This window comes from Rhodopirellula sp. UH5, assembly GCF_056839225.1.
This window is the reverse complement of sequence record NZ_CM166390.1, coordinates 1-922746: the sequence shown is the minus strand read 5'-3', so window position 1 is coordinate 922746 and position 922746 is coordinate 1. Positions and strand designations below refer to the sequence as shown.

Annotated in this window: 650 protein-coding genes, 7 tRNA genes and 3 pseudogenes (1 of these 660 only partly in view); 358 read left to right on the top strand and 302 right to left on the bottom strand. The window is 57.2% G+C overall.

All coding sequences use genetic code 11. The features are described 5' to 3' along the window. Both UH5x_RS03300 and UH5x_RS03295 read right to left on the bottom strand, forming a co-directional pair. Nucleotides 1-1359, bottom strand: the beginning of a protein-coding gene (locus UH5x_RS03300) for an efflux RND transporter permease subunit (protein ID WP_482634698.1). 1944 nt of this gene lie to the left of the window's left edge; 1359 of the gene's 3303 nt are visible here — the first part of the coding sequence; it begins with the start codon at nt 1357-1359; its stop codon lies off the left edge, out of view. A 67-nt stretch (nt 1360-1426) separates the two neighbouring features. Further along, nucleotides 1427-2764, bottom strand: coding sequence for an efflux RND transporter periplasmic adaptor subunit (locus tag UH5x_RS03295; RefSeq protein WP_482634697.1), 1338 nt, complete (start codon nt 2762-2764; stop codon nt 1427-1429). A gap of 823 nt (nt 2765-3587) precedes the next feature. Here UH5x_RS03295 and UH5x_RS03290 point away from each other — a divergent pair. After that, nucleotides 3588-5732 (top strand): carbohydrate-binding domain-containing protein, encoded by a 2145-nt coding sequence (locus tag UH5x_RS03290; protein WP_482634696.1) that lies wholly within the window; start codon nt 3588-3590, stop codon nt 5730-5732. Nucleotides 5733-5742: 10 nt separating this feature from the next. Here the strand turns inward: UH5x_RS03290 and UH5x_RS03285 are convergent, their stop codons facing one another. The 5 genes from UH5x_RS03285 to UH5x_RS03265 form a co-directional block, all read right to left on the bottom strand. After that, nucleotides 5743-7284 carry a DUF7133 domain-containing protein gene (locus tag UH5x_RS03285; RefSeq protein WP_482636115.1) on the bottom strand — a complete coding sequence of 514 codons (1542 nt, stop codon included), beginning with the start codon at nt 7282-7284 and terminating at the stop codon, nt 5743-5745. A gap of 53 nt (nt 7285-7337) precedes the next feature. Continuing rightward, complete coding sequence (locus UH5x_RS03280) at nt 7338-9788, bottom strand: cytochrome oxidase (RefSeq protein WP_482634695.1); 2451 nt, start codon at nt 9786-9788, stop codon at nt 7338-7340. 49 nt (nt 9789-9837) lie between these two features. Further along, nucleotides 9838-11286: a sulfatase family protein gene (locus UH5x_RS03275; protein WP_482634694.1), complete on the bottom strand. Its 1449-nt coding sequence runs from the start codon at nt 11284-11286 to the stop codon at nt 9838-9840. 397 nt (nt 11287-11683) lie between these two features. Then, nucleotides 11684-12094: a PaaI family thioesterase gene (locus UH5x_RS03270; protein ID WP_047815392.1), complete on the bottom strand. Its 411-nt coding sequence runs from the start codon at nt 12092-12094 to the stop codon at nt 11684-11686. An 82-nt stretch (nt 12095-12176) separates the two neighbouring features. Then, nucleotides 12177-14027 carry an SLC13 family permease gene (locus tag UH5x_RS03265; protein ID WP_482634693.1) on the bottom strand — a complete coding sequence of 617 codons (1851 nt, stop codon included), beginning with the start codon at nt 14025-14027 and terminating at the stop codon, nt 12177-12179. Nucleotides 14028-14285: 258 nt separating this feature from the next. Between UH5x_RS03265 and UH5x_RS03260 the strand changes: the two genes are divergently transcribed. The 3 genes from UH5x_RS03260 to UH5x_RS03250 all read left to right on the top strand — a co-directional run bounded on the left by UH5x_RS03260 (nt 14286) and on the right by UH5x_RS03250 (nt 17936). Further along, a complete protein-coding gene (locus tag UH5x_RS03260) occupies nt 14286-14543 on the top strand; it encodes a DUF3311 domain-containing protein (protein WP_047815390.1) in 258 nt (85 codons plus the stop codon). Next, on the top strand, nt 14540-16174 hold the full coding sequence (locus UH5x_RS03255; protein WP_482634692.1) for a sodium:solute symporter family protein: 1635 nt from the start codon (nt 14540-14542) through the stop codon (nt 16172-16174). Before UH5x_RS03260 ends, UH5x_RS03255 begins: the two co-directional genes overlap by 4 nt. A gap of 763 nt (nt 16175-16937) precedes the next feature. Further along, nucleotides 16938-17936, top strand: coding sequence for a DUF4886 domain-containing protein (locus tag UH5x_RS03250; protein WP_482634691.1), 999 nt, complete (start codon nt 16938-16940; stop codon nt 17934-17936). A gap of 1756 nt (nt 17937-19692) precedes the next feature. Here the strand turns inward: UH5x_RS03250 and UH5x_RS03245 are convergent. After that, a complete protein-coding gene (locus UH5x_RS03245; protein ID WP_482634690.1) occupies nt 19693-21027 on the bottom strand; it encodes an integron integrase in 1335 nt (444 codons plus the stop codon). Nucleotides 21028-21646: 619 nt separating this feature from the next. Here UH5x_RS03245 and UH5x_RS03240 point away from each other — a divergent pair. From UH5x_RS03240 to ltrA, 17 genes are all read left to right on the top strand, one after another. Then, complete coding sequence (locus UH5x_RS03240) at nt 21647-22312, top strand: hypothetical protein (protein WP_482634684.1); 666 nt, start codon at nt 21647-21649, stop codon at nt 22310-22312. Nucleotides 22313-22955: 643 nt separating this feature from the next. Further along, entirely contained in the window at nt 22956-23378 is a 423-nt protein-coding gene (locus tag UH5x_RS03235) for a DUF4275 family protein (RefSeq protein ID WP_482634689.1), read from the top strand. Nucleotides 23379-24625: 1247 nt separating this feature from the next. Beyond that, complete coding sequence (locus tag UH5x_RS03230) at nt 24626-25021, top strand: hypothetical protein (RefSeq protein WP_482634688.1); 396 nt, start codon at nt 24626-24628, stop codon at nt 25019-25021. A gap of 386 nt (nt 25022-25407) precedes the next feature. Beyond that, on the top strand, nt 25408-25830 hold the full coding sequence (locus tag UH5x_RS03225; RefSeq protein WP_482634687.1) for a DUF4275 family protein: 423 nt from the start codon (nt 25408-25410) through the stop codon (nt 25828-25830). A 98-nt stretch (nt 25831-25928) separates the two neighbouring features. After that, complete coding sequence (locus UH5x_RS03220; RefSeq protein ID WP_482634686.1) at nt 25929-26330, top strand: hypothetical protein; 402 nt, start codon at nt 25929-25931, stop codon at nt 26328-26330. Nucleotides 26331-26485: 155 nt separating this feature from the next. Beyond that, the gene (locus UH5x_RS03215) at nt 26486-26890 is read left to right on the top strand and encodes a hypothetical protein (RefSeq protein WP_482634685.1); all 405 of its coding nucleotides are present in this window, start codon (nt 26486-26488) and stop codon (nt 26888-26890) included. 102 nt (nt 26891-26992) lie between these two features. Beyond that, nucleotides 26993-27658, top strand: a complete 666-nt coding sequence (locus UH5x_RS03210; protein ID WP_482634684.1) for a hypothetical protein — start codon at nt 26993-26995, stop codon at nt 27656-27658. Nucleotides 27659-28337: 679 nt separating this feature from the next. Further along, nucleotides 28338-28622 (top strand): hypothetical protein, encoded by a 285-nt coding sequence (locus UH5x_RS03205; protein ID WP_482634683.1) that lies wholly within the window; start codon nt 28338-28340, stop codon nt 28620-28622. A 148-nt stretch (nt 28623-28770) separates the two neighbouring features. Next, nucleotides 28771-29262 carry a hypothetical protein gene (locus UH5x_RS03200; RefSeq protein ID WP_145168824.1) on the top strand — a complete coding sequence of 164 codons (492 nt, stop codon included), beginning with the start codon at nt 28771-28773 and terminating at the stop codon, nt 29260-29262. Between the two features lie 138 nt (nt 29263-29400). Beyond that, nucleotides 29401-29796 carry a hypothetical protein gene (locus UH5x_RS03195; RefSeq protein WP_047815382.1) on the top strand — a complete coding sequence of 132 codons (396 nt, stop codon included), beginning with the start codon at nt 29401-29403 and terminating at the stop codon, nt 29794-29796. Between the two features lie 179 nt (nt 29797-29975). Beyond that, nucleotides 29976-30902, top strand: coding sequence for a tetratricopeptide repeat protein (locus tag UH5x_RS03190; protein WP_482636114.1), 927 nt, complete (start codon nt 29976-29978; stop codon nt 30900-30902). Nucleotides 30903-31122: 220 nt separating this feature from the next. Then, complete coding sequence (locus tag UH5x_RS03185) at nt 31123-31479, top strand: hypothetical protein (protein ID WP_482634682.1); 357 nt, start codon at nt 31123-31125, stop codon at nt 31477-31479. Between the two features lie 180 nt (nt 31480-31659). Continuing rightward, nucleotides 31660-32847: an IS91 family transposase gene (locus UH5x_RS03180; protein ID WP_482636113.1), complete on the top strand. Its 1188-nt coding sequence runs from the start codon at nt 31660-31662 to the stop codon at nt 32845-32847. 1204 nt (nt 32848-34051) lie between these two features. After that, entirely contained in the window at nt 34052-35239 is a 1188-nt protein-coding gene (locus tag UH5x_RS03175) for an IS91 family transposase (RefSeq protein WP_482636112.1), read from the top strand. A 947-nt stretch (nt 35240-36186) separates the two neighbouring features. Continuing rightward, complete coding sequence (locus tag UH5x_RS03170; protein WP_482636111.1) at nt 36187-37374, top strand: IS91 family transposase; 1188 nt, start codon at nt 36187-36189, stop codon at nt 37372-37374. A 281-nt stretch (nt 37375-37655) separates the two neighbouring features. After that, entirely contained in the window at nt 37656-38390 is a 735-nt protein-coding gene (locus tag UH5x_RS03165; RefSeq protein WP_482634681.1) for a hypothetical protein, read from the top strand. A 504-nt stretch (nt 38391-38894) separates the two neighbouring features. Then, entirely contained in the window at nt 38895-40310 is a 1416-nt protein-coding gene (gene ltrA, locus UH5x_RS03160; RefSeq protein ID WP_482634680.1) for a group II intron reverse transcriptase/maturase, read from the top strand. 316 nt (nt 40311-40626) lie between these two features. Here the strand turns inward: ltrA and UH5x_RS03155 are convergent, their stop codons facing one another. Further along, nucleotides 40627-40983 (bottom strand): hypothetical protein, encoded by a 357-nt coding sequence (locus UH5x_RS03155; protein WP_482634679.1) that lies wholly within the window; start codon nt 40981-40983, stop codon nt 40627-40629. Between the two features lie 99 nt (nt 40984-41082). Between UH5x_RS03155 and UH5x_RS03150 the strand changes: the two genes are divergently transcribed. From UH5x_RS03150 to UH5x_RS03105, 10 genes are all read left to right on the top strand, one after another. Continuing rightward, a complete protein-coding gene (locus UH5x_RS03150; RefSeq protein ID WP_482634678.1) occupies nt 41083-42177 on the top strand; it encodes a leucine-rich repeat domain-containing protein in 1095 nt (364 codons plus the stop codon). Between the two features lie 1469 nt (nt 42178-43646). Then, on the top strand, nt 43647-44252 hold the full coding sequence (locus tag UH5x_RS03145) for a hypothetical protein (protein WP_482634677.1): 606 nt from the start codon (nt 43647-43649) through the stop codon (nt 44250-44252). A 628-nt stretch (nt 44253-44880) separates the two neighbouring features. Beyond that, nucleotides 44881-45411 (top strand): Clp protease N-terminal domain-containing protein, encoded by a 531-nt coding sequence (locus UH5x_RS03140; RefSeq protein ID WP_482634676.1) that lies wholly within the window; start codon nt 44881-44883, stop codon nt 45409-45411. Nucleotides 45412-46349: 938 nt separating this feature from the next. Continuing rightward, nucleotides 46350-46598, top strand: coding sequence for a site-specific integrase (locus UH5x_RS03135; RefSeq protein WP_236696509.1), 249 nt, complete (start codon nt 46350-46352; stop codon nt 46596-46598). A gap of 55 nt (nt 46599-46653) precedes the next feature. Then, nucleotides 46654-47292: a tyrosine-type recombinase/integrase gene (locus UH5x_RS03130; protein WP_236696510.1), complete on the top strand. Its 639-nt coding sequence runs from the start codon at nt 46654-46656 to the stop codon at nt 47290-47292. Between the two features lie 458 nt (nt 47293-47750). Beyond that, nucleotides 47751-47960: an addiction module protein gene (locus UH5x_RS03125; protein ID WP_047816162.1), complete on the top strand. Its 210-nt coding sequence runs from the start codon at nt 47751-47753 to the stop codon at nt 47958-47960. Between the two features lie 1294 nt (nt 47961-49254). Continuing rightward, nucleotides 49255-49782 (top strand): hypothetical protein, encoded by a 528-nt coding sequence (locus tag UH5x_RS03120; RefSeq protein ID WP_150122650.1) that lies wholly within the window; start codon nt 49255-49257, stop codon nt 49780-49782. Continuing rightward, entirely contained in the window at nt 49760-50173 is a 414-nt protein-coding gene (locus UH5x_RS03115; RefSeq protein WP_482636136.1) for a hypothetical protein, read from the top strand. Before UH5x_RS03120 ends, UH5x_RS03115 begins: the two co-directional genes overlap by 23 nt. A gap of 533 nt (nt 50174-50706) precedes the next feature. After that, a complete protein-coding gene (locus UH5x_RS03110) occupies nt 50707-51360 on the top strand; it encodes a hypothetical protein (protein WP_482634675.1) in 654 nt (217 codons plus the stop codon). Nucleotides 51361-51773: 413 nt separating this feature from the next. After that, the gene (locus tag UH5x_RS03105; protein ID WP_482634674.1) at nt 51774-52121 is read left to right on the top strand and encodes a four helix bundle protein; all 348 of its coding nucleotides are present in this window, start codon (nt 51774-51776) and stop codon (nt 52119-52121) included. Between the two features lie 1153 nt (nt 52122-53274). On the opposite strand, the gene UH5x_RS03100 is transcribed toward UH5x_RS03105, so the two are convergent. From UH5x_RS03100 to UH5x_RS03080, 5 genes are all read right to left on the bottom strand, one after another. Further along, entirely contained in the window at nt 53275-56616 is a 3342-nt protein-coding gene (locus UH5x_RS03100) for a DUF6797 domain-containing protein (RefSeq protein WP_482634673.1), read from the bottom strand. 94 nt (nt 56617-56710) lie between these two features. Beyond that, entirely contained in the window at nt 56711-57523 is an 813-nt protein-coding gene (locus UH5x_RS03095; RefSeq protein ID WP_482634672.1) for a TlpA family protein disulfide reductase, read from the bottom strand. A gap of 71 nt (nt 57524-57594) precedes the next feature. Beyond that, a complete protein-coding gene (gene hrpB, locus UH5x_RS03090; RefSeq protein WP_482634671.1) occupies nt 57595-60087 on the bottom strand; it encodes an ATP-dependent helicase HrpB in 2493 nt (830 codons plus the stop codon). Next, complete coding sequence (locus UH5x_RS03085) at nt 60084-61454, bottom strand: glucuronyl esterase domain-containing protein (protein ID WP_482634670.1); 1371 nt, start codon at nt 61452-61454, stop codon at nt 60084-60086. Before UH5x_RS03085 ends, hrpB begins: the two co-directional genes overlap by 4 nt. A gap of 54 nt (nt 61455-61508) precedes the next feature. Then, nucleotides 61509-62174, bottom strand: coding sequence for a 3-keto-alpha-glucoside-1,2-lyase-like domain-containing protein (locus UH5x_RS03080; RefSeq protein ID WP_482636110.1), 666 nt, complete (start codon nt 62172-62174; stop codon nt 61509-61511). 425 nt (nt 62175-62599) lie between these two features. Here UH5x_RS03080 and UH5x_RS03075 point away from each other — a divergent pair, with 425 nt between their 5' ends. The 6 genes from UH5x_RS03075 (at nt 62600) to UH5x_RS03050 (ending at nt 66604) form a co-directional block, all read left to right on the top strand. Next, entirely contained in the window at nt 62600-64039 is a 1440-nt protein-coding gene (locus UH5x_RS03075; RefSeq protein WP_482636109.1) for a sulfatase family protein, read from the top strand. Nucleotides 64040-64067: 28 nt separating this feature from the next. Then, a complete protein-coding gene (locus UH5x_RS03070; protein WP_482634669.1) occupies nt 64068-64820 on the top strand; it encodes a hypothetical protein in 753 nt (250 codons plus the stop codon). Then, on the top strand, nt 64814-65596 hold the full coding sequence (locus UH5x_RS03065) for an ADP-ribosylglycohydrolase family protein (protein ID WP_482634668.1): 783 nt from the start codon (nt 64814-64816) through the stop codon (nt 65594-65596). The genes UH5x_RS03070 and UH5x_RS03065 overlap by 7 nt, the downstream gene beginning before the upstream one ends. Nucleotides 65597-65988: 392 nt before the next feature. Beyond that, nucleotides 65989-66183, top strand: a complete 195-nt coding sequence (locus tag UH5x_RS03060; RefSeq protein WP_236696331.1) for a hypothetical protein — start codon at nt 65989-65991, stop codon at nt 66181-66183. Beyond that, nucleotides 66173-66469 carry a type II toxin-antitoxin system RelE/ParE family toxin gene (locus UH5x_RS03055; RefSeq protein WP_047815098.1) on the top strand — a complete coding sequence of 99 codons (297 nt, stop codon included), beginning with the start codon at nt 66173-66175 and terminating at the stop codon, nt 66467-66469. The genes UH5x_RS03060 and UH5x_RS03055 overlap by 11 nt, the downstream gene beginning before the upstream one ends. A 12-nt stretch (nt 66470-66481) precedes the next feature. Then, complete coding sequence (locus UH5x_RS03050; protein WP_482634667.1) at nt 66482-66604, top strand: hypothetical protein; 123 nt, start codon at nt 66482-66484, stop codon at nt 66602-66604. A gap of 42 nt (nt 66605-66646) precedes the next feature. Here the strand turns inward: UH5x_RS03050 and UH5x_RS03045 are convergent, their stop codons facing one another. The 3 genes from UH5x_RS03045 to UH5x_RS03035 form a co-directional block, all read right to left on the bottom strand. Then, complete coding sequence (locus UH5x_RS03045; RefSeq protein WP_482634666.1) at nt 66647-68314, bottom strand: serine/threonine-protein kinase; 1668 nt, start codon at nt 68312-68314, stop codon at nt 66647-66649. 145 nt (nt 68315-68459) lie between these two features. Further along, nucleotides 68460-69896, bottom strand: coding sequence for a DUF1501 domain-containing protein (locus tag UH5x_RS03040; RefSeq protein ID WP_047815099.1), 1437 nt, complete (start codon nt 69894-69896; stop codon nt 68460-68462). 133 nt (nt 69897-70029) lie between these two features. Continuing rightward, a complete protein-coding gene (locus UH5x_RS03035; protein ID WP_482636108.1) occupies nt 70030-73074 on the bottom strand; it encodes a hypothetical protein in 3045 nt (1014 codons plus the stop codon). Nucleotides 73075-73316: 242 nt separating this feature from the next. Here UH5x_RS03035 and UH5x_RS03030 point away from each other — a divergent pair, with 242 nt between their 5' ends. Next, nucleotides 73317-74303, top strand: coding sequence for a sugar phosphate isomerase/epimerase family protein (locus UH5x_RS03030; protein WP_482634665.1), 987 nt, complete (start codon nt 73317-73319; stop codon nt 74301-74303). A 272-nt stretch (nt 74304-74575) separates the two neighbouring features. Here the strand turns inward: UH5x_RS03030 and UH5x_RS03025 are convergent, their stop codons facing one another. Next, a complete protein-coding gene (locus tag UH5x_RS03025; protein WP_047815101.1) occupies nt 74576-75865 on the bottom strand; it encodes a GlmU family protein in 1290 nt (429 codons plus the stop codon). Between the two features lie 327 nt (nt 75866-76192). On the opposite strand from UH5x_RS03025, the gene UH5x_RS03020 reads away from it, so the two are divergent. Next, complete coding sequence (locus UH5x_RS03020; RefSeq protein WP_482634664.1) at nt 76193-77347, top strand: hypothetical protein; 1155 nt, start codon at nt 76193-76195, stop codon at nt 77345-77347. A 102-nt stretch (nt 77348-77449) separates the two neighbouring features. Here UH5x_RS03020 and UH5x_RS03015 read toward each other — a convergent pair whose 3' ends face one another. From UH5x_RS03015 to UH5x_RS03000, 4 genes are all read right to left on the bottom strand, one after another. Then, nucleotides 77450-77992, bottom strand: a complete 543-nt coding sequence (locus UH5x_RS03015; protein WP_482634663.1) for a hypothetical protein — start codon at nt 77990-77992, stop codon at nt 77450-77452. 74 nt (nt 77993-78066) lie between these two features. Next, nucleotides 78067-79374 carry a vWA domain-containing protein gene (locus UH5x_RS03010; protein WP_236696334.1) on the bottom strand — a complete coding sequence of 436 codons (1308 nt, stop codon included), beginning with the start codon at nt 79372-79374 and terminating at the stop codon, nt 78067-78069. Nucleotides 79375-79446: 72 nt separating this feature from the next. Continuing rightward, nucleotides 79447-79959, bottom strand: a complete 513-nt coding sequence (locus tag UH5x_RS03005) for a TadE/TadG family type IV pilus assembly protein (protein ID WP_173442677.1) — start codon at nt 79957-79959, stop codon at nt 79447-79449. 11 nt (nt 79960-79970) lie between these two features. Then, a complete protein-coding gene (locus UH5x_RS03000) occupies nt 79971-80456 on the bottom strand; it encodes a TadE/TadG family type IV pilus assembly protein (protein WP_482634662.1) in 486 nt (161 codons plus the stop codon). A 283-nt stretch (nt 80457-80739) separates the two neighbouring features. Here UH5x_RS03000 and UH5x_RS02995 point away from each other — a divergent pair, with 283 nt between their 5' ends. After that, the gene (locus UH5x_RS02995; RefSeq protein ID WP_236696335.1) at nt 80740-82173 is read left to right on the top strand and encodes a prepilin peptidase; all 1434 of its coding nucleotides are present in this window, start codon (nt 80740-80742) and stop codon (nt 82171-82173) included. Between the two features lie 243 nt (nt 82174-82416). Here the strand turns inward: UH5x_RS02995 and UH5x_RS02990 are convergent, their stop codons facing one another. Continuing rightward, a complete protein-coding gene (locus UH5x_RS02990) occupies nt 82417-82662 on the bottom strand; it encodes a hypothetical protein (protein ID WP_047815107.1) in 246 nt (81 codons plus the stop codon). Between the two features lie 113 nt (nt 82663-82775). Between UH5x_RS02990 and moaA the strand changes: the two genes are divergently transcribed. The 9 genes from moaA to UH5x_RS02945 all read left to right on the top strand — a co-directional run bounded on the left by moaA (nt 82776) and on the right by UH5x_RS02945 (nt 92354). Beyond that, entirely contained in the window at nt 82776-83786 is a 1011-nt protein-coding gene (gene moaA, locus UH5x_RS02985) for a GTP 3',8-cyclase MoaA (RefSeq protein WP_482634661.1), read from the top strand. A gap of 287 nt (nt 83787-84073) precedes the next feature. Next, nucleotides 84074-85177: a stage II sporulation protein M gene (locus UH5x_RS02980; protein ID WP_047815109.1), complete on the top strand. Its 1104-nt coding sequence runs from the start codon at nt 84074-84076 to the stop codon at nt 85175-85177. Continuing rightward, nucleotides 85167-86243 (top strand): hypothetical protein, encoded by a 1077-nt coding sequence (locus UH5x_RS02975; protein ID WP_047815249.1) that lies wholly within the window; start codon nt 85167-85169, stop codon nt 86241-86243. The genes UH5x_RS02980 and UH5x_RS02975 overlap by 11 nt, the downstream gene beginning before the upstream one ends. Next, a complete protein-coding gene (locus UH5x_RS02970; RefSeq protein ID WP_083434987.1) occupies nt 86240-87124 on the top strand; it encodes a DUF4129 domain-containing protein in 885 nt (294 codons plus the stop codon). Before UH5x_RS02975 ends, UH5x_RS02970 begins: the two co-directional genes overlap by 4 nt. Further along, nucleotides 87121-88803 (top strand): hypothetical protein, encoded by a 1683-nt coding sequence (locus UH5x_RS02965; protein WP_482634660.1) that lies wholly within the window; start codon nt 87121-87123, stop codon nt 88801-88803. Before UH5x_RS02970 ends, UH5x_RS02965 begins: the two co-directional genes overlap by 4 nt. Further along, nucleotides 88800-89888, top strand: coding sequence for an AAA family ATPase (locus UH5x_RS02960; protein ID WP_083434988.1), 1089 nt, complete (start codon nt 88800-88802; stop codon nt 89886-89888). The genes UH5x_RS02965 and UH5x_RS02960 overlap by 4 nt, the downstream gene beginning before the upstream one ends. Before the next feature lie 97 nt (nt 89889-89985). Next, a tRNA-Arg gene (locus UH5x_RS02955) sits at nt 89986-90059 on the top strand. Nucleotides 90060-91760: 1701 nt separating this feature from the next. Further along, a complete protein-coding gene (locus UH5x_RS02950) occupies nt 91761-92018 on the top strand; it encodes a type II toxin-antitoxin system ParD family antitoxin (RefSeq protein WP_047815251.1) in 258 nt (85 codons plus the stop codon). Between the two features lie 9 nt (nt 92019-92027). Further along, nucleotides 92028-92354, top strand: a complete 327-nt coding sequence (locus tag UH5x_RS02945; RefSeq protein ID WP_482634659.1) for a type II toxin-antitoxin system RelE/ParE family toxin — start codon at nt 92028-92030, stop codon at nt 92352-92354. A gap of 197 nt (nt 92355-92551) precedes the next feature. On the opposite strand, the gene UH5x_RS02940 is transcribed toward UH5x_RS02945, so the two are convergent. Then, nucleotides 92552-92926, bottom strand: coding sequence for a hypothetical protein (locus UH5x_RS02940; protein WP_482634658.1), 375 nt, complete (start codon nt 92924-92926; stop codon nt 92552-92554). Here UH5x_RS02940 and UH5x_RS02935 point away from each other — a divergent pair. Further along, nucleotides 92856-93008: pseudogene (locus tag UH5x_RS02935) on the top strand (hypothetical protein); the annotation flags it as partial. The gene UH5x_RS02940 and the pseudogene UH5x_RS02935 overlap by 71 nt on opposite strands. Before the next feature lie 141 nt (nt 93009-93149). On the opposite strand, the gene pdeM reads toward UH5x_RS02935, so the two are convergent. Together pdeM and UH5x_RS02925 are read right to left on the bottom strand one after the other, a co-directional pair. Further along, nucleotides 93150-93812, bottom strand: a complete 663-nt coding sequence (gene pdeM, locus UH5x_RS02930; protein ID WP_482634657.1) for a ligase-associated DNA damage response endonuclease PdeM — start codon at nt 93810-93812, stop codon at nt 93150-93152. Beyond that, nucleotides 93809-96412 (bottom strand): ligase-associated DNA damage response DEXH box helicase, encoded by a 2604-nt coding sequence (locus tag UH5x_RS02925; RefSeq protein ID WP_482634656.1) that lies wholly within the window; start codon nt 96410-96412, stop codon nt 93809-93811. The genes pdeM and UH5x_RS02925 overlap by 4 nt, the downstream gene beginning before the upstream one ends. A 357-nt stretch (nt 96413-96769) precedes the next feature. Here UH5x_RS02925 and UH5x_RS02920 point away from each other — a divergent pair, with 357 nt between their 5' ends. Then, complete coding sequence (locus tag UH5x_RS02920) at nt 96770-97264, top strand: transposase (protein WP_482634655.1); 495 nt, start codon at nt 96770-96772, stop codon at nt 97262-97264. A gap of 397 nt (nt 97265-97661) precedes the next feature. Here the strand turns inward: UH5x_RS02920 and UH5x_RS02915 are convergent, their stop codons facing one another. From UH5x_RS02915 to UH5x_RS02900, 4 genes are read right to left on the bottom strand one after another with little or no spacing between them, the layout of a single operon-like run. Further along, nucleotides 97662-99383 (bottom strand): ATP-dependent DNA ligase, encoded by a 1722-nt coding sequence (locus UH5x_RS02915; protein ID WP_482634654.1) that lies wholly within the window; start codon nt 99381-99383, stop codon nt 97662-97664. Next, complete coding sequence (locus tag UH5x_RS02910) at nt 99380-100414, bottom strand: ligase-associated DNA damage response exonuclease (RefSeq protein WP_482634653.1); 1035 nt, start codon at nt 100412-100414, stop codon at nt 99380-99382. The genes UH5x_RS02915 and UH5x_RS02910 overlap by 4 nt, the downstream gene beginning before the upstream one ends. Further along, a complete protein-coding gene (locus tag UH5x_RS02905; protein ID WP_482634652.1) occupies nt 100411-101841 on the bottom strand; it encodes a UdgX family uracil-DNA binding protein in 1431 nt (476 codons plus the stop codon). The genes UH5x_RS02910 and UH5x_RS02905 overlap by 4 nt, the downstream gene beginning before the upstream one ends. Before the next feature lie 6 nt (nt 101842-101847). Next, complete coding sequence (locus UH5x_RS02900) at nt 101848-103101, bottom strand: putative DNA modification/repair radical SAM protein (protein WP_482634651.1); 1254 nt, start codon at nt 103099-103101, stop codon at nt 101848-101850. A gap of 592 nt (nt 103102-103693) precedes the next feature. Between UH5x_RS02900 and UH5x_RS02895 the strand changes: the two genes are divergently transcribed. Beyond that, nucleotides 103694-104377, top strand: a complete 684-nt coding sequence (locus UH5x_RS02895; protein ID WP_482634650.1) for an endonuclease III domain-containing protein — start codon at nt 103694-103696, stop codon at nt 104375-104377. Nucleotides 104378-104447: 70 nt separating this feature from the next. Here UH5x_RS02895 and UH5x_RS02890 read toward each other — a convergent pair whose 3' ends face one another. Then, on the bottom strand, nt 104448-105494 hold the full coding sequence (locus UH5x_RS02890) for a molybdopterin-dependent oxidoreductase (protein ID WP_482634649.1): 1047 nt from the start codon (nt 105492-105494) through the stop codon (nt 104448-104450). A gap of 114 nt (nt 105495-105608) precedes the next feature. On the opposite strand from UH5x_RS02890, the gene UH5x_RS02885 reads away from it, so the two are divergent. From UH5x_RS02885 to UH5x_RS02840, 10 genes are all read left to right on the top strand, one after another. Continuing rightward, nucleotides 105609-108116 carry a carboxypeptidase-like regulatory domain-containing protein gene (locus UH5x_RS02885; protein WP_482634648.1) on the top strand — a complete coding sequence of 836 codons (2508 nt, stop codon included), beginning with the start codon at nt 105609-105611 and terminating at the stop codon, nt 108114-108116. A 75-nt stretch (nt 108117-108191) separates the two neighbouring features. Beyond that, a complete protein-coding gene (locus UH5x_RS02880; protein ID WP_482634647.1) occupies nt 108192-108530 on the top strand; it encodes a cupin domain-containing protein in 339 nt (112 codons plus the stop codon). Nucleotides 108531-108795: 265 nt separating this feature from the next. Next, complete coding sequence (locus UH5x_RS02875; protein ID WP_482634646.1) at nt 108796-109605, top strand: endonuclease/exonuclease/phosphatase family protein; 810 nt, start codon at nt 108796-108798, stop codon at nt 109603-109605. Between the two features lie 206 nt (nt 109606-109811). After that, nucleotides 109812-111092, top strand: a complete 1281-nt coding sequence (locus tag UH5x_RS02870; RefSeq protein ID WP_482634645.1) for a tagaturonate epimerase family protein — start codon at nt 109812-109814, stop codon at nt 111090-111092. Between the two features lie 2 nt (nt 111093-111094). Beyond that, nucleotides 111095-112123, top strand: a complete 1029-nt coding sequence (locus UH5x_RS02865) for a zinc-binding alcohol dehydrogenase family protein (RefSeq protein WP_482634644.1) — start codon at nt 111095-111097, stop codon at nt 112121-112123. 558 nt (nt 112124-112681) lie between these two features. Next, on the top strand, nt 112682-113269 hold the full coding sequence (locus UH5x_RS02860) for a response regulator (protein WP_047815132.1): 588 nt from the start codon (nt 112682-112684) through the stop codon (nt 113267-113269). Beyond that, complete coding sequence (locus UH5x_RS02855) at nt 113256-114590, top strand: sensor histidine kinase (RefSeq protein WP_482634643.1); 1335 nt, start codon at nt 113256-113258, stop codon at nt 114588-114590. The genes UH5x_RS02860 and UH5x_RS02855 overlap by 14 nt, the downstream gene beginning before the upstream one ends. 196 nt (nt 114591-114786) lie before the next feature. Beyond that, the gene (gatA, locus tag UH5x_RS02850; RefSeq protein WP_482634642.1) at nt 114787-116286 is read left to right on the top strand and encodes an Asp-tRNA(Asn)/Glu-tRNA(Gln) amidotransferase subunit GatA; all 1500 of its coding nucleotides are present in this window, start codon (nt 114787-114789) and stop codon (nt 116284-116286) included. Between the two features lie 39 nt (nt 116287-116325). Continuing rightward, nucleotides 116326-116586 (top strand): hemin uptake protein HemP, encoded by a 261-nt coding sequence (gene hemP / locus UH5x_RS02845; protein WP_047815136.1) that lies wholly within the window; start codon nt 116326-116328, stop codon nt 116584-116586. A gap of 15 nt (nt 116587-116601) precedes the next feature. Next, complete coding sequence (locus tag UH5x_RS02840) at nt 116602-117012, top strand: hypothetical protein (protein ID WP_482634641.1); 411 nt, start codon at nt 116602-116604, stop codon at nt 117010-117012. Nucleotides 117013-117449: 437 nt separating this feature from the next. Here the strand turns inward: UH5x_RS02840 and UH5x_RS02835 are convergent, their stop codons facing one another. Further along, nucleotides 117450-118283: a hypothetical protein gene (locus tag UH5x_RS02835; RefSeq protein ID WP_047815138.1), complete on the bottom strand. Its 834-nt coding sequence runs from the start codon at nt 118281-118283 to the stop codon at nt 117450-117452. Then, nucleotides 118271-119383 (bottom strand): ATPase, T2SS/T4P/T4SS family, encoded by a 1113-nt coding sequence (locus tag UH5x_RS02830; protein ID WP_482634640.1) that lies wholly within the window; start codon nt 119381-119383, stop codon nt 118271-118273. The genes UH5x_RS02835 and UH5x_RS02830 overlap by 13 nt, the downstream gene beginning before the upstream one ends. Nucleotides 119384-119575: 192 nt before the next feature. On the opposite strand from UH5x_RS02830, the gene UH5x_RS02825 reads away from it, so the two are divergent. The 5 genes from UH5x_RS02825 to UH5x_RS02805 all read left to right on the top strand — a co-directional run bounded on the left by UH5x_RS02825 (nt 119576) and on the right by UH5x_RS02805 (nt 126816). Further along, the gene (locus UH5x_RS02825; protein WP_482634639.1) at nt 119576-120229 is read left to right on the top strand and encodes a class I SAM-dependent methyltransferase; all 654 of its coding nucleotides are present in this window, start codon (nt 119576-119578) and stop codon (nt 120227-120229) included. Nucleotides 120230-120417: 188 nt separating this feature from the next. Then, on the top strand, nt 120418-121206 hold the full coding sequence (locus UH5x_RS02820) for a menaquinone biosynthetic enzyme MqnA/MqnD family protein (protein ID WP_173442678.1): 789 nt from the start codon (nt 120418-120420) through the stop codon (nt 121204-121206). A gap of 216 nt (nt 121207-121422) precedes the next feature. Then, complete coding sequence (gene mqnC / locus UH5x_RS02815; protein ID WP_482634638.1) at nt 121423-122580, top strand: cyclic dehypoxanthinyl futalosine synthase; 1158 nt, start codon at nt 121423-121425, stop codon at nt 122578-122580. Nucleotides 122581-122679: 99 nt separating this feature from the next. Continuing rightward, entirely contained in the window at nt 122680-124191 is a 1512-nt protein-coding gene (gene malQ, locus UH5x_RS02810; RefSeq protein WP_047815143.1) for a 4-alpha-glucanotransferase, read from the top strand. Nucleotides 124192-124629: 438 nt separating this feature from the next. Further along, nucleotides 124630-126816, top strand: coding sequence for an RNA polymerase sigma factor (locus UH5x_RS02805; protein WP_482634637.1), 2187 nt, complete (start codon nt 124630-124632; stop codon nt 126814-126816). Between the two features lie 302 nt (nt 126817-127118). Here the strand turns inward: UH5x_RS02805 and UH5x_RS02800 are convergent, their stop codons facing one another. Next, on the bottom strand, nt 127119-130082 hold the full coding sequence (locus UH5x_RS02800; RefSeq protein WP_482634636.1) for a PQQ-dependent sugar dehydrogenase: 2964 nt from the start codon (nt 130080-130082) through the stop codon (nt 127119-127121). A 196-nt stretch (nt 130083-130278) separates the two neighbouring features. Here UH5x_RS02800 and ftsY point away from each other — a divergent pair, with 196 nt between their 5' ends. The 3 genes from ftsY to UH5x_RS02785 all read left to right on the top strand — a co-directional run bounded on the left by ftsY (nt 130279) and on the right by UH5x_RS02785 (nt 133207). Further along, complete coding sequence (gene ftsY / locus UH5x_RS02795; RefSeq protein ID WP_482634635.1) at nt 130279-131277, top strand: signal recognition particle-docking protein FtsY; 999 nt, start codon at nt 130279-130281, stop codon at nt 131275-131277. A gap of 5 nt (nt 131278-131282) precedes the next feature. Further along, complete coding sequence (locus UH5x_RS02790) at nt 131283-131864, top strand: MiaE family protein (RefSeq protein ID WP_047815147.1); 582 nt, start codon at nt 131283-131285, stop codon at nt 131862-131864. Between the two features lie 266 nt (nt 131865-132130). Next, entirely contained in the window at nt 132131-133207 is a 1077-nt protein-coding gene (locus tag UH5x_RS02785) for a hypothetical protein (RefSeq protein ID WP_482634634.1), read from the top strand. 37 nt (nt 133208-133244) lie between these two features. Here UH5x_RS02785 and UH5x_RS02780 read toward each other — a convergent pair whose 3' ends face one another. Further along, nucleotides 133245-135479, bottom strand: coding sequence for a sigma 54-interacting transcriptional regulator (locus UH5x_RS02780; RefSeq protein ID WP_482634633.1), 2235 nt, complete (start codon nt 135477-135479; stop codon nt 133245-133247). Nucleotides 135480-135669: 190 nt separating this feature from the next. Here UH5x_RS02780 and UH5x_RS02775 point away from each other — a divergent pair, with 190 nt between their 5' ends. After that, on the top strand, nt 135670-137019 hold the full coding sequence (locus UH5x_RS02775) for a DUF1598 domain-containing protein (RefSeq protein WP_047815255.1): 1350 nt from the start codon (nt 135670-135672) through the stop codon (nt 137017-137019). 893 nt (nt 137020-137912) lie between these two features. On the opposite strand, the gene UH5x_RS02770 is transcribed toward UH5x_RS02775, so the two are convergent. Beyond that, on the bottom strand, nt 137913-141821 hold the full coding sequence (locus tag UH5x_RS02770) for a protein kinase domain-containing protein (RefSeq protein WP_482634632.1): 3909 nt from the start codon (nt 141819-141821) through the stop codon (nt 137913-137915). 309 nt (nt 141822-142130) lie between these two features. Here UH5x_RS02770 and UH5x_RS02765 point away from each other — a divergent pair. The 5 genes from UH5x_RS02765 to UH5x_RS02745 all read left to right on the top strand — a co-directional run bounded on the left by UH5x_RS02765 (nt 142131) and on the right by UH5x_RS02745 (nt 146273). Beyond that, nucleotides 142131-142204, top strand: a tRNA-His gene (locus UH5x_RS02765). Nucleotides 142205-142494: 290 nt separating this feature from the next. Then, nucleotides 142495-143277, top strand: coding sequence for an SOS response-associated peptidase (locus tag UH5x_RS02760; protein WP_482634631.1), 783 nt, complete (start codon nt 142495-142497; stop codon nt 143275-143277). Further along, complete coding sequence (gene dinB, locus UH5x_RS02755; RefSeq protein ID WP_482634630.1) at nt 143274-144464, top strand: DNA polymerase IV; 1191 nt, start codon at nt 143274-143276, stop codon at nt 144462-144464. The genes UH5x_RS02760 and dinB overlap by 4 nt, the downstream gene beginning before the upstream one ends. A 601-nt stretch (nt 144465-145065) precedes the next feature. Further along, nucleotides 145066-145428 (top strand): hypothetical protein, encoded by a 363-nt coding sequence (locus UH5x_RS02750; protein WP_482634629.1) that lies wholly within the window; start codon nt 145066-145068, stop codon nt 145426-145428. Beyond that, complete coding sequence (locus UH5x_RS02745) at nt 145347-146273, top strand: ISAzo13 family transposase (RefSeq protein ID WP_482635993.1); 927 nt, start codon at nt 145347-145349, stop codon at nt 146271-146273. The genes UH5x_RS02750 and UH5x_RS02745 overlap by 82 nt, the downstream gene beginning before the upstream one ends. Before the next feature lie 463 nt (nt 146274-146736). Here the strand turns inward: UH5x_RS02745 and egtB are convergent, their stop codons facing one another. From egtB to UH5x_RS02720, 5 genes are all read right to left on the bottom strand, one after another. Beyond that, entirely contained in the window at nt 146737-147933 is a 1197-nt protein-coding gene (gene egtB, locus UH5x_RS02740; protein ID WP_482634628.1) for an ergothioneine biosynthesis protein EgtB, read from the bottom strand. Continuing rightward, nucleotides 147930-148925, bottom strand: coding sequence for an L-histidine N(alpha)-methyltransferase (gene egtD, locus UH5x_RS02735; protein ID WP_482634627.1), 996 nt, complete (start codon nt 148923-148925; stop codon nt 147930-147932). Before egtD ends, egtB begins: the two co-directional genes overlap by 4 nt. A gap of 185 nt (nt 148926-149110) precedes the next feature. Next, the gene (locus tag UH5x_RS02730) at nt 149111-151948 is read right to left on the bottom strand and encodes a PSD1 and planctomycete cytochrome C domain-containing protein (RefSeq protein WP_482634626.1); all 2838 of its coding nucleotides are present in this window, start codon (nt 151946-151948) and stop codon (nt 149111-149113) included. Next, nucleotides 151935-153608: a LamG-like jellyroll fold domain-containing protein gene (locus UH5x_RS02725; protein WP_482634625.1), complete on the bottom strand. Its 1674-nt coding sequence runs from the start codon at nt 153606-153608 to the stop codon at nt 151935-151937. Before UH5x_RS02725 ends, UH5x_RS02730 begins: the two co-directional genes overlap by 14 nt. Then, nucleotides 153605-154165 carry a sigma-70 family RNA polymerase sigma factor gene (locus UH5x_RS02720; protein ID WP_047815158.1) on the bottom strand — a complete coding sequence of 187 codons (561 nt, stop codon included), beginning with the start codon at nt 154163-154165 and terminating at the stop codon, nt 153605-153607. Before UH5x_RS02720 ends, UH5x_RS02725 begins: the two co-directional genes overlap by 4 nt. A gap of 217 nt (nt 154166-154382) precedes the next feature. On the opposite strand from UH5x_RS02720, the gene UH5x_RS02715 reads away from it, so the two are divergent. The 3 genes from UH5x_RS02715 to UH5x_RS02705 are packed head-to-tail and all read left to right on the top strand — an operon-like array spanning nt 154383 to nt 159526. Continuing rightward, nucleotides 154383-154829: a PH domain-containing protein gene (locus tag UH5x_RS02715; RefSeq protein WP_482634624.1), complete on the top strand. Its 447-nt coding sequence runs from the start codon at nt 154383-154385 to the stop codon at nt 154827-154829. Further along, complete coding sequence (hrpA, locus tag UH5x_RS02710) at nt 154813-158934, top strand: ATP-dependent RNA helicase HrpA (RefSeq protein ID WP_482634623.1); 4122 nt, start codon at nt 154813-154815, stop codon at nt 158932-158934. The genes UH5x_RS02715 and hrpA overlap by 17 nt, the downstream gene beginning before the upstream one ends. 4 nt (nt 158935-158938) lie before the next feature. Continuing rightward, nucleotides 158939-159526 carry a TVP38/TMEM64 family protein gene (locus UH5x_RS02705; RefSeq protein ID WP_482634622.1) on the top strand — a complete coding sequence of 196 codons (588 nt, stop codon included), beginning with the start codon at nt 158939-158941 and terminating at the stop codon, nt 159524-159526. A gap of 299 nt (nt 159527-159825) precedes the next feature. On the opposite strand, the gene UH5x_RS02700 is transcribed toward UH5x_RS02705, so the two are convergent. Then, nucleotides 159826-160092 (bottom strand): hypothetical protein, encoded by a 267-nt coding sequence (locus UH5x_RS02700; protein WP_482634621.1) that lies wholly within the window; start codon nt 160090-160092, stop codon nt 159826-159828. A 36-nt stretch (nt 160093-160128) separates the two neighbouring features. Between UH5x_RS02700 and UH5x_RS02695 the strand changes: the two genes are divergently transcribed. Next, entirely contained in the window at nt 160129-160755 is a 627-nt protein-coding gene (locus UH5x_RS02695; protein ID WP_482634620.1) for a hypothetical protein, read from the top strand. A 320-nt stretch (nt 160756-161075) separates the two neighbouring features. Further along, on the top strand, nt 161076-161855 hold the full coding sequence (locus UH5x_RS02690) for an RDD family protein (protein WP_482634619.1): 780 nt from the start codon (nt 161076-161078) through the stop codon (nt 161853-161855). A gap of 311 nt (nt 161856-162166) precedes the next feature. Here the strand turns inward: UH5x_RS02690 and UH5x_RS02685 are convergent, their stop codons facing one another. Both UH5x_RS02685 and argJ read right to left on the bottom strand, forming a co-directional pair. Next, nucleotides 162167-163327, bottom strand: coding sequence for a transposase (locus UH5x_RS02685; protein WP_482634618.1), 1161 nt, complete (start codon nt 163325-163327; stop codon nt 162167-162169). 162 nt (nt 163328-163489) lie between these two features. Beyond that, on the bottom strand, nt 163490-164722 hold the full coding sequence (gene argJ / locus UH5x_RS02680; RefSeq protein WP_482634617.1) for a bifunctional glutamate N-acetyltransferase/amino-acid acetyltransferase ArgJ: 1233 nt from the start codon (nt 164720-164722) through the stop codon (nt 163490-163492). A gap of 154 nt (nt 164723-164876) precedes the next feature. Between argJ and UH5x_RS02675 the strand changes: the two genes are divergently transcribed. Beyond that, on the top strand, nt 164877-165881 hold the full coding sequence (locus UH5x_RS02675; RefSeq protein ID WP_482634616.1) for an ABC transporter ATP-binding protein: 1005 nt from the start codon (nt 164877-164879) through the stop codon (nt 165879-165881). Continuing rightward, nucleotides 165881-166864 (top strand): ABC transporter permease subunit, encoded by a 984-nt coding sequence (locus UH5x_RS02670; protein WP_047816062.1) that lies wholly within the window; start codon nt 165881-165883, stop codon nt 166862-166864. Before UH5x_RS02675 ends, UH5x_RS02670 begins: the two co-directional genes overlap by 1 nt. A 54-nt stretch (nt 166865-166918) precedes the next feature. Here the strand turns inward: UH5x_RS02670 and UH5x_RS02665 are convergent, their stop codons facing one another. The 3 genes from UH5x_RS02665 to UH5x_RS02655 form a co-directional block, all read right to left on the bottom strand. After that, a complete protein-coding gene (locus UH5x_RS02665) occupies nt 166919-169138 on the bottom strand; it encodes a GGDEF/EAL domain-containing response regulator (RefSeq protein ID WP_482634615.1) in 2220 nt (739 codons plus the stop codon). Continuing rightward, a complete protein-coding gene (locus UH5x_RS02660) occupies nt 169135-171138 on the bottom strand; it encodes an Hpt domain-containing protein (RefSeq protein ID WP_482634614.1) in 2004 nt (667 codons plus the stop codon). The genes UH5x_RS02665 and UH5x_RS02660 overlap by 4 nt, the downstream gene beginning before the upstream one ends. Nucleotides 171139-171396: 258 nt before the next feature. Next, nucleotides 171397-172392 (bottom strand): PP2C family protein-serine/threonine phosphatase, encoded by a 996-nt coding sequence (locus tag UH5x_RS02655; protein ID WP_482634613.1) that lies wholly within the window; start codon nt 172390-172392, stop codon nt 171397-171399. 197 nt (nt 172393-172589) lie between these two features. On the opposite strand from UH5x_RS02655, the gene UH5x_RS02650 reads away from it, so the two are divergent. After that, nucleotides 172590-173813: an endonuclease/exonuclease/phosphatase family protein gene (locus UH5x_RS02650; RefSeq protein WP_482634612.1), complete on the top strand. Its 1224-nt coding sequence runs from the start codon at nt 172590-172592 to the stop codon at nt 173811-173813. Nucleotides 173814-174011: 198 nt separating this feature from the next. On the opposite strand, the gene UH5x_RS02645 is transcribed toward UH5x_RS02650, so the two are convergent. After that, nucleotides 174012-174476: an FKBP-type peptidyl-prolyl cis-trans isomerase gene (locus tag UH5x_RS02645; protein ID WP_236696481.1), complete on the bottom strand. Its 465-nt coding sequence runs from the start codon at nt 174474-174476 to the stop codon at nt 174012-174014. Between the two features lie 182 nt (nt 174477-174658). On the opposite strand from UH5x_RS02645, the gene UH5x_RS02640 reads away from it, so the two are divergent. From UH5x_RS02640 to UH5x_RS02625, 4 genes are all read left to right on the top strand, one after another. Next, nucleotides 174659-175477 carry a sugar phosphate isomerase/epimerase family protein gene (locus UH5x_RS02640; RefSeq protein ID WP_047816021.1) on the top strand — a complete coding sequence of 273 codons (819 nt, stop codon included), beginning with the start codon at nt 174659-174661 and terminating at the stop codon, nt 175475-175477. A 91-nt stretch (nt 175478-175568) separates the two neighbouring features. Continuing rightward, a complete protein-coding gene (locus tag UH5x_RS02635; protein ID WP_047816022.1) occupies nt 175569-176018 on the top strand; it encodes an RbsD/FucU family protein in 450 nt (149 codons plus the stop codon). After that, nucleotides 176015-177547 (top strand): SLC13 family permease, encoded by a 1533-nt coding sequence (locus UH5x_RS02630; protein ID WP_236696482.1) that lies wholly within the window; start codon nt 176015-176017, stop codon nt 177545-177547. Before UH5x_RS02635 ends, UH5x_RS02630 begins: the two co-directional genes overlap by 4 nt. Beyond that, the gene (locus UH5x_RS02625) at nt 177465-178409 is read left to right on the top strand and encodes an SMP-30/gluconolactonase/LRE family protein (RefSeq protein ID WP_482634611.1); all 945 of its coding nucleotides are present in this window, start codon (nt 177465-177467) and stop codon (nt 178407-178409) included. The genes UH5x_RS02630 and UH5x_RS02625 overlap by 83 nt, the downstream gene beginning before the upstream one ends. A gap of 353 nt (nt 178410-178762) precedes the next feature. On the opposite strand, the gene UH5x_RS02620 is transcribed toward UH5x_RS02625, so the two are convergent. Next, a complete protein-coding gene (locus tag UH5x_RS02620; RefSeq protein ID WP_047816023.1) occupies nt 178763-180166 on the bottom strand; it encodes a DUF1552 domain-containing protein in 1404 nt (467 codons plus the stop codon). 51 nt (nt 180167-180217) lie between these two features. Further along, nucleotides 180218-182893 carry a DUF1592 domain-containing protein gene (locus UH5x_RS02615; RefSeq protein ID WP_482634610.1) on the bottom strand — a complete coding sequence of 892 codons (2676 nt, stop codon included), beginning with the start codon at nt 182891-182893 and terminating at the stop codon, nt 180218-180220. Between the two features lie 669 nt (nt 182894-183562). Here UH5x_RS02615 and UH5x_RS02610 point away from each other — a divergent pair. From UH5x_RS02610 to UH5x_RS02555, 12 genes are all read left to right on the top strand, one after another. Further along, nucleotides 183563-184687, top strand: coding sequence for an SPFH domain-containing protein (locus tag UH5x_RS02610; protein WP_047816025.1), 1125 nt, complete (start codon nt 183563-183565; stop codon nt 184685-184687). A 59-nt stretch (nt 184688-184746) separates the two neighbouring features. Further along, nucleotides 184747-185187, top strand: a complete 441-nt coding sequence (locus UH5x_RS02605; RefSeq protein WP_482634609.1) for an S-adenosylmethionine decarboxylase family protein — start codon at nt 184747-184749, stop codon at nt 185185-185187. Nucleotides 185188-185249: 62 nt separating this feature from the next. Next, on the top strand, nt 185250-186767 hold the full coding sequence (locus UH5x_RS02600; protein WP_482634608.1) for a DUF4178 domain-containing protein: 1518 nt from the start codon (nt 185250-185252) through the stop codon (nt 186765-186767). Further along, a complete protein-coding gene (locus UH5x_RS02595; protein WP_053061238.1) occupies nt 186767-186934 on the top strand; it encodes a hypothetical protein in 168 nt (55 codons plus the stop codon). Before UH5x_RS02600 ends, UH5x_RS02595 begins: the two co-directional genes overlap by 1 nt. 107 nt (nt 186935-187041) lie before the next feature. After that, the gene (locus UH5x_RS02590; protein WP_047816027.1) at nt 187042-187314 is read left to right on the top strand and encodes a DUF350 domain-containing protein; all 273 of its coding nucleotides are present in this window, start codon (nt 187042-187044) and stop codon (nt 187312-187314) included. Between the two features lie 2686 nt (nt 187315-190000). Further along, on the top strand, nt 190001-190219 hold the full coding sequence (locus UH5x_RS02585) for a hypothetical protein (RefSeq protein ID WP_482634607.1): 219 nt from the start codon (nt 190001-190003) through the stop codon (nt 190217-190219). A gap of 726 nt (nt 190220-190945) precedes the next feature. Beyond that, nucleotides 190946-191539: a hypothetical protein gene (locus UH5x_RS02580; RefSeq protein WP_482634606.1), complete on the top strand. Its 594-nt coding sequence runs from the start codon at nt 190946-190948 to the stop codon at nt 191537-191539. A 549-nt stretch (nt 191540-192088) separates the two neighbouring features. Then, the gene (locus UH5x_RS02575) at nt 192089-192673 is read left to right on the top strand and encodes a hypothetical protein (protein ID WP_482634605.1); all 585 of its coding nucleotides are present in this window, start codon (nt 192089-192091) and stop codon (nt 192671-192673) included. 1626 nt (nt 192674-194299) lie between these two features. Further along, entirely contained in the window at nt 194300-195142 is an 843-nt protein-coding gene (locus UH5x_RS02570; RefSeq protein WP_482634604.1) for a S1 family peptidase, read from the top strand. 99 nt (nt 195143-195241) lie between these two features. Next, on the top strand, nt 195242-195733 hold the full coding sequence (locus UH5x_RS02565; protein WP_482634603.1) for a hypothetical protein: 492 nt from the start codon (nt 195242-195244) through the stop codon (nt 195731-195733). Between the two features lie 732 nt (nt 195734-196465). Continuing rightward, the gene (locus tag UH5x_RS02560) at nt 196466-198706 is read left to right on the top strand and encodes a protein kinase domain-containing protein (RefSeq protein ID WP_482634602.1); all 2241 of its coding nucleotides are present in this window, start codon (nt 196466-196468) and stop codon (nt 198704-198706) included. Between the two features lie 1227 nt (nt 198707-199933). Beyond that, nucleotides 199934-201706, top strand: a complete 1773-nt coding sequence (locus tag UH5x_RS02555) for a S41 family peptidase (protein WP_047816073.1) — start codon at nt 199934-199936, stop codon at nt 201704-201706. 194 nt (nt 201707-201900) lie between these two features. Here the strand turns inward: UH5x_RS02555 and UH5x_RS02550 are convergent, their stop codons facing one another. Continuing rightward, nucleotides 201901-202974 carry a transaldolase family protein gene (locus UH5x_RS02550; RefSeq protein ID WP_047816074.1) on the bottom strand — a complete coding sequence of 358 codons (1074 nt, stop codon included), beginning with the start codon at nt 202972-202974 and terminating at the stop codon, nt 201901-201903. Nucleotides 202975-203581: 607 nt separating this feature from the next. Here UH5x_RS02550 and UH5x_RS02545 point away from each other — a divergent pair. From UH5x_RS02545 to UH5x_RS02520, 6 genes are all read left to right on the top strand, one after another. Further along, nucleotides 203582-207490, top strand: coding sequence for an efflux RND transporter permease subunit (locus tag UH5x_RS02545; RefSeq protein ID WP_482634601.1), 3909 nt, complete (start codon nt 203582-203584; stop codon nt 207488-207490). Nucleotides 207491-207732: 242 nt separating this feature from the next. Continuing rightward, nucleotides 207733-210105, top strand: a complete 2373-nt coding sequence (locus UH5x_RS02540; RefSeq protein WP_047816075.1) for an efflux RND transporter permease subunit — start codon at nt 207733-207735, stop codon at nt 210103-210105. Nucleotides 210106-210178: 73 nt separating this feature from the next. Continuing rightward, entirely contained in the window at nt 210179-212101 is a 1923-nt protein-coding gene (locus UH5x_RS02535; RefSeq protein WP_482634600.1) for a sulfatase family protein, read from the top strand. A 27-nt stretch (nt 212102-212128) separates the two neighbouring features. Then, nucleotides 212129-213322: an aminotransferase class I/II-fold pyridoxal phosphate-dependent enzyme gene (locus UH5x_RS02530; protein WP_482634599.1), complete on the top strand. Its 1194-nt coding sequence runs from the start codon at nt 212129-212131 to the stop codon at nt 213320-213322. A 154-nt stretch (nt 213323-213476) separates the two neighbouring features. Next, nucleotides 213477-213550, top strand: a tRNA-Ile gene (locus UH5x_RS02525). A gap of 23 nt (nt 213551-213573) precedes the next feature. Continuing rightward, nucleotides 213574-214764 (top strand): pseudouridine synthase, encoded by a 1191-nt coding sequence (locus tag UH5x_RS02520; RefSeq protein ID WP_482634598.1) that lies wholly within the window; start codon nt 213574-213576, stop codon nt 214762-214764. A 437-nt stretch (nt 214765-215201) separates the two neighbouring features. Here UH5x_RS02520 and UH5x_RS02515 read toward each other — a convergent pair whose 3' ends face one another. Continuing rightward, entirely contained in the window at nt 215202-215534 is a 333-nt protein-coding gene (locus UH5x_RS02515; protein ID WP_482634597.1) for a hypothetical protein, read from the bottom strand. A gap of 211 nt (nt 215535-215745) precedes the next feature. On the opposite strand from UH5x_RS02515, the gene UH5x_RS02510 reads away from it, so the two are divergent. Together UH5x_RS02510 and UH5x_RS02505 are read left to right on the top strand one after the other, a co-directional pair. Then, nucleotides 215746-218823, top strand: a complete 3078-nt coding sequence (locus tag UH5x_RS02510) for a COG1361 family protein (protein WP_482634596.1) — start codon at nt 215746-215748, stop codon at nt 218821-218823. Between the two features lie 254 nt (nt 218824-219077). Then, complete coding sequence (locus UH5x_RS02505) at nt 219078-220073, top strand: DUF1559 family PulG-like putative transporter (protein ID WP_482634595.1); 996 nt, start codon at nt 219078-219080, stop codon at nt 220071-220073. A 179-nt stretch (nt 220074-220252) separates the two neighbouring features. On the opposite strand, the gene UH5x_RS02500 is transcribed toward UH5x_RS02505, so the two are convergent. Both UH5x_RS02500 and UH5x_RS02495 read right to left on the bottom strand, forming a co-directional pair. Continuing rightward, nucleotides 220253-221182 (bottom strand): hypothetical protein, encoded by a 930-nt coding sequence (locus UH5x_RS02500; protein WP_482634594.1) that lies wholly within the window; start codon nt 221180-221182, stop codon nt 220253-220255. 447 nt (nt 221183-221629) lie between these two features. Beyond that, nucleotides 221630-222811, bottom strand: a complete 1182-nt coding sequence (locus UH5x_RS02495; RefSeq protein WP_482634593.1) for a cytochrome-c peroxidase — start codon at nt 222809-222811, stop codon at nt 221630-221632. 418 nt (nt 222812-223229) lie between these two features. Between UH5x_RS02495 and dnaE the strand changes: the two genes are divergently transcribed. After that, complete coding sequence (gene dnaE / locus UH5x_RS02490; RefSeq protein WP_047816096.1) at nt 223230-226829, top strand: DNA polymerase III subunit alpha; 3600 nt, start codon at nt 223230-223232, stop codon at nt 226827-226829. Nucleotides 226830-226916: 87 nt separating this feature from the next. On the opposite strand, the gene UH5x_RS02485 is transcribed toward dnaE, so the two are convergent. Then, entirely contained in the window at nt 226917-227450 is a 534-nt protein-coding gene (locus UH5x_RS02485; protein WP_482634592.1) for a Spy/CpxP family protein refolding chaperone, read from the bottom strand. Between the two features lie 456 nt (nt 227451-227906). Here UH5x_RS02485 and UH5x_RS02480 point away from each other — a divergent pair, with 456 nt between their 5' ends. Further along, nucleotides 227907-245645, top strand: coding sequence for a GEVED domain-containing protein (locus tag UH5x_RS02480; protein WP_482634591.1), 17739 nt, complete (start codon nt 227907-227909; stop codon nt 245643-245645). Here UH5x_RS02480 and UH5x_RS02475 read toward each other — a convergent pair. Next, nucleotides 245642-245941, bottom strand: a complete 300-nt coding sequence (locus UH5x_RS02475) for a hypothetical protein (RefSeq protein ID WP_173442710.1) — start codon at nt 245939-245941, stop codon at nt 245642-245644. The two genes, UH5x_RS02480 and UH5x_RS02475, sit on opposite strands and share 4 nt — an antisense overlap. On the opposite strand from UH5x_RS02475, the gene UH5x_RS02470 reads away from it, so the two are divergent. Beyond that, complete coding sequence (locus UH5x_RS02470; protein ID WP_482634590.1) at nt 245940-248459, top strand: dockerin type I domain-containing protein; 2520 nt, start codon at nt 245940-245942, stop codon at nt 248457-248459. The genes UH5x_RS02475 and UH5x_RS02470 overlap by 2 nt on opposite strands. 434 nt (nt 248460-248893) lie before the next feature. Here UH5x_RS02470 and UH5x_RS02465 read toward each other — a convergent pair whose 3' ends face one another. Further along, nucleotides 248894-249637, bottom strand: a complete 744-nt coding sequence (locus UH5x_RS02465) for a response regulator transcription factor (protein ID WP_482634589.1) — start codon at nt 249635-249637, stop codon at nt 248894-248896. A gap of 250 nt (nt 249638-249887) precedes the next feature. Here UH5x_RS02465 and UH5x_RS02460 point away from each other — a divergent pair, with 250 nt between their 5' ends. Then, nucleotides 249888-250988 (top strand): glycoside hydrolase family 5 protein, encoded by a 1101-nt coding sequence (locus UH5x_RS02460; RefSeq protein WP_482634588.1) that lies wholly within the window; start codon nt 249888-249890, stop codon nt 250986-250988. A gap of 66 nt (nt 250989-251054) precedes the next feature. Then, nucleotides 251055-254576: a glycosyltransferase gene (locus UH5x_RS02455; RefSeq protein ID WP_482634587.1), complete on the top strand. Its 3522-nt coding sequence runs from the start codon at nt 251055-251057 to the stop codon at nt 254574-254576. 177 nt (nt 254577-254753) lie between these two features. Here the strand turns inward: UH5x_RS02455 and UH5x_RS02450 are convergent, their stop codons facing one another. Then, nucleotides 254754-258110 (bottom strand): tetratricopeptide repeat protein, encoded by a 3357-nt coding sequence (locus UH5x_RS02450; protein ID WP_482634586.1) that lies wholly within the window; start codon nt 258108-258110, stop codon nt 254754-254756. Nucleotides 258111-258544: 434 nt separating this feature from the next. On the opposite strand from UH5x_RS02450, the gene UH5x_RS02445 reads away from it, so the two are divergent. From UH5x_RS02445 to UH5x_RS02400, 10 genes are all read left to right on the top strand, one after another. Further along, nucleotides 258545-260011, top strand: coding sequence for a Gfo/Idh/MocA family protein (locus UH5x_RS02445; protein WP_482634585.1), 1467 nt, complete (start codon nt 258545-258547; stop codon nt 260009-260011). A gap of 1056 nt (nt 260012-261067) precedes the next feature. Continuing rightward, the gene (locus tag UH5x_RS02440) at nt 261068-261697 is read left to right on the top strand and encodes a hypothetical protein (protein WP_482634584.1); all 630 of its coding nucleotides are present in this window, start codon (nt 261068-261070) and stop codon (nt 261695-261697) included. Between the two features lie 38 nt (nt 261698-261735). Then, on the top strand, nt 261736-262533 hold the full coding sequence (locus UH5x_RS02435; protein ID WP_482634583.1) for a class I SAM-dependent methyltransferase: 798 nt from the start codon (nt 261736-261738) through the stop codon (nt 262531-262533). Between the two features lie 364 nt (nt 262534-262897). Further along, the gene (locus UH5x_RS02430; RefSeq protein ID WP_482634582.1) at nt 262898-263113 is read left to right on the top strand and encodes a hypothetical protein; all 216 of its coding nucleotides are present in this window, start codon (nt 262898-262900) and stop codon (nt 263111-263113) included. A gap of 98 nt (nt 263114-263211) precedes the next feature. After that, nucleotides 263212-263685 (top strand): hypothetical protein, encoded by a 474-nt coding sequence (locus UH5x_RS02425; RefSeq protein WP_482634581.1) that lies wholly within the window; start codon nt 263212-263214, stop codon nt 263683-263685. A 78-nt stretch (nt 263686-263763) separates the two neighbouring features. After that, nucleotides 263764-264165, top strand: coding sequence for a hypothetical protein (locus UH5x_RS02420; protein ID WP_482634580.1), 402 nt, complete (start codon nt 263764-263766; stop codon nt 264163-264165). A gap of 129 nt (nt 264166-264294) precedes the next feature. Beyond that, complete coding sequence (locus tag UH5x_RS02415) at nt 264295-264900, top strand: hypothetical protein (RefSeq protein ID WP_482634579.1); 606 nt, start codon at nt 264295-264297, stop codon at nt 264898-264900. Nucleotides 264901-264952: 52 nt separating this feature from the next. Further along, nucleotides 264953-265558 carry a hypothetical protein gene (locus tag UH5x_RS02410; protein WP_482634578.1) on the top strand — a complete coding sequence of 202 codons (606 nt, stop codon included), beginning with the start codon at nt 264953-264955 and terminating at the stop codon, nt 265556-265558. Nucleotides 265559-265696: 138 nt separating this feature from the next. After that, on the top strand, nt 265697-266251 hold the full coding sequence (locus tag UH5x_RS02405; protein WP_482634577.1) for a hypothetical protein: 555 nt from the start codon (nt 265697-265699) through the stop codon (nt 266249-266251). A gap of 212 nt (nt 266252-266463) precedes the next feature. Continuing rightward, nucleotides 266464-266934, top strand: a complete 471-nt coding sequence (locus UH5x_RS02400; protein ID WP_482634576.1) for a hypothetical protein — start codon at nt 266464-266466, stop codon at nt 266932-266934. 474 nt (nt 266935-267408) lie between these two features. Here UH5x_RS02400 and UH5x_RS02395 read toward each other — a convergent pair whose 3' ends face one another. Next, entirely contained in the window at nt 267409-267729 is a 321-nt protein-coding gene (locus tag UH5x_RS02395) for a hypothetical protein (protein ID WP_482634575.1), read from the bottom strand. Between the two features lie 61 nt (nt 267730-267790). Here UH5x_RS02395 and UH5x_RS02390 point away from each other — a divergent pair, with 61 nt between their 5' ends. Next, nucleotides 267791-268414, top strand: a complete 624-nt coding sequence (locus UH5x_RS02390) for a GNAT family N-acetyltransferase (protein WP_482634574.1) — start codon at nt 267791-267793, stop codon at nt 268412-268414. Nucleotides 268415-268513: 99 nt separating this feature from the next. Continuing rightward, nucleotides 268514-268864, top strand: coding sequence for a hypothetical protein (locus UH5x_RS02385; RefSeq protein ID WP_482634573.1), 351 nt, complete (start codon nt 268514-268516; stop codon nt 268862-268864). 287 nt (nt 268865-269151) lie between these two features. Here the strand turns inward: UH5x_RS02385 and UH5x_RS02380 are convergent, their stop codons facing one another. Then, nucleotides 269152-270831, bottom strand: coding sequence for a di-heme oxidoredictase family protein (locus tag UH5x_RS02380; RefSeq protein ID WP_482634572.1), 1680 nt, complete (start codon nt 270829-270831; stop codon nt 269152-269154). A gap of 223 nt (nt 270832-271054) precedes the next feature. Here UH5x_RS02380 and UH5x_RS02375 point away from each other — a divergent pair, with 223 nt between their 5' ends. The 3 genes from UH5x_RS02375 (at nt 271055) to UH5x_RS02365 (ending at nt 276213) form a co-directional block, all read left to right on the top strand. Then, a complete protein-coding gene (locus UH5x_RS02375; RefSeq protein ID WP_482634571.1) occupies nt 271055-271930 on the top strand; it encodes a hypothetical protein in 876 nt (291 codons plus the stop codon). Between the two features lie 432 nt (nt 271931-272362). Next, nucleotides 272363-273682 (top strand): DUF1552 domain-containing protein, encoded by a 1320-nt coding sequence (locus UH5x_RS02370; protein ID WP_047816136.1) that lies wholly within the window; start codon nt 272363-272365, stop codon nt 273680-273682. A gap of 2 nt (nt 273683-273684) precedes the next feature. Then, entirely contained in the window at nt 273685-276213 is a 2529-nt protein-coding gene (locus UH5x_RS02365) for a DUF1588 domain-containing protein (RefSeq protein WP_482634570.1), read from the top strand. A 398-nt stretch (nt 276214-276611) separates the two neighbouring features. Here the strand turns inward: UH5x_RS02365 and UH5x_RS02360 are convergent, their stop codons facing one another. Further along, the gene (locus UH5x_RS02360; protein WP_482634569.1) at nt 276612-277955 is read right to left on the bottom strand and encodes an MFS transporter; all 1344 of its coding nucleotides are present in this window, start codon (nt 277953-277955) and stop codon (nt 276612-276614) included. Nucleotides 277956-278430: 475 nt separating this feature from the next. Here UH5x_RS02360 and UH5x_RS02355 point away from each other — a divergent pair, with 475 nt between their 5' ends. The 3 genes from UH5x_RS02355 to UH5x_RS02345 all read left to right on the top strand — a co-directional run bounded on the left by UH5x_RS02355 (nt 278431) and on the right by UH5x_RS02345 (nt 279948). Next, a complete protein-coding gene (locus UH5x_RS02355; RefSeq protein WP_482634568.1) occupies nt 278431-278676 on the top strand; it encodes a hypothetical protein in 246 nt (81 codons plus the stop codon). 132 nt (nt 278677-278808) lie between these two features. Further along, a complete protein-coding gene (locus UH5x_RS02350) occupies nt 278809-279057 on the top strand; it encodes a hypothetical protein (protein WP_047816140.1) in 249 nt (82 codons plus the stop codon). Between the two features lie 138 nt (nt 279058-279195). Further along, the gene (locus tag UH5x_RS02345) at nt 279196-279948 is read left to right on the top strand and encodes a hypothetical protein (RefSeq protein ID WP_482634567.1); all 753 of its coding nucleotides are present in this window, start codon (nt 279196-279198) and stop codon (nt 279946-279948) included. Nucleotides 279949-280166: 218 nt separating this feature from the next. On the opposite strand, the gene katG is transcribed toward UH5x_RS02345, so the two are convergent. After that, nucleotides 280167-282605, bottom strand: coding sequence for a catalase/peroxidase HPI (gene katG, locus UH5x_RS02340; protein WP_482634566.1), 2439 nt, complete (start codon nt 282603-282605; stop codon nt 280167-280169). Nucleotides 282606-282987: 382 nt separating this feature from the next. Here katG and UH5x_RS02335 point away from each other — a divergent pair, with 382 nt between their 5' ends. After that, entirely contained in the window at nt 282988-286473 is a 3486-nt protein-coding gene (locus UH5x_RS02335; protein ID WP_482634565.1) for an exo-alpha-sialidase, read from the top strand. Between the two features lie 200 nt (nt 286474-286673). On the opposite strand, the gene UH5x_RS02330 is transcribed toward UH5x_RS02335, so the two are convergent. Further along, nucleotides 286674-286805 (bottom strand): hypothetical protein, encoded by a 132-nt coding sequence (locus UH5x_RS02330; RefSeq protein ID WP_482634564.1) that lies wholly within the window; start codon nt 286803-286805, stop codon nt 286674-286676. Here UH5x_RS02330 and UH5x_RS02325 point away from each other — a divergent pair. The 3 genes from UH5x_RS02325 (at nt 286804) to UH5x_RS02315 (ending at nt 290405) form a co-directional block, all read left to right on the top strand. Next, complete coding sequence (locus tag UH5x_RS02325; RefSeq protein ID WP_482634563.1) at nt 286804-287826, top strand: CE1 family esterase; 1023 nt, start codon at nt 286804-286806, stop codon at nt 287824-287826. The genes UH5x_RS02330 and UH5x_RS02325 overlap by 2 nt on opposite strands. Before the next feature lie 252 nt (nt 287827-288078). After that, nucleotides 288079-288582 (top strand): TFIIB-type zinc ribbon-containing protein, encoded by a 504-nt coding sequence (locus UH5x_RS02320; RefSeq protein WP_482634562.1) that lies wholly within the window; start codon nt 288079-288081, stop codon nt 288580-288582. A gap of 752 nt (nt 288583-289334) precedes the next feature. Then, complete coding sequence (locus UH5x_RS02315) at nt 289335-290405, top strand: aldo/keto reductase (protein ID WP_482634561.1); 1071 nt, start codon at nt 289335-289337, stop codon at nt 290403-290405. A gap of 9 nt (nt 290406-290414) precedes the next feature. Here the strand turns inward: UH5x_RS02315 and UH5x_RS02310 are convergent, their stop codons facing one another. Next, nucleotides 290415-291707, bottom strand: coding sequence for a PQQ-like beta-propeller repeat protein (locus tag UH5x_RS02310; RefSeq protein WP_482634560.1), 1293 nt, complete (start codon nt 291705-291707; stop codon nt 290415-290417). A gap of 132 nt (nt 291708-291839) precedes the next feature. On the opposite strand from UH5x_RS02310, the gene UH5x_RS02305 reads away from it, so the two are divergent. Both UH5x_RS02305 and UH5x_RS02300 read left to right on the top strand, forming a co-directional pair. After that, nucleotides 291840-293135 carry a beta propeller repeat protein gene (locus tag UH5x_RS02305; RefSeq protein WP_482634559.1) on the top strand — a complete coding sequence of 432 codons (1296 nt, stop codon included), beginning with the start codon at nt 291840-291842 and terminating at the stop codon, nt 293133-293135. Nucleotides 293136-293216: 81 nt separating this feature from the next. Further along, nucleotides 293217-294317, top strand: coding sequence for a prenyltransferase/squalene oxidase repeat-containing protein (locus UH5x_RS02300; protein ID WP_482634558.1), 1101 nt, complete (start codon nt 293217-293219; stop codon nt 294315-294317). A gap of 63 nt (nt 294318-294380) precedes the next feature. Here the strand turns inward: UH5x_RS02300 and UH5x_RS02295 are convergent, their stop codons facing one another. Continuing rightward, the gene (locus tag UH5x_RS02295; protein WP_482634557.1) at nt 294381-297047 is read right to left on the bottom strand and encodes a M56 family metallopeptidase; all 2667 of its coding nucleotides are present in this window, start codon (nt 297045-297047) and stop codon (nt 294381-294383) included. A gap of 20 nt (nt 297048-297067) precedes the next feature. Further along, nucleotides 297068-297487 (bottom strand): BlaI/MecI/CopY family transcriptional regulator, encoded by a 420-nt coding sequence (locus UH5x_RS02290; protein WP_150122644.1) that lies wholly within the window; start codon nt 297485-297487, stop codon nt 297068-297070. A gap of 262 nt (nt 297488-297749) precedes the next feature. Between UH5x_RS02290 and UH5x_RS02285 the strand changes: the two genes are divergently transcribed. Continuing rightward, entirely contained in the window at nt 297750-298631 is an 882-nt protein-coding gene (locus UH5x_RS02285; protein WP_047816117.1) for a LysR family transcriptional regulator, read from the top strand. Between the two features lie 97 nt (nt 298632-298728). On the opposite strand, the gene UH5x_RS02280 is transcribed toward UH5x_RS02285, so the two are convergent. From UH5x_RS02280 to UH5x_RS02270, 3 genes are all read right to left on the bottom strand, one after another. After that, the gene (locus UH5x_RS02280) at nt 298729-300573 is read right to left on the bottom strand and encodes a chloride channel protein (RefSeq protein ID WP_482634556.1); all 1845 of its coding nucleotides are present in this window, start codon (nt 300571-300573) and stop codon (nt 298729-298731) included. 260 nt (nt 300574-300833) lie between these two features. Beyond that, nucleotides 300834-301790 carry a cytochrome c gene (locus tag UH5x_RS02275; protein ID WP_047816118.1) on the bottom strand — a complete coding sequence of 319 codons (957 nt, stop codon included), beginning with the start codon at nt 301788-301790 and terminating at the stop codon, nt 300834-300836. A gap of 67 nt (nt 301791-301857) precedes the next feature. Beyond that, a complete protein-coding gene (locus UH5x_RS02270) occupies nt 301858-302316 on the bottom strand; it encodes a bis(5'-nucleosyl)-tetraphosphatase (protein WP_047816119.1) in 459 nt (152 codons plus the stop codon). Between the two features lie 125 nt (nt 302317-302441). Between UH5x_RS02270 and UH5x_RS02265 the strand changes: the two genes are divergently transcribed. The 3 genes from UH5x_RS02265 to glnD all read left to right on the top strand — a co-directional run bounded on the left by UH5x_RS02265 (nt 302442) and on the right by glnD (nt 306128). Next, nucleotides 302442-303032, top strand: a complete 591-nt coding sequence (locus UH5x_RS02265) for a cob(I)yrinic acid a,c-diamide adenosyltransferase (protein ID WP_482634555.1) — start codon at nt 302442-302444, stop codon at nt 303030-303032. A gap of 75 nt (nt 303033-303107) precedes the next feature. Further along, nucleotides 303108-303467, top strand: a complete 360-nt coding sequence (locus UH5x_RS02260; protein WP_007325418.1) for a P-II family nitrogen regulator — start codon at nt 303108-303110, stop codon at nt 303465-303467. A 9-nt stretch (nt 303468-303476) separates the two neighbouring features. Then, nucleotides 303477-306128, top strand: a complete 2652-nt coding sequence (gene glnD, locus UH5x_RS02255) for a [protein-PII] uridylyltransferase (RefSeq protein WP_047816121.1) — start codon at nt 303477-303479, stop codon at nt 306126-306128. Nucleotides 306129-306182: 54 nt separating this feature from the next. On the opposite strand, the gene UH5x_RS02250 is transcribed toward glnD, so the two are convergent. The 5 genes from UH5x_RS02250 to UH5x_RS02230 form a co-directional block, all read right to left on the bottom strand. Continuing rightward, nucleotides 306183-307130, bottom strand: coding sequence for a sugar phosphate isomerase/epimerase family protein (locus UH5x_RS02250; protein ID WP_482636107.1), 948 nt, complete (start codon nt 307128-307130; stop codon nt 306183-306185). A gap of 149 nt (nt 307131-307279) precedes the next feature. Further along, nucleotides 307280-308065 (bottom strand): class I SAM-dependent methyltransferase, encoded by a 786-nt coding sequence (locus UH5x_RS02245; RefSeq protein WP_047816147.1) that lies wholly within the window; start codon nt 308063-308065, stop codon nt 307280-307282. 166 nt (nt 308066-308231) lie between these two features. Beyond that, a complete protein-coding gene (gene rsgA / locus UH5x_RS02240; protein WP_047816148.1) occupies nt 308232-309392 on the bottom strand; it encodes a ribosome small subunit-dependent GTPase A in 1161 nt (386 codons plus the stop codon). A 4-nt stretch (nt 309393-309396) separates the two neighbouring features. Beyond that, nucleotides 309397-311415 (bottom strand): ATP-dependent zinc metalloprotease FtsH, encoded by a 2019-nt coding sequence (ftsH, locus tag UH5x_RS02235; RefSeq protein WP_047816123.1) that lies wholly within the window; start codon nt 311413-311415, stop codon nt 309397-309399. Between the two features lie 584 nt (nt 311416-311999). Further along, a complete protein-coding gene (locus UH5x_RS02230) occupies nt 312000-313373 on the bottom strand; it encodes an outer membrane protein assembly factor BamB family protein (protein ID WP_482634554.1) in 1374 nt (457 codons plus the stop codon). A gap of 256 nt (nt 313374-313629) precedes the next feature. Here UH5x_RS02230 and UH5x_RS02225 point away from each other — a divergent pair, with 256 nt between their 5' ends. The 3 genes from UH5x_RS02225 to UH5x_RS02215 all read left to right on the top strand — a co-directional run bounded on the left by UH5x_RS02225 (nt 313630) and on the right by UH5x_RS02215 (nt 316619). Further along, nucleotides 313630-314790, top strand: a complete 1161-nt coding sequence (locus UH5x_RS02225; protein ID WP_482634553.1) for a transposase — start codon at nt 313630-313632, stop codon at nt 314788-314790. Nucleotides 314791-315127: 337 nt separating this feature from the next. Next, a complete protein-coding gene (locus UH5x_RS02220) occupies nt 315128-315280 on the top strand; it encodes a hypothetical protein (protein WP_160311436.1) in 153 nt (50 codons plus the stop codon). Nucleotides 315281-315422: 142 nt separating this feature from the next. After that, complete coding sequence (locus UH5x_RS02215; RefSeq protein ID WP_150122566.1) at nt 315423-316619, top strand: transposase; 1197 nt, start codon at nt 315423-315425, stop codon at nt 316617-316619. Nucleotides 316620-316784: 165 nt separating this feature from the next. Here UH5x_RS02215 and UH5x_RS02210 read toward each other — a convergent pair whose 3' ends face one another. Then, nucleotides 316785-318074 carry a DUF6666 family protein gene (locus tag UH5x_RS02210; RefSeq protein WP_047813141.1) on the bottom strand — a complete coding sequence of 430 codons (1290 nt, stop codon included), beginning with the start codon at nt 318072-318074 and terminating at the stop codon, nt 316785-316787. 168 nt (nt 318075-318242) lie between these two features. On the opposite strand from UH5x_RS02210, the gene UH5x_RS02205 reads away from it, so the two are divergent. Next, nucleotides 318243-319184 (top strand): NHL repeat-containing protein, encoded by a 942-nt coding sequence (locus UH5x_RS02205; RefSeq protein WP_047813140.1) that lies wholly within the window; start codon nt 318243-318245, stop codon nt 319182-319184. A gap of 150 nt (nt 319185-319334) precedes the next feature. On the opposite strand, the gene UH5x_RS02200 is transcribed toward UH5x_RS02205, so the two are convergent. The 5 genes from UH5x_RS02200 to UH5x_RS02180 all read right to left on the bottom strand — a co-directional run bounded on the left by UH5x_RS02200 (nt 319335) and on the right by UH5x_RS02180 (nt 324070). After that, nucleotides 319335-320216: a class I SAM-dependent methyltransferase gene (locus UH5x_RS02200; RefSeq protein WP_482634552.1), complete on the bottom strand. Its 882-nt coding sequence runs from the start codon at nt 320214-320216 to the stop codon at nt 319335-319337. Nucleotides 320217-320267: 51 nt separating this feature from the next. After that, nucleotides 320268-320693, bottom strand: coding sequence for a Minf_1886 family protein (locus tag UH5x_RS02195; RefSeq protein ID WP_047813137.1), 426 nt, complete (start codon nt 320691-320693; stop codon nt 320268-320270). Nucleotides 320694-320735: 42 nt separating this feature from the next. Beyond that, nucleotides 320736-321557, bottom strand: coding sequence for a PSP1 domain-containing protein (locus UH5x_RS02190; RefSeq protein ID WP_482634551.1), 822 nt, complete (start codon nt 321555-321557; stop codon nt 320736-320738). 431 nt (nt 321558-321988) lie between these two features. Then, entirely contained in the window at nt 321989-323167 is a 1179-nt protein-coding gene (locus tag UH5x_RS02185; RefSeq protein WP_482634550.1) for a prenyltransferase/squalene oxidase repeat-containing protein, read from the bottom strand. A gap of 261 nt (nt 323168-323428) precedes the next feature. Next, nucleotides 323429-324070, bottom strand: a complete 642-nt coding sequence (locus UH5x_RS02180) for a class I SAM-dependent methyltransferase (RefSeq protein WP_047813135.1) — start codon at nt 324068-324070, stop codon at nt 323429-323431. An 89-nt stretch (nt 324071-324159) separates the two neighbouring features. Here UH5x_RS02180 and UH5x_RS02175 point away from each other — a divergent pair, with 89 nt between their 5' ends. The 4 genes from UH5x_RS02175 to UH5x_RS02160 are packed head-to-tail and all read left to right on the top strand — an operon-like array spanning nt 324160 to nt 329270. Further along, on the top strand, nt 324160-324600 hold the full coding sequence (locus UH5x_RS02175) for an ExbD/TolR family protein (protein WP_047813134.1): 441 nt from the start codon (nt 324160-324162) through the stop codon (nt 324598-324600). Then, nucleotides 324597-325139, top strand: coding sequence for a biopolymer transporter ExbD (locus tag UH5x_RS02170; protein WP_482634549.1), 543 nt, complete (start codon nt 324597-324599; stop codon nt 325137-325139). Before UH5x_RS02175 ends, UH5x_RS02170 begins: the two co-directional genes overlap by 4 nt. Then, nucleotides 325136-327268, top strand: coding sequence for a tetratricopeptide repeat protein (locus tag UH5x_RS02165; RefSeq protein ID WP_482634548.1), 2133 nt, complete (start codon nt 325136-325138; stop codon nt 327266-327268). Before UH5x_RS02170 ends, UH5x_RS02165 begins: the two co-directional genes overlap by 4 nt. Nucleotides 327269-327296: 28 nt before the next feature. Further along, nucleotides 327297-329270 carry a PAS domain-containing sensor histidine kinase gene (locus UH5x_RS02160; protein WP_482634547.1) on the top strand — a complete coding sequence of 658 codons (1974 nt, stop codon included), beginning with the start codon at nt 327297-327299 and terminating at the stop codon, nt 329268-329270. A gap of 25 nt (nt 329271-329295) precedes the next feature. Here UH5x_RS02160 and holA read toward each other — a convergent pair whose 3' ends face one another. From holA to pilM, 4 genes are all read right to left on the bottom strand, one after another. Continuing rightward, the gene (holA, locus tag UH5x_RS02155) at nt 329296-330345 is read right to left on the bottom strand and encodes a DNA polymerase III subunit delta (protein WP_047813132.1); all 1050 of its coding nucleotides are present in this window, start codon (nt 330343-330345) and stop codon (nt 329296-329298) included. 6 nt (nt 330346-330351) lie between these two features. Beyond that, nucleotides 330352-332397, bottom strand: coding sequence for a hypothetical protein (locus UH5x_RS02150; RefSeq protein WP_047813131.1), 2046 nt, complete (start codon nt 332395-332397; stop codon nt 330352-330354). A 113-nt stretch (nt 332398-332510) separates the two neighbouring features. Further along, nucleotides 332511-334304 (bottom strand): hypothetical protein, encoded by a 1794-nt coding sequence (locus tag UH5x_RS02145; protein ID WP_482634546.1) that lies wholly within the window; start codon nt 334302-334304, stop codon nt 332511-332513. 66 nt (nt 334305-334370) lie between these two features. Further along, nucleotides 334371-336524, bottom strand: coding sequence for a type IV pilus assembly protein PilM (gene pilM, locus UH5x_RS02140; RefSeq protein WP_047813129.1), 2154 nt, complete (start codon nt 336522-336524; stop codon nt 334371-334373). A gap of 218 nt (nt 336525-336742) precedes the next feature. Here pilM and UH5x_RS02135 point away from each other — a divergent pair, with 218 nt between their 5' ends. The 6 genes from UH5x_RS02135 to UH5x_RS02110 all read left to right on the top strand — a co-directional run bounded on the left by UH5x_RS02135 (nt 336743) and on the right by UH5x_RS02110 (nt 345417). Beyond that, on the top strand, nt 336743-339919 hold the full coding sequence (locus UH5x_RS02135) for a hypothetical protein (protein WP_482634545.1): 3177 nt from the start codon (nt 336743-336745) through the stop codon (nt 339917-339919). A gap of 4 nt (nt 339920-339923) precedes the next feature. Next, nucleotides 339924-341309, top strand: a complete 1386-nt coding sequence (locus tag UH5x_RS02130) for a serine/threonine protein kinase (protein WP_047813128.1) — start codon at nt 339924-339926, stop codon at nt 341307-341309. Nucleotides 341310-341407: 98 nt separating this feature from the next. Further along, nucleotides 341408-342130, top strand: coding sequence for a CPBP family intramembrane glutamic endopeptidase (locus tag UH5x_RS02125; RefSeq protein ID WP_482634544.1), 723 nt, complete (start codon nt 341408-341410; stop codon nt 342128-342130). A 512-nt stretch (nt 342131-342642) separates the two neighbouring features. Beyond that, nucleotides 342643-343329, top strand: coding sequence for a PEP-CTERM sorting domain-containing protein (locus tag UH5x_RS02120; RefSeq protein ID WP_482634543.1), 687 nt, complete (start codon nt 342643-342645; stop codon nt 343327-343329). 413 nt (nt 343330-343742) lie between these two features. Next, the gene (locus UH5x_RS02115) at nt 343743-344219 is read left to right on the top strand and encodes a thioredoxin family protein (protein WP_482634542.1); all 477 of its coding nucleotides are present in this window, start codon (nt 343743-343745) and stop codon (nt 344217-344219) included. A gap of 532 nt (nt 344220-344751) precedes the next feature. Next, a complete protein-coding gene (locus tag UH5x_RS02110) occupies nt 344752-345417 on the top strand; it encodes a PEP-CTERM sorting domain-containing protein (protein WP_047813125.1) in 666 nt (221 codons plus the stop codon). A 23-nt stretch (nt 345418-345440) separates the two neighbouring features. Here UH5x_RS02110 and UH5x_RS02105 read toward each other — a convergent pair whose 3' ends face one another. The 11 genes from UH5x_RS02105 to UH5x_RS02055 form a co-directional block, all read right to left on the bottom strand. Next, nucleotides 345441-346850, bottom strand: coding sequence for a DUF1501 domain-containing protein (locus tag UH5x_RS02105; protein ID WP_482634541.1), 1410 nt, complete (start codon nt 346848-346850; stop codon nt 345441-345443). Nucleotides 346851-346912: 62 nt separating this feature from the next. Next, nucleotides 346913-349351, bottom strand: a complete 2439-nt coding sequence (locus UH5x_RS02100; RefSeq protein WP_482636106.1) for a PSD1 and planctomycete cytochrome C domain-containing protein — start codon at nt 349349-349351, stop codon at nt 346913-346915. Between the two features lie 136 nt (nt 349352-349487). Next, nucleotides 349488-351212: a LamG-like jellyroll fold domain-containing protein gene (locus UH5x_RS02095; protein WP_482634540.1), complete on the bottom strand. Its 1725-nt coding sequence runs from the start codon at nt 351210-351212 to the stop codon at nt 349488-349490. Continuing rightward, entirely contained in the window at nt 351209-351727 is a 519-nt protein-coding gene (locus UH5x_RS02090; RefSeq protein ID WP_482634539.1) for a sigma-70 family RNA polymerase sigma factor, read from the bottom strand. The genes UH5x_RS02095 and UH5x_RS02090 overlap by 4 nt, the downstream gene beginning before the upstream one ends. A gap of 280 nt (nt 351728-352007) precedes the next feature. Further along, on the bottom strand, nt 352008-352838 hold the full coding sequence (locus UH5x_RS02085) for a CvfB family protein (RefSeq protein ID WP_083434779.1): 831 nt from the start codon (nt 352836-352838) through the stop codon (nt 352008-352010). 83 nt (nt 352839-352921) lie between these two features. Then, nucleotides 352922-353227, bottom strand: a complete 306-nt coding sequence (locus tag UH5x_RS02080) for a hypothetical protein (RefSeq protein WP_236696027.1) — start codon at nt 353225-353227, stop codon at nt 352922-352924. Nucleotides 353228-353509: 282 nt separating this feature from the next. Then, nucleotides 353510-355318, bottom strand: coding sequence for a PQQ-binding-like beta-propeller repeat protein (locus UH5x_RS02075; protein WP_482634538.1), 1809 nt, complete (start codon nt 355316-355318; stop codon nt 353510-353512). A 257-nt stretch (nt 355319-355575) separates the two neighbouring features. After that, nucleotides 355576-356136, bottom strand: a complete 561-nt coding sequence (locus UH5x_RS02070) for a hypothetical protein (RefSeq protein WP_047813119.1) — start codon at nt 356134-356136, stop codon at nt 355576-355578. Between the two features lie 473 nt (nt 356137-356609). Beyond that, entirely contained in the window at nt 356610-357374 is a 765-nt protein-coding gene (locus UH5x_RS02065) for a siderophore-interacting protein (protein WP_482634537.1), read from the bottom strand. Between the two features lie 354 nt (nt 357375-357728). After that, nucleotides 357729-358181, bottom strand: a complete 453-nt coding sequence (locus UH5x_RS02060) for a MarR family winged helix-turn-helix transcriptional regulator (RefSeq protein ID WP_482634536.1) — start codon at nt 358179-358181, stop codon at nt 357729-357731. Beyond that, entirely contained in the window at nt 358171-358632 is a 462-nt protein-coding gene (locus UH5x_RS02055; protein ID WP_482634535.1) for a hypothetical protein, read from the bottom strand. The genes UH5x_RS02060 and UH5x_RS02055 overlap by 11 nt, the downstream gene beginning before the upstream one ends. Nucleotides 358633-359439: 807 nt before the next feature. Between UH5x_RS02055 and UH5x_RS02050 the strand changes: the two genes are divergently transcribed. Then, nucleotides 359440-359868 (top strand): SufE family protein, encoded by a 429-nt coding sequence (locus UH5x_RS02050; RefSeq protein ID WP_047813116.1) that lies wholly within the window; start codon nt 359440-359442, stop codon nt 359866-359868. Further along, entirely contained in the window at nt 359865-361100 is a 1236-nt protein-coding gene (locus UH5x_RS02045; RefSeq protein WP_482634534.1) for an aminotransferase class V-fold PLP-dependent enzyme, read from the top strand. Before UH5x_RS02050 ends, UH5x_RS02045 begins: the two co-directional genes overlap by 4 nt. A gap of 276 nt (nt 361101-361376) precedes the next feature. Here the strand turns inward: UH5x_RS02045 and UH5x_RS02040 are convergent, their stop codons facing one another. The 3 genes from UH5x_RS02040 to UH5x_RS02030 all read right to left on the bottom strand — a co-directional run bounded on the left by UH5x_RS02040 (nt 361377) and on the right by UH5x_RS02030 (nt 365199). Then, the gene (locus UH5x_RS02040) at nt 361377-362117 is read right to left on the bottom strand and encodes an SDR family oxidoreductase (RefSeq protein WP_047816167.1); all 741 of its coding nucleotides are present in this window, start codon (nt 362115-362117) and stop codon (nt 361377-361379) included. Between the two features lie 171 nt (nt 362118-362288). Further along, nucleotides 362289-363632 (bottom strand): Gfo/Idh/MocA family protein, encoded by a 1344-nt coding sequence (locus UH5x_RS02035; protein ID WP_482634533.1) that lies wholly within the window; start codon nt 363630-363632, stop codon nt 362289-362291. A gap of 340 nt (nt 363633-363972) precedes the next feature. After that, a complete protein-coding gene (locus tag UH5x_RS02030) occupies nt 363973-365199 on the bottom strand; it encodes a hypothetical protein (protein ID WP_482634532.1) in 1227 nt (408 codons plus the stop codon). Nucleotides 365200-365512: 313 nt separating this feature from the next. Here UH5x_RS02030 and UH5x_RS02025 point away from each other — a divergent pair, with 313 nt between their 5' ends. Then, entirely contained in the window at nt 365513-366922 is a 1410-nt protein-coding gene (locus UH5x_RS02025) for a hypothetical protein (protein ID WP_482634531.1), read from the top strand. Nucleotides 366923-367028: 106 nt separating this feature from the next. Here UH5x_RS02025 and UH5x_RS02020 read toward each other — a convergent pair whose 3' ends face one another. Together UH5x_RS02020 and UH5x_RS02015 are read right to left on the bottom strand one after the other, a co-directional pair. Beyond that, complete coding sequence (locus tag UH5x_RS02020; protein WP_482634530.1) at nt 367029-367919, bottom strand: glycerophosphodiester phosphodiesterase; 891 nt, start codon at nt 367917-367919, stop codon at nt 367029-367031. A gap of 6 nt (nt 367920-367925) precedes the next feature. Continuing rightward, on the bottom strand, nt 367926-369344 hold the full coding sequence (locus UH5x_RS02015; protein WP_047816172.1) for a DUF1598 domain-containing protein: 1419 nt from the start codon (nt 369342-369344) through the stop codon (nt 367926-367928). Nucleotides 369345-369866: 522 nt separating this feature from the next. Between UH5x_RS02015 and gnd the strand changes: the two genes are divergently transcribed. Then, complete coding sequence (gene gnd, locus UH5x_RS02010; RefSeq protein ID WP_047816173.1) at nt 369867-371345, top strand: decarboxylating NADP(+)-dependent phosphogluconate dehydrogenase; 1479 nt, start codon at nt 369867-369869, stop codon at nt 371343-371345. Nucleotides 371346-371555: 210 nt separating this feature from the next. Here the strand turns inward: gnd and UH5x_RS02005 are convergent, their stop codons facing one another. Continuing rightward, complete coding sequence (locus UH5x_RS02005) at nt 371556-372668, bottom strand: hypothetical protein (RefSeq protein ID WP_482634529.1); 1113 nt, start codon at nt 372666-372668, stop codon at nt 371556-371558. Between the two features lie 422 nt (nt 372669-373090). Here UH5x_RS02005 and UH5x_RS02000 point away from each other — a divergent pair, with 422 nt between their 5' ends. The 3 genes from UH5x_RS02000 (at nt 373091) to UH5x_RS01990 (ending at nt 374832) form a co-directional block, all read left to right on the top strand. After that, nucleotides 373091-373759, top strand: coding sequence for a HEAT repeat domain-containing protein (locus UH5x_RS02000; protein WP_236696513.1), 669 nt, complete (start codon nt 373091-373093; stop codon nt 373757-373759). Nucleotides 373760-373808: 49 nt separating this feature from the next. Then, nucleotides 373809-374066, top strand: a complete 258-nt coding sequence (locus UH5x_RS01995; RefSeq protein WP_047816175.1) for a hypothetical protein — start codon at nt 373809-373811, stop codon at nt 374064-374066. A 232-nt stretch (nt 374067-374298) separates the two neighbouring features. Next, nucleotides 374299-374832, top strand: coding sequence for a hypothetical protein (locus tag UH5x_RS01990; RefSeq protein WP_047816176.1), 534 nt, complete (start codon nt 374299-374301; stop codon nt 374830-374832). 72 nt (nt 374833-374904) lie between these two features. Here the strand turns inward: UH5x_RS01990 and UH5x_RS01985 are convergent, their stop codons facing one another. Continuing rightward, nucleotides 374905-375420, bottom strand: a complete 516-nt coding sequence (locus tag UH5x_RS01985; RefSeq protein WP_047816177.1) for a hypothetical protein — start codon at nt 375418-375420, stop codon at nt 374905-374907. Nucleotides 375421-375535: 115 nt separating this feature from the next. On the opposite strand from UH5x_RS01985, the gene UH5x_RS01980 reads away from it, so the two are divergent. After that, nucleotides 375536-376465 carry an aldo/keto reductase gene (locus UH5x_RS01980; protein ID WP_047816178.1) on the top strand — a complete coding sequence of 310 codons (930 nt, stop codon included), beginning with the start codon at nt 375536-375538 and terminating at the stop codon, nt 376463-376465. On the opposite strand, the gene UH5x_RS01975 is transcribed toward UH5x_RS01980, so the two are convergent. Next, entirely contained in the window at nt 376437-377579 is a 1143-nt protein-coding gene (locus tag UH5x_RS01975) for a multiheme c-type cytochrome (RefSeq protein WP_047816179.1), read from the bottom strand. The two genes, UH5x_RS01980 and UH5x_RS01975, sit on opposite strands and share 29 nt — an antisense overlap. A 350-nt stretch (nt 377580-377929) precedes the next feature. Between UH5x_RS01975 and UH5x_RS01970 the strand changes: the two genes are divergently transcribed. Further along, on the top strand, nt 377930-379084 hold the full coding sequence (locus tag UH5x_RS01970) for an endonuclease/exonuclease/phosphatase family protein (RefSeq protein WP_482634528.1): 1155 nt from the start codon (nt 377930-377932) through the stop codon (nt 379082-379084). Between the two features lie 73 nt (nt 379085-379157). Here the strand turns inward: UH5x_RS01970 and UH5x_RS01965 are convergent, their stop codons facing one another. Further along, nucleotides 379158-380912, bottom strand: a complete 1755-nt coding sequence (locus tag UH5x_RS01965; protein ID WP_482634527.1) for an MFS transporter — start codon at nt 380910-380912, stop codon at nt 379158-379160. 194 nt (nt 380913-381106) lie between these two features. Between UH5x_RS01965 and UH5x_RS01960 the strand changes: the two genes are divergently transcribed. The 3 genes from UH5x_RS01960 to UH5x_RS01950 all read left to right on the top strand — a co-directional run bounded on the left by UH5x_RS01960 (nt 381107) and on the right by UH5x_RS01950 (nt 385443). After that, on the top strand, nt 381107-382378 hold the full coding sequence (locus tag UH5x_RS01960; RefSeq protein ID WP_047816182.1) for a dicarboxylate/amino acid:cation symporter: 1272 nt from the start codon (nt 381107-381109) through the stop codon (nt 382376-382378). Between the two features lie 123 nt (nt 382379-382501). Further along, the gene (locus UH5x_RS01955) at nt 382502-384835 is read left to right on the top strand and encodes an NfeD family protein (RefSeq protein ID WP_482634526.1); all 2334 of its coding nucleotides are present in this window, start codon (nt 382502-382504) and stop codon (nt 384833-384835) included. Beyond that, on the top strand, nt 384835-385443 hold the full coding sequence (locus tag UH5x_RS01950) for an NfeD family protein (RefSeq protein WP_482634525.1): 609 nt from the start codon (nt 384835-384837) through the stop codon (nt 385441-385443). Before UH5x_RS01955 ends, UH5x_RS01950 begins: the two co-directional genes overlap by 1 nt. 113 nt (nt 385444-385556) lie before the next feature. On the opposite strand, the gene UH5x_RS01945 is transcribed toward UH5x_RS01950, so the two are convergent. From UH5x_RS01945 to UH5x_RS01930, 4 genes are all read right to left on the bottom strand, one after another. Beyond that, a complete protein-coding gene (locus UH5x_RS01945; RefSeq protein WP_482634524.1) occupies nt 385557-386786 on the bottom strand; it encodes a DUF1559 family PulG-like putative transporter in 1230 nt (409 codons plus the stop codon). Between the two features lie 527 nt (nt 386787-387313). Beyond that, on the bottom strand, nt 387314-388051 hold the full coding sequence (locus UH5x_RS01940; RefSeq protein ID WP_482634523.1) for a hypothetical protein: 738 nt from the start codon (nt 388049-388051) through the stop codon (nt 387314-387316). Next, nucleotides 388048-388527 (bottom strand): transcription elongation factor GreA, encoded by a 480-nt coding sequence (gene greA / locus UH5x_RS01935; protein WP_047816187.1) that lies wholly within the window; start codon nt 388525-388527, stop codon nt 388048-388050. The genes UH5x_RS01940 and greA overlap by 4 nt, the downstream gene beginning before the upstream one ends. 172 nt (nt 388528-388699) lie before the next feature. Further along, complete coding sequence (locus tag UH5x_RS01930; protein WP_482634522.1) at nt 388700-388948, bottom strand: DNA gyrase inhibitor YacG; 249 nt, start codon at nt 388946-388948, stop codon at nt 388700-388702. Nucleotides 388949-389321: 373 nt separating this feature from the next. Here UH5x_RS01930 and UH5x_RS01925 point away from each other — a divergent pair, with 373 nt between their 5' ends. The 3 genes from UH5x_RS01925 to UH5x_RS01915 all read left to right on the top strand — a co-directional run bounded on the left by UH5x_RS01925 (nt 389322) and on the right by UH5x_RS01915 (nt 394574). After that, a complete protein-coding gene (locus UH5x_RS01925; RefSeq protein ID WP_482634521.1) occupies nt 389322-390437 on the top strand; it encodes a retropepsin-like aspartic protease family protein in 1116 nt (371 codons plus the stop codon). Nucleotides 390438-390629: 192 nt separating this feature from the next. Further along, the gene (locus tag UH5x_RS01920; RefSeq protein ID WP_482634520.1) at nt 390630-393134 is read left to right on the top strand and encodes a DUF1592 domain-containing protein; all 2505 of its coding nucleotides are present in this window, start codon (nt 390630-390632) and stop codon (nt 393132-393134) included. Nucleotides 393135-393137: 3 nt separating this feature from the next. Further along, nucleotides 393138-394574 (top strand): DUF1552 domain-containing protein, encoded by a 1437-nt coding sequence (locus tag UH5x_RS01915; protein ID WP_047816190.1) that lies wholly within the window; start codon nt 393138-393140, stop codon nt 394572-394574. A gap of 158 nt (nt 394575-394732) precedes the next feature. On the opposite strand, the gene UH5x_RS01910 is transcribed toward UH5x_RS01915, so the two are convergent. Then, nucleotides 394733-395581 carry an OmpA/MotB family protein gene (locus UH5x_RS01910; RefSeq protein WP_482634519.1) on the bottom strand — a complete coding sequence of 283 codons (849 nt, stop codon included), beginning with the start codon at nt 395579-395581 and terminating at the stop codon, nt 394733-394735. A 138-nt stretch (nt 395582-395719) separates the two neighbouring features. Beyond that, nucleotides 395720-396418 (bottom strand): HAD family hydrolase, encoded by a 699-nt coding sequence (locus UH5x_RS01905; protein WP_047816192.1) that lies wholly within the window; start codon nt 396416-396418, stop codon nt 395720-395722. Between the two features lie 44 nt (nt 396419-396462). Between UH5x_RS01905 and ubiE the strand changes: the two genes are divergently transcribed. From ubiE to mqnE, 4 genes are all read left to right on the top strand, one after another. Continuing rightward, the gene (gene ubiE / locus UH5x_RS01900) at nt 396463-397338 is read left to right on the top strand and encodes a bifunctional demethylmenaquinone methyltransferase/2-methoxy-6-polyprenyl-1,4-benzoquinol methylase UbiE (protein ID WP_047816193.1); all 876 of its coding nucleotides are present in this window, start codon (nt 396463-396465) and stop codon (nt 397336-397338) included. Continuing rightward, complete coding sequence (locus tag UH5x_RS01895) at nt 397335-398003, top strand: UbiX family flavin prenyltransferase (protein WP_482634518.1); 669 nt, start codon at nt 397335-397337, stop codon at nt 398001-398003. Before ubiE ends, UH5x_RS01895 begins: the two co-directional genes overlap by 4 nt. A gap of 14 nt (nt 398004-398017) precedes the next feature. Beyond that, nucleotides 398018-398992: a UbiA-like polyprenyltransferase gene (locus tag UH5x_RS01890; protein WP_482634517.1), complete on the top strand. Its 975-nt coding sequence runs from the start codon at nt 398018-398020 to the stop codon at nt 398990-398992. A gap of 63 nt (nt 398993-399055) precedes the next feature. Next, on the top strand, nt 399056-400219 hold the full coding sequence (mqnE, locus tag UH5x_RS01885; protein WP_047816196.1) for an aminofutalosine synthase MqnE: 1164 nt from the start codon (nt 399056-399058) through the stop codon (nt 400217-400219). Between the two features lie 676 nt (nt 400220-400895). Here mqnE and dapA read toward each other — a convergent pair. Then, the gene (gene dapA, locus UH5x_RS01880; RefSeq protein WP_482634516.1) at nt 400896-401822 is read right to left on the bottom strand and encodes a 4-hydroxy-tetrahydrodipicolinate synthase; all 927 of its coding nucleotides are present in this window, start codon (nt 401820-401822) and stop codon (nt 400896-400898) included. 359 nt (nt 401823-402181) lie between these two features. Then, nucleotides 402182-402814, bottom strand: a complete 633-nt coding sequence (locus UH5x_RS01875; protein ID WP_047816200.1) for a response regulator — start codon at nt 402812-402814, stop codon at nt 402182-402184. Nucleotides 402815-404026: 1212 nt separating this feature from the next. Between UH5x_RS01875 and UH5x_RS01870 the strand changes: the two genes are divergently transcribed. Next, nucleotides 404027-405133 (top strand): DUF4261 domain-containing protein, encoded by a 1107-nt coding sequence (locus UH5x_RS01870; RefSeq protein WP_047816202.1) that lies wholly within the window; start codon nt 404027-404029, stop codon nt 405131-405133. 128 nt (nt 405134-405261) lie between these two features. Further along, complete coding sequence (zwf, locus tag UH5x_RS01865) at nt 405262-406716, top strand: glucose-6-phosphate dehydrogenase (RefSeq protein ID WP_047816203.1); 1455 nt, start codon at nt 405262-405264, stop codon at nt 406714-406716. 267 nt (nt 406717-406983) lie between these two features. Here zwf and UH5x_RS01860 read toward each other — a convergent pair whose 3' ends face one another. The 4 genes from UH5x_RS01860 to UH5x_RS01845 all read right to left on the bottom strand — a co-directional run bounded on the left by UH5x_RS01860 (nt 406984) and on the right by UH5x_RS01845 (nt 412465). Further along, nucleotides 406984-407430, bottom strand: a complete 447-nt coding sequence (locus tag UH5x_RS01860; RefSeq protein WP_482634515.1) for an EamA family transporter — start codon at nt 407428-407430, stop codon at nt 406984-406986. Nucleotides 407431-407613: 183 nt separating this feature from the next. After that, the gene (locus UH5x_RS01855) at nt 407614-409053 is read right to left on the bottom strand and encodes a sulfatase-like hydrolase/transferase (RefSeq protein ID WP_482634514.1); all 1440 of its coding nucleotides are present in this window, start codon (nt 409051-409053) and stop codon (nt 407614-407616) included. A 144-nt stretch (nt 409054-409197) separates the two neighbouring features. Beyond that, nucleotides 409198-410547, bottom strand: a complete 1350-nt coding sequence (locus UH5x_RS01850; RefSeq protein ID WP_482636105.1) for a sigma-54-dependent transcriptional regulator — start codon at nt 410545-410547, stop codon at nt 409198-409200. Between the two features lie 10 nt (nt 410548-410557). Next, entirely contained in the window at nt 410558-412465 is a 1908-nt protein-coding gene (locus tag UH5x_RS01845; RefSeq protein ID WP_047816304.1) for a sensor histidine kinase, read from the bottom strand. A 280-nt stretch (nt 412466-412745) separates the two neighbouring features. Between UH5x_RS01845 and lpxB the strand changes: the two genes are divergently transcribed. From lpxB to UH5x_RS01815, 6 genes are all read left to right on the top strand, one after another. Next, complete coding sequence (lpxB, locus tag UH5x_RS01840; protein ID WP_482634513.1) at nt 412746-413999, top strand: lipid-A-disaccharide synthase; 1254 nt, start codon at nt 412746-412748, stop codon at nt 413997-413999. Nucleotides 414000-414049: 50 nt separating this feature from the next. Then, on the top strand, nt 414050-414850 hold the full coding sequence (locus UH5x_RS01835; RefSeq protein ID WP_047816207.1) for a protein-tyrosine phosphatase family protein: 801 nt from the start codon (nt 414050-414052) through the stop codon (nt 414848-414850). Between the two features lie 417 nt (nt 414851-415267). Next, entirely contained in the window at nt 415268-415999 is a 732-nt protein-coding gene (locus UH5x_RS01830; RefSeq protein WP_047816208.1) for a hypothetical protein, read from the top strand. A gap of 170 nt (nt 416000-416169) precedes the next feature. After that, the gene (lpdA, locus tag UH5x_RS01825; protein ID WP_047816209.1) at nt 416170-417594 is read left to right on the top strand and encodes a dihydrolipoyl dehydrogenase; all 1425 of its coding nucleotides are present in this window, start codon (nt 416170-416172) and stop codon (nt 417592-417594) included. Next, complete coding sequence (locus UH5x_RS01820) at nt 417591-418148, top strand: phosphatidylglycerophosphatase and protein-tyrosine phosphatase 1 family protein (RefSeq protein ID WP_236696516.1); 558 nt, start codon at nt 417591-417593, stop codon at nt 418146-418148. Before lpdA ends, UH5x_RS01820 begins: the two co-directional genes overlap by 4 nt. Before the next feature lie 368 nt (nt 418149-418516). Further along, nucleotides 418517-419386, top strand: a complete 870-nt coding sequence (locus UH5x_RS01815; protein ID WP_482634512.1) for an SIMPL domain-containing protein — start codon at nt 418517-418519, stop codon at nt 419384-419386. Between the two features lie 139 nt (nt 419387-419525). On the opposite strand, the gene UH5x_RS01810 is transcribed toward UH5x_RS01815, so the two are convergent. Beyond that, nucleotides 419526-422807, bottom strand: a complete 3282-nt coding sequence (locus UH5x_RS01810; protein WP_482634511.1) for a PVC-type heme-binding CxxCH protein — start codon at nt 422805-422807, stop codon at nt 419526-419528. Between the two features lie 26 nt (nt 422808-422833). On the opposite strand from UH5x_RS01810, the gene UH5x_RS01805 reads away from it, so the two are divergent. Together UH5x_RS01805 and UH5x_RS01800 are read left to right on the top strand one after the other, a co-directional pair. Further along, nucleotides 422834-423823 (top strand): rhomboid family intramembrane serine protease, encoded by a 990-nt coding sequence (locus tag UH5x_RS01805; protein ID WP_482634510.1) that lies wholly within the window; start codon nt 422834-422836, stop codon nt 423821-423823. A 166-nt stretch (nt 423824-423989) separates the two neighbouring features. Continuing rightward, nucleotides 423990-425510: a sulfatase gene (locus UH5x_RS01800; RefSeq protein ID WP_482634509.1), complete on the top strand. Its 1521-nt coding sequence runs from the start codon at nt 423990-423992 to the stop codon at nt 425508-425510. Here UH5x_RS01800 and UH5x_RS01795 read toward each other — a convergent pair. From UH5x_RS01795 to UH5x_RS01770, 6 genes are all read right to left on the bottom strand, one after another. Continuing rightward, nucleotides 425474-425929 carry a hypothetical protein gene (locus tag UH5x_RS01795; RefSeq protein ID WP_482634508.1) on the bottom strand — a complete coding sequence of 152 codons (456 nt, stop codon included), beginning with the start codon at nt 425927-425929 and terminating at the stop codon, nt 425474-425476. The two genes, UH5x_RS01800 and UH5x_RS01795, sit on opposite strands and share 37 nt — an antisense overlap. A gap of 41 nt (nt 425930-425970) precedes the next feature. Then, a complete protein-coding gene (locus UH5x_RS01790) occupies nt 425971-426786 on the bottom strand; it encodes a family 16 glycosylhydrolase (protein WP_482634507.1) in 816 nt (271 codons plus the stop codon). A gap of 351 nt (nt 426787-427137) precedes the next feature. Continuing rightward, nucleotides 427138-428367, bottom strand: a complete 1230-nt coding sequence (locus UH5x_RS01785) for an alpha/beta hydrolase family protein (RefSeq protein WP_482634506.1) — start codon at nt 428365-428367, stop codon at nt 427138-427140. Between the two features lie 65 nt (nt 428368-428432). After that, a complete protein-coding gene (locus UH5x_RS01780) occupies nt 428433-428867 on the bottom strand; it encodes a hypothetical protein (RefSeq protein WP_482634505.1) in 435 nt (144 codons plus the stop codon). Between the two features lie 1394 nt (nt 428868-430261). Beyond that, nucleotides 430262-431683, bottom strand: coding sequence for a PstS family phosphate ABC transporter substrate-binding protein (locus UH5x_RS01775; protein ID WP_482634504.1), 1422 nt, complete (start codon nt 431681-431683; stop codon nt 430262-430264). A 12-nt stretch (nt 431684-431695) separates the two neighbouring features. After that, on the bottom strand, nt 431696-432211 hold the full coding sequence (locus UH5x_RS01770; protein WP_482634503.1) for a hypothetical protein: 516 nt from the start codon (nt 432209-432211) through the stop codon (nt 431696-431698). Between the two features lie 391 nt (nt 432212-432602). Here UH5x_RS01770 and UH5x_RS01765 point away from each other — a divergent pair, with 391 nt between their 5' ends. Further along, nucleotides 432603-434150, top strand: a complete 1548-nt coding sequence (locus UH5x_RS01765) for a sulfatase family protein (RefSeq protein ID WP_482634502.1) — start codon at nt 432603-432605, stop codon at nt 434148-434150. 508 nt (nt 434151-434658) lie between these two features. Here the strand turns inward: UH5x_RS01765 and UH5x_RS01760 are convergent. The 5 genes from UH5x_RS01760 to UH5x_RS01740 form a co-directional block, all read right to left on the bottom strand. After that, nucleotides 434659-435603 (bottom strand): anti-sigma factor domain-containing protein, encoded by a 945-nt coding sequence (locus tag UH5x_RS01760; RefSeq protein WP_482634501.1) that lies wholly within the window; start codon nt 435601-435603, stop codon nt 434659-434661. Then, nucleotides 435600-436196, bottom strand: a complete 597-nt coding sequence (locus UH5x_RS01755) for an RNA polymerase sigma factor (RefSeq protein WP_047816215.1) — start codon at nt 436194-436196, stop codon at nt 435600-435602. Before UH5x_RS01755 ends, UH5x_RS01760 begins: the two co-directional genes overlap by 4 nt. 228 nt (nt 436197-436424) lie before the next feature. Next, entirely contained in the window at nt 436425-437573 is a 1149-nt protein-coding gene (locus tag UH5x_RS01750) for a fasciclin domain-containing protein (RefSeq protein WP_482634500.1), read from the bottom strand. 497 nt (nt 437574-438070) lie between these two features. Further along, nucleotides 438071-439504, bottom strand: a complete 1434-nt coding sequence (locus tag UH5x_RS01745) for a DUF1501 domain-containing protein (protein ID WP_482634499.1) — start codon at nt 439502-439504, stop codon at nt 438071-438073. A gap of 63 nt (nt 439505-439567) precedes the next feature. Then, the gene (locus UH5x_RS01740) at nt 439568-442657 is read right to left on the bottom strand and encodes a PSD1 and planctomycete cytochrome C domain-containing protein (protein WP_482634498.1); all 3090 of its coding nucleotides are present in this window, start codon (nt 442655-442657) and stop codon (nt 439568-439570) included. Between the two features lie 337 nt (nt 442658-442994). Between UH5x_RS01740 and UH5x_RS01735 the strand changes: the two genes are divergently transcribed. Both UH5x_RS01735 and UH5x_RS01730 read left to right on the top strand, forming a co-directional pair. Then, a complete protein-coding gene (locus UH5x_RS01735) occupies nt 442995-443759 on the top strand; it encodes a PAS domain-containing protein (RefSeq protein WP_482634497.1) in 765 nt (254 codons plus the stop codon). 512 nt (nt 443760-444271) lie between these two features. Beyond that, entirely contained in the window at nt 444272-445627 is a 1356-nt protein-coding gene (locus UH5x_RS01730; RefSeq protein WP_482636104.1) for a vitamin K epoxide reductase family protein, read from the top strand. An 88-nt stretch (nt 445628-445715) separates the two neighbouring features. On the opposite strand, the gene UH5x_RS01725 is transcribed toward UH5x_RS01730, so the two are convergent. After that, complete coding sequence (locus UH5x_RS01725; RefSeq protein ID WP_482634496.1) at nt 445716-446183, bottom strand: hypothetical protein; 468 nt, start codon at nt 446181-446183, stop codon at nt 445716-445718. A 28-nt stretch (nt 446184-446211) separates the two neighbouring features. Between UH5x_RS01725 and truA the strand changes: the two genes are divergently transcribed. The 3 genes from truA (at nt 446212) to UH5x_RS01710 (ending at nt 449787) form a co-directional block, all read left to right on the top strand. Further along, nucleotides 446212-447057: a tRNA pseudouridine(38-40) synthase TruA gene (gene truA, locus UH5x_RS01720; RefSeq protein ID WP_482634495.1), complete on the top strand. Its 846-nt coding sequence runs from the start codon at nt 446212-446214 to the stop codon at nt 447055-447057. A gap of 284 nt (nt 447058-447341) precedes the next feature. Beyond that, a complete protein-coding gene (locus tag UH5x_RS01715) occupies nt 447342-448247 on the top strand; it encodes an FHA domain-containing protein (RefSeq protein ID WP_482634494.1) in 906 nt (301 codons plus the stop codon). 61 nt (nt 448248-448308) lie between these two features. Then, the gene (locus UH5x_RS01710; protein WP_482634493.1) at nt 448309-449787 is read left to right on the top strand and encodes a lipopolysaccharide biosynthesis protein; all 1479 of its coding nucleotides are present in this window, start codon (nt 448309-448311) and stop codon (nt 449785-449787) included. A 24-nt stretch (nt 449788-449811) separates the two neighbouring features. Here UH5x_RS01710 and UH5x_RS01705 read toward each other — a convergent pair whose 3' ends face one another. The 3 genes from UH5x_RS01705 to UH5x_RS01695 all read right to left on the bottom strand — a co-directional run bounded on the left by UH5x_RS01705 (nt 449812) and on the right by UH5x_RS01695 (nt 453430). Further along, the gene (locus UH5x_RS01705; protein WP_482634492.1) at nt 449812-451425 is read right to left on the bottom strand and encodes a sulfatase family protein; all 1614 of its coding nucleotides are present in this window, start codon (nt 451423-451425) and stop codon (nt 449812-449814) included. Nucleotides 451426-451620: 195 nt separating this feature from the next. Continuing rightward, entirely contained in the window at nt 451621-452502 is an 882-nt protein-coding gene (locus UH5x_RS01700) for a cell division protein FtsQ/DivIB (RefSeq protein WP_047816225.1), read from the bottom strand. Between the two features lie 10 nt (nt 452503-452512). Beyond that, nucleotides 452513-453430 (bottom strand): UDP-N-acetylmuramate dehydrogenase, encoded by a 918-nt coding sequence (locus tag UH5x_RS01695; RefSeq protein WP_236696524.1) that lies wholly within the window; start codon nt 453428-453430, stop codon nt 452513-452515. Between the two features lie 334 nt (nt 453431-453764). On the opposite strand from UH5x_RS01695, the gene xylA reads away from it, so the two are divergent. The 5 genes from xylA (at nt 453765) to UH5x_RS01670 (ending at nt 462056) form a co-directional block, all read left to right on the top strand. After that, nucleotides 453765-455084 carry a xylose isomerase gene (gene xylA / locus UH5x_RS01690; protein ID WP_482634491.1) on the top strand — a complete coding sequence of 440 codons (1320 nt, stop codon included), beginning with the start codon at nt 453765-453767 and terminating at the stop codon, nt 455082-455084. A gap of 438 nt (nt 455085-455522) precedes the next feature. Next, nucleotides 455523-456557 carry a YCF48-related protein gene (locus tag UH5x_RS01685; RefSeq protein WP_482636103.1) on the top strand — a complete coding sequence of 345 codons (1035 nt, stop codon included), beginning with the start codon at nt 455523-455525 and terminating at the stop codon, nt 456555-456557. An 82-nt stretch (nt 456558-456639) separates the two neighbouring features. After that, the gene (locus tag UH5x_RS01680; protein WP_482634490.1) at nt 456640-458808 is read left to right on the top strand and encodes an efflux RND transporter periplasmic adaptor subunit; all 2169 of its coding nucleotides are present in this window, start codon (nt 456640-456642) and stop codon (nt 458806-458808) included. Continuing rightward, nucleotides 458805-461120, top strand: coding sequence for an HlyD family secretion protein (locus UH5x_RS01675; RefSeq protein ID WP_482634489.1), 2316 nt, complete (start codon nt 458805-458807; stop codon nt 461118-461120). Before UH5x_RS01680 ends, UH5x_RS01675 begins: the two co-directional genes overlap by 4 nt. Before the next feature lie 159 nt (nt 461121-461279). Then, on the top strand, nt 461280-462056 hold the full coding sequence (locus tag UH5x_RS01670; RefSeq protein ID WP_482634488.1) for a methylamine utilization protein: 777 nt from the start codon (nt 461280-461282) through the stop codon (nt 462054-462056). Between the two features lie 336 nt (nt 462057-462392). Here UH5x_RS01670 and UH5x_RS01665 read toward each other — a convergent pair whose 3' ends face one another. Beyond that, nucleotides 462393-463211, bottom strand: a complete 819-nt coding sequence (locus tag UH5x_RS01665; protein WP_482634487.1) for a 7-carboxy-7-deazaguanine synthase QueE — start codon at nt 463209-463211, stop codon at nt 462393-462395. Between UH5x_RS01665 and queF the strand changes: the two genes are divergently transcribed. Together queF and UH5x_RS01655 are read left to right on the top strand one after the other, a co-directional pair. Continuing rightward, complete coding sequence (gene queF, locus UH5x_RS01660) at nt 463201-463566, top strand: preQ(1) synthase (RefSeq protein WP_047816234.1); 366 nt, start codon at nt 463201-463203, stop codon at nt 463564-463566. The two genes, UH5x_RS01665 and queF, sit on opposite strands and share 11 nt — an antisense overlap. A gap of 90 nt (nt 463567-463656) precedes the next feature. After that, nucleotides 463657-464664: a sugar phosphate isomerase/epimerase family protein gene (locus UH5x_RS01655; protein WP_047816235.1), complete on the top strand. Its 1008-nt coding sequence runs from the start codon at nt 463657-463659 to the stop codon at nt 464662-464664. A 164-nt stretch (nt 464665-464828) separates the two neighbouring features. Here the strand turns inward: UH5x_RS01655 and glgB are convergent, their stop codons facing one another. Next, nucleotides 464829-467039, bottom strand: coding sequence for a 1,4-alpha-glucan branching protein GlgB (glgB, locus tag UH5x_RS01650; protein WP_482634486.1), 2211 nt, complete (start codon nt 467037-467039; stop codon nt 464829-464831). A gap of 61 nt (nt 467040-467100) precedes the next feature. Further along, nucleotides 467101-467823, bottom strand: a complete 723-nt coding sequence (locus UH5x_RS01645; protein WP_482634485.1) for a ribonuclease H family protein — start codon at nt 467821-467823, stop codon at nt 467101-467103. Between the two features lie 585 nt (nt 467824-468408). On the opposite strand from UH5x_RS01645, the gene UH5x_RS01640 reads away from it, so the two are divergent. After that, the gene (locus tag UH5x_RS01640; protein ID WP_482634484.1) at nt 468409-468621 is read left to right on the top strand and encodes a hypothetical protein; all 213 of its coding nucleotides are present in this window, start codon (nt 468409-468411) and stop codon (nt 468619-468621) included. 122 nt (nt 468622-468743) lie between these two features. On the opposite strand, the gene UH5x_RS01635 is transcribed toward UH5x_RS01640, so the two are convergent. From UH5x_RS01635 to gap, 3 genes are all read right to left on the bottom strand, one after another. After that, on the bottom strand, nt 468744-469634 hold the full coding sequence (locus UH5x_RS01635; protein WP_047816239.1) for a type III pantothenate kinase: 891 nt from the start codon (nt 469632-469634) through the stop codon (nt 468744-468746). A 16-nt stretch (nt 469635-469650) separates the two neighbouring features. After that, entirely contained in the window at nt 469651-470874 is a 1224-nt protein-coding gene (gene obgE / locus UH5x_RS01630) for a GTPase ObgE (protein ID WP_047816240.1), read from the bottom strand. A 150-nt stretch (nt 470875-471024) separates the two neighbouring features. Next, nucleotides 471025-472053, bottom strand: a complete 1029-nt coding sequence (gene gap, locus UH5x_RS01625; protein WP_482634483.1) for a type I glyceraldehyde-3-phosphate dehydrogenase — start codon at nt 472051-472053, stop codon at nt 471025-471027. A gap of 149 nt (nt 472054-472202) precedes the next feature. Between gap and UH5x_RS01620 the strand changes: the two genes are divergently transcribed. Beyond that, nucleotides 472203-473195 carry a class I SAM-dependent methyltransferase gene (locus UH5x_RS01620; RefSeq protein ID WP_482634482.1) on the top strand — a complete coding sequence of 331 codons (993 nt, stop codon included), beginning with the start codon at nt 472203-472205 and terminating at the stop codon, nt 473193-473195. On the opposite strand, the gene UH5x_RS01615 is transcribed toward UH5x_RS01620, so the two are convergent. The 3 genes from UH5x_RS01615 to UH5x_RS01605 form a co-directional block, all read right to left on the bottom strand. Beyond that, nucleotides 473192-473854 (bottom strand): PEP-CTERM sorting domain-containing protein, encoded by a 663-nt coding sequence (locus UH5x_RS01615; RefSeq protein WP_047816243.1) that lies wholly within the window; start codon nt 473852-473854, stop codon nt 473192-473194. The two genes, UH5x_RS01620 and UH5x_RS01615, sit on opposite strands and share 4 nt — an antisense overlap. Nucleotides 473855-474088: 234 nt before the next feature. Continuing rightward, nucleotides 474089-474778 (bottom strand): response regulator transcription factor, encoded by a 690-nt coding sequence (locus UH5x_RS01610; RefSeq protein WP_047816244.1) that lies wholly within the window; start codon nt 474776-474778, stop codon nt 474089-474091. A gap of 213 nt (nt 474779-474991) precedes the next feature. Then, nucleotides 474992-475768, bottom strand: a complete 777-nt coding sequence (locus UH5x_RS01605; protein WP_482634481.1) for a TatD family hydrolase — start codon at nt 475766-475768, stop codon at nt 474992-474994. Between the two features lie 432 nt (nt 475769-476200). Here UH5x_RS01605 and UH5x_RS01600 point away from each other — a divergent pair, with 432 nt between their 5' ends. Beyond that, nucleotides 476201-478120: a sulfatase family protein gene (locus UH5x_RS01600; protein WP_482636102.1), complete on the top strand. Its 1920-nt coding sequence runs from the start codon at nt 476201-476203 to the stop codon at nt 478118-478120. A 266-nt stretch (nt 478121-478386) separates the two neighbouring features. Beyond that, on the top strand, nt 478387-483132 hold the full coding sequence (locus UH5x_RS01595) for a PVC-type heme-binding CxxCH protein (RefSeq protein WP_482634480.1): 4746 nt from the start codon (nt 478387-478389) through the stop codon (nt 483130-483132). Between the two features lie 443 nt (nt 483133-483575). Here UH5x_RS01595 and UH5x_RS01590 read toward each other — a convergent pair whose 3' ends face one another. Next, nucleotides 483576-486305 carry a GTPase-activating protein gene (locus UH5x_RS01590; protein ID WP_482634479.1) on the bottom strand — a complete coding sequence of 910 codons (2730 nt, stop codon included), beginning with the start codon at nt 486303-486305 and terminating at the stop codon, nt 483576-483578. A gap of 109 nt (nt 486306-486414) precedes the next feature. Continuing rightward, on the bottom strand, nt 486415-487503 hold the full coding sequence (locus tag UH5x_RS01585; protein ID WP_482634478.1) for a DMT family transporter: 1089 nt from the start codon (nt 487501-487503) through the stop codon (nt 486415-486417). 78 nt (nt 487504-487581) lie between these two features. On the opposite strand from UH5x_RS01585, the gene UH5x_RS01580 reads away from it, so the two are divergent. The 13 genes from UH5x_RS01580 to UH5x_RS01520 all read left to right on the top strand — a co-directional run bounded on the left by UH5x_RS01580 (nt 487582) and on the right by UH5x_RS01520 (nt 497208). Further along, entirely contained in the window at nt 487582-488163 is a 582-nt protein-coding gene (locus tag UH5x_RS01580) for a hypothetical protein (protein ID WP_482634477.1), read from the top strand. Between the two features lie 172 nt (nt 488164-488335). Further along, nucleotides 488336-489196 (top strand): DeoR/GlpR family DNA-binding transcription regulator, encoded by an 861-nt coding sequence (locus UH5x_RS01575; protein WP_482636101.1) that lies wholly within the window; start codon nt 488336-488338, stop codon nt 489194-489196. Then, nucleotides 489193-489918: a phosphate propanoyltransferase gene (pduL, locus tag UH5x_RS01570; RefSeq protein ID WP_047816253.1), complete on the top strand. Its 726-nt coding sequence runs from the start codon at nt 489193-489195 to the stop codon at nt 489916-489918. The genes UH5x_RS01575 and pduL overlap by 4 nt, the downstream gene beginning before the upstream one ends. Nucleotides 489919-490039: 121 nt before the next feature. Then, complete coding sequence (locus UH5x_RS01565; protein ID WP_047816254.1) at nt 490040-490336, top strand: BMC domain-containing protein; 297 nt, start codon at nt 490040-490042, stop codon at nt 490334-490336. 70 nt (nt 490337-490406) lie between these two features. Next, nucleotides 490407-490676: a BMC domain-containing protein gene (locus tag UH5x_RS01560; RefSeq protein ID WP_007324357.1), complete on the top strand. Its 270-nt coding sequence runs from the start codon at nt 490407-490409 to the stop codon at nt 490674-490676. A gap of 84 nt (nt 490677-490760) precedes the next feature. Continuing rightward, nucleotides 490761-491996, top strand: coding sequence for an acetate/propionate family kinase (locus UH5x_RS01555; RefSeq protein WP_482634476.1), 1236 nt, complete (start codon nt 490761-490763; stop codon nt 491994-491996). A gap of 57 nt (nt 491997-492053) precedes the next feature. Then, on the top strand, nt 492054-492362 hold the full coding sequence (locus UH5x_RS01550; RefSeq protein WP_047816256.1) for a EutN/CcmL family microcompartment protein: 309 nt from the start codon (nt 492054-492056) through the stop codon (nt 492360-492362). A gap of 53 nt (nt 492363-492415) precedes the next feature. Continuing rightward, a complete protein-coding gene (locus tag UH5x_RS01545) occupies nt 492416-493840 on the top strand; it encodes an aldehyde dehydrogenase family protein (RefSeq protein WP_047816257.1) in 1425 nt (474 codons plus the stop codon). Nucleotides 493841-493842: 2 nt separating this feature from the next. Continuing rightward, nucleotides 493843-494130 (top strand): EutN/CcmL family microcompartment protein, encoded by a 288-nt coding sequence (locus tag UH5x_RS01540; protein ID WP_482634475.1) that lies wholly within the window; start codon nt 493843-493845, stop codon nt 494128-494130. 22 nt (nt 494131-494152) lie between these two features. Further along, nucleotides 494153-494887, top strand: a complete 735-nt coding sequence (locus tag UH5x_RS01535; protein ID WP_482634474.1) for a hypothetical protein — start codon at nt 494153-494155, stop codon at nt 494885-494887. Next, the gene (locus UH5x_RS01530; RefSeq protein ID WP_047816259.1) at nt 494884-495186 is read left to right on the top strand and encodes a EutN/CcmL family microcompartment protein; all 303 of its coding nucleotides are present in this window, start codon (nt 494884-494886) and stop codon (nt 495184-495186) included. The genes UH5x_RS01535 and UH5x_RS01530 overlap by 4 nt, the downstream gene beginning before the upstream one ends. Nucleotides 495187-495272: 86 nt before the next feature. Next, nucleotides 495273-496136 (top strand): class II aldolase/adducin family protein, encoded by an 864-nt coding sequence (locus UH5x_RS01525; RefSeq protein WP_482634473.1) that lies wholly within the window; start codon nt 495273-495275, stop codon nt 496134-496136. A 136-nt stretch (nt 496137-496272) separates the two neighbouring features. Continuing rightward, complete coding sequence (locus UH5x_RS01520; RefSeq protein WP_047816261.1) at nt 496273-497208, top strand: lactate/malate dehydrogenase family protein; 936 nt, start codon at nt 496273-496275, stop codon at nt 497206-497208. Nucleotides 497209-497830: 622 nt separating this feature from the next. On the opposite strand, the gene UH5x_RS01515 is transcribed toward UH5x_RS01520, so the two are convergent. The 6 genes and pseudogenes from UH5x_RS01515 to UH5x_RS01490 all read right to left on the bottom strand — a co-directional run bounded on the left by UH5x_RS01515 (nt 497831) and on the right by UH5x_RS01490 (nt 506318). Then, nucleotides 497831-499180, bottom strand: a complete 1350-nt coding sequence (locus UH5x_RS01515) for a DUF1015 domain-containing protein (protein ID WP_482634472.1) — start codon at nt 499178-499180, stop codon at nt 497831-497833. Nucleotides 499181-499393: 213 nt separating this feature from the next. After that, nucleotides 499394-500434, bottom strand: a complete 1041-nt coding sequence (gene argC, locus UH5x_RS01510; protein WP_482634471.1) for an N-acetyl-gamma-glutamyl-phosphate reductase — start codon at nt 500432-500434, stop codon at nt 499394-499396. 109 nt (nt 500435-500543) lie between these two features. Beyond that, nucleotides 500544-501008 (bottom strand): response regulator, encoded by a 465-nt coding sequence (locus UH5x_RS01505; RefSeq protein ID WP_047816262.1) that lies wholly within the window; start codon nt 501006-501008, stop codon nt 500544-500546. After that, nucleotides 501005-502930 carry a sensor histidine kinase gene (locus UH5x_RS01500; protein WP_482634470.1) on the bottom strand — a complete coding sequence of 642 codons (1926 nt, stop codon included), beginning with the start codon at nt 502928-502930 and terminating at the stop codon, nt 501005-501007. The genes UH5x_RS01505 and UH5x_RS01500 overlap by 4 nt, the downstream gene beginning before the upstream one ends. A 2-nt stretch (nt 502931-502932) precedes the next feature. Further along, nucleotides 502933-504215 (bottom strand): annotated as a pseudogene (locus tag UH5x_RS01495) (ABC transporter substrate-binding protein). 306 nt (nt 504216-504521) lie between these two features. Continuing rightward, nucleotides 504522-506318 carry a 30S ribosomal protein S1 gene (locus tag UH5x_RS01490; RefSeq protein WP_047816320.1) on the bottom strand — a complete coding sequence of 599 codons (1797 nt, stop codon included), beginning with the start codon at nt 506316-506318 and terminating at the stop codon, nt 504522-504524. Nucleotides 506319-506655: 337 nt separating this feature from the next. Between UH5x_RS01490 and UH5x_RS01485 the strand changes: the two genes are divergently transcribed. Next, entirely contained in the window at nt 506656-506916 is a 261-nt protein-coding gene (locus UH5x_RS01485) for a hypothetical protein (protein ID WP_047816265.1), read from the top strand. Between the two features lie 273 nt (nt 506917-507189). Beyond that, nucleotides 507190-508209 (top strand): LacI family DNA-binding transcriptional regulator, encoded by a 1020-nt coding sequence (locus UH5x_RS01480; RefSeq protein WP_482634469.1) that lies wholly within the window; start codon nt 507190-507192, stop codon nt 508207-508209. A gap of 236 nt (nt 508210-508445) precedes the next feature. On the opposite strand, the gene UH5x_RS01475 is transcribed toward UH5x_RS01480, so the two are convergent. From UH5x_RS01475 to UH5x_RS01460, 4 genes are all read right to left on the bottom strand, one after another. Further along, complete coding sequence (locus tag UH5x_RS01475) at nt 508446-509954, bottom strand: DUF389 domain-containing protein (protein WP_482634468.1); 1509 nt, start codon at nt 509952-509954, stop codon at nt 508446-508448. Further along, nucleotides 509951-510691: a glucosamine-6-phosphate deaminase gene (nagB, locus tag UH5x_RS01470; protein ID WP_482634467.1), complete on the bottom strand. Its 741-nt coding sequence runs from the start codon at nt 510689-510691 to the stop codon at nt 509951-509953. Before nagB ends, UH5x_RS01475 begins: the two co-directional genes overlap by 4 nt. Nucleotides 510692-511241: 550 nt before the next feature. Continuing rightward, nucleotides 511242-512624 (bottom strand): HD domain-containing protein, encoded by a 1383-nt coding sequence (locus UH5x_RS01465; RefSeq protein ID WP_482636100.1) that lies wholly within the window; start codon nt 512622-512624, stop codon nt 511242-511244. A gap of 124 nt (nt 512625-512748) precedes the next feature. Further along, nucleotides 512749-513612: a hypothetical protein gene (locus tag UH5x_RS01460; RefSeq protein ID WP_482634466.1), complete on the bottom strand. Its 864-nt coding sequence runs from the start codon at nt 513610-513612 to the stop codon at nt 512749-512751. A 795-nt stretch (nt 513613-514407) separates the two neighbouring features. Here UH5x_RS01460 and UH5x_RS01455 point away from each other — a divergent pair. The 20 genes and pseudogenes from UH5x_RS01455 (at nt 514408) to UH5x_RS01360 (ending at nt 539042) form a co-directional block, all read left to right on the top strand. Beyond that, complete coding sequence (locus tag UH5x_RS01455; RefSeq protein ID WP_482634465.1) at nt 514408-515352, top strand: GDP-L-fucose synthase family protein; 945 nt, start codon at nt 514408-514410, stop codon at nt 515350-515352. Between the two features lie 157 nt (nt 515353-515509). Continuing rightward, on the top strand, nt 515510-516835 hold the full coding sequence (locus tag UH5x_RS01450) for a nucleotide sugar dehydrogenase (RefSeq protein ID WP_482634464.1): 1326 nt from the start codon (nt 515510-515512) through the stop codon (nt 516833-516835). Between the two features lie 375 nt (nt 516836-517210). Further along, entirely contained in the window at nt 517211-518206 is a 996-nt protein-coding gene (locus UH5x_RS01445; protein ID WP_482634463.1) for a GDP-mannose 4,6-dehydratase, read from the top strand. Between the two features lie 201 nt (nt 518207-518407). Further along, on the top strand, nt 518408-519535 hold the full coding sequence (rfbB, locus tag UH5x_RS01440) for a dTDP-glucose 4,6-dehydratase (RefSeq protein ID WP_482634462.1): 1128 nt from the start codon (nt 518408-518410) through the stop codon (nt 519533-519535). A 105-nt stretch (nt 519536-519640) separates the two neighbouring features. Beyond that, nucleotides 519641-520519 carry a sugar nucleotide-binding protein gene (locus UH5x_RS01435; RefSeq protein WP_482634461.1) on the top strand — a complete coding sequence of 293 codons (879 nt, stop codon included), beginning with the start codon at nt 519641-519643 and terminating at the stop codon, nt 520517-520519. Between the two features lie 118 nt (nt 520520-520637). After that, nucleotides 520638-520934, top strand: coding sequence for a four helix bundle protein (locus UH5x_RS01430; protein WP_482634460.1), 297 nt, complete (start codon nt 520638-520640; stop codon nt 520932-520934). Between the two features lie 109 nt (nt 520935-521043). Next, on the top strand, nt 521044-521958 hold the full coding sequence (gene rfbA / locus UH5x_RS01425) for a glucose-1-phosphate thymidylyltransferase RfbA (RefSeq protein WP_482634459.1): 915 nt from the start codon (nt 521044-521046) through the stop codon (nt 521956-521958). 118 nt (nt 521959-522076) lie between these two features. Beyond that, nucleotides 522077-523045, top strand: a complete 969-nt coding sequence (locus tag UH5x_RS01420) for a GDP-mannose 4,6-dehydratase (RefSeq protein ID WP_482634458.1) — start codon at nt 522077-522079, stop codon at nt 523043-523045. A gap of 70 nt (nt 523046-523115) precedes the next feature. Further along, a complete protein-coding gene (locus tag UH5x_RS01415; RefSeq protein ID WP_482634457.1) occupies nt 523116-524579 on the top strand; it encodes a flippase in 1464 nt (487 codons plus the stop codon). 830 nt (nt 524580-525409) lie between these two features. After that, nucleotides 525410-526111, top strand: a complete 702-nt coding sequence (locus UH5x_RS01410; RefSeq protein ID WP_482634456.1) for a class I SAM-dependent methyltransferase — start codon at nt 525410-525412, stop codon at nt 526109-526111. Next, complete coding sequence (locus UH5x_RS01405; protein WP_482634455.1) at nt 526104-527150, top strand: glycosyltransferase; 1047 nt, start codon at nt 526104-526106, stop codon at nt 527148-527150. The genes UH5x_RS01410 and UH5x_RS01405 overlap by 8 nt, the downstream gene beginning before the upstream one ends. 52 nt (nt 527151-527202) lie before the next feature. Next, nucleotides 527203-528168 carry a glycosyltransferase family 2 protein gene (locus tag UH5x_RS01400; protein WP_482634454.1) on the top strand — a complete coding sequence of 322 codons (966 nt, stop codon included), beginning with the start codon at nt 527203-527205 and terminating at the stop codon, nt 528166-528168. Continuing rightward, nucleotides 528155-528805 carry a sulfotransferase family 2 domain-containing protein gene (locus tag UH5x_RS01395; RefSeq protein WP_482634453.1) on the top strand — a complete coding sequence of 217 codons (651 nt, stop codon included), beginning with the start codon at nt 528155-528157 and terminating at the stop codon, nt 528803-528805. Before UH5x_RS01400 ends, UH5x_RS01395 begins: the two co-directional genes overlap by 14 nt. Next, nucleotides 528802-529887, top strand: a complete 1086-nt coding sequence (locus UH5x_RS01390; RefSeq protein ID WP_482634452.1) for a glycosyltransferase family 4 protein — start codon at nt 528802-528804, stop codon at nt 529885-529887. The genes UH5x_RS01395 and UH5x_RS01390 overlap by 4 nt, the downstream gene beginning before the upstream one ends. A 207-nt stretch (nt 529888-530094) precedes the next feature. After that, nucleotides 530095-531141: an EpsG family protein gene (locus UH5x_RS01385; protein WP_482634451.1), complete on the top strand. Its 1047-nt coding sequence runs from the start codon at nt 530095-530097 to the stop codon at nt 531139-531141. 9 nt (nt 531142-531150) lie between these two features. Then, nucleotides 531151-531693, top strand: a pseudogene (locus tag UH5x_RS01380) (glycosyltransferase); the annotation flags it as partial. Nucleotides 531694-531861: 168 nt separating this feature from the next. Continuing rightward, the gene (locus tag UH5x_RS01375; RefSeq protein ID WP_482636099.1) at nt 531862-532359 is read left to right on the top strand and encodes a glycosyltransferase; all 498 of its coding nucleotides are present in this window, start codon (nt 531862-531864) and stop codon (nt 532357-532359) included. A gap of 577 nt (nt 532360-532936) precedes the next feature. After that, nucleotides 532937-535516 (top strand): polysaccharide biosynthesis tyrosine autokinase, encoded by a 2580-nt coding sequence (locus UH5x_RS01370; protein WP_482634450.1) that lies wholly within the window; start codon nt 532937-532939, stop codon nt 535514-535516. Between the two features lie 221 nt (nt 535517-535737). Continuing rightward, the gene (gene xrtU / locus UH5x_RS01365) at nt 535738-537567 is read left to right on the top strand and encodes an exosortase U (protein ID WP_482634449.1); all 1830 of its coding nucleotides are present in this window, start codon (nt 535738-535740) and stop codon (nt 537565-537567) included. Then, nucleotides 537564-539042: a tetratricopeptide repeat protein gene (locus tag UH5x_RS01360; protein ID WP_482634448.1), complete on the top strand. Its 1479-nt coding sequence runs from the start codon at nt 537564-537566 to the stop codon at nt 539040-539042. The genes xrtU and UH5x_RS01360 overlap by 4 nt, the downstream gene beginning before the upstream one ends. Before the next feature lie 411 nt (nt 539043-539453). Here UH5x_RS01360 and UH5x_RS01355 read toward each other — a convergent pair whose 3' ends face one another. Together UH5x_RS01355 and UH5x_RS01350 are read right to left on the bottom strand one after the other, a co-directional pair. Then, nucleotides 539454-540038, bottom strand: coding sequence for a hypothetical protein (locus tag UH5x_RS01355; protein WP_482634447.1), 585 nt, complete (start codon nt 540036-540038; stop codon nt 539454-539456). A gap of 291 nt (nt 540039-540329) precedes the next feature. Further along, nucleotides 540330-542114, bottom strand: a complete 1785-nt coding sequence (locus UH5x_RS01350) for a hypothetical protein (protein WP_482636098.1) — start codon at nt 542112-542114, stop codon at nt 540330-540332. 406 nt (nt 542115-542520) lie between these two features. Here UH5x_RS01350 and UH5x_RS01345 point away from each other — a divergent pair, with 406 nt between their 5' ends. From UH5x_RS01345 to UH5x_RS01325, 5 genes are all read left to right on the top strand, one after another. After that, complete coding sequence (locus UH5x_RS01345; RefSeq protein WP_482634446.1) at nt 542521-545592, top strand: dockerin type I domain-containing protein; 3072 nt, start codon at nt 542521-542523, stop codon at nt 545590-545592. Nucleotides 545593-546119: 527 nt separating this feature from the next. Then, nucleotides 546120-549887 (top strand): DUF4347 domain-containing protein, encoded by a 3768-nt coding sequence (locus tag UH5x_RS01340; RefSeq protein WP_482634445.1) that lies wholly within the window; start codon nt 546120-546122, stop codon nt 549885-549887. Between the two features lie 705 nt (nt 549888-550592). Continuing rightward, entirely contained in the window at nt 550593-551798 is a 1206-nt protein-coding gene (locus UH5x_RS01335) for a hypothetical protein (RefSeq protein WP_482634444.1), read from the top strand. Between the two features lie 53 nt (nt 551799-551851). After that, complete coding sequence (locus UH5x_RS01330) at nt 551852-552898, top strand: endonuclease/exonuclease/phosphatase family protein (RefSeq protein ID WP_047816291.1); 1047 nt, start codon at nt 551852-551854, stop codon at nt 552896-552898. Continuing rightward, nucleotides 552895-553158: an RNA-binding S4 domain-containing protein gene (locus tag UH5x_RS01325; protein WP_482634443.1), complete on the top strand. Its 264-nt coding sequence runs from the start codon at nt 552895-552897 to the stop codon at nt 553156-553158. The genes UH5x_RS01330 and UH5x_RS01325 overlap by 4 nt, the downstream gene beginning before the upstream one ends. 73 nt (nt 553159-553231) lie before the next feature. Here UH5x_RS01325 and UH5x_RS01320 read toward each other — a convergent pair whose 3' ends face one another. Then, on the bottom strand, nt 553232-553990 hold the full coding sequence (locus UH5x_RS01320) for a DUF726 domain-containing protein (protein ID WP_482634442.1): 759 nt from the start codon (nt 553988-553990) through the stop codon (nt 553232-553234). Between the two features lie 616 nt (nt 553991-554606). Here UH5x_RS01320 and UH5x_RS01315 point away from each other — a divergent pair. The 3 genes from UH5x_RS01315 (at nt 554607) to UH5x_RS01305 (ending at nt 558906) form a co-directional block, all read left to right on the top strand. Continuing rightward, nucleotides 554607-556370, top strand: a complete 1764-nt coding sequence (locus UH5x_RS01315; protein ID WP_482634441.1) for an Hsp70 family protein — start codon at nt 554607-554609, stop codon at nt 556368-556370. Nucleotides 556371-556437: 67 nt separating this feature from the next. Continuing rightward, nucleotides 556438-557118 (top strand): hypothetical protein, encoded by a 681-nt coding sequence (locus UH5x_RS01310; RefSeq protein ID WP_482634440.1) that lies wholly within the window; start codon nt 556438-556440, stop codon nt 557116-557118. A gap of 108 nt (nt 557119-557226) precedes the next feature. Then, nucleotides 557227-558906: a J domain-containing protein gene (locus UH5x_RS01305; RefSeq protein WP_482634439.1), complete on the top strand. Its 1680-nt coding sequence runs from the start codon at nt 557227-557229 to the stop codon at nt 558904-558906. A 1164-nt stretch (nt 558907-560070) separates the two neighbouring features. Here the strand turns inward: UH5x_RS01305 and UH5x_RS01300 are convergent. The 3 genes from UH5x_RS01300 to UH5x_RS01290 all read right to left on the bottom strand — a co-directional run bounded on the left by UH5x_RS01300 (nt 560071) and on the right by UH5x_RS01290 (nt 561992). Further along, on the bottom strand, nt 560071-560352 hold the full coding sequence (locus tag UH5x_RS01300; protein WP_482634438.1) for a hypothetical protein: 282 nt from the start codon (nt 560350-560352) through the stop codon (nt 560071-560073). Then, nucleotides 560349-561545, bottom strand: coding sequence for a Gfo/Idh/MocA family protein (locus UH5x_RS01295; protein WP_236696178.1), 1197 nt, complete (start codon nt 561543-561545; stop codon nt 560349-560351). The genes UH5x_RS01300 and UH5x_RS01295 overlap by 4 nt, the downstream gene beginning before the upstream one ends. Before the next feature lie 135 nt (nt 561546-561680). Further along, nucleotides 561681-561992: a hypothetical protein gene (locus UH5x_RS01290; protein WP_482634437.1), complete on the bottom strand. Its 312-nt coding sequence runs from the start codon at nt 561990-561992 to the stop codon at nt 561681-561683. Between UH5x_RS01290 and UH5x_RS01285 the strand changes: the two genes are divergently transcribed. Further along, complete coding sequence (locus tag UH5x_RS01285) at nt 561986-563161, top strand: transglutaminase-like domain-containing protein (RefSeq protein ID WP_482634436.1); 1176 nt, start codon at nt 561986-561988, stop codon at nt 563159-563161. The two genes, UH5x_RS01290 and UH5x_RS01285, sit on opposite strands and share 7 nt — an antisense overlap. Nucleotides 563162-563385: 224 nt before the next feature. Here UH5x_RS01285 and UH5x_RS01280 read toward each other — a convergent pair whose 3' ends face one another. Both UH5x_RS01280 and UH5x_RS01275 read right to left on the bottom strand, forming a co-directional pair. Continuing rightward, nucleotides 563386-564447: a hypothetical protein gene (locus tag UH5x_RS01280; protein WP_236696177.1), complete on the bottom strand. Its 1062-nt coding sequence runs from the start codon at nt 564445-564447 to the stop codon at nt 563386-563388. Between the two features lie 382 nt (nt 564448-564829). Beyond that, nucleotides 564830-565546 carry a transposase gene (locus UH5x_RS01275; protein ID WP_482634435.1) on the bottom strand — a complete coding sequence of 239 codons (717 nt, stop codon included), beginning with the start codon at nt 565544-565546 and terminating at the stop codon, nt 564830-564832. Nucleotides 565547-565736: 190 nt separating this feature from the next. Between UH5x_RS01275 and UH5x_RS01270 the strand changes: the two genes are divergently transcribed. Continuing rightward, on the top strand, nt 565737-567464 hold the full coding sequence (locus UH5x_RS01270) for a purine-cytosine permease family protein (protein WP_047814049.1): 1728 nt from the start codon (nt 565737-565739) through the stop codon (nt 567462-567464). Nucleotides 567465-567483: 19 nt separating this feature from the next. Further along, nucleotides 567484-569019: a mannitol dehydrogenase family protein gene (locus UH5x_RS01265; protein WP_482634434.1), complete on the top strand. Its 1536-nt coding sequence runs from the start codon at nt 567484-567486 to the stop codon at nt 569017-569019. Nucleotides 569020-569177: 158 nt separating this feature from the next. On the opposite strand, the gene UH5x_RS01260 is transcribed toward UH5x_RS01265, so the two are convergent. Further along, nucleotides 569178-571205: a dockerin type I domain-containing protein gene (locus tag UH5x_RS01260; RefSeq protein ID WP_482634433.1), complete on the bottom strand. Its 2028-nt coding sequence runs from the start codon at nt 571203-571205 to the stop codon at nt 569178-569180. Nucleotides 571206-571564: 359 nt separating this feature from the next. Between UH5x_RS01260 and UH5x_RS01255 the strand changes: the two genes are divergently transcribed. After that, nucleotides 571565-572425 (top strand): SHOCT domain-containing protein, encoded by an 861-nt coding sequence (locus UH5x_RS01255; protein WP_047814045.1) that lies wholly within the window; start codon nt 571565-571567, stop codon nt 572423-572425. 181 nt (nt 572426-572606) lie between these two features. Here UH5x_RS01255 and UH5x_RS01250 read toward each other — a convergent pair whose 3' ends face one another. After that, nucleotides 572607-573965 (bottom strand): sigma-54-dependent transcriptional regulator, encoded by a 1359-nt coding sequence (locus tag UH5x_RS01250; RefSeq protein ID WP_482634432.1) that lies wholly within the window; start codon nt 573963-573965, stop codon nt 572607-572609. 523 nt (nt 573966-574488) lie between these two features. Here UH5x_RS01250 and UH5x_RS01245 point away from each other — a divergent pair. From UH5x_RS01245 to UH5x_RS01230, 4 genes are all read left to right on the top strand, one after another. Then, nucleotides 574489-575211, top strand: a complete 723-nt coding sequence (locus UH5x_RS01245) for a cytidylate kinase-like family protein (protein WP_482634431.1) — start codon at nt 574489-574491, stop codon at nt 575209-575211. A gap of 1 nt (nt 575212) precedes the next feature. Beyond that, on the top strand, nt 575213-575461 hold the full coding sequence (locus UH5x_RS01240; protein ID WP_482634430.1) for a hypothetical protein: 249 nt from the start codon (nt 575213-575215) through the stop codon (nt 575459-575461). 529 nt (nt 575462-575990) lie between these two features. After that, a complete protein-coding gene (locus tag UH5x_RS01235) occupies nt 575991-577199 on the top strand; it encodes an efflux RND transporter periplasmic adaptor subunit (RefSeq protein ID WP_482634429.1) in 1209 nt (402 codons plus the stop codon). A 183-nt stretch (nt 577200-577382) separates the two neighbouring features. Beyond that, nucleotides 577383-580817: an efflux RND transporter permease subunit gene (locus UH5x_RS01230; RefSeq protein ID WP_047814041.1), complete on the top strand. Its 3435-nt coding sequence runs from the start codon at nt 577383-577385 to the stop codon at nt 580815-580817. A 164-nt stretch (nt 580818-580981) separates the two neighbouring features. On the opposite strand, the gene UH5x_RS01225 is transcribed toward UH5x_RS01230, so the two are convergent. Beyond that, on the bottom strand, nt 580982-581107 hold the full coding sequence (locus UH5x_RS01225; RefSeq protein ID WP_261340215.1) for a hypothetical protein: 126 nt from the start codon (nt 581105-581107) through the stop codon (nt 580982-580984). Here UH5x_RS01225 and UH5x_RS01220 point away from each other — a divergent pair. Together UH5x_RS01220 and UH5x_RS01215 are read left to right on the top strand one after the other, a co-directional pair. Then, on the top strand, nt 581106-582965 hold the full coding sequence (locus UH5x_RS01220; RefSeq protein WP_482634428.1) for a TolC family protein: 1860 nt from the start codon (nt 581106-581108) through the stop codon (nt 582963-582965). The genes UH5x_RS01225 and UH5x_RS01220 overlap by 2 nt on opposite strands. A 279-nt stretch (nt 582966-583244) precedes the next feature. After that, nucleotides 583245-584114, top strand: coding sequence for a hypothetical protein (locus UH5x_RS01215; RefSeq protein WP_482634427.1), 870 nt, complete (start codon nt 583245-583247; stop codon nt 584112-584114). A 265-nt stretch (nt 584115-584379) separates the two neighbouring features. Here UH5x_RS01215 and UH5x_RS01210 read toward each other — a convergent pair whose 3' ends face one another. Further along, nucleotides 584380-585738, bottom strand: a complete 1359-nt coding sequence (locus tag UH5x_RS01210) for an aminotransferase-like domain-containing protein (RefSeq protein WP_482634426.1) — start codon at nt 585736-585738, stop codon at nt 584380-584382. A gap of 266 nt (nt 585739-586004) precedes the next feature. Here UH5x_RS01210 and UH5x_RS01205 point away from each other — a divergent pair, with 266 nt between their 5' ends. The 3 genes from UH5x_RS01205 to fdhA all read left to right on the top strand — a co-directional run bounded on the left by UH5x_RS01205 (nt 586005) and on the right by fdhA (nt 589605). Further along, nucleotides 586005-587804: an NADPH-dependent assimilatory sulfite reductase hemoprotein subunit gene (locus UH5x_RS01205; RefSeq protein WP_482634425.1), complete on the top strand. Its 1800-nt coding sequence runs from the start codon at nt 586005-586007 to the stop codon at nt 587802-587804. Next, on the top strand, nt 587804-587992 hold the full coding sequence (locus tag UH5x_RS01200; protein ID WP_482634424.1) for a hypothetical protein: 189 nt from the start codon (nt 587804-587806) through the stop codon (nt 587990-587992). The genes UH5x_RS01205 and UH5x_RS01200 overlap by 1 nt, the downstream gene beginning before the upstream one ends. A 404-nt stretch (nt 587993-588396) precedes the next feature. Further along, nucleotides 588397-589605 (top strand): formaldehyde dehydrogenase, glutathione-independent, encoded by a 1209-nt coding sequence (gene fdhA, locus UH5x_RS01195; protein WP_482634423.1) that lies wholly within the window; start codon nt 588397-588399, stop codon nt 589603-589605. 417 nt (nt 589606-590022) lie between these two features. On the opposite strand, the gene UH5x_RS01190 is transcribed toward fdhA, so the two are convergent. The 11 genes from UH5x_RS01190 to UH5x_RS01140 form a co-directional block, all read right to left on the bottom strand. After that, nucleotides 590023-590691, bottom strand: a complete 669-nt coding sequence (locus UH5x_RS01190; RefSeq protein ID WP_482634422.1) for a hypothetical protein — start codon at nt 590689-590691, stop codon at nt 590023-590025. Next, nucleotides 590688-591641: a hypothetical protein gene (locus UH5x_RS01185; protein ID WP_482634421.1), complete on the bottom strand. Its 954-nt coding sequence runs from the start codon at nt 591639-591641 to the stop codon at nt 590688-590690. Before UH5x_RS01185 ends, UH5x_RS01190 begins: the two co-directional genes overlap by 4 nt. Continuing rightward, nucleotides 591638-593446 (bottom strand): hypothetical protein, encoded by a 1809-nt coding sequence (locus tag UH5x_RS01180; protein WP_482634420.1) that lies wholly within the window; start codon nt 593444-593446, stop codon nt 591638-591640. Before UH5x_RS01180 ends, UH5x_RS01185 begins: the two co-directional genes overlap by 4 nt. Then, on the bottom strand, nt 593394-595028 hold the full coding sequence (locus UH5x_RS01175; protein ID WP_482634419.1) for a hypothetical protein: 1635 nt from the start codon (nt 595026-595028) through the stop codon (nt 593394-593396). The genes UH5x_RS01180 and UH5x_RS01175 overlap by 53 nt, the downstream gene beginning before the upstream one ends. Next, a complete protein-coding gene (locus UH5x_RS01170; RefSeq protein WP_482634418.1) occupies nt 595021-596043 on the bottom strand; it encodes a hypothetical protein in 1023 nt (340 codons plus the stop codon). The genes UH5x_RS01175 and UH5x_RS01170 overlap by 8 nt, the downstream gene beginning before the upstream one ends. Then, nucleotides 596040-596579, bottom strand: a complete 540-nt coding sequence (locus UH5x_RS01165; RefSeq protein ID WP_482634417.1) for a hypothetical protein — start codon at nt 596577-596579, stop codon at nt 596040-596042. The genes UH5x_RS01170 and UH5x_RS01165 overlap by 4 nt, the downstream gene beginning before the upstream one ends. Next, nucleotides 596576-597175: a pilus assembly FimT family protein gene (locus UH5x_RS01160; RefSeq protein ID WP_482634416.1), complete on the bottom strand. Its 600-nt coding sequence runs from the start codon at nt 597173-597175 to the stop codon at nt 596576-596578. The genes UH5x_RS01165 and UH5x_RS01160 overlap by 4 nt, the downstream gene beginning before the upstream one ends. Nucleotides 597176-597230: 55 nt before the next feature. Beyond that, entirely contained in the window at nt 597231-597728 is a 498-nt protein-coding gene (gene gspG / locus UH5x_RS01155) for a type II secretion system major pseudopilin GspG (RefSeq protein ID WP_482634415.1), read from the bottom strand. A gap of 14 nt (nt 597729-597742) precedes the next feature. Next, a complete protein-coding gene (locus tag UH5x_RS01150; protein ID WP_482634414.1) occupies nt 597743-598963 on the bottom strand; it encodes a type II secretion system F family protein in 1221 nt (406 codons plus the stop codon). A gap of 4 nt (nt 598964-598967) precedes the next feature. Then, nucleotides 598968-600746 (bottom strand): GspE/PulE family protein, encoded by a 1779-nt coding sequence (locus UH5x_RS01145; protein WP_053061122.1) that lies wholly within the window; start codon nt 600744-600746, stop codon nt 598968-598970. 238 nt (nt 600747-600984) lie between these two features. Next, nucleotides 600985-607947 (bottom strand): secretin N-terminal domain-containing protein, encoded by a 6963-nt coding sequence (locus tag UH5x_RS01140; RefSeq protein WP_482634413.1) that lies wholly within the window; start codon nt 607945-607947, stop codon nt 600985-600987. 229 nt (nt 607948-608176) lie between these two features. Here UH5x_RS01140 and UH5x_RS01135 point away from each other — a divergent pair, with 229 nt between their 5' ends. Together UH5x_RS01135 and UH5x_RS01130 are read left to right on the top strand one after the other, a co-directional pair. Further along, the gene (locus UH5x_RS01135; RefSeq protein WP_482634412.1) at nt 608177-611743 is read left to right on the top strand and encodes a secretin N-terminal domain-containing protein; all 3567 of its coding nucleotides are present in this window, start codon (nt 608177-608179) and stop codon (nt 611741-611743) included. Continuing rightward, nucleotides 611740-612786 carry a hypothetical protein gene (locus UH5x_RS01130; RefSeq protein WP_482634411.1) on the top strand — a complete coding sequence of 349 codons (1047 nt, stop codon included), beginning with the start codon at nt 611740-611742 and terminating at the stop codon, nt 612784-612786. The genes UH5x_RS01135 and UH5x_RS01130 overlap by 4 nt, the downstream gene beginning before the upstream one ends. A gap of 875 nt (nt 612787-613661) precedes the next feature. Here UH5x_RS01130 and UH5x_RS01125 read toward each other — a convergent pair. The 3 genes from UH5x_RS01125 to UH5x_RS01115 form a co-directional block, all read right to left on the bottom strand. Next, the gene (locus tag UH5x_RS01125; protein WP_482634410.1) at nt 613662-614993 is read right to left on the bottom strand and encodes a hypothetical protein; all 1332 of its coding nucleotides are present in this window, start codon (nt 614991-614993) and stop codon (nt 613662-613664) included. Between the two features lie 439 nt (nt 614994-615432). Continuing rightward, nucleotides 615433-616326 (bottom strand): rhomboid family intramembrane serine protease, encoded by an 894-nt coding sequence (locus UH5x_RS01120; RefSeq protein WP_482634409.1) that lies wholly within the window; start codon nt 616324-616326, stop codon nt 615433-615435. A gap of 143 nt (nt 616327-616469) precedes the next feature. Next, on the bottom strand, nt 616470-617897 hold the full coding sequence (locus tag UH5x_RS01115; RefSeq protein WP_482634408.1) for a neutral/alkaline non-lysosomal ceramidase N-terminal domain-containing protein: 1428 nt from the start codon (nt 617895-617897) through the stop codon (nt 616470-616472). A 482-nt stretch (nt 617898-618379) separates the two neighbouring features. On the opposite strand from UH5x_RS01115, the gene UH5x_RS01110 reads away from it, so the two are divergent. The 4 genes from UH5x_RS01110 (at nt 618380) to UH5x_RS01095 (ending at nt 621486) form a co-directional block, all read left to right on the top strand. After that, on the top strand, nt 618380-618736 hold the full coding sequence (locus UH5x_RS01110) for a hypothetical protein (protein WP_482634407.1): 357 nt from the start codon (nt 618380-618382) through the stop codon (nt 618734-618736). Nucleotides 618737-618940: 204 nt separating this feature from the next. Then, nucleotides 618941-619369, top strand: a complete 429-nt coding sequence (locus UH5x_RS01105; RefSeq protein WP_482634406.1) for a type I restriction-modification system subunit M N-terminal domain-containing protein — start codon at nt 618941-618943, stop codon at nt 619367-619369. A 107-nt stretch (nt 619370-619476) separates the two neighbouring features. Then, nucleotides 619477-620211, top strand: a complete 735-nt coding sequence (locus UH5x_RS01100) for a DUF3800 domain-containing protein (protein WP_482634405.1) — start codon at nt 619477-619479, stop codon at nt 620209-620211. A 252-nt stretch (nt 620212-620463) separates the two neighbouring features. Further along, on the top strand, nt 620464-621486 hold the full coding sequence (locus UH5x_RS01095; RefSeq protein WP_482634404.1) for a hypothetical protein: 1023 nt from the start codon (nt 620464-620466) through the stop codon (nt 621484-621486). Nucleotides 621487-621707: 221 nt separating this feature from the next. On the opposite strand, the gene UH5x_RS01090 is transcribed toward UH5x_RS01095, so the two are convergent. The 10 genes from UH5x_RS01090 to aroA form a co-directional block, all read right to left on the bottom strand. Beyond that, nucleotides 621708-621779: transfer RNA gene (locus UH5x_RS01090), tRNA-Gln, on the bottom strand. Nucleotides 621780-621935: 156 nt separating this feature from the next. Beyond that, nucleotides 621936-623906 carry a BBP7 family outer membrane beta-barrel protein gene (locus tag UH5x_RS01085; RefSeq protein WP_482634403.1) on the bottom strand — a complete coding sequence of 657 codons (1971 nt, stop codon included), beginning with the start codon at nt 623904-623906 and terminating at the stop codon, nt 621936-621938. A gap of 239 nt (nt 623907-624145) precedes the next feature. Then, the gene (locus tag UH5x_RS01080; RefSeq protein ID WP_482634402.1) at nt 624146-625759 is read right to left on the bottom strand and encodes an anti-sigma factor family protein; all 1614 of its coding nucleotides are present in this window, start codon (nt 625757-625759) and stop codon (nt 624146-624148) included. Next, nucleotides 625756-626466: an RNA polymerase sigma factor gene (locus UH5x_RS01075; protein ID WP_047814000.1), complete on the bottom strand. Its 711-nt coding sequence runs from the start codon at nt 626464-626466 to the stop codon at nt 625756-625758. The genes UH5x_RS01080 and UH5x_RS01075 overlap by 4 nt, the downstream gene beginning before the upstream one ends. 194 nt (nt 626467-626660) lie before the next feature. Beyond that, nucleotides 626661-629051 (bottom strand): protein kinase domain-containing protein, encoded by a 2391-nt coding sequence (locus UH5x_RS01070; RefSeq protein WP_482634401.1) that lies wholly within the window; start codon nt 629049-629051, stop codon nt 626661-626663. Nucleotides 629052-629576: 525 nt separating this feature from the next. Next, nucleotides 629577-630566 (bottom strand): ParB/RepB/Spo0J family partition protein, encoded by a 990-nt coding sequence (locus UH5x_RS01065; protein ID WP_047813998.1) that lies wholly within the window; start codon nt 630564-630566, stop codon nt 629577-629579. Then, entirely contained in the window at nt 630559-631284 is a 726-nt protein-coding gene (locus UH5x_RS01060) for a ParA family protein (protein WP_047814191.1), read from the bottom strand. The genes UH5x_RS01065 and UH5x_RS01060 overlap by 8 nt, the downstream gene beginning before the upstream one ends. Before the next feature lie 452 nt (nt 631285-631736). Next, a complete protein-coding gene (locus UH5x_RS01055; RefSeq protein WP_482634400.1) occupies nt 631737-632582 on the bottom strand; it encodes a hypothetical protein in 846 nt (281 codons plus the stop codon). Nucleotides 632583-633020: 438 nt separating this feature from the next. Beyond that, nucleotides 633021-633785 (bottom strand): N-formylglutamate amidohydrolase, encoded by a 765-nt coding sequence (locus UH5x_RS01050; protein ID WP_482634399.1) that lies wholly within the window; start codon nt 633783-633785, stop codon nt 633021-633023. A 16-nt stretch (nt 633786-633801) separates the two neighbouring features. After that, nucleotides 633802-635193, bottom strand: a complete 1392-nt coding sequence (gene aroA / locus UH5x_RS01045) for a 3-phosphoshikimate 1-carboxyvinyltransferase (protein WP_482634398.1) — start codon at nt 635191-635193, stop codon at nt 633802-633804. A gap of 81 nt (nt 635194-635274) precedes the next feature. Here aroA and UH5x_RS01040 point away from each other — a divergent pair, with 81 nt between their 5' ends. The 4 genes from UH5x_RS01040 to UH5x_RS01025 all read left to right on the top strand — a co-directional run bounded on the left by UH5x_RS01040 (nt 635275) and on the right by UH5x_RS01025 (nt 638233). Next, nucleotides 635275-635490: a hypothetical protein gene (locus UH5x_RS01040; RefSeq protein ID WP_482634397.1), complete on the top strand. Its 216-nt coding sequence runs from the start codon at nt 635275-635277 to the stop codon at nt 635488-635490. A 372-nt stretch (nt 635491-635862) separates the two neighbouring features. After that, entirely contained in the window at nt 635863-636333 is a 471-nt protein-coding gene (locus UH5x_RS01035; RefSeq protein ID WP_047813995.1) for a hypothetical protein, read from the top strand. Nucleotides 636334-636369: 36 nt separating this feature from the next. Then, nucleotides 636370-637332 (top strand): putative bifunctional lysylphosphatidylglycerol flippase/synthetase, encoded by a 963-nt coding sequence (locus tag UH5x_RS01030; protein WP_047813994.1) that lies wholly within the window; start codon nt 636370-636372, stop codon nt 637330-637332. 181 nt (nt 637333-637513) lie between these two features. Next, complete coding sequence (locus UH5x_RS01025; protein ID WP_047813993.1) at nt 637514-638233, top strand: methionine-R-sulfoxide reductase; 720 nt, start codon at nt 637514-637516, stop codon at nt 638231-638233. 905 nt (nt 638234-639138) lie between these two features. Here the strand turns inward: UH5x_RS01025 and UH5x_RS01020 are convergent. From UH5x_RS01020 to hmpA, 3 genes are all read right to left on the bottom strand, one after another. Continuing rightward, nucleotides 639139-640041, bottom strand: coding sequence for an alpha/beta hydrolase (locus UH5x_RS01020; RefSeq protein ID WP_482634396.1), 903 nt, complete (start codon nt 640039-640041; stop codon nt 639139-639141). Between the two features lie 7 nt (nt 640042-640048). Continuing rightward, a complete protein-coding gene (gene mscL / locus UH5x_RS01015; RefSeq protein ID WP_047815990.1) occupies nt 640049-640513 on the bottom strand; it encodes a large conductance mechanosensitive channel protein MscL in 465 nt (154 codons plus the stop codon). 447 nt (nt 640514-640960) lie between these two features. Next, nucleotides 640961-642190 carry an NO-inducible flavohemoprotein gene (hmpA, locus tag UH5x_RS01010; RefSeq protein ID WP_482636097.1) on the bottom strand — a complete coding sequence of 410 codons (1230 nt, stop codon included), beginning with the start codon at nt 642188-642190 and terminating at the stop codon, nt 640961-640963. A gap of 359 nt (nt 642191-642549) precedes the next feature. Between hmpA and UH5x_RS01005 the strand changes: the two genes are divergently transcribed. Then, nucleotides 642550-644055, top strand: a complete 1506-nt coding sequence (locus UH5x_RS01005; protein ID WP_482634395.1) for a S10 family peptidase — start codon at nt 642550-642552, stop codon at nt 644053-644055. Nucleotides 644056-644107: 52 nt separating this feature from the next. On the opposite strand, the gene UH5x_RS01000 is transcribed toward UH5x_RS01005, so the two are convergent. Beyond that, nucleotides 644108-644653: a DOMON domain-containing protein gene (locus UH5x_RS01000; RefSeq protein ID WP_047815991.1), complete on the bottom strand. Its 546-nt coding sequence runs from the start codon at nt 644651-644653 to the stop codon at nt 644108-644110. 618 nt (nt 644654-645271) lie between these two features. On the opposite strand from UH5x_RS01000, the gene UH5x_RS00995 reads away from it, so the two are divergent. Next, nucleotides 645272-646990 (top strand): hypothetical protein, encoded by a 1719-nt coding sequence (locus UH5x_RS00995; RefSeq protein WP_482634394.1) that lies wholly within the window; start codon nt 645272-645274, stop codon nt 646988-646990. A gap of 146 nt (nt 646991-647136) precedes the next feature. Then, a complete protein-coding gene (locus UH5x_RS00990; RefSeq protein WP_482634393.1) occupies nt 647137-648669 on the top strand; it encodes a sulfatase in 1533 nt (510 codons plus the stop codon). A gap of 409 nt (nt 648670-649078) precedes the next feature. Here the strand turns inward: UH5x_RS00990 and UH5x_RS00985 are convergent, their stop codons facing one another. Further along, complete coding sequence (locus UH5x_RS00985) at nt 649079-649759, bottom strand: redox-sensing transcriptional repressor Rex (protein ID WP_047815992.1); 681 nt, start codon at nt 649757-649759, stop codon at nt 649079-649081. 452 nt (nt 649760-650211) lie between these two features. Here UH5x_RS00985 and UH5x_RS00980 point away from each other — a divergent pair, with 452 nt between their 5' ends. Further along, nucleotides 650212-651951: a YTV domain protein gene (locus UH5x_RS00980; protein ID WP_047815981.1), complete on the top strand. Its 1740-nt coding sequence runs from the start codon at nt 650212-650214 to the stop codon at nt 651949-651951. Nucleotides 651952-652390: 439 nt separating this feature from the next. Here UH5x_RS00980 and UH5x_RS00975 read toward each other — a convergent pair whose 3' ends face one another. After that, the gene (locus UH5x_RS00975; protein ID WP_047813570.1) at nt 652391-652969 is read right to left on the bottom strand and encodes a glutathione peroxidase; all 579 of its coding nucleotides are present in this window, start codon (nt 652967-652969) and stop codon (nt 652391-652393) included. 150 nt (nt 652970-653119) lie between these two features. On the opposite strand from UH5x_RS00975, the gene UH5x_RS00970 reads away from it, so the two are divergent. Together UH5x_RS00970 and UH5x_RS00965 are read left to right on the top strand one after the other, a co-directional pair. Beyond that, on the top strand, nt 653120-653851 hold the full coding sequence (locus UH5x_RS00970) for an SDR family oxidoreductase (protein ID WP_047813448.1): 732 nt from the start codon (nt 653120-653122) through the stop codon (nt 653849-653851). Continuing rightward, entirely contained in the window at nt 653842-654672 is an 831-nt protein-coding gene (locus tag UH5x_RS00965) for an SDR family NAD(P)-dependent oxidoreductase (protein ID WP_482634392.1), read from the top strand. The genes UH5x_RS00970 and UH5x_RS00965 overlap by 10 nt, the downstream gene beginning before the upstream one ends. Nucleotides 654673-655094: 422 nt before the next feature. Here the strand turns inward: UH5x_RS00965 and UH5x_RS00960 are convergent, their stop codons facing one another. The 5 genes from UH5x_RS00960 to UH5x_RS00940 all read right to left on the bottom strand — a co-directional run bounded on the left by UH5x_RS00960 (nt 655095) and on the right by UH5x_RS00940 (nt 661169). Further along, on the bottom strand, nt 655095-656411 hold the full coding sequence (locus UH5x_RS00960; protein ID WP_482634391.1) for an FAD-binding oxidoreductase: 1317 nt from the start codon (nt 656409-656411) through the stop codon (nt 655095-655097). Between the two features lie 1294 nt (nt 656412-657705). After that, on the bottom strand, nt 657706-658047 hold the full coding sequence (locus UH5x_RS00955; RefSeq protein ID WP_047813443.1) for a tetratricopeptide repeat protein: 342 nt from the start codon (nt 658045-658047) through the stop codon (nt 657706-657708). Between the two features lie 196 nt (nt 658048-658243). Further along, nucleotides 658244-659392, bottom strand: a complete 1149-nt coding sequence (gene ispG / locus UH5x_RS00950; RefSeq protein WP_482634390.1) for a (E)-4-hydroxy-3-methylbut-2-enyl-diphosphate synthase — start codon at nt 659390-659392, stop codon at nt 658244-658246. 99 nt (nt 659393-659491) lie between these two features. Then, on the bottom strand, nt 659492-660388 hold the full coding sequence (locus UH5x_RS00945) for a polyphosphate kinase 2 family protein (protein WP_482634389.1): 897 nt from the start codon (nt 660386-660388) through the stop codon (nt 659492-659494). A gap of 166 nt (nt 660389-660554) precedes the next feature. Beyond that, nucleotides 660555-661169 carry a hypothetical protein gene (locus tag UH5x_RS00940; protein WP_047813569.1) on the bottom strand — a complete coding sequence of 205 codons (615 nt, stop codon included), beginning with the start codon at nt 661167-661169 and terminating at the stop codon, nt 660555-660557. A 464-nt stretch (nt 661170-661633) separates the two neighbouring features. Here UH5x_RS00940 and UH5x_RS00935 point away from each other — a divergent pair. Together UH5x_RS00935 and UH5x_RS00930 are read left to right on the top strand one after the other, a co-directional pair. Continuing rightward, nucleotides 661634-661722 (top strand) — tRNA-Ser (locus tag UH5x_RS00935). Nucleotides 661723-661848: 126 nt separating this feature from the next. Continuing rightward, nucleotides 661849-661921, top strand: a tRNA-Lys gene (locus UH5x_RS00930). Between the two features lie 434 nt (nt 661922-662355). Here the strand turns inward: UH5x_RS00930 and UH5x_RS00925 are convergent. Both UH5x_RS00925 and UH5x_RS00920 read right to left on the bottom strand, forming a co-directional pair. Then, a complete protein-coding gene (locus UH5x_RS00925) occupies nt 662356-663294 on the bottom strand; it encodes a DUF1559 family PulG-like putative transporter (protein ID WP_482634388.1) in 939 nt (312 codons plus the stop codon). 468 nt (nt 663295-663762) lie between these two features. Continuing rightward, a complete protein-coding gene (locus UH5x_RS00920; RefSeq protein WP_083434816.1) occupies nt 663763-665310 on the bottom strand; it encodes a sulfatase family protein in 1548 nt (515 codons plus the stop codon). A gap of 49 nt (nt 665311-665359) precedes the next feature. Between UH5x_RS00920 and UH5x_RS00915 the strand changes: the two genes are divergently transcribed. Then, nucleotides 665360-667219: a hypothetical protein gene (locus UH5x_RS00915; RefSeq protein WP_482634387.1), complete on the top strand. Its 1860-nt coding sequence runs from the start codon at nt 665360-665362 to the stop codon at nt 667217-667219. A 557-nt stretch (nt 667220-667776) separates the two neighbouring features. Here UH5x_RS00915 and UH5x_RS00910 read toward each other — a convergent pair. From UH5x_RS00910 to xseB, 5 genes are read right to left on the bottom strand one after another with little or no spacing between them, the layout of a single operon-like run. Next, nucleotides 667777-668421 carry an RluA family pseudouridine synthase gene (locus UH5x_RS00910; protein ID WP_482634386.1) on the bottom strand — a complete coding sequence of 215 codons (645 nt, stop codon included), beginning with the start codon at nt 668419-668421 and terminating at the stop codon, nt 667777-667779. Nucleotides 668422-668441: 20 nt separating this feature from the next. Next, nucleotides 668442-669332, bottom strand: coding sequence for an NAD(+)/NADH kinase (locus tag UH5x_RS00905; protein WP_047813438.1), 891 nt, complete (start codon nt 669330-669332; stop codon nt 668442-668444). Further along, nucleotides 669332-671239 (bottom strand): 1-deoxy-D-xylulose-5-phosphate synthase, encoded by a 1908-nt coding sequence (gene dxs / locus UH5x_RS00900; protein WP_047813437.1) that lies wholly within the window; start codon nt 671237-671239, stop codon nt 669332-669334. Before dxs ends, UH5x_RS00905 begins: the two co-directional genes overlap by 1 nt. Further along, nucleotides 671236-672183 (bottom strand): polyprenyl synthetase family protein, encoded by a 948-nt coding sequence (locus UH5x_RS00895; protein WP_482636096.1) that lies wholly within the window; start codon nt 672181-672183, stop codon nt 671236-671238. Before UH5x_RS00895 ends, dxs begins: the two co-directional genes overlap by 4 nt. 2 nt (nt 672184-672185) lie before the next feature. After that, nucleotides 672186-672560: an exodeoxyribonuclease VII small subunit gene (gene xseB / locus UH5x_RS00890; RefSeq protein WP_047813435.1), complete on the bottom strand. Its 375-nt coding sequence runs from the start codon at nt 672558-672560 to the stop codon at nt 672186-672188. A gap of 172 nt (nt 672561-672732) precedes the next feature. Between xseB and UH5x_RS00885 the strand changes: the two genes are divergently transcribed. Further along, entirely contained in the window at nt 672733-674175 is a 1443-nt protein-coding gene (locus UH5x_RS00885; protein WP_482634385.1) for a hypothetical protein, read from the top strand. A gap of 496 nt (nt 674176-674671) precedes the next feature. Here UH5x_RS00885 and UH5x_RS00880 read toward each other — a convergent pair whose 3' ends face one another. The 3 genes from UH5x_RS00880 to UH5x_RS00870 form a co-directional block, all read right to left on the bottom strand. Next, a complete protein-coding gene (locus UH5x_RS00880; protein WP_047813433.1) occupies nt 674672-675139 on the bottom strand; it encodes an NUDIX hydrolase in 468 nt (155 codons plus the stop codon). Between the two features lie 75 nt (nt 675140-675214). Further along, nucleotides 675215-676360, bottom strand: a complete 1146-nt coding sequence (locus UH5x_RS00875; RefSeq protein ID WP_482634384.1) for a DUF4013 domain-containing protein — start codon at nt 676358-676360, stop codon at nt 675215-675217. Between the two features lie 1209 nt (nt 676361-677569). Next, nucleotides 677570-677752, bottom strand: a complete 183-nt coding sequence (locus UH5x_RS00870) for a hypothetical protein (RefSeq protein WP_482634383.1) — start codon at nt 677750-677752, stop codon at nt 677570-677572. 32 nt (nt 677753-677784) lie between these two features. Between UH5x_RS00870 and UH5x_RS00865 the strand changes: the two genes are divergently transcribed. Together UH5x_RS00865 and UH5x_RS00860 are read left to right on the top strand one after the other, a co-directional pair. Further along, nucleotides 677785-679944, top strand: a complete 2160-nt coding sequence (locus UH5x_RS00865; protein WP_482634382.1) for an alpha-amylase/4-alpha-glucanotransferase domain-containing protein — start codon at nt 677785-677787, stop codon at nt 679942-679944. Nucleotides 679945-680196: 252 nt separating this feature from the next. Further along, nucleotides 680197-681084, top strand: coding sequence for a serine/threonine-protein kinase (locus tag UH5x_RS00860; RefSeq protein WP_047813428.1), 888 nt, complete (start codon nt 680197-680199; stop codon nt 681082-681084). A 619-nt stretch (nt 681085-681703) separates the two neighbouring features. Here UH5x_RS00860 and UH5x_RS00855 read toward each other — a convergent pair. Beyond that, nucleotides 681704-683116 (bottom strand): enolase C-terminal domain-like protein, encoded by a 1413-nt coding sequence (locus UH5x_RS00855; protein WP_482634381.1) that lies wholly within the window; start codon nt 683114-683116, stop codon nt 681704-681706. 226 nt (nt 683117-683342) lie between these two features. Here UH5x_RS00855 and UH5x_RS00850 point away from each other — a divergent pair, with 226 nt between their 5' ends. Continuing rightward, nucleotides 683343-684824: a DUF1501 domain-containing protein gene (locus UH5x_RS00850; protein ID WP_482634380.1), complete on the top strand. Its 1482-nt coding sequence runs from the start codon at nt 683343-683345 to the stop codon at nt 684822-684824. 479 nt (nt 684825-685303) lie between these two features. After that, entirely contained in the window at nt 685304-685495 is a 192-nt protein-coding gene (locus UH5x_RS00845) for a hypothetical protein (RefSeq protein WP_482634379.1), read from the top strand. Between the two features lie 81 nt (nt 685496-685576). Here UH5x_RS00845 and UH5x_RS00840 read toward each other — a convergent pair whose 3' ends face one another. Continuing rightward, nucleotides 685577-686011 carry a hypothetical protein gene (locus UH5x_RS00840; protein WP_482634378.1) on the bottom strand — a complete coding sequence of 145 codons (435 nt, stop codon included), beginning with the start codon at nt 686009-686011 and terminating at the stop codon, nt 685577-685579. 452 nt (nt 686012-686463) lie between these two features. Here UH5x_RS00840 and UH5x_RS00835 point away from each other — a divergent pair, with 452 nt between their 5' ends. From UH5x_RS00835 to UH5x_RS00795, 9 genes are all read left to right on the top strand, one after another. Continuing rightward, on the top strand, nt 686464-687024 hold the full coding sequence (locus tag UH5x_RS00835) for a hypothetical protein (RefSeq protein ID WP_047813072.1): 561 nt from the start codon (nt 686464-686466) through the stop codon (nt 687022-687024). 160 nt (nt 687025-687184) lie between these two features. Further along, nucleotides 687185-687535, top strand: coding sequence for a hypothetical protein (locus tag UH5x_RS00830; RefSeq protein WP_482634377.1), 351 nt, complete (start codon nt 687185-687187; stop codon nt 687533-687535). 101 nt (nt 687536-687636) lie between these two features. Further along, the gene (locus UH5x_RS00825; RefSeq protein WP_482634376.1) at nt 687637-688242 is read left to right on the top strand and encodes a hypothetical protein; all 606 of its coding nucleotides are present in this window, start codon (nt 687637-687639) and stop codon (nt 688240-688242) included. 122 nt (nt 688243-688364) lie between these two features. Then, nucleotides 688365-688943, top strand: a complete 579-nt coding sequence (locus tag UH5x_RS00820; protein WP_482634375.1) for a hypothetical protein — start codon at nt 688365-688367, stop codon at nt 688941-688943. Nucleotides 688944-689070: 127 nt separating this feature from the next. Beyond that, complete coding sequence (locus UH5x_RS00815) at nt 689071-689391, top strand: hypothetical protein (RefSeq protein ID WP_007336647.1); 321 nt, start codon at nt 689071-689073, stop codon at nt 689389-689391. A gap of 156 nt (nt 689392-689547) precedes the next feature. Beyond that, nucleotides 689548-689991: a hypothetical protein gene (locus UH5x_RS00810; protein ID WP_482634374.1), complete on the top strand. Its 444-nt coding sequence runs from the start codon at nt 689548-689550 to the stop codon at nt 689989-689991. A gap of 128 nt (nt 689992-690119) precedes the next feature. Beyond that, entirely contained in the window at nt 690120-690875 is a 756-nt protein-coding gene (locus UH5x_RS00805; protein ID WP_482634373.1) for a hypothetical protein, read from the top strand. A 132-nt stretch (nt 690876-691007) separates the two neighbouring features. Next, nucleotides 691008-691460, top strand: a complete 453-nt coding sequence (locus tag UH5x_RS00800; protein WP_053061249.1) for a protein-tyrosine phosphatase family protein — start codon at nt 691008-691010, stop codon at nt 691458-691460. A gap of 94 nt (nt 691461-691554) precedes the next feature. Next, complete coding sequence (locus UH5x_RS00795) at nt 691555-692112, top strand: hypothetical protein (protein WP_482634372.1); 558 nt, start codon at nt 691555-691557, stop codon at nt 692110-692112. A 352-nt stretch (nt 692113-692464) separates the two neighbouring features. Here UH5x_RS00795 and UH5x_RS00790 read toward each other — a convergent pair whose 3' ends face one another. Then, entirely contained in the window at nt 692465-692635 is a 171-nt protein-coding gene (locus UH5x_RS00790) for a hypothetical protein (RefSeq protein WP_482634371.1), read from the bottom strand. On the opposite strand from UH5x_RS00790, the gene UH5x_RS00785 reads away from it, so the two are divergent. The 5 genes from UH5x_RS00785 (at nt 692634) to UH5x_RS00765 (ending at nt 698227) form a co-directional block, all read left to right on the top strand. Then, nucleotides 692634-693794, top strand: coding sequence for a transposase (locus UH5x_RS00785; protein WP_482634370.1), 1161 nt, complete (start codon nt 692634-692636; stop codon nt 693792-693794). The two genes, UH5x_RS00790 and UH5x_RS00785, sit on opposite strands and share 2 nt — an antisense overlap. A gap of 368 nt (nt 693795-694162) precedes the next feature. After that, entirely contained in the window at nt 694163-694384 is a 222-nt protein-coding gene (locus UH5x_RS00780; RefSeq protein ID WP_047814599.1) for an addiction module protein, read from the top strand. Beyond that, nucleotides 694384-694680, top strand: coding sequence for a type II toxin-antitoxin system RelE/ParE family toxin (locus tag UH5x_RS00775; protein WP_482634369.1), 297 nt, complete (start codon nt 694384-694386; stop codon nt 694678-694680). The genes UH5x_RS00780 and UH5x_RS00775 overlap by 1 nt, the downstream gene beginning before the upstream one ends. A gap of 1195 nt (nt 694681-695875) precedes the next feature. Beyond that, nucleotides 695876-696112: a hypothetical protein gene (locus tag UH5x_RS00770; RefSeq protein ID WP_482634368.1), complete on the top strand. Its 237-nt coding sequence runs from the start codon at nt 695876-695878 to the stop codon at nt 696110-696112. A gap of 1053 nt (nt 696113-697165) precedes the next feature. After that, nucleotides 697166-698227: a linear amide C-N hydrolase gene (locus UH5x_RS00765; protein ID WP_482634367.1), complete on the top strand. Its 1062-nt coding sequence runs from the start codon at nt 697166-697168 to the stop codon at nt 698225-698227. Between the two features lie 276 nt (nt 698228-698503). Here UH5x_RS00765 and UH5x_RS00760 read toward each other — a convergent pair whose 3' ends face one another. From UH5x_RS00760 to UH5x_RS00745, 4 genes are all read right to left on the bottom strand, one after another. Beyond that, a complete protein-coding gene (locus UH5x_RS00760; RefSeq protein ID WP_047814739.1) occupies nt 698504-699403 on the bottom strand; it encodes a ParA family protein in 900 nt (299 codons plus the stop codon). Between the two features lie 213 nt (nt 699404-699616). Next, on the bottom strand, nt 699617-700333 hold the full coding sequence (locus tag UH5x_RS00755) for a TIGR04283 family arsenosugar biosynthesis glycosyltransferase (protein WP_047814602.1): 717 nt from the start codon (nt 700331-700333) through the stop codon (nt 699617-699619). Then, nucleotides 700333-701640: an LptF/LptG family permease gene (locus UH5x_RS00750; RefSeq protein ID WP_083434941.1), complete on the bottom strand. Its 1308-nt coding sequence runs from the start codon at nt 701638-701640 to the stop codon at nt 700333-700335. Before UH5x_RS00750 ends, UH5x_RS00755 begins: the two co-directional genes overlap by 1 nt. Before the next feature lie 365 nt (nt 701641-702005). Next, a complete protein-coding gene (locus UH5x_RS00745) occupies nt 702006-702536 on the bottom strand; it encodes a hypothetical protein (RefSeq protein ID WP_047814741.1) in 531 nt (176 codons plus the stop codon). Between the two features lie 271 nt (nt 702537-702807). Here UH5x_RS00745 and UH5x_RS00740 point away from each other — a divergent pair, with 271 nt between their 5' ends. The 6 genes from UH5x_RS00740 (at nt 702808) to UH5x_RS00715 (ending at nt 713447) form a co-directional block, all read left to right on the top strand. Continuing rightward, a complete protein-coding gene (locus tag UH5x_RS00740) occupies nt 702808-704181 on the top strand; it encodes a hypothetical protein (protein ID WP_482634366.1) in 1374 nt (457 codons plus the stop codon). A gap of 268 nt (nt 704182-704449) precedes the next feature. After that, nucleotides 704450-705103: a hypothetical protein gene (locus UH5x_RS00735; RefSeq protein WP_482634365.1), complete on the top strand. Its 654-nt coding sequence runs from the start codon at nt 704450-704452 to the stop codon at nt 705101-705103. Between the two features lie 556 nt (nt 705104-705659). Continuing rightward, nucleotides 705660-710954 (top strand): DUF1549 domain-containing protein, encoded by a 5295-nt coding sequence (locus UH5x_RS00730; RefSeq protein WP_482634364.1) that lies wholly within the window; start codon nt 705660-705662, stop codon nt 710952-710954. Nucleotides 710955-711114: 160 nt separating this feature from the next. Further along, entirely contained in the window at nt 711115-712611 is a 1497-nt protein-coding gene (locus tag UH5x_RS00725; RefSeq protein WP_482634363.1) for a DUF1501 domain-containing protein, read from the top strand. Further along, on the top strand, nt 712612-713025 hold the full coding sequence (locus tag UH5x_RS00720; protein WP_482634362.1) for a DUF1582 domain-containing protein: 414 nt from the start codon (nt 712612-712614) through the stop codon (nt 713023-713025). It abuts the gene before it with no gap. Between the two features lie 233 nt (nt 713026-713258). Further along, nucleotides 713259-713447: a hypothetical protein gene (locus UH5x_RS00715; protein WP_482634361.1), complete on the top strand. Its 189-nt coding sequence runs from the start codon at nt 713259-713261 to the stop codon at nt 713445-713447. Between the two features lie 564 nt (nt 713448-714011). On the opposite strand, the gene UH5x_RS00710 is transcribed toward UH5x_RS00715, so the two are convergent. From UH5x_RS00710 to UH5x_RS00700, 3 genes are all read right to left on the bottom strand, one after another. Further along, nucleotides 714012-715556: a polyamine aminopropyltransferase gene (locus UH5x_RS00710; protein ID WP_482634360.1), complete on the bottom strand. Its 1545-nt coding sequence runs from the start codon at nt 715554-715556 to the stop codon at nt 714012-714014. Nucleotides 715557-715567: 11 nt separating this feature from the next. Beyond that, the gene (gene acnA / locus UH5x_RS00705) at nt 715568-718273 is read right to left on the bottom strand and encodes an aconitate hydratase AcnA (RefSeq protein ID WP_047814610.1); all 2706 of its coding nucleotides are present in this window, start codon (nt 718271-718273) and stop codon (nt 715568-715570) included. A gap of 86 nt (nt 718274-718359) precedes the next feature. Then, nucleotides 718360-719763, bottom strand: a complete 1404-nt coding sequence (locus UH5x_RS00700; protein ID WP_047814611.1) for an MATE family efflux transporter — start codon at nt 719761-719763, stop codon at nt 718360-718362. 237 nt (nt 719764-720000) lie between these two features. Here UH5x_RS00700 and UH5x_RS00695 point away from each other — a divergent pair, with 237 nt between their 5' ends. Next, nucleotides 720001-721431 carry a hypothetical protein gene (locus UH5x_RS00695; RefSeq protein WP_482634359.1) on the top strand — a complete coding sequence of 477 codons (1431 nt, stop codon included), beginning with the start codon at nt 720001-720003 and terminating at the stop codon, nt 721429-721431. 1031 nt (nt 721432-722462) lie between these two features. On the opposite strand, the gene UH5x_RS00690 is transcribed toward UH5x_RS00695, so the two are convergent. Next, nucleotides 722463-724784, bottom strand: coding sequence for an AMP-binding protein (locus tag UH5x_RS00690; protein WP_482634358.1), 2322 nt, complete (start codon nt 724782-724784; stop codon nt 722463-722465). A gap of 688 nt (nt 724785-725472) precedes the next feature. Between UH5x_RS00690 and UH5x_RS00685 the strand changes: the two genes are divergently transcribed. From UH5x_RS00685 to UH5x_RS00670, 4 genes are all read left to right on the top strand, one after another. Beyond that, the gene (locus UH5x_RS00685; RefSeq protein WP_482636095.1) at nt 725473-728304 is read left to right on the top strand and encodes a serine hydrolase; all 2832 of its coding nucleotides are present in this window, start codon (nt 725473-725475) and stop codon (nt 728302-728304) included. Between the two features lie 126 nt (nt 728305-728430). Continuing rightward, entirely contained in the window at nt 728431-729414 is a 984-nt protein-coding gene (locus tag UH5x_RS00680; protein WP_482634357.1) for a DUF3500 domain-containing protein, read from the top strand. A gap of 381 nt (nt 729415-729795) precedes the next feature. Continuing rightward, nucleotides 729796-731643 carry a carbohydrate-binding family 9-like protein gene (locus UH5x_RS00675; RefSeq protein WP_482634356.1) on the top strand — a complete coding sequence of 616 codons (1848 nt, stop codon included), beginning with the start codon at nt 729796-729798 and terminating at the stop codon, nt 731641-731643. An 11-nt stretch (nt 731644-731654) separates the two neighbouring features. After that, on the top strand, nt 731655-732458 hold the full coding sequence (locus UH5x_RS00670; RefSeq protein ID WP_482634355.1) for a polysaccharide deacetylase family protein: 804 nt from the start codon (nt 731655-731657) through the stop codon (nt 732456-732458). A 313-nt stretch (nt 732459-732771) separates the two neighbouring features. On the opposite strand, the gene UH5x_RS00665 is transcribed toward UH5x_RS00670, so the two are convergent. The 5 genes from UH5x_RS00665 to UH5x_RS00645 all read right to left on the bottom strand — a co-directional run bounded on the left by UH5x_RS00665 (nt 732772) and on the right by UH5x_RS00645 (nt 739110). After that, nucleotides 732772-733038, bottom strand: a complete 267-nt coding sequence (locus tag UH5x_RS00665; RefSeq protein ID WP_482634354.1) for a hypothetical protein — start codon at nt 733036-733038, stop codon at nt 732772-732774. Between the two features lie 120 nt (nt 733039-733158). Continuing rightward, nucleotides 733159-734424, bottom strand: a complete 1266-nt coding sequence (locus UH5x_RS00660; RefSeq protein ID WP_482634353.1) for a hypothetical protein — start codon at nt 734422-734424, stop codon at nt 733159-733161. 91 nt (nt 734425-734515) lie between these two features. Beyond that, nucleotides 734516-735538 carry a metallophosphoesterase family protein gene (locus UH5x_RS00655; RefSeq protein ID WP_482634352.1) on the bottom strand — a complete coding sequence of 341 codons (1023 nt, stop codon included), beginning with the start codon at nt 735536-735538 and terminating at the stop codon, nt 734516-734518. A 156-nt stretch (nt 735539-735694) separates the two neighbouring features. Then, entirely contained in the window at nt 735695-737608 is a 1914-nt protein-coding gene (locus UH5x_RS00650; RefSeq protein ID WP_482634351.1) for an SGNH/GDSL hydrolase family protein, read from the bottom strand. A 92-nt stretch (nt 737609-737700) separates the two neighbouring features. Continuing rightward, entirely contained in the window at nt 737701-739110 is a 1410-nt protein-coding gene (locus UH5x_RS00645; protein ID WP_482634350.1) for a sulfatase, read from the bottom strand. A 350-nt stretch (nt 739111-739460) separates the two neighbouring features. Here UH5x_RS00645 and UH5x_RS00640 point away from each other — a divergent pair, with 350 nt between their 5' ends. Continuing rightward, nucleotides 739461-740198: a thioesterase II family protein gene (locus tag UH5x_RS00640; protein ID WP_482634349.1), complete on the top strand. Its 738-nt coding sequence runs from the start codon at nt 739461-739463 to the stop codon at nt 740196-740198. 123 nt (nt 740199-740321) lie between these two features. Here the strand turns inward: UH5x_RS00640 and UH5x_RS00635 are convergent, their stop codons facing one another. Continuing rightward, nucleotides 740322-744818, bottom strand: coding sequence for a DUF885 family protein (locus UH5x_RS00635; protein WP_482634348.1), 4497 nt, complete (start codon nt 744816-744818; stop codon nt 740322-740324). A gap of 211 nt (nt 744819-745029) precedes the next feature. Here UH5x_RS00635 and UH5x_RS00630 point away from each other — a divergent pair, with 211 nt between their 5' ends. Both UH5x_RS00630 and UH5x_RS00625 read left to right on the top strand, forming a co-directional pair. Beyond that, entirely contained in the window at nt 745030-745965 is a 936-nt protein-coding gene (locus tag UH5x_RS00630) for a proline racemase family protein (protein WP_083434944.1), read from the top strand. Beyond that, nucleotides 745952-747577 (top strand): IS4 family transposase, encoded by a 1626-nt coding sequence (locus tag UH5x_RS00625; RefSeq protein ID WP_482634347.1) that lies wholly within the window; start codon nt 745952-745954, stop codon nt 747575-747577. The genes UH5x_RS00630 and UH5x_RS00625 overlap by 14 nt, the downstream gene beginning before the upstream one ends. Nucleotides 747578-747655: 78 nt before the next feature. On the opposite strand, the gene UH5x_RS00620 is transcribed toward UH5x_RS00625, so the two are convergent. After that, entirely contained in the window at nt 747656-748399 is a 744-nt protein-coding gene (locus UH5x_RS00620; RefSeq protein WP_236696248.1) for a DUF3467 domain-containing protein, read from the bottom strand. A gap of 231 nt (nt 748400-748630) precedes the next feature. On the opposite strand from UH5x_RS00620, the gene UH5x_RS00615 reads away from it, so the two are divergent. Continuing rightward, nucleotides 748631-748813, top strand: coding sequence for a hypothetical protein (locus UH5x_RS00615; RefSeq protein ID WP_047814625.1), 183 nt, complete (start codon nt 748631-748633; stop codon nt 748811-748813). Nucleotides 748814-749097: 284 nt separating this feature from the next. Here the strand turns inward: UH5x_RS00615 and UH5x_RS00610 are convergent, their stop codons facing one another. From UH5x_RS00610 to UH5x_RS00600, 3 genes are all read right to left on the bottom strand, one after another. Beyond that, nucleotides 749098-749322, bottom strand: coding sequence for a hypothetical protein (locus UH5x_RS00610; RefSeq protein WP_482634346.1), 225 nt, complete (start codon nt 749320-749322; stop codon nt 749098-749100). A 123-nt stretch (nt 749323-749445) separates the two neighbouring features. Continuing rightward, on the bottom strand, nt 749446-750918 hold the full coding sequence (locus UH5x_RS00605; protein WP_482634345.1) for a sensor histidine kinase: 1473 nt from the start codon (nt 750916-750918) through the stop codon (nt 749446-749448). A gap of 4 nt (nt 750919-750922) precedes the next feature. Beyond that, a complete protein-coding gene (locus UH5x_RS00600) occupies nt 750923-751600 on the bottom strand; it encodes a response regulator transcription factor (protein ID WP_053061174.1) in 678 nt (225 codons plus the stop codon). 984 nt (nt 751601-752584) lie between these two features. On the opposite strand from UH5x_RS00600, the gene UH5x_RS00595 reads away from it, so the two are divergent. Continuing rightward, nucleotides 752585-752881: a carboxymuconolactone decarboxylase family protein gene (locus tag UH5x_RS00595; RefSeq protein ID WP_201778949.1), complete on the top strand. Its 297-nt coding sequence runs from the start codon at nt 752585-752587 to the stop codon at nt 752879-752881. Nucleotides 752882-753082: 201 nt separating this feature from the next. Here UH5x_RS00595 and UH5x_RS00590 read toward each other — a convergent pair whose 3' ends face one another. Genes UH5x_RS00590 through UH5x_RS00580 form a run of 3 tightly spaced genes read right to left on the bottom strand, consistent with a single transcriptional unit; the run spans nt 753083 to nt 757649 of the window. Beyond that, nucleotides 753083-755308: a hypothetical protein gene (locus UH5x_RS00590; protein WP_482634344.1), complete on the bottom strand. Its 2226-nt coding sequence runs from the start codon at nt 755306-755308 to the stop codon at nt 753083-753085. A 3-nt stretch (nt 755309-755311) separates the two neighbouring features. Continuing rightward, nucleotides 755312-756421 (bottom strand): PDZ domain-containing protein, encoded by a 1110-nt coding sequence (locus tag UH5x_RS00585; RefSeq protein WP_482634343.1) that lies wholly within the window; start codon nt 756419-756421, stop codon nt 755312-755314. Nucleotide 756422: 1 nt separating this feature from the next. Then, nucleotides 756423-757649, bottom strand: a complete 1227-nt coding sequence (locus tag UH5x_RS00580) for a S1C family serine protease (protein WP_047814748.1) — start codon at nt 757647-757649, stop codon at nt 756423-756425. Between the two features lie 821 nt (nt 757650-758470). Here UH5x_RS00580 and UH5x_RS00575 point away from each other — a divergent pair. Further along, on the top strand, nt 758471-759373 hold the full coding sequence (locus tag UH5x_RS00575; RefSeq protein ID WP_482634342.1) for an SDR family oxidoreductase: 903 nt from the start codon (nt 758471-758473) through the stop codon (nt 759371-759373). A 91-nt stretch (nt 759374-759464) separates the two neighbouring features. Here the strand turns inward: UH5x_RS00575 and UH5x_RS00570 are convergent, their stop codons facing one another. The 5 genes from UH5x_RS00570 to UH5x_RS00550 all read right to left on the bottom strand — a co-directional run bounded on the left by UH5x_RS00570 (nt 759465) and on the right by UH5x_RS00550 (nt 764888). Continuing rightward, nucleotides 759465-760025: a TadE/TadG family type IV pilus assembly protein gene (locus UH5x_RS00570; RefSeq protein WP_482636094.1), complete on the bottom strand. Its 561-nt coding sequence runs from the start codon at nt 760023-760025 to the stop codon at nt 759465-759467. Between the two features lie 116 nt (nt 760026-760141). Beyond that, entirely contained in the window at nt 760142-761275 is a 1134-nt protein-coding gene (locus tag UH5x_RS00565; RefSeq protein WP_482634341.1) for a VWA domain-containing protein, read from the bottom strand. A gap of 16 nt (nt 761276-761291) precedes the next feature. Beyond that, nucleotides 761292-761723, bottom strand: coding sequence for a TadE/TadG family type IV pilus assembly protein (locus UH5x_RS00560; protein WP_482634340.1), 432 nt, complete (start codon nt 761721-761723; stop codon nt 761292-761294). A gap of 333 nt (nt 761724-762056) precedes the next feature. Further along, nucleotides 762057-763166 carry a DUF481 domain-containing protein gene (locus UH5x_RS00555; RefSeq protein WP_047814827.1) on the bottom strand — a complete coding sequence of 370 codons (1110 nt, stop codon included), beginning with the start codon at nt 763164-763166 and terminating at the stop codon, nt 762057-762059. Nucleotides 763167-763343: 177 nt separating this feature from the next. Further along, nucleotides 763344-764888 (bottom strand): DUF6655 family protein, encoded by a 1545-nt coding sequence (locus UH5x_RS00550; protein WP_482634339.1) that lies wholly within the window; start codon nt 764886-764888, stop codon nt 763344-763346. A gap of 477 nt (nt 764889-765365) precedes the next feature. Here UH5x_RS00550 and UH5x_RS00545 point away from each other — a divergent pair, with 477 nt between their 5' ends. The 3 genes from UH5x_RS00545 to UH5x_RS00535 all read left to right on the top strand — a co-directional run bounded on the left by UH5x_RS00545 (nt 765366) and on the right by UH5x_RS00535 (nt 772570). Next, nucleotides 765366-770018, top strand: coding sequence for a DUF4332 domain-containing protein (locus UH5x_RS00545; protein WP_482634338.1), 4653 nt, complete (start codon nt 765366-765368; stop codon nt 770016-770018). A gap of 184 nt (nt 770019-770202) precedes the next feature. Next, nucleotides 770203-770421 (top strand): small basic protein, encoded by a 219-nt coding sequence (locus UH5x_RS00540; protein WP_085978436.1) that lies wholly within the window; start codon nt 770203-770205, stop codon nt 770419-770421. A gap of 1093 nt (nt 770422-771514) precedes the next feature. Further along, nucleotides 771515-772570, top strand: coding sequence for an acyl-CoA desaturase (locus tag UH5x_RS00535; protein WP_482634337.1), 1056 nt, complete (start codon nt 771515-771517; stop codon nt 772568-772570). A gap of 300 nt (nt 772571-772870) precedes the next feature. On the opposite strand, the gene UH5x_RS00530 is transcribed toward UH5x_RS00535, so the two are convergent. Next, the gene (locus UH5x_RS00530; RefSeq protein WP_482634336.1) at nt 772871-773335 is read right to left on the bottom strand and encodes a hypothetical protein; all 465 of its coding nucleotides are present in this window, start codon (nt 773333-773335) and stop codon (nt 772871-772873) included. A gap of 200 nt (nt 773336-773535) precedes the next feature. Here UH5x_RS00530 and UH5x_RS00525 point away from each other — a divergent pair, with 200 nt between their 5' ends. Further along, entirely contained in the window at nt 773536-775233 is a 1698-nt protein-coding gene (locus UH5x_RS00525; RefSeq protein ID WP_482634335.1) for a 30S ribosomal protein S1, read from the top strand. 79 nt (nt 775234-775312) lie between these two features. Beyond that, nucleotides 775313-776095 (top strand): TIGR00282 family metallophosphoesterase, encoded by a 783-nt coding sequence (locus UH5x_RS00520; RefSeq protein WP_482634334.1) that lies wholly within the window; start codon nt 775313-775315, stop codon nt 776093-776095. 216 nt (nt 776096-776311) lie between these two features. Here the strand turns inward: UH5x_RS00520 and UH5x_RS00515 are convergent, their stop codons facing one another. Beyond that, on the bottom strand, nt 776312-779386 hold the full coding sequence (locus UH5x_RS00515; RefSeq protein ID WP_482634333.1) for a dockerin type I domain-containing protein: 3075 nt from the start codon (nt 779384-779386) through the stop codon (nt 776312-776314). Nucleotides 779387-779980: 594 nt separating this feature from the next. Beyond that, complete coding sequence (locus UH5x_RS00510; protein WP_083434964.1) at nt 779981-782089, bottom strand: preprotein translocase subunit SecA; 2109 nt, start codon at nt 782087-782089, stop codon at nt 779981-779983. 264 nt (nt 782090-782353) lie between these two features. Here UH5x_RS00510 and UH5x_RS00505 point away from each other — a divergent pair, with 264 nt between their 5' ends. Continuing rightward, entirely contained in the window at nt 782354-783868 is a 1515-nt protein-coding gene (locus UH5x_RS00505; protein ID WP_482634332.1) for a BBP7 family outer membrane beta-barrel protein, read from the top strand. 191 nt (nt 783869-784059) lie between these two features. Here UH5x_RS00505 and UH5x_RS00500 read toward each other — a convergent pair whose 3' ends face one another. Beyond that, on the bottom strand, nt 784060-784803 hold the full coding sequence (locus UH5x_RS00500) for a ribonuclease E inhibitor RraB (protein ID WP_482634331.1): 744 nt from the start codon (nt 784801-784803) through the stop codon (nt 784060-784062). Between the two features lie 95 nt (nt 784804-784898). On the opposite strand from UH5x_RS00500, the gene UH5x_RS00495 reads away from it, so the two are divergent. Continuing rightward, a complete protein-coding gene (locus UH5x_RS00495; protein WP_047814820.1) occupies nt 784899-786143 on the top strand; it encodes a sensor histidine kinase in 1245 nt (414 codons plus the stop codon). Between the two features lie 443 nt (nt 786144-786586). On the opposite strand, the gene UH5x_RS00490 is transcribed toward UH5x_RS00495, so the two are convergent. From UH5x_RS00490 to UH5x_RS00470, 5 genes are all read right to left on the bottom strand, one after another. Beyond that, nucleotides 786587-786793: a hypothetical protein gene (locus UH5x_RS00490; RefSeq protein ID WP_482634330.1), complete on the bottom strand. Its 207-nt coding sequence runs from the start codon at nt 786791-786793 to the stop codon at nt 786587-786589. Beyond that, nucleotides 786771-787550: a hypothetical protein gene (locus UH5x_RS00485; protein ID WP_173442666.1), complete on the bottom strand. Its 780-nt coding sequence runs from the start codon at nt 787548-787550 to the stop codon at nt 786771-786773. Before UH5x_RS00485 ends, UH5x_RS00490 begins: the two co-directional genes overlap by 23 nt. Nucleotides 787551-787903: 353 nt before the next feature. Then, a complete protein-coding gene (locus UH5x_RS00480; protein WP_482634329.1) occupies nt 787904-789106 on the bottom strand; it encodes a glycosyltransferase in 1203 nt (400 codons plus the stop codon). A 434-nt stretch (nt 789107-789540) separates the two neighbouring features. Then, a complete protein-coding gene (ppdK, locus tag UH5x_RS00475; protein WP_047814814.1) occupies nt 789541-792201 on the bottom strand; it encodes a pyruvate, phosphate dikinase in 2661 nt (886 codons plus the stop codon). 197 nt (nt 792202-792398) lie between these two features. Next, nucleotides 792399-792836, bottom strand: a complete 438-nt coding sequence (locus UH5x_RS00470) for a hypothetical protein (protein ID WP_236696273.1) — start codon at nt 792834-792836, stop codon at nt 792399-792401. A 148-nt stretch (nt 792837-792984) separates the two neighbouring features. On the opposite strand from UH5x_RS00470, the gene UH5x_RS00465 reads away from it, so the two are divergent. Then, complete coding sequence (locus UH5x_RS00465) at nt 792985-794268, top strand: CCA tRNA nucleotidyltransferase (RefSeq protein WP_482634328.1); 1284 nt, start codon at nt 792985-792987, stop codon at nt 794266-794268. Between the two features lie 444 nt (nt 794269-794712). Here the strand turns inward: UH5x_RS00465 and UH5x_RS00460 are convergent, their stop codons facing one another. Then, nucleotides 794713-796263, bottom strand: a complete 1551-nt coding sequence (locus UH5x_RS00460; protein ID WP_482634327.1) for a 3-keto-alpha-glucoside-1,2-lyase-like domain-containing protein — start codon at nt 796261-796263, stop codon at nt 794713-794715. 196 nt (nt 796264-796459) lie between these two features. Between UH5x_RS00460 and hemB the strand changes: the two genes are divergently transcribed. The 6 genes from hemB (at nt 796460) to UH5x_RS00430 (ending at nt 804279) form a co-directional block, all read left to right on the top strand. Then, nucleotides 796460-797491: a porphobilinogen synthase gene (gene hemB / locus UH5x_RS00455; protein WP_482634326.1), complete on the top strand. Its 1032-nt coding sequence runs from the start codon at nt 796460-796462 to the stop codon at nt 797489-797491. Nucleotides 797492-797634: 143 nt separating this feature from the next. Then, nucleotides 797635-798288: a class I SAM-dependent methyltransferase gene (locus tag UH5x_RS00450; protein WP_236696272.1), complete on the top strand. Its 654-nt coding sequence runs from the start codon at nt 797635-797637 to the stop codon at nt 798286-798288. Between the two features lie 567 nt (nt 798289-798855). Then, nucleotides 798856-799263, top strand: coding sequence for a GntR family transcriptional regulator (locus UH5x_RS00445; protein ID WP_047814811.1), 408 nt, complete (start codon nt 798856-798858; stop codon nt 799261-799263). An 86-nt stretch (nt 799264-799349) separates the two neighbouring features. Further along, nucleotides 799350-800357 (top strand): ABC transporter ATP-binding protein, encoded by a 1008-nt coding sequence (locus UH5x_RS00440; protein WP_482634325.1) that lies wholly within the window; start codon nt 799350-799352, stop codon nt 800355-800357. Then, on the top strand, nt 800354-802861 hold the full coding sequence (locus UH5x_RS00435) for an ABC-2 transporter permease (protein ID WP_482634324.1): 2508 nt from the start codon (nt 800354-800356) through the stop codon (nt 802859-802861). The genes UH5x_RS00440 and UH5x_RS00435 overlap by 4 nt, the downstream gene beginning before the upstream one ends. Further along, a complete protein-coding gene (locus UH5x_RS00430) occupies nt 802858-804279 on the top strand; it encodes a hypothetical protein (RefSeq protein ID WP_482634323.1) in 1422 nt (473 codons plus the stop codon). The genes UH5x_RS00435 and UH5x_RS00430 overlap by 4 nt, the downstream gene beginning before the upstream one ends. A 31-nt stretch (nt 804280-804310) precedes the next feature. On the opposite strand, the gene UH5x_RS00425 is transcribed toward UH5x_RS00430, so the two are convergent. From UH5x_RS00425 to UH5x_RS00410, 4 genes are all read right to left on the bottom strand, one after another. Then, nucleotides 804311-805918: a DUF1589 domain-containing protein gene (locus UH5x_RS00425; protein ID WP_482636093.1), complete on the bottom strand. Its 1608-nt coding sequence runs from the start codon at nt 805916-805918 to the stop codon at nt 804311-804313. A gap of 63 nt (nt 805919-805981) precedes the next feature. Next, nucleotides 805982-807106, bottom strand: a complete 1125-nt coding sequence (tgt, locus tag UH5x_RS00420; RefSeq protein ID WP_482634322.1) for a tRNA guanosine(34) transglycosylase Tgt — start codon at nt 807104-807106, stop codon at nt 805982-805984. A gap of 5 nt (nt 807107-807111) precedes the next feature. Continuing rightward, nucleotides 807112-808443, bottom strand: coding sequence for a tetratricopeptide repeat protein (locus UH5x_RS00415; protein WP_047814806.1), 1332 nt, complete (start codon nt 808441-808443; stop codon nt 807112-807114). 218 nt (nt 808444-808661) lie between these two features. Beyond that, a tRNA-Thr gene (locus UH5x_RS00410) sits at nt 808662-808735 on the bottom strand. A gap of 997 nt (nt 808736-809732) precedes the next feature. Here UH5x_RS00410 and UH5x_RS00405 point away from each other — a divergent pair. The 6 genes from UH5x_RS00405 (at nt 809733) to UH5x_RS00380 (ending at nt 818122) form a co-directional block, all read left to right on the top strand. Continuing rightward, a complete protein-coding gene (locus UH5x_RS00405) occupies nt 809733-809972 on the top strand; it encodes a ubiquitin-like protein Ubact (protein WP_482634321.1) in 240 nt (79 codons plus the stop codon). A 50-nt stretch (nt 809973-810022) separates the two neighbouring features. Next, nucleotides 810023-811861 carry a proteasome accessory factor PafA2 family protein gene (locus UH5x_RS00400; protein ID WP_482636092.1) on the top strand — a complete coding sequence of 613 codons (1839 nt, stop codon included), beginning with the start codon at nt 810023-810025 and terminating at the stop codon, nt 811859-811861. 183 nt (nt 811862-812044) lie between these two features. After that, nucleotides 812045-814570, top strand: a complete 2526-nt coding sequence (locus tag UH5x_RS00395; RefSeq protein WP_482634320.1) for a polyketide synthase — start codon at nt 812045-812047, stop codon at nt 814568-814570. A gap of 86 nt (nt 814571-814656) precedes the next feature. Next, nucleotides 814657-816606, top strand: coding sequence for an ICP22 family protein (locus UH5x_RS00390; RefSeq protein WP_482634319.1), 1950 nt, complete (start codon nt 814657-814659; stop codon nt 816604-816606). A gap of 19 nt (nt 816607-816625) precedes the next feature. Further along, nucleotides 816626-817867, top strand: coding sequence for a hypothetical protein (locus tag UH5x_RS00385; RefSeq protein ID WP_482634318.1), 1242 nt, complete (start codon nt 816626-816628; stop codon nt 817865-817867). Between the two features lie 30 nt (nt 817868-817897). Beyond that, a complete protein-coding gene (locus tag UH5x_RS00380; RefSeq protein WP_482634317.1) occupies nt 817898-818122 on the top strand; it encodes a hypothetical protein in 225 nt (74 codons plus the stop codon). Here UH5x_RS00380 and UH5x_RS00375 read toward each other — a convergent pair. After that, complete coding sequence (locus UH5x_RS00375) at nt 818112-819161, bottom strand: hypothetical protein (protein WP_482634316.1); 1050 nt, start codon at nt 819159-819161, stop codon at nt 818112-818114. The two genes, UH5x_RS00380 and UH5x_RS00375, sit on opposite strands and share 11 nt — an antisense overlap. A gap of 266 nt (nt 819162-819427) precedes the next feature. Between UH5x_RS00375 and UH5x_RS00370 the strand changes: the two genes are divergently transcribed. Further along, entirely contained in the window at nt 819428-820780 is a 1353-nt protein-coding gene (locus UH5x_RS00370) for a Gfo/Idh/MocA family protein (RefSeq protein ID WP_047814800.1), read from the top strand. A 126-nt stretch (nt 820781-820906) separates the two neighbouring features. Here the strand turns inward: UH5x_RS00370 and nusG are convergent, their stop codons facing one another. Both nusG and aroB read right to left on the bottom strand, forming a co-directional pair. Next, nucleotides 820907-821461 carry a transcription termination/antitermination protein NusG gene (gene nusG / locus UH5x_RS00365; RefSeq protein ID WP_047814799.1) on the bottom strand — a complete coding sequence of 185 codons (555 nt, stop codon included), beginning with the start codon at nt 821459-821461 and terminating at the stop codon, nt 820907-820909. 21 nt (nt 821462-821482) lie between these two features. Next, complete coding sequence (aroB, locus tag UH5x_RS00360) at nt 821483-822601, bottom strand: 3-dehydroquinate synthase (protein WP_482634315.1); 1119 nt, start codon at nt 822599-822601, stop codon at nt 821483-821485. Nucleotides 822602-822742: 141 nt separating this feature from the next. Between aroB and UH5x_RS00355 the strand changes: the two genes are divergently transcribed. Beyond that, entirely contained in the window at nt 822743-823426 is a 684-nt protein-coding gene (locus UH5x_RS00355) for a hypothetical protein (RefSeq protein ID WP_482634314.1), read from the top strand. A gap of 222 nt (nt 823427-823648) precedes the next feature. On the opposite strand, the gene UH5x_RS00350 is transcribed toward UH5x_RS00355, so the two are convergent. Continuing rightward, complete coding sequence (locus UH5x_RS00350; RefSeq protein ID WP_482636091.1) at nt 823649-823969, bottom strand: DUF1294 domain-containing protein; 321 nt, start codon at nt 823967-823969, stop codon at nt 823649-823651. A gap of 35 nt (nt 823970-824004) precedes the next feature. Between UH5x_RS00350 and UH5x_RS00345 the strand changes: the two genes are divergently transcribed. Next, entirely contained in the window at nt 824005-826212 is a 2208-nt protein-coding gene (locus tag UH5x_RS00345; RefSeq protein WP_047814795.1) for an AAA domain-containing protein, read from the top strand. 27 nt (nt 826213-826239) lie between these two features. Here the strand turns inward: UH5x_RS00345 and UH5x_RS00340 are convergent, their stop codons facing one another. From UH5x_RS00340 to UH5x_RS00325, 4 genes are all read right to left on the bottom strand, one after another. After that, the gene (locus UH5x_RS00340) at nt 826240-829461 is read right to left on the bottom strand and encodes a protein kinase domain-containing protein (RefSeq protein ID WP_482634313.1); all 3222 of its coding nucleotides are present in this window, start codon (nt 829459-829461) and stop codon (nt 826240-826242) included. A gap of 158 nt (nt 829462-829619) precedes the next feature. Beyond that, nucleotides 829620-832838 carry a protein kinase domain-containing protein gene (locus tag UH5x_RS00335; protein ID WP_482634312.1) on the bottom strand — a complete coding sequence of 1073 codons (3219 nt, stop codon included), beginning with the start codon at nt 832836-832838 and terminating at the stop codon, nt 829620-829622. Between the two features lie 154 nt (nt 832839-832992). Further along, nucleotides 832993-834480 (bottom strand): aldehyde dehydrogenase (NADP(+)), encoded by a 1488-nt coding sequence (locus UH5x_RS00330; protein ID WP_482634311.1) that lies wholly within the window; start codon nt 834478-834480, stop codon nt 832993-832995. A gap of 18 nt (nt 834481-834498) precedes the next feature. Then, the gene (locus UH5x_RS00325) at nt 834499-835320 is read right to left on the bottom strand and encodes a class I SAM-dependent methyltransferase (RefSeq protein WP_236696267.1); all 822 of its coding nucleotides are present in this window, start codon (nt 835318-835320) and stop codon (nt 834499-834501) included. A gap of 140 nt (nt 835321-835460) precedes the next feature. On the opposite strand from UH5x_RS00325, the gene UH5x_RS00320 reads away from it, so the two are divergent. The 4 genes from UH5x_RS00320 to folK all read left to right on the top strand — a co-directional run bounded on the left by UH5x_RS00320 (nt 835461) and on the right by folK (nt 841631). Beyond that, entirely contained in the window at nt 835461-837410 is a 1950-nt protein-coding gene (locus tag UH5x_RS00320) for an ExeA family protein (protein ID WP_482634310.1), read from the top strand. Nucleotides 837411-837567: 157 nt separating this feature from the next. Next, nucleotides 837568-838011, top strand: a complete 444-nt coding sequence (locus UH5x_RS00315; protein WP_482634309.1) for a hypothetical protein — start codon at nt 837568-837570, stop codon at nt 838009-838011. A gap of 537 nt (nt 838012-838548) precedes the next feature. Continuing rightward, nucleotides 838549-839682 (top strand): IS110 family RNA-guided transposase, encoded by a 1134-nt coding sequence (locus UH5x_RS00310; protein WP_482634308.1) that lies wholly within the window; start codon nt 838549-838551, stop codon nt 839680-839682. Between the two features lie 938 nt (nt 839683-840620). After that, nucleotides 840621-841631 (top strand): 2-amino-4-hydroxy-6-hydroxymethyldihydropteridine diphosphokinase, encoded by a 1011-nt coding sequence (gene folK / locus UH5x_RS00305; RefSeq protein ID WP_482634307.1) that lies wholly within the window; start codon nt 840621-840623, stop codon nt 841629-841631. A 56-nt stretch (nt 841632-841687) separates the two neighbouring features. Here folK and UH5x_RS00300 read toward each other — a convergent pair whose 3' ends face one another. Both UH5x_RS00300 and UH5x_RS00295 read right to left on the bottom strand, forming a co-directional pair. Next, nucleotides 841688-842962: an HTTM domain-containing protein gene (locus UH5x_RS00300; protein ID WP_482634306.1), complete on the bottom strand. Its 1275-nt coding sequence runs from the start codon at nt 842960-842962 to the stop codon at nt 841688-841690. Then, nucleotides 842959-843798, bottom strand: a complete 840-nt coding sequence (locus tag UH5x_RS00295; protein ID WP_482634305.1) for a hypothetical protein — start codon at nt 843796-843798, stop codon at nt 842959-842961. The genes UH5x_RS00300 and UH5x_RS00295 overlap by 4 nt, the downstream gene beginning before the upstream one ends. A gap of 426 nt (nt 843799-844224) precedes the next feature. Between UH5x_RS00295 and UH5x_RS00290 the strand changes: the two genes are divergently transcribed. Next, nucleotides 844225-847245 carry a hypothetical protein gene (locus UH5x_RS00290; protein ID WP_482634304.1) on the top strand — a complete coding sequence of 1007 codons (3021 nt, stop codon included), beginning with the start codon at nt 844225-844227 and terminating at the stop codon, nt 847243-847245. Between the two features lie 819 nt (nt 847246-848064). On the opposite strand, the gene UH5x_RS00285 is transcribed toward UH5x_RS00290, so the two are convergent. Beyond that, complete coding sequence (locus UH5x_RS00285) at nt 848065-849198, bottom strand: IS110 family RNA-guided transposase (protein WP_482633045.1); 1134 nt, start codon at nt 849196-849198, stop codon at nt 848065-848067. 452 nt (nt 849199-849650) lie between these two features. Then, nucleotides 849651-850049, bottom strand: coding sequence for a hypothetical protein (locus UH5x_RS00280; protein WP_047814785.1), 399 nt, complete (start codon nt 850047-850049; stop codon nt 849651-849653). 133 nt (nt 850050-850182) lie between these two features. On the opposite strand from UH5x_RS00280, the gene UH5x_RS00275 reads away from it, so the two are divergent. Next, complete coding sequence (locus UH5x_RS00275; RefSeq protein ID WP_482634303.1) at nt 850183-853719, top strand: DUF7133 domain-containing protein; 3537 nt, start codon at nt 850183-850185, stop codon at nt 853717-853719. Between the two features lie 5 nt (nt 853720-853724). Continuing rightward, nucleotides 853725-854147 (top strand): VOC family protein, encoded by a 423-nt coding sequence (locus UH5x_RS00270; protein ID WP_482634302.1) that lies wholly within the window; start codon nt 853725-853727, stop codon nt 854145-854147. Between the two features lie 418 nt (nt 854148-854565). Here the strand turns inward: UH5x_RS00270 and UH5x_RS00265 are convergent, their stop codons facing one another. The 3 genes from UH5x_RS00265 to UH5x_RS00255 all read right to left on the bottom strand — a co-directional run bounded on the left by UH5x_RS00265 (nt 854566) and on the right by UH5x_RS00255 (nt 855755). After that, nucleotides 854566-854691, bottom strand: a complete 126-nt coding sequence (locus tag UH5x_RS00265; RefSeq protein ID WP_482634301.1) for a hypothetical protein — start codon at nt 854689-854691, stop codon at nt 854566-854568. Nucleotides 854692-854872: 181 nt separating this feature from the next. Further along, nucleotides 854873-855256, bottom strand: a complete 384-nt coding sequence (locus UH5x_RS00260) for a hypothetical protein (RefSeq protein ID WP_482634300.1) — start codon at nt 855254-855256, stop codon at nt 854873-854875. Nucleotides 855257-855359: 103 nt separating this feature from the next. Further along, a complete protein-coding gene (locus UH5x_RS00255) occupies nt 855360-855755 on the bottom strand; it encodes a hypothetical protein (protein WP_047814858.1) in 396 nt (131 codons plus the stop codon). Nucleotides 855756-855856: 101 nt separating this feature from the next. Between UH5x_RS00255 and UH5x_RS00250 the strand changes: the two genes are divergently transcribed. Continuing rightward, nucleotides 855857-856669 (top strand): 4'-phosphopantetheinyl transferase family protein, encoded by an 813-nt coding sequence (locus UH5x_RS00250; RefSeq protein WP_236696263.1) that lies wholly within the window; start codon nt 855857-855859, stop codon nt 856667-856669. 375 nt (nt 856670-857044) lie between these two features. On the opposite strand, the gene UH5x_RS00245 is transcribed toward UH5x_RS00250, so the two are convergent. The 21 genes from UH5x_RS00245 to UH5x_RS00145 all read right to left on the bottom strand — a co-directional run bounded on the left by UH5x_RS00245 (nt 857045) and on the right by UH5x_RS00145 (nt 891812). After that, complete coding sequence (locus tag UH5x_RS00245; protein ID WP_482634299.1) at nt 857045-858364, bottom strand: FAD:protein FMN transferase; 1320 nt, start codon at nt 858362-858364, stop codon at nt 857045-857047. Nucleotides 858365-858777: 413 nt separating this feature from the next. Beyond that, on the bottom strand, nt 858778-860037 hold the full coding sequence (gene nqrF / locus UH5x_RS00240) for an NADH:ubiquinone reductase (Na(+)-transporting) subunit F (RefSeq protein WP_047814836.1): 1260 nt from the start codon (nt 860035-860037) through the stop codon (nt 858778-858780). A gap of 135 nt (nt 860038-860172) precedes the next feature. Then, nucleotides 860173-860814 (bottom strand): NADH:ubiquinone reductase (Na(+)-transporting) subunit E, encoded by a 642-nt coding sequence (nqrE, locus tag UH5x_RS00235; RefSeq protein ID WP_047814837.1) that lies wholly within the window; start codon nt 860812-860814, stop codon nt 860173-860175. A gap of 3 nt (nt 860815-860817) precedes the next feature. Continuing rightward, nucleotides 860818-861444 carry an NADH:ubiquinone reductase (Na(+)-transporting) subunit D gene (locus tag UH5x_RS00230; protein ID WP_007328967.1) on the bottom strand — a complete coding sequence of 209 codons (627 nt, stop codon included), beginning with the start codon at nt 861442-861444 and terminating at the stop codon, nt 860818-860820. A 3-nt stretch (nt 861445-861447) separates the two neighbouring features. Then, entirely contained in the window at nt 861448-862359 is a 912-nt protein-coding gene (locus tag UH5x_RS00225) for a Na(+)-translocating NADH-quinone reductase subunit C (RefSeq protein WP_047814838.1), read from the bottom strand. Then, nucleotides 862346-863605 (bottom strand): NADH:ubiquinone reductase (Na(+)-transporting) subunit B, encoded by a 1260-nt coding sequence (locus tag UH5x_RS00220; protein ID WP_047814839.1) that lies wholly within the window; start codon nt 863603-863605, stop codon nt 862346-862348. Before UH5x_RS00220 ends, UH5x_RS00225 begins: the two co-directional genes overlap by 14 nt. Before the next feature lie 5 nt (nt 863606-863610). Next, entirely contained in the window at nt 863611-864981 is a 1371-nt protein-coding gene (locus UH5x_RS00215; protein ID WP_047814840.1) for a Na(+)-translocating NADH-quinone reductase subunit A, read from the bottom strand. 1973 nt (nt 864982-866954) lie between these two features. Then, nucleotides 866955-868796 carry a hypothetical protein gene (locus UH5x_RS00210; protein WP_482634298.1) on the bottom strand — a complete coding sequence of 614 codons (1842 nt, stop codon included), beginning with the start codon at nt 868794-868796 and terminating at the stop codon, nt 866955-866957. Between the two features lie 31 nt (nt 868797-868827). Continuing rightward, the gene (locus UH5x_RS00205; protein ID WP_482634297.1) at nt 868828-869835 is read right to left on the bottom strand and encodes a hypothetical protein; all 1008 of its coding nucleotides are present in this window, start codon (nt 869833-869835) and stop codon (nt 868828-868830) included. Nucleotides 869836-870603: 768 nt separating this feature from the next. Further along, entirely contained in the window at nt 870604-872946 is a 2343-nt protein-coding gene (locus tag UH5x_RS00200) for a serine/threonine-protein kinase (RefSeq protein ID WP_083434968.1), read from the bottom strand. An 89-nt stretch (nt 872947-873035) separates the two neighbouring features. Then, nucleotides 873036-874040, bottom strand: a complete 1005-nt coding sequence (locus tag UH5x_RS00195) for an NAD-dependent epimerase/dehydratase family protein (RefSeq protein ID WP_482634296.1) — start codon at nt 874038-874040, stop codon at nt 873036-873038. A 1043-nt stretch (nt 874041-875083) separates the two neighbouring features. Continuing rightward, on the bottom strand, nt 875084-877942 hold the full coding sequence (locus UH5x_RS00190; RefSeq protein WP_482634295.1) for a VWA domain-containing protein: 2859 nt from the start codon (nt 877940-877942) through the stop codon (nt 875084-875086). After that, nucleotides 877939-880545: a BatA domain-containing protein gene (locus UH5x_RS00185; protein ID WP_482634294.1), complete on the bottom strand. Its 2607-nt coding sequence runs from the start codon at nt 880543-880545 to the stop codon at nt 877939-877941. Before UH5x_RS00185 ends, UH5x_RS00190 begins: the two co-directional genes overlap by 4 nt. Nucleotides 880546-880797: 252 nt before the next feature. After that, on the bottom strand, nt 880798-881679 hold the full coding sequence (locus tag UH5x_RS00180; protein WP_047814849.1) for a DUF58 domain-containing protein: 882 nt from the start codon (nt 881677-881679) through the stop codon (nt 880798-880800). Continuing rightward, on the bottom strand, nt 881669-882730 hold the full coding sequence (locus UH5x_RS00175; protein ID WP_390173933.1) for an AAA family ATPase: 1062 nt from the start codon (nt 882728-882730) through the stop codon (nt 881669-881671). Before UH5x_RS00175 ends, UH5x_RS00180 begins: the two co-directional genes overlap by 11 nt. 215 nt (nt 882731-882945) lie before the next feature. Continuing rightward, entirely contained in the window at nt 882946-885411 is a 2466-nt protein-coding gene (locus UH5x_RS00170; RefSeq protein ID WP_482634293.1) for an alpha/beta hydrolase, read from the bottom strand. 133 nt (nt 885412-885544) lie between these two features. Then, entirely contained in the window at nt 885545-886246 is a 702-nt protein-coding gene (locus UH5x_RS00165) for a hypothetical protein (protein ID WP_482634292.1), read from the bottom strand. Continuing rightward, nucleotides 886243-886815, bottom strand: a complete 573-nt coding sequence (locus tag UH5x_RS00160; RefSeq protein WP_482634291.1) for an RNA polymerase sigma factor — start codon at nt 886813-886815, stop codon at nt 886243-886245. Before UH5x_RS00160 ends, UH5x_RS00165 begins: the two co-directional genes overlap by 4 nt. 3 nt (nt 886816-886818) lie before the next feature. Next, nucleotides 886819-887550 carry an FHA domain-containing protein gene (locus tag UH5x_RS00155; protein ID WP_047814853.1) on the bottom strand — a complete coding sequence of 244 codons (732 nt, stop codon included), beginning with the start codon at nt 887548-887550 and terminating at the stop codon, nt 886819-886821. Nucleotides 887551-887919: 369 nt separating this feature from the next. Further along, the gene (locus UH5x_RS00150) at nt 887920-889353 is read right to left on the bottom strand and encodes a UDP-glucose 6-dehydrogenase (protein WP_482634290.1); all 1434 of its coding nucleotides are present in this window, start codon (nt 889351-889353) and stop codon (nt 887920-887922) included. 344 nt (nt 889354-889697) lie between these two features. Continuing rightward, nucleotides 889698-891812 carry an esterase/lipase family protein gene (locus UH5x_RS00145; protein ID WP_482636090.1) on the bottom strand — a complete coding sequence of 705 codons (2115 nt, stop codon included), beginning with the start codon at nt 891810-891812 and terminating at the stop codon, nt 889698-889700. Here UH5x_RS00145 and UH5x_RS00140 point away from each other — a divergent pair. The 7 genes from UH5x_RS00140 (at nt 891781) to UH5x_RS00110 (ending at nt 901123) form a co-directional block, all read left to right on the top strand. Beyond that, nucleotides 891781-891924 (top strand): hypothetical protein, encoded by a 144-nt coding sequence (locus tag UH5x_RS00140; RefSeq protein ID WP_160311448.1) that lies wholly within the window; start codon nt 891781-891783, stop codon nt 891922-891924. The two genes, UH5x_RS00145 and UH5x_RS00140, sit on opposite strands and share 32 nt — an antisense overlap. Nucleotides 891925-892718: 794 nt before the next feature. Then, entirely contained in the window at nt 892719-895397 is a 2679-nt protein-coding gene (locus UH5x_RS00135) for a COG1361 S-layer family protein (protein WP_482634289.1), read from the top strand. 129 nt (nt 895398-895526) lie between these two features. After that, nucleotides 895527-896483 (top strand): ATP-binding response regulator, encoded by a 957-nt coding sequence (locus UH5x_RS00130; protein ID WP_047817222.1) that lies wholly within the window; start codon nt 895527-895529, stop codon nt 896481-896483. Between the two features lie 40 nt (nt 896484-896523). Continuing rightward, nucleotides 896524-897711 (top strand): AAA family ATPase, encoded by a 1188-nt coding sequence (locus UH5x_RS00125; protein ID WP_482634288.1) that lies wholly within the window; start codon nt 896524-896526, stop codon nt 897709-897711. A 99-nt stretch (nt 897712-897810) separates the two neighbouring features. Then, a complete protein-coding gene (locus tag UH5x_RS00120; protein ID WP_047817224.1) occupies nt 897811-899106 on the top strand; it encodes an HD-GYP domain-containing protein in 1296 nt (431 codons plus the stop codon). After that, nucleotides 899097-900122 (top strand): hypothetical protein, encoded by a 1026-nt coding sequence (locus UH5x_RS00115; RefSeq protein ID WP_482634287.1) that lies wholly within the window; start codon nt 899097-899099, stop codon nt 900120-900122. Before UH5x_RS00120 ends, UH5x_RS00115 begins: the two co-directional genes overlap by 10 nt. Beyond that, complete coding sequence (locus UH5x_RS00110) at nt 900113-901123, top strand: heme-binding protein (RefSeq protein ID WP_482634286.1); 1011 nt, start codon at nt 900113-900115, stop codon at nt 901121-901123. Before UH5x_RS00115 ends, UH5x_RS00110 begins: the two co-directional genes overlap by 10 nt. A 126-nt stretch (nt 901124-901249) precedes the next feature. Here the strand turns inward: UH5x_RS00110 and UH5x_RS00105 are convergent, their stop codons facing one another. Then, nucleotides 901250-901711: a ferritin-like domain-containing protein gene (locus tag UH5x_RS00105; RefSeq protein WP_047817259.1), complete on the bottom strand. Its 462-nt coding sequence runs from the start codon at nt 901709-901711 to the stop codon at nt 901250-901252. A gap of 416 nt (nt 901712-902127) precedes the next feature. Between UH5x_RS00105 and UH5x_RS00100 the strand changes: the two genes are divergently transcribed. Together UH5x_RS00100 and UH5x_RS00095 are read left to right on the top strand one after the other, a co-directional pair. Continuing rightward, on the top strand, nt 902128-902901 hold the full coding sequence (locus tag UH5x_RS00100; RefSeq protein WP_482634285.1) for a hypothetical protein: 774 nt from the start codon (nt 902128-902130) through the stop codon (nt 902899-902901). A gap of 154 nt (nt 902902-903055) precedes the next feature. Next, a complete protein-coding gene (locus UH5x_RS00095) occupies nt 903056-904081 on the top strand; it encodes a helix-turn-helix transcriptional regulator (RefSeq protein ID WP_047817227.1) in 1026 nt (341 codons plus the stop codon). Nucleotides 904082-904182: 101 nt separating this feature from the next. Here the strand turns inward: UH5x_RS00095 and UH5x_RS00090 are convergent, their stop codons facing one another. From UH5x_RS00090 to UH5x_RS00080, 3 genes are all read right to left on the bottom strand, one after another. Then, nucleotides 904183-905040, bottom strand: a complete 858-nt coding sequence (locus tag UH5x_RS00090) for a dihydroorotate dehydrogenase electron transfer subunit (protein ID WP_047817228.1) — start codon at nt 905038-905040, stop codon at nt 904183-904185. 84 nt (nt 905041-905124) lie between these two features. After that, entirely contained in the window at nt 905125-906177 is a 1053-nt protein-coding gene (locus tag UH5x_RS00085; protein ID WP_047817229.1) for a transglutaminase-like domain-containing protein, read from the bottom strand. A 316-nt stretch (nt 906178-906493) separates the two neighbouring features. Beyond that, complete coding sequence (locus UH5x_RS00080; RefSeq protein ID WP_482634284.1) at nt 906494-906706, bottom strand: hypothetical protein; 213 nt, start codon at nt 906704-906706, stop codon at nt 906494-906496. A gap of 259 nt (nt 906707-906965) precedes the next feature. Between UH5x_RS00080 and UH5x_RS00075 the strand changes: the two genes are divergently transcribed. Continuing rightward, on the top strand, nt 906966-908717 hold the full coding sequence (locus tag UH5x_RS00075) for an arylsulfatase (protein ID WP_482634283.1): 1752 nt from the start codon (nt 906966-906968) through the stop codon (nt 908715-908717). A 2-nt stretch (nt 908718-908719) separates the two neighbouring features. Here the strand turns inward: UH5x_RS00075 and UH5x_RS00070 are convergent, their stop codons facing one another. The 6 genes from UH5x_RS00070 to UH5x_RS00045 form a co-directional block, all read right to left on the bottom strand. Then, a complete protein-coding gene (locus tag UH5x_RS00070; RefSeq protein ID WP_482634282.1) occupies nt 908720-909049 on the bottom strand; it encodes a hypothetical protein in 330 nt (109 codons plus the stop codon). Between the two features lie 190 nt (nt 909050-909239). Beyond that, nucleotides 909240-910073 (bottom strand): carbon-nitrogen hydrolase family protein, encoded by an 834-nt coding sequence (locus tag UH5x_RS00065; RefSeq protein WP_482634281.1) that lies wholly within the window; start codon nt 910071-910073, stop codon nt 909240-909242. A gap of 130 nt (nt 910074-910203) precedes the next feature. Beyond that, a complete protein-coding gene (locus UH5x_RS00060) occupies nt 910204-911016 on the bottom strand; it encodes a DUF2314 domain-containing protein (RefSeq protein ID WP_047817263.1) in 813 nt (270 codons plus the stop codon). Nucleotides 911017-911406: 390 nt separating this feature from the next. Then, nucleotides 911407-912264 carry a DUF1206 domain-containing protein gene (locus UH5x_RS00055; protein ID WP_482634280.1) on the bottom strand — a complete coding sequence of 286 codons (858 nt, stop codon included), beginning with the start codon at nt 912262-912264 and terminating at the stop codon, nt 911407-911409. Nucleotides 912265-912428: 164 nt separating this feature from the next. Beyond that, nucleotides 912429-913634, bottom strand: a complete 1206-nt coding sequence (locus UH5x_RS00050; RefSeq protein WP_482634279.1) for an AI-2E family transporter — start codon at nt 913632-913634, stop codon at nt 912429-912431. 223 nt (nt 913635-913857) lie between these two features. Further along, nucleotides 913858-915537, bottom strand: coding sequence for a COG1361 family protein (locus UH5x_RS00045; RefSeq protein ID WP_482634278.1), 1680 nt, complete (start codon nt 915535-915537; stop codon nt 913858-913860). 469 nt (nt 915538-916006) lie between these two features. Between UH5x_RS00045 and UH5x_RS00040 the strand changes: the two genes are divergently transcribed. The 3 genes from UH5x_RS00040 to UH5x_RS00030 all read left to right on the top strand — a co-directional run bounded on the left by UH5x_RS00040 (nt 916007) and on the right by UH5x_RS00030 (nt 918181). Next, nucleotides 916007-917599: a DUF4153 domain-containing protein gene (locus UH5x_RS00040; RefSeq protein WP_482634277.1), complete on the top strand. Its 1593-nt coding sequence runs from the start codon at nt 916007-916009 to the stop codon at nt 917597-917599. A 347-nt stretch (nt 917600-917946) separates the two neighbouring features. Then, nucleotides 917947-918039, top strand: a complete 93-nt coding sequence (locus UH5x_RS00035) for a hypothetical protein (RefSeq protein ID WP_482634276.1) — start codon at nt 917947-917949, stop codon at nt 918037-918039. Next, nucleotides 917999-918181: a DUF1589 domain-containing protein gene (locus UH5x_RS00030; protein WP_482636089.1), complete on the top strand. Its 183-nt coding sequence runs from the start codon at nt 917999-918001 to the stop codon at nt 918179-918181. Before UH5x_RS00035 ends, UH5x_RS00030 begins: the two co-directional genes overlap by 41 nt. 144 nt (nt 918182-918325) lie before the next feature. Here UH5x_RS00030 and UH5x_RS00025 read toward each other — a convergent pair whose 3' ends face one another. Continuing rightward, nucleotides 918326-918886: an REP-associated tyrosine transposase gene (locus UH5x_RS00025; protein ID WP_482634275.1), complete on the bottom strand. Its 561-nt coding sequence runs from the start codon at nt 918884-918886 to the stop codon at nt 918326-918328. Nucleotides 918887-919082: 196 nt separating this feature from the next. On the opposite strand from UH5x_RS00025, the gene UH5x_RS00020 reads away from it, so the two are divergent. Both UH5x_RS00020 and UH5x_RS00015 read left to right on the top strand, forming a co-directional pair. Then, on the top strand, nt 919083-919175 hold the full coding sequence (locus UH5x_RS00020; protein WP_482634274.1) for a hypothetical protein: 93 nt from the start codon (nt 919083-919085) through the stop codon (nt 919173-919175). Beyond that, complete coding sequence (locus tag UH5x_RS00015; protein WP_482636088.1) at nt 919135-919317, top strand: DUF1589 domain-containing protein; 183 nt, start codon at nt 919135-919137, stop codon at nt 919315-919317. Before UH5x_RS00020 ends, UH5x_RS00015 begins: the two co-directional genes overlap by 41 nt. 139 nt (nt 919318-919456) lie before the next feature. Here the strand turns inward: UH5x_RS00015 and dnaB are convergent, their stop codons facing one another. Beyond that, nucleotides 919457-920905 carry a replicative DNA helicase gene (gene dnaB / locus UH5x_RS00010; RefSeq protein ID WP_047817239.1) on the bottom strand — a complete coding sequence of 483 codons (1449 nt, stop codon included), beginning with the start codon at nt 920903-920905 and terminating at the stop codon, nt 919457-919459. A gap of 101 nt (nt 920906-921006) precedes the next feature. Then, complete coding sequence (locus UH5x_RS00005; protein ID WP_047817266.1) at nt 921007-922746, bottom strand: DnaA/Hda family protein; 1740 nt, start codon at nt 922744-922746, stop codon at nt 921007-921009.

The window sequence follows — 922746 nt, the reverse complement described above, 5'->3', positions numbered from 1 at the left end:
CGTTGTCAGCGTCGATGCCAGAATGGCTCCCCAGACTTCCTTGGTGCCTTCGTACGCGGCTTGCCGCGGGCTGGATCCTCGCTTGAGATGTCGATCGATGTTCTCCAAAACCACAATCGCGTTGTCGACCACCATCCCGACGGCGAAACTGAGCCCGGCCAAGGAGATCACGTTCAGGTTTCGATCGGCGAACCACATGATCACAAAGGTGCCGATGACGGAAATTGGAATCGAGACCGCGACAATCAACGTCGACCGAATGCTGCGAAGGAACAGCAGCAACACCAGCACCGCCAGTCCACCACCGATCAACAAATTCTCTTTGACAAGATTGATGGCACTGTAGATGTAGTGCGAATCATCAAACGCCATCCGCAGCCTTAGCCCGTAACGGTCGTTTTTGAAACTCCGCAGAACACCGTCCGGGGCATTCATTTGATCGACCACGACTTTGACTTGCTCGATGATGTCGAGCACGTTGCTGCCAGTCTTTCGTTTGACAAAAATCGTCATCGATGTTTGACCTTTGCATTGGTCAAAGTGAGTCGTCTTTTCCAAGGCGAGTTCCACATCGGCGATGTCCGCGACGCGCACGGGACTGCCCATGTCGTCGTACTTGATGATCGTGTTGCGGAGCGGTTCCAGTGAGTCGTATTGGCCGAGGACTCGAAACCGGACGTCTTGCCGGTTGTTCGCCATATCGCCTGCGGAGGCGTTGACGTTGTCCAGACGCAGGGCCGCATTCAGCTCCGTAATTGTGATCCCTCGCCTCGCCAAGGTGGTTGGGTCAAAACGAATTTGGACTTGGTGTTGGCGGCCACCTTTCAGATCAATTTCGGCAACCCCTTCGATTCGTTCCAGACTGGGTTTGAGAAACCGATCGGCATAGTCGTAGAACGTCGCGACTTCAAATTCGGGATCCTCAGCTTGCAACAACAGGTACGCGATCGCGTCGTCACCGGCTGTATCGGCGACATCAATGATCGGTCGGTCCACGTCTTCGGGGTACTCGGGGACCTCATCGATCTTGTTGGATACCTCTTGCAGGATTCGCTCGGGCGACGATCCCACATTGAACTCAAGCGTCGTCATGGCGGAGCCAAGACTGGCCACCGAAGTCATCTTCCAAAGGCCTTGGACCGACTTCAACTTCTCCTCTTGTTCGATGATGATCGACTTCTCAATCTCCTCGGGGCTGCGTCCCGACCACTGCGTCCGAATCGTGATGACGGGCCGATCGACGTCCGGAGTCAACTGAACCGGAATCTGCGCAAAGGCAATGATGCCAAACAGCAGAACCAAGATCACGCCAACGGCGGCTTTGACAGGGTTCTCGATGGCGAATTTGATGGGATCCATGATGGCAGTGCGTCTTGATGTCGTTCAGAAATGGTTTTGTCCGCGGCGTGTGTCGGTCATCTTTCTGCTATCGATCACGGTCACTCAGTTGTTGGCCCGTGCGGTAGGTCCCAGGGACAGCGGCGAGTTCGGAGGTGTCTGGATCCACTTTGACGCGAGCACCTGGAACAAGTCGTTCCAATCCTTCCGTCACGACTTGCACCCCGGGCTCCAATCGCGGTCGATCGACTTTTCGGACCGGGGAGATGGCGTACGAATCTCGCGTATGCGAGAGCACACGAACTGGGACGGGATGAGCGGTCCAATTGGCTGGCCCGCTCGATTCCGGCGCATCTGGCTTCCCACTGGTTGCCGCAGTGGAATCGCCAGCGATCGAGTCGCCCCGCTCAAGAATCCAAATCGTCGATTCATCTGGCTTTCTAAGAACCGCGTCACGGGGAACCAGCAGTTCGGTTGACTCTCGTTTGATCGGGACAAAAGCACTGACTCCCATGCCAGGCAACAGGATGCCGTCCTGATCGTCCATCGCAATTCGAACGGGAAACGTTCGGCTGCCAACGGAACCTTGTGCATTGATCGATGCCACTTCGCCTTGCAGTTCGATGCCCAGGCTATCGATCAGCAGGTCGAGTGTGTCGCCCACGCGGATCAACGCCAGCGATTCCTCGGGAACCATGATACGAGCGTCGATCCGACCACTGGAGACGATTTCAACAATCGGGCTGCCGATGGGCAGGTACTCGCCGACCTCGGCCAGCTTTGCGACGACGCTTCCGTCAAAGGGAGCAAAGATCTCCAGACGCGAATCCCGCTCATTGGCTTCCCGAAGCATCACTTTGTGCTGGGCAAGCCCCGCTTCCAAACCTTCGATTAGCGATCGCTTTTGCTCGGTTTCGCTGAGAGAGACCGCGTTGTGTTTGAGCATGTCTTCGTAGCGACTCAAATCGGCAAGCTCGAATTCCAACGTCGCCTGTTGCTCGGCGATTTGCGTCGCAATCTTGTCCTCTTCCAATTTGGTCCAAGTGTCGTCGACACGCGCCAAGCGGGTTTTGCCAGCGATCACGGCACTGCCTTCATCCACCGGCAATTCGATGATCTTGCCCGCGACCTCGGTGGCGATGGTGGCGCGACGGACAGCGATCAAATCACCGACCAGCGTGCGGACAGGGGTGAACTCCTCCCGCTCGATCGAGTCGACGCGAACGAGTTGAGCCTGCGGGCCGCCCCGGTTTGCCGCCGGGTTCGCCGGCGCGGATTCGGGTGCGGAATCAACGGCAGGTGAGAGTTGCCCCCCAACCCAGTAGCTGGCCAGTCCACCAAGAAGAAAGGTTGTGGTGGAGACAGACAGGACTGTGATCAGAAACTTTTGCGACATCGATTCATTCGTCTTGGATTTTTGTAGCATGCGGTTCGTTCACCAACGCGGAGCGAAAACCAGTCGGTACGAGATCCCCATTGATTGCCGGTCAGCGGATCAACCGCGGTGGCAATCGGATTTCTCACGTCAATCGGGATGCCCAATCGTCTCAGCATGGCTGGACGTCTAAGCAGGTACGCAGGTGTCATCGGGTATGTGAGCCGTTTGGCGTTCGCCACGGTTCCCACGCAAAACCGGGGCTAACGCCCAAACGGCTCACAAGGTGATACCCAATCATTCTTGCTTACCAATGCTACGATCACGAAGCATTGAAATCAGGCAGGTGGCGGGGCCAAACGGGTTGGCGGAAAGGGGTGGGTTGGCAACAAGGCAATGCGAGAACGCACCAAGGCTCGGGCCAAAAATCTTTTCACTGTGTGAGGAAGGGCGGGCTGGTTCGTCAACTCAGCCCCTCAACGCACAGTCTACTCGATCTCGTCGACGATGAATTGAAATGGCTCTCTTCCAAAACAAGTCGCCTCGAATCTTCCATTTTGTTCCTCGACGGACTGAATGACAAGGCACAGCCGATCGTGCAACGGGGGCTATCGAATCGCATGCGTCCACTCTCGAGATTTAGTATTGGCGGCCTGTCATGCCGCAACGTCGCGGTCGTTTCACCCAACTCCGTTTCCCTCAACCCACTCTGGCGAATCTCTCTCCTTCCGCCACCCGGTGGCGGGTTCATTCACTCGACCGCTGAGTTCACTCTCCCCCCAGATATCCCGGGGGATTCTCCCTCCTCACTTCCAAATGCCTATACTGTTGACCATTGCTGCAAATTGCCTTGTCTCCATGATCCACCAATCTCATGAATCTTCGCACTTGGGTGAACCGTCTCTCGCACCGCCGCTCCTCTGGATTCACGTCGAAACGTTCGCGAAGATCGCTCCCGAATTGGTCGGTTGATGAGTTGGAGCCGCGGTTGCTGTTGGCCGGTGACACGGGACAGGAAGTCAGTTTTGCTTTGGACGCACCGGGAATCCAGGTGCAGGCGATTGGAGACACAGGACAAGAGATCCTGGAAGTGCTCTACAACGACGAAACGATCTCGAGCTTCCGCGTCAGCGACCAATGGGAGACCTATCAGATCAATGCGGACTACACCTCGATTGATCCGAGCCTGTTGCGAATTCATTTTGTGAACGACTTGTATGCCCCAGACCAGGGAATCGATCGAAATGTCCAACTTGGATCGGTGACGGTTGGCGATCAAGTTCTCGACAGCAACGCGGCGGACGTTTTCTCAACGGGAACTTGGCTTCCCGAAGACGGCGTTGCCTCCGGCCTAGGACGCGGCAGCGTCTTGAACGCAAACGGCTACCTCCAGTACGGCACGCCCACCGGATCCGAACTCATCGTCTACGCTCGGGGTGATCAAGGCGGCGAAAAGATGAACGTTTTGGCGGGTTCGTTCCGTGCTGACCAAATCAGTCTGACCACCGAAATGACGGCCTACACGTTCTATCTCGACACCGATTTGCAACCGAGTTCGGTACGGGTGGAATTCATCAACGACTTGTACCGCCCCGATCAAGGCATCGATTACAACCTGGTCGTCGATCGGATCGAGATCGATGGGGTGGTTCATCAAACCGAAGCCCCAACGACCTTCGCCCAAGGCGTTTATCGAGACGGTGCACTCACCTCGGGCAATTGGCAAACCGAGCGTCTCGAAGGACGTGGGCATTTTCAGTTCGATGCAAGCGTTTTTGCGAGCGAACGATACACGTTGGACGACTCGATCGCCGAGGCAGGCGTTTCCATCGTTACCCCCAATCTTCCTTTTGATGTTGAACACGAGATCACCTCTTCGGATCTATCCGCGGTTGGATGGAGCGAATCGTTTTGGACAGAATCAGGCGAGTATCAAAAGATCATCCAAGTTCAACTGTTCGACGAAAACGGATCGGTGCTGACTTCGTTCCATCGCGGCGAACCTGTCGAACTGACTCAAGCCACAATCGAATTCCTCGATGATGACTCGCTGGAATCTTCACAATTGTCTTTGATGGACCTCGAGGTCGACTCACAGGATCGGCTGCTCGTCCGTCTTCAGGCATTCCACTACAACGGATACTTCCGCAGCTATTCCAATGTATTGGTTCGGTTGACATCGGATGGACAGTTGGATTCCTCGTTCGGCGACGGTGGATTCGTGCCAGTGTCATTGGGAGGCATCACGACCGCTTCCTCAATGACAATCGACTCCCAAGACCGCATCCTGGTTAGCAATGCCGTGACGATCTCACGCTACAACGCGGACGGGACAGCCGACAACAGTTTCGGAACCAACGGTGCATCCGACATCCCGTTGCCGCAGGAACCTGACTTTTACGCGGGGCAATCGCAGATCCTAACGCGTCCTGACGATTCGATGCTGGTCTTGTGGGGAATCCCATCCAGTGCGAACGCGAGTGCCGGGTGGCTGATTCAATTGAACGAAGACGGCAGCACGGGAACCTGGTTTGGCGACGAAGGCTTCGCAAGCATTCCCTACCAACAGTTTTCTGAATTTTCGTCCTACAGCGAGCGGTTTGAACGCTTGGTGCTGGACGATGAAGGAAGGCTCACCGTCCTGGGGACTCAGGCACTGCTTCGGTTCACGATCGATGGTCAAATCGACCCCAGTTTTGGTGACGGCGGTCGGATCATTCTGCCAAGTTCCATCGTGACCGATGGATCGCTGTTGTTCGATAACACTGGCGGGACCTTCAGCGTCGATGGCTTGGGCCGTTATCTGGTTCATTACTTCAACGGAGTTGCTCGGCTGACGCCGGACGGTCAACTGGACTCGTCATTCAGTGCCGATGGGATCTCGGCCTACAACCCGGATGAAATCGGAAGCCTGCAGCCCTATTCACTGAAAGAGGGAATATTCGATTCCGACGGCGAACTCCGAACCTTGGCACAGAACGACAATGGTTTCGGCATCGCCTACTGGCAACTCGTTTGAGTCCACCCCCTCATTCCTGCGGGATGTTGTTCAGCGTGTAGAACGCTTTGCGATGCAGCAGTGGTTGGCCGTTTACATCCAGCACTCCGCCCGCGTCCAACTCGTGTACAAACAGTTCCCGCAAGCCGTCCACCTTCAGACGAACTCGCAGACGGTCTTCTGAAACAATCGCTTCTCGAATTTTCAGATCTTGCTTCAAGACTTCGTCGCTGCCGTAGCTGGACTGATACAGGTACGTGTGACTGGCCAGTTGGTATGAACCGACGTCCGATGCGGACTCGACATCCACCTGGCGTGTGAAGACCAACTCGAATCCATCCGGCTTGGCTCGCATCTCTTGGATTTCAAAGGGAGTCTTGCCGGTCCACTCCAAACGCTGCAATCCATAGGACGACGTCCCCAGGCTGCTCCATCCGCGATTGGTCAGTCCCACGTAGACGCTTCCATCTTCCGCCTGTGCCATCCGCAACACCGCGGAAGCAAACCCGCGACGAAAGGGAAAACACGCGCCTTGATATTCGCCGTTGACCTTTTCCAAGAACACGCGATGCATCGACGCTTGCGTGAATTCACCGACGAAGAACTGGTTCTCAAATGGGCCAAACTTGCCTCCGCTTTGATCCAACAGAATGTCTGTCGCAGACTGCCCGGCCTTCTTGTACGGGAACCAAACCGCTGGCGGTTGCATCTGCGGGAATCGTTTCAACGCTTCGGGGTACGCCAATCCATTGGGCACTTCCTCAACGTCGTGAATGGTTGATCCCCTCAATTCCATGGACGCCAGTGACTCAGGGTGATGCGAGAACGCGCCCGGACGCATGTGATGCAGCGAGTTCGTGGCAACCCAATTGCCTTGTTGATCGGTGTAGAACATGTCCCCGTCGGCGTTGGCTCCCAAACCAGACGGCGAACGCATTCCAGCACAAACCGGGTTCAACTTTCCGCTGGAATCCAACTTCATTCCCCAGCCACGCCAGGCAGCCTGCCGGTACCCCAACGGCGCATCCGGAACGATCTTCTGAAGCTGTTCGCCCTTCAACCCCATGCCGATGTTCAAGGTCATCCAGAGGTTGCCGTCGCCATCCAACTTGGGCCCGTAAGCGTACTCGTGGTAGTGGCCCGAAACGCCCCATCCCGACGCGAGTGTGTCGTATTCGTCGGCGACATCGTCTCCGTCAGTGTCACGCAGTCGAGTCATCTCCGTCCGCTGAACGGTGATCAATGAGTCATCCTGTTGCAGCAACCCCAGCGGTTCATGCAACGCGCTGGCGAAACGCTGATAGGTAACCACGCCGGACTCCTTCCCCTCGCCGGTGACCTGATCGACTCCATCGAGCAACCAAACCTCGCCCTTCCGAATCGCAACGGCCACGCGTGAGGGACTGAGAACCGCAATTCCGCTGACCTCCAAAGCGATCCCCTCGTCAGATGGCTTCCAGTTCGGGTCGCGAGAATCGGTTTGCGAGTCAGGCGTTGCAATCGAAATGATGCGGTAATAATCCTGCTCTTCATCCGCCCACGCCGAGCCGACTGCCAAAGCCAACGCCACCATTCCAATTAGACAGCGGACGAATGGCATCCGAAGTGTTCGCCACATGCTTTGATTCACCATTGGTAGACAACCTCCAACGTCTGATTCGGATTCAAATCAAGCCAAACCTCATCGTTTGACTCGACACGTGTCACACGCTGCGACTCAGACCGGTACATCGACCAACTCACTTTCAGTCCGGAAGAGCTTTGGATGGTTTGCGAATCAACGGCTTGAATCGACGTGTCTTTCAAAGCACGGAACTGCAGTCGCCCCATGTTCTCTGATCCGTTCTCTTCCAATTCAATTGTTCGCCGCAACGCTCCTTCCCTGGTCGCTTCGCAACGATCCAGAATGACAGCATCGCCCAAGCGGTATCGAAACGTTGGAACGCGTTTCGCATCAAATCGAAAACCAAGGAACTGCAGGGGCGGCGTTTCGGAATCCATTGGTTCGCCTTCATGTGACAATCGAAACTCGATTTCGGAAGCGATGGCGATCGAATCCTTGCCGAGCGGATCGATGGGGGGCGAGAAGCGTTCGAACCAGGTGCTTCGAGCATCCACAAAGTCCTCCTTCCACGCCAGCGCCAGCCGCGGTGTTTCTGCGTCGAAAGCGAAGTGGACGCCCTCCGGGAAACCAACGGCGATCGCGTGAGTTCCCACACCCTGCATGAAGGTCCTCAACAGCAACGGCTTTTCGTTTGGTTTCAACTCGTAGTTCGCCGCCAACGCTTCTGCAATTTTGGGTGGAACGCCAACTCGATCCGAATGCTTGAGGTAAGACCACAACGCAGCAATCTGCTTTTCAGCGTCTCCATCCAGAACATCCGGTGACTGGCTCTTTCCATCCGGAAAAAACGATGGCATGCGAGTCCCCCGTTTCCGCCCACCAGGATCCAACAAAAACTCTCGAAACCAACTCGGGCGGATTCGATTTGTCACGCTACCCAAATCGATGCCAACCACCCCCGCAAGGGCTTGACCATCAAACACATGGCACTGGATGCAGCCGACTTGTGTCAGACGCATTCCCGTCTCTGCCAATGGCAGATGATCGGGGAACACGTCGGCATCTGACAGCGGTGATCCCTGGTCGGCGGTTTCCAACGCCTTGACCAGCGGATCCACCCTTGATTTGGGGAACCTCGGCATGCGAATGGTCATGTGCGGACGCAGGCGAGTTGATGGATGCCCCTCCAAGACCTTCCGCATCCACGCGGAGTGGAGCTTGGCTCCCACCCCCGTCAATGCCGGCGGCAGGCGACCTTCATCGCCCAGGTCCGCCAGTCCAGTCGATTCAAAGTGGGCCTTTCGATAGCGGCCCACACCACCGAGTTCGTCCCGCTCATGGCAAGCGTAACAGTTCAGTTCCAGGAAACTCTGCTGAATCAATTGCTGCGGGTCACTCGCTGTTTCATCATTCGCGAACGAGGCGTTCAGGATTCCCTTGGCAAGCGTTGCCTTCTGAAAATCATCCAAATGGAAGCGGACAGATGACTGACGTTCGGACTTCCAACAGGCCTCGGCCGAATCAAAAGAAAGCTGATCCCAGTCGGTCGCAAATTTGGATTCCTCGGCCGATCCCGTGTCATGGCAATTCGCACATTCGAGCTGCACGAACCACTGTTTCCCACGAGCCACCAATGGTTCGTGGGACGGCCCCGGGGAAACGATCTCTGGCTGCGCTGAGTCCCCATCGGCACCTTCCTTCTCAAACAAATATTCCGCGATGTCGGCGGCTTCATTCGGCGTCAACTTCAAACTTGGCATTCGACCCGAAGGACGAACGTGTTCGGGATCGTGCAAAAAGTGGGTCAGTGATTGACGGCTGTACTTCTTCGCCAGTTCCGCGTGCGGGACCGAAGGCACCTTCCGTGCAGCCGCTGCCAATCCCATGTCCTCCAGTTCTTCCGGATCCAGTTCGTCCAACAAACGGTCGACTGCGGACATCGGTGCGGAGTTCACCTGATGCACAGGATCCGTCTCGTGGCATGCGACGCACCCCACTTCGTGATACAGCTTCCCGCCTCGAACAGCATCGCCTTTGTTCCAAAACTCATCCTCCAACGGATTGGCGCCACCCGCTTTCAACAGAGGAAATGGTTCTTGCAGCGATCCGATGAACGCAACCAGAGCCTTGATCGCCTCTTCTCGTTCAGGTTCATTCAAAGCCGCCAACACATCAGGCATCGTGGTGCCGGGTTTGGTTTGATGAGGCGACTGCAAAAACTCTTTGACCCAAGACATGCTCAACCGGGAACCCGCGGCACTCAATTTCGGACCCCCTTTCGGCGACAAATCAGTGCGATCCGAGCGGTGACAGGCAGTGCAGCTCAACTCCGTGACAAGCAACCGTGAATTTGAAACTGGATCGATCTCACCAAACCGACCAAGACGCTCCACACCGATCACAAACGGATGCATGTCGGCTGGAACGATCTCCTCGGCGTTGGAAATCGAGGCGCAGCACAACGCCAACACCATGAAGACGCAACGCCATCTTCGTCCAGCCAAATGGTTCATTCGTCTCATGCTGCAAAACTCGTCTCGTACTTTCAAAACCGATAACAACTCATTCAACTCCCAATTCAGTCGCCCACCAAATCAGATACTCCTGATCAGAAATGGCGGGGTCGAGGCCTCGTCGTTTCATGGTGCGTTCGTACCACTCCCGCTTTTCAGCCATCAGCGCATCCATGTCGACGCGCAAGCTCTCGTCGACGCCGCCCTGGTCGCCAGTCCGCTCGATCCAAGAATCCAATTCGCCACGTAGTTGCATCAACGTTTCGCTATGGTCTTGTGAAACGGCCAAATTGTTCATTTCAAATGGATCGGCCTTCAGGTCGTAAAGTTCTTCCTCCGGTCGAGTCTCCGCCATCATCAGCGAATCCCAACGTCCCTCGGCGTGCAGAACCTTCATCAACGTCTCAACCGGATAGGACAGCTTCTTGTAGCTGCTCAGTTGCAGGTATGGTTTGTCAGGATGGAAGTTGCGAATGTATTTGTATCGTTCCGTCCGAACGCTGCGGATTCGATCGGGAGCGTCCCCGCAACGATCGCGAGCGGCAAAGAGTTGTTCATGCCCCTTCCAGTCCTCTTGCAGCAAACTCTTCCCGGGCAACTCAGGCACGCTGATTCCCGCGGCCTGCAACGTCGTTGGTGCGAGATCCAACAAACTCGCCATGCCGGTTTCAACGGAAGCCCCCGCAAGTTTGGCGGGCCAACGAACGATCAAGGGCGTGTGCAGCCCGCCGTCGTACAACCACTGTTTGCCACGAACATGCGGCCGACCATGATCGCCAAAGAAGATCACCAGTGTGTTCTCGCTCAAACCTTCGGCGTCCAATCGATCGAGCACCTGCCCCACCTTTTGGTCCATCACCTCGATCGTGGCCAAGTAGTTGGACCAATCGGCTCGCGTGATCGGATGATCGGGGTAGTACGGCGGAATCGGAGCGATTGGCCGCTTGCGGTCACTCTCCACAAACGGGCGGTGTGGTTCATGAAGATGAACCTGGGCAAAGAATGGCTGCCCCGGGCTTCGCTCTGACCAATCGTAAGCGTCGAAGTGGGTCTTCTTGTCGTACAAATAGTTGACGCCGTACTTGTTGGCTTTGCGATTCCCGACTTCCCCATTGCCATGCGAAATGAAGTACCCCGCGTCTCTCATCCAATCGATTACCGTTGGAACTTGCAGTTCCTTCTTGTCCCGCGTCAGATGGTGATAGCACCCGATTGATGTCTGGTACCGGCCCGTTTGAAACGCTGATCGCGACGAAGAACACACCGGGGCGGTGCTGAATGCGTTGGCAAACCGTCGACCTTGCCCTGCCAAACGGTCCAGATGGGGCGTCGCCACATCGGGATAGCCGTAACAGGCCAGTTCAGGCCCCAAATCATCGGCAATGATCCACACAACGTTGGGATGGTCATCGTTGGACTGATCGGCCCCGAAGCCGTGCGAGTTGGCTTGAAAAACAGCGCACAAGAGGGCCGCGATCAAAATCGAATGCGTTCGCATAGAGGTTTGCGAGGTGGGATGGAGAGGCAGGCACGACCACGAACAAAACATCGCTTGTTCAGCTGGACACAAGAATCAGGCTAGTGGTCTGTCAGGACTTGCTTTTAGGGTAGTGGACGAGGCCACGAGTCCTGAACTGGCGTCAAATCCAAGGACTCGTGGCCTCGTCCACTACGATCAACCCTCACTTTTAACTTTGACGGACCACTAGGAGCGACAGTCTAACACAGGTCGACGAAGACGGTGCCCCTGGCTCCCTTCTTGCTCGGTTTTAAGCAGGTACGCCGGAATGATTGGATCAAAATGAGTGAGCCGTTTGGGCGTTGACCCCGGTTGTGCGTAGGAACCGTGGCTAACGCCAAGCGGCTCACATACCCGATGACACCTGCCTACCTGCTTATCCTCCCGCCAGCACCGTGCAGGTCGAGGACGCGGTCGCGACCAACTTTCCCTTTTCGTTGGTGATCTGACATTCCACGAACCCGATTCGCAGGCCTCGCTGGATCACCGTCGCCTTGGCCGATAGAAGACCTTCACGAACCGGACGAATGAAGCTGACTTTCATCTCAATCGTCGAAAAGTCCTCGCTGGATAGCAGTGTCCGACCGAACGCGATCCCCATCGCGGCGTCTGCGAGAGCAGACACCAAACCGCCGTGCACTCGTCCCATTGGATTGTGATGCTGGGGACCACACTGAATGTCCACGGTCGCTGTGCCCGCGTCCGGATCTCCGTCCACGCACTCACTGGGATGAACTTGAAATCCAACCAATCGTGAAATGGGAGCATCTGAAAAACGTTCGCTCATCAACCCAAGCCCCCGAAAACAGAATCAGCCCAAAAATGGTAACGTGGAAACAAAACGCGGTCCCAATGGTGGAATGTCATGATCACTGATACCACCACGTCAACATTCCAATCGACACCACACCAACGAGCAGACTCAGCGGCAACCCAAATTGAATGTAGTCACGCAGTCGGTAACCACCGACACCGTACACCATTGTGTTTGTCTGATAACCAAACGGAGTCAGGAAGCTCGCCGAAGCCGCGATCATCACCGCCACCACCAACGGCATTGGATCCGTTCCAAGTTGAGCACCGGCCGTCCAGGCAATCGGGAACATCAACATGGCCGCCGCGTTGTTTGTGATCAATTCGGTGCAGATCACGGTGGCAACATAAATCGCGATCAAGGTGCCCAACGGATTTCCCTGGGCAATGCTCAACAGCCCACCAGCGATTTGCCCTGCCGCTCCGCTCTGTTCCATCGCTCGGCCAATTCCGATCGCCGAACCGATCACAATCAACACTGACCAATCGATACTGCGTCGCGCTTCCGAGGTCGTGCAACAGCGTGTCAGCACCATTGCACAGGCCGCCATCATAGCGGCACTCAAAATTGACAACCAATTCAATGCCGCCACGATCACCATCACCAACATGATCCCAAGCGCCAACGGTGCCCGTTCGTGCCGGCGAATCTCACCTCGATCGACGCTGCTCACAAGATAGAAGTCACTGCCGCCACGTTGACGATGCATGAAAGACTTCGATGCTTCCAACAACAACACATCGCCGGGCTCAATCCTGACGTCGCCCAGTTTGCCTTCCAAACGCCGGCCACCGCGAGCAACCGCGACCACGGCCGCGTTGAAATTGGAACGAAACCGTCCCTCGCGAATCGTCTTGCCAATCAAGCTGCAACGTGGACTGACGACGGCTTCCACCAACGTTCGTCGCCAAGCGGGAATCTCTAACTTGCGAGCCTGGTCACCGGGAGTGATCAAACCACGGATCTTCCGCAGGTCGACCACACTGTCCACGTCGCCGACCAAAATCAAAATGTCTTCGCCATACAGACGTTGCTCCGGTTTGGCAGGCTCGATGCGACCGTCGGCGCGCTGGACTTCGGCAACATACAAACCTGGCAGAGCACGCAACCCGGCTTCTTGCAGCGTTTTGCCCACCAACGGCCCCATCAACTCCACCTGCATCTCAACGGTGTACTTCTGGGGATCGTCACCGACACTCACCGCTGGCTTGCGTTCGGGCAACAACCACTTGGACGCCCCGATGATGTAGATCAATCCCAGGATGGTGGCCGGAATCCCAGCGATCGCCGGCGTGAAGAAACTGAGTTCCGACAGTTTCATCTCCTCGCCGGCTGCATGCGCATCGGCGACGTATTGGTTGTACTCATCACGAACCAACAGGTTCGTGCTGGTTCCCATCAACGTGCACATCCCGCCCAAAATCGCGGCGTAGGAAAGCGGCAACAGCAATCGACTGGGACTGATCGACAATCGTTTTCCCAGATCACCCACGACAGGCAACATCGCCGCGACGACAGGGGTGTTGTTCAAAAAACCGCTCAAGAGCGCGACCGGCAGTAACATCCGAATCTGTGTGTCGCGAAGATTCTGGGCCTTCGAAAGCAGCCAACCCGTGGCCAGCTCGGTTCCACCAGTGAGTTCCAGACCAGCGACCACTGCAAACAACAACGCGATCGTGATCAAGCCTTTGTTGCCGAATCCTGCGACCGCCTGCGTCGGATCAGGCAGCAGCGTCGTTCCAGTCAGATCCTGAACGACAACCAACACCGACAAGGCCGTCAGCGCCAAAAGATCCGTCGCCGCGGCTCGTGTCGCCAAACCAAGCAACAGCGCAATCGCGACTCCAATGGTCAGCCACATGGGCCAAACCGTCGGCCAAACCAAGGGGTCAAACAAAGATTCCATGCGGCAGAAAACGTGTTGAATGTGCCGGCGAGTTCCGCGGCAGCAGGGAGGAGGCCCGTTTCGGTCCGGACAACGCGAAACAACTGGCTCCTACAGTAATTCAAACCATGGATATCGTCGCCCCCGTGATCCCATTAGACTACTTCCCTGACAGTGGTTTGCATGCCCAGAATGACGGCATTTCTATGCCGAACGCCATTCCGCTTCAGATTCTGCCGGTCCCACCTTCCTCCCCCGTCTCGCCTGAAACTCTCCATCATGCCCAACTCGACTGATTCGTCCGCTCCGCCTGACCGAAAAGGTCTGACAGGTGGCGCCCTCCTCATCGCCGGTTTGGTCATCGTGCTCTTGATTCTTCACCAAGACAATTGGTTGTGGACCAACGACACGTTGCTGTTCGGATTCATGCCCATCGGACTGGCATGGCACGCCGGGATCTCGATTGCCGCCTCCTTCACGTGGTTCTTGGCGACACGAATCGCTTGGCCTCTCGATGAAGAGGAGCCACAACGATGATGCTCTTCGCAATGCACAATGGTGTCCCTCAGTTCATCATCATTCTGGTGTACTTGAGTTTGTTACTCGCGCTGGGCCTCTTCAGCAGCCGCCTGTTTCGCGGAACGAAGGAAGATTACCAAGTCGCCAGCCATTCGATCGGTCCATTCCTGCTGTTGATGAGCATGTTTGGAACGACCATGACCGCCTTCGCCCTGGTCGGCAGCAGCGGCGAAGCCTTCCGCGAAGGCATCGGCGTCTACGGCATGCTGGCCAGCAGCAGTGGGATCATCCACTCGCTGTGCTTCTTTTTGATCGGTGTCAAAGTCTGGCGGTTCGCCCGCGCCCACAACTACACCACCCAAATCGAATTCTTTCGCGACCGTTTGAACAACAACTTGGTCGGATGGCTGCTGTTCCCAATCCTGGTCGGCATGATCATCCCGTACCTGTTGGTCGGTGTGATCAGCGCCGGTGGCGTTGTCCAAGCTCTCACCGCTGGACTGGCCCCCGACATGTTCCCCGTCCCACTGGAAGGTGGCCCCGGCGGAATCGACCCGGCCGTTCACGGTGGCATTCCCGCTTGGCTCGGTTCGCTGACCATCTGCACCGTCGTTTTGGTCTACGTTTTCTTTGGCGGGATGCGAGGCACGACCTGGGCCAACACCTTCCAGACTTTGGTCTTCATGGTCTTAGGTGTCGTGACGTTCTTCGTCATTGCGAACAAACTGGGCAAACAAGACAGCTTCTTCGAGAACCTTCGCGTGCTCGGTGATTCGATTCCCGAAGAAGGCAAAACACGGGTGGCGATGAGCAAGACAAAGTTCTTCACCTACCTGATGATTCCGTTGTCGGTCGGCATGTTCCCGCACCTGTTCCAACACTGGATGACAGCCAAGAAGGCCAGCACGTTCAAGCTGTCGGTCGTCTGTCACCCACTGTTCATCATGATCGTTTGGGTGCCGTGTGTTCTGGTGGGCGTTTGGGCGACCGGTGAATTGATGCCGACCAAGCCACCACTGCCACGATTGCCCGGTGGCGACATTGTGGATGCGAACAAAGTGTTGCCATTCTTGGTCAAGACTCAGACCGCACCTATCCTGGGTGGCTTTTTGGCCGCGGGAATCTTGGCCGCGATCATGTCCAGCCTGGACAGTCAATTCCTGTGCATCGGAACAATGTTCAACAACGACGTGGTCAACCACACCTTCGGTGAAGACCGTTTCTCGGACAAACAACAAGTCCTCTTCACACGATTGTTCATCGTCGGAATCGTGGCCATCACGTACCTTCTCAGCCTCGGCAACGTTCGCAGTGTGTTTGCCCTGGGAGTCTGGTGTTTCAGCGGATTCAGTGCGTTGTTCCCGTTGGTTGTCGCGGCGCTCTACTGGCGAGGCCTCACCGCATCGGGTGCAATCGCCGGTATTTTAGCGGCCATCACCAGTTGGTCGTATCTCTTCTACCAAGGCACCTTGGACCCAGAGGGTTTGAGCAAGTACGTCTTGCGTCTGCCGTTTGGTGGCGAGACTTACGAAGTGATGCCCGTTGTCGCGATGGTGCTCAGCACCCTGATTGCGATGGTCGTGGTTTCCATGGTGACGCCCAAGCCACCGAAAGAAACCCTGGCAAAGTTCTTCCCAGACCAGGCTTGATTCCAGGCCTGACAGTCAATTTGCAAAAAGGTCGTGCGGTTTTAAAGTGCTGCATTGCCGTGCGATTCTCATCACCCTCCCTCTGGGAGGGCCGAGCGAAGCGAGGGGAGGGTCGAGTATCGGATCCAGCGCGCAACCCTCCCCAGCCCGAAGCGGGCCGCCCCTACCAAAGGGCGAGTGAATGAAAACCGCACGACCTTCAAGTTGTTTTTGTTCTGGCCTACGAGTGCAATCCAGGAACAAAATTGGCATCCGCAATCAAAACGCCAATGGTGACGGCTTTTCGACTCAATCGTCAACGACGTTTCAACACAGGGAGGATGTGCACTCTTGCACGCCAGAGTCTGCCAAGCCCCCATCACAACCCGACGCGTGAGCGAGGGACTCCCCCAACTCCCACAACGGACCCATCCGGGACGAAACCCAGACGCCAGCCACCCTTTGTTTTTGAATCCAAAGCGGCGTCACCCCCAAACATTGCACAACCGAGCGTTCACCTGGGCTGATGAAAATGTTGGCAGGGCGGTAAGTGTGCGAACTGAATGCAACTCATTGAAAAGGTTAAGTTGACAATTGAAAAATGCAAAATGATGCGACTTCATCCGCGCATTCCGGCATTTTACAACTGTCAATTTACACTTTCGCTTTTTCAATAGCGACAAGCGCCGTATCAATACCATTCGTCGGAAACCGCCCTCCGACTTCAAGTACCATAGGCGGCCCCGCCCCACCTTCCCACCAACTCCAGAGGAATGCCCCCACCATGTTCCGACCGATTTTCTTCGTTTGTCTTTTCACGTTGATTTCATTGAACGCTGGGCCGTCATCCTTCGCTGACTCACCTGAGCAACCTGCCCACGACAGTCCAAAACACGTTCGCATTCTGACGATCGGCAACAGCTTCACTCACAACGCGACTCGGTTCTTGGACGAGGTGGTCGAAGCAGGCGGGCACAAGCTGACTCACACAATGCTCTCCATCGGTGGGTCACCTTTGGAGTTGCACGCGAAGAAAGCATTGGCGTTCGAGAATGATCCCACTGCGGCGTCCGCGAAATACAGCAACGGCAACACCCTGCAGGAAGCGTTGCGGAGCGAACCGTGGGACTTCGTCACGATTCAGCAAGTCAGCTTCAAAAGCCATGACGTCCAGACCTACCGCCCGTACGCCCAACAACTCGCGGAGATCATTCGTCGCGAGGCGCCGCAAGCCAAGTTGCTGGTGCATCAAACCTGGGCGTATCGCAGCGACGACCCGCGATTCAATCGATCGAAACCCGCTGCGGGTGAACCGGGCACTCAACAAGCCATGTACGAAGGGCTCAGCGAAGCCTACCAAACGATCACAGCTGAATTAGCCGCCAATCGAATCCCCGTCGGCGACGCGTTTTGGATCGCCGACAACGATCCGAAATTCGGATACCAACCACCCGAAGACTTCGACGCCCAGTCACTCGAGTACCCAAGTCTTCCGGATCAAACTCACTCTTTGCACGCTGGGTACAGTTGGAACAAATCCAAGGACAAACCTCAACTGAGAATGGACGGCCACCACGCCAACCTTGCCGGCGAGTACTTGGGTGCGTGCGTGTGGTTCGAATGCTTGTACGGCGAGAGCCCGATCGGCAACGAATTCGTGCCCAACCAACTGGGCGCCGAGTACGCCGCGCACTTGCAAACCATCGCCCACCAAGCCGCCCAACAAGGCGGCGATGTCGTCCACGGCGTCGTCCAATCACGGAGTGCCGCCGAAAAGGATTGAGAGCGTCCCCAGCAAGACTTCCGCGGCAGGACGTCCAGCCAAAGAACCAATCCACCCTCCTGGCAGGAGGGGCGAGCGAGGGGAGGTCGAACCCAAACACCTCAGTCAATTGAAAAAGTCAAATTGACAATTGCAAAAGGACCTGCCACTCCCCTGTTCAACAGCGCCGCGCCAGCAAGTCGGTCGCTCGTAGGCCAGGTCCCACCTGGCACTGGTTCTTTGGGGACGTTCGAAAAACAAATGGTGGCTGGCATCTCGGTTTCGCCCCGGATGGGGCCGTCGTCCTTAGCTCGGGGCGGAAGCCCCGAGAGACCGATGCCGAAAAACAAACGGTCGCCCCGGATGGGGCCGTCGTGGGAGTTGCGGGGCGTCCCTCACTCACGCGTCGCGTTGCGACGGACGCATTGCCGCTCGTAGGCCAGGTCCCACCTGGCACTGGTTCTTTGGCGACGCTCGAAAAACAAATGGTGGCTGGCATCTCGGTTTCGCCCCGGATGGGGCCGTCGTCCTTAGCTCGGGGCGGAAGCCCCGAGAGACCGATGCCGAAAAACAAACGGTCGCCCCGGATGGGGCCGTCGTGGGAGTTGCGGGGCGTCCCTCACTCACGCGTCGCGTTGCGACGGACGCATTGCCGCTCGTAGGCCAGGTCCCACCTGGCACTGGTTCTGTGTCAAACAACACCACCCTCGCGATGAAAGGTGCTCTGGACGCTCCTCGTGGTAGCTGGATTCGCCAGAATTCAGATATGACGATTGGTGCGTCTTCCACTTTTCAATGCCCCGTCGCATCAACCACCTCCAACAACCTTGTGACGGACGCGTTGCCGCTCGTAGGCCAGGTCCCACCTGGCACTGGTTCTGTGTCAAACAACACCACCCTCGCGATGAAAGGTGCCCTGGACGCTCCTCGTGGTAGCTGGATTCGCCAGAATTCAGATGTGACGATTGGTGCGTCTTCCACTTCTCAATGCCCCGTCGCATCAACCACCTTCAACAACCTTGTGACGGACGCGTTGTCGCTCGTAGGCCAGGTCCCACCTGGCACTGGTTCTGTGTCAAACAACACCAGCCTCGCGATGAAAGGTGCCCTGGACGCTCCTCGCGGTAGCTGGATTCGCCAGAATTCAGATGTGACGATTGGTGCGTCTCCCACTTCTCAATGCCCCCCGTCGCATCAACGACCTCCAACAACCTTGCGACGGACGCATTGCCGCTCGTAGGCCAGGTCCCACCTGGCACTGGTTCTGTGTCAAACAACACCACCCTCGCGATGAAAGGTGCCCTGGACGCTCCTCGCGGTAGCTGGATTCGCCAGAATTCAGATGTGACGATTAGTGCGTCTCCCACTTCTCAATGCCCCCATCGCATCAACCACCTCCAACAACCTTGTGACGGACGCGTTGTCGCTCGTAGGCCAGGTCCCACCTGGCACTGGTTCTGGGGACGTTCGAAAAACAAATGGTGGCTGGCATCTCGGTTTCGCCCCGGATGGGGCCGTCGTAGAAGTTGGGTGGCATCCCTCGCTCACGCGTCGCGTTGTGATGGGCACTCTTGCCCGTCGGAGTTTTGAATGTCGGCCAAAAGCGGCCACCCCACAACAAAATCGACGACTCCAAACAGAACGGGTCGGAAAGCGAGCGTCCAGCCGAAGAACCAATTCACCCTCCTGGCAGGAGGGTCGAGCGAAGCGAGGGGAGGTCGAACGCAAACACCCCCGTCCATTGAAAACGACACCGTGGTCATTGCAACCAGCCGTCTCACCCCGCCTCAGCCGAGTCCCCCTCTTGCACCAACCGATCCAACGGACTGACCACCTTCGACTCGTTCGGATTCCGCACGTGCGTGTAAATCTCCGTCGTCTTCACATCGTTGTGCCCCAGCAACTGCTGGATCTGACGGATGTCGGTTCCCTGCCACAACAGATGCGTCGCAAAACAATGGCGAAACGTGTGGCTCGTCACATGCTTCAAAATCCCCGCCTGCTCCACCGCGCGTCGCAAATGAGTTGGGAAGGTGCTCGCGTGCAAGTGATGACGGTGAATCCGGCCGGTTCTCGGATCCCGAGACAATCGGTGCGACGCAAACAGATACTGCCACTTCAGTTCACGATGCGCCGACGGATACTTCCGGTCCAACGCATACGGCAGATACACCGACGCCGTGCCGTTGGCCAAATCATGTTCGTGCAAAGCCTCGCGAGTCTTAACAAAACGCCGCAGCGGTTCAATCAAATCATCTGGCATCGGAACCAATCGACTCTTGTTGCCCTTGGACTGACGAATCTCGATTTGCTTGTTCGCAAAATCAATGTCCTTGACCCGCAACCGATGCGCCTCACTGATCCTCATCCCGCCACCATACAGCAACTTCGCGATCACCAGATACACGCCCTCGAGTCCCTCGAACACTTGGCCGACCTCACCAGGTGACATCACCGTGGGGGCCATCGAATCCTTGTTCGCACGGATCGCTTCGATCTTCCCCATCTCCCGCTTCAGCACCAATTCGAAAAACTTCAGCAAAGAATGAAAAGCCTGATTCTGCGTCGACGGAGAAACGTTGCCATCAACCGCCAAATCCGTCAGGTGAGCCTCCACGTCAGAAGCGTGAATCCGGTCGAAATCCGCCAGACAATTCAGCCCACGATCCGCCATGAACGCCTTCAGTTTGGTCACATAGCTGCGTTCGGTCGCGATCGCCATGCCGGCTCGACGCATCGAGCGACGGAACTCCTGAATCGCATCCATCTCATTGGGATTGATTTTGCCGACCACATCATCGATCGAATCCAACCCGCCCGTCTTGGCTTGCTCGATCAGGATGATCTCCCCCATCTTTTTCTTCAGCGGCAGCAGGTCGTCCACCTCTCGACGCTGGATCGTTTCACGGTACTGAATCAAGCCCTCGATGATCTTCATCCGCTTCCAAGCCGGCACCTCCGCATCGCGACGTGATTGAAGGAACGCAATCACATCATCGGCCGAGAACGCCCAATCCGGTTCCGTCTTCCGCCGGTGGAATTGGCAAAGCTTTTGAAACCAAATCTTCGCCCAACGTTGCTTCTGCTCAGCACTCGCCGGCTTCGAATACATCCCCATCCAAACTCAGCTCCCGCACGTCAACCGTGCCATCCAATTTGTGTCCTCCAACCTGCCACCTCAGCAAGTCGCTCACCCGTCGTTCTGCAACCCAAGTGGCTTAGGCTTCCAGCCTGAGAATCCTCCCTCCCAACCCGCTGCACAAGCGACGCGTGAACAACAAGTCACAATGTTAGCGGTGTGGCGCAAGCCGCCCGGTGAGAAACCGGAGGGCTCGCGCCCTTCCGCCTTGCGTGAACAAACTAGGCGGGAAACTCGCTGAAACCACCGCTCAAAGCGTGCATTTTTGTTCACCGGGTGCCAAAAAGCTTGCAAGCCGGGTGCGGATCCCCAACAATATGACGGGAATTCCACTGGACACTTTCGCGAGCATCAAAGGATGTAGCCCTTGGACTCGCGTTCGCCGTCATCTTGTCAGTTGAGATCAATGAGAGGGCGCAACGTCTTGGAAGCGTCTCGGTGAGAACAAGTCACCCACGTGGACGAAGTCCGCGCCAACTGATGAGAATAAGTGCTCGGAAGGCGACTTATTCCCACCGGCAAACAGTGTAGAATAAACCTCACCACTTATTCCCACCTGTCCAACAGGTGATAAACAAGTTCGCCCACTGAAATGTTAACACGACCAAACGACGGTGGCGGCACAACATTGGTCCTCGCGGAAGGCGATGATCTTGATGCCATTCCCGAATCTCATCGCGATATCTTGACGGCTTCGATCCGAGACGCGTTTCGTGATCCTCCTTCGTACTTCGCTGGCCTTGCGAACCGAACAACGATTCCGAACCTTCGACGCTATCTTTCCAACTTTGTCACTGATGGTCGCTGGTCATTGTTGCTCGCGGAGACCTACATGATGGATCGAGATACCGTCGCAGCGTTCCAGTGGTTTCACCCGAGTCAATACGCTTGCATGCTTGGCACGCCGACTGCGGACTGTGATGACAACCGTTTCACATCGTTCTTCGACCTGCTGTCCGTCGCGCATTGGGATTCGATCGGTTTCGCTGGCGGCATCGTTCCCTATCGCAACCAAATCTCCGTTGACGACTATGGGACGTCTTCCGCAAATCCAACGTTTCCCGCTGATGAATCAACGGTGTTTGGCAATTCATCCTGCGGCGACATGATGGTTTGCAATTCGTCCGGCGATGCCGGGTACTTGTCACACGAGAATGGAGCGTCTTACGTTGTAGGTTCGTTCACAGAGATGTTAGACTGGGTGTTCGGCGAGCTGATGCAAAATCGAACGCCGGAGTTTGATTATTCCCGCTGCTGAGAAGCGGGGCGAACCATGCGATGATACTGAGCCGGGCTTGCATGATTTGTGAGATGGGAAATCGTTCGTCCCGGCCCGCATATCGCTACCGTTCGCCATGCTTGGAGACATGCAAAGCAACCCCAACCCGTATGAGGCATCGCAAACGAATCCCGCGGACAAAGCTGCCTCCCGATCCCTCGCGAGCCGGCTCCTCGCCCATGTCGTACTTGCCTTCGCTGGACTCTGCCTCGGCTCGTTCATTTCAGTTCACGTTGGAGACGCATGGTATCCTGAGGAAGCCGACGGAGACTACATTGAGGGCACTATTGCTGCGGTCCTGTCGAGCCCTATTGCCATGACGTTCGGTTTGTTTCCAAGCCTTGGTTTTTACGGACCTGTCCACGGGTTGCTTATGCTGATTGGCATGCTACTGACGATGGCGGGGACTTGGATGCACTTCCGCTCACGCAGATTCGTGTTTGCTTGGGTAGTTTTCTTTGGCATGATACTATGGTCACACAACAATCACCTGGCTTTTGCTGCCATCATGTCCGTGTAATTGGCGAACCATGGGTTGCAACGGAGGCCGCGAGTTGACGTTTTTGAAGTGGCGAGTCGTTCGCGCGGCCCCGCTGAACCCTACCGTTACCCGACTGATTTGATGCATCAAACGCGAGACTACCCGCCTGATGAGTTCCGCATTAAGGGCCGCGTATTTCGCGAGACGCTCAAGAACTTGACCCGTACTTTTTTCGCCGACGTCCATCGGCAAACCGGTTCGTACGCCTATCGCGGATTGCTGTGGCATGCGTTCACCTACGGGTTCCAATCAGCACTTGAACGCACAGACGCCGTTTCTGCTTTTGACGCATGCGATGATTCCGAACTCTATGTTCATGACGAACAGCTGGACATGCTATGGCTATGTCCACGATCGGTCGTCATTTCTGACACGCATCCCTGCAATGATACCTACATATTTCCGCCCTCATTTAGCTGGCTCTACATCACAACCCACGAACACGCTCAAGGCATCGGCCCATTTTTCGTTCGTGCCCCATCCAATGTTGTAGAATGCGGGTAACCAAGCGATGATGACGGAGCGGCGGTGGTCGCCGTTCTCGTAGTGGTTGAGTCGTTCGCCGCCGCCCGCATATCGCCACCGTTCGTCGACTGAAGGCACTCGACACATAATGACGGAGTACCTAGACCTCGCAGGTGTCACTGGCGCTACACTTGGATGGCTCGATCGCGTGCCCTCCGATACAACTGGAGAATTGCACACGGTTCCGTATGGTCGATTTCGGCTCAAATGCCATGTCCCTGTTTCCGAATGCGATCTTCGCGCCTGGTGGAGCAGACTTCGGAGCTGTTGGGCGTCGCAAGAACAATTCGCCGCTGGATACACGGCGCCGAATCCTGAACGGTATCGCGAACGGGTCGATCCAAGCGTTGGCTTCGTCTTTACGGGCGAATCGGCGATGCCACAAGACGGATTTTCAATCTGCTGGTACGCCGGTCTTGTGAAAATTGGTTTTGACGCGCACTTTTCGATGTTTAGGTTTGACACAACATTCGACGATGCCCTTAAACTGCAGACGGAAATCGAGAATCGACTACCCCAAGTTGATACCTGATACACAAAGGCGACGAACCATGAAATGCACGGGAGGACGGGTGGTCCGTTTTCTCGTCTGCTTGCAAGTTGTCCCCCCGTCCCCCGTGATTTCTACCGTTCGCCGACTGAATTTGCCATACTCAGCAATGATGGACACCGCAAATCCCTACGCTACGCCTCGCGTCGCCATGAAATCTCCGCCAAGGCGTCGCCGCATATCCGCCACGAGCGTGTTCATTGTTTCGGCGGAGATAGCGTTCTTGGCATTGTTGTTCGCACCTTCTCAATCACACCCTGCGCCCTACACCGCGACCGAGCAATTTCTCGCGACGCTCACATCTAGCTGGGGCATGATTGTCACGTTCGTGCTCACTGTCGCTGCCTTCGCTACTATCGTTTTCGTTTCATCGCAACGACTCAGGTCATGGTTCGCTGGTTCGCAAACGCACCCGAATGATGTGTAGCACTTTGCGTGACGATTTGTACGAGAGTGATACGCCCGGTATGCTCAGGTCTGCGTCGGTCGCGGGGCCAGACGTTCATCCGCTGCAAATGCGGCGAACCATGACATGCACGGGAGGACGGCTTGCAGCGTTTGCTGAAATGGATGCTCAGCTCTCCGTCCCCCGTGATGTCTACCGTTATTCGATTGGCCGCCACATGATCTGATGTCGCAAAATTCACTCGCTGGTCTGGTCCCAGGACGCTCAACCATGGGCGATGCTATTGCCGCTTTTGGCCTTCCGTCGTCAAACTATGAGGTGACAGGAGATCATGCTGCATGGCTCAACTTCTTCGATGACGCTGGCGTTGAAGTTGACGTTGATTGGAATGCGTCTCCCAATTTACCGAGCCTAGTGATTCGCAGTGTTTCGGTTGGTGATGGCTTCTCCAACACCGTGTGGGGAGGATTAAGGATAGGCATGTCGGCACGACCCGCACGCAGGTTCATCCGCTCTCGCTACACCGTTCTCAACCAATATGAAAGATCAATTTACTTTCACCTTGACGACGATCTTCGATTCGTCGCGAATGCGAGGTATGAGATGGCCAGAAAGATCATTGCGATCTCGTTGCTTTTCTACCCTGATGGGTGGCCCAACGGATAACTTATAGTCTTTCGATTAAGTGCCCGCCCCATAACTGACCATGCCCGCTGACCCGACCTGCTATTGGAACTCGTAACGGGCGTTCCGGGTCGAAACAATGCCACGCGTGTTTGATCACCCTAGAAAAACCTAGACCGTCGCACTACCCACCCCCGACCCGCAGTCTGATACAATTCCCGAACCGTTTCGAAGGTGCATCAGTCGACGGGCACCCAGCGGGCGGAACGCCACGCGGACCACGGTGGTCCCGGCAACCCATGCCCGTCGAATAACAATGCGGTGAACGGGAGTAATGTGCTCTCCGCTACGGCGGTTGGCTTCGCCATTCTACCGCCTTCGCTACGACCCCATTACCCCGTTACCGCTGACGTTACCCGACTGATTTGATGCATCAAACGCGAGACTACCCGCCCGATGAGTTCCGCATTAAGGGCCGCGTATTTCGCGAGACGCTCAAGAACTTGACCCGTACTTTTTTCGCCGACGTCCATCAGCAGACCGGTTCGTACGCCTATCGAGGATTCCTGTGGCATGCGTTCACCTACGGGTTCCAATCAGCACTTGAGCGCACAGACGCCGTTTCTGCTTTTGACGCATGCGATGATGCCGAACTCTACGTTCATGAAGAACAGCTGGACATGCTATGGCTATGTCCACGATCGGTCGTCATTTCTGACACGCATCCCTGCAATGACACCTACATATTTCCGCCCTCATTTAGCTGGCTGTACATCACAACCCACGAACACGCTCAAGGCATCGGCCCATTTTTCGTTCGTGCCCCATCCAATGTTGTAGAATGCGGGTAACCAAGCGATGGTGACGGAGCGGCGGCGGTCGCCGTTTTGGCAGTGGTTGAGTCGTTCGCCGCCGCCCGCACATCGCTACCGTTCCCCGACTGAAGATCATGACGCAACCTGTTCACAGCTGCATGACGAAGGCTATCATCGCCGACGGCAACCAGTTGGAAACGGGGCCGCAATGGATCACCTCGCGACGTGCTAGACTTCGTCTCTTCGATGACCACTTGGTTTGCGGCGACTGGACCGTTCACTACGAGGACATACGCGAAGCCGTACTCGCGTCGTTTCGCTCGCCAATTCTTCGCATACCTGGCTACGTTCTTTCCGCTCGCACCGACGACCACACTTATCACTTCGGGTTGAATGGATGGCGATACTGGAAGGGTGATCTGCCCTTTCCTGTGACACGAGCAAACACGCGACTGCGGATGTCTTGGCTTTCGATGGTGGCAAGGGCTATACTCATCGGGTACGTCGCGTATGCGGTTTGGCGATGGGCAACCTAACATCGATCCCGAAAAGAGCGGGGAACCATCGGATGCACCCGAGTCGGCGAGTCGGGCGTTTTGACAATGGGAAATTGCTCGCGCCGACCGGGTGATCCGCAACGTTATCCGACTGAAGATTTACGCTCATCCCAAACTTGAATGGACACACGAAAATGATTCGATTGCTCACGATTGCATGCATCTTCGCTGTTTCGCCGTACTGCTATGGCGACGATCTACCCACGCAGTCCGATACGGACAAATACGATACGCTCCTAAAGCGAATCGACGAATTAGAGCGACGCATCGCCGTGCTGGAAGGCCGACCGGGTTCACAACTCTCCGTCGTACCACGAACGACCCTCACGCCTAATGGCGGCGTTTTCCACGCTCCAATTCCGCCCAACCCTGGTCCGCATGCGACCATTCCGCCAATGAATGGTCCGACTCGTCAGCCTGCACAGCCGCCACGTGAAAGCGTTCCTCAAGGCTGGCAACAGTTCAATTTCAACGGCCAATGGTTCTACATCATTCCGATTGAAAACGCCCAGAACGCTGACGCGTTTCGCAATCGGTGACGGCGGATAACCATCGGATGCACCGGAGCGGCGGTGGTTAGCGTTTTGGCAATGGAGAATCTTTCGCCGCCGCCCGGTGATCCGTAACGTTCGCCCACTGAAATGTTAACACGACCAAACGACGGTGGCGGCACAACATTGGTCCTCGCGGAAGGCGATGATCTTGATGCCATTCCCGAATCTCATCGCGATATCTTGACGGCTTCGATCCGAGACGCGTTTCGTGATCCTCCTTCGTACTTCGCTGGCCTTGCGAACCGAACAACGATTCCGAACCTTCGACGCTATCTTTCCAACTTTGTCACTGATGGTCGCTGGTCATTGTTGCTCGCGGAGACCTACATGATGGATCGAGATACCGTCGCAGCGTTCCAGTGGTTTCACCCGAGTCAATACGCTTGCATGCTTGGCACGCCGACTGCGGACTGTGATGACAACCGTTTCACATCGTTCTTCGACCTGCTGTCCGTCGCGCATTGGGATTCGATCGGTTTCGCTGGCGGCATCGTTCCCTATCGCAACCAAATCTCCGTTGACGACTATGGGACGTCTTCCGCAAATCCAACGTTTCCCGCTGATGAATCAACGGTGTTTGGCAATTCATCCTGCGGCGACATGATGGTTTGCAATTCGTCCGGCGATGCCGGGTACTTGTCACACGAGAATGGAGCGTCTTACGTTGTAGGTTCGTTCACAGAGATGTTAGACTGGGTGTTCGGCGAGCTGATGCAAAATCGAACGCCGGAGTTTGATTATTCCCGCTGCTGAGAAGCGGGGCGAACCATGCGATGATACTGAGCCGGGCTTGCATGATTTGTGAGATGGGAAATCGTTCGTCCCGGCCCGCATATCGCTACCGTTCGCCATGCTTGGAGACATGCAAAGCAACCCCAACCCGTATGAGGCATCGCAAACGAATCCCGCGGACAAAGCTGCCTCCCGATCCCTCGCGAGCCGGCTCCTCGCCCATGTCGTACTTGCCTTCGCTGGACTCTGCCTCGGCTCGTTCATTTCAGTTCACGTTGGAGACGCATGGTATCCTGAGGAAGCCGACGGAGACTACATTGAGGGCACTATTGCTGCGGTCCTGTCGAGCCCTATTGCCATGACGTTCGGTTTGTTTCCAAGCCTTGGTTTTTACGGACCTGTCCACGGGTTGCTTATGCTGATTGGCATGCTACTGACGATGGCGGGGACTTGGATGCACTTCCGCTCACGCAGATTCGTGTTTGCTTGGGTAGTTTTCTTTGGCATGATACTATGGTCACACAACAATCACCTGGCTTTTGCTGCCATCATGTCCGTGTAATTGGCGAACCATGGGTTGCAACGGAGGCCGCGAGTTGACGTTTTTGAAGTGGCGAGTCGTTCGCGCGGCCCCGCTGAACCCTACCGTTCGCCGACTGACATAGTCTTGCTCTTCTTTAAACATTTCGAGGTGTTCACGATGAAATCAACTGTTAGCGTTATTGCGATCGTCCTCGCGGTTTGCGTCCTCGTCGTTTCTGTTGGTGGTGCGTCTGCCGATAGCGCGACGGTAAACACCGAACAAGTGACTGATCAAACGGCGAATGCTCACAATCCAACTGGTCGTTTTCAAATCTCCTCGTTTGCCACGGAGAAGAGTGGTTCCGGCGTCGGGTACTACGTCATCGACTCAACCACCGGTGAGATCTGGATGAACTACGGCGACAACAAACCAAGCAAGGTTTCTGAATCGCTGTTAAAATAGCTCGGGGGCCACGCGTGTGGTCTCGAAATGCGGCGAACCATGGGTTGCAACGGCGGCCGCGAATTGACGTTTTTGAAGTGGTGAGTCGTTCGCGCGGCCCCGCTGAACCCTGCCGTTCGCCGACTGATGTGCCAAGCCATTGCCGTCTATGAAACGCTTTTCGTTACGAACACTTTTGATCACAACGGCCGTAATTGCGGTGCTCCTGGCACTGCCGACCCGCCGTGCCATTTTCCAGAAACGCGGACGCGCATGGGTGGCCTCTCAAAACGGCCATGTGAGTTTTTCGTACAAATACAATGCTCTGACAGATCAATGGGATCACAACGCTGCGCTTCCTGCACCTGAATGGCTCATCAATACCCTCGGCATCGACTTCTTTGATACAGTGGATACGGTGGTGCTTGACAATATGACGGTAAAGGACCTGTCTCCGATTACGAATCTGCAAAACCTTCGGCAACTTGCTGTCTATATCGACATCGACGACAGCCTTGACTTCTCGCCGCTAGCTGAACTACCGAAATTAGAGCTTGTATACCTCGACTACACCGGAATACGCGCCGCTCGACTCGCTAAACTACGCGAACTTCTTCCGGACGTCCGTGTCGACGCAACGAACCATCCACCGCCAGACTAAAGCGGCGAACCATCCGATGCACCCGAGTCGCCGAGCCGGGCGTTTTAACAATGGAAGATCTCTCGCGGCGACCGGGTGATCGGTAACGTTATTCGATTGACGTGACTCACATCCAAAGCAGTTCCAACGTTGTCCTTAATGGAAAGCAAATCATCACTCACGTTGCTCGCGATCGTCATCGCGTTCACGCTGGCCCTGGTTGGTCTCTGCGCAAACTGGGACCGTATTGGCCTCGTCGCGCCATTCGGCGACGCGGACCTTGCGCCGTTCATCTTTATTCCACTGCTGTTGGCGTCGCTCTACGCGGCGGTTCGCTGGTTCGGATTTAAGCCGTCTATGCCAACCGTCGCGATTCGGTTTGCCTCACTATTTGCGCTCTCCACCTGCATTCTTGTTGTCACACTACTCCCCGCGGAACCGCCGACCAAACTGATTGTTTCTTCGATGCTTGTTGCAATCACCATCGTTTTGCAAATCACGATCTCACGCGATTGGTTTCCCAGTGCACCTAGAAAACGGGAGAGCGGCGAATAACAATGCGATGCACGACGAGTCGCCGAGCCATGGTTTTCGAAGTGGTCGATCGATCGCGGCGACCGCGTGATCGCCAACGTTCGCCGGCAATCGTCTTCTGGGGACCTTAAATTGCCTTCCAACACTTCCGCTCACGACGTCGCGAGTTGGGTGCATCGATCGTCCGAGGTTGCCGCGTGATGACGCAAGATGAACAAGAACAAGAATACGATCGGATCATCGCGGATTGCACCGAAACGCTCGATGCTTTGCCGAATGACGCCGACCGTGCAGCCGCTCTCAATAAGCGCGGACTGGCGTTCACCAACAACGGTGAGTACGACCGAGGATTTAATGATTTCACCGAAGCGATCGCGCTCGGTCCGACGGAAAAGGCCCTGCGAACGCTACTCTATAACCGCGGTCGATGCCAAGTTTTCGACGGTGCAAACCAAAACGCGATCAAGGACTTGACTGAAGCGATTCGCCTGAATCCTAATGATCCTGATGCTTTTGGGATGCGCGGCCTCGCGTTGCAGAATCTCGGCGAATTTCAGAATGCGATCGCCGACTACAATCTCGCGATCCGCTACGATCCCGTTTCAGCGGATGCTTATCACAACCGAGGCAACACATGGGTGTATCTCGGCAGACTTCGCAAAGCGATCACCGATTTTACTAGGGCGATCAAGCTCGATCCTCGAAGCGCTAAATCGTTCAACAGCCGCGGAAGCGCATGGCGTCGCAAGGGAAGGTACGCCAAAGCACTCGCCGACTTCGAGAGGGCACTTGAACTCGAACCTCACTCGGCGGACCGACGTCACGTTCTTGCCGCCTATCTGGCAGTCTCTCCTCAGCGTCGCTACCGCGACGGAACTCGTGCGGTGAAACTCATGACTGAAGCGTGTGACATCACGGACTACAAGAAGGCAAAGCATCTCATCTATCTTGCTGCAGCGTATGCTGAACAGGGCAACTTCTCATCTGCGATTGCGGTTCTGCAAAAGGCCCTCCCACTGGCCACAAATGACGATGAGAGAGAGGATATTCGGTTTTGCGATGAACTGTACAAAGCAGGCAAACCCTGGCGGATGGAATCGCCTAGCTGGCGACATCGCTGGGCTTGAGCCGATTTCAGCATTTGGCGAGAGCTATCCCTTGGTAGAATTCTTGCTGGGTCTCGCAGTGATGAGCTTGGACATCCCAGGAAGAGCGGCGAACCATGACATTCACACGGAGCGGGGCTTGCGGCCGAATTTGAAATGGACAACTTTTCTTTCCCCGCCCGGTGATGCCGGTCGTTACCCGACTGAAGGCACGGGGACGCACAAGCGGATCGAAAGCTCAATGAAAGACATCACTGCAACCTGGGGACTTTGCTGCGACCAAGCCGTGTCCATTGCAGATGCGATGTTTGATCGCTTGCCCTCGAGCTATTCTGAATTAGCTGAAACTCAGGTCCGTGCCTACTGCGATCGTGGGCAACCCGAATCTGCGGACGAATTGGAGCTGCGAATAGCTCAACTGATGCGGCTGCTCGAGATATTGACTACCATTTCAACGTGCCATTCTACGTCTTCCGTTTTTTCGCAACATTCGGATCACTGCCTCAAGATCGCTAAGCGGTTTTCAACTGGCGTAACTGCTGAAAGTGATGACGCGATTGACGTTGCGGCTGTCCACCAGTCTTTGGCTTCACTGTAGCTCTGGACCCAGCAAGAGCGGGTAACCATCGCATGCAACGGAGGACGGGTGGCACGCGTTTTGGTAAGCTTGCAAGTCTTTCGCCCGTCCCCGCTGATGCGGGACGTTGTACTGGCCTCTGGTATATGTTTTCGAAGCGTCATGTTTTCGAAGCGTCATGTTTTCTAATAGGCAGTGACCTTGTCGCTCGACTTGCAACAATTGATGCGCAAGCATTACCCAAAGCTTGCGAAGTCGAACGGGCTCAGCGGTGACATGCACCGGGCCGCGTGGGCCATCACGCATTGTCGCACGCGAGAGATGGGAGGCCATGTCAACAGTTGCCCAGAAGGCCACTTTCACCAAGTTGCTTACAACTCGTGCTCGCATCGATGCTGCCCGAAGTGCGGGTGGCTGCCTCGCGAGAAGTGGCTTGATGGATGGAAAGCACGGTTGTTGCCGGTCCCGCATCATCACCTCATCTTCACGCTCCCGCACTCGCTCAATCCGCTGTGGCGATACAACAAGCGAGCCTTTGCAGACGCCCTTTTCCAAGCGGCATCGCAGACGCTGATGCAACTGCTTGGATCCCAAGCCTATCTGGGCGCACGGCCTGGGATCCTCGCCGCCTTGCACACGTGGAACCAGAAACTGGATGTGCACGTGCATCTGCATGTCTTGGTTTCCGCCGGCGGACTGACTGAAGACGGAACGTGGGTCGCTGCCAAGAAGAAGTGCCTGTTGCCCCGCAAGGTTGTGATGACCAAGTTCCGTGGCAAGTTCAAGGCGTTGCTGCGAGAGATGGTGGTCGCTGGCAAGATCCAATTGCCACCGGGTAGGAAACGCAACCAGTTCTATGCGTTGCTTTACAAATTGAGTGACCCTTGGAATGTCAAAGTCTTTGACGCCTATGAAGGTGGCGCCAGTGTGGTGACTTATCTGGCTCGCTATCTGCGTGGCGGTCCGATCGGGAACTCCAGGTTGCTGGAGGAACGCGATGGCCAGGTTGTGTTCCGGTACCGACTCAGCGAACTCGAAGGGGGCGACGGAAAACGACAAGGCGTGACTCGCCTGCCAACCGAAACTTTCTTGATGCGTTGGCTGGAACATGTTCCGCCGCGTCGCTACCAATGCGTGCGAGGCTTCGGGCTGTACAGCGGGAATCAGCATTCGGGGCTTGCCGAGGCGCATCAGACATTGGGCAGTTGCTACGACCCTGGTATCGAGGAACCGAAGACATGGCAGGAAGTCTGTGACGCCGCTGGGATGGATCAAGCTTGTCGTTGTCCTGAATGTGGGGCGTTGCTGGTCAGTCACCATTCCTTCCAGCCTGGACGTTCTCCACCGAGCTCCGCGTTTGTCACACGAACCCTTGGACAGATCGCATGATGCGTTCTTCGATACGACCGAAACAACTGCCACCAACGATACCGAAGGTGCACTCTGAGTTGGGTTCGAGTGCACCAGAACGTCCGGCTGTTGCCTTGCTGAGAGACCACGCCACCGATAAAACGCTAAGGCGACAGCGTTTCGACGTAGCACAGGCCCCGGCGGCACAGTACAACCAATCGTTGCACCCGTTTAGCGTCACGCCGGTTGGCAAGGGGAATTTTTTTCGTTGCTAAACGGGTGAACTCAATCGTTATCCGACTGAAATACAATGATTCGATTCTCAATAATTGCATGCATAGCGTTTCTGCCTGTCCACGGACAGTTCGTCCTTGCGAACAACAATCTCTTCCTTCCTGGTGACGCGTTTTTTCCAACGGTTCTAACTGAGTCTGACACAAAACGTTTGCATAGCGCTTCCGACGACGAGCGATCATTTACCTACTCGGCATTTGGGTCTTACCCTGGCGCTTTCTGCGGCTACGCTGGTTACAGCCGAGTTCGATTCCAAGGGTTCGATACTGCGTTCGCAAAGAATCTTGTCTCCGCCTACGAAACTGTGCGTAGTTGGCAGCCTCGCGAACTGCGAGAAGAACGTGTTGACGACGAAATCACTCTCGTCGAGACGAATGGAATTCGTGTCTTGTTCTATCGGTCTGACTTTCCCTTCCCAGGGGGGGCGATTGGACTTCGCTACAACGAAAACTGGGTTGATGACTGCCTCGCCTTTGGTCACCGAAGGGCTCATCTACGCCTTTGTTCTCTCGTTCCCAGTGCGGATGCAATCGCCACATCTTGGCGAGACGCTACGCAGTTTCCCCCGTTCGACTTGACGCTCCCGGATATTGCGACAAAACCAGTTCCCAAGACTCAAGAGGCGGTTGTCGTCAACGGGGACATAAAGGCCATCATTGTTCCTGGGTACAAACTGGTTGATCTCTACGCTCCTGGCGATCGCTTCTTTCGGATATATGTCGTAGATCGCGAAGGTGTTGACGAACTTCACTTCCGAGATGGAAGATGGTTGCCGCCATCGGACGACCTGTTCTGATCGTGGATCGCGGATAACCATGACATGCACCGGAGTCGGGCTTGCGGCCGTTTTCAAATGGAACATCAACACTCCCGACCCGGTGATGTCGGACGTTGTACTGGCCTCTGGTATATGTTTTCGAAGCGTCATGTTTTCTAATAGGCAGTGACCTTGTCGCTCGACTTGCAACAGTTGATGCGCAAGCACTACCCAAGGCTTGCGAAGTCGAACGGGCTCAGCGGTGACATGCACCGGGCCGCATGGGCCATCACGCATTGTCGCACGCGAGAGATGGGAGGCCATGTCAACAGTTGCCCAGAAGGCCACTTTCACCAAGTTGCTTACAACTCGTGCTCGCATCGATGCTGCCCGAAGTGCGGGTGGCTGCCTCGCGAGAAGTGGCTTGATGGATGGCGGTCTCGCCTGCTGCCGGTCCCGCATCATCACCTCATCTTCACGGTCCCGCACTCGCTCAATCCGCTGTGGCGATACAACAAGCGAGCCTTTGCAGACGCCCTTTTCCAAGCGGCATCGCAGACGCTGATGCAACTGCTTGGATCCCAAGCCTATCTGGGCGCACGGCCTGGGATCCTCGCCGCCTTGCACACGTGGAACCAGAAACTGGATGTGCACGTGCATCTGCATGTCTTGGTTTCCGCCGGCGGACTGACTGAAGACGGAACGTGGGTCGCTGCCAAGAAGAAGTGCCTGTTGCCCCGCAAGGTTGTGATGACCAAGTTCCGTGGCAAGTTCAAGGCGTTGCTGCGAGAGATGGTGGTCGCTGGCAAGATCCAATTGCCACCGGGTAGGAAACGCAACCAGTTCTATGCGTTGCTTTACAAATTGAGTGACCCTTGGAATGTCAAAGTCTTTGACGCCTATGAAGGTGGCGCCAGTGTGGTGACCTATCTGGCTCGCTATCTGCGTGGCGGTCCGATTGGGAACTCCAGGTTGCTCGAGGAACGCGATGGCCAGGTTGTGTTTCGGTACCGACTCAGCGAACTCGAAGGGGGCGACGGCAAACGACAAGGCGTGACCCGTTTGCCAACGGACACTTTCTTGATGCGTTGGTTGGAACATGTTCCGCCGCGTCGCTACCAATGCGTGCGAGGCTTCGGGCTGTACAGCGGGAACCAGCACTCGGGGCTTGCGGAAGCACATCAGACATTGGGCAGTTGCTACGCCCCTGGTACCGAGGAACCGAAGACATGGCAGGAAGTCTGTGACGCCGCCGGGATGGATCAAGCTTGTCGTTGTCCTGAATGTGGGGCGTTGCTGGTCAGTCACCATTCATTCCAGCCTGGACGTTCTCCACCGAGCTCCGCGTTTGTCACACGAACCCTTGGACAGATCGCATGATGCGTTCTTCGATACGACCGAAACAACTGCCACCAACGATACCGAAGGTGCACTCTGAGTTGGGTTCGAGTGCACCAGAACGTCCGGCTGTTGCCTTGCTGAGAGACCACGCCACCGATAAAACGCTAAGGCGACAGCGTTTCGACGTAGCACAGGCCCCGGCGGCACAGTACAACCAATCGTTGCACCCGTTTAGCGTCACGCCGGTTGGCAAGGCGAATTTTTTTCGTTGCTAAACGGGTGAACTCAATCGTTCGCCGACGGAAGTTGATTGCATCGAACCTGTTTTCCACACCATGAGCGAGTCAAAAAACGTCATGATCAACAGTACGGGTTACGCTCTTGGTAGCGTGATCTTCGCGGTGTTCGTCTGTGCGGCGATTGGCGTCTTAGGCCAAACTGGTCAATCGATTGCGTTTTTCTTGACGTTCTTTCTCGCTCTGGCTTGTGTCAGCCTATTCATACGATCCAGTGTTTGGCTGCTTAATCGAATCTGTCGGCACTGTCGCGAAGGTTTGTCGGCGGCAAGCGAGCACGATGCAGAGCCTCTCGGCGTTGATCCCACAACAGAACGATTGAAATCCACCCTCGATACCATGCGACGAGAAGAGGCAATCTACGTTGTACGCTACACGCACCGACGTTGCTCGTCGGATGATGTAGTTCGCGTGAAATCGCTCCGAATTCAGGCTGAGATCGAGTTGTTGCGACAAGAGAAAATGCCAAAACCTTGGGCAGAAGCTTGCGGAAAGGTCCTTTCGCGAACATGATTAACGAATTTGCGTTGGATACCGCTAAAGAATGCGACGAACCATCCGATGCAACCGAGCGGCTAAGTCGGGCGTTTTGAAGTGGTTAATCTTCCGTCGCCGCCGGCTGATCGGTAACGTTGTACTGGCCTCTGGTATATGTTTGCGAAGCGTCATGTTTTCTAATAGGCAGTGACCTTGTCGCTCGACTTGCAACAATTGATGCGCAAGCATTACCCAAAGCTTGCGAAGTCATATGGGCTCAGCGGTGACATGCACCGGGCCGCGTGGGCCATCACGCATTGTCGCACGCGAGAGATGGGAGGCCATGTCAACAGTTGCCCAAAAGGCCACTTTCACCAAGTTGCTTACAACTCGTGCTCGCATCGATGCTGCCCGAAGTGCGGGTGGCTGCCGCGCGAGAAGTGGCTTGATGGATGGCGGTCTCGCCTGCTGCCGGTCCCGCATCATCACCTCATCTTCACGCTCCCGCACTCGCTCAATCCGCTGTGGCGATACAACAAGCGAGCCTTTGCAGACGCCCTTTTCCAAGCGGCATCGCAGACGCTGATGCAACTGCTTGGATCCCAAGCCTATCTGGGCGCACGGCCTGGGATCCTCGCCGCCTTGCACACGTGGAACCAGAAACTGGATGTGCACGTGCATCTGCATGTCTTGGTTTCCGCCGGCGGACTGACTGAAGACGGAACGTGGGTCGCTGCCAAGAAGAAGTGCCTGTTGCCCCGCAAGGTTGTGATGACCAAGTTCCGTGGCAAGTTCAAGGCGTTGCTGCGAGAGATGGTGGTCGCTGGCAAGATCCAATTGCCACCGGGTAGGAAACGCAACCAGTTCTATGCGTTGCTTTACAAATTGAGTGACCCTTGGAATGTCAAAGTCTTTGACGCCTATGAAGGTGGCGCCAGTGTGGTGACTTATCTGGCTCGCTATCTGCGTGGCGGTCCGATCGGGAACTTCAGGTTGCTGGAGGAACGCGATGGCCAGGTTGTGTTCCGGTACCGACTCAGCGAACTCGAAGGGGGCGACGGCAAACGACAAGGCGTGACTCGCCTGCCAACCGAAACTTTCTTGATGCGTTGGCTGGAACATGTTCCGCCGCGTCGCTACCAATGCGTGCGAGGCTTCGGGCTGTACAGCGGGAATCAGCATTCGGGGCTTGCCGAAGCACATCAGACATTGGGCAGTTGCTACGCCCCTGGTACCGAGGAACCGAAGACATGGCAGGAAGTCTGTGACGCCGCCGGGATGGATCAAGCTTGTCGTTGTCCTGAATGTGGGGCGTTGCTGGTCAGTCACCATTCATTCCAGCCTGGACGTTCTCCACCGAGCTCCGCGTTTGTCACACGAACCCTTGGACAGATCGCATGATGCGTTCTTCGATACGACCGAAACAACTGCCACCAACGATACCGAAGGTGCACTCTGAGTTGGGTTCGAGTGCACCAGAACGTCCGGCTGTTGCCTTGCTGAGAGACCACGCCACCGATAAAACGCTAAGGCGACAGCGTTTCGACGTAGCACAGGCCCCGGCGGCACAGTACAACCAATCGTTGCACCCGTTTAGCGTCACGCCGGTTGGCAAGGGGAATTTTTTTAGTTGCTAAACGGGTGAACTCAATCGTTATCCGCAGTAGCCATCGACAATCGCAATGACGCTCTCACCGACATGGCCAACGCTGCACTATTTTCGCCGATTCCCGAAGAACTACGATTACGCCTCCGTCAACCCACTATTCAGCGACAACAATACGAACTCGGGGTACTTTCCTGAACTTTCTGCCGAACGATTCGAATGGAAGACACGTTGCGAGTTCGCTTCGGTTGCGTACGGCGAGCCACTTTCAGCGGTCCATGCTCGCCGATCTGCCTTCGGTGGAACCGACATTTACATCGACGAAGACATGGTTACTCCCGACCGCTGTTTGCTAACCCCCGAACCGAATCTGGACACGTCCAGCGTCGGCAATGCGTCTATTCGCTGGCTCGCCAACGATCTCATGGAGGTGCCACGCTTTGCGATTCATTCGGCAACATACGACTATTTCCGCCGGAGCTTTCCCGATTTTTCGAAACCACGTGATGTCGAAATGCTAAACGCGGCGAAAGGACTATCTCTTCGCAAGTACGACCTGTTCGGATTTGTTGTTGCCGGAAAGGGCATTGAAGGTGCAGCCGAAATCGTAGATGGCTCTGATCCTTTGAACCTCATTTGCCATCTATTCGTTGTCGGTGATGTTCGCAAACTCGAGACTGGTGACGAGCTTTGGGGATGGTACCGGGGTACCGTCGGTGACTGTACAATCACTGCTTCGCGTATCGTAGCGACTATCGTAGATGCTCGCCCACAACCCATTCCACGATTGGAGCGTCCAGATGGCGGATAACCATGCCGTGCACGTGCGGACTGGCAAGGTCTGATTGACTAGCGGGTGGGAATCCCGCCTGGGTAAGCGTTAGCCGCGCGCCCAGTATCGAGTGTTACAGGCTTCGTATAGGCACCATGAGCTGAAGTCGAAGTTTGAAGCGTACACAGAGAGGTAGTGAGGATGAAGCGCTCGTAGGTGGCCCTGCGACGTTGAATGGATTTTAGCCCCGAAATTTGGTAACTGTTGGATCCTGCCCAAGGTTTGTGCATCCCTGAAGGCAACATCGCTTGCAGCGTCACTTGGCGAGCAGCAAGCGGAGACCCGGGGTCGGCGGCCCATTCGCATTACACATCAAGCCAATCAGGCAACCAGTGAGACCCTGAAGTTCTTGACCGAACCCAAGCCTTCCAACTTGGCCGATCGAGTATGTCCTAGAAGTGGAATAAGCGACGAAGACAAATGACATTCAGGGAGTCGGATGACCGAATAGTACCGCAGAAGCTTGAAGTCCAATCAGGCGGAATGAAGCCGGGTAATGCTGGCGAAGGGAAGGCGGTCAGGCCAACACGCGTCCAAGACGCCGAGTCGCCCACACTCAGTGGTGGGAGTACGGTTCTGGATCGTCTTGAACGCATCACCGAAAGAGCGAAGACGCATCCCGAAGAGGTTTTCAATAACCTCTTTTCGCTGCTCAATTACGAGTTGCTGTGGTATGCGTTTCGCCGACTGAAGCGAGGGAAAGTGCCGGGGGTCGATGGCGTGGCGGTGGAAGATTACGAGGAGGATCTGGAGGGCAACCTTCTTGGCCTGCTCGATCGACTTCATCGTGGCAGCTATCGCCCGAACCCAAGCTTGCGAAAGAACATCCCGAAAGGGAATGGGAAAACGCGACCTCTGGGGATCGCTTGCGTGGAAGACAAGCTCGTTCAGCGAGCCATGGTGATGGTCCTCGAGCGGATCTACGAAGTCGACTTCTACGACTTCTCGTATGGATTCCGTCCGCAGCGATCATGCCACCAAGCGTTGTCGGCACTCGGTCAAAGCATCGCGACCGAGAAAGTGAACTGGATCAGTGACGCAGACATCGAAGGCTTCTTCGACAACGTGTGTCACGAGAGCCTCTTGGAACTGTTGCAAGTTCGCATCAGCGACCCCAAGCTGCTCGCTCTGATCACGCGGTTTCTCAAAGCAGGTGTGATGATCGAAGGCAAACTGGAAGCAACCGACGAGGGCGTTCCACAAGGTTCGAGCCTCTCTCCGCTGCTTGCGAATGTGTACCTGCATCACGTGTTGGACGTTTGGTTCGAACGGGAAGTGAAGCCACGACTGCAAGGACAAGCGACTCTGATTCGGTATGCGGATGACTTCATCTGCTGTTTTGAATTGGAATCGGATGCGCGGAGATACCAAGCGGTCCTGCCGAAACGACTTGCCCGGTATTGGCTGTCAGTCGCCCAGGAGAAGACGAAGTTGCTCCGATTCGGTCGTTTTGCCCAGCGTGATTCCAAACGCTGGGGCGAAGGGCCTCCGGGAACTTTTGACTTCCTGGGATTCACTCATTACTGCGGGCGCAGCCGCGCTGGAAAGTTCAAGCTGAAACGGAAGACGTCGGGGAAGAAGTATCGGCAGAAGGTCGTGGAACTGCGTCGCTGGTTCAAGAGTCAGTTGGACGTTCCGATCGGCGAGATGTGGCAGACCCTTAACGCGAAGCTTCGCGGTCACTACCAGTACTGCGGTATCAATGACAATTGGCCGATGCTGATGGCGTACCGCAACAAGGCCCGCGTGCTGGTCAAGCGTCACCTCAGTCGTCGGAGCCAAAGCAGCTACGTGAACTGGACGCACCTGGCCCGTCTGTGCGAGCGACATCCCTTGTCGAATCCGCGGCAGCTCACGGACCTGATCGCGATGTCGCGTGCGTCGATGAGTGCTGTGTGAGAGGTGTTGGTTGGGAGCCGGATGCTAGAAAGTGGCACGTCCGGATCTGAGAGGGGCCGAGGGTCAATGCGGCATGGTTAGAATATTGTGACACCACCACAGGAAACCGGTGGCAAACAGGGAACACAAACCCTAACCTAAACCAAAGAGACCTCGGTCTACTCGCCCGAAGGACCGGTGGATCGTTTTCACGAATGGATGCCAAACTCCCGGTCCTCGGTGATCGGTAACGTTCCCCGACTCAATTGCATCGCTCCCGACTTCCAACCATGACTACAACACAAGGCAAATCGGCAATGACGGGGCCTCGTCGTTTTCAATGGCAAATCGGTGGATGGTTTGGGGGTCTTTTAGGCGGATCTGCTTGGCTGATTCCCACCGCTGCGATTCTTGCGTTCAACGGCCAACCCACTATTGCATTGGTGCCGTTCGGATGCTGCTTGCTGATGAACATTGTTGGTTGTGTCCTTTGGTATCGGCGTGATCGGGTTTTGCCGTTTTCCGCATTGATCGGAATCCTGACTCTGTTTTCGATCACAACACCGCTCGCGTGGTTCGCGGTTTCGCTAAACGCAACGCCAGAATCTCTTGTGTCGCTCAACTGGCCCCACTCAGGCATCATTAATACAATGGTCGCGTTGATATGCCCCGCAATCATGGCCTGGTTTTGCATGCTCGAATACTCGCATGACGGCACCTCGAATCAGGCTGGCCAAGAATGCGGGGAACCATCCGATGCAACCGAGCGGCGAAGTCGGGCGGTTTGAAGTGGTTGATCAACCGTCGCCGCCGGCTGATCGGTAACGTTATCCGACTGAAACTTTTCATGCGATTTCGCGTATCCCTTCGGACGCTCCTGGCATTGACGACGTTACTCTGTGTTGTCGGGGGTCTTGCATTTCTACGGCTTAAAGCTGAACGCAATGCTGAAGAACAGCTAGTGGCCGACGGGTTGGCAATATCGTTCGATCCCTGGGGAAATCGCGGTAGATATTGGTACAACGACCCGGAGATTGAACACGAGAACGCGAGTGAGACATTACTAGGCAGGCTAAATTGGGAACTGCTCAGGCATGTGCGATGTGTCGACGGGCAACGCAGTGCAACCGAGGCTGACACGGCTTCCACCGTTGACGACAACTCGCTTCGCTCGCTTGAAAGTCTACGGCATGTGGAGATTTTATATCTCGGATTTCAGCCAATTACAGATTTGGGCTTAGAGTCACTGCGGTACCTTCATTCCCTGAAACACCTCAATCTCTGCGGAACGAAAGTCTCCGACGATGGGCTGGCAAATATCACCAACCTCGACGCACTAGAGTATCTAGCCCTTGAATTTACCATCATTACTGACAGTGGCTTAAAGTACCTTGATGGCTTTGAGGACCTAGAAGAGCTTTCCCTAATGGGGACCAAGATAAAAGGTCCAGGCTTGTCGCATCTTGTGCGACTGGCGTCACTTCGGCGACTCGGGCTTTCCGGCACTGCTGTGCGATCAGACGACCTGCTGCACCTTTCCAGCCTTGCTTCCTTGGAAAACCTTAGTCTTTCAAATACAAAGATCGACGATTCAGCTTCCATTCATCTATCGAAGCTATCAACGCTGAAAAAACTCAACGTTGCAGAGAATAGGCTGTCCGATGAATTCCTCGTGGAGCTTTCAGCGTTGTCGAGTATTGAGAGCTTAAACATCAGTGGCACTGACGTAACCGATCGTTCCGAGAGCGTCATTCTAGGTTTTCCTAATCTTTCAAATTTCTACGCATCTGACACTTCGATGAGCGCGGAATGCCGGGCACGAATCGGTGACTTTGTGAGACGCAACAGATACAAAGGATATTCTGCAATAGGTCGTAACGGCGGATAACCATGGCGATCGGGATAGGGGCCCGGTTGCCCGGGCCCCCTCCCACACCACCTAGCATGCGGGACCGCACTAGGCGGTTGAGCACGAGTTTCAAATCAGCGCGTCGCCGCGATGACCCAGGCCATTGGACCGACAGCTTCGCCGCTAAGAGATTGCCATACGGCAACGGCTCCTTCGCGAGATGAAGTCGATACGTGCTTGCTCGTTCCCTTCAGGCCTTCGCGTCGCCGTTGGTTTCGGCGGATCGCTACTATGCCCTCTGCTGACTTCTCTTTGCACGGGCATACGATACCGCATTCCGCCCCGCCTTTTGGGCAAGCCCTACTCACGGGTACGCATCGAGATCTCCCCGAAGAAGGGACGTCCTTGATCGCTCAAGGACACGTGATCTGTCCCCGCCCAAGTGCTTGATCTACCTCCGCTCAGAACTCCAGCAAGGCATCCGCCGGGCTTCCGGTTCGGCTTCTCGGTCAGCAAGCCACTGTGATCCAGGGAATCGCTCCGCGACGGGCCTGGAGTCGTCGGCCTCGTATCAAGTTTCTGTACGTCACCTGGCGGGTCTTGGCGAGAAGATGTCCAGCGACGATTCTTTGCTCGCTTACCGATCATCTTCGCAGGCTTCCTCCCCACGTTATTCACCTCCCCGCAGTTGCTCCGGGTGGCTTGGGGAATGGCCTCGTACTGTCTTTCTTCAGAGTTACATTTGGTAGACTGCCTCGTCGGGAAAGAAACCGGAACTAAGTACAGGGGACTTGCACCCCACAAGATCACACCCATGTTGGGCGTACTGCACCGAAGTCGGCGATGGTTCGGTTTTCTAGTTTCTTGCAAATTTCTATCGCTGTCCCGGTGATTTGAACCGTTCCCCTACTCGACCAACGCCTATCGAAGCGACCCTGGTATGAGCACTGTTGACGACAACAAGGAAACCTCTGACCCGGCATCGAAGCCACGCCCGGTTTCGATCACAGTCCTTGCATGGTTCCTCATTATCGGCGGTGTGCTATTCCTGCTGATGAAACCACTTACATGGTCCGAATTTGCCTTTGAACGAAACTTATGGAACACATTCTCGAAGGGTGCGTCACTAGTTTGTGGCATTGGACTTCTCGGAATGCGCCGATGGGCTGTGGTGCTGTATTTCGGACTATTCACGCTAAACTGCGTTTTAATTTACACTTGGCACCGAATAAATTGGTGCTGGAACAATACTCCCGCCCCGGTCCTGTCGTGCTTATGATGATCATACCGGCGATCGTCGCCGCAATTACTTTGCCGCGATGGAACGAAATGCGATGGTGACCACATGACCAAATGCAGGGGAACCATGAAATGCACGTGAGGACGGGTGGTCGGTTTTCTCGTCTGCTTGCAAGTCTTTCGCCCGTCCCACGTGATTTCCAACGTTCTGGCACTCGGAACTACGCAAAGTTGATCCTCTCCATTACAGCATGGACATCCGAATGAACATGAGTTCTCTCCCCCTGCTCTTACCGATAGCGACGCTAGTTGTCGTGGCGATCGGGCAGCTAGACGCGGGTGATTATCACGCTAGTGGATACTCGAAAGGACCGCATATCGAAAGTGGATACTTTGGCGGTGACTTTGACTTCTCCGTTGAGGCGCAACCCACATCAGAGACTGAACGACGATTTCTTTCGCTCCTAATCTCAACTCGTGATCTTAACCAGCCAACCCTCGCGTTCAGCATTATTCGCGATGACACCATTGCCAAGGCTGAAGTGACAGATGCCTACTACAGCAAAACGCACGGAGTCGCCGCCTGGACATTTCGAGTCACGATAGACGGGCACCCTACAACTCTCATCTACCAAGTTAAAGACAACGGTGACGGTAAATTCACAGATGTACTTGCGATTGCCAACCGCGCGATCAATTTAGATGAGGGACGGTTGATTGTGATCGGAACACTCGATGACGAGGGTGCCCTCGACCGAGTCTCACAAACAGGTTGTCGGGATGACATGAAGTTCATCGTGAAAATGAAACAGCGCTTCCGTCGGGATCTCAACGCATTCAATGCGGATATGGACGACTGGGAGCCAGAACCATGAAATGCACGGGAGAACGGGTGGTCCGTTTTTTCGTCTGCTTGCAAGTCAATCGCCGCCACCCGCAAAACCCGACCGTTACCCTACTGAAATGCGACACCTCACTCTCCTCGCCGTCGTGGCCATGATGGCCGGATGTATTGGCGACTCAGCCCTGCCGGTTGTGTCATCGACACCGTTACCGGGGACTAATGCTACGGTGGACCTTGGAGGTCCGGATCCCAAAGGGCGTTACCACTACTACATTCAATCTCCAAGCGGTAAATTTACGCACCGGTTCCTCGGACCACTGCCAACCAAAACCTCAACGCCTGCTTCTGTCCAAACGCTCACCGATGGTCAGATTCGCATACAATGGGGACCGGATGAACGTGTCTACTGCATTGTTAATGTCGACAACGCAACTATCGTTCGTGACACGAACCGAGCAAACCCGGAGAATGTCCGGACCGACACAATAGCTTCCCCTGCTTCCCAAGAATCGACCTTTCACACTAACAACGATGGGTAACCACTGCGTGAACCGGAGCACGCGAGCTGAGCGATTTGGCCGTTAGAAACTTTCCCGCGCGTTCCCGGTTCCGCGTACCGTTCGTCGAGCAAAAGACCATCATCATACGCAACGATTCGGTTGAATTTCACTTTGGACCAACGCATACATGACATACTCGCTGTTGGGCGACCTGGGCGTGAGACCGACCGTGCAATTGAGACAGTTGCCCTCGGTGTACGTTGTGCTGACGAACTTGGCGATCGACATTTTGACTCCTGCCATCTTTTGTCCGGGCTTTACCGTGAACCGGATGGCATCGCTCATCATGTGAACGATGGCCTTGGTATTACGCTTCAACAAATCGACGACGCGGTATCCGCGCGCGACCACATTTCTACCGACGCCGATTTCACGATTGACGACGATATTCGTCTCGTGTTCTCGAACGCATTTGCCGCCGCCGACGAAATGTGGCACAGCTATATCGGCACCGAACACTTAATGATTGGCGTTGTCGCGGACGGAACCAAATCTGCTAGGATGTTGGCTGAATTTGGGTACACCGGATCCCAGGTGACGAAGGAGGTCCACGACATCCTTGGATGCTTCGGCGTCTTCAAATGGATACCGGTCGTGCTACGCAGATTGCGGCCACGACGAACCATGTGATGCAACGAAGGACGGGTGGTGCGTTTTCTCGTCTGCTTGCAAGTCGTTCGCCCGTCCTCGCTGATCACCAACGTTCGCCGACCGAAGCATTTGAGGCATTGCTAGATACGCGCAAATGAATGATCCTGAGAATCCATACACGCCTCCATCAACAGCAGACATTCGGTCAGTGCATCGGTTGCATTTGCTGTTTGTTTTTGCTTCTGTGCTTACCGGATTCCTTGCCGCGTTCGCTGGTTTGGCTACAATTGCAACAGCTTACACCAACTTTAGATACGGCTCGGCAGTTGGCGTCCCATTGTGGATTTCCTTGTTGGTCATTGGAGTTTTCGGCTTGAGCACATGCGGGCTGGCATACGCGACGCGGTCCTGGCTTAGAGATCGGCCGGGCCCCGCATTGCTACTCCTGATCGCAAGTGTTCTCCTCTTCTTCACTGGCCAACCGATCGGCGAGTGGCTGTTGTCGCGGTAACGTCACGGCGGGAAAACCAAGATGGCGGATAACCATCGCGTGAACCGGAGAACGCGAGCTAAGCGATTTGTCCGTTAGAAACTTTCCCGCGTGTTCCCGGTTACGCGTAACGTTGAACCTAATCGCTTCTCTCCGGTGCATTTCTGGGTATGCAACCTGGTCTTGAGTGACACGCATCCTGCGTGAGAAAGTGTTGGCGTCCCTGCCAACTCCGTTCCTTCAATCGCTTGACCGATTACTCTGTCCTGTCGGACATGCAGTCTGCCGCGCGATCGCGCGTGCGTCCCATCTCAGCTTGGATGGCAATGCGTGGGCCCGGGGACAACTCAACGGAGCCCTCGCCGAGCGGGCGACGGTTAAAATGGTTGTAGGACTTGCGCTTTTCTGTTTCGCAAGCACTGTGGAATGCTTCCGCACACTGAACTCTCGGAGTGCGATGTTTCCATCCTGCTTAGAGACAAATGCAATGACTTCCTCCGACAAGCATCCCTGCCAGCTGATTCGCCGAATGGCCGAGGACATGCTCATCCGAAACATGGCCCCCGCGACCATCAAGGCCTACACCTACCACGCCAGAAGGTTTGCCGGCTTCATCGGTAAACCGCTCGACGAGGCAACCGTCGAAGACGTTAGAACCTTCCAGCTTTACCTGATCCAAGAGAAGAAGGTCGCCTATAGCTCATTCAACCAAGCCGCCAGAGCTTGCTGGGAATAGCGGCGCGCTACGGTTTCTGTACAAGCACACCATCCGGGTCCCTTGGCCCGTCGCGATGGTTCCCTTCGGGAAACGGCCCAAGACCTTGCCGATCGTGCTCAGCCGTCACGAAATCGACAAGCTGCTTCAATGCACGCCCAACCTGAAACACCGAACCTTCCTGATGACGCTCTACTCGGCCGCACTCCGGTTCTCCGAAGCAGCCCACCTAAGGATCGCCGACCTCGATTCGGATCGGATGATGATTCATGTCCGACACGCCAAGGGAGCCAAGGATCGGCTCGTGCCGCTCTCGCCAAGACTCTTGACCGAGTTGAGGGTTTACTGGAAGAAGTACAGGCCGGCCGACCTGCTGTTCCCCGGCAACTCAGCGACCAAGACCTACGCCGACACGTCGATTCAAAAAGCCATGAAACGGTCTGCCGAGAAAGCGGGAATCAAGAAACGGGTGTATACGCATGTGCTCAGGCACTCTTACGCGACCGGACTGCTAGAAGCCGGCGTGGACTTGCTGACGATCAGCAAGTTGCTCGGGCACGCAAGTTTCGTCACGACGATGATCTACCTGCACTGCCGACGCGAGCACCTGCACAGTGTCCCCAGCCCACTGGATTGGTTGCCGGTGAAACAACTGCCAACGTATCAACCGCCCCAAGAGAACAACGGAAACCCGGAGACCAACAGCCCAAGCTAAGTCTCACCGAGATCCTGCGGCTGCCCGTGGTGGTATGCCGAACTTCGACACGAGTCGCATCGGAAGTTCTGGGCGGAGTCCTATGGAGAGGACTTTCACGATTGGTACCTGCAAACTCAGGTAGAAAGTGCAAAGGAACGCGAGCAAGATCGCCCACCGGCGATTCAGCTGTCGCTACCCGGCCTTGCCGCTTCCCGGGCATACCAAGAATCGTATCTGGTAGACTCTTACTAGCGAATCAGGCGTCCTGATTCGCTTCCCCGACCACCCCAGTGCGGCGACAAAGTTCAACGCACGATCTATGCATGCACCTCCATAGATCGCAATTCGTTCGCCGACTGGGCACTCACCAGCCTATGACGCTGCGGATTTCCAGGCGTTTTGCCCCAGAGTTCCAACGCTTTCGCCAGGCCGTTTCCGTGGTACAATGGATCAAACCTTAAACAGAGGGCAACCCCATGACACTGCAAGAATCTCTCCGCGCTTTACCGCCAGACCAGAAACTCGCGATTGTAACGGAACTTTGGAACGACTTAGCTGTTTCCGCACCGCTGACGCTGCCGTCCGATGAACTTGCAGAAATGCAACGACGACGTGACGAAATGCTAGCAGACCCGTCGATTGCGATTGATTCCGACGAGGTTTGGCGACGTGTCGATGGCGACTGAACGCTACCATCCGCTTTTCGCCGTTGATCTCGCAGATGCCTGTCTGCACTACGATACGATTGGCCCCGACCTTGGCAATCGTTTTCGCGCGAACGTCCGCTCAATCATTCGATCCGTTGCTGAACGTCCAGAATCGTTTGGCAAAGTGGGTGGTGACTTCCGTGGTGCTTTAGTTGATCGCTTTCCCTACGTCGTTGTCTTTGCCGTTGATGGCAACATCCCTTCGATTTTTGGTCTTCGACATGCCGCATCTGACCGTTGCGACTGGTTCACCCGATCTATGCCCGGCGCAAACGGATAACCAGCCGAATCGGGATTGGGGCCCGGTTGTCCGGGGCCCCTCCCACACCACCTTGCATGCGGGACCGCACGAGGTAGGTCGGCAAGAGTCTTTCGGCTTTTGGACTGTTTCGGTAAGCGTCGTTGCTCCCACGTACAACCGGGGCGAACGCCCAAACGGCTCACATGATGATGCCCGATCATTCCTGCCGACCTGCCGAGGAGGTCGAGTATGAGTTTCAAATCAGCGCGTCGCCGCGATGCCCCAAGCCATTGGACCGACCGCTTCGCCGCTAAGAGATTGCCCTCCGGCAACGGCTCCTTCGCGAGATGAAGTCGAACCGTGCTTGCTCGTTCCCTTCAGGCCTTCGTCGACCACCGGGGCCGACGACGATGCCCTCTGCTGACTTCTCTTTGCACGGGCATACGTTACCGCATTCCGCCCCGCCTTTTGGGCAAGCCCTACTCACGGGTAAGCATCGAAATCTCCCCGAAGAAGGGACGTTCTTGATCGCTCAAGGACACGTGATCTGTCCCCGTTCAAGTGCTTGATCTACCTCCGCTCAGAACTCCATCGAGGCATCCGCCGGGCTTCCGGTTCGGCTTCTCGATCAGTAGCCCACTGTGATCCAAGGGATCGCTCCGCGACGGGCCTGGAGTCGTCGGCCTCGTATCAAGTTTCTGTACGTCACCTGGCGGGTCTTGGCGAGAAGATGTCCAGCGACGATTCTTTGCTGGCTTACCGATCATCTTCGCAGGCTTCCTTCCCACGGTTTGTCACCTCCCCGCAGTTGCTCCGGGTGGCTTGGGGAATGGCCTCGGACTGTCTTTCTTCAGAGTTACATTTGGTAGACTGACTCCTCGAAAGAAGCCGGAACGAAGCACAGGGGACTTGCACCCCACAAGATCACGCCCATGTTGGGCGTACTGCACACGGAGTCGGTCTTGCGAGCGATTTGGCAATGGACACCTTCCCCCCCGGGCCCCGTGACGGGCACGATCATTTGATATGGATATGAATATCGCCAATCGCTTTCTCGTCTCCGCATGCTGTTTGCTCTGCGGCTGCGCTCCTGGGAGCGAATCAGCGCCGCTGGCGACCGTCTCAGTTGTGACGATGCTCGAATCAGTCAATGAGGCGAGGGTCATGTCTGTGTCGGACGTTGAAACCGTCGTCAACAATGCCGCGAGCTCAAAACGTGCAATCGTTTTTGTTTACGTGGGGTGGGCACCTATGCGTCCGCAACTCGACCGTTTCGCCGAACTTGCTATCCGGTGGGGCGAAATCCATCCGACTGATCCAATTGGATTCCATTTCGTTGACTTTACAAACGTGAGCAACGACTACCAGCCGCTTACGTCCCTTCCTGGGTGGCCCACACGCGAAGGGCGTCCGTATCCTGAACGATTAGGCGGATGGGGAGAACTTGTCTGGATTCGCAACGGTCGTATCGATCATATTCAGACGGCACTGGACTTTCCAACAGTTGACCCGCTCGTCCATCTGACCTCGAGCCTATTTGCGCACCAAACTTACAAATAACATTGCCGTGGACCAGAGTCGCAAGTTTTGGCAACGACAAAATCTTTCGACGCGTCCCGGTTACCGCCAGCGTTCGCCCGACGAAGTTGAAGACTTGAATCCGTACGATCCGCCCGAAGCAGACGACACTGGGCAACCTGTAGAGAAGTCCTCAGAGCAGCGGATAAGCATGCCGTTCCGTATCGGCCTTGGAACTTTCGCGGTGTTGATGTTCGCATGCACAATTGACGCAATCGTGGACTTGGCGATGCATTTCCAGTTATTGGCCGCATTGCAAATATTCATGGTGTGCGAATTGACCCAATTGATGGCGTCGCTTGCAATCACCGGCAGAGGCGGGTGGACTTTAAGCATTTACCTTTGGTCGCGTTTGCCTGCTTTGGTCAAGTAGACATCACCACTGCTTCACACTACCAAGAACCGCGGCGAACCATCCATGCAACCGAGCGGCGAAATCGGGCGTTTTGAAATGGAAGATAGACCGTCGCCGCCGTGTGATCGGAACCGTTCGTCGACCGGAGATTCGTTGAACCCTTACGCATCGTCCACGTCTATAGGTAAAACAAGCGAACGCAAGGCGTCCGCTCCGCAAAACGCCTGCCCGATTTGTGAGCAACGTTTTCCTCGGACACGACGTTACGCAGCTTCATTTCGTTGCTCGAGGTGCGAAACAAGAATTGGATTCAAGCCCCGACTCAAATACACCTTGCCGACACTGATTGGCTGTTCCGTTCCCTGGATTGCTTTGTGGATCTGCGTGAAAAATGATCCCTCGCAGCTTTCGGTTCTAGGACTTTGGCTCATGGTGCCACCAATTCCGACGTTCTTCGGAGCAATGTTCGTGTCTCAAGCATTCGGGAAGCCCACAGCATACAATGGTTTGTGGTGGGCCTCTGCTGATGTAGCGGACGCTTGGCGTTCAGAGTGGAAAAGTCACGACGAACCAAGCGATGGACGCCGAACCGCCGACAACGCGTTTTCAAATGGATGATCGATCGCGGCGGCCCGGTCATCGCAAACGTTCTGGCACTGAAAGCTTTCATGAGTGACACTTCCAAGCGAAAACAGGAGTCTCGCGTGACCTACGGTTCGGAAGTGGACTGGACCGAAGTTCAGCGAGTAGAACGCGATATTTGCCTGCTGTACCATCAGTTGGCCGATTACTCGTACATCATGGGGGACCTCTGTTACGGCGATGTATTCTCGCTTCCCTACTGGGAGTATCTGCAGATAGAAGAATTGGAATCCAATCAGCGGCGTTTCATTTGCGACGGATGCTTGGTCATGCTCTACGCCATGGCACTCGATGTTCTAGACGACAGCGGAAACTACTTGACGATGGATCGCGATCGTTACAACGCTATTAAAAGTGCCGTGGATTGCCTACAACCCAATGGCCACGATACGGATCGGCTTGCATCCGCTTTGAAGAAATTGTTTCAAGAGATCGATCGCAACCCCCCGAAAATGGAGGGGTCGGTATATTTAATGGACGAAGTTACCGATATGACATGGGTCCACGAACACTTCGTTCAACGCTATTTCACTGAACGAGCAAGTAGGTTCCCGCAGAGATGACAAAACGTCCCGCAGATCCAGTAAAGCCATCGCAAAGCAGAACAATCCGATGCACGGGAGCGGCGAAGTCACGTTGTTTGACAATGGAAACTCCCTCGCCGCCGCCCCGTGATCAGTGACGTTCCGGCATCCAAAAAACTCGTGCTCAGCGAAGCGGTGCTCGTACTCGTGATCGGAACCAGCCCTTGTGTCCGCGCAAACATTTGGCCACGAACGCCTCGACGCTTACCGACTCTCGATCGACTAGTGGTCTGTCAGCACTTGTTTGTAGGGTAGTGGACGAGGCCACGAGTCCTGAACCTGCGTCAAATCCAAGGACTCGTGGCCTCGTCCACTACGATCAACCCTAACTTTTAACTTTGACGGACCACTAGGTTGCTCGGTCTTTTGAGACATCACAATCGCTTCGCGGTTTGCACCGTCATGCTCGCGACCAATGGCTGCGTGCCGCCCAATCGATTCCGCTAAACATCGCTGAGGGCAACGGCAAACGAAGCCTGAAGGATCGTGCCCGGTTTCTCGACATCGCACGCGGGTCCGCCTTGGAGTGTGCCGCCATCCAAGACGTGCTGATGAGGACCAACGGAATCAAAGTTCAAGACGATGTCGCGATGAAAGGGATGTTCTATGGGATCGTCGCGATCCTGACCCGAACGGCGATGAAATTCGATGGTGTCGCGGAGTCCGGCGTGGAGTACCATGCTGATATCGATTACGAGCACCGCTTCGCTGAGCACGAGTACGACGGGACCTCGGGTTGAAACCCGAGGCTGACAATTGTCACCGCTCCGCAGTTGTTGGCTCCCACCCCAAAACACACACCCAGTCGCGAAGCGACGACAGTTGTTTGCCGCTCCGTCGCCGGGCAATCCCCCGTTTCAGATCCCCGTGCGATGGTTTTCAAAGCCGATCAACCACACCCGTTTTATCATGACGGCACTCCCATCGGTCCACCCCCAAGCCCCGGCGGGTCGACAGAGCGAGATCGTCTCTGTCACCCCTTCGGGTTTTTTTATTTGTGTGGGCATTCTGGTCCGGGGCCTGACGGCCCCGGCAACGGCTGTGTCGACCCTTCGGGCCTTGTTGAGTGGAACCCAAGGTGAGTGCCGCCATGCAGAGTCAGTGGCTCCGTTGCGATCCGGCCTACGAAGCATCGGACGTACGGTGCCGGACGTACGGTGCCATCCACTCAAGGTCCGCGTCGAACTCATTTGGGCCCGGGCGGGCCTTGGATTGGGACGGGCACTGAAAAAGATGGCTGACACCAACAGCGAAGATTGTGTTGCTCCTTCGGGACTGGAGCCGCCAGCCAGTCGTGGGTGCAATGACCGACTGGAAGCCTATCCCACAGACAGCTCACGCGTCTTGCTTCAAATCAATGAGGTATAGCAAGGAATGACAAATCCCTTGAAGAGAGTGATACAAGGTAGCCCCCCGATGCGTCGAGCTGTGCTTGTGTCCATGCTGCTTTCAATGTCTGCCGTCGGAATCCTATTCAGCGAGGACATTTACGCTGCCTATGCCTTCATTCGGTTCTTCCTGGTTCCACCGGTTCCCGTTGCTCCGTAGCGGACTGGTCGAAACATTTCCCAAACCCGGTAAGCGGGTCGGCAGGAATGATCGGGTAGAACCTCACGTAGGCGAGTCTCTCTAAGACTCGCAAATGACAGCGTCTCGGAGAGACTCTGCTACGTGATCAAGCCCAATGACTCCCGCTCACGTGCTTATCGCCCAAACGGCTCACGTGGTGATGCTCGATCATTGCTGCCAACCTGTTTAGCGAGTTGCGAGGTTGGTCCCACATCGGACCCACGAATTGCCGAGTTTCCGAAACCAGGATGAGCAGTGGGATCAGCTTTTAGCTTGTCGTGGATCCAATGACAGGCTGGAAGCCTATCCCACAGAGACAAGGGGTCATAGCGAATCGCCGGAGGGCACGACGTGGATGGTCCAATACACTTCTTCTTCAAACGCTTCGCCATCTTCGGCCTGGATCCGCAATTGCAGTTGCAATTGATCGACCGGTGTCAGCGTTGCCAGATTCAATCGCAGGCGTGAGGAGCCTGATTCTCCAGGAACGCCGTTCACCTGCACCGATTCGGGTATCAACGTTTCCGTGCCTATCTGCGGGGCTTCCGTTTCCGCCGTGCCGGGGATGTATTGATCCGATCCGTAAGCCTTACTCCACAAATAGTCCCACTGGACGATTGAAACGCAGTCTTCTTCCAAAACGGATTCCGCGTCCACCGGGAAGTTCAAATCAAGCTCCAACCCGCCGGCCACCACACGAGCGTCGGTGATCATCTTCGGTGGCGTGCCGGTGTAGCGAAGTCGCTGGACCCCACCGTCCTCCAACCCGAACCGACCGCCCCCGTTCCAGCCTTGCAAACCAGTCGCGTAGACCTGGCCGTCGTGCGGGTTGACGCGACCACGCATGATTCCCGTCGAGAAATCAAACGGCAGCTTCACGATCGCGGCTTGCGAAATTTCACCCACTTCCTGAATCATCATCATCGACATCCAACCTTTGCCGAAACTGGTATGAAGCAGATGGTTCGACAGCGGGCCAAAACGCTCATCGTCCACCCAAATCTCGCCTCCGGAGGAATTGTCAAACGCTTGTGGCATCCACACCAAAGGCTGCTCGAACGTTTCCGGAGCGACCACCTTTTGGATGTCGATCTTGCCCCCATCGGGTTCCCATTTGTTCGGTATTGAATAAGTCGGAACCCACCCATGAAAGGTGCCTGGTTTGGCGATGGAAACCTTCGACGCGGGAGTCCACTGGCCTTGGTTGTCGCTGACGGTGATCCGTCCGTCTGGCAACGTGCCCAAACCATTGGGGGTTCGAAAACCGGTGCAAACGACTTCACGCTCTTTGCCATCCTTGGAAATTCGCCACACCGCACCGGGCAAAGCAAAGTCGGCGCCGTGCCCACTTTTCGCGTAGTAGAAGTTCCCCTCAGGATCCGTTTGCAGATCAAAGTTGAAGGCGTGAAAGTTGGTGGAGACATCCGAGTCGGCACTGAAACTCTCGTAGAAATCCGCTTCGCCATTCCCGTCGGAATCGTGCAGACGCACCAAGCGATCTTTGCAGGTCACGAACACGTCGCCATCGACAACCTTCACACCAAACGGTTCATACAGCCCAGCGGCGTAGCGTTTCCAACTCAGCTTGGACAGCGTTTCATCCATTCCGGATACGATCCAAATGTCGCCACCGTGCATCGCGATCGCCATCCGGCCATCCTCGAAGAAGTCGAGGGCCGTGGTGCGGAACCAAGTGTTCCAGGGAGTCGAATCGGGGCGAGTCAGCGTGTCGAGCGCGTACCCCTCTTGTTCCAAACCCAAAGTGCCGACGGTCGTGATTTCCCCCGGCCATTGCTGGGGAGCTGGTCCCGACGACGGACGCTGAATCAGCGACGACAAATCGGCAACAGGTTGATTCCGAGCCTCCTCAGACAAAGTTTGAAATGCCACGAGTTCGCCATCCGTTTCCCCGACTCCAACGGTGACACGCACGCTCCGCGCGGACTGATCCGCCGGGATGGTTAGCTTCAGGCGTTGCTCAGTGGCACGCTCCCACGACACATCACTGTTCTTCCCGGAAACACTGGTCTGCCCGGAAACACTGGCTGCGATGAACGCTTGGTTCGTTGATTCGGAGTTCTGGAGCGAGGCGATGCCAGTCGCCTGGTCCACTTTCCAATCGTTCGCGTCGGCCGGTCCCTTCCCGACCGACAACACAAGTGAGTCCCCCGGCCCGATCCATAGTTCACGCGCAAGCGTTCGCGAATCGATCACCACCGCTCGCTCCAAGATATCTCGCCCATCAATTTGATAGCTCAGCACCACCTCATCGCCGAGCAGGTGATACCCCCGATAGTCCATCCACGTTTGCGGCAACGGACCACGAGGCAAGCAATTTTCGCGAGAATAGTCCAGTTCCCCGTCATGCCCCCACTTCCATCCCGCCAACCCGGCAACCGGATCCCCATCTGGATTCGCAGTTCCTTCGCCGCGCGGACGTTGGTGCTGCGTTTCACTGAGATCCAAAAAGCCGCCCGTCCAAACGTCTGCCAGATCCATGGTGTGCAGGTTGTAAGACACGGTCAGGTCGCCCAGCGGCAAAGTCAGAACGCTGGGGTAATCTCGACGCAGTTGTGAACCAAGTGCCAACCCAAAGTCTCGTTGCTGGATCTCAAAACGCTTGCCATCCTCGGTCCCTTTCGGCAGCGTTTGCAAGTAAGTGTCGCTGATCGGCTCGTAACCCGGGTTTTGATCCTTCATCAACGTTTCGCGGATGTAGTGAACGACCTGATAGCGTTGGTGTGGGGTCAAGTAGGGCATCGGTCCCATCAGACCGTTGCCCTTGGTCAACGTCATGAACATTTTGTAGGGGTCAGCACCAAACTTCAGCTCTTGCGCACTGAAGGCTCGTGCGGTTGGCAGCGCCGCTTGCTGGCCATTGGTTCCATGGCAATTTGCACAATCGCCTTCATACAACAGGCGTCCTTCGTCGATGTCTCGCGACCGCAGCGAACGAAGGATGCCAGCGTGGTCCAGGTTCACGGAGTCATCCTTGACGAGCAACTGCTCAGGCGATGGCCGCAACATCTTTTCCGCCACCTCACCACCGCTCGCGACGGTCATCACGTACTGAAGCAAATCCAAGAAGTCACGCTGTGATTTGATCGACTTCATCAACCCAGCCGGCATCATGGATTGTTCGTCCTTCTTCATCACTTCGATCTCGTCGCGAGCCAAAGTGAAATCCTTCTCCGGTGTTTGCCCCAACCGCATCGTGATCGAATCGTCATCCTGGCCCACCAACATTCCTTTGAACACTTCCCCGTCCATGGTCAGCACCGTGTAGGTCTCGTACCCTTTTCGAATGCGTTTGGAAGGTCGCAGCAACGCATCCACCAGATCGACGCTGGTGAGCTCGATTCCAATACTCGCCAGAGGCGGACCGAGAAGCGAATCGCTGGTTCCGTCGCCATGACAGCTCACACAATTGGCGGCGGACTTGAAATACACCAATGCACCCCGCTTGGCGTCGCCACGACGGCGTGCTTGCAGCGCCAAATCAAGCGGATCAGCCTCCTGGAGTTGCGTTTCCAGTGGAACCGCTTGACGCAGCGTCGTTGTCGGTGGTGCAGAGAGTCCCGTCGAAATGCTCAACAAGACACAGAGGATGCCAACGCATCCACGAAACGGGAAACGTTGGCAAGCGACGACGACGGACAGATCCATGAGGTTACCCAACGGTGATTCACCGTTTCAACACGAGTGATTGCAAGTCAACTGGGACGAGAACGATTGCACCGAAGGATAGTCGGAGACGAAATCAGTTCAGCAGTTTTTCAACCAGCGGCACAATGTCGGCTTCATAGGTGAAGCCGGCTGTTTCGCCAACATCGGAGAACTGCTTGGCCAACTTTCCCTCGGCATCGAACACCAACACAGCGGGAATCGATCCGATGCCGATGGCCTCAAACACTTCGTCGCTGGGTGTTTGGACGATGAAGTTGTCGAATTTCGCCTCGACACTCGTTAGGAACTCCGTGACCTTTGGCTCATAGGATTCTGGCGGCCGACTCTTGCGTCCGTCGAAGTCCACATTGGCACCGATGGCAACCACCTTGTCGCCAAACCGTTTTTGCATGGCCACCAAGTTGGGAAACTCTTTCAAGCAAGGCCCACAGGCCAGCGACCAGACATCCAACACAGTCACCTTGCCGCTTTTTGTTGCCGTTTCGCGAACCTTGTCCCAAGCCGCGTAGTCAATCGCGACCTTTTTCGAAGAAGCCACCAAGTTGGTGGAGGTATCGCCGGTTGGCTCGCTGACGCTGGATGATTCAGCGGACGAACCGAGATCCAAATCATCCGGCAAACTCATGCCACCTTCGCCAGGATTGTTTCGCTTGATGGGCGCTTCCGGCAAATCCCCCTCGGGCAACGCAAAACCACCCGGTGTTTTCAAATTGGGTCGAGCCGATTCCCGGGGGGACGCTTCCTCCACCACTTCGACCTCCGTTGTTTCCGTTGAAACCTCTGGGGCTTCAGGAGTCGGCGAAGAAGAAGAACCACAACCACCCACCATCAGCACGGCAGGCAACAAGGCATAGCGGATAGAACGCGAAAACGACAATCGATCCATCGTTGAACTCGGCAAAGGGAAACGAACGAACAACCAACCTCTACGGTAACAAATTGTCGAAAGCTTGGCACTCAGCGACGTTTCATTCCGTTGAAACTGGCCGTTGCTGACAAGGGGTCCTCTGGCCAATCGTGCTTGGGGTAGCGACGTCGAAGCTCTTTGCGAATTTCGCCATAAGTCGTGGCCCAAAAACTAGCTAGGTCGTTGGTGATCTGTTGCGGACGCCCGTTTGGCCCCAGCAAGTGCAACTGCAACGGCACACGGCCACGCAAAATCCGTGGTGTCTCCGGCCACCCAAAACACAACTGAATTTTGACTTCGATCCACGGCGGTTTGCCTTCCACGTAGTGAACGGGAACCTTCCGTCCGCCCGGCAACTGGACTTCCTCCGGCGTTTCCGCTTGCACCATTTGCCAAGCCGGGTAGCCAATCTTCCCAAGGACGTGATCAGCCCAAGGAGCGGTCTTCAACTCCTTCAAACTTGATCGACTGACGCACAGCTCACGCAACAATTCCAACTGCATCTCCTCGCTGACCGCCGGAACTTGCTCATCGACTTCCGCGACCATCCCAATCCGGTGCAGCAACTTCTGAAATTTCTCGCCAGCAATGGGCAGCCGCGTCTTCAGATTCTCAAACAGAATCGACGCGGTTTCCGCATCGCAAGGAACCTTGGCAGGAGTCTCCCGAAGCACCAAGTCCCCGTACCGAACCTGCCGGCGACACTGAACGGCCGATCGGCCTTCGTCCCAGGATTGAACCTCCACCGTTTCCACCTGCTCAGCATCCAACCAGTCTTCTCGAATCGCCACGGCGGCGCGCACGCGAGATTCAGTGCCTCCTCCATCCACGTCGTAACAAAGCACCAATTCTTCGCTGGATATTTCTCCCAGCATTCGCTTCAGACCGACCACGCCGCGACCACCCACCATCCTGCCACGATCCGGTGCGTCCGTACGGCGCAAAACGACTCGATCGGGATAGGCCGCCAGCAACGCACAAGCGACCGCCGTCTCGCGATCACATTCCATCGCGTCGGCACGCGTTTCCGGCGCACCACTTGGCAAGTTCTTCTTGATCGTCTCCGCAATCAAACGAATGGATTTGATCGTGGATGACGGAATCGATCGCGGCACTCGGTTGTTTTCAATCGCATCAACCTTTTCGGCCAACGTCATTGCTGCGATGCCTTCCATCGGATCCCGTTCGCTCATCAACGCGGCCAACACGGCCACGGAAGCCTTCGGCAACACGCCCACTGCCTCCGTTGCCAGCCGAGCGATCCGAGGATGCAGCGGCAAACCCGCCATGACTTTCCCACGCTCAGTGATCCGTCCGCCGCGTCCGATCGCGCCCAGCATCCGCAACAACGCTTGAGCGGAGTCCACCGCGTGCTCTGGAGGCGGGGTCAGCCAACGCATTGCAAACAAATCCGTTTCCCCGTGGCTGGCCAACATCAAGACCATGTCACTGAGATCGGCTCTCAAAATTTCAGGCACGTCGTATTCGTCTCGTGATCGTTGGGCAGCTTGGCTCCACAACCGATAGGCATCCCCAGGGGCAGTCCGACCGGCACGTCCCGAACGTTGATCGGCGGATGCCAGCGAGATCGACGTGGTCTCCAACCGAGTCAATCCTCGGCGAGAATCGAAACGGGGGACCTTGGCCAACCCAGAATCCACCACCGCCGTCACGCCATCCACCGTGACAGACGTCTCAGCAATGTTGGTCGACAACACGATCTTTCGAAACTTCGATGGCCGAATCGCTTCGTCTTGTTGTTTAGGCGAAAGCGATCCGTGCAGCACGACAACGCGAGCATCACCGGCTAGGTTCGCTCGTTCCAATTCCGTCTGAACCCGCCGAATTTCACCCACCCCCGGCAAAAATACCAGCACGTGGCCGTCGCTGCTTTGAACCGCGTCCCGTATGGGCTCAACGATCCGTCGTTCGATTCGTTCCCCCGGTTGATCTTTGCCGTGATGAATTGCAACTGGGTAGGCGCGTCCCTCGCAGCGAAGCGACACCGCGTTTTCTGAGTTCTCTTGATTCAGAAAGGCAACGATTGGTTCCGTTTCCATGGTCGCTGACATGACCACCAAACCCAAGTCATCTCGCAACTCAGACCGCAATCGATGCGACATCGCGAGCGCCAGATCCAATTCCAACGTCCGCTCGTGGAATTCATCCAGCACGACGCAGGCAACGTTCTCAAGCAGCGGATCGGATTGCATCCGCCTCAAAAACATCCCCGTGGTCATGAACACGACTCGCGTCGCTGCTGATTCGCGGTGGTCCAAGCGAACGTGATAACCAATCGTTTCCCCTACCGACTCGTTGCGCGAGCGCGCAACCCAGTCCGCAACGGAACGCGCCGCCAATCGTCTGGGCTGGATCACCCAAATTTGACCGGAGATTCCATTGTCTTCCAGGCTCTGCAAAACGGCGGGAGGTACCCCGGTTGTTTTGCCTGCCCCCGGTGGCGCCTTCAGCACCACCGCTTTGCCGCCGCCGACCGCCTGTCGCAGCGACGTGAGTACCTCTTCGATCGGAAGTCGCGTCATGGAGACTTGGATTGCAACGCCCGATCCCCCAAATCCAAGTAACATTCCCAATCGTAATCGGCCAAGTCGTGCTTGCCCTCACGAAGGTGATACTGCATTGGCCCGGCGTTCAGGACGGCTTGCTCAGTCAGCATCGACGCGTCCCGAACCACTTTGGCGTCTTCCGCCCGCATCCCTAACAACTCGTACACTGGCGCGGCGGCTTGCCACGCCAGGAACTCGCCTTTGGGGTCCGCCCACTCGTCTTCCGTCGCACTGCCCACTGCGATTGCACGTGGTGCTGACAAGGCGATCAATTGATGTTGGTCCACTGGCGATGCAGATTCGTTCTCGTTGTACTGAAGGTACGCGTCGCAGAACCAATGGGGAAAAGATGTGTTGATGCGTCCCACGGTTTCCCCGATGGCACGTCGGGAAATCGCCGCCCCGCCACAGCCCGAATCATTGCTGATCACCATCCCAAAACGGGGATCCGTCGCCCCCGCCCACAAGGAAGTCTTGCCGAGCCGGGAATGCCCGAGCACTCCCACTTGAGCGGCGTCGACATTCAGCGATTCAGTCTGTTCAATCGCATCCAAAACGCACGACAGCCCGTACGCCCAACCCGCGATGCTGCCGGGGCGATGCTCTTCCGGCAGCGAAGCGATGAATGCCGGCATCAAGCCGTGCACGCCATTTTTGAAACCATCGTCGAAATCAGGATCAATGTCCCCGTAATAGACCGTGATCATCGCGTAGCCTCGATCCGTGATCATGCTCGATGGCCAACGACTCGACGCCACACCGCGTCCCTTTTCAATCGCCTTGTTCCCATCGGTTGAGCCATCGCGTCGATCGCGAACCCAACTCGTCGGGATGCGGAGCTTCGGATCCTCATCGACGGTGTGGTTGCCTTGGAAATTCAAACCCAAAATCGCCGGCACGGGAGTGGCTGACTGGGGCACATCGGCCAGCACCTGAACCACCAACGGTGCGATTTCGCTGGAGGCTTCCAAGGGAAGAATCGAAACATCCAACTCGTGCCGCGTCACCCCTGGTCGGAAGTCCTTGTCGCTTCGAACCAGCTTCACTTGAATTCGGCGATGGTCCGGCATGATGCCAAACACGTGTTCCTCAAACAAACGCAACGTTTCAGCGCGTCGCTTCCCCCACTCCTCCGCCGTCGTCACGGAATCGCCGTTTTGAAATGCCAGCGCTGGCGGCAACTCGTAGGATGGAATCTTGGACTCATCGTAGTTCGGAACAAACTTCTTGGTTTGAGCCTGTGAGTCACCGGCCGCAGCAATCGTCATCAGGAACAACGTCCCCGCCAAAAAGAAAACGCGTTGAATTCGAGCGTGCATCTTCGCCTCGTCTAAAAAGGTCATGAAAGTGATTCACACTGCTTGTCAGGCCAGCAGCGTTTGCGGCAAAACTCGGATTCAATCCAAGGAATAGATCTGCAGATCATCCACCACCACATTGCGTTTGATCGCCAACCGCAACAAACGCTTGGTAGGATGAGCGATCCCTTCACTGGCGAACGAAGCCACTTCTTCACCGTCAATGGAAACCGTCATCGTGTCGCCCTTCACTTCAGCCGCGATCTGATACCACTTGCCGGTTTCCAGTTGATGAGGAACACGGTTCGTTTTCGTTTTCAGTTTGGCTTGTAGATCACGAGAGGCCTTGCCCGCCTTCCGAATCTCCCTGGTTTCCAAATCCATCACGCCGGTTTTCAGATCGGTGATTTCAACGGACTTGACGCCAACGGTCACACGAAACAAGTGCCCTGCCCAGACCTCTTTGTACTGCAGATCGGCAAAGTTGAGGCCCAAGGAGTCCTTCTCGTTTTCGAGCATGAATTTCATCTCGACTCGGCCATCGCGAAAGTCCATGGGCTGGGTCACGGAGACACCGTGGTCGGCGGTCTCGTGAATGAAGATGCGCATTGCGCCTTCCTTCAAATCCACTTGCTTGTGACCGTTTGCTCTGGATTTGCTGTTCGTCTTCCATCCGTTTCCAACTTCGTCGGTTTGTTCCTGCGACTCGCTGCGTTCAAAGCGGTCCTCGAAAATCAGCTTGCCCGTTTTGGCGTCTTCCGCCAATGCAGAATTGCCGGTGACAACCAACGCCAAGGACGCCCAGCAAATACTCTTCACCGAAAATTCGCGAAGGCGACGGGCCCTGCAACGCGGGATCGATGGCGTCGCAAACGGGGAGTGGAACATAAAACGCTCGTTCAAACGGGTGGGGATAGTGGTGGGCTGGCGTTTGGCACGCGGTGGCGAGTGGGGCATCGGAAACCGTTTCCTCGTTCCTACGCGTTCACCAAAATGCTTCGACGGAGTATAGCTGAGTGATTCGCCGGCTGTGCAATCCACCGTCATGGTTCCAAACCAGCTATCTTTGGCAGGAACCGTCTTTCAAAAGACTTTTGCGGCCTGCCTCCCCACCTGAATCCCCACCACCCCATTTCATGCAACGCATCCCCAAAATTCACTCCGTTTGCCTCACGCTGATCGCCATTTGCATGCTCGGTCGTCCAGCCATCGCCGACGATCGACCGAACGTTGTCTGGATCATTCCCGATGACATGTCGGCCCACTTTTCTTGCTACGGCGAGACCGCCATCGAGACGCCCCACGTCGATTCGTTGGCTCGGACTGGCGTGCAGTTCAACCATGCGTACGTGACCGCACCGGTCTGCTCAACGTGTCGTTCCGCCTTCATCACCGGAATGTACCAAACCTCCATCGGTGCTCATCACCATCGCAGCGGACGCGGTACCGAGAAGATCCATCTTCCGGACGACGTGACGATGGTGCCCAAGCTGTTTCAAGACGCGGGGTACCACACCTCGATCACCGGTTGGCCGCTCAACGGACGCCTCGGCAAGACGGACTACAACTTTGAATGGGACAAATCCATCTACGACTCCGCAGACTGGACGGACCGCAAACCCGACCAACCATTCTTCGCTCAAATCCAAACGCAAGGCGGAAAACTTCGTGGGAAAGACACCAAGGGGTGGAACAAAGTGGCGGCCTCTGCTCGCCAATTGTTCGGTGAGTCGACGCCCATCGAATCAGTGGTGCTGCCGCCGTATTACCCCGATCATCCCGACATCGTTCGTGACTGGGCGGCCTACCTCGATTCCGTTCGCATGACCGATGCGATGGTCGGCGAAGTGGTTGCGAGACTGGAAGAACAGGGCGTTCGCGAAAACACCTTGATCCTGTTCATGACCGACCATGGAATCAGCCACGGCCGAGGCAAGCAGTTTTTGTACGACGAGGGATTGCACGTGCCGCTGATCCTGAACGGCCCCGGCATCGAATCAGGAACCATTCGAGACGATTTGGTCGAACACATTGACATCGCAGCACTGTCGCTGGCCGCAGCGGGGATCGAGATTCCCGAATCCATGCAAGCTCGCAACATTCTCGGGGCGGCCTACCAACCGCGGGATGCTGTCTTCGCCGCTCGTGATCGATGCGACGAAACAGTCGATCACATCCGGTCGGTTCGAACCGATCGATTCAAGTACATCCGCAACTTCTTGCCCAATCGCCCGTATCTGCAACCGTGTGCGTACAAGGACGCCAAGGCGATTTTAATCGCGCTTCGTGAATGCCATGCCGCCGACACGTTGGACGAAAACCAATCTCTGATCTTTCGCGACATCCGACCGGAAGAGGAACTGTACGACCTGTCCAGCGACCCGCACGAACTGCACAACTTGGCCGCCGATCCGAAACACCAAACAACGTTGGTTGCCTTGCGAGAAAAGCTGAACGACTGGATGGCGGAGACAAACGATCAAGGCCGAACGCCGGAGTCAAAGACGCAATACGAAAGCGATATGAAGGTCTACCTCGACACGCTTCGCATTCGCTCAACCCCCGAGCATCTGAACACCGTCCAGCGAAACATCCAGTGGATGAAGACCATGGCCGCCGAAGGCAAATGATTCCACCAGCAACAACGAATTCAATGAAATGAACGACGCTTCGACCAACGCAGATATTGCCTCACGCGCTGATTTGATCCGCGTGCTCAAGGAGTTCCCGCTCACCTATGAGCAACACCAGGTCTTGCACAAGCCAGGAATCGGAATCCTGGTTCATCGAGTCATTCGAAAGCGTCGTTGGTTCACCGCCAGCCTGGCTGTTTCGGCAGCGACATGCTTTGTATTGGCTATTCGCGGGATTGCTTTCGCATCGGTCGTTTCACCGTGGATCGTAGCAAGTGTGTTCCTGGGATATTGGTCCTATCGCCGCGTAAAACGGTCCACGTGTCTTCGCGACGCGTGCCGGCGCTATGAAGAAAGCCGATTGGAATCTTCTGAAGAATCAATTTCGCTGGGCGACGCACTGCGTCTTTCGTTCTCGCTTGACTACGACGAACATCAAGCGATCCACCAGGGAGACGACCAGTTGGCGGCCGATCGGATGATCGATCGCTTCAACAAGCACTCGGCTGCACTCGCACTTGGTGGTGCAGGGATTTCGATGATCAGTTGGAACCGTGTTGGAGTTCACTCCGTTCCATTCATCGCCGTGTTGGCAGTTGCAGTCGGTGCTTGCTGTCTACGAAATTGGATGCAAGTTCGACGAGTCAAAGAGATTGTCGGAAAGCATTCCGAAACGATCGTCTCGCGCCAACGAGACCCGTTGCAAGCACTCCGGGAAGACTCATTCCCCGAACAAGAAATGGAAACAGGATCCGATCCAAGGCAAACATCATGCTAGGCGCGATCGTGGGAGACATTGTTGGGTCGTACTTCGAACATTACCCGACCAAGTACACTGACTTTGAGCTGTTCACAGACAACTCCTTCTTCACCGACGACACCGTTCTCACCGTCGCGATTGCAGACTGGATCATGAACGGAGGTGAACTGCAGACCTACTTTCACGACTACGTCGAACGCTACCCGGGCGCTGGATTTGGTGGAACCTTCATCCGCTGGGCGCAAAACCGAGACACGGAACCATATGGGAGCTGGGGCAATGGTTCCGCAATGCGAGTTTCTCCAGTCGCCTACGCTCGCGATTCTTTGGCCGACGTGATCGAGCTGGCCGAGCAAACCGCGTCGGTCACCCACAATCACCCCAACGGAATCTTGGGTGCGGTCGCGGTGGCGGGATGCGTGTTCTTGGCACGAACCGGAGGCACCAAAGACGACATCCGTGATTTTGTTCGCGAGGAGGTTGGCTACGATTTATCGCGCACGATCGATTCGATACGTCCGTTCTATTCGTTTGATGTGTCCTGCAATGGATCGGTGCCCGAATCCATCACCGCGTTCTTGGAATCCTCCTCCGTGGAAGAATCCATTCGGCTGGCGGTTTCACTCGGTGGCGACTCCGACACGATGGCCTGCATCGCCGGTGCGATCGCCGAACCATTCTTTGGCGGCGTCCCGGTTGATCTTTGGAGCACCGCATCGGAATGCCTTGACGACCACCTTCGATCCACCGTGCAGCAATTCCAAGCTCGTTACCCTGTCCTGCCAGTCCGCTGACTCAAGCCACATGCCTCCGCACGGGCAACCAAATGGAAACCCGAAGCGTCAGCGAGGCACCGCACAGCATCCCCACGACGGCCCCATCCGGGGCGACTTTGTTTGTTCCCGCCACCGGTCTCGGGGCTTCCGCCCCGAGCTAACGACGGCGGCCCCTCCGGGGCGATGCCAGGAAACCCGACGCGTCAGCGAGGCTGGCACTGACTCCGACGTGTCGGCGACGACCGCGGGGCATCATCACCGGCACCTCCCAAACCAAACGAACCGGGGGTGCGCATCTTTCCCCATGTGAAATTTGCGCACTTTTTAGGGGAAACCCCCATTTTGAGACTGCACAATGTGACGACAACCGCTAACCTGGGGGGACAAAGGAGACTCCAATGAACGAAACAATGAACACCTCCGCAAAGTTTGCGGCTCGCGACACCATTGACAGTCTGCCCGATGGCGCAAGCTGGGACGAAGTGCTGTATCGCTTGTACATCCGACAAAAGATCGAGTCTGGTCTCGCCACGGCTGAATCCGCCCGATTGGTAGGCACCGAAACTGTCCGCGAACAATGGAATCAAACTCGCAATGCAAGTTAGTTGGACCGAGTACGCGGTTTCGGACTTGATGGCGATTCGCGACTACATCGGTCGAGACTGCGACAAGTTCGCGGACTTGATCTTCGAACGCATCGTCGAGCAAACCGAGCGTCTGTTGGAATCCCCTGATGCAGGGTCCATCGTGCCTGAGTTCGGTCGCGCGGACGTCTCCGAGATCCAAGTCAACTCCTATCGAGTCGTTCACCAAGTGTTCGACGATGAGGTTCGGGTTCTGACGGTGTCGCATGCGACCGCCCCCTGTGCCATGCACGTTGGCGATCTCTAGCCAGTGAACGCCATGCTTCAGCGACTCATCCGCCGAGGCGTGTTGGAATTGGATTCCTGCAATTTGATTGATGGACCAGCGAACGCGAGCAAGGCAACGACGCTGCTTTCCCTGAACGCGACGCTGCGCAGCTAAAACTGGCGGATTCAATACCGTTCAAAACCATCCGCGGCTGTTCTATTCCAAGCGTCGATAGCGCTTGGAAAACACCAGCATCGTGACCATCCACCAGCCTCCCAGAAACAAGGGGGCTGCCTCAGGGAGCGCGATGGATGCGAACGCCATCCCGATGAAGCCCATCCCCAGAAGCGCGCTGCCGCCCCACATGTGTCCCGCAATGGCGATGAAGGCGAACCCGCTCATGATGCACGCCATCACCATCACGCCAGAGTGATCCAGGTAGCCGCTGATCCACAGCAGATTGATGCTGGACAACGCGACGAGGTAGCCCAGCCACACCGACCAAACCGGGCGTTCCGCCGACACTCGCGGCAACCACAGCCCGTCGCGTGCGCGGCCAATCACCCATGCAATCCCGACCAACATTGCCACCCGCGGGACAAAGTAGCCCCAAAACGCAGGCGCACTCCATGCCGCCAAGTCGTGCGGTGTGTCGAGATAAATCCACTTCATGACCACAAACATCGCGACGTGAGTGGCCAACACCACGTAGCCAATCCGGCGGAGAGCCAATCCCCAATTCTGGAAAGCATGCAGGTGCTGATCCCGTGCCAGCTCTCGCGACATTCGATGCACCAAACCATCTGGCGCAGCAAGCGGTGTGTCACCTTCCAAGATCCGATCCAGATCATCGGCCAAATCGTCAGCGGATCGATAACGTTCGCTCGGGACAAACGCCATCGCTCGTTCGATCACGTGATCCAAGTCCACCAATTCGGACAAGCGTGGCATGCCGCCCGGCCAAGCCAGTCGCAGCGAAGGGGGTTCGTCGGACAACACGCGGGAAAGCACTTCCGCCGTCGAATCACCACGATGGGGAGGTGACCCTGTCAACATCGCGAAAAGAATTCCCCCCAAGGCGTACACATCCACGGCGTCGGTGAGGTCCCCCGACCCGCGAGCCTGTTCGGGACTCATGAAGTGGGGCGTTCCGAGGACCTGCCCGTTGCGAGTCAACTCCGGCGCATCGCGATGAAACTTGGCCAATCCAAAGTCGACAATCTTCGGAACACCCTCGTCCAACAACACATTCTCGGGCTTCAGATCGCGGTGGATGATCCCGCGGGAGTGTGCGTAAGCCACTCCGCGACAGATGTCACGCACCAAAGTGACGGTCTGCATCACGCACGCCTTCAGCTCCGCCTTGGCCAGCCCCTCTGCATTCCAGCAGGCCCGCCTTTCATCGACTTGCATCTGCAACGAATCGCCGTTGACCATTGGCATCACGAAGTAGTCGATCCCTCGCCAACATCCGATGCTGTGAATGGCCAAAATGTTCGGATGGGAAAGCGACGCCGCCGCTTCGCTTTCCACGCGAAAACGCACCCGCATTTCGTCGTTGGCCAGGACACCGTCCCCAATCAGCTTGATCGCGACCACACGCCGGAGTGAATCCTGCTTGGCTTCGTAGACCACCCCCATTCCGCCGCGAGCGACCTCTCGCACGAGTCGAAACTCACCGATCATCTGACCAACCAACGACACGGGTTCAGGCTCTTCACTGCCCAACCAGCGGTGGTTTCGGAAAAAGTCTTTCAGATCGTCAGCGTGTTCTGGATGTCGCTGCAGGTACTCGTGAGGATCCGGTCGTTCGCCTTCCTCTTCGCGCAACAGAATCTCTGCCAGCACGGAATCCAGGCTCGATGGTGAATCGGAATCGTTCACAAGATCTTCAATGCAAGAAAAATGGCCGAAAAACGCCATGCGTTTCCCGGCCATTGTAGCTTGAGTCCACGGCAGTCGCCCAATGCATCCTCACATCGCAGGCAACTTCCAACCGCTGTGTCCTGACGCGTTTCTCGTGGCCCGGTCAGGCAATCAACTCGTGAATCACTTCTCCACCGAACTGCGACAGTTGTTTGTAGCGTCCGCCGTGGAAATACGTGAGTTTGTTGTCATCCAACCCCAACAAGTTCAGCATGGTCACGTGCACGTCACGAATCGGGTGAACACACTCAACTGCTTTGGCACCGATTTCATCGGTCGCCCCCACGACGGCTCCTCGACGGGTGCCCCCGCCCGCGAACCACATCGTCATCGCATCGATGTTGTGATCCCGTCCCAACGCGGTCACGCCACCCCGATAATTGTTGTCGGGGGTACGTCCAAACTCACCCGTCCAAACGACCAATGTGTCATCCAGCATCCCGCGCTGTTTCAAATCTTTGATCAACGCCGCGATCGGCTTGTCGACACTTTTAATTCGAGCCGCGTGCCCTCGTTCCAAGTAGTCATGGCTGTCCCATCCACCCGAGAAAATCTGCACGAAGCGAACGCCTTCTTCGACCATTCGGCGAGCCATCAAGCATTGCTTGCCAAACGCGGCGGTTTCCGGATCATCCAGGCCATAGGAATCCAAAACATGTTGTGGTTCAGTTTGCAAATCGATCAAGTTGGGAACCGAGGTTTGCATGCGGAACGCCAGTTCATAACTTTCCATCCGTGCGGCGAGTTCTCCCGCGTTGGGATGCTGCTTCAGCGAACTGGATTGCAAGTGATCTTGGTTGAGTCCAGCCAATTCATCGAGCATTCGTCGCTGGTGCTGGCGGGTGCGGTAGTCACCTGGCTTCAGATCCAGGATCGGCGAGCCTTGGGCACGTAGGGTGGTGCCTTGGTAATAGGCAGGCAAAAAACCATTGGACCAGTTCGCGCTACCAGCCTGTGGCATCGCGAGTTCCGTCATCACGACAAAACCAGGCAAGTTCTGATTCTCACTGCCCAAACCATAGGTCGCCCACGCTCCGACGGCAGGGTCACCGCCCAGCCGACTGCCAGTGTTCATGTGCAGCAACGCCTCGGGGTGATTCAACGACTCCGCTTGGCAACCGCGATAGACACACAGTTCGTCCGCGACTTCTGGGTCCGCCAAATGGACAAACTGATCACACATGTCCAATCCAGATTGGCCGACTTTGCGTGATTTGAATGGGCTGCCGACGTAGAAACGTTTTCCGGTCGCCAAACCCTCCGTGCGTTTTGATTCGGTCACATGCAACCGATCCAATTCTGGCTTGGGATCAAACGTGTCCATCTGCCCGGGGCCACCCTCCATGAAGAGCATGATGACCGCCTTGGCCTTCGGTGGAATCATCGGCTTCTTCGGAGCCAACGGCGAAGCACCTGCACTGGAGCTGGAAGCGTCCACGTTGTCGGCAGCCAATTGTGACGTCAAGGCAAGCGAACCAAGCGACGCACCAAGGCCACAAAAGAAATTGCGACGCTGCAACATTTGCCACGAAGACTGCATGGGAATTCATCTCGAATGAGGAAGGCGGGGGATTCTGAGGAACACCCTATTCTAGCCGACCCCCTTTCGATTCGTCGAATCTATAGGGGACCTTTCGACCAATCCGGCTCAATTGACCCGCGTCTTCTATAGATCAGGGTTGCGCGTCAAAGGAATGGTTGATCACTCGATTCCCGTCTTGCTCAATGGCACGCAACCACATTCGTGTGCCCACCAATTGACCGCCCATCGGCCAGTCAATGTTGCGTTCGACGGTCTCACGAGGTGGCAGCACCAACACCCGTCGCTCGTACTGACGCTCTCGGCCGGCAAACAACAGGCAATCGAAATTGGTCAGCCGATTGGTGTGATTCACCATCTCGATTTTGACTCGCAACCGACCTCCCTGATCGTCATCGATCAAGCGAGTGCTGACCCGGATGTCAAATCCGTCCGGGCCGATGCTCATGGTCCGATGAACTCGAATCAAGGTCGGAGGCAACGTTTCAAAACGAAAGTCCAGTGGCAGTTGGTACGCACCGATCGTGGCATTGTTCTCCAGTGTCACGCCAAAATCGACCTGATTGGATTCCTTGGGAAGCAAGTTCCAGGGTTTCAGACCCGCGTCCAAACGCCAAGAATCCGGAGCCACCATGGCCAGCTCGCCAGACAACGACTGCTTGATCGGGTTCCGGAACCTGACACCCAGAGGTTGCTGAAGTCCCAGCAATGAATCAATCCGAGTTCGATCGAGACGGACGGACATTCGAAAGTCGGCAAGTGATTGATCGATCCCGACGTAGAACTTGGGCACGCGATCGACGACCAAACGGTGCACGCGGCGTCCCTCATGTTGAATCACTTCAACTGGTTTGCGACGTCCCCAGACATCCACTTCATAAACGTTTTCCCCCAAGTACAGATGCTCGAGGTTTGGCGAGTCCGACCACACCATCAGCACCGATTCTGTCTCACCTCGAAACACAATGTTGTCGCTATGGTTTTGCAATCGCAGTGATCCTGCATTGGTGCGATGCCCCAGCAGCAGACTGGTCGTTCGAAACGGGAGGAGCAATTCATCCGGTCGCCCGTCGCGGGTCAGGACCGCGGCGTCCTCCTCCATGGGTGCGCTCAAGAATGCCGCCCCCACCCTGTGGCCTCGTGTCGCGGCCATCCGAAGCACCAAGTCGCTGATCCGAGAATCGAGGTCGTATTTCCTTCGTGAGATGGGATTGATCGTCAACCAAGTGGCTGGAAGACGTGCCGCCGTCGCCCCACCCGCCATCACCGCCTCCTCGCGTGCTTTCACCTCGCGATCCAACATCGCGTCCATCTCCGCCGCCGTCAGTGGCGACGGTGAGTGAAGATGCAACCCTCGCCAACTGTCGCCCACGGATTCAGGTCGGGTATCAACCCAGGACCACGCGATCATGGTCTGAATTGGCTGCCCGAACCCTTGCAAGCCCGTGGAGATTCGTTCCAACGTTTCAAGTATGTTGGATTGCCCCATGAAGCTCTGATCTTCATCGGCGCCCAATTGCCACAACCGAATTCGCGTCGTCATTCGATTCATGAGCGGTTCCAACTCGGGCCGCCACGCGGATTCATCTCGCAGCAGATTGGCCACCCGAGTGTCCGATTGCTCCCGCAGTTGGTAAGCCGGCAGACGCTCCTCCGGCGGTTGATCCAGCAATCCGATGGGTTGAATTCCAAGGTCACGCAAACGAAACGCAAGCATCGCTGCCGCATCGGCATGATCACTTTCGTCGGGACCAAACCAGACCGGCAGCTTCGCCCATCCGATGCCCACCAGTTGCATCCACTTCGCCAATTCCCGTTCACGCAACTTGCCTTTTCGGTGCCGTTCCATGATCTCTTGGGGAACCGTCCATCCAAACGGTGTCGGGTCGATGACGTCCGATTCCGATTGAAACGTCGCCAGAGACGGCAATCCAAGAATCGACTCTTGCGAGCGAGATGGATCGCCAAATTCGGCGGGATCATTCGTGATTCGCCCCAACACCACAAAGGAGGTTTCGTTTGCCAGGGACGCACCGCGTTCATTTTCCATCGAAGCCGCGATGCGATAGAAGCCAGGCTTGAGGTCACTCAGATCCCATCGGTACCGCAGGGAACTCGACCCATCCAGTTCCACGCCTGCTTGGCTGGGCGAAGCACCGTCCGCCACCGATGAATCCTCATCGTCCTCCCCTTCACCAGGCCGTTCGGATTGCAGGCTCTCCTCCGCCTCGGCTTCTTCTGCAAGCAACCGCGCCGCTTCTTCGACCGGATCGATCGCTCGCGAGAACGTTCCGAGCGTTTTGCGTTCGTGATTGTACAACCTCAGTCGCAATCGAGTGTGCTCATTGGACAATCCCAACATCTCACTCATCACGACCACCGTCTGACCCGGCAAGTACACACCCAGGTCATGATCCGTCGCGATTTTCAACTGAGGGAATTGTCGAAACATCACGTTGTCAAAACCGACTTTTCCGGTGATGTCTTCCAGCCCATCCTCCCCGCCACCCACCATCAATCGAACGTACATGCGATCCGATTTTCGCGGCGGCAACAGGTCCTTCAGCACCAACGTGGTCCAGTCCGTTGTTTTCGTGACGTGTTCCGTTTCACGAACTCCCAGTTCATTGCCTTCCGCATCTTGAAACACGACTTGTGCGAAGACGTGATCGTGAACCAGTCCCTCCGTCCGAACATCCACGCTGAACTGATACTGAAAGGTTGGGTTGGCTGGCAACGAAGGCGACTCGACTCGGGCCAGTCCACCATCCAGCCGAATCGTCAAGCAGCGGTCCACCAGCAGATCGGCCATCGACGGTGGCAACGGTGACAACTCGGGATAGAGTCGCCGCAGTTTTTGCCAAGGCCGAAGGGCCGCCGTGTCCAGAGGCAAGACAGCCTTCTCAAGTTCCCGATCACGGGCCTCGATCTGAATGCTGACGTAGTTGGGATACCCAGACCCGTCGTAACGCAGCCAGTTGTCCGGCCAGCCGCCGAAATCCTTGTCGGAAGCTCGCGAAAAATCCCATCGGAATCGCCTCAGTCCGGCTGGTCCGCGAGTCGATTCCACGCTGCTCCGCTCGATCAACGCTTCCCGCGGAATGCGTTCCCGTCTCTGCCGCTCATAGCGGGACAGGTTCTGGGCATCCGCCTGGGGAAGTGCATTCCACACCAACATCCAAACCAGAATCACACTCGCCAAGATCGTACGTGGCCAAGCGTCCCGGCAAACGGCCCCATTCGGCCCCCCAAGAAGCCATCCACTTGCGTCCTGCCCCCGTGCTATCCGCAAACCCACAACAAATTTGTGAAACACGCGACCCCGGCTCGATGTTTGCGACCGGAAGGCGTATTGTGAAGGGTCGAGTTGGATCAAGCGGTCCACCATGACCTGGTTGCCTGCATCGGAGAACGAATCGATTGGCTGAATTGAAACTTGCCGTCCGGATGGACGCCATCCCGGGTACCGGCGCCTCTGCCACCGCACTGCGTAAGTCATTGACCATCGCAGCCTCGATGGGCGTTCGAAGTGTCGAACTGTGTGGTCGCACCCACGTGCCCGTATCTGATTTGTCGGACACTGGCGTACGGACCTTGCGGAAAATCCTGGACGATTTGAATTTGCGGATTGCATCCATCCGGTTTCCAACCCGGTTTGGGTACGATGTGACGGACCATTTGGATGAGCGAGTCGACGCCACCAAATCGGCGATGAAGACGGCTTACCGCTTGGGAGCACCGTTGATCGTCAATCAAATCGGAACCGTTCCGCCGCGACCTCAAAACATTGACCAAGCTGTCAAAAAAGCAGGCAGCGCGCTGCTCCTCGATCCATCCGCGAAAGCAGGCGAATCCGATTGGAGCAGCGATTTGCCAGCCGACTTGGCGGCAGAACTCGCCAATTCAATCGCGGCCTCCCGAATCGGCAAAGCGATCGCCGGCCAAGGTGTGGCGGGCAGCGACGCATCCCGGTGGGAAACATTGCGCGAAGTCATGGATGATCTGGGCCGCTATGGCGCCAAAGTGGGATGTTTCTTGGCCGCTGAAACCGGAACCGAATCTGGCACCGACTTGGCTGCCCTGCTGGATGCGATCCCGGACAGCTTCATTCCAGTGGCCTTGAACCCGGGCCAGTTGATCATCAACCAATTCCGAGTGGACGAGGCCATCAACGCACTCGGTTCACGGATTTCAATCGTGCATGCCGTGGACGGTGTCTTGGACCTGGCCGCCGGTCGCGGGATGGCGGTCCCGGTCGGCGAAGGCACCGCGGACTTCCCTGCCTTGTTGGGGCAACTGGAAGACATTCCATTCCGCGGACCGATCGTGGTCGGCCGACCAGAAATGCGTCCAGAGACCGCCATCATGGAATTGCAGCAGAGCCTGGAATACTTGCGGAACCTCTAAGCAGGTCGGAAGGAATGATCGGGCATGATCATGTGAGCCGTTTGGGCGTTCGCCCCGGTTGTACGTGGAAGCAACGACGCTTGCCGAAACAGTCCCAATGCCGAAAGACTCCTGCCGACCTGCTTAGAGCGGTTTCCCACAACGCGAAATTGAACATCGGCCGGCCGATTGGCCGATCAAGCACCGCCTCGTGCTCCCGCGGCGGCTTGCCTGAGCCACTGCCGCGTCGCCAAGTCGTCTCATTCGGATGGAGCCCCCCTCCCATGGCGGGCTTAGAACCCGAGTTGCTCGGAAGATTCGCGTTCGATTTCGGTGCGGTCGTACATCGCTTGAATCAGATCCATGTCGCACTGCCGCTGTTCCACCTTCCGACGGGCGAACATCCGAGCTTGTGTGTTGATCATCACCTCCGGCGGCAACAGCGATGTCTGACCAAACAGCCGCGCGTAGTTGACGTAACTGGGCACGTTGCTGGTCACAAACCCGTACAACATGCTGCAGACACCGATCACCTTGCCGGTGAAAATCCCGGTGTTGATGGCTGATTTGGAATAGTCGCCCATGATGCAGCCCAGAAATTGCATTCCAGAGGCCATCTTTCGATCGCCATACTCGATGTTGATTTTGCCGTAGGTGTTTTTCAGGTCACTGTTGCAGGTCCCCGCACCGAGGTTGATCCAACTGCCCAAGTAACTGTGCCCGAGGAATCCGTGGTGCTGCTTGTTCGTGTAGGCTTCGATCACGGACGCTTCGACTTCGCCGCCGATCTTGACCGTGTGTCCAAGTGCGACGCCGTCTTTGATCGCCGAGTGTTCCAGCACCCGTGTGCTGTGTCCTGCGTGCAGCGGGCCTTCCAAAAAACAGAACGGACCGACCTGAACGTTTTCATCGAGAACAATCGGACCACCCGACGTATGAATCGATGCGAATTCTCCGATCTTCACTCCGGGGCGAACAAACACACCGTCCTCACGCTGCGTGTAGTCACCATGTTCGATGCGGTAGTTGACCGAATCGTTCATCGCTGCCATGTGACCGGCAACCACTTCATGAGGCCACTGAAACGCTTTCAATGACGATCGCGAACTCACGTTTTGATGGGCGATCTGTTGCAGCCTCTCCAACGGACTGAGTCCGACTTCCGACTTGGACGACTTCGCAATGTCACCCGCCGTGATGAATGCAGCCAGCAATTCAAACTCGTTTCCATTGTCGGTGCCAATCACGGCTGCGGTCTGGCCGGCTTGGATCAACTGCTTCAGCGTTTCATAGGTCTGCACCGAGGGAATCAATCGAGCGTTGACGAGCAACACCTCTTCGTCCGCAGCAATTTCCTTGGCGGGTGATTGAAGCCCGTGATCCGCCTCTTGAATGGGCAACAAGTACTCACGAATCAACCCTTGAATCTCACAAGCCTTGCCGCCGCTTGAATTTTCTTTCGCAAGTGTCTTCAGCCAATCGATCAATCGAAAACTTGCACAGGTGATCGCGTAGGCGGGGCGAGCGTGAACAATCGGGCAGAGCTGTTCCACGCGAGTATCTTCGAAGCAGAGAATTTGCATGAGCGGGACAAGGCGTGCGGAAAGCGGAAGGTCAGACGAGCGTTTGGTTCCGAGTCCGAAACCGGTTGCAACGATTAGGAAGTTTACCGGGCTTCAGGATCGAGGTCGCGGGGACAACTCGTGGCAAATCCATTGGTCGCGTGGGGTGGACGAAACTAAAGTGAAGTGAAGCACATCGCGATGCCCACCGTCGGACCCAAACAGGAAAATTCCCAAGTTTGTTCTCCAACGCACGCATCCCTCACACGCCAAGGCCATCGTTTGCCCCATTCGCCAAAGCTCTCTCGACGACGCAAACTGCGACGAACGATCTTGGCGTCCGTTTGGATGGCATTGAACACCTCCTCTTCCACCACAGCGGCCGCTGAACCCGCCGATGTTGACCACAGTGCGAACGTCGACTGGATGCAGACAGTTTGGGCTGCCGACGCAGAACTGAGTTCACGCCCCTCGGCGGAAGAGATTGCAAAGATTGATCGGCGTCTGGCACAGCTCGAATCCGATTCAGCGGTGATCCGCCGAATGACTTCGGACCGGCTGTTCTCGCAAGCGATCCACGGCGGCGATGAAGTTCGCCGCGCGGTGCTCTCGCGTCTGCGTAGCCTGCGTGTCTCGCTGTCATTGGACGTTCGCCAAGCCGCTGATCAATTGAACCAACGCATCCGTTTGGCGGCTCATCAGCGAGCCATTGAATCATTGGCTCGTTCGCCCTGGGAAGACCTGGCAACCAACCCTGCACATGAACTGAATCGCGAACTCGACCAGTGGTGGCAGCATTTTTCCGAGCGTGCCGGTGACGACACCGATTCGATCCGGCAATTTCAACAGGTCGCCAAATCGGCGGGGCCGGATTGGCAATGGCATCCGGCACTGCACCGTTCGACACCGCTCATTCAGTCCGCCTGCGATCAATGGGCCTGTCTGTTGGGGATCTGCGTTCCCGATTGTGGAATCCGGTACGTTCCCGCATCCAACACACTGAAACGCCACCTGCTGAAAGATTGTTCTCGCATCTGCCGCGGGCAAACGGCAGGCGATCGCGTTGTCGGGCGACTGATTGAATCCACTTTGCAACGCAATCCCTATGGCTGGTCGCTGGAAACTCGATTGTCCATCGGTTTGACTCATCAACGCACTGAATTGGTCCAAGGATTGTGCGAGCAAATTTGGAACTCGCCCAATGCAAGACCTCGTGACATTGCTTTGTCACTGCTGGCCGCCGATCGCGTGCACCACCCATCACGACAGGATCACCTGAATTCGCTCTTGGACGATCGTCGCGTGATCACCGTCCTTCCGGGACAAGCTCACTTTGGCGTTGGAGAAACCAACTGGCCTCGGTCGATCGTTGTGCCCCGAGTTTGTGACGTGGCTCAATACTTGCTTTGGAAGGACCAAGGCATCGACGCACGCCAGCAGGGCATGACCGCGATCCAAGCCGACCCCCTTTGGGGAACTCGGTTGGAATCCATCGGTCGCTGATCCGAAACTCGCGACCCGACCAAACAACGTCGTGAGAGCCAGCGATCCAACAGCCCGTGAACGCCTAACGGCTCACGTCCCCGAAGACTCCTGCATGCCTGCTCAATAGCTCGGCGGCGCGTCAGCGCGAAGCTCTTCAAGCCGCTGTTGTTGATGCCAAAGAATACTGTCAACAAGCACGCTACCGTCTTCGTTGTAAGAATCTTCTTGCTTGCTCATTTCAGCGACCTTGGCCTCCAACCGTTCGACTTGCGTTTTCCATTGAGCAAACGCGTCGCGGTGGTCCGGTTTCAAGCGAGTTTGCTCGATCCAAAGACGGCGTTGCCGGTCCGCAATGAAGGCTGCATCCTCTTGCTTGGCGGCCGCCAGATACGCTTCGTTGCGTTGCTTTCGCATTCGAAAGTCCTCGTCGGTCGGAGCCGAATGCGAGGTGCTGGTCACAGGGACCACGGCGTTGCGGGCCGGCGAAGCGCTGACCCAAGAGACGGTGCTCCGAACCAGCACAATGCAGCCTGCGATCGATCCGATCGACAGGACTGCGAAGATAGCCAACTTGCCAATCCAACTCGACTTGGCAGTTTTCTTGAGTGCTTTCCGAAGAGGTTCTTCGGGAAGCGGACGTTGATCGGGAGATGAGGAGTTCATGTCATACTCTAGGTCACAAGTTGTGACGATGATCTCAATTTCCCTCGCGAAGGAACTTTTCCTTGCGACGAGTCTCAATCGGTCAAAATTGTCGGCAGGTTATTGGCGATTTCTTCAAACGCCTCCACCAGTTCGTCACCGGAATCGGCATGGTAGTGCTTCCCCAGTCCCGTCACGGCAACCTCTTGCATCGTCGCTTGGTTCGCTCCACTTCCGAACGTGACCGTTTGAATGTTGAGATTCTCTGAACTCATCAAGTTGCGGGCGATCGTGTTGGGAGCCGTCCCGTAGTTGTGAATGCCATCGGTCATCACCACCATTGTCTTCGAAGCGTAGGGACGAGCGTTCTGGTGCGTGAAAGATGTTGCACCTGAGGTCATGCCGTTGCCGATCCCGGTAGAACCACTGGGCCCGAGCCGAGCAACGGTCGCACGAACCGCATCAAAGTCATCCAACAACCAACAATCCAAACTTCCGTGACTGTTGTAGCTGGCAATCGAAACCTGTTCGTTCTGAGGTGTTTGATCGAGGACTTGCAAGAAGGCGTCAACGGCCATCACCAAATCTTCCCAAGGCGTGTTGGGGGCAGGTCCCAGACCGAAGAATTCTTCCCATGCATAATCGTACAGGTCTTCTTCGTCATACCCGCGGTTGTAACTCACCCGGCGAATGTAGTCCGGTTGTCCGTTGCGATAACGCCACTCCAAATCAACGATGCCTTCGTCTTCGGCCGCAATCAAGCTGTCTTCTGCCCACGGATCTGATCCGTCAGGCCAGTCATAGGTCTTCCAATCCATCGAACCACTGCGGTCGAGCACCAAGCTGATGTCCCGGTCAACTTGCATTGCGACGGCGGAAGTCACCGGGCGAAAGTCACTGATTGAAAAGGTGTTTGGGAAAATGAACGGCACAGGTCCCATCAACGATTCCCCAGTCCGCTTGCCGGTCACGCGGACGGAGCTGACGGCCACCATGTTGGCGGACACATCACCGGTCGGAACCTTTGTGAACTGGAACCGACCCGTGCGGCCATCGGCTTGTGCCGACACGCCAAATTCAAATTCATTGGCTCCGTCGTTTGTGTTCAGCTGATAGGGTTCGCCGGCCACTTCATTCATTGCAGCGGTCAAACGAGCAGCCTCTTTTGCCGCCTCAACCGTTTGCTCTTCACTGAAGGCACGTCCGCCTGCCCGAGCGGCGGCGTCGGTCGCAATCGCCAATTCCGTCTTCACCAACTGCATCTGTGCCAAGTTGATACAGAAGGCAGCCAGCAGAGCCAGCATCGGCAACACGAAGGCCATCAAAACAGTGATGCCGCCGCGACGTGTTGCGTCGCCTCGCGTCATCGTGAATCGCATGGGAACGGGGGAAACGGACATCATTGAAACTCCAAAACGAAACGTTGGATTGGTTAATCGAAAAAGGATCCCCCCGGACCGTTCTTCATTCTTGAATCAGTTGACTTGAAAAAAGCCGTTGTATCGTTCGGTCTGCATCGTGGCCGAAGATGTCAATCGAAGATTGCCCAAGAACATGGGAGTGAACAATGCCACGTCATCCAAGTCGATGCTGACTGTCACTGTGACCTCTTCGGTGTCGTCATCGATTTCGGTGCAATCGACCTCATACCCGCCGCTGAACAAAGACTGCATGATCAACTCGGCTTCATTGACGGCTTCGTCCGCGGTTGCTCCGGGCACAATCGCCGTGCGAGCCGCGTAGTAGGCCGCGTCTTGGGCGAGGTTCCGTGCCATGTTCATGCGAGCCAGTTCCATGCACATGAAGATGGTCAGCAACAGCAAATTGCTGACGATGGCAAACTCCACCAACGTGGCGCCGACTCGCTTGACCGACCGAGCAGCCGGACGACGACAAGGCCGAACGGATGGACGCGGAACGATTCCGTTGCGACGACGTCTGCGAACGCTCTGGGCTTGGTTTGAAATGGACTTCGATGGATAGATCATGGTGGCGATGCCTAGTCTTGATTCCTGAATTCTTTTCGCATCGTGATTCGATGCGTGATATCCAGGTCGTTGTACAAACCAGCCGGAGCATACAAGTTGCCGGCAGCGGGAACGGTGACCACAATCGTGACGTGTTCCAACGTGTCAGCCGTGCTGAACGTGCTGTTTTCCAGAGTGACTGCGTTGCCTTCGTAGCTGACCCCTCGTTCGTCCAAGATTTCATGCACACGGGCAATCGCAGCTTGATCCGTTCCGCCCCGGTTGATTCCACGCCGAGCGCCTTCATAAGCAGCAATGGCAACGGTTTCCTTCAAAAAGAAGATGGAGCACAAGTCCACCGTCGCGAACGTGAACGTCAACAAGACCGGCAGGCAAAAAGCGATCTCAGCCGTCGCGGTTCCGCGACGTGGTTGATTCAGGTTGCCTCCGGAACGCGCCCGGCCGGCTGTGAGAAAGCCGGGTCGCGTTCGCTTGGAGGCGTGATTGACAGGATTCATGATGCGGGGACCAAAGGCGTTGGCGGCCAGTGAAAAGTCGGGTGACGAATCTTGTTGCTCTGGAAAGTTGAGCTTTGGGAAGACAGTCGGGCCGAAAAGGTTGATCAGGTCAGGGAAGACAGTCAGGTTGGTAGCTTCGTCGGGAATGGTTCTCGAGAAGAACCTCTAACGAAAACCTAGCTCTGAAAATTCACCTGGGCGTGAAAAATCTTTCAAAACCTTCTAACCTCTGCGCCAGGCCGCGTTTTGTGTGCCGCTTCCTGCAACCGACAGCAAAGTCCGCATGATTGATCTGACCTTTCCCGCACCTGTCATTGATTCGATGGCAACCACGCTGATTGAAACGCAGGCCCTGGTTCAAATTGCGCCATCGATCGGCATGCTGGCAGAGATCACGCCGATTTGGTTGGCGGGTTGGCTCACGGCGTGGTTGGCACTTTCTCCCACGACCCAGACGGCGATTCTGGCGTTGCTTGGGATCCTCGGCGGTGCCTTGGCCAACCACATCATTCCAACTTGGTGCTGGTACCCCCGTCCGATTTCGCCATGGGTTGATCGAGGCCGCTGGCCGTTGCTGCCCGAATTCGAATCCATTTCGCGAACCCTTCCCGCTCGAACTTGGGCGGATCGCATCCCCGTCTTGGGTTGGTTCCGCTTGCGGCGAGAAGCCGAGATGTTTGGGCGCTGGTTCTGGGTCCGGCCGATTCTGATCGAACTTTCACTCGCGGCCACCCTGCCGTTCATGCATCGCGCCTACTTGGCGGGGCAACTGCTGCCGACCGGGGTCACACCCGCCACGGTGGCTGCCTGCACGGACTGGATGGCATTGCTATTTTTCTTGCACGCAGCGTTCTTGGTTTGGTTGGTCGCAGCGACATTCATCGACTTCGACGAACGCACCATTCCCGATCTGCTGACGATCCCGGGCACGATCGTGGCCATCGGCTTGGGAACCCTCACACCGTTCGCTTTTTTGCCCGGCTTGGTGGTCAACAATTCCGTGGAAGGCATCGCGCCCGTCTTGGCCAACCATCCGTTTGGGCTCTCGCCGTTCTGGACCAGCCCTCGTGGATTGATGACCGGTTTGGCGATTTGGGCAGTCTGGTGCTTCGCTTTGGCTGACCGACGCTTTTATCTACGCCGCGGATGGTCCAAGGCGTGGGGTTACTTTTGGTTTGGACTGACCCGCCACAACTCGTGGAAATTTTTGGTTGCCATGTGGCTGGTGGGTTCTGCCCTGATCGTTGTGACTTACTCCACCAGCCCGATCGGTTGGATGGGCATGATGACCTCGCTGACCGGATTGGCGGTGGGCGGCGGGATCGTCTGGATCGTGCGATTGGTCTGCGGTTGGGCCATTCAAATGGAAGCGATGGGTTTCGGCGACGTCACGTTGATGGCGATGATCGGTGCGTTGATCGGTTGGCAAGGCAGCATCCTCGCATTCTTTCTGTCCCCCATCGCCGCCCTGGTGATCGTGTTGGTGGTGTTTGTTCTGACTCGTGATCCGCGAACGCCGTTTGGCCCCTACTTGTGTCTGGGAACCCTGTTGGTCGTTTGGTACTGGGACGACGTCTACAACGCTCGGTTCCGGACCACGTTGCTGCTGATGGGCGACGTCCTGCTTTGGATGGCGGTCGCCATGCCGCCGATCCTCGCATCCATGATGTGGATCACCCGCAAGATACGCTTGCAAGTGTTACCGGATGCGGACTGAGACAAGGCGTTTGGACTCATTCACCTCCTTCGCGGGCGTGGTCGGTTGATTGAATGCGTTTCGCAGATTTCGCGATCAGCCGATGGGTGATCGCCCACGGTCACCGGAGACGAACCGGACGCGATCGCGTTCCGGATGATCAACTCAACAGCCTTCTACGGGGGGCTTCCACTCACTGCTGAATCGGCACTTCCAACCCGCACGACCTCTTGATTGAGTGGAAATGAGTTCGGGCCAGTCCAGTCAAAACAGCAGCATCAAGAAACCACCGACGAAGGCCGCCAACACCACCCACACGGTGATGTGCCAAAGTGGTCTTCCCCCAGCCCAAACGTTTCGGCTGGTTGAATCGGGGAACTCGCGAGCCAGAAAGTCTTCGTAGTCGTCCTCGTCCCACTCGTCGGAGTGCTCTTCCCCTTCGCTAGCGTCATCGTCGAATTCATCGTCGTCGCTCGATTGCCAGGAATCATTGTCCCAATGGTTCGTCATGGAAGGTCGGTGTTGGGGGGGCGAATTCACGTTCATCAGCGTTGGCGGCACCGGTCGCCGCTTCGCTCGTCTGTCGCATCGCATCATGGAGGCGGGGCGGTTACCCTACCAACATGACTGATCCCATTGCATTGGTCGATCGCTTTGGTCGACGCCACGATAGCCTTCGCATCAGTATCACGGATCGTTGCAACATCCGCTGTTTTTACTGCATGCCCGAACACGACGCGGCGTTTCTGCCTCGCAGCGGCGTGTTGACGTTCGAAGAAATCGAGCGATTGGCTGGGCTGATGGTTCATCGCTGCGGCGTGCGGGACATCCGGATCACGGGCGGAGAACCTCTGGTTCGACGCGACTGTGTCGAATTGACTGCGATGCTGGCCCAAATCGAAGGCTTGGAAGACCTGTCGATGACCACCAACGGCATGTTGCTTCGCGAGCATGCGGCTGATTTGCGTGCGGCAGGATTGCAGCGACTGAATATTTCGCTGGACACACTCGACGAAGCCACCTTTGCCAAAATCACTCGTCGCCCTGGCGTCGACCGAGTCATCGAAGGAATCGATGCCGCCATCGAGGCCGGGTTTGAATCGATCAAACTCAACGCGTTGGCCATCCGTGGAATCAGCGAATCGGAACTGGTTGGCTTGGTCCGTTTTGCGATCGGAAGAGGGGTCACCTTGCGTTTCATCGAGTTCATGCCGCTCGACAGCGACCGGGCTTGGCAATCCGCCGACGTGCTGTCCGGAGACGCCTGCCTGCAATTGCTGAGCGAAGCGTTTGGCGAAGTCACTCCCACGGGCCGTCAAAATCAGTCGGCCCCCGCAGAAACGTTCCGCCTTGCTTGTGATGGCCGCGAAGGCACGATCGGAATCATCCGCTCCGTGACCCAGCCGTTTTGTGGCGATTGCAACCGTTTGCGATTGACCGCCGACGGTGGGCTGAGAAATTGTTTGTTCGCTCAAAACGAGACACCGCTGCGAGATGCCATGCGAAGCGGGTGCGACGATGACGCGCTGATACAAAAGCTCCAACAGTGTGTGGGCGAGAAACGCGCCGCTCACGGCATCGACTCGGACAATTTCCGCCCTCCCGATCGTCCCATGCATGCGATTGGTGGCTAGTGGTCTATTACTGCTAAAAGTTAGGGTTGACCGCAGTGGACGAGGCCACGAGTCCTTGGATTTGACGCCAGTTCAGGACTCGTGGCCTCGTCCACTACCCTAAAAACAAGTCCTGACAAACCACTAGCCGCACGCGGCGGATGTCATGAAAACGAACGAGCCCGTGACACGTTGAACACGGGTGTTGGGCGAGCGCTGAAACAATCCGCCCGACAATCATCGCTCAACGTACAAACAGGACGCCGTTGGCCCCCCGCGTTCCGAATTCGTTCGCTATAATCGCTCGCATGAACATCGCCAATCTGCTCGACAAACGACGATCGAACTGGGGCGAATTGGAACGTCTTTGCGAGGCCATGGAAGTTCGAGGACGAACAGACAAGGCTGGGCCTCAATACAAAGGTGCCGCTGGCATCGTTCGTTTTGCAACGCTGTATCGCGGCGCATGTGCGGACTTGGCTTTGGCCGATGCGTACCAATTGCCTCCCGCCACGGTGACCTACCTGCACCGGCTCGTCGCGCGCTCACACAACCAGCTTTATCGAGCCGGCAAATTTGAACCGACCGGTTGGTTCGACATGATTTTTCGCGTCGCGCCACGCGAGATCTATGGCGATGCCTGCGTCCGCGTCGCCACCATCGTGTTCTTCGGTTTGTTCGCGCTGTCGATGTACTTGGGCTACCAACAAACCCTGTTCCCCGATTTTGCCAACGTCGTTGTTGGCGAAGCAGGCCTGGAACAGATGGAAGAGATGTACGAAATGGAACTGGTCGGCAGCCTCGACCACTACATCAGCATGTCCAGCTTCTACATCATGCACAACACTGGGATTGGGCTGAAATGTTTCGCCTATGGAATCCTGATCGTGCCGTGCCTTTACATCTTGTCGAGCAACGCCGTGACGCTGGGCACCGTGTTTGGCTACATGGCTCGTGAGGACGTCGCCAGTCGCGACAATTTCTTTGAGTTCGTCACTGCACACGGTCCATTTGAGTTGACTGCGATCGCCTTGTCCGCCGCCGCGGGACTGCGTCTGGGGATGGGACTGTTCGCCACCGGAGGCTTGAGCCGAATCGACTCGGTTCGTCGATCAGCAGTGCGAGCCGTTCCAGTCATTTCCGCCGCAGCCGTCTTGTTCGTGCTCGCCGCCTTCACCGAAGGTTTTATCTCCCCCAGCCCACTGGCATACACCTTCAAGGCGGGATGGTCGGTGATGTCTTCCAGCATGATCAGCTTCTACTTCGTCGTCCTCGGCTTCCCTGGAAATCGCCAACATCGAACCGGCGGACGCCCCATCGATACTATCTGGAATGACGAGTCCACTGAAACTTCCGAGTCCAACACGCTAGCCAACCTCAGTGGCGGGAGCTCGAGCGTCCGTGCAGCTTGATCGCACCCACATCGCTATCCGAGTCCGGTCGCTGTCGGAAATCGGTGACCTGGCCCTGTTGATGCTTCGCCGCTATCCGGTTGCGGTCACGCGAGCCTTTTTTGCAGGCGCGGCGCCGTGGATCGTGATCAACGCGATCCTGCTGTCTTTCTTGCCGATGCGCATCGCGGCGGACGAATTTTTCACCGATGACTCGCTGTCGGATTTGATTCGCTACGCCAGTTGGATGAGCGTTCTGGTTGTCCTTCAAACTCCCTTGGCCGGCGCCTTTTCGACGTTCTATCTGGGCCAGGCCGTCTTTGAACAAAAACCGACTTTGCGACACACGTTCGCGGAAGTCTGGAAACTTCGCTGGCCCCTGCTTTGGATTCTTGGTGTCAAACGGCTCGCGATCCCCACCACGTTGCTGCTGGCGTTCCGAATTGGCACCGACTCAGACATCTTCCTCGACTTTGTCTTGCCTTGGCTGATCGTCATCTTGGCGGCCATCATCCGCTCCAATCGCCCCTTTGTTCCCGAAATGATCGTCCTGGAACGCTGCCCGCTTCGTTCGCGATCGTCCAACGTCATCACGCTGGCGCGACGATCCAAGGGATTGCACGGACCGATGTCCAGCGAACTGGGAGGCCGATTCCTCACCGTTGCCGGCACCTCGCTCGTTTTGACTTGCTCGGTTTACTATTCCATGATCTGGGTGCGCGGCATCGCCACCTCCAACTGGTCGACGGATTTCATTGCGATGGTCGTCTTCCTTCCGTTGGCATTGTGGATCATCGCGGCCTTCACCGTCGTCGTTCGCTTGCTCGGCTACCTGGACGCTCGCATCCGATTGGAAGGCTGGGAAGTGGAACTGGCGATCCGAGCCGAAGCCATTCGTCAATTCGGTGAAGATGCCATGACCGGACAATCTGGCTCGTCGCGACCGCGCCTTGCCCGGGCGGGATCGCGACTCAGGCGTCCCACTGTCACGCCCCCACCCAACCAGGCAACCGAAGAAGCCATCCTGGTCGAAGAGTCTGATTCGGACGTGCAAACGACTCCGGTTGAGATCGAGGTCCGCCCATGAACGACCTCTGCCCTGCCGCGGCAACTCCCAGACCGCTTGGCCAACACAGCCGTTCGCGTCTGGGGCCGTTTGGTTCCGTGCGAGCCCTTTGGTTCAGCTGCGTGTTGCCCTGCATTTGCTTCAGCGTTTGCACGCCAGCCTTGTCAGCAGAATCGACCACCGAATCCGCGCGGGTCTCGCCCGTCAGTGACTCGGTTTGGTACGACGACGACACTGGCGAACTGGTTCCCGTCGAAGTTCAAGACCAACAAACCGACACGGAGAATCGCGGCAGTCGTTGGACCGCCGTGACGTCCAACAAGTCCACTGCGGCGACTCCCGCTCCTGCGACCACCACCAGTTTTCCGTTTGCTCAACTGTTTGGTTGGTTGATGTTGGGTGGTCTGCTGGTCGGATTGGTTTCGATGTTGGCGTGGGTGTTCGCCAACAGTGACTTTGACTTCCACCACGGAAGCGTCGAGCAATCGCTTTTGGAAGGAGACCGCGTTGATCGCCAAACCCGCCAACGCATGGAACATTTGCCCGAGGCGTTGCGAGACACGACGGTCAACCCACGTTCTGAAGCCGAACGGTTGATGCGCGAGGGCCAGTTCAACGAAGCCATCATCTACCTTTACGGGCATCAACTGTTGTTGCTCGATCGAGTCCACTGGTTGCGATTGGCTCGAGGGAAAACGAACAGCCGCTACGTGCGCGAAGCCAAACGCTCTCAACCCGACACGGGAAGTCGATTGCAGCATACCGTTGCCGCTTTTGAACGTGCCTACTTTGGCCGGCATGAATTGTCGCAATCCGAATTCGAACGCCTCTGGCAAACCAACGCGGCGCTGGAACAAGCGATCCAATCCGCCGACTCCGCTCGACAACCGGGGGCAGCGTGAACATCGCCCTCCTGACCGCACGTCAGAACCATCTTGAGTTCCCGTTCAACGGTGGCCCCAGGTCGACTCGTCGGCTTGCTGTCTCATGGCTGGTCCTGTGCACCCTGCTGTTGTCCGGGTGCAGCCGCCTGGACACGACCTACGGAAAATCCGACGGGGCGAAGGGCAAACAAAGTCTCAACGGCTTCGGTGCCCTGCGAGAATCACTCACACGGGAGCTGGACCCAACCGAACGCTCAAAATTGGGGGACGCCTGGCAAGACGCGGAACTGCGGGCTCGCAACCTGACTCGACTGTCTTCTCGCGCCAATCAACACGACGCCATCGTTTGGATCCCGACCGCTTGGCCACCCGCCAACCCTGCCGAAGTGACGGACTGGATGACGAAGTGGCTTCGAAACGGCAACCGCACGATTGTCTATGTCGTCCCCGACGAAGGCAGCACGGAAGCCTACTGGCGAGAAGCCTCGCAGGTTGCCCCTCCCGCACAACGCCTGGAATACCGTCGCCGCTTGGCACAACAGATCAATTTGCGTTTGCTCCAGGATGCGCGACGCGAGGACGTGACGGTCGGAAAACTGTTCACCGCTCGTGGCCTCCCGGCACGGCAAACCATTGATGATCGCCGGATCGCCTCCTACGACCTGCATCCCTTTGATCCCGCACGCAAACCGGTCGTGACCACCTTGACTCCAATCGGCCAACCGACCGCGACAGTCGCGGACGACGATGCCAACGAAGAGGAATCGGCTGGCGTCCCAGCAGAACTCATCGAAACGGAACCAAGCGAATCAGAACTCGACCAACTCTTCTCGGACGAAGACTCCGCCGACGGGGACGAAGCGACCGACGCGCCGCAGGCCCCCGATAAGCAGGCCGCTGATCAGCAGTTCACAGTGCAGCAGTCGGAGGAGGATGATCCGACGGATTCAACCGAGAACGACCGTCCGTCGCTCTTGTTCGAACCGCTCGACAAGGCCGAGGACGTCACGATCTTGGCCCGAATCACACACCCGAAATGGAAAGATTCGCGAATCCTGGTTGTCGCAGGCGGAGGCTTGCTCACGAATTTCGCGATGACGGATCAGCCCGCTTTGGAAATGGCCGATCGTCTTCGCAACGAAATCCTGGCGACCGCCAAGGTCGGGCCGGACGAACGAGTCAGCTTGGGTTTCTTGTCCACCGATGACATGTGGGTCCCCATTTCAGATGCGGAACCAGGCGCCCCTTCTCAAACCGGGATGGAATTGCTGACGACTTGGCCGATCAGTCTGATCACGATTCACGCGTTGTTCCTGGGTGTGGTGATGTGCCTGATGCTGTTGCCCACCTTCGGCCGAGCCCGGCAAGTTGTCTATCACCGTTCCACCCACTTCGGAAACCACCTCACGGCCATGGCCGTTTTGATGCGTCGCGCCGGTGGGATGGACTTTGCCAAGGAAAAGATTAACCATTACATGCGAGTCGTTCGCGGTGAACCGGATTTGTTTGTGGTTGCGAGCCCGCCGCCCGCCGCCGTTCCCGAGACACCCTCGCCTGATACCCTGAAATCGACCGATCAGTCCCCACCGGACACGTCCCCGGAATCAGATTTGACCGAGGCTGAAGCCCTCGCAAACCCTGTTGCACCGTCACCTGACCCGCCAAGTCCTCACGAGCCCGTTGAGAAGTCGCCTTGAACGATCCTTCCTTGCCGCCCATCTTGCCCGAAGACAACTCCGGTCCCGACAACCCCGGCGGCGCCCACTCCGCGTCGCCCCAACCCGGTTCTGCTGCATTGGCTTCGGAAGCTCCGCCGGTCTCCCCCGAATTCGCCAAGATCAAGGAGCTCTTTGAGTTGATCCAGGCCGAAGTCGGCAAGCTGTACGTTGGACAAGACGAGCTGGTGCTGGGCACGTTGACCGCGCTGTTCTCCGGGGGGCACGTGTTGATTGAATCGGTTCCCGGCCTCGGCAAAACGCTGTTTGTCCGGACGCTGGGCCGCATCCTCGGATGCGAATTTGGACGCATCCAATTCACCGCCGACTTGATGCCCTCGGACATCACCGGTGCTCCCATCTTCGACATGCAGAAGAGCGAGTTTCGTTTTCGCGCCGGCCCTGTGTTCACCCAGTTGCTGTTGGCCGATGAAATCAACCGGTCGCCAGCCAAGACTCACGCGGCGCTGCTCGAGATCATGCAGGAGTACCGGGTCACGATTGATGGGACCAGCCACCCGGTGCCGAAACCGTTTCTCGTTTTGGCGACCCAAAACCCACTGGAAAGCGAAGGCACGTACAACCTGCCCGAGGCCCAACTCGACCGCTTCATGTTCAAACTGATGGTCGACTACCCATCCGCCGCCGAAGAAGCCGAAATTTTGAAAATGCATTCGCTGCAAGTCGACTTTGGGCAGCGATTGGAAGCGGAAATCCAACCGATCACAAACCCGGAGATCGTCCAAAAGGTGATCGCGACGTGCAGTCAAGTTCGGGTCGAAGATCGCTTGGTCGAGTACATCAACTCGCTGATTCGATCGACGCGGACCTGGCCCGCATTCCACATCGGTGCGTCCCCACGAGCCGGAATTGCACTGATGCAATCTGCACGGACGATCGCCGCCTTCGCCGGCCGCGATTTCGCGGTGCCAGACGACGTGATTGAGATCATTCTGCCCGTTTTGCGGCACCGAGTCTCGTTGACCGCGGAGGCCGAAATTGAGGGTCGCAGCGTTGATGAGGAATTGCGGGCCATGATTCGGGGAATCGAAGTCCCACGGAACTGAAAGTTGGCCATTCCCCCTTGCGAGAAATCCAACCAGCCGATATTTTCACGCCCACGCGAGCGACGCGAAAGCGATTCGCCGCTCAACAATTCAAGACGCACCCCTAGCTCAATTGGATAGAGCATCGGTCTACGAAACCGAAGGTTACTGGTTCGAACCCAGTGGGGTGTACTCAAGAAGCCGTGTTCAGCCATCCGCTGACACGGCTTTTTTTGTGCGCCTGCAAAACAACTTTGCAGCCTCCAAGTTTCCCCACCGGGATCCCATGGAAGGTTCTTCCCAAACACGTCCCTTCAATGCATCCTGCGCCACCCGGCGGTCAAGAACCGCGGAGCGGTGACATCTCTCAGCCTTGGGTTTCAACCCAAGGTTGGCCAGATCAACAACGCAAACAAGCCGCGGAGCGGCGGCAGAGAAGCCTCGAAAAGATGTTGTTGCTCAATGACTTCCACCCCGGCTGTCGTCGCTCCGCGACTGGGTGATTTGTTTCGACTCCTGGGGACCTTGGGTTAAAACCCAAGGCTCATCGGCTGCCGTCACTCCGTGACTGTTGAACGTGCACCTTGCCCGGTCGAACGCCGGGGTAATGAATGCGGTCACCATGGTGGCTCGGTCATGAAGGTGGCTGGCATCATCCCGCGCCACCCGGCGAGCAAGAACCGCGGAGCGGTGGCATCTGCCAGCCTTGGGTTTCAACCCAAGGTTGGCCAGATCAACAACGCAAACAAGCCGCGGAGCGGCGGCAGAGAAGCCTCGAAAAGATGTTGTTGCTCAATAGCTTCCACCCCGGCTGTCGTCGCTCCGCGACTGGGTGGTTTGTTTCGACTCCTGGGGACCTTGGGTTAAAACCCAAGGCTCATCGGCTGCCGTCACTCCGTGACTGTTGAACGTGCACCTTGCTCGGTCGAACGCCGGGGTAATGAATGCGGTCACCATGGTGGCTGGCACCATCCCGCGCCGCGATCAATAACACAATCAAGCCGCGGAGCGGCGACAGAGAAGCATGAAGAATCTGCGGCAGATCCCCAACCGCGACTAGGCAAACGAAATAGCCACGTTCACTGTTTAGCCACGTCTCTACATGGTGGCCTGTAGGACACCTACGCTTGAGTTGCTCGACTATAATTTGCGAACAAACGCATCTCAGTCATTCACACCGGAGCGAACGGCACGGAACTCTTCGACACTTTGACCAGACTTGCTTCCCGACTCGAATCACAAAGAGAACTGTTGGGGAACGAAGAGGCAACGAAGAATGCAGTCATCATGCCCATCATCAATGCGTTGGGCTACGACGTATTCGAACCACAGCGTTTTTCGCTTCATAACGACCGGCGAGTGGAGACACTCACCTGCAGTTGGTTCCGTATCACGTTTGTCGGGAATTGTCGAAGGCTCGCACTTTTTTTAGTCACAAATGATGCAACATGATCAGAACAGTGAAAACAAACTTGTGAGGATCAACATGACTGAAACGAAAAAGTAGCAGATTCTGAAACCAGAACACGTCGTCCGAAACGGAGCCGTTGCCGCTTCGATTTGGAAACGACAAGCCCCGAGCGGATTCGAGTACTTTGACTATTCGATTAGCCGAAGCTGGAAGTCGAAGGGCACCGGACGAGAAGCCTATTCGACGAACTTTTTTGCTCGTTGCAAAGACGATTTGCTGAACACGATTGAAGCGGCAACGCAGTGGATTGATGAGCAATCGGATGAGCCGAGCAAGGTAGACGCGAAGAGCGCTGAGGCAAATCACCAGCTTTACTAGGTTTTCGGTACGGCCAGCGACTCGAAGAATTGCTGGCGGCTTGCCTCTCACCTGTGTTACAATGTAACACAGCCCGCAAAAAGGAAGAAATGATGCGAGAAACCATGTCCCTATCACTGACGCCCGAACAATCATCGTTTGTCGAGTCGTGTGTTGGTACTGGCCGATTTCAGTCGGCGAGTGAAGTCGTTCGTGCTGGTCTAAGGCTACTCGCGGATCAAGAAGCGATCAGGCTTGCCGAGCTTGAAGCGGTTAAAAATCTGGTTCAAGCCGGAGCCGATTCCATTGATCGTGGTGAACTGCTTGACTCGACTGAATTCTTCTCGTCTCTTCGCGAAAAGTACTCGGCTTCGGGCGGCTAAGCCATCGGCATGAAAATTCAACTTTCAAAGGCTGCCGCAAACGACATTCGTGAAATTGAAACGTACACGCTGTCGAATTTTGGCACGTCGCAAACGCTCGACTTTCTAGGAAAGCTCGAAGACGCTCTGACGCTAATCTCGACGCAGTCGGCAATGGGAACGCTTCGTCCAGAATTTGATCCGCCAAATCACCAGTTTCGATACCAAGCGATTTTGAGAAGCTTTATCGTGGTTTACGAGGAGCATGAAGAGAGTCTTCTTGTCGCTCGAATCATCCACGGATCTCGAAATCTACTTTCGGAGCTTCTGCGCGAAAGCGGTGATGAGACTGAATGAGTTTTGGCACTTACTTTTACAGTGAGGGCAACGCGACGTTGCTTCCAAACCACCGCTTATGCTCGTCATCTGTTAGTCGAGTGAAGTGGTCGATCAGAACAATCATCCGGTACTTTTCAAAAAGCCTCGATCCTTCATTCTTTGCCAGTCGGTATTGGCGGACGGTCAATGGGGGTGAGCTTCCAATCGCCTCGTTCTCAAACGCTTCTTGACCTCTGAAATCGAGACGCTCCCAGGCCGCGAGAGATGCTGACACATGATAATTGCACTTGTAAATTCCAAAGGTGGCGTCGGAAAATCGACGCTGGCCGGAAATCTCGCCGGATGGCTCCACAGCCACGGTCACCGAGTTGTTCTCGCCGACTGCGAACGTCCCGATCGATCAGCACCAGCCAGTCCACCGATGGTCGATAGCTCAGCAGACGACACACCAACGATCGACTGCGTCGGATGATCTGAACCGGGACCATCAGCACCCGATCACGGAACGTGGTGAAGTCCATGCCGATCAGTTTGCTTTTGATCGCCGCTTGCTCCTCCTTCTGTTTCGCTGTTCCGCTCGGCTTGATCATCAGGCCCGACCAGACCTTCAGCAACCTATCGCGACTCGTCGGCCTTTCATCACTTACGTCACTTGACTTGGACCGCAACAAAGTGACCGAGGAAGGATTGGAGCTCGTCGCAAAGCTGAGAAACCTGGAGTCACTCTCGCTAGACGCATGCCCCATTACAGACTCGGGCCTTGTCGCGTTGACGGGAATAATGCCTATGCCACTTGAATCAGGGCTTTCCCGTTCACACTTCGATGATTTCGTTGTCGGCAACCAACCAAGTCCGATCGTCTTTCTGGGGCTGGACGACGTGGGTTCCGGTGAACTCGCCGATGGCTGGAAAGACGAGACAACCGGACGAGTACCAGAAACACGGCAACTTCCCAAACGAATCCCGTCCCGAGCCAATTCGGATCGCGGGATGCAAATGACCGCACAACCACAGGTCGGCTCCATCTGGCACCGGACCAGGATGGTGCCCCAACGCAAGTTGCCCCATCCGCTCTCCTTCCTCGACGGTTCGAATCGGCCAAACACTGGGCAGATTCCCCACGTGTGCATCGTGATTGCCTCGGACCAGCAGGAACTCCACGGATGCGTGCCCGGCAAAAAACGATTCGACGGCGGCGACAGTCTCGGTCGTAAGCGATGATCTCGCGTGGAACAGGTCCCCAAGAATCACGAGGCGAGAGGCACTCGTGTCCGCCAGCAAACGCGAGATGGTTTGCAAGGTTTCAGCACTGCTTCCCAGTGGCACCGGAAGTCCGTGACGACGAAACGTTGCGTCCTTTCCCAGATGCGGATCGGAGACAAACAGCGTGTCATGCTTCGGGCAAAACGCGGCCCGCGACGCGAAAAGTTGGATTCGGGTGCCAGCCAAGGTCGCGAAGATCGATTCTGGCTTCATGGCTTGCCCGCCGCCAGTTCCAAGTCAGCTTGCATTCTTCGAATTCGATCCGCCAAAGTTTCACTGCTGACTCGTTCCCGCAATTTATCGACCAACAGCCCGAACGCCAACGGAGTCACACGTTTCGGTTCGTTGAGAAGGATGCGGCTCGCCTGAATGCGTTGCAACGCCAACCGCATCCGCGAAGATTCCAGTTGCTGTTCCAGCACTTCCCGGCGACTCTGTTCCAAAAGCATGTTGTTCGGATCGTACTGACAGAAAACATCAAAGAACAAATTGCTGCTGGCTTGCAAATGCCCGGCACTTTTTCGCCGACCGGGCAGACCAGGGTGAATCAAACCGGCAACGCGTGCGATCTGACGAAACTGACGCTTTGCCATCTCGGTCGAGTTCATGCTTTTCAAAATCTCTTCGACCAGGTCACCGGTGGCGAACACCCCAGCGGTCACCGCCTGTTCGACCTCGATTGGCGTGGGTGACTGCAACACGATGCCGTGGTCATTGCAGCCAATGGAAAACGTCTGCGTCCGTCGTTGCGACATGCGATACGCAAACAACGCCGCCAAGCCTTCATGAACGAGGCGGCCCTCAAACGTAAACAAAAACACGTGATGCCCGCCGCGAGTCTTGACCTTTTCCATCAACAGTTCATCACTACGGGGCAGCGTGCTCCACTCAGCCTGCAATTCTAGCAACGGTTTGAGCGACTTCATTTCTCGACCGACGAAGGTCCCCTCGGAAGCCTGCTCGATTCGTCGCCGGAGTCCGTCGCTCAGTTCACTCGAGAGCGGCATGCGTGCCCCCATCCAACGCGGCACCGTGTCTGGTTTTCCCTTGGCCCGACGCACGTACGCTGCGTTGTCTTTGACACGCACCAATTCCACCAACCGGCCCGCGAACAGAAACTTGTTGCCGGGTTTCAGTTTTGAAAGGAAACTCTCCTCCGCGCTTCCAAGCGTCTTTCCTTTCAGATACTTCACCTGCATCGATGCATCGGCGACGATCGTGCCGATGTTCATGCGGTGGTTGGTGATCGTCCGTCGCTGAGTCACTTGGAATCGCTCGTCGACGACTTCGACGCGGTGGTAGTCCGGGTAGGCTTCCAGTGACTCGCCCCCGCGAACGACGAAGTCCAAAACCCATTGCCACTCGAGATCAGTCAGTGAGTGATACGCGTGCGCCGTGCGAACCTCTTCTAGCAGTGCGTCCTGGGTGAAGCCTCCGCCGATCGCGATCGTCACGACATGTTGAGCGAGCACATCGAGCGGTTTGTCCAACATTGGCCGAGCCTCCAAGCGACCACTGCGAATGGCGTCTTGTGCAGCCGCCAACTCGATCAGTTCAATCGCATTGGTGGGAACAAACACCAGCCTGCTCGTCGCGTCAGGCTGATGCCCACTTCGGCCCGCCCGTTGCAACAATCTCGCGGCCCCTTTGGGACTGCCGATTTGAATCACCAAATCCACGGCGGTGAAATCCACCCCAAGGTCCAAACTGCTGGTGCAAACCACTGCACGCAGCTTCCCTGCACGCAAGCCGTCCTCGACCCATCGGCGGACGGACATGTCGAGCGATCCATGATGGATCGCGATCTGCCCCGCCCACTCGGGTTTCTGCTTCAGCAGATGCTGATACCAGATCTCGGTTTGCGAACGAGTGTTGGTGAAGACCAACGCACTTTGGACGGACTCCAACAACTGCACGACCTGTGGAACCATTTTGGTGCCGAGATGCCCTGACCAGGGAAATCGATCCATTTTTTCCGGAATGATGGACTCCACTTTGATCTTCTTGTTTTTGTGTCCTTCCACCACTTTGACTCGGTCGGCCGGAGTGTCCCCCATCAAGGCCTGACAGGCCTGAGCCAAATTGCCGAGGGTCGCCGACACACCCCAGATCCGCAGATCGGGATTGAGTGAACGAAGCCGTGACAACGCCAGCTCGGTTTGAATGCCACGCTTCGTGCCCAGCAACTCGTGCCATTCGTCGACGATCACACATTCCAATTGCGACAACTGAGCCAAAAGTTTCTCATGCGTCAGCATCAACGAGAGACTTTCCGGCGTCGTGACGAGTGCCGTCGGAAGCTTCTTCAGTTGCCGCTGCTTCGCACTCTGTTTGCTGTCGCCCGTTCTGGACTCAAGGGTCCACGGCATCCCGAGCGCATCAAGCGGTGCGCGGAGTGACTTCTCAGTGTCACCGGCCAGCGCACGCAGCGGCGTGATCCACAGGACACGAACCGGCGGACTTCGCTTCGGATTCCATTTCGACCTGTCAGGGTTCTCCTGCAGCCATTTCAGGATCGGCCCCATCCAAACGCCCAGTGTCTTTCCCGTCCCCGTCGCGGAGTGCAACAACCCGCTGTAGCCATCGCGATAACTCCGCCAAACTGTTCGTTGAAACGCGAATGGTTTCCAACCAATTGACGCGAAGTAGCGGTCAATTGTCTGAGTGGGTGTCTCGGGAACGAGCTTAAGAGAGTTGTTCAAAGGATCCGATTGGCGGCTTGGGTTGTTCGTCAGCGATTTGCGGCCCCAGCAAAATGAACCGCAGCGGTCGTCCGTCGACAACGCAATCTGTGTGCCACAGAGCGAAGTCATCCTCCCAACCCGACGCGTCAGCGAGGGACTCACCACCGAGCAGCACGGTCCCTCGCTCACGCGTCGGGTTGGGAATGCCAGCGAGCTCCCCTCATCCGCCGTGAAATGCAACCGTCGAAATGAGTGGCCGATTGCCTTGGTACAATTGCATGCGTCTCATCATCACAACCCGACGCGTCAGCGAGGGACTCACCACCGAGCAGCATGGTCCCTCGCTCACCCGTCGGGTTGGGATTGCCAGCGAGCTCCCCTCATCCGCCGTGAAATGCAGCCGTCCAAATGAGTGACCGACCACCTTGATACAATTGCCTGCACCTCATCATCCCAACCCGACGCACTAGCGAGGGACTCCTCGAGATGGTTCACAATGTGTCCATGCAAGATCCGTTTGCATTCTTCATCACTTGGCCAACCTATGGCACCTGGCTTCCGGGCAACGATCGCGGATGGGTCGAGTATCACCATGGGTGGCAATTGCCCAATCGAAATCTCGAGTCAATGTGCACGACACAGATGAAGGAGAAGCAGTGCCTGCTCAATCCAGGTGATCGAGAAATTGTTCTCACTCAAGTGACAGAAACTTGCCAAATGCGAGACTGGACGATGCACGCGGTTGATTGCCGATCCAATCATGCACACATCGTGGTCAGCGCAACCAAGACAGCCCCCAAAAAGATTCGCAAGGATATCAAAGCATGGTGTACACGAAGGCTGAAAGAAAGGTCGAATCCACATCGCACCAACTGGTGGGCCGAGAGAGGAAGTATCCGATACATCTGGAACGAAGACTCACTCGCGAGAGTCGTGATGTACGTCACTGAAGCACAGGATCGAAAGGGACTGGAACGATAGCTACTCGACGCGTGAGGGACTCACCACCAAGTCGCCGCATGGTCCCTCGCTCACACGTCGGGTTGGGAATGCCAGCGAGCTCCCCTCATCCGCCGTGAAATGCAGCCGTCGAAATGAGTGCCGATTGCCCTGGTACAATTGCATGCGTCTCATCATCCCAACCCGACGCGTCAGCGAGGGACTCACCACCGAGCAGCACGGTCCCTCGCTCACACGTCGGGTTGGGAATGCCAGCGAGCTCCCCTCATTCGCCGTGAAACGCAGCCGTCGAAATGAGTGGCCGATTGCCTTGGTACAATTGCATGCGTCTCATCATCACAACCCGACGCGTCAGCGAGGGACTCACCACCGAGCAGCACGGTCCCTCGCTCACGCGTCGGGTTGTGATATACATTCGTCAGCGGAGCAATTCGAGTAGCTCGCTCAAATGGTTCGCATCAGCCGCCTGTTTGTCCTGACGCCAACGTTGGATCCGTGGAAACCGAGTCGCGATGCCGCTCTTGTGTCGTGAACTGCGTTGCAGACCCTCGAACGCGAGCTCCATCACCAGTTCCGGCGACACACTTCGAACCGGACCAAAGGATTCTTTGGTGTGAGTGCGAACGAAGCGATCGACCTTCCGGATCTCGGCATCTGTCAATCCGCTGTAAGCCTTTGCGAACGGCACCAACTTCTCATCGTCCCACAACGCAAACGTGTAGTCCGTGTACAGACTCGCACGCCTGCCGTGTCCCTTTTGTGCATAAATCAAAACGGCATCGATCGTGTACGGTTGGACCTTCCACTTCCACCAGGTTCCACGAACACGTCCGGTGTCGTAGACCGATTGCTTGTGCTTCAGCATCAACCCTTCCGCGTTCTGCTGGCGACTGGATTCGCGGATTGTTCGCCAGGTGTCCCACGATGATCCATCGATCAACTTCGTCGCACAGAGGTGCGGGTGCTCGATCGATCGCAACAGGGACTCGAGTCGCTCGCGACGATCGCTGAACGGGAGTGAGCGTAGATCGCGACCGCTTTCTTCCAGCAGATCAAAGGCATGAAAGACAACCGGAACTTCCGTTAAGAGTTTCTTGCCAACGGTTTTCCGCCCGATCCGTCGTTGCAGTGCAGCAAACGGAAGCACTTCCCCGTCGCCTTTCGCCGCGAGAATCTCTCCGTCCAACACCGTCCCGTTTGGCAAACATGCGGCAGCAGCTTCAATCTCCGGCCAACGATTCTCCATCAAGTCTTCTCCGCGTGACCAAACGAAGGTTTCGCCCTCTCGTCGGATCACCTGACCGCGAATACCGTCCCACTTCCATTCGGCGACGTAGTCCGAGGCGTCGCCCAGCGGTTCCGGCCCCTGCTCATTGTCGAGTGCATGAGCCAAACAAAACGGGTACGGCTGGCTGAGCCGTGTGTCGTTCGTGTCAGGGTCGATCAGTTGTTGAAAGAACTCAACCGTCGGTTTCCAATTCCCCATCAACCGGTGAGCGATCACGTCAGCGGGAATGTCAAAGCGATCCGCGATCGCGCGCGTCACCAAACGTTTGCTGACTCCCACGCGAAATGCCCCGGTGATCAACTTCATGACCACAAAGCGAACTTGAACGGGCGTCTGTCGCCAAATGGCCAGAATCTCTGTCCTCTGTTCGTCCTCTTCCATGTTGCGAAGCGGCAACAACCGCTGCGTGACCCAGGTCGCGAGACTTTGCTCGAGAGGAGCCTCACCGCCGCCGCTTTCGAGGACAATGGACGCAGATGAAACCGTCATGGACAGAGCGGATTCATTTTGCTCGCTTTCTCTCGAATCGCCGAACGGATGATCGTCGCTGGATCCCGCACGTTCGCGTTCCGTATTCACCGGAACCACCAATGCAAGGGTCTCTGCCAAGTCCCCGACCGCGTGATACGATTCCTCGAACAACCAGCTCGGAATGCCAGCTTGTTCCGCAGCCCAAACTCGCAACAGCTTCGTTGGCACGAGTTGCCGAAGCTTGTTCCCGGAAAGAAAATGGATCGCCCAGGCGGCATCCAACCCATCCACGTCACCCAAGTAGGCAGACATGGCCGCGATCTTTTCGTTGGTCTTCGTCGTTGAATCCAACGTGTTGTAGAGCTGTGCGAAACGGATCATGCTTCCGTCTCCGATTCAGCTGGACGCTCGGGAGTCTCTGCGTCTTCCTCGTTGTCGGAACGAGTGGACGACTCCAGAACCTCCGCCTGACGGCCTTGCTCGTTGAGGTATCGAGCCACCACGGCGCTGTACCCGTGCGTGACCCAGACGTTTTCTGGATCGCAAGCCTCGATCGCTTGCATCAACGACGGCCAATCGACGTGGTCGCTGACGATGAACCCACGGTCCACGCTGCGCCGTCGCCGGGCTCCGCGAACCGCCATCCAGCCGCTGGCCATCGCCGTGCTGACGCGTCCAAACTTTCGCATCCACGGTGTCCCATGCGCACTTGGAACCGCGACCACCATCCCGCCCGACCAATCATGCTTTCCATCGATCGAGCCCACGTGAGTGGTTTCCGGCATCGCGACGCCTGAATCCCGGTATGCCTGTGTCCCTTTTTCAACGGCCCCGTGCGTGTAGATCGGCCCGATGGACGTGTCCAATCCGGCCAACAACCTTTGACTCTTGCCAACCGCGTAGCCATACAGCACACAACACTTGCCAGCGTCCCGACTCTCTCGCCACCACTGGTTGATCGCAGCCGTTGTCACCTCATCCGGCTGCCAGCGGTAGACCGGCAAACCGAATGTCGACTCGGTGACCATCAGGTGACATCGGATCGGTTGCCAGCTTTCGCAGGTTGGATCGTCACCGAGTTTGTAATCGCCAGTGACCACTTCGACACGCCCTCGATATTCCAAGCGAACTTGGGCCGAACCCAGGATGTGTCCGGCAGGATGAAAACTGATGTTGACTCCGGCAATCGAAATGGACTCGCCGTAGTTCAAAAATTCGAACTCGGCATCGTCGTTCATCCGCATTCGCAACAGATGCTCGCTCGGCTTGGCCGCCAAATACCGACGGCAGCCCCATCGAGCGTGGTCCGTGTGGGCGTGACTGACGACGGCACGGTCGACTGGTCGGTTGGGGTCAATGTAAAAGCCGCCGCGTGCGCAATACAAACCGGTGGGAGTCGATTCCAGAATCATGAATGGCTCACCGCAACTCGCAGATCAGCGACCAGTTGTTCTTGCATCTGGAATCGCCGTGATTCATCGGGCATGCGCAGAACGGCTGCCGGATGCCACGTCGCAAACGTGTGGTCGCACCACTCCGTTTGCAGCCTCACTCCGCGTGATTTGGTGATTCTAAAATCGCGGCCGAACAACGCTTGAGATGGCGTCGCTCCCAAGCACACAATCACCTTGGGCGAGACCACCGACAGTTCCGCTTCCAGCCAAGGCCGGCAAGCGTAGATTTCACGCGAGTTTGGCTTCTGATGCAGTCTCCGCTTGCCGCGCTGGGTGAACTTGAAGTGCTTGACCGTGTTGGTCACGTACACTTCGTCGCGATCGATGCCTGCCTGCGACAAGCACTCGTTGAGAAGTTGCCCAGCGGGACCGATGAATGGTTTGCCTTGAACGTCCTCCTGGTCACCGGGCTGCTCACCGATCAGAACAATCCGGGCTTCGGGATTGCCCTCACCAAAGACGGCTTGCGTTGCATCCTGACACAGATCGCAAGCGGAACACTGACTCACAGCGGCAGCAAGACTCGGCAGATTGATCTCGGCTGGCATGAAGTGCGTTGCCGTCTGCCCAAATCCTTCATGAGTTTCGATCATCTTTTCGACACGCGTCGGTGCTTGCTCAAGCAATTCCGGAATCAGCTCCGCTTCGGGCAGCGTCGCCCAATGTCGCACTGGCATCTCACGCTTCATCATCGCGACCTTGACGCGAGCCGGATTGAAGATCGATGCGTAGTAGGTCTTCCACAATTCTTCCAGCGAATCGTCGCTGTCCACTTCGCTGGCGGGCACACCACGACCATATTGCAGAGAGGTTTGATCCCAAGACGCGGACTCATCCGGCGTGAAGATCGACCAACGCATGCCTTTGAAACGTCGTGCAAAAAACGGAGCCGCCAAACGCATGATCCGATGATCAGGTCGATGCCAAGCCACAAAGGTCTCCGGATCATTCACGACTTTGCGAAACCGCACGAACGCTTTCATTTTGTGAACATCACGCGTGACTGCCTTCTGCATTTGAGTCAGTTCGTAAACGTCGTCGTCAGTCGTGATCTTCAGCAGTTCCCGTTGCTCATGGAGGATTCGCCACAGCGTTCGGTAGAGCAACGCCCATCGTCCGGCGTCGCGGTGACAGGCGACGTTCTCGGCGAGTCCTAGAAAGGAACGAGGTACGGTCATCGCGGAACTGGCAGAATCCGTTTGCTGGCCCGTCGTCTTGCCAGTTGGCATGCCGGAGTCTGAACGTCTGGGGACCTCCTCAAACAAACTCAATTGGTCCGGATCCGTTTGCCAGTGGACATCGACGGGGCGGGCGCCCATTGCGATCAGCCGCTTGGCTTCGTTCCGCCACTGTTCAAAAGTCTCAACGCAATTTGTTGGCAGCATTCGAAGTCAAACCTCACCTGAGATCGCCGACGCCGAGGCATCGAACAACAGCAACTGCGTCGTCTGTGGTTTGGCGCGTTCGCCGAGATCAAGCTTGTCCAAGCTGGCCAAGCCCGGGTTGTGATCTGCCGTTTCGACGAACCATTTGGTCCGCTTCCATGCGACTCGCAACTTTCGCAGGTCAGCGATTCGCAAGCTTTGGAACTTTCGAATCTTCAAGATGCGATCCACACTGCGGATACCAATGCCGGGAATGCGGAGCAGCTCCTCGCGACTGGCCCGATTCACGTCCACGGGAAAGAAGTGGCGATTTGCGATTGCCCACGCCAGTTTGGGGTCCATCTCCAGCGACAAGTTCGAGTCACTTTCCGCAACGATTTCGCTGGCGTCGAAACCGTAAAAGCGCATCAGCCAATCGGCTTGGTACAAACGGTGTTCGCGAACCAGCGGCGGCGATTGACCAGGAAGTCGAGCATCGGCGTGCGGGATGGGGCTGTAGGCCGAATAGTACACGCGGCGAAGTCGCTGGCCGGCGTAGAGCTCGGAAGCCGTTTTGAGGATTTCCAAATCGGGAGTCGGCGTCGCCCCGACGATCATTTGGGTGCTTTGACCGGCCGGCGCAAACCGTGGCGGTTTGAAACCCGACTTCTTTTCCTCTTTGTTCTCGTCGATCTTTTCGCGAATGCCACTCATCGTGTCGACAATCTGCGGCTTCTTCTTTTCCGGTGCCAATTGCACCAAATCGCTTTCCGTTGGCAACTCGATGTTGACGCTCAAACGATCGGCCCACGCGCCTGCCTGATCGATCAATCCCTGCGAAGCGTTGGGGATGGTCTTCAGATGGATGTAGCCGCCGAAATGTTGGTCGGTCCGAAGTCGACGAGCGACCTCGATCAATTGCTCCATTGTGTAGTCCGAGTTCTGGATGATGCCCGAACTCAGGAACAAACCCTCGATGTAGTTGCGTTTGTAAAATTCCATCGTCAACGAGACGACTTCGTCGACAGTGAACCGAGCACGAGGCGTATCGCTGGAAATTCGGTTCACACAGTACTGACAATCGTAGATGCAGTAATTCGTGAGCAGAATTTTCAGCAGCGAAACGCACCGACCGTCCGGCGTGTAGCTGTGGCAAATCCCCATCCCTTCCGTGCTGCCGATCTGACTGCCAGCGCGAGTCCCCTTGGATCCGCTGCTGGCGCACGACGCATCGTATTTCGCCGCGTCAGCAAGGATTTCTAATTTGTCACGAACTTCCATCAACGACCGTTTGCTTGCGGGAGAGACCAGAATTTGGATTGGTGGACCGCGCTTCAAAGACGAGTGGGAGCACAGGCGACTCCCACGAACGCGATACCTCAGTGTCCGCGGTTGCAAAGCCCATGCCGTTTCGAACATCGACCGCGGAAGGCAACTCCCGGCAACGGACAGAGGTCAACCAAGCGAACTGCTCGGAGCTGACGAGTGAACCCTCATTGATCATCAATGCGAAGAACCATGCACCGTTGGAAACTGACGATTTCCTCCAAAGCCGTGCCGCATGACATCATCCTGCCGAGCGAAAGCGATGATCGACTCCACGCAACCTGACACCTGGAAACAATTGAACCGAATTACACGAGGAAGAATTAACAGCAATTCTCGAAATAGGATGAGCAACAAAGAAGGAGTGAAAATTGAGCAACCGAGACGGACACACGCCGTCCCATCCAGGTTCACAACCAACCACGGCAACGATCGATCGATGAGAACTGCAGATGCTCGACAGATCGCCCGCCGGACGCAGTCGCGGTTGACGACGCGCACAATGTCCTGATGCCCGAAAGCGAACTCGAGTGCGATCAATCCATCCGTGACACAGACGCCCAAACAACCACTGCCGCCGGAACAGATCGAGCAGGTGTTTCAGATCCTCGCTCGCGAGATGCCGGGTCGTGCTCCAGGGGCCATGGGACCGAAGGGCCAACCCAATCCGTTTCGCACCTGCATCTCTTGCATGCTGTCGGCTCAATCGCGAGATGCCAACACGGCCGCCGCAACGAAGGCCTTGTTCCAATTGGCGCGAACGCCCAAGACAATGTTGAGACTCGACGACGAGCAGATCTCTGCCGCCATCAAGCCGTGCGGGCTGTACAACGTCAAAACCACAAACGTTCGCAAGTTCTGCACGGCATTGCTGGATGAATTCGGCGGAGTGGTTCCCAGCACCCGTCCGGAGCTGATGCAACTCCCCGGCATCGGTCGAAAGTGCGCCGACATTGTGCTGCAGTTCGCTTTCGGGATCGACACGATCGCGGTCGACACACACGTTCATCGCGTTTGCAATCGGACTGGTATCGCGATTGGCACCAATGCCGAAAAGACTGCCGAAGCACTGAACGACGTGGCTCCCCCATGGGCTTTCGCGGAAGGGCACTTTTGGCTGATTCAGTTTGGCAAGCGAGTTTGCCTTTCACGGGCTCCCAAATGTGACACCTGCCCAATCAATGAATTCTGCCTGAAGCGGGCTGAAGATCGGCGAAGCGAACCCGAGTGAGCCAAGCACCTCCGACAGTTTCCAATTGCTTGGCCGCAGTCGCTGAACATCGAGCAGACGTCCACGCCTATCAATCCGACCCCGACGACTCGATCGCTTTCAGAACAAACGCCTTCTGATCCTCGACCAATGCGTCCAAGGAGGCCACATCGAGTTGAGTCTTCGAATCAAACTTGGCAGTCAGCCTGGGCGTCGCACCGGAATCGAATTGGCAGAAGGTGGCACCGAAGAGTGAAGCCCCACGCAGATCGCACCCACGCAGATCTGCCGCGGACAAGTCCGCGCCTTCGAGATCCGCGTCTGCCAGACAAGCCTCCCGAAGGTCGGCCCCCTGAAGCTTCGCGTTGGAGAGGTTGGCATCTCGCAACTCAGCATGCTGAAGATTGCAGGACTGGAAATCCGCGTCCCGAAGCAACGCGTCAGTTGCTTTCAAACCCGACAAATCCCGGTGAGCCGCATGAATGCCGCGAAGGTCTTTCTCGCGGAAATCTCGCGACTCGATCACTCGCAACGCTTCTTGCTTGGTCAACGTCGATGCCATGTAGCGTTCCTCACGCAACGGGTCCGCACCGTTGTGGTATCCGGCCTCGGATTCCCAGTACCCCAGACGCTCTTCTTTCAAGAACTCGATCCGGCGGATCCACTTCACGCTCTTGTAGAAGTACTTTCCCGGAACCACCATTCGCATCGGACCGCCGTTCCCCGTCGCCAGCGGTTTGCCTTCGGCTTGCAACGCGATGATCGGATCGAGTTCCAGCATTTCGCTGAGCGGTAGCGAGGTCGAATGATTGCGCTCACTCCGTGCGACAAACGAAACGAAGTTCGCCTCGTCGGTCCAGATCGGGGTCTCCGAATCGTGCAGCAAATCTCGCAGACGAACGCCGGTGAACGACATCGCCGGTTTCGACCAACGCGTCACGCAGTGAACATCGATTTGCCGAGTCACCTGCGGCATCGCTCGAATCTCGTCGAGCGAAAACGTCGGCGAACTCGCGACGCAGCCACAAAACTCGAGCGACCAAGGCGAATCGATATCGCCCGGATGTCGTTCCCCCACAATGGGCCAACGATCACCACGAACAAGCTGTTGATTGGGAGGAAGTGCGCTGTCAGTCATGCCCGCATCGTACACGCACTCAAAAAACAAGGCGATATCACAGCGTGCTATCTTGGGGGAATCAACTCGTCACGGGATTGTCGACGGACGTTCAGACTCAACGAGGAATTTGAAATGACCTCATGGACACTCGCTGCGAAACGCTGGTCGTTCGCCGCTTTTCTGATGCTGGCCGTGGTCAGTTTGGATTCCGTCGGAGCAGACGAAAACGCGAACGAGCCCGGAACCGAAGTGCAGGTGTTCGAACTGCGAGTCGTCGACTTGGATGGCAATGTCGTCCCCAACGCCAGCATTGAAATCCGGTGCCGCCCCAGAATGGCAGCCACCGACATCGTCGTGGGTGCGTTTGAAAAGAAGGGCACTTACGGCGTCATGGTCAACGCGGATTCCGCTGGAGTTCTGCGTCTGCAGAGGAAGCAGTTCCCAAAGAACATTTCCTTTTCGATCGTGACGGAGGGTTTCACTCCATATTGGCTCGAGTTGGATCAAAACAAAAATGCCATGCCCGATTCGGCGACCGCCAAAATTGAGCCTGCTTGGGCGGTGGGTGGAGTGGTGCTCGACCCAGGAGGTCGCCCCATCGAGGGTGCGGAAGTTCATCCGAGTCTGCCGTTTCGCATGCCACCAACAGCGACGCGATCGTTGCATGTTGGTACCTCGATCAAAACAGACGCGAACGGGCGTTGGCGATATGGACATGTCCCCATCTCCAAACGTGACGTGACGGTTGCGATCAATCATCCCCAATTCGGCCCATTGAGAACCAATCTTTCTCGCAGTGAGTTTGAATCGACTGCGGAACAACCATCTGCGGGCAGTGTCACCTTGACCCAAGGGTTGACATTGGCCGGCTTTGTTCGCGATCCGGAAGGCAACCCGATTGAAGATGCGACGGTCCGAACCAAGTTCCTCAATGAGCTCCGCGAGGTGAAGACGGACGAGTTCGGTCGCTATCAACTGACGGGATGTGAAGAGAGGCACTGCCGAGTCGTCGTGTTTGCCAAGGAACGTGCCTTGGAAATGAAAGAGGTGCATGTCCGTCCCGGAATGAAACCGGTCGACTTTGTCTTGCCTCCGGGTGGGCGTGTCAAAGTCCGCGTCGTGGATGCCGATGGAAACGGGTTGCCGAAGACCAGGATCTTCCTGCAACGTTGGCGCGGCCGAGTCGACTACTTTGAATTTGACCACGTCGATTGCTACACCGACGAAAACGGCATCTGGGAGTGGAACGAAGCTCCACTCGATGTTTTCGAAGCGGACATCTGCCCACCAGGAGGCATGCAGTTGGTTCAGCAACCAATCGTTGCCGGTGATGCGGAACACCTGTTTCAACCTCCACCGCGGTTGGTGATCACCGGCCGGGTGCTCGACGCAGAATCGGACGAACCGATCACCGGATTTCGAGTGACTCCGGGGCATCGCAATGACAACCCCAGCATTGGTTTCGACTGGTACAAGCGTGAGGCTTACACATCCAACTCGGCTGACTACCGAGTGGAATTCAATCGATCGGGCAGTGGCTACGTTGTTCGCATAGAAGCGGATGGGTACCGCGTGGCTCAATCACGCGATTTCCAGTTTGACGAAGGCGACGTGACGTTTGACTTTGAAATGGAACCGGCTGAGAGCATCACCGGACAGATTGTTGACGCGAACGGTCAGCCCGCGGCTCATGCCGGCCTGGCAATTTCCAACCATGGAGCACAAATCTCGATCCAAGATGGCATGTTTCGAGATTCTTCCACTTACGCCACCCGATTGGCAGCCGATATCGATGGCCGATTCAGCCTGCCTGTCCGAGATGATCCCTTTCACGTGGTCGTGATTCATGATCAAGGCCACGCGTTCCTGTATTCGGAATCAATCCAAGCAGACGAACCAATTGAATTACGGCCTTGGTCATCCGTGCAAGGCACTTATCGAATCGGTGCAACGCCAGCAGTCAACACGCGACTGACCCTTTCCGGCGGCGAGTTTCGTTCGGATCACCGGAACACGGGTCGAGTCTACGCGACCGCGACCACGGTGACGGATGGACAGGGCCGGTATCGCCACGACCGCCTGTTTGACGGGCGTGGGTCTATCGGTCGCGAAATCATCATGATGGTCGACGACGGAGCCGAGGAAATCACCTCGACTCCACGCGTGCCATTCACCATCGAGGCCGGAGAGAACTTGGAACTGGATTTGGGTGGTTCCGGCCGTTCCGCGATCGGGCAATTGCGGGCTCCGCCAAACCATTCTGAACCGATCATTTGGAGCCTCGCCACGGTCCATGTCAACGTGCGTCTGACGCCACCGACTCCGCTTGTCGACCGCGCGAAGTTGCAGCAAAACCCAGCACAATGGGAAGCTTGGTTGCAGACGCAACCGGGGTTGGACTATCTCGCCGCAGCGGAAGCGTATAACCGAGAAAGATCGAACGCGACTCGGTTTTTCGCAACGGTCGGCGCAGACGGTCTGTTCCGGATCGACGACATTCCTGCCGGCGAGTATGAACTGAGAGCGGATCTCGGGCAGAACCCAAACGGTTCCATCCGCGGCCATGCATTGTCGATTCCTTTGTCGGGTGAATCAGAATCCAGTGAACTGGTTGATTTAGGAATCATTCAACTCGAGTGAGGGAAGCGATCGCAACTCAGCGCACGCTCGACCAAAGTCTCATCACCTCCCGTCACGCTTCACCGTTCCGCGACCATGAACTTGTTCGACAACGTTCCAACCAATCTGCCATCGGAACTCGTCGAGGTGTTGGCCGAGGGGCAATCGGTTCGCATTGAACGGATCGTCTCCACCGGACACACCACGGAACCGGGCACTTGGTACGACCAAGAACAAGACGAGTGGGTGGTGGTGCTCAAGGGCGAAGCCAAACTCAGCTTCGACGACGGCGAACCCGTCACGATGAAGCCCGGCGATCACCTCCTCATCCCCGCCCACCGACGCCACCGAGTCGAGTGGACCACCAAGAAAGAACCCACCCTCTGGCTCGCCGTCTTCTTCGAAAAGGTGTCAGGTACCTTTTTGGAAGAATAGGTAAGATGCTGATCACCTTGATCGATTTGACAGTCGCCCACTCACGACCGGTCTGCCAGTGACATCGCCGCAAGATCATCAGGAGCTCCGTCGCCTGGACCGGTTCACGAAGTGCGAAGGCCAAAGTTGCGATCGTTTGAACCTGCTCGATGAATTCGTCCAAGATCGCCACGAAACTACCTAAACTACCAAAAAGGTACCTGACACCTTTTTCGGTTAGATTGGCGTGGTACGTGCTGAAACCCTTTGGATGGCAGGATCAGAGATGCAGACGATTCGAATGATGAGAAGTTGTGGGCAGGCTTGGTTGGCCGTGTTGGCCGTGTTGATTGGTGCGGGCACCTTGGAGGCTGCGGAACCGGTTCAGGTGCGCGTGCTCTGCTACAACATCCATCACGGTGAAGGGGTGGACGGGAAATTGGATTTGGAACGCATCGCGAAGGTGATTCAATCAGTCCATCCAGATGTGGTGACGCTCCAGGAAGTCGATCAAAAGGCCTCGCGAAGCGGCAGCGTCGATCAACCGGCCGAACTAGCGCGGCTGACGGGAATGCAGGTCGCGTTTGGCGCCAACATCCCGCTTCAAGGTGGCCATTACGGGAACGCGGTGCTGTCGAAGTATCCGATCGTCGATCATCGCAACCAGCACCTGCCAAATTTTGACAACGGTGAACAGCGCGGCGTGCTTTCGGCGGAACTGGAGATTCCTGGACTCGACGAACCTCTGTTGCTGCTGGCCACTCACTTGGATTCCCGCCGGAAAGACGGCGAACGAATTGCATCGGCCAAGGCCATCAATCAAATCGTCAGCCAAACGCCGTCGCGTCCCGCACTGCTGGCTGGCGACATGAACGATGTCCTCAACAGCCCAACGCTGAACGAGCTCGATGCCAGCTGGACGCGAGCGAACGAGCAGGCTTTGCCAACCATCCCGGTGGCGAATCCCCAGCGTCAGATCGATTTCATCCTGTTTCGCCCCAGCAATCACTGGAAGGTGATCCAAGTCAAAGTCTTGGACGAAGCGGTTGCCTCGGACCACCGGCCAATCTTCGCCGTGCTGGAGCTGATCCAGTAGCGTCGACTCCTTCTCGAACCAAGTGAGCGGAAAACCAAACGACCGGGAGGAGAACCGAACAAAACCGCGGCCAAGCACCGAAGTCTATATACCATTGAGACTTACGGTCCGCTGCCGTGCAAACAACCCCGTGGCCGAGACGGGCTGAATGAGTCATATTGCTGGCCCAACATCTCCTTCACCCCACCTGTTTCGAGAGCCTTCCCTTGCTAACGATTGAGAAATACTCCTTCGGCGTCGGTGACCGCTTCGCCCACCAAGCGGCCGCTCAACTGCGTTCCTTCACTCGTTTGGCCGAAAAGGGCATTCACGTCGCTCCGGTTTGGAACAAATCCAACCGCGAACACACGTTTGTCGGCTCAGAACCGCAAAGTGTTCACGACGCTGCCGCGGCCGCCGTCGAAAAGCTCGGCTTCGATCGTCCTTGGCACGTCGACGCGGACCACATCGGTTTGAAAACGGTGGAACCGTTCCTGCCTTGTTCCGACTTCTTCACGCTCGACGTTGCCGATTCGATCGGCAAACCCGCTGATCCAGCCGACATCGATGCTTTCGTTGCCAAGCACAGCGAACTGATCGGCACGTTGGAACTGGACGGTCTCTCCGCTCCTCTGACGATCACGGAAGAAGACGTTCGCCGCGTTGCTGGACAGTACATGTTGGCAACCAAAGAAGCCGGCGAGATCGATCGGCACATTGCGTCCGTCAAAGGCGAAGGCAACTACATCGCCGAAGTCTCCATGGACGAGACCGATGAACCGCAAACGCCACCGGAATTGCTGATCATCCTGGCCATGCTGGCGGATGAAAACATTCGCGTGCAAACGATCGCACCGAAGTTCACTGGTCGCTTCAACAAAGGCGTCGACTACGTCGGCGATTTGGCTCAGTTCGAACGTGAGTTCAATGACGATGTTGCGGTTCTGGCTCACGCCGTCAAAGCGTACGGGCTGCCCGAAGTTTTGAAGCTCAGCGTTCACAGCGGCAGCGACAAGTTCAGCCTGTACCCGATCATTCGCGATTGTTTGAAGCGAACCGGCGCGGGCGTTCACTTGAAAACCGCCGGCACGACTTGGTTGGAAGAAATCATCGGGCTGGCCGAAGCTGGTGGCGATGGATTGGCACTGGCCAAAGAGATCTACGTCTACGCGTTGGAACACGTCGACGAACTGTGTGCTCCTTACGCCAGCGTCATCGACATCGATCGTTCGCAATTGCCCGATTCGGCTGCCGTGGAAAAGCTTGATGGCCCGGCCTTCGCGGAACTGATTCGCCACATCCCTTCGAACCCCAACTTCAACGCCAACGTGCGTCAGTTGTTGCACGTCTCGTTCAAGGTCGCGGCGAAAGCGGGCGCTCGATACACCGACCTGCTGGAATCCAACGAAGAAATCGTCGGTCAACAAGTCACCCAAAACATCTACGATCGTCACTTGCTGGCATTGTTCATCGACGAAGATGGCCAAGCCATTGGAACGGGAGCCTGAGCATGAAAGCCTTGCAACTGAGTGCTCCTAAACAGTGGGAGCAGATCGAAATCGACGAACCATCGCCACCGGGTCCGGGCGAAGCCTTGGTTCGGATTCACCGTGTCGGTGTTTGTGGCACGGACTTGGGCGGCTACCTCGGCAAGTTCCCTTTCTTTTCGTACCCCCGAATTCCGGGGCACGAACTGGGCGTGGAAGTCCTCGCGGTAGGCGAAGACGTTGAAAACGTAAAGGTCGGTGATCGCTGCAGCGTGGAACCGTACATCAATTGCCAAACGTGTTACTCGTGCCAGCGTGGTTTGACGAACTGCTGCGAGTCACACCAAACACTCGGCGTGATGTGCGACGGGGGCCTGACCGAAAAGATGATCTTGCCCGCCCGCAAACTGCATCCCGCCAACAACCTCTCGTACGAGCAATCGGCCCTGGTGGAAACGCTGGCGATCGGCTGTCACGCGATTGATCGAGCTCAAGTCACCGACAAAGACACCGTGTTGGTGATTGGCTCGGGACCGATTGGATTGTCCGCAATCGAGTTCGCTCGCGTCGCCGGTGCCAAGGTCATCGTCGCGGACCTCAGCCAAACGCGGCTGGATTTCGTCACAGAGAAGATGGGTGTCACGAACACCATCCGGTTTGATGGTTCCGAAGCTGACATCGAGAAACTGGAAGCGATGACCCAAGGCCGCCGCGCCGATGTGGTCGTCGACGCCACCGGCAATCATCACTCAATGCGACGTGCGATGGAAATGGCCGCGTTTGGCGGACGAGTCGTCTACGTTGGGATCACCCAGCAAGACCTGCAGTTCCCGCACGCACCGTTCTTGCATCGCCGTGAGTTGACGATTCTGGCCAGCCGCAACGCGTTGACACGCGACTTTTCTCGCATCATTGATCTGATCGAAACCGGTGTCATCGACACCGATCCTTGGATCACCCACCATGCGAAATTTGAAGATGTCATTGAGTCTTTCCCCTCGTGGACCGATCCCGAGACAGGTGTCGTCAAAGCGGTGATCCACGTGTCTTGAGCACGTGGAGATGCATCCGCACGGCGGTCTTCCGAGACCGTCGGGAAAAAACGTCGCGCTCGTACGATGGTCTTCCGAGACCGTCGAAGGAAACAAGACGGCCTTGGAGCGCCATCGTACGGAAAAGAAACACGGGCAATTCTTCTCCCCTGCGTGAAATGTGTCGCTGGTCTCCGAGCCTGGATTGCCAGTGCCGCCATCGTTTGACCTTGAAAAACGGGCAAAACATCGCATTTTTGCCATTCACCCAAGATCACCAACGGTTGCACCGGTGAGACGTCCAATCAACCTTGACCCATCTTGCCTGAACTGTATGATTTGCCTCAGTGGCAAGCCAGGGAAGTGCGGTCGCTTGTGACCCTTGCGAGTTCGGCGGATTTTAAGTGCGTTTGTGACTCTAGTGGGTTGAAGTGCTAGTGCATCACCCCCGCGGTTTTGCTAATTGGAGTGACGGAGTGAAGCTGGGTGCTTCGGTGAGAGTTTTCTCTGCCCCCCAACCGGCTTCGCGCTTTCCTCATTTCGGTATTGGGCTACCCCACAGGGAGGACGGTTCCCGCCATGACCACAAAAACGGTATTCACGACTGGCGAAGCAGCCAAGATCTGCAAAGTCAGTCAACAGACGATTATCCGTTGTTTCGACAACGGTTCGCTGAAGGGTTTCCGAGTCCCAGGAAGCAAATTCCGCCGGATCCCTCGCGAGCAATTGTTCTTGTTCATGAAGGACAATGGGATTCCGACCGATGCGTTGGAAAGCGGCAAGAAGAAGCTGTTGATTGTTGACGACGATCAAGATCTGGTCGATTTGATGCAGGACGGCTTCCAACGAGACAATCGCTTCGAAATCCGGACCGCCAACAACGGCTTTGACGCCGGGATGGGCGTGAAAGAATTTCGCCCCGACCTCGTGATCCTCGACGTGATGCTTCCCGATATCAACGGGAAAGAGGTCTGCCAACGAGTCCGCAGTGATCCTTCCATGGACACCGTGAAGATTCTTTGCATCTCGGGGATGGTCGAGCACAGCAAGGTCGACGGTTTGAAAGCCGCCGGCGCCAACGACTTCATGCAGAAGCCGTTCTCGATCGACGATTTGGTTGGCCGCGCCTGCACTTTGCTCGAAATGGATCGCGGTGTCATCGGCTGATTTGTTTGCCGGTTGGCTGCCTCCCATCGTCATCCAGGATGACGATGGAACCGCGAATCCAACGCACGAAGAACGCATTTGGTTACCAATGCGTTCGAGTTCGTCGGCGACGTTGCTGCACGCGTTGGTCTCTCGCGACACCAGCGCGACGTTTCGTCGAAAGCTCCGCAACACGCTTCACCATGACCCCGCGTTGTGCATGTTCACCGCTGCCAAGTTGGTGCAAGAACATGAGCGTGGGTGGCGTCCGATCGCGGGCCGATGGACCACCAAACAACTGGCCGATTGGTGGATTCGGCATGGCACCGAGGTCTGGGAAGGGGCGGCGTTCCTCTCTTGCCCGGACACGGAAACTGGTGAGCAGCAACTCCAGCGATTCATGCGACTGGACCAGCACTTCCAAACGCTGCCGTTTTCGCGTTGGCTGATGGAATCGGACCTGTGGTGGAAAGCCGCCGGCCTTCATCGCAGGGCCAGCATTTGCCAATCGATGCATTCGATTCGCCTGATCGATTCAGATCGAGCGGACTCGACTTCGGTTCCCAACAAACACCCGTCCAACCAAGATGCTCACGAAGCGTTCGGCAAAGTCACTGGGATGGTGATGGAACGCCAGCGTTTGCAGAGCGAGTTTTCAGATTCGCTCGAAATAGTCCGTCGCGATTTGGCGAAGCAATTGGCCTACGGTTTGTCTCATGAGATCAACAACCCGCTGGCCAACATTGCGACTCGCGCGCAAGGGCTGATCGCCTCGGCGTCGGGCCCTCAGCAAGCGGAATCCTTGCAGCGAATCGTCGATCAGTCCTACCGGGCCCATGCGATGATCGCTGACCTGATGTTCTACGCTCATCCGCCGGAACCACAGATGGTTTCGAGCTTCCCTGCAAAACAGGTGGTGAACGATGTGCTCGACCCCATGCGTTCGACGCTGCAACGCGATGAGATCGTCGTGGACGTCCACATTCCGTCGTCGTTGAAATGCGACGGCGACCCGGACATGTTGAGCGAAGCGATCCGGGCGTTGATTCACAATGCGGTGGAATCGATTGGCGTCGATGGCAAAATCGTTCTCTCGATAGAAGCTGACACGGACGCCAAGCAATGCTTGCTCCGAATCTCGGACAGTGGGCAAGGACTGACGCCGGAAGACGCCGCCCGTGCGTTTGATCCCTACTTCAGTGGCCGGGAAGCTGGACGCGGACTTGGGTTGTCGCTCTGCCGAGTGCACCGGATCGCGGAACTGCACGGGGGCTCAATCCAGTTGCATCCTGCCCTGATTGGCTGCGTCGCCGAATTGACTTGGCCGCTGCACCTCGGCTGAAACAATTGTCTCGCGTGACAATCCAACGGCGATTCTCAGGCGACGCAAAAAGCGGGCTTTTCCACGCCAATCAAATCGTCCAATCGCCTGCGGCGACGCCGGAATCCAGTCGCATTCCCATCTGGCGGCGGATCGCCGATACTGCCGCTTCGCAAACCATTCAAGCTCCTTTCCACGCGACCAAGACGGTTCGTTCATGTTGCATTCGGCCTCGCAAATTTTGAAACAACTCGAGTCGGGCGAAGTCACCGCCGTCGAGGTCATTGAACAATCACTCGCGGCCATTCGAGCCACTCAGCCAACGATCAACGCGTTCACCCACGTTGCGGAAGAAACCGCAATGCAAGCCGCTGAGACCGTCGACGCGGATCGCAAGGCTGGCAAAACACTCGGTCCATTGGCAGGGCTTCCCGTTGCGATCAAGGACGTTCTGTGCACGTCCGACATGCCGACGACATGCTCGTCCAAGATGCTCAAGGACTTCACCCCGCCCTACGACGCAACCGTGGTCGCTCGGTTGAAACACGCGGGCGCGATCGTTGTTGGCAAAACCAACATGGACGAATTCGCCATGGGTGCCAGCACTGAAACCAGTGCGATGGGTGTGACCGGCAACCCCTGGGACACCACCAAAACCCCCGGTGGCAGCAGCGGTGGAGCGGCGGCCGCGATCGCGGCTGGCGTCGTGCCCCTGAGCATTGGAACTGACACCGGCGGATCGATCCGGCAACCATCGGCGTTTTGCGGCATCACCGGATTGAAACCCACCTACGGCCGAGTCAGCCGGTACGGTTTGGTCGCCTTCGCCAGCAGCCTGGACCAAGCCGGTCCGATGGGATGGTCGGTTGACGACGTGGCGATTGGACTGCAAGCGATGGCGGGTTACGACCCACGCGACAGCACTTCCGTCGACGCCGAGGTCCCTGACTACACGCCAGCCATGGCGGCGGAAGATGTTCGCGGCATGCGAATTGGCGTGCTGCGAGAAGGGCTGGATCAAGAAGGCATTTCTCCCGCCGTCCGTGACGCGCTCGCAACCGCCGAATCAGTGTTTCGCGAACAGGGTGCCGAGATCGTCGAAATTGAACTGCCACACAGCAAGTACTGGGTGCCGACGTATTACGTGATCGCACCCTGCGAAGCCAGCAGCAATCTTTCGCGGTTCGACGGGGCTCATTACGGGTTCCGCGTCAGCGACGCCGAAATCGCCGCGGCCGACTCCGGACCGCTGGAGGCCATGTATTCGCTCAGCCGTGCTGGAGGATTCGGCAGCGAAGTCAAACGTCGGATCATGGTCGGAACCTACGCGCTCAGCGAGGGTTACTACGACGCTTACTACAACCAAGCCCTCAAGGTTCGGCGCCTGATCCGGAATGATTACGACGCCGCGTTCCAGCAAGTTGACTTGATGCTCGGCCCAGTGACGCCTTCACCCGCGTTCGCATTGAACGAGAAAACCGACGACCCGATCGCGATGTACCTGTGTGACTTGTTCACCGTCGGCGCCAACCTGGCGGGAGTGCCCGCAATTTCGTTGCCTGGTGGTTTCGACGCCTCTGGATTGCCGGTTGGCGTGCAGCTTCAGGCCCCGGTGATGGAAGAGACTCGCCTGCTGCGGGCGGGCAATGTGTTCCAAATGGCCAGTGATTTTCACACTCAGCGGCCACCTGCTTATAATGCAAATCATTCGCAATAAGGCCTTGTCTCGACAATCCCGTCGACTTAGATTGGTCACATGACCGATTCAAAACCTTCCCAGGCGACCGATTCCAACTTGGCAGAAATGCCATCGGGTTCGGTGGTGGAGGGAGCTCCGGTCGCGAAACCGGCGGTTGAATCGGTTCCATCGGAAACGACGATGTCGACCGGTGGGATGCCCAAAATCATCCGATTCGAGGCCTTGGCACGTTGCGGTGGTGAAATCTGGATCGAAAACGAAGGCCAGATTTACCGACTTCGCAAGACCCGCCAGGGCAAACTGATTCTGACGAAATGACCTTGGAATTCACCTGTGCACACCAGTGAAACGATTCTCGCAGTGATCCCCGGCGCGACCGAGCATGAACGCTTGGTGGTCGCGACGCGCTTCATTGAAATCGCCGAACGCCTGAAATTGCATTCGGAGGAAAGCGTCGAGCCATCTGAACGAGCCGACGACAGTCGGCCGTTCTGCGAGCAATTGACCAGCGTTCAGTCGCAGCCGCTTGTGTTGCGACAAGAATCGTTCAGCGAAGCCGTGGGCTGGTTCACGCAAAGCTGCGTGGAAATGAGCCGCGAGCAGTGGGACATGATGCGTCGCACTCTGGTCCCCGAAACGATGCCGACCGTTCGTCGCCAACGCCATGTTCGGAAACTGAATGTGATGGACGTCGACACACCCTCGGTCATCCCCTTCAAACCCTCGCGAGCCGTCTCGGCTTAGTTCGCCAACGGGCGCCGGATCAAGGGCCGCGAGGCTCAGGGGGGGGATGCCTCGCTGACGCGTTTTGATGTTGCGTTTTATCCGTTAATGGCCAACGGCCTTTTTCAACATAGCCAGGGGCATCGCCCCTGGAGCAGTAAAACACGGCTCCATTTTGGCCAACGGCCAAATTCAATTCAAAACGTGTGGGTTGATGTTGGCCGTTGGCCAACCAATTGCCCTCCATCTCGATCCCTGGGGGCGATGCCCCAGGCTACGATGACGAAGGCCGTTGGCCAACCAAACCGAATGCAAAAGCGCAACTTCAAAACTGACGCGTCGGGTTACCAGTTGTTGTAAATCGACGGGCTTGGAAACCCATCGTACGGGAAGGTGGCTGACACCTTCCCCCGGCTCGACCGAATGACGTGGCGGTACGCGCCCCGCCGATGCCACGTTCAATCTTCCAGCAACAACGCTTGCAGACGCGTGACCGCTTTTTGAATTTGATGGTTGGTTCGAAGCGGTGGGATTCGCTGCAGAAACTTGGGGCTGACGCCCTTGGATTGCAGGAATCGCTTCAATAGCTTTGGATCGCCATCTCGATACGCTTCCGCGGTGTGATGAACGCGAGGCCCGTAGGTTGCGTCCAGCAAACGTTCGATCACCGTCGACCAATAGGTCAGCCAATCGCTTTTGCGTTTCCCAACCGAGCCTTGAATCGAGTTGGGATCTTGGATCGAATTGGAATTCAGATCGCCTTCCGATGCGGTCGTCTGCTCGAGCTGGCGAATCTGTTGTTCGATCTCACGGGGCAAACACGGATCCAAGGTGGTCGCTTCGAAATGAGTTGCCTCCAGAAAACTATCGCGGGGGCAGCGTTGAACGTAGGCATCCAGCAAGGACTGACGCCAGGAACCGGGTTCGATCGGTCGTCCCTCGGTGATCTCCAGCACGATCAGGTTGCCCGTTTCGACATAGACCGCTTCCACGGTGGCTTCGAACATCGCAGCCATCGCAGGTGCCGGACGGGAAGTCAGCAGCGACGTGGCAACCCGTTCGAGCAACCAAATCTTTTGCTCGGGTTCCCACATCTCGTACCAGTGGGGCGGGTCGAATCCGACCATCGGCCCGGAAATTGTGAACTGCGGGTCGCTCTCGACCTTGTGCTCCACTTCGGCCGCCGGGTTCAACTCGTCAACCAACTGATCCACCATCATCGCCACCGTGCCGCGGAACAACTCCGCTTCCGGGCCGACGAGGCATCGATTTCCGTTGGTCAGGGGCCACATAGAAAGTTGCCGGTGGAAGGAAAAAGTTTCTGCAATCGGCCCATGTCATTTTCGGACGCCAACGCGGATCGACGCACGTCATCGATTTCGATGCTGCGACACTCCGATCGGGAGAGGCCGTTCTGATGAATCAACAGGTTAATCTGTTCGGCGAGCAAGTGGCCAATTTGTCCCCAAGCCCGCAGCCGCAAAATGGCAGAAACCGGATCGCGGGCGTGAACCACAGCGAAAACCCGCTGTCCCTGCAGCACGGCGTGCAAACAAACTTCCGCAGAAGTACGATTGTTGAGGTCCGGAATGATGACCACCGATGGATCCAATTCCTCCGATTCACGCTGCAACGGGTTCCAGCGACACGCCGGTTGACCGTGTGTTTGCGCGGACCACACGCCCCACAATCGTGCCAGGGGACTCTTGTCGAGCGATTTTCGGCCGCAATAGATCGTCAATCCACTTTCCGCGACCAGCTGTCTCTGCCATGCGGATCGCTCGGCATCTTTGAGGTCATAGGCGGTCAGATTCATCGGCGAGGCAACGACCACGTTGGGCTGCGACTTCTTTGAGACCGGAGGCGGCTGAGGAGATCGCTCACGAGGAACATTCTCCGCCGCGGAACCGCTGGCCCCCTCGCTTTCGACCACCGGCGGTTGTGGAACGCCATACAATTTTTGGCGTGCACTTCGGACCACGGTGGTGCGAGCGAACAAGGGACGCATTTGCAGTCCACTGAGTCGCCGGACGTCGTCGGCCAGCAACAACGCGGCGGGGGATGCAATCGCGACTTCCAGGCTGTGGTCCTGGACTGCCAACGGCACCATCTCGTGCTGCTCACAAAACTCAGCTGGCAGGCAGCGTTTCAGCCGATGATCCACCGGGATTGTCAAACCGGCGGGCGGTTCAAACAAAGGAAGTAAATAGTGGGAAGCGTACACCGAGGCCAACTTTGACTCGTCAGTCAGACCGCATTGGTCCGCCAACTGTTCCTCGGTTGATTGCTCCTCCCTGGATTGTTCCTCGTGGCTGGAGACTTCCAGTTGCCCCCACATTTCGTCCAACCAACCGACTGTCGGCTGGCTGACATCGACGGAAGTTAAATTCATGGTGCTGTTTCGTGTTGCTGAATGAGTGCCTTATCGAAACAGATAGGTCGATTCGCTCCTCCGGGCTTGACGAATCGCGGGGTTCGCCGGAGAACCTCGCCGTCCCGCTTGGCTGTGAAACCGATTGTTCGGATTCTGCATGCTGTACTGACGTCATCCCCCGTCTGACTCGTTTCTGCTTGACCGCCCGACATGCTGACACCGATCGAATTGCCATCCGGTTTGGACACAACGGAAATTCCGACGGAAATTCACGCGATGGTCCACGGTGTCAAACAACGCATCGAAGCCTTCCAGGATCGCTGGGACCGGCCCCAAATCGAACTGTTCGTGGCCGCCGACTACTTGCACGTTTATCAGACCATGCGGTGGGTCGCTGAATCACAGATGCTGAACCATTCGCGGTTCGTGGAATGGGGCTGTGGCTTTGCGGCCATCACTTGGTTGGCCGCCGCCGTCGGTTGGGATTCCATCGGGATCGAGTCCGAACCGGAATTGATCCGCCAAGGCGAGACGACACTGAGTGATTGGCAAGAAACGTTGGCAGCCATCCCTGGAGCCGGCCCGACCCCCGAATTGGTCCGGGGAAATTTCTTGCCCGAAGGATCCGAAACGCTCGCGGAAGATCCGACACTCCCCAGTCTGGGGCATTCCATCGAATCGGCTTACGCTTCGATCGGGTTGGACGTGGACGACTTTGGCATCATCTACAGTTACCCCTGGCCGGGCGAAGACGATTTCCACGAGTACGTTTTCCATCGCTACGCTGCCTACGGAGCCGTGATGGTGCTCTTCAAAGGCCCCAACGAAATGCGAGTTTGGCGAAAAACCCGCGGCCGAAGCTGAACCGGGTTGCCGGCCTCCGTTCGCCGCGGTTATCACCACAAGGCCAAGTCCTTCCAGCAAACCACGCCAATCGTACGATGGTCTTCCCAGACCGTCGCAGTTAGAGACGACGCCCCTGGAATACCATCGAAGTTACATCGACGGCCTTGGAAGGCCATCGTACGAGCTCCTCCAACCCTGCCACAACCATGCTCCGCCTCGGCGCCGTTTCTTACCTGAACACGAAGCCATTGATCGAAACGTTGCCCGAGCATTTGGGACAGCTCGGTGAATTGCGGTTGGACCTGCCCTCTCGGCTGGCTCGCGATTTGGCGGCCGGTGAATTGGACATCGCCTTGATCCCCAGCGTCGAGTACTTTCGCGGCGGAGACGACTACGAAATCATTTCCGATGCCGCGATTGCTTGCCGTGGCCCGGTATGGAGCGTGCGGGTGCTCAGTCGCGTTCCAATGCAGGACATTCGAACGTTGGCGCTGGACGAAGGCAGCCGGACCAGCGCTGCGATGTCCCAAGTCTTGCTGGCGGAAATGCACGGGCTGCGCCCTCAAACCGTGCCCTTCCCCATCGGATCCTCGCCCGACGACATCGACGCCGACGCGTTGTTGATGATCGGCGACCGAGCCATGCATCCGGCTCCGGCGACGTACCAAGAGATCTGGGACCTCGGCGACCGCTGGTGCCGCTGGACGGAACTGCCATTCGTGTTCGCGATGTGGGTGGCTCGCCGATCCGCGGTTGCCGATCCCAAGATTCGCGAGCAGATCGAAACCGCACTGAACGTGTCGCGAGACGAAGGATTGCAGCGATTCGAGTCCATTGCCAAACGAGAAGCTGGCGGTCACGGGCTGACGATCGAAGACCTGCATCGCTACTTTGCCGAGAACCTGCACTTCCAACTCGGCAAGGGCGAACGACTGGGGCTGGCAGCCTTTCGCGAAAAAGCCGAACATTTGGGGCTGGTCCCCGCATCGATCTAGTGGTCTGTCAGGACTTGTTTTTAGGGGAGTGGACGAGGCCACGAGTCCTGAACTGGCGTAAAATCCAAGGCCTCGTGGCCTCGTCCACTACGATCAACCGTAACTTTTAGCTGTGACAGACCACTCGCTCGGTCGCTCGCTGGATCACACACGCATCGGGTTGGGATTGGTTCCGACTCGAAATTTCAAGACTCTCCTTTCACCTCTGCAAGATTGATGAACGCACCCGCCAACTCATCTGCCGTCCACGACATTCTCGCCAAAGCCGTCGCTGGCGATCGGCTGACAACCGCCGAAGGTCTGACGTTGTTGCAGAGTCACGATTTGGCCGCCCTCGGTGCCGCCGCCGAAAAGGTTTCGCGAGCCAAGCATCCCGAGCCCTATCGCACGTACAACATCGATCGGAACATCAACTACACCAACGTTTGCACCGCGGTGTGTGATTTCTGTGCGTTCTACCGAGGGCCCAAAAGCGATGAAGGGTACGTGCTGTCGCGGGAAGTCTTGCTGAACAAAATCCAAGAGACCGTTGACCTGGGCGGCAACCAAATCTTGCTGCAAGGCGGCCTGCATCCGAAGTACAAACTCGATTGGTACGAGGAGATGTTGCGGGACATCAAAACTCGCTTTCCCGAAGTCAACGTCCACGGGTTCTCACCGCCCGAACTGCATCACTTCACCAAACTCAACAACCTGCCACTTCGCGATGTCCTGTCACGTCTGAAGGACGCGGGACTGGGTAGTGTGCCTGGTGGCGGGGCCGAGATTCTGACCGATCGCGTTCGCAACGAGATCACGCGGGGCAAAGTCATGACGGACGATTGGTTGAATGTCATGCGTGTCTGGCATGAACTCGGCGGCATCAGTTCCAGCACCATGATGTTCGGGCATGTCGAAACCCTCGCTGAGCGAATCGAACACCTTGATCGCTTGCGAAGCCTCCAAGATGAAACGGGTGGCTTCACCGCGTTCATTTGTTGGACTTTCCAACCTGACAACACCGAGATGTCCGATGTTCGACCGACTGGTTCGTTCGAATATTTAAAAATGTTGGCCGTCTCGCGATTGTTCCTCGACAACATCCCCAACATTCAAAGCAGTTGGGTCACGCAAGGTTTGAAGATTGGGCAAATGGCGTTGATGTTTGGTGCCAATGACATGGGCAGCCTGATGATCGAAGAAAACGTCGTTGCCGAGGCTGGAACGGTGCACTATCTGTCGTTGCAGCAAATTCGCGAAGCGATTGAGGAACTCGGCTTCATCCCTCGCCAGCGTGACGTGCACTACCACTTGGTCGACGAGCAATTGGAAGCCAAAGCCATTGCGGTAAATGGGGCACAATCGGCAAGAGAGTTGGTCCAATTGGCGGTTTGACCGAAGTCCGGTAGTCTTTTCCAAAGTGGTGCGGAAGTTGCCCTGCAACGGTGCAACGTCTGACTGAAACGACCGACTATCGCCAACCAGATCTCACGCATGCGTTTCCCGCGATCCTCCGGCATCCTTTGTCACATCACCAGTTTGCCATCGGAACTGGGCATCGGTGACTTAGGTGCCGCGGCGTACGAGATGGTTGATTTCTTGCATGCGGCTGGCCAATCGATCTGGCAGATTCTGCCGCTCAGTCCGCCTGCTTATGGCAACTCGCCCTACAGTGCGTACTCCGCCTTTGGGGGCAACGCGTTGTTGATCAGCTTGGAAGCGTTGGTCGACGAAGGTTTGTTGGAAGCATCTGACTTGGAAGGTTTCGCTGCCGGCGACCCAACCTTTGTGGACTACGACGCGGCAGGCAAGTTCAAACACCCGCGACTCAAACTGGCGTACGAACGTTTCCTCGCCAATCCGCCCCGCGAGTTAAAAATCGCGTTTGAACTTTTCTTGGACACCAACAATTGGTGGCTCGACGAGTTCTCCCTGTTCGAAGTCCTGTTGAACAAATACCAAGAGTCGCATTGGTCGAAGTGGCCTGATCCGATCAGCCACCGCGAGCCCGATGCGCTTGGACAAGTCCGTCAGGAAATGGCTCGCGAGATCGACTACTCGCGGTTCCAACAATTCTTGTTCGATCGGCAATGGAACCGCTTGAAGGCGTACGCGAACGAGCGACAAGTTCAACTGTGTGGCGACATGCCTATCTTCGTCGCTTACGAGAGCGCCGACGTCTGGGGCAACCAAGACATGTTCGCACTCAACGATGACGGCACCCCCAAATTCGTCGCGGGTGTGCCACCGGATTACTTCAGCGAAACCGGACAACTGTGGGGCAACCCACAATACGACTGGGATGCACTCGAGAAGACCAACTACGCGTGGTGGACCGCTCGCTTCCGTCGCGCGTTGGAGCAATTCGATCTCTTACGCGTCGACCACTTCCGCGGCTTTGAAGCGTACTGGGAAATTCCCCACGGTGCGGCAACCGCGATCGAAGGTCAGTGGCGAACGGGTCCCGGTGCCAAACCGTTTCACGCCGCCGCCAAAGAACTGGGTGAACTCCCCTTCATCGCGGAAGACTTGGGGATGATCACCGAGGCGGTTCATGAACTGCGGAAGGAACTCGGTTTTCCCGGCATGCGAGTTTTGCAGTTCGGATTCGCCAGCATGGAAGATGACTTCCATCGACCATCGACCTACCCCGAATCATGCGTGGCCTACACAGGCACCCATGACAACGACACCGTGATGGGCTGGTATCACTTGCGGAAACCACCAGAAAACGGCCCCGACCCGCTCGACGAAGTCGTGACCAGCGACGTCGACGTGAACTGGCAATTGATCGACGCCGTGATCTCGTCCGACGCTGAAATCGCGATCGTTCCGATCCAAGACGTCTTGGGCTTGGGCAACGAAGCCCGCATGAACATGCCGGGTGTGGCCAGCGGCAATTGGGCGTGGCGATTGTCCCCGCAAGCCTTGACGCAAGCGCACGCCGATCGTCTCGCATCGCTGTGTCACGAACGAGGCCGGCTGACCCACGACATCGTTGGGTAGCCAAGCAAGCTTGCGAAAACAGTCGCGAAGCGACGGCATTCAAAAGCCTTTGGATTCAACCCCAGGTTGGGATGGTAGACATGCAGCGCCAAGTCGCGAGGGACGTCGAATTGATTGCCGACGTTTTTGGACGCGTCCTTCGTCGAGCGTGTGAACCGTAGTGGACGAGGCAACGAGTCCTTCCCCACGCAAGGGACTCGTTGCCTCGTCCACTACCAAATGCGGCACTGATTCAAGCGCCGCCCCGAGCGACAACAGTTGTTTTCTAGCGAAATTCACATTTTTCGCGCGCCGTGTGGGCTTCAGCCCCCACTGTCTTCCTGAACACGCGATGATCAGGAGTGGCGAAATCCGCTTCCCAGCGTGTTCGCCGCGGCACCTCGGCTCACCCTGAGACGCCGCTAATTTGCTTCTCAGTCGGAAAGGAACGGGATCACGATGCCCAGCGGGAACTCCACCATTGAAGCAGCGGAACCACTGCCTCCGCCAATCGAACCCGATGTCCGACCGGTTCATTCATGCGATCGTCCCGCGGACAATGCCACCGCAGCCCGTTGGGATGACCTCCATCCAACCGACGCGGATCTGCTCGACGCCTGGGTCACGGACGATTGCCTGGTAGCGCTCGACACCTTGGTCCGGCGTTACGCCCAGATGGTTCTCAGCGTTTGCATGCGACGCTGCCACGATCGAGCCGACGCCGACGACGCCATGCAAACCACATTCTTGTACCTCGCCCAATCCGCGAAAAAGATCCGACACCCCGAGCGGTTGGCCGGTTGGCTGCACCGAGTCGCCCAACGTGCCAGCATCGCGACCATGATGTCACCCGAACGCGCTCATCAGGATTTGTCAGACGTTCCCTCGACGCCCATCGATCCGCTGGAACGACTGACACTTCGTCACCAAGCCATCGTGTTGGACGAAGAACTCTCGGAACTGCCTGAAAAGTACCGCTCCGCGATTGTGCTGCACCTTCAGCAAGGTGTCTCGGTCACTGAAACCGCCAAGCGAATGGGCACGACGGAAGGTTCCGTGCGTGGCTGGCTCGCGCGCGGCAAGCAACGCCTCGCCCGACAGCTTCGACTTCGAGGCGTCGTCCCGATGGCCGCATGGGCCGCGGCGCAAGCCTGGAGCGTTTCCGAGACGATGGCCGCGCAGTCCGCGTTCGAACTGACTCGTCCGCCCACCACGGGATCCTCCTGCAATTCTGACTCGCCCCCCGGCGCAGACGTTGGCAATTCCAATTGGACCGGATCCACCTCGACTTCCAACTTCTCGGCTCTTGAATCTCATCTGACACAAGGAATCGCCACCATGCCTGTCGTCACCATTCTTGGATCCACCGCCGCCGTCGGATTGGCTTTGCTGGTCGCGTTCGCGGTCCCCGCAGGCGATGACGAAACGGGACGCACCGCCAGCGTCCTGACCTTCGCTACCACGGACGAAGACTCGCCGCCGGTGCTCGCACAATTCGCGCAGGGCACCGTCGCCGGCAAACCAAATCCCCCTGTTCCAAACGCACCTCCTCAAGGATCGGCACCATCCGGCATTCCCGCGCAACTTCCAGTTGTTTCCCCTGCACCCGCCACTCCATATCCCCCCGCCACTCCACCAACGCCGCCTGAACCGCCAAAGGCAGCCAGCCAAGTTGCGAAGCGAGTGGCAGAAACGTTGGATCAGCCAACGACACTGTCATTGGAATCAAACATCCGCTCGCTTCCTGAAATCTTGCAAAGGTCGATTCACATTCCCGTCCTGCTCGACAGTCAGGGAATGACACTCGGGGAAGTCGACATGGACAGCGTGCACGTCCAATTTGATTCCCAAGGCGATCAACCGCTTCGCACCTTGCTGCGGAAAGCGTTGGAACCTGCGGGATTGAAAGCGGTTGTTGATGACGATGGCCTGTTGATCACCACCGACATGACCATGTTGGCTCGGAGAGGAATTTCGACGGACCGCTGGTTGGATGTGACGCCCGAACAAGCCAAGACAATCGATGAAGTCATGGGCAAAGAAGTTTCCTACAACTTTCTGGAGACACCGCTGGAGGATGCTGTTCGAGTGATTTCCGAAGACCTCAATTTCCCCATCCTGATTGACAAGCTCACCCTGGAAGAAATCGGTCTCACAAACGACACCCCGGTAAATCTTTCGGTCCAGTCCATTTCTTGCCGTTCTTTTCTACGCTTGATGCTTCACCCCATGGGGCTCACCTATCAATACAAGGATGAGGTCTTGCAGATCACCACCCAGGAAGCGGGCGGCGAGAGACTTCGACAGCGGTTGTACTTCCTCGAAGGCACCGGTCTGCCACGCGGAGGCGACCTTGGAACGATTGAGATGATCACCTCGACCATCCAGCCCGATGCTTGGGAAGCACTCGGAGGCTACTCCACCATCAGCTCCGTCAACCATTCGCGAGAAGGCCGTCCCGCTTTGCTTGTCAGTACAACCGACGATCTTCACAAAGAGATCGAAGACCTGATGCTTGCCCTTCGCGAAACGCACACCGGTGAGGACCCCCGTCTATCCGACGAAGAATTTGAGCAGCAACAGAAGAATAGAATCCAAGCAATCGGCGGTGGAATGGGCGGAGGAGGAGGCGGCGGAATGTTCTGAGCAACGCAAACGCTGGGAACGAACCAACAGATTTCCTGCGTCAGAGTCGAACGATTGTCCTCCATTGTTCCGTCTGCGATTTCAAAACCGCGACGCAGGTTACTCTCTCGGTCAACCTACCCACCATTCGCATCACGATCCCAAACAACTCGCCCCAAACAAGCAGACAGTTGAGACAACTGTTCGACTCTCTTGCGTCGCTCCGTGGGGAACAATCGAGCGAACGGTTGCCTCCCGTCGGCCGGACCGACCAACGGGAGTTCCGGCATCCCCTGAACCAACGCAACCAACCACAAACCCTTTCAATTCGCCCCAGGCAACTCGCCGGCTTCGTTGGTTTGCATCAGGAACTCGAGCAAATCCGCGACCTCCTGCGGCGTCATCGCGGACAGCAATCCCGCCGGCATCAAGGATTGCTGGTTGGGCTTTTTGACTTCGATGTCCTCTGCCTGAAGTGACGTTTGAGTCCCGTCCGCTTGCTGGACAACCACCACGTCGTTGCCCGCGCGAAGGATTCGGCCGGCGACCAACTCACCGTCCACCGTCAGCAATGTGTGACTCTGCCATTCGGGTTCAATTTTTTCGCTTGGGTCAAGGATCCCTCGCAAAACTTCGACTCGCGTTCGACGCTTGCTGATTCCCGCCAGCGACGGCCCGAGCTCTTTGCCAAGACCGCCGATGCGGTGGCATTGCCGACACTGGGACGCAGCGGATTCGTAGAACCACTGCAAACCTCGTTGAGCGTTTCCCTCCAATGCCAACAACGCGTCCGCGTCAGGTGAATCGCCCACCAACAACGTTCGTTGGCTGGGATCGATCCAAGGTTGCAGCAGTCCTAGCACCACCGGCGAATGAGAAAAGGCTGCCTGGTTCAACACGTCTGCGACAACGTCCTTCGCCTTCTCGGGTGACTCCCGCGAAAGCTTCTGCCACAACAACATTGCCTGCAACGTCTGGTTGGTCTCTTCATCTGAAACGGCAACTGCTTTCACCTCCTGATGGGGCGACATCGATTCCACCCAATCCCACAGCAACTTTGCACCTTCCAAGTCCACCGCGGAGCATCCCACGCGAGGCATCTTGCCCGGACCACCGGTTGCAACCCGGTAAACCAAGGCCGATCGTTCCGGGTGCCCAGGATCAACCACAAGCGTGTCGGCTCCCAAACCAAAATCACCCTGGACCGCAGGCACATTGATCAAGGCAGTTTGCTTCAACGGTTTGATGTGTCTCAGATCCATTTTCGATGTCGCGCCGCCGGCGGGTCGATGGCAATGTGCGCAGTTGGAATGCAGATACGAGCGAGCCCGTTGTTCAAGTGACTGGTCTTCGTCAGCCGGATCCACCATCTCGTGGCCCGCTTTCACTTTGGCAGCAACCAAGTGACCTGCTTCGGCGAGCTCCGACCAAGATCCTGGACCGGTCGCGTCCCGCAAATTCTCCGGCACCAGCGACGCGGCCCCCGGGTTGGCGACGTTGTGACAGGTGATGCAAACGTCGCGAGGATAGAAGCGGTGTTCCCAATCGCGTGGTCCCCAGATCGGATCGTCCACGCGAAACGTCTTCGTGGCTCCCATCGCAGGAACCAACCTCGCGTCGGTTTGTGCTTCGTTCCAGGCAAACGTGGTTGGGTTCCAGTTCAAACCATCAAACGACAGGACCTGGGTTTCCAAGCGAATCGTCTTCGGATTGCCCTCCGAATCCAAAACATCGCGGACCAACGTGTTCGCAAACACGGTCCCGGGCAGGTAGCGGTTTCGGACCGGATTGATCGGCTCTTGGCTGGGGACACCGAAAACTCGAAGCGTCCGAATGCCATCGCGAAACATGGTTGCGACCGGTTGGTAGGCAACCACACCTGGGTTTGGAACCAAGCTGGCTGTGTCAGCAAACAACCCGGTTTCGCTGAGATGTTGTGGGAAGGCCAAGGAATCATCCACTGATTCATTGACAACCAACCGATACAACCCACCGGCGTAGTCCACCAGCAGCACTTCCGGGATCGGCCCCTGCTCGCTGACAAAGAAATCAATGATTTTCAAACCGGTGCTGGCAATCTTTCGCGGCACCGGTGGCTGGCCGGTCTTGGATTTCGACTGCGTGTCGATCGACCACACGTTGCCGTTCATGAAGCAACCGCAGAGGTACTTTTCCGACAGCGCCAAATTATCGCTTGAATCAAAGGCGGCCGGCGGAACAAACACGCCTCCCGTGATCGACTGCGATTCACTGCGAGGGAACACGACCTCGGGCGGGATCACTGGTCCTGGACCGGGCGTCTGTTCCAAATCAACCGGATGGGGACCTTCGTAGAGACTCCATCCATGATTTCCACCCGGGACAATCCGGTGCACCATCTCGCATTTTTCCCAGCCCACATCGGCCACCCACAGATCATCGGTCGCAGGATCAAACGCGGCGCGGAAACCATTGCGCAATCCGATCGCATAGATCTCACTGCGTGCTCCCTCGACATCGACGAACGGGTTGTCATCGGGGATGCGATAGGGCAACGTCGTTCCGTCCGCCGCTTGGCTGGTTTGGTTCACATCAATCCGCAGCACACTGCCGCGAAGGTCGCCGATGTTCTGTGCTGTTTTGTTGACATCCGGGGGAAACGGCAGAGAACCGTCGCCGGTGGTGATGTAGAGAAACCCGTCGGGACCAAAGTTCAACGACGCCCCAATGTGATCTCCCGAGGGATAGGACAACAAATCCAATCGCGAATCCGGATCGATCCGCGGCAGAGCAAGATCTGGTGAGTCGCCGCTCCCTGCATTTGCGATCTCTCGGTTGCTTGGCAACTCCATTTGGAATCGCGAGACGCGGGTGCCGCCTTCCACGTCATGCGGGCGGATTGACCACACGACATACAGGTAGCCGTTGCTTTCAAAATTAGGATGCAGCGTCAGGTCTCGGGCAGCGGCGAACAGTTCGTCGGGGTTCTTCGTCTGGTTGACTTCGTTGATGTCCAATGCCAAGTCCATGGCCTCGACATCGTCTCGATTGTCGAATGTGGACACATGCCCGTTCACTTGCAGCACCAACCGCCGCTCGGTGCCCGGCAAATCCATTGCGGTGATTGGCGATTGAAGGCTCAGTTTTGGGTGAACGCGTTCGACCTTCATCGGCAGCGGCGGCTCGGGGGTGCCCTGCAGTCGGGAATCCGTCCATTCAGGGCGATCCGCCCTGGCGTTTGCTGCGAAGGCCAACAGAAGCAGAAGAACGACCGGGAACGGCCGCAGGTGAGCGTTCGGCAGAGACATGGGGATGACGAACCGTGAGATAAGAAGAGGGGGATGCGGCCCATCTTAACCGAAGCGGTGCACGAACCATGGCCTCGATGGACTTCCCCGGGTGGTGGATTTCATCGCATTGCGACACAATTCCAGGTGCCGCCTTGTTTCCGACGCGGTCCCGTTTTGTTCCCCACACGCTCCATTCCCAAACGTGCATTGATCGATGGCTTTCTGGCGATCCAAAAAGAACGACTCGAGCGACGACTCCTCCACCTCTTCTTCGCCATCGGCCGGTGAAGAAGCCTCAGGCGGCCTGTTTGGCAAGATGAAAAACGGCCTGCAGAAAACTCGCCGGGTCCTGGGAACCGACATCCGTGACCTCTTCAAAGCGGAGGGCCGTCTGGTCGACGAAGAATTCCTGGGTGAGCTGTTCGCACGGTTGGTACGCACGGACATGGGGGCGGGTCCCGCCGGCCGAATTCGCGATCGCGTCGCGAAAGATTTCCGAGGCCGTGTGGTGCACTTGGAAGAAGTCGTCGAGACCATCACCGAAGACATTCGCGAACAACTCAAGCAAGATCACGGTGACCTTGCCAAAGCCGACTCGCCCCCGACCGTGATCTTGGTCGTCGGCGTGAACGGAAGTGGCAAAACGACATCGATCGGCAAACTCTCGCATCACCTTGTCTCGCAAGGCCACAAGATTGTCCTGGGTGCAGGCGACACCTTCCGTGCAGCCGCGGTCGAACAGCTCACCATTTGGGCGGAGCGAATCGGTTGCGAAATTGTGACCGGCCCCAGCGGTGTCGACCCCGCCAGCGTCGCGTATCAAACGACCGAAAAAGCAATCGAGATCGGTGCGGACTACGCAATCATCGACACGGCTGGCCGCTTGCAAACGCAAGGCAAGTTGATGCTGGAACTGGAAAAGATCCGTCGCGTCATCGACAAAAAACTGCCGGGTGCACCTCACGAAGTCCTGTTGGTTCTGGACGCGACCGCCGGTCAAAACGCGATCAGTCAGGCCAAGGGATTCAGCAACGCGGCTGGTTGCACGGGGATCATCCTGTCCAAACTGGACGGGTCCGCCAAAGGTGGCGTTGTCCTGCCGATTCGCGAACAGTTCGAATTGCCAGTCAAGTTCGTGGGGCTGGGCGAAGGCATCGAGGACATGACCAAGTTCGACCCGGACACGTTTGCCGCGGCGTTGTTGGAGGCATAATCGCAATGCTTCATTTGCAATCTGAATCAACGAAGCGTTGGCTCGAACAAGTCGACAATCATCTCGACGAGTTGTTGCTCGATCATGCGCACTGCGAACGCAAAGCCGCGTCGACCGCGATGAACCTGATGAACGCCTACACCGAGAACCTCGACATCTGCCGCGAGATGGCAACGATCGTGGAAGAGGAACTCGAACACTTCTTCATGGTCGTTGACATTCTGAAACAACGTGACATCCCGTTCCGGCGAATCGGTCCCGGTCCCTATGGTCGAAAATTGAACGGGTTGATCCGCCAGAACGATCCCAACCGGGCGGTCGATCGACTGCTGGTCGCCTCGTTGATCGAAGCTCGCAGTTGTGAGCGGTTCCGCTTGCTGGCCGAACATGTCGCCGAGCGAGACCCCGAATTGTCCGCGTTTTACGCAGGGTTGTTTGAAAGCGAAGCCCGCCACCACACGACTTACGTGAAGCTCGCCGAACACTTCGCGGACCGCGAATCGGTTCGCGATCGTCTCACGGAACTGTCCAAGTTGGAAAGTGAGATCATCGCCGAGGGCAGTGACCTGCCCCGCATGCATTCCTGACCGGATTGTTTCACGGCTTCCCGTTCGCAAACCTGCCGTGCTGCATGTGCAACGAAAACCGGCTGGCAAGTTTCACACTCAAGGCCTGCGTTCGCCTGAAAAATGGCGATCATTCTGGCATCGAGTTTGCGTTGCTTGCCCATCGCGGGAACGATGAAACACTCTCCTTGCTGCCGAGAGTCAGCCCGCATCCATGATGGAACGGAATTGAGTCGGATGACCCGACTGACACCGTCAATCAATTGTCTGGTCGCGGAGACACAGTGATGAACTTCTTACAAACTCGAGTCACGTCTTACACGGTTGCGTTCGCTCTGGCTTGGTTGGCCACCGACATCGCCGCAGAGGAAAACGCTCAAGCCCTCTCGTTCGATTTGCCACCGACCGCGGTCGCCCGCCCAGTCGACCTTTCGGATCGCATGACCCCAACCGCTCAAGCCGGCGAGTCCATGCAAATCGAATTGCATTTGTCGTCCATGGTTTCAGGCACCAAGCTGCCAACGATTGACCGCTGGATGGTTCAAGTCGTTCCTCGTGCCGCGTCCTGGCGAGTGCTGGACTATTCACCACGCACCGAAACGGGAACCGACTACGCCACGCCCATCCAAGTCAAACGTTCTGATGAATCCACTCGTTCCATCGGGATCGCCGCGGATGGTGGCTACGGTCACTTGGCCTCCGCTCACTTGGGTGCCGACAACGGCGACAAGCAATCCGAAGCGATCCAGTTTGACAAACACGCTCCGTTGCATGCCGTCTCCGCCGCCGGAACCATCGAACGTGGCCGAGGTGTTTACTACAAACTCCGCTGGACGTCGCAACAGATCTTGGAAGGTGAAAAGTCCTTCCAAGTCGCCTTTGATGTGCCGCCTGGGTTCCGTGCTGGAATGCTCGATGTCGTCGTGATGGCCTACGGCAAACCCGCGAAAACCAATCCGATCAGTGGCGTGTGGGCTGAGATGCCCCTGTTGGAAACCAGTTCCTCCTCCACGATGCTTGGCAAAGCCCACTTCACCGTTGCCGTTCACCGCGAAGGCGACGACGCGGCCTGGAGCTTGGCTCGCCAGTTGGCTTCCGCTGAAGTTCGGCTGCGACAGGCGGCTTCCGGGTATCGCGCCGACACGCCGATTCGTTCGCTTCCAACCTTGATTCGGCACATGGCCGCGAAAATCGATGTGGACTCGGTCGACATCCATGGCGACTGGGCTGATCGATTGATCGCCGGCCAAGCGGACCCCTACATCGATCCCGTGATCCGAAAATTGCCCACCGACTTGCGAGTCGTCGCCCTGGACTACAACGACAGTCGCCGAGCGTTGCTGGCACTCAGTGAAAAACGTTAGCAGGTAGGCCGCTTCGGCGCCGCTCCGGCAGACTCAGCTAGTCTTTCTGGGCCTTCTTCAACTTGCGATCCAGTGTGCTGCGTTCGATTCCTAAGATCATCGAAGCGCGACTTTTGTTCCCGCCGGTCGAATCCAACACCCGGCGGATGTGACGCATTTCCAGCTCCGCCAAGGAAAGCTCCAGGTCATCGGAGTCATCCGACTCCGACGCCTTCCCTGAACTTGCCTTCGAGGCGTTCCCTTTCGATGGCCCGGCGACCAAAGTGATCAACAGATCGTCGGCGTCCAGTTCGATCACGTTGCCGTCGCCGCCAGCATCCATCGGCGACATCACAACGGCTCGCTCGATCACGTTTCGGAGTTCACGCACATTGCCGGGCCAGCGATGGCGTTGCAACTTTTTCTCAGCCAGCGACGTGAACTTCAATCGCCCGCGAGCCATCGACTCAGCGAACGAATGCAAAAAGTGATTCGCCAGCAAAATCACATCGCGGCCACGTTCTCGGAGTGGCGGCACCAAGATTTCGACCACGTTGAGCCGGTAAAACAGATCCTCTCGAAAGGTCTTCTGCTCGACCATCGCGCGCAGATCACGATGCGTCGCTGCCACCACGCGCACATCGGTTTGAATCGGTGACTGCCCACCGACACGTTCAAAGGGATGACCTTCGAGGACGCGAAGCAGTTTGGCTTGCAAGTCCAAGCTCATCTCGCCGATTTCGTCCAGCATCAAGGTGCCGCCAGAGGCGACTTCGAACTTGCCTCGCTTTTGTTGGGTCGCGCCCGTGAAGGCACCTTCTTCGTGGCCGAACAATTCCGACTCCAACAGATCCTTGGACAACGCCGCGCAGTTCAAACACACCAGCGGCCCATCGCGACGTGGACCGGCGTGATGAATCGCCGACGCCACCAACTCCTTGCCCACCCCGGATTCGCCTCGCACCAAAACAACTGATGGCGTCGGGGCGACCTGGGCAATCTGTTGTTGAACGAGCCGAATCGGCTCACTGTTTCCCAAGATCTGAATTCGCCCGGCCAACTGCCGACGCAAGCGACTGATCACCGCCTCGGACTTCTTCAGCGAACGCGTCAATGAAGCCTCTCGGTGAATCGAGCGGATCGCCTGGCAGAAGATTTCTCCCGCCGCGACCACGTTTCGCAACTGGTTCGCGGTCAAGGCGGGCTTCCCCGCTGGAGTGGTCACATGAACCAAACCGACCGGCAGCGATTTCTCACGAAGCAAAGCGTTTCGTTCCGCCGGGGCCTCGTCACCTCTTTCAGAAACCACAGGCCGAAGTGGCGCTAAAATGATCGATTCGACATCGATCTCGCCTGCTGTGTTTTCGGTTGCCAACCGGCGGTCGCCCAGAACGTTGCGAGCCAAAATCGCAGCGGACTGAGGTTGCAAGATGGGTTGAATCAGCGGCGTTGGCGGACGGCGGTAACGTGTGCCAGCCGGTTGACGAACCAAACGTGGAGGAGCAAGCCCAGCCCCCTCGAGCAAAGCCGCTTTTTGTTCGGCGTCGAACAGGTACAACCCAATCGTCGAACCCGGCATCAAATCTTCGAGCGTTTGCATCAATGTTTCGCCACACTCCTCGATCGATTCCGCTCGCCCCAGCGCGAACGCCATCGCCAGCAACGGATCCACCGCGTCTGAATCGGACGAATTTTCGACTCGCGTCGGATTCGGTTCACGATTGATTCGGCCGGCCAAACCGCTGGACATGATCTGGGAGACAACATCGACCTCACTCTCGCCGTTGTCACCGTCATCATCGGAACAATCGCTCTGCCAATCGCCGCCCAGGTTGTCCTGCGTTGCCCCGTCGTCGACCGCCCCGGAGCCGTTGGGGGACGCCGCACCGGGGACGGAGGGCAGCCGAACGGGGGGACGCGTCAGCGTGGCAGGGTTGCGAGTGAAGGTCAGTTCGAAGCCTGCAATCTGGAGCTGGTCAGCTTCCTTCAGCACCGTTGGGGCCTTGATTCGCCGGGAATTGACCTGCACCCCGTTTCGCGAATTCAGGTCCACAATCGCCCAAACAGGGCCATCCGGAGTGATTGCCGGTCGAATCTCTGCGTGCTGCCGGCTGGATTGCGCACTGCGAAGCACGATGGGATTGGACGAAGAGCGGCCGATTGTCCAACGCATATCGCCCGACAACCGAATCACATCCGTCCAGCGCATGCCGCGGTGAACCACCAAATAGGCGTCTGGGGGCGATTTCGCTGGAGCAGCGTCGGGTTCAGTTGTGTTAGATTTGCTTGTCACTGGTAGAGCCTGCAATTATTCTAATCATAGACTGCGGGTTCCCCCCACCGCCGGTCGACTTTCACCATCCCTTCTCTCCGCCAGCCGGATACACGTCTCGATGTGCTCTTCTCTTCTTGGTCGCCCTGTTTCCGGTCGACCCATCCAACGCGGCTTTGGGTCTTGGGTTCGTGCCATGCAATTGCCAGCGTTGGTGTTGCCCGCAGCCATGTTGACAGCTCTCTGTGTGGCCATGACGGCTTCCACGGCAGACGCCGGCATTGGGCTGGGGAATCAACAGACGGTCGGTGGAGTGATGATCGCTCCGGATGGCAGCGTCCGCGCCGCCACCATCGAAGAACAGAAGGAAATGGCCCAAGTCGTCCGCAACGCCATGCAGGTCCCCGCGGGCGAGTTGGCGGAAGCCACCGATCGCCGGGTCATTTCGCTAAACGGTTTGCAAGCTGCCCTCCAAGAAGCTCACGAATCCGGCAAACACCTCGACACCGAAACCATGTTCCTCGCCGGCATGCAGCGGATTGAATATGTGATCGTTGACGAAGAGAACAACGACATTCTGCTGGCCGGTCCCGCCGAGCCTTGGATGGTTCGTCCCGATGGACACGTTGTGGGAACGAAGACCGGCGGATCCGTGCTCCGGTTGGATGACCTGGTCACCGCTTTCAGCAGCGTTGAAACCGCTCGCAACGACGGCGGCATCCGTTGCTCGATCGAGCCCACCGCCGAAGGTCGCGTGCGTCTGCAAAACTTCTTGAAGAATGTCAAACTTCGTCCCGGACAAAACCCCGCCTACCTTGAAGCCGGTATGCGACAAGCCTTCGGCCCACAGCAGATCTTCTTGGCCGGAGTGCCCACCGACAGCCGTTTCGCTCGAACCTTGGTCGCCGCTGACTTCGAAATGAAACGCATCGCGATGGGACTGACTCAGTCACCTGTTGCTGGCTTGCCCAGCTACCTTGAGATCGCCAAGAACCAAGCCCAGTCCAGTGTCAGCAGCCCTCGTTGGTGGATGGCATGCGACTACGATCCGATCGCTCATGACGCCGATGGACGCGTCTGGAAGATCAGTGGTCAAGGCGTGAAAACGCTGACAGAAGACGACACGTTCGACAAAGAAGGCAAGGTCCGCTCGACCGGTCGCCAGAATCCACTGGCAACCAAATGGGCCGACATGATGACCGAGCAATTCGAAGACCTTTCTCGCGAACGCCCTGTTTTTCGTGACCTTCGCAACGCCATGGACCTGGCCGTCGTCGCGACCCTTGTCACCCAGCAACAACTCGACCAAAAATCGGGCATCGACCTGAGCGTCCTCCGTGGCAAAGATTCGCAAGTCGAATTGGCCAGCTATGACATGCCCAAGACCCTTGAGCCTCAGTGCAGCTTCATCAAAGGCCGTGCTGGCTGGACCGTGACCGCCTCCGGTGGCGTCAACGTCAACGCGTTCGCCGTCTCTGAAAACGCCGTGATCGACGAAACACTGGGCAGTGTTGCTGTTGCCAGCGACTCGGCCTCACGTTGGTGGTGGAACAGCAAGTAACGAGTTGTATTGCTGACGAGTGTTTCGGGTTCCAGATTCCTTGTTCCCAGGCTCTGCCTGGGAACACACTGTCTTGGAGGCTCCGCCCCCCAATGATGTCTCAGCAGGCCGAGCCTGCAGTGCATTGCGTTCCCAGGCAGATCCAGGGAACGAGAAAAAGCCTCCTTCCTTCAAGTCGACATCCCTCGCAGCGCCCCCTGGCAACTCTCTGAAATCCTTTCAGATTCGCATTCCAATTTGCGGAAGCAAACCAGGCAGCCGAAGAGTCTCGCCAAAGCCAACACTGCGTTCGATTCAGTCGCGTGCCACAACCGTCGGGCAAGTCTGGACCACGCAATGTTTGATGTTGACGGCCCGATAGCGGATGCAGCTTTTCTTCCAGCTTGCTGTCTTCCTTCAGCCCGGTAGGGATGTCAGATGGTAGCCGGGGGTTCCTGCGTAGCAGCTTACGTCCGGAAAACGAGCGTCCCCCAAAATACCCTCCATCCCGCCGTGGCCATGGGATGTCGATTGATGAAGGGCAGCATTGGGTAGTGGACGAGGCAACGAGTCCCTTGCGCGGGGAAGGACTTGTCGCCTCGTCCACGACGGTTCAGGTCCTGGGCGACGCTCGCCTCGAAGAACGTCAGTCATAAAATCGATGTCCCTCGGCCACGCCGGGATGGAGAGTGGCGGCGCGGGCTACAGGTCCGTCGGTGGCGCGATCGCTTACCGGCGGCTACCATCTGAAATCCCTACCGGGATAAAAACTGGCGCAACCACAGTGCGTCACAACGCCAAACATTCAGCAGTCCAGGGCACGCTTGAACGGCTCATGGGGCTTGTTCCCCAATCATTTCAGCCAACCTGCTTAGAACGCCCTTCGAGCCAATGACGTCCGAGAACGCACACACTCAGCGTCCCGGACGATCGACACCCCGGTACAGCCTTGCGAATCGCGAGGGCGCGACGACGCCTTCGTCCGCCAAGTAAGCTTCCAAGTCCGACTCTTGATCAACGGAATCAAGCCACTTCAGTTCGTCGTTCGCGGCCAGCACGTACGGTGTCAGTTGAAGTTCCTTCGCTTTCGCAGCAGCGGAAGTCAACAGTTGCCGAGCATGGTTGTCCATCCCGGAGACGGAGCTGCGAGCCATGTGAATGCCTTGGTAGAAATTGGCTTTCATGTTGGCAAATTCCGATTTCTCACGCCGCAGCTTTTGCAGAGCATTTCGCAACGCATTCTCGGCCGTTTTCACTTGGCAACTCAAAGCCTGGAGTGAAAGCAGGCAAACGAACTCCGTGAAGTTGATCCGAATCATTTGCACGCGATTCAAATCGTAAGAACGCATCTGGCGTGGCAACAAATCCAACTTGGAAGCCCCGTTGGTCACGTCCGCTGAATAGAGGTCGCGAAGCACGTCTTTGAACTGCTGGACGAACAAAAAGGACGTTGCTCCGACGTGCTTCATGCATTCTCGCACACGATCCGAGGCCAAGTCCATTCGCGCCATGTCATTGTCGGAAAAGAACGCCACGGACGCATACCCCAGCGTCCCCATGATGGTGACGAACTGATCGTTCGTTGTCCGGCCCTCTGCCTGCATATCGGCCACGGTCCGTCGCATTTCCAAGATTTTGCCACACTGAAAAAACGAGGCCAATTCGACATACGACGTGTGCGCTATCTCAAAGCTTTTGGCGTGTTCACTCAAACCATAAAATTGCTTCGCCTTCGTACATGGCTCCAACGCGTCGGCATAGCGACCGTCCATGGCGGCGTTCCACGCCAACCCCGCATTGACATCGCCGTGCCAAGAAGGGTCGTCTTCCGGGCGCAACGCGCCCAGCATTCGCTGCAGACTCTGACTGGCCCGTTGGCGAGATCTCCCTGGGTTGTAAGAGGAAAAGACTGTTTCGCCGACTCCCAATTGCAAGCGTTCTCCGGCCGTCCCCAGCAACCGAACTTGTCGGGCAGCAAAGAGTGCCCATTCCATCGCAATGTTGTTGTTGATGATACTGAGCGGGCGAATCAAGCGAACACAGGCCTCGATTTGGCAGCCTTGTTTCCACGTGCGTGCTGGGGTGGGTTGGTCAAGAACCACCGAGAGATCACGTTGCATGGGCAACAGACGAATGATCCGCCAGATGACCGACAGATTGAACGCCCATTTGGACTTCAACCGCGGCAATCCCAGTTGATCGATCAATGGTTCCACCAACCGGCTCGCGTCGCTGAATTCGCCCGAGCGAATCAAACACTCCACACGGTGCATCTGATGTTCGACCGAGGCATGCCCCGGCAACAACTTCGCCAGTGCCTCGTGTGCTTCCGCGGCTCGGTTCAGCCGGCCACTGCGATGCCAGGCGAACGACGCTTCCTTCAAGTACTGAATCTGTTGCTCGCCGCTGGAATTGTCAGCGGCGACCTGATACCACGAAGCGACTTCCCCATGAGCGTACATTTGCTGGGCTTGTTCGGCCGCCAGTTTCGCCCAGATCCCAAGCGATTCATGGAGCCCGGCACGTTGGTAGTGAGAGGCAATCACGCTGGCAACGTCCGGCCGGACATGCGACAACGTCTCAGCCCAATCCGCGTGCAGTTGACGGATCTCTGCTTCCGACATTTGAGCGAGAATTTTCTCACCCAATCGGGAATGCCAAATTTGCACGGTGGGACCCGAGGATTCACCGGGAACAATCAATCGATGGCGCTGCAACTCGTCCAGTTGATCGTTGAGGTCATCGGTGTCCTCCTTCCAACCGCGGAGTTCCTCGATTGGCACCTGGCGTCCCGCCGCTGCGATTCGTCGCAGCCACTGCATCGCACCGGGACGGAGCCGTTCGGAGCGGTTCTGCCAGAGGGATTCCATCGATGGCACGGCAACACCTTCACCACCCGATTCTGCTTTTTGAATCGCATCGGACAACCAACCTCCCGGTCGAAGTTCTTCGAGACAGGCATCCAGACGGTAAGGCATCCCGTCAATTTGCTGAGCCAATGTCGTCAGGTGCTCTTCCGGAATTTGCAATTCAAACTTCGACGCTTCCGCCACCAACATTTCGATGGCGGTCTCATCGGGCAACGGACCAAGCTCGAGGGTCTCATCCGGCGGTGTGACCTGCCGATCGCCACTCGTTCGCGAAACGGTGATCAACCCGAAACCCTGCAATTCAGGGGCTTTGGGCCGGTTCAGGCTGGCAGATTGCAAGTAATCCAGCACGGAAATCGTATCGCGATCGGCCCACTGAACATCGTCGATCACGAAGAAGACCGGCCCATATTCACGCAGCCGCTCGCAGACCTTGAGCGCCGCTTCCAAACCACCGGGACGAGTGGGCGACGTTTGCAATAGCGGCTGCGAGCGGTCCACTTCCAAGACCTCTGCCAGCCCTGGCAGGATGCTGGTCAGCAAGCTGACGGTGACCGAATCCACCTGCAACGGCTCCCGATCCATGCCCCGAAATCGCATCGTGATTTCGTCTGAAATCTGGCTGAATGCCTGCAGCGGTTTCTGATCCCGTTGCTGGCAACGTGCCACAAACACTTGGGCCCAAGACAAGGAACGCAACTGCGACAGGGCGACATCCAACAGCGTTGACTTGCCGATCCCTGAATCACCACTGAGATGCAACCGTTGAGTCTGCCCTCCCAGAACCAGGTGACTCCACCGATGAATCCGGGCCAGTTCATCGTGGCGAATGTGCTGAGTCGCCTCGCGAAGACGACTGGAACTGACATCGGTGATCCGAGTCATTTGCATCGCTTCGAGGGGGCGTCCGATCCGCGCCAACGTCATCGCCATCGGCCGATCGGCCTCATTGGGCGCCAGCATCTCGTCCAGCGTATCGATCAGATCCGCCGGGATATCAGGGTGCAATCCACGAACCGCCTTGGTGATCAACATCCGATCTTGTTCTTCATTCGACTTGTCGCGCTGGATCCCCAACGATTCATCGCTGCCATCAGTTGGAAGAGAAGCATTGTCCGGGTACTCATCCCGGTGAATTTCGTCCTGATGAGTCTCTTCTCGGCGGTGTTCTTCCCGGCGATACTGAGCGGCCGTGAAAACTCGCAACGCCTCCAGAACCACCATCCCCAAACTGAAAACGTCGCTGGATGGACTGTGCCGCTGCCGGACCAAGACCTCTGGCGCCACATACATCGGGGTCCAGATCAGATAAGCACGCATGGATTCCGCGTCGTGCTCTTGAAACTTGCCTGCAGAGTCATAATCGATCACGACGAAACGTTGGCAATCGTTCGTCACCATGATGTTGCTGGGTTTCAGATCGCGGTGCACCAACTCGCGGGCGTGCATCCAACCGATCGCGGAACCAACCTGGCGAACCATCTCGATCACATTCTCGCAAGCCTGCTGCAACGGCAAGTCCCGCCAACAACGAATGGCGGCGGTGAGATTGCTGCCATCGATTCGCTCCATGCTGAACGCGACGCACTTCTCGTGCTGGTGAATCCCATGAAGTTGCATGAGATTGCGATGGTTCAACTTCGCCATCCGACGAAAACCGGTTTTGGCAAGCGTCGTGCCCGGCTCATCCTCGAGGGCTAGAATCTTCAGCGCGACCGGTTTGTTAGTGGCCTGTTCTCGCGCGGCGAAAACCCACCCATGCGTTCCAGACCCAAGCCATTCTTCCAGGATGAAATCACCCCAGGTATCGCCCGTCTGAAACGGCGGTGGTTGCAACCTCGGACGCGGTTTGATGCCCTGAGTCTCACGGTCAAGAAGGTGCTTGGTCCGCGTGTCCTGGCTCGCCAGAGGACGCATCCATTCATCACCTGTGTAGTCTTCCCACTTTGACATTTCACATGAGCCATCGTTCAAGGGACATTGTCAGACTGACCTTCACGCCATCGTACCATTACCGCCACGGCGCTTCAAAAGATTCCTTCCCGGCTCCACGCACACTGGTCCTGCCAGGGGGTTCGTCGCCACACCAGTGAATCCATGTTTAGTTTAGAAGCCAACACTTCGAAACGAAGAGGCAAAATGGTTGGGCAGTTCTAATTTTGCCGACAAAGCATCCTGATTCTCTGCCAGAACTGGGAATCAGAGTGTCGCTACGGGATTGACCCCACGAGATCACATCGATAAATTCCCTGCTCCAACACGGTGGTTGTAGTTCAGTTGGTTAGAACGTCGGATTGTGATTCCGAAGGTCGCGGGTTCGAGTCCCGTCATCCACCCTCCGTGATGCAACGGGTTTGACAGGCAAATGCCTGGTCTGCCGCCGAAAAATCGATGCGAGCCCGTTTGGCCCCAAAGCGGTTGCCGCCAGCGGCAAATTGTATTCTCCAGCAAGCATTGGTTTGCTTTTGCATGCGTCGTTCGCGTCCCGAGCATCCTTTGCGTGCGATCGGCATCTCACCGTTCGAGCACGCGAGATTTCTCTTCCGACGCTCACGCCTCTGCCCCAAAAGACGGCGCGCGAGCCTTTTGTCTGGTTTCCTTTGGACACGGGTTGTTGAGGTGAAAGATGTGCAATCGTTTCAACATCAAAACCAATCTTGCCCATCTGGCTCGATCGCTCGACGCCGCCCCACCCCGGCAAATGGAATTCACCGAGGAAATCTTCCCAGGCAAACCAGCGCCCACGGTGGCGGTCAATCGTTCGGGTGCCAACGAAATCCTTCCGATGGCATTCGGGTTGGTTCCGTTTGGCAAGACGCCTGAATCTCAGCGTCGGCCGCTGACAAACGCTCGTGTCGAAAACCTCGAAAAGTGGCCGTGGAAATCCGCCATCAAGTCTCACCGCTGCGTGGTTCCCATGACCGGTTTTCGTGAGCCTTGTTACTGGGGCGAGACCGCGGGCACGGAAGTCGACTTCACCTCAGACCAGGACTCCCCTCTGTTCGCCGCGGCCATTTTCACTTGGTTCCGCTCGGAACCGAATGAACAGTCGCAAGAAGAATCACCGGCTCACTTCACCATGTCATTGATCATGCGTCCGGCATTGCCAACCGTCATGGAACACGGTCATCATCGGTCGCCGTTCTTCTTGAAGGTTGATGGCATTCAAAAGTGGATCGCCCGAGATCCGCGACCGCTCGAGGATTCCTTGGCCGTGTTGAAACAGCACGCTTTCGAACCCGATCTGTCAGTCACCGTCGCCAGACAGATGGCCCCGACATGGACCAAGCGTCAATCCAGCAACCTCGCCAAACGTGACGAACAATTGGCTGAGATCGAAAAGACCGGACCACTTGGAATTCCCGACTTGCCTGCTTCCCCGTCCGCCAAAGACGATTGCAAGGCATGATCTTGCACGTCGACATGGATGCCTTTTACGCATCCATCGAACAACGCGATCGCCCGGAACTTCGTGGTCGCCCGGTGGTGGTCGGCGGCGTCGAAGGTCGCGGCGTGGTGACCGCAGCGTCCTACGAGGCTCGCGAGTACGGCATTCATTCTGCGATGCCGGGCAGACGCGCGATCAAGCTTTGCCCGCACGCCGATTTCATTCGAGGACGATTGGATCATTACGCGTCCGTTGGGCGTGCGGTCCGAGAGATCTTCCATCGCTTCACACCAGTCGTTCAGCCCTTGTCCCTCGACGAAGCCTTCTTGGACGTTTCGGGAACGATTCGATTGCACGGATCGCCCCGCGAAATCGGCATCCACATTCGAGAGACGATCCGGCAGGAATTGGACTTGCCCGCCAGCGTCGGGATCGCGCCGCTGAAGTTCGTCGCGAAGATTGCCAGTGACATCGGAAAACCCAACGGGTTCGTCGAGGTTCCCGCGGATGGCGTTCGCGAATTCCTCGATCCGCTGCCGGTCTCACGATTGTGGGGCGTGGGCAAAGTCGGTCAAACCAAATTGCAACGTCTGGGATATCGCACCATCGCGGACCTCCGCGTCAAAGATCCCGACGCACTGAAGTCACAATTGGGGCGTTGGGGCGAACACCTTTGGAATCTTGCCAATGGCATCGACGGCCGACAAGTTGTGGTGGATCACTTGGCAAAGGGAATCGGTCACGAACGCACTTTCGCGGAAGACCTGTCCGACATGGAATCGCTCAACGCGGTCGTCAGCTACCTGTCCGAGCAAACCGCACGTCGACTACGCCGAGCCCGCCGGTTGGCATCGACGATCACGTTGAAATACCGCCGCGAAGATTTCCAAACCTTCAGCCGTGCTCGCAAGCTTTCCACGCCCACCGATAGCACGCTCGAGATCCTGCAAGTTTCCGAAGCGTTGCTGTTGGAAATGCGGTCGCGCGAACCACGCAGTGTCCGTCTGCTGGGAATTTCGCTCGGTGGTTTGACAGACGCCGACGCGCCCAAGCAATTGAATCTCTTCGGCGAAGAAACCGGCGAAATCGCTTCGTCCAAAGTGGATGCGTTGAGCGACCAAATCGCATCGAAACTTGGCAAGCACAGCCTGTATCGCGCGTTGAGTCATCAATGGGTTGACCGAAAGAACGCCAAACCCAAAGGGTAGAACAGTCTTGGAATTGAGGTTTGAGGGAGGGGGAAATTGCGAGAGGCAATGCCGTGAGCGTCCACCCCAAAATGGAAACCCGACGCTTCAGCGAGGATCCCCCACAATCTCACGACGGCCCCGTCCGTGGCGATGGGCGGTAAACGGAGCGATGTTCTCGGAGAGTTAAGCAGCTACGCAGGTGTCATCGGGTATGTGAGCCGCTGGCGTTAGCCACGGTTTTCACGCACAACCGGGGCTAACGCTGGGCTGATAAAAATGAAATCAACCAGGCGGTTTGGGCGGTTTCCAATGAAGGGTATTGATACGGCGTTTATCGTTATTAAAAAAGTGAAAGTGTAAATTGACAATTGTAAAATGCCGGAATGCGTGGATGAAATCGCATCAATTTGCATTTTTCAATTGTCAATTTAACTTTTTCAATGAGTTGCATTCGGTTCGCACACTTGCCACCCTGCCAACATTTTTATCAGCCCAGGCTAACGCCCAAACGGCTCACATGGTTGTGATTGATCACTCCTGCCGACCTGCTTAGGACCCGTTCGGAAACAACTTCGGGAAACGTGTAAACTGATCTCGTCACTTTTCACGGAGGCCAGCGATGAAGAATGTTTACGGATTCGATGTAGAAACGCAAATGCGGAACTTGTACGAATCGCTCAGCGAGAAGGACCGACGACGGTATGCGGCCATTGAAGCGAGCAAGTTAGGGCATGGTGGGATCGCTTACATCGCCGAGTTGTTCGATTGTCATCCCGATACGATCACGCAGGGCAAGCGTGACTTGCAACACTTGCCCCATGATGAGGCCCAAGGACGAGTCCATAAAAAAGGGGAGGCCGTTCATTTGCTAGCAAAAGCCAGCCGGGGGTCGTTGAGGCGATTGAAGCTGAAGTCAAGACGCAAACAGCTGGATCGCCGGTCCGCGACGGTCAAGTCTGGACCAACATCGGGCTGCGAGTGATTGCCTCGGCCATCGATCGACTTGGGTTTTCGCTCTCACCGGGCGTGATCGCTAATATCCTTCGTAGAAACCTGAAGCTGGGCCGTCGCAAGATTTCCAAAGACATTCCTTTGGGTGCCAGCGAGTTTCGCCAGTCACAGTTCGACCGGTTGCAGCACCTTCGCCAGGAATACGAACGACTCGGTTGGCCAATCCTGAGCGTGGACACGAAAAAGAAGGAGTTAATCGGTCAGTTTTCCCGCAGCGGACGCGCTTGGACGGATGGATCGCTTCATGCTTTTGACCATGACTTCGGGACCTACAGCAGCGATCCAAAAGCAATTCCCTACGGCGTCTACGATACAGTTGCCAACGAAGCGTTTGTATATTTGGCGACGGGCGCTGACACCGGTGAGTTAGCTGCTGATGCGGTTCGCCGGTGGTGGCATCGAATGGGACGAACCCGTTACGCCGATGCCGGGGGAATGCTGCTCTTGGCCGACTGTGGTGGCAGCAACGGCTACCGCGTTCCGCTTTATCGCGAACGTCTGCACCGCGTGGCGGTCACCCTTGGAATCCCAATTCGCGTCGCTCACCTGCCTCCGTATTGCAGCAAATACAACCCGATCGACCATCGCCTGTTCTGTCATCTCACACGAGCGATCAGCGGACGGCTCATCGAATCACTCCCATGGATGCAGACGCTGATTTCGAAAGTCTGCACTCGCACCGGCTTGAGGGTTGTCTGCGAGTTGGCTCGCAAAGTCTATCAATCTGGAATCAAGGTAGAGAAAGCATTCAAAAACAACGAACCGACTCAGCGGGACTCAAGCCTCAGCAAATTCAACTATGTTGTGCCGTGTTGAAATCCCGAAGTTGTTTCCGAACGGGTCCTTAGAACGTTGCCTCCGTGCTCGTGTGCACTTTCACTCGATCGCACAATGCTGCTCGACCAACTCACCCCAGCACGCAAACATTTGGGGACAAATGTTCTACTCTTTCGCACGTCCCGTGCGATGAGCTTCCACCCAAATTGGAAACCCGACGTGTCAGCGAGGAACGCCCCGAGCTATGCACGGCGGCCCCATCCGGGGCGACGGTCGGTAAACGGAGCGATGATCTCGGAGTGTTAGAACGTTGCTCTCCGTGCTCGTGTGCACTTTCATGCGTTCGCACAATGCTGCTCGACCAACTCACCCCAGCACGCAAACATTTGGGGACAAATGTTCTACTCTTTCGCACGTCCCGTGCGATGAGCTTCCACCCAAATTGGAAACCCGACGCGTTAGCGAGGATCCCCCACAACCCCACGCCGCCGCCGGCCCTGCTTCACTCCAGATCCATTGCCAGTCGGATCCCGCAGAACTGCCAGCGCATCGAGGGAGGGAAGAAGTTGCGGTAACTCAATCGCTCGTGTCCGGATGGTGTGGCGACGGAACTGCCACGAAGCACTTTCTGGCCGCACATGAACTTGCCGTTGTATTCGCCGATCGCTCCCTCGGGAGCCGTGTACTTCGGGTACGGAGCGTAGTCCGATGCCGTCCATTGCCAACGCGAACCAAACGCATCAACGATCGATTCACCCGAATCGCGAACCGCAACCTCCCATTCGAACTCCGTCGGCAAGCGACACCCCGACCACCTCGCGAACGCATCGGCTTCAAAATAGCTCAGGTGGCATACCGGTGCGTTCTCTTCCACCGGTCTCAAACCCGCAAGAGTGAACTGGTACCAGCCCTCTTCGCCAAGATGCCAGTACATCGGCGCTCGCCAAGCCTCCGATTGCACCGTCGCCCATCCGGCCGACAACCAATACGAAGGATCGTCGTAGCCACCGTCTTCGACGAAATCAAGGTACTCGCCATTGGTCACCAATCGATTCGCGATCGCATGCGGTGACAACAACACTCGGTGGCGAGGCAACTCATTGTCGAAGCAAAACTTGCCGTCCGCTGTTTCTTCAAATCCAATCGTTTCAATCCGTTCGGCCGGAGATTCGATCCACCGAACCTCGTCGACCGGATCACAATCCCTCACCGCGCTGGCACTGTAAACCGGATGAAGCGGGTTGCAGGAGAACACGTGCAACAGATCCGTCAGCATCAACTCCTGATGCTGTTGTTCATGGTTCAATCCCGTCCGCAGCACCTCATCAGAGACAATGGACTCGCGATCCGAGCGAGCCAAGAGATCGATCATCGCTTCATCGACCTGATCCCGATATCGCCAAACCTCGGCCACCGTTGGACGAGAGAGCAATCCGCGGCGTTCGCGAGGGAACTGCTCACCGACTGCGTTGTAATAAGAATTGAACAACACCTCAAACGCAGGCTGCTCGGGTTGGTAGTCCGGCAAATTCTTCAAGCAAAATGTTTCGAAGAACCAAGTCGTGTGGGCCAGATGCCAGCGAGTCGGCGAAACATCCGGCATCGACTGAATCACGTAGTCCTCCGTTTCCAACGGAGCACAAATGGATCTCGAATGTCCGCGAACTTGGCGGTAGGCATCCAGCATCGAATCACTCACGAGCGGAACATTCCTACTGCGAAGTACTCGTTCGCATCCGTCCAAATTTGCTCTCGCTGCCAACCGCTCGCCGCCGCCATCTCGGTGAAACCGTCGATCGTGTATTTGTGCGAAAGCTCGGTCAAAATGCGGTGAGATTTTGAAAGCGTCCGCGTGTGTCCGGCCAGCGTGACGGTTTGCTCGCGACAACTTTCGAGATACATCTCAATCCGATGGTCGCGATCGTTGTAGAGTGCGACGTGCCGGTAAGAGTCCAGATCGAAATCTCCGCCGGCGACCCGGTTGAGATGCCTTAGCAAGTTCAGGTTGAACAGCGCCGTGATCCCGCGACGATCATCGTAGGCAGCTTCCAATACAGCAGAGTCCTTTTGCAGATCAAACCCGATCAACAACCCGCCGCCCGTTCCAACCTGGTTCCGCATTTGCGAAAGCAAGGTCGCCGCGAACGACGGCCGAAAATTCCCAATCGTCGACCCTGGAAAATAGACCACGTCGCGAGCCCGACCCGCCCCCGAACTTGGAAGTTGAAACGGACGGGTGAAGTCCGCCGCGATCGGAGCGATTCGACGACGAGGGAACTCAAGCCGAAGCCCTTCCGCGACTTCGGTCAGATAGTCGCTTGAGATGTCGACGGGCACGTAAGTCACGTCGGCGTGCATGTGTTCGAGCAGCAACCGTGTTTTCAGACTGCTGCCGCTTCCATATTCGATCAATCGGCCGGCTGGTCCAATCGCATCCACCATGGCATCGACCGAAGCTCCCATGATCGATGCTTCGGTCCGGGTCGGGTAGTACTCGTCCAACTCGCAAATCTCGTCGAACAGGACCGAACCGGCTTGGTCGTAGAAGTATTTCGAGGGAAGCGACGGTGGATCGCTGAAGAATCCACGTCGAAGCTCAATGACGGAGTCGCGATCGATTGAATGAAGTTCAAGTACTTCCGCACGCTCAGCGTTTTCGGCGGAGGCCAGTTCAGTGGAATAGGTCACCATGCGAATCCATCAATGAGTATCTGTTGCCAAGGTCCGAGGTAGGTTACCAGCACGTCCAGTGCCAATTGCCAATCGGCGGCCTCATCCGACGGTCCGTCATGCCAACAAAACTGAAAAAGCCCACTTCAACACCGCTTCCAGCGTTGAGTGGGCTTTCGATTCTCAAAAAGGCAATCTGCTGCCGATCAGTCGATGAACACAAACTCATTGGCGTTGAACAACACCAAACACATGTCCGCGATCGCTCGCGTCTTTGCATCGACTTCCCAAGGCTTCAAATCGCTCTGGTAGTCCTCAAAAGATGGCAGCCATTCGGTGTATTCAAACGGACGCCCCGAGAACTCTTCGACCAGCGAACGCGTGATCTCGGTTGGGTATGTCCGCGGCTTCGGCTTGATCTGCGAGTGATACTCAGTCATGTCTTTGATATAGCGTGTCATCCGCTGCAACTGCCCCTGAGTCGGCAGGCGCCCCAGCGTCAATTCAAACGCCCGATTGATCTGATCGGTCAATGGATCGGCTTCGCGTTGAAGTCGTACCGACATGGCGATTGATCGATCGGTCATCACGTCGCTATTGAGCAACGTGAACGCTTGCGGCGAAACGGACGCTGCATCGCGAAGGTCCGCTGAATCATTCGGGTTGGGCTTGTTCAAGACCTCCAGGAATGGGTCCGCTTGTCCACGTACCCGGTACGAATAGATCGATCGGCGATTTCGTTCTTCCGGCGTTCGTGAAGGTTGGTACGCCGGTGCGATTGAAAATTGAATCATTCGCGGCTCCAGTGCAACTTCCATGTTGATCTCCGGTCGTGCAGGCAAACCACCGACGACGGGATTCAACTCACCTGTCACTGCCAGCAAGCTGTCGCGAACTTCTTCCGCGGTCATTCGTCGTGGTGAATAACGAGCGAACCAGGTGTTGTCTGGATCTTCCTCCATCGACGGATGTTCGGTGCTCCGACGGTATGCATCCGATCGCAGAATCAAGCGATGCATGGCCTTGATCGACCAACCATTCTTCACAAACGTGTCTGCCATCCAGTCAAGCAATTCGGGATGCGTGGGCGCGGCACCTTTGACGCCGAAGTTGTTGGGGGTCGCCACGATGCCTCGGCCAAAGTGATGCTGCCAAATCCGGTTGACGATCGATCGAGTGCTCATCGGATTTTCCGGATGAGCAATCCATTTCGCGAGTGCCAGACGGCGTCCATTCAGTGTATCCGGCAAAGCATAGGGATCGGTTTCGGGAGCACCTTCGACGGGAAGATTGCATCCGCTCAGCACACCCGGTGTCACGCGATCACCTGCCGCCGCCAACGAACCACCGTTGAAAATGAACGAATCCGGACGCCAATCCTCGTTGATCTTTTCCGGTGCCCGCAGTTTGCGAGCGTTCATCCAGGTGTCTTGAGCGTTGACAACCGTTTGGACCATCGGCTGATAACGTTCCAAGCGACGGTTCCAAATCCAAACGTCTTGCTCGCGGACTTTCAATCGTCCCTGTTCCATCTCGCTCAGTCCAACGGCACGAGGTGGCTTCTCGTCATCGGAATCGTCCTTGCGAGCGTTCAGGCTTTTGTATTCTTTGTCATGTTCTGCGTACCACTCACGGGCCGCCTCTTCACGCTGGCGAGTCAAACGATCCGCACGGGTTTTCGCATATTCGTACAAGGCTTGCGTTTGTTGCTTGCCTTCCTCGAATCCGGCCAAGTTCTCTTCGGCCAAGAAGGGTGCTTCCGCCTCCACGGGCTGAGCCGTCGAAACAGCCGAGTACATTCGGTAGTAATCCTGCGTCGGCACGGGATCAAACTTGTGATCGTGACACTTGCAACAACGCATCGGCATCGACAGGAACGACTGTCCAATGCTGTGCACCATGTCGTCTCGCATGATCTGGCGGGCTTCCTCGAGAGGCACCATGGCGGTGTCCCACGGTCCCATTCGCAAGAAACCGGTGGCGATCAAAGCTTCCACGCGATCCGGATCATCAACCGGTTGATCGGCGTGCAATTCATCGCCCGCAATCTGTTCAATGATGAATTCGTTGTAGGGCTTGTCTTCGTTCAAACTGCGAATGACATAATCGCGATATCGCCACGCGTTGGAGCGTTCATAGTCGTTTGAGAAACCGCCCGTGTCCGCGTATCGAACGACGTCCAACCAATGCTGGCCCCAGCGTTCACCATAGTGAGGGCTGGCAAGCAGGTCTTCGATCAAACTGGTCCAAGCCGCTTCCGAGTCTTTTTCCCACGCTGACAAAAACTCCCGCTTTTGTGTGGGAGTGGGCGGCAGGCCCAACATGTCGAAGTAGACGCGTCGAATCAACGTGCTCGGATCAGCTTCCGGAGCGGGGACCAATCCATTCTCTTCCAGCTTCGCATCGACGAACGCATCGACACTATCGTGTTCAAACTCAGTTTGGCGGGGCAAAAACGCCCACACTTCGTCTTTGTTGTAACGGCGATAGGTCCACTCGTCTCCTTGACCGCCACTGGTCGCCATCAGCACGCCGTCTTCGTTCTCGGCGACCATGGATTCTTCCTGGCGAATCTCCTTTTGCCGTTCTTCGGTTGGCCATGGTGCACCCGCATTGATCCACATCCGAACGATTTCGATCTGGGCGTCATTCAGCCGGTCGTTCTCCTTGGGTGGCATTTCCAAGCCGTCCCAATTGACCGCCCAAAAGAAGGGGCTGTCTTCGGCGTTGCCAGGAAGGATGGCCGGTTCTTCCGATTCCCCACCACGCAGCAACGCATCCCGGGTGCGAACGTCATAGTCGCCCTTGATGTCGTCGGAATCGGTGCCGTGGCATCCCAAGCACTTTTCGGTCAGCAATGGCATGACCTTCAGCGTGAACAAACGTTCGATGTCTTCCGCCGAATGGTTCGCATCGCCAGCCACTGGGGCTGCATCCTCGGCATGCACGATCGCGGCGCTGTGCGACAGAATCAGACTGCCCCCGATCAAGAGTGCAGTCATTGATGCAGTGAAAACTTGCATCCGTGAATCACGGTTTTCCATGTTCAACCATTTCCTTGATTTCAGTGGGGGAAAGAGCAGCGGCGAAAATTGCCAACTCGTCCAAGCTGCCGTTCAAATTTCGAATGGCGTAGTGTTCGTCGGGTTCCAAAGGCGTGGACCAGTTCCCGATCGACGCCATTCCAATTCGAGTGGTGCGAACGAGTTGATGGTCGGGAATGTTGTCCACGCTGAGAACATCCCCGTTCAGATAATGAGTCGTTGTGCTGGCATCCACGTCGTAGACCACTGCCAAATGCAACCATTGGCCACTGAGCGACGGATTCCAGAATGACGGCGACAGCGCGACATGGTGCGGTGGCCCGACGCTGGGTTCATTTTCATCGCCAGCCGTGGAAGCCCGAACCGAAAAGTGCAACTGCCCCGTGTCAAGAATCTGCCAATGCGGCTCGCCAAGCTGATAGCTGTCCGTCAAGAACAGCGAGTTGTACCAACGGTCCAAGCTGTCGATTCGAACCCAAGTCGCCATCGTCAACGATCCAAACTCACCAGGAACGTTCACTCGCACTCGGTCACCAGGACGTTTGAATTGCAGTCCCGGTTTGGCGTCCCAACGGCCTCTCGTCACGGTGGCACCCACGATCGCGCCGTCCAAATCTGGGTTTCGAGGAACACTGTCGTTCGACAAGAAACGCTGACCCTTCAAAGGGGAATCCATGGCGTAATAGGCAATCAATCGTGGGTCGTTGCGTTGGCGTTCGCTGGCCTCACGCCACAGCTGGTACCGTTCATTCTGTTGAGTCTCTGCGAGACGTTGCAGTCCCGCGGCATCGACAAATCGATCGGGCGTCAGGGGAGAGTCGATCAAACCGACGTTTGCCCCGGTCTGTCGTTGCAAGGACTTCCCTGCTCCGACCAATTGCGGCCGGTCTTCCTCCACCTGCAATTCGACTTCACCGTCGAAGACTTGAACATTCGAACCTTCGGGGGAAACCTCCAATCCGAATTCCGTTCCGAGATCGACCACCTTCATGTCATGGGTCCGCACCACAAACCCTCGTGCCGCGGGTGGCACCTCCGCTCGGATGCGGCCGCGATGCATGATCGCTTCGGCAGCAGACACCAATTCCATTTCCGCAGGGCCGTGCAAGACAACTGTCGCACCGTTCAAAAATTCGATCTGCGCCCACCCCGATTCCAACCGAACCGAGCCAGGATTTAGCGCCGAATTGATGCTGAGCGATTTCGAAGAGGCCCCGGAGGCATCCTGAATCATCGCGCCAGTCGCATTGACCAACTGAGTGACCACGGCGATGCCCGACGAAGTGGGTTCGTCCGTCGAGATCCGAACTCTCGCGACTGAGGTATTAACGACGGGAGCGGAACGCCTGGTTTCAAGCTGCACCCAACGGAACGTCACCGCAATCAACAGCGCCGCGGCCGACGCGATCACCCAGCGGTAAATTTGCCGCTCGGACCAAACCGCTCGATTCGTCTCCGCTGGAACAACATTGGATTCGATTTTCAAGGGCGTCGGTGTTCCGTCCTGCAACGCAATGGTCGTGATCTGCCAGCGCGCAAATTTGGCTCGCGACTCCGGGTCATGGCGCAGCAACTCGTTCAGTTGCTCGCGATCAACGGAACCAAGCGTTCCCGCTTCGCTGGCCAGCAGCAACTCTTCGATTGATTTGGATGAACTCAAGAGGCACCTCCGGTTGCCAAGCGACGTTCAATGCATTCGGCCAACTGACGGCGGACTCGCATCAACGTCACGCGAACGTTCGAGCTTCCCTGACTCATTGAATTTGCGATTTGATCGATCGTTTGGGATTCGAAGTATCGGTCTTGGATCAATTGCCGCCGTTTCTCGGGCAACGAACTCAGGCACTCCGATAGAGCGGACTGGATCTCGTGCAAACGCTCGGCCTCCGTTTCCACTTCCGCCGAAACCAATTCGGCGACGTCGGCGTCGAGCAAAGACGGGGCACGACGTTTGTCTCGTAAGTTGGAGAGCACCTGCAAACGAGCGATCCCGAACGCCCACGGCAGAAACGGTTTTCCAACTTGGTAGTCCGCTTTGCGTCGCCAGAGCACCAAATTGGTTTCCTGCAGCACGTCCGCCGCCCGATTCGCATCGCCCAACAATGACTGGATGTACGCGCCAATCCGAGGCTGATGCTCGGTCACCAACTGCACAAAGTGCTCCTCCGCTGATTCAGCGGTCAGGCGTTTCGCGGCGGGACGGGGACGATCGGTCATGGACAGATTTTAATGGCGTGCATTTCGGTCTCACTCGCAATTGTGGCGAGATTCCGGTTCGTTACAAAATTCCGGCTATTTTTGTGCAGTTATCACCAAAATGACGCATTTCCTGGAAATTCGGCCGAACTTTCCTGTCAAATCCATTCTCTCAGCCAACAATCCGAGCAAGCTTGCCTCCGGTCAACAAAACGCCCGCGGCTGGTAAACTGCTCGAATGAGAAACACTGCCCCGCTCGTCTACCCATCCGCCGTCGATCGATGGCTGCTCGTTCTGCTGCTCGCCCCGATCTTCCTCGCCATCGCCTTCGCCGCCTACTTGTTGAACGAAGGCCGCGCGGATGAAGCCAGCACGATGATCCTGATGGCCGCAGCGATCGCAGGCGTGACAGGGGTGTTCACGATCCCGTGCCGCTACACATTGCTCGACGATGCACTGTCGATTCGGTGCGGGCTGATCTGTTACCAAGTCGCCTACACCGACATCACCGAGGCCGTTCCTTCTTCGACTTGGACCAGCGGCCCCGCGATGTCACTGAAAAGAGTGATTGTTCGCACCGCCAAACGCGAGCACATTCTTTCTCCCGAAGAACGAGAACGCTTCATCGAAGAATTGATGGACCGAGTCGCCCGATCGATCGAACAACGTGAATCAGAAACCTAGTAGCCCGCTGAAGCCGCACAGTCCCTCGCTGCCCAGCGACGCCGAACTCCCGCCTGTTGATCTCGCATCGACGGCAATGGGTTCGAGCGTATCTGATCAGGCGAGTTCGGATCCGCGCCCGGCCGATCCGCCAATCAAAATCGACTACCCGCCCGAGTTGCCGATCACGGCACATCGCGACGAGATCGTGGAACTGCTTGCCGAGCATCAAGTCCTGGTCGTTTGCGGCGAAACGGGCAGCGGCAAAAGCACGCAACTTCCCAAGATGCTGCTCGATGCGGGCTTGGGCGAACACGGCATGATCGGTCACACCCAACCCAGACGTTTGGCCGCTCGCAGCATCGCGACTCGTTTGGCGGAGGAGACTGAAACCAAGCTCGGCGGCGCGATCGGTTACCAAGTTCGCTTTGGAGATCAAACCAGCGATCGCACCAAGATCAAACTGATGACCGACGGGATTCTGCTGGCGGAAACCCGGAGCGACCGAGAGCTTCGCAACTACAGCGCGATCATCATCGATGAAGCCCACGAGCGTTCGCTCAACATTGATTTCTTGATGGGTTACCTGCGACAGCTCATCGATCGCCGCCCCGAATTGAAAGTCATCATCACGTCGGCCACCATCGATGCCGAACGTTTTGCGGAACACTTTGGCACATTCACCGAGGAAGCCGCCAGCGATCCTGACAACGAATCGAACGTCATCCCGGCTCCGATTCTGCAAGTCGAAGGCCGCGGTTACCCAGTCGAACTGCGTTACCTTCCATGGGAAGACATCGCCGGTGAAGACGCTGAAGTCGACGGCCGGCACTACGATCTTTCGCGGCACGTGATTGGCGGGCTCGATTCACTTTCGCGAGACGGCAGCGGCGACACGCTGGTGTTCTTGCCCACCGAACGCGATATCCGCGAAGTCAGCCACCGCGTCGCTGGTCATTACAAACGCATGGGCCTGACCAACCGAGTCGAGCTGTTGCCACTGTACGCGCGACTGCCTCAATCGCAACAGCAAGCGATCTTTCACCCCAGCGGCAACAAACGCCGGATCATTTTTGCCACGAACGTGGCGGAGTCCTCTCTGACGGTCCCCGGTATCCGCTACGTCATCGATTCGGGAACCGCTCGGATCAGTCGCTACAGCGCTCGAACCAAAGTCCAACGACTACCCGTCGAGGCGATCAGTCGTGCCAGTGCCAACCAGCGTTCCGGTCGTTGCGGACGCGTCGGACCGGGCATCTGCGTGCGTCTCTATAGTATCGAAGACTTCGAAACCCGGGACGCTTTCACGACGCCGGAAATTCGCCGAACGAACTTGGCCAGCGTCGTCCTGCAGAGCAAAACGCTGCGACTTGGGCGTCTGGAAGATTTCCCGCTGATCGATCCGCCTCGCGCCGAAGCCATCCGCGAAGGGATGCGAACACTGCACGAACTCGGTGCCATCGACGAGGACAAAGAGCTGACCGAAATCGGATGGCAACTCGGACACTTGCCCGTCGACCCTCGCGTTGGACGCATTCTGATCGCAGCGAAGGAGATGGGCGTGCTGCCCGAAGTCTTGCCCATCGCCGCGGCCATGGAAAACCCCGACCCTCGTGATCGTCCGCCTGAGAAACGGGCCGCTGCCGACGAGGCTCATTCGGCGTTCAAGGATCCCGAGAGTGACTTCCTCTCGCTTCTGAGATTGTGGCGGTTCTACGACACGATGCGGAGCGAACACAGCCGTGGAAAGCTCACGCGCATCCTACGCAAAAACTTTTTGTCGCCCACTCGAATGCGAGAATGGTCGGACGTCTATCGCCAACTCAAAGAAATGTCAGCCTCAATCGGCGAAGGCAAACGTCGCCGCTCGAAAAGCAAATCATCCACGCCGCGAGGATCCGTTGGCAAAATCCGTTACGCCGACTTGGATCCCGCCAAAGCCGATCACGAACAACCGGTCGTCGACACGGACAAGTATGCCCTGGTCCACCAAGCCTTGATGACCGGTTTGCTATCAGGCATTGCGATGGCGGGCGACAAAAACGAGTACACCGGTGCGGGCGGTTTGAAGTTGTTCCTGTGGCCCGGCAGCGGAATCTTCGAAGCGAAACCCAAGTGGATCGTCGCCGCTGAATTGGTCGAAACCGCCAAGCAGTACGCTCGAACCTGTGCGAGAATCCAGCCCGGATGGATCGAGGCCGTTGCCCCGCATCTTTTGAAAGCGTCCTACAGCGATCCGCACTGGAGCCGCAAAAGCGGGGGAGCGTTCTGTTACCAACGACAGTCTTTGTTCGGATTGCCCGTCGTCGTTCGCCGTCGAGTCCCGCTGGCACCGATCGATCCAGCAACCTCGCGCGATTTGTTGATTCGTCATGGGTTGGTTGAGAACGAACTGCCGACGACCGCGAAATTTGTTCGGCACAACCGACGCTTGATCGAATCGATCGAGAAGCTGGCTGCGAAAACTCGTCGCCGCGATTTGGTGGTCGACGACTATTCGTTGCTGTCGTTCTACGCTTCACGTTTGCCCGAAGACGTTTGCGATCGGCCACGGCTGGAAAAGTTTGACCGTCAAAGTCCGGCGCCGGCTTGGGCATCCAAACTGAACGATGACGTGGCACTGGCCGCCTGGCTAGCCGATCCACCTCCGACGGATCACGACGACGAGGATTCCGAAACGACACCCTATCTGCGTCCGCAAGACATCGTGTCGGTCGACTCAGTCGCGATCGCGGCGGACTCGTACCCCGATGAATTGGCCGCGGGTTCGTCTCGTCTGCCGTTGCAATATCATTTCCGTCCAGGAGCTGACGACGACGGGGTTCACTTGACCATCCACGAAGCCGCGCTCCCGCAAGTCAGCGACGATGCCCTCGGCTGGCTCGTCCCAGGTCTGCTAGAACCCAAGGTCATCGCGATGATCAAATCGTTGCCCAAACGACTGCGTCGCAACTTGGTTCCCGCCGCCGATGTCGCTGCCCGAGTGGTCACGGAAATATCCGACAAACGCGGCACGGTACCCTTCATGCCAACGTTGTGCGAAGCATTGACCCGCCACGCGGAAGTCCGGGTCGTTGCGTCCGATTTCCAAGACGAAAAGCTTGAACCTCACTTGCAGTTCCTCGTCAATGTGGTCGACGACACCGGCAACGTCATCGAGAAAACGCGGGGCGTGGACGCGGTCAAAGCCAAACTTGGCTCGCGGGTGATCGACGATGCAGACGTTGCCGCCGCGGCCAGTGGCCCGGAAGCGGATTGGTCGCGCGACAAGATGACCACGTTCGAACTCGATGCGTTGCCCCGCGAAGTGGTTCGCAAACGCGGCGGAGTTCAGGTCGCTCAGTATCCCGGTCTGGTCGATCAAGGCGACTCGGTCTCGACCAAGTTGTTCTCCGACGAATCAACCGCGGAAGATGCAACTCGTCTGGGCATGATGCGACTTTTCTCGATTGCCTGCCGGAAAGACCTGCGAGCCCAAGTCCGACATCTGCCGGCGCTATCCGAAGCCAAGATCAAATTGGCGCCAATCATCTCTTCCACGGTCATCGAAACTGCACTGGCCGACCTGACCGTTCGCGTCGCGTTGGTCGAAAGCCAACCGGGGCGGAAGCTGCCGGTGGTACGAAAACGATCGGAATTCGACGAACGCATCCAAATGGCGCCCCAACGAATTGGAGAAGCCACGCAAGACATCGCGGTGTGGCTGGGCAAACTGACAGATGCGTATCATTCGATGCGTTGCCAATGGGAGGAATCCAGCTCCTCCAAAATGAACGACGTTCGCGCCGACGTGATGCAACAAATTGAGTGGCTGGTGGCGGACCAATTTGTCCAGTGGACACCGTGGCAACACCTTCAGCACCTGCCACGCTATCTGAACGCCGTCGCCTATCGCCTGGACAAAGCCAGTCACGCAGCTTCCCGGGACGCCGACAGCCGAGAATTGATTGATCGTTTGTGGCAGCGGTGGATGAATGGTTTGCCGGAAGACCGCCGCGACCCCAAGTCACAATGCACCAGCGAATTTCGATGGTTGATCGAAGAACTCCGCGTCAGCCAATTTGCTCAACCGCTCGGCACCGCCGTGAAGGTGTCCGAGAAACGCTGCGAAAAGCTGTTGGGCTGATCGCATGAATGATCGCGACCGCCTTGATGAGCCAGCGACAGGAAAATCAAAGCCGCTTTGGAAACGCGTCTTCCGGGTGGCGTTGCCGATTGTGTTGCTGGTCGGATGCTGGTTCGCATTTCAAACCAGTGGCGATGATCTGAGAGCGACGCATCAGCGTCTGGGCTGGATTGCACCGATCGTCACGGTTCCCCTGCACGCGGTGATCGCAGCCGCCCCGGTTCCCTCGGATGTGATCGTGATCGCCAACGGCGGGCTGTACTCCTATCCCTTCGCCGTTTTCCTCGGCTGGCTTGGTTGGTTTCTCGGTTCGACGCTCGAGTTTCTCACCATCCGTCTGTTGATCGGAGTGGAATCTGCAGCAGACGCTCGGCAGAAGATGCCAACATGGTTATCACGCTTTCCAGCCGGCAGCCCTTGGTTTTTGGTCCTGGGCCGGCAGATCCCGGGCGTGGGCGCTCATTTGACCGCCGGTGTCGCCGCAGCAGGCGGGGTCTCCTTCCAACGCTATCTGTTCTGGACCGCCATTGCGATCGTGCCGGGCGCAGTTCTGCTCTCCGCCATCGGGGCTCACCTGCTCGGTAGCGTTTAGGCGCCGGAATTGGCCGGTTTCCTTCCATCGAGCCAGCCGATGTCGCGAATCGTCTCGACATTGGATCCCCAGATCGCACGAGGCCCGAAGCTCTTGGTGCGTAGATCCACTCATCTTCGCCACCTCACTCAAGTTTGTTTTCAGTTTCAAATTTTGGGTACACCGGTTGCATCCGTCATTGTCCCAAGGAAGACACAAACGGGGCATCCCCCCAGGGCATGTCGACTGCATCAAGCACGTCACTGCCCATGCCCCATCACCCCACACGAAAGAGAAACAACATGAGAAAACTATTCAACTCAGCAGCGTTCCTGGGCTTCGTCGCAACCGGAACCATGGCAAGTGCCCAAGGTGTCTTGAATGACACGGCAAACCAAGTTGGGAATGCGGTTGGACGGGCCGCCGGTCAAGTGCAGAACGCCACCCGAGGAACCGTCAACGAGTTCCGCAATCGGGTCGATGATGCAGCAGCGAGTTCCAGCCCGCAATCGCATGGTGCCGCCGCCAACCGAATGGACCACCATGGAAACCTGGATGTCGGCACCGTCGCACCACGTCATGTTCATCACGACTCAAGCGTTGGGTCCGTTCCTCACGGGCAGATGACATACACACCACACGGAATGCTGCAACCTCACCACTCCTCCACAACACCCCACGGCACTGTCGGCCACCATCACAGACACGGTGTCGCTCATCAAGGACATCCTGCTCAGACCGTGTACACGCTGCGTCATGACAGCAACGGGCGTGAATTCATCTGCGTCAGCGGTCAGCGTGTGTACTTCGACAACGCCATGACCGGCGACTCGGCCAGCCAAGAAGAACGCTATGAAGTTGGCTACGGGAACTTGGATCAAGACGATGCGACTCGTTCATCGGAACCCTCCTCGACGTCGCGAGATGATGCAAATATTTCGGACGACTCCAGTGCATCAGATGATTCGGATCCGGTCGATGGTGCTCCGAGGGAAGCGTCCGGTGACACGAATGCGAACCGGTCATCTGAAACGGACGTGAACGCGGGGCTGAACTCCGACGAGAACCAGGCAGCCAATGTGAACGACCGTGACGAAAGCCAATCGGAGGCCAACGTTGGAAGCGACGTCAGTGCTGACTCGGAAACCAATTTGGAAGCCGGTCTAACGCCCAATCAGGATGGCGCAGCCTCCACCGAAGTGAACTCAAACTTGAATGGCGCTGCCAATTTGGATGAAACAATCCAGTAGACTCCCCTTTGTCGCGTTGCCGAAACACGGCTTTGAAAACGGACACGCCCGGTCGCTCCTTTTGAGTCCCGGGCGTTTTTTCATAAAATTTTCTCAATCCGGGGGGAGCGTCGGAAAGACTCCCAAACAAACGGGACAGCATCTCAAAGGCGTTTGCCGATCGGTTCAGGCACCGACCAACCACCGAAGTTCGAGCAACCAGTCTGAGACTCAATCAATCAATTGGGTTATCATTTCCATCGTCGCGATACGATTCGTGAAGAAATTGGCTGTTCCCGGAGCGAGAGTCTCTGGAACCAAACGGATGGGAATGATCTCCGATGAAATTGAAATGCCCCGGTTGCTCAAAGCTGCTTCAAGTCCCCGACACAGCCGCCGGAAAGACAGTGAAGTGTCCATGTGGCAAGCAATTGCGAGTGCCCGCCCCGAAAGGGACTTCGCCAGTCGGTGCCGCGTCCCCTGCAGCGAGACCAACCGCTCCCGCCCGTCGCCCACAACCTGCCGCCAGCCCACTGGGCGCGGACGCTGGGTTGTTCGACGAACTCACAGAGACCGATTTGGGTCCTGTGGCAGTCGCCCCTCAACCTGGTCTCAAACCGGTCGCATCCAGTGGAGGAGGGCACAACCCCTACGCATCTTCGCTGCACGAAGCGTCCGACACTTCCCCCGCGTCAACAGACAACTTCGCTTCGCAAAACAAGCGATTCCTCAACTACTTTTTGGATCAAGTCTTTATCCAGATCTTCGCCTTCGGCATCGGGCTGGTCGTTGGGGTCGTGATGATCGCTGTCAATGGACCTGAAAGCACGCCGGAGCAGCAAGCCACTGTTGGACTGCTCTCATCGTTCATCGCACTTGCCTTCATCGCATTTTATTATGTCGGCATGGAAGCGATATTTGGAGTCACGCTCGCGAAACTCATCACTGGCACCCGCGTCGTTTCGGTCGATGGAGGCAAGGCTGGATTTGGGAAGGTATTCGGTCGAACGCTGGCTCGAATGATCCCGTTTGAACCCTTTTCTTACCTCTTTGGTGACAACCGAGTGGGCTGGCACGACACGCTCTCCGGCACCCGCGTCATCGACATCCGCAAGTCCTAACCCAAGACGCGGCTCAGCCGCTTCGCCGGCAACGGCATCGCGACCACTCCCAGAAGGTGCCATCCACCTTCCAGAGTATCCGTACGGTGCCAGGAGTATCCGTACGGTGCCAGCCACCTTCTGAAGAGTGCGGGCGCCGCGAATCGAGAGCGTCTCCCATGGGTTCATCGAGATTTTGGGGAAGGTTCGTGCTCTCCGAGGCTCCAACCTCGCAATTGAGGTCGATTGAGCGCACCAAAGTAGAACGGTTGCCACAACTTTTCCGTCGCCCCATTCATCAGCGTGAAGGACGGCGATTGCTTCGGGCCTGCTCAAGCAAAGCAGGCTGCGGCTTGTGCCTGGCCTCGGTGGTGGTGGCGGCCGGTTCGTTCCGCATCCGCTTTCATCGATTCAGGACGACCGACACAGCTGGTTTTCCCAAAGTACTTCGGCCAGTCCCACACCAAGTCTCGCCACATCGAGGCGTCAATTCCGACCTCCGAGAGCGTTTGAGCGAGACGCTTGGGCAGCTCGGCGACTCGAACGGCGACGGACTGCGCCGCAGTCCAGTCCAACAACCGTTTGTAGTCGCTCCAGCGGATGTTCAAGAATCCGCGATCGCTGCTGCGGAGCCCCTTCGTGTGGACTTGCGGTTCGGTGGACAGTTTGGTTTCGTTCAGCGTCAGTGGACTCAACCATTCGTCGCGGCGAATCCGTTTGCCCGATGGATTGCGTCGCTCCGCCCTGCGTTTCTGCTGGAGCACCTCAACCGGTGTTTCTCGGATTTCGCGTCCCGCCTCTTCCGTTGGAATCGGTTTGAGATCAAACGCAGCCGAAGGAATTCGTTCCCCCTTGCGAGCTTCAATCCGGTCGTAGGCACTGGTGTGCGGACTGGTCTCGGCCGTGGTCGATATTGCCGCCCGCACCGGGTTCAGATCCACGTACATGCTGCAGGCGAGCAAGCCGGCTTCATCGACAATTTTCTGTGCCTTGAAGCGTCCCTCCCAGAACCTGCCGGTGCACTCGTCTTGCTTGTTCGCCATTCGGGCAATTGGCTCGGCCAAAGCCCTCATGAACCAGGAGATGTCCGACAGTCGGCAACGGACTTCAGCCAGTCGCTCCTTGTTTCGAACCAGCATCTGAACGTCGTTTTCAGTGGGCTCGGCCAAGTGTTCCTCGAGACGCCGACCAGGGAAGACACGCAGCCAGCGAATCGCCACTTCCTCGTCGCTCCACTGAGCACAGACATCTGGCCGGTTGCGGAGAATTTGATGCATGTGGTTGCTCAGCACCGCGTAGGAAAGCACATCCACAGCAAACACCGAGGCCAGAGCTTCCATCCGCCGGCGAATCCACTCTTTGCGGAACGAGTAATCCTTGCCAGTCACCTGGTCGGCACCTGCGAGGTAGGCCCGTCGCACACATCGCTGGACCACGTGCACGATCCCAACTTCGCTCGCATCAAACTGTTCGCTTCGCTGGGGACGCGGCATGGCTCTGTTCTCCAGGGGAATTGGAAGACAAAGGCATCGTACGCATCGCCCCTGCAAAGTCAAATCAAGGTGGATGGCACCCTATGGACAGGGTGTCGGGTTGGTGGGTGGCACCAAACGGAGAGAGGGTGGGTGGCAACCTGCGTTCTTTCCAAACCCCGTTCAGGTCGTGTAGAGCGAGTTGAAACGCACGTAGGCCTCGGTCAGATCACTGGCCCAGAAAGACGCCTTGCCCGTCCCGTCGCCGACCTTCAAATCAGCCAGCACCTCAGAATTCGCCTTCATCGCTTGGCTCAATTTCGCGGCGTCGATCGAAAGTGGCGTTCCATTTTCAAACACCATTACACCGTCCATCACGAGACAGGTCCGCTCCGGTTGAATCTTGGGACCCGCGTAACCAGCCGCCGAGACAATCCGGCCCCAGTTCGGATCGCCACCCGTGATGGCTGTCTTCACCAAGGGGCTGGCCGCGACCGTTTTCGCAATCACCAGGGCGTCCTCGTCGTTGGCTGCGCCCGAAACACGGACCTCGAAAAAGCGAGCCGCGCCTTCCCCGTCGGCCACCAGCATCTTCGCCAGTTGCAGAGCGACTTGCGTGGCAACTTCTTGCCACACCGCCAGCTCATCTGGACCAAATTCTTCAATGCCGTCGGATTCCGACATTCCCGTGCACACCAGCATCACGGTGTCATTAGTGCTGGTGTGACCGTCCACGCTGACTCGGTTGAAGGTTTCATTCGCGATCAGTTTCAGCGACGCCTGCGCAGCATCGGGACCAATCGGTGCGTCGGTCATCACGACACCCAACATGGTCGCCATGTTGGGAGCGATCATCCCCGCACCTTTGCACATCGCGGCGATCCGGTATTCGTGACCTCGCAGCACCACGGTTTGACTGACCGTCTTTCGAAACTGATCGGTGGTGCAGATCGCATCGGCCGAAGCCAAAAAGTCGGCTTCCGAATCCCCCAGTTTGCCCGCTGCGTCTTCGAGTCCCGCTCGGACCTTTTCCATCGGCAACGGTTGCCCGATCACGCCGGTGCTCATCACCATCACATCACTGGCGTCGCACCCTGTCAATTTCGCCGCCAAGTCACACATCACTTTGGCGTCTTGCATGCCTGGTTCGCCTGTGCAGGCGTTTGCATTGCCACTGTTGGTCAGCACCACGCGTCCAGTCGACGTCGGTGTTTTCGACCGCGTCAGCACGACGGGCGCGGCAACGATCTGGTTCGTGGTATAGACTCCAGCCATCACGGCGGGTCGATCCGTGACAATCAGCGAAACATCCGGTTTCCCACTGGCCTTGATTCCACCGGCTGCTCCAGCAAAACGAATTCCCCTGGGAAGGGCAAGTGGCGTTGGCGGGTCGTTCTGAGCTGCGTTTTCCGTCATGCTATTCCGTCGAGTTGGTTGGTGAACGGGATGTGCCCCAGGTGTTGATTGACAACAATCGACAATGCGGTGCCGAATCCCATTTGAATTCGATCCCTCGCCGATCTATCAGCGTCCAAGTTTCGTCCTCTCAATCAAATTCCACAAGTCGCCAGTGACCGCCGTTTTGAAACCGTCCGACGCACTTCTCTCTGACCCCCACACGGGCGATTTGGTTCGCTGCGAAAATCTGACCAAACGCTACGGTGATTTCACGGCCTTGTCCAACTGCAGCCTGAAGGTGCGTCGCGGAGAAGTGTTTGGGTTGCTAGGACCAAATGGAGCGGGAAAAACCACGCTGATTCGAACACTGCTCGGGTACTTGCACCCGACCTCAGGAAGTTGCACGATCGACGGGTTGGACCCGGCAGACGATTCCGTGGCCGTTCGACGACAGGTCGCCTATCTGCCCGGTGACGCTCGATTACCACGGCACATGCGAGGCAAGGGGCTGCTGGAATTTTTCGCGGAAATGCATCCTTCAGGTGATCGCAAACGCTCCTTCGACGTCGCCGATCAACTCGAACTTGATCTCTCCCGCCGCGTTGCCTTCATGTCGACGGGCATGCGTCAGAAACTCGCCTTGGCCGTCGTCTTAGGTCCCCGCACGCCCTTGTTGATCCTGGACGAACCCACCGCGAATTTGGATCCGACGGTGAGAGCCACGGTGCTGGACTTGGTCTCATCCGAACAAACGCTCGGGCGAACCGTGATGTTCTCATCGCACGTGCTCAGTGAAATCGAACAAACCTGCGATCGAGTCGCGTTCCTTCGCAAAGGCCAGATGGCCCATGAGTTGGCGCTGGAAGATTTGTTCCAGCGACATCGCGTGACTGCGCGACGCACGGATGCATTCCCTGACGAGATTTCAATCCCTCCCCAACTCGCCGAGTGGATTGGCGGGATCACCCAAACCGACGACCGCGTGCAAATCAGCACGGCAGGTGATTTAGCTCCGGTGCTACCTTGGCTCGCGACGCTCCCCATCGAACAAGTTCGCATCGAACCTTTGGGCCTGCATGCCATTTACCAATCGGTGCACCTGGGCGAAACACTCCCGCAACTTCAACCGCTTGCTATCACCGATACCGTTTCGCCGACATCAGAGGGAGACAAATGATGCATGGGCGTGACATCGGAATCGACCGGATGCTGATCCGAAAATTCGTTGGCCAATCCAGCTTGCTGTTTTCAGCTTTAGCGGTGGCCTTGTTCGCGTTTGGATGGGTGCGAGTCTGGGTGGTGAAGTTGCTGGACATGGGCCAGTTCCAAACCATCTTGGAACAGTTCCGCGACTACGAGAAGTTTGCTCCCATCGAGTTCGATGCGCTGTTCACGTATTCAGGCCGCGTGGGGATGACGTTCGATGAACCGATCGTGATTCTGTGCACCGTGATCTGGTGCATCGCCCGTGGCAGTGACGTTGTCAGCGGCGAACTCGGACGCGGCACCTTGGAAATGTTGCTCAGCCAACCAATCAGCCGGGCTCGTTTCATGCTCTCGCACGCCGTGGTCAGCATTGGCGGGTTGATTGCATTGTGCCTGGCCCTGTGGGCAGGGATGGGCGTGGGCGTGCACCTGACAACACTGTCCGAAACGATTCCGCCGCCTTCGGTTCGCGTCCCGTTCCTGGGATTCGAATTGCCACTGACGAATGATCCGCCGGTGGAACATTCCTTCCCGATGAGCGACCGAGTGGACTTGAGGATCTACACCGCCTCGGTGTTTCACTTGTTCGCGTTCGGTTTCTTCTTGCTTGGTTTGAGCGCGTGCTTCAGCAGTCTGGACCGATATCGCTGGCGCACAATCGGCGCCGTGATGACCGTCTATGTGATCCAGCTGATCATGTATGGACTCGGAAAAGCCGCGGAGCCGCTCGCGTTCTTGCAGGGAATGTCCTTCTTCAACTGCTACAAACCGCAACAAATGACGTCGCTGGTTCGAGACGGAAGTCTTTGGTCCCCCTGGAATCTCTCAGTGCCCATGGATGGTGGTTGGTTGCCACCGTTGGGTTACCCCATGCTGCTGTTGGGGCTGGGAATGGCGTGTTACGGGATCGCGTTGGTTGTCTTCACCCGCCGCGATTTGCCAGCCCCGCTTTAGCCGATGCTGCGATCGCCTGATCCGAGGATCAACGATTCGTCACAATCGAAGCATTCACAACCAGTGGTGATTGATCATCTCGCTGGCGGCATCCGGTTTCAACGGGTGCGAGAAATAGAAACCTTGGACAAAGTGGCAACCAAGGTCCTGCAAGCGTTGTAGTTGGGCGCGCGTCTCCACGCCTTCAGCGACCACGTTCAATTCCAAGCTTTTGGCCAGCGCCAAAATGGAACGGATCAACGCTGCGTTCTTGTCCGAATCGAACATCGAATCGACGAACGACCGATCGACTTTCAAGATGTCCAAGGGCATTCGGTGCAAATAGGACAACGACGAATACCCGGTCCCAAAGTCGTCGATGCCGATCGTCAGCCCGATCCTTCGCAACTCATGCAACAACTCGATCGTGCTCTCGGGGTCCTGCATCAACAGGCTCTCGGTCACTTCCAGCTTCAAACACTCGGGCTGAAGTTGTGTTTCTTCCAGTGTTTCGTTCACGGCTTCCACGAAACCCGACGCGGAAAGTTGGCGGACCGAGACATTGACACTGATCATGATCGGGCGGCCGAATTCCACCTGCCATAGCTTGGCTTGCTGACAGGCTTTGCGAAGCACCCACTTTCCGATTTCGACAATCAGTCCGTTGGACTCTGCAATCGGAATGAACATGTTCGGAGACACGGTTCCATGCTCGGGGTGTTCCCACCGTAGCAAGGCCTCAAAACCTGCCGTCGTTCCGTCGCATAGCTGAACCATCGGCTGGTACAACAACGTCAGCTCATCGCGGTCGAGGGCATGCCGCAGTTGCGACCCGAGTTCCAATCGCAGCATGTTCTCCGCCAACATGTCCTCGTTGAAGATCGCATATGGCAACTCCGACTGGTTCTTGGCGAAGTACATGGCTGTGTCGGCGCGGACCAGCAATTCTTCCGCCGTCGCCTGAGGCCTTCCTGATTCCGGATCAAATTCCGAAACCGCAATCCCCATGCTGGCCTGAGTCAAAATTTCGCGATCGCCCACCGGAAAGGGGGACCGCATTTTCTCGTGCAAACGCATCGCCACCGCAACGGCTTCATCGACGTGCCGGATGTTTTCCAACAACACCGCGAATTCGTCCCCGCCCATGCGAGCGATGATGGCATCGGACTTTCGCAGGGAGGTGTCCAACCGAGATGCGATGCTGACCAAGAAGTCATCGCCGGCGTCATGTCCGAAGTGATCGTTGACCAGTTTGAAATCATCCACGTCCATGAAGATGACCGCAAATCGGTTTTGCGGGTTGCGGGATTGATGGTCAACCGAGCGCTGCACGCGGTCATTGAACAGCATTCGATTGGGAAGTCCCGTCAGTGCGTCGGCGACTTTGCCTTCCGTGATGTCGGTCAACGACCCAGCGATCCGGTACGCGGTTCCGTGAGAATCTTTGACCGCCAACCCGCGGCACAGCATCCAGCGGTAGGTTTGTTTTCCATCCTGCATCCGCAGTTCGGTTTCGAAGTGGTCCGTTTCCCCGCAGAGATGAGCCTCCAGATCCAACTGCACTCGGCGTCGGTCTTCATGGTGAATCAAATCCATCCATTCCGAACCGTGCGGGGTCCAGCTCGCGCCATCCAGGCCGACCATGCAACGCCAACGAGGCGACAAATACAGTTCTCCTGTGACGAGGTTCCAGTCCCACATCCCGTCGTTGGTGCCGCGTGCGGTCAACGCATACCGTTCCTCACTTTGCTGCAAACGCTGCAATGCCGATTTCAATTGCAACTGCGTGGCAATCCGCGCGAGCGTAGCGGCGGGATCCAGCGGCTTGCAAACATGGTCATTGGCACCACTGTCAAACGCACGGAGGACTTCGTCGGGATCACTTGCCGAGGTCACCATCACGATGGGCAACTGCGACAAATCCATCATTTGGCGAAGCAAACGCGTCGTCCGAAACCCATCGAGGTCCGGCAAATCGACATCCATCAAAACCAAGTCAACATGCTGTTGCTGGACCGTCAAAATCGCTTCGCGCCCGCACGCTGATGACAAAACCTTGTAATGTCGGTACTGCAACATCTGGATCAACGTTTCCCGAGTCGCCTCGTCACCTTCCACCACCAAAATGGTTTGAGTGTCCGAGCAATTTGCGACCGGGACGGTGCAATCATTTCCAATCGCGGCATCGGGCGTCATCAGAGATGCATCCCGCGGCGAGACAGCGGTGAACGCCAGACTCTCGGCAGCATCCAACTGATGCAACACATTCATTGGATCCGAATGGAACGTGCTCACGACGATTCCTCCAACAGCGACTGCATCAAATCAATCGTCTGAGTGACGCGGCCTGCCAACGCGTCCACGCACGCGTTCACACGTTGGGTGTCTCTCGAAATTGCGTGAGCCTTCAGTTCCGTCGTCAAGTCCGCCACCGCCGTCAAGGAATGATCTTTGGCGGCTCCTGACATTTGATGAGCCAAACGTTGGACGGATTCCATGTCCCCCCGTTGAACGGCCGAATGGATCTCGTCGACGCGTTTGGGCATCGAGGCACACATCACCTCCATCACCACCGCGGACAACGCAGCATCGCCGCCACATTCGGCCTGCAATGCTTCCAGACTGAGAAGCATCGACGTCTCCAGCAGTTCCGCATTGGATTCGGGTGTGCTCTTGCCATCTTCCAATGCATTCGCTGTGGACAGCCCTCCGATTTTCGAGATCGACGTTTCTTTCACCACGATGTCATGCAAGTGCAACGAGTGGCACTGTTCACAACTGTTGCTGGAACTGGGGTCATCCGAATGGATCGCTCCAATCATTGCACTGCGAAGACAACTTTGCCGAATGGGTTCAGAAACCGTCCAAACCCAATCCGGCGTCCGCAGTCGTTGTTGGAAACTGGATTGGCATTTTGTTCCACGCGATTGAATCCGGATGTTGGCAGAGGTGGCCAGCAGTTCCATCGTCTCCTTCGAAAGCGATTGCCGTGTCGCAAAGATGGCCTCATCGATCAAAATCGCGTCGAACTTCTGCCCCATTTTCTCATTGATACGGATCCGCTGCAGCGCAACATCCAGTTCATCACAGTTGGAGGATGCGATCTTCCAACCTGCCAAAATCTCAGTCAGTGCATCTCGAGTCGCGGTGTGAGCCGTCACGATCAACACGCGAGTGTGTTCGCCAAGCACGGTCTCGGGGTGTTGGTCAGACTGAAGATCGGTGTCTTCCACCAGAGTGGTCTCGAAGGAAACCTCCAGACAGCCGGACGGCAAGAATCGCGGCGTCAATCCGCTGCGCAAACGTTGTGCATAGCGGGACGCGATTTTCCACTCGGAGGGAAAGTGTTCCGGGTCGAAACGTTCTGCCAGCGTCTCTTCTGGTGTCCAAGGATGCCCTGCCATCCGGATCGCAAAGACTGTTCGACAGTTATTCTTTGCCACCACAATTTTGACGTCACCCCAATCGGTTTGGGAGGCAGCGTGATGCAACAGGTTTGCCAAAACACAATGGATCGTTTGCAAATTGCCTCGCACAACCGGCGGCAAACCGTGATCGATTTGGACCGTGATCCGGCGACCTGCACGGTGAATTTCGGAGGCGACCGATTCCGCCAAGTCTTCCACCAGTTCACAGAGTCGAAACCCTTGCCGCCGTTCTCTGGCGTCCTGCTTGCCAGGTTCGCCCACCTCGCCAGCATCCAACGTCGAATCCGTTTCCGACTCCAAGTCCACCAGGTGCTCGATCGTGTCGCACAGAGCGCTGGTCATGCAGGCGGAGTCACTCGACCGGATCGATTCACGCACGCGTCCCAGTGACCAACGGACTTGATCGCACAGTTCAATCAACTGGACCTCTCGCGCCGCTGCGGTGGCCTTGGCAGACGCCAGCATCGCTTCGCTTTGAGACTGGCTCGCCGTCACATCGTGCACGGTGCCCAACCACTGTTCTAAATGCCCGGTGCCATTGCGAATGGGTATCAGCGTTTCCACGAACCAACGCGTTTGCCCCGCCACTCGGACCTTGGATTGGCACTGGGTGATCGGGAGATTGCGATCAAAGTACTCGCGAAACATGCGGCCGCTGCGACTCGAGGGCGAATGCCACGGGGCAACCTGACGCGGCGACTTTGTCGAATCGTTGCCCTTCGCCAGCAGGTCATTGATCGAATCGATTGCCAGGATCCGAAGCAGTGTCTCACTGGCTTCGATCATTCGTCCCATTTCGTTGAGACGATAGTACCCAAGAGCACTCGGGGGTGCCGTGGGAACGTCAATTCGATCGGACGAGGGCATGAGAAGAATCGAGCGGGGCGGCAAGGAGCGCAATCCGGATTCGAACGATCAGGGGCGGATCGCCGAAATCAAACTGCTGTGGGGGCACGCTACAAACATGCCAGCCAATTGCGGGGGGCACGTCGACCGCATCTGTCAAAATGAAGACAGAATGTTTCTCCAGCCGAAACAACCGCACCAACCAGGACAACCGGAAGGGTTTGCCGACACGGAAGCCTTGAGCTTGATTCGAAGCATCTTGCCACCGGTGCCCGGTGCTCAGCGCTCGTCCGGCAACGTGTCTTCATTCGCGAAGGTTTGAAGTTCTTCGAGGCTCATCGATTCGTCCGAATCCGGCTGCAAATCACTCTCGTCATCCAAACTCACCAAGGGAACCGAACGAGGCGGGTCGTCTTGGCTGCTGGGTGCTTCCGCTGCCCGAGGACGACTGACCACCACGGTGATGTTGTCGACTCCACCAGCCCCGTTCGCCAAGGTGATCAGATGATCGGTCATGGCCTCGATGTCGTCACCGTATTGGTTGACAACCGACAACAACGCGGCTTCGTCGATGTAGCGGGTCAACCCGTCACTGCACAGAACCACGGTGTCATTCTCTTCCAACTCGACGCGGTGGACCTCGGCAATCAGGTCGTTGCGTCCGTGCCCCCCGAGAACGTTCCAGAGCACATTGGACCAACGACTTCCGGCTTCATCTTCCGGTTTCATCCCCCCGGCATCGACCAATTGCTTGGCCAGCGTGTGATCGGTTGTCAGCTGTTTGCACTTGCCCTTGCGAATCAAGTAGCAACGACTGTCCCCCGCATGCACGACATACATTCGCGGCCAAACGATGTAAGACAACGTCAACGTCGTCCCCATCCCGCGATGCTCGGCAGTGCCTTTGGATTCAGACAGCAGTTTGGTATGAGTCTGTTGCAGCAATGCCTTCAATGATTCGATGAACGCTTCATCGTGGTCTTCATCCAAATGAAGAAACCAGTGGACATTGTTGAGCAGCTGAGCGATCAGATGATCAATGGCCAAATTGCTGGCTCGGCGTCCCGCCGCGTGGCCACCCATTCCATCCGCGACCACCAACAATTGCCCGCTGCGTCCCCCAAACAGCGTCGACTCTTTGTCCAGAGGCAAACTGGTGGAATGGATCTGCATCGACTTCCGCAGCTCAGCGATCAGGAACTGATCTTGATTGTCCCCCCGACGCTGCCCAACGTCGGTCCGACCGGCTGCGTGAATCTGTGCTTCTTTGTTCACTGGATCTCTGGGACTCGAATTAGAATCGACGTTCTCAACAGCACAATCGTGCACCATCCCGCACCAACCCATGACCATTCCGATCAACGTGTTCGCTGATCCGAGCCTTCCAGTCATTGTCAGGTGGGCGATGGCCTGCGAAAACGAACAACGTCTCGCGTTCCTCGCATTGTAACGTTCCCCCGTCCTGGTGGTTTATGAATTTGCGTCTGGCTTTGGCGGTTTCGTTCCTGTGGATTCCAGTTGACGTTTCGAAAGCGTCAGGGCAACAGGTTTCTCCTTCACCCAACATTCTGACGACACAACTGCCGGTGAACCAGTCAACGGATACCGTGCGAGTCGCCTCCTTCAACGTTTCGTTGTACGGAAAGAAACCGGGGGACGTCGCAGATCGCTTGCTTGACGGGAACGATTCCCAAGCAACTGATTTGGCGCGTGTGATTCAAGCCATCCGGCCCCACGTCCTGCTGCTCTGTGAAATCGATCATGAACCGGACGGGCGGACGCTGAATGCCTTCGCGGACGAGTACCTGTCTCAGGGCGATTCTCCGCTGGAGTACCCGTATCGCTGGTCAATTCCAACCAACACCGGGATGCTCGGTCAACTTGATCTGGACAACGACGGCGACGTCGAACTCCCCACCGATGCTCATGGTTTTGGTCAGTATCCCGGGCAATATGCCATGGCGATCCTCAGCCAATACCCGATTGACCGGGACGCGGTTCGTACGTTCCAAACGTTCCTCTGGTCGACGATGCCAGGTGCCCTGCGGCCGATTGATCCAGCCACCCAACAGCCTTACCACAGCGACGAGGTTTGGAACTCGCTGCGATTGTCGAGCAAGAACCATGTCGACATCCCGGTGTTGATCCCCCAATCGGAATCCTCCCTGCAACAAGACGGTCGAAAGATTCAAACGATTCCGCTGCACGTGCTGGCCAGCCACCCGACCCCGCCGGTGTTCGACGGCGTAGAAGATCGCAACGGCAAACGCAATCACGATGAAATCCGTTTCTGGAACGAGTACGTCACCAATACGAATGCCGATTGGATGGTGGACGACCACGGCACCGCAGGAGGATTGAAGAACGATTCTCTGGAAACACCGCCGGCGTTTGTGATCGCGGGTGATTTGAATTCCGATCCCAAGCAAGGCGACAGCTTGCGCAGCGGCATCGCCAACCTGCTCAAGAACCCTCGCGTCCAAGACCCGCAACCGACCAGCCCCCAACACGGCATCTCCACCGCGAAATTCGGCCGCAACGAGATTCGAGTCGACTATGTGTTGCCATCGAGCAACCTTGATCTCGTCGGTTCCGCCGTCGTTTGGCCGGACGCTCAAACGGAATTGGGAAAACAAATTCGCGCCACCGACCACCGAATGGTTTGGGTCGACATCCAATGGCCGATCTCGAACTAGAGCTCATCTGCCGGAGCAGCGCCGAAGCGGCTTGATCCGGCCTACCTGAGAAACCGATCACTCATGGAATCGAGTTTCCCCGGGATCGCGTTCCTTCCCCTTTTCGCGGACCAACGCAAGCCGCCCGGTGCGGCGATCCCAGAGGGCTCCCGTCTTTCCACTGCAAAAGAAAGCGGAAAGTTGTTGCGGGACGTTATCTCAGCGGACGTCGTGCAGCTCGACTTTGAAGTGCAACGTTGCGTTGGGCGGGATCGTGGGCGGGCTGCCCATTGCCCCGTAGCCGAGTTCAGGCGGGACTTCCAGTTCGATCATCCCGCCTTCCCCGATCAATTGCACGCCTTCGGTCCAGGCTGGAATCACGCTGGAGAGATTGAAGTCCGTCGAATCGCGCCGGTTGTAGGAACTGTCGAACTCCCGACCGCCTTCCAGCCAGCCGACATAGTCCACCGTCACAAAACTTTCGCGTCCGGGTTTGTCACCCGAACCGACACGCAAAATGCGGTACTTCAACCCCGAATCCGTGGTCGTGAATTCCGTGGGAGCATCCGGATCGGCAGGCCCAGGCGAACTGGTGCGGGTCGTCGGTGCGCATCCCAGTGACAGCATTGCGATCGCCAACACGAACGCGAGAGAAGCATGAGTGAGCTTGCTTGAATGGATCATCGTTTCAGTCGGTCGGTAGCAGCGGAATCGGAATGAACAGCACGGCAAAGCGAAAGAAGCATACTCCCGCCATCGATTTTCGTTGCACGTCTGCCATCTTGGGGCGTGACAGCCTACATTGTCAGACCGAGACAGGACCAGATCCCGACCCAAAACCCAAAAATTGAAGATCGCTCTGAATCATGCCTTTCCGTTACGCAATCTGCAACGAAACATTTGGTGACATGCCCGTCGAAGATGCTCTCCGCATCGCTCGGGAAGCAGGCTACACCGGATGGGAAGTGGCCCCGTTCATGTTGGCCGACGACATTTCCACCTTTTCCAAATCGGATCGTCGCGCCTACCGCGATCAAATCATCGACGCAGACATGCAGTGCGTCGGCCTGCATTGGTTGCTGGCCAAAACGGAGGGCTACCACCTGACGACGCGGGATGCGATCACACGAGCCAGCACGACGGCTTACCTCAGCGACCTGGCGGAACTTTGTTCGGACCTGGGCGGAAAAGTCATGGTTCTTGGATCGCCGCAACAACGCAATCGAACCGAAGGCCAAACGATTGAAGAAGCCATGGAATACGCGGCCGAGGTCCTGCAGGGCGTCATCCCAGCGTTGCACTCCCACGGCGTTCGAATCGCCTTGGAACCTCTCGGCCCGACCGAGGGTGATTTCCTGAACACCGCTGACCAAGGGGTCGAACTGGCTCGCATGCTTGATGATGACCACATCGGTTTGCACTTGGATGTCAAAGCCATGAGCAGCGAGTCGAAGCCGATCGAAACCGTCATCCGCGAACACGCCGATGCGATGATCCATTTCCACGCCAACGACCCCAACCTGCTGGGCCCCGGCATGGGCGACGTGCCGTTTGAGCCCATCATGAAAGCACTGGCGGATGTCGAGTACGACGGCTGGGTCAGCGTCGAAGTGTTCGACTATTCACCCGGCGCTGAAACCCTGGCTCGCCAAAGCATTGCCAATTTGAAAAACAGCGTTGCCTGATCGGCACCTCCCCCCACGCGACGGTTGCCCCTGCGAAACCGTCGTTGCCTTCCCCGCTCTGTTCCCATCGCATCTTGATCGAGGCGTCCCCATGCTTTTGTCCAACTTGATCCACCCCGAGATTTCTGCCATTTGTGCGGCCGCTGGCCACCACAGCACCATTTTGATTGCGGACGGAAATTACCCCGCTTTGAATAAACGCGGGCCCAATGCGAAGCTGGTCAGCCTGAACCTCAGCCCCGGTTTGGTTTCCTGTGACCAAGTTTTGAAAGCCTTGCTTTCCGCGGTTCCCGTGGAAGCCGCGATGACCATGCAAACCGAAACCGACGGCCCTTACGCCCTCGATGGCGATCCACCGGTCTGGGAAGAATACCGTCAGTCATTCCAAGACGCCGGCAGCAGCGTCGAACTGCAACCACTCGAAAAGTGGTCGTTCTACGACCACGTGATCACCGACGACCATGTGCTGACCATCCAAACCGGAGACCAACAGCGCTATGCCAACCTTCTGCTCACCCTCGGTGTGCGGATGGATGGATGAGCTTCGAAAAACTGTCTCGCTGGATGCTGCCGATCGCTCCGTTGGTCGCACTCGGCATCTGCTGGTACGCCCATCAGGCTGGACTGTCAGCGCCCGCGACCGCGTGTGCTGGCGTGGCCATCGTGTGCGCGATGTGGTGGATTTTCGAATGCCTGCACATCGCTGTGGTGGGACTGCTGCCGTTTGTGGCGCTGCCGACACTGGGCGTGGTCAGTCACCGCGACATTGCCGTGGCCTACGGGCACACAATGATCCTGCTGTTGTTGGGCGGATTTCTGCTATCCGCCGCGATGGAACGTAGCGGGGCTCACCGCCGGATCGCGATCAACATGGTGCGATTGGTCGGCGGACGCGGTGGAAAACGCTTGGTGCTGGGATTCATGCTGGCCACCGCTTCGCTGTCGATGTGGATCAGCAACTCCGCCACCGCCCTGATGATGCTGCCAATCGCATTGGCGGTGCTGTCACAAGCCGACGATCCGAAATTGCGCGTCCCACTGCTGCTGGGGATTGCGTATTCGGCCAGCGTCGGTGGCATGGCGACTCCCATCGGGACACCACCTAACGTGGTCTTCATGGGCGAAATGCAAACCAAATTCGGTGTCGACGTCCCCTTTGGCACTTGGATGATGTTTGGCTTGCCCGTCACCCTCATCATGCTACCGATCATCTGGTGGTGGCTGACTCGAGCGATTGATGACGTTCGCCCCGTCTCGATGCCAAGCATGGCGCCGATCGCACGAAACGAAATTTTGATTCTAATTGTGTTTGCGGTGACCGCCTTTCTGTGGGTCTTTCGTTCCAGTCCACTGGGTGGATGGACGGGATGGCTGCCCTGGGATGGCAGCATGATTGGTGACGCCACCATCGCGCTGGCTGCGTCTTTGTTTCTGTTCATTTGTCCCAACGGCTTGGCCGACGGCGAACGCCTGATGGACTGGGAAACCGCCGCGAAGATTCCTTGGGGAATCTTGATCATGTTTGGTGGCGGCATGGCCCTGGCCACCGGCTTTGACCAATCGGGGTTGAGCGTCGCAATCGGACACCAGCTGGCCTTTTTGAAGAACGCCCCGCCATGGTTGATTGTTTTGTCGGTCTGTTTGCTCGTCACGTTTCTGACCGAAATCACCAGCAGCACCGCCACCGCGATGTTGCTGCTTCCCATCTTGGCGGCGCTGTCGCTGGAAGTTGGCCTGCCGCCCGAATTGCTGATGCTGCCGGGAACGATCAGTTGTTCCTGTGCGTTCATGCTGCCCGTCGCGACGGCTCCCAATGTGATCGTGTTTGGTGCCGGCGGCATTCGAACCGATGAGATGGCACGCAACGGTTTGTTCCTGAACCTGATTGCCGCCGTTGTGATTACGATGGTCTCCTTGACCGTCGCGGGAATGGACTGGATGCCGCGACTGGATCTTGCCCCACCAGTCCATGAAAGTGAATCCTCGAATGAATCCAGTACGTCGGCGGCTGTTGGCTTGGGTCGCAATCACATCTTCCTCGCTTCTGGCATCCCCCCTTTTCGCGGATGAACCTGGCTCCAACGACGCCGCAACCCACTCGCGTTCGGTCGTCCAATCCGGCGCCACGTTGAAACTGGTCGGCGACTCCTACCAGTTCACCGAAGGCCCGATCGCGGACGATGATGGCAACGTGTACTTCACCGACCAACCCAACGACCGGATCGTTCGCTACGACGCCGCCACCGGGCAGTTGGCCGATTGGATGTCCCCCTGCGGTCGCAGCAACGGCCTCGACTTCATCGCGCCGAATCAGTTGATCGCCTGTGCCGACGCCAACAACGAACTGTGGTCCATCGATCTTCGCGATCAGTCGCACAAGGTTCTAATCGACTCGGTCGACGGGCGTCGCTTTGGTGGCCCGAATGATTGCTGGGTCGACACGAACGGAGCGATCTACTTCACCGATCCGCTCTACAAACGCCCCTATTGGAAGCACGAAATCCCCGCCGACAACCCTCGCGGCGTCTATCGTTTGTCCAAGGAAGGAACACTGACCCAAGTCGCGGATGACTTGGTCCAGCCCAACGGGATCATCGGCGACCCCGAAAACCGCCAGCTTTGGATCGCCGACATCGGTGACAAGAAAACCTATCGTTACGACATCGCCGAGGACGGATCGCTCGCCAATCGCAAGCTCTTCTGTGAGATGGGCAGTGACGGCATGACACTCGATCAGGAACGCAACCTCTACCTGACCGGCGGTGCCGGAGTGACCGTCTTCGATGCCGGCGGCAACCAGCTGGAAACGATTGCTGTCCCCAAGGGCTGGACCGCAAACGTGACCTTCGGCGGCAAAGGGCACCAAGAACTGTTCATCACCGCTCAGGATTCGGTCTACACGATTCCAATGCGAGTCAGCGGGTTGCGCTGATTCGTTTTTGACGTCTTTGTAGGCGAGATCCGACCAGGCGTACAAACAACAACGCTTTCGTCGCAGTCCAATGCGATCGCCAGACCGTCGCCGGATTCGCCGGACCGTAGCCGGATTCGCCAAGAATTCGGACCTGTTCCAACTCGAGCCCTGAATCCAGGCGAGTCCAGCTACCGCCAACTTCACGACCCGAACGCGTCAGCGAGGGACCACACTGAATTCTGGCGAATCCAGCTACGTAGGTGGCTTGGTCGATGCGCTGATGTCAGCCACACCGGGCGATTGGATCGAAACGGCTTCGCACGAGTTCGCAATGATTGCTCGGTGCAGAAGCCCTGAGATCACGATCCCCCTTACGACAGGTCCACTCGGCCAGTGCTGTCGCCGATTTGTTCGGCTGGCGTGCCGACGACGTCGAGCATGCTGAGGAACAAGTTCGCCATGGGGGTCTCTTCCGCGACTTGCAGGTACCGGCCCGTTTTGATCTGACCTCCGCCACCACCCGCCAAAATGATTGGCAGGTCATGGTGGGTGTGCCGGTTCCCATCGCCCAATCCGCTGCCGTAAAGCACCATCGAATTGTCTAACAAAGTCCCGTCCCCTTCTTGGACCGATTCCATTTTCTCTAGGAAATATGCGAATTGCTCCACGAGATACTGATCGATCTTTTGGATCTTCTCCACGGTCTCCGTCTTGTTGCGGTGGTGGCTCAATCCGTGGTGAGCTTCCTTCACACCAATTTCAGGGTAGGTGCGATTGCCGCCGGCTGTGTCCAGCATGAATGTGGCGACGCGCGTGGTGTCGGTTTGGAAACCAACGACCATCAGATCATACATCAACCGAGCGTGTTCACGGAACGCCGTGACGCGTCCCATCGGGACCTCCAAATCGGGCAGCGATTTGCGATCTTCCGCTTCGGTTTGCTCAATCCGAGTCTCAATCTCGCGAACGCTGGTGAAGTACTCATCCAGCTTGCGTTTGTCGGTCTTGCCAACTTGCTTCATCAAACGTTCGGCATCATCACGGACCACATCCAGAATGCTCGTCCGAGCCATCCGTTGCTTGCGTTCCAAGGCTGCGTCGCCGGAACCGAACATACGCTCGAACGCCAGCCGTGGAATGGTTTCCTGGGGCATTGGCTGCGATTCGTTTTTCCAGGAGATGTTCGAAGAGTACGCACAGCTGTACCCCGAGTCACAACTGCCTGCGTTGCGGCTGCCCTTCAATCCGAGTTCGATCGAAGGCAAACGAGTTTGTCCAGCAAGCGCTGTCGCGGCGACTTGGTCGAGCGAGATGCCGAGCCGAATGTTGCTGCTGGTTTTGACTGGCCGAGCCGCCGTCAAGAAGGTCGATCCACCACGAGCGTGGTCACCGGCACCATCTTTGCCAGCTCGTCCGTTCTCGTGGGCCAAATTCGAGATCACGTTGAGTTTGTCTTTGTAGGCTGCCAACGGTTTGAGCGTCTCGCCCATTTCCCAGTTGTCGCCATCCACTGTGGGACGCCATGAAGGCTGAATGACTCCGTTGGGAAAGAACACACAGGCCATGCGGACCGGACGCGATGCATCGGTGATTTGCAGCGTTTCCTTCGCCGCGTAAGCGCTTCGGCCAGCGGGCGTCATCGCCTCGAGCAACGGCAAACCGAGCGCCAGCCCGGATGCTCGTAGCATCGTGCGTCGACTCAATCGGGACGAGCCGATTTGAACGATGGCATTGGGTTGATTCGGAGCAGGGGGGACGTTCATCGAGTCTTTCATTTGACTTTCCTTAGTTCTGGCGAGGAGCCGTTGGCAGGCAGGAACGAACGATCAAGAGGCAGGGACACTGGTGGACAAAAACGGAGGGCTGTTGATGACACCTTCCACAAGGTCTCCCAATCGGAAACCATCGCTCTGGGTGTCGTTCAGAATGGCTTCGACAAAGCAACGATCGGCAGGTCGCAATTCACGACCGATGGCGAACGAGAGCAATCGTCGAACGGTTGTATCGGCAAAACGTCGGCCTTCTGTGTTTGCCAACATTTCACTCAGTTCCATCGCGCCGCGGAAGGACCGGCCTCCCGGCAGCTCACCTGTGGCATCCGCCACCGAGGGGTCACTGGGCGGACGAAGTCGACCAAGGTGATCCATCGTCTCCAAACCAAATCCCAACGCATCCATCACACGGTGACAGGAGGCGCAACCGGGATCAGCGCGGTGCAATTCTAACTGTTCACGCAACGTCGCATCGGCCGAAGCCGCGCGGGTGGCTTCCAGCTCTGGAACGTTCGGTGGGGCTTCCGGTGGTGGCGTCCCCAACACGTTCTCAAGAATCCATTTGCCTCGCAAAACCGGTGAATTCCGAGTTGGATAGCTGGTCAGTGTCAGCACACCGGCGTGGCCCAAAATCCCACGTCGACCGGCATCCGCCAGAGAAACCTTTTGCAGCTTGTTCGCTTCCTGCGGATTCGGAAGCTCAACGCCATACCAATCCGCCAACGAATCGTTGACGAACGTGTAGTCCGCGGTCAGCAATTCCGTGACGGGCAAATTGTTCTTCAACACATGGTCGAACAACGCGTGCGTTTCGGCGGCCAAATGGTCGACCGTGATCGAAGGACCTTCTTCGTTGCCACCAAACGCTGCCATGTCGCGCGCGTTCAGGTTGCCCAAACCAAACCACTGAGTCGCAAATTGTTCACCCAGTGAATTCGACTTGGGGTCGTCCAGCATCCGGCGGATTTGATAGCGACGTTTGGACTCGTCAATCAACTCGTTTTGCTTTGCAGCGTTCAACAACGCATCGTCCGGGAGACTGCTCCACAAAAAGAACGAGAGCCGACTGGCCAACTGGGCCGAGGACAGCGGAACGGCCTCCCCCGATGCAGCCAACTCGCGGGCTTCCTCCGATTTAGGAAGTTCGATGCGGAACAGGAAACTCGGCGAACATAGAATCGCTGTGATGGCTTGTTGCATCCCCACATAAAAGGACTCTTGTCGGTCAGTCGCCCCTTCCACCAACTTCGCATATCGCGTGACCTCTTCGTCGCTGACTTCCCGACGAAATGCCCGTCGCATCAACGGCTCCAAGTTGACCTTGGCTGCCTTGGAGACATCTTCCCAACGATCGCCACGCTGGCGAGCCATGCGTGGGATCAGCTGTTTCTGCGTCGGTGGCAGATCCTGGCGAGTGTGCGCCGAGGGACCGTCGATCGAGACGGTTTTGAACTTGAAGTTGAACTCTTCGCTCGAAATCCGACGATCGATCTCGACCTTTTCGCCGGCGGGCAACACCGTCTTAGCGAGTTCTTCGTCCGTGAATGCTTGCACACGCTTGGAAATTGATTCGCCAAGTCGCCACGGATCTTTCCGATCTTCGGGCTTGGGCAACTCGTCGGCCCACGTGTCCGTCGGTGAAAAGAAAAACCGATGCTTGCCGGGCGTCAATGTTTTCCGAAATGACTCACCATCGGTCGGGCCGCTCTTTTCTTGGTAATTGAAATCCAGCACTTCAATCAAGCGTCCCTGCTCGTCGTGCACCATCACACAACGATTGACTTTGTCGTTGACGTCTTCCTTGTCGTCGTTGTCCTTGTCTTCGTCATCGTTGTCGTCGTTGTCCTTCTCAGCAGATTCCTTGCCCAACTTCCGCAAAGCCGATCGGGTCAGGTTCGTGCCCCCGCGAATGTCGAAGGAGTATTCGCCTTCAATCGGAACCTCGACTTCCACCCAAACCATCCCGTCGCCACGTATGAACCATTCGCCAAAGGAGGCCAGTTTGGCTTCACCGATTGTGTTCAGGGTCTGATCTGCAAACGTCTTTTTGAGCGAAGGAAGTGTGCTTGGATCAACGATCAGCGATGACGCAACGGACTCGCCCGCCTTCAGGTACTTTTCCATCAGCATCGTCGACAACGACAACACATCGGCGTTGTTGTCGAATCCACCGCCGACTTCATCGGACGGGAACTGATCCGCGGGACGCAAATCGACGCCAAACAAATCGCGAATCGCGTTGTTGTATTCGGCGCGGTTCAGACGACGTGCCGTCACGCGTCCAGGCTTGGGACGCAAATCACACGTCGCGTGATAAACCAAATCGTCCAACTGGTCGGCCAGTTCACGACGCTCTTCAACGGTTGGAAGCGCCGAGTCTTCCGGCGGCATCGCGCCAAACCGAATCATGCTGATCGAGTGCATCGCCAACTCGCTGTTGTCGCGAACTTTTTCCGCGGTGCTGAGCAACGACAGATCGACCTCGGCTTCCTGATAATCGGCGTTGTGACAATCGAGGCAGAACTCTTCCAATTTCAGAAACCCAGTGGTTTCCCAATTGGAAGGATCAACCGTCAACGGTTCACTTGATTTCGATTCAGCGGGCTTGGACTCAGCGGGGGCGTCCTCGTCGGCTTTGGCTGGTGAAAAAGCCAACAAAACCAGTGCACTCGCGAGCGATAACAACACGCGAGGCCATCGAGTTCCCGGCAGGATGCAATTGGATCTCATGGGCGGGGCGAGCGTTCCACAACCGAGCTGGATTGTCTCCAATCTCTCTCCGTTGGGCGGCTCAGTCGTAAAGGTAGGTGGGAGGGGTGAGGCAGGACCGCAAGCATTGTACGCAATCGCCCACTGCGGGCGATCAAAACAAGTCGCAGCACCTTTGATTGTAGCAGGTTGAGCAGGCTGACCGAAGAGCTTTCGCAAAATCGATGGAGAATTCAAATGCGTCGTTCCCAGCGTTTCAACCGGCAATTCACTGAAAGTCAGGCCCCGAAAGGCCTCGCTGGAGAACATTTTCAACCGAACTGCCTCCGGACGCTGCTTTCATACTGAATCTGGTGGAGATCGGTTCGTCGCCGTGGCCTCCCGCTGGCCCCGATTTTCCACGCCAGTAAGACAGAAATCCAGCGTTTCCATGGGCCCACCGCGCCCTGAATTTGCCCCGGTGGAGCCCTTCAGATACTGGGACGGGTGTTCCGATTGTTGGGCCCCGCTCGTTGCTGATTGACTTTTCGCCAGCTCAGTCGCGGGCCCACGCCCCCAACGATGGACTTCGAACGCTAGAATTCCGCTACCAGGATTCCGTTCGGAGTTTGGGTTGGTCACCGTTTGACCCTGCCCCCCAACCGCCCTAGGCTTTGCAACGATTTCGAGACCGCACACAGGAGACGCGACGTGGGATTGTTTGATCTGATTCGTTCCGAGTTGATCGATATCATCGAATGGATCGATGACACACAACACACTTTGATGTGGCGGTTCCCTCGGCACGACAACGAAATCAAAAATGGGGCACAATTGATTGTCCGCCCCGGCCAAACCGCCGTCTTTGTTTACAAAGGCGAAATCGCGGACATCTATCCTCCCGGCCACTACCAACTGACGACGGACAACATGCCCGTCATGACGACGTTGCAAGGTTGGAAATACGGATTCAACAGCCCATTCAAAGCCGAAGTCTACTTCGTCAGCACTCGCCAACTCACCGATCTGAAATGGGGAACTCCCAACCCGATCATGCTGCGAGACCCCGAATTCGGACCGATCCGAATTCGTGCCTTCGGAACCTACGCGCTGCGTGCGGTGGATCCCAAAGCGTTGCTGCTGGAAGTGGTTGGCACCAACGGTGAATTCGGTGCCGACGACGTCAACGTGTTGTTGCGATCGATCATTCAATCGTCGTTTGCGGATCTGATCGGTTCGTCACAGATCGCAGCCTTGGATCTGGCCAGCAACTACGAACAACTCGCCGCCCAACTTCGCGAGCGCGTCGTTGAAAAGATCGACGACGAATATGGGCTGGATTGCCCGCAATTGTTCATTGTCAACATTTCTTTGCCCGAGTCGGTCGAGAAAGCTCTGGACACGCGAACCAGCATGGGCGTGATCGGAGACATGAACCGGTTCCAGCAGTTCCAGATGGGCCAAGCGATGACGTCCGCCGCCGAAAATGGTGGCGGCGGTGGAGCAGCCGAAGGCTTGGGGCTCGGACTTGGCGTCGCTATGGCCGGACGCATGATGCCGGGTGCCATGACGCCCGGTGCTGCAGCGCCCGCCGCGGGCCCCGCCGGCCCTCCACCACCTCCCGCCGCGACCGCTTGGTATGTGGCCAAAGACGGTGTCACACACGGCCCGTTCACTCCCGACCAAGTTCGTTCCGGAATCGGCAGCGGAGAAATGGGAGCCGAATCCATGGTCTGGGCAACTGGGATGAGTGGTTGGTTGATGGCCAAGGATGTTCCCGCCCTGGCACCCATGTTGGCCGCAGGCAGCCCGCCGCCTCCACCACCAGCCAACTGATCCAGGCACCTGAATTTTCACGGCCGCCGTGATGGAACAATGACAACGGAGTGAACTGCGTGCCCGCAACGCCCCTCAATGCACCAGAAAACGCGACAAAACAACGATCTGCGGCTGCGCCCTCGATCAGCGTCGGCGGCCAGTGGATCGTGGATGCATCCGGATGCGATTCGAAAGCACTGCAGTCTTTGAGCACCATCCAGTCGGTTTGCCAGGACGTGATCGCAGCGCTGGGACTGAAAGTCATCGGGGATCCGCCAGCCCATGTCTTTGGTCCGCCACACGGCGTCACCGCGTTGTACCTGCTTTCCGAATCTCATCTGGCCGTGCACACCTACCCAGAACATGGCGTCGCCACATTCAACCTGGTCTGCTGTCGCGAGACGGCGGTCTGGGATTGGCAGTCGCAATTGCAGTCCCGTTTGAGTGCGGCCCACGTGCGAATCCGGCATCTCCGCCGAGGAGCCTGGGCAGAAGCAGGTGACGAGGTCAACGAATGAAGGTTCGCCGCGCATCATGCCCCGGTTGCGGGGCGCCCGTTGAATTCCGCTTTGGAAACTCAATGGTCAGCGTCTGCGAATTTTGCCACACCGCCGTCGCACGCGGCGACAAAAACATCGAGGACTACGGCAAAGTCAGCGACCTCGTCGAAACCGACTCGGTCGTCCAGCTTGGCTCCACTGGATCGTTTCGTGGCAAGCCGTTCGAAGTCATCGGCCGCGTTCAGTACGACCACGCCGCCGGCGGAGTCTGGGACGAATGGTACCTGCGATTCCCCGGTGACAAGATGGCTTGGTTGGCCGAGGCTCAAGGCCAATTGCACCTGACGTTTGAACGACCCGTCCGCGTCAAATCACCGTTGCCCGACTTTGATTCGTTGTCGCTCGGACAAATGGTTCACTACGGCGGTCAAGACCTCACGGTCGCGGAGACCGGCGTTGCCAAAGCCCGCTCGGCTCAAGGTGAAATCCCCTGGCAATTCCGTCCCGGCGATGATCATCGCTACGTCGATCTGCAAGGTGCTGCTGAACCCGATGGAGGGGCCTGGTTTGCCACGTTCGATTATTCGCGTGGCGAACAACACACCTACGTCGGCCGCACCGTCACCCAAGAGAAGCTGAACCTGTCGACTCCTGATTGGCAGCCCGATCCGGGGTCGGGAACCATCGCGGTCGCCTCGCTGCACCTGAATTGCCCCAAGTGCGGAGGTTCACTCGACCTGCATGCTCCCCGAGAAACCTTGCGAGTCGGTTGCCAGCACTGTGGCGCCTTGCTGTCCAATGACGACGGACGCCTCAAACTGCTGACCATGCTGGAGAAGCGTGAACTGCACTCCTCCTTGCCGCTCGGCGTTCGGGGCACGATCCAGGGCACGGAATACATCGTCATTGGAATCATGGCTCGCTTTGTCCGCTACGCAGGCACCACCTACCCCTGGACCGAATACCTGCTGTATGCACCTGGGGTTGGCTTCCGTTGGCTGGTGGAAAACGATCGCCATTGGTCGTTTGTCCAACCCGTCACCGGTCACGCCATGGACCCACACTCGAACCGGATCCATCACGATGGCGATTCCTTCCGGATCTATGACCGCGCCACCGCGATCGTCCGCCACGTGATTGGAGAGTTTTACTGGAAAGTCCAGCAAGGCGATTGTGTCGAAACCGCTGACTTCATCGCCCCGCCGCGCATGCTCTCAATCGAAGACAGTTTCGCGGGCCAAACTCACGAGCGGATTGTGTCACTGGGCACCTACATGAAGCCAGATGAAATCGAAGCCGCTTTCGAGGTTGAGGATTTGACGCGTCCCTGGGGCGTGGGAGTCATTCAACCTCCACCGACGATTTCATTTGGAGTCTGGGTTGCTTGGGTGGCCTTTTGTTTTTACATGTTCATCATTTACCTGGGCAACCATCGACCATCGACATCGGCAACGCCCGCCGCCGATGGATGGATGCTGTTTTACGCGTTGTCATTTGTCTCCGCGATTCCGATCGGTTGCCTGGTGTTCAAATACAACTTCGAAGTCTCCCGTTGGAAAGACAGTGACTTCAGTCCCTATGCCAGCAGTGATGACTGATGAAATTACTCCGTCTCTATCTGATCCTTGGCACGCTCGTCTGCGCCTGGTATTCCGTGGCGGCCTTCAAAGGTTGGCAAGCCATCAACTTTGGCATTGTCGACAACATGGGCAGCAGCGGTGGCGGAGGCCGCGCGTACGGCGGGTCGTGGGGCGGCGGAAAATGATGCCATCCAGTTGATCCCTCGGCACGCAACAGTCGTCCCGCATCGGATGCCCCTTCAACGAACACTCGACCACTCATCGAACCAAACAAATCCAAAAGGCAGAAACCATGATTGATCACCTCCGCGGATTGGCACAGGCGACGGAAACGCTTCCCACCAGCACCGGTCTGGAACTGTTGCTGCAACACCTGGTCGCCGCTTGTGTGTTTTCCGTTGTTGGGATCGTGGTCTTCCTAGGCTGCCTGGTGTTGATGGAAAAACTCACACCATTCTCGATCCTTCACGAGATTGGCGAAGAACACAACTTGGCCGTCTCGATCGTCGTCGCCGCCATTGTGCTCGGCATATCAATCATCATCGCGGCGTCCGTCATCGGTTGAGCCATCTCGACACGCTTCTTCGCATCCCAATTCCGCGTCCAACCGCCACGCTAGCCATCCAGACATTGTCCCCTGTCCCCCCCGAAACGCGTTTCGGGGGACAGGGCAAGCGTTGGGCTGCTTGAACTGGAGGGGCGATACGGAAAATGCGGCGTTGGTTTCTGTTCTGCCCTGCACCCCAACGGGCAGCTCCTCAGCAGGTCGGCAGGAATGATCGGGCATAATCATGTGAGTTAGCCTGGACTGCTTCACCCTCGTAGCAAGTGCGGCGAGCAAAGCGAGCGTCCAGCCGAAGAACCAATTCACCCTCTTGGCAGGAGGGTCGAGCAAAGCGAGAGGAGGTCGAACGCAAACACCCCCGTCCATTGAAAAAGTGAAATTGACAATTGCAAATTGCAAAACGACTTGCCACTCCCCTGTTCAACGCCGCCGCGCCAGCAAGTCGGCCACTCGTAGGCCAGGTCCCACCTGGCACTGGTTCTTTGGGGACGTTCGAAAAATAAATGATGGTTGGCGTCTCGGTTTCGCCCCGGATGGGGCCGTCGTGCTTAGCTCGGGGCGGAAGCCCCGAGAGACCGATGCCGAAAAACAAACGGTCGCCCCGGATGGGGCCGTCGTGGAAGTTAGGTGGCGTCCCTCGCTCAAGCGTCGCGTTGTGATGGGCACTCTTGCGCGTCGGAGTTTTGGATGTCGGCCAAGAACGGCCACCCCACAACAAAATCGACGCGTCCAAACCGAACGGGTCGGAAAGCGAGCGTCCAGCAAAAAAACCAATTCACCCTCCGGGCAGGAGGGTCAAGCGAGGGGAGGTCGAACGCAAACACCCCGGTCCATTGAAAACGACACCGTGGTCATTGCAACCAGCCGTCTCACCCGGCCTCAGCCAAGTCCCCATCCTGCATCAACCGATCCAACGGACTGACCACCTTCGACTCATGCGGATTTCGCACGTGCGTGTAAATCTCCGTCGTCTTCACATCGCTGTGTCCCAGCAACTGATTCGATCTTCGCCCAACGTTGCTTCTGTTCGGCACTCGCCGGTTTCGAATACATCCCCATCCAAACTCAGCTCCCGCACGTCAACCGCGCCATCCAATTCGCGTCCTCCAACCTGCCACCTCAGCAAGTCGCTCACCCCGTCGTTTTGCAGCCCAAGAGGCTTAGGCTTCCAGCCTGAGAATCCTCCCTCCCAACCCACAGCGTAAGCGACGCGTGAACAACAAGTGACGATGTTAGCGGTGTGGCGCAAGCCGCCCGGTGAGGAACCGGAGGGCTTGCGCCCTTCCGCTACGTCACTTGTTGTTCACGTGGTTCTAAGCAAGGCCTCACAGCATCTCCTCCTCCTGCCGATCGGGCATAAGCAAATCGGCAGGAAGGATCGGGCAAAACCACGTGAGCCGTTTGGGCGTTAGCCCCGGTTGCACCTGGGAACAGTGGCGTTTGCCATCACAGTCCAAATGCCAAAAGACTCCCGCCGACCTGCATGGAACTCTTCCAAATCGCTCAACCGCAACCTAAATCAGGACCAGCCACCAAAGCTGCCTCACGTGCGTGAACAGGCTAGTGGTCTGTCAAAGTGAAAAGTCAGGGTTGTTCGTAGTGGACGAGGCGACGAGTCCTTGGTTTTGACGCCAGTTCAGGACTCGTCGCCTCGTCCACTACCCTAAAAGCAAGTCGTGACAGACTACTAGACAGGAAAGTCGCTGAAACCACCGCTCAAAGCGTTCGGTTTTGTTCACCGGGTGCAGAAATGCTTGCAAGCCGGATCCGGATCCCCAACAATAAGACGGGAATTCCACTGGACACTTTCGCGAGAAAGAGAAGGCGATCCTTCGCAGCGTAAAAGTTGTCAAAAAAATCTAACGCACCGGTGGAGAACATGCCGCACCGTCCGGTGCGGCATCACGGTGAGAACAAGTCACCCACGTGGAAAAAGTCCGCGCCAACTGATGAGAACAAGTGCCCGGAAGACGACTAATTCCCACCGGCAAACCGTGTAGAATCGACCTCACCACTTATTCCCACCTGTCCAACAGGTGAGAAACAAGTTACCCGACTGAATTCCCTGCCTTCCGAAAACATGCTACTTCTCCCTCGTCTAGCCGCTATCGCAACACTGCTTGCAGCGATGCATTCGTCGATTGCACATTCCGATGATACAGTTGTGTGCGATCACTCGTTCTTTGGACAACCGAACGGTTGGGTCACAACAGAATGGAACATTCCGAAGGAAGCGTTGCAGTCATTGCTCCAACAGTCCCGGCTCGCCCCTGCGGACAAAAAGCAATACTTTGCGTGTCCCAATACGTTCGCCGCGCTTACCTTCTCGCCGAAAGACGGTTTTCGGTTCGTCGTAATTCCGTGTAACTGGGCGGATTTCAAGCCGAAACGCATTTCGCACACAGAGATGAATAAGAGGGTGATGAACCTTGCCGAGATTGAGGCCCTACTAGACACGCCTTCCGTTGGCATGGGTTCTGTGTCGGTTCGCATTTCAGCGTATTGCGGTCATGGTGTCTCGGGGGCGCCACTCTCCCCGGACACCAAAACGCCATCCGATGACGGCGGGTAACCATCGCGTGAACCGGAGAACGCGAGCTGAGCGATTTGGCCGTTAGAGACTTTTCCGCGCGTTCCCGGTTACGCGTAACGTTACCCGACTGAAATTTCTTCGATACTGGCTTGAATGACTGACGATCAATCCAACGGAATGGCCACTCGCCCGAAAGGGCAGTTTTCGATACGCAGCCTGTTCAAGCTGACGACTTGGGCGGCAGTACTGATCTACATCGTCTGGAGTTCATGGGATCACCTTGGCTTGACGCTTGTAGTGTTCGTTGTGCTCTCACCATTTATCTTTTTCGCTGAAATCGTTGACTGGCTTCTTGGCGTAAAACGCTCCTGACGACGTGTGAACAGACTTGATCCGGGTTTGATTCAATGCTCGAACTTGCTTGTGCCACATTCACCACGCTACACTGACCAGTGGTTCAACAGCTTCACGAACGATCACTTGTTCTTTCGCGTTCTCCCTAAACGGCGGGTAACCCTCGCGTGAACCGGAGAACGCGAGCTGAGCGATTTGGCCGTTTGAAACTTTCCCGCGCGTTCCCGGTTACGCGTAACGTTACCCGACTGAACTGACCGACTCTATGTCGAAATTTGATCTGTGAACTACGAAACGAATCCCTACGCTCCAAGTGCAGAGCCGCTTCACGATGGCACCATCGGTGGGAAGTACTACGCACGACTCATCCAATACCGTCGCGAAGGCGGACCCAGCTTTTGGAGCTACTACGGTAAACACTGGCTACTGATGAAGATCGTGCTGGGTATTCTTGCCGCGTTATGCTTTTACCGAACTGGCACACCCGACTACATTGGCTGGGTCATCGTAGGGTACTTGGCCGGGGTGTTCGCGTCCTCTTTCAAAACCCTTCGCGCGCATAAGATATACTGGCCATACTTGGACCGAGTGGTTGACTGGACCTCGGTTGCGGAGCACCGGGGATCTGTAACAAAAGACGGCGGGTAACCATCGCGTGCACCGGAGAACGCGAGCCAGCCGATTTGGCCGTTATAAACATTTCCGCGCGTTCCCGGTGACGCGTGCCGTTCCCCGACTGATTGAATGTTTGCACCGCTCGTCCTGCCCTTCCAAATTACCGTAGCTACCTTCGCGATTCTTTGGTGCTTGGGTGCGATGTCACTTCGGTCCCCAAAGCGAATTGCTTGGCTGACTCTTGCCGGTATGCTCCTCTTCATCCCATCCTGCGTCGGAGTGATGGCAGTTGTCGACTTGCAACGTTACGGTCGATTCGATTACGCAAACGCGTCTCAGGTTCCCAGGGATGGGTACATTGAGATTCCAACAGATGCTACGGACATTACTCTTTATCGAAATGGCGCGGGTCACTGGTCGAAGTTCACCATCGACACTCCGTCGTTACGATCTTGGGTCGACGAGCGTCGTTCATTGCGTCCAGACTTGAATCAACACCATGACGATGATGAATGGCTGCCAAAATTAGGCGGTCCTCTATGGCAGCAGCACATGATCGAATTGAGCCAGCAAGTTTTCAGCGACCGTTTTCCAGATACCGGCTGGACCTACGACCCATCAATGCTGGAATTGTACGTCAGGCGTTCTGACCGAGGTGGCGGCTACACCCTCTGGCATGTACCATCCAGTGGTGACACGTATATCAGCGCCCGATACTGGTAATGCGGCGAACCATTCCGATGCACGGGAGCGGCGAAGTCGCGTTTTGTGACAATTGAACATTCCTCGTCGCCGCCCCGTGATCGGCGACGTTCGTCCGACTGAATCTCACCCGACTTTCGGTAGGCATTTGCGTTTGCACAAGGATAGTACTGTCCATCAGAAAAACGATTTCAGAGTGCGGCGTCGCATAGTTCGCGCCTTATTAGGTCTGGGCGTGATTTGCATCGTCGTTTTCCTGACGGCTAGTTCGACACTAGAGGCCTCTCGCCTCCACTCTGTGGCGGAACGGCTGGCATTTGGTTCTTTACTGACTGGCATTCTTTGCTTCATTGGTGCGTCTGCCATGTATCGTCCCTTCATTCGGAAGTAGGCCGATGATTATATCCATGGCTGTTGGTTAGTGGTATACTTGGCTACAAAGTGAGGGACGCCGCTAGCTACCGAGCGGATAACCATGCGATGGTGACGGAGCGACGGTGGTCGCCGCTTTCGTAAGCTTGCAAGTCAATCGCCGCCGCCCGCACATCGCCAACGTTCGTCGACAGCCTAATGCAACCTAACAGCGATGCAAAGCAATTGAAGTTTGAGCGGTTTGTCACCAAATGGACGGTGGGCGATACCTTCGCATATTGGCTCTGTCTTCTGAGACGCGACTCTAAGCTACCCGCGATACAAGAACTTGCCTCGGCGATGTCCTCCCAGTGCGATATCGAAGAGCAGATGTGTGACCCCGTGGGCTTTTCTGTCATTCATCCATACAGCCCTGATCCATTGATGCCTGTTGCGCCCGTATCCGTGGCCAAGCGATGGTCACCATTTCCCACCGCAGAAAAGAGCCTTGGTCAATGCTCCAAGCTCGAAATGGAAGAGAATGACCACTTGGTATTTGCGTACGCAGTTTGGGCTCCAACGTGGATTGCTGACACTCCTGGGAAGAGCTTTTCCAAAGACCGTCGGCATTTTCACTTTCTTTTGACGTCAGCTAGCGTCGCTGCTGCTGCGAAAGGCATGGATATCTTCTTGGCTGGTAGAATTGGCTGGGACTATGAGACGGAACAGACCGGAATGAATCCCGAAGCGGCCGTAGCTATGTTGACATTCGGGTACCTATTCCCTGATCGCATTCCTCGTTAGCGACGAACCATTCAATGCACGCGAGGCCCGGTTGTGCCGTTAAATGAGTGATCAATCCTTCGCCCGTCCCGCGTGATTCCTACCGTTGTTCGACTGAATCATGCCTAGCGAATCGGAGAATCCATATCGACCGCCCGAGCACGACCAACCGGAACACTATGTCGACGTGCTTCCGACGCCACAGGGCATTCGACGCTTTATCCCAGTCATTGTAGGACTGTCTTTTGTAGGCTACTGGATCGGAGGTTTGTACTTCTTCAAAGAGTGGCAACTCGATCTGATCGAGCTTCCCGAGTTTAAGAAACAGGCTCTCGTAAACGTGTCTGGCTCAATCGCTGTAACCGTCTGTTTATTTATCGCGTTATTGATGCGGCGTCCCATTTCGTTCTTGGTTCTTGACCTGCTTCTGATTTCGCTCCAATGCCGATTGTCCGTTCTTGCTGTGCGATCCGGGATGGTGACGAAGCTTGACGCATCAGTCCCGACGATTCCAATTTGTCTTGCACTGGTGGCCATTGCCTGGCTTGCGTTTGTATACTCACGCCCTCGGCAACGCCGGTGACACGGCGGAATAACCAATAAGGATTTGACTTCGCGTGGATGCGACGGTTGAGTCACTTTCTCTTTCAGCTTTCTTCGTTCGTCGCGGTTCAAAACGCGAGCGCCTAGCCGAAGCTCAAGTCCTCTGTTCAAGAAGCCCGGGGATGAACGCCGAACGGCCAGCCTGTTCTCCCTTGAACTTTGCTTCTGATTCCTGCCCTCCGGTAGAAGGCTCTGGTTCGTTCCAAGAGCAACTCTTCGGTGGTTGGCCACGTGCTCGGATTTTGGTTGGACTGAATCGGACGTGAATGGCACCGATTGAGATTCACTGCCCAGTGGTTTGGAGGCGTGAAATTGTCGTCGCGACGAACCTTCCCCCTTTCGCCCTCCTGAAGACGTTCGGATTCGCTCGGTCGTTTCACTTCCATGGTTCATGCGTTAAGCAGTTCGGCAGGAGTCTTTCAGCATTTTGAATATTTTGGGTAGCGTCGTTGCTCCCACGTACAACCGGGGCTAACGCCCAAAACGCTCACATGGTTATGCCCGACCATTCCTGCCGACCTGCTTACCTCGTCGGTTCTTGATCGGCTTGTACCAGCCTTTTGTCTTTGGGAAGCGGTGAGAATCAGTTCCACGCCGCGCCCGATGACGTCCGAAACCACTCGCACCGTCTCGAACACCCGAACCCAATCCGCTTCGGTGCCCCTTCCTGACGGAACTGAAATCAACGTTCCGCCAGACGACTACGAGCTGTTTCGGCAACTGTTCCGTGAATTGGGACCGGTCAAATCGACACATGAAGCCCCGGGGCTTCCCGGGTTGCCCCAATGCGAAAGGATGCCTTTTGCGGCGGGAAATCTCGCAAATGTCGGGGTGATGGTGCGCGATGACGGTACTTTGACCTATTCGCTTGACGATTCCCACTACAATGGCGGTGATGCGAAACGATTCATCGTGGCCGCTGAATCGATTCGATCGCGATTGGGTCCGCCGTGAAAAAGGGAGATCTATTCCGATGCATGGGAGCGGCAAAGTAGCGTTTTCTAACAATTGAGAATCTCTCGTCGCCGCGCCATCAACGGTCACGTGATTCGCATTGCATACGAGGCATGTCAAACAATGAAACTTAAAACGAGACTAGTTGCCGTCGTGGTTGCGATCACGCTTGCCGGTTGCGACCAGGCTAAGAACTCGGACTTGGTGATTGACAATCGGGAGCCGGTATCGTGGATAAATAGTCCGCATTCAGAATGGCCACAGGTTCTACTGACAAATTACGCGGAATTTGATGGGCACACGTCACTCGAAGGCGCGAGTTCGTTTTTGGTCAAGAACAGCAAGGGAGCTGTTGTGGCGATTACCGCGAGACATTTGCTCAGTGAGCAGGGCGGTGTTGAACCAGCGATAGCGGTTGATCGTGTCAATGACGTATTGAAAGGATGGATTTTGTTTCCTCGTGACAACCCCGATGAGTTTGTCAGATTACGTGGCATAACGTTGTCTGACATGAGTCATTCGGACGAGGCATGGAACGAAATTGACTTTGTTGTCCTCGACCTTGCGGAAAACCCACCGAGTCAGTTCGAGCCACTTCCGATTCGGAAATCGCCAATTCAAGTTGGCGAGAAGGTCTACCTTTTTGGCATCCCCTATAATGAATCAGGTGGCCAGAATATTTATTCAGGAACAGTTACCGAACGAAGTGGTACGCGATTTCGATTCGACATTACACCATCAGCAAACATACGTGGATTCAGTGGTGCGCCAATTGTCGACTCCAAAGGATACGTCGTTGGATTGATGACAGTCTGGTTCCACGCTTCTATGGATGGTGACAATTACCTGGAGGCCGGCGGACAAGATATCGGATTGGTTGTTCCAGATATTTCGAGCCGGGCTTCAACTTTGACAACCGGCGAATCACCATGACATTGACAGGAATCGGGCTTGCGGCCGTTTTCAAGTGGAGTGTCAACCGTCGCGACCGGGTGATGTCCGCTGATACCCGACTGAAGTGCTTGAACTGAAATGGGCCTGGGCGAAGCTTCACTTGCAGTGTTTTTTTACATCGCAAAGATTGCGTTGCTGGCTGCGATCGTTCTGACGGTGCTCTTACGCACCTTCCGCCGGTTGCATTTCGGCAAACTGCTACTACTTGGATTTGTCCTATGGATCGCGTTCACGTTGACGGGAACCAAGCTTTTCCACCACGACCGATTTGTCGAACTGCATCGATCTCACAACGACTATGTCCCGACGACCGGATGTTTAACCTACGAACCAAGCTTTGGGCATTTGTTCGCGTCGTATTCGATGTCACGCACCGAATTCGATGTTTGGATCGCTCAATTCCCTGTTCCTATGTCCGAATACGATTCTCAGCTTCAACGATTTGACGAAGACCGACTCGGTTTTGCCGATCCTGATGCTGCCTTCGCAACCGAGTCCGCTTCGAACGGCGGACAAACGCGTGCTTATTTCAAGGACGGTACAATGTATCTTTCCCGAAACGTGATGTAGACGATCGATCCCGTTCCGCCTCCCGCCGTGGCCATCGGCCACGGCGGGAGGCGGAGTGTTTGGGGGTGCGCTCGTTTTCCGGTGGTGCGCTGCGTTGCAGCGACCACCGGCTACCGTCTGAAATCCCTCCCGGGATGAAGACAGATCGAAGCCGGAAGCAATGGGCGTACGGTGCGATGATTGCCCACGGTTCGTGCACCCACCCTCTCCGAGCCCGCCCTCACCTTGAGATTTGCAATCCTCCCCAGCTCATCGCTCGCCTCCTGTCGCCGCTCCGCGGCTTGTCGATCAAGAGGGGCACGCCCGAGACCTCGGGTTGAAACCCGAGGCTGACAACTTTCACCGCTCCGCGGTTGTTCGATCGCCTGCACACAACCAGTCGCGGAGCGACGGCAGCCGACAGCCTTGGGTTTCAACCCAAGGTCATCCACCGGCGATACCCAAGACTCAAAGTCGCGGAGCGACGACAGTTGCTTGCTTGCTCGTCGCCGAACGATCCCCCGGTTCAAATTCCGTACGATGGGCTTCCAAGCTCGTCGAAATGAAATCACGCCGGGCATCAAACCACTGCTCGACCGTCGTCCTTTGAGTGGGGCCACGTGACGGATTCCCTGCTCCTCACCAGCGGGCGAACGAGGGATTTCCTGGGTGAAACCAGAATTCTACGATTCGTTGCGATTTCAACTAGGCTACGGTTCGCGAATTGCGAAGTTCCCTCCCTAGCTTTCCAGCATGAATCCACTGAAACGGTTGAACCGGTCCCGAAATTCCCGGGTGCATCCCGATGCCCACATGACGTGGGCCTCACGGAGCATTTCCACGACGGTCACCCGAACCGGCCTGTACCTCCAAAAGCAGCTTTGGATCTGGCCGATCGTGGCTGTCGTGGTGTTGTCGACGATCGGCTATTTCATGGGCGGTGCGATTGAAACGACGATCAAAGGCAACGTCAGCTCAGGGATGCAAACGCTGGTCGATCTGGAAGCCGAAATGCTGACCAAGTGGTTCAGCGTTCAAGAGTCCGCAGCCGAGGCGTTGGCCAACGACGCCACCGTGCGACGAACGGTGTACCAATTGTTTCAGCCGGATCCGCCTGCTTCGCCCCCCGCATCGCCCGGCGACCCACACAAAGAACTGGCGGCCGAGTTGGGCCCCGCGATGTCGGCACACGACTTCGACAGCTATCTCTTGGTGGACAAATCCAAACGAATCGTCTCGGCAACCCACGCCGCTTTGGTGGGAGAGCAAGGGATTTCCGAGTACGAATCCTTCCTTGACCAGGCACTGGCGGGGGAAGCTTTCGTCTCCCCACCGTTCCCCAGCGTGGTGATGATGAAGGACACCGATGGGCAATCTCGAATGGGCGTCCCGACCATGTATGTCTGCGCTCCCGTTCGCGACCCTTCCTTTCAAGTCGTGGGAGTGCTTGCGCTCCAGATTCGGCCTGAGCGTGAGTTCATTCCGATCCTTCAGCTTGGTCGGACAGGTGCATCGGGCGAAACGTATGCCTTCAACGAAGACGGCATCATGATCAGCAACAGTCGCTTCGACGAAGAGCTCATCCTGCTGGGGCTGTTGCCGGACCAACCTCATTCGCGTTCCATCCTGCAGATGTCTTTGCGAGACCCCGGCGCTGATATGACGGAAGGTTTTCGCCCCAACCGCCGCCGGTCTCAGTTGCCACTGACAACCATGGCAGCCGATGCGATCGCGGGCAATTCGGGGCTGAACGTGGACGGCTATCGGGACTACCGCGGGGTGAACGTGATCGGCGCTTGGCGGTGGTTGCCAAAGTACAAAGTTGGCGTTGCGATTGAAGTCGATGCTGATCAAGCGTTTCGCCCGATTGTGATTTTGCAGCGCACGTTCTTGACGATCTTCGTTCTGTTGCTGTTGTGCGCGATCGTGATTTTTGTGTTCACCCTGATCGTCGCTCGGCTGCAGCGTCAATCGCGCGAAGCGGTGATCGAAGCCCAGCAACTCGGCCAATACACACTGGATCACAAGTTGGGCGAGGGCGCGATGGGGATTGTGTACAAAGGCCACCATTCGATGCTGCGGCGTCCCACTGCGATCAAGCTGTTGCATGCCGACAAAGTGAATGACACTTCGATCGCTCGTTTTGAACGGGAGGTGCAGATCACCTGCCAATTGAACCACGCCAATACGATCGCGATCTACGACTACGGCCGCACGCCCGAGGGAGTGTTCTACTATGCCATGGAATACCTCGACGGCATTGATCTTCAGGACCTCGTGGACAAGTACGGAACTCAGTCCGAGGCCCGAGTGATTCACATTCTGTTGCAAATCTGTGGGTCCCTGTTCGAAGCACATTCGCAGGGCTTGGTGCATCGCGACATCAAACCCGCCAATGTGATGTTGAATCGGCGGGGTTGTGAACCCGATGTGGTGAAGGTCTTGGACTTTGGTTTGGTCAAGGCGGTCGACCGCACCGAAGGATCGCCTGTGACCGACGGAAGTTCGATGTCAGGAACGCCGTTGTACATGTCGCCTGAATCCATCCAGGCACCAATGACCGTTGACGCTTGCAGCGACATCTACGCTGTCGGCGCCGTCGGCTACTTCCTGCTGACGGGCAAACCTGTTTTCGAAGCGGCCAATTTGGTCGACCTGTGTCAAAAGCACATTGAAGAATCCCCGGTCCCGCCGACCAAACGCAGCAACGTCAAAGTATCCAGCCAACTCGAAGACGCAATCATGGGATGCTTGGAAAAGTCACGTGCGAAGCGTCCGCAAACCGCGCGTGATCTCGGAATCCTGATCTCGAAATGTGCTGCAGCGAGCCAATGGACGATCGAGGAGGCCGATCGATGGTGGGGGCGGCACGAGCGCGGATCAGAGAGCAATGTCACCGCCTCTCCGACACCTGAATCATCCCCCACGGAGTCGTCCGCGATGGATGCCACGATGGACCAATCGTTCCAAGAGCCGCCGAACGACGCCGTTTAGCAACCAGGATCGCACGGGCGCAACGTTGCACGGCCCCCGAATCATCCTCCAATGCCCGAGCAGATCCACCTTCATGCCTGAACCTGATCGCATCCGTTGGGAACCATGGGCTGACGCCCAATGGCGACAACCTGTCGCCACTTCGTGGCTGAGCCGGGTGCCCTGTCGTCCCCTTGGGACTGACTGATCGCATCCGTTGGGGACCATGGGCTGACGCCCAATGGCTACAACCTGTCGCCACTTCGTGGCTGAACCGGGTGCCCTGTCGTCCCCTTGGGACTGACCGATCGCATCCGTTGGGGACCATGGGCTGACGCCCAATGGCTACAACCTGTCGCCACTTCGTGGCTGAACCGGGTGCCTTGTCGTCCCCTTGGGACTGACCGATCGCATCCGTTGGGAACCATGGGCTGACGCCCAATGGCCACAACCTGTCGCCACTTCGTGGCTGAACCGGGTGCCTTGTCGTCCCCTTGGGACTGACCGATCGCATCCGTTGGGGACCATGGGCTGACGCCCAATGGCGACAACTTGTCGCCACTTCGTGGCTGAACCGGGTGCCCTGTCGTCCCCTTGGGACTGACCGATCGCATCCGTTGGGGACCATGGGCTGACGCCCGATGGCCACAACTTGTCGCCACTTTGTGGCTGAGCCGGGTGCCCTGTCGTCCCCTTGGGATTGACCGATCGCATCCGTTGGGGACCATGGGCTGACGCCCAATGGCCACAACCTGTCGCCACTTCGTGGCTGAGCCAACGGCGGAGCCCTTTGCTTGCCTGCGTGTGGGACACTGCGTATTCTTACCGCGACGCCAAGAGACAGCGAGCGACGGAAACGTCGCGCACGTTTCACACGTTTGCTTTTCACGAGCGTGCTTGTGAATCCATGAGATCACCCACCTGTGATCACATTGAGTGAAGTTGTCTTTTTCTGCGCACTGGAGGCGCACTGAGCGATGAAAGTCGTGCCTGATCGGCACGATTCACCTCAGCGACAAAGTTGCCTTGACCGGCAAACCTTTTGTCGCCGCGACAACCGACGGCTTGTTCAACGGGTCGTACGGTTTGGAGCAAACAGGGTGATATTTCATCGGCATGGTTTTTTGACCGGGCACGTTTTGTGACCTAAGTTTGCTCAGCCCCACGGTTCGGAGTGTCTTCCGCGGGGCTTGGACTCACCCCGGTCCAGCATTCCCCCTCCAACGACACTCGCGATGGAATCGGCGCATGGACCTGTTAACGACGATCAACCGATGCTTTGCTTTCAACCAGCAAACGCTCCAACTGAACGACGGCAAAGCGATTGCCAAGCATGCTCGCCAGCGGCGAGTTGCTGGACGCTTGCGGACGTTCGCGTTGGTCTTCGGTGCCTTCGCCGTCGGTGGTTCCTCGATGCCGGCCTTCGCCCAAGGCTATGTGCCTTCACGCGGCCCGGCTGTTTCCGCTCCAACCAATGACGCGGAACGCAAGCTCGAAGAACAGGAACGTGCCCGTGCGTTGGCCGATGGGATTGAACTGGAAGATGCGGGCCAGTGGAGCGATGCGATCGACCACTACGAAGCCGCCACTCGCCGCTTCCCACAAGACCGCATCTTGTATCAGCGGTTGCTGATCAGCCGCTTGCGGTTTGACGTCAATCGTCGCTACCAAGATCAAACCTATCAACGGTCGCTGAGGGACATGACGACCTCTCAGTCGCTGGATCTGTACAGCGAGATCTTGGCCAACCTGCAAACGCACTACGTGGACACGATCGAGTGGTCCCGAGTGTTGCTGCACGGGACCGCCGCCTTGGAAACGGCACTCGACGACGAAACCTTCGTCCAAACGATGTTGCCCAACACATCGCCGGAGCAGATTGAAAAGTTCCGGATGGAGATCCATCATCGAATCAGTCAGCGATCAACACAAAGTCGCTTTGACTTGCGGGCCACCGTTTCGCAGGTCGCCTCCATGGCGCAACAAGAACTCGGATTGAGTGGCACCGCGACGGTGTTGGAATTCGTTTCCGGTGCCGTGTCGACGCTGGACACCTACACACGATTGCTGTCACCCGGACAACTGGACGACATGTTCAGCACCATCGATGGCAACTTTGTGGGCTTGGGCGTGGAACTGAAGCCTGGCGAAGATTGTTTGAAGATCCTGTCAGTGATCCCAGGTGGTCCCGCGGATGAAGCGGGCATTGTGGCGGGCGATCGAATCATGGGCGTCGACGCGACTTCCGCGGCTGATCGCGATCCAGACTACGTGGCGGATTTGCTGCGTGGTCCCGAGGGATCCACGGTTGCGTTGCAGATCGTTTCTGTCGACCAATCACCACGTTCCATTCATGTGGCTCGTCGCCGAGTCGATGTGCCCTGTGTCGAAAACGTGCACATGGTCGACGCCGAGGCGAAAACAGGCTACTTCCGCCTGACCAACTTTCAGAAGTCGACCCCCGCAGAAGTGGAACAAGCCCTGTGGACACTCAGTCGGCAAGGGATGCGTTCGCTGATCATTGACCTGCGAGACAACCCAGGGGGATTGCTGCCCGCTTCGGTGGAGGTTGCGGACCGATTCATCGAGTCAGGTCGAATCTTGACGACCCGCGGACGCAACGCTCGCGAAAACTTCGACTACTCGGCTCACCGTGCCAACACTTGGAATGTGCCGTTGGCGGTATTGATTGACCGGAACAGTGCCAGTGCCAGCGAAATCTTTTCAGGAGCGATCCGCGATTCCAATCGCGGCACGATCGTCGGCGAAAAAAGCTATGGCAAAGGCAGCGTGCAAGGAATCTTTCGGATGCAAGCGGCTCAGTTTGGATTGTGCCTGACGACCGCCAAGTTTTACTCGCCCAGCGGTCGAGCGATCAGCGAGAACGGTGTCGAACCACACTTGTCGGTGCCACCGACCTACATCGCCGCTCGTCCCGATGAGAATGGCCGCTTGGTCACGGAACTCGAAGACGACGTGCTTCAACACGCGATCGAACACTTGGCACAATCAGCCAACTGATCGGAAAGGCAGTCAAGACGTCCCCGTCCCAGCCGCGCAGCGGCGACAGGTGGGTTCACGCTCGCTGCCAACTGTCGTCGCTCCGCGACTTGGACGCGTGCTTGGTCGCGGATCAACCTTGGGTTGAAACCCAAGGCTGGTCAAATGCCGTCGCGCAGCGACTTGCTGGCATGGGATGCGAACACGGCCAGACGCTAGGCTTGCTTGGTCAACTCGTCGCGTTTGGCAGAGATGATCGCTAGCAGTTCGCGTTGTGGCTTGACAAATTTGTCGACGCCTTCGTCCATCAAGAACTTGTGCATCGCCTTGATGTCCAGAGCAGCGTCGATTTCGTCTTGGACCGCTTGCGGTGGCATGTCATCGACTTCTCGAGTGAACAATTTGCCGCTGGCGTCGACTGCTTCATTGGTCGATGGCGGGTTGGTTTGGATGTCACTGCCCGCCAAAGCTGCGACGTACTTCCATGGAGGATCGTCTTTGCTCTTGGTTCCCGTGCTGGCGAAGATCAGCTCTTGTTCCAGCTTCAGGTTTTTGTCCGCCCAGAACAGTTGGTTTTCTTTCCAAATGCGTTTTGCGTTCAGGATGCCAACATTGCCTTGCGCTTCTGGCGACAGGTTCGGCAATTCCTTTTGGGTGTACACATCAATTCGCGAGATGAAGATGCTGTAGACCGATTTGAATTGGTCGAGTGAACGGGTGCCGGATTCAGCCGCCCGTTGAGCACCTTTCCAAACCGCTTCGCGTGCGGCGTGGTACTGATCGCCAGTGAACATCAACGTCACGTTCAGGGTGATCCCGGCAGCAGCCAATTCTTCCAGAGCCAACAGCCCTGCTTCGGTGGCGGGAACCTTGATCATGCGGTTGGTGTGGCCCGCCGCCCATTGCTTGCCCAGCTCGATGTAGCGGGTGGCGATGTCGGAAGGCGAGAGATTTTGGTCGGGATCTTCCAAGATCGGATCGAGCTCGAAGCTGACCCAGCCGGCATTTCCAGCGGTCGATTGATGGATCGCTGCGAATTTCTTTTCTGCGTCGGTGACCAACTCGTCGGTCAGCGCCCAGGCGATGGCTTCGTCGTCGAGACCTTCACTGAGCAGCGCGTCGATTCGATCATCGAATCCGCCGGCCTTCACGATGCCAGAGATGATGGCAGGGTTGCTGGTCGCACCAACCGCCCCCCACTTGAGGTTCTGGTCAATTTCGGAGGGCTCGACCGAATCCAAATACAGCTTGGTTCCGGAATCAATCAGGGACTGGAGGGATGCAGACATCAGTTCACTTCGTGGGTTTCGGTTAGACAAGTGTGAATCGCGAAGACGCAAACAAACGGCTTTCACAAGCGAAACAGGAGCCAAACGCGATCGAATCGCTGGTGTCGCTGGCAAGCTCCGCCAGGTTGCGTTCCCCGCAGCTCCCCATTCGACGACAACTTCGCGGGTGGGGAGAGAATGAAAACGCAATTCCGACGGTCTGGTTCGCTGTGTTCCGCCGATTAGGCTGTTTCAACAATTAGAATGCATCCGGCCCGTTTTGTGGGGGTGGGGCAAAGCGTCGCTGACGCATTTCGAGTGGATCTGCAGGAGACCGCCAAGCGTTTTGGGTTAGAAACTCCCCAGTTTTTCTAACCCTCTCAATTGTCTTGCAACAATTGAAACGTTTGCGTGGGACAATCGCATTGACGTGGACCTTCTGCCGATCGCTCGATAGCTTATTCAGATGACCGACCTTGGCGGCAGATGCGTCGTTGACAGCGACGGATGCTGGCGGCAAAACGAGATTGAGACGAGTTTCAATCTCACGAAAAACTCGCTCCTTCAACTTGTCCAATCGAAGCTGTCCCGACGGGACCACTCTTCTTTCTCACTTTCGGAATCCTCGATGACCGCAGACTCAACCAAGCCGTCGTTCCTGGAGCGGCCTGGCCCGTGGGGACTGAGTGTGGCTTTGTTGATCCTCATGGGTTTCTTCTTTTTCATGCCATCGGCGTTCCGCGCTGCTCGCATGGGGCTGAAGAACAAAGAGAACGATGTCAAAGACTGGTTGCCCAGTGACTTTCCCGAGACCGCCGAACTGGATTGGTTCGCGGATCACTTTGCTGGCGAAAGTTTTGTTCTCTTGACCTGGGAAGGATGCAACGTCGGCGACCAACGGTTGCGACTGTTCGAAGACAAACTGCTGCACGAGTCAGCGAACTATCGCGAGCAACTGGCGGCGGAAGAGGCCTGGGGCGAAAACGCGTTGTCACTCGCTGAAGTCCAAGCCCGTGTCCGGGCCCGGGAACTGGGCGAGGAATTGGAATTGTTGCCGCCTGGCCAAGACCTGACCGACTGGGGCGGTGAAGGCGAGAAGTGGTTGGCTTCCGCCGATGGCACGTGGTACTACATCACGCCGGAAGGCAAGCTGTTCCGCTGGGAAGAGTCACTGAACGGCCCAGCGGCGTTGATCCGGAAAGTCAAAAAGTCACTCGGCAGTTACGAACTGCAGGGACAATTCGTGACCGCGTTTGGCGAACCGTCCACCGCCGAACGAATCAATCCGTTTTACAACGACCCGATGTTGTTGTGCGCTCCGTTGTTTCAAACGGTTCAAACGGGAGCCACCATCGCGGAAGAGCTCGCTGCCGAAGGCGGCCCCCTTTGGCCGATCGATCTGACAGATGTGACCAAGAAGCCCATCGTGGCCAAACGCCTTGCGATGGAACGTTTGACCGGAACGTTGTTCGCTCCCGCAGTCCCGCATGAGTTTGGTTGGACGGCGGAATCGTTCGTCGAAGCCTTGCCCGAAGCACAACGTGGCAAATTGCCGGCGAACGCCCTCGAGGTCGCTGAACAAACACTGCAAACCTTTGTGGCCGAACGCTTGGATGGTGAGCGAGAGAAGCTTCCCACTTCACTCACTCAGACCCAAACCGACGCTTGGTACGCCGTGTACGATTCGTTGGGCGTCGAACCTCCACCACGCTTGACGTGTTTGCTGGTCACGTTGACGGACTTGGCCAAGGACAATCTCGCGTTTGCGGTTGGTCGCGGCACGCTAGGAATGCCTCAGGGTCGATTGCTGCAACTGGCGCATCAATCCGGAATCCAGCCACCGCTTCCGCCCAGCAGTGCACCGCCACCGTTCAATCGCGAGCCACCTGAGTCCATTGGCGGAATGCCTCCGTTGCGAATGGGCGGTCCTCCGATCGACAACATTGCGATTGACGAAGAGGGCACGATCACGCTGGTTCGCTTGGTCGGTTACTGCATCCTGGTGGGCGTGTTGCTTTCGTACTTCTGCTTCCGCAGTGTCAAAGTCACGATCATGCTGTTTGTCGTCGGCGGTTCTGCCGCGATGCTCAGCATGTCGATGGTGGGTTGGACTGGCGGTCGCGTTGACGCGATTCTGATGTCGATGCCATCTCTGGTCTACGTGCTGGGGTTGTCGGGGTCGATTCACGTCATCAACTACTACCGCGACGAAGTCCGTTTCCGCGGGCGACGTGGAGCGGCCACACGCGCCTTGATGCATGCGGCATTGCCGTGCTCGTTGGCGGCACTGACCACTGCGATCGGTTTGGCCTCGCTCTTCACCAGCAACCTGAAACCAATCAGCAACTTCGGGTTGTATTCCGCGATCGGTGTGATTTCGACGCTGGGCATTCTGTTCAGTTACCTTCCCGCGGCACTGGAAACGTTTTCGCCGCAATTTGGCCAAGACAAATCCGAAGAACGCAAACGCTTGGCCGCTGCAAAACGCAAGGATGGGTCAACCGGCAATGCCTCGGCAGGCGATTCCCAACCATCTCAAGGTGCGGTTTCCGGTGAGTTGGAATTGGCGGCATGGTGGGCAGGCGTTGGCCGCTGGATCACCAGCCATCATGCGGTCGTCAGTGTCGGTTGCATCGCAGGTCTGGCGATTGCATCGTTGGGATTGTTCAAGATCACAACCTCGGTGCAGTTGCTGAAGCTGTTCGATCCTCAGGCTCGTATCCTTCGCGATTACGCTTGGTTGGAGGATCACTTTGGCAACTTGGTGCCGATGGAAATCGTGGTTCGCATGCCTCCCGAAATCCAACGCCCGGAGCGTTTGGCGGCGACGAGCGAAGAGGAAATCGAGGATCAGGATCGGTTGTCCGACCCGATTTCGCTGAGTTTGTTGGAACGCATTGAGGCGGTCGCACGAATCCGCAAAGTGGTCACCCGCTCGCTCGGCGAAGAAGGCATCGCCAAGGTTGGCCAAGCGTCCAGCATGGACACCTTCATCGCGCCGCTTCCGGATGTCAGCAATGGATGGAGCAACACGCGATCACAATTCAACAGTCGCCTGAACGATTCTCGTGACGAGCTTCTTCGTAGCGATTACGTCAAAGTGGAAAAGAACGGTCCGCTCAAGGACAGCGAACTGTGGCGTCTGAGTTTACGCGTCAGTGCCCTGTCGGATGTTGATTACGGGTTATTCATCAACGAACTGAAAGACGCGGTTGATCCGGTGGTGCAAGCCTACCGTGTGCGAGCAAAATTGTTGCGTGAGTTGCAACAACCCGACGGCACGCAGATTCCAAAGGCGAAGGTTCTGGTGCTCGGTGCCCAAAACATCTTGGATTTGGACAGTGCGACCCTGGTGACCACCGATGAAGCCAGTGGCGAACGCGTGGTGGATCAGCAAGCTGTGTTCCTGGCCACATTGCGTGAACTGTTGGGCAACGAACGCATCCGACAAAGCTGGATTGATCCTGAAGCCGCTGACGCGATTGCAAAACCCTCGGACGAGAACTGGGATCGGAGAATCGCGGCCGCAGACGTGGTCATCGATCTGGCGGGACTGAGGTTCCAATCCTCGACGGCCACCCCAGCCGCGGCCGAGAAACCCACACCGTCGATCGCCGCCGGAGCGCCCCGATTGATCTCCGCCATGGAAGTGATTTCGCGGCCGATCCCGAAGCACATTTTGACACTTGAGAAAGTCGCGGACGGGCTACCAGATCGCTTGCCGGTTTTTGAGCTCGACGAACCTGCCACGCCTCAGGTGATCTACACGGGGGTCGTTCCGGTGGTCTACAAAGCCCAGCGGACTCTGTTGGGCAGCTTGGTTGAATCGATCTTGCTCGCGTTTGTGCTGATCGGCTTCGTGATGATCGTGTTGCTGAACCCAGGTTCTTTCCCCGCCAATTGGCTGGCTCCTGCCAATCTACGTGCGGGCTTCGCGGCGGGTGCCGTGTCGATGATTCCCAACGTGTTCCCTGTGCTACTGGTCTTTGGCATCATGGGACACTTGCGAACGGCAGTCGACATCGGAACGATGATGACCGCCAGCGTCGCGATGGGTGTCGCGGTGGACGACACGATCCACTTCCTGACTTGGTTCCGACAGTTCCTCGAAGAAGGCAAGTCGCGAAAAGAGGCGGTCATTGAAACCTACCGCCGGGTTGGCCCTGCCATGACTCAAACGACCATCGTGGGTGGACTGGGATTGTTCATCTTTGCGATGTCGACCTTCACCCCCACGCAGCGTTTTGGAACGTTGATGTTGGTGATGTTGGCAGCCGCGTTGATCGGTGACTTGATCTTGTTGCCCGCTTTGTTGGCTGGGCCACTTGGAAAGGTCTTCAAACCAAGGCACGACCACCTGGGAAAGCCCGCGTTTGACCCTGGTCAATCCGCGCCAGGTGAACCGGTGATGGGAGACGACCAGGTCACAACGCAGAGCCCACCCGAGGGGATTGTGGTGACCGAGGACACTCCCGTGTTGAAGGTCCACAAACCGCCGACACGGGCGGAGTCCAAGCATCCCTCCCCCAAGGGCTGATGCTTCGGTCAGGTTCGTCAGCTCACTGTGTCGGTTGACCTCTCGATTGGCAACGTTCCCCCATGGTGGATGTTGCCAATGGGTGAGGTGGCGAAAGTTTGACGAACGATCCGATTGAAATGCTCTTTCGCCTTCGTTCTGTCTCGGGATGCGGCGCTCGCGACCGATTACGAGTCGCCAGCGGAGGTCGATTTCGATAGGCTCGGTTCTCATTCTGTTTCGAACTGATCGACCATCTCAACATGCCTTTGAAATCCCTGGGTGACCAAGCGACAACCTATCGCGTGCGATTCTGCATCGGCCTTTTGGCGGTTTGCATTCTCGGACCGCTAGCGGCGCGCGATTCGACGCGAGCGTTGTCGACGATGTACAACGCACCGGCGCTGTGGTTGCCCGAGGACATGCCGGTCCGCAAACAGTACGACGACTTCTCGAAGCTGTTTCAGGGCCAAGACGTCCTGATGATTGGTTGGGACGACGCAAAGATTGGCTCCGAAGAAGTCGACGCCGCCGCAGAAGCGTTGCTGCCACTGACCCAAGCGACCCCGGATCGCCCCGCCCATCTGGCTGGCGTCAGTTCTGGGCAACGAGTCTACGATGTCCTGACCAGTCCGCCGACCAGCTTTTCGGATCGCGCCACGCGAGCGAGACTGAAAGGGTCGCTGATTGGCGAAGACGGTGAACAAACCATCGTTTTGGCCACCTTCACCGAACACGGGAATCTCAATCGCCAAGACGTCTTGGCCGAAGTTCGGCAAATTGTTTCGGACAGCATCGGTGTCCCCGAAGACGAGATCTACACCGCGGGTCCACCGACCGATGGTGCGTTGGTGGATGCGGAAGCCCAGGGCTCGATCGATCGTTTCACGTTGCCCTCGGTCATCGTGGGGGCTCTGATTTGTGTGTTCTGCCTAAGGTCGATCGTGTTGACGGCGATCATCATCGTCGTCGCGGTGATCGGGCAAGGCATGTCGCTGGCGATGGTGCTGTATTCCGGCATCGAAATGAATGCGATTCTGATCGTGTTGCCGCCACTGGTGTTTGTATTGACCGCCAGTGCAGGGATTCACCTGTGCAATTACTACCGCGACGCGATGTGCAGCGATCCAAACATCGATCCGACCGCGGCGACCCGCCAAGCCATGCAGGCGGGAATCTTGCCGTGTTGGTTGGCCGCGACCACCACCATCATTGGCCTGGGTTCATTGGGGTTGGTTCGTTTGGTTCCCGTCAGCGCTTTCGGATTCATCGCAGCGGGATCAGTGTTTGGAACCTTGTTGCTGTTGTTGCTGCTGCTGCCCGGTGCCATGCAGTGGCACGGCAAGCGACACCGCGCCAAACACCGCGCGGCCTTGGCCAAAGCCAGGAAATCGGAAACCAGCGAAACCGAAGACGATCCGTTGCCGGTCGAGAAGTGGCGTTCTCAAATTGGGCACGCATGGGAAGCCTTCGCGGCTCAGTTCATGCGATACCCGATCATCGTTGTCACTTTCTTCACCATCATCACTGCCATTGCTGCGTCAGGTTTGCCTCAGCTGACCACGTCAGTCAACATCCCGCGAATGTTCCCCGAGAACAGTCGCATCCGGACCGACTACGCTTGGTTTGAAGAGCACATCGGGCCAACCATCAATGCGGAAGTGGTCGTTCAGTTCCCTCCCGATTCGATGCCGGACTCCATTGACCGGTTTCGTTTGGTCCGAGACGTCGATGACCATCTTCGATCCACCGATTTGGTCGGTGGTGTGTTCTCGGCGCGATCGTTTTTGCCCAGCCCACCGTCCAAGAAGAGCCGCTCGATTCGTTCCACGGTTTTGGAAGCGAACATCCGCAAGCAGTTGGAAGATCCCGATTCCCCGTTGCAGGACGCCGGTTACATCGCGATTGACAACCAGGGCAATCAGCTTTGGCGAATCAGTTTTCGGTTCCCGTTTGACGAAGCGATTGATTACCGCACCGAGTTCCAACGTGTGCAGGCAGAAGTGATTCCGATTTTGGAGGAAGCTGGCGAAGGCATCTCGCCACAGTTCACCGGTGGTGTGCCGATGACCACCGAATCGCAAGACGTGTTGTTGCAGGATTTGTTCCGCAGTTTCCTGGCGGCGTTTGGAATCGTTGCGATCATCATGATGCTGTTGCTACGAAGCTTCTTGGGTGGATTGGTCGCCATGTTCCCCAACCTGTTCCCAACGATCACTTTGTTCGGAACGATGGGGTTGCTCGAAACACCACTCGACATCGGATCGGTGATGACCGCCAGCGTTGCGTTGGGGATCGCGGTGGATGGGACCATCCACTTTTTGACCAAGTTCCAAAATCAATCTCGCAAGGGAAAGGGACGAACCGAAGCGTCCCTCGCGGCCCTTCACAAGTGCGGGCCGGCGATGTGGCAAACGACGGCGGTGTGCGCCATTTCGCCTCTCGTTTATGGGTTGTCGGATTTCCAGCCGACCCAGCGTTTCGCCTTCATGATGTTCGGCTTGCTGCTGGCCGCTTTGATCGGCGATGTGTTGCTGTTGCCCGCCCTGTTGGCATCACCCCTGGGACGTTTTTTGACTCCGAAAACGGCCCAGTCAAAAGCCAATGCGGACAACATTTCAAGCGTAACACGCTGATTCGCGTTCGGTTAGGATGTGAGGCCACGGGTTGTTCCCCCACAATCTCCCGCCTCCTTCAAAGATCCCCCTCATGCTGAAATCTTGGATTGCCGCCGCTTGGGTTGGCTGTTGGTTCCTCTCTCCTGCGTTGCTCGCAGGCGTTTCCGCCGCCGATTCGGACTCCTTGCCACCGCCGAACATTCTGTGGCTGACCAGTGAAGACAATGGGCCGCAACTGGGGTGCTACGGCGACGAATATGCCGACACACCGAACCTGGACAAACTCGCAACTCACTCACTTCGCTACACCAAATGTTGGTCCAACGCCCCTGTGTGTGCTCCAGCACGCACCACGTTGATCTCTGGCATGTACGCGACCAGCCTGGGCGGCGAACACATGCGCAGCGGCGTCCAAATGCCCAGCGACTTCCAGTACTACCCCACCGCTCTGCGGAAAGCCGGGTACTACTGCACCAACAACTCCAAGACCGATTACAACTTCGCCGGTCAGGCGGCAGTCAAAAGCTGGAATGAATCCAGTGGCAAAGCCCACTTCCGCAACCGCGAGAAAAAGGACCAACCCTTTTTCGCGGTCTTCAATTTCACAATCAGCCACGAAAGCAAGATCCGCAACGCGCACAAATTGGTTCATGATCCCGACCAAGCCCCTGTGCCCACGTATCAACCGAACGTTCCCAAAGTCCGTCGCGACTGGGCTCAGTACTACGATCGTTTGACCGAGATGGACGCACAGTGCGGCAAAATCCTCACGCAACTCGAGGAAGATGGATTGTCCGATTCGACGATCGTCTTCTATTACGGCGACCACGGCAGCGGCATGCCACGCAGCAAGCGCTGGCCATACAACTCCGGTTTGCATGTGCCGTTCCTGTTGCATGTCCCCGAGAAATACAAACAGCTCGCGCCCGCCGACTACCAGTCCGGTGGAATCACCGACCGGTTGGTGAGTTTCGTTGACATGGGCCCCACCGCAATCAGTTTGGCCGGTGCGGATCTGCCGACCACGATGCAAGGCGTTCCCTTCGCTGGTCCGCTCAATGGTGATTCAAAGGAATACCTGTTTGGCTATCGCGGACGCATGGACGAACGAGTCGACATGGTGCGAAGTTGCACCGATGGCCGGTACGTCTACATCCGTCACTTTCATCCGGAACGAATTTACTTTGCCTACATCGATTACATGTTCCAAACGCCGACCACGATGGTTTGGAAAAAGATGTTTGACGCCGGGGAACTGAACGCAATCCAATCCAAGGTTTGGCAGGTCAAACCACTGGAAGAGCTGTTCGATCTGCAAGCGGATCCCGACGAGGTCAACAACTTGGTCTCCGATCCAGCACACGCTGACAAACTCAACACGATGCGATCTGAACTTCGCAACTGGATGGAGTCGACAACCGATCTGGGTGTCATTCCGGAAGCAGAAATGCATCGACTGGCTGGGAAGCAACCTCCTTCTCAATGGGCTCAATCCAGCGGTTTGGATTGGAACCACCTGGTCGACATAGCCTGGGACGCCACCACATCCTGGAACGAACTGGACCGTGACAAGCTGCAGGAACTGCAAACGCTTTGCGCCAGCGAATCCAGCTTGGATCGCTACTGGGGTGCCCGCGGATTGACGCTTGCGATCCTCTCGCCGAACCAGAAACTCGACGCAGACAAGCTGGCCGTCGCGTTGAAGCTGCTCGAGCCGCTCGCATTGAAAGACGAATCCCCCATCGTTCGAGCAGCGGCCAGCGAAGGGTTGTTGGTTGCCGGGAGCAATTCGCAACGAACGCAGGCGAAGCAGATCTTGGTGGAGCTTGCCAACGTCAACCAGGAAGGGCACTTTGTGGCGATGACGGCACTCAACCTGATCGACAACCACCGCCAAGTCCTCGACTGGAACGTTCAGCCGCTGCTAAAAAATCTGCCAACAAATGGCAACGATCCGCCAGTGCGAGCTGAAAAGTACGTCAGCAATCTGCTCCAATATCTGTTGGCGCAATAGGACGTATCTTCCGACAGGAATCCACCGATGTCACTCCAACCGCTTCACGATCGTTTGAAATCGTTCGCCCAAGAGGGTCGCACGCGAAAGCTGCACAGCCGAAAGGTCGAAGGCGTTCATGTGGTCGAAGCGGATGGGCGTCGGCTGATGAACTTCGGCGGCAACGATTACCTCGGTGTGATTGCCGACGAAACACGCGGCTGCGATTTGCAAGCCGCTTATGCAACCCATGGTGCTTCCGCCAGTGCGCTCGTTTGTGGCTGGACGCCGCGGCACGAAGCGCTCGCTCGCAGCCTCGCTGAACTGGAACAAACCGAAGCCGCGGTGGTCTTCCCCTCGGGCTACGCGGCCTGCTCGGGAACGTTGGCAACCTTGCCAAGTGAAGGCGACTTGATTCTCAGCGATGAACTCAATCACGCCTCCTTGATCGATGGCTGTCGCCTGTCCAAGGCCGAACGGGTGATCTATCCCCACCGTGATCTCGACTTCGTCGAACACGTGTTGAGCGACCGCGCCGGCAAAGGCGGTTTGATTTGGATCGTCACCGACGGTGTCTTCAGCATGGATGGCGACGTGGCGCCGTTGCCTCAATTGGTGGATTTGGCTGAGCGTTTTGGTGCTCACATGATCGTGGACGAGGCCCATGGCACCGGCGTGCTGGGATCACGTGGCGGCGGTCTCTGCGATGCGTTTGGTGTTTCCGACCGTGTGACCGTTCGAATTGGAACGCTCAGCAAAGCGGTCGGCCACCAAGGTGGCTTCGTCGCGGGCCCTCAAGTCGTGATTGACACGTTGGTCAACGCCTGTCGATCGTTGATCTTCAGCACCGCGCTGTCGCCGGTCGTTGCTGAGGGCGCTCATCGCGTGATTCAGCGGTTGTCGCTGTGGCAAGATCGTCGTGACCGGCTCGCCCACATGTCGCGACTGTTTCGCCGCCGCATGAATCGAGAAACCAGTGGCGTGGAAGCAGGGATCCCAATTGTCCCCTTGGTCATCGGCGACGAAGCCGAAACCATCCGGTGCAGCGAAGCGATGCGTGAGAACGGGTTCTTTGTCCCCGCGATCCGGCCCCCCACGGTCCCGGCGGGAAAATCACGGTTGCGAGTTTCGATCACTTCCGCCCACCGAGACCACGACATCGAATTGCTCGCCGACGTGCTGCATCGGGTCTGTCCCCAACTGCAATCTGCCGAACTGGCTTCGGTGAGTGAGCAAGCCTGAACGGACGGTTTCGGATCTGAAAGCCCAATCGGGGCAGGAAATGGGGCTCGCTGGCCGCGGGAAACACCGCGACTTCGTGCCCCGACTCGGAACTTCATCACTGTCACAAACCCGGGTGGGCAGCTATCATTTGCCCCTGCGAATCTCGCATTTCGGGGCTGTAGCTCAGTTGGTTAGAGCTGGGAACTCATAATTCCTAGGTCGCGGGTTCAAGTCCTGCCAGCCCTACCTTTTCTTTTGCTCGCCCTTTCATGCCACGCCAACCCTCGTCCTCCAAATCAAAACGTCCCTCGTCTTCGTCCAAAGACCAGTCGACGTCCTCGGCAAAACGAATCAACCAATTGCTCGCATCCGCTGGCTTTGGCAGCCGGAGGCAATGCGAAGAATTGATTCGTGAAGGACGCGTGGATGTGGACGACGAAACGATCACGGAATTGGGAACCACCGTCGACCCGAACGTCCAAAAAGTTCGCGTCGATGGAAATTACCTGCGTCCCCAAAAGCTGGTTTATTACGTCGTCAACAAACCCGTTGGCATCGTGACGACCAACCGAGACCCCCGCGGTCGCCCTCGCGTGATCGACTTGGTTCCTCCGACCGAACGCGTCTTTCCCGTCGGCCGCTTGGATTTGTCCAGCGAAGGCCTGATCTTGCTGACCAACGACGGTGACCTGGCTCAAAAATTGGCTCACCCCAAATTCGGCATTCAGAAGATCTACCGGGTCATCGTTGCGGGCGAAGTCCGCGGTGAAACGATGAAGAAGATGCGGGAAGGCATGTACATCGCTGAAGGCTTTGTCCAAGTCGACGGTGCGAAGATCATCAAGGCACGCTCCAAAGCCACCGAGATGGAAATTCGGCTGAAGGAAGGCAAGAACCGCGAAATTCGTCGGATCCTAGCTCGGCTTGGCCACAAAGTTCAACAACTCCGACGTGTCGCGATCGGACCATTGAAATTGGGCGACGTGCCGCGGGGCGCCTATCGCAAACTCACGCGAGACGAAGTCGATAAGTTGCGCCGCAGCATTGACGCGGCTGAGAAAGCGGAACAAGCGGCCGCACCAGCCCGCCCGAATTCGAAACAGTCCATCAAACGACGCCCCGGTGGCGCCAACCGCAATGTTGCGTCCAAAGGAACCGGCGCTCGCCCGGCAACCAAGGGCGTTCGGAAGGCCGTCAAGAAGAGTCGTTCAACCGACACGCGTGTCAAAGCGACCTCGCCAAAGACATCCAAGGCTGTCAAAAAGCGAACGGTCTCGAGTGCCGGTTCGACCGGAACCATTATCGGTGCCGATCCCCCAAAAGCGTCCCGCAGCAAAGCCGAACGCGGGTCCAACCCGGACATCATCCGCAAACGTACCGCTGGCAAGAAACCAAGCACCAGGCCTGGCGGTGTGAAGAAAGGCCGCGGCAAAGCATCTCGCCGCGGCGGTCGTTCGTGACCACGGTGAATGCTTGGGTTGGGTGACCGCAGGGCGGACTTCCCAGTCCGTTCTCCCCACGAGGCCATGCTGCGACTGGATGCCGTTGGTTCGCGGGTTTCCACCTGGTGCAGCTCTCCCAAGACGAAGTTTGAGGGGACGTCCAGCAACGCCATTCAGGTGAGGGCTGGGCATGGGGAAGCGGCGTGGATTGCCCTCCCCCGGTAATCTCGCTCAACGCTCGCTTTCCGACCCCACCCGCTGCACGGGCGGGATTCAAAGGGCATTGGGAGCACGGCACTTGTTCCCAGGCTCTGCCTGGGAACACACTGTCTTGGAGGCTCCGCCTCCCGATTTTGTCTCAGCAGGCGGAGCCTGCCGTGCATTGCGTCCCCACGCAGAGCATGGGAACGAGCAAAAGCCTCACGACCTCTTCCCGTCGGAGGAAACACACGATCTCAAAGGTCGTCGTCTTCGCCCAGCATTCCAATCGAGGAGAGCAGCTCGCTCATTTCGGCGGCGGCGTGAGAATCATTCTGCGACCGCGCCTGTTCGATCCCGTCGCGCAGAATCGCGCGAGCCTCGTCCACCCGCCCCAAGTCCACCAACTGCTGCGCGGCCATGAAGAAGGCGGGAACGTATGGCGGGGTGTCGGTGAACAGACCCCGAAGTTTCACCAAACTGGTTTCATGATCACCTTCCGATCGAAATTCCATCGCCAAGGAGTATCGCAGGAATGTGTCGCTGGGATCGTCCGCCAACATGGCTTCAATTTTTTCGCGTCGAGACATGAAACTCCATCGCTCGAAAGGGTGGCAAAGCTGAAAACACCGCTCGTGACCGGTGCTTCTTTGGGGGGACCAAACCGCCCGTCGTCATAAATGACACAGGCCGAATTTTTGTCCAAACCGTCATCGTCGTTCAAATTCATTCAGCACGGAATACCCAAACAGCCGATACCACGATCGAATCACCCTTTCGTGTCACGAGACGAGTACAAAAATGTCGCGCGGTCTTTGTCAACTCATCACGCAATTGGCGTCACCACGCCGTCGCCTGCCGGTCATCATGGCCGCAGCGATGTTCGCGACGTCCTTCAACGTCGGCCCCACGCCATGGACCTCCTCGGAGGCAAATCGCGTTGCTGCCCAAGAAACCACCGAGAACTCTGAAATCCAACAGGTTGTCGGGAAACAGCTCAGCGGCCGCGGGACGTCCCGCGGCGGTCTGTTCAGTGCCTTTGGCTCTGGGTCCCAGACGACCACCCGTTCGTCCAGCAACGGATTGCTTGGCAATTTGTTCGGCGGCAGCGACTCGTCCTCTTCCAGTGCCAGCAACAGCGGTCGCACCGCCACCGCCGTCAACAGTGACCGCACCGTGGATTGGAGCGGCGTTCCGACCCACCGCAGTCAGGCCAGCAGCACCGCTCAAAACAACAGCAGCGGACCGGCTCCTTTGCGTGATCCCAACGCGAGTTCACGTGTGGCCCAGCGACCGACTTCCCAGTCAACCTCGCGAGTGCCGCAACCACCCAAAATGGAAACGTCGATTGCGCGAACCGCTCCCTCGACACCGATCCGCGTTGAAAGCAAATCGACTCCCGTTCCAGTCGTCCGCAGCACGCCCATCGCGATTTCACCTGTCAGGACCGAACCGGTTGAAATCATTCCGAAGGTTTCACGCCGAATTTTGAAAGTCGAAACCGAGCCAACGATTGAAGAATTGTCTTCGACCGAATCCTCACGACGTCAAAAGCCGACGGTTGTTGCAAAGACCGAACCCAAACCCGTTCCGGCCAAAACCCCTTCGGTCGATGTCGCCAAGGCGGAACCCAAGCCACAGCCAAAAGCAGCCGTGAAACCACCGGCACCGGTTGAGAAAGCAGCACCCAAGGTGGCCTCGAAACCGGCCCCTGCTCCTGCCCCAACTGCCGTCGCCCAAACAGCACCGGTTGCCAAGCCAACCGCTGCCGCACCGGCAGTGCCCGTGCAAGCGCCGGCACCGGCCAAAGCACCTGCAACCGTCGCTCAAAGCCAACCTGTGGCCAAGCCCGCACCGGCTCCACAACGGATCAGCCAACTGGTACCACCCAAGAGTGTTGCCATGGCACCGATCCAGGCTCCCGCGCCGGCCGTGCCGGCACCGCTGGCGACACCTGCCAAGACAGCGTCGTCCTCGATCACGCTGGGCGAAGCTCGCCAGGCACCTTCGACAACGCAACCCAACGATTCCTTCGTGGCTGCGAACTCTCGTCCAGCGACTCCACGCCAGCCCGTGGCAGTGCCCAACGAAGCACCTACTAAGATGCAAACGTTTGGTGGAGGCCGCGCTGACAGTCGCCCATCAGGCTCGCTTTCGGCCAGCGGAGCAACCGACATTGCCTTGCGTCCCATCAGCGATCGATTGCCAGTTGGTGCCGCAGATCAAACTGCTGAATCCGCCTTGGGTCAACCACAGTCGGCATGGCACAACTCCAACGGTGTTTCCCACGATCAGTTCCAAACGCGTGATCCTTTCCAGGCTCAATCGTCGGTGCCAGCTCGATCGATTTCCGGCCCAGCCGCCAACGCTGGCCCGAACCAATCGGATTATCCCAACACAATGCGGGGAACAACGCCAGCTCCTGCTGTCGAAACGGTCAAGGCCATGCCTTCCTCGTCGACATCCAGTGAACTGCCCGGGATCCGAGTCATCACGGCTGGCCCGAAGAAGGTCATGATCCGCCAAACGCACCCCTACGAAATTCGAGTCGAGAATCGTGGGAACGTCGACGCGGAAGGCTTGGTCATTCGCGCCTACATCCCTGATTGGGCCGATGTGGTTGGCCAACAAGCCAGTCGCGGCGACGTGGCAGGTTCGACCGAAAACAGTGTCCGTCAACTCAACTGGCGAATCGAACACCTGAAGGCCGGCCAAACCGAACGCATGCTTGTTCGCCTGAAAGCCGCTCGCAGCGGAACCCACGACTTGAACGTCGACTGGACCATCGCTCCCCAACAGGAACGGATGCAAGTCGAAGTTCAAGAACCAGAACTCGCTCTCACGATCGATGGTCCCGACGAAGTCATCTATGGCCAATCGAAGACGTATACCATCCGCGTGTTGAATCCGGGCGACGGAGTGGCACCCAACGTGGTGTTCACGTTGTCACCCGAATCCAGCACGCCACAAAGCCAACGCATCGGTGACATCCCATCGGGCAAGGAAGCTCAATTCGAAGTTGAGTTGACCGCGCAAGATCTGGGTGACTTGAAGATTCACGGCTTGGCCAGCGGAGACTTGGAGTTGAAGGCTGAAGCGGACAAAAACGTTCGCGTTTTGGCTGCGGATCTGGAAGCCGTTTTGACAGGCCCGGAACTCAAGTATCAAAACACGGATGCGATGTACCAATTGGAACTGACCAACCATGGCACCACCGCCAGTGACGATGTCTTGGCAACCTTGACCTTGCCGATGGGCGTCACCTACATCGGTGGCATGGAAGGCGCTTCGTTGATCGACAATCAACTGCGTTGGAAAATCGCTTCGTTGACCCCAGGTGCCCGTCGCAACTATCAATTCCAGTGCCGTCTCGACTCCACCGGGCAACATGAATTCACGTTCAAGTGCAAAGGCAGTGCTGCTGGGCAAACCGGCGTCGCCTTGACCACCAACGTGGAAGCGATCGCTGACTTGGTTCTTTCGATTGAAGACCCCTCGGCACCTGCTCCGGTTGGGCAAGACGTGACCTATCAAATTGTCATCCGCAACCGCGGCAGCAAACCCGCCACGGACGTTCGAGCGATCGCTCAGTTCAGCAACGGCATCGAACCTCAGCAATTGCTGGGCAACGATGGCAAGGTCATCACCGGTCAGGTTCTGATCAATCCCATTGCTCGGATCGACGCCGGAGAAGAAGTCCGCATGAAAATCGTTGCCAAGGCAGCCGAGGGTGGGCATCATCGCTTCCGCACCGAAGTTCGCAGCGGCGACACGATTTTGGTGGCCGAAGAAGCAACGCACTACATGAACGCACGCAACGAACGGATCAGCCGTCGCAGCGGGCCGGGTGGCAACGAGTTCTCCTTGCCACTGCGTTGATGGGAACCTGACTGCACGATTTGCGACTTGCCCTTCGGTCACTCCAGGGTGATTCCGAGACTGAAGGAGCGGGACGTAGGAAGCAGTCCAATCGGCGGGAACGTCTGATAATCAATCCAAAGGCGGCGTGATGGGAAACCAACACGCCGCCTTTTTTTTGATAATTCATCCTTTTCCCAGCGAGGGGTTTCAGTGAAAATGGCGGCATGCCCTGCCCTGCCCCAATCCCCGCCCGTCGCCTCCACGCGAGAAAATTGCGTCTGCGAACAGAGCGTGAACGCAGTGTGAGCGGCGATCGGCCCGTTCGGGAGGCATTCACCTTGGTGGAATTGCTGGTCGTGATCGCGATCATTGCGATTCTGGTCGGGCTGCTTTTACCCGCTGTGCAGGCCGCCCGTGAAGCGGCACGCAAGGTTCAGTGCAGCAACAACCTCAAAAACATTGGGCTGGCGCTTCACAATTACGAATCGGTTTATCGGACATTGCCATGGGGTGCCAAAGGCGGTTGGGGCCCAAGTTGGACCACTGACATCCTCGCCTTTCTCGAACAAACTCAGCTGGCCGAGATTGTTCCCTACGGCGAACCCGGGGGTCCCACAGGTGGATTGCCCGAAAGTGTCCGGTTCAGGCAACTCGCCACGGCGCCCGTGATGGTGTTTCGTTGCCCGTCTCAACTCGGACCGACAGCCCTGAGTCAACCGACGGACAAGATCGATGGTCGAGTTCGCAACACTTACCTTGGCAACGGGGGCAGCGATGTGAACTGGAACGATCATTCGATCTTCGGAACCACCGGTTTTGATCGTGGCAACGGTGTGTTCCGAGCCACTGACTTCTGCCACATCACGTCGGCAGGAGATGTATGCGACAACCGCCCGGATCAGAAACCGATCAATTTTGCCGGCATCCTGGATGGACTCAGCAACACCCTGATGGTTGGCGAAACGAGATACATCGACGATCACGAATGCGGTGTCTGTGACCACTTCATGCTCTACCACGAAGACTTCGACACACAGAACGGTCAGGATTTCTCAGAGGCGCTGTGCTCACTCCGCCAAGGGTTTAACTTGCGAGATGTCTCCAAAGATGACTTGCAGATGTCACTTGGAAGTTACCATCCAGGCGGGTTGCATTTGTTGATGTGCGACGGATCGGTTCGATTCACATCCGATTCGCTGAACGAAGAAGTCCGACACGCCATCGGCAGCCGCAACAACAAAGAAGTCTTCGACGCCGGCGACTTTTGAGTTCGCAGTCTCAGCTGGATTGACTAGCCCCGTTGTAAGCAGGTACGCAGACGTCGTCGGATATGTGAGCCGTTTGGCGTAAGCCACGGTTCCCGTGCATAACCGTGGCCAACGCCCAAACGGCTCACGGGATTCAACCCAATCATTCCTGCTTAGCTGTCCAACGTCGCGCCTTCGAACTAACGAAACCAGTGCGCCATCGCGGTCGCGTGCATTTGCTCGTACGCGTTGACCGTGGTGGATTCGTTGACATCGGGACGCAAGAATTCCGCGATCATCTGATCGGTCTGCTCCACTTTGCTTTCGATTCGGTGCATCCACAACGACTTCAAAACGCCGACGCTGTCGAATAGATCGGCGCGCATCATCATCATCACGCTGTCCGCGACTGCCTGATTCGCCGCCGGGAGCGACGGTTGCTCAGCCACATGCTTTTGAAAACCTTCCTTCATCGCCGCTCGGGTCAACCAAGCGACCGTTTCATGGGTCGGTGCCGTGCTGCATTCGCGAGCCGCGTTGGCGTGTGACTGGGTCCGTGTGAGATCCATTCCGTAGCGGGTCAATTCCGAATCATGGGCCGCGATGCTGCCCACCAAGACATCGATCCAACGTTCCGTGACTCGCCTCAGACGATTCAGCCGCACCGCATCGGTGACACTGCAGCCACGACGATCCAGGATCGCCCACTGAACTCGGTTGCGAGCTTCCAAGTGCGACAGATGAATGGCTTGGGTGATCGGCGAACACTCATCGGTGCCGTTTCGACGATCGATCCCGTCCCCGATCGCTGCCACCACGCGTGTCAATGCTTCGCTCGCCAAGATCTCTTCCAACACGCCCATGTGCTCGGTCCACCAACATCGCATGCGGTAGAAGTCGCCGGTCGCTTTCACACGATTGAATCTCGCCATGACTTGATGCCACAGATCCAAACGGTTTCGCGAAGCAGTCCAGTATCCCGCGATTGCCTCTGGGGAAATGGGACTGCGTTGCAGCAGCATCGCTGGCCCATGGTAGGACAGGACGGAAGCAAGTTCGGTGAGCTGAACAACGTGCATGCAGAAACACTGGGAAACAAGTCGAAAGACATCCGTGGTCGAACCGGACACGGAATGCAGGGTTCGGGCCACGAATGGCACGCCCATCCGATATTGCACCGCAAGTCACCTTCTGCAAGGCACTTACAAAAACGAAGAGACCGGAGCGTGAACGTCGCCAAGGTGAAGATGTTGTAAAAACTCCACCTCCAGTGGAAAGCTTGCAACATCCTTTGTTGTCGATCCGAGGACGCCGGGGGGTGCAGAACCTGCTGTCGCCATCCGCGACCGCCCTGCCCCGGACAGCTCGCTGAACGCTCGTTTTCCGACCGCTCCCGCTGCGGCGAGTCGATTGAGTTGTCAACGAGGTTTGAACGCGTGTGGAATGGGCACTCTTGCCCGTCCAAGTTGTGGATGTCGGCCAAGAGTGGCCAACCGACAGCGAAATCGACAATCCCATCGCCAACGGGCGGGGTTCGCAAGACGTTACGAGCACGCCACTTCAAAACCGCACGACCTCTACTCGGCAGCAGCCTGCCCAAAGGGATCGCTCCATTTCTCCTCCGTCAAAATCGTGCGGTCAGTCAGCGTTTTCAAGAACGCGACCAGCGCGACCTTGGGAACTTCCGGCAACGCCATCCCGTTGGCGGCGAAGTCATCCAGACGCCCGTCAAGGTTGGGGTGCGGCTTGATGCTCCAGTTGTAGTGCTCGACGACCTCATCCAAAGTTCGGAATCGCCCGTCATGCATGAACGGCCCGGTCAGCTCAACGTTCCTTAGCGACGGCGACTTGAAACGTCCTCGATCAATTTCCGCCTTGCTGATCGTCCCCACGCCCAAGTCCACGTCGTCCGTGTCCGCGTCCACTCCATTGACGGCGGGGGTGGTCATCGTGAAGAACGCCATTTGTCGAGCCGGTCGTTGGGAAGAGTCGTACGGTTCGTCTGGACGGTGCGGATTGAACGGCAACGCGTTGCTCATGTGACACGACGCGCAGTTCCCTCGGAACAAGAACACCTGCTTGCCCAAGTTCTCCTGCTCGGTGAAGTTTGGAAACGGCCGGCGGTAGGATCCGGCTTGCGAAACCCCGAGGTCATAGCGAGATTGAAACGAGACGATTGAACGCACGAACTGGGCCAATGCCTTGGCGACCCGATCCACGGTGACCTCTGTTGATCCAAACGCTTTGGCGAACAGCGGTGGGTAGATCGGATCCGCTGCCAATTGCGGGATCAAGACGTCGAGGTCATGCCCCATCTCGATTGGGTTTTCGATCGGCATCAAGACCTGTTGTTCCAATGTGCGAGCTCGTTCGTCCCAGAAAAATCGCCCGCGTTGGTAGAAGCGAGCATTGACCAGGCTCATTGAATTGCGAGTCACCTTCTCGCCGTCGAACCCAACGCTCAGCGGTTCATCATCGGTAAAAGACAACTCTTGTTTGTGGCACGAGGCGCACGAGACCGTGCCATTGGCCGACAGCGTCTTGTCGTAGAACAGGACTCGCCCCAGCGTCGCCCCGTCGTCCGTCATCGGATTGTCGGGCGGGGTGTTGTCGAACCGTTCCACCGCAGACCGAAAATGTTCCGGCCAATCGATGTCGCTGTAGTTGAAAGGGGTCTCCGGCAGATTCAACGCTCGCATCTCTGCCGCGCTGCCCTGCCCTGCCAACTTTGTCTTGCTCGTGACGGGCTCCGCTGCCACGCCGATCTTGCAGCCGGAACCTAACGAACCCAGCCAACAAACGGCGACAATAAAGCACACCGCCCTGCCCCGATCCATTCGCGAAACAGTCCCTACGAATTGCGGATTCGTCATGGTTGGCATCGTGGCGTTTTCATTGGGAAGGAAAAATTCGATCCCGCGAGTCTAGCATTTTCACCGAACACTTTCTCGGGTCTTCCCAACTGGAGTGACCACCGCACCGCCCTGCCCCGCCGCGGATTCCGATGGCAGGCCAGCGAGCGGCAGGGACCAACTCCTGCGCAAAAGCGTGAAAATCGGTGGCCAAAACGTCGGCAAAACGGGGAGAAACTTGCAATCGAAAAACGCGAGTTTCTCTCTCGTGGCTGAACGGGTACAAACATGAGCTGACGCGCCCCCTCGAAAAGGATTTTGCTGAATGTCGGATACGATCATCGCCCCGGAAATGAAAATTGAAGCGGCGACGGAAATGCCGGACGCCAAACCGTTTGTTCACCTGCATTGCCACAGCCACTACAGCTTGCTCGATGGGGCTGGTGACATCGGCAAATTGGTCAACCGCGCCGTTGAACACGGGATGAATGCGATGGCGTTGACCGACCACGGCAACTTGCACGGGGCGCTTGAGTTCTATCGCAAGGCGAAGGACGCGGGCATCAATCCGATCATCGGTTACGAAGCCTACATCGCACCGGGGAGTCGGTTTGACAAAGGCGGTGCCCGCAGCAGCAAAGCGGCCAGCTATCACTTGACTCTGTTGGCACAAAACCGAACCGGTTTCAAAAACCTGATCAAGCTCGCCTCGGCCGCCTCGCTGGAAGGCTTCTACTTCAAGCCTCGAATCGACAAAGAAATCCTCGAGAAGCACAGCGAAGGCATCGTTTGCTTGTCCGGTTGCGTCAGCAGCGAATTCAGCCGCGCGATTCTGAAGGGAATCGAAACCAAAGAACACGAAGAAGAAGCCAAGAAAATCGCGGGGTGGTTTCACAAAGTCTTCGGCGATCGTTACTTCATCGAGATCATGAACAATGATGTCGACATCCAGCGCACCCAACTCGAAGGTGCGGTGGACATCGCCAACAAGATGGGTCTGCCTTTGGTCGCGACCAGTGATTGCCACTACGTCAATCAAGAAGACGCGGAAGCCCAGGACATCATGTTGTGCATCAACACCGGGCGATTCCGCACGGACAACACGCGAATGAAGATGGAGAACGACCAGTTCTTTCTTCGCAGTCCACAACAGATGTACGAGAAGTTTCCGGGATTGGAAGACGCGGTCGGTCGCAGCCAGCAAATCGCTGACACGGTTGACATTGAACTCGAATTCAACAAGTACTTTTTCCCCAGCTTCCCCTGCCCTGATGAACTGACGCCGCTGGATTACCTGCGAAGGTTGTGCGAACAGGGATTGATGGAACGCTACGAGGGCGATGACGAGCGCATCGTCGACGGCAAACTTTCCGACGAGGTCATGGCCCGCCTCGATCGCGAATTGGGCGTGATCGAAAAGCTCAACTACCCAACGTACTTCTTGATCGTGTGGGACTTCGTCAACCACGCTCGCGACGTCGGCATCAGCGCGACCGCTCGGGGTTCCGGGGTGGGTGCGATCGTGTGCTACGCGCTGTACATGTCTCACGTTTGTCCGCTGCGTTATGACTTGTTGTTCGAAAGATTCCTCGATGAATCTCGAACCGAGCCACCCGATATCGACATCGACTTCGAAAAGGAACGTCGACTCGAAGTCATTGACTATGTGAAAGAGCGTTACGGCAGCGAAATGGTCTGCCAGATTGGAACGTTCGGTACGCTGGCGGCCAAAGCAGCCATCAAGGACACAGGTCGTGCGCTTGGAATCCCGCTGTCTCGCGTCAACCAAATCACCGAGTTGGTCCCAGACGAGCTGAAGATCACCATCGCGAAGTCGCTCGACAAGAGCGCTGACCTGAAGATGATCTACGACGGCGACCCGGAGATCCGCGAGTTGCTCGACCTGGCGATGAAGATCGAGGGACTGGCTCGCAACGTCGGCACGCACGCCGCGGCGGTGGTCATCGCCGACCAACCGCTGACGGAGTATGTCCCACTGGGGCGGGTGCCTGGAAAGCAGGATGTGATCACCCAATGGGCGATGGTGGATGTTGAAGCATCCGGGTTGCTCAAGATGGATTTCCTCGGACTTCGCAACCTGACCATCATGTCGCGAACGGTGAAGTTGGTCGAGCAAACGACCGGCAAAACCATCGACCCTTTGAAATTCCCCTTGGACGACAAACCGTCTTATGCGCTGCTGCAACGCGGGGAAACCAAGGGTGTCTTCCAACTCGAATCAGGCGGCATTCGCGATCTGCTTCAGCGAATGAAGCCCGACACGTTCAACGACATCATCGCGACCGCCGCGCTGTACCGTCCTGGTCCGCTGGAAGGCGGGATGGTCGACGACTACGTCAACATCAAACACGGTCGGCAACAACCGGAGTACAAACACCCGGTCTTGAAAGAGATCTTGGAAGAGACCAACTCGATCATGGTCTACCAAGAACAGGTGATGCGGATTCTCAACCGCCTCGGGGACGTGCCGCTGGCCAAAGCGTACACGTGCATCAAGGCGATCAGTAAAAAGAAGCAGTCTTTGATCGATGCCAACCACGATGTCTTCATCGCTGGTTCGATCCGCAATGGGCTGGCTGAAAAAGACGCGGAAGACATTTGGAATCTGATCGTCAAGTTCGCCGGCTACGGGTTCAATAAGTCGCACTCCACTGCGTACGCGTTGATTGCCTACCAAACCGCGTATTTGAAAGCCCACTACCCCGTCGAGTTCATGGCGGCGTTGTTGTCCAGCGACATCTCGGGCCGAAACTTCAAACGCAAAGACGCTCTGATCGAGCACATGGAGGACTGCGATCGGATGGGCATCGAGGTGTTGCCACCCAATGTCAATCTGTCGGACGCGGACTTTGGAGTGTTTGAGGGCAAGATCCCGTTCGCTCTGTCTGCGATCAAGGCCTGTGGTGGCTCCACCGCAATCAGTATCGAAGCCGAACGCAAAAAGAATGGTCCCTTCAAAGACATCTTTGATTTTTGTGAACGAGTCGACCCGCACGACTGCAATCGCAGCGCGATCGAAACGTTGATCAAAGCCGGTGCCTTTGATTGCTTCGGTGCGAAACGCAGTCAATTGGCCTCCGTCCTCGAGCGGGCCATGCAGGCCGGCGCGAAAGTTCAAGCTGACAAGAAAACCGGGCAAGCCAGCTTCTTCGACGCCTTCGATGAAGAAGAAGAGGAGGGCTCCGACGGCGACTCGAGTGCGGCAACACCGTTGCCGGACATCGAAGAATGGCCTGATCGCGAAAAACTGTTGGCTGAAAAAGAAGTTCTGGGATACTACTTGGACAGCCACCCGTTGGCCGAGTTTGAAAACAAGCTGGCCACGTTCCGCACCCACACCACCGAATCCATGGCGGATTGCAAGGATCGCGACGAAGTCATTGTCGGTGGGATGATCAGCAGCATCAAAATTGCTCACACGAAGAACCCCAAACCGGGGGCGCCCAGCAAGTACGCGAACTTTGATTTGGAAGACATGGCCGGCAGTGTGCGCTGCATTTGCTGGCCCAAGGGTTTCGCCGTTTGCGGCGAACGAATCCAACCCGACGCCGTCGTGTTGGCCAAAGCCAAGGTCGACCGCCGCGGCGGTGGCGATGAAATCAACCTGATCATCGACGAGTTGACACCACTGGACGAACTGGATTCCCGCTACACGCACGGCATCCGCATTCGCCTGGACGAGGCCGAACACGATGAAAAAACGGTTTCCAACGTTCGCGAAATCGTCCGCGGCTACCCAGGCAACAAGGATCTGTTGTTGGCCATGCATTTGTGCGAAGGCGAGACGGTGCACTTCAAGGCCGACAAGTTTCGCGTCGACATCACCCCGCAACTCCGTGAACGACTGGATGACTTGCTCGGGACCGGCCACTACAAGTTGCTGATGAGCAAACCGCAACGCTGAGTACAAAGGTCCTGAGGCTAAAAAAACGCGGGAACCGATGGTTCGGTTCCCGCGTTCGGAAATCATGGCTGGGCGAATCACCCCTGCTCAAGCGTCGTCTTTCTGTTTCCCTTTTCCCTTCCCCTTTCCTTTGCCCTTGCGGCCTTCTTTGGCAGAGGTCATTTGCTTGCGGGCTTGTTCGGGCAAAGCGGCCAACTGCTCGGGGGTTAGCATCCCCGCCACTGCAACTCGCAGTGCTTTCGCCGCTTTCTGCTGCTTGGCGATCAGAGCCTGTTCTTCTTCGCTGAAGCCTTCCTTCAACTTGGCGGCCATTTCTTTCCCCTTCAGGCCAGCCTCACGCGCCGCTTTTTGGGCCTCGGTGCGTTTCTTCATCAACTCGGGGGTCAGTCCCTCGTCCTTCAGTTCCTTCATTTGGGCGACGAAGCTCGTTTTGGCTTCGTTCCACTTCGCTTTTTGCTCGTCAGTCAACTCGACTGTTTCGAGCGTCTTGCTGAGGTTCTGGGCCATCCAAGCGCCAGCCGCTCGGTTTCCAGCTCGCTTTTTCTTTGCTTCGGGTTTGTCATCCGCCGTCGCCGAAGCAGCCAAACAAGCAATCAAGGCCAACGCAATCAGGTGTTTCATCCGAGTGTCTCCGAGTGGGGAAGGGTTGTTGGGGAGGATTTTACCCTCACCGGGCCTCAGAGGGGCCCACTATTCCTCAAAACCGTTTTAAGCGGATGCGAATTTCTGCTTGGAGTGCGCTCGGAGACGCCTGAAAAGCATTCGGGAACTTTTTTGTCTCATTTTGCATCCAACGCCAGGTGAAAGTCACTGAAACCGGATGACCGTCACGACCGTCACGCAGCGACATAAACCCTGCCATAACAGCGTTTTTCGTTGCTTTGCGAGGCACCCCAAGTAAACTCGACCCCCGCGGCAAAGCCCTCCTTACGCAGCCGCTGCACCTTATCCAAACTGCCAAAAACCAGAAATTCCTCTGACTTTGGCATCCATTTTTGCAACTTCCCCCGCATCCTGCTCCGCCGCCGACCAGCCCCAAATTGGTCTGCCACGAGCGGCACGACGAGGCCAACACTGATGACGATCGGTACCCCGGGCAACTCTTCCAACATGCACAACGCCAACGAATCGGCCGCTAAGCGGCGTGATGATCGTCGCCGCCGCAGCGGATCCTCCTTGTTTGGAGGGCAAACGCGACGCGGCAAGACCCAACGAGCCAAGTTGGAGCGACGCCTGCAGTCACAATCGCTCGAGGCCCGTCAATTGCTGGCTGGCCCAGAATTGGTCGCGATTCAGCCCAACGCGTCTGAGCTGATTGACAACAGCAGCACGATTCGCAACGTCAATGGTGTGGAGCTGCTCAACGTTTCGCCCAACGAGTTGACCTTCCGATTCGATGACGACTCATCGATCGATCCCTCCACACTCGGAACGGCCAACAATCCGCTGGCGATCAGCGTGACCCGTGCCGGCGACGATGGTGGGTTCGAAGCGGCGACGGCCGTGACGGACTTCAGCACCAGCGGCAGTGTTCTGCTGGAATTCCGCTCCGCAGCGGCAGGTGTCAGCGGCAACGGAACAACGATCAATGTGACGGGATCCGTCCGTTCGTTGGTCACCGCTCCCGTGATCATCACACAAGATCCCGAGAACAAAACCCTCAACATCGACCTGAATGCGAACCCCAGCCGTCAAGCAACGGTTCGCGATCTGACGTTGGCTCTGGAAAACTACAACGCCACCCAACGCAACCTGAACCGTGACACGGTCGCCGATGCGTTCCAAATCAGCGGACCTTCGTCGACTCCGATCGGGCAATCGGTCGCCAACAACCCAGTCTCGCTCACGCTGTCGGGCGCCAACGCCGCACAAACGGTCACCGACCTGGGTCTTGGAAATGCTTTCAGCACCAAGCTCGTCGCCAATCAATCTGGCGTCGGTGGCCAAGGCATCTCGGTCGTGATTCAGTCGCGTGACTTTGGAGGCCCCACTGATCCGTTGGTTTCCGTCAGTGGCAAAACCATCACGGTTCAAATCAACCGCAATGCGAGCAGCCCCACGACTGTGGGCGAGTTCATTGACGCGATCAATGAGACTCCCACCGCTTCGGAATTGATCACTGCAACGCAGGAACGTGGCAGCACGACCCAATCGATCGGCAACTTCGCTGCTACCTTGCCACTCGCTGGTGCCACCGACACTCCCGTCAACGCGGGCTACATCGGCATTGGCAGCAACCCCAATGAAGTTGTCTTCCGCTTCGCTGAACCGCTTCCCGATGACGCCTATCAAATCGAAATCTTCGGTGCTGGCGATCGGGCTTTGCGAAACCTCGCAGGCGAAGCGTTCAACGACGGAGTCGACTTCGCTGTTCCATTCACGTTGAACAAACCACCGCAAGTTTTGGCCGTGGTCCCCGAACCAATCGACATCGACAACCAAGGCCAACGCACGCCACGGTTGAACATGATCGATGTTTACTTCACCGATGATGTCAGCGTCGCGAATTTGGCGTCCCAGACTGAATTGTTCCAGTTGATTTTTACCCGTGACACTGCCACGGGCGAAGACGACGTGGTCTTCATGCCCAACGACATCTCGGCCATCGCAGGCAAACCCAACGCGGTTCGTTTGACGTTCGATGACTTCTTGAATGACGGCAACAGTAACTTCAGCTTCTCAGAAGTCCCGGATCTGTCGCAGCAAACCAACCCACCGATGCCGGTTGACCAATTGCCCAAAATCTCGGGTGCGATTCGCCTGAAGGTCGGCAACGACAGTGCTTTGCCAATGACGCCCGGCAACGTTTCGGTCGCGTCCGATGCAGGCGACAGTTTCGACACCGCGTCGATCATCAACAACTTGACGGGAATCGGCCAAGGCCAAACCGCGAGTGTTCGTTTGACCGGCGGTGAAGTCGACAATCCCAATCCAAACGATCCGCTTTACACGCTCGACTTCCCCGGTGGCACGGATTACCAAGGCGTTCGCGACATTCGAGAGGATGACCCGAGCCGTCTGGAACGCACTGTCCCGTTGGATGTCTGGCGTCAAGGCGCGGACACTTATGACGGCATCACGACCGCTTACTACAACTTCCCATCCAGTTGGTTGGGTGACGATCCCAGCAACAGTGGATTGGATCTCGACAAAACTTACGTCAACCTGATCACCGAAGAACAAAAGCAACGTGTTCGCGAAGTGATGTCGCTGTTCAGCGAATACCTTGGCGTTCAATTCGTTGAAATCGGTGACACCGCGTCCGGCGCCGTCACCAGCATCCCTTCCGGCAGCCCGCTGCTGAGCATCACGTTGGGCGAACTGTACGGCAGCGTGGATGACGACTTGATCGTCAACAGTGCCGTCGGTGGTGTGACCTTGGACACCCGCCCGCTCGATATCAACGGGCAAACATACTTGGGCGTTGACCCCAACGCGGATTCCATCGGCGACCGCCAGTTGTTGGTGATGGACGCGCAAGACTTTGACGCCAGCGTGGACGATCAAACCGGAGGTGAATTCTTCCGGGGTGCGTTCTTGGGTGTCGGTCAATTGCTCGGCTACGGGTATTCCGATTACCTGCCGCAACCGGTGACCCAGTCCACGGGATCGGTTCTGGACAGCGATACCCCCGACGTCATCACGACTTCCTCGCAATTGAACGACGACAACGAATCGTTGTTCCCGAGTCCCTCGGACATTGTCAACGGACAGTACTTGTTCCGTCCGGAAGCCAACGACATCGATCTGTACCGATTCGAATTGACCGAACCGGGAACGTTGTCCATCTCGACCGTGGCGGAACGACTGAGCCTGTCCAGCACGTTGGACACGGCCCTGCGTTTGTACAAGCAAATCGGCCCTGACGAATACATCGAGATCGCTGCCAACGATGACTACTTCAGCAACGACTCTCTGATTGAAATCGACATTCTCGAAGCGGGTGACTACGTCGTCGGCGTCAGTGCGTCTGGAAACACCTCTTACAACCCGGTCATCACCGGCACCGGCATCGGTGGTGTGACCGAGGGCACGTACGAATTGGTGATGTCGTTTGAAACGGCCGCTGCTAGCAGTTTGCTGGACACTCCCGTCGGCAACACCGCTGCTCAGCCGCTCGATGGCGATGCGGATGGTCAGCCTGGTGGAGAATTCAATTTCTGGTTCAACCCAACCGATCCCGATGCCGTCATTTACGTTGACAGCGTCACGGGCACCAACCTGCCCGACCGCAACTTCACCACCAACGACGTCAATCAATTTGACTTGTTCGTCACGATGGGCACACCGACCAAACCGGTTGCTGAAATCGACGACGCCATTCGATTGGCTGAATTCCGCCTGAACAACGGCGGCACCCCGGTTACCAAAATTCGCGTGATCGGTGGCGGCAGCTACGAAATTGGTCGTTCGGACCTTGGAAACGCATTGAAAGACGGCACCAGCCTGGATGTCCCACAAGACATCGCGTTGGTGATCGATGGCGGTTCCGAATTCAAAATGTCTCGCAGTCGCATCGGTGTTGGCAGCACGACCGAATCGGTCGATCGCAGCAACTCATCGATCCAGATCTTGGGCACCCCATATGACGCGGTCTCGTTCGCAGGGCTGAACGGACAAGTCGGTTCCTGGGGCGGTATCGATCTGCGTGGGGACATCGACTACGCCGACGACAGCAAGATCAACATGGAAGACAACGCCGTCTTCCTCAACCACATCCAATACGCCGACATTCAACACGGTGGTGGTCAAGTTTCGGTCGATGGACAGACCGTGACGATCTCGCCCATTGAGCTGGCCGATGTTCGTGCAACGATCCTGAACAACCAGATCAGAAATTCGGCTCAAGCTGCCATCGCAGCGACGCCAAACACATTCGAAGAGACTCGTTTCGACGAATCGCAGTACCAAAATCAAGTGGCCCCTGGTGCCTCGACTCCTTCGTACTTCACCAGCGATGTCACCCGCGTCGGGCCTCACATCCGCGGCAACGTGCTGACGAACAACTCCATCAACGGGTTGCAAATTCGTTTGCTGACGCCAACCGGTGGCGACTTGCAATCGTTGGATGTCAACGCACGCTTTGACGACACGGACATCGTTCACGTCCTGACCGAAAACCTGCTCATCGAAGGCAACCCGGGCGGTGTCAACGCGGCCAACGAAGCCCCCAGCATCCTGCTGGTTCGGACCGCCACGACCACCACTCCCGCGACCGCCGATGGTTTGGCCGCAGGCGACTATGTCTATCGCATGACATTCGTGGACCAAAACGGATTCGAATCCACCCCGAGCGAAGCGACATCGTCCCTCACCGTCGGTGCCAACGGTTCGGTCCAATTGTCGGGTCTGCCAACTGTGACCGCCGACAGCGAATTCGCTGGCCGTCGTTTGTACCGGGCCACCGTTGACGCCAACGGCAACCCAGGTGAATTCCGTTTGGTCGCTCGCCTGAACACCGACGACACGTCCTACCGCGATTCCGTCGCGGAAGGCAGCGACATCATGAACCCCAGCATCATCGCTGGAACCTTGCTGTCGGGTGCCAGTGCCTCCATCCAAACCAATTCCGTTCCGAACCCCGTTGGCGGTGGAACGGGAATGGTTGAACCTGGCCAATACGTTTACCGCTTCACCTATGCAACGGCCGATGGAACAGAAGTCGGACCAAGCAGTGAATCGCAGGTCATTGAAACCATCGACGAAGGTTCGATCAGTGTCTCCGGGATCCCAGCCGCACCAGAAGGCAGCGGTTTTGCTTCCCGAATCGTTTATCGAGCGACCGTTGCCAGCGATGGAACGGTTGGCGAATACCGCCAAGTCGCGGTTCTGAATGCGTCTCAAACATCCTTCACCGATGCTGCTTCCGTCGGCACCGACCGTTTGGATTTGTTGACCATCACGGCACCTTTGCAAGCCCGAGCTGGTCGACTCGATCCAAGCTTGGTGATTGATCCGGGCATGATCGTCAAAATGGATGGTGCCCGCATCGACGTGACCTTCGGTGCTCATCTGTACGCGGAAGGCACTGCGAAAGAGCCGATCATCCTGACCAGTCTGAATGACAACCGGTACGGAACCGGCGGTGCATTCAACACCAACAACATTGCCGAAGGCACCAACGACGGTCAAAACGATCTGACAGCCGGCGATTGGTCGGGCATCTACTTGGCGTTCGGTGCGGACGCATCGTTCGACCACGCGGTCCTGGCCGGTGGCGGTGGGACGTCACGGATTGAAGGTGGTTTTGCCAGCTTCAACGTGCTGGAAGTTCACCAAAGTGACTTGCGTGTCGCCAACACCCGTTTCGAAACCAACGCGGATGGCCGCGGTTTCTTGAACGACAGCGACAGCAGCCAGAGTGACCCACGCGAAGAACGTGTGGGACGCGTCAACAACGCCAGCGGAACGATCTTCGTCCGCGGGGCGCAACCTGTTTTGGTCGACAACGAATTCATCGACGGCAGTGGCCCGGCGATGACCTTCGACGTCAACAGTTTCTCATGGCAAGAAGTCACTGACCCAGGTCGTTCGACGGCCAGTCGTGACTTTGGCAACGGCACCGTGGTCGAAGACAGCCTCGATCAATACGAAATCTCGGGCAACAGCGGTCCTTTGATCGCTGGCAACTTGATCGACGCAGCCACGGTGTCCGACGAAGACGTCGCCGCCGGCATCGTCACCGCTGGGCTGAACGGTTTGGAAGTTCGCGGCGGAACCGTCGCCACGGAAGTGGTTTGGGACGACACGGACATCGTCCACATCGTCCGCGACATGATCGAGATCCCCAACCAGCACATCTATGGCGGATTGCGACTGGAAAGCGACGCTCGCGGATCGCTGGTCGTTAAATTCCAAAACCAAGACCTCGACGTCGAGGACGTCTTGCTGCGTCGCCAAGCCGGCATCGTTGCTGGTGGCACGCTGCTGACCGCAGAAGACGAGATGCTGGACATCGCTGACCGCATCGGCGGCAGCCTGCAGATCGTTGGTCAACCTGACTTCCCAGTTGTCTTGACCAGCCTGCTGGACGACACCATCGGCGCCGGATTCACCCCCGACGGCATGGCCAACGTCGACACGGACAACAATGGCGTTCGCGTGGATGCCGACGGCAATCCAATCACGACCCTGACCAGCGATTCCAGCGGTGGCGAGTCCACCCCAGCCTTGTTGCCACTGGGACAAGAGTACGATCGGGCGGACAACGCGGAAGTCGACAATGGCACCACCATTGACAACGACATCGATCCAAACTCGGCCGGTTACCTCAGCACCACGGTCTTGGGCGGCGGTGAACTGCAAAACGTCGTCGTGACTGGCATCGACCAGAACAACGGCGGCGCACTGCTGGCACAGCAGAACTACGCGTTCCTGTACACGACCTACATCGAAGTCACCAACGACGTCGGAACACGCACGCGAATTCCGTTGATCAACGCGTTCAGCCCAACGGACAATCCCAACCCGATCTTGGTCGGTCCCGACCGGGTTCGCAGCAGCGGCGTGTTCACCGCGTTCGGACGTGAAATTCGCTTCACCGCGGAAACGTTCATCGTCGACAACCGCGCGGTTGCCTACACCACGCTTGATTTCGAAACCGTTGACGGAGCGGACTTCTCCGCCGGCAACATCGGCGACATCCGCGTGATCAGCTACTTGGATCAAGGCGTCACCGCCGACGACGCGGACGTGTTGTATCAGATCGGCACCCCCGGCCAGAGCGATTTCCGCTTGATGACCTTGAACGAAACCGCTCGTGTCGGCTTCACTCACGGCGGTGTTTACGAAAACGACTCGATCAACCAGTTCAACGCCTCGTACAGCGGTTGGGTCACCGACGACGCTGGCGATCTGCTCAACCGATTGAACACCGTTCAGAACGGACTCACGTTCGACATCGCCGCCAGCATCAATGGCGACATCCCTGCCGCCTTCGGTCCTGTCGCTGGCTCAGCGAACTTCGACGGTGTGACGAGCGGAACCACGGCGATCAGCCAAAACAGCCTCCCCGCTGACATCGAAACCGCTCACGTTTGGGAACTCACTGGCGGAAGTGACGCTGCTCGCGTGACCACGTTCGTCGAATGGATCCCGTTTGATCCTGCCAACCCTGCCAGCATCTCGCTGCCACAAAGCGTTGACGGTGCGGGATCCTGGGACGGCATCACGATTCGCGAAGCCGCTTCGGATTCGAACGTTTCCATCACCGGTGAAAACGAACCGGGCAATGTCGGCAACAGCGACACCAACGCCACGCCAGCCACGTCGCAGTACTTGGGCGAATTGGCTCCTTCGATCGAAGCCGGTGACGAATCCCGTCGCATTGGTTTGATCGTCGAAGGCGAAATCAGCAGCCGTGGCGATGAAGACGTGTACGCCTTCGTCGCGGAAGCTGGCACTCAAATCTGGCTCGACATCGACCGCACAAATTCCAATCTGGACACGGTCATTGAATTGATCGATGCCAACGGAAACACGCTGATCCTGTCGGACGACTCCATCGAAGAAGCCCGCCAGATCGAAGAATTGTTGTCCGTTGACCCGACCGATCCAAACGCCGCGGCACGTCGTGCTGCTCTGACGGAAGAAATCGCACGTCGCAGTGGTGGCGGACTGAATGGTTACAACATCGATCAGGTGCTCGGCCTAGGAACCACGTTGGTGGATGCCACCGCCGACGACTCGATGTTCCAAGACAACTACTCGACCAACGCTCGCGATGCCGGCATGCGGATCACGCTGCCGGGAACCGTGGGACAAACGTTGCTGTACCACGTTCGTGTTCGCAGCGGTCTGAGCGATGTCGCTGAGGACGTGACCCTCGCCAACGGTGGCGGTTTCTTGACCAGTGCCGAGTCGCTGGGCAAAGGCCGCACGACCGGCAGTTACCAGTTGCAAATTCGTCTCGGCGAAGACGACGTGTTCGCGGGAACCCAGGTTCGCTACAGCGACGTGCGTTACGCCACCAACGGCGTTCAAGTCATCGGCGGCCCGATGCACAGCCCACTGACCGGCACGGACTATGAAACCGAATCGGCCAATGAAACACTCGCGGACGCTCAACGCCTCGGTCTGTACGACAACCAGTACACCTCCGATGGAACGATCACGACGTTGGCTGACGGCAGCATCGTCATCAACCGTGACTCCGGCGGCATCGACCGTGTCGACATCGATTTGGACAACCCTGCCGGTCCGTTGTCCAGCGACAATCTGGCCACCAACATCTCGGGCATGCTGACCGACGTCGATGACGTCGATTGGTTCGAGTTTGACATTGAATATCAACAACTCACTCGCGACGACGCGGCCCTGTATCTGGCAACCGTGTTCGACCTCGATTACTCCGACGGTTTGGCACGTGCGGACACCGCTCTGTACGTCTTCAACTCGCTGGGTGAATTGGTTCTCATCGGCGGTGACAGCAACATCGCGGACGACCAAACTTCGCCTGGCACCGGTTACGATCCATCCGATCTTTCGCGTGGTTCGTTTGGCAACGCCGACCCCTACATCGGTTCCGCTGAACTTCCCGAAGGCACGTACTACGTCGCGATTTCGAACCAATCGCGTCAGCCAGCCGTGCTGGACCAATTCACCAACCGCGACACCGCCAACCCATTGTTGCGTTTGGAACCTGTCGATTCGATTCAACGCATCGCGGAAGAGAACTTCGAAGTCTTTGACTTCTATCCTGGAACCGCGTCCGCGCCCGTCCAACCGGTGTTGTTTGACGACAACTCGATCCTGGACTACTCGCTCGACGACGTCGTCCTGTACGTCAACACGGGCTCGACGCTGTTTGTCGTCAACCCATTCACGGGTGAAACCTACGGCACGATCGGAAGCTTCGGCGATGAAGTTCGCGACATTGCCTTCACGGCCAATGGTGAGTTGTTCGCCTACACCGGCTACGACGATCGCCCTGCGGGTGACACGACGTGGACTTACAACCGCATCGACACAGCAACGGGGCAACTGAGTGCGCCGCTCAGCGTTGGTGCTGGAATCGAAACGTTCCACAACTTGGACGCGGAAACCCCACCTGCCCAGCAGATTCTCGATGAAGCCAGCGACGATGGCCTCGAGGTCGAAGCCATCACGATTCGAGCACGATTTGGTTCGGAAACAGGCTTCTTCATCGGCAACCGTCCCACCGCCCAAGACGGTTTGGACTACATCGACAACATCTTGTATTCCTTCAACGAGGAAACGGGTGAAGCGACCGGTCCCGTCTTCGACCTCGCTCTGTTCAATGCGGGTGCCGGTACTGACCGCCGCGAAGTGGGTGCGATCGACACTGCCATCCCAACTGGCAACCAAGACACTCAACTGGGTATCTCCGATGCCACCACGAACGACGCCAACGGGTTGCCTGTGGCGAGGTTGTTCGACGGTGACACGTTCAGCCTGACCAACGGCACCGAGACCGAAACGTTCGAACTGAACCAAGGTTTCACGATCCTGGCTGCATCGCCTGCGGATTCGTTGACCGGAGCGACGCTTGCCAACGCCGCGATTCCAATCGCGACAGACACCACACTCGATCCTGCCAGCATTCTCAATGGCACATTGTTGACAGTTGAAACGCCTGGCAACGCTCCCGTGACTTTCCAAATCACGGACTCCACCGCGGCGATTCCTCCGGGCAACATCCGTGTGCCTTTGGATCGCAGTTCCGACGCTGTGGTCTTGATTGACACTCTGGCATCGGTCATTCGCGACCAAGGCATTCCAGTTTCCGCCAAGGGAACCCAATTGGCTCTGCCGACCGCGACCAACGTGCAGTTGACCGGTCCCGGTGCAGTGGCTGCTGACGGCATTGCCTTGGTGGGCGACAACAACGTCACCGCGGGCAACATCGCTGTGACCCTGCTGCCAACCGACACTGCCGAAACAATTGCGTTCCGCATTTCGCAAGCCGTCCAAGCTGCGAACACCGGCGGTTCCTTGCCAACTGTCACCGCGACGCCTCAGGGCAACTCGCTGTCCATCACCGGTGCAATCGCCAACGTCAGCAGCGTGACCGGAGCCGTCCGGGCTGGTGGTTCACCCAACGGCGGAACGATCACGGGCATCGAGATGGTCGGCAACGATCTGTACGGTGTCAGCGACAACGGTGGTCTGTACTTCGTGCCGAGTACACAGCTCAACGGAACGGGTGCCCGCTTCGTTGGCAACTACGTCTCCACCGCCACCGACTTGATCGGGTTGAACTTCACCGGTCTGCGTGCCGGCCCGAACAGTGTCGAAGACGGTGCCTACAGTGACATCCTGTTCGGAACGACCAGCAACGGTCGCATCTATGCCTTCAACACCCTCGGCGAACTGCAGCCCATCTTTGCTGGTGGTCGCAGCTTCATCGACACGGGCATCTTCGGTGCATTGGGGCTGGACTTCAGCACGCTGGATTACAACCTCTGGCACGTTGCCGGGGCTCGAGCAGACGATGCTGGACACGGTTACACCGAGACCTTCAGCGATACCCGCCCCGAAGTTTCGGGTGGCAACTCGCTGCAGTTCAACTACACCGCCGGAGCGTTCAACAGCAACTACGGCTTTGGCGAAGCTCCTGTCCAGAACTTTGGCACGGCCAACGAAAACGTCCGTCAAGATGGACAAGACGTCCAAAGCACTTACAACCTTCCCGGTGGTGCCAAAGGGATCGTCCAGTCCAATTCGTTCAGCCTGGAAGGCTACTCGTCGGCTGACCTGCCAACGATGTACTTCAACTACTTCCTGGAAACGGATGGTGTTGACGACGACTCAGCAACCGACAACGACGATGACTTGTTCGCCGAAGATCGCGACACGCTGCGGATCTATGTGATCGATGCTTTCGGCGTGGAACACTTGGTCGCCACCAACAACGAAACGCGTGGCACCGGCGACTTCGACGACGAGTTCGACGACCCAGCAGAAGTCGGAATTTACGACGACGACATCGACGTGGACGTCCAACAATTGTTCGACAACACCGGAACATGGCGTCAAGCTCGTGTGCCGCTCAACGAATTCGCTGGTCAAGACGGCCTGTCCCTGAGAATTGAATTCTCGACCGCCGGCACGACCGCCACCAACACCGCTGAAATCCGCACCGTCGCGGCCAGCGGCCTGACCGATGGTGAAACCTTCACCATCGGCGGACAACTGTTCTCGGTGGATCTCTCACCAACGATTGCCTTCCCATCGGGAGCACAACTGGCTGACTTGTTCAGCAGTGGTGCGACCGCGGAAGCCACTTTCACCGTGGACGGCCAAGAGTACATCTTGACCGATGGAACACGCACCGTCACGGCCGATCAAATCGAGATCGATGTGACCAACGGTCTACCGACCGCCTTGGCCACGTTGACCGCCGCCGATATCGCCTCCGCGGTTACCAGCACGTTTGACACCAGCGTCAGCGTCGAACGTTTGGTTCCTTCGGGAGCTGAACTGGCGGTCTTCTATCAGAACAACCCTGACGAATTCCGCACGGTGTTCCTCAACGGAAACGAATACTTGTTGGACGACGGCTTCCGTGATACCGCCGATGCAACGGCTCAGATCACAGGCACTGCCCTGATCCCAGTGGACGTCCTCGCGGTTTACCAAAGCCTGGAAGACGCCGATCCTGATGTCGAACAAGTGGTCGACCTGACCCAAGAAGACATTGCACTGGTTCTGTCCACCGTGATTGGCGAAGCCGATGGTGCGGTTGACTACGACCAATTGGTTCCGACCGGCAACCAACTGTCGACCTTGTACTCGGACGTCTCCGAATCGTTCGTCATTGAAATCGACGGCGTCGAATATGTCCTCAACGATGGAACCCGTTCGATTCAAACCGGCCAAGTCACGGTCGCGATCGCGGACTTCGCACGATCGGACATCGGAGCGGAACTGCAAGCCGTTGTGGAACAGAACACGGGTGTTCAATCAGCCCAATTCACCACCGTCGACAATTTCGACTTCAGTGACGCGTCCGACCCCGTCGATCCATTCGGCAACCCCAACCCGGTGGGTGCAGTTGGTCGCAATGACCTGTTGTTCCAGGCAACGCCGCTTCCTTACACCGATGGCAATGCCCAAGTTACCGGTCGCGGAACACTCGGCACGGTCACCGGCGGTGGCGTCACGAACCTTGGCGACGTGGACCTGTCCAGCGTCGAAGTGGCTGCTGGCACCACGATCACCGTCAGCACGCTAGCGGACAACCCTGGGATTGAACTGAACGTTCGCTTCTTTGATTCCACCGGAGTCGAACTTCGCAGCCCCACGGGAGGTTTGCTGGCGATCGAAAACACCGCCAACGGAACCGTTTCTGTCACGGCTACATCTGACGGTGTGATCTACATCGGAATCAGCGGCCCTGAAAACGGCGACTACGATCCTCGCGTCTCGGGAACCACCAACGCGGCTCAAGTCGGCGGATACGAAGCGACTGTGTCCATCAACCCAGAATTGGACGTGCAAGCCAACTCGTCCGTGGTTGAATTCAACGGTGTCGGATCCGTCTCCGTCTCAACCGGCAGTGGATTGCGAGTCGGTTCACAAAATGCCTTGCCTGGCATCCCGGTCCAAATCAGCCACTCCGACACGGCTCAAGAAGTCGCTGAAGCAGTTCGCCAAGCTCTGGCCAACCGATTCACGGACGGCAACGAGACCTTGATTCCTCAAGTTGGCTCCGCAGTCCGTCTGCCTAACTTGACGATCAATGATTCCGGTCCATTCGCATCGACGGCACAACGTTACGGTGACCAGTTTGGTGCCAACGGCCAACCCGCTGCCTCCGACAACGAGAACAACGGTGCGTTCATCGATGACATCATCATCGGATTCGCGGAACGTGGTGAAATGGTCTCCTCGGCCAATCCAATTGGCACCGACGAAGCCTTCATCGTCAACGATTCGGTCAACTTGACCACCCCAGCCCAACCGACTCAGCCGACCGTCTCGGGTTCCTATCAATTGGAAATCCGCGATGCATCGGAATACGTCAGCAGTGGCCTGGATGGCGATTCTCGCTTCCGCACGTTCGACACCAACGAACGACTCACCAGCGGCATCACCTTGACCGCGCTGCCGGCTTCGGAAATCGAAGACGGTGCGACGTTCACCTTGGCCGATGCGAACACGCGTCTGACATTCGAATTCGACATCCTGAACGACTTCGGTGCCAGCGACGGATTTGTCAGCGATGACAACCGAGTGGTGATTCGTCTGCCACGAACGGCGACGGCCGAGGAAGTCGCCAATGAGATCATCCGCTTGATCAACTCCAATCAAGTTCAAGCGGTGATTGATGGCAGTGCGGCTCGTTCCAACGGAACCGTGCCACCAGCCAGTGCCAGTTCGCCAAATGCCTTGGTCAACGCGGACACTCGGATCAACCTGTACGGGGACCTCAGCCTTCGTCCTGACACAGCCGGACGCCCCTCGTTCGAGAACATCGAGATCTCTGAACTGCGTGGTGACTCCAACCGTGCCACCGCCGAGCAAGGCGTGATCATGATCGAGAACAACCGGTTCTTGTTCAGTTCCAACGCTGGTGTCGATATCAATCGTGACGCGTCCGCTGGGGTAGTTTCGGACGACCTGCGTGATGCCACGCCATCGATCCTGACCTATGCTCGCAACTTGATCGAACTGAACACCGAGAACTTGATTCCTGGTGTGGTGGTTCAGAACAACGTCATCGCGTTCAACTCGGACGCCGGCATTCGCATCACCGGCTTGGATGGTGACGGCGGAGCATCGGAAGACCCAGTCGGCTTCGACCGAATTGTCAACAACACTCTGGTCGGTGGCCCCATCGCCAGCGGTGCTGAACTCGGACCTCAGGTGTTCGAATCCATCCTGTTCGACCAAGGCGGCATCTCGTTCGCCGACGCGGTTGTGCAAGACACCTTGGATCTCGGCCCCGACGTCAGCTCGGAATTCACTGACACAGAAGCCGCGTTGGGATCGCCTGATTGCCACGGCATCGGGCCTGAACCAACCACCGGTCAGTTCACCTTCTCGCTGGGGTCTGGCGGACAAGCCACCTTCCTGTTCCAAGACAACCTGTTGGTCGGTGACGGAACCTCCGCCGCTGACTTGGTGATCTTCGAATCGGGGACTCCGGAACGCGTCGCGGTCGAAATCAGCCGCGATGGTGTGACGTTCTTCTCCGTCGGTCAAATCTTTGGCACGGACAACACGATCGATCTGGACTCCTTCGGCTTCGGACCGAATGATCAATTCGGATTTGTCCGGCTGACCGATTTGTCCACCTCTGGCACGTTCGACTTCGGTGCTGCGGGTGCGGACATCGACGGCATCGGTGCGATCTCCACGATTGCTCGTGAGATCTACACACCGGGCAGTCAAGGCATCGTGGTTCAACAGAACTCGGCCCCAACGATCCTGAACAACATCGTCGCGAACTTCCAGAATGGAATCGTGGTCGCATCGCCGCAAAGCAATGTGGCCGGTGACGTGGACGTCTCGGGTGACTTGACTGTCATCGGCGGCAACACGTTCTATCGCAACGCAAACGACGCGACCTCGGGTGACACGGGACTGTTCTCTCAGTTCATCAGCCCGTTCCAACAGATCTTCGTCAATCCAGTCAACTTGGTGTTCACACCGCAAGCTGGCACATCCACGATCGACAGCGGCATCAGCTCGCTGGAAGATCGCTCGTCGCTTGAAACCGTTCGCGGTGCGATCGGATTGCCACCGAGCCCGATCATCGCTCCGATTTACGATCTCAACGGACAACTTCGCAGCGACGATCCAAACGTTGCCTCGCCAAACGGCCTTGGTTTCAACGTCTTCGTTGACCGCGGAGCCGAGGAACGCGGCGACAGCGACGGACCACGATTTGTTGTCACCTCCCCTCGCGGAGACGACCTGTTCAACTTGGCTGGTCAAGCCTTCAGTTCGGGAACGATCCACGATGCGTTTGAAATTCAACTCATCGATGGAATCGCTCCCGCCGACGCGGCTCCTGGAGTTGGCATCGATGACTCGACCGTTCTGTCCGAGCTGGTGCGGATCACACGATTCTTCTACGACAGCAACGAAGTCGAACTGCTGTCCGAAGGTGTCGACTATCGATTCAGCTATGAGCCTGGCGACAACACGATCCGCCTGACTCCAATCGGAGGCGTGTGGCCCGACAACGCGACTTACACCGTCGAATTGCTCGGCAGCACTCTGTCCGGCGACAACGTCGGTGTCTTGAAAGCCGAAGAAGGACGCGTCTACGCCGATGGTGCGACCACCCAAGTCGGCGACAAGATCTTCGAAGCCGACACCGGCATCGGGCTGTCGATCCTGCCGAGCGAGTTGACCACCGTCAATCCACTCACCAACCTCGTCGAATCCAACATCGACGGGCAACTGGTGACGATTTACGACGGAGTCAACGAAGTCACGTTCGAATTCGACACCGAGTCCATCGCCAACGTCGCCGATGGAAACATCGCCGTTCGTTTGCCTGAAGCGGCCACTGCCGAACAAATCAGTGACATCTTCGCTCGTGCGATCAATGGTTCGGAGTTGCAACTCGTTGCCATTCACATGCAGGTCGACGACGACGCCACGATTGAAACCGGCCGCTTGCAACTGCTCGGAGCCACCGAAGCGAGCGAGAACAGTTACGTCTCGTTCGAATCGGATAGTTTCCTGCGTCAGACCAACCACGTCCTCGATGTCACGATGTTGATCACCACCACGGACGGCATCAACGACTTCGACGGCCAGCAAGTCACGATCTTCGACGGGCAACAAGAACTCACCTTCGAATTCGATTCCAACGGTGCGGCCGCGGCCAACGCCGATGTGGTCGTCGCGATCCGAACCGATTCAACGGCCCGTCAAATCACGGCAGAATTGCTTTCCGCAATCAGCACCGCGGGACTGAATGTCGAAACCTCCGGAGCAACGGGCAACTTCCGTATTTCCGGAACCAACGGACCGATCTCCGTCACCTCGTTGACCGATTCGGTCATCGTGGAAGGCAACAGCGAAATCGGCGTGTCCTTCGGCTTCGGACTGATTGTCCCAACCGAAGAAGGCAGCGTTTCGCCAAACCTGAGCGACGGTCAAACCTTCACGATCTCTCGTGGCACCACAGAATCGGTCACATTCGAACTGGACTTCGACGGATTCCTCAACGATTCGTCCGCGGTTGCGGTATCGATCGCCGGTGGTGGATTCGGTGGTTCGACACCGGACCAAGTCGCCGACGCTTTGGTCGCTGCGATCTCGGCCAATGTCACTGGTTTGACCCCGGTCAACATCGGCGGCGGACGTGTGACCTTGGGCGGTGACGACCAATACAGTCTGAACTTGGCCAACACAGCACTCTCACAATCCGGATTCGCCGGCCAACCCGCTTCGATCCCAGTCATCGTGCCACTGGACGATGTCCGCAGTGCAGTTGTCACCGGACTGGAACAATCCAGTGCAACCAAGCTGAACGCGATTCAGCCGATCATCGACATCCTGTCGCTGTCGCAAACTGGCATCAAACGCATCGCTCACCTGTACGGCGAAGCCATCTCGGATGCCTTTGCAACTGAGATTGCGGCCGGTGACCTCATCGTCCAACAACCTGATTCACGAATCTTGATCGAAGGAGCCTCCTTGGTTCGCGGTCAGTCCGTGATCAGCGATCGGATCACCGATGATGTCGGCAACCAATTGCTGACGGGCGAAGCGGTCATCTTCGTTGGCGAATTGCTCGACTTTGGTGACGCGGCTGACCCACGCATCCCCGTGGATGTCAGTGACAACGGTCCTCGCCACGTCATCAACGAAGGCTTCCAGCTCGGCGATCAAATCACCGCCGACTCAGGTGGCGTCGACAACGGTTCCGGAACCGCCGACTCCAACGCAGACGGTGACGATGGCGTCGCAATCTTGGGTGCCATGCGTCCTGGGTTCTCGACTCAGTTCGTCATCGATGTTCAATCGCCAACGGTTGGCGGCGTCACACCAGCGTTCTACTTGGACGCCTGGTTTGATTGGAACGGTGACGGAACCTTCGACGAAACCGAAGTGGAACGCTTCGGCAGCATCGGCTCGGGCGTGGCCCGCGTCATCGGAACGGGCGGCACAACCGTCAACATCAATGTTCCGTCCAACGCAGTCGTGGGTGAAATCCAAACTCGCTTCCGCCTCTCCAACGAAGCCGGTTTGGGTTCGGACGGATTGGCTCAATCGGGCGAGGTCGAGGACTACACGTTCACGATCAACAACAATCCCTACCAAAACCCCTCGTTGATCCAAGACGTCAACGCCAGTGGAGCGGTCACGCCACTCGACGCTCTGTTGATCATCAATGCGATCAACGCTGCCGACGGCGACATCAACCTGGCAAACATTCCTGCGGGAATCACCTTGCCTCAGTACCCCGATGTCAACGGCAACGGTGTTGTCTCGGCGTTGGACGCTCTGATGGTCATCAACCGACTGAACGAGTTGACCAGTCCTGGCCAAGACCCCACTGGTGCCGGAGAACCTCTCCTCGCATCGACGTCTTCGACCACGGTCGCTTACTCCCGTGTTTCGGACGGTGTCCTGGCGTCCACCGCCACGATCGCCTTCGACCCAACGTCCCGCAGCGATGACGATTCCCGATCGTCCGAAGCCGCGGGCGAACCCATCGTCGAAGCAGCCTCCAAATTGGTGGCGGATTCCGCCAGTGTGTTCGATTCCGCAGCCGTGATCAGCTTGGACGACGTGGTGGAAACCCTGGCAAATGATCGCGATCAGGCCGACCAATCCGAGGAATCGGAAATTTCGGCATTGGACTCAATCTTCGCGTCGATGAACTAATCGTCGCGAAGAAAACCTTCGGTCAGAAATCCATTTTCGTGAGCGTGACGTAGAGTTCGAATGGACGGTTCCCCCGTTTCATTCGAACCATACGTCACGCTCGCTTTTTTGGGTGCTGGGGTGTGATCCAGCTCACCGGAACCGGTAATTCCAGCCCCTCGAATCGGCCCCAAACCGGTGAATTCGTTGAGTTTTAGAATGAAGTTGGGAACCAAACGGACGTTCGCCAACTCCAAGGACTGAGGAAACGGCGGCCAAACACCCTTTTCAACGCTTTCCCTGCGATCGGCCGACATGCGAAAACGGGCTTCCAGCAACAAATCCAATCAACGAATTGCCGCCTTCCGTCGCCTCGCGACCAGGCGACCGCTGACGCTCCAGACATTGGAAACACGGCGAGTGATGACAGCGGGCATTCCCGTCGGCGCCACCACCAGCGACACCGCCGAGTTCTTTCTCGGTCGCGTTGCGGTCACGCCCATCTTTCTGGACTCCACCGGCCAAACCGACACCAAAACCCAAAATTGGACCGCTGGCGAGATTGACGAGGTCATGTCCAAGATCACCACCGGACTGAACTGGTGGACCGAAGCCCTGGATCGACTCGACACCGTCCATTCGCTGGAATTCGTGATCGACGACACCTACGCTGAAAATCCATTGCAAATCCCGATCGAACCGATCGATCGCACCAGCAACAGCTACAGCACCTACGTCGGACAATTCCTGGATGACACCGGGATCGATGCGTCCCTGTCTTTGGACGAAGGCATGTTTGCATTCAACGCATCGCAACGCGAAGCGCTTGATACCGACTGGGCGTTCTCACTGTTCATCAGTGACGCCTCCGACGACGCCGATGGCTACTACGCCTCAGGCGGATCGTTCTCGGGCGCCTTCGCATTCCCGGGTGGATTGTACGTCGTTGCCCCCTCCACCCGGCCCGCTCAAACCTTCGCCCATGAGATCTCCCACATCTTCTGGGGGTTGGACGAATACAGCGGCGGTGGGTCGTACGACCAAAGCCGTGGCTACTACAACACTCCCAACGACAACGCCGAAGACAACCCGGCCCCCGGATTCACTCAGCAACCCAGCATCATGGCGGGCGGCAACAACCTGGTGAACGGGTACCAAAACTTCGTCTCGCCTGAGACCACCTTCGCGATGATCGGATGGCAAGACTCCGACGGAGACGGCATCTTCGATGTGCTCGACGTCCCGCTGAACTTCGACGGCAGCGGTCACTACGATTCCCAAACCAACGAATTCCATTTCCGCGGGGAAGCGTCCTCCGCGACACTGATCAACCAAAACTCATCGGGACCACAAAGCGACATCACGCTCAATGTCGTGTCGGAATTGCAAGTCTCGATTGATGGTGGTGAATGGACGACGCTGCAGTCCCCCGACAGTCCCACTGCGACATTCGACTTTTCGATCGATGTCCCACCGACCATGACCTCGGTCTCCCTGCGAGTCATCGACGCCGCAACAGGAGTCACCAGCCAAACGTTGACGGGTTCAAGAACCACCCCCTTGGTTTCTGAGTCCCCCGTCGCGGGCTTCGTCTACTTTGATGAAAACGGTGACTCCAACCGCAGCGAATTCGAATCCCTGCTGGCGGGGATCCAGTTGGATGTGCTCGCCGCCAACGGGACCGAACTGTCTAGCGGCAGTTTTGACGTCGCCGATGTCAGCCTGGACACCGACCTGTTGCCCACCGGCGGAATGACTTTCGCTGCCATCGGTGACAATGTTCGCACGGAACTCCAAGTCCAACAGGACACCCGGTTCGTCGACGAACCATTGATCCACGTGATGGACCAAAACTTCAGCCGCTGGTGGCCCGGCCTGGATTCCCGTCTGGGAATGGAAGTCACCTTTGATCAACCGGTTGGCCACGTCGAAGTCGATCTTGTCGGACTGCAAGACGACAGTTACGGACGAGTCGAGGCCTATGACGCGGCTGGTAATTTGATCATGCGAGTCACCACGGACATCCGCAACACGGCCAACGGGAGTCTCAGCGAAGGTCAAAACCAAACGTTGACGCTGGTCGATCCCGAATCCCGGATCGCACGCATTGAAATCGCCGGACATGCCTCCACCCAAATCGGAGTCACCGGGGTCCGGCATGGCGTCGAACCTCAAATTGTGACGGACGCGTCCGGTGCCTTCACCCAAACCAACTTGGCCGACGGACAATATCAACTGCATTGGCAGCCCACGCAGGTCATTCACGCGATTGCCGATGCGACGATCACCGTCGTGGGCGGACAAATCACTTCGGGCGTCACCACAGCGGGAGACCTGGTCTCCGTTGCTGCGACCCGAGTCGACAGCCCTCGCTACAACACCGACCTCGGCGAAGACGTCAACGGCGACGGGGTCGTCACCGCCTTGGATGCACTGCAAGTCATCAACGACTTGAATGCCAACGGCGACCGCACCCTGACCTTCGCTGAAACCACCGGCTCCAAGATCGACGTCACCAACGACGGCAACGTCTCTGCCTTGGATGCGTTGCGAGTCATCAACAAACTCAACGAACTCGACGGTGGATCAGAACCTTCCGGCGAATACATCGCGGATGCTCAATCAAGCGGCACCGGCGGAGACAACTCATCGGACTCGAATTCTTCCGATTCAAATGGTTTCGCGGCCTTCTCCCATGCGACGAACGATTCCCTCGCGTCGCATGACGTGCCCCAGCCAACATTCGATCAACAGGGTTCCAACGACGCCATCTTCCGCGATGACGAAACCCTGGGCGAAATCCTCGGTCTGGAAGCCAAATTCATCGCTTCCTAGGCAGGTCGGCAGGAATGCCCCGGCTTAACCATGTGAACCGTTTGGGCGTTCGCCCCGGTGCACGTGGGAAGAAGAACGCTTGCCAAAACAGCTCCCATGCCGAAAGACAACAGCCGGTCGGCTAAGGCCTGATCTCTCGCGTTTCCCAACAGATCCCCGGAAGCTTTTCGAGAATCCTCTGGAAGCACTGACAATTTGGGCATTGCTCTGCGCCTGTTGTCGGTTGCCTTGAAAATGCCGAAGGTCGGTTCGTTCCCTGAGGCTCGGGCTCTTCAAGAAAGCGTTCCCTGAGTCCCCACCTTGGAACCACACAAACCATCAAAGTGGCTGTGTCGCTCCAGCGGGACCCCGGACCGTTGCGATCCAAAACGGTGTTTGAATCGCAACGTTTCAGATTGGCTGCGCGTGGGACACGCGTCTGACACCGTGGCTCATCACCTGACAGGCGAGAGCTGGCTCTTCGCCAGGCTCTTGGGATGGAGCACTCGCTCGGAACGATCGCTGCGGAAGGTGAATTCCAATGCCGAATCCGCGGAGGCCAACGATGGATCCAACTCCACCAGCAAGCCGGCCTTTTGAAATCGCTTGAGCAGTTGCAGCGGATTGCAACAACTGAACTTCTCTAGAACGCTGCTTTGGCATCGGGCCGCTTCCGTGAACGTCAGCTCGCGTTGCGCGGCAATGGCTTTGATGGACAAACCGTCGCAAACCGAGGGAAGAACCAGGCGTTCTTTTTCGGTCAACGTCGCCAACTCCTCTTTCAATTGCAGAGCCAAGTTCATCCGCATTTCACGATCTTCACCAATGGAAAGAGCCGTTTTCACCAGCGAAACAAATCTCTCTGGATCCACTGGTTTTTCAAGCAGATCCAAGGCGCCCAGACGCATCGCTGCCGTGGCAATCGGAACCGTCGCGACTCCCGAAACCAAGATGATTGGAATGTCCAAGCAACGTTCCAGCAGTTCTCGCTGAAGCGAAGGGCCATCCAGACCCGGCATCCGAACATCCACGACCAGACACGCGATCTGGCTCTGGCCGAGTTCCGCCAAGAAGGCATCTGAATCGGCGTACTCTCTCACAGCGATCCCGACTGACGCCAGAATTCGCCCAATTGCAATGCGATCAACCTCGTTATCGTCGACCAGGTGTATCGTCGGCGATTTGGTTTCATCACTCATGTCTAAATCCTTTTCGAATAACCAACGAACTTTGCATGCCCGCAAAGTCAAACATCGCCCCGTTCAAAGGTACGACATGGAAGACTGTGGGGAGACGCAATGTCCACGTAATGAACACAGGAACACCCCCCCTCGGTTGGTTATAACGATCGAATGGCGCATCCGCGCTTCAAACGTAACCTATTGTTCTGAAAGGGCAGACGCGAAGACAAAAACAAAACAGACCAAGACTTCTTTGGGGCAAAAGACAATGAGACCGATCTACTGGGGGCCGTGCCTGTTCGTCGTTGTGATCAGTTTGGTGCGTGTGCACGAATCATCGCAAGCGGACCACGTTCTCAAGCAAGACTTTCCAACTTCGATCGGAGTCTCGATCGCTGGACCTGAATTCGGAACTCACCATTCCGATTTTTCAAACGTCAATCCAGGCGTCTTTGAAGTCGACTACACCTATCCGGGCGCTTCGACGATCGAGCCATTGGCACAGCGTGGGATTCGGTTGATGCGATTGCCGGTCCGATGGGAGCGTTTGCAGCCGGCACTGGGCGAAGAACTGGATCCACAAGAACTTGACCGCTTGGTCCGAACCATCGCCCAGGTGCGAGCCTCCGAAGCTCGAGTGATCATCGATCTGCACAACTACGGGCGGTACCGAACCCTCACTGCCCGGGGACCTCGGGATTGCATCATCGATCAAAGGATCGACGGGCAAACCCCGGTTTCAAGCGAGCACTTGGCTGATCTTTGGACCCGGTTGGCAATCCATTTCCACGATAATTCAACTGTGATTGCTTACGGGTTGATGAATGAACCCCATGACATGGGGCGTTCCAAATGGGACGAAATTTCTCAGCGTTCAGTCGATGCGATTCGAGCTGTTGACCAACAAACATGGCTCCTGGTTGCCGGTGATGCCTGGTCCTCCACCGAGAAATTTTCCCGCGTCAACGGCCCAGACGCTTGGATCAACGATGCGACAGGACGCGTGCTCTACGAAGGGCACTGCTACTTGGACCACGATTCCAGCGGTCAATACAAACTGTCCTTCGCTGAAGAAGCATTCAATGACCCCAACATCAGGCAGCGCCCCGCCAAGCGACTGCAGCCCTTCGTGGAATGGTGCCAACAGAATCGCGTGCGAGGATTTGTGGGTGAATTTGGCGTGCCCGTTGACGACGCCAATTGGAACGACCTCTTTTCGGAAATGCTGGTGCAAATGGACCAAGCCGATCTTGGCGGGTGCGTCTGGGCAGCTGGGCCCTGGTGGGCGGACTACCCGCTTTCAGTGGAGGTGGGCCATTCCAAAGAACTGGATCCATTGTCGTTGCGGAAAATTGTGGAACGGAATTGACGCCGTGTCACAAAGTCAGAGCTAGGCTTTCAGACTTGCCCCCCACTCTCGTCTGACAAGTCATCCATGTTCGGAAGCTCCAATCGTTTCATCCGTCGCACTTCCATCATTGCCGCCATGCTGGTGTCCGTGGTCTACCTCGGATTTCGCGGCGCGTTCACGCTGAACTTCGACAGTGTGTACGCAACGTGTGCATCGCTCTCGCTGTATGTCGCCGAGCTCTACGGTTGCTTGCTGATGCACCTGTACTTTTTCCAAATTTGGGAGATTGTGGAGCCCGAACCGGTTGCTCCGCTCAAAAACCGAACCGTCGACGTCTACATTCCAACCTACAACGAAGACCCCAGTCTTCTGCGCGGCACCATTTCCGCTGCGCTCGCGTTGCACTACGAACACGAAACCTACGTGTTGGATGATGGCAACCGTCCCGCCGTGGCAGAGTTGTGCGATGAACTGGGCGCGACCTACATCAACCGCGACACCAATTTGCATGCCAAGGCAGGCAATTTGAACCATGCGATGGGAATCACGGCGGGTGAATTCGTGGTCATCTTCGATGCCGATCACATCTCCCGCCAAGACTTCATCACCCGACTGTTGGGCTACTTCGAAGACGACCGATTGGGATTCGTCCAGACGCCCCACTCGTTTTACAACTTCGACAATTTCCACGGGACTCTGGACTACGGTCGGCAAACCTACTGGGAAGAAGGCGAGATCTTCTACAATGTGATCCAGCCCGGCAAGAACTACTGGAACGGTGTCTCGTTCTGCGGCAGTGCCGCGATGTTCCGCCGGACCGCCCTGGAAGACGTCGGTTGCGTGGCCACTGAAACCATCACCGAAGACATGCACACCGGTCTTCGACTGCATGCCAAAGGCTGGAACTCGCTCTTCGTGAATGAGCGCTTGGTCAGCGGCCAAGCGGCCACCGATGTCACGACCTTCAACACACAACGTCTGCGTTGGGGAGAAGGCAATCTGGGAATCTTCGCCCATGACAATCCCTTCACAATGCCAGGCCTGACGTTTGCTCAGCGTCTTTGCTACTTGGGATCGATGCTCAGTTGGACGACTGGAATTCAGAAGCTGCAGTTGTACCTGGCTCCGATGTTGATGCTGTTGACCGGCGTCGCACCGGTTGCGGAACTGTCTTGGACGTTGGGGATCATCACGTTGATCTACATGCTCACGATCTGGACCGCCGTGACCGTGACGAGCAATGGACACGGCAATTTGATTGGCACCGAATTGACACACATGGCATCGTTCTGGACTCAAATCCAATCCTGCTACCGAGCCGTGTTCAAACGCAAAAAGACCACCTTCGTTGTGACGTCCAAACGAGGCCGGCAAACCAACAGCATTCGCCGCTTCATCATGCCTCAATGCTTGTACATCGTCGGCAGTGCCTTGGCCATTGCCTGGGCATCGACCAAGTATTCGATCGGGTTGACGCATGACTTGACGGGGGTCCTGGTAGGTTCGTTTTTGCTGCTGAGCCAGTGTTGGTTTGCTTGGCAGGTGATCCAGCGATCGCTTCGGGCCTCAGACGAAACAGAAGAAATCTGGCGTCACCCCTGTGCTCTGCACATGACCTATCAAATCGGCGAGGAAGATGATCGTCGCGTTGGAACAGCTGTCACCTGCGACCTGAACGAAGTGGGGGTGGGCTTCCACGCCTTCGAGGATCTGCCAATCGATCAAGACATCGACTTGACCATCTCAGCGATGGGATTGACCGCGACCTGTCGAGCACGACTGTGCCAAAAATCGCAGGGTTTGCAGTCGCAATCCTCCCGTGACGGCAACGCAACCAGCTATCGCTACGGGTGTGAGTTTGTGGAGCCGTCGACCGAAGCCCTTGGCGTGATCTGGCGCCTGTGCGCGGACTACGCCACAACGCGGATGTACGACCAGTTCGAATCGCGAAAGAAGCATCGTGACGACTCAATCGAAGTCCAGTTAGCAACCAGTGAGATGGATGATGAACGCATCAATTTGCCCATCTCCCTGTCGGACGGGTCAACCAAGTATGAACCCACCGTCACGGAAGGGATCACGGCCCACGGGTGCATGGTCCTCGCCACCAATTGCCCCGACATCGGAACGGAAACTCGTTTCGTTCTGACCACACCGCTAGGACGAATCGCGGGCACAACGGTGGTCACCGAAATCCATCAGGTGAAACTCGGATGCGTGCCGCTGCAACTCGCCAAATTGGACTTCGTGGGCTTCACGGGCGAGGGCCGAAGCCTGCTGCTCTCGCTGTGCAATGCCAGTGACCAGAATCGCGTCAGCGCCGTGGTGAAACTTCAACCACCCGAACGCCAGTTGCCTCGCGTACGCCCAGCCATCTTGACCGGCACACTGTCCATTGCGGCGTCTCTGATCGCAATCTTCGGAACCTTGGTTTGGAACCAGGATGATATCCTGTTGAACTTCAACCAGCAGGCAACTGTCGTCCCACAAGAAACCCGCGTCAAACTGGCATCCCTGTTGGCCAAAACCGTCGCAGATCCAGATGCAGACGAACAACGAATCGTTCGCTTGCGCGAAATCTTCCAGAACTTGGGGGATCGCCAGAGCATCGGCAAGCTGGATCAACTGATCATGGATCGAGATGTCACCACGTTCACCGCGAAATTCTGTCGAGCACAGACCTTCGATGGCGCCGAAATGTACGACCGCGCCCTGCCCATCTACGCTGACTTGCTGGAGCATGTCGAGGAAGCCAGTGATGATCAAGAACGCAACGAACTGTTCATCTCAGCCGGACGCAACCACGCCAACCGAGGTGACGTGGCGAGAGCTGTGGCCTTGTTCTCTCGAGTTGACCCGCTGGTTGTCAAAGACGATCCCAAGTTACGCCGTGAACACGCAGGCTTGTTAGCCAAGGTCGGCCGAATCGAAGAAGCCATCTCATTCTTGACCGAAGACGATGATTCAGAACCCAGCTATGAAGATCGCCTTCACCGGGCACACCTCTACGCGTCCGCTCGGCATTTTGATCAGGTGATTGAACATTGTCATGCGTTGCTAACGATTGATTCCGAGGATCCCGCTGTCCTGAAATTGCTTGCCAACGCAGCCTTGGGGCGAGACGATTTCGAATTGGCAATGTCGACCATGGATCGTTTGGTGCAACTCCGTCCCAATGACTCAGAGGCCCGCCGACTGCATGCTTTGACTTGTTTGTGGAATCACGATGGCGAGCGGGCGATGAGATTGATCGAACCCATTTTGGTGGCCAATCCCAACGACGCGGAGTTGCAACGCTCCTTTGTCGAAGCGAGTCTGTTGGTGGACCAGTTGTCGCCCTCCCAGTCAGCCCAACTGCAACGGGTTGCTTTGGCCATCTCAGAGGGCCCCAATGCAGGCGTCGCCGGACAGACGATGGTGGCGGCAATGGCGCGGCACAATCAAACCGAGTCATTGATCCCTTTCTTGACTCAAATGGTTGAAGAACGTCCCCACGAGATCAAACTGCGATTGCAATTGGTGGACCTCTTGGAATCGGCAGGCGATTTCCGCTCCGCTGAAAAGCATCTGAATTGGCTGCTCACGGCGACCACTGCGTCGTTGTAAACGAGCCAGTGGTTGTGAACCTTGGCCGAACCATCGCGTGAACATCATGCAATCGTACGGCAGGCCCTGAACCCTCCGATTCCTCCCCGGGCGGCTTCTGAAACACCGCAACGCCAATTGACTGTTTGCCGAAATGCGACGTGGCGGGCAGCACTTGCGGGCAACACCGTCATCCAATCACGGGAACCGGATCGTGAACAAACCGCCCACGCCAACGCTGTTGTAGACTTCCGAGAGGATGACCGAGGTTTTCACCTCCGCACTCAACCATCCCTGGTGATCTCGATGCGCGGCTGCTTCGAACAGTCCGTAGCCAACGCTGTCAGAGTCGATCCGCACTCCACCGTAGGCCGACACCCAATGGGCATCCGCACCATGAAAGTTGTGAGGACTCAGCCACTTGCGGACTTCCATGCCACTGGACGCAAACGTGAATGCAGACGGACTGAAATATGGATGAAGAATCCCAGTCAAATCATCAGGGTCGGCGTTGAATCGAGTTGATTCGTTGAACGCGATCAAATTCCAATCCGTCTTCCATCGCAATTGTGTGCGTCCAGGAATCAGCAAGTAGTTGTTCTGAACCAACACTTCTTGTGAAAGATTGTCATCGGAATAGCCCGCCAAACGGTACATCGCGGCCGCATCCCAACGCCAGGAAAAGTTCGTTGCTGCGGTCAGTTCCAAACCACCACGAAAGGTGTCTTGACGGATTGATTCACCGTTTGCAGCGATGTTCTCCAAGAATCCCGCCAGCCCGAGATGAACGTCCGCCGGCGTTCGCCAGTTCAATCCCGCGCGAAACGGGACTCGTGTTGAGAAACCTTGATCGTATTGTTCCAACTCCGCCAACGCGAATAAACGCAGGTGGTCCCATGGTTTGGTTTGGAAACCAAGAATCGCCACGTTCCCATCCGCATCCGCGCCTTGTTTGGGCCGCAAAAACCGATGGGCATAGCCAGCAATGAGGTATTCGTCCTGATCTCCAATTGGTTTGACCACCCGCGTGTCCAAACGCAACGAGGTGAGATCGGTCAACCCTTGCCGGCCGGACCGGAATTCAAACTGAAAGGAGTTTAGAATCTGGGGTCGTGTTTCCAATTGCATCCGCCGCTTGGCAATCAAGGCCTCCGTATGGCACGGATCGAGACGGAGCAAGCAGTCGTACCGGGCGATGGCCTTCCGAGTTTGGTTCAAAGCAGAATGGACCTGGCCCAGATCAAACTGAGCTTCCTGGTTGGTTGGGTCCAACTGAAGCAAGGATTGATAGTTTGCCTGCGCGGTTCGCGGCTTCCAGTCCTTGTAGTACTTGGCCTTCCGTTCCGCTTCGATGAGTTGCAAGCGGTTGCTTGCCTGTTCGTATTCGACCTGCAACGCGTTCAGGTCACTGTGCATCAAGCTCGCACCAGGCAAAAACTCCTGTGGACGGTGGCGTGCTTTCGCTTCCGCATACGCACGGTTCGCCGCATCCACGCCCTTCCACGCGTATTGCATGCGAGCGTATTCGATCCGTGCCGTTTCGTGTTGGGGGAACGCCGTCAGAATCATGTCGAACGACTTGTTCGCCAAGCTGAAATCATTCGTGCGGGTGTAGGAACGCGCCAGCCCCAAGCGGGCACGGGTGTTCATCGGCGATGCCGCCAGTGCCGAAACGAAACTCGATCGATCGTCACAATCGCCAGAGCATCGATTGCACATCGATCGGGATTCCCCCAGCAAGATCATCAGGTACACATTGCTCGGGTCGAACATCAAGGCTTGCTGCAACAATCGCTCTGCCAACTTGCACTCGCAGTCGGCCATGGCCAATTGAGCGATCGTGACTCGATCTTTCGTCATGGGGGCGAACGAATTTCGCTCGTCCGACAACACTTGCTCGGCCTCCGCTTCACGGTCCAGTGCGATCAAACAGCGATACAGGCCGTATCGAAGCTTGGCCGAATCGCCCCCCTGCATTCGCCGTGTTTCTTGGAGCGTGTCCTCGGCTTCCGCAAAGCGTCCCTGCTTGAGCTGTGACAGTCCGAGGGTCGTGCGAATCTGGATTTTCGTGGCGACATCCAGTGCAATCCCTTGGGCACCCGCCAAGGCTGCCACGCAGACTGATTCCGCGGCGGCATAATCTCGTCCACGCAGCAAGATGTCAGCGACCGCTGCTTCCTGTGCCAACGTCGCCGGATGCGATGAATGACGCAGCGTTTGAATCGCCTCACTGACTCGGTTTTGTTTCAACAACGACTCAGCCAGCATTTGGACCGAGTGTGATTGCTTCGTCCCCAAATTGCGGAAAACGGTTTCAGCAGCGCGATCATCTCCAATCGCATGGTAGAGCGTTCCTAAACCAACCTGCGCCAACTCATCGCCTTCGTTGTTGACCAACAGCGATCGATAGATTGCAAACGCTTTGGCATGTTCGCCAACCGCGGTTTGATAGTTGGCGGTTTCCAGTCTCACCAAACGATGGTCGGGGGATCCGGCGCTCGTCTCTTCAATCGAATCCAAAACCGCTTTTGCACCGTTCATGTCGAACAGACGCACCAGAACACGAACAATCTTGGTCTGTGTGCTGACATGATTGGGTCGCAGCACGGAAGCGGACTGGTACACCATCAATGCCAACCGATCGGCACCGTCTCGATACAACGTGTCGGCCAATTCAATCCGACTGTCAAACGTGAACTCCGGATTCGACTGCAGCTCCTCGAGATAGCGATGGATGACCACGTTCTCGCCCATTCGCGAATTCGCGAGCACCAGCATCACGAGGACTTGCGGGTTGCCGGGATCGGATTCGTACAAGCGGAGCAGCACGGCAACGGCATCTCCGGGGTGCTGAATCTCAATCAGAAGTTCGGCGATCGCCAATTCGTTCTGCAACGGCAAACCAGGCAAATCTCGCAGGTGTCGCTCGTAGACCTCCACTGCCTCGGCAAGGTTGCCTTGCCAGGCAAGCACGCGGGCAAAGGAGATCAGAACATCCACATTCGCTTCACCGCTTTCGACGATCTTGCGAAGCGAACGTTCTGCATTGAGATGTTTTCCCTGCTGAATCAACAACTCGGCATGCAAGATGTGAAACGGAATGGAATCGGGAAACTGCTCCACCAGCACCTTCAACGATTGCTCCGCCTTCGTGAGGTTGCCGGATTGAATGAGCAACCCGATGTACTCAATTTTCAGATCCGTTTGGCCGGGAAACTCTTGAAAGAGATCTTCAAATCGCTCGATAGCGAGTGGGATGTCCCCCAAGCTCACGGCATTGCGGACCGCGCGAAGCAAAATCCCGCGACGGATTTCTTGATCCGAATCCGGGGCTGGCAATTCCTCCGGTGACCGGGATGGGGCGGGGAGTGTCTCCAGTTCGACCGTGTTGTTTTTCGCAGTCTTGACTCTTTCTTTGTGCTGAACCCATCGAGCAGAGACCCTTTCGCGATCGCGATCGGATTGCGATTGGGAGGCCGAAGGCAAACGAAACGGGCTGGAAAATCCATCCTCGCCGACCGTGGGGGCTCCCCACGACGCAGCCAACAAAAACATAGCTGTGCAGACCCGCAACCATCGCACGCAATGGCGCGATCGCAAATGGAGTTCGGCAGCGGTGTTCCGACGACGGTGCAAATCAAGTTTCACGACAGAGAGAGCGGCCGCGCATCCAACATGGGTGCGGAGCAGACACCTTCGTATCGGTTGTTTCGAAAGTGCCGATTAGGCAAAACGAACCCGCCACCTTCGCCTGTTCACAAATACACGCTGTGAGTCCAGGTTGGGAATGAAAAAATCGCCCAAAATTGCCCCCGCGTTCTCGGCCGGTTAGTCTATCAGACTGTTGATTCAATACGTTTCGTAGATGGAACGATCAGCCGACGGGCGCTCGCCCACGGTTACCGGACGCGATCGCGTTCCGGCTGACGAAATCAACAGGCTGCTATCCCCTTTCATTCATCCCCGCTTCCACCCCTGAAGAGCCCGCCATGAGCGACCGACGCGAATTCCTCAAAACCTCCGCTGCTGCCGCGACGATCTCGGCCGCGACCTTCACCGCCACCACCACCCAACCTGCCTCGGCGGCCCCCGCTGGCAGCAACGAACGCATGCGAATCGGGTTCATCGGCCCCGGTGGCCGTGGCTTTGGCGCTCACGTCAAATCGCTCTGCAAACACCACCAAGCTGGCCGCAAGATCGAACTCGTCGCCGTCGCTGAAGTCTTCGAATCTCAGCGTGACACAGTCGCCGACTACATCGAAAAGGCGACCAAGACCAAACCGGCCAAGTACGTCGACTACCGCGACATGATCGAGAAGGAAAATCTCGATGCCGTCTGCATCGGAACCCCCGACCACTGGCACCATCGCCAAACCATCGACGCGCTGGAGGCCGGACTGAACGTCTACTGCGAAAAGCCGATGACCAAAACGGTCCAAGAAGCCTTCGACGTGGAAGACAAATGGCGGGCCAGCGGCAAAGTCATGCAGGTCGGTGTGCAATCGACGAGCCTCCCGGTTTGGAACGAAGTCAACGCGTTGCTTCGCGAAGGCAAGCTCGGCAAGGTCCTGGGTTTCCAAACCGAGTACTTCCGAAACTCGGACGTCGGCCAGTGGCGCTACTACAAACTCACCCCTGACATGACTCCCAAAACCATCGATTGGAAACGTTGGCTGGGCACCGAGCACGATCTCGCCGAAGACATCCCCTTCGACCGCGAAGTCTACAAGCAATGGCGTCGCTTCTGGCCCTTTGGCAGCGGCATGTTCACGGATTTGTTCGTGCACCGCACCACTTCGATGTTGAAAGCCACCGGCCTTCGCGTGCCCGGCCGAGTTGTCGGTGCCGGTGGCATCTACCTCGAATACGATGGCCGCGATGTGCCTGATGTTGCCACCGTGGTTGCTGACTTCAACGAAGGTGTCCAAGGCTTGGTCACCGCGACCATGTGCAACGAAGAATCACGCGTCAATCAATTGATCCGTGGCCACTACGGCACCTTTGCCTTCGGCAATGGCGAATCGTTCGATGGGTTTGACTTCATTCCCGAACGCGGACCCGTGACCCACGTGCGACAAGAAGCCGAACGGATCACCACCAACCCCATCGACAACACCACCATGGCGCACTTCGCCAACTGGTTGGACGCTTGCGAAGCTGGTGATCCATCGCTCTGCAACAACCAACCTGACCTTGGTGCCGCCGCCATGTCGGTCGTCAACCTCGGTGCCCAAAGTTACCGCCAAGGCAAAGTCTTCTTCGTCGACGAAGACCACCAGATCTCGGACCAGGACCCCGGTTGGGCGGCCAAGTGGGAACAACGATCTGCCAACGGCGGCCCTGTCGCCCACATCCCAGGCTGGAACGCCGGCGAATACGGCAGCGAACAACGTGACCCTGATTACATGCAATACGGCGGCCCTTGGATCGACGGCAAAGACCCGTCCCAAGGCTAAGCAGGTCGGCAGGAGTGATCAAGCACAACCATGTGAGCCGTTTGGGCGTTAGCCCCGGTTGTGCGTGAAAACCGTGGCTAACGCCAGCGGCTCACATACCCGATGACACCTGCGTACCTGCTTAAACGGCTCGCCTGCGACGGCAGTCAATGAGCTTCCCCAACACGTGAGCGAGAAACACGATCCGTTCTCTCGCTCACGTGTTGGACAACGCAATCACGCTTGCCTGGCAACCTGAAGCGTAAACGCTTGTGGATTTCGTCGTAGGTTGGCCACTCTTGGCCGACATCCGCCACCCCGACGGGCAAGAGTGCCTTTTTATACCCCACAACTTCTGGGAGCCGTTTGCGTTGTAAATACAGGCGTTTCGAAGCCAAACATCCCTTGCCCAAGAACCATTAAGCAGGTACGCAGGTGTCATCGGGTATGTGAGCCGTTGGCGTTAGCCACGGTTTTCACGCACAACCGGGGCTAACGCCCAAACGGCTCACATGATTGTGCTTGATCATTCCTGCCGACCTGCTTCGTGTTCGATCAGCGGAGATGAGTGTTCCCTTGGCCGCTCTGGCGGAACACTAATCCACTCTGATCGGACACTAATCTTTGGTGTTTCGAGTTGTGGGGTATAAAAAGGCAAGAGTGCCCATCCTACATGCGTTGAAACGTCGTTGACGACGAACTCGACAAGCTGTGACGCGTCAAGATTCCTAAGATCGCCCCGGAGGGGCCGTCGCGCGTAGCTCGGGGCGGAAGTCCCGAGATTGGTGACGGGAAAAAACCAGACACTGCTTTGGAAACCCGAAACGTAAACGAGGAACGATTCAGTCCGATCCCCCCGAAGCCCCTGCAGGGTGTATCCTGGTAACCCGATGCATGATTGTTGAAGTTGCGATCTTTCGTTGATTGACCCACGAAAACGCAACACAACTCCCAAATGCGTGAGCGAGAACTGAACCCAAAACACTCGCTTGCCTGAGACCTTCGCTACGCCTCCCGCGGACATTCGCACCGATCGGATCCTTTCCTGGGTCCTTCCTTTTTTTCGAAAGAGCCAAGATGAACTTCCGTTTGTTCGCTGTCGCTGCCGCGTTTGCTTTGCCATTGTCGCTGGCAACGGGCGAAGAAGACATCTCGAAATTGAAATCCTCGGAAGCTCGTACGGCGGCCGAATTGGATCAACATGGAACCGATGTCCGATCGCTGGATCGAAGGTTCCAAGAGGATCTGGCTCGCTTGGAAGAAGCCTACCTTTCTGAACGAGAACGGATGCAACAAACGCTTGTCGAATCGCTGGCCAAGGAGCAAAAATCCCTGACCAAGAAAGGGAAGCTCGATCAAGCGATTCAGGTCCGGGAGCAAATCGAAGAGATCGCAGCAACGGAGATCGTTCCACCTCATCCGGCGACGTCGCAATCAACCGCCCTCAACGCAAGCGGTTCTACGCTGGCCAAAGGAATCCAAGGGACTTGGCGTTGGAGCAATGGTGTCGACATCCGCAATCTCGAGAACGGTCGAACGAATGGAAACGGAAGCTGGCGATTGCTCAACCCGCGTGAACAAGTCTACGAATTCCAATGGAAGCGATTGTCACCGGATCACGTCAAGCTCTCTCCCAATGGCCGCGTCTTGGAAGGCACCAAAGCCAACAACCCGACCGTCCGCGTGTGGGCCGTTCGCGTCGACTGAAAAATCGTCCGTCGTATTCGCTTCTCCCTGCCTTGCCAATGAATCCAAACATTGATCCTGCCGACGACATCGTCGCCTACAACCGGGCGGCGTGGGACAGTCAGGTTCGAAAGGGCAATCGCTGGACGATTCCGGTTTCGCCCGAGGAAATCCAGCGTGCTCGCCAGGGTGACTGGAGCATCGTTCTGACACCTGAAAAGCCCGTTCCGCACGAGTGGTTCCCCGATTTCAAAGGCAACCCAGTTGAAGTGCTTTGCCTGGCGGGCAGTGGAGGGCAACAAGCTCCCATTCTCGCCGCGGCAGGTGCCAAGGTGACTGTGTTTGACAACTCACCCGCCCAACTGTCCCAGGATCAATTGGTCGCCGAACGAGAAGGATTGGAAATCAACCTCGTCCAAGGCGACATGGCAGACCTTTCCGAATTGGCCGACGAGTCCTTTAATCTCATCGTTCATCCCTGTTCCAACTGCTTTGTCCCCAACGTCCTCCCGGTTTGGAAAGAAGCCTCGCGGGTCATGAAGCCTGGCGGCAATCTGCTTTCGGGATTCGTCAATCCACTCCTCTATGTCTTCGACGATCAATTGATGGAGCAGGGCGAATTCAAGGTTTGTCACAAAATCCCCTACTCCGATCTCACAAGTCTTTCTGCTGAGCAACGGCAAGCCTACCTCGACAACGATGAGACCTTCTGCTTTGGTCACACTCTGGCGGACCAACTGGGCGGCCAAATCGAAGCGGGACTGGTCCTCACGGGACTCTTCGAAGACCGCTGGTCCGACTGGCCCATCTCGGATCACATCCCCACCTTCCTCGCCACCAAAGCGACCAAGCTGTAAGATGTCGTCCCGGACGGGACCGTCGCAATGGAACGGTCTCGCTCTCAGCGATCGCATTTTCTTGCCCCCGAATGTCGAGGAGCACATGAGGCGTAAAAGGGCAACATTCTCGTGGCTTTTTGGTCTTTTCCTCGTTTTTTGCATCGGTTTTTCGGGACCGCTCTCCAACATTGGGAGGGCACTGAATCGTTCACGCATTGCTGCATCAGCCCCGGTCGCGACCGATCAATCACGCTCCATCCGTTGGTCCGAAGATCAGATTGTTGGCTGGCACTATTCACTTGTATCAGAGTCACGCATTGCGAACTTTGGCTTTTACGAGGAGGCTGGAACCGCAAGTATTGGCGGTCCGCCCGAAATGGACTTGCCTCATCTTGGAATCAAGGCTGGCGACACGGAGATCATGGAAGTGGAGATGTGCAGTGTCTACTGGCGTGTCACTCCTGCGGGTTCGCTTTCGCTTACAGTCCCTGACACCGACTACTCTGCTGAACTGCGACTGGTCTACCTTGACGATCAAATCGCCTCCGTTTGGAACGTCACACGAAGCGAAGCCGAGGTTTACATTCGATCCCGATAGAACGTCAACAAAAGTGGATTGCAAACAAATCAAACTGCCTGAAACTTTTTAGCCGATCCAATGAACCTGGGAAACGCTCTTCGAATCTGTGAAATGTCATGAGAACGCTGTTACTGATAATCGCCGCGACACTGGCATTCTTTGGTTGTGGTCCGACTCAACGCTCGTTTCCAACCACCTCGGAGGTTCCAGACGAATCACATTTACTTCTTCCGCCAGAGGCTTCCGACATTGTCCTTACCGAACACGGAGGTTTTCATACCGCCGTTTTCACCTGTCCCCAGTCCGCCGTCGAGCGATTCATCACCAAATTGCGTTCCGAACGTCCGTTCCTAAATGGGTCAGATCCTGTTTCGGGAACACCGATTGTCAATCCGGACAACGATCCGTTCATCCAGCAACAGACGTTCGATTTACGCCAGCAGGAATTTGCCATTCGCTTTGGGAACGCTCAGGAATTTCATACGAACCTACTTTCCTACGGAGCGGCCTTGTCGCGGAGAGGCGGCAACCTGGGAATATTGTTCGATCCGGACAACTCGCGATGCTACCTCTACACCGCATACAGATAACCAGGTCGGCAAGACTCTTTCAGCATTTGGACTGTTCCGGCAAGCATTGTTGCTGCCGCGTCTCAGAAAGGATTCAAGATGATCAACATTTACCATTATCTGTACATGCTTCGTCCATGGCTTCCCGTGGCGGCTCTGCTTGCCATCACCATCGCGGCAGGGTTGAGTGCATACCGCACACGGTCGAGCCACCTTTTTATCTATCTCGGCGCGGGACTCTTCCTTTTCCTTTCCTTCCTCAGCGAGCAATGGATGCTCGGCATCTATGAAGACCGCACTGATTTCCCAGACGGTTCGATTCGATTCACCATCAACCAAACCAATGCTGCAATTTCCTTGATGCTACAAACATTGGGATGGCTGCTCGCGATTGCAGGAGCGTTCATGCAGATCCGGCACACAGCGAAGACAACCACGAAACCGGCACTGGATCCACCAAGCACTGAGCCAACGCCCAGTTCTTCCGATTCAGTTCACTGAGTGCTGAGCAATCGTGTCGCCCCGGACCAATCCGAACTGATGTCCGCACGGTGTTCACAGAGACAATCGCCATGCAGCCGAACTGTTCTGCGAGTTTTCCGTTTTCCCGAACAAGACAATGACGACACGATGACCAACGACCGCGACCGTCTAAAACTCCGCGACTTCACGCCGCTGGATGATGAAACCGAAATGTTGCAGCCGCTCGGAGAACTTAAATGTCGGTTCGCCATCAACGATGAGGGGAGTGTTGCCAAACTCTACGCTTCGCACAATCTGACCGACGAGCACACACAGCTCATTCTCGCCTTGCCGAATCTCAAGTCATTTTCCTCTACGAACCTCCGGCCTTCCTCAACTGGCCTGTCAGATGCTGGCTTAGCTGCTTTGCTTTCCAACCCAAGACTGGAAGAAATCCTCTGTCACGGGAATCAGAAAGTGACCGGGACCTTTCTCCGTGAAGTGGACCAGAATTCATCCCTCACACGTATCGGCCTTCCTCACTGCTTCATCGATGATGCTGGCCTCGCTTTGGCTCGTGATAGCTCCTTGACCCACATCTCCGTTCGAGGTTCGTTAGTATCAGATGCATCGATTGACGCCCTTTGTTCGATGCGGCGTCTCCAGCAGGTCCACGTCAAGGAAACTCGTGTCACATCACCTGGCCTCGATCGGCTCCGAAAAGCACTGCCAAATTGCTGGATCGACCGGTTGGACCGACCAAACGACGGTTGATGCGTCCGCCTGCCGAATGAGATGCCTCCTCCCTTCCAACTCGGAACCGCAAATGAAATCCTTTCCACTTTGGTCAGCTTCGCTTTTCGCTATCGTCGGAATCATGCTCAGCGACGGGGTTGCGACCGCAGACGATGCAACCGAGCAACCTCAGCCGGACGCAACGCAGTGTTGCGTCGAGCTTTCCGAGTTTGAACTCGAAGAGCCCATTGCGATTGAGCTCAATGAGTCCGAGGTGATCCAAGCGATCCTTCAGTCCGGTGCAAAACCGATCGAAACCATCCGGTTGACCGCGATGCCAAACACCCCGTGTCACATTCAAAAAGGAAGGCAGATCGCGGTGGTGACATCCACGATGAAGCGTGGCGACGTCACAACTCGCCAAACCAAGGAGGTCGAGATTGGGACCACCCTCCGTTTTCAGTTTGCTGACCATCCCCAAGGTTTCTTGTCCAGCATCGACTATGCAACGGCCCGTGTCGAAAGCGACGAGAACAGCGACTCGGCACCCGACATTCTGAGCTGTAGCATCCAAACGACTCAGGTCTTGGTTCCCGGCAAAATGCGGCTCATTTCAACCATTGGATCGGAACAACTCACTGCCGTTGTTGTCACGATTCACGAAATCCATCGCCCGGCAGCAGATCAATCCAAATGACGTTGAGCTGACACAGCAAGCTGAATTGGCCAAGAGCGAGCCAACGCAGAGTCACACAGATGAATAGCGAATGCCTACGAATGTTCTCAATCAACCATTCCTGATCGGTGTTCGATTCACATTCCAAGAGACTTCCCGATGACCACCAAGCCAACAGTCCTCGTTTTGATGTTCCTCTTGACCGGTTGCGGCGGTGAAACCAAGAAGCCTTCCGTCTCGACGCCAATCGACCCGCTCTACGAACTCATCGTCTCTGACCTGGCGAAAGGCGAACCTCCAGTCCTCGACTTCGTAGGCACACAAGTTTGGATCAATCCTGAATTCTGCAACGGTGACAGCCTCTTCTACCGTTGCGGCAAGGAAATTGAAATGGACGACGAGCTCGTTGAAGCACTGCAACGGGCAAGCGAACAAACGAGCCCATTTCCGGTTCATGGAGATTTCGGGCCTGATGGACGCGTGACTGAAATCGCATCCTTCCACGAGGATTTCTACTACCAGGACGACACCCCACAAGTGGATGCGAAGTGCATGATCCAGTTCTGGCGTCCTGGCTACACACCCGACGGCCGACGCGCGGTTGTCCGATTTTACTACGGTCCGTCACCCCATGGCGCGGTGGGCACCTATGTCCTCCAGCACACGGAAGGCGGCTGGGAGATCGTCGCATCAAAGATCGACTACTACGCCTAGCTGATCCACTGGCTCCATTTGGCGATGAGAACGTACGTAGCTCGGCAAGATCATTTCCAAATCACATTTGGTTCGGCCATTGCGAGCAGCGGAGATTGATCAAGGTTCCTGCACATGAAGTGGTGAAAGATGCGTTATCCCGAAGCTACAGTTTCTCAACAGCATTTGCTTGCCGTCGTCCGATCTCAAACTCCCAACTGAACCGCAAACCAGTGACCCAACCATCCAACGAAAAGCGAAAGCTCACCGTCGAGAGACTTGCCTCTCCGGCGATCGCTCATTCCCTGGAGCGTTCCCAGATAGCGAAGTACCACACCAAAGGCGGACACGGGTTCACGGCTGAAGACGCCAATCATCTCGCAGACGTCTTCCGCGGAAAACGTGCTGAAATCATCGGGATGAACAACGAAGCGAATGGTGCCGATCGAATCGTGAACGGATTGAGGATTCAATCGAAGTACTACCAGACTGCTGCTAAGACAGTTGCTTCGGCGTTTGCATCCGATTCCGGCCTGTACAGATACGCCCAGCAGGTGCTCGAAGTCCCGAAAGATCAGTATGACGCTTGCGTTGAACTCATGCGAAAACGGATCGCCACCGATTCAGAAATGTCCCTGTTTCTCTCCGACATTGCGCACGCGGCAAACGCCACGCACCCCGAATCCTCCAGCAATGATGGTTGATCTCCACCTGACCTGAGGTTGCATTCCCCCCCGGAGTTTTGATATCGCGAACGAGGGACCGTCCGAATTCGTGCTGCCACTTCGCTGTCACTTTGAATCACCAGCCAAAAACGAACGTTTTTCTGATTGGCGTGCTTTTGCTTGCCGGCTGCAGATCCGCACCCAAAGACACCTCGGAGATGGATGCCATCCTGAAAACGGTTGTCTACGACACCTCGGTTCCGGTCATCCCCGCTTCTTTCCGCGCCCCCAATACGCTTCCCACACCGTCCCCCACGGAAGCGCCGTCGCCCGAAGAGAAACCGAGCGTCACCACCACGCTCACTGATCGAGCCCGCTCCGCCGGCAGTTTTGTTGGGCATGGGCTGAGGGCGACCGTTGGGCTCGTCGTGCTAGGCGTGTTCAAAATCGTTGAATCGTCCCTCGGTTTGGACGACAATGACTCAACGTCAACCGGAACCAAAGACAGAGCTTTCAATCAGTGGCTTGATGACCGAGATCAATGGCGAGCGGCGGACCGAAAGGCAAACTGAGTTGTGCGAGAGCCTCTGCCGACCAAGTCTTTGGAATAACGCAATCCTTCGAACGCGCATCGACATCTCGAATGATTGAGAGATCGCCAAAGACGTGGCATGCGTCACGGCTGGAAAATGAATGGCTTTCGGACGCTTGCTTGCCAATTGTCGGCCCGTGCCGCGTCACAGCCAATGTGTCTGGTTGGCCTTTTGGGGCCTGAGCAAAGTTGCACACAATCGCCGGGCGATCACCGAAACGGCTAAAATCATCAATCTTCACTCCAAGATGAGATCCAGCGCGACGACGATCTTCCGTGCTGACTGCGAGTCATTCGCCCTTCTTGTCTGATTCAAATCCATTCGGCTCCCTTGGACGCTTCATTCTTGTGATCATCCCCGAAACGCCCGAGCACTTGGACGCGGTCCGACAACTGACGATCGAGGCGTTCGCTGCCTCACCCTTCGGACACAATGGCGAGGCTGATCTCATCGACGCCATTCGCGAACAATGTGCACACACACTTTCGTTGGTGGCGATCGAGGAGGATCGCATCGTCGGGCACATTCTGTTTTCACCCGCTGAGATCCACACCCTGGATGCCAATGGTGTTGGCCCCACCGTTTCGGGTCCCGATGTCCTGGGCCCCAATATGCTGGGCATGGGACTGGCTCCGATGTCGGTGCATCCATCGCACCAACGCCGCGGCATTGGTGCGATGCTGGTCAAGGAAGGACTCCGGCGCCTCGATGAACTTGGCAACCGATTCACGATCGTTGCCGGGCATCCGGAATACTACCCTCGATTCGGTTTTCGCCCGGCCCAAGAGTTCTCCGTTTCGCACGGTTTTCCGGGGATGCCACAGGATGTGTTCTTCCTCCGCCCAGGGCCGTCCCAAGACGATGAGTTCTCCGGCGGTCGAGCCCACTACCATTCCGTCTTCGGACCACAACACGAAGGATCATGAGGCCGCTTGTTCGGTTACAGTGTGTTCAAGAGCCAATTCGCGGGGCGATCTGCCGCATGAATGAACACAATCGCACGGCCTCTGATTTCGGAGCTTTGCATGCCCGATCAGCAAAAAATTCACCGCCGCACATCCTCTTCGCGAGAAGTCGGCTTTGCTATCGCGATGCTTGGATTCGGCCTGGTTTTGATCATCGCCCTGTTTTATTTCGGGAGACGCGCACCTGGACAATCCTTTGACCTTGAAGGCCCCGAACTGTTCGCAGAGGAAATTGGTCACGGATTCCTAAGCATCGGATTGATCTTCATGGGGCTCGCCATCGCAATCGTCTTGGGAGGCATTGCCACACGACTGGGCAGCAACGCCGGCAGGGCGTTGATGACTCTTGGCAGTCTTTCCGCACTCTCGCTGATCGGCTTGTTTGTGGCCCACGTTGTTTTCACGCGGTGATGCAACTCCTGTGTGTTTGTCAGCGCCGCCATTCCCCAACGCTCGTCGCCGTCCGGCCCGTTTCTGCAGATCTCTTTCGGAAGCAGATCCGGATGCCCCCAACCGCGGAGCGGTGACATTTGATAGCCTCGGATTTCAATCCGAGGTCCAGGTTGTATGCCGCCACTGACCTTGGGTTGAAACCCAAGGCTGACAACTTTCGTCGCTCCGCGACTGGTGGTGTGCCCCCGCAGGACGACTGTCTGGTTGACACATCATCCGCTTGAATCCCTTCAATCGAATGGAGTTCACTCGACGGGTGCCTTCAAGCTTTCCAAGAACGTTTGCAGCAACTGCTTTTGGCCTTCGCTCAGCCTCACGTAATTGCGTTTGGATTGATTCGCTTCTCCGCCATGCCACAGGATCGCCTCTGCCAAGGTTTCGGCTCGGCCGTCGTGAAGATAGGGTGCTGAATCAGCGACTCCCCACAGTGGCGGCGTCTTCCACTCTCGTTGCAATGCGTCCCAGGAAAGTGGGTACCGCACCTTCACGTCCACTTCATTGACTTTCCCGCGGGGAAACTGCGGTTGCTCGGGATAGTCCATCGGGATCGCAATGGGCGTCCCGGTTGCAACCACCGCCTCGTTGGACCGCGAATTGGAACGGCCGCGATCGCCTCGCGGGCCCCTGCGATCCCGTTCGGTCCCAGGTCCCGAAACCGTTCCCCCACCACGGCCATAGCGATTGGAGTACGCCCCCGCAGGATTCGCTGAAGAGGAGCTGGTCAAATGATACGCCGGAGCCGGAAAAGGATCTTGCAATTCGGGCCCCATGTCGTGCAACAACAGGTCGCCATAAATGCCGTTCGCCGGAACCATATTTTCAATGTGACAGGTTGCACATCCAATCGAATGAAACACCCTTTTTCCACGACGAACCTGCTTGCGTTCATCTCCCGACAACATTTGCATGTTGGGAGCGGGAAGACCGGCGACGTAACTCGTCAGATACGCGACCTGGTTCGTGGTGATATCGGGTGCGAGACTGACATAGCGAGGATCCGCTGGATCAGCAGATTGTCGGATCGTATCGCCGACATTCAGCCCCAACTCCGTCGCGCAGGCGCCCGCAACAAATCCGGACAACGTATCGACTTGGCCCCGCCAGCCATATTTGCCTGCCACTCGCCCGGAGATGATTCCTCCCGAGGAACGGGTCTGGGACAAAGCGATCGCATTCAATCGATCCAGCGAGATCATCTCGACCAACCCCATGCCATGCAGCGGCGTTGTATTCCGTTGACTGAGGTAGTAGTCGAGTGACTCGTACCGTCCTGCGATCACCGGTTGTTCCGCTATCGCCTCCACGGTTCTCTGCTGCGGATCGAACCACTCGGAAGAGAGCCCGTTGGGAACGCCGACAGTCAAACGTTGACGGATAACGTCGTATCCGGGACGAGTGGAGGCGTCATGGACAATGGTGTTGAAAGACAACGTGCTCCCCGACACCAGACCGGGAAAGAATTCCATGGCTGAGTGGCGGAGTGCACCACGTCCCTGGCGGTCATCGGCATCATCAAAGAACGGGGACCGCGGATCCACTGTGATATGAGTCACGTTGTGGATCACTCCCGATGCCCCACCGCCGGGATGACACGCGGCACATGAAACAGCGTTGTGCATCGGGCCCAACCCATCTGCAGGGAAACTCTGCGCATCGACTTGGCGTGCGGACGTCCAATGCCGCCCCTCTTCATGGTGCGGCGGACGACGCCCGTGTCTCATCCGATGTTCGCCTCCACTCCTTCTCGGCAAAGACATCGGTCCGACAGTGTCAAATTCAGCGAACGTTGGTTCTCGTTCGACAAACACCCATTCCTGCTCAAACAACTCTCGTCCGGCGACCGGATCCTCCGCCATTCCCAGAGGGGTGATGAGCAGAACCAAGACCAGCCCCCCAGCCCATTCAGTCCGATGGTTGACGGCCATATCACGCTCCCTCGGCGGCGTTCGAAAAGCAAGTTTAAAAAGGCGGCGAAACAATCCCCACTTACAAGAAGGACAAATGCCAACCCGAATTGTCACACAGCCAATCGCTTCGTCGTCCGTCGGTTGCATTCTCGTGATAACACGGAAACAGACGGTCCCCTTCATGATGGCGAACATTTTGGTTCGCACCATTTTCCATTTGACTCCACCGAGGAACACAGTCATGAAACGTCGCGTCCCCAACCGTCGTCGCTTGTTCGTCCAAAACCTTGAAAATCGTCGTGTCCTCGCTGGATGCATGGGCGTGGATGCTGCGACCGACGACCTGGCAACCGAAGAGGTCGCCGAAATCGCCTCCGCCGTCGCCGGCAGCACGATCGAAGACATCGATTCGGCCGCGATCGAATCCGCAACCGAGGCGAACGACGAACTTGAAGACAGCGTCGACAGCACCGTAGAAGAACAAGACACTGCCAGCGATGAAACAAGTGAGGACGCCAGCCTCGAACAAGAACTCGATCAAGACAACGCCTCAACCGAAACGGAGGGCGATCCTGGCCATCGGCCTCACCCACGACGGGGACCTCATCATCCCGGCATGACGTCGGACGCTCTGAACGCCGACACGATGGGTGAAGAGGGCGTCTGTGTCGATGAAGACACCGAAGCGGACACAACCGAAACCATCGACGAGACCGATTCACTCACGGACGAATCGACCGACGACCTGGCCACCGACGAAACAGACGAAACCGATGTGGACTCTGAACTAGTCGATGACACGGAAGCGGATGAGATCGTCGAAGAGGAGGACACCACCCTCGTAACCGATTTGGATTCAGAAGCAAGTGACGAGTCAGAAGTGACCGACGAGTCAGATTCTACCGACGAAATTGATTTCACCGACGAAATCGATGACCTCGATGAATCAACCGAGACGGCTAGCGAGACCACGGTCATCGATCTCGATTCGGTGGTCACAGAAGAAACCGAGGACGAAGATTCCTCACTTTGCCTGATCCACGAAGAACTCGACAGCATCTTCGCTGAACTGGGAAGCCGCGATTTGGCCGACGCTCAGATCTACATTCTGATCTGATGGTCGCTTCCGCTGGGTTTCCGTCTGAATACGTTTTGCCGGGCCGAAAGGCCTTGAAAGGCTTCCAAATGCCGCCGTAGCACAAAACCTGTCAAACCTCGCTCAATATTGGTAAAATGGTCTCCGGTAGCTTGGCGATACCCCGTCATCAAGGCCCCAATGTTTTCGCACACGAAAACTCTGTTGTGGCAACCGGCGAGACAGCTAGGCTATAGACATTGACTCCAGCAGCGCTCCGTCGCTCTCACCATCGTCCTGCCTTGCCCCCTCCACCGTTTGCCAACCCACGCTTGCGTGTCGTTGTCGCCTTCATGCCCGAGACGCTTGCGCTCGGAGCAATGAAACTTGGATGCACCGTCGGACGATCGTTTGAATTCGGTCAGACCTGTTGATTCAAAACAATCGACCGTGAACCAAGTTGAAAGTTCGATCATGCTCAGTCGTAGAAACTTGTTGCAAGGATTCGCAGCAGGCGCCGGTGTCGCCATGGGTGCCCCGCTTCTTTCCGAGCGTCTTCTGGCATCCCCCATCGGAAACACGACTCCCAAGCGGGTCATCTTCTTCATGCAGAACCAGGGCTTCGATCCCAAGACCTGCATCCCGGCTGGGATGAAGCACAGTGGGTCCCTGGCGAAAGCCAAATTGCCTGAACCCATCAGCGCTTTGGAGCCCTACAAAGAACGACTGCACATCATCAACGGTCTGCACGGACTTCACACCAGCCCCTCGCACAGTGCGTTCTTTGGCGCACTGGGTGGGTACCGTGGCAGTGACGGGGTGCCGCCGAGTGGCTCGACGATCGATTATGAACTGAGCAAAGTTCTGCCGGAAACACTGCTGCCACATTTGTGCATCGGCATGGACTCGATCGAGAACATGAAGACCAAACCGACGATCGCGACTCTGTCCGCCAGCGGTGCGGGCCAACCGATTTTCATGCATTCGAATCCGAATCATCTCTATCAGATGCTTTACGGCGGCATCTCATCCGGCGAGATTCGGCTGCAGCACGAAGCCCGTTCGAGCGTGCTGAGCCAAATCGAATTGTTGGCCGCGGCCAAGGGCCAATCGCTGCCAGCCTCCGATCAACAACGCTACGGGCAATACGTCCAAGGCTTCCAAGAAGTCAACGGTTTGCGCGATCGTCTCGACACCGTTTCGGATCACTTGCGCGAATTCGCTCCGAAGGTGGATGATCGATACACCAACCCGGAATTTGAAACCGACTGGCACGATTGCTTGCTCGACCTGGGCATCTCGGCTCTCACATCGGGAATCACCAACACGCTGACCATCGGGTCGGGCCGTGGCGAAATCTTCGGTGCCTGGAAGGGCCTCGGGATCGATCAACAAGGGCACAACTTGGGCCACATGGACCAACCTGACAATCCGATCTGGATCAAGATTCGCCAATACAACAGTCGCATGCTGGTCCGGATCATGGAAAAACTGGACAGCGTGCCAGAGGGAAGCGGCACGATGATGGACAACACCGTGATCGTGTACACCAGCAACAACGCCGACAAACAGCACACCAACGGAGCCAATTGGCCCGTCATGTTGCTGGGCAACTTCGACGGCGCCTTCAAGAGCGGATGCTTCACACAGGTCGAAGGCAAACGTCCGATCAACGCGCTCTACACCTCGCTGTTGCGAGCCGCCGGCCAAAACGTGGACCGCTTCAACATGGACGACAAAATGGCGAAGAAGTTTGACGACAGCACCGGACCACTCAAGGAAGTGTTGGCGTAAGCATGTGGAAGTCCTCCCGAAGTGATTGCGGACGCCTGCTGGCGATCGCGTGCCTGCTGTTTGGCATCCGCCCCCTGGCCAATGCCGAAACATACACACCTGGTGAATCAGTTGACCAAGATTACGCTGCGTTTGCTGAACCGTTTCTCGTCAATCACTGCATCGACTGTCATGGCGAGTCCGATCCGGAAGGCGATCTTTCGCTAGAGAACTTGGGGCCGGTCGACGAGATCAACGCCAGTGTTTGGACCAGCGTCTGGGCACAGGTCAGCTTGAAGGAGATGCCGCCGCCGGACATGACGCAGCCCGAAGTGATCGAGCGATTGAAGTTCTCCGATTGGATCGTCGACGAACTCTCACGAGCGATGCAGGACAAGGGTGGTTTCCACGCTCACCGTGATCCCAACAAAGGCAACTTCCTCGATCACGAATTGCTCTTTGGTTCTTTGCCCGATGGCATTCAGCTGAAGCCCACCTCTTCACCGGCTCGAATCTGGCGTGTCACCCCTCAAGAGCACATCACGCGGCTGAACGAGTTGATCAACTCAGAACCGCAATACGATCCATCCAAACCGGGACTTCGCACGCACGGGGACGTCGTCCCCACCAACCACGGCGGCGAACTGAAGCTGTACTTCGGTGTCGATCGCATCATCAAGTGGCAGGGAGGCACAGTCGCCTACGCCACGTCTGTCAAGAGCGTGCCCGCGGTCCTCTCATCGGCTCGTGATCATGGATTGGAAAACTATCCCGACTTCACGACCGTCAACAGCGCCGAAGCGACCCAGATCATGGGAATCGCCAGCGAGATCATTCGATACATGGCCGACGGGCCACTCAGCATCGCGGAACCGTATCAAATCACCGACGATCCCCAGTCGATCGCCGACAAAATGAAGGGCGACCTTCGCGGCCTGCCCACCAGTTTGGTCTACAGCACCGAAGTCCTGCGTCCACTCACGCCGGTCTATGATCTCATGCAAGCGGACGAGATCACCGAGGAACGGATGCGTGCCGCGGTGGACTTCCTGTTCGAAGCCTTGACCTTCCGTCCGCCCACCCCGATCGAATCGGACGCCTACTTGGCGATCCTCGAGCAAGCGATTGACAAGCTGGGCACAAACGACGGCGCGGTCCTTGGATTGTCATCGATCTTTCTCGATCGTGACGCTCTGTTCCGGCCCGAGTTGGTAAAGAACGGCCAAGCCGACCGCCACGGACGCGTCATGCTGCAAGACTGGGAATTGGGTTTGGCGATGAACCATGCCCTGCGTTACCTGCAACCCGACGACGTGCTACGGCAAGCCATCGTGGACGGACGCATGCGAGCGCGTGAGGACGTGAAGCGGGAAGTCGTGCGGATGCTCGAAGATGAAAGCATTCGCAAACCTCGCATCCTCCGATTCTTCCGCGAGTACTTTGACTACGACCTTGGCGGCTACATCTGCAAAGACACCAGGGCGTTGGGCGAGACCGGTGTGAACAACAAGGGCGTCGTCCACTACAACGCAATGTTCGACGCGACCGCGAGCACCGATCGTTTGATCGAATTGATCCTGGAAGAGGACACCGATGTACTGAAACAACTGCTGACCACGGACAAAGTGGTGGCAGGCAAATATGACAACGTCTACTTCGGCAAGCAACGTTCGCGAGAAGAGATCGCTGCCTCGGTCGCGGCCCAGAAAGCGGCCGCGAAGGAAGCAGCCAAAGCAGCAGCGATCCAGTTGGCGGAGTGGAAAAAGGCTAACCCCGGCAAAGAACCACCGGAGGAGAAACCAGCCGCCAAGAAACCCAACATCAACCACGCCGTCACGGAAGCCAAGCTCACGGGCCCCGCCATTTTCGCTCGCGTGAGTCGTCGCAGCTTTGGACGCGGATCCATGAAGCCCGAACGCACTTTGGCGACGGTCCCCGAAGGTCAACGTCTCGGTATCCTGACGCATCCGAGTTGGTTGGTGTCGCACTCCGACGCGATGGACAATCACGCGATTCGTCGCGGTCGTTGGATTCAAGAACGACTGATTGGAGGCTGCATTCCCGATGTTCCGATCACGGTCGATGCGATGTTGCCGGACGAACCACGCACATCGCTTCGCGAACGCATGCGAGTGACACGCGAAGACTACTGCTGGACCTGCCACCGCAAAATGGACCCGCTCGGGTTTCCGTTTGAAATGTACAACCACGCGGGACTGTATCGAGAACTGGAACATCGCCAGCCCGTCGACACGACGGGCGAGATCATCGATTCGGGAGATCCGGAACTGGACGGCAAAGTCGCGAACGCCTTCGAGCTGATTCAAAGGCTGGCCGAAAGCGAACGTGCCGAACAAGTGTTCGTCCGCCACGCGTTTCGGTTCTGGATGGGTCGCAACGAGACGCTCAACGACGCTCCCGTTTTGCAAGCCGCCCATCAAGCGTACCGGGACAACAACGGCAGCATGAAAGCCCTGCTGGTATCATTGCTGACCTCCGACGCGTTTCTGTATCGCACACGAAGCGAAGCAAAGTTAGTCGCCGCGCACTGATCCAATTAGGTCAACAAGAACGCGAGCATTGCCTTGTGGCTTGGAGTTCCGCGTGCCGGAAGCGGGCCGTTGCGAGCGTCAATCAGGACACAACGATTCCACTCGACGGCCCCTCCGGGGCGATGTACTGGCTCATGCCCCAAGGCCAACGGCCTTGTTCAATTTAGCCTGGGACAACGTCCCAGGACTGATGCGTACACGCTCGCCCCTTTGGCCAACGGCCAAACTCATGGCTGCCCGCCCTCCCCGCTTGTGATGCCTCTGCATCTCTGCATCTCTGCATCTCTGCGTCTCTGCGTCTCTGCGTCTCTGCGTCTCTGCGTCAAAATCATTGCGACACTCTGCGTTGCCCAACGGGCTAGCACCAAGGCCAACTGCCAAACCGATGCGTTTCAATTTCACACCGGGCGATCGGCTCGCCAGGACGCCGCGATCAGAAACACGGCCGCGACGGCACACAGCAACGTTGCCGGTCGATACACGCCGACTTGATCGTGTGCAACACTGAACAGGTAAGGACCAATCGCGGTCCCCGCGACGACGATCGACGTCGAGAACCCCGAGATCGCACCCAGGTGCATGCGACCGAAAAAACGAGGCCAGGTGACACCCGAAATGATGCCGAACATGCCTTGCATCAACCCCATCCCCAACACGACGAACACAACGGAGATGTTCGCGTCCAAGAACGAGAGGCTCAACGCGAGGATCAAACTGCCAAGCGATTGCACCATCGCGAGGTATTTCAATTTGACAAAGTCGCTGAGCCAACTGCCGACGAATTCGACCACCACGCTGACGAATGCCGCGGGAACAAAGATCGAAACCGCCCGGGCACGTGACATCCCCGCGTCCGCAAAAATCGACACGACGTGGAACGAGAACGCTGTCAGCAACAATCCCGACAACACCACACTGAAAGTGAACACCCAAAAGCTGTACGTTCGTCGGGCTTCCGACAGTGTAAAATCCCGTCCACTCAACGTTTCCGCGTGTGCTTTGCGATTCTCCTTCGCAAACGGTCCGTCGGGCAGCATGCCGTGTTCCTCGGGACGCGATCGGGCAAAGACCACGGCGAGCAGCGAAAACACAGCCACGATGATCGCGATCGTCTGCCATGCCCAGGCCCATCCGCCCCGCTGAATCAACCACTCGAAAAACGCGGGCGTGATTGAAAAGCCAAAGGCAATCGAAATACCGATGAACGCCAGCGCCATCCCACGCCGCTGTTCAAACCACTCCAACACCATGTTGCGAGACGACAACGTCAGCATGCCTTGCCCGAAAAATCGCATCGCAAAGAAGCCGACCGTCAGGACAGCAAACGCGACCCCATCTCGATAGCTCGCTGGCAACGCGGACGCGACCACTCCCGCGATCTCATTCGAGAAACTCATACCCACCAAAACGATCGACAACATGGCCGCGGATCCAGCCGACACCCATCGGCCACCCAGCCGATCGTAGTATCGACCCGCGCGGCTGATCAGCAATGCGCTGCCAATCGTCCCGGACAAATAGGCGAAACTGATCCAACTTCGCGACAACTCATGTGCCTCGATCAGAAAATCCGTGAAAACCGAAACACCAACGGTTTGTCCCGGCGCACTCGCCAAAACGCCCAGCGTTCCACACACCAACACCACCGTTCCGTAAAAGAATGGCACCGCAGATGGATCGAAGGGAAAATTCGCGAACCTTGAACGCGTGGGGCGTTCGACATCGTGTTGGTCAGATTTCATACACTTGATCAATGCATCGAATTCGAAGCGATGCATTGGATCGTCCCCCAGCAACGATGTCAGCGGGGATTGACAGACAGGCCACCCCAACCGACCGAAGCAACCCAAACCATCGCCCCAATGATCCCCCGCATGACGCGTCCTCCCGTAGGCCATGTTCCACATCGCAACCCAGCCAATGCTTTGGAACAAAGCGAGGTGTGATCACAAACCGACCATCCATCATGATGGCGAACCCACCGGCCAGCCACCATCGCCAGGTACAACCTGGCCTACGTCTTCAATGAAAGAAAACGATGACGGAACCAACACGCGATTTGCGATTTTCATGAACGACAAAAGCAAACCACATTCGAAACCGGATCCGTTCCAACCACCACATACGATTCCAGATGAAGGTGAGCGAAAGTCAGAAAGCCGTTCCCTCGCACATGCCTTTTTCATCGGTTGTCGCAACGGATTTTTCTGGTCGCTCATGGTCGCACCGCCTGTCGCTTGGTTCGTCGCTCCGGTGGTCCCGCGTCATCGAACTCCTGATTCCGAAGGCAACCTCCCAAGTTTGCTTGAAGAGTTCGGCTGGCTCGGAATGATCGAAAGAATCGCTCCTGGTTTGGTCGGCATTTCAATCATTTGGACCATCTCGGCGGGCCTTTCCTCGCTGATCGATCATGCACGCCAACAGCAATCCCAAGCGAGCAATCAGAACCCAACGAAGGAGTGACAATCACAACGACTCCTGCGTCGCACTTTCCTGGGCAACCAGCCCCCTCCGCCGGGGAAGACACATTACAATGCCTGTTTGTCGTCTTTCGACTTGGCGTCCTCCTCATTGTCTTGGCACCTGGAATCGTTCATGGAAATTCTTCTCAACATCTTGGCCATGACCGCGATGGCCGCCAGCGTGATCGGCTGGCTCTGGATCACGGTGATGGCTTTCAGCGAAGGCGAAATTCTCTGGGGCCTTGGGTGCTTGATCATTTCGCCGCTCTGTTTGATCTACGGGTTCCTGAACTACCAAGAACTGAAGATCCCGGTCCTGATGCTCACAATCGGTTTCATCGCCAGACTTGGGGTGGGAGCAATTGCGTTCGCAACGACCTAAGAAGACGTCCCGTACAAGCCTGACGCAGCCAAGCTTCGAGAGCCGCCAGGCACCTCACCGGACGGTTCACGCGATTCGGCTTTCAACGTGAACGAGGGGGCGAGTTCCACTGCATTCATGCGTCGAAGGATGGAATCCATGAACCAGCTGCATCACTGCTTTCGTTGTTGGCTGCGTGGCACCACCTCTCGGAAGGTTGCCTGGACGTTGACCCTGGCGTTGATTGCATTGATTTTCACGGCCGGGATTTCGGTGATCGCGCTGATGGATGCCAACGTCTTGCCACGTTCCATTCCCCTGCTGTTTGCAGTCCCGCTCGTTTTCACTGTCTTCGCCTTGGCCGCGATCGTTTACTCGCGAAAGTTTCCGTTTGCACTGCTCCTCAACATTCTTTGCTTCGCTGCATTGAAGTGCTTGCTGATAGCACTGTGCTTTTTAATATTGGCGTTTTCATCGGCCGATGGCTCCTCTCGGCACATCGATCGAGTGGTTGCCCCCAGTGAGCTGCATGGCACTTGGACGCCCACCGAACAGACGCTGAACTTCTTGTTCCTCTCGGAGCAGTACTACTTGGGTGGCGAACCCCACTTCATCGAGCTGAATGCAGATGGCAGTGCCCGATTCCAGTCGTTCATGGATGGGGCCAGAAATCGCGAAAGTCGATTTGGTTTTCTTCGCAGCGAAGGAACCTGGGAGTTGGTTCCTCAAGAAGCCGGAAACAGACATTCCCACCAGCGAGTCGAGCTGACACTGAATGATTCACTTTGGCCGACAACACAAAGTTACTACCTAGCAGAACGCGGCGGCCGGATGTTTCTTTGGACGTCCATCGGCGATCCATTTGCACCTGACTACCTGGAACACGAGCGGGTTCCAACCAACGCGCCCTGATTGACGATCGTCCGCTGTTAAGCAGGTCGCACGCGTCATTGCTCCCACATACAACCCAGGCGAACGCCCACACGGCTCACAAGGTTGTGTCCGATGACTCCTCCCCACCTGCTTATTGACCACCTTGCCTAGCTCAGCGACGCGAGATGCATGCGAGCCAACGGAAGGTGACGAGTCCCCAAGCAGGACTCGCCACCTCAGCCACGAAGGTCGGCGTGCTATTTCGCGGCGACTTGCGTGTCATCCGACGCTGTGTCTTTGACATCGAACCGATCAAGGTTCATGACCTTTGTCCACGCAGCCACGAAGTCCTGAACGAACTTTTCCTTCGCATCTTCGCTGGCGTAGACTTCCGCGATCCCTCGCAACTGCGAATTGGATCCGAAGACGAGATCCACTCGGCTGGCCGTCCACTTCACGTTGCCCGTTTCGCGATCACGTCCCTCGAAGAAGTGCTCGCACATCGGTGACTGTTTCCAGACCGTGTTCATGTCCAGCAAGTGGACGAAGAAGTCGTTCGTCAACGCACCGGGACGTTTGGTCAATTTGCCCAAGTCAGCGAGCGGACCGGCACCGGCGTTGGTATCCAGAGCACGCATGCCACCAACCAAGACGGTCATTTCAGGTGCGGTCAACGAGAGCAAGTTGGCTTTGTCGACCAGCATCTCTTCAGCGGGACGGTCTGCGTTGTGACCTTGATAGTTGCGGAATCCATCCGCGATTGGCTTCAGCGGTTCAAAGCTCTCCACGTCGGTCATCGCCTGCGTCGCATCGGTTCGCCCAGGGGTGAACGGGACTTGGATCGCATGTCCCGCCTTCATCGCCGCGGCTTCAATTCCGGCGGAGCCGCCCAAGACGATCAAGTCCGCCATGGAAACCTGTTTCCCGTCTTTCCGCGACCCGTTGAACTCCTTCTGCACGGCTTCCAAAGTTGAAAGCACCTTTGCCAATTCAGCGGGTTCGTTCGCGTCCCAATCCTTCTGCGGAGCCAAGCGAATGCGAGCCCCGTTGGCTCCGCCACGCATGTCGCTGTTGCGGAAAGTCGAGGCCGATGCCCAGGCGGTGGAAACCAATTGCGAGGACGACAATCCGGTCGCCAGAACTTTCTGCTTGAGCTGCTCAATCTCTTTCGTTCCGATCACATCGAAGGTGGCTTCGGGAACCGGGTCCTGCCACAGTTGTGGTTCAGGAACACTGTCCCCGAGCAATCGCGAGACCGGGCCCATGTCACGGTGAGTGAGCTTGTACCACGCTTTCGAAAACGCTTCTTCAAACTGCTCTGGATTGTCATGGAAACGACGGGAGATCTTCCCGTACGCCGGGTCCATGCGGAGAGCCAAGTCAGTCGTGAACATCATCGGTGCGTGTGATTTCGATGCGTCGTGGGCATCCGGCACGGTGCCCTTGGCGTTCTCATCGGTGGGCGTCCACTGCCAAGCACCGGCGGGACTCTTGACGAGTTTCCACTCGTAGCCAAACAGGTTTTCGAAGTAGCCATGCGACCACTCGGCCGGCGTCGATGTCCACGCACCTTCCAAACCGCTGGTGATCGTGTCGCCTGCGTTCCCGGTTCCGTGCGTGTTGATCCACCCCAAACCTTGCGCGGCCAAGCCTTCGCCTTCCGGTTCGGGCCCGACGTTGCCTTCGGGAGTCGCCGCCCCGTGAGATTTGCCGAACGTATGACCGCCAGCGATCAAGGCAACGGTTTCCTCATCGTTCATTGCCATGCGAGCGAACGTTTCGCGAATGTCCTTGGCCGCCGCGATTGGATCGGGTTTCCCGTTGGGACCTTCCGGGTTGACGTAGATCAATCCCATCTGCACAGCCGCCAAGGGGTTTTGCAGGGCTCGATCATCGCTGTAGCGTTTGTCACCCAGCCAGGTTGTTTCCGGTCCCCAATAGACATCCTTCTGTGGTTCCCAAACGTCTTCTCGACCGCCAGCAAAACCAAACGTTTCGAAGCCCATGTCTTCGAGAGCGCAGTTGCCAGTCAACACCATCAAATCCGCCCAAGAAATCTTGCTGCCGTATTTCTGCTTGATTGGCCAGAGCAATCGGCGGGCTTTGTCCAGGTTCGCATTGTCAGGCCAACTGTTCAGCGGTGCGAAGCGTTGCGTGCCATCGGATGCTCCGCCCCGGCCATCCGAAACACGGTAGGTCCCGGCGCTGTGCCAGGCCATGCGGATGAACAAGGGCCCGTAGTGACCGTAGTCAGATGGCCACCAATCTTGCGAGGTGTTCATCAATTCCTTGATGTCCGTTTTGACCGCTTCCAAATCCAATGAACTGAACGCGGCGGCGTAGTCAAAGTCCGCCCCCATCGGATTGCTCTTCATCGAGTTCTGATGCAGCATGTCGAGGTTCAATTGGTTCGGCCACCAATCACCGTTGCCCATCGCTCCGTTGACCGTGTGCCGATTCGGACCAGCCGGGTTGCCCATCACGGGGCACTGACTGATCGCGTCGGCTTGCGAAGTGGAAGGTGCAGCTCCGGTCCCCTGCGCCATCAACCCTGCGGTGCTTGAAGCGGCCAAACATCCAATCGTCAGCGCGAGCGGTCGAATCGACACGGGGCTGCGATACAGTCGTCTCGCGAATTGCCGGCAGACTTCGGCCGTCGTTGGTTGTTGGGTTGTCTTGTTGTCGGTGGAGTTCATGGTCCGCGTCCTCAAAAAAAGTTGCAAACTGGTCCCGAGCTGAATCACTTCGGGAAGGTGGGGCACATCTCTAGTATCGGGCGGCGAGACGAAACGTCCAATGCATTTACTGCATCTGGTCCATGCACGGAACGCATGACACGCCCATGCCTGTAGGGAGCAGAATGCCGCAACACCGCGTCGGTACGGGAAAACGCCATGCAAAACTGCTCCGGACGCTCAAAATGCACTATCATGCGACCTCCATCGCGAAAGCGATCCCGCCTGTTTGCCACCCGCCCCAACCTCGTTGCGTTTTGACCGATTCAGTGGATCTTTTCCGCTGAACTGGACATCCGCCGGAATGAACGCCGCGACGAATCTCTCACCGAATAGAAGCTGCATGCCACGGCCAACGATGATCTCCCATGCCCGGTCCCTCCTCGCATTCCCAGCCTTCCTGGTGGGCACGCTGATCTGCATCACTGGCGTGGCCCAGCGACCGCCGACCGGTGTGCCCGCAGGAGTGGAAAAGATCCTGCGAATCGAGCCTCGCACTGGAAATGCTCGCAACAGCGAAGGTGACTTTGTCCGGTTGAAAGACGGACGCTTGCTGCTGGTCTACACCAAGTTTGTCGGTGCAGGAGACCATGCTCCAGCGGAATTGGTATCGCGCGTGTCAAACGACAACGGCGTGACCTGGACCAAGGAAGATGTGCCGGTGATCGAACGTGGTGCAGATGACTCGAACCTGATGTCGGTCTCACTGTTGCGATTGCAAGATGGTCGAATCGGGTTGTTCTACATCCGCAAGTACGATCCGACGCCCGAAGCCAATCATTTGTTCTTGAATGACATCTTGATGCGGACCAGCTCCGATGAAGGTGAAACTTGGTCCGATCCAACTCGGATTGTTCCGAAGGAAATCCCCTCCTACCAAATTCTGAACAATGACCGTGTGATCCAACTTCGCAGCGGGCGATTGGTCGCTCCACTCGCGGTTCACTATCAAGTCGGTTGGCCCGGTTATCGAAAGTCGGCCGAGATGGTTTGCTACCTATCTGACGACGGAGGCGCAACGTGGCAACGCAGCAAGAGTGCGTTGTCGTCGGAATCCTTGGCACAGGAACCCGGCGTCGTCGAACTCAGCGATGGTCGACTGATGATGTTCTGTCGCAGCGGTGATTGCCAATTGCTCTCCTATTCAAACGATCAAGGAGAGACTTGGTCGGAGCTGACACGATCCTCCTTCACTCAGCCCACGGTTTCCCCCGCCTCAATCGAACGGATTCCATCGACGGGTGACTTGTTGATGCTGTGGAACAACGGCGACGACGACTTGGCCAAGAAGCAACCCGTCGGACGCCGCCCTTTCACCGCCGCGATCTCAAAGGACGATGGCAAAACGTGGCAAAACATTCGCAACGTGGGAACGGATCCGGAAGGTTGGTACTGCTACACCGCAATCGAGTTTGTTGACGATCATGTGCTGCTGGCGCACTGCGAGTACCCAAGATTGAATTCGTTGCAAATCACGCGAATTCCGGTCTCGTGGTTCTACGAAGGCGACGAGGTCTCGACCACTGACGGACAGAATGCCGAAAACTTGAACACGGACGACCTGGACTATTCGGTGTCACTGGAAGTCGCCGAGGAAGGGTTTGAAGGCAAGGAGTGCTGGGTGCACGCCCGTGTCGGTGTGATTCCCACACAGAACAGCGACCCTACCGCGGTGATGACCACCCAGAAGTTGTTGCTCTCGGGGTCGGATGTCTTCTATCGCTTGCATGAATCTCGCCAGTCCGCGGGTTCTGACACCTGGTCGAAACTCAGCCCCATCGATTCGTTTTCTCGCCAAATGGTTCAGCGTGACATCATCCCTCGCGGTGGTGAAGGCTCCCAAGACTTGCTGCAAGAAGGCGATGAAACAACCGTTTGCGATTTCGTCCCCCAGTGGCATGCGGCAAGCCAGCGTTTGCTTGGGATCGGGCAAACGGTTTGGTACCGAAACAATCGTGTCATGCATGTACGGCCTCGCGGGATCGCCTACGGCGTAGTCAACCCAGAGAATCAAACATGGAACGATTGGAAAGTCGTCGAACTACCCGACGAGCCACGCTTCCGCAACGCTGGTTCCGGCAGTGCCCAGCGAGTTGACTTGCCCGGCGGAGACGTCCTGGTTCCCGTTTACTGCAAAGAGCCCCACCAAAAGCAGTTCTCGTCGATCATTGTTCGCTGTCGTTTCGATGGTGAAACGTTGCACTACATCGACCATGGAAACGCATTGACCATCCCGGTGGACCGAGGTTTGTACGAGCCCTCGTTGACCCACTTTGACGGGCGATTCTACTTGACGCTCCGGAATGACCAACATGGTTATGTCGCCGTCAGCGATGACGGTCTGAATTTCGAAACTGCCCGACGCTGGACGTTCGACGACGGTCAAGAACTGGGCAACTACAACACCCAGCAACACTGGGTGACTCACAGCGACGGGCTGTTTCTCGTCTACACGCGTCGTGGGGCCAACAACGACCATGTGTTTCGCCACCGGGCGCCGCTCTTCATCGCCCGAGTCGACCCAGACAAGCTGCAGGTCATTCGATCGACCGAGCGAGTGTTGGTTCCGGAACACGGAGCCCGACTGGGCAACTTTGGCGTCACTCGCTACTCAGAGAATGAGACCTGGGTGACGGTTGCGGAATGGATGCAACCAGCGGGAGTTGAAAAGCACGGAAGCAACAACCGAATCTACATCGCCAAACTGAAATGGAACCAGCCGAATCAGCTTGCATCGCAGAAAAGCCCACCGGGAATCAAAGCAGATCCTACCGCGTACAGCCAGCCACCGAAGAGCCTGGCGGACGAGTTCGGTGCCTACCGATCCCCGCTGATCTTTGACGACGGGACGCAGGTCACGAAAGCCAACCAGTGGCCTCCAAGGCGAGAAGAGATTCGCTCGCGGTGGGAATCCATGCTGGGCAGATGGCCTGCGTTGATCAGCGATCCCCAAGCCAGAATCATCGACACGACACAAGACGATTCACTGACGAAGCACACCGTTGAATTCCATTGGACGCCAAACGAGAAGACAACCGGGTACCTTTTGATCCCCAACACAGAACGGTCCGAAGCGAATGGTTTGCCCGCCGTCCTGACGGTCTACTACGAACCCGAAACAGCGATCGGACGAGGCAACCCACATCGCGATTTCGCCCTGCAGTTGGCTCGCCGAGGTTTCGTGACTCTTTCGATTGGCACGACGGAGGCAACGCAAGCCAAAACGTATTCGCTGTACCATCCGTCCATTGACGATGCCTCGGTGCAGCCGTTGTCGATGCTAGCCTGCGCTGCTGCGAATGCTTGGCAGGTATTGGCAGATCGCCCCGAAGTTGACTCAAATCGGATTGGCGTCGTGGGCCATTCCTTCGGCGGAAAGTGGGCGATGTTCGCGGCCTGTCTTTCCGAACGATTTGCCTGTGGTGCCTGGTCGGATCCCGGCATTGTGTTTGATGAATCGATGTCCGGCGTGAACTACTGGGAACCTTGGTACCTGGGGTATCATTCGCGACCGTGGCGCAAACGGGGGCTCATCACCGCCGAAAATCCGGCCCGCGGTCTGTACCCAAAATTGGTGGCCAAGGGTCACGACTTGCACGAACTGCACGCGTTGATGGCACCGCGACCGTTTCTGGTTTCCGGCGGGTCGGCCGATCCCATTCGTCGTTGGGAAGCCCTGAACCATTGCGTTGCCATCAACCAGTTACTAGGTCACGATGACCGCGTGGCCATGACGAATCGCCCGGATCACTCGCCCAACGCGGATTCCAACTCGGTGATCTTCGCCTTCTTCGAAAGACACCTGGCGACGAACAAGCAGCCGCTCTGACGAGTCCGATCACTGAACTCACACAAGGGACTCGTTACCTCGTCCACTACGGTTGCGATCGCACTCCGTAGCCGGATTCGCCAAGAATTCGGACAGCGACACGTCCGCATGACGCCGACACGTTTTGATTCAATTTGAAACAGTCCCATCGGGCCTGCGAAGGTATTGTGTCATGGACCGAAAGTCAGCCCAACGCTGATTCACGACCGAACTCCGTAGCCGGATTCGTCGAGAATTCGGACAGCAACACCGAACTCTGTAGCCGGATTCGCCAAGAATTCGGACAGCAACACAAATCCCGTGGTGCCCTCGATGTCTCGCAAGAAAACCATGTTCCTTCGATTAACTGTCTCAGCAGTCGTGATGACCGTTGTGTCATTGGGATCGATCATCGGTTTCGCCCAATTCCGTTTGCGATCGGGAGCGACCGGCGAAAGCGTCTCGGTGAAGCACAACGGTTTGGATCGCGAATACCGAATCCATGTGCCTGAGAATCTGCCCGCCGACGCCAAAGTCCCGCTGGTCGTTTGCTTGCACGGCGGAGGCGGCAATTCGCGAACGGCTTCTGTCATGGGGCTGACTCCTGTCGCTGACCGCGAAGGATTCATTGTCCCTTATCCGAACGGGATCGACAAACACTGGAACGATGGCCGCGAATCCCCCATGTTCGCGGAACACGACCAAACCATCGACGATGTCGGCTTCGTGATGGATTTGATCGAACGGGTGTGCAAAGAACATCCCATCGACCGCAACCGAATCTTTGCCACCGGCGTGTCCAACGGTGGCTTCATGACTCAGCGTTTGGCGATCGAACATTCCGAAACTTTCGCTGCCGTCGCGGTGGTCATCGCGACGATGGGAGAACCGCTCAGCAAACAGTTTGAACCGAAATCACCGGTTTCGATCCTCTACATGAACGGCACCGAGGATCGACTGGTCCCCTACGATGGCGGGCCGGTCGCCAAGCCTCTGACGAATCGTTTCAACCAAGTCAAAGGACACGAGGACGCACCGCGAGGAATTGCGATTTCAACGGATGAAGCCGTCTCGTTGTGGGTGAAGCACAACCAAACCAAACCCGATCCGAAGATTGAATTGATACCGGACACCAACAAAGAAGACCACTCTCACATCGAAAGCAAACTTTGGGAGGGCGGCGAACGTGGCACTGCCGTGATGCTGTACAAAGTCATCGGCGGTGGACATGGTCTGCCTGGCGGTTCGCAGTACTTTCCCGCTCGACTGATTGGGTATTCCAACCAAGACGTCAAAGGCTTCGACCTCATTTGGGACTTCTTTCAAGAGCACGCTCGGCAACCCCAAGCCCGCGCGGACAAAGCGGAGCGTTGAATCCGCCCCGACGTCAAAGCATAACAGCCCCGGCGACTTGGATTCGCTGCATTGCCGTGTCACCTGAACACGTTGAGGCTCATGACATGCGATTCATCCGTCACAACCAACCGGATCGTTACGTCTTGGCGTCAATGCACCAATCCGCACGTGAATACTCGTTCTCATCCAATCATTCCGTGACCCACGTTTCCAACAGCAAAGCTGTTTGCTGGAACGTAACGCGTCAGTTGAATGATGGAAGAAACCCCGATGAATTGCGAATCTTGCGGTGCCCCTGTCTCACGAATGGGACGATCCGGGCGCTATTTCTGTGACTACTGCTCCCGCCTCGCCGTCACCACTCCCCTCGCGAATTCCAGCGACGGACTCGTTTTGACTGGGACGTTGTCGGACACACCCTGCCTGACCTGCGACGACACACAGTTGGAAATCGGCTCGATCGACACCCATTCCATCGAAGGCTGCCGAAAATGCCAAGGCGTCCTTTTGAATCAAGCCACGTTTGCGACGCTGGTTCGAGAGCGGCGAAAGTCCTACCTGGGTCCCGATCAAACCGGAGAGTTCGACCCCGCTCTGGATGGTCCCAGAGATCACCACTCGCGATTGGCGTGCCCGAAGTGTTGCCTGTCCATGGACTCCTTTTTCTATGCCGGCCCCGGACGTGTTGCGATTGACTCCTGCAGCCGATGCGAAACCGTCTGGCTGGACTGCGGCGAAGTGACCTCCCTCGCCGAAGCCCCCGGACTGCGCTGAGAACGCCCGCCCATTGGCGTCCTCTCTCGTGCACGCGTGCTGGACGTCGACCTCGACCCGAAAAAAGGTCGCGCAGTTTTGAAGTGCTTTGCTCGCTACAAATTGAGAACCTCGCCCATTGGCAACGGGCTCGTCGATTTTGCTGTCGGTTGGCCACTCTTGGCCGACATCCGCAACTTGGACGAGCAAGAGTGCCCATCCTACCGGCGTTCAAACCTCGTGGACGACCCAATCGACAAGCCGCAGCGGGAGGGGTCGGACAACGAGCGTTCAGTGAGATTTCCCTGGGGAGGGTAACACGCGCCACTTCCCATGTCCGGCCCTCACCCTCGCGTACGCCTGATCGGCGTCGCTCGATGAAGAATGCGTGATTTCTACCATTCGACGGCGTCTTCCATCCGACTGAAATCGCCGTTAGCGAGACATAACGGCAGCGAGGCACCCTCCATTGACGAGGCTACCAATCTCGAGGCTCGCCAAACGCTCTCTGCTGTGATTGGTGATGCACTTTGCATGGCGGTCCCCATTGGATCCTCGCCATTGACTCACTGCGCAAACGACCGACAGTCGCTGTCCAAGCACGTCGGATCCACCTCGAACCCAACGCAATCCAGTTTGCGAACTCGCTTCCACACACAATCCTTTCCGGAAACCTTATGTTCTCCCGAAGAAACCTGTTGCACGCCAGCGCGGCACTTGGAGTTGGATCGTTGATCAGCCCGCCCGCATCTGCCCAAGCGTTGAAAATTCAAATGTCCACAGGCGAAGTCATGAAGACCAAGGGACAGGTTGATACCAACGAAGCGCTGCCCACCAATCCCCCAGACGACGACCGACGTTATCGCCCGACATCCCGAATGGGACTAGGCGGACTCGCAGCCGGAAATGGATTCAACACCATTTCGAATGATGAAGAAATCCTCGCCATGCTGAACGCAGCCTGGGATTCTGGGATCCGGTACTTTGACACCGCACCGTTTTACGGTCTGAGTTTGAGTGAACGGCGGTTTGGAGATTTGCTCCGCAACAAGAAACGGGAAGACTATGTTCTGTCGTCGAAGGTGGGGCGTCTCCTGACACCCTCGGCAGAACCATTGCCCAAACGATGGCACTGGGCCAACCACTCTCCCTTTCACTACCGATACGACTACACGGCGGCGGGAACGCGTCGATCGGTCGAAGACAGCCTGCAACGCATTGGTGTCTCCTCACTCGACATCGTCTTCATTCACGACCTCTCACCTCAGAACAGTGACTTTGGTGCAGACTGGCTCAAGTACTTTGACGAAGCCGCCAAAGGCGCCATGCCAGAGCTCACCAAAATGCGTGAGGAAGGCATCATCAAGGCCTGGGGATTTGGCATCAACTCTCCCCACGCGATCCACAAGGCGGTGGACATTGCCGATCCAGACATCTGTTTGTTGGCACTTCAGTATTCGATTCTGGAACATCAAGAAGCCCTGGAGAAAACGTTTCCGCTCCTGGACGAGCATGGCATTTCTGCTGTGGTCGGAGCACCACTCAATGGCGGCTACTTGGCAGGACGAAACCGCTTCAACTATTCCAGCCTGATCCCAGATGCAATGAAGCAAAAGTTCGCGGCAATCAACGAGGTCGCGAACAGGCACGGGATCGACATCAAGACCGCAGCTCTGCAATTTGCCGAGGCTCCCTCGACGGTGTCCGCCATCATCCCTGGTGCTCGAACGGCTCAACAGGTCAACGAGAATGTGGCTGCGATGAAAGTCGATATTCCCGGAGCCTTCTGGGACGAACTGAAATCGAAGAAGCTCATCGCCCAGAACGCGCCCACGAAGGCATGAGACCTTGGACTACTCTTCGATCCGGTAGATCGCGTCGGCGGTTCGCATGATCAGCGCGTTGCCATCGACGGCTGCTGAGGCAAGCGTGCGTTCGCCGAGATCGTTTTCCGCCAGGACCTTGTAATCGGGGCCTGTCGCCACGACGGTCGTCACGCCAGATTCGTTGGTGTAATAGATCTTGTTGTCCACCAAAATCGGTGACGAGGAAAACCCACCGCCCACGCGTTTCTTGTAGACGATGTCGCCGGTTGCCGCTTCCACACACATCGCGATTCCATCGTCACTGACCGAGTAGATGAACTCGTCGTCGGCGAGCATCGATGGGGTGTGGGGCACATTCTTGTTGAGCGACCATTTCAGATGCGTGTCGGTGACATCACCTGATCCAGTCGGATCGATCGCCAGCATGCTGGGCGTGTCGTAACTGGTCGACAAATAGACCAATCCGTTGTGGTAGATCGGTTTGGGGATCACGGAGTATCCCGAGTAACGCACTTGCCAAATCACATTGCCGTTGGCGGGATCAAGTGCCAACACACAATCACTGCCGGGCGCGATGACTTGTTTCTGCCCATCGACCACAATCGTCAACGGGGTGCAAAACGAAAACTTCCTCTTGGCGTCGATGGGACGTTTGACTTCCCACGCGATCTTGCCCGTTGCGGCATCCAGTGCAACGACCTTGGGATCGCTCGCTCCGTCGCACGTGAAAATCAACTTGTCGTCGACCAACACCGGAGTGCCACCGTTTCCATGGACCGGTTTGAAGAACAGGTCGCGGTTCCTCCAAATCAGTTTTCCATCGAGATCGACACACGCCGTTCCTTGATATCCAAAGTGCACGAACACGCGGTTGCCTTCCACGATCGGCGTGGGGCTGGCATGGGAGTTCTTCTTGTGAATCCTGGCACTCTTCTCGGCGGTTTGCTGCATGAGTGGAACGGACTTCAACAGCTTGCCACTGTTCGCATCGAGAACGATCAACGTCAGATCAAATTCTGTCTTGCTCGAATCGGAATCTGAATCCGCAGGTATCGCCGCCGAAACGAAGATCCGCCCATTCGCAATCACGGGAGACGACCAACCCTCCCCGGGCAACTCCGTTCGGAAAGCAACGTTCTTCTCGGGTGACCATTCCGTTGGGACGCTGGCGTCCGCGTCTGCAATTCCGTTGCCCGATGGTCCTCGGAAAATGCTCCATTCCTCTGCATGGGCGCGGTTGTGTGACGAATCAAACGCAACAACGCTGGCAGACAACAGAACGATGCAAACGGCAAGGTTGCCGAACCGGGAATGGATCATGGGAAGTGGATGCAAAAGATGGCGGAGGTGTCAAGCAAAACGAATCGCAAGCCATGATAGCCGATGTTGGGTCCGCTAAAATTGAAGACCGTGTTCCATGTGATCCATCTTCCCCCAACGAATGAGTTCGCCATGACGAGACGCCCCGAACGTGAATCCTCCATCTCATTGACTCGGCGGCAATGGCTGATCTCAGCGGCGGCCAGCAGTGGCATGCTGTTGCATGCCAACGAGCGAGTTTCGGCGAATGAGCCGGAAGCTTCCGAAACGCCTCACTTCTGGTACCGCTTGGCTCCCGAAGGTCCCTACATCGATTCCCAACGCGGCAACAAAGCCTTTGGTTTCGGACAGGGGAAAGTGTTTCTGTCCGAAGACAACGGTCAAACCTGGCCTCACAACGCCATTTTTCGCGATGCGGACAACATCACCTTCAGTTGCATTTTGGGAAACGGGAATGTCCTGTTCGCCACACGAACGCGTTTGTTTCTCAGCACCGACAATTTGACGACCTACCAAGAAGTGGTTGTTCAAGACACCGACGGCAGCGACTACGTTCCTCATCAACCGCTCGATCCAGAGAACCCAGGCTGGTACTTTCATCCGCTCGATGGCGTTCACACCTGGGAAGTGAACGGATCGGAAATGTTGGTGTGGGGCAACTACTGCAACGTGCTGGGCGGAGCCGTGCCGGTCAACATCTACTATTCGACCGATCAAGGCGCGACCGTCAAAATCGCGTACGCCTTCGGCCAGAGCCCCACGTTCCAACAACCCGGCGCGGGGCCCAGCGATCTACTCGGCGACCCTGACAACCCGGTCGTCTGTCGGCACATCCACTGCGTGACTTACAATCCTGTCGAGAACGCTTTCTACGCCTGCACTGGCGACCACGATCGCACCGATGCCGACGGCAACAACCACCAAGAATGCCACTGGCTTCGCGGAATCTACGACGCTGCAAACGACACATGGGATTGGACGGTGTTGGTTTCGGTCAATTCGAACTCCCGATACAAATCGGGGGGAATCAACTTCGTCGACGGGCAACTTCACTGGGCCGCCGATGCCAACGGCAAGAACGGCACGATGCCGCACGACCGCGGCATCTTCCGTTGTGACCCTGCTGATCTGGCGGATCCAACGAAGCACGAATTGTTGTTCAACCCGCACTACGAATCCGCCAACATGATCATCGAAGACAGCGTGATCCTGTCGGCCCACTACGCTCCTGCATCACCCTATGCAACCGGTATCATCTATTCGCCTGACCTGGGCGAGACTTGGGCGCAGTACGACCTGAAGGAGTTTGGTCAACGAAGTGCGATCCGATTTCACCAGAAGAACAGCGACGGCTGGTTTCGCGTCGATTTGCGAAAGGGCTGGATCGAACGCGGCGAAGTCCTGTTCATCAAACCCAAACCCATTTGACGCCGTTCCGGAAAGTCGTCCCTGCATCCGAACCACACAAGCGAAACCGATCACATGGGATTCCAACCTTCCCACCGAACCATGGCAAGAACTGCCTTTGCGTTGCTCCTTTCGTTCGCGTTCGCCTGTCAGAAGGACGCCAACGCGCAAACCGACATCGTCACGTTTGATTCCGTTCCCGCCAAACGTGATTCGATCGATGCCGATGAACCAACCGCGGAATCGTTTTCTGCCAAACAAGCCGCGATCTATCTCGATCGTGCGTCGCTGACTTGGCAGAAAGAAAAGAAGTGTGTCACCTGCCACACCAACATGCCCTACATGTTCGCTCGCCCCGCACTAACATCGGTGCAAAAGGATTCCGGCGAAGTCCGTGAGTTCTTTGAACGGTACCGAACGGAGCGTTGGCAGCAAAAGGCGCCGACGGAGGGCCAAGGCTTCTGGGTGATCGTGGTGGGAGCCGGGTTGACGTTCCACGACATGCAAACGACCGGGCGTCTCAGCCCGATCACGCGCGATGTGTTGGACTTTTTGTGGACCACGCAACGAGCTGATGGCGGTTGGGACTGGCCCGATTGCGACTACGCTCCCATGGAGATCGATGACCACTTTGGAGTCACGCTGGCTGCGTTGGCCGTTGGCATCGCACCGGGCGGCTACGCGGAAACGGAATCCGCTCAAGCTGGCATTGCGAAGTTGCGAACCTACTTCAACAACAACCCGCCGAAGTCTCTGCACCATCGTGCCATGATCGCATGGTGTTCCCAGCGAATCCACGGCCTCATGACCGCGGACGAGCGCCGAGGAACCGTGGAGGAACTGCTCGCGAAACAGTTGCCTGACGGAGGCTGGTCCACGGCCGGCTTCTTAACCGATTGGAAAGGATTGGAACGCAACGATGGCGAACCGCTCGACACACAAACCAGCGACGGATACGGGACCGGATTGGTGATCGTGATCAGTCGTGAATTGGGAATTCCCGCCAGCGATCCGCGATTGCAGAAGGGGATTCAATGGTTGCTCGCCAACCAGCGTGAAAGTGGAAAGTGGTTCACACGCTCGCCCGTCAACGACGCCGGCAACTTGATTTCCAACACCGGAACTGCCTACGCGATCCTCGCACTCCAAAGCTGCGGTGAGCTCCCCGACTGGCCGTTTGAATCACCCTCAACTTCGCAGTAGCCCGGTCCCAATTTTGTTTCGTCTTCTTCCAAACGCAAGGATCAAAGCACCTCCCGAAGTTCATCACTTGACAGTGACGATTGCTACCTCCGAATCATCGAAGTCCCTGGACAAATTGACTGCGATCCTTCCTTGCATCCCGTCTTCGGTGGTTGCGGTGATTTCAATGTCGAACATGACCGGCCGGACAGGAATGTTGGCTTGTCCTTGGTCGTCTGTTTGAAAAGTCGGCAGTCCAAACGGTTCCCCCCAGCCCCGGCGAGCGACCTGCAGTTCGGCTGCCGTTGGTGTCCCATCTTTCGTTTGCACAACGACCTTCAATGGTGCAACTGGCTGGACCTCGAACGTGAGTTCGAGATCTTGATCGCCAGCAGAAACGGGTCTCACCCATGCAGAGCGTTCCAGTGTCGGCTTGTACTCTCTGGTGTCCGAGGTCATTCGGGCATACTGCGTTCGAAAACCAAATCGTCGTCCACCGACAAAGATCTCAACGGATCGCTGAGGAACAATCAGTGTTGCAATGCCGTCGTCGTCGGTTGCCTGCATGCCTGGACTGATTGGAATCCGGTCAACGTTGGACGCCCAACCGACGCCCACACCCGGCACCCCGCCGTCTCCATCCGCATTGAGCACACGAACCGTGACAGTGCGAGTTGAACGAGTGTTGGACGACCTTTCAGTTGCCGGAACGTTCCCTTTTGCAAGATCGTTGGGGGGACTTGCGATGGAAGCTTCAAACGTCGGTTCGAAGTACGGATAGACCAGGCCCGCTCTCGGCGAGTCCCGCTCAATCATCCTGTCGACCTCAAGGTCGGACGTTGTTGCCACACGAATCACCGACCCTGCTGAGCCCGTCGCGCCGATCGGAAGCAGGCTGACGATTCGCTCTGGTGGCAACCCACCGATCTGGAATCTCCCGCGTTCGTCGGTGCGGACAGTGGAATGAATCTCACTTTGAAGGAAAGAGAGATCCAGTTTTGCCTGGTCGTATGGATTGACGACTTCTAGATGCGACAACTCCAATTGCACCATTGGTGTTCCATTTGAATCTTGGATCGTTCCATGGATCTGCAATTCAGAAGTCACTTGAATCGTCACGCGTGGCATCTGCGTGTCCATCCCCAAAAAACTTCTCGTCTCAAAAGCATGACCCGGTGCAAAGACGCAAATTTCCCAAGTGAGTGGATTCCCTGACTCGAACCATGGCGTTGGCTGGTCGTCAAACGCAAATTGTCCAAGTTCATTGGTCCAACCCACCGCGAAAACGTCTTGCACGCGCCCATCCAGCCCTTGCCGCATGTTGGAATTGGTGCTCGGCAGACGGAGGACAACGAAGGCACCTCCAACAGGTTGTTTCTGTTCGTCGATCACACTTCCCCGGACGGTCATGTGAGCCCCATGCAGCTCTGCCTGCCTCGCTTCGATGCTTTCAATTAAGTCTGTATCAACAAAACGCCAATTCGGCGTTTCATGAATTCGGCGAATCTTGTCTTCAAGCGTCAGCGAAGTAGCGTCCTTCTTCGGTGATGCAATCGCTGGATTCGCGTCGCCAACCCGATCCGACTCGGATGTGGCCTGTGTTTGGCCGTTGAAATTCACCTCTTGGGTGGATGCAGAGTCAGTGAGGCCGCAGATCATCAGAACCACTGCGGCAAGCAGCGCTAGTGAGGATCGAACACGACTCGCCTTGGCGGGAATTGCAATTTCATCGATGCGGGAACGCAGGTTGGAACGCTTCGCAGCCATATGAGCGATCCCGTGAGTTTGCGATGGGCGTTGGGCAAGCTGAATCAGCAATTCTCCATACGAGCGACGCATGTTCTCGCCAACAGCAGCAATGGTGGATGCATCCACCGCGAGTTCGATTTGGTGACGAAGATTGCGACGAATGACATACGCCAACGGATTGAACCAATGAATGACGGTCAGCAACCGACCGAGCAAAGAATAGATCCCATCCCAACGTCGAATGTGTTCAATCTCATGGACCATGACGGAGCGTAGTTCTGCACTGCTGAGCTCACGGATCAAACTCGACGGCAGCAAGATCCGCGGACGAAACAGACCGCAGACAGCGGGCCCTATGTCGTCGCCCACGACAACGCACTGAATCTTCCGGCGTAGTCGCAATGCCCGGCGCCGCGATTCACAGATCTCAACGAGCTTTGGATCGGTTGATGCACGGCCATTGGCAATGACACGCGATATCAGAACGTGAGAGCGAGCCCAGAGAACCGTTGCGGCGACGCATCCGATGATCCAGACACCGATAAGCACCGATGTGAAAGACCACTCCAGATCGCGTATTTCAAGGTCCATTGCTGAAGCGGTCGGAGGAACCGACGACGTATCCGCGGTGAGTTCATTCAACGCATCGATCGTCGTTGCGGTGGAGACATCCGGCAGAGGTTGTTCCCGTGCAAAGCTCGAATCAGGTTGCTCGGTTGCCGCGACATCCATTTTCAAAGTCGCGTAAGCGTGATCGACTGGAGCGGGTGCAACGTTCGAAAGCTCGAACAAATTGAACAAACTGAATGTGCTGACTGGAACAAGCAGTATCAGCAACCGGCACGCAGGCACGAGCCAAAGGACAGAACGCCACTTGGGCGTGATCCATCGACGCAAGCCTGTCGTGACCGCGAGCACGATCACGGTGAGCACACACGCTTGCCAGGTCGCTCGCCACAACAGCTCTGCCAAGAATTCGGACTCAGCGGTAAGTGACACCATGGTCGTCTCCTGAAACGAGTTCACTTGGACTTTTTGACTGGACGAGACCGCTTGGAAACCTTCTTAGCTTCCCGTGCTGCCAATCGCTCACGCAGATCCTTCGCATCTTCTTCTGACAGCGATTCATGTTCGACGAAATGCATCAGCAAAGATTGCAAGTTGCCATCGAAGAAGCGAGCTGCGAACGATTGAGCGGCCGACCTGACGCACGACTCTCGAGAGACGGCTGCGCTGTAAAGATGCCGCGAACCTTCGACTCGCACGGAGACCGCGCCTTTCTCGACGAGTCTCGCAAGAAGCGTCCGCAACGTCCGGTGGCTGCGATGCCCGGCAACAACACGCGAAAGGACGTCGCCGGCGGTTTGATCGTCCGCTTGCCAGACGCTCTCCATCAGCTCCCACTCCGCATCCGTGATATGAATCTCGCACGGTTCACGCACGACCGACTCCCGTATGACTAATCTTGTAGTAACGACGGGGCTATTATTACCACGCAAGTAGTAACGGTACAAGCAAAATCTTTCACCAATTTTCGTTCGTCAAGAGGTGCCTCTCGTTTCGATGGCAGAATCGACTTGTCAGACTCTGCTAGCCGGGTGGCGGCGGTTGACTTTAGACTGAACCCGCTTTTGATGCCGCGGCATCTCTCAATCGGAGGCAGACTGTGCTGCCACCTATTCCGTTTTTGCTTGCGATGATGCGATGGACATTGACCAACTGAAGTACTTTCAAAGCGTGGCGGAAACCCAAAGCTTCACCGAAGCCGCGGCGCGGATGAACCTATCGCAACCGGCATTGAGCCGTTCGATTCAAAGACTGGAGGAAGAGTTTGGTCAACCGTTTTTCGAACGGAAACCTCGGACGGTCGAACTGACTGACGCGGGACTGCGGTTCCAACGCAGCGCCACGCAGATCCTTCGAATCATTGAAGACACTCGAGCGGAGATCACCGACGACGGTGAAACTGGCAAGCTTCGCATCGGGGCAATCCCAACGATCGCACCGTACTTCCTGCCGAACTTGCTGAAGCAGTTTTCCAATGCGTTCCCACGCTCGCGGCTGATCGTGCACGAAAACACCACGGACGAATTGCTGAAGGGGATCAAGCAGGGCGAAATTGACCTGGCGATCTTGGCCGAACCGATCACGGAGAAGTATGTGGAAGTGAAACCGCTGATGGAAGAGGAACTGTGCTTGGTGCTTCCACCAGATCATCCGCTGTGTGAGAAGGACGCGATCACCCTGGAAGATGTGGAAGAAGAACCCTTTGTGATGCTGGGTGAAGCTCACTGCCTGTCCGAGAACATCCACTCGTTTTGCCGTCAGCGTTCGATTTTGCCGGTTGCCGTGGAACGTGCCAATCAATTGGCGACGGTCCAAGAACTGGTCTCTCTGTCACACGGGATCTCGATGATTCCCGAAATGGCCCGGCGTTTGGACCGCAGCAAACGCCGCGTGTACCGGTCGTTTGCCAGCCCCGTGCCCACGCGAACCATCGTTTGCGTGACCAACCCGTATCGTTTTCAAAGCCGGTTGTTCGCCGAGTTTCGCGAGCGACTGTGCGAGTACTCGAAGCAGTTCTGACGGCCTGAGGGGGATGCAATGAACCGGCCGAAGGTTGCTGCGCCGATCGATCGCCGCGACAGCGGTTGTCAACTCGCATGAGTCGACTCGATGGAACCTACGCCTCTTCGGCGGTTTGTTTGTGTTCCACCAATCGGCGGTTGTAGGCTGCGATGGTTTCTTTCCGCCGCAACATCCCCAGCAGTTTGCCGGGCTCGTCAACATCCACCACTGGCAACTCTTCCAAATTCAAAGACGTGAAACGTTTGAGCGCTGTGTTCAAGTCGTCGTTCGGCGTGACACTGACCAATTCAGTGGTCATCACATCGTTGGCCACCGCCAGTCGCCAGATGGAATCGTTGTAGAGGTAGGTTCGCACGTCGTCGTCGCTGAAGATTCCCACAATGCGTTTGCGGTCATCCACGACTGGGAAATAGTGCTGTTGGTTGTCAGCGAGACAGTGGACGATCTCGTCGAGGGTGGTGGCTTCTGGGATCAACAAGACTTTTCGGTTGGGGTCGAAGACGTCGCCCACCTTCAGGCCTTCCAGCACATCCACGATGAAATCACCCCGGTGGGCTTTCGAGTCCATCCGCGTGGGAACTTGCCATTGATACAAACGCCAGCGACTGCACATTACAAAACTGAGCGTCGTGACCAGCATCGTGGGAACCAGCAATCCAAAGTCGCCCGTCAGCGCACGCACCATGATGATGGTTGAAATCGGCGCCCGCCCAACCCCTGCGAAAAAGCCCGCTGTGCCGACGACCGCGTAGGCTTCGGGTTGAGTGACGACACTTGGAAACAGGGCTTGAAAACCGAGGCCAATCGCCGCGCCGAGACAGCCACCAATGACCATCGATGGACCGAACACACCACCGGATCCTCCTGAACCGATGGTGAGCGCCGTGGTCACGATCTTTGCGAACACGATGATCAACAACATCGGGATGCCGAGTTCCGCAGCATGTGTCAGGGCCATCTGCAGGGTTCCATAGCCGGTGCCAAGAACACCCAACGCATGCATGTTGTTGCCCGCCATTCGGAACAGACCGACTCCCACCAATCCGGCCAGCACCGCGCCGACGGCGGGTTTGATGTGCGGCCACATCGGCAAATCCAGAAAACGCTGGCGGGTTCCGGCGAACAATTTGACGTAGATCACGCCAACGATCGTGACCGCGATTGCCAAGAATGCGTACGGCAACAATTCCAATGGCGAGGTCAGCGTGTGGTGCAGGTCGTCACCAAACAAGGGCAGGTACCGGTACTCAATCGGCAAGGCCTGCGTGAACAGGCTGTAGGCGACAATCGAAGCGGTTGCCGAGGGAACGATCACATCCGCTTCCATGTCGGAATCGCTGTAAAGGATCTCAGCAGCAAAAACAGCGCCCGCCAAGGGAGCCCGGAAGATCGCGCCCACGCCCGCGCCCATCCCGGCAGCCATCAAGATCCTGCGATCTCGCGGCGACAGTTTCATTCGGTCAGCCAAGACCGACCCCAGGCCGGCACCAATCTGGGAAATCGGACCCTCCCGACCGCACGAACCACCGGTGCCCAGTGTGATTGCCGAGGCAATCGTTTTCACCAAAGGGACCCGAGCTCGCATTTTTCCGCGGCGGTTGTGGAACGCGTCGATGACTGCGTCGGCCCCGGAACCTTCTGCCTCGGGAGCGAACCAGTGAACGATCGAACCGGAAACCAAACCGCCCAGAGTCATGACCAGGACCAGCATCCAGGGCGAGAACACCGAGTCAGGTGGCATCATCACGGCCTCTTCGCCAGCGGCCTCCATTGGCGCGTAGCCAGTGAACTCGGCCATCGCGAATCGAACAACGACTCGGCCCAAGCGATCGAACACGATCGCGCCAACGCCCACCAACACACCCACCATGGACGCCAGAACGATCCACTTTCCAGACGATTGCCCGAAGACTTCTAGAAACTCGCGGATCTTTTTCACAAGGCAGTCGGGGCGTTCGTCTCGCGGGGGGGAAGGACACAAAGTGCGGGCTCGGTGCGTTCCCATCCATGACAAATCAAGGCTCGCCCCAAGCGGCCGTCATTAAACGGTCCCCCGTCGTTTTTTTCCAGGGACTCCTTGGGAATCTTGTGAAATCATTTGCCAGGACCGGATCGACCGACGCAGAGACCCGACGACGGGCACAGTAACCCGACGACGGGCTCAATGACCGCCGAGCGGCCCAGCAACGCGGCAAAGTCTCAGCGATACTGTTCGTGGCAAGCCGCACAGCTTTGCGTCACATCACCCACCGAGGCACGGACGCCGTCCCAGTCTTGTCGTTCGATCGCACTGACCACGCTGCTCGAATTGGTCGTCATCGCGCGGCTCAGTTCGGCGTAGTCGGGGTCATCGAAGTCATCCATGCCCTCTTGGATCAGAACCTCGCCGAGCATCGCCAGCAGCTCCGATTCCCGTTTCACCGCGTCGAGGTTCTCTTGCGTGGTGGCGGCATCGCGAGTGTGATCGCCCAGTGTATCCAACAGTTGTTCGGCGTATTCCATCAACGGTGATCGATCCGCGATCATGTGCCACTCGTTGACCTTTTCGGACGTTTGCGTCGCCGTGATGCTGGCACCGCTGACCAGATCTTGCAGGTCAGCCTTGCGAAGTTTGGCCTCGTTGTAGACCTGGGTCGATCCTGCCGCACTGTTGCGAGCCGTTCGCGCCATCACATCGCGAGCGGTGTGTGCATCGGACTTCCAACGCACATCTTCTTTGTGATCGGCAACGACCGCGAACAAAGTTGCCAACACAGAGAGGTTCAATCGAGCGTCTTGATACCCACCGCCGTTGAAGGCTCCCGGAGTCGTGATGACCGAGTCGTAGCGAAGCTTGATGCGTTTGATCTCATCCTCCAACGAGAGTGGCGAGACCAAACTCGCCCACTTGGATCCACCGGCCGAACTTTCTTCCGCAGCGGCTTCCGCTTGAGCCATTGCCTTTTCAGCTCCCGCGTCGCGGAGGTTTGCAAGCGATGGTCGCTCGCCACGAAACGCGGTCGCAGGATCCGCGAAGAACACGCGAGAAACCTCGTCCGCGTCAAATTTGGGCGGGCGAGCTCGTTGTTCCTGCGCGTCAACATTCGATGCCGTGCACGTCAACATCCCGACAGCGATCAGGAAGAATGACAGGCGAGGAAGGGCGAGCAATCGCATGGAGTCACAGTTCGAAGAGAATGGAAAGAGCAGAAGCGATGCAATGAAACCGTTAACGCAACTCGATTCAGTCCGACCGTTTCGCTGCCAAATGTTCGGCAACCGCAGTCAGCAGCGGATCGATCGTTTGCGACTGAATTTGATGCGGCGGCGACCAAGGCCACCAACGTGACATCTCGTGTTCCGTCAGTTCAATTTTAACGACTTGCGGCAAGAACACCAAAAAATATCGCACGTGCTTTTGAAACGTTTGTCCCGGTCGATCGCGGTAGGTGACCGGGTATTGCAGGTCAAACTGAAAATCCGGATCAAATTCGCAGTCCTCTGCGGCAATGCCGGTCTCCTCTTCCAGTTCCCGCTTGGCAGCCATCAAGAAATCTTCGCCCTCATCGCAGTGCCCCTTGGGCAAATCCCAGCGATCGGGATGTCGCATCAAAAGGAAATGCGGGGACGGTTCCCGAGTCATCACCAACACACCGGCAGCACACACCGACGGGAATGCCGGTTCTTTCTTCTCACTTGTCATCTTGCTCCAATGCCACACCGGTTGAGACCGCGAATCGAGCTCCGCAACAACGCAGCCTGGTTTTCAATCACCGAGTTTCAGCCGTCGCATGCTTCCGCTTTCGAAACACTTCCATTGAACGAATCATGAAAATCTACACTCGCACGGGCGATTCCGGGACCACAGGTTTGTTTGGCGGGCCACGGGTGGCGAAGGACGACACGCGAATCGAAGCGTATGGGACAGTCGATGAATTGAACGCGACCCTGGGACAAGTTCGCTTTGCGTTGGGACAATCCACCAGCCACTCGTCCGAAGCCGAAGGAGCTTTGAGCCAGCTGGATGGCCGCCTGGTCAAAGTGCAGCACGAACTGTTTTCAATCGGCGCGGAATTGGCGTCACCACACCCCGACCAATTCGATTTGCGGGTGATCGGAAAACCCCACATCGAACGCCTGGAAGAATGGATCGATGACGCCGAGCAACACCTTCCTCCCCTGAAGCAGTTCATTCTCCCGGGAGGATCGGTTTTGGCGTCGCATGTCCACCTGTCGCGAGCGGTGTGCCGGCGGGCGGAGCGACGCGTCATTTCGCTGGCCGACGCTGTTCAAACCGAAACCCCAATCAGTGACTCCGTGATCATCTACCTGAATCGGTTGAGCGACTGGTTATTCGTCGTGTCCCGATTGGTGAACCAAATTCTGAATGTTCCGGATCAAATCTGGGAAAAACCGTGAGAATGCTCGCCTTCGGCTTGCCCGTCTGGTTCAATGACGTGGCGAGTGTACAATGATCTCAAATTCTCTGTTCGCATGTTTGTCGGAGCCGCACCTGTGAAAAAAGTTGAAGCCATTGTTCGTCACTTCAAACTCGAAGACGTCAAAAACGCGTTGACCGAGCAGGGGATTCACGGCATGACCGTCAGCGAAGTTCGCGGATTCGGTCGACAAAAAGGTCACACGGAGATCTATCGTGGGACGGAGTACGCCATTGACTTCGTTCCCAAAGTCAAAATTGAGGTCGTCTGCACCAGCGACAACCTGCAGACGGTGATCGACACGATTCTCCAAACGGCTCAAACCGGCCAGATCGGTGACGGCAAAATCTTTGTCACGAACCTCGAAGAATCGGTCCGCATCCGCACCGGTGAGCGTGGCGAAGAAGCGTTGTAAGCTTGCTAGATGGCGTCCAATGGTTCACTCCCCTCGTTGGCGCGGCAATGCCGTGACCGACTGAACGATGGACGCGGTCGTATCGAGTCTCGATTCCGAGCCGGTCTGCCCAGTGTCCAAACGGCGACCGCGCTGACAGATCTCTATGACGAAGTCATCGAGAAGATCTGGCAGGCATCGCTGGAGCGTGCCTCTTTAACGATCAAAGCCTCTCAGCTTTCACAGCTGAGCTTGGTGGCGCACGGCGGCTACGGCCGTCGTGATCTTTCGCCGTACAGCGATGCAGATTTGATGCTGCTGACGACTCGGCGAAGCGCTGCCGCGGCCGCCCAGGTGGCCAGCACCTTCGTGCGCGATGTCACCGACGCTGGGATCGACTGTGGTTTTTCAGTGCGGACGCCTCGCGAGTGCAGTTCCTTGGCTTGGGCCGACGCGAAAATCTACACGTCGCTCACTGAGTCGCGACTGTGCTTTGGCAGCGAACACACGTTCGATCGTTACTTCGATCGCTTTCGCTCCGGTGCACGCCGCCGACGCAACTACATGAACCACCAGTCCTTGATGGCTCGCCGCGAAGAACGGCAGAAATGGGGCGAAACGAACTACTTGCTGCGTCCCAATGTCAAGCGATCTCGCGGTGGACTGCGTGACATTCAATTGGTTCGCTGGCTCGGATTTGCGACCTACGGAGCGACCAGTCTCGAACAACTCAACAAGCTCAACGCTCTGTCAGACGAGGACTACGGCACGCTGCGACGCGCCCATGCGTTCATGTTGCGATTGCGGCATGAACTGCATTTCCGCAGCGGACGCGCGCAAGACGTTCTGGATCGTCCGACCCAAATGGATATCGCCGAAGATTGGGGATACCAAGGCCGATCCGGCGTGTTGCCAGTCGAAGACTTCATGCAGGACTACTTCGACCACACTCGTGGTGTTCGATACGTGGCCGCCTACTTCCACGATGACACTCGCATCCGCTCCCGAGCCGCAGGAGCCCTGGAATCCGTGATTTCCAGGCGGGTGGATGAGAACATTCGAATGGGCCCCACGCACATTTGGGTCAAAGCAAATGTCTTGGAAGCGTTCTCACAAAGTCTGTCGGATGTGCTGCGACTGATCCAACTCGCCAACCGCCATTCACGCCGAATCGCTCACCCCACGTGGCAAGCGATCCGCAAATCGATGCAAGATCGGGAACCATCCCCCCCCGACCAGCCTGCCGTCGATGCGTTCTTGGAACTGCTTCGTGAACCTGGACGCTTGGCTTCGCTACTGCGTCGTTTGCACGAACTTCGAATCTTGGATCAACTGATCCCCGCCATGGGACGTTGTCGAGGATTGCTTCAGTTCAACGCGTATCACAAGTACACCGTCGACGCGCACTGCATTCGAGCGGTGGAAGCAGCAACCGATCTGATCGATGCTGAAACCTCCATGGGGCGGCGGTATCGGCGTCTGAAAGACAAGACGCTATTGCACTTGGCGTTGCTGATTCACGACTTGGGCAAAGGGTACGAAGAAGACCACAGCGAAGTGGGACGCCGGATCGCGGGAGATGTCGCAGACCTTTTCCATCTGAGCGCTGACGATAAAGACACGTTGCAGTGGCTGATTCACAAACACTTGCTGATCAACGAAGTCGCCTTTCGGCATGATCTGAATGACCCCCAAGTGGTCCAGCAATTTGCCGCTGAAGTTGGATCGATCGCTCGCTTGGAATTGTTGTTGATCCACACCGTCGCCGATCTGCAAGCCGTTGGCCCAGACGTGCTCAACGATTGGAAAATGGGATTGATCGAGGACCTCTACCTTCGAGCCCGTCGCTATTTCGAAACGGGCAATTTGCCAGGCGAGAACGAATCGGAATTGGATTCCAAGATGGAACAAGTGATGGGAGCGCTCGGCGACATGGAGCTCGATCCTTCCTTGCTGGAATTCGCCAAAGACATGCCGTTGTCATTGCTGCGTCAACATTCCACCGACGATTTGATTCATGAGATGCATCAGGTCGGTGCATGGTTGAGCGAACATCCCGGGTGTTTCTGTGCCGGCGCGGTGGATCCCGCCGCGTCCGCCGTTCGGTACACCATCGTGCTGCGTCAGGGCGAACGTCGGATCGGGGTCTTCGCTCGGATCACGGCTGCATTCAGTGCCTGTGGTCTATCGATCATGCGTGCGAATGTGGAAACCGTCGGCGAAGATTTGCTGTGGGATCAATTCTGGGTCACGGACCCAGAACTGAAACAACGTCAATCTGAGTCGCGAATCGAGGAGGTTTGCCGAGTGGTGACCAAAGCGATCGACGATCCGGATTCAATCATGCCGACACCGCGACGAGTGTGGCAGACTCAGGGTGCCAAGGAACCTTCCAGCGTGTTGCTGTTGCCGACCAAAGTGGTGTTTGACAACGACACGTTTGATCATCAAACGATCCTGTCGATGTTCACTTACGATCGACCTGGCTTGCTGTCTGATATCTCAGGAACGTTGTCTCAGTTGGGCGTCGTGATTCAATTCGCAAAGATCGACACGCACTTGGATCAGATCGCGGACGTCTTTTACGTGACCAATTCGGACGGCACCCCCATCACGGATGCTCCCCGACAGGAAACCATCCGAAACGCATTGGTGGAAGCGGTCGCCCAGCCACTCGGCTAGCGTCGCTCCGAAACGGTTGGCTGCCTCTTTCCTGACTGTTCCATCAACAGGCTGTTAAGCCAAGGCCGTTTGCAGTTGGGCCAAGTGCTTTGGAAGAGCTTCCAAAACGTCGGCGTCTTCGTACTCAAAAACCACGTATCCCTGATAACCAGAGTCGCGAAGAATCTTTGCGATCCGGTCGTAGTCGGCTGGTGTCTTCTCACCAGTCCGTGATTTCATGACTGGTTTGACTTGCACATTGACCGCGTAGGGAGCACACGCTTCCAGGTCACCATAGGGATCGTCTGACACAAAGTTGCCGGTGTCGAGATTGATTCCAACCCATGGTGAATCGACTCGATCCATGATCTCTAACATCTGAGCCGCGCTCAATTGGCCGTGATTTTCGACGCCCAAGAACACACCCTTCTTCGCAGCTTGTTCCGCACATCGATTGACGGCCGCAACGGCTTCGTCCATTCGACTGGGTGATTTCGCCAATTGAGCCGCTGTTCCCGCAAAGAAACGAATGTGGGGGGCGCCCAAAGTGGCGGCTAAATCGATCCAGCGCATCGCATCGCTGACTTCTTGTTCGTAACGCTTCCCAGGCCCCACCGTGAAATTGTTCCCGATCGCGGTCCCGCTGATGACCACCCCGCGGGTGAACGCCTGGCGTCGCAGTTCCAGCAAGGATGCTTCGGTTGGAAATCCATCTGGACCGGGCGTCATGAAATATCCGGTCAGCTCCGCGGCCTCGACGCCCATCGAGACGCAATAGTCCAGAAAATCGACCTGCGTCAATCCGTTGGATACATCACGGTTTGTGAACGAAACGCCCTTTGGAATTGGCTGAAACTTCTGTTGCTTGCCCTTCATGTAGCGGAAGTAAGGGCGGAGCGAATACCCAGCGATACCGATTCGAAATCGCGGTGGGCCGGAGCGTTCAATTGGCTCACGAGCGGGCAACGGTGAGGTGGCAGGCCCAGTGAACGCGATCCCGGATGCAGCAGCGGTGGCTTGCAAAAAAGATCTGCGTTTCAACAGGGACGTCCCGCGGCTTTTGTCACTCGTCCTCCCCTCTCCCTTCTCAGATGGAAGCCCAATGGTGGAAGAGGCACCCGCGGCAATGCGGGTGTCTGCGAGACGGACCGGCTTCGCGTCCTGTTGGTGACCTACGCGATGCGCTCGGCAATCAGGACTCGAAACAGTGACAGCGGGTTGGACTTCTCGCATTGCGTGACCTGGATGGGGAGTTCGTTGAGCAATTCTTCCACGTTCAGATCCGTTCGCCATCCCAGGTGCCGGGTTAAACTGCCGGCGGAGTCAACGACTCGAGCGATCAATGGGTTGGGGCTGCGGAAATGATTGATGACCAGAATTTTACCACCTGGACGACACACTCGCACGAGTTCACGCATCATTCGGTCCGGTCGCGAAACGACGCTGATCGTGTGAAACGAAGTCACCAGATCGAAACTCGCGTCTTCAAACGTCAGCTCTTCCGCGTTCATCGGCTGGACGGATATATGATCCCATTCGCGTTGCTCAATCAGTTCTTCCGCTTCCGCCAACATCGATTCTGAGAGATCGACGCCGGTGACCTTGGCGTGCGCTGGGTAGGCGTCCAACGACAACCCGGTGCCGACACCAACTTCCAAGATCTTCGTGCCGGCAGAAATGTTGAGCGAGTCAACGGTCTTCAGAATGCGACGACGTGCCACCGCCGGCCACAGGGCCTGATAAGCCGGCACGAGGTTGTCGTAGAGCTTGCTCTCGTGCGGTTTTGGTTTTGCCCCACGCTTCTTCTTGGTGGTTCCGCCGTTCATCATCTCGCTTGGTTCGCGATTGCCTTCGCGAGCTGGAGTCGGTTCACCAACGGTTTTCGCGACTGCGGCGCCCGTCGGGGAGCTTGTTTCTGGTGCTTGATTCAATGATGACTCAGAATCCAACTCGAACATTTCAACCTCGTCCTCAGCGAATTGACGGCCTACACAGACTTCCTGGCGAAATCGCGTCGCAATCAACAATGAATTTGAATCACCACAGCAGTTTCGCAGATTTTGGCCTGCTGTCATGCCCGAACCACTCCCCAGAGACCAAAAGCTAGCGAATTTTGCGCCACAATTACATGAGCTCTTCTTCCAGCAAATGGCAGTAGGCGTCGTAACGCCTCGCATCGATTCGAGCGTCCGCGACTGCGTTCTTCACTGCGCAGTCATCTTCAGCCAGATGCAGGCAGTCTGGATAACGACAACCGCTCACATACGGACGCAAATCGGGCATCAATCCGGCCACTTCACTGGCACTGATGTCCCACAGCTGGAACTGCCGAATCCCCGGCGTGTCAAAAACAGCCCCCCCATCGGCGAGCGGAATCAGCTGAGAGGCTGTTGTCGTGTGTTTTCCCTTGTCATTGTCCGTGCTGACCGCGCCGATTGCCAATCCCAGGCCCGGCTGGACCACGTTGAGCAAACTGCTTTTTCCAACACCGCTCTGACCGGCCAAGGCGGTTTGCCGGTCCTTCAGCAACGCACGCAGGTAGTCAACATTCTGTCCGGTTTCCGCAGACGTGGGCAAAACCCGATAGCCAAGCGCTGAATAGACGCCAATCAAGGGTTGCAAATCAACCAAATCGATCAAGTCGACTTTGTTGATGATCACGATCGGTTCAATTTCGCATTGATGCGCGGTCAAAATCATCCGGTCGATCAACGCCGGTTTGATCCCCGGTTGCTCCGCGCTGGCGATGATCAGCATCGCATCGATGTTCGAGACCAAAACATGTTGCTTGCCGCGACTGGTCCGACTGATCATCCCCGTTCGCGGTTCGACTCGCTCGATCATTCCGTCCGCTTCGGACTTCAGTGACACGCCATCACGCGACTCAGCCCGAAACCACACTCGGTCGCCCGCCACGATGACGTTTCGTTGAGTTGTGCTGAGAGACTTCAGGACTTGGCGGACCGCGCAGGCGTACAAGACACCGTTGTCACCCAGCACCTTGCTCTGCAGACCGTGAACGCTGAGCACTCGGCCTTGAAGCAATTTGTCTTCATCGACCGATAGCTGCACATGCATTCCGGCAGCTGATTCGGGCGTCGCATCCGCACCTTGGATGGTGCGTTTGCGAGTCAGTTCCCCTTTGCCTGTCAGCCGTTCGGATTGAACAGCGTCATCTTGCGAATCACCTTCGTGGAAATCACGAGTCAGATCACCACGCCGTACACGGCCTTGGTGCTTCTTTCGAAAATTCGCTCGGAGGTTTCCGCTTTGCTTCTTCGCCAAAGGTTCAATCTTCGCGTCGAGCGGAGGCATTGGACGTTCGTTCAGCGGCCCCTTCGGGTGCCATGATCTGCTCGACCTTGCCGTCTTCGTCGCCGGAACGCTTGTGAATCGAAGGGCCAATCAGCTCTGTCAATTCGACTTCGTTCAGCTCTTCGCGATCCAACAGCGCCCGGGTGATCGTTTCCAGTTGGCCACGATGTTCCCGCAGCAGCTGTTCCGCTTTCTGATCCGCTTCCATCAGGATCCGAGCCACCTCTTCGTCGATCAGTTCTTGCGTGTGTTCGCTGAACTGACGCTGCTGGTGAATCTCGCGACCCAAGAACGGATCTTCGTCACTGGTTTTGTAACTGACCGGTCCGATCTTCGCGCTCATGCCCCAGTGGGTGACCATCCGTCGAGCGATGCTGGTGGCGCGTTCCAAATCATTTTCGGCGCCCACGCAGGTTTCGGTGTAGATGATTTTCTCGGCCGCACGGCCCCCAAGCAACACGATCAATTGATGCTCAAGTTCCTTTTTGCTCATGCTCAAACGGTCTTCGTTTGGCACGTACTGAGTCACTCCCAAGGCACGACCACGCGGGATGATCGTGACTTTGTGAACGATGTGCGAACCTTCCAAATGCCAAGCCGTCAGGGTGTGCCCGGCTTCGTGGTAGGCAGTCTTTTCTTTCTCGCTGTCGAGCAAGACCTCTTCCCGCTTCGCGCCCATCAAAATCTTGTCGCGAGCGTAGTCAAAGTCGTTCATTTCAACGAGTTTTTTGTCGTTCCGAGCGGCCCAAAGAGCAGCCTCGTTGACCATGTTGCGAATGTCGGCTCCGGTCAATCCGACCGTCCCCGCAGCCAAACGGTGCAGGTCAACATCGTCACCCAGCGGCACGTCGCGAACATGGACCTTGAAGATCTCTTCGCGGCCCTTCATCGTCGGACGTCCCACCGTGACGTGACGGTCAAAACGACCGGGACGCAGCAACGCGGGGTCCAAGACATCCGGACGATTCGTCGCAGCGATCACGATCACGGCGTGAGCCCCGCTGAAACCGTCCATTTCACCCAGAATCTGGTTCAGAGTTTGTTCCCGTTCATCGTGGCCTCCGCCCAAACCAGCGCCACGCTGCCGACCGACCGCATCGATCTCGTCGATGAAGATGATCGAAGGCGATTGCTCTTTCGCGGTCTTGAACAAGTCGCGAACCCGACTGGCCCCCACCCCGACAAACATTTGAATGAATTCACTGCCGTTGACGCTAAAGAATGGCACATCGGCTTCGCCAGCAACAGCGCGAGCCAACAGGGTCTTCCCGGTTCCTGGAGGCCCGTTCAGCAGAACCCCCTTGGGCACTTGGCCGCCAAGTTTCTGAAACTTCTCTGGCGTTTTCAGGAAGTCAACGATCTCCTGCAAATCCGCCTTCACGCCTTCGAGTCCAGCGACATCATTGAATGTGATGACCTTGTCGGTGGCTTCAAATCTTTTTGCGGGACTCTTGCTGAATCCTGACAAGAAACCGCCGCCCATCATGTCGTTGCGAGTGCGACGAATCATCATGAAGATGAAGAAGAAGATCGCGAGCGGCAAACCGACCAGAATCAACAGATTCAAAATCGCGGCCGTGTTGTCTGGTGGTGCGAACTCCCAGTCCTTGATCTTTCGCTTTTCAAGATCTTCCGCCAATTGAACGGCATAATCCGCGCCGGCAGGCCGGGTGAATTTGAATCGCTTCAGCAATTCCTTCGGTTTTGCGTCCCCGTCGGACGATTCGCTGGCAGGAATTTCTGGGCGAGTTTTGAACTCCCCGGAAACCTCGATGTCGCCAATGCGAACCGATTCAATGTTGTTTTTCTCGAGTTCACTTCGGAAGAAGCTCGCCGAGATCGTCGATGACGGTTCGGGTTGATTGAAAAACAGCATCGCGGCCAAGACCGTGATCACCAAGGCGATGATCATCGGATTTCCCCCACGGCGTCCCGTCGAGAGCTCTTCCTTGTTGGATTTGTCCGAAGAGTTCGATTCGGAATCCTTTTTCATACCGTTTTTTCCTCAAAATTCACTGTTCGTTGGCACTGGCGATGGCGCGTTGCCTCTCGCCAGTGCAAGGAGTGTACCGCGATGGTGGATCGTTGCCTAACCGGATGTCTCGATCTGAATCGAGGTGGCCAGCAGTTGCTCCCGAGACACGGGTTGGAGCGTCCTGGAGGTCGATTCGCGAAACTGAAGTCTAGCTTCCAAACTGTCTCATCTTCCCAAACAACCGAAATTCGCAATCCTGATCAAACTGGCTGCGACAGTTGTTCCGGGAGTTTTTTCTCGCCTGTTCCGATGGCCAAGCCACTTTGGCAGTCTTCGCGATCTTGTTTGACACAATCGACTGCCGCCGCCCGCCCCGAACCGCGGCGTGATCCAGGGTTTTCGCACGAAGCTGGCGTTTGCACTTTCACTGCCAATCACTGCTCAACCATTCCCAAACCAGAGGTTCGCAGCCATTGCCACGCCCGAAACCGGGTCGTGAGAATACGCCCCGCCCGATCAATTCGTTCGATCGTTGCAAGTCCGATCCGCTCGCGTCGAGAGATTCCCGGCTGAACTGAACCTCAAACGGACCGAACGATCACTCATCGCATCACTTTGTAGAGATGGCTTTTCGTCCGCAGCAACAACCCATTGCCGAATGGGACGGGGCTAGCAACCGTGAACTGCTCGTCGTCGTCCACTTCATTGGTGTGCAACAAGGTTGGTTCTGAATCGCCTCCGATGTGCTCCAGCACAGAAGTCGCTCCGGCTTCGTCGGTGATGTAGAGACGATCACCGACGATCAATGGCGAACTGCTGTAGCTGGCCCGCGTTCGCGCCAGCGAGGTCTCCCACAGCGTTTCTCCTGTTTCAGCCGACAGTGCGTACAGCGTTCCACGATCACGTTTGCCATCTGACATCACATACACGACACCATCACGAGCAGCCGGTGTGGGGACATCCGACCCAACGTCATCGCGCATCCACAGAATGGCATCCTTCGCTGCGTTGGCATCTTCACCAGCTGCGATCAACTTTTCCATGTCGACTCCAGTCAAGGTGGCACCACGTGAGTAAGGACAAACGATGACGTTGCCGGTGATCACGGGCGATGCGATCGACCGAAAGTACTTTTCCTGGTCCGGATTGAATCCGCCGAGGGTGCCCAGTCGCTTGCCGGTTTTTGCATCCGTCAGCGTCAGGTGGTCGGCGCCCAACACAGCCACCACCGGTTTGCCATTCACCTCGGTTGCCAACGGGGTCGAGTAGCTTTGGGCGGCTTCTTCGGGAGCTGGCACCATTCGATCATCTTTCCACACCATTTCGCCGGACTCGATGTCGAATGCAACGATGTAGCTGGGCCCGGTTTGCATGACCGCGACGACCACCAAGTTGTCAATGATCATGGGCGAGGAACCAAGGTCCCACCAAAGCGTGTCCTCACCGAAACGTTCTTGCACATTGATGTGCCAAATGGATTTGCCGTCCAAGTCACAACAGGCCAAATCACCACTGCGGAAGTAGGCAACCACATGCTTGCCATCCGTGACGGGCGAAGGGTTGCTCCCGCTGCCTTTGCGGTGCTTGTTCCCGCGGTCTTCGCCCAGGGGAGTTTGGAACGCGATGTCCAACGAATCGATGTCGATGCCCAACAGATGATTCTTGCCATCAATGCCGCTGGTCAAAAACGCTCGGTCACCAACCACCACCGGCGTGCTGGCACCGCTTCCCGGCACCTTGCGATGGATCGAATCTGACTCCGACCACTGAATGGGATAATCGCCTTCAGGTGCAATGCCTTGTTGCGATCCGCCGCGCCACTGCGACCAAACGACATTCCCGGTGCCCTTCGAATCGGCTGAAACGGGTTCCGCGGCGTCCATGGAAAGCGAGGACCAGGACACGGCTCCGAAACAAACCGCCAGGGCAGTCAAGCGAGTCAACGAGAGCGATGCCGGAGAAAGGAACTGGGACATCAAGCGGTCTCCACAAAGAGGGGCGGAAGGAGGCGGGGTGGGAAACCGCCATTGTGAAGCACCCGCGGCGCAATTGAAAGCACGTAGAACCGTCGTCGAATGCACCCAAGCCGCAATTTCCTGGAGGTATGCCAGTCCCCGCCGAACCAACCCGAAAAACTTACTCCTCCGTATGGTGCCAGCCACCTTGATTTGACTTTGCTGCGGCGATGCATAGGATGCTTTTGTCTTGCCAATCCCTATGGAGAGCAGAGCGATGCCGCGGCCTCAGCGATGTGAACAGTTTGATCCAAACGAAGTGGGAATCGTGCACGTGGTCCAGCGATGTGTGCGGCGGGCCTTCCTCGCAGGGGTCGACCAAGCGACTGGCAAGGACTACTCGTTCCGCAAAGAATGGATCCGCAGGCGGATGGAAGCCCTGGCTTCGGTGTTCGCGGTCGACGTTCTTTCGTACGCGGTGCTGAGCAATCACATGCATCAGATTCTTCGCAATCGCCCCGATGTCTGTGCTCAGTGGAGCGACGAGGAAGTCGCGATTCGCTGGCTGCGGGTCTTCCCCGGCAGACGCCTCGAAGAACACCTGGCCGAGCCGACTGAAAACGATGTTCAGATGCTGGTTCGCAACAAGGAACGTCTGGCCGACGTCCGCCACCGCCTGTCCGATATATCTTGGTTCATGCGAGCCCTGGCTGAACCGATTGCTCGAATGGCAAACAAACAAGACGAATGCACCGGTAGGTTTTGGGAGGGACGCTTCAAAGCACAAAAAATCGTCGATGAGGCAGGGTTGCTCGCGTGCAGCATGTACGTCGATCTGAACCCGGTCCGGGCAGCGATGACGGCGACTCCCGAGACCAGCCCGCACACCAGTGCCTACGACCGAATCGAAGCTCGCAAGGGCGAACGAATTGCTTCGGCGGCCTTTGATCTGAAACCGATCCCGACAGAAGAAGCCGGACGAGAAATTCGAGAGACGCCGGTCGAAGTTCTTCAGCAAAAACGAAAAGCCAAACGACGCAATCCAACCGGGAAGCGCATCCGACGAGACGAATGGTTGAGTCCACTGACGCTGAACGAAACCAAACTGTCCACCGAACCGCAAGTCCACACGAAGGGTCTCCGCAGCAGCGATCGCGGATTCTTGAACATCCGTTGGAGCGACTACAGACGATTGCTGGACTGGACTGCGGCGCAGTCCGTCGCCGTTCGAGTCGCTGAGCTGCCAGCGCGTCTCGCTCAAACGCTGTCCGAGGTTGGAATCGACGCTTCGATGTGGCGAGACTTGGTGTGGGACTGGCAGAAGTACTTTGGCAGAACCAGCTGCATCGGTCGTCCTGAATCGATGAAAGCGGATGCCGAACGAACCGGCCGCCACCACCACCGAGGCCAGGTCCAAGCCGCAGCCTGCTTCGGTTGAGCCGGCCCGAAGCGATCGCCGGCCTTCACCGTGGTGAATGAGACGACGGAACAGTTGGGGACAACGGTTCGACTCTGATGCGCTCATTCCACCAGAATCACGAGGTCGACACCTCTCGGCAGACGATCGTTCCCGCGAATGCTCGTTGAAACCATGGGAGTCGTTCCCAATCAGCCATTGAAAACGCCGGAAGTCTCGCGACGCGGGGTGCAGTCGACTCAGTAGCGCGTGCTTGTGATGTTGGGGCGACAAAATCCGAGATTGCTATTGGAGAAAAAGCGACGCCCGTCCCCTAATGTGAGTTTTGGCAAACAAGCACTCTCAGGAAACGGACGTCATGAACAAGTCTAACGGATTCGTTGCGTTGGCTGGATCACTTGTGGATCAACTCGACATGCAATGCCTCAAGCAACTCACCGCCATCGCGGTATCGTTGATTGTCGCGGTACGCTCTTTTTTGGCGGGGCGATGTCACACCTGCCTCGTTTGACCGGTTCGAGAGACGGATCGAAACACTCGTCCGTTCTCTGGGCCGGTTGATCATCCAGCACGCGCTCTCGAAACTCGAAAGCGACGAGCGCCCCGGCGGCTTCCGTTTCGACAATGCGTCGTTTCGCGTCAATCGCAAGACCTTGCAAACCCTTCATACCCGTTTGGGAACGATCCGCTTTGAGCGATGGTATTTTCAAACTTCCGATGCCTGGTATCACGGACTCGCTCCGCTGGACGTTCGCTTGGGCGTAGTCGATGTTCGTCGCGGTTTCACCTCGGGACGACTCTCTCCAGCACTGGCTGATGCGGTGGGGCGGTTGGCCGCTGAAATGCCTCAGCAAGCAGCCATCGAACAGATCGCTGAGCGGTTCGACGTCAAAATGTCCGTCGATGCCTATCGTCGCAACGTCGATAACATTCATCGGCTCACCAGTGAGCACAGCGACGAACAGGCCATCGAGCAGCTGATCCTGTGGACTGCCGCAGCCAACCAAAGCCAAGGGGAACGGTGTGTTTTGCTGCAATTGGGGCGTGACGGGGTTCACGTGCCGCTTAGACCGGGATGGAAAGAGTCGGGCTGCGCGACGCTCAGTCTCTTTGATCGCAAAGGGCGGCGACTGGGAACGATCTACCTTGGCGAGGCACCACGCAAAGACCAGTTGTTCCTCACGCGTCGGCTCGATCGGATTCTCAAAGCGTACTTCACGCGATTGCCGTGCGAGGTCCCGGTGCTGCGTTACGTGACGGACGCTGGAGCGCTTCCGCAGAGCTACTTCAAGAACACGCTTGCTCAGATGAAGCATCCGGTCAGTGGCGAGCCGCTGTCGTGGAGCTGGGGTGTCGACTTCTTTCATGCTTGCGAGTATCTGACGAAACTCGGCGATGGTCTGTTTGGCAGCGACACCAACGAAGCTCATCGCTGGGCCGAGGAGAGTAGGCGGATTCTTCGTCATCAAGACGATGGCGTCAGCGCGGTGATTCGGCGAGCAGCTCAGCAGGAGCGGCGTCATGGTTTAAAGGGCAAACGTGCGGACTTCGACAGCGGCCTTGGTTACCTGAAGAAGTATCGCCCGCACATGGACTACCAACAGAGGCGTGCTGCCGGCGAGCCGATCGGTAGCGGCATTACCGAGGCGGGATGCAAGGTCATTTTCAATCAACGGTTTAAGCAATCCGGGATGCGTTGGAAGCGTGACTCAATGCAAGCAATCATCGATCTTCGAGCCACCCATCGAAGTGGGTTATGGAAAGGCGTTTGGCGGAAAATTCTATTCCCCGAGCACCAGCTGCCACCGATAAACAGATTGCTTGGCTCAAAGAAGTCGCTGGCAGCTTAGGGTCGCATGCTACTGAGCCGACTGCACCCGCGACGCGCGACGCCAAAACCAACAAGGTGGCTGGCACCTTATAGAAAGAGGCGTTCAAGAAGGCTGAGAAGCGGCCATTGCCTTGGAAAGTAGACAACGTCCGCAGACAATCCGGACAGGTCGCAACGTTTTGGATCAACGGCGGAAGAGGAAGAACGATCCGTTGTCCGCGACGTTGAACAGTGGGTTTCGATAGCGTTGTTTCGGTCCGGTCACACCTGGACGGAAGGCGAACCCGAGTGAGAGATTCCAACCTTCCGCTTCGTTGGCGTCCAACGCCGTGTCGTCGCCGGGGCTGAAGTATGCCGAACCAACCAACAACGACCAATTGGTTTGCAACGGAATTTCCATCTCGCTGCCCCAGATGAAGTGCTCTTCGCTGGTGCCGCCCAAGAACGCGGTCATGTGCCCGGTCGTTCCCATCGCTCGGCGATAGAAGGCGCGGTACTGGTCGACCGGTTCGATCGTTTCCGAACTGGTGAAGCCGCCTGCTTCGGTGGTCACGGTCTGATCCGTCACCCCCGCCATGAATTGGAATCCAAACTCATGACACGCGGACACCTTCCAGCTCAACTCGCCACGAAGCTGAACAAGATCGCTTTGGTAGTACCAATCTTGATTCATGTAGTCGACGACCAAACCATATTGCAGCCCGTAGTCGACGCGGCGGAAGAAACCGCCCGTCACAAAGACTTGATGCATTCGTCCGCTAGTGAACTCTTCGCCTTCCAAGTTGGTTTGAGTCGCTCGCACACCGAGTTGGGCAGAGAGATCCAGTCCCAACCAATTGCGTAGGTCACGTCCCTCGTTGAACCCTTGGTAGTATCCGAAACTGCCGCTCCCGCCGCGAGGTTGCCCGGCGACGTCCAAAGCGGGGTAGTTCATGGGTGACTTGAACGATTGCGATCCGGCGAAGAAGGAAAAGCGACTCCAATCGACTCGTAAAATCGGCAGGAACAACGGGAAGCAATCGATTTCGGCTCCGCCGCACATCCCATCGCATCCGCCGTCGCAAAAGCCGCTGTCACAGCCCGACACCAGATTGCCGGTGCAGGCATCACAACTGCAAACGCCGTACTCCTCCAACCCACAACCCACCTCGAGTCCGCAGCTGGCTTCCATCCCGCAACCAGGACCGCCCATGACGCTTGCCGACGAGCAGGCATCGCAGTCGCAACCGCCGTCCAAGTAGCCGACCTGATTGACCGAAGAAGACGCCGATTGGCGACGTTGCACGGCCGGGTCACTGCTTTGTGGCGACCACCCCGAACGACTGGACGCTCGAGCGGACGACGTGTTTCCCTGTGAAACGGACCGGCTGCGGATCAACTGTTCGGCCGCGGTCGCGGTGGACAATGTCCAGGACGAGACCACACAAAGGAAACACGCAAGCAGGCACAACAATCGACGGGGAATGGTTATCATGAGACGTCATTGCCGGAATAGGGACATGGAACTTTCTTCTTATCGGACGTCATAACCCACCTCATGAATAAATCTTGCCTAACCGGAACATTCGGTTCCTTCTTCCCAAACACACCTGAACTCTCACCGGAAAGTTTCACACGGATCGCGTTCCAGCACTGCAAAAGCATGCGTTTGGTTGTGATTGCGGCAGCACTGTCCGGCACCTGCCTGCACTCCCACTCGGCCACTGCTCAAGATGCAGCCGACTCCCAAGCCACTCCTGCCACGGCCGAGTCCAAGGCAGTGACTTACCCAGATGATTTTTGGACCGAAGCAGAAAGCCCCGTTTACCCTCGCGGTGCGGTGATCTCCGAGAACGCGCTGTTCGTCGTTGATTCCGACGCACCAGGAGTCTGGACGGTGCCTTGGCCCGCAGACAAAGCGGCGAATCCAGAACGCTATGTCACCGGTTCTCGATACCTTCGCAAAACAATGAACCGGCCCTTCTGTGCCACACCTCATCCAGAGGGCGGCGTGCTGGTCGGCGATGCGGCAACCCGTGAGATCTACCACATCACGCCCAATGCGGACGCTCCAGGGGGCCAAGATGCAAAACCACTCAACGGCGGATTCCTGGGAATCCCCATGGCACTGGCCGTTTCACCTGACGGCAAAACCATTTACGTCGGCGACGCAGAACGGCGAGCCACGTTCGCATTGCCGATCGAGGGTGGCGAACCCGAATTGGTCGTTCGCGTGAACGCTCGCGGGCTGATCTTTGACGACGAGGGTGCCCTCTACGCCGTCACACCTGACGCCGATGCGGTCGTGAAAATCAATGTCGGCGAGAAAACCAGCGAGCCCGTGGTGACGGATCGACCGTACGGTTTTCCCGGCGGGATCGCGTGGCACGACGGCACCGGTTTCGTTTCGGATGTCTACGGGAAATGCATTTGGCAATTCACCGCCGACGGCAAAACCGAGAAATGGTTCGATGAGGAACTGCTGCGAGGCCCCGTTGGCCTGAGCGCCACCGCCGACGCCGTGATCGTCTCCGATCCGAAAGCCAAGCAGGTCTACCGAATCGACCGCGAAAGCAAAGAAGTCACCAAGCTATTCGCAGAATGATTCGCAAGCGTCACGGCTTGTCGATGGAGTCGTCCACGACGTTTCAACACCTGTAGGATGGGAACTCTTGTCCGTCACAGTGGCAAGAGCAAGTTGGAAACCCGACGCGTCGGCGAGGCTCCTCCTTCACCCCCACCCAAACCGCGCGATTCACTCTTGCGTGAATGGCTCGGGTTCAATCTCGGGCAATGGGCTGTCGTCACGGGCAAAGAACATCAGGTGCTGCCACGGCAACGCGTTGTATTCGCGAACAAGTTTCAAATCAGACGCTTTGTACTCCTGCATGATTTGGGCCTTGGACATCTTGTGCAGCGGTTTGATTGGCACCGCGGGATCTTCCGCACGGTATTCCAACAGCGCGATCACGCCCTCGGGTTTCAGCGATTGCCGAATGCTCCATAGCATCGATTCGGGATGCGAAAACTCATGGTAGACATCGACCAGTAGCACCAAGTCCACTTGGCCAGTGGGCAGCTTGGGATCGTCAATCGCTCCCAGAACCGGTTGAATGTTATCCAGTTTCGCACGGGCGGCATTTCGCTGAAGCATTTGCAGCATCTCTCGCTGAATATCAACGGCCAACACCTGGCCTTCCAGCGATTCCGTCTCTGAAGCCGCACCGTCGGACTCGTCCTTGGGATCCACCGCTGCAACACCGTCGGAGGAATCCGTCTTGGGTTTGACCGCCACGGCGCGAGCCATCGGGATCGTCCAGTAACCATTGCCGCAGCCCAGGTCGACAACGGTCATGCCGGCTTCCAATCCCAAGCGGTCGAAGGATTCGCCGGCCTTTTCTTCGTCGTCTCGTTCCGGGCGCACCAACCAGGCAGCACCGCGATGCGACATCGGTTGAGCCACAATCCGGCCCATGTACGTCCGACGGGCCTCTTCGTTCGGGCGTGGTTTCTCGGACTGACGAGCAACCTTTCCGGTTTCATCAGCCGCAATCAAGTCATCGGCGTCCACGTTCCCAGTCGTGATCGCTGCCAAACCGACCAACACCCCGAGGGCGTGCAAAAGAGTGAAACGCATGCTGCTTTATCAGGGGGTGTTAGGAGAGGTCGTCGCGATGGATCGTTTCAATCAGTCCTCGTCGCTGAGCGCCAGCTCAAACTTGGGTTGAAACGCGTTTTCAAAATCGTAGACGTTGTCAAAGTCTTCACGCCGATCCGACTCGCTTTTTCGCATTTGCTCGATCCGAATCAGATTGTAAACCAATTCGCCGAAATCGCCGGTTTGCCGCAGGCCCCAGTTTTCGAGCACCATTTGGGCCAGGTATCCGAACTGGTCGACGGCATACAAACGGCACGCCTCGCAAAGTTGTTGCCCGGTCAGATGACGCGGCGCATCACTGCTGGGGTCATCACTGGGGCCAAACCCTAGCGGGCCGATCTGGTCCAAATTCTCGTGGGCGTATTGCAACGCTTCGCGAATGAATTGATAGGCTTCGAGTTTGTATCGAGTGTCGTCTCGCAGGAGATCCTGCATCGCTTTGACAGGGGATGGCATGGCGAAGAATCGAGGAAAAGAAAGGAAGAGGCTCGGGAAGGATCAGCGTTTACGTTGTTTGGGAGGATCCCCGGAACCCCGTTTTGTCACGCTGACGACATCCCCCGCAGGAATCATAACGCGTCGATGGTCATCGGTCTTGACCACCAATTGTCCGGCCAAGATGTCTTGGGCGAGAACCTTTGCCGCCCCATCGCGGGTCAGGATCTCGCTGCCGATGGGGGGCAGTTCCTCGGCCATTTCCTCGTAAGTTTCAAATTCGTATCGCAAACAACACTTCAGCCTCCCGCAACGCCCCGAGATTTTCGCAGGATCCAACGACGCTCGCTGGACCTTTGCCATCTTCATGGAAACCGGCGGCATCTTGCTCAGAAACCGGCTGCAGCAGACCTTTTGACCACAATCACCGTAATCCGCCAACAGCTTGGCTTCGTCACGAATCCCGATTTGTCGCATCTCGATCCGCGTCTGAAATTCGCGACCGACCAATTTCACCAACTCGCGAAAATCGACTCTTCCGTCGGCAATGAAGTACACGATCACACGCTCGCCGCCCAGCAATCGTTCGACGTCGATCAACTGCATAGACAATTTCAGTCGGTCAACGCACCTTTTTGCGACATCCAAATCCTTCCGGGTCATCTCCGACATTTGCGACCAATCGCCGCGGTCGGTGACATCAAGACGGCGAATGATCTTTCCATGGACCGGTTCCGCGTTGCCTTTCGTCGGGACTTTTTCAACCGCTTCGTCCGTCGCTTCGCACAACACCGTCGCGATCTCGGTGCCGCGATCAGTGCGAACGACCACCTCATCGCCATAGCGGAAGGGTTCTGCCGCGCTCATCACCCCCAATAGTCTCATCGAACCATATCGGCACACGTACCCGTCCGGCGGTCCGGCGGGTGGACGCGAATCGGCGTCGTTCGAAGCAGGGGGCGAAGGTTTGATGGGTCGGTCCGTCGATGGATGATACGTGTTGGATCACCCAATTGTACGCGATCGCACGGGCTCGCCTAGATTTGTTGCCCGACGAGAAATTTTCAACGGGAACACAGTGGATAAACGTGGCCGTTTCCATCGCCCGGATTCCGCCGCAGCTTGAACTCGGGTAGTGGAGCTGTTCAAGAATTTCGAATTGCACCGTGCTTCGCCGGACGTCTTCACCACGTTCGCAAAGAACGGCCCCCGAATCCCCGGTCACGGCGAAACACGAGGATCCGTTCAGCGAAAAGTTCCGCTTTTGCCGTGACACAAACGGGTGATCGATCCATGACCAACGTCACCGGAATGCCTCACTGGCGAGCGTGCTTGAGCGCCAGCAAGCAGTAGGCGGTCACCAGTTGGCGATCGCCCTCCATCCAACGCTCCGCTTCGCGATTGACCCACGAGCCATCTTCTTGCTGTTCCGCTTCAAGCTTGTTGATCAGATCCATCCGCCAATCACGCGAACCGGCGTCGGTTGATTCAATCACTTCCAATCCAGCCACGTCGAGCGCCTTGGCAAACGTGTGGTAGTAGTAGTACTGGCCTTGGGCTCCCATGCCAGGGTTGTTTTCCAACGTGTAGTGTTTGCGGATGAAATCGAGCGCGGCGTTGACGCGAGGATCCTCAGGAGTCAGCCCGGCATAAATCATGCTTTTCAGTCCGGCGTAGGTCATCGATCCGTAGCTTCGCAAACCGCCGTCAGCAGATTCACCAGCTTGGCTCTGTCCACCAGCCGCCGGCGTGTAGTAGAACCCGCCATCACCGACTTTGTCGGCGTAGTCTGTGTCGTTACCATGTTGAGCCAAATTCTGGGTGCGACTGACAAACAGGAGTGCCTTTTGAATGGACTCGTCGTTGGCATCGGTGCCCAGATCACGCAGTGCTTCGATCAAGAACGAAGTGTTTGAAAGATCAGGACGCGAGTGACTGCCATAGCCGGCTCCACCATAGGCCGTGTCGCTTGGTTGCGCGCCTTCGTCTTCGTCCCACTGAATGTCTTTCAGAAAGTTCTTGGCTCGTTCCAGTTGGCTGTCGAAACGACCGTCTTGGTTGGCCTTGTTGAGCGCCATCGCGGCGGTCGAGGTTTCGTAGTTCCGGTGCTTGGATCCGACCGCGTAAATCCCGCCATCCGGCTGGACCTTGGATTCCAAGTACTGGACGGCTTTCACCACCACCGGGTCGGATGAAACCGCCTCGGGACGATGCTCCAAAATCGCTCGCACGCACAATCCGGTCACGGCCGCTCCGGTTTCGCCGCTGAATGCACCTTCGTCGCTCTGCCCACGCGTGCGTAGGAACTCGATCCCGCGGTTGACCATTTGATCGATTCGTTGATCCGCAGTTCGCGAATCTTTGACCGCAGTCTCTTGCGCCATCACGGGCGAAGTCAAACCAGTCGCCACCCCGATCGCGGATGCAACCATCCACCCCAAGGCGGTTGTGGCAAACGTGCGGGTGGACGTTCGAGTGATCCATTCCAATTGCATGATGGTTTTCCTGCGCAGGGTTGCGTGACGTGGAAGAACGCGAGCAAGGTCGCGAATTTGATTTGAGATCGGCGCCGGAACGAACCGACGGAACCCTCTTCATTGTCGCTGCTCACCACAGAATGTTCAATTGACTTCCCGGCCAACCGGCTGACGGAAATAGCATCACCGCTGGTGGATTCCCCGCCATCACGCGACCATGTCGCTCGACACCACCGGGCGGTGCAAACAGGCAACTGAGCAGAACGCCTGCGACGCGACCTAGCGTTTGACGCAGCGGTAAATGAACGCCGGCGGCATGTTCCGCCAAACCGTGGGGCTGCGATGGACCTCGGTGAACGCACCTCGAAGCTTCTTCGAGAACCGTTGCCCGGCCGGCAAAACGACGCCCTGCCAATAAGCGAACGTGGCGAACTGACCACCGGGAGCCAGCACGTCCAAGGTGGCTTCCAGAATGCTGGTTTGCAAACTGTCAGGGAACGACGCCCAGGGCAATCCGCAGATGATCGCGTGGACCTGATCGATTTGATGATCGCGGCAAAGATTCGCCACCGATTCAGCTGACTCTTCCACCACATTGACTTGCGGGCAACGGGCCCGGGTGATCGCAGCCAATTCGGGTGATCGTTCGATCGCGAAAAATTTGGCGTCCTCGTGCAAATGGCTTTGGATGGCCTCGGTGAAGACCCCCGTTCCCGGCCCAAATTCAACGACTCCACGAGCCGTGTCCCAATCGAACCAATCCACCATTTGCCGCACCAATCCAGGGCTGCTGGGCCAAACGGCACCAACCTGAGTGGGGTTACGAGCAAAGTTTTTCACAAACGTCCACGCCCCACCGCGAGGGACCTCGGGAGGATTCGAAGCGTCTTGGGAAAGCGACGGGGAAGATTCCGAAGGCATGCAAATTTTCGCGTGGCAAACAAAAGTAGAATTTGCACTACGATAGTGGTCTCGCACCGCCGTGACTATCTCGCTCTTGTCTTTCTCTCATGCGTTCACCCAGCCAATCCATCCAAAACGGTCGTCGGGTGGACGAGATCAACATGACACCGATGATCGATGTCGTGTTCCTGCTGATCATTTTCTTTCTCGTCTCCAGTCACCTGGCTCGGCAAGAAAACCGACACGCGGTCAATTTGCCCTCGGCGTCGTCTTCAATCGATAGCGATCCCAACGCCGCTCCGATCAACCTGACCATGGACTCATCGCATCAACTGTGGCTGGGCGCGACACCGGTTGGGCTGGAAGAAATGATCACCCGGTTGACGCAAACGAAATCGATCGCAGAAACGCCTGTCCGACTGCGAGTCGACCAATCGGTCGCCTATCAATTTGTGGAACCGGTTCTGCACCAAATCAACCAAGCCGGCATTCGCGACCTTTCGATCGCAACGCTGCCATCCAAGCAGCGGTCAGGAGCATCGCCATGAAGCGACCTGGCATTCGAAGTGGTTCGCAGCAAAGCATCGGAATGACTTCCATGATCGATGTCGTTTTCCTGCTGCTAGTGTTCTTTGTTTGGACCAGCAGTTTTGACGCTCCCGAGCAAGACATGCCGGGCGGGTTGGCAGTCGCTGCAGATTCCTCGGCAGCGTCGTCGGAGTTGCCCCCCCAAGAAGTCACCTCCGAAGCATCTGTCGAAGAGCTGATCCTGAAAATCGAACGCTCGGGTGAGTCCTCCGTGCGTTATCTGTTGGGCACCACCAGGCTGTCGTCGCCCGAATCATTGCGATCTCGATTGGAAGCGATCGCGGAACTTGGCCTTTCACCTCCCATCATCGTGGATCCCGAAGGAGAAATCTCAATGGCCGTCACGGTCGCCACCGTTGATCTGGTTCGCTTGTCAGGATTTGCCCAAGTTCACTTGGCGGTTTCCGCCAATTCATCGGGGCCTGGGCAAGCCACCTCCCTCGGCGATGGAGCTGAGTCGTCAGAGTTCCAATCGTCGCCGGAGCCAGCCTCGCCATGATTGCGAATCGAAGAAAGACGGCCTGCTTCGTGGGGTGCTTGGTTCTCTTGCCATTGGCATCAGCCAACCGGGGATGGTCTCAAGCATCACCCAACGGTACCGCTGACAACGCATCCATGCGGTCGGGTCGACTGGTGGATTCGGGATCCTCGGACAGCCTGGTGCAGTCCACTCGCAATGATTTGATCGAAGTCATCGCGCGCCCCATCCCCGATGACAAGCTGTCGGTGCTGTTGACCAACGTGGGCGAGGCCGATGCCAAGCTGAAGGCACGTTTGACTGAACTGGAATCGCCGGAGTCCGCCCGTGAGAAAAGTTTGACTTGGCTCTCACGTGTCGAACTGGCCGTGTTGAAATCCGAACTTTTTTCGCAGGGAAGCGGTGACGGCGTGGCGTCGGCTGCCGAGGCGGTGCAGATCGCAGAAGCCGCGTTGCTGGCGCTGCCCGCCGACGGGGTCGCTCGATCGGAAGTGTTGCGTCTGTTGGCAGAAGCCCATCTGCGGCAAGGCGACGCGAGATCCGCCGCCGCTGTGCTTCGAGAATCCCTCAAGGCAATCCCTGCCACATCCGATTCGAATCCGCCCTCCGAATCATTCCGAGCTTTGCGCATTCGAGTTGCACTGACGGCAGGTGATTTGAAGGCCGCTGAGAGGATGCTGCAGCAAGTTTACGCCGACGATCCCAATGCAGCCCGTGTGGGTGTGCAAATGGACTTGGCCTTCCTGCGTTACTTGCTGGCGAGACAAGACGAAACGGCAGTCGCGGATTGGTTGGAATCGATTCACGAACGGCACGGGGCGAACGCCAAGGATCGCGCCGACACGATTGTGGCCCAGTTTCGGTTGCAATCAACCGAGGGCGTCCCCCGACCAACTACGGATGATTCAGACCCACGGCTGTGGATCGCCGACGCCATGTACTTCCTGCGTCGTGGCGAACCGATGCAATCCGCTCTGCACTTTGCCAAGGCAGCCGCTTCGGATCGCGTCGCCTCGCGAAGTGTGAACTCGGCACTCAAAGCCGCCGCACTCCTGGCACGGCAATCCAATTCCAAAGCCGCGGTGGAGTTGTTGCGACGGATCAGCCAGCGACACCCAAAGGCTCCCGAGTCGGCCCAAGCATTGCTGCAAGCGGCAACGATCGCCCAGGCAGCCGGGCCGACCGTCGCCACGGATTCCGACGTCGACGAGATGCTGATCCAAATCGCGAAACAGTGGCCGGACTCCCAATCGGCCTTTGCTGCCATCCGGTGGCGAATGGAATGGGCTCGGCGAGATGAACGCTGGCTCGACGCCGCCAAAATCTCACTGCAGTTTGCTGAGACACACTGGGAAACAGATTTGTCTGAATTGGATTCCGTGCGTGACAATGCGCTGAGGGCGTGGGCAACGGCTTGGCTTCGATTGTCGCATCCCGCAGCGATCAAGGCGATGCATGACGAACTGGACGCTCGCGACGATCTCGGATTCATCCGGACGATTCATGCCGACCTGATCAGTCTGCTCGCGGAAACAACCGACCCACGTTGGCCTGAGTTTCAATCCGATACCAGTGAAGGGTTCTTCCGTCAGTTGCAATCATTTCGCCAGGGGCAATCTCGTTCCATCGAAGCGGTTCCTCCCACCGGGCTGAATGAAGCGTTGGCCAGACGCTTGGAAATCGACGTGGCTGCCACCCCAACCCGACGAGTCGACATCGGTGACTATTTGCTATCCCTGAAAAGTGAGCAGACGGAAGCCGATGCGAAACCACGTCGCTTCCCCAGCGATCTGCAACGAGTTGGCTGGATGATCTGGGGAGGGCAAAGCGAGAAGGCCGAAACTCGGATCGCGAAAGAGCTTCATCAATCACCTGGGCAGGCGGCTCAGTGGTGCCGGAGAGCGGCCAATGCCTACGCCGTGTCACCACTGAAATCGGATCAGAAACGTGCGGCCACTTGGTGGAAACGACTGGCCGACGGTCTGCCGCAGGGCACCGCGGCTTGGCACACAGCAACGATCGGATGGTTGCGTGCGATCGCAGACTCAGGGTCCCCCGACAAGGCAAAAGCCACCGCTCAGTTGATCATGTTGACGACACCTCCAAGCACGGCGTCTGATCGCGCTGCATATGAGAGCCTTGCAAATTGAACAGGCGAAACGCCGAGCCCGGCAGTCGATGCTACTGTTACTCATCGACGCCAACTCCGCCCCCCCTCTGTTCAACACCTTTGATATGAAAGCCTTCCGCGACTACCTCCAGTCTCACGGCGAGCTTTTTCTCGATGTGCTGGAACTTGCAACTTGTGGGTTCTATCTGCGGCCGATCCATTCGAGCCCATCGCCCGACACGCAACCTCCGCTGTTTAGCCAACTTTGTTTTTCCTCCTTGGACCAAGTTGCCCCGCCTTCCGCCGACGCGGTTTCGACATGGCTCGATCTCGTGCATCCGGACGACCGAGAGGTTTTTGAACGCCGTGTTTGGGCCCCCAAAAAACATCCTGAGATCACCGAAGCGCCTCTCCAGTATCGACTGCGTCGCGGTGACGGCAGCTATCGATATTCCGAAGAACGCGGACGAACAATCACTCTCAAGGAAAGTGGGGAAACGATTTGGCTGAGTGTCCTGCTGGATGTGGACCAGCAGTTTCGCGCCAAGCGAGAACTCGAAGACAGCCACCAAGAAATCCAAACGATTCTGGACACGATTCCGACTTTCGTTTGGATCAAAGATGAATCGCACCGGATCCTACGGGTCAACCGGGCCGCCGCTGACGCCACCGGTTTGAGCCCGAAAGAAATCGAAGGCCAACTCACTCGTGATATCTACCCGCAACAGGGAGAGCGTTTTCAAGCCTCCGATCGACAACTGTTGCAAGACAAGCAACCGCTTCGACGAGCTCGGGAAACATTGGAGAATCAAAACGGCAAAGACTACAAAATGCTGATCGACAAGTACGAGATGCCTTCGCTTCACGATCACGCTCCACGCATCCTGGTCGTCGGCACCAACATCACCGAGATCGACGAGGCACAGCAGGCTCTGGCAAACAAAGAGGCTCAGTTTCGAAACCTCTTCGAACGCAGCCCAATGGGCAGTGTGCTGATCGATTCCAATCACCAATTGCAATTGGTCAATTCGAAGATTGAATCGATGTATCAACTCGCCCCCACCGCTGATCACCCGATTCAATTGAGCGATCTGATGCCGGTGTATTTGCACGAACACCTCACACCCCCAGCGGACAAGCGGGCATCGCAAGCGTCAACACTTCGTCAACTCGAGTTTCAAACCACTCGCACCGATGGCAGCGAGATGCGGATCAGTGTGGTCACCGCCCCAATCGAAGTTGAAAACCAAATCATGACCCTGGCGACCTTCACCGATATCACGGAACCTCATTTGGTCGCGATCGATCTCAAAGCAAAACAAGAAGAACTCGAACGCAGTAATGAAGACCTGGATCGCTTCGCCTACATTGCGTCGCACGATCTCAAAGCACCGCTCCGGGGCATCATGCACTTGGCTGAGTGGATTAACGAAGACATGCCCAAGCAGGTTGGACAAGAGGTTCGCGAACACCTCACGATGCTGAACGCTCAAGTCAGCCGGATGGACGGGTTGCTCAATGATTTGCTGGCCTACGCTCGCGTGAACCAACAAACCGATACAGTCGAGCCGATTGACCTGAACATGGCGTTGCCACAACTGTTCGCGTTCATGTCCCCGCCCGACACGATGCGATTGTCACTGCCAGAACAATTGCCGTGCCTCACCACTGCTCGTGGACCACTCGAACAGGTCTTCCGAAACTTGATTGGCAACGCCATCAAACACGCACCGCAAGGCCGTGTCATCACCGTCACGTCTCAAGTCATCGACGAGTCCTATCAATTCACGGTGAGCGATGATGGACCCGGCATTCCGTCCATTGCTCAAGAACGTATTTTTGGAATGTTCCAAACGCTCGAAAGCGGACAAGACCGTCGCGGAACTGGCATGGGGCTGCATTTGGTGAAACGATTGGTCCAAGTCCAAGGCTGCGAAGCTTGGGTTGATCCCGGCAAGGGCAAAGGAGCCACGTTCCGCTTCACTTGGCCGACGGATGAGAACATCATCACAGCGGCCGAACCTCAGCTGAGCATCAGCTGAGGCACCACCAAATGCGTGCCGCCAATCAGGTTTGTCGAGCGAGCTTCAGAATCAATTGTTCGAGCAAGAAACGGTCACGGCCTTCCGCGCTGTGCGTTCCCTTCAACCGAAGATCCGCATCCAACAACCACGGCAAGAGCTGCTTCGCTCGCTCGCGACCAATCGACTGCAACTGTTTCTTCGCCGATTGAATTTCAAATCCACGCCGGATGCCGCCGGCCGCCAACGCGTCCTCAAATTGCCAGGGACGCCCACTTCGTTCGCGATATTCGATTGCAGCGGTGGTCATGCCCAAACGTCTCAGCGACCACGCGATTTGAGGCAGCAACGCGATCGCCCGTTGCCCGCCACTGAAGAGTTTATCGAGCTGCCTCAAAGCTTCTGCGGCATCCCCCGCCGCAATCGCGTCGGTGATTTGCCAGACCGTCTTGCCTTGCCATCCCGCGACGACATCGCGCACCAGCGGCTCTTCGATCTTTCCTCCCACGTCCACGTACAACGCCAGCTTTGCGATCTCGGTGTCAAGCATCCCAATCTCTTCCCCCAACATCTCGATCAACGCATCGGCAGCGGCGGCGGCAAGTTGGGTTTTGTGACGCTCGGCAACAAAGTTGGTTAGAAACTTTCGACGCGACGCCGCAGTGACCCCGAGTTTCGCATCGGTGGCACTGGTGCAAGCGACCAGCAAGTGCTCTTTGTCGACCGCCTTGTACACTCGCGTGTTGCTCGCGAGCGATTCCAGTTCCAACACCAACCGCGTCGCATCGCCAGGCGCGGCGACGTACTTTTCGATCTCGTTGCGATGGTTGGAAAGAAACTTGTCAGCGGATCGGACGACCAAAGTTCGCTTGTCCCCGCCGTCAAAGTCAAACAACGACGCTGTGGCTAAGTCGTCACGCAGGTCCGACCATTTGCAAACCTCGCCGTCGACCTGCGTCCATTCACTGTCGCCAACAATCGCATCGATCGCCCATTTGCGTAGTGTGCTGTCCACACCGTAGACAACGCCGATGCACGCTCCCGCCTGAGTGGATTCTGGCGCGGAAAGATATTCAAAGGCGTTGAATCGGGGCATTCGCTATTACAGACCGCGTTCTTCGGCAAAGGAGTAGATGCGATACATCTCTTGATCGTCCACTTCGCCGGTCACCTTCAACGAGCCATTCTCGTCGTACAGCAACATCATCCCCGGCTCTTCCAATTCAGAATCGCCCGTCATGGGCAACACGCGGCCACCCTCGAGATCGATGACCGTGGTTTGCGAAGTCACCTTCGCATCTTCTACCTTTTTGACCACGAGATCAATCGGATCAATCAACTCCGCCGGGCCCTCGTAGGAAAGAACAGAACCTGGGCTGATGCTTTCCATCCAAATCGGCATCACCGTTTTATACGTCGTGTTGTAACTGAAGTTGACTGCTTTCGCGGTCGGCGGATCCGGGGAGTACTCCACTTTCTTGCCTTGAACCGTCAACACCTTCGTGCGTGGTGACTCGACAGGTCCAGCGAAGTAGTCATTGAAAGTTGGCAGCGAAATCGGCGGGCTCGGTGCACTCCATTCCGACCAACGTTGGAAGTGTCCCTTGCGGGCTTTGTCCGCTTCGGCGGCTTCCATCAACTTGGAGACTCGTTGATAGACCTCGCCCGACAAGGTGGAGACCTTGGGTTGTTGCAGAGCGTTGGCGGGGAAGTTCGGGTCCACGACCGCCAACCGAATTCGGTAGACGTATTTGCGACCAGGACGAGGCGTATTCTTGTCGGCGGTGCTCGCAAAATCGTAAAACCGCATCAGCTTGTATTCAACGGGATCTTCTTCCACCATCGCCATCCCGCCATAGGCTCCCATGCCGCCCATGCCCATGCCCATGTCCATTTGCATCCCCATGTCCATGCCCATGTCCATGCCCATATCCATCCCCATTCCCATGCCGGACATTCCCGAAGCATTGGGACCAGCCAATTCGAGGTCATCGATCCCGAACTCTTGTTCCTTCATCATTTCCTCGCGAGCCTTCATCTGCTCTTCGCGACGGGAGATCATCGGAATCAACGGGTGAGTGACGAAGTCTTTGTAGTCAACCAACAAAATCGGCGGGATGTACGCGGTCACGTTCAAGTCGCGATATTCTTCCGGCACAACTTCTTTGGCATACCCGGCCCAAAGCTTGGCTGCTTCCAAAACGTTCTTTTCACGCGTGTAGCGAACCACCCAGTCCTTGTCGGTCAGTTCGTCCACGCTCTTGTTCGTCACGTCAGCACGTTGCACCTCGTAATTGTGGTACAGCGGTTGGTCGCGAATCGGCAGGTAGCCTTCCGCTTCTTGAAGCGCCTCGCGGAATGATTCGGCGAGCACTTTGTGAGGGATGACGGCGGTCCCGGAAATGAACCAGGCGTATTCCGGCACTGGCTGCATGCTGTCCTTCGGAGTCGCAACGAACCCAAAGTTGTTTTTCGCATTGAAACGGCGACCGGCTGATGAGGCGGACATGGTTCCCATGCCGCCGGCCATCATTCCCATGTCCATGCCCATCCCCATGTCTTCGCCGTACATCCCAGCGTCCATGCCCATGCCCATATCCATCCCCATTTCCATGCCCATGCCCATCATTTCATCCATGCCACCGCCACGGCGATTTCTCCCACGACGCGGGCGAGGCTTCTCTTGTTCCACCACTTCCAAGGCTTCGGCACCTTCCAGATCCTTGAGCGCGTAGTCTCCACTTCGCGAGAGCATTGCGATCGAAGCGATGTGGCTGTCGACACGCAGTTCCATCGGCGGATGCATCACCGGGTCCTTGCGTCGAACCGAGGTGTCGATTGTCTTGCGTTCCAACAGGTGAGGCATCTTGTACGCCGTGGAATCGACCGGCGTCCGTTTGCGAGCGGTTTCCGCCAGGATGTCGAACTGCGGTTTTCGTTCGGGCAAGATTTGCTCGTTGTGATCCTCATCGATGCTGCTCCGCACCGTATTGGCATCGGTGGCCAATCGCTCGGGCTGCACCTCGTCCAGCATGTTGGGCATCTGCAGGCCAGCGTAGACCATCCACGCAGCCGCCAGAACAACGATTCCGACCACAAATTTTTCACCGTGAAGGATGAAGAATTGCTTGATCTTGTCGGCATCCATGAGTTGTCTCGCACAAACGAAAAAGAAAAGGAAAGGTTGGCGACGAGGTCAATCAAACCCGGTTCATCGATTGGAGGGTCGCCTCCTCCAATCAGAACCACAATTTCAAACGGCTATCCCGTCGTCGCGGCGGAACCACCTGTCACCGACGCTTCGCCCGCCGGGGGTGCCGGTGGATTGGCGTCATCCACAGGATTCACCGCATCCGGTTCCGATCCGGCTGGTGGTGGCAAAGCTGAATCGGGCGTGTCAACAGGAGCGGTCGCATCGGCTCCGGATCCCGCCGCACCATTGCCGCCATTGGACTCCTTCAGATCTTCCTCTGCACTCTCGGCCATGGTCTCGCCATCCAAGACGGTGTCTTCGGTGACCAGTTCCACGCCCAATTGATCTTTCTTGGGTGGGTTGTAAATGTGAATCAGACCATAGACCTCGACGGTGACATCGAGAGGAAATTTCTCCTTGGGACCTTGGCTGGCTCCTCCACCCATGCCCCCCATACCTCCCATGCCCATGCCGCCATCCATGCCCATGCCGCCCCCCATGCCCATGCCTTCATCCATTCCCATGCCGCCCATCATTGAATCCATGCCACCCATGCCGCCACCCCCGCCACCGCCCATCGAGCCAACCGCACTCGCGCCAGCCGATTTTGGAAGGATTCGGACCTGTTTGACCTCGACCATCAACGGTGCACTGCCGCACGCTGCCAGCAAGTCTGGGATGTAGCGTTGGTCAACTTGGAGAGACATCATGACTGGCACACGCTTCGCAACTTTCAACGGTGCGTCTTCGGGAGATTCGCTTTCCAGAGCGGATCGCAAGGTCGCCCCATCAATGGGTTCATAAGCGGTATCGACGTAACGATTGTCAACTGGATCGGGAGCTTCCATGCCACTCATTCCACCCATGCCTCCCATACCGCCCATGTCTCCGTACATATCGTCCATTCCCCCCATGCCCATGTCCATTCCCATATCCATGCCCATGTCCATTCCGCCCATGCCCCCCATGCCACCGGCCATCGCAACACCTGGTTTTTGAATGGAACCGGCGGTGAACTTCACCTTCTTACCGAGAGAGAGGTGGTTGATGACGTGAATCTTGGCTTCGAACGGTTGCTTCGCATCGCCATTGACGTCCGCCACGATTCCCAGCAGTTGCCGCAGAATCCAAAGGTTTTCTTGGCTGTAATAGACTTCCAACGTTGTGGGACGACGACCTTGCCACGGGAACAATTCCGAGATGATGGCTGACTGCGAACCCACAGGCCAATCCACCAATGGAACATCTTCCACGCCAGCGATGTTGACTGGACCGCGGCCCATTCCCATGCCCATCCCCATCATCGAATCCATGCCACCCATCATGGCATCCATTCCACCACCGGCCGCACTGTTGGAACGGAATTCGGCTTCCCATTCGGCTTTCGCGATCTCTGCGATGCTGGGCAACACGTTCTTGATATAGAACGCGTAGGTGTTCAAGAACGATGTGGGCTTTTCCTGCCCTGGTTCTGGCGGGTAGGCAATGTGGGCCTCGATCGGGACGAGGTCTCGAAATTCGTCGACGAACTCCTTGGTGAGTTCCTCTTCGGGCCACACGAGGATGTCGCGTTGGGCATCGTAGACTTCTTGCCAAGCCTGCAAGACTTCGTCCTGGCGAGCTTCAATCAGTAAATCCATCGCCTCCTTGGAAGTCGGGTTGGGATGCTCGTTGAGTTCCGAGCGCAACGACGACACGGCACTCACGTCGCCCTTGATCTTTCCGGCGCGACTTGTGTTCTCCTTCACCAGATTGCCGGTGACGATGAACCAGATCGCCAGCGCACCAAGCGTGATGGTGCCGGTACCGATCCAAAAGCCATACTTGGCTGCGGAAGCGAATGCTTGCTTGAGTTGATCCATCGATCAGACCGAGTCGAGAGTGAAAAGGTTGTTTGTGGGTGGCGAGGTGATCGCCGAAAAGTTGGACTAGTTGGCCATCGCGACGGAATCCGGATCGGCATCGAGATCGTCCTCGGTGCTGCCGCCCTCGCCTTCCATTTCGGCCTCCAAAGCAGCTTCTTCATCCGCCAATCGCTTGGCTTCGATTCGTTCACTGAGAACGCTTTCTTTCCAAACCACCTGGAACACGAAGTCGAGCCGTAGGACCTCCAAGGTGGGCGATTCAACTTTGACGTCCTCGTCCCCTTCGGCCCGCAATTGCATCGCAGTCATGGCGGAGACGGGGTCGTAATCCGGGTTCGGAACCTGAACCAGTTGGGGTTGGTTCTCATTCAGCAACAATGGGTAGCTGAAACCAAACTCTTCCGGTGTGAAGGTGATCGGATTGCCCTGCGGGTCGATCAAGTTGATTGGTTTTTCACGGAAGTTGGTCGTCAGGTACTTGCGAACGTGCTGACTGCCTTCTTCGCCCTTGTGTTTCGGGCTGTTGTAGTAGTGGTATCCCTTGAGTTGGATGACCCAACCTTCTTCTTCGGGCCCCGTGTCGTCGGCGAGTTCTTCCGGCGGCGCTGAATCTCGCATCAAGTCGTACCAGTTCTTCATCTCCTCTTTGTAACGAACATCCAACCGCTCGGAGTACCAACCTTCCGCGAGATCTTCGTAGAACTTGGTGTCGATCTCGGAGATGTGGAAATCGATACGGTCTTCCAGCGGCAGTTCTTTGACGCTGGGGATCTTCCCCTCAGGGTATTCCGCACGTGGGATCGCAGCGTTGACTGCGTTGATGAGTTCCAACCAGACGAGGCGGCGTTCCGCGTTGCCCGAAATTTCTTCGCCCAGACGATTCAGGAACGTCAAGCGACTGACCAGCAACGAGTCTTCGGATTTTTGATCCGAACTGTAAGATGACATGCTCGTCACGGCTGCTTCGGCACTGGACCAAAGGTCCTCGTGAGTCGTTTGCCAAGACCGCTGTGTCAACGCGTACTGGGTGGTCGCGCCCAACAACAGAGCCGCCATGCCCGCCAAAGCCCAAGGCTTCTTCGCACGGATCATCCGTTCGGTTTTGATCTCGGCCGGGATCAGCGACGTGTGAATCTGGCTCAGTCCCAGCCCTTGCAGACACAACCCGTAACAGACCGCGAAAGTCGGTGCGTTGTCGCGGAAGGTTGGGATGCTCAAGACGTCATCGCCGGACAATCGATTGAATCGATCCAGTGTGTGGACTTCGTAACCGAGGTTTTTGCCCAAGTAAGCCGCCAGGCCGGGCATCTTGACTGTGTTCCCCGTCACCAACAATTCAGTGATCTCGGCCTTCTTGTCGATGCTGCGGAAGAATCCGATCGAACGCTGGACCTCGGTGACCAAATCATTGAAGACCGGCCGCATGGTTTGGAAGACAAGCTTCGGGTCGACCGCTTCGCGAGCATTGCGTTTGAGGTGCTCAGCTTTCGCAAACGTGAGCTTGAGGTCTTTCGTGAGTTGCCGGGTGAAGTGGTTCCCGCCGATCGGCATGCTGCGTTGCCAAATCCGAAAACCGTTCGTCACGATCAAGTCGCTGCTGTCGGTGCCGATCGAAAGCAGCACGCTGGACGTCGGTGGTTCATCCGGATCAAACGTCTCGTTTTCAATTCGCTCATGGAACCGGTCGTAAGCGACCATGTTGTAAAGAGCGATTGGAGTCAGCTGCACCATGTCGACTTCGATGTCGGACTCCTGGAACGGTGCGAGTTGACGGTAGGCCTGCTCACGTTTCATTGCGAACAAACCGACTTCGCTTTCCAGGGCGTAGCCTTCTTGGATCGTTGCTCCCGGCATCGTTTGGTAATCCCAAACCACGTCGGACAATTCAAACGGGATCTGAGTCTTGGCTTCGTACTTGACGATGTCGTGGATTTTCTTCAGTTCCACCGGTGGTGGTTTGAAGAACTTCGCCAGACCGCTTTGACCGGGAACGCTGATGCAGACTCGATCGCGAATGGCATCATTTCGTTGCATCAACTGATCGAGCGCATCGGCGATCAGCTGGTCAGGATCCGCATCGGCCTGTCCCAGAATTTTGGGATACTCGATCAGATCAAACGCATCGGCAACGATCTCATCGCCCTGTTTGACGCAGTGCAACGCTTTGAGCGCGCTCTGACCAATTTCGATTCCCCAAACGCCGCCGGATCCGGCCATGGTTTACTTTCAACACGAAGAGACAAGATTTTTCAAATCGATGAGTGGCATCAGCTAAAGTTGATACCAGGGGCGAGTCCGGGAGGTGCCGGCGATCTCGCCAAACCGCTAGTATCCCCTTTTCGCTCCTTCACGTCAAATTTTAGTCGCTCATGCCGTCCTTTGCCGAATGTTGCGTCCTAATTCCTTGCAGCACGATCGAAGATTTCCCTTCCCGGTTGGATCATAACGCCGCCCAGAGCCTGCTGGGCACGTTGACCGCTGCTTGGCACCCTCGCCTTCTCTCTCAGGTGGGACGCGTCCCCACCTGGCATCGAGCCGACGATTTGCCATCGCCGCCGACTCCTCTCGGCAGCCATTCGAAATCGACCGAATCCTCCCCAACAGCAGACAACAGCCCCTCCCACGAGGGACCCACTCGTCTGTTACTGGTGCCGGAAGCCAGCATTTCCAAACTGACCGCCTCCGTTCGCGATTCTTTGCCGCAGTCCGATGCAGAGCACCGGTGCGTCACGATTGAACAGGAAACGCACCGCGAAATCCGAATCCGTTGCCGCAGTCGCCAAGACGCATTGGCTCTGATTGATTCGTCAATCGAATCCAATTGGTTCGGTGACTCGAGCACGTTGAAGAAGGAGCCCAACGCGGATTGGCCCAATCTTTCAGCCTCGCTGCTGGATGACATCCGCCTGGTGACGGAAAACGGCCGCGAGATCGGCCCCGCCGACTTTTTCGCACTCGGCTACACGTGGTGGCAAATTCAGGTGCTGACCCGCCGGCTTCGCTACACCAGCAATCTCGATCAGGTTTACTTCGAAACACGAGTTCTCGATGCCGCCGAAGCGTGGACGCGGAACGACGCTGAAGCCACCGCGGCGGCACTGCACGATTGCTTCGACGCTCTCGCGGAAGAACGCGACCACTACTTTGCGTCCGACCCGTCGTTGATCGACCTCACGCTTTTGACCCCGTCGACGCTGGACCGTTTTTTAGATCAGCCCGATCCGACGACCAGCACAACCGAAGCGATCTTGGCGACACCCCGCAACGCGTTGGTCGATCAAGCCGTTGCGGAGGCGGTGCTGAATGCCGATGCAACGGTGCAGCAAAAATTCCAAACGCGTTTTGCGGCGGAGGCGATGTCGTGGGCCGGCGGCGGCCCCGCTCCCTCAATCTGTTTCGATGAGCTGACGCTCGACGAAATGGAACGCACCCTGCGTGAATCCATTGATCAGGCAGAGCGAGCGATTGGCCAACCGATGGTCGTGCATGCTCGATTGGGCGGCAGCACCACACCGGAAGTCGTCGCAGCCTTGGCCAGCCACAAGCACGATGGGCAATCCCAAACTCAGTGCCGCGGATTGCTGCCCATCGACTTTCTGAACGGAACCGGCTTTGGTGACGAAGCAAAGGTGATCCTTGGCGAGAACGGTCACGAAATTGAGGCGCTCACGGCCAAGCCTCTGGATGCCAACAACGAGTCGTCCTTCCTAACGCTCGGAACGCGTTTGGGCGAAGCGATCGACGCGGGCGAAATCGCGACGGCCTTGCTAGTCCACTGGCCGGGGGAAGGCTGCGACAGCTTCAATGATTTGAATCGAGCCGCGACCTGGACCCTTGCCCTCGGTCGCTTCTGGAAAATCGACGAATACTTCATCGACGGCGAAAATCCCTATCACCATGGCTCCTCGGCCTCTTGGAAAGCCTCACCTGCGGATCGCATGCAAGCGGGAGCCAAAGCGGCTCGACAATCCGCGACCGGGTACGCTTCCTTGGTTCGACAACAATCGAGTCGCGATGCCAGCGGTCTGTCGATGCTGGCCAACCCGCGCCGAACGGACCCAACTCATGGGCTGGCCGAATCCCTCGGCCTGACCGGCTGCACCGAAGCACCTGCGGATTTGACATCAAATCCCCAACCAACCGACAATGTGCTGGTCATCAATCACAGCGGTGTGCCGACGCGGCAACGAGTACTCGTCAAAGGCAAATTGCCAACGAACAATCGTTCCGTCTTTCATGCCCACGCCGTTCGCAACCACACCGACGCGGTGCTCGATATTCCTGCTTGGGGATATCGCTGGACCAGTTCCAACCCTGCGGCCAAACCCTTGCTGGCTGAACCCGCCGTGCAAACCGGCGTCCCCGCCGCCGGCGGCGATCACCCTCGCCTGATTCGATGGGCGAAACAACTTGGGCGTTCGATGAGCCGCGGTCCCGGCGCGATTGTGGACGGTGAACGGATGAGCAACGAGTTCTTGGAACTCAACCTCAATCCCGAACACGGTGGAATCCAAGGCGTTTATAGCGGCAAAGTCCGCGGCAATCGCCTGTCGACTCGAATTGAATTTGTGCCCGCCAAAAAGAAGTCGGCCGACAAGAACGCAAGCGGCTTGGTCGCCAAATGCGACTCGGTGCAAACGAAAGAAAACTCGGTCTCGCGAGGCGTTGTCGCGATGGCCGGTACGATCGCACTGCCCACCGCGAGCTCCGGAGATGCCTCCGATTCGGCCACCGGGCAACAGCTCCAGTGGCAATCCGAAATTGAATTGGTTCGAGGCAGCCGATTGGTGCGGTACCGCATCCGATTCGAAGCGTTACCACGAACATCCAACGCTGAGAAAAATGCGAACGCTCCCTTGGATTGGATCCATCACCCGGTCCTGCGGATGGCGTTCCCCGGTGCCAGCCCCGTGGTGAGGGCCATCGTGCGTGAAAAGCTGCACCGGACCAGTGCTCGACGATTCCTCGCTCCACTTGGATTCGTTCATGAGGAAGACGAGTGCCAAACGCTGGTCGCCACCCACGGCAACAGCTTTCATCGCCGCAGCGAAGATCGCTTCCTGGAAACCTTGCTGCCTCTCGCCGAGGCAGCCCCTCCGACAAACGAAGCCACCGATGGCTTTTCGCCGTGGCACGAATTCGCGTTTGGATTTGACGTGCCGCACCCAATCGACGCTTCCATGCAACCTTGGCGCACTCCGACGGTGTTGCAGGTTCCCGACGGTCAACTGATTCGAAATGGTGTGCCCGCTGGATCTTGGTTGATGCACGCATCGCCATCCACCATGCGCGTCCAAATTGTCGCCACTGGGAAGCTGGACGATGGCCGCATGGTGTTGCACTTGCGTGCCATCCAAACGACCAGCAAATCGGTTCGGGGCGTGGTTCGTTTCTGCCAGCCGGTTGCTTTGGCCCATCCGATCTCGCCCTTGTCTCGCCCACTTGGGAATCACAACGAAGACGTGTCGGCACCGCCGAAAACCGTTGCGATGCAAGCCATTGACAAGGCATCGATTGACGGCGAAGTCAAATGCGAAGACGACCGGATTGAATGGGCCTCGTCGGGACACGGCGTGACTCACTTGTGCGTCGTCTTCGACACCAACAAGTGACCCGATGAGCGAACCGCTTTCCCCCGTCGCCGTTTTTAGAGAAGCCGCCCTGCGATCTGACTTGCTGCAGGCGGAGCAATGGGAACGCGCCGCCAAAGAGGTCAAACAAAACCTTGCCAGCGAAGATCGCTTGGACCCCGAATTGGTCTGCGAAGAGATGTCCAAGGTTCTCGTTCGCGATCGAATCTTGACACCTTACCAGTCACAACAAATTCGGGCTGGACGAACCAAGTTGACATTGGGCAACTACGTCATCACGGAGTTTCTCGGCCAAGGCGGAATGGGGCAAGTCTTCGGTGGCGTGCACAAGATCATGGGCCGGCAGTGCGCGATCAAAGTGCTTCCACTGCAGAAGTCGGACCCGTTGAGCCTGGAAAGCTTCGCTCGCGAAATTCGGCTCCAATCAAATCTGGACAGTCCTTACTTGGTGCGTGCTTTCGACGCGGGCAAGGACGGCAAGGTGCATTACTTGGTCACCGAGTATGTCCCCGGCACCGATTTGCGACGCTTGGTTCGCGAGCACGGTCGACTGTCGATGCAACAAGCCGCGTCGATCATCGCCCAAGCCGCCGCCGGACTCGCCTACGCTCATGAATCCGGTTTGGTGCATCGCGACGTGAAGCCCGCCAACATCATGGTCACGCCCGACGGTCACGCCAAAGTTTCTGACGTTGGCTTGGCCGCGTTGTCCTTTGGGCCGGATGACGATCCGCGGGCCGGGATGGTGGTCGGAACGGCTGATTATTTGTCCCCTGAACAGATTCGAACGCCAGACCAAGTCGGACCGCCCAGCGATATCTATTCGCTCGGTTGCACGCTGTACTACGCCTGCACAGGTTCGGTTCCATTTCCCGGCGGCGACTCGAAATCGAAATGCCGCCGGCACTTGAACGAGATGCCGCTCAAGCCGACTCAACAGGCACCCGAACTCAGTGATGCGTTTGTCGACACAATCGCGGACATGATGGAAAAGGATGTGTCCCGGCGGATCACCACTGCGGCCGAAGTCGTGATGCGACTGAGTCCCTGGGCCACAATGGATGCCGACACCAACGATTCGGGAACCATTCAAATCGGTGAAGGCATGCAACCCGTCGCAATTCCAGCGGCCGGTATCCCACGCCCGGAAGATTCACTCGGCGAATCCATGCTGGACGAAATGAGCTGGGACAACGTCGGCTCCTCAGCTGGCGACCCGCTGGCCTCCGCTGCGCTCAGCAATTCAACCGTCACGCCGCCCCCGCCGCCCGAATCGGATCCCGATGCCCTCACGCCATCGCCTTCCTCAACAGGCATCTCCACCGGCCAGTGGTTGGCCAGCGTTCTCGTTTTCACCGCGATTGGCTTTGTGGTTGGATACCTGACCGCTCGCGGTGTGTTGTTCCATTGAAGAGACCCCCGCACCTCTTTTCAGTCGTTCGAATCGAGCATCGACCAGCCAACCTCAGGATTGGTTTGGATGCGTGAAGCCGACTTCGAGGTTGCCCAATGAGTAGCAGGCAAATTTCACTGACGATCTCGCAGGCAGCGGCCATCTTTTTGGCAGCGCTCGTGTACCTGGTGTTGCTTTTGTGGTGGGTGCTTCCGGTGTTGCGAGCTCAGGTCGGACTTCACCCGGCGACGCATTGGTACTTGATCGGCTTCGCATTGTTCCCGCCCATGATCGCCTACGCGGTCTGGCAAGCACGACGCGAGGGAGCCGACACATTCGCGAAGCTGCTTGGGTCACTCCGCGTTCATCCGATGACCCAGCGGGATTGGCACTACGCCGCTGCAGGAATTTTCACGGTACTGGGTGGAACGGGGCTCCTGCTCGCAGCCTGGAGCAACTTGGCCAGGCTTGATCTGTTACCACCAGTCGAGACCGAACCATGGTGCATCGACATGTCGCCGTTGGAAGGTCGCGACCGTTGGTTGCTCTTGCTTTGGGTGCCCATGTTCGTGCTGAACATCGTCGGCGAAGAACTGCTGTGGCGGGGTTATGTGCAATCACGCCTCACGATGCGGCACAGTTGGCTGGCCATTGGATTGCTATGGCTCGCCTTCCACATCCCGTTTGGCGTTTCGACGATGGTCCTGTCCTTGCCGCTGATGCTGGTTTTACCATTCGTGTTCGATCGGACCCAAAACACAACGGTCGCGATCTTAATCCACGCCATGTTCAACGGCCCCGCCTTCCTGGCCGCCGCCTTCGGCCTGCTGCCGGGTTAGCAACGCGTGAACAACAAGTGACGATGTTAGCGGTGTGGCGCAAGCCGCCCGGTGCGGAACCGGAGGGCTCGCGCCCTTCCGCTACGTCACTCGTTGTTCACGTGGTCCTTAGTTGTGCGCACGCTGGTTCGCGATGACCGTCCCATTCCGTAGCGGAGGGGCATGAATGGCTCCGGAGGAGTCCTCGTAGTTAGCTCGGGGTGGAAGCCCCGAGACAACGTTCGCAAATTCACCATGCCGCCCCGGATGGGGCCGTCGAAAAGGAGCAGCACCGTTTGACGGAACGGCAGTAGCGACAAGGGCGACGCGTCTGACTCCGATGAATTTGGAATTTGGCCAACCACGAATTCAAATCGAACACAGCCCGAACGGGCTACTCGCCAACCTCAAAAGAGTCTCCCAATTAGGCGATGTGAGCACGTGTATACAGTTGTTTCCCAACTAAGTTGGACACACACCTGCAGACAAACGTTGTGTGCCACACCCGTTAGTTCAACTCGAGAAAAAGCATCATGTTTCGCCTCCTTTTTTGCTTGCTGATAAGCACGGTTTTCTCCTTCCCGTCCTCTGAAGCGGCATTGATTTACGACCTCAATTTTGAAGGGGCAAACACGACGGACTTTGATGCGACGGGCGGCGACGCACCATCTACGATTAGTAAATCAAATACGGATGGTGTCGGAGGTAGTAATGGCTACGTACTTGCCTTCGATACAGGGGCAAGCCCATTCTCTACTGCTGTGAATGGGAACCTTGTGGAGTCAACGATGGCAAACACGCCGACATCAACGTCAGCCTCGGACTACACCATTAGCTTCGACGCACGAATCGAGGGCCTGCTTACCGGGCAAAGCGTGAATGTAGAAACGAGATACATTACGGACTTATTTCAGCCTGGCCAGGAGATCTACGTAAACAACTTTACTCCAACATCGACGTTCCAAAACTTCTCCTTCACTCTTGGGGCAGGCTCTCTTGACCCTGTCGACTTTACCCTTAGCCAGCGTTTCCAAGCTACTATCTTGGGAACGACCACAACTCGCTTTGGCGCAGACAACGACAATCGGCTAATTTTCGACAACATTCAGATAAACGAAGTCACCGCCGTTCCCGAGCCTTCTTCCATGGCGTTGCTTGCTTTTGGTGGAGCGGGACTTGCTTGGCGCCGACGCAAATCAAAGAAGAATTCGGCCCGATAGACTGCCGACCGACGAACCGGATTCATCGATCCAACTCCGAGGCATCCTCACCAAAGTGAGGGTGCCTTTTTTCTTGCCTGCCTCGCGATCCGGAACGCACCATCCACGAATCGCACCATTCCGCGTTGGGCACACTCCAACTCCGGGATCTTTCAGAATAGTGGTGAACACCATCCGACGCCGCAACGACTCAGCGACAGAGTAGAACGTTTGTCCTCAAATGTTCGCGTGGCTGCTTGATGTCGTCGATCGGCGTGACGCGAATGGCTGGAAGTGGACGTGGCTTCGGATCGTAGCCAAAAATTTGACATGACATGATCTGCGACCAAGAGTTCCAGGAAGGACCATGGTCGCCCCCTCCCGCAACCATGCGGTGAACGCACGATTCTCAGCCCGCACGAAAGCTCCCACCCATGAACCACCTGTTTTCAACTCGAATCGGTTTGCTTTTCTGCATTGCAATCATCGGGCTGGGTAGCGGTTGCAGCATGTCGGAAATCACGGGATCGCACAGCGAAGAATCGTTCGACCAGTTGATCGGCCAAGACAAGCTGATCTTGGTGAAGTTTGGTTCCTCCTCGTGCGGCCCCTGCAACCGTTTAGACGAGGAACTTGCGGCGATCGAAGCTGATCCGCCGGCAGGTTTCGAGATTCATGCTCTCAGCATCAACGCCAATCGAGACCTCGCACGCAAGTTCGACATCACCGGCATCCCACGGATGATGTTGTTCCGCAGCGGACAAAAACTGGGCGATCAAGTCGGCTATCAAACCGAAGAACAAATTCGCAGTTGGATCAGTTCGCAGAACGTCATCGTCGGCGATGTCCACTCCAATCCCTTTGCGGCAAAGTCCGCTTCTGAAATCGATTCGACGCCGCACAATTCCTAGGTTGGAACACTGTTCGGTGCCACCCAACATTTCAGCGTGTTCCATCCTGCCAGAGTAGAACAGTCGAGGAAAACTGTTCTGTAAAGAACCTTGCAACACGTCGTCTAACGTCCATTCCCTCGGCATTTCTGTTGGCTGATCTCGGAAGTCGTGGATGGCTTTGCGTGTTGAGGTGGGCTCCCGGAACAATTGGGGACAATTGTTCTACTCTTAGGAGTCTTGAGGTTCGATCCAGACCAATGCGAGAAAGCGGACGCCATGGACTTGCGGTGCTCCAGTGCGAGCGAGCACGCACCACAGGCCCCTTCGCTTCCGAAAACGAAGATATGCGGCAATTGTCACGTGTGCTGGTCGACTATGTTCGCGTCGACTAAAAGCAACGGCTATGCAAGGCCCCGAGACGCAACACCACGTGGGGAAACACAGCCCCCTGCCCCAAGGAACCCAATGCGGATAAGATCAAAACTGTCGGTAAGAATCCAATTATGACGAGACGCTCGTCCCGTCCAATTTTGATATCGGAACATCCAGAGTGACTCGATTTCTACTCGCCGTTGTTGTCAGCCTGGCGATTGCCGATGCGTCGGCGCACGCTGCAATCATCTTGGGTAACACTTTCGATGGAAACACAGGAACAGAAGCCGAGTATTTGAATGGGCAAGTGACTGCTCCCAATGTCTACAGAGCAGGCGTCTCTCGGGTCGGATACAGCCTGCTGGTCGGGGAGAATGAATTGGTCGTGGGTGACTTGCGCACACAAGATGGTTCGATAGCGGGCAGCACTCGCTACTTCGAGTTCATCATCGAGCCTACCAATGACTCGGTAATCGACCTCGAAAGCTTCACCTACGTGGGGAATCAGAACGTCGATGGCGAGGGAGTATCTGGTGCAACCAAGTTCGCATTGAGATCAAGCCTGGATTTATTTCGAGAGGATATCGGCGTTGCCAATCTCACCGGCACCACGATCAGTCTTGCCGACCCAAAGTTCCAGAACATCACAACGTACATTGACTTTCGCCTGTACATCCAAAGCGATACGTCCGGCGAAAGTCAACTCACGACGTATAGCCTTCAGGAATTTGCGTTCAATGGTTCGGTCACCGCCATTCCAGAACCCTCTTCGATGGCACTGTTAGCGATCGGTGGTGCGGGGCTTGCCTGGCGTCGTCGCAAATCGAACAAGACTTTGGTCTGATTGACGACCAACAAATTGCGTGCCTACGCAAATAGGTCGTGGACGACTTTGCCGGCGACGTCGGTCAGCCGGAAATCTCGGCCAGCGTGGCGATAGGTCAGTTGTTCGTGATCGAGCCCCACCAGATGCAACATCGTGGCGTGCAAATCGTGCAGGTGGACTTTGTTTTCGATCGCGTAGTACCCGTACTCGTCCGTCGCACCGTACTGGATCCCGGTCTTCAATCCAGCGCCCGCCATCCACATCGTGAACCCTTCCGGATTGTGGTCGCGTCCGTCATTCCCGGATCCTTGGCACGTTGGCGTGCGGCCAAACTCGCCTCCCCACAACACCAGCGTGTCGTCCAACAGCCCGCGTGCCTTCAGATCTTTTAACAGGCCCGCGATCGGCAAATCCACCTCCGCGGCGTTCTGGGTGTGACCTTTGCGAAGGTTGCCGTGTTGGTCCCATTGCACTTCGGTGTTGCTATGCGTGACCTGGACAAACCGCACGCCTCGTTCGGCAAATCGGCGTGCCATCAAGCATTGGCGACCGAAGTCGGCGGTGGTTTCGTTGTCGATGCCGTACAGCTTGTGTGTCGCTGCCGTTTCGGAATCCAAGTCCAATGCCTCCGGCATCTCGGTCTGCATGCGAAACGCCAACTCAAAGGACTTGATCCGAGCTTCGAGTGCCGAGTCCGGACCGGTCGTCTCCAGAAACCCTCGGTTCATCGACTGGGCCAAGTCCAGCTGCATCCGCTGTGCTTCGAGCGACAACCGTGCGTTCTTCACGAACTTCACGCGAGCTTGATCCGATGGTTGGCTGGCATTGCCGATCGGCGTCCCCGAGACGCTGGCAGGCAAGAACGCCGAGCCCCAATTTTTCGTGCCACCATGGGCCAGCGTCGGACAGATGGTGATGAACCCCGGCAGGTTCTGGTTCTCGGTGCCCAATCCATACGTGACCCACGATCCCATGCTGGGCCGCACGAAGACGTCGCTGCCCGTGTGCAACTTCATGCTCGCCCCGCCATGCGCCGGGTTGGTTCCATGCAGCGAATTGACGATGCACAAATCATCAACACACTCCGCGACATGTGGAAACAATTCGCTGACGGCAATGCCGCTCTCGCCGTATTGCTTGAACTTCCAAGGCGAAGCCAACAGGTTGCTGGTCGGCGCGAACTGAACGCGAGGCTTTTCAAATGGCAATGGTTTGCCGTCGTCCTTCTGAAGTTGAGGTTTGAAATCAAACGTGTCCATGTGCGACGGCCCGCCCTTCATGAACAAAAAGATCACACGTTTCGCTTTCGGTGAGAAATGCGGGGTCCCCAAACCGGGAGCCCCTGAGATGCCGCCGGACGCTTGGACATCGTCCGCCAGCAACGATGCCAACGCGAGCGATCCAAAACCAGCTGCGGTGGTCTGCAAGAGGTGTCGTCGTGAGAGTTGCATCAGCTCAGGAGGGATGGGAGTAGGCGGGACGGCATTGGTTGACGCGGTATTCGCGATAGTTCCTAACGGATATAAACAAACTCACTGGACGAGACCACGGCTTGGCAAAACGCTTGCCAGGCCGATCGTTCCGGATCGGACTCTCTGTCCCCGGACGCAACCTGGTTTCGCTGCAGGAGAGTTTCAAACTGCGAGAGGAAGCGAACGCCCTCGGAAATCTCCAAGTCGCTGGGAGGTCGCCCGTACGCTTCCCGATACAAGCGGCGGATTCGCTGGGAAGTGTCGGCGTCGTCTTCCAGCAGACGATCCGCCAAGGCAAATGTCAGGCCAGAGACCATTTCCGAGTTCATCAGGAACAATGCTTGCGGGGCAATCGTGCTGGTGTTGCGGTCACCAGTCAGAACACTTGCGTCGGTGTAGTCAAACAATTGAAACATGTCGTAAAGGTGATTGCGAATCACGGGCACGTAGATCGAACGCCGGGTCGAATCGTACTTGGATTTGTCCTGCGACGTGTGGTTGAACACGTACTCACGGTTCTTGTACTGCATGAGATTCCCGCCCGTGGTCCGGTCAAGTTGACCGCTGACGGCCAACAACCCGTCACGGATCGCTTCGGCTTCCAGGCGGCGAAGACTGAATCGCCAGTACCACTGGTTGCCGGGATCCAGTTCCGCATTTTCCGCATCGAAGTCGCTGCTTCGTTGATAGGTTTGCGACAACAGGATCATCCGGTGCATCGCCTTGATCGACCAACCTTCCTCGACGAATCGAACCGCCAACCAATCCAGCAACTCCGGGTGGCTTGGCGGGCTGCCTTTGAGTCCAAAGTTGTCGACGGTGCTGACCAACCCTTTGCCAAAGTGCCCCCGCCACAATCGGTTGACCATCACGCGGGCGGTCAGTGGATGACGCCCATTCGTCAGCCACTGAGCAAACTGAAGGCGGCCGCTTTGTTCATCTGGAATTGCGGGCTGGTCGTCCAATGCCAACACCTCAGGGACGCGGCGAGACACAACGTCGCCGAGCGTCAGGTGACTGCCACGAAGATGGACTGCGGTGTCCACAATCTCGCCATCCGTCACGCCCATTGCGGTCGGCAATTCTGGAGTTGCCTCCTTCCACGCGGCCAATTCCTCACGAAGCGTCTTGAGCTCCGCCTGAGTCTCCGCCGGGAATCGCTTCTCGACTTCGCCGGGTTTCTCCTCGGAATCCACTGGCGGGTCCAGATTCGACTTGGCGGCTGCGACGTTGTCTGCAATCAGCTTTTCTCGAGCAGCAATCTTTTCTTTGTGTGCAGTCAGTTCCGCAGCTTGCTCGGGTGTTTCAATCGTGTTCTCATGCCACTTGGCAACCGTCTTGTAACTGTCCATCGTCAGGGTGCTCTGAAAGATCCCAGCTAACCCGTAGTAGTCATGGTGGCTGATCGGATCAAACTTGTGCGTGTGACAGCGGGCACACCCGAGCGTCAGTCCCAGCAGGCTGCGACCGACGGTGTCGATCTGCTCATCGATGATGTCCATTGCCATCTTGGCTTCGTCCTGCTCCGCCAAAACCTTTGGCCCCAGGACGAGAAACCCGGTCGCGATCAAACGCTCATGGCGAAGTTCGACGTCGTCATCGGAATCCAGCAGATCGCCCGCCAATTGTTCGACCACGAATTCGTCGTATGGCTTGTCGTCGTTGAGTGAACGCACAACGTAATCGCGGTAGCGCCAGGCGTTTCCATGAACCACGTTTTCATCGAGGCCGTTCGAATCGGCGTAGCGAGCAACATCCAACCAGTGGCGTCCCCAGCGTTCACCGTAATGCGGCGAAGCGAGCAATCGATCAACGACACTGGCGAACGCATCGCGAGAGCCATCTGCCAGGAAGGCGTCAATTTCCTCGGGGGTCGGCGGCAAACCGATCAAGTCAAATGTGACTCGGCGGAGCAACGTTCGCTTGTCCGCCGGTGGATTCGGACGCAAACCTTGGGCTCGCAATTTAGCCAGCACAAACGCATCGATCGGGTTCGGAGCGTCTGAGGAAGCATCGCCAACAGGCGGCGTGGCTTTGTCGGGAGTTTGGAATGCCCAGTGCTTGCGGCCTTCCTGCACATCGACCTCGCCCCGCTGGACAATCGGTCCGACGGTCCCCGAATCGGGATGCGGTGCGCCCATTTCAACCCAACGAATCAAGTCGGCGATCTGAATGTCGGACAATTTTTCGTCGGGTGGCATCTTCAGATCATTGTCTTGATACCGAACCGCGGTCACCAACAAACTGCTGGTGGGTTTTCCCGGAACCAAAGACGCTCCCGCCAATCCGCCCGTCAGCATTCCCCCTAGCGTGTCGACTCGGAGTTCCGATTCCTGCGAATCCCTCCCGTGACATTCGTAACAGTGGTCAATCAGCAACGGACGAATCTTGGATTCAAAAAAGTCAAGCTGTTCCGGCGTTGCCTGCACCGTATCGCTCCGCTTGACATCCTTTTCGGCCCAAGCGGCGATCGGACTCATCGCCAACAGGCCCATCACAGCACCAACCACGATGTGGTGGATCATCCTGATTTCCGAGCCGACCGAATGCAAACAACCGTCGGCACCATGGTCGACGAGCGGTCTTCCCGACTTGCTTGGATTCATCGAACGTCTCCTAGAACTTGGGATTTCCGGCATGGTAGATCTCCAAAATCTGCCCTTCGTCCAGGGCATCATCGAGCATCAGAAACTCGTCCATTCGCCCATTGAAATTACGGATTGCGTGAGAACTCTGGTCGACAGGGCGTCCCCAATTGCACAGTTCCGCATCCCCAATTCGGATTGGTCCATCGTACTGAAGTTCGCCTTCGCAAGGCACACGCTGGCCGTTGAAGTAGTGACGCACCGTTTGGCTGGTTCCATCGAACACCGAAGCAACATGAATCCATTGCCCCAGACGCGTCAGATCCACCAGCGGCGGTGTGTACCGCCACGCCACGCCTGACACTTGCCCAACGGATAAACCAAGTTGCCCGCGCTGATCAAATTGCCAATGAACTTCGCCTTGGTCCCAACCATCGGTCAGCAGCAACGAACTCAGCAACCGATCCAGCCCATCGACACGCACCCATGCCGCCAACGTGATCGATTCGTATTCTCCCGCCAGATGAAAGCGAACTCGGTCGCTGGGACGTTTGAAATCCAACGCGGTTTTGCCTAGCCAACGTCCCTCCGACCACGCACAGCCGATGATGGAACCATCCGAATCCTCTTGGGCAGCAGCAAGGTTTGGCAATGTCGTTGGCGACGTTTCCGAACCAAACAGATCCGGCGACGCGAAATCGTAGTAAATCAGCACGCGAGGGTCCTTGCGAATCGCAGCACTCCATCGCTGCCAACGTTCAATCCGTTGCTGTCGACGTTCGGTTTGGTTCTGTTGAAGCAGCGATTCGGACGGCATCTTGGCGATGCGAGTGCTTTCTGGACGCGAATTGCCTTTCCCGTCCACACTCATCGATTGGCCGGTGACCAATTCATGAAGTGATTCGGCATCGCCGGCTGCCAATGGATCGTGCAGTTCCACCAATCCGTCAAAGACATGAACCTCGGTTCGCTGGCCGGGATTTGCCGACACACCGAATTCGGTCCCCAGATCAACGATTTTGGTTTCCGGCGTCAGCACCGTGAACCCTCGTGCCGGAACGGGAACGCTCGCCCAGGCATTTCCCGCGTGCAGCATGACTCGGTTCGGATCGCGAATCTCGAGCTTGGCAGGGCCTTCCAACGTCAACACGGCACCCCGAAAGAATTGCAACTGCACCCATCCAGATCTCAGGTGCAGCGTCTGGTTTGACGAAACAGAATCGCCCATTCGCAACGCCGAGTCGTCCATCCACTCGACATTGACCACTCGTTTCAACAACGCCACGGAAGCATCCGCTGGTTCCGATTGGATCGTCACCATCGCCTGGGTTCGCTCCCCCGGGAGGGAACCGGATTGTGCCAACCCGGCATGTCGGCCCGTCCACATTCCAATCCAAAACGCGACCACCAAACAGGCGGCAATCGCGAGAGCGGCCAGCGGAGCCCAGCGGCGGAGTTGGTCTCGCGCGGCCGTCAGACTGGAACGATCCAGCACGCTGTGCAGAAAGTCAAACTTCTGCGATTCAGCATCGAGTCGTTGATCCAACAACTGCACGAACCGCTCACCCGCTCGTTCATCGCAGACCAGCATCGCCAACCCCTCGTCCATTTCGACTTGGTCGCGGTAGCGCCGCTGCAACGAATCGTCATTCGCCAACGAATCAGCCAGCTGATCCATTTCCGCATCACTGAGTTCGCCTTCCAGCAAACGTCCGAGTTGCCGATCGAAATCGGGTTCCCGAGCTTGTTCGCTCATGTTGTTCCCTCCGTCAAACGGGTCTCGACGCAAGTCCGCAGCAGCCCGCGAAGACGGGACAAAGCCTGCCTCACCGCGGCTGGTGTCATCTCCGATTCGTTCGCCAACTGCGTCGCATTTTGTCCTCGCGTGTAGCGGCCGTTGACCAGGGCTCGACCGTGACCGGGCAATCGATCCACGCAAGCACGAAGCGCTACGAACCAGTCCTCGGACCACGGGCCAGTGGTGGGCTCGTCGGACATCGCCAGCATGGCTTCGCTGAGGGAGGCGTTGACGACGCGTCGCCGACGAAACGTTTTCCGCAACTCGTTTCGCACCAAGTTGCGAGCGATCGAACGCAACCAAGGCCCCGCGTCGTCGATGTCGTCCAGCGTTTCAATTCGCTCGTACGCAACCACAAACGCATCCTGAGCCAAATCATCCACCGCATCGGGCATCGCACCAAGCATCCGGATGAACATCCTTAGCCGGGCTTGATGTTCAAGCACAAGTTTCGCGAATTCGTTTCGTTGCATCGGTCAGTGTTCCTTTCGCCACTACCATGTCTCCACCATCGAGAGTGTGACACAGAGAGAACGAAAAAACATCGAAACCGTTCGAAAACCGGCTCAGCGAGCCCGACACACGATCTCGCAACCGCCTTCCGACTTAGAAAACAAGCTAAGCAGGTCGGCTGGAATGATCGGGCACAACCATGTGAGCCGTTTGGGCGTTAGCCCCGGTTGTGCGTGAAAACCGTGGCTAACGCCAACGGCTCACATACCCGATGACACCTGCGTACCTGATTAGCACCACTCAAAGCAAACGAATCCCATCCTTTTCGATCGCGATGACTTTTTGCTTGTAGAGGGCACCGATCGCCTTTTTGAACTGCCCTTTGCTCATCCCAAAGAGATCAAAAATCTCATTCGGCGGCGACTTGTCATGAACCGCCGCAAACCCACCCTTCTCTTCCAAATGGGTCTGAATGACTTGGCTGAAGTCGTCGCGAATTTGCTGACCACTCTTCAGGCTGAGATCAATTTTCCCGTCGAGACGAACGTGTTTGACGAAACCTTGGATGGTCTGGCCAAAGCTGATCCGTTGATCCACCTCATCCTTGTACAGCAGCCCCCAATGACTCTGGTCCACAATCGCCTTGTGGCCCATTTCGGTGCTGTTGGCGATGATCAACTCAACCGCCTGTTGCGGGTAGAAACCATGCTCGGGATCATTGCTCACGTACTTGTCGATCTTGGACGTTGCCGTGATTCGATCTTGGTTGTCGAGGTACAGGAACACCAGGTAGGAGTCGCCCACCCTCATCGGTCGATGCTGTTCCGCGAATGGGACCAGGACGTCTTTGTCCAATCCCCAATCCAAGAACGCACCGATCGGAGTGTTCTCTTTGACTTCCAAGTAAGCGAATTCGCCCACCTCCGCCTTGGGCACCTGAGTGGTCGCGATCGGGCGATCTTCCGAATCCAGGTACAGGAAGACTTCGACAATGTCACCGACGCTCAGGTCGTCGGGGGTGTGCTTGGTAGGCAGCAGAATCTCGCCCAGATCCCCGGCGTCCAAAAACATTCCAAAGTCGGTTCGCTTGAGCACTTCCAGGTCAAACGTTCCGCCGATTTCGATCATCATGATGGTTCTTCCATCCAATCAAGCCACCGTTGATCGGGGCATCCCAAAGGACATCCGATTCGCCGGAGGTCGAGAGGACAACTTTACGATTTGAATTTGCGTTTCTTCAGAGGCGGATTGCTGTGAAGGATCTCGCCGGAATCGGAAACCTTCAGGTAGTAAGACGCCCCGATGTGAATCCGCTTTGACAGAGAGAATTCCCCGATGGGTTCCAGTTCTTCCCAGATGTTGACCCGGTAGTTGCCGTTGTGGTGCCGACAAACCTCGACACGGTGCAACCGTGGGGGCCTGCCGATCTGTTCGAGAATCTGCGACTTGATGGTTGCCGTGTGGTCGGCAAGCGACTCCGGTTCATCTTTCTTTGGGGCTGGTTGATCGACTTTTGCCATGGTTTCCTCGGCCACTAGGAGGTGATTGAACACTGAACTGTATCCGAATGGAGTCCGGTTCGATACGAGGTCGAAAAGCAGAAATCCGTCCTGCACGTCACCGCTCAGCGAGAGCCCCATCAAGCCCATTGCTGGCAGGCGTTTACGTCACCAAGCCGCCTGGACCAAGCGTCTCTAGAAAAACCAAAACTCGAACGCCCGTGACAACTCCGGAAACAACCAACCGTCCCGGAACCAGATCGAAAACGATCAAAACCAAGTGCCTTTCGGCGCTCGGCTTGGTTAAATCGGCAGTCGGTAGCATGCCGCCTCTTGCGAATTGCGGAGGTACAGGCGGTCACCAATGACAACGGGGTGGTTCCATGTCTTGCCCTCGAGAGCTTCGAACTTGGCCAGCTCTTCATGCTTCGATGGATTCGCCGCCAGCAAAACGACCTCCCCGCGTTCGCTGATCACCAGCAACACGCCGGAGTCAACCATCATCAGAACCTGGCCCTTCCCATAACGTCCACGCTTCCATTCGCGTTGGCCAGATTCCAAGTCGATGCAGGCAAAGATTTCAGCGTCAAACCCGTACGCATACCCATCGTGGATCACGAAATCATTGAAGTCAGGCTTCAGCTTTCGCGACGCCCAACGTTCCTCCACCGTGAACCCGTCGTCGGCCTGAGTCAGTTGCAGACACCGCGTTTCTTGCTGGGTTGCCAAGACGATCGAGTTGCCTGCGATGACCTGAGGTTGCACGGCACTGTAGCCTTCCAATTTCCACTCAAAGTCGCATCGTGATTCGCCCGATTCGGGATCCAGGATGTTCATGCCAGCGTTAGTGAACATCACCACGTAGTCATCGCCGAAAAGATTCAGCGACTGCGGCGAACTGTAGGAATGATCGCCAGCCGCGGCGGACCATTTCGATTCACCCGACTCGATTTCAAACGCGAGCGTGCCCTTGTCGCCTGCACCTCCTGCGTGAACGATCACGACCCCACCGACGACCAACGGAGACGACGAGAATCCCCACATCGGTGGCTCCCGGTCAGCGACCTCTCGCACGTCGACTTCCCAAATCGATTCACCCGTTTTGGCGTCCAGTCGCTGCAGTTGCCCGCTCGCTCCTTGAACAAAAACGCTGCCACCAGCAAGCGTCGGTGTGGCTCGTGGCCCAGGCCCACCGAGCGGATCAAAGAATCGCGACTCAATTTCCTGCGACCAGACTTCTTTTCCTTCATCAGCGGTGTAGCAAACCACCGTTTCTTGTTCGCCACGTTGTTCCTGCGTGAACAGCAGGTTCCCAGCCACGGCAAACGACGACCATCCAGGACCAACAGGAATCTTCCACACGAGTTCGGGCTGGTTCGTCGACCAGTCCGTTTGAATCGCAGGCCCGTGCTGTTGGCTCACGCGGTTTGGGCCACGGAACTGAGTCCATTGTGGATCGGCAAGCCACTCGTCCATTTCAACCTCCGACCTGATCGCTTCGACGCTTGCCGGAGCGTCCGCTCGATCGGCCAACATCAACTCTTCGGCCGTTGGTTCCCAACGCCAGTGCAAATCCAGAGCGAAGTGCCCCCACATGCCTTCGCTACGCAACAAGGTTGAATAGCCAAACCCGCACAACGTCATCAGCAAGATGACGATCGTCCGTTTAAAAGTTTGCCAACGACACAATAGCACGGCACTGATGCCAAACGCCGCCGTGCCCAGTGGAGCAGCGACCATGATGATGCCAGGCCCCATCATCGTTTTGTCCAACGACAAGACGCACGCAACCGCAATCAACAACGCGCCGAAGAAGCCCACCAAGCGTTCTTTCATGGAGGCACGACTGAACGTCAGCCACCACAGCAGAATCAATCCCCCTAAAACCACCGGCCCGATCACCGCCACCATCATCAAGAACAACGGTGCGTCTTCGATCATCGCAGGCACGAATCGGGCGATCGCCATCAGCAACAACAGCACAACCGCAGGCCAGACTCGCAGCGGTTTCGATTCGCTGGTGGCGACGTCGCTCATCGAAGACTCGGCTGACGAGTTCTCCGTTTTTGATTCCGCCGCTGGCTCGATGGACTCAGGCTCAGTGTCACTCATAGCGGCTCTTTCGGTTGGTCATGGAACGATGTTTGGCTGGTTGCTTTGGTAGCACAAACGGGTGTAAACAACCAGCCAAGGAGCAGCTTCTCAGCGGAGTGGAAGGCAATGGGATTGGAAGCTGGCTTGGTAGGTCACGGTTCGACCTCCCCTCGCTTCGCTCGACCCTCCCAGGGGGAGGTTGAAGATATTTGGGCGGGGAAAGTGGCATCGCGAACTCAGGAAGGACTCGTTGCCTCGTCCACTACGTTTTCAGGCTATGTGCGCATCATGCCTTCTTTCCGAAGAAAGGAGGTGATCTTATCAAATTGATTCCAATACCCCGACTCGAAAGGACGCAATTCAGGGTATCCAGGGACGAGACAACCGGTGAAAACGTACGATGCGTACCCGTCCGCTTCCACCAGTCCGGCACGCTCCGGATTCCGAGCAATGTATTCACAAACGTTTCGAAACTCCGGCTCGCTGCGTTCTCCTTCGCTGAAAACGTGATCGTAAGCCTGATCCTGCAGCGTGAAACCAATCCGATTCAAGGTTTCATCACAACGCGGGCGAAAATGTTTCATTGCATTGAGCTGATCACTTCCCTTGCACAGTCCCATCCAAACCATGTGAATGTGATCCGGCATGAGGCAAAACAGAGGACAAGCCAGGCCATAGCGAAACAGCGAGTGCGTCAGCAGTTCACGAAAACGGTACAGGAACACGCCTGTCAGCCAGCCTCGCTCGCGTTCAAATGTCGAGATTGTCCAGTGCACGATTGCATCCGCTTGATAGTACTCACGCGGCAATCGCCGAAGATGATCTCGTTGGCTCATTGGGCTGCTCGCTATTCATTGGAAGAAACGGGGACCATGAGGCGGGCCATTGCGTAGTGGATGAGGCAACGAATCCTGATGCCGCGAACCGGGGAAGGACTCGTTGCCTTGTCCACTACGGTCTCAGTCTGCCGTCGCATCCTGCTTCCGTCCGAAGGGACAACACAACATCGTAGTGGATGAGGCCACGAATCCTGGCTCCGCGAACTCAGGAAGGACTCGTTGCCTCGTTCACTACGGTCTCAATCTGCAGTCGCATCCTGCTTCCGTCCGAAACGACACCACAACATCGTAGTGGATGAGGCCACGAATCCCGGTGCCGCATACCAGAGAAGGACTCGTTGCCTCGTCCACTACGGTCTCAATCTGCAGTCGCGTCCTGCTTCCGTCCGAAGGGACGACCCAACATCGTAGTGGATGAGGCAACGAATCCTGATATCGCGAACTCAGGGAAGGACTCGTTGCCTCGTCCACTACGGGAGCGGGCTCTGTTCGCTGTCGAGTCGCTTTGCTTGTTTATGCCCTTCGTCGGATTGACCGAGCTTCCAATAGCTCGACAGGTACAGATGGGTGTTGGGAAGGTTGTCTTGCTCTCGCAGAAAACTTCGAAGCACCCGCATGCTATTGAACTCACAGGCGGCCCAAACAGCAGGCTGGCCTTCCAACCAGGGCAACGCTCGGACTTTCGAGGCCAAAAACAATCCGTCGACATTCGGTTCCGGATTGACTTCCCAGTGCAGCTCAACCTTTTCCGGGTGCTCCAAATCCTGAATATCAGCTTGACTGGGGACCTCGATCACGGCGTAACCGACAGCGTCGTCGGGCAGTTGCCGTAGGTTCACACTGATCGCCGGAAGCGCGGTCAAGTCTCCTGCCAACAGGAACCAGTCGGCGTCCTGGTTGAGCAGCTTCTTCGGCCCTGGTCCCGCGACGGTGATCCGATCTCCTGGTTGAGCATCGATCGCCCAACTGGACGCTGGCCCCGGCGACTCATGCAAGACAAAGTCGATATCGATCTCGGTCGGTCGCTGGTACCGAATCGTATAGGATCTCTTCAGCGGCGGTTCACCATCACCCTGAGGGATCAACAACTTCACGTAAGCACTCTCCTGATCAACAGGCAAACTCGCGAGCCCCTCACCACCCAAGGTGATGCGAAGCACATGCTCCGTGATCGGCGTCGACCGGATCACTTCCAGTTCCATCGTGGTGCGTTGTGCCATGGAATCAATCTTCACTCAGTGAGGTTTCGGACGAGATACGGATCGCAATCAGCGGACCGCACTAAAATTTTGCAGGCTTCCTTGCATTCAACTTGGGATCTGGCAACGCTTGCTCAGACCACGCCACCGTCACCACGGCGGTTCTGTTCGTCGAGTCGTTCATGTCGTTCTCCTTTTCACTGGAAAAAGCGAAGGCATTGGTTGTTCCGTTTCGCTCTGCGAGAAGTCAGATCCAATTGAATTGTGAATCGTCCCACCTTCAGCAGCCAGGGCCGCACGGTTCTCGGCCAGTCGCCTTTTGCATTCGCGATTCGCGTCAGCAGGCTTCAGGTTGCCTCAGCAAGACAGAAGAGAAATCGCTTCGTCGGGTTAACCCTTTGAAAGACGTTTTGCTAAGTTCTTTTGCATCTTTCGAAGAGCCCGCTGTGTCGCATCGAGTTCTGTCTTGGAGACGCCGTCAAGCGTCGCTTTCCGCAATTCGTCCAGCACCGGCAAGACGGTCGCGAGTTGCTTCTCCCCAAGCCGAGTCAAACCGACCATCACGATGCGAGCGTCTTCACTCGACACGCTCCGCTCGACAAATTGCTGCTCAACCAGACGATCCAATTGTCGCTTGACGGTCGTCGGATCTCGGATCATGTGCGCTGCCAAATCGCTCATGCAAAGTGGTTCGCCAGCGTCGGACAAGGTGATCAAGGTCTGCGTTTCCTCTGGGGAAAACGGCCAACCAACACCTTTGAGAACGGACGCCATTTCAGATCGAATCAGATAGGCAACCCGACCAATCGCGAATCCTGGTGAGGATTCCGAATCAAACTGCATTTGCATCCTCCAATGAACCAGGAGCCGCACCCGTTGTCGGTGCCGCAAAGATTGGTCGATACCAATCAGAATAGCAGTAAAGCAGAAACGCACACGCCCCGAAATCCGGCAGCCCAATCGCCAAGTATTGATGAGCAAAGAAGGTCACATACAGCAGGATGTTGAATGCGTATGGCAGCGACATCAGGATCGCCAGCGGGGCAGTGCGTGGAAAGAACATCAACCCACCAGCGATGGCCTTGAACAAGCCCACCCAAAAGATCAGGTAGCCCGTTGCCTGAAGTGCAATCATGAATTGCCCCACCTCGTCAGGCGTTTGATCGACCGGGTACCCGTTCAATCCAAAGCCCATCGTCATGATTCCCGTCCCGAACAGGAACAGTGCGAACAAAATCCGCACCACGAATGCGAGACGGGGAAGTCGAACGCTTCGATTTTCCATGGAGGACATCTTTCGGCACCATTTTGAATTGCGATTTCACGTTGACGGACCGGCCTTTCGTGTAGACCACACACATCCCCAAGAGCCCGTTACCTGCACTCTACAGTTATCCATGGTGTTGTCAACTCAGGCGGGGAAGAATCTTCCCACCTGGAGCAAGCCTTGGCTGCGAAATGTTTGATGTTGTGAAACGCATTGGCTTGCGCAAGTTTTCATCCAGGTAGGGACGTCAGAGAGTAGCCGTCGGTAAGCGATCGCGCCACCGACGGATCTATCGCCCGCGTCGCCACTCTCCATCCCGCGGTGGCCAATGGCCACGGTGGGATGGAGAGTATTTTGGGGGACGCTCGTTTTCCGGGGGTACGCTGCTAACAGCGACCCCCGGCTACCATCTGAAATCCCTACCGGGATGAAGAAAGGCAGAAGCCGGAAGAAAAATTGCATCCGCTGTTGGAGTGCCAATCGCAAAGATTTCGCAGTCTAAAGCAAGCCCAACAGTCGAATTGGAGGTTGCCTGACGCGACTTCTGTGCGGGCACTCCACTGGACACCTGGCTCGTCGCCACGATTTGCCCGACGCATGTGCAGACAAATCACGCCGAACGGGCAATGCCGCGGAGCTTTCCGGCATCGCCTGACCTATTGGAAACAGCGGTTCTGCGTCAAACTAGAGCGAGAGTGCAGCGAAGAAGGCGAAAAACGTCTTTGCGTGGCTCCTGGCGATGGACCTTCATGGTTCCAACCACTGAGACCGCGAAAGCATCGAACGGACGATGCGGTCAGCGGAAGGCAACCACACAAACAGAGGTAGATTGGATTGCAAGATTTAACGATCGACGAATTGTACGAGGAATTCGAGGACTTGCCCGATTGGGACGAGCGTTGTGATTACTTGATTGACCTCGGCTTCAACTTGCCTGAGTTGCCCGCGGAAGCCAAAATCGAGGAAAATCGTGTCCACGGCTGCCAAAGCAACGTCTGGTTGGTTGCTGACATCAAGAACTCCACCCCACCGACCGTGGAATTCCTCGCGAACAGCGATGCCGTCATCGTCAACGGTTTGATCGCGGTGATCGCGGCGTTGTATTCCGGCAAGACACCACAGGAGATCATCGCGATCGATGCCCAAGACGTTTTCAAAAAACTGGGTCTCGAGCGGCACCTCAGCCCGCAACGGCGGAACGGGCTGTACAGCATGGTCCAGCGAGTCCGAGAATTAGCCGTCCAGGCAGAGGCCCAATCATGAATCCACTTGACATCGACGCCGTTCGCGGCGACTTCCCGATTCTGCACAAACCACTTCCCAAGGGTTTGCCGCTCGTCTATCTCGACAGCGGATCGTCCGCGCAAAAACCCCAGTGCGTGATCGATAAAGAACGAGAGGTCTACGAGAACTATTACGCCAACGCCTATCGCGGCGTGTATCGATTTGGATCGATCGTCGATGAAGAATTGGAAGGTGCACGTGAGAAGATCCGGCAGTTCATCAACGCGGAGCATTCCGAAGAGATCGTCTTCACTGCTGGTTGCACGATGTCGCTGAACTTGGTCGCCAGTGGCTGGGGCAAGCGAAACCTCAAGGCCGGCGACGAGATCATCCTCAACGAGATGGAACACCATGCGAACTTGGTTCCATGGCAACAACTCGCCTTGCAGACGGGAGCGACCTGCCGCTTCCTTCCGCTCACCGAAGATGGCCGTTTGGACATGGACCGGATCGGCGAAGTGCTGAGCGACAAAACGAAAGTGCTGGCCGTCACCGGCATGTCGAACGTGCTGGGCACCATCAATCCAATCGCGGAGCTCGCGAAAAAGGCCCACGACGCGGGAGCGATCATCGTTGTCGACGGAGCACAGAGTGTCCCGCACGAGCAAACCGATGTCGTCGCCAGTGAGATCGACTTCCTGACCTTCTCGGGACACAAGTTGTATGGGCCGAGCGGGATTGGTGTGCTGTATGGCAAACGCGAATTGCTCGAGCAGACCGATCCGATGCTCTTCGGCGGCCACATGATCGATCGAGTCTACAAAGATCACTCGACTTGGGCACCGTCACCTGCCAAGTTCGAAGCGGGAACGATCCAGATTGCTCAAGCGATTGCGCTGGGCTCAGCGATCGATTACATGACGACGCTAGGGATGGAAAAGGTCCACGCACACGAGCGAGACGTGCTCGAATACGCCTACACCCGTTTGCAAGAGATCCCCGGAATGCGGATTTACGGCCCCGGAATCGAGCACCGCGGGGCGATCACCAGCTTCACGATCGACGGAGCCCATCCGGAAGATTTGGCCCAACTGCTCGATCGAAAAGGCGTCTTCGTCCGGCATGGTCACCACTGCACGATGCCGCTCCACGATCAGCTGGGCGTCAGCGCGACGGTGCGAGCAAGCTTCGGCGTTTACAACTCGCGTGGAGACGTCGACGCACTGATGGATGCGATCCAATTCGCCTGCCAACGCTTGCGTTTGACCTGATCGGACGCTGGGAATCACGGTTTCATCGAAGAAGGCCAGGTTGTGAAGCAGGTGAGCAGAGATGATCTGGCACAACCATGTGAGCCGTTTGGGCGTTAGCCCCGGTTGTGCGTGAAAACCGTGGCTAACGCCAACGGCTCACATACCCGATGACACCTGCGTACCTGCTTAATGGTTCTTGGGCAAGGGATGTTTGGCTTCAAAACGCCCGTATTTACAACGCAAAGGGCTCCCAGAAGATGTGGGGTACAAAAAGGCACTCCTGCCCGTCCCTGCCTAGAATTCTTGGACGGTTGGCCGAACGACGATTTCGTTGACGTCCACGTCAGCCGGTTGCGAAATGGCGTAGGCAATCGCGTCGGTGATCGCGGTTGGTGAAATTGCCATCTTGTACATCTCATCGACGGTTTGTGAACTGGCGCCGTGGGAGGTTCCCTGCTTCAGTTCCGTGTCGATCAATCCCGGCAGGATGGTCGTGGTGCGGATCGCTCCGCCGACCTCTGTTCGCAGCCCTTCGCTAATCGCACGAACCGCGAATTTTGTTCCGCTGTAAACGGCACCGCCACCCACCACTTTCAGTCCCGCGACGGAACTGATGTTGATGAAATGCCCGGTGCCTTGACTTTGAAAAATCGGCAAACCAGCGGCAATGCCATACAGCACACCCTTGATGTTGATGTCGATCATGCGTTCCCATTCGTCAACCTTCAGCTCGCTGAGCGGGGCGATCGACATGAGGCCTGCGTTGTTGATGACAACATCGACGCGGCCGAACGCATCAACGGCTTTGTTGACCAGTGCCTGCACTTGCTCGACATCGGTCACGTCCGTTGCGAGTGCTTCCGCTTTGCCGCCATTTTGACGGATCTCGGACACGATGGCGTCCAGCCTTTCGATGCGGCGAGCTCCCAAAACGACCGCTGCGCCTTGGGAAGCCAAATGGCGGGCGGCGTCTTCACCAAGTCCACTGCTGGCTCCGGTGATAACAACCACTTTGCCTTCGATGTTCGTACTCATGCTATTTCCTCGATTGGATTGTCTGGGATCGGATGCTTCTGCCGCTCGTGATTGTCGGCAAACGCTCGATTGAAATATGCAGAGGAGGCAACCGACCGCCAAAGCGGCCCCAACAGACAACCCTGCGTCCAACCGCAAACACGCAGCAGGACGCGACCTCCAGCTCGTCGACTAGATCCAGTCGGGTTCCCAACCTTTGCGATACGGCTTGGTAACCCACTGCTGAGCGTCGGCGTGATTGGTGATCTTCATCGCCTCCGCGTCCCACTGCAGTTCTTGACCAGGGAACCGGATCCCGATGGTTCCCAGCAAGACCGTTTCTGTCAGCGGCCCCGCATAGTCGAAGTGCGAAGTCGTTTCTCCCATTCCTCGGCAAGCGTCCGCCCACTGGGTGTAGTGGTCGACCGAAGGGATCACCGGCAGATCCTCCGCAACGGATTGATCCGCACGATAAAGCACAGGCATCGCAACATGTGGAATCACCAACGATCCCTTTTCACCAACCAGCACCGATCCCGCGCCGGGAAGTTTCGCGTCATCGGGAAGGTGCGTCAGACGCTCACGTGGTGGCGACGCACCGACACCGTCGTACCAAGTGACCGACAGCGTTGAATCCGCCGTGTACTGAGTTCCCGGAAATTCGTATTGCACCGTCGCTCGATCGGTCCAGGTCTCTGGCATCAATTCGGGTGCGTCGACGATCAGCTTCGTTGGCGACTGGATTTCTAAAGCTTTGAAGACCGGATCCAGGATGTGACAACCAAAGTCGCCCAACTGCCCGGTGCCGTAGGCTTGCCATCCTCGCCAATTGAACGGGTGATACATACCAATCTTGTAGGGACGTTCCGCAGCCACGCCTTGCCACAAATCCCAGCGAACATTTGCGGGAACGGGATCGCTACCGCTTGGACGCGGAATGTTTCGCGGCCAGGATGGGCTTCCACCTTGCCACGAGTGCACCTCGCGAACCTTGCCAATCATTCCTTCATGAACAAGGTGGACCGCGGTGCGATAGGCCGAATGGGATTGAATTTGATTGCACATCTGAGTCACCACCTCAAACTTCTTGGCTGCCTTTTTCATCTGGCGAGCTTCCGTCACCGTGTGAGTCAGGGGCTTTTGACAGAAGACATGTTTCCCCAGCTGAATCGCCGGCAGGGAAATCGGTGCGTGCATGAAATCTGGCGTGGAGACCAGGACGCCTTGCAAATCATTGCCTTCATCCAGCAGTTTTCGCCAATCGGTGTAGCGCCGCGCCGATGCGAATCGTTCTGCGGCTTGGCCAAGGTGCTTGGGCGAACTATCAATGTCGCACAAACCGATCACGTCCACCTGCGGGCTGGCGGCGACACCTAGCAAATCGCTCCAGCCTTTCCCGCCGGTTCCAACACTCGCGATCTGAAGCCGTTCATTGGCTCCGTGAACACGCGAATACTGCGTTGCAGAGAGAGTGATTGCGGTTCCGGCAATCGCAGTGGACTTCAAAAACGAACGTCGATTCTTGACATCGCGCATGGCAAGTTTCCATTCAAGGCGGGGGAGGGAAGGTAGGCAGGCAATCGCCGCGGCGACTGGGATCTGCATGATACCTCATCTTCCGGCCTCAGGAGTGCAACCAGATCCACCGCTGAAAACTTGGATCGCGTTGGTCGACGGCTTCCCTCAGAAACACGGTCGCCCGCGGGAAACGCGAATCCAATGGGCGTCTGTCCGAACGCTTGGCAAGCCGAACGGCTGAGCAGGCAAGCCACATGGATGAAGAAGTGTCCCATGCGAACGAAAAAAAAGCCGGCGAGGTGAATTCACCTCGCCGGCTTCGATCATGTGATCAGCTAGCAGTGGGACGGGAACTGAATCAGCGGTTCAGTTCGATCCCGAACGTTCCACCTACCGCCAAGAAGCTTTGGTCGGATGATCCGATCTCGGTCAGTGCATCGTCTCGGTGGGAGGCTCGTCCAAGCCCCTTGGCCAAGTCGAAGATTTGGAATCCACCTCGAACATGAATCATGTTGGTCAGCTGATATCCCAGATCGGCTCGCACGTCGTATCCGATGAAGAAGGTGTCATCGCGGTAGTGCTCGACCTTGCTCTCGGTGCGGTAGAACGACGTGACGTCTGAGTCAGAACCGAAACCATCGTAGAACGTGTTGTCGGCCACTGCGTATTTCGACGCATGCTGAAGGTTGACACCGCTGAAGGCCCGGAACTCCGCCGAATAGCGGAAGCGGTTGACAAACTTGAAGTATCGAAAACCGAGTTGCATCGTGTACATCTCGTTGTCAACTTTTGTAATGTCCTGGTCCAATCGTTCATACGCATCGTCGCTGACACCAAGGTCGACGAAGTATGGGTTCTCGGTCAGTTCCGTTGTTCCCGGGAGAATCGCCGCACCGTCTTCACGAGTCCGTGAGTACCTGCGTGTCACCGCTTGGTCGTCCAATGTGACGAACCGGACACCGACCATCGGCTCGAGGATTCCACCGTAGTGATACGGTTCCATTCGCCAAGTCTTGTTGATTTCGTAGCTGTCGTATTCGACGAAGTTGGTCGAGCGACCGATTTCGTAGAACCGCGTGTCGTAACCAAAGTTATTGTTGTCGTCGGTGAGCACGTTGGTGCCAAACTGGCCGCCGGGGAATTCCGGATCCCCCTCCAACTGACTCACATTGAGGCGGTTGATACGCTCAGCTTGAGTGTATTCAGCCGCATGAATGTCCAGATCCGACCAGCCGAACAACCAACCGTTGTCCTCTCGCGGCTTCATGTAGCCAAACTCGTAGCGATTTCCCTCGCCAATATCGAGTTGGTACTCGCCACTGTCGCCTCCGACAGTTGTCGCTTCACCCTCAGGGCGTTTGCCCCACAAGTGCAGCTTGTCATAAGTTCCGAACCAGCCCGTGTGAGCCCGTTTTTTCGGTTTTGCATCCACGATGTCAGCATCGTAGATTGGTTCAAACCACTGAAAGTCAGGGTCAAACGCGAAAGGGTCCGCCAATGCATGTTCCTGGGCGGACACCGAAGCGCCACCAGCAAAAACCGCCAGGGCTGCCAATAGTTTTGCAGTCAGCTTCCGTACCGACATCGTTGTTCCACCGTCATGCTAGGAGTTGCCGTCACGTTCAATTGAGAACTGGCTCAACCAACGTCACTGCTGATCACTGTTAAGTCCCGCCGCCGCCCCACTTTCTGAGCAAACCGCATTGGGTTGTGCCGGTAGTATCGGTTCGTCTGATCGAAAAGGCTTAGCCAGATTGCTGGTCAAAACGGTAAAACCTTCAAAAACTGATCCACCGAACCTTTCGTTTCGAACGTCATTGCTCCCCCAGCCGGCATATTCCCCCCGTTTCTGTGGGCATTTCGCCAACCAGTGAAGGCTGGCCGTTTTCGAATTGATCTTGTTGTCGGAACGCATGGCCCGGCACAATCCCGCCATGCTGACGTCCCCTTCCGAATCGCTTTCCACGGCCGATACGCCGAACCCCTTCTCAATTGCCTTGCCTCCCGCCGGTGGAGCCAAGCAAAGGTTCGTCCATGCCTTGCAATTCCTGGCGATTGCTGCCGGAGTGACTGCCATCTGGTTGTTGGCCACGGTCTACGGCAAACAGTATCTGTTGAACCAACTCGTTCAAGAGTTGCCAACGCTCGACGCCACCGAGAAAAGCGATCGGTTGATGCAGATCGCGGGGTTTGGAATCGAAGCCATCCATCCCCTGTCCAGCAGCTTGATGGACGACGAGGACGCCGTCTCGGAAGTTGCCTTTGGTTTGCTGAACCAATTGCAAAACGACTGGACGACTCTCTCCCCGGAATTGGCCGCCCGATCACACCAAAAACTAATCGAAGGCATTCGCGCGAACTTGCAAACGAGAACACGCGCCGACTGGACCTCCCGGCAAACCGCTCGGTCGCGTTCTCTGCTTCGGCAAACCATGTTGGAGTTTGCCGGCACGGAAACACTCGGCGAGTCGGAAGTGGACGAAGAAGTCCGACAACTGATCGCATCCGTGTCACAATCGTCACGCGAGACGTTGGCACAACTTGATCAACCGACGATGACACTTGCCAAAACGCCGGTCACAACAGCCGACGTCAACGAAATGCCCAGTGCCGACACGGAATCCATGTGGACCGACTGGCCACCATCACGTCCCGTCGAAATCATTCGCTCGGGGACGTCGAACACTCAAGCAGTCCAGGTCCGCGAAACGGCCACTCGATTGCAGACGCAACCGTCCAACGCTTCGCAACAAGGATCCAACGTCCAGCTGGAAAGCGTCCCCGAGGGGGTCACGGTTCCTTTGACACAGGTCCCCGGTTCACCGGACGCGTCACTCGCACAGCACCCCACCGAAGGGCCGCGTCTGGCAAAGTCCACCGACGGACGAGTCCTACGGGTCAACGCGGAACTGACCGGGTCACCGTTCACCGCCATGGATGATCAAACCATCTTGCAACACTTGGGAAACCCCAACGCGTCGCTGGCCGAACAAGCTCGTGCAGAATTGATCGAACGCGGTTTTTCGAAGGTTCAATTGGAATTCGGGACAGCGATCGCCGTCGCGGAACCCAACGATCGGATCACGTTGATCGATTCGATGCTGCAATCCGGAGGTCTCAACGCTTGGCCTTGGCTGTCGATGCTGCTGGACGATTCCGATCGCCACGTTCGATTGCATGTGATCACAATCCTGGCACCATCGAAGAACCGAACGGTCCAGCAACGCCTGCACGAACGCTTGAAAGTCGAATCCGACCTTCACGTTGCGACCAAGATTCGCAAGGTCCTCGACCTCCGCGGAAACTGATCAACAGCCCGCCAACAGCCCGCCAACAGCCCGCCAACAGCCCGCCAACAGGGCATGCCTCACAAGGCGGCCCCGTCGACGATTCAATGGCTTTGGAAACCTGTGTTCAATCCTCCAAAGCGGAGCGAATTTCAGCAGGGCGGTTGGTGGTGATGCTCTCAAAACCGAGGCCGACCAATTGTTTGGCAACCGCAGGTTCATCGATGGTCCAACCATGCATGCCACACCCCGCCGACCGAACGGCATCGCAGAAGTCCTGGCTTAGAACCGGACCAAGCAAGTCGGCTCTGACTTGCGTTCCAAACCCAGTGGCATCGGTTGCCTTCAGGCTCTTCTGAACGCCATCGCCCCCTGGGGTCCAACTGCCGTTGGCTTGCTTCTTGTACGAGGTCAACCAATTGCAGTCGTAAGGCATCATCTCACGAGCCTGACGAACAACTTCCTGATTGAAGCAAATGATCGTGATCTGCTCGGGTTTGAGTGAGCAATCTTCCAATTGTTTCTTCAATGTTGGCAGGATCTCAGGCCCACATTTAATTTCGATGAAGATTCCCTTCCCATCGGGCACGGTGGCCATCACTTCTCCCAAAGTTGGGATTCGTTCGCCGGAGTAGCGTTCATGTTTCCAAGCACCGAAGTCGAGCTTGCGAAGCTGCTCCAGCGTCGCCTCGGCGACCGTCAACGATGAGCCAGGCGAGGTCCGCGTGGTCGTCTTGTCGTGCAAGCAAACGATCTCGCCGTCAGACGACAGATAGAAATCGCCCTCGATCGCGTCCGCGTTTTCTTCCCACGCTAAATGGAACGCAGACAGCGTGTTTTCCGGTGCCATATGAGACGCGCCCCGGTGGGCCACAATCATTGGCGTCGATTTTGGCGGCCTCACATTTTCGTTGGCGTCCACCATTTGCGGCGAAACCCCACTGAGACACGCGAACAAAGAAAAAGCCGCCGCGAAACGAGTCGCGACGGCGAAGAGAGTTGTGTCAATCAAAGTCATCTTGAATCAGTCCCACCACCATTGGCCGGGCGCCAATTGTTCTGGCCCCGAGGAATGTTTGACCTGCACGTGCTGGCCTTCAGTGTCGATTGTGACGTGGTCTTTCTTCAGTGCAATCCGGGGCTGAACGTTCACGCCGCCTCCCAATGGAGTCATCAAAGTGTTGCCTCGCCAGATCGCATTCACAGCGGTTTCGACCTTTTCAGGTGCGGTGTAAGTCTGCACGCTGACCTTGCTTTCGTCACCCAAAACTGGCATCGCCCAGTTGGCTTGACCGTAGAAGTCTTGCTCGTGGATGTAAGCGGCTGCGATCGAAAGATCGATCAACTGACGCAGTTCTGCGTACACGCGAACTCGGTCAGCAATCTGGTTGTACTTTTCGCTGAACTCTTTCGTGAACGCTTGGCTGGCTCGGTTCACGCGGCCTGTGCCAACGCGAGCACCGTCACCTTGGACACGTTCGTTGGCGCCAACCAACTGAACACCACGCTCATTGATTCGCATGGCCAGGTTGTCTTCGCTGACCGAGACACCGTCATAATTGGGTTGGAAGTACCAACGTTCCATCGAGTTCGCGGAGACGGTCACGGGATTGGTGCGTGAGACATAACTGCGGACGGGAACCGGCAATTGTTCCAAACCAATGCCGATCAACTTCATTCGGTAATCGGCTTCCACCAACACACGAGCGAAGTGACTGGCCGCTGGGATGCCTTCGATCGTAACGGTTTGAAGCCCCAAGTTTTCCTTCAGGCCGCGAACGAGCTGCAAGGTGTCACCGCGACCGGCACGCCCACCAACTCGCATCAGAAACTGCTGCATCCGCTGCAAGCCTTCCGGGGTTGGGTCAATCGAAACCGAAATCACTCGAGCCGGTTTGCCTTGAGGTGGGAACGCTCGCAATGCAACCACGACGTCTTCCAACAAAACACTGGGACGTCCCGACTGCATGCCGACAAAGCGATCAGTCGCATCCGCCACGTAACCTTCGGCTGGCCCCGCCAGAACGATGTCGTTTGTTTCGGGATAGAAGAACACGTACTGAACCGAGGTCAGCCCAGCCATCGCCAGCATTTCAGCTGGCAGCGGCCGATCAGCTTCGACGTACTCGGAAATCGCTGCTTCGAGGCGATTCAGCGAAACCTTTCTCAGCTCGCTGGTTTCCATCGACTCGCCAGGAGTCGCATTGGCTCGCGATTGCATCCATTGCTGCCGAGCCAATCGTGGGTCGATCGTCCGGACTTTCAACACGCCGGTCGCATCGACGTCGACACCAGCAGGCTGGCTGCCGAAGTTATTGGTGGTGTCTCCGCCATCGCCGCCGTCTTGGCCGAAGCTGGAGGGAGCCAACGCAATCGCCAACAACGCTGCGAACGCGAAACTGGCCAAGGTGCGAATTCGAGAGTGGCGATCGATCAGTCGCATCGGTGGATTCTTTTGCAGAGAAGAACGTCGAGAGTGAGAATGAGGGCCGTCGTCGATCGGATCTCGACCGGCAGCCGAACCCCAGTCTAATAACGCGATTGGAAAACCTCAATGAAATTCCGGAGCGCCATTTCCTTCCCCGGGACTGGACTCTCCCCGGCGGACTCCGTCGGCCCAACGAAAATCTCTTTTGGGAGTCTCCCTGGAGGCAACGGCTCTCCATCGCAACGACAGCGTCCACGGCCCCAAGGCACCGGATTCCCCGTGCATTTCGGTGCATTCCCGCCCAATCAGGCCGCTTTCGGGAGGGATGGATGGCGAGAATGAGACGGATGCAGCGGTTGCGCCAACGGAGAGGGAAAGTGTATGGAGCCAATTGGTGGCAGCAATCGTCCCTTGGGCCTTTTCGCCCCGCCCCAGTCATTTACACTGCTGGCCCCCGCGTGAGCCGCTGCGGCACGCTTGGATCGCCGCAAACCGGGCCATCACGCCCCCATCTAACACACGAACAAAAGTACAGCTATGAGTGGTGATTGTGATTTCGGCCTGATTGGTCTGGCCGTCATGGGCGAAAATCTGGCCTTGAACGTTGAGAGCCGCGGCTACAAAGTCGCGGTCTACAACCGCACCACGTCCAAAGTTGACGCTTTGATGGAAGGTCGTGCGAAGGGCAAGAACTTCGTCGGCTGTCACTCGATCGAAGAATTCGTCAAATCCGTCAAACGGCCTCGCAAGTTGATGATGCTGGTCAAAGCCGGCCCAGCCGTGGACGCCTTGATCGAGCAACTTCTGCCGCATTGCGAACCCGGCGACATCATCATCGATGGTGGCAACGAGTACTACGTCAACACGGAACGTCGCACCAAACAGGTCGAAGAAGCTGGCATGCTGTACGTTGGCTGCGGCGTCAGCGGTGGTGAAGAAGGTGCTCTCAAAGGTCCTTCGCTGATGCCCGGCGGAAGTGCTGCAGCATGGCCTCACATCAAAGAGATGTTCCAATCGATCGCAGCCAAGGTCGGTCCCAACAACGACATCCCTTGTTGTGAATGGCTGGGTGCCGGCGGTGCGGGCAACTACGTCAAAATGGTTCACAACGGCATTGAATACGGCGACATGCAGTTGATCTGCGAAGCCTATCAATTGCTGAAAGAACTCGGCGGCTTGTCCAACGACGAACTGTACGACGTGTTCGATGATTGGAACCGTGGTGAGCTGCAAAGCTATTTGATCGAGATCACCCGCGACATCTTCAGCGTCAAAGACGACCAAGGCGGCGACGGCTTCCTTGTCGACCAAATCATGGACGTCGCCGGCGCCAAGGGCACAGGCAAATGGATGAGCCAATTGGCTCTCGACCTGGGTGTCCCCAGCACGCTGGTCACGACCGCCGTGTTCGCTCGCGGATTGTCAGCCCAAAAGGAAGCCCGGACACGCGCCAGCAAAACCCTCAACGGTCCAGCTGAAACAGCCAACCCAGAAATGCGTGCGATTGCCGAATCTTTGGTCGGTGACCGTGCGGAATTCGTCGAAGCGGTTCGCCAAGCCCTCTACGCTTCGAAGATCGTTTCCTACGCCCAAGGCTTTGTTCAATTGCAAGCCGCGTCGGCCGAGCACAACTGGGGCCTCGACTACGGAGCCGCCGCCCTGCTGTGGCGAGGTGGTTGCATCATCCGTGCTCAATTCCTGGATCGCATCAAAGAAGCCTTCGACGCCGATCCCAACTTGGAAAACCTGTTGTTGGCCAAGTACTTCGAAGACGCTGTCGAAAACGCGCAAGCGAAATGGCGAAAAGTCATTGCCGTGGCTTCGGTCATGGGAATTCCCGTTCCCGCGTTCAGCACCGCGCTCTGCTACTACGATGGCTACCGCCTGGAACGCTTGCCAGCCAACCTGCTACAAGCCCAACGCGATTACTTTGGTGCTCACACCTACCAACGCTTGGACAAAGAAGGTGCCTTCCACAGCGAGTGGATTCAGCTTCGCAAAGAGCCCAAGGCTTAGTTTGCAAGGGGCAAACGATTGCTGCCCCAGCGATTGATCCAACGCAGAAAAGGTCGGCTCCACGCCGGCCTTTTTTCGTGTGTGCAAAGAAGTAGGCAGCGACGTAGAAGTAGCCCGGACCAAGCGAAGCGTCGTTCCGGCAACTGATATTCCTTTGCCGAATCGGCAACCGATGCCCAACCATTCCCGCCTGCTACCGGGCGATCCACGCTACTCCACTGGCAAGCTGACGCGAACCACCGTCTCGCCCCACTCGACCTTCAAGCTGGCCTGCGTGGCAATCGACTGAGCCAATTGCTCGAGCGTCTGCTTCGTCGCATCAAGACTCACCAATGTTTGGCTGCGGAGGCTGGCTTCGTCATCGACGACCAACTTTTTGGCAGCCGCACCGGCGAATTGCAGCAGCACTTCGCGGGCTGGTTTATTCAACAGTTTCAAGTCATAGGTGGCGTCGCGGCCGGCCGCGGCCACTTGAGCGGGAGCAGGTGCCGCCGCCCACTGAGTCGCCAACGCGGCACGGTGCCCAGCTGGATGCGTGTGGATCCGCAACATCTTTTTGCGCGTCTTCGGATCCCGCCCGGATCGAAACGATGCCATCGCATCGACCGCCCGAACGGCTCGCCGCAACTCCGCCTCGCTGCTTTCATCGGCGCCATTGCTTTCCAGCGGGTAGACCATCAGGAAGCGAGTGTCTCGCCAATTTGATTGGTCGTCGCCGATGACCCGCACCGCTTCTGGCAGCACCCCATCCTTGGATCGCAATCGCTGCAGCGGCGTTCCTGGGCGGGCAGCCATTCGAAACTCCGCCAATGCCAATGAGGCCACGTGCCATGGATCGACTTGTTGAAATTTGCCCGCAGGCCAGACGTCATGCGGCAACCATCCGAGCCCGCGATCCTGTTTTTCACCCCCTGTTTCCGCGCCGCCGTTTGCCTGCCGGCCGGCCGCCACGTGAAGGACCGAACCGAGAGCGGTTTCGGATGCAGTGCCACGAGGCCACTCCAGATCGATGACCTGCGGCTTGGCCGAACTCACCAGGTTGCCAAGCGTCCGATCAATCCATTCGGGCCGCCCGACCAGCAAAATTCCCGGGATCGGAAAAGCTTCCCATCCCAGTGGACGCGTCAGTTGGGTCACCGCCTGCGCAGCGGAGCCTCCCGCCAAATTCAGAGACACTATTTTCCCGGGATCAACCTCGCCATCACGCCACCAGGTCCAGGGGCGACCAGGGCTGCCCAAACTCACCTGAGCGACAATCTGGTCGATGGCCTCGTCCGCCGATTGGCCGTCGAGCGTCACCGTGATCACAGTTCGCGTGAACACGGCGGCCTGAAGAGGCGTGTCCGATGGTGGCTGACTGAACGCCGATAAAGGCGACGCGACGAAAAAAACCACGCCCCAAAACCAAAGTGCAGAACGGCCTTGGTAAAAATTCCCCAGGAACTTTCCCGACGGTTTTCGCGGGTGACCCGAAACGTCGAGGACCGCAAGATCCAGCTCCTTTTCGCAATGACATCTGCTGTCAGCGAGGGGAAGACAAAGCGGGAGAAGCGGTTGGGATAGCATCCGACGATCCGTGGAGTTGGAAAGTTCTTTTGGTGTGCCGTCTTGCCCGACAGCTTGATCGGTCTAACATCGAGAAGTCAAACCACAGCAGCCAAAATACCAGTGAATCGCCGGCATCGCCCCGTTTGACCCGCCCAATCCTCCCAGACCCTCCCGACCAGCCCAAGGTGGAATCGAACGTGACAGCTCCCATCGTCCACACGACTCGCCTGGTCGCTGCATATCGGCGATACCTTGGCTCAGCGGACGCTCCCCGATTCGCGCACGATGTCGATGAGCACTACACATCGGCAACTTTGACCGCCCTGCTTTCGCGAGGCGAAGTCGAGCACCGCCGGGCTGCCGCGTTGGCTCTGGGCATGTTGGGCGACCGCCACTGCGTCGATTTTTTGGGCCGAGCCCTCTCGGACGTGGATCGCGGGGTGCGTTTGGTTGCCGATGATTCCTTTCACTCTGTGATCGTTCGTGACGCCGCGCCGCTGCATCACCAAAAACTGCTCCGCGTCATTCATCTGAATGATGGTGGCGAATACGCTGCGGCGCTTTCACCTGTCATGGTGCTGATCGACCAAGCCCCTTTGTACGCCGAGGCGCATCACCAGCTGGCGATTTGCTGGCACGGTTTGGAAGACTTCGAAAAAGCCGAGTCGGCGTACCAATCCTGCTTGTGGCACTGCCGGTTCCACTACACCGCTTGGCAAAGCCTGGCCAAGGTGCGTGCTCTCTTGGGGAAACCCACCAAGGCACTTGATGCGTTGAACCGTTGCTTGGACATCAATCCCGACGTCGAAACCGCTCGCATGCAACGCCGAGTCATTCGTCGTCGGATGCGTCAAAGCGACGTTTAGACAAGCGTCCTCTTCAATCATCGCCCCGGCTGGATAGTAGGAAGAAGTTTTGATCCAAGATGACACCTTGGTTGGCGGTTTGGCGCTGTTGATCGCAGCCCTGACAACCTCGATCGCCATCGGCCCCTGGATGGCTCCGTATCAAATTCGCTCGATCGCCGCGATTCAAAAACGTTACGGCTCGATCGCCGCGAGAGGCGTCTGGCTTCTGATCGCGTTTTTGTCAGCGGTTTCTGGCGCCGCCATTTTAAGCGGGATTCGGCCGAGCTATGCGTCGCCGCCTGCGACGCTCAACCAGAACCAATGAAGCGGTCGGCTCCCATCGGTTGAAACAACGGAAACCTGCGTTCCATCGTGCTTCGCCGCCCCAAGACAGGCCCTCTCAACCGCAGCCGATTTCAGGCCAGTCGGGTCACCCCCCTCCCCAAAAGATCTCTTGACATTGGGGTGAAGTGCTATTAGTTCTGGATTTCAGGTCATTCATTTGGCCCCTTTCGAAGCTGAATCACTTTCGAAGTCTGAACAAGGGGAATGATGCCGTGGCGACTGAACACACACCTGAAAAACGATCCGCACTCGATCGCTTTCTAAGCGGTTTGAGTGAATCCATTTTCCAAACCAAGTTGGGCGTCGCGGACGTTCAGTTGATCGGATACGTCAGCGACCTGATGCTGCGATTCGTTCGCATCGACGCGGTTCACAAAATGCGACGTGGCGACGGCCGGCCGGCAACGGAAGTCTTCCAGTTGCTGTGCGAAGCGGAACGCCGAATGGGAATTGCCAAACGAGAGGTCCATCGCCACATCGGTGACGTGACCCTGTTCTGGGCGGGGATGTTCCCTGAATCGGTGCGTGGCGATGGCAAGGATTCGCCTGACCAACTGCTGAACTATTTCCAGCACGGCAAGCGATCTTACAAAATCGCTTCGACGATCCAAGCGGATGAATCACGACCGCCGTGTGACCTGCTCGATCGACTGAGCGACCAATTTGAATTGTGCGCTTACGGCTTGCGTGAGATTCGCCGAGAAATGGACGAGGCTGAACCGGGCGAGCAATTGTTGCTGTCTTGATGCAGCCCCGTTCATGGGCGAACCAGGTCACCGGAAACCCGGCGAACCGCAATTGAACACCGACGCCGCAAACTACTTGCGGCGTGCTTTGGTCTTGCGACTCTTCCGTTTCAATTGTCGCTCACGAACCGCGATCACCTCTTCACGATCCGTGGTTTCGCGATCACGAGCAATGCAGGCGAGTTCCCAGGATTCGTCCTCGCCATATCGATTGAAGGCGAAACTGATTTTTCTGCGTCGGCCGTCTTCCGTTTTCCAAGACGCACAATAGGCTTGGTACTCGCAACCGGGATACCGATTGTCAACCGAGTGGGCCAGATGAACCCCCACCTTCCCGGTGGTGTTCCGACTGGTCAGCTTGTCTTTGGTGGAATTGTTCGCGGGACCGAGAACCTCCAGCAACGCCGCATGGCTTTGCTTGGCCAACTGCAATGCCTTGCGTTTTCCACCACACATTGTGTCGGAGTAGTACTCGGAATTTCTCACGCCATCGCGGCAAACTCGAACCACATAGCCTTTGGAATTGTTTTTTTCGACACGGGTGATACCAGGAGCAACCGTGATCGCGGTGGTGGGAGTCGTTGCCATCTTGCTGTTGAATTGTTCTTTTAGAGGTCAGCGGATCGAACGAAGATCAATTCTCACTCCGAATTAACCACGTCCTGCGCCCAACTTAGTTCCCTTTTTGAATCTCGCAACTGTTTTGAACCAACACATCATTTTGGGGCTGTGGCCCATCGCTGGCGTCACCACCGTTGGCGTGACTCGTGAACACGCAATTGCCACAATTCGAACTGCGATCGAAGCCGGCATCCGGCAATTCGACACAGCCTACAGCTATGGCCTGCAGGGGGAGGCGGACGAACGTCTGGGGGCGGCCCTCCAAGACCTCGATGCGTCCACCCGCAAGGAAATCCAGATCATCGGAAAAGTGGGTCAACGCTACAACGAAGACGGAGTCCGTGTGAATGATGGGCGTCCAGAAACGCTGGTCGTTGACGCAGAAAACTCGCTTCGACGCATCGGCATTCGTTGCTTTGACACCCTGATGTTGCACTGTGTCGACGAGGAAGTTCCGATCCAGGCCAGTGCCTGGGCGCTGCAACGCTTGATGCAGCGTGGCATGGCGAAACGCGTGGGGGTGTGCAACGCCACCCCGGAACAGCGAGCTGAATTTGCAAGCGTGATTCCATGCTCGGCGATTCAGTGCCCACTCAACGGGCTGCAGCAAGAAACGCTTTCCACCGTGATTCCTGATGCCAAAGAGAACGACTGCGACGTGTGGGTCTACTGGACGCTGATGAAAGGATTGCTAGCCGGAAAGATTGAACGGGACCATGTCTTTGCCGAAGGCGACAGTCGTCCAAACTATCCCATTTTTCAAGGGGAAGCTCGCCAGCGAGCCCACGACATTGTCGATCAACTGAAGCTGATCGCGGCGGACACCGGTCGCTCGGTTGCCAATCTTTCAATCTCTTGGGCGGTCTCACAGCCTGGTGTCACGGCCGCTTTGGTCGGCGCTCACCGCCCGGAACAGATCGCGGACTTTGCAACGGCTGGCCCCCTGCCCAAAGCCGTTCGACGTCAGGTCAAGGAACTGTTTGCTACTTCCAGCGATTCGACGGCGGAATGAACGCATCAAGTGGTTTCAACACGTGCCCGTTCGTTTCCGCAGCAAATCGAAAACCGAGTTCGGCGATGGCGTCGGCGGCCTGAACCAACGGCTCACGATTGTTCAGTTTCAAGGTGACACCGCTGTAGATCAGCAGGATCTCTTCCAAGTGTTTGGAGGTGACCTTTTGCGAGACCGACAACAATCGTTTCGCGGCCCGGTCGGCTCGTTGTGCGGATGAGACACCGTACTTCGCTTTCTGAGTCGCTTGGGCGGTCGCCCGCAGGCTTGCTTCCAAGTCCGCGATCATGCCGCTGACAAACATGACTCGCAATCGGTCACGAGTGCTTGGATCGTTCGTTTGGCCGTCGGAATCGATGAAGTTGTGACGAAGAGAGCCTTGGCTCCAGGACACAAATTCGAAGTCCAGACTGCCGGTTGGGTGACCGCCGACGTTGACCAATTCTTCGTCCGCGGTGGTGTGACAACGCAAGCAACTTTGTGCAACCAAGTAGACATTGACCGGGTTTCGCATTCCCGCAGCGACACTTTGAGCCAATCGCTGTTGCCTGTGTTCGGGGGTTTCCATCGCACGCGTGACCTGTTCGCCACCATAGTCATGGTGCAGGTCCAACCATTGCTTGGCCGAACCATGACACGACTCACAGCTAACACCTTCGATCGCATGCACGTTGCCTGACGCGACGTCGACCTGTTGCGTGTAGTGACAATCGACACATCTCCCATCGTATTTGATCGAACTCACACCGAGCTTCGATGCGATTTCCTTTGCTTTCGGTCGACGATGAAGCTCCTCAAAGGTGCGGTTGTGTGGCGTCGCCTTCCAGACCTTGACCTCATTGGCGTGACACTTGACACAAGTTTCACTGCCCATGGTCAAGTGTGGGTCCACCGGTTTTGCCGCGGCCCCCTCAACACTCGATGCATCGACCACCGACGAAATCAGAACGCCACTCTGCGCAGGAGCCTTTTCGACCGGCATGGTGACGGATGCATCGAGTTCGACGGAAGACTTCTTCTCGGGCGACAGTTGCACCAAACCAAAGGTGGTCATGGCGACAACCAACCCCGTGATCACGGATGCAATGGGCAAGCGAGGGATGCAATGAGACATGCCGACACAATCGAAACAGCGGATGAAAATTGATTCAGTTGCTCAAATTTACAACATGAATTCACGCGGTTCGGTCGCCATCGTTCCCTCCTTGACGAACGTTCACCGGGGGGATTCGTTTGCCACAGTTGAATGGTGTGAGACAGATATTGCGGTTGACGCGAATGAACCGTTTTGGATATCGCCCAGGCAGGTTCTGCTCACACAAGACAGACGATGCATTCTCTGAGAGGGTGTTTGTTGTGTTGACGTTGTGAAACAGGAATTTGACTAGCGAGAGCCATCGAAACGCATTGAGAAGGATTCTCGGCGAACATCGATGAGCTTGTGATACACGCGGCAAGGAGGCCGTGGTGATCCAACTTCTGTGGAAAATGATCTGGGGCAATCAGTCCAAATCGCGTCGGCGATCGAGCCGATCCAGCGGTTCGATCCTGCGCTGGTTCACACCTGGCATCTCGGTCACCGGCGTGATTGCGATGGTCATCGCAGCGCTGACTGGACAGGTCAACTTACCGACCCTGGACTCGTTGCGAGGCAGTGAAGCACCCGTCTACGACGATCCGCTCGCTGCATCGTTGACGCCCGAGCAAATGGGCTCTCGAGGATACTCCGGAAATGCACCGATCGGTGACATTGCGCCGGTCAGCTTGATCACGCCTGCCAGCGACCGCAGCCAAAAGCCGGATGCCTCCATTCGCGTGGCGACCTTCAACATTCAAGTCTTCGGCAAAAGCAAATCGGAAAAACCCGAAGTGATGCGACGCCTGGCGCAAGTCTGCTTGCTGTTTGATGTCGTCGCCATCCAAGAAATCAAAGGCGACCCGGCACTTCCTATCAACGGGCTGCTTGACGAGGTCGCCAGCCTCGGTGGTCGCTACAACGCCACTGTCAGCGAGCCGCAGGGACGGACCACGCAGACGGAGCGATATGGATTCCTCTGGGACACTGATCGCATCGACCTGGTTTCGGGCTCCGACTACCTGGTCAACGATGAAATGGACCGAATGCATCGCGCACCGATGGTGGCCAGCTTTCAAACTCGTGTGACACCGACTCCGAATCGGATGCCATTTCGGTTCACGTTGATCAACGTTCACACTGACCCCGATGAAGTGGGGTCTCGCATGGGCGACTCACCCAAGAACGAAATGAACGTCTTGGACGATGTCTTTCACAGCGTCCGGATGTACGAGTACCAAAGCACTGGGGAAGAGGACTTTGTCTTGATGGGTGACCTCAACGTGGACACGCAGTGGTTGCTGGAAACCGGGCAGATCCCAAACGTGAAGTCCCTGGTCGGCGACCAACCAACCAACACACTGCAAACCAAGACTTACGACCATCTTCTGATCGACACCGCTACCACGCGAGAGTTCACCGGCCGCGCGGGCGTCTTGGATCTGAAATCCACGTTGCAGATTTCGGAAGAGGACGCACTCCGAGTCAGTGACCACATGCCGGTGTGGGCAGAGTTCAGCGTGTACGAGATTCCGCCTCGCTAGTCAGCCGACGCCTGCTGCGATGCAGCAGGCATGACGTCGAATCCAATCGACCTTCAAAAGTCGGAGGAACGACTCAGGCTTCTTGGTAAATCCGAACCGGTTGAGCTGGATACGTGAAGCGTCCATAGGTCATGTCGCAGATGTCCCACTTCTGATGCCCTTCGTCGTGCAAGATGGACTTGAGCACACGTTCGGACAGCAGCACGACATCTCGCCACTCGTTGCTATCAAGCGTCACCAAACGAGCGTGGCGTTGCTCAGCGACATTGGCGGATTGCTCCAAGTGATTCGCCAACAACTTCTGTGCAGTGACGGACTCAAAGACCGACAGCGTGGCTTGATCGTTCGATCCGGAAGTTTGAAGATCCGGATAGGAATCATCCACACTGACCAGGCAGTGGCCATCATCCAGCACACTGACCATTCGCAGGCGAACCTCGCCGTCCACTTCGTCGGTCATGCCGAGCACCAAGCTTTGGCAACCAACTTGGATGGTCACGGAACATGCCGCATCGCCGCGTCCGATTTCAACCAACAGAGGCTCTTCGAAATCGGATTTTTGCCAATGCAGGTTGTGTTCCGTTGCCTCCGGAGATGCCACGGCGTTGGCGGGAACGCTCAGTCGTGGATCCAAGTACTTCCTTGAGTAACTGGCGTTTTTTTCGAGTGTCTCTTTCAGCTTGTCTTGTCGAACGCCCGTCGTTGCGAATTGTTCCGCGTCATCTTGGTTGGCTTTGGAAGCGCGTTTGCGTTTTGTCTTGCCTCTCGAGCGTCCCTTTTCCGGTGCAATCAATTCATCCAAGGATCTGGGCGAGAGCGCCAAACTGCGTTTGGTTTTCACACTTCCGCGGACGCCCAACCACAACGCGAGGCCAGCACATGCGGCGATGAACCCGGCGGCTTGCCACGCCCACGTGGATTGCGACTGCCCCAAACCACCGAGAACAAACGCCAGGCCGTACGCGGCGACCAAGCAGAATGCACCGGCCAAAAAGGCGAGCATCCAAGTGACTCGGTTGCCACGACCTGATCGCATCGGCAGTCCAAACACCCCCACGATCGCAGCGATGGGACAAAACAGAATCCAAAGCCCCCAACCCGCTGAACTGCAGAACAACCATCCCATTGTCATGGCCAACACGGATGCACCCACCCAAATGCCGGCGTTGGCTTTGGATTCCGTCAGCGAAATGGGATGCAGGGAATACTGATCCATCTCAGCCGACTTCAGAAATGGCGTTGGCAACGTGAGATCCAAGACTTCAGCCGCCTGAACGATCCAGTGGGAGGTGGGGTCTTCGGTGACGAAAGCCGTCAGAGTTCCGGTTGTCTGCACTTCATCGAGAGCATGGGCCGCAATCTCGCGTCCTGGTGTGAGCTTCAACGGTTGTGGAACCGAATCGCCAATGAATCCGCGAGGAACCACCTCGCCGCGAACCAGTTGGTCCATCATTTTTTTTGATCGTGGATGCTTGAGTGCATCGGCGATCGTTGACTTTGCCATCGCAACTTTGTCGCCGGACATCCAAGCTCGCATGCCCGTTCCAACCGGCAGCGTTTGCGTTGCGTCCTGGTCGGGTTCCAACATCGCGAATTCCAACTCATCGGTCGGTTCCATGATCGTTGCGTCGGTCAATCGAACAACCGATGACTCGCCGATCCCACGTTGCATCAATTCAGCGCAGGTCAGGTCGACCGGAACTTGCTCCGACAACAACGCGCGATGAAGCTTTGGGATCGCGACCAGAGTCCCACAAAAGAGTCCGGCCATAAACAAAACACTGCCAACTGCGGCACGTCGCGTGTTACGTCGTTTCGAGAAAGGCATCCGAGGCTACTCGTTGAATGGGCTGAAGCGTGGCCAATGGCCAATGGAAAAACGTGAGGGTGGGGAACGAACCATTCCATCCAAAACTTAGGTCGCACTCACGCTCGATGCCGTGCGGGGAGTCAAAGAAACCGCTATTTTGTGTCGCTGCAGGCGGATTTACCTACGTGATGGACGGCAAAAGGGAACCAAGCATGACGGAATCACCGAAACACAGTCAGGCGCTGACGTACTGGATTGCGGGCGCGATTGTGGCGGCGATCGCAGTTGCGCTCATTGTTCCGAATTTCGCGACTCATTTCGAAATCGGCGGGGAACTGTTTCTACGAGCCTTGAAAATGATCGTGGTGCCACTGGTATTCACGTCCGTTATGTGCGGCGTCTTGGGAATGGGCGATGTCCGGCAACTGGGACGCCCGGGCGCAGCCGCGATTGGGTACTACCTGTGCACCACGGTGCTGGCGGTCGTGATTGGGTTGATCACGGTCAACATCATTCGGCCAGGAGTCGGAACGGTCGATCCCGCCGTCATCGAGAGACTCGCGAGCGAAACGAGACTCCCCGAAGGACAAACCGAAGCACCTGGCATGGGAGTCGTGCTTGAGAACTTGGCGTTGATGCTGATCAGCGACAACCTCTTTGCCGCCGCCGCAGACACTCAATTGCTGCCCATCATCGTGTTCGCGATTGCGATCGCCGCCTTGATGACGACCATGATCGACCGCGTCGGTGCCATCACGACTCTGGTCACCGAAGCCAACGACCTGCTGCTGCGGTTTGTCATGGCGCTGATGAAGGTCGCACCGCTCGGCATCTTCTGCCTCGTGACGGCTCGGTTCGGCAAGGCTCAAGCGGACGGGCGGTTCATTGAAGAAATCAGCCAAATCGGTTGGTACTTTGCGGCCGTGGTCATTGGCTTGGCCGTCCACGCGTTTGTGGTTTTGCCACTGATCTACTACTTGGTCACCAAGAAGAACCCGTACTCGTACATGGCTGCCATGAGCCAAGCGTTGCTGACGGCATTCTCCACCGCCAGCTCGTCCGCAACGTTGCCGGTGACGCTGGAGTGCGCCGAGTCAGCAGGCGTCTCCAAACGCTCCACCGAATTCGTGATCCCCCTGGGAGCCACGATCAACATGGACGGAACGGCCCTTTATGAAGCCGCCGCTGCGATCTTCATCGCTCAAGCGATTGGTTTCGACCTGACACTTTCGGACCAATTGATCATTGCCGTCACCGCGACCCTGGCGGCAATCGGTGCCGCCGGAATTCCAGAAGCCGGATTGGTCACCATGCTGATTGTCCTGGGAGCTGTGGGGTTGCCGCTGGAGTACCTGGGATTGATTCTGGCAGTGGACTGGTTGCTCGACCGTTTCCGCACTGCGGTCAACGTTCTGGGCGACAGCATTGGTGCGGCGGTCGTTGGCACCACAATCCCCGATCCCGAACCGTCGCCGGTGAACTGACCCAGCAGTCGCGGTCGGCATGCGGCCCGTGGAAGAAATGCTGATCTTCACTCAGGCCTTCGAATCGCGTGCGATCTGGACCAGTCATGGTCTTTTGCCTTCCATCCGCCGTATAATCTTGGCATGAAAGATCATCGGTTCATCTTGCGTGGTTTCCGGCTCAGGGGAGGCTCCGTCTGGGAGCGACCGCTGTGGTGCTTGCTGCTTGGACTGCTGGGTTTGATGCCGCTTCACTTCGGTTGGGGCCAAGCGGCCAATTCGCCACAAATCGGCGTGTTGATCAACGTTCCGTCGCCGCTGTCCAGCCGTGACGTGGATCAAATCCTGGCCCGTCTATCTCTACTGGCCGTCGCCTCCCAACGCGGTGATGCCCTGGACAGCGGCCGAACCACGGCGGTCTTGCGGCTCAGCTCGACGGGCGATGGCCTCACCCCTCGCGTTTCTCGACAGTCGGCTGGCAACCAAGAGCGATCGACTGATGTTCCGCCCTCCGCGGCCGGATCCACCGAGTTCGAGGACGCCCTGAAACTGGCACGGGCAATTTCCAGTTCGGAGCTCAATCGCGTCCGGGTGGTTGCCTGGATCGATGGAGACGTGAGCGGGCATGACGTGCTGCTCCCGCTCGCTTCAGAGACGCTGCTGGTTTCCGCCTCGAGTTCACTCGGCGATGCCGGGCGATTTGAGGCGCAGCCCGACGAGACCATCGCGGTACTGTACCAGTCCATCGCTCGCCGTCGAGCGTTGATTCCTCCCGAACTGGTGGAGGGTTTGGTGGATTCCGGCCAAGAAGTCGCGAAGGTCAACCAGATTGACGGTGAATCGAGCTTCCTGGCGGGAGAAGCCCTGCAAACCGCTCGAGCAGACGGTCGCATTGTGTCCGAAACCACGCTGGCGAGCGCGGGCGAACCCCTCGTGCTGGACGCAGACCAGCTTCGACAAATTCGGGCGGCAGCGGCAATCGTTGACACCGAAGAATCTGTCGCTGATTGGCTGGAACTGGCCCGCCTGCAAAGCGAGGACTCCCGCTCCATGAACCAAGCCGTCGGACGCCTGATTCGAGTGACGGGCAACATCACCGGATCCCGCGTCCGCCGATGGCAAAGCAATCTGGCCGCCACGATCGACTCACCGGATGTGAACACCTGGCTGGTTGCCATTGATTCGCCTGGCGGAAACCTGACTCGCAGCGCCTCCCTCGCAGCGACACTTGCCGACCCCGGTCCCGTCATCCAGGCTGTCGGTGGCCTCGTCACCGGCGAAGCACGCGGTGATGCCGCACTGATCGCACTTGCGTGCCAACCGTTGCTGATGTCGCCCGAAGCGACGATCGGTGGAAGCGGCGCAGATGCGATGTCATCCGCTGATGTGCAGCGACAATCAGAATTGATCAACTTGGTCGCGGAATCCACCGGCCGCAGCGTTGCTCTCCTTCGCGGGTTGCTGGACCCTTCTATTTCGGTGCATCGATACGTTCACCGCCGAACAGGACGAGTCCGATACGCAACCTCAGAACAAATTCGCCAAGAAACGAGTCCCGACCGAGACTCAGACGCCCCGCCCCCAGACAATCCGAACGCCAACGCTGAAGAACCCGCCATTGAAACCAATGCGAGTGACTGGCAACGGATGGAAAAGATCGAATTGGCCGCCGGCCTGAACGCTTCCCAAGCAATGGAACTGGGGCTGGCCGAAGGCACCGCCCCGTCATTGCAAGAAGCTTCCGCAGCAATCGGTTTGCCGGCCGTTCCACCTGAACTTTCCGACCGCGGGCTGGTCCGCTGGGTCGAGCGTTTGGGAAGCCAAACGGGACTCGCAGTGACCCTGCTGGTCGTTGGATTCATGATGCTGTCGATCGAAGCCAGCGCCCCCGGCCTGGGGTTGCCTGGGTTCATTTCGATGGTTTGTTTCGCGTTCTTCTTTTGGATCAAGTACCTGGCGGGGACCGCGGAGTGGGCTGAGTTGCTCGCCTTCGGATTGGGGCTGGCGTGCATCGGGATCGAGATATTTGTGCTGCCCGGCTTTGGTATTTTTGGCGTGGGTGGCCTGATATTGACGTCAATTGGCGTGATGCTGATGAGCCAAACGTTCGTTGTCCCCCAGAACGCTTACCAACTCGGGGAACTGACTCGAGGTCTCTGGGTGGCGTTGGGAGGCCTGGGCGGATGCGTCCTGGGAATGATCCTGGTCCGGATGTACTTGCCCCAAGCGGCTCTCGCGACGGGGTTGTCCATGGGAGTTCCTGAACCTCACCTCGACGAATCCGAACGATTGACACACTACGACGACCTGCTCGGGCAAACCGGAGAAGCCACCACCCCACTGCGTCCCAGCGGCAAGGCAAAATTCGGCGAGACAATCGTCCCGGTCGTCAGCGATGCCACCGCGATTGACGCGGGCCAGTCCATTCGGGTCATCCAGGTTCTCGGGAACCGAATCACCGTCGAGGCGGTGGATTGATGCCCGTTCTCTACACACTTGGATTGCTGGTTCTGTTTCTGACGCTGGTGATTGCTGAAATCATCGTGCCCAGCGGCGGCCTGCTGAGCCTGTTCGCGGTTGCGGCCGCGATCACCGCGGTGCTGATCGCGTTCACTGTCAGCCTGAACTTTGGGCTGGCGGTCGTTCTTGGACTGCTGGTGCTCACCCCGATCCTACTCAGCATCATCTTGCGACTCTGGCCGCAAACCGGCGTCGGCAAAGAAATCCTGAACCGCCGTGGGCCGAACTCAGAAAGCTCGGTACCCATCGCAACCGCACCCGACGGAACGCCGCTGAACGAACTGGTGGGGCGCTACGGCGTCGCAGCCTCGGACTTACTACCGGCAGGGCGAATCATCGTGGACGACCACAAAGTCGACGCCGTCAGCACCGGAATGCCCATCGACCGCGGGCAGCCCGTCAAGGTCGTCCGGGTCCAAGCAGGAAAATTGCAAGTGCGATCAGCGAGCGTCGAAGAGAGCCAAGCCATCGAACACTCAGCAACGGCCAACGCGTCGACCTCACCCAGCGAATCCAATTCCGCCAAAACGCTCGATGAAGTCAATCTAGACGACCTGGAAATCTAGCCCCTTGCCGTTGCCACTCGGCCCCAGTCAAACGGAAGCCCTGCGACACCAACGCAAAAAAAACGGCACCCCGAAGGATGCCGTTTCGTTTGAACTAGCGAACAAACCGTCTCTTAGTTTTCTTCGTCGCTGTAGACGTACTCGGGGAACGGAACATTGCTGCTCTTGCCACGAGGTGTCAGCAACGCTTGGTAAGCACGATAGTCGATGTTGTCTGGAATGAACCGAGTCCCACCGTCTGCCATGGCAACGTTGACACCGTCGACGTGAGCCGACGAAGGACGAGCAAGCTGGGCTGCGTTGCCGGTCGACATCTGCAGATTGAAAATCTCGTCGGAGACCGATGTTCCGCCGCCATTGATTTTGTAGAAGCTCAAGACAGCATTTGGAACCTGAGGACCGGCATTTCCGTTTTTGTTCCAGAAAGAAGCCAAGGCGGCATCCGAGTTCTTCGGGTCAGCGTAGTGCCAAACCATCCCGTGAACATAACGAGCGTTTTCGACCGAAAACACAACGTCGTTGTGAGCTGGATCAGCCAGAGTCACGTTGCTGGCGTTGATGAATCCAGCACGACTCCAAGGAAGGGCTTGAACGCTTTCGGCGAACAGCATGGTGTTACCAGCACCGTCTTTGAAGTCGTCCAAACGAACCTTGGGACCTTCGTACTCATGAACGCCATCGCCACGCGAGTTGATGCTCGTCACGTTGTACTTGCAATTGAATACGCCGTTGGCTCGGTCCTGAGACTCTCCGAAAACGCTGGTTCCAGAGGGAGCGGCCAAGAAACCCGATGGGCCAGTCGTATGGCACAGGCCGTTGTTAGCGATGTAGCTGTTTTTCGCATAATCGCCAACGGCAACCGGATTGCTAGGGCACTGCATCAGCGCCAGGTTAGGAGCGGCCAAGGAGTGAAAACCATCGCCAGAAGCACCGCTGGTGGCTTCATGCTCAGCACCAGACACATTGGTGTGAAGGATCGGGTAACGATCCTCACTCCAATGCTCGTAAGTGGGTTGTGCGTCGAGCCATGGCAACAATGCAACTGCCCAAGTCCCGATCTTCATGTGAGGAGCGAGTGCGGCACCCGAGTTACTTGGATCCGATGGATCGATGTAGCTGTCGTGACGGCCGAAGCTTTGAACATAACCGGGCAGTTCGCCCTTGGAGTTCGCGTATTGGATTGCCGCCAGGGAAAGGTTCTTGATTTGGGTGCTGCATTGATTGCGGCGGGCGGTTTCCCGTGCTGCGTTGACAGCAGGAATCAGCAGTCCCATCAAGATGCCGATGATGGCAATCACCACCAACAATTCGACGAGAGTGAAACCGGACGGTTTGGTTTTCATGGCGGTGTCCAAAGGCGAGGAGAAAAGAGACGACGCGATCCGGCAGTCGCCGGTCTGTTCGATCGCTAGCGTATGCATTATTCCAGGCGCGAGAGGGAATTGCAACTCAGAACCCCTTCCTGGCACTGGTGTGGGGCACGAAAGCACCAACTGGTGCGGGTCAACTCAACTTTTCCGGCTCCCAACGCCTTCGTGAGTGCCTTTCTGACAGTTTGGCCGCCAATCGATCAACGAATTCGCCCGAAACCAATCCCCCCCAAATGCGAGACGTTCTCAAAACGACGTCGATTCGCACGAATGAACGCTGGCTGTTTCACAGCAAATTCAGAAGAACGGTCGAAGATTTTCTGCCTGAAGCCGCCACGACAGAATCCCATTTGCAAGCATTGCCGAGCTGGACATTTTGGCGGATTGGATCGAGGGATCACGAATGTTGGGTTCGCGAAGCCCCTGCGAAGGCGCCTGAACGCTGCTCCCGGCACACCAACCGCCGAACAAACGTCGACGCTTTCCCGGTGCGGATTCCTTCAGAAGCCGCCTTGGTCGACCGCGGCAGTCAACTCACGTTTCAGGATCTCATCGATTGGTTTGCGCTCAAAGAATTGATCGGCCAGATCATCGCGGTCACCAACCAACTTGGCTCGCTCGACCACATCCCGAATGTCATCGGCAGCGAGCGGTTGCTTCAGGACTCGTCCCAGCGGATGCGTGGTGTCGACTTGCGTGGTCGGCAGCAAGACATCGTTGACATCAATGACCGTTGCTTTGCCTCGTTCAATGGCACGACGCAAGCGAGAGATCTGCTTCAGACCGTCGTCGCGTTCCGCGTCATCAAAGTTGTCTTGGATGAACGCGTCGATCACGTCGAGTTCCCCGTACTGAGGAATGGGCAAACGCACCAAACGTTGCATCACGGCAGACGCTCTCTCTTGCGGATAATCCTCCGCTCGCATCTCTTTGATCGTCGTTTCCAACTGCTCGATGACGGACTTCTTTTCATCGGGTGGCAACAGACTCTGCTCGATGACGTCGACGTACCCGACCAATGTTCGGACAGCGACCTCCGTTCGTTTCTGAAACAGCACCCAAGTGGTGACGCCACAAAACACAAACGACACAATCCCCATCAGCAATGTGCATGCAATCGCGATCGGCATGCACCCCGGCTCTTGCTGTTCGGGCGTGCTCGTCGAACGCGAACTGGATTCGGCACCGGCACCGGACGGGGCCGATGCCGGTGAGTTTTCATCGTTGGTGGAACTCACAGGTTGAATTCAATCTTCAGGATTTTGAATTTCAACTTTCCGGCCGGCACATCGACCTCAGCCACTTCGCCAACCTTCTTGCCGACCAAGCCTTGGCCGAACGGACTGGTCACCAGAATCTTGCCGCTGTCGTAATCTTCATCGCCAGCGCCCACCAAGGTGAACTGTTCTTCGTCACCATAGGCGACGTCTTCCACCGTCACGGTGCAGCCAAACACAACTTCGTCTTTGGGCAACGACGAGACATCAATGATCGACGCACGCGCGATCTTGTCGCGGAGTTCGTTGATCTTCGCCATCAACATGCCCTGGTTCTCGCGCTGAGCGTGATACTCCGCGTTCTCTTTCAAGTCACCTTCTTCGCGAGCCTCTGCGATTTTCTGCACGATCATCGGCATTTCTTCGTTTTCCATGCGATTGATCTCGGCCTTGATCTTGTTGTAGCCCTCTCGGGTCATTGGCACCAATTCGACCATTTCGCGATCCTACGTGTGTTTGGCTGGAGACATAAAAAAAGAAACCTTCCCCGAGGGAAAGGTTCGTTCGCAATCCCGAATTGTCGGCCAGTCTGATTGAAAAGTCCAGTCCCAGTCGCCACGCGATCTGCAATCACGCACTTTGAGAGAACGCCCAAACAAAGAAGTCGTCTCAATCCTCAAATCGATACGACTGCCCCATGTGCCGTTCCGGGCTGGGCTGAGACGAATCAAGGTCGTCCAAGTATTCCACCGGCGCATCGCCAGGCTCACCTTCATGCGGCAATCCAATCTCCTCGTTCATCCAGCGGCCCAAATCAATCAGCTGGCACCGCTCGGAACAAAATGGCATCGCAGGCGTCTCATCTGAAAGAAAACGGCGATGGCACGTGGGGCAATTGACTTTGACAGGCGGCTGCATGGGAGGATCCTCGTTGAATCTGGTTGGTCGTTCAGCATCAGTGTTTTCAAGTCACAAGCCTCCTTCTGGGTCGGAAAGGGACTCCTTCCGCAGGAGGGCTTGTTACAATCGCCTCAAGCGATGCTCAGCGGAATTCCCTGCTCATTTTGGCAAGGTTCGATTGACCGAACTCGAATCACAATCCCGGCAAACGTTCGACTGCATCGCCGTCGTCAACCAAACTGGCTTTCCCACGTCCTTTCGTCAAGCTCGTCCGATGCAAACCAACTGCCATCGCCTCCGCAGCCACCTGCTGGACTGCCGACCGAACCAGGCGTCGCGTTCTGCGAACGCGCATAATTCAACGAGTTTCAACTGCATTCGAACGGGTTGCTTGATCGTGGCCTTCGGTTGGTTGGCGACATTCCCCCTTTCAAAACTCCCCGCCCAAACGTTGCTCGCCGAAGACGATCCTTCCGAACAAACGTCAGCCGACACGCCGCAGGTGACTCGCTATTCCGCCAGTGTCGAAGCGAAGGCGGAAAAGATTCTTCAAGAAACGGGCCTCCGGCGCAGCGGTAAATCGCTCATCGCCAATGAGTCCGCTGACATCGCCCGAGCCATGACCGCTCTCTCCAAGCAACGACGTGAATTGACGTTGGAACAAAAGGAACTGAACGGCTTGCTCGCTCAAGTCCAGCAAATCAACGATCAAATTCGCAACTTGGAAACCCAAGACGGTGAACTGAATCTGCAATTGGCTCGCGTCGCTGGAAACGACGTCGCATCCAACAACCGAATCGTCGCTTTGATCAACGCCAACCGAACTCGTTTCGGCCAGTTCCGATCACAGCGAACCAAAACACAAGAACTGGCCAATCAACAGCGTTCGGAGTTGAACTCGAAAGAGGCCGCCTACGCCGAGTCCGTCTTTCAAATTCGCAAGGAGTTGAACACCATGCGTGTTTCAATCTCCGAAAAGCTGGAAGACCCCAAGGTCAAAATCGCGATTCAGGTCATGAATGCGAACCAAGGGATCCCGGCATCGATCTCGGCAGAGGACATCTTGCAAACGATCGAACTTCGACTGGCAAAGGTCGAACAAGAGGTTTTCTCGGAATCGATTCCGCTGGAAATTGAACGCAACGGATCCCTGTACGTGACCGTCAGCGTCAACAACCAACCCGTCCGCATGGTCGTCGACAGCGGCGCCACGCTGGTGACATTGCCGGCAGAAATCGCGAAAGAGCTTCAAATCGAAATCCCGACAGATGCTCCGCTGTTGCGTTTGGTGATGGCAAATGGCGATGAGATCTCAGCCAAACGCGTCAAACTGGCCTCCGTCCGCGTCGGGCAATTCGAAGCCAAAGAGGTGTCGTGTGCGATCTTGGAACCGATCGCGTCCCGCGCCGACCCGATGCTGGGAATGAGCTACCTGGGCGAATTCAAATTTGAAATCGATGCCACTCAGAAGAGCCTGAGCATGCTGCGCGTCGAAACATCGCCCTGAGAAACTTGCATTGGCTCTCGCCAGCGGTGACAATGCTGCCCCACCCCGACACCCACCCCGACACCCACCCCGACACCCACCCCGAGTTCGTCCCGCCGATCTCGTCCCTCCCTCCCAAAGCTCTCGCGATCGATTTGCGAACGCTTTTCCTGCCCCTTGCTTATGTGTACCAGGCTTCAAATTCCGCTCGGCATGATCGCGCCGGGACTGATCCTTTTGCTTGGCTCGCTCACTGTCTCTCCGTATTGCTACAGCGATGACAATTCCGAAGCAACAGATTCAATCGTCCCAACCCCCGTCGCCCTGACCTCGTTCGAAGACAGCGTTCGCCCGCTGTTGGTCACCTACTGCGGTGATTGCCATTCACCCGATGACGAAGAAGACCCGGTGGGCTTTTTGAAATCGATGACGACGGACGAGATTCAACTTCGCCGCGAGATCTGGTCGAGCGCCGCCGAGCAACTGCACAACCGAACGATGCCGCCTGCCGACGTGGCTCAACCCACCGAAGCAGAACGCCTGCAACTGTCTCAGTGGATCAGCCATCACCTGACCGCCACCGCGTGCGATGGAGACGAGTTCGCCGGGCGTCCGGTCCCACGCCGATTGAACCGAGACCAATACACACACGCGATCAACGAACTGACTGGTCTGGACTTTGATTTCGTCGAAACCTTCCCAGCCGACGGTGGCGGTGGCGAAGGCTTCAACAACAATGGCGAAACACTCTTCATGCCGCCCCTGTTGATGGAACGGTACCTGGAGGTTGCGTCCGCTGTCATCGACCAAGCCATCGTGCTGAAGCCACGCGTCAGTGAATTCAAAAAGCTTGCCGGCGCGGCCGACGCAAGGCATTCGTTGCTGAGCAGCACCGCCGAAACATTCGGGCTGTGGATCCGCCTGCCTCCGGATGCCCCCGAACAGACGCACGTCCAGGTTCGAGTCGACGGCATCGTCGCCGGAACACTGACACCAAACGATCGACGCGATGGCCAGCACTGGATGACCGTCTCATTGCCAAAGGGACAACACGTCATTGCAGTCCGCACTTCACTCGCGGATGCAGATGCCACCGATGCAAATGCAACTGGCTCGAATGCACCACCGATCGAACAAGTCCGCCTGCTGCAGTTGCCTCGCGTGGAGTATCGCAAAGGACAACAAGTCGAACGCGATCGACAAAAGATCTCCGAGATCGTTCGCGAATTCGCGAGCCAAAACGCGAAGACTCCCATCAATCAACTCCAGCAAAATTTCTCTCGTGAGTTCACCCAGCACGGCGGCGACTCGCTGCAGAAGCGATTGTCCGCCACCGCAAAAATCTTGGGGCTCTCGCCCGACCAAGATGCGCTCACACACGCCTTGTCGCGTGAAGATGCCAAGACGGCATTGTCACGGTTTGCCCGGAAGGCCTGGCGTCGCCCGATTGAGTCGTCCACGATCGATCGATGGATGCTCTTGTTCGATCATGTGGTCAAGCGTGGTGAGACACCACGGGCGGCCTTGCAGTTGGCCCTGCAAGCCGTTTTGACATCGCCTCATTTTCTTTACATCAGCGAAGCGGACGACGACGCGTCAGGCATCCAGCCGATTTCGGACCTAGAACTCGCAACTCGGCTCTCGTTCTTCCTGTGGTACTCGCTGCCAGACGAGCGTCTGTTGAAACTGGCCGAACAAAATGAATTGAGTGTCCCCCAAACGCTTCACGAAGAAGTGGACCGAATGCTCGCGGACCCGCGATCGAAACGTTTCGCTGATGCCTTCGCAAGCCAATGGCTCGGAACGACGGCCGTCGGCAACACAGTCATCCCTGACACCAGCTTCTTCAAACCGGCCTACAACGATGAACTGGTCCGCGATCTTCGCGAACAGGTCGGACAAACCATGGCTTGGATGATTCGCGAAAATCGGCCGGTCACCGATTGGATTGATTCCAACACGGTCGTCGTCAACCATCGACTGGCGAAACACTATGGCATGGATCAAACCGCCAAGAAGTGGAACGGCGACAAGAACGACTTCTTGCCCATCGAAACCGACAACGATCCCGAGTCATCGCGACGCGCCGGCGCATTGGGCCTGGGAGCCGTTCACATGCTGACCAGTTATTCGCGAAGGACCAGCCCTGTTCTTCGTGGAGCTTGGGTCTTGGAAACCATCTTCGGAACTCGAGTTCCCGCCCCTCCCCCGGACGTGCCATCGCTGCCCGGCGGCGAAAAGGAATCTGGCAAAACCACCGTCCGCGAGAGACTGGAACAACACCGTGAGAACCCCACCTGCGCAGCTTGTCACGATTTGATTGACCCAATTGGATTCGCTCTCGAAAACTTCGATGTGATCGGCCGTTGGCGTGATCGGGAACGTGGTCCCGAGAGCGAAGCAGCCTGGCAAGAGAAGGCGAAGAAGCATCCAGAAAAGCTGAAGAGCCTTCCCAAAATTGACAGTTCCGGCCGAATGCCAAGCGGTGAAACGTTTGACGGTGTCGATGAACTGAGGGCGGTGTTGATGGCTCGCCAAGAGGCTTTCCTGGACGAGTACATTCGCCGCATGCTTGGGTTCGCACTGGCACGCAGCCTGGAAGAAGCCGACGCCTGCACCATCGACTCCATTCGCAATCGATTGCTCGAGAACGATCTGCAAACTCGCGAATTGATTCACGCCATCATCCAAAGCGTTCCCTTTCAAAACCGAGGCTAGACAATGCTGATTCGAACCAAGCGAGCCCGCCTGTCACGACGTCGCCTGTTGCGTGGACTGTCGCAAGGCTCCGCGATCGGGATCAGCCTGCCCTGGCTGCATGCGATGGCCGGCGAGCCCGCAGATGATTCCACGCCAGCAGTGGACGAGAACGGCAAAGTCAAACCACTTGATCGGCCTCCCGTTCGCGCCGCGTTCCTGTTCATGCCCAACGGCGTGAACCCCGCGAACTGGACCCCCGAAGTGAAGGAGAACAGCGACCAGTTCGATCTCACCCCAATGCTCAAACCATTGGCAGACGTCCGTGACGAAGTCCTCTTGCTGGAGAATTTGCACCATCCCAACGTGAACATGCGGAATGGTCACTGGCCAAAAGTGCCCGCGTTCTTGTCGGGCGGTTTTGTGCTGCGAACGTCCGGTCGCGACATGGACACCGGAAGCATGTCGGCGGACCAATTCATCGCTTCCAAGCTCGGTTCCCACACGCCGCTTCCTAGTTTGGAACTGGGAGTCGATTCCGCGTACACCGGAGTCGACAATGTCGGCGGCGGTTTCACTCGGATCTACGGATCCCACATCGCCTGGCGAGACCGACACACACCGTTGCCCAACGAGATCGTTCCGCAACTCGCATTCGACCGATTGTTCCGTGGCGGGGCGGCGTCACCGCCCGTCTCCGGACTGAACTTGCATGACCCGCAGATCGCAAAATCACTCCAGCGAGACACAACCAGTGTGCTGGACATCGTCCTCGAAGACGCCCGTGGGTTGTCACGCCAACTCGGCAGTGAAGACCGTGCCAAACTGGACGAATACCTGCAAAGCGTACGCAGTGTCGAGCAACGCATTGAAGCCTCGATGAAGCCCCAACGGCGTTGGATCAACGAAGGCAAGATTGACGTCCCGCGACCTGGACCAGGCTTGCCCGAACAACACATCGAGCACGTTCGCTTGATGATGGACATCATGGTGCTGGCGTTTTGGACCGACTCCACTCGCGTGGCAACGTTCATGATGGGCAACGCTCAAACCGGCAGAAATTTTTCGTTCCTGGACGGCGTGAACAGTTCCTTCCATGGAATCTCACATCACCGCAACGAAGCCGACCGCATCGCTGAATACGAGCGAATCGGAACCTGGCACATCGAGCAATACGCTTACCTGATCGACCGCATGCGATCGCTCAAAGAAGGCGACACAACGCTGCTGGACAACTCGATGGTGATGTTTGGATCGACGATTCGAGACGGCAACAAACACGACATCGAAAACCTGCCGTTGCTGATGGCTGGCCGGGGCGGCGGTGCGATTCGCACCGGTCGTCGCCTGATCACCCCTGAAAAATCACGCTTGTGCAATCTGTATGTTTCGATGTTCAACGCGATGGGAATCGAGGCGGAACAATTCGGAACCAGCGACGGCAAGGTCGACCTGAGCTAAGCAGGTACGCATGTGTCATCGGGTATGTGAGCCGTTGGCATTAGGCACGGTTTTCACGCACAACCGGCTCACATGGTTGTGCTTGATCATTCCTGCCGACCTGCTTAACACCCGCCTTCGCTCTCCACCGCCAAACTCGGCGACCACCACCCGGGAGATCAGAACGACTCGGGGTAGATCACCAGTTCGACGCGGCGATTCGCGGCACGTCCAGCGGGAGTCGCGTTGTCTTGACGTGGGTTGTTGGAACCCTGAGCGACGGTGAACAACTGCTGAGCAGGCATGCCGCTCCGACGAGTCAGCCAATCCAGCACCGCACTCGCTTGAGCGGAGGTGAGCTGATGAGCACTGCCTGCGGCTCCTCCATACACCGGTGCATTGTCGGTGTAACCTTCGATGCCGATTCGCTGGCGAGGGAACACCGCCCGAATCTGAGCCGCGGTGGGGTCCAAGACCGATCCGGCGGAAGGTTGAAGTTGCCCGGTTCCTTGAGCAAACAATTGGTCGCTTGGCAAAATGACTCGGAGGACTTCGCCGTCTTGCTCCACCTTCAAACCACCGAGGTTCAAACGCCCCGCCATCTGGTTGAGGTTCGTGTTGGCGCGAATCGTCGCCCCGCCACGCATCTGAGCGGACGCCTGGAAACTCCGTGCTTGCGTTTGTGCGTCTTGAGCAACAATGCGAGCGGACTCGTACTGCTGCGTTGTGTCGGACAATTGCTTGCGAACCAAATTCAGTTCGTCACGGTAAACCTGGGCTTGCTGTTCGCTTTGTGCCAACTGAGTGGTGAGCTGGCGATTGTTGTCGTCGAGGAGCTGAACACGTCGGTTCAGCTCGGAGACCTGGGCTTGGATGCCATTGACCGCGGTGGTGCTCGGTGGTGGTTGCCACACGGAGGTGCCCCCGCCCGCCAAGTACGGGTTTTGCGAGCAGCCCGTCGCAACGCAGGCCCACAAAAGTGTGACCGCGAGGAAAGCTGTTTCGGAGCGTTGACGCAGAACGTTCATGGCAGGGACGTTACGAAACGAAACCCATTGTTCACAACACTGATTCGAATTGAGTTGCGAAAAATTTCGCGGATTCGCTCAAGAATGCCCGCCCACGGAATCGCCTGAATTTCAGCAAGCTCGCCGGCAAGGTCAGCTTCAACGCTCCAGCACGGGCGAAAGCTCATCGTCGACCAGGAACCGGACGACTCGCTCGGTGTCCGACAAATCGTCCAACAACATCGTGGGTTCCGTCGGTGCCAGTTCTTCCCGCGAAAATTCGCCGGTGCTGACGGCCAGCGTTCTGGCCCCGATCGCTCGCCCGCACAACACGTCCGCCGGCGTATCACCGATCACGATGGTTTGCTGGTGAGCGTCCCCGTGCCGCCGAGCCACCCACGTCGCCGCTCGCCGTGCCATGTCGTCACGGTGCACGTCCAGGTCGCCTCCGATGATCCAGCGAACCCAGCGACGAATCTCGAAATACTCCAGTTTCTGTGTTGCCGTCTCAGGGAAATTCCCGGTCATGACAGCAATGTCCAGGTTCGGGACCAAATGCAGAGCTTGAAACAAAGGCAAGACACCCGGCAGCAGTGTGCCTCCCGAGCGACGCAGTTCACCCCCAAACAGGGATCCATAGCGACGTCGCAACCGACCGCAATTGGCGTCTGTCGGCGAAACCCTGTTCCGCTGCAACAATTCCACCATCAGACTGCGGTCCGTGCGGCCCGAAAATGAGATCTCGGTGTCTGGATTTTCAACTGAAAATTCTTGTTCAATCGCTTGCCGGAGCGCTCGATTCCCGCCACCCGCGGTCGTCAAAAGCGTCCCGTCGATGTCAAATAGCAGCACTCGCACGAAACCACTTCCCCTTCCTTCTCGTTGCCTTTCTAAGTCGTCGCATGAGTGTCCCAAACGTAGACCGGTCCCACCAGTCCAATGGTTCGGCGAATGAGTCAGCGAATCCTCCGGCAACGGTTGACGGCTTGGACAAAAGCGGTGAGCGAGTGCGAGAAATGTTTCGCCAGATCGCTCCCAGATACGATGCGATGAACCACCTGCTGTCGTTGAACATCGACAAGTGGTGGCGTCGCAAAGCGGTTCAGACGCTGAAGATCGAAGGCGATGCCCCCATCTTGGATCTGTGCTGCGGCACGGGAGACCTGGCAATCGCGATTGCCGATGCGGCCGGCCCGGACATCCAAGTCGTCGGCAGCGATTTCTGTCACGCGATGCTGGAAATTGCTCGCGACAAGGAAGCCGCTCGGGTGCGCGACACGGCGGGCGGTTCCGGGCGGCAAACGATTCCGTTCTTGGAAGCCGATTCGATGGCTCTGCCCTTCGATGACAACGCGTTCCAGTGCGTGACCGTCGCCTTCGGATTGCGAAACATCGCCGACACCGATCAAGGCTTGTCCGAAATGGCTCGCGTTTGCCAACCCGGTGGGCAAGTCCTGGTGCTGGAGTTCTCGCAGCCAACCCTGCCAGTTCTGAAGCAGACCTACAGCTTTTACTTCCGCCATGTCTTGCCTCGCATCGGCCAGTGGATGGCTCGCAACGACAAGTCCGCTTACGAGTACCTGCCCGAATCGGTGGGCAAATTTCCCTGCGGCGAAGCTCTTGCCGGACGGATGCGTGACATCGGTTTGCTCCATGTCACTTTCCGGCCGCTGACCCTGGGTGTCGCGACGATTTACGTTGGTGAAAAACCAGGCAGGACAACCACGCATGCCGAGCAGGCGGCTCAACGTGAAGACGAAGCCTTGGTGAGCACATGAGCGACGGACCGAAACGTCGACGACGGATCGTTCTGGCGATCACGGGAGCCTCCGGCGCCCCGATCGCGGTTCGACTGCTGCAAATCATGCGGCGGGACCCCAACGTCGAGGTGCATCTGACAATCAGCCCCAGTGGCGCGGCGGTGCTGCAACAAGAGATGGGACTGCAATTGAACCTGCGTGCGATCAACCTGAATGAATTGCTCGGCTGCGTTCCTGCGTGGGCCAGCGAACCAGCCCCGCAGTTCGACCCGATCGATTCCGGCGGCGATGACCGCCTGCACTATCACCAACACGATGACTACATGACGCCCATCGCCAGTGGGTCGTTCCTGACCGATGCCATGGTGCTCTGCCCATGCAGCGGCAGCACCTTGTCAGGCGTGGCCAGATCCGCCGCGTCAAACCTGATCCAACGCGCCGCCGAAGTGCACCTGAAAGAACACCGCAAACTGGTCGTCGTGCCGCGAGAAACCCCGATGAGCGTCCTGCAAATTGAGAACATGCATCGGCTGGCGGCCGCCGGCGCTGTGATCTTGCCCGCCATGCCGGGCTGGTATCACGACGTCCGACGACTCGAGGACTTGGTTGATTTCGTCGTCGCCCGCATCATGGACCAAATCGGGCTGGACAACGGGTTGATCCAACGCTGGAAGGACGCCTGAGGGAACCGATCACCATGGCAAAACTCAATGACTGGCTGGGTCTGATCCGGTTTTCGCACACGATCTTTGCGTTGCCGTTTGCCATTCTGGCCGCGTTTCTGGCCTGGGCAACGCCGCTTCCCACAGCGACCACGATCCCAGCGTCGCCGACACTCGACTCTTCCGGTGAATTGCCCGGCGCCGCTGACGCACTGCTTTACCCCCACGTCCGGCTGCGAGACATCCTGGGGATTCTGCTGTGCATGGTCTTGGCTCGCAGTGCCGCGATGGCATTCAACCGCTGGGTCGATCGCCGGATCGATGCCGCCAATCCGCGGACCGCGACTCGGCACATTCCCGCGGGGGTGCTGTCCGCTCCAGCGGTGCTCGCGTTCACGATTCTGTGCGGGCTGGGCTTCGTCGCCGCGACGCTGTTGTTCCTGCCCAACCGTTTGCCGCTGTTTGCCTCGCTACCAGTGCTGCTGTTTTTGTGTGGTTACTCGCTCGCGAAACGCTTCACCTCGTCAGCCCACCTCTGGTTGGGCGTCGCACTCAGCCTGTCCCCCCTCTGCGTTTGGGCTGCTATCCGAGGCGAAATCGTGCTCCAGTTCCCCACCGATTTTTGGGTCCCTGGCTGGTTGGCGGTCGCCGTTGCATTCTGGGTCGCGGGCTTTGACATCATCTATTCCTGCCAAGACGCCGCATTCGATTCCGCCGAAGGACTGCATAGCGTTCCGTCGCGCCGCGGCGTTTCCGGGGCACTGCGGGTTGCGGCGGCTTCGCATGTCGCGATGATTCTGGCTCTGGGACTGCTGGCCTGGACCGGCGGCTCGTCAGGGCTGGGCGGCATTTTCATCGTGGCGGTGGTGCTGACCGCGGCCTTGGTCGTCTACCAGCACCGATTGGTTTCCCCGAACGACCTGTCTCGTGTCAACCAAGCCTTTTTCCATACCAATGCCATCGTTAGTTTGATATTGATGGCCGCCGGAGTGATTGACTGCTTCGTTTAGCGGTTGATCATTGAGTGCTTTCAACGACTCATTCTCGATTTGCCTTCCTCTCGAATTTTCACCATGCAAGCCAACGAACGAGACGCCCGTTTTCGCGAAATTCGTGACAAGGTCGAATCTGAACAACGCCTGTCAATGGAAGACGGTTTGTTCCTCTACGATCCCGAGGTGTCGATTCAACAGGTCGGCGAATTGGCCAACTTCGTTCGCGAACGAAAGAACGGCAACGTTGGCTACTACAACATCAACACGCACCTCAACCCAACCAACGTGTGCGTGTACCGATGCCGCTTTTGTGCGTTCCGCAAAGACCTTCGCGACGAGAATGGCTATGCGATGACCGACGAGCAGATCCTGCATCGAGGTGCCGAAGCGACGGCCAACGGTTGCACCGAAATGCACATTGTCGGTGGACTGCACCACCAACGAAAATACGAGTGGTATCGCGACATCATCTCGATGCTGAAAGAGAACTACCCCAAGATTCACTTGAAAGCCTGGACCGCCGTTGAAATCGATTGGTTCCGATTCCAAACCAAGAAGTCATTCGAGTGGGTCTTGGACGACATGCGTTCCGCGGGTCTGGGCAGCATGCCTGGCGGCGGAGCTGAGATCTTCCACCCCGAGGTTCGCGACCAACTTTGCGAACACAAAGCCAACACACCGGCATGGTTGGAAATTCACCGGACTGCCCATCGGATTGGCCTGAAGACCAACTGCACGATGCTTTATGGCCACGTGGAAAAAGCCTTCCACCGCATCGATCACTTGATGCGTTTGCGAGAACTGCAGGACAAAACCAACGGGTTCCAAGTCTTCATCCCGTTGGCATTCCACCCCGACAACACGAAGCTCTCGGACCTGAAGAAGCCATCGGGCCTGATGGACCTTCGAACCATGGCGATCAGCCGCCTGATGCTGGACAACGTCCAGCACATCAAGGCCTACTGGATCATGCTCGGAATTGAAACGGCGCAGACCGCGTTGGCTTACGGTGCGGACGACATCGACGGAACCGTCCGGCATGAGTTGATTTATCACGACGCTGGTGCCAAGACTCCCGAGTTCATGTCCGTCGACCAAATCAAAGACCTGATTCGCGAAGCCGGCCGGGATCCGATTGAACGCGACACGACCTACAACCGCGTGATCCGAGACGAAAACGATTTCACCGTCTGGCAATCCGGCGAAAGCGTCGACGCCCAATCGGAACTGGCCGGCGCCTGACGGCAACCGCGACGCGCACGCTTTCCGCCCCCCCGCTGTGGCGGGCGTTTGGCCCCGTGAATGCGTGCTGCGTTGGCAAATTCTACCGCGGAGCGGTGACAGCTGGTAGCCTCGGGTCTCAACCCGAGGTCTCGTGAGCCAGCATCAAAACGGACCAGCCGCGAAGCGGCGGCAGGTGTTCGGTACGCGTACCCAGATGTCGTCGCTCCGCGACTTGGGGGACGTGTTGTGGTGTTGGTGACCTTGGGTTGAAACCCAAGGCTTTCGGCTGTCGTCGCTCCGCGACTGGTGAGCACGCGTGCCTGTGAATGCGTGCTGCGTTCACAAATTCAACCGCGGAGCGGTGACAGCTGGCAGCCTCGGGTTTCAACCCGAGGTCTCGTGAGCCAGCATCAAAACGGACCAGCCGCGAAGCGGCGGCAGGTGTTCGGAACGCGTACCCGGATGTCGTCGCTCCGCGACTTGGGGAACGTGTCGCGTTGCTGGTGACCTTGGGTTGAAACCCAAGGCTTTCGGCTGTCGTCGCTCCGCGACTGGCGAGCGCGCGTGCTGATTGCCGATTGGTGCCATCCACCATCCATGAATTCGGTTGCCCATCCCTGCGAGCGCACAAAAAATGCGGCATCCGTTCGGACGCCGCACACTTTCCACTCAGTGGCCTCGAGTCACCAGGTGCTCACGCACCGCTGGTTTGCAATTGCCCGACGATTTCTGACTCCATGCCAAACTTCATCAACGTCTCTTGCAGGGTCGCTCGGTCTGCATCGTCCAATGGCACCATCGGCAAACGCATCTCGCCGGTGTCGCGACCGACCATTTGCATCGCAGCTTTGACAGGGATTGGGTTGGTCGCAAGCCCCAACATTTTGCTGCACAACGAATACAAACGATGATGCAGTTCCGCCGCTTTGGTGTAATCACCCGCTGCTGCGGTTTGAACCATTTCCAACATCACGGAGGGAACCAAGTTGGCAGCAACTGAAATCACGCCTTCGGCACCCACGCTCATCATTGGCAAGGTCAACGAATCGTCACCCGACAACACGGTCAGGTTCGTCGCGCCCAAAATCGCCGTGCATTGATCCAAAGAACCGGTCGCTTCTTTGACCATCGTGATCCCTGGCAACTCTGCCAATCGCACAATCGTGTCGACTTCGATGTTCTTTGCCGAGCGGCCAGGAATGTTGTAAACGCAAACTGGAATGTCGACGGATTCTGCAACAGCACGGAAGTGCTGGAACATGCCTTCTTGCGTTGGCTTGTTGTAATAAGGTGCCACCTGCAACGTTGCATCAGCGCCTTCGGCGGCGGCACGACGAGTCAAACGCAGTGCTTCAGCAGTGCTGTTGCTGCCCGTGCCAGCCATGACCTTCACACGCCCCGCCACACGCTGGATCGTCAATGAGATCACGCGTTCGTGTTCTTCGTGGGTCAACGTGGGTGACTCACCCGTCGTTCCGCACGGCACGATGCAAGTCACGCCAGCATCGATTTGAAAATCGATTTGTTCAGCCAAACGTTTCTCGTCGACTTGTCCATCGCGAAAGGGGGTCACAATGGCGGTAGACAGACCAGCGAAATCGCTGCCTTTTCTAGGAGACATCAAGCACGTCCGGAACAGAAGTCAAGAAAGAAGTAGATGGAACAAGCGAGCAGTTTAGCGTTTTTCCAGAACATTTCACGGCCCAAAATGGCGTCGAAATGAACAGTCTGCGGCACCCGCCATGCATGCGCACGGATCATCACCTAGCAGTGACGGTTCCAGGCAGGGCTCACTCACGAAGGCAGGCCACATGAGCCCACCAGAACGAGGAATCGATCGACTCGCCCCATGTCAGACACGTCCGCGAAACAGAAGTTCGGCCGAAGCAAGGTGGCTTTGCCGAATTGCGAGACGTCTGTTGAATTCACTGGTCGCCCCAATCGCAGGGACCAAGGACGACCTCTCTTCCAAGATCGAATTCAGACCAAGTTCTTACGAACGGCCCATACGGCGGCTTGGGTTCGGTCCGAAACGCCGAGCTTACGCAAGATGTGCTGCACGTGCTCTTTGACGGTTTCGTAGCTGATGCCCAACATCTTGGCGATCTCTTTGTTCGTCAGCCCCAACGCCATTTGACGCAGCACTTCGCTCTCGCGCTGAGTCAACGGCACGTCGATGTCTTGGTTCATGCGAGGAGTCGCCAAGGCACCTGTGACGCGGCGAAGTTCTTCGCGTGTCCAAGATTGCTGACCGTCGAAAGCCAAGTTCAAGGCTTCGATCAATCGTTCGACGGGGGCCGTTTTCAGGATGTAACCACAAGCGCCGAGAGCAACTGCACGCGCGACGTAGGTTGGGTTGTCATAGCCCGAGAACAACAGGATCGGCAGGTCAGGGTGATCGAGCTTGATACGGCCAAGCGTGTTCAAACCGTCACCGCCCTCCATCCGGATGTCAAGCAACACGGCATCGAGGGGGGTGCTGGAGACGATCTCAAGAGCGTCGGCAGCCTTGTCGGCTTGCGCAACCACTTCGATCCCAGTCCCTTCGAGGGCGGAGAGAGTCCCCAGCCGGGAGACTTCGTGGTCGTCGACAATCAGTAAGCGTTTTGACATCAGTAAATTCCATTCAGAGAAGAGGTATGAGCGGGAGCCGTGGTGGGCTGCTGGGCAATCGAAGTGGGTAAAATGGTTTGTAACTCAAACAACTAACGGCGAAAACCGGCATAGTTGACATGTGACTCATCTGTCCATCGACTTCGCACCGCACGATCCTTTGCACGTCTAAACCTTAGCTTATTAACACCAATAGGCCAGTGACGCTCCGGTCAATCGAGCGATGTCATTTACGCACTCCCTATGCCGGAAATGCCGAAAAACTCGCAATGCAAGCAAAAACGGGGGTTTCAACCCATCCCCTCCAGCGAAAGAGATATTTAGCAAATTGAGCAACGCTCAATTTTACCCCCCCCCTTCGAAAGAGACGAACACTTCCCTAATAGGGTGCATCTAATCGTTTCATGTCACAAGACTGGCAGACTTAGAGTTTGAATCGGTGACCACAAAAATCGATTTCTCGATAATGGCTGAGTCAAATTCTCGTCCGCCGCCGAAGGGCAAACCGCCCCGCCACGTTAGCCAGCCCGTGAACAGGTTCTGTTACGCGGCGACCCCCTCCAAGGATCGCGTTCACTTCGTTTTTTACGGGATTACAGCATTTAAAAACGTTGTATCGACTTGATGACTCCGATCCATTCGGCCGTTTTGCAGCAAAAATAGAATACGAAAAAAATGCGCAAATTGGCCTTCGGAAAAATGTACTCAGCTCGTTTTTTTTTCTTTGTCTGCGCCAGTCCGCAAGAAAGGATCTTAGTTGTTACCACGAGAGTAAAAATTTTACTCAAACTTCGCCGTTCGATTGGCCAGTGGACAACGATCTAACATTGATAGCAAACGAAGGTTGCAATGCCCCCACAATGGCATTCGCTTGCCGGACCACGAGCCGCCAACCTCGATTTTTTGAGAATTGAACGAGAAATTCGGATCCCCAAGCATCGCCGCCACCAAAATGGCCACACTGGTCTCAGAATGCGACCACATTCGCGACATGAGACCCCAATCAGGCGGCCCCTAATCTCACCAGGCGTGCACACCTCGACGGAGCTAGTCGTGCGGATTGCTTCACCCGACGCCTGGGCTGATCCGAAACTTGCCCCCACTGTCGCCGAGAGGATCTGCACGCGGGCACTGGATGCAGGGGTCGTGAGACCGATGCAATGCGGGTAAACTCCGCGGTTTGGAACCCACCGGATTCGGAGATTTGGATTGATGGCGAAAGGATTGTTCACCCAGGGCATGTGCGTGCTATTGCGCCGTCCGCTCGAGTTGGACGAAATCCAATCACGCCTGAAGCAGTTCCAGTTGGCCGGCCGCCAGGAATCGCTGGAGGATGAGGATTCCCCTGAAACGCTGATCTACGAATTCCGGCCGGAAGTGGGCGGCCACTTGCTGGTCACGCCGGCATCGATCCCCTGGCCCGATGACATGGGTGATCCAGATGAATCACCGGAGCGATTCGTCGCTTGGTCACTCGGCCAATTCGGACCACTCGCATTCCCCGGATGCCTTTCGCGAGCTTGCGACCAAACGCGGCACTGGGACGACATGCCGGACATCCAATCCGAGCACACCTGCCATATCCGGTTGTTGATCAGCTACGTGCTGGGCACCGAAGAAGACGAAGAGGAGGACGATGATGATCTGCCTCTCGTTCCCGATGACTACGAAGCCATCGACGAATTGCATTTCTTGACCAAAGCCGTTGCCGCGCTGCTCGAGTCGCCCGACGCGATTTGCTACTTCAATCCCGGCGGCGAAGTCCTGTGTGACGAAAACGTTCTTCGCCAAGGACTCAACCACGCTTGGAACCTGGAACTGCCACCGCTGGATATGTGGACGAATGTCCGGGTGTACGTTGATGACAATCGATTTGCGATCATGGACACCGTGGGCAACGGCCAGTTCGATCTGCCGGACATGGAAGCCGTGTTCCCGCTGTCGGAATACGTTGCCGAAGATGTCGAGCGATTTCTCCGCCACGCCTCGCTGTATTTGTTAGCGGGCGACGAAGAAGTGACAACGGGTGACACGGCCGACGGCCCTGGGGGCCAGACTTGGTTGGCGATGGAATGTGACCAATCGCTCTCCGATCCGCCTCGCCCCACGATTCGCTGGATCCCAGAAGACGGTCGCGAGATCCCCGAACACCTGCTGGACCCCGGGACGATCGACGAAGACTTTTCGGCGTTCGATGATGACGTCGACGAAGCCTTCTTGGACGATCATGATTTTGGTTCCGGCGGGTTCGATCCCAGTGGCACGGAGTACCTGGATTCCGAGCCGTTCGACCCTGACAAACCAGACGACGACGATTGACCCCTTGGAATGCGTTGGACACCTCCTCAGCAAAACTCCCTGCGGCAAACGTCGGTTCCGGCAAACCAACGCTCATCTCGATTCTATTTCCGTTTGACCGCGATCCTTTTTGACCCGCAGCGCAGACCATGTCCAATACAATTGTCATCTTCGGTGCCAGTGGCGACCTGACCAGCCGCAAACTGATCCCCGCGCTCTTCCGGCTCTTCTCTCGCGGACGGTTACCGGAATCGACTCGCATCGTGGGCGTCTCGCGAAGCCCCTACGAACATTCCCAGTGGCGTGAGTCGCTTCGCGAAACGACGGAGAAGTACGTCGGCAAATCATTCCGCGCTGAAGCATGGGACTCCTTCGCGCCCAACATCTACTATCAGCCTGGCGACATCAAAGACGCGGACTCGTTCCAATCCCTCGCGAAGTTCTTGGATGAAATCGAAGAAGGCAAACCGACCGGTCGTGTCTATTACCTGTCGACGATGCCGCAGTTGTACGAAGAAGCCATCCAACAACTCGGTGACGCAGGATTGGCACGCGACGAGAACGGCGCTCGACGCGTGATCATCGAAAAACCATTCGGCACCGATCTGAAAACGGCTCAAAACCTCAACGAATCGATCCACCACGTTTTTCGCGAAGACCAGATCTATCGGATCGATCACTACCTGGGCAAGGAAACCGTTCAGAACATCTTTGCCCTGCGGTTCGCCAACAGCATCTTTGAACCACTCTGGAATCGGAATTACATCGATCACGTTCAGATCACCGTGGCCGAAGAAGTCGTCATTGGCCGCCGGGCAGGGTACTACGACAACAGCGGCATTCTCCGCGACATGTTCCAAAACCATATCCTGCAACTGATGATGATCACGGCGATGGAACCGCCGGCAAAATTCGACGCGACCTTGGTTCGAGACGAAAAGGTCAAGGTGCTTCATAGCGTCCGCAAAATGACCGGCGGCGATTTCGCGGCCCAAACCGTTCGCGGCCAATACGATGGCTACTTGCAAGAAGAAGGCGTGCCACCGGACAGCCAGACTGAGACGTTCGCCGCTTTGAAACTCTATTGCGACAACTGGCGGTGGCAGGGTGTGCCGTTCTTCTTGCGCAGCGGCAAAGGCATGTCGTGCCGCACCACCCAGATCGTCATCCAGTTCAAAAACGTTCCTCACCAATTGTTCGGCGGATCCAAACGCCACAACAAGCTGGGCAACCGCTTGGTCATCCAAGTCCAACCGGCCGAAGGCATTCAATTGCACTTTGAAACCAAGGTCGCTGATGCAGGAATGAAAACTCGCACCAATCACTTGGAGTTCAATTTCCAAGATTCGATCGGTGGTGACGAGATGCCCGATGCGTACCAGCGACTGCTACTCGACGCGGTCCAGGGTGACGCCAGCCTGTTTGCCCGTGGTGACGAAGTGGAACTCGCCTGGAGCATCATCGACCCGATTATCGAAGCCTGGCGAAGCCCGGCCTCTCCGCCGCTGCACAGCTACCCAACCGGACTGTGGGGCCCCGAGGAATGCTCGCAGTGGATGTTCGACCAGAAACGCGAATGGTTCGACGTCTGCCCCGTCATCTGATCTGGCACCCGGGATTGAATTGCATCGGAACTCGGATCGGAATGCGGCAACTCGAAACCATTCCCTCCGCTTGAGCGATGGACCTCCAACGAGTCGAGCCACCAACTGCATCGTGGGCTCAAGAACAGCTTGCGAAGATCTGACTCGTTGAATTGGCAAACCCAACTGCCCAGAGAAAGCAACGGCCCAACAACCAACCACTTCGTAGAAAAGTGACAGTCAGCTCACAAGAAAGTGGTCCATCAGATGAACAAGTCGACCTGCCTCTCAATCAGCGACCGCGACCAAAATGGCGCCAGCCGAAATGAGTAGCACACCGAGCGTTGCCAACATCGACAACCGCTCATTCAAAAACAGAAACGCGATGATCGCCACCAACACCACGCTCATCTTGTCGATGCTCGCCACCTGCCCGGCCTTGCCAAGATCTAGTGCCCGAAAGTAGCAAATCCAGCTCGCTCCCGTTGCCAGTCCCGACAGGACCAAAAAACAAACCGACCGCCGTGACAACGAGCGAAGGATTGAAAATTGTCCGCTCACAAACAACAGACTGGAGACAAAGACCAAAATCACAATGGTCCGCACAAACGTGGCCACGTCCGGCGGCACGCCTTTCACACCCAATTTGGCAAACACCGCCGTGAGCGCCGCAGCCAATGCCGACAACACCGCCCAGAACGGCCAACTGGACACCAAACTTTGAAACACATTCATGCGGGGTCGCCGAAAGAAACTTTGATCATTTCGGCTTAGCAGAACGGCCCAGGCCCAAACTGTCAAAAGCTCGCCCCCGCACCCGGCGGGCAAAAGCAAATCGACAGTCACTCGGGCTCCCACAAACGCCCGACTTCCAACAAGACGCCCCATTCATCGCGGGCCGCATCAAACCAACTTCGTCTAAATACCAAATCGATGTTCGCCATTCTTGGCCGCTCGATGAGTTTCGACCGTGTCTTGCTCGCTCCCTGGATCCCCTTGCGATTTCATCCATCGGTCCAGCTCTTCGCTGAGTTCTTGACGGACGCCTGTCAAACTGGAATCCTCGATCAAGTTGTTCATCTCGTACGGGTCGCTGGCTAGGTCGTAGAGTTCTTGTTCGGGGCGCAACTGGTATCGCTGAATCAGCCGCAACACCTCAGGCTGTTCGAAGCTTTGGTACACCCACGTCTGCCAGTACTTGTTGTTCAGTTCGCCCTTGCCCTTGATACCCATCAAGTGCTTCTCGATGTACAGATTCTCGTTCTGCAAATTGCGGATGTAGTGGTACCGACCATCGGTGATCGATCGAATGGGATAGGGAGGCCCCTCCGGCACATTGTTGTGAGTCCCATAAGCATATTCGCGATGGGCATCGCTCTCACCGCGAAGCACACCGGCGAAGCTGGATCCATCAAACGCCTCCGGACGAGGCTCCGCCCCTGCGATGTCCATCAACGTCGGCAACACATCTGCGTACTGAACCAGGGCATCCGTCCTCGTTCCTGCCGCGACGACGCCGGGCCACTTCACGATCAACCCAGTGTGCACGCCCGTGTTGTAGTTCGTCCATTTGTTGCCGGGGAACTGCGATCCTTGTTCAGAGGTGAACAACACCATTGTCTCATCCGTTTTTCCAACCGCATCCAGCTCACTCATGATTTGCCCGAACTGGCCATCCATGTAAGTGATCTCCGCCAAGTAGCGACCGAACGCGGACCGGGTCTCCGGCGTGTCGCCAATGTTGGGCGGCAACTTCAGCTTTCCAGGCGGATACGCACTGGCGTCACCCATCACCCAAGGCACATGCGGTTCAACCAAGGCAACGACCAAGCAAAACGGCCGAGCGTCATCGCGATCCATGAACTCACGAATGGAGTCAAGCTGCATCGGTCGCGTTGGATTGCGAACGCAGTTCTTGTCGCAACCATCCACCGCCTCAAACGGAAACGCCGATTGAGGTGAGACATGAACCTTGCCAGCCAACCCCACGCGATACCCGTGCCGCGAAAGATGTTGCGGCATGCTCTCGATGTCACCGCGACTGGCGGAGTGGTTCCAATTGCAACCGTTCCGCATCGGATACAACCCCGAGTACAGCTCCGCCCGACAGGGCTGGCAAATCGCCTCAGCCAGGAACGCTCGATCAAACGTCAGGCCCTGTTTGGCGAGCTCTTCCAAGTGAGGCGTTTTCGCATTCTCGCCCCCGTACATTGGCAAGTCGTTGTACGTGCAATCGTCCGCCATGACGATCAGAACATTCGGACGTGGTGTATCGGCGGATGCCTTCATTCCAATCGGGAACAGCTGAAACGCGAACAGCAAACAGGCGATGGCAATGGTTCTAAGAGCGAAATGCATGGAAACCAGGCGTCGAGGGGATGATTGCGGTGAGGATGCCAGCAAAACCATTTTTGCAGCAGCGCAAATATCTTAACCTCAACAGCCGGTGTCAACCAAATTCACTTGCAATCGCCAGGCCCGTGAGAACGCCCCGGCTTCAGGTCACGCCGCTTCGGCGGCTTCGGAAGCAGCGTTCAATTTGTTGTAGAGCGTCTTCAGTGAGACGCCCAACTCTTCCGCGACTGCCTTTTTGTTGCCGCTGTGACGAGTCATCGAACGCTCAATCGCCAGCTGCTCAATCTCGCGCATCGTCATCGGAGCAGAATCAGCCAGGTCGGCACGAAGCTGACGTCGGGCAAAGTGTTGCGGCAAATGCTCCACGTCGATTGGCAAGGCGTCGCACAGCACCGAAGCGTGCTCAATCACGTTGGCCAGCTCTCGAACATTGCCCGGCCATTGATGAGCCTGCAATTCAGCCATCGCAGCCTCGGTGAACAGCTGACCGTCGCCGCCATCGGCACGGTGCCGTCGCAGCAAGTGCTCAGCCAACGCCGGCAAATCGTCAATGCGATCACGGAGCGCCGGCAACTGCAACTCAAACGTGTTGATGCGGAACATCAAATCCTCGCGGAACGAGCCCTCACCGACCATCTTTTCGAGATCACGGTGCGTCGCGCAGACCACTCGGACATCCACCTTGATGCTCTGATTGTCACCGAGCCGGCGGATGTCTCCCGTTTCCAACACGCGAAGCAACTTGGCTTGGACCGCCAAAGGCAACTCGCCAACTTCATCCAAGAACAGGGTGCCGCCACTGGCGACTTCGAACAACCCCATCCGTCCTGAGTCCGCTCCCGTGAAGGCACCTTTGACGTGCCCAAACAGTTCGCTTTCAATCAAAGTTTCTGGCAGCGCACCGCAGTTGATCGCAACGAATGGTTGTTCACTTCGAAGGCTTTCGTCTGCGATCGCGCGAGCGACCAATTCTTTTCCGCATCCGGTTTCGCCACGAATCAAAACGGTCGATTCAGTGGGGGCGACCTTCGCAATCAGCTTGCGGACGGCATTCATCGACTGATTCTCACCAATCAAATTGGAATCACCTTCGGCACGCTGCAGCCGATGACGCAGCGCGGCCACCAATCGATTCCACTCACGGCGCTCGCTGACGCGGCCCATCAAAGCAGAGATATCCGCCAATCGACAGGGCTTCATCAAATAGTCAAACGTGCCGTGGCGAAGTGCTTCGATCGCGGTCTCCTGGCTGGGCTTGCCCGTCATCACAACCGCTTCGATTTCAGGTCGAATTTCGCGAGCGCGAGCAATCACATCGATCCCGCTCATCCCCGGCATATCGAGGTCGACCAGCAAGCAATCGATCGGTTCTTTGGACAACACTTCAACGGCGGTTTCGCCGTCCGGGCACACCGTCACGCGATATCCCATCCGCGGCAATTCCGTGCCCATCAACTTTTGCAATTGAGGCTCGTCGTCCGCGAAAAGAATGTGCATGCCGTCGGGCTTAGGCTGCTTGGGTTTGCTGGGCATCTTGGAATTTCCAACTTTCGTACGCGGGGGAGGTGACTTCTTCGGTGATCGCGGCAACAGGCAATCGCAATTCAAATTCGCTGCCATGGTTCTCGCCTTCGCTGCGAGCGACCAATTGACCGCCGTGCTGACAAACGATGCGGTGCGAAATGCTGAGACCCAATCCGGTGCCGGTGCCATCACGACGGCGGGTGAAGAACGGCTCAAACAGGTGAGCCTGGACTTCGGCGGACATCCCGCACCCGGTGTCCTTGACTCGAACGTTCGACATTTTCAGACCTTGGCTGATGAAGATGTCGACGCTGCCGTCGCAATCAACACTTTCCAAGGCGTTCGTCACCAAGTTCAAAATGACTTGGCGAATCTCCTGATCGTTGGCATACACCGTGGCCGAGTCGTCGCCGAACAATCGGACGGATTGGCATTTGTACTTGCCCAACGTCCCGACCATTTCGATCACGTCGTTGACCAAGGGAACGATGTCAAATTCGGTTTTCTCGACTTGTCCCATCCGACTGAACAACAGCATCTTTTCGATGATCGACTTGCACCGGAACGCTTCGCCTTCGATGCGTTGCAAGTTCTCACGCCAGTTTTCGGTCATCTCGCCATCAAGCAAACGCTCATCGTCGGGCAACATCATCAAGTCATTCATGCGTGACTCAATCGCCTCGGCACTCCAAGCGATCGCCGCCATCGGGTTGTTGATTTCATGCGCAAAACCGGCGGCCAAGAAACCGACCCCAGCAAGTTGCTCGTTGCGAATCACTTCTTGTGAGCGAACCTTGACCTCTTGGTCCAGTTCATCGCACATCTTTTCGATGTGGGCCAAGCTATTTTGAAAGCGATCTGTCATCTCATTTAATATCACGGCAAGTTCCCCCAGCTCGTCCCCGGTGCCCAGGTCGATTCGATGCTCGAACTGGCCGCGAGCGACCAGGCGTGCCCCGATGACCAAGTTATTGAACGGTGCCAGCACACTGGTCTGAAAGATCCAAACCATCACCCCGGCAATCACCATCGCGGCAGCGAAGGCAATCCAAGCGACGCCAATGCCGAGTCGATAGCGGCTCTTCACGTGGTCGCTGAACGCCGCCATTTGGCTGTGAATCAAAACCAAGTGAGCGCGAGTTTCGCCAACCAAGCTTTCCAGTCGTTCATCGAGCTTGTTGCGGCTGGTTTGCCGGTCAATGACCAGGTAATCCAAATTGTGCTGGTTGTCTCGAATCTCATTGAGAATTTCGCGAACGGTGCCCAACGACGCGTGCTGCGTTTCCGGATTGATCAACGTGGCACCGGCTTCCACATCCTGCGGTTGCTCGACCTTCACCTTCACCATCGTCGCGTAGGTTTCGAGGGCGCGATCGAGTTCGCTGATCGTTTCCCGGAATGTCTCGTTCTCCAACTGCAGATCGGAGTGCGGCATTCCAAATGCGTTGATCATCGTCGCTTGGGCTCGCATCTGGCACAGCCGCGTGTTGCTGTCCCGAGCCTTCGCCGCGGCTTGGGCCATTTGTGTTGCCATCGGCAACTCTTTCGCTCGCGAACTGATCGCGTCGGCCAAGTTTCGATATTGATACAGCCCCAGAATCCCCACACCGCCCAGCGTGATCACCAAAGCGACCAAAACCAGTGTTCCAGTGAGCAGCTTGCCCTGAATCGATGTCAGCTTGGGGAACTTCCCTCGCGGTGCCAAACGCCAAACTCCGGAGTCAGTGCGGAAGCGACGCTTTCGGCTGGACCACTTTGCCGCAGCTTTTTCGGCGGAGTATTCCTGCCCGTCGCTGCGATTCTGCTGGGAGGGAGCCTCCCCGGCCGTGAACAGGGATTCGCCAGACGGGGAATTGTTGGAATCACTCGACGCCGACTCGTGGAGCGGCATCGGAATGGTCGCCCCGTCAGCAGAGCGTTCATCCGTTTCGGAGCCAAAGAGAGGCGCCGGCGGTTGCGTTGCAGCAAGGCTGCCCGCCTCATGAGGTCTGTTTTTTCGCATCCGAATCGGCATCCTTGACCACTACGGTGTGAAACATCCTGTTCAACATTTCGAAGCGTATCGCCGGCGTCGCGGAGTGGCAAGAGCGGATCGAACTTGCGTTACAGAAGGGCGATTTTCTATACCCCCATCCTGAACTTTGCTCCACGATCGCCGGGGACCGTCACACGTGACCAAGACCATCTTTTTTTCCGTCGGAGAACCGAGCGGCGACCAACACGCCGCTCGACTGATTCGCCAATTGACGAATCCAGGTGGGCTCACGATCCAAAACGACGAACGAATCATCTGCCGCGGTTTTGGCGGCCCATCCATGCTGGCCGCCGGTTGTCGCGTTGACCTGGACCTGACCCGGCACGCTGTCGTCGGAATTGTGGAAGTGCTGCCCAAAATCCGCGAATTCTTCCGGTTTGCTGACCAAGCCGAGGCCATCTTTCGGTCCGGTTCCGTGGACTCGGTCGTCCTGGTCGACTTCCCCGGCTTCAATTGGCACATCGCTAAACGAGCCAAGAAGTACGGCATTCCCGTCCACTACTATTGCCCGCCGCAACTGTGGGCCTGGGGTGCATGGCGAGTCCGCAAAATGAAACGCACGGTCGATCATGTCGTCGCAGTGCTGCCGGTCGAAGAGTCGTTCTTCAACCAGCACGCCATTCCCGTCAGCCTGGTTGGGCATCCGTTCTTCGACGCCGTCGAGGAACAGCAACTCGACACCGCGGTGATGCGACGCTTCCACCAGCAAACTCAATCAGGCGAGCGAATTGTTGCTGTCCTGCCAGGATCTCGCGATCACGAAGTCCGCTCGAATTTCCCGATCCAGCTCGAGACCATCCGTCGCCTGCACCGTGAATTGAGCGAAACGGGTGAGAACGTGCGATTCGCTGTCGCTGCCTACCGAGACAAACAATGTCTCTGGTGCCGTGAACAACTCACCGAAAATGACACCGACCTGCCGATTGACTTTTACGTGGACTGCACCTCGGAAATCATCGAAGCAGCTCACTGCGCGATGATGGTCAGCGGCAGCGTCAGCCTCGAACTGCTGGCTCGCGAAACACCCGCGGCGGTGATCTACCGAGTCGGGCGAGTGCTGCATGCGGTCGGCAAACGCGTCTTGAAGATCGACAGCGTCACACTCCCCAACCTGATGGCCGGGCGAAAGCTGTATCCCGAATTCATCTCGGTGGGCGACCCAGCTCCCGCGGTCGATTTCTTGACCGAAACCATGCGAGCGATGCTGCAGGACAGCTTCTACTACGCAAAAACCCGACGCGACCTGCAGCAATTGCGGGAAAAACACGCGAGCCCGGGAGCGTCCGCCCGAGCGGCTGAACTCCTGCGATCCAAGCTGTTCCAAGCCGCCGACGAAGCACCGGAAAAGAATTCTCACGCAGTGCAAACCCAAACGCGACGAGCTGCGTAACAGCCCGGGTCCATCTCTTCCCGCGGTCCTCTTTTCGTATCCACGCCGAAATGAACCAGCCTGAATCGTCCAAGTCGTTGTTTTTGGGCGGTGCCGCCAAAGCGACTGCCGCCAATCGCGAAAAAGATGTTCCCAGAATGGGAGCGGAAGCAGGCTACGAAGCGGTTGTCGTTGAAGATGTCGCTCCCGTTCGCATCAGTGCGTTCATCGGCTTCTTCATCGCAATCGCCAGTTTCACCGCAGCCGTTGGCAAACCAATGCTGGTGCTGCCCGTCCTGGCGATCGCATTCTGCTTGTTCGCATTGCGAAAGCACTCCGGGGCCGCCAAACCCGTCGGAACCACGGTTGCCAGAATCGGTCTCGTCCTGGCCTGCCTGTTTGGGGCGACCGGCTTCTTTGTCCACTATCTGAAATACCGCACCCTTGGCGACCAAGCCGTCTACTTCGCCCAGGAATACCTGGAATTGGCCGCGAACGGCGAAGAAGCCTTGGCACTGGAACTGCAAAAGTCAGCCCCCAACCGCCAAGTCTCCACGATGAAGCTGGACGCAGCCTACGAGCTCGACCAATCCGCCCAAGAGCAACTCGACAACTTCCGTGGTGGCGCCTACGCCGACGTTCAAAAGGTCGGCCCGGACATCCAATGGGAACTTGATCGCCGCCCTCGCGTGTTCCAAAAGTACGGCCGCGAAAAGGTTGACACGTACTGGCGCGACCCCACTGGATCGTTCTCTGGCGTGATCCAAATCGAAATGGAATGGCACCCAACCAAGGATGACGAATCCGCTGACTGGCAGGTCACGCTGTTCCAAATCGAACGCGAATTGCTCGTCGCCCCGGCCATCCTTTAGCGACCACGTCCTGGCAACCTTCCAGGCCCTCACGCCCCCGTCCGATGGGCTCCCAGCCGTCGATCATTGAAAAAGAAACCCCGACGCGTCAGCGAAGAACGACTTCGCTATCCCCACGACAGCCCCATCTGGGGCGATGTTGGTGAGTTTCGCCCGCAACGAGGTCGTGTGGTTTCTAAACGCCGAGCTCGTCACATCTCGAGACCCCCGCCCGCGAAGAGGTCGTGCAGTTTTCTGGTGCTGGGTTTCTGCAGCTGAGAACCTCCCCCGAAACGAACTTTGGGACAGATGTCGAGCGACGCCGTTCAGGCGTACGCAAGGGAGGGGGCCGAGCATGGGAAGCGGTCGGAAAGCGAGCACTCCAATCGGAATTCCGGACGCATTTGACGAACCAGATCAGATTGGGGTGGCGTCGAAATGGCGGCAGTGCCTACGACCAAGCATCAGGTCGTCTTCCTAGCCGCTTGCCCTTTGACGTTCACTATGCCAGCTCGATCCACCGCTCTCATTTGCACCGTTTCATCGTTGCTGATTTCCGGATTGCTCCTGACCACCCAAACCGGTTGCTTGGGGCTGATGGCCAATCTGATGCACGCCGTCGGGGCGGACCAAGTGCCCGCGGAATGTGAGCTGCTCAAGGATTCCAAGGTTGCTGTGGTGACCTTCACCGATCGCAGCCAATACAGCGAAGACATCGCCGCCCGAACCCTGTCACGTAAAGTCAGCGACATCCTGCTGAACAAAATCAAAGACATCCGCTTGGTTCGCGAAGACGAAATCCAAGAGTTTCGCGACACACACGGCTGGGAAAACTCGGACTTCCTCGACATCGGCAAGGGGGTCGAAGCGGACAAGGTCCTGGCCATTGAACTGACCGGCATGAAGCTCCGCGAAGGAGCAACGCTGTATCGCGGGTCCGCAGCGGTAACGTTGACGGTTCTGGACGTTGAAACCGAAGCCGTCGTCTTCCGCAAAGAAATCGATGAATTCATGTTCCCTGCGACCGCGGGACAGTACACCAGCGAAACCACGGAATCCAAGTTCCGCAAGCTGTACTTGCAGATGCTCGCCGAACGCATCGGCCGTGTCTTCCACCCGTACGATTTCGCGGACACCATTGCGATGGACGGCAAAATCGCCAGTCAGTGAGCCTCACGGGCAAGATCCTGATGCTTGGCCCAACTGGTTCCTGACCGACCGACGCGGACAGCCCTTTGTCTCTGCAAAGCAACGGCGCTCCGGTCGACAAACTGCTTGGCGTATCTGACAATTCATCTTGATTTGTCACGATTCTCGACCCGCACTCCAACTCAATTGCTATGAAAACGGCTCGTCACGAACTCGTCATTTTGGGCGGTGGCCCAGCCGGTTACGTCGCTGCCATTCGCGCTGCTCAACTGGGCATCGACGTTGCCTGCATCGACGACAACCCTCGCTTCGGCGGGACTTGTGTCCGAGTCGGCTGCATCCCCAGCAAAGCACTGCTGGAATCCAGCCACTTGTACGAAGAAGCCCAACACAAATTTGCTGACCATGGTCTGAACGTCGGCAAGCTGGAGTTGGACCTCAGCGTGATGATGAAACGCAAAGAGAAAATCGTCGAGTCGCTGACCGGTGGCATCGACATGCTCTTCAACCGCCGTGGCGTGACCGCTTACCACGGCCGAGGCATCCTTCGCGACGCAGAAACCGTCGAGATCACGCCCAGCGAAGGGGCCGCCGACGATCAACCGACCTTGGTCTCGGCCGATCAAATCATGCTCTGCCCCGGCAGCGTGCCTGCCCAACTGCCGTTCGTGGAAGAAGACGGCGATCTCGTTGGCAACAGCACCGCTGCACTCTCCTACCCCGAAGTCCCAGAAGAATTGGTCGTCATCGGCGGCGGTTACATCGGCCTGGAACTCGGCAGCGTTTGGAATCGCCTGGGCAGCCACGTCGTTGTCTTGGAAGCCTTTGACCGAATCATGCCAGGGCTCGATAAAGAGATGGCCACCTTGGCTCATCGCAGCTTCAAAAAACAAGGCATGGACATTCGCACCGGAACCTTTGTCGCCTCCGCCAAAGTGGATCCCAACCCGGGCGACAAGAAACCCTGTGTCGTTGAAATCAAAGACGGCGATCCGATTCGCTGCGACCGAGTCCTGCTCGCGACCGGGCGTGCTCCCGCGACCAAGAATCTGGGACTCGAAAACGCGGGCGTGAAATTAGATGAGCGTGGCTTCATCCAAGTCAACCATCAGTTCGAAACCTCCGTTCCTGGCATCTACGCCATCGGCGATTGCATCGGAGGCGCCATGCTGGCTCACAAAGCGATGGAAGAAGGCGTCGTCTGCGTCGAACAGATGGCCGGGATCGCTTCGGAAATGAACTACGAAGTCATCCCCGCGATCGTCTTCACCCATCCCGAAATCGCGATGGTCGGCAAAACCGAAGAAGAACTCAAGGAAGCCGGCATCGACTACAAAAAGGGTGTTTGCCCTCTGGGTGCCAACGGACGCGCCCGGACGCTGGGTGACATTGACGGCCGCGTCAAAGTCCTGGCGGACGCCACGACAGACCGAGTCCTCGGCGTGCACATCATCGGCCCGCGTGCCGGTGACATGATCGCCGAAGCCGCTGCGGCCATGGAATTTGGTGCCAGCAGCGAAGACATCGTGCACACTTGCCACGCTCACCCGACGTTGTCCGAAGCGGTGCACGAAGCCGCGATGGCCATCGACGACCGAGCGATCCACACGGCGTGAGTGGGCCCACTCAATCCGGATGGCTGAGACGCCTGTACGCCCGCGTCGTGTTCCTCCCGACGCTGTGGTGGAACATGCTGCTCGGACGGGTCCTCAAGGTTCGCAATTGGTTCGACTGGATCGATCCCTTGGTGATTGTCGGCGCTCGCCCATTCGCTCGCGATGTCGCGGAACTGGCAAAGCTCAACGTTGGCGGAGTCGTCAACACTTGCGAGGAATACTGCGGCCCGGTCGAGGAGTATGCCAAGCACGGCATCGAACAACTGCACCTGCCGATCACGGACTTCACTCACCCCAGCCTGCAAGACGTCACGACCGGAGTCGCCTTCATTCAGCGTCATGTTGAAAACGGCAAAGCGGTCTACATCCACTGCAAAGCCGGACGGGCTCGCAGCGCCACGATCGCGATCTGCTGGCTGATCGCTCACAAAGGCATGACACCCGACCAAGCCCAAGCGTGGCTCTTGGAAAAACGACCGCACATCAACCCGCGTCTGACCCAACGACCGGTCGTGCAACAGTTCGCGCGCGAGCTTCAAACCGCCGCCAAATGAGCAACCAGGGCGTCAATGGTGACGGCTTGACGACTCGGTTCTCAACGACGTTTCAACGCATGTAGGATGGGTACTCTTGCCTGTCCGAGTCGGCCAAGCCCCCCATCACAACCCGACGCGTGAGCGAGGGACTCCCCAAGATTCCACGCCGGCCCCATCCGGGGCGACCCCCAGACGACAGCCACCATTCGCGTCACGCTGCTCAACGACATCGAACCAAACACGCAAACATTTGGGGACAAATGTTCTACTCTGCAGCGACCTGCCGAACACCGCGTCGGACGATACCGTGCCGTTTTGCCCCTCTTCCTTCTGTCACGCCATAGAATGACGGGCTCCTTCTGTTTCCCGAATCAATGGAGCCCAACGTGTTGAAACGCATCGCCTGCCAATCAAGCCTGCTTGCTGCTGCCATCAGTGCCTCCGTGCTGTCGTACCCTGGATCTGCTTGCGCCGCCGATGGTGTCGACACTCGGTCCAAGCTGACTGTGCAAGCAACGGCTGACTCCAAGGTCGCCCCCGACAGTGTCACCCTTCGTTTCGCGATTGAATCACGTGAAGAAAAGGTCACCGACGCGGCCCAAAAGACCTCAGAGCAGATCGCTCAAGTCGTGCAGTTTCTGAAGGACCAAGGGATCGAAGCCAAGGACATTCGGACAGAATCGATTGTCCTTTCACCGATCTACCCACAAAGTCAAAAGGGTCAGTATTCGAAACAAAGTTCATCGATGCAGGCATCCCAAGGACTCGGCGATCTTTTTGGTGACTCGACACCACAACGAGCGACCCAAACCGAAGCTCCCCAGCCGAGTGTTCGCGATGAGTTGCAGCAGAACCAACCCATCGGATTTTCCGCCAGCCGCCAACTGACGATCATGGTCCGAAACATCAAGCAGTTTGAAACGGTCTACACCGGCATCCTGGAACGCGGAGTCAACTCCATCGCTGGGATCCAGTGGCTGAACTCCGATCAAGTCCAACATCGCCGCGCCGCTCGAATCAAAGCGATTGCTGCCGCTCGCGAAAAGGCCAACGACATGGCCGGGGCCCTCGATGCCAAGGTCGCTCGCGTGCTAAGCGTTCAGGAAACCTCCCGAGGCTCCGATCCATTCAGCAACAGCATGCAGTTGTTTGGAACCGAATCATCGGGCAGCTCCATCGAAGCTGGCCTGATGACACTTTCCGCGTCGGTACAAGTCGTTTTCGAACTCAGCGACACCGAGTTTGAAAACGAGTGATCTGTTCAACTCAATCCGAGGTAGCGAAACTCGTCAAGAGTTTCGTTGATTGCTCAATCCAAGGGTAGCGAAACTCGTCGAGAGTTTCGTTGATTGCGGGAAAACCGAAAGTCTTGACGACTTTCGCTACGACGGGAACCTACCTCTCGTCCGGCAACGCCACCTGGGTTGGACTCTGCAGGTACCCGATCAAGTCAACCACTTGCTGCTCCGTCATCGGTTGCAGCAAACCGCTAGGCATCGGTGATTGCTCGGTCACGGCCTCCAAATCAATGTCGTCGTTTGCCAACACCCAGGTCTGATCCGCGGCGACAATCGTGGTGGTCTGCCGGGTCCGCTGTGTGACCAAGCCCACCAACAATCGCCCATCGGCCGTCACGATTTTTGTCGCTCGGTAGTCCGCCCCCACGACGGAGTCCGGGTCGATGATGTTATGCAACAAGTAACCAAGATCGCTCCGCTGAGCCCCTGTCAAATCCGGCCCCACCTTGCCGCCCGTTCCAAACAGTTGATGGCAATTCGCACACGCGGACTGAAACAAGGCCCGCCCGGCCGAAGCATCCGCCTTGGCCAACCGCTCGCGTGTCAAGGATTGCGTCCAATGCTCGATCTCCTGCTTCCGATCGTCAGGCGTGTCCTTGATTCGCCCCCACACGCTTTCAACACGCTCGGTCAAATCATTGTCCTCCAGCGACAAAATGGTTCGCACATGCGAGGCGGTCAGCACCTCTTTGGGACGCTTCTTCTGCTCAATCGCCGTCAACAACACGTCCGCGAAAACGGCTCGGGAACACAGCAACCCCACCACGCCAGAACGGCGCGGGGCTCGAAACCGATTCAGGTTGTCAAGCAACAAACTTCCCACCGCTGGCATCTCAATCGTTGACAACGCGGGAGCCAATTTCGCGTTGACGCGTGGATCCTTGATCAAAGGCATTGCCAACCGAACGATGTAGGAATCGGGAATGGCATCGTCCGCCCCCCTCGATTCAATCAGCCCCCGAACCGCGGCCAATCGCTCCAGAATATCCGCGTCACCATCGCCAGCGACCGCCGCCATCTCACCAACGCTTTGGCCTTCGCCGAACAACGTGTTCAACTTGCGAAGGGTTTCCGCGTGTTTGGTCTGCAAGTCCTCATGAGCCGCCAACACCGCTTGGAAATCGCCCCAGTCTTCCGGACGCTCCGCCTTTCGCACTCCCACAATTCCAGCTGACACACCTTCCAAGAACGCATCCGCGCACGCCACGTTGGCTTTGCCATCCAAATCATGATCGCCGCGCAGGCGTCGTGTCACCGACGTCACTAAACTCGCAAACACCTTCGGGTGCTGGTCGCCTCGTTCGGCCAACGCTCGCGAAATCAGTCGTGTGGTGGTTGGAATCTGGCATTGCTCCCCGCCAACAAGCAACTCATCGGGGTGCTCGTCCGCGCACGCCATCAACCCGTACCAGATCATCATTCCCTGGTTGTGATCGTCCGCGTCCTCGATGCCAGAATCCAACTCCGTCAAGAAATCCGCCAACTCACCTCGCAAACCCAACGGCAATCGCTGCAGAATCGACGAGAGCGTCAATCGCACCGAAGCAACATCGGCCTCCGCATGCTTCAGAAAATCGCTCGAATAAGCACGGTACTCGTCGTACACCTTCTCCTCCGCTGCCACACTCGCCGAAGTTGGCCCGAACACATCGTCGATCGGCCAATGTTGCGTCATCAAGCGAAAGCACCATGAGCGAACGTGCGGCGACGGATCAGCGACACCTTCGAACAAAACCTTGCGAGACAAACCGCCAGAAACGTTCAGCGTCCATAACATCCGCAAGCGTTGTTGCGGATTGGTTCCCTCGACATCTTTGAATTGTTTCAACAACGCCGCGTTCAGTTCGCTGGCGTCGGCACCTCCGGCAGCGGCTTCCGCGATTTGCAATCGAGACTGATGCGAAAACCAACGATCGCCCGCCAATTGAAATGCGATCGTTTGCTCAACGTTGATTCCGGGTTCGTTCAGCTTTGCAAGCCGATCAGCCACGTCGTCCGGAGTTCCCGCTTCATAGCGAATTTGGAAAACGCGGCCACTCGACCGGTGAACTCCCGAGTGCTCATGGCACTCGCCCAAGTCCGCCCAATCCAAAACAATCACGTTGCCATCCGGACCCGCGGACAGCTCCATCCCGCGGAACCAAACGTCGTCGCTCAGGAAAATGTCCTTCTCGTGCTTGCCGACATAGCCGGTTCCTTGAGGTTCCAATCGTTCGCGATTCACACGACGCCCATGAAAATTCAACGTGTACAGGTCTTCTTGGTATTCCTTCGGCCAAGTCGACTCTTGATAGATCATCATGCCCACGTGAGCGTGCCCGCCCCCGTAGTCATTCGCGGCCCCGTCACGTGAGTCTTGCCATTTTCCGGAGGTGTCGAAGTGATAGTGGTCAGCGTGCTGATCAATCAACTCATAAGCGTTCGGGTTCGGGTCCAAAGTGAACGGTCGGTGAAGATGAGCCCCGTGAATGCCATGCCACAGATGACCGTTGACGGTGTTGATGAAAAACAACTCGCCGTTGCGATCAAAATCGTGTCCCCAGGGGTTCGTCGTCCCGTGACACAGGACCTCGAAGTGATGCGTGTCCACGTTGTACCGCCAGATGCCGCCCTCGAGCGCAGTCCGCTCGCCATCAGGAGTCCCCGGCACTCCAATCCGCCCTGGGCACGATCCACCACAACGCCCGTACAGCCAGCCATCCGGTCCAAAACGCAACCCGTTGGCCAAGTTGTGATAGTTCTGCTCTGCAATCGTGAACCCGTCCAAGATGACCCGAGGAGCCGAATCTGGAACCGAGTTCGCATCCGCATCCGGCACGAACAACAGTTGTGGCGGGCACATCAACCACACACCGCCTCGCCCCACCTCGACGCTGGTCAAATGCTGCACCGAGTCTAAAAACACGGATCGTGAATCCGCGACCCCGTCTAGATTTTCATCCTTGAAGACCAGAACTCGATCGCGTTGATCGTCCCGCCACGACACGCCACGCTGTCCATACGTGTAGTTCTCCGCGACCCACAGCTGCCCTTTCCGGTCCCACGCCAAATCGATCGGATTCTGGACGTCTGGTTCGCTCGCGAAGATGGTCGCCGAAAATCCCTCTGGCATCTCGATCGCGTCAGCGGCCTCCTGAGGCGACAGCAGGGGTGGACCTGCGAGCTTGCCATCGGCGTCCAATTCTGCGAGAGGTTCTGTGTTGATCGGCGCAGGAAACTCATCGGCCAAGGCAGGTGAACTGACGACCAGGCTCGCCAGCAAGCCAATCCCCCACGCCAGCCCGCGTGTTTGGCGACAGGACGACGCAAGATGCAGCCCGCTGCGTCGCGCCCCCACCCGTGCAAATTCCGCGAGATCAACGTAGAACATGGAAGTCATTTTCGTTTCGAACAAGAAAGATTGATATGCGGCGAATCGGCAATTTTTCCGATCCCAAATTGGCGGACCAATTCAACGACTTCCTGCAGACTCAGAGAATTCCTGCGAAAGTCGACCACGACGAAAACTCCCATGATATCTGGATCCGCGACGAGAAAGATGTCGCGGCGGCCCGAGAAGCCATGGAAGAGTTCAAACAGTCGCCCGGTGCAGCCAAATTCAACGTTTCCGCCGAAGCCGCTCGCTTGCGCAAAGAAGACGAGGCGGAAAAGCAGCGCAAGCTCGCATTGCAAAAGAAGTCGCAGCAAAAGCTGCGGAGTTCATCGGGGGCGTTCGGAGGGCGAACCGCCATGTCCGGCAACATCCCCGTCGTCATCGGCATGATCGTGATTTGTGGCGTGATCAGTTACGCCACCAACTTTGCCCAGCCCAAACCGCTTCGCAACCTTCCCGACCAAATGACAATGGAAGGTTGGGAACAGGGCGACTATTTTTCATTCGAACAGAAACTGTTCTTCGGCCTGACCCTGGCCGGGGAGGTCGACTACAAAAAAACAGATGACCCGTGGGTATCAATCAAGAAGGGGGAGGTCTGGCGACTGATCACCCCCGCATTCTTGCACGGTTCGCCCATGCACCTGGTCTTCAACATGATGGCCCTGTTCACGCTGGGCAGTGTCGTCGAACGTTTGCACGGCTCGCTGTTCATCGCGGGACTGCTGCTGATTTCTCATCTCGTCGGAACGATCGTTCAAGTCGTCCTGCCCGATTGGCTGGAAGGCCCCATGGCAATCGGAGCATCCGGTGCCGTGTTCGGGGTCTTCGGATTCATCTGGATTCGGCCCAAGTTCCAACCGTCCTATCCTGTTGGCATCCCTCCGTTCAATGTCTACCTGATGCTCGGCTTCATGTTCGCCTGCATGACGCCGCTGATTCAGGGCATCGCCAACGGTGCCCACGTCGGTGGTTTGCTGACCGGGATGGCCATCGCCGCACTGGCCCCCAAAAGCATCTGACGAATTCATTCGTCCATCTTCGCTGGTAGGCCGGATCAAGCCGCTTCGGCGCTGCTCCGGCAGTCGAACTGCCATCGCCCACTGACCGGTGACAACGTCTCCCAAACGGTTCAGCTACACTTGTGGACAAACTCCCATGCCCCACATTTGACTCCCGATTGCCCAGGTGACCAGGTTGCTTTCGTTCCGCCAAAAACTCGCTTCCAATCGCATCGCTGAAACAGCCAAACGGGTCGGCGCACTCGCCCTCGCACTGTTCTTCATCCGCCCAGCTCTCGGCGAAGAACGCCCCAACGTCTTGCTGATCATCGCCGATGACCTGAATTGTGCGATCGGCCCCTATGGCGACCCCAATGCGATCACGCCCCACCTGGATGCACTCGCGGAACGCGGGCTGGTGTTCGATCGAACCTACTGCCAACAAGCCGTCTGCAATCCCTCGCGTTCCTCGTTCTTGACCGGACTGCGTCCTGACACAGTGGGCGTCGATGACCTACGCAAAAGTTTTCGCGAGACCGCTCCCAACGGCGCCTCGCTGGTCACGCTGCCGCAACACTTCAAGAACCATGGCTACTTCTGCCAAGACATTGGCAAGATCTTTCACAACATGGGCGACACCCAAGACCGCCAATCATGGTCGATGGACGAAGCCTTCCACGCAGGAACGCATGCCGCCGACACCGTGCACTCCAACACACCCGTCGCCTTGCGTGTTCGCAAGATCAAGAAGGCACCGGTGACGGAAGCGCTCGACGTGCCCGACACCGCCTATCGCGACGGGCAGATCGCTCGTTTGGCCGCCTCCGTGATTCGCGACTACCCCCGCGACTCTGCCCCGTTCTTCTTGGGCGTCGGATTCTGGCGTCCTCATTTGCCCTTCGTTGCACCAAAGAAGTACTGGGACCTCTACGATCCGGAGCAAATCACCGCTCCCGAACTCGAATCCAAACCGCTCGATGTCCCCGACATCGCGATGCACATTTCGCGGGAACTTCACGGGTACGATGGGGTCCCCAAGCAAGCCGAATTGTCACCGGAACTGAAACGACATCTTCGCCATGGGTACTACGCTTCGATCAGCTTCCTCGATGCCCAAGTTGGGCTGATCTTGGATGCACTCAAAGTAAGCGGCCAGCAAGACAACACACTTGTCGCTTTCGTTTCGGACCACGGATTCCACATCGGCGAAAAAACGTTGTGGGGCAAGACCAGCAACTTCGAGCTCGACGCCAGAGTTCCTCTGATCATCGCGGATCCACGCACCGACCAGACGGGCCAGCGAACCAATTGCCTGACCGAATTGGTTGATCTCTACCCCACCCTTGCATCTCTCGCGGGCATCGCTGACGACCTCCCCGAGAACTTGGAAGGATCCGACCTCTCGTCGCTGCTCACGACCCCAAACCAAATGCTGAAGACCGCCGCCTTCACCCAGCACCAGCATCCGTTTTACGCACCTCGCGAAAAGTGGATCGCGTGGGGCTACTCCGTCCGCACGGCCGATTGGCGATACACCCAGTGGCGATCGATCCAGGACAATCAAATCATCGCGGAAGAACTTTACGATCATCGCACCAACCCGACCGAAAGCCCAAACGTCATTGAGCAACACCCCGAAGTCGCTCGCAAGCATGCCAAACAGCTCGCCAATCATCCCGCGTCTTCTTCTGGCCGTTTGTCGGATTGAGCCCCCGCATTGCTCAAATTCGCGATCAAGTCTTTGAATGCCTTTTGAGCGGCGTCGATCAAACGCCCCATTTCTACCTGGGCAGCTTTCATTTGCTTGAGACGTTCCAGGTTCTTCACGTCCTGACCTGACCGGATGCCTTGCAACAATCCGCCTACCGAGGATTGCCATCGACTAGCGGTCACGCTGAACTCGTTTCTCAGTTGATTCACCTGATCCAACGATTGGTGTGTCCGCCCCTGCTGATCCTCCTTCTCGGCTTCTGCAAGCTGGCAAGCGAACAGATGAAACCCCGTCAAACCGCTGACCACACGCCCATTCGGCAGACCGCGAATTTGACCTCCGGGAAGTGACTGCGTCCTTCGCACGGTCGCCAGAACCAAAGCAAACTGTCCTCGCCTCGACAGATCGAGATCCATTCCCTCACCCTCAATCGAAAGCCCCGCTCGCCCATCACCACTCACTCTTCGATTTCCCAAACCCGCACGTAATCGACTTCCATCGTGGTGGGAAGTTCAGTGGCTTGATGAGCAACATTGGCCCGCAAACGATTGTCCGCAAACACCGCAAACGGTGCACGCAGCCCAAGCGAAATTGCCACGTTCATTTCTCGATCCCAGTGGACGTTCTTCTTGCGTCCCACTTCGACTCCATCCACATACCAAACAATCTCCTCGCGTCCCACACGGCATCCGTACGTGTGGAATTCTTCTCCCGGATCGAATGGTGCTTTGTATTCGTTTGCCTGGGTGTCTTGAAAGCGCTCATCATTCGGTCGTTGCCACCCTCGCCCAGCGATTCCCGGCTTGCCATTCGACACGATCGCGTGGAGGTTGTGATCCATGATCCGTCGATTCCCCTCGACTCGGTCTCCCCGCTGAGACAATTCCACGATGTCAATTTCGCTGTAGCGAACCTCGCCGGCTGATACGATCGAATCATCAATCTTGCTGTACAGCCAGAACGATGGGCACACTCCGGGAAACACCGACGATCCCTTGATCCTTGCTTCGTAATACCCATAGGTTCCAACCGCATACGACTTCAGCATGCCGGATGTGAACGGGGTGGGATTCCCACTTTGGTCCCGCAACACATCAGTGGCCCCCTCTTTCGAATCAACACGCCGAACCGTCAGCGTGAGCACTCCGTTGGCCACGGTGGCGTTGGAATCGTTGTCCCACGTCCAGGCACCAAAGTTCTCGGGACGCTTGTTCCACTTTCGCCAATCGACCTCTTCGCCTTTGAAGTCATCCGAACGGTTCCACTTGATCACCCATTTTTCGCTCGCCTTCGCAGTCAGCGGCCTCGCATTCCGCTCAGATTGCGATAGGGCAGGAACGACCGGCAGAAGCAGCCAAAAAACCAAGGTGAAGATTCGCATCATGACAGGGCAACGACCTAAAAAGGAAAGATAAAAACACGCTTGATCAGCACAGGCTGATAACGCGGGAACCGTTCGTCAATCACTCCGTCTTAGCAGAGTGACGCAAGCGGACTGTTCATTGAGTCACGCTCCAATCTGTCATGTCGGCCGTTTGGACGTTCGCCCCGGTTCCTCTCATGTGAGCCGTTTGGGCGTTAGCCCCGGTTCCGTGAATGATCGAAGCCGTTTCCGACCGTTCCCCTAACGACTCAAATGCTGATCCGCGAACCTGAGATACTGTTCCCAATCGTTCGCAGTGATATCGTGATCACCTTCTCGCAAGTGATAGCCGATGGTCGTGTGAATCGGTTGCCCAGGTGCAGGGAAATCCTCCTGTGTCAAAGCAGGTTGTCCCAACAGTTCATAAACCGGGCTGGCATGTTTCGCCGCCAAGAATTCTCCCTTGGGATCCGCCCAACGATCGTTCGTGGCACTGGCAACATACAACGGCCGAGGAGCGACGAGGGCCAGCAGCATGTGCTGGTCCACCGGCAACGCGTCTTCCCGATGCTGGTACTGATGGTGATTGGTGCAGAACCAATATTCCACCGGCTTGATCATGTGATGAATCCGTTCCCCAAAGCAACGCCGGTACAACGCCGCTCCACCACAGCCGGAATCATTGCTGATCACCATCGCGAATCGAGTGTCTTGAGCCCCCGCCCAAAGGGCAGCTTTGCCCAACCGCGAATGCCCCACGACCGCCATTCGCGTCGCATCCACGCGTGGCTCCATTTCCAGGCGATCCAAAACTCGCGACAACGCCCAACCCCATGCACCAATGGAGCCCCATTCCGTCGGCTCCGGTTTGGTCTGTCCCTCCCGGTAGAACAACGGGTGAATGCCGTCCGTGAAGTCGTTGCGATAATTGTCAGGATCAACCTGGTCACGATGAATCGTGGCAAGCGCGTACCCTCGATCAATGATTTCTTCCACTTGCCAACGACTGGCGGAAGAACCACGTTCCTTCCCCGTTCCTTGATCCAAAATTCCCGGGTCAGAATGAATCGTTTGATTCCCATTGAAATTCAAGCCGACAAACCCAGCGACTGGAGCCTCCGGAGCGTTCGGCAGATAAATCAAGATATCAATCCGGTACGCATCCTCCCCAAAGAATGCAGCCACCTGTTTTCGCGTGGCACGCCCACCCAAAGCGTTCGGATCCGTCTCCATCACCTCATACCGCACCGACAATTCCTGACTCGGCGTCTTCCCATACACCGATTCTTCAAACATCCGCAGCACTTCCCCACGCCGATGCATCATCCATTCCTCTCGCCCCACCGACTGCCCGGCGTGGTCAATCAACGGATCCGGCAAATCGTAGGCAGGCACCTTCGCTTCATCATAGTTGGTATCCGCGGGCTCTTTCCCGAGCGCCACCGTTGAACCGACCGCCACCAGAATCAACATCGTCAACGCACGAAACATCTTTGCCTTTCCCTCAATATTTCCCAAAACCTCTGGGCAACCCATCGCCCCAGTGCCTGCGCAAATCATACCCCATCTTCGGTGTCTGGTTTCGTCCCCCAACACCAGATCAGAACACGTGTCACCAAGTGCAGAGGCCGCCAATAGCCTCGCGGTTCTCCTGGCAACGCAATGGCACAGTAAGCCGCAGCCGAAAGGGTGCCGGCGACATAGGCCCCCGCCAAAGCAAACAGTGAGATCACACCAAACGCGTCGTCATCCCAGTGTCGGTGATTCAAGAGTAAGAAAGCAAAATCAAAAACAAAAGCAGCGACAAAGAACCGCCGTCGCTCGCCATGCACTTCAAAAGCGACCACTGGAAGAATGCACATCGCACAGAAATGAAGCAGCCAGGCCAGCACGGTCAAAACCGCAGGCAAAACACCCTCCAGCCAAAACACACAAGCCAACGCCGCAAACAGCGTCCAGAAAAGGAGCGAGCGAATCGAGAATTGAAACATTCGTCTTTCAGTGAACTGGCCAAGGATGATGAACAGAAGCAGATCGAGTCCCCCCAGATCATACAGGACGAACGTCCTCCAACGCACAAGGATGGGAAGTGGACTTGAGTGCGACGCGGCTTGGCAGTTGAAAGCTGCTCGACGGAACAGTTGGGGACAACGGTTCTACTCTGGCGCGTGTCGTCTCTTCCCATCGCCCCGGAAGGGGCCGCCGTCCTTAGCTCGGGGCGGAAGCCCCGAGAATGATAACGAACAACCGAATCTCGCCCCGGACGGGGCCGTCGTGGGAGACACTGTGTTGTTGCGCCGCGTGACTCAAACGATTCCAAGTGGACTCGGGTGCGACATAGCTTGGCAGTTGAAAGCTGCCCGACGGAACAGTTGGGGACAACGGTTCTACTCTGGCGTTTGTCGTCTCTTCCCATCGCCCCGGAAGGGGCCGCCGTTCTTAGCTCGGGGCGGAAGCCCCGAGAACGATGACGAACAACCGAATCTCGCCCCGGACGGGGCCGTCGTGGGAGACGCTGTGTTGTTGCGCCGCGTGACTCAAACGATTCCAAGTGGACTTAGGTTCGGCGTGGCTTGGCGGTTGAGAACTGCTCGACGGAACAGTTGGAGACAACGGTTCTACTCTGGCGATTGTCGTCTCTTCCCATCGCCCCGGACGGGGCCGCCGTCCTTAGCTCGGGGCGGAAGCCCCGAGACCGATGACGAACAACGGAAGCTCGCCCCGGACGGGGCCGTCGTGGGAGACACTGTGTTGTTGCGCCGCGTGACTCAAACGATTCCAAGTGGACTCGGGTGCGACGTGGCTTGGCGGTTGAGAACTGCTTGACGGAACAGTTGGGGACAACGGTTCTACTCTGGCGTTTGTCGTCTCTTCCCATCGCCCGGACGGGGCCGCTGTTCTTAGCTCGGGGCGGAAGCCCCGAGAATGATAACGAACAACCGAATCTCGCCCCGGACGGGGCCGTCGTGGGAGACACTGTGTTGTATCGCGGCGTGACTCAAACGATTCCAAGTGGACTTGGGTTCGGCTTGGCTTGGCAGTTGAAAGCTGCTCGACGGAACAGTTGGAGACAACGGTTCTACTCTGGCATTTGTCGTCTCTTCCCATCGCCCCGGACGGGGCCGCCGTCCTTAGCTCGGGGCGGAAGCCCCGAGAACGATGACGAACAACCGAATCTCGCCCCGGACGGGGCCGTCGTGGGAGACACTGTGTTGTATCGCGGCGTGACTCAAACGATTCCAAGTGGACTTGGGTTCGGCTTGGCTTGGCAGTTGAAAGCTGCTCGACGGAACAGTTGGGGACAACGGTTCTACTCTGGCGTTTGTCGTCTCTTCGCGACGGCCCAGAAGAGATGCGATTGCAGAGTGCAAATGGCCCCGCGCGGTCAGAAACTCGGTCGGTAGCCTTCTGTCAACTTCAAGGATTGTTGCTCGTGCATCGATTGATCCAGCGGAATCAGCCCGGTGTTGATGACCACGATCTGCCCCTGCTTCGAGATCGCATATCGCAGGAAGGTGGCGGTCGCTTCGTCCATCGGTTTGCCTTCTGGTTTGAAGGCGACAGCGTACAAATGTCTCGCCAACGGATACTGCCCCGAATAAACCGGTTTGAAACGGCGTTGCAAAGACGGGTCGTTCGCGTTTCGCTCGTTGAAGAATTGGCGATACGGTTCGTTGTCGTTCTGTGCGATTGCGATGGGGCGAACCGAATCCACCGAAAAGTCCAATCCGGCGTAGCCAATCGCGGCCAACGAACCACCTACCTCATCCACGACTGCGACCGAGTCCTCTTGGGGTTGGTAGTCACGACGAAACTCGCCGCCGTCGAGGACAACATCGACGAAAAAGTCTCGCGTTCCCGACAGCTCATTTCGTCCGTAAACCGAAATCGGCTCATCGGGGAACGGAGGCAAAACAAACTTGCCCCACGTCAATTCGCGTCCTGCTTTTTGCGGGCCAAAGATGCTGGCGACTTCCGCAAGCGTCAGCCCACGCAACGGGTTGTCCTGGTGCACGTAAACCGCCAAAGCATCCAGTCCCACCTGAACGACGACCGGCGGTGTTTGAAACTGTTTCCGAAACGCTGCCAATTCATCACGGGTTGGCGCCCGACTCATCAAACCAATTTCAGCTTCACCGGCGATCAATGCAGGAATTGCCGAAACGGTTCCCTTCGATTCCAGTTCCATGGACACCGTTGGTGTGAATCGACTGAATTCTTCAATCCATCCCAACGCCACCGGACGGAGCGTGTCGGATCCGGCGATCCGAAGTGTTCCCGCAGGAACCTCCACCGGTTCAAACGAAGCGAGACCAGCCACCCCTTCGCCGCTGGGCGCCGAAACAGTCGCCTTGGGCTCGGACGATGCGGTTGCCGTTCCGTTGATGCTGCTCGCCAAAATCGGCAACCCAAGCGCCAACATCGCACTGACCGCCAAACCGATCGTTGCCTTGCCAGCGTCCCGAAAAATGATGCCTGTTGTCTCCTTCAATGGCGGAGCCTTCAACAACAATGAGATTGCCGTTTCGCGGCCGGCCAACAATCCCAAGAACACCCACGTCGTGCTCATCGGCATGTTGCTGTATTCCTTGAAGATCACCAGGATGAAACCATAGATGAAATCAACCACGGTGGCGGATCGAATGTCCCCGGTGTTGGTTTTGCTGGTCACGATCTGCTGGATTTCACCGCCGCGACGCGAAAAAATGAACGCGTGCAAGCCGAGCATCACGATGGCGGCAAAGAAGAAATATGGTGCGTCCAATTTTCGCGGCAAATACACAAAGATGTTTGCCAAGTCATGCATCAACCACTGGCTCTACAGGAACGCCGTCGACACCCACTGAAGCATATACCAAGGCTTCGCGGCGGGTTTGTCTTTGGAGTCAGCGATTTTCTTTTCAAACGTCTTCGCGATCAGCACATAAACACCGATGGCGACGAAGAACGACACCAAGTATCCCAGCATCGACTTGGTCAACATGGATGTCATGTTGCCAGGTGCGAAAACAGCCAAGACCAAAAACGTGGTGCTGACGGGGACTCCGAATCGCGTCAAAAACAATATGATGATCGGCGGAATGATATGCAACCAAGTGATCCCGCCGGCCGGTTGTGGGAACTTCGAAAGACGACCGAACGACACGTCGCCGTCATTGGAGATCCAGCCATAAACGAACACGATCATCAGCACGGTGCAGGCGAACGCCCACAGCAACCACCACGGTCGCTTGGCATTGGAACTCAGAAACGTGCCCAACGTCTGAATCGCATCGTTCGCCACGATGGAATAGGCCGCCAACAGAAAGCCAACGATCGCAAAGGTTTCGGTCATGTGGAATCGAAAGAGAGCGGGGAGTGATCAACAGTTCAACTTCTGGCGGGGTAGCATATTGAGCCCCCATTTGCTCGGAAACTCAAAAACCCCCAGGCCCCACCAACCTTCGCCCAAACTTCATTTTTCGATTGAGGAAACGGACCAAGCGTGACCTCATTTCGAACACGCTTAGCGAAAGAATGAGATTGAGCCACCGTGCTCGCTCATCCAAACGCTTTTTTCGCACGACGAATTTGGAAGGCAATTCTTCGGAACTTTGAAGTGTGGCGTCGAATCGTTTTGTGCGGAAACAAGACAGGCGGATTGACCTGTTCAAACCCTGGAATCGCACTGTCGGGGACCAACTCCCTAACGCGCCGCTTGCCTCCACAAGAAATGGAGAGCGGATATGATGGTGCCGAAAACTCGATTCACCGACACTTCTTTGATTGCTGCTTTGACCATGATGCTTGGATTGATTCGCTGGAAATCGTTGGCTCTCACGTGGGCGACTTTGTTTGCTCTTCACGGCGCACTTGAGACACGGGCGTCCTCGGCCGCAAAGCCGAACGTGGTGATGATCTTGACGGACGACCAAGCCCCGTGGGCGTTCGCCGAAGCGGTTCGTTCCGGGCAGTTTGATGACGTCCCGATTCCTTCGACACCGAACATGGATCGCTTGGCGGCAGAAGGAGCCGTCTTTCGGAATTTCTTCTGCACGACGCCAGTGTGCAGTCCCGCTCGCGCGACCTTGATGACAGGCCGCTACGCCAGTGAATTCGGGATCACCGACTTCATCCCGCAGCCGGGCCACAAACTCTACGATCCCGACGCTCCGATTTATCTGGATCCCAACACGACCGTCACCTTCGCAGAAGTGCTCCAACGTCAGGGCTATCGCACCGGTTTGGTCGGCAAGTGGCATCTCGGCGACTGGATGGCACCGGAGGATCGCGACAAACACCCGACCCAGCATGGGTTCGATTCGTTCATGGGGCTGACGGGAGGCGGGACGTCACCGGACAACCCGGAACTGGAACTCGACGACAAAGTCCAGACTTTCGAGGGACTGACAACGGACATCCTGACGGATCATGCCATCGAGTTTGTGGAACACAACGTGGACCGTCCGTTCTTCCTGTGCCTATCGACTCGTGCTCCTCATGGCCGCTGGCTGCCGGTCGCGCCGGAGGACTGGGAACCCTACGACACGATGGATCCAACTATCCCGGAGTACCCCGGCCTGGATTCGCAGAGAATTCGCAAAATGATGAAGGAGTACTTGGCCAGCACGACTGGCGTGGACCGCAACTTGGGACGCCTTCTGAAAACACTGGATGACAAGAACCTATCCGCCAACACGATTGTGATCTTCACGTCGGATCACGGGTTCAACATGGGTCACAATGGCATCTGGCACAAAGGCAATGGGATCTGGGCGACGAAACAAAAGCCACCAGGCGAAATGCACCAAGGCACTCGCGTGATCTCAGACAAGTATCGCCCCAATCTTTACGACCATTCACTGCGTGTGCCGGCGATCGTGAGATGGCCCGGCGTGGTGAAGCCTTCCGCCGTGATTGAGCACACCGCATCTCACTTGGATTGGTTCCCGACGCTGTGCGCCGTGGCGGGTGACCAAGCGGCCGCCAAAGGTTTGATGGGCCGAGACCTGACACCGCTGTTGAAAGGTGAATCGCCCCCGAACTGGGAACAGGAACTGTACACCGAGTACGACATGATCCGCTACGCGACCGCATCCCTGAAAGGCTACCGCACCCCGCGATACAAACTCATTCGCGATCGACACAATGAAGGACGCGACGAGTTCTATGATTTGCAGTCCGATCCTGGGGAACACCACAACCTGATCCGCGAACCAGAAGCGCAGCCCGTGATCCAAGACCTCGACGCAAAGCTGCGAAAGATGGAAGCAAAAGTGCAAGACCGCAGGTGAGCCGGCAATTGCCACCGCCCCGCGGTTGAACCAGTCGCGGAGCGACGAAATCCGTCAGCCTTGGGTTTCAACCCAAGGCCCCCATCGCGCCAACACACCCGCCAAGTCGCGGAGCGACGACAGCCGGGAACACGTTCTGAACAACTGTCGCCGCTCCGCGGCTTGGCCGTTGCGGGTGACGCCTCTCTAACCTCGGGTTGAAACCCGAGGCTACCAACTGTCACCGCTCCGCGGTTGAACCAGTCGCGGAGCGACGAAATCCGTCAGCCTTGGGTTTCAACCCAAGGTCCCCGACCCCCCAACACACCCGCCAAGTCGCGGAGCGACGACAGCCGGGAACACGTTCCGAACAACTGTCGCCGCTCCGCGGCTTGGCCGTTGCGGGTGACGCCTCTCTAACCTCGGGTTGAAACCCGAGGCTACCTACTGTCACCGCTCCGCGGTTGAATGCACCGGTTTTGGATGCCCCAACACGATCACCTCGGCCGGATGGATGCGTTGTCTGGCACTACTGAACCGAAGCCAACAGTGGCAGATTCTCTTGCGATGACACGACCACCCCGCCCGGCTTTTCAACCGTGATCGCGAAAGCGACCGGATCCAGGACTTTCAATTTCGCTGCGATCGGAACCACCACTTCTCCGGTCGAATCAATGTCGAAGACGCCACCGTCGATCGGTTCGTCATCCCGCGCTGGGTCAATGATCCACAACTGGTACTGCTCCACCGTCACATCGTTCACAGGCATCCCAACAAAACGCATGTAACCGTTTTGGGATTCGTTGCTCCACACAACGTCCCCCTTCACTTCCGTTTGGAACGGATGCTTGCCATCGCCCCACGCAACTTGGACCACATCTTCCGCTTCGTTCAACAGCAACAAACGCTCCGCCGCGGCGGTCGTCTCGGAATTCCCAAGACCATCCCACTCACTCCCGCGCCACAGCCCCAACGCCAACAAGGCGGAGGCAGCGAACGCCAGCCAAGCGGCAGCTTCGCGGGGCCTCATACCGGTTCGCTTTGGCGGCTGGCCCATTTCCAACGGAGCAGGCGTGACCGCGTTGTCCACCGAATCGTCCGTCCGTTGCTCGCTTCCGATTCCGGTTCCAGAAACCTCCGCGAGCACGCGTCCTGCGTCTGCCTGGATCTTCTCGCGTAAGCCGGCGGGCAGTTCCGCATCCGGGCTGGTGTCGGAATCTTGAGACCGCCGAAAGGACAAAGCCATATCCACCGCGGCCGCCGTTTTCTCCAGCTCGAAGAACGTCGCCAAATCGGCCTCGGTCTCCTGCCAGTTCGAAACTTCGTCGTGCTCTTGCTCAGACAGATCACCAAGGACTTTCCCCGCCAAGAGCTCCTGCGCACGAAGTGGCAAACGCAAGTCGTTGTTGGAAGCGTCGCTGCCGGGATCCCCAGGATTGTTGGTCGGCTGGAAGTCGTCTGGTCGCTCACTCATAGCCCACCCCCGCTTTGATCAGCAGCCGCAACAATCGGGCTGCGACCTTGTCGATTCATGCATTCTTTCAAACTGAGCAACGCTCGCCTCGCGTTTGACTTGACCGTCCCCAGCGGCATGCCGATGACTTCGGAGATTCTTCCGTGCGACAGCCCTCGATGAATCGACAAATCAATCACCTTCTGCTGTTCAACGGATAACTTCCTCAAACAACTGTCCGCCTTACGGGCTTCGTCTGCCAGCTCCGCTGCACGGCTGCCTGCCGTTGCGGATTCATCCGCCTGTTCATTGACGAGTAAATCACCGCCACCAACCTCGCACTCAGTCGGACGAATGCCACGACGCATTCGGTCAATGATTCTGCGTCGAGCGATCATGGCAATGAATGTGACCTCGGTGGACTTTTCGGAATCAAACCGAGCCGCGTTTTGCCAGATGGAAACAAACGCTTCCTGGACCGCATCCTCCGCGTCTTCGGCCGTGGGTGCCAATCGCCGGGCAAGTGACCAGACGAGACGCCCATATTGGTCCAGGCAATCTCCGACTGCAGAATGCTCTCCCGCAGCGATTCGCTCTAAAATTGAGTTACTCAAGTCCGCCTTCGCTCAGTTGAATTCAGGTCTTGTTATCAAGTGTTCCACCAGCATGAACGCTGGATCTCACAACACCATGGGGCCAAACATTTGAATCCCCTCGTTCGTCACGGCCCGTGCAGTATACCGTGGCTGCTCTGCCGCGCAACGGACAAGCGAGCTTCAATGTGAATGAAACTCGCTCGCTCGATTTGGGTCGACGACGAAGCAGAAATCGATGCTCGCAGCTTAGCGGTTGGCCACAATCTGACCGTACATCTGGTCGATGCCGGTTCGCAATGTCCAAGCACGCTGGGTTGGGCAGGTGGTGTGGTTGGCACTCGTCAAGACAGTCGACATGTGACTGTTCAGCGAGTCACCAAGATTCGCAGACATCAGCTCGGTCATCGTGTTGTGGTACAAGTCTGCACATGCAGCGTGGTGGCCGGCGTTGAACAAATGAGCACCTTGAGCGACCGTGTTCTCAATCACTCGACGAGCGTCGACAGCATTCTCTGGTGGAAGCAGTACCGCATCAATGATGTGGATGACGCCGTTCGAAGCGTCCACATCAGTCGCAACCAACTTTGAGTCGTTGATCATGGCACCACCGTCAGTCACTTTGATAGCAACTGGCGATCCTTGAAGTGTTTTGGCAGACTTCGCTGCGACAGCGTCTTCCGAGTACACGCGGCCCGCGACAACGTGGTACTTCAAGATGGCGACCAACTTCTCCTTGTTCTCTGGCTTCAACAAAGACGCAACCGTCCCTTCGGGCAACTTCGCGAATGCTTCGTCCGTCGGTGCGAAGACAGTGAAGGGGCCTTCGCTGCCGAGCACTTCGGCCAGTCCAGCAGCCTTCGCTGCAGCAAGCAACGTCTTGAAACTACCAGCCGCATCCGCAGTCTCTGGAATGGTCTTGTTGGCTGGCAAAATCACGCTGTCGATGATGTGGATCACGCCGTTGTCGCAAACGATGTCCGTGGTCACAACGTTGGCACCATCGACCATGACGCTGGAACCATCCACTTTGATGTCGACTCGTTGGCCGTTGACGGTCTGGGCACCCTTCAAGCCGACCACTTGTTCCGACATCACTTTGCCCGCGACGACGTGGTAAGTCAGGACGCCAGCCAATTTGCCTTTATTTTCAGGCTTGAGCAATGTCTCCACCGTGCCGGCTGGCAGCTTCTCGAAAGCCGCGTCCGTCGGTGCAAAGACGGTGAATGGACCGTCACCCTTTAGAGTGTCGACCAGGTCAGCAGCACCGAGTGCAGCCGCAAGTGTCTTGAACTTGCCCGCACCAACTGCGGTATCAACAATGTCGGCGGCAGTTGCTGATGCGGCACTCATGCCAATGAGAGCCACGGCGAACAAACTGGTCAGTGTCTTTTTCATCTTTCTGTCTCTCAAACGAATGTTTTGAATTTCCAAAACCACGTCTCTTCTGCGTGGTTGTTTGAGAGTTCGCAGCCAGGCAGGCTTTGGATGCAGAAAGATTTCAAACAAATGAAATTTCTCCGATCGCCACGTTCAAACAAGGGAAACCGCACCAATCTCGCACGAGACTTGGTTGATGCCGGCCTGCGAAGCGAGCAGTCGCCCCGCTCCGAGGATCGACAAATTGCAAACGGCGTGCTCGGAAGTTTGAATTCCCCCACCTGATCGCAGAGACCATGCCGTTTTCAGGTGCTGTGCCAGCAGCGTCATGAGCCCTCCGCCCGACGAAGGAGGTTGTGCAGTTTATCGAGGCCGCGTTTTAGCGGGTTTCAGCATTTGAGAACCTCTCCCGAAACGAAGTTTGGGGGGAGGTCGAGCGACGCCGTTCAGGCGTACGCGAGGGAGGGGGCCGAGCATGGGAAGCGGCGCGGATTGCCCACGCCCGGACGACCGAATCAAGCCAAGAGGTCGTGCACCACCTGGGACGGTTCCACGCCCGTCAATTTAAAATCGAGGCCTTGGTAGCGGTGGGTGAAACGCTCATGGTCGATGCCCAACACATGCAGTGCAGTGGCGTGCAAGTCGCGTACATGAACCGGATTTTCGACGACGTTGTAGCTGAAGTCATCGGTTTGCCCGTGAGACGTCCCAGGTTTGATGCCGGCACCCGCCATCCAAATCGTGAAGCAGCGAGGATGGTGATCGCGACCGGCTTCGGGTGAATCCCATTTGCCTTGCCCCGCGACTCCGCGTCCAAATTCACCACCCCAAATGATCAACGTTTCGTCGAGCAAACCGCGCTGCTTCAAATCTTTGACCAACGCGGCACTCGGTTGATCCGTGTCAACGCAGCGCGAAACGCACCAAGAACTGAGCCGCGAGTGATGATCCCAATCGGGGTGAAACAATTGAATGAACCGCACATCACGCTCCGCCAAACGACGCGCCAGAATGCAGTTCGCCGCGTAACTGCCTGGCCGCCGTGAATCGGGTCCGTACAGTTCAAATGTTTCGTCAGATTCGTCTCTCAAGTCGGTCAATTCAGGGATGCTGGTTTGCATCCGAAACGCCATCTCGTACTGGGAGATCCGGGTTTCGATTTCCGGGTCCATGGTTTCGGCGTGATGCGATCGATTGAGCGACGCCAACCCGTCCAACATCTCTCGACGCAGTTCGCGAGGAAAACCATCGGGATCATTCAAGTACAGGACGGGATCCTTCGCACTCCGCAGTTTGACGCCCTGGTGCTTGGACGGCAGAAACCCGCTGCCCCAATAATGGTCGTACAGCGGTTGGTCGCTGGGACGCTTCATTTTCGAAATCAGCACCACGTAATCGGGCAGATTTTTGTTCATGCTGCCCAGCCCGTAACTGGCCCAGGCACCAAAACTGGGACGTCCTGGCAGCTGGTGGCCGGTTAGAAACTTGGTCATCGCGGGCGCGTGATTGATCTCGTCGGTGACCATGGATTTGACAAAGCAAAGTTCATCAGAAATGGATCCGATGTGCGGCAACCACTCGCCGATCAATCGCCCGCATTCACCGTGGCGATGAAATTTGGTGATCGCCGGCAGAATCAATTGCTTTTGGTTCTTGGTCATCCCGGTCAGGCGTTGTCCCTGACGAACACTGTCGGGCAGTTCCGTACCGGCCAGCTTGGGCAGATTGGGTTTGTGATCGAACAGTTCGATCTGTGAGGGGCCGCCGGATTGGGTCAGAAAGATGACTCGCTTGGCTTTCGGTGCAAAGTGCGGCAGGCTGGATTTCAGTTCCGCAGCGGCCAACTCATCGCCCAGCATGGCCCCTGCCGCCAACGCACCAAAATTGAACCCGGCCTGGTGGAGGAAACTGCGTCGTCCGAGCTGTCGTTGAATTTCGTGAGGGTTCATAGGAATCGGAGAGTTGTGGGGACGAGGCTGGTGGTTTGTGTGGAGGCGGGCCGGCGAAGCGACTCATTCACGTGTCATGGCTTCATCCAAATTCAAAATCAGGCTGGCGGTGGTCTGCCAGGCCGCGGTTTCGGCAGCCACGCCTTCGCCAGGCGGCTCGGTTTGCCCAACCGTACAAAACTCCATCGCGTCTTCCAGATGGTCTGCGTAGTGCTGGTTCACGCGGGTCCAGACAGATTGCAACGCGGCCAATTCCTGCGTGCTGAGCTTTCGCGATAGAACACGACTCGCCAGCTCATTCGCGTTGGATTCCCAGGTTGTTTTCTGGGACGACTCCGCCTGGCCAACGATCGCATCGGCAATGGACCGAGATGATTCCAACATGGTTGTGTCGTTCATCAGCGTCAGTGCATGCAGCGGCGTGTTGGTGCGGCGAACGCCGACTTCGCAAACACGGCGTTGGGCACTGTCAAACAGAAACGTGGGGGCACTGCTGCGACGCCAAAATGCATACAAAGTGCGTCGGTACTGCCGATCCCCGAGACTGGGTTGATAGTCGAACCGGCCCATGGTGATCTCCGCCCACACGCCCGGCGGTTGGTAGGGATAAACGGGCGGTCCACCGACGGTGGGATCCAGCAATCCGGACACCCGAAGGGCGTTGTCACGGATCATCCAGGCAGGCAAACGGAACCGAGGGGCTCTGGCCAGCAATCGGTTTTCGGGATCCCGTTCTAACAACTCGGCCGTTGCCACACTGCTCTGCCGATACGTCTGGCTGGTCGCGATCAGCCGCAGGATGTGCCTCAGGTCCCAATCGTTTTCCATCAGCTCGACCGCCAACCAATCCAGCAATTTGGGGTGCGTTGGCAGTTCACCTTGCAAGCCGAAGTCGTCGGGGGTTCGAACCAACCCAGCACCGAACATCAGTTGCCACATGTGGTTGGCGGCAACACGAGCCGTGAGCGGGTTTTCGGGATCGACGATCCAGTGCGCCAGGTCCAACCGCGTGCGAGCCTTTTCGGCTGGCCAATCCAACACACTGGGGAGGACAGCGGGCTGGACCACATCGCCCTTGGCATCCCAGACGCCACGCAACAGCACGTGAGTGTCTCGCGGTTTTTCGCGTTCCTTCAACACCATGACTTTTCGCGGTTCGGACTGTTTCTTTAGATCTGCAAGTTGTTTCCGTGCTCGTTTCAAACGATTGGATGCGAACTGGTATTCGTCATCGCCCAACAGAAACTGGTCAAGCAGACGCTGGCGGAGTTTCTCGTCGACCGGGGCGTCAGTTGTTTGCTCGTTGGAGTTCAGACGCTCAACAAGTTCTGAGATCGGAGACCCGCCGTCGACCCGCCGAACCGTTTCGCCTTGTTCCGATGACAGGGAAATTCGGAACCGGCCGATATTGGCGTGCCCATGGGTGGATCGATGACGCAGCAACACAACGAATTGGTCCCCGGGTTCGACTTGCCAAGGTTGATCCAGTTCGTAGACACCGACGTGTGGTGAAATGGTTTCGGCACCGTCGGTTGTCCAACCGTCGCGAGCGTCATCGTTGAGTGTTTCGCGAATGCCGCCGTACTTGCTGTCCCAGTCGGTTTCGCGTTTTTTGTCGGCTTCGTAGTCGGCGATCGCCTGAGACAAATCCAGTTGGCTCTCGGAGGGACTGCCTTCGCGGCGGCCCATGGCGAGGACGCTGGTCAGTGTGAACTCACCGTTGCCGTCTCGCGCAAAACGTCCGTTCACATGCGACGAATGAGGAAACACTTCGATTCGGATCCCGGTGACACGAGGCATGCCACTGGGGATTTGCATGACCACTCGGTAGTCGTCTTGAACCGGCGTTGGCCCCTGCGTTTGCACGATTGCATCGGCTTCGAGTTCGAACTCGGTTCCCTCGCTGCTGTTCAGTTTCGGCGGCGGCGTGTGCCAAACCGAATGTTCGGAGCGTGGATTGCTACGGTACTCTGACAACCATTTTTCAAAGCGTTCCACCGCACACTGTTTCTCAGCGACTTCGGCTTCTTCGCACTGCGTGACAAACGTCGCGAATTCGTGGACTTGAGAATCGACGTTGGGGGATTCGAAATCGAGATAGGGCGTTGCTTTCATCCCTGCTCGACCATCCTCGTCGATGCTATTGAAGTAGGCCGCCAATGAGTAGTAATCGTGATGCGTGATGGGATCAAATTTGTGCGTGTGGCACTGCACGCAGCCGAGCGTCAGCCCCAACCAAACCGTGCCGGTCGTGTTGACTCGGTCGATGACGTAGTCGATGCGAGATTCTTCGGGGTCGCGGCCGCCTTCGCCGTTCGTCATGTGATTGCGATGAAAACACGTCGCCAATTTTTGTTCGGCGGTTGCATCCGGCAACAGGTCGCCAGCGAATTGTTCGATCGTGAATTCGTCAAACGGTCGGTTCTTGTCGAATTGTTCGATCACCCAATCCCGCCAAGGCCAATTTTCGCGAGTCCCATCTTGTTGAAAGCCGTCGGAATCGGAATAGCGAGCGGCGTCGAGCCACCACATCGCCATGCGTTCGGCATGATGCGGCGATTCGAGAAACTGATCCACGAACCGGGGCCATTGAGCATCCATCCACGCCGCATCGATGTCCTCGGGCAATTCCGCGATTTGCGCCGGCGTCGGTGACATGCCCGTCAAGTCAAACGCGAAACGCCGCAACTGTGTGACTGGCGGCGCGAGTGGACTGAGCGTCAGACCGTTCTCTGCGAGTTTCTCGACCACAAACGCATCGATCGGATGCGGTGCCGTGTCAGGAACGCTGGGCCGGGTCAGCTTTTCGAACGACCAGTGCTTTCCCCATTTGGCACCATCCAGAATCCATTGCCGGATCGCCTCGCGTTCCTTGTCGCTGAGCGGTTTCCGATGCGAATCCGTCGGCGGCATGATTGCGTCTTCGTCATCCGAAACGATCCGATTCCAAAGCTCACTGTTGTCGAGATCGCCGGCCTGCACCGCCGCGTAGCCACCGCGGTCTTCCTTGGCGGCCGATTCAAGGTCCAATCTTAAGTCCGCTTCGCGATTGCCTTCATCAGGTCCATGGCAATGAAAGCAGCGATCCGACAGAACCGGCAGAACGTCACGCGAAAACGAAACCTCGTCGGCCGGAGCGACGGATGCGTCCATCGATCCAAGTGACAGCAGAACAACGAGCGCCCCACAAAGAGTTTTGAATCGACAAGTCAATGGACTTTTGTTTTTTGCCCGCATGCCCTTCACTGCACCGGACATTTGAATCTCGCGTGACGATGGTTGCCGGGACACAGGCGACTGGTTCGGGCATCTGCGATCAGGGACGATGAGTTCACTCATGCAATGGGTGTGACAGGGCAGGGAACGATCGAACAACGCAAAACGGAGACAACTGTGGAGTCAGCGATACGGCGTCGTTCAGGCTTTGATTATTGTCCATTCACGAGTGGATGTCTTGCTGATTCATTGCATCGATTTGTAAAATCCTCGCATGGCCAAACCCACACCTGACGTCACAGACTGGCGAAACGAAGTCTTCGGAAGCATTGTCAATCCCTTGGCATGCTTGGAGCTATTCGATTATTTGCCACAGGTTTACATGTACGTCAAAGCTGCCGATGGACGTTACTTGCGAGCCAATCGCGTGGTCTGCCGGGTTGTGGGGGTGAACGATGAATCGGCGATCATTGGGAAGACCGACTTCGATTTCTTCCCACCCGCCATCGCGACGCAGTACGTCGAAGAGGACCGGCGAGTGGTCGCATCGGGGGCAACGCTGACCGATCAGGTATGGTTGGTTCCCGACAGTCGCGGCGTGCCGCAGATCTATTCGTGCAACAAGATCCCTCTGCTCGACCAAGCAGGCGACGTCGCGGCATTGGCGGGAGTGAAACGGCCGTACCATAATTCCGAGACACCGGAGAGCGGGCACTTGCGACTGTTGAAAGTGGTCCAGTTCGTGACGCAACATTACGGCGATGAAATCTCGGTGTCGGATTTGGCTCGCGAAGCCAACCTGTCACAGAGCCAATTGCACCGTGAATTCACTCGTTTGTTTGGAATCACACCCAACCACTACATTCGCGAAGTCCGGGTGGGTGTGGCCAGGCACCTGTTGGAGACCACCCAAGAAGCCGTCGGAGTGATCGCTGCCAGCACTGGTTTCTACGATCAGAGCCATCTGACCCGGCAGTTCAAATCCTCGACCGGGATCACTCCGACGGAATATCGTCGCATGTACAGTCCGCTGGAGTGAGACGGCGGCTGGATTGAGACAGGCTGGACCGTTGCCGTTGCCCGGTGAACGCCGGGACCTACCGATGGTTTGAATCGCAAAGGCCGCACCGAAAGTTCCCAAATTGAGACGGATGGCAGCCGAAAATGCGACACTTTCGACGACACTCGGGACGGGCGTGATGGACCGAAAGACTCCAGTTCGAGTGCCGAACTGGAACTGTTTGGTTCATTTGCTTTCAAATCGGTTGCGGAGGGGCCGAGCAAGTCCCCTTGGTAGCGTCAAACCTGGCGTTTTCAGCAATCTGGGCAATTTCCCTCAAGTCGTTCAGACATTGGCACACAAGCTGCAATCCAAGCGATCCAACGCAACCAGATTTTCTCACCAGACATTCACTTGGATCCACCATGGCCACCGTCGACCTGCATTCCTCCGGCAATCATTCGCAGTCCCGCGAGCACCAACGCCCGTGGAGTGAGAGATTCGATGGGAGTGCGTCGTTGCCGAGGATTCGAGTCAGTGCGTGGTGGACGATGCTGGCGTGCAGCATGGTTGCGTTGGGCACGAGCAGCTACCTCGCGTTCACAGCGTTCACGTCGTCCCCTGTGGCAGGATGCGGCGGCGGGAGTCTGTTTGATTGCAGCCACGTGCTACATAGTCGCTGGTCCAAGGTGGGAGCCCTGCCGGTCAGTGTGCCAGCCATCCTGACTCATCTCAGCGTGATCTCGCTGCTGCTGTTCCGTCCGATCAGCGTTTTTTGGAAACGCATTCGCTGGGGCGCTCTCGGCGTGGTTGCTCTGACGGCCGGGGGAGCCGCGATTTGGTTCATTGGACTGCAAGTCTTTGCTCTGGGCCACCTTTGCCCGTATTGCATGGTCGCTCACGTCGCGGGAATCGTCTTGGCGGGTACGTTCCTCTACAGCCGCCCCGCGCAGGCACCGCCGCTGCGTCTGCTGGGTTCAGTCGCCGCAGTCGGGTTGGCCGCGATGATCACACTGCAAGTGGCAACGGAACCGGCACCGACGTTTGAGGTGATCGATCACAGCGTCCAACCGGCCATGTTTGAGGCGTCGGGAACGGTTGAATCGCCAGGAACATTCGAAGCACCGGGCGTGTTCGAAGACCCTGCCAGCGGCGAATCCGCTCAAGGTGGAGAGATCGAAGGCTTGTTTGCTGCCCCCGAATCGGTCAGCACAAACCGGAAAGCAACCGAATGGCTCGATCAAGTTGCTAGCTTCGATCCCTCTCGCTTGGCCATGGCATTGATCCATCCCGCGTCGTTGCTGACCTCGGAGGTTGCCGCGGAACCAGACCAGACCCCGAAGACGGCTGAGATTCTTGGCGGAGTTCGGTTGGCAACCAAGGATTGGCCGCTCATCGGAAAGCCGGATGCGGAGATGGTGCTGGTGGAGATGTTCGATTACACCTGCCCGCATTGCCAGCGCACTCACGAGTCGCTGGAAGCCGCCCAAGAACACTTTGGTGATCGATTGGCAGTGATCGTGTTGCCGGTTCCTTTGGACGGTCGCTGCAACCCTGCGATTCAAAGCACCAACGCGATGCACCGCGAAGCTTGTGATTTGGCAAAGCTGGCGGTTGCTGTCTGGATCGTCGACCGGGAGAAGTTCGCTGAATTCCATTCGTACATGTTCGAATCCAAGCCGACGCTTGCTCAAGCCAAGTCACACGCCTCGCAATTGGTCGACGATGCGAAATTGAAATCAACCATGAGCAGTCCCACCCCGACCGAGTACATCCAAAAGCACGTGCAGCTGTATCAACGAGCGGGCTCGGGAACGATCCCCAAGTTACTGTTCCCCAAGACAACGACCGTGGGTGCGGTGGAATCTTCCCAGGCGATGATTCGATTGATCGAGCAACACCTGTAGGAACGAATTTGGCATACGCTTCCGCCTGTGATCGAGCAGCACACCTTCCGGTTCCGTCACAGGCTGGAAGCGTATGCCACTTTCTTCCTCAGCTTGCAGCGTCGATTCGCAAGGCGACTTCTGCGACGCAGCGTGGAAGGTCCGATTGCGTTTGAGCTCGCAGCTCGATCTCAATCTGGTTTTGCCCCTTCAGCGGATGTGGCACCGGCAACAGGTTTGATTCCTGCTGTCCAGCTCCTGCCGGGCCACCTGAGCCGATGACGACTTCGTTCAATCGAACCACGAAATGGTCCTTCAAGGCGGGAATGATTTCGATCGAGAGCTGATCGGATTCTTCCAGTCCCGTGGGGCAATTGAAATGCCGGCGATAGATGGCATGATATTCAGCCGACGATTGATCGCCCTTGCCGCTCTCGGCGCGAGGGACTTCGGCCATCGAGACCTCGTCGTTCGCCGAAGCGTCCGGCACATGGACACGCTCGGCTCGATGAAGCGATTGTCCATCGCGAAAAATTTCGCGGGTCCAGGGGCGGCGCAATCGAATGCGGTGAGTCATCGAGATCCGGTCTCCACAGAGAATTGAATTGCAAGCCAACGATCGAACTCGCACGCCTCGTCCTCGCACGTTTCATCTGACGGTGGCATACGACGGCACCGAATATTGTGGCTGGCAAGTCCAGCCTGACCAGCGGTCGATCCAATCGGAACTGGAACGCGTGATTCAGCCGCTGGCAGGACGCCCGGTTCGAATATTGGGCAGCGGTCGAACCGACGCGGGCGTCCACGCGATCGGGCAAGTCGCACGGTGCGTGCTGCCAAAGTGGAACGCCGGTCCGGTCGCCTTGCTGCGAGCGATCAACAGCAAGTTGCCCGACGACATTCGCGTCAAAGCCGTCCGCGAAACGCGAGAACGGTTTCACCCCATCGCCGATGCCACCGGCAAGCGATACCAATACATGGTGCAAATTGGTGGTGGACGTGATCCTTTCGCCAATCGATTCGTGCACCGCGTCGGCGGCCCGATTGATCATGCCGCGATGCAAGCAGCGGCAGGCAAGTTCGTCGGACGCCATGACTTCGTCGCGTTTCAAGGAACGGGTGCCCAACGGCCCTCCACCGTGCGAACGATCCATTCAGCCAGATGGTTCCGCCGAACCGCGAATGATCCCACCGGGGCAGAACTCGAAGGCGAACACTGGTGCTTTGAAATTGAAGGCGAGGGATTTCTTTACAACATGGTTCGCAACTTGATCGGCACGATGCTGGAAGTCGGACGCGGCCGCAAACCGCTGGAGTGGATCGACGAGGTCTTCGCCAGTCGCGATCGCAAGCAGGCCGGTCCAACCGCTCCGCCTCAGGGGTTGTTTCTGTGCCGAGTGGATTACACGGATGAAGTCTTTGAACTGGATGAGCTTGATTCGGGCGGCTGAGCTGATCCAAGTGGAGCGACGGTCAAACGCAAGGCAACCAGACGCGAAAAACCGGCAAATCAGTTTCGCTTTTGCTATGATCCCTCTCTCTGGGATCGTCTCGTCATCGGGGAGTGGCGGGACCCGTCCGGCGTGTCATCCGAAGGAACACACCCCGCCGTTGAGACGGAAGACGCCAAAATCGATTCCCCAGAAATCCTCCCCAGAGGTTTTGCATAATTCGCGGACGACCACAGAGCGGTCGGACCAGATCTTCTCCTCCAAAACGCGAACAATTGTTACTGGTGTCCGAAAGCTCCGCACAACTGATCCTTGCCTCCGGAAGTCGAGCTGGCTTGGTCGCCGCCATTCGCACCGGCTACTACGTGATCGGTCGGGACCGCGGATGCCAGATTCGTCCCAAGAGTCGTTCCGTCAGCCGGAAACATTGCCTGTTGCACTGGGAAACGCCCGCGGATTCGGAACCTCGGTTTCGCATCTTTGATTTGGACAGCACCAGTGGCACGCGGGTCAACGGAACTCGCATCCCCGCCCGAACCTGGGTGGAGTTGATTGACGGTGCCGAACTTCGTTGCGGAAAGATCACGTTCGCCCTCGCGATCGCTGCGGCTGGAAACGCGGACTCCCGGTGTTCACTGGATGATCGGGAGGACCCGACTGGAGAAACAGCCGACGCAGCCACCGCGGCAAACGCTTCGATGTTGGAAGGAGACGCGTGGCAAGAAATCGACATCGCATCGTTTCTACAGGTTGCCCCGCCGGTCACGCAAAAAGCTGGTCACGACAATATCCGCGCCAATGCCTCCAACCCCGCCCCACAAGGAACTGAATCGGGAATCTTCGAGAGCGACGAAGACTTTTCCGATGACGAAACGGCGGAAGACTCCGATCAATCGTCATCGAGTATCAACGCCGCGCCCCAGATGACAGACTCCAAGAATCCAAATCCTGAAGCCAACCAGGACTTTGGGAACAGACATGCCACCGAGAAAAATCCGGATCATGAGAAGAACCAGGGCACTCAAAAGTCCCCTTCTCTAAATGCAACCGATTCCAGGTTGGTCGATCGAAACCAAATCAAGATTTTCGCCGCGCTCGTGATGACCATCGCCTTGTTCGGCTTTGGTGGCTACCAAGTCATGCAGTTTTGGCAGGGTCCCGACGTTCGAATTGTCGACGGAATTGACTGATGGATTCGAACGATTGGGGGTCAAGGCGGATGCACTGATCGCAACTATACTGCTCCGCAATATGACCTCAGATCCCCTCTCTACCGACCCGAACTCGCCGGATCCGTCCGGACACCCGGGCGATCGGTCTGACGTCTTCGATCAGAAATCGGCGTCGTGCAACGGATCCAGCTCAGGCACCAGCACCTGCTCCCCCTCGATTTCGAGTTCTGATTCTGGCCTGGCGATCGCTGGCGAGGCAACGCCAGGGCCGGCGGATGGCATCTGCTCGGAAGCACCAAACAACAGCGATCCAGCCCGCAGCAAACTCGCGAAAGCGATTTCGTTTAGCCAGACGGTTGGGTTCGCGTTTGCAATTGTCGCTCTGCAAATGGGCCAAGGCATCTTGTTGGCCCGATTGCTGGGCCCGATCGGGCGAGGCGAGTACGCAACGACAGTGTTGTACGTGCAGATGGCGCTCTACGTCGGGTTGTTCGGCGGGGTCGAAGTCATCTGTCGCTACGCAGCGGATCGCACCGTTGAGACAATCAAACTTCGACGAGCGGCGATGTGGTTGGGGCTGACCACCGGAGTCATCACGACCGGATTGGTTGTGGCCTGCAACGTGATCGCCTTGCCCGACGAAAAAGCGTACCTGATGTCGTTGGGTTGCCTGTGTGCGTTCAGTGTCATCGGCCAACACGTGATGCTGATTATGACCGCCGTCGATCGTGGAGCGGGCGACTTCACCCGGTACAACGTCCGCCGTTTCATCGCCGCCGCAGCGTTCCCGGCCCTGTTGTTGGTCGCAGCATTGGTAACCGAAGTGACGCTGACCCTCGCGTGCGTGCTGTTCGTCATCGCATCCGCGCTTTCGATGGCCGCCTGCGTGGTTGGACTGCCTCAAATCGCCACCGGGGAGAGCGAACCGCCGGTCAATCAGTTGCTCAAGGAAAGCCGCCCCTACGGGGTTTCCATGTTGGCGACTGATCTGTTCGAGCGGTTGGATTTGTTGCTGGTGATGTGGTTGGTGCCGTTGCTGACGCAGGGTTTCTACGCGGCGATGGTTCCGGTCGTTTACCCGTTGACGGTGATCCCCAACACACTGGGAATTTACCTGTTCAACACCGCTGCCGATCGCAGCAAGCGTTTGCAGACATCGGATGTGCACCGGATCCTCGGTGGTTCGATCGCAATTCAAACGGTGTCCACGATCGCGTTCATGATCGTGATCGGTCCGTTGGTGCGTCTGGTTTACGGCGAGGAATTTGCACCCGCGATTGTGTTCGCTTGGTGGCTGGCACCGGTCTCGGCGATCAAAGGCATCCTGCAAGGGCTAGACAGTTACGTCAAAGGCCGAGGCAAACCGCTGGCCCCGATTCGTTGCCGAATCGTCGCAGCGATCGTGATGCTGGGTTTGACCGCCGCCTTCGTGGGCACCTATGGTGCAATCGCAATCGCGGCGGCAGCGCTCGTGGGCCAGGTCATCTGCTTGGTTTGGCTGTCCGCGATTGTCTACGCCGACGTTCGCGAACAGAACGCTGAGATGGAACCGAGCTGAATTCGATGGCTGCCGAACGAGCGGCTACTTTGGGCGACGCTCGTCCAACCAATCCAGCTCTGGAACCCGGTCGGGCGATTGCTTCGCCCACTCCGGTTTCGGGAACCAACGCAGACCGCTGTATCGCGGGTAAGTCTCCCAAATGTCGCCGCCGTTGGGCCCGGAAACTCGTGGGTCGTTGGTTTCAGCGAGGTAATTGTTTAGACGTCGACTCAAAGTCTGCTTGATCTCTGCAAATTCGGGCTTGTTGGCCAAATCATTCAAGCAGGCTGGGTCGGACTGGATGTCATAAAGCTCTCCCGCCGGGCGTTTCGCAACGGCCCACTGCAAGTACTTGGCAAGCTCCGTGTCATCGTGGTTTTCGACCAGGAAGGTGAGCGACGGACAACCATCGATGTCATGATAGCCTTCGTGCATCGGCCCCAACTCTTCGGCGAGGATCGCTTTGTTCTTTGGGTAGGCTCCCGAGCCAAATTTCTGCGGCGCGCCGGCGGGCCAACGCTCCGGACGGAAGTTACGAATGAACAGATATTGATCCGTCCGAATGCAGCGTTGTGGGTAGCCGAGCGATTCATATCGAACCGATGAATGCCGTTCGCGCCCCGAGAAAATCGCCTCGCGATTCGACTCCACGGTTCCCTGTTTGCCCGACTGGAGCAACCCAACCAGACTGCGACCGCTCAAAGGTGTTTTCGCCGGAGGCTCCACGCTTGTCGCTTCGTAGATCGTCGCGGTCACGTCGATCAAGTTGACCAGGTCATCAACAGTTCGATCGCCCTTCACCTGGGCTGGCCAACTGATTGCCAGCGGCATGTGGATCCCGTACTCGTAGACATTCGCCTTGGCACGAGGGAACGCCATGCCGTTGTCGCTGGTCACGATCACGATTGTGTTGTCCAATTCACCGGCTTTCTCAAGCGTGTCGAGCATGCGACCGAGGTGTTGGTCGAACCACTGGATTTCGTAGCAATAGTCCAGAATGTCGCTTCGAATTTCCGGTGTGTCGGGCAGGAACTCCGGCACGACGACCTTCGCCGGATCCATGCCGTTTTTCAGTCCGATGCCTTTCTCAAACACGCGGTGAGGTTCTTGGCATCCGAACCAAAAACTGAACGGTGCGTCCTCTGGTTTTTGCTGCAGGAACGATTCGAAATTGGAGGCGTAATCAACGCTGCTGATTCCGCCGGGTGACTTCATTTTCTTGGACGAGAAAACCGGCCCAGCAGGGTTCCGAGAACGCTCGCTGATTTTCCAGTTCCCCGGCCCCCACCCTTTGCCTGTGTACCCAACAAAGTAGCCGGCCTTTTCCAGCCGGTCCGGGTAGACCTCGTACTTCGTTGCAAAAGAACTGGCGTGGGTTCCGGCGTGTTCGATTTGCCAGATATTGCGTCCGGTCAAAAACGCCGCCCGCATGGGACTGCAACCCGGTGACGGGGTGAACGCGTTGTTGAACAGGACGCCAGCGCGTGCGACGCGATCAAACGCGGGTGTCTGGATCGCTTGGTACCCGTAGGCGGACGTGTGCGGGAACGATTGATCATCCGAAATCGCGACCAAGACGTTGGGGCGGTCGGCGACAACAAGATTCGCCGACGAGAGCGTGACGGCAAACCACAAGGCGAGCTGGATTCGGTACAAACGAACATTCCTTCCGCGAGAGAAACTGACTGCGAAGGAAGATTCTAGCCGGGCCGATGCCAGCGTGCTTGCTAAGCAGGTCGGCTGGAATGATCGGGCACAACCATGCGAGCCGTTTGGGCGCTAGCCCCGGTTGCGCGTGAAAACCGTGGCTAACGCCAACGGCTCACATACCCGATGACACCTGCGTACCTGCTAGGGTTGCAATTGAACTTGGCGAAGATCCGTGCCCGTGGGAACTCCCGCCAGCATCGCTTGTAGTTTCATCATTGCGGGGATTTCGCCGGCGACTTCTTCGCCAGGTGGACTGCCCCAGAACCAACGTTCACCGTCCTGATTCGCAATTTCAAGCTGCACAATCGGGTTTTGACGCAAATCACCGTGCACCCCGATGCTCTGCAACTTCAGATCTTCGCGATGCGGTGCCAACAATCGAGCCAACAGGGCCGCGGCATGCACTCGGGTGTCGCCGAATGGAGATCCCAAGCGGCCCGTGTGATACGCGCCGGGAACGATGATGTGCAGGTAGTGATCGGTTTCCGAAGGGGCAAAGTCGCTGGGCAGCAGCGTGCCTTCGCCGTCGACGACCAAGAAACCTGGACCGGTCTTCGGGTCAACGACGTACACCATTGCGACTGGCAATCGGTAGTCCAACCGCACGTCGAGCCTGCCCTGAGCTTTTTTGCGAACCCCCACGACTCGGTGCACCCAGGGGTGACTGGCGAATGCCGACGCCACTTTCGCAGACACCTGAGGGTCGAGCAGCGACATGTCTTTCATCGCCGTTTCGGTGTAAACCGCGTCGATGATGTCGGTGCGAACGTAATCCGGCGGTGGTGTCACCGAGATTTGTTGAGCGTTGATGCCGTGGAACGTGACGGCAAAGTAGTCCGCCCACCAGGTTTGCCAAGCGGCATACCCAGCGACCAGTAAAATCGCAGGCCACAGAATCGACAAGACCGCTGGTGCGCCAATCAAACTGCGCACCCATCCCACCGTGGTCGGCTCATCCGCGTTCAAGTCGCGTTTGCGACGAATCAATCGCGGTCGTTTTTCGGCGGTGGACGTCTCGCTCATCCGAGTACGCTTACCAAATTTGCAGATTCAACTGCAAGTCGATCCCGGTTTGCATCAAGACCTGTTCACGAACTCGGCCGATCAGTTTCACACACTGGTCACTGGTCGCGTTTTCATGAGCGATCAAGTAGTGCGGTTCAGCGGAATCCAGCGAGACATCGCCTTCACGAATGCCTGCCAATCCGGTGCTGTTGATCAACTCGCAAGCGGAAATGGAATCGGGATCGATGAACGGCATCGCGATTCGATTGGATTCCGACGGCCGGCGTTGGCCACGATGAATCCACAATTTCTGCATCCGCTTGGTCAGCGCCGAGACATCCTTGGGTTCCAAGTTGAATGTCACGGACAAAACCACGGTGCCCATCAGGGTTGATTGGCGGTGAGCGAATCCGGCTTCCTCGCCCGTGATCGTTTTGCGCTTGCCATCTTCGTCGATCAGTTCGACCGACTCCACGACCGATCCGATGTCACGTCCTTCGGCGGAGACGTTTCCAACGACGGCGGCACCGATGCTGCCGGGGATGCCGACAAGGTGCTCCAACCCGCCCAGGCCTTCGCCAACGGTTTTGATCACCGCGTGAGTCAACTTGGCTCCGGCGCCCGCTATCAGTTTTTGGCCCTGGATTTCCAACCCGCTGGTCGCCGGGGCAGCCAAGGTGATCACCAAACCATCGAATCCGGCTTCGCGAACCAGCACGTTGCTGCCTTGACCGAGCACACGCAGCACCAGCTGTTTTTCGCGAGCAACGGCGTACAGTTTTTCGATCTGATCGATCTCAACCGGTTCGGCTAAAAATCGAGCCGGGCCACCAATGCCCAACCACAACGTTTCACGCAGCGGTTGGTTTTCGCGAACCACGTGCAGCAGATCTTCGGGGAAAAATTCGGTGAGCGATTCAGAGGGAGCAGAAGACACGTCGTTCATTTGCCGGTGCGAGTTTCGAAAGCCACCACCTCCAGGCGGCGGGACGCTGGACGCCAGTTTCGCAGTCCGAAGCAAAATTGGCAATCTGGATTCGACGAAGCCGCTGGTGATCGGCCCCCAATTGGCGAACCAGCGTCGATTGCCGCATCAACCGGTGCGACCCGGCCATCTCAAAAGCGTCCTAATCACCCTAAAACACGCTCGAATATCGCCGCAGGCCCCATTAAGCGACTGAAACCGGTTTCACCCCCTTGTCGCGTTTCGGCCAACTTCTGATATTGGGTCCCTCCATTGATTTGCATTTTTCCCCCGTCGCACCCACGGAATCCGTTCGATGACCGCTTTCCCCGATGTTCCTGTCGTTCAGTACGAAGGTCCCCAGTCCGACAACCCGTTGGCCTTCCGCTGGTACAACCCCGACGAAGTCATCGAAGGCAAAACGATGAAGGACCACATGCGGTTCAGCATCGTGTATTGGCACACGTTCCGCGGAACGGGAGCCGACCCGTTTGGCCCCGGAACAGCGGTTCGCCCTTGGGATGACGGATCCGAGAGCGTCGAAAATGCACAGAAGCGTGCCGTCGTCGCCTTTGAATTGTTCACCAAACTGCAAGCGCCGTACTACGCGTGGCATGACCGCGATGTGGCTCCCGAAGGATCCAACTTGCGAGAGACGCACGCGAACCTGGATGCGGTCGCCGACGTGCTGGAAGAACAGCAGAAAGCAACCGGCGTGAAGTTGCTGTGGGGCACCGCCAACATGTTCAGCAATCCCCGCTTCATGCATGGGGCCGCGACGAGCTGCAACGCGGACGTGTTTGCTTACGCAGGGGCTCAAGTCAAAAAGGCATTGGAAGTCACCAAACGTCTGGGTGGTGAAAACTATGTCTTCTGGGGCGGCCGCGAAGGCTATCAGAACCTCTACAACACCGACATGAAACGAGAACTGGACCACTTGGCCAAGTTCTTCCACATGGCAGTCGACTACGCCAAATCGATTGGATTCGACGGTCAGTTCTTGATCGAGCCCAAACCGAAAGAGCCCACCAAGCACCAGTACGACAGCGACGCGGCCGCGTGCATGAACTTCCTGCGTGCCTACGATTTGGATTCGCACTTCAAGCTGAACATCGAAACCAACCACGCGACGCTGGCTGGTCACACGATGATGCACGAGCTGGATTACGCAGGCATGCAAGATGGTTTGGGCAGCATCGATGCCAACACGGGTGATTTGCTGTTGGGCTGGGACACCGATCAATTCCCAACCGATTATTACCTGACCACGCAAACCATGCTGATGATTCTGAAGCACGGAGGCATCGGCACCGGAGGCGTGAACTTCGACGCCAAGGTGCGTCGGGAATCGTTCGAGCCCATCGATTTGTTCCACGCTCACATCGGCGGCATGGACGCGTTCGCGAAAGGTCTGAAGATCGCCGCGGCGATTCGTGCCAGCGGCGAATTGGCTGATTTCGTGAAGAACCGCTACTCGACCTGGGATTCCGGCATCGGTGCCAAGATCGAGGCCGGTGAAGTCGGCTTCGCTGAACTGGAAGCCTACATGCTCGAAAAGGGCGACGTCGACGCAAACCAAAGCGGCCGCCAAGAGTACCTCGAGCACATGATCAACAAGTACATCGATCGCGTTTGATCGATGTTCAGCAAGGAAGCAACCATCCCAAACCTTGGGTTGAGACCCAAGGCTCTCCCATGCAGTGGCTCGGGATGTCGATTTTATTGCGGACGTTCTTCGAGGCGTCCTTCGCCCCGGACCTGAACCGTAGTGGACGAGGTGACGAGTCCTTCCCCACGCAAGGGACTCGTTGCCTCGTCCACTACCCAATGCTGCCCTTCATCAATCGACATCCCCCGCCTGCTGAGACAGAATCGGGAGACGGAGCCTCCAAGACAGTGTGTTCCCAGGCAGAGCCTGGGAACAAGGAATACAGGGGATCCAGAAGAGTAGAATCCGAGTCGCGGAGTGGATTCGTTTTCATATTTCCGCGTTTTCAAACTGCCGGGAATGAAATTGATGCCGCACCATACATCCATCGCTGCGGCAGCCCTCTTGGTTGTCCTGACTGCGACCATGACAACAACCTCGCGTGCCCAAGTTTCGTCCGGCGAGGATTCTCTCGCGACCGGTTGGCGGCTGAGCGAGACGGGCACGAACGTCAGCCTGCGTGGATTGTCCGCGGTCGATGATGATGTCATCTGGGCCAGTGGAGCGGAGGCAACCGTGATCCGCTCGCTCGATGGTGGCGAGACTTGGCATTCGTGTGGCCCGGATGGATATGACGACCTGGAGTTCCGCTGCGTTTGTGCGTTCAGTGCCAACGATGCGTGCATCGCCAGTGCAGGAACGCCCGCCGTGCTGTTGCGAACCGAAGACGGAGGCACCAATTGGAAGGAAACCTATCACGCCGAATCCGATGCGGCTTTCTTCGACGCGATGCAGTTTTGGGATGCCAAACGCGGACTGGCTGTCAGCGACCCCGTCGATGGCCGATTGCTGGTCGTCGAAACGAACGATGGCGGACTGTCCTGGAAAAAGCTGAGCACCGAACTTCCGCTCTCCCGTCTCGGTGAAGCCGCGTTCGCAGCCAGCAACTCATCGTTGTTGCTCGGTGAGGATGGTCGATTGTGGTTTGGAACCGGCGGTGCCACGTCCGACACCAGTCGGTTGTACACTCGCTCGGGTTGGAATCAGCCTTGGGTTCCTGTCTCGGTTCCCATGCCAAGCTCACAAGCCTCCGGCATCTTCGCCGTTTGCCAAGGTCCAGCCATTGTCGGTGTGGATGCCGCCGGTCCGCTGTTCTGCGTGGGCGGTGACTACCGAGCTTCGGAAACATCGAAGGTCACGGCCTGCATCAGTCTGGACGACGGAAAGACTTGGCAGCATGTCACCGTTCAACCGGAGTCATTCCGAAGCGATGTCATGGCGATCCCCGAAGGCAGCCCGCTGGCCCGCTCCTTGATCACGGTCGGACCGGCTGGAACCGACCTGTCTCGCGATGGCACAAACTGGACGTCCTTCTCCGACGTTGGCTTCCACGCCTTGTCAGTCGGCAAACGAAAAGTTTTCGCGTGCGGGTCCGAGGGCCGCTTCGCTCGCCTGGACTGAGCCCGGAACAAGGCCGATCAGTTCTGGATCCAGCCAAGGCAACTATCCCCACAATTTCGGGGGGCTGGATTATGCTGGAGGCATGAATCGTCCCGATGCCCCTGCCGCTGCTTCCGCCCCGACGGGTCAATCCGCTGCGGGGACGGTCTCGCCACAACAAATGGTCAAGCAGATCGCGAAAGAATCTCGCGATCAAGCGGATTTCCTGCACCGGTTCACGCTCCACCTGGCCGAGACTTTTTCGGCGGCAGTCGTGGCCGTTCAGGACGCGTCGTTCCCACAACCTCGGATGTTGGTTCGCAATGAGTCCGTGGCCGCGGGACTGGACCGAGCCCAGTTGCGAACGCAGATCGAGGCGGTTTCGCCATCGGTGGCTTCGTTCCCAATCGCACTGAATCACTCCACCGGCGATCGGTCCCAAAACAACGCTGGCCCAACCCCTGAAGGACCAAGAACCACAACCGCGTTGGGCGTGGAGATTTTCCCGGCTCCGTCCTTCGCGAAAATGGTGATCATCCAAGCATCGGAGCTGCCCGCCGGCGATGTATTGTTGGCAATGAAGTCACTCGGAGATTTTGCCACCGCGGCTCGGAAGACGATGGGAACCGCGGATGAGGACATCGCGGATGCTGACACCAAGAAACCACGTCCAAACGCCCAAGCCTTGTCCGTCGCTGCTGCCGAACCGCCGTCGCTCGTGAACGCTTTCGATTGCTCCCGCGGCATTCGCTCTGCGCTACGAGCCTTTCATGCCGACTTGGATCCGACCGCGACCGCCTACCGAATCGCGTCGGAGTTGCCTCGATTGCTGCCGTGCGAACGCGCGGTCGTCTTGCTATCGAAAAACCCAACCGCTCGCAGGCCTCGATTTCGAGTCGCGGCGATCAGTGGTTCGTCAGTGATCGACCGGCGATCGCCGCTGGTTCGCTCGATGAACCAATTGGCGGACGCCGTTTCGGTTCTAAAGCGACCCTTGATTCTGCCTCCTTCGGCAAACTCGGATGCGACGGATCCAGCTGCGTTGTCACCTCAGTTGGTTCCGCCGCTGGAAACGTACTTGGACGAGTCCGGTGTGTTGTCGGTGGCGTTGATCCCATTGTTCGAATCCCTCGACGACACCTTGGCCGCTGCCGGTGTTGCTTCGCCCAAGGAGTCGGACGAGGACGCTCGTGAAAAACAACGCCGCGGATCGATGCCGGTCGCCATGTTGATGCTGGAAACTTTCTCAGGTGAACCGCCGGCGTCGATCACTCCAGCAATGTTGGAAGTGGCCGAGGAATCCTCCACCGCGATCACCAACGCGATGCGCTACGACAGCGTGTTCGCACTGCCTGTCCGACGTCCGGCCGCGGCGGCGACTCGCCGGGCAACCCGGCACTGGATCTTGGCAATCGGGATATTGGTCGCCGGCGGATTGCTGGCAGGGTGGTTCATTCACGTCGATCATCATGTCGTCGCGACGGGAGTGGCTCGCCCGGCGGTTCGCCAAGCCATCTTCGCGGGAATCGACGGCGTCGTCGATGAATTGCAGGTGCAAGATGGCGACGTGGTGCAGCAAGGCGACGTGCTGTTGACACTCGACAATGCGGAATTGACTCGCGAAGCCGAGGCATTGTCAGGACAACTCGCGACCGCCACCCAAAAATTGAGTTCGATCCGGGCGATGTTGTTGGCCGCGACCGCCGACGCTCATGATTCCGCCCAAAGCATGCTGGAACAACAAACGCTCGAAAACCAAATTGATTCGCTGAACAAGCGGCTGGCGATCAACCGCCAGATGAAGGCGATGCTGTCCATCGTCGCTCCGTTTGACGGGCAGGTCGTCGGCTGGCGATTGAACGAACGATTGAGCGACCGGCCGGTGTCTCGAGGCGATCGTTTGTTCGCCTTGGTTCAACACGATGGTCCGTGGGAGTTAGAACTGAAGCTCGAAGAAACACGTGCTGGCGAAGTGATCGACCGACATGCCGCCGGAGAGGCGTTGCCAGTTCGATTTGCGATTGAAACTCGCCCAACCGAAACGTTTCGAGCGAACGTGTCGGAGATCGGCGGGGTCGCTCGCAAACGCGCCGATGGACGCAACGTCGTGGACATCATCGCTGGGATCGACCAGGTTCCCGAGGACGGTTTTCGCGGTGATGCGGAGGTCACCGCAAAGATTATTGGTGGACGCCGCCGGTATCTGGCCAGTGCGTTCGACGACGTGGTCGCTTGGTTCCATCGCAACGTGCTGTTTCGGTTTCGAACATGAACGCGGGCGTCACCTCATCGACTCAGCGTCCGTTGGGCGTGCACCACAAAGTCGGTTTGAAAGCGGTGCGGGTCTCGCATCGACATACCGGTTGGGTCGTCGTTCACGATGCAATCGCAGGCAAGTATCACCGGCTTCGCGAAGACGAATACTTCTTGCTGACGTTGCTGGACGGGCAATGCAGCCTGGATGAGTTGCGAGATCACTACCAGGATCGGTATCCCAACCGCCGAGTCCGATCGAACCAGATCAACGCGTTGCTGTTTCGATTCCATGAGAGCGGGCTGACGACCAGCCTCGCGGCGATGCAAGGCGATCCGTTGCTCGCGCGGGCCGACAATGATCGCCGCCAAAAACGATGGGCAGCGGCTTCACAGTGGTTGTTCATGCGGTTTCCCGGAATCGATCCCGCACCCGTCATGCGTGTGTTGATGCCGATCGTGCGTCCGCTGCTGACTCCGTTTGGTTTGGTCACCCTGTTCGCACTGGTGGTCTCCGCGGCGATGATGATGTTGGTTCATCGAGCACGTTATCTCGCGGAACTTCCCGCGTCGCACGAATGGTTGACGATGCAGAATGCGTTGATCCTGGCGGGCGTGATCGCAGCGACCAAGATCGCTCATGAGCTCGGTCACGCCGTGGTGTCAGAGCGATTCGGTGCGAAGTGTCGATCGATCGGGCCAATGCTTCTGGTCTTCACTCCGGCGCTCTACTGCGACACCAGCGGATCATGGATGATCCCCAGTCGTCTGCGTCGCGCAGCGGTCGCCATGGCTGGCATTGCCACCGAAGTTGTGATCGCATCCATCGCGGCCTGGGTTTGGCTGCGTACACCGGCGGGTTTGACGCACACGATTGCCTCGCACGTGATGGTGGTTTGCGGGATCAGCACGATCGTCTTCAACGCCAATCCATTGCTGCGGTACGATGGTTATTATTTGCTGTCCGACATGACCGACATGCCCAATTTGGCTCAACGAGCCCAGCGGCGATGGGGGAGGTTCTTAGCAAATTTCTTTCTCGGGGTGCCATCTGAGGAACACAACGAAGCCGCGGACCAGTCACCTTGGTTGTTGGTCTATGCCGTCGCATCGCTCGCTTACCGCTGGATCTTGATGGCCACGATCATTGGGTTCATCTGGATTTCGTTGCGTCCCTACGGATTGGAAATCATTGGTCAATTGCTCGCTCTGTTTGCAGCGACCTCCATGCTGTGGGCAGGGTGGATGCCGCTGCGTCGTTTTTGGAGAAATCCCGTGAACCGCCGAAAGATGCGTCCTCGCCGAGCGTTTGGATGGTGCGTGCTGTTTGCCGTGCTCGGATACGCCGGCACGATTCCGTTGCCACGTCACGTCCACTCTGCCGTTCGTTTCTTGCCCCAGCACGAAGCCCGCGTGCACCTCACGTCACCAGGTGTCCTGAGCCAAATCCTTGTTGAACCCGGACAAAGAGTGTCTCGCGGCGATTTGTTGGCCGAACTCACCAACCCGGAAATTGAACTGGAAGTTTTGGATGCCGAAAGCGATGTCGCCGAACAAACGATGAGACTAGAAGGGCTCCGTGCTTCGCAAACATTGGTGCCGGAGGCCAGCACGCAATTGCCCGCCGCAAAAGCATTGCTGGATGAAATGCAGGACCGCTTGGCCGCAGCAAAACGCCGGCATCAGTCACTGACGATCACCGCTCCCTGCGACGGAATCGTGATGGTGGCTCAAAGCAATCCCCAATCTACGTCGGAATCATCACTCGACGCGGACGCCAATCCGCTGGACCTCGGTCCGGGGTTCAACCCCGCGGTGGATCGGGCGGCGGTGCGTTTGGCGTCCTGGTCGGAATATCCCACTGCGAAGGAAAACAGAGGCTGCTTGTTGGAAGCAGGCACCGAATTGCTCAGCATTGCGGCCTGTGACGAATCTGCCGAATCGCTCGAACCATCTGTTGGCACACCGGTTCCTTGGCGAGCCGAAGCGGTCGTGCAATCCATCCAGCGACAACGACTCAAACTCGGCGACCAAGCCTGGTTGATTCACGACGCTTCACCAACCCAAATCCTTCGCGGACGTGTCGTTCAAATTTCGGACGAGACGTACGACGCGCGAACGGACGCTCCTCGACGAGACCACCAGCGGGCGGACCAAGCGACTCGGGCCCCAGAAACAAGCTACGTCGTGGCGGTTTCAATCGAGGATCGCGACACAGCCCCCTCCAAATGCGTCGTCGGAGCCTCCGGCAGGGTCAAATTCGCGGTTTCTCCCGCCTCATTTTGGCAAAGAATTCGCGAACTTTTTTCCAGTTCATTTCGTTTCCGATAATCGATGTATCTTCCTCTCATTGCTGGACTTTGGTTGTCGAAATGATACAATGGGTGGTCCCGCCTTTCTGATGATGGCATCCAGCGATAGGCTTGGCAAAATGCGTGGCCATGTCATCACCCACCCGCACTGAACGATCGTTCTTCTAGGAGAAACCTCTTGAATATTCGTCCCTTGATTGCCAGCACCGCGGCTGCGTGTGCGTTGACCGCATCGATGGCCATGGCTGACACCGGAACGTTGAAAATGCGTTTCGTGTTGGATACGGACAACGCTCCCAAATTGGATCTGATCGATCCGAACAAGGACGTTGATTTTTGTGGCAAACACGACATCCCCAACGAAAAACTGATCGTTGATCCCGCCTCCAAGGGAATCAAGAACGTCTTGGTCTACGTTTACACCGGTCGTGGTGGAACGAAGCTGGATGACGTTCCTGCGAAGAACGAAACTCACGAACTGGCCAACGACGAATGCCGTTTCCAGCCTCACTATGTGATCGCCCAAACCGGTGACACGCTGAAAATCACCAACCCCGATCCCGTTGGCCACAACGCGAACCTGAACTTCTTTGCCAACAAGGCAGAGAACTTGATGATTCCCGCAGGGGCAGAAAAAGAGGTTGCTCTCGAAAAGCCCGAACCGGCAGCGATTCCAGTCGAGTGCAACATTCACCCGTGGATGAAGGCTTACGTCGTCGTCCTGGAACACCCTTACGCTGCTGTCAGCGGTGAAGATGGCACACTGACCATCGAAGGCATCCCAACCGGCGAAGTCATGTTCCGTGTCTCACATGAAGCCGGAAAAATCGACGAAGTCAAAATCGGTGGTTCAAAGGAATCATGGCGTCGCAGCCGCTTCGAGCTGGAAATCCAACCCGGCATGAACGACCTGGGTGACGTCCTGGTCCCCGGCGATGCGTTGTCAGCTGACTGATCGAACGCCCACTCGTTCGCTCCAACCCAACGCTCGGCGTCGTCTTCAAAAACGACGCCGAGTTTTTTTGTGCGCGGATCACCAGTCGCGGAGCGACGAAAGCCGTCAGCCTTGGGTTTCAACCCAAGGTCACCAACGCCCCAACACGATCACCGAGTCGCGGAGCGACGACATCTGGGATCAACTGTCGCCACTCCGCAGCTTGCCCTTTTTTCGAGGACTGTCCCCAGACCTCGGGTTGAAACCCGAGGCTGGCAACTGCCACCGCTCCGCGGTTGGATTCACCGACGCATCCGGCAAACCATTCCCGTTGAAAATCCACCAGTCGCGGGTCACTCAGGTTCCGCGACGGTTTCCGTACCAACGGATTTGCATGCGGTCGCAGTACCGATAGCCACGTGATTCCGCCATCGGTTCCAACCAAGGCCGGGCGGCGTCGAGTTGCTCGACGGAGATTCCCTGCGGCATCAACCACACCAGGTCTGCGTCCACACCGAGCTGGCCGACCACTTCGTCAATCTCCGCCAGTTCTTCCGCGGAGTCCACGACGAACTTCACTTGGGTCGCGTCCGCCGACCGAATCAGCTGCTTCATCGTGTCAATCGGCAACCGTCGTTCGCTGTGCAACTTTGCCCAGCGAGGGTGTTCTTTCTCATCCGGGGTGCTGGCCCGCAGCTTGGGGCTCAGCGACAACAAATCGCATCGCACGCCGGGGGCGACTGTGCCGGCGGTCTCGATGGTGACGTGATTTCCAGCCGCTCGAAGTCGATCCGTCAGACCCACGATTCCTTTCGCGATCAGCGGCTCGCCGCCCGTCAGCACAACGTGATTCGCCTCCGAATCGGCGACCAGATTCAGCAATGACTCGATTGTCTGAGGGGTGCCTTCGGGTTTCCAGGACGCGTAGGGCGTGTCGCAGAACCAGCACCGCAGATTGCAACCGCTGGTCCGAATGAAAACGCTGTTCGTGCCGGTCAATTGGCCTTCGCCTTGCCGACTGACAAAGGTTTCTGAAATCAACAGCGTGGACGGACGAGCGCGCGGATCCCCGGGGGTTTCCGCCGAGTCCTCAGCGGGTAAAACATCGACTGATTGATCGACCGATTTCAAACGACACCGCGTTTCTAGAAGTGAACCAAACCACGTGAGCGACACAGCCTCTTTCCGAGAAACTCTCGAAGTTTTTGACAACCCCGCCCCGACGAGAAATTTCACGATCGAGCATCACTGCCCGGAATTCACGTCGGTCTGCCCCAAAACGGGACAACCCGATTACGGAACAATCGTGTTCACGTACGTTCCTGACCAAGTCTGCGTGGAGCTCAAGAGCCTGAAAATGTACTTGCAGAAATTCCGTAACGAAGGAATTTTCTACGAGCAAGTCACCAACCGAATTCTGGACGACTTTGTCGCCGTCGTCCAGCCTCGCAAAGTCACGGTGGAAAGCAAGTGGACGCCTCGCGGTGGCCTGAACAGCAATATCATCGTGAACTACCCCGACGAAGCCTGATCCTGAAACTCAGGCCTGAACCGAATCTCAAGCCTGATTTGGTTCATGGCTCGGTCCTTCCCCCGTCTTCCCCCCAACCCCTCCTGCGATATGTCCTCTGTCATTCTGTCTGGTTTCGCTGACGAATCCGCCTTCTCAAAAAAGGCCAACGAACAGTTCGCCGCGCTCGCTGCAATCGGACTGCAGCACTACTCAATCCGCTTCGTCGATGTCGGCAACGGCATCAAGAACGTGATGATGCTGGAACCAGCCGAAATTGAAACGCTCCGTGAGTTGCACAAAGAGTACGGGATGTCGGTCAGCAGCATCGGCTCGCCCATCGGCAAAGTGAAGTTGCTGGACGTCGAAGACGGCACGTCGAACAAGTTCATCCCGTTTGAAAAGTACCTCGCCGAAGACGTGCAAATCGCTTGCGATCGCGCCGAAGCCTTCGACTGCAAACTGCTTCGCGGTTTCGCGTTTTACCACCCCAAGGGAACCGCACCGGAAGATCACATCGATCAAGTCTCCGATCAACTTGGTCAAATCGCGGAAGCCTGCGACAAACGCGGCCTGACGTTTGGTTTGGAAGTCGAAGCCAACCTGGTCGGACAAACGGGCGACTTGCTGGCTGCAATCGCCGCCAAGGTCAACAACCCGGCGCTCGTCACGATCTTCGACGGTGCCAACATGGTGATGCAAGGACTGAGCTCCGATCAGGTCTACGCCCAATACGAAGCGATGAAGCCATCGTTGGGTTGGTTGCACATCAAGGACTACAAAGACCCATCGCTGAACGGCCGCGTTGAGCATGTGGATGAAGAATCGGCCAGCCACTTTGTGCCGGCGGACCAAGGCGACAGCGCTCACGAGCGAATCTTCGAAGATCTGAAGACGTTCCTGCCAACGCTTGCCGACCGGATGTCACGTCGGGGCGTCAAAGGCATCTACCTGGACCTCGAACCGCACGTTCGTGGCGGAGGCCAATTCGGCGGCTTCAGCGGTCCCGATGGATTCGGCATCGCCGCTCGCGGGTTGTGCCGCGTGCTCGACAAAGTCGGCATCGACTATCACCTGCGAACGTTCGAAGACCTGGAAGCTGCCAAGGCCCAGGGCTGAGCCATGACCGACGACAAAGTCTTCGTCGTCCCAAAAGTCGCCACCCAACCCACGTAGAACGGGCACTCTTGCCCGTCTTCTCTTGGCGTGATCATCCCGAACGTCGGCCAAGAGTGGCCGACCGACGTCTATGGTCTCAGCCTGCCGATTGGCCGATCGCCGGCTTACGATTCCAATCGTAGAATCGTCGTGCCCAGTGGTGGCAGCGTGACTTCGATGCTGTCCGGTCGAGCTTGGTACTCCACCCCGGTGGATTGACACCCGGGGTAATTGCCCAGATTCGATCCGCCGTACGCTTCACCATCGCTGTTGAAAATCTCTTTCCAGAATCCCTTGAATGGCACACCCACGCGATAATTCGGACGTGGGACGGGGGTGAAGTTGTTGCAAACCAAGATCGGTGCGTCGCCTTCGTTGCCCTTTCTCAGGTAGACCAACACGCTGTCTTCCGCGTTTTGAGCATCAACCCATTCGAAGCCTTCGTCGGTGAAGTCGTGGTAGTGCAGAGCCGGATTCTCGATCACGATCTTGTTCAAGTCCGACACCAACTGCTGGACCCCGCGGTGCGTGTCGAAGTCCAACAATTCCCACTGAGGTCCGTCGTCCTCGTTCCACTCGGTCCATTGAGCGATTTCGCCGCCCATGAACAACAACTTCTTGCCAGGGTGCGTCCACATGTAACTGTACAACAGTCGCAAGTTCGCGAACTTCTGCCACATGTCACCCGGCATCTGGCTGATCAACGAACCTTTGCCGTGAACCACTTCATCGTGCGATAGTGGCAACGTGAAGTTTTCGGTGAAGGCGTAGATCAAGCTGAACGTGAGCTCGTTCTGGTGGAACTTACGGTGGATGGGTTCGTTCCGCATGTAGCTCAACGTGTCATTCATCCAACCCATGTTCCACTTGTAGGTGAAACCGAGTCCGCCATCGTAGGTCGGACGTGAGACACCGGGCCACGCCGTCGACTCTTCCGCCGCGGTGACAACGCCGGGATAGTTCTCATGCACAGCGACATTGAAGTCACGCAAGAAGTCAATCGCTTCCAAGTTTTCGCGACCACCATAACGGTTGGGAATCCACTCACCGGCTTCGCGGCTGTAATCCAAGTACAACATGGATGCGACCGCGTCGACTCGCAGTCCATCAATGTGATACTTGTCCAACCAGAACAACGCATTGGCGATCAAGAAGTTCTTCACTTCGTTGCGACCGAAGTTGAAGATCATCGTGCCCCAATCGGGATGTTCCCCCTGCCGCGGATCCGAATGCTCATACAAAGCCGAGCCATCGAACTGGCGGAGCCCGTGATCGTCTTTCGGGAAGTGAGCTGGGACCCAATCGATCAACACGCCGATCCCGTTTTGGTGCATATGATCGACGAAGAACATGAAGTCCTCGGGCGATCCGTGACGACTGGTCGGCGCGAAATACCCAACGCTTTGATATCCCCATGATCCGGTGAAGGGGTGCTCGCTGATCGGCATCAATTCCACGTGGGTGAAATTCATGCGGCGGCAGTAGTCCACCAAGCGTTTTGCCAGATCACGATAGTCCAACCAACCGTGCGTTCGGCCAGGACCTTTTTGCCAACTGCCCAAGTGGACTTCGTAGACATTCATCGGAGCGTGCATGGGGTCGACTTCTGACCGCTGTTGCAACCAATCCGTGTCATTCCAGCTGTAGGTGCTGATATCCGTGATGATGTTGGCAGTCAGCGGTGGCAACTCAGCGGCAAATGCCCAGGGGTCGCATTTGTCCATCCAGTGACCTTGCTCGGTCTGGACGCGGAATTTGTACTTCTGACCGACCGTCGCGCCGGGCAAGAACAATTCCCACATGCCAGTCGACTCGACCGGCTGCGCCACGTGGCTGCGGCCGTCCCAGCCATTGAAATCGCCGACCACTTGTACCGAGCGAGCGTTGGGCGCCCAGACGGCGAAGTTCACGCCTTTGACGCCTTCGACTTCGCGAAGTTGCGCGCCCAGGCACTCGTACAGTTGATGGTGGCGGCCTTCACCGATCAGGTAGCGATCCAAATCACTGAAGATGCTGGGAACGGTGTAGGGAGAAGTCGTCTTCATTTCTTTGCCGGTCTTGTCGATCATTTGCAGTCTGGACGTGGAGGGCTTGGAGATGGGCTCATCGCAGATCGCTTCGAAGAATCCGCCGGGATGCAGCCGTCGCATGGGACGCCGCAAACCGCTTGCCGAATCGATCAGCCACACGGACTCGGCATTGGGTTCCAACACGCGAACGGACGTGGCTTCTCTTCCCAGATAGTTGACAGGGTGACGGCCCAACAAACTACCCGGGTTCGCCACACTGCCATCAACGAGTGACTGAATGGTCGATAGTGAAAGCTGCGAATTCATGGCTGAACTACGAATGAATTGATTGAAAATGTGGTCAAAAAAGTAAGAAATACGCCGGAAATCAGGACGTTTTGATCGGATTGGAACGCTGAATCCCGCGAGCCGAAACTGCGGTGCTCAGCAACCAGTCCCGCAGCCGATCGTTGGCTGTCGGAACCACTTGATTGGATTTCGGAGCCGGTGGCCCCGCGTGAGGCTGGTCGATTCGCGACCAGGGGTCATTCAGTTTGGTGGATGCACGAGCAGTCAACTCATCGACATCCGCTGCGGGGATCGCGCCATCCGGCGTGACCTGATCTGGCTTTCGACTGACCAACCGGGACGTCACCAAACAGGCTTGGACCTCGTGGATTCCCAACGCGTGGTCGACGCGTCGCCACAGGTCGGCGTGCTGGACTTCGACCCGGCGGCCAAAGTGATCCCACACGAAATCGCTGCGTCGCCATCTCGGCAACGAATCGGTGAGCGAACGAATCAAATATCGGTTGTGACTGAGCAAGGTGATGCCAGAGGGACCGTCCATCGCTTCCAGGCCCCGAACCGCCGCCAACAATGACAAACGATTCAGATCACCAAACTCTCGATCTTCGGCTTCCATCACGGGTCGTCCGTCGGAAGTCTCGATCACAAATTGCCAACGGCCATCGGACAGCGACGTGCTGTCGGCCGAGACAACCAGCAAAAACGATCCGCGAGGTTTCGCGGGTGCGGGGTTGAAATCGGGATCGCCAAATTCGGACGTCATCGACGCGAATTCTTCGAGTGATTGCAAAGGATCCATCATGGTTGGGTTCGCCAGTGAGTTCGACGTGCTTTCAATGCGTGGGTTGCGATCGGTCTGGCGGCGGCCCCTTGGGTCTCGCCCGGATCCTTGGACGAGAGGGCCGCCGCATCGCTACACGCATCGATTGCTAGGGAGGGGAAAGCAAAGAGACGCGATCCATCGGTGCCAATCTCCAGGGGGTGCTCGTGTCGGCTATCAAATGTTGCTGCGATTTCAGCTTGCCGAAACTTCGAGGCAACCGCCTGGCGACAGAGAGTGCTTTCGTCGCCGCAGGCCTCCCCAGAAAAGCTTTCCTGCTCAAAAAGGTTTGCGCGATTTAACAAGGGATCGTGCAACCGTTGAAGTCAGCGCAACCGGCACGCATCGCCAGTCACAAAGCGATGGATGCAACCAAGTCATGGCGTGACGACAGCTGGAAACGCGTTCCGAGCAACTGTCGCCGCTCCGCGGCTTGTCCGTTTCACGTTTGCCGATCAAGACCTCGGGTTGAAAACCCGAGGCTGACAATTGTCACCGCTCCGCGGTTGGATTCGCCGACGCTGCACGCCCAGACAGTCAGGTCAAAACCCACGGCTTGAAACCACCGTGCATTTCTCCTCGGCGGAAGGTTTGAAGGCCTTCCACAACCAGTCGCGGAGCGACGAAATCCGACAGCCTTGGGTTTCAACCCAAGGCCATCCAACGCCCCAGCGTGTTCACCAAGTCGCGGAGCGACGACAGCTGGAAACGCGTTCCGAACAACTGTCGCCGCTTCGCGGCTTGTCCGTTTCAGGTTTGCCGATCAAGACCTCGGGTTGAAACCCGAGGCTGACAACTGTCACCGCTCCGCGGTTGGATTCGCCGACGCGGCGCACCCGACCATTCGCGGCGCGATTCAGCCAGCACGGGCAACACGAGGCGGGCGTCGTTGGGACGCCCGTCTACTCGTTTGGCCGCAGCAGATCCAGCAGAGCCTGGGCGACCAAATGCGGTTCTTCCACCGCTTGGTAATTCGCAGGCAAAGCGTCCACCAAGCATCCCGCGTCGCCACCGGTCACCACCAAGGTCGCTGCACCGCCGTAGATTCGAAGCAATCGCTCCACGGCACCCGCAACGGACGAGAGCACGCCCAGTCGCATTGCCGCGACCGTGTCTCGGCCTGGTCCCTCAGGCATCTCGCGACAACGATGGGAGGCCCAATCAAGTTTGGGCAGTGCGTCCGTTCCGGCCGCCAAAGCTGCGGTCTGCATTTCCAAACCAGGCAAGATCGCTCCGCCACAGAACACGCCTTCTGCCGACACGAAATCCACTGTCACGGTGGTGCCTGCATCGACGATGATGACGGGAGCCGCATGACGTCGGAAAGCAGCCTCCGCTCCCAACAATCGGTCGATTCCAACTCGATCGGGATAGTTCACGTCGATGGTCATGGAGACATCTTGGTGGGTCACAAAACGCACCCGAATGCACTCGTAAAACGCGTCATCCAAAGCGGTTACCAAAGGCTCGGCGGACCCTCGGTTCACGCTTGCAACACGCACGTCGTAGCAAACCGACTCACAGTCGCTTGATTTGCATTCCGCCAGTTGTTTCCCAAGCGTTCGCAAGTGCTCGACACATTGCGTGATCCACTCAGGATCTCGCAACGAGATCGATCGCAACTGCGGTCCGCGATCCCTGTTCACGCCAGCGTTTTCGCCGGTGGATGCTCCCTCGGTGACCACCTTGATCGCGGTGTTTCCGATATCAATTCCAACTCGCACCATCACGACATCGCACTGCGATTCGCTTGGAAGCGTGGGTTCATTCGAAGAGGACGGTTCGTCTGTCATGTTCCTGCCGACGAGCTCAAGAAGGGCGGTCGCGACGTTCACCGGGGACAACCTTCCCGGTGTCGGACAACGTGGACGCACCCTGAATGTCCTGGGCTCGAATTTCGTCGGACAAGCACTCCGTGGCAGCGGCCTTGTGAGGCGGAACGCGACGTTCCTTTTTCGGTGTCGCCGGTGCATCGTCTTGGCGGATCAGCGTGGGGGTGATCCCAGCTTCCCTCATTTCTTCCCGACGCTTGCTGACCCGGACCATGATTTCGCCGACCAATTCCTTCAGTCCGACATCGGTCGCAGCACTGATCGAACGCAGTTCACGAGAATGATTGGCTGGATTCTCGTTGAAGTATGCCTGAAGCTGCTCGCGGACTTCACCGTCAGGATCGAGTTCGCACTTGGTCATCACCACCAATTCATCACGGTCGGCGAGCGACTCATCGTAATGATGCAGTTCCTCTCGAATTGCGACGTAGTTTTGAATGGGATCGCTTCCATCAACCGGCGCCGGTTCGATCAGGTGAACCAGCAACCCGGCGCGTTCGACGTGTCGCAGGAACTCGTGCCCCAAGCCGATGCCCTCACTGGCTCCTTCGATCAACCCGGGAATGTCCGCCAGCACAAACGATCGTTCTGTGTCGACATCGACGATGCCGAGGTTGGGATACTTGGTCGTAAACGGGTAATCCGCGATTTCTGGACGAGCACTGCTGATGCGTGAAAGCAGCGTGCTTTTGCCAGCGTTGGGTTTTCCGATCAGCCCCACGTCGGCGATCGATTTCAGCTCCATGATCACGTGCCGCACTTCGCCGGGCTCGCCCAGCTCGCGAATTCGCGGCGCCTGGTTCTGCGCCGTTTTGAAGCGAGCGTTCCCGAAGCCACCTTTGCCGCCGCGACAGATCACGAACTCCTCCCCGATTTGGGTCAGATCCTTGATCACAAAACCGTCTTTGGCGTCGATGATGCTGGTTCCACAGGGCACGTACAACCGCATTTCACGGCCTTTTCGTCCGTGTCGCAGGGCGCCCATCCCAAAGCCCCCCTTTTCGGCCCGAAAGAACTTGCGATTGGCAAACTGGGCCAACGAGTTCACTCCCAGACGAGCTTCCAGGATGATGCTGGCCCCTCGTCCGCCGTTGCCGCCATCCGGGCCGCCTTTGGGGACGTACTTTTCCTTGCGAAAGCTCATGCAGCCATCGCCACCCTTGCCGGCCAGGAACTCAACTTCAACGCGATCAAAAAACATTTGGAAAGCTTCTAGCTATTGGCTCCTAGCGTTTCGCTAGCAGCCGTAAAATGAAAACGGACGCGGTGATTGTATCACCACGTCCGAGGAATTCGCTCAAAAAGCTTCGCGCGATTCGCTAGAAGCTAGTGGCAATCGCCAAAGGCGATCTTAGAGCATTTTGCCGAGTTTGCTGCACAGGTCAGCGGTACGGCTGGAGTAGCCCCATTCGTTGTCGTACCAAGACACGACTTTGACCATCTTGCCCTTGTCGCCGAGGACTTGGGTGAAGTCCGAGGCGAAGATGCTGCTGTGTGGGTCGTGCACAATGTCGCTGCTGACGATCGGGTCGACAGCGTAGAACAGAATGCCCTTCATCGGGCCTTCTGCAGCGGTTTGAATCGCCAGGTTGATGTCTTCCTTGGTGACTTCCTTGCTCAGGTTGACGGTCAAGTCGACCACGCTGCCCGTTGGCACTGGAACTCGCATCGCGATGCCAGTCAGCTTGCCTTGCAGTTCAGGAATCACCAATCCAACGGCTTTGGCAGCACCGGTGCTGGTTGGGATGATGTTCACAGCGGCAGCGCGAGCACGATACAGGTCAGCGTGTGGCTGGTCCTGGACGTTTTGATCGTTCGTGTACGCGTGAACGGTCGTCATCAGGCCCGATTCGATTCCGAACGAATCATTCAGGACCTTGGCAACGGGAGCCAAGCAGTTGGTCGTGCAGGAAGCGTTGCTGACGCAGTTCAACTCGGCGGTGAGCTTGTCGTCGTTGACGCCCAACACGCAGGTCAGGTCAGCACCGTCTTTGGCAGGTGCGGACAACACAACCTTCTTTGCACCAGCAGCCAAGTGGCTGTCGTAGCCAGGCTTGTCGGCGGTCGAACGTGCGGTGAAGAAGCCGGTCGACTCGATGGCGATGTCGACGTTGTGGTCTTTCCAAGGCAAGTTGCGTGGGTCACGCTCGGCCAAAGCCACAATTTTCTTGCCGTTGACGGTCAACGAGGTGTCGTCGTACTCGACGGTGCCGTCGAAACGACCGTGGATGCTGTCGTACTTCAACAACATTGCCAAGGTGCGATTGTCGGTCAAATCGTTGATCGCGACCACTTCGAACTCGTCGCTTCGCTCCATCAGGTTGCGAAAAGTCAAACGTCCGATTCGGCCAAAGCCGTTGATTGCTACTTTAATAGCCACTGATTTCGTATTCCTGTCTCGTGGAACAAAGATGGAGAGAAGCGGCGGGCGAAACAGTCACCCAGTCCGCTGCGGGGCGCGGATTATAAGTTTGTGAGCCCAATTTGAAACAGCCCCCGAATCGCTCCCTTGACCTCGAACCAACCACGATGACCGATCTTCGGCCCGAAAATCCCGCCTCACCTGCCGAGTCCCCGCGACGGGATCGAGGCGAAACATCGGCAAGAATTGAACAATCCCAATGGCGACGCCCGGCCGGCGTCGCGGCTGGAACCTGGCGATACGTGCAACAAGGGTCCATCGCGAGCCACTACGATGCCTTTGTGGCAGACACTCCGCTCTGCACGTTGGACCAGACAATCCTGCACCAAGTGTTCCAATCGATTGATTTGGCCCGGGTGCCAGCGGGACCAGCCAAGGGGGTGCCCCATCCGTCGCAGCGAAAACTTTTTTCTGCATCCGAGGATTGGGTGCTCGATTTGGGCTGCGGAACCGGGCGAGCGGCCACCGAACTGTCACGTCTCGGCAGGAACGTGCTCGCGATTGACCTCTCTCAGCCCATGCTCGACCATGTCCGGGAGCGAGCGAAACGAGCCCAGGCGGAATCAACCGACCAACCGACTGGAACAATCGTTCCCCTGCGAGCCAACTTGGTCCAGCTCGATTGCCTGGCCGACAATTCAGCCGCGGGAGCAGTCTGCCTGTTCAGCACCCTGGGCATGATCCAAGGCCGAGCGAATCGACGAGCGGTCCTGTGTCATGCATCGAGGATTGTCCGCCCCGGCGGCAAGTTCTTGCTGCACGTCCACAACCGCTACGCGTCGCTCGCTCAATCGGGCGGCAAACGTCTGCTCGCCAAGAGCTGGCTGCAATCAATCACCAGCCGCGAACATGAATTTGGCGACGCCACGTATGCCTACCGAGGCCTGCCCGACATGTTCCTGCACCGCTATTCGCGACGAGAACTGGTCGCGGATCTCAAAAGCAGCGGCTGGCAGATCAGCCACCTCCACCGACTGTCGCTCGACGGATCCGCAATGATCGAAGACGGCCCCACAAGCCAATTGCAAATCGCAGGGGGCTACTTGGTGGAGGCAACAACAAATTTTAACAGCGGAATGCTTGCGAAAGTGAACTGCTAAGCAACGGCGTTCTCAAAACGCTTGCGTCGGACACGACGAACTCCTGCAACGCCCAATCCAACTCCGAGAAAAGCCAGAGTCGTTGGCTCCGGAACTGCACTGACTTCGAGCGTCACGTTATCAAACTGGTAGAATGGAGTGTCGAATCCCCAAGTAATCGAGTTAATGCCAACAAAATCGGTTCCAAAGTTGATCGTCTGGAACTCGTCGTCATCCACGCTCACTGAATAGTTATCGCTAAAACTACCACCTCCCGCAAAAGAGCCATGAAAGTTCACAGTCAGAGTGGCCGGGTTTAAAACGCTATCTTTGAATTTACCAATATCAATGGATGCCAAACGAAACTCGCCTCCATCCAGCTTGGTCAACGTGAAATCGGACCCAGGATTGTCTGAGTGCAACGCTGCCCCTGACCCAAGGATGTAATCAGGATGGTTGGAACCATAAATTTGCATCGCCTGGAACGTCGGCAAGTTATCAGGATTCGATATCAAGAAGCCTGAGTTCGAGTATGTGTTGCCAACCACTTCCGCTTCGCTGCTACTCGATGCCAAGTCATTGAAATCAAGCACGACGGTGACTGCCGCGACCGCTCTTTGCTCAAAAGCAAATCCGAGCAACAAAACTGCCACGTAAAAAGTGCGATAAAAACGAATCATCGTGCCAAACTGCCTTGCTAATCGTAAGCGATGCCTCCAATCGACTGGCTAATCAACTTCCTCTAATGCCAGTTAACGGAGGTATGCTACACAACAAGCAGGGGGTAAGGAACCGGCTCTTCGGTTTTTTGAAGAAATTCTGGGGCAATAGGTAATTTACGCCAGATCCCTCAATTGCCACCTGGACGGCTCTCTCGGTGCCGTCTCAAGTCGGAATTCGTACGGAGAATCGTCCTATTCCTCCCGAAATCGATACCCGATCCCGCGAACCGTTTCCACCAGATCGGCGTGTTCGTTCATTTTTTTGCGGAGGGCTCGGACGTGGACATCGATGGTTCGCTCCAGCACCATCGTGTCTTCGCCCAGGGCCGCGTCGACCAGTTCGCTGCGGTCGAATGCTCGGCCAGGCTGACGGATCAGCGTGTCCAGCAACCGGAATTCGCTCTTGGTCAGCTTGACCGCTTCTCCCTCGATCGTGGCGACAAAACGCCGGCGATCAACCGTCACACCGCAACGCGAAACCGCGTCGGCGTCTTCCAGACTGGGTTCGCGACGCCGCAAAAGTGCCTTGATTCGCTGCAGCAGGACTTTGTAGCTCTCGACTGGTTTGACAACGTAATCATCCGCTCCGACCGCGAATCCGACGACTTGGTCGGATTCTTCCCCCAAGGCACTGAGCATCAAAATCAGCGTGTCCTTGGTCGTTGCATCGGATCGCAACTGCTTGCAGACTTCCACGCCGCTCAGGATGGGCAGGTCAACGTCCAACACAACGACATCGGGCAGATACAGCTTCGCTTGATTGAGAGCCTCTCGACCGTCCGCCGCTCGATAGACTTCGTAACCGGCCCGCTTGAGCTGGTACTCGAGCGTTTCCACCAGCGGCCGATAATCTTCAACGATGAGAACTTTGGTTTTTGACATTCGTCCGCAGGCTGCGTTTTGAGAGGAGATTCATATCTTCCGATCCGCGAGTAGTTTCGTTGAAGATGTGAAGTTTGGCACCACCCACAAACCGCCGTTTCGCGGAAGGTTTGATGAAGATCTCGTTCGGAAAGACAGATTCAATGGGTTCGGCACACAAAATCAATCCGTAGCGGCTCGTTCCCCACACTTTACCGAACGACGACAATCGATTCACGCGAGCTGAAAAAATCGCTTGGCGTTCTCCGTCGTCGCGGCCGCCAGTTTCGCAGTCGGGACGTTTCTGGCATCCGCCAAGCAACGCAGCACGTGTTCGACTCGAGCGGGCTCGTTTGGCCGTTTGCCCCGCAGCGGTTCGGGCGACAAATACGGTGAATCGGTCTCGATCAGCAGTCGATCCTCAGGCACTCGTTTGGCGACTTCGCGAAGATCGTCGCTCTTTTTGAAAGTCACCATGCCAGCGAAACTGATCATCAATCCCATGTCCAGGCAACGCTCGGCCAGTTCCCAATCACCAGTGAACGAATGCATCACGGCGGCAGGAAGTTTTGTCTGCCGAGCCAATTGTTCCGCGATCAGTTCGCCGCTTTCACGCATGTGGATGACCATCGGCAGGTTGGTTCGACAAGCCAGATCGATGTGTTGGTCAAAGGCCGCCTGTTGCTGCTCAATCGGTGTGTCGTCCCAGTAACAATCCAGCCCGGTTTCGCCGATCCCGCGAACTCCTGGAGCCGTCGCGAGCTTTTCAATTTCAGCGAAATCGCCCGCGGACGACTCTGCGACCGAGTTGGGTTGGATTCCGACAACAGCATGAATCATCTCGGGGAACTCGGCTGCCAACTCAACCGCTCGGTGGCTGGTCGCCAGATCGATTCCGATCACGCCAATGCCAACCACGCCGGCCTGACGAGCACGCTCGACCACTTCGGCGACGTTGTCGTTGAAATCCTTGGAATTCAAATGAGCGTGAGTGTCGAACAGGGGATTCATTCAGGTCTCGGATGGATCGATGGCAGAGGACGGGTTGGCAAACAGACGTGCCAGTCATTCTGTTTCATTTCGCGAAGCTGGGTAGCACCCTCGAGCTCAGATCCCGGACTTCCAGATCCCCAAAATGCTGCCGTTTGAAGATCGGCACCCCATGGAGATGGTCGATCAATCGCTCCGTCGCTGAGAACCTGGACTGGCTGGAGAAATTCTGATTGTGATTCAGATCATTCCGGTGCAACGCTTTGTTCAGCCTGGGGCACAGCATTTCGGACCATGAGCGGGTACGAATCCGCCGAACGGCGATTCGAAACTGATACATTGGGGGGCATCCGGTCGCAATCGATGCTCGAACGTCTCCCTCGTTCACGCCGTCCCCAACAACGCCGTCCATCCAGATCGGTCCCGCCCATGTTCCCAAAGGTCTTCCCCAAGATGTTTCCATCGACGTTCCGTGCCATCACTTGCTCGATGGCGATCCTCTGCGTCGCTCCGGTGGTCGCGCAAGACCAACCTGCGGCAACGAATCCCAACGTTTCCGCTCGACCGAACATCGTTTGGATCATGTCGGAGGACAATTCCAAACACTACCTGAAACACTTTGACGAAACCGGCGTGGAGACACCCGCAATCGAGGCCATGGCCGCACATGGCGTGACGTTCGATCGAGCCTTCAGCAACGCTCCGGTTTGTTCCACCGCACGAACGACCTTGATCACCGGTTGCTATGGGCCTCGGATTGGGACTCAGTTCCATCGACGCACCGAACCAGCCACACTGCCGCAAGGCGTGGAAATGTTCCCGGCTTGGTTGCGGCAATCGGGCTACTACACCACCAATAGTTCCAAAGAGGACTACAACGCGAAAAAGCGTTTGCAGCCGTGGGATGATTCCTCGCGAAAGGCGTCTTGGAAAAACCGTCCCTCCGACGACACACCGTTCTTCCACGTCGTCACGTTTGCTGATTCACACGAAGGCAGGCTGCACTTCGACGTCGACGCATTGCAAAAGCCAACCAAGTTCGACCAAGAAACCGTTTCGCTGCAGCCGTACTTTCCCGACACGCAAGTCTTCCGGCACACCGCCGCGTTCTATCGCGATCGGATGAGCATCATCGATGAGAAAGTCGCGAGCGTGGTCGCTCAATTGGAACAAGCTGGCGAGCTGGAAAACACGTTCGTGTTTTACTTCGGTGACCACGGCGGCGTGCTGCCTCGTGGGAAAGGCTACATCTATGAATCAGGCCTGCACGTGCCATTGGTCGTTCGCATTCCCGACAACTACCGCCGCCTGGTCGATCGCGAGATCGGATCTCGCACCAAGGGGTTCGTGTCGTTCATTGACTTTGCTCCCACTGTGCTGAGTCTCGCGGGCGTGCCGCTGGACAAGGCTGGTCCAATCGATGGCAAAGCTTTCCTCGGGCAAAAAATCGACGCGGCTGAAGTTGACTCGCGAGACACCACGTTTGGCTACGCCGACCGGATGGACGAAAAGTATGATCTGGTACGCTCGATCCGCGTGGGCGACTGGAAACTGATCCGCTCCTTTGAATCCTTCCAACCCGACGCGATGTGGGCGGACTACCGCTACAAGATGCTGGCGTATCAACAGTGGCGAGACCGATATCACACGGGCAAACTCAACAACGTTCAAAGCCAGTTTTTCAAACCGCGTCCACCCGAGTTGCTGTTCAACTTGGCGGACGATCCGCATGAAGTGAATAACTTGGCCGGAGATCCCCTGCACGGCGATCGGCTGACCGAATTGCGAATGAAGCTGAACGCGCACCTGAAGCAAACCAACGACCTGGGCTTCTTGACTGAAGCCGGCATGCTGAAAATCCTGGACGCACCGGTTGCCAACGGAAAGCGATTGTCGCAAGAGATTGCCAGCTACATCGACACCGCCAACATCGCGGTCATGCCCTGGGATCAAGCCAGCAAAGCGTTGCTGTCCGCTATCAACAGCGGCGACATGCTCCAGCGATACTGGGCCCTGGTCGCGGCCAGTTCCATCGCGGCATCGAACCGCTCTGCCAATCTGGACATGGCCGCGGACGACACGTTCCTCAAATTGTTGCGCCGCCGAACCTTGGATCCAGAACCGTTGGTTGCCTCCCGAGCCGCACAACTCGCCGCGATTCTTCAAACGGAAGACCCGCGTCCCGTCTTTCAACGCACGCTGCAGCTCAGCCAATCGCCTACGGAAGCGCTGCAAATTTTCAACATGGTGCGGCACGTCCACGCCTTGCCGGGCACGCCCTATCCGATGGGTTCGAAAATGTTCCGATTGCCTTTTCAACCCGATCCCAAAGGTTTGATTCAACAGCACCTCGATCACTTGGACCAGCCTTAGCGATCACAGCTGATCCACCAAGCTCTCGTTCGATGACGCCAATCATTCCACACAAGCAATGAATGACGTCATTTCGACGTTTTTCCGGCCACCCTCGGCATCCGCAATGCCGAATCGCGGTAATCTCTGGTGGATGGTTCACGGCCTGCAACACTGGCTCGTTGCAGTCGTGTAACACTCCCTCTCTGGCAACGACCTGCTGGTTCCCCATCGACACGGGTTCGTCCCGCCGTCATCCCACCTCCTGTCTCGTGAATCCCCAACCCATGACAGTTCCCCACACTTTCCTCGCCACCGTGGCGGTGTTGTTTGTATGTTCGTCCCCAAGTTTCAGTGAGGCGAAAACGCCTGCCTTGGAACTCAAACCGGGTGACCACATTTGCCTGATCGGCAATGCACTCGGCGAACGAATGCAGCACGAGAACCACTTCGAAACCCAACTGCACGCGGTTCGCCCCGAACTCGATCTCACCGTTCGCAACCTATGCGTCCCCGGTGACGAGCCCAAAATTCGATTGCGAAGTTTGGATTTCGGGTCGCCCGATGAACACCTGACGCACAGTTCCGCGGACGTCGTTCTGATGTTCTTTGGCTACAACGAATCTCATCGTTTGGCGGAAGGACTCGACGAGAAAAAAGTGCTGCGGGATTTCGCGAATGAACTGGATGAATTGATCAGCCACACTCAGACGCAGGTCTACAACGGCAAAACCAGCCCTCGGATCGCGGTCATATCCCCCATCGCGTTTGAAGAAACGGGTGACCCGAATTTGCCGAAAGCTGGCCCTCGAAACTCGGCCCTCAGCAAGATCACCCGGACGATGCGATCCGTGGCGGAGCAACGAGGAGTCTCGTTCGTCAATTTGTTCACCCCTACCAAGGAACGGTTCGATAATGACGACCGCCGATTGACGCTGGATGGCGCTCAACTGAATTCGAACGGCTACGCCGCGTTGGCTCCGATTTTGGTTCGTGGATTGCTTGGTGAAGTGGATGTGCCCGAACAAGCCAACCCAGCCTTGCTGGCCGCTGTCGCCGACAAGAACTTTCACTGGTTCAATCGCTATCGTGCTGTCAACGGTTACTCGATCTATGGCAAACGCGGGACCGCGGGCAGTGACGGGACCTACAACAACCGTTCGGTCATGAACCGGGAACTGGAGATTCTCGACCAGATGACCGCCAACCGCGACGCGCGGCTGTGGGAAATCGCAGACGGCAAGACCGTCAACGCCCCCGTCGACGATTCCAACACGCTGCCGTTCATCATTCCCAAAACCAATGTGGGTGGACCCAATGATCCCAACGCGAAACGTGGCAAGCTTGGGTCACTGGAATACCTGACGACCGACGAGCAACTCAAGACGTTCACTTTGCTCGATGGCTACGAGATTCAATTGGTCGCCTCCGAGCAACAGTTCCCTGAACTGGCCAACCCGGTCGCGCTGGACTTTGACGCCCAGGGACGCTTGTGGGTTTCAACCATGCCCAGTTACCCCCACTGGAAACCCAAATCAGCAATGGATGACAAGCTGCTGATTTTGGAAGACACCGATGGCGATGGCGACGCCGACGTGTGCAAAACCTTCGCCGGCGGATTGCACCAACCCACCGGTTTTGAGATTGGACGTGGCGGCGTTTATGTCGGCGGCCAACATGACATCTACTTCCTGGAAGACACCGACGGCGACGATGTGGCCGACAAACGCACACGAGCAATCATCGGGTTTGACACCGCCGACTCACACCACGGGTTGGCTGCGTTTGAGTTTGGTCCAGGCGGACAACTGTACGCTCAAGAAGGCACGTTCAAGTTCACCCAAATCGAAAGCCCGTATGGGTTGACTCGGAACCTGGAAGGTGGCGTTTTCCGATACGACCCGACGACGCAAAAATTCGGGGTCCACGTCAACTTCGCATTCGCGAACCCTTGGGGATTTGGATTCAACGAATGGGGCCAAGATTTCATCGGTGACGCGTCGCCGGGCAAGAGCTATTGGGCAACCGGCATCAGCACCCGACTGGACTACCCACTCAAGCACCCAGGTGGTGCCCAGCACCGCCGTGTTGCGAGTGAGCAAGGTTACGACGACGGATTGGTCGATTACCAAACATTCTATCGCAAACGCATCCGTCCTCTGGCGGGCTGCCGATTCCTCAGCAGTGAGCATTTCCCCGACGACATGCAAGGCAATTTCTTGGTGACCAATGTCATCGGTGACCGCGCCGTGCTTCGTCACAAAGTGGTTGAAAAGGACTCCGGCTACGAGGGCACCGAGGAACCAATGCTGGTAGGTGGTGGCGATGGCAACTTCCGTCCTGTCGACATCGAAATCGGTCCAGATGGCTCGCTCTACATCATCGATTGGCACAACGCTCTGATCGGTCACCTCCAGCACAACTTGCGTGACCCCAGTCGCGATCACAGCCACGGACGCATCTGGCGTTTGACTCACAAAGAACGTCCGTTGGTCAATTTGCCTGCGATCGCCGAAACCAGCACTGAAGATCTGATCGATCAACTGTGCTCCGAAGTCGGCCGTAAAAACCAACGTCACGCTTACCGTGTGCGGCGTGAACTGCATGCTCGACCAACCGATGAGGTCCTCGGGGCAGCGAATGCCAAACGGGAAGCATGCGTTGCAACCGAAGACGACGACCATGATTTGTTAGAACTGCTGTGGTTGCATCAAGCTCACAACCGAGTTAACGAAGAACTGCTGACCGCAGTGCTCAGCAGCGACGACCATGACGCTCGCAGTGCCGCCACACGCGTGCTCTCGTTTTGGGCCGACCGAATCGGCGACACCTCCCAACGTTACGAAGCGTTGGTGGCCGACGAACATCCTCGCGTTCGAATGGAAGCTCTCCGGGGCATTTCCCACGCGGTCGGTGAACCGTGGGCACTGGACGACCAAGATCGTTTGATCCGGGCCGCCCTGCGTGTCATGGAAATGCCGATGGATCACTACCTCGACTACGCTCTCGAGGAATCGATGCAGCGTTTTGAACAGGTCATCGCGAGCCGAGCTCCGTATTTGCCAGAAGAAGCAAACGCGACACCTCCTTCCGCTCACGCTCACGCCGGTCACATTCAACCGCAAGTCGGATACGCGGTCGATCAAGTTCACTTGCTCACCGACCCCGGCGCGACGTTCGATGGCCACGGGCACAAGGTCGCTCCCTACGTCGCCGCCTTGCCAGTCTTCTTTGACCTGTCGCCTGAGATCGTTCGCTATCAAATCGAGCGATTGGCGACGCCCGCCTTGCTGGCCGTCCCGCGCGATTCCAATGATCCCAAGTACTTGCCTTTGCATGCCGCGATTCTTGCCCGTGGGGAAGTTCGCGACCAAGACCGACGAGCGGCCCTGGATGCCTTGGTCGCTCTGCAAGATTCCGACCCTGGCGATGTCTTGCTGGGAGTCATCGAAAACCTGGACTGGAAGAACAAGGACCAACGCGACGTCACTCGCAAGGCGGCTCGCGGGCTGTCGAACATGTTGCTGAAGCTTCCCGCCGGGAATTTGGAATCCTTGCGAGACCGATTCGTCACGGCGGCAAAGAAGGGTGACGCCGCGATTGCTCCCGTCGCATTGGCTGGATTGATCGTGTCCGGTGAGGACGTCGCTGCATTCGAAATCGCCAAGCGGTCCGACGCTGCTCGCGTGAACTGGTTGACTGGCGTCGCGATGCTCCCCGATCGTCTGGGTCGCGAATCGCAGCGTGAGCGTGTGGTCGAATTGTTATCGGACAGCGACAAAAAGGAGGTCGTTGCTGCTGCAATCCGCACCCTCGCGGTCGTCCCCGGTGATTGGAACGACACCTTTGAGCGAGTCGGAAACCTTGCCTGCAACGGTTTTCGCGAGGATGGCATTGCCACGCTGCTCGCGATCCCCAAGAACGCTTACCAACCGGAAACGTCTCTAAAACTCGCACGCCATCTCGTCAACTTTGCTGAGCGGACACCAGCGAAGAACCGAACCAGCGATGCGTTCATCGATGCGATGCAGGTTGCCGATCGTGCGATTGCCAAATTGCCTCGGCAAGCAGCCAAGCAGTTCCGTGAACGCCTGCGTGAGATCACGGTGCGTTTGGTTCGCATCAAAACGGTGGACGAAGAAATGCGTTACGACCTCCCTCACTTCGCCGTGGAAGCGGGACGCCCAGTGCAGGTCGTCTTGGAAAACCACGACGGGATGCCTCACAACTTGGTGTTCACTGTCCCGGGAGCACTGAAAGAGGTCGCGAATTTGGGACTGCAAGCGGGTCCACGAGGCGGTTTCCAAGGGAAACAGTACGTGCCTGAGTCCGATCTCGTTTTGCACAGCACTGACCTGGTCGCCTCCAACGAAAAGGAAGCCTTGACCTTCACGGCTCCCACTGAACCCGGTGAGTACCCGTACGTTTGCACGTTCCCTCAACACTGGTACCGCATGTACGGCGTGATGGTGGTCGTCGAAGACCTTGACGCTTACAACGCGAATCCTTTTGAACCCGCCGACCCAATTGGGAACAACCGATCGTTTGTCCAAGCGTGGACGATCAACGACTTCGCTGGCGACAAGCTGACGGAAGGTTTGCGTGGTCGAACCGCCGAAATTGGCCAGAAGATCTTTGAGCAAGCCACCTGTGCGAGTTGCCACCAGGTCGCTGGCAAAGGCGGGCAAATCGGCCCTGCTCTCGATGAGGTCGTCGACAAGTGGAAAGGCGATTCACGAGAGGTGCTCCAAGAGATCCTGCATCCGTCGGATCGCATCGACGACAAGTACGCGATGCACTTGGTGCTCACCGTGGATGGACAAACCTTCTCGGGACTGTTGGTTGAAGAAACCGACGACGTCGTGAAGCTGTTGGCTAACGCGGAGGCCAAGGAGCCGACCGTGATTGAACAGGATGAGATCGAGCAAATGGTCAAAACATCGACTTCGATGATGCCCAAGGCTTTGTTGGATCAGTACACCGAAGACGAGATTTTCGAGCTGCTGAATTACATCCTCAGCCATCAAAGGTGATGTCGGTTGGTGCCCTGCTGAGCGGCATTGCCAACGCTAGTCTTGTTCCCAGGCTCCGCCTGGGAACACGCTGCTGAGGAGGCTCCTGCCTCACGGTCCCCCATTCGGCAGGCAGAGCCTGCAAGGCATCCCGTTCCCAGGCAGAGCCGCGGAACGAGCGGACGAGGAGTTTGTCCCCAGGCTCCGCCTGTAAACACTGCTGAAGAGGCTCCTGCCTCACGGTTCCCCATTCAGCAGGCAGAGCCTGCAAGACATCCCGTTCCCAGGCAGAGCCGGGGAACGAGTGAACGAAGGGCTTGTCCCCAGGCTCCGCCTGGGAACACACTGCTGAAGAGGCTCCTGCCTCACGGTCCCCCATTCGGCAGGCAGAGCCTGCAAGGCATCCCGTTCCCAGGCAGGAGCCTGGGAACGAGTGAACGCCCGTCGCGTCACCGACAAGAGGCTCAACGGGAACGTCGGTTTGGTTGTCGTTGCCGAGCGACGCTGCGTGGGTTCGCCAGCGGTGCTGGTTCGCCATAGACACGCTGATGGAACAGTGCCAACGATCGCAAGGCGTGCCCCTTGGGTCCAATCGACCAATCGTTGTTGCGTCCCTTCAACATGGAATTGAGCAAGAACGTGACCGATCGCAACACCTCCGGTTCCAGCAACTTTTCGTCGGGCAAGTGCGTCAGCAAGAACTCGACCATGTGCCCAGTCGTTTGGACCTTGCGATCCAGATCGCCATTGTCTTGACGCGACTCGAACCAATCTGTGCTCATCGAACCATCGCGGTTTTGCAATCGCAGGGTGTAGTCGACGAAGTCATCCAGGAACTGCTCAGCACGAGCCCATTGGCCATCGATGGGCTGGCCTTCCAAACGTCGCTTCCGCAACGCGTGAGCAAACCCCATCAGGCGGTGAGTCCCGCCACACGCTGATCCAACCACCGGTTGATCCAGTTCCGCAGCGATCAAACGAGAGAAGTCCCAACGCTCGCCATCAGCACCGACCCAAGTCGTTTCGGTGTCCAAGTAGTGCGACAATCCAATCAAGCTGAACGTCAGTTCCTGGCCTTCTTTGCAGGCGGCCGCTTCGACTTTGACCAAGTCCGCGACGCTGAATTTCTGGCCGTCCACGTACAGAGGGTAATCACTTGGCACGCCAACCATGGCCAAGACGGCCAACCACTGGGCTTGGTGACCTTGCAATCCCACGCCCTCGCGAGCCTTGATCTTCCCGCCTTCGATTTCCATCAATCGTTGACCGCGGCAGACGTTGTTGCCGGCCATCCAAGCGATCGTGCTGTAGTCCCGTCCGCGAGCAATCAACCGGGTGTCCGGTCCGAACACCATCACGGCATGCATCATGCCCCAATTGCTGCGTCCATCGGCCTGTTCACGACGCCCGTAGTAGTGCTGCAGGCACTGAACGATCGGTTGCTGCATTCGCATCACACCGGTGCTCAAGTTCGCCCCGGCACCCTTGCCACTGTGAGTCTTGGGGCGTCCCGTGGCATCCAGCTGAGCCAAACTCAAACGCGGTTGTTCCGAGGAGTCGAGTTGTTCACCGTCCTGATCCAACTCACCCGCATACAGGTCTTCCAGATCCGCTTCGCCCAGATCGTTGCCACGAATGTCTCGCAGGCTCACCGATCCCGATGGAGCGTCCTCGAGTGGCGTCAATCGATCGCGGTCCACCGCTTGCAGCGGAACACGCGACAACTCATCGGAATCCTTTTCATCGAAGATCCCCTCCGTGCGTTCTTTCGCTCGTCGCGGCGAAGCGGATTCCAACGACATTCGGTCTTCACGTTCTTTGATCTGAGAACGATCCCGAGCCTCTTCACGGCGAAGTTGTTCCGCGATGCTTTCGTTCAGGCGGCGTTCCGTGTCTTCCTTCTCCTTTTCAACCGACTCCAGCTCTGTTTCCAGCGACTTCGGTTTCGCCGCTGACTTCGGCGCCATCAACGACTGCGGCGTTTCCAACGACAGCTCCCGGTTTTGCAACCCGCTCCCGATGGTTTCGCGAGCCGTCGATGATTTCGCGTCCTTGAGCGATGGCAATTCACTGGGTGATTGCGACGGCTTCATTTCCGGCAAGGAATCGATTGCCGATCGCGTTTTCGGAATGCTAGGTGGAATCACATTGCCGGGAGCTTCCTGGGCCGGTTTCGCAGGCACCGTTGTCGGTTCAACCAACTCCGGTTTGCTGGACTTCAAGGCGTTGAGCTGTTGGGTCAGCTCTTCGATCTTGCTGGTCAGTTCATCGACCTTTTGCGGCAGATCGCTGACTTCCTCGTCCATCTCTGATCCGAGGAACGACGGTGCGTTCAAAGCTGGCAGGCTCGGAAGAGCCTCCGCCTTCGCAGGTGGAAGGGCTGGTGGTTGAATTGCAGGACCGGTTCGTTGCGGCAAGGCTCCGCTGCCAATCGGCGCCATCGTGGTCGAAGGCATTGGGTCTCGAAGCGGCGAAACCTCGCTGATGTTTCGCCGAGCGTTCCACTGCGTCGCATTGGGATTGGGCTGCCCGTCCCACGTCGAATCGGCATTTCGGTCTGAGACCGAGCGCGTTGGACGCGAATCAAATTCAGACGGCATCTTGGTCGGATCAAATGAATCCGGCACGTTGTCGGCCAACTGCTCCCGAGTGGGCTGGTCCAATTCAGCTTCGGCCGATTCGGGACCACGCAAGATCATCGACGGTTCGGTCTGGGTGAACAGAGGACCTTTCGGTTCCCAGGTCTTGCGGACACCGTTCAGCCGAGCATCTTCCCGAGTGACCATCCGCGGCGTCCGCACGATCTGCTCGGTGCCGTTGGCATCCGCGTTGCCCAAGAACACAGGTTCCTCCACCGGAGAAGGCGGAGCAAGTTGCGGCGGCAACAACTGGATCGCGGATCCGATTGGTCCGGATTGCGAGCTCCACGAACCGTTTTGTTCGCGAAACTGCAAATGGGATCGCGAAGAGTCGCTGTTTTCGCGAATCACCACGGCGGGACCCGCGACGCGAGGCTCGATCGCGTCGCGATCGCTCGCATCATCGATCACCCCGAACGAGTCCGCTGGCACAGCCAGCGTGGGCGCACCGAACTGAAGTTCGTCCGCCTGAACGGCCACGGTGGCGAGACACGAAGACGTCGACAAGCTTGTTGCGAGCAACCAAGCGGCCAAACGTTGGCGTTTTTCTGACACAGTCAATTTTCTTCCGCGGTCGGTGACATCACGTTGGGTTCCTCCCAAAGTGCAGCCGCAGAAATCAAGCCTTCTGCGACGACACGACGGGTCTTAACGTGTGTATCGGTTATTCCGAACGAAAGGTTGACTGGAATGTAGGCGGTGAAACCGGAGTCGGCCTCCGCCGGGTGGCAAGAATCGTCAGCCCGGCCAGGGTCAACGATATGCCAATCACGAGCAGCTTTGTCACCGGCTCCTCGAACACAATCACGCCCGCGAGGCTGGCCATCGCAACCTGGGAAGCATTGATCAAGTGAACTGCCACGACGGGCAACACCTTCAGTGCCGTTGAAATCGCCACGAACGCAGTGAAATTGAAAATCCCCGCCAAGATCATCGATTGCCACATCGCAGCAGGGATGTCAGCAATCGGCGACCATCCCGTTCTGACTGCGACAATGCCCGCCAAAGCCACCGTGCCCGAGACACCGCTGATCCACATCGCCATCGATGCCAACATCCCGCGTTTCATGGTGAAACGCATCGATGTGCTGAACACGGCATAGGCCAATCCTGACGAAACCGCACACAAAGCACCGATGACCGGGGAATGCAACCAATCCACCGGCTCGTCAGAAAGATCCGCGGACGAGGCCGTCCAATCGACGGGATTCACCCCGCGAGACTGAGACAACACGATCACGGCGATGATCAGAGTGCCTATGGAAACCAATGTCCGTGGCCGAACCGGTTCCCTCAGCATGATCCGCCCCAAAATTGCACTGCCGATCAACAACGATCCCAGTGTGATCGGCACGGAGGCGGCCAAACCGACGCTGCCGAGCGCCACCTGAAACGCACCATTGCCAATCACTTGTCCGACCAGGGCGATCGGGATGAAAATCGGAATCCACTGGCGACTGGTCGCGATCGGACGTCCGCTGGCTTTGACGGCGGCCAAGTAGGGCGTCAGAACCAACACTGTCGGTGCCGCTTTGAACGTCGAAACGATGAACGGATCGACCGAAATCGCGTTCCGAAGCGAGATGTTCGCCAACGTGTACAACACCGCCGAGGCGATTCCCGCCACGATGCCGAAGCCTATTCCTGGCGATATCATCCCCTCCCCCAAACGCCGCCACCAAGCAGCCTGAATCTTTGCACTCACCTCACTGCCTGCGAACTCGCTCTGATCGAACGATGAATCAGAACTCATAAGGCATCCGAGCAACGAAAGTGGAGGCGGCGGGACGGGTCAGAACACAATTTCAATCCCACGACCAAGCGGAACACGATGGCACGCGAAACACACGACCGAGAAGACTTGCTGGTGGAGGGAGTCAATTTGCCCGAGCGAGCTCGGCTACGGCACAGTGCCAGCGGTCGAGAATGGGTGATCGGCTGGCGGAAGGGTGGAGGGCCAGCGATCTACGACGGCCCCGATCGGGTTTACCAATTCAACAGGGACAATCAACTGCGACGAGTCTACCTCGAAGGCTCAAAATTGGCTGCCCAGGGTGGAAAGCTGTGCGAGTTGAAACGCCCCGAGCCCTCCCCAACAGACGATCGAATTCAGAAGGTCCAACTGATCTGGCAGCCGATCGACTCAGCGAGCCAGCAAAACATCCTGCAGCAATGGGCCGAAACTCGACAGCAACTGCTGGACGCATTGCAATCCGCCCGTGCAAGAGATCTTCCAACCGGCGTCACCACCGACCCGGGCGCGATCGTCACAAGCTCACCCCAAAACTCCCAAACCTCCGAATATTCATGGGAATCGGTGGGGATCGTCCCGGAGAAGATGCTCGATCGCACCCACGGGTGGTTGATTTCTATCACTGACAATCCCGAAATGGCCGCCCAGTCGAATGTTTAGGGACATTCATTCTTCCCATCTTTTCTAAATCCACACACTCCGACGCTTGCAATGGTGTATGCTTGGAAGAATAATACCACTTGATGAGAGATTCCTTTCGGCCTGCAAGAAACCTTGCAACTGCTGATTGAAATCCGTCCTCGGCACATTCTTCCCCACAGCGTTCCCCCCCGTGACCACCGACGAACGTCGAGATCGATTGCGTGATTTGGTCAAAGACCGCGGATTCGCGGCTTTGGGCGAACTGGCGTCGCAATTGTCGGTCAGCGAGTCAACGATCCGTCGCGATCTGGAAATGCTCGAAGAAGCCGGATTGGCCCGTCGGACCCATGGCGGCGTTTACTGGACTGGCGATTCCGACACGATCAGCGTGTTCGAATCCCGCAACGATGACTCCTGGGCAGCCAAGCAAGCCATCGGCCGGGCGGCGTCCGAACTGATTGCCGATCACGACACCATTTTGCTGGACGGCGGCAGCACGGTTTACGAACTGGCTCGGCTGATTGTCCACCGACCGCTGCAAGTGGTCACGAATTCACTGCCGGTCGCTCACCTGTTGTCGACCAGCGACTCGATTGACCTGGTCATGATCGGCGGCTGCGTTCGCGGCCGAACTTCGGTCACGATCGGCCCACTCGCCGATTCCCAACTGGCAACCATCCACGTCACGACCGCTTTCTTGTCGGTCGCCGGCGTCTCGCCACGCGGCCTTTTCAACAGCGACATGATGCTGGTGGAAAGCGAAAAGGCGATGCTCGCTTCGGCTGAACGAGGCATCGTGTTGGCCGACCACAGCAAGTTCGGAAAAACCAGTTTGAGCCGAATATGCGAATTGCATCAGATCGACACGGTTGTCACGGACGACGGGCTGGATTCTGACGCGAAAGCGTGGCTGGAATCTGCCGGTGTCCAACTACGCTTGGCCCAATCACCGCTGGCCCAGTCCCCACAAAAGACCCCGGCACCGACTCCGGCCGCGCCCTCATCGAACACCTCCCCCACCCATTCCTTGAACAACGCGAATCTCACATGAGCTTGGCTGTCGATCGTTCACGCATTGAATCCCTCGTTCGCAACGCGATCCGTCAATCGGGCGTGGCATCTCCTGCCCCTGCGATCGCATCCGCCGGCCAACAGCCTCTCGGTTGGGTCGATGGCAAACCGAATTTGCGAGTCAGCATTTCTGCCCGCCACTGTCACCTGACCGACGAGCACGTCGAGATTTTGTTCGGACGTGGCAGTGTCTTGGAACCCGACAAAGACCTTTACCAAGATGGTTTTTACGCGGCCAAGCAAACGGTCATGGTCGTCGGACCTCGCAAACGGATGCTCCCCAGCGTTCGCGTGCTCGGGCCCACACGTGGCGCTAGCCAAGTGGAACTGGCACTGACCGATTCGATCTCACTGGGCATCAATGCACCGGTTCGCCACAGCGGCAAAATCGAAGGCACGCCGGGTTGCGTGTTGGTTGGCCCCGCCGGCAGCGTTCAGCTCGAACAAGGCGTCATCCGCGCCGCTCGCCACGTTCACATGAACTTTGCCGACGCCGAGTACTACGGCGTTTCCAACGGCGACATGATGCAACTTTCGATTCGCAGTCCCGACTGCAGCGTTTCATTCGAAGACGTTTTGGTTCGGGCTGACAAAGCCGCCAAGTTGGAAGTTCACATCGACACGGACGAAGGCAACGCCTGCAACCTAGACGCAGCGACGGAAGTCGAACTGAAGAAGTCCGGATGTGCTTGCCAGCACTGATGGATGGACTTCGCTCAACGTAGGTCCAGTTCTCACTGGACACCCACCATCGTCCGGTCGCCCCGGCACGAACCAATCACTCTCTCTCGTTTTCCCCCTTTCCTTTTAGGTATCTCAAAAGATGGCCAAAATCAGTGAAGCCCTCGGCATGATCGAAACCAAAGGTTTCGTTTCAGCAGTGGAGGCAACCGACGCAATGATGAAAGCCGCCAACGTTCAGTTCCTTGGTTGGGACAAGATCGGTGCTGGCTTGGCAACCGTGTTCGTCACCGGCGATGTCGCTGCTGTCAAAGCAGCCACCGATGCCGGTGCTGCAGCAGCCGGGCGCGTTGGCGAAGTCGTCAGCGTTCAAGTGATCCCACGCCCTCACGGCGATTTGGAAAAGATCCTGAAGTTGCCTTCGACCAGCAAAAAGTGATCGAGCGACAGCAGCGTCTGTCACCCCGATTGTCTCCCACCTCACCAGAACAACTTTACGAGAATCTCAAATGAACGATGCCATTGGTTTGATTGAAACGAAGGGCCTCTTGCCGTTGGTCGAAGCCACCGACGCGATGGCCAAAGCCGCCAACGTCGCTGTTGTCAAACGCGTCGACCTCGGTGGTGGCATGGTCACAACCGTCGTCAGCGGTGACGTCGGCAGCGTCCGCGCCGCCGTTGAAGCCGGTGCCGCCGCAGCCGCTCAAGTTGGCGAATTGGTCAGCAGCCACGTGATCGCTCGTCCAGCCGAAGGCTTGATGAACGCTTACTTCAATTGATCGCCGCCGTGTGATCGGGTTGCGACGTTCACAACCTGGTTCACACACGCTGCGTGAAACCTCTTTCACAAGGACCGTGATTCGATGTTGATCCTCGTTGCCAATCTGGGCTCGACCAGTTTCAAGTACAAGCTGCTGGACATGTCCGGTGACTTTGAATCTGCGAATGCCTCCCCCGATTCTCGCGTGCTCGCTCGCGGGGCCGTCGATCGCATTGGCGAACCCCTCAGTCAATGCGAAGTGATTGTGACGCGATCGCATCAAGGCGAAACGTTTCGCGAAGAAACGCAGATGCCCGTGCCGGATCATGGGGTTGCTGTTCAAGCCTGCTTGGACCAGCTGACCCATCCTGAGAATGGATGTTTGAAAGAGGCCAATGAAGTTGCCGCGATCGGTTTCAAAGCCGTTCACGGTGGACGCAAAAGTGGCACCTTCGTCGTCGATGACGAAGTGCTTGAAGCGATGGACGAGATGAGTGCCGCCGCGCCGGCGCACAACCCTCCCTACATCGCCGCGATGAAACTGTTACGTCAACGTTTTCCGGAGCTACCGTTGGTCGCCGCGTTTGAAACCGAATTTCACGACACGATTTCGCCGGAGCGTCGCACCTACGCGATCCCTGCGGAATGGACGCGTGAGATGCAAATTCAAAAGTGGGGATTCCACGGTTCCAGCCACCGCTTCATTGCCGAACGTGCCGCAGAAGTCTTGGGTCGTGACGACGCCAAGATCATCTCGTGTCACCTGGGCGGAAGCAGTTCGCTGACCGCGATCGATTCTGGCAAGAGCATCATGACCTCGATGGGCATGACACCTCAAACCGGCGTCCCGCAGAACAACCGCGTGGGCGACTTCGACGCCTTCGCGATCCCGTTGATCATGCAGCGAACCGGCCAATCACTGGAAGAAGTCCTGCAAACACTGGCCAGCCAAGGTGGACTGAAAGGTCTCTCCGGCGGCATGGCAGATTTGCGTGACATTGAGTCCGCCGCCGACGAAGGCAACGCTGACGCCAAACTGGCGTTGGGTGTTTACACCGAAGAGATTCGCCGACACCTCGGCGGAATGATGGTCGCACTGGGTCGCTTGGATGCGATCGTGTTCACCGGAGGAATCGGTGAAAACAGCGACGTGGTCCGGGCCGCCGTCTGTGCGGGCCTGGAAGGTTTTGGCATCGAACTGGATGCCTCCAAGAATGACGGGATGCGTGGAGAAGGAAGCCTGCACACCGAGTCCAGCAAAACTCAGGTTTTGGTTTTGCCCACCGACGAAGAATGGATCGTGGCCAAGCGAAGCCTCCGTGCTCTCGCCGCCCAGTAGGCCAGGTTCCACCTGGCGTCGATCTCCCCAAACCCATCACCTCAACCCACCACTCCCATGTTCCTAGCCCGCGTCACCGGATCGGTCGTTTGCACCCAAAAGGTTGCATCCATGACCGGTCACAAGTTGTTGATTGTCGAGCCGTACCGGCTCGATGAGAAAACGCGTGCAAAGCTTACTTCAACGGGACGCACTTTCATCGCGGTCGACACGTTGGGCGCTGGCGAAGGTGAGTTGGTGCTGGTGTGCCAAGGCAGCAGCGCTCGACTGACCCCCGAAACCAAAACACTTCCCATCGACGCAGTCGTCATCGGCTTGGTCGATTCCGTTCACGTGGATGCCAAAGAGGTGAAAGCGAGCACCTGACACGTGCCATCGCTTTCCTGTTCCACTCCATCACCCCTCACTCATCTCTCATCATGCAACTCGACGAAAACACCATTCGCAGCGTGGTCGCACAAGTCCTCGCGGAAGTCGGCCCGATGCCCAGCATGCCCGATTCGGCGAACGCCTTCGAAGGCAGCCATGGCATCTTCGGCAACGCTTCCGATGCGGTCGCCGCGGCTCGTCGTGCGTTCGAACAACTTCGCCAGCGTCCGATGGAAGATCGCAAGCGCGTGATCGACATCATTCGCAAGATCAGCATTGAGAACTGCGAAGAACTCGGTCTGATGGAAATGCGGGAAACCGGCATCGGTCGGCCCGAACACAAAATCGAAAAACTGCGAGCCCTCGGCGAATTGTCGCCCGGCACCGAGTTCCTCCAAACCAAAGCGTTCTCCGGCGACCACGGTCTCGCGATCATCGAACGCGCCCCGTTTGGTGTCATCGCGGCGATCACGCCCGTCACGCACAGCCTGCCGACCATCACCGGGAACGCGGTCAGCATGATCGCTGGCGGGAACGCGGTCGTCGTCAACCCTCACCCATCCGGCCGCTTGGTTGCCGTCGAAGGTGTCCGTCGCTTCAACGAAGAAATCGCTCGCGAAGTCGGCATCGACAACTTGATCTGCGTGATCGCTGAACCAACGCTCGAAAGTGCCGCGGAACTGTTCGGTCACCGCGACGTCGCACTGATCTGCGTCACCGGTGGTCCCGCCGTCGGGCGTGCCGCACTGAACAGTGGCAAACGAGCCATCGTGGCTGGCCCAGGCAACCCGCCCGTCGTCGTCGACGAAACCGCCGACCTCGACAACGCGGCTCGCTGCATCATCCAAGGCGGTGCGTACGACAACAACCTGTTGTGCATCGCTGAAAAGGAAGTCTTCGTCGTGGATTCGGTCTTCGACGACATGATGGCCGCCATGCGACGTGCCGGAGCCGTTCAGCTCGACCAAGCTCAAATCGCAAAGCTGACTTCCGTGGCAATCACTCAAGTCGGTGACGACAACCACGACGCCGCCGCGAAAGACTACATCGGCAAAGACGCTTCCGTTCTGGCCGCGGCCGCCGGTGTCAAGGTTCCTGAATCCTGCGAGTTGGTCTTCGGCGAAACCGATGAACATCACCCGTTTGTCAGCGTCGAACAAATGATGCCGTTCATTCCATTCGTCCGAGCACGTGACGTGGATCACGCGATCGCAATGGCCAAGCACTACGAACACGGCTTCCGACACACCGCGATCATTCACTCTCGCAACGTTCACAACATGACCAAGATGGGCAAGGAACTGGACACGACCCTGTACGTCAAGAATGGTCCTTGCATGGCTGCCCTGGGACTGGGCGGCGAAGGTTACCTGTCGTTCTCCATCGCGGGACCAACCGGCGAAGGCGTCACGACGCCTGACACGTTCACCCGCGAACGACGCTGCAGCATGATCGACGAACTGCGAGTGGTCTGAGCATGCAACCCGCACGCGTCATCGGTCACACCCGCGCGACCGTCAAACACGAATCATTGCAAGGCCAACGTCTCGTTCTCGTTCAGCCCACCGGCGTGGACGAGAAACCGGATGGAGCACCGTTGCTCGTGTTGGACGAACTGGGCTGTCGAGTCGGTGACCGTGTGATGCTGACCAGTGAAACCGGCCCCATCCGCGAGATGACTGGATCGGACACCTGCCCCGCTCGCTGGAGCGTCCAAGGACTGATCGACGAACCGACAAAGAAGAAGAAAACTAAGAAGAAATAGAAGTGGCGTAGGCTTCCAGCCTGTGAGTCAAACACCAACCCAACAACCGAATCCCAGCGAATCCGGCTACCAATCCAAACCCATGACCCAGCCCGCAACCCAAACCGCAACGTCCAACAGCGTCGACATCGCGTCGATCGTTGAACAGGTGTTGCGCCGGTTGCGAGATCAATCCGGGACCAGCGTTTCGACCTCGAAAGCGATCAAGAGCGGAGAGTCCGCACATGTCCTGAGCGACAAAGTCATCAGCGTCGACGTCATTCAGAGGATCCCGTCGGGAGTCACCCAGGTTCAGTTATCCGGAGGCGTCGTGACCCCCGCCGCACGCGACGAAATGCGGGCACGCGGGATCACTGTGGCTGGATCCAAGTCCACGGGTGCCGCTGCAAACCAACCGGCGAGCAAGACCGGAAAACGATTCATCCAACTGCACACCGACGCCTCGTCGAAATCCATTCGCGACTCGCTCACACGACAGCTGGCGCTTCGCGGCCTTGACCATTGCCCGAAAGCCCATCGTTCCGTCGTCGTGACCGAGCGTCCCGCGGCAGCGTTGATCGCTCGAATCCAGTCTGGCTCAAGAGCAGTCTTGATCACTCGCCTCGAAGACATCTCACGATTTGCATCCGAAGTTGACGCCGACACATTTGTGCTCGACATGCAGCATTTCAACCTCGTCGCGCTCGTCAACGCTGCAAACACCATCGCTCAATTGCCAAAGCCGTCCACTTCCACCTCACAGGGGACATCTCGATGAAGATCGCTCGTGTGATTGGAACCGTGACGCTTTCGCGAATGCATCCGTCCATGAAGGGCTACAAACTTCGCTGCGTCGAAGTCGTGGAGTCCGCGGATCAAATCCAAGTCAACCAAGACGACGCGAAACCGATTGGTGGAGACACCCTTGTCGCGTGGGATTTGGTTGGCAGTGGACACGGTGACTGGGTGGCGTTGGCCGAAGGGCCTGAATCCGCCGCTCCGTTCCGCCCCGATGTCAAACCAACCGACGCTTCCATCGTCGCCATCCTGGATCACTGCGAGGTGCAAACCTCGTGACGAACAAAACCTAATTTGGAACGCTCCCCCCGTTCCGATTCATCTCCCATCTCTCGACCTCCCTTTCCTGACTTGGACCACTTGTCATGCAAAACATCCATAAGATCAAACAAGACATGTGCGACATCGGTCGCCGCATCTACAACCGTCAATTCGCGGCGGCCAACGACGGCAACATCACCGTCCGCGTCAGCGACAACGAAGTCCTCTGCACACCGACCATGCACTGCAAAGGCTATTTGACGCCAGACGACATCTCGATGATCGACATGACCGGCAAGCAAATCGCTGGTCGCAAGAAACGCAGCAGCGAAGCGTTGTTGCACTTGGAAATCTACAAGCAACGTGCCGACATCAAATCCGTCGTTCACTGCCACCCACCGCACGCGACTGCGTTTGCGATCGCTCGCGAGCCCATTCCACAGTGCATCTTGCCCGAGGTCGAAGTCTTCCTCGGCGACGTGCCAATCACCAAGTACGAAACACCTGGCGGACAAGCCTTCGCTGACACAATCATTCCTTTCGTTGAAAAAACGAACGTCATGATCCTGGCCAACCACGGCACCGTTTCGTACGGCGAATCGGTGGAACGAGCTTACTGGTGGACTGAGATCCTGGACTCGTACTGCCGCATGCTGTTGCTCGCCAAACAACTGGGCAATGTGTCGTACTTGGACGAAACTAAGTCACGAGAGTTGCTGGAACTGAAGGACAAATGGGGATTCAAAGACCCACGCAACACGTCCGAGTTCGAAGACTGCGACATCTGTGCCAACGACATCTTCCGTGACTCATGGAAAGACTCGGGCGTCGAGCGTCGTGCCTTCGCACCACCACCACCGATCAAGACTTCCGGTTCGGCATCGGCTGCACCTGCTGGTGTGGACGAAGAGCAGCTCGTGAAGCTGATCACCAACGAAGTCATGCGTCAGATGAAAGCGTCAAGCTAGCTCATCAGGTAGCCGGATTCGCCAGAATTCGGATTCCTAGCGGTAGGGCGCGAGCCCTCCGGTACCGCACCGGGCGGCTCGCGCCGCTCCGCTAACACCACACAAACCATCCCCCACATCCAACTCAACTGATCCCATGAAAGTTTCCATCATTGGTGCCGGCGGCCTCGTCGGATCTTGTGCCGCTTACGCGTTGCAGTGCGGCGGCTTGGCTCGCGAAATCGCGTTGCTCGACGTCAACGTTGAAACCGCCGTGGGTCACGCATTGGATTTGCAACACGGTTCGCCAAGCGTCGCGGATCAAACGATCGTGGGCGGTGGTTACGAGCACATCCCGGACAGCGACATCATCTGCATCACCGCAGGCCTGCGTCGTAAACCCGATGAGTCACGTTTGGACTTGATCAACCGCAACACCGACCTGTTTGTCCAAATCCTTCGCGACGTGAAGGCCGCCGGGCCGAAGCAATCCGCGATCGTGTTGGTCGTCAGCAACCCCGTCGACATCCTGACGTACGTTGCCGCAGGCATGCTGGGATTGCCAACCAAGCAAGTCATCGGTTTGGGAACGCAGCTCGACACCATCCGATTCTGCTCGCTGATCGCGGAAGAACTCAAGGCACCACCAACGCAAACGAAAGCGTTGATCTTGGGCGAGCACGGCGACTCGATGGTTCCCATCTGGAGCAGTGCCGCGATCGGAAGTTTGCCACTCGATAAATTCCCAGGCTGGAACCCGGCTCTCGCCAACCAGCTGTTCACTCGGACACGCGGCAGCGGTGCCGAAGTCATCAAACGCAAAGGCGGAGCGGGCTTTGCCGTCGGCATTGCCATCCGCGATGTGATCGACGCCGTGATCCTCGACCGCAAGTGCTTGCTGCCCGTCAGCAGCGTGCAATCGGGCTGCTACGGCATCCACGATGTGGCACTCAGCGTCCCCACCGTGGTCGGCCGCACCGGTGTCGTCGATCAACTCGAGATCGACCTCTGGCCCAAAGAAGTCCAGGGACTCCGAGCCAGCGGCGCCGCCCTCCGCAAAACCCTCGACACCGTCCTGCCACGGATCAAGTAGCCGGATCGCCAGAATTCGGAGGTCCACTCACTCGAGCGTCTGAATACTTGCGAAGACGACGACGGCCCCATCCGGGGCGACGTTTTGATTTTCACCACCGGTCTCGGGGCTTCCGCCCCGAGCTACCAACGGCGGCCCCGTCCGGGGCGGTTGTGCATGCATGACTCCGGAGGAGTCGGCGTTCTTAGCTCGGGGTGTCAGCCCCGAGAAAACAAACCCACCCCCATCCGATCGCCCCGGACCGGGCCGTCGAAACCGAGCGTCCTTCTCGGCAATGACGGGGGCATTGTGCGTCTCCGTGGTCCGGTTGATTTTGGCCGTTGGCCAAACTCAACCGTTCATCACTCCCAAACGTATCGTTCGTCAAACGCCGACGACGGCCCCATCCGGGGCGACGTTTTGATTTTCACCACCGGTCTCGGGGCTTCCGCCCCGAGCTACCGACGGCGGCCCCGTCCGGGGCGGTTGTGCATGCATGACTCCGGAGGAGTCCGCGTTCTTAGCTCGGGGTGTCAGCCCCGAGAAAACAAAACCAACCCCATCCGATCGCCCCGGACGGGGCCGTCGAAACGGAACACCGGGGCTCTTGGCGTATCGCCCTATTCTCCAACGGACGCACCACTCACGGCATCAGCCGATGAAATGCCAATCCGCTGAGCAACTTGGGATAGAAGTAGGTGCTCTTCGCCGGCATGCGTTCGTGATTCAGGCTGATCTGCTCGACGTCAGAGACCGTGGCGGGCATGACCAGCGCCGCGAAAGAGTAATCCCCATCGCCTTCTGACTCCGCAGCTTGTGACTCACCTTTCAAACCAGCGACGACGTCCGCGACGTCGTGAACATAGGTTGGCTTGTGATGTTCAGACTCTCCCAGGCAGTCCTCCAACACCAACTTGTGCAACAAGCTGACGCCCAGCGATCGCCAGGTCTCACTCTGGTCGCCGGCAATCTCCGCCATCCGAGCCATCGCGTTCTCATTCGCGTTGACCATGACCCAGGTCTCATCGCCAACGGCATACAACGCCATCAAGCTTTGACGATCCGCCAACCGAATTCGTGTCCAGGCGTCGTCTGCCGCGGACAAACCACCGCTGAGCGTTTCACAGTTGAACCCATTCCCGAGTCGTTCGATCAACTCATCGGAACGCAGCGGACGAATGCCGCGAATCAATCGGTGCGTTGGCAGCACCACCAGCCCCGGATCGTTCATCCCAACCAACATCGTCATCACAAAGTTCACCGGATGATCCGGGGCGATCCCACCGGCCTGCTCCGCCACGAAGTCTCGGTAGTCACACGCGGTTTCATAGCGATGGTGCCCGTCCGCCACAAACATCGGCTTGTCCGCTAGCAGCCTGCTTGCCGTTGCGACGGCATCGAGATCGGTGATGGGCCAAACGGTGTGAACCACGCCCGCGTCGTCAGTGGCTTCGATCGGCGTGACATCGGCCTTGGCAGCTTCCAAGCATTCAATGACCGCGTTGTCATTGTCGGGGTACAAACCAAAGATCGGGCTGTTGTTCTGCTCCGTTGCCTTCATCAGCTTCAGACGATCCACCTTCGCCTTGGGGTGAGTCTCCTCGTGCGGATGGATGTTGCCTTTGCCAAACGGCTCCAAGCGAACTCGCCCCATGAATCCGCGCCGCGTCACCGATTCTTGGTCACCACTCTCGCCAGAAATCGCAAACGTTTGATGATAGAGATAGAACCCCGGTTCGTCGTCCTGCTTCAGCACACCTTCGCTGATCCACTGCTGGACGAAACCCGCGGCACGTGAGTAAGTCTCGTCAATCTCATCACCAGGTTCCTCGCGATTCAAGATCACGCGGATCACATTGGACGGGTGCCGCTTGTAGAGCACGTCCTGGTACTCAGCATCGATGACGTCATAAGGCGGTGCGACAACCTCGGAAAGCGACCGAATGTGATCGAGGTTGTAACGCAACGCGGCAAAGGGTGCGACTTCCGGCATGTCAGGCTCCAACGCAGAACAACGTTTCTAAGCAGGTCAGCAGGCGTCACTTGGCATTGGAACTGTTTTGGCGAACGCCACGGTTCTCACGTACATTCGGGGCGAACGCCCAAACGGCTCACATGGATTCTCCAGATCGTCCCTGCCAACCTGCTTCGTTCAAGTCGATTTGCAAACAATCGCGGCGTGGACATCACGCCACCAAGTCTCCGATCACATCAACAACCCAGCCGTTTCTGGTAATCCAAACATCACATTCATGTTTTGAACCGCGGCACCACTGGCGCCCTTGGTCAGGTTGTCGATGGCACAGACAATGACAGCTCGCTTGCCCGAAGGACGCACCGTAATCTGAACCTGGTTGGTCCCGGCGACATACTTCGTCGCGGGCAAGTGATCGACCACATGGACACAAGGTTGGCCTGCGTAAGTGTCTCGCAACAAGCTCATCATGGCACGAACCGCGTCCTCCACCGAGCCAGCCTTGACCGCTGGCTTCACATAGATGGTCGACAAAATGCCGCGATCCATCGGAGTCAGGTGCGGTGTGAACATCACTTCGATCGGAGCACCCGCGATCCGTTCGACGAGGTCCGCGATCTCGGGTGCGTGGCGGTGAGTTCCCACCGCGTAAGCGGAGATCGATTCGTTGGTCTCACAATAGAGGGTTCCGAGTTTCGGCGAACGACCGGCTCCTGACACGCCGGATTTGCTGTCGACGATGATGTCCTCGGTTTCAATCAATCCCGCCTTCACAAGCGGGGCCAGCGGCATGATTGCGGAGGTGGGATAGCACCCCGGGTTGGCGACGATGTCAGCGCTGCGAATTTCGTCGGCGAAGAACTCCGGCATGCCGTAAACGACGTTGCCGATTCGTTCCGGCCATGGGTGTTTGACACCGTACCAGTGCTCGTAAGTTTCCAAACTGGACAGCCGAAAATCGGCGCTGAAGTCAATGACTCGCATCCCAGCACCGGCCAATTGCTTCACGCTTTCCGCAGAAGCCCCATGAGGCAAGCAGCACATCGCCACATCGGCCGACTTCGCGATCACGTCGGCATCGAGCGGTTGCAGGGTCACGTCGCAACGTCCCGCCAGCATCGGATGAATTTCCGAAAGTGGCTTGCCCTCGTCTTGGCGACTGGTCGCGATCACCAGCTCTGCACTGGGATGCGTGAGCAGCAACCGGGCGACTTCCAACGCGGTGTAACCGGTCGATCCAATGAGAGCGACGCGAAGATCAGATGATGACATGATGCAACTAAGAAGGCTTCCAATTGAAAAGGGTTCACCCAGTGGCGAACAATCTCCCACCGGTGTTGTCGCTTTTTCCGCCGTGATCGGCAACCACGCCCAATTCAACTCACGCGTTCTTGGAACCCAACGAGGGAAACACCAAGCGCCCTGCGAACTGCCGAGCCATCTCAAGCACCGAGTTCAAATCATCTTTTTCAAAGTAGCCCGCCACGTTCTTGTCGTAAGCCAACGCGATGTCACGTTGATGACGCGAAGTCGTCACAACGAACACTGCCAACCGTTTCAGAGAATCGTCGCGACGAACCTCCGTTAAAAATTCATGCCCGTTCAAACCAGGCATGTTCAGATCGAGGAACGCCAAGACCCCCACATCGTCGCTTTCGCTCACGATACTGCGGAGTTTCTTCAGTGCTTCACCGCCATCGGAGGCATGCACCAACTCGCAATCCACCTGATTGCGTTTGACCGCGCGGCGGAATGCCTCGACGTCCACCGCGTCATCTTCAATCAGAAGAAACGTCGGACGTTTGGCTTCGCAGGAGCTTGAATTGTCGACAAGAGACGATGTCATGTACGCACGTTTACAATGGAGTCTTCAGTGGGACGATCTTTCACTGACTGGTTCACTGATTCAATTTGCTTGGGCCAAGTGAACCAAAAGGTGGTTCCACTTCCCGGGGAGGAATGGAGCCCAATTTCCCCACCATAATGCTCCACATGCTTCTTTGCGATAGCAAGTCCCATGCCACTTCCATCCGAAACATCGGTTGCGACACGCTGGTACATCTGAAACACCTTTTCGTGAAAACGGGCTTCGATCCCAATCCCGTTGTCGGCGACTTCCCAATTGTACCAATCAACATCTTCCCCGCACCGCACTTCAATCCGTCCATCCGCACCTTTGTCGTTGTATTTGACGGCGTTGCTGATCAAATTCAACAGCACTTGCTGCAGTGGAGTCCGCACGGTGTCAAAGACAGGCAAGGTATCCCATGAAATGTCGCAACCATCCAAGTTGTCCGCCATTGCGACGATCGACGTGACCAATTCGTTGGTGTCGACGTGCTCGGGACGAGAATCGACACGCCCGACGCGTGAATAGTTCAGCAAATCGTCGAGCAAACATTCCATGCTGCGGACACGCGTTTGCATGTGTTTCAAATGCTCCTGCGAACTTTCCGGCAAAATGCCTTCACAATCCTCCTGGACCCAACTGGCTAAGTGCTGGATGCCACGCAGGGGCGACTTCAGATCATGAGAAGCAATGTAGGCAAAATTATCCAGTTCGCGATTGGACTCGATCAGCGCCTCCGCTTTCTTCACCAATTCTTGACTGAGTCTCTCGGATCGATCCAACAGCAGCTTGGTTTCTTGGTTTTTGTCGCTGAAAACACGGGCTGCTTTGACCATCTCTGCGATTTCGTCGGTTCGCTCGGTCTCAGTCGAAATCACCATGGTTTCACCGGCGGCCAATCGCCGGAACATTTCCGTCAAACGACTGATCGGACCGATGACGGCCATCGACAAGCTGGTTGCGAGCAGCATGGCCAACAACACCGCCCCCACGGCCGCTCCCACCGCGATGTAGCGAGAACGGCGGAAGGACGCCTCACGGTTGCGTTGGTTCAGGGTCTTTTGCTCCCGAACAAACTCCTTCAGCTTGGACGATTGGTAGCTGAACTCGGCGATTTCCCCCGCCATCACCACGTTGGAGTAAACCATGTAGCCGCGGGTGGCCTGAAACGCGCGCGTGCCGACACGCTGAAATTCAGACAGGCTGGCCAACACCTCCGCGAGGATCCTCTGGACTTCTTCCTGCTGATTGTCGGGAGCTTCCTGCAATTCCAGGCACGCCAAACGAGCCATTTCGAGATCCTGCGTGGCTCGGTCAAAACTCTCCGACTTGGGATGATTGAAGTACTCCAGCAGCGAGCGATGAGCCGACACGTACGCTCCTCGAGCGCCGCCATGCTTGCGAATCTGTTGCTCGTACTTGACCGGATCCTTCATCCACCAAGCACGCAGCTGGTTGAACGCGTCGCGAACCAGCTCCGCCTTCTCTGGCAACTCCTGCTGCACCAATAGAGAACGCAGCTCACGCTCCTCCGCCGCCAATTTCAACTGATCGCTCAAGACGTTCAGGTGGCCTTCCATCTGGACCAAGGTCTCTTCGATCGAGGCATCCGCTCCCTTGGCACGTTCGATCTCCTCTGCCAGTTCCTCCTGCAACGTCAGAGCGGCCCGGTACTGCGCCGAGGCTCCTGTTAGCAAATAGCTCTCGCTACGAGACTTCAGCTCCTGGACTTTCCGGTCAATCGATTCGATGACCACCGAAGTGCTCTCCGCTCGCTGGTACTCGGCAAAACTCTTCAACAGTGACGACTGACCACTCACGCCAATCCACGTGCTGAGCACGCACAACGCCACCAAGCAAGCACTTGCCAAGTAGATGCGTTGCCGCAGAGTCTGTCGTCCCAGTTGGGTCAGCATCATGATCATCCGGACACGAACTCATTCCAGTGCCGAAGGCTGGCCTCGTAGGACTTCATCACAGTGTTCCAGACCGCAATGTTGCAAAATCGTTTTTCGTAGGAGCCGCCGTCTCGAGCCTGACCTTCCTTGACCACCACTCGTCCGGTCGTGCCCTGAAGATCCGTGGTGGCAGGTTTCCCCTCGTACCAGTAGTCCCACTCGGCTTCACTGAGTTCTTCGCGAGACCGTTGCGGGTTGGAGATGTAGTAACCTTGACGAGCGATGAAGCGCCTGGCCACCCCGACAACCACCAGTTCATGTATTCATAGGCGGCGTCTTTGACCGAGCCTGAGGTTCTGGACGACAGACACATCACGCCATGCCAAGCACGATAACCTTCCTTGGGGGATGCGTTGACGCATTCAATTCCACGCCCCCTCAACTCAAACACAGCCGGTGAGAACATGCTTTCAATCACCACTTCCCCACGGCTCATCAACCCCACCGAGGACGGAACGCTGCTCCACACGCCACGAAAGTGCCCACTGCGTCGGTAGTCTTCCAAAATCTGAAACAGGGTTTCCAATTCGGCTTCGCTGAGATTGCCAATGTCACCAAACTCAGCCAACCCTTTGGCTTGAACGGCCATCGCCAAGTCAAACAAACCGATGGTGGGTTCATTGACGATCGCAACCTTTCCCGCCCAGCGGTCATCAAGCAACCACGCCCACGATTCTGTCTCGTAGGGAATCCCCCGCGGGACGAACGAAGCGTCATAACCAAACGAATCGACGTTGTGCACATACGGCAGAAAACTGATTTGCTCGGTTGGCTGGCCGCCCAGAGTTCCATCGGGCTGGATGAACAGCAGTTCATTGGGTGCGTCGCCCGCACCAATCTTGGCCTCAGGGGTCAACCGTCCGACACGCGTCAGCGGGTTGATCTCATCCCAGTACCGAATACGGGTGCGATCGATGGGCTGGATCGCACCAGCCTGCCACAGCACCCGAATGCTATTGGACCATTGCTCATACAGATCAAACGATTCAGGCCGCGTCGAAGCCCGGTGAAGCACTTCCGCACTGCCTCCTGGCGTGAACTCCAACTGGATGCCCAGGTCGGCTTCCGCACGCACACGAAGATCTTCCTGCAGGGTCACATGGGTCCCAAGAACCCGAACCACCGGTTTACCGGACACATGAATCGCCGGTGCAGAAAAGACATCAGATGCCTTCACAGGCTTCGCCCCGGCGACAGCCACCGTTGCCAACGTCGCGCCGAGCAATTCGCGTCGATTGAGATTCATGACAGCTGACGGTGGATGGAAGAGCGTTGGCAGGAGCGGCGGGAGGCATCTTCAAATTTGAACCGCGTGAATGCATTCAAACATACGGCGCAAAAAGAAAACGGGCGTTTGAAGCAGATCAAACGCCCGTCCCATGTGTCAACTGTTCAATGCTCTCACGCTCAACATGAGCGTGCCTTCGCTCCTTCAATCAGGCCAAGCCGACGCCGCACTGGCGTCGAAGGGGCCCCCGAAGGAGTTGACCACTTCCAAACGAGCAATCGGATGCGTGAACAGCCGATTGAACTCGCTCAAAATTTCCCTGAACTATTCCGAGTCGGAAGTCGGGATCAACGGACCAGCCGCTCCCAAACCGCCCTTCAGGTCGCCTTCGTCCATCGGAGTCGGCATGCCCGATTCGGCGGCTTCGGCAGCAGCAGCGGTCTTCTCTTGCTCCTCGCTCCAGTCGACTCGTTTGAGCGACAGACCGATTTTGCGTTCGTCGGTGTCGACACGAAGCACTTTGACTTCGATCGGATCGCCAACCTTGACCACTTCTTCGGGGTCCTCGACTTTGTGCTCGGCCAATTCGCTGATGTGCAGCAAACCTTCCAAGCCGTCTTCGAGTCCGATGAAGACACCGAAGTTGGTGATCTTCGTGACCTCACCCTTGACCAATTGGCCGGGCTGGTACTTGTCTGGAATGTCGCCATCCCAAGGGTCGTTGTCGAGTTGCTTCAGACCCAATGCGATCCGGCGGCGTTGTTCGTCGACGCTGAGGATACGGCATTCGATCTCTTGCCCCTTCTCCAGCACTTCGCTCGGGTGAGCGATCTTGCGGGTCCAGGACATGTCGCTGACGTGCAACAGACCGTCGATACCTTCTTCCAGCTCGATGAACGCACCGTAGTTGGTGAGGTTGCGAACCTTGCCCTTGACGTCTTTGCCTTCGGGATAACGCTCGAGGACTTCGTCCCAAGGGTTTTTCAGCGTTTGCTTCATACCCAGTGACAATTGCTGGCCTTCCGGATCGACACCCAAGATCATGACATCGATCTTGTCGCCGATGTTGACCAATTCGCTGGGGTGATTGACCCGTTTGGTCCAGCTCATTTCGCTGATGTGAACCAAGCCTTCGATGCCTGGCTCCAGCTTCACGAACGCACCGTAGCTCATCACGTTGACGACTTCGCCAGGATGAACCGATTCGACCGGGTACTTGGTCTCGATGTTTTCCCAAGGGTTGCGGTCTTTTTGCTTCAGACCCAAAGCAATTTTTTGCTTTTCGCGGTCGATGTGCAGGACCTTGACTTCGATCTCTTGGTCGATCGACAGCATTTCGGTTGGGTGACCGATTCGTTCCCACGCCATGTCGGTGATGTGAAGCAAACCGTCGATGCCGCCGAGGTCGACGAACGCACCGAAGTCGGCGATGTTCTTGACAATCCCCTTGCGGATCTGGCCGACTTCCAGCTCTTGCATCAAGTAAGCGCGATCTTCTTCACGCTGACGCTCGATCAAGCTGCGGCGGCTGATGACGATGTTGCGACGTGTGTCGTCGATCTTGAGCACTTCGGCTTGGACCACACGACCGATGAAGTCGCCGATGTCTCCAGGACGACGAATGTCGACTTGCGAACCAGGCAGGAAGACGTTGACGCCGATGTCGACGAGCAAGCCACCTTTGATTTTGCGAATCACGGTACCGGTGACCACTTGGCCCTCGGCAACCGTTTCCATCATCGCTTCCCATTCGATGATCTTCTCGGCTTTTCGCTTGGACAGCGAAATCATGCCGTAAGGATCGTCGGCAGCACCGAGCTCATCCTCCATCTCTTCAATCAGGACTTTGACCGTGTCGCCGATCTTTGGCGGGTCCTCTTCAGGCCCCCACTCATCCAGTCCGACCGTGCCTTCACTTTTGAAGCCGACGTCGACGAGAGCCCACTCGTCGTTCAGTTCAACAATTCGTCCGTCAACAATTTTGCCAGAGTTGTAATCTTGCTGCTCAGCAGCAATCGCGTCGAGAAGCCATTCTTCGGCCTCGTCCTCCGGGGCAAGCAGCGCCAAATCGTTGAGGATGTCGTCGTCTTCGAGGGAGCGGATGAGGTTGCGGTTAACCATAAAAACGTTACCGATGGTGAAATCGTATCGATCGGGCTCCGGCAAATCACCCGTCGATCCGTCACCTGGGTTGGTGGAGTGGATTGTCAAACTACAGCCGGAAAAGGGCGTCCAGCGGACTTGCCGCGGCGCCTAGCCGAGAAGCCTACCAAAGTCGGAAATTGGTCACAATGCGTTTGTTGGTCTGGACACCCCGCCCGCGAATGTTTTACAGGCGACGAACGTGAGGCATGACACGTGAACTGAGACCCGTGAACGGATCGCTGCCACCCACCACCGGAATTCCCGGCTCCTCCGGCGACGTGAATTCACAGACTCCAACCCACCCAATTGAGATATGAACCTGAATTTTTTCGACTGGCTCCGTGACGGAGTTCGCCAATCGGTCATCCTGGGCGTCAGCGACGCGGTCGAGCAAATCGGCACGCCGGACGAAACGTCTGAGATCAACCCGCAAGTCGCTGCGTTGCTGCAAGAACCCACGGCGGACAAACAAGCCCTGCCCGCCAAAAAGGGCGCCCGCCCGACCGGCCGCAAAGCCGCCCCAAGAAAGCGTCTGGGCAAGTCCCTGCAGGAATTGAACCCGCCGTCCAAGTGATCTGGCCCGCGAGAGGCACAGCTGCTGCCGAATCCTCGCCGCTGCCGCATCGCTGCTGAAAAATCGTTGCACGCTGGCCTTCCCGGGCCGGCGAAGCCATCTGAGTGAGCTGCAAAACCAAACTGGCACCCGCAAACCGGCGACAATCCGAACGCTTCCGGCCGACTCACGCGGTGGCGCCTTTTCGGGCAAAACGGGGTAGAATCAGAGCTGAATGTTCGTTCTTCACGGAGAACCATCCTTCTTGCCTTCCCCTTTGCGAGACCACGCCCGATGTCAACAGGACGGATCACGATCCAAGACATCGCCAACCGTGCCGATGTCTCCAAGAGCACGGTTTCGCGAGTCCTCAACAGCCCCCTAATCGTCCAGGCCGACAAACGCGAACGCGTGCTGGCAACGATGGCAGAACTGGGGTACCAACCCAACCAAGTCGCCCGATCGCTGGCCGGCGGCAGGTCGATGACAATCGGAATCGTGACCCAAAACATCGGCACACCGTTCTACGATTCCGTCGTGCAAGGCGTGATTCGAGGCCTCAATGGCACCGGTTTTTCACCGCTCGTGGGTGACGCGATGCTGAAACAAGAATCGTTCCTCGGCGCCGCCCACACACTGCTCGGGCGCAATGTCGATGGCCTGATCCTGATCGCAGGCGATATCCCATCGGAAAAGATCGAGGAACTGTGCGAGGAAAAGCCCACTTTGGTCGTGGCTCGCGAAATGCCCGCGTGGACCGGCGCGATCATCGCCACCAACAACTTTCAAATCGGTGCCAATGCGACGCAAACGTTGATCGACCACGGGCACCGCGAGATCGTTCATATCGCTGGACCGGTGGATCACATCGACGCGATCGGCCGACTCGCCGGATTCCGATCGGCGATGAAAAACGCGGGATTGACCGTGACCGACGACCACATCGTTCACGGCGACTTCCATGCTGAATCCGCCGCGACCGCCATTCAGACGCTGGCAGATCGCCACGTTTCCTACAGCGCGATCTTTGCGGCGAACGACCTGATGGCATTCGGGGCTCGCCTGGCCCTGCACCGTCGCCAAATCTCCGTGCCAGAACAAGTCTCCCTGATCGGCGTCGATGACCAGCCCGAATCGCAATGGACGGTGCCGCCATTGACCACCGTTCGCCAACCCGGCAAAGAAATGGGACAAGCCGCCGCCACCGCCATCATCGCCATGATCAACGGCAACAAACCAGAACTGCCCACGCTCGGCGGCGAAGTCGTGCTTCGCGAATCGGTCCAACCGTTCGCGCTGACAATCGAAACGTAGTGCTGAGTCACCGCAACCAAGCCAACTCCCCACCGTTCGCGTCACGCACCCCCAAAGCAACCACCAGTGGTCTGTCACAGCTAAAAGTTCGGGTTGATCGTAGTGGACGAGGCGACGAGTCCTTGGATTTGACGCCAGTTCAGGACTCGTCGCCTCGTCGACTCCCCTAAAAATAAGTCGTGACAACCACCAGCCACGCAAACACTTGGGGACAAGTGTTCTACTCTGAAGCACCGTCAAAACAGCCACTTCTCCAGGTGCATCATCCACACCAGCACCAGCATCAACAACGTGACCAGCGACACGGTCATGCGAGTCGCCCACTTGTGCCCCGATTCAACTCGCAACCCGCGAGCGTAGAGCACAAACGACGTTCCGATCATGATCGTCAGCACATTGACGCACACCAATATCAGCGGACCAAACACCGGCCAACCACGCTCGCTCGACTCCCAGACATTGAACGAAGCCTGCAAGCCCGCGGTCGAAATCGGCGGCACCAGCGCCGCCGCAATCGCAGCCCCCGCCAAGGCCGATGACAGGTGGCTGCGAGTGCGTGCGTAGGAAGCCGCCATCCCGCCCACCAAGCCCACACAAAAATCCAGCGGCGACGGATTGCATCGGCCCCACATCTCATCGGTCACAACCGGGTGATGCACCAAACGGACCAACAACCCGAACAGGAAGCTCGATCCAAACGCCCCGGCGAATCCGATCCCAATCGAAAGCATCGAACGCCGGAACAACGGGCGGTTGCCGTGAGCCAGCGACAACCCCGCGCCCATGATCGGGGTCATCAAAGGCGCGATCAACATCGCCCCGATGATCACCGCCGCTGAATTCTGCAGCAATCCAAACGCGGCCAACATCGCTGCCGCTGAGATCAACCCGAGAAACTCCAAACTGGGCTCGGAGCCTTCCTCCAGCGTGCGAGCCAATTCCAACCGCGCTTCGCGATCCATCGGCTCGGCAACGTGACTGGCCCAGTACCGAACCCCCGCCGACAACGACTGATTCCAGCTTTCCTTCTGGCTCACCAAAGCAACGGACGACCGACCGGCCTGGCCCAGCAACGCACGGGCAACCTTGTAATGCGACTCCGCCGATGGCTTCGAACCAAACGGAACCCAGATCAAATCGCCTGGGTCGCAACGCTGACGTTCCAAATCCAACGCTTTCGTGATCGCCCGAGCTTCCCGGTCCGCCAAGTCCGACTTGCTGCCATCGGATGACTCATGCGATTCGCCTTCAGCTCCCAACCAGTCGTGTTCCAACTGCAAGGCGGGATCCACGCCCAGCAAACGTCGCGAAATCCAGCGGGTCACCTTGATCGACGCATCGTCGATCGAAAACACATGCTTGGCCGAGTCAGGTGGCGGCCCCTTCACGCTCAACCAAACCGACTTGATCGGACACCGATCGAACAAGGTCGCCTGAAACCGATCGTCATCGACATCGTCCACCATCAGCAACAATCGCGAATCCCACTTGGACAACCGAGCCGAAATTGCCTCGACGTCGGACTCCACTCGCTCGACGCGACCAACCACACAGTGCCCCGGGGAATCACTCGCGTCCGACAGGATGCTTCCCAGCTCTTTTTGACTGCGCAGTTCCAATGTGCGGTGGTCCATCCCCAACACCAACACGTCGGCTTGCATCTTCATCGATTCCGCAAACCGGCGCAGCCATGGCAATCCATCCGCCAACTGTTTCTGCGAACCGACCAGCAGCGTGACGCTCATGCCCGCTGCTTCAACAAACTGGCGGCAGCTTCGTCCACGACAAACGTGACGTGCGGGTGACGCTGCAAAAACGACGCTGGCATGTCTGGCGTGACCGGCCCACGAACCGCCCGTTCAACCGCCTCGGCCTTCGATTCACCGGTCGCAATCAACACAATCGCGCGAGCTTCCAAAATCGTCGCGATGCCCATCGTGAGCGCCAACCGAGGAACCTCCTCTGCCGAGGCAAAGAACCTCGCGTTGGCATCAATGGTTTCGCCGGCCAAATCGACCACTCGCGTCCGACTCGCTTCCGTAGCGCCCGGTTCGTTGAACCCGATGTGCCCGTTCGCCCCCAGCCCCAGCAACTGCAAATCGATGCCGCCAGACGCTGCAATCAAGGCTTCGTATTGCTGGCCTGCTTCCTCCAGGTCCGCCGCCATGCCGTCGGGCAAATGCGTTTGCTCGAGATTGAACCCCGCCGGATCAAACAACCGCGAACGCATGTACGCGTGGTAGCTCTGAGGATGCTCGGGGCTCAAGCCGACGTACTCATCCAAGTTGAACGTGGTCACATCCGAGAACGACAGGTGCCCGGCCTGAACCTTCTCGACCAGCAATTCATACGCTCGCTCGGGAGTCCCACCGGTGGCCAACCCCAACACGCTCGCCGATTTCCGACGCACCTGCTCAACGATCCAGCCTGCGACTCGAGTGGAAGCCGATTCGTGATCCGGAACAATTTCTAACTCAATCAATTTTCTTCACCTGGTTCTTCGATTGGTATTCTTCAACTGGGACGCTAAGCAGGTCGGCAGGAGTCTTTCGGCATTTGGACTGTTTCGGTAAGCGTCGTTGCCCCCAGGTACAACCGGGGCTAACGCCCAAACGGCTCACATGATTGTGCCCGATCAATCCTGCCGACCTGCTTAGGAGATCACTTCGGCACGCCCCTTTATAACGAAAAGACGCCCGCCCTCCGATGACACACCGGATGACTGAATGAGCAAACCGACGCAGAACCCAAGAATTCGATGTGGTCCCTCGCTCACCGGCTTGTTGATTCTGTTGTAGGTTGGCCACTCTTGGCCGACTTCTTCGTTGTAGGTTGGCCACTCCTGGCCGACATCCACCACTCGGACGGGGCAAGAGTGCCCATCCTACAGGCGTTCAAGCGTCGTTGACGACGAGATCAACCGGCTGTCTCGCATCGGGTTGTGATTCCCATTCCATTCGCATGGAAAAGACTCAAACAATGCCCCTGCGACGCTTGGCCCAGGCGAACTGACGGACGAACCTTCCCTGCCTTCACACCCACTGCTTCTCTGTTTCTGCCACGGCGGCGATCAACCATCGCCGCATCGAGTCATCCGGCAGACCACGCAAACGGTCACGAACCCACGCGGGCACAAACACACGAACTCGTTTGACATGATTGTCAAACTGCCGGTTGGCCAACACAGAGGCCACGGGTGAAACGTCGCCCAACGTGGCAACCTCTCCCGACCGGAGCATGATGTCGATGTTGATGTCGACCTCCAATTTGACGGGCGGCGCGTCGATCAAAACCAACTCGGGTTCGACCACGCCATCAATCGCTTCGCCAATGGACGCTGCCAAGGGCCGCGAACACGATGCGAGCCACCAATGCGGGCGGCGGGCCAGCATCTGATGCATGTCCTCACCGGACTCGACGTTGAATTCCGCCGCACGCTTGAGCAACGTTCGATTGGCCCCGAACAGCCCCTCGACCAACGTCTGAACCGCACCACCTCGTTGATTCGCGGCCTCGACCAATCGGCTGACCCAAGCTGCCTCGCCTAAATCCATCCATTCGGCGAAGTCGACCGACTCGCCCGCGGTGGGTTGCTGCAATTCATGAACTGCTCGCTGCAGCATCGCGGTGGCGGAACGAACGGTGTGATGCCAGTAGACTTCGCTGAACATCACATAACGCCCGAACACCATCATCTCTGCCGCCGTGCGTCCCTTCTCATGAATGGCGAGCTTGGGCCGATCCGGGTGCCGGACCATCGAGGCAATGATTCGCATCGGATCGAAGTTGCGTCCGTAGGGCACGCCAGCATGCAAACTGTCTCGCTGCAAATAATCCAATTTGTCGACGTCGATCGGGCCACTCAAACAGCTCGCGTAAAAAGCGATCTGGTCAGACGGGGCCACCTCCGTGAATTGCTCGCTCTTCTTGGGACACAGAATCGCCATCACGTCATCGGCGGTGCAGTCCCAATCCGCCGCCAACGTTTTCGCGATGGGCCCTGACCGCAACATCGCATCGACGCGTTCCTCATGACGCGGCATCCCGGCCTGGCCCATGTCTTCGATCGGGTGGCAAAACGGCCAGTGCCCCGCGTCATGCACCAACGAAGCCACGATAAATGCCTCCGCCGCTCGCAAGTCATCGTTCGTTGGTTCGGCGGCAGTGGACTCGTTGACCTGATTCAGGACTCGCAACGTCCACGCGTAAACGCCCAATGAATGCTCGAGTCGAGTGTGCATGGCGCCGGGATACACCATCGAGACCAGTCCCAACTGGCTGATCGAGGCCAACCTTCTCAGGGGGGCCGTGTCAATCAAACGCTGCACGCGAGGCGTGACCGGGACATCCATCGCGGGCGGGATCCGTAATCGAGACGGGCCGCGATCCATCAGACGAACTTCAGGCAACGGAATCACGCGGAAACCCTCCGCAGGAACACGAACGCAGCGATTTTCGCGAACATGGCCTCCCCTGACGACCCGAGTGCAGCGAGGTTCGCAAGCCTTCCGGTCGACGCACCGATTGCTATCCCAAACATCAAACGATGGTCAATTCGGCACAACCGGCAGGTTTCGCCCAGGCCGCATAAGAAGACTCCGGCCAAGCGGCGGACTCGATCGAGCAAGTCAGAATCGGCACGGCGGAGTGCATCTGGCCGAAGGCCTCCTCCAATTCTTCGTCTTCGAAATCCGGAAGCAGTTCGCGCCGGCTTCCGGGTTCGCCAGCCAACTTCACCCCGGCAACCAAAGCCAGCAAAATGACCAGCACAAAATACATCCCGGAATGAGCCAACCCGTTGATGAATTCCAATTCAAACGCCGCGACCGAGACAAATGCTCCCAGCACCAACATCACCGAAAACACGATCCCGGCGGTCGTCCAAGACATCTCATTCGCGTGATCAAGCTCCAACACGTAAGCGGGCAGGAACGCGTAAACCAGCCAAATCGCGGCAAAAACGGCGGAACAAATCAGGACTCGGTTGCGAAGTTCGACGCCCGTGTATGGCTCCAACTCGGCGTCGTAGACAAAGCTGTATCCCGTTCGCACAATGGGCGGCGCCAGCAACAAAATGCCTAGAATCTGAGCCCAAAATGGCGCCCCGCCCATCGCAAAGCGGAACCCAAGAGCCAGAAATAGCATCCCACACATCACCCCCGCCGCGATGTAGAGGTGCCGCCGCGTGAAATCGGTGTCCTTGCGAGTGATCGGCTTGAGAACACTCTGCCCTTTGGAATCCTTGGGCCCGTCATTCTCGGGCGAGTGGATCGTGACCGCTTCGGATGCGTCAGGGACCCGGATCGTCTTTTTGCACGCCGGACACGGCCCCTGCTTGCCAGCAAATTTGTCGCTGACCTGGAACCGTTTCAGACAATTGGGACAAGTGACTTGAATCGGCATGGGGGGCTGCAAACCAGTCGAATCGGAGCGGGATGATCAGTCGGCAACGCACATTGTGATGGCCGAACTCGAGGAGGGTTTGGGTTGTAGCGAGAGCTTAACAGAAAATGAATCCGTTTACGCCAGCGCTCACGGGATCGCGGATCCACAATTCAAGGACGAGACTATTCTGCATCGCATCCGCGGGAAATTGCTCCTCCACCCGCTCCGCATGCTATGGATTGAGTAGCTTCCCACGCCACCGCTTCGAAGCCCCCTCGGGGGCCACCAAAAGTTGCAGCGGGGGACGCGAATTTGATCCAGCAAGCTAAAATGGACTTGAGCCAGTTGCCATCGAAGTCGCGCAATGCGTGCAGTCCGAACAGGGCACACCAACTGTGGCAACTTTGAACACTTGACGACGATCCAGTTGTGAATGAATCCGGTTAGGGGACGAATTCACATTGGCTGAACTTTCCGGCCCGCCGGCGGTGACACTGAAACAAGTGTCACCCACGTGGACGAAGTCCGCGCCGACTCAACCAAATGCCCCTCAACCCGCTCATCGCAACCCACCGCGTCACAAACTGGCGACTTTGTCCACTTTCGATCCGTCACGTAAGCCGTTTGGGCGTTAGCCCCGGTTTCCGTATGTGAGCCGTTTGGGCGTTAGCCCCGGTTTCTGCGGTGTTGGAACCGAAGCGAACGCCTCAACAGCTCAACCAATCAACCCGCCGCGTCAGCCAGGCGGACCGTCCGGCCGTCGACACCCCGTTTCCCTTCGTTCGCCTCTGCGGCCCTTTTCACTTTTCAACCATGTCCCAAAAAATCTTCGTCGCTGGTCACCGAGGCATGGTCGGATCGGCCATCCTCCGCCGATTCGCCGAGCGAGAAGACCTGCAAGTGATCACGCGGACTCGTTCCGAACTGGACCTCTGCAACCAAGCCGCGGTCAACGAGTTCTTCCAATCCGAACGCCCCGACACCGTGATTTTCGCGGCCGCCAAGGTCGGCGGGATCCACGCCAACGCCACTTATCCGGCGGATTTTGCCTACGACAACACCATGATGGCGGCCAACGCCATCCACGCCGCCTTCCAAACCAAGGTGTCTCGGTTCCTGTTTCTCGGCAGCACCTGCATCTACCCCCGGATGGCTCCCCAGCCAATCCAAGAAGACTCCTTGCTGACCAGTCCCCTGGAAACGACCAACGAGGCCTACGCCCTGGCCAAGATCCTGGGTTTGAAGCTCTGCCAGTACTACCGCCAACAGCATGGGGCACTGTTCCACAGTGCGATGCCAACCAACCTGTACGGTCCCGGCGACAACTACCACCCCGACAATTCGCACGTGATCCCCGGCTTGATTCGTCGATTCGATGCCGCCGCGCAAGAAAAGGCCGACTCGGTCACCGTCTGGGGCAGCGGGAAACCACGACGAGAGTTCTTGCACGTGGATGACCTGGCCGCCGCCATCGAACACCTGATCGGGCTGTCGGATCCGCCCGACTGGGTCAACGTCGGCACCGGGGTCGACCTGACGATCGCCGACCTGGCTCAAAAGATCGCCCAGGCCACGGGATTTGAAGGCCAGATTCTTCAAGACGCCAGCAAACCCGACGGAACCCCCGTCAAATGCACCGACATCAGCCGTATCCGCACGACCGGCTGGGCACCCACCATCAACCTCGACGAAGGCCTCGTGCAGACCGTCGCCGACTACCGACAACGCACTCAAACCGGCGCCGTCCGCTCGGTCTAGTCTGCCCCCGTAGCCGGATTCGCCAGAATTCGGATCAGCTACCTGTGGGATAGGCTTGCAGCCTGCCATACCGCAACAACTGAGTCCCCGTGGCCTGTGGCTCGAAAGGCCAGAAGCCTATCCCATTTTTCCTCCAGAGCCCAAACCTCTTCTCTTCATGTCATCTGATTTCACTTCACGGATTCAAGAGCGTAGCGCCACGGTGGGTGTGGTTGGACTCGGCTATGTCGGCCTGCCCCTGGCACTCGCCTACGCCGCCGGCGGCTTCAAAACAGTAGGCTTCGACATCGATGACAAGAAGACCTCGTCCATCAACGGCAGCCAAAGCTACATCAAACACATTTCGGCGGACTCCATCGCCGAAGCGATCCAGTCCGGCAATCTCGCCGCCACGACTGACTTCAGCCAGATCCGTGAAGTCGACGCGATCATCCTGTGTGTCCCCACGCCGCTGGACGAACACTTCGAACCCGACCTTTCCTATGTCGTGAGCACGATCGAATCGATCACACCGCACCTGCGTGCCGGTCAAACGATCAGCCTCGAAAGCACGACTTACCCTGGCACCACCGCCGAAGAACTGGTCACCCGTGTTGAAGCCGCTGGGCTGACGGTTGGCACCGACGTTCATGTCGTCTACTCGCCCGAACGGGAAGACCCCGGCAACCCCGATTTCGCCGCCACCAACATTCCCAAAGTCGTCGGTGGCCACACGCCTGCGTGCCTGGAGGCGGGCGTGGCACTATACGGCAGCGTGTTTGATCAAGTCGTCCCGGTCAGCAGCACGCAAGTTGCCGAACTGACCAAACTGCTCGAAAACATTTACCGCAGCGTCAACATCGGGTTGGTCAACGAACTGAAACTCGTCGCCGACGAAATGGGCATCGACATTTGGGAAGTCATCCAAGCCGCCAGCACCAAACCCTTTGGCTTCAAAGCGTTCTATCCCGGCCCTGGACTGGGCGGTCACTGCATCCCGATCGACCCGTTCTACTTGACTTGGAAAGCCCGCGAATTTGGTGTGCACACCCGGTTCATTGAACTGGCCGGTGAGATCAACCGAGCGATGCCCACCCACATCGTCCGCCGCTGTGCGGACGCCTTGAACCAACACAAAAAAGCCCTCAATGGCAGCAAGGTGCTGCTGGTTGGACTGGCATACAAACCCAACGTCGACGACGACCGAGAATCCCCCTCCTACGAACTCCTGGATCGCCTGACCACGCAGGGCGCCGACGTCGACTACCACGATCCCTACGTGCCAGTCATCCGTCCCTCGCGAGAGCACTCGCACTGGGCCGGCAAACCCAGCGTGAGTTGGGATCAAGCAACGATTCAGGAATACGACCTGGTCTTGATTTCGACCTGGCACGATTGCCTCGACATCCACGAACTCGCCCAGTGGTCGAAATTCATCGTCGACACCCGCAACGCCACTGCCAAACTGCCACCCGAACTGCAAACCAAAGTCCTCAAGGCCTAGCCCCGTGGGACAGGCCAATCCCGTAGCCGGATTCGCCAGTATTCGGACCCCACCCGGCCACATTCGCCAGAATTCCGCCCCCACCCGTAGCTGGATTTGTCAAGAATCCGGTCCCCTCTCCCGCGCCGGGAGAGGGCTAGGGTGAGGGCCTTTCCCAGCCCGTAGCCGGATTCGCCAAGAATTCGGACCTGAGTCCTGAGTCCTGAGTCCTGAGTCCTGAGTCCTGAGTCCTGAGTCCTGAGTCCTGAGTCCTGAGTCCTGAGTCCTGAGTCCTGAGTCCTGAGTCCTGAGTCCTGAGTCCTGAGTCCTGAGTCCTGAGTCCTGAGTCCTGAGTCCCTGTGGCCCTGTGGCCCTGACGCCCCTTTCCCCCTCCCCATGCCCACCGCACTCATCACTGGCATCACCGGCCAAGACGGCTCGTACCTGACCGAGCAACTGCTCGATCAAGGCTACACCGTGCACGGCTTGGTCAGGCGGACCAGCAACACGGTTCGATCACGGCTCGATCCGTTGTTCCATAACAAGGACGTCTACAACAAGAACCTTTTCCTGCACTACGCAGACCTCGACGACACCACGACGATCCGACGAATTCTCGTCAAAACCCAACCCGACGAGCTGTACCATCTGGCCGGACAAAGTCACGTGGGTGCCAGTTTTGACATTCCCGAGTCGACGTGCCAGTTCACCGCCATGGGCACGCTCAAGATTCTGGAGATCCTTCGCGACCTCGAGAAGCAACCGCGGTTCCTGCACATCAGCAGCAGCGAAATCTTCGGCCGCCCCGACGAATCCCCTCAGAACGAACACACGCCGATGCGGCCGGTCACCCCGTACGGCGTCGCCAAGACCTTCGCGACCCAGATGGTCCAGCTCTACCGAGAATCATTTGGCTTATTTGCCTGCAACGCGATTTGCTACAACCACGAATCACCGCGACGGGGCGAATCCTTCGTCACCCGCAAGATCACCAAGGCGGCCGCGGAAATCTCTCTGGGACTGAGCGATGAGATCGTGCTCGGTTCCCTGGACGGACGCCGTGACTGGGGCAGTGCCCCCGAATACACCACCGCGATGCACCTGATGCTGCAACAAGACACCCCGGATGACTACATCCTGGCGACCGGGCAAACACACAGCGTCGAAGAGTTCCTCGACGCCGCCTTCCGAAGCGTCGGCCTCGACTACAAAGACCACCTCCAACAAAACCCCAAGTACATGCGACCGGCAGAAGTCACCCGCCTGGTCGGCGACCCAACCCACGCCCAAAAACAGCTTGGCTGGACCCCCGCGACAACCGCGATCGACCTCGCCCAACAAATGACCGCGGCTGACGTTGAATCCCTGAAGCGATTGGCCGCTAGCAGTTAGCCCGGAATGATCGGGACGAACGATGTGAGCCGTTTGGGCGTTAGCCCCGGTTGCATCACCCCCGTAGCCGGATTCGCCAAGAATCCGGACTGCCCTCGTAGCCGGATTCGCCAAGAATTCGGACCTGAATCCACCGCCCCAACCTGCGACCAAACCTCACTTTGGCCCTGAACCACTGAGCCCCTTTTCTCAGCATCTCCCATGAAAATCCTCATCACCGGCGGCGCAGGCTTCATCGGCAGCAACCTCGTCCGCATGGCTCTTGCCAACGGCCACCAAGTTCTCAACGTGGACGCGCTCACCTACGCCGGCAACCTCGCGTCGCTGTCGGATATCGAATCCAACACCAATTACCAGTTCGCACACGTCGACATCACCGACGCCGCCGCGATCGATGCCACCGTCGCCGACTACCAACCGGATGCCATCATGCACTTGGCCGCCGAGAGCCACGTCGATCGCAGCATCGATGGCCCCGGCCAATTCATCCAAACCAACGTCATCGGCACCTTCAACCTGTTGCAATCCAGCCTCAAACACTACCGATCGCTCGAAGGCGATGCCAAAGACCGTTTCCGATTCCTGCACGTCTCCACCGACGAAGTTTACGGCAGCCTCGGCGACGACGGGTTGTTCACCGAAACCACACCTTACGATCCCCACTCGCCGTACTCCGCCAGCAAAGCGTCCTCCGACCACCTCGCCCGAGCCTGGCAGGACACGTATGGGTTGCCCGTCCTGGTCACCAACTGCAGCAACAACTACGGCCCGTATCAATTCCCCGAGAAATTGATCCCCGTCGTGATCCTCAAATGCCTGCGAGGCGAACCGATCCCCGTCTACGGCAAAGGCGAAAACATCCGCGACTGGCTGTACGTCGAAGACCATTGTCGAGCCCTGCTCACAGTCATTGAAAAGGGCACACCCGGCGAGACCTACAACATCGGCGGCAACAACGAGCAACGCAACATCGACCTCGTCCACCTTATCTGCAACCTAATGGACGAGCTTTGCCCAAGGGCAAAGAGCAGCGAGTCACGAGCAACGAGCAACGAGAAAGAGCAGCACACCGACTCGCCTCTCGCTACTAGCAACTCGCAACTTCCGTTCAGGCACTCGCAACTCATCACCTTCGTGACCGACCGCCCCGGCCACGACCTCCGCTACGCGATCGACGCCAGCAAGATCAAACGGGAACTCGGCTGGGAACCGCAAGAAGATTTCGAAAGCGGCTTCCGCAAGACGGTGCAGTGGTACCTCGACAACGAAACCTGGTCGCAAAACATCCTCTCCGGTGACTATCAACTGGGCCGCCTAGGAACCGTCTAGCAACGAAGTTTTCCAGTAGCGAAACTCGTCAAGAGTTTTGATATTCACCTTCAATCGCCGAAAGTCTTGACGACTTTCGCTACTCAGCACTCAACAACTCGCTCAATGATCATTCTGCTTGGTGGCACCGGCTACGTCGGAACCGCATTTCGCCAACGACTCATTCAGGATGGAGTTGAGTTTCGATCCGTGTCGCGTACTGAGTGCGACTACACCGACTACAACCAACTCACCCGTCTCATCGCCGACACACAACCGACCTTCCTAATCAACTCCGCGGGCTACACCGGCAAACCCAATGTCGACGCCTGCGAACGGCACAAACCGGAATGCCTGGACGGCAACGCCGTTCTCCCTGGAACCATTCGCTCCGCGTGCGAGCACACCAGCACCCCGTGGGGGCAAGTCTCGTCGGGATGCATCTACACGGGCCGGCGACCCGATGGAGCAGGTTTCACTGAACAAGACCCACCCAACTTTTCGTTCCGAACCAACAACTGCAGTTGGTACTCCGGCACCAAAGCCCTGGGCGAAGAAGTCCTAGCGGACGCCGAAAACACCTACGTCTGGCGACTGCGAATCCCATTCAATCACCAAGACTCATCCCGAAACTACCTCTCCAAACTCGTTCGCTACGAACGGCTTCTCCAGGCTGAAAATTCGATTTCACACTTGGATGAATTTGTGTCCGCATGCCTCGAATGCTGGTCGCGACGCGTCCCCTTCGGAACCTACAACGTCACCAACACAGGCAGTGTGACCACCAAACAAGTCACGGAACTGATTCAAAAACACTTGCTCCCCGAAAAGAAGTACGAATTTTTCAATAGCGAGGCGGAGTTCATGCAAATCGCGGCCAAAACCCCGCGTTCCAATTGCGTGATGGACAACAGCAAACTGCTCGCCACCGGCATACAAATGCGTGATGTCCAAGACGCGATCAAGCAGTCGCTTGATCAGTGGCGAGTCTCGAGCGACGAGTAGCGAGTAAAAACCACTCAGTAAATATCGCCCAACTCGTCGCTCGAAACTCGTCACTCGCAACTCTTTGGCAATGCCTTACGAAGACCTCGGTGCTTGAAAACGCTCGGCAAGGTTGTCAGTGACGCTACATCAACAGACCAGTCAACTGACAGACTTTGGCTTTCGCGACCAACTCACGCGGAGCAGTCTGTCCGTTCCATTCAACATTACCGAAGGCTACGAACGAGATAGCGACGAGGAAATTGCACGCTTCCTGACCATCGCCAAAGGATCGGCCGGAGAAATGCGCACACAGATCGTGATTGGCATCCAAGCTGGTTTCCTCGACCCTGCAGAAGGCCACCGGTGGCCCGACGAAGCCAAGCAACTGGGCAGGATGCTCGGAGCCCTCATCCAAAGGCATCGGAATAAATAGCGAACCACTCGCAACTCGCAACTCGCAACTCGCAACTCGCAACTCGCAACTCGCAACTCGCAACTCGCAACTCGCAACTCGCAACTCGCAACTCGCAACTCGCTCCCCAATGTCCTCAGCAACTCGCAACTCGCAACTCGCAACTCAAGCGGCCCCGGCGCGAAAAGGCATCATCCTGGCTGGGGGATCCGGCACGCGACTTCATCCGATCACGCGTGCAGTCAGCAAGCAACTGATCCCCGTGTATGACAAACCGATGATCTACTATCCGCTCAGCACATTGATGCTGGCCGGAATCAAGGACATCCTGATTATCTCCACACCCCACGACCTGCCCGCGTTCAAGCGACTGTTCGGTGATGGCCACGAACTTGGTTTGAACTTCACTTACGCGGAACAACCCAAACCCGAAGGACTCGCTCAGGCCTTCCTCATTGGGGCTGACTTCATTGGCGACGACAAAGTCGCCTTGGTCTTGGGCGACAACATTTTCTACGGGCAAGGCTTTCGAAAGATTCTCGCAAACGCCACTCAGTGTGAATCCGGTGCGACCGTCTTTGGATACCGCGTCACCGACCCCACTGCCTACGGCGTCGTCGAGTTCGACCAAAGCGGCAAAGCTGTCAGCATCGAAGAAAAGCCGAAACAGCCGAAATCGAACTACGCGGTTCCGGGCCTGTATTTCTATGACAACGACGTCGTCGAAATCGCGGCCAAGCTAAAACCGTCTGCACGCGGGGAACTCGAGATCACTGCCGTCAACGACGCCTACCTCCAGCGGGGCGACCTCAACGTGGAACTCTTCAGCCGAGGGTTCGCATGGCTCGACACTGGAACGAAAGACAGCCTTTTGGACGCCTGCAACTTTGTCGCTGCGGTTGAAAAACGCCAAGGCCTCAAAATAGCCTGCCTCGAAGAAATTGCGTACGAACAGGGTTTCATTGACCGCAGCCAACTCGAATCACTCGCCCAGTCCTACCGCAATGACTATGGCAAATATCTAGCACGAGTCGCTAGCAACTAGCAACTAGCAACTAGCAACTAGCAACTAGCAACTAGCAACTAGCAACTAGCAACTAGCAACCAGCAACCAGCAACCAGCAACCAGCAACCAGCAACCAGCAACCAGACACTCCCCCCCTATGAAATACCTTGTTACCGGCGTCGCCGGATTCATTGCCAACCGCGTCGCCGCTCAACTATTGGACGCAGGTCACTCCGTTGTCGGCATCGACAATGTCAATGACTACTACGACGTGCGTCTGAAAGAACACCGCCTCGAGAAACTGACGCACGAAAACTTTCAGTTCGTACGAGGTAATATCGAAGACCGGCCATTGCTTGACACGGTATTCGACAAGCATGATTTCGATGCGGTCATCAACCTCGCCGCACGTGCAGGGGTTCGGTACAGCATGGAAAACCCGCACGTCTACATGACGACCAACGCAATGGGCTCGCTCAATCTGCTGGACCAAATGCAGAAGAAGGGCATAAAAAAATACGTTTTGGCATCGACCTCGTCGCTGTACGCCGGCCAACCAATGCCATTCAGGGAATCCCTGCCTGTCAACACTCCGATTTCACCCTACGCCGCCTCAAAAAAGTCGGCCGAGATGATGGCTCATGCTTACCATCATCTTTACGGCATGGACATTTCAATCTGCCGCTACTTCACGGTTTACGGCCCCGCAGGCCGGCCTGACATGTGCATTTTCCGGTTCATTAAATGGATCGATGAAGGCACACCGATTGAGTTGTTCGGGGACGGTGAGCAAGCCCGCGACTTCACCTACGTCGACGACATCGCCCGAGGCACCATTGCCGCGACGAAGCCCGTTGGATTTGAGGTCATCAACCTCGGCGGTGGAGGCCAGCCGGTTTCCCTCAACACGGTCATTGCGGGCTTGGAAGAGCGTCTCGGCAAGAAGGCCAAAATCGAAAACAAGACTTTTCACAAAGCCGACATCAAACTCACCCAAGCTGATATCAGCAAAGCCAACCAATTGCTTGATTGGCACCCCAAAACCGACCTTGAAACAGGCTTGACCGCCTGCGTCGACTGGCACAACCAAAACAAGCCGTGGGCAGGGAACCTTACTCTCCCGTAAAGACAAGGCATAAGATTGTCGCCACACCGACTACTTGACTCCGAGAACCCGCAAACTCACACCAACTCCATTGAGCATCAAACGCAACAGCATCTACAATCTAGTTGGAATTGTCATTCCGCTGTTGGTGTTGCTAGTCACCGTCCCGATTTACGTCGATTCCATTGGGAAAGAAAGATTTGGTGTACTCACACTAATCTGGATGCTCCTTGGCTACTTCGGCTTTTTCGACTTGGGCATGGGACGGGCAGTCACAAACCGAATTGCAGCAACTAGCAAGGAAGGGAGCAGCAACTCCAACCCAGAAAAGATCTACTGGACAGCAATCACCTCCACGCTATTAGTCGGCCTAACTGCAGGCTGTATCTTCTTTGCAACTTCTCATCTCATTGCACCTCTCGCAATAGATCAACAAAACAACTTGGCAGAAGAACTCAACGAAACCTTCCCACTACTTGCACTTGCCTTCCCACTTGTGCTTGCTTCTAGCATCCCTAAAGGAGCATTGGCAGGAAAAGAACGCTTCCTATTACTAAACGCAATCCAAGTCTCCGAAAGCGTCCTGCTACAAATCGTCCCATTGGGACTAGCCTATTTGATCGAGCCAAGACTATCAACACTAACCACTGGAGTCCTAGCTGTTAAGGCTGCAACAACACTCACAGCACATATGCTGTGCACCAAAAAACTCCAGATCGGCCTGTTTCCGCAGTGGTGCACAAGCGAGTTCTCGAAGCTGATTCGATTTGGCGGGTGGCTCACAGTCTCAAGTGTACTGGCTCCTCTATTAGTTTCGTTCGACCGCCTCATACTTGCATCCTTTGCTGGGCTGACAGCCGTGACCTATTACGCGATACCTTACGGCCTCGCCTTTCGAATCATGGTACTACCGACAAGCATCTGCAACGCGATCTTCCCGAGCTTATCACGCGAGAACGACAAACGACAGCTGGAAATCGCCTCCAAGACTCTCGCGTTCTTGACCACGCTAGTAACCCTACTTACGATTGCAGGCATATTTTTGATGCGACCATTCCTTTCGGTTTGGATTGACAAAGACTTTGCGAACAACGCAGCTTTTGTTGGCGAAACAATTGCATTGGGTGTGTGGACCACATGCATCGCTGTTGTTCCTTACACATATCTGCAATCACGCGGGCGCACAGACATCCCCGCTAAACTGTACATGCTTGAACTCGCTCCATACATAACCGGCCTAGTATTGCTTACGAAGCATTTCGGCGTCAAAGGCGCTTCCGTTGCTTGGGCTTTACGTTGCACAGCAGACAGCTTCTGTTTCTTTAAAATATCAAAGCTGTCACCTGGTAAAAAAACACAAAAACATATTGCGTTAATCACTTCTTCGTTTGCAATCGTACAAGTTTCACAATCCGTAACAGTCAGAGGGATCCTTTTCCGACTAGTTTCTTGCGGGCTTCTGCTCTTCTTTATGCAACGCGAAATACTCAAAGCAATTCAGACAATAACAGGACGCGAGAAAAGCACCGGAACTGCGAGAGCGAAGCAGGCCTAAGCAGGTCGCCATGACTGATCGGGCATAACCATGTGAGCCGTTTGGGCGTTAGCGCCGGTTGCCCGTGGAAGCAACCACGCTTGCCAAGACATTTCAAACGCCGAAAGACTCCTGCCGACCTGCTTGATTGCGTTTGCGACCGCGAATTCGCACTTTGTTAGCGAACGCTGCTACCTTATTTTTTCCAATCTCCATGCACCTGCATTCGAAATTGAAGTCGCCATAGTCCTTTTGCTCATTTAGCTTACCACTCTTTTTCGTTTAGATTGCAAACTGCAAAGCACCTGCACGCCTTGCTCCTTGCTGAACCAACTCACTCTAATATTTGCCCGCTATACTTGTTCGGACCGCATTCTAGCCTACACCCAAAAGCGATAGACCCTAACTACGAAACCGAAAATCTTATCGCAACAACACAAACAAGCGAAACTCACCATCTTTCTTCAGATTCGGCGAAAAAAAGACAAGTGCATAACCCCAGCGATTCTACATCGAAAAGTAGTCATACATGGCCAACCGAAGACCTCGTCGAAGTTCACAAATGTCCAGTCTGCGATGACAACAGAAGAACGACAATACACCGTGAACTCACAGACATCGTATTCCGATGCGCGCCAGGAACATGGCAACTCGAAAAGTGCATTAACTGCGGGTCTGCGTACCTCGGAACTCGCCCAACAAAGGAAACGCTCCACCTCGCCTACAGCAACTACTACACGCACGCCCCCAAACCATCCCCGACGAAGCGACTCACTCGACTGAGAGAACTGAAGACTTCAATTTCCAACGGATATCAGAATTTTCGCTACAGTGCGAACTTCCAGCCCTCCATGCGAATCGGAAAGCTTCTACAGCACCTACCTGTATCCAAAGCTATCGATACGAAATGGAGATTTTTACCGAAGCGTCCCGGACGAGTGCTCGACTACGGTTGCGGCGACGGAACGTTCCTTTTGCGCGCCGCAAGCGCTGGCTGGGACGCCTACGGAACTGAATTTGATCCGGTCTGTATCGAGCGATGCAGGAGCCTAGGACTGAAGGTCGCCCAAGGAGGAACAGAAACCCTGAACTGCTTTGAGCAGCAATTTGACGCCATCGCCTGCTCACACGTTATCGAACACGTACCGGACCCTGTGGAACTAGTCCAAAGCTTCTTCCGGATCCTACGCCCTGGCGGAACACTCTACCTGGACACGCCAAACATTGACTCTTATGGGCACCGTCTCTGCGGCCGGCACTGGAGGGGACTTGAGGCACCCCGGCACCTAGTCATCTTTAATTGGAATTCCCTCGCTGGACTGCTAAAGGGAGCTGGATTCACCCAACTCCGCGAGCACGTACGCCCTGCCGTATTCAAAGGAATGATGGCCAAAAGCTTAGTCAGCAAAGCGGGCGGCGATTGCGAAGACCCGGACCAACTTACCAAAGCAACCAAGCCCAACTTAAAGCATCGCATGATCTCCAGGCTAAATCCCCACGCCAGTGAATTCGTAACCATGACAGCCCTTCGGCCAGAGACTCAACGTGACTAAAATCTCCATCGCGATGTCGACTTACAATGGCAGCAAATACCTAGAAGACCAGCTTACGTCGCTAGCGACCCAAAGAAGACTTCCGGATGAGCTAGTAGTTGGCGACGACCAATCGACCGACAACACGATCGAGATAATTGAGAAATTCTCGAAAAACTCACCATTCCCAGTCCACCTGACCGTCAACTCTAAGAACCTTGGCTTCGAGGAAAACTTTCTCACAACGGCAGCACGCTGCCACGGAGACTGGGTGATGTTCTGCGACCAGGACGATGTCTGGCTCCCCAATCGAATTGCAGACGTCGAACAGGAAATCCAACTCGCGGATACTTCTCTGATGATGATCATCCAGGCGGCCGAACTGGTTAACCATGACCTTACATCAACCGGACGCTACCTGCCCGACATCCCAACACGCATTGAGATGCCTCGAGCCTCGCACCACGGCTTTTGGGTCGAACCCGGATTCTCCCAAACATTTCGCCGTGAACTAATCACCGATTTCGACTGGAAAAGCCGCCCCCCAAGTCGCTTCCCAAAGTACAAATCCCAATCGCACGACCGCTGGACCTGCATGCTGGTAAACGCACTGGGATCAGTCCTCTACCTCCCCAACACCGCTGTGCTCTACCGACGACACGAGAGCACCGTCACCGGCACTTTCCGAAAGCGGTCGATCAAAACAGTAATCAAGGATTCGCTAAAAATCGAAGATGAAGATTATTCAAGAATGCAGATAGCTGCGGACGCATCTTCGAAACTCCTACTTGAACTCTCCAAAGCGAAACAGGGAATGACCAAAACACTCCTGGCTGATTCAGCAGAACAATTCGCCGCACTCGCCGAAAACCTACGACGCCGAGCCGACCTTCACAGAGAACAAGGTACATATTCACGGCTAAAGAACTTCACAGATCTAATTTCCAATGGTGCGTATACCGGACCAACATTCTCGTCGTTTTCCATCCGAAGCATTGCGAAAGACTTCGCCTCTTGCATCGGACTAAACCGCTTCCTTACAAAAACACTACTCAAATAGCAACTCTCGAAGACCCCATAAAGCACAAGCAATCTCCAAAGACATCAGATCATTGACTCACCCCGACCGACCTACCAACAGAAGCGTTCGAAGCGGCGACGTAACGGTTATCATAACTGTATACAACGACTGGGAACACCTAGAACAAAGCATCAGAAGCGTCCTATTGCAGACGCACCCAGCCAAGCAGATCGTCGTCGTCGACGATGGGTCCAAACTCGACAACGCTGAACAAATACTCCGAAAACACTTTCCCTTAGAAAGTCAAATCGAGTGCTACCGCAAGCCAAACGGCGGACCCTCAAGCGCACGAAATCACGGGCTATCCAAAGCAAAATGCGAGTACGTGGCCTTCCTAGATTGCGACGACAAATGGCTCCCCAAGAATCTCGCCATTAAAGTTCCGCTTCTAGAACGATGCCCAAGCGATTGCTTCGGCGTCTATGGATCTTTCCTAACTTCGCAAAGCAAAAAACCTTTCCCCTTTGCAACAACAGGCACATCGCTCGATCCTAGAAAAATTGGACGGCCTGGAGGATTTCCTGGAGGTGCCCCCTCCTACCTGTTCCGGACCAATGCAATCAGAAGCATCAAGGGGTTTGACGAATCGCTAGTGATTCACGAGGACTTTGCACTGATCCTAGAGTTGCTGCAGCAAGGCTACCACTTCCGAGGCAACTCCCTCCCTGGATTTGTTCGCAATCTAAGAAACGAGTCCCTGACGCGTGGCACGAATCCCTATCGAAAACTCGATATGATTGAGAGATTTCTCGAAACAGCAAACGAAAGAAACTACCTGCCCTTTACCGAGGTACAAACTAGACGAAAGGCCAATTACCTCGGGCTGGCAAAATCACTTCACTCAAACAACGCACCCAAACCTGACATTGCCCAAGCACTACGAAATGCATTTAAAATCGCCGCCCCCTCAAACCCTAAAGAACTCTTAGCATTGGCATTTCTAAAATGGACCGAGCTTTTCCACCCAAAATGCCGAACAGAACATGATCGTCCCTGAATCCTTGCGACTGAGGCATCGACACTGGCACTGGAAGCGAGCAGGATGTGTGTTCATCCACGTCCCGAAGGCCGCAGGCACTAGTATCAACCATGCGATATACGGCCGGACTCTCGGCCACTACACAATTGCTGAAATACGCCACCACTTCCCTCGATTAGTGCAAGACACTTTTACGTTTTCCGTCGTGCGAAACCCCTTTGAACGTGTTATCTCAGCGTACAAATTCGCAAAGGCGGGAAGGACAGCAGACATGGGTATCTCGAACCCAGAACAATACCAAATCCCGGAGTTTGAAACACCTGAAACTTTTGTGCAATCATGGCTATCCAAACAGGACATCACAAAAACTGACTTCGTATTCCGCCGCCAGTCCGATTTTGTTTGCATCCATGAAAAACTTGCGGTGGACTTTTTGGGTCACATCGAAACACTTGAAAACGACTTCGAATATCTGAGCACGCGTCTACGTCGCAACATAACTGTTCCTCAAAAAAACCAAACATCCGCTTGCGAATCCAGTACTCCCCCCCCCTCGCTTTCAGAGTCATCGCAAAAGATCATTAAACATATTTACGAGAGCGATTTTCGACTACTTGGCTATTCCCACCTCTTGGACGAGGCACCCCAACATTGAATATACTGCATTTTCTGTCAACGCCGGCAGCCGGCGGAGCAGAGATATATGTAAGAGACTTAGCTAAGGCAATGCAACACAGGGGACACAAAGTCACCATTGGATTCATTGGACACAACAAGGACGTCGGACGCAGCGGGTCCTACGAAGAAGAGTTCTTGAACGAACTCACAAACAATTCAATTGACTACTTCTTTATTGACCATGCCTGCAGAAGAAAACCTTGGCTAGGAATATCCCGCCTTAGAAGGCAGTCAATTGATCGCTCAATTGACATCTTCCACAGCCACCTGATGTACGGCATTGTTTTTGGATGCCTAGTACCAACTCCGAAAATATACACACACCACAACATCATACCTAGAACAGGGAAAATCGGATACTTCCTCTATAACCGAATCGTCGACCGATACGTTGGCATATCCAAAACCTGCTCTCAACGACTCTCAGCTTTCACTGGCCAGAAGGTCACAACCATCATCAACGGAGTTGACACAACGAAGTTCCCTTCGCCATCAAAGTACTCTCCTAAAATGGGCAAACCTCTCGAATGCATTGCTGTTGGTGCAATCACAACCCAGAAGAACTACCCAATGATGTTACAGGCTTTGGCACTGATCGATCCCGAGCTAAGAAGAAGACTCCGTGTCCGAATTTGCGGCGAAGGATCATCTGAAATGACCGCGGAACTCGGACGACAAATCGCTGACCTGCATCTAGAATCGACTGTATCATTACTCGGAAACCGAAGTGATATCCCTTCGTTGCTTTGTGGATCAGATGCCTTCCTAATGAGCTCAGCGTGGGAAGGACTACCTATTGCGCTTATCGAGGCCACGGTCGCCGGACTCCCGGCAATTGTCACAGATGTAGGTGGATGCAGAGAAGTGATTGAGACTTGCAATAGCGGAATCACAACCCCCCCAAACGACCCGGGTCAATTTGCAAATGCCATCAGCAGTTTGATCAAGAACGAACACACCCGGAGAAACTTCGCGAGAAATGCTGTCTTAAACGCCACAACATTCTCCATTGACAAGTCCGCAGACGCACACCTCGACCTTTATGCCGGTATCGTTTGATACTAAAGTCTCTCTTTTGATAAATCTTCAATCGACCGACACACCTACGAAAACGAATCGGCCGGGAAATCCCTATGATAGTCCTTGGCCAATTGACAGCTGCCTTGCTCGCGTCTCTTTCGACATATGCAATTTAGAAAACCACCAAATCTACGCCCCAAATTTGTTTGACAAAATGATTCTTTCCTGCAAAACCTCCACTAGCAATTGATTCCCTACTGGTTACTTTTGGCGCTGGCGTATCTCAATCGCTTCTTCTCAAGAGAGCGGTCCCGCGAACACATAGGCGAACAAAAACCATTCTTCATTGGAACTCTTGTTGTCATTGCGATTGCAATCGGAATAAGACATGAGGTTGGTGGCGACTGGGTTTCCTACGAGCAAATGTACGAGCGAGCTCGCTGGTATTCAATGGGAGACGCCTTGTACCAAGCCACCAGAGACCCTGCGTTCTCACTGATCAACTGGATCTCCTATCGCCTCAATGGAGATGTCTATCTTGTCAATTTCGTTACGGGCAGTATTCTTTGCTACGGCATCTATCGATTTGCGACTGAACAACGCATTCCCTGGCTGGTTCTGTATGTCTCCGTCCCCTATCTGATTATTGTGATCGGAATGGGGTATGTCCGTCAGTCTGCTGCGATAGGCATGGAACTTGTCGCACTCACACACTTGACAAAAGGACGAACCAATCGATTCATTGGATGGGTCATAGCCGGCGCGTTATTTCACAAATCGATTGTCCTGATACTTCCTTTAGCGGCTCTATTCAGCCGCCGTGGGCGGGTGGCACGAATCATCTGGGTTGGTGTCACCGTGGCAATCGCGGCAAAGTTCCTAGTTGGGGAAGATGCTGCAGAACACATGTGGCATCATTATGTAGAACGCGGCCGCCACAGCAGTGGTGGGCTGATCCGCATTGCCATGAACGCACTTGCTGCCGGCATACTGATGCGGTACACGACTCTCCTTTCGAAAAACGAATCAGAAGAGTTGGTTTACAAATACATGGCAATTGCATCGATCCTGTGCATACCCTTGGTCTTCTTAGCTTCTACCGCTACGGACCGCATGGCTCTTTACCTCATTCCACTTCAACTTTTTGTCGCTGGTAACATCCCGCTACAACTTAGAATGAAGTTTGTACCGGCGATCGTCGGATACTACTTTGTTGTGCAGCTAGTCTGGCTAAACTTTGCGTCCCACGCACATTCCTGGGTACCGTTTTCAACCTTTCTCTGGAACACATAGGCCCCATAATTGTCAGTTTTCAACAGGGGATCCTCCCACTACTCCACTGAAAACCAGCCTGAAAGCTGTTCTCTGATACCGTCGACAGAAAACAACAAGTCACAACACGTTGTTCTTTTTGCGAACACAGATTGGTATCTCCACAATTTCAGATCAGGATTAGCACGAAACCTAACTCAAGGTGGGCATCGCGTTACGATGGTTTCGCCTGCTGGCCGTTACTCGGAACAACTCAATCGTGAATTTGGCTGGCGCGAACTCTATCTTGGAGGCGGCAGCAAAGGCCCGCTGAGCAATATGGCGGCCATCACCCAAGTTCGAAAGATGTACAGTGAGCTGAACCCCGACCTCGCCCACCACTTCACAATCAAATGCGTGCTGTACGGTGGCCTCGTCGCGAGAATGATGAAAATACCAACGGTCCAGGCTGTCACGGGACTTGGGCATATTTTCACCGACAATGGCCTTGCCAATCGAGGACTCCGACGTCTGATCCGGCCTCTGTATCAGCGTGCTCTTGGTGGTCAACGGACACGTGTGATCTTCCAGAACACCGGCGATCGTGATTTCTTTGTCCAATCGGGACTGGTAGATAAGTCTCGAACTAACTTGATCCGTGGATCGGGAGCAGATTGCGAACGATTTCAACCACCAATTGTTCCGCGGCGCCCCGGTCCGTGCCGGTTCCTTTTCGCATCGAGACTGATCCGTGAGAAAGGGGTGTATGAATTGTTGGAAGCGGCCAAGCAACTCCGTGAGGAGAAGCAACCATTCGAACTGATTGTCGCGGGAGACCTCTACCCCGGAAACCCAAGTTCGCTCAGTTCCGCCGACCTGGACGAAATGACGGCTGATATCACTTATCTTGGGCATGTCGATGACATGAAACCCCATTTTCATGACGCCGACGTGATCGTACTGCCAAGCTATGCCGAAGGAACACCTCGTGTCCTGCTGGAAGCAGGCGCGTGCGGGAAACCGTTGATTGGAACGGATATCCCAGGGTGTCGCGGTGTCGTGGTGAATGGTGAGAACGGCTTTCTAGTGCCCCCACGTGAATCCTCCCCATTGCGGGTCGCGATGGAAACGTTGATCAACGACGAAGCGATGCGACATCGCTTCGGATTGGCAAGCCGACAAATCATCGTCGATGGTTTCAGCGAAACTGAAGTGATCGCCCGCACATTGCAGGTCTACCAAGATGTCCTTGCTTTGTAGCCTGGTTCACAAGAATTCGAAATTGCTTACCAAGCTTCAATAGCAGGCGAGGCCAACATTTGGCGGCAAGAATCAGGCAGCTTCCACGCAACTTTGCGAGAAACGTAGGCGGGTGGACCTTGTGCAACTGCATTTTGCCTTATCTAGCCTTCTGCATGAGCACCGAACTGCAATGGTCCGCTCGCTGTCACTTCGAACAGGCGCGCCCACACTGGCATCCCTTCACAGAACCAACAGCCTGGATCGCAGCGCAGCCTGGTTGAAGTCCACTTCTTAGCGGGCAACCTGATTTTCCAGAATTCGAGTTTAGATCTGATCTTTCTGAACGATCCAATTCTTGACGACTCCGGCCAAGCGAGTGTCGCCCCCAATATGGGGATTGTCAAACGGCGTGAATCGTTGACCGCTCGATCTTTCCGGTTGCTCAGATTGTGACGACGGTTCGATGGCAAATTGCGGCTTGCCACTTTCTTTTCCTAGCCTAGCCAAGGCCGGATACGTACACTTGAAAGCCCTTCGGTAGGGACATTCTGTTCCAACCGCTGTCTCCCCTTTGTTTTTTACTGACGGATCTCGGATGGAACTGCCCTCCAACGCGTCTTCTGATTCTCGCTCGCCTGGTGCCTCCATGCGAGGCAAGGACTCATTTGCCTCCTACCCGACGCCTAACCCCGGCGTAATGGGGCTGGCGTCGACGGGATCCTACCCAGCCATGAACCAAACATGGCAACCAGAACAATCAGGAAGCAATGAAACTGCTGATGTTGCCGCATCCATCTGGCGTTATCGCTGGGCGGTGTTGATACCAGCAATCCTAGGACTCGTCATTGGTTTTCTTGTATTCCTCAAAACGCCTGAAACTTTTCAGTCAACGACCAGCCTAATGTTCGAGTCTGACCGCGCGCCGGTGATGGACGCGATGGGTGACGTCCATGGTGGTGTCCCAACCATTGAAATACTCCGATCACAACTGTTTAGCGACCAGGTAGTCGAAGCAACGTTTACAAGCCCTCAAATGCAGCCATTCGTCGACGAGTACGAGAACGACCTAGCAAAATTCACTCTGCTAGTTCATGAATGCCTTGAGTTTGAGACTGAACTCCAAGACATGAAGAACGCAGCCTCAATGGTTGCAAGCATGCGTTTCACGCATTCGAATCCACGATTTGCAGAAGCAGCAATTAAAGCCTTCAGCACCTCATACAAAAACTACTTCGCGGAACGGCACAACAGTTCACGCTCGGAACTCATGCGACTAATTACGGTTGCAACCCAACAAATGCAACCCAAACTCAGCGAACTCGAAAAACGCTATCGAGAGTTTCGCACCGAGGCCCCACTTGCGTGGGACGAAAATGGCGTGGCGATCAATCCGCACCGAGAACGGCAGCTCTATTTAACAGCGAGACGCAGTGAACTGTTTGAAGATCTTAGGAAGAAGTCGATTGAACTGTCGGCAATCAGAAGCATTGCAAATGAAACTCAAGATCCGGTGGTTGGCGTGTCAATCATTGGCCAGCTCACCGGAAAAGAGTTCGAAGTCCCCGGACAAAACGCCGCCGTCAATAACGTTCGAGATGGCGACGAAGAACTTGCGCTGATTGAACTTGACCAGCAACTCGTACCTTTGATGATCGAACGAAATAAATTTGCAGCGGAGTACGGTGAGCAGCATCCTACGGTCAAGGCTCTCGATTCCGAACTCACGATGATGAAAAGCGAGCTGAAGCGGTTGGTCACCGAGCAAACAAATCGAATCGTCGAACTGATGGAACAGAACAGGATTGAGGAAATTGATCCCATCAAACGAGCAGAAGAAGCGATCAATGTCATTTTGACGGCATCTAATGCTGAGGTGGAATTGCTGAAACAACAGATCGGTGAGATCGACTCTCAGATTGCGGACGAAAAACGCGAAGCTATTAAACTAGCTAAGTTCGAACAAGACAACGCAGCTCTGCTCAGGGAAATGGAACGAACACACGAACTTTCTGATCAGCTTAAAGAACAAATGGCACGTGTTGAGCTCTCCGAAAAGGACGGTGGATTGAGACTTTCGGAACTTCGTTCACCGACTAACGCTTACCGTGTTGGCCCAATCCTGCTTTTGATGCTTGGCATTGGCCTATTCAGCGGCGGACTCGTTGGTTGTGGGCTGGCATTGCTGCTGGAGAAGAACGCGAACACGTTCCGCGATCCCGAGGAAATCGTAGCCGCGGTGGGTGCACCGATTTTGACTCACGTTCCGTTTTTCAAAGGACGTGTTCGTCGCAGCAAAGGGGAAGCAGGCAATCCGTTTGAGCACTTGGACGCCCACTTGGCGGTGGTCCATGCTCCATCCTCTGTGGCGTCGGAGTCCATTCGGTCCTGCCGGACCTCGGTGCTGTTCGAAATGGCGGGCATCCAAGGCGGCAAAATCATTCAGGTCACCAGCCCCCTTCCTGGTGACGGGAAGTCGACCATCGCCGGCAATTTGGCGTGCAGCATCGCTCAATCTGGCAAACGCACCCTAATCATCGACTGCGACCTTCGCCGGCCCCAGGTTACGGACAACTTCGCCATGGCCGACCAACTTGGTCTGGTTGATGTGTTGAGTGGAAAATGCGAACACGTGGATGCGGCTCATGACACGCCCCTCAGCACTTTGAAGATGATGCCCTCGGGACCGATTCCAGCAAACCCAGCAGAAGCGCTGACGTTGCCTGAGATGAGCGAGTTGCTGGACGTCCTTCGAGAAGAGTACGACTACATCGTTCTGGACACGCCGCCGTTGTTGGTGGTGACAGACCCCAGCATCACGGCCAGCATGACCGACGGCGTCGTGATGGCACTCAAGGTTCGGCGGAAGAGCAAACCCAACGCGAAAGAGGCCGCCTCCATCCTGGCCAACGTGGGTGCGAAGTTGCTGGGCGTGGTGATCAACGCATCGGACGAAGCCGGCAACAGTGACGGCTACAAGGGCTACGGTTATTACCGCTACGGCCGGCACACCAGCCGGTACTACCGCAAGTCGCCCGACAACGGATCCAAGGCTGGTACCCGTCGGACGCCTGTGGTGGTCTCGGGGCGAGGGCCCGCACCGCGAAGTGCGCGGCCGATTGCCATGCCACCGACGGCCATGCCTCCCGTCGAGCAAGAACGCTCCTCGGATGTGTAGCCGGATTTGCGGAGAATTCGGACGCAGAGCAGGTGGACATCTGAATCCTGGCGAATCCAGCTACGACGAGGGGTTCACCGACCTTTCGTCAGACCGACCACGCCGGTGAATCCCACATCGAACTGTGGAATTGCGATCACTTTTGACCAGCAGTTTCTGGCGTTGTGCTCGGACGCACCTTATCATGGGTGCCCTCCCCCCCGCCCACCTAAACGATTGACATGACCGAAGACTCTCCCTCCATCGCTCCGATGCGGACGAAGGCGACACCTTCGCCGACTCCCGTTCGCACCCCCGTGCTGCAATCCGTCTGGACCTGGTTCTGGGTGGCCTTGCTGGCCGCTGGCCTTCCCATGCTGGCGGTCTATTTCTCGAGAATGTGGCGTCTGGATCACTACCAGTACTTTCCGTTTGCCATTGGCGCTGTGGCCTGGCTCGCTTGGACACGTGGCGACCGCTACTTCTATGCTCCTGCCCGACTGACATCGCTCGCACTGGTAGCGATTGGCGCGGTGGCAATGCTGGGCAGCTGGAGCCTTCGATCTCCCTGGGTAATGTCGATCGCGTTCGTCTGTTTTTCGGCCGCTTGCCTGGCTGTCATGCGCGGCCCGAAAGACAAAAGCCTGCTCGTCTTGGCTTTGCCATTGTTGTTGTTGATTCGATTGCCACTTGGTTACGACCAATTGCTGGTGATCGAACTGCAACACCTTACGACGATGATGTCGAGTTTACTGCTGGATGTCCTGTCGATTCCTCACGCTGTCACTCACAATGTGATTGAGCTTCCCAATCGAGAACTCTTTGTGGCCGAGGCCTGCAGCGGAATCCAATCCGTGTTTACCATGGCATTTCTGAGCACGTTGATCGTCGCGATCAATCGCCGAAAACTTTGGTTGGCGCCTCTGTACCTTATTATTGCTTTGATCCTTGCCGCGGGTGGAAACGTGTTGCGTGTGACCATGGTCGCTGTGGCGGACCAGTGGATTTCGTTGGATCTGGCCTCGGGATGGGCACACGACATTCTTGGCTACGCAACCCTGGCAATTTCCGCATTTTTCCTATGGTCATTTGACGGAATGATCATGACGCTCATGCATGTGACAGGAACGACGTCCGACGAACAACCTGACAACCCAATTCTGCACCTCTGGAATTGGTTTGTCGACGATGGTCAGAATGTTGACGCGGTGGGAGAGTACTACCGAAACAGTCAACCGATCGCTGATCCGAAGCAACTTGGATTGCAATTGCAACTGGCGAGATGGATGGGGCGAATGCAGGCCAAACCCATTGCGATTGCGATGGCCGTACTGGGGGTCGTCTTGATCACAGTGAGCTCGTCATCTGCAATGAAGGTCAGCGCGATCGGAGTTGAAGAAGGAGCGCAGGGCATGTTCGTCGAAGGGCTCATCTTTGATCCGCCATCCGAATTGATAGCGTCGGGTAACAGCGGCTTCGAGCTGAAACAACATCAACAAGCTCGGGACGGTGACAATCCGATCCTTGGTCAAAATGCCGACGTTTGGATCTTTGAATCACTCGTCAATCGCGTTCCCGTTCGGGGTCAGTTTGTCGTGAGTCAAACCTACTCGGAGTGGCACGAGCTTTGCCTTTGCTATGAAAATCAGGACTGGCGACTGCTCAATCGTGTGCTGGAGTCAGCCAATGCGACAGATTCTTCGGACGATGATTCGAGGTCCCAACCTTTCGCCTACGCACTCTTCGGTGGTGACACAGAGGCTCGTGGACATCTTTGGTACACCGCAGTGACTCATTCAGGAAAGTTCGTCCCCCCGTCTGAAAGCCCTGGTCGCATGGGAAATCGTCTCGCCGAGGCCGCGGAAGGGCTGAATGAGGTAATCGAACCAATGATGATGCTCCAGCTTTGGGTCGTTGCAGCTGAAAAGCTAGATGCATCAACGATTGATCGCATTGACGAGATGTTCGATAACCTACGCCACAAAATCGCATTGGCGGTTCAGGCAGAAACTGGCAACTTGCAATTGGAAACGGTAAGGCAAACAGAAACTGACTTCGAGGTGTCACCATGATTCGTTTCCTCAATCCGTCGCAGTGGTTCAAGTGGTTTGGGCAATGGTTGGTTGCTTGGTTCCGCACAATCCCGTGGAAGCGTGCATCAACCGCGGTTCCGGCGTTGATGCTGACGGTTGCATTGGCAATTCTGCTGTTTGTTTCAACGGGAGAGAGTGTCTCCTGGCGAAACCAATTGATTCGGGAACAACTCGCGTCTGCCTTTGAGAGAGACGACTACAAAACTGCCGATCTGTTGATTCGGCGACAGATTGAAGAGGGTGATGAGTCCGCGGAGACTTTGTATCGCTTGGCCGTTGCTCGGCATCAGCAGGATGAGACAGAGGAAGCCTTCGCGTTGATGCGCGGATTGGTGGGGCAACAGCGTGATCCGCGGGCGGCGCGGTGGTTGTTGCAGGAACTCTATGACCAGAAAAAGTGGACGGATCTGGAGGATGCTGAACAACGCGAGTTCGGACAATTGCTGCAGTTCCTCAGCGAAGAAACCCCCGATGACTTGGGCATCAAACAAGCCTACGCGGACTATCTGGTTCGCACCAATCGACAGAACCAAGCGATCCCCTATTTGGTCCAGCTGGCGTCGGTGCAACCCATGCGTGGGCTGCAAGCGGCGATGATTTCTCGCCAGGCCGGCGAAGACGACGCCGCGACCCGCTACGCCGAAGCAACCCTGGAGAAGATTCAGCAACTGTTCGCCGAGGAACCCGCCAGCCCACAATTGGCGATGGCGAACGTCCAGGCGTTGCTGTTCCTGGAAAAGCACGCGGACGCCGTGCGGCTGCTCAACGAATCCATCGGACGGATGAAGACCAAAGAGCACCAGGCGGGGCTGCAACAAGCCATGGGTGAGACCATTGTGGTCTGGATCAACAAGATCGAAGCCGAACCCAACGAAACGGTCGCCGAACGACTGCGAGTCCTCAAGATGCTGCAGGTGGCGTTGCAATACGCTCCCAACAACCCACGCGTGTTGAGTTTGGTGGCCGACCAAGTGCTCAAGACGCTGGAGTCCGACGACAAGGAACTTTCCAAAATCCGTTCCGCCCTGGTCAAGGGATCCTCCCCTGGGATCGCAAACTTCATTCGAGGCACGGCAGCACTTCTCAAGGGCGATCCGGATCGTGCCACGCTGCACCTGAAACTGGCAGCGGAACACCTGCCTCATAGTTCAGCAATTCTGAATAACTTGGCCGTTGCCATGGCCGAGAAAGAAGATGGTGATTTGGAACAGGCACTGCAGATCAGCGAGAAGGCGATCGAAAGTGTCTCCCAACCGAATCCGTTTTTCTACGAGACTCGCGGGCAGATCCTGACGAAACTTGGCAAACACTTGGAAGCCATCCCGGACCTGGAACGGGCGCTCGCGGAAGAGTCCCTGGCCAACGCGGCTCACGAGTCTCTTGCGGTTTGCTTTGAGGCCTTGGGCGAAGAGGAATTGGCCGAAGAACACCGAGCCGCCGTCACGGACGAGTGAACGTAGCCGGATTCGCCAGAATTCTGACGCCTGGGTCCACCATCACAACCCGAACGCGTTAGCGAGGGACCACGCAGATCAACGCGTCGGTCTCCGCCAAGTAGCCGGATTCGCCAAGAATTCGGACATCCACCAACTCGAACATCTGAATTCTGGCGAATCCAGCTACAGCAGGATCCCTCGCTGACGCGTTCGGGTTGTGATTGGACGACCGGCAATCGTGCGCGTCTGAATTCTGGCGAATCCAGCGACAGCATGGTCCCTCGCTCACGCGTTCGGGTTGCGATTCGAAGACCAGATCGCACGGCGTTGAGCCCAGACGTTTGACACCCCAACGAAAAAAAGGCGACCGAGAGAATGACTCTCGGTCGCCTTTTTTCGTTTTCAGTTTGGAACTGGCGATCGCTCAGATCATTGGGTGTTGCCAGTCGTTCCGGCTGCACTGGTGGTCGGCAACTTTGGAGCGGCCATTTGCTCGAGTCGTTCTCGGTTGATCTTGGTGGCCACAACACCCGGCGAGGTGGCTGGTTCGATCGTGGTCACGAAGACTTGAGGTTGGGACTGCCCGTCCAAGACGTAGCTCGTGACGGCTTCCCGAACCGCTTTCAGGCGGGATTCGGTTTCAGCTTGGGTGCCACCACGCAGGACGTGGATCTCGCGGCGTCCTTCGGGAGCCTGCGTCGCGATCCAGCGAACTCGATTTTGGCCGGCCGCCAACAAGGCTCCGTCACCACCCCGGAACAGCTCGTGCCCGATGGTGTTGTGCATCCGCCAGCCATTGCGTTTCATGGCTTCGAAGGGCATCACGACCTGCACCGCGTCAACTTCGTTGAACGGGTCGGGCCAAGCCACGTTGCGGTGATAGCCGACGTGCATTTGATGAACCAACGAACCCCAGTCCGCCGAAGCCGTTGGTGTGCGAATGCCGCCCAATGCCATCGCGGCGAGGATTGCGGCGAAGAGCAACGTGCGTTGTGTTGGGAACGTGGTCGCCATGGTCGGGCAAATCCTTTTGCAGGGCCGAATGTAAGTGAGTCGCAGTGCGTTGGATCCCAAACGCGAAATGCGAAACGGGAGCCTTGATACTTTGTCTCATTCGGCGTTTTCCCGCTCCTGCTTTGGACCGACGGGAGGCAGGGCCCCCGGTTTGCGTGGTCGACAAAGTCGTTGCAAGCGTTAGCGTTGCGCAGAGCCTTGTTCGCTGTAGCTGGATTCGCCAGAATTCAGATCATTGAGCTGGCTGCCATCCGAATTCTGGCGAATCCGGTTACGTCACGCAGCGTTTGCTCAGGATTCGTCCGCGGTTGTCTGGACGACCAGCTTGTGGATGGCCTCGATGGCCTGCGTGTCACTTCCATGCAACACCTTCATGGCGTCCACGCCGCCCGTGATCTCAAAGGCTTGTTCAACCTCTTCGGTCGTCAACCATCCCCGATAGCCGTAGTAACGAATCTCGGCGAGTTTTCGCAGCGGCGTCATGGAACTGTCCCCCAAGACTTGGGCAACACGTTTGCGAGCCACTTCGGGGCTGAGCGTGGGCAGGTCCGACAACGTCAAACGCTCGTCGACCACGGCCCATAGCGATTTCAGTTGCTCGTCGACGTAAGCGGACGGCGAGCCTCGCCCAACACGAGTCATGCGTTCGACTTCGGTGTTGTCCATGGGGCCAGAGCTGACCAGGGTCTTTCCCGTCCGAGCGTCCAGGACCTTCACGCGACTGATGTTGCTGACCGCACCGACTCGGTTTTCTTTCAAACCAACGTCGAAATGGACCAGCAGATCGAGGCCATGTTCGTGAGCGGTCTTGACCGTTTCGCGGGAATTGCCTTCACCAACGAACAAAACACTGGGAATCCACATGGACTTGGCCGCTTGGTCGACCGAGTCCCCGTTGACCGTGTGCCCTTGGGTGGTGGACTCTGGTTCCACATCGGTCAGGGCGTGCCCAAACTTGCCTTCGGTGATTCGCTTGGACAGCCCCGACTTCACCGTTTCAGCGACCAGCCCCAAGAAAGTTTCCATGCGGGCGTCGACTTCCTTGTCCGTCATCTCGGCTTTAGGAACCGCCATCCCGGCGGCAGGGTTTCGTCCGCCTCTTCCTGGCATGCCCATGCCCGGCATCCCCATTCCTGGGCCACCCATTCCCATGTCGCCCTCGTACATTCCCATGTCGTCCATGGGCATTTCACCCCCCATGCCCATCCCGTTGGGGCCTCCCGGGCCGGGGCCGCCCATCCCGGGGCCCATCATGCCTGGGTCCATGCCGCTGCCCATTGCCATTTCCATCATTCCGGAATCCATTCCCATGCCATCGGGACTCATCCCACCGCGGCCCATGCCGCCCGAGGATCCCGATTCTGTGATGGGCGAAGGGTCGGCGGTAGTAGAGTCGCCGTGAACAGCCAGGCTGGTCCCAATCCGGAGGTGCCAAAGCGGTTTCCGGAAGTGCTTGCTGAACTTGATTTGATCCATTTGTCGCTCGGCCGCGTCACTGCCCCGGGCGATGAAGCCGTGGAACAACTGCAGTGCCAATGGCAGGTTGCCGTAGCGATAGGCCACGTGAGCCTCATTGCGGAGCACCGGGCCCAAGGCGACAGGGGTTTTCGGAGCCGCAGCGGAAGCGAAGATCTGCTGCACCCGTTCGGTCAGGGGCGACCAATCAGGGTTGAACAACTCCAGCATCACCATCGGCGAAGGCTGCATGTTCGCTCCCCGCCCGGAATTGGATTGCCCGCCGTATCCGGAACCTCCATAGGGGTCATCCATGCCGTATCCCGACCCCATTTCCATTTCCATCTCGTAACTGTCCATGCCCTCGTAGCCTGGTTCCATTCCTCCGTAGCCAGGAGGTCCGCCGGAACCGGGAGGCCCACCATAACCAGGAGAAACATCGTCTCCTCTCGCCTGGGCTTCCATCGCCGCCCGCTCAGCCGCCTCCATCGCAGCCTGTTGACCTTGCGCGAGCGCGACCGACGAAAAGCCAGCGGTCAAACAAAACGCCGTCAAACAGAGCTTCCATCCGGCCAAGGGGGAAGATAAACGCGGCGACAAATCAGCAGACTTCGTCAGCATTGGAAGAATCGAGCGGAAGAGGGGCAAGGCAGACATGCGATCAGGCTCCAAACCGAAACAGCTTGTTGGGAACGTCGTCGGGATCGCGGCAGAATCCGTCAAAAATACTGGAAAATGGCTACTCGGAGCCAAACGACAGTCGTCTATAATAAGCGACGACGACGGAGGTCGGGGAACGGATTTTTGAAAAGCCTTCAAACAGTCGCGTCAAAATCCGAATGAATTTGATGCGAACCGGGCTCGACCAGGGAACTTTCTCCCCACCCGCACCGTCCATGTTGAAACGTCGGTCCATCCTTTCCGTCCCGCCTTGTGAGAAATCGTCACGATGCCGCGTGTTTCCCTGACGAGCCTTCGAAGCCGCTCCAAGAGAGATCGAACGCGCGGAACCCGCCGTCGTTTGGCGATGCAAACACTGGATGATCGCCGCGTGCTGGCCGCGATCGTTGGTTCCGTCTTTCACGACGCCAACGATTCCATGCAAAAGGAAGCCGAAGAATCAACTTTGGCCAACCGCTTGGTGTTCGTCGATCAAAATGACAACGGCTCGTTGGACCAAGGCGAACGATACGGTTTGACGGACGAGTCCGGCCAATTCTCGCTGGATGGACTCGGCGACGGCACGCATGTCGTCCGCGTCTTCAACGGCACCCAGTCTCAAATTCAGACGACCCCGACGACGATCACCGCGAATCCGTTCCTTTTGGAATCCGAGATCACGGCCGTCACCCCCGCCTTCGTTCTCGATGCGGGCACCGAAGACGAAGCCATCTTGCCGGCCGTTTTCGCCAAGGGCACGTCGCTGCACACGTTGTCCAGCAGCGGCACTGTCGCCTCGACGTTGGATTTGGGCATCGGCATTCAAGCCCTCTGGCGTTCACCTGCAGGCGAATTGGTCGTGCTGGGCGACAACACCGTGGGGCACAAAGCCTTCATTGTGGACGCTACACTTTCGAGCGCCACACCTTTCACCGACAGCGACTTGGCACCGCAATTCGTCGGTCATGCGATCGATGATGTGGGCCGCGGTTTGTTGCTGCAAGCGGCCGACAACGGCTCATCCCAGCTCTGGACAGTCGACACAGCCAGCATGAGCGCCGATGCGACGGGCGCCTTGGTTCCTGAAGGCACCGAACTGATTGGCGACTCGAGCCCGCGTTCGACTGACGGCCCGACACGATCCATCCTGGCTCGCGCGACACAAATCGACGATGGACAAGGCGGCACCAGCGACGGCCTTGAGATTCACGTTTGGAGCAACGCCGACCACTCGTTGCTGACCAACGATCCAATCATCGTCGATGGCGGCGTCGAAGTGGTGGGCTTCAGCGATGAAGCTGGCCTGTTGGTCGTTCGTCAGTCAGACGGTTTGACGGTCCACGATCTTGAAACAAACGACTTGGCAACTCTGTACAGCCTGCCAACGGATGCTCCTGTCGCGATCGATGCGGCTCGCGGGTTGATCGTCACCCTGACTCCGGACTCGGTCGCCCCCCTCGAGGCTGGACTGCGATTGATTGACGCGGACTCCGGCGATTTGGTTGTCGACCTGGCGATCGACCTCTCCACTCTGAATCTGCCAGCGACCTCCGGTGCACAAGGCATTTCGCTGGATCCTGAATTGCGTCGTGTCGTCTTGGTGGGCGCCGCGGGGATGGCAGAGATGAGCCTTCGCACACCTGCCCCTCATCGTGTGCAAATCACCAACAACGAAGATCCCTCACCCATTGAATTTGGGATGCGGTTGATCGGCGCCAACACCGCTCCCAACTATGACACCCCGCCGAACTGGGTGATGGACGAGGACACCGTGCTGACCAACGCGGCTCCTGCGGTGTATGGCGATTCATCAGATGCGGACGAAGACGATTTTGTACTGCTGCCGATCCAAGGCACCAGCGCCGGCGTGTCCACCGTGACCCTCGCTGGGTCGCTGTCCTACGTTCCCATTGAAGATTTCGCTGGTGTCGACCAATTCACCGTGTGGCTGCATGACGGCCGTGACTTCACCGAACATGTGCTGAACATCACGGTCGAAAACGTCCCGGACGCACCGACCGAAGTCATCCCGCACATCGATTCGGTGCCTGAAAACATTCCGCTGAACGCAGCAATCGGCCAAATCGAAGTCATCGATGGCGACGGGCAAGGCAACCTCGTCATCGACATTGATGACGATCGATTCATCGTCGACCAAAACGGCAATCTGATCTTCGTCGGTCCAGACAACCTTAACTGGGAAGACGAATGGGCGATCCCGCTGATCATCACGGTCCACGACCCTGACTTTGAAGAACCACTGGTTCACACCGCGACGCTGCAGATCTTGGATGAAGACGATCCAATCGAGGACGTGTTGCCGGGGAACGCCACCGTTCGTGAAAATTTTGAAGGCGACGTGGTCACCGAGATCACAGTCGTCGACGAAGACGATGACCAGTTCTATGACTTCCTCGTTGACGACGACCGCTTCCTGATTGTCAACGGAAGTCTGCGACTGAAACCGGGCATCGCGGTCGATTTCGAAGAGTCTGAAACCATCGTGGTCAATGTCACGGTGTCGCACCTGGATGATTCGTTCGAAAAAGCGATCACGCTGCAAGTGATCGACCAGCCGGAATCGCCAAGCAATTTTGTTTTGACGCCGGCGACCGTCGAAGAGCAAACGCCCGGTGCGATCGTGGGCGAACTTCGTATCGCTGGCAATCCTGCCGCGAACAATCACTCGCTCACCGTCAACGATTCTCGTTTTGTATTCGACGGGTCGACACTGAAGCTGGCGGAAGGCGTGTCCGTTTCGCTGATCGACCAACAAGAAATTGAAATCGACATCACCGCCACGTCGCAATCCGTCGGTGTCGCACCGGTCACCGAAACCTTTTTGGTCCAAGTGATCGAGAACGACACGCCCTACCACAATGACATCGAACCACATGATGTGAACAGTGATGAAGAAGTCACCGCACTCGATGCGTTGACGATCATCAACTACCTGAACATCTACGGTCCGGGTCCAGTCGGTTTCGGCGACCCCGGATTTGGATACGACGTCAACGCCGATGGCTTTGTCACCGCGCTCGACGCCTTGCTGGTGATCAACCATCTCAATCAAATCACTCGGCCAACGGGCACGGTCAACAACGGCGAAGAAGAATCGGAAGGTTCCGGCGAAGGCGAGCCAATCGCCGACGACCAACTGGCCCAGAACGGCGAAGCTGGTTCCAACGGATCCTTGGTGCCCGGCAACCAAAACGTCAGTGGCCCATTGGAACCTCGCGGGTTTGCTCAATCGACGCTGAGACGCCAGGCTCGTGATGCGGTGCTGACCGACCTCAGCAAGCTGATCGACAGCAGCACTGACGATCCGTTCGCGGTCTCGACCGAGCAATTGGTCGATGTGCTCTCGCGTGTCAGCGATCTGGACGACAACCACCATGACTCGGCACTCAAACTGCTGTCCGACGAAGCCGACGAGTAGTCGGCTCACCGTTGCATGTTGGCCAACCGCCAAACGCAACGTAGCCGGATTCGCCAGAATTCGGACATCCACCAACTCCAACATCTGAATCCAGGCGAATCCAGCGACTGCGTGGTCCCTCGCTGACGCGTTCGGGTTGTGATCGGACGACCACGTTGCACGCGTCTGAATTCTTCGCGAATTCAGCGACACGCGACCAAGTAGCCGGATTCGCCAGAATTCGGACATCCACCAACTCGAAGATCTGAATCCAGGCGAATTCAGCGACTGCGTGGTCCCTCGCTGACGCGTTCGGGTTGTGATCGGACGACCACGTTGCGCGCGTCTGAATTCTTCGCGAATTCAACGACACGCGACCAAGTAGCCGGATTCGCCAAGAATTCGGGCATCCGCCAAATTTCACACTGCGCGGATTGTATCGGTTGAGCCAGTAGCTATGCTTGGGAGAGCACCCCTCTGCAGGGCCGCCCTGGCGATCGTTCATGCACGAGAGTTGCTGGTCAACCAATGTGCCTGGGCTCAATTCAATGACTCGCTTTCAATCCAAACACAAACCCACCTTCGCGCAAACTCAATGGTCGCTCGAACCACTTGAGCCCCGCCTGATGCTGGCCGGCGATGCGGGGGCCGAAGTTGCCGCCGCAGCCGCTTCCAACTCCACCGATCCCGGCGAAGCCACCACGGACCGCGATTCAACCGACACGGGCTCGCGTTCCGAGCAAGCAGCCGATTCGTTCACAGAAATCGCGTTCATCGACTCCGCGGTGGAAGAAACAGAACAACTCACACACTGGATGCGCAGCGGCGTTGAGATCGTGTTGCTGGACCAGGCCTCGCCCGCGATCGATCAAATGACGTCGGTCTTGGCAAGTCGCACGAGCGTCCGGACCATTCACGTCGTTTCGCACGCCGAGGCTGGCGTTCTGCAATTGAGTGGTCAACGCATCGACGCCGAGACGCTACAGCAGCATTCCGCTCAGCTCGATCAATGGCGTCATGCACTCACCGACAACGCCGACATTCTGTTGTACGGATGCGACGCCGCATCCAAGACCGTGGGTCAAAACTTGATCACGACGCTGGCGCGTTTGACCTCTGCGGATGTGGCCGCGTCGAATGATGCCACCGGGCACGCTGCTCTGGGTGGTGACTGGGACCTGGAGGTCCGAACCGGAGACATTGAGAGTGCTCTGTTGGCCAGCGTTGACCGGTTGCAACATGTCGAGATGGTGTTGCCGATTTCCGTTCGCGCGGCAGGCACAACGGGCGATGAACAGATGCAGTTGCAGATCAACGGCGATGTCGTTCAGACATGGAACAACATTGGCGGCAACGCTGACACGCGACAATTCCAAACCTTCACCTACAACGGTGCAGTTGATTTGGCAATCGATGAAGTGCGAGTCGCCTTCACCAACGACTTGTATCAACCCGAGCAAGGCATCGACCGAAACTTGGTCGTCGACTCCATCACGGCCAACGGGATGACGATCGAGTCCGAAAATGCGAACACGTTTGGAACGGGAACGTGGCAAGAAGAGGACGGCGTTGCCCCAGGGTTCCGCCGCAGCGAGTGGATCCACAGCAACGGCTACTTCCAATACACCGCCCCCTCAACGACCAGTTCCATTTCAATCTTCGCGGCAGGAGCTGAGAACACCGAAACGATCGAACTTTGGATCGCTGGCGAACGAGCCCAGACGTGGCAAAACATCGGCGGCGACGTCGACACGGGCGAATTTGTGCAACTGGACTTTGACGCGGACACCACCGTTGACATCTCTCAAATCCAGATCCGCTTCACCAACGATTTGTATGAAGCCGATGGCGCCATCGACCGCAATGTGCGAATCGACCGGGTCGAACTGGACGGCACCTCGTATCAGACCGAAGCCGAAGATGTTTACTCCACCGGCACCTGGCAAGCGGATGGATTGACACCCGGGTTCAAGCAATCCGAGTGGCTGCACACCAACGGTCACTTCCAATACGGAACCACGACCACGAACCCCGGTACAATCTCGCTGGAAACCAGCAATGTCACGATCGACGAAGACGCGGGGACCGCATTGGTTCGTGTGCTTCGAACCGGCGGCAGCGACGGCATCGCGACCGTCGACTACGACACCTTCGCGGGAACCGCTACCGAAGGCATCGACTACACGCGGCAAACCGGAACATTGACATTCGCCGATGGAGTCACCGAGCAAACGATCGTCGTCCCCATCCTCGACGACGCCTTGCTGGAAACCAACGAGACCTTCAACATCACGATCGACAACGTTCAAGGCGGTGCCAATCTGCTCGTTCCGCGAACGGCGACCGTTTCGATCGTGGACAACGAAGTCAGCCTGCCTGACTACGCCAATTTCGCAGATGTCTCTGGGCTGACGCTCAATGGTTCCGCACAACAAACCGGCAACACGTTGGAGCTCACCCAAGCCGAAAAGAATCAGGCTGGCAGTGCGTTCTATTCCACTGCCGTCAACTTGGCTGATGATGGTTCCTTCCGAACGGCGTTCGCGTTCGAAGCCATCAACGGTGCGGGCACAGACGGAGCCGATGGACTGACATTCACGGTCCAAAATGACCCTCGTGGCTCAGCCGCGATCGGTGGGACGGGAGAACAACTCGGTTACCAAGACATCACCCATTCCGTCGCAGTTGAGTTTGACACGTATCGAAACAGCTTGGACCTCAACGACAACCATGTTTCGATCCTCACCGGTTCGGTGTACTCGAACCTTCGCACCGCGGTCCCAGAAATCGATCTGAACAACGGAAGCGAACGCTATGCCTGGGTGGAATACAACGGCACCAGCAAGGTTCTCGCCGTGTACCTTTCTGCCGACCCGACCAAACCCACGCAAGCGTTGATGAAAGCCACCGTCGATCTGCAAACGCAAGTCGGTGACGCAGGATTCGTGGGCTTCACCGCCGGCACAGGCGGGTTGGACAATTCACATCGAATTCTGAACTGGTCGGTCGATCAAACTGCTCCGCCACTGGACCCGCCGGTTGTCGGTGGCGACGAAGTTCTCAGCACGACGATCGCATCGCAGCTCCACCTGCCGACCGCAATCGACTGGTTGCCCGATGGAACGATGCTGGTTTCGGAACAAGGCGGCATGGTGAAGACGGTGCGAGATGGAGCGGTCTCCGGTGATCCGTTCGTCGACATCTCGGGAATTGTCAACGGAACTCGCGATCGCGGGTTGCTGGACATCGCGGTCCATCCCGATTTTGCAAACAACCCGTACGTCTACCTGTTGTTCACCTATGACCCGCCAGAGGTCAATGATCAAGCCGCTGGCACGCTGGCAGGTCCCGACGGGAAAGGCAACCGCGCCGGTCGTCTGATTCGAGTCACCGCCGATGCCGCCAACAACTATCAAACGGCCGTCGCGGACAGCGAAGTCGTGTTGCTGGGCAAGAACAGCACCTGGGAAAACTTCAACGGGTTTGCCAACAGCACCTTCAACTTCACCGAAGCCCCCGCCGGCGAAAATCCCGACGGGACTTACATCAACGACTTCATCAACAGCGACAGTGAATCGCATACGATCGGCTCGCTCGCGTTCGGCCTGGACGGCGAACTGTTCGTTTCGATTGGCGACGGTGCCAGCTACAACCGAGTCGATGTGCGAGGTGACCGTGTGCAGGACATCGACAGTTTGTCAGGCAAGGTCTTGCGAATCGATCCGATCACCGGCGAAGGCCTGACTGACAACCCGTTCTACAATGGCGATCCCGAGGCAAACCGTTCGAAGGTTTACCAACTGGGACTTCGCAACCCATTCCGAATGACGGTCGATCCCGTTACCGGGCGACTGTTCGTGGGGGACGTTGGTTGGACGCAGTGGGAAGAGATCAACTCCGCCGGAGCCGGTGCGAACTTTGGATGGCCGTTCTATGAAGGCGGCAGCGGAACCAGCCTCGTGAATTCCCGTTACGCGAGCACTCCCGAAGGAATCGCCTTCTTTGCGCAAGACATCACCGTGACCGCGTCGCAATACGCGCTCAATCATCAAGCCGATGGAATCAACGCGATCGTGATGGGCGACGTCTATCGAGGCAGCCTGTACGGGGACGCCTACACGGGCGACGTGTTCTTCAACGATCTGGGCCAGGGCATCGTTCGCCACGGGGACGTCGACGCCAGCGGAGCGATCACCAACGTGCAAACCTTCACCACCGGTGCGGGTGCCGTGGTCGCGATCAGCCAAGGCCCCGATGGAGCCCTGTACTACGTCGACCTCGACGATGGCCTGGTCGGACGCTGGGAAATCGTCTGAACAACAATCCTGCCAGAGTAGAACATTTGTCCCAAATGTTTGCGTGGTTGGTGGATGTCGTTGAGCAGCGTGACGCGAATGTTTGGGAGCGGACTTGGTTGCGAGGAAGCTTGGCGGTTGAGGGCAGCCCGACGGAACAGTTGAGACAACTGTTCTACACCGGTGCTCGCAGCGTTGGGCTGGAAACAGTTGGGATGGTGGGGATTGCGACTGCGCGACTTCTTTCCCGGAGGAATGCAGAGGGTAGCCGGCGGTCGAGCGACGCGAATACCGCCGGGAAGCCCCCCGATCACACGGTTGACCCCGAAGGGGTCGCAGACTTTTACGGCCGAGTTTTCTACGACACCCTTCGGGGCCGACGCCGCGATCTTTTGTCGCTGTCCGGTGGTTTTCGCTTTGCTCGACCACCGGCTACCGTCTGTGACCACTTCGTGGCCTCACTCGCGAACGCGAGCCCCTGGGAAACCCGAGCAAAATGCGACCACCTTGATTGGACCGCTTACCACCGATTCGTCAGGCCAGGTGGGACCTGGCCTACAAGGTTGTGGCGGCAGATCGATTGCAACGTACCAATTGATTCGCTCGGTCCTTCACCAATCGTCCAACACGCCGTTCAAAAATCCTTGCCGTTGACATTTGAGGCCTGCTGCGTCACGTTCGGGGACACGAAACACTCGCAAATCCCCGCCTCAAAGCCCATTTCCAGTGTCTCTCGATCCTCAACTGCTCGCTCGTCTCAGCACCGACCCTGCCACACGCATTGACGAAGTCATCGCCCACTACCGGCGTGAACGCCAACCAGTCGAATTGTTCGAAGCACTCAAGATGAAAAGCCGTCTGGCACACGGGCTGCCCATGATCGCGGATCCAGACGAACCGTTGTTGCAAGGCACGACGGACGCTGAAAAACAACGGGAGCGTGGCCTTGAGGAAGATCTGCTGGACGCCTGTCGCCAAGCGGGTGCGATGCTGATCCAAGACGGCCGCATCGCGGAAGGCTGGATGTACCTGCGTCCCACCGGTGACACGGAACTCGCCCGGCGATTGCTCGAAGACGTCGAAATCAATGACGACAACTACGATGAGATGACTCAAGTGCTGTTGCACGAGAGCGTTGACCTTCGCCGCGGCTACAACGCGGTGCTGCAGCACCAAGGCACCTGCAACAGCATCACTCTTTACGACCAAGCCATTGCGACACGTTCACGAACCGATCGGCAAATCGCGGCGGAATGTTTGCTGACCTCGTTCTACAACGAATTGCTGTCGCTCGTCCGCGATGACTTTCGCAATCGCGGCCCCGACAACGGAGTCACACCCGAAGCGATTGAAGAAGATTCCGTGAAGCTGAACCTCGGCGAACTGATCGCCAAGTACAAATGGATTCTCGGTGGTGGTGGCTATCACCTCGACACAACTCACCTGTCATCCACAGTCCGTTTCGCGACCGTGATCGATGATCGTGAAATGATCGATCGTGCGTTGCAGCTTTGCCAGTACGGCCGACGCTTGCCCGCCGACTTCCAGTACCCCGGCGATGAACCGTTTGTTGATTTTTACCCCGCTCACGCCGCGTTCTTCTCGGCACTGCTCGGCCAAGGTGTCGACACAGCGCTTCGAATGTTCGAACAGAAAGCTCGCACAGTGGACGTCAACGTCGCTGGCGCAGGAGCCATCGAAACTTACATTGACTTGCTCGATCGAGTTGGCCGTCCCGCCGAAGCACTCCGCGCCGCGATCGAGTTGTTCCCGGATGACGTGCCCGTCCAGCGTGTCCTTCCAGAATTGCTGGCGATGGCACGACGCGCCAAACAAGCCGGCGACACCTCCGGGCTGGATGCCCTGGAACAGTTCTCCTTCGGGCGAAATGACTTGCTCGCCGTCGCGGCGATTGCGGCTGAAAAATCCTGAGCCTTGCACATGATGCTTTCCCAAGCCATCCATTCATTTCTGGCGGAGTCCGCATGCGTTTGATCTTCCTGTGCCCCTTGGCCGTGCTCTGTTTGGCTGTGATCGCTTCGCCCGCGAACTCAGCCGAACCGACAGAATTCAGCGTCATGACGTGGAACCTGGAATGGTTCTTCGACAATCAGACCGCGGACAACCCGAGTGAACTGGGCCGCGAAAAAAGTGCTCCCAGCCGCGAGCAGTGGGATTGGCGTCGCGACCGGGTGGCCGCTGCAATCGCGAAAGTGCAACCGACGATCGTTGCGTTGCAAGAAGTCGAAAGTCAAAACGTGATGTACTTCCTGACTCGCGCGATCGATCGCAATCACAACCGGAAGTACGACGACTACGTGATCAAAGGCGATGACTTTTACACCGAACAAGACGTCGCCTTGCTGGCGACCAAAACAACCGGTGTGCGATCCATCTCCCGAGGCGTCGTGACTCCCTCGATGAAGTCTCGCGGTTACGCATCGGTATCCAAACACCTTTTTGCCGTCGTTGAAGTTCCCGTTCATGGAAAAATCGAACTGCTGGTGATCGCAAACTGTCACCTGCGTGCCATGGCCGAGAAGGGAGAACTGCGAGCACGCCAAGCACGGACATTGAGTTTGTGGCTGGAACGGTTGGTCACTGGCGTGAAGGCATCGCAAGAAGATCCCGATCAACCGGTTCATGTCTTGGTCACTGGGGATTTCAACACCGAAGAACTGGCGGGCCAAATCGCAGCGGACTCGGACCTTGGCATTCTGATGTCACGAGGCACCGACGATCCATCAGACGACTTGATCGATCTGCACGATCACATCCCATCCGGAAAACGAACGACGCACCTGTTGCCCGGTCGCCAGTTCGATCGCATCTTGGTTTCGCGAGACCTGGCGATCGACAATCCCGGTGCGGTTGACCTCTCCCTTCGCGATGTGACCGTTCGAAACGATTTGAACTTCGGCGGCGACCAAGACACCCAAGAAGAACACTGGGATAACTACTGGAACATTCCTGATGACCAGCGTGACATCAGTGACCACAATCCCGTCCTCGCAAGGTTTCAAATTCAATGAGCGATTCATCTCGCCAGCCCGACGCACCGGTCCCTTCCAGCACACCCATTCCCATGGTCCGACTGGATGACTTTCTCAAACGAGAAGGATTGGTCGGAACCGGAGGCGAAGCCAAGGTGCTGATCCAAGCCGGCGAAGTCATCGTCAACGGCGAAGTCGACACGCGTCGTCGCAAACAACTGCACAACGGCGATGTGGTCACCTTCAACGGCGAAGACTTCCCGGTCGATGTCGAATCGCTCGGCGATCCGCCGATGTGATTTGCGCGGGCAACCTTCGTGATAAGCGGACAAGATGTGCCGGGTGCCTTTTTGTGTGAAGTTCCCAGGTTGCTTACCCGATTGCGTATTGTCCGAACCGGTTCCAATACCCGCTGTGGTGGCCCAAGAAATTGAACTGATTGGGCAATTCGCGGCACAAATCGTGATTCATCAAGCGATCGCTCAGCTTTTCACACACGATTGCTCCCGTTCCAACGACGCGGTCGATCACCGGTGCCACGTTCAGGATTCGATCTCGTGGGGAATACAAGTTGATCAATCGCCCGCGAAACGCGTCCGCTTGCAGATTCCAGTTCAACCGCGACGTCATCCCGCCCATCAACAGCAGATCGTCGACGCGGCAATCTCGTTCGGCCAGTTTTTCAAGAGCCGATCGAAGCACCACGGTTCCCAACGAATGCCCAATCAAGTGCAACGGGCGTTTGCCGACGCCCGGCAGATTCAGAATTTGATCGGCCAACCGAATGCCGTCCCGTCGAGCACAGTAGTATCGATGCCGAAAACTCGCTGCACCGATCACCGCAGCGGTCCCAAAGCCCCCCGCCAAGCTTCCAACGCCCACCAAAGCCCGACCGCCATGCAAAGCCGGCAAGGCGACTCGCGCACCGCGAGCCATCACGCCCACCGACGCACCAGCTTCGGCCCAAGATCCCGCTGCCCAGCGGACACGATACGTGGATCCTCTCAAATCAGCCGCACGAATCAGATCAGCGTTGGGACGAGCACGGTAGCCTGCGACCACCACATGGATCGGCCCCCGACTCGACTCGTCGATCGCATCGATGCGTACAGTGACGCGGGATTTTGGCACGCGGAATTCTGGCATGCAGGACTCTTGAAACGAGATAATGAAATCGCGGAATCGCATTCGCCGCGAACTCAGCTCCTCTAAAATACCCGATCAGCGGCCCTAAACGCAAAGCGATTCTCCCCCCTCCGTCGAGGTCGTGCAGTTCCACTTCACCCTCCCTTTGGGAGGGTCGGAACGCTTCGGGCCGGGGAGAGTCACGCGCTGGATCCAATGCGGAGCCCTCCCCTCGCTTCGCTCGTCCCTCCCAAGGGGAGGGTGATGACAATCGCCTGGCAATCCAAGACTTAAAAACTGCACGACCTCAGTCGGCGGGCGCATCCTCTTGCCATTCAAACCTGTCAATCAGCTCCGTGATCGATGAGCGGGAAGGGTCTGTGTCCGGGACCTTTTCTGCGATTCCCTCCACGGCCAGTTCCGGCAAAAGGGACCTGCCCCAATCCCCAACCGTTCCTAACTTCATTGATCCCAATCGGTTGCTCTTTCGCGGGCCGCCTTCTCCCGCTAAATCCGAAGCTTCCAACGGATGCACGTCGAGCGGCAAACTCACTAGACTATCACCGCTTCGAAACGCCTCTGACTGCCGTGCTCACACTCTCTCGAACACCCACTTCGATTCATGCCTGAATTTGGATCCGAATCGTCCTTCCCAACCGAAGAACCGGTGTGCATCGGAATCGATTTGGGAACCACCCACTCGTTGGTCAGCGTGTTCCGGAATGGCAAACCCGAACTGATTGCCAACGCCCACGGTGAAACGCTCACGCCGTCCATCATCGGCGTCTTGGAAGACGGCCAGATCGTGGTCGGTTCCGCCGCCCGAGAACTTCGGGTCACCGCGCCAGAACGCTGTGCTTGGGTTTTCAAACGCTACATGGGGCAAGAACGCAAACTCAATCTGGGCGACAAAGAGTTCACGCCGCACGAGCTGAGCAGTTTGGTGCTGCAATCGCTGCGTGACGACGCTGCCGCTCACCTGAACATCGAGATCACCGACGCCGTGATCACCGTCCCCGCGTACTTCAACGATCATCAACGCCAAGCCACCCGGTTGGCTGGCGAGATGGCGGGCCTGAAAGTCCGCCGGATGATCAATGAGCCCACCGCGGCCGCTCTGGTCTACGGCTTTCACGCTCGCGAAGATGAAAAGAATCTGTGCGTCATCGATCTTGGCGGAGGCACGTTCGACGTGACCGTCATGGAGGTCTTCGAAGGCACGCTCGAAATCCGATCCACTGCCGGCGAAAGCATGCTGGGCGGAGAAGACTTCACGGACCGAATGGTGTCCGCGGTGCTGGCCAGTGAAGACACCCAGCTCGAATTGGCCGAACTGCAGCAACCCTTGCGAGTGTCGCGGCTCCGCGGCGAATGTGAAAAGGCAAAGCGTCTGCTCTCCCAAGAAGACACCTGCAAAATCCGACTGCCCGATCGCGATGGCAACTTCCCCGAATCGCCCAAGACCTTCCGACTCACCCGAGCCGATTTCTCACGGTTGTGCGATCCCCTGATGCAACGCATCGCGGGACCGATTGCCCGATCCCTCCGAGACGCGGAACTGACGCCCGAAGACATCGACGATGTGATCCTGGTCGGCGGGTCAACGCGGATGCCGGTGCTGAGAGACTTTGTGATCGACTACTTCGGCAAACCACCGATCACGGATCACGATCCTGATGAAGTCGTGGCCCTTGGCGCGGCAGTCCAAGCCGCATTGATTGGGCAAGACGCGGCCGTGGACGACATGGTGATGACTGATGTCTGCCCGTTCACGCTGGGCGTGGAGGTCGTCAAAGAATTCGGTGGTCACATGCAAGACGGGTACTTCAAGCCCGTGCTGCATCGGAACTGCACCATCCCGATTTCTCGCGAAGAGATATTCAGCACCGTCGCGGCCAACCAATCCAACGTGACCCTGAAAGTCTTCCAGGGCGACGCCCGCAAAGTGGCGGACAACACCGCTCTGGGTCAATTGGAAGTCAAGGGTCTGCCTCCCGGTCCCGCCGGCTGTCCCATCTACGTTCGCTTCACCTACGATTTGTCCGGTGTGTTGGAAGTCGAAGCCTATGCACCGGGCGGGGAGCGGTTCCGGACCGTCCTCACCAATCACGTGCACCAACTGTCGCCGGCGCAAATCGAGGAAGCCAAACGACGCATCGATGCCCTGAAGTTCTATCCCCGCGATGATCTCGAGAATCAAAAGCTGGCCCGTTTTGCCGAACGCATGCTGGGCGAACTGCATCCTTCTCAACGCCAGCAACTCGACGACGCCCTGGACATCTACGAAGACGCGATGGCCCGCGCCGATCGCGAACACTTCGCTGCGGCGAAGGACACGTTGTTGATCGTTCTTTCTTCCCTCGGCCTTGATCACGAAGACCAATAGATCCACGGCGTGGAATGCGCCCAAGGCTTCCGCTCGATTTCCTTCCTCACCAACCCCACCGCGGAACGTGTCCGAATCAGCCGCCCAAACGTATTTGCGATCGATGCTGGAAATCAATCCGGTTTGGCAATCCGGGTCCGCGTTGCAACTGCGTCGCAAGACATTGCGATTGCCGAATCATGACCCTCGGCAAACCGACGTCGACGCCGACTCCGTGGATGACATGGTTGCCAAGCACCAGCGTCGCACTCAGGCACGCGAGACAGTTGCCCATCTTCAAAAGCAGTTCTTTCACTTGTCCGATGAGGAATTGGAATCGGGCATCACCAGTTTGAATGCAACAGAAGTCCCTGAACTGGCACCCACGATTCGTCGCTTGCAAACCGCAGCGAGAGAACGCAACTCCTTCGTTGCGATGTTGGACGATCAACGCTTTGATCGCGAACTTGTGATCGCACTCGGCAAATCAGTCGTGCTGCCGCAGTCCGACGCTGGCTACGTGCGAGAAAAATTCATCCAGAACCTGACGACGAAGAACAGTCGCAAACGAGCCCGTGACACATCGCTGAAGATCCAAAAATCATATCCCAATCTGTTCGCGTTGGAACGCGACTGGTTGACCACGCTGCAGAACACCAAGGCCTCCGGACCGATGATCGCCGGTGAATCCTCGTTGTTCAATTTTCGAGTGCTGTTCTTTGGCACCTTGATCACGTATCAAATCGTCAAGATCTTTCTGATGGACTGATCTCGCCCGCCCGACCTCGTGAACGATGGCGGTCGCACAGCGTGGCTCGGTGCCCGCAAGACTCCATTCCCGATCGCAATCCGCCGCCCCCCTCGCCGACCATCGTTCATGTCTGACCCCGCGTGGCATCATCTTCCGCAAGACCCGCGATCGTTCTTCGAATTGCCCGAGGCATTCGATCGTCGTGATCTGAAGCGTGCTTACGGCAAACTGATCCGGCAGTTCAAACCGGAAACGCACCCGCAAGAATTCCAGCGGATCCGGGCGGCCTACGAACAACTCGAAAACGCAGAACGATACGGACGCAACCAAGCGGCAAGTCAATCCGCAGCGGAGGCTTGGAAACCCACCGACTCTCCCGGCCCAAGCTCCACCGTCGATCCGAAGCCAACCAAGGAACGTCCGCCCGCGGCGCTCTCGCCCGTGGACGAAGCGATCGCCAACCCGCGTGAGTCCTACCTCCGACTCTCGCAAAAACAGTCGCGTTCGCCCCTGGAGTACTACATTCTCGCGGTGCTCAGCGACCTGCTCGAAAAACCCGACAAAACCGCCCCGCAGCGACGCACTCAGTTTCTGAAGTGGCTGCTCGATGGGTTGCAGGAACATCCACTCGAACCGGGCCTGGTGTCCTTGGTCGCCGGCACCCTTCGCAGTGACGTCCCTGACCAGCAAGTCGAAACGCTGCTTCCAGAAATCGCCGCGAAAATCCGTTCGCCCTTGTTCTATCGGTTGACGGAACCACTCTGGGAACGCCTGCTGAATGACCATCCGTTTGAAACGTTCGAAAGCCTGATCCAGGAATGCGAGAGCCACCTTCCCAAAGGTGACCCTCGCGCTCGTCTCGCGTTCTTCCTTCGCATTCTCAGAACCGCGATCTGGAAGGCTCCTCTGGACTGGACACAGGCCCACATCGAAACGATCTCTCGCCAAGCCGCGGACTTGGACGAGAGCATGCACAACGACCTGGAATTCATTGAGCTGTTGCACAGCTATTTGTCCTCTGGCAAATCGTCTGTTGCGACGTTGCCAGCTCGTGCGACGATGGAGTCTTTCATCCGCACGTACTGCACCGGCGATGGCCCTGCCGCGACCGCAGAAATGGCTCGCTGCTTGGACGAAATCGCGCGTGACGCCCACGGTGTCCGCGACGCGTTTCCTACCCAACAAGATCGCGACGATCACTCGCTGTTTCTGTTGATGATGATGGCCACATCGGACCTGGCCGAAACCACCGGCATGATCGCGCCCGCCCCCGACGATGCCAAGAACAACCGGCAGGCGGTTTCGTGTTTGCGAGACCTCAAGAGCACGCTGCAAGACATCGTCAATCGTGTGTCATGGATCGAATCCAAATACAAGTGGATCCCGTTTGCGGGGATGTACCTGGTCTTTGGAATCGTTTTCTCGTTGCTGTGGGTGCTCCTGTTGATGGCGTTCGACCAAGCCGGTGCTTCGCCAGGCGCGAGCGCCGTCGCCGTGATCTTGCTGATCGGTGGCCTGCTGGTTTTTCCCGTGTTTTACTTCTGGTGGTTCTTCCCTCGGTACCTTGCCAATCGCACCGAGAACGCCCGCCAGAAATACTTTGCCACCTGCTACGAAAAGCGATGGCGAAGCCGCCTGTTTCGCTACGTCCAATCCTGCGGTGAATCACCGAGCGGATCCCTGACACGGCTGAATGAAGCGGCCGCGTTCCACGGTGACTCTGAGTGGATGAACTTGGTGCTCAGCTTTTGCCACGGTGACCTGGGACTGCTGATCTTCGCCCGCGCTCAGTTGTTTGTGGGGTAGGAAGTGTGAAAGGGACTCAGGGCCACAGAACCACAGGAGAAGCCGCCCGTCGACACGAAAACCCGACGCTTGGCGGTCCGTCGATTTAGTCGTCAACGAGTCTAGAACGAATGTAGGATGGGCACTCCTGCCTTTTTGTACCCCACATCTTCTGGGAGCCGTTTGCGTTGTAAATACAGGCGTTTTGAAGCCAAACATCCCTTGCCCAAGAACCATTAAGCAGGTACGCAGGTGTCATCGGGTAGGTGAGCCGCTGGCGTTAGCCACGGTTTTCACGCACAACCGGGGCGAACGCCCAAACGGCTCACATGGTTGTGCTTGATCACTCCTGCCGACCTGCTTAGAACGTCCGACACCGATCACCAGTCGCGGAGCGACGGCAGCCGATAGCCTTGGGTTTTCAACCCAAGGACATCCGCCCATCACACAGAAGTCCCCAAGTCGCGGAGCGACGACAGTTGTCCGCCGCCTGGCGCCCAATGCTCCCTAGTTTGGTCGTCATCCTCGCCGCAAACTCCCGCATTTTTCAATTTACAATTGTCAATTTCACTTTTTCAATCAATCCCCCATCTCATCACTCGCCACCTGTCGCCGCTCCGCGGCTTGTCGAGCAAGGGGGGTGACGCCCAAGACCTCGGGTTGAAAACCCGAGGCTGACAACTGTCACCGCTCCGCGGTTATTAGAACGTCCGGCACCGATCCCCAGTCGCGAAGCGACGGCAGCCGAAAGCCTTGGGTTTTCAACCCAAGGTCAACCGCCCATCACCCAGAAGTCCCCAAGTCGCGGAGCGACGATAGTTGTCCGCCGCCTTGCGCCCAATGCTCCCTAGTTTGGTCGCCATCCTCGCCGCAAACTCCCGCATTTTTCAATTTGCAATTGTCAATTTCACTTTTTCAATCAATCCCCCAACTCATCACTCGCCACCTGTCGCCGCTCCGCGGCTCGTCGAGCAAGAGGGGTGACGCCCAAGACCCCGGGTTAAAAACCCGAGGCTGACAATTGTCACCGCTCCGCGGTTATTAGAACGTCCGGCACCGATCCCCAGTCGCGGAGCGACGGCAGTTGTTCGCCGCCCGGTCACCGAAGGATCCTCCGGTTCGCGTCTCGTACGATGGGCTTCCAAGCCAGCTGAAATGGAAACGCTTTTCCATTCGCGGCCTCCTCTACAGGTGCAGCGGCAAGAACCGCTTGACCTCATCGGGCAACTTCTCCGCCGGCGGATCCAACCACGGCACGTCCTCTTCACGTCCCATGTGCTCGCTGATCCGAGCTCGCACATCGCGAACGATCGTCGCCAGCACATCGCGATCGCTGCCGCCTTCCGTTTCGATCCCCTCCAAGTTCGCAACGCGACCCCGCGTGCGACCACTGGCCGTTCGCTGGACATACACCACGCAACCAAAGGCGGGTTGATCCTTCTTGCTGGTCGTTGGCAAATCAGTCATGCCAAATCCCTCAAATCCACGCGTCTTCCTTCTCGTAAACTCGTTCGAGCCCCTTTCAGGATCGCCGCCGCGTTGAAGGCGTCTTCCAGCCCGCTCAAGTTGCGAACCAAACTGGTCACGGCACGATGAAACTGGCCCAGCATCTTTTCGCCCACGGGGGACTCCCCTTCTAAGAACTCTTGATGCCGACCCGCGTCGTCAAACCAAACCAACGTGCCTGGCAAATCGATAAAAGCCACGCCGTTTTCACAGCACACCTGCATCGCGGCGGGCGGCCGGAAACCAATCGCTTCTCGCCACTGAGCCGGGATGTAACTCCCGCAACTGACTTGAGCGGTGACGCCACCACTTCCACTGGATCGTCGGGGACTCTCCGACACCGCGGAAGAATCCATGGAACTTCCGTTGGTGGATGTCGCCCCATTCTCGCTCGAGACGTGCGTTCCGGTTGAAAATCGATCGCGAGAAGTGCGAGCCGAACTGGAATCTTCAAACAGCATGCTCAAAGCTTGGTAGTCCGCCGCTTCGTCCTCGGAATGGTTGGCCGACATCACGCTGACCGGCCGCTCCCCCACCACGTAGCAACACCAATCGATCAACTGCATCATTTCGGTCCGAGTCATCCGGGCACGGATCTCTTCGGGATCGACTCGCGAATCGTCGCCGAGATTGCCCTCCATCCCTCGCCGGGTGATTTGGTCACGACGTTTCAAAGGGGCGTCTTCCAAACTCAACCGCTTGTGACAAAAGATCAACCGCGGCGATCCCAAATTCGTCGCGATCAATTCTTTCAAACGCAGGGTTGCGGGAGAAAAGCGACGGGGCAATCCCGCCATGAACGCCACGCCAGAATCCTGCACGCAGGACTTGAAATCTTGGTCGCGAACCGGATCGAAGTCCAAATCGCTGGCCCAATAGACCGCCTTCCCCGCGCGACATGCCGCCGTGGCAGGAAGAAAACGCAGCCAGGAATTCTCAAGCACCAAGACAGCGTCGATGTCATCCCGCGTCACCAGTGCTTGGTACCCGTCGACAGGGTCCGCCTGAAACTCCGAGACCGCCGATTCGGCTAACTTTGACACGTTGCAATAGATCGCACGAACATCGAATCGATCCCCCAGCATCCGCAGCGCCGGCCGGTGCATGGATTGCCATTGATCGCCCAATCCGATCAATCCGATTCGCAATTTCACTCGAGTTCCCTTCGCAGTTCGCCTTGGTTGTTGATCGAGGGACAATCTAGCAGATTCGAAAGCCACGCGCAGGCAACCTCCCGTTGCTCCCATCGAGGAATGAACGAAAGCGAAGCTCCAACCCAAACGATCGATTCAAACCTGAGTTGGCGGCAGACAACGCCAGCGTTCCCAATCAACGGTCGCAGTGGCAGATTCCCAACCACCTGCTTGCTGCACAGCGAGTCGCCAGTCTTCCTCAGACAGCAGAATTCGCGTGATCTCATTCCTTCGAACGCCCCCCTGTTCGGTTTTACCACATTCGTCTTGATGCCCTGTGTCCACGAAAAGCAGCAGCCTGCGTCTGTCGAGTAAACTGCTCTTGGCATCCACCGCTCCGCTCATTCGGCATTCGACCAGTTCGTCCCGCGTGACAATCTCCCTTCCATCCATCCACCGCAATGCCATCCTCCCCGCCCATGCATTTGCCCACGTTTTCGCGACACTTGGCTTCGGTCGTCGTTCTCTGGACGTTTCCAGTGGCATGTTTGCTGCATCCGATTGACTTGCTCGCCCAGGCTCCAGTCACCGAAGGGCGGTCGACGACTCAGCAAGAAGCCATCGATGCCTTGCCGGAGATTCCCAGTGGGCTCAACCAAGGTTTCTCGATCGTTCGAACGCCCGGCAAACGAGTCACGGCGACGATCACGTTCGAAGTCGACACGCCGTCCCTGCAAGCCAAAGCATGGGTCTTCGCGATGCCGGAGCCACCGGATTTACCCGGCCAAAAACGAATTCACTCCACCACTGCACCGGCCAGTGAGATGATTGCAGACAAATCGGTTTTTCAACGCCCCATCCGTCGATGCCGGATTGAGGTCACGGATGAGTCCCAACATCGCAACGCGAAATTCCGCTGCGATGATGAACTGCAACTGTTCGCCCGTTCGTTGACTTTCAACAAACGAGCCACCTCGGTGAAGCCCCCAGTCGAACCGCTGTCCGAAAACGACCGCCAAAACTTCTTGCGTCCGACACCGGAATACGACTACCGATCCGCAGCCTTCCAGGAATGGAAAGTCAAGAATCGGTTCCGACGACTCCGGACCGAAGGCGAAGTCCGGTTCGCTCAACGAGTGTTTCAAAAATTGGCCAACTCGTACCAATATTCGTACGTCCCGAGCGAGGACAGAACCGCATCCCTGTTGTGCCAGTCCAATGCAACGGACTGTGGCGGTCTCTCGACGCTTTTTGCCACGGTGATGCGAAGCGAAGGTGTGCCGGCACGAATTTTGTCAGGTCGCTGGGCGATTTCGGCGACCCAAGGGGAAACCATCAATGATCAACCGTATTACCAGTACCACGTGATCGCGGAGTTCTACGCACAAGGCGTCGGCTGGATCCCTCTGGACACGTCATCCGCCATCATTCACGACCGCACCAAAACCAAACTGCAATACTTCGGACAATCCGATGGGAACTTCATCAGCTACCACGTCGATCCCGGCGTCGAGTTCGACACCGATTTGCACGGCGACTACCGTGCGGCTTACTTTCAGATCCCCTTGATGTGGGTGACTGGCCAGGGCACGCTCGACGGGTTTCAACACCAGGAATCCTGGACCGTCACTCCCTAGCCTGGCCGCGAGAAGTTCACGGACACGTTGTCCCTTTCGATGGCCAACAGCCAGGTTCTTCTTCACCGACAAACGGTTCACCTACCCGAAGTCTCCTGCCCGTCTGCTTTTTTCAACGAAAAGAGGGCGATGGTGAATCAATCACCATCGCCCTCTTTGCAATCACAGTTAAAACGCGTTGCGACTCAATCAAGCCATGTCACTGGATCGAACCACGACGTGGATCAATAACGGAAGATCATGTCGACGGTCACTCGGTCTTCCAAAACGTCTTTGAAAGCAGTCAGGGGGAACTCGTACGCGACCCCCGCTTCGATGTTTCCGCTGGGTTTGAACTTCATGCCGACATTGTGCGTGACCAAGTCATTGCCTTCGACATCGGTCGCACCCAAGTTGAGCAGGTCTTGTCCTGAGACGCCCAGTGCCAAACCGTTCTCGGCTTCGTCCACCCAGTGCCACCACGAGTTTTCGGTGAACAGGTAAACCCGGTCAGTCACCTTCACGTCAAAGTGATTGTTCCAGTGAACCGTGGTGCTTTGAACCGATTGATCAACCGGCAATTGCCAGCCAAATGAGCTCAGAATGTGAGCGTTGCCACCCAGCAATCGCTGACCACCGGTGGCGAAGAAGTGGAATTCACCATCGCCGACAGCCTGAGACGATTGTTTGCTGCCGAGTGGGATTTCGTAGGTGAAACCGCCGGACAGCAACGTTCCCGATTGCGTGTCGCGAATGAAGTTGTACTTCAAACCCGCCGTGACATCCGCCCATCCGGAATCCAACAACAGCGTGTCCAACGTCCCTTCGCTATTGTCCAAGATGTATCCATCTTTGACCGCAATCAAGCTGAGTCGTTCGGTCAAAGCCACGCGGAACTGCAACGCAAACAGTTGTACCGAACCGCCCGCAGGAATGTTCCCAGGACCGAGCGTCGCGGGGAATTGATGCGTCACAAAGATTGGACGCAGTTCCGTCAAGTTGCGAGGGTCTTCAAAGTGAACAAAGTCGATCATCGGGCTGATGAAATCATCAAAGCAATGATCGCTTGGACGCAGGTGTTGCTTCAATGAAGCCAGACACCCAGCCGCTTTGCAACCGCGGCATGCCACGGAATCACAAAACGAGTCACATCCATCGCCGTCGCAACCAAACTCGTCGCAACTCACTGCATCGCACCCGACCAGCCCCAATGGATCACAACCACTGGATTGCCCGGCTGAAGCAAACGACGTCAAACAACACCCCATGACGACGGCCAGAGCCGAGGCCTTCCAAACGCAATTCACGATCCATCTCCTGTGACGATGACACAACGGCTGACCGGTTCACGATGCCGGCCAACTCAAACATGTCCTTGTTTCCTTAATGATGCGAATCGGCCAGCCCCGCGTCACGCCTGCGATTCCGCGTCCACGATCGACACAAATTGCCAAGCCCCACTCAAACGCAAATCTGGCATCACCCGACGCCAAACCCATGTTGCCTCCAGCACAAATCGTGCGTTCCTGTCACACACTGAACTCTCAACACACTCGCCACCGTGCGAATGCGACGCGACACGCTCAAAATCCCCCGGCAGAAGCTCCCTCGCCCCCATTCAACAAATCCCAAAACAGATCACCACTTCCCAAACAACCCCTCCAACCGCCCCATCCTCCCACAAAGGTGTCAGGTACCTTTTTGGAGGACTGGGTAACTTCCCTCTTCACTCGTCCTGAATTTGCGAGGACGGCCTCGGGGTCGCATGGTCATCTCCAAATCAAACCGGCGGGCCGTCGTTTCCACCCAGTTCTCTTCTCCAAAGGGAGTCCCCCGCTTCACAGAAAAGTCCAATTTTCTTTGTTCTTTGACGGACAGTTTGGTCGCAACATGGTCGCACCAACGCGTGCAGCGAGCGATCGGCCAAGATGCCAGCAACGACTTCTCCTTGACAGACCCGTGTTTCCAACGTGCCAGACTTCCCCAGCGCCAGTCTTCAGGACGCTCGCAATATCCGGCGGTCATGGCGTTGCGTTCGACGTAGCGGCACACCGTCAAAAAGTGCTCGTCGTCCTGAATCGGGAAACTCTTGTACCGGCCCTGGTACAGATGCCCTTCCCCCACCGTTTCGTAGTGCGCGTTGTATCGCTGAGTGTGGGTGAGCGTGAGCCAATGCACAAACCAGCTCATTCCACCATCTTGTTTGGGCCGCAAAACCAGGTGCCAATGGTTCGGCATCAAGCAGTAGGAGAACAATTCCACGTCGTCTTTTGACAATGCGTCCGCCAGAATGGACTCAAACGCCGCGTAATCCTGCTGCTTCTTGAAGATCGTCGCTCGGCGATTGGCGCGGTTCAGGACGTGATAGAGATGCCCGGCGGCATCGGCTCGTGGAGCACGTGGCATGGGAATGACTCAATTCGTGAGGGGCGAACGGTCGCTGTCATTCCTCACGCTATCGCTCAACCTTCCCCAGTCAACCAAAAAGGTACCTGACACCTTTTTCGTGACACGATGGCAGGGAAGCCTCCTCTCATACTGTGTGAATGGATAGAATGCAGGCACACGGCCAAATCCGATTTGATGAGCACCACGAATGAGTACTGAAACGAACCGACAAATGATTGCTCAAATGAAGCAGGAGCAATTGCCGGTTCCGGTGCACCGTCTTCATCGCTGGCCACACTTTGTGGGCTTGTATGCGGGAGAGCATGTTGCCGCGACTGAATTTGTGATCGGGGCCACGTTTGTTGCGATGGGAGCCTCCACGCGTGACATTTTGATCGGGCTGTTGATTGGCAACATTTTGGCGATCCTCAGTTGGACCCTGATCACGACGCCGATCGCCGTGCAGACTCGACTGAGTCTTTACACGTACCTGGAAAAGATCGCCGGCGAGTCAATGACTCGGCTCTACAACTGGGCCAACGTCCTGATTTTCACCGTGATCTCCGCGGCAATGATCACGGTGTCTTGCACCGCCGTCCGGTTGCTGTTCAACATTCCACCGCAATTGCAGTGGTACCCGACCGATTCACTTTTCGTTGCCGTGGTGGTCGCGGTCGGCATGATCGTGGTGCTGGTCGCGATGTACGGCTTCAACGCCGTCGCCGAATTCTCAGGTTTGTGTGGTCCCTGGCTGGTCGTGATGTTTGTCAGCGGCGCGTTGGTGTTGTTTCCCGCGTTGGCAGAATCGGTTTTGGGCCGAACCACACTCAATGGTTTCAGCGACTTCTTGTTGATTGGGGACGATTCGATCTGGACGGGAACCAATGCCGCTGGCAAACCTGGCATCGGTTTGTGGGAAGTCGCTGGTTTCGCTTGGGCCGCCAACACGATCACGCACTTTGGTCTGATTGACATGGCGTTGTTGCGTTACGCCAAAAAATCAATTTATGGATTGTGCACCAGCGCCGGCATGCTGTTCGGACACTACATCGCTTGGATCGCCTCGGGCATCATGGGCGCCGGTGCCGCCGTGCTGTTGAAATCCACCATTGTTGAACTGGATCCCGGCGACGTTGCTTTTCGTGCGTTGGGCATGTCGGGATACGTCATCGTGATTGTCGCTGGCTGGACCACCGCCAACGCGAATCTCTACCGGGCGGGTTTGGCGGCGCAGGCGATCTTCCACAAACGATCGCGCAAGATGGTCACGTTCACGGTGGGCTGTGTGACGGTCGCGGTTGCTTGCTTCCCGTTCGTTTTCCGGCAAATTCTGCCGCTGCTAACTTACGCTGGGCTGTTGGTCGTTCCCGTGGGCGGCATCGTTTTCGCAGAACATGTCGTGTTCCCTCGCATCGGCTTCACTCGGTACTGGGCCCAGTATCGCAACCTGCCCCACAGCGTCCCGGCCATCGCCTCCTGGACCGCCGGGCTGATCTTCGGCTTTGGTTTGAACGCCTTCGAAGTGATGTCGTTTTACTACCTGTTTCTGCCCACCTGGCTGTTCACCATCCTGCTCTATACTTTCCTAGCCAAGCTTTACGGGGCGGCGGAGAAGTATCCCGAAGAGGAAGAAAAAGAGCGAATCCTGAACGAAGACATTCGCGAATTCCAACGTGAGCAAGCTTTGGTGGAAGGGGACCCTGTCGAAGATCCATCCCGGCAATCCCTTGTCCTGCGCTGGATCTCCCGTGTTTGCTTGGCTCTCATTTTGCTGCTTGCGTTGAAGGTGATGTTTCAAAGTCCCGACATGCGGACCTACACCTCCAACCGCGACCTATTTTACACTTGGGCATTTGTGTTGACGATTTCGTATTTCGCGACCGCCTACTGGGTTTTGCATCGCTTCAAAGCCCTCAATCCACAGCACGACAACTAGTCAACTCGGTTGAAACAACATGACCCGTCAAACGTCACCCATTGGCGCGAACGCCTCGCTGACACCACTGAACGAAGCCAACCTAGCGCAGCTGAATTCACAGGTTTCGGCGCCACAATACGACCGCAGTCGACTGAAACCGAGAATTGTGCACGTCGGCGTCGGAGGATTCCATCGTTCGCACGAGGCGTTTTACACAGATGAACTGTTGCGCAACGACAGGTCATCCGATTGGGGCATCTGCGGGGTCGGCCTGCGTGAAGCGGACGAAAAAATTGCCTCCGTGCTGAAGCGACAAGACTACCTCTACACGTTGATCATTCGACATCCCAACGGAACCGTCGAAAGCCGCGTGATCGGTTCGATCATGGACTTCTTGCTGGGATGCCATGATCCCGAGTCGGTGATCGAGCAAATGGCCAGTCCCGACACGCAAATCGTTTCTCTCACGATCACCGAAGGTGGCTACAACATCGACGCTGCAACGGGCGAGTTCAACTGGAACCATCCCGATGCCCAGCATGACCTCCAAAACCCGACCACGCCCAAATTGGTGTTTGGCTTTCTGACCGAAGCGCTCAAGCGTCGTCGCGCTCGCAACCTACCCGCATTCACGATCCAGTCCTGCGACAACATCCAACACAACGGAGACTTGACTCGCAAAACGGTGCTTGGGTTCGCACGCAAGCAGGATCCCGAATTGGCAACTTGGATTGAATCGAACGTTTGCTTTCCCAACGCGATGGTCGACCGCATCACTCCAGTCACCACTCAAGACGACATGGACTACTTGGTCCAGGAACATCAACTTTGCGACGAGTGGCCGGTGACATGCGAACCATTTTGCCAGTGGGTCGTGGAAGATCACTTTTCAGCCGGGCGTCCCGCCTGGGAATCCGTCGGTGCCCAGTTTGTTCCCGACGTCGGCCCCTACGAGAAGATGAAGCTTCGGTTGCTCAACGCGGGCCACTCGGTGCTCGGGATCCTCGGATCAATTCATGGCCACCGCACGATCGACGGATGCGTCGGCGACCCTCTGTTTGCAACTTACCTTCGGCAGTTCATGGACGCCGAAGTGACACCGGTGCTGGATGAAGTCGAGGGGATTGATCTCGAAACCTACAAAGACACACTGCTGGAACGCTTTGGCAATCCAAATATCAAAGATGCGCTCTCGCGAATTTGCTTGGAAAGCTCGAGCAAGCTACCGGTCTTTTTGATTCCCACGATCCAGGACAACCTGGCTCGCGGAGGCCGCATTGAACTCGCGACGTTGGTCATCGCCGCCTGGTGTTTCTACAGTGACAAACAGGTCGATCAACACGGCAACCCGCTCGAGATCATCGACGAGTTGAAACAGCCACTTCATCAGGCAGCCGCGGCGACGCGTAAGGATCCCCTTTCGTTCCTCGAAGTCACCGAGGTGTTTGGGGATTTGATTCAAAACGAACGCTTCACCAAGCAGTATGTCTCAATGGTCGAAACGCTTTATGAGACGACCGACATCGCCTCAATCATGGAAGACCTTCTTCAGTCTGGAAACGACCCGAACTGATTGGATAGCGTCGAAGCAGGCAGCCGCCTCCCGAAACAAGAGCTGTTTCGGCGTTCAACAAAAGTCCGACACGCAACCGGTGCAAACGGCTGATCAGGAGATGTCCGGTTGCGCCTGCGTACCTCGCTCGTTTCACACATTGCGTTTCAACGCATCCGTTAGATCAAACGGTTCTCTGCGAAGATCTGATCGACCGCAGCGAGTCGCTGGTCCTCCTCGGACCGACGATTCAGTTCATCTCGCGAGGATCCATCTTCGAGAGGCAACTGGGTCGTTTTTGCAATCGTCGATTCAGGATTCACCAAAGCAGTGCGGCCAGAGTCATCACGATTTGACTGATTCTCTCGGTCCATCGTGACAAGCTGATCATCCCCAACGCCCTTGCCTGTGGAATCATCATCCGGTGTCGCCACGGTGAATTCCGATGCAACCGAGGCGGCAATCATCTGACCAACTTCCTGCCCGACCAAATCGTCGAAATCAAAGTGGATTCCCAAGTAGACGCGGCTGCGTCCATTTTCTGCCATGGCCTCACTGAATGAATCGAATGTTCGCTCAGCATCGTCGAGATCCAATCCGTAGGCCGCCTGCAACTCGGGATCATCCAACAGAATCTCAAGTTCTTCCGACGCGACCGTGAAGGAAATGTCATCCGTTCCATAGAATTCTTGCAGTGTCCCGAACAAGGCTCCGCCAAAAGTCGCGTGACCGGAGATATAGGTTGGGAACTGAGGTGTGAAGCCAACGATGTCATCGCCCCCGTCGGGAGCCCCCAATGCGGTCCATTCGGGATCGCCCTCTGTCAAAGCGTTTCCATCGGCATCGCCGTCTTGGATAGCCGTGACAGGACGCCAAAACTCCTCTTCGAATTTGGTAGTCCACGCAACGACCGCCGCATCGGCCATCGCGACAGAAGCCTGAGCGAAGAGGGCGGCGTTCTCTTCCAACGAGTTGCCTTCTTGCACCGCGACCGTTTCGAGGATGTCGTTGAACAATGACAAGGGAGTGCCCAAACCTTCTCGGTCATAGGCCCAAAAAATCCCCGCTTCAGTTTGGTCGGCTGTTCGAGTGACACTGTCGACCGCTCCCAGTTCCTTCACTTCGTTGTAGGAATCCGCGTATTCTTCGCTGGTCAAAACCGGAGGTGATTCCGGTGTGTAGGCGTCCGCATCCGAGATCGCGAATGGATCGACCTCGCCCCATCCCGGTCCCCAAACCGGCACGTCTGGATTCAGTGGGTCCGATTGAAATGCTCCCGCTTCGTCGGCGTAGGTGTACTCCACGATCGCGTCGGCTCCATCATCCACACGATTCTCGATCACGGTGCTTCCAACTTCCGCACCAAGCACCAGCCCAGCTTCTGTTTCCGAATCTTGGCTGTAGGTCGCCAGCACATCCGCGTAAAACGAATCAATCGATTCTTGTTGCTCCGGATACAGCGAACTCAGAACGGAGTGTGCGGCACTGGATGCGGCCGCTTGCGACGAAACATCGCTGGATGACTTCGTCAACGAAGAATCATATTCATAAAAAGCGAGATCGGAATCTCCGGATGCAATCGCAACGGAGTCGTAGATAGCCACATTCAACATCGCCATTGCTCGAGAAGCGTACCCCGGGTTTTGATTGTCCGCGCTGTTGGCGGTCAGCTCGTTGAACAAGTTGTTCCAATCAAGAACCGCGTCACCCGTCAACTCAATCTCTGAATCCGCTTGATCGTCCGTCGTCGATTCATCCGTAGCCGATTCATCCGTCGCCGAATCACCGCCGGTGGTGTCCTCGACATCCGTTTGGTCTTTGGTTTCCGCCCCAGTGTCCCGCGATCCTGAATCGCGATCCTCAAGCTGCTCGCGATTCAAACGGTTGACCACCATCAAAGCATCTAGGGCACTGTTGCGACCGTCGTTGTTGACATCCGTCATTTGCCCGCGGCCGACATCGCCTGCGACTTCACCGGATTGCTCGCGGTTCATCCGATTGATGATCGTCAGTGCATCGATCGCCGTGACCTGATCGTCTTCGTTGACGTCTTCCGGCATCGCTTCGTTGTGAAAAAGATTGGCGGCCAGAAGATTCCGAGTTTCCAGATTCTCCGACCGCAATCTGCGACAAGTCGATTGACGCCGCCGTTTCCGAATACGAGCTGATTTCGATGTTCCGATCCAACGATTCCAACGGAATGGCATGATATTCCTCGCGCGGCACTTGAGAAGAAGAGAAGTGGCGGGCGCGCTGGAGCTTCGCAAATCGTAACGAAACAGGACTCGCCTACGATTATCAGGACGAACCCCGCGACCAAACGTCACACTCCGATCCGATTTGGGTTGAAGATCAAGCCACCCATCCCGTCACGATTGGGGATGCCTGGTCACGAAATCCTGGGGGCGAGGACACCCAGCAAGGTTTCAAGCCGGCATAATCGGCGTCACAAAAGGGCTGGACTAGGAAGTTGAGGCGAATTGGTTGACAATCACGACGTAGAATTTGTTCTCTGTCTTTTTCCACCTGTGTTTCCTGCGAGTCTCCCGTGTTGCCACTTTCGTCCATGGGCCAGCAAATCGCCCAAACACTTTCCAATCGCCACGGATTCTCCGTGGATGCCGTCAGCCACATGTTGACCGCTGTTTACAACGGCAACGGAAGCATGGCCCAGTTCTCCCATCCCGAGTTTGGCGGATCGGGCCAATGGATGGCGGGGGGAATGATGATGATTGGTGACATGTTCAATCAGAATCTGAAGTACCGCGTTTCGGCCCTCTGTGAAGATTGCGCTCGTTCGATCGCCGAGAATCAAACTGGAACGAGCAGTGGCGTGTTCCAATCGCAAAGCCAAAGCGGTGGCTCGAACTACCAAGATCAGCAGGCCGGTGGAGGGTCGGCTTCGAACAGCCTCTTCGCACCGGACCCACGACGCAATTGGTGGCCCCAAGAGTTGGGATCGCCTTCCGCCAGCGGATCACAGAACCAAATGCGATACGCGTACTTTGCCGATGCTCATCGATTGGCCGTGGCAACGGGCGACGACGTGTGGCTGTACGACACGCTGCAACACAACATCGGTGGCTTCAGCCAACAACAATCGGGCGACGGGTCGATCACCTTCACGAGCCAATTTGGAGTCGTTCCGCTTTCGTCGCTTCCGATTGTCAGTCGAAACGGAATCGTTGAAGCGCCGCAAGCTCCCCCCAGCCCAGCGCCGGCCCCACCCGCTGCCAATGTCCAGCCCGAGCCGACCCCTGCACCAAACGAAGCGTCGGCCAATCCAAATGGCACCTCCGCATCCTCGTCCCCGGATTCTGGCAACGTGTTCGACACACTCGATCGCTTGGGCGGATTGCTCGACAAAGGCTACATCACCCAAGAAGAATTCAATCGCAAGAAGTCCGACTTGCTCGACCGGATTTAATCCGGCGAACGTCAAGCGAGATCGACCGACGTCGCCCCGGACGGGGCCAACGTGGAACGTGTGGATGTCGTCGAGCAGCATGACGCGAACCGTGGGGAGTGGACACGGTCGCAATGAAGCTTGGGCATTGAGCGTTGCCCGACGGAACAGTTGGGGACAACTGTTCTACTCTGTTGCTCGTTCAGTGAAGCCCGTAGCGGTTCATTTTGTAGTGCAACGTTCGCACACTGATCCCCAGCGCTTTCGCGGTTCGCTCGCGGTGAAAATCTTTCGCTGTTAGAGCGGACTCGATCCCGGTTCGTTCCGCCATTTCAGTGATCTCGTTCAGCGTGCGAATCGCGTTGCACGGCGAAACACTCTGACGTTGATGCTCTTCAGGGAGATCGTTTCGTCCGATGGTTTCGCCCCCCACCGTGACCACGATTCGCTCGATATGGTTGCGGAGTTGGCGAACGTTGCCCGGCCAATCCGAAGCCATCAACGCTTCCATCGCCTCAGGCGTCAGTAACTTCATCGAACGTCGATGCCGAGTGCAAAACCGAGTTAGGAAGTGTTCGACCAACAACGGAATGTCTTCGCGACGGCTCCTTAGCGGCGGCACCTCGATGGGAACGATGTTCAATCGGTAGAACAGATCATCGCGAAACGATCCGTCTTGGACCAACGTCATCGCATCGCGATTGGTTGCGGAAATAATTCTCGCGTTCGATTGCAGCATCTGCTCGCCGCCGACGCGAGCGAATTGTCCCGTTTCCAACACCCGCAGCAGGTCCACTTGGCTCTTGGCAGGGATTTCTGTGATCTCGTCTAGAAACAACGTCCCATTGCCGGCTTGTTCAAAGCAGCCGGGCTTCTGTCGGGACGCTCCCGTGAACGCGCCCTTCTCGTGCCCGAACATTTCACTTTCCAACAGACTTTCGGGAAGAGCCCCCAAGTTGACCGCAACAAAGGGGTCTTTCGAGCGTGCACTCAGATCATGGATCGCCCGCGCGATCAATTCCTTGCCCGTCCCGCTTTCACCTTGAATCAGAACGGTCGCATCCGTTGACGCCACCTGCCGCACTTGTTTGAGTAGATTCTGGAACTCGTCGCAATTGCCAACGATGCCTGACAACTCACCGGCTTCGGCTAACTTCTCCTTCAACTGGTGATTTTCGTGTTGCAGCCGGTGGTGTTCCGCTGCTTTCGTAACCTGCTGGCGGATAAGGTTGAGATCCACCGGTTTGGTGATGAAATCAAACGCTCCCCATTTCATTGCATCGACTGCCGTTTCCACTGTTCCATTGGCAGTGATGATGATGGACATGACGCTCGGATCGCGATGCTTGATCCATCGGAGAAGGTCGAGTCCATCACGATCGCCTGGCATTTTCACATCGGCGATGACCAATTGAAAACTTCCCGCGACAAACTTATCCAAAGCTTCGTTGACGGAAGCGGCCGTTTCGATGTGATCGCAGATCTTTTCAAGCCCACGAGCCAAGCCAGAGCGGATGTTCGGCTCGTCGTCGACGATCAAAAGATGAAGTTCGTTTTCCATTTCCAAGTTGGCTTCGACTTTTCAGGAGGTTCAGGTGTTTGCAGATGGAAGGCGGCGTGTTCCCCACACGCTCGATCGTTCGGCTGAGTTCAAACCAGGCTCGAAGTGACCGCGTTCTCTCCTAGGCAAACGTCAGACCAAAGAGATGAAATCTTCTTCATCTATCTCATCCACGAACAAAGACAAACAACAAATCTCAACGTGAAACGCATCGCCGCACGGCAAAGCGTGAGTTTCTTTTTTCTTTGAGTTGGCGACCTGTTCAGCCCGTCACACAGATGAATGCCCCATTCCAAAGGGCTATCCCTCGTTCCGATGCAATCCACTGCATCTTTCATGCAAAACCTTGCATGTTTGTTGACCTGATCTCGCCTACCAAACGAGCCATGGGAAATCACTTCGCACCGGGAATGGCTGGATGAGGCCACCGATCGCGACCAAGAATTTTTGCCGTCGGTCCGTCAATTGCATTTTGGTCGAGCCCTCACAATTTCGATCCTCCAATCGATCAGGCCCACCTCCGATGAGTGTCCGAGTCCCAGCCATTGAACGCCGTGCCGACGAAAGAGTTTTGAAGTGGATCCATGCGGAACACAACCAAGACGAAGCGTCCCAAGCAGACACCAGCAAACGGTTAGGCCCCTTCATCACGATCTCGCGAGAAGCCGGTGCAGGCGGCAGTGAACTGGCTGCTTTGGTCGCTGAGAAATTGCACTGGGACCTGCTGGACAACGAGATTGTCGACTTCATGGAACAACACTACGGGACTCCGCGGTGCTTGATTCAACGCGTCGATGAGAAGCACGAAAACTGGCTCAGCGAAATCTTGACCTCTCGCATTGGTGGGTTGGGATTTTCAGAGTCCACCTACACGCACCGCGTTTCCAAACTGGTTTTGCTGGCGGCATCCCACGGGAACGTCGTCATTGTTGGTCGAGGCGCGAAGTACCTCCTCCCGCCCGAACAAGGGTTGTCCGTCCGCGTCGTCGCCCCGCTAAATTCCCGGATTCAACGGGTGATGTCGCAACACGATCTTTCCGAGAAAGAAGCACGCCACTGGGTCGCGAACAAAGACCGGCAAAGGCAGAACTACATTCGCGGACATTTCCATCAAGACGAATCGGACCCGCATCTTTACGATTTGGTTTTGAATGTTGGAATCGTTTCCCTGGAAGAAGCAGCTGAGATCGTCGTCGATTCTGCTCGCCGCTTGATAGAAAAGTTCGCCAAGCAGGGTGGTTGCTGAGATGAAGTACAGACTCATTTCAATCGACGATTCCATCGTCGACGCCGAACAATCCGTCGTGACGGTTTGGTGTGAACCGTCTTGGTTGGACTCTCTGATGGGTGTTCGGCCCGAGTACCTAGCCTTCACTGGCAGGGCTGGGCAGTGGCAGAACTTGGAGCGAGAGTCAGCAACGCCGCACGAATGTCGTTTTCTGCACCAAATGTGGAGCCAACATCGGACTTCCTCTCTCACCACCAACGCCGGATAGTCGCCGGCGTCCTGGTGGCATCTTCCTCAACGCTGAGCGAATGTTTTCGCGTCTCTTACCCTCGTCGTTGGGCGGGATGGAAACTTGAGCTGCCACTTCTGAGGAAGGATTCAGACCGTGGCGTTCAACCTCCCGGTCCTGGCACCCTTCGGCTGACCTCGACAGTTCATTCGGGGCACACATCGTCACCACCCCATGGCACTCTCAATGCCTGCAGTTTCCTGCAGACGTCATGAACCTGATTGCAGACAAATTCCAGCATGCTGAAAATCGGCATTCCACCAAGAATTGTTTTCGCCCGTGAATCACGGGGTTTTCTCAATCTCAACTCCGCCGGCGGAAGGTCCCTTCGCGCTTCGGCACACCCCGTGCTTTGTCCGACCTCGCAGGCAGATCATCGATCTCACCTGCAGCACCTCACCTTCGACGCTCAACCGAAACCAGTGTTTCGCAAGCCTGTCTCAACGCCCCCATCCACGACGGTGCATCACGCGAACGCCTTCCAGACATGAACAAATCCAACCGATCCATGCACACCAAATTGTTCCACTTGCTCCTCTTCGCCTCCTTCTCATGCTTCCTAGCGGGTTGCGGAGAATGGGCCCAAACGTCTTCCGTCCCACTCGCCAATGTGGTGACGGCCCCGTCCTCCGATGAGGGCCATGCCCACGCAGAACATTCCGATGGACACCATGAGGAGCAGCCTCACGCATCCGGCGAGCATCACGCTCAACACAAAATTGTCGTGACCAGCCCCGTGGCCCGCGATGTCACGCTGACTCGGCAATACGTTTGCCAGATTCATTCGCGTCGACACATCGAAGTGTGTGCCCTGGAAGGTGGCTATCTGAAGGACATCCACGTCAACGAAGGCCAAGCGGTGACCAAGGGGCAGTCACTCTTCCATATCCTGCCCACGATCTACGAAGCCAAACTGGACGCTGACAGGGCCGAAGCACAGCTTGCTCAAGTCGAGTTCGACAACACTCAAAAGTTGGTCCAACAAAACATCGTCTCCACCCAAGAACTCAAGTTGGCAGAAGCCAAACTGGCGAAAGCCGTCGCGAATGTCAAACTGGCTCAGGCAGAGGTGAACTTTGCCAACATCAAAGCCCCATTCGATGGCATCGTCGATCGACTGCACGAACAAGAAGGCAGTTTGGTCGAGGAAGGTGCGATGCTGACCACGATGTCCGACAACAGCCTGATGTGGGTCTATTTCAATGTTCCTGAATCTCGCTACTTGGAATATCAAGAGGCGATGAACGCCGGCCAAAATCCAGACGCATTGAACGTGCAACTCCGATTGGCCAATCACAAACTCTTCGACCAGCCCGGCAGGATTGGAGCGATCGAAGCGGACTTTGACAACGAAACAGGCAACATCGCATTTCGTGCCGATTTCCCCAATCCAACTGGACTGCTTCGCCACGGTCAAACCGGCACGGTGCTGATCAATCAGATTGCGAAGAACGCCGTCGTGATTCCTCAACGAGCGACGTTTGAAATTCTGGCCAAGAAGTACGCCTTCGTGCTCGACGCGGACAACGTTGTGCATCAACGCGAAATCGTGATTCAAAACGAAAAGGATGACATCTTCTTGATCGCCGAAGGATTGCAACCCGGCGAAAAGATCGTGCTCGAAGGCATCTTGCAAGTTCGCGATGGCGAAACGGTGGAATACGAATTCCAAGATCCAGACACCGTGCTCGGCAACCTCAAGTATCACGCCGAATAGCGGGCATCGCCTGCCACTGAGTCGGCCCCGTCGATCCGGGCCACATCTCGGCCAACAAGAATCGCCCGCAGTCATTGCCGAGCCATTGGGTCTCAACCGTTGACGGCGTCGGCAACCGCTCCCACCAATCACACCCCGCGAGCACCATGACGGTGCTCGTCATGCCAGCACCTTGTTCGCAACATGTTTGAAAAATTTCTTCACCGGCCCGCCCTCGCCATCGTCATCTCGCTGCTGATCCTGTTCATGGGTGGACTGGCGATCAACGTCCTGCCGATTTCGCAGTTCCCCTCCGTCGCGCCGCCGAGCGTCCGGGTCTCGGTGTCGTACCCCGGTGCGAGTGCCAAGATCCTGATCGACTCGACGATGGTGATTTTGGAACAAGCCATCAACGGCGTTCCCAACATGCGGTACATGCTCAGCGACGCGACCAGTGCGGGGGAGGGCACAATTCAGGTGATCTTCGAACCCGGCACCGATCCCGACGTCGCCGTGATGAACGTGAACAATCGCGTTCAGATGGTCAAGAACAACCTGCCACCTATCGTGGAACGCGAAGGCATCATCGTGATGCAAAACATGAGCAGCATGCTGATGTACGTGAACGTGTTCAGCACCGACGAAAGCGTGGACCAGAACTACCTCTACAACTACTCCACCGTCAACATCTTGAACGAAATCAAACGCATTCCTGGGGTGGGTTTCGCATCCATTCTGGGCAACCGTTCGTATGCAATGCGTGTCGAACTGGATCTCGACCGCATGCGTGCTTACCACGTTGATGCCGAAGACGTGATGGAGGCTTTGGCCGATCAAAGCATGATCGGCACGCCTGGACGACTTGGCCAAGCAACCGGCACGACATCTCAAACGCTGGAATACGTGCTGACTTGGGTCGGCCGCTACACGACACCCGAGGAATACGAGCAGATCATCCTCCGAGCAAGTCCCGAGGGCGAAATCCTGCGTTTAACAGACGTTGCCACGATCTCACTCGGCTCCTCGTTTTATGACTTGTACTCCGACATTGATGGACTGCCCGCCGCGGCCATCGTGTTGAAACAAACACCGGGATCCAACGCAGCGGACGTGATCGAACAGGTCAAGGCGAAGGTCGAAGACATCAAAGCAAAACAATTCCCCCCTGGGATGGACTACGCCGTCACCTACGATGTCTCGAACTTCCTGGACGCCTCGATCGAAAAGGTGCTGCACACGCTGTTCGAGGCGTTCATTCTGGTGTCGTTGGTCGTGTATCTGTTCCTCGGTGACTTCCGCAGCACGTTGATCCCCACACTGGCGGTTCCCGTGTCCTTGATTGGCACGTTCTTCTTCATGCTGATGTTTGGCATGTCGATCAACCTGATCACGCTGTTTGCACTCGTGCTCGCCATTGGGGTCGTGGTGGATGACGCCATCGTCGTGGTCGAAGCGGTCCACGAAAAGATGCACGCAAAGCACCTTGGTCCCTATCAAGCGACCCAAGAGGTGGTCCAGGAAATCAGCGGGGCAATCATCGCGATCACCTTGGTCATGACCGCTGTCTTCATTCCCGTCACGTTCATGACTGGTCCGGTCGGCGTGTTCTATCGTCAGTTCGCATTGACGATGGCGATGGCAATCGTGATCTCGGGGGTCGTCGCATTGTCGTTGACGCCGGTGTTGTGTGCGATGATTTTGAAACCGCTGGATGACAACGTCCAACGCGGCATCCTCGGTCTCTTGAATCGCGGGATTCAAAAAGTCGCCGGTCGATACGCGTTTGTTCTGCGGGCGTTGGTCAGCCTCTTGCTGGGCATCGCCGTCGGAACGGGAGTCCACTTCCTATTGCACATTGAATTGGTACACGAGGTCCTCTCAGAACAGATGGAGTTGACGGACACGCGGATCGACATCATCGCGGGCGTCGTTGCTTTGCTAGCTGTGTTTTCGTTCCGTGCCGCATTCTCGGGGTTCGATGGGGGTGCGAAGAAGCGCAGCCCGATCGGTCTGTTTCTGCATGGTTTTGATCGTGGCGTCGAATCCGTCACGGGTGGCTACGCTCGTGTGCTCCGTCACATCATCAGTCGCCGAGTGGTGACGATCGCGGTGATCGCGGTGTTCGGATATGGCATTTTGGTCGTCAACCAAGTCTTGCCAACGGGGTTCATTCCGCTGGAAGACCAAGGAATGATCTACGGCATTGTGCAAACACCACCTGGTTCGACACTTGAATACACCAACTCAAAGTGCCATGAACTGCAATCGATTTGCAAACAAATGGATGAAGTCACCTCGGTTTCCTCGATCGCCGGTTACGAGGTCCTGACCGAGGGCCGCGGTTCGAACGCTGGTACCTGCATCATCAACCTGAAACCGTGGGCGGACCGGGAACTGACATCGCGAGAGATCATTGAAGAATTGGAGGAACGCGGGACGGACATTGCCAACGTCAAACTCGAGTTTTTCGAACCGCCTGCCGTTCCTGGCTTTGGTGCCGCCGGTGGGTTCTCGGTCAACTTGCTCGACAAAACCAACAGCGGCGACTACGCCGCGTTGGGCCAAGTCACCGACGAGTTCATGGCAGCCCTGAGCAAGCGGCCTGAGCTCAAAGGATTGTTCACGTTCTTCGCCGCCAACTACCCGCAATATGAAGTCATCATCGACAACGATGTCGCGATGCAGAAGGGCGTGTCCATCAAAGACGCGATGGCCAATCTGTCCATTGTGATCGGCAGCACCTGGGAACAAGGCTTCGTGCGTTTCGGGCAGTTCTACAAGGTCTACGTCCAAGCCCAACCCAAATTCCGTCGCTACCCGGAAGACCTCGACAACATGTTCGTGAAAAACGAGGATGGCGAGATGGTGCCTTACTCCGCGTTCATGCGAATTGAGAAGAAGCAGGGCCTGAACGAAATCAGCCGCTACAACCTCTACCCAACCGCTCCCATCCAAGGCGCACCAGCATCCGGATACAGCAGTGGCGAAGCGATCGCGGCGATCAAACAAGTCGCCGAAGAAACCCTCCCCAACGGGTTCGACATTGACTGGCAAGGCTTGTCATACGACGAAGCCAAATCGGGCAACACAGCGGTCTACATTTTCCTGATTGTGGTGATCTTCGTGTACATGGTGTTGGTGGGCCAATACGAAAGCTTCCTCATTCCGTTGGCCGTGTTGACGTCACTGCCCGTGGGCATTTTCGGTTCATTTGCCTTCCTTCAATCCATGGGACTGGCCAACGACGTGTACTGTCAAATCGGATTGGTGATGTTGGTCGGTCTGCTCGGAAAGAACGCCATCCTGATCATCGAATTCGCGGTCCAGCGACGGCAGGAAGGCTTGAGCATCATGGAAGCGGGCATCGAAGGCGGCAAACTGCGCTTTCGCCCCATTCTGATGACTTCGTTCGCCTTCATCGCAGGTCTGATCCCACTGGTGCGAGCCACCGGGCCTGGAGCCATCGGAAACCGCACGATCGGAACGACGGCAGTCGGTGGCATGTTGCTGGGCACGCTGGTTGGCGTCTTGGTGATCCCAGGACTCTACTACCTCTTCGCAAAAATGGCCGACGGTCGAACTCTGATTCGCGACGAACACGACCAACCTCTCAGCGAAATCTTCGAACGGGAACACTGATCAATCCGCCAAAACGCTGCATTGGGAATGTCTGCCACATGCCTCTCAACCGGACTCGCCGGCAAAGCCGCCGGAGTCCGAAGGACTGATCTGCAAATGTTGGCACAATTCGCTCAGAGGGACGAAAGCGTCGATCGCTCTCCCGATCAACGACGAAACTCCACCTACCGATCAAATTGACCCTGCTGCGTCATCGCTTCCCAGTGATGTGACAACGCGTCAGTCAACGCGGACTCTAGAACACGTTTCGGCAGGATGCCGATCCCCGCCAGTTCATCAAGGACGAACATGAACCATCCAACGACGCACGCTTCACGCAACCACTCTTCCAAACGTGCCTCCATCGCTGCCTTGATCTGCGGCTCATTGCTGGCGTTTCCCGGATGCGGCATCCCTGGCCTACGAGGTTCCAAACCAGGACCTTCCATGCCCCAGCATTACAACTGGAACAACGGCATGGACTCCACCAGCAATCCAACCATGGCGAACGATTCTGGTGTCCCCAGCGAAATCGCACCGCTGGTTGAGACGGCCTCCTTCGTGGAGACGGCTGAGCCTGACGAATCCCAAGAGGCTCGCAAGCTTTCGCCTACCAACACCCAATTGGTGTCCGCGAAAACCGACGAAGAGCCGAAAACGTTCGCGAGCTACATCCAATCCACGAATTTCGCCCCCGAACCGTCTTCGCTTGTCCAGGAAGCGGTCGAAGCTGCAGAACGGCAATCGAATCAGCCAGCCAAGATCGAACTGGCAAATGCTCCCACGCAAACCGTTTCTTCCTCGGTGATCGACGAGTCTGGCGACCACTTGATTTACGATGAAGCGGACTTGAACTTCGGCATTTCAACGCTCCAGAACTCAGCTCAATTGCCGCAAAGCGTGTTCTACACTGACCCGTATTTGCTGGACCTGATCACTCAGGCAATGGTTGGAAACCAAGAACTGAGAATCCTCTCCGAGGAAATTCAAATTGCCTGCAATGAAACCTATGCCCGCAGCGGCGAGTATCGACCTTTCGTGACCGCGGGGGTCGGTGCTGGGGTCGAAAAGTCGGGCCGGCACACGCGAGACGGCGCTGTAGAAGAACAACTCGAGGTCGCCCCCGGACGAGGCTTTCCTGATCCGCTCCCGGACTTCTTGGTCGCCGCCAATGTGTCGTGGGAAGTGGACATCTGGAAACGATTGCGGAATGCCCAAAACGCGGCTGCCATGCGGTACTTGGCGACCCAAGAGGGACGAAACTACATCATCACCCGCTTGGTCGCCGAAGTCGCCGACAACTACTACGAGCTGCTGGCACTCGACAACCGGATGTTGACACTCGAAAAGACGATCGAGATTCAACAACGGAGCCTGGATATTTCCAATGCGATGAAGGAAGCCGGTCGCGGCAATCAACTGGCCGTTCAACGTTTCCAAGCCGAGGTGCATAAGAACGAGAGCGAACGAGCCGTCATCGCTCAAGAGATCGTTGAAGCTGAGAACCGAATCAACTTCTTGGTCGGTCGCTATCCACAACACGTGGACCGAACCGAAGTGAACTTCATTGATCTGAACATGCAAACGCTGAGTTCAGGCGTCCCATCGGAACTGTTGCAAAACCGAGCCGACATTCGCGAGGCAGAACGCCAGGTCGTCGCCGCAGGGTTGGACATCAAAGTTGCTCGCGCTCGCTTCTATCCCTCACTCACGCTGACCGGTGGCCTTGGCTGGAACGCGTTCGCGACAGGGTATTTGTTCCGAACACCGGAATCGCTCATCTACAGCGTCGCGGGAGACATTGTGGGCCCACTGATCAACAAACGCGCGATCCAGGCTGACTACCGGACGGCAAACGCGGTTCAGTTGCAGAGCATCTACAACTACCAACAAACGGTGCTGGAAGCGCACGTGGAAGTGGTCAACCTGGTCTCCAAAGTCGACAACTATCGCAGCAGCATCGAGATCAAGAAGCAACAACTTCAGTCGTTGGAAGAATCCGTCGACAGTGCCGGCAAATTGTTCCAAAATGCTCGCGTGGAGTACGTCGAAGTCCTGCTTGCCCAGCGAGAGTTGATGGAAGCCAAGATGTTGCTGATCGATACCAAGCAAGAAGAACTCAGCGCCATCATCAACGCCTACCAAGCACTCGGTGGTGGCGGTTTCTGAAACGCAGTTCAAGGCTGACCGAGCTTCCTCACGGTTCGGTCGACAAGCCACGGCGTGGAAAGCGGCTGGATTGGCACAAGTGCCAACGGAACGCCATGCCTGGAGGGCCGAGACCACCCCTGGTTGGGGTCCTCGAACCGACTATCCTTGGGAGCCTTGATGGTGATTGTCCCGCGAATTCCGGGTTTGCAAGCTGGAAGGCGAGAGAATCACGCGCTCGACTTCTAACATTCCAAGCGTCCAAAGCCAACGGACGCAAGTTTCAGTGGGGAACAGACCATGTTGAAATGGATCATTGTCGCCATCCTGGGCGCCGGGTTTTTGTTGTTGGTTCTCTGTGGCGTTGGCCTCTATTTCGCAAACAGTTCCAGCCAGGCCTATCAACGCCCGGTTTTTGAATCGATTGTGGCAGAAGACGCCGACGCGTTCCTCGATCTTTGTGAACCGTCGCTTCGGGAGAAAGTCGATGCACCGGTGATGCTGGCCTGGATGAAAGAGATCAACGCCGTGATGGGCGAGTGCAAATTCGAAACCGGGTCCAATTTCAACATCAACTTTGAAAGCAACTCCGATCAAACCCTGGTGACCACGTCGGGTGACATGGTGTTTGCAAACGGCGTCGCAAATTCTGAATTCGTTTTCCAAAACGACCAATTGATCGAGTTTAAAATCGAACCCGACAAACTCAGCGACGACTGGTTCACGGGACCGGCGAACGACGAATTGTATCGCGAACGAACCGAGATCTTCTTCCAACAGTTGCTCGCCAAAAACTTCGAGGCGATGAAGCCGGTCATGCACGACTCGTTCATCGAGATCGCAACGGATGACATACTGAACCAGGCACTCGGCCGAACCGACATTTGGGTCGGCGACAATCCGACCGTAACGATTACCAATGTCGACAACCGAATCAGCACCGATGAAGGGTTGGTCGTCAACGTGTTGCTCGAAGGTGACGCTGGCAAGGCCGATGCCTCCACGACGATCAAGTTTGACGGGATGAAGGGAACCATCCTCAGTTTCTCAATCAACCGCATGAAGCAACCGGGCGAGGAAGCAGCGGAAGCCCCAGGCGAAAATCCAGCGAACGAAGCGTCCGCCGACGCGGCAAACCAGCCTCCAACCGAAACCACCAGCGAGAAGTAGCCAGGCGCGTCCAAAGCATTCGAAGTTTCTCTTCCACTGGCCTTGCCAGTGAAATTCCCCGTCCACACCTTGCAACGCGTTCAGCGGAGTGAGCGTGAGCAAGACTGCCGGATCCGAGTCACGACGTTTGACTTCAACCGCACGGGATGATCGACATACCTGATGTCGTATTCATCGGACCTCGATCGAGACTGTTCCGGCCAAGTGAAATGAACCGGTTGTGAGTTTGGTCGTGTCGTGAACAAAACAGGGCCTATTGATCCAGTTAGACACCGAGCAAGTCAGACAGAGACTCGATTGCCTGCGTGGATTCTTCACGTGTGGCTGCTCCGCCGAGGCACAATCGCAAGGCCTCTGGTGGGGCGACGTCAAAACAGAACTCATCCGATGCCACCGCGCCGAGTGCATACCCTCGCATCCAGTCAATCACGCGGGCTCGGGATTGCGATTCAGGGAGTCGGATCCAGGCATGAAAACAACCCTCCGCCGCGACCAGCATTTCTTTGGGAAGGCAGTGAGACAGCAGTTTGCGGCGGGCACGGGTTTCCGATCGAACCGCTGCCAAGATTGAATCAGCCAAACCGCTTTCGATCCAGCGAGTGACCAGCGCCGTCGTCAGAGGAGATGCCATCACAGAAACGGCTCTTAAGCTCGCTGTGAAATCCCTGGGTTCCATTGCACGCGGGGTTAGCAGATAAGCGATCCGCAGTCCCGGCCCCAAACATTTCGCCAGACTGGCGACATAAAACGTCAATTCAGGAGCGAGCATTGCGATCGCGGGCGGTGCGTTGACTGGCAAGAAGCCATACGCATCGTCTTCCAGGATCGCGATTCCATGCCGACGTGCAACTTCCACCATTTCCACCCTGCGGCTCAGGGGAACAGTTTCGGTCGTTGGATTGCGAAGCGTGGGGTTTTGGTACAGCACACGAACGTTCTTTTGCGAGGCTGCTTTGTCCAGTGCCGCAGGATCGATTCCATATTGATCGGTTGGCAATCCGTGCACCGGAGCTCCAATTGTCTTGGCGATCCCACGCAGCCCTGGGTAAGTGACCGACTCGCAGGCGATCGAGCCTCCGTGCGACAACAAAGTTGAAAGAACAGCGCTGATTGCCGTGTGGGCTCCCGCGGTGATGTGCAGGGAATGGTGATCCAACATCACACCTCGCCGCGAAAGCCATGCGGTCGCAGCGGCCTTGTCCTGGGACACGCCTCCGCTGGGTTGGTACCGCAGCAGTTGAGGAAGCATTTCGCCGACCGAGGTCATCGACGCCCGCATCTGCCCAAGCAACGCCGCATCGGTGATATCGGGCGGTTGGTTCATGCTGCGGTCCGCCAAGTCGGCTCGGCGAGCAGCCAACGAGTCGGGCTGGCGAGGCCCGCGAACAAAGGTCCCCGACCCGACTCTCGCTTCAATCAATCCAACGCGAGCCGCTTCTGCATAACCGCGAGCCACCGTCGTGACGTCCAGGTTGATCTGTTTCGCGAGTGCCCGCTGGGTCGGCAAGTGATCCCCCGCCACTAACTTGCCATCCGCGACGTCGTCGGCGATCGCGCGTGCGATCCCTTCGAACAATGGCACCTTGCAGTGGGTTAAATCGGGTGTCCAGTCGCTACGTCGCATCAGACATTGGCTTCGTTTCAAGGGGTGACAATCTCAGTCGGTTTCGAGTCATCGTACCCCGCAATCCCATCTGGCTACACCTCGTCAAATCACAACGGTGGATTCGGCGCGTCTAACCGGATGGCATTGAGTTGCTGATTGAATGGATCATTGAGTGGATTGGTGGCACACAGAGGCATGATTGCGCACGAAATGAAGCACGCGGCTTGTTCGAATCCGCCCGCCTCTTCTACCGTGTACTGATCGCTCATTCCCGGAGAAAGAACATGACGAAGAACGTCAGTGACAACACACATCCCAACGCCGTCGAGAAGCCCAGTCACGTCGGAAAACTCAGTGACGTCAAAAAACTCAGCGCCGTCGAGAAGATCAAAGCAGAAAGCCGATGGTTGGCCGGCCGGATCGCGGAAGATTTGCAAAAGGACACCGACCAGTTCGAGAAAGACAACCTGCAACTGCTGAAGTTCCACGGGACTTACCAGCAAGACAACCGCGACATGCGGTCGGAGTTGCGAAAGATGGGGCGTGGCAAGGCGTTTTCGATGATGATTCGCTGCCGTATTCCGGGCGGAAGGATGACGGCCAACCAGTTCCTTGCTCATCTCGACATCTGTGAACTGCTTGGCAACTCGACCATGAAGATCACGACACGCCAAACCATCCAACTGCATGGTGTTGTCAAGCAAGATCTTCGGGAAACGATTCAGCGAATCAACACGCTGGGGCTTTCCACCCTGGCCGCCTGCGGCGATGTCAATCGAAACGTGATGTGCTGTCCAGCCAAACGCACCGACTCGATTCGCGAGGAACTTCAGCGATTGACCGATGAGCTCGCCGAGTCGTTGGCACCCCGAACAGGCGTGTACCGCGAATTGTGGGTGAAGGACGAACAGACGGGCGAAGAGATGATGGTCGGCGATGTTCGATCCGCCGAAGAAGAGGTCGAACCGCTCTACGGCCCGACTTACTTGCCGAGAAAATTCAAGTGTGGCGTTGTGCTCCCCGAGGACAATTGCATCGACGTCTACACGCAAGACCTCGGCTTCATTGCCGTCGTGCGGGACGCAGAAATCGTAGGCTACAACGTGATTGTGGGCGGCGGAATGGGCACACCCCCCAGCCAGAAGAAAACGTTCCCCGCCGTCGCAAAACGATTGGGGTTCTGTACGCCCGAGCAAGCCATTGACGTTGCCAAGGCCGTTTTGATTGTGCAGCGGGACAACGGCAATCGTGCCGACCGAAAAGTCGCCCGCATGAAGTACTTGATTGCGAACTGGGGGATCACCAAGTTCCGCGACGAAGTCGAAAAGGTGCTTGGATATGCCCTGGAGGAATGCACCGACGATGACGTGCACGGCGTCGACGATCACATGGGCTGGCAGTCACAAAAGGATGGACGCTGGTCCTACGGTCTTTGTGTTGAAAACGGTCGGGTCCGTGACACAGACTCGAACGAGATGAAATCGGCGCTGCGAGAACTGGCCGAAACACTCGGAACCGAAATCCGTTTGGCCGGAAACCAGAGTTTGATTTTTTGTGATTTAGACGAATCGCACCGCGAGCAGGTCTCCCAGATTCTGCGAAAGCACAAGATTCACAGCAGTGAGTCGACCAGTTTGGTGCGTAGATTCTCCATGGCGTGCGTGGCGCTGCCTTCTTGCGGGCTGGCGATCACGGAGGCCGAACGCCGGTTGCCCAGTTTGATCGACGAACTCGAAACCGTGCTGGCAAAGCTGGGCCTCAATTCCGAACGATTCACGATCCGGATGACGGGATGCCCCAATGGCTGTGCCCGCCCGTACGTTGCGGATATCGCATTGGTTGGCAAGGCCGTTGATCGGTACACGCTGTTCGTTGGCGGCGCATTGCTGGGAAACCGACTTGCGGAGATCTACCAAGACATGGTGCCGGCGGAAGAAATCATATCGGAGTTGACCCGTGTGTTCACTGTTTACAAGCATCATCGGCACGTAGGCGAAGGCATGGGCGACTTCTGCCATCGGATTGGAATCGAACACCTACAAGCACGTTGTGCGGAACTGAAAAAAGAGGAGGTGTCAATCTAATGGACCAACTCAAAGGACTTTGGCGTGACACCAAGTGGGTATGGGCGTTCTTCATTGGCTTCATCGTAATGATGGCGATCAGTGTCTCGTGGTTCTTCCTGCTAACACTCCCCGGTTTGCCAGTCAGCTTTTGCTACTTCGCATTCATCCGCTACGACAATCAAGGCAACGAGAAAGCGGATTTTTAAGCAGGCACGCAGGAGTGATTGGGTTGACGGTTGGGCGTCAGCCCCGGTTGTGGGTGGGAACCGTGGCGAACGCCAATCGGCTCACCTACCCGATGACAGCTGCGTACCTGTTTGAAACCGCCAGAGCATCGAAGCGATCAGGATTTGGGAGAAGGGTAGGGCCAGTTTGAGAAAGAGAGCGGCAAGACTCTCTTTCGTTTTTCGCTTCGTGCTCTGACATGAGGTGGATCCACAGGCTGGAAGCCGATGCCAATTTCGCAACTTGCAGGCGATCGACTTCCGCCCATCGCGGCAATCGCATCTGATACACTGCCCTTCATCCAGGGTCACGAAGCATCCGTTCCAGCTCGCTACGGTTGCCACACACACCCTTCGCACCGTCTTTTTCTACGAGGCACGATTCGATGTCAGATAACAAAGGTGTTGTTTATCTCGGCGACGGGAAGGTTGATGTTCAATCCATCGACGATCCCAAATTGGAACTCAGCTATCGAGGGAAGACTCGGCAGTGCCACCACGGGGTGATCTTGAAAGTGATCTCCACGAACATCTGCGGCTCCGACCAACACATGGTCCGCGGGCGCACGACGGCTCCCGCGGGCATGGTGCTCGGACACGAGATCACCGGCGAAGTCGTCGAGGCTGGACGTGACGTTGAGTTCATCAAAAAGGGTGACATCTGTAGCGTGCCGTTCAACATCGCTTGTGGTCGCTGCCGTTGCTGCAAGGAAGGTGACACGGGCGTTTGCGAAAACGTGAACCCTGACCGCCCCGGCGCAGCGTATGGCTATGTCGACATGGGCGGATGGATTGGCGGCCAATCCCGCTACGTGATGGTTCCCTACGCTGACTGGAACTTGCTCGCGTTTCCCGATCGCGATCAGGCACTCGCCAAGATCCGCGACCTGACAATGCTGTCTGACATTTTTCCGACCGGGTATCACGGCGCCTACACCGCGGGGGTGACGACAGGCAGTACCGTGTATGTTGCCGGAGCCGGCCCAGTCGGACTTGCATGTGCTCACGCGGCCCAGTTGCTCGGCGCAGCGGTGGTGATTGTCGGCGACATGATCGAGGAAAGACTCGCTCAAGCCCGATCGTTCGGCTGCGAAACGGTTGACCTGAAAACCGACGCCTCCCTGCCCGACATGATCGAGCCGATCTTGGGTGAGCGAGAAGTGGATTGCGCCGTCGATTGCGTCGGCTTCGAAGCCCGCGGACATGGCGGCGATTCGGGCGTCGAGAAACCCGCCACGGTTCTCAACCAAGTGATGGAGGTCACCCGTGTGGCAGGCGGCGTCGGAATCCCTGGCTTGTACGTGACCGATGATCCAGGCGGGGTCGACGAAGCGGCCCGAACCGGCAATCTTTCCCTCCGCATCGGATTGGGCTGGGCCAAGTCCTTGCACTTCACCACCGGCCAGTGCCCGGTCATGAAGTACAACCGAGGGCTGATGATGGCGATCTTGCACGATCGTTGTCAAATCGCGAACGCCGTCAACGCGACGGTGATCCCACTGGAAGAAGCCGTGCAAGGCTACGCTGCTTTTGACCAAGGCGCCGCCAAAAAATTCGTGCTCGACCCACACGGCGTGCTGGCAGCTTCCAACTAGGCATCGCGAGGTTCCGAGGGAAACGGAAGCTCGTTCAACCTTGTCCCCGGGCTCCGCCTGGGGACACACTGTCTTCGAGGCTCCTGCCTCATATCCGCGAATCGGCAGGCGGAGCCTGCGAGGCATTGCGTTCCCAGGCGGGAGCCTGGGAACGAGCTCGTTCAACCTTGTCCCCGGGCTCCGCCTGGGGACACACTGCATTGGAGGCTCCTGCCTCACATCCGCGAATCGGCAGGCGGAGCCTGCGAGCCATCGCGTTCCCAGGCGGGAGCCTGGGAACGAGCTCGTTCAACCTTGTCCCCGGGCTCCGCCTGGGGACACACTGCCTTGGAGGCTCCTGCCTCACATCCACGAGTCAGCAGGCGGGAGCCTGCGAGCCATTGCGTTCCCAGGCGGGAGCCTGGGAACGAGTTGGGATCAGTGGCGAATGAGGGCTTGTCGGGTCCAAAACTGGCATTCAATCTCGTCAATGTGCGGTTCAAAGGACGCCAAAACCCGGAGTTTTTCAGCAACCGCCTCCGACTCAACGACGCCACTCAAGATCGCCCGGTTGCCTTGATACGAGATTTGAATCGCAGAGCCAGCGACGTGACTCAATCTGGCCGCCAGCTTTTCGTCACGTTTAAGAATGACCGCTGTGACGTACGCTTCATCGGCCATCTCAGAAACGGAGATCGACAATTGCGGGTAGTACATGGCTCCGGCGGCAAGCGGCGGAACAGGCTGATTGATCTGGGCCGAGCGATCGGGTGGTTCGCGAAGCGATTCGACCGATGTACGGACGCGGCCGACACCGATGGCTTGGTCACTGCCAATGAATCCCTGTTGAGTACCACGACTGGGCCCCACAAATTCGTCCCGCGAACGATTGCCACGCAGGAAGCGTTCACTGCCTTCAACCGACCCCGCCGATTCCATCGCTGGCGGCGCACCCTGGCTGACCGAGGGCCGTCTCGTGAGCGGTTGCCCGAGTGTCCTGGCGCCGAACAATTGGGCTTGAGCGGTTTCTGTGATCGACAGGCTGGTCAACACGATGATCGCAGAAATGGCGACAAGACGTGACATGGAGGGGGCGGGGGTGATCATGGTTGTTCCACTTCCTGGAGTGTTTCGACGGATGCGGGTGCCGGATGCCCCAAGACATCGCCCAGCGATTGTCCTAGCGAAAGCCAGCAATCAAATTCGTTGACGCTCAAAGCAACGCGGTCTTCCTCAAATGACTTGACCTGCACGGTGTGCAGCGGCAGGTCCAGCGATTCGTCTTGTCCGATGATTTGTGTTCGAGGTGGTGAGCCAACCGAGAACCACCCTTCCGATTGACCGCCGCGGTTTTGCGTGATTGCGTTCAGACGGACTTGCCCCAGTGACTTGGAGAATCCCTTCGCAAACAAGTTGCGGCTGACAAATTGGTTGTAGTCTTCACGCGGTGGGTAGGTTTGCTCGCTACGAACCAAGGTTGAAAGATCCCCTTCTCGCTCGGTCGACTCCAGCGACAACGTCTCGATCGCCAGATTCAGTTCCAATTGGTTGCCATTGACCAGGGGAGTCACAGAGAAGCTACGAATCTTGTGGAGCTGCGCCGAACGGTGAAAGCCATGCAAGAAATCGGTCAGGTGATCCAGTGTGGTCCGAGCGCGAAGTGAGAATCCAATCCGATGGCCGATGAGGTTGGACTTTCGCTTGGCGGTGCGTGACCGGACTTCGATCGGACGCGGTGTGTCGGCGTCAACGGAGGCCGATTCCATTTGATGTTGTTCGACGAGTTTCAAGAGCCAATCTTGGTAGCTGGATCGAGCCAGCGCTGGATCATACGGGAGCGCCCGCGATGCGAATCCATCCAATTGGTTGGCCAATCGCCGGCCGGTGATCTGGGACCGGTTGGCGTCTTGCAATTTCGACTCGACGGATTTCAGTTGACCTACATAGCGTTGGCTTGGTTGCTCGATCAGAGACTGATAACTGGTGTCGATCGCGAACATCAAAATCACCGCGATTCCTCCGGCCGCCAGAAACATTGTTCGACGGTTGGCGTTCATGAGGAAACCTCTGGCAAATCAGTTTTCGGATCGTCCGCGGGCGTGGACTGCTCGGACGCATCGGTTTGTTCAGACACCGCAGGTTGTTCTGGCAATGGACTGGCAACGGGGGACGCGGATTCCGCGGAGGACTCGACTTCCTGCGGGGGAATGATTCCAGCGGGTTGCGTGAAGATCTCTTCTTCTCGCTCGTCGACGGGTGTGATGGGAAACGCGATCCTGGCTTCGAACTGCCAAGGGTACTCTTCGTTGTTGGTTTGCTCGCTGACTCGTTTGCTTGTGATTGAGAACTTGGCATCGCGGAGTGCATTTTCCAATTCGGCAACGCGGTTGGGATCGTTCACTTGCACCGAGATATCAATCACGCCCGTGCTGCCATCGGCCGCGGCGGACAAACGCCGCACATTGGCAAGCTGGCCTTCGGGGAAACGGCTGGATAAACGCTGCAACTGGGCAAGCCAATCGACTTGGTCGCCAAGCCATTGCTGGACCAACCGAGTCTCGTCGGCCTTCTCTTGCATTTTGGCCGCGACCCGATCCGCTTCGACCAATTCCTGTTTTTTGTCGTCCACCAGGGTCTTCAACGCCTGGACATCGCTGAGCAACGTGTAAGCCCCGATTCCCAAACTAACCACAGCCAAGGTCGCGATTGCCATCCACCGACGCATCGGATTGGGTGGCACGGGCGGAACCTTGGGGTGGACCAAGTCGACCGCCAAATGATGTTCTTGAAACACCGATGCGGCGGCCGCCAGCACGGGGTCCGGAGCGAGGGCATCGTCATCAGGCGTCTGCTCGCTGCTCGCATCGACTGGGATCCCCAGTGTCACCGGGCGTGCATTGAGTGAGTCGCAAAGCGTGAGCAATGGGTCGGTGTCGGAGTCGCTGCCAAGTTGCTGGCCGGTGCCCTCAGGCAGCGCGTCACGCGGACCTCGAACCAACACCAGCATCTCTGGCATTTCGCCAGGAGCGACAAAATCCATCAATGAAATGCTGCGTTGCACTTCCAATTGAATTTGATCGGTCAACGCTCCCGCATCATGACTGCTGGCCCGGAAGGTTCGCAACGAAGCCAAGCGACTGCCGCGAAGAAAGGACAATTCAACCTCGCCCTCATACACCACAATCAGCACAGACAAGGACGAACGGAAGACGCGTTGCTGCCGAAGTTGATACAGGGGCGCGGTTTGTCGGGAAGTGAACGCGGCGAGTTGCAGTCCCGTTTGAGCGACTGAATCAGTCCAGGCGTTCAGCTGACTTTGTTCCAGCGAGAAGGCAGCCGCCGTTTGCGAGCGTTTGGGTTCGCCCACTTGTTTTTCATCGGCTTCACTGGCGTCGGAGGCTGTTTCCGCGACTGCGACCATCGGCGACGTCGCGCCATCAAGCAGTCGATAGTCAACGACCAACTCGTGATCTCCATCGCCAATCAATTGTTCCACTTCGGCTCGGATCAACGCCGCAACTTCAGATGCGTCGGCCGGCGGGATCTCAACCGTCGTCATCTCCAGATCCGTCCGCGGTAGCAACAACACCAAACGGGAGGCTGTGATTTTGCTGGCAGTGAGCTGTTGCTGAAGAACGGCCAGAGCAGGCTGCTCCGCCTCCCGGGCGAGGGTCCCCCAAGCAACCGCAGCCAACCCGTCTTTGCGTTCCCTCACCACGAGGAAATACACGTTCACCTGGTCCCACGAAGCGACCACGATCGGACCGCGTTTGGAGGGTGCGGCGAACGAGTGAAGGAAGGGCAAGCGGCTAAGGAAGGTGGGAACCGGCATGATCCAAGGGTGGGTTTGGCGAAAGCTCACCACGCAATTCGTCGAAAGTGAAACCCTTTCCCCACGCATCCCACTGGCGAAGACTTCGCAGGGCGACATGAGGGGCCGACCCGTCCAGCGTCACAGTGCAACGGAACGTCGGCGTGAAAGGGTCTCGAAAGGCAACGATCTGAGCGTGGTAGCAATCGCCTCCAACGGTGATCCAGGGCTGGAGTTTGATAAAGGTGGGTAAGTCGACGACGTTTTCAATCAATAGCCAAGCAATTGTGTCCCGCGAGACGTTCGTATCGGTCGGTGAAACCGAACCCGTTTGAGACGCACGTCGCTCGATGATTTGATCGACGATTTCAGGGGTGATCGTCGGAATGCCTAGCAAGACGGGGCGGGGAGCCTCCATCACGTCGACTTGGCCAACGATCACGCGACTGGGATGAACCGTCACATCGTCAACCAGACTCCTAATGTAGTTACTGCGGTCGCCAAAGTCATCCGAGAACGGGCTGCGGATTGAGAATGGTTTCTCATTGGCCTGGGAAACCTCGACCGTCGCATTTGCCAACTCCAAAGGGCTCGCAATTCGCACGGACGCGGGGATCGAAAAGTCCGGTGTCCACTCAGCGGCGGTTACCGACGAGGTCCCAGTCCGAGAGGACGATTGCCCGCGGACGCCAAACTGCCGCACGGCGATCACAAAGTTCGCCCAATCGGCCGGCCAAATCGCCAGCAAGTCCTGGTGAAGCTTTTGCAGGTTCGCCCCGTTCAAGAAAACCCTTGGTTGACCGATGAGGCTTTCGTTCCGTTGTCCACTGTCAAATGTCAGATGGTCTCGCCAGGCAACCGGCCTCGCATTGGCCGTCCCCTCGATTGAGCCCGTTGCTCCCAAAGATGTTTGCTCCTCCAACAGGTTTTGCTCAAGCGAATCCAGCTGGTAGTTCATGTCCCAGTCGCCGCCGGTCCAGCGATTTGCCCACTGGCGAATCCGCTCGTCAGCGTCATCTCCACCGGATGATGAAACGCCACCGGATCCCTGCTCATCGGAGAACGCACCAATACGATCGCTCAGACTCAGGGCACTCGCCGGTGCCGTGTCAACGATCCCATAGGCATTCATCAAGGCTTGCGCCATCGCCAGGTCCATCCCCGGCAAATTCATCAGGGTTTTTTTCGCCTGCCCGGGGACCGCCGCTTCCCACTGGTTGAGTGCCAACAAGTTGATCTTGGAGGATTCATTGGTGAGTCCGAACCGCCATGCCTTGGCGAGCTCCATGGAAGTTCCCACCGCAGCAGGATCCGCGGGCGACAACACGGAAAACATCCATTCCGGCTCGACGTCTTCTGTCTGGCTGGCATTTTCTCGCAGCGATACCCCTGTGAACAACGCCGCCGGTTCCCGATGCCAGGACAAACGGCTGCCACGAGGTTGTTCCAAAGTGGATTGCAGTGCTTCGATTGCACTCATGACCGTCAACCGAGCTTGAGCCCGTTCGATTTGCAGCTTGCTGGATCGGTAGGCGTCGGCCATCTGCTGGTTGAATCCATACGCAGCCAACGCCACCATGGTCACGATCACCATGACCACCAACAGAGCCGTTCCGTTTCGCGGCCTATTCATGCGGATCACCTGGAAGACTGCCTGGGAGCCGGCTGCCTGCGATGAACACCACGATTCGAACGTCGCGGATGAGTGCGTCATCCTCGCCGCTGGAGGAACTCTCATCGATCGTTGCGACTGGTTCGGACGACATCACCATGTCCGCAAAGTCCTCCGCGACGAATTCATCCGCTTCGTCTTCTTCTGGGACGACCGTTTCGTAAGAGGTTGATGCGGATGGCAAATCGAAGCTCAGTTCAATCGCGCGTGGCAACCCACCTTTCAATTGGCTGTCCCATTGGCCCAGCCATTGGGCGCCGTCGCTGTAGCGAAAACGGGGAGCAACGAGATTGCGAATGCTGGTCGCCAACGTCGCGCCATCGGCAGCGGATTCAATTGGCCGTTCCTCATCGGGAACCCGGTACAGGTCAGCCATCGTCAACTCCTTTTCAGATGACGAAACGGAGGCTTTCGACCAGCGATCAACCGGAACCAGTTCCCGCCGCACATCAAAGAGTTCCTCCGCGGAATCCGTGGCTCCCGCGCCGCTGATCACATCCCTGGGGACGATCGTGTAACGCAGGTGATGGATGGTGAGCGGATCCAGTGCAATCGAGGTGCTTGAATTTTCGCGACTGCGTGCTTGCGTTGTCGTGGACAGGGGGGCCTCCGCTTGGGTGACCGCTTCCAACCACGGCAACGGATCGAATGACGGAATCAAGTCAACCTCAAAGCCCAGTTCGTTCCCTTGGAAGGGTCGCAATTGCGTGGGGTGTGACAAAAACGACGGTGTGGGAGTCGACGACGGACTCATGGAAACACGAGGTTCCATCAAACTGGCCGCGTCCGAGTCCAGCCAATCCCGGGCGATGCGAATCACCTGCATTTGATAGGCTTGATTCCATCCACGTTGCTCCGCGTCCCGATACGAACCCAGGATCGACCAAGCGACCATCATCAGCGCAGCCAGCAAGATCAGCGAGAGCATCAGTTCCAGGATCGTGTAGCCGCCGCGGCGAACTTCTTCGTTGTTCATGGCGTGATCGAATCCGCCTGCATCAAACTTGTCGGCGACAGTGTGTCAGGTAGGAATGCATCTGGTGGCAGTCCGTCTGAGGATTCCGGTGAAACCGAATCATTCGGCGATTGGCTGGGCGGCTTCGTTGCTCTTGTCCAGCGGACCAGACTCACGACTGCCGTGTCCGATGCCGTCTCACCTCGTTCGTTGGCGCGATCAATCGAAACGACAATTCGCTTCAGCTTGGATTCACTTTGATCCGTTGCCTCCACGTCCGAGAGTTCGATTCGATAGCGCCAACGCGGATCCGACGGAAAACTGCCCTCCATCTCCAACTCCGAGTTCGATCCGGTCGCAAGGAACTCGTCCATCGTTGACTGGGCCATTTGCAGTGCCACTGTTCGCTCCTCGGCCCTCCGCGCCAACTGGGTCGCTTGTCCCACCAAGGTGAACAGTGCGACACCGCTGCTGGCCAGCAACGCGGTGGCCAGCACCATTTCCATCAACGAGAGACCGCTGTGTGGTTTGCGCCGAAGATTCAGTCGAGGGTTCAATTGGAAAGCTCCCCATCGCGGGGCGGTAGCGGGGCGTTCGACGACGCATCGCCAGGTGTCGCGGGTGACAAACGAGCCGTTCGCATCATCCCCGTGACCGCTTCAATTTCGAGGGCCACGCGACTGTGAGTGGCAGTGTCACGCAGCACGACGATGGCCGCTCTCGTTTGGCCGCTGGGCAAGAACGGCAGGTACCAAGTCGACGTCTCAAGATCGATCGCGTCCGATGGCATCGACGTTTCATCGGCGACGACGTAGGCGCGTTGATCGAGCTGAACTTCGTCGATCACGATGTCGATGGGAAGTTCCCAAGTTTTGAGCTCTCGCTCTGTATCAGTGGCAGTGTCACTTTGCGAACGATCGCCGATCAATTGTTCGGCGACCAGGTCGGCCCAGTGCCCCGATGCAACGAGGGGCTGGTTGGCGCTGAATCGCATCAAACGAGGTTCCCCTTCAATCGCTGCGGTTTGTCTGCAATCGGAGATTTCAGCCCGCAAGAGATTGGCAGCTTGCTGCACACTGCTGTCCGCCATCGGCCTTCGCAAGCTCGGCCACGCGACAGCACCGACCCCAACCATGATCGTCAAGACGATCATGAGTTCCAACAGCGAGAACCCGGTCTTGCAGGGACATTTCAAAACGAGCGAGGCCTCAAGCGTCGCTCGAGTCGGACAATTCCGACTCCTCTTCGCCTTCAGCGGGTTGGTTTCCAATGTCATCATCGGTCCCCGCTTGGGCATCGGGACCAATTGAGAAGATACGCGGGAAAGCAGGTTGCGAGCTATCGCTGCCACCTTCGACGGCATCGAATTCATATTCGAAGTCGTTGCCCCAAGGATCAAGCGGAAGCTTGCTGCCGTCGATGTAAGGGCCCGCCCACTTGCGAGCGAGACGCTCATCATCAGGTGCTTTCAAAAGCGTTTCCAAGCCGTCTTCGGTTGCCGGAAAGACCTTCATATCAACCACGTACATTTTCAGTGCCGAGGCCAAGTTGCCGATTTGGACCTCCGCCGTTCGGATGTCCGCCTTCTGTTGCGACCCGAGCAGTCGGGGTCCCACCATGGCGATCAATCCGACCAAGATGATCAACACGATCATCAATTCCAACAGCGTGAAACCGCTGCGTTTGCGAGTGCTTCGACGTCTCATAAGAATTTCCCTTTTTAGTTGACCGTTGAATTTAAATCGAAGACTGGCAGCAACACGCCCACGATCACGAACATGACCATGCCACCAATCAACACCAGCATCAATGGTTCGATCATTCGAACCATCACTTCCAGTTGACGTTCCACTTTGCCGTCGATGCGGTCGGCAATTTTGACCAACACATCGTCGAGCGTGTTGGATTCTTCTGCGATGCGAATCATTGCCATGACTTGAGGCGGAATCAATCCACTCGCCGCCAATGGTTTGGCCAAGGTATCACCGGTGGTGATGTTCTCAGCCGCCTTCAGCATGGCCTGCTGCAGCAGGCGGTTGCCGGTAGACTCACTGCTGATCTTCAATGATTTCAGCAGTGGCACGCCATTTCGAAGCAACGTCCCCAGCACACGGCACGCGCGTGAAACGGCGGCGTCATGAAAGATGTCACCCAGCACGGGGATCTTTAACTTCCACGTGTCCCAGGTCGTGCGTCCGCTGTCGGAGGCCAAGTATTTCTTGAGCCCAAACACAATTGCAATGACCGGAATCGGCAACAGCAAACCGTAGTTGAGCAACGTGTGACTGACCGCCAGCAACAACACCGTGATCAGTGGCAGACCAGATCCTGTGGCTTCCAAACGATCAAAGAACGGTTGGAACTTGGGTACCAAAAAGACCATCATCAAGGATGTGATCAAGGTGCCAACGACGCCCAGAATGATCGGGTAGGCCAAAGCACTGACAATTTTGGAACGCATCTCATCTTGCTTGCACAAGAACACACTGGTTCGTTGGAGTGACTCTTCTAAGAACGCACCCTCTTGCCCCGCCCGGACCATGCTGAGCGTCAGTTCAGAGAAGATGGCGGGTTCGGCTGCCATCGCTTGATCGAGGGTTGCCCCTTCGGCGACGGCGTCGTGGATCCGTTTGGCAGCGTCTTGCAATCGCGGGTTGATCGTGACTTCGCCAAGAATCGACAGGGCCTCCAACATGGGGACGCCGTTGTTCAGCAGGTCCGCCAACTGGGTACAGAGGTCCGCGATCTGTTCCTTCTTGATGCGTTGGGGCAGCTGGAACTGGGTGACGTCTCCCATCGCAGGCTTCACATCGGAAACACTGACAGGGTACAGCGTTTGCTGACGCAATCGTTGCATCGCTGCCCGGCGTGTTTGGGCGGCGATGGTGCCTTCCCGCCGTTCTCCCGTCGCCGTTTTTGCGACATATGCGAAGTCTGGCATCCTGTCAGTCCGCCTTGGTGACGCGAAGCACTTCGTCCACGGTCGTCAATCCACTGCAGACTTTTTCCCAACCATCGCTACGCAGCGTTTGCATGCCGGCTTCGATGGCGGCCTTCTTGATCAAATTGGATGCTGCGCGCTGGGTCGCCAGGTCACGAATTTTTTCGTTCGTGACCAGCAGTTCATAGATTCCCATCCGGCCTTTGTAGCCCGTGCCACGGCATTGCTCACAACCCTGTGGCTGGTACAGGGGACCGTTCAATTTTTCCAAAGGGAAATCGTCTGGCAGTTCCGCCACGTTGGGCGTGTACTCTTGGCGACAACTGGAGCACAGACGCCGGACCAACCGTTGTGCCATGACGCCCTCGACCGTGCTGGCGACCAGGAATGGTTCCACGCCCATGTCGCACAATCGCATGAACGATCCAGCGGCATCGTTGGTGTGCAAGGTGCTGAACACCATGTGACCGGTCAGCGAGGCTTGCGTTGCGTTCTCAGCTGTTTCCAAGTCGCGAATTTCACCGATCAGCACGACGTCCGGGTCATGACGCAGAATCGCTCGCAAGCAGGCAGCAAACGTCAACCCAACCTTTTGTTGGACTTGGATTTGATTGATGCCTTCGAGTTGATACTCGATCGGATCTTCCGTCGTGATGATCTTCGTGTCTTCGGATTTGATCTCATTGAGCGAACTGTACAGCGTGGTCGTTTTCCCGCTGCCCGTCGGGCCGGTGACCAACACGATCCCGTGCGGCATTCGAATCAGCTTTTGATATTTCTGATACGTGTCTTCGGGCATTCCGATGTCACGCAACGACAAACTGAGGTTCGATTTATCGAGCACCCGCATCACGACGCCTTCGCCGTGCAACATCGGAATGATCGAAACCCGCAAATCGACCTCGCGTCCGGCCACTCGCAATTTGATGCGGCCGTCTTGCGGCACTCGTTTTTCCGCGATGTTCATCTTGGACATGATCTTCAAGCGACTGACGATCGCCGCCTGAAATTGATTCATCTCTTGCGGCACACTTTGCCGTTGCAGCACACCGTCGATCCGGTATCGCAGTTTCAGTCGATTCTCTTGGGCCTCGATGTGAATGTCACTGGCTCGCGTCTCGACGGCTTCACTGAGGATTTCGTTGACCAACCGGACGACCGACGCTTGCGCGGCCGCTTCTGCGTCCTCGGACCCGTCGAGTTGCAACTCTTCGAGCATCTGGACATCGCCGCTCTGCTGTCGCTGCATCGCGATCAAGCCGTCGATCGTTTCGGCACCCACGCCCAGGTTTTGCTTGATCAATTGGCGGACGGTTTCGGGCGTCGCGACCACCGGGCGGACTTCCAGCGACAGCGCGGTGGCGATCGTGTCGAACGCTCCAAACGAAAATGGGTTGCTGACCGCCAAGCGGATCCAATTCTCATTGCGTTCCAGCGGAAACACCTCGTAGCGGTGAATCATCTTCAGCGGGAACCCATCCAAGGCCGCCGGGTCGACTTCCACTTCTTCTGCGTCCAGCCATTCCAAGCCCATCACGCGTGCGGTTTCCGCCAACAACGCGACGTCACTTTCAAAGTCCCACTGGATGGCCAGTGTGCCCAGTTCACTGCGGTCCCGGAGAGAATCGGCGACTTGCCGAAGTTGCAGGGCGCTCAGGGCGGGTGCGATTCCGTCGATTTGCGTAATCATGGTCAGCACGCTTGGGTGGGGCCAAACACTCGCATCGCCCGCGGTGAACTCGGCCGAGACAATCCGGTCGACTTCAACGAGAGCACTGCTCACGAAAGTGGCGACGGGAAGTCAGCGAGACTCATTCGCAGAGACGCAATGGCGACGCCTGACAACCGATCGTGAAATCACGCAATGTGCTTTCACGGCCTGCTGATTCGACGACAGTCTTTGGCTCTTGGGGTGGGATCGGGCGCCGGACGACAACCGTGTCTGCGGGCGTCCCGATTGATTTGGGGTGGGTGTTAACACTCAATGGTAGTGAAGTAGGTCCATTGAGTCAAAGTGTTCCTCAGCGGCCTCTGCCGCCGCGTCCAGTTCGCAGGAATTGCTGTAGAACCTGCTCCAATTGCTGCACATTGGTCGTTTGCAGGGGAATGATTCGCATTTTGCCCGCCCGATTGCTGACGGACTGCTGATCGATTTGCTCGACAAAACGACGGATTTCTTGGGACAGTTCGGGTGGGGCTCGCATCACGATCGAATTGCTGATGTCATCGGTGCTCAACGTCAACAGCGGGCCCGAATTCTCGGCATTGATCAATTCCAACATCGAGGCGACTTCCGCGGACACCCCTTCCGGGATCGAGATTTGCGGGCGATTTTGTCCGCGAGAAAGCTGGCTGGCGTACACCGTGCGAAGCATGTCTTCCACGCGTTGAGCGCTGGTGTGCAGGATCGGAACGATCTGCGGCGTCACCAGTTGCAGCGAGTCAATGAATTCAGGCGAATCCAGGACCGCCAACAAATCTTCAATCACACCGCGTGTCGCCCGAGAGCTTTGAACGATCAAGGCGTTGATTCGTGTGTCAGCCACGATCCGCGTTTGGGACATGTCGGTGGTCAGCCGAGCGCGAGAGCTGGCACGACTTTCTTGAAACAGGTCTGTCAGCAAATCTTCCAAGTCCTCCGCATTGCCGTGTTTCAGCACGTAAACCGACAGGTTGCCACTTTCCGTGACGGCGGTCATCGGCGGACTCAACGCAACCTCCATCAATTTTGTCAGCAGATCGAGCGCCGCGGTGTCTTCGGAGGCAATCACCCACTGGCCGTCACCCGGCAGAATCAGGACGGCCGGGTTGTCCACTTCGCCCGCTTCAGAGGCGTCCGTCATTTCTTCGACGCTTTGGTTGGCGACCAACTGCACCGCAGGGTCACCGCGACGGTTGGTGCTTTGCAGATCCACCGCCGCGGGGTTTTGTTGTGGCTTCTGCTGTTCCAGCCCCTCCTGTGTCGCCTCGACCTCGCCTGCCTGGATGACCCGCAGTGGGTTCTTGCGAAGTTTGGGCCAGACCTGTTCCAACTGCTTCAAAAGAGATTCGGAATCGCGGCCGACTGAAACCGTTCGCACTCGAGCACCGGAACGGGGCACTCCCGCGGAATTTTGATCGGTCCTTGGCACCGACAACACGGTTTCGCCAAGCCGGACGAGCAAGGTTCGAATCTCACCGAGTTGCTGCGTGGTCGCACGAATCAACAATTGCTGGCGATCCTGGTCGACCGTGATCGCCGGAACCTCATTGGTCGGCAAGTCCGCAAACAGGGAATTCACCGCCTCGCGAACGGAGTTCGGATCGTTTTCCTGAAGCGGGAAGATCTCGAGTTCGCGTTCGGGCGGATCAAACTGCACCAACGTTTCTTCGACCAACTTCAATTGTTCTTCGTTGCCGATGACCACCAGTTGTTCATTGTAAAAGTCGTAGCGCACATCAACAGACGGACGGGCATCAGCGAACAAGGTCTGCACGGCCTCCGCCACATCGTCGCCATCAATCCCGGCGAGTGAAAACGCTTTCAAACGACGATCGCGTGCCAAGGAATCGATGCGGTCCATTTGCTCGATCACCTGCTTGGCAATTTCCTGCTCGCGCGGCAGGCCGACAACAAACACGGTTCCACTTTCGTCATCGGCACTGACTCCCACCGTCGACCGTCGCCCGAACGCTTGCTCCAGGGCGTCGACCACGCTCTGTGGGTTTGCCTTGGCCAACGGGTAAGCTTGCATCTCCGTCGATCGTGCAGGAGCATCGTTGATTTGCTGCACCAGCTTGGCGATTTCTTGCTGCTCTTTCTCGGGGGCGGAAACGATCAGGGTGTCGTTGACCGAGTCGGCGCCAATCGTGGCTTGTGGGTAAGTCGCTTGCAAAGCCAAACGCAGTGTCGCTGCGTTGCCATTTTCAAGTGCATAACTTTGCGTGGTTTGTTGCCCGCCCGCATTCAACTGTTCGACAAACGCCTCGATCATCAGATGGTCTTCTTCACTGGCCGAGACGATCAAGCTGTTGCTGGTTGTGTCGGCCGAGACGGTGGTCTTCGGAAAACTGGACTGCAACGCCAACCGGATGGCCGCGGCACTGCCGTTTTGCAACACATAGCTTTTGGTGACCTGCTTCCCATCCGCGTTCATGTCCTGGATCACTTCGGCGATTTTCGCGTGATCCTCTTCGCTGGCAGAAACGATCAGGTGGTTGCTGACCGAATCCGCGGAGATGGTCGTCAGCGGAAAACTGGCCAGCAACGCCAAACGCGTCGTCGTGGCACGACCAGTCTCCAACGCGTAGGTCTTGGTGAGCTTGGTTTGCCCCGTGTTCAACTGTTCGACAAACGCCTCGATCATCAGGTGGTCGACTTCGTTTGCCGAGACGACCAAGCTGTTGTTGACCGTGTCCGTGGAGACCGTTGTGCTCGGAAAACTGGACTGCAATGCCAACCGGATGGCCGCCGCACTGCCGTTTTCCAAGGCGTAATTCTTGGTGGTTTGTTTCCCATCGGCGTTCATGCCCTCAATCACCTCGGCGATCTTTGCATGGTCCTCCTCGCTGGCGGAAACGATCAAGTGGTTGGTCGTTGAGTCCGCTGAGATGGTGGTCTTTGGAAAACTGGACAGCAATGCCAGTCGGGTGGTCGTCGCGCGGCCGTTTTCGAGGACGTAGCTCCTGATCACCTTCGAGTCGGCGGAGTTCAACGAATCGAATAGTTTCTCGATTTCGAGATGCTCGGCCTCGGTCGCTGAAATGATCAGACGGTTGTTGGTTGTGTCGGCGGCAATCTTGGCACGCGGGAACGAGCCCTGGAGCGCAGGGGTCAGCGAGTAGGTCGTGCCTTCGTCCAACCCGTAACTCTTCGTTGTGCGTTGCTTGGCGGGATCAGATTCCATGCTGTCGATGGCCACCGAAATGCGTTCCAGAATCTCCTTGGGCGCAGTCACGATCAATCGATTGCTGATTCGGTCCGGCGTGACGCGAGCCGTCGGTGCCATCTGGGTGACGGCCAGCGAAAGAGACGTGGCATCGGCATCGCCCAGTTCAAACACCTTCGTTTCCGCGTTGTCCATTTGGCGGTCGTCGTACTGTTGGATGAACGCTTGGATCGTTTCGTGGTCCTCCGCTGTGCCAGTCGCCGCAACCGATTTCCCAACCGCGTCTGCCGCGAAGACAACCTTCGGCAACAGCGTCGTCAGGACTCGGACCGCACCTGTTGGGTCACCGAATTCCAACGGGTAGACCACCGACGTGGTCGGTTCCGGTGCTGGGACCTGTTCCTGCAACCGTTTCAACCACGCCGCAAACTTGGTGTGTTCCGTGGGTGACGCAAGCAACAGGATCCGCTCCGGGTCAGCGCTCGGCAGCAGCCTCGCTCGTGGGACTTCGGTGGAAACCCCGGTGACGGCTTGTTGTGTCAGATCCTTGCGAATTGGGTACACCTTCAATTCCCGTTGGCCCGCTTCGGCAAACACTCTTTCCAGCTCTTCGATGATTTGCGAGATCCCAGCGTGGGCCTGCTCAGTGGCTGCAATCACCAAGCGGTTGGTCCCCGCGCCGCTCAGAATCTTCGCAGCGGGTTGGCGTTCGGCGAGGAAAGTTTGAAACGCCGTGGGATCGGCACGGTCCAGTTCGTAAGCCCGCACGTTGGTTTCGGGGGCTGGCCCCGTTTCGTCGGAGAGCTTTTTGAGTAATGCGGCGACTCGCTCGTGATCCTCTGGCGAGGCCAAAATCATCATTTTGTTCGGGTTCGTCAAACCAGTCACGATGACGGTCGCACGAGGCACCGTGGTGGTCATGACACTGGTGAAGGCCGTGCGAATCTCGGCGTTGGTGTCATACAGTCGAGGTTCCAGCTTCGAGCCTTCCTTGTCGGCTTGAGTGGTCTTTGCCAAGACTTCAGCGATCTTTTGTTGCAAGTCCTTGGACGCCAGGACCGTCAATTGCCCATTCGCCGCGTCGGCTCCGATGCTGGCGGTTGGAAACAGCGTCATCAGGACCAATCGTGTTGCCGCTGCCTTTTCCGGGGCGACTTGATGAACCTCGATCTCACGGCGATCTTCCGCCGCCATGGTCAGTTGTTCGATTGCCGTTGCGACTCGCTTGTGCTGGTCGTCGCTGGCCCAGACCACCACCGCGCGGTTGGTCGTGTCGGTGCTGATGATCGCTTGCGGGGCGATTTGATTGAGCACGGTCGGCAACGTTTTCAAGTCGCCAATCGGAAGGCTGTACGTTTCCACACGCATCGATTCGCCAGTGGCCGACGTGTTGAGTCGCTCAATCGACAGGTGGAACGATTCATGGTCCTCCGCATTGCCTGAGGCAACGATTCGGTTGCTGGTGGCATCGACGGAAAGCTTCATTCGCGGCCACATCGCTTGCAGCGTCGGCAGCATGGTTGCGGCCTGCAATTCATTTAGTTCATAAGCCCGGATTTCCTCGCTGGCGAACTTGGATGCGGGCCGGTCGACTTCCTGGATCAGCGTTTTGATCCGCCCATGCTGTGCCAGCGTTGCCGTGACAACCAGTTGCTGGCGGCGATCGTCGGCGATCACCGTCGCACCATCGATCGCTTGATCAATCAGCAGCTTCACATCCGTCGCTTGGGCTTCCGCCAGGCTGTAGGCCAGTAAAATGAGTTCCTGCTCAGCCGGCATCGGCTTGTCGAGCTCGTTGACGAATTCACCGATCTTTTGGTGTGCGTCTTCGGTTGCCATGACCAGCAATCGTCGGCCGGCCGTGTCGACCGTGATCGGTCCAATCGGTTGGAATGTGCCACGGCTTCCCGCGGCCGTGACGGACGCAATCACGGGTGCAAGCAAGGCCTGCAGTTCGGTCGGTGTGCGGTCGGCGGAACGATAACTCTGGAGGACCAACTCAGGATTCGACGGCAGTTCGTCAGAGATCTGCGTTAGCAGTTCAGCCACTTTCGCGTGCGTTTCTTGCTCGGCCCACACGGTCAGTTGGCCCGATGCGGCATCCGCGGTGACTCGCGCGCCGGGGAACCGGATCGAGAGCAACTCACTGAACAGGGCAGGGTCACGCTGGTCCAGATCGTAAATCTTCGGCCACTGCAGCGCCGTCTGCGAGGTCGCCTGCTTGACTTGTGCGATCGCTTCGCCCAGGCGGACGTGGTCTTGGTCGGTGGCCCACACCAACAACTCCGACGAACCGTCATCCCCCGCCGGACGCACGATCGGTTGGATGCCCGGGATTTGTGCGGTGAGAACGGGTGCCAACTGTTGCCAACGGGTCAATTCCGTCGCCGACAGTGCATACGTCTTGAGCGTGCGTTCGGGGGGTGCAGGCAAAGCGGTCAGCAATTGAGGCAGCATCGTTTCCAGGCGAGTCTTCTCTTCGGCCGTACCGAGCAAGACCAGCTTTTTCGCGTCCGGGTCCAACCAAATCTGTGCTCTTGGAATGACCTTGGCGACCGTGGCAAGCCAATCGGCGGTTCCTGGGAGTGGCAGATCAAATGCATGCAGAGTGGTACCGCTGTCCAAGTCCGCCCCACGCCAACGCTCGATCACCTGTTCGGCCAAGACAATGTCATCGGCACTGCCGCGAACGACCACAGTTCCCAACGAAGCGTTGCCCACGACCTGGGCCGTCGGGATCATGGACTGCAGGGCGGTGGAAATGACTGTGGACTGAACAGGGTCAACCTGAAACGCTTTGACTTTCATCTCAGATTTCATTGCCGAGATGCCCATCGCAGAAAAGGCTTCGGCGATTCGATCCTGTTCATCAGGCGATGCAGTGATCAGCACCCGAGCCGCAACCGCGTCAACACTGACGGTGGCACGCGGTGCGATCGCCGTGACTTGTTCGCGAATTTGTTCCTCGCTGCCGCTGCGGAGTGGGTAGGCGACGGAAACACTTGCTGGCGCGGTCTCGATTTCCTCACGCATTTTTTCAACGGCGGTTTGAATCGCGGTCTGTTGCGTGGGGATCACAAAGGCGGTCAGCAGTCGGGTTTTTTCGTCGACCGCGATCCGCTCGCTACCGACCAGTTCCTTCATCGCACTCAGCACGACAACGGGGTCCAGGTCCCCGAGTGCGTAGGCAGCAAACACGGGTGCGGGCGGCTTCTCTGGCTTTTCTGGTTTGGGGGTCGCCCGTGGTTCTGGGACCGTGTTGATCAAAACATTGATCGTGTCCATCTTGCCCGCCGTTTCAACGACCAACAACTGCTTGCTTTGCGGCAACGGGATCGCACGGCCAAAGGTGCCCAAGTATGGCTGGACCTCGTTGATCACCGCATCGACCGGGCGGTTGCCGAGCGAGAACAGCACACTGACCAATTCGAACCTGCCGCGACTGGGCAGTTTTTCCAACGGAACACGCGGTATCAGTTCAATCGGGATCGAATTGGATAGCTGCAACACCGTCAGCATCTTTTCGCGGCGAACCAGCGTGTAACCACGCGTCAACAAAACACTGTTGAGTAAATCGATTGCCTCGGACGCGTTGTAGGATCGCGTGTCGGTGTAGGTGAACGTGCCCGGCGGGACCTGGTTCATCACCAGCGTCAACCCTTCTTGGCGTGCGAACCAATCCAACACGTCGCCCCAAGCCTGCTCGCGAAATTGAAAACGAAGTGCACTGGTTGGGCCAGTCGTGCTCCATTGCTTCAGCTGGTCAGCGTTGAGTGTGTCACGAATTTGCTGGTCGATCGCGATCAAACGTGCCTTCTTGTCGGCAGCGTCAGGCGACGCGCTGACTTCCAGTCGCTCCGCAAGAAACGATTGAATCTTGGCACGCTGTTGATCGTCCAAGCCCAGTTCGGCGGCAATTTCCGGGTGGACCAATCGACTGACTTGGTCGGCAGGAAATGGCGATCGCAACGGAGCGGGGGGAGTGGCTTCAGATTCCGCTGTTGGATCGGCGGTCCCTGGCGTGGTTTGATCTGGAGGCTGGGCTGCGACCGGCTGCAGCGATGCACAAACCAACAGCAATGGAACGACGCGAAACAGGTGTCGGGGGGGGAGCATGGAGTTGAATCCGGCGGGAGCTTCGCAAATCGGAAGCTTGGGGGGGAGGGTTCTGGGGACACTTCGAACCAGTTTGTCACTCTAACTGGTGCCGTCAGTGGGTCAAGCAATCACCGCAACTTGACTTGACAGGCGAGCAATCGATTGCCTAGTTCGAGACGCTGACGAATCTCGGCGACAGGCGACTGTGCGCGCCGATCTTTTTTTTCTACGAAAGCCGGAAGCTAGGATGCCTCACGATCGGCACCGAACCATTCACATTCTGTTGTTGCTGATCATCTCGCTCGGTGTGACCCCCAGCATTGCGCAAACCGTGGAACCGCCGGAAACAATATCGTACGCGATGCGGTTTCGAACGGCCGCGGAAATCGAGCGCGTCTTCACACCCTTGGTGGCCAGTTCGCCCGATGTGCGACTGCAAACCGACACGCAGCACGATCGAATTTCGGTCGCGGGTCCACCGTGGGTTCACGATCTGTTCAAACAAGTGCTTCAGCGCGTTGACATTCCAAGAGTGGAACCCGCGCAGGCTCCGCAGGAGACTCCCGCACGGTGGAACGCAGCATCCAATCCCGTTGGTTCACCCGACCGCTCCGCTCAATTGCTGCCCCCGACTCAGTCCGCCTCAGCCAACATCGAAACGACCAGGCGGTTGATGCCGCTGCCGACAGGCCAGTCCAAGCTCATCCGTGACGAATTGTTGCGATTGTTTGAACAGCGTCTGAAAGCCACCGCTGAACCCGGTGGCCACTCGTCGTCAGGTCAATGGTCACTCGCGACTCCCTCTGGAACGTTGCAAATCCGTTTTGATCTGGAGCGGGAAGATGTGCTCGTCGATGGTCCCGTTTCGGTGGTCAACCAATTTGGACGCTTGCTCTCGGCACTCGTCGAACGTTATCAGCGGCAACCATCGAGTCTGACGGGGCAACCTCAACAACGTGTCCTGATGCTGCAGAAAGACGTGCAAGCGGACGTGCAACAGATGCTGCGATCGACAAACCCATCCGGCATCGTCCAACCGCACACCCACGGTGCGAGTGCCAACGATCCACGGTCCCAGCTGCTGTATCGACTCACGGGACTTCGACAAGTCTCAACACAGGCGCCCGAAGAATTGCCTGCCCTGACCGGTGAGCCGGAAGAAACGAACGGCGCCCCCAATCGTGCCGCTCCGCCGAGAACCTTAAGCCCCTCACTGCCCCAGTTGGAAGGTGTTGAGGTGCAAACGTTGCCGGACTTGGACGCAATCATTTTGAGGGGCCGCGACCAAGACCTGGACCAACTGGCGGAAATCATTCGTGAATTGGAACAGCTCAGTCGCCAGACGCAACCAGCCATTGAGGTCCTCCATCTCGAACACACCGATTCGCAAAGCATCGCCGACCTGATCGAACAAACCCAAGAAAGTCTGCTCGGGACTCGCCAGGGTCGTGCCACCGTGACCCCTTTGGGCAAACCGAATGCAATCCTGCTGCTGGGGTGGGGCGATGCCGTTGCCGCACTCAAAGACCTGATCCGCAAACTGGATCAACCCGTTCCACCGGAAAGTCAATTCAATCTGTTTCGATTGAAATATGCATCCGCCGCATCCGTGCAAGAAACGGTCCGAACCTTCTTTGCCAATCGCCCAGGTGGTCTCGCAACGACGATCCAATCCACCATTGATTCACGCACGAATTCGCTGATCATTCACGCGGCCCCGCGAGACATGTTGGAGTTGGCTCGGTTGGTCGAGCGTCTCGATACGCTGGAGGGCGGGACGGTCCAGCGAACGCGGGTTTTTGAGATTCAAAACAGCTTGGCAGCCGATGTTGCGGAGACGCTCCGCGAAACCATCTCCACCGCCGGTTCCAGTGCTCGCCCCAGTGCAATGGAGCTGATGCTGGATGACAGGGGGCGTGGCGAGGCGATCATGTCAGGCCTCTTGGACAACGTCCAAATCACCGTGGATGCTCGCAAGAACAATCTGATCGTTTCGTCTCCGGCTGAAAACTTCGAAGTCATCGAAGCGTTGATCGAGAAACTTGATTCTCCTGGTATGGTCGCCAAAATCAAGATCTTCCCCATTCAAAATGGTGACGCCGCGAGCCTGATCCTCACGCTTCGCTCATTGTTGCCAAGTCAGGTGGGAGCCGACCCGGTCACGAGCGCCCAGTTGTCGAGCTCGCCAGGCGAATCCTCGCTCGCACCGCTGCGATTCACGGTCGACGTGCGGAGCAATAGCATCATCGCCACCGGTTCCGATGGTGACCTAAAAATTGTGGATGCACTGCTGCTGCGACTTGATGAAGCGGATGCGATGCAACGACAGAACATCGTTTACCAGTTGAAGAATTCGCCTGCCGTTGATGTTGCCTTGGCAATCAACGAGTTCCTCCGCAACACGCGGCAGGTTGAAAACGCATCGCCCGCCACCTTGAATCCGTTCGCGCAACTTGAAAAGGAAGTGGTGGTCGTGCCCGAGCCGGTCTCGAACAAGCTGATCGTGAGTGCGACGCCTCGCTACTTCACCGAAATCAGAACGATGATCGAGAAGCTTGACGAACAACCCCCGCAGGTGATGATCCAAGTTTTGATCGCGGAAGTCGCACTCAACAACACCGATGAGTTTGGTGTCGAGCTTGGGATCCAGGATTCGGTCCTGTTTGATCGCAGTCTCTTGGGCGATCTGTTGACGGTCACAAGCACCACGAACGTGACATCGCCAGGCGGAGCGGTGACATCCACGACACAAGACAGTGTGGTGTCCGCCACAAATGACCCAGGGTTCAACTTCAACAGTGTCGATCCACTGGGCAACAGCGGTTCCGCACAAGCGGTTTCCAGTGCTGCCAATGTGGCTGGCCAAGGTCTCTCAAACTTTTCACTCGGTCGATCCAATGCTGAGCTTGGCTTTGGCGGGTTGGTGTTGTCGGCCAGCAGTCAAAACGTCAGCGCCTTGTTGCGAGCACTGGAAGAATCTCGTCGTTTGGAAGTGCTCAGCCGACCACAGATTCTGACGCTCGACAATCAATCGGCGTTCATTCAAGTGGGTCAACGTGTCCCACGGATCACAGGTTCAACGATCACTCAAATTGGCCAACAGAACACCATCACGATGGAGAACGTTGGTTTGATTCTTGGCGTGACGCCGAGGATCAGCCCCGAAGGCAACGTGACCATGGAAATTGACGCCGAGAAATCCGAGGTCGGACCAGAATCGGAGGGCATTCCAGTTTCGGCCACCGCCGATGGCACGGTCGTGCGGAGCCCACGAGTCAACGTGGCGAGTGCTCAAGCAACGGTCAGTGCCGCCGACGGAGAGACGATTGTCCTGGGCGGATTGATTTCCACCAAGAAAAAGGAACATCATCGCAAGGTTCCTTACCTGGGTGACATCCCACTGGTGAAACACCTCTTCCGTTATGATTCCGTCACAAACACTCGGGCTGAACTGCTGATCATCCTGACCCCGCATATCGTGCGTTCAGAAGCCGACATGGAACGCTTGAAGCAAACTGAAATGGCTCGCATGAGCTGGTGTGCTTGTGACGTGTTCAATCTGCATGGTGAAATCATCGGCGAGCCGGTGATGGATTCCTTGTTCTCGAACTCTCACCAAGATGAGGGCATCGAGGTGATCTACCCGCATGAAGATCCTCGGGGACAACGTGTGCTGGAAGCACCGGTCCTCGAATCCGAGTTCCCTTCCGACCCTGAATTGCTGCCTGAGCCCGAATCATTGGGGACACCCGATGGTTTCTCGCCAGGTCTTCCGAGTGAGTCCACCGGCTCTGGTTTCAGGGGGAGTCTATGATGGTCAAATTCACTGCCCCGTTTCAGACGATAGCCATCGCGGTCTTGTTGGTCGCATTGATTCCAGCTGCGGGCTGCCAGTTTGTGCCGGACCGGCCGTCCTGGACCAAGAAACTGTTTGAGAAGGAAGTCGAAGCAGTTGTCCCCACTCGCATGATGGTGATGTGGGCGGACACTGTTTTGCATCAACCACAAAAGCCTGGCGTCCGAGGTTTCGGGGCCAGAATCTACTTTTACAACGAACAAGATCCAGATCCAGTGAAGGTGGACGGAGGATTGGCCGTTTATGCATTTGACGCGGACGACCTGAACCCAAATTCGGCGAAACCCAAACGCAAGTTTGTGTTCACCGCCGACCAGTTCGCCGAACACATGAGCAACACGTCGATGGGGATCTCGTACAGCGTGTGGTGTCCCTGGGACGAAGTCGGAGGCTTCAACGAGCAACTGAGCCTGATCGTCCGATTCGAAGGACGGTCCGGTGGCGTCGTGATCTCAGACTCGACCGTCAAACTTTTGCCAGGACTGAATCGGCCCATTGCCAGTCCAAAGCTGGCCAGTGAACAGGCTGCCGGCGGAACACAGGCTGGAAGTTCAACGGATCTGAAATCGTTGACGCAACTGGCGACGTTCCGAAGGCAAGCGGCGGAAGCAGCGACGACGCAACCACCGCGTCGTCAGACGCAAACCATTGACTTGCCACCAAGCTTCTATCGCCACCTGACCGGCCCATCGGAGTCGGTTGATTCGATGGCGATCCCCGCCGAGCAGATCCCAGCCACTCCTGATTCACCGGCGGCCGCCACGAACGAGTCGCAACTCGACGACACCACCTCAACTTCGACACGGAATTCGTACCCGTTTCGAACCCTTGGAGACGAGCAGTTGGACGCCGCCCCGCACGGCACACGCCAGCATTCCATCCCGGCGGGATGGATTCCCTCTTTGCCGAAAACCCCTCGCTACGGGTTTTCGCGAGCGGCACGTGAGTCAGCAAGCGAAAGCTTGACCCCCACCCGCCTGCCGGACGCCATGGAGAAGTGACACGCTCCCCCATGGGCTGACGCCCAATGGATAGATCACGCCCCACTTCGTGGCTGAACTCCCAGACCGAGTCCCGAAAGGGACGACAGGCTGTCGCCACGGGTGAAAACCCGTGGATGACATGGCAAACCAACCCACCAAGCCCTGAAGGGGCGACACAAGTCGGTTGCACCATCGTTCCTGACAGCCCTGCGGGGCTCATCGCACGGGGCCGCCTTGCTCTCCATCAGCTGACGCCCACTGGCTAGATCACACCCCCACTTCGTGGCCGAACTCCCGGACCGAGTCCCGAAAGGGAGGACAGGTTGTCGCCACGGGTGAAAACCCGTGGATGACATGGCAAACCAACCCACCAAGCCCTGAAAGGGCGACACAAGTCGGTTGCACCATCGTTCCTGACAGCCCTGCGGGGCTCATCGCCGGGGCCGCCTTGCTCTCCATCAGCTGACGCCCAATGGCTAGATCACACCCCCACTTCGTGGCCGAACTCCCGGCCCTAGTCCCGAAAGGGACGACAGGTTGTCGCCACGGGTGAAAACCCGTGGATGACATGGCAATCCAACCCACCAAGCCCTGAAGGGGCGACATGAGTCGGTTGCCTCATCGTTGCTGCCAGCCCTGCGGGGCTCATCGCGCGTGGCCGCCTTGCTCTCCATCAGCTGACGCCCAATGGCAAGATCACACCCCCACTTCGTGGCCGAACTCCCGGCCCTAGTCCCGAAAGGGACGACAGGTTGTCGCCACGGGTGAAAACCCGTGGATGACATGGCAAACCAACCCACCAAGCCCTGAAAGGGCGACACAAGTCGGTTGCACCATCGTTCCTGACAGCCCCAGCACGCCCTGCCTGGGTCGTGTCTTGAGTCCTGAGCGGTTCAATAGCCCGCCAGGGTTTCAACCAAAATCTCGTGCAACTGGGTGCGCATTGTTGCATCAAGATGCGAGTATTCGTCTGCCACGGTCTCACCTGTCAGGATGGTTCGCAGTTGAGTCAAAATCTCTGTTCGCAGCGTTGGTTGCAACGCATCAAAGGCTTCTGTGTAGACCAGAAAACTGCACGGGTACTTGAACAACCTGGTTTGCAGATCGAACTGCCGAAGCGACCGCCCCTTCGAATCAATCGGACCACGTGCCTCGAACTCACGCACAAAATCTCCCGCGCTCTCAATCGGTGATTCCAATGGCTCCTCGTCACTGAACAAGATCGCATTCAGCACTTCGGTTGCAGCCTGAGCGATGTGCAGAGCTTGCTCTGCCTCCTCCGATTCGCTGATGCTCTGACCTTCCGCCTGACGCTGTGTGCGATCGTATTCCAACTGTCGGATGGTGAAATCCGCTTTCACGAAAACATTGTGCACACTGGCTTGATGTCCCAGCACCATCAACGCGGCGATGTCACTGGTCGGCAACAGGTACCCGGACGTGTCAAAGCGATCTCCTAAGTCGGTCACATTGCCGCTGCGACGCAAGTCCAACATCTCACCCCGCAAGAAGGCATTGCCCATGTGCTGGATGGAACCATGGCTGCCGGTCACGTACCAACCGCCCCAACGCTCGGCAAAGGGGCTGGAATCACTGGTCACGTGCGACGGGAATTGGGCGTTGATGCTTCCGTCATGAAAAGGCGAAACGCTGCGGAGCATGTGCCCCGGCAACCCACCCGTCATGGATGTCGCATGGCACCCCAAACAGTCATAATTCGCGCGCTCAATCTTTGCTCGCCAGGGTTTCATATCGACGGTGTAAAACGCCGCCCCCAACTTCGAATCCGCGGTTGAAATTTCAATCAACGAACTGCCACGTACCCAACCGACATAGGTGTCGTCGTTGAAATAGAGGGCTCTTGGATTGGAACGCGAAATGTGCTGCACTTGCATGCTGGTCTTGGAAAACACCAGCGTTTGCGAAGAAACGGGGATATCCAAGGCCCGCAGGATCGATTCCAGGTGCCCACGTGGCTTGCTGTAATCCAGACGCAATTCCTTGTCTTGGATCTTCGCAATCAATCGACTGACTCGATTGTCCTCGACCGTTTCGGAGTAAGAAAACGGCGGCTCCTCAATGTCCATCAGACCTTGCGCGGACACCGCAGAGAGGCCGGTAAAGGACAACAACCAGCCAGACGCCAGAGCCATTCTCAGAAGGCGTTTGATCGATGGAGGGTTCGTCATTTGCTCGCCAAAGTCACGTGTTCGAATTCGGGTCATGTCTCTTTCGAAACGCCAAGAATCTCCGCATGCATGGATTCGTGCGCACCCCGGTGCATCCTCTGTTCGCAAGGAACCATCGCAGGACAAGCGTTGTCTGGTCCGCTTCCACTTGATTCAAGGTGCGGGACGTCAGGCCACGCAAGCCATTGTGCGGAAACCAACTCTTGGCCAAACCTCTATGTGCATGTCATTGTATAGAATAGTTGCAAACACTTTAATTGGAACAGTGACCGTGCGGCAACCCCGTGGTGTTCCCGGGCCTAGAAAATGCGCTGAGGAGCCCATCTTGTTCCCTGGCTCTGCCTGGGAACACACTGCCTCGCAGGCTCCCGCCTGCACCCGATGTGAAAGAAAAGACAAAGCCTCCGAAGCTGTGTCTTGCGAAACAGGAAACTGGCAGCAAGTCCGCACCCGCAAACTTCTCCACGGAATGAGCTCACTGAGCCCCGTGCACCCATGACGCAATCACGATCGCCCCCGTGACCAACCCTGCGATCATTTGAAATGAACTGTTGGCGAGCCATGTTTCCGGCAATCGGCATCCAACCCAGCCGAACACCATCCCGGCAATGAAACCGGTGACGTGTGCCAGAACATCGGTTCGTTCGCCTTCCATCCCCATGAACGACAACAACAGGACGCCGCCGATCAAGGGACTCCAGCGAACCAATGCCTTCGCCGATGACTTGTACCGAGGATGCATTGCGTGTGCGACGAGAATCCCCAACGCAGCGAAAACGGCGGTCGATGCGCCGATCGAAGTGTGCGCCCCGTCCCGAATCACGGCATTCATCAAGTTCCCCAGTGCACCGGCCAGGACGATTGCGAGCCAGGCCAATCCACCACCCAAAAGACGCCCCGCTAGCACGCCGAAGACACCGCCAAACACCAAATTCGAAAGCAGGTGGCCGGCATCCGCATGCAAGGTCAGCGCCGTGATCGTTCGCCACCCCTCACCATTCATCACCTGGCCGGCGTTCATCTGCCCGACCGCTTTCCAGTCGATCCCATAGGCGGAGGTCTCTGCCAGAACTGCGACCGAAACGATGAAAACCGCATAGTAAATCACCCCTGCAATCGCGCCGCCGAACACGAGTGACTTCTGTGGCAACGACGGACTGGTTTCGGCAAGACGATCGTTGCGATACGACTGCAACTCTGCGAAGGCGGCGCCAACTTGATCATCGGGCACGACCAAGCACCAGTCCCCTGATCGCTGAAGCATCTCGTTCGAGATCCCCACCGATTCCAGCACCAACCGAGCATCCATGCAATCGCGGTGGGAGGGCGAACGAAAGACGATTTCGGGTTCCGGGCGTCTTTCGTTCATGGCATGGCGGACAAGGTTGCCAACCACCTCGTTTTTGCGGCACGTTGGCTTGGCGAAGGGAAATAGGACGGTGCCAAACTAGGCGACACTCCTAGCACAAGGCAAGCGGTTTGGACGAAGCGTCCACTCAAAGACGCGTTGCATCAACGGGCTCGCGTCGGAACGGTTTCCTCGTGAGTCGACACGCTTTCGACCTGCCGATGAACTTCCTGAACGATGTCCTTCTCGATGCTCGGCCCCCACGAAGTCGGCAGCCCGTAGTAAACCATCGCCCCGCCGCCTTCATACCCACCTTCGCCAAGGACTCGACGGGAGGGAACGTACGCCATCACGTCGTTGGCGTAACCGGCCACCCATGTTTGCACCCCTGTCAATTCGCTCTTCAGCCGAAGCGCGTAGTCGACAACCACTTCCCCGCCAAGCGTTGTGAGCAGCGGACCATCGCCAAGCGCCCAGGCGCTCACCGGATACGGGTAGGTCGGCAGCAGTGGAGCCCCGCCATCGATTTGCTCCAACAGCATTTTCGCCCTCGCCACCTCGTAGCGATTCTCGGACCTTGAACTCAATTCGATTTCCTCCCTCGTCGGCAGTTCATCAAACGGCAGATCAATCTCTGCATACGAGGTCCGCAACGAACCCTGGACCGGGTGCATTTGCGTCGTCAGCAAAACCGTGTCCACCGCATCGGCTAGACGCCGCCCATAGTGCTGCGCCAATTCCACCGTGCGTCGGGGCAACGGGTTCTGGTCGGCGCCGCAACCGGCAAAGAACAATGCCACGCAACCAGGATGCTGGTTTTCCAAATTCACTTGAGCGTACCCCGGATAGTCACCGGACCATTGATAGCCACTCAAGGTCGTCGCGTGGCAGGCATACCCGAAGAGGACAGCGGTCAAGCTGCCGTCCACGTCTCGAACGGCGAGCACCGGAACGTCATGGTCGCTGGGACCTTGCAGTTGGCCTTCGGATCGTCGCTGGGGCACCGCTGCCTCGGGGTTCTCACGACGATTGACGGCAAACGTTGCCGTGCCGCTACCCCACGTGACCTCGCTGGGGGCAAGCTTGCCAATCGCTTCTTCTACCAACGCAATCACCTGATCCTGGAAGGCATCGACCCAATCATCGATCGCTTTTCGCTGGGGATCGGTGAGCAACCCGTGATGAAGTGGCGCCAGATTGAGACCGACGACCGGTCCACTGTGAGTGTGCGACGTGCAGATCACAATCTGGTTGCGTTGCAGACCGCACAGCTCTTTCAATCTGTCACAGATGGATTGCGAAAGTGCACGATCAATGCCAACAAGATCCAGAGTCAGAACCACAGCTCGATTTCCATCATGATCCTCCAGCACCAATGCTTTCGCCCACAACTCCGTCAGTTTTCCATCGGCCGGGCGGGTCCGGGAAGCATAGCCAGCCATCCACATTGGTTCGTCGGGTGTGATCGCGACTTTCGCGGCTCCCGCCTGCCAAGTGGATTCGGGAACCAAATCGTCATCCGTTTCAGCTCCCCATCCAACGCCAGAGAAGAGCAGAAGCGTAGCGACGGCAAAAAACGATTGAGCTTTCATTCCACCATTCCCAATGGTTGCGCGGATCTCCACAACGGATACACCTCGCGAGCATTGTAGAGCAACTGCCCATGCCTTGGCTGGCGGAACGAGTGACAAGGCAATGCCGAACAGCCAAGCGATGGCTCAGCAACATTTCCACCGCAGCCCATTCGCCCCCCAGCAGCCTTGCGGCAACCACGTCCGCGGGCCTCCCTTGGCTGAGTAACCGTCAAAACCGTTAGACTCCCCCGCGTTCACGAATCCGCAATGCACGGTTCGCTGAAAGCACGCTCGTCCTCAGCCTCCGGACGCTACGTTTTCAATGCGCACGCGATCGCGGTCCCCCAGCGGAACACGCCCCTTCACGGAACATAAGCGGTCGTGCGACGCCGCCACGAGACAGGCAACATTGACTCGACTCCGATTTCCATCCTTGCTGTATTGAGGAAGTCGCCATTGCCTGTCGATCCATTGAACTCGACCAACCAGCAAAGCAGGCCATGAACAAAGTAGGAACCACATCGACTGGCAGCGTCATGGTCGAGATGACCGCCCAACAATACGAAGCCCTCCGCCAGCTCACCAAACCGAGCCCGTCTCCGGCTCCTGCCGTCACGCCATCCGCGAAAGTCACGGATGCCAAACCGATTTCGCGTGCAGAAAAAATTGAGCACGTCAAACCACGCCTGAAAAAGCTCTCGCCGAAGAAACGCGAGTCGGTCGTGAATTCCATCAGGGCAATATTTCAGAATTCAGGTGGAATCTCCCAGTCGGAAGTGGACGCAATGATCAAGGCATTGCAAAAGAGCGGCTTCTTCACGATCGCAACCAGCGGCAAGGTTGCCTACCGCGTCTAACGCCCCCGAAACTCAAGCACCATCCTGGCCAACAAGACCTTCATCCGGTTGGTGAGGTGTGCTGCGGCAGACTTGTCCAGTGTGGGTGACAACGCCCCCGCTGAAGGCCACAATCTGCTTGTGATCTTTGAACATGCATGGGTCGCATACAGATCGCAGGACATGCGATGCCCATGCTTGGCCCCCTTTGGAACACGATGTTTCATGACCACGAACTTCTCACAAACCGCAGCTTACATCTGGTCCCTGGCTGATCTGCTCAGAGGTGATTTCAAGCAATCCCAGTACGGACGCATCATCCTCCCGTTCACCATCCTACGCCGCTTGGAATGTGTGCTGGAGGCGACCAAACCGAAGGTGCTCGCCCAGGTCGAAAAACTGAAGGCGATGACGGCGCTCGAAGAGGAAGCCCGTGAAAAATTCCTACTCAAGGCCGCCAAGCAGTCGTTCTACAACACGTCCCCGATGGATCTGTCCAAGCTCGGTAGTGCGGACATCAAAACGAACCTGCTGACCTACATCGAATGCTTCTCCAAAGACGCCCGCGAGATCTTCGAGCACTTCAAATTCGCTGAATTCATCGCCCAGCTTCAGGATGCCACACTTCGCACGGGAACGGATGGTGGCTGCTGACGATGGCGACCGAGTTTGTGATCTTTACCGATGAGTCCGTCAAAGACGGGGCCTAATTCTCGAATTTCTACGGGGGCGTGTTGGTCCGGTCTCGGGATCTGTTGCGTGTGACCGCCCAGCTTTCAGAATGCAAGGCGGAACAGAACCTGCACGGTGAATTGAAGTGGACGAAGGTGACCGAGAACTACCTGGACAAGTACAAGACAGTGATGGACGCTTTCTTCGATCTGGTGGCCGCTGACTTGGCCAAGGTCAGAATCATGTTCACCAATAACACCTACGTTCCACAGGGCCTGACATCGGAACAGCGGCAGTCGGAATATCACCGACTGTACTACCAATTCATCAAGCACGGGTTTGGGCTCGCGTTCTCAAATGAGGAGCACGATGAGCCGAAGCGTGTGCGGTTGAATATGGATCAAATGCCCACCAGTCGGGAAGAAACCGCGAAGTTCAAATCCTTCATCGAGGCGCTTTCACGTAATCCTGAGATGCGCCGTGCGAATGTCGATTTTGATAAGCGACAGATCGCGGAGGTCGATTCCAAGGACCACGATCTGTTGCAATGCCTGGACGTTGTGCTGGGGGCAATGACGTTCCGTCTGAATAATCAGCACCAGGTAAAGCCCGCAGGGCAAAGCAGGCGAGGCAAACGCACGGTCGCCAAAGAGAAGCTTTACAAGCATATCTCTGCGCGGGTACGGGTGATCTACCCGCACTTCAACATCGGTGAGTCGACCGGAACCCAGGGGGATCTGGTGAACCGCTGGCGACACCCCTATCGACACTGGAAGCTGGTGCCGCGAAACCACGACCGTGACATGACACGCACCAAGCCATGAGCCGCGTCGGTACACGAAAAAACCCCGTGCTCACTATGTCTTGCGACGTGCCCCAAGTGGAACTTGAGCCTTCGAGAGCGACAGGGTCTTTACAAATGATCGGTTAGAACCAACGGAAAGTCAAGCGAGACCTGAGATTAAGGCTCCAAGAAGCCCGCCGCGGAAGGGAATGGCAACAAATTACGCGAGAAACCAACATGAACTCTGACTCCAAGGAAGCCGCCTTCCAGCAAGACATTATCGACCAAATGGTTGCTGGCGGTTGGAAGCTCGGCGATCCGTCGAAGTACGACCGCAACCTACCCAGGAAAGAAAGAGACCTACGTCCTGGATTTCTTCAACGAACCTGAGGACGTTCTGGCGGCGTTTCAGGAGTATTACGAAGCGGCCACGCTGCTCGATGTCTCCGACCCCAACAAAATCTGGGAACTGTTCGACAAGCTGCGTTCAGCCAGCATCTTCCTGTCGACGGAGGTGAACCAGTTCAGCGAGGTCTTCTACACGAAGAGCAAAAGCAACGCCGCACTCAGCAACGCTTGTCGACCGGCACGTGATCGCTGGCAAACAAGGTACAAGGAAGCCAGAGAGAAATTCGAGAGCAACCGAAAGCTGTATCAGCACGCCAAAAAGCTGGGCGACGCGACGTTCATCGCCAACTCGGAAGGCGATATGAATGAGGCCAAGAAGGAGATGGACGCACTCGGCGTTTTTAAATCCGACTTGATCTCGTTCAGCCGATACTACGAGTTCATGTCGCAGATCGTCGACTACGACAGCACGGACCTGGAGAAGCTGAACCTAAATGCCCTTCATCTTGCGCCGTTGCTTCGCGAGGAAGCTCCCAAGGAGGATCCGATTGACCTGTCATCCATTGATCTGACGCACTACCGCCTTTCGAAGATCAAACAGCAGGACCTGCTACTCGTCAAAGAAGGGGCCGAGGGCCTGAGCGTCGGCGCGGATATCGGGACCGGCAAACCCAAATCAAAGCAGGGGATATTCCTGTCCCAGTTGATCGCACGCTTGAACGAGCTGTTCATCACTGACGGACCAGGACCTGATCAACTACGCGTACACCATCCGCGACTAGGTCCGAGAGAACGAGCGGGTGATGAATCAGATCGAGAACAACTCGCCCGAACAAACACTGCTGGGCGACTTCGCCGAAGCCCGCGACGACGCCGTGATGAACAGCGGCGAGGTGCACCAAAACCAAATGACTCAGTACCTCAACAACCCCGAACTCGCCGCCAAGTTCCAGCGAGTGATTTTTGACTTGCTGCTGGCGAAGGGTGCTTGAGCAAGGTTTCGCCCATCCACGAGACCGGTGCAAAAGCGGTCGCCGAAACGGGACCTTGAAAACACCACCAAGCTCACTGCCAACGGTGCGGGGCAGGGCAGGGCGGAGCTATCGGGACACAAAAAAAGCCGACTGAAGAGAAACCCATGAATCACTGGGTCTGTCTTCAACCGGCTTTCGCTGACTGATCGTCAAGCTACCCCGCTAGGACTCGAACCTAGAATGGCTGGACCAAAACCAGCTGTGTTGCCAATTACACCACGGGGTAGTGAGTGCGACTGAGCGGGAAGTTTAGCACGCGTTGCTTGGTTGCTAAAGAGGAGTCTGGCAGTTTCCAGCGGGTTCGTTCCAGAATTTTTTTCGGGTGCTCGAAGACACCGATTTTGCCGAATTTGCCCTGCGTTTCGCCCTCTGCTTTCCCGCCTCAGAAGGGGTGAACGACTCCAAAGGTGATCCCGTGTGCCAGCAAATCGTTGTAGGTTCCCTCTGGATCTGGACGACGACTGCCCTCGAAACCGCCAATCGTAAGGTCACTCAAATTCAACAGCGGGTCGATCTGTTCCGCTGCTCGCATCACCCGACTGAGATACAGAAACTGGTATCCAATCGTGACATCCCAGTCATTCCAAAAGTGACGGGTCACGGAAAGCTGGATCTCGGGGGCGACCGTTAACTCGTCGAACTCACGGACCCCTGAATTGGTGGATCGAACCAGCAACCCGGTGTTGGATTGGCTGGTGATCACGCCGCCGCCCGCCTGCGGTTCGCTGCGGAGGGACGCCCCTGAGGCGGCAACGCTGCTGTGCATCACCCCAATCCCCAATTGGACTTGTGTGTTGAACGACCAAACATCACCGGAAGTGGTCGACCGGATCCCCATCGTCGCGCCGTGAAAACGGTTTTCAACCGAGAGGTTATCCGTCTGTTCCAGCAGTGTCCCTGCGTCCACCCCGCCACCGTCGACCAAGTAGCGCCGTTCGTCATGAATCGCCAAGCGATCGTCCAGTTGCAGAAAGCGGTAGCCCACAAAGGATTCCATTTTCCGACCACGTTGGTTGATCAACAAGGCTCGCACCAACGCATCGGCGCCACCAAATTCAGTCGACGAATCGACTGAGATGTTGCCTCTGATTTCATTGTTGAAGTGGATGAGGTCTGCCGTTTCTCCGTTGTCCGTGCCGCCTGGCGTCACGTCGACATACGGCCGCGCCAAAATCGAATATTGGGAACCGTCCGCCGAGAAACGCTGGGTGATCTCTTCCGAGAAGAGCACTGATCCAGAGATCGCCAAGCCCGTGTCTCCCAGATAACGCCCGATCTCGATTCGACCGGCTGAACGTCCTTCGTCACCCAACATGCCACCGTAAATCGTTTCGGTGCCAAGCTGGCCGATCTCGCCCGCCACATCGCGAGCGGTTCCGGCTCGGCCGGTCGTGACCAGGGAAGGAGCATTTTGTCCATCGACCCAAAGGTGCATGTAGTCCGCGCGAATCCAAAGATCGTGCAGCGGATCCGACAACGCATGAGCCAACACGCGAACGCGCGCGTCAATCCGATCGTCGCATGCGCCCACACAGTTCCCACCGCATTCATCGCACGCTGGTGAGTGTCCGTGTGGCTGCCCCTGAAAAGCTCCCTCCATCAACACGCTCTCGTCGCCAAGGTAGGTTTCCCCCATCTCGCCGGCGTAGATTTCGTCCTCCCCGATCCACTCCCCTTCGACCACGCTTCCATCGAGAAGTTGGCCATCGACCGTGCGTGGCACAAAGTCATTCATCCGGGCTTGCGCGGTTCGAGCGGGAATGGAAAGCGTTCCTGGCAATGGTTGCCCAACCCTGACCGGGGCAGGCTGGGCACCGTAGTAGTACTCGCCTTCTTCCAATTCGCTGGGAATCGGATTGCCGTCAGCATCGAGGATCTCAACACTGGTGATTTCCCCTGGCGTTTCAAATTGCGGCAGCCCATTCGTACCTGGAATCACCACTCGCCCGTCGGCGGGCAACTTCGCACGAGCCGATTGGCTGACACGAGACTGAACGTGCTGGACCTGTGACACCGGTTGGTTGGTGGCGTCCTCCTCAGAATCATTGAATGCAGCGTGATTGGGTTTGCCAATGTTCCGTTCGACAGGAATTCGCCGCGTGGAAGTCCCCGAAGAGGTCGCACTTGGCTTGGTCGCAGCAACCGAAACCGGAGGCGTTTTGACACCGCCCTTGATTTCGGCTTCCGACTTCATCCCGAACCGGATGGGAAACGGAAAGAAGTTGGTCTTTGATTTCTCAGCGGTTGCCTGAGCCCAGCCGAAGGTCGGCAGGATCGCGAAATGGATTGCCAGGCATGCGCCCAGCAACGTGCGATTGAATCCAAAGCGGCATCGAGTCCTGGTGTCGTTCATGTGCTTTCCAGCCTTCCGAGGTTCCGTGGGGAACCGTGAATTGCGAGACGATTGCGTCGTGTCAGCGGCAATCGCCGGTGCGTCGGCTTTCGGGGTAGCAAACTTGAGCCGAAAAGATCAAGCCGGAAAGAATTTTGCCTGCCGGTGTTTCACGCAAGAAGGCACGTCGTGGCGTGCCATGGCATGGAGCCGCGTCGACGGGTGAGGCAAACCAGCCCAACAGACGATTCAGCTGTGACTCAGTTCGAGGGGCGAAGGAGTTGGTCGCGAACTTCTTCGGGAGGCAACAGGTCGAGCACTTCTCGTTCGTCAGCGGAGGCTTCTTGATAAGCTTGTTGCAGCGTTTTCGATTCCGAATCCGGCCGACCGCGACGCCGCAAGGCTTCTTCGGCCCAGTCGCGGATGACCATCGAACGGAACCAAGCGTTCGTGGAAACCGTTCGCAGCAGCTCCAAGTCTTCTTGCGGCAGCATGATTTCGATTTGATGCAGTTCGCTCAGCGTCAACGGTGGTGATTCAGGGCCACGTTTCCCATCCTTGGGACCGTGACGACGGCCCGAGTTTCCCACAATCGAATGAGCGATGAAATGATACCAGATCGATTCATCGACACCCTGACCATCCCGTCCCCGGCCACCACTCTCACGCTCTCTCCAGCGGCGAAACCCTTCCATCATTCGCGTGGCGGCTGGCTCTTGATCCGCGATCCGTTGTTGAACGATTTGCCGCATCGTGAATGCGATCCGCTCGATCGTCTCGTCACTCAAACCTTTTGCTGTCACACGTCCGATGACGCTCATCGTTTCATGCACGCCTTCTTCGATCGCACGTTCACGCAGTTCACCGGTTTGGTTTTCGATGGCGGCCAACGTGTCACGACTGAGCTGTTCCTTCCAACGTGAATAAGCTCGGAGCGTGGTCAGCAACTGTTGCGAATCCTCTGCCTCGGCCACGCGTTTGGCTCGATCTCGTGTGATGGAGCGAGCTTGGGGAGAAAGGTTGTTGAACGTGTCCCAACGTCGGTACGCCGTCGCGCGTTGCTCCTCATCCAGTTCCGCGACGGCCTCAAGCAATTCATCGGTGCCTCCGTATTGATCCACCAAGGACTCCAAGTCTTCGGTCGCGGATCGGCTGGCGAGCGCAAACCACAACGGTGATTCCGCGAGGTCTCGGACGAGCTCCAAGTCATCGGTGCTGAAATACGCCAGGTGATCGATCGCAATAGGCAAATCCGCGATTTGACTCTGATGCGAGACGGTCTGCCAGCGCCAACTGACGAGCGACGAAACAACCAAAGCCAGCACGCCAAACGCGAACAAACGACGCGTCCATTTCTTCATCCGACGACGGGGCAGGGTGCCTGAACCGGAAACGCCATTGCCCGTGCCCGCCGCCTCGATCCCCATCGAGGCTCGCGTGAGATCACGAACGACCATTTCCAAGGTGGTTTGGACCGAGTGCTCATCCACCATCGGAGTCGGCAAGACATCCAGCATGTCCCAACCACGCTGCAAACCTTGTAAACGCAGACGCAGGGATTCCTCACTGATCAACCGATCCTCGAGTTCCGCACGCTCCTTTCCGGAAAGCTCGCCGTCCAGGTAAGCGACCAATTGCTCGTCGTCAAGATTCAGCGGAACATCGCGAAGCGTGAGCTGATCCGGATCATTGCCCCGTGCCGAACCGTTTCCCGACACCGAACCATCGGGCCCCAGTTTGGGAATTGCCATCGAGACGGTTCTGTCGCCGGCGGTTTGACCTGTTTCGTTGGCGGATGCCTTGCCGGACACGCTGGCATCAACGTCAAGCTCCGCGTTGGTTGGGTTGTCGAGAGGACGTTTGGGATCATTCATGAAGGTTCCTCCTCGGCAAATTCACCGGCCCGCTGATCGGCGGCTGGCTCCATTTTCAACGACGGCAATGACATCGCCGGATCAACCGTTCCGCCCAACTGCCCCGATTCGATGTAGGGCGTGAGAGCTTCTTTCAAACTGACGCGAGCGCGGCTGAGCAACGACTTCACCGCCTTGGTGCTCAGGCTCATCGTTTCCGCGATTTCGACGTAACTCATGTTTTCAAACCGAGACAGGATCAACGCCATGCGCTGGCGTTCATTCAACGAAGCGACTGCCGCTCGAACGATCGTGGCTCGTTCGTCGCCTTCGACTTGGCGTGTCGGCATCAATCCGCTGCTGTCGACCGCCGTCACCGCCAAAAAAGGTGAGTCATCCGAATCGTCGGCGCCCCGCGGCGAATCGACTTCGCTGGTCTCATGCCGGCGTGCCGCGGTGCGTTTGGAATTGCGAGCGACATTGCCTGCGATTGTGAACAACCACGTCGAAAACTTGGCTCCCGGCGTGTAACTCTGGCGAGCCCGGTAGACCCGCATGAAGGTTTCCTGTGCCAAATCCTCCGCCAGGTCGCCTCGAGGTGCCAAGTGTTGCATCAACCGAACCAACCTTGCTTGATAACGCCGAACCAGCTCTTCGAACGCGCCCGCATCATCCTCTTTCACGCGCAGCATCAACCGCACGTCAGGATCAGATTGCGTGTAACGCAGGACGGTGGACTGGGTCGGCGATGTCAGGGCACTGTGGGGAGAGGAGGGAAAAAGGGACGGAAAAAACGGGAACAGGAAAGAACACAGTAGGGCAGGGCGGCGTCAAAAGTTTCTGAGCGGGTCTCCAACTAACCAAACGCAACCGCAGAGCCAGCTTCGCCGGGACCTCCACCACCGAGGCCCCGCTTCGCCGCTCACCCACCGCCGGCCGCGGCGTGCTGCAAGATGCCATAAATTTCGATCACGTTGTCATCCGCATCAAACACCGGATTCCCACGTGTGAACAACTTTCGATACTTGCCTTGGTCATCACGATACCGGAACTTCAACTGGTACGAGGTCCCCTGAGTCAGACTACGTTCCACGGCAACCTGAAGTTTCTCACGGTCGTCCGGGTGAATCGACGCGATGAAGTCGTTGTAATCCGGAGCCCCACGGCTGACATCTCGTCCGGTCACTCGGAACGCTTCTTCGGACCAACGGATCGCCTGGGACTGCAAAGCGAACGACCAACTACCTAACCCCGCCAAACGCTGAAGGTCTCGCAACCGCCGCCGAGAATACTCCAAATCACGTTCCGCGGTCTTGCGAGCCGAGATATCCCGCACGGTCGACAACAGCATTTCTTCGCCGCCCAGCTGAACCGTTCGCGAACTGATCAAAACATCGATCACGCCTGGGATTTGCACCTGGCCGGTCTTGTCATCGCAATTGGGTTCTTCCAATTGAGTTTGCTTGTGCAGGAACTGCGTTTCGAAGTTGTCGATCTGCCCTTCCCGAGCGAGTTGCTCGATGAACGTTTCGCGTTTCTCTGGGCAAGCCCAGATTGTCAACGACGTCATCTTTTGGCCGACGACCTCTTCTTTGGCATAGCCCAGCAATTCCAAGCAGGCAGTGTTGGCTTCCAGCACCACGCCATCGGACCAGCGGATCAGCATCCCGGCGTCGGGCGAGTGCGTGAACAAGGTCGAGTACTTCGCTTGGCTTTCACGCACTCGTTCACGACGATCGCGTTGCTTGCGAACTCGCGCTGCCGCTTCGCTGTCAGTTTGCCCGGCGGATTCATACAGGACCAACGCCAAATCCAAGTCGCCTTGGGCGGTGGCGGTTCGGGCGAATTCCAACTGGGTGCTACGCAACGTGTCGATCGCGCGACGGTTGTCGGGCCAAATTTCGATGGCTTCGCGAAGCAGAGCGTCGACGGCCGCAAAACGCTCGTACCGATCCGCTCGCAAGCCGGATGGAACACTTTCCTGGCAAACTTCTTCGGGAGCTCCCAGTTCACCGATCTCGGCCAAACGCCGTTTTGCACGACGGACCAAACGATCGCTGGCCTCATGAGAGCGGTGACCTTCAATCGCCTCGATCAATTCTTCCACCGAAGTGAACCGGTCCAGAGGATCGGTCGCCATCGCCTTCAGCGCGATCTGAATCAATTCCAACTCGGTGTCACCGAGTTGATCTGGAACGGGCTCGATTTGATTGTTTGCTGCAGCTCGAATGCAGGCCAACAGACTCTTGCCATGGTGCGGCGGGAAACCCGCCACCACTCGAAACAAGATCGCGCCCAACAAATAGATGTCCGTGGCATAGGTGATGCCAAACAGATCACCGGCTGCCAGTTCCGGAGCCATGTAGGCTGGCGTTCCCCCAATCGCGTGATGCGAATCCGTGCTGGGAACAGCCGCCGTCGGCGTCAACGAACTCTTGCTGAGGGCCAATCCCCAGTCCGCCACCAGGACTTCGCCGAAGCGTCCCAGCATCACGTTCTCGGGCTTCAAATCGCGATGCACGAGGCCTCGCGAATGCGCGTAACGAATAGCATCGGCAACTCGCAGCAAAATATTGAGGTTTTTCTCCAAAGAAAGCGTGTCGATTTGCTGGTCCCAACTCGCACCATCCACCCGCTTCATCGAGTAGAAGAGCTGACCTTCGTCGTCAATGCAGAGATCATGCAGCGCGATCACGTTGGGATGGTCGAGCGCACCGATCACACGAGCCTCGGCCAAGAAGCGTCCACGTGAGGAAGCATCCGTTGCCAACTCACGCCGCAACACTTTGATTGCCACTTCGCGATCGATCGCTCGCTGGTGGGCTTGGTACACGATCCCCGTCCCACCGCTGCCCAGCGTTCCCACCAACCGATACTCAACATCCTTCATGGAGGCACAATCCGCCTTGGTCGGATCAGAACTCAACATGGCAACGCGACGCGGCGGCAAGAACCCTTCGCAGCTGGAGGTCGCGGCCGGAGGGTTGAGAGCGGATGGCGATGAGTCGCCCGCACCAATCAGCAGATTCCCGGTTCGCGATGGATCCGTATCCACGACGTCACCATCGACCGAACCAGTGGCCTCGATCGTTCGAGCCAAGTCCGCTGCATCGACCTTGCCTTCGGTGGTGACACGAGGCGTCGCAATGTGCGGAACGTATGCCCAACTGGGATGCTGCAACACACCCGCGCTCGATCCTCCCTCGGCAATCGCGTCCAGCGACAATGTGAGCGTCTGCGAATCAGCAGGCATCTCGGCCAATCGCTTGGACAGAGCGGCATCGACTTCAATCGTTTCAATCAGGCTGGACATCAACACGTCCGAAGAGGGCGAACATCCGCGAATGAGTTGGCCACACATGCCGAAATTCGCGCACCTCATTTTAGACGGCGGGCCACTGGCAACGTAGGCCCAAGAGCAGTTTTCACCCCTGCATCGCCCAGAATTCCGGCCCGCTGGCCCGGACAAGTCTACCTGGCCGGATCGACCAACCGGGGGAGCAGAAACCCACGCCACGTCTGCCCACCCCCGTCTGTTCGTCCCCCCAAACCCAGCGAGGCCCAACCGTCGCCTGGGCTCTTCGCCCGACAAAGCCTCGTATGTAGGTTGGGCTCTCAACCCGACAACTGACTGCATCACACCGGAGCGGCAAGCGTCCGAAATGAAAAGAAGACTGCTTGTCGGGCTGGGATCCCAACCTACGGAATCGAGACGCCACCCCAAATCACCGCACGAGCGGCGCACAAAAAAACCGACGTGGCCGCGGATCGAATCCGCTGCACCACGCCGGCCAGGTGAATCTTGGGTTGCCGAGCAAGCTTGCTCAGCCGATTTGGATCAGCCCGCGACGCGAAGCTGAGGCCGATTGACGCCGCCCAGCAGACCGCGAATGCGTTCGAACTCTTCGGCGTCACTGAAATGAATCGTGATCTTGCCGCGACTGCGAGCCGAGGCTTTGATCTCAACCTTGGTGCCGAACACCATCCGCATCTCTTGCTGCATCGCTTCGATGTGCGGAGGAACAGGCTTGCGTTTTTGGCGTGAGACGTTGGTGACCTTGAGGCCCGTCTCGCAGTCCTCTTCTGCACGAAGCAGTTCCGCCACACCGGTCTCGGTTTTGCGAACGCTCCATCCTTCTTCCAAGATCTTCTTGGCCGTGACAACCTGCACTTCGACTTCACCGATTGGCAGCAATGCTCGAGCGTGCCCCGCGGTCAACTCGCCGCTGGTGACCATCTCAACAATGGGCTGAGGCAGTTCCAGCAAACGCATCAAGTTAGCAATCGTGCTCCGGTCAATGCTCAACCGGCGAGCCAAGTCGTCCTGCTTGCATTTGTGCTCGTCGATGTAGCGTTTGAACGACATCGCTTTTTCGATCGCGTTCAAGTCCTTGCGTTGCAAGTTCTCGATGATGGCCAGCTCAGCGACCAAGCGGTCGTCGGCTTCACGAACTTCAGCGCGGATGGTTTTCAAACCCGCGTGAATGGTCGCACGCAAACGACGTTCGCCACTGATCAGCTGATAGCGACCGTCCACGATGCGAACCAGGATTGGCTGCAACTGCTGGTGGTTCTTGATCGATTCGGCCAGCGAAGCGATCTCGTCGGGATTGAATTCGCGACGCGGTTGGAACGGGTTGGCTTCGACGGAGTCGATCGGCAACTCGAGCGACTGGATGCCTGGTTGAGGAGCATCGTTGGTTTCGCCCGGTGGAACGATGTCGTCCATCGGTTCACCCAACAAAGCGGCCAAGCCTTTTCCGAGGCGGCGGTCTTTGCCAGCGGGTGCTTTGCCGGGGTTGGGTCGATTGGTTGTCGCGTTAGTCACGTTGCAGTACCTCCATGCACAGTTGGGTATAAGCGAACGCGCCGCGACTTCGCGGGGCGTACTGGAAAACGGTTTGGCCGTGGCTGGGGGCTTCGCACAGTGCGACATCCCGGGGCACGACACTTTCAAAAACAATGTCGCCAAAGAAGTCACGGACCTCTTCGTCGACTTCTCGAGTCAGTTCAAGTGATTCGTCGTACATCGTCAGCAGGATCCCGCCGAAGGTAAGTCGACCATCGGTGGCGGTGATGACCTTCTTGATCGTTCCAATCAGTTGCGTGACGCCGACCATCGCGAAGTACTCGCACTGGATCGGAATCAACACTTCGGTGCTGGCGGTCAGCGCCGTTTCCGTCATGGCACCCGCACTGGGCGGGCAATCGATCAAGATGTATTCGTAGTCGCTCATCACGCTATCGAGATGCTTTCGAACCCGAGCGGTCGAACGATCGCCGGTTTCTGCAAGCACGTCCGCGTCATGGAAAGAGCGACTGCCGGGCAACAACCCCAAATGCAGCACATCGGTTTCGACGATCGAATCAGGAAGCGATTCGGTTCCCGTCAATCCGTGATGCGCGGCAGGCGAATGCCCCAAGGCAGACGTGGCGTTGCACTGTGGGTCGATGTCGACCAACAAGGTTTTCTTGCCAGACATGGCCAGGGCGGCGGACAGGTTGACCGAAGTGGTGGTCTTCCCGACGCCTCCTTTCTGGTTCACGATTGACAAGATCTTCGCCACGTTCACTGCGTCCGAATGAGATGAATCACATTGCCGGCAAGTCCGTTTGCCGACCGACCAAGGAACACCTTGGACAAGCGGGAAACTAGGTGAAACAAAGCTCGCGAAACAAGACTGGTTTCATAAGAAACCGGGCTTGACTTGCTCAGCGTGTTTCTGCCTCCACGAGTTTCGTGTGAAATTGGGCAGATGACAAAGCCCAAGGAAGCAGAAAGAAGAAGCAACCGCATCTCGCTTCTTTGCCGGAAAGCCCAATCGCCCTTCGACCTCGCGCGGCGTTGCCCGGATGAAGCCTGCCTAGTAACCCGACGCGTGAGCGAGGAACCCACAGGCTTGTTGCCATGACACGCGATCACTCGCGAACGCTTCGGGTTAGGATTCAATCAACAAGCCGTGACGCGTCGGGGTACCAGGTGACGAAAGAAACCAGCTCAATCGGGTTGCCGGATCCAGTGGCGTTGGCGTTCCATCACACTGGGTGCTGCCGGCATCGCAGGCATCGCGACTTCCGGGATCTGGAACGAACGTGAACGAGTCGAGCCCTGCGGCGGAAGCTGACGCTGCAAATCCACCGTCGGCGGCCTCAGGACTTGCTGCCGGGCATCGGGCCTCACCTGAGAACCCGGCACCGAGCTGGCCAATTGCGCCGGCGTCGACTCTTCGCGAACGTCGGGATTCGAAGCCAAATTCGCAGGAGCGGACGTGGAAGGACGCGCCGCGACCTGGCCAGAACCCAATGACACGGGGCCTGACGCGACAGAGCCCGATGACACGGAACCTTGCACCCGAACTTCCGCCTTGCCAATCGGAGGCAGGGGATTGGATGGCGATCCTGCCAGAGCGTTGTACCGCTGGTCAGGGAAGTGTGGGCTACTCAGCGGCACGGCCAAATCGTCATACGTCAGCGGCAAACGCGAGTCGCGACGGGAACGAGCGGCCTGCTCCGTGGGAATGACTCCGGGACCAGTCGAGGCAAAGTCGTCGGCTCGCGACGGAGCCGCATGACCCTGGCGGGGTGGATCAGGCGCCCGATGATTCGGCCAGCCCGTCGTCTGAGCCTGAGCCGAAAAGGTCGCTGCCTGCCCGGCCCCCGAGGTTCCCGAATCCCAAGGCGGAGTCAACGGATCAGATGTGGCGATCGCGAAGGGGGCCGACGTCGGCCCCGTTGCCAAGGCATTGGGGTCGGAAGATTCGGGATGCACCGCGTCGCGACGAAATGGAATCGCGGCGAGCAAGCCACCGACAACAATGATCGTGCCGAGCGTGAGATTTCGCATGAGAAGGACTCGAAGGCTGGGGGAAAAGAACAATCCAGCTTCGTCCATGAAGGGGCACCGTCGATCGCTTCATGCGGATGCCTATCGAGTTGATCGGCAGCGAAAGTCACCCTGCCCGCAAGAATTTCTTCGGCGACGAATGACCGCTGCAAACGAAAAGGTCACGAGCGAATAGATTCAACGATCGGAACAAACGGGCGCGGAAACCCTGTCGCCCGATGGTTGTGCGGTTTTCAGATACCGCTTTTCGGTGGGCTTCCGCATGTTGCACCTCTCCTGAAACGAAGTTTGGGGAGAGCTCGCTCAACGCTCGCTTTCCGCCCCCTTCCGCTGCGCGGGCGGGGTTCTCAAGACGCTGCTGGCCCAGCACTTAAGAACGGCACGACCTCGGGAGGGCAATGCAAAGCCGCTCGACCTCCAAACGTTGCGGGGGTGGAGTCACGCCGCTCGCTGAGTGACCTCGGGGGTCACATCGCGGATCGCTCTCGCCAACGACCGCAACACCTCCCCGCGCCGGCGAACCGGGCGAGCTGCCCAGGCTCGGTTCAAAACAAGCTCCACGCCCAAATAGTGCACGTCGTGGAAATGCTTTCTCATCGCCTTGGTCAACGAATCATTCGTGCCGCGGCCCGGATGATTGCGGCGGACACGCAAATCGGGCATCGCGAAATACAGCTCGTCGGACAGGTCCAGGCACCAATCCAGCTCGTCGCGGCGGCTGGGATCGTACAGCAACCCGACATCACCCCGCTGCCACTGGCCGGATGCTGCTCGTGCGGCAAACGTGCGAACCGACAGATGCACGACGTAGGGAGACTGCAACATCATCTCGCTGATTTGCCGCCGCACTGCCTCTCGATAAGGCGTGCGGATTTCCGCCAAAATCGCGTTGCGAACCTGAACGGACAACTTCCGGATCGACGGGCGAAAGAGATGACGGTGATGGACCGATCGCCCCACATCGACCAAGTCCGCCCGATACGGATTTGCTATCAAATCACACCCGGCGTGCTCGGCGATCATCCGCGAGGCAAAACCAGCGTCACGATCAATCAATGGAGGAGACAATCGGGACCGGTCCTCGTCACTGAGAACGGAAGCTGTGCCAGGAAGTGCCGCCGGCCACCCCGAGTGAACCAGCAGCTCGCGCAGTGATTCTGGGATCCGGTCGCCACCGATGTCGCAGGTCACTAAGAGAGCCATCCTTGTTCTCCCGCAACTATTCCGCGGTCCAGTGGTGAGCCCGACCGATCAACTGCTCCAGATCCGCCCAGTAATTGGGATAGGTCTTCCCTGTGCAGGCAGGGTTCTCGATTTCGATGCCGCCCAACCGCAGTCCCGCCAACGAAAAGCTCATCGCCATTCGGTGATCATGGTAGGTGTCCAGCCGCACGGGGCTGGACTCACTGACCACAGGCTCGCTCAGCGGATGAATGGTCATCCCGTCCTCGTGTTCATGGATCGTCGCTCCCAGCTTGCGAAGCTCGCAGGCCAAGTCGCCGATCCGATCCGTCTCTTTGAAACGATTGTGAGCCACACCGCGAACACGAGTTGGCGAGCTAGCAAACAGTGCGACCATCGCCAGCGTTTGCACGGTGTCGCTGATTGCGTTCATGTCCACATCCACGCCGCAAAGCTTTCCGCCGGGCAATTCCGTCGCGATGACGCGGATGGAATCGTCACTTTCTTCGATCTGGCACCCCATCATTTCCAGGACATCCACGAAGGCCACGTCCCCTTGGGTCGCTGCTCGGCTGAGCCCCTTGACCGTGACGTCGCCGCCCGAAATCGCCGCGGCGGCCCAGAAATAGCTGGCTGCGGAAGCATCCGGTTCGATGTCCCAACCGATCGAGTCGTAGTCGCCACCGATCTGAACCAGCACATCTCCCTCGGCGGAAGCTGGCCACTGCAAGTCCACCTCCGCACCGAAAACCTGCATCGCGTCGGCAGTCATCTCCACGTAGGGACGGGAGACCAATTCGCCGACAACTCGGATCGTCACGGTTTGCCCAGACTGACGACTGGCCAGCGGAGCCGCCATCATCAAACCACTAAGATACTGGCTGCTGACACTGCCCCCCACCTTCAGCTCGTGACTCTCCCAACCAGCGGTCTGAATGTGAACCGGGGGGCATCCGCCTTCAGAGACCGCTTCGATGCGGCCGTCTACGACTGGCGAAAGCGCGTCGATCAAGTCACCGATGGGACGCTCATGCATCCGCGGGACGCCCGACAAGATGTAGTTGCCGCCGAGAGCCGAGAGGGCGGCAGTCAAAAATCGAATCGTGGTTCCGCTGTTGGCAATGAACAATTCATGCGGACCCTTGGACTCAGGAGACGCGGTGATGCCGTTGACCACGAGAGTTCGCCCCGCATCGAGCGATTCAATCTCCACACCGATTTTGCGAAGCGAGTCCGTCATCACGTGCGTGTCTTCGCTGACCAACGCACCGCTGAGCTGGCTGGTGCCACTGCCAAATGCGGCCATCAACAGGGCTCGGTTGGTCAGGCTCTTGCTACCGGGAGGTCGAATTGAACCGTGAACGGGGCCACCGGGAATGACTCGGACGGTGGCGATGGCGTTGGACGGCAATTCGGTGATCGAGTTCATGAACCGGCTAAAGAGGTTTGTTCTGGAGAGGACGAGGTCCGGGGTGGATGCTGCCCGGGAATCCAAAGGGATCCAACAATCATGACCGCCAAGGTGACCGTGTGGATCAACCAAGTCGGCTCGCTGGTGGTCACGGTGCGAGCAGTGACCACACTCATGATAACCAATAATGCCAAAAAGCGACGCTCGGCACGACGCGCGGCCGCGCCCACCGACAATTTACTGACCATCAACATGACCAAGGCAATCAACGGCAATCCGATGGCACTGGTGGCGGTCGCCAAAAAAATCAACTGAGGCATCACTGGCATCCTGCGTGAAGCGGAACAAAAAGAAGAGACCGGAAAAGAGCGTTCCTTGCTCGCCGGGAAAGCTCTTGTCACATTTTTGCCCCGGTTCGCGGAAGAGCGAACTTGAGCGGAACTTCCAATTTTCGGACGGAAAAATCCATCGCATCGAAATAATCGGCAAAACCTCCCTAAATTACCTCACCCGAACTCGGAGGAATTCCGATAGAGGATGGCGGAGGGCTTTGTGCCTGGACGTTTTCGCAAATCGCTTGCCAATCGTCGAGTTCAAGCCCTGGGAAATGGGCCTGGAACACGATTGTTCCTGGCCGCCCGCCTTCCCACCTGTCACAATCTCCCCCCTTTCACTTCCCGATCCCACATGTCTGCTCGAAGAATCGCCTCCGCCGCTTTTTCGCTGATCTTGCTGGTCACCCTGGTGGTCCCATCGATCGGCTGCCGCCTGTGCGCCGATTGCGACTTGGACGCCTACCCAGCCTACGGCGGCGCCTGGGAGAGAACTCTCCGCGACACCGGTCGCGTCGGCAGCGTGCTCGATCCCGCCGGCGTCCGGGCCGCTGACCTGGAAGCCAGAACGGATCCCGAAGCAGCCGATCGCCACATTCGCGGCCGATCCCGGTACGACAACGAAAGCACGGCGGATTCGGGGGAAGATCGTCAAAAGAAGTCCGCCGACGAGCAACGCAAGCTTGACGACGAGACTCGTGACAACGACAAAACGCAGGAACAGCAGGATGCTGACCTTCAAGAACTGGAAAAACGTCTGGAGGGCCTGGATTTGCAAGACATCCGTTACGTCGAACCTCGCGAAAACCAATCGAGTTGGAACTAGCGACCCTCGACCGTCCCCCCCAAAGAGCCAACCGGCGTGAAATTCGACCCCCGCAAGCTTGTCGGCCCGTTGATGGCTCTGTTGCTGTTCGGCTTGGCCGTGCGGCTCCTGATCGGCGAAGCTCACAAAGTTTCCTGGGATGACTTTGTCGCTGGCCTGACCGGTGTCCCGACTGCCTACTTGGTGATTGCCACCTTTTTGGTGGCCCTGAACTACGGCCTGCTGATTTGCTACGACATCTTGGCACTTCGGTATGTCTGCCGAGCGCTGCCGTTGCGACGAGTCTCTCTGGTCGCATTTTTGGGGTATGCCCTGGGAAACAATCTCGGCACGCTGCTAGCGGCGGCCCCGATCCGGTACCGCTTCTATCACCGCTGGGGCCTCACCCATCGCCAAATCGTGGCCTTGATGAGCGTGCTGGCGCTGACATTCTGGTCGGGCGTCTGCGTGCTCGGCGGAGTCGTTCTGGTCCTGCACCCGATCGAACTGCCAGCCAGATTTGACCTGCCCTTTGGAGTCCGAACGCTCGGAGCCATCCTGCTTTCAATCGCTGTTTTCTACGCTGGAATCTGCCTGGTTTGGCGAAAACCCTGGCCGATTGGCAAACTTCACCTGCGACCGCCAAGCCTGGGACTGGCGACCGCTCAGGCATCCGTTGCGATCGTCGACCTGACGATTTCCGCGACAGCCCTGTACCTGGTGATGCCCGGTGACGCGGTGGTGCCATTTCCCACGGTCCTGGCAGCGTACCTGGTGGGAATCACGGTCTCCCTGATCACCCAGGTTCCCGGCGGACTCGGCGTTTTGGAATTGATCCTGTGGACGCTGCTCAAAGACACGGTCGGAAAACCCGTGCTCGCCTCTGTTTTGATTTTCCGTGTGATCTACTACATTTTGCCACTTCTAGTCGGCATGGTCGTCTTGGTGGCTCACGAGATCTACAGTGGCGCCATGGAAGCTCGCCACGACGCGGAAACGTTCGATTCCAAGACCACCTGAACGACCACTTCCATGGATCAATCCATTTAACGGTTTGCTGCGTCGAACGTTGCGGTAAAATGGATGCGGATGGGGAGCTTGCCTGAGCATTCCCAATGCACGAGCGAGCCCTGTTCTTCGCACTACCCTGCTTTTGCCCACCTCAATCGCCCTCCCCTGCCCCCAACCACAAGGCCGAACGATGCCGCTGCTCTCAAAGCCTCTTTGGAAACACCTCTTTGGATTCGCGATCGCGGGCGGATTCCTTTTCGCCTTCGCCGGATGCGGTGAGCCAATGGCGTCGACTCATGCTGACGATTCACCGGCGGCGGAATCAACTGACACAAAATCAGTTGACACCCAAAAAACGTCCGCCACGGACACGTCGTCGACCAGCCAGAAAACAAGGCCTCTTCTCACCCACAACCGATATGAGCTGAAGATGGATTCGAGCCCGTTCAACAAGCTAAGCGAAGCCGAAGCCTACGTGATCTTGCACAAAGGCACCGAACCACCCGGGGATGGTGGCTACACACTGACCAAAGATCCCGGCACGTACATTTGCAAACGCTGCAACACGCCGCTGTACCACGCCAAAGACAAGTTCATCAGCCACTGTGGCTGGCCCAGCTTTGATGATGAAATTGAGGGTGCGGTCAAACGACATCGAGACGCCGATGGACGTCGGATCGAAATTGTCTGTGCCAATTGTGGCGGCCACCTGGGACACGTCTTCCACGGCGAACGCCTGACGGCCAAAAACGAACGTCACTGCGTGAACTCCATTTCGATGAAGTTCATTCCGGAAGGCAAGGAAATGCCCAAGCCGATCAAAGCGACCGACGTGAAGAAAGAAGACAAGGCGACCAAGCCCAAAGAGACGAAGCCGAAAGCGACCGACGCCAAGCCTTCCGCCGAGTGAGCATTGGCAGAGTGGAACATTTGCCCCAAATGTTCGCGTGCTCGGCTCATTGTCGTCGAGCAGAATGACGCGAACGGTTGAAAGCGACCCCGGTCGCGAGGAGGCCTGGCGGATCAAGACTGCCCGGCGAAACAGATAACGACAACGGTTCGACTCTGACTACTGGTCTGTCAGGACTTGTTTTTAGGGTAGTGGACGAGGCCACGAGTCCTGAACTGGCGTCGAATCCAAGGACTCGTGGCCTCGTCCACTACGATCAACCCTCACTTTTAACTTTGACGGACCACTCCGCTCTCAAAACGAAGCTGAACGAGAGTAGAACATTTGCCCCCAAATGTTTGCGTGCCCGGTTCATTGTCGTCGAGCAGCGTGACGCGAACGGTTGAAAGGGAACTCGGTCGCAAGAAGGCCTGGTGGATCAAGACTGCCCGGCGGAACAGTTGAGGACAACGGTTCGACTCTGACCACTGGTCTGTCAGGACTTGTCTTTAGGGTAGTGGACGAGGCCACGAGTCCTGAACTGGCGTCGAATCCACGGACTCGTGGCCTCGTCCACTACGATCAACCCTCACTTTTAACTTTGACGGACCACTACGCTCTCAAAACGAAGCTGAACGAGAGTATAACATTTGTCCCCAAATGTTTGCGTGCCCGGTTCATTGTCGTCGAGCAGCGTGACACGAACGGTTGAAAGGGAACCCGGTCGCAAGAAGGCCTGGTGGATCAAGACTGCCCGGCGGAACAGTTGAGGACAACTGTTCGACTCTGACCACTGGTCTGTCAGGACTTGTTTTTAGGGTAGTGGACGAGGCCACGAGTCCTGAACTGGCGTCGAATCCAAGGACTCGTGGCCTCGTCCACTACGATCAACCCTCACTTTTAACACTGTTCTACTCTGACTTCGCTCAATCGATCCAGTCAAGCGACTCCAAGAACGCGAACGTCTTTTCCATCGTGTCGCGGTAAATCTTGCCTCCTCCATCGGTCTTCTTCGCATTGAAGAATCCGTGGGGCTGGCCTTCGTAGAGATGCAGTTCGCTGCGAACTCCGACTTCTTCGCAACGGTCGCGAAATCGTTCTCCGGTTGCGACGGGGATCAAATTGTCGTTGGTGCCCAAGAACACGATCGACGGCGGATCGTCCTTCGTGATGTTGTGAGCAGGTGAGTACTTCGCATAGTCGTCGCCCACGCGTGCCGTGCCCCATCCGCCGGGTCCGTTGTCGTAGACGGGGTTGAACAACAGCATCGCTGCTGGCTTGCGAGAAACTCCGCTCACGACTTGGTCCTCCATCATCCCCAAGTAGGCTGCCAAGTGACCGCCTGCTGAACCACCGCCGGTCGCCATCCGCTTCGGATCGATCCCGAACTTGCTGGCGTTGGCTCGGATGGAACGAAACGCATCCGAGGCATCCTCGACGCAGGTATCCGGTGGCGTTTTCGACCTTTTATCCAGCAACCGATACTTCACGCGAAAACAAACCATGCCGCGCTCCGCAAGTTCCTTGCTGTGCGAAGCAAACTGGCCCGGTTTGCCACCCGTCCACCCACCGCCGTGGAAGAAGACGACGGCAGGACGAGAATCTTCCGCCGACCAATCCGCTGGTCGCGTCCAGTCGACGAACAACTTGGTCGTCTTGCCCGACGATTCGTCGCTGACCGTTTTGTAGACAAATTGCTCCTCCACCACTTCGCTCGATGGTCCCGCATCGCGCGTGGCATCGGCAGCGGAGACGAAGTCACCCACTCCGATCGATTGAAATGTGAATGCGGCCGCAAAAACAAATGCAAACGAACGTCGGTGACTCATTGTGTCCTCAGCTTTTTTGAAGGGCGTCGCGAATTTCTCGCAACAGTTGAATGTCCTCGCTCGGCTTGGCGACTTCTTCCTCTTCCGGTTCATCTTCCATTCGCGCCCGAGCTGCATTGATCAGCTTAATCGCTACGAACAAGGCGATGGCGATCAACAGGAATTCAAAAATGGTTTGAGTGAATGGGCCGTAGTTCAAAATCGGATAGTCCTGAACCAGCATCCCGGCACCTTCGCCTTCGATGATCTTGCCAGCATCGTCGAGCTTGGGCGACTCCGTTTCAATTGTCAGAGCGGCCTCTTTGAAGTTGACCCCCGAGCGAGCTGTCAACAAATTGATCGGAGGCATGATGATGTTGTCGACCAACGACTTCACGATGCCACCAAAGGCACCGCCGATCACCACCCCAACCGCCAAATCGATGACGCTGCCTTTGAGTGCAAACTCTTTAAACTCTTGAACCAAACCCATCTCGACCCCTCGCTGTATGCGTTTTGCATCCATCTAAAAAAACACAAACACCATGTTTGCGATGAACGCGTCAAGCCTATGCGAGCGGAACCGCCACACCAAGCGGTTGGTTTCAATTTACATTCGCTGATTCGCATGCATTCCATGGTGTCGCATCCCCAAACGCACATGCGTTTCGACAGGGCGGACACCTTGCTTGGCCAAACGAATGCATGCTCAACAGGCAGTTGATTGAGTACGTTCGAAAATTGAACGATCAGCCGAGGGACGATCGCCCACGGTGACCGAAGACGAACCGGACGCGATCGCGTCTGACTGACGAAATCACTAGGCCGTTAAGCAACGCGTGAACAACAAGTGACGATGTTAGCGGTGTGGCGCAAGCCGCCCGGTGAGGAACCGGAGGGCTCGCGCCCTTCCGCTACGTCACTTGTTGTTCACGTGGTCCTATGCCGGCACCAATTCTTGCTTGGGACCAAAGAATTCGTACTTCAACCGATGGTCCGCCACTCCCATCTCGGACAAAGCCGAATGAACCAGATTCATGAAAGGCTTCGGGCCACAGAAGAAATACCGAGCCGTCCCAACCGGCGTCCATTCAGCGATCTGTTCCTTGGTCAGCAACCCTGTTTCGTCGCATTTTCCCGATGCCAAATCATCCGGCAAAGGATTGTCGTAAATCGTTCGCAACTGCAACCCAGGCGACGATTCCGCGAGTGCTTTCAACTCATCCGCAAACGCTTGCGATGCGCTGTTGCGAGCCGCCTGCACAAACACAACTTCTGCAGTGGGTTGAGCCTTCAATAATGACTTCGCCATCGACAGCAACGGGGTCACACCGATTCCGCCAGCCAAGAACACAATGGGTTCCGCCGCCTTCTCAGTGGGATCAAGCGTGAATTCTCCGCACGGTGGCCCGACTTCGATCAAATCCCCTTCCTGCATCTCGTCATGCAAATGGTTCGAAATCAAACCGCCCGGCGCATCGGCTTGCAGTGCTCCCTCGCGTTTGACACTGATCCGATAGTGAGGCTCTTGCCAATGGTCGGACAAACTGTAGTTGCGAGGCGAAGTGGGCGTGACCGGATGATCGACGTGAACGGTGATGTATTGGCCTGGTTTGAAAGCAGGCAAGCCCCCTCCGTCTTCCGGAGTCAAATAGAACGATGTCACACAGTCACTTTCGGGCGTCTTTCGCGACACGACAAAGGTTCGCGTACCGTTCCATCCGCCGGGCACCTGGGCTTGGTTCTGATAGATCTCGTTTTCGCGACCGATGAAGATGTCAGCCAAGAACCCATACGCTTCCTCCACCGCGCCCAGGACTTCATCCGTCGCGCCGTCGCCCATCACATCCTTGATCGCCGCCAACAAATTCGCGCCCACGATCGGATAGTGTTCGGCTTGAATCCCTAGCGAACAATGCTTCTGAGCGATCAGTTCCACGGCGGGCAACAACACCGCGGGATTGTCGATGTGAGTGAAGTAGGCACAGATCGCACCCGCCAAGGCTTTCTGCTGACCGCCCGTGTGCTGGTGCGACTGGTTGAAGAAAACCTTGACCTCCGGATTCGCCTCAAACATCCGCTCATAAAATCGCCGCGTGATCGTCTCTGCGTTGGCGGCGACAGCGGGCGTGATCTCTTTGACGATGCGAATGGTGTTTTCACTGAGCAAGGCGGCTCTCCCGAAAATGAAGTCGTAACGAAGCGGCCAAACATCACGCCGCCAAACATCCACCTCAACGTACAGGTTCATTTCTACACGTCAAGATGGAGTTTCGATTCCATGGGTTCCTGTCTTCTTTGCGCACACCCGACCGCCCCGCTGAGAGAGGCGACTCATCCGCCTTTCTCCACCGCTATTGGGCACTGATTCCCCGGCGTCTGCCGAGGCCTCAAGAGTTCGCCTTTGCAGGAGCCCAAACATCCACGGCAAAGTACACTGGCAACCAGTGCGGACCCCGTTTTAAACGCTTCACGATTGACACAACTGAGATGGCCCCGATGAATTGGAAATGCTTTGCAAGCTTGTGGATGCTGTTGTTTTTGAGCACCAATGTGCTTGGCGACGACGCTCCCCCCTCGAAGGACACCACGGCAGAAGAGAAATCAAGTGACGAATTGACGGACCAATTTGTCACGACCGAGCACTCTTTCAGCGTGGCAGGAGAGACGATTGACTACACCGCCACCGCGGGTCGCTTGGTCATGCAAACTGACGAACTGGACCCCAAAGCGGAAGTCTTCTTCGTCTCGTACACTCGCAAGACCGACGACATTACCAAGCGTCCGATCACGTTCTGCTTCAACGGCGGACCGGGTTCCTCTTCGGTTTGGCTGCACCTGGGAATGCTGGGGCCCAAGATCATCCGCTTCCCGGATGATGCGTCTGTGTTGCGTCCTCCGTATCACCTCGATGAAAACCACCAGAGTCTGTTGGACATCACCGACCTGGTGTTCATCGACCCCGTCAGCACGGGATACAGTCGTCCCGCGAAAGACGTCAACAAGAGCGATTTCCATGGCTACAACGAAGACGTCCGCAGCGTCGGCCAGTTCATCCATGACTACACCACCCAGTTCGAACGTTGGCTCTCACCGAAATTGATTCTTGGCGAAAGCTACGGTGGACTTCGCGTTGCGGGGCTGAGCGGCTACCTGCGAGACCACTACAAAATGGAACTCAATGGCGCCATCGTGATCTCCGGCGCCATCAACTTTCAAACGCTGCGCTTCTCGCCCAGCAACGACGTCCCTGACGTTTGCTTCCTGCCGACCTACACGGCGACGGCTTGGTACCACAAGCAACTCGATGAGGAACTGCAATCGCTTCCACTGGCGGAAGTCGTCGCGAAATCGGAGAAGTTCGCTTACCGCCAATACGCCCCTGCTCTGCTGAAAGGAACCAGCATCGGCAAAAAGGAACTTCAACGTGTCGCCGAGGAACTCGCAAGCCTGACAGGCCTGTCGGAAGAGTACTTGTTGTCGTCCAACCTCAAGATTTCGATGCAGCGTTTTGGCAAGGAGTTGCTTCGCGATCAAGCGTTGACGGTCGGCCGATTCGACGGTCGTTACACAAGCATCGACCGTGACTCAGCCGGTGAGACGCCCGAATTCGATGCCAGTGGGGCCGCGATCTTCGGCCCCTTCACGGCTTGCCTGAACGATTACATGCATCGCGATTTGAAATACAAGGATCGACGCGTCTACGAAATCTTGACCGGCAACGTGCATCCGTGGAGCTACAAACCCTTCGAAGGCCGCTACGTCGATGCGTCGGAAACCTTGCGTCGAGCGATGACAGCCAACCCGTCCTTCAAATTGTTTGTCGCTTGCGGGTACTACGATCTCGCCACGCCCCACTTCGCGATGGAGTACACCATCGACCACATGGGTTTGTCCTCGGAACGAAGCAAGAACTTGACGATCAAGCATTACGAAGGTGGGCACATGATGTACGTTCATGAGCCGTCTCTCAAACAACTGCGTCAAGACCTGGTCGAGTTCTACCAGGATGCCGTTGGCGAAACCGCTCAATAGGCGTCTGTTTCGCAACCGTGCCACCGCTTCGGCAACCAGCTGCTTCCGTTGCTCAGCTGGAGATCAACGCGGCTTCTGACCACAACGATGGATCTTCCGCGACCGGGAAGTCGGTGCTGAGCGTCAACGCTTGGTTGCCGAGTTCCCGATCCGCGACGAGGTAATAGAAACCGATCTGCGATTGGTCCTTCGGGTCGTATCCCGTCAACGCATCGGCGGGAATCAAACCAGACAACTCATACCCATCGTGCCGAGGGATTGCGTGAATCTTCAGCGCGTCCGGACGGATGGGTTTGGGATTGGTTCTCGCCCGATTGATGGGCACCATCGCCGCAACGGCTCGCTCACGTTTAGGGCCACCGCCAGCGGGCAACCATAAAAACCGATGGCAATGCTGGGTCGCGCGGTGGATGTTGGGACTGTTCCGCGTATCCATCCAAAGGTGCAACCCATCGCTCTCATCCAATCGAGTTTCGCGACACCATGGCAACTGACGTTTCCCATTGACCAACAAGTGAAACCCGATGCCGGTCACGTCCCACGCGATGCGCACATCGGCAAAGATCGGACCGCCTGAGAGCGCCGCAAAAGACGGCACTCGGCATGAAGTGGGCAGCGACAACCCTCGCGAGGTCCAATCCAAAGCGTGCTGCTGCAGCCGAACTTCGAACCGGAATAGCATCGTCGGATCGAGAAGGGGACCTTTGGCGGAACTCAAGACTGCAAACCTGCTCGGGAAATTCGCGGGACCATCGAACCGCAGAAACACTTCTACGGCTACCAAAAGCGTACCGGCTTCGTCCCGTTTTGGAATGGTGGCAACCCGTGCTTGTCAGAGGTGCGAGTGCTGGCCGATGAGTGCCCAAGCTCGGTTTGAAGCGCGCGTCCAACGGCATTTCGGCAGGCGAATTGTGGGGATTTCGTCAAAAATGCGGCCGTGAAACCGCTGGAACTTTACCCAAACGGAACAACTGGAACGGTCGCAGCGAAAACGAATCGCTTTCCCAGGCGATTTCAATTCCCCAGGCGTTCGACTCGCCGATAGCGTGCCTTGGAGCGGGATCTCCATCCGGCGATTTTGGCAGCGCCCACTTCGGCACCCCCGTTGCCGCTCTGTCCCACCTCACAGCCCACCATCACATTCATTCAAGCTCCGGTTTCGCAGTGAACACTTTATTCCAAGCCTTCGTTCGCTGATCTCCGGCCCAATATAATCATGAAAATTTTCTCCCCGATTCGCCATTGTTCCACCACCGCCAAACGCCTCGCATTGTCGGTCACCATCGCCGGTTCGCTCTTTGCTTCTGGCCTGGCACCATCGCTCGCTCATGCCAAGCAAGTCGATCCTGCTCTCACCGGTGGCATCTCCATCCTCGTCCACCGCTTTGATGAGGAGGCCGCCCCGATCGACCCCGCCGTTGTCGTGGATGCCCCCTCCGTTCCAACCGAAGACAAAGCGACCGAAGCCGGTGAAATCGAAGCGGAAGCGGCCAACGCCGGGGAGAACAAAGCGGAGGACGCCGAAGCTCAACCCGTTCAGCAAGCGATCATTTCGATCCCGGGCACGCACGACTCCATCCCCACCGTCAGCGTTGACATTCAACCCGAGTCCACCGGCGACGAGCTGAAGGTTGCCGCGGCCGACATCAACGATGTGTCCGCTCCCGCGACCAGCGTTCGCCGCACCTCCTCCGACTTCAACGAAATGCTGGCCGCCGTCGCTGCTTCCACCGCGGCCAAGATCGGGATCCCGCTCGAACAGTTCCTCGAACCGTTCGCCATGATTCGCACGCAAGCCAAACTGCCCCCCGTCGCTGGCGAACTCGATCCCGGGCTCAGCGAAGAAGTCGCCGACGACCAAGCCTTGGCTCAAGCGGTGGCACTGAACCGGTGGTGGTTGGACGAATCCATGCCCGAAATCGCTTCGGACGAACCCGTGCTGCAGAGCCAACTGGTTCCAAACGCCGTGCCTGCCAAGCCTGCACCGCACAAGTTCACGATCGATGTTCGCGAGGAGTTGGCCGCACTCGCCGCGGAAGAACCCTTGGATGTCACACTTCCATCCGTGATCGTTCCCTTCATCGCCATGCATGACTTTTCAAAACCGGTTGGCAACACGGTTTTGCAATTGGGCGTGGAACGGATCGCCGATCCCGAAGTGGCTGTCGAAGACCCCAGCGATTTGGCAGGGAGCTCCCCTGTCATCGTGACCTTGGAAGAAGCCTACTTGCCCTATGACCTGAACGAGGGCGATTTCCACGAAGCTCAACTGGTGAAGGCATCCCCAGATTGCTTGTTGGAAGAAGCAGTGTGGCAGGTCAGCAAGGTGGCAGAAGTGGCGGAGTGCTTCTCGCCTCGGGAGCTGGGCGTGGTGTTGGCGGATGTGGCTCACCGCCGGTCGATGATTGAAGCGGATGTGTTGGATGTCGTGGCGAGTGACTTGGCGTCGTTGATCGCGAAACCTGTCCCGATGATGTTGGTGGATGGCGAACCAATCCCTCAGCCGGTTCCGGACGCGGAACCCGACACGGTTCACTCGATCGACACGATGGTCGTCGACGGGGAAGTCATCCCGGCTCCGTCCCCGGATGCGGTTCCCGATGAATTGCCCAACTCGGCAATCATCGAGATCATGCTCGTCGATGGTGACTTGGTTCCCGCGCCCACGCCCGACGACGCTCCGGATGCGATGGAATCATCCCCCGCGATTCCGACGATGCTGGTGGACGGCAACGCGATCCCGGCTCCCACGCCCGATGGAATTCCGAACGGCATCGTGAGCCTGAACACGGCCACCGGAATCGAATCCATCGTGGCCGTCGACGTGGTCCCCGACTCAGCCTACCCTGAGCTGAATCCGGGACTGGATCCCGCCGCGATGGACGCGGAAACGCAGTTGGCCACACGTCCCGAGGAAGACAACGTTCAACGCTAAACGTTGCCTCGAGACTCGCCACTGAAACGCGAGCGTCCCGACCTTCGATCGCCATCCGAAACCCACGTCGTTGTGAACCAACGTCGTGGGTTTCGCTCGTTTATACTTGCCGCACCAGTCTCAATCCTCGTGCAGCAGGTACATCCATGTCTATCAGGCGGATTTTCGGTTTCGGACTCTTCCTCGGCTTGTGTCTCAGTCTCCAGACGTCCCACGGACAAGATCCTGAAACATCCCAGGGCAGCCAACGCAAGAACGTGCTGTTCTTGATTTCCGATGACCTGAACACTCGCATCGGTTGCTACGGGGATCCGCTGGTCCAAACCCCCAACATCGATCGCCTGGCCGCGCGAGGCGTCCTGTTTGAAAACGCGGCTTGCCAGTACCCACTGTGCGGCCCGTCGCGAAATTCGATGTTGTGCGGGCTGTATCCCGACACCACCGGCATCCACGGCAACGCCCAAATTTTTCGTGATTCGATTCCCGAGCGTTGGTCGCTGCCCCAAGCCTTCCGGTTGGACGGGTACTTCGCTGGTCGCATCGGCAAGATGTACCACTACAACGTTCCCAAATCCGTCGGAACCAACGGCCATGATGACCCAGCGTCCTGGGAATTGGAGCTCAATCCAGCCGGCTGTGATCGACTGATCGAAGAACCGGACATTTTCACGCTTCGCAAAAACGCGTTCGGCGGAACGCTGTCCTGGTACGCGTCGCCTCGCCCGGACGCAGCCCACACCGATGGGATGCTGGCAGACGACGCATCCTGGGTTCTGGAACGCTGCGCCCAACGCAATGACCGCCCGTTTTTTCTAGCCGTTGGTTTCTATCGACCTCACACGCCCTATGTGGCACCCAAGGAATACTTCGATCTTTACAACCTGGAAGACATGCCGCTGTTTGACAATGTAGAAGAAGACAACGCGGACGTTCCGGAGGCGGCCTTGCTCAGTCGCAAAAAAGAACAAGAGCAACTCACCGACGATCTACGTCGCCAAGCGGTCCAGGCTTACTACGCCAGCACCACGTTCATGGACGCGCAAGTCGGCAAGGTGCTCGACACGCTCAAACGCACCGGCTTGGACAAGAACACGATCGTGGTTTTCACCAGCGATCACGGTTACTTCCTGGGTGAAAAGGGATTGTGGCAGAAGCAGGCCTTGTTCGACAAAGTCGCTGGTGTGCCATTGATCATCGCGGAGCCCGGACGCACCGCAGGCGCGGTGGCCACCGCGCCCGTGGGACTGGTCGACCTGTACCCGACGCTGACGGAGTGGTGCGGCGTGCCCACGCAAGAATTGATGCAAGGCCAATCGCTTGTACCGATGTTGCGAGATCCCTCGGCAACCGGTCGCGGCTACTCGATGTCGATGGTCGTTCGCAATGATCGTCAAGCCAAACAACGCTACTACGGGTACTCCATTCGCACCCAACGATACCGGCTGACCTTGTGGGACGACGGCAAACGTGGCACCGAGCTTTACGATCACCAAAACGATCCCGATGAATTCACCAACTTGGCTCACGGCGATCGCAAAAGCGATCCCGAGATCGCCCAAGTGATTCGCGACTTGACGCAGAAACTCGAAACCGAAAGAACCAAGGGGATGCCAGCGTCCGGCAAGCGAACCGAATACAAAGTCGGCAACTGGAACCCAATGCTCCGCATCGACGATTGAGCGGTGGCGACAATCGTCGCTGGCTTTTAGCTTTTAGCTTTTAGCTTCTAGCTTCTAGCTTCTAGCTTCTAGCTTCTAGCTTCGTGCTTCGTGCTTCGTGCTTCGTGCTTCGTGCTTCGTGCTTCGTGCTTCGTGCTTCGTGCTTCGTGCTTCGTGCTTCGTGCTTCGTGCTTCGTGCTTCGTGCTTCGTGCTTCGTGCTTCGTGCTCGTGCTCGTGCTCGTGCTCGTGCTCGTGCTCGTGCTCGTGCTCGTGCTCGTGCTCGTGCTCGTGCTCGTGCTCGTGCTCGTGCTCGTGCTCGTGGCACGTGGCACGTGGCACGAGCCATCGGTGCTCGATGCCAGCCCATACCACGCTCCATCCCTTGCATCACCAACGCATTCTCCCGCTACCAGGCCAGCCCTCCGCCCATCACCGGTTCTGGATTCGAAACGCCAGCTGCTGCAATTCACTGGCAAGATCCACGTTGATAATCGCTGTGCCAGATGGCACACGAAGCGTCGTGGGGGCAAAGTTCAGGATGCCCTGAATCCCACCCGCCACCACGCGAGTTGCGACCTGACTGGCTTGTTCACTTGGCACCGCCAAGATGGCCAATTCTGGTTTCGCGGTCGCCAACACTTCTTCCAGATCGTCCAGGGAACGAATCGTCGTGCCCCCGACTTCGCGACCATACTTGCTTGGATCGGTGTCAAATGCGGCCGCAAGGGAAAATCCCAGGCGTTCAAATCCGCGATAACGCAGCAACGCGTTGCCCAGGGACCCAACGCCGATCAGGACCGCCTTCCACTGCACGCCTGATCCCAGCACCACACCGATTCGGTCGGCCAGGATTGCAACGTCGTATCCAACCCCACGGCGGCCGATCGATCCAATCGAACTGAGGTCGCGGCGAACGACGGCGGGCGACACATTGACCATTGCGCCCAGGTCACGGCTGTTCGTGGACGTTTCGCCGGAATCCAGCAAACGGTGCAATTCACGGTAATACAGCGACAATCGGCCCACCGCGGGCGTCGACAACTCGGCCCGACGATCGCTCTCATCGGGATTGTCGGAATCGTCCGCAGCGTGCTCTGTGTTCATGCCCATGACCGACCCGCGCATTTGATTTCACTGGAACAACCCGCAAGGTCGGTAGGACTCGACAACGCAATCGCTCCCTTTTGCCAGGACTTCCCTGTTTGCTTGTTCAACCCGTGTCCCGCAGACGATGAAGTTTGTGCATCAAGATCAGTTTTACTAGTCCGCAGAGTTTTCGCCTGGGTCACACACCTGGCACAGCTTATCTCTGTCCGACTGGCAAGTGAAGCCTTACCGACCCTCCCTGGCCCACGTGTGGGCCATCCCGCTCTCACCACCGCAGCCTCGGCCTTCGTTCAGTCGACGGGCACACTGCAACAAGAGTGACAGTGAATCAGGCAGCGGATCGGTTTAGCAGTCTGGGTCTTGGTTGGTATGGAGGTCAAGCCGGGGGGTATCCGGCAGGCCAAAGGAAGCTGCGTTATTACAACGTCCCGTTGTTACCTGTGGAGAAACTTACGATGAAACGTTTGTGGTTGTTGCCTGCTCTGATGATCATTTCGGTCGTCTCGGGCGCGAATGCTGCTCACGCTGCTTACAGCGGCGCGATCAGTTACGAAGGTTGTAGCAGTTGTGGTGGTTCCGTTGTTGCCGATGGATCGGTGATGGCAGACGGCTCAGCTGTGGCTGGTGGTTCGGTTATCTCTGACGGTTCGGCCGTCGCCGGTGGATCTTACACCGTGATGCGAACCGTCCGCGAAACAGTGATGGAGCAAGTCCAAGAGACTCGCACCCGCACTCGGAACGAAGTGTACTTCGAAGACCAAGTGGTCAACCGTACGCGGATGGTTCCAGAAACTCACCAAAAAGAAGTTCAGTACACGGTCATGGTGCCGTCGTACGAAACACGCCAACGCACGATCAACTACACGGTCAACAAGCCTGTGTACGAAACTCGTGAAAAGGTGATCAACTACACAGTCAAGAAACCTGTGTACGAAACACGTACGAAAACGATCAACTACACCGTTAACAAGCCTGTTTACGAACAGCACCAACGGGTGATCAACTACACAGTCAAGAAACCTGTGTACGAAACTCGTACGAAGACGATCAACTACACGGTCAACAAGCCTGTGTACGAAACTCGTCAAAAAGTGACCAACTACACCGTGATGGTGCCAACGTACGAAACTCGTACGCGAAACATCAACTACACGGTTTACAACACCGTGCAAGAACAAAAGGTTCGCACGGAAAACTACAGCGTCAGCGTCCCTCAAACGTACACCAAGACCATCACGGTCAAAGGTGGACACTGGGAAACTGTCACGGAAACCGTTCCTGGACCGATGATTCGTCGCACCGTGCGTGAGCCCGGTACGTCGTACTTCGACGCTTCGACTTGCCGAACCGTGTACTGCCCCGGCAAATGCCGAGTGGAATGCGTTCAAGGTTGCCCCAAGACGATCTGCAAGAAAGTCTGGGTCCCAACTTGCGAGCAAAAAGAAGTGACTTGCACCAAGTACGTCTCAGAATGCCGTACTCGTGAAATCCCTTACACCGTGTGCCGTCGAGTTCCTGAGTGCCGCACCAAGACCGTTGAGTACAAAGTGTGCAAAATGGTTCCTGAGTGCCGTACCAAGACTTGCAACTACACCGTGTGCAAGATGGTTCCTGAGTGCCGTAGCAAGACCGTTGAGTACAAAGTCTGCAAGATGGTTTGCGAAAACCGTCAGAAGACTTGCAACTACACGACCTGCAAAATGGTTCCCGAGTGCCGCACCAAGACTTGCAACTACACCGTTTGCAAGATGGTTTGCGAGCCTCGCACCAAAGTTTGCAAGTACACCGTCTGCAAGATGGTTCCTGAGTGCCGCACCAAAGTTTGCGAGTACAAAGTTTGCAAGATGATCCCTGAGTGCCGTACCAAGACCGTGTGCTACACGACTTGCCGCAAAGAGTGCTACCAAGAAACGATCAAGGTCAAGAAGTGCCGCCAAGTGTGCGAGCCTTACACCGTGACTCGTTGCGTGCCACGAGTGGTTTGCAAGCAAGTTCCTGTCACCGTTTGCTGCCCAGCTCCAACTTGCGGATGTGCAGACGCCTGTGCTCCAGCATGTGCACCTGCTTCGGCTGGTCCTATCCGTAGCTTGCTCAAGGGAATCCTTGGCGGCAACGGTTGTGGCTGCGGAAACGACTGCGGATGCGACGCTGGTTGCGATGCAGGCTGCGACGTTGCTCCTGCTTGCGGCTGCTGATTGAAACTTGTTCTCAGGGGAGCCCCCACAACGGGGCTACCCAGAGAACGTTGACGTAACGCTCTCCACACAGCGACCCCAACCCGACTTCGTCGGCCGTGCTGATTCGGACATCGAACCGAATAACGGATCACCGGCCACGAAGTCACCGGGGTGCCTGAGTGGACTCAACGCGATCAAACAAAACCGGGGACGAACTTGCATGACAAGTTCGCCCCGTTTTTTATGCGCTGGAGGAAAGCTTTTGGCTTCTAGTGGTCTGTTAAAGCTAAAAGTGAGGGTTGGTCGTAGTGGACGAGGCCACCAGTCCTTGGATTTGACGCCAGTTCAGGACTCGTGGCCTCGTCCACTACCCTAAAAACAAGTCGTGATAGACCACTAGCTTTTAGCTTTTCGTGCTCGTGCTCGTGCTCGCCAATCGTGCGAGCCACACCGGCCTCTAGCCCTTCAGCGCGGCTTTGATCGCCGAAACCAATTCATCGTCGGAAGGTGCGACCTTCGATTTGTAACGACCGATGACTTGACCATCGCGACCGATCAAGAACTTTTCGAAGTTCCAACTGATCGGGCCCTTCCCAGCTGGTTTGGCCTCGACGCTGGTCAACTGCTTGTACAGAGGAGACGCTTCGTCACCGTTGACGTCGACCTTGCCCATCATGGGGAAGGTGACGTTGTACCGAGCGCTGCAGAACTCCAAAATGTCTGCGTTTGTCCCTGGTTCCTGCGATCCGAATTGGTTGCAGGGGAACCCGAGGATGACCAAACCGTCTTCCTTGTGGGCTTCGTACAAGGATTGCAGGCCGGCGTACTGCTTGGTGTAGCCACATTTGCTGGCAACATTCACGATCAGGACGACTTTGCCTTCGAAATCGTGCAGATCGACTTCCTTGCCCTCAATCGTTTGGGCTTCGTGAGCCAAGACGCATTCGTGGTCGGCCGTCGAATCCGCGGCGGAAACAGGTTGAGAAGTGTTCATCAAACAACCCAGGGCGAGCGAGAGAAGCAAAAAACGTGACATCGATTTTCCTGTGGAAAACAAAAGTGGGGACGGGACATTCAACGCGAACACTATAACCGTCTCGCCAAGGGGGGATTGCGAAATGACTCCCGCAAATCGAAAATCGAAGTTGTCCCCCCTGAACCATCCCCCCCACATTTGCGATCCACCATGAACCTGAAAGACAAAGTCGTTGCCATCACCGGCGGAGGCACCGGAATCGGGGCAGGAATCGCTCGCGAATTGGCCATGGCAGGCGCGAAAGTCACCGTTGGCGGACGTCGCGAAGCCCCACTGAAAGAGCTCGCCAGCTCCATCGATTCCCCCAACCCAGTCCGCACCCACACGATCGACGTCGCTGACAACGACAGCATCGAAGCGTTTTTCCAAGACATCCGCGCAAGCGACGGCGACGTGGACATCTTGGTCAACAGCGCCGGAATCAACATCGCCAAACGAACCATGGCGGACATGGATCCCGACGAATGGGATCGCGTCCTGCGGATCAACGCCACCGGTGCCTACCGCTGCATCCACCAAGTCATCGGTGCCATGCGCGACCGCCACGACGGATTGATCATCAACATCTCATCCGTCGCTGGAAAACGAGCGATCACATTGGGCGGGGTCGTCTACTGCGCCAGCAAGTTCGCGATGACCGCGATGGGCACCGCCGTTGCCAACGAAGTTCGCCACGAGGGCGTTCGGATCACCAACGTCTACCCCGGCGAAGTCAACACGCCGATCCTGGACAACCGTCCGGTTCCGGTCAGCGACGAGCACAAGGAATCGATTCTGCAACCCGAAGACATCGCTTCGGTCGTGCTCTCGATCTGCCAGTTGCCACCGCGCGCTTGCGTTCCCGAAATCGTGATCAAACCCACCACGCAAGAATGGGTGTGACCCCGCCAACGAAGACTCCCTCCGCGATCGTCACGGGAGCATCCGCGGGTTTGGGCCTGCACGTCTGCCGGCAATTGCTCAGCGAGGGCTACCGGATCACGATGCTGGGTCGAAATCCAGAACGACTCCAACACGCTGCGGAATTGCTCTCGAAGCACCACTCCGTTGACTCCATCGCTGTGTTCGCGGGAGACGCCTGCGACACCGAATCGATGCAAACCCTGGTCGATCAACACGTCGCCCAGTTCGGGTCGCTCGATGCCTTGGTCAATGTGGTCGGACGCAGTGATCGTGGACTGCTGATCAACAGCGACCCAGCCGAACTGGAATCGTTGTTTCGCGACAACGTGGTCTCCGCTTGGACGTGCTGCCGCGCCGCATACGAGGAACTGAAGAAGTCACGAGGCGTGATCGTCAACCTCGGTTCTCTGGCCTCCCGAGTCGCGCCGCGTTACCTCGGCGGCTACGTCATTGCGAAACATGCCTTGGTCGGTTTTTCGCGTCAACTTCGAATGGAACTGGAAGCGGACGGAATCCACGTCGGCGTCGTTTGCCCGGGCCCGATCCGTCGCGACGATGACCAACCGATCGACCGCTACCAAACCGACAAAAAGGCCGGCGTGCCCGCCACCGCAGCGCAACCCGGCGGTGGCGCCAAATTGAAGGGCTTGCCACCCGAAAAAGTCGCAGCCGCGGTGCTTCGATGCATCCAAGATCGCAAGATCGAAATCGTGATGCCGCCCAAGGTCCGTGCCCTGATGGCGATCAACGCGGTCTCGCCAAGACTCGCCGATTGGCTGCTCAGCAAAAGCACCGCCTGAGCAGATGTCTGCCGCGGCCCATTCAATCCAACCAGCCAACGCCTGGGCTAACAAAACTGTTGGCAGGGCGGTAAGTGTGCGAACTGAATGCAACTCATTGAAAAAGTTAAATTGACAATTAAAAAATGCAAATGGATGCGATTTCCCCCAAGCATTCCGGCATTTTGCAACTGTCAGTTTACACTTTGACTTTTCAATAACGACTAACGCCGTATCAATACCAATCGCCGGAAACCGCCTAAACTGCCTGGTTGATTTTTTTTCAGCCCGGCCAACGCCCCACGTAGGCCAGGTCCCACCTGGCATGGTGAAACTCCAAACCATAACGCCCTCGCGCCCCACCCAAATTGATCGCCTCGCTTTTGCCAAAGCATCGGCTGGATCGCCAGGTGGAACCTGGCCTACGGGGCTACGGGGCAAGTTCAAGCGTCGATGACGACTTCGCTGACCGGTTTGGCGACGCACAACACCACTTCGTCGTCTTCCAGATCGCATTCCGGTGACTCGTCGTATTTCACCTGGCCCGAAACCAAACGACAAACGCACGCACCGCAATCACCTGAACGACACCCGGAATCAACCTCCACGTCCAACGATTCCGCCACGTCCAGCAAACCGTCCATCCCAGCCTCAAACGAGGCCGACTTTTTGCTGGTTTGAAACGTGACGCTCCAACCGACAGACTCGTCTGATTCAGGGCCATCCGCCCCCGCTCCATCCACACAGGGATCGCAAGCCGGAACAGCCAAGGCTCCCGCCGACTTCGACTTGCCACCAAACGATTCAAACATCACTTGATCAGCCGCAGCACCGCGTTCGATCAGCCCATCCGCGATCGCGTTCATGAACACATCGGGACCGCAAATCAGATACTCGCCGCGATGATGCCCGAGGCGATCCACAATCTGCTCCGCTGACAATCGCCCGACTGCGTCGCCGGGTTGGATGTCGTCGCTTTCCGGTTTGCTGAACCAAAGGTGCACGCGGACGCCTGTGGTCGTCTCCAACATCGTTGCGATTTCACGAATCGGAGTCAGGAACGGTGCGTCGATCGCGTTTCGGACTTGATAGAACAAATTGACTTCGCGATCAGACCGCTCGTTCAGGCTTTGGAACATCATCGACAACATCGGCGTGATTCCAATTCCGGCTGCGATCAAATTCAACGGTTGCGGATCGCGAGCGTGACTCTCGTCCGCGGAATAGTGGAACTTTCCTTTGGGGACCTGAATCTCGATCGGATCGCCCACACCAATGGTGTCGTGCAACAGATTGCTCATTTTCCCGCCCGGCACCCGCTTCACCGTAATCCGGTAGTGCGGTTCATCAGGGCCACTGGAAAGGCTGTAGCAACGCGAGACCTTTTTGCCCGTCGATGGATCGTTCAGTCGCACGGTCAAGTATTGCCCGCCCAAGAATGGTGGGAACGGTTCGCCCTCGCTGGGAACAAACACGAACGAGCGACAATCCGGCGACTCGTCTTTGATCGATTGCACGCTGACCGAACGCCATCCTTTCCATCGCAAGGGATGCTGCGACACGTCCGGTTTGGCAACGGTCCGTGCTTGTTCGGCAGACTCATTGGCAACAGTTTGGAGCCGATTGCCGCTCCGAAGTTTCGGAAGCCGTTTTCGCGTCAGCCGCTTCCACTCCCATTCCTCGATCGCATCGGCGCTGCCGACGAACAACAGGAAACAGCTTCCACAGAAAATCGCGGCGAAAAACAACGATGGAGACACGGCTCAAACGCTCAGCAAAAATCGGAAGCAATCAAACTCAACAGGTTCGTCTGTGAATTTGTTGCTCCGCCAAGCCCGCGTGCACGCAACGAGCATCGGAATCCAACGCACTCCGTCCTTGCCTGATCAGCTTGCAACGGTCGTGACGGTTGAGCCGCAGAAACGCAGAATCGCAGAATCGCTGGTGCGTCACTGGCGAACGCTCGCCGAAACGCTCAAGGCGATTGAGAGAAAAATTGACGCAGAGGCGGGGAGACGCGGAGGCGCAGAGGCTCGCCGTTGTTCAGAACACTCTTTCGATGCCCGAGCGATCGAATCCGCCGAAATGCGTTCTTCCTCGAGCGATCCCATGCGTCTCTGCGCCCTGGCGTCTCTGCGTCAGAACAACTCCTGACGCCCGACGTTCCCTCACGACCGAATTCTCGGCGAATCCGGCTACCTTAGAGTGGAACCGTTCTCCTCAACTGTTCGCGTGCTGGCATCAGAGCACCGAAACGCTCAACGTGATTGAGAGCAAAATTGACGCAGAGGCGGGGAGACGCGGAGGCGCAGAGTCTCGCCGTTGTTCAGAACCAACTTGGAATTTCCAGGCGATCAAATCCGTCGAAATGCGTTCTTCCTCGAGCGATCCCATGCGTCTCTGCGCCTTAGCGTCTCTGCGTCAAAACAAATCCTGTCGCCCAGCTTTCCCTCACGACCGAATTCTTGGTGAATCCGGCTACCAGAGTAGAACCGTTGTCCTCAACTGTTCGCGTGCTGGCGTCAGAGCACCAAAACGCTCAACGCGATTCAGAGCAAACTTTGACGCAGAGGCGCAGAGGCTCGCCATTGTTCAAAACACTCTTTCGATGCCCGAGCGATCGAATCCGCCGAAACGCGTTCTTCCTCCAGCGATCCCATGCGTCTCTGCGCCCTGGCGTCTCCGCGTCAAAACAATTCCTGTCGCCCAGCTTTCCCTCACGACCGAATTCTGGGCGAATCCGGCTACCAGAGTAGAACCGTTGTCCTCAACTGTTTGCGTGCTGGCGTCAGATCACCGAAACGCTCAACGCGGCTGAGAACAAAATTGACGCAGAGGCGGGGAGACGCGGAGGCTCGCCGTTGTTCAGAACACTCTTTCGATGCCCGAGCGATCGAATCCGCCGAAACGCGTTCTTCCTCGGGCGATCCCCTGCGTCTCCGCGCCCTGGCGTCTCTGCGTCAAAACGATTCCTGACGCGTCGCGATTCTTCACGACCGAATTCTTGGCGAATCCGGCTACCAGATTGAAGAGCGAATCCGGCGACAGGTCTGCCTACATGGCGTTGAGCTGTTGGGCTCGAGCCATCGCGTCTTCGGCAGCAGCGATGTAGGCCTGGTTCTGCGTTCCCGCCCAAGCCCGTTGGTACGTGACGCTCATGGCGGTGAAGTTGAACGCGTCGTCGGGCTCCAACTCGCAAGCCTTCTTGCCGTGCTCGATCGCTTCTTCGTGCTGGCCCGTTTTCGTGTAAACACGAGCGAGCGCTAAGTGAGCGATCACAAACGTTTCGTCCTCTTCCACCAACGGCTTCAAACCCGCGATGGCTTCTTCGAATTTTTCCTCGTCGATGATTTTTTCGACTTCGTTGTATCGTTCGTAAAGTTCGTCGCTGGCCATGTGAATCTAAATCAGAGAACTAGGTGGATTGAAAAGCATTCCCAAAGGAACGCCACTGCAACTCATTCCTCGGGTAGCGAAACTCGTCCCTCGAGTAGCGAAACTCGTCAAGAATTTCGAGTTGCATGGTGGTTCGCCGAAAGTCTTGACGACTTCCGCTACAAATTGGTCCCGAAAACCAAGCGAAGACAGAAACCTATTGCTTGGCGGCGATCAGGTCGTCGAGTTCCTGCTTCAACTTAGGCAAAATCTCGTCGTACCCAAAGGCACCGAGAGCTTCCGGGCCACGCTTTAGATTGACTTTTGCAGGCCCGCACCACAACCCGAGGTCCGCGTCATCGGTTTCGCCGGGCCCGTTCACGCGGCATCCCATCACAGCGATCGTGATCGCATAATCTTGGGCAAATGCTGTCATTTCCTTGACCTTGGCAGCCAAATCGATGAACGCCTCGTTCTCCACGCGTGAACAACTGGGGCAACTGATGATGTTCAGCTTCGAATCGTCGAACTTGACCACGCTGCGAACGCGGCCCGCATGAATGTCGTCGACGATCTGCTTGCCCGCATCGATTTCTTCGGGTTTGCGAGGGTTCGGCAACGTCAGCGAAACGCGAACGGTGTCGCCGATGCCTTTGCCGATCAATTGCTCAAACGCGATCCGCGTTTTGATGATTCCGTCCGGCGGCATGCCCGCTTCTGTCACGCCCAAGTGCAGCGCCACGTCCGGGCGTTTCTCAGCAAACAACGTGTTCACCTGGACGACCTTGGACGGGTCACTGTCCTTCAGAGACACGACAAAGTTATGAAATCCCAACGAGTCGACCAGTTCACAGTGTTCCAGTGCCGATTCCAGCATCGGTGTGATCGAATCGTCGTGGTCGTACTTTTCCTTTTTCGCCGGATCGACGCTGCCGCAGTTCACACCGATACGCACCGCGCAGTGGTTGCTGCCGGCGATGTCGATCAGATAGCGAACCTTTTCCTGCCAGGTCAACTCGCGAGCGTGGTGATACAGGTGGCCGGGGTTGTACCGAATCTTGTCAACGTGCGGCGCGACCTTTTCAGCCAGTCGAAAATTCTCCTGCAAATCGACGGCCAAGTTCGCCTTCGTTTGCTTGCGAATCTCCGCCAACGCTTCCGCGTCCTTGTCACTGTCGACCGCGATCCGGACGACGCCCGCTCCACGAGCGTGCAAGGCTTCGGCTTGTTCGACCGTCGCATCGATGTTTTGAGTCTTCGTCGCCGTCATGCTTTGAACAGCGATCGGGTGACCGTCTCCGATCGTGATCGATCCGATGGTGACCGGGCGAGTCGGGTTGCGGCGAATTTTCATGTACGAAAGCAATCAGTCGAGAAAAGAGTGAGCCAAGAAACAGTGAGTTTTCAGACGAAACCGGGTCTGACAAGCCACCCTGTTAGAGAAACCGCAAGAAACCATGCCGGATCACTCCGTCATCTCGGCCAATTCGCGTTCATAGAGCTGCCGAATGTGGTCCAAATCCACGTCCACTTTTGGCAACTGCGGGTCCATGTCACGCAGCGTTTCGCGAACAATCGCGGCAACCGACGCATCTCGGTACCACTTCTTGTCCGCGGGGATCACGTGCCAAGGAGCGATTTTCGAGTGGCATTTTTCCATCGCGTCCTCGTACGCCTCGCGGTACGCCGCCCAATTGTCGCGGGCTTCGTAATCCCCCGCGTTCAGCTTCCAGTGCTTGGTTGGATCGTCCAAGCGTTTTTTGAATCGTTCAAGTTGTTCTCGCGGACTGATGTGCAGGTAAAACTTCAAAATCCGAGTGCCACGATGGGCGAGCATCTTCTCAAAGTCGTTGATGATCTCGTAGCGTTCTTTCCAAACCGACTTCGGCACCAGATCCTCCACACGCACGACCAAGACATCTTCGTAGTGCGAGCGATTGAAAATCGAAACCTTGCCCGCCGCAGGGGTCGCCTTGTGAATTCGCCACAAAAAATCGTGCGCCCGCTCTTCTGAAGACGGAACCTTGAACGGGTACGTCCGGCACCCTTGCGGGTTCATCTGGCCAAGCACCTTGCGGATCAAGCCATCTTTGCCGGCTGCGTCAGGAGCCTGCAGAACAACCAGCAACGACTGCTTGCCCTCCGTGTACATACGGTACTGCAAATCACGAATTTCGATATTCGCTTGATGCGTGAACGCTCGACCGTGAGCCTTGCCTTCGAACGGCCCAGAACACTCCGTGTCGATCTTTTTCAGCGACACTTTGTCACTCGAAAAAGGCAGGCGATGGGCGTCGACGAAGTCAAACTTCGGATCGAGATCCCAATGCGTTTCGTTGGTTGAATCTTCGTCCGTGCTCATGCTGTTCCTGTGGTCGAATGGAGTGGCTTCTCGTTATCCTTGTTGATTCGGAACCTCCAAAACTTCACCCTCCCTCAGGGAGGGTCGAGCGAAGGGAGGGGAGGGCCGAGCATGAACTCATGCATCCAACTCCCCCAGCCCAGCGCGAGATCCGTCATCAAAATCGTCAGTCCATTTCACGGACAACCACATCATCGAACTCGTTCAAGTCATCGAACGAGCCCAGCCCGATGCGACCGGCTCCGAACGTTTTGTCGACAACGCTCATGTGAGGCGTTTCCATGTCGTCAAAGAACACCTCGATCTTGCCGCTCTCAACATCCCGGCGAACCAACACGTTGTGCCAGTCGTTGTCCCAGGGCGTCAGTTTTTCGTTCTTCGTCAGCGCCAATCGCGGGGCTTCCTTGACGATCATGATTTGACCGCTGTGCGGGTCAGGCTTCGCACCCAAGTGAACGTAGTAAAAATGCGAGGAGTCCTGGTACCCAAAGAACACGCAGCAATCTCGGTGATTGCCGGTGTCCAGCGTGCTGCGGACACGAAATTGAATCTCGCAACTGCCAACTTCCAAGTCTTTGACCAAGGCCACGTGACCAGGACTTCGAGTCGGAGGCGCGTACTCGGATTTTCGATCCGTGATCTCGATCGATCCGTTCTTGGATTCGCCGGTGGGTGAATTGAGTTTCCAAGTCTTGGGATCCAGGAATTCCCATCGATCGTCGCCATCTTCAAAGTCGTCTTGGAAAACGACTTTTGCCGGACGAGCGTCCTCGGCGGACACAAGCGGGGAATACGCGGAGAGGGTGGATGCCGCCAAAGCGGCCGACAAGACATTGACAAAAAGAGGTCGCATGTTGGTGAAAATCAGGTGGGGAAGGGGTGGGGAAACTCGTCGATTCAAATAAACCATTGGCCAAACGGATTCGATCTTCGAATCCGATGGGTCCCTGGGCGAAAACATCGATTGGATGTACCGCCGTGAGATGGTCCAGTGTAATGCAACGAAAGACATGGGTGGCCGGGCTCGCGGGGTTCGATCGAGGGGGCGAGCAAGCCCCGTTTTGGTTCCAATTGCGGTGACTGAGTCGATTGCAACATTCGGAAGGGATCCGAACCCAGAAAAAGTTCTCTGTGTCCGCCTATCAGAGGCCAGAAAGGGTTGCAGCGGAAAGCGGAATGAAGCACAATCCCGCCTGACCGAAACACGTCACGCGGCGGCAACGTCTCGTGAGCACGTTTCCACCAGGAGCGGTGGCTGAGTGGTCGAAAGCGCCGGTTTGCTAAATCGGTGAACCGGGAAACTGGTTCCGCAGGTTCGAATCCTGTCCGCTCCGCTTGAACTCGGTCGGCCGGATTGCTTCTGCAATTGGCAGCTTTTTTTTCTGGCATTCGCTCTGGAATGTTGGTGAATCTCGCTCCACCGTTTCGGTTCAGTTCAAACCGACGATTCGTCGTCGGTCGAGAGTGTAGCTCAGTTGGCAGAGCATTCGACTTTTAATCGAATGGTCCTGGGTTCGAGTCCCAGCACTCTCACTTCTTTTTGGCCCCAGCGTGGGCGAGCGGCCTGCGTGCCAAATTTCCCTCCGAGGTAGCCGGATTCGCCAAGAATTCGGACAGGCACAAACGGTAGCCGGATTCGCCGAGAATTCGGACAGCAACTGAAACGCGGGAGTCAGGATCTTTTTTTGACGCAGAGACGCCAAGCCGCAGAGACGCATGGGGTCGCTCGAAGAAGAACGCGTTTCGGCTGGATCGATCGCTCGGGCATTCCAGGGCGGTTTTGAACAACGGCGGACCCTCTCCGCCTTCGCGTCTCCCCGCCTCTGCGTCAATTTGGATCGCAATCGCGTTGACTGCTTCGACGATTCGACGCCAGCACGCAAACAGTTGAGGACAACGGTTCGACTCTGAGGTCGCCGGATTCGCCAAGAATTCGGACTGCACTCCAATCATCCTGCCCACCGTCTCTAAAAGTCGGCCTGGATGACCTCGGAACCATCTCGCGTCCCCAATGCCTGCCAGAGTTGCGTGTCGATGGATTGGTTGATCACGCGAACTGCGCCGGCCGCATCCACGCAATGGACCAGGTCACCGTGCACACTACTCGGGGCAAACAATGCGTTGTTGTACGATGTTCCATTCTTGCAATTTCGAGGTTGCTTGGGAAAGATCGCAATCAAACAAGAGACTCCCAACGATGCCTCATACCACACGCCACCCAGACCATACGAAGCGAGGCCTGAGGACTCAGAACTGCCAAAGCACTCTTCTTGAAACGCATCCAACTCTTCTGGGATTTCATAGCGCCGCGTGGTTGACGCAGTCCTGCCGTCGAAACGGTTGGGCTCACCGGGAAAACTCCTGTACGCGAGTGACTCGGTGATTGCCAAGGTGTTGCTGAGCCCATCGGTGATGCTAGCGGCCGTGACGGCAAAGCCGTTGCGAACAGAACCGCTGTAGATCACACCGTTGTAATTGGGTGTTGGCGTCCCGCCGCTAATGCCAACGTAATTGATGCTTTCGCGTCCCTCCGTTGTCGAGTGAAATGAATCGGAGGGGCACTGGTACACGACCGGAGGAGGCAGTTGCCAAGAAGAGTTCAATTGATCGTAAGGACGGATACTCATGTCGATGGAATCATAGCGATCGGTCTCTTCCAGAAAAGGAAGCAGACGGACCTGAAATGAAAACCCGTTTCCATTGCCCCTCGGATAGCATCGGTGAACCGACTCGTAGTTCAGCATGGCCAGCCCCACCTGACGAAGCCGGTTCGCACAGGTGACTTTTCGTGCGGAACCTCTCACGGCGAGAATGGCTGACGCAAGAAGCGAAATGGCCACCGCCACGCAAGCCAAAGTCACCATCAGTTCGAGAAGTGTGAACCCGTTTCTTCTGCCTTGACGCATTGTTGGCCCCTTAACTCAGACGCTAAGCAGGAATGATTGGACAAAACCCCGCTAACCGCTTGGGCCTCACCACGTAGCAGCGTCCCCCAAGACGTTGCCATTTGCGAGTCTCCGAGAGACTCGCCTACGTGAGGTTTTGCCGATAGACTCCTGCCTACCCGCTCAACACCAAGAAGTAAGAAAAGCGGAGTCGCACGGCTTCCGATCGTATGAACGCGGGGGAGCGTTGGGAATCGCAGAAAGAGGACGGCGAGTCAAAAGGGGCCATGCTTCACGGCATCTTTGCTCAATCCACACCAACCAACACCGGATATCAAATATCCGATGAAACATCGCGTGTGAACCAAACGCCGGAACCCCGCTGGCACTCCAGATCGGCCCACGTTGGGATGCCCCGCGGCAGGCCGGCTGAACGAATTGAGCGACGGTCTCAAACGCTCGTTGACCCGCCGCACAAACCAAACGAGATCACTCGTAATCCCACTTCATGATCCAAGGATCGTCGTACTTTTTCTGCAGCTTCTTGAGCTTCGCCTTGTAAGCTTCCAAGACCTCCGTGTGGCTGCTGCTGATCGCCAAGTTGGTCGACTCATTGGGATCGGCCTCGATATCGAACAGTTCAAACTCGGGTCGGTGGATGTACTTGCCCACCGTTTGCTTTCCGTACGGTGCGTCCATGCCCTTGGCCAACTGAGCCTGCCACGAACTGGCTGCCCACAGGTCACTGGCGAAGGGATAATCCAGCCCGTGAGCGATGTTCCAAATCAACTTGTACTTGCCATCCCGAATGACTCGCATCGGGTAGTACATTTGAATTTCGTGGAACGTGTGCGATGCAAAGATCTCTTCGTGATGTGCCTTCGCCGGATCGGCCAACACATCCATCCAACTGCGACCGTGGTAATGATCCAGCGGCTTGTTGCCGTTGTGATTGTCCATCGGTGAAACGCCCAGCTCGTTGCGAAGCTTCTTGGCAGGAACCAACTTCTTCGGCGCGTTGGTCTTCCGGTCCAAACCACCAGCAAAATCAAGCAGGGTCGGCGTGATGTCGATGTGGCTGATCATCGCACCGCTCTCCACACCACGCTCTTCTTGGTAGGGATCACGAACAACCATCGGGACGCGCAGTCCACCTTCGTACACGGTCGTCTTGCCGCCGGCGAACGCCATCCCGTGATCACTTGTGAACACGATCATGGTTTTGTCGTAGAGGTCCGCCTCTTTCAGAATCTGGACCAATCGAGCCACGCCTTGATCGACGCGGGCACAGGCTTGGTAATACTGAGCCAACTCCGAACGAGTTTCAGCCGTGTCCGGCAAAAAGTCGGGTACGACCACATCCTTGGGATCAAAGAAGACTTCTTCGACACCCGGGTAAGCACCTCGACGCGGTTTGTTACCGAACAAATCAGGCTTGAGCTCCAACTCGGACGTCTTGTCGACGCCACCACCACGGTGCGGGTCCGAGGTTGCGAAATACAGGAAGAACGGACGGTCGTCTTCTTGGTTCGTCAGAAAATCCTTCGCGGTTTCTGCCATCTCGACCGCGCTACGCGAATTGGCTTTCAAGTAGGTTTCGTAGTGATAAACCGATTCGGGCGCGACGTGATACTTGCCAATGTGTCCGGTGCGGTAGCCGGTGTTTGCCATCACACGCGGCAAAGCCAACCCAGCGACGTCGTTGAACGAAGCAAACTTGTGATAATGATGTTGATGTCCAAACTGTCCGTTACGATGGTTGTGCAAACCGCTCATCACCACACTTCGGCTGGCACTGCACGAGGCCGTGGTGGCAAACGCGTTTCGAAACACCATCCCGTCGGCGGCGACGGCATCAATCGCGGGAGTCACCGCCGCGGGATCACCGTAACACCCCAGCGTGGGACTCTCATCGTCCGTGATAATGAACAAAACATTTCGTTCCGCCGCGTGCAGCGTCATCGATGCGAACAAGCAGGTGGCGGCCGTCGTCACGACAAGGCAGCCGCGAGCCACCAAGGTCCAGAGATTTTTCATGTGGAAGAAGGTGTGGGGAGAGAGGAAGGTGGGGAAGGTTTTCACGAGCATGCCCGCGAGAGCACCACTATACCTGATCGTTGTGATTTTATGGCTGATTCCTGCCGTTCCGTCCCAGGTGCCCGCCGACGACACGCCGATCACCACGCCCCCGCCAGACACCGAAACGCATGCGACCGGGCCATCGACGGCGACATCGACCGAGCAAACTCCGATCGACCGAGTCACCGCGTTCATCCCGCTGCCGCCGGCCGCTGATCCGCCCCCGCTGGAATCGCCTTCCCAGCCCTTGGACGCTGCCGGATACCAGACCGCCGATTTCGCCACACGGGCCGACTCGCCCAACCCCGCCGATGAGATCTGGTCCGCCTACATTGACCTTTGGAAATCTCACTACGAATCCCCCAGCCAACCGGAACTCCGATCGCTGTTCGGATTCCCCGTCGACGCAGACGTGCTGATCACAGATCGCCGTGGCCGGGTGGCCCCCAGCGAACTGAACTGGCGTCCGGGTTCCTTCCGCGTCTGGCAAACCGATCACTTCGAGATCCTCAGCCAAGCCGATGACGTGTCTTCTCGGACCGTTGCCGAAGCTCTCGAACGAGAATACTGGGTCTGGACTCAGGTCTTCTTCCCAATCTGGTCGGGCCGAAACCAAGTCGCAGCAATCGTCCGGGACTGGGAACGCGAAAACACATCGGCCGCCGACCATTTGAAATCACGGTCGTCCCCCGCTCGGCTTCAACATGGTCAACGTCACCGCGTCGTCTTGCTGGCGGATCAGGAAAGTTATCGAGCCACGATCGCCACCGCATTCCGCAACACAGACACCTCGGCGGTCGCCGCCTCCACCGGGTTCTACAGCGACACACTGCGACTCTCGTTCTTTTTCCCACAGCCCGACCTGGCGAGTTTGCATCACGAGATCTGCCACCAACTGTTCACCGAAGCCTCCGCCAACGCATCCCGACGTCGGCCAACTCGCGGGCAAACTTTCGCGACCGCGACCACCGAAGACTTTTGGTTGATCGAAGGCATGGCGGGATACTTCGAATCGCTTCGCTACGAACAATCACTGGCCTACGTCGGCGGTTGGGAATCCCCGCGGTTGCAATTGGCTCGCTACCAAGCCCTGATTGGCGGAGTCCCCATTGCATCGCTCGAAGACCTGCGTGGCACTCGCGACGACGTACAATCCAAACCCGACCTGGCTCGCTGGTACTCCCAAGCCGCCTTGCGAACGCACTACCTGATGGACAACGCCGGCCCAACCAAGCGTCGTGGTCTGCTCAAACAGTTGGCCGACCTCTATTCGCAAACCAAGCCAAACGCCGAGACTTCTCCAACCAGCAACGATGCCGCGAACGAGACCAACCCGGCGGCCATCTTGCGTGCTCTGCGAGTCGACGATGCTCACGTGACACGCAATCCCGCCAAAGGAGACCTGACGACGTTGTGCCTGGCCGGATGCAACCTCACCAGCCAGGGCCTTTCCAAACAGAAACCGCTCCACGGCCTGACCTGGTGCGACCTCTCGCGTTTGCCACTGACCGACGCGGACGTCCTACGGCTGATCGTCGACACCCAGCAATTGGATCAACTGAGCCTGGAGGCCACCCAAGTGACCAACCAAGTCACCACGTTGCTGCGTGGCGCGAACCAACTGCGAGAGCTGGACCTCAGCTACACCGCCATCGACGACTCCGCACTGAAGTCGATCCCGCCGTCAGTCTCCACGCTTTGGCTGACGGGCACCAATTTGACCGACCAAGCCATCGACACGCTGGTCGCTTTGCCGCGATTGCAAACCATCGACCTTCAGCGCACCACGATCACCGAACGAGGCCTGCAACGGTTTCGTCAGCTCAAACCCAACTGCCAGCTCAACCCACTGAACATCCCCGAATGATTCGCACGCCAAAGTCCAACGCCAATCCACCCGACCTCGACAAGGTCGTTTGGGATTCGTGGTGGTTGGCATCTGGGTTTCGCCCCGGATGGGGCCGTCATGCTTAGGACCACGTGAACAACCGGTGACGTAGCGGAAGGGCGCGAGCTCTCCGGTTCCTCACCGGGCGGCTTGCGCCACACCGCTAACAACGTCACTTGTTGTTCACGCGTTGCTTAGCTCGGGGCGGAAGCCCCGAGAGACCGATGCCGGAAAACAAACGGTCGCCCCGGATGGGGCCGTCGTGCTTAGGACCACGTGAACAACAAGTGACGTAGCGGAAGGGCGCGAGCCCTCCGGTTCCTCACCGGGCGGCTTGCGCCACACCGCTAACATCGTCACTTGTTGTTCACGCGTTGCTTAGCTCGGGGCGGAAGCCCCGAGAGACTAATGCCGGACAACAAACGGTCTCCCCGGATGGGGCCGTCGCAGGAGTTGAGGGCGTCCCTCGCTCACGCATCGGGTTGTGATGGGCACTCTTGGCCGACTCTGACGGGCAAGAGTGCCCATCCCACTGACTAGAACGGCAACTCAGGCAACACGACCTCAACGGCGCGTCCGTTGGTCGGGTCTCGAAACGACAACTGGGCTGCGACGAGCTGCAAGGCGGACTCATCCTCCGCGTTCCCATACAGCGGATCACCCACAATCGGGTGACCACGATGACCGCACTGGATTCGCAATTGATGCATTCGTCCGGTGACGGGACGAAGCTCGATCCGAGAACGATTCGACGCCGCATCAAAATCCAGAAAGCTCACCTTCGTTTCGGCGGAGCGTGCATCGGCGGTTTCAGGCTCCACCACTTCCACACGAGCCTGGTCGGGTGTCTTGGCGACATAGTCCTGCCATGGCTCTTGCTTGCAAGCCTCGCGAGCGTCGCCTTCCACCACCGCAACATACTTTTTCTGAACGCGTCGCAACCGAAACTGCTCGCTCAGCAAACGCGCCGCTTTCTTGCGGAGTGCGATCAGGACCAATCCCGACACGGGACGGTCGAGCCGGTGCACGGCTGTCAGATAGCTGGTGGAAGTGCCGGCTTGTTCAAACTGCTCGCGCAGCTTGGATTGCAGACACGGTGTGCCCGGTGGCGATGTGGTGGGAAGGCCAGCCGGCTTGCACGCGACAACGCACGAATGTGAAGCCCAAAGAATTTCAATCATCGGCATATCGTGATCTCAGCTCACGACTGTCGCAACGCCAATCGCCCCGACCAACCCAACTTTTCGCGGAGCGTCCGATAGTCGTTCTGGCCGGGAACTCGGAGCATTTCAAACGCCACCGGAGCCCGGTGCACACGAACCCGGTCGCCCGATTTCAACTGGCCTAGAATTCGACCATCCACCACGATGCTGGTCGATTCATTGGGTTCCGTCACCGCCAGTTCCAAACGCGTGTCGGCGGAGTCAACCAGCGGACGGTAGGTCAACGTGTGCGGGCTGATCGGCGAGATCACGATCGCCTGCAATTGCCGTCTCAAGATCGGCCCTCCGGCGGATAAGTTGTGAGCGGTCGACCCGACCGGAGTCGCCACGATCAACCCATCACATCGATACTGGGTCGCCAGCTCATCGTCGGCGTAGAGATCAATGTCCAGAATTGCGAACGGCGGCCCGTTCAAAATGGCCGCTTCGTTGAGAGCCATGGATTGAGCGATGACCTGGTCGTCACGAACCAGCTGCACTTCCAGCATCAGGTGCCGAATGATCGAAAAGTCACCATGACAGACCTTGGGCCAAGCGTCCAAAAAATCTTCGGGCGAAAGAGCGGCCAAAAATCCCAAGCGACCGCAATTGATCCCCAGCACCGGTGTTTGATGACTGCCCATCTGACGGGCGGATTGCAGAATGGACCCGTCACCGCCAATCACGATCACCAAATCAAGGTCGTCATCCGAGAAGTCATAGGTGAATTCAAAGTCAGCCGCGACCAATTCCGCATGCGACTGAATCGTCGGCCGAAGGCGCTTCCAAGCGGAGGACACGTTGTTCTTGTTAGGAGCCCCTAACACAACAATTCGCGGTGGCCGACCACAGCCACACCAATCCGGAGCTTCTCCGCTGGAAGATGACATCAGACACCAACCTGCGAACCGACCTCAGAAGCCGCTTCACGACACACCTCAATCACCTTCTGCGCAGACAAAGTGGATTCGTCCAGCAACTGCGAACGGTCTCCATGCAACACAAACTCGTCGGGCAACGCCAACCGATGAACAGCTCGTGTGTCCAAGCGTTGATCCACCGCTGATTCCAAGAACGCGGAACCAAACCCGCCCACTCGAGTGCCTTCTTCCAACGTCACAACAAAGCGACCGCCGCTCAAGGTTCGATGGACCATCTCGGCATCAATCGGTTTGACAAAGCGAGCGTTGACGACGCCGATTTCCAACTCACCTTCGAGTTGCTCGGCCGCAGCAATCGCTTGTTCCAACATCGCACCATAGGCCACGATCGTTCCGTCGGCTCCCTCGCGAATCCACTCGGCTTTGCCAACTTCGATCGGTGCCGGCGTGTGAGTCGCCTCCAGCGCGGACGCCTTCGGATAACGAATCCCAGACGGATGATCGAGCGTCAGTGCCGTGTCCAACATCATCGACAACTCTTGGGCATACCCAGGAGCCATCAAGACCATGTTCGGGAATAAACGCATGTAACCGATGTCGTAAACGCCATGGTGAGTCGGCCCGTCCGGCGCGGTCAGACCAGCCCGGTCCATCATGAACACGACCGGCAAATCCTGCAGGGCGACCTCTTGGAAAATCTGATCGTAGCTGCGTTGCAAGAACGTGCTGTAGATGTCCACGATCGGACGCATGCCGGTTTTGCATTGCCCAGCGGCAAAGGCAACCGCATGCGATTCACAGATGCCAACATCAAAGAATCGATCCGCGAATTTTTCGCGAACGGGCTCCAGCTTGTTGCCTTGGCACATCGCCGCGGTGATGACCGTGACTCGCGAATCGCGATCCATGGCCGCACCGATCGCGTCGCGGGCATGAGTTGTGTAAGGAGGCTGGCCATCGCTGCCCCGAGTCACCGGCGTGCCACCACGGTCTTCGAAAGCAGGTGGCGTGTGGAAGAACACCGGGTCTTCCGCGGCGGGTTTGTAACCGTGTCCCTTTTCCGTCACCACGTGCAGCAGAACCGGACCGGGTGTCTCCCGGCACAGACGCAGGTACTTCTGCATCAACGGGATGTCGTGACCATCGATCGGACCGATGTAGCGGATCCCGAGTTCTTCGAACAACATGCCGCCCAGCAATCCGGCTTTGACGCCTTCTTTCATCTGAGCCAACAAACGTTCGGCTGGGTCGCCAAACATCGGGACTCGGTCAAGTAACCGGGTGACCTCGTGTTTCAGCCCCGTGTAAAACGGGTTGCCGCGCAACCGGTCCAAGTACTGAGCCACGGAACCGGTGCGATGACAGATCGACATTTTGTTGTCGTTCAGCACGATCGTCAGATCATCGCCGAGTTCGCCCGCGTTGTTCAGCGCCTCAAAGACGACTCCACAGGGAAACGCCCCGTCGCCGATCACGGCCACGGTTCGGCGATCCTCTTGGTTCATCAAGATGTCGCCACTGCGCAACCCGACCGCGGTGCTGACGCTGCACCCGGCGTGGCCCGTCATGAACAGGTCGTAAACGCTCTCGTGGGGGTTGGGGTACCCCATCAACCCGCCGGCAGTGCGGATCGTTTCAAAGCGGTCGTAGCGGCCGGTCACCAATTTGTGCGGGTAGACCTGGTGCCCCGTGTCCCAGATCAATCGATCCGTGCGAAAATCGAATTCGCTGTGCAGGGCCAAGCAAAGCTCCACCACGCCCAAGTTGGACGCGAAGTGAGCCGTTCGGGTCGCGAGCAAATTGCACAGCACGTCGCGGATTTCGACGGCCGCGTCGCCCAGTTGCGCGGGGGACCAATTGGCCAGCGGAGTTGCATCCTGCAAACCTGCCAGCAGGGGGTGTTTGTGATCAATCAATTTGTACGCTCCAAAACAAAGTCCGCCAATTCTGTTAACCGCTGCGCAGTCGCTCCGAACAACTGCAGCGATTCGTGCGCCGTGCAAATGGTCGCTTTGGCGTGGGCTCTCGCCCGATCCAGTCCCATCAATCCCGGGTACGTCAGTTTGCCCCGGCCGTCGTCTTTGCCCGTTCGTTTTCCAAGTTGTTCGTCCGTGGACGTGCAATCCAGCAAATCGTCCGTGATTTGAAAGGCGAGTCCAAACGCTTTAGCGTAATCGGTCAAGGCCGAAACCGCCCGCGAATCTGCTCCGGCGGAAATTGCGCCCATGGCCGCACAGGCCATGAACAAAGCCCCCGTTTTACGTTGGTGGATCGCTTCCAAGTGCTTCAGCGCCGAATCGGGACCGCCAAAGTCCTCCACGGTGCGTTTCTCCGCATCCAAGTCATCGGCCTGGCCGCCGACCAACCCAGCTGGCCCCGATGCGGTGGCCAACGTCCCAATCAGCGCTGCCGAGCGTGAAACGTCGGGGGTGCTTTGGTGCAGATGAGCAAATGCCATCGATTGCAGTGCGTCCCCCGCCAGAATCGCCGTGGCTTCGTCAAACTCAATGTGCGTTGTCGGTCGCCCACGACGCAAATCGTCGTCGTCCATCGCAGGCAGGTCATCATGGATCAGCGAATAGGCATGAATCATCTCGATCGCCACGGCCGATGGCATTGCGCCAGCGACATCGCCACCGCACGCTTCCGCCGCCATGATCGTCAACATCGGACGAAGCCGCTTTCCCGGCGCCAAGACGGCGTACCGGATCGCAGCCGCCAATCGTTCTGGAACTCCAGCCCGATCCCGGCAGGCTTCTTCCAAAGCCGCTTCCACCGCCGGACGTCGAGCGTCCATGTAGTCTTTCAATGATCGGTGGGTTTCCACCGACTGTTCACGGTGCTCACCCGATGCATCCACGCTCACTCATCATCCTCCAAGGTTTCCGCGCCAGATACTCCGCGACGTTTGCCGCGAGACGCCTGCTTTTGAATCAACGACTCGCCGCCCGACATGTTCTCAAGCGGTTCCGTCACCGGACGCCCCTCCGCATCCACGCCCGCTAAGACGGAGATCTTGCGTTCGGCCACGTCGAGCAACTGGTAACACTGTCGCATCTTGGACACCGCCACCTCGTACTGCTTCAACGATTCATCCAGCGTCAACGCCCCGGATTCCAGCTTTCGGACGATGGATTCGACATCACCCAACGTTGCTTCGAAATCCGCGAGATCCGTCGCAGACGCGTCGACTGTGCCGGTCTCGTCCGCCGGGGGGTTCCGTTTCTTCTTAGCCAAAACTTGATTTTCCCGGATTGGATGAGGATGGTCGGTGCGATTTTTTGACCAGCAATTGTTTGTGGTCTAGTGTTCCGGAGAAGCGGTGTTCTTGAACTATAGCAGACAGTGCATCGCACTCATCAGGCCACGCCTGACCCGATTTTGCCCCGGAATTTGAATCTCCAGCCACATGGCTCGAAACAACCGAAAACGAAAGCGACGACTGACTCTTCCTGCTCCGCAATCGCGGCCACAGGTGGAGCAACTCGGTGCTGGCAATATCGAAGGGACCCAAAATCCTTGCGAGCAAGTCCCTGAATCGACTGCAATGTCAACCAACACATCCACTCCAAACGATCCGAACGACAAAGTTCAAGCGAAATCCGCTTCAAGCGGCGCGGGGCTGACTCGCGCTGACATCGTGGACGTTGTTTCCGATGCTGCCACGCCAATCGATCTTCGCTTGCAAGAAATCGTCTCGCTGCTGAGCGAATTCGAAGGCCGCTTGACCACTCGCTTGGACGAGTTCGATCTGCTGTCGGGGACTCCCTCCGAACAAGCGGAACTCTCGCTCAAAGCGGAAACACCCTACGAACCTGACGAACTCACCTTCGCGGAAGAACCCGACGACGCGGAAACGCCCCCTCCATCGCCCGAGATCGCTTACGACGATTACTTGGCCTATGACGAGAACTCTGCGTACGAAGAAGAGCCGACCTACGTCGAAGACACCTCTTTTGCAGAAGCCTCTGCCTTCGAAGACTCAGCTCTGGCTGACTTAGCAGCGATTGACCCAGCCTACGACGAGCATTCGGAGAACCCGGAACTCGAACCGGAGCCCACCACCGAACCGACCGCTGGCTCCTGGCAACCGCCAATGGCGGAGGAAGCACCAACCGACTACGTCGACTTGGTCTCGCCCGAAGTCCATCGACTGGAGGAAGAACTGCAGTCGGAGCGCATGCGTTCGCACGAACTGCAAACCCAGAATGAAGAACTCGCTGCCCAACTGGCATCGTCCGGCGTCACTCGCACCGTGTCCGACACGCAGGGCTGCGACGATTCGATGTCTTGGGAAGAACGCAAGGCAAAGATTCTGGAACAGATGGAGAACGACGACTTCAACGCGGAGTCGTTCCTGGAATCCCTGTCGCAGTCATCTCAAGACATTGCTGCCTCGATTGATCCAGATTGGATCCACAACCCGGTGGCGTTCATCGACGATCTGGTTGATCGACTGTCGCAGGCAGAACAAACGATTGCCGAACGCAACGCTGAGATTCACGAATTGCAAATCCTGCTGCAAAACCGTGCCGACACACGCAACGACAATGTCGCCTTCGGTGCCGCCGCCATCGCTGGCATGGTCGACTCCGATGAATTGGTGATGGCCGAACGCGCCCGACTGGCAGAATTGAAAACCGAATGGGAAGACAAATTCCGCACGGCCGAAATCGAAGTTTCGCTGGAACGCGCCAAACTATCGCGGGAACGACAAACGCTGGCTCGTCGTGCGGAAGAGCTGGAAGAACAGATCGAACAGCTGCAACGCGAGAAACGCGATGCCCGAGATTATCCCAAAGCCGGTCGCCGATGGCTGGCCGAACTGGGCCTGCAATCCGAGAGCGAGTGATCCTTGGTAGCGCAAAGCGTGACGGCGAGTCGACTGAGTCGTCAACGACGCTCCAACAGATGCGGGTAGGATGGGCACTCTTGCCCCTCAGAGTTTTGGATGTCGGCCAAGAGTGGCCAACCTACAGCCAGGCCTCCCCTCCATCACTGCATGCAAAAACCGCTCCAAGCGGAAATCCACTTGGGCGGCGATCAGATGAGGCGACAACCAGGCGGCGAAAAAATCAGCCCGCCAGCAAGGATTATTTCTTGCGGTGACGAATCTTGGCTCGCATCCGTCGTTTCTTGCGGCCTACTTTACGTCGTCCCTTGCCAGATTTCTTGGTACCCACCTAGTTCGCTCTCCTGGAAAAATGTTCGTGTTTTGCGTGCATGGCCAGATTTCGCAGTGAGGCATCGCCAATCTTTGGCGTTCCAAACAGGGGCGAATCAAACACTGGCCGGATCGAATCGCGTAGCGTAGCAGAACACCAGCGACCGACAAGGTGAGTTTCCGCTCAGGTCTGCGAGGAATCTTTCCATGGCAGGTCAATTTCGCTCTTTCGCCACGCCGCCACAAATTCAGGCAAGCTAGGCAGTGTCCCACGTGCTTGGACGATTTCATTGGCCGTCATCCAGTGCACCTCCGAAACTTCCTCAGGATTTGGCACCGGATCCACCTGGTCAGGAAACTCCGCCAGCCACCAGGCCAAGCGAGTTCCCCACGGCGTGACACTCCGCCAACACAATCGCCTTGGCGTCACATCGATCGTCAACTCTTCTTGCATTTCTCGCACGAGTGCTTCTTCTTCACTTTCCCCGGCCTCAATGCCTCCGCCCGGCAAACACAATTTGCCTGGCGCATTGACGGTCAGTGAACGGCGAATGATCAGCAATTTCTCTTCGCGAAACATCACACCGATCACACCGCGTTTGCGGCTGCGATGCTGGGAGTGCGGTTGTTTCGCGTGGGGCAATCGAGTCATGCTTCGCTTCTACCACTTGAGCGACGACACAACAAGGGAACCAAAGCAAGTTTCGACGGTGAGATGCGGACGTGATCACACGCCAACGAACGGCACGGGCACCAACAAAGCGTGCTGGCGCACCCAGGTTTCCACCCCATCCCAGCTGGTGAATTGACTGCCCAACAGAACCAACATGTAAAAGCCCACGATTGCGGGCATGACCACCAAGCGGACCGCCCAGCGAGAAACGAACCACCATCGCCCCGCCCAAACACTCGGCACCCAATCGCCAGATTCGGCCTCGGCCCGTCGCCGCCGGCATCGACGCAGCGCCAACCCTTCTGCGATTCGAGCCGGCAGCATGAACGCGACGAACACCAAACAAGGCAACCAGGTGATTTCTTGCGGGGTGGCTTCGATCTTCAACAAATACAAGGGGATCGGCATCAGCACCAACCCGACCAACATCGCCCCGGCCCAAGACCAGGGTGCATAACGAAAATCGCTTCGGACTTGCCGCCACTGGAACATCGCTCGCCAATTGTTTTGGGCTGCAAAATGAGTTTGCAACATCGGCAGGTACAGCAACACGAACGCGAGCGCAATCAAAGCCACCACACCCAAGACTCCATCGGCCGCGTTGTCGCCTTGCCGAGTCACGCCCATGATCACAAACGCGGGAACCAACCAAACCAACGTCAAAAGCGCTCCGCGAATCCCCATCCAAAACAAGGCGGGAATTCGCAGGTCTCGCAGGAACTCCCAGACTTGATCGGCGAACCGGGACCAAGTCGATGGACGCCAAGCCTCTCGAACAAAGCGTTTGGGCTGGGGCCACAGGTAGTGCTTCAAACGACCGCCACGCACCCACGCCCAACCCAAGTAAACGGTCAAGAACGCCGACAGCGCGATCGCTCCCATCCTCAGCCGAGTCGCATCCGGCGAACCGGGATCAATGACCGCGGCGACGGATTCCCAATGGGCCAGCAAACGGGTCGGCGCAGAGGCAATCGCCAAGGCCAAAAACGCCGCCCCAAACACACCCGCCGCGTTCAAATTCGGCAAAGCGTCCTTGAGCAGCCCCCCCGAGGCCAAATGCCCGGCGACAGCCAGCAAGTATCCCAGCGTGATCAATTGCAACAGCGGCAGCGCGGTCACAAACGCCAAGATCAACGCCAACGACGCGAGGCAAAACAGCGTCCAGATGGCTTTTCGAATGGATTGAAAAATTCGTCGCATACCCGGTGTTCGAAGTCTCGCGTGCGATCTTGGTAATCCAATCCAGCAAGGCTGGAAAATGATTGAGCGGAAAGGGTCTTGGTAAGTGGAAAGGGGCAGAGAATCACAGGGCTGCAGAACTGCAGCGCAGAATGAATCCTACCAGCCCCAAAAAACCGCAGCACGGTGGTCCCCACCGTGACCCGAGCACCACCAGAGTAGAACAATTGTCCCCAATTGTTCCGTCAACCAACGCTCTACCTCAAACCGCTCCCCACCCAATCCAAACTCCAGCTCACCCACACCGCACGCCTCCAGAGCGGAGAGCATCGCCCCAGCGTCCCTCTTGGTGAAGGACCACTGAGCTACAGCTTGGCCCCAAAAACCCGCAGCACGGTGGTCCCCACCGTGACCCGAGCACCACCAGAGAAGAACAATTGCCCCCAATTGTTCCGTCAACCAACGCTCTGCCTCAAACCGCTCCCCACCCAATTCAAACTTCAGCTCACCCACGCCGCACGCCTCCAGAGCGGAGAGCATCGCCCCAGCGTCCCTCTTGGTGAAGGACCACCGAGCTACAGCTTGGCCGCATAACCCGCAGCACGGTGGTCCCCACCGTGACCCGAGCACCACCAGAGTAGAACAATTGCCCCCAATTGTTCCGTCAACCAACGCTCTACCCCAAACCGCTCCCCACCCAATCCAAACTCCAGCTCACCCACACCGCACGCCTCCAGAGCGGAGAGCATCGCCCCAGCGTCCCTCGTGGTGGAGGACCACTGAGCTACAGCTTGGCCGCATAACCCGCAGCACGGTGGTCCCCACCGTGACCCGAGCACCACCAGAGTAGAACAATTGTCCCCAATTGTTCCGTCAACCAACGCTCTACCTCAAACCGTCCCCCACCCAATCCAAACTCCAGCTCACCCACACCGCACGCCTCCAGAGCGGAGAGCAGCGCCCCAGCGTCCCTCGTGGTGGAGGACCACTGAGCTACAGCTTGGCCGCATAACCCGCAGCACGGTGGTCCCCACCGTGACCCGAGCACCACCAGAGTAGAACAATTGTCCCCAATTGTTCCGTCAACCAACGCTCTACCTCAAACCGCTCCCCACCCAATCCAAACTCCAGCTCACCCACACCGCACGCCTCCGACAGCTAGCTTTTGGGCTGTCGTTCCAATCCGCAGAATCGTTACGACCGTCGTTTCCGCTCAAGCCGGCACAACCGTCAGCCGATGATGTTCGCAGCGGTTGTCGCGAGTGTGACGATTGCGCCGATTAACCGGCTGGAAACGACCAGCGAATTTGGCTCGCCCAAACATTCGGGTCGTTTCGAAAAATCCGGTTGTTTTTTGCATTCGCGCCATGCATGCAAATCGTAAAATTCGCGCACCGTCATCGCCCGTTTCACGACGTCCTTCCACACACTGAATCCCAGCGCCCATGTCGCCTCACGTTCACCTTTGCTTGGTCCTTCACAACCACCAGCCAATCGGAAACTTCGATGGCGTGTTTGAACAAGCCTACCAGGACAGCTACTTGCCGTTTCTGGAAGTGTTTGAACCGTACGACGCACTGAACATTTCCCTGCACACTTCCGGCCCGTTGATGCTGTGGATGGCCGAACGCCACCCCGAGTACCTCGACCGCGTGCGTTTGCTGGTCGAAGCAGGACGCATCGAAATCGTGGGCGGACCTCAGTACGAACCGATCTTGACGATGTTGCCACGTCGCGACCGTGTCGGCCAAATCCAGTCGTACAACTCGTGGCTGCAACGCAACTTGGGCGTCACGCCCGCTGGCATGTGGATGCCCGAACGCGTCTGGGAATCCGGCCTGACCGCCGACGTCGCCGCGGCGGGAATCCGCTACACCGTGCTGGATGATTACCACTTCAAATCCGCTGGGATGGCGGAAGAAGAATTGCGCAGCTACTTCGTCGTCGAAGACCAAGGCCAACTGCTTCGCGTCTTCCCTGGCAGCGAACAGCTTCGCTACACAATCCCATTCCGCCCCGCTCACGAAACGATCGACTACCTTCGCGGGATCGCTCATTCCAATCCCGGTGCCGTGATGACATTCGGCGACGACGGCGAAAAATTCGGCACCTGGCCCGACACCAAGTCGCACGTCTACGACGAAGGCTGGTTGCGTTCGTTCTTCGACGCCTTGACCGAAAACCAAGAGTGGTTGCACACGGTCACGTTGGCCGAGTCGATCCAAAACGCTGCTCCCGCCGGAAAGGCTTACCTGCCCGATTGCAGCTACCGCGAAATGACCGTTTGGTCGTTGCCCGCCGAGTCACAAGAGATTCTCGACGACGTTTCCCACGCGATGGAAGAAGACGAACGCTGGGGCCACTTGGAATCCTTCGTGCGCGGCGGTTTCTGGCGGAACTTCAAGGTGAAGTACGAAGAAACCAACGAGATGTACGCTCGCATGATGCACGTCAGCGATCGCCTGGCCAAAGCCGAAGCCAGCGGACACGACGCCGGTGAACTCGCCGAAATTCGCGATCACCTGTATCGCGGTCAATGCAATTGCCCGTACTGGCACGGTGCGTTCGGCGGAATCTACTTGCCTCACCTTCGCAACGCGATCTACGAACACCTGATCCAAGCCGACACGCTGCTGCAAGAAATCGAAGGCACGCTGAACACCGTTTCCGCGACCGCCGGCGATTACGACTACGACGGACAACAAGAAATCCGCTTGTCCAACGAATCCATGGTCGCTTGGATCGATCCCGCCCAAGGTGGCCGGATGTACGAGTGGGACTTGCGAGGCATCAACCACAACTTGTTGGCCACCCTGCAGCGACGCCCCGAAGCCTATCACCGAAAAGTTTTGGCTGGGCCAAGTGCCGCTGGTGGCGATGTGGCCAGCATCCACGACCGAGTGGTTTTCAAACAAGAAGGCCTGGATCAGATGATTCAGTACGACCGTTACGCTCGCAAGAGTTTGATGGACCACTTCTTCGACAACGAAGCGACCCTCGAATCAGTCTCGCGTGGCGAATCACCCGAACGAGGCGACTTTGTCGATTTGCCTTTCGAAGCCAAACTGCGTCGAGGCAGCGACCGTGTGCAAGCTCAACTGCGTCGCGACGGCAACGCTTGGGGGATCCCAATCACGCTGACCAAAGCTGTGACGCTCCAACAAGACAGTGGCAACTTGTCCGTGACTTACTTGCTCGAGAACTTGCCACCGGCCAGCCCACTGCACTTTGCCGTGGAATGGAACTTCGCCGGTTTGCCCTCGGGAGCCGACGACCGTTACTTCAGCGATGTGGACGGGAATCAACTGGGGCAACTCGGCGAACGCCTGGACCTGCAAGACGTTCACGGACTTTCGCTGTCGGATCGCTGGCTCGGCGTCGACATCGACTTGCGGACCGATCGCGAAAGCGGTGTGTGGGCGTTCCCCGTGGAAACGGTCAGCCAAAGTGAAGCCGGTTTTGAGCTCGTTCACCAATCGGTGTGCGTGATGCCTCACTGGATCATCACCGCGGACGCGGAAGGTCGCTGGGCGGTCACGATCGACATTGCCACTCGCTGTGAAAACGCGATCGAAGTCCAACAGCACGATCATGTGAACGTCTAAGCAGGTTGGCAGGAATGATGGGACATCGCCATGTGAGCCGTTTGGGCGTTAGCCCCGGTTGTGCGTTGAAAAAGTAAAAGGCTCACAAACCCGAAGACTCCTGCCTGCTGGCTTCGAAGATGGAAAAGTTGGTTCGTCAAAGATTGGCTGATCAGCAAATTGTTTTTTCGACAAACGAATTGGTTGTGATTTCGATGGGTCGGCACGAGCCCTTCGCCGTGCGAATTCGATTTCTCTTTTGAGGCAACGCCCGTGACGGCACGTTTGAAATTGGTGATGGACCCCGGCGAATCAACGCGTCGCCTTCGCGTCGGCATGCGGTTGGACAAATACCGGCTCGTCAAAAAGCTTGGCGAAGGTGGTTTTGCAACCGTTTACTCCGCCCACGACACGATCGAAGATCGTGACGTGGCGTTGAAGATTCCGGAGGCCGCGTCTTCGGACTCTCACCAATCGGCAGACGACCTGCAGCGTGAGGTTCGCATCATGGCGAGTCTTTCTCACGACAGCATTTTGCCGCTCAAGGACGCTCGCTACATCGACGGCCACTTCGTGATGGTGTTCCCGCTCGGGGAAGAGACCTTGCACGATCGCTTGAGTCGCCGCATGGCTCGCGCGACCACGCTCGACTACGTTCGCCAAATGACCTCGGCCATGGCCTACGCTCACGAGCGACGCATTCTGCACCGCGATATCAAACCCGAAAACTTCATCCTGTTTCCCAACTCAAAAATCTGCTTGACCGATTTCGGGTTGGCGCGGATTGAACGCGGCCGACATGCCGTGTCCGCATCGGGAACCCTCGGCTACATCGCTCCCGAACAAGCGATGGGGAAACCAACCTATCGCAGCGATGTGTTTTCGCTGGGGCTGGTGATCTACCGGATGCTGTCAGGTGCTCTTCCAGAGTACCCGTTCGAAGCACCGTTGCCGTCGTACGCCAAACTGCGTCGTGGCTTGAACCAAGAGTTCGTGGACTGGATCCGCAAATCCATGGATCCCAAACCACTCAAACGCTTCCGAGACGGAGTCGCGATGGCCAACGCCCTCGACCGGATCAAATCCCTGACCGTCCCCGGCTCCACATCGGGAACCACCGTGACTCGAACCACCCGCCGCCGATCACGCCGCGTCGCGTAGCAAAGCCCGCAGCCGGATTCGCCAAGAATCCCCACGCGCCACAGTAGCCGGATTCGCCAAGAATTCGGATGGTTCCATTGCTCTAGAGGCCTCCCCCCTCGTGCAGCGCAGAGCGATGGAGTGTCCTTGACGCAGAGACGCCAAGGCGCAGAGACGCATGGGATCGCTCAAGCGAAGCGAGAGGCACAACAAAAAGCAGTCGCATTGAATCTCGCGATTCAGTGCCCGAAACCGCCCCGCTCTCTGCGCCCGCGCCTCCCCACCTCTGCGTCAAAACCATTTCGCATCCGCGTTGCGTTTCGCGAAAAAAACAAGCCAGCACGCAAACCGTTGAGGACAACGGTTCTACTCTGGTGCAACCCAATGTGGCCGAACCACGATTGGTCTGTCAGGACTTGTTTTTAGGGTAGTGGACGAGGCCACGAGTCCTGAACCGGCGTCAAATCCAAGGACTCGTGGCCTCGTCCACTACGATCAACCCTCACTTTTAGCTGTGACAGACCAATCGTTTAGGATTGAGCCACCATCACAAACCTGCTTGATCCAGCCTGCGACCACCGACAAGAGCCCGAACAGAGGACTCGTGGCCTCGTCCACTACGTCCGCGATTGGCCGGCACTCAATACCCAAGCCCTGGCCCGTCCAGACAACTCGTCGGCACGCTGCCGCCGCGGACCTCAAACATCGGCCCGAACTTCGCCATCCATTCCGCATTGCCCTCGGGGCAATACTGACGCCCATTGCTCTCCACCGCGGCCACGCCAGGAATATGAGCCGAAAGCGACGCCGAGTGCAGAAGCGACGCCCCCACACACGTCAGATCCTGCACGCACAAGAACAAATTCTCGTGCACCGCGATCGCGCCCAGCAACAACGCTTCCGCGTGCCCCTTGCAAGCCTTCAACGCAATGCCGCTGTACCCCTGCGAGATCGCCAGGTGCAAACTTTCCAACCCCGTCAATGATTCATCGATCACAACCGGAATCCGCGCCGCAGCCTGATGCATCGTCACCGCGTTCGGCCGTTTCAAATCACGATGCGTCGGCTGTTCGATGTACTGGATCCGCTCGAAAGCTTCTGGGCACTCCGATTCCAATCGATCCAGCAACCCCAACACATACGCTTCGTCCTCGCAGCGCTCGTTGAAATCCAACGAGAACCACCACGGCTTGCCCGTCGACGCGCCGCGGTCAGTCGTTTCGTTCGCAACAGCGTTGATGTCACGAACACGGCGGAAATCCCAATCCGCATCGTCGCCGTTCAGCTTGATCTTCAAATGAGTCAGCTCGTTGCGAGTGATCCACTCACCGAGCGTTTCTGGCAAGCCATCGCCGACAGGCTTCGTCAATTCAGCCTCCGTCAACGGATCCAACGCCCCGACCAAGTGATACAGCGGCAACGTCGCGACGGGCGACTGAGAGATGAATTGATCCAATCGCAAACCCGCGTAGCGATCGTCGCCAGTCATCTCGGCCAAATCCGGTGGAAGATGCTCCGCCGACAGCAATCTGTAACTGCTCTGCCCGGCCGCTTTTCCGTGAGCGTCAAACAAAGCGGCTTCGATCGGCGACGCGGCCAACAGGATCGCCAGTTCCGGAATTGGCGACGTCAGCTCGTGACCACTCGCCACCGCTTCCACCAACTCGTCGCGGCGACTCGCCAACTGCAAACAAATCTCCATCGGGTGGCCGGTCAACGTGCCCGACAGCTCATTGGCCTGCGCCGCCATCCGGCTCGCCAATTCCATCACCACTTCCAACTTCGCGGCATCCGACAAAGCCGCGTCCGGCCACGCCCAAGTCACTCCCATCGTCATGCTGCCCACCCCGATCTTGTCGCCATCGGCGACTTGACCGGCTTGGTTCGTCGCGGTGCACTCCGCCGTCAAAACCGTCACCTCCTCCACCACTCGCCCGCCGAATTTCATCGGCGTTCGGTAGCGATAGGACTCGGATTGCAACGTGAATGCGAACTGTTTCAGAGCGGTCGGGGCAGGATTCACGGGGAAAGAAAGTGGCTTTGGAGCGGACAAGGCGGGACTCGAGGTGGAAGGGACAAAGTGATTTCGCCAGCAGTTTAACGCACCCGATCGCATTTCAGTGACCTCCGGCAATGCAGAATTTCGGCGAAACGATTGCCTTCGCTCGCCGATCTGGTTTACAATGAAACGCAAGTGACCTCCTAAGAATCAACGTCAACTCCTAGGCCGGTCCGATCGCCCCGCCTTCTATCCCAACCCACCTGCCCACCACCACGCCATGAACGCATCTCGATCAAGCCGTCCAGGGAACTTTTGTGGTCGCACCCGCCGCGAATTCGTGTGGGAAACCGGCTGTGGATTCGGAGCAGCGGCACTGAGCTCGATGCTGGCTTCCGATGGATTGTTGCCACAGGCATCAGCGGCGGCGGCATCCCCGGTCGCTGGATCAGCCGGACCGATGGCGATCAAACCACCGCACTTCGCCCCCAAAGCCAAGACGGTGATCTTTCTGTTCATGTATGGCGGGCCCAGCCACATCGACACGTTTGATCACAAGCCCGCGATGAAGGGCATGGATGGCAAAACCGTCGACGTCAAAACCTTCGGTCGTGGCGGGCACAAAGCCGGTGGCCGAATCGTTGAGCCGCGTTGGGATTTTGCCCCGCACGGCGAGTGCGGCAAAATGGTCAGCACGCTGTTCCCCAACGTCGCCAAGCATGTCGATGACATCGCGTTCTTGCATTCCATGACCGCGGACTCACCGATCCACGGCTCCGCCATGCTGATGATGAACAGCGGCAAAATCCTGTCGGGCTCGCCAGCAATGGGATCGTGGTTGACGTATGGACTGGGCAGCGAAAACCAGAACATGCCGGGCTTCGTCGTCATGCTGGATCACACCGGCGGCCCAATCAGCGGAGCGAAGAACTGGTCGAGTGGCTACATGCCCGCAACCTATCAAGGCACCGTGTTCCGTACCGAAGGCAATCCGATTCTCGACTTGAATCCGCCTTCGGATTTCCCGCCCGGACTGCAACGTCGCCTGATCGATTCCATCCAAGACGCCAATCGTCGCCACTTGGGTCAACACGTCGGCGAAGAACCTCTGGCATCGCGAATTTCAAGTTACGAACTGGCGTACCGAATGCAATCCGCTGCACCAGAAGCCGTGGATCTTTCCGACGAAACGGCAGAAACGCTCTCGATGTATGGGGTGGACAACCCCAAGACACAGGCGTTCGGCAAACGCTGCTTGTTGGCCCGCCGACTGGCCCAGCGAGGCGTCCGGTTCATCCAACTCTACAGCGGCGGCGCCCACAACGACGACAACTGGGACGCTCACGGCGACCTCGAAATCAACCACAACAAACACGCCGGTGCGACCGATCAACCCATCGCGGCGTTGCTGGCCGATTTGAAACGAACCGGCATGCTGGATGAAACCTTGGTCGTTTGGGGCGGCGAATTTGGACGCCAACCCACCGCGGAATACGCCAACGGCAGTGGCCGCGACCACAACGCCTACGGATTCACCATGTGGATGGCCGGAGGCGGAATCAAGGGCGGAATCAGCCACGGCACCACCGACGAACTTGGTGCCGCGGCCGTCGAAAACCCGCTGCACGTTCGCAACCTGCACGCCACGATCTTGCACCAAATGGGCCTCGACCCAAACCGGCTGTCTTACTTCTACGGCGGCCTCGATCAAAAGCTGGTCGGAGTCGAACACGTCCGCCCCATCCACGAGATCATCGCCTAACCCACCGCAGCCGAATCCACCCGCAACCGGATTCGCCAAGAATTCGGATCACCACCGCCCCTCCGTCCCAACCCACCCCGTAGCCGAATTCGTCAAGAATTCGGACCACCACTGCCCTGGGCTGTCAAAAGGTTGGTATTGACACGGAAAATGCGACGTTGATTTTTGTTCTGTCCTACGCCCCAACGGGGCAGCTCTAAGATAGCCCCAGGTATCGCCTGGGGTTTCGTTGCGGAGATTCCGACACCAGCCCCAACGGGGCGGCCCTAAGAAAGACTCCCCAAAACCCGCTAGGACCGCCCCCGTTGGGGCTTTGTAATCTTGGTCCCACCACAACCCAGGGGCATCGCCTGGGCTGATAAAGATGAAATCAACCAGGCGATTTGGGCGGTTTCCGACGAATGGTATTGATACTGCGTTTGTCGCGATTGAAAAAGTGAAAGTGCAAATTGGCAATTGTAAAATGCCGGAATGCGTGGATGAAATCGCATCAATTTGCATTTTTCAATTGTCAATTTAACTTTTTCAATGAGCTGCATTCGGTTCGCGCACTGACCACCCTGCCAAGAATCCGGACCGCCACTGCTCCTCCATTCCCAACCCGCCGCATCAACTTCCCCGCACTGCCCCCATCAACGCTGAAAGCGTTTCATCTCACCCGCCAGCCCTGAAACAGTTGCACCAGCCAGCTTGATCCCCGAAGATGACGGGGGAGCCCCCAGCAACACCCAAGCATTGGAACCGGATACCGGTCACCCAAGCGGACGAAGTCCATTCTCACGGCGCACCGATGGAACCCATCGCCACCCAACCTCACGCCCCGCATTGGGGTACTTCCGGGACAGCGCAAAGGGCAGATACACCTTGTCATATCCCTCCTCCAAATCTTGCTGGTGTCGTTGAGTCGCCCAAGCAATTTGACGCTTCAAATCTGGAATCACTTGTTTTGGCAAGAACGTCATCCGGTCTTTTTGCCCCTTGCCGTTGCGAACGAGCAAGCAGCCTTCATCAAACCAGACATCCTTGATCCTCAGTCGACGACATTCTTTATGCCGATTCGGGTCCGATCGCTTCAAAACCAAGTCGCGATAGCACTCCAGTGACCGCACCGCTTGCCATCGCTGCCACGCCGGCGCCCCGGCCTCCAGTAAAGAACGCGAAAATCGCAGGACCGTCTCACGATTCACAGGCAGTTCGTTCGTCAGCCCTTTGGGATGCGTGAGTGCGTACCGCCGAAGCCATTTCGGAAACCGTATTCGCTCACTTTTGCTGACATCGTCCGCCGACGCCACGTCCACCTCAAAGCCCGCTAAGCAGGTACGCAGGTGTCATCGGGTATGTGAGCCGCTGGCGTTAGCCACGGTTTTCACGCACAACCGGGGCGAACGCCCAAACGGCTCACATGGTTGTGCTTGATCACTCCTGCCGACCTGCTTAGTGTCATCAGAACGACTTCCAGGAGTGGCAACATTGCCCCAGCAACACGCAGCAGGTAAGATTTTGAGCACGGGAGTGAGTTGAGTGATATTGGTCAAACACCCCAACTCACTTACCCCGTATCATGCAATTTCCCGAATACGACCCTACTGAGTAGGGTTGAATCTATTGTTACCCGACTGAGCCCGTTACGGGAGAACAAATGACGCGCCTGATTTTTGCGGTCGCAATCCTTGCCTTCCCGCTTAACGCTTTTGCACAGGGGGTTTCCGAATCGGCAGCTGGGAGTGCGAGGCCACCCAAGACGTTTCTTGGGTGGCTCGCGTCTGGTCAGCACGTTGGTGTCGTCGAACATGACCGAAGTTCCGATGTCCGGTTATTTATTTATACCGATAGTGATTACCAAAGCGTTTTGAATCACACCAAGCTGGAGAAGATCGGAGTCAACGCCGAACATGCTGCCCGCGAGAACTTTGGGCTCAAGCGAAAGCTTGAGGGATTTGCGTCTGATAGGAAATTGGATCAGGCTGCGATAGGCAAGGTGCTCGTACTGCCTCGACAGCAAGCCATCTATGCAAAGATCGTTTCGGTTGGTGATGATTTTGTGATGATTGAATACAACGATGCTTCAACAGCAAATCCAGCCCCGCAAGCAATCCGCGGTAATCTGCGCATCATTCCAAGATCAAGGATTGCCTCGATCGATTTGCACGTAGCTCCCATCTTGTTCTCTCTTCCGACGGAAGCTAATGCCGGCGGGTAACAACGCAATGCACGGGAGCCGCGATAACGCCTTTTCCTTTGGCTAGCTTTCACGGTCGCGGCCCCGTGATTGCCAGCGTTATCCACATCTGATGTTCCGTATCACAATCTTCGCGATCTTGCTGCTGATTTCGGGGTGCTTCAATTCCTCGCCGCGTCCAATGACGTCCGAAACCATTCGCATCGTCTCGAACACCCGTATCCAATCCGCTTCGGTGACCTTTCCGGACGGAACAGAAATCAACGTTCCGCCAGACGACTACGAGCTGTTTCGGCAACTGTTCCGTGAATTGGCACCGGTCGAATCTACACATGATGGCCCGGGGCTTCCCGGGTTGCCCCAATACGAAATGATGCTTTTTGCGGCGGGAAATGTCGCAAACGTCAGGGTGATGGTGCGCGATGACGGTACTTTAACCTATTCGCTTGACGAGTTCCATTACAATGGCGGTGATGCGAAACGATTCATCGCGGCCGCTGACGCGATTCGATCGCGATTGGGTCCGCCGTAAAACGTGGATAACCATGCCGTGAACCGGAGGACGGCATATCGCGTTTACGAATGGAAAGTCAACTCGCCGTCCCCGGTTACGGCCACCGTTATCGCACTCAGATGAAACTCAAAACCCTTACGATGCTGATTCTTGCGACCTGCCTTTGTGGTGGTGCGGTCGCTTGGTCGTATTTTGACGTTTCGCGACCTGACGCAATTCCACTTGATACAAGCGATGCGTATCCCGGTCGTCTCTTTGCGTACGATTTGACTCTGCCTTTCAACGACGACAATGCGGTTGCATTGGAAATTCGACGTGTATCGTCACACAATAGCCAAGAGTACACCGTTGGATCCGTAAGTGGAAACCTTCAGGTATCGAGCGAAGACGCAGAAATGATTGTCTCCACTAGTCTCATCTCATCACGCAAGAACCCCGACGAAATACTTGTTTCCGTTTGTCTCTTGGAGGTAAATGATGTTTTGGAGGATACAACAGGTTTCGGCGAATGGGTCGTTGCTGGTCGCCTCAGAATTCTTGGTGTGAGCAGCAAGCTAATGCCAAAAGAGAAATTCTGCGTTGGCGGGTCAATTTCCACGGGATGGGAACGGAATCCGAGTTGGCAGGACAACGAGATCTGCGTAGGTCGGTTCCGAAGTCACGACGAGAACCGCATCTACGACTACTATTGCGTCGTCGTCGCTAAAAACCCAAAAGTGCGATAACCATGCGGTGAACCCAAGTCGCCGATAGCGTCGTTCCTTAAATCATCATCAATCGCGGCGACTGGGTTACCGCCGCCGTTACCCGAGTCAAGCATCCAACACTTTCAGAGAAAAGGCCTCCGATGAATCAGAATCCTCTTTTAAACGTCACGGGAATCTTTTGCATCGTGCTAGTCATGATGGCGATCTTTTGCTCATCGCCTGCTACCGCGACGGCGGCTGACGACAGTGCTCAAGAAGCAGTTCTTGGTAAGTCGACTCAACTCGGAAATTCAAATGCGACTATCAAGCCGCCCGCTGGATGGGAAAACCTTTCCGTGTCCAAGGAGGCACTTCTTTTAGTCGTGCCTCCAGATCGTGCCCATGGCGCATCGATCAATGCATTTTTCCACACGAAAGCAACGAAAGACTTGAGCAAACTCAAAAAGGAGATTGTCAAGAAGAGAGCAGAGGGCCGCGACAAATGGGAACTTATCGACAGTGAGCAGATCAATCTGGATGGATACCCAGCGCTCTTGATGTCGTATAGTCAGGACGTTGCGGATCGTGGAAAAACGAACAAGGTGTTTTCGATCGGCTGCTATGTTGACGCTGGCACCGGGCTATATGTGCTCAATTTCAACTGCCACGAATCCGGGTTTGAATCGCTTGGTCCGATCGCAAGAAAATCGTTACTGTCATTTTCCTTGGACGAAGAATAAACGCATCGGGTAACAATGTGGTGCACCCGAGCACGCGAGCCGGGCGTTTTGAAGTGGAGAGTCAACCGCGCGTGCCGGGTGACCACCGACGTTCCCCGACTGACTGGCAACGATTCAAGACTACTCAATGTTTTCTGAAAATGAGGTCTGCTACGAATGCAATTGCACAGTGGTTGAGGACCGCGATTACTTGGAAATCGTAACTTGGGTGTATTTGGGATTCTTCAAGACGGAACGCAGCAGCACCGATTGCGATGTTCCGTTTCATTTCTACCGATTCGCTAAGTTCGACGATTTCCAACGTTGGAAGCAAAATGGCGGAACAAAACTTGATGCCATCAATCTCACTTCCATGGACCAAGTTCGTCGGCGGTTTGTCGACCGACAGGCGATGGTGGATTCTGTGTTAGACTGGCACAAATTCCTTTCCGGTCCCGATCCAGATTGATGACCAATGTGATTCGTGTGTTCGTCGCCAACGATGCGGGGAACCATCCAATGCACCCGAGCGGCGAAGTCGGGCGTTTTCAAATGGACAATCTCTCGTCGCCGCCGGGTGATTGGTAACGTTCGCCCAACGAGATTGTGACTGCAACGTCGGTGCATGCCTGTGCTTGAATTGATCCTACTGCTTGTCGTCGCATTTCCCATCGCTTGGCTGATCGCCGAGTTCTACGACAACCGCGCTGCGCGAATCACGTTGGGCGTTTGCGCGATCGCGATGTCATTCGGTGTTGCGTGGATCGTCGGATCGCTTGATCGCCTGCAATCCAACATTTACTTCTCCGAAGCAACAAAAGACCTGATTCAAAACACGATCATTGAACTTGAGAACGATAAGGCCGACGACGTCCTCACCGAATTGCGGGTACTGCGTGACGACTTTCGTCCGACGTACGAAACACGCGACGATTATGATGTCCTCGTAGACCGATACATCCACTCAATCTCGGACGCTCCTGTCGAACATTCGAATGGTGACCCGCGATGGTCTCACGAAATGGTAGACTACACGTCGCCCGAAACAGAAGAAGTGGGCGAACCATGACATGCACGGGAGCACGGCTTGCGGCGTTTTTCGCAATGGATAGTCAACTCTCCGTGCCCCGTGATGTCCGCCGTTCGCCAAAACATAGCCCCCTCGTTACTCTCAACCTTTTGGACTGGGACAGAAGAATGCAATCCTTGACAGCCGGTCTGCTGAAACGCATGTTGCTATTGTTGCTGGGCGGAGGCGCTGCTGTAGCTTTAGCCTGCCCAGGTACAAGCTTCGCTCAGTCAAGCTCTTACGTGTTCCGGATCGAAACGGATTTGCAGCGTGAACTTGTTCCGAAACGTGCTGACGTGTTTGTGCTGATCGACGCAGCGTCCTTCGCTACCTCAGATTTCTCCACGCTGAAGAGAAAGCTGGCCCCATACCAGAACACTAATCAACATATACATGTTCGGATTTTCCAAGCGGAACGCAACCCAGAGGTTTCCTCGTTGTTCAGGTATGCGGTGATTGGCTTTTTGCACGACTCGGGATTTGAAAGCTTTACCGCCGACGGCCTTTTTAGCAACGTGAAGACTACCTGGGATACACTAACGAAGAATCTCCGGTCTGACGTTGATGCCCCAACCAAGCCGGAGCCAGCTACAATTAGAGACGGCGTTAAGGCCTATCCGGTTTTGAATCCGCTGTCAAAGTTTTTTGCATCCGATGCCGACTGTGCACTAGTTGTGCAAGACGTCGGCCTCGATGGCGGGTTGCTTCCCGCTAGCATTGTAGATGCATCCGTAGATGCTGTAGCCAATCTTGATCTGGATAGAAGAGGCTCGGTGAAATTTTTGCTTCGAGACATTAATGACGGCCAACGAGACTTAGTGACAGAACGAATATTCGAGCTTGGAAAGCTTTTGCAGTTCGATTCGACCTCAGTCACTCGCTAGGCAAGACGGGCTGGCGAACAATACGATGCAACCGAGCGGCGAAGTCGGGCGTTTCGAAGTGGTGAATCTACCGTCGCCGCCGGCTGATCGTTGACGTTATCCGACTGAAAACCGCACGCCGGAACCGCCACGTTGATTCGCAACACTCACCATGATCTGCTCCTCATCGGCGACGCGATCAATGCCCGTGACTTGCGACAACTCTACGACCGCAACATCTCCGCCGTGGTTGACCTTGCCGCCAACGAATCCCCCGCACAACTTGGCCGCGACATCATCTACTGCCGATTCCCACTCCACGACGACGGATCGAACTCGCCGCAACTGATTCGCACCGCAATCACCGCCCTGTATTCACTTTTGACTGACGGCTTCCCCACGCTTGTCGCTTGTTCCGCTGGCATGAGTCGTTCGCCCGTCATCGCCTCCGCTGCTTTGTCGCTAATTTGTGACTGTTCGCTCGACGATTCACTTTCCGAAATAGTCCGTGACTCACCGCACGACATCTCTCCTGCGCTGCTGTCGTCGGTCGCGTCGATTCACACTACGATGATTCAATCCAACGTATCCCAAAACGGCGGATAACCATCACATGCACCGAAGTCGGGCTTGCGGCCTTTTCCAAATGGAACATCGACCGTCCCGACTCGGTGATGTGTTCCGTTATTCGAGTCAGGTCATGAAGCATTTCACAGGCTACACTGTTCTTCTCATCGCATGCCTCGCCGGTTGCGACAAGGTTACCGTGGACGCACCATTTGGCGATCCTGCCGATCCAGAAATTGCGAAAACACTCGCTGGTGACTGGTCCGACCGCACTGGAAGCAAATACCGATTTGCATACGCTCCATCATCGGGTTTGACTATGACCTTGCCCAACAGAGAACCCGGAACAGAACCAATCCATATCAGCAAATCTCTTCTCGACATCAGAAGTGTCGGTGATCGCACATTGATTTTCACGTCGTTCGGCAAACCTGAAAATCGTGCCTTCGTTTTTGCTCTACTCTCAAGTCTCCGTGATGATCAAATGACTATTCGCTTCTGTGATCCTGGTGTGTTTCGCGACTTAGTTAGAGACGGCGTAATCGAGGGTGCCATACAAGAGAGGAGAGGGGATCCACTCGACGTTAACCTGATTCATTCACAGCAACTTGGCGATCTGCTGGCATCATCCAACAGCGATAAACTATTCAAAAATGCAACATGGGATTTGTCTCGGCGAGTGCCTGAGTAGACCGTGCGAATAACAATGCCGTGAACTGGAGCGGCGAAGTCGCATCTTTATACAATAGACAGTCTCTCGTCGCCGCCCAGTTACGGCTACGTTCGCCGACTGAATCAATATTTGCCGTACATTGGACGCTTGATTGACAAACCCGTACCAATCACCGACGTCGTCTAGTATCGTTCGTGATGCCACCCGAGAACACGACGAGGTGCGCACGCGACTGTCGCGACCAGCGACAGCGTTGCTCATCATGGCGTCGATTCAATCCGTTTTCCCGGCAATTGCTATTGTCTCTGTCGTCGTCGTTGCGTTCCGCGGCGAACCGGTTGGCGGTGCGATTCCTCCGCTCGTTGGGATGCTAATCCATTTCATCTTTCTGATCGCCATCGCAATCGGTGCTGCGAAAATGGGTCACCTTGAGTCGTACCGGCGGATGGATGGTGCCACCCACCAAACCTTGACTCCCAACCGCCGCTGCGTAGGATCCAGTTGTCTTGTCAGTCGGTTCCGAGAGGGAGAGCTTTGCCATGCCGCGGCCTCAGCGATGTGAACAGTTTGATGCGAGCGAAGTTGGGATCGTGCATGTCGTTCAGCGGTGTGTGCGGCGAGCCTTCCTCGCAGGTGTCGATCACGCGACAGGCAAGGACTACTCGTTCCGCAAGGAATGGATTCGCCGGCGGATGGAAGCCCTCGCCTCGGTGTTCGCCGTCGATGTCCTTTCCTACGCGGTGATGAGCAATCACCTTCATCAGATTCTCCGCAATCGCCCGGACGTCTGCGCCCAGTGGAGCGATGAGGAAGTGGCGATTCGCTGGCTGCGTGTCTTCCCTGGCCGACGACTTGAAGAACACTTGGCCGAGCCCACTGAAAACGACGTTCAGATGCTCGTCCGGAACAAAGAACGATTGGCCGAAGTCCGCCTTCGACTGTCGGACATCTCTTGGTTCATGAGAGCCTTGGCGGAACCGATTGCCAGGATGGCGAACAAACAAGACGAGTGCACCGGCAGGTTTTGGGAGGGGCGTTTCAAGGCTCAAAAAATTGTCGATGAAGCAGGCTTGCTGGCGTGCAGTATGTACGTCGATTTGAATCCAGTCCGTGCGGCAATGACAGCGTCCCCTGAGTCCAGTCTGCACACCAGTGCCTACGACCGAATCGAAGCTCGCAAGGGCGAACAAATCCCTTCCGCCGCGTTTGATCTCAAGCCGATTCCAACGGAAGAAGCCGGACGCAACATTCGAGAAACGCCGCTCGAAGTCCTCCAGCAAAAACGCAAGACGAAGCGTCGCAATCCGACGGGGAAACGAATCCGGCGTGATGGATGGTTGAGCCCCCTGACACTGGGCGAAACTCAACTGTCCACTGAACCGCAAGTCCACACGAAAGGATTTCGCAGCAGTGACCGGGGGTTCTTGAACATTCGTTGGTGCGACTACAAGCGTCTGCTGGACTGGACAGCAGCCCAATCGGTTGCCGGTCAGGTTGCGGAGTTACCCAAGCGTCTCGCGAAGACGCTTTCCGAAGTTGGGATCGACGCATCCATGTGGCGAGACTTGGTGTGGGATTGGCAGAAGTACTTCGGCAAGACGAGTTGCGTCGGTCGCCCAGAATCCCTGAAAGCCGACGCTGAACGCACCGGCCGTCACCACCATCGCGGTCAAGTCCAAGCGGCCGCCTGCTTCAGCTAAGCAGTCTCGAAGCAATCGCCGAACTCGCGTTCGTGCATGATCCAACAGGACAGTTGAGACCAACTGTTCTTCTCTGCTGCGCTTGTACGGCAACACCACCAAGCCAAAGTACTCGACGTCGTCAGCCAGGCCTGTGGGAAAGATCGAAAACCGGGGCAACCGCTTCCAATCCATCGTCCGCCCAACGAAGTGCCCGCCCCGGCCCAATTCACAAAGTGGCTGGCACGTTACGAGTTCCCTGGCACCTTACGAGTTCCCTTACCCGATGACCTTGGACGTGATCCCACTGACAACACTGTGATTCGCGAGCAGTTTGCTCGCTCGACCCTCGGCCTACTGTCGACTAGAGTATGGCCGGAGGACATACCATGAACGTTGACCAAGCAATTTCCGACCTTTCCACACTTCCGGTGGGGGATCGCTTGCGTGTCGTGCATGCGATCTGGGATACGCTGCCTGACGATGTTGACCTTTCGCCGTCTGCGGAGCAGCAAGCCGAAATTGACCGTCGTCTTGCTGCACACGACGCAGATCCATCGACTGCCATATCGCACGACGAAATGATGCGGCGCATCGCGAAGCGGCGGTGATGTGGCATCTTTCGTATCGTCCGGAGATCGAAGATGATGTCTGCGAGGCCGCCGCTTGGTACGACGACAAACGCGCGGGACTCGGCGATGAATTTGTTGCCGAATACGCTTCGGCGATACGCCGAATCCAGCACAACCCACTTTTGTTCGCGATCACCAAGAGCGGACTGCGCCCGTGCCGACTAAAGCGGTTCCCCTACATCATCCATTTCAGGGTCGAAGGTAGCGATATCCTGGTCGTCGCGCTAATGGGCAGTGGCCGCGATGAATCCTCGTTCATTCACCGCAACAGATAACCATCAAATCGGGATAAGGGCCCGGTTGCCTGGACCCCCTCCCACACCACCTAGCATGCGGGACCGCACGAGGCAGGTCGGCAGGAGTCTTTCGGCATTTGGACTGTTTCGGTAAGCGTCGTTGCTCCCACGTACAACCGGGGCGAACGCCCAAACGGCTCACATGATGATGCCCGATCATTCCTGCCGACCTGCCGAGGAGGTTGAGCACGAGTTTCAAGTCAGCGCGTCGCCGCGATGCCCCAAGCCATTGGACCGACAACTTCGCCGCTAAGAGATTGCCATCCGGCAACGGCTCCTTCGCGAGATGAAGCCGAACCGTGCTTGCTCGTTCCCTTCCGGCCTTCGTCGACCACCGGGGCCGACGACGATGTCCTCTGCTGACTTCTCTCTGCACGGTCATACGTTGCCGCATTCCGCCCCGCCTTTCGGGCAAGCCCTACTCACGGGTACGCATCGAGATCTCCCCGAAAAAGGGACGTCCTTGATCGCTCAAGAACACGTGATCTGTCCCCGCCCAAGTGCTTGATCTACCTCCGCTCAGAACTCCATCAAGGCATCCGCCGGGCTTCCGGTTCGGCTTCTCGGTCAGCAGCCCACTGTGATCCAAGGGATCGCTCCGCGACGGGCCTGGAGACGTCGGCCTCGTATCAAGTTTCTGTACGTCACCTGGCGGGTCTTGGCGAGAAGATGTCCAGCGACGATTCTTTGCTGGCTTACCGATCATCTTCGCAGGCTTCCTCCCCACGGTTTGTCACCTCCCCGCAGTTGCTCCGGGTTGCTTGGTGAATGGCCTCGGACTGCCTTTCTTCAGAGCTACATTTGGTAGACTGACTCCTCGAAAGAAACCGGAACGAAGTACAGGGGACTTGCACCCCACAAGATCACGCCCATGTCGGGCGTACTGCACACGGAGCGGGGCTTGCCGGCGGATACGAAATGGACAACTCTACTCTCCCCGCCCGGTGACGCCGGTCGTTCGCCGACTGAAGTTGAATCGCTGATGGCGAATCCATACGAACCGACGGCCCAGACAGCATTCGACGATACGGCTCGGTCTACCAACGACTGTCCTGTGTGCCGATTATCGGTCAATCGTTTGCGACTAGCTGTTCCGCTACTCAAATGCCCTCACTGCAGCACACGCCTTTTCCTGCGATTGCCCTTTCCTATCGCCGCGTCTTGGGTTGTTGTCATGCTCGTCTTGGTGTTTGCCGCGTATCGCTGGTTGTCCGCTGACCCAATTCGGTTCCTTAACCACATCTGGATTGTGGGATTGCTGCCGGCACCGCTGGCGATCGCGTGCATTGCACCGGTCATGCTTGCGTTCGGGCGTCCTTGCGCCAACAATGGATTCCGCAACCTTACGCAAGACGAAATTCAATCGCGGCGTCACGTGTACCTCAGCGACCAGGACGGCGGCGAACCATGACATGCACGGGAGGACGGCTTGCGCGGTCTTTGAAGTGGAAAGTTTCCCTCCGTCCCCCGTGATGTCTATCGTTTTCCGAATGACAAGGCATCGACTTCGCTGGTCGAGCGGCAGAGACTTACGACACCCAAACGACTCACTCCCGGCCCCGCCATGGCATTCATTCCCTATATCCTTGTTTGGATCGGACTCGGTCTGACTGGCTCTTTCTTGCTTCTCACGAAATCGGCACGCCCGGAGCGTGCATTGTTTGTTGTAATTTTCTCGTTGCCGCATGCAGTTGTATTTGGGCCGCTCTTCTTGCTGTTGAACCTGGCCGGACGAGCTCAGAAAACCTGCCCTTCCTGCCAATCGAGCGTTGATCGTGCGGCTACTGTCTGTGCAAAATGCACAAAAGAGCTACCACAATCGTCGTAAAATCCGAAAGACACCCGTCGAAGTCCTCCAGGAGAAACGCAGGGCAAAGCGACGCAATCCGACAGGCAAACGCATTCGACGCGACGGAATCATTGGGGGCAGTGGGGCTGCTCCGAAGTTTGTGAACGAGAGTTCCCGACCAGATGCACGCCGAATGCAAAGAACGTGTCTGCCGGAGCGGCGCCGGAACGGCGCCGAAGCGGCTTGATCCGGCCTACTTGCTGCCTCGAAGTCGACCGTGGTGCGGCAATCGTCCGATCAACGATGAATGGCGATTGGTGGATGGCACCTTCCGGATCCTGAATGGCGATTGGTGGATGGCACCTTCCGGATCCTGCCTTCCGGATCCTTAGTGGTCTGTCACGACCTATCCCTGGGGTAGTGGACGAGGCGACGAGTCATGAACTGGCGTCAAATCCAAGGACTCGTGGCCTCGTCCACTACGACCAACCCTAACTATTAGCTGTGACAGACCACTCGCCTTGCAATCTCAACTCCCTGCCGGACAATGCCGAGCAGCATGGGACGTGATCTGATCTGACACAATGCAAACTCAGCCAGAACGAAGCAGACAGGCCGCGCGCAAACTCGTTTCAAGCGAGTGACATTTCTTCTAACAAACCAAGGACCTGAAGCATGGCGGCACCGCAACATTTTTTTCATGATTCGATGTGGTCGATCCTAGCGATTGCGTTGGCAATGTCGGCCTCGACCGCTCTGGCATGCACACGCATTCTGTGGAATACCAATGGCGTCCTCGCCGTCGCGGGACGGACGATGGATTGGGCAGAATCAACGGAACCAAGACTGTATATTTTCCCGAGAGGCATGCCTCGAGATGGAGGCCGGGTTGGACCGATTGACATTGGTGACGAGAATCCACTCACCTGGACATCTCGCTATGGATCGGTCGTCGTTTCCGCTTATGGCCTGGCATCGGTCGACGGTTTGAACGAAAAGGGACTTGCAATGCACTTGCTGTTCCTAACCGCCACCGACTATGGGCCGCGAAATCCAGAGAAAGCGGGGCTCCATGCGGGCCTTTGGGGGCAGTACTTGCTCGACAACGCGGCCACGGTCGAAGAAGCCCTGGAGAGAATGAAAGACGTTCAACCAATCATGGTCGAGCACGCCGGCTTCAAGACGTCGCTTCACTTAGCAATCGAAGATGCATCCGGAGATTCCGCGATCATCGAATACGTCGATGGCCAACCAAAAATCTACCATGGATCGGAACATCGAGTGGTGACCAATGATCCACCCTACGATCAACAACTCCTTGAGCTAGAGAAGTGGGATTTCACGAACGCGACACGCCAAACCCCGCTGCCCGGCAACGTCAATCCAATCGATCGCTTTGTACGAGCCAACTATTTCTTGAAGACGCTTCGCAAACCCGAGGGAGAACGAGAAGCAATTGCCACGACATTGTCTCTCGCTCGAAACGCTTCGGTGCCATTCAATGCGCCTTACAAAACGCCTGGAACGATCTACGACACCGAATACCGCACCGTCGTGAACCTGGAGGCCAGACGTTTCTTCTTTGAGCTGACAACGAGCCCCAACGTCATTTGGGTGAATCTGGAGGACTTGGATCTTTCTCCAGGCTCCCCGGTTCTCACGCTCAACCCAGATGACATTCATCTGTCAGGCAATGTGAACAAAGAATTCACACCAGTGGCTGAACCTCCGTTCTAAGCAGGTCGGCAGGAGTCTTTCGGCATTTGGGCTGTTTCGGTAATCGCCGTTGCTCCCACGTATAACCGGGGCTAACGCCCAAACGGCTCACATGATGATGCCCGATCATTCCTGCTGACCTGCTTAAGAACCATGTGAACAACAAGTGACGTAGCGGAAGGGCGCGAGCCCTCCGGTTCCTCACCGGGCGGCTTGCGCCACACCGCTAACATCGTCACTTGTTGTTCACGCGTTGCTTGAGCAGGCACGCGGGAAAACTTGTTCCCCAGCAAGGTCTCACAAGCAGATCAGTTCTTCTTGTCGCTGGCTCACGGGAACATCCAAGTTGCGGAGTCGTGAAATGATCTCACCGCAGAGCTCTCGATAGCGAGCGGCGAACTGCCGCCCGTACTTGGCATCGCAATTTGGATGCGGGGTGCTCAGCTCGCGTGGGTCGACAGCCCTGGCCAATTGGGCCGCGTTGGGAATGACCGACTCAAACGGGGTGGGCAACTTCGCGAAAGGATCGGAAACCATCGCGCGGTGAAGTGGCGTCTGCTGGCGATACAACGTCCACAAAGTCCCGAGTGAGTCAACACGAAAACGTTTCAGCCGATCGACCAAATTCGCTGATCCTCGCACCGACAATTGGTCCGGGATGGATGGAATCACGCAACCATCCGCGATCCGCAGAAACATTTTGACTTGCATCGCAATGCTGGGCGGACAATCCACAATCACGAAGTCATACAGTTCGTTGAGCCAGCTCTTCACTCCCGGCATCTGTTTCTTGATTTGAGTGAACAAATCTCGTTCGGTGTCGAACAAACCCGAGCGACGCTTGGAACGAAACGCATTGTTGTAAAAGTCATCGATCCGAAACGAACAAGGGATCACATCCAAGAAGTCATGCACTGTCGCGACGTTCGATGTTTCTTGAGCGATGAACGTTCGCAGGTCATCGACTTCAAAATCGGGATCGCACATCTCCAAGAACACGTCGTGCAGCGTGCGTTTCCGTTTCTCACACTGAAGCATCCGCTGTTCGCCCAACAACAATTCCCCCGCCATGCTCTGGTGGTCCGCATCGATCACCAAGGTCTTGTAACCTTCCTCTGCCAGTGTCTCCGCGATGGCGACCGTCGAAGCGGTTTTTCCAACTCCACCTTTGAGATTGATCATCAAGAGAACAGGCATGGGCTTTCGATCGTTTGAGGGGTTCAGAGGCATCTCACAAAACACCACCCCCGAGCGGGGATCGCGTCCACTCAAGAATTCACCACAAACTCACGAACGCTCAATCCGCGCCCTCGAAAAACAGACGAATAGGCTTTTGCTGCCGACAAAAGTCGCCCATTCACGCCAACCATGTTTCGACTCTCATTCCACACAACTGCTGCGATCCCACACTCAACCGTCGTAGACCCGCCTCAAATCTTCAGGCGAAGCTCCTTTTGAAAACTCGCGTTGAATTTGCCAGTTCAGTAGCGTCTGACGAACAACGCCCCGCCTCTGCCAACGCCGAGCATCGACCTGGACAGGCCCCGGCAACAGCGTCGCCGGGCAATGCGCTCGCAGCTTTGCCGACAGCATCACGTCTTCCATCAACGCCACTCGTTCAAATCCACCGACGCGTTCATACAAGTCGCGATGAACGAAGATCGCTTGATCGCCAAACAAATTCGATCGCACACGCCCCCGCCAAGCGTTGCCCCATTCGAGCATTCGGTAACGCCAAGCCGGATGATCGATTCGTTGATAGAAACCGCCCCAAGCTGGCCAATCCGCTTCCCGCAACTGCGCCCACCAATTCAGAGGCAGTCGATTGTCGGCGTGCAAGAACAGCAGCATTTCCCCGGTTGCCAGTTCCGCTCCGGTGGCAAGTTGCTCGCCGCGTCCCGGAAGCGACTGGATCACTCGCACACGAACGTCCTGCATCGCTTCCACGAGCATCACGGTGCTGTCTCGGCTGCCACCATCGGCGACGATGACCTCAGCCACCCTGCCTTCGGCCTCGCCAGTCTCAGAGACGCTCCGCCCTGATTCGCCGCCCGAGAGGATGGACGCAAGACACGGTTCAATGTTGTCCGCTTCGTTCCACGTGGGGACAACGACGCTGACCTTCATCAAACCGTCTGAACGTGACGCAGTCGTGAATACGCCAGAGGCCCAATGATCAGCAGGGGAATCCAAGCGGCGATGCCGGGCGTGACCAGACTCGTGCTTCCGCCCAACGTGCTCGCGATGGTTTTGAGCGCGAAAAATCCGATGATCAGACCCACCGCCGATCCGATCAACACGAACAACTTGCGTCCTCGTCGATTGACGACCATCGGCAGCACCAACAGAATCAAAGCAAAATCCAGCGGGGCCCGCACGATCCGTTCATGAGTGGTTGTTCGCAGCGCCTTGCTGGTATGCACCGAAGGATTGCGAACTCGACCGGCAAGTTCCATCACGGATGCCAGGCGTGTCGCGGTGTCTTGCGTTTGCAACATATTCGGATGAATGCTGGTGACGACAAAGCACTCGGTCGGTTGCAGCCAAGGCTGGTCCGCGGGGGTCAAAATCACCAAGTCTTCTCGAGACTCCAGACCGACCGACGGCACATCACGCAGGTCTTCAGGACGCCGCACGCCACGCAGCAGGTAGCCGGTGCTTTCGGGCATTCCGCTTCGTCCCGCCAAGTCCGTCCAACTGGTTCGTCTGCCTTCCGTGTCGGACACGGCGGCGTGGAGGGATGCCAATTGCGCGGAAGCGGTTTCTGCGGGCCCACTTTCTGCCAATTCGGCGTCAGGCAACCCTTGGTCGTCTCGCCATTCCGCCATCGCCTGTGGGTCCCACCAAATCGCTTCGCGTGCCAACAAGACATCACCAAACCCGGCGTATTCGCTGTACAACCGGAAGTTGGGTCGTGTGATGACACGTCCCAGCGTCCGCAGTTTATCGCCTTCGATCAGAATCCCCGACGATTGGTCATAGGTCGGCATGACAGCCTGTTCGACGTCGCCGGACAGATTTTTCGCCTTCATCGTCAGCGAATCGCGAAAACGCGGGATCACCCATTCTCGATTCATCAGCTGAACGGAGACAATTGCCAAAGAGGCGATCACCATCGGCCGAAGGATCCGCCCGTGGGAAATTCCCGCGGACAGGGTTGCGGTCAGCTCCCCGGTTCGCCGCAGCCAGCCCGCCGTGAACAAGAACGCCATCAGAGTGATGATCGTCCCGGTCATATCGAAGAGCAGCAGCAAATACGGCCCGTAGAAGCGGCCCAGCACCAATGGCAAGGGCTCGCCGGCTTTGGATTGAGCGATCAAGTCGTCCATCGCCGTGAAGGCGTGAAACACAATGAAGATGCCCGCCAACGACAAAAAACACACGCACACCGTGCGAATGAAGAGGATCAGGACGTAGCGATCAATCTGAGTCACGATGCGGCGGACGACGACTTCAAAGGAATGGATGGATACCGGACAGGGAATTTCTCCCGTCCCTGCTCACCATCGCAGCCAACCCGTCGACGCCTCAAGACCAATCGCTGGAGCCCTCAGGCGTTGATTGGCACCAGAGCAGAACAATTGTCCCGAATTGTTCCGTCACCCAGCATTCAGACGTCGGTCAGCTTCTTCCCCAGTCCACCCCTGACACCGTTTGCGTCACGACCGGAAACGATCCGAACACGGACAGTCGAACAGTTGATTCAACGGTTCGATATCGTGAACAGCTCGGTGGGGCCTCCACCGAGACATGTTCTTTGACGACAGCTTCAACGAGGCTGACTGAGGCGACTGACTCATCAGTCGACCAGTTGAGCACCGGGTGGCAATGGATCGGCGTGAATGATCATGTCACCTTGTGAGTCCACGCGATTCGATTGGTAGGCACGAGGGGCGAACGAGTCGCCTTGGATCGAACCGTTGTAGGAATCGACGGGATAGCCGCCACCAGGAACGATCGTTTCGCCGTAACCAAGCGTGCCGCTTCCCAGGTAGGGATCAACAGCGCCTTCGTAGTAGCCGGGCATTCCGACGGCATACTCACTGCCGCATCCGTCGCCCACATAGGTTTGGGGTGCGGGGCAAGTGTTGCAGGTACCAGCCGATGCATACGGTGCGTAGGCAGGGGCCGGTGCGTAGACAGGCTGTTGCGGAATCATTGGAGGTGCGGCCACGGCCGGACCGCGGTTGAACAAATTGCAGGATCCAGTGTTGCAACCACCCGCGGTGGCTGCAGGCGGAGGAGCCAACGGATTGACGGCACGGCCAATGGCGCCGACGCGATTGCAAAGACCACAGCTGGCGCCGCGGCCGAAGAAGAAATTTCTCATTCCTGAGCAGCCGGTCGAAGTCACCGTGACCGTCACGAGCATCAGGAGCGTTAGAGTTCGGATTGTCATCAGAGTTTCCTTGACTGGCAAAGCAGGCGGATCGGGCAAGGTGAACCCAAAGGGAAAACCGAGCCTAAACGTTGGCCTTGGCATCAAGACCACTCAAAAGTAGGACGCTCTGAGCGTTGTGCAAACGCAACACGCTAATTTTGGGCAACAATTTGTTGACAAAACGCCACATCCCACCTTCAGAAGGGCTGTGGTAGCTTGGATGCCCCGCACGATTCATACGACCCGTTTGATTGTTCGCATGATGCAGCTCGCTCACCCACACGACCACAAGTCGCTGATGTCCACCGTCGTCATCGGCCGATCATCCGGTTTCTCGATTCGCCTCCTGGGCAAACGAGTTTCGCTTCCGGAGGCGATCGCGCCGGTGATGCTGTGCATCGCCATGTGCTCTGCGTTCGCGATCAACGCCGACTCCCTCCGCGCCGGGCAGCCGCTCGCCTTCGATGCAGCGAATTTCTCCCAGCCGTTGTCTCTGTCCTCTGCCAGCGAGTGGACTTCCACGGAAACGATCGCTGCCGAAGAGGCCGCAGAACTCAATCGAGTCGAAGCGATCGAGATTCAAGCCGAGAACGAACTGGATCTTTCGGACTCACTGACATCTATTCATTCCGCTTCTGTCACGCGACCTCATCCCAACCTGATCCCATCGGGATCGTTCATGGTTCCGGCACCGTCCAGTCTGCAACAGGATTTGACGAGTGACCGTTACTGGTTGATCAGCACGCGGCACATCACCAGCACCGCTTGTCGTGCCAACTTGCAGAACCCGAACCTGCACATCTCGCGATTGAATCGTTGCGGTCAATCCAGCCCGTCCAGCCTTGACGAATACATCGCGACGTTTGACCCGAGCCGACCGCGTGTCATTTACGTTCACGGCAACCGCCGCTCCGCTCCCTTGGCCATTCAACGGGGGATGGACGTGGCTCGTGAGTTGGAAGCCAACCGCTGCGACCGCACCCCGATGGACTTTGTCATCTGGAGCTGGCAAAGCGATCGCGAAACGTTTGCCATCACCGACGCTCGAATCAAAGCGGAACGAACCGACGCCCAGGGTTTGTACTTGGCTTGGTTGCTGCATCGTCACGTCGAAGCCGCCCAGCCCACCGCGTTGATCGGATTCAGCTTCGGCGGCCGGATCGTGACAGGCAGCCTGCACGCGTTGGCCGGCGGCAGCATCGGACGTCGAAGCTTGAGCGAAGCGCCCGTGATGGCGGCCAACCTGGACGTTGGTTTACTCGCACCGGCAATCCAAAGCGATTGGCTGATGCCTCACGGCTACCACCGCCTCGCGACTCAGAACATGAATCGCCTGGTCCTGCTGTACAACCAACGCGACGCAATCCTCAAGAACTACTGGCTGCTGACGCGAATTCGCGGCACACGTGCATTGGGCTACACCGGTCCAACCCGATTCGCGCCTCGTTACGACGGCTCGCCGTTGCCCGTCCGTTCGCGTGACTGTTCGCCCACAGTCGGCAAGGCTCACTCGGAAGAGGAGTATTACAAGCGATCGTGTTACGCGGGCCGCGAAATGGCCAGCCTGTTGTCCAGCAGTTTGAAAAACGACTGAGCAACGCCCTACCAACGGCGGCCGTGGTGGACGAGGCAACGAGTCCGGTTCGTCGTGACAACCGTGAACCATCGTTCATCGGCTGATGGTTGAACTCACCGCAAACCGAACAGTTTGACTGAACCGGTGAGTTTGCCTGTTGGTTGCGACGCGCGAAAGTCAGAGCGTGTTGTACCGGACTGATCGATCCTGACGATCCGATGGTTGTCGCGACGGATACGCGACGCTTTGCCCGTTCGGTTTCGCAGGATGCAGTGCCGCCAGTCATATGAATCTCAAAACACTTCAAGCGTCGGTTCCCGTTTTGTTGGTTGCGATGTTGGCGAATGGGGCCAGCAACGAATGCCGAGCGGATTGGCCGTTTCCACTGCTACGTCCCGACGGAGCCCAACGGGTGGACGTGATCGGCCCGGTGGGAAGCCGTTTGCCAGAATCCTACCGGCGTCAATACAACCGTCCGACTTACGTGGGTGGTAAAACCGCGGCGATCATCGCCCCGTCCAGCCAAGAAGCTCGTGCCTGGCAACGAGCCGACGCACTCGGGCTGTACGACGACAACGGCATCAAGGGCGCAGTCCACGGCAAACACTGCCCGCCGAAACGCGTGGAACAACACTACTTCTATCCCAAACCGTGGGAAGTCCTGACCGTCGGTCCGCGCCGCTCGGTCGCCGTCGAACCGAACGACGTTGATCGCTACCAGGAACCCGTGTTGATGAAAGAAGTCGCGGAGGAACTGGAGAAAGCCGAAACGCTGCATCGCCCTTCGCCAGATGACTTGGAACCGATCGAATCAGCGATTCCTGCCCCGGTGCAAGACCCAGCAACGGATGCACTGGACCTGAATGATCAATCGTCGATCCCCAGCACCATTCGCGAGCCCGTCTTTGTGGCTCCCGTCAGTGGCCTGATTCATCGCTAGGCTGGGTGGGCAGGAATGAACGGACGAAACCGCGTAAGCCGTTTGGTCGTTCGCCTGGACTGTTTTCATCCTGGTAGGGATGTCAGATGGTAGCCGTCGGCAAGCAATAGCGCCACCGACGGACATGCCAGTTCAGTCGAGATGTTGCCAACCAACCGCGGAGCGGTGACATTCGATAGCGTCGGGTTTCAACCCGACGTCTTGGGTGCCCGCACCTCAATTCAAAGCCGCGGAGCGGCGACAGATCGTTCCAAACTCGTTGCCAACTGCCGTCGCTCCGCGACTGTTCGGTCGAGATGTTGGCCAACCAACTGTGTGGGACGTTCGATTGACAGCTTGCGGAACGTCACTGTGGCATTGGCTTCCAGCCTGTGTTCTATCCTTCACAGACTGGAAGCCGATGCCGCATTTCTGAGGAATTCTCGTGGCAGCGTTGCTTGACCGAAACGGCAGTCGCCATTATCCTTCCTTTAAGCGGGGATCACCCCCGCTCCCGCCTGCCAACCCCCACACGGCTACCGAATCGATTCATCCCCGGGATTGATTCGGATCGGCGATGATTTTTCGTCCCCATGCATTCGCTTGGAAGGAAATCGTCGTGACAGATATTTCGTCGATCATGTTGTCCATTCGGTCACCGCGATCCCCATTACCCCACCTAGCCGTTGTGGGACTTTTCTTTTTCTCTGCCCTCGGTGCCCCACCGAGTTCGGCAGAGGACGAACCCACCCCCGCCGAAGTCCCCACTTCGGCCGCGGGTTTGGGCGTTGGAACCGTCAGCTATCACCGCGACGTTCTACCGGTCCTGCGAGCGAACTGCTTCGGATGCCACCAAGCCGCGAAGCAACGCGGCGAATACGTGATGACCGACTTCGACGCGTTGCTCCGCGGCGGTGAAAGCGGCGAGGCGGCGGTCGTTCCCGGTGATGCCGACGCCAGCTCGCTGGTCTCGCTGATCACGGCACACGACGGCATTGCCGAAATGCCCAAGGCCCCACGCAAACCACTGCACGAAACAGAAGTGGCGACGATCCAGCGCTGGATCCAACAAGGGGCGATCAACGACTCGCCCCAGCCCAGTGGCCCGCGAATCGATGCCAACCATCCGCCGGTCTACGCAGGGCCACCGACGTTGCCCTCGATCGACCTCTCGCCCGATGGCCAAGTGCTCGCCGTCGCGGGCTACCACGAGATTTGCTTGCTGGATCCCCAAACCGGTGAGATGCAAACACGTTTGGTCGGCATGTCGCCGCGGATCAACTCGGTTTGCTTTTCACCCGATGGTTCACGCATCGCCGCAGCGGGCGGCACGCCCGGCGAACTGGGTGAACTGCAAATTTGGAACGCATCGACTGGCGAGCAAGAACTTTCCCAACAGATCACGTTCGACACCCTCACCGGTTTGTCTTGGTCACCAGACGGATCGAAGATCGCGATCGGAGCCAATGACAACACGGTGCGTGCACTCGATGCGACCTCGGGCGAACAAGTCCTGTTCCAAGGGGCCCACGAGGATTGGATTCGCGACACGGTGTTCAGCAGCGATGGCAAACACCTCGTTTCCGTTGCCCGCGACATGACCTGCAAATTGACGGAAGTTGAAACCGAACGCTTCATCGACAACGTCACCTCGATCACCCCCGGTGCTTTGTCGGGCGGGCTGTCCAGCGTTGCTATGCATCCGACTCGCAATGAGGTCGTTGTCGGTGGTGCCGATGGCGTGGTCAAGGTCTACCGTGTCTTCCGACAAACCAAGCGTCAGATCGGTGACGACGCCAACTTGTTTCGAAACCTGCCTCGTCTGAACGGACGCATCCGGCAAGTCGTCGTGAACTCCACTGGCACGCACCTGGCCGCCGTCGCCACGATCGACGGCCATTCCGAATTGCGAGTTTGGAAGTACGACTTCACCGGTGAGTTGACTGATCTGCTGAAATCGATCCTCAGCAAACGAGTCGCCAATCGCTCCGCGAACGGGCAGAAACTCGTCGAAGAAACGATCAACGAACCCGTCACGCAGACGCTCCTCTTCGAACTTCCCAACGCCGCCGCTTACGCGATGGATTTGACCGATGACGGGAGCGTGTTTGTCGCGGCCAACGATGGACTCATCCGCCACCTCGACCCGACCGGAAAACTGGTTCGCTCATTCCCGGCGGTGCCGCAAAGCGATGCGACGTCCGAAGAAGCGTCCCATGCTTCCGCCCCCGAGCTCAACTTCACAAGCGATGCAGCTTCCAACCAAGACGCGTCACCTGAATCGCCGACCACCCCCTCGGAACTGGTTGAACTGTCCGTTGTCCCGAAAACGATCTCGCTGACATCGCCCTACGACTACGTGCAACTGATCGCGATTGGAACGCTGGCCGATGGTTCCACCATCGACGTGACGCGACAAATCGCGATCACGCAATCCGAAGACTACCTCGCGTCGCCCAGCGGATTGATTCGCCCCAAACGAAATGCGATCAACGAAGTCACCATCACGCTCGGATCGCATCAACAAACACTCCCGATCGAGATCACCGGGCAAGCCAACTTCGACGTCGACTTCATTCGCGACGTCAATCCTGTGCTGTCTCGACTGGGATGCAACCAAGGCACCTGCCACGGAGCCCAGAAGGGCAAGAACGGGTTCCGTCTGTCTTTGCGAGGCTACGATCCCATCTTCGACATCCGCGCCCTGACCGACGACTTGGCCGCGCGGCGAATCAATCCGGCGGCCCCCAATGATTCGATGATGCTCCGCAAACCTCTGGGCATCACGCCTCACGAAGGCGGCACATTGATGAAAGAGGGCGATCCCTATCACGCGGTCCTGCATCGTTGGATTGCCGATGGATCCAAACTGGACCTGGAAACTCCCCGCGTCGCATCGTTGGAAGTCTTCCCGAAGAACCCGGTCGTTCAATCCACCGACGCTCGCCAGCAGGTTCGCATCGTTGCGACCTATGCCAACGGCGACTCACGCGACGTGACGCAAGAAGCATTCGTCAGCTCCGGCAACACCGAAGTCGCCACCGCCGAAGCCGGTGGGATGCTCCGTGCCGTTCGTCGCGGGGAAGCCCCCGTGCTGGCTCGATTCGAAGGGGCGTATGCCGCCACCACGCTGACCGTGATGGGCGATCGCACGGGATACGAACAAGCCAACTCGGATACCTGGGGACGCATCGACGAATTGGTCGCTCAAAAGTGGGACCGAATGAAGATCGTTCCCAGCGAAGTCGCCGACGACGCCACCTTCCTCCGCCGCGTGCACTTGGACCTGACCGGGCTGCCTCCCACCAGCCAAATGGTTCGCGAGTTTTTGGCCGATGAAACGCCTCGCAAATTGAAGCGTCAGGCCATCATCGATCGCTTGATCGGCAACGAAGACTTCGTCGAATACTGGACCAACAAGTGGGCCGACCTGCTGCAAGTCAATCGAAAATTCCTCGGCGTCGAGGGCACCAAACTCTATCGCGATTGGATTCGCAAAGCGGTCGAGGAAAATCGTCCCTACGACGAATTCGCCTACCAGATCTTGACCGCATCGGGTTCCAACCAAACCAACCCGGCCGCCTCGTACTACAAAGTCCTCCGGACCCCCGAGGACACGATGGAAAACACGACGCATCTGTTTCTGGGCATTCGTTTCAATTGCAACAAATGCCACGATCACCCGTTCGAACGTTGGACCCAAGACCAGTACTTCGAACTGGCCGCCTACTTCGCGAAAGTCGACCGAAAGAAAGATCCCAATTCAGGCGACAAAAAGATCGGTGGCACCGCCGTCGAAGGTGCAACACCCCTGTTTGAGATCATTGCCGACACGGCCGATTCAGAGGTCCAGCACGGCCGGACGGGCGAGAACGTTGAGCCGTCGTTCCCTTACGAATTGGCCGGCAAAGCTGCCGATCAACCCGCTCAACAACAATCACAGACCGCTGCACCCAATGAGCAAACGCTGGTCTCCCATTCCAACGATCCACTCACGCGACGTGAAGAACTTGCCAAGTGGATGACGGATCCCAGCAACCCGTACTTCGCTCGTTCCTACGTCAACCGAATCTGGGGATACATGACGGGCGTCGGCTTGATCGAACCGATTGACGACATCCGAGCTGGCAACCCACCGTCCAACCCCCAATTGCTGGACTACCTGACGAACGAATTCATCGGTTCCAACTTCGACACGCGGCATCTGATGCGGTTGATCGTTCGCTCGCGGACCTATCAGTTGTCGGTCCAGTCCAACGAATGGAATGCCGACGATCACCTGAACTACTCCCACGCGACACCGCGACGATTGCCCGCCGAAGTCATCTTCGACGCCGTGCACTCGCTGACGGGAGCGACCAGTCACATCCCTGGCATGCCTGCCGGGACCCGTGCGGCCGCCGCAACGGACTCGGGCGTCTCGCTCACCGACGGCTTCCTCGCCAACCTCGGACGTCCTGTCCGCGAAACAGCCTGTGAATGCGAACGGGGAACTGACCTGCAACTCGGCCCGGTGATGGCGTTGATCAGCGGTCCCACCATTGGCACCGCGATCAGCGACCCCAAGAACCAACTCGAAAAGATCGTCGCGGAAAACTCCACCGACGAAGCCGTGACGGAAGAGATCTTCTTGCGAGCGCTGGGCCGCCTCCCGTCTGACAAGGAACGCGCCGCTTTCGCAACGATTCACGGCCAAATCCAAAGCGACCACGAAACGCTCGTCGAACGTTTGGCCGCTGCCGAGACCGCTTGGTCCGAGCGATTCCCGCAGTTGGAGGCCGGTCGTCAAGCGATGCTGACGAAGCTCGCCGATGACATCGCCACTCGCCGCAGCGAGAGTGCGGATGAACGAGCGAAGATGCAGGCCGAGCGTCAGACCAAGATCGACGCCGCCGCAAAGAAGCTCGCTGACCAAGAAGCAACACTGCCCGAATTGGTGACAGCGTTTCTGACAGAGAAAAAGGCGGACACCGAATGGCATCCGCTGATCCCCAACTCGTTGTCCGCAACCAACCAAGCGACCTTGACCATCCAACCCGATCGCAGTGTTCTAGCCAGTGGCAAACAAGGCAATGGCTCTTACATCGTCGAGTTTGAGACCGATCTGTCCGGAATCACCGGCTTTCGAGTCGAGGCACTCACCGATCCAAGCCTCCCGCAAAACGGTCCTGGTCGCGCCGGCAACTTTGTGGTCACCGAGATCACCGTCCGAGCTGGATCGGATCTCCAAGCCAATCCCAAAGATCTACCTGCCGTCAAAATCGCTCGTGCCTCGGCCGACTTCTTGCAGAACGGGTTCAAAATCGAAAGCACCTTCGATGGCAACGCTGGCAATCAAAACGCTTGGGCGGTCTCGGGAGCCAATGGTCACGAGCACTGGGCCACGTTCCAGTTCGCCAAACCAATCGCCTCGGAAGGCAAAACACGCCTGAGATTTGAATTGGTTCAAAACCACAACGCCAAGGAACATCAACTTGGTCGCTTCCGAATCAGTGTGACCACGGCGGAGGGCGACATTCCGCTGGGATTGTCCGAAACGTTCGCCGCCGTGGAACGAACACCCGCGGAACAACGCGGTGAGGCTCTCGCGAAGGCAATCGACCAGTACGTGTCGACGATCAATCCCGAGTTGAAAGCGGCTCGTGATGCACTCAATCAAGCCAAACGGCCGCTGCCCGAAGACAGCCGAATCGTCGAACTGCAAACACGCCGCAAACGCTTTGAACCAGAAACACCAATTGATCCGGCCTTGGTTGAATTGCGTGCGAACGTCGAACGATCCAAGACCCAACTGGCGAATTCCCGTTTGACCGCGGCAGAAGACCTGGTCTGGGCTCTCGTCAATTCGCCGGCGTTCTTGTTCAACCACTGATTCACATTGGAACCATTCGGAAACAACTTCGGGATTCAAAAGTAGCGGAAGGGCGCGAGCCCTCCGGTGACACACCGTGCGGCTCACGCCGCTCCGCTACAGCCGAACTTGATTCCGAACGATTCCTTCGCCTCTCAACAACCCAGCCACGGAGTCAACCATGTTGTCTTTCAAAGGGCCTCGCGCCAAAGATCTCTGCGACCCTCACTTGGGTGAAACCCGGCGTGCGTTCTTGCGTGTCGGGAGCGCATCGCTGTTTGGGTTGTCGCTGCCTCAGATTCTGAAACTGCAATCGCATCAAGCCCAAGCGGCCGAAGCCAGCGGTTCAGCGGACTCGAATCACAGCGGTGGTCCGGGCTGGGGCAAGGCCAAGTCCATCATCATGGTCTACTTGCAAGGCGGGCCGAGCCAATTGGATTTGTGGGACCCGAAAGAAAACGTTCCCGACAACGTCAAAAGTCAATTCAAACCGATCTCAACCAAGATTCCTGGGATCCAATTCACCGAGAACCTGCCGCGACTGTCCCAGATCAACGACAAGTTCACCATGATCCGGTCGATGTCGTACACGCCCAATGGTCTGTTCAACCACACCGCGGCGATCTACCAAATGATGACGGGCTACACGACCGACAAGGTCAGCCCGTCGGGACAACTTGAGCCGCCCTCGCCGAAGGACTTCCCCAATTTTGGCAGCAACATCGTCAAGATGAAACCGATGGAAGAACCGATGCTTCCATTCGTGATGCTGCCCCGTCCATTGCAAGAATCCAACGTGGTTGGCAAAGGCGGGACCGCCGGTTTCCTGGGCAAAGCTTACGATCCGTACACGCTGTACCCGCCCGGCGACGACATGGACATGGAAAAGATGCAACGCATCCGGACCGACGACCTGTCGCTTCGCGATGAAGTGTTCGACGTGCGATTGCAACGCCGCGCCAACTTGCGTCAGGCCCTCAATGAGCAGATGCCCGTCATCAACCAAGCGGTTGAAAAGTTTCAATTGGACCAAAACTACGACCGAGCCCTCTCGCTGATCCTCTCTGGCCGAGCACGCGACGCATTTCAATTGTCGGCCGAAGACGATGTCCTTCGAGACGCCTACGGACGTAATTCCTTCGGGCAAAGTTGCTTGTTGGCCCGTCGCTTGGTGGAAGCCGGGACACGAGTCGTGGAAGTGATCTGGCCCAAGGTCGCCAACAGTGACAATCATTCCTGGGACCATCACTCTGGCCTTTCCAAACGAATGAAGGAGCAGTCCGCTCCGATGCTCGACAACGGCTTGTCCACTCTGCTCGAGGACCTCGACCAACGCGGTCTGCTGGAAGAAACCTTGGTCGTGGCCGTCGGCGAATTCGGGCGGAGTCCGCAGCGAGGCGTCAGCACATCGGGCAACAACAACTCCGACGATGGCCGTGATCACTGGCCGTATTGCTACACCGCCGTCGTCGCTGGTGCCGGCATGAAACGGGGCTTCGTCTACGGCAAGAGCGACAAGACCGCCTCCGCTCCCGTCGACAACCCGCTGCACCCCGCCGAGCTTCTCGCCACGATCTACCACAGCTTTGGGATCGACCCAGAAACGCTCGTCTACAACCACCTCAACCAACCCCGCGAGCTGGTCAAAGGCCACGCCGTCACCGCACTGATGAGCTGAATGAAAGCTGCGAGTTTCCGTCGCCGGATTCGCCAGCATTCGGACTTCCCCCAGAGCAAAACCGTTGTCCTCAACTGCTTGGAGGTCAAGCAGTTTTCTGGTGCGGCATTTTGGCGGGTTTTCACGCGGCGCACCTCTCCTGAAACGCAGCTTGGGGAGAGGTCGAGCGACGCCGTTCAGGCGTACGCGAGGGTGAGGGCCGAGCATGGGAAGCGGCGCGGATGGCCCTCCCCCGGAAATCTCGCTGAACGCTCGCTTTCCGACCCCTCCCGCTGCGCGGGCGGGGTTCTCAAGGCGCTGCCGGCACAGCATTTAGAACTGCACGACCTCTTTGCGTGCGAGGTTGGCGAAGTCGAGACGCTCAGCGCGAATGGGGTGCAACTTCAACTTGAATCAACACGTCAATTCGGCTAGCAACCAGACACGACCGAGAGCGATGCCCGACGGAACAATTGGGGACAATTGTTCTACTCTGTCCTCCACCGTTCGCGTGCGAGGTTGTCGACGTGAAGACGCTCAGCGTGAGTTCAAAACAGTTTCGACGCGGAGGCGGAGAGACGCGGAGCACCGGACGGTTCTCAAAACGCAAGCTGAACATTCGAAGCAATCGCGTTCCGCTGATTCTCTCGCTCCGCTCGAGCGATCCTATGCGTCTCTGCGCCCTCGCGTCTCTGCGTCAACAACTCGTCGCCGATCAGCGATCGACGGAAGGCGTCGTTCCCACGCACTGCACCCTCCGAATTCTTGGCGAATCCGGCTACCTGGATGGTCTACAATCATCCAACCAACCCCGCGAACTCGTCAAAGGCCACGCCGTCACCGCCTTGGTGAGCTGACCGGAACGGTCCAACGCGCCTCCCGTAGCCGGATTCGCCAGAATTCGGACTTGCCTCCAGAGTTGAGCAATTTTCTGGTGCTGCATGTTGGCGGGTTTTCATGCGGCGCACCTCTCCTGAAACGCAGTTTGGGGAGAGTTCGAGCGACGCCGTTCAGGCGTACGCGAGGGTGAGGGCCAAGCATGGGAAGTGGCGCGGATGGCCCTCCCCCGGTAATCTCGCTGAACGCTCGCTTTCCGACCCCTCCCGCTGCACGGGCGGGGTTCTCAAGGCGCTGCCGGCACAGCATTTAGAACTGCACGACCTCTTTGCGTGTGAGGTTGGCGAAGTCGAGACGCTCAGCGCGAATGGGGTGCAACTTCAACTTGAATCAACACGTCAATTCGGCTAGCAACCAGACACGACCGAGAGCGATGTCCGACGGAACAATTGGGGACAATTGTTCTACTCTCGTAGGGACCGAATTCTTGACGAATTCGGCTACGGGAGACCGGAACCATCCGAATTCTTGGCGAATCCGGCTACGGGAGAACGGTTCAAATTCTTGACGAATGGCGAATCCGGCTACTGGTTTTGGCCCCATTCTTCGTCGTACAAACGCACGAGGATTTGATCATTCAATCGGTTGGGGGGGACATCGCGGGGCTGTTGATCGGCAGGTAAATCGAACAACCCTGCCATCGTCGAGGGAGTCAGGTATCGCAAGCCAGTCACCTCGGCCGACAACTCCGGCGGCAAACGCCAATTGGCTTCCGATTCCGGATCCTGGGCAATCCTCGCGAGCGCAAAGCCCCAGATTCCAAACGTCGGCACGGGTGCGTGGTAAGGCGTGACGTCAAACCCCGAGGCCTGCATCGTCCGCAAGATGCACCAATAAGACTTGGGCGCCACCAGCGGCGAGGTGCACTGGATCGCCAACCCGGCCTCCTCGGTCATCCGACCTCGAAGCAGGTCGTAGAAACGGGAGGAATACAGTTTGCCGATCGAGTAATTGCCTGGATCGGGAAAGTCGATCACAACCGCATCGAATTGCTCGTCCCCTTCTCCCACCCACAGAAACGCGTCTCGATGGACGACCGTGACACGGTCCCTCTCCAACGCTCGCCCATTGAGTTCCGCCAGCGGTTCGAACTGGGTTGCCAACCGCGTCATCGCGGGGTCCAAATCCACCAGCGTGACCGACTCAACATGGTCATAACGCAAAATTTCGCGAACCGCCAATCCATCCCCGCCGCCCAGCACCAGCACCCGACGTGCGTCCTTGCAGACCGACATCACCGGATGCACCAATGCTTCGTGGTAGCGGTATTCATCAACGCTGTTGAATTGCAGGTGCCCGTTGAGAAACAACTGGAACCCTTTGTCATTGCGGGTCACTGCGATGCGTTGAAAGGGCGACGTGTCGGCGTACACAATGCGGCCGCCAAGCGTGCTCTCTTCCGCAATGCTGGTGATCGAGTCGGCTTTGATGAATCCCGCGATCAGCAATCCGATCACCAAGAACGCTCGCCCACGAAGACCATCCAACCCCTTCTTTTCCAGCAACGGACGCAACAGATACGTCCCCCACAGCCCGACCAACGCGTTGAGCAATCCAAACACAATTGCGGTGCGATTCAGCCCCAATTTGGGCACCAAAAAGATCGGAAACAACAGCGAGGCGAACAGGGCACCGAGGTAGTCAAACGCGAGCACGCGCGAGATGAGTTCTTCAAACTCGAGGTGCTCTTTCAGAATCCGCATCAACAGCGGCAGCTCCAACCCAACCAACGTTCCGATCACGATCACGCTGCTGAAGAGCAACCACTGGAACCACTCGATCATCGGGAACGCGAGAAACAGCAGCGGCGTCGAGAACCCGCCCAACAGGGCGAGTGCCAACTCGACCTCAATGAACACGCGAGCGAGCTTGGTCGTCACGTACTGGGACAACCAAGCCCCAAACCCCAACGCGGAGAGGTAAACGCCGATGATCAGCGAGAACTGGGTGACGGAATCACCCAGCAAGTAACTCGCCAGCGTCCCCGCCAACAACTCGTAAATCAATCCGCACGTCGCGATGACGAGCACGTTGAGATACAGCAGATGCAGCGGGGCACGATGGATCATTTACGAAACGCTCAACCGCGAAGGTTTCGCAGAACCGTCGGCAGGATGCCGCCGTTTTGGTAGTACTGCAATTCAACCGGCGTGTCGATGCGGACGCGGCATTCGAACTCGGTCTTGGTGCCGTCGGCTGCGGTCGCGACCACGGTGATCAAGGAACGAGGTTCGATGTCGTTGGACAACCCATCGATGTCAAACGTTTCTTCGCCGGTCAACCCCAGCGACTGCCAAGAACCACCCTCGGCGAATTCCAATGGCAACACGCCCATGCCGACCAAGTTGCTGCGGTGAATGCGTTCGAAGCTGGTCGTGATGACAGCTTTGACGCCCAACATCATCGTGCCCTTGGCGGCCCAGTCACGGCTGCTGCCTGTTCCGTATTCTTTGCCAGCCAACACGACCAACGGCACGTTGTCGGATTGATACTTCATGGCCGCATCGTAGATGCTCATCGTTTCGCCGGTTGGCAAGTAACGAGTCACGCCGCCTTCGGTGCCTGGTGCCAGTTGGTTGCGGATGCGAATGTTGGCGAACGTTCCACGCACCATCACGCGGTCATTCCCGCGACGCGAACCGAACGAGTTGAATTCGCGAATCGGCACACCGTTTTCTTGCAGGTAACGTCCGGCAGGCCCGTCGGTGGCGATGGCCCCCGCCGGTGAAATGTGGTCGGTCGTGACCGAATCACCGAGCAATGCCAACACCTTGGCACCCTTGATCGGAGCGATGTCTGGCACGGCTTCCGCGGTGACACTGTCCAAGAACGGTGGGTGATGGATGTAGGTGCTCTTTTCGTCCCACGGGTACAACGCTCCGCCGGCCGCTTCGATCGCGTTCCACAATTCGTTGCCAGCCACGGCCGCTTCGTATTCGTCGGTGAACATCTCGGGTTGGATGCACGACGCAATGGTTTCGCGAATTTCTTCCGCCGATGGCCACACGTCCTTCAAGAACACGTCTTCGCCGTTGGTGTCTTTGCCAAGTGGTTCCGTGACCAGATCAATGTCGGTCGTACCGGCCAAAGCGTAAGCGACCACCAACGGTGGGCTGGCCAAGTAGTTGGCTTTCGTCAGCGGGTTGACCCGACCTTCAAAGTTTCGGTTGCCCGACAGAACCGCCGAAGCGATCAAGTCGCCATCTTGAATGGCCTTGGCAACAGGTTCTGGCAGAGGTCCCGAGTTGCCGATGCAGGTTGTGCAGCCATAGCCAACGGTGTTGAAACCAAGCTTGTCGAGCGACTCGGACAAACCGGCTTTGTTCAAGTAATCGGTCACGACGCGTGAACCGGGAGCCAGGGATGTCTTCACGTGTGCCGGCACTGTCAAACCGCGTTCGGCAGCCCGCTTGGCCAACAATCCGGCACCCACCATCACCGATGGGTTGGACGTGTTCGTGCAGGACGTGATGGCAGCGATGACGACCGCACCGTGAGTGATGTCCGAGCTGGCACCGTTGTTGGAAACATGTCCGGTTCGTTTCAGGTCTTCCGGAGCCAACCCGAATCCGGAGGCACCCACAGGAGCCGTCAACGATTCGTTGAACGCCTTCTTCATCGATGCCAACGGCACACGGTCTTGAGGACGTTTGGGGCCCGCCAAGCTGGGTTCCACCGTCGACAAATCGAGCGAAACCGTCTTCGTGTAATTCAGTTCGGGACCATCGTCCAAACGGAACAGACCTTGTTCTTTGCAGTAACGCTCGACCAGCTCGACGTTTTCTTTGGTGCGGCCGGTTTGACGCATGTAATGCAACGTCAAATCATCCACGGGGAAGAATCCCATCGTGGCACCGTACTCCGGAGCCATGTTGGCGATGGTGGCTCGGTCAGCAACGCTCATGGTGTTCATGCCGGTGCCGAAGAACTCGACAAACTTGCCGACCACGCCTTCAGCGCGGAGGATCTCGACGACTCGCAGCACCATGTCCGTCGCGGTCGCACCGGATGGCAACGCACCGGTCAGTTCGAAGCCAATGACTTCGGGCATCAACATGTACAACGGCTGGCCGAGCATATTGGCTTCGGCTTCGATGCCGCCCACGCCCCAGCCCAACACGCCCAAACCATTGATCATGGTCGTGTGTGAGTCAGTCCCGACCAGCGTGTCGGGCATCGCCACGGGGCCCTGCTCGTCTTTGCCCATCGCGACAACGCGGGCGAGGTATTCCAAGTTGACTTGGTGAACGATCCCGACGTTGGGTGGAACGACGCCGAAGTTGTCGAACGCCTGTTGGCCCCAGCGAAGGAACTCATAACGTTCTTTGTTGCGTTCGAATTCACGCTCGACGTTTTGAACAAGTGCGCCGTCGCTGCCGAAGAAATCGACTTGGACCGAGTGATCGATGACCAGGTCAACGGGAATCAGCGGGTTGATCTTGTTCGGGTCGCCCCCGATTCGCTCCATCGCCGAACGCATTGCCGCCAAATCGACGACCGCGGGCACGCCCGTGAAGTCTTGCAAGACCACGCGGTAAGGCTTGAACGGCACCTCGTGAGGAGCCACCGCTTTGGCGTCCCAACCGGCAAGGTTTTTGACGTCGTCTTCACTGATCTGAAAACCGTCGCAATTTCGCAGCACGGCTTCCAACAGCACGCGAATGGAAAACGGCAAGCGGTCAATCTGACCCAAGCCTCGTTTCTGGAGCGCCTCCAAGCGATACATCGCTGCAGAGCCGGATCCGGTTTCAAACTGTTCGCGTGCGCCGAAAATATCCGCAGTCACTGCATGGGTTCCTGTTGTCGAATTGTCGAGAAATGCTGAGTGGCCAACAGTTTAGCAATGCGTCTGGCAAAACCGTAGTGGTGGAATCATACCATCCGCATCCGTTGCCATTTGCCTTGCAAAAAGCGTCCGGCCATGACGATTGCGAGGGTGCAGATCCAACCGGTGATCACCCACCACCACCAATCCAGCGCCAACAATGCCCCAGCTTGCCCATCCGGATCCTGGAACCGTACCGCGACAGGTTGCCACACTGTTCCCACAATCACTGCCACGAACGACAACACCAATCCCGCCAACAACACAAACCAAGTGTCACCCGCCCCGCGGAGAGCGCCCGCCAAGATCAACTGCGTCGCGTCCATGATCACGTAAATCGCCACAAAACCGAGCAATTTCTCGGCGATTTCGAACGCAATCTCGCTGTCCACGCCCGTCGGCGACAGCGAATACAACGCGATCAAACCGCCCGGCGCGAAAATGTACGCGATCGCCCAAGCCACCGAATAGGCCCAGCCCACACACAGAGCCGCGATCACACAACGAATCGCCGGCCCAGGCCCAGTTCGGATCAAATGCTGGCCCACCAAAACCGACGCCGCGATCGACATCCCCACCAAAGGAATGAACGCAATCATGTTGAAATTGATCGCCATCGTTGTCGCTTGCAGTGGCACGTCCCCAAGTCGCCCGATCTGCAACACGATGACGGTGAAGCCACCTGCCTCGGTGACGTACATCAATCCAGCCGGCAAACCAAAGTAAATCAACCGCTTCATCATGCGTCGGTTCAGCCGGATCCCACGCAAAATGCCGTATTTCTCGCGTTCACTAGGCTTCATCAGCAACACCGCGTAACAGACGCCTTTGAACCAAAACGACAGCGAACTGGCAATCGCCGCTCCCACGATTCCCAGCTCCAAGAATCGCAAACCAGTCTCCGGATCGGGCGAACCGACACCAAAGATCAAAAACACGTCGAGAACCAAGTTCAACACGCCCGACGCCAACGACACCAACATGATCGTGCGAGTCCGATGCGTGCCGCTGTAGAAACCCGACAGTGCCGTCTGCAACACCTCTCCCGCACCACCCCACATCAAAATGCGAAAGTAGGCCGCTTGCATTGGAATCAAGTGCTCCGGTTGGTCCGTCAGTCGAAACAAGGACTCGCCGAGGCCTCCGACCAGCAGGAAAAACGGCAGCGTCGCCAGAGCGAACCAAGTCGCCTGCCACAGAAGTTGCCCCACACGCTTGGGTTGATCCGCTCCGATGTACTGGCTGATGATCGCACTGGTCATCGACGCGATGCCAACGAACACGCACACGCACACCCAGAACAGATTCCCTGCCGCCATCGCCGCCCCCATCTGAGACGGTTCGTGCCACAGCAGCAGCGTCCGGTCGACGAACAGAACCAGCGAAAACATGCCCGTGCTGACCATCAACGGAACTGCGACGCGGAGAACTTCCTTGAGGGCGGGAATCATGAAGGGGACGATGGAGTGAGGGTTGATTTTCGTCAGGAAGCGGCGTCAGCGTAGAACCGTTGCCTCCAACGGTCCCGCGGAATGTAGCCGGATTCGCCAAGAATTCGGAAGAGGCGGCACCCAGATCCGTTCCCAATCGCAGGCCTGTCCAAATCCAAGCGAATCAGACCTCGCTTGCTTGGAGTGAGGTGATGCGGGCTCATCGCATTCATCCGCCGGCAGGTTAAGCTGATCGGCATGAAACACTTCGCTTTGATATCGCTGGTCGCGTTCATCATCCTGATGGGGACATGTTGGGTGACGAATCGGTTCGCTCCTCATTGGGTGCCCGATTCACCGAGCTACACCGAGTACTCGTTCGAATCTGCCGAAGCGATCGCCACCCAGATCCGAACGCCGGGCTACCCGGTCCTGGTACGATTCACAAAGGCACTGGCAAATTCCGGTGCGGATCAAGCGTTTTGGGCAAACCAGACTTTGGTGATTCTTCACATTGCTCTGCAAGCCATCGCGGTTGGCCTGTTGGCAGTCGAATTGGCAGGCTGGAACTTCTCGCGGCAAACGATTGTGATCGCAGCATGCGTTTTCGCGATCGGCTGCACGTTCTGGGACCACGTCAACACGATCGCAACGGACGCCCCGGCCATGTCGCTGGCGGCGATGATCGGAATCGGCGTGCTGCGAATCTGGCGAACCGGGCTGACACCCCGCCTGTGCATCACCCTCGGCATCCTCACGACGCTGGTCATTGCTCTCCGCCCCGCGTATTTGTTTTTGATTCCCTGGTTGATGCTCAGCGTTTTCGTGCGTCCAGGCGTCACCTTTTCGCGACGCTGGGCTCCTGCGATCGCTGTCGGTGTGTTGCCCTTGATCGCGTTGATGGCGTGGTGCACGTTTCGCTTGATCACGGTCGATGACTTGGGTGTCCTGCCCTTCGGTCATCAGAACATGGCCGCCGTGACGACTCAGTTGCTCGACGCGGATGAACTCGAGGCGTTGCCAGGCCGACTGGGCGAACTGGGAAAAGAGATCGCCGATCGTCGCATTGAAATGGCAGCGGGTGCCCAAGTTGCCGCCGATGGGCTGGACCTTCGCCCGCGTGCTGACGCGGCCCCGCGAGCGGACTCGTACACAACCATCGAAAATCGCTGGGACGCGATGACGTACATGATCGTGATCCCCGCGGCGGAAGCTGTCGCCAGCCGAACGTCAACAAAACTCGCCCCGTCGCCTGGTCTGCAACGAGTCCACCAGCACCAGATGTTGGCAGAACTCGATCGCACGATCGTCCGCAGCTATCCCGTTCGGTACCTGCGTTGGATCATGCTCGCGATCCGCCGCGGCGTCTGGGGATCGGTGGCGGACATGTTGATGCACCCGATCTTTTTCGTCGTCACCATGGGGCTGGCCGTCGCCGCCTGCATTGCGTCGATCCGTTTCCGGCCAACGCAGACCGCCGAACCATTTCGCGAGCACGCATCCACCCAAACTGGGCTGGCCGCGTTGACTTGGTTGGCAATCAGCTACTGGCTGTTCAAGATCGCGTTTGTGTCGCTGACCAGCCCACCGATCGGACGCTTCTCCGACGCCGCCGCCGTGTGGTTTCCCGTTTGGATCGCAGTCGTGCTTGTCAGTCGATGCTGTCCAAAACCACACACCACCCCGTAGGCCAGGTTCCACCTGGCGAGGCAAAACGCGTGGTCACACAGAACTCGCGGAACGCTTCAAAACACCCGCGTCATGTGGCTCGACAACAGACACCACCCACGCAAACACTGGGGGACAAATGTTCGACTCTGGCAAAGCAATCCGTAGGCCAGGTTCCACCTGGCGAGGTGAAACGCGTGGTCACACAGAACTCGCGGAACGATTCAAAACACCCGCGTCATGTGGCTCGACAACAGACACGACCCACGCAAACATTTGGGGACAAATGTTAGACTCCGGCCAAGCAATCCGTAGGCCAGGTTCCACCTGGCGAGGTGAAACGCGTGGTCACACAGAACTCGCGGAACGCTTCAAAACACCCGCGTCATGTGGCTCGACAACAGACACCACCCACGCAAACATTGGAGGACAAATGTTCTACTCTGGCAAAGCAATCCCGTAGGCCAGGTTCCACCTTTCAAGGTGAAACGCGTGGTCACACAGGACTCGCGGAACGCTTCAAAACACCCGCGTCATGTGGCTCGACAACAGACACGACCCACGCAAACATTTGGGGACAAATGTTCGACTCTGGCAAAGCACCCCGTAGGCCAGGTTCCACCTGGCGAGGTGAAACGCGTGGTCACACCGGACTCGCGGAACGATTCACAACGACCGCGTCACGTGCCTCGACAACAGACACCTCGCACGCAAACATTTGGGGACAAATGTTCTACTCTGGCCAAGCACCCCGTAGGCCAGGTTCCACCTGGCAAGGTGAAACGCGTGATCACACAGGACTCGCGGAACGCTTCACAACGACCGTGTCATGTGGCTCGACAACAGACACCACCCTCGCAAACATTGGGGGACAAAGGTTCGACTCTGGCAAAGCACCCCGTAGGCCAGGTTCCACCTGGCGAGGCAAAACGCGTGGTCACACAGGACTCGCGGAACGCTTCACAACGACCGCGTCATGTGGCCTGACAACAGACACCACCCACGCAAACATTGGGGGACAAAGGTTCGACTCTGTCGAACCCTTTGCGCGACTACGAATCGTTTTCGATTTCGCTCAGCAACGCTTCCAGCTCTTCGGGCGACAAATCCGACGCTTCGATGTCGGACTGGATGTCGCCGGCCGCGTCTTGTTCTGGACCACCGGCCAACGTCTCCGCCAAATAAGCGGCCAAGCGTGATGAAGTGGGGTAGTTGAACGCCAACACGGGAGTCAACTCGATCCCCAACCAATCTTCCAGTTCGCTGCTCAATTCGACGGCCGTCAACGAATCCATGCCGGTCTCTGCAAACGGCGTTTCTGGCGTCAGCGAAGCGTTGCGGACCGGGCGTTCCCCGTCCTCGTGGATCTGCTCACCACTGTGGGCGGACAACCAGGCCAGCAACCAAACGGTGATCTGTTCGGTGGCCTCTGGAACCTCTTCGCGAGTCACCCGGGTCGGCAACTCGGGCAAGGCCACGGATTCAGAATCGTCGATGAAACGGTTGCGATTCCATTGGTAACGAGCCGCCAATTCGCCAGCTTCGATCATTGCTCGGCACTGCTGCCGCTGGACTTTTCCGCTGGTCGTCAACGGAATTCCACCGGGACGTGTGATCAAAACTTGGCGAGCATCGACCTCGTGATCGTCAATGATCGCTCGACGAATATGACGCACGATGTCCGGCAATTCTTCGGAATCGACATGTCGCGAAACTTCCGCGGCGATGGTCAGGGCATCGCCCGTTCGTCCGGTCGTGGCGACGGCGGCACACTGCAAAACGTTCGCTTGCAACAAACCTTTGACCGTGGCCTCAATGTCTTGAGGGAACAGGTTTCGCCCACGCAAGATCACCAGGTCTTTGCGACGACCCGACACGTAGACTTCTCCATCGTGAACAAACCCCAGGTCACCTGTTCGCAAGAACGTTTCCGCTGGATCCCCGTCGGCGAGCGTCGCACCAAAGACTTCTGCGGTGACCTCTTCGCGTTTCCAGTAACCCGATGCGACGGAAGGCCCCGCCAACCAAATTTCGCCAATCTCGCCGTCCGGTTGCACGCGGCGTGCGTCCGGCTCGACCACCAACACCGTCATCGTGTGAGCCGCACGACCGGAACTGACCAGTCGCCGCACCGCCCCATCGCCAGAAACGCTGGCTTGCGAAGCCTCTGGAACCGTTTCACCAAGCGATGATTGACGCACGATGATCCCGCGGCCGTGCGCGAGTTCGTCTTTGTCGACATCCAATAAACGAGGGGCCTGCCCTGAGCGGCAACTTGCCGCCATCAAGGTCGCTTCGGCTAACCCATAGCACGGACAGAACGTTTCGCCACGAAAACCAGCGTTGAAAAATCGATCGGTGAATTGCTGCAACGTGTCGGCATTGATCGGCTCCGCACCGCAGAAGGCCAACTCCCAACCGCTCAAATCCAGTGAATCCGCTTGGGCGGCATCAATCCGGTCAACGCACAACTGATAAGCAAAGTTGGGAGCGCCACTGATGGTGGCTTTGTAGTCCGAGATCGCTCGCAACCACCGCATCGGCCGAGCCAAGAACGATCGGGGCGACATCAAAATCGCATGCCCGCCGACGTACAACGGTTCCAAAATGCCGCCAATCAACCCCATGTCATGGAACGGAGGCAACCAGAACAAACCGCGTTCGTAATCGTCGCTGTCGTCGCCGGACCATTCGATCCCGAACGCCTGTCGAATCGATTCCAGATTGCTCAGCAAATTGGCATGCGAAACCATCACGCCTTTGGGATCACTGGTCGAACCACTGGTGTATTGCAGCAGCGCCAAATCGGTCGATTCAATCTCGCCGAGCGGCAATTCGTCGTCGAGCGAGTCAGGTCTGGCCAAGTCCTCTTGAATCGATGCGTCCGTCGCGACCATCGGCAAGGCAGCCGTTTCGGCGGACAATCGATTCGAGTCGATCCCAGCAATCGTCTCTTGATCGCTGATCAAGACCGAGGGCTGGCAATCCGCGACGGAGGTGTCCAGTCGCGGCATCGCGCGACCAGGTTTGGGATAGCTGGTCGGGACCGGGATCAAACGCGCCATCTCGCAGGCCATGAACCCAATCATGAATTCCAGCCCCGGCGGGAACAACAACATCGCTCGGTCGCCTGGAACCGCACCGGTTTCTCGCACCAAACGCAACGCCACGGCACGGACTCGGCGGTGCAGCTCCGCGTAGGTCAGCGTCAGCTCGGCTTCCGCCCCATCCATCGAATCATCGGGCAAAAACGTCAGTGCGGGACGATCGGGATGCCGCGCAGCACGATCGACGAGCAAATGAGCGAGCGATTTCCATCGCGTCTCATGGGGCTCATGCGTCGTGGAATCAGCAATTTCTGATTTGCGTAACATACGGTCTCGGGCGGATGGCCGATCAGGTGGGCACTTCGAAGTTTCTGGTCTCGCCGGGGCAGGATAGTGACTCTGGGATATCTTTCGTCCTAGCATATAACTCTGCTAGGTGGATGGAAAGCGTGATGGCGTTTCTTTGACGACACGTCCAAATTCGTGGGGGGGGCCTCCTTGCGTGCCGCACAATCGTCAGGAAAGGCGACCGTTCAAAACTTCTCAAGGTCCCCTATCGTTACAGGTTGCCAAGCGAGATCGAACCCCCCTCCCACGGTTGACGCGAAAAGGAATTGCAATTGCCGGGACTCCGTTGCCGCGTTTGCCAGCAAATCGCGGCAGCAAACGCTGGGGCGACACAAAGTGAGCAGCACGAAAGATTCCTTTTGCTTGGATTTGCGCCCCACCGAGCAGGCATCGTCAGCTCGACCAGCCGAATCGGCCCGCTCCAACCGAGCCGTCAAACTGGTGATTCTCATGCTGCGATCGCGCCTCCAGCGAACCTTCTGTGGTTCGTTTCACTTAGGCTAGGCACTCGCAGCAGCCCGCCGCGTCTCGATGAGCCCCCTGCTTCTAACGAGACCGACCGCGGCCCCACCTGACACTTTCCCACCCCGTCTGCCGAGAACCAGCCGTGTCAAAGATTCTTCGCCAGTCCTCGTCGCCTCGTGTTTGGGCCGGGACACTGCTTTGGGTGCTCGCCGCTTGCCACCCAGCTCACTCGCAAGATTCCGCCGCCAAGGACGCAGCTCCCAACTTTGACCTCGCGATTTTGAACGGGCATGTCGTCGATGGCACGGGAGCCCCTTGGTACGAAGCCGATGTCGGAATCACGAACGGCAAAATCACCCACATCGGCCGCATCGACCCGGAGTCGGCCAAAGACACGATCGACGCCGAGGGATTGATCGTCGCTCCCGGGTTCATCGACATGATGGGGCAAACCGCCACGCCGATGCTTCGGAATCCTTCTTCGGCAATGAACTTGCTGACCCAAGGCATCACGACCATCAACGCGGGCGAGGGATCGTCGGCCGCGCCGGTTTCAGATCACGACGCGAGATCAGTCGGTTGGCAAAACATGGCGGAGTACTTTCAGTTGCTGGACTTGAAAGGCATGCCCCTCAATGCCGTGCAAACGATCGGGCACACCCAAGTCCGCCGGTTGGTGATGGGTGAAGACGACCGGCGTCCCAGCGACGATGAACTGGAGGCGATGAAGGAACACGTTCGCGAAGCCATGCGTGCGGGTGCGATCGGAGTTTCTACCGCGTTGATCTACCCTCCCGCCGTTTATGCAACGACCGAAGAAATCGGTGCCTTGGCCGGAGTCGCGGGCGAACACGGCGGACGCTACTACACGCACATGCGAAACGAAGGTGATCAGCTTCTCGAAGCGATCGATGAAGCCTTGGAAATTGGCCGCATCGGCAACACGCCTGTTCACATCTTTCACTTGAAAGCCGCCGGTCGTCAGAACTGGGGCAAAATGCAATTGGCAATCGCGCGGATCAAGGCCGCTCGCAGCGAAGGTCACCAGGTCACCGCGGACATCTATCCCTACATCAACAACGGGTTGGGAATCGATGCTCTGATTCACCCGCGGCACTTCGGCGAAGGACGTGCCAAGTTCCTCCATCGGTTGGCCGACGACGAAGAACTGCGAGCCGAAGTTCGCGAGGAAATCGAATCCACCAGCGGCTGGGAAAACTGGTATCGCCACGCGGGCTCGGATTGGGACCGCATCATCGTCGGCCAAACCACTGAACCTCGTTACCGCGAGTACGCAGGTCAGTCCGTCGCCGCGATTGCCAAAGCAACTGGCGAAGACGCCTGGGACACGTTCTTCGGACTCTGCAATGCGTCCACGTTCGCTTTGCCCGAAACCATGAGCGACGCGAACAAGATCTTGGCGATGCAACAAGAGTTCGTTTCCTTCTGCACCGACGTCGGTCCGGCCAGCGGCAATCGAAGCGCCTCACACCCACGTTCCTACGGTGCGTTCCCACGGATGTTGTCGCGTTATGTCCGCGACTTGGGGGCGATCTCAATGGAACAAGCGATCTCACAAGCCAGTGCCGCCGCAGCCAACGCTGTGATGATTTACGACCGTGGCCGCATCGCCGAAGGCTTGGCCGCCGACGTGATCGTGTTCGATTTCGACGAACTCGCCGATCGAGCGGACTTCGAAAACCCGCACGCTGAGTCGGTTGGCATGAAGCATGTGGTCGTCAACGGAATCCCCGTGCTCGCCGAAGGCAAGTTCACCGGCAAACGACCCGGCAAAGTCCTCCGCGGCCCGGGCTTTGATCCCGCGACCGCGTCGCATGCCATCGTCACCGGAAACGACCAACCAGCGTTTCGCGAAGTCGACAAGGTGATGCAATCATTCCTTCGCGAGCATCGTATCCCAGGTGCGTCGTTGGCCATCACCGACCAAAGCAACGTCGTCTACGCGAGAGGGTTTGGCTACGCCGACGTCGGCCAGCGTGACCCCGTGACGCCCGAGAGTCTGTTTCGGATCGCCAGCATTTCCAAACCGATCACCGCGGTTGCGATCTTGCAATTGGTCGATCAAGGCAAACTGTCGCTTGACGACAAAGTCTTCGAAATCCTCGACCATGAGCCTCATGTGGAAGAAGGTTCCAAAATCGACGAGCGACAAAACGAAATCACGATCCAGCACCTGTTGCAGCATCGAGGTGGATGGGACCGAGACCAATCATTCGACGCGATGTTCCGCTCAACTCAATTCGCCAAGGCACTCGGTGCGGAACACCCCGCCACTCCCGACACCATCATCCGTGTCATGCGAGGCAAACCGCTCGACTTCGATCCGGGTGAGCGGTACGCGTATTCCAACTACGGATATTGCTTGCTCGGACGAGTCATCGAGAAAATCACCGACGAGGCTTACGAAGACTATGTCCAACAACATGTCCTGCAACCGATCGGCGTGACATCGATGTCTGTTGGCGCGACTCGTTTGGAAGGGCGCAAGCCAAACGAGGTCCGCTACTACGATCCGCACCAAGGTGACTCCGTCTTCGCCGAGGACTTGAATTCGCGGGTGCCGCAAACCTATGGAGCTTGGCACCTGGAGGCGATGGATTCCCACGGAGCGTGGATTGCATCGGCCAGCGACCTGGCACGGTTCGCCAGTGCATTCGACGATCCCGAGAACAGCCCGCTGTTGTCGTCGGCCAGAATCACCGCCATGTTTGCTCGGCCGGAAGGATTGGCAGGACACAAAGAGAATGGTGACCTCAAGCCCAGGCACTACGGCCAAGGTTGGTCAGTGGTCACCGATGACTCTGGCGAATTGACCGCCTCCCACGGCGGTTCGCTTCCCGGCACCAACACGATTCTCGTTCGTCGTTCCGACGGAAAGAACGTCGCCTTGCTGTTCAACGCACGGGTCACCGCTCGTCTTTCACGAGTGACCGGAGCCGTCCTTCCCCAAGTCATGAAGGCGATTGACCAAATCGAAGATTGGCCGGAACCAAGCCAGGACGGAACTCGGTAACGTTCTCGACTGGGCAACGTTGTCTTCGAAACGATCCAATTTGTGTTCGCCGGGGTTGGATTTGGTAGAATCAAAAGCGGCCGTTTGAAGTAGACGGTTCCTGCCTGTGTTCCTCCCCCAACCCGCATGAGTTTTCCGATGAACGTCAATCGCCCCGATGGCCAACGCGTTGCCCGAAGAGACTTCGTCAAACTTGGAGGAGCCCTCGCCGCCGGTGTCGCGACGACCAACCTCTTCGACGCCCGTTTTGCTCATGCCGCAGGAGCCCCCACCGCTTCCGCAGAAACCTACGTGGGGGAACTGTACGCTTCCTTGTCCGACAAACAGAAAACGGCCGTCTGGCGACCGTTCGATCACGCCGACCGCCTGAAGATCAACCCCAACTGGCACGTCAGCAAAACGACCATCGGCGACGACTTGTTCTCGAAAAAGCAGAAGACGCTGGTCGATCAAATCGTTCGCAACATCACCTCCAAAGACGGATACGATCGTCTGCTCGAGCAGATGGAATACGATGACGGCGGATTGGAAAGCTACAGTTTCGCGTTGTTCGGAGAACCCGGCTCGGACCAGTTCCAATTCGAATTGACCGGTCGCCACGTGACGATGCGAGCCGACGGAAATCGACTCGACAAAATCGGCTTTGGCGGCCCGGTGGTTTACGGTCACGGAGAGGAATACCTCCCCGACAGCCCGTTCTTTCAACAGACCTTGGAAGCTAACAAAGTTTTCCAGGCGCTGGATGCCGACCAAGCCAAACTGGCGTTGCAAAAGAAAGCTCCCAGTGAAACCGCGGTGCAGTTGAAAGGCGAGAGCGGTCACTTCCCTGGGATTGGCGTCGACCAACTTTCCAGCGATCAAAAGGAACTGGTCGAATCAACACTCAAGATGTTGCTGGCCCCGTATCGTGAAAACGATTCGAAGGAAGTGATGGAAATCCTGAACAGCAGCGGCGGACTCGACCAACTGCACATGGCCTTCTATCAACAAGAAGACATCGACAACGACCGCGTCTGGGACATCTGGCGAGTCGAAGGCCCATCGATGGTCTGGCACTTCCGCGGCGCCCCCCACGTTCATGCCTACCTCAACATCGGCATGAAGTCCTAAGCAAAGTGGCGTTATAATCCACCCTGCACGGCGTCATAGGCTTCTAAGCAACGCGTGAACAACAAGTGACGATGTTAGCGGTGTGGCGAAAGCCGCCCGGTGAGGAACCGGAGGGCTCGCGCCCTTCCGCTACGTCACTTATTGTTCACGCGTTGCTAAGCACGTGAGCGGGATTCATTGGGCTTGATCACGTAGCAGCGTCTCTCCGAGACGCTGTTATTTGCGAGTCTCAGAGAGACTCGCCTACGTGAGGTTCTACCCACTCATTCCTGTCTACTCGCTTAGCCTGTGATCGAACCTGAACTCTGCACTCACAACCACAGGCTGGAAGCCTATGCCACAGTGATGCCTCCGGCCGATCAGACACCTCAGAGAAACTATATGCCACCCTGCTCCGACTCCGCGCATCGCATTCCCCACCGGCTTCGCACATCGATTGGGCTGATCGCAACCCTGCTTTTGATTGCAGCCTCCACCAAGACATTCGCGGCCGAACCACCAACGTTGATCGTGCCCCAGTGCGACGACTTCGAGGTCACGGGGAAAGGCGACGCCAAAGCCTGGGAATCGTGCGACTGGGTTTCGCTGAACCGACGGGGCAACGGGCCACTTGATTACCAATCGCGGTTCAAGATGCTGTACTCGGACAAAGGCGTCTATGTCTTGTTCGACGGCGCCGATGAAACGTTGACTGCCACGATGCAGGAAGACTTCTTGGACCTGTGGAACGAAGATGTTTTCGAGTGTTTCTTTTGGACCAACGAAAAAGACCCTGTCTATTTCGAATACGAAATCTCGCCGCTGGGCTTTGAGCTACCAATCCTCGTCCCCAACCTGGATGGCAAGTTCCTTGGTTGGCGTCCATGGCACTACGAGGGTGCCAAGAAGATCCAGAAGAAGGTCTCCGCAACGGGCGGCGCGAACGAATCGATGGCCACCGTCACCGGCTGGCGGGCTGAAGTCTTCCTTCCCTACGCGGTCTTGGAACCGCTTCGGAACGTCCCGCCAAAAACGGGAACTCAGTGGCGAGCGAACTTCTACCGAGTCGACTACGACGAAAAGAAAACCACCGGTTGGGACTGGGCACGGGTTGGCCCCAGTTTCCACGACATCGAAAACTTCGGCACACTGGTCTTCGGCAAGGTCGTCGAAGCGGAAACGCCCCAAGAAGATATCCGCGACTTAAAACTCGCCGATTGGCAACCGAAGTCGATGCTGAAAACCAAGGTGACTCGCGTCAACACGCCGTCGTATCCAGTCATCGACGTTCACAACCATCTCGGTGGCGGTGCCAACGTGCTGACCGAAGAACGCGTCAAGCGTTACCTGCAGGTGATGGACGAAGCCAACGTTCAAACGGTTATCAACCTCGACGGAGGCTGGGATGACAAATTGAAGGAAACCCTCGCAGCCTTGGACACCGCTCACCCCGATCGGTTCCTCACCTTCGCCCTGATCAACCTGCGTGACTTTGAAACCGAGGGCTGGTCCGAGCGAGAAACCGCACGGCTGCGAAAAAGCTTTGAGGCCGGTGCGAAGGGGCTCAAGTTCCATAAATCCTTGGGACTGTCCTACCGCAACCAAGCCGGCAACCTGCTGACGATCGATGACGAACGTTTGGATCCGATCTGGGCGTTGTGCGGGGAGATGAATCGCCCGGTGATGATTCATACCGCGGATCCTGCCGCCTTCTTCACGCCGTTGGATCAGTTCAATGAACGCTGGCACGAACTCAATGCGCACCCAGGCTGGGTGTTCCATGGCGACCGCTTCCCGTCTCGCGAAGAACTGCTGGAACAGCGCAACCGAGCGATTGCAAAGCACCCCAACACGACCTTCATCGGGGCCCACTTTGGCAACAATCCGGAAGACCTGGAAACGGTCGGGCAATGGCTCGATCGATATCCGAACTTCTACATCGACATCGACGCTCGGATCTCCGAACTGGGCCGGCAACCGTACAGCAGCCGCAAGTTCTTTCTCAAGTACCAGGACCGAATCCTATTCGGCACCGACACGACTCCTGATCCCAACGCCTACCGGTTGTACTATCGCTTCCTGGAAACCGACGACGAATACTTCGACACCGCCGAATCGCACCACCGGCAAGGATTCTGGAACATCTACGGGATCTTCTTGCCCGATGCTGTGTTGGAAAAGGTCTACCGTGGTAACGCGGCCCGAATCCTGGGCTTGAAGCACGCGGTCAACTCCACCAGCAAAAACTGAAAGGCAGTGACGTGCAACGATTCGCTTGGTCACTCCTCTTGATCGTCTCCGCCGCATCCCTCGATGCTGGCGAACCGATCCCTTCGACGACGCACGAACTTCGTGAATCGACGCCCGCGCCGCTGACCGAAGGGGGTGTCGTGTTGACCTTCGACGATCGCAACTTCGAAGGTTGGATGCAAGCATTGCCACTGCTGGATGAATTCGGAGCCAAAGCCACCTTCTTCATCAGTGGAAAGATCGACGCCGTGGCGATCGATGCGATTCAGAAACTGCAAGCGCATGGGCATGCGATCGGATCCCACAGCGTCAACCATCTGAAAGCGGTGGAGTACTTCGAAGAAAACTCAGCCGAAACGTTCATGAGACGTGAGATCACCCCACAGCTGAGCGAGTTTCAGGCCGCCAACGTCACCGCAGTCTCATTTGCCTACCCGATGAGTCGTAACAATGCCGCGACAGATGAGGCGTTGTCAAAGGTGTTCCGGCATTTACGGACGGGCAAAAGCATTGCGGCCAACGAACGACTCTGCGAACAAGACGCCTTCTTCGTGCCAGCGGCCAAGATCGGCGATCACGGGTGTTTGCACGGCAAAGGAATCGACTTCGCCCCCACCCGGCCCGACCGAACGTATGAACAGATTGACGGAGCATTCGATCGCGCCGCCAAAAACAACGAGATCATCGTGCTGTATGCCCATCGAATTGCCGAATCCGGGAACGGCAATTTCATCACCCCCGAAGCTCTCACCCGCATCCTTCAAAGCGCCACGCAACGAGGCCTCCGGTTCTACACCTTCAACGACCTGCCCTAACAAGGGCATCGGCTTCCAGCCTGTGATGGAACCTGAACGTCGCCCTTCGTATTCACAGGCTAAGCAGGTCGGCAGGAGTCTTTCGGCATTTGGGCTGTTTCGGTAATCGCCGTTGCTCCCACGTATAACCGGGGCTAACGCCCAAACGGCTCACATGATGATGCCCGATCATTCCTGCTGACCTGCTTAGTGGTCTGTCAGGACGTGTTTTTAGGGTAGTGTACGAGGCCACGAGTCCTGAACTGGCGTAAGATCCAAGGACTCGTGGCCTCGTCCACTACGATCAACCCTCACTTTTAGCTGTGACAGACCACTAGAAGCCTATGCCACTTTTTGCCACCAGACCTCCTGCTCCGACCACTGCAAGCAGGACGATTCCGGCGCAGCCAATGGATCGATTGTCGGCCATTTGTCGAGGGTGTGATTTCTCAAGCTCTTCAATGAGCGCTTCGACTTGGGTCTTGGACTCCTGAAGCGATGCGTCGGTGGCTTCGCGGTAAAGCTTGATCGCTTTGAGCTTTTTGCCTTCCAGGATATGAGCCCGGATTTGGTCCAATGCTTCTTCGGGAATCTCTTGCATGGATCTCTTTCAACGCACAATCGGTGGAGGGGAAAAAGTGCCAGTCTATCGCAAATGCACATCCACGATGGCAAGCGAGGTTGCCCTTTCTATCGCTTGAGACGCTTCCCTGGGAACCGATCAGTTCCGAAGGTCGGCAAGCTCTTTCAGCTCGGCTTCCGAGAGGGCTCGATCAAACACGCTGACGCCGCCGATCCATCCGGTGAAGCCGACAGTGCGACTGCTGTGAATCACCCGCCCAATCGTGAACGGCCCGCCTTGTTCTGCATCCGGCGGTGAATAAATGCCGTGCGGGTACCACCACGGGTTCAATCGCAAGCCGACGAGATCTCGGTCGGCCTCAACCCATTCGCCATTTTCTTCTTTCTCCAGCGTCATGACGACTTCGGTGTAGCGGTAGCGGCGACGTTCAACACGTTGGTTCTCGTCCTCACGCAAGACTTCCGTCTTCGATGCTTCCTCTTCCGGCGGGTTGTAGTACTGGGCCTCTGGAAACTCGCCGTCTTCGCCGTCCTGCATCCCAGGCGTTCGAGCATAATGCCCCTGCATGTAGGCGTTGTGGGCATACGACAGCAGATTGTTCGACTTGGGGTTCTTGAGCCAACGTTCACCGGACTCTCCATTCAGCCAACCTGTGATTTCGTTTTTCTCGTCGTCAAACGTCATCGCAAAGCACTGCCAGGAGGCAGCGAGTTTTTCCGGCGGCGAATCGGCTGAAACGGCGGGCGATTGCCCCAGCGAATTGCATTTGTGAAGGGCGTACTTGTTGAGGAACGAACTGGCTCCGTTCTCCGACACATGACCACACGCGCTGCCGGCTTTATTCAGTCCGGCGAACAAGGCGTATTGTCGTTGCCCACGTTCGACCTTCTTGATCGAAGCAGTCGACGATTGCTTGAGGTCCGTGCCTTCGTGCCAGATTCCCGCCAGCGCGTGATTGCCACTTTCCCGAATGGCCCACACAACAACGGTCACCGATTTCCCTTCGCCTTTGATATCCAACGGTGTGTCATGCAGACGCGACCGAGGAATGAACAGAAAGGGTCGGAAGTTGGGATCAGATTCTTGACGAATCCGAATCGCTTGACCAAACGGCCCCTCGTTCAACAATGGAAAATCAGCGTAGGAGGCTTGCCTGCCTTCACCCCAGTAGTCACGCACGTAATTCGCGGCGTCCAAGGGGAAATCGCTCGGTGATCCGGGCGGCACGTGCGCAGTGAATCGCTCCTTCCCAGAAGCTTCACGCTGGGCGAAATCCCAGAATGCGACCAATCCCGGTGTGTTTCGAACAACTTCCCGATTGGCCGGCGGATCAAATGCCCAGAGGGTTCCCCCGGGAACCGTCAAAGCGATGACTGTGAGGAAGACAAAGAAGGGACGCTGCATGGTCAGTTCCGGTATGTGAATCAAGCGACTACGTCGCGAGGAAGGTTGTGTGAACGAGGACTTGTGCCTGAGGTATCGGGGCACGGAAAGCTCAGGCGTTCGGAACGAAACGAACGTCCATGAATGCCCCGGTCGCGTTGGCGTTGGTGACGAACTGGGGAATGCCGTTGACAACATCAACCGACTGGCGATGCGTGTGCCCCGCAAAGACTCCCAGCAACTGGGTGGAATCCGCCTGGAAGACCTCGCGATGGAAATCGAACGTGGCCTGAGTGTGCCCCGAGGCTGGCCATTTGGGCCGGCGTTCAATTTTGAAGTTTCGATCGGTCTCCGCGCCCCACTCCGGATGCCCGCAACCGAACCCCATGGGACGCCCCGGAATGTACAACGGGATATGAACCAGCAGCACCAAAGGCATCCCACTGCGAAGTTGTTCGCGAAAGAACTCCAATTGCTCGGGCAGAACTTCGTAGTTCGAGTTGTCGATGGCCAAGAAACGAATGCCGTGAATGTCGTACGCGGCCATCAAAGGATCGTTGCCTTGGTACAACTTTTTCAAACGTTGTTCGATCCAATCTGAACGCAGGTCCTGCAACGAACCCTCCATACCTTCGTAGTGCCAGTCATGGTTGCCCGCCACGTACAACCAAGGCATCGTCACGCCGTCGAGTTGCTCGGAAACCCAATCGATCGCCGCTTCCGAGGGGAAACTGAAGATGTCACCCACCAAGGCCAACAGATCCACCTTTTGGGAGTTCGCTCGCTCGACAACGGCTTGAAAACTCTGCTCCGGCGTTGTGGGCTGGCGAGTTTTGAAATGCGTCGTCTGGTTGTATGCCTTTGCCATCCGCCCGCTGAATTCGCGATACGGTTCGCCACGTTGATCGTCTGTGAACAGATGCGTGTCAGCAACCACCATCGCATTGACCGGACGAGTCACCGCATCGGTGCGAAAGGTGACCACGTTGTCATCGATCGCGAAAGCATCGCTGAATGAGGTGGTGAAACCAGCGTTTCCCTCGGCGAGCGGTGCCGCGTTCGCAAGAGACGAGTTGCCAACCGCACCCGCGGCCGATACAGCCACGGCCGACTGAAGGAAGGAGCGACGTTTCATGGCGGGTCCTAGAAGCGAGTGAATCAAAGGATGCGAAAGTATAAACAATCCGCCTCTCGCTTGCTCTCTCTCGCTGTTCGCAATCACCCCGTCGAAATCATTCGGACATCTGCTTTTGAAAGTCCCTTCGCAGAATGATTGGTGTTGCAGGCGATTCTATTTCGTCGATTCATTCAATTGGCTGATGACGACCACGCCAGCTTTTGCACGAACATTGTCAGGGGCCAGCAACAAGGCCGTCTCGAAATGCATGGATGCTTGGCTCGTTTGATTCAGACGCAGCAACGTGTATCCAAGGTTGAGGTGAGTCTCGACGTCATCCGGAAACTCATCCAAAACTCGCTCGTACAATTCGACGGCAACTTCAGACTTTCCAATGCCGGCACTGGCCTCGGCGAGTGCGAACATCACATCCAAGTCATCAGGTGCATGTTCGTGACATCGCAGCAATTCACGGTGAGCGGCTTCAAAGTCGCTGGCGCCCAAATGGGCGATCGAAAGTTGAAAGCGGGCCCCCCAATGCCGCGGGTCGGACTCCGGCCATCCAATCGTGGCGATGCTGAACATCTCACGCGCGGCATCATTGTCGCCCATTTCGAGCAAGAGCTGCCCGTAGCGTTGGACCCCCCGACAGTAAACCGGATAATCCTTGACGCCGCGTTCAAACTCGATCACCGCTTCGTCAATTTGCCCGGTCCACCGAAGGCAATCTGCGAGAATGAACTGACTTTCGGCATCCCCGTTCAACATCTTGATCGCATCCCGAGCGCGTGGCGCGGCGACCTCGAACTTGCCCGCCCAGTGCATGACCTTGGCCAAGTTGCGCATCGCAATCCCCTGCGTCCTGCGATCAATGCGGCCGAGAACCGTTTGATCCACCCTGTCAACCGACTCGCGTGACAACTCGTTCCATGCAATGGAATCAGCAGTCAACCAACCCGCGTCTCGCAATTCAGAGACCAACCATTGCGACAACCGACGATGAGCGTCAATGGTCGGGTGAACGTGGTCGAGAAAATACTCTTCGCCCAAGATGTCATGCCCGTGTTCATCCAGGCAAACGTCGCGAAGAGCAGATTCGAAATCGAGCACGCGAACATCATCGGATTCGGGAAGCTCGCGAATGAACTGAGCAAAATCACTCGGCGCACGAAGCGGGCAAATGTCACGATCGATTGCGGACCGAAACGCCGAGTGGGCAAGATCAAAATCGCCAGCGTCGAATGCTTGTCGCGCACTTTCGAACGAGTCATCTTCTGGATCCGGCTTGAAAGGACTGCAGTCTTTTTCATTGGAAGCAGGAACGACGAACAAAATTTTTGCGTTCGCTGATCGAGCGATGGTGATCATTCGCTGAATGTTGAACCGAAAGTGTTCGCCTACCTTGTCGCTCCATTCCTCATCGCGAATGTAGTCCGACGGTCCCACCGTGTGGTTGAGGCGTTCGTCGACCTCGGCGGCCAATGTGATTGATTCGGCAGCATGTTTCGGCTGGTCGTTCTTTCGAATGATGGAATCAATCGCCGCGTACATTCGCGTCTGGGACAGCAACCCCGTCAACCAAAGCTGCGTCTTTGATTGCTCAAAGAAATCGGCGTAGGTTCGCCGCTCCAAAAACTCGTTTTGCCCGGTGTAGACGATGAAGAGATCTGGATCATGATCCGCCAGTTCTTCCATCACGGCCGCGACACGGTAGCTGGCGTAACTGACCCCACCCGCGTTGAAGACCTCATGGTGCGAACTTGCATCCACGTGCCGCAACCATTCTCGCAACCACCCCGCGAAGGAAGTGTTGTCGTCGTAAGGCCGCCCAAAGGTCGTGGAACCTCCCAGACAAAAGATCCGCTGCGTGTTCGCGGGTTTGGTCAGCGGAAAGCGTTGATCATTGAACCAAACCAGCTTGTTCTCCGCCGTTCGCATCCACACCTTGCCGTCTTCATCGGTGAAGCGTTCCAACAAGGGGACTTGCTTGGAGAACCCCATCATTGGGTCGCCTTGAGCATTCGACCGCCCCACACCAATCAAGGCCAGAACCAATTCGATGGCCAGCAAACCAAACACGGTCGTCACGAGACCAAAGCAAGCCTTTTTGGTTCGGCCAAGAGCCCTGGGATTTTGCAGCCGAGATGCATGGACCGAAAAAGTCGTGTCGGAGTTCGTGCTCATAGCCCTGTGGCGGATTGTTCGCACCAAGCGTGCAATTGCGGCAGGAAGGGTTTGTAAATGGGATCGGAAGCCACGTTCCGGGTCGCACCGGGATCATTGTCGAAATCGATCAAGACAATGTCTTCGAGCTCACCAGTCTTCGACGAGACATACTCCGTGTAACGGAAGCGTTCCGTCCGGATGCTGGTCCCAAGCAAGGGTCCAACGCCTGCCTTTGATTTCTTGTATTGGCTGAAGGCGGCCGGACGAACGGAAAACTCGGAATCACGAACCACGCCCGCAATGCTTTTGCCTTGGCAATGTTCCGGGATCGGCAATCCAGTCAGCTCGCACAACGTTGGAAACACATCCACCAGTTCCACCAATGATTCCGTTTTCCCCGGACGAACGCCAGGCACGGAAACGATCAAGGGGACTCGTGTTGCGATTTCATAGTTGGTGTGTTTGCACCAATCACCAAAGTCGCCGACGTACCAACCATGGTCCCCCCACAACACGACGATCGTGTTCTCGCGTTGCCCGTTGGCTTCGAGAGCGTTCAAGACCTTGCCAACTTGTGCATCCATGTAGCTGACCGCGGCTCGATACCCGTGGATCAACTCGCGGGTCTTCTCGTCGTCCAACATGTTCGTTTTCGCAGGAATGTCGGTGTAGTTTTTCAGTTCGCCCCAACTGGAACGAGCGTACGGCAAGCCATCGACAACATCTTCGCGGGACGGAATTTCAATGGCGTCGCGATCGTAGAGGTCCCAGTACTTGCCCGGTGCATTGAACGGCAGGTGGGGTTTCAAGAATCCGACTGCCAAGAAAAACGGTTTGTCTTGCGTTGAAAGCCGCTCCAGCATGGCGACGGCTCGATCTGCGTTGTGGCCATCGGCGTAAGCACTGTCTGGAACATCGCCCCCATTTTCGATGGAGGGCCCGGGCTTCTCGCTCGAGTTGGCCGGGTTGCGTTTCCGAGGCAGTTCCTGAACGTAGCCTTTCCCCTTGCTGCGATCTCGCGGCGCCCATTCGTTGGCATCAACGGTCCAAGCCTCCGCGTCGTCGCTGGGACTGTGGTAGATCTTGCCCAAAAAGCCAGTGTCGTAGCCATTGCGAGAAAGATGCTGGGGGAGCGTCAACACATCGGGCATTTGCGACCGCAATAGAGTTTTGAAGTTCCAGCACTGGGTGGTCTCCGGACGGCAGCCACTCATCAGGCTCGCGCGGGAAGCACCGCACACGGCGACCTGGCAATACGCTCGATCGAATCGCATGCCCGACGCGGCCAAACGATCAATGTTGGGGGAGTGGATGTAGGATTGGCCATAGCATCTCAGTTCTGGTCGCAAGTCATCGACTGCGATCATCAACACATTGAGTGGTTTCGATGGAGGGGAGTCTTGAGCCACCGCGGACGTCGACATCGAACAGACGAAGCAGACCAAGCCGAGAAACAAATGGTGGGGTTGGAGCGCGTGCATGGTGAGAATGGGGATGGGGGATGAATCTTTGTGGGGGTTCTCGTTATAGCTGAATCGGCAGCAGGTTGTGGGGGAGTGGGTGGATGCGCAGGGTGGGGGTCGGCGTGGTGACGTGGTTTGTTCACAGGCTGGAAGCCCACACCAATTGGGTGGTCTCACCTGACGACTGTTCATGTGCTTTGCTACAAAGCGTCCCAGGCGGTGACTCCCCTGGACTGCAAACTTGACACGCTCGTTGAAATGAATGCTTGATGACGTCGAATGACGCCCTTTGTCGAATCAGTCCCCCTTCGATGTCGAAGACACACCTGTTGTGGGTGCCGCATGCTGGTGGTGCGACCGCTCCGCTGTTCAAACATTTTCGCGGTCTGTCAACGTCGCGAAACGCACCGAATTCAGTCAGCCTGTGGGCCGTTCGGATGGCCGGGCGTGAGTCTCGGTTTTCGGAGCCATTGGAAACCGACATGGACTCGTTGGTCGAATCGATCGCAACCGAGACGGAACAAACGTTTGATGCTGATGACACGTTGGTGCTGGCGGGACACAGCCTTGGTGCCTTGATCGCGTACCGTTTGACGATTCGTTTGTTAGAAAAATCGTCCGGTCCATCCCGCGTGAAAGGGCTGATCGTGATGGGAGCCTCGCCACCCAACCAATGGACGCAAAACCGCGATTGGTTGGACTGGGACGACGACGCGTTCGCAGACGAACTGGATCGTCGCTATGGCGGATTGCCAGCGGGTTTGAAACAGCATCCCGACGCGCTCGCGATGTTCTTGCCCATCGTGCGTGCGGATTTGAAACTGGCACGAGGAGTCGCGACTGTGGAGCACCCGACCATCCCCGTGCCCATTCGGGCTCTCGCCGGGGCAGAAGACCATGTTGCCAACCGAGCCAAAATGCAGGGTTGGCAATCACTCACGTCGGCCGGGTTCTCTCTGCGAGTGTTGCCCGGCGATCATTTCTTTCCCGTGGCGAATCTCAGCAAGGTGTTGCTGACCGCGGAGACGCTGAGCGGGGGCGGCGGTTGAGAACCAAGATCGACGGTCTAGAAGACCATCTTACGTAGGTAGCGGTCTCGACGGTCTTGGAAGACCATCGTACAGAGATTGCTGCCTCGACGGTCTTGGAAGACCATCGTACTGGGACTGCCGTCAGTTGAACTTCCAGCGTGGTGGTTCGTCTCGTTGAAGCGGTTCTTGCTTCAAGACCTGACGCAACATCGCGATGGGCAACACCCCGGCTTCCATGATCGCATCGTGGAACTCACGTTCCGTCATCTCGCCCGACAAAACCATCTCGCGGTGCAATTGGCGGATCTGCAAAGCGCCGAGCATGTACGCGGCTTGGTACAGCGGCGGGTAACTTGGGCCGATACTGCGGCGAACTTCCGCGGTGGCGTTGCGTCGTTCGAACCCAACGTTGTCGACCAGAAAATCGACGCACTGATCCGGCGAAAAACGTCCCAAGTGGAAGTTCAACGAAAAGATGATTCGTGCACACCGGTGGGCTCGCCAAACCAGCATTCCCATGCGTTCCTCGGGAGTGCGAGCGAAACCGTCGTCGTACAGTTTCAGTTCCCAATAAACGGCGAGCCCTTCCAACCAAAACGGCGTGCTCATCGTCCGACGGTGAGGCTGGTGCCGTTCGTTGCTGTACATCTGCAAGTGGTGGCCGGGGATCAACTCGTGATGCACCGTCGCGCGAGCATAACCGATGTTGTTTCCTCGCAGACTCTGACGTTTGTCACTGGGCGACATTTCCGAAGTGGGGAACGAAACGCTGATCACTTCCCCCCCCGTGAAGAACGGATTCACCTTTTGTCGCTCGGGAGTCATCATGATCATCCGCCAGCAGTAATCCGCAAACGACGGGACCGTGATCCAGTCACGCTTGCGCAACCAATCGACCGATTCGTCGGCCATTTCGCCAATCAGAACGGGCTGTTGCCCCGGTGCCACGTGATGATTCTTCATCCGTTCCACGGCGGCTTTCCAGTCGTCTCCCAGCCCCATGTCTTGGGCCACCCGAACCATCTCGGATCGCACGATCGCGTACTCACGTTCCGCCAATTCGATCAACTCTTCGGGCGAATGATCGATGAACTGACGACGCAGTTCCAACTCAATTCGCTCGCGTCCAACCGGTGTTCCGGACAAATCCTTTTCAACCGATGAGGTGGCTGGAGGAAGCTTTTCGCCGGAGTCCTCGATTCGCTTGCGTTCGATTCGAGTTTGCACTTCCGCCGTTAACAAGTGCCAATCAACTTGATCGTCGAGCGACCATTCCTCGAATGGTTTGCCCTCCAATTCCAACACGGCCAGTTCTTCTTTCCACTGAGGCAACCGAGCAGCATTCTTCTCACGATCGCGACCGCGGCGTGTGAAGCGACGGACAATGGATGGCATCCAAGTCGCCTCACGCTGCGACCATTCTTGGATGGGCGGGTAGGCTTCTCCAAATGCAAACTCCGCTGCCGGTTCTGGCAGTTGGAGGGTACCACCAGCAGCCAATTCGGAGTGTTCCTGTGTCAACGTTTCGTCGACCGTCAGAGTCTCTTTCCACAACCTTAGTTTGTCGCCGGTTGCCTTTGCCAGGTCGAGCACCCACCAATTGAAATCAGGGTGATAGCCTTCGTAAAAGGTTTGCCAAGACTGATACGAGCGGATCAAATCTTCCGCGGCGTCCAGAACCGGCTGACTGACCGCAACGGAACTCGGTTCCGTTCCTTCGATTGATAGCTGGATCGATTCGGTCAGTTGCTCCATCTCCGCCGCCATCGCTTGTCCATTCAGCGTTTTCACTCGATTGGAAAGATCCGTCAGCGTGATCAATTGCGAGGTGAAGGGAGCCAACTCTCGAAGCTTTTCGGATGAGGCCACGAGTGTTTTCAAATCAGACTTTTCCTCGTTCACTGAAGCCATCAGCTCTTGAGCGATTTCCGCATCTGCGTCGGTCAGCGTGTCTTCTCCTTCCTTAGCAATCGCGACCTTCAGTTGGCTTTCCCAGGCATTCAAAAACGCAGCGGTTTGCGTGAGACGCTCTTCTACCACACGAACTGGCAAACGACGCTTGAGCGTTTCGAGGTCGGTTTGATAGTGGTTCTGAATGTCTTTCCATGCCGTCTGCGGTTGCAGTTTTTCCACATCGATCAAGGCAGTGGCGACTTCCTCTGTGGTCCCGCCTGACTCGGAGGTTGGCTGTTCGCTGGAACTCCCCGGTTGTAGTTTCTCGATGAAGAAATCCAGCGTGCGACGTTTGCCGTACGCTCCGCCGTCACTGTGGCCAACGCCGGGCATGACCAGCAAGTCAAAGTCCTTGTCAGCTTTGATCAACGCGTCCGCGAAACGCAGAGTGGATTCCGGTGGCACGTTCGTGTCGACTTCGCCAACGATTAAAAAGAGATCTCCGGTCAGGTTCGCAGCGTTGTCGATGTTGCTGCACTCGGAATAATGATCGCCGACGGGATAGCCCATCCACTGTTCATTCCAAGAGGCTTTGTCCATTCGGTTGTCGTGGCAACCGCAGGCTGCGACACCCGCGTCATAAAAATCGCCGTGGAACAACAACGCGGACCCCGTGTTTTGGCCACCGGCCGAGGTCCCGAAGATCCCAACCCGCTCCAAATCCATCGCGGAATGCTCCTTCGACAGAGCTTTCATCCAGGCGATGCGATCAGGAAAACCAGCGTCTTTGAGGTTGTGCCAACACACATCGTGAAAAGCCTTGGATCGGTTGGCCGTTCCCATGCCATCGATCTGCACGACGATGAAGCCAGCGTTCAAGTAGTCACGGTGCCAAGGTGCGGATCGGAACGACTTCGGCACATGTGAATCATGAGGCCCAGCGTAGATGTACTCCACCACGGGATACTTTTTATCAGCGGCGGGATCATAGTCCTCAGGGAAACACGCCAGACCCCAGATGTCGGTCTCGCCGTCCCGGCCCTTGGCGGAAAAGACCTGCGGCAGATTCAACTTGGCGTCTTCAGGCGTGAGCGTCGCCTTGGCCAACGTTTGAATCAATTTTCCATCGGCGGAACGCAACTCGTGAACCGGTAACGAATCGACGCGAGAATGAGTGACGACGAAACGGCTTCTGTCCGGTGAGAAGGTGGCGGTGTGAGTGCCATCGCCATCGGTCATCAGCGTGAAGTTCTCTCCACTGAAATCAACGCGGGCGTAGTGTTTGAGATACGGGTCTTGACCTTCGTGCACACCACTGACGACTAAATCGAGCACGCGATTTTCTTCATCGATGTTTTCGATCGCTCGCACAACGAACTCGCCCTGCGTGATCGGCTGAATCTCGTTTTCACCCGATAGATCGACCAGATAAAGATGTTGATAGCCGTCCTTTTCGCTGACCCAAATGACTTCGTCGCTGCCTTCGAGGTAGCTCCAACGTGGCAAGTCCGTTTTATGGGTGGTCCAAATGAAGGTTTCCGATTGCTCATCGATCACCGTGGTGACTTCGCCAGAGGAAAGGTCGACATCGAACAAACGGAACCGTTGATGCCCCCGTTCAGTGACCGCCAACAGGACTCGGTGAGGCCCCACGAATCGCAGATTCCAGAACCGTTGGGACATCCATGGCAAATCCAGTTCCACGGACTCGCCAGTTTCCGTGTTGAACGCCAACAATCGAGTCTCATCAACAGGATCGCCTGGCAACAAATACGGTCGCGATTTGAGCACCGCGCGACCGCCTTCTTTAGGCGACGATTCGACCAAGTGAACCGGTTGGGTTTCGTAGGGAACCACGGCTCGCACCACCAACGCGGTCCCGTCAGGCGACCATTGTGGCGATTCCAGTTTCAAAGGCTCAGCCGATTCGCTCGCGCGATCGCCATAAAATTCCAACAACTGCGATTGTTCGATCAATGTCTTCCACTCGGTCGACTCCTCATCGGCATTTGCATCTTGCAACTGCAAGCGACCTTCTGTCAGTCGAGCGATCACCTTGTCGTTGTTCGGGGCAGGAACCCCGGCGGTCCAATCGCCGTCGCGTCGAGAATCGCGACGTCGGCGTCCACGGCGTTCCGGTTCAGCCTGAGTCGCTTGGGCAGGCTTGGCGACTTCCAATCGCGTCGGTTCGATGTCCGCGACGAAGTATCCAAATTTGGTTTTGTCTTTGCCAATGACTTCCCAGACATGACCGGCGAAGGTCGTGCGAACAAAGGTTTCGCCCGCTGGGATCGATTCGTATTGGACACGTTTGCCACCGCTGTCCACCCAGAACAATTGCAACGCTTGATCGGTTTGGTTGACAAACGTGATTTCAGTGTGGGCCTCGGACGCCCCACCCGACCGCGGCGTGCGGCCGCCTTTCAGCGTCACCTCACGAACATTGGATTTGTCGCCCGGTTCGACTTCCGTCATCTCACCGGTTGAGGCATCCACACGAATGCCAGTGAACGATCCATCCGCGTTCTGACGTCGGAACCAGAACGAATCGTCATTGGTCCAATGAGGCGTCAATGTCTGTTGAATGACGCGTGGACGCTGCGTCGTTGAATCCTGTGCGTTCGCTTTCGATGCAACCGCAACGAAGACGCCCACCAGCAACAATGTGGCAATGGAAAGGGCAGCGTTCGCGGGCAGTCGCTCGACCAAAATTCCGCGCATCCAATTGTGAAACGGCAATTTCATGTTTATATGTTCTGTGGAATCGTGCGTGTCAGTGGGCGACGTCCCCGCCATTCAGGCTCTTCATTGCCCCCACCCCATTGAGCCTTTGAAATCCATTGATCTCGCAGGATTGCGATCCACTTTAGTCAAGCAGATGACGGCAATGCGGCTTGTCGATTGATTCACCGCACAATGGCGAAATCTTGCACCTACTCTCTTTGATTCGGGAACGATGATGCTGCCTTCACGTGTAAAGGTGTTGGATTCTCACACCGGTGGGGAACCGACGCGGATGGTGATTGACCTGGAAGACACGCTTGCCGGGCCGACGATGGCGGACCGTCGTCTGCACCTCCGGCAGAAATTTGCGAGGCTGGGGGCCCCAATCGTCAACGAGCCTCGCGGCAACGACATCATTGTCGGCGCGTGGATCTGCCAACCGGTCGACCCGAGTTGTTTCGCGGGGGTGGTGTTCTTCAACAATGTGGGTGTGTTGCAGATGTGCGGCCACGCAACGATTGGAGTGATCGCGACGCTGGCGTGGCAAGGCAAACTGACGCCGGGCATTCATCGGATGGAAACTCCCGTGGGCATCATCGAAGTCGAACTGCACTCGGACGGCAAAACGGTTTCGTTCGAAAACGTTCCAAGCAGACGCTATCAAGCGGCCGTTCGCGTCAAGGTTTCAAGCTCAACGTCGCTCGCCAACGACTTCGTGACGGGCGACATCGCCTACGGAGGCAACTGGTTCTACTTGGTCGATGATCACGGATTGGATCTCGAACTCTGCAACGTCGATCAATTGATGGCAGCCACGCTGAGTATCAAAGCCGCGTTGCGAGAACAAGGAATCACGGGCGAGGGCGGGGCAGAGATTGACCACGTCGAATTGGTCGGCCCCTCCGCTCATGCGGATGCGAAGAACTTTGTGCTGTGCCCTGGCAACGCATACGACCGATCGCCATGCGGCACCGGGACCAGTGCCAAGGTGGCTTGTTTAGCAGCAGCCGGCAAACTGAATGTCGGCCAAACGTTTCGCCAGGAATCGATCACGGGCAGTTGCTTTGATGCCAGCTATCGATTGGACGAGTCCGGTGACGTGATCGCTCGCCTGACCGGTTCCGCCGAAGTCATCGCCGAAACAACACTGCTGTTTGAGTTTGAATGAAGAGACTCGTTGGGCCCCGCCCAAACAACCGTACGATGGGCTTCCAAGCCTTTTTATACCCCACAACTTTTCCTTGCCTTTTGCCGCGTCCATGCGAAGATTTTCCGAATTGGATTTTCATCGCACGGAGGTTGCACGGATGGTGGTCGAATGGGTACGGCAGGAGTTTCAATCGTTGGACCTGGGCCACAAGCGGCGGGTCGATCGCGTTGTTAAGTTTGTCTCTCAAGCTTCCTCGATCGGCGAGTCGACTCCGGATCGCACTCGGTCCAAAGCCGATCTGAAGGGAATTTATCGTCTAGCTGACAACTCCAAGGTCATTGTGGATCAAATCTTCGACGCACATCACCAGAGCTCTCGAAAGCGATGCGGCGAGCACCGACGGGTCTATTTGGCTCAAGACACGACCGAGTTCGATCTGACAAAGCCCAAGCAACAGGTCAGTGGAGCTGGTCCGCTGTCGGAAGGAAAACGCGTTGGTTTTTTCTATCATCCACTCTATGCCATGGCTGCCTCTGGCATCCCGTTGGGCGTGGTTGACCAGGTTCTTTGGACTCGTGACGCGGCGTCGCTGGAGGTCGCCGCGAAACAACGAAAGGCCGATCGGCAGCGACGCTGCTTTGAAGAAAAGGAGAGCAGTCGATGGATGGAAATGATGCAAAGCGGCGAGCAGATCGCCCGCTCGATTCCGCAAACTCAATTCATTCAGCTCTCCGACAGCGAATCCGATATTGGCGAACTGCTGGCCGAGGCGGCGGAGTTCCCAGAGAACTATGGATTCATCATCCGTCAGTGCCGGACTCAGAAGATCGTCGGCGCAGTTGATGTGATGACCGGGCTGCCGATCGAGAATGTCACGACAATTGAAGAGGCGCTTTCGAAAGTCGCCTGGCGTGGCGAGAAAATGGTATTGATCGGCGGTCGAGACGCTCCAGTGCTTCCCGATGATAAGAAACGACTTCGGAAACAGGCTCGTGTATCACGCGAAGCACTGGTTCAATTTCGCAGCGTGCGCGTCCAGGTTGCTGGAACGGGACGATCGGCAACTAGCAAGCTGGCCGACACCTGGATCAACGTGGTGGAATCGCTTGAAGTGAATCCACCATCGGGTGAGCCCCCGACCAAGTGGGTGCTTCTGACCACGCTGCCAGTTAGCACGGTGGACGAAATCAACGAAGTTTTGACAGGTTACTGTTTTCGTTGGCTGGTGGAGCTGTACTTCAAAACACTCAAAAGCGGCCTTCACATCGAGGACATGAAGTACGAAACGTTGGAACGTTACATCCGAGCGTTTTCGATGCTCGCTGTGGTCGCTTGGCGAGTGGAGTATCTCAAAGGTGCCACACGTCACGACGGACAGTCGCCTTGCACGGATTACTTTAGCGACGACGAGTGGATGGCGATCATGATATTTCTAACCAAGCGACCGGTTGACCCGAAGTCTCCGCCAACAGTGGAAGCGTTCGGGACATCGCTTGCTATCATGGGTGGATACATTAATAAGAAATCGCAGGGCCCGCCCGGCTCGAAAACGCTGTGGCGAGGGATGAGCCGTTTCGCCACCATCGTCGAAGCATTCGCGGCATTCAAGCAAATGAGTTGTGGGGTATAAAAAGGCTTCCAAGCCCGTCGGGTAAACCAACCGCTTCGTCGGGCTTGGAAGCCCAACGTACTGGTAGCGCCCCCCAAATCACTGATTGCCTTCGTTGCCTTTTCGGCGATCTTCCAATTGCTTGGTCGCACCTCGCAATGAGTCGAGCAAACGTGGGACTTGTCCAGCAGCCAAGAACACGCGCGCACTGACGGCAGATTGAGGGAAGAAGCTGGTCAAGAAATCCAACCCAAACTCCGTCGCGCCGTGACCGATCATGACCCCATTGGCATAGGTTCCACTGAGCACTTCGTCGGGCAGCTTCAAGTCATCATAGATTTCTTGCGGCGTTGGTCGACGTTGTTCCGCATTCGGATTGGGCGTCGGTGTTGGCATCACGGGATCGCCAAACCGGCCTTTGTACAGATCGAGGTTTTTCTGCAACGCATCAACAAACTGCGGCATCACCGCGTGCGGGATGACCACGCGAACGGCGACCCGGTGTGGACGACCGACGGTTTGCAAAAAGTCGACGATGAACTCACTGGGGCCCGTCATCACGATCGCACCCGTGCTGAAACAACCGCCCGCCACGTGATCGGGAACCCGAGCCCGAACGGCAGGGTTCTCAGCAGCTGGGTTCTCGGAAGGGTTGTTCGCCGGATTGGGAGATCCCGGTTGACCTTCCTCGGGTCGGTCACCGGCAGGTTGGCCGCCATTGGGCAGCCCATCGCCCCATTGCCCGCCGCCAGGCTGACCTTCGCCGGGTGGTTTTCCCCCGGACCCGTTTTCGTCGTCGGGAGGACCGTCAAAAGGTGGTTCGGAAGGCGTATCAGAATTCATCGGGACCGCTATTGCAGAGAAGTGAAACGAGACAACCACCCCCATTCTATCGGGCGAGGGATCTTCTGTCGTCGGGACTGGACGCATCCAATGCCCCTGCCGCGGGGGAACAGACGATTCCCGCCCAAGTTCGAAGTCCAGGGTTTGTTTGCACTTGCGATCACTTCATGCCATCTTAAGATGGACATTTCATTCCCCCTTTCCCGCATCCCCGTTTGAGGTCCCCCCGCCGTGTTAACTGAAGCCACCATCGAACGAATGTTTCGTGAACTCGTCAACGACCCCAAAAAGTGCACGGAAGACACCTTTGAGCAAGCAGAAGAACTGCTCGAACGCGAACTGCGTGACGAGAGCCCTCTGCGTCACCGCTTGACGGTCGAACTGGAAGAACTTCGCACTCTGGCTGCCAAGTAATTCGGCTGAGTCGAGCGGACGCTCCACGGATCGATGACGCTCGACTCCTTTTCTCTGACTCGCCCGAGCCGCCTGGCGAACGACCACCAACCTTCTACCCAGGTTGGCGTCTGACAATCAAAATGAAATGAATGGCGCGGTTGACAACAACCGCCCCTTTCTTCTTTCCCGGTCTCATTTCCCGGGACCCCAGGTCACCAAGTTCCGCAGCGTCGTCCCCTGAACGCAATCGCTCGGTGACAATCCCCCCCGGCTCACAACGAGTTGCTTTCTTTGGCGTGGATTCAATGCCCGCTCACACGCTGTCTCTTGCCGAGCGCCGATGCTGCCGACGTCACTGCGGCCTTGGATTCCGATTTCATCGCGTCTCGCTTGCGATCCACAGGCGAAGAACTCTCGCCCAACAATCGCAAACAGTCATGAAGCGTCATTGACATCGGATCCATTTCACGAGGATCAGCGGTTTCGAACAAGCATTCTTGAAACGCATTTTTTAACAAACGCAACATCACTCGCCTCTTTCAACGAAATGTTTCAGAAACCGCTTTAAAACGGTCAACGCCAGCGGAATGCCAGCGTCTGAAAGAAGCATCGTGCCGTCGGGTAAGAGAGACCTGAAGCCAATCTAAACTTCAGTTCATCGAGTAGGATTCCTCGATCGACACAGGCTGCGACCTTGGCAGACGCAGCGTGAAGCAGCTTCCGCTCCCCAAAGTGCTCACACATTCCAAATTGCCACCCAGCGTCGTTGCGATTCGGCTGGCGATCGCCAAACCCAATCCGGTGCCGGCAATGCCGCGACGACGAGCCTCACTGGATCGGAAAAATGGATCAAACAACTTCGAGACTTCGTCAGCACTGATCCCGGTACCTGAATCAACCACTTGAATCAGTGTTTCGTCGTTTTCCTGGAACGCTCGAACGATGATCGGCGTTCCCGGCTGGCTGTACTTGACCGCGTTGCCTACCAGATTGTCGACCACGCGGGCCAGCAACGCCGGCGTCGCGCGGACCGAGCCATGATCCGGCAATGCGATTTCCAACTGAACGTCGTCGCCGCGTGCCTCGACCGGCCACATCGCCCGTTGAGATTCCAACCAGGGCTGAAGCTCAACACTACGCAGCGTCGGCGTCGAGGAATCGCGATCACTGCGAGCGAGAAACAACAGCGATTCGACGATTTCTTGCAAGGTGTGCGTTTTGCTTCGCAAGATCGACAACGTGGACTGATACTCGGTGTCGCTCCGCGGCCGACGCAGGGTCACGTCGATTTGGCCCAGCAACACAGTCAGCGGAGTACGCAACTCGTGAGCGGCCTCCCCGGCGAAACGACGCTGCTGGTCGAACGCCTCTTGTTGGCGACCAAGCAATCGATTGAAAGCCGTGGCCAACTCAGCCAGCTCGTCCCCCGAGTGCGTGTGCGTCAGACGCGAATCGAAGTCGGTTCCGGAGATCGCCTGCGCCTGATCCGCCATCGCCGCCACAGGACGCAGTGCTGTTCGAACCATCCACTGCCCCAGCAAAGCGGCAATCGACCAAGCCAGCAATGGCAAGAGCGTGACCAACAACATCAACCGAAACAGGATGGCATCGCGCGGGACCGTCGACCGCCCCACCACGACCTTCAACTGATCAAATTCATCCAACTCACGCAGCAAGCGAACCGGTCGTGGTGCAGAGACTTGTCGGCTCATCATCGCCCAGCCATCGGACACCGTCGCCTCCGCAGCAACAGCGTTTTCCACATCCGGACCAGGCGGAATCGACGTGAACGAGGTCAAGCCAGCGACCCGCAACATGAACTCCTGATCAATCGCTCGCGAGCGTTCGACGATCACGCCATCGTCGCCGATCACCGCCCAGTGGACTGCACCAAATTCATCGTGCACGCCAAAGTCGATCGAGTGTTCCAAAGGCTGCCACTTGACTTCTGTTTCTTCGACCTCGGCGGCGGCGATCAGTGACTTCAGCACGCCGCTCAATTCATCGTCAAAACGTGAACGAACGTGCTCGCTGGTGATCGAATAGAAAACCAGCGAATAAATCGCCAAGATGATTCCCAAGGCAGCCAGGAAGAATAGGCAAACGCGATTGGTAAGACTCATGCGTTCACGACGATGATTCCAAGATGTATCCCTGCCCGCGACGCGTCTGGATGACTCGCGGACCGACCTTTTCCAACTTGCGACGAAGGTCCTTCACGTGCACTTCCAGCGTGTTGGACAGCCCATCAAAGTTTTCGTCCCAAACGGTCTCATAGATACGAGTGCGTGACAACACACGACCTGGATTCCGCACAAACATCGTCAGCAACGACAATTCCTTGGCTGTCAATTCCAGCGGAACCTCGCTTCGGGTAGCGCGTTGCTGAGCCAAGTCGATTCGAATGTCCTGATATTCCATGTGCAGGGAATCGGATTGGCCTTGGCGTCGAAGAAGTGATCGCACGCGAGCCAGCAATTCTTCGAAGGCGAACGGCTTGGTCAGGTAGTCATCCGCGCCCGCATCCAACCCCGTGACCCGCTCGCTAACGCCATCGCGTGCGGTCAAAAACAAGACCGGAGTCGAGCGGTTCTTCTGACGAAACCGACGCAGGATCTGCAGCCCATCCTCGCCTGGCAACCACCAGTCCAGGATGACCAAATCCCAGGTCTCGGACTGCAGTCGCAACCAAGCGTGACCGCCGTCCTCGCAATGGACAACGGAATAGCCCTCTTCGGTCAGACCTCGAACGAGAAAATCCGCTATCCCCGGCTCATCCTCGACCACCAGCACCCGCACGCTCATTCGATTGCTCGCTGCATTTCAACTTGTCGCATTTCAATTCAAAAGCCCAAACGATGCGTCCCGAGAAACACTCCCGACAGACAACCATTCCAGTCTGCGTCATCCGGATAAGCCGGTCATGAACTGAAAATGAAGATTTCTTTATCCACGCCGCCAATCAACGTACGGTCGAATGATGTCGTAGCGGATGAGGCAGCGAGTCCCGTCCTCAGCAACTCGCTACGCCGTCTGGTACGACAGCCTGCCGTTGATTGATCGAACGTCGCCACGCAACGCGTGAACAACAAGTGACGTAGCGGAAGGGCGCGAGCCCTCCGGTTCCTCACCGGGCGGCTTGCGCCACACCGCCAACATCGTCACTTGTTGTTCACGCGTTGCGATGCAGCTGCCCAACTCGATCCACAACAAGTTTTTGCTCCACCTAAAGCCTGTTTTAGATTCACTTCAGCCAGAATTCAGCCTGCACGGCGATAGTGAGAAGACCTTTCAATCGTCATCCATTTGCGGGAGCAACCATGACCAGCCTCATCTTCGTCGTCCAGTCCACTGCCATCCTCACTTCGATCATTTTACTGGCGGTCGGAGTGACCGGATACTTCAAATGAAAGGAAGCAAGTCAGCAGGAATGATCGGGCAAAACGATGTGGGCCGTTTGGACGTTGGCCCCCGTTGAAAGTGGTAGCAACAACGCTCACCAATGCAGTCCAAATGCCGAAAGACTCCCGCCGACCTGCTGATCGAATTCTGTCATCCAACGAGCCAAACGAGCCAACAGAGAGACTCGTTCCAATCCGAATCGGCACCCAACATCCCGGCATGGGTCGAATCTGGTAGATTCGATCCAAGGCACTGGGAACCGGGTCCAGCCCAACCGCAGGCACGTAGAGCAGCGACAAAATCCGACGCTCGATCGATCCGTGTCCCCACTCATCTCCGACTTGATTGGACCTCAACTTCAACGAGAGACTTCCTTTGATGTACGACATGAAAAAGATGAAACAGCTCAACAATTTCGCCGAACTCACGCCAGACGCATGGGAGGCGTTTGTTGCGTTTGACAAAGCCGCGTTGGCCGACGGAAAGGTGCCCGCCAAAACCAAGGAACTGATCGCAGTTGCAGTTGCGTTGACGACTCAATGCGCCTACTGCATCGAGATTCACACCAAACGGGCGAAACAGGCTGGCAATACAGATGAAGAAATTGCCGAGACCGTGATGGTCGCTGCCGCACTGCGTGCTGGCGGCGCGGTAACGCACGGCACTCACTGTATCGAAAAATAGATCCGGTTTGACTCAGACCATACCAACCCGCCCCAATGCGAGATCCCAATCAGCGTTGGGCTTCTCGTGGGTGGGGCAGGCTGCGGATCTGAGTTCTGCGTGGCGGGTTCCGCATGGGGCAGACGCGAATTTTAGGAAATCGAATCGGCAACGACCGCCCGCTCGTCTGACCGGCAAGTCAACTCCAGGAACGGATTGGGATCAGAGTTCTGGGCCAATGATTTTTGGGAGTTGCCGGTAGAGAAATCTTGGCATCACAGCCAAGAAACCGTCTGAGACCGGATCGTGTTCGATCGCCAAACCCACACCAACCAAGCGAGCGGATTCGTGAATACGGTGCAGCACGTCGTCGCGCCGAGGCCCCAGTGGCTCACTTCGAACGACAACCGGCAGTCGGTCATACGTGGCCGAGGTTCCGACCCACCAGTGCGATGAATCGACCTCTCGGATTTGCAATCCCATCGGATCCAGCGTCCGATTGAGCATCTTGCCCGCGGTGACTTCGTTGCCAGGTTCGCCCACGTAAGCCATCACCAACTGCCCCGGTGACAAACGACGCCGTTGAGCATCCGTCCAATTGATGATGCAGGTCGCACCATTGACACGAGCGGTTCGTCGCAACAAGCCCGACATCGCAATCGCCGTGTCCAACAGCGAACCTGGTTTGCCTTCGACGAGTTCCGGCCAAGCGGGCGGCAGCCCATCATCGACCAGAGTCTCAGTCGGTTGGTGAACATAGGCCGCCGTCCAGCGAGACATCACATCGTCGTTCAGCATCGTCTCCTGTTGTCGCATTCGGCGCAGTGACTCCGTCGTCAAACAACGCAGGTGCAACGCGTCCCGAGGTTCCAGCTCCACGGCGGAGGTGAGTCGATCCAACAGAGACTCCGCCGAACCGCGTTCGTCGCCGAAGTCGTCCAGCTCGATCAGTTGTTTCGTTTTTGCTTGCAACACTTCGATCGGCAATGACAGGTCCAACCGATCCTCTTCCACTTCGATCTTCAAACCAGCGGACCGCGCCGCATCCCCGAGCAACTGGCCCATCGTCGTCCAACCCTTCGCATTCGTCGCAACCGGTTGCCTCGGATCCGTGCCTGCCAAATCCATCGACACCCAATCCAACTGGATCGGAATCAACGTGGCCTCGCCGATGAACAGGATCAAATCCGACAACGGGTATCCCTTGGTGCTGATCGCCAACCGCATTTTCAGCGCCGTCTCGATGTCGACTTCTTCCGGCGGAGTCGCGATCAACATCGGATCGACAAATTCATTCGCGGCCGTGTCCAGCACAACGTCTTCGAGCACCGGAGCCTCTGACATCGGCGGCGCGTCAGGTGCTTGCCCCGGCATCTCCAACAACAACTGAAACTGAGCAAACTCCGGCGGCAATTCCATCACCGGATCGGGTTCAGATTCTTTCTCGGACGGCTGCGCAACTGGCCCGGTCGATGGCTGGTCACGACCAAGAACTGCTGGTGGTCCGTCGAGCGGGCTGCGTGGCATCAAATCATTCGGAACACTCGTTGAGGGTTCGTTGTCCGAACCTGTTCCTCCAGACTCCGCTGGGTCACCCTTCGCCAAAGCGGTCTCGGCTGGGGAATCCAACTCGTCTTCGCCAGACATTGCGCCGGAAGGGGACGAAGCATTGCCTTCCACACCTGATTGTGAATTCACCTCCGTTCCTGGGCCGGCCATATCGTTGTCCGGGTTTTCCCGAGCAGGATCACTCGTCGGGTCCGCGAGAGCGTCTGGAATGGTCGCCCCCAAACCCGCCGTTGAATCCGGTTGACGTAGCCACAAAAACAGCCCCGCCATGAGCGTGACGCTGAGCAGCGATCCCACAATCCACACCGCAACGGACTTGGATGTGCCACGACGACGTGCCTCGTACAACTCGTTGGGATCGACGCCAATCGATGATTGACTGGCGGTCTCCCCGGTTGCAGCGGTCCCCCGACTTGGTTCATCCTCCCCGAGGGAAGGTTGACCGGCCTCGGTCCGGGGAGGGCTGGTGCGGAGCTCAGGCGATTCGCCTGGCTCGCCCCTCATCCTAGGAGGCAGCGGATTGGAAACTCGAGAGTCTCCTGTCGCATCATCAAGAAATTCGCTTGGCAAATCACCGACAGACATGCCGGCTTCCGTCATCGCTTCGCTCCCGATGGACTCATCCCCGAGCGTGACTTGCGGAACAGTCTCTCGCGGTGGCGTTGGGGCAGACGGCGTCGAAACTGGCGGTGGAGCGGGCGGTGCCTTGGCAATTCGCTCGGGATCGGGCGAATCAATTTGCACAAACGAATTGCACTTGGGGCAATTCACAATCGTGCCAATCAGCGCAGGGTTGCTGACCTTCAATCGAGATTGGCAACTGACGCACTGAACTGCGAAAGGTCGGAAATCGCCCTCGGAGGATGCCGCGTCAACCAACGATCACTTCCCACCCGCTTCCGCGATCATGCTGGACACTTCCACCGAGACCAACGAGGAAGGCAGCGCGTAGCTGACCACTCGACCGGCGCGGGCGATGTTGATTCCGATGACCTGGCCATCACTGTTGAGCAACGGTCCGCCACACTGGTCGGGGTTCAAAACCGTGTCGTGCTGCAAGACCTCTTCGAACCCAGACAACCGAATGTTGCGAGCACCATTCACGCGAGCGTCGTTTTCCGATTCCGTGACAATCGACGCTTCTCGCATCTTGGCCGACAATTCCTTCGTGTCACCATCGCGAACAATGGTCAATTGAACGATCTCACCCGGGAACATTCTTCGCAACGTCGACATCACCGCGTCTTTGTTGGTTTGCATTTGCCCATTGATCGCAATGATCCGGTCGCCCGATTCCAAACCGGCTTCTGAAGCGCTGCTGTTGGGAAGGATTTGTTCCACCTGCGCACCCGCGGTGGAGGCATTGGGATTCAACTGCACCCCCAACATTCCACGGTGTTCAACACGGCGTGGTCCTGCCCCCATGACACCCAACCCGATGACTCGGTTGGTTCGGTCCGGGCTGATCAAAAAACTGCCGACGACAGGAACGGACGAAGTCAACGTCACTGGGAGAAGCATCGGCAACGTGCCCGTGTTGTCGCGTTCAATCACCAGCAACGCCAAGTCACTGCGACGCCGTACCGCGGCCACTCGCGCGGGGAACATTCGGCCGTCACGGAGCCGGACACGAATTGGATCGTTGGACAATTCACTGCGTTTGGTGATCACGTACGCATCGGAGGTTGCCACCGCCGCCCCGCCCATTAAGCTGGATTTAGCAACCACGGTTCCAAGCGAAACGGGACGTCCACCGCAGATCACGCCGACCACGCCATCCGCCGCTCGGTCAGCGATCGGACGCACCAATTGCATCATCTCGCCATTGTCACGGCGGTGCATGACTCGTTCGACCAAGCGTTCCTGCAACCAAGCTGGCACGGACGCTTCTTCTTGTCCGGACGCAGGTCCAGCGATCGACGCGGCAACAATCGCCACCGACGCCCAAGACGTGAGCGTTCGCTTCCGTGACGTTCGAGCTCTCTTCTGCATGTCAATCTCCACGGCCAATCTCCACAATCACTTTGACAGGTTGGCCATCACGTCGCAGCCAAATTTTCACTCGTTCGCCGGGCATCGTGTCGGACACCGCGGACTTCAATGATTCAAAATCGGTGATGTCCACGTCACCAAACGTCACCACTTGGTCACCCTCGCGAATGCCACCTTGATCCGCGGGTGATCCCGGACCGACTCGCACCACGTTGGCGATTCCGCCTTCGCTGTTGCCCCGGATCCCCAGCACCGGACGAAAGCCCGGCAAGAATCCCCAAGCATTGCCACCCTGCATCTTGTCCCAGTGCTCATTGTAGTGGTCCACGGGAACGTGCAAGTTGTCGGCGACATCGTTTCCGATCCGACTGTGCACCGCAATCAGCTTGCCCGACAAATCGAACAGCGGCCCGCCAGAGTCTCCTCCGATCAACGCACAATCGGTCACCAACCGGTCGGGATAGACGGCCAAGATTCGGCCCACCCGAGTCACCATGCCTCGGTCGGCTTCGTACCCGCCGGGATGCCCCGTTGCGATGCACCACATCCCAGACTTTAGATTCTCGCTGGTTCCCAACGAGGCGTGCGGCCAACCGATTTCACGGCCAGCCGAATCGCGAGCATTCTGGCCGGGATCGATCTTCATCAGTCCCGCGTCGACACTGCGGTTCATCCCCAATGTTTTCGCAGTGACCGTTCGGCCGTCGTTGAGCGTCAGCATGGCGGACTTGCCAGGACGCATCGCCACGTGTGCTGCCGTCAAGACATAACCCGTGGAAGTGATGATCACGCCACAACCTTGAGCGGGTCCAATTTGAACACTGACGGTGCAAGCTTCCGCCGCCGCGGCGACGCGTTGTTGCTGCCGCTGCAACAAACGCAATTGTCCCAAGGACGCCGGGACGCCCCCTGTGGCCACCAGCTGTTCCAATTCAAACGGTGGCTCAATGAAGGTGCCGCCCGATTGATCCGCCAAAGCTCCGGAACCAGAATCTTGAGCGAACGCGTTTTGCGTGACGGGACCTGACGGGACCACTCGGGGGAGGGCTTGTGCCGGCGGCACCAAAATCGCCCCAGGCGGCAGAGGCGGCGCGCCGCCAAACGTCGAGGGCACTCCCGAAACAATCTGCGCAGAACTCACCGAGTGAGGCATCGCCAGAGCGAACAAAAAGCAACTGGCAAACAGCCTCAGTCCGAGCGTGTCGTGAAATGGCATCGCGTGATTCAGCAGGGGGAAAGACGGACGGTTCTCATTGTACCCCAACAACCAGGACTTGGTTCAAGGTCTCGCTAGTCGCGACAACGTCGTTCAGTCGAGAAAGTGACGTTGCGACGCATTCCATCCGGACAACACGCAGAATCGTTGCAATGAGACTTGGGAAGAATGGCGTGACAAGGATTGTTCCTCCATCGCTTCTCCTGGCGTTCGATGACCTTGGATGCCGGGGCCAAGCGAAACGTTCACCCCCGATACCGTTTCGTTGCGGTTTTGTCCGGAACCCGCCGATTTCAAGCGGGATTTCGTACGGTGCACCTCTCTCGAAACGAAGTTTTTGGGGAGTTCGAGCGACGCCGTTCAGGCGTACGCGAGGGTGAGAGGGCCCGGGCATGGGAGGCGGCGAGGATTGCCGCTCCCCCGGAAATCTCACTGAACGCTCGCTTTCCCGCCCGCTCCCGCTGTGGAGGTCGTGCAGTTTTGAAGTACCGTGTTGCCAAGCGTTTATGATCACCCTCCCTTGGGACGTTCGAAAAATAAATGGTGGCGGGCGTCTGGGTATCGCCCCGGATGGGGACGTCGTGGGAGTTGGGGGCGTCCCTCGCTCACGCTTCGGGTTGTGATGGGTGGTTGCTGCAGAAACCCGCCAAAACCCAGCACCAGAAAACTGCACGACCGCTGCGCGGGCGGGGTTCGCAAGATGGAACGAGCAAGGTATTTAAAAGCCGCACGCCCTCTTTCGATCTTGGAAGACAAGCCGATCCGCCCCGGTTTCGTTTGACTTGCCTTCGGATCGCACCGCCTTCCTTCCCACGCCGGTTGCCTGCTCTGCCATGTCAAAATCGTTGCTCATCGTCGGTTGCGGCTACCTCGGTTTGCGAGTCGGACGACTGGCCCGACAATCGGGATGGCAGGTCGCCGCGACCACCCGAACGCGGTTCGAGGCACTGGCTGCCGAAGGATTCACCCCCGTCGCGTTTGATTGGAACGATTCGCGAACACTGCAGCATTTGCCAACGGCAACCCACGTCCTGATCGCGGTCGCGTACGACCGAAACAGCCGCGTGGAGCGTTTCGCGTCTCAAGTTGACGGGTTGGCACGCTTGGTTCGCCACTTGGACCATGGCCGATCGCCGGATCAGTCGCCCGATGTTTGCTACATCAGCACCACGGGGGTCTACCATCAATCCGGTGGAATGTGGGTCGACGAAACTTCGCCCACGCATCCTTCGCGGGAGGGCGGCAAAGCTCACCTTGCCGCGGAAGCCAAACTCCGATCGCTTCGATTCGGTCGCCCAACAACGACCTTGCGTTTGGCGGGAATCTATGGCCCCGGACGAGTCCCGCGGGCAGCCGACGTGATCGCTGGTCGCCCCATCGCATCTCCACCGAGCGGGCACCTGAATCTGATCCATGTCGACGATGCAGCCACCGCTGTCATGAACAGCTTTGACAGTCATCGCTTTGATGTGCGTCCACGCTGCCCACTGTACGTGGTGAGCGACGATGAACCGGTCGTGCGACGCGAGTTTTACCGCCAGATCGCTCGAGACACGCAATCCCCCGATCCAACCTTTGTCGAACCGAGCGCGGATTCGGGAGTTCGTTTTCGCAGCGAAACCGACAAACGCATTTGGAACCATCGCGTTCGCCGCGACTTGATTCCGGCGATGAAGTTCCCAACCTATCGTCAGGGACTTTGCGACGTTCTCGCCAATCTCACGCCAACTCGCTGACCCGAAGCCAGGCAGGCAGGCGTCGCAAAGAAACCGTTGAGCTGACGTTGACTGCCAACGATCACACCCGGCGACTCCAGCCGCCCAGGACTCACAGCAACGGCGGTGGTTCAGGCTCCGGTTCGGGCTCTGGTTCGGGCTCTGGTTCAGGCTCTGGTTCGGGCTCCGGTTCGGGCTCCGGTTCGGGCTCCGGTTCGGGCTCCGGTTCGGGCTCTGGTTCGGGCTCTGGTTCGGGCTCTGGTTCGGGCTCTGGTTCGGGCTCTGGTGGCGGTGGCGGAGTCGGAATGGTTCGGCTCATCACCATTGCCGCACGTTCGGTTAGCAATCTTGCTCGGCCAGTGAGACTCTCACCAAACAACCCTGGACTGATCCAAGTGTTCTGAAGCAGCGGAATACCGACTCGAACCTCGACCTCCGAGGTGTCTTCCACGATTTCGTCTGGGATCACAGTCACAGCAGCGTTGCGAATACCAACCGCCCGCATGTGGGATTGAACGACTGCTCGGACCTCTTCGACGGTGGCGCCTGTGATGATGCCACGCCGTGCACCAATGTAGGCCCCATGGTCCGCGGAATGCCGAAGCATTGTCACTCGAGTCAGCTCGATGCCAGACACCAAAATGGTAAACAGCACAGCGGAGACGATCGCCATTTCAACGACCGTCGCTCCGAGGCGAGCGTTGGTCGTCATGCGTGACCGCGGAAGCTTGGTGTGAATCATGATGCGAAGCCGCGAGGCGGAGAACAAACGAGAGAAGGTGAATGGGCTCATTGGGTCATCAACGACGGAAGCTTCTTCGCGATTTGCTCAAAGGCGTTTTGCAATTGGGTGGCATCCGACGCATGAAAGTGCTCTCCGCCGCACTCATTCGCCAGACTCGCCATCCGCCATTGATCCGCATCATCACTGAAAGTGATCGTGAACAAGGTCACGCCAGAAGCTTTCAGAGGGTGTGTCATGCTCTCGGGACTCCTCCCCGTGTTGTGGTGCCCATCGGACATCAACACCATCGTGCGGACGGCATAGGGTCGAGCATGAGTGGCATCGGTCAGTGCCGCCAAACCGCTTTCCAAACCAAATCCAACGCTGGTCCCCCCGCCCTCAAACTGGTACGAGATCCCGTCGAGCTGATCTGAGATGTGCGAATAGGCTTGAGTCAGGTCACAATTTCGAGTCCCGCTGCTGGCGTAGGTCGTCAAACACAGCTTTTCTGACTGCGGCGAGTCATCGAGAAACCCGTTGAATGCATTGACCGAGGCAACCAAATCCAACCAACGTGAATTGGGAGGCACGGGGTCACCGTAAGTCCATTCTGCCGGCGCCGCGGCCGGGTTGACGTAGGGATCCGGTGTTTCATCGCTCGCGTAGGCCATCGAACCGCTGCGGTCGATCACCAATGCCACGTCCATCGTGCTTTGAGTGCTCACGGCAATGCGGCGAGGACGGATCTCAAGGTTGGTTCCCAGAGTCGGGAACAATGGCGAGAAAACCGCATTTGGTGCGTTCGCCAATGACAAGGTTGTCAGTCGAACCGCATTTCCAACTTGGTTCTCATCAGCCAACGGCTCAAAGCTGTATCCCTCCTCGAGACTTTCACGAACGCTGATCCCAAATTCCAGATCGCCCATGTTGATCGGCACGACTTGACCGGCAACGGGATTCCGCGCGGCGGCGTCTTGAGCGGCGGCAAGAGCGGCAGCCTTGTCACCAGTTTGAACGTACATGCGTCCCGCGGCACAAACCGCTGCGTCGGTCACGACTTGGCTGTCCGCCGTGACCGCTTCGACGTACGCGATGTTGATCGCATAGGCCGCCATGATCAGCAACACGGGCAACATGATGACGAGCAGCACAATGACTGCCCCTTCACTTTGCCGAGATTGGTTTCTCAATCGATTCATCGTTTTTGATTCCCAATCACGGTTTCTGAAGAGTGACCGACTCGGTCAAGTCATAGTTTCCGAATCCCCACCCACCCATCAAAGTATTCGAAGAAAAGGGTGCGCGGACTTCGACCGTGAACCAGGCACCGGAATCCAATGTTCGCGGGTCAACGGGATCCAAGATGACGACGATGTCGTTCAATCGCTGATCGGCGCTCAACGTCTCGCATTGCCATTCGACGTTGTCCGCCATGGCTTCAGGCAACACCCCGACGCGTGCGCCCTCGTAAGCGACCATTTTCATTTTTTGCTGCAACCGAATCATGGTGCACGCTTCGACGGTGCCCATCATGACCATCAGCAACAATGGCAACCCCACGGCCAATTCCGTGACGGCGATCGCGTTGCGATGTGATGGTTTGTTTCGAGTGACCATGGAGATTGGTTCCCGCGTAGGTGATGTCATTGGTCCGCAACTCAAGCGAACAGATGCATCCTACGTCACAAAAAGACACCCCTCCGCGAGCATTCCGACGAAAGACATCGATCTCAGTGGTCATTCAAACGTCCAGCCAACAAGTCCAATCGAATCTCCCGATTGCAACGGTGCCAACGAATGCTCCACTCGACTGGATTGCCCGGTCAGAAACGCCAAATGGACGCACAGGCAGGTGGGGGCGATGAAACGCCCCAAGAGAAAGCCCGATGAAGAATGGCTCGCCCAATCGGACGAGAAGGCTTCTCCCTCCACCTCAGGCTGCAGCTCTTCCATCGGCTGCGTGTGGAGTCTCGACTGAGATCAGAACTTGTAGAGCAGCAACGCTGAATAATAGAAATCGTTCTTCAACGCACCCTGCGGCGTGCTGTCATATCGGTCCGTCAGCGACAATCGCAACGAGAAATTGTCGGAGTCGCTGAGCAGCGTCTCCCACGCCACATCCGTCACCAAACGGTAGTCGCTGAAGTCATCCCAGGCCGGGAAGAAGTCCAACTTTGCTTTCACTTTTTGGCGAGACGTCAGCTGATGATCCGCTTCGATTCCCATCACAGCTTCCGGAATCCAGGAATCATCTGGCGACCCAATCTCCTTGGACGCACCCGCACCAAAGCGAGTGACCAAGTTCGTTGTGTCGTTTCGAATCCAGTAGTATCCCAAACCTGAATTCAGGTTCAAACGCAGATCGAAGGATTTGAACTTGTCAAACTCCATCCCAAACTTCCCGAACACCGACCAATTGGAATCCTTGATCAAACGGTCGTAGTCCAGATTGAATCGCCCGTTGTCCTCGGTGATGACGTCGCTGGCACTGGCCTGTCGATAGTCAAAATCCAATGCCAAGGTGTACTTGTCGGTTTTGCGTTTCATCTCCAACCCGGTCTGCAGCGCCAATGTGTCTGCGTTGCCAGAACTGCCGTCCAAACCAAACTCAGCGTGGTTCTTCCAACCCTTGGTCATCCAAACCCAAGGTCGCTGGTACCAACTCACCACCTCTTCTTCCAAAGGAGGGGACTCGACCACTTGCCCGGATGCGACCACATCGGAATAGCTGGTTGATTGAATCACGCTGTCAGGCAACGGGGCATCAAGGATCGGCGATTCCAACTGGGCGGGAGACAACCCAAATCCATCGTTCCATCCCGCTGGCAATTCGTTCCAATCCATCGAGGTTTGCTGCCCCGACGCATCCGCTGGCAAATCCAAGGAATCCGTCGCCGTGGGCTGCGCACTCTCAGGTACAGGAACCGCTGCAGGCGAGGGCAGCGACGGAGGCAAATCGTACCCCGAGCCATTGAATGTCGATTGGCCCGTTTGCCAACCAGGACTTGATTGCGCGGACACACAGGCGGTGAGTGCAAGCCATCCGGCGAACGCGAACAGAATTCGTTGGAGGGGATGAGTCGAACGCATGGAATGTAAATGCATGAATATGAATTGCACGGCGATGAAATGCATTGCGTGAACAAGGCAGCGATAGTGTTGTTGCGTCGCAAACAACTGCTGGACAAACCTTCGTCTAACGCCTGTACAGAAGTTGCCTCTTTCAGGAAAAGGGCGAATCATGAATCGAGTGATTCTTGAAGCTTGTCAACGGACCTTCTTGTCCTTCGGTTTCGGCTCGGCCGCAATTTCCGCAGCCGGTTTGGATTCCTTTGATTCCGGTGTGTCAGCGTCTTTGTCGGCACCACCCTCTTCGCCGCCTGCTGCATCACTCGCGATCATCTCAGATGAAACATCGACGCCCGGCAACGGTTCTCCCGGCAGCAACCCGCCACCAATCATGCTTCCGTTGTCACCACCCAATACAGGCCAACCGTGGTCGAACCGCGTTTCGGCCGTGTAATCGACTGGTGGACGAGAGAATTGAGTGGGAGGTGATCCGGTGGAACGGCGCCCAAAGTGAATCAACTTGCTCCCAGCCAAACGAGTTTCTTCACGAATCGAGCCACCTTGGAACGGTCCCACGCCCAAAACCCAAGTGTCTCGTGCGGTGGATCGCGACTGACTGATTCCAGATTGCCAAACGGCTTCGCGAGTCTTTCGGTCGTAAGCAAACGCGGCCACTTTCGCGGCCCCTTCACGGGCGTCGCGACGAGCGATGGCAATTTCCGGGATCTGAGGAACCGATGGAGTGCTGGGCAGCAACGAAACCGTGGAATTGATTGCATTGTTCTCCGGAACGCCCAACGTCACGCGGTGGTCGTCATACCCCAGCGTTCCAATCCGAGCCTCGATGATGATGTCCGCATCGGTCGCGGCATCTTGCATGTAACAGCCTGCCGCCATGACTTGTTGACGCAGTGCACTTGTCACGTAATCCGCATTCACAATCGTGGCCACCTTCGCCGAACGAAGGTAGCTTGTGTCGAGGTAAACCTTCTCACCTGACAACGGTCGAAAGTCAATCGTCGAAACACTGCGGTCAACGGCATCCGACAACAACAGTTGCTCGGTCGCTTGCCGTTCTTGGGTCGTCCCACAACCTGAAAACAAACACACCATCACGCCGAACACGGCGATTGAAACAATCGATCGTGGGGAAACCTTGCGAACAGATCGAAGGGCATTCGGTTCTTCCATCGTTCGCAAACTGAACACTTGCCATAAAAAGGATTCTTGGCACCGTCTGGCGCAGCGGTGACCGTGGCGTTGGGTGGGCAGTCGATGATGCAGCGGTTTCCGAAACATCGGACGCGCGTTCTGGTGATTGCGAGGTGGGGCGTCAGGGGAGGCGGTTTCGGCATGAAACCGGTTGAGGATCTGCTCAACTCCCAAGGGCTTAGCACAGCAACGCCACCAATCGCAACTGATGTTCTGTATCAATGGCGACGCCCCGCAGGCAGAAAAGAACATGTGAAACACCTCTGAGACAATGAACATCCAATCAACACTCCCCATCCGCCTTCCCACATCAACTTCAACGACGATGCTCGAGCGGACTTCCGCCAAAGGTGCAAAAACCGATCGGAGATGCAACGCAAAGAAGAGGCACTTTTCAAAAGAAAACAGGACGCCCATCACCGACTTGGACTCTGGCGAACCGATCAACATCGCCTGCTCTACCTGGACCTCCCAAAGCCACTGTGTGAGTTGATGCAAATCGAGCGTCCGGCGAATTCGAACAAGCTCCATGTTGCAACCAACAAATTTTCTTTCCTCATCCAACGACGAATCGAACAACCAAAGGCTTCCGCCAATTTGACAGTCCAAAGAAATCGCAAACGCAACTGCCGAGCGAGACACCGGCGGATTGACCAAGCGGCCGGAAACGTCAAAACGTCGAGAATGACTTCCCCAAACGCTTCCATCCCTCTCCCCACCGAACGAACTGAATTCATGCGAATCAATTTGAGCCGGTGTCCTTCCTTTTCCTCGAGCAGCCAACGATCCCCAAAATGATTGATTGGTCTTGCCGCAGTTTCACGAAATCGGCCTTTCCACAAAATTGCCGATTCGTCTAAAGTCTGCCCGAGTTCACCCATTCCAGTGGTGAACACAGGATCCGGCAAAGGTTCCCGCGAGTGGGCAGGATGGCCCGCTTTTCTTTGCCCAGGACCTTGGACCCTCACAGGGCGTGATCACGCGCAGCCACGGAAGGAGCGTTTTGCGATGTTGTTGGATCGAATCGAAATCGACAATCATGGCCCATTGAACCGGGTCGAACTTGGACCGCTATCTCACCACTTGAACGTGGTGCTTGGCCCCATCGGATCGGGGAAGACCGCGATCAGCCGTTTCCTTCGCGACTCTTTGGTTTCCCGAAACTATCCCACTGGGATGCTCAGTGGATCGACCGGACGAGTTGTCTGGGTCGACAACAACGGCTGGGTGCATTGTCGCCGCGAAGCGGATGGCACTTCACAGGGCCGTCGCACTGTGGAATTCGAACCACGCAGCGAAACCACCACCGCGTGGGAAGGCTATCACGACGGCTGGTTCGGCGATTCCAGCGAAGCCTCCCCCTCCAAATCCAACACAACCCTGGCCGCCCGCGCTCTTCGCAGCGTGCAAATGCCCGAGTCCATCGTTGACGGCGTGATGGTCGACACGACCGTGACCAGCGTTTCTCGTGTGGTCGCCGCTTGCATTCAATCAGGATTGGACCGGGAAGGCCTCGCAACGCTGCCCTACGAAACTGAAACGGCTCGTTACACCCACAGCCACCCCGCCTACAGCAACTCCGTTCACTCCGGTGAGTCAGCTCACTCCTTCACTGAAAGCGATGACCGTCGCCGGCGTGCGTTGCGGTCGGAACTCGCTGACATCGAAGCCCAGTTGGCGACTCTGCCAAGCCAAGATTTCGAATCGTCGGACTGGTACGACAACTCGCTGGAACACGACGCTCAGTGGACCGAAGCCACACAACGCGCCGAGCAAATCCAACGTGAACTGGCTGACATCGATCGGCAACGCGTCGAAGCCTTGCGTCTGCGTGAATCGCTGACCGCTCGCCGCAATGCGATCCACGCCCAGCGTTCACGTGCGACCCGGTACGACAGCATTCACGCCGAACGCCGGCGTCAACACACCCAACGCTTGCACGAACTGCACTCGCAAGCCGACTCTTTGCGTGCCCGTGCGGCTGGTCTGAAACGCTGGATCGCCGACTTGGACGCGAAAGCTTATTCGGCGCCTCGTTCCGATTACGCGAATCAGCCCTTCCGGTATGGCACCGATCCACTGGCGTACGATCCCGTTCACCGTGATCACCACACCGGCAGTGGCTACGTGACCTCTGACCTACGTTACGCCGCGAAGCTGTCAGCCACAGAACTGCGCGACCAACTGCGTCACGCGGACACGGAAATCATTCAACTGCGTCGCACGCTGGCCGAAATTCGCGGGCTCCGAGATTCGATCGCCACTGCTCGTCAACACACTCCGTCCGTCGACATCGACGGAATTCGGGGTCGCCGATACGACCACTTCATCCACGCCATTGACCGCCACTCGGTTGATCACGCTTGGGATGATTTCTATCGCGACGCGTATCGCCCTCTGCACCAGATCGACGACATTGATTTGCGAATCAATTCCGCCACTCAGCAAATCGATTGGTTGCTGGGTCGCATCGAACGCGAATCGACGGATCTCGGAACCGGCTCGGTCGACCCGCTCACCTTTGAACCACTGCGTGGTGCTTGGAACCGTCAAAGCTCATTGGCTGCGACGCTGCGTCAGATTCGTTCGGAACTTCGCCGCTCGCCCTACGTGGTCGCCGATCACGTCGACAACGTCACGCGTCAACTCGCAGACACCCTGGATCAATTGCTGATCGACCGTGCTCGGATTGTTGAAGAGTTGGCCGCATCGCGAAGCGAACTGCACGACTTCGCCACCCTCACCGGACATCACCCAGACTGGGTCGCTGAACGGAACGCTCGCTTGAGCGAACTGAACCAAACGGAAACTCAACTGCGAAGTGTGCTGGACGAAACAGCCCGCGTTCGCCGTAGCCTTCGCTCGCTGCCGATCGTTGATGTCGACTACCCCATCGGAATGCCAGAATCGGCATTCGATGTGAATTCGGTCGAAGAACGCCTGCACCGAATCGATCGCGAACTGCAAATCCTGGCCACTCGCCAGCACGAACTGGAATTGATTCCCCGAGACGCTCCTGTTCGCCCTGCACCTCGTCCAGTGATTCACAACACGCGGCGCACTGAATTGCTTCGTCGACGTGATGAACTGATCACGGAACTGAACCGCTATCGCCCGGCAACGCGAGCCGAATCGTCGCTGGTGGAATTGGCCAGCCGCTGGTTGGTTCGATTGTCCGGTGGACGCCATCGCCGCGTGACCTGGACCACCTCAGCCGTCAACGTTGACCCACACACGCTGGGCCACAGCCACGCCGAACAGCGATTCACCAACACCCGAGCGATGGCAGCGGGACGACAAGTCCACGTCCGAATCGACGACCAGGACGAAGCGAGCCTGCCCGGCGTCACCCGTGCAATTGCCGCGATGGCCGTTCGCATGGCCGCCGGTGAATTGATGGATCGCACCGGACGTGCGGTGCCGTTGGTCTTGGAAACGCATCGCGAAATGTTTGCGGCCGTGGACAGTCGGACCGACATGCATGGGCTCAACGATGCTTTCCGCCCTTGGACCGCCGAAGGTGTGACTGGCGACGCGATTGCATCCGCGTTGTCCGACTACGCATCGTCGGGTCGACAAATCGTGTTGCTGACCAGCCACGAACCACTCGCATCGTCGCTCTCACGCAGCGGCGCGCGAACTTTCCGCTTGCACTCCTCGCGGGTCGTTCACGCTCACCAGCCGGTTTGGCGAAACGGTCGTCGCCACGATCGCTACGTCGGGCCTCACGGACTGGACAGCCAAACGGAACTTGGCACCGGCGACCGCTCGCGTTGGGCCCATGGTGCCTCCGCTGACGTGAACCATGAGTTCGAAGCCGCGTACCGCGAAACGGCTGGACTGGACGAAGACCAATGGGTCAGCGGTCCGGCCCCCATCCGCGGAACACGACCTTCCCACGAGCAACCTTCCGTCTATCCGGCGGCTTCGGTGCACACCACCGTCCACGGCCACTCCCACAACGGAAGTTCGCACAACGGCTTCGTCCCCAGCCACCCTGCGTCAGCGACCGACCACGCTCCTTCGGGAACCGAGTATCGCGATGGGTACTACTACGCCGACCAAACGTCGTCGACGATTCCAATGAACGGAAACGCGACCAACGCACATGGTGTTCTGGCAAATGGGCATGCCGCCGAAACCGAAGTCAACGAGACACCGTTCTTCTTGACCGTCGACAGCCCCATCGATTCGGCACCGTCGATTGATGGAGTCGCGGCCGCTCGCTTACGCCGGATCGGCATCTCGCACATCACTCACTTGATGAGCCAAGACAGCAACCGATTGGCCGACACACTCGGACTGGCCGGTGTCGACGCTCGTACCATTCGTCGTTGGCAATCTGAATGCCGACTGATGTGCCGCGTGCCTCAATTGCGAGGCTTTGACGCTCGCGTGTTGGTCGGTTGCGGAGTCACGGATCCTGCACAATTGGCAGCGATTCACCCCAGCGATTTGCTGGACCAGGTCAAAACGTTCCTGGCCACTGAACGCGGTCAACGCATCTTGCTCAGCGGAACCAGCTACGAACTTTCCCGGATCACCAGCTGGATCGCGTCGGCCAACCAATCCGCCCAAGCACGCACTCGAACTCGAACCGTTGATGGCCGCACATTGAACTCCGGTTCGCGACGAGCACACTCGCTCAACGGCCGTTCGGCTGGCGGACGTCATGCGATTGATCGCGACCTGGACCTTCGTGACGATGACGCATTCGACCAAGAACGCTACGAAGTCGAATCAGCCCGTCGCAGTCGCCAGTTGGCAAACGAGATGCAATCGCTGCGTGAAAGCAAGCGACGCGAAAGCGAACGCACCCGTTCACGAACAACGTCCAGCCGCGACAGTGAAAGCGGTCGCTCAGGACGCACTCGCACCTCGGTCACCCGCAAGTCGAGCGGCCGCACACGCACCAATTCAGCGAACGGAAACGGAAACGGTTCAGGCCACGGTTCCGCAAACGGCTCTGGTTCTGGTTCTGGATCTGGTTCTGGCAGCGGCTATGGAAGTGGATCCGGCAACGGAAACGGCAACGGTTCCGCGAATCGGACCCAAGGCGTGGTCTCGATGCGTGAGCATGAATCCAGCCGCGGCCAACGCAGCTCCCGCAGCGAACGTGAATCGCGTGGCGAACGTCAGCCTCGAGCAGAACGTGAATCTCGCGGGGAACGCACCGAGCGAGCCGAACGGTCTGAACGCTCGAGCTCCAGCAATGAAACCGAATTGCGTTTTTACCTGGAACGAGCCAGCGACGTCGTCGACGCACCGTCGATCGGACCTCGGATGGCCGAGCGACTCAACGAAATCGGAATCTACACCGTCGATGACCTGCTGAAATCGGCCCCTGAGAAGGTCGCAGAGCAGCTGAACCACCGCCGGGTCGACGCCGAAACCGTGCTCACATGGCAACAACAAACCACCCTCGTTTGTCGTGTGCCAATGATGCGAGGCCATGACGCCCAGTTCCTGGTCGCCGCCGGAGTCACCTCCGCGGAAGCGTTGGCGGACCAAAACCCAGTGACGCTGTTTGGCGAAGTCGACGCGATCTCGCATTCTCGAGAAGGCAAGCGAATCGCTCGCGGCGGCAAACTGCCTGATCTCGAAGAAGTCACCGAATGGGTGACCTACGCAAGCCAGCACCGATCGTTGCAAGCCGCTTAATCTGGCGTTGGATCCAGAGGGCCCCTGTTTTCACGCGTGATTTCGGGGGCCGACCGGTAAATATCGCCGATTGTGACTGGACACACGACAACCGCTGGACTTACGACTTGCCAGCAAATCAAACTGTCGATAACCTGTTCGACTTGACCGTCCGCTTTCCCCCTCGATTTTGACACATTTCGCCATGACCATGGATCGCAGCCTCAAGGTGCAAGCCGGGGCCATTAAGAGTCGCAACGTCCTGACGCGTGCTGAACGTGTTGAGCGTATGAAGGATCTCGACAAGTTCAACGAAGAATCGAGCATCATCGGCATGCCGAAGACACGTGTTCTGAAAGTCTCGTTGAAGAAAAAGAAGAAGGTCAAAAAGGCCGACGAAGCCGACGACAAGAAGAAAAAGTAGTCGAGGCGGGAGCTTCTGGCTCCTTCCCAGCAAAATCAAGCAAAGGCGATGCATTTCAATGGATGCGTCGCCTTTTTGCGTTCCGTGACAGCCTGACGGATCGTGAGCTGCCCGCTGCGAAAGCGAGCCAATCGCCAGAATTCGTGAGCCACAACGTCGGCTGGACCCCAGTGGCAATGTCGCTGACAGGACAGGGCAAGCCTGAGCTGTTCAAAATCTCGTGTTGACACAGCGTTTTCGTGGACAGTTTCTTGCCTGTTACCTCTCCCCCGACGAAGTTGGGGGAGAGGTCGGAGCGAGCGTTCAGCGAGATCCGGGTGAGGGGGCACGCGATGTGTGAAACGAGGTCCAAAAGCCGGTTTGCTGTGAATCGCCCCCTCACCCGAACAGGGCCTCCATCGTCCTGTTCGACCTCTCCCCCAGCAAAGCTGAGGGAGAGGTGACTTGTTGATGCGAGACAGAAACTTGCGCACACCAGAAACGCTGCAACCCCAAAGATTGAACAGCCCAGGGCAAGCCTGGGCTGTCAAAAGGTTGGCATTGACACGGAAAATGCGACGTTGATTTTTGTTCTGTCCTACGCCCCAACGGGGCAGATCTAAGATAGCCCCAGGCATCGCCTGGGGTTTCGTGACGGAGATTCCGACACAAGCCCCAACGGGGCGACCCTAAGAAAAACTCCCCAAAACCCGCTAGGACCGCCCCCGTTGGGGCATTGTAATCTTGGTCCCGCCATAACCCAGGGCGTTGCCCTGGGCTGGCATAGGACTTCCCCGTTGGGGCGAAGTCGAGGAACAAAACCTGCGCAGTCCAAAGCGGTGTCAATACCAGCCTTTTGACAGCCCAGTGCAAGCCCCCTCACCCCCCCTGAAATGCGAATCCTGGCTTCACGTACCAATCGACTCGCGTTTTGAGTGAGCGGGATCGAAAACAGGCACTTTTTTTGGGCGCATGGGCTGGTTGCGCGGGATTTGTTGCCAATCACCCTCCCGAGCGGTTCCAAAGCTAGCTAGCATGGGTCCCAAACAGTCGCCCAACCCGCGGATTTCAATTCCCTTTGGGCCATGAATTCCAATTCACCCTGGTTTTGACGATGTCGACTTCCGAAGCCCCCGCACCACCTGAATCCGCCAAACGGGACACTCTGGTCTGCGACGAATCCAATGATTTTGGTTCCGGAGCCGTCCCCACCGAAGCCATGGCGATCGACGAAACCGGTCGCGACCCCCAGCGGATCCCTCGCCCCGAAGAAACCGAGCCCCTGAGGATCATGTGGCGATACGTGATCGTGTTGTCGCTGGTCCACCTGGTCGCCCTGGCCGCGTTCGTGCCGATGTGGTTTTCGTATCTGTTCACGTGGTCGGGTCTCGTCGCCGGGATCGCTGGCCACTTCTTGTTTGGAATGCTGGGAATCACAATTGGCTATCACCGCTTGCTGACCCACCGAGGCTTCAAGTGCCCGAAGTGGATGGAACACACGCTGGCGATTCTTGGGATGTGCAATCTCCAAGACAGCCCAGCTCGCTGGGTTGCCATTCACCGCATGCACCATCAACACAGTGACCACCAACCCGACCCGCACTCGCCGCTGGTCAACTTCCTTTGGGGACACATGGGCTGGGTCGTTTGCCGACACAAAGACCTCGACAAAACCAGCCACTACGAACGGTACGTTCGCGATCTACTCCGAGACCGTTTCTACTTGAAATTGGAACGCAAAGACGGGTGGTTCTTCGTCTTTCTGATTCACGCGATCATGATTTCGCTGGTCGGCGGCCTGGTTGGCTACTTGGTCAGCGGTGGCAGCTGGGCAGAATCTTATCGCTACCTGCTTTCTTGGACGGTTTGGGGAGTGGCGATGCGAACCGTGTTCGTGCTGCACGGAACATGGTCGGTCAATTCACTCGGTCACGTGTTTGGCTATCGCAACTACGAGACTCGCGATCACAGCACCAACAACTGGTTGGTGGCCTTGATCAGCCACGGCGAAGGCTGGCACAACAACCACCACGCCACCCCACGATCAGCCCGCCACGGTCACAAGTGGTACGAGTTTGATATGTCCTGGGGTGTCATCCGGATGTGGGAAATGATGGGCCTGATCTCCGACGTCCAGCGTCCCACCAAAGCCAGTGTCGCTGGGAAGTAGCACGTCGCCTGGCCAAGTTGGTTAAGCTGGTTAAGCTGGTTTGATGTACGCTCAAGGTCCGCTCGGTGGAGACCACCGAGCGACAGGCTGTTTGCCGTAGGCCATGTCTCACATGGCACCCCAACCGATGCTTTGGAACAAAGCGAGGCGTCTTGATTCTCCAGCCAAATGGCGCCGCTTCGGTTGCGTTCGTCTCGGTGAGGGACCACCAATCGACAGGGATGACGCTCGTCCGAATTCTTGGCGAATCCGGCTACCTGTTGGCAAAGATGGCGACGAATTCGCGCCGCCAAAATCCGTTCAGCTGGCGTTCATCAGCCATTGCCACTCGGTCCACTGGACTTGTTGGCACGCCTCGACCTGTTCGCCCGTTCGAACCGCGTGCGCGACCCGATCGACAAATTCATCGGCGTCGGAATGCAGTTCCGGGTACCTGCCCGACAAATCGCTCAGAATGGAATGCCGGCCAACCCGGTGGAACCAATACTTGGCATTGCCAAAATCACCTTCGCGGCGGTGCATGATCCCGTGCCAAAAGCTCCCTTCGGGCGATTTTTCGTTTTGGCTGATTGAGTGGGACCGATCCAGGTCCCCCGCCAACAACCACAGACCGCTGCGCTGCAGCGGCGTGAAGGACTTTGCAGAATCACCCTCCAGAAGCTCCACCAATTCGCGATTGGTGGGGCCGTCGCCCAAACCCGGCAAAACAGCGGCCTGGATCGCCGCGAACCAGGGTTCAGCGACCGTCGGGGCCAAATCGGTCAACCAGGATGGCCAATCGTTCGAATTTGATGCGGAAGAAGACGTGCAATCGTCAAAGTTAGGCATGGTCTCGAAGGTTGTCGGCGGATTGTGCGAGGACAGATCCACCGAAGGCTACCGAGTGGCCCTCCTGATTGCTAGACTGCGAGACGCCTCTGGCGCGATTGCCATTCCACTCTTTCTCAGATCCCCCCTGACTGTCCATGAGCAGCGGCGAACCATCCACCGACGCAACGGCCGAGAACCCATCCTCGGACGCCCCGACCCCGGAAGCCTCCGCACCAGGGACGCCCGCCTCGCAAGAGTCGGCTCCTGCTGAGTTGCCTCCTGCTGAGTCGGCGGCGCAACCTCCAACGGAACAGGCTCCACCGAGCCCTTCCAAACCGAGCGGCCCCAAGAAATCCAAGGCCCCGCTGCCCCGAATCGGCGGCGGCCCCTTGGCGGCACGCGGATTGGGCGTTGCCAAACCCGTTTCTCCCGCTGCGGTTTCGACCGAACAGCTGGAAGGCGGCAAGGTCAAACACAAAGGGAAACGAGGCGGCAAACCTGGCGAAGGCAAATCGGGCGGCAAAGATGCCCCGTTGCCACGCTTGGCCGGCGAAAAGAATCGCGAGAAGGGCGACAAGCCCTACGTTCCGCAACACAAGAAAACCGCGGTCCCCAACGTTCGCGATGAACTCAGCGACGACCTGCAAGCCGAACTGGAGGCCACCCTGGCGGAAGCCGACCTGGACACCATTCTCGGCGGCAACGCAGGGTTGCCAGATCGACGTGAACCGCTCTCGGAAGGCGCTCGCGTTCACGCTCAAGTGATCAAGACCCACCAAGACAACGTGTTCGTCAGTCTCGGTGGTCCCGATGAGGGCACCGTCGCTTTCGAGCAATTCACCGAAGAAGAACCGGTCCCCGGTCAATCGATCGAAGTCATCGTTCGCGGCATCAACTCCGAGGACGGCCTGTACTCGTGCAGCCTGCCTGGCAAAGCGACTGAGGTCTCTGACTGGGACGACATTGACGAAGGCAGCGTGGTCGAAGCCACCATCACCGGCCACAACAACGGCGGCTTGGAATGCAAAGTCGGCAGCGTTCGCGGATTCATGCCGATCAGCCAGATCTCGGAATACCGTGTCGAAGACTGCAGTGAGTTCGTCGACCAGAAAATGGTTTGCTTGGTCACCGAAGCCAACGCTCGCCGTGGCAACCTGGTCCTCTCACGACGTGCGATTCTGGAACGAGAACGCGAAGTCAAACGTCAAGAACAACTCGAAAAGATCGAACCCGGTGACATCCTCGAAGGTGTCGTTCGCAGCGTTCGCGACTTTGGTGCGTTCGTCGACGTCGGCGGACTCGATGGATTGATTCACGTCAGCAAACTCAGCTGGGAACGAATCAAACACCCCAGCGAAGTCATCGAAGAAGGCCAGAACGTCAAGGTGCGCGTCGACAAGATCGACAAGCAGTCCGGCAAAATGTCGCTGACCTATCGCGATTTGCTCGAGAACCCCTGGGACACAGCCGAATCCATGTTCGCCGTCGGATCGGTGCACAAGGGCGAAGTCACCCGGACCGCCGAGTTCGGTGCGTTCGTGCGTCTGACAGCGGGCGTCGAGGGGCTTTGCCACATCAGCGAATTGGCAACGCACCGCGTTTCACGCGTCAGCTCCGTGGTCAACGTTGGCGATGAAGTCGACGTGAAAATCATGAGCTTCGATCGTGATTCCCAAAAAGTTGGGTTGTCGATCAAAGCCGCCACTGCGAAACCCGCCGTCGAAGGGGCAGCGCAGGAAGACGAAGTCATGGAACCTCCACGCGAATTGGCGGTCAAAGCTTCGCATTCCGGACCACTCAAAGGCGGCAACGATCGCCCCAGTGGCGGCGAACGTTTTGGTCTTCGTTGGTAAGCCCTGAAGCACGCCACTTACAACACGCCATTTTCGTTGGCGTGCACTTTGGCAACGACCTTCCTCGCAAGGACTCCGCGTGCGTTTTTTGTTTCTCGGCGATGTCGTCGGCAAACCCGGCTACTCCGGCGTGCTCGCGCGGACCGGGGAACTCCGCAAGCAACACCGCCTGGATGCGGTGGTCATCAACGCGGAGAACGCGGCCGATGGCGCGGGGCTGATGCCTCGTCAGTATCGCCGCCTGCTGGAAGCCGGCGTGGACGCGATGACGATGGGCGATCACTTGTATCGCCGCAAAGAAATCATCCCGATCCTGCAATCCAGCCAACGGATCGTACGACCAGCCAACTACCCCGAAAGTTCATCGGGAAAGTCCTGGACGGTCGTGCAAACCCCCGCCGGAAAATTGGGAGTGATCTCGTTGCTCGGACGCGTCTTCATGCGTCCGGTCGACTGCCCATTTGCTGCGGTCGATGCCGCACTCGCGGAAATGGCCGCTGAAAACCCGCGGTGCATCTTGGTGGATGTGCACGCTGAAGCGACCAGTGACAAACAGGTCTTGGGACGTTACCTCGATGGCCGCGTGACCGCCGTCCTGGGGACCCACACGCACGTCCCCACCGCCGACAGTTGCGTGCTGCCCGGCGGAACCGCGTTTCAATGCGACGTGGGAATGAGCGGCCCCTACGACAGCATCATCGGTCGCGACATCAAACGTGTGACCAACACGACGATCAGTTTCGAACCGTGCCACTTTCACGTCGCCACGCGAGACGTGCGGCTGTGCGGCGCGATCATCGAAGCCGACGCCGACGGCAAAGCGATCTCGATTGAGCGTTTCGAAGATCGCTTGGAGTCGTGAAGGCCGCTGGAGCGACATTCACCATGAGTTCGGTTTCGAGTCCGGATGGTGGACGAGCCGGATACGTGGACGGGAGGCCAATGGACGCCAACAAACTACGTTTCAAATCGTTGACTGATTTCCAATTCCCGCTGAATTAGCACAATGTCCAACACAAGTGTCCTCCGTCACAGGTTCTTTGTCGGAGCTCTTCAATGTGCGACGTCAAATTTGGCGTTAGCTCAGCGGACCGCCTTGCATCTGGCCGATGGCCTCATCGAGCAATAGAATGCGTTCCTCATCATCCGTATTTGATTGCAGGAGATCCATCCGAGTTTCAAAAACGCCATCCTCCCATCGGCTGAGCGTCGATGTGTCAGTGGCGGTCGACGGTTCAGATTCTGCGGGTTGAAGCCAAAGATGGTTGATGACTCGCAAGGCATCGAGCGCTGAAATCTTGCCATCACCGTTGACATCGTAGAACGGCGGCGGATCGGTCGCGGTGCCGAGTGGCTGTTCGCCTCCGATTCGAGTGAGTTCATTGATGATCACCAAGGCGTCCAAGGCAGACACACGATTGTCTTCATTCACATCATATTGATTGCTTGAATTCTGCCAACGAAAAGGAGTTTGGTCCACAAGCAATTGACTTTGGGCAACCGGTCCGCGGACACCGTCGGCATCAACCACTTGAGCGTAGATTCGCACGGTCCCCTGATCTGCGTCGGACGAAGTGAAGGATTGTTCCCACGAATCCCCGTCGGGTCGACCGACGCCCAGGAACGTGTCGCCGTCGTCCCCTAGTTGCAATCCCGGTGATCCGTTGGATTCTCGATAGAATTCGATGAGATTCGCGGTAGGGGATGGATCGTGCAGATTTTCTGCACGCAGCGTGGCGGTTCCACCTGGCGCGATCTCCGAAGGCTCGACCACCAGGTGCTCGATCGAAAGATCAGCGACCAATCGTAGATCATCGAGTTGGAGGATGGCTTGGTCTTCAGAACGGCCAACGATGACGAACCGAAACGGCTCGGTTTGGGCACCGAAGTTTGCGAGAGAGATGGTTTGGGTCGATTCGCCGATCTGAGCCAGATCAAATTCCTGTAAAAGTTGCGAGCCGAACCAAACCTGCAGTTGGTCGTCGGGGCCGGCCTGAAGGACATTGATTTCGAACTGCAGTTCCTCCGCGGCACCAATGGAGGCGACTTGACTGATCGCAGGGGCGTCGGAGCTGGATTGGCGGAGTTCGACGGCGTATCCGCCAGCCTGATTAACCAACCCGACGTCGCCTTCCACTTTCCAAGCCGTCTCGATGAGGAAGATGTCATCTGCTAGTAGGTCCAGCAGCACCGAGCCAAGGTCCGAGTCGATGGAGTCCCGCAGATCGGTCGCCTGGCGTCGAATCTCACCAATCTCTTCGAATCTGCCGTCGACGAATCCGAAAAAGATGTCGCTCAGATCGGTTGTTCTTTCTGCTTCGGGGGCAACATCGAATTGCTGAACGAAAACGGGCTCTCCGCTGCCTGTTGCGGCGGCAGAGTCGATCATCGGGGATTCATTTGGGAAGTACGGCGAGCTTTCAAAATAGAGATCGGAAATATTGAGGTGATCCGAGCCGGGGATCACGTCGTCGATGTCGAAGTTCCGATCGGGAGCTCGCCATTCCAAATCTCTCAAAATGCCTCCCGCAAAGTTAGAGCTTGGCAAGTCGATTCCGAGATAGCGTTCCACAATGGGTTCGAGGATCCCAAACCCGGTATCCAGGTAGCTGCCCAGAACCGCACCAAGCCCATTTTCGGCGCGTAGATTCAGTCGCCGGGCTGCGGTGGCGTTGTCGACGATGCTGATGTCGCCGAGCAAGCCAGAGAGATGCTTCCAATCCGTGGAGTAACCATCCAACGCCGTGTATTGATCCACCCGATATCCGAGCTCATCAGCCAATAGTCGAGAAGCATAGGCATTCACTGCGCCGCCTCGACTGTGTCCGATTAGATGGATGGTTTGCCAATCCGCCGGTGACTCAGCAAGCAAATCTTGAGTCACCAGTTCGCTGGCAATCGTCTCGGCCGCGTCGTAGGCAAAACGCTCCGCGATGTCCATGCTCAAACCCGCTGCACGAACCATCAGCGGACGAGCGACGGGATCGATGGCAGCAAGGACACCGAACAGAAAGGCATGCGTCCAACCGCTGGAAGAGTCCCACTTGGTCGAGTACGTCGTTGTGGACTCCCGTTGATCAATGGTTTCCGAAAGCGCGAACACGGCCTCGGGATATTCGTTCAACCATTTCGACCGAAAATCATCAAAGTCCCAGAACTCAGGATTGAAGCCGTGTGTCAAAACGTGGATGTGCTTGTTTCGAATGAAGAACTCGAGCGTGCTATTGTCTGTGTTTGAGTCACTCACGCGTGAGCTGTCCTTGGGAAGCACCTCGATTTTCAATCGGTCAGCCCAAGCCGGAGGTTCCGGCAATTCATCGATCTCAACGGTCACCTTCTCACTATTCCAATAGATACCCAACGCGTCGTTGGATCCCGAATCGCTGAATTCCACTTGGGACTGACGCGACGGGTTGGAGGAGGATCTCCATGTGAGTTCGACGTTTGCAACGGTCTCGGAGGCGCCCAGAACAGCGGGGTTTGGACGACCCTCCACATCGACGGTGAATTTCAGACGCTTGCCAATTTCGACGAACTCCATGGAGTTCGCCCCATGTTGAATACTCCCTGTTGTTTGAGCGGAACTCACCTGTGGAAACTCATGCTGCAGTACAAAATCAGTTGCCACGCCGGGAGGAAAGCTGACTTCGGTGGGGGGCATCGTGACAGAAACGCCACTGTCTGCGTAGCTGATGGAACTCTTCAATGTTTCCGCATTGAACGTCCCGACATACTTGCCAGCCACACCTCCGAAAAACACCGAGATGGGAGGGTCGAGTGGTCCACAACTGTTGTCTGGCGTGTGGTCCGTGTACTCAGTGTAGGTGGTGGTCGCCCCGCCCACGGTCGTCACGTTCAACGCCTTGGATTCAGCATCGACCGCGAAATCAAGCGATCCGCGATCATCAATCACATAGGACGAACAGGCACTGCCGAGAATCGTGTCACTACCTGCCCCCGTCGCAACGCCCGCAAGCGTCCCGGTTCCTTGAGTTGGACTGCTCCACACCACTCGGCCTTGGGTCGATTCGAACTTTCCAACTGGGATCGCGTCGCGGTAACCTGGTTCCGAGTACTGGTAGGAGAAGTTGCTCTCAATCTCAAACACGTCCTCGCGAAACTGGTGAGTGACCGCCAAGTTCGCCGCGAGCAATTGACGTTTTTCCAGTCGTTCGATTCGAAGTCCGGTTCGCTCCCATCGATTACGCTGTTTTTTTTTTGATGAGCGAACTTCGTCCCGTCGGGTGAAGTGTGGAACCATAGCGAGACCCAACTGATTGTTGCGAGAAAGGAAACCGACTCACGCCCTTCAAGCTGAACTGATCCTTCAATAAATCGGCACCCAAGTTGCTGGCACCTTTTTTCTCCAACGTTTCTTGCCACCACAGTTCAACCAAACCCACTCATTCTAACACACCCCCCCCTCCCAAGGTACCCCGAAACACACCGTCATCCAAGAGTGAGACAGGCTGGGAAGAGTGCGGCAATCTTGGAGTCGGTTTTCCGTGTATTCTCGAATGATCAACCTCTCTCGAAAGGAAGTTCTGCAAACAAGTTGAATTGCTCCGTTGTGACGCGAAAGACGGGGCCGCCGCATTGGTTTCGCTCACGGAAGAGTATGTGCCCGCGCACAAACCAAGAACGAGCTACCAGTGTTCGCTTGAAACTTGCTACGCCTAGATAAACTGCACCAAATGGCCCTCCACCTCGATCAGTCGCCAGACTAGATTCCACAGCCGGGTTCAGATCAGTCCGGAGTATCCAGGTACGGATCTTGGCCGATCTCACGCTGCATTTTCTTGCGTTCTTTCTCGTGGTGCATCAACACCATCCGATCGCGAAAATGCCGGCGTTCCACTTTGCGTTGGGCCCGGTGGAACATCGCGGCCAAACGATCGACACTGCCGCTGGTCGCTTCGCCGCGTTTCTTGAGCTTCTCGGACTTGATCGCCCCGTAGCCGCCTTTCAAGATGTCATCGTCCAACGACAAATACTGGCGATACGATCCACGGTCACCTTGTCGTCCACAACGCCCAATCAGCTGGCGGTCAATCCGAGCCGCGTCGTGAAGCTCGGTGCAGATCACATGCATCCCGCCGATCTGTTCGACATCATTGGAAAGCTTGATGTCGGTACCACGACCGGCCATGTTGGTCGCCACAGTCACTTTGCCGTTCCCGCCTGCTTCCGCGACGATGTCCGCTTCCCGTTCGACATTGTTGGCGTTCAGCACTTCGTGCTCAATGCTCAGCTCATCCAGCAACTTCGACAACAGCACACTTTTATCAATCGAACGCGTTCCGATCAAAACGGGCCGTCCGGTTGCATGGACCTCTGCCACCTCTTTTGCAATCGCTTCAAACTTCGCCTGCAATGTCCCGAAAACCCGAGACGGCAATTGGACCCGTTGTGGGGGCCGGTTGGTGGGCACACGGACAACGGGCGTGCGATAAATTTTGCGAAGCTCGCTGGCACTGGTTGCCGCCGTTCCTGTCATCCCCGCCAAGTGTGGGTAACGCAGGAACAAGTCCTGTACCGTGATCCGAGCGGCTTGCCCGGTTGGCACGCTGATCTCGACACCTTCTTTGGCTTCGATCGATTGATGGATGCCGTCCCGCCACTTGCGTCCTTCTGCCAAACGGCCCGTGAACTCATCGACGATCACAATCTCGTCCACGTTCGGGTCCTTCTCGCTAGGACGAATCACGTACTGGCGATCCAGCAAGAACTCACGGTGCGTTTTAATCGATCGTTCGATGTACTCGTACATGTCAACCAAGCCCATCGTGCGAACCAGATCGCTCTTCGGTAGGGCTCGAACTTTGCTGCGACCACGCGCGGTCAACTCGTAGCGTTTGGTTTCGTCGTCGATCTCAAAGTGATCATCCAAATCAAAACTTGGCGCGTGCTCCGCGGCCCACAGATAGGTCTCAATGATTTGGTCGCGGACGGTGTCTTCGATGCTGCCGATGATCAGCGGCGTCCGGGCCTCGTCAATGAGAATGCTGTCCGCCTCATCGACCAAGCAGAAGTGCATACCACGCATCACGATTTGGTCACCGGAATTGCTGAACCCACCGTCGCCGCTGCCGAGCATTTCCGTCTGCATTCGGTTTTGAGCGCGCAACAACAGACGATCACGTAGGAAGTCGAAACCAAATTCCTTGGCGGTTCCGTACGTGATGGCGGCGCCGTAACTCTTCCGGCGACTTCCCTGGTCGTCTTCCGTTTGAATGATGCCCACAGACACGCCCAGCATCTCAAACAGTGGCATCATCCACTCGGCGTCCCGTCGGGCCAGGTAGTCATTGACCGTGGCCAGGTGAGCCCCTTTGCCAACCAGGCTGTGCAAGTACAGCGGCAGCGTCGCGGTCAGCGTTTTTCCTTCCCCGGTTTGCATCTCGGTGACATGGCCTTCGAACAAGGCGATGCCCCCCAGGATCTGAACGTCGTAGTGACGCATCGAGAGACTTCGCCGCCCGGCCTCGCGGCACAGGGCGTAGGCTTCGGGAAGCAGTTCGCCAAGTTTCTCACCGGCCATCGCGCGGTAACGAAGCGCCAAACTTCGCTTTCGCAACGTCACGTCGTCTTCCGCCTGCAGTGTGCTTTCAAGTGCGTTGACCCGAACCAATTGCCGCTGCCAACGAACCATTCGTGGTCGCCAATTGGAAGCCTTGGTCCACTTCTTTTTATTCGCCGAGGGATCGCTGGAACGGCGCACCACCGCCTGAGCCGTGGTGGCAGCATCCGTCACTTCCGATTCCTCCAACGGCTCATTGGGAGCGAGGGGATCGAGCGAATTCAATTCGTCAGAATCGTCTGGGTTGGTCGTTTCGCGAGCGGGAGATTCGGACATCGAGCGGGCCAACGGAAGAAAAGCGATGCAAAGAATTACCATTTTTACGCACGAGATCGCACGCAGAGCGACCTCCAATCGCCGTGAAACACCATTTTATCTGGCTTTCAGGGGAGATAGCGAACTTGTACCACGCCTGGGGTTCAAAACAGGCAATCTACGTCGGCTGTTCCAAGGGTAGGGTTGGTTCTGAATGGTCCGCTGATTCTGGTCGAAACAGTTAACCAGATGAATCCCGTGTTCCCGGACTACACGAGAGTACCAATGGAAACGAATAAAACGACGAAATGGAAGTTGCTCGCGTTGGCAGCCATGCTGTCAGCAGGATCCGCCTCGGCGGCGGATCAAGGCAACTCGGACATGACACAATACTACACCGGTGCTGCACCGGTGTCCGCAGAGGAAGTCGACATCGTTTATGACGACGTCGACTATTCCGCCGACAACATGGCGGCTTCCTTCTACGGCAACGAAGGACAATCGCTTCAGCCGGTTGCCTTTGTGGGTGACCAACAACTAGGCAGCGGTGTTCCAACCCCGTCTCCGATGATGGACGATTCTTACATCGTCAGCAACGGCGGCGGATGCAGCACGGGCGATTGTGGCAACAGCTACGAAATGGCCAGCAGCTGCGGATCGGCTTGCGGCGGCAACTGTGGCGAATGCCGCCAACGCCCCGTTCGCAAAATGCTGAAAAAGCACGATGTGTGGATGACCGCGGAAGCTTTGTTGTGGTTCACCCAAGCACGCTCGACCACACCTTTGATCACTCAAAGTGCTGCGGGCACCGACCCTGAGTTGGATGTCGCTGGCACCACCACCCTGTTTGGTGGTGACGAATCCATCGGCGGCGATTTGAGCGCCGGATTCCGTTTGGACTTCGGCCGCAACCTGAACGACGACTTCGGAATCGGCGGCCGCTTCTGGTGGCTCAGCGAAAGCAGCGAAGACGCCAGCTCCGGCGGCACCGTCAACGGCAACGCGTTCTCATACGGTCGTCCGTTCTATGACACGAACATCAACTCGGACAACAGCATCCTGATTGCCAGCACCGGAGTCGCCGGCAATGACGACTTCGAGGGCTCGTTCTCCGCTGAGAGCTCGCTCGACATCTACGCTGCGGAAGCTTATGCCCGCATGAAGATGCTCAGCGGCTCGGGATTCCGCACCGACCTGATCGGTGGTTTCTCGCACTTCGGGATCGACGACACGTTGACCGTCAACAGCACCAGCATCCAGACCACCGATGCAATCGCTGGCAACATTGGTGACACGACCGTTCTGTACGACAACATCGAAACGGAAAACCGTTTCTATGGTGGTCAGATCGGTTTCGAAACCATGGTCAACCGTGGCAAGTGGAGTTTCAAAGCGTTGACCAAGGTTCACTTGGGCAACATGGAACAAATCTATCGCGGCTCAGGTTTGCGAACCTTCACCGACGCTGGCTTCGTCACCACCACGTCGACCGACGGCGGTGTGCTTGCCTTGGGCGATACCTACAACACGACCGCACTGGACGAAGACAAATTCACCTTCGCTCCTGAAGCGAACGTGAAATTGGGCTACAAGTTCCGCCCGAACGTTTCGATGTCCGTTGGCTACAGCTTCATCTACTGGGATGACGTCTTGCTGTCAGGCGACAACATCAACAACGTTTACAACGGTGACGGAATCACGTTCCCACCAGGAGCAGCATTGGCCCAGCCCGTGTCAGAACGCAAGGACAGCTCCTTGTACACACACGGCATCGACTTGGGCTGTGTCATCGACTTCTAAGCTGAACTTAGCAGGGACTACTGTTCCTGATAGGCGGTAAGTTCTGCCGGGTGGACTCCGGTTTGATAACTGTCCGGGGTTCCAAGTCGGAGACTGCTCGGCGAAAGCAAACAAGACGTGCGAGGATTCCAATCCTCGCACGTTTTTTTGTGCGCCGATTCAACCGGAATTCTCACCCCATGCGTCAGACATCAGTCGTCCAGATCGACAGTGACATCCACGAAGTCCTCTTCTGACAAGAACTGAATGCCATCCAACGTGGCACCATGTTCCCTCGCAATCTTCATGACTTGATTGTGGGCACCGGCCAAGCGTTCTTCATCGTTGCTGCCTTCTTGAAACACGAAGACGCCAAATCGGCCGGCTTCGTCCGGATCTTCGTCGGCTTGGCTGTTTGGGAAACCACCTTCGACCAACGCGACCACCAGCTTTTGCATTTGCTCCAGGGTTTCCCCCATCAGCAGAAACACCCATGGCAGCTCTTCGCCGGGATTCAATCCGCTGTCACTGAAATGACGAAGTCGCCACACCGCTTCGTCCAAACTCAGCCAATCGAACAGCTCATCGTCATCGATCGCGTCGAACACTTCCACGCCTTCGTATTCGATCCCGGTGCGTTCGGCGATCTGTTGCATGTGGTCCGCGATCTTCTTCACTTCGCTGGGCACCAACGCGCCGGTCTTGACCACACTCAACATGGGCCGTCCGAGCGACAACCTTCCCTTTTCATCGATCTCTTCGACCGACTCTTCCAGCTCGCACAGATAGTCATCCAGGGTCTCGGCAATGGATCGCAACTGCCCGATCTCGGCGCCTCGCAGGGTGAACGTCCAATCCATCGGCACAGACAACTCCACCCCTTGCTCTTCCACGAGATGCGAAAAGAGGGCGTCGATGTCAAATGCCAAATCTGGCTCGTCGGGGGATGCGTTCATGACGCCAGATTAGCAGATTCGGTGGGCACCGCCAGAACCGAAGAACGGAACGTCCGAGCCCCCTCTCACCCCGGCTTTGTGCTACATTTTCAACCATGACGACGGACATTGAAAAACAACTGATCGAAACGAATCTTCGGTTTCGAATTGCGACCCGAACCGCGAAGCTCGGCTATTGGGTTTTTGAAGTGGAGACGTCCGAAGTGGAAGTCTCAGAGGAGTTGCTTCACCAACTGGGTCTGCCAACGAATTTCATCTGGTCACTCCAGAGCTGGAAGGACCGCCTGCACCCGGACGACTACGATCGCGCAATCACCCAGCTCGCGACGGTCACCGAAGGAAATCCCTCCGCGTATTTCAACGTTTTTCGCCTTCGGCATTCCGATGGTTGCTATCGCTGGATCGAATCGATCGGCGACTTCATTCATGACAGCGATGGAAAACTGGTCCGGATGATCGGGACCCACCAAGACATCACTCGTCGGATTGAGATCGAACAGGCGTTGGACGCCGCTCTGGAAACCAGCATCCAGACCAACGAAGCGCTGCAACGCAGCAACCAAGAGCTGGAACAATTCGCCTACGTCGCCTCGCACGACCTGCGATCACCGCTTCGAGGACTGCAGAACCTGGCGACGTGGATCACCGAGGACATCGAAGAATCCGGGAACGAAGTCCCTGAATCGGTACGGGAACATTGCTCGACGATGAGCAAACAAATCGAACGCATGCAAGCGTTGCTGGATGGCTTGCTCGCCTACGCCAGGATTGACCAAAGCTACACATCGACTGAACCTGTCGACCTCAACCAAATCGTGTTGGAAGCCATCGCGTTCGTCGAAGCCGACCCGAACTTCGAGGTGCGGCTGGATTCCGACCTGCCCACCGTCATTGGCAACTCATCCCCGATGATGCGTGTGATGGTGAACTTGATTGACAATGCCATCAAACATCATCCGGGGCCTTCCGGAAAAATCATCATTCGCGGAGGGATGGCGGAGGACGGAACCGCCGAGGTGATCGTCGAGGACGATGGCAACGGAATTCCCCCCGAACATCGCGAACGTGTCTTCCGAATGTTCGAGACACTGGGCAGAAATCGCCAGAGCGGAAAAGGCGGGATGGGATTGGCCATGGTCCGCAAACTCGTGCTTTCCTGTGGAGGCACGATCCGTTTTGACACTTCTCCACTGGGGGGCGTCGCAGCGATCACGCGGTGGCCCACCGATGCATCGCGGCCTACCAACAAGAAATCGCCCGAACTGACCCACCGCTTGTTGGAAGCCATCACCGGATCCAGCGACCTCGCGGATGTCGATCCCGACTCGCCTGCTGAGTAACTGGACAGGGCCATCTTGGGACCGTCAGTCTTCTGAGCGACCGATTTGAGCGTGCTAAGCAGGTCGGCAGGAGTCTTTCGGCATTTGGACTGTTTCGGTAAGCGTCGTTGCTCCCACGTACAACCGGGGCTAACGCCCAAACGGCTCACATGATGATGCCCGATCATTCCTGCCGACCTGCTTGGTCTGCGGAGGCCGAATGAAGGAGGCTTTGCGACGCAAAGCCCGCAACACTCGCCTGAACGTGTCGGCTCACCAGCCGGAGCAGCGCCGAAGCGGCTTGATCCGGCCTACCTGAGAAATCGATCACTTCTAAAATCGACGTCCTTCGGTGATTCCGAAACTGGTGATCTTGGCTATGGGCGGAAGGAAATGCTACGCACCTATGAAAACACCCAGACACGGGGTCTGGGTGCGATGGTTTCAGTCTTGGCTGGTTTGGATCAGCCCAGGAAGGGGCTGTTCGTCGTCAGCATCACGGTCGGACGAGCCGTGTTGGTTTTGTAGTAATCGGGTCCCCAGCGATTCAGTTCCACGAACATCGCGATGACCGCGATCAACATGAACAACATCGCCAGCAACAACATCACCGTGTAAACACTCGGTGGTTGCTTGCCCGTTGGAGCATCACTCGATGGAAGTGTCGACACGATCGCCCTCCTCCACTACGCCTTCACTGTAGTCCCGCATGATCTCAGCAACCGCACGATCCGGTTCTGTCTCACGCACTTTCAAACGAGTCACATAGCGGCCACCACGGGTGACTTCCAAGTAATGACCGTTGCGAAGTCCATCGTCGTAGCCGATCGAAACTTCGACCAATTTGCGAGGACGGTTGACGACCAAGACGGTGCCGTTGCGTTCTGGCGGAGCACCATCGAGCGGGTCGTTCATGTTCAAACCGGCGGCGTCGACGACTTCTTTGTATCGCGTCACCTGGTTTGCCAACTGATCGTTGCGGTCTTGTTGCAACTGAACCACGCCGCGAAGGCTGTTCATTTGGTCGGTCAATTCCAAGGTGCGTGCGAACAAGGTGTCACGATCTTGTTGCTCGGTGCGGATTTGCTCACGCAATCGAGTGTTGTCCGCGGTGATCTTTTCCAACTCTTCCGCGCGAGCCCGGTCGATCTGGGCCAGCTCGGTGCTTTTGGCTTGCAGCTGCTGCACGGTCGATTCGCTCTCACGCAACTGCGATTCCAGCTGGTCCAGCTGAGTCTGCAGGGCGGCCAAGGCGGTTCGACGAGCGGCTTGTTCGCGATCCAAGGACGATTGAGTACGTGCTCTTGAATCACGAAGCTGTTCGTTCGTGCGTGCGACGGTTTCGATCTGGGCCTTCAAACCCTGAGGTCCGAGCACGACATCCCGCCAATTGCGGTGAGACGCGTTGACGGCGAGCGCCAAAACCATGAAAACCCCGCTCAATAGCAGGATTATGACCGAAAAGGATTTCCCGAGTAGGGTCATGGGTGGTCGGTTCCGGATGGAGAAAAGTGGTCGGGAATTTCATTTGAAAGTATAGTTACGGCCAAAAATGAGTGTCAACAAAATTGCTTGAAACACGTCGCAATTGACGACACACGCCAAAACGTAGGAAAGTGTAGCGATTGTGCGGGTTCCCACGGCTGTTTGCCGAGGTCCCGCCCCCGCCACAGACCGAGACCAACCGACGTGGCGAATCTGCATCGGCGTGGATCGTGCGCAACACGAGGTCCCCCATGCCGCCGTGCAGACGCCTGGACCCGGTCGAATGAATGGGAATGCTACTTTCCGGCACTCATCAGCAGATCACTGATCCGATCCACCGTGGCTCGCAGATCATGATTCTCCAACACGAACCGGTTCGCGTTGACAGCATGCAGGCGTCGCTGCTCAGCCTGCCCCGCGAATTCGCGGATGGCTCCGGCCAGCGAGGCGGGATCCTTCGGTACGGCCCAATGACACGTGGGAACGTCCGCCGAACCCTGCAATTCCACCGTTCCTCCGGCTCGCGTCGCCAACACGGGCGTCCCAAGAACAAACGCCTCCAAAACGACGTTCGGCAACCCCTCGAAATGAGACGGCAGCACCAACCCGTCCGCTGCAGCGATTTCGGTAGACGCCGGCTGGATCGCCCCTGCAAATTCGACTCGGTGGATCGTGTCCTTTGGCCCCGCCGCCAACACCATGTCTTTCCACCGTGACTCCAGCCCCGCCCGAAGTGGCCCGTCACCGATCAATCGAAAATGCAGCGTCGGCAATGGAGCGGGCCAATCTCTCATCAAACGTTCAATCGCATCGAGCAGCGTGGCATGCCCTTTTTCCTCCGTCAGCCTGCCCACGACCACCAACTTCAACGCGTCACCAGAGTCTCGGTCCGGGATTTCCGAGTTATCTCGCCGGCTCTGAATCGTATCCGCATCGACGGGATTGCGAATCGTTTGCACCAGCGATTCTGGCAACCCGTAGTATTGAATCGCGGACTGACGAGCGACATCACTGACCGCGATGACGACTGCACTGCGACGGTAAGCCAGAGCCAATCGCCGCCGTTTCAGCCTCACGAATCGCTTTTCGACCAATGGCAACGCCACCTCGGGCGGACTGACAATCGTCGACACCCGCGGACGATCCACTGACGAACCACGCTGAACAAGAGGATGACCGGCGATCAGCGTCATGTGAAAGGTTCGGTCGTAGATCACATCGACCTGTGTCCGCTCCACCAGATCGCGAAACCATTCGGCTTGTCGTTTCAGCATCCCACCGGGAATCCAGTCCAGCACTCGTGGCGGAAATGACTCCGGCGGATGATGAACAACCACATCATCTGGAATGGTGTTCAGCAGATCGCCAACCGCCTCTGTCAAATACAAATGCACGTCGAACCGTTCGCGATCCAGATGCCGAGCCAGCATCGCGGTTTGCAGTTCGCTTCCGCCGCCACGCATCGAACTGGCCATCAAAAGGACTCGGCGGCGTGGCATGGCAGACTGGTTGGGATGGAGAGTTGTTAGCCGGCGTCCGTGCTTGGTCACCATCTAAATTCTATGGTAACGCAGTCAGTAGGCCAGGTTCCACTTGGCGATCGAGCCGATGCTTCGAAAGAAGCGAGGCGAGCACACGAACCGACGATCCTTCGCGAGCGTCCGTTGTCACGGCATTTCACCCAGCGCCATGGGAGACATGGCCCACGTGGACGACGTCAGGATTCTGGCGAACCCAGCAACGCGGCACCGCTGAACCATTGCCATCTTGTGTTTCAATGTCAGGACTCGCTTTGTTTCAAAGCATCGGCGTCGATCCCGAGTCATGACCTGGCCTGCTGCCCACGCACAAAAAAAGGCCGCGAGGCGGAGGGTTCCTCCGGTCTCGCGGCCCATCAATCATTCGTGGAATGGTGCCAGTTTGGCTCGATTCACTACGCCTTCAGTGCAGCTTGAGCAGCGGCCAAACGTGCGATTGGCACGCGGAAAGGGCTGCACGAAACGTAGTCCAGTCCAACTGCGTTGCAGAACTCGATCGAGGCGGGGTCACCACCATGCTCGCCACAGATACCAACCTTGAGTTTCTTCTTGACGCTACGGCCCTTGGCGACGCCCATTTCGACGAGCTGTCCCACACCGCTGGTGTCCAGCGACTGGAAGGGGTCGACGGGAACGATTTTGTGCTCGATGTAATCGGGCAAGAATCCGCCGACGTCATCGCGGGAATAACCGAACGTCATTTGCGTCAAGTCATTGGTGCCGAAGCTGAAGAAATCAGCGTACTCAGCCACTTCGTTGGCGGTCAAACAAGCACGAGGAATCTCGATCATGGTCCCGATCAAGATGCTCAGGTCGCCTTCGAACTTCTTGGCAGCCTTGGTTGCTTCGATCGTTTCTTCCACCTTTTCACGCAAGATACGAAGTTCAGCAGCGGTGCCGACCAACGGGATCATGATCTCGGGCTGAGCGTCGATGTTCTTCTTGGCACAGCTGATCGCTGCTTCGACGATTGCCTGGACCTGCATTTCCAAGATTTCGGGGTAAGTCACGCTGAGACGGCAACCACGGTGGCCGAGCATTGGGTTGGACTCGTGAAGAGCCGCACCACGCTTTTTGATCTCGCCCAACTTGACGCCCAACTCTTCGGCCATTTGCTTTTGAGCGGCTGGTTCGTGTGGCAAGAACTCGTGCAATGGTGGATCCAGCAACCGCACGGTCACGGGGCAACCCTTCATGGCTTTGAAAATGCCTTCGAAGTCTTTGCGTTGGAACGGCAACAACTTCTTCAGGGCAGCACGACGAGCATCTTCGTTTTCGGCCAAGATCATGGCACGCATGTGAATGATGCGATCAGCTTCGAAGAACATGTGCTCGGTGCGGCACAGTCCGATGCCTTCGGCACCGAAGTCACGGGCACGCTTGCTGTCGGCAGGTGAATCCGCGTTGGTGCGAATCGAAAGGCGACGGTATTGATCGGCCCACTTCATCAACTTGGCGAAATCGCCAGACAACTTGGGCTCTTGGGTTTCGACTTCGCCCGCCATCACTTCGCCGGTCGTGCCATCGAGGCTGATCGTGTCCTTGGCGGTGAATTTGCGTCCGCCGACGGTGATCGTCTTGGCTTTTTCGTTGATTTCCACTTCGCTGGCACCCGCGACGCAGCACTTGCCCCAACCGCGAGCAACCACAGCAGCGTGGCTGGTTGCTCCACCGGTGCTGGTCAAAATACCAACGGCAGCGGACATACCTTCAACGTCTTCTGGGCTGGTTTCGCGACGAACCAAGATGACGTTTTCGCCAGCTTCGAAACGTTCACGAGCATCGGTCGCGGTGAAGGCCAACTTGCCAACCGCAGCGCCTGGCGACGCATTCAAACCACGGCACAACACGTCGGCGGCGTTGCGAGCGGTGGGTTTGAACGAAGGCAACAAGCAGTGAGTCAAGTCCGAAGCAGGAACACGAAGAACGGCGTCCTTCTCGGTGATCAAACCTTCTTTGACCATGTCGCAAGCGATCTTCACAGCCGCGATGCCGTTTCGCTTTCCGTTCCGAGTTTGCAGCATGAACAACTTGCCACGCTCAATCGTGAACTCGATGTCCTGCATGTCGGTGTAGTGGTCTTCCAGTTTCTTCTTGATTTCCATCAGCTCTTTGTGAGCCGCTTTGTCCCACTTGGTCATTTCGGCGACCGGCTGTGGTGTCCGGATACCAGCCACAACGTCTTCGCCCTGAGCGTTGATCAGGAATTCGCCGTAGAACTTGTTCTGCCCGGTGTTGGGGTCACGAGTGAAACCGACCCCCGTTCCCGAGTCGTCGCCCATGTTGCCATAAACCATGGCCTGGACGTTCACGGCGGTGCCGATCAAGTCGTTGATCTCGGTGTTGCCCTTGGCCGATTCGATGCGGCGATAGCTGATCGCACGGTCAGCGTTCCAGGAACCGAAGACGGCTTCGATGGCCAACTGAAGTTGTTTGATCGGGTCTTGAGGGAAGTCTTCGCCGGTGCCCTTCTTGTAGACCGCTTTGTAAGCATCGCAAAGTTCACGCAAACCTTCGGCAGGAACTTCGGTGTCTTCGGTGACGTTGTGTTTTTTCTTGACCTTGTCAAACGCAGCTTCGAACTGCTCGTGATGCAGGCCCATCACGACGTCGCCGTACATGTTGATCAAGCGGCGGTAAGCGTCGAAAGCGAAACGCTCGTTCTTGGTCGCTTTGGCCAAACCTTCGGTCGCTTCGTCATTCAGTCCGAGGTTCAAAATGGTGTTCATCATCCCGGGCATCGAGACGGCTGCACCAGAACGGACGCTGACGAGCAACGGGTTTTCGTTGTCGCCGAAGTTCTTGCCGAGTTCCTTTTCCAGGATTTTGACGGCGTCCTGAATTTCGTCCATCAATCCCTTGGGAAGCTTCTTGCCAGCTTTGTAGTAGCCGTCGCAAACTTCAGTGGTGATCGTGAACCCGGGAGGGACCGGCAGTCCGATGGAAGTCATTTCGGCCAAGTTCAGGCCTTTACCGCCCAGGATGGCTTTGCTTCCGCCTTTTCCTTCGGTCTTCGTTTTGCCGAAGTAGTAAACCATCTTGTCTTTTTTTGCCATCGTCGCTGTCAATCCCTGTGTGGGGTTTGGAAATCAAAAGAACGTTTGGCCGCAAAGGGTATTTGGCGCACGTAGTTAGGTCAATCAGTCAAGACACCTGAAACCGGCAAAATCACGGGGTTTCCGCGACGTTTGAGGCCTGATCCGGACACGCCGCGTCACCAGCAGATCGACACGCTCAACAAACATCCCGGCGGTCAGTCGTGGCGGCGCAAGTGACCGGCGCTGGTTTGGAACATTCGCCGACGACGCGATGCGGCCTCTTCCGTCGATCGGCCCCGCGCCAGTTGCTGGTTCAAATCATCGAAATTGGCACGGCAAACGCGGCATCCAATTTCAGTCAAGTGAAACAGAACATAGTCCGCCATCTCGGGTTCCAACTGATTGGCAACGTAAGCCTGCAGCACCGCCCGATCGGGACAGGAAAGCTGCTGACGACGCCAAATTGCACCAATTGTGTGCAACCCAGCGACATCCTGGCCACGCAATTGGATCAGTCGCTGACGCAGCTCTTCGTCTTCTCGCACCGCTTGTTCAATGGCGGAGGACCGCGACGGCTCGAGCTGTTCGTCCAGAAACGCGACCAACTCGGCGTCCGTGAATCGATCGGGCGAGGAAGCAAATTCAGCAGACACCAGAGAATTCAAACGTGTGAGAAAATGGACAGGAGCGACAATGGTCGGAAGATTCAAACGACTCGGTATGGTAGCGTCTTTTCGAAACTCGGGCGGAACAACACCCCGTGAAATCGTCGCACCAAAAAACTCGACTTCCCACTCGCCGATGCCTGACTTCCCGACTGAAATCCTGAATTCGCCCGCTGCCGCCGAAGCGGTTCGCATCATCACCGAACTGAAGAACGCTGGCTTTGAGGCTGTTCTGGCGGGGGGCTGCGTTCGAGACGCGCTGCTCGGCCGCACACCAAAGGACTTCGACGTCGCCACCGATGCAACTCCCGATTCCGTCCGCGATGTGTTTGGAAAACGCAACACGCTGGCGTTTGGGGAATCCTTCGGCGTGATCGGCGTGCTGCCACCACGCCCCGAAACGACCGAACACCCGGCCAGCAACGCCAAGGAATCCGCCGGCAAATTGATGCCGACCGAAGTGGCCACCTTCCGCGCCGACGGAAGCTACTCCGATGGCCGTCGCCCCGACAGCGTCACTTACGGCGATGCCGAAGCCGATGCACTGCGCCGCGACTTCACCATCAACGGGATGTTCTACGACGTTTTTGAATCACGAATCATCGACCACGTCGGCGGAGTCGATGACCTCGCCAAAGGACACCTGCGAACGATCGGCAAGGCGATTCAGCGTTTCGAAGAAGACAAACTGCGGATGCTCCGTGCCGTCCGGTTCGCGACCACACTCGGGTTTTCGATCGAACACAAAACCTTTGCCGCCATCCAAAATCACGCCAGCGATATCAGCGTGGTCAGCGGCGAACGCATCGGAGCCGAGATGCGCCGCGTGATGACCGCCCCCGCGGTCGACTTTGGTTTGGAAACCCTGGTCGACACCGGATTGTCGCTTCATATCTGGCCGCAACTGCAAACCATGAACTGGACCGAATTTTCGACCGCGATCCAGGCCGCCAAACGACCTTCCTTCGAAGTCGCGATGGCAATCGCCTTGTTTCACCTGCCCGGCGATTCGATGCACACCCTGCGATTGATCTTCGACGACTGGAAACTCTCCGTCGCGGAACGCCGCGCGATCGAAGCCGCCCTGACTCACGCGGAAACGATCACTCAGTGCGACGGACTGGCTTGGTCCAAGTTGCAGCCAATCCTGGTCGATACCGATGCACCAACGATCGTGGGCACCGCGCGGGCCCTGGCGCCGAAATCTCGCGGTGTCGCCCGAGCCGGCCGAGCTTTGTCGGGCGACCCCAACGAACTCGATCCGCCACCCTTGGTCACCGGAGCCGACTTGATCTCGAGCGGCATGCGTCCTGGCCCAGAATTCAAAGCCATCCTGCAATCCATTCGCGACGATCAACTCGACGGCAAACTCAACTCGCGAGAAGAAGCCCTGAAACGAATCCCGACGGGTGACGAGTGACGACGCTTGCCGGCACGTTTCCACGCAATCCCCCTCACCCGAAACGAAGTTTTTGGGGAGAGTGGCCGTGCAGTCTTTAAACGCGGTGTTTGTTGCGTCCTGCGAAGCCCGCCCGAGGAAGGAGGTCGTGCAGTTTTGAAGTGCTGTGTTCCTGACGTCTTGCAAACCCCGCCCGTGAAACGGGAGGGGTCGGAAAGCGAGCGTTCAGCGAGATTTCCGGGGGAGGGCAGTCCGCGCCCATCCCCTGCTCGGCCCTCACCCTCGCGTACGCCTGAACGGCGTCGCTCGACCTCTCCCCAAACTTCGTTTCGGGAGAGGTGCGCGTGTAAAAACCAGCTAAAACGCGGCCTCGATAAACGCCACGACCTTGCAACGGGCGGGGTTGTTTAGACGTTCCGAGCACGCCCCAAATGGCCAACGGCCAAATCCATCCATTCAGCTCAACTACTTCAGTTCGCGAATTTGGATGTCACGCCAGCGAACTTCGTACGGGCCGGTGCCAGCCTTGATGCCGTGGACCTGCAATCCGAGGAACCCGTTGGTGGAGGATTCAGGGTCTTGGATATCGCTGATCTTTTGGTCGCCGATCCAAACTTGCATCCGGTTCCCGTGGGCTCGAACCAGGTAACGGTTGTACTGGTCGTTCTTGTACGCATCCTTGATCGGCTGCTCTTTCGTGATCCATCCGCGGCCGGTGGCTTCCGAGTAGAGGTACCCGGCTTCGCCAGGAGCGGATTCAATTTCGACCTGGGGACCGTAGACTCGCCCCCCCTTTTCGCGTGACTGCGAACGGATTTGGACGCCGCTGTTCAGGCCTTGGTCCACGTTGACTTCGAACGTCAGCTCAAAGTTGCCGTAGTTCTCGTTGCTGCACAAGAACGAGTTCGGGCTGCCTTCCGAGGTCGTGCCGACGAGCGAGCCATCTTCGACTCGGTACTTGGCGGTTCCGTTTTTGCGGTTCCATCCGTCCAGGCTCTTTCCGTCGAACAACGACTTCCATCCGTCTGCTTTCAAATCGGGCGCTGCATCAAAGTTGACGTTGCTGTTCGATGCGGCAGCTGCTCCATCGCCCTCGACTCCAGATGCCTTGTCGGGTTCTCCCGTCGCCGCGTCGTCGCTGCCCATTTTGCCAGCGGAAACGGCAGGCAAGGTGACGTTGCCGGTGGCGGCCCACTCGGTGCCGCGACGCAGTGTGGTTTGGAACGCCAGCCCCTTGATGGCAGGAACATCGTGTCCGAGCGTGGTGTGGAAGACACGGCCCTTCCCAAATTCGATTGTCATCAGGATCGGCTCGTGTTCGCCCGTGCCGCCCGTGGCTGGGTTGCTGTACGCGGTCGCCAACACGTTCATGTTCTCGGCCGGGCCACGCAGTTTGCCGTACAATTCATCGGCGACTTGCAGGAACGACTTGGGCAATCCAGAGGTGATGGGGTGCGAAGCATCGCGAACGACCATCATGAACGGAACCCGTTTGCCGTGTTGACCGCCGCCACCTTTGGACATGTCACGAGTGAACTTCTTTTGGTCTTCTTTCCAACGGACATAGGGACCATCTTTTTCGTTCCGGCCGCCCCAACCGCCCACGCCGATCATGCGGTTGTAGGCATCCCAGTTCGGAAAGGAATTGTCGGCCGCGTGAACGGTCACGAACCCGCCACCGTCACCAACATAGGTCTCGAAGGCCTTTTCGGTTTCGCTCGACCAAGCTTCGCCGTTGTAGTTCGAAACCACCACGTCGTAGTCCGCGAACTTGGGTGCAAAACCAGATTTGTCTTCGCCCTTGCCCGGCGCGGTTGCGACGGTGACCTGGGCGAAGTCCCCCGATTCCAAGGTGGCTTGGATCAGAGGCGTGGTCTCTTGCCACTTGTGGTTGTTTTGGCCGTCGATCAGCAACACATTCAGCGGCTTGGGCTCGGCTGAATCTTGTGCAGTGGCAACCGTGGACGAGGCGAGCACCGCGAACGCGGCGAGCAGGGTGCAAAGTCGAAATTTCATCGGCATTGAATCTGTGGGGTGGGTGGGGCAAGGTGAAATTCGAAAACGTCCCTTCCGAGACGTGGTGAAGCGGGGAATCAGTTTAGCAGATCGGCCGGGTAGGCCTGGCACGTTCTGTGACGCAAAATGGGAAACGTCTGGCGGTGAATTGTGCCTCGCCGCGATCGCCGCTGCTGTTCCTCCAACGATTTCATGGGTGCTCGTTTTGTCCCGTTTTTCTGGCCCACCCGCTCCGCGTGCCGCCTTCCCCGCCACCCGATTGCGACGCGTTCGAGCGACGGATTGGTCGCGCCGCCTCGTCCGAGAAACCACTTTGTCGGTCGACGATTTGATCTGGCCGCTGTTCGTGATGGATGGATCGGGCCAGCAACCCGTCGGATCGCTGCCCGGTGTGAACCGGCTGGGAGAAACCGAAATCGTGGCCACGGCCAAGCGAGCGGTCGACCTGGGCATCCCCGCGATCGCGTTGTTTCCGGCCACGGATCCGAAACTGAAATCCGAGGACGCGGTCGAAGCGTTCAATCCCGACAACCTGGTGTGCCGGGTCACCCGCCAAATCAAAGACGCGGTTGGCGATTCGCTGGGCGTGATCCTCGATGTGGCCCTGGACCCCTACAGCAGCCACGGCCAAGACGGCTTGGTTCGCGACGGGCAAGTCATCAACGATGAAACCGTCGACGTGCTGTGCAAGCAAGCGATCGTGCAAGCCGCAGCGGGATGTGACATCATCGCGCCCAGCGACATGATGGACGGACGCATCGGCGCGATCCGCACCGCGCTGGACGAAGCCGGCCACTCAAGCGTTCAAATCATGTCGTACGCCGCGAAATTCGCCAGCGCCTTCTACGGCCCGTTTCGCGATGCCGTCGGTTCGGCCGCCAACCTTGGCGCGGCCGACAAAAAAACCTATCAGCAATCGCCCTCTCAATCCGACGAAGCGATCGCGGAAGTCGCCCTCGACCTGGCCGAGGGAGCTGACAGCGTGATGGTCAAACCCGGGATGCCATACCTCGACATTGTCGCTCGCGTGAAAGAAACCTTCGGCGTGCCAACGTTTGCCTACCAAGTCAGCGGCGAATACGCGATGCTGCGGGGAGCAGCCGACGCGGGCTGGCTGAACGGTGACGCGGTGATCCTCGAAAGCCTGTTGTCATTCAAGCGAGCCGGAGCTGACGGGGTGCTGACCTACTTCGCCGCCGACGCCGCCGAACTGCTGCACCGCAACTGATCCAACCTAGGATGGCCTTCCCACACACCCGTAGGATGGTCTTCCAAGACCGTCCATGCAGAACACGACGGCCTGGGAAGGCCATCGTACTTGGCGACACGCCGCTTCTCTCTTCATCTGATCTTTCACCAACACAGCTCAACATGGCCGACTCGCTTTCATTCGCTTGGCACTGGGAAGACACCTTGATCGCCGGCCAAGAACGGCCGCTGGCGGTCGCCTCGGACCCCGACGCGATGCTGATCGAGGCCTGCGAGCGGCAGGATGCTGGCGAAGAAGGCGTGATCGATCCGTTTTGGGCGACCACCTGGCGGGCCGCCTCGGGGCTGGATCGATTCCTAGACCGAGTCCCGATCCACAACCAAGATGTCTTGGAAGTCGGCTGTGGAACTGGACACGCCGGCATCGCTGCTCTGCTGCGTGGGGCTCGCGTGACCTTGACCGACGGCGTGGAAGACCCGCTGCAATTGGTGCGGCTCAGTTTGTCGCGACTGGGACTGCACACGGATGTGCAAGTCTTCCGGCTGGGCGAGGATTCTTTGGCACCCAAGAAGTTTCCCTTTATCTTGGGCAGCGATGTCACGTACCTGCGAACGCTGTGGCCCGAACTGTTGCAGTCGGCCGCCGAACACTTGACCGAAGACGGGCAATTGATTCTGAGCGACCCGCAACGGTTGATCGCAACGGAATTTTCCCAATGGGTGAAAGACAAACCGTGGGACTACACCGAGCACACGGTGGAAATGGACGACGATCCCGAGCACCCCATCCGCATCATGGTTTTGACGCAGGCTTAGCGAGCCGTCTCTGACTCGGAGTAGCCGGATTCGCCAGAATTTGGACTCACCCAATTCAACGCGAAGGCCCGGAGCAAAAGTAGGCCAGGTTCCACCTGGCGATGGTGACTGGATAGCTTGCATAGCCATTGTGCCAAGCCTTCTTCTCGCCTCGCTTTCTTCCAAAGCATCGGCTTGAGCGTCAGGTACAACCTGACCTACGGCTGAAAAACTTGACGCAGAGGCGGAGAGGCGCGAAGGCGCAGAGGACCATCAACCTCCGCATAAAAATCTCGATCTTCCGAGCCACTGATTCCCTCGAATCATCCTCTCGCTTGAGCAACTCCCTGCGTCTCTGCGCCCTGGCGTCTCTGCGTCAAAGACAATCCCCGCGATCCGCGTTGCCTGACTCGTTTGCAACCAAGCACCCGTCACCAACCGAATTCTTGACGAATCCGGCTACGAAGCTGTTGCTGGCCAAAAGCCTCCCCCAAATTTTCTTTTCAAGAAATCGCTTGACCCCACTGCCTCACCGCTGTACCGTTTAACCAGTACACCAGTTAACCAGCTTTGGGCATCGGTGCGAACATGTTCTTTACAGTCGACCCTTCCAACGGCGTTCCGATCTATTCTCAGATCGTTCGCCAAGTGAAATTCGCCGTCGCGGAGCAAACCTTGCGTCCGGGACAACTTCTCCCCAGCGTTCGGCAACTCAGTCAGCAATTGGCAGTCAACCCGAACACGGTGGCTCGGGCGTTCCAAGACCTGCAATCCGAGGGCGTGATCGAAACGCTTCGCGGACGCGGCGTCGTGGTTTGCAAGGGCGCCGTCGAGCGTTGTCGAAAACAGCGACAATCCATCCTCGCCGAACGCCTGTCCGCGGTTCTGACCGAGGCTTTGCAGGCCGGACTGTCAGCCAAGGAGGTCCGCAAGCTCGTTGACGAGCAACTGCGGACCCTCGACGGAACCATCGAAGCGATTGCCGAGTTGCAATGAGCTTGCCGTGCGGGCGAGCCGGATGGCTCCTCCGCGTTTGATTCGACGCACACTGACCACCATCTCATCGAAGCAGGATCGTCATCATGAACCCCGTCATCTCGACCGATCAACTGACCATGCGTTTCCGAGGCTGTGACGCGTTGCTGGGTGTGGACCTCAAGATCCAGCCCGGGACCGTGTTTGCCCTCCTGGGAGAAAACGGTGCGGGCAAGACCACGCTGATTCGGATCCTCACCGGGTTCCAGAAACCGACCTCCGGTTCGGCCTCCGTTTGCGATTTCGATCCGCTGAAACAACCGTTGGAAGTCCGTCGCCGGGTCGGATACGTCTCTGACAACCCAGCCCTTTACGACTGGATGACGGTCGGGCAAATCGGTTGGTTCACGGCCTCGTTCTACCCGGATGGCTTCTACGAAAACTACCGCGAATCAATCGCGAAGTACGAGATCCCCGAGGACCGCAAAATTCGCGTGCTCAGCAAAGGCCAACGAGCCAAGGTCGCTTTGTCATTGGCTCTCGCGCACGATCCCGAACTGCTGATCCTGGATGAACCGACGTCTGGATTGGACCCCATGGTTCGCCGTGAGTTCCTGGAAAGCATGATCGGCAGGGCCGCATCGGGCCGAACCGTGTTCCTTTCCAGCCATCAAATCAACGAAGTCGAACGGGTCGCCGACACGATCGGAATCCTCCACAACGGCAAACTCCAAGCCTGCGAACCGCTGAACGATTTGAAGGGCTCGATGACAGAACTGACCGTGTCGCTGGACGATCCCTTGGTGGAAGTCCCGACGCTTCCCGAGCCAGCCCAAACGTTGCTGGAAGAAAACCAAGGCCGTCAGCGTCGAGTGTTGGTGCGGAACTTTGAGCCGTCCATGATCCCGGTGATCGAATCGGCCGCCGGCGTCGTCGCGGTGAAAGACCGCACAATGACGCTGGAGGAGATCTTCATCGCCCACACTCGAAAAGGTTTCTTCCGGCCAGCGGATCCGCCGGAGGGATCCCACGCGTCATCTCGCCAGTCGGATGATCCCGAGGGCGGAGGCTCGCAGTCCGATTCGGAAGTGGTCACCACGGGAGAGCGATCATGAACCATGCACGAATTTGGCAAGGACTGTTTTGGAAGGAGGCGAAGCAGATCATTCCGCTGATCGCGATGCTGTTCGCGGTTTCTGCCTTCCTGATCGTGGTTTGGGCGTCTACCTCCCAGCAACTGAGCATCACCCTGCGGGCCGCAGGCGACATTGTTCCGATGATCATGCCAGCCCTGTTTGCTGCGGGAGCCGGTGCGATTCTGATCAGCCACGAAAAGGAAACGCGTTCACTGCGTTGGCTGGCGTCGCTTCCAATTCCGACGCGGCCAATTGTCATGACGAAATTGGCTGTCGCTTTCGCGGGATTGATCGCGATGTGGCTTGGCTGCGGCATCCTGAGTTTCGTCGCCGGGTTGGACAGCGGTGGTGTTGGTGAATTGTCTGAGTGGCGACAAATCCATCCTGCCTTTTGGTTTCTCCATTCGGTCTATGTGCTGCTGTGCGGCTTTTACACGGCCTGGAAAAACAAGAACGCGTTCCCAGCATTGGTGTGGATCATTCCGCTGGCTCTGTTGCCGTTCATATTTGCGGAAATCTGGTTCGCGATCCCCCATTCATCTTCCATCCAATACACCAACGTGACACAGAAGACCTGGGTGATGAGCCTGGTGACATTGGCAGCGATTCCGATCATGGGTTGGTTCGCCTACCGATCAGGACTCAAGGATTTGCAAGCGGATGAGCCGGAGGTTCTTCCCAGTCGAAACACGCTGTCCTCGGCAGACGCTTGGCGACCACCGGATGCCCCGGTACCAACAGCGATGCCTTTTCGCGACTCGCTTGCTTCGCTGGTCTGGCAAAACATTCACGGTTCTCCGTGGATGTCGATTGGATTGAGCGTCCCATTGCTGGCTGGTGCGGTCGCCTGGTTGGTTCTGACGAATCACATCGGCACGCCATCCGATTGGACCATGGTGTTGATTCAGGTCTCAATTGCCTTGGCATTGCTGGCGGTGTCCTGGTTGGGTGTCGCGGTCTTTTCCGGCGACGGCTCGGCGACGCGACTGAAGTTCTTGGCGGACCGGGGTGTCGCTCCCTGGCGGGCCTGGGTGGGCAGACACTGGTTTGCGGTCAGCTTGATGTCAGCAGTCACGCTATTGATTGTGGGTATCCAGTCCATTTTGGGGACACCGCAAAGCTATCATTCAAACGAACAGCCTTTGATGTTTGAGGTGTCTTTGTTCACGCTTCTAGCAGTGTTTGCCATCGTGTATGGCGTGTCGCAGTGGACCAGCCAAGTCGTGCCGATGTTGGCGGCGTCTGCTTTCCTGGCTCCAGTTCTATCGCTGCTCGCACTAGTGATGTTGTCCGTCGCGGGAGTGGGCAACGGCGTTCGACTGGGGTGGTTGCTCCTGATCGCAACGCTTCCTTTCGTGGCCACCTGGTGGACCATGCGAGACTTCATGGATGGAAGGCGTGGTTGGAAGTACTGGTCGACGATGGTGGTCGCCGGCTTGCTGTTTTCACTCTTGCCCAGCCTTCCCGTTTGGATTGCGAAATCACAGTTCCCGAGCATGCCTGAAGAACGCGTGGCGGAACTGTTGCCGGAAGCAAGAAGGCTCAGCAAAGGGAGCTCCATGAACTTTGCCTCGATGCGGATGGGCGATCTAGATCTTCGCGACGACTTTTCCAGCGTGCTGGGAGATGTGGATGGCGAAACCGCGGTGCAACGGTTCCATCAGCGAAATTACACGTCGCCGGACACCTGGATGATGATTGGAGATCAAGCCGACACTCCGCTGCGGGCCGACACCTGGATCATTCAAAACAGCCTGGAGATGGCTTCACTCACCAAGCTGCGATGGAAGCAGAATCCGAGTGAGACATCAAAAGAGGAGCTGGCCGCTTTTGTTGATCGATTGACCACGGCCGCCCGACGGTTGCGACTGAGCGGCCGCTGGTTCGACCAAGAGATGGCCGACTATGTGGAAGAGTGGCTAGTCAACAATCTATCTGACGAAGCCATGCAGCCGCTTCAATCGGAGCCGTTCTTTCGGCGGGCGGCGGAACAAGTCGCAGCGTTTGACGACCGACAATCGGCTCGCCGGCGGGCGTTGCTGGTGAGCTGGCACCTGGATCTTGAACTTTCGGAACCCGGCCAATGGTATGGCGTGAGTGCAAACGACGATTGGTTTGCTCGTGTTCCACTGAACTGGCGAGCGAGCATCGTGCAAAAGGGTTTCGGCGCAGTGGTGGATCGGTGCTTGCAAATTTTGGAAAAACAGAAGGCGGGCGGCGAACTGGAATCCGAGTTCCGAGCACTGCACGAATTGCTGGGGCGGCCAGGTGGCGACTTTGAAACCGGGCCCTACAGCGACAATGCGAGCTCCGCGAAATACACTCTGCACCCTCGTCGATTCTATGGGTATCCCGCAGTCAGTTGGTTTGAAGCCTGGGAGAAGGAAGGGCAGGAAATTTGGCAGCGTTCGCAAGCCAAAACACAGGTCGAGACCGAGACACAGTCTGAATCGAATGTCCCCACTGAGGAGGAAGACCAATGAGCCAACGAGCATCTGATTTTCGATATTCCCTCTGGATGTGGTGCCCGCCGATCCTAGTGGTCCTGGCGATCGCCTGGGGTGTGGGGCGAGAGTATTGGGCCAAGGGCGAATACCGTTCCGTGGTCAACGAAATGGCCGACAGAGGTGTCCCCGTCACCACCACCCAAATTTACGATCGGTACACCGCCGCAGGAACGAACGAACGTTCAGCGGAATGGACCGAGCTATCTGATGCCGTGACTGCGTTGCGGGAAATGTCGCGAGACACAGTGGAAGGACTGGATGACCTCGTACCGCCAGATGAGCCGTGGCCAGCCGAACCGTTCGCTGCACTGATGAGTGAAGAAGCTCAGCCACTCATTCAAAAGCTCGAAAACCTGCTGAAAAGCGAGGCTTCCATCCCCGTCGAAGTATCGTTTTCCTCGCGTCGCCTGTGGATGTCAGGCAGCAACCACGGCTCTGTCCCGGAGCTTTTAGCGGACGAGTTTCGATTGGCATATCATGCCGGTGACACGGAACGTGCCATTTCGCTGCTGCGACAATGGAGACAGTTCATTGAACTGCTGGGACAATCGAGCGGGTTCCAAGCCTGGTCGCAATGGAATTTGTCGACGCAGTGGCTTCGCCTGGTTCGGCAATCGGTCACTCATTCATTCTGGAATGAGGAACAACTCACTGAACTCGTTGCTTTGACAAGTGAAATCCAGGGCTCCGATCCCGACGAATGGAACGAATCTCGGTTGTCGAGTTTTGTGGCTTGGGGTCCGCTGCAGGATGAGGGATCCTGGGTTCGCTTCACCGATCCTGACCTGCGATCGATCCAACCGTTCGGAGCATCGGCGATTCATGCGATGGCGGCTCTGGAATGGATGCAACCACGCGATGCCCTTGAATCCGATCGTGGGGTGCGACGCGATCGCAAGGGTGCGCGACGGAAACGAGATGCGGAACGGACAATCGTGGATGGGTCGCGGAGCTTGGTGTCCGTGCCCTTCGCAACGCTGAATCGCTGGATGCGACAGGACTGGGATGTCTCAAGCGCATACGGAAAACAGCAGTATGACAATTTCCACGATTCCAGAAAATGGACGCTGACGGCTGTCTATGTGCGGAAATACCAAGTTGAGAACGAACGTTTTCCCAGGTCGTTGGACTCGTTGCGATCAATGGGAGCAGACGACCGCGATTGGACGCTCAGCACCTGGGAACGCCTTGGGTACCGATTGGATGATGGGTCGCAGCAAGGGGATCAAGCTGTCGCGGTCCTCTGGACAGACGACAAAATGAACCAAGGTGAAGACGATGACCCCGGAGTTGGCCGCATCCCGTATAGCGAGCGGAAATGGGGAGCCGGTCGTGCAGAAATTTTTGAGATCTGGTTTCACCAAGATCGAGCAACCGACACACAGAGCGATTGAACGGGAAGAGAACGGGGGGATCCGAATTCGCCTACGAAAGTAGGCCAGGTTCCACCTGGCGATGGTAGCTGGACGATTGATTGCGGGCTCGCGTTGAAATCACCACGACTCGCTTTGTTCCAAAGCATCGGCGCGGGCGCCAGGTACAACCTGGCCTACGGGATTGTGGCGAGTCCGACGACGAACGTAGGCCAGGTTCCACCTGGCGATGGTGGCTGGAAGATTGATTGCGGGCTCGCGTTGAAATCACCACGACTCGCTTTGTTCCAAAGCATCGGCGCAGGCGCCAGGTACAACCTGGACTACGGGATTGTGGCGAGTCCGACGACGAATGTAGGCCAGGTCCCACCTGGCGATGGTAGCTGGACGATTGATTGCGGGCTCGCGTTGAAACCACCACGACTCGCTTTGTTCCAAAGCATCGGCGCGGGCGCCAGGTACAACCTGGCCTACGGGATTGTGGCGAATCCGGCGACGAATGTAGGCCAGGCTCCACCTGGCGATGGTGGCTGGACGAGGGATCGCGGGCTCGCGTTGAGATCACCACAACTCGCTTTGTTGCAAAGCATCGGCACGGGCACCAGGTACAACCTGGCCTACGGGATTGCGGCGAATCCGGCGACGAATGTAGGCCAGGTTCCACCTGGCGATGGTGGCTGGACGAGGGATCGCGGGCTCGCGTTGAGATCACCACGACTCGCTTTGTTCCAAAGCATCGGCGCAGGCGCCAGCTACAACCTGGCCTACGGGATTGTGGCGAATTCGACGACGAATGTAGGCCAGGTTCCACCTGGCGATGGTGGCTGGACGATTGATTGCGGGCTCGCGTTGAATTCACCACGACTCGCTTTGTTCCAAAGCATCGGCACGGGCGCCAGGTACAACCTGGCCTACGGGATTGTGGCGAGTCCGACGACGAAAGTAGGCCAGGTCCCACCTGGCGATGGTAGCTGGACGATTGATTGCGGGCTCGCGTTGAAATCACCACGACTCGCTTTGTTTCAAAGCATCGACGCGGGCGCCAGGTACAACCTGGCCTACGGGATTGCGGCGAATCCGACGACGAACGTAGGCCAGGTTCCACCTGGCGATGGTGGCTGGACGAGGGATTGCGGGCTCGCGTTGAAATCACCACGACTCGCTTTGTTCCAAAGCATCGGCGCGGGCGCCAGGTACAACCTGGCCTACGGGATTGCGGCGAATCCGACGACGAATGTAGGCCAGGCTCCACCTGGCGATGGTAGCTGGACGAGGGATCGCGGGCTCGCGTTGAGATCACCACGACTCGCTTTGTTCCAAAGCATCGGCGCGGGTGCCAGGTACAACCTGGCCTACGGGATTGTGGCGAGTCCGACGACGAATGTAGGCCAGGTTCCACCTGGCGATGGTAGCTGGACGAGGGATTGCGGGCTCGCGTTGAGGTCACCACGACTCGCTTTGTTCCAAAGCATCGGCGCGGGCGCCAGGTACAACCTGGCCTACGGGATTGCGGCGAGTCCGACGACGAATGTAGGCCAGGTCCCACCTGGCGATGGTAGCTGGACGATTGATTGCGGGCTCGCGTTGAAATCACCACGACTCGCTTTGTTCCAAAGCATCGACGCGGGTGCCAGGTACAACCTGGCCTACGGGTCGCCACCAGCCAACCCTCGCAGCACCAACTCGCAACATCCGAATTCTTGGCGAATTCGGCTACCGAGCGCTACGACGCAACCGTTTCCCGAAACGGCTCATGGCCCCAACCGGCGAGCTTGGCGTTTTTGAAGGACTCAAATTCGCCCGCTTCGATGGCGTCTCGAGTCGCCTGCATCAACCGGCCGTAGTACATCAAGTTGTGATGCGAGAGCAAAATCGGACCGAGCATCTCGCCCGCAACAAACAAATGCCGCAGGTATCCGCGACTGTGCCGGCAGGCGAGGCACGGGCAATCGTCCATCAGCGGCCGAGTGTCGAGCTTGTGGACTGCGTTGCGTAGCTTCAGCGGTCCTTCATCCGTGAACGCCAAAGCGTTCCTGCCGTTGCGAGTTGGCATCACGCAATCAAACAGATCAATCCCGCGAGCGATGTTTTCCAGCAGGTCACGCGGCGTCCCCACGCCCATCAGGTACCGAGGCTTGTCCGCTGGCAAATGCGGGGTCGTGAACCCGGTGGTCGTGTACATGTCCTCCGGCGGCTCCCCCACCGACAACCCGCCGACAGCGTAGCCTTCAAACGACATGGAGGCGAGCTCCGAGGCGCATTGCTGCCGAAGTGTCCGGTCCAACCCGCCTTGCACAATTGCAAACAGCGCTTGGTCCTCACGGTCCGCGGCGTCACGACAACGAGCAGCCCACCGGATCGACCGGGCCAGCGCGTCTTCGACTTGCGTCATCGGCGCCGGCAGCGCGATGACGTGATCCAAGACCATCGCCACGTCACTGCCAAGAGCCTGCTGGATCTCGATCGAGTGCTCGGGCGTCAATTCAATCTTGGCGCCGTCGATGTGCGAACGAAACGTCGCGGCATGTTCGGTGACCTTGTTGATCGCCCCCAGCGAGAAGACCTGGAACCCACCCGAGTCAGTCAGAATGGGTCCGTCCCAGCCACACATTTTGTGCAGCCCACCCAGGGCCGCGACCGTTTCGTGACCGGGGCGCAATCGCAGGTGGTACGTGTTGCCCAGGATCATATCCGCGCCTGTGGCGGCGACTTGATCAATCGTCAGGCCTTTGACCGTTCCAAGCGTTCCGACCGGCATGAAGCCGGGCGTGCGAACGGGTCCTCGCGGCGTGTGAAAAACGCCGCGCCGGGCACCTCCATCGGTGCCAATCAATTCATAGCGGAACAAGCGGGTCAGTCGCCCCGCATCTTCAATCCGAGGTCAGCCAACTTCTCTCGCACTTCGTTCAAGCTGGTCACACCAAAGTTCTTGCACTCCAGCATGTCGTCACCCGATTTACGGATCAGCTCACCAATCGAGTTGATCTGCAAACGAGTCATGCACTTGCGAGCACGAACCGACAGGTTGAGATCAGCGATCGGACGTTCCAGCAACGCTTGTTCGTCAGGCGACATGTGCGAGGTGTCGACAGGCGGGTCGCTGGATTTCTTTTCGCCAGCAAACTGGCCAAGCGACAAACCTTTTTGCGAAAGCATTTCGCGAATTTCAACCAAGCTGGTTTCGCCAAAGTTCTTGCTCGAAAGCAACTCTTGTTCGCTGTGGCGGGTCAGGTCGCCAATCGTTTCGATGCCCATCTTTTGCAAGCAGTTGCGGCTCCGAACGCTGAGTTCAAAGTTTGCAACGGGCATGTTCAACGTTTGTGCCAAACGGTCGTTGCGACGCTGGGCTTCTTCGTCGTAAAGCATGTTGCCGGTCGCCGAAGCGTCCTTCATGTACAACTGCGTACGCGGGTGATCGGGATGACAATCCAGGATTCGCTTGTAGCACAACTGGGCTTTGTCGTATTGCCCGTTGTCTTCGTACATCACGCCCAAGTTGATCAGGGCACCGATGCCGGTGGGGAATGCCTTGGCGGCTCGTTCGTACAAACGCAGGGCTTCGTCGTCGTTGCCCAAGCGGTCGTTTTCGAGCGCCAAACCGAACAAGGCACCCGCGTGATTTTCATCGGTCGAAACCGCACGCTGGTACAGGTTGATGGCTTCTTCCATGCGACCACCGATTTGAGCGGCGGTTGCCGCACGTTGGTACATGTAATCCGCGGTTTGTTCGGCGGGGCCGAAGATGTCGTCCAAGATCGCCATCGCTTCTTCGATCTTGCCCTGATATCGCTTGGCTTCCGCGATGCCAATTTTGCATTGGTCTTCGTTGTAGCCGGACGTCTTGGCTTGTTCGTAGCCTTCGATCGCACCGTCGAAACTCGACAGTTCGAATTGGCAACGAGCATTGTAGAACAGCGCCATCGCACTGCCATCGGCTGCCGAGAGTGTTTGAGAGGCGTCCTTGAATCGGCCCAGCAAGAACTGACAAACACCCATCTTGGTTTTGCCGGCAGGAGTCAGGGCGTCGTCCTGCTCCATTTCGTTGACCGCGTCGCGCAATTCACCAAAATGTCCGTAATTTTCGGTGATCGCCTGCCGAATTTCGGCGACGTCGCTGGGGCCGAACGAGTTGCTCGCCAGAACCATTTGCTTCAGGTCGAGAACTTCGAGTTCGACTTCGCTCATCTTCGTTTTGTCCGGGGCTAACTTCGGCTCGCTCGCACAGCGATCCGAAAGGAGGGAAAAGAGTCAGGTGGCGCTCAGGATCCTGCCAGCGAGAAGCTCTGCGGGACCTCTGTTTTTCTACGTTTCTACTGAAATACTGCCGAGAAACCGGCCCGCAAAAATGCGACGCCCAAAAGTCCCCAACAGTGAATGACAAAAATCTTTTTTTTGTCGATCTAAGCCAGCGGCCGGATTTGAACCGGCAACCCTCGCATTACGAATGCGATGCTCTGCCAATTGAAGCTACGCTGGCGACTTTTCCAGAGAATACGTGTCTTTGGGCTAAAACGTCAAGGGCCGTCGGGACAGCAGTGGACCACCCGGGAGAGCTCGAAAGTGATCCCAATGCGTAAAAAATTCCACATTTTTTTGCGAGGGCGGTAAAAATAATCCTGGAATTCCAAAAAAGTTTTCCACAATTTTCCCGCCGCACGTCCCCACACGTCGGTCACCCATGCCATTCGACCTTGTAACCCGACGCGTCAGGGCTGTCTGTTTGAATCCTAACCCGAAGCGTGAGCGAGGGACCACGTGCCATTGCAACGAGCCTGTGGGTCCCTCGCTCACGCGTCGGGTTGTGACTCGAGTCAATCGACAAGCCGGTCAGCGAGGCACGCGCAGCGAAACTCCGATCGAACATCGATGACGAGCACGAGCACGCCAAAGAGCCAGAACAGCACGAATTACCAGCCACCTTCCCAGCCACGACCCGCGTGATCTTCGCCCCGGACGGGGCCGACTTCCGTAGCTCGGGGCGGAAGCCCCAAGACCGATCACGAGAAACCAAAGGTCCGCCACGGATGGGACCAGCGTGGTGATCCGATATGGAGCCTCGCTCAAGCGCTTTCGAACTCGGCTTCGTCGCCCAACGCCCCACACCAACCCGATGCACTCGTGCTCAGTCGCGTCAGCGACGGTGCTCGTGCTCGAAACCGCCCCAACTGTCCGCGCAAACATTCCACCACGCCCGCTACGAAACACAATGCCGAACTTCCTTCACCCAGCTAAATCGGTCCTTTGGCCCCAAACGGGTCCCGGCGAGGTGATAGAATCACAGGTCATTAGAATGACGACACTTTTTGCGTTGCGGAAGTCGGTGACCGAAGCGGCCGACGGACGGCACTGGAACGAGACGACGCAAATCAACTGTCGCCGCGTCCCTGACAAAAGGATGCCGGCGGCGGTCGCAAGAACCTGTCGACACGAGCAAATGGAATCGTTCGCGAAATCAAAGGGAAGGTCTTTCGAAGATGAATGCCACACAAACACAACCTCAAAACGCAGACCAACAATCGGTTGCTGCGACGGCAAAAGAACTGGGCACGGAAGCACGTGATCGGCAGCCACCTTTGCATCCGGAGACCCCGGCTCCCTCCAACACGCCGCGCAAGGATTCACTGAACCAGTTTGCATCGTGGCTGCGACAGGACGCTCGCGACGAGGCGACGACTTACCTTCATCGAGCCAACACGCACCACGACGGCGAATGAAAACGCCAGTGGCGAAACTGGCCATCCGCCAACGTCTGTGCCGACGGCTGATGGGAATGGAGACCGAGTACGCGACCTTCGTCGATCCGCGAGACGGGGCGTTGCAGTCGGATGTCTCCGCTCGTGAAGTTTACGCCGCCTTGCGAGATGCGATTTGCCGCCAGATGCCTGCGGTGGAAGGACTGGACGGCGGGGACCGTCGGTTCTTGGCCAATGGTTCGGCACTCAACCTCGAAACCCACCTCGCTCTCCGCGACGGCCCAGGTGGGCTGGTCGAGATGGCCACGCCGGAAGTTTACCGCCCCAGTGACCTGGTCGCGTGCCAGCGCGCGATCGATGAAATCATGCGAGACGCATCCGGCGAGGCTCGCTGGTCGGCGAATCAAAACGTGGGACGACTTCGCATCCTGAAGAACAGCTGCGACGCGGCCGGTCACCTATACGGGTGCCAAGAGAATTACGAAACCGATGTGGCGACAGGCGCCGGCTTGCTGATGTATCGGATCGCCATTTGCCTTGTCTGGGCGACACAGATCGCTTGCGTCCTGATGTCATTCCCGGTCGTGATGATGATCGTCGCTGCATCGCTGATTCAACAATCGAGCCAGCACGCCTGGTCAAGGATCCGTCCTCGCGGTGATCGACACAACTCTGATCGCTCCAGGGGGCGACCGAACCCAGCTGAACAGCAGGACCGCCCCGACTGGGAAGAACCGTCCGACACGAATGAATCAGAAGAAAGTTTTGTCGCGCTGCCGAAATTCGTTCAGTGGCTTTCGATTGCTTCCTTGCGTGCGTTGCACCTTCCGTTGGTGATCGCACTGCGTGTGGTTGGGTCTCACTTTGCCTTCCGATCCCAACGCCGTCACCTGACGGGACTGCTGGTTTCGCGAGTCGCGATCATGGGAACCGGCCACCTGGATCACGACGGTTGCTTTTTTTTGTCAGGCAAAGCGCTGGGGGTGGACCGCGTGGCAGACATGGGCGGCTTCAATGGCGAGCGTCCGATTTACGTTTACGGTCACTGGTTGAGCAAGTTGTGCGGTCGTTCGTGGCGTTCGATCGGGGAAACTCGTCAGCTTTTCAAGCGTCGCCAGCGATTGCAGATTGGATTGTCAGATTCCAACCTCAGCGACCTGGCTCAGTGGGCCAAGATCGGCAGCGTGGCGTTGATCCTGGACATGATCGAAGCCAAACGAACCAAAGACTTGCCCCGACTTCGAAGTCCGATCCAAGCGCTGCGTGTTTTCAATCGCGATTGGAATCTGCTCCGGCGGGTCCCGACCAGCCACGGTGAATTGACGTCGCTCGAGATTCAAACGAAGTACTACCGCGCCGCCGAACAGTTCGTCCGGGAACAAAGCCAACGTTCCGGTCGCGAATCGGAGTGGGACGAAGCCCAGCGTGCCCTCCAGCACTGGGCGGAATCGATTCGCTTGGTTCGTCAATTCCGCAAAGACAGCAAGCAAACCGCTCAGGGCCTGGGCCGAATCGACTGGTTGGGCAAACGCTGGATGCTCGATCAAGCGGTCGGTGATGCCTCCGGTGAGCCAGCCGCCTGGATCACTCGCAAGAAAATTGACCTGCGGTATCACGAGCTGTCCGAGGACGGGTACTTCGCCCGCTTCATCGCCAATCATCAAGAGCGGGAACTGGTCACCGACGTCGACATTGAGATGCGGCGGCGGAACGCACCAGCCGATTCACCAGCGGCGCACCGCGGATGGATGATTCGCGAATTCGCCGGCGAGGTTTCAGTGGCCGGCGGCCCGACCATGCGAACGGATTGGGAACGAGCCCTGGTCGATCAAAACCGAGCCGTTCGAACGGTATTTTATAGCGATCGGACGGATGGCAACCGGGGGGCCAACCGGCAGCACCAGTCCTAACACGGCGACTCAGAAGTCCCCGTTGGCGTGGATCCAGCGGGCAGTCCAGATTTTGATTCGCCCCATGCCACGAGCCCCGCGTCGTGATTCGCCGCCCACCGCGAAACGCTGCGATAGGCTGGCCCGTGGATCGTTGGTAGGATGGAGCCCACGGACACACGCACGAATTGAATTGGGAATCGGATGGGTCGTACTGAATCGTTGGATCCGGAGCTTCGTGATTTGTTATCACGATTGCGCGACCGGGTGCGACGCTACATCGTTTGGGATTCGTTGCTCGCGATCGCCACCTTGGTGCTGGTTGTGTTTTGGGTGGCGCTCGCGGTGGACTATTTGCCGGTTCGAATCGGCGGCAGTGAAATGCCCCGTTCGGCTCGCGCGGTCGTGCTGGTTGTCGTCGCCGCGCTCGTGGTTCTGATCTTGGCCAAGTGGTTGTGGGGCAGGCTCAACCGTGATCTGCCCGATGACTCGTTGGCACTGTTGATCGAACGACATCACCCAAGCCTGGGTGGACGGCTGGTCACCGCCGTTCAGCTCACACAAGAAAACCGCTCGCACGATTCGCACAGCCCCGTGTTGTTGCGACACGTTCACCAAGAAGCCACCGCGGCGGTGGACCAAGTCGACTTTGGACGCGTGTTTCGATGGGAACCGATCCGCCGCAAATTGATGCTGGTCGTCCCGTTGTTGCTGGCTGCGTTGGTGATGGCAATCGCCAGCCCGCAAACCTTTGCCCGAGCGGTCGGGCGATTGTCGTTGCTGTCCGACTCACCTTGGCCTCGCAAGGCCGCACTCGAAATGATCGGGGTCGAATCACCGATCATCACCGCGGACGAAACCGAAGAGGTCGGCACCGAGTTGCTGGCGTTTGAAGACAAAGTCCTGCGATTGGCTCGCGGCAGCAGCACCACCCTGCGAATCCGTGCGGCAACGGAAGAACTGGGACACGTCGTCCCCGAAGTCTGCACCGTGTCGTACGTCGATGACGCGGGCAACCGAGGCCAAAGCAACCTCCGCCGGGTCGGCCGAATCCAAGACGGATATCAATCCTTCGTGTTGGACGGGCCGCCGCTGGCGACTCTTTCCGAATCGGTGACGATGACCATTCGCGGATTGGATGACCGCTTGCTGGATTACCGAATCGAAGCCGTCGACCCGCCCGCAATTGCCGACATGGAACTGGCGATTCGTTACCCCGACTACTTGCGAATCTTCGATGACGAAGAGGCCGCCGCCGGTTCCGCAGACCAAATCCTGAAGTACCAAGCAGGATTCCGAATTCGCGAAGGCAGCTCACTGACGCTTCGCGGAACCAGCAGCAAACCGCTGGGCGCCGTGGATGTCGCGACATCATCCGAGGACGCGATTGCAGCGTCCCCCAAGGATGCCAGCGAACCGGTCGTCAAAATCTCCGAGGACCGCCTGTCGTTTGAATGGTCCGTGACGGATCTGCGAGAACCAACGTCAGTGCGATTGGTGCCACAAGACGAAACGGGAATCTCTGCGCAAGCTTCGTATCGTTACTTCATTGGTGTGGTCCGTGACCAAGTTCCTGAAACCACCATGGCGATGAAAGGCATCGGCTCGTCCATCACTCCGATTGCGTTGCTGCCGATCCAAGCGAACGCGAAAGATGACTATGGGATCGAATCGCTCAGCCTGACCATGGCCGTTCGTGGCTCCGATAATGCAGAAGCCAACGCTGCCACGCCCACCAACACCGCCGAAGGCGACGATGCCAACTCGCTCGAATCCGATTGGCAACAACACACCGTCGCTCCTGAAATGGATCGCGACGGCAACGCTGACTGGACCTTTGACTTGCGAGACTTGTCGGATGACGGCACCGTGAATGGGTTGGCTCCTGGAGCAAGTGTTCAGATTTTCACAACCGCCAAGGACGGATTTGATCTTGGCGAACCCCATGTGGTCCGTGGCGAAGTGGTGCGTCTGGAAGTCGTGACCCCGGAAACCTTGCTGGCAACCTTGGAACGTCGCGAACTGGAATTCCGCTCGCGTTTGGAACAAGCGATCGACGAGACCCAACGCCTCCGTCAAAGCTTGGTCGCCGTTCAAAACGACGCGATCGATGTGCTGCAGTCGGCGGAACCGGAAACCAGTTCTGATTCCGAAGACGAGGCAATTGATTCGGAGGAGGGAGACGCCTCCGACGGTCCCAGTGCTGCGGAAGATGCCGGGGAAGAAACGGATGGCGAAGAGAACGTCCGAGCACGCCAACGCGTTCAATTGCGAATCCGCCAAGCCGAACTGCAGGCCACCAAGTCGACGGAAGAGTTGGCCGGGATTGTCGTCGGTTTAGAAGACTTGCTGCTCGAGATGGTGCAGAATCGAGTGGATTCGGTGGACCGACGCGAACGCTTGGAAGATGGCGTTCGCAATCCCTTGTCCGAAGTGGTGACGGAACCCTTGCCGCGTTTGCAGCGTCAAATCACATCCATGGAACAGGTTTTGATGGCGGAAGACGCTTCGGAATCGCCTGCTGCGGAAATGACGGACGCAGCGACAGCGGCAATTGCGACGACGGACGAAGTGCTTTTGTCACTCAACGCCGTCTTGGAAAAGATGCTGGACCTAGAAAGTTTCAACGAAATTCTGGATTTGGTCCGAGGCTTGATCAGCGATCAGGAAGAATTGATCGAGCAAACCGAAGAAACTCGAAACCAGCAGGTCCAGGATCTGTTCAAGTAAGAACGCAGCCGTCGGGAAATCTGTGTCTGACACCCTTTCCTGAACCTTGCCCAGCGACGATCCCCGCGGATGGAAAATCCAATCCTATGAACAACGATTGCATGAACCAAGCTGACCGCACTCCCCCCACCGTTTCGACGCTCGGACGTGTTCAGATTCGGACCGTTTGTCAGTCCGCTTGTTTGCTGGTGCTGGCATCGACCATCGTGGTGATGTCGATTCCGGCGTCCCGGGCCTTGGCTCAATCATCCACGGGCGACGAAGTCACCACGCTGGCATCGCGTCAATCCAGCGTCGCAACCCGCTACGAGCGTCTGGAAGAACTGTTGCTCCGATTGGCGGACATGGAAGCCAGCGAAAACCCGGAACGCTCCGCGTTGCTCCGCCGCGTGGCCAAACAGTCCCGCGAACGTTTCGTCCTGGAGAAACTTCGCGGTGCAGGCAAGATGATTGGCGACGGCCAGCTGTCCAAAGCGATGACGGACCAGAAATCCGCCACCGATGAACTGCAGTCGATCTTGAAACTGCTGATGAGCGAAGATCGCAGTTCGCGAATTCGTGACGAGAAGAAACGCATTTCCGATTTGATCAAACAGCTTCGCCTGACCGAACGCAATGAACGCAGCGTTCGGGCTCGAACCGAAAACGGTGTCGAGATGAGCGAAGTTGAAAAAGAACAGAAGGCGATCGCGGAACGCGCCGAGCAACTCCGCAAAGAACTCGAGGACGAATTGCCCGAGTCGGAAGCAGAGGCTTCCGAGAGTGATTCACAAGCCGACCAAGAGAAGGGGGCCGATAGCGAGTCGGACAACAAGAGCGACCCGAAACAGGGTGAGCAAAAACCGGGTGAGCAGCCACCGGGTGAGCCAGAATCGGGCAAGCAAGAACCGGGGAAAGAAAGCAGTCGCGATCAGCCGAGTCAAAACAGCCCGCAAAACGATGGTTCCGAGAAGCCACCGGAAAACGGTGGTGAACCCAAGGATGCGTCGGAGAAAGGGGAATCACCCGAAAGCGAAAAGGAATCCACCGAGGGCGAGCCCTCCCCAGCGGAGTCTGCCAACAAAGAATCGGAGGGTGAGCAGTCACCGTCTGGCGAACAGCAATCGCAGGAAGCTCAAAAGTCATCGGAAGAACAACAATCCGGCGAACAACAATCTGGCCAGCAGCAGTCTTCGTCGCAACCACAGCCGCCCAAACCTCAGTCACCTCAGGAACAAGCCGAGGAACAACTCCAGCGTGCGATTGAGCGGATGAAAGAGGCTCAAGACAAACTGGCTCAGGACGACCGTGAAGAAGCGACCAAGCAACAGCGACAAGCCGAGGAGGAACTGCGTCGCGCGATCGATCGACTCGAAAAGATCCTCCGTCAACTTCGCGAAGAAGAAATGGAACGCGAACTGGCCAAGCTAGAAGCTCGCTTGCGAAAGATGGCAGCGATGCAATCCGCCGTGCTGGATCAAACCCTTCAACTGGCAAAGACCCCCGAAGTGCAACGCAACCGCGCCACCGACCTGAAGGCCGGTGACCTGGCATTCGAAGAGCAAAAGATCACCCTCGAAGCCGACCGCGCGATGCTGCTGCTGCGAGAAGAAGGCTCAAGTGTCGCGTTCCCGGAAGTCGTCTCCCAACTGCGGGAAGACACCGTGCGGGTTTCCACTCGTTTGGGGCAGAGCAAGATTGACTTGGTCACCCAAGGTCTTCAAACCGACATTTTGGCGGCGTTGGAGGAAATGATTGCGGCCTTAGCTCAAGCCCAACGTGACCTGGAAAAAAAGAAACAACAGGAACAACAGGGCGATGGCGGGGGGCAACCTTCGGGTTCTGGCGAAGAACCCCTTGTCCAGAAGTTGGCGGAGCTAAAATTGATTCGAACCATGCAAACTCGCATCCAGGGGTCCACGGACCGCTATGCTAGTTTGTCGGATGACAAAGCAACTTCTGCTGAAGATGTCTTGCCATTGCTCCGCGATTTGTCGCAAAGACAAGATCGGCTGTATCAGATCACACGCGATTTGGTGACCGAGCGGAACAAGTAGGGAACCACGTCCCGAGACCTTGATTGGACCATTGCTGATGAGAATTCGTTTCGCTGCTGCGATCTGGACCCTGGTGCCCGCTTCCTTTTCGGCGTCGCCAGCGATGGCCGAAATCGGTCCCCCAGCGGAACTCGCGATCGTCTCCACCGCAATCCAATCTTCGTTCTCAGCGAACGCTTCGCCCGATTTCATTCGTTCTGCTCCCGTTCAGATCATCCCCGAATCAGAAGCCGAACCACTCGGATCCAATTCGTCCCCCAACAACGGCCTGAAGAGTGGTGCCGATTGGCCACTGCGAGATTCAGACGAGATGGCACAGCAGCTTCGCGCTGCCCTGGATGCTCTCGGTGTGGCACCGGACCTGTTGGATCAAGCCGCTGAGAATTTCTTGGTGGGAGTTCAACGCGACGACATCGAGCCTCTCAACGCTTGGGTTGATGCGGCGTCCGAACAATTCGATGTGCTGTCCGACTTGATGAGTCGTTTGAATGGCGATTTGTTGACCACCGCTCGAGCGATGGATCCCAGTGGCCCCGATTACGCACTGGTGGAATCGATGCCCAACGAATTGCGAGCCGCCCTGCGGACTTGGATCGGCCGCGAATTGGTGCGGGCTCGTTACTACGACGAAGCCCTGCCAATCTTTGCCGAAGTCGATCCGATGGTCTGCCCGGATCCCGCGACGCTGCTGTTCTATCGCGGTGCGTGCTACCACGCCCAGTTGAAAATCAAAGACGCTTTGTCGGACTTGCGACGACTGCTGCAACGCAAAGAACAGATTCCTGCTCGCTACGCACGCACCGCCGAGATGATGGTCGCAGATATCAAACCGCTCAAGAAAGATTCCCTCGACGAAATTTCGCGTTTGATGAGCGATGTGACACGTCGCCTGGATTTAGGACGCGCCGACGAAGCCACCCAAGAACGTGAGCAAGAGGTCATCGATAAATTGACCAAGCTGATCGACAAGATCGAAGAAGAGCAGCAGAAGCAACAACAGCAACAGCAGCAGCAACAACAAAACGCCAGCGGAAACGGTGGCCAAAGCGACGGGCAAGCGTCCCCGATGGACGACAGTCGCATCGCCGGTGCGAGCGGCCAAGGCGACGCGGATCGCAAAAAAATTGACGACCAGAACGGCTGGGGAAATCTGCCGCCGGCCGAACGCCAGGAATCACTGCAGCAAATCAGCCGCGATCTACCAACGCATTATCGCGAGGCAATCGAAGCCTACTTCCGCAAATTGGCCACTCAGAAGTAAGCGACCTGTCGTCCCTACAGGACTTGATGCTTGCGTCGAACTCCGTTTCCATCGGCTAACGCCGATGGCTACAACCTGTCGCCACTTCGTGGCTATTTCTACCTCATGAATCCAGTTGTCCTCGGACTGACGTCCGATGGCGACAACATGCCGCCACTTCGTGGCTATTTCTACCTCGTGAATCCAGTTATCCTCGGACTGACGTCCGATGGCGACGACCGGTCGTCGCTTCGTGGCTGGTGCCTTAAATCTTGATCTTCGGCGGTGCTGGCAACTCTTCGATGGATCCATCGCCGCTTGGTTCAACGTCGGCGTTTGGTCGTTGCTCGTCAGGGCCGCTTGCTTCTACGGGCGAAGGTGCCAACGTTGGTTCGTTGGACATCGTTTCCTGCGGTTGTGAGGCGGGCGTGACCGCTGGGACGTCCGACTCAGGTAAGATCGATTGCGATTGTGAAAGGACAACGAGAGCATCCCGTGTTTCGGCGAAACCATCCAGCCTCGCGATGCGCCCCAGTTGGCCACTCGTTGTGACGCCTCGGTACGCTCGAGCGGCGGATTCAATCGTTGTCGCTGCTTCGCCGGTCATCGAACCGTCAGAGGTGACTTGGGCATTGTCGGTGACTTGCCGCAGCCCATCGACTTGCAAGTAGTCCCACCAAATGTCGCCGTCTTCGATTGTGTTCAACGCAGCGGCAAGACGTTCGACTCCGTCGCCCAACTGAGTCGCGACATCAAATGCGGGTCCGGGCGGTGGCGGGTAAGCCGCCACGACAGGATCCGATGAGTAAGCCAATCCGGACGGGGAAGCCAATTCAGGTGCGTAGGCCCGTTCAGGTGCGTAGTCCAGTTCAGATACGTAGGGCTGAGGTCCCGGTATGCTGAGTCGAAATCCAGGGGTGTTGATTTCAACACGCCCGACCGAGGGTGACCGATAGACGGGTGGAGCCACAACGATCGCGGGCGACGGGGGGAACGGAAGCACCGGAATGGCCGGGCCGATTGGGGCAGCGCCGCGATAGCGATAGAGCGGATCACGATAGGAACCCGGCCTCACGGGTGGTGGCCCGACCGGAACAACGGCCACGGGACCAGTTAAAAACGGGGGCGGCACAAGGTAGCCAGGAGCTCGGTAAGCAGGTCCATAGAATCCAAAGCCTGCGCCCGGCCCCCCACGGTAGCGGGCAACGGCAGGCTGAGCGTCCGCTGTCGGCGCAAAGACGCCGAATATTAAGGCCGAAGCAACTAAAAATCGCCGCATGTCACTGCTCTGTTCTCGTTGGAAGGAAAGATCCACTTGTCTTCATTTTAGTTCACAAAACCATTGACTTGCGGATCAAAATCAGTCGTCGGATGAACCCCGGTGTTTGATCTCGGGTATAATTGGCTCCATACCTCGACGCAGTTTGCCTGAACCTCAGCTTTTGACTCCCGGTTCGAGTCCTTGAAATGAAGCTGGTGTGGGTGGCCAGCGGTCTTGGATCCCACCTCGTTCCCAACCTCTCGCGGATGTCCTGACCCCATCGGGAACCGCTCAACACGTATTGCTACAGGAAGTCTCTGATGCCACAGCCGAAGCCCACCGTTTCCAAAGAAGCCAGTCGCACCATCGATGCGAGTCGTCGTTCGTTCCTCAAGGATTCAGGTCTGATCGCAGGGACCACGCTGGCCGGCACCACGCTCGCAGGCGTCTCCATTCCCAACGCTCATGCCGCTGGTGACGATGTCATCCGCTTCGTCGTGATCGGTTGCGGTGGTCGTGGCACCGGAGCCGCTGCCAACATCATGTCCACCAAAGGCAACGTGAAGTTGGTCGCCGTGGCCGATGCGTTCGGCAACAAAGCAGAAGGAACGATCAACGGTCTGACTCGCAAGTTCGGTGACAAAGTTGCCGTTCCACCCGAGAACGTCTTCACGGGATTGGACGGCTACAAAGCAGCCATCGACGTTGATTGTGACTTGGTCGTCATCGCAACGCCTCCCGGATTCAAACCGCAACAGTTTGAGTATGCGGTGAACAAGGGACGGCACATCTTCATGGAGAAACCCGTTGCCACCGATGCTGCTGGCGTCAAACGTGTTTTGAAAGCGGTCGAAGAGTCGAAGAAGAAAAACCTGATGGTTGGCGTTGGTCTGCAACGTCGTCACGAACCTCATTACATGCAGTGCATCGAACGCATTCACGATGGTGCGATCGGCGACGTGCTCTCGCAACAGGTTTACTGGAACGGTGGCGGCATCTGGTATCGCAACAAGGGCGAAGACCAAAGCGAAATGGAATTCCAGTGCAACAACTGGTACCACTTCAACTGGATCGGCGGCGACCAAATCTGTGAGCAACACATCCACAACTTGGACGTCGGCTGCTGGGTCAAAGGCGAGTACCCCGTCGAGTGCAACGGCATGGGCGGTCGTGAGCAACGCATGGGTGGCGATGCGACCAAGTCGCAAATCTTTGACCACACGTTCTGCGAATACACCTTCGCTGACGGATCCAAGATGCACAGCCAAGGCCGCCACTTGGCCGGCGGTTGGAACCACGTGGGCGAGTTCGCCATCGGTTCCAAGGGTTCCGCCAACCCATCGGGCGAAATCATGGGCGAGAACAAATGGTCCTTCGAAGGCAAACGCCTGAACGGTCACCAACAAGAGCAACACGATTTGATCGAAGCTCTGATGCGTGGCGAGATCTACAACGAAGGCGAGTACGGAGCGAAATCGACGTTCTGCGCCATCCTCGGTCGCGAAGCTTGCTACTCCGGCAAGATCGTCAAATGGGACGACTTGATGGAAAAGGGCAAGGACCTCTGCCCAGGAATCGACGAGTACACCCTCGAGTCGACTCCTCCAACCGTTCCCGGCGAAGACGGCAAGTACCCCGTCCCAACGCCAGGCAAGTACTCACCATTCGCGTGAGTTTAAGCCACTCTTTGGCAGCCTGACGCAGGGCACGCCAACGGAATCTCAAAGCCGCCCGAGAGTTTTCTCTTGGGCGGCTTTTTTTGAGTCCTCAGGTCCGATTTCCACCGAACGACTGACGCTTCAAACGATCTTCTCAACCTGGCAGTCTTCGAGTTTCACGCTCACGCCTTGTTGCATGAACCGAACGTAGACCAGCAAACGAGATTCGTTCTCGCGGCGAATGACAGTTCCCTCGTAGCCCGCAAAGGTGCCGTTTTTCACGCGAATTTTTTGGCCGGGTTCAAGTCGGCTCTCAATCGTCAGGGGCACGCCCATCTCAATCAAGTTTTGGATTTGCCGAAGGTCGTCCAAAAGATCCGGCACCTCGAGGATTTCAGACGCTTTCAACACGGACCCGGTGCAGATCGCCTCATAGCGAGCCTGGTCATCTCCTCGCAGAAAGACATACGTTGCGAACAACGGCACAAAGGATTCACGCAATCGCCCGGCTGGCGAACGAAAACGCTGCTTGATCATCGGCGCGTAGTGCGGCACACCCACCTCACGAAGCTTGCGAATCACCGCCTTTTCTTGGCGTGACTTCGTGTACAGCAACCACCAAGGTGAATCGAGTGACTCCTCTTGGTCGATCAGATTTTCCGGGTAGCAATCGGGTTCAAAAGGCAGAATGGGCATCGAAGTGACAGCGTCCGTGAGTCAGAGATGAGCCGAATGGATCGCCGCGATGACTTTGTCCGTGGGAACATCGCCGACCATCGCGACATGCCCGATCCGGTCAGGCAAAACGAAACGCAGCTTTCCGTGTGACACTTTCTTGTCATGCGACATGACAGGCAGCATCCGTTCCGGATCCGCGTCTTTCCATACCAGTGGCAATTTCGCAGCGGACAACACCGCCGTTTGTTCTTCTAGCAAAGATGGGTCGCAGAGTTCCATGGCGATGGCCAAATGAGCGGCCATTTGCATCCCGATCGAAACCGCTTCGCCGTGCAGACACACTCCATAGCCTGCGGTGGCTTCGATCGCATGTGCAAACGTGTGCCCATAATTCAAGATCGCTCGCCGGCCGGATGTTTCACGCTCGTCTTCGGCGACCACGCGAGCTTTTGATTCGCAGCTTTTCCCAATCGCATAGCGCAGCGTCTCGGGATCCTTCTCGATCATTCGCGAGGCATTGGTTTGCAACCAGCTGAAGAAATCCGCGTCTTCGATCACGCCATACTTGATGACTTCCGCCATCCCACTGATGAAATCCCGATCGGGCAAGGTTGAAAGCGACTGCGTGTCGATCCAAACCATTTGCGGCTGCCAAAAACTGCCGACCATATTCTTGCCGCCGGGCAGGTTGATCCCGGTCTTGCCGCCGACGCTGCTGTCGACCATCGAAAGCAGTGTCGTGGGAACTTGCACGAACCTCAATCCACGAGTGAACGAGGCAGCAGCAAACCCAGCCAAATCGCCCACGACCCCGCCACCCACCGCAACGACAACGCTGCGACGATCTGTCCCTGATTCCAACATCGTGTTCCAAATCGACTCCAGCTGCGAAACCGATTTGCTGGTTTCGCCCGACGCGATTGTGATGCTGGTGATGCGAATGTCAGCCTGCGCGAGCTGTTGCTCAATCGACCTGGCAATCGTGTTCGCCACGGCAGCATCGTGAATCAGAACCACGTGCGTGCAGTCGCCCACGGCGTTTTGGAAGTGCTTGGCAAAATGAGATGACTCGGCCGAGTCGGTCAGCCCCGTGGTGATCCAAATCGGGTAACTGCGTTCGCCAAGCGAGACTTCGATTGCTTCAATCGGTGCGGTCATGAGGTCGATGGGTTGGGGCAAAGTTGGTTGCACGGTTAGGATAGTGTAGCCGGTGAGCCGTTTTCACGGCATGCCTCCGCGGGCCTCCCAATCGTGGACTGGTTCTGCTGCTTTGTGTCTCTCACGAATTGTTTTTCTTTGATGAACGAAAACGAGTCGCCCGCCGCGGATCCTCATGCGGACAAATACAACGACCCGCGGGTCGTCGTCACTCGTGGCCAAATCGTGGGCTTGGTGGCCATCGTTGTGGTGGGTGCGATCGTTGCCGTTCTCAGCATCGCTGCTCGACGAACCAAGCTGGTCAAAACAACCGAATTCTGGGGGCCTGAGGTGATCACCGCGATTCAGTTGGGCGACCACGTCGAGCTGATCCCGGGACCGGGCGCCCATTTCAAGCAAGTCGAACTGACCGCGTTCCCGGGACTTGGGCACCTTCGCAAAGCGTTGTTGGAACAAACCCATTACCAATGGGCGACAGTGAAACCGTTGTCCGTCGAATCCTTGGTGACCGATTCCGCCGCTGACATCGAACCGGACCAAGCGGTGGAAGCGTCCGCGGCCGTAGCCGATGAAGACGCCGGCCAGCCAATCGTCGTTCGACTGGAATTTTCAGACCCCCACTACAAACGAGTCCCCCCCGCATCGATCGATCTCGAATTGGCCAGCGGAACCATTGGCCCGGCCGATGGATCCAAGCGAGTGATGGTCACCGATCGTGTTCGCCCCGCACTGCGGCACCAATTGGGGTTGCTGATGAAGGTCAGCGAACTGCGGTACGGCCAACGAAAAGTTGCCGAAGACGAAGCGGCCCAATCGACGGAGTGATGGACTCCGTCGCAGCGGCCTGTCTCGGTGGAACAACCTGCCCCGCGAGGTCATTCTGCTGAACGGCTTCCTCAACGCCAAGGTCATCGCTTTGGAAATGGAGTCCGAAACCAATTGGTTGGGCCAACAGCCAAGCCCCCCCCAATGCAGCGGATCAAATTTGGCAGATGCTGCTCACCGCCAGATAAATCGATGTGCCGAGCGGTCCGCAACTTTCAAATTTCAGCGCAACCCCGCCCACAAAATCGCGACGACTGCGAGAACGTGAATGACCGCGGCCACCACGAATTGGATTCGATACGAGACCTTGGCTGTCTTGTGCCTGAGTTTCTGTCCGGCGAGGTAACCGCCTGGCCATCCGCCCAAGACGCTGGCCAGCAACAAGGTCTTTTCAGGGATTCGCTGGGTCCCGGCGCGAGCGGCTCGTTTGTCGATCCAGTAGAAAACCGCGGTCAAGACACTGGCAAAAAACGTTTCAGCGGCGATGATGAGTGCGAGCGTCACGGACAGTTTCTCCGAAGGCGTGTTCCATTCCCGCGGTATCTGGCCGCGGGTTCGTTCTCACGATTGTTCTTCGCATGTCATCACGTTCACGGAAAGCCCGCTCCAAAGCCAAGTCCCAACGAGAAGGCAAAACCGCGTTCAAAAACTCCGATGCCGGTTCGTTCGGCGATGGAATCCTCTCCGGTGGCAAGAACAATGGCTCCGACTCGTCCAAGGTTGGTCTGGCAAATCTGAACGTCCCGTATCCCGAGGGATTGCCGACCGATCGCCCGCTCGATCCAGAAGACTACTTCGAACAACTCGCCATTTGGTTGGATTTGGAAGCCGAGGCCGAACGAGCCCGCCTCGCCAAACTGCGTCAGATTCGGTCTCAGCGTGACGCCGAAAGCACCGGCCAAGCCATCGTGGGTCTCGACATGGTCGACTACCACACCGGATTGGCAGGACGCTACCTGCTCGACCTGGCCAAACCGGGCGGAAAAGACCTGCCCATGAACCGGTTGAAGGTCGGATCCCCAGTCGTTCTGTCGATGGACGACGATCCCTCCGATCAAGGCATCGCGGGTGTCGTTAGCCGTCGAAAGAACCACTCGATCCAAATCGCGACCGACACGTTTCCAATTCGAGATCAAGACGATCTGAAAAAAAAGAAGGGCGTTGGCAAGCATGGGAAATCGGTTCAACGCCCTGCCGTCGTTTCCGACCGCTTCCGCTTGGACATGTCGCCGGACGAGACCACACGTCTACGGCAGCTCGCCGCGATGGCCCGAGCTCAAGAAATTCGCGGCCGCTCGGGAAAACTTCGCGACGTGTTGCTGGGCATCAAAACACCGCGTGTTGATGGCAACCCAATCGACACGCATGACATCGATCCCGAGAGCTTTCAGTTTGAACTGAACGACATTGACTTTCGAACCGAGCTCAATCCCCCCCAACGCGACGCCGTCGCATTTGCGATGATGGCCGATGACGTGGCGATCATCCATGGTCCGCCCGGCACCGGAAAAACCACCACGATCGCCGAAATCATCGCCCAGTCGGTCGAACGTGGCGAACGTGTCCTGGCCTGTGCGGCCAGCAACACCGCCGTCGACAACCTGCTGGAACGCTTGGTTCGATTGATGCCCAACGTGGTTCGCGTCGGTCACCCGGCTCGCGTCTTCGAATCACTGCAAGAGCACACACTGGATGCACTGGTTGAATCGGATCCGACCAGCACGGTGATCAAAGACCTGCGCCGAGAACTCGATCAAATTCTGCGAGAAGCCAACCGCCCGATCCGCGACAGTGGCGGCCGAGAACGCAAGCAGCGAGCCGAGCTGTTCAATGAAGCAGGACGACTTCGTGGGATGATTCGCTCTCAAGAACGCAGCATCGTTCGTGCCGTGATCGACCGCGCCGATGTGATCTGCACCACAACCACCATCGATGAAGAATTGCTCAGCGATCAGTCCTTCGACTTGGTCGTCGTCGATGAATCCTGCCAGTGCACCGAACCGGGAATGTGGCAAGCGATTCTGCGGGCCGATCGGTTGATTCTGGCCGGTGATCACTGCCAATTGCCACCCACTGTGTTGTCTGACGACGCCGCGCGAATCGGCATGCGTGATTCGTTGATGCAGCGTTTGGTGCATCGGTACGGTGAGCAAATCTATCGCCGCCTGACCGTGCAGTACCGCATGAACGAATCCATCATGCGATTCAGCAGCGATCACTTTTACGACAGCACCTTGATCGCGGATGCCTCCGTCAAACGGCATTTGCTGTGCGACCTGCCGGACGTCGAAGAAAGCGACTTCACCCGCGAACCATTGTTGCTGATCGACACCGCCGGTGCCGGCTACGAAGAAGAATTGGAACCGGACGGGCAAAGCAAACTGAACCACGGCGAAGCCAAGGTGATCCTACAAATGGTCAAACAGCTTGCTGACGCGGGAGTCACCGGCGACCAAATCGCGGTGATCGCGCCGTACGCCGCCCAGGCTCGCAACTTGCGAATGCGACTAGATCTGGATGGAATCGAGATCGACACCGTCGACGGATTCCAAGGACGCGAAAAGGAAGTGGTCCTGATCACGATGACTCGCAGCAACCCCGATGGCGAGATTGGATTCCTGTCCGATCAACGCCGTAGCAACGTGGCACTCACACGAGCCAAACGGAAACTGATTGTGGTCGGTGACAGTGCGACGCTCTGCCGCCACGACTTCTATTCGGAACTGTTCCGCTACTTCGAGGACGCGGGTGCCTACCACAGCGTCTTCACGCTGGACGAACACTGATTCATCACATCAGTCGCTCCCGTTGGATCAATCCAATCCTATGGCCCGACGTTGTTCGGCCAGCCTAGCCCGAGACTGTTTGGTAAGTAACAGTTCCGCGGGTGATTGTCTCGAGGTGACCATCAATAGATCGGTGTCACCAAGAAGGTGCAGATCGTTTTCTAAGTGCCTCCCAGTCGGAAGCATTCCCATTTCGCGTTCGCTCGACAAATCCCAGAACCGTATCAATCCCTCTTCACCGGTTGTGGCCAGCGTTCGTCCACGATCTAGAAAAATGGTGTCAGCGATCGGTTTGGAATACCCTCGCAACACCGCGATCGTCTCGTTCTGCGGATAGCTGCGAACCTCCACCAATCGATTGTCGAACACCACCGCAATCCGGCTGGCGGTGGCATCAAAATCGACTCGCACGTATCGCACCGCCGCCGTGGACGATGCTTCGAAAACGGAGACGATCGAATTCTCGTAGGTGCAAAGCATGTTGGACGCTTTGATCATCAGGGCATCGCTGCCCGGAATATTCAGCAGCAGACTGTTGTTGTCGCTCGGAAGATCATGGGTTTCAACGAGTGAATAGTCCACCGCGTCGTAAACCAACAACTGTTTGCTCAACAGCACACACAGTTTCCCCTCGACGAACTTCACGTCGCTGATCGATTCTGTTTCGTACGGCGGAATGATTCGAGCAAGCAACTCAGACGACGCCACGTCGCGGACTTCGACTTCGTCACTGTTCGCGATGGCGATCTTTGACGCACGCGAATCGCAGCCAAACTGAAATCCCCATTCCTTTAAATCGCACTTGATCGGCAACATTCGATTCAAATCCCGTCTGGGGTCGTAGTGCCAAACACTGTTGTCGTCCAACCTCAAAAAGACATCGAATGGTCGCTCATGGTGCGAATACGAATTGATGATGTGAGCGGTCACAAACGTGCGTCCCACAGGGTTTGGACGAACCGGCAATTTGTCAGTCAAGTCCCATAGCCGAACCTGGCCGTCTTCGCCGGTTGTTACGATCCGTGCTGAATTGTCATTTGCGGGGATCACCTGAATGCTGCTGATTTGACCTTCCGCTGCTTGGAAGATCATCGGCGGCTGAAAATCGCCCGACTCCGTTCGGTTGATCAGTGTCCACGCGTAGACCAGCCCATCATCGGTTCCTGCAAACATGTCTTCGCCATCAGCGGAAATGGCGACACAACGAACCGGAGCATTCAAGGCAAAAGCTTGAGCGAAATGGCTTTCGTTGGTGGAATCCGCGACCTTGATATATTTGTTGCCAAAGGCCACCGTGCGATACGGATCACCGGCTGGCTGCACGATGGAAAACTGAAGTGTTTCACCTTCAATCGGGATGCGAGTTTCCTGATCGGTATCGAGGTCGATGGCATGCAGCAAACGTTGTTTGCCAACCTCTTTCACGTAGGCGAGTGTATGACCGTCCCCCGCAAACTGCAGCGATTCGTTTCGCGATCCGCCATGTACCGTTTTGACCGCCGTTCCATCCAGACGATGAACCTGAACATCGCGATACCGCCCCGCCGTCGCGAAAAGTGTTCCGTCGGAAGAGAACGCGGCGGATTCGATGTTGTGCCAGTGCCCGAGCAATCCAAGCGTCTCGGTTCCTGTCGCGATCTCACGAAGCGTGATCGAGTTGAAGCCCACGTCGCCGTTCAGACCAGTCAGAAAATGTTTGTTGTCCGGACAGATCGCAATCGCGTCGAGACGTCCGGACAGTTGGTAGCGATGTGTGAGTTTTTCCGATTGCAAATCGATCACATGGACCTCGCCATCTTTGCTGACCGAGATCGCAAATTGCCCGTCTCGCGAAACTGCGACCTCGGTCGCTGGCGAGTGGTGCTGGGTCAATAGTTTTGACGGCGGAGGCGTGACCAAGTAGTCAAGAATTTCAAAAGCAAATCGGCTGGATCCGGCTTCCTCAGGTTTCGGCCGATGTTGATCGAGCAGTTCCTTGGTGGCCTTCAGGTTGTGCCCGTTGTAGGCCTGGAATGCCAACGACATGTCCGACACATACAGTTGTTCTCGCAACTGTGCTTCGCGGGATTCCAGTTCCAGGTTGGTCTCGATCAACTCGTCATTGCTCTCCGCGAGTTTTTTGTTCACTCGCGTGAGTTGCTCTGAATGCATGGCCTGCATCCCCAACACGGTCATGACCAGAGAGATCGCACCGATCAATGTCGCCAAGGTCACCAAAGGGTTGCGCCGGCCCCATCGCAGCGAACGTTCGGACCAGCCAGGCATTTTCGCCTGAACGGATTCGCCAGCTGCGAAGCGACGAAGATCTTCGGCAAATTCCTCAGCAGTGGAATATCGCGAGTCAGGCGAACGCGACATCGCCTTGCAGATGATGGCTTCGAGTGGACGTGGCAGGTCGCCGCGAACGCTGCCAGGAGTGACGAGGCTGCCATTGGCAACGTTGGCCAATATTTGATCACGACTGCCTTGAAAGGGCCGTCGCAAAGTTGCCCACTCGTACAAAGTGGCTCCCAAACTGTAGATATCAGATCGACGGGTGATGTCGGTCTGCGATCCGAAGGTTTGTTCCGGGCTCATGTAAGCCGGTGTGCCCAGAATAGCGCCACTGAGCGTGAGCGCCGTGTTTTGATCTTCGATCAGCGCCAATCCAAAATCTGTCAACCAGATCTTCCCCTCGCGGTCGAAGAGCAAATTCGATGGTTTGATGTCTCGGTGAATCACTCGCTCGTTGTGAGCAACCTGCAGCGCGTCGGCAATGTCAGCAATCGATTCGGCGATGAGCTCAAACGAAGCCGTTGCGGTTCCAGCACGATCGCATTCGGTGTCAGCCGTTTCGCATTCATGAGTCGAGTCCATGGAGAACTCTTGCGATTCATGCTCGCCGGTGGCTTTCAAAATGCGGTCGGCGAGCGTTGGCCCATCGATGTAGCGCATCACCAGGTACTGCATTCCCCGCTCGACGCCAGAATCCATCAGCGGGACGATGTGTTCGTGTCGCAGTTCCTGAATCAGGTTTGCTTCGCGTTCAAACCGCCGCCGCATCCTGACCTGCTTTGAAACTTGGTGCTGCAACAACTTCAACGCGACGTTCTGCCCCGTCGTGATGTCCTCCGCCAGGTAGACCTCGCCCATTCCTCCCGAACCGAGCGTTCGGATGATTTGGTAGTTGCCAAAATGTTGGGTTGGCGTACCGGCTTGATCGTCCTCGCTCCTGGCTGCTTCCGTCGGGGCGTCGTTTGGCGAATTCACTTCGTGTTGGACTCAATGGATCGAAGGGCAGGGAGTGTCTGACAAGCGATGATTCTTCGCACCGACAACTAAGACCGAAGGGATCATCACCGAAAAGAGTTCGAAACTGCCTCGATCGCAACAGCATTGTTCACAGACTCCAGTCGGATTTCATCTGCTCATTTTTCCTCCGTTTGCAAGAGAGGCGAGAGTTTTGCTTGACTTCGGTCGGTCACCCAAAGCTCCATCGGTGCTGCAGCAGACGTTGCCAGCAACATATCAGCCTCCTTGAAATAGTGCAGGCAGTTTGAATCGTGTGTTCCAGTCAACAGGGATCCCATTTCACGCTCGCTCGCGATGTCCCAGAACCGAACGAGTCCTTCTTCGCTGGTCGTCGCAACCGTCATGTCGTTGTCCATGAACGAACAATCGCTCGGGTGCCGAATATGCCCTCGCAACACAGCGAGAGTCTCGCCTTCAGGGAAGGAACGAATTTCAATCAGCCGATTCAACCGGATGATCGCCATTTGTTTCCCGCGTGAATCGAAGACCACTCGATCGAAATAGTCAGCTGCTGAGCCCGCGTTTTCAAGGAGACTCGCGGACATGCCCTCCAATTTGCACAACGCCCGTTCGGTCACGACCAACAAGGCGTCTTCCGACGGGATGCGGGTCAACGAGTTGGCGTTGTCCACTGGCAGCGTGATCGTACCTACCAATGAATAATCAGGAAGGTCGTAGACCAACACTTCCTCGGTGTAGAGAACATACAAACGCTGCCCCAGGTAATGAAGTCCACGGCAGTTTCTCTCCAAATCTGGACTCGGAATCGTCTTGATGAGACGCCTTGATTCGACGTCGTAGACACTCAGTTCGGTGTCCGTTGCGACCGCGATCGTAGAGGCGTCTTCCGTGACTGCGATCTCATCCGTGCCGCGAATGGGTTGGTGTGCGATCACTGAGAGTCCCCGCAATTCTGTTTGCGGGTTGTAGTGAACGACGGCGCCACCATTCATTCGAAGGAAGACATCCGACGATCCGTGGTGGGGCGTCGCCAACTTTAAAACGGACGTCCATGGATAGGGAACTTTCGGGTGCGATGGACGAATCGGCATCTTTTCTTGGGTGTCCCAAAGAATGACGTTTCCGTCTTCAGCCGACGTCACAAACCGAGGCATTTCGGATTCTTCTGGCACCGTCGCGATCTCATAGATCCGACCGTTGGCGGCCGGCACCAGCAAAGGACGAAACAATTGGTTGTAGACGTCTCGGTCTTTCAATCGCCACACATAGACGGATCCTTCATCCGTGCCACTGTAGATCATCTCTCCATCGCGGCTGATCGCCACGCAACGGAACACCGCATTGAAATGATTCACTTTCACAAACGGAGCGGATTGATCGGAATCGGAAACAGAAAGGGAGCCGTAGCCCTGTGTCACGATTCGAAATGGATTCGACTTGCCGCGAGGATGAGCGATTGCAAACTGGGCCGTCATCACGTCGGTCGGGATCACTGTCTCGTCTTCCGTGTCCAGATCTCGCACTCGGACTTCGTGACCGGCTTGCGATTTTTGGACATAAACCAATCGGTGACTGTCTTCGAGGAAACGCAGCGACTCATTTCGGGATTGTGCGTCAAACGAGTCGATCACGTTTCCGTCCGTGTCATGCACCTGGATTTGTCGGTACCGGTCGGCCGTTGCAATCCACTTCCCATCGGATGAGAAGGTTCCGGATTCCATTGAATGCCAATGCCCCAGCAACCCCAGAACTTCTTCGCCGTTGTCAACGCGGTGCATTTTGATCGGGGTGAACCCGATCGATTCATTCAGACCGGTTAGAAAAAACTGCTTGTCCGGGCTGATTGCAATGGAATCGAGCCGTCCCGGCAACGAATACTTGTGGAGCAGTTGTTTCGTCTCCAGATCCACCACATGCACTTCGCCGTCTTCACTGGCGGACACCACCAGTTTGCCATCTTCCGAAACCGCAACAGCGGTGGCAGCCGCCTGGTGCTTGGTCAGCAAAACCGAAGAGGGCGGCGTGGCAAGGTAGTCCAACAGCTCCAACGCGAATCGCCGAGATCCAAACGGCACCGACTCTTCCCGATGCTTGTCCAACAACTGTTTGGTCGTGATCAGGTTCTTCGCCGCGTAGGCTTGGAAGGCAAGCGACATGTCCGAGATAAAAAGCTGATTGCTGAGCTCGGCTTCTCGGGCTTCCAACTGCAAGTTCGACGTGATGAGATCATCGTTGCTCTTCGCCAATTGCTCGTTGATGCGGACCAACTGACCGGAATAGATCGCTTGCATTCCCAACACCGCGACCACGGTCGTGATCACTCCGAGAAAAGACGCCAAAGCGACCAACGGATTTCGCTGGCTCCAACGGAACAAACGCTCCGTCCAACCTGGCATTTTTGCCATGACAGGTTTGCCGTTCGCAAACCGTCGAAGGTCGTCGCCAAAGGCAGCCGCGGTGGGATAGCGAGCCTCTGGCGAGCGAGACATCGCTTTGCAAATGACGGCTTCCAGTGCCAGCGGAAGATCAGCACGAAGACTCCGCGGTGTCGCCAAACTGCCTTGAGCAACATTGACCAGCACCTGTTCTCGGTTGCCGCTGAACGGACGATGCAGCGTCGCCCATTCATAAAGCGTCGCCCCCAAGCTGTAGACATCCGAACGACGGGTGACTTCGGAATGCGACCCCAGCGTTTGCTCGGGACTCATGTAAGCGGGGGTTCCCACCAAGTCGCCTGTCATGGTCAACGCGGTTTGCTCGTCTTCCAAGAAAGCCAAACCAAAATCGGTCAACCAGATCTTGCCATCGCGATCGAGCATCAAGTTGGACGGCTTCACATCGCGGTGAATGATCTTCTGAGAATGCGCGAAGTGCAATGCATCCGCGATATCGGCAATCGAGTTCGCTATCGATTGAAAATTGGTTGCCTGGTCATCGGACACCGCTTGAGTCGGTGTCAGAACGGCCGTCTCCAATTGCGAAGCGTCCCCCGCTGCCATCGACTGTTCGATTCCCTTCTGTTCCAGAATCAAATCCGCCAGGGTTTTGCCCTCGATCAAGCGCATCGCCAAAAATGGCACGCCCGTTTCTTCTCCCGTCTCTAGCAGTGGCACGATGTGCTCATGATCCAGTCCTTGAATCAATTGAGCTTCGCGTTGGAATCGTCGCCGGAAACGCTGTTGGTTGGCGACATGATGCCGCAACATTTTCAACGCAACCGTTTGCTGCGTCGTGGTGTGCTGAGCTAAATAGACTTCGCCCATCCCGCCCGTCCCGAGCGTACGGACAATTTTGTAGTCGCCAACGTGATTGACGAGGCTTTCTTCGGACGTCGAAGTGCGAACTTCGGTTGGATCTTCGGATGGGGAAGGCACAGGCTGGATGCCGAACGCTTATTCAATGGAGTCGTTTGTCAGATCACATCAATTACAACTGCGTATTCTAGTCGATCCGAGCGACTTTTCAGAGCAGGAAAGATCGCTTTCGCCCCGATTGAAAACGTTCCTTTCCCGGTCCCCCAGGCGGGACTCATGGACCCGAGCGTTTCGCTAACATCACGTCCTCAGGCCAGTTCTGAAAACACAACGGTCGAACGAACCGTTCCAAACTGGCGTGCCCGACGGAGGTGCTGCGACCATCCAGACTGGCGGGAAACGGGCCGCCATGCTGCGTCGCGGAACCAATCTCCATTCCCGTCGGCCAACCGTTGAGGATGATCCGGCCACCAAAGCGTTCTGCGATGCGGCGCCAACACTGCGCAAACTCATTCTCAGACGTCTCGGCGTGCAGTGTCGTGGTCAGTGACCCATGGAACCCTTCGGCTACCCGCAACATTTCCGCTTCCCCCCGACAGCGCACCAAAATCGAAACCGGACCAAACGTTTCGCTGTGCAGCCACCGCTCACGAATCGCGGTCTCCGCATTCATGCCAAACCAGTGAGCCCCCCGATGCCAGGGGCCTTCTGTTTCGATTGCTTCGGCAACGAACAAGGAATCCACCTCTTTGGCTGCTCGAAGCTGTTCAATCCCGCGATCAAACGCCTCCGCCACAGGACCACTCAACATGGGAAGGTTCGGCTGTTTGGCAAAGATACCCCGAGTTGCTGCAATGAACGCGTCAGCATCCCGCTCTTGAATCACCACCACACCAGGCTTGGTGCACATGTGACCGTTGCCAAATCTCAGCGATCCGGCAAAGCCTTCCGCGATCGCCTTTGCTCGAACGGCCATCGCGTCCGGGGTGATAAAGACCGGATTGGTGCTGCCCAATTCCGCGAAAATGGGAATCGGGTTTTCGCGGTCCAAGATTGCCTTCGCCAGAGCCCGGCCACCTTGAGGACTGCCGGTGAACCCGACCGCGGCGATCGCGGGATGAGAGATCACACGGACCGACGTTTCCGGGGTTCGCCCATGCAACAATTCAAACGTTCCCAAGGGCAGCTTCAACCGCTTCACGACTTCTTTGACGGCGTTGCCAAGCAGTTCGCAGGTGCCCGGATGGCTGGGATGCGACTTCACAACCACCGGATTCCCCGTGGCAACCGCAGCGACAAAATCATTGCCAATCACCGAGATCGCCAACGGAAAATTACAGGCACCAAACACCGCCACAGGCCCAACCGGAACAAACCGCCGCGTCATGCTGGGTTTGGGAAATGGTTTGCGATCCGGATCCGCCGCTTCCGAGGTCACGCGGTCCCAAGGTCGCTCGACCGCCAATCGAGCGAAAAGATCCAGTTGCCCCATCGCTCGATCAAATTCGCCTTCCACACGAGCATTCAAATATCCCGTTTCCAGTTCGCAGCGGGACACGATTTCCTCCCGTCGCGATCGAATCTCGGTCGCCACCGCGGAAAGGAATTCGCCGAGCTGATCGGGCGTCAATTCGCGGATCTGGACTGCGGCCTCGGCGGCTCGTCCGCAGGCAAAATCAATTTGCGCGGCGGTCGCTTCGGCAAATTCACCGGGAAGGAACTCGCCGGTCGCGGCGCAGGTGGCTTGGAATGCGTGCGTCATCAGGGTCGCTTCAGAAAATTATTGTTTTCGGAGAACAAACACGGCGTCGGTCAGGTCGTTGTCCATTTCTCGCTGATGTTCGATTTCATAGTCAAAGTCATGGACACCGACGATTTCCAGCTCATCACGGACGGACTTCAACATCGTGACGGCTTGTTTGGGAGTGTAAAGCCGCAGCGGAAACTCACTGCGGACTCGCTCGACAGTTCCGTTTTTTCGAGTGGCTTTGATCGAAACGCGAAGTGTTTCACGTCGTTTGCGTCGCTGAAAATCCACCACTTTCAAAGTCACGCTGATGTTCGTGCCCCCATGGGACGCTTTCCAACGCTCGATGCAGTCCGGATCCGCGTCCATCGGAATGCAGTGAAACCCGAGCACGTAAATCCCGCCAGTTCGCAAAGAGGCCGCCACCGCTCGCAGATGCGCGACCGCTGCGTCTTCATCCATCATGTGACGGAACGTGTTGAACGTGCAAAACGCGGCATCCACGGGGGGCGAACACACGTGAGACGTCATGTCGCCATTGATCAGCTCGGCCGACAATTTTCGACGTTGCAATCGGCGCTGCAGATAAGCGAGCATCGCGTCGTTGTTATCCAACCCAATGACGTCGTACCCGCGGGCTGCCGAAGCGGCCACCAAACGACCGCTGCCACAACCGGGTTCATAAACCCGCGAAACGGTTCCGGTCGCGTAACGCTGGTACGCCTCGTCAAAGAATGCCATTTCGGTTGCCGTTTCGTCACGGAACACCATGTCAAAGTACTGAGGCCGATCGTACCAATCGATCGTCGCGGTGGAGGCTGGTTTGCGTGGCTTGGTCGAAGGGCTCTTTGTCACGGGGCAAGGCGAGGGGGCATGAGGTGATTTCGTCAGAAATGAATGAAATTTGTTTCAGACCCTGCGGTCTGGGTGACGACTGTAACGATTAGACGGCGTGTCCGCATTCTCCCACTTGTTCCGCCTAGGAAACTTCGACCATGTCTTCGGTTGAACACTCTTTTCACGTGCCTCCCTTCCCGCCCTTCCCCAGTGCGGAACGTTACGTTCCCGTTGGATCGCAGGACGAGGCATTGCAACGAATCCAACGAGCAATTGAAGCCTGGGAAGCAATTTCGCTGGTCATCGGCCCCCCCGGCGTCGGCAAGTCCTTGCTGTGCCAGTTGCTGCTGAAGCAATTCGCGGGTCGTCGCGAGGTCGTGGTGCTCGGTGACGCGATGCTGGACAACCCCTTGTTGTTCCAACGTCACCTGCTGACGCGATTGAACCGAGTCCGTGGGATTCATTCGACCCCACTGGAACCCAACGAAGATCCGCAATTCGCCCTGGTCGAGCGACTCGCTCGCAGCACCGCGGAATTCCCCGGTTTGCTGCTGCTGGTCGACGAGGCGCAAGCGTTGACACCGGAAGTGCTGGAAACCATTCGCATCATCACCAACACGATGAGCGAAGGCCAACCACGCGTCAGTGCGGTTCTGCTGGGCGGCCCCAAGCTGGATGAGACCCTGGCACTGCCATCGCTCGAAGCACTCGTGCAACGCGTCGCAACTCGGTGCTACCTGCACCCGCTCAACGGCGACGAAGCCCTGACCTACGTCCAAGATGTGATCAAGAACTGCGGGTCCAATCCCCAGGAAGCGATCACCAACGAAGCGATCCGTGCCATTCACCAAGCTTGCAGCGGCACGCCTCGTTTGATCAACCAAATGATGACAGCCGCGATCGATTGCGCCGCGTCGTTGAACCAAAGCATCATCGACAACAAAATCGTCGATCGTGCCTGGGCGACGCTGCAACAATTGCCAAGCCCGGTGATGGAGGAACCCACCATCGCCCAGCCCAACGGAGAATCCTCCAACGTCGAATTCGGCGCACTCGATGATTCGATGTGGGACGAAACCAGTTCGGATGAGGAATCCACCTCGGCAACCTTCGAATCAGCAACCATTGAATCCAACGACGCCAGCGACCTGGGCCGACGCTGGAACGATCAGGCTTTGCCGAACGAAAGCGAAGCGGTCGCAGAAGTCGAAGCCACCACGTGCGACACGCAAGCCTGCAACACCTCCGAGTGCGGCGAAGAAGCCTGCCAAACAACTGGCCTTTGCCAAGGCGACCTGTGCCAAGGCGAACAGTGCCAAGATGGCCAATGTCAGAATGGCCCTTGTCAGGCAGAACCGTGCCACGGTGAACAACTACAAGACGTCGCGGTTGCCACATCGGAACCCACCACCGACCAGCAAACCATCGAGGAATCCCTGGTTTGCGAAGATACCACGGCGTCGCCAGAAGCCACCGACAACCTCGAATTCGGCTCGCTGAGCATTGATTGTCAGACCTACGAAGGCGACTACGAGATGGTCTCCGACGTCATTGGATCCGCTCTCGCGGCCAACTTGCCCGAGACCGAAGAAGCTGAATCGCACAACAGCGAAGCCCCCGTCGCTTCCACGCCAACGGCGGACCAACTGTTCGGTGAGTTCGACGACGAAGAGGAAATCAATTCCACCGTCGACGCCTTGGCGGCCTCGGTAGAAGCAACTGACAAATTCGACGCCTGCGACAACGTGGCGTCCGATCTGGAAACGTCGTTGCACGAAGAAATCCTCAGCATGCGTGGTGCGGCCAATTCACCTTTGTCGTTGCTCGGCGACGATGCCAATGGCATGGATGAAGTCTGCGACGAAGCTCAAATGGGCGAGATGCAAAATCAATCGGCCATCGCTGCTTCGGCACCCGTGTTGTGGATCGAAGAAGATGGCGAAGACATCGCTGTCAACCACGACGACCGTGACATGCTGGTCATCGAAGACGATGTGCAAGTCGAAACTGCCGCGTTGCATCATGAATCAGCGGACGTGTCTGCAGGTCGTCCTGTCGCGGTCGACTTCCAAGCGATGTTGGCCAAGATGCGTTCGCCGCAATCTTGATCGAAGGCCACCGGACCTTGGACAGAATCGGATGACGGTTCGGTCATGACCGAACCGTCTTGTTTCTCTGCGATTGAATTGAGATTCGTCTCACTCAATGAACAGAGTGTTGTTCGAGCTTGAATCTTCTCTCGGGCTTTGAATCCCTGCGTGGTCGATGTTCACACCGGATCATACTTTGCGAACGTTGTTGCACCGAACCGTCGAACAAGCCGTTCGCTACGGCAAGACTTTGGTTTTGGTGACGCCGGATGAGCTGCGATTGCAGCCCGCCTTCTTCGTCGCCTTGGGCCAAGCTTGGCGAGAAGCCAACGCATCGCAACAGTCCGAAGGCCACGAATCAATGGCCATGCCGCGACTGCGAGTCGACTGGTGTGCTCCCGCGTCCCAGGGGCTCGGATGGCGATCCCTCCGAAACAAGTGGCACACAAGTCGTTGTGAACGATTGCTCCGCCGCGAAAATTTGAACGACTGCGTGCAGCTCTCTCAGTGCTTGTTGATCGGCAAGGCATCGCAGCATCCCTCGACGATTGTTCTGGGGATCACCAACGAGGCCACCGAATTGCCCGAGTGGACCACCGCGGTCCCCATGCAGCGCTAACGCGTTCCACACGATGCACCCCCAAGGCTTCCGTCACTCCGCGACTGGTTGTGTCCGTCCGAGTGATCGAACAACCGCGGAGCGGTGACATCCGTCAGCCTCGGGTTTCCAACCCGAGGTCTCGCGAGTCCCGCCCCCTCGCTCGACAAGCCGCGGAGCGGCGACAGTTGCGAGCAACGAGATGGGGAAGATTGAAAAAGTGAAATTATAAATTGTAAAATCCCGGCGGTTGAGGCGATCAGCCGATGGGCGATCGACAACGGTTACCGAAGCCGAACCGGACGTGATCGTTCACGACGGGCCTGCCAACTGTCGTCACGCCGAGACCAATTGTGTCCGTCCGAGTGATCGAACAACCGCGGAGCGGTGACATCCGTCAGCCTCGGGTTTTCAACCCGAGGTCTCGCGAGTCCCGCCCCCTCGCTCGACAAGCCGCGGAGAAACTATGTAGGGGGCAGGTCAGAGTGGAAAAGATTTGGCACACTCGTTGGGACGTTTAATAGCTTTTGAAACAATCCACAACGAGGTACCAAATCCATGTCCAAGTCTATCATGATTGGCTGCGACCTTCACGACCGCAGCATGCTCCTTCGCTACGCCGTCGGCACGCAAGTGCCCCAGCAACTTGCCCACGAAAACAATCCATCGGGACGCCGAAACATGATCGCGCGGATCAAACGGCTCGCTGACAAAGAGCGGTGCCAGCGGATTGTCTTTGCATACGAAGCCTCCGGGCTCGGGTTCGGGCTCTCCGACGAACTGCACGAAGCGGGCATCGAATGCTACGTCCTTTCGCCATCACTGTTGCCCACCACCCCGAAGTCCGCCAAGCTCAAGACGGATGCCAAGGACGCTCAAATGCTATTGGAACAAGTCCGTGGTCACGTTTTAGCCGGTAATTCGCTGCCGGTCGTCTGGACACCACCCCAGCGACTTCGTGATGACCGGGAGCTCGTCCGGGCTCGGATCGACGTCGGCGACGAGCTGACTCGCGTCAAACTGAAAATCCTCTCGGGGCTGAAACGACGCGGCATCACCAAGCCGTCGTGGTATCAAACACACTGGACCAAGCGATTCGTTCGCTGGCTGCGAGAAGACGTGATCGCTCAGATGGATTCGGTCGTCGCCGCGACGTTCGAGCGACTAGCGGATCGTTACGAAGCCTTCCGTCAGGAACAGACCAAGCTCGACAGCGCGTTGCGAAAACTATCGGGCGAATCGCGTTACGCCGCTGCTCATAAAAAGCTGCGTGAGATTCCTGGTGTTGGGCTGTTGACGGCGATGACGTTCCTGACCGAGATGGGTGACCTGACGCGGTTCAGCAATCGCCGGCAAGTTGGTGCGTATTTGGGGCTGGTTCCTTCGAGTCATGAAAGTGGTGAGAGTGACAATCGCAAAGGCCGAATCACGCGTCAGGGGCCTGCCAGACTTCGCAAATTGCTCTGTCAAGCGGCTTGGGTATCGATCTCGCGGAGTGAGTCAGCGGCGAAGGACTACCATCGCATCAAACAGGGCCAAAGCAAACGAACCAAGAAAGCACTCGTGGCGATGATGCGGAAGCTCGGGGTGGTGATGTGGCATCGTGCCTTGGAGTGCGGTGTGTCGAGCGAACTACTCGGGCGGAGCGGCCCAGTTGATCTTCAAGAGGCTTCGAGGATGCAAGCTGCCTAGAAGAGAGAACGACCACCGTGCGATGCCACTGAATCCGCAATTGAAGTTGAACCACATCCAACAACCGAACCGTCACCTGCTAGGAGAGGAATTTTCGTCACAGGGTTGATGCTTGAAGTCTTTTGAAGAGATTCCCGCATTGGCCAAGAGTCCTTCGAGAGTCGCGATCGAATCGTCGCTGGGTCCTCCCCGTCGCGGAGAATGATCCGGCTCTCACTTGAATCACCCGCTTTGCGAAGCGAACTCGTTTACTGATCTGACGGCAATCCTGTCACGATCGAATAGCAGCTTGCGATGCAGATCGGAATCTCCCAGCGAGATCCAAAATTCACCCTTGACGAAAAAACCTACATAGCAGCGGCGACAGTTGCGAACAACGAGATGGGGAAGATTGAAAAAGTGAAATTGTAAATTGTAAAATCCCGGCGGTTGAGGCGATCAGCCGATGGGCGATCGACAACGGTTACCGAAGCCGAACCGGACGTGATCGTTCACGACGGGCCTGCCAACTGTCGTCACGCCGAGACCAATTGTGTCCGTCCGAGTGATCGAACAACCGCGGAGCGGTGACATCCGTCAGCCTCGGGTTTCCAACCCGAGGTCTCGCGAGTCCCGCCCCCTCGCTCGACAAGCCGCGGAGCGGCAACAGTTGCGAGCAACGAGATGGGGAAGATTGAAACAGTGAAATTGTAAACTGTAAAATCCCGGCGGTTGAGGCGATCAGCCGATGGGCGATCGACAACAGTGGCCGATGACGAACCGGACGTGATTGAGTTCTGGCCGGACGTCGAGCACGAGAAGACGCGCCGCAAGCCCATCAACAATGGAAACCCGACGCGTCAGGAAGGACGAACCCGCACTCGCCTCGCTCACGCGTCGGGTTCCCACTATGATTCGCCAGCAACCGCGTCCCCCTTGTTCTCGCCAGCGTTCTGTTCATGCCCACGCAATGCCTCATCAGCTTCGGTTCCAACCTCGGTGACCGCCGAGTGGTGATCGCCGAAGCCGCTCGCCGGGTCGCGGAATCGGGATTGGTTGCCGCACCTGGTGAAAAGCATGCCGGTCAGCAAGATGGTGGCGACGCCCCACACGGATCGCCCGCAAACCTGCGAACCAGCCGCTTGTTTGAAACGCCACCGATCGGTGGTCCCGGTGGTCAATCACCGTTTCTCAATGCGGTCGCCGCATTTGCCACAGAAGCCTCCGCCGCGGAGGTGTTGGATTTGTTGCAACACTTGGAAATTGATCTGGGCCGCAAACGACTCGTTCGCTGGGGCGCCCGCGTGATCGATCTCGACGTTGTTCTGCATGGCCGCTTGGCGGGGCCACCACGAGCCGCCGGACTTCGGGGCTTGATTGGCGGTCGAGGCCCGGCGGGATCCTCGAAAGCTCTGGTGGTTCCGCATCCGCGATACACCGCTCGGCGTTTTGTTTTGGAACCCGCCTGCGACGTCGCCGCGGACTTCTGCGACCCGCGTTTCGGATGGACGATCGAAGATCTGCGTGACCACATCGCCGCCGACGTCCCCTCGATGGCTTTGGTGGGTGGCGACGCGGAATTGCGGCAACTCATCTGTCAGCGACTTTCGTCCGAGCACGGCATCACCGTGATCGATCCCGATCGCTCCGACACAGCCAAAGGCCTAACGCAGTGGATCGCCTCGGATCCTCCGGCGGCACTGCGAGATTCCCACGACCTCGGCGAACAACTTGGCTCCACATCCGGATCACCTCGTTTGTGTTTGCCACGACTCTTGGCGAGGATTCAGCACACGACTGAAAAAGATCGCTGGCCAGCGCCGCACCAGATTTGGCCGGTCGGATGGAAGTGGCCTGAGTATCGACTCGAAGTCGACGACCTGGACTGGGCCATCGGAGAATTGGCGTCCGCGATGGATTCCATGCGATGCGACATCCGTCCGATCACTGACGATGGTCACTGGTGGTGAACTCACCACGGGAGTGAACTCGCACGCGACCTGCGAACGCCAACTTCCACGGTGACTCAGGCATCCTCAAGATCATCGTTGCGGAGCACGCTGTCGCCTGCCGACAGATTGCCGTCGATCAGTTTTTGCTTGATCTGTTCGCGGGTCGCCAGCAATCGCTGCTTGCGTTCTTCGTTCTTGGCTTCGCGGCGTTTGAGCTTGGCATAACGTTTCTGGATCCCCTTTTCAGCCGCGTCAAGTTCCGCCAACCGATGTTGCAAATCCGCCGGCAAGGCAACCGAACGAGTGCGATTGTTGGAATCGGTTCCTAGCGACGTCATCACACCGGATAGCGACGCGTCTTCGTGGCCATCTTCCGCTGATTCGCCCAACCGCTTGCGACGAATCCAATCCGGCGAAACAAAGATCCCGTTGGCTGCGATCATCATCGCACCAAACGTGATCATGCCCAGGAACAACGCGATCCCACCGTGAACGGCGACGGCCAATGCCAACGTGATCCCGCGAGTCAAACGCGGCCAAACCAAGGCACAGTAGAAGATCTCCCAGAACATCGTGATGTGCGACAACGCGGTGAAAACACGCGGGAACCGCCCCAAGACTGTCATGTCAATCGACTGGTATTCGTAGTTTGCCACGGCAAACCAAACCGCCGTTCCGTCCCACCAAAGTTCACCACGAGCCTTCGCGAGGCCACCGAACAGATAAATCACGCACAGATGAATCTGCAGCAATCGCGTCGCCACATTGGCCGAGACCGTCTTCTTGTCTGCCGGGAACAACCACGCTTTCCAACCCGAAAGCGTTCGCTCACCATCGCCTGTCAAACGACGACGCAGCTTCGCATCGACCGACCAAACCGCACCACAGGGAGCGAAGGCCAAGTACATCACACAGTAAGTGACAATCTGGTCCAACCCAAACAGGCTGCCGAGCAATCGATGCACCAACATCAATTGCAGGAACCACGCCAGCGGCCCTGTCACGCGAGTCAAAAAGCCAACCAGAAAGCATCCCGTGACCAGGATCGTCACGATATGATTCAGCCAAAGAAACGTCGCGTTGTCGACCAACCACAAGTACGACCAAGCCGCGGTCGCTTCACCAAGCGTTCCATCATGCAACCACGCGCTGGTCTCGTTGTCGATCCAAGCTTCCGTTCCAACGAAAGAAGAAAAGTCGGCCGCGAGCACCAGGTGTGAATACAACAGCATCGCACCGGTGACGATCCGCAGCACCGCCAACGTATCAATGTGCCGAGGCGTGAACCAAAACCGATCCCAGGCATCCACCCAAGACAATCCGACCTGTTTTGCCGACTCAACGATCACGATACGTCCTCCGGTGCAGTGCCTGGTTGCTCCGGTTCGTCCAGTGTCTGATTCTCGGCCGCGGGACTGCCCGCGTCTTCCGACTGATTCCCTGAACCTTTCTTCCGTTCGCCCGCCGGCACTGGAACCGATTCGGAATCCTCTGGGTCCAAGACCACTGCATCGCCGGCTTCCGGCTGCGGAAGCGACTCAGGGACACTCCCCAGCAAACTTTCCAGCGTGATCGGGAGATCGGGCAACTCGATGTAAGACCGCTCATCGATCAACGAGAGGTTCTCTTGCGCGAACAGAACAAAGTCGGGCATTTGGTGCTCGATTCGCTGGATCGAAACGTCCGATTTCCCCGTCGATTGCAGGTGCCGAACCATCGAATCGGCAATCCGTTCATAGCGTTGTCGTCCCATTCGCAGCGTTTGGAGTTCCTCGGGACTCAGCTCGGGACCGATCAGCTGGCTGACCTCCAGCGGCAAAGCGGGCTGGTACGAATCATTCAAAAATTCCGCCAACATGAAATGCCGGTGGTACGACAACCGAGGCCACTGATCCTCCAAATCCGGAAACAATTGCGTCGTTTTGCCACCGTCCGAGCTCGCCCGAATTAGGTGACTGGGACCGGGATCCGGAGCAAAAAAAGCGTAGCCACGATCCAAATAGAACATCTGTGCGACCGGAGAAACCATCGCCAACAAGGTCCCAACGGACGGCGACAGTCCGCGTGCACCGCGTGCTTGGAACGCCAACGGCGGCAGAGCGATCGTCAACAGCATCCCAATCAGCAGAACGCTGATCAAAAATCGATTTCGGCGCGAAAGCGGCAGGGAATCAGGCTGGATCACGTTTGTTTTGAATTCTCCGAAAAGGTGGCAGCGACCAACCAGTCGACGGTCGCAGAGGGATTGGGTCGGGTTTCACGGTGATCTTTCGCGGCACCAATTCACCTTGCAATTCACGGTGCGATTCACGCGGTAAATCCGGCTTGGATGGAGTCCGTGAAACAGGGCTCCCACCGGGCACGGCTTCATTTTTTGACCAACCATAATCCGTCTGCCCCCCATGTACAGGCGAGGGCCTGGCCTGACCCCACCGACGGGCTGGTCTGGTCGACGCCCACCAGCCCCTCGGAATGCGAAAGTTTGGCTCCGCTTTCGATCCACCGCCGAATTCGTCTTGGTTTGGAGGGCCGATTTTAGGCATAAGCGTTTGATCGGCGAAAAACGTCTCGTCGCCGTCCTTCTCAATTGCTCCAATCCATCAGTCATCGAATGCGTCAGGATTCCCGACGATCGCTGTTGTTGTGGCCGATCACAGCGTCCATCGCTGTCATTGCGACCACCACAACGCCTTACTTTCTGAACTCGACCGGTTTGCTGGAACCAGGTGGGTTGCTTGCCCGATTTGGCAACGGACCCTCCGCGCAGGCAAATTTGGACGTGGCTTCGGATCCGGCGTTCCAATACTTGACGTCGGACCGGAACGGCGAAACACAGTCCAACGACGAAGCCTCCGCCAACGCACCGGACGGATTGGGAGCTTCGAACCGCCACGGGTTCGGCACCGCGGAACCGCTCTCGCCTTGGAACCAACCCGACGCCCTGCCATCTTCAACGCACGCGGAAGACGCCCACCGCAACGACCACGGTGCGCGTGGGTTGACCATGCCCGAGCGTTTGGCAAGCGATTCATCTGGCACGCTGCAAGCTCCCGTGATCGACATCGAAACCGAACTGGCGGGTTTCGCAGAAACATTGGAACAGGAACCCTCCTTCGAGCCATTCGCACAATCGGTTCCCGCTTCTCTGTCGCCAGGGTTGGACGACCCGACTTCAACCGAACCAACGTCATTGTCGTTGCCCGCGGAAATGTTCCACACCGACTCGCAACGCTCCGAGTCCGTTTCGCTGATTCCTGAATCCGTCGCGGTATTGGCCAAACCCAGTGTTCCGGAACCGGAGCTCCCCGAACTCAACCTGGATCTGCCCCGCTTCGTGCGCCCGCCCGTTGTTTCCCCCACGGACGCTGCCAAAGCAGCCCAGACTCATCACGTGACCGGCTGGCCTCTCGCCAAACAATTGCGTTTGGAATTGTCCGAGCTTTCATCGCACGCGAATTTGGCGGTGGATGCCAATGAAGAACTGAACGACGTGTTGCTGACATCCGTCGACATGGAACAAACCGATCTGAAAACCGCTCACGAGGAAATGCTGCGCAGCAGCGACCATCACGGCCTGTCGGATTCCTCCGAAGAAGCCGTCCGTCGTCACGCGACCTCGATCGTGATGGGACGTTGGGCCGGAGAGGTTGACGAACGATTGAATCGACTTCGCCAGCTCTCTCGTTTGGGCGATCCCGAAGCAGGCACCGTGCTTCGCGAATTGTCATCGTTGGCCGCCGCTGGTCTGCAACTGGCCGAACGAGCCCCGGCACGCGACCAACAAGTCCGTTGGCTGCAGGCGTCCCACTCCTTGTCCCGTCGCACCAGCATCTGGGCATCGATTTGGCAATTGGCTCGTGGTCACTCTGGTTCGTTCGATTCTTCCGGGACGTTGCCTCACGAAACACTGACCCTGCACAGCCAAACGCCAACCCATCAGCGTTTTGACGTTCACCAACTGATTCGCGAGGTCCGCGAACAGCTTCCTGAAACGGGCGACCCTCAAGGTTGGACGACGTTCCTGCTGCTCGACAAAATTCAAACGCTGGCATCGTCCGACGACATGGACCAACGCGCCCTCACGGCTCAGCGGTACTTGTCCCGAATCACTTCCAAGCGATTGGCACCGGAACACGAAGACTGGTTGAATCAACCCTCGCTTCAGCAACTGACCGAAGCGATGAAGACCTGGAGCGCGATGCCGATCGATTACGTCGCCTTGCTCCAAGACCTCGAACGTGCCGAAGCCGATGCGATTGACTTGGCTGCCGTGAAGGTCACCAACGCGTTTCAGTCATTGCGATTCTCGGATGACACTCATGCGGCACGAGTCGCCAAGGCGATCGACCTGAACTACCGCAACGCCAACGTTCGCACCGCGATCTCCGCGAAACTGATCGAGCGTTTGATCCCCTCGGTCCCCGACCGCACGTCGCCGATCTCAACCCAAATCGCTGGCACACCGGTCCGCGGAACCAGCAATGTCAGCACCGCCATGGACCTGCGACTGAATCCGACGCCAGGCCAATGGAGCATTGACCTGCTGACTCACGGCGACGTTTCGACCCACAGTCAAGCCGCGCAAAGTGGCGTGACCGTGCATTCCAATGGCTGGGCCAATTTCGATGCCTCCACCCCGATCCGCATCTCAGCGGACGGGCTGACCGTTGGCGGCACGGAAGTCCAAGTCAACGCGAACAATCGTTTGCAGCGAGTGGACTCCAAGGTCAACGAGTGGCCCTTGATCGGTTCCTTGGTACGCGGCATCGCGGAAAAGAAATACGAAGACACCAAATCGCTGGCCAACCAACTCACCCGGCAACAAATTCGCGACGAAGTCGTGCAGGGAACCCAGTCGGAACTGACGACTCAAACCAACAACGCTTCTGAAAAGTGGGACGACCTCGTGCTCGGTCCACTCGGACGCCTGGAACTGGCGCCGACGGTGATCGACTTGGAAACCACCTCGGAACGCTTGATCGCTCGCTACCGCTTGGCAGGTGATTGGCAACTGGCCGCTCATACCCCTCGCCCGCGAGCCTGGAACGACAGTTGGTTGAGTTTGCAAATGCACCAATCCGCCATCAACAACACGCTGGAACAAATCCTTCCGCGCGGGGAAGTCAAGACGTTCCAAGAACTCTACACCGACACGTTTGCGTTGTTTGGCAAAGACGGCGTGGCATTGCCGGAAGAGGTCCCCGGCGAAGCTGAAATCGCATTTTCCCCCACCCGCCCGATGACGATCGAAATCGAAGACGGCAAAATGTGGTTGACGTTGCGAGTCGTTCGCCTGAGCCAACCGGGCAGTCCCAAGCTGACACGGTTCATCGTTCGCGCGGCCTACAAGCCTGAGATCGACGGATTGAACGCACGGCTGGTCCGAGACGGTCATCTCCGAGTCAGCGGCCCAGGCATGTCGATGCGACAACGCCTGCCCATCCGCGCGATCTTCAACAAGGTGTTGGCCGAAGATCGAGTGATCCCCCTGACGACTCCCAAACTGATCGAGCATCCCGCGATGCAAGACCTCGCCGTCAGCCAACTCGAACTTCGCGACGGCTGGCTCGCCTTGGCACTCAGCCCAGTGGAAGCCCCCAGCGTCGCCACGCGTGCCAACTCACGAAAGTGAGTCGGCAAGCTTCTAGCTTCTAGCTTCTAGCTTCTAGTGGTCCGTCAAAGTTAAAAGTGAGGGTTGATCGTAGTGGACGAGGCCACGAGTCCTTGGATTCGACGCCAGTTCAGGACTCGTGGCCTCGTCCACTACCCTAAAAACAAGTCCTGACAGACCACTAGCTCCTAGCGATTAGCGATTAGCGTTGGCTTTCGTGCAAACATCGCCCCGGTTGGGGCCGGCATCGGGAATCCCGCGCAAGCCTCGCTGACGCGTCGGGTTTCCATTTCGATGGGCTAGCCGCCCGCTTCTCGTGCTCGGGCTCAGCGAAGCGGTACTCGTCCCCGCAATCGACCTCCGCCCGAAACGAGATCGCGTCCGGTTCGTCGCCGGTACCGCTGAGCCATCGCCTCAACCGCCCAAGTTTTGCAATTTCACTTTTTCAATTTCCCCCTCTCATCGCTCGTCACCTGTCGCCGCTGCTATGTAGGTTTTTTCGTCAAGGGTGAATTTTGGATCTCGCTGGGAGATTCCGATCTGCATCGCAAGCTGCTATTCGATCGTGACAGGATTGCCGTCAGATCAGTAAACGAGTTCGCTTCGCAAAGCGGGTGATTCAAGTGAGAGCCGGATCATTCTCCGCGACGGGTAGGACCCAGCGACGATTCGATCGCGACTCTCGAAGGACTCTTGGCCAATGCGGGAATCTCTTCAAAAGACTTCAAGCATCAACCCTGTGACGAAAATTCCTCTCCTAGCAGGTGACGGTTCGGTTGTTGGATGTGGTTCAACTTCAATTGCGGATTCAGTGGCATCGCACGGTGGTCGTTCTCTCTTCTAGGCAGCTTGCATCCTCGAAGCCTCTTGAAGATCAACTGGGCCGCTCCGCCCGAGTAGTTCGCTCGACACACCGCACTCCAAGGCACGATGCCACATCACCACCCCGAGCTTCCGCATCATCGCCACGAGTGCTTTCTTGGTTCGTTTGCTTTGGCCCTGTTTGATCCGATGGTAGTCCTTCGCCGCTGACTCACTCCGCGAGATCGATACCCAAGCCGCTTGACAGAGCAATTTGCGAAGTCTGGCAGGCCCCTGACGCGTGATTCGGCCTTTGCGATTGTCACTCTCTCCACTTTCATGACTCGAGGGAACCAGCCCCAAATACGCACCAACTTGCCGGCGATTGCTGAACCGCGTCAGGTCACCCATCTCGGTCAGGAACGTCATCGCCGTCAACAGCCCAACACCAGGGATCTCACGCAGCCTTTTGTGAGCAGCGGCGTAACGCGATTCGCCCGATAGTTTTCGCAACGCGCTGTCGAGCTTGGTCTGTTCCTGACGGAAGGCTTCGTAACGATCCGCTAGTCGCTCGAACGTCGCGGCGACGACCGAGTCCATCTGAGCGATCACGTCTTCTCGCAGCCAGCGAACGAATCGCTTGGTCCAGTGGGTTTGATACCACGACGGCTTGGTGATGCCGCGTCGTTTCAGCCCCGAGAGGATTTTCAGTTTGACGCGAGTCAGCTCGTCGCCGACGTCGATCCGAGCCCGGACGAGCTCCCGGTCATCACGAAGTCGCTGGGGTGGTGTCCAGACGACCGGCAGCGAATTACCGGCTAAAACGTGACCACGGACTTGTTCCAATAGCATTTGAGCGTCCTTGGCATCCGTCTTGAGCTTGGCGGACTTCGGGGTGGTGGGCAACAGTGATGGCGAAAGGACGTAGCATTCGATGCCCGCTTCGTGCAGTTCGTCGGAGAGTCCGAACCCGAGCCCGGAGGCTTCGTATGCAAAGACAATCCGCTGGCACCGCTCTTTGTCAGCGAGCCGTTTGATCCGCGCGATCATGTTTCGGCGTCCCGATGGATTGTTTTCGTGGGCAAGTTGCTGGGGCACTTGCGTGCCGACGGCGTAGCGAAGGAGCATGCTGCGGTCGTGAAGGTCGCAGCCAATCATGATAGACTTGGACATGGATTTGGTACCTCGTTGTGGATTGTTTCAAAAGCTATTAAACGTCCCAACGAGTGTGCCAAATCTTTTCCACTCTGACCTGCCCCCTCCATAGTTTCTCCGCGGCTTGTCGAGCGAGGAAAGGATCGCCCGAGACCTCGGGTTAAAAACCCGAGGCTGACGGATGTCACCGCTCCGCGGCTGTTCGATCACTCGGACACACACAACCAGTCGCGGAGCGACGACAGTTGCCCTGCCCGCCGCGAATGCCCCCGTGGTTCATTGCCGACAGGCATGGCCCCCCATCGTACGCGCACGATCCCCCTGAGTCCTGAGTCCTGAGTCCTGAGTCCTGAGTCCTGAGTCCTGAGTCCTGAGTCCTGAGTCCTGAGTCCTGAGTCCTGAGTCCCTGAGTCCCTGAGTCCCTGTGGCCCTGTGGCCCTGTGGCCCTGTGGCCCTCTCCCACTTCCCCCCTATATCACCTGCAAATAGCAACCAACAAACAGCGCCGCATGGGCCAACAAACACATCCCTGCGGCGACGACTCGGGATGAAAACATCCCCAGGATCGACAGGGCACATCCCAGCCCCGTGACCAGGATCCCGCCGGCCGGAAACAATCGCCAGCACGCCAGCGAAAACACCAAGACGATCAGCGCCGCCAGCACGCTCGCTTGCAGCATGCCCGACTCCGGCACCCACGCCTCTTCCTGGATCATCGGCGTGACCGAGGCGATCACCGGTCGGTCCGAGCCCGATGCAAATGGGTTCCCGCGTCGAACCGCTGCCTCACTCCCCTGACTCGTCTGCTGAGATGCAGATGGGGGCAACGCTGGATCCGAAACGGTCGTCGATGGATTCGGTTCACTCATCGAAACGGAGACACCGAGTTTGAGACAAGGATGGCATGCAAATATTCGGTTGGAATGCCAAATGCAGGGCGGTTAATCCTTGTTCATCATTCCAAGCCGCAGTTATTCTATACACACCGCTCGCCGCCGCCCAATGAGGTCTCTTATCTGCACCATGACGCCGTCAACCGATCCCACCTGCCGCTCATTTTTCCACTCGCAGCCTTGCTCATGGCGTCATTCGAGACCTGTCGCTCGATTTGCTCGCTGGATGGTTGGGGTCAGTCTCACCCTTGGCACATTGTCGTTCACCGTCGGCTTGCCTGAATCGGTCATCGTCCAGTCAGCCTCCGCAGACGAACCGGCGGCCGAATCCGTTTCCACGACCAAACCGGAGCCCTTGCCGCCGCAGATCGCAGAGGCCTCTGACGAAGCCGCCCAAGCCATGGCCGGGTTCAAAATCCCTGACGGCTGGACGATCGAACTTTTCGCGGCCGAACCCGACGTCGCGAACATTGTCGCGTTCACCGTTGATTCTCAAGGACGCGTGTACGTTTGCGAGAGCTTTCGGCAAAATCGTGGCGTGACCGACAACCGCGGCCACGACGACGAATGGTTGCTGGCCGACCTCGCCGCTGAAACCGTTCAAGACCGAATTGATTATCACAAACGCTTGCTCGGCGAAGCCGCGATCACCTACGCCCAACACGACGATCGAATTCGCCGCGTGGTCGACACCGATGGCGATGGGGTGGCCGACGAAGTCACCGTGGTCGCTGACGGATTCAACGGACTCGAAGAAGGCACTGGTGCCGGGATCTTGGTCCACGGTTCCGACATCTACTACACCTGCATTCCGAAACTCTGGAAGTTGACCGATGCCGACGACGACGGCGTCGCGGAAGACTCCCAGGTGCTGTCCGATGGTTATGGCGTCCGCGTGGCTTTCCGCGGTCACGACATGCACGGACTGATTCGTGGCTACGACGGACGACTTTACTTTTCGATTGGCGACCGCGGTTATCACGTCACCACTCCGGAAGGAAAGCTGCTTTCCAACCCCGCCGTCGGTGCCGTCTTCCGCTGCGAGATGGACGGCAGCAACTTAGAAATCTACTGCAACGGTTTGCGGAACCCACAGGAATTGGCCTTCAACGACGTCGGCGACTGGTTCACCGTCGACAACAACTCCGACAGTGGCGACAAAGCCCGTTTGGTTCATTTGCTCGAAGGTGGCGACACCGGCTGGCGGATGCACTACCAATACCTTCCCGATCGCGGCCCCTTCAACCGATTGAAGATTTGGGAACCTCACCACAACGAACAACCGGCTCACCTGGTTCCTCCGATCATCAACTTCACCGATGGCCCCTCGGGGTTGGCGTTTTACCCCGGCACTGGTTTTGGCGATCAGCTCAACAATCAATTCTTGATCTGCGACTTTCGAGGCGGTCCCTCCAACAGCGGCATCCGCTCGTTCTCCGTCGATCCCGCCGGTGCCTTTTACAAGATGGGCGCAGACGACCAACCAATCTGGAACATCCTCGCCACCGACCTCGCCTTCACCCCGTCCGGCGACCTGTTGGTCAGCGACTGGGTTGATGGCTGGGATGGAATCGGCAAGGGTCGCTTGTACAAACTCAGCGACCCCGCCCAACAAGACTCCGACGTGGTCACGGAAGTCCAAGAACTGCTCAGCGGTGAGCTGTCCGATGCCTCGGTCGAAGACTTGACCCAACAACTGCGACACATCGATCGCCGCGTGCGATTGAACGCCCAGTGGGAACTGGCCCTTCGCGGCGAACTGAAACCATTGCTGGAGATCGCCTCCGCCACCGACCTCGACGCACGCTTCCGTCTGCACGGAATCTGGGGATGCGAACACGCGGTTCGCTTGGATGCCACCCGACGTCCCGATGTGCTGGCCGCCAACCGTGGCTGGCTCACCGATTCCGATCCGATCCTCCGCGCCGCTGCCTGTGGATTGGCCGGCGATCAAAACGATGCCGAATCGATCGCCAAAGTCACCGAACTGCTGGCCGACGAGTCCGCTCGCGTGAAATACTTCGCAGCCATCTCGCTGTCCGAACTGCTGACCGCGCAAGCCAATGGCGCCGCTCCCAACCAGCAAGCTTTCGCGAGCGTGCTGCAAATTCTTGCGAACAACAACAACGTCGATCCCGCGCTGCGTCACGCCTGCACCCTGTTCCTTCGACGAGTCGCCACGGAAGACATGCTGGCTGGATTGGCATCCCACAACAGCGTTCCGGTTCGCCGCGCCGCCATCGCTGCACTGCGTGGACAAAGCAGCGAAAAAGTCACCGCGTTCCTATCCGATGCCAATTCGTTGGTGCTGGCCGAAGCCGCCATGGCGATTCACGATCAACCCATCCCGGCAGCCACCAACGACTTGGCCCAGTTGATTTCCGTCGCCGATTTGCCGCTCAGTTCCGATGCCTTGGTGCGCCGCGTGTTGGCCGCCAACTATCGCATCGGCACGGCAGACTCCGCCGCCGCACTGGCGTCCTTCGCCGCGTCGGGTGAAAAACCCACTTGGGCTCGCATCGAAGCGATCGACATGCTGGCCAACTGGGCCAAACCCGATCCACGCGACCGCGTCACCAACGAATACCGTCCGTTGGAACGACGCCCCGAGATCATCGCTCGCGAAGCCCTCGCCAAACACATCGAAGTCCTGATGATCACCGATCAAACGGTTCGCGAAAAAGCGATCGATGTCGGGTCCAAATTGGGGATCAAGAAGATCGCCCCACAACTGGTTGCCCGCACGAAAGACGCCCAATCACGGCCAGCCTCGCGAGCGTCCGCGCTCACTGCCCTGGCCCGACTCGAACCCGTGCAGGCCGTCCAGATCGCTCGAGCGATTGACTCAGAGCAACCCACGGCCTTGGTCACCGCCGCGTTGTCCGTGTTGGGCAAACACGACGGGCCAGCATCAGTGGATCGCTTCATCGCCGCCACGGCCACGGAAAGCCAACTCGTCCGCGGACTTGCTTGGGACCTGCTGGCAGAAATTGAATCCCCCGAAGCGGTCGAACACATCACCAAAGGCGTCAACGCTTACCTCGAGGACGACCTGCCTGCCGACGTCCAACTGAACGTCGTCGAAGCGGCCGCGAAACGCCTGCCTGACGACTGGAATGCGAAGATCGCAGCTCACCGCGAAGCACTTGCCAAGACCGAACCACTCGCCAAATGGATGGACTCACTGCACGGCGGCGACCCTGACAAAGGCGCCGCGCTGTTCTTTGGCAAAACCGAACTCTCGTGCGTGCGTTGCCACCAAGTCGACCGGACGGGCGGCGAAGTCGGTCCGGCTCTGACCTCCGTCGGAAAAATCCGTGACCGTCGCACGTTGCTGGAAGCGATCGCCTTGCCAGACGCCAAAATCGCAGAAGGCTTCGAGACCGCGATCATCGCCGATGAAGACGGACAAGTCTTCACGGGAATCGTGGGTGCTGAAACCGACGACGTGATCGACTTGATCGCCGCCGATGGCTCGCGCACACAGATCGAAAAGGACTACATCGTCGCTCGCAAAAAGGGAAAATCCTCGATGCCGGCTGGACTGACCGAGCAAATGACGGCTCGCGAACTGCGTGATTTGGTCGCGTACCTGGCCAGCCTCCAAGTCGAGCCACCCGCCGGCGAAGAAGGCGGCCACGAGTAGCCCCGATGAGCGTCGTGACCACCTTGAGCTTCGGCGGTCGAACCGAAGAAGCGTTCCAGCACTACCAATCGGTGCTCGACGCGCAAGTGTTGATGCTGATGCGCTTCCGTGAATGTCCCGACCCATCCATGGCGAAGCCTGGGTTGGAGGACAAAATCTTTCACGCGACGATCCGCATCGGATCCACCGAGTTGATGGCCAGCGACGTGGGCTGCGACGATCCCAATTTCGAAAGTGGTTTCGCCGGATTCGCCTTCGCCGTCCGTGCCGAATGCATCGAAGACGCAGAACGTCACTTCGCCGGCTTGAGCGAGCGGGGACACGTCCTGCTTCCACTCAAAGAAACTTTTTTCGCGACCCGATATGGAATCGTGATCGATCGTTTTGGTGTGTCATGGAAAATCACGGTCCCCGGCGACGTCCATTGATCATCTGGGAAAATCGGTTGAATGATTGACGGTTTTCTTCCCTGTTTCCTTGTTCCCAGGCTCTGCCTGGGAACGCCCTGTCTTGGAGGCTCCGCCTCCCGATTCTGTCTCAGCAGGCAGGGGATGTCGATTGATCAAAGGCAGCATTTGGTAGTGGACGAGGCAACAAGTCCCTTGCTTGGGTAGGCCTCGTCGCCTCGTCCACGACGGTTCAGGTCCTGGGCGAAGGACGCCTCGAAGAACGTCAGTCATAAAATCGACGTCCCGCGATGATCCGTGCATTCCTTCATCGCCCCTGCCCGATGGATCCGCCCCGGTCGGTTGACACACAATGTGCAACAACACCGCGACGCGGCGATCACGGCATGAAACGCGGCCAACGATGCCAGGCGAAAACTCCCCGCCTGGATCGAATGATTCAGGTAGCCGTGGCCCAAGTCACCAACAAGTCAACCGAACCGATCATCGCGACACCGACGCCGATCAGAATCGCTAGCAGGCAGGTGGCTGGAGTACGCACGACCTCCACTAAGCAGGTACGCATGTGTCATCGGGTATGTGAGCCGTTGGCGTTAGCCACGGTTTTCACGCACAACCGGGGCGAACGCCCAAACGGCTCACATGGTGTGCGTGGTCATTCCTGCCGACCTGCTTCCATCGTGATCTTCGATCATCGACTTTGTTTTAGATGGATGCGTCACGGCTTCGCCTGGCTTTCACGCGGGCTACTTTTCCCAGCGGTACCCTCGCGAAAGCACCTGCCCGTTTCGACCGTACGTTGGCTCCTGCCAGACCTTTCGGTAGCCCGTGCGATTCATCCGATGCTCCAGGGACCATTCGCTGAATCGCCGCGAACTCTTTCTCAGAGTCTGCACGGACAGCAAAACCACGACGCATGCGATCAAACATCCGGTGGTGTAAATCAGCCCGGGCCTGGATTCCACCTCCAACCGCGTTCCCGACGCCTTGGCCGTCAAACCGAAAAGAATCACGAATGCAGCAAGCGAGAAGTAAAGCACCGTCGCGACCACGGGACGGACCACCGCCAACTCAAACGAGGCCACGACAATCGGCAAAGCGATCAATGTTGCGAGACTGAAGCGAAACAAAGCTGGCCTCCGAAAGCAGTGACAGGTACGGGCAACTGCGCCCGCACTGGCACTTGCTCTTCCTACCATTCTAGCGGGTGGCTGCCATGAATGTCGCGGCGGCTCATCTGGCCTGCTGACGACGTTCCAGCTCTTGCAGGGTCGCGATGCGTTGATCGGCGTGCCGGATCAAGCTTTGCACGACGGCGATCCGCGTGTCCAAATCCCCTGTCAATTCACGTTGCAGATCAAACATCGCGACTTGCCATCGCTGGGTCTCGGGGGGCGCGTCGCTCAGTGGCAACGCCGTCTTCTTCACCGAATCCAGTCGCCGCTGCGTCTCGCGAGATTCCCCGCGTTGACGGATCGCCTTTTTGCGTCTCGAAATCGTCAGTCGAGCCAAGGCCCATCCCAACATCAAAAAGCCGGCGACCAACCACAGCGTTCCGCGGTCAAACGCGACGGACTCCAGGGCGCTTTCAGCGAACACGCAAACCGGGATTGGGTAGCAGAATGTCATGTCGTTCTCATCGAACGTTGAGGGCACAGCCCAACAATCATTCTCCGGATCCCCGTCAGCGTGATTGACGAGTCGGCCCAGTTTTGTCGATCATGGCAACCATGACGAAAACGCCCCCCCTAGAACCGCACACCGCCGATTCCCCCCAGCCCTCCGCTGCGCCGAATCATTCCGCCAAACAGCAGTCCCCGATCCAGCTTTGGTATGCCTCGGCGGCCGCCGACACACCCGGCAAAATCGAATCGTTCTGCATGCGTTGGCTGGCACAAGAAGAGCACCAATCCGCGGCCAAATTCCGAGTCGCCTCGGCTCGGCACCAGCACGTGATCGGTCGCGGCATGGCCCGCTTCCTGATCGCGGACACAGAAACGCCCCCGCATCAAATCCAGTTCCGCAACCTGGACCACGGCAAACCCATCGTCGAAACCCCGGAACTCTTGCGTCGACCGTTCAACATTGCCCACACGAAAGGGTTGGTGATCTGCGGTCTCGGAGCGGAAGCGGCCGACGAATGGCTGGGCGTCGACATCGAAGGCTTGGACCGGAAAACCGATCCGGGGCTGGCTCAACGTTACTTCGCCCCCGAAGAGATCGAACAGCTCGACCGGGTCAAAAACGGCGACGCGAAGCAAGCCTTGTTCCTCAAGATCTGGACACTCAAAGAAGCGTTCATCAAAGCCATTGGCACGGGGCTGAACACGCCCTTGGACCAATTCGCATTCGAGAAGGCCGCTTCGAATTCCCCGCGATTGATTCTCAAAGACGAATCCCTTGCCCAAGGACGACACTGGCAGATCCGCAACGTGATCCCACGGCAGGGCTACATCGCCGCCGTCGCACTCGGAACGAAAGCCAACAACGTCGTCCCCAAGATCGAACTCTTCGACTTCCGCAAACGCATGCAAGGCTCCTAGCTCCTAGCTCCTAGCTCCTAGCTCCTAGCTCGTGCTCGTGCTCGTGCTCGTGCTCGTGCTCGTGCTCCGCCACCTTCCGAGGTCGTGCGGCTTTTAAGTGCAACGCTTGCAACGCTTGCAACGCTTGCAGAACCCCGCCCGTGAAACGGGAGGGGTCGGAAAACGAGCGTTCAGCGAGAGTTCCGGGGGAGGGCAATTCGAGCTGCCGTCGCCACGCACCAGCCCTCACTCCGCGTATCCGTGTCTTTCCGTACGATCCACCAACGCCAAACACAACCAGCATCAGCACCACTCGGGGTTCCACTCGGCCTGGCAAGCTCGCCATTCCTCGCCCTGACGCAGGCATTCCCAACGAAATGACCGGGCACAAACGCCCTACTTCTCGGCCATCTTGTCGCGGAGCTCTTGGCAGGCTTCTGAGGGCGTGCTGCACATCGTGCAGCGAGACACGCCATCCTCGTCGACCTTGGCATTCAATCCGCCGCAAGAACCACTGATCGCTTGACGTCCGAAAATGACCCCGACGGCCATCGCGAGCAACACGGCCCCAAACGTGAGACCGGTCATCAACAACACGGGCGCCATTCGCTGAGCGAACGACGGGTCTTCGGCTTCATCGGCCTGCGTCGCAGCGACCTCGTTGCCCGCCGTGGATTCCGAACCGTCGACGTCGGCATACGGAGCCAACTCACCCGTCCCACTGGACACCAACCCGTCATTGAAACGCTGCACGAGCAACACACTGAGACCATTCTCGCGTGCCAATCGCATCGCGTCTTCATAACCAACCACGTTCAGCGCCGTCGCCCAGCCATCGGCGAGCATGCACGTCTCGGTGATCACGCTGACCGAGGCCAACCCGTTCGTGACAGGACGCCCGGTGCGTGGGTCGATCGTGTGCGAATAACGCTGGTCATCGACCTCGAAGAAATTTCGGTAGTCACCCGACGTCGCCATCGCAGCATCGCGAATCTTGTGAGCGACCAACAAGTCTTGCCCACCCGTGTCGGGTCGTTGGATCCCAACCTTCCATGAATCGCCAGACTTATCGCCTGCTACTCGGACCTCGCCCCCCACTTCAACGAACACGTTGTCCGCGCCGCGACCAGCCAACAACTCAACGAGTCGGTCCACACCGTGGCCCTTGGCAATCGAAGACAGATCGACGCGCAACTCCGCGATGCCCTTCTTCAGAGCAGGTGGATCGAGACGTGACTGCAGATGCTGGTGACCGATGCTCTGCTTCAACTCACGCAGTTCCGCTTCGCTGGGGACATCGTTCTTGCGTTCGCCAACGCCAAAGCTCCAGCGATCAACCAACGGCCCCACGGTCACATCAAATGCACCGTCCGTTTTCTGCGACAGTTCCAACGCCGCCGCAACCACACCAGCGGTTTCGGCACTGACGTCGAACCAGTCCGTTGACTCGGAGGCATTGAACTGACTCAATTCCGACGATTTCAAGTACGTCGACATTTGATCATTGACGGAGCGTAGTTCGCGCTCAATCGCCGTTGCGGTCTCAGAATCCCAATCGGCCGTTTCCGGCGGCGAGTGGACTTTGACCATGTAGGTCGTGCCCATCGTTGCACCACGAAACGTCAACGGATCCGCGGCAACCACCGCGGAAATCCAACACGTCGTCGCAAGGATCCAATGCCCGAGGAAAGCGACGACGCTGGCAGGTTTTCTCATCGAAAGATTCGCATGTGTTCGAGTGCTGAGAGCGAACGAGCCCACCTCATCCGCAAGCGGTGGCGTTGCATCCCTCAATCATGCAGCTTGTCGTTGTGTCACTTCACTGAGTCCTGAGCGAAAAGCAAAGCAGGTCTGATCAAGTATGTGAGCCGTTGGCGTTAGCCACGGTTTTCACGCACAACCGGGGCGAACGGCTCCGTCATTCCACAGACCGCCACCCTTCAGATCAAAGACTCAGCAGTCCTGAGTCCTAGAAGCTATTGGTCTGTCACAGCTAAAAGTCAGGGTTGATCGTAGTGGACGAGGCCACGAGTCCTTGGATTTGACGCCCGTTTAGGACTCGTGGCCTCGTCCACCACCCTAAAAACAAGTCCTGACAGACCACTAGAAGCTAGAAGCTAGCCCCTTCATCAGCCACCGAAGTCATCGTAAGCGATGTTTTCCGGTTCGACACCCAAATCATCCAGCATGCGGAACACGGCGGCGTTCATCATCGGTGGACCACAGATGTAGTACTCGATGTCTTCCGGTGCCGGGTGGTTGCGGAGGTAGTTGTCCAACAAGACTTGGTGAATGAAGCCGACGTACCCGTCCCAATTGTCTTCCGGTTGAGGCTCAGACAATGCGATGTTGAACTTGAAGTTCGGGAAGTCCTTTTCGATCTCACGGAACTGATCGATGTAGAACAGTTCCCGAAGACTTCGGCCGCCGTACCAATAGCTGACCTTGCGGTCCGTCTTTTGGCGTTTGAACAGCTCGAAGATGTGACTTCGCAGCGGTGCCATCCCAGCACCACCCCCGATGTAAACCATTTCGGCGTCACTGTCCTTGATGAAGAATTCACCGTATGGACCGCTGATCGTGGCTTTGTCACCTGGCTTGAGCGAGAAGATGTAACTGCTCATTTTCCCAGGAGGTGTTCCCTCGGGAGCACGTGGTGGCGGAGACGCAACCCGGATGTTGAGCATGATGATGCCCTTCTCGCCGGGGTAGTTGGCCATCGAATAAGCGCGGATGACAGGCTCATCGACCTTCGACACATAACGCCAAATGTTGTACTGGTCCCAGTCAGGGTGATACTCTTCGTCGATGTCGAAATCTTTGTAGTGGATCTCGTGAGGTGGGCACTCAATTTGGATGTAACCACCCGCACGGAAATCGACCTCGGCACCTTCGGGAAGTTGCAGAACAAATTCCTTGATGAAGGTCGCAACGTTGTCGTTGCTCTTGACCGTGCATTCCCATTTCTGGGTGTCAAACGCTTCCGGTGGAACTTCCACAACCATGTCGGTCTTCACAGCGACTTGGCAGGACAATCGTTCGCCCTCGGCGGCTTCTTTCTTGTTGATGTGACCGGTCTCGGTCGCCAACAAGTCGCCACCACCTTCGGTGACTTTGACTTTGCACTGGGCACAGGTCCCACCGCCGCCGCAGGCACTGCTGACGAAGATGCCCGCATCAGCGAGAGCACCGAGCAGCTTTCCGCCGGCCGGGACGGAAATTTCTTTTTGGCCGTTGATCATGATTTTGACCGGGCCGGAAGCAACCAATTGGCTTTTGGCGGCCAAAATCAGCAGCACCAATGCGATCACCACAACGGTGAACATGACGACGCCGAGAATGACGACCGTGCTGGCGGAGGCCGCAATCATCAGAGGAAGGGAAAGCATTTTAAATCAAAAGTTGAGGGGTGCACGCGAGGCAAATCAGCCTGACAGTCAAAACTCACGTCAGCCTCGGAGGCTGACAAACTCACTGCTGCCAGCCATCTGACTGACGCACGTCGTTGCGGCGGTTCGAATTCGTTACAGCTGGATGCCGCTGAAGGACATGAATGCCAACGACATCAAACCAACCGTGATGAACGTGATTCCCAAACCGCGAAGCGGCGGAGGAACGTCGCTGTACTTCAATTTTTCGCGAATTCCGGCCAGCGCCATGATCGCCAACGCCCAACCCACGCCACAGCCGAAGCCGAAGACAACGGATTCGCCAAACGCGTACTCACGTTGTTCCATGAACAACGACGCACCCAAGATGGCGCAGTTCACGGTGATCAGGGGAAGGAAGATCCCCAGGGCGTTGTAAAGGCTGGGCATGAATCGATCCAGGAACATTTCCAAGATCTGAACCATGGCGGCGATCACGCCGATGTAGCTGATGAACCCGAGGAAGGTCAGGTCGACCTCCGCGAAGTTGTAGGTGTCCGTGCTGATCAGGTAATCGTTGACCCAAGTCAACGCTCCCTTCTTTAGCAACAGACTGTAGATCAATTGGTTGGCAGGAACGGTGATGGTTTCAATCGCGATGACCGCGATGCCCAAGCCGATTGCCGTCTTGACGTTTTTGCTGACCGCCAAGAACGTGCACATTCCCAAAAAGAATGCGAGTGCAAGGTTCTCGACGAAGACAGCCTTCAAAAAGATGCTGAGGTATTGTTCGACCATGACTTAGGCCTCTTCGATTTGTTCGGGTTTGTTCAAGCGGATCACCCAAATCATGAACCCAATGATGAAGAACGCACTGGGCGGCAACAGCATCAAGTTGTTGGGGTTGTACCAGCCGCCGTTGCGGTCCAGTTGAAAGAGTTCAAAGCCCAACAGCGAACCGCTGCCGAACAATTCGCGGAAGAACGCGACGACGATCAGGACCAATCCGTAGCCCAGGCCGTTGCCGATCCCATCCAGGAAGCTGATCCAAACGCCGTTCTTCATGGCGAAGCCTTCGGCACGTCCCATGACGATGCAGTTGGTGATGATCAGGCCCACGAAGACCGAAAGTTGTTTGCTGATTTCGTACATGTACGCCTTCAGAACTTGGTCAACGACAATCACCAGCGATGCAATCACGGTCATCTGCACGATGATCCGGATGCTGCCGGGAATGTAGTGACGAATGGACGACACCGCCGCGTTCGAACACCCAGTCACGGCGATCACGGCAAGTGCCATGACGATCGAGACCTGGATGCTGGTCGTCACAGCCAGAGCACTACAAATGCCCAGGATCTGCAACGCGATTGGGTTGTTGTCGATGACGGGTCCGAACAGGACCTTGCCGACTTTGGGGGCAGCCATGGTTTACTCTCCCACCGGTTCTTTGGGACCGACGTTGTCGATGTCGTATTGCTCGACACCGCTTTCGACGGAGGATTCAGGTTGATCGGCTTCCGCGGATGCGTCACCGGTAAGTCGTTGCTTCAGTTTGTCGAGGAACGGACCGTATCCGTTGGAACCCGCCCAGTAACGCACCAGGTTGGTCACACCGCGACAAGTGATCGTGGCACCGGACAATCCATCGACGGCGAAATCGTCGCCATCGGGGGCAGGTCCCTTCGCGACACGAGCGGCAGGCGTGCCGTCGGTGTCATACAGTTTGTTGCCGACCCACTGAGCTTTCCATTTCGTGTTGTCCACTTCGCCACCCAAACCAGGTGTCTCCGCGTGCTCGTAGAAAGTCAAACCAGCGATCGTTTCGAGATCGTTCTTCAAGGCCATGTAGCCGTACAGCGTTGACCAAAGGCCTTTGCCGTAGACCGGCAAGACGACCATTTCGATCTTCTCGCTGCCAGGTTTCTTCACGTAGTAAACGCGAGCGACTTTTTCACGACGAGGGACGCCGATGTCGAACTGCGGGTCCGTGATTTCGATGCTCTCGGAATCTTTCTTCGCCGCTTCGCGAGGGTCGTATTTCTCGGCCTTTTCGCCTTCGAGATCGGTGTAAACGTCACCCGTTTCAAGGTCGATCAATTCGGGGCTGACCCAGGCCCAAAGCTTTTCAATTTGCTCTTTGTCCAGCTCGGCGGCTGGCTTTCCAAATTCGCCCAACGACAAACCGGCCGCATCCAAGATGTTGCGTTGGCGGTCGAGGACCTTGTTCTCTTCTTGCAGTGGACGCAGTGCCACCGCAGCGGCACTGACGGCGAACGAACAGACCACGCACAAAATCGTCGCGGTCACGATCGTTTTCAAAGTGGAATCAGGCTGTGACATAGCGTGCGGCCCTCCGGCGGATGTTGAGTTGGACGACGCCCCAATCGATCAACGGTGCGAACACGTTGCCGAACAAGATCGCCAGCATGATGCCTTCAGGGAAAGCAGGGTTGACGACGCGAATCAGCACGGTCATGAACCCAATCAGGATTCCGTAAACCCATTTGCCGGTCTCGGTCATCGAGGCACTGACCGGGTCGGTCGCCATGAACACCAAACCAAAGGCGAGGCCGCCGATGACGAGGTGCCAGTAAAACGGCACAGCGAACATGGCGTTCGTTTCACTGCCAGCAAAGTTGAGCAACAAGGCGGTGGCGGTCACACCAGCGATCACGCCGGCCATGATTTTCCATGATCCGATGCCCGAAGCGATCAGAATCAAAGCACCGACCAAGCACAGCAGAGCACTGGTCTCGCCGACACACCCTTGAATCGTGCCGATGAAAGCACTCATCCAGGTGATCGGTTCCTCGGTGCCCCAAACGTATTGAACGGCACTCAGCGAACCAACCGCGTCTTCGCTGGCGTTGGCCATTTGTCCCAGTGCGGTTGCACCGGAGAAGCCATCGACTGCGGTCCAGACTTTGTCACCGCTGATTTGACCAGCGTAAGCGAAGTACAGGAACGCTCGCGAAGTCAGCGCCACGTTGAGGAAGTTGCGTCCCGTGCCGCCAAAGACTTCTTTGGCGACAATCACCCCGAATGCGATCCCCACGGCGACCTGCCAGAGCGGAATCGAAGCGGGCAGGGTGAGCGGAAACAGCAATCCAGTGACCAGGAAGCCTTCATTGATCTCGTGCCCCCGTAGGACACTGAAGACCAATTCGACATGTCCCCCCACGAACATACAAACCGCGTAAATGGGGATGAAGAAGATCGCCCCATAAATGAAGTTGTCGACGTGGTTGGCTGGATCGTGTCCGAGCCCGATGGCGGTGTGAACGGTGTGGTGCCAGTCGTAATCGACTGCCACGTTGGCATCGGTCATCTTTTGGATGGCCGAGTTGGCTTGATACCCAGTGTTCCACATGCCGAACAACGTGACCGGAATCAACGCGAAGACGACCGTGATCATCATGCGTTTCAGGTCAATGTTGTCGCGCACGTGCGTGCGTCCGTGAGCCGTCTCGCCTGGCGTGAACAAGAACGTGTCGAGAGCTTCGTACATTGGGTACGCTTTCTCGAGCAGTCCGCCTTTGGCAAAGAACGGGTGGACGCTGTCAAATGCGTCACGTAATGCTTTCATATTCCTTAACCTTCACGCTCAATGGTTGTCAGGTTTTCTCGGATCAAGGATCCATATTCGTATTTACCGGGGCACACGAACGTGCACAGGGCCAAGTCTTCTTCTTCCAGCTCCAGCACGCCGAGCTGCTGAGCCGAATCGGTGTCACGAACGATCAACGCTCGCAACAATTGTGTTGCCAAGATGTCCATCGGCATCACCTTTTCGTAGGTGCCCAGTGGAACCATCGCTCGTTCGCTGCCGCCGGTCGACGACGTGAAGTCAAATTTGCGGTCCGGGGTCAATGCCGAGGCAAACACGCGGGTGACCGAGAACTTGTCAAAGCCTGGTTTCTGCCAGCCCATGAATTCGCGGTGGTCCCCTTCTTCGATCACCGACACTTGATTGTCGTAGCGTCCCAGGAACTGATGCGGTGCCGCCGCAATGTGCCCGTTGAGTACCGAACCCGAGATGACTCGTAGTTTGACGGAGGTGTCGACTTCACCCTCGACCAATTCGTCGATGCAAGCGCCCAAGCGGGTTTCGATCAATCGTGGCTGGTTGACCTTCGGGCCTGCCAACGAGATCACTCGGCGAGTGTCCAGTTGACCGGTCTGCAGGAATGAACCGATCGCGATCACGTCTTGGTAACCGATGTACCAAACTGTTTTGTTGAGGCTGACGGGATCCAAATAATGAATGTGAGTTCCGGCCAATCCAGCGGGGTGAGGTCCCGAGAACGCCGATGACTGGACTCCCGCGACGTCGCCGCCAGGAATCGATGCCTTTTCGGCTTGGCAAAGATGCACGGGACCATCGGTCAGACGCGTCAACGCCTGCAAACCGATCACGAACTGGTCCTTGCGATCCGCCAACACCACGGCGGGGTCCGCTGCCAAGGGATTGGTGTCGATCGCGGTAACGAAAATCGAATGGGGTGCCGAATCAATCGCCGGCACCTTGCCGAACGGGCGAGTACGAAGCGATGACCACAGCCCGATTTGGACCAAGCCATCGACCAGCTTTTCGCGAGCAATCGAGACGGGATCCGAGCCTGCGATGCCTGCGACCGTGGTCGATTCGGTCGAATCCAAATCGACGTCGATGACAATCGCTTCGAACTTTCGTTTCGCGCCGCGAACGACGTCGGCCACGGTGCCCGAGGCGGGGGCGGTGTAGATCACGCCCGGGGTTTTCTTGTCTTCAAATACCGGCTGGCCCAAGACAACTCGGTCGCCCGCGGCCACCAACATCGTGGGCTTCATTCCGATGTAATCATCGCCCAACAAAGCCACTTGACGGATCGCCGGACCGGCTTCCATGTGCTGTTCGGGGCATCCCGTGATGGGCAGATCGAGCCCCTTCTTGATCCGGGTCACGCTTTGAGTCATTGCCATGAATGGGCACTTTGTGAAATTTGTAACAAAGTCGGTTCGAGCCAAAGCCCGCGTTGTTTTTCGATCGAAAAAAGCCGAAAAAATTGTCGCGGGCCAAGCAAGTGGACACTATTGCATAGCGTTAGAAGATTGACAACGGCAGATGACGGTCGTTCGTGCCGGGATATTGTCCACCTTGGTCAATGAAGTCCGCCCATGCAAAAGAAGCCGGATGTGCGGGTGAATTTGATCTTTGAGAGGGAGTGTTTTTGGGCTGTTTGCGACCCACCATTCCGGCCTGGGCCAGAGTCGAACACTCATCGCAATGGTTCCGTCGGTCCAGTCCCCAACTCAGAGCCATTCTCTCGTCCAAGGTTTCCCGCGATCGCGTCAGGCGTCTCGACGATCCCACCCCAGCACGCAAACAGTTGAGGACAACTGTTCTACTCTGAATCAGTGTAGAACAATTGTCTCAATTGTTCCGTCGGGCCAGTTTCCAACTCCGAACCATTCTCTCGTCCAGGGTTTCCCGCGATCGCGTCTCGCGGCTCGACTTTCCCACCCCAGCACGCAAACAGTTGAGGACAACTGTTCTACTCTGAATCAGCCAAAGTCGAGCCTGAACCCAAGACAAGAAACCCCTCTGCGCCTCCGCGACTCACCGCCTCTGCGTCAAACGTCCCCCGCGATCGCGTCGCGCTGCTCGACGATCCCACCCCAGCACGCAAACAGTTGAGGACAACTGTTCTACTCTGAATCAGTGTAGAACAATTGTCTCAATTGTTCCGTCGGGCCAGTTTCCAACTCCGAACCATTTTCTCGTCCAAGGTTTCCCGCGATCGCGTCAGGCGGCTCGACGATCCCACCCCGGCACGCAAACAGCTGGGGACAACTGTTCTACTCTGAATCAGTGTAGAACAATTGTCTCAATTGTTCCGTCGGGCCAGTTTCCAACTCCGAACCATTCTCTCGTCCAAGGTTTCCCGCGATCGCGTCACGCGTCTCGACGATCCCACCCCAGCACGCAAACAGTTGGGGACAACTGTTCTACTCTGAATCAGTGTAGAACAATTGTCTCAATTGTTCCGTCGGGCCAGTTTCCAACTCCGAACCATTCTCTCGTCCAAGGTTTCCCGCGATCGCGTCACGCGACTCGACGATCCCACCCCAGCACGCAAACAGTTGGGGACAACTGTTCTACTCTGAATCAGTGTAGAACAATTGTCTCAATTGTTCCGTCGGGCCAGTTTCCAACTCCGAACCATTCTCTCGTCCAAGGTTTCCCGCGATCGCGTCAGGCGGCTCGACGATCCCACCCCAGCACGCAAACAGTTGGGGACAACTGTTCTACTCTGGCCCAGCCAAAGTCGAGCCTGAACCCAAGACAAGAAACCCCTCCGCGCCTCCGCGACTCACCGCCTCTGCGGCAAACCTCCCCCTCGATCGCGTCACGCCGCTCGACGATCCCACCCCAGCACGCAAACAGTTGAGGACAACTGTTCTATTCTGAATCAGTGTAGAACAATTGTCTCAATTGTTCCGTCGGGCCAGTTTCCAACTCCGAACCATTCTCGCGTCCAAGGTTTCCCGCGATCGCGTCAGGCGTCTCGACGATCCCACCCCGGCACGCAAACAGTTGGGGACAACTGTTCTACTCTGAATCAGCCAAAGTCGAGCTTGGAACCCAAGACAAGAAACCCCTCCGCGCCTCCGCGACTCACCGCCTCTGCGTCAAACCTCCCCCGCGATCGCGTCGCGCTGCTCGACGATCCCACCCCAGCACGCAAACAGTTGAGGACAACTGTTCTACTCTGAATCAGTGTAGAACAATTGTCTCAATTGTTCCGCCGGGCCAGTTTCCAACTCCGAACCATTCTCTCGTCCAAGGTTTCCCGCGATCGCGTCAGGCGGCTCGACGATCCCACGCCAGCACGCAAACAACTGAGGACAACTGTTCGACTCTGCTTCGCAAACGAACGCCTTGGGGAAGAGGCTCAATCGAGCTTCACCGTCACAGGCTCGCTGCCCACCTTCGCGTCTTTCACGACGATGGCTTCCGGTGCATCCTTGCCAGCTTTGACGTGGAACGCCTTGCCTTTCGGGGCCCCCGGTTCGAACGAATTCCCCGCCACACGGACGGTGTACAACACTTCGTTTGTGCTGGCATCCACCAACTGAACCACTGGATTTTCGACGTCAAACGTGATCTCGCCGAGCTTGCCCCACGATGGTGGGTTGTAGTTGTCAAACTGCGAAATCGTCAGCGGCCAACCAGGATATTGCTTGGCCGACGGATCGGTCACATCCACGTTTCGTGGCCAGCATTCCATGGTGATGTCGCGGGTTTTCGTATTGAAACGAACGATGCCGAAACCAGCCGCCCGCGTGTTCAGCAGATTGCCAGCGGGCTTCTTGGCGGGATTGGCCGCGGCGTAGTTGGTGACCTTGTTGGCAAATCCATCCAGCGAATCGCCAGTGTATTCGGGGGCACCAGGCTCGCGGTTTTTGCCCGGCTCGAGCGGTTCCCACCAACGCAGATACAAGTTGGCAATCGAAGGCACACAGAACGACCAAATCGAATCGCGGTACTCGTCGATGCCGTGGTGAAAGATGGTCGCCAAGTGCTGGTCGCCGGCGTAGTGAAACGCGAACGCCCTGCGAAGTTCGGCAAGCGCCCGATTGCGGCCCGTTTGAGGCCAACCGTTGGAATCCATGTCCGCGTGCAAACGACCGTTGGCGGCGCCGTGAATGTGTGCCCCGCCGCAGAAAATCGTCTGTGACAAAGCGACCTTCATGTCCGCGTCGGTCCAATCGGCGGCCCAGTTTTCGATGAAGTCCAATTGTCGCTCGCCCATCAAGATCGCTCCCTCCACATCAACGCTGGCTGGGTCGTAGTCCGGGTTGCGGATGTGGTCGGGACGAGGCCCCTGCTTTGGCACGCGTCCAGCGGGTCCGGTTTTGAATTTGCGATCTTCGAGAATCGCGAAATCGATGTTACCCCAATTCAGGTTGGTGAAGTAAACGCCAATGCCCTGGCCAATTTTGTGCGGGTCGACGGGATCGGGCAGGTGGCTGGTTTGCGCCCGCTCGACTTCTTGCACATAGACGCCGGGTTGCAAGTAACCACCATCGGAAGCGCCGCTGAGAGTCGAGATCTTTCCACTTTCGCCCCACAAATTGGGCTGGCCCACATCGTGGTCATCCGGCAGACAGACGGTGGGACGATCTTTGATGATGTCGCCAAAATCGCGGCCGAATTTCAACCAAGCTGCGTAGTGGCGATTGTGGTCGTAAACCTGGTCACCGGAAAAGAACAACACGTCGGCGTCGACTTTGTTGACGTTGTCAATCAAGTCCTGACGCGATATGTCACCGCCGTGAGCAGGTTGGATCGAGTTGCCGGTGAAGCCCGCGACGACAATCTCTTCTTTGTCGACCGGGTTCTTTCGAATCGTGCCTTCGTAGAACGCTTCCGCACCGTGCGCGACGCGGTACTTGAAGTTTTGAGTGTCGTCCCAGTTTTCGACGCGGAAGGGCGCTGTCCAACCGGCTTCGATCACGTTCGCCTTGGCGACCTCGGTCCACTGACCGTCCTTTTCAATTTCTAAGCGAACGACCTTGGGATCGCTGGCATCGAGCGGGTACAGCTGCGCTGTCAGTTTCAAGGTTTTGTCATGAACCGTGTACAGCGCAAAACAGATGACGTCTTTCTTCGCGACGTCGGGGATACTCAAGTCCGCTCGTCGCCGAGCCCGATTTCCTGCTTGCGCAAAGACGGAATCGGCGGTGACCAGCAGTGCCAGGCAACAGAGTGCCAGACGGTTCAATGACTTCATGACGTTTCCTAAAGGGGCAACAAGTTGTTTTTCATGAGGTGAGTTCGATCGCGAGCGCCGCGTTTTCAGCGGACGACGCGGCGGGTTGCTTCGCAGCTTCCGTCGCTTTGGCTGGCACCGACGATTCTCGCCGATGCCACAGAACGACCAAGTACAGAGGAATCAGAAAATGAGGGGCCCGCAACACGGCTTCGTGCAGAAATTGGTCCGCTCCCCAATAGTTTAGGCTCATCGACATCCCAGCGACGGGACGGGCCGCCGAGGTGAGAAACCCCCAAAGGGTGGCGTAACCTGCCGCCCACCGCCGCAGCGGAGGCACAAAAATCGCCGCACACACGGCGAAATCCAGCGCACCAAAGGTTCGCAACAAAACCCTGGCGGTTTCGTACTCAACTCCTAACGAAACCGAAATCATGCCGTAAAAGAACGGCGGAGTCGGCCACCATCCAATCGCGTAGCAGCCGTGCCCAGCAAACGTTGCGACCAACGCGACCATCGCGGTGACCACAGTGACACGGTGACGGGCACCAAATTTCAACGCCAACACCAACAAAATCGGCGTGAGCATCTGACCGCCGTGTTCCAGAAACATCGGGAATTGCCGCTGAGCACCGACGTATTTCGCATAGCTCAGCACGGCCAACAGACCGCTGCCGCCGATCAAGGCGGCCATTTGAAACGTGGACCTCCGCCGAACGGTCAGCGTGAGCACGGCGCATCCAAGGTACAACCAAGTGATCCGGGAGAGCCAGATTTGCAGCCAACCGTCGTCGGCTCCCGTCCCCACGAATTCATCCCAACTGACCCCCAACCATTCGGCAAAGCGGTAGGTCGCATCCTGCCAGAGCAGCACGCCGTAGGGTCCTTCCCAGTAGTAGTGCCCCCACGTCCAACCTGCAAAACACAAAAACGCCGCGACGCGTAGGATCGTCACCAGCCCGCGATCCTGCCTGGCTTGTTCGCCAGAGGCATCGCTCGATCGATCCACGCCGGAATCAGGACTCGTTTTCGCGGCGGATTCGGATGGACTGGCTTTCATCAGCAACGTGTCAAAGGCGTCGACTCAGGGCAAGCCAAAAAGGCTTATGAATGGGGCACCATTGTAACCTGCCAACGCTGTGAATTGACAGCATGAGATGCGATCCCAGCTTTCACCTGGGATCGAACCAACAAACTGCTCCGCGCCTCCCCGTCTCTGCGTCCAATTTCAATCGCGACCGCGCCAGACGGCTCGACAGCTTCAAACCGGCACGCAAACAGTTGGGGACAACTGTTCTACTCTGAAGATGCAGACCAGGCCGGCGACATCGATCGCCAAGACGCATGGCGATGCGCGAGCACAACGACCTTTTCAACAAGAGGCATTTGCTTCCGGTCCTTGCGAACGAATTCAGCAAATCGAGAGACCCTCTGCGTTTCAGCGACTCACCATCTCTGCGTCCAATTCCACTCGCGACCGCGCCAAACGGCTCGACGACTTCAAACCGACACGCAAACAGTTGGGGACAACTGTTCTACTCTGAAGATGCGGACCAGGCCGGCGACATCGATCGCCAAGACGCATGGCGATGCTCGAGCACAACGACCTTTTTCACAAGAGGCATTTGCTTCTGATTTCTGCGAACGAATTCAGCAAATCGAGAGACCCTCTGCGTCTCAGCGACTCACCGCCTCTGCGTCCAATGCCACTCGCGACCGCGCCAAACGGCTCGACAACTTCAAACCGGCACGCAAACAGTTGGGGACAACTGTTCTACTCTGACGCCAAGACTCCTCCGCCCAAACCGTTTTTTCAGAACGCGTTCCCTTACCCCAACGTCATCGTCTCGATCCGTTCTTGTTGCGGTGCAGGCGACTCGTCTTCTTTGGCGGCACGCCGCTCGTCTTGCGTGCTAACACGGCGAACGACCCACCACAAGAACAAGGTCATTCCCAAGATCGATGCGATCGCAAACGCTCCTTCGAACAGCAACGACCGACGCAACTCGGACACCGGCCCTAGTACTTCAGACAATCGATACTGAACCAGCACCAGCAAATCGGTTTGCCCCTCGGAACCTGGCAGCGGACGCCCATCGATGCCAAGCGGTCTGCCGCGTTCACGTGTCGCGTCCGCGGGCGGTGCAGCGTGGGTCGGCCGAGGCAGAGTGACCGGTTCCATCGCCGCGATCCATTCGCCCCCGAACCCGTTGCCCACCGAGGCTTTCGCCATCGGGTCGCGATAGTCGACATCCCCGCCTTCGAGCAACCGATCCATCGTCGCACCATCGACCTGGTAACTCTTGTCCGAGAACGACTGCCGCTTCTCTCGCAGTTGATCCATCAAGGGATGCTGCAAGACCGTCCCGCGAAGATCACCTTCGCGGGCCTCCACCAACACTGCCACTTGGCTGGGGTTGGCAGCATCCGCATTGTCCCCGGAACCTGACCGCTGCAACAATTGAAAGTCACCTAAATTGATGGTCGCCACGAACACAGCGTCTGGATCTCGGTCCGGTGTCTCTCGACGACCACTGACAACCACACTCCCGTCTTCTAACCACAGCGGCGTGCTGATCGCAACCTTCCACATCTTCGTCGCAGTGCTCTGAAACGCCGAGCTCAAGTGGGCATGGCGAAGCGGCTGCACTGATTCCATCGGGATCGTTGACGGATAATCGTCCTTGCGACCGGTGTAGTAGGTACGGTAGGCGAAGTTTCGCCCCACACTGTTCTGCTCTCTTGGAACCGATTTGCCATACACAATGGTCATGATCGTTCCGGCACGATCCGTCACAAACATCGTCGCCAATCGCTGGCGAGGCTTGCCCGGTTCAGATGCCTGACGGTACTGCGCCAACCGCTCAGACAGATACTCATCCAAACGCAACTGAGCCGGATGTTCCAGCAAGATATCCCGGGCCGCGAGAGCATCTTCCCGGACCAGTGCTTCCACAGGACTGGACGAAGAGGCAATCCGTTCCAACACCGGCTTGGATGTTTCGCCTTCAATCAAGTCGGCCAGCAAGACTTCAAACGTTTCTCGCTGGGCCTCCTCGTGCACCAGGTCAAAGTAGCGTTGAATTTCTGTTTCCAACGTTTGGGCAGCCAATCGAGCAGCAAATTGATTGCTTCCAAACGCTTCGGTGCGAAGCTCCTTCGTCGCCGTTCGTGTTGCCAAATCAATGCTGCGAGCGCCGAAGAAACAAGTCGCCATGATCAGCAACAATGGCCCCACAATCCCCAGCAACATCAACGGCCGCCGCGAGCGGGCTTTATCGCGGTGATGCAGATCATCCAAAATCTGCTGAACATTGCTGTACCGAGATTCCGGATCGACGTCCAAGCATTGCTGCAAGACTTTTTTCAACGACCGGTCGATGTCCCGCCGCGAAAGCTGTTCCGCGGCAGGTGGTGCCAGCGCAATCGCCTCGCGATACCGAGCCAAGCGACCTGGCAACGATCCGGCGGTATCCAACTGAGACAACAAGGCCTGATCCCGGTGCGGAGCCGTCCCCGCCAACATCCGATACAAAATCGCTCCCGCCGCATACACATCCCATCGCGCGTCCGGTGACGATTGAAAGTCCGCTTGTTCGGGCGCCATGTAAAACAGCGTTCCCATGGCCGGTGTTTGGTCGTGCGACATCCGGCTTTGACCAAAGTCAGCCAAGCGAGGTTCGTTGTCAGCAGCCAACAAAATATTCGCAGGCTTGATATCGCAGTGCAGCACGCCCTTGCCGTGGCAGTGATTCAGCCCAATCAAAATTTTCCGAAACAGATCAACCGACTCCGCCACCGGCAATCGCCCTCGGCGGACCAACATGTCCTCCAGCGAACCACCTTCGATCAACTCCATCACGTAGTACGGCGGGTCCGCGTCCCAGCCAACTTCCAGGACCTGCACCACATGTCGGTCAGCAGACAACTGGACCAAGTTCTTGACTTCCCGCGACAACAGCGACCAATTCACACCGCCGCGGTGCAAGTAGAACTTGACCGCAACGCCGCGACCGGTGTTGATATCACGCCCAACCCAAACCTGTCCAAAGGCACCCGATCCCAGAAAACGCTGCAGACGCACACCGGGCACTTCCGCCGGCGGCATCGTCGCGCCCATCGACAACCGACGCGCAGCCGCCTGGCCGCCGATCGTTTGCGACTCCGTCATCGACTCCCAACCAGCTTCGGAGCCGGGAGCGTTGTCCGAGTCATCCGACGGAGGCCCGGGAGTCGAGTCCCCGGGAGGTGGTGGCGTATTCACCCGTTGTTGACCTGAGAAGAAGAACGTTGAGTCGCGGTATCAATCAATTTGCTCAGCCCCTCGTGGAGCGGTGTGAGCTCGCGGCCAAGAATCCTTTTCATTTTGGTGATGTCTGGGCAGCGACGCGTCATGTCACCCTCGGGAAGCGGCGGCAAATGCACCACCTTGGACGAACTGCCCGTCATTTCGATCACCGTTTCCGCCAGTGACTTGATGGTCATTTCGATGTCGCTCCCGACATTGATTGTTTGGCACGCCCAAGTCGGGTCGTCCAACACGCGGGTGGTTGTGTCCAGGTTGTCATCCACAAAGCAAAACGTTCGCGTTTGCGTCCCGTCGCCATAAACCGGAATGTCTTCTCCAGCGAGCGCCGCGGCAATGAACTTCGGAACAACAAAGTCCGTGGTTTGCTTGGGCCCATACGTGTTGAAGAATCGAAACACATTGAACGGCAACCCGAACTCTTGGTGGTACGACCGGAAGTACGACTCGCCCAAGTTCTTGATGATCGCGTAGGGCAATCGCGAGTTCAACGGCGTCGTTTGCTCGTGCTGTGGCATCTCCACCGGTTCGCCATACACCTCGCTGCTGCTGGCATAAAACACACGTCCCACCCCCGTGTTTTTCGACAGCGACAAAACGTTGCGGATTCCGTCGATGTCTTCCAACACCGCGACCGGATTGGCCAGCGTCCGTTGAACCCCCACGAGCGCCGCGTAGTGGAACACCGCATCAAAACGCGTGGCCGTCATGATCGGCGACAAATCCTCCAATCGGTTCACATCGGCTTTGATGAACCGAACATTCGTGGCCGACACGGGAGGCAACTTGGATCGATCGCCCGTGACCAGGTTGTCGACCACGACGACTTCGTTGTTGGATGACTCGGCCAACCGGCACGCCAAGGAGCCACCGACGTTGCCGGCACCACCGGTGATCAAGATTTTTCGTTGCGACTGCGTCATGGTGATCATCAAAGAGAAGAGAAACTCACCTGACAATCATAGCTTTTCGAAGTCTCGCCCGCGACGCGTGAAAAACGGGAGCCCGAGGAGGCCCAGTCGCAATGACACATTGCATCCCCCGAGGAACACAACGCTTTGACAAATCCCGCCTGCCCAGAATCCTTCAGCATGAATTCCCAGAGCCAAGTGCTACCCTCTGCGTCTCCCGCACCTCCGCGTCAAACTTCACTCGCAACGAAGCCAGACCGCTCGACGAATCCACCCCCGCTCGCAAACAGTTGAGGACGACTGATCTCCTCTGAATCAGTGTAGAACAATTGTCTCAATTGTTCCGTCGCGCCAGTCGCCAACTCCGAACCATTCTCTCGTCCAAGGTTTCCCGCGATCGCATCAAGCTGCTCGACGATCCCACGCCAGCACGCAAACAGTTGGGGACAACTGTTCTACTCTGGATCAGCCAAAGTCCAACTTGGAACCAAGACGACAAACTCCTCTGCGTCTCCGCGACTCACCGCCTCTGCGTCAAACGTCCCCCGCGATCGCGTCACGCTGCTCGACAGTTCGACGCCAGCACGCAAACAGTTGGGGACAACGGTTCGACTCTGGATCAGTGTAGAACAATTGTCTCAATTGTTCCGTCGGGCCAGTCGCCAACTCCGAACCATTCTCTCGTCCAAGGTTTCCCGCGATCGCGTCCCGCCGCTCGACGATCCCACGCCAGCACGCAAACAGTTGGGGACAACTGTTCTACTCTTGCTCCGCCAAAATCCAGCTTGGAACCAAGACGACAAACTCCTCTGCGCCTCCGCGACTCACCGTCTCTGCGTCAAACGTCCCCCGCGATCGCGTCAAGCCGCTCGACAGTTCCATGCCGGCTCGCAAACAGTTGGGGACAACTGTTCTACTCTGGCTCCGCCAAAGTCCAGCTTGGAACCAAGACGACAAACTCCTCTGCGTCTCCGCGACTCACCGTCTCTGCGTCAAACGTCTCCCGCGATCGCGTTTCGCTGCTCGACAATCCCACGCCGGCACGCAAACAGTCGGGGACAACGGTTCGACTCTGGCTGACCCAACAAACGTCAAGCCAAGCGATGCAACCTGCGTGTCACCCATTCGAAGGTCAACACCGATGCGATCAACCACATCAACACCGCGTTGCGACGCAGCGTGAACGCGGAATCGGGGGTGCCGGCCAACAAGGTGACTTGCGATTGCGGCACGATGGCCTCGGACAACGTCGCTTTGACATCGCTCATCGACGTTGACTCATCCACCGGAACGTATTCACCACGTGTCGCGGACGCTAAGTTCATCAATTCATCGTCGGCTCGTCGCGGTCGTTCCAATTCGCTGGTCGGCAACCGCACCTGCACACTCTGGCGAAGCAGTTGTTCATCCAAAGCGTCGCCCACGGCCAACTGAATCTCGTAGCCACCACTTTTGGTCGCGACAAAGTTGCCGGTGTAGGTGCCACCGCGAGGCGAATCCGCTGCAGGAGTCAGCTTGAGGTCCTTGATCTTTCCGTCGGGAGCCAACAATTTCGCGGTCACCGATGGTTCCGTCAGCGGCTGAAATTGATCGTCAACCAACACGGCTCGAAGCGTGATGTTCTGCCCCACCATGGCTCGATCTGAGTCGACCAACAACACGCCGCGATTGCTGTCTCGCAGAAGCCGACCTTCGCTGACCCAACGAATCAGTTTGGTGTAGTAGCTGTCAAAGTATCGATCACCGGCCGCACGCAACCGCCACACTTCGCCACTGCCTTGGAAGAAGACTCGACCGGCACCATAAAACTGACTGGCCATGAAGATCGGCAAACTGCCGCTGACTTCCGTGGTAGGATCCGAGAAGTAGGCGTAGACCTTCGCACCAGGCTTTGCACTTTTGACTCCGACATAGTCGTAGAAGCCACCAAAGTCATTCCAGATTTCAAAGCTTTCTTCGGGCGAATCTGCCACCCACAAAAATTCCGCTTGCGAGGACTCTGGCGTGAACTTCAACGGCCATGCTTCGGAACCGCCTTGGCGACCACCACCCAGCAACGGGCCTCGGGTGGCCAAATTCACGGGGAAGAAAGCACCGATTTGGTTGGAACGCGGGTCCGATCGGTCCCCAGAAATCTTGGGATGAAAAACCGGCCCCGCCACCAAGACCAAACCGCCGGCCTGCTGCGTCATGAAGCGGTCCATCAATTCGAGCGACGCGGAATCAATTGCCGACCAATCCGGATCGAACATCACCACGGCGTCGTACTCGAACAACTCTTCTGCGGTTTCGGGGAATCGGGCCAGCAACTCATCCGCGTCTTGGCTCATGCCTTGAACGCCGGTTTGCAACCACACATCAAGTTGCACGGACTCGTCGCGGAACAACAGGTTGCGAACGAAGCGATATTCGCGGGTCGGACCACCCGCAATGGCCAACACTCGCAACTTGCGAGCAACCACTTCATAGCGAGCCGTTTGCATGTTGTCGTTTGCGTTGCGATCTTCCGCGGGAGCGACGACACGAACGGCCAGCCGCCGACGACCAACCGTTTGTGGTTCGATCTCAAAGCGAATGTCCGTGAGCGTCGCGTCGGGTTCCAGCTTGACTCGCTGGGTTTCCAACACCACGCCGCCAGGCAAGCTGGTCACTGCATCCGCCGAACCAGGCTCGCTGACGGAACTCCCTTCGCCGGTATCGAGTGCGTCCACCAATTCCACGTCGACTTCCAACGGAGCGGTCCCAGTGGCCTGCAACACGGACGCGACAACAAACTTGTCGCCAGGATACACACGACGTGGGACTTCCAAATCAACCACGCGAATGTTGGTGGGCGGCTGGCTGCTGCCCAAGCCGACCGGGTAGACAGCCACTTCGCCGCGTCGAGCCAATGCCAACGCCGATGACAACGAAGCCCCGCCATTGTTCTGGCCGTCGGTGATCACAATCACTCCGGCCAAGGTGGTCGGGTCGTGATCCACGAGAACTGATCGCAAGGCGTCTCCAATCCGGCTCTGAGCCCCGCCCGCCACGATGACCTCGTCCCAATCGACGGCTTTCATCGTGGGTGATTCAGGATCGCCGTCCAACTGATCGCCAGCATCTTCCGAGCCAGCATCATCCGACTCAGCATCTGATTCATCCGATCCGGATCGCTGTTCCCAACCAATCAGCTGGGCCAAGGAGCGATCGGTGTGCACTGTGTAAACGCCGCCGACGGAAACGATCCCCACGACCAACGTGATCGCCGCGACCAACAGCGACCACCCAATCGCAGAAGCCGAACCAGGAGTCTCCGCCCCCACGGCACTGGTTCTCCGCCGGGCACCCGATTTCGCGTTGCCGATCCCCAGCACTCCCATCGCGAAAGCGACCAGCGACGCGACCGCGAAGACGGCCAAGCAAAACCCGCCAAACAAAACAAAGGGACTGACCGGTTCCACCAACGCATCCTCAATCGCCGATTGCTCGTCGTTCGCGGTGATTTCTTGATCGAATTTCGTTTGCACCAAACGAGGCTCGGTCGCTTGGTCAAACACGTAAACGCTGGTTCGATGCTCTTCCGCAAACGATTCCACCAACTCCGAATCGGCCACCAACTCACGCGCCCGTTCGACGCGAGAGGGGGCTGCGATGGAATCGCCCGAAGGCAGCGACATGCTTTGGCTGGTATCGACCATCACAATGACTTCACTCGGGCGAGTCACCCGACGTTCCGTCCGCCGAACCAAGTCAAAGAACAAAAACACGAGCGCCGTGACCGCGACCAAGCGCAGCCCGATCAACGTCCATCGCACCGGACGCCGAAGCTCGCCGACATCGCGTTTGTAATAGTGAACACAAGCGGAATAGGCCACGGCCAACCCCAAGACCACGGCAGCCCAAACCCACCATCCGTCTAAGCGTGACGCTCTCGCGAATTCGTAAACGACTTGTTCTGAAGGACTCATCGCGATGCTCCCGCCGTGGATGAATTCGCACTGGACGCTGTTTCACCGGAATCATCGTCGCCATGACTGGACGCACCAACGGTTCGTTTCCGAGACCGACCGCGTGGTGCCGGACGCGGCATCTCCGACGCGGGACTGGTTCTCACGCCACGACGTTGGCGGCTTCCGCTGCCTCCATCACCGGTCGGACGAACGTGGTACGACGCCCACGCCGCCAGAGCTTGCTCGATCGCCAGCATCAACATCAACAGAGCCAACAACACCAACAAAAACGTCGACATCCCGCCGCCAACTCCTGTGTCGCCCCAATCCCCCGGAGAAAGAAACTCGACCTCCAATGGCAGCAAGTCTCGGATCACTTCGGCACTGGTCACGCGAGTCAAATCCGATTCACCGACATTCAGCACCGAAGCAACGGGCAAGACGCTGGTTTGACCATCCGTTCCCGTGCGCTGCCATTCAATCGTTCCGGGAACCAACAATTCGTCCAAGCCCGCTTGGTCCGCCACGATCAATTCACGTGGCGAGACAGTGATCGACGATTCGTTTGCAGCCGCCTCCAATTCAATTTCCAATCGCGGAGGTTCGTCCGCCGGTGGAAGCAACACGACCGTCGGCAGATAGCTTTCGCTGGGCACAGCAATCTCAGCCACCGAATCCACCATGCGACTGGTGGGCGGAGCGGCCCCACTGAACAACATCGCGTTGCTTTGCAGCAAGAAGACCACAAACGTCGGGTCACCTGGCCAGTTGTTCCAATTGCCATCCAGTCCCGTCGTCACGGTCACCACCCGGCCTCGCCCGAACCCATGCAGCGTTGCCACCGGAGTCTCATCAGCACGAGCCAGCAATGTTTGAACATTCGATTGGATTTCTTCGCTGCCATCGATGGGACCGGTGTCCGACTCGTCACCCGACAACTCTTCCCTCAATTCCTCGGCGGCCGATCGAGCGGGAACCCATTGCCGGCGAATGCTGACCAACCCAAAGATTCCGTTCCCAGCCGAAGCGATTGGGCCCAGCAACTCGGCGTTCTTACCGAGCACCAACTTGGTCGACTCATCCGCTAAATCGCCAAGTGAAACCGTCGGGGCGATGTCAAACGGCAGCAACCCACCGGCTTTGCCACCCACCAACGTGTTGTAATTGTCCGCGTTGACATCGTCGCCCAAAAACCAAGCCAAGCCGCCTCCGTTTTGAACGTATTGCTTCAACGAATCAACCGCGCGCTTGGAAAGCTCGGGCACATCAATCAAGTAGACCGCCCGATAGCGTGAGAGTTGTTCGACCGTCACATCTCTCAGCATGGTGACCGGTTGCACTTCGGGGATCGCACCGATCCGAACTTGACTGCCTGGATCCAAAACCGAGGACACATGATAGGCCCCAATCGCATCGGAATCGCCGCCATCGATCACCAACACACGCTGGGCATCGGCCAGCGGGATTGTGCAAACTCGTGAGTTGTCAATCTCCAACGCATCCGCTGGCAAATCGACTTGAACGACGTGTGTGCCGACCTTGTTGACAAAGATCTGAAACGACTTCGTCAGTTGCTGCCCGCCGGGAATCGAGTCAATCAAAATCACTGGCAGGTTCTGAACTTCGCCACTGACCGTGAGCGTCGGGTCCGCGGTTTTGACCTGGTCACCGTACGTGATCACGCTGGCGGACAGAGCCACGTTGGTTGCCTCTCGCGGCGAGTAGTTTTTGACCGTGACATTGACGACAACCGGAACCCCTGCGACCCAAACATCGGGCGTGGGAGTCAGATCGGTGATGGCGAGATTGCGAGTGGTGTTGCTGGCTTGATTGGGCACGCAATCGATCATCTGAATCTTTGCGCCGGCTTGGTCGACCGACTCCAATGCCTCTGCCATCCGCCGTGGTGCCGCCCAATCACGCTGAGTGAAATCGCTGACGACATACAAGGTTTGAGAGTCCGCCGTGGTAGCAGCAATCAGGTCCGATGCCAAATCGATCGCCGACACCAAATCCGTCCGCAGCGACGAGGCCCGAGTCGCCATCAAACGTTCGACTTGCCGCCCATCGGGGGAAATCGTTTGAGCGGACAAATCCGCGGCGACGTCCGCCGAGGCGTTTTCACCGGCCGCAACCATCGCGGCTCGACTGGCTCGCATCACCGTGAGCGTGTGGCTGTCGCCGTCCGCTGCCAATCGCTTCACCAACCCGGCCACCGACGCCAGCGCCCGGTCATAGGCGGTGTTGCCCACCAACCCGTTTGCCTCCGCGTCCGCGACTTCATCCGCTGTCCCCCGGCGAGAAACGATTTGCTGCATCGAATAGCTGTCATCCAACACGATCACATGGTGCGTCGTCTGACCACCGAGCGCACCAATCCATTGACGTCCGCCCACCAACCCGGCCAGCAACGCAATCAACAATGCCGCCACCGCCAACCGCGAAAGCAACAGCAACAACTGACGCAAGACAATCCAACGGCGCTGCTTGCGGTAACTGGCCAGCAAGAAATCCATCGCCGCCCACTTGGTTCGGCGATGCCGAAGCAAGTTGATCAGGTGAACCAAGAGCGGCACCGCGACAAACGCGAAACCAATCGACAGGGCGGGATAAAGGAACAAAACGCTAGTGCTTTAAAGGTTGGACTCGAGGGAACGAAAACAGGTGTGTCATAGGCTTCCAGCCCGTGTTTTCAGGATCCACAGGCGGGGAGCCTAGTGGTCTGTCAAAGTTAAAAGTGAGGATTGTTCGTAGTGGACGAGGCGACGAGTCCTTGGATTTAACGCCAGTTCAGGACTCGTCGCCTCGTCCACTACCCTAAAAGTAAGTCGTGACAGGCCACTGATTGCATTGTTTTCCATGGATGAACCAGCTCAATTGCGAAGTTTTGGGAGAGCTTGCCGAGCCGAGAGAAAACGGGCCAGGACCGCATCCAGTGGCTCGCTGGTTCGGACTTGCAGGTAATCAATTTTCAACCGGCCACAAGCTCGCCGTGTCTTTTCTAGAAAGCCATCGAGTGCCTCGAGGTAACCTTCCCGAAGAGCCGCGGGATTGCAATTCAATGCCGACTCAACCTCCAAGCCTTCGAAGCGGGTCGCCCCCGTGAAGTCAAAGTCCATCTCATCGTCGTGCAAAACATGGATCAACGCGACATCGTGCCCGCGAGCTCTCAGAACTCGCAGACCTTCTTGCAGTTCCTCCACCCCGAGCAAATCGGAGATCACGCAGACCACACCAGCCCGGGGAATCGCGGCGGCCAGCTGCTTGGCGACTTGATCGAGCCTGGTCTCGCCTTCGTGATCGGCGGACGCCAGGCAAGTCAACATTCGGTTGAGTTGATGCTGACTCGATTTCGCTGGGACACTGTCACGAAGCTGCGTGTCAAACGTGTACAGCCCGCAGGCATCCTTTTGGCGAAGCGCCAGGTAAGCCAACGACGCTGCCAACGATGCCGCGTACTGAAATTTGTTCTCATCGCCTTCGCCGTACGACATGCTGCCGCTGCAGTCGACCAACAATTGCAAACGCAGGTTGGTTTCCTCTTCGTACTGCTTGATGTGCAGCCGATCCTGACGCGCGTACACCTTCCAATCGATATGCCGCAACTCATCGCCGGGAACATACTGGCGGTGCTGCAGAAACTCGATCGATTGGCCGAAGTATGGACTTCGGTGCATCCCTGAAAGAAACCCCTCCACCACTCGCCGGGCGGTCAATTCCAACCGGCGAATGCGAGCGGTGACCTCAGGACGCAAATATCTTTTGGAATCGGGCATCGCGAGACAATTCGTCCTCGGTCGTCGGGGTGGCGTCAATGATTCGGGCGACCACTTCGTCGCTGGTGATGCCTTCACTTTCGGCAGCGAAGTTCACCACCATCCGGTGACGCAGTACGGGCGGTGCGAGAGCTTGGATGTCTTCCACTTGGACGTGATGGCGGCCTTGCAACAACGCGCGAGCCTTGCCGCCGAGGATCAAGAACTGAACCGCACGCGGACCAGCTCCCCAGCCCACCAGGTCCTCCACGAACTCCGGCACACCCTCACCGCCAACGCGAGTTTGTCTGACCAACGACAACGCGTAACGCACGATGTGATCGCTGACGGGGACTTGGCGAACCAATTGTTGCAGTCGCAAAATCTCTTCACCGCGAAGAACCGGCAGGGCTTCCGCCACCGCGGTCCCCGTGGTCCGCCTGGCCACTTCAAATTCTTCATCAAACGATGGGTAGTCAACATAGATTTTGAACATGAACCGGTCTTGCTGAGCTTCCGGCAGCGGGTACGTGCCTTCTTGCTCAATCGGGTTCTGCGTCGCCAACACAAAAAACGGGTCGTCGAGTTGGTGCCGTTCGCGACCCGCCGTGACCTGCCGTTCCTGCATCGCTTCCAACAACGAGGCCTGCGTCTTGGGTGGGGTCCGGTTGATTTCGTCGGCCAGCACCACGTTGGCGAACAACGGCCCCGGCATGAATCGCAATTCGCGATGCCCGGTCGCACGATCCTCTTCCATGATCTCGGTGCCCGTCACGTCGGCAGGCATCAGGTCCGGAGTGAACTGAATGCGACTGAATGACAGATCCAAGGTTTTGGCGAGCGTGCTGATCATCAACGTCTTGGCCAATCCAGGCACGCCTTCCAACAAAACGTGCCCCCGACTGAACAAGCAGATCAGGATTTCATCAATGACTTCCTCTTGGCCGACAATGATCTTCCCCAACTCATCCAGCACTCGTCGACGAGCGTCATGAAGCAAGTTGATGTCCGCTTCACCGATGGCAGCGGAATTTGATTCAGGTGCATTCATCCAGGATGTCTCAATCGGGATATCTTTGTCCAACGATCACGCGGCGACGATCATGTGTTCAATCGTTCCAGTACGCCTTACCAAGGTAGTCCACCGGACACCGGCAGAGTAGACCAGTCAATTGGGCCGCGTTGAGTTGTTACGTGGCCGGCCTGAACGAAGGGCTGGCCCACACACCCCCTCCCCTCGCCGCACCGCCGCAAGGGAAGCGGTGATCAGGGGATTTGCACCTTCCCCCAAAACGGACGCTCCCGATCGGCCCGCACACGCACATCCTCCAGCATCACCCCCACGGATTGATCAAACGTGAAGTCCTTCCGTCGTGAGCGGTAGCGAACCGTGATCGTCTGCTTGAAATCCAGCGGCATCTGAGGGTACAGCCAAACGGTGTAGGAATCCGACGGAGCCTGCGTGATGATGACCTCGTTGTTGGCCATCACGCGAGCCTTCACCGGGGCGGCTTTCAGTCGTTCCGCATCCGCCCAAAGAACGGGATTGATGGACAACCCAGGCAACATTTCGTCCCATTCCAGCCACCAAAAATACCGATCGCCCTCTCGCATTGAAACGACTTCCAATTCATCCGGGGGCGCGGGACGGCGATGCCCAGGCGTCTTCATCCACTCAAAGATCCGGTCGGCTTCCTCGTAAAAGAAATCCAAACCGCGACCGCGATACAAAACGATCATCGCATCGTGATCGTAAGTCATGTAACGATCGTAAATGGCACCAAAATCTCGCAACGGCACACCGTCTTTGTCGCCCTTGACGATGTAAACGGGCACGTACTTGGAATTCTCGTTGTAGTGCAACAGCGTCTTGCCAGGCCGACTGCTGATACTGATCATGCCCGCCCACAAATCAGGATGCGAGATCGCAATGTCCCAAGCCGCGGTGCCACCTGGCCCATGCCCGCCAATGAACACTCGGTCAGAATCAATCGCGAAGTGACGCAGGGCGTGACGCAGCGAACTCAACACCGCGTCGTGCTCTCGCATCGTGTACTCGTAGTCGCCTTGTCCGCCTCGCGTCCATCGCGGGGCGACCACAATGAAACCATGCCGGATCGAATGGCCCAACCTCATCGTTGCGGGCGGTTCGGGTTCCTCGACCGACGATTCATCCACCACTCGATCTGGATCGGAACTCTGCTGCAAAAACGCTTGCTGCGGGACTCCTGACCACCAATTCAACTGCGTCTCCGCGATCGCACCGGCGGCATGCATTGCGACCACACAGGGATAAGTGCGATTGGGGTCGTACTCCGGCGGCAACTGCACCACGTAAGAAACAGGCGGAATCGCGGATGGATCCTCGGCTTGCGCCACATGAAATCCATTTTGATCCAACCCGACATGGAACATCCCTGCCACGGACGGATCCGCGACGATGGACGAGTCCGACTGAATCGCATCGATCATGGGCGGCTTCATCAACGGCAACATCTTCGCAATGTAGTCCGCTCGCGCGCCTTCCAACGAAGACAGTCGCGTGAGAATCTCTTGCCGTTTGCCGGGATCTTCTTCCACCAAAAATTCGCGAACCAGCGATCGCACATCGATCAGCGACAAGACGATTTTCAAGTTGGTTTCCCCGGAACCATTGCCAAGCAACCAACCGGCCACCGCGAGCGAAACGCGTGTTTCGGGATCCATCGTCGCGTTGCCACCCATCCGAATGAAGTCACTCAACCGGGGCAGCGTTTCCGGTGACAGCTCCGCTTTGATTTCCGCAACCAATCCGCCCAACGAATCCTGGACCGGCTCCTGCAACTCACCCACCAAGGCCGCCAATCGCTGGTGGACCATGTCGACCTGCTGCTGGGTCTCCTCCATCGAACCGAGCAAGTCCGCGACCTTGACCTGCGTCACGCGACTGACAACTCGCGTTGGAAACTGGTCCAGAATCGCGCGAGCCAATTGAGGCTGACCGGACTCCCGTCGCAACTCGGCTTGCTCCAGCAACTGCCTGGCTTCGTTTTCGACATATTGACCCACGATCGGCTTGAGGTCCGCACTGTCGGGGAACTCATCCAAGATCCGAACCAACTCTCGACGGGCGTCTGCGTAACGCTCTGACTCCGCAAAAAACCGAACGACGTTAAGCCGCGCGTCGACATTCTTGGGATCGGTGTTCCGGCGAAAGATGTCCCGCAACTGATCGCTGCTGATGCTGGACGTCGCAATTCGCATGTCCAGGTTGATCGAGTCGTCCGTCTTCAGCGCCTCCACCTTCGCGTACTTCGCCGTCAGCTCGGTGATGCCTTGCAGGATCGCGAACGGAGATCCCGAGGGACCTCGCACGGCCAGTCGCCGACGCCCAAATTCATTGAAAGGTGTCACCCCGAGTGCCTGGCCGATGGACGCGACCTGCTCGCCCCCATCCGGCACCGGCTGGAAAAATTCAATCCGCTCATGCAAGTCGGGGACATCGCGTGGCTCGGCGGCGACCATCCCTCGCCGGTGCACGTACGTCCGCCGCAGCCCATCGTCGACAACCCAAATGGGACGGTTTTGGATCCCGCCTTCATTGCCAGCCGAAAACGCATTTTGGTTCATGCTGGCGACCTCCAGGTAGACGCCCCGCAACACCATGCCGTTCCGCAGTGAGATCAACTGCTCCGCGTGAACCAATGTCGCTTGGCCCAGCACAACCCCAATGAGCGTCGCAACGAGAACCACCGAACCGCGGCCATTTGCGCGACCTTCTTTCGCCCGGCCTCTTTTCACACGCCCCCTCTTCTCCCGACTCGACACCTTCCTGTCATCCGAGTTTGAAAAGGTGTCTTTCATGAGGACTCAATGTTGAAAGCAATCAGTAGAAAAGATTGGCGGTGCGTTGCAGCGTCCTGCCAAGCGGCGCGACACCGACGCTTAGCTGTGCGACGGTTGGACGCGACTGCGCGATCCACTGAGCCAGCAACATGGACTGGTTCGAGGTTGAATCCACCGCCGCCTCACCGGACACGAGCAATGCCCCCTTCGGCGAAAGCACCTCGTCTTGGAGGCCGAAAGCTTCCCCCGAGAGAGCATTCGCAACGGTCCCCTTCGCGAGCCACTCAGAATGGCTCGGCACGGGTGACGCACCTTTCCATTGTAGCCCATCGCCCGTGGTCCCCACGCCAGAATTCGCTTGGTCCACCGACAAATGAGTGCCCGGTGCCCGCAAAACAATCACGGCCAAAAAACAGGCTGCGACTGCCACCGACCAACGGACAGCCAATCGCCGGAATGACGCCTTGGCCGTTGCAGCGTTCAGGTTGCCACCAAGATCCTGGCCTCCGACTTCCAAGTGCCGCCAAATCGCGAGCGTCTGCCGACAATGTTGGCAATCAATCAGATGCCCATCGTTGTCAATGTCCGCTTCGGCGTCCGCGTCAATCCACTGATTCAAACGCGACTCGAACGCGTCGCAGGCAGGGCCCCCACCACCGGAACCGGTCGCCAGAGCGTGAGACGCCGGGGGCGTTTTGACAGGAGACGACGTCGTGACAGGAGAGACGGGGTGATGACTCACGTGACACCTCCTGATTCGCGAACGCGGTTGATCACCTGCAGTCGCGCTCGGTGCACCCAAGTCTTGATCGTCCCCGCGGGATGGCCCATCACGCGAGCAGCTTGGTCGTAGGACATCCCGTCAAAGTGGACCAATTCAAACGCTCGCCGAGGCGAAGCGGCCAAGGACTCCATCGCGTCGCGAAGCGACTGGGTCGCTTGAATGCCGTTGGCCGGGGAATCCACTCCAGCGATGGCCACGTGCGAATCATCAATTCCCGACAACCGGGGTTTGGTTCGCTGCTTTGCCAAAAAAGTCCGGCATCGGTTGCCGGCGATCGTGGTCAACCAAGGTTCAATCGGTCGGGTTCGATCCCATGACTGAATCGACGCGGCAACGCGGCGGAACGTTTCCTGCGTCAGGTCCTCGGCGTCTTGATGATGCCCCAACCAGCGAACACACACGCGATACACCAAGTCGCGATGACGGCGAAACAGCTCGGTGAAAGCAGAATCCATCCGGGCATCACGGCCCAGATAGGCATCCGCCAAGGCTTCGTTGGACAACATCGCGAGCGAAACTGTTTTCATGCCTTAACGGCCGCTAAAGAAACGCTTCAAAGCATCGTCGGCAGCGTCTCGCGAATTCTCTTTGAGTGCTTTCTTGGCCCCTTCTGGCAACTTGCCAGGCTTGCTCTTGGGGGGAATGACTCGCGAGCCCGTGCTGGTGTCATCGTCGGACGACATGCGAGTGTCATCGTTCTGCTTCTTTCCAGGCACGTCTTCAATCATCACCGTGCCATCGACGGACAAATCGTCGCTTTGCTCACCCTCTTTGTCATCCAGGCGGAACTGGCGGGTGTCCGGGTCGGTTTGCTTACGAACGCGATCAATCGCGTCCGCTTCGTCCAACCAGCAATCGACATCGACATCTTCGAAGCGACTGTCGTCGCTCGAACTCTCCTTGGTTCGCTCCGCTGCGTCAGCAACGCTTTTGACCTCGGGCTTTTTCGCAGCCTGCAAACCGTGCTCGATGACAAGCGAAAACATCAACTTGCCAACACGCAGGTTGTCGCCGTCCTTCAGGACCTTGGCTTTGTCCGCTGGCAAACGTTTGTCGTTGACGAACGTTCCATTGCGGCTTTTCAGGTCCTGAACCAGGACGCGGCCATCTTTGATCGCCAAGATGCAATGCCGGCGGCTGACCGACTCGCTCTTCGGACGAAGCTGACAAGATTCACTACGTCCAATCAAGAATCTCTTGTCGGAGACCTCGATCTCTTTGCCTTCGTGGCTGCCCGATTGGACTCGCAGTCTAACTTGCATCGGTACCCTTCGTTGCGAAAACCAGACGCACGATTCTTTTGCGACCGTGCGCGACTTGAATGGTCAAACGTGGTTCATGCCTCTGCAAAAGAAGGACCAATCCCAGCCCTTCTTGTCACCCTTCATTTTCACAAAGAGCGAATTGCAAGCAATCTTGCAACCATGTTCGCCGCCGATCTTATTGTAATTGAACGAACAGCGGGAGAGGATTAATCCCCCTTTCAATGCTCATATCGTGGGTTTCGCCGCCACTACCTCTTCGGGACCAAGCAAAACCCCCTCCACGGTAGCGTCTTGAACGGTCCAATGCAGCCCACCTGGAAGTCAATGACTTGGCTCGAATGGGCCCACCGCGTCCGCCGAACCGACTCAGCGTCGGAATCCGATGCCTTGGTAATCAAACCCCATCTCCTCAAGCCCCAGCCCCTTCAGCGTGTTCCGACCGTCGAAGATGAAGGCCGGTTTCTGCATTCCTTCCCGGATTTTCTTAAAATCCGCCGTGACGAACTCATCCCATTCCGTCAGGACCGCGATTGCGTGTGCGGAATTGGCGGCGGATTCGGCATCCGAGACCACTTCGATGTTGTTTTCGATCAACTGACGCGAGGCAGCACTGATCTCTTGATCACCATTCCGGAAAACCGCTTCCAAGTCCGCCACAACTCGCGCCTTGGTGACTTGCGGGTCGTAGATCGACAACCGAGCCTTTTCCAACAACAGATCGCGACAAACGTAGATCGCCGCTGATTCACGGGTGTCATTGGTGTCTTTTTTGAACGCGAATCCCCAAACGGCGATCTTCTTGTCCGACACCGTGTTGAACATCGTCCGCACCATGCGGTGGACAAAGCGTCGCTTTTGGTAGTCGTTCATCGTCACGACTTGCTGCCAATAATCGGCCACTTCGGGCAACCCAAAGTACTCGCAGAGGTAAACGAGATTCAGAATGTCTTTCTGAAAGCACGAGCCCCCAAAGCCCACCGATGCCTTCAGGAACTTGGGACCAATCCGCGAATCCATCCCGATCGCCATCGCAACTTCGTCCACGTCTGCCTCAGTGGCCTCGCAAAGTGCCGAGATCGAATTGATCGAAGACACTCGCTGAGCCAAGAAGGCGTTGGCGGTCAACTTGGACAACTCGCTGCTCCACAAATTCGTTGTCAGCACTCTCTCGCGCGGCACCCACTGGGCGTAAACCTCCACGAGAGCTTGCACGGCAGCATCGCTTTCCCCACCAATCAAAACACGATCGGGCGACAGCAAATCATCGATTGCGGTCCCTTCCGCCAAAAATTCGGGGTTGGACAGCACGTCAAACGTTGCGCCACTGGTCGCTTCCGCCAGGATCGCCTTGACAGCTTCCGCGGTCCGGACGGGCAATGTCGACTTTTCAACGACGATTTTATGCCCCACGGAAACCTCGGCAATTTTTCGAGCGCACTTTTCAATGAACTCCAAATTGGCAGCGCGGCCGGCACCCACTCCAAACGTCTTGGTCGGCGTGTTGACCGAAATGAAGATCATGTCGGCGTCGCGAATCGCCTCATCGACTTCCGTCGTGAAAATCAGATTCTGGTCACGACGGCCTTTCACGATGTCATCGAGACCGGGCTCATAGATCGGCAACTCATCGCTGTTCCACTGCGCGATCCGAGCGGCATTGATGTCCACCACTTTGACTTCGATGTCGTGACACTGGTGAGCGATCATGGCCATTGTGGGACCGCCCACATATCCCGCACCAATGCAGCAGATTTTCGTAACCGGACCGATTGCAGGATGCTCCGAGGCGGTAGCAGTCATAGAATCAAAACAACAGTGAAAGGAAGAAACTGAGATGACACGCGGGATGAGCAGTTTAGTCCAAACGTCCTCTTTCGCCGCTGCGAAACCATCCCCCGCACGCGGATTCAGCGAGCGTGAAATTCGGGATGGGACGCCTGTGCCGGTTGCGAGCCCTCGTCAATCCAGACTCGACGGCGCCCCATTCAACACCAACGGGGACAATGCCGCACCCCAACCAGACGCGATGGCAATTGATCCAACCACCCGCCTGACAGGAGGGAAGATCGCTCCACACTGTCAAAATCTGCGATCGAGAAATGCAGCGAGGAAAATCCCTTCCCGCACAGTCTCTGGGAGAGAAACTACCGCCGAGACGATTCGCTCGGTGGGCTGCTCATCAGCTGATAGACCGACGGACGCCCGCCGGAGAGATTGGGGGCCACATCGGTGATCATCCCCGAAGCTCCATCGCTCATCAACGGTGTCGAGGACTGAGGTGCCCAAGCCAAGCGGTCTTCGGAATCGACCTCCTCGAGGTGATCCAGCAGAATCCGTCGCACTTCGAAGATGGCTTTGCCCGTCATATGCAACTTGGTGTGCGTCGCATCGACCACCAGCTCACTTTGCGTGTCTTCCATCGTCGCGCTGGAGTATTCCACCACCCCATCCCCTCGGTGATGCCGTCCCGCCAACAGCGGCGGATCGTCCAACACACCGATGATATTGTGGTACTTCACATGCGACGATCGCTTCGCCCGCAACATCACGGGGAAGATCGGTGAATCCGGAGCCAACGAGTCCACTGCATTGGCTTCTGTGAGCAACCGCGTGTCACGAAAGAATCCTGGATTGGCGCGTGTCAAACGAGTGCTGGTTGAAACCGCCATGCGTGGCAATTTGATGACCTTGCCGGCCAACCAACGCGTGGTGGTGTTGGCAAGGTTGCTGCCTCGATGCGGCGTTCCAATCGTGATCACCCGACCAACGGATTGGTTCGGGCGAAACTCCAAGGAGCTGACAAGTTTATGGATGTCCTGCGGCGGACCTCGAAGCTTCTCTTTGGGTTTGTCACTGACCAGATTCCAAAAGTCATCGCCACTGTCGATCGTCTGCATGCGACTGACCAACCCGCCCATGCTGTGTCCCACCAAGACGGTGTGATCAATCGCCCGATCCTGGCCCGCAGGGTCAAACGTTTGACGCATCGCAAACAGATCGCCGCGTAACTGAGTCGCACTGATCCAGAACGGTTGCCCAGAGGGATACAGATAGAACCAGAATTGATAGCGTTCACGAATTTCTGGAAAGCTTCGCAGGTCATTGAACATGTCCATCCACGTCAACGGGCTGGACCAAAGCCCGTGCACCATCAACACCGGGATCCGGTTGGGATCGTACGGTTCCAACATGTATAGACCACGCTTCTCTTGTGCGTCGTCTGGATCGAGCAACCCTTCGGTCGCTCGATCTCGCTTGCGATACTCTTCACTGTCGAGGAAGAACGCCAACGGGGTGGTCAGATCGGTTTCCAGTGGCACCCAATCATTGGCCAATTGAATCTGGTTCGCTCGCAACGGGTCAAAGAACTCCAACACGCAAACCACGTTTTCATCCGCAGCACCAAACTCGTTGGCTTGCGAGGCGGTATGCGACACCTGTTGCACCGAAGCCAAATCACCAACGTTCGCCAGGCCACCGGTTGTTCCCGTTCCGCCACGCCCCTTCGATGGTTCGGTGGAACAGCGCAGCAGCGCTGTCACCGCGTAACTCAAACCTTCGGGATAGTACTTTTCTTCGGGATGGCCTTCGCCACGTGGTTTCCGCACAGCGATCAACGGCACACCGAGACCGTACGTGGTGTGCCGATTGTTCAGCGTTTTGATGTCGTAATCACTCACAAATTCGTAGTGATCAAATTCGTCTTCCTGCCAGGCACCACGCATCTCGGCGCGAATCACGAACTTTTGATTCGCCGTTTGAATCGTGTAAGTCTGGCCAGGGCGCAAGCGATTTTCAGCGCACAACAGACGCAGCAGGTCCTCCAACGACTCGTTGTACAAATCGCAAACGGCTCGAAATTGCGGGTCATACTGATTGCGAACCTCACCCAACTGGTTGCCGAACAAATAGCGGTAGCTGGTCGTCAGCGCGATGCCGTAATGATTCATTGCATCGCTGGAACGCCCGTCGCGATCGGCAATCTTGCCCTCGACATAAGACAACTCGGACAAGGCATACGCCAATTCCGTGTCGGGGTTCTGGGCGTTGAGTGCCTGCAACCGGTGCAGACAGATCTGGCTGTCGTCTTGATACGTCTCAATCAGCCCGTAGCGCCGCAGTGTGCTTTGAGTCCGAACACTTATTTCGGGGCCGCGCCACCGAAGCAAGTGCAACGAATTGGTCAGAGCATTTTCGCGGATCGAACGATTTTCGAGATACCGCGATGTGATGCACCCCGATGAAGTGCAGCACAACAGCAACAACATGATCAGCGAGGCGCAGCACCGAACGCTCGCCAAAGCGGGCGATTGCGAACGGGGAATCGGTCGTGTGGACGAACGATTGAAGCAGACCATGGGCGGACACTAGGAAACTCGTTCCAACCGTGTCAACGCAGACATGGGGAGCTAGGCAAAATGCGAACCTTTTCGACGCAGACGCTCGCTTCGCCCCCTCCAAGGAGGTCGTGCAGCTGATCGATGCCGCATTTCAGCGTGTTCCTGCATGCTGATACCTCCTCCGAAATGAAGTGTGATGCACAGCACTTCGAAACGGCACGCCCTGCCAAGACCAAGAGGATGAAAACCAAACGAGTTCTTGTGCAGGGATAGGGCGTGGCAGCCTGTTGATTTCATCCATTTCCCAGATCGAACGATCAGCCGACGGGCGCTAGCCTGGGCTGTCAAGAGGTTGGTATTGACACCGCTTTGGACTGCGCAGGTTTTGTTCCTCGACTTCGCCCCAACGGGGCAGCCCTATGCCAGCCCAGGGTTGTGGCGGGACCAAGATGACAAAGCCCCAACGGGGGCGGTCCTAGCGGGTTTTGGGGAGTCTTTCTTAGGGCCGCCCCGTTGGGGCTGGTGTCGGAATCTCCGTAACGAAACCCCAGGCGATGCCTGGGGCTATCTTAGAGCTGCCCCGTTGGGGCGTAGGACAGAACAAAAATCAACGTCGCATTTTCCGTGTCAATACCAACCTTTTGACAGCCCATCGCTAGCCCACGGTTACCGCAGCGAACGGAGTTCCCCGCGTGCTTCCGTTGTGGTTCATCGCACACGAATTCGGAATTTGCTCCTATAACCGTCGCGACTTCCAATTCTGGGCTTGTTTCATGGCAGATGGTTTTGATACCCCGTCAAGCCTGGAACCAGACTTTCGCCAGGATGAAGCGAAAGACACGCAAAGGAATGCGAACGATGGAAATTTTCGGCAAACGAATTGGCTACCGCCTCTCCGGCGGAGTCGCAACGATTCTTCTTGGGGCTTTTGCTGCCGCACAAGCGCAACAAAGTGAACTCCCTCGCGACACCGACCTGGCCGATCAAAACGTGCCAGCCTTGGATGCGCCTCGCTGGCAATCCGAGATGCCATCTCCGATTTCGATGCCCACCACCGACGACGGCGGGCCCATGAACTTCCTGGGCGCCTACGACGATTCGTCGGATCCAGGAACCATTCAGCAAACGGGTTACTCGGACGAAACGTTCGTCTCACAACCCGTTGAAATGGCCAGCCACAACGAACCGGCCGCTGGCCCCACACCGCTCTCGATGCCTGAACCCGCGACGCAATCCAGCGAACCGCAAGACGCCGGTCCCAGCATGACCATGTCTGCGATGGAGATGCCCGCTTCGATCGGAATGGGCATGCCACCGATGGATCAACCCGAAGACGCTTCAGCCCGCTCAATGCCGGAAGCCAATCTGGCGATGCCAGAGGCCGACCTGTCGATGCCGGGCGGATTTGGAATGCCCGACATGAGCGTGTCGATGACGACGCCTGAACAACCACAAGACGCTGGCCCCGCGATGAACATGCAAGGCATGTCGTTCGGCGACATGCCCGCCGATCCCCAAGCCGGTGGCAATGCCCCCAATCAGCCACTTGGCCCCCCAGCCGCCGGCGGCTTTGCAAACGAAGCTCCTTCCGACATCCCCGCCAATGACATGCGGATGCCTGAGCCCATGCAGATGCCCGATGACTCCCTGCCAAACTTGCCAGCCCCTCAATCCCAAGCGGCGGCCAACATGGAACCACCCGCTGACGCCTCGTTTGGCGGGATGAACCACAACGGCCCAAGCGACATGGGATACGACCAACCCAATCAGTTCGGCCAACCTGAACCAATGAGCCCCAACGGCCTGCGTTCAGCTCCGGCTCCCACCGCTTACGGTGCCCCCGACCAATTCGCAGGTGCCGACCAACCGTACGCTGGTAGCAACCAACCTGGCACTTCCGATCAATTCGGCTCAGCCGATCAATTTGGTTCCTCCAACGCATCGGCTTATGGAGCCAACACCAACAACACAGCCCCTGGCTACAACGACCCGTCACCGGCGGCATCGACCCGCTTTGCCAGCCAACGCGAACTGCCTGGTGCTGGTTACGCGGCTCCCGGAGCCAACAATGGATATGGCGGCAACCAGTCAATCGCGGCTCAGCCCACCGCGTTTTCGATGCCTGGCGAACGACGCCTGGAAGGCATGCAAACGCCCAGCATTGTGATTCACAAAGAAGCACCACCGGAAGTCAAAGTCGGACAACCCGCCACGTTCAAACTCAACGTTCAAAATGTCGGCACGGCAGAAGCCCTCGGCGTCCGCGTTCATGACACCATACCAGCAGGCATGCGATTCAATGACGCATCGGGCAACCCAGTGATGCAAGGCGACGCCTTGACGTGGGAACTCGGTTCGTTGCCCGCGGGCGAACAACGCATCATCACGATGAACCTGACCCCCGTCGAAGAAGGCGAGTTGGGCAGCATCGCTCGTGTGACTTTCGAAGCCGCCGCCTCCGTGCGAACGCGAAGCACGCGTCCTGAACTCAAGGTGACTCAGCACGCACCCGCCAAGGTCTTGATCGGCCAACAACTCGAAATCGAACTGGAAGTTTCCAACGTCGGCTCGGGTGCGGCCACCAACGTGGTCCTTCGCGAAGATGTTCCCGAAGGCATGGACCACCCCGGCGGCCGGGAACTGGATTCTTTCCTGAGCACCCTGCGTCCCGGTGAAGTCCGACGTGAAGTCTTGCGAATGCGTGCCGTCGAGCCAGGACTCATCCGCAACACCGTGCACTTGGTGTCCGACGACGCGGAACCCACCAGCCACACTGTGGAAGTCGAAGTGGTCGCCCCTGAAATCGACATCCGCTTGACCGGTCCTGGACTGCGTTTCCTGGAACGCCAAGCGACCTACGAAGTGGAGCTGATCAACCGTGGCACCGCCCCCGCTACCAACGTCGAGATCATCGCTCGCTTGGATCGCGGCTTCACGTTCGTCAGCACGGAAAACGCAGGGTACTACGATCCCAACCGCCACGCCGTCCTGTGGTCAGTCGCCTCATTGCCACCTGGCAAACCAGCCAAGGTGCCGTTGACATTGCTGCCGGTTGAAGAGGGCGAACAAGCCATTCAGCTGGAAGCCACGGCGGACCTCAACTCAAGAGCCACCAGCGAAAGCACCGTCCGAGTCGAATCACAATCGGAACTCAGCTTCAGCATTTCGGACTTGGCTGACCCCATCGAACAAGGGGCCGAAACCACCTACGAAATCCGATTGCAAAACTCGGGTTCGCGAAACGACTCGAACGTCCAAGTCCGCTTGATGGTCCCACCTGGCATGGAAGTGCTGGGCTCCGACGCGGAAGTCCGCCCTGACGGACAAGGCGGAATGGTCTTCGCACCTGAGCAAGAAATGCCGGCCGGTTCCGAACGGACCTACCGCATTCGTGTTCGCGGGGTGACTGCCGACACGCACTTGGTGAAAGCCATTGTGACCAGCGATCAGTCGCCCAAACCCGTCACCAAAGAAGAGTCCACGATGGTCTACGCGGACCACTGAGAACCAAGCGATCACAACCTGCGTCCTATCTCGGGTGGTTTCATCACCCGAGACGCCGACCTACAGTATCTGTCGGCGGGTGAGTGGCACCCGTCCCAGTGACTGTTCGTCTGCCGCGGAGGACCGCCCGTGAGTGATCGCGTTCTGATTGTCGAATCCGAGGCTGTTGCGCGCAATGAATTGGTGCGCATCCTGAACGACGATTCTCGTGAAGTGATTGCAGTTGCGTCCTGCGACCAGTCCCTCCAAGAGCTGGAAGTCGCCTCGTTCGATTTGATCATCACGGAACTTCCGCAGTGTAAATCATCCAGTTTTAACTCGCCGGAATCGAGCTCTCCGTCCAGTGACGCTGGCACCGCTGCGATTCGCTGGGTTGAAAAACTGCGTGAGGTCGCTCCCCGTGTTCCGATCATCCTGATCACGCGAGAGGGTGCTGAACCGGTCGCCGGCGAAGCACTGATGCGAGGCGCCGCCACCTACATCCCCTTGCACCTGGCAGCGGAAGGCCTGGTCGACACGGTCGAACAAGTCCTCAAGGTCAGCCGCTCGGCATCGCAAGCGACCGACATCGATCAATGCGTCTCCAGAATCAAGTTGGAACTGGTGCTTCCCAGCCACGAGCAGTTGGTTCCCGCCGTGATCGCGAGACTGGAACAGGAACTTGCACAACTGCACCTGTTCGACGAAATGACCTGGACCCAAATCGCGATGGCTCTCGATGAAGCCATCCTCAACGCGATGATCCATGGCAACTTGGAAGTCGAATCCGCGCTTCGCGAAGTCGACAATGGCGAGGCTTACCAAGAAAAGATTCGGCGGCACCGCGAACTACCTCCGTTCGACGAACGTCGAACCTATGTGACGCTGACCGCCACACGCAGCCAAGCCGTGTTCGTCATCCGCGACCAAGGCCCCGGTTATGATGTCTCGGCGCTGCCTGATCCCACCGATCCCGCCAACCTGGAATCGATTGGTGGACGTGGGCTGTTACTGATCAGTGCCTTCATGGACGAAATCCATCACAATGAAGTTGGCAATGAACTGACGATGATCAAACGCAAGCGATCTGACAGTTCCGCGTCGTGATTGCCCCTCGGTTCGCTCCACAGTTCTTCTCGTACTTGCCATGACTCCGGTGCACCCCGGCGATCACTCCTCTGCAGCGTTGCTGCGCGATCAAGAAGCGATCGAGCAATCCATGTGCTTCGGTCGCTCCATCCGTTGGTCAGCCCTGCAAATCGCTGGCGTGGAAATCTCCGTCGCGATGTCGTTGCCACTGGGCCTGTTCGCCGCGATCGCCTTTGGTGTTTCCGCGCACCTGTCTGACAACGCGTCCGCTTCCAGCTGGGCGCCGGCTGCCCAGTGGATGGGCTGGCTGATCGGGTCTTGGGCTCTCGGCCTGATGGTGCAAACCGGAATCGCGGTCGGGCACCAACGAATCGCGAAAGTCCACCGCGGTGGTTGCATCGTCACGGCGGGAGGCGTCTGGACCGCTCCCACGCAACGCCCACATGGGATCTCAGTGTCCGGCGTGTTGATGATTTGGTCACTCTGCATGCTGGCACTTGGACTCGGGTCATTGTCACTGATCGGTGTTTCCTTCCTCACGATGGACGCACCGCGAAGTGGCGGTCCGATCGTCTGGCTGGACGACCCTTGGGCTGCGGCAGCCTGGCTGTGGTGCTTGCAAGGCATTTGGAATCTGCTTCCCTTGCCTCAGTCGCTCGGACGAGTCGGCTGGGCATTGGTTTTCGCATTGTTCGGTGGTGGCCCCCAACAAGACCCACGAGCATGCCTTCGTGCGATGCGTGCCTGGGTGATCGCAATGGCGTTGCTGACACTCATCGGCGGCAACGTGCTGCTGCATTCCAGCGGTGTGATCTCGCAGGCGGGTGGACTGGCCTGGCCAGCCGTGGCCGGTGTCGTTGCCCTGTCCCTTTGGCTGTTCACCTCCGCTGGATCGTCAGACTTAACCGCCATCTACGAATCGATCGTCCGGAGAGCCGAGTACACCGAGGTCGGCGAGCAAAACCCCATCGGTCGATTTCGAGGCCAGTTTGGGCCAATGGCAAGCTGGCGGCGATACCAAGTCCGCCGCCAAGACGCCGCACAGCAACAACGCCTGCGGGAAGCCATGGCAAGAGAGCACCGCGAAGCGGATGATGCGTCTCGCGTCGATGAGATTCTCCAGCGACTGCACCGGGACGGAGTCGATTCACTGGCCGACGACGAACGTGAACTCCTGCAACGAGTCAGCTTAGCGCTTAAGAATGAGCGTCGCAGTATCGAGCGAGACGTCGACGACAAAGACTAATTGCTACAGTCGGAATAAACGAACGGGGGGGACTGTCGACCACCACAAGCAAAACCGATTGATTGCCTGCCAAGTGTCATCGAAGTGGTACGGTTTTGCATGACCGCTTCCTTCACCACATCGAACACCGACATCGACCCGCTGCACGCCAGCGTGTTGGCTGGGATCTGTGTTGCCGAACGAGCTGCTGAAGAAGCAAACAACGTCAGTGCCAATCCTCACGATGCGATGGAGCGGGTCAACCAAACACTCGTCAACGACATCGAACAACTCTCGATCTCTCTTTCGGACAAGTTCGAAGAGATTCGGTTGATCCATGATCTGACCGCGAAACTGGAGTTGGAAAGCGATGCGAACGCGATTTGCATCGACATGCTGAAACAACTTTCCGTCTGCGTTCCCTGGCAAACCGCAGTGGTGGAACTTTGCCCGGCGGATCCGGAATGCGTCGACGATGAACCGGAACGATTGGCCATCGGAGAACCGGTCGACACCAAGAACCTAGAAGCGATCATCGCTGCCGCGTGGCGACACACCGCCAAGACTCATGGCATTGTCCGTGACATCACGATCGTCAACCAAAGCGCCGAACCACAACTCAGCAACTGCCGGTTGATGATCTTGCCGATCCACCGCGGCAGCACTCACCTGGGACGCATGGTCGCGATCCGGACACTCGATCAACCTGAATTCAACACCGTTGACATCGACCTGGTGCGTTCGGTCCTGATGATGTTGTCGATGCACTTGGTCAACCAACGCCAGTACATCGAAATGCAATCGATGCTGGAAGGCATGGTGCGTTCTCTCGCATCCGCACTGGATGCCAAGGACGCCTACACTTGCGGGCACAGCTCCCGAGTGGCCGACCTTGCCGTTGCCCTGTCTCGTCGCCTGGGCATGTCTCAGTACGATTCGGACTCCTTGCAACTGGCCGGCATCTTGCATGACATCGGCAAGATTGGCATCGACGATTCAGTGCTGAAAAAACCGGGCGCCTTGACCGCCGAAGAATTCGACCAAATCAAACAACACCCCGTTCTGGGCTACGAGATCCTCAAGGGAATTCGCCCCTTCCGGCACATTCTCCCAGCCGTGCGCCACCACCATGAATCCTGGGACGGTCGCGGATACCCAGACGGACTGGCCGGTGACAACATTCCCCGTGCGGCACAAATCCTGGCCGTTGCGGATTCGTTTGATGCCATGGTCAGCGACCGCCCCTATCGTCGCGGCATGCCACTTAAGAAAGTCCGCAAGATCTTCGAGGAAGGTCGTGGGAAACAATGGGCATCCGATGTTGTTGACGCCCTGCTCAGCAACGAAGAACTGATGATCCGTTTTGCGGAGAACTATCAATCACCACCGGAAACTGAATCCCAAGCATGTACCTGATCGCGGTTGACGAAGCCGGCTATGGACCGAAACTCGGACCGCTGGTTGTCGCCGCGACACTCTGGGAAGGCCCCGCCGAATCGTCGACTTGGGACGACACGCTCGCGGCGACATGGGAGGTCATGAAGACGCCGGTGCTGATCAACGGGCAGCGGATCCGGGTCGACGACTCCAAACGCATTTTCCAAAGTCGCACTCAGCGACGCGGCGACACATCGCCCTTGGGCAATCTGCACCGGGTGCTCTCCTTTGCCCATCGCTCGATGAGCCGCCCCGAATCCACTTGGCAAGAACGCTTGCAGACGTTGATCCCCGATGACCTCAAGGACGTGGCTGCCGTCCCGTGGCTCGCAGAAATGCTGGCACCAGGGAACTGGCTGGAAGAATTGCCCAACACCTGGCTGACGGAAGACGCCGTCTCACCAGCAGTCGCTGCCTGGTCGCTGCCCGACTGGAAGCTCACCGACGCGCAAACGAGACTGGTCACCGCAAAAGCCTTCAACGCGTTCTGCGAACCTTCGCCCATCACCGGTGCGTCCGCCAACAAGAGCGACCTCTTGGGTGAGACCAGCCTGGGCTTGGTCGCCTCTCTGATCGAGTCGCGAAAACTGGACTCCCACCGGCACGGGCAGATCTTCTTTGACCGACACGGCGGGCGACGCTATTACGCCGGCGTCATTGCGGCCACCTTTCCCGACGCCATCGTTCGCGTGGTGGATGAAACCAGTCGCTGCAGCGTCTACGATGTGGAGACCGAGAAGCATCAACTGAGAATGCACTTCACCGTCAAAGGCGATTCGTTTGTGCCCGTTGCAATGTCGTCCTTGCACGCGAAATGCCTTCGCGAAATCGCGATGACCTTTCTGAATCACTTCTTTGATGACCGCTGGCTCGGCCCCAATCCGTTCCAACCCACCGCGGGTTACCCTGTCGATGCTGATCGCTTCCTGAAGGACGCTGCATCGACTCTCAAAACGCACTGCATTTCAAAGTCTGATTTGATTCGATGCCGCTGAGCCGCCTCGCTGCCGTGACCCTGCTCACCATTCTGAGCGGCCTCCCCTCTGCATCGTCGCAAGCACCTCCGGCCAACCCGCAACCGAGCCAGACGGAACCCAGCGACCAACGAGCAGAACTGGTTCGGCCGGACAGGATCCTGCAAGCACTGGAGTCCGCGGATTCCTCTGTTCGCTGCGACGCGGTGCTAGACCTTGGTCGCTGCCACGCCAAGCATCCAAATTTAATTCCCGGTGCAATCGAATCGCTCCGTCGATCCGCGAACGATCCGAGCTTCGATGTCGCCTTGGCTTCAGTGCAATCCGCTGGACTCGTCGGCAGCCTCCAGGCCTTCGGCGCGATCACCGATGCCTTGCGACGCCCACTCTCTGCCACGCAAGCCGGACAGATCCTCGACGCGATCGACACTCCCACCCTTCGCCCATTCTGGAAGACCTCCGATCCATTCCGAGTTTCCGCGCCACTGGCGGAACTGCGATCGATCGCAACCCGAGTACACACGCTGGAAGCTTTGGCCGCGATCTCAATCCCGCCCGCTTCACCGGCCGTGATCAACTCGGGCCGCGAAGCATTCGTGACCGCGCGTTGCGACGCCTGCCATCGTGTCGCCGGATACGGCCGAGCCGCCGGCCCCGACCTGCGAGGGATCGGAATGTGCTATTCCAACACGGAACTGATCCGCCATATCTTGCAACCATCGATCGACCTTCACGATGTCGGCCGCTTTGATCGATTCCTGACCGTGGACGGCCGCGTGATCACGGGACACGTCGTCTCGATCGAATCGGATCAACTCCACATTCAAACCGACCTTTCCAACCCGGATTCCGTCGTGATCCTGGACCCAAAAGAAGTGGAACAGAGAAGCCCGTCGACCGTTTCCCCCATGCCGCTCGGCCTGCTGAATTCACTGACCCCCACGCAAGTCGCAGAACTGGTCACATTCCTCCGCAGCGACGGCGGACAACTCGCGCCGCCAGACGCCTCGCACGAACACTGACTTCAGCCAGAGCCGAACAGGTTCAAGACTGCGTGCGCAAAAAAAACGGCAACCCTCCAACGAGGATTGCCGCTGAGTGCTCGACGCCTTCGTAACCACGGAAGCGGTGGCAAAAAAACGGTCGGCTCAGCCAGACTTCCGGACAGGCTCGCCGCTCATCGCTGAGTGCGAAGCGGGCGTGTCACGCAGCAGTTTCGTGTACTCGTCGACGCCTTCTTGCTCTTCCTTCAAGATGTCCTCGAGGAAGACGACCAAACTGCGTTGTGGTTCCGCCAGCTCGATTGCCTGCGTGTACATCTCCACAGCCTTGGCTTCGAAGTCCCGACTGAACTCGAGCACTTCGACCAGGTTCTTGCTCTGCTTGATCTCGTTGCGAGTGGCAACGGGAACTCCGCCGAGAGCCGAAATCTTCTCGCCGACCAACTGAGCGTGCCCGAAGGATTCCTTCGCATCGCCCAAGAACTTGCCGGCGTAAACTTCTCGCCAAACGCCTTCCAGGATGAATGAGGCTTGGGAGTACTGAGCGACCCCGGTCCATTCGTGCTTGAGAATCTCGTTGAGCTGATTGATCAGTGCTTCGCTGGCCATGGGCATTTCCTTGTGATGTTCGGTGTGGGATCCGTTGAGCCGAAGTTCATCCCGGCTTTTCAACTTCAGAGCTTCCCAAAATTCTCTCACACCGCCCACCCCGAAACGAGCATCCCCATGGCAATCCCGAACCCAACGACCAAGACACCGCCAATCCATTTCCACCAAATTGTTTCGAAAATTCCATTGCCCCATTTGAAGTGGACACTTTCATTTCAACCGCTTTTCCCGTGCTCAAAAAAGAGGCAGCCTCGCGAACCCCCGCCAGGACAGGGCGTGCACAAAAAACGTGCAGCACCCAAGCAACGACGTAAGTCCAATTGCTAGCAAAGGTTCCGCGAGCACGTTTGATCACCTCGGAGGATGGCACCACGTCCCAAACGACCCGTGCACCTCCAGCCCCTCTCGCTCACGACATGACGTCATCGCCTTACCGCCGCACTGATTCCACCGACACCCGACAAGCCTCCGCTTCGCGAGCGAACGAAAAATCGGTGGTCACGTCGGTGGATCCGGCTGTCGAGAGCGACGCCCAGCCGGCCGTTTACGCCAGCGACTTGGCTCGGTCCACCGGCACGGCGACCTCCGCCACCAAGGCGCAAGCCAAATCGGTCACGCCAACGACCGGCCCCGTCAAGTTGTCGCCGTTCGATCCCGAGATGCCTTACGAGGATCGCCCGCAGATGGTCCTGAAACTGGCTGGTGAAGTCTTTGCTCAAACCGGAAGCTGGGTCGTCTTCTATCGCGAGATGATGGGCTGCGATGGAGTCGTCTGGAAGCTGTTCCCCGATCCAGCTCAACGTCGCCACTTTGAGTCCAGCCCTGAGTTCGCGGAACTGCTGGAGATCATGACCTCGATCCGCAGCCAAGACAGCTCCAAGACCAAGGAGCACGAACCCGAACGAATGATCACCGTTCGTCTGCCCCGGTCGATGCACTCCACTGCCGTCCAAGAAGCGTCCGAACTCGGCCTGAGCATCAACAGCTACTGCCTGACCAAACTGCTGCAACCGATCAACAAACGGTTCACGCCCCTGGAAGCCGGCCCCCGCCGCGGACGCCGCCCCGGCCCCCAAATCCAAGTCGAAAAAACGGCCGACGGGGAAATCTCCATGCAGCGAATTCGTGTTTCGTCCAAGTCATCAAAACCCTCCAATTCGTCACCCAAAACGAACCGCAAGTCTCGGTAGTCACCGCGATCGCACCGCGGCACCCCGGTGATCTTGACTTTTCAGTGATCTTGACTTTCCAGCGATCTTGACTCCCTGACAAACCGGCCCCCTGCCGAACCTGCTCACGCCATCTGCATCTTGCTCTAGACCATCTGCCCCAGGCACCTTCGACGTGGCACGCAACGAACAACTGATCCGCCAACACAAGCTTCTGCAACTCCTCGAAGATTCACGCTTTGGCCGAACCCTGGACGAACTGCGCGGCGACCTGATCCTGGATCTCGGGCTATCGACGCTTCACACCCGCACCGTCCGCCGTGACCTCGAGGCACTTCAGGGCGCGGGCTACGACATTCAAAACGAGGTCCTGGAACGCGGGCGAATTTATCGCCTCGGCCGCAATCACACCGCCGTCCACGAGATCGCCTTCTCGGCGACCGAACTGATCGCCCTGTCGATCGGCCGCGAACTGCTCTACCCGCTGATGGGGACCCAGTACTGGCACGGCATCGAAACGTTCTGGAACAAAGTCCAAGAAGCGATCCCGGAAGGCGTCTACGAACACTACCAGCGATACCGAAAAGTCCTCTATGTCTCCGGCACGCCCAGCAAAACCTACGAAGCCCAATCGGGAATGCTGAAGACGATCAACCGCGCGATCCTGGAACACCGGGTGGTTGAAATCAAATACAAACCCATTGGCCGCGAAGCCTCCGTGCGACAGATCGAACCCTACGGGTTGGCGGTCCACCAAAACAGTATCTACGTCGTTGCCGCAGCCCCCGAAGTCACTGATGAATCGGAACGACTCCGCAACTGGAAACTCGACCGGTTCACGCAAGCCACGGTCCTGGACGACTACTTCAAACCGGACCCCAAGATCAACCTGAACGAGTTCCTCAGCAAGAGCATCGGAATCTTCTCAGGCGACAGCAGCACGCCCGTCAAAATCCGCTTGGGCAACCGTTCCGCGTCCTACCTTCGCGAAGACCCCTGGCACCCCGAGCAAAAACTGGAACTCGTCGACCCTGACGACCCCGCGTCAGACACGATCCTCACCGTGCCCGCGTCACACCCACGCGAACTCCTGCCCAAGGTCTTGGCTCTCGGCAGTGATGCGGAGGTTTTAGAACCAGCCGAGTACCGACAAACCGTCGCCGACGTTGTTCAAAAACTCGCCCAAGCCTACAGCGACTGATTCACGCCACTCGCTCAAGACAAATGCATCCGCCCGCTGGCATCATCGCCGCAGGCAGCTTCCCGCAACGCCTGAACGAACGAAGCGAACTCAGGCCGCATTCAGTCCCAAACGATTTTGCAAGCGTCGAAGATCGGACCTTCCACGCAGGTGCGTTTGTAATCCCACTCGCCATCGTCTTGCTTGACCTTGGCCACGCATGAGAAACAAATCCCGATCCCGCACGCCATCGGCGTTTCCATCGAAACCTGGCAATCGACACCGAAACGCTCGCAGACCTCGGCGGATTTCTCCATCATGATCTCGGGTCCGCAGGTGATCACCCGCACTCGAATGTCAGGGCTCTCTTGCTGGATCGCTTCCAACCGATCCGCCAACACATCGGGAACTCGCGCGGTGCGACCTTCCGATCCATCGTCGGTGCAAGTCGTCACCTCCAATCCAGCCGCTCGGAAATCATCGACGCCGGCCAACAACGACGCTCGCCGAGCCCCGTAGATCAGCTCGACGTTCTTGGCCCACCCTCGCTCAGTCGCGTCGCGGCCCGCGGCCAACATCGGGGTCTGGCCGATTCCACCAACCGCCATGATCAATCGATCGCAGGGCCGATCGTCGAATCCATTTCCGAGTGGCCCCCAGACCGTCACCATCGTTCCGACGGGTGCCTCCGACAACGGAACCGTCAGCGATCCCTTTCGAAGGTAAATCAGATCGATCGATTCTGGCTGGCCATCCGCACCGGGGTGAACATCGTAAATCGCAAATGCGCGACCGATCAGCGGTGCATTCACCCCTGTCATGCGAATCATGACAAACTGGCCCGGCCGAAACGAGCGAGCAATTCCCGGCGCCGCCACTCGAAGCAGATACGTGTTCTCCGCGATGGCTTCATTGCGGATCAGAGGTGCATCGACACGCACCATCGCGTCGGCGTAATGGGCAGCGTGCAAGTTGGACATGTGCTCACGGGGTCAAGACTTGAAACAATTCACTCGGCCCGAGAAGTGTACCGCCACTTCGATCGTTGCTCCAGGACGCCGCCCTCAAACGGGCTTGCGGACAAACTCGACTCGTGGGGCCTTGGATCCCTGACGATCGCACCGAAAGAATTCGGCGACATAGCGGACGGGCGTCCGCTGCTCCGGAACCCGGAACCGATCGCCCTTTTGCAGCACCGGACGCGATTCCAACATTCCACCAAACTGCTCCGTCCCAGCCGCCTGACACGGGTACCAGGTTCCCGCCAACTCACCACGCTCGGCCTTGACGTCCTTCGGTTCCAAGTAGAACTCGGGGTAGCAATGCCCTGGGATCCAAACCATCCGCGCGGGAATGCCAGCGTTCCGACACAAGGCAACAAACAGACTCGTCATGTCTTCACAATCACCGACGCCCGTCTTCAGTGCATCAGACGCTTCCCGAATCGGCCCTTCCTCGTAACGCACCTTGTCACGAACCACATCGTAAATCTGCCGCACCTGCTCCCAAGACGACTCCGGCGCGTCGGCAGACAATTCGCGGGACAACGCCCGAATCGCCGGATGGCCTGCGTCAATCATAGGACTGTTTCCCATGAACGCTCGCAGCTCACGTGGCATCCGCAATGGAACGACCAAGTCATCGGTCTCCGTTGGCGCCACGATCGGCTGTCGAACAACCTCCATTTCCAACTCAACCTGAATGCTCCCACTGGAAGTCAGCCTGGGAATCGCGACGACGACTTGCCGAGCCCCATCGAGTTCGCGAACCGCGACATTGCCGACGCGACCCTCGACCGTTCGGCTGACGATGGAAACCGTCTGCTCCGGCCAATCCATGAACACGGGAAATGTCGCGAGACCCGAAGTGATTGTCACCGGCGTGTCGATGTTCACGCCCAGACGCCAGCGGGTCGTCTGAGGTTTTGTCAGATCGATTGGTGCCGCAGCAACGGACGCCTGTGACACGGCACCAGGCTGTTCTTCCGACACACCGTCCTGCCCCATGGCACGACCGATCGACAGCACCGATCCCGCCGCGGCGAACACTCCAATGCCCGAACACCCCAGTGACGACAAACAAGCACGTCGATTGATCAAATTCTTTGGTTGAGTCATGCCTCCATTCTAGCTCGCGTCAGCCCCAAACCCAACGATTTTTCTAGCTTGCTCGATCGCGAACCCGCTTGAAAACGCACGCCTGTCGCTCGAATGCGGGACAGGCAATCAAGCCATGAGTGATCGCTGGTGCGAAACAATGGAGATTCGGGTTCTTCAAGGAATCCGTCGCGGTCCCCACTGGGCTGGTCGCAACCAATCTTCAAGATGGACAAGCCGATCAGGTCCATCACAGGGGGTATGACAGCAACCATTCGCAAACGCCCCGCCAACGACGTACAATTCGGGGCAACTTTGGGCAGCGGGAGGATGGAATCTAGCCAGCACCGCGGCCATCCAGCTCGGAGGTGTTGACGGCCGATTCCAGCTCCTGCAGGACTTCTGCGGGACTGACCCCTGCGTGAATGCAGACATACCGCAGGGACTTGCCAGCGCAACTCGTGTCCAACCCCCATCCCTGGAACACTTTCGTGGTTTCAGGATGTTCGACAATCCATTCCGGGAGGTTGCTGTCTAGATCGCATTTCATGCCTCCATTCTAAACTAACTTCCCGCCATCCCCTCCCACGCCAGTGCGTGTTCATCCCAAGAGATTCAACATGATTCAGCCTCCAGGCAATTCGACGCGTCGACCGAAAACGCTCGTTCGTTCCCGAGCATTCGCGGGTCCTGTGAGCCTCCGCGCAACGTCACTCGCGATTTGCGTTTGCGCCGCACTGGTTGGTCAATTCCTATCCCCAGTCTCCCTCCGAGCAGATCCCGACGAACGGCCCAACATTGTTCTGGTCATGACCGATGACCAGGGCTACGGCGACTTCTCCTTCAACGGCAACCCTTACATCCAAACGCCTGCGATTGATCAACTGGCATCACAAAGTGTTCAGTTGACGGACTTCCACGTCGCTCCCATGTGCACGCCTACCCGGGGACAATTGCTGTCCGGCTTGGACGCCTTCCGCAATGCCGCGATCAACGTCAGCAGCGGTCGAACCCTGCTGCGACATGATTTGAAAACGATGGCCGATGTCTTCCAAGACGCTGGCTACCAAACCGGAATCTTTGGCAAGTGGCACCTCGGCGACAACCACCCATTCCGGCCCGAAGACCGAGGTTTTGACGAAGCGTTGTGGTTCCCTTCCTCGCACATCAACAGCGTCCCCGATCACTGGGACAATGACTACTTCGATGACACTTACATCCGAAACGGGAAACGCGTCGCCTACTCTGGGTATTGCACCGATGTGTTCTTTGACGAAGCGATCGAGTGGGCCAAGCAATCCAACTCACAAGGCTCACCCTTCTTTGCCTTCATCCCACTGAACTCCGCCCATTGGCCTTGGTTTGTTCCCGATCAGTATCGCGATCGAGTCCGCCAGATGATCGGCAGGGACCAAGCACTCCAGCAAGAACTTCAGCAAAAGCTCGACGCCACGCCCAGCAATCTTGAAGACCTGATCAGCTTCCTCGCGATGGGACTGAACATCGATGACAACATGCGAAAGCTGAATCAGTTCCTGGATGAATCAGGACTCGCAGACAACACAATCCTGGTGTTCCTCACCGACAACGGCAGCACGTTTGGGCACCACTACTTCAACGCCGGGATGCGTGGCAAGAAGACGCAACTCTGGGAAGGCGGTCACCGTGTGCCTTGCCTGATCCGTTGGCCCAATCAACTCACCGCTCAAAAGGTCGACGACCTGACGCACGTGCAAGACCTTCTGCCAACCCTGGCGGACTTGGCTGATTGCGACGAACACCTGCCCGGACCGCTGGATGGCATCAGTCTTGCCGATCGTCTTCGCGGCGAAACCGATTCGTTGGCCGATCGCATGCTGGTCATCAACTACAGTCGCATGCCGCAGTTCAAGGTCACCTACACCAAAGGCAATCCCGCGATCCCGCGCCGCAACGGTGCTGCCGTGATGTGGAAGAAGTGGCGACTGCTGGAAAACAAACGCTTGTACAACGTGGAAGACGACCTTTACCAAGACCACAACGTCGCGCAAGCTCACCCCGAAATTGTCGCCAAGATGCGTGCTCACTTGACGACATGGTGGGACGGTGTCAAAGACGATGTGATGACGCCGGAACGCGTCGTGATCGGCAGCGAACAAGAAAACCCCAGCTTGCTGACCGCTTGCGAATGGCTGGACATTTTCGTTGATCAACAAGTCCAAATCCGCCGCGGCGTGCGCAAGAACGGCGTGTGGCATCTGATCGTCGACCAACCTGGAACGTATGAGTTCGCACTGCGGCGCTGGCCCAAGGAATCGGGCCTGAAACTCGACCAAGCCATTCCGATGAAGCAAGTCACTGACGGAACATTTCCCGCTGGTGTCTCGCTTCCAATCAAGTCTGGCCGGCTCAAGATCGGCGACTTCGATCAAACCAGCCCGGCGGATTCATCTGGCGAATCAATCACATTCCGAACGCAACTCACCGCGGGTCCTATCGAAATGCAAACCTGGATGCTCAACAGCAAGCAACAACCGATCTGCGGTGCCTACTACGTCGACGTTCAACGCGTCGACGAGTGACGTCACCGCCGCGTCCCAGGCAATTTCCCCAGCAACCCGAGCACGAGACCGAGAACCCCAATCACTTGGGGCGCGAGCATCCACACGATGCTGATCCACGCACTCGGCTCTGCCGGCGTGTTGCTTCCGGCGTAGCGAACGGAGATGTAAATGCCGGTCAGAAAGCCGAGCACGACCGCCGCCGCAAAGAAAAACACGATCATCCAAATGACCGACAGCAACGCCACTCGAATGAACACCAGGAGGCCGCCCAGGAACGTTCGTGGTTCCTCAGCAACGACGTGGTTGTCTGCGTTTCCAGCAACAGAATAGGGATTGGGCTCGGACGGCATCAAAGGTCTTTGCAAGAAAGCGCCAAACGGTTTTTCAAAAAGTCATCCCCACTCGAACACCACGCTGAGTCCTGAGTCCTGAGTCCTGAGTCCTGAGTTCTGAGTCCTGAGTCCTGAGTTCTGAGTTCTGAGTTCTGAGTTCTGAGTTCTGAGTTCTGAGTTCTGAGTTCCTGTGGCCCTGAGCCACTCTTCACTCCCCCACCACCACATCCACCACACAGATCTCTCGATCTCGATCCGCACCTTGGGAAAGAACCGTGCCATCGGGTGTCACGGCGTAGCTTTGCCCGCCGTAAATCATCCCCTGCCAGGGGCCGCCGCTGATACTGCCAACCAAGTTGGTGCCCACAATGGGACACCCGATTGTCTTGGCCGCCTTGGCGATCGTGTGGCGAAGCGATGGACCATGCCCAGGCCATGCGTCAGCCTGGGCTGCCCAACCGTAGGGCACCAGCAGCAAATCCGGCTGCTGGGCAGCCATCCGCTCGACCACTTCCTCATCAAACGTGTCGGCACAAATCAGCATGCCAACCCGGCCAAACTTCGTTTCGACGACTTCAACCGTCTCGCCGCGTGTGTACGGAGGGCTCATCAGATGCGTGAGCACATTCATCTTTCGATGCTTCAGAATCAAACTGCCATCGTCGTCCAACAGCACCACGGAATCAAACAACCGTTCGCCGTCCTTCTCCGACACTCCGACGGACAGATACACACCGTGTTGCTGAGCAATCTTGGACAAAGCCTCCGTGTCTTTTCCCGGGATGGGTCCTGCCAACTCATGAGCTTTCGGGTTCACCCACCCGTACAAAGAAGTCTCTGGAAAACAGACGATCTCGGCTCCCTCGCTGGACGCCTCCGCGACGGCATTCTCAATGCGTCTGAGATTTCCTTCTCGGTCACCATCGATGCAATAGATCTGGGCCATCGCAACCCGGCAAATCTTCTCGTTCGTCGCGGCATCGGTCGCATTCGCGATCGTTGGCACCACCGCAACGATCAGAAGCAGAAAAATGGCAAGCACTCGACACCAAACCGACTTCATAACAGACATCTCCCGGGATTGACTCAGGCGGGCTCCATTGCCCACCTTCAGTCTAACGGGTCAGATCGCGGAAGCGACGCATGTTGCCGCTATGGCAAAACCGGAACCCTCAATCGCCTACACCGGCGTCCTGCAATCGAGACATCACACGCTTCCATCCCAAGCTCTTCGCGAGCGTGGAAGGCGTCATCCCGTTTGGAGCAGCCTTGCTCGGATCGGCCCCATGTTTCAAGCACACATCGACGCCGTCCAACGACCCCGCCAACGCCAATTGATGCAGGAATGTGTATCCGTTGTCGTCCGCTTCGTGAACCAACTCCGGATTCTCGGTTAGCGTCTCGTCGAATGAGTCTCGCATGTTGACCGACATCGGATGCTCCGTCTCGGCCACCTTCTCGTAGTCCTGCGGCTTGACCTCCGGGTGACTGAAACGAGAAAACAAGCCCTTCTTCTTCGTTGCGGATTCACCGATGTAATCGGGGGGAACCAAATTGACCATGCCCACAGCTCCAAAATCGAAGCCCCATGCCTGGTCATGCTGCTTGCGTTCCGAATCACTCATCCGTGCACGCATCAAATCAACCGTGAACCCTCCGTACACGTCGCCTGACATCACATACATCCAATCACACAACTGACGCCCTGGAATTCTGACTCGATCTCCTTCGCTGACGCTCTTCAAGGAAGTTGGCGCGTTGATCAAAGTCCCTTCGACCTTGCGCCCATCAAAGCTGACATCCATCAACCACATGTGTTCGCATTCCAACGCATCGGGATCCTGGGCTCGAACTTCAGGCGGATCAGTGAAGGTTGCCTTCACTGCGGCCATCTCCAGACCTGGGATGATCCGGCGACGTTCCCATGCCATCTCACGCCAAAAATAGCGAAACGTCTTGCGGGCTTTGGCCGCCGCTTCGTTCATCTCGGAATCATTTCCGGGTGATTTGAAAACAGGAGATGCTTGTGCTGACATGATCGAACCCCGACTTTGCTGATCGAAAGAAATTGGCACGTGACGACTCACAAAGGCGATTGCGCGGACCGCCCAATCGCCAACGTGAAAACTCGTCCAAGCCTCGAAGCTCTCTCACCATCCCACCACGCGGTTTGCAAATTGGCATCGATCAGTGCCAGGGCGAAGTTGCTTGGAACGCATTAGCATACCCCAGATGGAGCAGGCAGTGGCCCCTTTCGGGCACCCTGCCATCCTCCATTGGCCCGACAAGAGAATCAAACCCCCATTAAGGATGCCAGCGAAGTCGCGGCGTCCGGGCGTGACTGACCCGTTTTCTGTTCGCAAAGGGCCGCCAGATCAGTTCGCAACATTGAATCTTCGGTAGCATCCGAGCAGAAACATATGCACCGCGTAGGCCATCAAGCCGAATCCAACGACCCCCAACAAAATTCGACCGTACGTCTGGCTCGCAATGGCCGAAAGTGCATCTCCCATTCCCGCGATCTCTCCATTCCCAGTTCCCTGCCAAGCGGACTGAGCCAAGAAGTATCCGATGATTACAAAAGCGATCCCGCGTGTGATCAAACCAATGCGACCGGCGTGCAGCGCCGTTGTCCGAAATGCGTCGCCCATCTCAGCCAACTGATACTTCGTCATGAACTTGGCATGGTAACCCTTCACCGCAAAGTAGATTCCCACACCAATTGTGATGGCCCCTGCAGCCCCAAGGACGATCCGCCCTGGCATGCTATCCAGCAGGAAGGACGCTTTTGACGATTGCCCACTCGATGTGCCACCCACCCAACCCAGTGACAGCGATCCCGCATAGGAACCGAGCACCGCGTACGCAACACCACTGATCGCGTATCCGGTTCGCTTCACCAACCCTTTCGCTTCCGTGCCAGCCCCTTCGGTGTCTTGGATTGCTTGCACCCAACGCCAAGCGGTGTAGCCGAGCAAACCAATCGCGACCAATCCCAACATCAATTTGCCATAGGGTTGCTCGCCAATCTCTCGAATCGCATTGCGAGCCCCGCCCACTTCACCACCGGCACCAATCGTGACACGAAAGGCGAGGAAGCCAACGATGAAATACACGACGCCCTTGGCAATGTGCCCCGCACGGCCAAGGGTTTCGACCCAAGAAGGAACTTGCGGCAAACGAGCTTCTTGAAAACCACGCCAGGAGAAACGAGAGGTCGTGTTGGCAGACATGAATGAGGCCTCGATGGAACACAGTGGAAGGTGACGATGGCGTTGCAAACGCGGATTTCGGACCGGAACATGCCATGACATCCACGGTCAAATAAACTGCGTCTCATCATTCGCAAAGCTCATGCCGGTTCTCATTCAAAACGTGGCGAATGCGCGTCCCCGCTTCACGACGTCGCCATCTCAGCGATGGGTTGATCCTCTTTGATGGGTTCACAATCCTCCGTGCTTTCGTCACACGATTCTTCCCCCAGAACAACAGCCAGCGGGAACGTCGAATCGAACGCGGCGAAGATCTGGCGCATCATGATCAGCATCGGGACAGCCAACAAAACACCGGGCAATCCCCACATCACTCCCCAAAACGCAACCGCGACCAAAACCACAATCGGGCCGACTTTCAACGTTCGACCGACCACGGCGGGTGTGATGAATTGCCCTTCGATCGCGGTCACCAACCAGAACGCAAACGCGGTCATCAGCGCTCGCGTGGAGGAGTCAAACGCACTGCCTGCAGCCAACAACACCAACCCTGTCGCCCCCAAAGGTCCGACATAGGGAATGAAATTAAACAATCCCGCCAAGACGCCCCAAAGAATCGGCGTCGGCATTCCCACCGCCCACATGACCAGCGTCGCCGCGACAGCCAGCCCCAAATTGATCGCACTGATTTGTGCGAGATAGCGGCCGACATTGTCCTGTATGTCTCCAATGGTTCTCAAGACGCTCTCGCGCCGCTCCTCATCGGGCAACACGTTCAAGATTCGATTGAGAAGATCGTCCCCCGTCGAAAGCATGAAGAACGTCAACACGGCAATGGCCATGATGAACGCCAACACGCTTCCGGTCGTGTTGATCAGATACGAAGAATCAATCAACCCAGGCTGATCCACTTGAATCTTCAGTGTTTGCTCGACACCGATTTCTTCCCCGGTCTTTCGCACCGATTCTTCCGCTTCATTCACCTCATCGATCCGCTCGGTCAGAGAATCGAAGTTCCCTCGAAATCGATGCAAGCTCTCGGGCGCACGGTCCATCCACGTTTGCATCGGTGAATAGAGAAGCGTTGCGATCAAGGCGATCGAAAGGAACGCAACCAGAATGACCAAACCACTGGCCAACGACTTGGGAATCCCTCGTTTGCAAAGACGCGAAACCGCGGGTCGCAACGTCAGGTACGCCAGCACAGCGATTGACAGCGGCACAAACAAAGCCGCACCCAGATACAGCAAACCGCAGAGCAAACAAATGGCGATCACAATCAGCCACGGATCGCTTCCCCCGGAAGACGAATGAGAGTCGACGATCGATCTCGTTCTGCCCGAATCAACCGGACGATCGATTCGTATTCGCTGCTGAAGCGAGTCGCCCATGGAAGCTCAAAGGTTGTGGGGATCGAAAGGATGTGAAAGCATTCTTGCGTTTCGAAAGATCACGAATCGCACGTCAGTCCCCAATTAGTAGTCGCAAATCTCATTCCGATCGCGATTGCCCGCAGGAACCACGCCAACGAAAAACAGGCCCGCAGCCAAAAGAGCCGCGAGCCTGTGGGGTCAGTCGTCCGTCGTTCGCCAGTTCAGACTGGCAATCAACCGATCAGCGTTTGAAGATCCGTGTGGGTTCTTCCGCTGTGATTTTCGACGACAGCGATTGGCTGGCCAATTGAGTTGTCAATCGGACCGAACCTTCTCCATCGCCTTCGGCTTTCACGGTGTAGGTCACTTCATCACCAGGCTGCATCTTCTTGATGGGAGCAAACTGGATCGACTGGCCATCTTCCTTCAACTCCGTTGGCCCATCAGCGGACACGAACTTCAACCCATCTGCCAGCTCAGCGGTCAGACGAACATTGTTGTCGATCGCATCGCCTTCGTTCCAAACCTTGATGGTGTAAATCACTTCGCTTCCGTCTTTGACAGGGTCTTCGTCGTCAACGACCGTCAGTTGAAGTGCCGGCAGACGAACGACCTTGGCACGGGCCATCGCAGTGGCGGTGGCACGCGTCGTCGCATTTTCTTCCGATTTGGCCGGGTCGACCGTGCAAACACTGGTCGCCTTCACCTTCGTGGGAATTTCGTCCAATTCTCCAGTGCGAATGGCATAGTCAATCGTGGCACTTTGGCCGGGATTCAGTTTCTCAATCGTCAGCATTTCCTCGGCCATCTTGGGCGAATCGTCTTGCTGTGATTGCTCACTGTGCTTGCCGTTCTCCGAGTTTGAATCCGACTGACTGTCCGATTTTGCAACGGTTGGCTGACCTTCGGACTGCTTCTTCGAATTGCTCTGTTGCGATTGATCGCCGGACTTCAACTGCGGCTCACTCAGATCAGCCAGGTTGGCTGCTTCAGGCCACATCAGGTTGATGCGAACGTCTTCGGCAGGAGCATTGCCTTGGTTCGTGATCGTCGCAGTGAAGTGCGCCAAGTCATTCCCATACAGACGGTTGGGACCATTGACATTTGCCACCAAGTCAGCCGAAACCACTTTGGTCTGCGTCTTTTGACTGCGTGAACTCAGCTCGCTTTCGTCTGCTTTCGCCACAGCACGGCTGCCAAATTCACCGCTCTTGGACGCATAGACGCGAGCCAAAAACTTGCGAGTGTCACCGGCTTTCAGCCCGTCGACATTGAACTTCAACTCTTTCTCACCATCGATCGTGGCCAAACCATCGCCCAACGAATCCGTGATGGTGATTGGACCGACATCGCCGCTGCCGCCATTCTTCAGCGTGTATTCCACCTCGATGACGTTGCATCGATTGGCCTCTTTGGGCGCAAACTTCGTCAGTTCCAACTTGGGCTTGACGGCCTCGCTGGTCAAACAAATCGCAGGTTTGTAGCTGACCACTTCCAAGCAACTACGGATCTCACCTTCTTTGTCCGCAACCGCTTCGACGTCGAATTTTCTCGACTCTCCCGGCTTCAGCATTTGAATCACCATTTGATTCTTGCTGTTGTTCTTCTTCTGTTTGTCTTCGGACTGCGACTTCTTCTCGTTCTGTTGCTTGCCGGATTGAGAGACGGATTCGATGGTCAGTCCTTCTGCGCTCTTCTGCGCCAACTTCACTTGATGAAGCGTGACCGCGTCAGAAATGTTCGTGACCTCGACGGTGTAGTTGAAACTCTCGCCGAGACGAACCTCCTCCGGCATCTGACTGGACACCTTCAAAAACCCATCGCCGGTCGAAAGGGACGTTTGAGCTTGGGCGGATGGAAGCAGGGAAGCGGAGCAGATGGCCGCTGCTGCGAAGAAGAGACTTCTTCGGAATGAAGTCATGACATACCTCTTGTTAACTGTGGAATCGATCGTGAATTGAAAGGCGTCGCCGCCTGACGACAGCACCGACTTCACGCAACGACTATGCCAGCCACCAACTTTCTTCGATGAAGAACCGAAGAATCTGTCTGGTTCGGAGCATCGATTGGTTGATGCCTCGACTTCCACGCGAACGGAGCCATCGATTGATCGCTGAGCGCGCACGTTGGACACGAATCAAACGCCCGTTTCGCCGCCGCGTTCTTCTGAGCCGAACCGATCGATCGACAAAGACCCACCAGACCGATCGCGAAGCGACCAACCGTTCACAATCCCGGTGAATGGCACGCCTGCAACCGTCCGGTCTATACTGAGGTTGCCCGTGGCAGGTCTGTTCGATCCGGAACAGGTTGCCAGAAAGAGGTGGCCGGAACAGGTGGCGTTGTTCTCATGTGCCTCCGGGTCTTCTCTCACACGAAGGTGATATGCGATGTCCAGCAACCTGAGCACCCCGGCCGACCCCCTGCCTGATTCTCCCTCGAATGTGGCGGGTGAAGACCGTGGGATTCCGGTTCGTTTGGCAACCCGCGAGATCACCGCGGCACTTGTTTGGACATTCGCTGCGGACGTGCTGATCTTCCGGCTGGCGACTTACTTGTCGATCGCAATCTTCTTGGTGCTGACGCCGATCCTCTTTCGATATGCAACCCAAAACCTGCCTCACCGACGCTCGCTGGCCATTTGCGGGGCGCTGTCCGGCTTGGTTGCTCTGAGATTGCTCTGGCAAGGTTCCCCGTTGGCAATCTTCTCGGCAACGGTCTTGGTGGTTGCCATGTCGATGGCCGCCAGCGGTGTGGTTCCTTTTGTGTTGGAGGGCTTCCTTTGGTTCGGCCGCAGTTTCGTCACGGGCATCGACCGTATCTCTCGCTACCGATTGACCAGCCAAGCGATTGATCAGGTTCGCAGCCATCATCGACTTGCTTCAGTCCTGCTTCCCGTCGCCGCCGTGTTGGCGTTCGGAGGGATTTTCGTGATGGCCAACCCTGATTTGGTTTCCTGGGTCAGCGGGCACGTTCAGTCCGCCTGGAACATCACCTTGGATTGGTTCAGCAATTTTTCCGTTTGGGAAATCCCTTTCTGCGTCTTGGCGCTGACGATCGGCGTTGGATTGATTCGCCCGCTCCGTCCGCATCTGCGATTCGGCGACCAATCGGAAAACCAGCCAGCGATCGCTTCGGCGGAATCGAGTCTCTACTTCGCCTATCGCAACACGTTGATTGCCGTCGCGACACTCTTCGCCGCTTACTTGTGCTTTGAATTCTGGACGCTTTGGCGACGGGATTTCCCAGAGGGTTTTTACTACGCCGGTTACGCTCATCAAGGCGCCGCGTGGCTGACCATCGCTTTGGGACTGGCAACGGTTTCTCTCTCGGTCATCTTCGGACGCAGCCTGCTCGCCGACCCTCGCATGCCCAAGGTTCGTTGGTGGGCGTGGATCTGGTCCGCGGAAAACCTGCTGCTCGCCTTGGCGGTGTACAACCGTTTGCTGATCTACATTGGCTACAACGGCATGACGCAACTTCGCATGGTCGGCCTGTTCGGGATCACCGCCGTCGCGATTGGATTCGCATTGGTCGTTTACAAGATCGCGACCACCAAGAATTTCTGGTGGTTGCTTCGCTCACAGATGTTGGCCTTGACCATCGTCGTGATCGCCTACAGTGTCACGCCGGTCGACTACCTCGCACACCGCTACAATGTTTCCAAAGTCAACACGGGATACCCAGCTCCCTCGGTGATGCTGGCAGTCAAACCCATCAGCGATGAAGGTTTGCTCTCCACCTTTCATTTGTTCGAACACCCCGATCCGATCATTCGAGAAGGCGTGCAAGCACGCCTGGCCATCCGCGAAGCAGAACTCGCTGCGTCGGGTTCGACTCATTGGAGTGAACTGCAAGGTGCCACGCGATTGCTCGCGTCACGGCTGGCCGATCACCCGGAACTCGCCACTCGATTCGCAAATCCCGCCCATCGCCAATCCACCCTGCAACGTTTCAAAGACTACGCGATGCAGTGGTATTGAGATTTTCAATCCTGACGGCTCAGGACAACAAGGCTCCGAGTGGATGTAACAACAAAGCGAGGCGTGTCCGCGGTCGGACATGTCCTTGACGTGGCAACTCAACCGGCCAGCAACCATCGCCAGGTAGAACCTGGCCGACACTCGATCCGCACGTAGGCCAGGTTCCACCTGGCGTCCACGCCGACGCTTTGGAACAAAGCGAGGCGTGTTCACAGTCGGGCATGTCATCGACATGGTAAATCGCCCCGCCAACCCCCATCGCCAGGTAGAATCTGGCCGACGCTCGATCCGCTCGTAGGCCAGATTCCACCTGGCATCCACGCCGATGCTTTGGAACAAAGCGAGGCGTGTTCGCGGTGGAACATGCCAGTGGTGTGGTGAACAGTCCGGCCAGCCACCATCGCCAGGTGGAACCTGGCCTACACTCGATCCGCACGTAGGCCAGGTTCCACCTGGCATCCACGCCGATGCTTTGGAACAAAGCGAGGCGTGTCCGCGGTGGAGCATGTCAGCGGTGTGGTGAACGATCCGGCCAGTCACCATCGCCAGGTGGAACCTGGCCTACACTCGATCCGCTCGTAGGCCAGGTTCCACCTGGTTTCCACGCCAATGCTTTGGCACAAAGCGAGGCGTGTTCGCAGTCGGGCATGTCCTTGACGTGGCAAATCAACCGGACAGCCACCATCGCCAGGTAGAACCTGGCCGACGTGATTCTTCTTGGCAATGTCACGGTTCACCCCAGTTGCTTTTGCTGGCTTGCCTGAACTCCGGATCGCTTCCACCCCAATCCAACTCGTACTGTCCTTCTTCTACGAATCGATGAAAGCTCGAAAAAGGGTAGTCGCGCACCCGACTCACCAAATCGTGCTTGCGTGGGTTCCAATGCACGTAATCCACACATCGTTCCAAATCTTGTTCATCCCGAACGGTGTGCTCCCAGAATCGAGGTTGCCAAATTCCGTTCCTTCCTTCGCGTCGTTCCGCACTCGTCACCGGCAACTCTTTCCCTCCCTGGTCGAGGTAACGCTGCGTGAAGCCTCGCTTGATCCCCTGCCATCGAGCCGAGTAGTCCGAATCCCCGCGTGGCAAAATCCAAACGCAATGCAAATGATTGGACAACAGACAGATCGCGAACAAGTTGAATGGGTGCGACTGCCATTGCTCTTTCAACGCTTCCCGCAAACAAGTCCGCGCAAGCCTCGATTGAAACAATGGCCGACGTTGATAGGTCACCACAGTGAAGTAGAACGTCCCGCCCGGCAAATGCATCCGACGAAAAACTGACATCCCCCGAGCATACCGGACGCCTCCAAGCGAATCCAACCACCACGCCCAGTGGCCGTCAATCCAATTCCGCGCGACATCGACGTGGCAACTCAACCGGCCAATCACCATCGCCAGGTAGGACCTGGCCTACGCGCGATCCGCATGTAGGCCAGGTTCCACCTGGCACCCACGCCGATGCTTTGGAACAAAGCGAGGCGTGTTCGCAGTCGGGCATGCCAGTGGTGTGGTGAACGATCCGGCCAGCCACCATCGCCAGGTGGAACCTGGCCTACGCTCAATCCGCACGTAGGCCAGGTTCCACCTGGCACCCACGCCGATGCTTTGGAACAAAGCGAGGCGTGTTCGCGGTGGAACATGCCAGTGGTGTGGTGAACAGTCCGGCCAGCCACCATCGCCAGGTGGAACCTGGCCTACACTCGATCCGCTTGTAGGCCAGGTTCCACCTGGCATCCACGCCGATGCTTTGGAACAAAGCGAGGCGTGTCCGCGGTGGAACATGCCAGTGGTGTGGTGAACGATCCGGCCAGTGACCATCGCCAGGTGGGGCCTGGCCGACGGGAGAAGCAACCGTTAGAAACCGCCGGGGCTGGTGAATTCTCGGTAGTCGTCGAATTCGCTGTGATGTTCGGCGGCGCGGTTGCTGAATCGTGTGAAGTCGCCTTCCCAGGTCAGCTCGACATCACCCACCGGACCGTTCCGTTGCTTGGCGATGATGATTTCGGCCTGCCCAGCGAACTGAGCTTTGTCCTCACCGCGGTGGTAGTACTCTTCGCGGTGAACAAACATCACCACGTCGGCATCCTGCTCGATCGCACCCGACTCGCGAAGGTGAGACAACTTCGGGCGGTGATCCTTGCCGTCTTCGGCTTGCCGGTTGAGCTGTGACAAACACAGCAGCGGGACTTCCAGTTCACGAGCCATCCCTTTCAAACGACGCGCGATCTTGGCAACCTGTTCCTGCCGTGGGTCACGTGAATTATCAGGCTCGATCAGCTGCAAGTAGTCAATCACGACCAAGCCCAGACCGTCCTCTTTGCGTTTGATCCGACGGGCCGCGGCGGCGATCTCGCTGACCGTTCGACTGGGCGAATCGTCCACGAACAGAGGGGCTTGGCTGATGTCGTTGGCTTTGGAAACCAAGCGGTCACGGTCTTCGGAACTGATCGTCCCGTTTCGCAACCGGTGCCCGTTCACACGAGACAGACTGCACAGCATCCGGTCAGCCAATTCGATCGCTGACATTTCCAAGCTGACGAACAAAACCGGTTCGCGCTGCACGATTGCAACGTGCTCGGCGATGTTCATCGCGAGTGCCGTTTTCCCCATCGAAGGACGAGCGGCCAAAATGATCAGCTCACCGTGGTGCAAACCACCCGTCATTTGGTCAAAGTCGGTCAAGCCGGTTTCGGCACCGCCTTCGACGTAGTCGTCACGCATCCGGGCTTCCATGCGATCCATCGCTTGGTGCAGCACGTCGCTGATCGCCCACACGGAGTTGCCAGAACGCCCCTCCATGATCGCGAAAACCTTTTGTTCCGCTTGAGCGCACAACTCCTTGGCGGTGCCAGTCTGTTCGTAGGCATCTCGTAGGATCTCGGTGCCCGATTCGATCAAGCGACGGAACATCGCTTTCTCACGCACAATCTCACCGTAGAACGCCGCGTGCGCCGCATTGGCGACACTGCCACCAAGCTGTGCCAGATACGCCGCACCGCCGACCTTTTCAAAGTCACCGGCAGTTCGCATACGTGACACCAACAACGTGATGTCAATCTTTTCCCCCGAGTCAAACATGTCTCGAAGGTGGCGATAGATGATCTGGTTGGCTTCGTCGTAAAAGTCATCTGCCTTCAGCGACGCGATCTCGTCGCAGATGTCGGGCATCAACAGGACGGAACCGATCACGCCCATCTCGGCTTCGCGATCAAACGGCTGTTGCCGCGCAAGAATCTCGCTGGTCGTGGCTTTCTTTTCCTTCTTGCCGCGATGGGGTCCGTCAAACTTGTTGTCTGCGATCATCCGTGAAGCTGCCGTTGGGGTCGGATGGATGGTTCAAAGAAACGAATCCATTGGAAGTGATCGAAACACCGCGAATGGATGGCAATGAGTGGACTGGCCAATCAGCCCACCCGCAAGCGTGATTCCACGCGAGCGATGGCGTCTTGTGCTGACATGGCACCGTCGCCAGCACCAATCGGTTTGCCACTGGACAACCAAGTCTCCACTTTCGTGATGGCGGAGATCGCGTTGGAGTGGCTGCGTCGATTGAAGTGCTTGGCAATTTCAGTGAACGCACTGCCGGTGTGTTGACGCGCCAAGTACATCGCCAGGGTGCGAGGTTCACTGACCCGTCTTGTTTGAGCTTTGCTGCGCAGCCCGTCTCCTTCAAGCCCGAAAGTCTCACAAACCGCTTTTTCGATGCTTCTCAAAGTCGGGGCCACCTGGGTGCTTCGCAACAAATCTCCACCATAACGACGAATTTCGTCGATCGTGGGTTCGCGACGGAACATTCGCTGCAACATGCCAATCAGGTTCGCGATGCCACCCGCAGCACGGGCGTCGCCGCCAATCAGTTCGCTGACTTCTTCCAACAAGGCGTTGTCACATCCCAGCACACAGCGGGTGGCGACCATCCGCTGCAACAGCTGAAATCGAGTTTGTTGATCGATCGCCGCCAGCGGACAGACCAACCCCGATGCCATCCGCCCGGCCACTTCGCCGGTCAACCCGCGGATGTCACTGGGAGGTAGGTTGGCCGAGAAGACCAGCGGTTTCCCCGCCGACGCCAAGGTTTCCACGGTGTACAAAGCTTCTCGCAACGTCGCCGTTTTGGCAGCCAAGAAGTGCACGTCGTCGATCAGCAACGCGTCCACGTCCCGGTATCGTCGGCGGAAGGCTGGCAAACCGGTCGAGCCCACCGACACGACAAAGTCATTGGTGAATTGTTCCGCGGTCAGCAACACCACGCGTCGCATGCGCCGGCGAGTTCGAAACTCATTTGCCAAAGCCGCCAACAAGTGGGACTTGCCCGTCCCCGTGGGGCCGTGCAAGAAAAGCGGCGTGGCAACAGATGGTGTCGCAACCGCCATCATCGCCGCGGAGAATGCGAATTCGTTGCAGGGACCGGTGATGAAACTTTCCAGCGTTCGGCCGCCAGTCGGTTGCGATTCGGGAAGCGGTGGAAGCTTGGATTTCGACGCGCGGGGTGTCGAGACGACGACTTCCTCGTCATCCATCTCTTCATCGTCGAACTGATCTCCCTCAGGCAACTCCGACGCCGCGATGGGATCGTGTTCCACCCGACCGCGTGAACGACCTCGTCCACCACGCGAACCACCGGATCGGTCATCGCCAGTGGCGGTGGATTGAGCAAGCAAGTTGGCCAAACTATTGGCTGATCCGCGACGGCCACCGGATGACCGTCCCGTGCTGGCACGACCAGTAGAGGCACGACCACTGGTCTGCCGCGCCGTCGAGCGGCGCCCGCCGCTGCTCTTCGTGCTCGCTTTCTCTTCCGCAGCGACCTTGGCCGCGCGAGTTCGTTTCTTGGGGGCGGGTTGCTCCGCTTCTTCCACGTCAATGCGATATCGAGAGCGCTCACCACAGGCAATCATCGCCGCGGCGCGCAATTCGGTTGCGAAGCTGTTGCCCATGCGCTGCGCGGCAAACGGACCACTGGTTCGTATGACCACCACCACGGTTGGCTTGCCATCATCGGGTGACTCGCCGACCTCCAAGTCGAAGCCAACCCCATGGGTGAACCACAACCGGTATCGGTCAGCGCCGATTCGTTGATGCAGAGCCTCGGCGAACCGTTCAATGGCTTCTTGCGTCTCGATGCTACCTTGCGTCGACGACAT

Coding starts and splice junctions, on each gene's coding strand:
- UH5x_RS03295 (WP_482634697.1), bottom strand. CDS start 2,764: ATGCTACAAAAATCCAAGACGAATGAATCGATGTCGCAAAAGTTTCTG.
- UH5x_RS03290 (WP_482634696.1), top strand. CDS start 3,588: ATGAATCTTCGCACTTGGGTGAACCGTCTCTCGCACCGCCGCTCCTCT.
- UH5x_RS03285 (WP_482636115.1), bottom strand. CDS start 7,284: ATGGTGGCGTTGGCTTTGGCAGTCGGCTCGGCGTGGGCGGATGAAGAG.
- UH5x_RS03280 (WP_482634695.1), bottom strand. CDS start 9,788: ATGAACCATTTGGCTGGACGAAGATGGCGTTGCGTCTTCATGGTGTTG.
- UH5x_RS03275 (WP_482634694.1), bottom strand. CDS start 11,286: ATGCGAACGCATTCGATTTTGATCGCGGCCCTCTTGTGCGCTGTTTTT.
- UH5x_RS03270 (WP_047815392.1), bottom strand. CDS start 12,094: ATGAGCGAACGTTTTTCAGATGCTCCCATTTCACGATTGGTTGGATTT.
- UH5x_RS03265 (WP_482634693.1), bottom strand. CDS start 14,027: ATGGAATCTTTGTTTGACCCCTTGGTTTGGCCGACGGTTTGGCCCATG.
- UH5x_RS03260 (WP_047815390.1), top strand. CDS start 14,286: ATGCCCAACTCGACTGATTCGTCCGCTCCGCCTGACCGAAAAGGTCTG.
- UH5x_RS03255 (WP_482634692.1), top strand. CDS start 14,540: ATGATGCTCTTCGCAATGCACAATGGTGTCCCTCAGTTCATCATCATT.
- UH5x_RS03250 (WP_482634691.1), top strand. CDS start 16,938: ATGTTCCGACCGATTTTCTTCGTTTGTCTTTTCACGTTGATTTCATTG.
- UH5x_RS03245 (WP_482634690.1), bottom strand. CDS start 21,027: ATGTATTCGAAGCCGGCGAGTGCTGAGCAGAAGCAACGTTGGGCGAAG.
- UH5x_RS03240 (WP_482634684.1), top strand. CDS start 21,647: ATGTTAACACGACCAAACGACGGTGGCGGCACAACATTGGTCCTCGCG.
- UH5x_RS03235 (WP_482634689.1), top strand. CDS start 22,956: ATGCATCAAACGCGAGACTACCCGCCTGATGAGTTCCGCATTAAGGGC.
- UH5x_RS03230 (WP_482634688.1), top strand. CDS start 24,626: ATGGGCGATGCTATTGCCGCTTTTGGCCTTCCGTCGTCAAACTATGAG.
- UH5x_RS03225 (WP_482634687.1), top strand. CDS start 25,408: ATGCATCAAACGCGAGACTACCCGCCCGATGAGTTCCGCATTAAGGGC.
- UH5x_RS03220 (WP_482634686.1), top strand. CDS start 25,929: ATGACGCAACCTGTTCACAGCTGCATGACGAAGGCTATCATCGCCGAC.
- UH5x_RS03215 (WP_482634685.1), top strand. CDS start 26,486: ATGATTCGATTGCTCACGATTGCATGCATCTTCGCTGTTTCGCCGTAC.
- UH5x_RS03210 (WP_482634684.1), top strand. CDS start 26,993: ATGTTAACACGACCAAACGACGGTGGCGGCACAACATTGGTCCTCGCG.
- UH5x_RS03205 (WP_482634683.1), top strand. CDS start 28,338: ATGAAATCAACTGTTAGCGTTATTGCGATCGTCCTCGCGGTTTGCGTC.
- UH5x_RS03200 (WP_145168824.1), top strand. CDS start 28,771: ATGAAACGCTTTTCGTTACGAACACTTTTGATCACAACGGCCGTAATT.
- UH5x_RS03195 (WP_047815382.1), top strand. CDS start 29,401: ATGGAAAGCAAATCATCACTCACGTTGCTCGCGATCGTCATCGCGTTC.
- UH5x_RS03190 (WP_482636114.1), top strand. CDS start 29,976: ATGACGCAAGATGAACAAGAACAAGAATACGATCGGATCATCGCGGAT.
- UH5x_RS03185 (WP_482634682.1), top strand. CDS start 31,123: ATGAAAGACATCACTGCAACCTGGGGACTTTGCTGCGACCAAGCCGTG.
- UH5x_RS03165 (WP_482634681.1), top strand. CDS start 37,656: ATGACGCTCTCACCGACATGGCCAACGCTGCACTATTTTCGCCGATTC.
- ltrA (WP_482634680.1), top strand. CDS start 38,895: ATGAAGCCGGGTAATGCTGGCGAAGGGAAGGCGGTCAGGCCAACACGC.
- UH5x_RS03155 (WP_482634679.1), bottom strand. CDS start 40,983: ATGCAAAACCAGGCCATGATTGCGGGGCATATCAACGCGACCATTGTA.
- UH5x_RS03145 (WP_482634677.1), top strand. CDS start 43,647: ATGAGTTCTCTCCCCCTGCTCTTACCGATAGCGACGCTAGTTGTCGTG.
- UH5x_RS03135 (WP_236696509.1), top strand. CDS start 46,350: ATGACTTCCTCCGACAAGCATCCCTGCCAGCTGATTCGCCGAATGGCC.
- UH5x_RS03130 (WP_236696510.1), top strand. CDS start 46,654: ATGGTTCCCTTCGGGAAACGGCCCAAGACCTTGCCGATCGTGCTCAGC.
- UH5x_RS03125 (WP_047816162.1), top strand. CDS start 47,751: ATGACACTGCAAGAATCTCTCCGCGCTTTACCGCCAGACCAGAAACTC.
- UH5x_RS03120 (WP_150122650.1), top strand. CDS start 49,255: ATGAATATCGCCAATCGCTTTCTCGTCTCCGCATGCTGTTTGCTCTGC.
- UH5x_RS03100 (WP_482634673.1), bottom strand. CDS start 56,616: ATGGATCTGTCCGTCGTCGTCGCTTGCCAACGTTTCCCGTTTCGTGGA.
- UH5x_RS03095 (WP_482634672.1), bottom strand. CDS start 57,523: ATGGATCGATTGTCGTTTTCGCGTTCTATCCGCTATGCCTTGTTGCCT.
- hrpB (WP_482634671.1), bottom strand. CDS start 60,087: ATGACGCGACTTCCGATCGAAGAGGTACTCACGTCGCTGCGACAGGCG.
- UH5x_RS03085 (WP_482634670.1), bottom strand. CDS start 61,454: ATGACCTTTTTAGACGAGGCGAAGATGCACGCTCGAATTCAACGCGTT.
- UH5x_RS03075 (WP_482636109.1), top strand. CDS start 62,600: ATGCTCGGTCGTCCAGCCATCGCCGACGATCGACCGAACGTTGTCTGG.
- UH5x_RS03070 (WP_482634669.1), top strand. CDS start 64,068: ATGAACGACGCTTCGACCAACGCAGATATTGCCTCACGCGCTGATTTG.
- UH5x_RS03065 (WP_482634668.1), top strand. CDS start 64,814: ATGCTAGGCGCGATCGTGGGAGACATTGTTGGGTCGTACTTCGAACAT.
- UH5x_RS03060 (WP_236696331.1), top strand. CDS start 65,989: ATGAACACCTCCGCAAAGTTTGCGGCTCGCGACACCATTGACAGTCTG.
- UH5x_RS03055 (WP_047815098.1), top strand. CDS start 66,173: ATGCAAGTTAGTTGGACCGAGTACGCGGTTTCGGACTTGATGGCGATT.
- UH5x_RS03050 (WP_482634667.1), top strand. CDS start 66,482: ATGCTTCAGCGACTCATCCGCCGAGGCGTGTTGGAATTGGATTCCTGC.
- UH5x_RS03040 (WP_047815099.1), bottom strand. CDS start 69,896: ATGCAGTCTTCGTGGCAAATGTTGCAGCGTCGCAATTTCTTTTGTGGC.
- UH5x_RS03035 (WP_482636108.1), bottom strand. CDS start 73,074: ATGTTGGTGTGGAATGCACTTCCCCAGGCGGATGCCCAGAACCTGTCC.
- UH5x_RS03025 (WP_047815101.1), bottom strand. CDS start 75,865: ATGCAAATTCTCTGCTTCGAAGATACTCGCGTGGAACAGCTCTGCCCG.
- UH5x_RS03020 (WP_482634664.1), top strand. CDS start 76,193: ATGGCATTGAACACCTCCTCTTCCACCACAGCGGCCGCTGAACCCGCC.
- UH5x_RS03015 (WP_482634663.1), bottom strand. CDS start 77,992: ATGAACTCCTCATCTCCCGATCAACGTCCGCTTCCCGAAGAACCTCTT.
- UH5x_RS03010 (WP_236696334.1), bottom strand. CDS start 79,374: ATGATGTCCGTTTCCCCCGTTCCCATGCGATTCACGATGACGCGAGGC.
- UH5x_RS03005 (WP_173442677.1), bottom strand. CDS start 79,959: ATGATCTATCCATCGAAGTCCATTTCAAACCAAGCCCAGAGCGTTCGC.
- UH5x_RS03000 (WP_482634662.1), bottom strand. CDS start 80,456: ATGAATCCTGTCAATCACGCCTCCAAGCGAACGCGACCCGGCTTTCTC.
- UH5x_RS02995 (WP_236696335.1), top strand. CDS start 80,740: ATGATTGATCTGACCTTTCCCGCACCTGTCATTGATTCGATGGCAACC.
- UH5x_RS02990 (WP_047815107.1), bottom strand. CDS start 82,662: ATGACGAACCATTGGGACAATGATTCCTGGCAATCGAGCGACGACGAT.
- moaA (WP_482634661.1), top strand. CDS start 82,776: ATGACTGATCCCATTGCATTGGTCGATCGCTTTGGTCGACGCCACGAT.
- UH5x_RS02980 (WP_047815109.1), top strand. CDS start 84,074: ATGAACATCGCCAATCTGCTCGACAAACGACGATCGAACTGGGGCGAA.
- UH5x_RS02970 (WP_083434987.1), top strand. CDS start 86,240: ATGAACGACCTCTGCCCTGCCGCGGCAACTCCCAGACCGCTTGGCCAA.
- UH5x_RS02950 (WP_047815251.1), top strand. CDS start 91,761: ATGTCCCTATCACTGACGCCCGAACAATCATCGTTTGTCGAGTCGTGT.
- UH5x_RS02945 (WP_482634659.1), top strand. CDS start 92,028: ATGAAAATTCAACTTTCAAAGGCTGCCGCAAACGACATTCGTGAAATT.
- UH5x_RS02940 (WP_482634658.1), bottom strand. CDS start 92,926: ATGATCAAGCCGAGCGGAACAGCGAAACAGAAGGAGGAGCAAGCGGCG.
- pdeM (WP_482634657.1), bottom strand. CDS start 93,812: ATGAAGCCAGAATCGATCTTCGCGACCTTGGCTGGCACCCGAATCCAA.
- UH5x_RS02925 (WP_482634656.1), bottom strand. CDS start 96,412: ATGACTTCGCTCTGTGGCACACAGATTGCGTTGTCGACGGACGACCGC.
- UH5x_RS02920 (WP_482634655.1), top strand. CDS start 96,770: ATGGTTCACAATGTGTCCATGCAAGATCCGTTTGCATTCTTCATCACT.
- UH5x_RS02915 (WP_482634654.1), bottom strand. CDS start 99,383: ATGATCCGTTTCGCACAGCTCTACAACACGTTGGATTCAACGACGAAG.
- UH5x_RS02910 (WP_482634653.1), bottom strand. CDS start 100,414: ATGATTCTGGAATCGACTCCCACCGGTTTGTATTGCGCACGCGGCGGC.
- UH5x_RS02905 (WP_482634652.1), bottom strand. CDS start 101,841: ATGCTGCCAACAAATTGCGTTGAGACTTTTGAACAGTGGCGGAACGAA.
- UH5x_RS02900 (WP_482634651.1), bottom strand. CDS start 103,101: ATGGAAGTTCGTGACAAATTAGAAATCCTTGCTGACGCGGCGAAATAC.
- UH5x_RS02890 (WP_482634649.1), bottom strand. CDS start 105,494: ATGACTGACAGCGCACTTCCTCCCAATCAACAGCTTGTTCGTGGTGAT.
- UH5x_RS02885 (WP_482634648.1), top strand. CDS start 105,609: ATGACCTCATGGACACTCGCTGCGAAACGCTGGTCGTTCGCCGCTTTT.
- UH5x_RS02880 (WP_482634647.1), top strand. CDS start 108,192: ATGAACTTGTTCGACAACGTTCCAACCAATCTGCCATCGGAACTCGTC.
- UH5x_RS02875 (WP_482634646.1), top strand. CDS start 108,796: ATGCAGACGATTCGAATGATGAGAAGTTGTGGGCAGGCTTGGTTGGCC.
- UH5x_RS02865 (WP_482634644.1), top strand. CDS start 111,095: ATGAAAGCCTTGCAACTGAGTGCTCCTAAACAGTGGGAGCAGATCGAA.
- UH5x_RS02860 (WP_047815132.1), top strand. CDS start 112,682: ATGACCACAAAAACGGTATTCACGACTGGCGAAGCAGCCAAGATCTGC.
- gatA (WP_482634642.1), top strand. CDS start 114,787: ATGTTGCATTCGGCCTCGCAAATTTTGAAACAACTCGAGTCGGGCGAA.
- hemP (WP_047815136.1), top strand. CDS start 116,326: ATGACCGATTCAAAACCTTCCCAGGCGACCGATTCCAACTTGGCAGAA.
- UH5x_RS02835 (WP_047815138.1), bottom strand. CDS start 118,283: ATGTGGCCCCTGACCAACGGAAATCGATGCCTCGTCGGCCCGGAAGCG.
- UH5x_RS02830 (WP_482634640.1), bottom strand. CDS start 119,383: ATGAATTTAACTTCCGTCGATGTCAGCCAGCCGACAGTCGGTTGGTTG.
- UH5x_RS02825 (WP_482634639.1), top strand. CDS start 119,576: ATGCTGACACCGATCGAATTGCCATCCGGTTTGGACACAACGGAAATT.
- UH5x_RS02820 (WP_173442678.1), top strand. CDS start 120,418: ATGCTCCGCCTCGGCGCCGTTTCTTACCTGAACACGAAGCCATTGATC.
- mqnC (WP_482634638.1), top strand. CDS start 121,423: ATGAACGCACCCGCCAACTCATCTGCCGTCCACGACATTCTCGCCAAA.
- malQ (WP_047815143.1), top strand. CDS start 122,680: ATGCGTTTCCCGCGATCCTCCGGCATCCTTTGTCACATCACCAGTTTG.
- UH5x_RS02805 (WP_482634637.1), top strand. CDS start 124,630: ATGCCCAGCGGGAACTCCACCATTGAAGCAGCGGAACCACTGCCTCCG.
- UH5x_RS02800 (WP_482634636.1), bottom strand. CDS start 130,082: ATGTCTCTGCCGAACGCTCACCTGCGGCCGTTCCCGGTCGTTCTTCTG.
- ftsY (WP_482634635.1), top strand. CDS start 130,279: ATGGCTTTCTGGCGATCCAAAAAGAACGACTCGAGCGACGACTCCTCC.
- UH5x_RS02790 (WP_047815147.1), top strand. CDS start 131,283: ATGCTTCATTTGCAATCTGAATCAACGAAGCGTTGGCTCGAACAAGTC.
- UH5x_RS02785 (WP_482634634.1), top strand. CDS start 132,131: ATGAACTTCTTACAAACTCGAGTCACGTCTTACACGGTTGCGTTCGCT.
- UH5x_RS02770 (WP_482634632.1), bottom strand. CDS start 141,821: ATGTCAAAGTGGGAAGACTACACAGGTGATGAATGGATGCGTCCTCTG.
- UH5x_RS02760 (WP_482634631.1), top strand. CDS start 142,495: ATGTGCAATCGTTTCAACATCAAAACCAATCTTGCCCATCTGGCTCGA.
- dinB (WP_482634630.1), top strand. CDS start 143,274: ATGATCTTGCACGTCGACATGGATGCCTTTTACGCATCCATCGAACAA.
- UH5x_RS02750 (WP_482634629.1), top strand. CDS start 145,066: ATGAAGAATGTTTACGGATTCGATGTAGAAACGCAAATGCGGAACTTG.
- egtD (WP_482634627.1), bottom strand. CDS start 148,925: ATGGTGACCTATTCCACTGAACTGGCCTCCGCCGAAAACGCTGAGCGT.
- UH5x_RS02730 (WP_482634626.1), bottom strand. CDS start 151,948: ATGGAAAACCGTGATTCACGGATGCAAGTTTTCACTGCATCAATGACT.
- UH5x_RS02720 (WP_047815158.1), bottom strand. CDS start 154,165: ATGACCGATCGTCCCCGTCCCGCCGCGAAACGCCTGACCGCTGAATCA.
- UH5x_RS02715 (WP_482634624.1), top strand. CDS start 154,383: ATGAGAAACACTGCCCCGCTCGTCTACCCATCCGCCGTCGATCGATGG.
- UH5x_RS02705 (WP_482634622.1), top strand. CDS start 158,939: ATGAATGATCGCGACCGCCTTGATGAGCCAGCGACAGGAAAATCAAAG.
- UH5x_RS02700 (WP_482634621.1), bottom strand. CDS start 160,092: ATGAACATGACGTGGTGCGACGGTGCCGACATCCAGGTTTCCATGGTG.
- UH5x_RS02695 (WP_482634620.1), top strand. CDS start 160,129: ATGACATACACACCACACGGAATGCTGCAACCTCACCACTCCTCCACA.
- UH5x_RS02690 (WP_482634619.1), top strand. CDS start 161,076: ATGAAATTGAAATGCCCCGGTTGCTCAAAGCTGCTTCAAGTCCCCGAC.
- UH5x_RS02685 (WP_482634618.1), bottom strand. CDS start 163,327: ATGCCGCGTCCCCAGCGAAGCGAACAGTTTGATGCGAGCGAAGTTGGG.
- argJ (WP_482634617.1), bottom strand. CDS start 164,722: ATGACGGAAAACGCAGCTCAGAACGACCCGCCAACGCCACTTGCCCTT.
- UH5x_RS02670 (WP_047816062.1), top strand. CDS start 165,881: ATGCATGGGCGTGACATCGGAATCGACCGGATGCTGATCCGAAAATTC.
- UH5x_RS02660 (WP_482634614.1), bottom strand. CDS start 171,138: ATGCCCTCGTCCGATCGAATTGACGTTCCCACGGCACCCCCGAGTGCT.
- UH5x_RS02650 (WP_482634612.1), top strand. CDS start 172,590: ATGAATTTGCGTCTGGCTTTGGCGGTTTCGTTCCTGTGGATTCCAGTT.
- UH5x_RS02645 (WP_236696481.1), bottom strand. CDS start 174,476: ATGATCCATTCAAGCAAGCTCACTCATGCTTCTCTCGCGTTCGTGTTG.
- UH5x_RS02640 (WP_047816021.1), top strand. CDS start 174,659: ATGCCTTTCCGTTACGCAATCTGCAACGAAACATTTGGTGACATGCCC.
- UH5x_RS02635 (WP_047816022.1), top strand. CDS start 175,569: ATGCTTTTGTCCAACTTGATCCACCCCGAGATTTCTGCCATTTGTGCG.
- UH5x_RS02630 (WP_236696482.1), top strand. CDS start 176,015: ATGAGCTTCGAAAAACTGTCTCGCTGGATGCTGCCGATCGCTCCGTTG.
- UH5x_RS02625 (WP_482634611.1), top strand. CDS start 177,465: ATGAATCCAGTACGTCGGCGGCTGTTGGCTTGGGTCGCAATCACATCT.
- UH5x_RS02620 (WP_047816023.1), bottom strand. CDS start 180,166: ATGAAAGACTCGATGAACGTCCCCCCTGCTCCGAATCAACCCAATGCC.
- UH5x_RS02615 (WP_482634610.1), bottom strand. CDS start 182,893: ATGAGATCCAATTGCATCCTGCCGGGAACTCGATGGCCTCGCGTGTTG.
- UH5x_RS02600 (WP_482634608.1), top strand. CDS start 185,250: ATGGTCAGCGTCTGCGAATTTTGCCACACCGCCGTCGCACGCGGCGAC.
- UH5x_RS02595 (WP_053061238.1), top strand. CDS start 186,767: ATGAAATTACTCCGTCTCTATCTGATCCTTGGCACGCTCGTCTGCGCC.
- UH5x_RS02590 (WP_047816027.1), top strand. CDS start 187,042: ATGATTGATCACCTCCGCGGATTGGCACAGGCGACGGAAACGCTTCCC.
- UH5x_RS02585 (WP_482634607.1), top strand. CDS start 190,001: ATGACTGACGATCAATCCAACGGAATGGCCACTCGCCCGAAAGGGCAG.
- UH5x_RS02580 (WP_482634606.1), top strand. CDS start 190,946: ATGTTTGCACCGCTCGTCCTGCCCTTCCAAATTACCGTAGCTACCTTC.
- UH5x_RS02575 (WP_482634605.1), top strand. CDS start 192,089: ATGCAACCTAACAGCGATGCAAAGCAATTGAAGTTTGAGCGGTTTGTC.
- UH5x_RS02565 (WP_482634603.1), top strand. CDS start 195,242: ATGGGCCTGGGCGAAGCTTCACTTGCAGTGTTTTTTTACATCGCAAAG.
- UH5x_RS02560 (WP_482634602.1), top strand. CDS start 196,466: ATGAATCCACTGAAACGGTTGAACCGGTCCCGAAATTCCCGGGTGCAT.
- UH5x_RS02555 (WP_047816073.1), top strand. CDS start 199,934: ATGGACCTGTTAACGACGATCAACCGATGCTTTGCTTTCAACCAGCAA.
- UH5x_RS02550 (WP_047816074.1), bottom strand. CDS start 202,974: ATGTCTGCATCCCTCCAGTCCCTGATTGATTCCGGAACCAAGCTGTAT.
- UH5x_RS02545 (WP_482634601.1), top strand. CDS start 203,582: ATGACCGCAGACTCAACCAAGCCGTCGTTCCTGGAGCGGCCTGGCCCG.
- UH5x_RS02540 (WP_047816075.1), top strand. CDS start 207,733: ATGCCTTTGAAATCCCTGGGTGACCAAGCGACAACCTATCGCGTGCGA.
- UH5x_RS02535 (WP_482634600.1), top strand. CDS start 210,179: ATGCTGAAATCTTGGATTGCCGCCGCTTGGGTTGGCTGTTGGTTCCTC.
- UH5x_RS02530 (WP_482634599.1), top strand. CDS start 212,129: ATGTCACTCCAACCGCTTCACGATCGTTTGAAATCGTTCGCCCAAGAG.
- UH5x_RS02520 (WP_482634598.1), top strand. CDS start 213,574: ATGCCACGCCAACCCTCGTCCTCCAAATCAAAACGTCCCTCGTCTTCG.
- UH5x_RS02515 (WP_482634597.1), bottom strand. CDS start 215,534: ATGTCTCGACGCGAAAAAATTGAAGCCATGTTGGCGGACGATCCCAGC.
- UH5x_RS02510 (WP_482634596.1), top strand. CDS start 215,746: ATGTCGCGCGGTCTTTGTCAACTCATCACGCAATTGGCGTCACCACGC.
- dnaE (WP_047816096.1), top strand. CDS start 223,230: ATGTCGGATACGATCATCGCCCCGGAAATGAAAATTGAAGCGGCGACG.
- UH5x_RS02485 (WP_482634592.1), bottom strand. CDS start 227,450: ATGAAACACCTGATTGCGTTGGCCTTGATTGCTTGTTTGGCTGCTTCG.
- UH5x_RS02480 (WP_482634591.1), top strand. CDS start 227,907: ATGACGATCGGTACCCCGGGCAACTCTTCCAACATGCACAACGCCAAC.
- UH5x_RS02470 (WP_482634590.1), top strand. CDS start 245,940: ATGCGAAAACGGGCTTCCAGCAACAAATCCAATCAACGAATTGCCGCC.
- UH5x_RS02475 (WP_173442710.1), bottom strand. CDS start 245,941: ATGTCGGCCGATCGCAGGGAAAGCGTTGAAAAGGGTGTTTGGCCGCCG.
- UH5x_RS02465 (WP_482634589.1), bottom strand. CDS start 249,637: ATGAGTGATGAAACCAAATCGCCGACGATACACCTGGTCGACGATAAC.
- UH5x_RS02460 (WP_482634588.1), top strand. CDS start 249,888: ATGAGACCGATCTACTGGGGGCCGTGCCTGTTCGTCGTTGTGATCAGT.
- UH5x_RS02455 (WP_482634587.1), top strand. CDS start 251,055: ATGTTCGGAAGCTCCAATCGTTTCATCCGTCGCACTTCCATCATTGCC.
- UH5x_RS02450 (WP_482634586.1), bottom strand. CDS start 258,110: ATGTTTTTGTTGGCTGCGTCGTGGGGAGCCCCCACGGTCGGCGAGGAT.
- UH5x_RS02445 (WP_482634585.1), top strand. CDS start 258,545: ATGAGCGACCGACGCGAATTCCTCAAAACCTCCGCTGCTGCCGCGACG.
- UH5x_RS02440 (WP_482634584.1), top strand. CDS start 261,068: ATGAACTTCCGTTTGTTCGCTGTCGCTGCCGCGTTTGCTTTGCCATTG.
- UH5x_RS02435 (WP_482634583.1), top strand. CDS start 261,736: ATGAATCCAAACATTGATCCTGCCGACGACATCGTCGCCTACAACCGG.
- UH5x_RS02425 (WP_482634581.1), top strand. CDS start 263,212: ATGAGAACGCTGTTACTGATAATCGCCGCGACACTGGCATTCTTTGGT.
- UH5x_RS02420 (WP_482634580.1), top strand. CDS start 263,764: ATGATCAACATTTACCATTATCTGTACATGCTTCGTCCATGGCTTCCC.
- UH5x_RS02415 (WP_482634579.1), top strand. CDS start 264,295: ATGACCAACGACCGCGACCGTCTAAAACTCCGCGACTTCACGCCGCTG.
- UH5x_RS02410 (WP_482634578.1), top strand. CDS start 264,953: ATGAAATCCTTTCCACTTTGGTCAGCTTCGCTTTTCGCTATCGTCGGA.
- UH5x_RS02405 (WP_482634577.1), top strand. CDS start 265,697: ATGACCACCAAGCCAACAGTCCTCGTTTTGATGTTCCTCTTGACCGGT.
- UH5x_RS02385 (WP_482634573.1), top strand. CDS start 268,514: ATGCCCGATCAGCAAAAAATTCACCGCCGCACATCCTCTTCGCGAGAA.
- UH5x_RS02380 (WP_482634572.1), bottom strand. CDS start 270,831: ATGGCCGTCAACCATCGGACTGAATGGGCTGGGGGGCTGGTCTTGGTT.
- UH5x_RS02375 (WP_482634571.1), top strand. CDS start 271,055: ATGAAACGTCGCGTCCCCAACCGTCGTCGCTTGTTCGTCCAAAACCTT.
- UH5x_RS02370 (WP_047816136.1), top strand. CDS start 272,363: ATGCTCAGTCGTAGAAACTTGTTGCAAGGATTCGCAGCAGGCGCCGGT.
- UH5x_RS02365 (WP_482634570.1), top strand. CDS start 273,685: ATGTGGAAGTCCTCCCGAAGTGATTGCGGACGCCTGCTGGCGATCGCG.
- UH5x_RS02360 (WP_482634569.1), bottom strand. CDS start 277,955: ATGAAATCTGACCAACACGATGTCGAACGCCCCACGCGTTCAAGGTTC.
- UH5x_RS02355 (WP_482634568.1), top strand. CDS start 278,431: ATGGTCGCACCGCCTGTCGCTTGGTTCGTCGCTCCGGTGGTCCCGCGT.
- UH5x_RS02350 (WP_047816140.1), top strand. CDS start 278,809: ATGGAAATTCTTCTCAACATCTTGGCCATGACCGCGATGGCCGCCAGC.
- UH5x_RS02345 (WP_482634567.1), top strand. CDS start 279,196: ATGAACCAGCTGCATCACTGCTTTCGTTGTTGGCTGCGTGGCACCACC.
- katG (WP_482634566.1), bottom strand. CDS start 282,605: ATGAACTCCACCGACAACAAGACAACCCAACAACCAACGACGGCCGAA.
- UH5x_RS02335 (WP_482634565.1), top strand. CDS start 282,988: ATGCCACGGCCAACGATGATCTCCCATGCCCGGTCCCTCCTCGCATTC.
- UH5x_RS02325 (WP_482634563.1), top strand. CDS start 286,804: ATGTTCCTTCGATTAACTGTCTCAGCAGTCGTGATGACCGTTGTGTCA.
- UH5x_RS02330 (WP_482634564.1), bottom strand. CDS start 286,805: ATGGTTTTCTTGCGAGACATCGAGGGCACCACGGGATTTGTGTTGCTG.
- UH5x_RS02320 (WP_482634562.1), top strand. CDS start 288,079: ATGAATTGCGAATCTTGCGGTGCCCCTGTCTCACGAATGGGACGATCC.
- UH5x_RS02315 (WP_482634561.1), top strand. CDS start 289,335: ATGTCCACAGGCGAAGTCATGAAGACCAAGGGACAGGTTGATACCAAC.
- UH5x_RS02310 (WP_482634560.1), bottom strand. CDS start 291,707: ATGATCCATTCCCGGTTCGGCAACCTTGCCGTTTGCATCGTTCTGTTG.
- UH5x_RS02305 (WP_482634559.1), top strand. CDS start 291,840: ATGACGAGACGCCCCGAACGTGAATCCTCCATCTCATTGACTCGGCGG.
- UH5x_RS02300 (WP_482634558.1), top strand. CDS start 293,217: ATGGCAAGAACTGCCTTTGCGTTGCTCCTTTCGTTCGCGTTCGCCTGT.
- UH5x_RS02295 (WP_482634557.1), bottom strand. CDS start 297,047: ATGGTGTCACTTACCGCTGAGTCCGAATTCTTGGCAGAGCTGTTGTGG.
- UH5x_RS02285 (WP_047816117.1), top strand. CDS start 297,750: ATGGACATTGACCAACTGAAGTACTTTCAAAGCGTGGCGGAAACCCAA.
- UH5x_RS02275 (WP_047816118.1), bottom strand. CDS start 301,790: ATGCGATTGCTCGCCCTTCCTCGCCTGTCATTCTTCCTGATCGCTGTC.
- UH5x_RS02270 (WP_047816119.1), bottom strand. CDS start 302,316: ATGACAAGTGAGAAGAAAGAACCGGCATTCCCGTCGGTGTGTGCTGCC.
- UH5x_RS02265 (WP_482634555.1), top strand. CDS start 302,442: ATGAAAATCTACACTCGCACGGGCGATTCCGGGACCACAGGTTTGTTT.
- UH5x_RS02260 (WP_007325418.1), top strand. CDS start 303,108: ATGTTTGTCGGAGCCGCACCTGTGAAAAAAGTTGAAGCCATTGTTCGT.
- glnD (WP_047816121.1), top strand. CDS start 303,477: ATGGCGTCCAATGGTTCACTCCCCTCGTTGGCGCGGCAATGCCGTGAC.
- UH5x_RS02245 (WP_047816147.1), bottom strand. CDS start 308,065: ATGTTCGAGTTGGATTCTGAGTCATCATTGAATCAAGCACCAGAAACA.
- ftsH (WP_047816123.1), bottom strand. CDS start 311,415: ATGAAAAAGGATTCCGAATCGAACTCTTCGGACAAATCCAACAAGGAA.
- UH5x_RS02230 (WP_482634554.1), bottom strand. CDS start 313,373: ATGTCCCAGTTCCTTTCTCCGGCATCGCTCTCGTTGACTCGCTTGACT.
- UH5x_RS02225 (WP_482634553.1), top strand. CDS start 313,630: ATGCCGCGGCCTCAGCGATGTGAACAGTTTGATCCAAACGAAGTGGGA.
- UH5x_RS02220 (WP_160311436.1), top strand. CDS start 315,128: ATGAACAAGTCTAACGGATTCGTTGCGTTGGCTGGATCACTTGTGGAT.
- UH5x_RS02210 (WP_047813141.1), bottom strand. CDS start 318,074: ATGATAACCATTCCCCGTCGATTGTTGTGCCTGCTTGCGTGTTTCCTT.
- UH5x_RS02205 (WP_047813140.1), top strand. CDS start 318,243: ATGCGTTTGGTTGTGATTGCGGCAGCACTGTCCGGCACCTGCCTGCAC.
- UH5x_RS02200 (WP_482634552.1), bottom strand. CDS start 320,216: ATGCGTTTCACTCTTTTGCACGCCCTCGGGGTGTTGGTCGGTTTGGCA.
- UH5x_RS02195 (WP_047813137.1), bottom strand. CDS start 320,693: ATGCCATCCCCTGTCAAAGCGATGCAGGATCTCCTGCGAGACGACACT.
- UH5x_RS02190 (WP_482634551.1), bottom strand. CDS start 321,557: ATGAGACTATTGGGGGTGATGAGCGCGGCAGAACCCTTCCGCTATGGC.
- UH5x_RS02185 (WP_482634550.1), bottom strand. CDS start 323,167: ATGCAATTGGAATGGATCACTCGAACGTCCACCCGCACGTTTGCCACA.
- UH5x_RS02180 (WP_047813135.1), bottom strand. CDS start 324,070: ATGCCTTCGGAATCTTCCCCGTCGCTTTCCCAAGACGCTTCGAATCCT.
- UH5x_RS02175 (WP_047813134.1), top strand. CDS start 324,160: ATGCGTTCACCCAGCCAATCCATCCAAAACGGTCGTCGGGTGGACGAG.
- UH5x_RS02170 (WP_482634549.1), top strand. CDS start 324,597: ATGAAGCGACCTGGCATTCGAAGTGGTTCGCAGCAAAGCATCGGAATG.
- UH5x_RS02165 (WP_482634548.1), top strand. CDS start 325,136: ATGATTGCGAATCGAAGAAAGACGGCCTGCTTCGTGGGGTGCTTGGTT.
- UH5x_RS02160 (WP_482634547.1), top strand. CDS start 327,297: ATGCTACTGTTACTCATCGACGCCAACTCCGCCCCCCCTCTGTTCAAC.
- holA (WP_047813132.1), bottom strand. CDS start 330,345: ATGCCCCGATTCAACGCCTTTGAATATCTTTCCGCGCCAGAATCCACT.
- UH5x_RS02150 (WP_047813131.1), bottom strand. CDS start 332,397: ATGGATGCCGACAAGATCAAGCAATTCTTCATCCTTCACGGTGAAAAA.
- UH5x_RS02145 (WP_482634546.1), bottom strand. CDS start 334,304: ATGGATCAACTCAAGCAAGCATTCGCTTCCGCAGCCAAGTATGGCTTT.
- pilM (WP_047813129.1), bottom strand. CDS start 336,524: ATGGCCGGATCCGGCGGCGTTTGGGGAATCGAAATTGGTCAGAGCGCG.
- UH5x_RS02130 (WP_047813128.1), top strand. CDS start 339,924: ATGAGCGAACCGCTTTCCCCCGTCGCCGTTTTTAGAGAAGCCGCCCTG.
- UH5x_RS02125 (WP_482634544.1), top strand. CDS start 341,408: ATGAGTAGCAGGCAAATTTCACTGACGATCTCGCAGGCAGCGGCCATC.
- UH5x_RS02120 (WP_482634543.1), top strand. CDS start 342,643: ATGTTTCGCCTCCTTTTTTGCTTGCTGATAAGCACGGTTTTCTCCTTC.
- UH5x_RS02115 (WP_482634542.1), top strand. CDS start 343,743: ATGAACCACCTGTTTTCAACTCGAATCGGTTTGCTTTTCTGCATTGCA.
- UH5x_RS02105 (WP_482634541.1), bottom strand. CDS start 346,850: ATGCAACTCTCACGACGACACCTCTTGCAGACCACCGCAGCTGGTTTT.
- UH5x_RS02100 (WP_482636106.1), bottom strand. CDS start 349,351: ATGAGTCCGATCGCCGCTTGGGCCGAAAAGGATGTCAAGCGGAGCGAT.
- UH5x_RS02095 (WP_482634540.1), bottom strand. CDS start 351,212: ATGAGCGAACAAGCTCGGGAACCCGATTTCGATCGGCAACTCGGACGT.
- UH5x_RS02090 (WP_482634539.1), bottom strand. CDS start 351,727: ATGCAACGAAACGAATTCGCGAAACTTGTGCTTGAACATCAAGCCCGG.
- UH5x_RS02085 (WP_083434779.1), bottom strand. CDS start 352,838: ATGATGATCGAAATCGGCGGAACGTTTGACCTGGAAGTGCTCAAGCGA.
- UH5x_RS02080 (WP_236696027.1), bottom strand. CDS start 353,227: ATGGCAAAAGTCGATCAACCAGCCCCAAAGAAAGATGAACCGGAGTCG.
- UH5x_RS02075 (WP_482634538.1), bottom strand. CDS start 355,318: ATGAGTGACACTGAGCCTGAGTCCATCGAGCCAGCGGCGGAATCAAAA.
- UH5x_RS02070 (WP_047813119.1), bottom strand. CDS start 356,136: ATGAGCCAACGAGATCATCTTCGGCGATTGCCGCGTGAGTACTATCAA.
- UH5x_RS02060 (WP_482634536.1), bottom strand. CDS start 358,181: ATGCAGTTTGATTCGGAATCCTCACCAGGATTCGCGATTGGTCGGGTT.
- UH5x_RS02055 (WP_482634535.1), bottom strand. CDS start 358,632: ATGTCCTCCATGGAAAATCGAAGCGTTCGACTTCCCCGTCTCGCATTC.
- UH5x_RS02045 (WP_482634534.1), top strand. CDS start 359,865: ATGAATCCACTTGACATCGACGCCGTTCGCGGCGACTTCCCGATTCTG.
- UH5x_RS02040 (WP_047816167.1), bottom strand. CDS start 362,117: ATGAGTACGAACATCGAAGGCAAAGTGGTTGTTATCACCGGAGCCAGC.
- UH5x_RS02035 (WP_482634533.1), bottom strand. CDS start 363,632: ATGCGCGATGTCAAGAATCGACGTTCGTTTTTGAAGTCCACTGCGATT.
- UH5x_RS02030 (WP_482634532.1), bottom strand. CDS start 365,199: ATGTCGGTACGGAAGCTGACTGCAAAACTATTGGCAGCCCTGGCGGTT.
- UH5x_RS02020 (WP_482634530.1), bottom strand. CDS start 367,919: ATGACTTTGATTGACACAACTCTCTTCGCCGTCGCGACTCGTTTCGCG.
- UH5x_RS02015 (WP_047816172.1), bottom strand. CDS start 369,344: ATGCGACTGATCGATCGCCACTCTCGAATTCGCACCTTGGCCAGTTTC.
- gnd (WP_047816173.1), top strand. CDS start 369,867: ATGAGTGGTGATTGTGATTTCGGCCTGATTGGTCTGGCCGTCATGGGC.
- UH5x_RS01985 (WP_047816177.1), bottom strand. CDS start 375,420: ATGGCAACGACTCCCACCACCGCGATCACGGTTGCTCCTGGTATCACC.
- UH5x_RS01975 (WP_047816179.1), bottom strand. CDS start 377,579: ATGTCTCATTGCATCCCTCGCTTGCCCATTGCATCCGTGATCACGGGG.
- UH5x_RS01965 (WP_482634527.1), bottom strand. CDS start 380,912: ATGCCTTTCTCGAAACGACGTAACACGCGACGTGCCGCAGTTGGCAGT.
- UH5x_RS01960 (WP_047816182.1), top strand. CDS start 381,107: ATGACGGAATCACCGAAACACAGTCAGGCGCTGACGTACTGGATTGCG.
- UH5x_RS01955 (WP_482634526.1), top strand. CDS start 382,502: ATGAAAGATCATCGGTTCATCTTGCGTGGTTTCCGGCTCAGGGGAGGC.
- UH5x_RS01950 (WP_482634525.1), top strand. CDS start 384,835: ATGCCCGTTCTCTACACACTTGGATTGCTGGTTCTGTTTCTGACGCTG.
- UH5x_RS01945 (WP_482634524.1), bottom strand. CDS start 386,786: ATGAAAACCAAACCGTCCGGTTTCACTCTCGTCGAATTGTTGGTGGTG.
- greA (WP_047816187.1), bottom strand. CDS start 388,527: ATGGTCGAATTGGTGCCAATGACCCGAGAGGGCTACAACAAGATCAAG.
- UH5x_RS01930 (WP_482634522.1), bottom strand. CDS start 388,948: ATGCAGCCGCCTGTCAAAGTCAATTGCCCCACGTGCCATCGCCGTTTT.
- UH5x_RS01920 (WP_482634520.1), top strand. CDS start 390,630: ATGATCGCGCCGGGACTGATCCTTTTGCTTGGCTCGCTCACTGTCTCT.
- UH5x_RS01915 (WP_047816190.1), top strand. CDS start 393,138: ATGCTGATTCGAACCAAGCGAGCCCGCCTGTCACGACGTCGCCTGTTG.
- UH5x_RS01910 (WP_482634519.1), bottom strand. CDS start 395,581: ATGAACGTTCTGCGTCAACGCTCCGAAACAGCTTTCCTCGCGGTCACA.
- ubiE (WP_047816193.1), top strand. CDS start 396,463: ATGAGTGTCCCAAACGTAGACCGGTCCCACCAGTCCAATGGTTCGGCG.
- UH5x_RS01895 (WP_482634518.1), top strand. CDS start 397,335: ATGAGCGACGGACCGAAACGTCGACGACGGATCGTTCTGGCGATCACG.
- UH5x_RS01890 (WP_482634517.1), top strand. CDS start 398,018: ATGGCAAAACTCAATGACTGGCTGGGTCTGATCCGGTTTTCGCACACG.
- mqnE (WP_047816196.1), top strand. CDS start 399,056: ATGCAAGCCAACGAACGAGACGCCCGTTTTCGCGAAATTCGTGACAAG.
- dapA (WP_482634516.1), bottom strand. CDS start 401,822: ATGTCTCCTAGAAAAGGCAGCGATTTCGCTGGTCTGTCTACCGCCATT.
- UH5x_RS01875 (WP_047816200.1), bottom strand. CDS start 402,814: ATGTCAAAACGCTTACTGATTGTCGACGACCACGAAGTCTCCCGGCTG.
- UH5x_RS01870 (WP_047816202.1), top strand. CDS start 404,027: ATGGCGAAAGGATTGTTCACCCAGGGCATGTGCGTGCTATTGCGCCGT.
- zwf (WP_047816203.1), top strand. CDS start 405,262: ATGTCCAATACAATTGTCATCTTCGGTGCCAGTGGCGACCTGACCAGC.
- UH5x_RS01860 (WP_482634515.1), bottom strand. CDS start 407,430: ATGAATGTGTTTCAAAGTTTGGTGTCCAGTTGGCCGTTCTGGGCGGTG.
- UH5x_RS01855 (WP_482634514.1), bottom strand. CDS start 409,053: ATGCATTTCGCTCTTAGAACCATTGCCATCGCCTGTTTGCTGTTCGCG.
- UH5x_RS01850 (WP_482636105.1), bottom strand. CDS start 410,547: ATGCACATTCTTTTCGCGGACGACGAGCCTCAATTGCAAAAGTTGATG.
- UH5x_RS01845 (WP_047816304.1), bottom strand. CDS start 412,465: ATGCCGCTCCACGAGTCGGCGTCGAGTGATTCCAACAATTCCCCGTCT.
- UH5x_RS01835 (WP_047816207.1), top strand. CDS start 414,050: ATGAACCAGCCTGAATCGTCCAAGTCGTTGTTTTTGGGCGGTGCCGCC.
- UH5x_RS01830 (WP_047816208.1), top strand. CDS start 415,268: ATGGCGGCAGTGCCTACGACCAAGCATCAGGTCGTCTTCCTAGCCGCT.
- lpdA (WP_047816209.1), top strand. CDS start 416,170: ATGAAAACGGCTCGTCACGAACTCGTCATTTTGGGCGGTGGCCCAGCC.
- UH5x_RS01810 (WP_482634511.1), bottom strand. CDS start 422,807: ATGACTTCCATGTTCTACGTTGATCTCGCGGAATTTGCACGGGTGGGG.
- UH5x_RS01805 (WP_482634510.1), top strand. CDS start 422,834: ATGCGGCGAATCGGCAATTTTTCCGATCCCAAATTGGCGGACCAATTC.
- UH5x_RS01795 (WP_482634508.1), bottom strand. CDS start 425,929: ATGGATCTCGATCTGTCGAGGCGAGGACAGTTTGCTTTGGTTCTGGCG.
- UH5x_RS01785 (WP_482634506.1), bottom strand. CDS start 428,367: ATGTTTCGTGCGTTGACGATGTTGATTCTGGTGGCGGTCGGTTCAACG.
- UH5x_RS01780 (WP_482634505.1), bottom strand. CDS start 428,867: ATGTTTCAATTCTCGATTCGCTCGCTCCTTTTCTGGACGCTGTTTGCG.
- UH5x_RS01775 (WP_482634504.1), bottom strand. CDS start 431,683: ATGCATGACTTGGCAAACATCTTTGTGTATTTGCCGCGAAAATTGGAC.
- UH5x_RS01770 (WP_482634503.1), bottom strand. CDS start 432,211: ATGACCGAAACCTTTGCGATCGTTGGCTTTCTGTTGGCGGCCTATTCC.
- UH5x_RS01765 (WP_482634502.1), top strand. CDS start 432,603: ATGATGGTGCCGAAAACTCGATTCACCGACACTTCTTTGATTGCTGCT.
- UH5x_RS01760 (WP_482634501.1), bottom strand. CDS start 435,603: ATGAGTGAGCGACCAGACGACTTCCAGCCGACCAACAATCCTGGGGAT.
- UH5x_RS01750 (WP_482634500.1), bottom strand. CDS start 437,573: ATGAAAAAGACACTGACCAGTTTGTTCGCCGTGGCTCTCATTGGCATG.
- UH5x_RS01745 (WP_482634499.1), bottom strand. CDS start 439,504: ATGAACCCTCACGAAATTCAACGACAGCTCGGACGACGCAGTTTCCTC.
- UH5x_RS01740 (WP_482634498.1), bottom strand. CDS start 442,657: ATGGACGCATCCGTCGCTCCGGCCGACGAGGTTTCGTTTTCGCGTGAC.
- UH5x_RS01735 (WP_482634497.1), top strand. CDS start 442,995: ATGGCCAAACCCACACCTGACGTCACAGACTGGCGAAACGAAGTCTTC.
- UH5x_RS01730 (WP_482636104.1), top strand. CDS start 444,272: ATGCTGGCGTGCAGCATGGTTGCGTTGGGCACGAGCAGCTACCTCGCG.
- UH5x_RS01725 (WP_482634496.1), bottom strand. CDS start 446,183: ATGACTCACCGCATTCGATTGCGCCGCCCCTGGACCCGCGAAATTTTT.
- UH5x_RS01710 (WP_482634493.1), top strand. CDS start 448,309: ATGACCTCAGATCCCCTCTCTACCGACCCGAACTCGCCGGATCCGTCC.
- UH5x_RS01700 (WP_047816225.1), bottom strand. CDS start 452,502: ATGAGCGAGACGTCCACCGCCGAAAAACGACCGCGATTGATTCGTCGC.
- UH5x_RS01695 (WP_236696524.1), bottom strand. CDS start 453,430: ATGAACGACGTGTCTTCTGCTCCCTCTGAATCGCTCACCGAATTTTTC.
- xylA (WP_482634491.1), top strand. CDS start 453,765: ATGACCGCTTTCCCCGATGTTCCTGTCGTTCAGTACGAAGGTCCCCAG.
- UH5x_RS01685 (WP_482636103.1), top strand. CDS start 455,523: ATGACAACAACCTCGCGTGCCCAAGTTTCGTCCGGCGAGGATTCTCTC.
- UH5x_RS01680 (WP_482634490.1), top strand. CDS start 456,640: ATGAATCGTCCCGATGCCCCTGCCGCTGCTTCCGCCCCGACGGGTCAA.
- UH5x_RS01675 (WP_482634489.1), top strand. CDS start 458,805: ATGAACGCGGGCGTCACCTCATCGACTCAGCGTCCGTTGGGCGTGCAC.
- UH5x_RS01655 (WP_047816235.1), top strand. CDS start 463,657: ATGTCCTCTGTCATTCTGTCTGGTTTCGCTGACGAATCCGCCTTCTCA.
- glgB (WP_482634486.1), bottom strand. CDS start 467,039: ATGAATTCGCAGCTTTCACTATCGACCATTCAGTCACTCGTTGATGGC.
- UH5x_RS01645 (WP_482634485.1), bottom strand. CDS start 467,823: ATGATGGATCCTTTGCAATCACTCGAAGAATTCGCGTCGATGACGTCC.
- UH5x_RS01635 (WP_047816239.1), bottom strand. CDS start 469,634: ATGACAGACGAACCGTCCTCTTCGAATGAACCCACGCTTCCAAGCGAA.
- obgE (WP_047816240.1), bottom strand. CDS start 470,874: ATGTTTTTTGATCGCGTTGAAGTTGAGTTCCTGGCCGGCAAGGGTGGC.
- UH5x_RS01620 (WP_482634482.1), top strand. CDS start 472,203: ATGACCGATCTTCGGCCCGAAAATCCCGCCTCACCTGCCGAGTCCCCG.
- UH5x_RS01615 (WP_047816243.1), bottom strand. CDS start 473,854: ATGATTCGTTTTTATCGCACTTTTTACGTGGCAGTTTTGTTGCTCGGA.
- UH5x_RS01610 (WP_047816244.1), bottom strand. CDS start 474,778: ATGTCAAAAACCAAAGTTCTCATCGTTGAAGATTATCGGCCGCTGGTG.
- UH5x_RS01605 (WP_482634481.1), bottom strand. CDS start 475,768: ATGAATCCCCTGTTCGACACTCACGCTCATTTGAATTCCAAGGATTTC.
- UH5x_RS01600 (WP_482636102.1), top strand. CDS start 476,201: ATGTTTCCATCGACGTTCCGTGCCATCACTTGCTCGATGGCGATCCTC.
- UH5x_RS01595 (WP_482634480.1), top strand. CDS start 478,387: ATGACAGTTCCCCACACTTTCCTCGCCACCGTGGCGGTGTTGTTTGTA.
- UH5x_RS01585 (WP_482634478.1), bottom strand. CDS start 487,503: ATGAGTTCTGATTCATCGTTCGATCAGAGCGAGTTCGCAGGCAGTGAG.
- UH5x_RS01580 (WP_482634477.1), top strand. CDS start 487,582: ATGGCACGCGAAACACACGACCGAGAAGACTTGCTGGTGGAGGGAGTC.
- pduL (WP_047816253.1), top strand. CDS start 489,193: ATGAGCTTGGCTGTCGATCGTTCACGCATTGAATCCCTCGTTCGCAAC.
- UH5x_RS01565 (WP_047816254.1), top strand. CDS start 490,040: ATGGCCAAAATCAGTGAAGCCCTCGGCATGATCGAAACCAAAGGTTTC.
- UH5x_RS01560 (WP_007324357.1), top strand. CDS start 490,407: ATGAACGATGCCATTGGTTTGATTGAAACGAAGGGCCTCTTGCCGTTG.
- UH5x_RS01555 (WP_482634476.1), top strand. CDS start 490,761: ATGTTGATCCTCGTTGCCAATCTGGGCTCGACCAGTTTCAAGTACAAG.
- UH5x_RS01550 (WP_047816256.1), top strand. CDS start 492,054: ATGTTCCTAGCCCGCGTCACCGGATCGGTCGTTTGCACCCAAAAGGTT.
- UH5x_RS01545 (WP_047816257.1), top strand. CDS start 492,416: ATGCAACTCGACGAAAACACCATTCGCAGCGTGGTCGCACAAGTCCTC.
- UH5x_RS01540 (WP_482634475.1), top strand. CDS start 493,843: ATGCAACCCGCACGCGTCATCGGTCACACCCGCGCGACCGTCAAACAC.
- UH5x_RS01530 (WP_047816259.1), top strand. CDS start 494,884: ATGAAGATCGCTCGTGTGATTGGAACCGTGACGCTTTCGCGAATGCAT.
- UH5x_RS01525 (WP_482634473.1), top strand. CDS start 495,273: ATGCAAAACATCCATAAGATCAAACAAGACATGTGCGACATCGGTCGC.
- UH5x_RS01520 (WP_047816261.1), top strand. CDS start 496,273: ATGAAAGTTTCCATCATTGGTGCCGGCGGCCTCGTCGGATCTTGTGCC.
- UH5x_RS01515 (WP_482634472.1), bottom strand. CDS start 499,180: ATGCCGGAAGTCGCACCCTTTGCCGCGTTGCGTTACAACCTCGATCAC.
- argC (WP_482634471.1), bottom strand. CDS start 500,434: ATGTCATCATCTGATCTTCGCGTCGCTCTCATTGGATCGACCGGTTAC.
- UH5x_RS01505 (WP_047816262.1), bottom strand. CDS start 501,008: ATGACATCGTCTCTTGTCGACAATTCAAGCTCCTGCGAAGCCAAACGT.
- UH5x_RS01500 (WP_482634470.1), bottom strand. CDS start 502,930: ATGATGCTGACCCAACTGGGACGACAGACTCTGCGGCAACGCATCTAC.
- UH5x_RS01490 (WP_047816320.1), bottom strand. CDS start 506,318: ATGGTTAACCGCAACCTCATCCGCTCCCTCGAAGACGACGACATCCTC.
- UH5x_RS01485 (WP_047816265.1), top strand. CDS start 506,656: ATGAACCTGAATTTTTTCGACTGGCTCCGTGACGGAGTTCGCCAATCG.
- UH5x_RS01480 (WP_482634469.1), top strand. CDS start 507,190: ATGTCAACAGGACGGATCACGATCCAAGACATCGCCAACCGTGCCGAT.
- UH5x_RS01475 (WP_482634468.1), bottom strand. CDS start 509,954: ATGAGCGTCACGCTGCTGGTCGGTTCGCAGAAACAGTTGGCGGATGGA.
- UH5x_RS01460 (WP_482634466.1), bottom strand. CDS start 513,612: ATGCCGATTCAAGTCACTTGTCCCAATTGTCTGAAACGGTTCCAGGTC.
- UH5x_RS01455 (WP_482634465.1), top strand. CDS start 514,408: ATGTCCCAAAAAATCTTCGTCGCTGGTCACCGAGGCATGGTCGGATCG.
- UH5x_RS01450 (WP_482634464.1), top strand. CDS start 515,510: ATGTCATCTGATTTCACTTCACGGATTCAAGAGCGTAGCGCCACGGTG.
- UH5x_RS01445 (WP_482634463.1), top strand. CDS start 517,211: ATGCCCACCGCACTCATCACTGGCATCACCGGCCAAGACGGCTCGTAC.
- rfbB (WP_482634462.1), top strand. CDS start 518,408: ATGAAAATCCTCATCACCGGCGGCGCAGGCTTCATCGGCAGCAACCTC.
- UH5x_RS01435 (WP_482634461.1), top strand. CDS start 519,641: ATGATCATTCTGCTTGGTGGCACCGGCTACGTCGGAACCGCATTTCGC.
- rfbA (WP_482634459.1), top strand. CDS start 521,044: ATGTCCTCAGCAACTCGCAACTCGCAACTCGCAACTCAAGCGGCCCCG.
- UH5x_RS01420 (WP_482634458.1), top strand. CDS start 522,077: ATGAAATACCTTGTTACCGGCGTCGCCGGATTCATTGCCAACCGCGTC.
- UH5x_RS01410 (WP_482634456.1), top strand. CDS start 525,410: ATGCGAATCGGAAAGCTTCTACAGCACCTACCTGTATCCAAAGCTATC.
- UH5x_RS01395 (WP_482634453.1), top strand. CDS start 528,155: ATGATCGTCCCTGAATCCTTGCGACTGAGGCATCGACACTGGCACTGG.
- UH5x_RS01370 (WP_482634450.1), top strand. CDS start 532,937: ATGGAACTGCCCTCCAACGCGTCTTCTGATTCTCGCTCGCCTGGTGCC.
- xrtU (WP_482634449.1), top strand. CDS start 535,738: ATGACCGAAGACTCTCCCTCCATCGCTCCGATGCGGACGAAGGCGACA.
- UH5x_RS01360 (WP_482634448.1), top strand. CDS start 537,564: ATGATTCGTTTCCTCAATCCGTCGCAGTGGTTCAAGTGGTTTGGGCAA.
- UH5x_RS01355 (WP_482634447.1), bottom strand. CDS start 540,038: ATGGCGACCACGTTCCCAACACAACGCACGTTGCTCTTCGCCGCAATC.
- UH5x_RS01350 (WP_482636098.1), bottom strand. CDS start 542,114: ATGCTGACGAAGTCTGCTGATTTGTCGCCGCGTTTATCTTCCCCCTTG.
- UH5x_RS01345 (WP_482634446.1), top strand. CDS start 542,521: ATGCAAACACTGGATGATCGCCGCGTGCTGGCCGCGATCGTTGGTTCC.
- UH5x_RS01340 (WP_482634445.1), top strand. CDS start 546,120: ATGACTCGCTTTCAATCCAAACACAAACCCACCTTCGCGCAAACTCAA.
- UH5x_RS01330 (WP_047816291.1), top strand. CDS start 551,852: ATGCGTTTGATCTTCCTGTGCCCCTTGGCCGTGCTCTGTTTGGCTGTG.
- UH5x_RS01325 (WP_482634443.1), top strand. CDS start 552,895: ATGAGCGATTCATCTCGCCAGCCCGACGCACCGGTCCCTTCCAGCACA.
- UH5x_RS01315 (WP_482634441.1), top strand. CDS start 554,607: ATGCCTGAATTTGGATCCGAATCGTCCTTCCCAACCGAAGAACCGGTG.
- UH5x_RS01305 (WP_482634439.1), top strand. CDS start 557,227: ATGTCTGACCCCGCGTGGCATCATCTTCCGCAAGACCCGCGATCGTTC.
- UH5x_RS01300 (WP_482634438.1), bottom strand. CDS start 560,352: ATGACTGATTTGCCAACGACCAGCAAGAAGGATCAACCCGCCTTTGGT.
- UH5x_RS01285 (WP_482634436.1), top strand. CDS start 561,986: ATGCCATCCTCCCCGCCCATGCATTTGCCCACGTTTTCGCGACACTTG.
- UH5x_RS01290 (WP_482634437.1), bottom strand. CDS start 561,992: ATGGCATTGCGGTGGATGGATGGAAGGGAGATTGTCACGCGGGACGAA.
- UH5x_RS01275 (WP_482634435.1), bottom strand. CDS start 565,546: ATGCCACGTGCTCCACGAGCCGATGCCGCCGGGCATCTCTATCACGTC.
- UH5x_RS01270 (WP_047814049.1), top strand. CDS start 565,737: ATGAGTACTGAAACGAACCGACAAATGATTGCTCAAATGAAGCAGGAG.
- UH5x_RS01265 (WP_482634434.1), top strand. CDS start 567,484: ATGACCCGTCAAACGTCACCCATTGGCGCGAACGCCTCGCTGACACCA.
- UH5x_RS01260 (WP_482634433.1), bottom strand. CDS start 571,205: ATGCCATTCCGTTGGAATCGTTGGATCGGAACATCGAAATCAGCTCGT.
- UH5x_RS01255 (WP_047814045.1), top strand. CDS start 571,565: ATGGGCCAGCAAATCGCCCAAACACTTTCCAATCGCCACGGATTCTCC.
- UH5x_RS01250 (WP_482634432.1), bottom strand. CDS start 573,965: ATGGAAAACGAACTTCATCTTTTGATCGTCGACGACGAGCCGAACATC.
- UH5x_RS01245 (WP_482634431.1), top strand. CDS start 574,489: ATGAGTGTCCGAGTCCCAGCCATTGAACGCCGTGCCGACGAAAGAGTT.
- UH5x_RS01240 (WP_482634430.1), top strand. CDS start 575,213: ATGAAGTACAGACTCATTTCAATCGACGATTCCATCGTCGACGCCGAA.
- UH5x_RS01235 (WP_482634429.1), top strand. CDS start 575,991: ATGCACACCAAATTGTTCCACTTGCTCCTCTTCGCCTCCTTCTCATGC.
- UH5x_RS01230 (WP_047814041.1), top strand. CDS start 577,383: ATGTTTGAAAAATTTCTTCACCGGCCCGCCCTCGCCATCGTCATCTCG.
- UH5x_RS01220 (WP_482634428.1), top strand. CDS start 581,106: ATGAACCATCCAACGACGCACGCTTCACGCAACCACTCTTCCAAACGT.
- UH5x_RS01225 (WP_261340215.1), bottom strand. CDS start 581,107: ATGTTCGTCCTTGATGAACTGGCGGGGATCGGCATCCTGCCGAAACGT.
- UH5x_RS01215 (WP_482634427.1), top strand. CDS start 583,245: ATGTTGAAATGGATCATTGTCGCCATCCTGGGCGCCGGGTTTTTGTTG.
- UH5x_RS01210 (WP_482634426.1), bottom strand. CDS start 585,738: ATGCGACGTAGCGACTGGACACCCGATTTAACCCACTGCAAGGTGCCA.
- UH5x_RS01205 (WP_482634425.1), top strand. CDS start 586,005: ATGACGAAGAACGTCAGTGACAACACACATCCCAACGCCGTCGAGAAG.
- UH5x_RS01200 (WP_482634424.1), top strand. CDS start 587,804: ATGGACCAACTCAAAGGACTTTGGCGTGACACCAAGTGGGTATGGGCG.
- fdhA (WP_482634423.1), top strand. CDS start 588,397: ATGTCAGATAACAAAGGTGTTGTTTATCTCGGCGACGGGAAGGTTGAT.
- UH5x_RS01190 (WP_482634422.1), bottom strand. CDS start 590,691: ATGATCACCCCCGCCCCCTCCATGTCACGTCTTGTCGCCATTTCTGCG.
- UH5x_RS01185 (WP_482634421.1), bottom strand. CDS start 591,641: ATGAACGCCAACCGTCGAACAATGTTTCTGGCGGCCGGAGGAATCGCG.
- UH5x_RS01175 (WP_482634419.1), bottom strand. CDS start 595,028: ATGAATAGGCCGCGAAACGGAACGGCTCTGTTGGTGGTCATGGTGATC.
- UH5x_RS01170 (WP_482634418.1), bottom strand. CDS start 596,043: ATGAACAACGAAGAAGTTCGCCGCGGCGGCTACACGATCCTGGAACTG.
- UH5x_RS01160 (WP_482634416.1), bottom strand. CDS start 597,175: ATGATCGTCTTGACGATCATGGTTGGGGTCGGTGCTGTCGCGTGGCCG.
- gspG (WP_482634415.1), bottom strand. CDS start 597,728: ATGAGACGTCGAAGCACTCGCAAACGCAGCGGTTTCACGCTGTTGGAA.
- UH5x_RS01150 (WP_482634414.1), bottom strand. CDS start 598,963: ATGCCAGACTTCGCATATGTCGCAAAAACGGCGACGGGAGAACGGCGG.
- UH5x_RS01140 (WP_482634413.1), bottom strand. CDS start 607,947: ATGCTCCCCCCCCGACACCTGTTTCGCGTCGTTCCATTGCTGTTGGTT.
- UH5x_RS01135 (WP_482634412.1), top strand. CDS start 608,177: ATGCCTCACGATCGGCACCGAACCATTCACATTCTGTTGTTGCTGATC.
- UH5x_RS01130 (WP_482634411.1), top strand. CDS start 611,740: ATGATGGTCAAATTCACTGCCCCGTTTCAGACGATAGCCATCGCGGTC.
- UH5x_RS01125 (WP_482634410.1), bottom strand. CDS start 614,993: ATGACCCGAATTCGAACACGTGACTTTGGCGAGCAAATGACGAACCCT.
- UH5x_RS01120 (WP_482634409.1), bottom strand. CDS start 616,326: ATGAACGAAAGACGCCCGGAACCCGAAATCGTCTTTCGTTCGCCCTCC.
- UH5x_RS01115 (WP_482634408.1), bottom strand. CDS start 617,897: ATGAAAGCTCAATCGTTTTTTGCCGTCGCTACGCTTCTGCTCTTCTCT.
- UH5x_RS01110 (WP_482634407.1), top strand. CDS start 618,380: ATGAACAAAGTAGGAACCACATCGACTGGCAGCGTCATGGTCGAGATG.
- UH5x_RS01105 (WP_482634406.1), top strand. CDS start 618,941: ATGACCACGAACTTCTCACAAACCGCAGCTTACATCTGGTCCCTGGCT.
- UH5x_RS01085 (WP_482634403.1), bottom strand. CDS start 623,906: ATGAACGACACCAGGACTCGATGCCGCTTTGGATTCAATCGCACGTTG.
- UH5x_RS01080 (WP_482634402.1), bottom strand. CDS start 625,759: ATGAATGATCCCAAACGTCCTCTCGACAACCCAACCAACGCGGAGCTT.
- UH5x_RS01070 (WP_482634401.1), bottom strand. CDS start 629,051: ATGTCCAGCCTGATTGAAACGATTGAAGTCGATGCCGCTCTGTCCAAG.
- UH5x_RS01055 (WP_482634400.1), bottom strand. CDS start 632,582: ATGCGAAATCTCACGCTCGGCACGATCATTGTTGTCGGTGGCTTGCTC.
- UH5x_RS01050 (WP_482634399.1), bottom strand. CDS start 633,785: ATGGCTCTCTTAGTGACCTGCGACATCGGTGGCGACCGGATCCCAGAA.
- aroA (WP_482634398.1), bottom strand. CDS start 635,193: ATGAACTCGATCACCGAATTGCCGTCCAACGCCATCGCCACCGTCCGA.
- UH5x_RS01040 (WP_482634397.1), top strand. CDS start 635,275: ATGACCGCCAAGGTGACCGTGTGGATCAACCAAGTCGGCTCGCTGGTG.
- UH5x_RS01035 (WP_047813995.1), top strand. CDS start 635,863: ATGTCTGCTCGAAGAATCGCCTCCGCCGCTTTTTCGCTGATCTTGCTG.
- UH5x_RS01025 (WP_047813993.1), top strand. CDS start 637,514: ATGCCGCTGCTCTCAAAGCCTCTTTGGAAACACCTCTTTGGATTCGCG.
- UH5x_RS01020 (WP_482634396.1), bottom strand. CDS start 640,041: ATGAGTCACCGACGTTCGTTTGCATTTGTTTTTGCGGCCGCATTCACA.
- mscL (WP_047815990.1), bottom strand. CDS start 640,513: ATGGGTTTGGTTCAAGAGTTTAAAGAGTTTGCACTCAAAGGCAGCGTC.
- UH5x_RS01005 (WP_482634395.1), top strand. CDS start 642,550: ATGCTGTTGTTTTTGAGCACCAATGTGCTTGGCGACGACGCTCCCCCC.
- UH5x_RS00995 (WP_482634394.1), top strand. CDS start 645,272: ATGAAAATTTTCTCCCCGATTCGCCATTGTTCCACCACCGCCAAACGC.
- UH5x_RS00990 (WP_482634393.1), top strand. CDS start 647,137: ATGTCTATCAGGCGGATTTTCGGTTTCGGACTCTTCCTCGGCTTGTGT.
- UH5x_RS00985 (WP_047815992.1), bottom strand. CDS start 649,759: ATGGGCATGAACACAGAGCACGCTGCGGACGATTCCGACAATCCCGAT.
- UH5x_RS00980 (WP_047815981.1), top strand. CDS start 650,212: ATGAAACGTTTGTGGTTGTTGCCTGCTCTGATGATCATTTCGGTCGTC.
- UH5x_RS00975 (WP_047813570.1), bottom strand. CDS start 652,969: ATGTCACGTTTTTTGCTTCTCTCGCTCGCCCTGGGTTGTTTGATGAAC.
- UH5x_RS00970 (WP_047813448.1), top strand. CDS start 653,120: ATGAACCTGAAAGACAAAGTCGTTGCCATCACCGGCGGAGGCACCGGA.
- UH5x_RS00965 (WP_482634392.1), top strand. CDS start 653,842: ATGGGTGTGACCCCGCCAACGAAGACTCCCTCCGCGATCGTCACGGGA.
- UH5x_RS00955 (WP_047813443.1), bottom strand. CDS start 658,047: ATGGCCAGCGACGAACTTTACGAACGATACAACGAAGTCGAAAAAATC.
- UH5x_RS00945 (WP_482634389.1), bottom strand. CDS start 660,388: ATGAGCACGGACGAAGATTCAACCAACGAAACGCATTGGGATCTCGAT.
- UH5x_RS00925 (WP_482634388.1), bottom strand. CDS start 663,294: ATGCGTCAAGGCAGAAGAAACGGGTTCACACTTCTCGAACTGATGGTG.
- UH5x_RS00920 (WP_083434816.1), bottom strand. CDS start 665,310: ATGAAAAATCTCTGGACCTTGGTGGCTCGCGGCTGCCTTGTCGTGACG.
- UH5x_RS00915 (WP_482634387.1), top strand. CDS start 665,360: ATGCCCGCGAGAGCACCACTATACCTGATCGTTGTGATTTTATGGCTG.
- UH5x_RS00910 (WP_482634386.1), bottom strand. CDS start 668,421: ATGATTGAAATTCTTTGGGCTTCACATTCGTGCGTTGTCGCGTGCAAG.
- UH5x_RS00905 (WP_047813438.1), bottom strand. CDS start 669,332: ATGTCATCTTCCAGCGGAGAAGCTCCGGATTGGTGTGGCTGTGGTCGG.
- UH5x_RS00885 (WP_482634385.1), top strand. CDS start 672,733: ATGGCTCGAAACAACCGAAAACGAAAGCGACGACTGACTCTTCCTGCT.
- UH5x_RS00880 (WP_047813433.1), bottom strand. CDS start 675,139: ATGACTCGATTGCCCCACGCGAAACAACCGCACTCCCAGCATCGCAGC.
- UH5x_RS00875 (WP_482634384.1), bottom strand. CDS start 676,360: ATGCGACGAATTTTTCAATCCATTCGAAAAGCCATCTGGACGCTGTTT.
- UH5x_RS00865 (WP_482634382.1), top strand. CDS start 677,785: ATGTCGCCTCACGTTCACCTTTGCTTGGTCCTTCACAACCACCAGCCA.
- UH5x_RS00850 (WP_482634380.1), top strand. CDS start 683,343: ATGAACGCATCTCGATCAAGCCGTCCAGGGAACTTTTGTGGTCGCACC.
- UH5x_RS00845 (WP_482634379.1), top strand. CDS start 685,304: ATGAAATCGCATCAATTTGCATTTTTCAATTGTCAATTTAACTTTTTC.
- UH5x_RS00835 (WP_047813072.1), top strand. CDS start 686,464: ATGACGCGCCTGATTTTTGCGGTCGCAATCCTTGCCTTCCCGCTTAAC.
- UH5x_RS00830 (WP_482634377.1), top strand. CDS start 687,185: ATGACGTCCGAAACCATTCGCATCGTCTCGAACACCCGTATCCAATCC.
- UH5x_RS00825 (WP_482634376.1), top strand. CDS start 687,637: ATGAAACTCAAAACCCTTACGATGCTGATTCTTGCGACCTGCCTTTGT.
- UH5x_RS00820 (WP_482634375.1), top strand. CDS start 688,365: ATGAATCAGAATCCTCTTTTAAACGTCACGGGAATCTTTTGCATCGTG.
- UH5x_RS00815 (WP_007336647.1), top strand. CDS start 689,071: ATGTTTTCTGAAAATGAGGTCTGCTACGAATGCAATTGCACAGTGGTT.
- UH5x_RS00810 (WP_482634374.1), top strand. CDS start 689,548: ATGCCTGTGCTTGAATTGATCCTACTGCTTGTCGTCGCATTTCCCATC.
- UH5x_RS00805 (WP_482634373.1), top strand. CDS start 690,120: ATGCAATCCTTGACAGCCGGTCTGCTGAAACGCATGTTGCTATTGTTG.
- UH5x_RS00795 (WP_482634372.1), top strand. CDS start 691,555: ATGAAGCATTTCACAGGCTACACTGTTCTTCTCATCGCATGCCTCGCC.
- UH5x_RS00785 (WP_482634370.1), top strand. CDS start 692,634: ATGCCGCGGCCTCAGCGATGTGAACAGTTTGATGCGAGCGAAGTTGGG.
- UH5x_RS00790 (WP_482634371.1), bottom strand. CDS start 692,635: ATGGCAAAGCTCTCCCTCTCGGAACCGACTGACAAGACAACTGGATCC.
- UH5x_RS00780 (WP_047814599.1), top strand. CDS start 694,163: ATGAACGTTGACCAAGCAATTTCCGACCTTTCCACACTTCCGGTGGGG.
- UH5x_RS00775 (WP_482634369.1), top strand. CDS start 694,384: ATGTGGCATCTTTCGTATCGTCCGGAGATCGAAGATGATGTCTGCGAG.
- UH5x_RS00770 (WP_482634368.1), top strand. CDS start 695,876: ATGCTCGTCTTGGTGTTTGCCGCGTATCGCTGGTTGTCCGCTGACCCA.
- UH5x_RS00765 (WP_482634367.1), top strand. CDS start 697,166: ATGGCGGCACCGCAACATTTTTTTCATGATTCGATGTGGTCGATCCTA.
- UH5x_RS00760 (WP_047814739.1), bottom strand. CDS start 699,403: ATGCCTGTTCTCTTGATGATCAATCTCAAAGGTGGAGTTGGAAAAACC.
- UH5x_RS00755 (WP_047814602.1), bottom strand. CDS start 700,333: ATGAAGGTCAGCGTCGTTGTCCCCACGTGGAACGAAGCGGACAACATT.
- UH5x_RS00745 (WP_047814741.1), bottom strand. CDS start 702,536: ATGAGAAATTTCTTCTTCGGCCGCGGCGCCAGCTGTGGTCTTTGCAAT.
- UH5x_RS00740 (WP_482634366.1), top strand. CDS start 702,808: ATGCCCCGCACGATTCATACGACCCGTTTGATTGTTCGCATGATGCAG.
- UH5x_RS00735 (WP_482634365.1), top strand. CDS start 704,450: ATGAATCTCAAAACACTTCAAGCGTCGGTTCCCGTTTTGTTGGTTGCG.
- UH5x_RS00730 (WP_482634364.1), top strand. CDS start 705,660: ATGATTTTTCGTCCCCATGCATTCGCTTGGAAGGAAATCGTCGTGACA.
- UH5x_RS00725 (WP_482634363.1), top strand. CDS start 711,115: ATGTTGTCTTTCAAAGGGCCTCGCGCCAAAGATCTCTGCGACCCTCAC.
- UH5x_RS00720 (WP_482634362.1), top strand. CDS start 712,612: ATGAAAGCTGCGAGTTTCCGTCGCCGGATTCGCCAGCATTCGGACTTC.
- UH5x_RS00715 (WP_482634361.1), top strand. CDS start 713,259: ATGCGTCTCTGCGCCCTCGCGTCTCTGCGTCAACAACTCGTCGCCGAT.
- UH5x_RS00710 (WP_482634360.1), bottom strand. CDS start 715,556: ATGATCCATCGTGCCCCGCTGCATCTGCTGTATCTCAACGTGCTCGTC.
- UH5x_RS00700 (WP_047814611.1), bottom strand. CDS start 719,763: ATGATTCCCGCCCTCAAGGAAGTTCTCCGCGTCGCAGTTCCGTTGATG.
- UH5x_RS00695 (WP_482634359.1), top strand. CDS start 720,001: ATGAAACACTTCGCTTTGATATCGCTGGTCGCGTTCATCATCCTGATG.
- UH5x_RS00690 (WP_482634358.1), bottom strand. CDS start 724,784: ATGTTACGCAAATCAGAAATTGCTGATTCCACGACGCATGAGCCCCAT.
- UH5x_RS00680 (WP_482634357.1), top strand. CDS start 728,431: ATGAGTTTTCCGATGAACGTCAATCGCCCCGATGGCCAACGCGTTGCC.
- UH5x_RS00675 (WP_482634356.1), top strand. CDS start 729,796: ATGCCACCCTGCTCCGACTCCGCGCATCGCATTCCCCACCGGCTTCGC.
- UH5x_RS00665 (WP_482634354.1), bottom strand. CDS start 733,038: ATGCAAGAGATTCCCGAAGAAGCATTGGACCAAATCCGGGCTCATATC.
- UH5x_RS00660 (WP_482634353.1), bottom strand. CDS start 734,424: ATGCAGCGTCCCTTCTTTGTCTTCCTCACAGTCATCGCTTTGACGGTT.
- UH5x_RS00655 (WP_482634352.1), bottom strand. CDS start 735,538: ATGAAACGTCGCTCCTTCCTTCAGTCGGCCGTGGCTGTATCGGCCGCG.
- UH5x_RS00645 (WP_482634350.1), bottom strand. CDS start 739,110: ATGTCGACGTCCGCGGTGGCTCAAGACTCCCCTCCATCGAAACCACTC.
- UH5x_RS00640 (WP_482634349.1), top strand. CDS start 739,461: ATGTCGAAGACACACCTGTTGTGGGTGCCGCATGCTGGTGGTGCGACC.
- UH5x_RS00635 (WP_482634348.1), bottom strand. CDS start 744,818: ATGAAATTGCCGTTTCACAATTGGATGCGCGGAATTTTGGTCGAGCGA.
- UH5x_RS00630 (WP_083434944.1), top strand. CDS start 745,030: ATGATGCTGCCTTCACGTGTAAAGGTGTTGGATTCTCACACCGGTGGG.
- UH5x_RS00620 (WP_236696248.1), bottom strand. CDS start 748,399: ATGAATTCTGATACGCCTTCCGAACCACCTTTTGACGGTCCTCCCGAC.
- UH5x_RS00610 (WP_482634346.1), bottom strand. CDS start 749,322: ATGTTGCGTTTGTTAAAAAATGCGTTTCAAGAATGCTTGTTCGAAACC.
- UH5x_RS00605 (WP_482634345.1), bottom strand. CDS start 750,918: ATGAGTCTTACCAATCGCGTTTGCCTATTCTTCCTGGCTGCCTTGGGA.
- UH5x_RS00600 (WP_053061174.1), bottom strand. CDS start 751,600: ATGAGCGTGCGGGTGCTGGTGGTCGAGGATGAGCCGGGGATAGCGGAT.
- UH5x_RS00595 (WP_201778949.1), top strand. CDS start 752,585: ATGAAAAAGATGAAACAGCTCAACAATTTCGCCGAACTCACGCCAGAC.
- UH5x_RS00585 (WP_482634343.1), bottom strand. CDS start 756,421: ATGCAGAAGAGAGCTCGAACGTCACGGAAGCGAACGCTCACGTCTTGG.
- UH5x_RS00575 (WP_482634342.1), top strand. CDS start 758,471: ATGTCAAAATCGTTGCTCATCGTCGGTTGCGGCTACCTCGGTTTGCGA.
- UH5x_RS00570 (WP_482636094.1), bottom strand. CDS start 760,025: ATGGCGATCGTCTCCGCTGTGCTGTTTACCATTTTGGTGTCTGGCATC.
- UH5x_RS00565 (WP_482634341.1), bottom strand. CDS start 761,275: ATGAATCGATTGAGAAACCAATCTCGGCAAAGTGAAGGGGCAGTCATT.
- UH5x_RS00560 (WP_482634340.1), bottom strand. CDS start 761,723: ATGACATCACCTACGCGGGAACCAATCTCCATGGTCACTCGAAACAAA.
- UH5x_RS00555 (WP_047814827.1), bottom strand. CDS start 763,166: ATGCGTTCGACTCATCCCCTCCAACGAATTCTGTTCGCGTTCGCCGGA.
- UH5x_RS00550 (WP_482634339.1), bottom strand. CDS start 764,888: ATGGAGCTTGTTCGAATTCGCCGGACGCTCGATTTGCATCAACTCACA.
- UH5x_RS00545 (WP_482634338.1), top strand. CDS start 765,366: ATGTTGTTGGATCGAATCGAAATCGACAATCATGGCCCATTGAACCGG.
- UH5x_RS00540 (WP_085978436.1), top strand. CDS start 770,203: ATGACCATGGATCGCAGCCTCAAGGTGCAAGCCGGGGCCATTAAGAGT.
- UH5x_RS00535 (WP_482634337.1), top strand. CDS start 771,515: ATGTCGACTTCCGAAGCCCCCGCACCACCTGAATCCGCCAAACGGGAC.
- UH5x_RS00525 (WP_482634335.1), top strand. CDS start 773,536: ATGAGCAGCGGCGAACCATCCACCGACGCAACGGCCGAGAACCCATCC.
- UH5x_RS00510 (WP_083434964.1), bottom strand. CDS start 782,089: ATGTCCGAATCTCCCGCTCGCGAAACGACCAACCCAGACGATTCTGAC.
- UH5x_RS00505 (WP_482634332.1), top strand. CDS start 782,354: ATGGAAACGAATAAAACGACGAAATGGAAGTTGCTCGCGTTGGCAGCC.
- UH5x_RS00500 (WP_482634331.1), bottom strand. CDS start 784,803: ATGAACGCATCCCCCGACGAGCCAGATTTGGCATTTGACATCGACGCC.
- UH5x_RS00495 (WP_047814820.1), top strand. CDS start 784,899: ATGACGACGGACATTGAAAAACAACTGATCGAAACGAATCTTCGGTTT.
- UH5x_RS00485 (WP_173442666.1), bottom strand. CDS start 787,550: ATGGTTTTGGCGCTCGCCGTCAACGCGTCTCACCGCAATTGGCGGGAT.
- UH5x_RS00480 (WP_482634329.1), bottom strand. CDS start 789,106: ATGCCACGCCGCCGAGTCCTTTTGATGGCCAGTTCGATGCGTGGCGGC.
- ppdK (WP_047814814.1), bottom strand. CDS start 792,201: ATGGCAAAAAAAGACAAGATGGTTTACTACTTCGGCAAAACGAAGACC.
- UH5x_RS00465 (WP_482634328.1), top strand. CDS start 792,985: ATGCCTGACTTCCCGACTGAAATCCTGAATTCGCCCGCTGCCGCCGAA.
- UH5x_RS00460 (WP_482634327.1), bottom strand. CDS start 796,263: ATGAAATTTCGACTTTGCACCCTGCTCGCCGCGTTCGCGGTGCTCGCC.
- UH5x_RS00450 (WP_236696272.1), top strand. CDS start 797,635: ATGGCCGACTCGCTTTCATTCGCTTGGCACTGGGAAGACACCTTGATC.
- UH5x_RS00445 (WP_047814811.1), top strand. CDS start 798,856: ATGTTCTTTACAGTCGACCCTTCCAACGGCGTTCCGATCTATTCTCAG.
- UH5x_RS00440 (WP_482634325.1), top strand. CDS start 799,350: ATGAACCCCGTCATCTCGACCGATCAACTGACCATGCGTTTCCGAGGC.
- UH5x_RS00435 (WP_482634324.1), top strand. CDS start 800,354: ATGAACCATGCACGAATTTGGCAAGGACTGTTTTGGAAGGAGGCGAAG.
- UH5x_RS00430 (WP_482634323.1), top strand. CDS start 802,858: ATGAGCCAACGAGCATCTGATTTTCGATATTCCCTCTGGATGTGGTGC.
- UH5x_RS00415 (WP_047814806.1), bottom strand. CDS start 808,443: ATGAGCGAAGTCGAACTCGAAGTTCTCGACCTGAAGCAAATGGTTCTG.
- UH5x_RS00405 (WP_482634321.1), top strand. CDS start 809,733: ATGAATGCCACACAAACACAACCTCAAAACGCAGACCAACAATCGGTT.
- UH5x_RS00400 (WP_482636092.1), top strand. CDS start 810,023: ATGGGAATGGAGACCGAGTACGCGACCTTCGTCGATCCGCGAGACGGG.
- UH5x_RS00395 (WP_482634320.1), top strand. CDS start 812,045: ATGGGTCGTACTGAATCGTTGGATCCGGAGCTTCGTGATTTGTTATCA.
- UH5x_RS00390 (WP_482634319.1), top strand. CDS start 814,657: ATGAACAACGATTGCATGAACCAAGCTGACCGCACTCCCCCCACCGTT.
- UH5x_RS00370 (WP_047814800.1), top strand. CDS start 819,428: ATGCCACAGCCGAAGCCCACCGTTTCCAAAGAAGCCAGTCGCACCATC.
- nusG (WP_047814799.1), bottom strand. CDS start 821,461: ATGCCCATTCTGCCTTTTGAACCCGATTGCTACCCGGAAAATCTGATC.
- aroB (WP_482634315.1), bottom strand. CDS start 822,601: ATGACCGCACCGATTGAAGCAATCGAAGTCTCGCTTGGCGAACGCAGT.
- UH5x_RS00355 (WP_482634314.1), top strand. CDS start 822,743: ATGAACGAAAACGAGTCGCCCGCCGCGGATCCTCATGCGGACAAATAC.
- UH5x_RS00345 (WP_047814795.1), top strand. CDS start 824,005: ATGTCATCACGTTCACGGAAAGCCCGCTCCAAAGCCAAGTCCCAACGA.
- UH5x_RS00330 (WP_482634311.1), bottom strand. CDS start 834,480: ATGACGCACGCATTCCAAGCCACCTGCGCCGCGACCGGCGAGTTCCTT.
- UH5x_RS00320 (WP_482634310.1), top strand. CDS start 835,461: ATGTCTTCGGTTGAACACTCTTTTCACGTGCCTCCCTTCCCGCCCTTC.
- UH5x_RS00315 (WP_482634309.1), top strand. CDS start 837,568: ATGTTCACACCGGATCATACTTTGCGAACGTTGTTGCACCGAACCGTC.
- UH5x_RS00310 (WP_482634308.1), top strand. CDS start 838,549: ATGTCCAAGTCTATCATGATTGGCTGCGACCTTCACGACCGCAGCATG.
- folK (WP_482634307.1), top strand. CDS start 840,621: ATGCCCACGCAATGCCTCATCAGCTTCGGTTCCAACCTCGGTGACCGC.
- UH5x_RS00290 (WP_482634304.1), top strand. CDS start 844,225: ATGCGTCAGGATTCCCGACGATCGCTGTTGTTGTGGCCGATCACAGCG.
- UH5x_RS00285 (WP_482633045.1), bottom strand. CDS start 849,198: ATGTCCAAGTCTATCATGATTGGCTGCGACCTTCACGACCGCAGCATG.
- UH5x_RS00280 (WP_047814785.1), bottom strand. CDS start 850,049: ATGAGTGAACCGAATCCATCGACGACCGTTTCGGATCCAGCGTTGCCC.
- UH5x_RS00275 (WP_482634303.1), top strand. CDS start 850,183: ATGAGGTCTCTTATCTGCACCATGACGCCGTCAACCGATCCCACCTGC.
- UH5x_RS00270 (WP_482634302.1), top strand. CDS start 853,725: ATGAGCGTCGTGACCACCTTGAGCTTCGGCGGTCGAACCGAAGAAGCG.
- UH5x_RS00265 (WP_482634301.1), bottom strand. CDS start 854,691: ATGCGTACCTGCTTAGTGGAGGTCGTGCGTACTCCAGCCACCTGCCTG.
- UH5x_RS00255 (WP_047814858.1), bottom strand. CDS start 855,755: ATGACATTCTGCTACCCAATCCCGGTTTGCGTGTTCGCTGAAAGCGCC.
- UH5x_RS00250 (WP_236696263.1), top strand. CDS start 855,857: ATGACGAAAACGCCCCCCCTAGAACCGCACACCGCCGATTCCCCCCAG.
- UH5x_RS00245 (WP_482634299.1), bottom strand. CDS start 858,364: ATGAGAAAACCTGCCAGCGTCGTCGCTTTCCTCGGGCATTGGATCCTT.
- nqrF (WP_047814836.1), bottom strand. CDS start 860,037: ATGCTTTCCCTTCCTCTGATGATTGCGGCCTCCGCCAGCACGGTCGTC.
- nqrE (WP_047814837.1), bottom strand. CDS start 860,814: ATGGTCGAACAATACCTCAGCATCTTTTTGAAGGCTGTCTTCGTCGAG.
- UH5x_RS00230 (WP_007328967.1), bottom strand. CDS start 861,444: ATGGCTGCCCCCAAAGTCGGCAAGGTCCTGTTCGGACCCGTCATCGAC.
- UH5x_RS00225 (WP_047814838.1), bottom strand. CDS start 862,359: ATGTCACAGCCTGATTCCACTTTGAAAACGATCGTGACCGCGACGATT.
- UH5x_RS00220 (WP_047814839.1), bottom strand. CDS start 863,605: ATGAAAGCATTACGTGACGCATTTGACAGCGTCCACCCGTTCTTTGCC.
- UH5x_RS00215 (WP_047814840.1), bottom strand. CDS start 864,981: ATGGCAATGACTCAAAGCGTGACCCGGATCAAGAAGGGGCTCGATCTG.
- UH5x_RS00210 (WP_482634298.1), bottom strand. CDS start 868,796: ATGAAGTCATTGAACCGTCTGGCACTCTGTTGCCTGGCACTGCTGGTC.
- UH5x_RS00205 (WP_482634297.1), bottom strand. CDS start 869,835: ATGAAAGCCAGTCCATCCGAATCCGCCGCGAAAACGAGTCCTGATTCC.
- UH5x_RS00200 (WP_083434968.1), bottom strand. CDS start 872,946: ATGACGGAGTCGCAAACGATCGGCGGCCAGGCGGCTGCGCGTCGGTTG.
- UH5x_RS00190 (WP_482634295.1), bottom strand. CDS start 877,942: ATGAGTCCTTCAGAACAAGTCGTTTACGAATTCGCGAGAGCGTCACGC.
- UH5x_RS00175 (WP_390173933.1), bottom strand. CDS start 882,730: ATGAATGCACCTGAATCAAATTCCGCTGCCATCGGTGAAGCGGACATC.
- UH5x_RS00160 (WP_482634291.1), bottom strand. CDS start 886,815: ATGAAAACAGTTTCGCTCGCGATGTTGTCCAACGAAGCCTTGGCGGAT.
- UH5x_RS00155 (WP_047814853.1), bottom strand. CDS start 887,550: ATGCAAGTTAGACTGCGAGTCCAATCGGGCAGCCACGAAGGCAAAGAG.
- UH5x_RS00150 (WP_482634290.1), bottom strand. CDS start 889,353: ATGACTGCTACCGCCTCGGAGCATCCTGCAATCGGTCCGGTTACGAAA.
- UH5x_RS00135 (WP_482634289.1), top strand. CDS start 892,719: ATGAAGCGAAAGACACGCAAAGGAATGCGAACGATGGAAATTTTCGGC.
- UH5x_RS00125 (WP_482634288.1), top strand. CDS start 896,524: ATGACTCCGGTGCACCCCGGCGATCACTCCTCTGCAGCGTTGCTGCGC.
- UH5x_RS00120 (WP_047817224.1), top strand. CDS start 897,811: ATGACCGCTTCCTTCACCACATCGAACACCGACATCGACCCGCTGCAC.
- UH5x_RS00115 (WP_482634287.1), top strand. CDS start 899,097: ATGTACCTGATCGCGGTTGACGAAGCCGGCTATGGACCGAAACTCGGA.
- UH5x_RS00110 (WP_482634286.1), top strand. CDS start 900,113: ATGCCGCTGAGCCGCCTCGCTGCCGTGACCCTGCTCACCATTCTGAGC.
- UH5x_RS00105 (WP_047817259.1), bottom strand. CDS start 901,711: ATGGCCAGCGAAGCACTGATCAATCAGCTCAACGAGATTCTCAAGCAC.
- UH5x_RS00100 (WP_482634285.1), top strand. CDS start 902,128: ATGACGTCATCGCCTTACCGCCGCACTGATTCCACCGACACCCGACAA.
- UH5x_RS00090 (WP_047817228.1), bottom strand. CDS start 905,040: ATGTCCAACTTGCACGCTGCCCATTACGCCGACGCGATGGTGCGTGTC.
- UH5x_RS00085 (WP_047817229.1), bottom strand. CDS start 906,177: ATGACTCAACCAAAGAATTTGATCAATCGACGTGCTTGTTTGTCGTCA.
- UH5x_RS00080 (WP_482634284.1), bottom strand. CDS start 906,706: ATGAAATGCGATCTAGACAGCAACCTCCCGGAATGGATTGTCGAACAT.
- UH5x_RS00075 (WP_482634283.1), top strand. CDS start 906,966: ATGACCGATGACCAGGGCTACGGCGACTTCTCCTTCAACGGCAACCCT.
- UH5x_RS00070 (WP_482634282.1), bottom strand. CDS start 909,049: ATGCCGTCCGAGCCCAATCCCTATTCTGTTGCTGGAAACGCAGACAAC.
- UH5x_RS00060 (WP_047817263.1), bottom strand. CDS start 911,016: ATGAACGAAGCGGCGGCCAAAGCCCGCAAGACGTTTCGCTATTTTTGG.
- UH5x_RS00055 (WP_482634280.1), bottom strand. CDS start 912,264: ATGTCTGCCAACACGACCTCTCGTTTCTCCTGGCGTGGTTTTCAAGAA.
- UH5x_RS00050 (WP_482634279.1), bottom strand. CDS start 913,634: ATGGGCGACTCGCTTCAGCAGCGAATACGAATCGATCGTCCGGTTGAT.
- UH5x_RS00045 (WP_482634278.1), bottom strand. CDS start 915,537: ATGACTTCATTCCGAAGAAGTCTCTTCTTCGCAGCAGCGGCCATCTGC.
- UH5x_RS00040 (WP_482634277.1), top strand. CDS start 916,007: ATGTCCAGCAACCTGAGCACCCCGGCCGACCCCCTGCCTGATTCTCCC.
- UH5x_RS00025 (WP_482634275.1), bottom strand. CDS start 918,886: ATGTCAGTTTTTCGTCGGATGCATTTGCCGGGCGGGACGTTCTACTTC.
- dnaB (WP_047817239.1), bottom strand. CDS start 920,905: ATGATCGCAGACAACAAGTTTGACGGACCCCATCGCGGCAAGAAGGAA.
- UH5x_RS00005 (WP_047817266.1), bottom strand. CDS start 922,746: ATGTCGTCGACGCAAGGTAGCATCGAGACGCAAGAAGCCATTGAACGG.